This window comes from Kitasatospora sp. NBC_00039, assembly GCF_045160625.1.
Taxonomy (GTDB): domain Bacteria; phylum Actinomycetota; class Actinomycetes; order Streptomycetales; family Streptomycetaceae; genus Kitasatospora.
This window is the reverse complement of sequence record NZ_CP108290.1, coordinates 169,192-853,419: the sequence shown is the minus strand read 5'-3', so window position 1 is coordinate 853,419 and position 684,228 is coordinate 169,192. Positions and strand designations below refer to the sequence as shown.

The 684,228-nt window shown below is 73.1% G+C and carries 564 protein-coding genes and 29 pseudogenes; 276 read left to right on the top strand and 317 right to left on the bottom strand.

The annotated features are described in order from the left end of the window. The first annotated feature begins 1,315 nt into the window (after positions 1-1,315). A complete protein-coding gene (locus tag OG286_RS39955; RefSeq protein WP_331742585.1) occupies positions 1,316-2,200 on the top strand; it encodes an IS982 family transposase in 885 nt (294 codons plus the stop codon). An 11-nt stretch (positions 2,201-2,211) separates the two neighbouring features. Here OG286_RS39955 and OG286_RS39950 read toward each other — a convergent pair whose 3' ends face one another. Both OG286_RS39950 and OG286_RS39945 read right to left on the bottom strand, forming a co-directional pair. Further along, positions 2,212-2,796, bottom strand: coding sequence for a hypothetical protein (locus tag OG286_RS39950; protein WP_331742582.1), 585 nt, complete (start codon positions 2,794-2,796; stop codon positions 2,212-2,214). A 623-nt stretch (positions 2,797-3,419) separates the two neighbouring features. Then, on the bottom strand, positions 3,420-3,731 hold the full coding sequence (locus tag OG286_RS39945) for a hypothetical protein (RefSeq protein ID WP_331742579.1): 312 nt from the start codon (positions 3,729-3,731) through the stop codon (positions 3,420-3,422). A gap of 95 nt (positions 3,732-3,826) precedes the next feature. Between OG286_RS39945 and OG286_RS39940 the strand changes: the two genes are divergently transcribed. The 5 genes from OG286_RS39940 (at position 3,827) to OG286_RS39920 (ending at position 11,602) form a co-directional block, all read left to right on the top strand. Next, a complete protein-coding gene (locus tag OG286_RS39940; protein ID WP_405366112.1) occupies positions 3,827-5,197 on the top strand; it encodes a DNA-binding protein in 1,371 nt (456 codons plus the stop codon). Positions 5,198-5,421: 224 nt separating this feature from the next. After that, positions 5,422-6,264, top strand: coding sequence for a TnsA-like heteromeric transposase endonuclease subunit (locus tag OG286_RS39935; protein WP_405366122.1), 843 nt, complete (start codon positions 5,422-5,424; stop codon positions 6,262-6,264). Between the two features lie 68 nt (positions 6,265-6,332). Next, positions 6,333-8,540 carry a transposase gene (locus OG286_RS39930; protein ID WP_405366111.1) on the top strand — a complete coding sequence of 736 codons (2,208 nt, stop codon included), beginning with the start codon at positions 6,333-6,335 and terminating at the stop codon, positions 8,538-8,540. Positions 8,541-8,892: 352 nt separating this feature from the next. Beyond that, a complete protein-coding gene (locus tag OG286_RS39925; RefSeq protein ID WP_405366121.1) occupies positions 8,893-9,867 on the top strand; it encodes a TniB family NTP-binding protein in 975 nt (324 codons plus the stop codon). Positions 9,868-10,195: 328 nt separating this feature from the next. Beyond that, the gene (locus OG286_RS39920) at positions 10,196-11,602 is read left to right on the top strand and encodes an IS1380 family transposase (RefSeq protein WP_331741275.1); all 1,407 of its coding nucleotides are present in this window, start codon (positions 10,196-10,198) and stop codon (positions 11,600-11,602) included. A 1,739-nt stretch (positions 11,603-13,341) separates the two neighbouring features. Here the strand turns inward: OG286_RS39920 and OG286_RS39915 are convergent. Both OG286_RS39915 and OG286_RS39910 read right to left on the bottom strand, forming a co-directional pair. Then, positions 13,342-13,968 carry a hypothetical protein gene (locus tag OG286_RS39915; protein WP_331742568.1) on the bottom strand — a complete coding sequence of 209 codons (627 nt, stop codon included), beginning with the start codon at positions 13,966-13,968 and terminating at the stop codon, positions 13,342-13,344. Between the two features lie 78 nt (positions 13,969-14,046). Continuing rightward, positions 14,047-14,568 (bottom strand): hypothetical protein, encoded by a 522-nt coding sequence (locus OG286_RS39910; protein WP_331742566.1) that lies wholly within the window; start codon positions 14,566-14,568, stop codon positions 14,047-14,049. Positions 14,569-14,955: 387 nt separating this feature from the next. On the opposite strand from OG286_RS39910, the gene OG286_RS39905 reads away from it, so the two are divergent. From OG286_RS39905 to OG286_RS39890, 4 genes are all read left to right on the top strand, one after another. Beyond that, complete coding sequence (locus tag OG286_RS39905) at positions 14,956-15,240, top strand: DUF6193 family natural product biosynthesis protein (protein WP_405363923.1); 285 nt, start codon at positions 14,956-14,958, stop codon at positions 15,238-15,240. Further along, the gene (locus OG286_RS39900; RefSeq protein WP_405363921.1) at positions 15,155-15,331 is read left to right on the top strand and encodes a DUF6193 family natural product biosynthesis protein; all 177 of its coding nucleotides are present in this window, start codon (positions 15,155-15,157) and stop codon (positions 15,329-15,331) included. Before OG286_RS39905 ends, OG286_RS39900 begins: the two co-directional genes overlap by 86 nt. A gap of 628 nt (positions 15,332-15,959) precedes the next feature. After that, positions 15,960-16,616, top strand: coding sequence for a hypothetical protein (locus OG286_RS39895; RefSeq protein WP_331742561.1), 657 nt, complete (start codon positions 15,960-15,962; stop codon positions 16,614-16,616). A gap of 102 nt (positions 16,617-16,718) precedes the next feature. Next, a complete protein-coding gene (locus tag OG286_RS39890) occupies positions 16,719-17,816 on the top strand; it encodes a hypothetical protein (protein ID WP_405358626.1) in 1,098 nt (365 codons plus the stop codon). Between the two features lie 374 nt (positions 17,817-18,190). Here OG286_RS39890 and tpg read toward each other — a convergent pair whose 3' ends face one another. From tpg to OG286_RS39865, 5 genes are all read right to left on the bottom strand, one after another. Next, positions 18,191-18,772: a telomere-protecting terminal protein Tpg gene (tpg, locus tag OG286_RS39885; protein WP_331742555.1), complete on the bottom strand. Its 582-nt coding sequence runs from the start codon at positions 18,770-18,772 to the stop codon at positions 18,191-18,193. A 93-nt stretch (positions 18,773-18,865) separates the two neighbouring features. Beyond that, positions 18,866-19,813: a hypothetical protein gene (locus OG286_RS39880; protein ID WP_331742553.1), complete on the bottom strand. Its 948-nt coding sequence runs from the start codon at positions 19,811-19,813 to the stop codon at positions 18,866-18,868. 134 nt (positions 19,814-19,947) lie between these two features. Then, positions 19,948-20,622 carry a helicase associated domain-containing protein gene (locus OG286_RS39875; RefSeq protein WP_331742550.1) on the bottom strand — a complete coding sequence of 225 codons (675 nt, stop codon included), beginning with the start codon at positions 20,620-20,622 and terminating at the stop codon, positions 19,948-19,950. Between the two features lie 54 nt (positions 20,623-20,676). Next, the gene (locus OG286_RS39870) at positions 20,677-21,069 is read right to left on the bottom strand and encodes a hypothetical protein (protein ID WP_405366123.1); all 393 of its coding nucleotides are present in this window, start codon (positions 21,067-21,069) and stop codon (positions 20,677-20,679) included. Between the two features lie 147 nt (positions 21,070-21,216). After that, positions 21,217-22,182: a hypothetical protein gene (locus OG286_RS39865; RefSeq protein WP_405366110.1), complete on the bottom strand. Its 966-nt coding sequence runs from the start codon at positions 22,180-22,182 to the stop codon at positions 21,217-21,219. Positions 22,183-22,906: 724 nt separating this feature from the next. On the opposite strand from OG286_RS39865, the gene OG286_RS39860 reads away from it, so the two are divergent. Both OG286_RS39860 and OG286_RS39855 read left to right on the top strand, forming a co-directional pair. Beyond that, complete coding sequence (locus tag OG286_RS39860) at positions 22,907-23,068, top strand: hypothetical protein (protein ID WP_331742541.1); 162 nt, start codon at positions 22,907-22,909, stop codon at positions 23,066-23,068. Positions 23,069-23,214: 146 nt separating this feature from the next. After that, positions 23,215-23,505 carry a helicase associated domain-containing protein gene (locus tag OG286_RS39855; RefSeq protein WP_331742538.1) on the top strand — a complete coding sequence of 97 codons (291 nt, stop codon included), beginning with the start codon at positions 23,215-23,217 and terminating at the stop codon, positions 23,503-23,505. A 218-nt stretch (positions 23,506-23,723) separates the two neighbouring features. Here OG286_RS39855 and OG286_RS39850 read toward each other — a convergent pair whose 3' ends face one another. Beyond that, entirely contained in the window at positions 23,724-24,446 is a 723-nt protein-coding gene (locus tag OG286_RS39850; protein ID WP_405358627.1) for a GNAT family N-acetyltransferase, read from the bottom strand. A gap of 272 nt (positions 24,447-24,718) precedes the next feature. Here OG286_RS39850 and OG286_RS39845 point away from each other — a divergent pair, with 272 nt between their 5' ends. Beyond that, entirely contained in the window at positions 24,719-24,880 is a 162-nt protein-coding gene (locus tag OG286_RS39845) for a hypothetical protein (protein WP_396325293.1), read from the top strand. 322 nt (positions 24,881-25,202) lie between these two features. Here the strand turns inward: OG286_RS39845 and OG286_RS39840 are convergent, their stop codons facing one another. Next, a complete protein-coding gene (locus tag OG286_RS39840) occupies positions 25,203-26,192 on the bottom strand; it encodes a YafY family protein (RefSeq protein WP_331742533.1) in 990 nt (329 codons plus the stop codon). A 94-nt stretch (positions 26,193-26,286) separates the two neighbouring features. Here OG286_RS39840 and OG286_RS39835 point away from each other — a divergent pair, with 94 nt between their 5' ends. Together OG286_RS39835 and OG286_RS39830 are read left to right on the top strand one after the other, a co-directional pair. Further along, on the top strand, positions 26,287-26,751 hold the full coding sequence (locus OG286_RS39835) for a VOC family protein (protein ID WP_331742531.1): 465 nt from the start codon (positions 26,287-26,289) through the stop codon (positions 26,749-26,751). 505 nt (positions 26,752-27,256) lie between these two features. Continuing rightward, on the top strand, positions 27,257-28,099 hold the full coding sequence (locus OG286_RS39830) for a hypothetical protein (RefSeq protein WP_331742528.1): 843 nt from the start codon (positions 27,257-27,259) through the stop codon (positions 28,097-28,099). Between the two features lie 477 nt (positions 28,100-28,576). On the opposite strand, the gene OG286_RS39825 is transcribed toward OG286_RS39830, so the two are convergent. From OG286_RS39825 to OG286_RS39800, 6 genes are all read right to left on the bottom strand, one after another. Next, positions 28,577-28,699 (bottom strand): hypothetical protein, encoded by a 123-nt coding sequence (locus tag OG286_RS39825; protein WP_331742525.1) that lies wholly within the window; start codon positions 28,697-28,699, stop codon positions 28,577-28,579. Continuing rightward, entirely contained in the window at positions 28,699-29,598 is a 900-nt protein-coding gene (locus tag OG286_RS39820) for a hypothetical protein (RefSeq protein WP_331742522.1), read from the bottom strand. Before OG286_RS39820 ends, OG286_RS39825 begins: the two co-directional genes overlap by 1 nt. A 34-nt stretch (positions 29,599-29,632) precedes the next feature. Further along, on the bottom strand, positions 29,633-29,767 hold the full coding sequence (locus OG286_RS39815; protein WP_331742519.1) for a hypothetical protein: 135 nt from the start codon (positions 29,765-29,767) through the stop codon (positions 29,633-29,635). Positions 29,768-30,375: 608 nt separating this feature from the next. Further along, entirely contained in the window at positions 30,376-32,790 is a 2,415-nt protein-coding gene (locus tag OG286_RS39810) for an FtsX-like permease family protein (RefSeq protein WP_331742516.1), read from the bottom strand. Further along, entirely contained in the window at positions 32,787-33,473 is a 687-nt protein-coding gene (locus OG286_RS39805) for an ABC transporter ATP-binding protein (protein ID WP_331742513.1), read from the bottom strand. Before OG286_RS39805 ends, OG286_RS39810 begins: the two co-directional genes overlap by 4 nt. After that, positions 33,470-34,018 (bottom strand): PadR family transcriptional regulator, encoded by a 549-nt coding sequence (locus tag OG286_RS39800; protein ID WP_331742691.1) that lies wholly within the window; start codon positions 34,016-34,018, stop codon positions 33,470-33,472. Before OG286_RS39800 ends, OG286_RS39805 begins: the two co-directional genes overlap by 4 nt. Positions 34,019-34,418: 400 nt before the next feature. On the opposite strand from OG286_RS39800, the gene OG286_RS39795 reads away from it, so the two are divergent. The 3 genes and pseudogenes from OG286_RS39795 (at position 34,419) to ltrA (ending at position 38,648) form a co-directional block, all read left to right on the top strand. Then, positions 34,419-35,297: a TetR/AcrR family transcriptional regulator gene (locus tag OG286_RS39795; protein ID WP_405366109.1), complete on the top strand. Its 879-nt coding sequence runs from the start codon at positions 34,419-34,421 to the stop codon at positions 35,295-35,297. Positions 35,298-35,425: 128 nt separating this feature from the next. Then, positions 35,426-36,106 (top strand): VC0807 family protein, encoded by a 681-nt coding sequence (locus OG286_RS39790; protein ID WP_331742510.1) that lies wholly within the window; start codon positions 35,426-35,428, stop codon positions 36,104-36,106. Between the two features lie 816 nt (positions 36,107-36,922). Continuing rightward, a pseudogene (ltrA, locus tag OG286_RS39785) lies at positions 36,923-38,648 on the top strand (group II intron reverse transcriptase/maturase). Between the two features lie 123 nt (positions 38,649-38,771). Here ltrA and OG286_RS39780 read toward each other — a convergent pair. Further along, a complete protein-coding gene (locus OG286_RS39780; protein WP_396325290.1) occupies positions 38,772-39,044 on the bottom strand; it encodes a hypothetical protein in 273 nt (90 codons plus the stop codon). A gap of 76 nt (positions 39,045-39,120) precedes the next feature. Between OG286_RS39780 and OG286_RS39775 the strand changes: the two genes are divergently transcribed. The 3 genes and pseudogenes from OG286_RS39775 to OG286_RS39765 all read left to right on the top strand — a co-directional run. Then, a complete protein-coding gene (locus OG286_RS39775; protein WP_331742504.1) occupies positions 39,121-39,390 on the top strand; it encodes a hypothetical protein in 270 nt (89 codons plus the stop codon). A gap of 319 nt (positions 39,391-39,709) precedes the next feature. Further along, positions 39,710-40,519 carry a S1 family serine peptidase gene (locus tag OG286_RS39770; RefSeq protein ID WP_405366108.1) on the top strand — a complete coding sequence of 270 codons (810 nt, stop codon included), beginning with the start codon at positions 39,710-39,712 and terminating at the stop codon, positions 40,517-40,519. Between the two features lie 127 nt (positions 40,520-40,646). Continuing rightward, a pseudogene (locus tag OG286_RS39765) lies at positions 40,647-41,156 on the top strand (replication-relaxation family protein); the annotation flags it as partial. A 291-nt stretch (positions 41,157-41,447) separates the two neighbouring features. On the opposite strand, the gene OG286_RS39760 reads toward OG286_RS39765, so the two are convergent. Then, complete coding sequence (locus OG286_RS39760; protein ID WP_405358633.1) at positions 41,448-41,951, bottom strand: allene oxide cyclase barrel-like domain-containing protein; 504 nt, start codon at positions 41,949-41,951, stop codon at positions 41,448-41,450. A 615-nt stretch (positions 41,952-42,566) separates the two neighbouring features. Here OG286_RS39760 and OG286_RS39755 point away from each other — a divergent pair. Both OG286_RS39755 and OG286_RS39750 read left to right on the top strand, forming a co-directional pair. Next, the gene (locus OG286_RS39755) at positions 42,567-42,995 is read left to right on the top strand and encodes a hypothetical protein (protein WP_331742498.1); all 429 of its coding nucleotides are present in this window, start codon (positions 42,567-42,569) and stop codon (positions 42,993-42,995) included. Positions 42,996-43,211: 216 nt separating this feature from the next. After that, a complete protein-coding gene (locus OG286_RS39750; protein ID WP_331742497.1) occupies positions 43,212-43,628 on the top strand; it encodes a hypothetical protein in 417 nt (138 codons plus the stop codon). A 99-nt stretch (positions 43,629-43,727) separates the two neighbouring features. Here OG286_RS39750 and OG286_RS39745 read toward each other — a convergent pair whose 3' ends face one another. Next, complete coding sequence (locus tag OG286_RS39745) at positions 43,728-44,126, bottom strand: hypothetical protein (RefSeq protein WP_331742495.1); 399 nt, start codon at positions 44,124-44,126, stop codon at positions 43,728-43,730. A 1,158-nt stretch (positions 44,127-45,284) separates the two neighbouring features. Between OG286_RS39745 and OG286_RS39740 the strand changes: the two genes are divergently transcribed. Together OG286_RS39740 and OG286_RS39735 are read left to right on the top strand one after the other, a co-directional pair. Next, the gene (locus OG286_RS39740; RefSeq protein ID WP_396325319.1) at positions 45,285-46,019 is read left to right on the top strand and encodes an IS5 family transposase; all 735 of its coding nucleotides are present in this window, start codon (positions 45,285-45,287) and stop codon (positions 46,017-46,019) included. Between the two features lie 247 nt (positions 46,020-46,266). Further along, on the top strand, positions 46,267-47,208 hold the full coding sequence (locus OG286_RS39735) for a replication-relaxation family protein (RefSeq protein WP_331742493.1): 942 nt from the start codon (positions 46,267-46,269) through the stop codon (positions 47,206-47,208). A 59-nt stretch (positions 47,209-47,267) separates the two neighbouring features. Here the strand turns inward: OG286_RS39735 and OG286_RS39730 are convergent, their stop codons facing one another. Continuing rightward, positions 47,268-47,798, bottom strand: coding sequence for a YrhB domain-containing protein (locus OG286_RS39730; RefSeq protein ID WP_331742491.1), 531 nt, complete (start codon positions 47,796-47,798; stop codon positions 47,268-47,270). 333 nt (positions 47,799-48,131) lie between these two features. On the opposite strand from OG286_RS39730, the pseudogene OG286_RS39725 reads away from it, so the two are divergent. Next, positions 48,132-48,389: pseudogene (locus OG286_RS39725) on the top strand (helicase associated domain-containing protein); the annotation flags it as partial. Between the two features lie 21 nt (positions 48,390-48,410). Next, positions 48,411-49,145: a helicase associated domain-containing protein gene (locus OG286_RS39720; RefSeq protein WP_396325318.1), complete on the top strand. Its 735-nt coding sequence runs from the start codon at positions 48,411-48,413 to the stop codon at positions 49,143-49,145. A 220-nt stretch (positions 49,146-49,365) separates the two neighbouring features. Here OG286_RS39720 and OG286_RS39715 read toward each other — a convergent pair whose 3' ends face one another. Then, positions 49,366-49,806, bottom strand: coding sequence for a glutaredoxin domain-containing protein (locus tag OG286_RS39715; protein WP_331742489.1), 441 nt, complete (start codon positions 49,804-49,806; stop codon positions 49,366-49,368). A gap of 529 nt (positions 49,807-50,335) precedes the next feature. Further along, complete coding sequence (locus OG286_RS39710; RefSeq protein ID WP_331742487.1) at positions 50,336-51,139, bottom strand: hypothetical protein; 804 nt, start codon at positions 51,137-51,139, stop codon at positions 50,336-50,338. 172 nt (positions 51,140-51,311) lie between these two features. On the opposite strand from OG286_RS39710, the gene OG286_RS39705 reads away from it, so the two are divergent. Both OG286_RS39705 and OG286_RS39700 read left to right on the top strand, forming a co-directional pair. Beyond that, the gene (locus OG286_RS39705; RefSeq protein WP_331742485.1) at positions 51,312-51,608 is read left to right on the top strand and encodes a hypothetical protein; all 297 of its coding nucleotides are present in this window, start codon (positions 51,312-51,314) and stop codon (positions 51,606-51,608) included. Continuing rightward, positions 51,605-51,934 (top strand): hypothetical protein, encoded by a 330-nt coding sequence (locus OG286_RS39700; protein WP_331742483.1) that lies wholly within the window; start codon positions 51,605-51,607, stop codon positions 51,932-51,934. The genes OG286_RS39705 and OG286_RS39700 overlap by 4 nt, the downstream gene beginning before the upstream one ends. Before the next feature lie 64 nt (positions 51,935-51,998). On the opposite strand, the gene OG286_RS39695 is transcribed toward OG286_RS39700, so the two are convergent. Continuing rightward, complete coding sequence (locus tag OG286_RS39695) at positions 51,999-52,385, bottom strand: transposase (RefSeq protein ID WP_331742481.1); 387 nt, start codon at positions 52,383-52,385, stop codon at positions 51,999-52,001. Between the two features lie 159 nt (positions 52,386-52,544). On the opposite strand from OG286_RS39695, the pseudogene OG286_RS39690 reads away from it, so the two are divergent. Then, positions 52,545-52,850, top strand: a pseudogene (locus OG286_RS39690) (transposase); the annotation flags it as partial. A gap of 2 nt (positions 52,851-52,852) precedes the next feature. Here the strand turns inward: OG286_RS39690 and OG286_RS39685 are convergent. Further along, positions 52,853-53,176: pseudogene (locus OG286_RS39685) on the bottom strand (IS5/IS1182 family transposase); the annotation flags it as partial. A gap of 328 nt (positions 53,177-53,504) precedes the next feature. Between OG286_RS39685 and OG286_RS39680 the strand changes: the two are divergent. Further along, positions 53,505-54,767 carry an IS110 family transposase gene (locus OG286_RS39680; RefSeq protein ID WP_331742479.1) on the top strand — a complete coding sequence of 421 codons (1,263 nt, stop codon included), beginning with the start codon at positions 53,505-53,507 and terminating at the stop codon, positions 54,765-54,767. A 20-nt stretch (positions 54,768-54,787) separates the two neighbouring features. Here OG286_RS39680 and OG286_RS39675 read toward each other — a convergent pair. Further along, positions 54,788-55,489, bottom strand: a pseudogene (locus OG286_RS39675) (IS5 family transposase); the annotation flags it as partial. Positions 55,490-55,730: 241 nt separating this feature from the next. Between OG286_RS39675 and OG286_RS39670 the strand changes: the two are divergent. Both OG286_RS39670 and OG286_RS39665 read left to right on the top strand, forming a co-directional pair. Beyond that, entirely contained in the window at positions 55,731-56,270 is a 540-nt protein-coding gene (locus OG286_RS39670; RefSeq protein WP_331742477.1) for a winged helix-turn-helix domain-containing protein, read from the top strand. After that, positions 56,195-56,794 carry a transposase gene (locus OG286_RS39665; RefSeq protein ID WP_331742475.1) on the top strand — a complete coding sequence of 200 codons (600 nt, stop codon included), beginning with the start codon at positions 56,195-56,197 and terminating at the stop codon, positions 56,792-56,794. The genes OG286_RS39670 and OG286_RS39665 overlap by 76 nt, the downstream gene beginning before the upstream one ends. Before the next feature lie 115 nt (positions 56,795-56,909). On the opposite strand, the gene OG286_RS39660 is transcribed toward OG286_RS39665, so the two are convergent. From OG286_RS39660 to OG286_RS39650, 3 genes are all read right to left on the bottom strand, one after another. After that, positions 56,910-57,446, bottom strand: coding sequence for a hypothetical protein (locus OG286_RS39660; protein WP_331742474.1), 537 nt, complete (start codon positions 57,444-57,446; stop codon positions 56,910-56,912). 363 nt (positions 57,447-57,809) lie between these two features. Further along, the gene (locus tag OG286_RS39655; RefSeq protein WP_331742472.1) at positions 57,810-59,114 is read right to left on the bottom strand and encodes a hypothetical protein; all 1,305 of its coding nucleotides are present in this window, start codon (positions 59,112-59,114) and stop codon (positions 57,810-57,812) included. A gap of 353 nt (positions 59,115-59,467) precedes the next feature. Then, positions 59,468-60,799, bottom strand: coding sequence for a glycosyltransferase (locus OG286_RS39650; protein ID WP_331742470.1), 1,332 nt, complete (start codon positions 60,797-60,799; stop codon positions 59,468-59,470). Between the two features lie 193 nt (positions 60,800-60,992). Here OG286_RS39650 and OG286_RS39645 point away from each other — a divergent pair, with 193 nt between their 5' ends. Further along, positions 60,993-61,775, top strand: coding sequence for a hypothetical protein (locus tag OG286_RS39645; RefSeq protein WP_331742468.1), 783 nt, complete (start codon positions 60,993-60,995; stop codon positions 61,773-61,775). A 369-nt stretch (positions 61,776-62,144) separates the two neighbouring features. Here the strand turns inward: OG286_RS39645 and OG286_RS39640 are convergent, their stop codons facing one another. The 5 genes from OG286_RS39640 to OG286_RS39620 form a co-directional block, all read right to left on the bottom strand. After that, positions 62,145-62,621: a hypothetical protein gene (locus tag OG286_RS39640; protein ID WP_331742467.1), complete on the bottom strand. Its 477-nt coding sequence runs from the start codon at positions 62,619-62,621 to the stop codon at positions 62,145-62,147. 510 nt (positions 62,622-63,131) lie between these two features. Continuing rightward, positions 63,132-63,647 (bottom strand): DUF3291 domain-containing protein, encoded by a 516-nt coding sequence (locus OG286_RS39635; protein ID WP_331742465.1) that lies wholly within the window; start codon positions 63,645-63,647, stop codon positions 63,132-63,134. 32 nt (positions 63,648-63,679) lie between these two features. Continuing rightward, complete coding sequence (locus OG286_RS39630) at positions 63,680-64,369, bottom strand: helix-turn-helix domain-containing protein (RefSeq protein WP_331742463.1); 690 nt, start codon at positions 64,367-64,369, stop codon at positions 63,680-63,682. A gap of 266 nt (positions 64,370-64,635) precedes the next feature. Next, positions 64,636-64,965: a hypothetical protein gene (locus OG286_RS39625; RefSeq protein WP_331742460.1), complete on the bottom strand. Its 330-nt coding sequence runs from the start codon at positions 64,963-64,965 to the stop codon at positions 64,636-64,638. Between the two features lie 48 nt (positions 64,966-65,013). Further along, a complete protein-coding gene (locus tag OG286_RS39620) occupies positions 65,014-65,745 on the bottom strand; it encodes a hypothetical protein (RefSeq protein WP_331742457.1) in 732 nt (243 codons plus the stop codon). 518 nt (positions 65,746-66,263) lie between these two features. Here OG286_RS39620 and OG286_RS39615 point away from each other — a divergent pair. Then, positions 66,264-66,491: a hypothetical protein gene (locus OG286_RS39615; RefSeq protein ID WP_331742454.1), complete on the top strand. Its 228-nt coding sequence runs from the start codon at positions 66,264-66,266 to the stop codon at positions 66,489-66,491. 37 nt (positions 66,492-66,528) lie between these two features. Beyond that, positions 66,529-66,969 (top strand): VOC family protein, encoded by a 441-nt coding sequence (locus tag OG286_RS39610; RefSeq protein WP_331742451.1) that lies wholly within the window; start codon positions 66,529-66,531, stop codon positions 66,967-66,969. Here the strand turns inward: OG286_RS39610 and OG286_RS39605 are convergent. Then, complete coding sequence (locus OG286_RS39605) at positions 66,915-67,628, bottom strand: transposase (RefSeq protein ID WP_396325696.1); 714 nt, start codon at positions 67,626-67,628, stop codon at positions 66,915-66,917. The two genes, OG286_RS39610 and OG286_RS39605, sit on opposite strands and share 55 nt — an antisense overlap. After that, complete coding sequence (locus OG286_RS39600; protein ID WP_331742448.1) at positions 67,579-68,232, bottom strand: TetR/AcrR family transcriptional regulator; 654 nt, start codon at positions 68,230-68,232, stop codon at positions 67,579-67,581. The genes OG286_RS39605 and OG286_RS39600 overlap by 50 nt, the downstream gene beginning before the upstream one ends. 133 nt (positions 68,233-68,365) lie before the next feature. Between OG286_RS39600 and OG286_RS39595 the strand changes: the two genes are divergently transcribed. After that, on the top strand, positions 68,366-69,511 hold the full coding sequence (locus OG286_RS39595; protein WP_331742446.1) for an NAD(P)/FAD-dependent oxidoreductase: 1,146 nt from the start codon (positions 68,366-68,368) through the stop codon (positions 69,509-69,511). Positions 69,512-69,717: 206 nt separating this feature from the next. Here OG286_RS39595 and OG286_RS39590 read toward each other — a convergent pair whose 3' ends face one another. After that, positions 69,718-70,323 (bottom strand): TetR/AcrR family transcriptional regulator, encoded by a 606-nt coding sequence (locus OG286_RS39590; protein ID WP_331742441.1) that lies wholly within the window; start codon positions 70,321-70,323, stop codon positions 69,718-69,720. A gap of 291 nt (positions 70,324-70,614) precedes the next feature. Beyond that, complete coding sequence (locus tag OG286_RS39585; protein WP_396325695.1) at positions 70,615-71,961, bottom strand: MFS transporter; 1,347 nt, start codon at positions 71,959-71,961, stop codon at positions 70,615-70,617. 181 nt (positions 71,962-72,142) lie between these two features. Between OG286_RS39585 and OG286_RS39580 the strand changes: the two are divergent. The 14 genes and pseudogenes from OG286_RS39580 to OG286_RS39515 all read left to right on the top strand — a co-directional run. Further along, positions 72,143-72,229: pseudogene (locus tag OG286_RS39580) on the top strand (ammosamide/lymphostin RiPP family protein); the annotation flags it as partial. Between the two features lie 356 nt (positions 72,230-72,585). Continuing rightward, positions 72,586-74,352 (top strand): hypothetical protein, encoded by a 1,767-nt coding sequence (locus tag OG286_RS39575; protein ID WP_396325694.1) that lies wholly within the window; start codon positions 72,586-72,588, stop codon positions 74,350-74,352. Next, positions 74,352-76,847, top strand: a complete 2,496-nt coding sequence (locus OG286_RS39570) for a lantibiotic dehydratase (RefSeq protein ID WP_331742432.1) — start codon at positions 74,352-74,354, stop codon at positions 76,845-76,847. The genes OG286_RS39575 and OG286_RS39570 overlap by 1 nt, the downstream gene beginning before the upstream one ends. Positions 76,848-76,855: 8 nt before the next feature. After that, positions 76,856-79,156 carry a lantibiotic dehydratase gene (locus OG286_RS39565; RefSeq protein ID WP_396325692.1) on the top strand — a complete coding sequence of 767 codons (2,301 nt, stop codon included), beginning with the start codon at positions 76,856-76,858 and terminating at the stop codon, positions 79,154-79,156. Continuing rightward, a complete protein-coding gene (locus tag OG286_RS39560) occupies positions 79,153-80,610 on the top strand; it encodes a hypothetical protein (RefSeq protein WP_331742427.1) in 1,458 nt (485 codons plus the stop codon). The genes OG286_RS39565 and OG286_RS39560 overlap by 4 nt, the downstream gene beginning before the upstream one ends. Then, positions 80,607-82,922: a lantibiotic dehydratase gene (locus tag OG286_RS39555; protein ID WP_331742424.1), complete on the top strand. Its 2,316-nt coding sequence runs from the start codon at positions 80,607-80,609 to the stop codon at positions 82,920-82,922. The genes OG286_RS39560 and OG286_RS39555 overlap by 4 nt, the downstream gene beginning before the upstream one ends. Then, the gene (locus OG286_RS39550; protein ID WP_331742421.1) at positions 82,919-85,315 is read left to right on the top strand and encodes a hypothetical protein; all 2,397 of its coding nucleotides are present in this window, start codon (positions 82,919-82,921) and stop codon (positions 85,313-85,315) included. Before OG286_RS39555 ends, OG286_RS39550 begins: the two co-directional genes overlap by 4 nt. Next, entirely contained in the window at positions 85,312-87,369 is a 2,058-nt protein-coding gene (locus tag OG286_RS39545; protein WP_331742418.1) for a hypothetical protein, read from the top strand. Before OG286_RS39550 ends, OG286_RS39545 begins: the two co-directional genes overlap by 4 nt. Beyond that, entirely contained in the window at positions 87,366-89,762 is a 2,397-nt protein-coding gene (locus tag OG286_RS39540) for a hypothetical protein (protein WP_331742415.1), read from the top strand. Before OG286_RS39545 ends, OG286_RS39540 begins: the two co-directional genes overlap by 4 nt. Next, positions 89,750-92,107: a hypothetical protein gene (locus OG286_RS39535; RefSeq protein ID WP_331742412.1), complete on the top strand. Its 2,358-nt coding sequence runs from the start codon at positions 89,750-89,752 to the stop codon at positions 92,105-92,107. Before OG286_RS39540 ends, OG286_RS39535 begins: the two co-directional genes overlap by 13 nt. Next, positions 92,104-92,682 (top strand): NAD(P)H-dependent oxidoreductase, encoded by a 579-nt coding sequence (locus OG286_RS39530; RefSeq protein WP_331742410.1) that lies wholly within the window; start codon positions 92,104-92,106, stop codon positions 92,680-92,682. The genes OG286_RS39535 and OG286_RS39530 overlap by 4 nt, the downstream gene beginning before the upstream one ends. Then, the gene (locus tag OG286_RS39525; RefSeq protein WP_331742407.1) at positions 92,679-93,980 is read left to right on the top strand and encodes a TldD/PmbA family protein; all 1,302 of its coding nucleotides are present in this window, start codon (positions 92,679-92,681) and stop codon (positions 93,978-93,980) included. Before OG286_RS39530 ends, OG286_RS39525 begins: the two co-directional genes overlap by 4 nt. Continuing rightward, complete coding sequence (locus OG286_RS39520; protein ID WP_331742403.1) at positions 93,977-95,335, top strand: metallopeptidase TldD-related protein; 1,359 nt, start codon at positions 93,977-93,979, stop codon at positions 95,333-95,335. Before OG286_RS39525 ends, OG286_RS39520 begins: the two co-directional genes overlap by 4 nt. Further along, positions 95,332-96,441 (top strand): FAD-binding oxidoreductase, encoded by a 1,110-nt coding sequence (locus OG286_RS39515; protein ID WP_331742400.1) that lies wholly within the window; start codon positions 95,332-95,334, stop codon positions 96,439-96,441. Before OG286_RS39520 ends, OG286_RS39515 begins: the two co-directional genes overlap by 4 nt. Positions 96,442-97,353: 912 nt before the next feature. Here the strand turns inward: OG286_RS39515 and OG286_RS39510 are convergent. Both OG286_RS39510 and OG286_RS39505 read right to left on the bottom strand, forming a co-directional pair. Further along, positions 97,354-98,112, bottom strand: a complete 759-nt coding sequence (locus tag OG286_RS39510; RefSeq protein WP_331742398.1) for a DUF1775 domain-containing protein — start codon at positions 98,110-98,112, stop codon at positions 97,354-97,356. A 265-nt stretch (positions 98,113-98,377) separates the two neighbouring features. Beyond that, entirely contained in the window at positions 98,378-99,130 is a 753-nt protein-coding gene (locus OG286_RS39505; protein WP_331742395.1) for a L,D-transpeptidase family protein, read from the bottom strand. A 261-nt stretch (positions 99,131-99,391) separates the two neighbouring features. Between OG286_RS39505 and OG286_RS39500 the strand changes: the two genes are divergently transcribed. Further along, positions 99,392-99,640: a hypothetical protein gene (locus OG286_RS39500; protein ID WP_331742393.1), complete on the top strand. Its 249-nt coding sequence runs from the start codon at positions 99,392-99,394 to the stop codon at positions 99,638-99,640. Between the two features lie 320 nt (positions 99,641-99,960). After that, positions 99,961-100,566: a GDSL-type esterase/lipase family protein gene (locus OG286_RS39495; RefSeq protein ID WP_331742391.1), complete on the top strand. Its 606-nt coding sequence runs from the start codon at positions 99,961-99,963 to the stop codon at positions 100,564-100,566. Between the two features lie 284 nt (positions 100,567-100,850). On the opposite strand, the gene OG286_RS39490 is transcribed toward OG286_RS39495, so the two are convergent. The 4 genes and pseudogenes from OG286_RS39490 to OG286_RS39475 form a co-directional block, all read right to left on the bottom strand. After that, positions 100,851-101,705 carry an alpha/beta hydrolase gene (locus OG286_RS39490; protein WP_331742388.1) on the bottom strand — a complete coding sequence of 285 codons (855 nt, stop codon included), beginning with the start codon at positions 101,703-101,705 and terminating at the stop codon, positions 100,851-100,853. A gap of 310 nt (positions 101,706-102,015) precedes the next feature. Beyond that, positions 102,016-102,909, bottom strand: coding sequence for a methyltransferase domain-containing protein (locus tag OG286_RS39485; RefSeq protein WP_331742385.1), 894 nt, complete (start codon positions 102,907-102,909; stop codon positions 102,016-102,018). A gap of 334 nt (positions 102,910-103,243) precedes the next feature. Further along, a pseudogene (locus OG286_RS39480) lies at positions 103,244-103,523 on the bottom strand (transposase); the annotation flags it as partial. 761 nt (positions 103,524-104,284) lie between these two features. Continuing rightward, entirely contained in the window at positions 104,285-104,473 is a 189-nt protein-coding gene (locus OG286_RS39475; RefSeq protein ID WP_396325687.1) for a hypothetical protein, read from the bottom strand. Positions 104,474-104,976: 503 nt separating this feature from the next. On the opposite strand from OG286_RS39475, the gene OG286_RS39470 reads away from it, so the two are divergent. The 4 genes from OG286_RS39470 (at position 104,977) to OG286_RS39455 (ending at position 107,293) form a co-directional block, all read left to right on the top strand. Beyond that, positions 104,977-105,384 (top strand): hypothetical protein, encoded by a 408-nt coding sequence (locus OG286_RS39470; protein ID WP_331742383.1) that lies wholly within the window; start codon positions 104,977-104,979, stop codon positions 105,382-105,384. 122 nt (positions 105,385-105,506) lie between these two features. Then, entirely contained in the window at positions 105,507-106,052 is a 546-nt protein-coding gene (locus OG286_RS39465; protein WP_396325686.1) for a hypothetical protein, read from the top strand. Between the two features lie 73 nt (positions 106,053-106,125). Continuing rightward, a complete protein-coding gene (locus OG286_RS39460) occupies positions 106,126-106,569 on the top strand; it encodes a hypothetical protein (protein ID WP_331742376.1) in 444 nt (147 codons plus the stop codon). A 541-nt stretch (positions 106,570-107,110) separates the two neighbouring features. Continuing rightward, positions 107,111-107,293 (top strand): hypothetical protein, encoded by a 183-nt coding sequence (locus tag OG286_RS39455; protein ID WP_396326140.1) that lies wholly within the window; start codon positions 107,111-107,113, stop codon positions 107,291-107,293. A gap of 19 nt (positions 107,294-107,312) precedes the next feature. Here OG286_RS39455 and OG286_RS39450 read toward each other — a convergent pair whose 3' ends face one another. Both OG286_RS39450 and OG286_RS39445 read right to left on the bottom strand, forming a co-directional pair. Then, complete coding sequence (locus tag OG286_RS39450) at positions 107,313-107,549, bottom strand: hypothetical protein (RefSeq protein WP_331742371.1); 237 nt, start codon at positions 107,547-107,549, stop codon at positions 107,313-107,315. A 209-nt stretch (positions 107,550-107,758) separates the two neighbouring features. Next, positions 107,759-108,019 carry a helix-turn-helix domain-containing protein gene (locus OG286_RS39445; RefSeq protein WP_331742685.1) on the bottom strand — a complete coding sequence of 87 codons (261 nt, stop codon included), beginning with the start codon at positions 108,017-108,019 and terminating at the stop codon, positions 107,759-107,761. 12 nt (positions 108,020-108,031) lie between these two features. On the opposite strand from OG286_RS39445, the pseudogene OG286_RS39440 reads away from it, so the two are divergent. Beyond that, positions 108,032-108,421, top strand: a pseudogene (locus OG286_RS39440) (NmrA family transcriptional regulator); the annotation flags it as partial. Positions 108,422-108,954: 533 nt separating this feature from the next. Then, entirely contained in the window at positions 108,955-109,392 is a 438-nt protein-coding gene (locus OG286_RS39435) for a glyoxalase (protein WP_331742369.1), read from the top strand. Here the strand turns inward: OG286_RS39435 and OG286_RS39430 are convergent. From OG286_RS39430 to trxB, 4 genes are all read right to left on the bottom strand, one after another. Beyond that, complete coding sequence (locus OG286_RS39430; protein WP_396326139.1) at positions 109,309-109,812, bottom strand: hypothetical protein; 504 nt, start codon at positions 109,810-109,812, stop codon at positions 109,309-109,311. The two genes, OG286_RS39435 and OG286_RS39430, sit on opposite strands and share 84 nt — an antisense overlap. Before the next feature lie 132 nt (positions 109,813-109,944). After that, positions 109,945-110,940, bottom strand: a complete 996-nt coding sequence (locus tag OG286_RS39425) for a DsbA family protein (RefSeq protein ID WP_331742682.1) — start codon at positions 110,938-110,940, stop codon at positions 109,945-109,947. A gap of 123 nt (positions 110,941-111,063) precedes the next feature. Continuing rightward, complete coding sequence (gene trxA, locus OG286_RS39420) at positions 111,064-111,393, bottom strand: thioredoxin (protein ID WP_331742366.1); 330 nt, start codon at positions 111,391-111,393, stop codon at positions 111,064-111,066. A 99-nt stretch (positions 111,394-111,492) separates the two neighbouring features. Beyond that, positions 111,493-112,482, bottom strand: coding sequence for a thioredoxin-disulfide reductase (trxB, locus tag OG286_RS39415; protein ID WP_331742363.1), 990 nt, complete (start codon positions 112,480-112,482; stop codon positions 111,493-111,495). Between the two features lie 233 nt (positions 112,483-112,715). Here trxB and OG286_RS39410 point away from each other — a divergent pair, with 233 nt between their 5' ends. Continuing rightward, positions 112,716-113,051, top strand: coding sequence for a metalloregulator ArsR/SmtB family transcription factor (locus OG286_RS39410; RefSeq protein ID WP_331742360.1), 336 nt, complete (start codon positions 112,716-112,718; stop codon positions 113,049-113,051). A 205-nt stretch (positions 113,052-113,256) separates the two neighbouring features. On the opposite strand, the gene OG286_RS39405 is transcribed toward OG286_RS39410, so the two are convergent. Beyond that, a complete protein-coding gene (locus OG286_RS39405) occupies positions 113,257-113,937 on the bottom strand; it encodes a TetR/AcrR family transcriptional regulator C-terminal domain-containing protein (protein ID WP_331742357.1) in 681 nt (226 codons plus the stop codon). 70 nt (positions 113,938-114,007) lie between these two features. On the opposite strand from OG286_RS39405, the gene OG286_RS39400 reads away from it, so the two are divergent. Next, on the top strand, positions 114,008-115,120 hold the full coding sequence (locus OG286_RS39400) for an FAD-dependent monooxygenase (RefSeq protein WP_331742354.1): 1,113 nt from the start codon (positions 114,008-114,010) through the stop codon (positions 115,118-115,120). 277 nt (positions 115,121-115,397) lie between these two features. Here OG286_RS39400 and OG286_RS39395 read toward each other — a convergent pair whose 3' ends face one another. The 11 genes and pseudogenes from OG286_RS39395 to OG286_RS39345 form a co-directional block, all read right to left on the bottom strand. After that, positions 115,398-116,060, bottom strand: coding sequence for a hypothetical protein (locus tag OG286_RS39395; protein WP_331742351.1), 663 nt, complete (start codon positions 116,058-116,060; stop codon positions 115,398-115,400). 757 nt (positions 116,061-116,817) lie between these two features. Beyond that, positions 116,818-117,915 carry a MerR family transcriptional regulator gene (locus OG286_RS39390; protein WP_331742679.1) on the bottom strand — a complete coding sequence of 366 codons (1,098 nt, stop codon included), beginning with the start codon at positions 117,913-117,915 and terminating at the stop codon, positions 116,818-116,820. Between the two features lie 374 nt (positions 117,916-118,289). Next, positions 118,290-118,805, bottom strand: a pseudogene (locus tag OG286_RS39385) (lipase family protein); the annotation flags it as partial. Between the two features lie 591 nt (positions 118,806-119,396). Further along, positions 119,397-120,635 (bottom strand): cytochrome P450, encoded by a 1,239-nt coding sequence (locus OG286_RS39380; protein ID WP_331742348.1) that lies wholly within the window; start codon positions 120,633-120,635, stop codon positions 119,397-119,399. A gap of 166 nt (positions 120,636-120,801) precedes the next feature. Continuing rightward, positions 120,802-122,196 carry an FAD-dependent oxidoreductase gene (locus OG286_RS39375; protein ID WP_331742345.1) on the bottom strand — a complete coding sequence of 465 codons (1,395 nt, stop codon included), beginning with the start codon at positions 122,194-122,196 and terminating at the stop codon, positions 120,802-120,804. Further along, a complete protein-coding gene (locus OG286_RS39370) occupies positions 122,193-122,462 on the bottom strand; it encodes a ferredoxin (protein ID WP_331742342.1) in 270 nt (89 codons plus the stop codon). Before OG286_RS39370 ends, OG286_RS39375 begins: the two co-directional genes overlap by 4 nt. Before the next feature lie 261 nt (positions 122,463-122,723). Continuing rightward, a pseudogene (locus tag OG286_RS39365) lies at positions 122,724-123,184 on the bottom strand (peptidase S12); the annotation flags it as partial. A gap of 129 nt (positions 123,185-123,313) precedes the next feature. After that, positions 123,314-124,006 (bottom strand): phosphotransferase, encoded by a 693-nt coding sequence (locus tag OG286_RS39360; RefSeq protein ID WP_331742339.1) that lies wholly within the window; start codon positions 124,004-124,006, stop codon positions 123,314-123,316. Between the two features lie 579 nt (positions 124,007-124,585). After that, a complete protein-coding gene (locus tag OG286_RS39355; protein ID WP_331742335.1) occupies positions 124,586-125,131 on the bottom strand; it encodes a GNAT family N-acetyltransferase in 546 nt (181 codons plus the stop codon). A gap of 501 nt (positions 125,132-125,632) precedes the next feature. Next, positions 125,633-126,382, bottom strand: a complete 750-nt coding sequence (locus tag OG286_RS39350) for a DUF4328 domain-containing protein (RefSeq protein ID WP_405366107.1) — start codon at positions 126,380-126,382, stop codon at positions 125,633-125,635. A gap of 447 nt (positions 126,383-126,829) precedes the next feature. Continuing rightward, positions 126,830-127,540, bottom strand: coding sequence for an alpha/beta hydrolase family protein (locus tag OG286_RS39345; RefSeq protein ID WP_331742330.1), 711 nt, complete (start codon positions 127,538-127,540; stop codon positions 126,830-126,832). Between the two features lie 151 nt (positions 127,541-127,691). Here OG286_RS39345 and OG286_RS39340 point away from each other — a divergent pair, with 151 nt between their 5' ends. Beyond that, positions 127,692-128,537 carry a helix-turn-helix transcriptional regulator gene (locus tag OG286_RS39340; RefSeq protein ID WP_331742327.1) on the top strand — a complete coding sequence of 282 codons (846 nt, stop codon included), beginning with the start codon at positions 127,692-127,694 and terminating at the stop codon, positions 128,535-128,537. Between the two features lie 329 nt (positions 128,538-128,866). Here the strand turns inward: OG286_RS39340 and OG286_RS39335 are convergent, their stop codons facing one another. The 7 genes from OG286_RS39335 to OG286_RS39305 form a co-directional block, all read right to left on the bottom strand. Beyond that, positions 128,867-129,226 carry a hypothetical protein gene (locus tag OG286_RS39335; RefSeq protein ID WP_396322085.1) on the bottom strand — a complete coding sequence of 120 codons (360 nt, stop codon included), beginning with the start codon at positions 129,224-129,226 and terminating at the stop codon, positions 128,867-128,869. Positions 129,227-129,267: 41 nt separating this feature from the next. Then, positions 129,268-130,551: an NAD(P)/FAD-dependent oxidoreductase gene (locus OG286_RS39330; RefSeq protein WP_331742321.1), complete on the bottom strand. Its 1,284-nt coding sequence runs from the start codon at positions 130,549-130,551 to the stop codon at positions 129,268-129,270. A 175-nt stretch (positions 130,552-130,726) separates the two neighbouring features. Beyond that, positions 130,727-131,818, bottom strand: a complete 1,092-nt coding sequence (locus OG286_RS39325) for a vWA domain-containing protein (RefSeq protein ID WP_331742318.1) — start codon at positions 131,816-131,818, stop codon at positions 130,727-130,729. 205 nt (positions 131,819-132,023) lie between these two features. Next, a complete protein-coding gene (locus OG286_RS39320) occupies positions 132,024-133,874 on the bottom strand; it encodes a reprolysin-like metallopeptidase (RefSeq protein ID WP_331742315.1) in 1,851 nt (616 codons plus the stop codon). 220 nt (positions 133,875-134,094) lie between these two features. Next, positions 134,095-134,619 carry a hypothetical protein gene (locus tag OG286_RS39315; RefSeq protein ID WP_331742312.1) on the bottom strand — a complete coding sequence of 175 codons (525 nt, stop codon included), beginning with the start codon at positions 134,617-134,619 and terminating at the stop codon, positions 134,095-134,097. Positions 134,620-135,061: 442 nt separating this feature from the next. Further along, complete coding sequence (locus OG286_RS39310; RefSeq protein WP_331742309.1) at positions 135,062-135,460, bottom strand: hypothetical protein; 399 nt, start codon at positions 135,458-135,460, stop codon at positions 135,062-135,064. Further along, entirely contained in the window at positions 135,457-136,602 is a 1,146-nt protein-coding gene (locus OG286_RS39305) for a hypothetical protein (protein WP_331742306.1), read from the bottom strand. The genes OG286_RS39310 and OG286_RS39305 overlap by 4 nt, the downstream gene beginning before the upstream one ends. Before the next feature lie 391 nt (positions 136,603-136,993). Here OG286_RS39305 and OG286_RS39300 point away from each other — a divergent pair, with 391 nt between their 5' ends. The 3 genes from OG286_RS39300 to OG286_RS39290 all read left to right on the top strand — a co-directional run bounded on the left by OG286_RS39300 (position 136,994) and on the right by OG286_RS39290 (position 139,164). After that, complete coding sequence (locus OG286_RS39300) at positions 136,994-137,512, top strand: MarR family transcriptional regulator (RefSeq protein ID WP_331742303.1); 519 nt, start codon at positions 136,994-136,996, stop codon at positions 137,510-137,512. A 150-nt stretch (positions 137,513-137,662) separates the two neighbouring features. Continuing rightward, positions 137,663-138,130, top strand: a complete 468-nt coding sequence (locus OG286_RS39295) for a hypothetical protein (protein WP_331742300.1) — start codon at positions 137,663-137,665, stop codon at positions 138,128-138,130. Between the two features lie 158 nt (positions 138,131-138,288). After that, positions 138,289-139,164, top strand: a complete 876-nt coding sequence (locus OG286_RS39290) for an SDR family oxidoreductase (protein ID WP_331742297.1) — start codon at positions 138,289-138,291, stop codon at positions 139,162-139,164. Positions 139,165-139,698: 534 nt separating this feature from the next. Here OG286_RS39290 and OG286_RS39285 read toward each other — a convergent pair. Next, positions 139,699-140,298 (bottom strand): TetR/AcrR family transcriptional regulator, encoded by a 600-nt coding sequence (locus OG286_RS39285; RefSeq protein WP_331742676.1) that lies wholly within the window; start codon positions 140,296-140,298, stop codon positions 139,699-139,701. A 165-nt stretch (positions 140,299-140,463) separates the two neighbouring features. Between OG286_RS39285 and OG286_RS39280 the strand changes: the two genes are divergently transcribed. The 4 genes from OG286_RS39280 (at position 140,464) to OG286_RS39265 (ending at position 144,154) form a co-directional block, all read left to right on the top strand. Next, entirely contained in the window at positions 140,464-141,423 is a 960-nt protein-coding gene (locus OG286_RS39280; RefSeq protein WP_331742294.1) for a chlorophyllase, read from the top strand. A 241-nt stretch (positions 141,424-141,664) separates the two neighbouring features. Next, on the top strand, positions 141,665-142,039 hold the full coding sequence (locus tag OG286_RS39275) for a hypothetical protein (protein ID WP_331742291.1): 375 nt from the start codon (positions 141,665-141,667) through the stop codon (positions 142,037-142,039). A gap of 252 nt (positions 142,040-142,291) precedes the next feature. Beyond that, on the top strand, positions 142,292-142,675 hold the full coding sequence (locus tag OG286_RS39270; protein WP_331742288.1) for a delta-60 repeat domain-containing protein: 384 nt from the start codon (positions 142,292-142,294) through the stop codon (positions 142,673-142,675). Positions 142,676-142,978: 303 nt separating this feature from the next. Then, positions 142,979-144,154, top strand: a complete 1,176-nt coding sequence (locus OG286_RS39265; protein WP_331742285.1) for a DNA gyrase subunit B — start codon at positions 142,979-142,981, stop codon at positions 144,152-144,154. A gap of 149 nt (positions 144,155-144,303) precedes the next feature. Here OG286_RS39265 and OG286_RS39260 read toward each other — a convergent pair whose 3' ends face one another. Then, complete coding sequence (locus OG286_RS39260) at positions 144,304-145,071, bottom strand: TioE family transcriptional regulator (protein ID WP_331742282.1); 768 nt, start codon at positions 145,069-145,071, stop codon at positions 144,304-144,306. A 58-nt stretch (positions 145,072-145,129) separates the two neighbouring features. Here OG286_RS39260 and OG286_RS39255 point away from each other — a divergent pair, with 58 nt between their 5' ends. Beyond that, positions 145,130-146,332, top strand: coding sequence for an erythromycin esterase family protein (locus OG286_RS39255; protein ID WP_331742279.1), 1,203 nt, complete (start codon positions 145,130-145,132; stop codon positions 146,330-146,332). A gap of 70 nt (positions 146,333-146,402) precedes the next feature. After that, positions 146,403-146,612, top strand: a complete 210-nt coding sequence (locus tag OG286_RS39250) for a hypothetical protein (RefSeq protein ID WP_331742276.1) — start codon at positions 146,403-146,405, stop codon at positions 146,610-146,612. Positions 146,613-146,758: 146 nt separating this feature from the next. On the opposite strand, the gene OG286_RS39245 is transcribed toward OG286_RS39250, so the two are convergent. The 5 genes from OG286_RS39245 to OG286_RS39225 form a co-directional block, all read right to left on the bottom strand. After that, complete coding sequence (locus OG286_RS39245) at positions 146,759-147,352, bottom strand: hypothetical protein (protein WP_331742273.1); 594 nt, start codon at positions 147,350-147,352, stop codon at positions 146,759-146,761. After that, positions 147,349-148,665 (bottom strand): hypothetical protein, encoded by a 1,317-nt coding sequence (locus OG286_RS39240; protein ID WP_331742271.1) that lies wholly within the window; start codon positions 148,663-148,665, stop codon positions 147,349-147,351. The genes OG286_RS39245 and OG286_RS39240 overlap by 4 nt, the downstream gene beginning before the upstream one ends. A gap of 67 nt (positions 148,666-148,732) precedes the next feature. Beyond that, entirely contained in the window at positions 148,733-149,545 is an 813-nt protein-coding gene (locus OG286_RS39235; protein WP_331742269.1) for an ATP-binding cassette domain-containing protein, read from the bottom strand. A 137-nt stretch (positions 149,546-149,682) separates the two neighbouring features. Continuing rightward, complete coding sequence (locus OG286_RS39230; protein ID WP_331742266.1) at positions 149,683-150,510, bottom strand: zf-HC2 domain-containing protein; 828 nt, start codon at positions 150,508-150,510, stop codon at positions 149,683-149,685. Further along, the gene (locus OG286_RS39225; protein WP_396322156.1) at positions 150,507-151,115 is read right to left on the bottom strand and encodes an RNA polymerase sigma factor; all 609 of its coding nucleotides are present in this window, start codon (positions 151,113-151,115) and stop codon (positions 150,507-150,509) included. The genes OG286_RS39230 and OG286_RS39225 overlap by 4 nt, the downstream gene beginning before the upstream one ends. A gap of 218 nt (positions 151,116-151,333) precedes the next feature. Between OG286_RS39225 and OG286_RS39220 the strand changes: the two genes are divergently transcribed. Then, positions 151,334-151,942, top strand: coding sequence for a hypothetical protein (locus tag OG286_RS39220; RefSeq protein WP_405358665.1), 609 nt, complete (start codon positions 151,334-151,336; stop codon positions 151,940-151,942). A 39-nt stretch (positions 151,943-151,981) separates the two neighbouring features. On the opposite strand, the pseudogene OG286_RS39215 reads toward OG286_RS39220, so the two are convergent. From OG286_RS39215 to OG286_RS39205, 3 genes and pseudogenes are all read right to left on the bottom strand, one after another. Next, positions 151,982-152,617: pseudogene (locus tag OG286_RS39215) on the bottom strand (IS256 family transposase); the annotation flags it as partial. A 50-nt stretch (positions 152,618-152,667) separates the two neighbouring features. Beyond that, positions 152,668-153,651, bottom strand: a complete 984-nt coding sequence (locus OG286_RS39210) for a GNAT family N-acetyltransferase (RefSeq protein ID WP_331742259.1) — start codon at positions 153,649-153,651, stop codon at positions 152,668-152,670. 42 nt (positions 153,652-153,693) lie between these two features. Next, positions 153,694-154,226, bottom strand: a pseudogene (locus OG286_RS39205) (transposase); the annotation flags it as partial. A 207-nt stretch (positions 154,227-154,433) separates the two neighbouring features. Between OG286_RS39205 and OG286_RS39200 the strand changes: the two are divergent. Then, entirely contained in the window at positions 154,434-154,664 is a 231-nt protein-coding gene (locus OG286_RS39200; protein ID WP_331742257.1) for a hypothetical protein, read from the top strand. Between the two features lie 122 nt (positions 154,665-154,786). On the opposite strand, the gene OG286_RS39195 is transcribed toward OG286_RS39200, so the two are convergent. Continuing rightward, positions 154,787-155,509, bottom strand: a complete 723-nt coding sequence (locus OG286_RS39195; RefSeq protein WP_331742254.1) for an SDR family NAD(P)-dependent oxidoreductase — start codon at positions 155,507-155,509, stop codon at positions 154,787-154,789. Between the two features lie 68 nt (positions 155,510-155,577). Between OG286_RS39195 and OG286_RS39190 the strand changes: the two genes are divergently transcribed. After that, entirely contained in the window at positions 155,578-156,570 is a 993-nt protein-coding gene (locus OG286_RS39190) for a LysR family transcriptional regulator (RefSeq protein WP_331742251.1), read from the top strand. Here OG286_RS39190 and OG286_RS39185 read toward each other — a convergent pair. From OG286_RS39185 to OG286_RS39170, 4 genes are all read right to left on the bottom strand, one after another. Then, positions 156,519-157,745, bottom strand: a complete 1,227-nt coding sequence (locus OG286_RS39185; RefSeq protein WP_331742248.1) for an enoyl-[acyl-carrier-protein] reductase FabV — start codon at positions 157,743-157,745, stop codon at positions 156,519-156,521. The two genes, OG286_RS39190 and OG286_RS39185, sit on opposite strands and share 52 nt — an antisense overlap. Positions 157,746-158,202: 457 nt before the next feature. Continuing rightward, positions 158,203-158,595, bottom strand: a complete 393-nt coding sequence (locus tag OG286_RS39180; protein WP_331742245.1) for a nuclear transport factor 2 family protein — start codon at positions 158,593-158,595, stop codon at positions 158,203-158,205. A 397-nt stretch (positions 158,596-158,992) separates the two neighbouring features. Continuing rightward, positions 158,993-159,463: a GyrI-like domain-containing protein gene (locus tag OG286_RS39175; RefSeq protein WP_331742242.1), complete on the bottom strand. Its 471-nt coding sequence runs from the start codon at positions 159,461-159,463 to the stop codon at positions 158,993-158,995. 264 nt (positions 159,464-159,727) lie between these two features. Next, entirely contained in the window at positions 159,728-160,831 is a 1,104-nt protein-coding gene (locus OG286_RS39170) for an NADH:flavin oxidoreductase/NADH oxidase (protein WP_331742239.1), read from the bottom strand. Between the two features lie 463 nt (positions 160,832-161,294). Here OG286_RS39170 and OG286_RS39165 point away from each other — a divergent pair, with 463 nt between their 5' ends. Continuing rightward, positions 161,295-161,660, top strand: coding sequence for a hypothetical protein (locus OG286_RS39165; protein ID WP_331742237.1), 366 nt, complete (start codon positions 161,295-161,297; stop codon positions 161,658-161,660). A 306-nt stretch (positions 161,661-161,966) separates the two neighbouring features. Here OG286_RS39165 and OG286_RS39160 read toward each other — a convergent pair whose 3' ends face one another. The 9 genes from OG286_RS39160 to OG286_RS39120 form a co-directional block, all read right to left on the bottom strand. Then, positions 161,967-162,575, bottom strand: coding sequence for an HAAS signaling domain-containing protein (locus OG286_RS39160; protein WP_331742234.1), 609 nt, complete (start codon positions 162,573-162,575; stop codon positions 161,967-161,969). Then, the gene (locus OG286_RS39155; protein ID WP_331742231.1) at positions 162,572-162,952 is read right to left on the bottom strand and encodes a PadR family transcriptional regulator; all 381 of its coding nucleotides are present in this window, start codon (positions 162,950-162,952) and stop codon (positions 162,572-162,574) included. Before OG286_RS39155 ends, OG286_RS39160 begins: the two co-directional genes overlap by 4 nt. A gap of 203 nt (positions 162,953-163,155) precedes the next feature. Then, positions 163,156-165,033: a methyltransferase gene (locus OG286_RS39150; RefSeq protein ID WP_331742228.1), complete on the bottom strand. Its 1,878-nt coding sequence runs from the start codon at positions 165,031-165,033 to the stop codon at positions 163,156-163,158. A 95-nt stretch (positions 165,034-165,128) separates the two neighbouring features. Next, positions 165,129-166,292, bottom strand: coding sequence for a 4-hydroxybenzoate 3-monooxygenase (locus OG286_RS39145; RefSeq protein WP_331742673.1), 1,164 nt, complete (start codon positions 166,290-166,292; stop codon positions 165,129-165,131). 346 nt (positions 166,293-166,638) lie between these two features. Continuing rightward, positions 166,639-168,006, bottom strand: coding sequence for a carotenoid oxygenase family protein (locus tag OG286_RS39140; RefSeq protein ID WP_331742225.1), 1,368 nt, complete (start codon positions 168,004-168,006; stop codon positions 166,639-166,641). 66 nt (positions 168,007-168,072) lie between these two features. Further along, complete coding sequence (locus OG286_RS39135) at positions 168,073-168,513, bottom strand: SRPBCC family protein (protein WP_331742222.1); 441 nt, start codon at positions 168,511-168,513, stop codon at positions 168,073-168,075. Positions 168,514-168,699: 186 nt separating this feature from the next. Then, complete coding sequence (locus OG286_RS39130) at positions 168,700-170,232, bottom strand: MFS transporter (RefSeq protein ID WP_331742219.1); 1,533 nt, start codon at positions 170,230-170,232, stop codon at positions 168,700-168,702. 114 nt (positions 170,233-170,346) lie between these two features. Then, the gene (locus OG286_RS39125; protein WP_331742215.1) at positions 170,347-172,347 is read right to left on the bottom strand and encodes an ATP-binding protein; all 2,001 of its coding nucleotides are present in this window, start codon (positions 172,345-172,347) and stop codon (positions 170,347-170,349) included. A gap of 311 nt (positions 172,348-172,658) precedes the next feature. Next, positions 172,659-173,282, bottom strand: a complete 624-nt coding sequence (locus OG286_RS39120) for a TetR/AcrR family transcriptional regulator (RefSeq protein WP_331742213.1) — start codon at positions 173,280-173,282, stop codon at positions 172,659-172,661. A 276-nt stretch (positions 173,283-173,558) separates the two neighbouring features. Between OG286_RS39120 and OG286_RS39115 the strand changes: the two genes are divergently transcribed. Both OG286_RS39115 and OG286_RS39110 read left to right on the top strand, forming a co-directional pair. Then, positions 173,559-174,809 (top strand): MFS transporter, encoded by a 1,251-nt coding sequence (locus OG286_RS39115; RefSeq protein WP_331742210.1) that lies wholly within the window; start codon positions 173,559-173,561, stop codon positions 174,807-174,809. A 142-nt stretch (positions 174,810-174,951) separates the two neighbouring features. Next, complete coding sequence (locus OG286_RS39110; RefSeq protein WP_331742207.1) at positions 174,952-175,851, top strand: MBL fold metallo-hydrolase; 900 nt, start codon at positions 174,952-174,954, stop codon at positions 175,849-175,851. A gap of 45 nt (positions 175,852-175,896) precedes the next feature. On the opposite strand, the gene OG286_RS39105 is transcribed toward OG286_RS39110, so the two are convergent. Together OG286_RS39105 and OG286_RS39100 are read right to left on the bottom strand one after the other, a co-directional pair. Beyond that, positions 175,897-176,184: a hypothetical protein gene (locus OG286_RS39105; protein WP_396322103.1), complete on the bottom strand. Its 288-nt coding sequence runs from the start codon at positions 176,182-176,184 to the stop codon at positions 175,897-175,899. A gap of 236 nt (positions 176,185-176,420) precedes the next feature. Beyond that, positions 176,421-178,061 (bottom strand): ATP-binding cassette domain-containing protein, encoded by a 1,641-nt coding sequence (locus OG286_RS39100; protein ID WP_331742204.1) that lies wholly within the window; start codon positions 178,059-178,061, stop codon positions 176,421-176,423. Between the two features lie 313 nt (positions 178,062-178,374). Between OG286_RS39100 and OG286_RS39095 the strand changes: the two genes are divergently transcribed. The 13 genes from OG286_RS39095 (at position 178,375) to OG286_RS39035 (ending at position 195,110) form a co-directional block, all read left to right on the top strand. Next, on the top strand, positions 178,375-179,643 hold the full coding sequence (locus tag OG286_RS39095) for a hydroxymethylcytosylglucuronate/cytosylglucuronate synthase (protein ID WP_331742201.1): 1,269 nt from the start codon (positions 178,375-178,377) through the stop codon (positions 179,641-179,643). 74 nt (positions 179,644-179,717) lie between these two features. Further along, positions 179,718-180,707 carry a cytosylglucuronate decarboxylase gene (gene blsE / locus OG286_RS39090; RefSeq protein ID WP_331742198.1) on the top strand — a complete coding sequence of 330 codons (990 nt, stop codon included), beginning with the start codon at positions 179,718-179,720 and terminating at the stop codon, positions 180,705-180,707. Then, complete coding sequence (gene blsF, locus OG286_RS39085) at positions 180,695-181,645, top strand: CGA synthase-related protein (RefSeq protein ID WP_331742195.1); 951 nt, start codon at positions 180,695-180,697, stop codon at positions 181,643-181,645. The genes blsE and blsF overlap by 13 nt, the downstream gene beginning before the upstream one ends. A 190-nt stretch (positions 181,646-181,835) precedes the next feature. Next, positions 181,836-183,002, top strand: coding sequence for an arginine 2,3-aminomutase (gene blsG / locus OG286_RS39080; protein WP_331742192.1), 1,167 nt, complete (start codon positions 181,836-181,838; stop codon positions 183,000-183,002). Further along, positions 182,999-184,180 carry a DegT/DnrJ/EryC1/StrS family aminotransferase gene (locus OG286_RS39075; protein WP_331742189.1) on the top strand — a complete coding sequence of 394 codons (1,182 nt, stop codon included), beginning with the start codon at positions 182,999-183,001 and terminating at the stop codon, positions 184,178-184,180. Before blsG ends, OG286_RS39075 begins: the two co-directional genes overlap by 4 nt. Continuing rightward, positions 184,177-185,418: an ATP-dependent carboxylate-amine ligase gene (locus OG286_RS39070; RefSeq protein ID WP_331742186.1), complete on the top strand. Its 1,242-nt coding sequence runs from the start codon at positions 184,177-184,179 to the stop codon at positions 185,416-185,418. Before OG286_RS39075 ends, OG286_RS39070 begins: the two co-directional genes overlap by 4 nt. Positions 185,419-185,499: 81 nt before the next feature. After that, positions 185,500-186,729 carry an MFS transporter gene (locus OG286_RS39065; RefSeq protein WP_331742183.1) on the top strand — a complete coding sequence of 410 codons (1,230 nt, stop codon included), beginning with the start codon at positions 185,500-185,502 and terminating at the stop codon, positions 186,727-186,729. Positions 186,730-186,888: 159 nt separating this feature from the next. Further along, positions 186,889-188,769 carry a hypothetical protein gene (locus OG286_RS39060; protein ID WP_331742179.1) on the top strand — a complete coding sequence of 627 codons (1,881 nt, stop codon included), beginning with the start codon at positions 186,889-186,891 and terminating at the stop codon, positions 188,767-188,769. Positions 188,770-188,796: 27 nt separating this feature from the next. Next, complete coding sequence (locus OG286_RS39055; RefSeq protein WP_331742176.1) at positions 188,797-189,417, top strand: class I SAM-dependent methyltransferase; 621 nt, start codon at positions 188,797-188,799, stop codon at positions 189,415-189,417. 88 nt (positions 189,418-189,505) lie between these two features. Beyond that, complete coding sequence (locus OG286_RS39050; protein WP_331742173.1) at positions 189,506-190,024, top strand: nucleoside 2-deoxyribosyltransferase; 519 nt, start codon at positions 189,506-189,508, stop codon at positions 190,022-190,024. Between the two features lie 163 nt (positions 190,025-190,187). Beyond that, positions 190,188-191,555 carry a M1 family metallopeptidase gene (locus OG286_RS39045; RefSeq protein WP_331742170.1) on the top strand — a complete coding sequence of 456 codons (1,368 nt, stop codon included), beginning with the start codon at positions 190,188-190,190 and terminating at the stop codon, positions 191,553-191,555. 483 nt (positions 191,556-192,038) lie between these two features. Continuing rightward, positions 192,039-192,389 carry a hypothetical protein gene (locus OG286_RS39040; protein ID WP_396322110.1) on the top strand — a complete coding sequence of 117 codons (351 nt, stop codon included), beginning with the start codon at positions 192,039-192,041 and terminating at the stop codon, positions 192,387-192,389. 264 nt (positions 192,390-192,653) lie between these two features. Beyond that, complete coding sequence (locus OG286_RS39035) at positions 192,654-195,110, top strand: ricin-type beta-trefoil lectin domain protein (RefSeq protein WP_331742165.1); 2,457 nt, start codon at positions 192,654-192,656, stop codon at positions 195,108-195,110. Positions 195,111-195,512: 402 nt separating this feature from the next. Here OG286_RS39035 and OG286_RS39030 read toward each other — a convergent pair whose 3' ends face one another. Together OG286_RS39030 and OG286_RS39025 are read right to left on the bottom strand one after the other, a co-directional pair. Then, positions 195,513-196,751, bottom strand: coding sequence for an MFS transporter (locus tag OG286_RS39030; RefSeq protein ID WP_331742162.1), 1,239 nt, complete (start codon positions 196,749-196,751; stop codon positions 195,513-195,515). Positions 196,752-196,828: 77 nt separating this feature from the next. Next, positions 196,829-197,428 carry a malonic semialdehyde reductase gene (locus OG286_RS39025; protein ID WP_331742159.1) on the bottom strand — a complete coding sequence of 200 codons (600 nt, stop codon included), beginning with the start codon at positions 197,426-197,428 and terminating at the stop codon, positions 196,829-196,831. Between the two features lie 140 nt (positions 197,429-197,568). On the opposite strand from OG286_RS39025, the gene OG286_RS39020 reads away from it, so the two are divergent. After that, positions 197,569-198,087 (top strand): MarR family transcriptional regulator, encoded by a 519-nt coding sequence (locus OG286_RS39020; protein WP_331742156.1) that lies wholly within the window; start codon positions 197,569-197,571, stop codon positions 198,085-198,087. 245 nt (positions 198,088-198,332) lie between these two features. Here OG286_RS39020 and OG286_RS39015 read toward each other — a convergent pair whose 3' ends face one another. Both OG286_RS39015 and OG286_RS39010 read right to left on the bottom strand, forming a co-directional pair. Next, on the bottom strand, positions 198,333-198,635 hold the full coding sequence (locus OG286_RS39015) for an antibiotic biosynthesis monooxygenase (protein WP_331742153.1): 303 nt from the start codon (positions 198,633-198,635) through the stop codon (positions 198,333-198,335). A gap of 158 nt (positions 198,636-198,793) precedes the next feature. Continuing rightward, positions 198,794-199,801, bottom strand: a complete 1,008-nt coding sequence (locus OG286_RS39010; protein WP_331742150.1) for a DUF2278 family protein — start codon at positions 199,799-199,801, stop codon at positions 198,794-198,796. 546 nt (positions 199,802-200,347) lie between these two features. Here OG286_RS39010 and OG286_RS39005 point away from each other — a divergent pair. Next, a complete protein-coding gene (locus OG286_RS39005; RefSeq protein WP_331742147.1) occupies positions 200,348-203,137 on the top strand; it encodes a M4 family metallopeptidase in 2,790 nt (929 codons plus the stop codon). 127 nt (positions 203,138-203,264) lie between these two features. Here OG286_RS39005 and OG286_RS39000 read toward each other — a convergent pair whose 3' ends face one another. Next, a complete protein-coding gene (locus tag OG286_RS39000; RefSeq protein WP_331742145.1) occupies positions 203,265-204,098 on the bottom strand; it encodes a hypothetical protein in 834 nt (277 codons plus the stop codon). A gap of 174 nt (positions 204,099-204,272) precedes the next feature. On the opposite strand from OG286_RS39000, the gene OG286_RS38995 reads away from it, so the two are divergent. Continuing rightward, on the top strand, positions 204,273-205,037 hold the full coding sequence (locus tag OG286_RS38995) for an alpha/beta hydrolase (RefSeq protein ID WP_331742142.1): 765 nt from the start codon (positions 204,273-204,275) through the stop codon (positions 205,035-205,037). A gap of 430 nt (positions 205,038-205,467) precedes the next feature. Further along, the gene (locus tag OG286_RS38990) at positions 205,468-206,736 is read left to right on the top strand and encodes a bifunctional GNAT family N-acetyltransferase/ATP-binding protein (protein ID WP_331742139.1); all 1,269 of its coding nucleotides are present in this window, start codon (positions 205,468-205,470) and stop codon (positions 206,734-206,736) included. 16 nt (positions 206,737-206,752) lie between these two features. Here the strand turns inward: OG286_RS38990 and hypE are convergent, their stop codons facing one another. The 21 genes from hypE to OG286_RS38885 form a co-directional block, all read right to left on the bottom strand. Beyond that, positions 206,753-207,835 carry a hydrogenase expression/formation protein HypE gene (hypE, locus tag OG286_RS38985; RefSeq protein WP_331742136.1) on the bottom strand — a complete coding sequence of 361 codons (1,083 nt, stop codon included), beginning with the start codon at positions 207,833-207,835 and terminating at the stop codon, positions 206,753-206,755. Next, positions 207,828-208,961 (bottom strand): hydrogenase formation protein HypD, encoded by a 1,134-nt coding sequence (gene hypD, locus OG286_RS38980; protein WP_331742134.1) that lies wholly within the window; start codon positions 208,959-208,961, stop codon positions 207,828-207,830. The genes hypE and hypD overlap by 8 nt, the downstream gene beginning before the upstream one ends. Continuing rightward, positions 208,958-209,278, bottom strand: coding sequence for a HypC/HybG/HupF family hydrogenase formation chaperone (locus OG286_RS38975; protein ID WP_331742131.1), 321 nt, complete (start codon positions 209,276-209,278; stop codon positions 208,958-208,960). Before OG286_RS38975 ends, hypD begins: the two co-directional genes overlap by 4 nt. A 34-nt stretch (positions 209,279-209,312) precedes the next feature. After that, the gene (gene hypF / locus OG286_RS38970; protein WP_331742128.1) at positions 209,313-211,688 is read right to left on the bottom strand and encodes a carbamoyltransferase HypF; all 2,376 of its coding nucleotides are present in this window, start codon (positions 211,686-211,688) and stop codon (positions 209,313-209,315) included. Next, on the bottom strand, positions 211,685-212,437 hold the full coding sequence (gene hypB / locus OG286_RS38965) for a hydrogenase nickel incorporation protein HypB (protein WP_331742125.1): 753 nt from the start codon (positions 212,435-212,437) through the stop codon (positions 211,685-211,687). The genes hypF and hypB overlap by 4 nt, the downstream gene beginning before the upstream one ends. A gap of 3 nt (positions 212,438-212,440) precedes the next feature. Then, a complete protein-coding gene (locus tag OG286_RS38960) occupies positions 212,441-212,821 on the bottom strand; it encodes a hydrogenase maturation nickel metallochaperone HypA (protein WP_331742122.1) in 381 nt (126 codons plus the stop codon). A 214-nt stretch (positions 212,822-213,035) separates the two neighbouring features. Beyond that, on the bottom strand, positions 213,036-213,140 hold the full coding sequence (locus OG286_RS38955) for a DUF6893 family small protein (protein ID WP_396322113.1): 105 nt from the start codon (positions 213,138-213,140) through the stop codon (positions 213,036-213,038). Positions 213,141-213,157: 17 nt separating this feature from the next. Continuing rightward, positions 213,158-213,691 (bottom strand): hydrogenase maturation protease, encoded by a 534-nt coding sequence (locus tag OG286_RS38950; protein WP_331742119.1) that lies wholly within the window; start codon positions 213,689-213,691, stop codon positions 213,158-213,160. Beyond that, a complete protein-coding gene (locus tag OG286_RS38945; RefSeq protein WP_331742116.1) occupies positions 213,688-215,103 on the bottom strand; it encodes a hypothetical protein in 1,416 nt (471 codons plus the stop codon). Before OG286_RS38945 ends, OG286_RS38950 begins: the two co-directional genes overlap by 4 nt. Beyond that, on the bottom strand, positions 215,100-215,747 hold the full coding sequence (locus tag OG286_RS38940; RefSeq protein ID WP_331742113.1) for a DUF6084 family protein: 648 nt from the start codon (positions 215,745-215,747) through the stop codon (positions 215,100-215,102). Before OG286_RS38940 ends, OG286_RS38945 begins: the two co-directional genes overlap by 4 nt. Then, positions 215,744-216,367 carry a DUF5947 family protein gene (locus OG286_RS38935; protein WP_331742111.1) on the bottom strand — a complete coding sequence of 208 codons (624 nt, stop codon included), beginning with the start codon at positions 216,365-216,367 and terminating at the stop codon, positions 215,744-215,746. Before OG286_RS38935 ends, OG286_RS38940 begins: the two co-directional genes overlap by 4 nt. Then, positions 216,364-216,894, bottom strand: coding sequence for a hypothetical protein (locus tag OG286_RS38930; protein ID WP_331742108.1), 531 nt, complete (start codon positions 216,892-216,894; stop codon positions 216,364-216,366). The genes OG286_RS38935 and OG286_RS38930 overlap by 4 nt, the downstream gene beginning before the upstream one ends. Next, positions 216,891-218,675, bottom strand: coding sequence for a nickel-dependent hydrogenase large subunit (locus OG286_RS38925; protein WP_331742670.1), 1,785 nt, complete (start codon positions 218,673-218,675; stop codon positions 216,891-216,893). Before OG286_RS38925 ends, OG286_RS38930 begins: the two co-directional genes overlap by 4 nt. A 64-nt stretch (positions 218,676-218,739) precedes the next feature. Next, on the bottom strand, positions 218,740-219,801 hold the full coding sequence (locus OG286_RS38920) for a hydrogenase expression protein HypE (protein WP_331742105.1): 1,062 nt from the start codon (positions 219,799-219,801) through the stop codon (positions 218,740-218,742). Between the two features lie 103 nt (positions 219,802-219,904). Beyond that, positions 219,905-221,596: a hydrogenase maturation protein gene (locus tag OG286_RS38915; protein ID WP_331742102.1), complete on the bottom strand. Its 1,692-nt coding sequence runs from the start codon at positions 221,594-221,596 to the stop codon at positions 219,905-219,907. Positions 221,597-222,097: 501 nt separating this feature from the next. Beyond that, entirely contained in the window at positions 222,098-223,477 is a 1,380-nt protein-coding gene (locus tag OG286_RS38910; protein ID WP_331742100.1) for an erythromycin esterase family protein, read from the bottom strand. Between the two features lie 280 nt (positions 223,478-223,757). Then, complete coding sequence (locus OG286_RS38905; protein ID WP_331742097.1) at positions 223,758-224,042, bottom strand: hypothetical protein; 285 nt, start codon at positions 224,040-224,042, stop codon at positions 223,758-223,760. A 249-nt stretch (positions 224,043-224,291) separates the two neighbouring features. Beyond that, complete coding sequence (locus tag OG286_RS38900; RefSeq protein WP_331742094.1) at positions 224,292-224,429, bottom strand: hypothetical protein; 138 nt, start codon at positions 224,427-224,429, stop codon at positions 224,292-224,294. A gap of 317 nt (positions 224,430-224,746) precedes the next feature. Continuing rightward, positions 224,747-225,967, bottom strand: a complete 1,221-nt coding sequence (locus OG286_RS38895) for a GNAT family N-acetyltransferase (RefSeq protein ID WP_331742092.1) — start codon at positions 225,965-225,967, stop codon at positions 224,747-224,749. A 348-nt stretch (positions 225,968-226,315) separates the two neighbouring features. Continuing rightward, positions 226,316-226,555 (bottom strand): DUF5302 domain-containing protein, encoded by a 240-nt coding sequence (locus tag OG286_RS38890; protein WP_331742090.1) that lies wholly within the window; start codon positions 226,553-226,555, stop codon positions 226,316-226,318. Positions 226,556-226,865: 310 nt separating this feature from the next. Then, positions 226,866-229,748 (bottom strand): hypothetical protein, encoded by a 2,883-nt coding sequence (locus tag OG286_RS38885; protein ID WP_331742088.1) that lies wholly within the window; start codon positions 229,746-229,748, stop codon positions 226,866-226,868. A 291-nt stretch (positions 229,749-230,039) separates the two neighbouring features. Here OG286_RS38885 and OG286_RS38880 point away from each other — a divergent pair, with 291 nt between their 5' ends. From OG286_RS38880 to OG286_RS38855, 6 genes are all read left to right on the top strand, one after another. After that, positions 230,040-230,285, top strand: coding sequence for a plasmid mobilization protein (locus OG286_RS38880; protein ID WP_396322117.1), 246 nt, complete (start codon positions 230,040-230,042; stop codon positions 230,283-230,285). Next, the gene (locus tag OG286_RS38875) at positions 230,282-230,653 is read left to right on the top strand and encodes a fic family toxin-antitoxin system, toxin component (RefSeq protein WP_331742085.1); all 372 of its coding nucleotides are present in this window, start codon (positions 230,282-230,284) and stop codon (positions 230,651-230,653) included. Before OG286_RS38880 ends, OG286_RS38875 begins: the two co-directional genes overlap by 4 nt. A gap of 200 nt (positions 230,654-230,853) precedes the next feature. Beyond that, entirely contained in the window at positions 230,854-231,408 is a 555-nt protein-coding gene (locus OG286_RS38870; protein WP_331742083.1) for a hypothetical protein, read from the top strand. Between the two features lie 190 nt (positions 231,409-231,598). After that, positions 231,599-232,051: an SRPBCC family protein gene (locus OG286_RS38865; protein WP_331742081.1), complete on the top strand. Its 453-nt coding sequence runs from the start codon at positions 231,599-231,601 to the stop codon at positions 232,049-232,051. Positions 232,052-232,226: 175 nt separating this feature from the next. Further along, positions 232,227-233,111 carry a DMT family transporter gene (locus OG286_RS38860; RefSeq protein WP_331742079.1) on the top strand — a complete coding sequence of 295 codons (885 nt, stop codon included), beginning with the start codon at positions 232,227-232,229 and terminating at the stop codon, positions 233,109-233,111. A 190-nt stretch (positions 233,112-233,301) separates the two neighbouring features. Then, positions 233,302-233,982 (top strand): hypothetical protein, encoded by a 681-nt coding sequence (locus tag OG286_RS38855; protein WP_331742077.1) that lies wholly within the window; start codon positions 233,302-233,304, stop codon positions 233,980-233,982. A 111-nt stretch (positions 233,983-234,093) separates the two neighbouring features. On the opposite strand, the gene murJ is transcribed toward OG286_RS38855, so the two are convergent. Beyond that, positions 234,094-235,782, bottom strand: a complete 1,689-nt coding sequence (gene murJ / locus OG286_RS38850; RefSeq protein ID WP_331742075.1) for a murein biosynthesis integral membrane protein MurJ — start codon at positions 235,780-235,782, stop codon at positions 234,094-234,096. A gap of 238 nt (positions 235,783-236,020) precedes the next feature. On the opposite strand from murJ, the gene OG286_RS38845 reads away from it, so the two are divergent. After that, entirely contained in the window at positions 236,021-236,947 is a 927-nt protein-coding gene (locus OG286_RS38845; RefSeq protein WP_331742073.1) for an NADP-dependent oxidoreductase, read from the top strand. A 341-nt stretch (positions 236,948-237,288) separates the two neighbouring features. Here OG286_RS38845 and OG286_RS38840 read toward each other — a convergent pair whose 3' ends face one another. Beyond that, positions 237,289-238,299: a zinc-binding alcohol dehydrogenase family protein gene (locus OG286_RS38840; protein WP_331742072.1), complete on the bottom strand. Its 1,011-nt coding sequence runs from the start codon at positions 238,297-238,299 to the stop codon at positions 237,289-237,291. A 93-nt stretch (positions 238,300-238,392) separates the two neighbouring features. Beyond that, on the bottom strand, positions 238,393-238,830 hold the full coding sequence (locus OG286_RS38835; RefSeq protein ID WP_331742070.1) for an Rrf2 family transcriptional regulator: 438 nt from the start codon (positions 238,828-238,830) through the stop codon (positions 238,393-238,395). 575 nt (positions 238,831-239,405) lie between these two features. Here OG286_RS38835 and OG286_RS38830 point away from each other — a divergent pair. Next, complete coding sequence (locus OG286_RS38830; RefSeq protein ID WP_331742068.1) at positions 239,406-239,633, top strand: hypothetical protein; 228 nt, start codon at positions 239,406-239,408, stop codon at positions 239,631-239,633. A gap of 45 nt (positions 239,634-239,678) precedes the next feature. Further along, a complete protein-coding gene (locus OG286_RS38825) occupies positions 239,679-239,882 on the top strand; it encodes a hypothetical protein (RefSeq protein WP_331742066.1) in 204 nt (67 codons plus the stop codon). Between the two features lie 100 nt (positions 239,883-239,982). Here the strand turns inward: OG286_RS38825 and OG286_RS38820 are convergent, their stop codons facing one another. After that, positions 239,983-240,546: a TetR/AcrR family transcriptional regulator gene (locus tag OG286_RS38820; protein ID WP_331742064.1), complete on the bottom strand. Its 564-nt coding sequence runs from the start codon at positions 240,544-240,546 to the stop codon at positions 239,983-239,985. 152 nt (positions 240,547-240,698) lie between these two features. Here OG286_RS38820 and OG286_RS38815 point away from each other — a divergent pair, with 152 nt between their 5' ends. Further along, on the top strand, positions 240,699-242,171 hold the full coding sequence (locus OG286_RS38815; protein WP_331742062.1) for an MFS transporter: 1,473 nt from the start codon (positions 240,699-240,701) through the stop codon (positions 242,169-242,171). A gap of 72 nt (positions 242,172-242,243) precedes the next feature. Next, positions 242,244-242,897: a CatB-related O-acetyltransferase gene (locus tag OG286_RS38810; RefSeq protein WP_331742060.1), complete on the top strand. Its 654-nt coding sequence runs from the start codon at positions 242,244-242,246 to the stop codon at positions 242,895-242,897. Between the two features lie 142 nt (positions 242,898-243,039). Here the strand turns inward: OG286_RS38810 and OG286_RS38805 are convergent. Next, positions 243,040-244,147: pseudogene (locus OG286_RS38805) on the bottom strand (MFS transporter); the annotation flags it as partial. Between the two features lie 699 nt (positions 244,148-244,846). On the opposite strand from OG286_RS38805, the gene OG286_RS38800 reads away from it, so the two are divergent. After that, on the top strand, positions 244,847-245,551 hold the full coding sequence (locus OG286_RS38800; protein WP_331742058.1) for a Crp/Fnr family transcriptional regulator: 705 nt from the start codon (positions 244,847-244,849) through the stop codon (positions 245,549-245,551). 62 nt (positions 245,552-245,613) lie between these two features. Here the strand turns inward: OG286_RS38800 and OG286_RS38795 are convergent, their stop codons facing one another. From OG286_RS38795 to OG286_RS38785, 3 genes are read right to left on the bottom strand one after another with little or no spacing between them, the layout of a single operon-like run. Next, positions 245,614-248,082, bottom strand: a complete 2,469-nt coding sequence (locus OG286_RS38795; protein WP_331742056.1) for an ATP-binding cassette domain-containing protein — start codon at positions 248,080-248,082, stop codon at positions 245,614-245,616. Beyond that, positions 248,079-249,080, bottom strand: a complete 1,002-nt coding sequence (locus OG286_RS38790) for an ABC transporter permease (RefSeq protein WP_331742054.1) — start codon at positions 249,078-249,080, stop codon at positions 248,079-248,081. The genes OG286_RS38795 and OG286_RS38790 overlap by 4 nt, the downstream gene beginning before the upstream one ends. Next, positions 249,077-250,618: an ABC transporter substrate-binding protein gene (locus tag OG286_RS38785; RefSeq protein WP_331742052.1), complete on the bottom strand. Its 1,542-nt coding sequence runs from the start codon at positions 250,616-250,618 to the stop codon at positions 249,077-249,079. The genes OG286_RS38790 and OG286_RS38785 overlap by 4 nt, the downstream gene beginning before the upstream one ends. 243 nt (positions 250,619-250,861) lie before the next feature. On the opposite strand from OG286_RS38785, the gene OG286_RS38780 reads away from it, so the two are divergent. Beyond that, positions 250,862-251,578: a PIG-L deacetylase family protein gene (locus tag OG286_RS38780; protein WP_331742050.1), complete on the top strand. Its 717-nt coding sequence runs from the start codon at positions 250,862-250,864 to the stop codon at positions 251,576-251,578. Between the two features lie 112 nt (positions 251,579-251,690). Beyond that, positions 251,691-252,068: a VOC family protein gene (locus OG286_RS38775; protein ID WP_331742048.1), complete on the top strand. Its 378-nt coding sequence runs from the start codon at positions 251,691-251,693 to the stop codon at positions 252,066-252,068. 103 nt (positions 252,069-252,171) lie between these two features. On the opposite strand, the gene OG286_RS38770 is transcribed toward OG286_RS38775, so the two are convergent. The 18 genes from OG286_RS38770 to OG286_RS38685 all read right to left on the bottom strand — a co-directional run bounded on the left by OG286_RS38770 (position 252,172) and on the right by OG286_RS38685 (position 303,794). Continuing rightward, on the bottom strand, positions 252,172-253,437 hold the full coding sequence (locus tag OG286_RS38770; protein ID WP_331742046.1) for a cytochrome P450: 1,266 nt from the start codon (positions 253,435-253,437) through the stop codon (positions 252,172-252,174). A 211-nt stretch (positions 253,438-253,648) separates the two neighbouring features. Further along, positions 253,649-254,845 carry a cytochrome P450 gene (locus OG286_RS38765; protein WP_331742044.1) on the bottom strand — a complete coding sequence of 399 codons (1,197 nt, stop codon included), beginning with the start codon at positions 254,843-254,845 and terminating at the stop codon, positions 253,649-253,651. A 141-nt stretch (positions 254,846-254,986) separates the two neighbouring features. Further along, complete coding sequence (locus OG286_RS38760) at positions 254,987-255,385, bottom strand: DUF3224 domain-containing protein (RefSeq protein WP_331742042.1); 399 nt, start codon at positions 255,383-255,385, stop codon at positions 254,987-254,989. A gap of 41 nt (positions 255,386-255,426) precedes the next feature. Beyond that, entirely contained in the window at positions 255,427-255,840 is a 414-nt protein-coding gene (locus OG286_RS38755; RefSeq protein WP_331742040.1) for a nuclear transport factor 2 family protein, read from the bottom strand. Between the two features lie 207 nt (positions 255,841-256,047). Continuing rightward, positions 256,048-256,797, bottom strand: a complete 750-nt coding sequence (locus OG286_RS38750) for an alpha/beta fold hydrolase (RefSeq protein WP_331742038.1) — start codon at positions 256,795-256,797, stop codon at positions 256,048-256,050. 151 nt (positions 256,798-256,948) lie between these two features. After that, the gene (locus OG286_RS38745; RefSeq protein ID WP_331742036.1) at positions 256,949-258,178 is read right to left on the bottom strand and encodes a hydroxymethylglutaryl-CoA synthase; all 1,230 of its coding nucleotides are present in this window, start codon (positions 258,176-258,178) and stop codon (positions 256,949-256,951) included. Beyond that, complete coding sequence (locus OG286_RS38740) at positions 258,175-258,462, bottom strand: phosphopantetheine-binding protein (RefSeq protein ID WP_331742034.1); 288 nt, start codon at positions 258,460-258,462, stop codon at positions 258,175-258,177. Before OG286_RS38740 ends, OG286_RS38745 begins: the two co-directional genes overlap by 4 nt. After that, on the bottom strand, positions 258,459-259,457 hold the full coding sequence (locus OG286_RS38735) for an LnmK family bifunctional acyltransferase/decarboxylase (protein ID WP_331742031.1): 999 nt from the start codon (positions 259,455-259,457) through the stop codon (positions 258,459-258,461). The genes OG286_RS38740 and OG286_RS38735 overlap by 4 nt, the downstream gene beginning before the upstream one ends. Then, positions 259,454-280,138, bottom strand: a complete 20,685-nt coding sequence (locus OG286_RS38730; RefSeq protein WP_331742029.1) for an SDR family NAD(P)-dependent oxidoreductase — start codon at positions 280,136-280,138, stop codon at positions 259,454-259,456. Before OG286_RS38730 ends, OG286_RS38735 begins: the two co-directional genes overlap by 4 nt. After that, entirely contained in the window at positions 280,135-293,082 is a 12,948-nt protein-coding gene (locus OG286_RS38725) for an amino acid adenylation domain-containing protein (RefSeq protein ID WP_331742027.1), read from the bottom strand. Before OG286_RS38725 ends, OG286_RS38730 begins: the two co-directional genes overlap by 4 nt. A 166-nt stretch (positions 293,083-293,248) precedes the next feature. Next, positions 293,249-294,427: an alpha/beta hydrolase gene (locus OG286_RS38720; protein ID WP_331742024.1), complete on the bottom strand. Its 1,179-nt coding sequence runs from the start codon at positions 294,425-294,427 to the stop codon at positions 293,249-293,251. Further along, on the bottom strand, positions 294,408-295,358 hold the full coding sequence (locus OG286_RS38715) for a chlorinating enzyme (protein ID WP_331742021.1): 951 nt from the start codon (positions 295,356-295,358) through the stop codon (positions 294,408-294,410). The genes OG286_RS38720 and OG286_RS38715 overlap by 20 nt, the downstream gene beginning before the upstream one ends. Beyond that, positions 295,355-297,232 carry an amino acid adenylation domain-containing protein gene (locus OG286_RS38710; RefSeq protein WP_331742018.1) on the bottom strand — a complete coding sequence of 626 codons (1,878 nt, stop codon included), beginning with the start codon at positions 297,230-297,232 and terminating at the stop codon, positions 295,355-295,357. The genes OG286_RS38715 and OG286_RS38710 overlap by 4 nt, the downstream gene beginning before the upstream one ends. 31 nt (positions 297,233-297,263) lie before the next feature. Beyond that, positions 297,264-298,241 (bottom strand): DUF6039 family protein, encoded by a 978-nt coding sequence (locus OG286_RS38705; RefSeq protein ID WP_331742015.1) that lies wholly within the window; start codon positions 298,239-298,241, stop codon positions 297,264-297,266. 88 nt (positions 298,242-298,329) lie between these two features. Continuing rightward, positions 298,330-300,708 (bottom strand): ACP S-malonyltransferase, encoded by a 2,379-nt coding sequence (fabD, locus tag OG286_RS38700; RefSeq protein ID WP_331742013.1) that lies wholly within the window; start codon positions 300,706-300,708, stop codon positions 298,330-298,332. A gap of 177 nt (positions 300,709-300,885) precedes the next feature. Continuing rightward, entirely contained in the window at positions 300,886-301,689 is an 804-nt protein-coding gene (locus OG286_RS38695; RefSeq protein ID WP_331742010.1) for an enoyl-CoA hydratase-related protein, read from the bottom strand. After that, positions 301,680-302,915 carry a hydroxymethylglutaryl-CoA synthase gene (locus OG286_RS38690; protein ID WP_331742007.1) on the bottom strand — a complete coding sequence of 412 codons (1,236 nt, stop codon included), beginning with the start codon at positions 302,913-302,915 and terminating at the stop codon, positions 301,680-301,682. Before OG286_RS38690 ends, OG286_RS38695 begins: the two co-directional genes overlap by 10 nt. Next, positions 302,916-303,794 (bottom strand): DUF6039 family protein, encoded by an 879-nt coding sequence (locus OG286_RS38685; protein ID WP_331742004.1) that lies wholly within the window; start codon positions 303,792-303,794, stop codon positions 302,916-302,918. It lies immediately after the preceding gene. A gap of 228 nt (positions 303,795-304,022) precedes the next feature. Between OG286_RS38685 and OG286_RS38680 the strand changes: the two genes are divergently transcribed. The 5 genes from OG286_RS38680 to OG286_RS38660 all read left to right on the top strand — a co-directional run bounded on the left by OG286_RS38680 (position 304,023) and on the right by OG286_RS38660 (position 309,248). Next, on the top strand, positions 304,023-304,781 hold the full coding sequence (locus OG286_RS38680) for a methyltransferase domain-containing protein (protein ID WP_331742001.1): 759 nt from the start codon (positions 304,023-304,025) through the stop codon (positions 304,779-304,781). Positions 304,782-304,798: 17 nt separating this feature from the next. Next, a complete protein-coding gene (locus tag OG286_RS38675) occupies positions 304,799-306,301 on the top strand; it encodes a class I adenylate-forming enzyme family protein (RefSeq protein WP_331741998.1) in 1,503 nt (500 codons plus the stop codon). Positions 306,302-306,384: 83 nt separating this feature from the next. Continuing rightward, positions 306,385-306,552, top strand: coding sequence for a Trm112 family protein (locus OG286_RS38670; protein WP_331741995.1), 168 nt, complete (start codon positions 306,385-306,387; stop codon positions 306,550-306,552). Positions 306,553-306,828: 276 nt separating this feature from the next. Continuing rightward, a complete protein-coding gene (locus OG286_RS38665) occupies positions 306,829-307,506 on the top strand; it encodes a TetR/AcrR family transcriptional regulator (RefSeq protein WP_331741992.1) in 678 nt (225 codons plus the stop codon). Positions 307,507-307,736: 230 nt separating this feature from the next. Further along, complete coding sequence (locus tag OG286_RS38660; protein WP_331741990.1) at positions 307,737-309,248, top strand: MFS transporter; 1,512 nt, start codon at positions 307,737-307,739, stop codon at positions 309,246-309,248. Between the two features lie 106 nt (positions 309,249-309,354). Here the strand turns inward: OG286_RS38660 and OG286_RS38655 are convergent, their stop codons facing one another. Both OG286_RS38655 and OG286_RS38650 read right to left on the bottom strand, forming a co-directional pair. Beyond that, complete coding sequence (locus OG286_RS38655) at positions 309,355-310,566, bottom strand: glycosyltransferase (protein WP_331741988.1); 1,212 nt, start codon at positions 310,564-310,566, stop codon at positions 309,355-309,357. A 125-nt stretch (positions 310,567-310,691) separates the two neighbouring features. Beyond that, positions 310,692-311,831 (bottom strand): winged helix DNA-binding domain-containing protein, encoded by a 1,140-nt coding sequence (locus tag OG286_RS38650; protein ID WP_331741985.1) that lies wholly within the window; start codon positions 311,829-311,831, stop codon positions 310,692-310,694. A 251-nt stretch (positions 311,832-312,082) separates the two neighbouring features. On the opposite strand from OG286_RS38650, the gene OG286_RS38645 reads away from it, so the two are divergent. The 6 genes from OG286_RS38645 (at position 312,083) to OG286_RS38620 (ending at position 319,560) form a co-directional block, all read left to right on the top strand. Continuing rightward, a complete protein-coding gene (locus tag OG286_RS38645; RefSeq protein ID WP_331741982.1) occupies positions 312,083-313,771 on the top strand; it encodes a cation:proton antiporter in 1,689 nt (562 codons plus the stop codon). Between the two features lie 78 nt (positions 313,772-313,849). Beyond that, a complete protein-coding gene (locus OG286_RS38640) occupies positions 313,850-315,280 on the top strand; it encodes an NDP-hexose 2,3-dehydratase family protein (protein ID WP_331741980.1) in 1,431 nt (476 codons plus the stop codon). Between the two features lie 129 nt (positions 315,281-315,409). Then, positions 315,410-316,561, top strand: coding sequence for an acyltransferase (locus OG286_RS38635; RefSeq protein WP_331741977.1), 1,152 nt, complete (start codon positions 315,410-315,412; stop codon positions 316,559-316,561). Positions 316,562-316,643: 82 nt separating this feature from the next. After that, a complete protein-coding gene (locus OG286_RS38630) occupies positions 316,644-317,651 on the top strand; it encodes an NAD-dependent epimerase/dehydratase (RefSeq protein ID WP_331741975.1) in 1,008 nt (335 codons plus the stop codon). 83 nt (positions 317,652-317,734) lie between these two features. Further along, a complete protein-coding gene (locus OG286_RS38625; RefSeq protein WP_331741972.1) occupies positions 317,735-318,844 on the top strand; it encodes a DegT/DnrJ/EryC1/StrS family aminotransferase in 1,110 nt (369 codons plus the stop codon). Positions 318,845-318,957: 113 nt separating this feature from the next. Continuing rightward, positions 318,958-319,560, top strand: a complete 603-nt coding sequence (locus OG286_RS38620; protein WP_331741969.1) for a dTDP-4-dehydrorhamnose 3,5-epimerase — start codon at positions 318,958-318,960, stop codon at positions 319,558-319,560. Between the two features lie 101 nt (positions 319,561-319,661). Here the strand turns inward: OG286_RS38620 and OG286_RS38615 are convergent, their stop codons facing one another. The 3 genes from OG286_RS38615 to OG286_RS38605 form a co-directional block, all read right to left on the bottom strand. Next, positions 319,662-319,976 (bottom strand): hypothetical protein, encoded by a 315-nt coding sequence (locus OG286_RS38615; RefSeq protein ID WP_331741966.1) that lies wholly within the window; start codon positions 319,974-319,976, stop codon positions 319,662-319,664. Between the two features lie 172 nt (positions 319,977-320,148). Next, positions 320,149-322,566 carry a protein kinase domain-containing protein gene (locus OG286_RS38610; protein ID WP_331741964.1) on the bottom strand — a complete coding sequence of 806 codons (2,418 nt, stop codon included), beginning with the start codon at positions 322,564-322,566 and terminating at the stop codon, positions 320,149-320,151. Between the two features lie 2 nt (positions 322,567-322,568). Next, the gene (locus OG286_RS38605; protein WP_331741961.1) at positions 322,569-324,869 is read right to left on the bottom strand and encodes a protein kinase domain-containing protein; all 2,301 of its coding nucleotides are present in this window, start codon (positions 324,867-324,869) and stop codon (positions 322,569-322,571) included. A 334-nt stretch (positions 324,870-325,203) separates the two neighbouring features. On the opposite strand from OG286_RS38605, the gene OG286_RS38600 reads away from it, so the two are divergent. Next, complete coding sequence (locus tag OG286_RS38600; RefSeq protein WP_331741959.1) at positions 325,204-325,938, top strand: DUF4232 domain-containing protein; 735 nt, start codon at positions 325,204-325,206, stop codon at positions 325,936-325,938. A 35-nt stretch (positions 325,939-325,973) separates the two neighbouring features. On the opposite strand, the gene OG286_RS38595 is transcribed toward OG286_RS38600, so the two are convergent. Further along, positions 325,974-326,501, bottom strand: a complete 528-nt coding sequence (locus OG286_RS38595; protein WP_396322129.1) for a Uma2 family endonuclease — start codon at positions 326,499-326,501, stop codon at positions 325,974-325,976. A 447-nt stretch (positions 326,502-326,948) separates the two neighbouring features. Between OG286_RS38595 and OG286_RS38590 the strand changes: the two genes are divergently transcribed. Continuing rightward, positions 326,949-329,282, top strand: coding sequence for an Orn/Lys/Arg decarboxylase N-terminal domain-containing protein (locus OG286_RS38590; RefSeq protein WP_331741955.1), 2,334 nt, complete (start codon positions 326,949-326,951; stop codon positions 329,280-329,282). 156 nt (positions 329,283-329,438) lie between these two features. Then, on the top strand, positions 329,439-329,993 hold the full coding sequence (locus OG286_RS38585; RefSeq protein ID WP_331741953.1) for a GNAT family protein: 555 nt from the start codon (positions 329,439-329,441) through the stop codon (positions 329,991-329,993). Between the two features lie 236 nt (positions 329,994-330,229). On the opposite strand, the gene OG286_RS38580 is transcribed toward OG286_RS38585, so the two are convergent. Beyond that, complete coding sequence (locus tag OG286_RS38580) at positions 330,230-330,670, bottom strand: nuclear transport factor 2 family protein (protein ID WP_331741950.1); 441 nt, start codon at positions 330,668-330,670, stop codon at positions 330,230-330,232. Positions 330,671-330,790: 120 nt separating this feature from the next. On the opposite strand from OG286_RS38580, the gene OG286_RS38575 reads away from it, so the two are divergent. Beyond that, complete coding sequence (locus OG286_RS38575; RefSeq protein ID WP_331741947.1) at positions 330,791-331,363, top strand: helix-turn-helix domain-containing protein; 573 nt, start codon at positions 330,791-330,793, stop codon at positions 331,361-331,363. A gap of 105 nt (positions 331,364-331,468) precedes the next feature. Here the strand turns inward: OG286_RS38575 and OG286_RS38570 are convergent, their stop codons facing one another. From OG286_RS38570 to OG286_RS38555, 4 genes are all read right to left on the bottom strand, one after another. Further along, entirely contained in the window at positions 331,469-332,224 is a 756-nt protein-coding gene (locus OG286_RS38570; RefSeq protein ID WP_331741944.1) for a zf-HC2 domain-containing protein, read from the bottom strand. Further along, a complete protein-coding gene (locus tag OG286_RS38565) occupies positions 332,221-332,802 on the bottom strand; it encodes a sigma-70 family RNA polymerase sigma factor (protein WP_331741942.1) in 582 nt (193 codons plus the stop codon). The genes OG286_RS38570 and OG286_RS38565 overlap by 4 nt, the downstream gene beginning before the upstream one ends. A 161-nt stretch (positions 332,803-332,963) precedes the next feature. After that, entirely contained in the window at positions 332,964-333,548 is a 585-nt protein-coding gene (locus tag OG286_RS38560; protein ID WP_331741939.1) for a hypothetical protein, read from the bottom strand. Positions 333,549-333,824: 276 nt separating this feature from the next. Further along, complete coding sequence (locus OG286_RS38555) at positions 333,825-334,139, bottom strand: hypothetical protein (protein WP_331741936.1); 315 nt, start codon at positions 334,137-334,139, stop codon at positions 333,825-333,827. A gap of 194 nt (positions 334,140-334,333) precedes the next feature. Between OG286_RS38555 and OG286_RS38550 the strand changes: the two genes are divergently transcribed. After that, positions 334,334-335,092 carry a DeoR/GlpR family DNA-binding transcription regulator gene (locus OG286_RS38550; protein ID WP_331741933.1) on the top strand — a complete coding sequence of 253 codons (759 nt, stop codon included), beginning with the start codon at positions 334,334-334,336 and terminating at the stop codon, positions 335,090-335,092. A gap of 62 nt (positions 335,093-335,154) precedes the next feature. Here the strand turns inward: OG286_RS38550 and OG286_RS38545 are convergent, their stop codons facing one another. The 4 genes from OG286_RS38545 to OG286_RS38530 all read right to left on the bottom strand — a co-directional run bounded on the left by OG286_RS38545 (position 335,155) and on the right by OG286_RS38530 (position 340,548). Continuing rightward, positions 335,155-336,075 (bottom strand): carbohydrate ABC transporter permease, encoded by a 921-nt coding sequence (locus tag OG286_RS38545; protein WP_331741930.1) that lies wholly within the window; start codon positions 336,073-336,075, stop codon positions 335,155-335,157. Then, the gene (locus OG286_RS38540; RefSeq protein ID WP_331741927.1) at positions 336,072-337,028 is read right to left on the bottom strand and encodes a sugar ABC transporter permease; all 957 of its coding nucleotides are present in this window, start codon (positions 337,026-337,028) and stop codon (positions 336,072-336,074) included. Before OG286_RS38540 ends, OG286_RS38545 begins: the two co-directional genes overlap by 4 nt. 223 nt (positions 337,029-337,251) lie before the next feature. Beyond that, positions 337,252-338,580, bottom strand: a complete 1,329-nt coding sequence (locus OG286_RS38535) for an extracellular solute-binding protein (RefSeq protein ID WP_331741924.1) — start codon at positions 338,578-338,580, stop codon at positions 337,252-337,254. Positions 338,581-338,781: 201 nt separating this feature from the next. After that, positions 338,782-340,548, bottom strand: coding sequence for a beta-galactosidase family protein (locus OG286_RS38530; RefSeq protein ID WP_331741921.1), 1,767 nt, complete (start codon positions 340,546-340,548; stop codon positions 338,782-338,784). 260 nt (positions 340,549-340,808) lie between these two features. Between OG286_RS38530 and OG286_RS38525 the strand changes: the two genes are divergently transcribed. After that, on the top strand, positions 340,809-343,055 hold the full coding sequence (locus tag OG286_RS38525; RefSeq protein WP_331741918.1) for an RICIN domain-containing protein: 2,247 nt from the start codon (positions 340,809-340,811) through the stop codon (positions 343,053-343,055). Between the two features lie 210 nt (positions 343,056-343,265). Here the strand turns inward: OG286_RS38525 and OG286_RS38520 are convergent, their stop codons facing one another. Continuing rightward, positions 343,266-343,661: a RidA family protein gene (locus OG286_RS38520; protein WP_331741915.1), complete on the bottom strand. Its 396-nt coding sequence runs from the start codon at positions 343,659-343,661 to the stop codon at positions 343,266-343,268. Positions 343,662-344,107: 446 nt separating this feature from the next. Here OG286_RS38520 and OG286_RS38515 point away from each other — a divergent pair, with 446 nt between their 5' ends. Genes OG286_RS38515 through OG286_RS38495 form a run of 5 tightly spaced genes read left to right on the top strand, consistent with a single transcriptional unit; the run spans position 344,108 to position 348,597 of the window. Further along, the gene (locus tag OG286_RS38515) at positions 344,108-345,736 is read left to right on the top strand and encodes an ATP-binding protein (RefSeq protein WP_331741912.1); all 1,629 of its coding nucleotides are present in this window, start codon (positions 344,108-344,110) and stop codon (positions 345,734-345,736) included. Beyond that, positions 345,736-346,140, top strand: coding sequence for a roadblock/LC7 domain-containing protein (locus OG286_RS38510; RefSeq protein ID WP_331741909.1), 405 nt, complete (start codon positions 345,736-345,738; stop codon positions 346,138-346,140). The genes OG286_RS38515 and OG286_RS38510 overlap by 1 nt, the downstream gene beginning before the upstream one ends. Further along, positions 346,137-346,502, top strand: coding sequence for a DUF742 domain-containing protein (locus OG286_RS38505; RefSeq protein WP_331741907.1), 366 nt, complete (start codon positions 346,137-346,139; stop codon positions 346,500-346,502). The genes OG286_RS38510 and OG286_RS38505 overlap by 4 nt, the downstream gene beginning before the upstream one ends. After that, complete coding sequence (locus OG286_RS38500; protein WP_331741904.1) at positions 346,483-347,100, top strand: ATP/GTP-binding protein; 618 nt, start codon at positions 346,483-346,485, stop codon at positions 347,098-347,100. Before OG286_RS38505 ends, OG286_RS38500 begins: the two co-directional genes overlap by 20 nt. 57 nt (positions 347,101-347,157) lie before the next feature. Continuing rightward, a complete protein-coding gene (locus tag OG286_RS38495; protein ID WP_331741901.1) occupies positions 347,158-348,597 on the top strand; it encodes a cytochrome P450 in 1,440 nt (479 codons plus the stop codon). A 43-nt stretch (positions 348,598-348,640) separates the two neighbouring features. Here OG286_RS38495 and OG286_RS38490 read toward each other — a convergent pair. Both OG286_RS38490 and OG286_RS38485 read right to left on the bottom strand, forming a co-directional pair. Next, a pseudogene (locus OG286_RS38490) lies at positions 348,641-348,991 on the bottom strand (TetR/AcrR family transcriptional regulator); the annotation flags it as partial. A gap of 95 nt (positions 348,992-349,086) precedes the next feature. Continuing rightward, entirely contained in the window at positions 349,087-350,001 is a 915-nt protein-coding gene (locus OG286_RS38485) for an aminoglycoside phosphotransferase family protein (RefSeq protein WP_331741898.1), read from the bottom strand. Between the two features lie 236 nt (positions 350,002-350,237). On the opposite strand from OG286_RS38485, the gene OG286_RS38480 reads away from it, so the two are divergent. The 4 genes from OG286_RS38480 to OG286_RS38465 all read left to right on the top strand — a co-directional run bounded on the left by OG286_RS38480 (position 350,238) and on the right by OG286_RS38465 (position 355,325). After that, positions 350,238-350,810, top strand: coding sequence for a histone deacetylase (locus tag OG286_RS38480; protein ID WP_331742668.1), 573 nt, complete (start codon positions 350,238-350,240; stop codon positions 350,808-350,810). Positions 350,811-350,953: 143 nt separating this feature from the next. Further along, a complete protein-coding gene (locus OG286_RS38475; protein ID WP_331741895.1) occupies positions 350,954-352,138 on the top strand; it encodes a CapA family protein in 1,185 nt (394 codons plus the stop codon). Between the two features lie 321 nt (positions 352,139-352,459). Beyond that, a complete protein-coding gene (locus OG286_RS38470; RefSeq protein ID WP_331741892.1) occupies positions 352,460-353,878 on the top strand; it encodes a family 2B encapsulin nanocompartment shell protein in 1,419 nt (472 codons plus the stop codon). After that, the gene (locus OG286_RS38465) at positions 353,865-355,325 is read left to right on the top strand and encodes a SufS family cysteine desulfurase (protein ID WP_331741889.1); all 1,461 of its coding nucleotides are present in this window, start codon (positions 353,865-353,867) and stop codon (positions 355,323-355,325) included. The genes OG286_RS38470 and OG286_RS38465 overlap by 14 nt, the downstream gene beginning before the upstream one ends. A gap of 199 nt (positions 355,326-355,524) precedes the next feature. Here OG286_RS38465 and OG286_RS38460 read toward each other — a convergent pair whose 3' ends face one another. From OG286_RS38460 to OG286_RS38450, 3 genes are all read right to left on the bottom strand, one after another. Next, on the bottom strand, positions 355,525-356,169 hold the full coding sequence (locus OG286_RS38460) for an NAD(P)H-dependent oxidoreductase (protein ID WP_331741886.1): 645 nt from the start codon (positions 356,167-356,169) through the stop codon (positions 355,525-355,527). A gap of 226 nt (positions 356,170-356,395) precedes the next feature. Next, a complete protein-coding gene (locus OG286_RS38455) occupies positions 356,396-356,773 on the bottom strand; it encodes a hypothetical protein (RefSeq protein ID WP_331741883.1) in 378 nt (125 codons plus the stop codon). Positions 356,774-357,134: 361 nt separating this feature from the next. Continuing rightward, a complete protein-coding gene (locus tag OG286_RS38450) occupies positions 357,135-358,079 on the bottom strand; it encodes an NADP-dependent oxidoreductase (protein WP_331741881.1) in 945 nt (314 codons plus the stop codon). Between the two features lie 71 nt (positions 358,080-358,150). On the opposite strand from OG286_RS38450, the gene OG286_RS38445 reads away from it, so the two are divergent. After that, positions 358,151-359,107: a GlxA family transcriptional regulator gene (locus OG286_RS38445; protein WP_396322133.1), complete on the top strand. Its 957-nt coding sequence runs from the start codon at positions 358,151-358,153 to the stop codon at positions 359,105-359,107. 75 nt (positions 359,108-359,182) lie between these two features. Here the strand turns inward: OG286_RS38445 and OG286_RS38440 are convergent, their stop codons facing one another. The 3 genes from OG286_RS38440 to OG286_RS38430 form a co-directional block, all read right to left on the bottom strand. Continuing rightward, the gene (locus OG286_RS38440) at positions 359,183-360,094 is read right to left on the bottom strand and encodes a glutaminase (protein WP_331742666.1); all 912 of its coding nucleotides are present in this window, start codon (positions 360,092-360,094) and stop codon (positions 359,183-359,185) included. A gap of 160 nt (positions 360,095-360,254) precedes the next feature. Next, positions 360,255-361,175: a class A beta-lactamase gene (gene bla / locus OG286_RS38435; RefSeq protein WP_331741875.1), complete on the bottom strand. Its 921-nt coding sequence runs from the start codon at positions 361,173-361,175 to the stop codon at positions 360,255-360,257. 295 nt (positions 361,176-361,470) lie between these two features. Then, complete coding sequence (locus OG286_RS38430) at positions 361,471-362,385, bottom strand: hypothetical protein (protein WP_331741873.1); 915 nt, start codon at positions 362,383-362,385, stop codon at positions 361,471-361,473. Positions 362,386-362,505: 120 nt separating this feature from the next. Between OG286_RS38430 and OG286_RS38425 the strand changes: the two genes are divergently transcribed. Continuing rightward, the gene (locus OG286_RS38425; protein ID WP_331741869.1) at positions 362,506-362,778 is read left to right on the top strand and encodes a hypothetical protein; all 273 of its coding nucleotides are present in this window, start codon (positions 362,506-362,508) and stop codon (positions 362,776-362,778) included. A gap of 181 nt (positions 362,779-362,959) precedes the next feature. Here OG286_RS38425 and OG286_RS38420 read toward each other — a convergent pair whose 3' ends face one another. The 4 genes from OG286_RS38420 to OG286_RS38405 form a co-directional block, all read right to left on the bottom strand. After that, positions 362,960-363,640 (bottom strand): hypothetical protein, encoded by a 681-nt coding sequence (locus tag OG286_RS38420; RefSeq protein WP_331741867.1) that lies wholly within the window; start codon positions 363,638-363,640, stop codon positions 362,960-362,962. 233 nt (positions 363,641-363,873) lie between these two features. Then, positions 363,874-364,725, bottom strand: coding sequence for an RNA polymerase sigma-70 factor (locus OG286_RS38415; protein WP_405358678.1), 852 nt, complete (start codon positions 364,723-364,725; stop codon positions 363,874-363,876). Continuing rightward, positions 364,722-364,910: a hypothetical protein gene (locus tag OG286_RS38410; RefSeq protein ID WP_331741863.1), complete on the bottom strand. Its 189-nt coding sequence runs from the start codon at positions 364,908-364,910 to the stop codon at positions 364,722-364,724. Before OG286_RS38410 ends, OG286_RS38415 begins: the two co-directional genes overlap by 4 nt. A 71-nt stretch (positions 364,911-364,981) precedes the next feature. Next, positions 364,982-365,917: a LysR family transcriptional regulator gene (locus OG286_RS38405; protein WP_331741860.1), complete on the bottom strand. Its 936-nt coding sequence runs from the start codon at positions 365,915-365,917 to the stop codon at positions 364,982-364,984. Positions 365,918-366,049: 132 nt separating this feature from the next. Between OG286_RS38405 and OG286_RS38400 the strand changes: the two genes are divergently transcribed. After that, a complete protein-coding gene (locus OG286_RS38400) occupies positions 366,050-367,336 on the top strand; it encodes an MFS transporter (protein ID WP_331741857.1) in 1,287 nt (428 codons plus the stop codon). 119 nt (positions 367,337-367,455) lie between these two features. Here the strand turns inward: OG286_RS38400 and OG286_RS38395 are convergent, their stop codons facing one another. After that, positions 367,456-368,733, bottom strand: coding sequence for a hypothetical protein (locus OG286_RS38395; protein WP_331741855.1), 1,278 nt, complete (start codon positions 368,731-368,733; stop codon positions 367,456-367,458). A 452-nt stretch (positions 368,734-369,185) separates the two neighbouring features. On the opposite strand from OG286_RS38395, the gene OG286_RS38390 reads away from it, so the two are divergent. Continuing rightward, on the top strand, positions 369,186-370,382 hold the full coding sequence (locus OG286_RS38390; protein ID WP_405358679.1) for an MFS transporter: 1,197 nt from the start codon (positions 369,186-369,188) through the stop codon (positions 370,380-370,382). Positions 370,383-370,552: 170 nt separating this feature from the next. Here the strand turns inward: OG286_RS38390 and OG286_RS38385 are convergent, their stop codons facing one another. Together OG286_RS38385 and OG286_RS38380 are read right to left on the bottom strand one after the other, a co-directional pair. Beyond that, on the bottom strand, positions 370,553-373,285 hold the full coding sequence (locus OG286_RS38385) for an MXAN_6230/SCO0854 family RING domain-containing protein (protein ID WP_331741849.1): 2,733 nt from the start codon (positions 373,283-373,285) through the stop codon (positions 370,553-370,555). A gap of 346 nt (positions 373,286-373,631) precedes the next feature. Beyond that, positions 373,632-374,639 (bottom strand): AraC family transcriptional regulator, encoded by a 1,008-nt coding sequence (locus OG286_RS38380; protein ID WP_331741846.1) that lies wholly within the window; start codon positions 374,637-374,639, stop codon positions 373,632-373,634. A 199-nt stretch (positions 374,640-374,838) separates the two neighbouring features. Here OG286_RS38380 and OG286_RS38375 point away from each other — a divergent pair, with 199 nt between their 5' ends. Next, positions 374,839-375,339 (top strand): anthrone oxygenase family protein, encoded by a 501-nt coding sequence (locus OG286_RS38375; RefSeq protein ID WP_331741843.1) that lies wholly within the window; start codon positions 374,839-374,841, stop codon positions 375,337-375,339. Positions 375,340-375,572: 233 nt separating this feature from the next. Further along, positions 375,573-376,721: a chitinase gene (locus tag OG286_RS38370; RefSeq protein WP_405366106.1), complete on the top strand. Its 1,149-nt coding sequence runs from the start codon at positions 375,573-375,575 to the stop codon at positions 376,719-376,721. 113 nt (positions 376,722-376,834) lie between these two features. Here the strand turns inward: OG286_RS38370 and OG286_RS38365 are convergent, their stop codons facing one another. The 5 genes from OG286_RS38365 to OG286_RS38345 all read right to left on the bottom strand — a co-directional run bounded on the left by OG286_RS38365 (position 376,835) and on the right by OG286_RS38345 (position 381,125). Further along, positions 376,835-377,308, bottom strand: coding sequence for a hypothetical protein (locus tag OG286_RS38365; protein WP_331741840.1), 474 nt, complete (start codon positions 377,306-377,308; stop codon positions 376,835-376,837). 172 nt (positions 377,309-377,480) lie between these two features. Continuing rightward, positions 377,481-378,053 carry an anthrone oxygenase family protein gene (locus OG286_RS38360; RefSeq protein WP_331741837.1) on the bottom strand — a complete coding sequence of 191 codons (573 nt, stop codon included), beginning with the start codon at positions 378,051-378,053 and terminating at the stop codon, positions 377,481-377,483. A gap of 148 nt (positions 378,054-378,201) precedes the next feature. Further along, entirely contained in the window at positions 378,202-379,095 is an 894-nt protein-coding gene (locus tag OG286_RS38355; protein WP_331741835.1) for an NAD(P)H-binding protein, read from the bottom strand. A 238-nt stretch (positions 379,096-379,333) separates the two neighbouring features. Then, positions 379,334-380,137 (bottom strand): GNAT family N-acetyltransferase, encoded by an 804-nt coding sequence (locus OG286_RS38350; protein WP_331741832.1) that lies wholly within the window; start codon positions 380,135-380,137, stop codon positions 379,334-379,336. 220 nt (positions 380,138-380,357) lie between these two features. Next, positions 380,358-381,125: a putative protein N(5)-glutamine methyltransferase gene (locus tag OG286_RS38345; protein WP_396322141.1), complete on the bottom strand. Its 768-nt coding sequence runs from the start codon at positions 381,123-381,125 to the stop codon at positions 380,358-380,360. 283 nt (positions 381,126-381,408) lie between these two features. Between OG286_RS38345 and OG286_RS38340 the strand changes: the two genes are divergently transcribed. Continuing rightward, positions 381,409-382,068, top strand: coding sequence for an HAD-IA family hydrolase (locus OG286_RS38340; protein ID WP_331741826.1), 660 nt, complete (start codon positions 381,409-381,411; stop codon positions 382,066-382,068). Between the two features lie 295 nt (positions 382,069-382,363). On the opposite strand, the gene ligA is transcribed toward OG286_RS38340, so the two are convergent. Beyond that, complete coding sequence (gene ligA, locus OG286_RS38335; RefSeq protein ID WP_405363641.1) at positions 382,364-384,445, bottom strand: NAD-dependent DNA ligase LigA; 2,082 nt, start codon at positions 384,443-384,445, stop codon at positions 382,364-382,366. A 217-nt stretch (positions 384,446-384,662) separates the two neighbouring features. Then, positions 384,663-385,508, bottom strand: a complete 846-nt coding sequence (locus OG286_RS38330) for a ScbR family autoregulator-binding transcription factor (protein WP_405366105.1) — start codon at positions 385,506-385,508, stop codon at positions 384,663-384,665. A gap of 267 nt (positions 385,509-385,775) precedes the next feature. Here OG286_RS38330 and OG286_RS38325 point away from each other — a divergent pair, with 267 nt between their 5' ends. Beyond that, positions 385,776-386,114, top strand: coding sequence for a hypothetical protein (locus OG286_RS38325; protein WP_331741819.1), 339 nt, complete (start codon positions 385,776-385,778; stop codon positions 386,112-386,114). 230 nt (positions 386,115-386,344) lie between these two features. Here OG286_RS38325 and OG286_RS38320 read toward each other — a convergent pair. After that, a pseudogene (locus OG286_RS38320) lies at positions 386,345-386,455 on the bottom strand (hypothetical protein); the annotation flags it as partial. A 467-nt stretch (positions 386,456-386,922) separates the two neighbouring features. Between OG286_RS38320 and OG286_RS38315 the strand changes: the two are divergent. Then, positions 386,923-387,474 carry a YceI family protein gene (locus tag OG286_RS38315; protein WP_331741813.1) on the top strand — a complete coding sequence of 184 codons (552 nt, stop codon included), beginning with the start codon at positions 386,923-386,925 and terminating at the stop codon, positions 387,472-387,474. Positions 387,475-387,555: 81 nt separating this feature from the next. Here OG286_RS38315 and OG286_RS38310 read toward each other — a convergent pair whose 3' ends face one another. After that, positions 387,556-387,960, bottom strand: a complete 405-nt coding sequence (locus OG286_RS38310) for a RidA family protein (protein ID WP_331741810.1) — start codon at positions 387,958-387,960, stop codon at positions 387,556-387,558. A 191-nt stretch (positions 387,961-388,151) separates the two neighbouring features. On the opposite strand from OG286_RS38310, the gene OG286_RS38305 reads away from it, so the two are divergent. Beyond that, positions 388,152-388,805 (top strand): C40 family peptidase, encoded by a 654-nt coding sequence (locus OG286_RS38305; protein WP_331741807.1) that lies wholly within the window; start codon positions 388,152-388,154, stop codon positions 388,803-388,805. A gap of 71 nt (positions 388,806-388,876) precedes the next feature. Here the strand turns inward: OG286_RS38305 and OG286_RS38300 are convergent, their stop codons facing one another. Continuing rightward, positions 388,877-389,443, bottom strand: a complete 567-nt coding sequence (locus OG286_RS38300) for a MarR family winged helix-turn-helix transcriptional regulator (RefSeq protein WP_331741804.1) — start codon at positions 389,441-389,443, stop codon at positions 388,877-388,879. A gap of 95 nt (positions 389,444-389,538) precedes the next feature. Between OG286_RS38300 and OG286_RS38295 the strand changes: the two genes are divergently transcribed. Together OG286_RS38295 and OG286_RS38290 are read left to right on the top strand one after the other, a co-directional pair. After that, positions 389,539-389,946, top strand: a complete 408-nt coding sequence (locus OG286_RS38295; protein ID WP_331741803.1) for a glyoxalase/bleomycin resistance/extradiol dioxygenase family protein — start codon at positions 389,539-389,541, stop codon at positions 389,944-389,946. Further along, on the top strand, positions 389,874-390,314 hold the full coding sequence (locus tag OG286_RS38290; RefSeq protein ID WP_396322146.1) for an alcohol dehydrogenase catalytic domain-containing protein: 441 nt from the start codon (positions 389,874-389,876) through the stop codon (positions 390,312-390,314). Before OG286_RS38295 ends, OG286_RS38290 begins: the two co-directional genes overlap by 73 nt. 106 nt (positions 390,315-390,420) lie before the next feature. Here OG286_RS38290 and thrS read toward each other — a convergent pair whose 3' ends face one another. Then, a complete protein-coding gene (gene thrS / locus OG286_RS38285) occupies positions 390,421-391,653 on the bottom strand; it encodes a threonine--tRNA ligase (RefSeq protein WP_331741799.1) in 1,233 nt (410 codons plus the stop codon). 309 nt (positions 391,654-391,962) lie between these two features. After that, on the bottom strand, positions 391,963-392,694 hold the full coding sequence (locus tag OG286_RS38280; RefSeq protein ID WP_331741796.1) for a leucine-rich repeat domain-containing protein: 732 nt from the start codon (positions 392,692-392,694) through the stop codon (positions 391,963-391,965). Positions 392,695-392,762: 68 nt separating this feature from the next. Between OG286_RS38280 and OG286_RS38275 the strand changes: the two genes are divergently transcribed. Then, the gene (locus tag OG286_RS38275) at positions 392,763-393,134 is read left to right on the top strand and encodes a hypothetical protein (protein WP_331741793.1); all 372 of its coding nucleotides are present in this window, start codon (positions 392,763-392,765) and stop codon (positions 393,132-393,134) included. Between the two features lie 233 nt (positions 393,135-393,367). Here the strand turns inward: OG286_RS38275 and OG286_RS38270 are convergent, their stop codons facing one another. From OG286_RS38270 to OG286_RS38260, 3 genes are all read right to left on the bottom strand, one after another. After that, the gene (locus tag OG286_RS38270) at positions 393,368-394,042 is read right to left on the bottom strand and encodes a DUF4232 domain-containing protein (protein ID WP_331741791.1); all 675 of its coding nucleotides are present in this window, start codon (positions 394,040-394,042) and stop codon (positions 393,368-393,370) included. Positions 394,043-394,256: 214 nt separating this feature from the next. Next, positions 394,257-395,666: a dihydrolipoyl dehydrogenase gene (gene lpdA, locus OG286_RS38265; RefSeq protein ID WP_331741788.1), complete on the bottom strand. Its 1,410-nt coding sequence runs from the start codon at positions 395,664-395,666 to the stop codon at positions 394,257-394,259. Positions 395,667-395,822: 156 nt separating this feature from the next. After that, on the bottom strand, positions 395,823-397,328 hold the full coding sequence (locus tag OG286_RS38260; RefSeq protein ID WP_396322161.1) for a M28 family metallopeptidase: 1,506 nt from the start codon (positions 397,326-397,328) through the stop codon (positions 395,823-395,825). Positions 397,329-397,556: 228 nt separating this feature from the next. Here OG286_RS38260 and OG286_RS38255 point away from each other — a divergent pair, with 228 nt between their 5' ends. The 4 genes and pseudogenes from OG286_RS38255 (at position 397,557) to OG286_RS38240 (ending at position 401,089) form a co-directional block, all read left to right on the top strand. Further along, entirely contained in the window at positions 397,557-397,733 is a 177-nt protein-coding gene (locus OG286_RS38255; RefSeq protein WP_331741785.1) for an antitoxin, read from the top strand. A 236-nt stretch (positions 397,734-397,969) separates the two neighbouring features. Next, positions 397,970-398,196: pseudogene (locus OG286_RS38250) on the top strand (potassium transporter TrkA); the annotation flags it as partial. A 938-nt stretch (positions 398,197-399,134) separates the two neighbouring features. Then, positions 399,135-399,719 (top strand): TetR/AcrR family transcriptional regulator, encoded by a 585-nt coding sequence (locus tag OG286_RS38245; protein ID WP_331741782.1) that lies wholly within the window; start codon positions 399,135-399,137, stop codon positions 399,717-399,719. Beyond that, positions 399,716-401,089 carry an MFS transporter gene (locus OG286_RS38240; RefSeq protein ID WP_331741779.1) on the top strand — a complete coding sequence of 458 codons (1,374 nt, stop codon included), beginning with the start codon at positions 399,716-399,718 and terminating at the stop codon, positions 401,087-401,089. Before OG286_RS38245 ends, OG286_RS38240 begins: the two co-directional genes overlap by 4 nt. Positions 401,090-401,144: 55 nt before the next feature. On the opposite strand, the gene OG286_RS38235 is transcribed toward OG286_RS38240, so the two are convergent. Further along, entirely contained in the window at positions 401,145-402,485 is a 1,341-nt protein-coding gene (locus tag OG286_RS38235; RefSeq protein WP_331741776.1) for an MATE family efflux transporter, read from the bottom strand. A 183-nt stretch (positions 402,486-402,668) separates the two neighbouring features. On the opposite strand from OG286_RS38235, the gene OG286_RS38230 reads away from it, so the two are divergent. The 5 genes from OG286_RS38230 (at position 402,669) to OG286_RS38210 (ending at position 406,987) form a co-directional block, all read left to right on the top strand. Then, the gene (locus OG286_RS38230; RefSeq protein ID WP_331741773.1) at positions 402,669-403,208 is read left to right on the top strand and encodes a PadR family transcriptional regulator; all 540 of its coding nucleotides are present in this window, start codon (positions 402,669-402,671) and stop codon (positions 403,206-403,208) included. A gap of 271 nt (positions 403,209-403,479) precedes the next feature. Continuing rightward, on the top strand, positions 403,480-404,343 hold the full coding sequence (locus OG286_RS38225) for a class I SAM-dependent methyltransferase (protein ID WP_331741770.1): 864 nt from the start codon (positions 403,480-403,482) through the stop codon (positions 404,341-404,343). 191 nt (positions 404,344-404,534) lie between these two features. Further along, positions 404,535-405,413: an acyltransferase domain-containing protein gene (locus OG286_RS38220; RefSeq protein ID WP_405358684.1), complete on the top strand. Its 879-nt coding sequence runs from the start codon at positions 404,535-404,537 to the stop codon at positions 405,411-405,413. Positions 405,414-405,638: 225 nt separating this feature from the next. Further along, a complete protein-coding gene (locus OG286_RS38215; RefSeq protein ID WP_405358685.1) occupies positions 405,639-406,523 on the top strand; it encodes an oxaloacetate decarboxylase in 885 nt (294 codons plus the stop codon). Beyond that, positions 406,520-406,987: a hypothetical protein gene (locus OG286_RS38210; protein ID WP_331741761.1), complete on the top strand. Its 468-nt coding sequence runs from the start codon at positions 406,520-406,522 to the stop codon at positions 406,985-406,987. The genes OG286_RS38215 and OG286_RS38210 overlap by 4 nt, the downstream gene beginning before the upstream one ends. Positions 406,988-407,240: 253 nt before the next feature. On the opposite strand, the gene OG286_RS38205 is transcribed toward OG286_RS38210, so the two are convergent. Together OG286_RS38205 and OG286_RS38200 are read right to left on the bottom strand one after the other, a co-directional pair. Then, the gene (locus OG286_RS38205) at positions 407,241-407,651 is read right to left on the bottom strand and encodes a hypothetical protein (RefSeq protein WP_331741758.1); all 411 of its coding nucleotides are present in this window, start codon (positions 407,649-407,651) and stop codon (positions 407,241-407,243) included. 731 nt (positions 407,652-408,382) lie between these two features. Further along, entirely contained in the window at positions 408,383-409,171 is a 789-nt protein-coding gene (locus OG286_RS38200; RefSeq protein ID WP_331741755.1) for an alpha/beta hydrolase, read from the bottom strand. A 61-nt stretch (positions 409,172-409,232) separates the two neighbouring features. Between OG286_RS38200 and OG286_RS38195 the strand changes: the two genes are divergently transcribed. The 4 genes from OG286_RS38195 to OG286_RS38180 all read left to right on the top strand — a co-directional run bounded on the left by OG286_RS38195 (position 409,233) and on the right by OG286_RS38180 (position 411,193). After that, positions 409,233-409,652 carry a MarR family winged helix-turn-helix transcriptional regulator gene (locus OG286_RS38195; RefSeq protein ID WP_331741752.1) on the top strand — a complete coding sequence of 140 codons (420 nt, stop codon included), beginning with the start codon at positions 409,233-409,235 and terminating at the stop codon, positions 409,650-409,652. 70 nt (positions 409,653-409,722) lie between these two features. Further along, positions 409,723-410,226, top strand: a complete 504-nt coding sequence (locus OG286_RS38190; protein ID WP_331741749.1) for a MarR family transcriptional regulator — start codon at positions 409,723-409,725, stop codon at positions 410,224-410,226. A 179-nt stretch (positions 410,227-410,405) separates the two neighbouring features. Beyond that, entirely contained in the window at positions 410,406-410,825 is a 420-nt protein-coding gene (locus tag OG286_RS38185; RefSeq protein ID WP_331741747.1) for a nuclear transport factor 2 family protein, read from the top strand. Beyond that, entirely contained in the window at positions 410,729-411,193 is a 465-nt protein-coding gene (locus OG286_RS38180; RefSeq protein ID WP_405366104.1) for an SDR family oxidoreductase, read from the top strand. Before OG286_RS38185 ends, OG286_RS38180 begins: the two co-directional genes overlap by 97 nt. Here OG286_RS38180 and OG286_RS38175 read toward each other — a convergent pair whose 3' ends face one another. The 6 genes from OG286_RS38175 to OG286_RS38150 form a co-directional block, all read right to left on the bottom strand. Next, positions 411,194-412,513 (bottom strand): transposase, encoded by a 1,320-nt coding sequence (locus tag OG286_RS38175; protein ID WP_331741728.1) that lies wholly within the window; start codon positions 412,511-412,513, stop codon positions 411,194-411,196. It lies immediately after the preceding gene. A gap of 129 nt (positions 412,514-412,642) precedes the next feature. Further along, positions 412,643-413,392: a hypothetical protein gene (locus tag OG286_RS38170; protein ID WP_331741731.1), complete on the bottom strand. Its 750-nt coding sequence runs from the start codon at positions 413,390-413,392 to the stop codon at positions 412,643-412,645. 732 nt (positions 413,393-414,124) lie between these two features. Next, on the bottom strand, positions 414,125-414,772 hold the full coding sequence (locus OG286_RS38165) for a hypothetical protein (RefSeq protein WP_331741742.1): 648 nt from the start codon (positions 414,770-414,772) through the stop codon (positions 414,125-414,127). After that, on the bottom strand, positions 414,765-416,030 hold the full coding sequence (locus OG286_RS38160) for an ABC transporter permease (protein WP_331741739.1): 1,266 nt from the start codon (positions 416,028-416,030) through the stop codon (positions 414,765-414,767). Before OG286_RS38160 ends, OG286_RS38165 begins: the two co-directional genes overlap by 8 nt. Then, on the bottom strand, positions 416,027-416,779 hold the full coding sequence (locus OG286_RS38155; RefSeq protein WP_331741737.1) for an ATP-binding cassette domain-containing protein: 753 nt from the start codon (positions 416,777-416,779) through the stop codon (positions 416,027-416,029). Before OG286_RS38155 ends, OG286_RS38160 begins: the two co-directional genes overlap by 4 nt. Positions 416,780-416,872: 93 nt before the next feature. Continuing rightward, on the bottom strand, positions 416,873-417,226 hold the full coding sequence (locus tag OG286_RS38150) for a hypothetical protein (protein WP_331741734.1): 354 nt from the start codon (positions 417,224-417,226) through the stop codon (positions 416,873-416,875). 482 nt (positions 417,227-417,708) lie between these two features. On the opposite strand from OG286_RS38150, the gene OG286_RS38145 reads away from it, so the two are divergent. Both OG286_RS38145 and OG286_RS38140 read left to right on the top strand, forming a co-directional pair. After that, the gene (locus OG286_RS38145; RefSeq protein ID WP_331741731.1) at positions 417,709-418,458 is read left to right on the top strand and encodes a hypothetical protein; all 750 of its coding nucleotides are present in this window, start codon (positions 417,709-417,711) and stop codon (positions 418,456-418,458) included. Between the two features lie 129 nt (positions 418,459-418,587). Further along, positions 418,588-419,907 (top strand): transposase, encoded by a 1,320-nt coding sequence (locus tag OG286_RS38140; protein ID WP_331741728.1) that lies wholly within the window; start codon positions 418,588-418,590, stop codon positions 419,905-419,907. 40 nt (positions 419,908-419,947) lie between these two features. Here OG286_RS38140 and OG286_RS38135 read toward each other — a convergent pair. Beyond that, positions 419,948-420,745: pseudogene (locus tag OG286_RS38135) on the bottom strand (fused response regulator/thioredoxin-disulfide reductase); the annotation flags it as partial. A gap of 126 nt (positions 420,746-420,871) precedes the next feature. Between OG286_RS38135 and OG286_RS38130 the strand changes: the two are divergent. Then, positions 420,872-422,977, top strand: coding sequence for a SpoIIE family protein phosphatase (locus OG286_RS38130; RefSeq protein ID WP_331741726.1), 2,106 nt, complete (start codon positions 420,872-420,874; stop codon positions 422,975-422,977). A gap of 392 nt (positions 422,978-423,369) precedes the next feature. After that, positions 423,370-424,392, top strand: a complete 1,023-nt coding sequence (locus OG286_RS38125) for an alcohol dehydrogenase (protein ID WP_331741722.1) — start codon at positions 423,370-423,372, stop codon at positions 424,390-424,392. A 71-nt stretch (positions 424,393-424,463) separates the two neighbouring features. On the opposite strand, the gene gndA is transcribed toward OG286_RS38125, so the two are convergent. The 3 genes from gndA to OG286_RS38110 all read right to left on the bottom strand — a co-directional run bounded on the left by gndA (position 424,464) and on the right by OG286_RS38110 (position 427,223). Then, complete coding sequence (gene gndA, locus OG286_RS38120; protein ID WP_331741719.1) at positions 424,464-425,909, bottom strand: NADP-dependent phosphogluconate dehydrogenase; 1,446 nt, start codon at positions 425,907-425,909, stop codon at positions 424,464-424,466. A gap of 9 nt (positions 425,910-425,918) precedes the next feature. Then, positions 425,919-426,179, bottom strand: coding sequence for a co-chaperone GroES (locus tag OG286_RS38115; RefSeq protein WP_331741717.1), 261 nt, complete (start codon positions 426,177-426,179; stop codon positions 425,919-425,921). Positions 426,180-426,737: 558 nt separating this feature from the next. Next, complete coding sequence (locus OG286_RS38110; protein WP_331741714.1) at positions 426,738-427,223, bottom strand: hypothetical protein; 486 nt, start codon at positions 427,221-427,223, stop codon at positions 426,738-426,740. Between the two features lie 316 nt (positions 427,224-427,539). Between OG286_RS38110 and OG286_RS38105 the strand changes: the two genes are divergently transcribed. After that, positions 427,540-428,340, top strand: a complete 801-nt coding sequence (locus tag OG286_RS38105) for a DUF4389 domain-containing protein (protein ID WP_331741711.1) — start codon at positions 427,540-427,542, stop codon at positions 428,338-428,340. Positions 428,341-428,474: 134 nt separating this feature from the next. Here OG286_RS38105 and OG286_RS38100 read toward each other — a convergent pair whose 3' ends face one another. Beyond that, the gene (locus tag OG286_RS38100; protein ID WP_331741707.1) at positions 428,475-429,155 is read right to left on the bottom strand and encodes a DUF6215 domain-containing protein; all 681 of its coding nucleotides are present in this window, start codon (positions 429,153-429,155) and stop codon (positions 428,475-428,477) included. A gap of 177 nt (positions 429,156-429,332) precedes the next feature. Between OG286_RS38100 and OG286_RS38095 the strand changes: the two genes are divergently transcribed. Continuing rightward, complete coding sequence (locus OG286_RS38095) at positions 429,333-430,004, top strand: HD domain-containing protein (protein ID WP_331741704.1); 672 nt, start codon at positions 429,333-429,335, stop codon at positions 430,002-430,004. A 19-nt stretch (positions 430,005-430,023) separates the two neighbouring features. Here the strand turns inward: OG286_RS38095 and OG286_RS38090 are convergent. The 3 genes from OG286_RS38090 to OG286_RS38080 all read right to left on the bottom strand — a co-directional run bounded on the left by OG286_RS38090 (position 430,024) and on the right by OG286_RS38080 (position 433,272). Then, positions 430,024-430,820 (bottom strand): IS5 family transposase gene (locus OG286_RS38090; protein ID WP_331742658.1). Its coding sequence is split into 2 segments (ribosomal slippage): positions 430,024-430,484 and positions 430,484-430,820, totalling 798 coding nucleotides; the frame shifts between segments, so codons are not numbered across the junction. Between the two features lie 165 nt (positions 430,821-430,985). Further along, positions 430,986-432,221: a styrene monooxygenase/indole monooxygenase family protein gene (locus OG286_RS38085; RefSeq protein WP_331741701.1), complete on the bottom strand. Its 1,236-nt coding sequence runs from the start codon at positions 432,219-432,221 to the stop codon at positions 430,986-430,988. 106 nt (positions 432,222-432,327) lie between these two features. Next, a complete protein-coding gene (locus tag OG286_RS38080) occupies positions 432,328-433,272 on the bottom strand; it encodes an EamA family transporter (RefSeq protein ID WP_331741698.1) in 945 nt (314 codons plus the stop codon). Positions 433,273-433,341: 69 nt separating this feature from the next. Between OG286_RS38080 and OG286_RS38075 the strand changes: the two genes are divergently transcribed. After that, on the top strand, positions 433,342-434,220 hold the full coding sequence (locus tag OG286_RS38075) for a LysR substrate-binding domain-containing protein (protein WP_331741696.1): 879 nt from the start codon (positions 433,342-433,344) through the stop codon (positions 434,218-434,220). A gap of 1 nt (position 434,221) precedes the next feature. Here the strand turns inward: OG286_RS38075 and OG286_RS38070 are convergent, their stop codons facing one another. Then, positions 434,222-435,595: a tetratricopeptide repeat protein gene (locus tag OG286_RS38070; protein WP_331741694.1), complete on the bottom strand. Its 1,374-nt coding sequence runs from the start codon at positions 435,593-435,595 to the stop codon at positions 434,222-434,224. 200 nt (positions 435,596-435,795) lie between these two features. Between OG286_RS38070 and OG286_RS38065 the strand changes: the two genes are divergently transcribed. The 3 genes from OG286_RS38065 to OG286_RS38055 all read left to right on the top strand — a co-directional run bounded on the left by OG286_RS38065 (position 435,796) and on the right by OG286_RS38055 (position 439,992). Continuing rightward, on the top strand, positions 435,796-437,097 hold the full coding sequence (locus OG286_RS38065; RefSeq protein ID WP_396325874.1) for a M64 family metallopeptidase: 1,302 nt from the start codon (positions 435,796-435,798) through the stop codon (positions 437,095-437,097). A gap of 201 nt (positions 437,098-437,298) precedes the next feature. Continuing rightward, positions 437,299-439,083 carry a hypothetical protein gene (locus tag OG286_RS38060; RefSeq protein ID WP_331741688.1) on the top strand — a complete coding sequence of 595 codons (1,785 nt, stop codon included), beginning with the start codon at positions 437,299-437,301 and terminating at the stop codon, positions 439,081-439,083. Between the two features lie 324 nt (positions 439,084-439,407). After that, the gene (locus tag OG286_RS38055; protein ID WP_331741685.1) at positions 439,408-439,992 is read left to right on the top strand and encodes a DinB family protein; all 585 of its coding nucleotides are present in this window, start codon (positions 439,408-439,410) and stop codon (positions 439,990-439,992) included. Between the two features lie 202 nt (positions 439,993-440,194). Here the strand turns inward: OG286_RS38055 and OG286_RS38050 are convergent, their stop codons facing one another. Beyond that, positions 440,195-440,443, bottom strand: a complete 249-nt coding sequence (locus OG286_RS38050; protein WP_405366120.1) for a tetratricopeptide repeat protein — start codon at positions 440,441-440,443, stop codon at positions 440,195-440,197. A gap of 47 nt (positions 440,444-440,490) precedes the next feature. Then, positions 440,491-440,766 (bottom strand): annotated as a pseudogene (locus OG286_RS38045) (tetratricopeptide repeat protein); the annotation flags it as partial. Positions 440,767-440,834: 68 nt separating this feature from the next. On the opposite strand from OG286_RS38045, the gene OG286_RS38040 reads away from it, so the two are divergent. Further along, positions 440,835-441,596 carry an SOS response-associated peptidase gene (locus tag OG286_RS38040; RefSeq protein WP_331741682.1) on the top strand — a complete coding sequence of 254 codons (762 nt, stop codon included), beginning with the start codon at positions 440,835-440,837 and terminating at the stop codon, positions 441,594-441,596. Between the two features lie 163 nt (positions 441,597-441,759). Then, the gene (locus OG286_RS38035) at positions 441,760-442,554 is read left to right on the top strand and encodes an alpha/beta hydrolase (protein ID WP_331741678.1); all 795 of its coding nucleotides are present in this window, start codon (positions 441,760-441,762) and stop codon (positions 442,552-442,554) included. A 13-nt stretch (positions 442,555-442,567) separates the two neighbouring features. Here OG286_RS38035 and OG286_RS38030 read toward each other — a convergent pair whose 3' ends face one another. From OG286_RS38030 to OG286_RS38015, 4 genes are all read right to left on the bottom strand, one after another. After that, entirely contained in the window at positions 442,568-444,802 is a 2,235-nt protein-coding gene (locus OG286_RS38030; protein WP_331741675.1) for an HAD-IIB family hydrolase, read from the bottom strand. A 255-nt stretch (positions 444,803-445,057) separates the two neighbouring features. Beyond that, the gene (locus OG286_RS38025; RefSeq protein WP_396325878.1) at positions 445,058-446,017 is read right to left on the bottom strand and encodes a carbohydrate kinase family protein; all 960 of its coding nucleotides are present in this window, start codon (positions 446,015-446,017) and stop codon (positions 445,058-445,060) included. Positions 446,018-446,131: 114 nt separating this feature from the next. Then, positions 446,132-446,998: a haloalkane dehalogenase gene (locus tag OG286_RS38020; RefSeq protein WP_331741670.1), complete on the bottom strand. Its 867-nt coding sequence runs from the start codon at positions 446,996-446,998 to the stop codon at positions 446,132-446,134. Positions 446,999-447,106: 108 nt separating this feature from the next. Continuing rightward, positions 447,107-447,928 (bottom strand): NAD(P)H-binding protein, encoded by an 822-nt coding sequence (locus OG286_RS38015; protein WP_331741667.1) that lies wholly within the window; start codon positions 447,926-447,928, stop codon positions 447,107-447,109. Between the two features lie 98 nt (positions 447,929-448,026). Here OG286_RS38015 and OG286_RS38010 point away from each other — a divergent pair, with 98 nt between their 5' ends. Beyond that, complete coding sequence (locus OG286_RS38010; RefSeq protein ID WP_396325879.1) at positions 448,027-448,719, top strand: TetR/AcrR family transcriptional regulator; 693 nt, start codon at positions 448,027-448,029, stop codon at positions 448,717-448,719. A gap of 163 nt (positions 448,720-448,882) precedes the next feature. Here OG286_RS38010 and OG286_RS38005 read toward each other — a convergent pair whose 3' ends face one another. The 6 genes from OG286_RS38005 to OG286_RS37980 form a co-directional block, all read right to left on the bottom strand. Next, complete coding sequence (locus OG286_RS38005) at positions 448,883-449,875, bottom strand: DUF5937 family protein (protein WP_331741662.1); 993 nt, start codon at positions 449,873-449,875, stop codon at positions 448,883-448,885. A gap of 160 nt (positions 449,876-450,035) precedes the next feature. Next, a complete protein-coding gene (locus OG286_RS38000) occupies positions 450,036-450,887 on the bottom strand; it encodes a class II fructose-bisphosphate aldolase (protein WP_331741659.1) in 852 nt (283 codons plus the stop codon). Continuing rightward, on the bottom strand, positions 450,878-451,825 hold the full coding sequence (locus OG286_RS37995) for a 1-phosphofructokinase family hexose kinase (protein WP_331741656.1): 948 nt from the start codon (positions 451,823-451,825) through the stop codon (positions 450,878-450,880). The genes OG286_RS38000 and OG286_RS37995 overlap by 10 nt, the downstream gene beginning before the upstream one ends. Further along, a complete protein-coding gene (locus OG286_RS37990) occupies positions 451,822-452,739 on the bottom strand; it encodes an ROK family protein (protein ID WP_331741653.1) in 918 nt (305 codons plus the stop codon). The genes OG286_RS37995 and OG286_RS37990 overlap by 4 nt, the downstream gene beginning before the upstream one ends. Before the next feature lie 43 nt (positions 452,740-452,782). Beyond that, the gene (locus OG286_RS37985) at positions 452,783-453,655 is read right to left on the bottom strand and encodes an SIS domain-containing protein (RefSeq protein WP_331741650.1); all 873 of its coding nucleotides are present in this window, start codon (positions 453,653-453,655) and stop codon (positions 452,783-452,785) included. Between the two features lie 199 nt (positions 453,656-453,854). Next, positions 453,855-454,616 carry a DeoR/GlpR family DNA-binding transcription regulator gene (locus tag OG286_RS37980; protein WP_331741647.1) on the bottom strand — a complete coding sequence of 254 codons (762 nt, stop codon included), beginning with the start codon at positions 454,614-454,616 and terminating at the stop codon, positions 453,855-453,857. Positions 454,617-454,825: 209 nt separating this feature from the next. Between OG286_RS37980 and nagA the strand changes: the two genes are divergently transcribed. Then, positions 454,826-456,061: an N-acetylglucosamine-6-phosphate deacetylase gene (gene nagA / locus OG286_RS37975; protein ID WP_405363644.1), complete on the top strand. Its 1,236-nt coding sequence runs from the start codon at positions 454,826-454,828 to the stop codon at positions 456,059-456,061. Between the two features lie 22 nt (positions 456,062-456,083). On the opposite strand, the gene OG286_RS37970 is transcribed toward nagA, so the two are convergent. Further along, the gene (locus tag OG286_RS37970) at positions 456,084-458,096 is read right to left on the bottom strand and encodes an FUSC family protein (protein ID WP_331741644.1); all 2,013 of its coding nucleotides are present in this window, start codon (positions 458,094-458,096) and stop codon (positions 456,084-456,086) included. A 526-nt stretch (positions 458,097-458,622) separates the two neighbouring features. Here OG286_RS37970 and OG286_RS37965 point away from each other — a divergent pair. From OG286_RS37965 to OG286_RS37920, 10 genes are all read left to right on the top strand, one after another. Continuing rightward, a complete protein-coding gene (locus tag OG286_RS37965; RefSeq protein ID WP_331741641.1) occupies positions 458,623-460,938 on the top strand; it encodes a nitrate- and nitrite sensing domain-containing protein in 2,316 nt (771 codons plus the stop codon). After that, complete coding sequence (locus OG286_RS37960; RefSeq protein WP_331741638.1) at positions 460,935-461,348, top strand: roadblock/LC7 domain-containing protein; 414 nt, start codon at positions 460,935-460,937, stop codon at positions 461,346-461,348. Before OG286_RS37965 ends, OG286_RS37960 begins: the two co-directional genes overlap by 4 nt. A 44-nt stretch (positions 461,349-461,392) precedes the next feature. Further along, positions 461,393-462,586, top strand: coding sequence for an ABC transporter substrate-binding protein (locus tag OG286_RS37955; RefSeq protein WP_331741636.1), 1,194 nt, complete (start codon positions 461,393-461,395; stop codon positions 462,584-462,586). Between the two features lie 23 nt (positions 462,587-462,609). Beyond that, positions 462,610-463,479: a branched-chain amino acid ABC transporter permease gene (locus OG286_RS37950; protein WP_331741633.1), complete on the top strand. Its 870-nt coding sequence runs from the start codon at positions 462,610-462,612 to the stop codon at positions 463,477-463,479. Positions 463,480-463,595: 116 nt separating this feature from the next. Continuing rightward, on the top strand, positions 463,596-464,591 hold the full coding sequence (locus OG286_RS37945) for a branched-chain amino acid ABC transporter permease (protein WP_331741629.1): 996 nt from the start codon (positions 463,596-463,598) through the stop codon (positions 464,589-464,591). Next, positions 464,588-465,331 carry an ABC transporter ATP-binding protein gene (locus OG286_RS37940; protein ID WP_331741627.1) on the top strand — a complete coding sequence of 248 codons (744 nt, stop codon included), beginning with the start codon at positions 464,588-464,590 and terminating at the stop codon, positions 465,329-465,331. Before OG286_RS37945 ends, OG286_RS37940 begins: the two co-directional genes overlap by 4 nt. Before the next feature lie 5 nt (positions 465,332-465,336). Then, complete coding sequence (locus OG286_RS37935) at positions 465,337-466,056, top strand: ATP-binding cassette domain-containing protein (RefSeq protein ID WP_331741624.1); 720 nt, start codon at positions 465,337-465,339, stop codon at positions 466,054-466,056. After that, entirely contained in the window at positions 466,056-466,847 is a 792-nt protein-coding gene (locus OG286_RS37930) for a methyltransferase domain-containing protein (protein ID WP_331741621.1), read from the top strand. The genes OG286_RS37935 and OG286_RS37930 overlap by 1 nt, the downstream gene beginning before the upstream one ends. 412 nt (positions 466,848-467,259) lie before the next feature. Further along, positions 467,260-467,463 carry a cold-shock protein gene (locus OG286_RS37925; protein WP_042388274.1) on the top strand — a complete coding sequence of 68 codons (204 nt, stop codon included), beginning with the start codon at positions 467,260-467,262 and terminating at the stop codon, positions 467,461-467,463. A gap of 366 nt (positions 467,464-467,829) precedes the next feature. Beyond that, positions 467,830-469,356 carry a DEAD/DEAH box helicase gene (locus tag OG286_RS37920; protein WP_331741611.1) on the top strand — a complete coding sequence of 509 codons (1,527 nt, stop codon included), beginning with the start codon at positions 467,830-467,832 and terminating at the stop codon, positions 469,354-469,356. Positions 469,357-469,475: 119 nt separating this feature from the next. Here the strand turns inward: OG286_RS37920 and OG286_RS37915 are convergent, their stop codons facing one another. Further along, the gene (locus OG286_RS37915; RefSeq protein ID WP_331741608.1) at positions 469,476-472,280 is read right to left on the bottom strand and encodes a TIM-barrel domain-containing protein; all 2,805 of its coding nucleotides are present in this window, start codon (positions 472,278-472,280) and stop codon (positions 469,476-469,478) included. A gap of 502 nt (positions 472,281-472,782) precedes the next feature. Here OG286_RS37915 and OG286_RS37910 point away from each other — a divergent pair. The 6 genes from OG286_RS37910 to OG286_RS37885 all read left to right on the top strand — a co-directional run bounded on the left by OG286_RS37910 (position 472,783) and on the right by OG286_RS37885 (position 481,029). After that, positions 472,783-474,048 (top strand): extracellular solute-binding protein, encoded by a 1,266-nt coding sequence (locus tag OG286_RS37910; RefSeq protein ID WP_331741605.1) that lies wholly within the window; start codon positions 472,783-472,785, stop codon positions 474,046-474,048. Between the two features lie 93 nt (positions 474,049-474,141). After that, the gene (locus tag OG286_RS37905) at positions 474,142-475,074 is read left to right on the top strand and encodes a sugar ABC transporter permease (RefSeq protein ID WP_331741602.1); all 933 of its coding nucleotides are present in this window, start codon (positions 474,142-474,144) and stop codon (positions 475,072-475,074) included. Further along, positions 475,074-475,994 carry a carbohydrate ABC transporter permease gene (locus tag OG286_RS37900; RefSeq protein ID WP_331741599.1) on the top strand — a complete coding sequence of 307 codons (921 nt, stop codon included), beginning with the start codon at positions 475,074-475,076 and terminating at the stop codon, positions 475,992-475,994. Before OG286_RS37905 ends, OG286_RS37900 begins: the two co-directional genes overlap by 1 nt. 631 nt (positions 475,995-476,625) lie before the next feature. Further along, complete coding sequence (locus OG286_RS37895; RefSeq protein WP_405366119.1) at positions 476,626-478,827, top strand: TIM-barrel domain-containing protein; 2,202 nt, start codon at positions 476,626-476,628, stop codon at positions 478,825-478,827. A 276-nt stretch (positions 478,828-479,103) separates the two neighbouring features. Beyond that, a complete protein-coding gene (locus OG286_RS37890; RefSeq protein WP_405366103.1) occupies positions 479,104-480,369 on the top strand; it encodes a pyroglutamyl peptidase in 1,266 nt (421 codons plus the stop codon). A gap of 78 nt (positions 480,370-480,447) precedes the next feature. Continuing rightward, positions 480,448-481,029 (top strand): hypothetical protein, encoded by a 582-nt coding sequence (locus OG286_RS37885; protein WP_331741591.1) that lies wholly within the window; start codon positions 480,448-480,450, stop codon positions 481,027-481,029. 19 nt (positions 481,030-481,048) lie between these two features. On the opposite strand, the gene OG286_RS37880 is transcribed toward OG286_RS37885, so the two are convergent. From OG286_RS37880 to OG286_RS37865, 4 genes are all read right to left on the bottom strand, one after another. Further along, the gene (locus tag OG286_RS37880) at positions 481,049-482,542 is read right to left on the bottom strand and encodes an SDR family oxidoreductase (RefSeq protein ID WP_331741588.1); all 1,494 of its coding nucleotides are present in this window, start codon (positions 482,540-482,542) and stop codon (positions 481,049-481,051) included. A gap of 211 nt (positions 482,543-482,753) precedes the next feature. Further along, a complete protein-coding gene (locus OG286_RS37875; protein WP_396324578.1) occupies positions 482,754-483,566 on the bottom strand; it encodes a ribonuclease BN in 813 nt (270 codons plus the stop codon). After that, positions 483,539-483,772 (bottom strand): DUF6296 family protein, encoded by a 234-nt coding sequence (locus OG286_RS37870; RefSeq protein WP_331741579.1) that lies wholly within the window; start codon positions 483,770-483,772, stop codon positions 483,539-483,541. Before OG286_RS37870 ends, OG286_RS37875 begins: the two co-directional genes overlap by 28 nt. A 237-nt stretch (positions 483,773-484,009) precedes the next feature. After that, positions 484,010-484,882: a SigB/SigF/SigG family RNA polymerase sigma factor gene (locus OG286_RS37865; protein WP_331741576.1), complete on the bottom strand. Its 873-nt coding sequence runs from the start codon at positions 484,880-484,882 to the stop codon at positions 484,010-484,012. Positions 484,883-485,454: 572 nt separating this feature from the next. On the opposite strand from OG286_RS37865, the gene OG286_RS37860 reads away from it, so the two are divergent. After that, positions 485,455-486,669, top strand: coding sequence for a PP2C family protein-serine/threonine phosphatase (locus OG286_RS37860; RefSeq protein WP_331741574.1), 1,215 nt, complete (start codon positions 485,455-485,457; stop codon positions 486,667-486,669). A 172-nt stretch (positions 486,670-486,841) separates the two neighbouring features. Here the strand turns inward: OG286_RS37860 and OG286_RS37855 are convergent, their stop codons facing one another. The 6 genes from OG286_RS37855 to OG286_RS37830 form a co-directional block, all read right to left on the bottom strand. After that, on the bottom strand, positions 486,842-489,244 hold the full coding sequence (locus OG286_RS37855) for a SpoIIE family protein phosphatase (RefSeq protein ID WP_331741572.1): 2,403 nt from the start codon (positions 489,242-489,244) through the stop codon (positions 486,842-486,844). Positions 489,245-489,413: 169 nt separating this feature from the next. After that, a complete protein-coding gene (locus OG286_RS37850; protein WP_331741570.1) occupies positions 489,414-489,863 on the bottom strand; it encodes an ATP-binding protein in 450 nt (149 codons plus the stop codon). After that, the gene (locus OG286_RS37845) at positions 489,863-490,228 is read right to left on the bottom strand and encodes an STAS domain-containing protein (RefSeq protein ID WP_331741568.1); all 366 of its coding nucleotides are present in this window, start codon (positions 490,226-490,228) and stop codon (positions 489,863-489,865) included. The genes OG286_RS37850 and OG286_RS37845 overlap by 1 nt, the downstream gene beginning before the upstream one ends. A 49-nt stretch (positions 490,229-490,277) precedes the next feature. Beyond that, a complete protein-coding gene (locus OG286_RS37840; RefSeq protein ID WP_331741566.1) occupies positions 490,278-490,673 on the bottom strand; it encodes an ATP-binding protein in 396 nt (131 codons plus the stop codon). Between the two features lie 238 nt (positions 490,674-490,911). Then, a complete protein-coding gene (locus OG286_RS37835; RefSeq protein WP_331741564.1) occupies positions 490,912-491,370 on the bottom strand; it encodes an SRPBCC family protein in 459 nt (152 codons plus the stop codon). A gap of 22 nt (positions 491,371-491,392) precedes the next feature. Next, positions 491,393-491,566: a CsbD family protein gene (locus tag OG286_RS37830; protein ID WP_331741562.1), complete on the bottom strand. Its 174-nt coding sequence runs from the start codon at positions 491,564-491,566 to the stop codon at positions 491,393-491,395. Positions 491,567-491,755: 189 nt separating this feature from the next. On the opposite strand from OG286_RS37830, the gene OG286_RS37825 reads away from it, so the two are divergent. Genes OG286_RS37825 through OG286_RS37815 form a run of 3 tightly spaced genes read left to right on the top strand, consistent with a single transcriptional unit; the run spans position 491,756 to position 494,883 of the window. Further along, positions 491,756-492,910: a YbdK family carboxylate-amine ligase gene (locus OG286_RS37825; protein WP_331741560.1), complete on the top strand. Its 1,155-nt coding sequence runs from the start codon at positions 491,756-491,758 to the stop codon at positions 492,908-492,910. Between the two features lie 58 nt (positions 492,911-492,968). Next, complete coding sequence (gene ddaH / locus OG286_RS37820; RefSeq protein WP_331741558.1) at positions 492,969-493,790, top strand: dimethylargininase; 822 nt, start codon at positions 492,969-492,971, stop codon at positions 493,788-493,790. Between the two features lie 58 nt (positions 493,791-493,848). Then, entirely contained in the window at positions 493,849-494,883 is a 1,035-nt protein-coding gene (locus OG286_RS37815; protein ID WP_331741556.1) for an iron-containing redox enzyme family protein, read from the top strand. Here the strand turns inward: OG286_RS37815 and OG286_RS37810 are convergent. Both OG286_RS37810 and OG286_RS37805 read right to left on the bottom strand, forming a co-directional pair. After that, positions 494,830-495,054: a CDGSH iron-sulfur domain-containing protein gene (locus OG286_RS37810; protein ID WP_331741554.1), complete on the bottom strand. Its 225-nt coding sequence runs from the start codon at positions 495,052-495,054 to the stop codon at positions 494,830-494,832. The two genes, OG286_RS37815 and OG286_RS37810, sit on opposite strands and share 54 nt — an antisense overlap. A 106-nt stretch (positions 495,055-495,160) precedes the next feature. Further along, positions 495,161-495,814, bottom strand: coding sequence for a HemK2/MTQ2 family protein methyltransferase (locus OG286_RS37805; protein WP_331741552.1), 654 nt, complete (start codon positions 495,812-495,814; stop codon positions 495,161-495,163). Between the two features lie 418 nt (positions 495,815-496,232). Here OG286_RS37805 and OG286_RS37800 point away from each other — a divergent pair, with 418 nt between their 5' ends. Beyond that, a complete protein-coding gene (locus tag OG286_RS37800; RefSeq protein WP_331741551.1) occupies positions 496,233-496,400 on the top strand; it encodes a hypothetical protein in 168 nt (55 codons plus the stop codon). Positions 496,401-496,486: 86 nt separating this feature from the next. On the opposite strand, the gene OG286_RS37795 is transcribed toward OG286_RS37800, so the two are convergent. Further along, positions 496,487-496,906: an SsgA family sporulation/cell division regulator gene (locus tag OG286_RS37795; protein WP_331741549.1), complete on the bottom strand. Its 420-nt coding sequence runs from the start codon at positions 496,904-496,906 to the stop codon at positions 496,487-496,489. Positions 496,907-497,129: 223 nt separating this feature from the next. On the opposite strand from OG286_RS37795, the gene OG286_RS37790 reads away from it, so the two are divergent. Continuing rightward, on the top strand, positions 497,130-497,612 hold the full coding sequence (locus OG286_RS37790; RefSeq protein ID WP_331741547.1) for a flavin reductase family protein: 483 nt from the start codon (positions 497,130-497,132) through the stop codon (positions 497,610-497,612). 361 nt (positions 497,613-497,973) lie between these two features. On the opposite strand, the pseudogene OG286_RS37785 reads toward OG286_RS37790, so the two are convergent. Further along, positions 497,974-498,426 (bottom strand): annotated as a pseudogene (locus tag OG286_RS37785) (SRPBCC family protein); the annotation flags it as partial. Between the two features lie 332 nt (positions 498,427-498,758). After that, on the bottom strand, positions 498,759-499,244 hold the full coding sequence (locus OG286_RS37780; protein ID WP_331741545.1) for a hypothetical protein: 486 nt from the start codon (positions 499,242-499,244) through the stop codon (positions 498,759-498,761). 385 nt (positions 499,245-499,629) lie between these two features. Here OG286_RS37780 and OG286_RS37775 point away from each other — a divergent pair, with 385 nt between their 5' ends. From OG286_RS37775 to OG286_RS37765, 3 genes are read left to right on the top strand one after another with little or no spacing between them, the layout of a single operon-like run. Then, positions 499,630-499,992 (top strand): hypothetical protein, encoded by a 363-nt coding sequence (locus OG286_RS37775; RefSeq protein ID WP_331741543.1) that lies wholly within the window; start codon positions 499,630-499,632, stop codon positions 499,990-499,992. 25 nt (positions 499,993-500,017) lie between these two features. Then, on the top strand, positions 500,018-500,797 hold the full coding sequence (locus OG286_RS37770; RefSeq protein ID WP_331741541.1) for a hypothetical protein: 780 nt from the start codon (positions 500,018-500,020) through the stop codon (positions 500,795-500,797). Then, complete coding sequence (locus OG286_RS37765; protein ID WP_331741539.1) at positions 500,685-501,509, top strand: hypothetical protein; 825 nt, start codon at positions 500,685-500,687, stop codon at positions 501,507-501,509. The genes OG286_RS37770 and OG286_RS37765 overlap by 113 nt, the downstream gene beginning before the upstream one ends. A 301-nt stretch (positions 501,510-501,810) precedes the next feature. Here OG286_RS37765 and OG286_RS37760 read toward each other — a convergent pair whose 3' ends face one another. After that, complete coding sequence (locus OG286_RS37760) at positions 501,811-502,317, bottom strand: universal stress protein (RefSeq protein ID WP_331741538.1); 507 nt, start codon at positions 502,315-502,317, stop codon at positions 501,811-501,813. 478 nt (positions 502,318-502,795) lie between these two features. Here OG286_RS37760 and OG286_RS37755 point away from each other — a divergent pair, with 478 nt between their 5' ends. The 4 genes and pseudogenes from OG286_RS37755 to OG286_RS37740 all read left to right on the top strand — a co-directional run bounded on the left by OG286_RS37755 (position 502,796) and on the right by OG286_RS37740 (position 505,707). Further along, positions 502,796-503,341: a hypothetical protein gene (locus OG286_RS37755; protein WP_396324588.1), complete on the top strand. Its 546-nt coding sequence runs from the start codon at positions 502,796-502,798 to the stop codon at positions 503,339-503,341. After that, positions 503,338-503,415 (top strand): annotated as a pseudogene (locus OG286_RS37750) (hypothetical protein); the annotation flags it as partial. The gene OG286_RS37755 and the pseudogene OG286_RS37750, both read left to right, overlap by 4 nt. Positions 503,416-503,503: 88 nt before the next feature. Further along, complete coding sequence (locus OG286_RS37745; RefSeq protein WP_331741536.1) at positions 503,504-503,929, top strand: universal stress protein; 426 nt, start codon at positions 503,504-503,506, stop codon at positions 503,927-503,929. 77 nt (positions 503,930-504,006) lie between these two features. Next, entirely contained in the window at positions 504,007-505,707 is a 1,701-nt protein-coding gene (locus OG286_RS37740; RefSeq protein WP_405358691.1) for a methyltransferase, read from the top strand. A gap of 992 nt (positions 505,708-506,699) precedes the next feature. Here OG286_RS37740 and OG286_RS37735 read toward each other — a convergent pair. Both OG286_RS37735 and OG286_RS37730 read right to left on the bottom strand, forming a co-directional pair. Then, positions 506,700-507,380, bottom strand: a complete 681-nt coding sequence (locus tag OG286_RS37735; RefSeq protein ID WP_331741533.1) for a Tat pathway signal sequence domain protein — start codon at positions 507,378-507,380, stop codon at positions 506,700-506,702. 251 nt (positions 507,381-507,631) lie between these two features. Further along, entirely contained in the window at positions 507,632-507,871 is a 240-nt protein-coding gene (locus tag OG286_RS37730; protein ID WP_331741531.1) for a DUF6333 family protein, read from the bottom strand. Positions 507,872-508,108: 237 nt separating this feature from the next. Between OG286_RS37730 and OG286_RS37725 the strand changes: the two genes are divergently transcribed. From OG286_RS37725 to OG286_RS37715, 3 genes and pseudogenes are all read left to right on the top strand, one after another. Beyond that, positions 508,109-508,579 carry a hypothetical protein gene (locus OG286_RS37725; RefSeq protein ID WP_331741529.1) on the top strand — a complete coding sequence of 157 codons (471 nt, stop codon included), beginning with the start codon at positions 508,109-508,111 and terminating at the stop codon, positions 508,577-508,579. Between the two features lie 372 nt (positions 508,580-508,951). Further along, a complete protein-coding gene (locus OG286_RS37720) occupies positions 508,952-509,803 on the top strand; it encodes an NAD(+)/NADH kinase (protein WP_331742652.1) in 852 nt (283 codons plus the stop codon). 209 nt (positions 509,804-510,012) lie between these two features. Further along, positions 510,013-510,779, top strand: a pseudogene (locus tag OG286_RS37715) (class I SAM-dependent methyltransferase). 44 nt (positions 510,780-510,823) lie between these two features. Here the strand turns inward: OG286_RS37715 and OG286_RS37710 are convergent. The 4 genes from OG286_RS37710 to OG286_RS37695 all read right to left on the bottom strand — a co-directional run bounded on the left by OG286_RS37710 (position 510,824) and on the right by OG286_RS37695 (position 514,589). Continuing rightward, complete coding sequence (locus OG286_RS37710; protein WP_331741527.1) at positions 510,824-511,339, bottom strand: GNAT family N-acetyltransferase; 516 nt, start codon at positions 511,337-511,339, stop codon at positions 510,824-510,826. 666 nt (positions 511,340-512,005) lie between these two features. Continuing rightward, the gene (locus tag OG286_RS37705; RefSeq protein WP_331741525.1) at positions 512,006-512,161 is read right to left on the bottom strand and encodes a DUF6131 family protein; all 156 of its coding nucleotides are present in this window, start codon (positions 512,159-512,161) and stop codon (positions 512,006-512,008) included. Between the two features lie 858 nt (positions 512,162-513,019). Then, entirely contained in the window at positions 513,020-513,673 is a 654-nt protein-coding gene (locus tag OG286_RS37700; protein WP_331741523.1) for a TOPRIM nucleotidyl transferase/hydrolase domain-containing protein, read from the bottom strand. A 175-nt stretch (positions 513,674-513,848) separates the two neighbouring features. Then, entirely contained in the window at positions 513,849-514,589 is a 741-nt protein-coding gene (locus OG286_RS37695) for a class I SAM-dependent methyltransferase (protein ID WP_331741521.1), read from the bottom strand. 349 nt (positions 514,590-514,938) lie between these two features. Between OG286_RS37695 and OG286_RS37690 the strand changes: the two genes are divergently transcribed. Further along, a complete protein-coding gene (locus OG286_RS37690; protein ID WP_331741519.1) occupies positions 514,939-515,184 on the top strand; it encodes a hypothetical protein in 246 nt (81 codons plus the stop codon). Between the two features lie 24 nt (positions 515,185-515,208). Here OG286_RS37690 and OG286_RS37685 read toward each other — a convergent pair whose 3' ends face one another. The 3 genes from OG286_RS37685 to OG286_RS37675 form a co-directional block, all read right to left on the bottom strand. Next, positions 515,209-515,655, bottom strand: coding sequence for an STAS domain-containing protein (locus OG286_RS37685; RefSeq protein WP_331741517.1), 447 nt, complete (start codon positions 515,653-515,655; stop codon positions 515,209-515,211). Positions 515,656-515,660: 5 nt separating this feature from the next. Continuing rightward, on the bottom strand, positions 515,661-516,011 hold the full coding sequence (locus OG286_RS37680) for a helix-turn-helix domain-containing protein (protein WP_331741515.1): 351 nt from the start codon (positions 516,009-516,011) through the stop codon (positions 515,661-515,663). 86 nt (positions 516,012-516,097) lie between these two features. Continuing rightward, a complete protein-coding gene (locus tag OG286_RS37675) occupies positions 516,098-516,469 on the bottom strand; it encodes a low affinity iron permease family protein (RefSeq protein ID WP_331741513.1) in 372 nt (123 codons plus the stop codon). A 499-nt stretch (positions 516,470-516,968) separates the two neighbouring features. On the opposite strand from OG286_RS37675, the gene OG286_RS37670 reads away from it, so the two are divergent. Both OG286_RS37670 and lanL (OG286_RS37665) read left to right on the top strand, forming a co-directional pair. Beyond that, the gene (locus OG286_RS37670; RefSeq protein WP_331741511.1) at positions 516,969-517,136 is read left to right on the top strand and encodes an SflA family class IV lanthipeptide; all 168 of its coding nucleotides are present in this window, start codon (positions 516,969-516,971) and stop codon (positions 517,134-517,136) included. A gap of 2 nt (positions 517,137-517,138) precedes the next feature. Next, positions 517,139-519,763 (top strand): class IV lanthionine synthetase LanL, encoded by a 2,625-nt coding sequence (gene lanL, locus OG286_RS37665; protein WP_405358692.1) that lies wholly within the window; start codon positions 517,139-517,141, stop codon positions 519,761-519,763. A gap of 131 nt (positions 519,764-519,894) precedes the next feature. Here the strand turns inward: lanL (OG286_RS37665) and OG286_RS37660 are convergent, their stop codons facing one another. Then, complete coding sequence (locus OG286_RS37660) at positions 519,895-520,344, bottom strand: hypothetical protein (protein ID WP_331741509.1); 450 nt, start codon at positions 520,342-520,344, stop codon at positions 519,895-519,897. Positions 520,345-520,730: 386 nt separating this feature from the next. On the opposite strand from OG286_RS37660, the gene OG286_RS37655 reads away from it, so the two are divergent. Continuing rightward, on the top strand, positions 520,731-521,786 hold the full coding sequence (locus tag OG286_RS37655) for an NAD-dependent epimerase/dehydratase family protein (protein ID WP_331741508.1): 1,056 nt from the start codon (positions 520,731-520,733) through the stop codon (positions 521,784-521,786). Here OG286_RS37655 and OG286_RS37650 read toward each other — a convergent pair whose 3' ends face one another. Continuing rightward, positions 521,787-522,923 (bottom strand): HAMP domain-containing sensor histidine kinase, encoded by a 1,137-nt coding sequence (locus OG286_RS37650; RefSeq protein ID WP_331741507.1) that lies wholly within the window; start codon positions 522,921-522,923, stop codon positions 521,787-521,789. It abuts the gene before it with no gap. Further along, on the bottom strand, positions 522,920-523,675 hold the full coding sequence (locus OG286_RS37645) for a response regulator transcription factor (RefSeq protein WP_331741506.1): 756 nt from the start codon (positions 523,673-523,675) through the stop codon (positions 522,920-522,922). The genes OG286_RS37650 and OG286_RS37645 overlap by 4 nt, the downstream gene beginning before the upstream one ends. Positions 523,676-523,849: 174 nt before the next feature. On the opposite strand from OG286_RS37645, the pseudogene OG286_RS37640 reads away from it, so the two are divergent. From OG286_RS37640 to OG286_RS37630, 3 genes and pseudogenes are all read left to right on the top strand, one after another. Continuing rightward, positions 523,850-524,560: pseudogene (locus OG286_RS37640) on the top strand (glycosyltransferase family 2 protein); the annotation flags it as partial. Beyond that, positions 524,540-525,190 carry a DUF2064 domain-containing protein gene (locus OG286_RS37635; protein ID WP_405366118.1) on the top strand — a complete coding sequence of 217 codons (651 nt, stop codon included), beginning with the start codon at positions 524,540-524,542 and terminating at the stop codon, positions 525,188-525,190. The pseudogene OG286_RS37640 and the gene OG286_RS37635, both read left to right, overlap by 21 nt. Further along, complete coding sequence (locus OG286_RS37630) at positions 525,187-525,855, top strand: class I SAM-dependent methyltransferase (protein ID WP_331741504.1); 669 nt, start codon at positions 525,187-525,189, stop codon at positions 525,853-525,855. The genes OG286_RS37635 and OG286_RS37630 overlap by 4 nt, the downstream gene beginning before the upstream one ends. A 110-nt stretch (positions 525,856-525,965) precedes the next feature. On the opposite strand, the gene OG286_RS37625 is transcribed toward OG286_RS37630, so the two are convergent. The 3 genes from OG286_RS37625 to OG286_RS37615 form a co-directional block, all read right to left on the bottom strand. Continuing rightward, positions 525,966-526,586 (bottom strand): cytochrome b/b6 domain-containing protein, encoded by a 621-nt coding sequence (locus OG286_RS37625; RefSeq protein WP_331741502.1) that lies wholly within the window; start codon positions 526,584-526,586, stop codon positions 525,966-525,968. Further along, complete coding sequence (locus OG286_RS37620) at positions 526,570-527,223, bottom strand: molybdopterin-dependent oxidoreductase (RefSeq protein ID WP_331742643.1); 654 nt, start codon at positions 527,221-527,223, stop codon at positions 526,570-526,572. Before OG286_RS37620 ends, OG286_RS37625 begins: the two co-directional genes overlap by 17 nt. A 125-nt stretch (positions 527,224-527,348) precedes the next feature. Continuing rightward, positions 527,349-528,800, bottom strand: coding sequence for a hypothetical protein (locus OG286_RS37615; protein ID WP_331741501.1), 1,452 nt, complete (start codon positions 528,798-528,800; stop codon positions 527,349-527,351). 158 nt (positions 528,801-528,958) lie between these two features. On the opposite strand from OG286_RS37615, the gene OG286_RS37610 reads away from it, so the two are divergent. Next, on the top strand, positions 528,959-530,092 hold the full coding sequence (locus tag OG286_RS37610) for a molybdopterin-dependent oxidoreductase (protein ID WP_405366117.1): 1,134 nt from the start codon (positions 528,959-528,961) through the stop codon (positions 530,090-530,092). After that, positions 530,089-530,520 carry a hypothetical protein gene (locus tag OG286_RS37605; protein WP_331741499.1) on the top strand — a complete coding sequence of 144 codons (432 nt, stop codon included), beginning with the start codon at positions 530,089-530,091 and terminating at the stop codon, positions 530,518-530,520. Before OG286_RS37610 ends, OG286_RS37605 begins: the two co-directional genes overlap by 4 nt. Here OG286_RS37605 and OG286_RS37600 read toward each other — a convergent pair. The 4 genes from OG286_RS37600 to OG286_RS37585 all read right to left on the bottom strand — a co-directional run bounded on the left by OG286_RS37600 (position 530,486) and on the right by OG286_RS37585 (position 534,826). Further along, positions 530,486-531,343, bottom strand: coding sequence for an S-methyl-5'-thioadenosine phosphorylase (locus tag OG286_RS37600; protein ID WP_396324602.1), 858 nt, complete (start codon positions 531,341-531,343; stop codon positions 530,486-530,488). The two genes, OG286_RS37605 and OG286_RS37600, sit on opposite strands and share 35 nt — an antisense overlap. A gap of 110 nt (positions 531,344-531,453) precedes the next feature. Next, the gene (locus OG286_RS37595; protein ID WP_331741498.1) at positions 531,454-532,434 is read right to left on the bottom strand and encodes a zinc-binding dehydrogenase; all 981 of its coding nucleotides are present in this window, start codon (positions 532,432-532,434) and stop codon (positions 531,454-531,456) included. Between the two features lie 83 nt (positions 532,435-532,517). Then, positions 532,518-533,102, bottom strand: coding sequence for a helix-turn-helix domain-containing protein (locus tag OG286_RS37590; protein ID WP_331741497.1), 585 nt, complete (start codon positions 533,100-533,102; stop codon positions 532,518-532,520). A gap of 221 nt (positions 533,103-533,323) precedes the next feature. After that, positions 533,324-534,826, bottom strand: coding sequence for a SulP family inorganic anion transporter (locus OG286_RS37585; protein ID WP_331741496.1), 1,503 nt, complete (start codon positions 534,824-534,826; stop codon positions 533,324-533,326). Between the two features lie 693 nt (positions 534,827-535,519). Between OG286_RS37585 and OG286_RS37580 the strand changes: the two genes are divergently transcribed. The 9 genes from OG286_RS37580 (at position 535,520) to OG286_RS37540 (ending at position 545,921) form a co-directional block, all read left to right on the top strand. Next, entirely contained in the window at positions 535,520-536,917 is a 1,398-nt protein-coding gene (locus OG286_RS37580) for a tetratricopeptide repeat protein (protein ID WP_331741494.1), read from the top strand. A 20-nt stretch (positions 536,918-536,937) separates the two neighbouring features. Continuing rightward, complete coding sequence (locus tag OG286_RS37575; protein WP_331741492.1) at positions 536,938-537,282, top strand: effector-associated constant component EACC1; 345 nt, start codon at positions 536,938-536,940, stop codon at positions 537,280-537,282. A gap of 181 nt (positions 537,283-537,463) precedes the next feature. Further along, a complete protein-coding gene (locus OG286_RS37570; RefSeq protein ID WP_331741490.1) occupies positions 537,464-538,561 on the top strand; it encodes a caspase, EACC1-associated type in 1,098 nt (365 codons plus the stop codon). Positions 538,562-539,045: 484 nt separating this feature from the next. Next, complete coding sequence (locus tag OG286_RS37565; RefSeq protein WP_331741489.1) at positions 539,046-540,371, top strand: discoidin domain-containing protein; 1,326 nt, start codon at positions 539,046-539,048, stop codon at positions 540,369-540,371. Between the two features lie 2 nt (positions 540,372-540,373). Next, positions 540,374-541,627 (top strand): MFS transporter, encoded by a 1,254-nt coding sequence (locus OG286_RS37560; protein ID WP_331742634.1) that lies wholly within the window; start codon positions 540,374-540,376, stop codon positions 541,625-541,627. Then, positions 541,624-542,631: a hypothetical protein gene (locus OG286_RS37555; RefSeq protein ID WP_331741488.1), complete on the top strand. Its 1,008-nt coding sequence runs from the start codon at positions 541,624-541,626 to the stop codon at positions 542,629-542,631. The genes OG286_RS37560 and OG286_RS37555 overlap by 4 nt, the downstream gene beginning before the upstream one ends. 274 nt (positions 542,632-542,905) lie before the next feature. Next, complete coding sequence (gene lanL, locus OG286_RS37550) at positions 542,906-545,653, top strand: class IV lanthionine synthetase LanL (RefSeq protein WP_331741486.1); 2,748 nt, start codon at positions 542,906-542,908, stop codon at positions 545,651-545,653. Continuing rightward, on the top strand, positions 545,650-545,769 hold the full coding sequence (locus OG286_RS37545; protein WP_331741485.1) for an ALQxL family class IV lanthipeptide: 120 nt from the start codon (positions 545,650-545,652) through the stop codon (positions 545,767-545,769). The genes lanL (OG286_RS37550) and OG286_RS37545 overlap by 4 nt, the downstream gene beginning before the upstream one ends. Positions 545,770-545,801: 32 nt before the next feature. After that, positions 545,802-545,921 carry an ALQxL family class IV lanthipeptide gene (locus OG286_RS37540; protein ID WP_331742630.1) on the top strand — a complete coding sequence of 40 codons (120 nt, stop codon included), beginning with the start codon at positions 545,802-545,804 and terminating at the stop codon, positions 545,919-545,921. A gap of 299 nt (positions 545,922-546,220) precedes the next feature. Here OG286_RS37540 and OG286_RS37535 read toward each other — a convergent pair whose 3' ends face one another. The 4 genes from OG286_RS37535 to OG286_RS37520 all read right to left on the bottom strand — a co-directional run bounded on the left by OG286_RS37535 (position 546,221) and on the right by OG286_RS37520 (position 549,559). Beyond that, positions 546,221-546,466 carry a hypothetical protein gene (locus tag OG286_RS37535; protein WP_331741484.1) on the bottom strand — a complete coding sequence of 82 codons (246 nt, stop codon included), beginning with the start codon at positions 546,464-546,466 and terminating at the stop codon, positions 546,221-546,223. Then, positions 546,463-547,617, bottom strand: a complete 1,155-nt coding sequence (locus OG286_RS37530; protein WP_331741482.1) for an inorganic phosphate transporter — start codon at positions 547,615-547,617, stop codon at positions 546,463-546,465. The genes OG286_RS37535 and OG286_RS37530 overlap by 4 nt, the downstream gene beginning before the upstream one ends. 172 nt (positions 547,618-547,789) lie before the next feature. After that, positions 547,790-548,464: a pyridoxamine 5'-phosphate oxidase family protein gene (locus tag OG286_RS37525; RefSeq protein ID WP_331741481.1), complete on the bottom strand. Its 675-nt coding sequence runs from the start codon at positions 548,462-548,464 to the stop codon at positions 547,790-547,792. A gap of 78 nt (positions 548,465-548,542) precedes the next feature. After that, positions 548,543-549,559, bottom strand: coding sequence for an alcohol dehydrogenase catalytic domain-containing protein (locus OG286_RS37520; protein WP_405358694.1), 1,017 nt, complete (start codon positions 549,557-549,559; stop codon positions 548,543-548,545). A 328-nt stretch (positions 549,560-549,887) separates the two neighbouring features. Between OG286_RS37520 and OG286_RS37515 the strand changes: the two genes are divergently transcribed. Next, a complete protein-coding gene (locus OG286_RS37515) occupies positions 549,888-550,739 on the top strand; it encodes a universal stress protein (protein ID WP_331741479.1) in 852 nt (283 codons plus the stop codon). A gap of 31 nt (positions 550,740-550,770) precedes the next feature. Here OG286_RS37515 and OG286_RS37510 read toward each other — a convergent pair whose 3' ends face one another. Beyond that, on the bottom strand, positions 550,771-551,469 hold the full coding sequence (locus OG286_RS37510) for a CBS domain-containing protein (RefSeq protein ID WP_331741478.1): 699 nt from the start codon (positions 551,467-551,469) through the stop codon (positions 550,771-550,773). 5 nt (positions 551,470-551,474) lie between these two features. After that, entirely contained in the window at positions 551,475-554,195 is a 2,721-nt protein-coding gene (locus OG286_RS37505) for a GNAT family N-acetyltransferase (RefSeq protein WP_331741477.1), read from the bottom strand. Positions 554,196-554,431: 236 nt separating this feature from the next. On the opposite strand from OG286_RS37505, the gene OG286_RS37500 reads away from it, so the two are divergent. The 7 genes and pseudogenes from OG286_RS37500 (at position 554,432) to OG286_RS37470 (ending at position 560,783) form a co-directional block, all read left to right on the top strand. Continuing rightward, complete coding sequence (locus OG286_RS37500; protein WP_396324611.1) at positions 554,432-555,175, top strand: helix-turn-helix domain-containing protein; 744 nt, start codon at positions 554,432-554,434, stop codon at positions 555,173-555,175. A gap of 100 nt (positions 555,176-555,275) precedes the next feature. Beyond that, positions 555,276-557,654, top strand: coding sequence for a glycoside hydrolase family 65 protein (locus OG286_RS37495; RefSeq protein WP_405366116.1), 2,379 nt, complete (start codon positions 555,276-555,278; stop codon positions 557,652-557,654). Between the two features lie 200 nt (positions 557,655-557,854). Further along, entirely contained in the window at positions 557,855-558,733 is an 879-nt protein-coding gene (locus OG286_RS37490) for a universal stress protein (protein WP_331741472.1), read from the top strand. A 169-nt stretch (positions 558,734-558,902) separates the two neighbouring features. After that, on the top strand, positions 558,903-559,184 hold the full coding sequence (locus OG286_RS37485) for a dsRBD fold-containing protein (RefSeq protein WP_331741470.1): 282 nt from the start codon (positions 558,903-558,905) through the stop codon (positions 559,182-559,184). A gap of 86 nt (positions 559,185-559,270) precedes the next feature. Beyond that, positions 559,271-560,125: a universal stress protein gene (locus tag OG286_RS37480; protein ID WP_331741469.1), complete on the top strand. Its 855-nt coding sequence runs from the start codon at positions 559,271-559,273 to the stop codon at positions 560,123-560,125. Positions 560,126-560,251: 126 nt separating this feature from the next. Continuing rightward, positions 560,252-560,479: pseudogene (locus OG286_RS37475) on the top strand (flavodoxin family protein); the annotation flags it as partial. Between the two features lie 145 nt (positions 560,480-560,624). Continuing rightward, a complete protein-coding gene (locus OG286_RS37470) occupies positions 560,625-560,783 on the top strand; it encodes a hypothetical protein (RefSeq protein ID WP_331741467.1) in 159 nt (52 codons plus the stop codon). Positions 560,784-560,842: 59 nt separating this feature from the next. Here the strand turns inward: OG286_RS37470 and OG286_RS37465 are convergent, their stop codons facing one another. Together OG286_RS37465 and OG286_RS37460 are read right to left on the bottom strand one after the other, a co-directional pair. Continuing rightward, the gene (locus OG286_RS37465; RefSeq protein ID WP_331741466.1) at positions 560,843-561,724 is read right to left on the bottom strand and encodes a hypothetical protein; all 882 of its coding nucleotides are present in this window, start codon (positions 561,722-561,724) and stop codon (positions 560,843-560,845) included. 655 nt (positions 561,725-562,379) lie between these two features. Beyond that, positions 562,380-563,006, bottom strand: coding sequence for an HAD family acid phosphatase (locus OG286_RS37460; protein ID WP_331741465.1), 627 nt, complete (start codon positions 563,004-563,006; stop codon positions 562,380-562,382). A gap of 441 nt (positions 563,007-563,447) precedes the next feature. Here OG286_RS37460 and OG286_RS37455 point away from each other — a divergent pair, with 441 nt between their 5' ends. Both OG286_RS37455 and OG286_RS37450 read left to right on the top strand, forming a co-directional pair. Then, positions 563,448-564,071, top strand: coding sequence for a TetR/AcrR family transcriptional regulator C-terminal domain-containing protein (locus OG286_RS37455; RefSeq protein WP_331741464.1), 624 nt, complete (start codon positions 563,448-563,450; stop codon positions 564,069-564,071). 158 nt (positions 564,072-564,229) lie between these two features. Next, complete coding sequence (locus OG286_RS37450) at positions 564,230-565,063, top strand: PIG-L family deacetylase (RefSeq protein WP_331741462.1); 834 nt, start codon at positions 564,230-564,232, stop codon at positions 565,061-565,063. Between the two features lie 161 nt (positions 565,064-565,224). Here the strand turns inward: OG286_RS37450 and galK are convergent, their stop codons facing one another. After that, positions 565,225-566,367, bottom strand: a complete 1,143-nt coding sequence (gene galK, locus OG286_RS37445; RefSeq protein ID WP_331741461.1) for a galactokinase — start codon at positions 566,365-566,367, stop codon at positions 565,225-565,227. Positions 566,368-566,395: 28 nt separating this feature from the next. Beyond that, positions 566,396-567,496: a galactose-1-phosphate uridylyltransferase gene (gene galT / locus OG286_RS37440; protein ID WP_331741460.1), complete on the bottom strand. Its 1,101-nt coding sequence runs from the start codon at positions 567,494-567,496 to the stop codon at positions 566,396-566,398. Positions 567,497-567,988: 492 nt separating this feature from the next. Here galT and OG286_RS37435 point away from each other — a divergent pair, with 492 nt between their 5' ends. The 5 genes from OG286_RS37435 (at position 567,989) to OG286_RS37415 (ending at position 577,312) form a co-directional block, all read left to right on the top strand. Then, entirely contained in the window at positions 567,989-569,032 is a 1,044-nt protein-coding gene (locus OG286_RS37435; RefSeq protein ID WP_331741458.1) for a substrate-binding domain-containing protein, read from the top strand. Positions 569,033-569,257: 225 nt separating this feature from the next. Then, a complete protein-coding gene (locus OG286_RS37430; protein ID WP_331741457.1) occupies positions 569,258-570,847 on the top strand; it encodes a sugar ABC transporter ATP-binding protein in 1,590 nt (529 codons plus the stop codon). After that, positions 570,844-571,884 carry an ABC transporter permease gene (locus OG286_RS37425; protein ID WP_331741456.1) on the top strand — a complete coding sequence of 347 codons (1,041 nt, stop codon included), beginning with the start codon at positions 570,844-570,846 and terminating at the stop codon, positions 571,882-571,884. Before OG286_RS37430 ends, OG286_RS37425 begins: the two co-directional genes overlap by 4 nt. A 333-nt stretch (positions 571,885-572,217) precedes the next feature. Then, entirely contained in the window at positions 572,218-573,039 is an 822-nt protein-coding gene (locus tag OG286_RS37420; protein WP_331741454.1) for a DeoR/GlpR family DNA-binding transcription regulator, read from the top strand. Between the two features lie 325 nt (positions 573,040-573,364). Beyond that, the gene (locus tag OG286_RS37415) at positions 573,365-577,312 is read left to right on the top strand and encodes an AAA domain-containing protein (RefSeq protein ID WP_405358695.1); all 3,948 of its coding nucleotides are present in this window, start codon (positions 573,365-573,367) and stop codon (positions 577,310-577,312) included. Between the two features lie 214 nt (positions 577,313-577,526). On the opposite strand, the pseudogene OG286_RS37410 reads toward OG286_RS37415, so the two are convergent. From OG286_RS37410 to OG286_RS37400, 3 genes and pseudogenes are all read right to left on the bottom strand, one after another. Further along, positions 577,527-577,751, bottom strand: a pseudogene (locus OG286_RS37410) (SAM-dependent methyltransferase); the annotation flags it as partial. Between the two features lie 199 nt (positions 577,752-577,950). Then, positions 577,951-578,427, bottom strand: coding sequence for a hypothetical protein (locus OG286_RS37405; protein WP_331741452.1), 477 nt, complete (start codon positions 578,425-578,427; stop codon positions 577,951-577,953). An 88-nt stretch (positions 578,428-578,515) separates the two neighbouring features. After that, entirely contained in the window at positions 578,516-579,520 is a 1,005-nt protein-coding gene (locus OG286_RS37400) for a helix-turn-helix transcriptional regulator (RefSeq protein WP_331741450.1), read from the bottom strand. A 161-nt stretch (positions 579,521-579,681) separates the two neighbouring features. Between OG286_RS37400 and OG286_RS37395 the strand changes: the two genes are divergently transcribed. The 4 genes from OG286_RS37395 to OG286_RS37380 all read left to right on the top strand — a co-directional run bounded on the left by OG286_RS37395 (position 579,682) and on the right by OG286_RS37380 (position 581,657). Next, the gene (locus OG286_RS37395; RefSeq protein ID WP_331741448.1) at positions 579,682-579,852 is read left to right on the top strand and encodes a hypothetical protein; all 171 of its coding nucleotides are present in this window, start codon (positions 579,682-579,684) and stop codon (positions 579,850-579,852) included. Positions 579,853-579,856: 4 nt separating this feature from the next. Continuing rightward, positions 579,857-580,078, top strand: a complete 222-nt coding sequence (locus OG286_RS37390; protein ID WP_331741446.1) for a helix-turn-helix transcriptional regulator — start codon at positions 579,857-579,859, stop codon at positions 580,076-580,078. A gap of 143 nt (positions 580,079-580,221) precedes the next feature. After that, the gene (locus OG286_RS37385) at positions 580,222-580,866 is read left to right on the top strand and encodes a response regulator transcription factor (RefSeq protein ID WP_331741444.1); all 645 of its coding nucleotides are present in this window, start codon (positions 580,222-580,224) and stop codon (positions 580,864-580,866) included. Further along, entirely contained in the window at positions 580,866-581,657 is a 792-nt protein-coding gene (locus tag OG286_RS37380) for an alpha/beta fold hydrolase (RefSeq protein ID WP_331741442.1), read from the top strand. Before OG286_RS37385 ends, OG286_RS37380 begins: the two co-directional genes overlap by 1 nt. 8 nt (positions 581,658-581,665) lie before the next feature. On the opposite strand, the gene OG286_RS37375 is transcribed toward OG286_RS37380, so the two are convergent. The 10 genes from OG286_RS37375 to asnB are packed head-to-tail and all read right to left on the bottom strand — an operon-like array spanning position 581,666 to position 598,056. Then, positions 581,666-583,912, bottom strand: a complete 2,247-nt coding sequence (locus OG286_RS37375) for a pyridoxal-phosphate dependent enzyme (RefSeq protein WP_331741440.1) — start codon at positions 583,910-583,912, stop codon at positions 581,666-581,668. A gap of 34 nt (positions 583,913-583,946) precedes the next feature. Then, complete coding sequence (locus OG286_RS37370) at positions 583,947-584,855, bottom strand: kinase (protein WP_331741438.1); 909 nt, start codon at positions 584,853-584,855, stop codon at positions 583,947-583,949. Beyond that, positions 584,852-586,363: a lyase family protein gene (locus tag OG286_RS37365; RefSeq protein WP_331741436.1), complete on the bottom strand. Its 1,512-nt coding sequence runs from the start codon at positions 586,361-586,363 to the stop codon at positions 584,852-584,854. The genes OG286_RS37370 and OG286_RS37365 overlap by 4 nt, the downstream gene beginning before the upstream one ends. After that, the gene (locus OG286_RS37360) at positions 586,354-587,943 is read right to left on the bottom strand and encodes a condensation domain-containing protein (protein ID WP_331741434.1); all 1,590 of its coding nucleotides are present in this window, start codon (positions 587,941-587,943) and stop codon (positions 586,354-586,356) included. The genes OG286_RS37365 and OG286_RS37360 overlap by 10 nt, the downstream gene beginning before the upstream one ends. After that, positions 587,940-588,905, bottom strand: coding sequence for a TauD/TfdA family dioxygenase (locus tag OG286_RS37355; RefSeq protein ID WP_331741431.1), 966 nt, complete (start codon positions 588,903-588,905; stop codon positions 587,940-587,942). Before OG286_RS37355 ends, OG286_RS37360 begins: the two co-directional genes overlap by 4 nt. After that, the gene (locus tag OG286_RS37350; RefSeq protein ID WP_331741428.1) at positions 588,902-591,073 is read right to left on the bottom strand and encodes a non-ribosomal peptide synthetase; all 2,172 of its coding nucleotides are present in this window, start codon (positions 591,071-591,073) and stop codon (positions 588,902-588,904) included. Before OG286_RS37350 ends, OG286_RS37355 begins: the two co-directional genes overlap by 4 nt. Next, the gene (locus OG286_RS37345) at positions 591,070-593,652 is read right to left on the bottom strand and encodes an amino acid adenylation domain-containing protein (protein ID WP_331741426.1); all 2,583 of its coding nucleotides are present in this window, start codon (positions 593,650-593,652) and stop codon (positions 591,070-591,072) included. Before OG286_RS37345 ends, OG286_RS37350 begins: the two co-directional genes overlap by 4 nt. After that, positions 593,649-595,385, bottom strand: coding sequence for a non-ribosomal peptide synthetase (locus tag OG286_RS37340; RefSeq protein ID WP_331741424.1), 1,737 nt, complete (start codon positions 595,383-595,385; stop codon positions 593,649-593,651). The genes OG286_RS37345 and OG286_RS37340 overlap by 4 nt, the downstream gene beginning before the upstream one ends. Continuing rightward, a complete protein-coding gene (locus OG286_RS37335; protein ID WP_331742627.1) occupies positions 595,382-596,167 on the bottom strand; it encodes an aspartate/glutamate racemase family protein in 786 nt (261 codons plus the stop codon). The genes OG286_RS37340 and OG286_RS37335 overlap by 4 nt, the downstream gene beginning before the upstream one ends. Further along, positions 596,164-598,056, bottom strand: coding sequence for an asparagine synthase (glutamine-hydrolyzing) (gene asnB, locus OG286_RS37330; protein WP_331741422.1), 1,893 nt, complete (start codon positions 598,054-598,056; stop codon positions 596,164-596,166). The genes OG286_RS37335 and asnB overlap by 4 nt, the downstream gene beginning before the upstream one ends. Positions 598,057-598,313: 257 nt before the next feature. On the opposite strand from asnB, the gene OG286_RS37325 reads away from it, so the two are divergent. From OG286_RS37325 to OG286_RS37285, 9 genes are all read left to right on the top strand, one after another. Continuing rightward, positions 598,314-600,095 carry a carbamoyltransferase C-terminal domain-containing protein gene (locus tag OG286_RS37325; protein WP_331742624.1) on the top strand — a complete coding sequence of 594 codons (1,782 nt, stop codon included), beginning with the start codon at positions 598,314-598,316 and terminating at the stop codon, positions 600,093-600,095. Then, on the top strand, positions 600,085-602,757 hold the full coding sequence (locus tag OG286_RS37320) for a condensation domain-containing protein (protein WP_331741420.1): 2,673 nt from the start codon (positions 600,085-600,087) through the stop codon (positions 602,755-602,757). Before OG286_RS37325 ends, OG286_RS37320 begins: the two co-directional genes overlap by 11 nt. 5 nt (positions 602,758-602,762) lie before the next feature. Continuing rightward, the gene (locus OG286_RS37315; RefSeq protein WP_331741417.1) at positions 602,763-609,089 is read left to right on the top strand and encodes an amino acid adenylation domain-containing protein; all 6,327 of its coding nucleotides are present in this window, start codon (positions 602,763-602,765) and stop codon (positions 609,087-609,089) included. Between the two features lie 67 nt (positions 609,090-609,156). After that, the gene (locus OG286_RS37310; RefSeq protein WP_331741416.1) at positions 609,157-609,351 is read left to right on the top strand and encodes an MbtH family protein; all 195 of its coding nucleotides are present in this window, start codon (positions 609,157-609,159) and stop codon (positions 609,349-609,351) included. Positions 609,352-609,387: 36 nt separating this feature from the next. After that, a complete protein-coding gene (locus OG286_RS37305) occupies positions 609,388-616,638 on the top strand; it encodes an amino acid adenylation domain-containing protein (protein WP_331741414.1) in 7,251 nt (2,416 codons plus the stop codon). Then, positions 616,631-617,389: a CatB-related O-acetyltransferase gene (locus tag OG286_RS37300; RefSeq protein ID WP_331741412.1), complete on the top strand. Its 759-nt coding sequence runs from the start codon at positions 616,631-616,633 to the stop codon at positions 617,387-617,389. Before OG286_RS37305 ends, OG286_RS37300 begins: the two co-directional genes overlap by 8 nt. Positions 617,390-617,442: 53 nt before the next feature. After that, entirely contained in the window at positions 617,443-618,663 is a 1,221-nt protein-coding gene (locus tag OG286_RS37295) for a cytochrome P450 (RefSeq protein WP_331741411.1), read from the top strand. Next, entirely contained in the window at positions 618,660-619,964 is a 1,305-nt protein-coding gene (locus OG286_RS37290) for an MFS transporter (protein ID WP_331741410.1), read from the top strand. Before OG286_RS37295 ends, OG286_RS37290 begins: the two co-directional genes overlap by 4 nt. Then, positions 619,940-620,305: a TNT domain-containing protein gene (locus OG286_RS37285; protein ID WP_331742621.1), complete on the top strand. Its 366-nt coding sequence runs from the start codon at positions 619,940-619,942 to the stop codon at positions 620,303-620,305. Before OG286_RS37290 ends, OG286_RS37285 begins: the two co-directional genes overlap by 25 nt. A gap of 235 nt (positions 620,306-620,540) precedes the next feature. Here OG286_RS37285 and OG286_RS37280 read toward each other — a convergent pair whose 3' ends face one another. From OG286_RS37280 to OG286_RS37270, 3 genes are all read right to left on the bottom strand, one after another. Then, positions 620,541-621,500 carry a DUF4232 domain-containing protein gene (locus OG286_RS37280; RefSeq protein WP_331741409.1) on the bottom strand — a complete coding sequence of 320 codons (960 nt, stop codon included), beginning with the start codon at positions 621,498-621,500 and terminating at the stop codon, positions 620,541-620,543. A gap of 184 nt (positions 621,501-621,684) precedes the next feature. Then, a complete protein-coding gene (locus OG286_RS37275; RefSeq protein WP_331741408.1) occupies positions 621,685-621,888 on the bottom strand; it encodes an ATP-binding cassette domain-containing protein in 204 nt (67 codons plus the stop codon). Positions 621,889-622,031: 143 nt separating this feature from the next. After that, positions 622,032-624,203 (bottom strand): M4 family metallopeptidase, encoded by a 2,172-nt coding sequence (locus OG286_RS37270; protein WP_331741406.1) that lies wholly within the window; start codon positions 624,201-624,203, stop codon positions 622,032-622,034. 694 nt (positions 624,204-624,897) lie between these two features. Between OG286_RS37270 and OG286_RS37265 the strand changes: the two are divergent. The 3 genes and pseudogenes from OG286_RS37265 to OG286_RS37255 all read left to right on the top strand — a co-directional run bounded on the left by OG286_RS37265 (position 624,898) and on the right by OG286_RS37255 (position 626,310). Continuing rightward, positions 624,898-625,168 (top strand): annotated as a pseudogene (locus tag OG286_RS37265) (carboxymuconolactone decarboxylase). A gap of 78 nt (positions 625,169-625,246) precedes the next feature. Further along, positions 625,247-625,786: a winged helix-turn-helix domain-containing protein gene (locus tag OG286_RS37260; RefSeq protein ID WP_331741405.1), complete on the top strand. Its 540-nt coding sequence runs from the start codon at positions 625,247-625,249 to the stop codon at positions 625,784-625,786. Further along, the gene (locus OG286_RS37255) at positions 625,753-626,310 is read left to right on the top strand and encodes a transposase (RefSeq protein WP_331742617.1); all 558 of its coding nucleotides are present in this window, start codon (positions 625,753-625,755) and stop codon (positions 626,308-626,310) included. Before OG286_RS37260 ends, OG286_RS37255 begins: the two co-directional genes overlap by 34 nt. Before the next feature lie 827 nt (positions 626,311-627,137). Here OG286_RS37255 and OG286_RS37250 read toward each other — a convergent pair. Then, positions 627,138-627,779 carry a hypothetical protein gene (locus tag OG286_RS37250; RefSeq protein WP_396324776.1) on the bottom strand — a complete coding sequence of 214 codons (642 nt, stop codon included), beginning with the start codon at positions 627,777-627,779 and terminating at the stop codon, positions 627,138-627,140. A gap of 122 nt (positions 627,780-627,901) precedes the next feature. Continuing rightward, positions 627,902-628,081 (bottom strand): annotated as a pseudogene (locus OG286_RS37245) (transposase); the annotation flags it as partial. On the opposite strand from OG286_RS37245, the pseudogene OG286_RS37240 reads away from it, so the two are divergent. After that, positions 628,081-628,416 (top strand): annotated as a pseudogene (locus OG286_RS37240) (transposase); the annotation flags it as partial. The pseudogenes OG286_RS37245 and OG286_RS37240 sit on opposite strands and share 1 nt — an antisense overlap. A gap of 36 nt (positions 628,417-628,452) precedes the next feature. Here OG286_RS37240 and OG286_RS37235 read toward each other — a convergent pair. Beyond that, positions 628,453-628,914, bottom strand: coding sequence for a hypothetical protein (locus tag OG286_RS37235; protein WP_331741401.1), 462 nt, complete (start codon positions 628,912-628,914; stop codon positions 628,453-628,455). Between the two features lie 283 nt (positions 628,915-629,197). Between OG286_RS37235 and OG286_RS37230 the strand changes: the two genes are divergently transcribed. Beyond that, entirely contained in the window at positions 629,198-630,169 is a 972-nt protein-coding gene (locus tag OG286_RS37230) for a helix-turn-helix domain-containing protein (RefSeq protein WP_331741399.1), read from the top strand. Positions 630,170-630,367: 198 nt separating this feature from the next. Here the strand turns inward: OG286_RS37230 and OG286_RS37225 are convergent, their stop codons facing one another. From OG286_RS37225 to OG286_RS37215, 3 genes are all read right to left on the bottom strand, one after another. Then, positions 630,368-630,547 (bottom strand): hypothetical protein, encoded by a 180-nt coding sequence (locus OG286_RS37225; protein WP_396324779.1) that lies wholly within the window; start codon positions 630,545-630,547, stop codon positions 630,368-630,370. A 734-nt stretch (positions 630,548-631,281) separates the two neighbouring features. Beyond that, positions 631,282-632,046: an alpha/beta fold hydrolase gene (locus OG286_RS37220; RefSeq protein ID WP_331741395.1), complete on the bottom strand. Its 765-nt coding sequence runs from the start codon at positions 632,044-632,046 to the stop codon at positions 631,282-631,284. Positions 632,047-632,340: 294 nt separating this feature from the next. Further along, positions 632,341-633,006: an AAA family ATPase gene (locus OG286_RS37215; RefSeq protein WP_331742614.1), complete on the bottom strand. Its 666-nt coding sequence runs from the start codon at positions 633,004-633,006 to the stop codon at positions 632,341-632,343. 168 nt (positions 633,007-633,174) lie between these two features. Here OG286_RS37215 and OG286_RS37210 point away from each other — a divergent pair, with 168 nt between their 5' ends. Together OG286_RS37210 and OG286_RS37205 are read left to right on the top strand one after the other, a co-directional pair. Continuing rightward, a complete protein-coding gene (locus OG286_RS37210) occupies positions 633,175-634,794 on the top strand; it encodes an AMP-binding protein (RefSeq protein WP_331741393.1) in 1,620 nt (539 codons plus the stop codon). A gap of 260 nt (positions 634,795-635,054) precedes the next feature. Then, positions 635,055-635,267 carry a hypothetical protein gene (locus OG286_RS37205; protein ID WP_331741391.1) on the top strand — a complete coding sequence of 71 codons (213 nt, stop codon included), beginning with the start codon at positions 635,055-635,057 and terminating at the stop codon, positions 635,265-635,267. Positions 635,268-635,348: 81 nt separating this feature from the next. Here OG286_RS37205 and OG286_RS37200 read toward each other — a convergent pair whose 3' ends face one another. The 3 genes from OG286_RS37200 to OG286_RS37190 form a co-directional block, all read right to left on the bottom strand. Next, positions 635,349-636,341 (bottom strand): ABC transporter ATP-binding protein, encoded by a 993-nt coding sequence (locus OG286_RS37200; RefSeq protein ID WP_396324780.1) that lies wholly within the window; start codon positions 636,339-636,341, stop codon positions 635,349-635,351. A gap of 196 nt (positions 636,342-636,537) precedes the next feature. Next, positions 636,538-639,513: a hypothetical protein gene (locus tag OG286_RS37195; RefSeq protein WP_331741388.1), complete on the bottom strand. Its 2,976-nt coding sequence runs from the start codon at positions 639,511-639,513 to the stop codon at positions 636,538-636,540. Continuing rightward, the gene (locus OG286_RS37190) at positions 639,510-642,869 is read right to left on the bottom strand and encodes an FtsX-like permease family protein (RefSeq protein WP_405366102.1); all 3,360 of its coding nucleotides are present in this window, start codon (positions 642,867-642,869) and stop codon (positions 639,510-639,512) included. The genes OG286_RS37195 and OG286_RS37190 overlap by 4 nt, the downstream gene beginning before the upstream one ends. Positions 642,870-643,193: 324 nt before the next feature. Between OG286_RS37190 and OG286_RS37185 the strand changes: the two genes are divergently transcribed. Beyond that, positions 643,194-643,901: an ABC transporter ATP-binding protein gene (locus OG286_RS37185; RefSeq protein WP_331741383.1), complete on the top strand. Its 708-nt coding sequence runs from the start codon at positions 643,194-643,196 to the stop codon at positions 643,899-643,901. 353 nt (positions 643,902-644,254) lie between these two features. Here the strand turns inward: OG286_RS37185 and OG286_RS37180 are convergent, their stop codons facing one another. Together OG286_RS37180 and OG286_RS37175 are read right to left on the bottom strand one after the other, a co-directional pair. Beyond that, positions 644,255-644,530 (bottom strand): hypothetical protein, encoded by a 276-nt coding sequence (locus OG286_RS37180; RefSeq protein WP_331741381.1) that lies wholly within the window; start codon positions 644,528-644,530, stop codon positions 644,255-644,257. A 98-nt stretch (positions 644,531-644,628) separates the two neighbouring features. After that, on the bottom strand, positions 644,629-647,343 hold the full coding sequence (locus OG286_RS37175; RefSeq protein ID WP_331741378.1) for an AAA family ATPase: 2,715 nt from the start codon (positions 647,341-647,343) through the stop codon (positions 644,629-644,631). 127 nt (positions 647,344-647,470) lie between these two features. Between OG286_RS37175 and OG286_RS37170 the strand changes: the two genes are divergently transcribed. The 3 genes from OG286_RS37170 (at position 647,471) to OG286_RS37160 (ending at position 652,275) form a co-directional block, all read left to right on the top strand. Beyond that, positions 647,471-648,472 carry a GNAT family N-acetyltransferase gene (locus OG286_RS37170; RefSeq protein ID WP_331741375.1) on the top strand — a complete coding sequence of 334 codons (1,002 nt, stop codon included), beginning with the start codon at positions 647,471-647,473 and terminating at the stop codon, positions 648,470-648,472. 148 nt (positions 648,473-648,620) lie between these two features. Continuing rightward, positions 648,621-649,841, top strand: coding sequence for a glycosyltransferase (locus tag OG286_RS37165; RefSeq protein WP_331741372.1), 1,221 nt, complete (start codon positions 648,621-648,623; stop codon positions 649,839-649,841). Positions 649,842-649,998: 157 nt separating this feature from the next. Continuing rightward, positions 649,999-652,275 carry a DPP IV N-terminal domain-containing protein gene (locus tag OG286_RS37160; protein WP_331741371.1) on the top strand — a complete coding sequence of 759 codons (2,277 nt, stop codon included), beginning with the start codon at positions 649,999-650,001 and terminating at the stop codon, positions 652,273-652,275. Between the two features lie 282 nt (positions 652,276-652,557). On the opposite strand, the gene OG286_RS37155 is transcribed toward OG286_RS37160, so the two are convergent. The 3 genes from OG286_RS37155 to OG286_RS37145 form a co-directional block, all read right to left on the bottom strand. Then, positions 652,558-652,731, bottom strand: coding sequence for a CsbD family protein (locus OG286_RS37155; RefSeq protein WP_331741369.1), 174 nt, complete (start codon positions 652,729-652,731; stop codon positions 652,558-652,560). A gap of 212 nt (positions 652,732-652,943) precedes the next feature. Continuing rightward, entirely contained in the window at positions 652,944-653,987 is a 1,044-nt protein-coding gene (locus OG286_RS37150) for an SRPBCC family protein (protein WP_331741368.1), read from the bottom strand. A gap of 3 nt (positions 653,988-653,990) precedes the next feature. Then, positions 653,991-654,839 carry a histone protein gene (locus OG286_RS37145; RefSeq protein WP_331741366.1) on the bottom strand — a complete coding sequence of 283 codons (849 nt, stop codon included), beginning with the start codon at positions 654,837-654,839 and terminating at the stop codon, positions 653,991-653,993. A 543-nt stretch (positions 654,840-655,382) separates the two neighbouring features. On the opposite strand from OG286_RS37145, the gene OG286_RS37140 reads away from it, so the two are divergent. From OG286_RS37140 to OG286_RS37105, 8 genes are all read left to right on the top strand, one after another. Next, positions 655,383-655,781: a gas vesicle protein gene (locus OG286_RS37140; RefSeq protein ID WP_331741364.1), complete on the top strand. Its 399-nt coding sequence runs from the start codon at positions 655,383-655,385 to the stop codon at positions 655,779-655,781. A 72-nt stretch (positions 655,782-655,853) separates the two neighbouring features. After that, positions 655,854-656,294, top strand: a complete 441-nt coding sequence (locus OG286_RS37135) for a gas vesicle structural protein GvpA (protein ID WP_331741363.1) — start codon at positions 655,854-655,856, stop codon at positions 656,292-656,294. A 1-nt stretch (position 656,295) separates the two neighbouring features. Further along, positions 656,296-657,009 (top strand): GvpL/GvpF family gas vesicle protein, encoded by a 714-nt coding sequence (locus OG286_RS37130; protein WP_331741361.1) that lies wholly within the window; start codon positions 656,296-656,298, stop codon positions 657,007-657,009. 12 nt (positions 657,010-657,021) lie between these two features. Further along, positions 657,022-657,273, top strand: coding sequence for a gas vesicle protein GvpG (locus OG286_RS37125; protein WP_331741358.1), 252 nt, complete (start codon positions 657,022-657,024; stop codon positions 657,271-657,273). 41 nt (positions 657,274-657,314) lie between these two features. Beyond that, a complete protein-coding gene (locus OG286_RS37120; protein WP_331741357.1) occupies positions 657,315-657,821 on the top strand; it encodes a gas vesicle protein in 507 nt (168 codons plus the stop codon). Continuing rightward, positions 657,818-658,618, top strand: coding sequence for a GvpL/GvpF family gas vesicle protein (locus tag OG286_RS37115; RefSeq protein ID WP_331741356.1), 801 nt, complete (start codon positions 657,818-657,820; stop codon positions 658,616-658,618). Before OG286_RS37120 ends, OG286_RS37115 begins: the two co-directional genes overlap by 4 nt. Beyond that, a complete protein-coding gene (locus tag OG286_RS37110) occupies positions 658,615-658,857 on the top strand; it encodes a gas vesicle protein (RefSeq protein WP_331741353.1) in 243 nt (80 codons plus the stop codon). Before OG286_RS37115 ends, OG286_RS37110 begins: the two co-directional genes overlap by 4 nt. Further along, on the top strand, positions 658,854-659,258 hold the full coding sequence (locus OG286_RS37105) for a gas vesicle protein K (RefSeq protein WP_331741350.1): 405 nt from the start codon (positions 658,854-658,856) through the stop codon (positions 659,256-659,258). The genes OG286_RS37110 and OG286_RS37105 overlap by 4 nt, the downstream gene beginning before the upstream one ends. 117 nt (positions 659,259-659,375) lie before the next feature. Here OG286_RS37105 and OG286_RS37100 read toward each other — a convergent pair whose 3' ends face one another. Beyond that, the gene (locus tag OG286_RS37100) at positions 659,376-659,543 is read right to left on the bottom strand and encodes a hypothetical protein (RefSeq protein ID WP_331741348.1); all 168 of its coding nucleotides are present in this window, start codon (positions 659,541-659,543) and stop codon (positions 659,376-659,378) included. 400 nt (positions 659,544-659,943) lie between these two features. On the opposite strand from OG286_RS37100, the gene OG286_RS37095 reads away from it, so the two are divergent. Continuing rightward, the gene (locus OG286_RS37095) at positions 659,944-660,969 is read left to right on the top strand and encodes a YihY/virulence factor BrkB family protein (RefSeq protein WP_331741345.1); all 1,026 of its coding nucleotides are present in this window, start codon (positions 659,944-659,946) and stop codon (positions 660,967-660,969) included. A 315-nt stretch (positions 660,970-661,284) separates the two neighbouring features. Here OG286_RS37095 and OG286_RS37090 read toward each other — a convergent pair whose 3' ends face one another. The 8 genes from OG286_RS37090 to OG286_RS37055 all read right to left on the bottom strand — a co-directional run bounded on the left by OG286_RS37090 (position 661,285) and on the right by OG286_RS37055 (position 671,403). Beyond that, the gene (locus OG286_RS37090; protein WP_331741343.1) at positions 661,285-661,818 is read right to left on the bottom strand and encodes a hypothetical protein; all 534 of its coding nucleotides are present in this window, start codon (positions 661,816-661,818) and stop codon (positions 661,285-661,287) included. Between the two features lie 183 nt (positions 661,819-662,001). After that, a complete protein-coding gene (locus tag OG286_RS37085; RefSeq protein WP_331741340.1) occupies positions 662,002-663,003 on the bottom strand; it encodes a PHP domain-containing protein in 1,002 nt (333 codons plus the stop codon). 99 nt (positions 663,004-663,102) lie between these two features. Then, positions 663,103-664,857: a beta-galactosidase family protein gene (locus tag OG286_RS37080; protein ID WP_331741338.1), complete on the bottom strand. Its 1,755-nt coding sequence runs from the start codon at positions 664,855-664,857 to the stop codon at positions 663,103-663,105. 37 nt (positions 664,858-664,894) lie between these two features. Then, on the bottom strand, positions 664,895-666,865 hold the full coding sequence (locus OG286_RS37075; protein ID WP_396324791.1) for a glycoside hydrolase family 5 protein: 1,971 nt from the start codon (positions 666,863-666,865) through the stop codon (positions 664,895-664,897). 94 nt (positions 666,866-666,959) lie between these two features. Continuing rightward, entirely contained in the window at positions 666,960-667,805 is an 846-nt protein-coding gene (locus tag OG286_RS37070) for a carbohydrate ABC transporter permease (protein ID WP_331741334.1), read from the bottom strand. A 5-nt stretch (positions 667,806-667,810) separates the two neighbouring features. Next, on the bottom strand, positions 667,811-668,803 hold the full coding sequence (locus OG286_RS37065) for a carbohydrate ABC transporter permease (protein ID WP_396324792.1): 993 nt from the start codon (positions 668,801-668,803) through the stop codon (positions 667,811-667,813). After that, positions 668,800-670,071, bottom strand: a complete 1,272-nt coding sequence (locus tag OG286_RS37060; RefSeq protein ID WP_331741330.1) for an extracellular solute-binding protein — start codon at positions 670,069-670,071, stop codon at positions 668,800-668,802. The genes OG286_RS37065 and OG286_RS37060 overlap by 4 nt, the downstream gene beginning before the upstream one ends. A gap of 174 nt (positions 670,072-670,245) precedes the next feature. Then, entirely contained in the window at positions 670,246-671,403 is a 1,158-nt protein-coding gene (locus tag OG286_RS37055; protein WP_331741328.1) for an ROK family transcriptional regulator, read from the bottom strand. A gap of 171 nt (positions 671,404-671,574) precedes the next feature. Between OG286_RS37055 and OG286_RS37050 the strand changes: the two genes are divergently transcribed. Continuing rightward, positions 671,575-673,692, top strand: a complete 2,118-nt coding sequence (locus tag OG286_RS37050; protein WP_331741326.1) for an alpha-galactosidase — start codon at positions 671,575-671,577, stop codon at positions 673,690-673,692. Positions 673,693-673,776: 84 nt separating this feature from the next. Further along, positions 673,777-674,622 carry an alkaline phosphatase family protein gene (locus OG286_RS37045; RefSeq protein ID WP_331741324.1) on the top strand — a complete coding sequence of 282 codons (846 nt, stop codon included), beginning with the start codon at positions 673,777-673,779 and terminating at the stop codon, positions 674,620-674,622. A gap of 211 nt (positions 674,623-674,833) precedes the next feature. Here the strand turns inward: OG286_RS37045 and OG286_RS37040 are convergent, their stop codons facing one another. Then, a complete protein-coding gene (locus OG286_RS37040) occupies positions 674,834-675,658 on the bottom strand; it encodes an aspartate/glutamate racemase family protein (protein ID WP_331741321.1) in 825 nt (274 codons plus the stop codon). A gap of 51 nt (positions 675,659-675,709) precedes the next feature. Continuing rightward, positions 675,710-675,964, bottom strand: coding sequence for a BBE domain-containing protein (locus OG286_RS37035; RefSeq protein ID WP_396324794.1), 255 nt, complete (start codon positions 675,962-675,964; stop codon positions 675,710-675,712). A gap of 197 nt (positions 675,965-676,161) precedes the next feature. On the opposite strand from OG286_RS37035, the gene OG286_RS37030 reads away from it, so the two are divergent. Then, positions 676,162-676,959: a CAP domain-containing protein gene (locus OG286_RS37030; RefSeq protein ID WP_405366101.1), complete on the top strand. Its 798-nt coding sequence runs from the start codon at positions 676,162-676,164 to the stop codon at positions 676,957-676,959. A gap of 173 nt (positions 676,960-677,132) precedes the next feature. Here the strand turns inward: OG286_RS37030 and OG286_RS37025 are convergent, their stop codons facing one another. Both OG286_RS37025 and xylB read right to left on the bottom strand, forming a co-directional pair. After that, positions 677,133-678,311, bottom strand: a complete 1,179-nt coding sequence (locus tag OG286_RS37025; RefSeq protein WP_396324801.1) for an ROK family protein — start codon at positions 678,309-678,311, stop codon at positions 677,133-677,135. A 72-nt stretch (positions 678,312-678,383) separates the two neighbouring features. Next, positions 678,384-679,814 carry a xylulokinase gene (gene xylB / locus OG286_RS37020; protein ID WP_331741315.1) on the bottom strand — a complete coding sequence of 477 codons (1,431 nt, stop codon included), beginning with the start codon at positions 679,812-679,814 and terminating at the stop codon, positions 678,384-678,386. Between the two features lie 96 nt (positions 679,815-679,910). On the opposite strand from xylB, the gene xylA reads away from it, so the two are divergent. Further along, positions 679,911-681,083 (top strand): xylose isomerase, encoded by a 1,173-nt coding sequence (xylA, locus tag OG286_RS37015; protein ID WP_331741313.1) that lies wholly within the window; start codon positions 679,911-679,913, stop codon positions 681,081-681,083. Positions 681,084-681,223: 140 nt separating this feature from the next. Here the strand turns inward: xylA and yjfF are convergent, their stop codons facing one another. From yjfF to OG286_RS36995, 4 genes and pseudogenes are all read right to left on the bottom strand, one after another. Then, positions 681,224-682,120: a galactofuranose ABC transporter, permease protein YjfF gene (gene yjfF / locus OG286_RS37010; protein ID WP_405366115.1), complete on the bottom strand. Its 897-nt coding sequence runs from the start codon at positions 682,118-682,120 to the stop codon at positions 681,224-681,226. Between the two features lie 71 nt (positions 682,121-682,191). Further along, positions 682,192-682,587 (bottom strand): annotated as a pseudogene (locus tag OG286_RS37005) (ABC transporter permease); the annotation flags it as partial. 252 nt (positions 682,588-682,839) lie between these two features. Beyond that, a complete protein-coding gene (locus OG286_RS37000) occupies positions 682,840-683,586 on the bottom strand; it encodes a hypothetical protein (protein ID WP_331741308.1) in 747 nt (248 codons plus the stop codon). 20 nt (positions 683,587-683,606) lie between these two features. Further along, positions 683,607-684,110 carry a SigE family RNA polymerase sigma factor gene (locus OG286_RS36995; RefSeq protein ID WP_331741306.1) on the bottom strand — a complete coding sequence of 168 codons (504 nt, stop codon included), beginning with the start codon at positions 684,108-684,110 and terminating at the stop codon, positions 683,607-683,609. Positions 684,111-684,228 lie beyond the last annotated feature (118 nt).

Below are 684,228 nucleotides of genomic sequence, written 5' to 3'. Positions count from 1 at the left end.
CCGCTGGCGCGGGAGCAGCGGTGCTGACGCACCGCCAGGTGCGGGGGTGCCGCCTACGGCGTCACCGTGCGTGGCGTGGCCTCGGCTGCGCCTCGCCGGGCGGTGGGTGGTTGGGGGAATTCGCCGATGGCGAATTCGTGGGCGCGGCACGCGCCGTTGGGGTGGGCGTCGGGCGTCGCTGCGCTCCGCCTTTCCGGTGGCTTTTTGTCCGGGCCTACGGCCCGTCCAATCGTTCGGCTTTCCCGCCTTGTTGGGCTGGTGTTTTCACGGCCCTACGGGCCGATTGGCTGGCAGGGTTTCCCGGGCTGCGCCCGGGGGTGGGCGTTGACGATGTGACGCAGAATTCGGGTAGAGGCCCATCCCTCCGGGCGGGCGGGGTGCCGGCCGGGGCCTGCGGCCCTCTGCGTTGACGATGTGTCGCGGACTTCGGGTATCAGCCACAACCCCACCTCCGGGGACCCTCCCCCGGTCCCGGCCGGTGGCCGGTCAGCCGCCTGGTTGCTGGGCTGGCGGCCCATCCGGCGCCCCTGGGACGGGGCCTGCGGCCCTCAGGGGCAACCTCCGGGCACCGGCTCCGGCCCGGCCTCCCCGGCCCGGGTGGCGGGCCCTCACGGGCCCCCCGGACGGCGGCCCCTGACGGGCCCTCAACCGCAGACTCCCGGCCAGAATCCGAAGCGAATCCGGCGGCGTTTCCCCGACTTCCGTACAGCCCTGTCCTACCGATTCCCGGACTGGCGCGGGACGCGAACAGGCAACCTCGCGGCAACCGTCCATTCCGGCTCTATCCGGCCGCACTTCTGGCAGGAATGCGAATTACCTTCCACTCACTTTCAAGCGGAAATCAGAACACCTTTCGGGGCGCAGCGGCGAGGAATCGCATTCAGGTATCTCTGAAAGGGGCCTACGGCCCTCCATGCCGACACGGCGACCGCCCTTCCAGACCGCCCAGGAAATCCCGCCCAGCGTCAACCGAGCAATTCCCGGTGCGGCGACACCGAACCGAACACCGGACCAGGACGGCGGCCAGGAGGGCGCAGCAGGGCGCGGCACCGGGCGGCCAGGGCGGGCACGGGCACAGCGGCCGGACGGCCGCTGCGGGCGCAGCGGGACGGCCTGGCGGCCGACCAGAACGGCAGCCAAAGCCCAGCTGCGGAGGCGGAGTACGGCTGCCAAAAGGATCAGGCAGGCGCCGGGTTCGGCAAGCCGGCGAGAGCGGCAGCCTGATCGCCGGTCAGCTCGCCTGCTTCGTCTAGATGAGTGAGTCCGATGTTCGGGCTGGCCGCGACCATGACGAAGGGTGTCCGTTGGTTGGTTTGTGAAGACGAACCTGGACACCCTTCTGACGGCACTCTATGTGTTCATCGATGACCATGTGGCCCCGCGTCACCGGATCGGGCGACCGCCCCGGCTGTCGGACGCGGAACTGCTCTGCCTGGCCGTGGCGCAGGTCCTGCTCGGCTTCCCGTCCGTGAGGCACTGGCACCGCTTCGCGGGCAGCCGGCTGCGGCACCTGTTCCCGTACCTGCCGGGCCAGTCGGGCTACAACAAGCGCCTGAACGCGGCCGGCCCGCTGATCTCCCGGGTCATCGCCGCGTTGGCCCGGCAGGTGCCGACCTGGCACGACGACCTGCGGCTGGTCGACTCCACACCGTTGCCGTGCGCCGCCTCCCGGGAGACGGTCAGGCGCTCGGCCCTGGCCGGGGCGGCGGGATACGGCTACTGCGCGAGCCACTCCCGGTTCTTCTGGGGCTTTCGCCTGTACTTGCTGACCACCGCCGAGGGCATGCCGGTCAGCTGGTGCCTGGCGAACCCGAAGCTCGGTGAGCGCGAGGTCGTGCAGGCGATGCTCGGCCGCGACCGTCACCTCGTGCGCCATGGCCAGGTGATCCTCGGCGACAAGGGTTTCGCCGGAGCCGCGTTCGAGTCCTTCGTCACCGACGAGCTCGGCGCGTATCTCGTGCGGCCGGACCGCAAGGGCGAGCCGGCCCGTTTCGGCCGGCTCGCCCGGGTCCGCCAGTGGATCGAGGCCGTCATCGACACTCTCAAGGGCCAGCTCAGCCTGGAACAGCACGGCGCCCGCACTGAGGCCGGGGTCTTCGCCCGCACCGGTCAGCGACTACTCGCCCTTGCGGCCGCGATCTGGCACAACTGGGCCACCAACGCTGCGATCAAGCGATCACTCATCGCGTATGACCACTGAGGACATCGGACTCATTCATCTAGTGCTTCGCCCAGAACAAGTACCTCCGCCCAATGCAGGTCGAGGACGTCCTCGACCTGGTTGCCGAAGTAGAGGTACGTCCAGAGCAGTCTCGCCGGGTCATCGCTCTCAGCTAGCGCCCGGAGACTCGGGACTGCCGCATCGCGGTCGTGCAGGGCACCCATCTCTGCCGCCCACCCTCGGTCTTGGGTCCAGAGGCCGTTGTCCCGGAGCCAGCGCTGCTCGGCTCGCTCCCCGGCGGCCAGCTGCTTGACCAGCGCCGAGTACGCCAGCTCATTGGGGCCCGGGCTCATAGTGCCTTCCAGCTCCAGCCGCGGCCCACAGCCCACGTCCCGGGTGTGCTCGACGATCTCGACGCCCTGGACGTGCATCCCGACGTGAAGAGCGACCACCGTGTGGCCGGCCTCGTGTACGGAGACGGCCCTCCGGTAAGTCGCGTGGTCGAGCCCCGGCACGTGGCCGTGGCAGCACCAGACCGCGGGCTCAGGGTGCCGCGAGTACGTCTCACGGCCTCCCTTGAGCGTGGTCGGGTAGAAGACCAACTCGCTCTGCCCGTCGGCAGGGGGCGTGCTCACCACGAAGCTCCTCTCTCCCGGCCGCTGAGACCGGGTCATCGTGCGCGGATACGCACAGACCAGCGTCCGGGGCCACACGAGAGTTCCTGTGGGCAGGCCCCGGCGAGGCACGGTGGACGGGCATGGCCGGCGCCCCAGCCCAGCGGGCAGCAGCACAACACCGGTCCGGACGGCGGCCGCCCGGCGGCGCCCAGCAACCCGGGACAACGGCGCAGCGCCGCACGGCAGCCAGCACACGGCCAGGACGGGGCGCAGCACCAGGACGGCGGCCGCCCGACGGCGACCACCGAGAAGCGCCCAGCCCGACCCCACCAAAACCGAACACCGGCCCCGCCACCACCCCCGGCCACCGAAATTCCGACCCGAATTCAAACCACCACCGGCAACCAATCTGCCAAAACAACCGGGCGGAATACCCGGCGGAATTCACCCCCGAAAACAGCCCACAACACCGGGCCCACCCCCGAGCGGGCCGACCCGACCCCCCGACCCCCGCCAGCCACCACACACAGTCACTACACCAGCCGCCCGACACCACCTACCCGACACCCCCAACAGGCACAACCAAAGGTCCAGACAACCCCGCGAAAGAGGCCAAAACACGGCCCACCACAACCAACAGGTCACACCCGACGGCTCCTCCCCGGGTAGAGCTTCGCGTGCAGCACGCGGTCCTCCCACCACGGATCATCCGGAGCGCAGACCAGCGCGGCCACCAGCTCGCGCCTGGTCGGGACCGGCAGCACCAGTGGGCCCAAGTCCTTTGCGGCGCGAGCCTGTACGCACTCGGGGCACTCCAGCCGGTCCGGCCGGGCCCTCTCCCGCAGCTCCAGCTTCGAACCCTCCTTCCCCCCGATCGAGCCCCGGCACGTCCAGCACGGACGCAGCTGCGCGTTGGCCGCGCGGGCGATCTGGGGTGTGTTCTTGATCGACATGCCGAGAGTAGGCGGGCGGGGCGGGAAGATGAGAACTGCCTTCGGGTTCTGCGGTTCTCCGCGAGGCTGGGGTCATGGTTCCCGGGATCTTCCGTGTGTCTCCTTTCGCCGGCGAGACGGTCTCCTCGTTCCTTGGGCGGGTCGCCGCCCGCTACGGCCTGGCCGACGCTGCCCTTCTGACGTCCTGGCAGTGGCATGGCCACCGGCCGCGGCACGAGGGCGGTGTGCTGCGGGCGGATGCCGAGGTGCTGCTGGATGGGGCCGGACGGCGGGTGCTGGCCGGGTTGTGCGGGGTCGGCGAGGAGGTGTTGGGGCGTGCGTTGCCGGCGTGGGGGCTGGACGACGAGAAGCTGGCCTCGCGGGCGGGTGGGAGCGGCCCTGGGGCGGTGTGGCGGGTGGGCGGTTCGGTGGTGGGGCCGGTGGCGTTCGGGTGCCGGTCGTGTGCGGCCCGGCGGTCCGGGGAGCCGGTGCGGGTGGTGCGGTACGCGCAGCGGTGGGAGCGGGTGTGTACGCGGCACTGGCGGTGGCTGCTAGACGCGGACGCGGACCAGGCGCTGGAGTCCCTGGACCTGCGTGGCCTGCCAGAGATCTGCGAGGCGCAGCGGCGGTGGGCGGGGGTGGTCCGTCGGGCGGTGCGGGCGGGGGTGGAGCCTGGGGAGGTGTTCTCGGTGGCGTGGGCGGTGGTGTGCCGGTGGTGGGATCTGGCGTTGGAGTGGCCGGACGAGCGGGTGTGGCTGGCTCGGCTGCACGCCCTGGCGGGCGGGGAGGCGGGCGGGGACTTCTGGCGGTGGCGGGCGGTGGCGCGGGACGCGGCCGTCTTCCCGGAGGCGGTGGAGGTCGCAGCCGCGCTGCTGAATCCGGTGATGGCCGATCTGATCTGGCAAGACAGCGGGGCCGGGCGGCCTCGGGCACTGCCGGCGGACGGGGCGTTCTGCCGGCGGCTGGGCGAGCGGGTGGGACGCCCGTGGCTGGGGCCGCTGGCTGCGGTCGACTACGGCGGGCCGCTGATCGCCTGGATGGGCGCGGTGATCCGCCGACGCCGCGGCGTGGCCGTGCCGCCCGGTCACCGGGACGGTCTGTGGTGGGTGCGCCGGGAGCTCCAGCCGCCGGGCATGGCCGCGCAGCTGCGGGCGCTGACGAAAGAAGCCAGGCTGCCGGGGTCAGGGACGGCGTGGCGCTCGGCGGTGGCGCCCGAGCGTCGCATGCTGATCGACAACTTGCTGGACGACGCACAGGAGCAGCTGATCCAGCTGCGCGGGGCGCAGCGGGGCAGCAGTACGGAGGCCGCCGAGCGGCTGCTGATGGGCCTGGGCTACAGCATCACTCGGCTGCAGGAGGCGGTACGGGAGGTCGCGGAGGCGGCGGTGGAGGCCGGAGTGCGGCACGGGGACGTGGCCGCGTGGGCGGGGCTGTCCCCGGGCGCGCTCGCCAAGGTGCTCGGGACTGGAGGAGGGGCTGGGCGGTAGAGGTTTCGGCAGGTTGATGGGGGCGCCTCGCCGCGTCCGGGGCGCAGGTCGGGCCGTGGGGCAGTGCTGTGTGAGGTGTACCGGGCTTGGGCTCGGTCGGTGGGGTGTGGGCCTGGGTGAGAACGCGGGAGCCCTCTACCGCACCAGGTCACGAGGTGGGGTAGGAACGGCGAAAGCGGTTCGCGTGAGCGTGTGTGGTGGGTTGGCTGAGAACCGTGAGCGATGTGGACGGTGTGGCCGGGGCGAGTGGATCCGCGGGCCCGGTGGATGTGGATGGGCGGGCGGGGTTCGAGGCGGTGTTCCTCGACCCGGTCGGCCGGGAGGTGCGGCAGCGGTGGGAGGACGCCTGTGTGGCGGTGGCGTTCGAGGACCTGGCGCCGGTGTCCGCGTTCCCGGTCGTGCCGGGGCGCAGATGGGGGCCGGGGCTGTGGTGGTCGGCGACCACCGGGCGGCACGTGGTCGCCGGGTCGAACGCGATGCGCGCCCAGCTGATGGTCCTGGACCGCGACCCGTTCGTGGTGGGGCTGGCAGGGCGGCCGGCGCGGCTGGTGTGGCGCGACGGGCGGGGCCGGGTGCGCTCGTGGGTGCCGCAGCTGTTCGCCCGGTACGCGGACGGCACCGCTCTGCTGGCCGACTGCCCCGGTCATCCGGAGGCGGGCGGTGAGCGGGCGCTGAGCGCCGCGCAGGCCTCACGGGCGGCGTGCGACCTGATCGGCTGGCGCTACCGGCGCCTGGAGACGCTGGATGCGGTGTTCGCGGCGAACCTGAGGTGGCTGGCCGGCTACCGCCACCCGCGCTTCCGGGGCCGCCCCGAGGTAGCGGACGCGCTGCTGGAGGCATTCGCGCGGCCCAGGCCGCTCCTGGAGGGCGTTCAGGCGGTCGGCACCCCGATGACGGTCCTGCCCGCCGTCTTCCACGCCCTGTGGCACGGCCAGTTGGCAGTCTCTCTCGAACGCCCGCTGCACCAGGGCGTCCTCGTCGGCCCGGGACGCGTACGGACCGAGGCGGGGAGCAGCGGGACAAGGATGACTGGGGTGGCGGGCGGTTTCGGCGGAGGTGGGCTGTGAGCGCGGGGGCGCAGCGGCGTGGTGGGCGGCCGGTGGTGTCGGTCGGCGGACAGGTCTGCTTCCGGGGATTGCGCTGGCAGGTCGTCGGCCTGGCCGGCCAGCGGATCCACCTGGTTGCCGAGGGCCGGGACGAAGTCGTGCTCGCCGGGCACCTGTTCGCCGACCCCACGTTCGCCCTCGTCGGCCCCGAGGCCGACGGGAAGGCGCAGGCGCCGCCGCTGTGGGGCCTGTTCGAGACCGCTCCGGCGGCGGCCAGGGAACGGGCGCTGGCGTGGCGGCGGCACATCCGCGAGGTGGAGACCGGCCACCCCGACGGGGCGGGCGCGGGCTATGTGGCCAACGAGCGCTACGACCCCGAGCGGTACACGCTGGCGCAGCGGGAGCAGGCCAAGGCCGAGGAGCTCACCGCGCTCGGCTTCGGGCGGATCTCGCGTTCCACGGTGCAGAAGATGCGGCTGGACTACCGCAAGCAGGGCCTGTGGGGGCTGGTCGACCACCGTTCGACCCGCGGGCCCAGCCTCGCGGGGCGCACCGACGAGCGGGTCGTGGCCGCGGTGAAGGAGGCGATCCGGCGCCGGCGTGGCCGCTCCAAGGGCACGGTGAAGGCGCTGCTCCCCGTGGCGGCGCGGATCCTCGCGGAGCGGCACGGCGACGCGGTGGCGATGTGCTCGCAGGCCACCTTCTACCGGCTCGTGGCCCAGCTCACCGACCCGCGCGACGGCCTCCACGGGCGCGGCGACGGCGTCCCCGGGCCCAGGGAAGGACGGGCGTTCACCCCGACCGTTGCGCTGCGCCCGGGCGAGCAGGTCCAGGTCGACACCACCCGCCTGGACGTGCTGGCCGTCTTCGACGACGGGACCCTGGGCCGGCCCGAGCTGACGATCGCCGTCGATGTCGCCACCCGCTCCATCCTGGCCGCCGTCCTGCGCCCCCACAGCACCAAGGCCGTCGACGCCGCCCTGCTGCTCGCCGAGATGGCCGTCCCCCACCCCGCCCGGCCCACCTGGCCCAACGTGCTGCGCTTCACCCGCTCCTCCATCCCCCACCGGGAGGAATTGCTGACGACCAACGGCCGGCTTGAGGGCGCCGCGGCGCGGCCGGTCGTGGTGCCGGAGACGATCGTCGTCGACCGCGGGAAGATCTACCTCTCCGAGACGTTCACCGCCGCCTGCCAGAGCCTCGGGGTCAGCGTGCAGCCCGCACCGCCGCATGCGCCGACAGCAAAGGGGATCGTGGAGCGGACGTTCGGGTCCATCAACACGCTGTTCTGCCAGTACCTGCCCGGCTACACCGGCTCCAACGTCACCGAGCGCGGCCGCGACGTCGAACAGCACGCCTGCTACAGCGTCACCCAGCTGCAGGACCTCCTCGACGAATGGCTCGTCCACTGGCACCACCGCCCCCACAACGGGCTGCGCCACCCCGTGCTGCCCAAGGCCAAGCTGACGCCCAACGAGATGTGGGGCGCGCTGACCGCCGTCGCCGGGCACGTCCCGCTCCCGCTATCGGGGCGGGACTACCTCGAGCTGCTGCCCGTGCGCTGGCTCACCATCAACGACCACGGCATCGGGCTGGGCCAGCGCACCTACGACCACGACCTCCTCGGCCCCTACCGCGGCCAGCCCTCACCCGTCGCCGCCCGGGCCGGCCGGTGGGAGATCCACCACAACCCCCACGACCTGCGCCAGATCTGGGTCCGCCTGCCCGACCGAGACGACCTGGTGGAGATCCCCTGGATCCACCGCGACCACGTCCACCAACCCTTCGACGACCGCACCTGGGACCACATCCGCACCACCGCCCTACGCCGCGGCAACCACGACCAGCACGAGGCCGACCTCGCCCAGGCCCTCGACGACCTCCAACGCCGCAGCAGCGCCGGCCACGCCACCCGCACCGAACAAGCCCTCCTCACCCGCGCCATGCCCGCCCGCATCCCCCACCCCACCCACACCGGCCAGGCCACGGCGCAGCCGGTGCAGCCGGGGCGGGAGGACCGCGCGGGCGCTCCAAGGCAGCCGGACACGGCCGGACGAACCGCGCACCGCCCCCGCGCCGGGGCCGGCCCGGACGCGGGTGACGGTGACACGGGCGGCTGGGAGGACACCGAGAGCCTGGACGGCCTGGACACCGAACCCGACACCGGCGAGTGGCCCGACGACCACAACGAGGACGACGACGGTTGGGCCGACGAGGGGAACGACGGCCGCTCCCCCGCCCCGCCCTACACCGGCCTCGGCCTGTGGAACGCCCACCAGGAAGCCGAACGATGGTGAACACCGCCCGCAACCACGCCCCCGGGCCCGACAACGGCCGACGTCACCACCACTACCGCCCCGGACCGGCAGCGGCCTCGACAGGCCAGAGGCGGGCGCAGCCGGGCCGTGCCGGAGCGTTGCGCGGCCGTGCCGGGGCCTTGCAGCGCTGCCGACCGCGCCACCGAGCGCTCCCCGCAACCGCCGAGGCCGCCGGTGCGGGGAGCACGGCGCCCGGTCAGAGCCCCCACACCGAGTGCCGGCACGCTCCAGCACCCGCGGGCACCGGAGAAACAGGGCACCAGCGATGAACAACACCCGCACGAACACCGCCGACACCACGGCGGAGCTGGCGCAGGAGACGCCGTACGCGGTGGACACCTGGCATGGCTTCCAGACCTTCGCCACCACCCCCGCCCCCGCGCCACCCGCGCCCGGAAAGCCGCAGCGCAGTATCGAGGAGCGCCTGGCCTACCACTCCGCGTTCGTCACCGTCCGCACCCCCGCCATCGACACCCTCGCGCTCACGGTGCGGCGTCTGATGCTGCTCGGACGCCACCAGCGCACCACCGCCCGCCCCAGCCTGATCCTCACCGGCCCCGCCGCCACCGGGAAGACCACCGCGCTCCTCGAGGTCGGCCGCACCTGCCACCTCGCCCACACGCGCCAGCACCCACCCACGCCCGGACAGCAGCCGGTGGTGCCCGTCGCCTACGTCCTCGTCCCCCCAGGGGCGAGCGCCAAGACCCTGACCGCGGGTTTCGCCCGCTACCTCGGCATCCCCGTCACCGCCCGCATGACCCAGGCGCAGCTGATGCAGGCCGTCTGCCACACCTACAACACCGCCGGTGTGCGTCTGGTACTGATCGACGAGATCCACCGCCTCAACCCCCGCACCACCACCGGCGCCGAAGCCGCCGACCTGTTGAAAGACCTCACCGAACGCATCGGCGCGACCTTCGTCTACGCCGGCATCGACGTCACCGGCACAGCGTTGTTCAGCGGGGTTCGCGGTGCTCAACTCGCCGCCCGCGCTTCCCTTGTGGAGACCGGTGCCCTGCCCGCCCGCCTCGGCGCCCGCCGCCCGTTCACCGACCTCGTCACCGACCTGGAAGCAGCCCTCGACCTCCAGCGCCACCAGGCAGGCACCCTGCCCCGCCACGCCCCCTACCTCCACCAGCGCACCGCCGGACGCATCGGCAGCCTCGCCCGCCTCATCCGCGAAGCCGCCCTCACCGCGATCCTCGACGGCACCGAACGCATCACCAAAACAACCCTCGACGCGGTGCGCCTGGACCACCAAGCAGAAACCCACCCCCGCCCCCACTCCCGCGGACGGGTCCGATGACAATCCCGGCCGGCTGAGAACCCCTCAAGACCAGTGAGAACACCACCCCGGACAGCCAAGACCCGCCCGCTCGTACCCGACATAAGCCAAGAAAACCCCGAGATCAATAAGAACGGCCCGCCGGCGAACATCCGGACAGCCCCCGAGACACCCATCCTGACCAGGCAAAACAGTCCTGACCAGCCACAACCCGAAAACAGCCATTAGCCTGCGCGTTTCACTTCGGGGCGCGTCCGGATCATGACCAGAAAAGCGAAAGTGCCTTCTGAGCTGGGACGATGAGGCTTGTCTAAGGTCTCCGTCGTACCAGTAGGAAGGCACTTTCTGCGTGCACACTACCCGGTCACGCCCCAAGCTCGTCGTCAGCGCCGACGGGCACGGGGTCGTCAGCCACGCCGGATCGCGCCTGCTGGCGGATCTGGCCGATGCCACCACACTGACCAGCACCTTCTCCGAGGCACTGCGGCGGCTGCGGCCACGCGGCACCGGGCACGCTCCCGGCCGCGTCGCGGTGGACCTGGCGGTGATGCTCGCCGACGGCGGCGAGGCGATCCGGGACCTGGCCCTTCTGCGCGACCAGCAGCAGGTGTTCGGCCCCGTCGCCTCCATCCCCACCGCCTGGCGCGTCCTGGCAGGCATCGACACCCAAGCCCTAAAGGCGCTGCGAGCCGCCCGCGCCGCTGCCCGCGAGGTCGCCTGGCTGCAGGCCGCCGAGACCAGGGACGGGATACCGTCGGCCCGAGTCGGAGGACGTCAACTGCCGGGCCTGGTCCTGGACATCGACGCCACCCTGGTCACCTGCCACTCCGAGAAGGAACAGGCCGCCGCCACCTACAAACGCGGCTTCGGCTACCACCCGCTGCTCTGCTTCCTGGACAACACCGGCGAGGCCCTGGCCGGCCTCCTGCGACCGGGCAACGCCGGAGCGAACACCGCAGCCGACCACATCACGGTCATCGACCAGGCGCTCGCACAGATCCCCGATGCCCAGCGCCACGGCACCGAGATCCTCATCCGCGCCGACAGCGCGGGTGGCGCCAAGGCGTTCCTGACCCACGTGCGCGCCCTCAGACAGCGCGGCATCCAGACCACCTTCTCCGTCGGACACGCCGTCACCGCCGAGTTCCGCAAGGCCATCCGCGCCCTGCCCGAGCAGGTCTGGCACCCCGCCCTGGAACAGGACGGCTCCCTTCGCACCGGGGCCGAGGTCGCCGAACTGACCGGCCTGGTCGACCTCGCCGGCCACCCGGACGGCACCCGCGCCATCGTGCGGCGCGAGCGTCCCCACCCCGGAGCCCAGCTCTCGCTCTTCGACCAGGACGAAGGGATGCGCCACCAGGTCTTCCTCACCGACACGCCCGTCGCCGGCGGCGGCTCCCTGCAACACCTGGAGGTCCGCCACCGCGCCCACGCCAGGGTCGAGGACCACATCCGCTGCGGCAAGACCACCGGCTTCGGCCGCTTCCCCTCACGCCACTTCGCGATCAACGCGGCCTGGCTGGAGCTGTCCCTGACCGCCATCGACCTGCTCGTCTGGACCCGGACCCTGCTGCTGGACGGCGAGCTCGCCACCGCTGAGCCGAAGAAGCTCCGCTACCGGATCCTGCACACCGCGGCCCGGATCACCCGCGCCGCACGCCGCATCCGCCTACGGATCGCCTCCACCTGGCCCTGGCGCCACGAACTCGCCCTCGCCTTTGCCCGCCTCGCAGCACTACCCCGACCGGTGACCTGACCCGAAGACACCGCCGCTGACCGCCCACGACCCGAGGACCAAGGAGCACCCGACCACGCGTCGGGCCCCAGGCACGCCCACCCAGCCCCAAGCAGTCCAGCACCACCGCCCCGGAGATCAACCCGGCTCAGCCAGCCCCAACCGAAACGCGGAGGTTAGCGCACGGTGAAACCCTCAACACCGGCCACCACACTCACAAAACCCACGACATCCCCAGCTCACACCCACCACCTAAGCCCACCAACCCCCACACGCCCGTTCTCACTCCACCAACAACACTCCAGCCCACCCACCACCCCACACCCCAACTACACCCCCCTGAAACCTCAGGACGGGCGCCAAGCCACCACCAGGGCGGGCGCGGGCACGGCGGGGCAGGACGGCCGAGTCGGGCGCAGCGGGACCGGCCTGGCGGCCGACCAGGACGGCGGCCAGGGCCCAGCAGCAGAGCGCGGCACCGGACGGCGGGCGAGGCAGCGGGGAGGAACCGAGGCCGGCGGACCGGCGCAGCCCGGTGCAACACGAGGTGCAACACGCCCACCCGCCCCCACTCCCAGCCACATAACACCTGGTCAGAACCGCAACACAGCCCCGTGTTGCACCCCCGCGCAACACCGCGTCGCACCCCCGCGTTGCACCCCCACCCGCCACCAGGCCACCCGCCACCCGGCCGCCGAACACCACCACCAGGACCAGGCCGCCGAGAAGGCCGGCCCCGACAGCGGCCGCCGTCCCGCCCCTGCCCGGACGGCGGTCCCGGGATGGGCGTCGGCGGCCCCGGACGACGGCCAGGACAACCGGCACCCGACGGTCGGCGACACCGGCAGCAGCCACCACCCGAATCTCGCCCGCGGCCCCACCCCGACCCTGTCGCACCCACCTGCCGCGCCCCCACCACACACAGGGGATCAGGGGCATCCGCCCACGTCACAGCACACGACAGCACCCGACACGACAGCAGGACGCGACAGCCAACGCGACAGCATCACCGGCCGCCCAGGACGGCGCCCGGACGTCCTCCAGGGCGGCCTGACGGCCACCCAGCACCAGCCCCCACCACCCGGCCGGGACGGCGGCGCAGCGAGGCCGCAGGCACAGCGGGACGACGACCACCGCCCCCGGCTGCCCAGGACGGCGGCGCAGCACGACAACGAGGGGCCCTGGACGCGGCGCAGACCCGAACGACGGCCCGGCAAGCAGGCAGGCGGGGCGCAGCCCGGCCGGAGCGAGCACAGCGGGCCCGGGACGGCGGCGCAGCAGGCCGGAGCGGGCCGCCCTGGACGGCGGCACCCGGCCCGGACCACACCGGCCGCACCACCACCCCAACGACCCGCACCGCGCGGCACCCAGCCCTGCCCACCAAACCGAACACCGACCCCCGCCACTGCAATTCCAACCAGAATTCATGCCATTACTGGCAGCCAATCCGCCAAAGCAACCGATGGAATACACGGCGGAATTTACCCCCGAATCCACACCCAACAACACCCCACCGGCCCCCAAGCGGCCGACCAGACCCCCGCACCTCACTCACCACCACACACAGTCACCAAACCAGCCGCCACCCACCACCCGCCGAGCTCCCCAACAGGTCCAACCAAAGGTCCAGACAACACGGCGTGTGGGGCCATTTCGCGCCCCACAACACCAACAGGTCACATCTGCGGGCCCCTCGCCGGATAGAGCCTGGCGTGCGGGCGCGAACATGCCATGTAGGGTCTGCCGCTTGCGGGGTCAGGTCAGTGCTGGATCTGCAGCAGTTGCTGCTTGGTCCATCCGTCGCCGGCCGGGGTGAGTGCGGTGATCCGGTCGTTCGCGAGGTCGACGAGGAGCTTCGGCTTGGCCTCCTGGTCTTCGATCAGGAGGACCTGAGGGTGTCCGTCGGCCTCCACAACGGTGGTCGCGCCGCACTGCAGCAGGTGGTCGCGGAAGCGGTTCAGCGCCGCGGATGCCTCGGCGGGGCGAAGCTTGAGGACCTGCTGGGTGAGGCCCTGGCCGGCGCCGCCGCCCGTGATGGTCGACTTGATCCAGGTCTCCACGCCGGCCGCGCGCAGCCGGGCGGCCCGCAGCTCGTCGGGGGCGCTCCACGGGAATTCCGCCGGGTCGCACGAGGTGGAGGGGGCGGCGGGCCCCTGGGGGCAGCTCGCGGACAGGGTCAGGGAGGTCTCGGAGCGGGTGTAGGGGGCCTGGGACCAGACACTGTCCGGGTGCAGCAGGTCTCCGTCCGGGGCGTGGTACTCCGTCGTGCACGTGATGGCCTGGGTGGAGGGCTGCGCTTCGTGGGTGGGCTTGTCGTTGGTACAGGCGGCCAGCACGGTCAAGGCTGCCAGCGTGGCGAGCAGGGCCGGTGCGGTGCGGTGGTTCATCGGTCTCCCCCGTGGCGGGTGGGTGCGGTGGTGGTGCGGGGCACGGCCCGGTTGTGGCCGCACCCCGCACCGTTGCTGCTAGGCGTTGTTGACCTCGGAGTAGCGCTCCGGCGCGCTCGCGGTGGCCCAGGACGTGCTGGTGCCGCAGTTGCTGTAGGTGTGGACGACCCGGACGCTGAAGCGGCGGTTGATGATGCCGTCGCGGTAGTTGACGGTCGTCCACGCCGGAACGTTCACGGTGAAGGTCTCCGTGTTCGTGACGGTGGCGGAGACGGTGACGGACAGTCCGAGCTTGGCCTGGATCTCGGCGACGAACACGTCGGCGCTGGCCTGGATCTCGGCGCTGGCGGTCGCGCTCAGCGTGACGCTCTTGGTGCGGGCGATCGCCCGGCTGATCGAGGCGCCGGAGCTGTTCGAGATGGTGCCGCTGTCGCTGGTGCTCCAGTCCCAGCCGATCTGCTCGTAGTAGCGGTTGGTCACCGGCTCGCAGTAGTTGCTGCTCTGGCCTGGATCCACGTCGGCAGCACTCGCCGGAGCGGCCCCCACAACCCCCGCCAGAACAGCACCGGCGAACACACCGGCCACAGCCTTCTTCGTCATCAGGTTCCCCTCCCAGTACCGACCCCCAGCGGGTCGGACACCAAGGACCCTAGGAGATACACGATCGGCTGTAGACGAAACTTGAAGAACTTCTGAGGAAGACATGCCAAGTGATAGAGCACCCTCCCGTTCGCGGCGCGACATGCCCGCCCACGGCCCCAGGCACTCGCTTGAGACAGGTCATGCCATCGTCGCCGGATCCGGCGGAACGGGCTGACTACCGGCCGCCCCGCTCGGCCTTGATGGCGGAGAGGTACTTGCGGGCCGTTCCCTCGGTCACCCGGCCTGTCCCGCCAGCTGCGGCGCGAGGTCGACTGTCGGCAGGTTTCTCAGCCCATCGGGGTGGAGCGGGTTGTCGTGGCCGAGTCCGGACGTCATGATCGCGGGATGGCTGAGGAGACGGTTGTCCAGAAGACCTGGCGGGGGATGCTGGAGGGTCATCCCATGGCGCGGCGGGGGGAGCCTGCGGTCATAGCGGCCGCCTATGCCGAACCTCGGTTGCGGGGCCCTGTTCCCGTTTCCGAGCCACGGGGCGCTCACCTTCCACAGGAACACGCAGTTCCCGTGGAGCAACGACCTGCCGTTCATCGTGGGCGACGCACAATCGTGCATCGTGTACGCGCCGCTGGGCGCGCCGCGGCGTGTCCTGGGCGAGTCACTCACACCGCATGAGGCGGCCGCGTTGGTAGTGGCCCACCTGCCCCACGACTGCGGGCCGGCCTTCGAAGGGCCGTGGCCCCCACCTGAGCACTACACCGACTGAACCAGCCGCAGAGCTACGGCGCTGGTCAAACTGATCAAACTTCGTTGAGCCGGGTCGATCACCCGGGACCAGATCATCTGAGACGGGACACCCAGGTCCGGCGCGAAACGCTGCCACCTGGGGAAACGCCCTGGGACCGTCCCGGCAAACCGAACATAACGGTCCTGCTGGGACGCTGCTGGGACAGGCGTACGACCGGGCCTACTACCGCGTGTTCACCGCCGTCGAGGAACAGGTCCGCGGGGACCTCGTCGCCAGCCGACGGCACCTGGCCAAGGTCGAGACGCAGCGGGCCGCACGCTCCCGCCGCCACGAGTCCGGACCGGCGGCGGTCGTCGCCGAGCGGGCTGTGGAGTCCGGGACGGCGGGCGAGTTGGGTGGTGTCGCGTGTGGTGAAGCGCCAATTGATGGTTCGTTCACATATGGTCTTCTCGGTTGTTGGTTGAGCGAGGCCGGCCCTGCGGCGCCATCCGCGCACCGGGACCGGGACCGGGACCGGAGGCACGGTCGTCGTCCGGTGCCGTGCTGCTCGACACAGTCGCGCGAGCACCTTCACGGGCGTCGCGCCGCGCGTGCGCGTTGTGCGCGACGTGTGTACCCAGAGGGCAACTGAGAGAGTGGGAACGGTATGAGCAACGGGTTCAGGGACGGCGTCAGTGCCGCCGTCGCGTCGGGATCTCACGGTGAGTCCGGTTTCTGGTTCTTCAAGGGGAACCAGGCGCTGAAGACGGACCCCGACGGGAACAAGGTCGAGTACGGGCCCGCGGACATCACGGCATCGGAGGCATGGCCGGCGCTCGCGCCCTTCGGGCGAGACATCGACGCCGCGGTGTTCTCGGGAACCGGGTTCTGGTTCTTCAAAGGCAACCAGTGCACCAAGACGTCGCCCGACGGGCGCCGCGCCGAGGTTCCCGACAGCCCCATCACGGCGGAGGGAAACTGGCCCGCTCTCGCCGGCACGGAGTTCGAGAACGGCGTCGACGCGGCTGTCGAGTCGGGCGACGGCGGCAAGTCCGGTTTCTGGTTCTTCAAGGGGAACCAGGCGCTGAAGACGGACCCCGACGGGAACAAGGTCGAGTACGGGCCCGCGGACATCACGGCGCCGGAGGCATGGCCGGCGCTCGCGCCCTTCGGGCGAGACATCGACGCCGCGGTGTTCTCGGGAACCGGGTTCTGGTTCTTCAAAGGCAACCAGTGCACCAAGACCACGCCTGACGGCAACCACGTCCTGGTCCCGGCCAGCGCCATCGTCGCGGAAGGCAACTGGCCGGCGCTCGACAGGTAGCGCGCCACCGCCCGAATCGGGCGGCGCGTGGTGCCGGGGCTCTCGTGGCCTGACCGCAGTCATGAGACCCCGGCGCCGTGACGTGTCACGAAGGAGGAGGACATGCAGATGGCAGCCCCGAACCCGGGCGCGACCAAGACCCCGGGCCCGTTCTTCATCACCGGCCTGTATGCCAACGGAAGCACGCATGCCCAGATCTGCGTCTACTCCAGGGATCTCGCCGGTTCCCCGCTTCCGGTGTGGACATGGAGTCCGGTCACGGACGAGACCCTCTCGGGTCGCGAATGGGACGACCTCAAGGCCAGCACCTCGGTGACGGAGGTGAAGTGGGCCGACGGCGGGAACAAGGCGGTCGCCCTCGTGGGCGGCTACATCGTGCTGCTGTCCACACCGAACGGCGGGCGGCAGCCGCGACTGGAATTCGCGACCGCACTGCAGAACGCGCAGAACGCGCACTCGGTCGAGGTCCTGCCGGGCAACATGATCGCCGTCGCGGACAACGGGCACCACCCCGCGGGCTCCGGGGTACAGCTCTACGCTATCGGCGACCACCGGATGGGCACGGGGAGATACGAACAGCAGGTGACCGGCTTCCCCTCCACGCACGGACTGCTCTGGGACCAGAAGACCGGATACCTGTGGGTGGTCGGCGACAGCAAATGGCCGACCAGTGAAGGCGCCCAGGGCCTGGTACGGGCCTACGCGTACGACCCGGCCACGAAACGGCTCAACCAGAAGCACGCCGTCCAGAAGGAGGTCGGCACCGGCTGGAGGACCGTGGAGGCCCCGGACGAGTGGGACGGCCCACACGACATCACCGGCATCCCCGACACCAGGGAAATCCTCATCACCACGGAACAGGACGTCTACACCTGGAACGTCGACGACCTGGCGGCCGGGCCCGTATGGGCCCCGCAGATGACCAGGTTCACAACCTTCAGCGGAGACCGCCACGAACACGGCTACCCCCGCTCCCGCATCAAGTCGATCGGCATGCGAGCCGGGTCCAAAGAGATCATCTACACCCAGCCCACAAGCTGGGGCGAAGACGCGGACTATCCGGACCTGATCGGCTTCTACGAGGCGACCCAGGGCGGCAGAGGCGTCAAACGGCCACGCCGGACCGCCTACAAGGCACGCTGGTTCGAAGCAACACCCGGCTGGCAATCCCCTCCACTGCGCACACCCGAATCGATCTGACGGACAATCGGGACGCGGCCTGACACGGCCAGGTCCCAGCCGGGGCCGAGCACCTGGGAGGCGTTGCGGCCGGTGCGGGCCGTCGGCACCGGGTTGGAGCAGCCGGGGCAGGCGCACACCCAGGCCTCGGCCGCGCCGTTCGCCGTCTCGCCGGCATCGCGCCACCGCACGCCCCCGCGTCCTGCCGCACGCCCGCACCGTCACCGACCCGACCGCCGTCCTGGAGACGCTCGGCATCGAGGAGGACCAGGAGCGGGCGACCGCTCGGGCGGCGGCCTGGACTGGCCTTTTTGTGGTCGGGTAGCCGGGTCACGTTGCCGTGACCCGGCTACCCGACCACAATTTCGGCGACACGGAGCCGCTGGAAGGTGGCTCTACAGCTCGACGTCCATCCAGGCGACGTCGTTCAGCTCGACGTCGAGGCTGCGGACGCGGCGTCCGCCGTCCTTGAAGTACTCGTCGCGCAGGGCCTCGGCGAGGATCGCTTCCTGCTGGGTCTGGGTGGCTCCGGCGTCGCGGGCCTCGTAGAGCCGCTGGGCGACCGAGCCGGGCATCTTGTGGGTGATCATCCGGGGGCGGGGGTCGTCGGTGGTGCCGCCGGCCGCGCTGTATCCGAAGGTCGCCTGGATGTGGAGCATGAAGCCGTTCTTCTCGGCGTCGCGGCGCACCCGCTTCTTCACCCGCGGCTGCCAGGCCGAGCGGACCGCTCGTTCGACCTTCGCCGCGTTGGCCTTCGTCATGGGGATGTCGCCGGTCAGCTCGCCCTCGGCGAGCGCGGTCAGGGCGTGGGCCCAGCGCTGGGCGGTGCGCACCGAGACGCCGGCGGCCTGGGCGAGCCGCTTGGTGTCGTTCTTGGCGACCTTCTCCCACAGGAACTTGACCCGGGTGTCCAGGTGCACCGGGATGGGGCGGGTGCGCTCGGCCCGCTCCAGGCCCTCGTCGATCTCCCGGCTCATGGGGATCAGGTCCTTCCTCGCCCCGTCGGGGCGAACTCGAGTAATGGGGGGCGGCCCACCGACTGGGTGTCGGCGGGCCGCACGGGACGGCGGCTACTCGTCGGCGGACACGACTCCGCCGGCCTTCATGTGCCGGGCCGGGTTGGCGTCGCCGGCGATCAGCTCGGTGATTTCGGCCATCGGCCGGGAGCCCTCGTGCTTCACCATCCCGGGGCTGATGCCCAGGCGCAGCGAGGTGGTGAGGGTGCCCTCGGGCTTGGTGAGAACGTCGAGTACGCCGGGGCCGGGGGCGGCGAAGACGGCGCAGTCGGAGAGGACGGCGAAGCAGTGCAGGCCGGTGTCGTCGGCCATGCGGAGCAGTTTGCGGTGGAAGTTGACGGTGGCGGTGTCGATGACCAGGGCGCGCATCAGCGGGTCCCAGGTCGGCCGGTCCAGCGCGGCCCAGCGCTCGCCCGGCTTGTAGCCGTGGCCGTGGGGGCGCTCGCGCATCTTGCCGATGGTGCCCTTCGCGGTCTGCTTGATCGCGGTGAGCACCGCCAACTCGGCCGGGTCGCCCTGCTTGACGGCGGCCATGGCGTCCAGGAACGCCACCGGGTCGCGGTCGGCGAGGGTGAGCGGGACGCCGAGGGCCGCCATCGTGTCGACGTACGCCTGGCGCAGGCGCTTGTACCACGGGTCCAGGTAGGGGCCGTGCTCGTGGCGCAGCCAGCCCTCGGTGGGCTGGACCCGGGCGCCGAGTTCCAGGGCGTAGGCGACCTTCACCGTGGAGTACCAGGCCGGCCCCGTGGGGCGGGAGCCGTCGGCGGTGAACGGCGACGGGAGCAGCGGGTCGGTCTCCACGTGGGAGAGGTCGACCAGCCAGGAGCCCGGGATCCGCTTGTCGAAGACCGGGTTCAGCTCGTGGACCGGTCCGGACAGCGGCAGCGTCAACCTGCCCGCGGCCGCAAGGAACGCCATGTTCACATCGAGACCGACCGCGTAAAGCGCCCTCCTCTTCTCGTCGTCGGTGAGCTCGCGGAACCAGTCCCACGCCTCCGTCACCAGCTCCTCCCCAGGGCCGCGGTCCTGGGCGAGCGGGTGGATCTCGGGGACCTCCGGCGGCGCGGGGGCGGGTCAGCCGGTGACGGTCTCGGCGTGCCGGTGGAGCGCGTCCAGGAGCGCGGTCTGCTGCTGGGTCAGCTTCCCCTCATCACGAGCCACCGTCTGCTTGCGCAGCCACGTACCGGGCCGAACGCCGGGTCTGCTTCGCCGCCGGTGCGGTTGGCGGGGCCGGTGAGGGTGCCGCCAACGGCGAGGTAGACGAGCAGCCGGCGGTAGGAGCGGTTCCAGTCCGGCTCCAGGCGCCACAGCTCGTCCAACGCGTCGAGCTTGGCGGCCTGGTCCTTGGTGAGGTTGTCGGCCTTGCGCTGGCGGCGCATCCACGCGCCGACCGCGTAGTCGTCGAGCTTCGCGGTCGCGGGGATCGCCAGGTGGCCGTGCTGGTGGTGGAACGCGGAGGCGTAGGCGTAGCCGCGCTCCCAGGCGTTGGCGTTCTTCGACCAGATCATGCCGAGCGCATCCAGCTCCGAGACGCGGGCGGCATCGAGAAGGCCCTGACCGTTCAGGTGGCGCTGGCGGGCGAGCCAGGAGATCAGCTCCGCCTGCTTCGCCCTGTCGGTCGGGTCGAGATGGCCGTGCTCGATGTGGAACCTGGTCGCCAGGCCGTGCATCCGCTGCCACTCGACCGCGCGCGGATTGAACGCCCGCAGCTTCACGGTCTGCAGAATCTGCGCTGCGTGGTGCCGGGCGTTGATCTTCAGCCACTCGATCGGCGACTCCACCGGCACCGTCGGCTGCTCGCTCGTACGCACTGCTGCGCGAGTCGATGATCGAGGCCGGGCAGGTTGCCGTCGCCCGCGTCGCGATCAGGACCCGCGAATCGCTGGCCGTCCTGCCGGGTGCGCGAAGACGTCATCGTGCTCCAGACCCTGCTGTGGCCCGACGAGATCCGCGACCCCACCGGCATCGCTCCCGAGGGCATCGAGCTGCGCGCCAAGGAGGTCCAGCTCGCCCGGACGCTGATGGACGCCGTCACCGAGGACTTCCACATCGAGGCCGAACACGACGAGTACACCCACGCCCTGGAGCAGGTCGTCGAAGCCCGCCTCGCCGGCATCGAACCCCCGCACGCGCCCGAGTCCCGGGTCCTGCCGCCCGGCGGCACCGTCACCGATCTGATGGCCGTCCTGGAGCGCGCCCTCGCCGACGCCCAGGAGCAGCACCCGCAGACCAGCGAAGCGGTGAAGAGCACCCAGCACCACCAGGCATGTTCGCGAGTGTTGAAGCCGCTGCGGGCCTTGCCAAGGGAGCATCGAGGTGCTTCTGGTGACTGGCCTTCCCGAACAGGCGGGTTCACGGGCGACGGCTCACCCGCACGGCGGACCGCCGGGCGCTGTCGGGCACGCTCACCGCCTACGGTCGCCGCGTACCAGCGTCCACATGATCCCTGCCCCCGTCAGCACGGCCGTGACGTGCAGTGCCATGGCGGCCGCGACGTTCTCCGGGTAGCTGACGTCGCTCGGGTGCGCCAGCGCCACGTACACCGTGGCGGGCAGCCTCCAGCCGCTCCACGCGAACATCGAGCCCGATCCCAGCCACGCCAGGGCAAGGAGGAGCGGATACGGCAGCCGAGTCGACCGGCGACGGACGAGAGGCTGTACGGTGGCGGACGCGACGAGAGCCCAGCCCGCGCTGACCCCGACCAGGACATGCCAACTGGCCGGTCGCTCGTCGGGGTGCGCGATGCCCAGGGTGCCACCGGCCGCCCAGTAGAGCCAGGCCAGGCCAGCCACAGCGCCGGTCACGACGGGCCACACCGGTCCTCGGGAGGTGCGGGTGCGGGGTCGCTCCGGGCGGCGCAGCGCGTGGGGCCAACGCCGCCACAGATAGGCGGGAAGCGCGATGGCCAGCGCGATCCCGGTTCCCACGAAACTGCACTGGAGCAGCGCCGCTTCCCAGCCCGGCATCGCCGCGTCACCCCCCGAGCTCCCTGAGCCTCCCGAACCGCCCGTCCCGGAGCTCACAAGCGTGCTGACGACCACGAACGGCAGGATCGACACCAGGAACCCCGACCCGACCCAGGCGAAGAGGCCCACCAGCCAGCCGGGGATCCGCATCCCCCACGGCCGCACCAGCGCCAGCCCCAGCGTGATCCCGGCCGCAGCCATCCCGATCGTGACGGTGTTGAGCACCAGCCACCCGCCCAGGCTGAACCCCCGCCCGACCGGTAGCAGCCCCAGTAATGAACCGACCACCCACGACACCTTGATCACCAGATACGGCACGAGGGCCGCCGCAGCCCCGTACGCCGCCGCACGCCCGATCCGGTCCCAACGCTCCACCATGTCTCCCCCTCCGCTGGAGATTGCCATCCTCCAGCGCCCGCACCCCCTCCGCATCAATCCGCAGGCGGACTCCGCTCACCTGTGGGTATGAGTGGCTGTTGTCGTTCCGATCTTGGGGGCCATTAATCGAACGGGAGTCTCGATCTGGTGGCTGCGGCGGCTGCCGCGCTTGAAGGCGGGGCGCTGTAGACGGTGGCTGCGGCCCGCGGTCCGGCATGGGCCGCCCGGTTCATCGCCCCGGACGGGCCCCCGCGACTCCCGGTGCTGAACAGCACGGAAGGCCGCCACCCCGCGGGGCGGCGGGGACGGCCTGACGGGGATCCGGGCGGCCGGGCGCCAGCGGGAAACGCGGCCGGGCCGGTCAGCCGGGGCCGGTTCCGCGTGGCCAGCGCCGGCGCCGAGACGGGGTCACCGCGACGACGAGTGCGCCTCTGACCTGGGCAGGATCCGGCTGCTGGTGAACCCGGGGTGGCTGGCCGGGCACTCTTCGCCCGGCCCGGCGACCGGGCGAAGAGTGCGGCACGAGGACTGCGGCGACGGCCTGGGCAGGATCCGGGCGCCGAATCGCCGCCGCGCGGAATCTGAGAGCCATCCGACATCAAAGCCTTCGATCAGCAGGCAATTTCTTGAACGGAACGTTAAATGCAAGGCCCGGCCCCGCGTTTGGGTGTAGGCTCTGAAGCGCAGATAGTGGTCCGAAGGATCGGCATCGCGGTGATGCCGCCGGATCACCTGTGACAGGGGGAGCACCATGACCTACTACATCGAGGTAGCGCGGGCAACGAACGACGAGCGTCTGCGGGAGGCCGAGAAGCAGCGCCTCGTGCGCGCGCTCCGGCTCCAGAGCCGCGCCGAGCGCACCGCCCGACGCGCACACCGGGCCCTGACAGGTCTGGTGGGCCCGACCGTATGAGCATCACCCGCAATGGGCCGTCACCGCAGCACCGGTGACGGCCCATCTGCTATCTGCAAAGAAGGCAGCAGGCTGGCTGGCCCGGTCTGGACGAGGACCAGCGGGACCTGCTGTCGGCGATCGGCACCGAGGAGGACCAGGAGCTGGTGGCCGCGAAGCAGGCCGCCGAGGCGGAGCCAGCGGTCTCCCGTGTGAACCGGTTCGCCCAGGGCCTGGCCGCTCTGGCGGCGTTCGTCGAGCAGCATGGCCACCCGAGGGTCCCGCGCCCGCACAAGCAGCCGCTGGAGACCGTGGAGGTCGGGCCTGGAGGTGAGGACGTCGCTTCCGTGTCGCACTTCGCTCTGGGCACCTGGCTCAACAACCAGAAGAGCAGAAGGGCGAAACTGACGGTGGGTCAGCTCACGCAGCTCGCCGAACACGGCGTGGACTGGGCGTAGCAATGCACGCGGGCCACGGACGCCCGAGCCACCCAGCACCTGCTGGAGAAGTGACCTGTTGGTCACGAAGCAGCGCTCTGCGAAGCACTACCCCACGGTGGTTCTGTTCACGAGTTCCGGTTCTGGTCCAAGAAGTTGGACCAGAACCCCGTTGGTTCCGACACCCGCCCAGGCGCGTCTTGCCAAGGGGGCCATCCGGCCGGGCTCCGACCCACCTCCTATGCGAGCTCCACGCTGAGCTGGGCGCCCAGCTCGCGGAAACCCAGCGCGAGCGCGACCCGCCGCGAAGCGGGCACCCGGGCCCGCCACTGCGGGAGCAAGCCGCCCGCCAACGCGTGCGCCACCGCCCCGGATCCCGTCGCCTGGGCAAGGCCCCGCCCCCGCCGTTCAGGGGCGGTCAGCACACTGACGTGGGCGGTCCGGCTCGGCCAGGACCGATATCCGGCAGCAGCGACGACTTCGCCTCCCTCACGGATCACGAAGGCGGGTGAGGTGATCTCGGCCAGCCCGGCCTCGTCCGAGTCGTCTGCACCCGCCACGTTCTCCAGCCTCCGCAGATCGGGATGCTCTCCCGGCACCTGTTCCGCTGTCAGCCCGCAAGCCACCACCGGCCGGAACCTGTCGTCGGACACATATGCCAGTGCCGCCGGGCCGAGGACCCGGGCCACCGGCAGCACTCCACGGACCGAATGAGCGCCGGCGAGGGCCCCCACTGGAAGCTTCGCCAGCGCGTCGCGCACCGTCTCGGTCATGTCCTCACTGGGCACGGTCACGATCGCCGAATTGCCCAGCACCACCACGCCCACCCAACCCGAGGGGCACATCCTCGACTGGGGTGACACCACCACGCTCACACCTCCCGTCGGCGCGAACGACACGGACACCGAAGCGAGTTCCTCCCACAGCCCACGGGCTCTGGCCAGCAAGGGATCTATCGACATGCAACCGATCCTGCCAGCCCGAGTATCCGAGGGACCCGCGGAATAAAGCCGACGAGACCGCCACCAAGGACCACGAAGCCACGCAAACCAAAAACGCCCGCCCAGACGCATCCTGTCGGGGGCGCGATCGGGGCGGGCGTTGCTCACCACACGCTACCGGCCGCACGACGATCCCCACCGACGCCACCACTCCAACGGGCGGGCAGCGGTGAAACCCCACCCGATCGAGGGGGTGGGGCCAGACGAACCCGGAACTCGGGCGCGCCTGCCACGTGGCCTCACACGCCCGCGCCGGCGCGGATGCGAGCAGGGACACCGTGCCGGTCGCGTACATCCTGGTGCCACCGGGCGCCACCGCCAAGACCCTCGCCGCCGAATTCGCCCGCTACCTCGGCATCCCCGTCACCTCCCGGATGACCCAGGCCCGGGCGTAGCGGGGTCTGAGGAAGGCCGGGGCGTGGTGCAACAGGTCTGCTGTAAGGCGGCCCGGCCGCCGGCCGGGAGAGTCGAAGTCCCGGTTCAGGTGTCCCGTCTCAAATGATCTGGTCCGGTTCCAGGGCGGTGACCTGCGGCGACCAGATCAATCGAGACGCCGGACCGCCGAAAATCTCAAGCGATCTGGTCCCGGAGGCCTGGATGCCGGGTGGTGTCTCAGTTGATCTGGTCCATCCCTGATGTCCCGATGCCGACGTGTGCGGACCGGAGGCCACGTGGCTTGGGAATCCGCAGCGGGGATTCTCGCAGTTGGTAGCGACGTCAGGGTTGGCGGGCAGAGGTGGTGAGCCGGTCGGCGAGCGCGATGACGAGGTCTCGGAGTTCGTCCGGTCGCTCGATGACGAACGGCCGGTCGAGCGAGGCGAGGACGGGAGGCAACCAGTCGAGCCGCTCTGCTCTCAACTCGACGCGGAGCCAACGCTCGGTGTGCGGATCTGTTCCTTCCGCGGGCGCGGGCCCTTCCACGCTCGCGACGCTGGCGGGGAGTCGGGTGCGGATCTGGTCGACCGTCCCATGGATCCGCAGGGTCACTTCGTACCGGTACGCGGCCTTGGCGAGCCCTGACAGGACGCGCTGTGCCGGATCGAGTCCCCCGGGCGGCTCGAACGAGCCTGGCAGCGTCCTCGCGTCCGCAATGCGATCGAGCCGGAAAGTCCGGTCCTGGCCGATCCCGGGATCGGCGCCCGTGACGTACCACCGGCCCGAATGGGTGACGATCCCGTACGGGTGCAGCGTGCGTTCGCCTCGTCGGCCGTCTCGGGCGGTGTACCTGATCGAGATCGGGCGGCGATGGCGTACCGCATCGGCGACGGCGAGCAGGACCCCTGTCTCCGGGGAGGCCAACTCGCCGGGCGGAGCCGTGAAGGCGAGGGATTCCATGACGGCGTCGAGCCGACGGGCCAGACGCTCGGGCAGTGCCCGGCGGATCTTGGCCGCTGCCGTCTCGCCCGCGGTCTCCGTCGCCGTCAGCAAACCCGCCCTGCGGCCCGCGACGAGGCCGAGCAGCACGGCGAGCGCCTCGTCGTCGTTGAGCATGAGCGGAGGCAGGCGGTACCCGGGGGCCAGCCGGTACCCGCCGTAACGGCCACGGACCGCCTCAACGGGGATGTCGAGGTCGACCAGGTGGTCCACGTACCGCCGCACGGTGCGCCCGTCGACGCCGAGCCGGTCGGCGAGTTCGGCCACCGTTCTGATGCCGCCCGACTGCAGGAGTTCCAGGAGGGTGAGCACGCGGCTGGTAGGTCGAGCCATGTCCACGAGCCTAGCGTTGATACCGGACCGATTGTGTCCACTATTTGCTCTAGCGTCCGAGGTGCAACGGCTTCACCAACCCGAGGAGAGCACCATGGACTTCGTTTCGACCCGGATCATCACCGGCAACATCGCGCGCCTCGTCGACTTCTACGAGCGAGCCACCGGAGTGCGGGCGGACTGGTCCACCGAGGACTTCGCCGAACTGCGGACCGCCGGCGCGACCCTCGCGATCGGCAGCACCCGCACCGTGGCACTGTTCGCGCCCGGCTCCGCCCGTCCGGCCGACAACAACACTGTGATCATCGAATTCCTCGTCGCCGACGTGGATGGTGTGTACCGGAACCTGGCAGATTTCGTCGCCGACTTCGTGACCGAGCCCACCACGATGCCCTGGGGCAACCGCTCACTCCTGCTCCGTGACCCCGACGGCAACCTCGTCAACTTCTTCACCCCTGTCACGCCGGTGGCCATCGAGAAGTTCGCTCGCTCACGGCAGTGCGACCGCCCGGGCAGAGCCGGTCCAGGCGGCACGTTCCAGACGGACCAGATCATCTGAGACACCGAGCGAATCGGACCAGATCATCTGAGGCCGGGACCAGATCGAGTGAGACGGGACATCAGGGGTGCAACGCGGAGTCTCGCGTTGCTGTCCTGTGCCACCGGACCTTGACCGACTGCCACTGAAGGTTGACGGACGACGGTTTGTGCCACGGAAGATTGACCGCCCGGTGGGTGATGGCCGCTATGAGCGAACCCCCCAGCAGCTCTGGCCACGAGGCGGAAGCAAGGAGCGGTCCAACGCCCCAGCGCCTGCCCGTGGCCCAGGCTGTCCGCCAAGCCCAGAAACAGATCGCAGCGGGCAAAGGGCGGTCAACTGCGGTGCGTTGGCTGGCGGAAGTGACCGGCACGACCCACGCAGGCGCGGCCGGTCTGCTCAGGCGGACGCTTGAGCAGACCCAGCGAGGATACGGCCATCTGGACCAAGCGGTGATTCTCGGGTGACGGGGTGGGTAGGTCCGCGCGAGGGCAGGACCGCCTGCCTCCGGCTGATGGGAGAGAAAATGACGGTCTCAGTGTTCTCCGACCCCGGTTCATTCACCTTCACCGTTCCGCAGGGCGTCACCTCGATCACCGCGACGGTGCTCGGCGGGGGCGGCGGGGGCGCCGGCGGCGGTGGGGGAGGCGACGGAACCACGTTCATTTCTGCTGGAAGCGATTTCACGCCCGGCACCGGGGGCGGCCATGGCGGGAGTCGCGGCGGCGCCGGCGGCGGGGGTGGCGGGGGTGGCGGAGCGGCCGCCAACCAGGGCTCCGTGGCGGTCCAGCCCGGTGAGACCCTGCTGATCAACGTCGGTGCCGCAGGCGCGGGCGGGGCCGGCGGCGTGGAAGCCACCTTCGACGCCAGCGGGACCCTGTTGCAGATCGCAGCGGCAGGCAGCCCGGGCTCCAACGGCGGAGATTCAAGCCTGGTCCAGAAATCCACCGGGAGTGTGCTGACAGGCGGCGGTGGGCCGGGTGGCGCCTCGGGCGGCCAGTGCGGCGACAGCACCACCAACGGCTCCGCCAGCGGAGGAGCCGGCGGCCAGGGCGGGGAGGGCGGAGCGGCCAGCGGCAGCGGTGAGGCATTCGGCCAGAACACCACCAACCCCCAGCCCGGCAACCACGGCGGCGACGGCGGCGCCGGAGGCAAATACTCCACTGACGGACCCCAGTGGGGGAAGGCGGGCACCGGCGGATCCGCCGGCATGATCGACACACTGCAACAGGCCCCCAACGGCAACAACGGAAACGGCGGAGACGGAGGCCAGGGAGGGGGAGGCGGTAGCCCCGCCGCCGACATCCCCAGCTCGCCAGGACTCTCCGGCCGGGACGGCCAGCCCGGCTGCGTCGTACTGACCTACTGACGCTGCGCCCGCCCTTCTGCCTCGCCGAGCCAGCCCATCGGCGAGGCGGAGGGCGAGGGGGTCAGCGCCCGCCCATCCTCCGCGGACCACTGCACGGCGAGCCCACCAGCAAGGCCATGACCACCGCGAAAGCCGCTGGCACACTGCGCGGCACCGCCGCCCGCTCCCTGATCTCGTGACCGCCACCCGCCACCCGCGGTAACCGGGTCGACTAAAGTCCAGTGGCACGAAACGCAGTCGGTTCAACTTCGGTGACACGAAATCGCATCGGTCAATCTTCAGTGGCAACAGGACAACGTCCAGTGGCACAGGACAGTTGCACCCCGCGTTGCATCTCCGGGGCCTGTCGCGCCGAGCTTGTCGCGCCCGGACCACGCACGAGGGGAAGCACCCATCCGCGCAGGTCACAGCACGCGACAGCACCCCACGCGACAGGGGGCGCGACAGCACCCGCGACAGGGCCCCGGGCACTGGCGCTCACGCGGTGCGGTCCTTCACCGGGTAGAGCTTGGCGTGCCGCACCCGGTCCTGCCACCACCGGTCGGCCGGGTCGGAGACCAGGGCGGCCATCAGCTCCCGCCTGGTCGGGACGGGCAGCATCAGCGGGCCGAGCTGCTTCTCCTCCCGGGTGCTCTCGCAGTCCGGCACTCCAGCCGGTCGGGGTCGGCCTTCTCGGTCAGCTCCAGCGGTGACCCTGCTTTCCCGCCGATCGAGCCCCGGCAGGTCCAGCACGGGCGCAGCTTGGCGTTCTCCTTCTGGGCTTCCAGCAGGCGTTGGAGCGCGGCGGCTGCCTCCTTCTCCTGCTGTTCCTCGTGCTTCTGGTGGCAGGGGTGGCAGCGGTCTCCGGGGCGGCGGGTCCACTTGCCGTGGAGGCCGTACTCCCAGGTGCTCTCCTCCTTCGGCACGTGGCCGCAGTCGGTGCAGGCGAGGGTCTTCATGAGGTCGCGGTGGGCCTGGCGGGCCTTCTTCTCCCGGGCCTTCTGGCGCTGGGTGTAGGCGTCGCGGTTGTTGGGGTTGTCGAGTGCGTCGGTCAGGGAGTGGCGTCCGGCGCGGCCGTAGCGCCACCAGACGGGGCCGAGGGGGCCGTGTTCGGCCAGGAGCTCCAGGGTGGTGGCGACCACCGAAACGGAGTCGTCGTACTCGCGCCAGCCGTCGCCGTCGTTGTCGTCCAGGTGGACTGTGTGCCACTGGCCGCCCCAGGCCCCGACCGACAGCTCGGCGACCGTGTCCTGGCGGTTGGCCAGTGCGAGGGGTCCGGCGGGGGTGACGACCAGGGCGACGGACGGGTAGCCGGGCCGGGTGTGGCCGGGCCAGGTCCGGCGCCACCAGTGGACCATCCGGTCGGCCGGGTCCTCGCCCACCTCCAGCGCGTCGGCAACCGGGCCCGGCAGCGGGCCGCCGGTGGGCGTGGTGTCGTCGGCGGCCGGCTTGGGCCACCCAGTGCCGCCGTTGAACCAGTCCCGGACGAAGGCGGCAACCGCGCCCGGGGCCGACAGCACGGAGCCGTCGGCGAAGACCTTCTGGATGTGCTCGTTACCGGCCTCGCCCGTCGTAGTCGCCGACGAGCCAGCCGGTGGTCTGCTTCCACGCGAGCCCCGTCCGCACCGGCTCCTCCTCGCCCTGGTCGTCCTCGCCGAGGCCGAGGTCGATGAACGCCTCCAGCCACATCAGCTCGCCGTCCGAGCTGTCGTACTCGGTGAAGGAGTCCGGACCAGCCGGGTACCCGGCCTCGCCGATCGCCCGGGTACGGCGTCGATGTACGGCTCGTGCGGCGGACGGTTCATCGGCAGCTCTCCCTCGGTCTCAACGGCGATGCCCTGCATTGTGACCGCGACCGCTACTTTGCGAATCCGAGCCGCATCTTGCGACTCGCCGGGTTGCCCCGCCCTGACCTGCTGCTTCATCGACGGCGAGGGGCTTCGGGGCCGTGGGCTCGCAAAGGTCGCAGAGGTTCGCAAACTACAACTCGCAGAAGATCCGCGACCTGGGCTTTCGCGCCTGGCGGCTCGCAACGTATCGGTCGCAGTCACATGCATCACCATCAACCGCCCCGGTGACAGTCAGGCAACTGTCTCGGACTGCCCGCCCGCCTCATCCGCAACCGCATCACGCTCGCCACACCGTCAGAGGTCTTCCAGCTAGGCCTGGTGGACGGTGCGGGCGGCCTCCTGCGCGGTGGCGCACAGGGCAGCCTGCTGGGTGGCGGGGTCGCCGAGGAAGTAGCCCGCGTACACCGCGACCCAGCCGTCGCCGCCGGCCTGGGCGAAAGGCCGCCGCTACTCGTAGCGCAGCGCGTTCGGCCGCATGAGCCGTAGCAGCTTCGGCAGCCCCAGCAGGGTCGTGAGCAGGACGGCGCACGCCGCGATCCCGGCCATCGCCAGCGTTGAGGCCCAGTCGAGGGCGAACGCCAGCCCCGCCGTGTACTGGAGCATGGGCCCCATCAGCAGGCCGCCGACGGTGGCGAGCGCCAGCCCCAGGGCCATCGGGAGCAGGGTCTGCCAGAGCACCGAGAGGCCGAGGACCCTCCGGCGAGTGCCGAAGGCGTACAGCACGCCGAGGATCCGGCGCTGCTCCCTGAAGCGTTCGAGCTGGCCGATGAGCAGGCTGAGGGCGACCAGCAGCAGGGTGAGGACGGAGCCCGCGGTGAGCAGGCGCTTGACCGCGAGGTAGGTCTGGTCCTTCTGGCGGTCCGGGGGGAACGCCGTGTGGCCCTGGGGCGAGATCGCCATCACGTCCGTGATCAGCTGCTCGTTCGGGTCCGGCAGGCCGGGGGCCATCGCCACCAGCACGGTGGCCGGCTGGCCGCGCAGGACCGTGGCGGGGACGGCGGCCGGGGTGATGAGGAGCATGCCTGAGTCGGGGCGGCCGTTGGCGCCGGCGATGCCGTCGACGGTGGCGGTCACGGCGGGCAGCTGCCAGACCGGGGGTTCGCCCTCACCTTCGAAGACGGCGGCGCGGACATCCGCTCCCGGCTTGGGCGAGGCGGTCGCGGCGTCGCTCAGGCCCGGCCGCACGACGAAGGCGTCGCCGTCCTTGCAGCTGGGCAGCGCGGCGAAGCCGCCGAGTACGGCGCAGTCGGCGATCCGGATCCGGGTCCAGTCCTGGCCGCTGACGCTGGTCACGGGAAACTCGGTGTAGGCCGCCGTTGCCGTCACCCCGGGCTCCTGCGCCAGCCGGTCGGCGAGGGCGTCGGCCTGGGCGGCGCCGCCGGGGAAGGAGGCGGACTGCTGGTAGCGCCCCGCCGTCGGGAGCGGCCGGCGGACATCCTCGTAGCTCGCGCTGACGCCGAGGAAGAGGGCCTGCAGGGCGATCGCCCCGGCGACGGCCACCACGATGCCGCTGACGGCGATCGAGGCGGGCCCGGAACCGAGTTGCAGCCGGCGGATCGCCAGCTGCCAGGAGAGCGCGCCGCCGGGGGCGCGCCGGGTGACGGCCTCCACCAGCCAGGGCAGCAGAGCGCAGACGCCGACCAGCATCAGCAGCACGCCGAATGCGACCAGCAGGGACCCGCGCGTGTCCTGAACCGAATTGAAGACGGCGCTCTGCTTCATCCCGCTCGGGTTGTACTGCGTGGGAAGCATCAGGGCGACTGCCATCACGGCCAGGCCGGTCAGCGGCAGCAGCAGCCGCCACCAGACCCGGCGCCTCCCCTCACCGGTGCGGCGGACCACGCCGAGCGGATCGACGGTGACCCGGCGCATCGCGAGCAGGGTGACGCCGATGGCCATCAGCGGCACCAGCACGGCGACCAGCGCGGCGAGCGCCGGCTGCGGAGAGACGTCCGCGGCGTAGAAGCTGAAGCCGGCGACCGTGATCTGCTCGATCAGGTGGCGTCCCGCCAGGAACAGCGCCGTGCCCGCGAGCAGGCCCAGCACGGTGCCGACCAGGGACTCGCCGGCGGCGAAACGTGCCGTCATCCGCCGGTCGGCACCGCCGAGGCGCAGCGCGGCGAGTCTGCGGTCCCGCTGCTCGCCGCCGAAGCGCGCGGCGGCGGCCAGGAAGACGCCGACCGGGGCCAGCATCACCATCAGGCCGACCAGGTTGAGCAGGATCAGCTTCGGGTCCATCGGCTTCGGCGGTGAGAAGTGGCCGAACGCGGTGATCCGGCGGGCGCCGGTGTCCACCGTGAGCCGGTCGCTGCCGAGCAGGTAGTCGGCCTGGCCGGGGCCGAGCAGTCCGGCCGGGCCGATGGTGCCGACCACGGGGTAGGGCAGGCGGTCGCGCAGCAGCCGGCTGCCGGGGGCGTTCAACAGCTCGGCCAGGGCCGGGGAGACGACCATTCGCCCCGGTGGCGGATAGGCGGCCACCCCCGGCGGGAGCGGGGCGTGTGCGCCTTCGGGCTGCACGACTCGTCCCCGGATCGGTGTCCCCTCGAAGGTTGTGTCGGCGACGGCGATGAGCAGGCTTCGGTCGCCGGGTGGTACCGGGCTGTCGCTGGCGAAGGTGTCGTTCTGCACGTAGAGGCGCTGGTTGCGGTGCTCCACAATGCCGGGAAAGGAGGCGGTGAACAGCAGCAGTGCCACGCCGAGGCCGACACCGCACGCGGTGAGCAGGAGTCGGCCCCAGCCCTCCCGTCCGCTGCCGAGGGCCAGCCGCGCGCCGAGGCCGAGTTGGGCCAACAGCGGCGAGCGGACCGGGTCTGCGGCCGGCGGTGCCACCGCGCGGGGGGTGGCCGGCGTCGGGGCGCTCACAGCGCGGCTGCCAGGTCTTGGGTTCGGCCGTCGCGGACGACGACCTCGCGGTCGGCGTAGGCGGCGACCCTGACCTCGTGGGTGACCAGGACGACGGCCGCGCCGGTCTCCCGGGCGGCAAGAGTCAGCAGCTTCATCACGCGCTCCCCGCTGAGGGAGTCCAGTGCGCCGGTGGGCTCGTCGGCGAAGACCGCCTTGGGCTGGGTGATCAGGGCGCGAGCCACTCCGACGCGCTGTCCCTGGCCGCCGGATATCTCGCCGGGGCGTTTGGCGGCCACGTCCGCGACTTCGAGCCGCTCCAGCCACTCGGCGGCCTGTGCTTCGGCGGCCCTGCGGCGCATCCCGTTCAGCCTCAGCGGCAGGGCGGCGTTCTCCAGGCAGGAGAGTTCGGGGACGAGCTGGCCGAACTGAAAGAGGAACCCGAACTCGGTCCGGCGCAGCGCGCTCAGCTCGCCGTCGGTCATGTCGGTGAGCTCGCGCCCCTGGTAGTCGATGCTGCCGTGGTCGGGGCGGGTGATCCCGGCGAGGCAGTGCAGCAGGGTGGACTTGCCCGAGCCCGACGGGCCCATGACGGCGACGAGTTCACCGGCTGCGATGGTGATCGAGGCATCGTCGAGGGCGGGGGTGGGACCGAAGGACTTGTACAGCCCTCGGGCCGAGAGGAGCGGGGCGGGTGGGGTCATCGGTGGGACTCCGTTGTCTGCGACTTCGTGATCTGGGAGCCGAGCTGGTCCAGGCGCGAGGCGGTGAGCTCCAGCCAGCGCAGGTCGGCCTCCAGGTGGAACAGGGCGTGATCGCAGACCAGCTCGTCCGCAAGGTCGCCGGTAAGCTTCCGCCGGGTCAGCTCGCGCATCAGACGCAGGTGTTCGGAGCGCTGAACGTCCAGGATCTCGGCGGCGGACCGCCCCGTCAGCAGGGCGAGCACGACCTTGGTGTAGAGGGTGCTCTGCAGGTACGGCTCCGGGCTCTCCGGGCGCGCCAGCCACTCGGCGACGTCGGTGACACCCGCCCCGGTGATCGCGTATCGCTTGCGTTCCGGGCCCTCACCCGCCTCGACGGCTTCGACCATGACCAGGCCGTTCTTCAGCAGCCTGGAGAGGCTGGCGTACACCTGCCCGTAGTGCAGGGCACGATCGCGCCCGAAGTACTCGTCGTAGACGCGTTTGATGTCGTAACCGTGCCGGGGCTGGGATTCCAGCAGGCCAAGTAGGGTCTGTGCCAGGGACATGTCGGCGACTATACACGGCATGTATAGCTGCAATGTATAGCCATGTGAGCCGCCGGGCCGGAGGAGGTGTGCTTCGGTCCGTACCCGCGGCGAGAGTTCGCAAAAGGGAGGAACCCCAGCCGGCGTACGGCCGGGGTTCCTCGAGGTGGTGAGTGTCGGCCGGTGGGTGCCCTGGCGGGTCAGCGCTGCAGGGTGAGGACGCCCGGCCGGCACGGGAATGGCCTCCGTGTCCTGGATCGGCCCCCTGCTGGCCGTACTGCTCTTCCTCGTCAACCTGGTCAGCCAGTGCCGATAGCGCGGACGGGTCGTCTGCGGACCACCCGGTCTGCGGACGACCCGTCCGCCCACTTCCTGCTGCGCGGGTGCCCCTGCACCAGCCCCCGGCGCAACACCGGTGCCGATGCGCTTTATCGTCGGCTTTCTATGGTCGTGCGCTTCGGAAAATTCTGCTGCTCTCGTGTGCGCCGTTTCCGGGTCGGATTCCCCGGGATTACCCTGCCGTGACCGCGATGAAGCTGGTCGCGGCCTGGCCGGTCGAAGCGATGATCCACGGTCGGATCACGGACGCCGCTCTGGCAACCACCGGAGCGAACTCGCCTGCTGGGTAATCCAGTTGGCAGGCAGGGTGTTGTGGCTGAGCACTACAGTTGGCGAGTTGAGCGTTGACCTGGTAGGGCCTTGCCAGAGCTGGCTCGGTGAACCCGGTGCATCGCCCGCGCATCCTGAAGCGGCCGGACGCGGCCTCGGGTTCAGCCGTCATCCGGCACGGAAGAAGTTACCTGGGGAGGTAACACGTGGCAGTCGAGGCGGGCAGCGATCGCCGAGCGCGACGGCGCGGCGCTGCCAGATCATCGCGGCCGCCGTTCAGGTGCTGGCCGAGAGCGGGTACGGACGAACCACCTTCGAGCGGGTCCGGCAGCGGGCCGGGATCTCCGGCACCCGGCTCATCTCGTACCACTTCGGCACCCGGGACGAGCTGATGGAGGCGGTGCTGACCGACACCGCGCTGCAAGCCCAGGCCGCCCTCGCCCGCCGCACGGAGGACGCGCCGACCGCCACGGAGCGCCTCACCGCCCGGATCGAGGCGGAGTCGGCCTGGATCGCGCGCAACCCCGCCGCCGTCCGGGCGATGTACGAGATCTGCGTGAACGTCAGGACGAAGAGGGCGCGCTGCGCTACGGCCCCCAGACATAGGCTGAGTCCGACGTCGCGGAACTGGAACCGATCCTGCGGGCCGGCCAGCAGAGCGGGGAGTTCCGGGAGTTCGACACCACCCTGAAGGCACTCAACCCTGAAGTCCGCGATCGACGCCGCCATCGTGCGGATGACGCAGCCGCCTCGCCTGAGCGTGGACGACTGCATCCGTGAGACCACAGCCCTGGCCCTTCTCGCGACCCGGAGGACGTCATGACCACACGCAATGTGCCGGCGGCGCCGCCGCGGCCGAGCGGCCGACGTCTGCTGCTCGGTGTCGTCCGGGACATCGTGGTCCCGATCGCGTTGTACTACGGCCTGCGCGCCGCCGGCATCAGCGTCTTCGTCGCGCTGCTGGCCGGCGCCTTCCTGCCGGCGCTCACCACGGCGGTGCAGTGGCTGCGCACCCGCAGCCTGGAGGGCATGGCGGGATTCATCGCCGGGACCATGCTGCTCGGCGTTGCAGCCGCGCTGGTCGGCGGCAGCCCCCGGTTCCTGCTGGCCAAGGACGGCTGGCTGACCGGCGTGGCCGGGTTCTGGTTCCTGATCTCGATCAGGGCCAGGCGCCCGCTGCTCTTCCATGGCGGCCGCCCCCTGCTGGAGGGGCGGTTCCGCTCCGACGGCACCTCCTGGGACGTGCTGTGGGAACGCGAGCCGGCCTTCCGGCGGATCTGGCGGGTCTCGACTGCGATCTGGGGTACGGCGATGCTGCTCGACGCCGCCGTGCGGGTCGTGATGGCCTACGCCCTGCCGGTGGACCTGGTGCCCGGCCTCGGCGCGCTGCTCTGGCCGATCACGCTGCTGCTGTTGCAACTGGTGAACGGCGTCTACTACGAGGTGGCCGGGCTCTGGCGGCTGACCTCCGGTACGGCCGCGCGCTCGCCGGATGGCTGAGCACCCGCCTGCTGTGGTCCAGCCACGCCAGGCAACCGGCCGCATGCGTCGACGCCGAACGCTCAACCCGCCAGCTCAACCGCTCACTCGCCAACTGAAGCGCTCGGTGTGCGACACGAGGTCGCACCAGGGAAGTAAGGACAGCCATGTGAAGGAGGTATCGATCGGCTGAACTTCGGGCCAGTGTCCAAGGCCCCTCCCCGCGCTCAGATGCGTCGCTGGCAACGGCGGGGTGTGAAGCCGAGCGTTCAAGCCCAAGAGCACCTCGGCCATCGAGGAGCCACAGGTGAGGGGAAGGCCGGACGGGCGAACGGAACTGAACCCCTGTCTGATGCTCCGTGACTTTAAGGCTGCGCGATGGCGTGTGAGCGGCGGCCACAGGATCCGGTGCTGCGAGGCACCAAGCGACCTCCGGGTAACTGTCCCCGGAGGAGGACACCGCTGGTCCCGGAGTAGAGGGGGCGCCCACCCCGGCCGCGTCTTACTGGTGCGGAACGTGGAAACCCCGTCGGGGTCCAGGCGAGGGCCTGGTAGGCCGACCGCAAGGAGAGCTGAACTCCCCGGCAGGAGAAGGATGATCCAGGAAGCGAAAGCCGGTGGGCCGAAAGGCCGGAGGAAACCGGAAGGCGGGACCTTCACCCGCCCCCCGCACAACTCGCCGGATACGGGCCCTGGTGGCCCGGCCCGAAAGGGCGCCCACGTGGATCGGGTGAGCCTTTGAAGTCACCACTGCAAGGACGTCGGAACCGAAGGACAAGTTAGGTACTGGAGGCGCGAATTGGGGGCACGGTCTTGGCTGAGCTCTCGGCGGCTGCGGTGAACGGACCGGAGGACGCGACCCTCGACTGGCACGGCATCGACTGGGCCGAGTGCGAGGAGAACGTACGGCGGCTGAGGCAGAGGATCTTCAAGGCGACGCAGGACGGGGACCTGAAGAAGGTCCGCAACTTGCAGAAGCTCATGCTGCGGAGCCGAAGCAACACGCTGGTCAGCGTGAAGCGGGTGACGCAGCAGAGCAGTGGTCGCAAGACCGCCGGCATCGACGGGGAGCGGGCCCTCACCCCAGCGGCGAGGAGCAAGCTGGCGGCCGAGGTCCATCGGTCGTCCCAGCCCTGGAAGGCCAGGCCGGTCAAGCGAGTGTTCATCCCGAAGAGCAACGGGAAACAGCGCCCGCTCGGTATCCCGGTCATCCGTGACCGGGTGCTCCAGGCCCGCGTGAAGAACGCGCTGGAGCCGGAGTGGGAAGCGCGGTTCGAGCCGAGGTCCTATGGCTTCCGGCCCGGCCGCGGCTGCCAGGACGCGATCATGGCGATCTTCCTGACGGTGAAGGGCAAGTCCTCGAAACGTCAGTGGGTGCTGGACGCGGACCTGTCGGCGGCGTTCGACCGCATCGACCACGACCACCTGATGTCCTCCATCGGCCAGTTCCCCGCCAGGGACCTGATCCGGGGCTGGCTGAAGGCGGGCGTGATCGACCGCGGCCGGTTCGCACCGACCGAGGAGGGAACTCCCCAAGGCGGTGTGATCAGCCCGCTGCTGATGAACGTTGCTCTGCACGGACTGGAACAGGCCGCCGGGTGCCGATACTCGGTGCGGGCCGGGCGCGAGCCCGGCGCGGCACCAGGCACCCCGGTGCTGGTGAGGTATGCCGACGACTTCATCGTGCTCTGCCACGACGAGGACGAGGTGCACCAGGTCAGGGCCCGGCTGGAGGAATGGCTGGAGCCGAGAGGTCTTCGCTTCAACGGGGAGAAGACCAGAATCGTCCATCTGGAAGATGGGTTCGACTTCCTCGGGTTCACCGTCCGGCGCACGGGCGGCAAGCTGATCATCAAGCCGAGCACGGCGGCCTGCAAGAGGCTCCGGGCGCGACTGCGGACCGAGGTGAGGGCCCTACATGGGGCCAACGCCGAGGCCGTGTTGCGCAGGCTGATCCCGATCTTTCGCGGTTGGGCGGCCTACTACCGGGCGGTGGCGTCCACGACGACGTTCTCGTCGCTGGACCACTACATGTGGCGGCTGACCTTCAAATGGGCCAGGCGTCGCCACCGCAACAAGTCGAGGCACTGGGGTCGTGGCCCGGTACTTCGGCAAGTTCCACCCGTCCAGGCGGGATCGGTGGGTGTTCGGCGACCGCGACAGCGGCGCCTTCCTGCCCAAGTTAGCCTGGACCGGCATCGTCCGCCACCAGCTCGTCAAGGGCGGAGCGTCCTTGGACGACCCGGCCCTGATCGAGTACTGGCGGGATCGCCGCCGACGGAAGGCGCCACCGCCGATGGACAAGACCAGTCTCGTCCTGGCAGTGCGGCAGCAAGGGCTCTGTCCCCTCTGCAAGCAGGCGCTGATCGCCGGAGCCGAGTACGAACCGGACAGCCCACGAGAGTGGATCAACTGGTTCGCGGCCCCGAAGAAGAAGATGCTCCACAAGCATCACTTCACCTACCGGCGGCATGGCGGCACGGACGAGCGGAACAACCTCCGCCTCGTGCACTCCGAATGCCACCGCCAGCACCACGCGGGCGACAGCAAACGGACTACATAACCCTGCTGACCTGCGAAGCCCTTGGGGCTCGCTTGAGCCGGATGTGCTGAAAGGTACAAGTCCGGTTCTGAGGGGGCCGGGGCCCAGCAATGGGCTCCGGCTACCCGACCACAGGCGTGGGGCTCAGTTCAGATCGAAGTCGTCGGGGTCGAAGTCGAAGTCCTCGGGCCGGAAGCCGCCGTAGGCGCCGCCGTTGAAGTAGTCGGCGAGTGCCTGGCCGATCACCTGCCGCACGTCCTCCTCGTCCTCCGCGCGGGCCAGGGCGGCCGCCTGCTCGCCCGAGAGGTCCAGGTGGACGTCACGGGCCCGGATCGCGTCCGAGCCGCGGATCGAGAAGGTGGTGGCGCGGCCGACCCGGGCGCCGATGCCGGAGACTGGCCGTGGCCTGGCCACCAAGGTCGGACTGGGTACCTTGGCGGCCCATCAAGGTACGGAACTGCCCGGGCGCAGAGACCATCAAGGCGGCCGACAGGTGGTCAGTGCGCAGCCGTGCCGTCCGTCCCGTCCGCGCCGTTGGGCAGGACCGGCAGCGGCCAGGCCGGACGAGTACCGCCGCAACGTCGAGCGGTACCAGGACCAGCTCGCCGAGCAGCGCCGCAAGCGGGCCGAGAAGGCGAAGGCCCAGGCGGCCGCCGAGGCCCGGCGCCGCACCAACCTGCGCGCGGTCGGCAGCCGAACCGCAGGGCGCGACCACCGTTCCCCTTCTGAGGAAGCCGGCTGCCACGGGCTCCTGGCGCAGTAGGGCCGGGGGTGCAACACGGAGAGCGTGTTACATCCCGCGCCGGGCCGCCGAGCGGTCCGAAACGAACCGGTCACTGCGGCGGCCCGGGCGGCCGGCCCCCCGTCGTGTACGCGGGCTCGTGCCAGGTCGTCCGGACGGCCAGGCCGCCCGGGGACAGGTGCTCGGCGGCCCGGCACGTCGCCGTCCAGGACCCGGCCGCCCGCCACCGAGGCTGGCGGTGCGCCACCGGCCTGCGCGACGGAGCGTCAGCTAGCCTGTCGTGTCACATGCCACACGTGGCGTGGCCGACCAGCGCGCCACCTTCCCAAGGGGTTCTGTGTTGCTGCGTAGACTCATCGTCTCAGCGGGGGCAGTGCTCGCCCTGGCGTTCGCGAGCACGTCACCGGCCGCCGCGATCGTCGGCGGGAGCGCCGCCGCCCCCGGTTCCGCGCCCTACCAGGTCGACATCGTGGCGCAAGGCTTGTTCGGGTGGAGTCACGTCTGCGGGGGCTTCCTGCGCGACGCGAACACGGTGGTCACCGCCGCCCACTGCGTCAACGACAAGGCGGCCAGCGAGCTGCAGGTCAAGTACGACGGCGTGGACCGCACACGTCTGGCCCAGACAAGGAGTGTCAGCGGCGTCCTCGGGCACCCGGACTTCAACCTGCTGACGATGGCCAACGACGTCGCACTCCTGAAGCTCACCCCCGCGGCCACGGAGAACGGCAGCACGGTCGCGTTCGCCCCGCTCACCGCCACCGCGCCGACGGCGGGCGACGTGGCCACGGTCACCGGCTGGGGCCGCACCCGGGAGGACAACACCACCCTCCCCACGGGCCTTCGCACCATGCGGGTACCGGTGACCGCCACCGCCGACTGCGAGGCCGCCTACTCCGGGCTGAACCTCAACTTCGGCGGAGACGAGGGCGGCCTCCTGGACGGCCTCGACCCAGGACTCGACACCACGAGCATGTTCTGCGCCGGGCCCGCCGACGGCGGCCAGGGCTTCTGCACCGGCGACAGCGGCGGCCCCGCCGTCGTCAACGGCATCGTGGTCGGCATCGTCTCCTGGTCACGAGGCTGCGCCTCGGCCGGCTCGCCCGGCGTCTACAGCAGCGTCGCCTACTTCCACGACTGGCTCTCCCAGTAGCCCCCATGCATCACCCCGGCTTGCGCGGGCCCCGACTGAATCCCAGCCGGGGCCCGAGTGCGGTGCCGATACCACTCACCGGGCCATCGGCGGCCAGCCGCCCGCAGCCCAGCACGGGTCACGGTCGATGTGGAACCGCGGAACGGTGTCGCGGTCCTGGCCGGGCTCCGGCAGCGGACCGAACCCGGTGTGCCCCTTCGCCGGTGATCCGGTCCCAGCAGCGGTCGCCGCGCCACCCCGCCGGCGTCAGTTCACACACCACTCGGAGGTCCTGGACCGGCACCCGGATCGCCGGCGCGTTCCCCGAGCCGGCAGACATCCCCGCACCCCGGCTGCCCGGCGACGAGGCCGCGTTCATGAACACGCTGTGGCACCAGCTCGCCGTCCTGCGCACGCACCTGGCCTTCCTCGCCGACGCCCGTGCGCGGGCGACGGGTACGGGCCGTTCGACTTCATCCCGGAGGTCACCCACCGCTTCGCCGAGGGCAGCGAGGGCACGGTGCGCCCGGACGGCCTGCTCTACTACGGCGCCGCCGACGCGGAGGGCATCGCGCGGATGAGGGCGTTCGTCGAGGTCGACCGCGGCACGATGGGCGCCGAGCGACTGGCGTCCAAGCCGAACGCCTACGCCCGCTACTGGTCGACCAGGACGCTCCCGGCCGGGATGCGGGAGTTCCACGACCACGAGGACATGGTCGGACGCGACGCCCCTGTACGGCGCGGCGCACCAGTCGGTGCAGCGGCCGGGCGGCCTGGCGGGGCCGGGTCTCCGCCGGGGCGGTGGTGCACCACCGCCCGTGTGCATCGGGCGTTCCTGAGCGGTACAGGTCGGCTGGCGGCACCGCACGCACGGCGGGCTGCTCGGCGACCAGCGCGCGTGGCCGGCGGGCCGCAGTCCGCGGCCCGCCGGGAGATGCCTCTCCTACCGTCAGTGGACGAGGTGGACGGTGAGCGCCGTATCCGTGGCGTTGACGTTGTCGGCGTGGATATAACCGCGGGCGGCGCGGAAGGACCCCGTGCCTCCGGTGATCGCGAGGTTGATGTCGCCGGGGCCGGCAGCGGTGACGGTGAACCTTCCCTGGAAGGTGATCTGCCCTTGGAGCAGGGACAGGGAGCCCGCGCACTGGAGGTCGAACTCGTCAAGGGGGGCGGTCCGGGTCAGTGTGCAGACCTCGCCGTAGTTGCCGACCGTGGTGCTGCCGGAGATGAGATCCCCGCTGACGACGATTTCGTCGCCTTGGCTGGGCCCGGACGACCCGTCCACATCGATGCTGCTCATCTGGGTCTGCCTCGCGACCAGCTGAAAGACTTCCTTCGCCCCGAGCTCGGGCGCGGGGCCGGTGCTGCTCGAAGCCGACGCCGGGGACGAGCAGGCAAGGAGGGTAGCCAGGCCGGCTGCCGCGCTCAGACCGACATACTTGAAGTGACGCACGCTGTGTCTCCTGTGGGACCAAGGGGAACGGTCCACTGACCATGTGTCAGGTGATGTAACCGATTCCCAGGGTCAGCCTCAGGTGGATCGCGCGGCCGCGCGACCGGCGCCTGCCATCCAGGTGAAACGGACATCGGAGCGCCGGCCGGGCCGGGCGTCGGGGCGGCCGGGAGACGCCGGTTCGGCCCGGCGTCGCTCTGGGACTGGGTGGGCATGTTGACGGTGGTGGCGTCGGCGGTCATGGCCCGGCCTTTCGGGTCGTCAGGACGTGAGGCGGTCGGGGCGCCGCCGGGATCAAGCAGACCCAGAAACGACTGACCCGTCTCCAGGCCGAGGGCCTGGCGGAGTTCGTGACCCTGCCGCAGTCCGGCCGCGCGAAGGCCTGGCACCTCACCGCGGCCGGCTCCGCCGTGACGGCCACCTTCCCCGAGGCCCTGCGCCCGGGCGCGCCGGTGCCCGGCTCGGAGAAGCCCGCGGTGCGGCACGGACGCGAGCACCTGCTCGACGTCGGCCGGATCCACGCCGCCTTCGTCACCGACGCCCGCACCCGCGGCGAGGCCTGCGGCCCGCTCGACCTCCCCCCGGCCCCGGAGCTGCCCGCCGGCGAGGCCCGGGGTGTACCGGCCCGCCGCCCACCTCGCCCACCTCGCCCACCTCGCCTGCACCGCCGGCACCGGCGACGACCGGCACCGCCTGCGGGCGTTCGTCGAGCGCCACCGCCCCGGCATCGGCGACGAGCAGACCGCAGCGCAGCTGGCGGCCTGCGCGCGGGTGTGGGAGCAGGCGGGCGAGGACGGAGCGGGGCGGGCGTGGGAGCGCCGCTGGCGCTCGTTCCCGCGGCTGCTGGTGGTCCCGGTCGGCACGACGGCCTCCGCGGTGCGCGGCGCGGTCGCCGACCTGCGGCTGACCGCCGAGGAGAACCCGGCCACCGTCCCGGCCGGCGCCGCCCGGATCGAGGACCCGGTCCAACGCGGGCCGTCCGCGCCAAGCTGGCACCCGCTCGGTGCCCGGGGCGGGCGGACGTGCGGGTGGACGGAGCTGTAAGCGGCGGGCCGGACAGCGGGCTGCGTCGCCCCTAGCGGCGACTATCGGTACCTCCCGACCGGCGGAAAATCGTCTTCACCCAGTCGCATGCCCGTCAGGAACGCCCCCCAACGGTCGGACCGGACACTCGCCACTGGCAGGCTCGAAATCCCTAGTACGCCAGGGCTGTTGACATCGTGAATACTGGCTGCCCTGTCCAGATCTCGGGAGGGAACCATGGCCAAGCCTGTGCCGAAGCACTTGACGGTCACCATCGACTTCGACCTTCAGACCGACGGGTCGACAGTCCAGTACCAGCGGGCCCGCGCGGCCTACGAGGCAGCCGTAGAGGCAGCGATCCGCGAGGCGAGGAAGGTGCTGCCGCCCGACAGCATCAGGGCCATCACGAGCGACATCGACTGGTCGTACCGCTGGCAGCGGCATCACGACGTCCGCTTCACCCACCCGGAGACCGCCACTGCCGGAGACCTCTCAGCGACGGAGACGGCGGACTCCACCGACGGCGATGAGCAGCACTGGACCGAGAACCTGGATGTCTCTTGGGACGATCAGAACGAACAATGGATCCCTCACCACACAGTCGAGCGCGGCGATGTCGCCATGGGACCCCTCGACGACGACGAGACCACCTGACCTATCCCATTGATCAGAGGGCGATAGGCCGGTATCCCAGCACCTCATCGACGATCTGCTCTGCGGAGGCGTCCCACAGTTCGGCCCAGGGATGGAAGATCAGATGACTGACCCGGGGATGCGGCACTTGGCTTCGAGAAGTCGCAGGTAGTAGTCGCTCTCCGGGCAGTCGGTCTGAAGCCTGCGGACGACTTCAACGAGCTCCTTCCGGGTGAGGTCCGCAACCCGGGGACGAGCCGGCCGGGCAGCCTCCGTCGCGAACTCGACAAGGCTCCGGCTGGCGTCATACTCGGCGAAGTCGAGCGCCGTATAGTCGTGGCCCGTCCTTGCATTGAAGGCCCTGATCACCTCGTCCGCGCTCGCCGACCGGGACGTCACCAGGTCGGCGATCCGCTCGATCTCACAACAGAGCTCGTCCAGCCGCTGCTGGCTCACGGGCAGGGGCGTCAGCTCGGGTCTCAGGTCCACGCTTCGAATTATGTCGTCGGGCTCCGACACGCCGACACCGTCGACGGCTCCTCGATGGAAGCACCCGAACGAACGACAACAACGTCCCCAACTCGCCGTCGCGGACATGTAGTCTATGAATCGTCGCAGTTCAGAGCCAGTTCATGAGCTCCTGCGGTCGGTAAAATCGACGAGATCCACCGCCTCAACCCGCGCACCGGCGCCGAAGCCGCCGGCTTCCTCAAATACCTCACCGAGCGGATCTCGGCGACATTCGTGTACGCGGGTATCGACGTCACCGCCACCGCCCTGTTCGCCGGCACCGCCGGCGCGCAGCTCGCCGGCCGTGCCGGTCTGATCGACTGCGACCCCCTGCCCGCCACCGCATGTGCAAACAGCACGGGGAGCAGCCGGAACGCTGACGGCAGGAGCGGCGCGGGAGGAAGTGGCAGCGGCGAGGGCGGTACTGGGGGAAGGGACAGGGGCGGTGCGGGAGCCGGCAGCGGCAGCGCGATGGTCACCTGGCCGTTCCGCGAGACCGTCGCTGCGATGGAGAACGCCCCCGACCTGCAGCGCCACCGCCTCGGCAGCCTCGTGCGGCTGGCCCCCTACCTGCACCAGCGCACCGCCGGGCGCATCGGCAGCCTCTCCCGCCTCCTGCGCCGCGCCGCAATCACCGCCATCCTCGACGAGAGCGAGAAGATCACCCGAACCACCTTGGACGCCATCACCTTGGACCACCTCGCCGAGGAGCACTACCGGCCCCGCACCCAGCCGCCGGCCCTCCCACCGAACCTCATGACGGCCCGTCGGACAGCCACGGCCGCCCCGTGGGCCACGCGGCGAGCCCCAGGCACCGACAGCCGGGGCGCTGCGGGTGCGGGCGATGCCCCACAAGACCACCGCCTCCTACCTGCGCCGCCTCGCGTATGCCTACCAGGTCACCACCACCGACCTCCTGGACGCCCTCCGCATCACCACCACCCGCCCCGCACCGGGGCCAGCAGCGCCGGCACCGTCGAGGTCCACCTCACCACGGCCGCGCTGCAGCGCCTCGCCGCCCTAACCCGCACCCAACCCGGCGACCTCGCCCGCGCCCTGCCGAACCTGACCCGCCATCCCACGCCCGGGCACCACTCCCCCGCCATCGGGCCGGTAGCCGGCCAGGCGCCGGCACCCTACGCAGCCGCCACCGCCGCCTGGCAGCCGCTGGAGAGAGGCGAGCAGCCCGGGTTGCGCGACGTGTTCAACGCGATCCTCTACGTCAACCGCACGGGAATCCCCTGGAAGTACCTACCGCACGACTTCCCGAACCACGGGACCGTCTACGCCTACTACGCCGCCTGGCGCGACGAGGGAATCTTTGCCCAGCTCAACTACGACCTGACCGGCCTGGCCCGCGTGAAGGAAGGACGCAACCCCGATCCGACAGCATCCGTCATCGACACCCAGAGCGTGAAGACCTCCACCAACGTGCCCCTGACCAGCCAGGGAACCGACGCAGCGAAGAAAATCGTCGGCCGGAAGCGCGGCATCCTCACCGACACCCTCGGGCTGATCCTTGCCGTGATCGTCACCGCCGCGAGCCTGTCCGAGAACGCCGTGGGAATACACCTCCTCAACCAGGCCAAGAAGACCTACCCGAGCATCTCCAAAAGCTGGGTCGACACCGGCTTCAAGAACGCCATGGTCGAGCACGGAGCCAGCCTAGGAATCGACGTCGAGGTCGTCCATCGAAAGTCCGACGTCCCCGGATTTCACGTAGTGAAAAGGCGGTGGGTGGTCGAACGAAGCCTGGGGTGGATCATGCTGCGACGGCGCCTCGCCCGCGACTACGAGACCCTGCCGACCAGCTCCGAAGCCGTGATCCACATCGCCTCGATCGACAACCTCACCAAGCGCATAACGGACGAGACCACATCAACCTGGCGAGGGACTTACTAGGGCATAAAGGGCAATCCATTCACATCAAACGCCCTCACAGACAACCCACGATTCCCGCCCCATCACCCATACCCGCAGGCCAGAACCCCGCACAGCGATCCCACCCAACAGAAACCGATTCAAGAAACCACGCGCCAACCCTCTGAAGGAGGCTGACACCGTCCCCGCTACAACCACAACACCCCACGTCACAGGTGAAAGCCACAACCGAAATGGCGACCCGTCGCAGGCGGAGATCACCTGGGCAGTGCTCGCCGCCCTGTTCCAGTTCCGGATCGCCACTGCCGAGCAGCTGCGGCGGCTGCGCGACCAGGGCCTGGTGGCCGAGCTGGTGCTGCCGCAGTCCGGGCGGGCCAAGGGCTGGTTCCTGGCCGAGCACGGCGCCCGGATCGCCGGCGCCTTCCCCGAACTGGCCGGCATCCCCGCTCCGCGGCTGCCGGGTGACGAGACGGCGTTCAAGTACACGCTGTGGCACCAGCCGGCGGTCCTGCGCACGCACCTGGCGTTCCTGGACGATGCCCGGGCCCGCGGGGACGGGTACGGGCCGTTCGACTTCATCCCGGAGGTCACCCACCGCTTCGCCGAGGGCCGCGAGGGCCGCGAGGGCACGGTGTGCCCCGACAGGCTGCTCTACTACGGCGTCCCCGCCCCGGAGAGCACGGTGCGGCTGCGGGCGTTCGTGGAGGTCGACCGGGGCACAATGGGCGCCGAGCGGCTGGCGTCCAAGCTCAACGCCTACGCCCGCTACTGGTCGACGAAGATGCTCCCGGCCGGGATGCGGGCGGGCACCATCGAGGCCGAGCAGGGCGGCCGGGTGCCGCTGTGGGAACGCCGCTATACCCGCTTCCCCAGGCTGCTGTTCGTCCTCACCGGCACCGGCCAGACCGGCTTCCACAACCGCGTCGGCCAGCTCCAGCTGCACGCCGGCGACCGGCACGTTGCCAAGATGCCCGCCACCGTCCCGGCCGCCGCCGCCAGCCTGGCCGACCTCGAAGAGCACGGACCCGGCGGCGCCGTCTGGTACCCGCTCACCGACCACGACGCCGAACCCCGGGGCTTCCACGAGCTGACCGTCCCCGGCCGCGCCCACCGACCCGACGTTCTCACCTTGATGGCCGCCCCGAGCGCATGGCGTGACGGAAGCGATACCTGGCCCCCGGCAGGGCCAGTTGGCCACAGCGCCACTTGAAGCGGAGCCCCAATCAAGGCTGCCCCGCCTGGCGGGACCCCGACCGGGCAGCAGGACTGCTACCGGACCGGACCGGCCAGCGTCTCGATCGGGCCCAGGTCGGGATTGGGCTTGCGGGTGATGCTCGCCAGCTCCTCAGGCGGTTCACTCCCGTCCCTGACGATCGTCACGTAGGCCTTCGCCTCCTGCAGGCTCATCCGCGGAGCCTGCCTGCGCAGGTGCTGCATGGCGGCGGCGGTCCCGACGGAGTTTGCGAGGTGCCGGACGTCCGCGAGGAGTGGGTCGGGCACCCTGATGCCCTTGACCTGCCAGAGATAGTCCTCCTCCCAGCCATCGGTCAAGCGGCTGCCGGGAACGAAGTGGATGCTCCCGTCCTCCCGGTCGACCAGTAAAGGGCCACCGAGGAGGTTCCCGCGCAGAGCAGGGTTGCGGGCGCCCTCCGCCGAGGTCCAGTAAGCAAGCCACCCGACCGACCGCTCCTCGACCGCGTAGACGGCCAGCTCCGGGACCAGCCTCGCCCAACCCCAGGTCGGCCGCTCCCGCGCCAGCAAGGACTCGACCAGCTCGACCGCTCGTTCCTTGGAAATCATGCTCCCCATCCTTCACTCCGAGTCAACCGGTTTCGGCACACCCGGTCGTCAATCCGGCGCCGTCCGGCACTCGGCGCGGGAGGCCAACCATGGCTGCCGGGACTGGCCAACTACCGCTCCAAACCGGATCACCACCTGCACAAGGCCGTCCAACCAGAGGCCAACAAGCGGTACCGGTCACACATGGGGCGGCCATCAAGACACCTCACGGTGTGACGCCGTCAAGTCGATGTCCGGATAGCACATGGGGCGGTCGAACAGAGCGGACCTTCGTGGGCCAGAATCGCCGCATGGTGATGGCGCGGCACTGGTACTCGTCGGTTCACGCTGCCGGTGCGGTTCCAGACGCCGGTGGATGAGAACGTGCTCGCGCTGTTCATCGCCTCGCGGGTCCTGGTCGGTGAGACGCAGTTGTGGCGTGAGGGGATCGGGCATGCGCGGCGGTGGTTCGAGGAGACCGGCGGACTTGACGTTCCCTATTCGGCGCTTGTCGGGGAGAACGGGAATTACCCCCTCGGAAAGTGGCTGTCGGACCGGCGCAGTGAGAATGCGAATGGTGAGCTGGCGTCATACCGGGTCGGGATGCTGGACGCGCTCGGGATGATCTGGTCCGTGTCGGATGCCCGGTTCGAGGCCGGGTTGGACTGGGCGCGGGTCTGGGCGAAGGGCCACGGCGGGTCGCTGGCGGCGCCGGCGCGGGCGTCGGTCGGCGGGTACGCGATCGGGACGTGGCTCTCGGAGCTGCGGGCCTCCGCGCAGGTGTCGGCCGGGGAGCAGGGCGCGCTGTCGCCGGAGCGGCGTCGGGCGCTGGAGGAGATCGACCCGTGGTGGTGCCCGGCCTGGCCGATCGTCTGGCAGCGCACGTACGCGGTCGCCAGGTCGTGGTGGCTGGAGTTGGATGACGTCGTCGACTGGACCACCCTGCCCCTGGACACGGTGTACGAGGGTGAGCAGCTCGGCCGGTGGGTGCAGGCGCAGCGAGCCGGCTGGCCCGGCCTGGAGGAGGACCAGCGGGACCTGCTGTCGGTGATCGGCATCGAGGAGGACCAGGAGCTGGTGGCCGCCAAGGCCGCCGCCGAGGCAAAGCCGACGGTCTCCCGCGGCGACCGGTTCCAGCAGGGCCTGGCGGCGCTGGCGGCCTTCGTCGAGCGGGAGCGGCATCCCCGGGTGCCCCGCCCGCACAAGGAGCCGGTGGAAACCGTAGAGGCTGGCCCCGGAGGTGAGGAGCAGGTGGTGGTGTCGCACTTCGCGCTCGGCACCTGGCTCAACAACCAGAAGGCCCGCCGGGCGAAGCTGACGCCGGGCCAGCTCGTGCAGCTCGCCGAGCACGGCGTGGAGTGGGCGTAGCGGCGGCGTTGGGATTCCCGGGACATTCACGTGATTCCCGTGCACCGACGACGTCGGCAGGTCAGGGCCGGTTGGGCCTCCATCGTGGATGGAGGCCCGACCGGGAACACCGGCTCGACGCCCCCGACGGATGAACCGGACGATTCCCGCCGAACTCACGAGATGCGCCGGTCAGAGGCCGTTCAAGCCTCGGCGCAGTGGTAGGAACTCACACCGCTGCCTACCGCAGGGATTGGCCGAGCTGTCCGCGCACCCACTGCGGATCGGGGTTGACGTAGGCCTGGCCCGCCACCACGACGGTGGGCACGGTCTCGTTGCCGTCGTTGGCCGCTCTCACCTTCGCCGCCCCGTCCGGGTCGCTCCAGATGTCGACCCAGTACACCTGGCGGGCACTGCGGCCCAACCGGATCCGCAGGCGCAGGCAGTACTTGCAGCCCGCCCGCCAGTAGACGATCGGCCGGCCGTCGACCACGCTGCGGCGTTGTGCCTCGACCGCCCCGATCGACCGGGGGAAGGCCAGCGGCGAGTACAGCCCGGCGAGCAGACCGAACATCAGCAACATGGCGACGGCAACGCCGGGAGACCCCTTGACGGCCAGTGTGGCCGCAAGGAGTGAGCCACTGGAGGCTAACGATATGGGCAGGATCCAGGCGCGCATCATAGTGGCGCAGACTACCGGTTGTGCTGAACGCCTACCCAGACGAGCGCCCGGCGGTGCCCGGATGTGGTGACCTTCTGGCCGATCGCTGCCTGGGCCTCGGTCGGCGCGCAGCGACCGCGGCCGGCCCCGCCGGACGCCCGGCCGCCAGCCCCAGAAGGAGAAAGGCACAGCGCAGCGTCGTCCAGGCCGACTGGAGCCATGCGGTGTGTCATGCCGTCATCGTCGGCCCGGCTGAACGTTGCCGACGGCGGTCAGTGTCGACCCGCCGTGGTACTTCACCCGCCCAGCAGATGCCGTGGACGCTTGCTCGACCCGGGCCTTCCGGGTGAGGGCGCCGGCCTGGCCGTGGGCATCGGGGAGCAGCAGTGCTTCGGAGAGCCGGGGCTTCTGGGACGAGCGCAGTACAGAGGTTGTCGAGGGGGCGGGCGATCGCTTGAAGCCGATCTTGCCCTCAGTCAGTCGTGCTTGGGTCCGTGGTCCGGTCGCGCCGACGCTGCGTTGGGGCTGACGGAACCCCGGTCCGTGGTGCCTACAGGTCTGCGCGAAGCTGCATTACCACAGCGCCGAGCTCTGGCTCGGCGGTCAGGTCGAGCGGCAGCACATCTCCGGCTTGTCCTCGACGGTGCAACATCGCGCCTGGAGCAATGAGCAGCTCAGCGACTGGGTCGACATGCGGCCAGTCGACGTTGGTCATCCGCTCACGGGTGAATCGTCCGGCGTAGACGGCGGCCAGGTAGGACTCAGGGCTCGATGCCGCCGGGTCGCGCCGGACCACCAGTATGGTGACCGCCTTGAGGCTGGGGGCGACCGCAAGAGTTTCCCTCACTGTCGCCAGCACGGCGGAGGACAGCGCGGCTACGTACAGGGCGTTGCGCTCGGTCTTCGTTCGCTTGTGCAGCGTGGGGGCGCCGGACGGGGTCCTGGCTTGCTTGCGCTCCGGCACCACAGACGAGGGCGGGAACGCGATGACGACTGTCGCTTCGGCACCGGTGCAGTCGACCGGTGCCGCTGGGGACGTGTTGTCCTCGAATGCCACTTCCAAGGCCTCGATCACCGTCGTCGGGTCGCCGCTGGACAGGCGGGCCCACTCCGCTTCGGCGGTGGCCTGTGCTGCCGCATGCTCGTGGGCGAGGCGCGCCGTTTCCTCGTGGAGCGCTGCGGGTAGCCGTTCGTCGGCCTGTTTTCGCGCGGCGGACCGGGCTTGGTACCTCCACCAGGGGATGGCCTCTCGCGCTTGTTCCCGCAGTGTGCGACGCAGGGCGGTTGCATCAATCGGCGGCGGTGTCGGCAGCACCGGGGCGGCTGCGGGAGTGAACTCCTCCAGGTGTGTCAAGGGACAGTGAGATCTGGCTCTCCATCACTTTCCGTGATTCGACGGTCAGCTGTGCCTCAGCACCTGGCGGGCTGAGCGTTCAGCGTCGGAGCTGGCATGATCGCCGAGTGACAGATGTTCGCTTGCCCGCATTCCGGGGATCGGTGCGGTTTCGCTGCTGGAGTGGTTGCTGATGGCTTGGTGGTTCCGTCGACGGTCGGAGCCGGACGACGAGGTGGTGTCGGTCCGACTGCCAGCCGGCCACGAGGTCGAGCTGCCGCCCGACGAGGAGCTGGCCGAACTGACGGCCGGGGCGGAGCAGGGCGACGACGTGGCGATGGGCAACCTGGCGGCGGTCCTGCACCGGAAGGGCGACCGGGCCGGCGCGCTGCACTGGTGGGGCCGGGCTTGGGAAGCCGGGAACGTGGTGGCCGGCTTCAACCTGGGATGCAGCACGCGGCCGCTGGTGACGCGAACCGCGCGCAGGTGATCTGGGAGAAGGCCGCGGCGCTCGGCGATCCCGACGCCATGCTGGGCCTGGTCAAGCAGGCGCTCGACCGCGGCGATTCGGCGGGTGTCGAACGCTGGGCGCCGGTGATCCTCGCGCAGGACGAGGCGTTCCCGATCACCGCCCTGGGTGTGGCCTTCCGGGACCGCGGCGACCTGGCACGGGCCGTGCAGGCGTTCCTGCGGGCCGAGGAACTGGGCGACGGGTACGCGATGGAGTACCGAGCCCGGATCCTGGCGGCCCAGGGGCAGCACGAGGAGGCCGAGGCACTACGCGCACAGGCGGCGACAGCTGAGCGGATGCTCTGAGATGCAGCAGCGCGGCGAGCCGGCCCAGTGGACGCTCAACTCGCCAACTGAGCGCTCAGTCACATCAGCTCATGAGGAGAATTCGGCGTCTGAGAAGGCTGAAGCCGGCCCGGCCGTAGCCCGTTCTCTTGATCATCTTGATGCGGTTGACGTGGCCCTCGACAGCGCCTGAGCTCCAGTGTTCGGTGAGCCCGGCGGTCACGGCGGCGAGGTCCTTGCGCAGACCGGTGGCGAAGCTGGTGATCTCCTTTACGCCGCATGCTTCGGCTTGGGCGATCCACTCCATCAGGCGCCCACGCTCGCGCCTCCGCAGGATGAGAGCGAACGCCTGGGCCTGGCGGGCAGCGGTATCGATCTCGGGACATCGGGCCCGGACGCCCTTGATCTTCTGGTGATCGTCCTCGCTCAGCCGGGAGGGCCTACCGATGATCCACCGGACGATGTCCCGCACGGGCGGAGGGGGTTCGGGCCGCGGCAGCGGGCGACTGCCTGATTCGGCAAGAACTGAGTGGGCGTTAAGTCCGATCTTCCCCGGTTCGTGATCACTCGATCGTGGCAGTGATTGCTATGCGGGCAACTCGGTGGGCATGTCCATGCTGAGATGCGAGGTATGGAGAGAGAGCCGTACCCCAGTGACTTATCGGATGCACAGTGGGCGCTGATCGAGCCGATGATCACGGCCTGGAAGCAGGAGCGGGTGGCCCGGTCGGCGACCGGGGATCCGGGGTCCTGTGATCTGCGGGAGGTCGTGAACGCGATCTTCTACCAGAACCGGACGGGCTGTCAGTGGCGCTACCTGCCCCATGATCTCCCGGCCTGGTCGGCGGTGTTCTACTACTTCGGCCTGTGGCGCCAGGACGGGCTGGACCAGCGGATCCAGGAACTTCTGCGCTGCCAGGTTCGGGAGAAGGCGCGCCACTAGGGCGCGTATTTGGTTGTGATCAATAGGGGGAGCCGGGTGAGGTCCTTGATCCAGATCATCGAGGCGCGAAGGTGGAGACCGGCGAGGTAACTCTCGGGAGTCTTGTCGAACCGCGTGGCGATGCCTCGCCAGGCCTTCAGCTTGTTGATCAGGCGCTCGACGGTGTTCCGCTCCTTGTAGAGCTCGGCGTCGTGGCCGACGGGCCGGCCGCCCTTGCCGCCCCGCCTCTTCCGGTTGGCGGCCTGGTCCTTCTTCTCCGGGATCACTGCCTTGATACGGCGTTGGCGCAGGTGGGCGCGGTTGCCGCGGGACGAGTAGGCCTAATGGGAGGCGAAGGTAGGCGGGCTTGACCTTCATGGGCGCGAGCTGAGCCTTTGAGTATGCCCGAGCCTGAGAGCCCTGTTGACAAGACGAGGCCGACTCGCGCCCTTCAGGCTGGGCAGGAGTGTTCGTAGTCCGAGCCGGTTGCGCGGATCACCTCTCAGCTCTGCCTTGAGCTTTCAGCTCTGACGCGGACCGAGGGCCGTGTGCCTCGCTGGGGTTGCGAGCGGCTGGTGGGATGACGTGCCTTGAGCACTTCCATTAGGGAGCACGCGCACCCTGCACAGGCTCTGACCTGGGAAGAGAGTCGTCACGAAGGAGGGCCGGATGGAGATAACCGGGTTACCGACGCCAGTGTTCTGCGGGGTGGACTGGGCCGAAGATCACCACGACATCGCGCTGGTCGACGCTGGTGGACAGCAGCTCGCCAAGGTGCGGATCAGCGACGATGCCGCAGGGTTTGCCCAGCTCATGGCCCTGCTGGCCGAGCACGGTGACAACGAGGACACCCCGATCCCGGTAGCGATCGAGACGTCACGCGGACTGCTTGTCGCCTGCCTGCGGTCCACCGGCCGACCGGTCTTCGCGATCAATCCGCTGGCAGTCGCCCGCTACCGAGACCGCCACTCCGTCGCACGCAAGAAGTCAGACGCCGTCGACGCCGCGGCCCTGGCCAACATTCTGCGAACCGACATGGCCGCCCACCGCCCGCTGCCGGCGGACTCCGAGCTCGTCCAGGCCATCGCGGTGCTCGCCCGGGCCCAGCAAGACGCCGTCTGGGCCCGCGGCCAGGCCCACAACAAGCTTCGGTCCCAGCTCAGAGAGTTCTATCCGGCGATCCTCGACGCCTTCGCCCAGCACAAGCAAGGCCTGTGCTCGAGGGAGGCCCGCAGCATCCTGGCCGCAGCACCGACCCCCGCCATGGCCGCGAAGCTGACCCGGCGGCGTCTGCAGTCACTGCTCAAGCAGGCCGGCCGCGTCCGCGGCATCCAGGCCGAAGCCGAAAGGCTCCACGAGGTCTTCGGCCGCGACTACCTTCACCAGCTCCCGCAGGTCGAAGCGGCTCTCGGACATCAGACTTCCGCTCTGCTCAGGCAGCTGAACACCGCCTGCGACAACGCGGACCAGCTCGAAGAAGCCGTCACGCAGGCCTTCGAGGAGCATCCGGACGCGCCGGTCATCCGTAGCTTTCCGGGTCTCGCCGCACTGACCGGCGCCCGGGTCCTGGCGGAGATCGGCGACGACCGGACCCGCTTCGCCACCGCCGGATCGCTCAAGGCCTACGCGGGAAGCGCCCCGGTCACCAGAGCCAGCGGCAAGAGCTGCAAGGTCATGAGCCGGAAGGTCAAGAACCAGAGACTGGCCGCCGTCGGCTACGTCTGGGCTTTCGGCGCTCTCACCAGGTCGCCAGGCGCCAGAGCCCACTACGACCGCCGACGGGCAGCCGGCGACCGTCACGTCGCAGCACAGCGGAACCTCTTCAATCGGTTCATGGGCATGCTGTTCCACTGCCTCCAGAACGGTCACACCTATGACGAAGCAGTCGCCTTCCCAGAGGCATTCGCAGGGCCCAAAGCAGCAGCGGCTTGACGCTTATCCGCGTGGGATGTCTTGTCACCGGCGACCGCGTCGGGCCGGGTGCGGGGCCGGCCGACCGGCCCGCGGACCCGGACCTTCTTCAGTACGGGGATGAACTGGGGGCTGTCGGCGGCCTGCCCCTCGGTCAGGACGAACGCCAGCGGACGGCACTTGCGGTCACCGGCGACGTGGACCTTGCTGGTCTGCCCACCCCTGGAGCGTCCGAGCAGGGCGGCCTTCAGGCGGAGCTTGCGCCGGCGCCGGATGCGTCGCCGCTCCTCCCGTTCGGGGTCGTCCGTGGTGGCCTGCCCGTCTTGTCCCTCCGGTCCTCCCCCTTTGGCTGGCCTTCTCCGCCTCGTCGGCGGCCTTTTCCAGGACGGTGAGCGTGTCGGAGTCGAGGTGCATCCCGGCGGCGTCGTGGTGAGCCCGCACGGTGGTGGAATCCACACTGCCCAGCGACAGGTCCACCTCACCCCGCTTCGCGGCTTCCGCGATCACCCCTCCAGCAGGGCTTCGAAGACGCCGGCGTCCCTCCACTGCCGGAACCGGTTGGAGACGGTCGGCCAGGGACCGAACTCCTTCGGCATCTCCCGCCACTGCCCGCCCGTCCGGAACCGCCAGATCACGCCCTCGAACTGCTGTCGCAGCCGCTCCGGGTACGGGCCGTACTCGCCGATCGGCAGGTACGGCTCGATGAACTCCCACTCCGAGTCCGTCAGTTGCGCTCGCGTCACGCAAGAAGGCCTACCGGATCAGGACCCGCTGTGAGGGCGATTCCCGCAGATTGATCACAATCCGCCCTAATCGCCGACCTCGGCCGGCGAGACCGAGCTGTTCACCGGGAGCATCCTCCTGCGGCAACGGCACGGCGTGCATTTTGGCGTGCTGCTGTCGGATCGACGCTACTGAACTTGATTGGGTGATGTCGGAGCCGTTCGCCTGACGGCGGTCGGGCCGTTCCGGTAGCCCTGGACCGTGAGATACGCACAGGGCGGCGGGTTGACCGACGCCGGGAGGGCCGCGAGGGAGCGGGTCCGGCTGCAGGCCGTGGAACGCTTTGAGGGCGGGCAGAAGAATCAGGAGATCGCTACCGCGTTGCGGGTCAGCGAGCGGTCCGTGGAGCGGTGGCGGCGCCAGTGGCGCGAGCGCGGCGAGGCCGGGGTGCGGTCGAAGGGATCGCCGGGGCGTCCGAGGCTCAGTGAAGTGCAGATCGCCAGGCTGGAACGGGAGTTGGAGCGCGGTCCGTTGGTCCATGGGTGGGTCGACCAGCGCTGGACACTGGCACGGATCAAGACGCTGATCGGTCGCTTGTTCCACGTGAGCTACACGGTGGAGGGCACGTGGCGGCTGCTGAAGCGGCACGGCTGGTCCTGGCAACAGCCGGCCCGGCGGGCGATCGAGCGCGACGACGAGGCGGTCGAGGTCTGGAAGAAGGAGACGTGGCCGTTGGTAAGAGCACCGCGGCGGCGTGCGACGGCTGGAACGTCTTCGCGGACGAAGCCGGGCAGTCGTTGACGCCGCCGCGCGCGAGAAGCTGGGGACGCAAGGGCAGTACGCCGGTGATCCGGGTGCGTGGCCGAGGCTCGGGCCGGGTGTCCTTCGCCGGCCTGACCTGCTACAAACCGGGGAAGCGGTCCCGGATGTTCTACTCGGTCCGCGAGTATCGGGGCCGCAAGGGCGAGCCGAAGGGGATCGGCTGGCGCGACCTGCGCGACCTGCTGGTCAGGGCGCACATCCAGCTCGGCGGCCCGATCGTGCTGGTCTGGGACAACCTCCGCATGCACCTGGTCGAGCCACTGCGCGAGTTCTTCGCCGCCCATGCCGATTGGATCACCGTCTTCCAACTTCCGAACTACTCACCCGACTTGAACCCACAGGAGGGCATCTGGTCGCTGGTCAAGCGCGACATCGGCAACCTCGCCGCAGCCAACCTCGGTCAGATCACCCGGGCCGTGAAGCGCAGGCTCAAGCAGATCCAGTACCGCCCGGACCTGGTCGACGGCTGCCTGGCCGGCACCGGCCTGATCATGGACGGCTGACCGACATCACGCATTCAAGTTCAGTACCTGCGGCGGCCGGACACCCAAGGAAGGGCGCGCCCGGTGCCTGTGGCTCCTTCTGTGCCCGTCGCATCCGCCCAGGGGCGGAAGAACTTTAGGCGACGGAGTGGGTCACCGTTGCGGTGTAGGTGCCGTTCACCGCGCCGGCGGGGATCGCGACGACGAGGGTGGGGTTCCAGGTCGCCGAGTTGTTGCCGACGCCCGAGGTGAGGGTGTAGGCGGTGCGGCTGGTGTTGAGGGTCTGGGCCTGGCCCGCCGTGGCCTGGCCGGGGGTGAAGGTGCCTTGGCCGCTGGTGGAGGTGGCAGTTCCGGACCAGTAGGAGACCGCGCTGGTGGGGATCGTCTCGGAGGGGGTTCCGGCGCCGGTCGTGAAGCTGGTGGAGGTGACGGAGGCGGTCCAGGCGGCCGTGAGCAGAGCGCGGGTGTCGGTCACGGTGACATTGCCCAGCTGGCCGCTGACCGAGTTGCCGGGCAGCCCGCTTCCCAGACCCGCCGAGCCGGGCACGGTGATCGCCAGCGAACCAGCGGACACGGAGAACGTCACCGTCGTGTCACCGGGCGCGGCACTGGCCACTCCGGCGACGGCGACAACCATCGCGGCTCCTGCGGCCACGGAGTATCGGATACGCATGGATGGGTGCTCCCTCGTCGTCCAGGGCCGCAACGGACGGGCCTGTTCCTCTCCACCGGCACTCATATGATTATCCGTATCCGATTAGTGACTAAACGTTATGTCCTCCGTTCGGCCCGGCTTACGAGACCGCGCGCTCCCCACCGTCTCGGAGGCCGGCCGGGCCGGGTACCGGGCTGGCATCCCGCGGCCCGCCGCGCAGCCAGCCCGGCGCCGGGCCGCTCCCCCGGAGTTGCGTCCTCACGCTGAGGTGGGGAGTTGGCGGACTGCCGGGACATTGCCGCTCGGCTCGTGCCCGAGGCCTGGTCGTTGTCCGGGGGACGACCGGAAGCCGTACCGTTGACCTCCTCAGGGGTCGCGGTATCAGGCGACGGAGTGGGTGATGGTGCCGGTGTAGGTGCCGGTCGCCGCGGCGGCGGGGATGGCGATCACCACCGTGGGGCTCCAGCTGGTCGAGCTGTTCCCGTTGCCGCTGGAGCTGAAGGCTGCTCTGGGACTGTTGAGCGCCTGTTTGGCGGAGGCGTCGCTCTGGCCCGGCGTGGTGGTCACGGTGCCGTTCATGCTGTCCGCGGGCCCGGACCAGTACGAGACGTTCGAGGTGGTGATCGTCTCCGCGGGCGTCCCACCGCCGGTGGTGAAGTTCGTGGCGGACACCGTCGCCGTCCACGTGGTGGTGGCCAGTCCCCGCCCGTCTGAGACGGTGACCGCGCCGAGGGCCGCGGTGACGGTGCCGCCGGGCGCCGCGCCGCCGAGTGACGCGGTGGCCGGCAGGCTGATCGACAGTGTGCCCGTGTTCGGGATGACGCTGATCTGGGTGCTGTTGCTGCCGCTGGTCTCGACGGTGTCCACGACCGCGCGGGTGAAGCTGGCCTTGCCTCCGGAAGAGGCGCTCAGCTTGCCCGCGGCGGTGTAGACGGTGCCGCCGCCGGTGATCGACGTGCCGTTGCCCGAGACCGAGACCCCCGCGGTGTTGTTGCGGTCGGCGATGAACGAGAAACCGGCGAACGCCCCGGTGGTCGGCGCGCTGAGGGTGGTCTTGCCGCCGGTCTGGTCGAGGAAGAACGCGCCGGCGGTGAGCGTGCCGCAGACCGTCGGGTAGACCGGGCAGGCGAGGTAGATCGTCACCCCGGTGCCGTTCACCTTCCCGCCGGAGATCGTCATGCCGGTGGTGACGACGTACGTGCCGGGGTTGAGCGTGAGGGTGCCGCCCAGGTTCGTGATGCTGGTGTAGACCCCCGGGCTGATCGTCTGGTTCCCGGAGATGTGGTTGACGCTGGGGTACGGCGCGGCCGGTGTCGTGGGGCAGGCCGTGGCGGCCGGGCACTGGGGCAGCGCGGCGTACGGGTCGGTGACGGCGCTCTGGTTGGTCGGGGCGGGGCTGTACGAGCCGCCGCCGGAGGTGGCGAAGCCGGCCGGCGCGGCCGGGCCACCGATGGTGCCCCCGGTCGCGGTGACCGTGGTGGTACCGCTGACCAACGCCGCCTGACTGTTCGTCGAGTTGACCCGGATGTCACCGGTGACATGAATGCTGCCGGGGTGGGCGTACAGGGCGTTCGCGGCGCTCGCGTTCAGCACACACAGGCTCGCCGTACACGCGGTCGCGGCCCGCGCGACAGGGGACGGAGCGGCCACGACCCAGACCAGCATCGACGCAAGAGCGAGCACCACGGACCAGACCGGGCGGGACGAGCAGTACCGCACACGTGAGCGGCCGCGCCCGCTCACGACCAGACAGCCGCCCCGGAACGCGCCAGGACGGCATACCGGCGCAGCGGCCGGCCCCCGAGTGTCGCGCACCCGCCGGTCGGCGCCCACCCGGTAAATGCCTGAGCGTCCAGCGGCGGGTCTCACCGTCACGTCGACCATCCTCAGCATGGCCGAAAACCTACCAAGCCACCCATGTCGGACAGGGGAAGCGCGCGGGGCCTCGGGCGGCATGCGGCCGGCCGCGGCCGGATGCCATGGAGCGGCAAGTGCGGGTGAGCGTGAGGCGCCGCCGATGTGGACAGGCCCCTCGGGCGCTACCTTCCGGGTCGGGTGTGGCGTTGTTGCCAGACGCTTTGCAGGTAGCGGTACGGGCCGTAGCGCAGTCCTCGGCGTTCCAGCCGTCTGAGGATACGGATGCTGTCGTCGTTGCCCGGGTCCAGCAGGGGGCCGGCTTGCCGGGTTCTGCGCTGATTGGCCCGGTACCAGCGCCACAGGCCGTTGGGCAGGTGGCGCAGGAGGGAGACCAGCAGGCGTGGTTGGTGACGGACGGCGGCGGTGAGGTAGGCGGTGTAGCCGATCCCGAAGCCCTCGACCTGCCGGGCGAGTTCGTTCATGCTGCGGCGGTGGCGGTGCCAGACGATCGCGTCGGGTTGGTAGGTCACGGTGTGGCCGGCGGTCAGGACCTGGTGGAAGGCCAGCAGGTCCTCTCCGCCCCGGGAAGGGGTGCCGGTGCCGGTCGCGGGATCGAAGCCTCCCATGGCCCGCAGGACGTCGGTGCGGAAGGCCATGTTCGCGCCGCAGCCGAAGCGGCCGGGTGAGAATTGCGCGAGCGGGTCCGACAGCGGTTGGCGCAGGGACCAGGACTGGGGGGTGAAACCTCGCACTCCGGAGGCGTAGGCCTCGGCGGTGAGCTGGGCCTCGGTGTCCAGTTCGGCGGGCAGGACCATCCCGGTCACGCACGCGACGGTGTCATCGGCGAACGCGTCGACCAGGGCGGTGACCCAGCCAGGGTCGGTGAGAGCGTCGTCGTCGGTGAAGGCGCAGATCGCGCCGCCGGCGACCATCAGGCCGCGGTTGCGGGCCCGGGACAGGCCCGGCGCGGGCTCGCGGACGTAGCGGATCCGATCGCTGTAGCGGGAGCGCACCAGGCGCTCGGTGTCGTCGCTGGAGGGTGCGTTGTCGACCAGGATCACTTCCAGGTGGGGGTAGGCGATCCGCAGCACGGAATCCAGGCACGCCGGCAGCATCTCGGTGCGGTCCCGGGTACACACGATCACGCTCACTGGCGCCCGGTCGGCCGGCACCTTGGCACCGGCCGCCCGATGGAGTGGGGCCGCAGCCTTCTCGGTCGGAGCCACGGTGGACACCTGAAGCTGTTGAAGAGCGGCCTCGACCAGCATGTGACTCAGCGCAGCCTCGTCGCCCTCGGCACCGGTGGCCGTGACCAGGCCGAGTGGCTGTCCATGACGCCGTACCAGCGCCAGCACATGCTTCTCAAAATCGCCGGTGGGTACGGACCCGCCCGGTGAACGCAGTTCCCCCGGCTTCCCCAGGTCCAGCTCGACCACACGGACCGGGGAAGGGCGCGAGCCGTTGGCGGGAGGACGCGGCTGGGATCCGGATGTCTGCCGGTCGTAGTCGTTCATAGGGGACCTCTCCAGGCGGGCAGAAGCCCTCCCAATCAGACACCAGAGCACCCGGCGGAGACCGTGCGCCACACCGGCATCCTTCCGCCGTTGCAGACGACGCCCGGCAGCGGCCACCGAAAGCGCCGAAACGCGACCGGCACGCGACCTGCTCCTCTCCGGTGGCGACGACTGGGCGCTCAAAGACCACCGGGTGCAGTACCTGTCCGACCGTGCCGCCGGTTCCGCCGGGCTCCGGGCCCTGCAGGACTGGGCCGAGGCGGAGCCCGGGAGCGCCGATCCACTGACCGTCCTGTCCAGGGCGGACATCGCCCACGCCTGGTTCATCCGCGGCCACGCCCGGGCCAAGTACGTGCGTAATGACGCCTGGCCGAGGTTCTTCGAGCTGCTGGGGCAGGCCGACGAACTGGCGGCACGGGCAGCTGATCTGGCGCCGGCCGATCCCACACCCCGGGCGACCGCCGTGCACCTGGCACGCGGGCTGCAGGTCCCCCGGTGGGAGTTCGACGCCCGCTGGCAGGCCCTGACCGCCTGCGACCCCCTGCACCGCACCGGGCACCACCACGCCCTGCAGTACCTGTGCGCCAAGTGGTCGGGCTCGCACCGGGAGATGACCGAATTCGCCCGCGAAGCCGCCGACCGGGCACCGGCCGGCCACACCCTCACCCTCCTGCCGTTCCTCGCCGACCGGGAGAAGTGGGTGGCCGACGACGACGGATTCGACTCGAACGGCCTCCCCGCCCACCTGGCCGACATACAGGAGCGCTGGATCGACGCGGGCCCGCAGCCGCACTCCCGCATCGCCGAGGACCACTCCCTGCTCGCCTTCTCCATGAGTCTCATACAGCGCCGATCCGACGCCGCCATCCACTTCCGCGCCATGGGCCGCCACGCGTCCACCGCCGGGTGGAATTACAGCCTGACACCCCGCCAGGCCTTCCTCCGCGCCCGCTCCGCCGCCCTGCGCTCCCACTGACGACCGGCCCTCCACACCGGAAAGCCTCTCCCGTCGGACGGCGGCGCAGCGGTGCCACCCAAGCCCGGCGCGCCCAGGGCGTCACGACCAGCGCTGCCCACGACACGGCGCCCGTCGTGCGTGGGATCCCGATCCTGCGTCACCTGTGCCTTCGTATCGTGTCAGCCCCTACGGATGAAGGCGTGCCGAAACTGTCCACCTTCTTGGATGGCCCGGATCTGCCGGTCGCTATCGGACCGGGTTGCGACCGCTCCGGGGCCGGGGAGGGGATGAAAGGGTTTCCGATCCCACCGTGCTGCGATGCCTGAACTGAGGCGAGAAGCGGGTGAGTTGGCTGGTTGCGGTGACTGGGTCCGGGTCGTCCGGTGGTCAGCTGCGGAAGGGCCAGGCCGTGGCCATGTCGTCCAGGTAGATTTCCGGCGGCGTTCCCTCCAACGCCCCGGTAAGGGCGACGAACCGGTGGGTGAGCAGCTCGCCGAGCATCAGGCTCTCGGGCTGGCGGACCAGGACGTAGGTGGGTCCGGGCCAGCCGTCGGGGTCGGTGTCGGTGTCGGTGTCGGACGGAGTGGAGCCCGGAGAGACCGCGATGCCGCCGCGGCGGGCTTCGACGCGGGCCCGCTCGGCGTGCTCGGCCAGGCGGGTGTTCGCCGCGACGGTGCCCTCATACCGGCCGTCGATGCAGTCGTCCCGGTCGTCGGGGCAGCGCAGGCCAGTGCTGCCCACGGTGCCCTGTGCCCAGTCGAGAACGTCCGACTCGATCCGGGCGACCGCGGCGGAGGCCTGCTCGCGGGTGTGGCCGGCGGCCACCAGGAGGTCGGTCACCAGGTGGTAGCCGGGGCCGCGCATCCGGATCTCTGCTTCTCGACGTGGTGCGGGGCGGCCCCGGTGTGGGCCGCCCCGGGTGGGTTGCGGGTCAGTTCAGGTCGACATCGGGGTCGTACTCGAAGTCGTCGGCGGTGAACCCGCCGTACGCGCCGCCGTTGAAGTAGTCGGCGAGGGCTTCGCCGATCACCTCACGCGCCGCTCCCTCATCTTCGGCGCGGGCCAGCGCGGCGGCCTGCTCGCCGGTGAGGTTGAGGTGGACGTCGCGGGCCCGGACCGCGTCCGAGCCGCGGATCTCGAAGGTCTGGGCGCGCCCGACCCGGACGCTGACGCCGGAGTACGTGCCGAGCTTCTGGAGCTGCTTGGCCTTGCGCTCCCGGCCGCGCTCGGTGGTCTGGATGTCGAGCGCTTCGCGCTGCAGTCGTTCGGCGTCCGCTCCTTTGGGGTGGCGGCTCCCGTCAATCCAGGGCGGCGCTGTGCGGTCCCGGGCCCTGGCCTACACCACGGCCTCCCCTGCCGTTACCGACCGCGGGCTCAGGGTGGCCCGCCCGGGCCGCGCGCCGGCGGCATGGCCCGGAGGTGCTGGGCGGCCTCGGCCGCGGTGTGGGAGGAGGCGAAGGTGAACGCGCGCGGGGAGGGCCCGTGCGCCCGGAGGTCCGCCAGCCGCTCCAGGGCCTCGCCGACGGTCGGGAGGTGGCCGGCGGGGACCCACCAGAGCACCAGGTGCGCCTCGACGTGCCGTTCGAACCAATCGCGCCGCTGCCGCATCACCTCCAGGTGCCCGCTGCGGTAGGTGAAGTCCCAGAGGGCTTCCGGGGACTCCCACACCGACATGTTGACGATGACGTCCTCTCCCGCCGGACGCAGGCCGGTGGCGTCGGCCGCCCCCTCCTCCGCGAGTCGCCACACGAAGCCGGGCGCGTCGTCGGCAGCGGCGTTGACCGGGTCGAGCATGTCGACGAACGGTGCAATGCGCGGGTCGTCGAGGGGGTAGCGAAGCGTCGCGACGTTGAGTTGGGCGAGGTGGGCGGCATGCGTGGCGGCGGTCATGGCCTCATCCCAGCACGACCCTGCTTTCTAAGTCAATGGTCATTGTTTTTAGAAGCTTCGACCACCACGCAGCACTCCCCCGGCCGGGCGTCCATGCGGGCGCGCACCGGACCGTCCGCGCCGAGCAGCCCCTCCAGCAGTGCGAGGTTCATGCCGCACACGAGCGGCGGGAAGCGTTCGGCGACGGCATGGAAAGGGCAGTTGCGCATGCGGACGACGTGCGCGGCCGACCCGGCCGGCCCCTCGGCCCCCTGGGCGCCCTCCAGATGTGGTTCGTAGCCGCGGGCGGCCAGCACCTCCATCGCTTCCGCGAGGCCGCCGCAGGGCGCCGCCGAACCGCGCAGGGCCTCGCCCCGCCGGCGCGCGACCGCGCAGAGCCCGGCGTCCAGCCCGGCCTGCTCGGCAGCCTCGGCGAGCAACTCGGCGGCGGTGCGGTAGTCCCGGACCGGCAGCGACACCGACCGCTCGGCCCGCGCCCGCGTGTACACCTTGGCGGGGCGGCCCGCCCCCGGCCCCGAACGGCCCGTCAGACGGCGGCTCCCGCTCTCCAGCAGCCCGGCCTCGGCCAGCTTGTCCAGATGGTGCGCGGCGAGCGTGCGCGCCACCCCGGCCGCCTCGGCGGCCTCGTTGCGGCCGACCTCACGCCCCTGGGCCACCACGTACTCGTACAGGCGGCGCCGCACCGGATCCTGCAATACCGCGATCGCGTCGATGTCGTTCACCCGGCCATTCTAAGAACAACACAGGCGGGAAATAGAACGTCGGGAGCCGACCGGCAGGCTGCCGGCAGCGTCCACCAGCGCGTGGCGCGTTCCGGGGCCGGCCGAGTTCAGCCAGGGCAGGGCGTACGGCGGCGCGGCAGATGGGCCGGACGACATGGCACGGTCTCGCGCTGGGCCGACGCGCGTCACCGGCGACCGGGCCTGCAGGGGCAGGTCCCCCGGCACACGCACTTGGATGGAGAGGGTCCGCGACTGCCTCCGAACGTTCACGACCGACGCCCCGGGGCGTCCCGGCCAGCCACGCCGACGCGGCGTTCGTGGCGCGCGTGGTCCACAGCTGCACCAGCACGGCAGCCGCCGTGTCCGCCGTCGGCCGCGGTCAGCCAGGCCATCGGCGAGGTGTCCGTCTCCTGCCGGAAGCGCCGGATGAACGTGCGGTGGGACATGTACGCGCCCTGGGCCGGCTCGTCCACGCTCTGGCGGCGGGCGAGGTTGTCGAGCGTCCAGGGGCGAACGGGTGCGAGGCCCTCTCCGCGGGAGGCCGGCCGGAAGCGCCGGCAGGAGGAGCCGAGGTCAAGCCCCGGCCGGACGGTCACGTCACGCCACGATCCTTCGGACCCGCCGGCGCTTCGGCATTCCAGGCCTCAGCTCACCGGGATGGCCTTGACGCCCGAGAGTAGCGGGATGAGCTGGTACTGCCCGTCCCCAGGGCCGCAGGAGGGCGTGGTATCGGGGGTGTTGGAGATGTTCGTTCCGGCCTTGAAGCGCCCGTCCCCGCTCGGGGCGACCGTCGTGAAGTGGTCGCGGCGGCCGTTGAAGTAGTACATGCACTGGTGCAGGTTCAGGTACCGCCCGGCGGCCAGGTCCAGGGGCGTGGCGCTCGACAGCAGCGGGAGGAGGTCGTACACGCCGCCCCCGCTGCTGCATCTCGGTGCGGTGTCACGGGTGTTGGAGACATTGGTGGCGGCAGTGAACTTGAAGTCCGTGGTCGGCACCACCGTGGTGAGGTGGGTCTGGTCGTAGTCGCCGAAGTACACGCACTGGTGCAGGTTCAGGTAGCGCCCGGCGGTCAGGTCGTAGCCCTCGGCGGCCGAGTAGACGTTGTTCTCGTAGGTCCCGTCTCCGCGACCGCAGGAGGGGCTCGCATCCGCGGCACCGGAGATGTTCGTGCCGGCGGTGAAGCGCCCGTCCCTGCTCGGGACCACGGTGGTCATGAGATCGAAGCTCGCCGGCAGGAAGGCGTCGAAGACACACTGGTGCAGGTTCAGGTACCGGCTTGCCGGGGGCTGCGCAGCGGTGGCGGGAGCCGGGCCGACCAGGGCGGCGGCGGACAGGACGGCGCCGACGAGCGCGACAGAGCGGGGAAGAAGACGCATCGGGAAAGTCTCCGTGATCAGGTGCGGCCGCTCCGGGTGAGCGGCCCGACACGCAGGAGGCTTTCCCCGGGCGTCCGACACTCCCGGCCGCCACGCGGAACGTTCACCTGAACGACCGGCCATCCGGACGGGAGCCGTTCGGCAATCACGGTGACGATACCCGGTGACCGACTGCACCCTCGCCGGTGGCGACAAGGCGACCATCCCGGGCGGCCCCATCCACTCAACCGCTGCAGCAAGAGCTGCGGGATGATCTCGGCGGCGTGCGGCCGCGGTCGGCGTCGGCGGACCCGCGCAGATGGCGCGGGCGAAAGGCCGCCACGCCGGCCAAGGAGGCGCTGGAGGTTGGGACCCCCTCGATCGTGAGCAGCCGGCCTTGGCAGTAGCAGCGGCGGGCGACGGGATGTCATCCCGGTGACAGGAGCGTCAGCACATGGCCCTGCCCTGAGTTGCTTTGCGGGAGTCGCGAGAAGGCGGACGCGGTGCAGAGCGGCACGGTCGTGGCAGGGCGGTGCTTGATGGACCGCCCGATGGGCGCGGGCGGCATGGGCGAGGTCTGGGCGGCCCAGGACCAACTGCTCGACCGGCGCGTGGCGGTGAAGTTGCTGCACGAGACCGACGAGAACGCCCGGGCCCGCTTCCTGCGGGAGGCGCGGGCGGCCGCGCGTACACATCAGCGAACTCCTGCCAGCCACGAACGCGCCTCGGCTCCGCGGGACCTGGTGACCGGCGAGACGGCTGGTTGAGCCGACGGCGTCGGACGCGGCCCCTATCCTCGGGGACATGACGATTCAGCGCATGGACAACGTCGGCATCGTCGTCGACGACCTCGACGCCGCCATCGCTTTCTTCACCGAGCTCGGCATGGAGCTGGAAGGCAGGATGCCGATCGAAGGAAGCTGGGCGGGAAGAGTCGTCGGGCTCGACGACATGCGATGCGAGATTGCGATGATGCGGATCCCCGACGCCCCGGGCCGGCTCGAACTGGCGAAGTACCACAGCCCGAAGGCGATCACCCCCAAGCCGGAGATCACCCCGGCGAACACGCTGGGCCTGCACCGCGTCATGTTCGCCGTCGACGACATCGAGGACACCCTCGCCCGCCTCGGGCCGCACGGCGCCGAACTCGTTGGCGAAGTGACACGCTACGAGGACAGCTACCTGCTCTGCTATCTCCGCGGACCGAGCGGAATCATCCTCGGGCTGGCCGAGCAGCTGAGCTGAGAAGAAGAGGTCCGCTCACAGAGGCGCCGACCCGGTGTTCTTTGCAGGAAATGGAACCGGGAATGGGGGCCAGCCGGCGTTGAATCGTCGGAGACTTGTGCATGGTGTCGAAGGCCCTGTGTTGTGTCACGCTCCGGATGTGAGCCTGGCGAGCGCTGTTGTCGGCTGAATGCCGGTAGAGCTCGCGGGCGATTCGAGAGGCCTTGGGCGGTGCGTCGCTGCGGGTAAGCCTGGGTTCGGTCATCCCAGCGGATTCGGGTCATCACGATCCGGTAGAAGGCGGCGTTGGCCTGTCGGTTACCACCTCGGTTCAGACGCCGACGCTGGGTCTTGCCGGAGGACTGCTCGACCGGACTGACTCCGCACAGGGCGGCGAAGGCCGCCTCGCCGGTGAGCTGGTCGGGGTTGTCGCCAGCAGCGATGAGGAGGACAGCAGCACCCTCTGGGCCGACACCGACGAGCTCGAGCAGGTGCGGCCGGCAGGCGCGCACGGCTGTGGTCGTGGCTGTTGAGGACAGGACTGCGCGGGCGATGTCGCCGATCCGGCTGGGGCTGAGTGTGAGACGCCCGTAGGTCGTCCTCGAAATCGGCGTGCGGCCATTCGCGGCTCTATGCGATTGGGGATGGGGCGCTGGCCGGTCTGCCGGATTCGGGGTCATGTTGGGCGACCGTGCCCGTCCAGCCCTGGTCGAGCAGGAGACAGGCCTGGTCGACGGCGGCGGCGGGATCGGGGTGGGAGCCGGCGAACGCGAGGATCTCCAGGGTGAACCGGGCGTAGGCGGCGCAGATGAGGTCGCCGTGCGGCCGGCCGGCCTGGTCGGCGAGAGCGCGGGCCAGGGCGTGTTCGTGGCGCAGCCACATCGCGCGGGAGTACTCGCGCAGGGCCGGGGTCTCGTGGATGAGCCGCTGGAAGTCGGCGAAGCGGGGGTCTCGGGTGTGGGCCGAGTCGACGAAGCCGGTGAGGTGGGCGCGCAGAGCGTGGGGGATCGTCTGGCCCGGCGGCCGGTCGGTGACCGCGCGGACCAGGGCGGCCTCGTTGCGGGCGTCCTCGTCGAAGACCAGGGCTTCTTTGCCCTGGGGGAAGTAGTTGAACAGGGTCGACACCGACACGTCGGCGCCGTCGGCGATCTCGCGAACGCCCACCTGCTCGTAGCCGCGTTCCAGGAACAGCCGCAGAGCCGTGTCGGCGATCGCCTGGCGGGTGGCGGCCTTCTTGCGTTCGCGCCGCCCGCCTGTTCCTTCATGGTCGATCGTCTCTGCCATGCCTCGACCCTACCCGGTACTGGGCAAAGTTGGAACGGTTGCATTTTTGGATCTGTTACAAAATACTTGGCGATGCCCGACCGGCCCGCGCTGCAGGGCCGCCGCTGTGATCCGGCATCCACGAAGGGAACCCATGAATTCCGTAGCTCCTACCCGCGCCAGGATCAGCATCATCGGCGCCGGACCGGGCGGACTGACCTGCGCCCGCATCCTTCAGCGGCGTGGCATCGCGGTCACCGTCTACGACCGCGACCCCGGCCCCGACGCCCGCAACCAGGGCGGCACCCTGGACCTGCACGCCGACAACGGCCAGATCGCCCTGCGCGAAGCCGGCCTGCTCGACGAGTTCTTCGAGCTGGCCCGCCCCGAAGGGCAGGAAATGCGCCAGCTGGACCCGGTCGGCACGATGACGTCCCACAAGGTCCCGGAGGCCGATGAGTTCTTCAAGCCGGAAATCGACCGCGGCCAGCTGCGCGACCTGCTGCTCGACTCCCTGCAACCGGGAACCGTGCGTTGGGGACAAGCCCTCGACACGATCAGCGGGCCCGCCGACGGGCCTCGGCAGCTGCACTTCACCGACGGCACGACCATCGAGACCGATCTGGTCATCGGCGCCGACGGCGCCTTCTCCCGGGTACGCCCGGCCCTGTCCCCCGCCGTCCCCCAGTACACCGGGGTGAGCTTCCTGGAGGCCCGGTTCTCCGACGTCGAGAACCGCCACCCCGAGATCGCCGAACTGGTCGGCCAGGGCGGCGCCCATGCCGCCGACGGCAACCGCGGCCTCTTCGCCCAGCGCAACAGCGGAGACCACATCCGCGTCTACATCATCCAGCGGGTCCCGGTCGACTGGATCAGCCAGAGCGGCCTGACCGCCGGCGACACCGATGCCGTCCGCGCCCAGCTCCTCGACGAGTACAAACACTGGTCACCCCGCATGTGCCGGATGATCACCGACAACGACGGCCCCTACGTCGACCGCCCGATCTTCGCCCTCCCCGTCCCGCACACCTGGGAGCACAACCCGACGGTGACCCTGCTCGGCGACGCCGCCCACCTCATGCCCCCGCTCGGCGTCGGCGTCAACCTCGCCATGCTCGACGCCGGCGAACTCGCCATCGCCCTCGCCGACTCCGCCACCGTCGACGACGCCATCCGCACCTACGAGAAGACCATGCTCCCCCGCTCCACCGAGACGGCCAGGATCCTCGAAGGTGGCGCCGAGCACCTGCTGTCCGCCGACATTCCCGACTTCGGCGACCACCGCGACGCCCAGCCCTGAGCCCCCGCCCGCCCCGCCCTCAACGTCCAGTGGCTTCGACATCGACGAATCCCCCGAAGACCTCGCCGCCGGCACCCTGTCGGCGAGGTCTCCGGGCTGTGGCCAGGCGCCCGCCTGGGCCGCAGGGTTCGGCGACATCTGTGCGGGGAGGGCGTGCCCGGCGGTCCGTGCGCCGCCGGACGCTCCCGTGGACTGGGATTGGTCTCTCATGCCTCCGTGCGCGTGCCGGGCGGATCGGAGCTGCTGCCGAGGACGTTGTCGACGTGGGCCGCGAGCGAGGAGCGCAGGGCTTCGGGCGTCATCTTCTGATCGTCGATCAGATGCGCGACGAGATCGGCGCGGATGGCGGCCAGCAGGGCGTGGGCCGTGAAGTCCGCGGCACGGACGCCGGACACCTGATCCAGTGCCGCTCGAAGCGTCTCGTGCCACCAGGCGTATTGCGCGGCCTGGTAGGGGCTGCTGAGCCCCGCGTCCTCTGCCGCCGACATCAGGTTGCGGTTCTCGATCTTGAAGCGCAGTGCGGCGTCGAGGAGGTCCAGCACCCGCTGCCGCGGTGAGGACGCGGCCGCGTCCTGCGCTTCCTGTACGGCCTGCCGCGGGGGTTCGAGGCGGGAGGCGATCACGGCACCGATCAGGCCGGCGCGGTCGCCGAAGCGGCGAAAGAGGGTGCCCTTGCCCACACCGGCCGCCGCCGCGATGTCGTCCATCGACACGCCGTGGGGGCTGCTGCTGGCGGCAAAGAGGGTGTCGGCGGCAGCCAGGACGGCCTCTCGGTTGCGCAGGGCATCTGCGCGCTCCGTGCGCTCGCCCACGGTTCCTCCTTGGTCTTCGGCCAGTCACGGCCCCCGGGAATGATATGCGGGGAGGTTCGCACGACTGGCGGCTCGCACCAGGCCGTGCTTCCCGCGCCTGGAGGCGGGGCGGCAGTCGCCCGGCCTCTGATCTGCCACTGCGCGGTGGTCCGCAGGCCCGGATTCGGTGCGCGGTCCGGCAGGGCGGCGGCCTCGCGGATGCGCCCGGCGCCGGCGCTCGGCCGGTCCCGGGGCGGTGCGCTGCTCTACACCCTCCACGCCGACCCGGGGTCGGTGGACACCGTCGCGCCCTCACCCGCTCCCTGAGCCCGGAGCGGGCTCGTGCGGTCGGCCGTCGGCGTCCGGCAGAACCAGGCCTGCCGGACCGTCCGCCGCCGACCGGTTCTGCCGAGGCCTGCCCGGGGAGAGGGCGATCCTGACGCCGACGCAGAGTGCCAGCAGTCCGCAGCCGGCCGCGACGAAGACGGTGCGGGGCGACAGGACGGCCAACAGCGCGCTACCCAGGCCCGCCGCCAGGGTCTCGGCGAGGAAGATCGGTCCGTAGATCGCACCGAAGACCCTGCCGAGCAGCTGCTCGGGTACGGTCTGGCCGAGGAGCGTGTCGCAGGCGACGTTCTCCAGTCCGTTGCCGACGCCGGCGATCGCGTAGCAGCCGACGGCCGCGGCCGCGACGGGCGAGACGCCGGTCAGCAGCAGGCCGAGGCCGCCGGCTGCCAGGCCTGCGACGAAGTACCCGCCCAGGGGTGCCCGACCGGTGGCGCGCAACAGCAGCAGCGGCGCGAGGATCATGGCCGCTCCGTAGAGGCTGGAGGCCAGACCGACGGCCTCGGCTCCCGCGCCGAGTTCGTCCCGAAGCAGGAAGACCAGGGCCACGTTGTCCAGCCCCGCCAGTGAGACGCCGAGGAACAGCGCGACCGCGAGCGTGCGGGCGGTGCGGTGCCGGGCCACGTAGGCCAGGCCTTCCGCCATGTCGGCGATCACCCGGCGGGCGCCCGCTCGGGATGAGGAGAAGGCGGTCCCCGTCGGTCGGCCGTGGGGTGAGGTGGCAGAGGCGGCGGCGGGGGTGGGTGTGGCCGCACCGGGCAGCGGCGGCAGGCGCAGCAGCAGCAGGGTGGAGACGGCGAAGGTCAGGGTGTCCACGGCGAGGGCCGCCTGCGTGCCGGCGTGGGCGAACAGCAGCGCGCCGACGGCCGGGCCCACGGCGAGGCTGACGTTGTGCGACATCCCCAGCAGTGCGTTGGCGGGGCCGAGTTGGTCGCTCGGCACGATCTTGGGGATGGTGCTCTTCCCGGCCGGCAGGAAGAACGTGGAGAGCAGGGACGTGGCGGCCAGGACGGTGATCAGGACGGGGAAGGGCGGGAGTGCTATCGCCAGGAAGCCGATCAACAGCAGCCGCCCGAGGTCGCACGCGATCATCAGCTTCCGCGCGTCCACAAGGTCGGCGACGGAGCCGGCGAGCGGGCCGACCACCTGCGGAAGCGCGCGGGCGGCCAGGGCGAGGGCCAGCCGACCGGGGCCGGCCCCGGAATCCTGGAGGTAGAGGACGAGGGCGGTCAGTGTGATGAAATCACCGATGTAGGAGGCGGTGCGAGCGCCCCAAAAGCTTCGGTACGACTTATTTCCACCAATAGCGGACATAATTCGCATGATTGGCAACACTCCCGATCAGCCCCACATGACACTCGAACAAGCTCTTGCAAGTCGATTATTGCAAGGCTAGTCTGACCCTGCCGCTACTGGGCATCATGAGCATGAATCAATTCACAGAATTGGGGGTGCCATCATGGAGAACGTAGCCGACGGGGTCGAGGTTGTGGACGACTTCGACGCCTTGGACGACCTCGACGACATCGAGTTCAGCCTCGACGAGATCGAGAACAAGATCGCTCCGCTCGCTCTGGCCTGACGTCGAGTCAGCTGACGGAAGATCAGAAAAGCGCTTCCGTTCCAGCGAGTGGGCGAGAGGATTCGCCGCATGGACCGCGCTCGGCGGGCGTCGACGACGCCGCCCGGGCGCGGGCGGGCGGACCTTCTCGAACAATCGGGTCGAATTCAGATCCCCCGCCTTTTTCATTCCTTCGTCCGGCCCGGCCCGTGAAACGGCGCTTCCCACTTGTCCCGGAGATATCCGCCCGCGTGGACCTCGCATTCCCGGCCGGCCGCGCGGGCGTCATCATGATTCCACCCCCGTAGGCGCTCCGGCGAATCGCGAAATGCAAACTTCTGCGATAGGGCTGTTGCTGAATGCTGAATGTCCTGGACATGAGTGTTTCCTGCCCGGCGCCGGTGGCGTTCGACGGGTTGCGGGCGGTCGTGACGGCGCTCGACGACCTCGGCACCGGGATCCGGAGCCGGCTCTGCGCGAGGTCGCCCGTGGAGGCCTGCGTGCTGGTCCCGGCCTGGGACGAGGGTGATCCGCGGGCGATCGCCGACATCGCGCTGAGCCCGTCCGAGCGGCGGCTGCACCGGGAGTCCGAACAGGTCTTCCGCGTCATCGAGGCCGCCTGCCGCGCCGTCGCCGACACCCTGGTCGAGGAGGACGTGCGACTGCGACTCGGCCGCATCGGATCATGGGACACGCCGTCGCTGCGGGCCCTGGCACGGCTGGTCGAGCACCTGACCTGGCGCGGTGCGCGCGACCGGCTCACATTGTCCGGTGTCGAGCGACGCGGCCCGCTCGGCGAGGCCCTGGCCGGGGCCGGGCTGCCGTCGCCGGAGCCGGGCCAACTCGCCGCGAGGCTCGGTCACCTGGTCACGGCCGACACCGGTCCGACGGCCCGGCACCAGCGTGTCGAACCCGTCACCACGCCCGAATCGCGTCTGTTCGCAGCGGTGTTGGACGAAGGCGGCAATGCGGTCGACCGGATCGCCTTCGCGGTCGAGTCCGTCAGGCGCGGCTTCTTCCGCGGCGACTACGAGGTGATGGTCCGCTGTGCGCTGGTCGGCCTCGACCTGTGCGGACCGGGTACGCACCTGGACGGAGCGGTGATCGACGCCGTCCTGCGGCGCGGTCAGATGAGGTCCCCGCTCGCCGACGCCGTCGAGTTCGAACTCGGCCTGCTGAGGGGCGCGGCCGACGTCCGTGCCTTCTTCCGCAAGGTGCTGGGGATGGTCCACAGCTTCCGGGGCGACAACCGGCGTGCCCTCCACGAGTTCTCCCACATCGTCGACGGCGCGCAGTACTCGGTGGAGCTGCGGGCGCAGGCCGCCCTGTACGCGGCACTGACCAAGGTCAAGATGCTGCGCGACCCGGCGGCCGGGGCCCGACAGGCCACCCAGGGCATGGCGCTGTTGGAGCAGTACCCGACCGGCAGCGACCAGGCCCGTCGGGAGCGCGGCTGGCTGCATAACGTCCGGGCGCTGTGCGCCTTCTCGCAAGGGCGGCTCGGCGAGGCGCTGACGGACGAGAAGGCGGCGCTGGCCTGTGTCGCCGACGGGTCCGACTCCAGCTCGGTCCACCTGAAGATCAACTTGATCTCCAACATCAGCGTTCTCCAGGAGCGCGCCGGGAAGGTGGACAGCGCCATCACCACCTGGCAGAAGTACACCGTGGTCGGCGTCGCCTGGGGGCCCATGTTCACCAAGCACCACGCCTATCGGCTCGGCGGACTGGCCCTCGCCGCGGGCCGGCCCGAGGAGGGCGCCACCGCCCTGGAAGCCGCGTACGCGGCCGGGGACAGCCTGTCGGACACCTTCCACCGCGCCGCGATCGCCACCGAGCTGGGCGGGCTGTTCCTGCCCGACGACCCCGCCCGGGCCGCGCACTGGTACCACACCGCCGCCGAGGCCGCCCGGGACCTCGCCGACCCCTACGGCCACGCGCTGGCCTGCGCCGGGCGCGACCTGGCCGGGGACCTGGCACCCGAACCGCGACTCGCCGCGATGGCGGCCTCCTCGGTGACGTACCCCGAGCGGGGCACGGAGCTCGCCGCAGCGATCACCTCGGGCGACCGGATCCGCTGCGCCGGCCTGCTCCCGCGTCCCCGCACCAAACTCAACCGGCCCTTCGACCACGTGAACCTCAGCTGATGGGGGCGCGGACCGCCGCGTCCACGTGGACGCTCCTGCCGCACTTCCTCCTGCGCCGGGCGGGCTTCCCCTTCGACCTGCTCGCCGTCCCCGACGACGATCCGACGGTGCCGGCCGTCGAGCGCCTGGTCGAGTCCGTCCGCCGGATGGAGTGCGAACGGCACGCCCTGCTGCGCCGGGAGATCCCGGCCGAGGTGGAGCGCCTGCGCCGCGCGGGGGACGACGGCACGCTGCTGCGCCCGCTCTCCCGTTGCCGGAGCGCCCTGGGCCGGCGCCGGGACGCCGACGCTGCACAGCGCTGCGCGGCCCTGCCCGGTCGGGGCGAACACCTGGGCCCCGCCCTGGATCGCTTCGTCGCCGCCGCACGTGACGTGGAGCTGGCCCGGACGAGGGTCGCCGCCACGCTGGAGCACAGTGCCCGGGCCGAGGAGGAACGCCTGCTGCTGGGGCTCGGCCACGACCGGGTCAGGGAGGCGCTGGTCCAGCTGTCCCCCTCCTTCGCCGAGCACGCCGCCCGCTCGACCGCCGCCCGCCTGGCCACCGCCCGCCTCGCCGCCGCACAGGCCGTGGACGGCCAGGGCCCCGCCCGCGCCCGCGACCGGAAGTTCCTGCGCACCGCCTACCTCTACGTACAGCGACTGGCCGCCAAGAACGAGACCACCAGCTTCTTCGGCCCGTTGACGCACGGCCGGTTCACCCCCGAGCACCAGGGTTACGCCGGCGGGCCGGAGACGGACAGCGGCGTGCGCCGCAACGACGCGTTCCTGGCGTTCTGGGCGACGGCCGAGCTGGCACGGGTCATCGCCGCCGACCCGCGCCTCGCCGGCCGGATCCCGGTGCGCCGGACACCCCTGGTCGCGGTCCTGGACGACGGCGTCCGCGACCCGCACGGCCGGGTCCGTCGGCTCGGCGCCCTGGACCGGGCAATCCTGACCGCCGCCGACGGCGCCGACACCGCCGACGCGCTCGCCCGGCGGCTCGCCGCCGAGCGGGGCGTGCCACACCAGGCCGTCCGGGACCGCGTCGAGCGGCTGGCCGGCGCCGGCCTGCTGCTGGCGGATCTCGAACCCGCGTCGGCGCGCCCGCAGCCGCTGGACGACCTGCGCGTACTGGTCGCGGCCGCGGACCCGGGCTCACCGTGGTTGGTCGAACTCGACGCCCTGAGGAAGGACCTGCGCCGGTACGCGAACACCTGCGGCGCTCCGGAGCGCGAGCGCGCCTTCGGGGAGCTGGAGAGCCGCTTCGGTCGGCTCACCGGCGTGGACGCCCGCCGCAGCGGCGGGCAGATGTACGCGGACCGCCTCGTCGCGTACGAGGAGTGCGAAGGCGACGCGCCCCTGACGATCGGCGCCGACGTCGCCGATCGGTGGAGCAGGGACCTCGCACCGTACCTCGACCTGTGCGCCGCGTACGGGGCGCTGCGCTACCGGAGCGTCCGGGCCGAGGCCTCGCGGGTGCTCGCCGCAGCCGGCGGCGAGCTGCCGTACCTGGAGTTCGCCGACCGCCTTGCCGAGGCCACGGCCGCCACCGCCTCGCGGCGGGACGTCCCCGCCGAGCGGGTCTTCGAGGAGCGGCTGGCCGCCGTGGTGGCGGCCGCGGCGGACGGCAACCGGGCCCGGCTGGCCCCCGCCGACCTCCGGACGCTGATCGACTCGGTCGAGCCCGACGACGACGGCCCGACCTCGGCCCGCTTCGTCTCACCGGACCTCATGCTGGCCCGTGCGGGCGCCGACGAGCTGCTCGTCCTCGGCGAGATGCACCCGTACGTCTTCGCCTGGGGCTCCCAGGGGCTCTTCGCCCCCGACGCCGAGGCCCTCCAGGCGGACCTGGCCCGCGACCTGACGCCCTGGGGCGGGCCCGAGCGGATCGCGACCGTCCTGCGCCGTCGCCAGCACAAGGGCCTGGTCTCCGAGGCGTTCCCCGGCCGGTTCGTCGAGATCAGCGGGCTGGCGACGCGCGAGCGCGACCGGTGCGTCGCGGTCGCCGACCTCCGGGTCGTCACCGGGCCGTCGGGGCCGGAGCTGCACGGGCCGGGCGGGCAACTCGTGCTCTACACCGGCGAGAACGACCACCCCCACCTGCGGGCGTTCGCGCCGCCGCAGGTCGAGCCGCCGCCGGTACGCCTCGGCGGGCGCCGGCCGCGCGTCTCGGTCGGCGACGTGGTCGTCCAGCGGGCCCGCTGGTGGCTGTCGGCACAGGACCTGGAGGAGCTACGCCGTGCGGCCGACGGCCCGGAGGCGGTGGTCGCCGTCGCTACCCTGCGCGCCCGGTCGGGCATCCCCCGGCACGTCTTCGTCAAGCCCGCCGGCGAGCCGAAGCCGGTGTGCCTCGACCTGTCCTCGCCACTCGCGGTGTCCGTGCTGCGGGTCTTCTCGGGCGGCGACCTCGTCGTGGAGGAGATGCTGCCGGCGCCGGACCAGCTGTGGCTGGAACGCCAGGCGGGCCGGCACACCTCCGAGTTCCGGCTGGCCATGATCGGGCGGGGGGACGCCTGATGTGGTCGATGGTGTCCGACGCCGTCCTGCGCTCGACCGGCTTCCCCTACGAACTCGTCGAGCGGCTACGGCTGCCCGTCGCCGCGAGCGCCGCAGCCGCCGTGGCCGGCGCAGAACGCGAACTGCTGTCCCTGGCGGTCCGGACGGGTTGGGAGGAGTCACGGCTCGCCCACCTGCGCGCCGTCGTCGCCGCCGGCACCGTCCGGCTGGGGCCGGAGGAGCGCGCCGACCCGCACTGGGTGGACGCCGTCACCAGGCTGCGTGCGGCCCGCCGTGCCCTGGACGAGGTGGTGGCCAAGGAGGAGGCGGCCGCCGCCACCGTCGCCGAGCTGGCACGCGACGACCGCCTGCGGGAGGCGCTCGCGGTGTCCAACCCGAGGATCCTCGCCGACCTGGAGCGCCGCGGCCACACCGCGCAGCTCACCCACCAGCTCGCCACCTTCATCCAACGCGTCTGCACCAAGAACGAGACGCTGAGCTTCTTCGGCCCGATCAACTACGCGACCCTCGACGAGCGCGACCCGGACGCGATCGCCCTCTCCTCCCGAGGGCCGGGCACCCTGCGGGCCCGCCGCGCGCACACCGGCTCGTGGGTGGTCGCCGCGCTGGCCGAGGCGATCGCCTTCGCCGAGCCGGTCAGCCCCTGGCTGGTCCTGCGGCTCCGCAACCCGGGCGTCGCCCGGTGGAGCGGCGACCCGCAGGCCCTCCCGGCCCGGCTGCTCGCACTCGTGGACGCCCGGCACACCCTGGGCGCGCTGGCCGACCGGCTGTCCCTGACGCCGGCCCAGGCCGCCGAGGCGGCGCGCACGCTGGTGCGGGCCGGGCTGGTCGGCCACCAGATCGACCCGCCCGCCACCACCCCGGACCCGCTGGCCTTCCTGGTGCACCGCCTCGCGGGGCTGCCGGGCACGGGCCCGCTGGCCGCCGAGGTCGCCGCCCTCGTCGAACTCCGCGACGGGTTCTGCGCCGACGACGCCGACGGCAAGGCGCGCCGGCACCGGCTGTTCCTCGACCGGGTGCTCCGGACGGCCCCCGACGCGGCCGGGGGAAGCGGTCGAACCGGCGCCTTCTACACCGACCGGCTTCCGCTGCGCGAGGAGTGCGCGGGGACGGTGCAGCTGCGGCTGGGGGGCTCGGTGGTCCGGGAGCTCCGACACCGGGTGTTTCCCGCTCTGGACTTCCTGGCCGCCCTGGCCCACCGCCGCCGGGACCTTGCGCGGCACGCGCTGGCCGCCCGGCTCGGCGAGCGCGAGCTACCGCTGTGGAGGCTGGCCGCCAGAGCCGACGGTTGGCCACAACCCGAGGACACCGAGGTGGCCGCCGCCGTCCGCGCGGCGGTCGCCGACCCGGACGCCGCCGAGGTCGACCTGGCGGCGTCCGCCGACCTCGCCGACCTGGTGCGGCGAACCCCGCTCGAACAGTCCGGGGCGGTATGCTCCGTCGACCTGCTGATCGCCGCGGCGGACACGGCCGCGTGGCAGGCCGGGCGGTACGAGGTGCTGCTCGGCGACGTCCACGACACCGTCCTGCTGACGGACTGGGCCCTCCAGTTCCACCCGGACGCCGAACGCGTCCGTACGGCCAGGGATGCCGCGGTCGCCGGAGCCTTCGGGGCGGTGCCCGCGGTCAGCGTGCTCGCCAAGCGGCAGACCGGCATCCCGCCTCTCGAACTCCCGGGCCCCGTGGTCGAACTGGGCGGCACCTCGGGGCAGGGCAGCCCCTGGCTGGCCGACCTGCGCGACCTCGTGGTGGTCTCCGACGGCACCCGCGTGCGGCTTCGGAGCACCCCCCTCGGCGGCGAGGTGGCCCTGCACAACGGCGAGTTGGACACCCTCGTGCAGACGGCGTTCGCCCCGCCGAGGCTGCGCGCGCCGCGCATCGCCCTCGGCCCCCACACACCGCGGCTGCGCTGGGGGGCGGCGGTGATCCAACGGGAGAGCTGGACGGTACCGCTGTCCGCCGTGGCCGCCCTCGGCCCGTCGGCCACGGCCGCGGCCGTGCTCGCGGCCCGACGCCTGTGGGCCGACCACGGTCTCCCGGAGCAGGCTTTCGTCCAGCTGCCGGGCGTTCGCAAACCCCTTTTCGTCGACGCTGCAAGCCCGGCGCTGACCCGGGCACTGGCCCGGGCCTGCCGCAAGGTGGCCGCCCACACGGCCCCGGACGCCGTGGTCCGGATCAGCGAGATGCTGCCGGGACCGGACGAGTTGTGGCTGTCGGAGGCGTCCGGACGGTACACCGCGGAACTGCGGTGCGTCTTCGCCCGCCCCGCTCGCGTGCCCGAGACACCGGGAAGGACCACGGCCTCATGACCCACCTGATCGTCCTTCCCCACAGCGACCCCACGCTCCGCCACCAGGCGCCCGGCCACCGGGCCGTCGAACTCCAACGGGCCGCCGTCGAGCGATTGACCGCGCCCGCGGAGCGGGCACCGGTACGGGAGGCACTGCGCTCGGCTGCGGACGGGGGCGGTGAGCAGCTCGGCGAACTTGCCCTGTTCGAGGCCGCCGAACGCTTCCTGACCCAGGACCACGGCCCGGTCAGCCGCCTCCTCGCCCTCGACCTGGTGCTCACGCTGGCCGGCGCCCATGCCCGCTGGCCGGTCTCACTGCGCCTGGACGACCTCGAACTGGCCGCCGGCACCACGGAGTCGGGCGCGGACATCGCCCGGGCCGCACAGTCCGGCCTCCCGTTCGCGCCCGAACTCCGGGAGGCCCGGCGACTGCTCGACGAGGGGCCGGCCGTCCTGCTGATCGACCGCGACCAGCAGCTCCCCGCGCTGTTCGCGCTCGCCGCGGACAGCGGGAAGCCGCTGGCACTGGACGGCGGGTTCGCCCGGCGACACTGGCGGGCACTGGAGCCGCACCTGCCGGCCGGCAGCCACCTGGTGGCCACCGGAGCGTTCGCCACGGTCGACGAGGACGGACCGACCTGGCTCACCCGGCGGGCCCGCCGGCCCTGGGCGGACACGCTCAGCGGGGCCGAACTCACAGCCCTGTCGGCCACCGCGCCCGCCTCCGCGCCGGCGGGCTGCGCCGTCGCGCTCATCGCCCTGGTGGAGGCCGGCGACGACCTGGTCCGCACGGCCGACGGCGTCACCCTCGACACCGAGCGCCTGCGGGCGGCCGTCCACGCCCTCGCCGGCGCGGGGAGCGCCGTCCTCGTCGAACTGTGGCTCGGGGCTCCCGGCGCGACCCAGGAGCAACTGGCCACGACCGCCGCCTGGCTGGCCCGGGAGGACCTGCCCTGGCGGGTCGTCGGATGCCGGCCCTTCCACCTCGACCGCTCGGCCGTCCGCGGCGACACGGCGAGCTGGGCCGGCCGGCCGGTGCGACTTCGACCGGCCCGGCCGGGGCTGGACCTGCTGCGCGCCCCCGAATTCGACGCCCTGCCCGTCGAGCGGGCCCTGCCCGGGTTCGCCGCCGTCCTCGCCGAGCGCCACCCCCCGGTGGCGGGCCGACTGGCCGGGGCGTACCTGGCCGCGTCGAACGGCGGCGAACCGGCCGCGGCGTGCCTCGCCCCGGGCGTCACGGTGGTCGACCTCGACGGCCGCACCCTGCTGGTGGACCTGCGGACCCGCCGCACCCGCACCCTCGATCCCCGCCTGGGAGGACGCCTGGCGGCACTGCGCTGCGGGCAGCCCCTGACGGACGTGCTGCCCGAGGGCCGCGCGCTGGAGCGGACGCGCGCGCTGCTGTCCTCCGTCGCCGCCCTCCGCGGCACCGGACCGGCCACGACCGGCACGTGGAAGGTGAACGCCTCGTGAGCACCTGGGAGCTGGGACGCGAGTTCGTCCTGCGCCACACCGGCATGCCGTTCGACTGGATCGAGGGCCTCGGCGACGACCCCGGGCTGGAGCAGGCCGCCACCCGGCTGGCCGCCGCCGAGACGGCGGTGCGCGACGCACTCGACGGCCAACCCCCGGCCCGCGTCCGGGCGGTGGAGACCGCGCTGCACACCCTCGCCGGGCCGCCGGCCGCACCCGACGGCCGACTCCGGCGCGCCCTCGGCGAGTGGTCCGAGGCGGTGGACCGCTACCGGCTCGCGTACTGGGACGGCTACACCCGGATCGAGGCCCGCCTGCACACCGCGGCCTGTGAACCGCTGGTCCAGGAAGCGGTGTTCGTGTCCAACCCGGACATGTGGGAGAACATGTGGCGCCGCTACGCCACCGCGTCCGAGCGCGGTACGAACGCCGCGCAGCGCCGCCTGCAACGACAGGTGTACACCTACCTCCAGCGGCTGTGCGGGAAGAACGAGACGACGAGCTTCTTCGGACCGCTCGCCTACGGCACCGTCGACGAGAAGCACGAAACCGGCTGCACGCTGCGCCGTGACGTACCGGTACGGCGCCTGGTGTTCTTCGCGCAGTGGGCGGTCGCCGCCCTGGTCCGCGCCGTCCGACGGGACCGCGGCGTGCTGCCCCTGCTCCCGGTGTCCGTGGTCGACCCGGACCGACTGCGAGCCCGGCTGGGCACCGGAGCCGGTGGCGACCTCCCCGACCTCCCCGACCGGCTCGCCCGGCTGCTGTTGCGCGACGGCTCCGTGCCGGTCGGGCGGCTCGCCGCCGAGCTCGGCGTCGGGGTGGCGCAGGTGATGCGGCTGCTCAGGGACATGCTGGCGAGCAACACGGTCGAGCTCGGACCGAGCTACCCCGGGGATCGCCAGGACGCGTTCGACCGGCTGCGGGACGCGGTCGCCGGCCTCGGGGGAGCCGACCCGGACGCCGCCCGGTGGCAGGGCGGGTTCGCCGCGCTGGCCGCCCTGCGGGACGACCTGGCGGCGGCCCCGTTCCCGCAGCGGACGGAGGTGTTCTACCGGCTGGAGCAGACCTTCACCGCCCTCACCGGCCAGGCGGCGCGCCGTGACGGCGGCCTCTACACCGACCGGTTCGTGGTCTACGAGGAGGCGTCCTCGCCGTTCGCCCTCGCACTCGGCGCCGGCCCGACCGCCCGCCTCACCGACGCCGTCCAGGAGGCCCTGGACTTCTGCGCCGACTACGGCGCGCTGGTGCGCCGCCGTCACCAGGAGCACCTGCTCGGGCGCTGGCCCGAGCACGACCGGCTGACCTTCGACGCGTACGGCGAGGCGATGCGGCCCGCGGCGGACCCGGGCAGCGCCTTCGACCCGAACGCCGCGCTGGCCGTCGACCCCGCCGACCTCGGCGATCCGGTGCGCCGCCGCGAGCTCGTCGCCCCGGCCGCGCCCGGCCCGGCCTACGCGCTGCCCGACATCTGCCTGGCGGCGGCCGACACCGCGGCGCTGGACGCCGGTCGTTTCGATGTCGTCATCGCCCGGGTGCACCACCATCTGCTGCTGGAGAGCTGGCTGTCGGTCGCCCACCCCGACCCGGACGCCTTCGGCGCGGCCGCCGCGCGGTGGGTGGCCGAGAGCGGCACCCCGCAGGGCCTGGTCGGCCTCGACGTCAGCCGGCGCAACAAAGGCTTCTACGTGTTCCCCGGGGACCGCGTCGCCCTGCGGCCGCTGCGCGCGGACGACGCCGGCGACGCCCGGTTGGCCCGCGCCGGCGACTACCACGTCCACCGGGCGGACGGGCGGATCGTCCTGGTGGACCGCGCCGGGCACGAGCGCCTGCTCTACCTTCCGCTCGCCGACCTGGCCGCCTACCCGCCGCTCGCCGCGCTGTCGGCCCCGCAGCTGGTGCACGCCAGGATCGAGCCGCCCGCCGTGGAGCGGACGGCCGCCGTCACCCTCGGAAACGCCGTCTACCAGCGGGCCCGGTGGTTCGTCGCGATGCCCGACGTCGCCGGCCTCGACCCGGCGGCCCGCTACCTGTCCCTACGCCGACTGGCCGCCGCCCGCGGCATGCCGCGCTTCGTCTACATCCGGTCGGAGCGCCGCCGCAAGCCCTACCTCCTCGACACCCGCTCACCCCTCGGCGCCGAACTGCTCGCCCATGTCACCGAGGCCGGCGAACGGGTGCAGTTCGAGGAGATGTCCCCGGGGCCGGACGCGCTCTGGCTGCGCGACGAGGAGGGGCGCCGCTACACCTGCGAGCTGCGGATGCAGGCGACCCGTACAGGCGCCACGACGAACAGGAGCGTGACGGCCGGATGACCGCGATGAGCGAGGCGGGCGAGCTGACCGCGCCGAGCGTGATGTGCGAGCTGGGCGAGATGAGCGTCCTTCCCTTGTTCGTCCTGCGCGGTGCGGGATTTCCCGCCGCCGAGGCCCTGCTCCCCGGGGCCGGCGACACCCACGCCGACGTCGCGCGGATGCGCGACACCGAACGGCGGCTCGAACGGCTCGAACGGGCGCTGCTGACCGTCCTGGCGACCGAACCGATCGAACGGCCCGAACGGCGGCGCCTGCGGCGTCGGCTCGCCTCCCGGGCTCCCGTCGACGAGCCCGGGAAGGCCGGCCCCACGGCCACCGCCCTGATCGCCCGGTGGAACACGCTGGTCGCCGAACTGGCCGAACTGCGCGCCTGCACCGTGCGCGCGGGCGAGACCGAACTCGCCGGTGCCGACCGGTACCTGCGGGACTGGCACCGGACGCCCGTGGCCGCCGAGGCCGTCTGGTTCTCCAGCCGCGGCGCTGCCGGCGCACTGGCCGCGTACGCGCTGGGCAGGCCGGGCTCCGCCACGACCCGGCGGGTGGCGCTGCGCTACCTGCAACGGCTGGCCACCAAGAACGAGACCACCTCGTTCTTCGGCCCGTTCCAGTACGGTGCCGTGACCGACGGAGCGGGCACCGCCCTGCTCGCCTTCGACGCCGCCTCCCCCCGGCACGGCGAACGCGACACCTTCCTCGCCCGCCACGTCATCGACGACCTCGCCCGCCGGATCGGTGAGGACCTGGCGGCGCAGCCACGTGTCCTGCTCGAGCCGCACCCGCTCGTCCACGTCCACCACCGCGGTCTGCGGGCCGCCGGCCGGAACATCGCACTGCCCGAGCCCCTGGTGGCCGCTCTTCGATCGGGCCGGGTCCGCCCCGCGGACCTGCCCGAGCCGCTGCGCGCCCCGGTGGCCCGACTGACCCGGGCGGGTCTGCTGTCCGTCCGGCTCGCCCCGCCCTCCACCTCGCTCGCCGAGCTGGCCGACCTGCGGGCCGCCGTGGACGCCACCGCCGAGGCCGCGCCCGAGGCCGCACCCCAGTGGCTCGCCCGCATCGACACGGTGACCGCTGCAGTCGACCGCGTCCGCCGCTCTCCCTGGCCCGCCCGCAAGGAGGCCTGCGCCGACGTCGACGCCCTCCTGGAGGGCTACGGCATCACCCCGCGTCAGCGCGAGAACGGCTCGCTCTACGCCGACCGCCACGCGGTCTACGAGGAGTGCGAGGGCGGCCTGCGCGGACTGCGACTCGACCGCCGGGCCCTCGCCCGGGTCGAACGGCCACTGGAGACCGTCCTGCGCGTGCACGCCGCGTACGCCGCCCAGGTCCGCGGCGACGCCCAGGACTGGATGCGCCGCCACTGGGACGCCGCCGCCCTGCCCGCGAGGGTCCGGCTCTACGAGCTCCTGGAGGCCCTGCACCACTACCCCCAGCCCGACTACCGGGACGGCAGCGCCGCGGCGGACGCCCTGTGGCAGCGGCTGGACGCCGTCGCACCCGAGGGGCACAGCAGGGTGGACGTGGGCGCCGACCGCCTGGCCGGCCTCTTCGCCGACGTCCTGCCCGACGACCCCTTCGTCTGCTCGCCGGACCTGATGGTCCGCAGGACGACCGACGGCACCGAGCGGATCGTGGTCGGCGAGATCCACCACGGCATCCAGCCCTGGTCGTGGCTCGCCCGTGCGCTGCCCGCCGAGCAGCGCACGGCGCTGCGCGACGTCATCGGCGTGTGGGCCCGCGAACTCGCCGGCGCCGCCACCCCGGTCACCGTCGTCGAACCCCGCCTCACCGGGAAGACGTACACCCTGGAGTACCCCGGGCTGGCGCTGGAGCGCATGGGGCGCTCCAGCCTGCCGCGCGATCAGGTCCTCGGCCTCCACGACGTGGTGGCCGACCGGGACGGCATGACCCTGCACACCACGGACGGCACCCGGCTGGCCCTCATGCCGACCGGCCCCGTCAGCCCGCTCGCCCGCGCCTTCGGCGGACTCGCCCTGTGGGGCCCGCGCGGCGCACCGCTGCGCCACCACCGTCCCCGGGTGAGCGTCGACGGGATGGTGTGGCTGCGGGAGGTCTGGCGGGTGGGGCCCGGGGAGTTGGCCGCGCTGTCCACGGCCCGCACCCCGACCGCCGCCCTGGTGGCGGCCCACCGGCTGCGCGAACGGCTGGCACTGCCACGGTTCGTCTACGTCAAGGCGGACGGCGAGCCCAAGCCCGTCTTCGTCGACCTGGAGTCCGTCGCCTACTGCGACATGGTGGCCCACCTGGTCGCCGGCCGCGCCGGCGCCGTGGTCAGCGAGATGCTCCCCGACCCCGACGAACTCGCCCTGCACTGTTCGCAGGGGGCCTTCACCAGCGAGATCCGGATGTCGGTGCTGGTGAGGAGGCCGCGATGACCGTCGAACTGAGCCCGGTGGCGATCCTGCGAAGCGCGGGCGTCCCCGCCGCGATCGTCGACCGGCTGATCGACCCCGAGCTGGTCGCGCGACTGGACACGGCCGACGGCGAGGAGGCCCTGCGCCTCGCGCAGTCCGCGATCAGCCTCGCCGACCACCGGCTCACCGCCCTCTGCCACGACCCGGTGGTCCGCGACGCGACGGCGATCTCCAACCCCGGCATCCACGCCAACGCCGTGCTGCCCCTCGCCGAGGGCGCCGCCCGCCGCCGACGCAAGCGCGCTCGCAGCGTCGTCGCGCTCCTGCAACGGCTGGCCACCAAGAACGACACCGCCAACGGCTACGGCCCGATGGACCTCGTCCGCTTCGGCGGCCTGCCCGACCTCACCCAGCCGCCCGCCCGCACCGGCGAGTCCGCCGAACGGGCCGGCCTGGTGAGCTGGTGGGTGGTGGACCTCCTCGCCACCGCGATCCGTCACGACGAGGAACTCGCCCGGCACCTGCCCTACCGGCTCGGCGACGCGGTGGGGCTGGACGGCGAGCACTTGCTGGTCGGCGACCGCCGGGTGCGCATCAGCCCGACGGAGGCCGCCGAACTGGCGCTCCTGCCCGCGGCGGCCGGCGGCGACCCGCTGCCCAGGCTGCGCCGCGCCCGGCTCGTGACCCACGCTCTGCCCGTGCCCGCCGCCGACACCGATCCGCTGGCCGCGCTGATCGCCGCGGTGACGGACCTCGGCGACCCCGGCGCCGTCTGGGCGGCCCGGCTGACGGACCTGCACACGCTCGCCCGGCAGGTCGCCGAGGCGCCCACCGAGGTGCGGCCGGTACTGGCCGGGGAGGTACGCCGTCGGGCGGAGGCACTGGTCGGCCGGTTGCCGGACCGGCCCCGCGGCGCGTTCTACAGCGACCGCGAGGTGCTCTACCAGGAGGGCCGCGGCGCCGCCGGGGAGTACACCATCGGCGGTGGCCTGCTCGACCGGCTGCGGGAGGGGCTCGACCCGGTCTGCCGGCTTGCCGCGGTCTACGGCTACCAGCGGTTCCTGGGGGCCTCGGCGGCGCTGCTGGAGAGCGCGGGGGACGGCCCCGCGCGCCTGGTGGACGTCATGCGGCGGATCGGCGGCCTCGGCGACATCACCGCCGAACCGCCGGGCGCCCTGCGGCTGCGCGAACACCTGGCGGATCTCTGGCCGCACGGCGGCGGCGACCTCGACCCCGAGCGGCTCCTGGACCTCCTGCGACAGTGGCCGAACCCCGAACTGTCGTTGCTGTCACCCGACCTGATGCTCGCGGCCGGAGCCGACGGCTCGGCCCACGACGCCCGGCTGGTGCTCGGCGAACTACACAGCAACCTCCAGACCTTCGGCCTGTTCGAGCACTTCTGGCCGGACAGCGGCATGCGCGAGTGGTTCGCCGAGGCGAAGGACCTGCCCCGGCGGCTCGTGCAGTTCGTCGCGCCCCGCTCGCAGGGCAAGGCGTTCCTCGCCGAACTCCCCACCAGGTCGATCGAGGTCTCCGCGGACGCCGCGCAGCCCGACCCGGTCGCCTTCGGCCGCGTCGGCGTGCGCTGGGAGGACGGCGTCCCCTGGCTGGTCCTGCCCGACGGCGAGGCCCGCACCCTGGTGCCCGGCGACCCGTCCAACCCGCTGTACCTGGCGCTGTCCCCGCACACCGGGCTGATACCGACACTGCGCTCGCAGCCGCACGTGCCGGCCCTGTCGGTCGGCGGTGTCGTCGTCCAGCGCGAGCGGTGGCGGCTGGAGCGGCCCGCGTTCAGCCGGTCACTGGACGCCCTGTTCGTCGAGGCGCGGCGCTGGCGGGCCGCCCACGGCCTGCCCGAGCGGGTGTTCGTCCGGGTCGCGAGCCAGCCGAAGCCGTTCTACGTCGACTTCCGCAACCCCCTGCTGGTGGACCTGCTGGCGCACTGGACCGCGCCGGGAGAAGGGCTGCTGGTGAGCCCGATGCACCCGGGGCCCGACCGGCTCTGGCTCGAACGCGGCCGGGACCGCTTCTGCGCGGAGCTGCGGATCTCCGCCGTCGTCAGGGGGCAGGCGTGAACGAGCGCCCAGCGGTCGGGGTACGGGTGCCGCCCGGCCGCCTCACCGCCCGCCTGTACCCCGACCTCCAGCTGCGCAGCAGCGGATTCCCCGCCGCACGCCTGCTGCCGGCGCCCCCGGCCGGGGCTGGGCGCGAGGCACACGCCGCCATCCGCGCCGCCCGCCGGCTGGCAGCCTGCCGGGAGGACTTCCGCACGACGGTCTTCCCCGCCCTCAAGGACCGCTTCCCCGGGCTGGAGCGGGCGGACCGCAACCGCATCGTCCGCTCGTCCCGGCTGGTCGGCCGGGGAGCACCGCTGCCCGAGGAGACCACGGCGCTCCTCGAGGCGCTGGGCCAGGGCACCTGGGCGAAGGACTGGACCACCGCCGTCACCGCGGCGGACACCGCCGACCACGCCGCCCGGCTGGCCTACCTGGAGGCCGTCGACGCGGTGCTCGGGCAGGTCCGCGCCCGGCTCGGGCAGACCCGGGTGCACCAGGCGATCGGCCAGTCCAGCAGCGGATTCGCCGAACGGCTGTTCCGGCCCGGCGGTGCCGTGCACGGATCCGGACCCCTACGGGCCGGAGGCCGCCACGACCTGATGACCGCCCACCGCTACCTGCGCCGGCTCGCGACCCGCTGCGAGACCGTCTCGTTCTTCGGGCCGTCCTGCTTCGCCCGGCTCGCCCCGGACCTCGACGTCGCCCTACGGCTCGACCCGCCGACCGCCGAGCGCACCGCCGTCGACGCCAGCGCCTGGCTGGTCCGGGAGCTGGCGAAGCTCACCGCCCCCCGGGGCGGGGACGTCCTGGTGGGCCGGGATCCGCTGTGGCGGGTGGAGGATGGTGCACTGGTGCGCACCGCGGACGGCCGGAGCGTCCCGCTGACCCCGCAGGCCGCCGCGCTGTGGGAGGCCCTGGACGGTCGGCGGCCGATCCGGGAGTCGGCGCGGACGGCCGGATTGTCGGCCGAGCGGCTGCGCACCGCGCTCACCACGATCAGGCCCGCGGTGCGCCGGGGCCCGCTGGTGGCCTCGACCGAACGGCACGCCCTGCGCGCCCTCGTCGAGGCCCTGCCCGAGCCGGGCGCGGCCGGCGCGCTGCTCGGACGGCTGGAACGCGTGGCCGCGGCCCCCTGGCCGGAGCGGGAGGCCGTCCTCGCCGAGGCGGCCGAGGCACTGGACGCCGCAGGGCTGGCGACCGCACGTCGGGGCGGGGAGCACTACGCCGACCGGTCTTTCTGGCACGAGGAGCGCTCCAGCCCCTACAGCGAGCGCGTCCGCCTGGGCGCGCCCACGCTCGCCCGGCTGAGCGCCGTGGTCACCGCCGTCCTGGAACCGCTCTACCTGGCCGCGCTGCTGGCGCGGATGGACGCCCGGGACACGGTGCGCGCCGCGTTCGGCGGTCGCCGGGTGCCGCTGGCCCACGCCGCGACCGCCGACCTGTCCACCGCGAGCACCCGGCGTGAGGAGCTGCGCCGTGCGCTGGTCGACCTCGTCGACCGCACCCCGGCGGGCCCCGACGGCGCCGTCCGGCTGACGTCCGCCGCGGTCGCCCAGGCGTGCCGACCGTTCTGGTCGCGGATCTCGGCCTCGGACCTGGCGCCGTCCGCCGCCCTGCCCGGGCTCGACCTGCTGGCGGTCGGAGCGTCACCGGCCGCGGCGACCTGGGTGCTGGGTGAGGTGCACGACGACTCCAGTTCGGTGCTCGGCGGGTCGTCCACCCGCGTGCACACCGACCCCGAGCGGCTGTACGCGGACTTCTGCGCCGCCGTGTCACGCTTGGTCGACCCCGGCACCATGGCGGGCGTCGTCTCCCGACGCCGCAGTATGCACATCACCCCCGAACTGCCCGGCCTCGCACTCGAACTCAGCGGGGTCTCGGGCCGACCGCACGACACGGTGGCACCGGTGGCCCACGCGACCGTGAGCGCCGACGGCACCGCGATCGAGGTCGACGGCGTCCGCCGATGGCTCTACCCCGGCGACCTGTCGAGCACTCTGCACCGAGCGCTGTCCCTGCCCTGCGTCGTCCCCGTCGACCTCGCAGGCCCCACCGGCTCGCCCCGGGTGCTGATCGACGACGTCGTCGTGACGAGGGCGAGCTGGCACGTGCCGTGCCCCGACGGCGCCGAACCCGGATACCTCCACTGGAGCGGCTGGCAGCAGACCCGCCACGCTCACGGACTCCCTCGGCGGATCTTCGTCCGCCACCCCGCCGAGACCAAACCGATCTTCGTGGACCTGGACGACCCGGTGGCCGTCGACGACCTGGCACGCCTGGGGCCGGGCACCGTCCGGATCTCCGAGTGCCTGCCCGACCTGGACGCGCTGTGGTGGCGACCCGACGGCGAGGCACAGGTCGCCGAGCTCCGTATCGCCTGCCTGATCGACGTGGAGGGATGGACGACGTGACGCGCTCCTGGGAGATCCTGCCGCTCGCCGTGGTGCGCCCCACCGGTTTCCCCACCGACCTGCTGGCAGCACTGGCCGATCCGGCGCTCCTCGACCTGGTGGACGCCGCCCGCGCCGACCGGTCCGCCCTGGACGCCGTGGCGGACGCGTTCGAGCAAGCCTCCCGTGAGGCCCCCCGCCTGGAGGACGCGGACCAGCTCCGGGCGGCCAGAACCGCCTACCGGGCGGTCAAGCGGCGCCGGGCACCGGCCGAACCGCCCCTGCTGCCCGCGGGAATGCCCGGTTTCCGCACCCCGGAGGAGTTCGCCCGGTGGTGGTCGACGAGGTGCCGGGCCCGCGACACCCACCTCGCCGCCCTCGACGCGCGGTACCCGCAGACCCTCGACCGGGCCCGCCGACACATCGACACCGCCCTGCGCTCACCCCGGCTCCGGGAGGCACTGGTCCTGCTCACCCCCGAGATTCTGGGCACCACCGTCGCCGCCCTGCTGAAACGGCCCCCCACCGGCCCCGCACCGAACCAGAACGAACGCAAGGCCGCCGCCTTCCTCCAACGCCTGGCCGCCAAGTGCGAGACCAACGCGTTCGCCGGACCGATCGCCTACGCCGAGGTCGGCCAGGCCCTCCCCTGGGCCGACACCGCGCCCGTACGGCGGGGCCACCTCGCCTTCTGGGCCGTCCAGGCGGTGCTCGACCGCGCCCTGGACCGCCTGGCCCCCGGCGACCTCGGATGGCGGACCGGGCCGGCCGCCGGCCTACTGCCCGCCGACTCCCCCGTCCTGCGAGCCGTCCGGCAGGCCGCCGCCGGACGGGCCGGCGCGATCGCCCCCGCCACCCTGCGCACCCTGCACCGCAAGAACCTGCTCTGGGCGACCCGGCTGCTGGCCCCCACCTCCGAACCGGACGCGCTGCGCCTGCTTCGCACCGCCGCCACGGACCTCGACGACACCGACCTCACCGCCCTGGCCGCACTCCTCACGACCACGGCGGCCGAGTTCGCCGACGCCGACGCCGACGGCAAGACCGCCGCGGTGGCCCGCACCACGGCCCTGCTGACCGATCACGGCGTCGACACGGAACGCCGCGGCAAGGGGCAGCTGTACGCGGACCGCGTCGTGCTGTACGAGGAGGACCACGACCCGGGCTTCCGCGTCCGCTTCACCGAGGCCGGCGCCGCCCGCCTGTTCGGCCGGCTGGACCCGGTCCTGGACCTCGCCGCCGCCGCCGGTGTCGAGGCCTGGCAGCTGGCCCGCGAACGGTTCACCCACGCCTGGAGGCAGCAGTTCGGCCCGACGGCGGCCACCGCCTCCCTGCCCGAGGTACTCCGAACGATCCCGGTGAGCACCCCCGCGCCGCTCGCGCAGACCGGCGTCGGCCGACGGTTCCAAGGCCTCGTCCAGGCGGCCTGGGACGGCGCGTCCACCGAGGTGGTGCTCGACCCCGCCGACGTGCGCGCCATCCTGCCCGACCTGGACGACGTCCGAGCCCCCCTGCTGATCGCGCCCGACCTGCACTTCGACAGCACCGACCGCGCAGAGGTCGAGAGCGGCCGCGCACCCGTCGTGGTCGGCGAGTTCCACTGGGGCTTCCAGGGGTTGGGCAACCTGTGCTGCTTCATCGACGACCGCGGGGCACTCGCCCGGACCACCCGGCAGTGGCTGGGCCACGACACCCACCCCGAGGAACTCGTCCACGTGGCGACCGGTGCCCGGTTCGGCAAGCTCTGCTACCTCGAACTGCTGCCCCGCACCCTGGAACTCAGCGGCCCGGCAGCGCCCGGCCAAGGCCGCCTCCAGGCCGAGGACATCGACGTCCACCCGGACGGCGACATGGTCCAACGATCCACCGGGCAAAGCCTGATGCCCCTGCTCGGCGACGCCGAAGCCGCCACCCAGAGCCCCCTCGGCCCGCCCGGCTGCGCGCTGCCCCGCGTCTCCCTCGGCGCCCTGACCCCTCGCATCACCATCGGCGACGTGGTGGTCCAGCGCGCGGCATGGCAGCTGGAGCCCGGCGCGCTCCAGCCACCCGACGGCGCCCGCCCGGCCGGGCGGTACCGCCACACGGTGGACACCCTCCGCGCCCTCGGCGTCCCCCGGCGCCTGTTCGCCGCGGTCCAGGGGGAGCGCAAACCCGTGCACGTCGACCTGGCCAGCCCCCACCTGGTGGAACTCCTGCTCGCGGAGGCCAAGGACCGGCCGGTGCGCGTCACCGAGATGCTGCCCACCCCCGAGGGCACCTGGCAGCGCAGCGAACACGGCCGGCACCTGTGCGAGATCCGGTTCTCGGCACGGCGCCGGCGCCGAACCGACCAGACGACGGACGAGCCCGGAACGGTGGAACGATGACCCGACAGCTCACAGTGCTCGGCCTGGGCGGGAGCACCCGCAAGGGCTCCTGGGCCGAAGCTCTCCTGCGCAAGGCGCTGATCAACTCCCGAAGCCTCGGAATGAGGCCCCAGCTGTACCCGCTGGCCGCCAAGGACCTCCCGGTCTTCCGGGAGTCGCTGCTCCTCGACCCCCCGCCGGTGGTGGCGGAACTCCTCACCAAGGCCCGGCAGACGGACGTGTTGATCCTCTCCTCGCCCGTCTACCACGGCACGATCTCCGGGGCCCTCAAGAACGCCGTCGACTACCTCCAGGCCCTGAGCGACGACGAGCGGCCGTGGCTGACCGGAAAGGCAGCCGCACTGATGGCCGTCGGCACCCCGGTCGGCGGCGCACACGCGATCAGCGCGATGGACCACTTCTGCCGCGCCCTGCGCGCCACCACCGTCCCCACCGCCATCGTCACCGGCCCCGGCTTCCTCGGGGAGGACGGCACCTTCACCGACGCGCTCCTCGCCGAACGGATCAGCCGGATGGTCCGAGAACTGGCCGCCCACGCCCGGCTCGGCCTCGACGAGCCCGGCGTACCGGCATGAGCACCTTCTTCGCCGAACGGCGCGAAACCCTCCACCTCCTGGACACCGGTGACGGCCGGGAACTCAACCGCGGACGCTACCGGGGGCTCGGCTTCTCCCGCACCGGCAGCCCGGCACCCGGCCGCGAGGACTGGCAGTACCGGGCACTGCCGGCCCCCACCGGAGCCGCCCCCGTGCTGCCCCGCGAGGTGGCCGTCGCGGTCCGACCGCTGGCCGAGCCCTGGCCCGTCGCGTACACCGCCGAGTACCGCCTGCACGACCTGGCCGACCGGCTGCGCAAGATCGCGACCCAGGCACGGTTCCACCGGCTGGTCATCAGCCTGCGCGACCACGACCAGCAGGTGATCGCCGGACCGGACGGCGACCTCACCGCCGACCACCGGGCCTTTCGCACCGTCAACCTCCAGGCCACCCACACCGGCCCGCACGGCCCGGTCACGGTGCGCAGGGACTCCGCCGTGGCCGCGCAGGACGGCCTCGACGACCTGGCCACCCGGCTGCTCGACGAGCTGGACCGCGCCCTGGCCGACGCCACCCGCCTGCCCCCCGTCGGCCTCGACCCCCGCCGCCGACCGGTCCTGCTCGCCCCCGGCGGCTGCGCCCTGTTCTTCCACGAGATCTGCGGCCACCCTCTGGAGGCCGACGTCGTCGAGAGCGGCACCTCCTACCTGGGACGCCTGCGCGGCACGGCGGTCTGCCCGGAATGGGTGACCGTCCTGGACGACCCGGGCGCCCCGAACGCCGTCTTCGGCTACCGCGTCGACGACGAGGGCAACCCGGCCGTCGCCGTACCCCTGATCGACCACGGCACCGTCGGCGGCACACCGCACAGCGCCGCCAGCGCGGCCCAGGCCGGCGCACGGCCCAACGGCCACGGCCGCCGGATGTCCTACCTGTATCCGGCCGTTCCCCGGCAGGCGCACACCCGCGTGCTCGACGGCCCCTTCACCCCCGACGAGGTGCTGCGCCTGCCCGGTGAAGCCGTCCACGTCGAGCGCATGCGGGTCCGTCACGTGCACCAGGGCACCGGCGCGTTCAGCTTCCTCGCCCTGGAGGGCCTGCTGCTGCGCGACGGCGAGGCCGTCGGGCGGCTGAGCGACGTCGTACTCGACGGGGACGGGCTGTCCGCGCTGCGCGACATCACCGCGATCGGCTCCGACTCCCGCACCTTCGTGGGTGGCGGCGGCTGCGGAAAGCTCGACCAGGGACCGCTGATTGTCGGCTTCGAGCAACCGACCGTCCGGATCGACGGACTCGACACCTACAGCCTGTCCCGGAAGACGAGGAGCTCAGGGTGACGACGACCCCGGCGCCACACGAGCGTTCCACGCCCTCCTACCCGCTCTCCTGGCAGGCCGTCGACGAAGCCTGCGCCGCCGTCCACGGCGTCCCGCACGCCGACGAGGTCGAGCTGTGGATCCACGACGCCCGCGAGGCCGTGGCCCAACTGGTCCCGGCCACCGGGCGCACCACCGCCGCCGCGGGCGGCGCGTTCGGCGCCGCCTGCCGGCTCTGGCACGGCGACGGCTTCGGCGCCGCCAGCCGTACGGTGTCCGGCACCGACGACGTCGACCTGCTCGTCCGGGAGGCGGCGCACGCCGCGAGCCCCCAGCGGGCCACCGCACGGCCCACACCCGAGCCGACGACCGACGACGCCCCGCGCGTCCAGCCCGATCCGCTGGACACCGCGGCCTCGGAACGGCTCGTCCACGAGACGGCCGCCCGCCTGCGAGCGGTCGGCGCCGACGTCCAAGTGGTGCTGGCCCAGCAGTACCAGTGGATCACCTCGACCGCCACCGGCTCGGGGCTACGGCGCTCGCACTACCACGAGCAGACCCGGGTGCTGGTGCGCTGCGAGACTCGGCACGGCGCCCTTCTGGAAGCGGCCGAGGCGCAGCAGATCACGGCGGACCCGGGAATCGACGCCCTCGTCCGCCGGATCACCGCCGCCCTGGACGCCCTGGACGACCCGGACTGCCCGGACGCCCTGGACTGCCCCGCGGCCCCGCCGCCCCCCGGACTGCCCGTGGTCCTGCGCCCGCAGGTCGCCGCCCCGCTGGTGGCAGGCCTGAGCTGGCTCCTCTCCGGCACCACGGCCCTGTCGACACCGGGGCTCGAACAGGCGGTCGGCCGCCGGCTGTTCCCGTCCTGCCTCCACGTGGACGACGTCCCGGACGCCCACCCGGACGGCCCGCCGATGACCTTCGACGACGAGGGGCAGCCGGCCCGACCCGTTCAACTCGTCGACGAGGGAAGGCTCGTGGGATTCCTGCACTCCTGGGACACCGCCCGGCGGCTGGGCCACGCGCCCAACGGCCGCGGGATCCGGATGGGCGTCGGGGCCCAGCCGATGCCCAGGCCGATCGCCCTGCGCGTCGCCGCCGGCCGCGGGTTCATGCCCGACGACTACATCGACCTCGACTGCCGGCTGGAGAACCTCGTCACCATGCCGCGCGCAGGCCGCATCGAGATGATCGTGGCGGGATGGGCGGTCCGCGGCGGCCGGCGGACACACCGGATCGCGCCCTTCGAGTTCCACTGCGACCTGCTGAAGTACCTGCGTCTCCTGCGCGGGACGGGCGCGGATGCCGAGATCCTGCCCCTCGCCGACGGCGCGTCCACCCCGAGTCTCCACTTCAAGGAGTTGCCGTGAGCGCCACCTACGACGTCCTGGTCGTCGGCGCGGGTGTCGTCGGCCTGTCAACCGCCCTGGAGCTCGGGCTGCGCGGCGCCCGGGTGCACGTGGTGGACGCCGGCCACGAGGGCGGAGCCGGCTCCAGGGCGGCCGCGGGCGTGGCGATCCCCTCCCTGCGGCTGTTCGCTGACTCGGTCATGCACGACTTCGTCGACGTCGCCCGCAAGGTCCTCGACGCGGACGTCGAGGCGTTCGCCCCGGACGCGCCGGCCATCCGGCGGGGCCGGGGCGTCATCCGGCCGGTCCGCGACGACGAGGAGCGCGAGCAGCTGCTGCACACCACCCGGCCGGATCCGTCCGCCCTCGGACAGTGGGTGGACCGGGACGGGCTCTGCGAGCTGGAGCCGGTCTTCCGACGCGGCCCCTTCGTCGGCGCCTTCCGCACGGAGGCCGGCTACGTGGTCGACACCGCGCTGTACCTGGACAGCCTGGCCGCCGCAGCCCGCCGGGCGGGTGCCACCGTCTCCTTCGGGGAGCGGGTCCTGGCGGTGCGGGAAGGCCCGGACGCCGTGCACGTCACCACCTCCCACGGCGCTGCGGCCGCGGACCGGCTGGTGGTGGCGGCCGGCGCGTGGTCGGGAAGCCTTCCGGGCCTGCCGAGCCTGGCCGTCCACCCGTTGCGCGGTCAGATGGTCGAGTTGCGGGACCCGGACATTCGGATCGATCACATCATCTCCGGGCGGACCTATCTGTGTCCGTGGCGTGCCGGGGCCCTGTGCACGGGCGCCACGGAGGAGCACGCCGGGTTCGCCGACCATGTCACCGCCGCCGGTGTCGCCTTCCTGCTGTCACGGCTGGTACGGGACTTCCCGCTGCTCGCCCGAGCCCGGCCGGTCCACTCCTGGGCCGGGCTGCGGTCGGCCACCCACGACGGCCGGCTCGTCCTCGGGGCGTACCCGTCGACGACCCGCGTGTTCGTCGGAACCGCCCACGGCGGGCAGGGCATTCTCACCGGTCACCACACCGGCCTGCTGCTGGCGGACCGTCTCGACGGCCACGACGCCGCCGTGCCGGCCGAATTCGCCCCCGACCGGGACCTGAGCCCGCCCCCGACCGGGACCTGAGCCCGCCACTGGACGGGCGGGGAATCGCGCCGGTGCCTGCCCATCCGTCCGGCGGTGCCCCGGCCGCCCTCGCGACCCTGGCTGCCCTCAGCGCCCTCGCCGTCGGGCCGAGCTTTGTCCCCGTCCTCGGCTACCGGATGTGGTGGCAGCGCCGCCCCAACCGCGCGACCGCACGGCCCGCCCCGGCAAGGCCCCTGTCCGGGGCATCTGCCGGCGCCTGTCGCCGTCCACCTCGGGGACGACACAACGCCCGCCCGGACTACGTCACCCGCCTGCGGGGCGTCGTCGACTGGCAGGGCGTCCGGGCCGCTCGCGGCCGCCACCGCCCAGGGTTGATCCGCCCTTTGGTCGGATCTGCTTCGGTTCGACGAGGTCAGACCCGTCCGCGCCTGCCGCACCCTGCGCCCTCCGTGGCACCTGCCCCCATCGGTCGGTGCCACGAAGGGCGTTGCTGTCCCGTCGTGACTTTCGGTTATCGCGTCTCCGGTCACCGGTCTCCTGTTGTAGCGAGGCCGAATCCCCTCGCCCGCTACGGGAAAGACCTGCCGGTGACCGCTCCTCCCCCGCGTTCGTTCTCCCGAGGTTGGCTGTTCGCGTCCTGCCTGCCCACTCTGCTCGTCCTCGGGATGGCTGTGACCGTCCCGTCGACCCCCTCCGGTTCCCCGCGAGCCGCGAGGGCGAGCATGCCGGGGATGCCCGGGATGACCCACCGGGCGGGCACCTCCCAGGGTCTCGCCCGTGGCCTCGCCGCCGAGCAGAACGGCTACCGGCTGAACGCCGCGACCTGCGGCGTGCCGGCCGGGCGACCGACGGCCTTCCGGTTCACCGTCACGGGCCCCGACGGCTCCCCTGTCACCGACTTCGTGACGGAGACCTGCCACCACGAGGACCGGGTACTGCGGCTGCGGACCGTCAGCGGGCGCCGGTGCGCTTGCGGCGCCACCACCAGGCGCCACCCGCGGCGAGCACGACCACCACGGCAGCACCGATGGCGATCGGGACGGCCGCCGAGGAGTCGCCGCCCGAGGCCGTCGCCGCCGCGCTGGGCGAGGCCGTCACGCTTGGGGCGCCCGATGCGGTGGCCGGCTCCGACGGGATGGCCGGCGCCGAGGCGGTGGCGGACGCGGACGGCGTGGCGCTGGTGGGCGCGGCGGACGGAGTACCGATCGGGGTCGCTCCGGGCGCGGCGACGGCAAGCTTGGGGGTGGGCGCTGGGTGCTCGGGCTCGGCACCGTCCTTGGGCAGCTCGATCCAGCGGTCGATGCGGCCGTCGCTGTAGGTCTCCAGGGTCTTGAAGACCAGCTCCTTGGTGTTGGGCAGCTGCTTGATGGTGATCTTGTAGACGGCGTCCTCGCCCGGGACGAGCGCGGTGCCGCCGACCGTGAAGCCGTCGGCGCGGCGAGGGTCCAGCCGGACGGGGCGTCGGCCAGGGCCACGTCGGAGGGGGCGATGCCCCCAGGGAGGACGACCTGGAACATGGCGAGGCCGGCGGTGGTCGACTCGGCCTCGGCGGTGAAGGTGACCGTGGCCTGGGTCGCCAGCGCCTGGGCGGTCTCGGACTCGACCTCCACGTGGGCGAAGGCCGGGACGGCCAGCACGAGGGATCCGGCCACGACCGCCGTGCCGGTGGCGGCCCGGCCGAGCAGGCGGGAGGGGTTCATGGGCAGGCACTCCGGGGGGAGATGGCCTCGGGCCGGGGGCGCGGACCGCACGACCCGTGCCCGCACCAGCGGCCGGCGCCCGGTCCTGTGACCGAAGGCGGCTTTCTTGAGGGTGTGCCGCTCGGCGGCGCCGCGGACATCCACTGGTTCCAGGACCCGTACGGTATGGCCCGCTGTACGAACAGAATCTGGGTGGCAACCCGAGCAAGAAGGACGTCCTGTGGCCGGGATGTGGCTACGAGCCCTACGGCCGGAGACGAGCTACGGGACAACGCTTAATCGATCACAATGACGGGGTGGTCGGCGGGGTCGATCCAGCGCATCGTCCGGGTCATGAAGGCGGCGGGAACGGCGACGCAGCCGGCGGTGGCGCCGGCCTGGGCGCCGAGGTCGTGGAGGAAGATCCCGGCACCGCGGCCCTTCACGACCGGGGCGGTGTTGAAGTCGATGACCAGGACGTTGTCGTACTGGACGGGGTGGTCGACGAGGTGCTCGCTGCCGAGGGGGCCCTGCTCGGTGAGGTGGAAGCCGCCCTGGGTGTCGGTCCGCATGCGGTTGTAGTGAGCGGAGGAGGGGTCCTGGACCCACCAGTCGTGCCCGGTGACGCGGTGGTAGGGCATCCTCGTGCCCGGGTCGGGGGCGATTCCGAAGGCCTGGGTGATGGTGTAGGTGCCGGTGGGCGTGGTCCCGGTGCCCTGGACGCGGGTGAGGCCGTCGTGGAGTCCGCCGGACCCGATCCGCGCGTCGGCGGTGGAGGCGAGGGAATGCCAGACGCCGTCCCTTCGGCCCCACAGGGTCACGGTGGCGCGGGTGCCGTCGGCCTTGACCGCGATCGCCTGGCCGGCCCGGCCGGCCGCCGCCGGTACGGGGAACGGGCCGTCGGCAGCGCCCGCACCGTGGGCGGGGCCCGCACCGGTCACCGTGACGGCGACGCCGAGCGCGACGGCCACCGCCGCGTAACGGCCGGCCGGGCCACGTCGGGTGACGGGGAGTCTTCGGGTGCCGGGGAGTTTTCGGGAGACGGCCATCGAGGGTCCCTTCTGGCGTGGACGACACGGACGACGTGGCGGAACAGCGTGCGGCGGGTCGAAGGCCGAGGCCCGCACCGCATACCGTCAAGCGGCGCCCCGGCCGACCGCGGAGAGCGGCGAGCGGTTGGGGCGCGATCGGGCGACGGGGGGCCGGTCGCGCTCGGGGGTTCGCGTGGCCCGCCTCTCCCCCAGCGTCGCCACCGGCCCAAACCGTGTCCACCAGGCGCCACCACCCACGCGGCCACCCGAGTGCACCACGTGCTCCGCCCGGACCAGACCCCGCCGCCGGACACCCGCCCGGCCGGCAGCCCCAGGCTCTGCGCGGCGCTGCAGCCGGTGGTCTTCGGGTCGAAGCAGAACTTCAGCTCGGCGTTGGAGAACTTCTTCAACCACATGGTGTCCGTCGACGACGTCCTGACAGACAGGGACAGCGGCGCGGTGTCGCGGACGACGTCCTTCAAGAACATGAAGGACGTCAAGAACACCGTGTTGTCGCCGAGGCAGTGACCACCGCGCACCTGTGCTGCTCAAGCCAGTGGCAGTGAGCCTCATTGACCGGGCAGCCCGAGCCGGCGGGCCGGCAGTCGACGGAACCAGGAGAGGTTGCAGCCCGTCGGACCGTGGGGTCAAGTCTTGAACACCCCGCCCCCTGGATGAACAGTCAGGCAGTCGCTCACGGCCAACCCGGACCGTCCCCCGCCAGGAGACACCGAAAACCCTGGCGGGTGGAGCTCCAGCAGGGTCGACCCACCGACTCATGATCGAATAGTGTCGATGCGCACGCCGGACCGTGCCCTGGGGACCCGGACGAGTTGGGGGAAGTTCACATGATCGAACTGTCGGCGACGCCAATGACCTGGGTGGCGGCGGGAGACAGCATCACCCAGGCCGTCCTGCACACCCACGGGGCACGGGGCTGGGTCGAGCACGTCAATGAGCGGATCGGCTGGCAGCTGGGTCGGCTCACAGACGTCGTCGTCAACACCGGGGTCTCCGCCTGGCGGGCCGGCGACGTCCTCGGGTCGTACGACCACCTGATCGGTCGGTTCAACCCGGACGTGCTGTCGATCTCGCTGGGCACCAACGACGCGCGCGCCGGTCTCGCCGGGCTTGACACATTTCACACCGACATGCGGGAACTGATCACCCGTTCCGAAGGTGCCCAGATCGTCCTCCACACGCCCGTCCCGACGAGTCCGACAGGTCGGGTCGCCCGCCCCGAACTGCCCGCCTACTGCCAGGCCGTCCGGGAGATCGCCGACGAGATGGACTTGCTCCTGGTGGACCACGAGGCACACTGGCTGGCCCAGTTTCCCGACGGCGACCCGATCGCTTGGCTCGACGACCCGGCGCATCCCAACGCGGCCGGCCATCTCCAGATGGCCAACCACACCCTGCGCACCATGGGACTGGGCGAGCTGACCGGTCTCTGACCCAGCGCGCGACAGTACGGGCGAGTGGCGGATGGCCTCCTGGACGCGGTAGCGGCCGGCCAGGGGCACCGGGTCACCACGCCGTCACCCGGACAGAGGATAGAGCTGCCCCGCGGCCGCGTCCCGTGACGGACGAACTTGACCGACTGCTATGGCATCTCGACCGGCTGAGGGCCGGCCCGGTCCCGTGCAACGACGTGGGGGCGGTTGAGCAGGTCACGGCGGTGTGGAGTGGTCCGCCGTGACCTTGGTGCCGCCTCGGGCCGTGCTCTTCCTGCCCCCGGCTAGCCCGCCAGTGCTGCGAGTTCACCCAGGATGCGGGCCGCCGGTGCCGGGTCGACCAGCCACTTCAGGTGGCTGCCCTCGAGGGTGCGGACGTCGTACGGGTTGTCCGGCGTCAGCGAGTTGCCCTCGCGGATCAGCCGGTCCTGTATGGCGAGCGGCAGGCTCGTGTCGTCGGCCAGGCGGACGTACGTCTTCGGAATGCGGCCCCAGGTCTCGGCCTGCGCCCGGTCGGCGGAGGTGCCGACGTCCAGGTTCTCGTCCGGCTGGAAGGTGTTCAGGAAGGTCAGGAACTCCTCGTCGGTGCCGTCCGCGAGGAAGGCCGCTTTGAAGGCCGCGAGGGCATCCGGGTTCGCGGTGCGGAAGTTGACGCGGAGCAGACCGAGTTCGGCCGGGTTCCCGACCAGCGCCAGGCCCAGGGAAGCGGCGTCGACCGTGGCCATCTCCGGCTCGGCGTAGTAGGCGCTGACGTCGAGATCGACAGGGCACCAGGCCGAGACGTATACGATGCGGTCGATCAGATCCGGCCGCGCATTGGCCGCAGCCGTGGCCGTCATGCCACCGCGGCTGTGGGAGACGAGGATCACCGGCCCGTTCTGCTTGGCCCGTTCGAGGATCCCGATCAGGTGGGCGGCGTTGTCGGCGAGGGTGACGCCCTTGATCGAGCCGGGCTCCGTGGCGAGCTCTTCGAGATCTTGTGGCGCCTGATAGGCGCGCGTGCAGGTCGCCCCGAAACCGTGCCCGGGCAGGTCGACGGCGACCGAACGGTGTCCCAGGAGGCCGAGTTCGGCCTGGAGTGGGGCGAAGGCGAAGGAGTTGGAGAAGGCTCCGTGAACCAGTACGAATGTCGGTTGCATCTGTCTACTCACTTTCTGACGTCCCGTGGCATCGGCGGCACCTGCGTCGCCGGTCCCGGCCCGCAGTCACATGCTCGAACCGGACGTCCCGGCAGGACCAGAGCGGGCGTCGCATCCGGGCGCTGCCTTCGAAGAACCCAAGGCCAAACACCCCGAGAGCCGGATCCGCGTACGCGCCCCCGAGCTCCCCCACCGCCACCCCCGACGCACAGGCATCCCGTGCCACTCAAACTTCGATGACATAAACCTAATGATCATCACGGTTCGATGGCAATGATCAAGGTTCAGTGGACAGCGCCTGGATCCGCTCCTAGCCGAGTGCCGGAAGGTCCTCGGCTGGACGGCGTCCCCAGGCCGAGATCAGCGGCGCGAGCGTCAGGTCGAGTTCGCCCGCGTGGATGGCGGCCAGGTGCGCGTCGATCTCGGCGTCGTCGGCCAGGCCGGCCGCGAGCAGCTCGCCGCGCACGTGCCGGATGGTCGCCGCCTCCAGCCGGTCGCAGGCCGGCCCGCCGACCGGGAATGAGCCCGCCGCGGCGACATCCACCAAGCCGGCCTCACGCAATGCCCGCGGCAGTGTCCGGCCGTAGCGCAGGTCCGCGCCGCGGCGCGCCAGCAGCTCCCGGACCGCGTCGCGCAACCGGTTGGCCCGCCGCTGCGCGGGGCCGCTGTCGTCCAGGCATGCCAGTGGCTGCAGAGCGGTGTCGGCGTCCTCGACCAGCAGCCAGCCGCCGGGCCGTAGCGCTGACGCCATCGTGGCCAACGCGCGAGCCCGGTCGGGTACATGGACCAGAACGAGCCGGGCGTGCACCAGATCGAACGTCCCCGGCTCCGGGGGCGGATCAGCGGCGACGTCGTGCCGGCGCACCTCGTACCCGTCGCCTGCCTTCAGCCACGACGGGTCGATGTCCGTGGCCAGCACGTGCCCGGTCGGACCGACGGCCGCCGCGAGCGCCTCCGGGATACCGGGGCCACCGGCCCCCACCTCCCAGCAGCGCGAGCCGGCCCTGACTCCCAGTCGATCGAAGTGCCCGCGCGTCACACCGTCGAACAGCTCGGCCAGCCAAACGAATCGCTCGCCCGCCTCGGCGCGCGCGTTGTCCAGCAGGTACCCGCGGGCGGGAGCGGACTCTCCACCGAGCGCGGTAGTCCCGCCTATCGAATCCGGTCGGCCAAGGACGTGCGGCGGACGGGGCGAGGAAGTCATGACTACATGGTCCACCTTTCCAGGCCACCAGCGCCACGACGACGGGAGAGGGATGTCTCACACAGCCTGCGAACCCCGCACGCCCTACAGCACGGTTCTGCACCGTGGCGCGCCGGAAGGGTCCATGCATTCGGCCCCCACAGCCGGCGCACCAGGCGCGGGACAGCGCGCTGACCGGACTGTCGGCCATGGCGGGTTCGACCTCGTACCGGGCGCCTTCGATCACAACGTGAAGTCGGGGCCAGCGGATCGAGCGGATGCACGTCCCCGTTCGTGGCGGGTGGCCCCTCTTCTCCGGTTCGGACTCCAGGGCTGAGAGCACACACCGACACGGCGACAGGTCCACCTCACCCCGCTTGGCGGTTTCCGCAATCGCGCCCTCCAGCAGGGCTTCGAAGACCCCGGCGTGCCTCCACTGCCGGAAGCGGTTGTGGACAGTCGACCAGGCACCGAACTCCCGCGGGAACTCTCGCCACCGGCCGCCCGTCCGAAACCGCCAGATCACGCCCTCGAACTGAAGTCGCAGCCGCTCGGGGTACTGGCCCGTACTCACCGATCGGCAGCTGCGGCTCGATGAACTCCCACTCGACATCTGTCAGTTGCGCTCGCGTCACACAACACGATCCATCTGATCAGGCGCGGCCACGAGGGCGGAACCCTCAAATTGATCACTGCCCGATACGTGCCCTGACACGCCCGGAATGGCGGACCCGCCACAGCACTCCTGGGCCGCCGAGCAGAGCAGCCACGCCTCCCGTCGGCGCTGCTGGCCTCCCAGCCGTCCGGGCCCTGCGCCCCCCGTTTCCGGCGGGCCCGACCGTACTGCCGCAGTTCGACGCGCTTACGGTGTCGCAACGCCTGACTGTGACAGCCAGAGTCAGCAGCCCTGCGCCTGGGCGTCTGTCGCTGTCATCCAGCGGTGAGCGCCAAGTCGTGGACCGAGAAGCGGAGTTGCGGGTCGCCGCAGGCAGCACTACCGGGCTGACGGGGCAGGCCGGGTCCTGCGCCGGGTCAATGTCAGGACCCGGCACTTCGGGGGCGTGGGCGCAGGGGCTGGCCTCCGGGTGGCCGCCGAGCAGGGCTGGCGGCTCGACCATTCGTTCCCCGCCGATCCGCAGGACACCCTTCACCTCTGCCGCGCGGAGGATGCCGTCCGGCGGCGGCGCTGACACCGCGTCCTGTGCGGAAGCCTCCCGCGGGGCGGCCGTCGCCCCACGGAAGGCCCGTCCGGCGGCTGCGTCCGGGGTCGTTCCCTGGCGCCGGCGGTCAGCCGGAGGTCAGGAGCAGCTGGCGCGGTCCCGCCCGTCAGCGGGCGCCTCGCACGCCACCGAACGGTGGAATGCCGAGCCGCCCCGGGTAGTCCAGACAGATGCGGTCAGGCAGCATCGTCCTGTACCCCGGAGCTGGCGGCACCGTCAACCTCGTTGCCCCGCAGCTCGGCCACGACCGCCACCAGCACACGGACCGGTTCCTCCGCCTCCGCGACACCCGCCTCGGCCTGCCGCGGCGCCTGCCGGGCCAGGTCCAGCACCTGGCCTGCGGCCGACCGCCCCGCCGCGGGCACCCGAGACCCCAGGCCGCACGGGGGGCCTGTTCGTGCAGGTGGGCAGCACACGCCGGCAGCACCGCCCGGGCCCGTGGGTCCGCCACGTGATCGTGGACCACTCGCTGAGCAGGTGCCACGGGATGTCCTTCCGGAGCGGTACCCGATCCAAGTGCTCTTGCCGGCCCTGGTACCGCTGAGCGAGCTCGCGTACGGCGGCCCCAGACGGCACCTCCCGCACGAACCGGGCCAGGTCCTCCGCCTGCTCGGTCTCCCCCTTGAACCGTCCCTGCGGACGTCCAACCCCCACCCCGCGCCCCCTGCTTTGTCCGCGGCCAAACCGGATTGTCCGCCACCCACCTGGGTGTTGCCGACTTCTGGTGGACGGACAATCCGACATGCCGCACGGTGGGACCTCCACCGGTTCTTCGGACAACTTGGCGGGGCCGAAAAACCCGCGAAGGCGTTCCGGGAGCGAACCCAGGACGAGACCTTCCGGTCCGTCCATCATCGAAGGGAATTCCATGCGATTTCACGGTCGGACGGCTTCTGCTGCCGTCGTCATCAGCGGCGCACTTCTCGGTGCGCTGGCTTCCGCGGCGCCCGCACAGGCGAGCGGCGCGTGGAACGAATGGGGACTGGGCAGCTACCACGCCGGCCTCGACGGCACCGCCGGGAGCAGCGACGTGACACTCGGCGGATTTGCCTGTGGCGGTTGGAGCGCCAGGCTGTTCTACGTGCAACTCGTGCGATCCGATGGAACGAAGATCCGGTCCACGAAGAGCTGGGCGGCCGACGGCACCTACCAGTACCAGACCTTCTACGGGGCGACCTCACCCGGCACCACGTACTACGTCCGCTGGTACGGGCAGGACAGCAACGAGAACAACGGCTTCCCCGCCAAGTGTTCCGGCGCGGGGTTCGACTCCTGAACCGGCCGGTACCGGCGGACCGGCCGGCCCTCATGGCCGGGCGATCCGCCGGGCGGTCCATCCTGCCGGGCAGACCGAGGGGAGGGAACCGATCTCGCGTGGGTGTCCACCGGAACGGCCTGGTGTCGAAGGTCATGTCAGGCTCTGCCGGGCTGATCGCAGCGTTTGCCCTACTGACCGCCTGCGCCGCTGGGACCTCCTCGCCGAGTCCGCCGTTCGACGTGCTCTCCGCCGTCGAACGCGGCACGACGGCAGGCCTCGAATGGCGCGTCGAACTGGTACACAAGGGCGGTGAGTTGTGTACCGCGGCAAGAGTGCGGGACGACCTCGTGGGACTGGCCTGCCAGTCTCCTTCGACAGCTGAGAGTCCGTTGAACTTCGCCGTCGACGGGCACACGAAACTCATCCTGGTCCACGGCCTGGTCAGCCCCCGTGTCAGCAGCCTGGAAGAAGTCGACGTGGGCAACCGGGCCCCGCGCATCCTGCCCATCCACGCGCTGCCCGCCGACCCTGCCCATCGCTACTTCGCCTACGCCGTGGTGCCGGGTCAGGCCGTAGACCTCATCGCCCGTGATGCCGACGGGGCCGTCCTCATGTCCGGCGCCGCCAAACTCGCCGATGTCCAGACCGTGGACGACGGGCCGCCGCCGAAGCGCGACGGCCCGTAATCATCCTGTTCGGCCCGGCTCTACGCCGGACCACACCGCACCGCTCCGACAAGACGGATGGAAGAAGGACAGCATGTCGTTCACCGGAATCCTCAGGGCCCGCACCATACTCGCTACGGCCACGGCAGTACTGGCGGGCGCCGTCATCGCCACCGCACCGGCCACCGCCTCGACACCGCAGCAGCCACAGTCACCGATCGCCTGCTGGTCCACCGACTACCACTGGTGCGACATGCTCGAGTCCAGGGACGCCAACGCGGAAATGGATGTCTTCTGGGGCAGCGACGGTCATGAGTACATCGACTCCGTCCTCAACACCAACCACTACGGCCAGAACCTGTGGATCCTGACCTGGACCGGCAGTGGCTGGGACTGGCTGGGGATACCCGCAACCACCAGCATCGGCAACGGCTGGTACACCGCACAGGACAACAGCCGGTCCGACGCCGGCAAGACCATCAAGATCGCCGTGTTCAACTGGACCACCAACGCGTACATGTACTCGAACGCCCATTGAGCAGGCCTGACGCCGCAGAACGGTTCCGACGTCCTGCCGGCCCGGAACGCGGTACGCCGCCAGACCCCACTGGAGCAGTCCCCCCAGGCCGGCCGAACCGCGCCTCTACGACACCGCGCTGCTCCCCTCACCCCGGGTGGATCCGGGTTGAACTATGCCCTGTCAGAGTGGGCTCATCCGGGGGATTCGTAGGGCCGGGACGACCGCCAGTCAGCCGTCCGACAGTTCCCATATCCGACGTCACCACTGGCGCCATCGTCGCACCTGCGGCTGGAGTAGATCCTGGCGTCCGCGGACACCGGGCCCGGCGAGCGGGAGATCGAGGACCTGGACGGGGTGTTCGCCCGGCTGGCGCGAGAGAGCGCGGGGATTCAGGACGTGGAGCTGCTGGTGGACGACCTGGTCGACGCGCTGCCGACTGCGGGCCGCGGTGATCGGGCGAGGGCGGCGCCGCCCTCGCCCGATCACCGCGGCCCGCAGCCATGACGACAGCAGGAACAGAGCGAGGCCGGACGCGGAACCGGACGGCGAGCACCGGGAGGTGGAGACCACCTGGGCGGTGCTCGCCTCGCTGTTCCAGTTCCGCATCGCCACCGCGGAGCAGCGGCGCCGGCTGCACGCCCCGGGTGGCGGCATCGGGAAGACGCGCGGCCGGCTGCGGCGGTCGGGCCGAGCAGCCCACGTCCCGACCAGCAGCGGCAGTTCCGGCCGGCACCCATGGTGAGCGACTCGCGGATCGGCCTTCAGCCGATGGAGCGAGCCCCCTCGATGAGCCCCACGCGGGCCTCGTTCAGGGCTTCTGTTTGCTTGATCAGGTGATCAACGGCGTTGGTCACGAGAGCCATCTCGGCCGGCGTCGTCCAGCCCGGCCGGTGGATGATCTTGAGCAGCTCCTCGTGACCGTCGTTGGTCACGGACTTGGTCACCGTAATGAGGTGGTGAATGCGCTGCTCCAGGTGAGCCAGCTGGTCCTTCTCCATGGTGCGCCCAACTTCCTCGGTCGTAGTGGCACGAACAGGCCATACCTACCCAAGATGGCTCGCCTTGTCATCGGACCGAACGGGTGGCGTCACCCGGTCTCGTCCGACACGGGTCAAAGGGCCGCGTGGTAGCGGCCGACTGGAGATGCGCACCAACGTGACCGATCGCCGCACGAGTTGGGTGATCCAGGCAGCTGGCGGCCGCAGCCCTATCCCGCGTTGCGCGGCGACAGCCGCCGTGTAATCCGGTCGAACAGATCCTCCAGCGGCTCACCGACGTCCCGACCGAACTCGGTCAGCCCGTAGGTGACCTGAGGCGAGGCCGTCGGCTCGACCTCCCGCCAGACCGGGCCGTCCCGGACCAGCGCGCGCAGGGTCTGGGCGAGCATCTTCTCGCTGATGCCCTGGATGCTCTCGCGCAGCCTGTAGAACCGGAGGTTCTGACTCCGCAAGGAGATCAACACCCAGATGCCCCATCTGCTGTCGTCGCCGCGCCCTTCGGCGACGCCGGGGTGCCCATCATCGACCCGGCGGACATCGCCGAGGTCGCGGCGGCCTGCCTGCTGGATGACCGGCACACCGGCGGCGTGTACGAGCTGACCGGTCCGGAGGTGATCACACCGCGCCGCCACGCGGAGGCCATCGCCGCCGCGCTGGGCTCGCCGGTGCGGTTCCATGACCTCACCCGCGACGAGGCCAAGGCTGCCATGGCGCAGAGCATGCCGGCCGAGCTCGCCGAGGACACCCTGACCATCCTCGGTTCCCCGAACCCGTCCGAACTGCGCGTCAGCCCGGACGTCCAGCGGATCCTCGGCCGCGCCCCGCGCCCGTTCGCCGACTGGGCCGCCCGCAATATCGCTGCGTTCCGCTGATCCAGGTCAGCGTCGCTGGAACTGATCGGCTTGCGAGCGGCGATCAGGACCAGTGGATCGGTCCTGGAAGGAGGTCGCCGAGCAGGCTCGCACGACGCCCACCCACAACCTTTGACCGTTGCTCCCAGCCCCTGCGCCGGCCGGGCGGGCTTACCTGGTGAGTGGTAGCAGTCAAGATGTCCCTGCTTCTCCTGACGTCCGGACGATCCCCCGCTCAGACGTCCCACCTGTCCGGGCTGTGGAGGAGCGGCTGGATGCCTACGTCACCGCCCTGATGGACGCGCTGGGCTGAGCCCAGGCGGTCCGGGGGCACGGCCCAGCGCGGGTACCGGTATCGCCCGCGCGCAGGCGGGACGCCCGATCGGGTGACTCGACGCCGGTGGTGGCGCGGGTGTCCCGGCCCATTGGGGGCAGGCGGATAGCTTGTTCGGGATCCGCCCACCAGTAGCGGCACCGACGCATGGGAGCGGTGCCGTCCAGGCCGGATCCCCGGCCCTCACCATCCCATCGCAGCAGGGAGTGCCACCGCCGGCATGGACGTTCTCTTCATCACGAGCGTGGCGGTGGTCGTCGCCGACCCGCCGCTGGGCCGCAAGCTGTTCATCGAGGCCCTCGGCCTGCCCCTCGAGGGGGAAGACAACGGCTACTACTCCAGCGGGAGTGTCTCCGGCAGCAAGCACTTCGGCCTGTGGCCGCTCTCGCAGGCGGCCGAGGCGTGCTTCGGCACGACCCAGTGGCCCGCAGGCCGGGTGGTCCCGCAGGCATCGATCGAGTTCGAGGTGGCGAACGCGGAAGCCGTCGCAGCCGCCGGGGCCGAGCTTCAGCGCGCGGGCTTCGAGCTGGTGCACCAGGCCCGCACCGAGCCGTGGGGCCAGACGGTGGCCAGACTACTCACGGCGGACGGCCTGATCGTCGGGATCTCCTACGCCCCTTCGCTGCACGACGTTCAGGACGACCAGCATCCCGGGTGAGCCGGGCCCGTGACCGGCGTGGGCGACGCGGAATCGCCCGCCGGTCAGCGGGCGGAGGGCCTCACGTACTGCTGCCGGGCCGCCGGGGAGGCCGGCAGTCGGGCAGCGGGCGGAGGGCCTCACGTACTGCTGCCGGGCCGCCGGGGAGGCCGGCAGTCGGCCGGCTCGCGCGTCCCGGCCCGCGAGCGGTGCCAGCGCGGGCGCCGGTGCCGCCGCGACCACAGCGCACACCCCGGGCCACCCCACCGCCTGGTAGGCATGGGCCCCCGCCCAGGAGCCGACCGTCCCGCCGAGGTAGCCGCAGGTCATGTACGCGGTGTTGAGCCTGCTCCGCGCATCGGGGCGCAGCGCGTAGATCCGCACCAGGTTGGCGACCGCCCCGCACTGCATCCCGACGTCGAGCAGCAGCGTGCCCGCCACCAGGCCCGCGAGCCCGACCGCGCCGCCGACGGCGCCGGCGGCCAGGACGGCGTGCGGGAAGGGTGGGGGAACTGCGGCTCGGCGGTCGTGGGTGCCGGTGACCGGCCGCTGAAGGTGATCCGCCGCCGGCGGTCAGGCGAATTCCGGTGTCATGGCGGCAGCGATCCTCAGGTGCGGAGCGGCCTGTTCGTCCAAGCCCAGGCGCTGAAGGGTGCGACCGAGCATGAGCCGGAGGTAGGAGTCGTCCGGCAGGTCGGTGACCAGCTGTTCCAGGGTTTGCCGGGCGCGGCCGAGCTGGGCGGAGGTGAAGTACGCGCGGGCGGCAAGGCGACGTACGTTGAGGTCGTCGCCGTGTTCGTCGAGCAGCGGTTGGAGCAGGGTGAGCGCGCCGAGCGGGTCCCGTAGGTCCAGGAGGGACTCGGCGTACCGCAAGCGCCCGACCTCTTCGGGTACATCGCGTTCCGGGCCTGCGGTGGCGAGGAAGTCGGCGATGATGTCGGGTGGTTGTGCGCCGGCCAGGGCCCGGTCTCCGACGACGATCGTCGGGGAGGTCTTGATGCCCCGCGCCTTGCCGATCAGGCGAAGCTCCCGGACGGTGCGGTCGGCCGCGTCGGTGTCGAGCAGCGCGGCGGCTTCGGCGAATCCGGCGGCGGTCGCAAGGGTCCTGAGCGTGTCACGCGCGCTGATGTCGTCGGCCTCGACGAAGTGTGCCCGCATCAGGTACTCGGCCAGGGTGTCCTGCAGTGCGCTGCCGCCGTGCTCGTGGGCGAGGGCCAGGAGCCGGTGGGCGTCGTGGCTGCTGGATCGCCAGGCGGCGCCCCAGTTGGGTCCAAGCCCTTCGGCGGCTGCGATGCGGGAGATGGGCACCCGGTCGTCGGCGGTCGCCGGGCTCTGCGTGGCCGGCGGGTCCACCACGCACCGGCCTGCGGTGTCGTCGACCATCGGGTCGCGCTGGGCCGGTTCCACCGGGACGGCCTGGGCCGGGGCGGTCGGGTCGATCCGGTAGGGGCGCCAGACGACCTCGATGTCGCGGGCGGACAGCGCCGGATCGGCGAGGGCCGCCTCCAGCCGGCGTTTGCCGATGTAGGCCCAGGGGCAGACGACGTCCGCCCAGATCTCGATGCGCATCTTCGCCCTCATGTCCTCTCTGAGGCTCTTGCCTGCCGTGCGGTTGTTCAGGCCGGTGTGGGCGCCGGGCGCCCGCACCGGCCTGCGGAGCGGGTCGACGACCGGGGCCGGCCGTGGGGACGGTCAGCCGATGAAGTCGGCGAGGTTCCGCTTGAGCTGGTCCTTCGGCAGGGCGCCGACGATGGTCTTGACGGCCTTGCCACCGGCGAAGACCTTCAAGGTCGGGATGGACATGATCCCGTACTGGGCGGCGAGAGCGGGGTTCTTGTCGATGTCGACCTTCACGACCGTCAAGCGGTCGGCGTGCTCGGCGGCGATCTGCTCCAGGGTGGGAGCGATCATCCGGCACGGCGGGCACCAGGTGGCCCAGAAGTCGACCAGAACGGGCGTGTCGCTCTGGAACACGAGCTCCTCGAAGTTGCTCTCGGTTGCGGTGATGGTGGTGCCGGCCATGGGAGATGTCCTTGATCTGTCGGTGACTCGGGCGAGTCGGGTGGTTCGGGTGACTGGGGTGGTTCGGCTGGTTCGGCTGGTTCGGGTGAGTGGTGGTGGTCAGACGGCCGAGACGACCATGACGGCCTGGGTCTCCGGGTCGGCCAGTGAGGCCAGGTAGCGCTCGGCGTCCAGGGCGGCGGAGGCGCCGGTGCCGGCGGCGGTGATGGCCTGGCGGTAGGTGTGGTCCACGACGTCGCCGGCGCCGAAGACGCCCGGGACGTCGGTCCGGGTCGAGGGGGCCTCGACCTTCAGGTAACCCTCGGCGTCGAGGTCCAGCCGGCCCTTGAACAGCTCGGTGCGCGGGTCGTGGCCGATGGCGATGAACAGGCCGGTGACGGCCAGCTCGCGGGTCTCGCCGGTGGTGCCGCCGTCCTTCGACACCGTGCGCAGGGTGACGCCGGTCAGCTTCGGGTCGCCGTGGATCGCCTCCACCGCGCTGTCCCACTCGAAGCGGATCTTCTCGTCGGCGAAGGCGCGCTCCTGCATCGCCTTGGAGGCGCGCAGGGTGTCCCGGCGGTGGATGATCGTGACGCTGCGGGCGAAGCGGGAGAGGAAGGTCGCCTCCTCCAGTGCGGTGTCACCGCCGCCGACCACCGCGATGTCCTGGTCGCGGAAGAAGAAGCCGTCGCAGGTGGCGCACCAGGAGACGCCGCGCCCGGAGAGCTTGTCCTCGTTCGGCAGACCGAGCTTGCGGTGCTGCGAGCCGGTGGTGACGATCACGGCGCGGGCCTTGTGGACGTTGCCCTCGGAGTCGGTGACGGTCTTGATGTCACCCGTGAGGTCGACCGCGACGATGTCGTCCGGGATCAGCTCGGCGCCGAACCGCTCGGCCTGGGCCCGCATGTTGTCCATCAGCTCGGGGCCCATGATGCCGTCCCGGAAGCCGGGGAAGTTCTCCACCTCGGTGGTGTTCATCAGCGCGCCGCCGGCGGTGACGGCGCCCTCGAAGACCAGCGGCTTGAGGGAGGCACGGGCGGTGTAGAGCGCGGCCGTGTAGCCGGCCGGGCCGGAACCGATGATGATCACGTCACGGATGGGGGTGCTCAAGGCGATGCCTCCTGATAGGTCACGGCGACGGTTGGCTCCGCCGGGGGCCGCGGTGTCGGGCCCGACCGCCTGGCTGCTGCGGCCCGGACCACGCCGCGCCGCTGCTGGGCCGCGCGGCGGGGGTCCGGCCAATCCCGAGAGAGTGGGGCGACCGGAACATCTACAACGTATCACGTTGCAGTGATATCACGCAAGAGTGGTATCAGCACGGCGTGATATGTGATAATCGAGGCATGCTGACACCAGGGACCGACAAGGCGACGCTGACGCAGGGCGACCTCATTCGAGTGCTGGGCGAGCCCCTTCGCCTGCGCATCGTGACGCTGCTCGCGCAGGCGGCCCTGTGTACCAACCACCTGATCAAGGAGACGGGTGCGCGGCAGACCGCGCTGTCCAACCATCTGCGAGTGCTGCGCGAGGCCGGCATCGTGGAGCCGGAGCCGCACGGCCGCTTCACGTACTACCGACTGCGCCCCGAGGTACCGCAGGCCCTGGAGGAGTTCTTCGGCGGTCTCGCCCGCGCCGCGGCGGAATCGCTGGCCGCGGACCGTAAACGGCCGTGCGAGTGACCGACGCCGAGCGCCTCCCCGCGCACGGCCCGGCCTCCGGCGCGATCGGAAGGCGCGGGCCCGGGCCCGCGCAGGCCGGCTGAGCGAGCCCGGCAGGCGCCGACGGCGAACCACCCGCTCAGCCTTCGGCGAAGTTGCGTCGTCTCGACGCGTCGGCGCCGACCTGGTGCCGTGGGCTGCACCGGTCCTTTCCTTCGGCCGCGTGTCAGCTGGAGATGCGGGCTTCGATGCCGTCGAGCAGGAAGTCGAGGCCGATCCGGAAGGTCTGGTCGGCGTCCAGGTGGGCGGCATCGCGCACCACCGTGGCCAGCGCGGGGAACCGGCCGGTGGCGAAGGTCCGCTCCAGATAGGGCCCGAGTGAGGCCTGCCAGCGCTTCTCGTCCATCCCGGTGGCCCGCTCGGCACGCCGCTCGGCGATCTCCCGGCGCACCGCGCCGATCACGTACGCGTCGACCGCGGTGACCACCGGCATGATGGCGTCCACGTCAACGCCGCCCAGCGCGGCCACCACGGCCTCGCCCCTGGCCAGCGCGTTCGGCCCGAGCTGCGGACGCCCACCGAGCAGATCGGCGAGCCATTCGTGCTCGTGAGCGGCCTGCCGGGTCGTTTCGGCAAGGGACCGCAGCACCTCCCGCCACTCGTCTCCGACCGGCCGGATCTCGGCGTGGACCGCGTCGACCATCAGGTCGAGCAACTCCTCCTTGCCGGCGATGTAGCTGTACAGCCGCATCGGCCCGACGGCCAACGCGGTGGCGACCTTGCGCAGCGACACCGCCTCCAGGCCGTCCGCGTCGGCCAGCTGGATCGCTGCTCGCACGATCCGCTCCCGGTTCAGCGGGGCCGGCACGGGTCGATTCGGCGGCTCCGGCCTCTCCCACACCAACATGCCGCTAACAATACATCGCATCGGTAGATACAGTGTATCGGTCAGTACGGCGTATCAGAGAGAGGCAAACATGACCATCGCCATCATCGGAGCCGGCCTCGGCGGCCTGGCCCTCGCCCGCGTGCTGCACGTGAACGGCATCGACGCCGTCGTGTACGAACGCGAACCGTCCCGCGGCGCGCGCGGCCAGGGCGGCATGCTCGACCTGCACTCCGGGACCGGGCAGCGGGCACTGCGCGAGGCCGGCCTGATCGACCGGTTCCACGCGATTGCCCGTCGCGAAGGCCAGGACCTGCGACTTCTCGAGCCGGACGGCACCCTGCTGCTCCAGGAGGACACGCCCGACGACGCCCCACTCGAGCGACCTGAGGTCGACCGTGCCGATCTGCGCAACCTGCTGCTGGACTCTCTCCCCGAACACGCGGTGCGCTGGGGCCACGCGTTCGAACACGCCGACCGCGGCCTGCTGCACTTCACCGACGGCAGCAGCGCGACGTGTGACCTGCTGGTCGGCGCCGACGGTGCGTGCTCCCGGGTCCGCGCGCTTCTCACCGACGCCCGCCCGGTGCACACCGGCCAGAACGTCGTCGAGCTCGGCATCCCCGACATCGACCGCACCCACCCCGACCTCGCGGCGATGGTCGGACGAGGCAACTACTGGGTGCTCGGCAACGGGCAATCCCTGGCGGCCCAGCGCAACGGCGACGGCCGCGTACGCATCTACCTGAGCTTCAGCACCGCCGAGGACTGGTTCGCCTCCAGCGGCATCCCGTTCGACGACCCTGCCGTCGCCCGCGTGCGGCTGATCGATCTGTTCACCGGCTGGGACTCACGGTTCACCGCACTGATCGCCGCCTGCGACGACACCGTCCTGCCACGGTCGATCACCACTCTCCCGGTCGGCCTGACCTGGCCGTCGACACGAGGCATCACGCTGCTCGGCGATGCCGCCCACCTGATGCCGCCGGTGGGGCAGGGCGCCAACATGGCGCTGCTCGACGGCGCGCTGCTCGGCCTCGCGCTGGCCGCGCACCCGGACGACTTTCCCGCCGCCGTCGAAGAATACGAACGCGAGATGTTCGAACGCACCAGCGCCGCCGGCCGGCAGTCCGCGCACGTCCAGGAGATCCTGACGTCGCCGGGCGCCGCCAAGAAGATGCTGGCGTTCTTCCAGCCCAGCTGAATTCAGCCGGCAAACGACGGGCAGCCGACGCTTGAACGTGCATGCCTTGTGCAGTGGCCGCGCGGCCGGCCGGCCTCGCTCCTCCCGCCCCCAGCCACCACAACGACCAACGATCCGAGGAACGGGAGCGGGGTGGGGTGGATCTCGGATCCTCATGACCCGCGAGGTCGGCCGCCGACGGCGAAGACGAGAGGCGGGCTCGCGACCGTTCCTCCCCGAGCAGGAGGGGGCCGGCCGGACCACGGTGATCTCCGGCAAGCGGGGGCGGGCCGGGCGGTCAGCGCCCCAGTGCGTTACGGACCGTCAGCCCGTGGTGGCGGCGTAGCCGGCGCATCTCCCACCAGGACAGGGCCGTGACGGTCACGGGAGCGCCCAGGATGAAGACCGCCCGGGCGCCCGCCGGAACCTGGGGGTAGGCGCCCGTGATCACGTCCAGGAGCGCCATCTCCCACACCAGGACGCCGGCAAGGACCGGCGGCAGCACCTCGTGGATGTCAGCGGTACGGAAAACGTGCACGAGCGACAGGCCGATGCCGTAGAGGGCAAAACCCATCGACCACACGCACAGCACCCCGATGGCGATCGTTCCCGGCAGCCCGACGGCTTCCCGGAGCCCCGCCGTCTCCGGCGCCATCGCGAGCGCCGCGGTGCCCATGGACGCCATGATGGCCACCACTGCACCGAGCGGGCGCAGGGCCCGTCGCAGGTAGACGCGCCGCAGCCCGCCCCGCGCGGCCGCCACGAACGCACCCACCACCACGGGGAAGGTGCAGACCAGCACCAGGACGCTGGACCAGCTCTGGTTGAGGCGTTCGTCCGCAACGGCCTTGACGTCGGCGGCACTGACGACGGAGTTGTAGGTGACCATCAGGCCCACCCAGGCGACCAGGCCCAGCACGGTGCGCCACAGTTGGAGCCTGCGGACCGCCGGATCGTCCACGACCGCGGGACGGGAAGGACGGAAGGTCCGCTGGGCGGCGTAGAACGGATTGCGGACCCCGCGCAGGATCTTCCGGCCGCGTGACGGCTCGGCAGGTGGTGGCGAAGCCGGCGGAAAAGGCGGCGCGTACGGATACCCCTGCGGAGAAGCAGACGGAGCATACGGATAACCCTGCGGAGCGTACGGGTACCCCGCCGGCGGAGCATGCGCGGACCTGGGCGGCGGGACCGGGGAGCCCTGGCCGGGCCACCCTGCCGGCGGCCGACTGCCCGCGCCACCCACCGGATCCCCGTACCCGCCCCCGCCGTAACCAGCCACGCCCCGCACCCCCACTGTCCTGCCCCACCGACGCCACGCATCGTAGTGGCTCCAGGCCGACGACTACCCGCTCGACGGCGTGCCGCCGGTGCGCAGGCCTACAAGCCGGCGCTCGCTGGGGAAGAGCCCACCAGGACCCGCCGCCCGATCGCCGGCACCGGCCCCCTCAACCCTCCGGCCACCCCGGCCACTTCTGGCGGCCGATGGCTACGCCTGCCCGAGCACCCGGCGGTGTTCCCGACACGGCCGCCCGGGCGACACGGATGTCACCGGTTTCGAGGGCGACAGGCTCGTCGTCGTGCGGGCCGGCGGAGAGCGGCTGACGCCGGCCGGCCCTGGTCCCCTCCCGTTCCGTCCTGTCCACAGCGCCAGGCCCGCCCAGCGCAGCACTGACCGGCGGGCCGTCAGGAGCACCAGGACACGGACGCTGCGACGCGGTTCAGGCCACGAGCAGGCGGAGGCCGAGATCTGCCGCGTCGCGGTCGGCGAGGTCGCGGTTGCGCTCGGCCCACCGGCCGGAGTCGAGGTCGTCACTGAGGCTGCGTACCGCCCGCTGCTCGGCCTCCGGCCCGACCCTCGTCCACACCGACATCGCACGGCGCACGTGGTCCTCCAGATACGCCCCCGGCCGGCGCCAGTACGCCTCGAACAGGCCGTCAGCGCAGTCCCACGGGACGGGCACCGGCTCGGCGCGGGCGCCGATCGCGTCGGCCAGGACGGCAAGCGAGGGAAATTCGGCCAGGACGGCGGCGAACTCGGGCAGGTAGTCGCGGGTGAGCCAGAACCGGTCCTGCCATCCGGGCTCGTCGGTGTCGAAGGTGAGCACCACCACGCGGCGGGCCACGCGCCGCATCTCGCGCAGCCCCGCTACCGCGTCCCCCCAGTGGTGAACGGTGGAGACGGCCATCGCGACGTCGAATGAATGGTCCTCGAACGGCAGGCTCTCCGCGGCGGCGGCCACGCACGGCGCCGACCCGGCAGGCCGCTGCCCCCGCATGACCGCCGACGGCTCCACCGCGGTCACGTCGCGATCAGCAGGCTCGTAGGAGCCGGTGCCGGCCCCGACGTTCAGCACCGTCTGCGCGTCGCCGAGCGCGTCCCAGATCTGCGCGGCGATCCGCGGCTCGGTGCGCCTCGTCGCGGTGTAGGCGCCGCCGATCGCGTCGTACAGCCGTGCACCGAGCATCTCCAACTGCTCCTCCGGTGTCACCTTGAGTCCCTTCGCCCGTGCCTCGAGTTCCCTGTCGATGGCCGCCACCATGGCGCCGGCGCGATCACGCCGCTCCTGCAGCAGACCGCGCAGTCGACGCAGGTGCGCGACCGCGTCGGCGGACGGGTCGCCGACCAGCTCCGCGACCTCCCGCAGGCCGAAGCCCAACCGCCGATAGGCCAGCACCTCCCGCAGCCGCTCCACGTCGCCCGCCGAGTACGCCCGGTACCCGGCCACCGTCCGCGCCGACGGCCGAACGAGCCCGATCTCGTCATAGTGATGCAGCGTACGAACGCTCACACCGGCCAGGCCGGCCACGCGTCCCACGGTCCAGTGATCGTCCACGGCACCGACTGTGCAGCCTGACGCCACGTGAGGGTCAACACCCTCACTCACGGCAGCAAAGATCCCGGACCCGAAGGAGCGGGCCCGAGGCGACTCCTGCAAGCCGGAGCGACGGTCCGGCCCGCAGAAGCCTGCCGCGATGTCCGATGCACCGGCCGGACCCTGACCAGCGCCTTCCGCATCGAGGAGATCCGCGACGACCTCATCGCGCGCGCCGCCCGAGCCGAACGCGAGGGCCGGACCGGCCAGGAGACCAGCTCCGTGATGGAGATCAGTGGCGGACGAAGATCAGAACGGAACCGACACTCCCGCCTCGCGCAGCCTGGACAGGGCGGCGGACATGCACTGCCGCAGTGGCCCAGGGCGTCGGCGATCGACCCATGCTCCAGCTCCCGGTACACCGCCAGGCCGTCGTCACTCAGGTAGGGCTTGAGGTCGATGCCGAAGGAACGGGAGACCCCGATGACCGCCATGGGGATGACACCGCTCCACACGAGGGAGCCGTCGACGTACTTGAGGTTGTGCGCCGGGTCCACGAGCAGGCCGCCCTCGGCGAAGCCGACCAGCTTGCCGTTGACCTCGGGGGCGTAGCCCGGTGCGAGTGCGGCCGCCCAGTTGGTCGCGATGGCGCCGCCGGAGTAGCCCATCAGGGCGATGGCGGTGTCGGAGTCCATGCCGGTCTCCGCGGACCTGGTCGCGGCGCGGATCGAGTCCAGCGTGGTGAACGCGTACTCCGGGCCGGCCGCGAAGTCGGCGGTCTGTCCCTCGGTGTCCGGGATGACGAGGTTGTAGCCCTGCAACAGCAGCGGCGCCAGGAAGACGGCTTCGGCGTTCGCGATGGCGCCGCCCAGGGTGAGGTCACCGGCGCCGGCGGTCCGGTTCCGGTGGCGCGGGCGCCCTCGCAAGGGAGTCGGCGGGTACGGGGCACAGCGGCCTTTCGCGCGGGCACAGCGGTCCTCCGGTACGGGTGGGGGCGTGGGGGTGTGGGGGCGTGAGGGTCCGTTGGACGGTGAGGTCAGCGTCGGCACACGTCTGGTGATCCACCGGCGAGAGTGTTACCAACCGGTAAGTAACCTCTCGGCAACCATGATGACGGCGGAACGGCGCCGTGTCCCCGGGCCGTACAACAGAGATTCACCAAGTGGATTGTGACCGCACCCAACGCGGCGGAACGCGACTCGGCACCACGGTTCGCCGGCACGCCGGTCCACGAACGGCTCCGGGCCCCCGCTCCGGTCCGGCAGCAGGCGGCGCCCCCAGCCCCGGGGCGCGACGGGGCCGGTGCTGCCACCGCCCGGGAGGGTCCGGCCGAGGGTGCCGTTCCGGCCGTGGAACCTCATACCGTCGCCGGACGGCTGGTTGTAGTCGGACGGCTGGTTGTCGCTCCACGGGCCGGTCCCCCATGGGTGGTTGCCGGCCGGATTCACCCTGGGCGGCGTGCTGGCGGGCGCGGGCCCGGTGCCTCAGCGCCGCACGCCGTCGATCGCGATCCGCAGGTGGCGGGGCCCGCGCAGCACCGCGTTGGTGCGGTACGGGGGCGGGTCCTCCACCAGGCGCGGGCGCTCCAGCCGGCGGGCGAGTCCGGCCAGTGCCAGCTGTGCCTCCAGGCGGGCGAGCGGCGCGCCGAAGCAGCTGTGGATGCCGCTGCCGAGGCCCAGGTGCTGATTGTCCGGCCGGTCGGGGTCGAAGCGGTCCGGGTCCGCGAACCGCTCGGGGTCGCGGTTGCCGGCCGCCAGCATCAACCAGAGCGAGGCCCCCTTGGGAATGGTGACGCCGGCGACCTCGATGTCGGTGATCGGTGTGCGGCTGGGCAACATCTGCACCGGCGGCTCGTACCGCAGCAGCTCCTCCACCAGCGGCACCGCCACCCGCGCGTCGGCGCGCAGCCGCTCCAGGGCCTCCGGGTGGCGCAGCAGGGTGAGCATGCCGTTGGTGATCAGGTTGACCGTCGTCTCGTGGCCGGCGATGAGCAGGAGTGCGGCGGTGCTGAGCACCTCCATGCCGCTCAGCCGGCCCTCGGGCCCCTGTCCGGTGGCGAGTTGGGAGAGCATGTCGTCGCCGGGCGCCTTGCGGCGCTCCTCGATGAGGGCGTTCAGGTAGAGGCCGAGCTCGACGCGGGCCTGCTGGGCGATGCGGTTGCGTTCGGTGAGGTCCTGGCCGGGTTGTGGGTCGAGGGTGGCGACGAGGGTGTCGGCCCAGCCGTGGAAGCGGCTCTCGTCCTCGCGGGGGATGCCCAGGAGGCGGCAGATCACGGTCACGGGGAACGGGTAGGAGAAGCGGTCGACCAGGTCTATCTCGTCACCGTCCAGGGCGTCGATGAGGTCGGTGACGATCGTCTCCAGCTCGCCGTGCATGCCGTCGATGCGGTGGGGGCTGTGCGGCGGGCCGAACGGGCGGTTGGTGATGGCGCGCAGCCGGTCGTGCTCGGGCGGGTCCAGTCGCAGGAAGTTCGGTGGCAGCACCCCGCCGGCATCGCCCTCCTCCTGTCCGGGCGCCGTCGTGTCGGGCACGGCCCGGTAGCGGGCCTCGGAGCTGATCCGCGGATCGTGGAGCAGCGCGCGCACCGCGTGGTACCCGCCGATCACGTACGGGCCGCTCTCGTCGTGGTGGACCGGCTTCTCCCGCAGCCGGGCGTACAACGGGTACGGGTCGTGGCGGTTGGAGTAGTCGGTGATCTGCTGCAGCAACGTCAGGTCGGTCATGACGGTCCTCGGGTTCGTGGGGCACCGTGCCCGTCGTGCGGGTGCGGGGTGTCCGCGGGAGGGCCCGCGGCTCGCCGGCCGGCGGCGGGTCGGCGGACGCGGGAGGGCTGGACGGGGTCGGCGGGCGGCGGGCGCGGGACGGCGGGCGACGGTCGGGTGGCGACGGTCAGGCCCGCGCGGGGGTGAAGGTGACGGTCCGATCGGCCGGGGAGTAGCCGCTGACGGTGACCGTGGGGCCGTGCGAGGGCACGGACGGGTCGGGGAAGCCGGCCGGGCGCGGGCCGCCGCCCTCCTGCGGCCGGTCCATGGTCTCGAACGGCGGCGGGAAGGGCGCGGTGCGTTGGATCAGCTCCTCGTAGAACGGGAGCCAGCGTCCGTGGTCGAAGGTGACCGCGGCGATCACCCGCCCCTGGTGCCCGTACACGGCCGTGAAGCGGCGTTCGGCGAGCGAACCCTGGGTGACCATGATCTCCTCCCCCATCGACGGCACCCCGACCGACTTGATGTTCACCCCGAACTGGGACGACCAGAAGGCCGGCACCCACAGGTGCGGCAGCCGCTGCGGGGCGGCGTTGATCATGTTGTGCGCAGCGACCTCCGCCTGTGCGACAGCGTTGCCCCAGTGCTCCAGGGAGAGGAACTGGTAACCGAACAACGGGTGCGGCGAGCGCGCCACGTCCCCGGCCACGAAGACGTCGTCGGTGACGATGCCGCGCACGTCGAACGCCCGGCAGCCGGCGTCGCAGGCGATCCCGCGCGGACCGGCGCCCAGCCCCGACCCGGCAAGCCAGTCGGTGTTGCGGATCGCGCCGAGCGAGACGATCACGACGTCCGCCTCGACCGTCGAACCGTCCGACAGGGCCGCCGAGCGGACCCGGCCGGCCGCGTCGCCCTCCAGGGCGGTGACGGTGACCCCGCACCGCAGGTCGACCCCGGCGTCGAGGTGCATCTGCGTGGCCACCTCGCCGATCACCCCGCCCAGCGCGCCCACCAGCGGCGCGGCCCCCCGCTCGGCGACGGTCACGGCCAGGCCGCGTTCCCGGCACGCGGAGGCGATCTCGGAACCGGTGAACCCCGCCCCGATCACCAGCACCCGGCGCGGGCCGGCTCCCAGCCGGCGTTCCAGCGCGGCCGCGTCGTCGCGGCCGCGCAGCACGAACACACCGTCCAGGGCGGCCTGATCCGCGTGCGGCCAGGGGCGGGCCCGTACCCCTGTCGCGATCAGCAGCCGGTCGTACTCCAGCTCGTCGCCGTCGGCCAGGCGCACCCGCCGCGTGGCCATGTCCAGCCCGGTCGCCGCGTTGCCGAGCCGCCAGTGCGCGTCCACCTCCCGCCGGTGCGGCAGCGCGGTGCAATCGGCGGACGCCACGCCCAGCAACACCTGCTTCGACAGCGGCGGCCGGTCGTACGGGCCGTAGGGCTCGTCGCCGACCAGCGTGAGCGGCCCCGTGAAGCCCTTGTCCCGCAAGGTCTCCGCCGCCCGCAGCCCGGCGAGGGAGGCGCCCACGATCACGATGCGTCCCTCGCGGCGGAGCCGCTCCAGCCAACCGTCACCGTTCACCGCCGACCACCTCCGTGGCCGCCGGCCTCCGCCCCGCCGACACCTGTCCCACCGACGGGCGTGCGCTGCTCCTCGTCCCGGTCGTCGACGACGATCGCCTGCACCGGACACGCCGCGACCGCCCGTGCCATGCGCTCGCGCTGTTCGGCCCCGGCCCGGGGGGTGTAGAGCAGTGCCTCGTCCCCGTGCATCCTGAAGACGTCGGGCGCGAGGAACGCGCACTGCGCGTACCCCTGGCAACGATTGAGATCAACGACCACCCTCACCGGACACCACCCTCACCACACGCGGTCACGTCCACGTCAGCCTCCGCCACCCGGGCCGCCACCGCCCGCCGGAGCACCCCCGTCGAGTGACCCGCCCGGCCCGCAGGCCGGGCCGGTCGTCCCGGCTGCCGCGCCCCCCGGTGGCGGTGGCCTGAGGGCCGAGGGGTGGCGCGCTCCGCTGTCGGCGGCAAGGGAGAGGACGCAGGTGGGCGGCGCGCGCCGGGGATCCGGCGCAGGTCCCGCCCGGCGGCGCCAGTCGGCCAGCAGGGCGCAGACGAAGTCCTCCTCGACGGCGCGCAGGTGCTCCAGCAGGTTCGGGTTGTTGGTCTGGTTCCCCTGCTCGGAGACGGTGAGGCTGCGGCGGCCGTCCGGGGTGCCCACGCCGAGTAACCCGCGGTGTTTCCCGTATGCCCGTACACCACACCGCACCAGGTGCGGCACTCGAAGATCGCCAGCCCGGCGCGGTTGGCTCCGGGGCCGGCCGGCTCGGAGGCGCCCGCGACGAAGGTCCGCTGCTGGCGGCGGGTAGAGTCGCTGATCAGCGAGCCGCCCGCGTACCCGGCCGTGAACGTGCTGAAGTCCTTCGGGGTGGACACCAGGCCGCCCGACGCCCAGGCACCCGAGGCGCCGAACAGGGAGCTGACGTCCTGCAGTGGGCCGTCCGGCGGGACGGCGTAGCCGTGCAGGTAGGGCTCGGGCAGCCGGTAGCCGGAGGCCGCCGACCCCGGGAGGCGTGACTCGCTGCAGGCAGCAGCCTGATTTCCGCCTCGCGCCCGGGCGGGCAGAGCCCCAAAGGATGTTGTGGGGACGGTGTCCGGCGCGCCGGTTCGGTAGCTCGGTAGCCACCCCGGCTACTCGCGCCATTCCGCGGTGACTTCGGCCCGCTCCTGCCACAGTCGCGCGCCCGCTCCCCCGGCCTCCTGCCGCTCGCAGAAGGTGCGCAGCGCCTCGCACTTGTCCAGCATCGCCTGCCGGCGAAGCGGCCACGGCGGCACCGGGTGGCCGTAGGCGTCGAAGAAGGCGTCGAGCGCCGCCAGTTGCCCGGGGTGGTGCATACGCATGATCCACTCACACCAGGCGAGGTCCTCCACCGGGGCCCCGAGGTGGGCGAACTCCCAGTCGAGGACCGCGTTGACCTTGAAGGTCCCCGGGTCGAGCAGGAGGTTGTTGGGGCCGAAGTCGCCGTGCACCAGCACCTGTTGCGTCTCGTCCTCGCCGGCACCGAGCATCCCCGGGACCTTGCGGAGCAGAACGGGGTCGACCTGCTGGATGCGCCGCAGCACGGCTCCGCAGGCACCGAGCGCCGCTGTCGCCCGCCCGGCGTCCACCAGGTCCTGGCCGAGCTCGCCGGCCATGAATCCCAGAGTGAGCGTGCCTGCACCCGCTGCGCGCACCGGCGCCACCGGCAGTTGCCGGCGAAGCTCGCGCAGCAGTCCGGCCTCGCGCGCGAGACGCAGTTCGCGGTCCGGCCCGCGGTACCGCTTCACCACGACTTCGCCGTCGCCCGCCGTATCATTGGTGTACCCGTGCCGCATCGGTTGCATCCGACCATCATTCAGCACCCGGAACCGACTGAAGCCCCCGATACCCCCGAGCCGTGGTCACGCGCTCGCGTGCCTACGTCTTCCACGGCACCATGACGGTTGGCCTCGATCCGCCCCTGGCCCAATCCGTGATCACTCAGCCGCAAGGTGAAGCGACCCCGAAGTCTCGTCAGGTCGATCACCGTGTTGCTCTCGCATCAGTTCGCCGCCGGACCGCTCCGCGCGGAGCACGGAGAAGAGCACGGAATCGTGCCACCGCCCGCCACGGCGCCGAGCACGCCACGCCCTCCAGCGGCAGGACCCAGTGGGACCCGCGCACGGGCGGCCGCGCGGCGGTGAACGGTGGCGCGTCGGTGCACGCCTCGGCAATCGTGAGAGCGGGTCCACTGCGCGGCGGTCTCGATTTGTTGTCCCGCCGGCGCCGTGGATCTTCCAGGTACCGCGCGCAGCGCGACTGACATCGCCCGTCCGTCCTTCGCTTCCCCTCCGACGTGCTCCACCTGCTCCACGTGGTCAAGTGGCGTGCCGAAGCCGACGACTGATCGGTGGCCTGGTGGATCCGCACCGTCGAGCACGGGCTCAAGCGGGTGGCGTGACCGGGGACCACGCGCCGAACCACTGCTCGGCACCCCACTCCTCGAACCGTTGCAGCTCGGTGAACCCGAGCCTCGCCGCGAGGCGCATCGAGCGTTCGTTGGCGGTCTGGGTGCAGAGCACCACCGGCTCGCCGGGAAGCGCGTCGGCGAACCAGCCGAGCGCCGCCGCGCACGCCTCGGCGGCGTACCCGCGTCCCCACGCCTCTGGCAGGAACAGGTAGCCGAGCTCGGCCTCCCCGGCATGCGGACGGACATGACTCCGGTGTTCCGAGTCGCGCCGGTTGAGCTCGACGGTACCGATCATCGCTCCGCCGAGCTCGATCACGAAGAGGCCGGGCCGCCGCCCGGGCACCTCGGGCACCGCGCGCTCGAGCTCATCACGCGGTCGAGAGCCGCCGATGTAGGTGCCCACCTCCGGCGAGGCGAACAGCTCGATGAACGCCGCACGGTCCCGGGCTTCGGACTGGCGGAGCACGAGCCGCTCGGTGCTGATCGGGGCAGCTGGCCGGGGGACGGGGTGCACTGTCATCTCATCCGACACGGAACGGTTCCTGATCCTCTCGACCACACGTTTCGACCTCGTACGACCACGGCAGGCAGCGACTTCTGACGTCGCCGAACATCGAGACGTGCTCCGAGGAGAACCAGTTGCATTCGCCCGGGAAGATCCGCCGGACAGGGCCTGGCCCCGGCGCTTCCTTGCAGGTAGTCCTGGTGGACGAGAAACTCTCGATAGCTGGTGCTGCGAAACTCACGTACTCGACCGGGAAGCGGCAGCCGACCTCGTCGACGCCGCGGTGCACGGGGCCGGGCACGCCGGTTGCCGCTCTCCTGCCCGGCATCCACGTGGTCACCACCACCGACCTCGACGGCGGCGAGACCGCGGTTGCGCACGAGCGGGGCCTGGCCCGGCTGCGGCGGTGCCGCCCGTCCGGACGCGCGTTGTCGAGGCCCATCCGGGCCAGGCCCGAGCAACGCCGCAAGCCCTGACCCTCTGCTCTGCAAGGTGCCAGGGGCCGCGTCAGGGCTCTCAGACTGTCATCATCGCGGCCGGCACCGGGGCGGTCAGCCCGGCGCGGGCATCCTGCATGGCGCTCAGCCGGCGCACGACCAGGATTGCCAGGACGGCAGCAGCGAGAGTGAAGGCGCTCTCCGCAATCTCCAGCACCAGCGAGGTCTGAACAGCCGCGACGTCGGTGTCGACGTCTCCGCTCGCCACGGTGGCGGCGCCCACGGACGCCGCGGTGATCCGATTGAGGATCAGCCCACCGATCCCGGCCGTCCACCAGGACGACAGCAGGCCCTGGGAGAGAATCTGCCGCTCACCGTAGGGGCCGGTGACGGGCGCGCTGGCCTGCCAGCAGTCCACCGTGATCCGCCACGGGAACCAGAGGCACACGATGGGCGTGAACCATGCGCCGATCACCCAGCCCTTGCCGTGCTGATGGGTGCCCGGGGCGAAGAGCTCGGCGTTCTCGCGCACGCGGTAGAGCCAGATGATGAACAGGACGGCCGTCGCGACCAGGACGGTCACCGAGAGCACGTTCAGAGCGTTTGAGAGTGCAAGCATGGTGTCGAGGGAATCGTCGGCCGTGTCGGTCGTGCCGCCCGCCAGCGCCCCGACCGACGAGTAGTCGACCACGTCCAGCACTGCCACGGCGAGCGCGAGCGCGCCGTTGACCCCCAGCAGAACCGAGGTTGCCGTCCCCAGCGATGCCGGTGACCGGTACGCACCGGCGCAGGCGAAGCACCGTCCGTCCGCCCCCAGACTCGGACGCACCCTACAAACCAGACAGGACATCAGTCGGTAACCCTCACGTAGAACGCCGAGGTCAAGTCCCCGGGCGGGCATGACCCTAGCGCTGCCAACGCGCCGCCGCCACCAAGAAAGTCGCAGGCCAGAGGCCTTATTGCCAGATGTCCGACACATCCCCAACCGGGGCGTGGTTCGTTGCCACCCAGCGCTGTGGACGGCGACGGCGGACGGTGGCCACCCACGGCCGGCTCCGCCGGCTGTGCCGGACTGGCCAGGCAGTGCCTGTGCCTGCTGAACCCGCCCCCAGCCCTCTGTGCCACGCCCCGGCCCGGACGCTCCCGCAGGACACGGCGTCCCCCTTCCGAACCGGCCGGGCCAGTCGCTCGGTTGGCCGACCGATCGGTGACGATCAAGCCCCCTGCCTGGGTGGGGGTTTCGGTGCTGACGGCACGTCAAGATGATGCGCCACCCTCAGCGGTAGGCCTGTCGTGTGTGCGTCGAGGCATCCGCGGTGCACTCGCCGAGCAGTAGTGCAGCGACCGCCTCCGGGGCCTCATGCATGGCGTCGTGGCCGGTTGGGAGGTCGTGGACCTGCCACTCGGGATCGGCTTGCAGTCGGGTGCGGAGTTCGGCGAACGGCGTCCGGTCCTCCCATCCCGAGCAGTAGACGAACTCCCGGCGGGGCACCCGGGCGAGCGCGCCCGTGAGCCGGATCGTCTGCAAGAACGAGGCGAGGGGATGGGGACGGCGGCGGGGATCGCCGCCGTCCGGCGGTCGGACGGCGTAGCCGGTGGTCGCGGCGCCGGCAGCGAACACCTCCCGGTAGCGCTCGGTCGTCGACGACCAGCACGACTCGCCGTCGCGCGGTACGTAGGCGTCGAGATGCACCAGACGCGAGATCCGGCCGCCGGCTCGATCGGCGGCCGCGGCGATCACCATGCCGCCGTAACTGTGGCCGACGAGCGTCGCGCTGGTGATGTGGGCGCGATCGAGGAGCCGCAGGACGTCGTCGGCGTGCGTGTCGAGGTTGGCGCTCGCGACCGTCGCGTTGTCGTCGTCCGGCCGCAGACCGGTCAGGGTCAGGGCGTGAACGGCATGACCGGCACCCTCCAGCAGCGGAACCACCGCCTCGAACGACCAGGAGCCGTGCCAACCGCCGGGCACGAGGACGAAGGTCGCCATGCGTTTCTCCTTCTCTCGATCCGCGGCATCGAGGCACGCTGCCTCGATGCCAGGGGGTCCGGTCGGGTGGCCTGCGCGACCGACGACCGCTCCGCATGGAAGAAGTGTCACCAGATCAGGGTGTGGCGCGGTACCGGTAGGATGCCAACTGATGCCCGTTCGCCGCCAACCTCGCCTGCACACCGGTGTGACGTCCCATGTGTGGCCGTCCGGCGGGCGCCACCTCTGGCCGTCGGGCGAAACCAGCGCAGCACAGTCGCACGCACGGGGGCACCTGGTATACGCAGCCGGCGGCGTCCTGGCGGTTCACACCGAGCACGGCACGTCGATCGTTCCCGCCAACCGGGTCGCCTGGACCCCCACCGGGTTCACGCACTGCCACCGCGCTCACGGCGACACCGACATGCGGATCGTCTTCCTCACGCCATCCCTCGCCCGGCTCCTACCCGACCATCCCGCCGTCTTCCTGGCCTCCGGCCTCGCCCGCGAGGTCCTGCTCGCCCTGACCGGCCCCCGCAACTACGACGACGCCGCGTCCGGCTACAGCCGCTCCGCGCGCTCTCGCCTCCTCCGCGTCCTCGTGGACGAACTCCGCGAAGCACACGAACAGCCACTGCACCTGCCGGAGCCACGGGACGACCGACTGCAGGCCATCGCCCGGATGCTGTACGAGAAGCCGGCGGACAACGCCACGCTGGCCGAACTCGGGAAGACGATCGGAGCCAGCACCCGCACCCTCAGCCGACTGCTGCGCAACGAACTCGGCATGACCTTCTATCAGTGGCGCACGCACCTACGCATCTACCACGCTCTCGTGCTCCTCGCCGACGGCCACGACACCATCCACACCGCCTACGCCTGCGGATGGGCCAACCCCAGCAGCTTCATCGCAGCGTTCACCGGCATCATCGGAACGACCCCGGGCCGCTACCGAACCGGTCGCCAGACCACCGCCCACGCATCTCGACTCCCGACGGCGGTCAAGTCCTCGGGGTGATGCGTACTCGCACCCGCGACGACAGTGGCCGGCGACCGGACGATGCCTGGCGCAGGCCGCCGTGAGGGCCCTCGCCCCGGGTGAGCCCGGATCCCGCGAATTCCCACCAGTTGGCAGGAATTCGCGGGATTCACTGTCAGAGACGGATTCAACGGGCCGACAGATATCCGGCCGACTCCCCCGACGGGCCACGGAACCCGGACCTGCGAGGTCGGTGTAGCCAGTGCTTGTCGGGGCGAACGCGGGAAGGCGCCGACGTGGCCGTGACCACCGGCAGGATCCGCTCCTGATCGGGCCGAGCCCACCCCTGACGCAGGCGGCCGCGGCGCTCAGACGGCGAAGCCGGTGATCTTCTGCGGCGTCACCCGGACGATGAGCCGGAGCACCTCGTCCGGCTCGGCCGGCGGGTCCTCGCCGAGGTACTTCTGGGAGAGCCTGCGCGGCAGCGACTTCTCCCGGTCCGCGAGGGAGGGGCTCTCGACCCCGGCAATCAGCGCGTTCAGCCCTGCTTGGACGAGCCGGTCGGACCCGACGTGCTTGCCGAATGCCCTCTCTCGCGCGATGTGGCTCAGCTGCCTGAGGGCGTCGTCGTGGTTCATCGGAGTCTTCTCGACCGGCATCGGGGAGAAGAAGGCTCGCACATCGGCCGCCGCTGCTGCCATCGAGTTCCCCGCCTGATCGGTGATCATAGTGAGGAGGCATGCCGGGGCGGTTCCGGGACGGAAGCCGGTCACGACCCTGTGTGTGACAGGTGCGCTGGTGGCACGGCGGCCCCCCTGTGCCTGAGGTTGACGGCCGAAGCCTTGGCCAGTGCCATGGGGTTCAGGAATCGCAGCGGGCCTATCAGGCGGGATGCGAAGCGATACATGTGCCGCGCCATCGATTCATCGCGCGCTGCGGCCGAGAACATGAGCCGCTCCAGGGGATTGAACGGACGGCCCTTGGCGAAGTCGGCGGCCAGGTACTGGTGACCGCGCAGCCGGCGCCGGTGCGTGCGGGCGTACACCGCGAGCGACCTGTCGAGGTCACCCCGACCGGTTGCGGCCGAGGCGACCGTCTCGGCCAACCATTGCGCGGACTGCAGGGCCCATCCGCATCCCACTCCCCACAGGGGGTCGCCGGTCAGGGCGGCGTCGCCGATCAACGCGACACCCGGGGCGGTCGGCTTGCGGCTGTGAAGCGGGTAGTCGACGGTGCCGATGATCTTCGTGATGCGCTCGGCGGAGTCCACGGGCGGCGCCTCGGGCAGGGCGCGGACGAATTCGAGGAAGCTGCCCTCCAGGTCTTCCCGGAAGGCCGGCAGCCGTCGCTTGTCCGGGAGCACCGCGATGACCGTCACCCCGTCGTCGTTGGGAAACGCGTACGCCATGTCGGGCTCGAGGAACCAGGTCTGACCGATACCGCCGTGCAGCGGAAGATCGCGGAAGTGCGCGAGATAGCCGAACCGCGCGTTGTCGTGCAGCCGAGCAGGCACTCCGGCGAACTTCGCCACGGCCGAGTCCTTGCCATCGGCGCCGACCACCAGCCGGGCCCGGATCTCACGCCCGCCCTTCTGTGTCGACGCGCGCACCCCCACGGTTCGCCCGGCTTCACGGACCAGCCCGGTGACCTGGTGACCGGGGAACAGATCGACACCAGGGGTCTGCGCCGCGCGGGACCTGATCAACGGGTCGAGGGTGCTGCGCCGAATGTTGTACGCGTACGGCAGTTCGGGGCCCGCCGGCGCCGCCCTCGGCTCGATCCACCCCCAGCGGGTGTACCAGCGGGCCTCGTTGCGGACGGCTCCCGCCTCCTCGAGAGCGGGGACGAGGCCGAGTTCGTCCAGCACCGGGTACGCGCCGGCCTGGAGGGAGTGGGTGCAGAGCACCTTGTACGCGTCCGGGTCCGACCGGCGTTCCAGCAGTGCGACGCGGACACCGCGTCGAGCGAGCAGTATCGCCGCGGCGCTGCCGGCGAGGCTGGCTCCGCTGATGACGACGTCGTAGTCGTATCCCGCGCTCTCAGGCTTGGTCATGCGCTGATCGCTCCCTTCGGGGTGTGGTGCCGTTCGTGGGAGGTGCACCGCCAGTGCTGTCAGGAACATGAACGGTTGTCAAGGGTGATGGATCGGATGATGTGCGATCAGGCCGCCGTCGCCTCCCGCCGCGTGTTCGGCCCGGGTGCCTCCCGTCGAACCCCGCAGCCCCCTGCTACAGGGTGACAAGCAGCTTGGTACCCGGCACCAACTTCCGGTTGACGGACGTGGACTGGACGAACACGGTGTACGACGGGTTGTCACCCGGCTTCACCGTGACCTCCGACTCCGGCAGGCCGAGGAGCCGGCGGGCCGCCGGGCCCGAGAACACCCTGCCCGTCATCCGGCCGGTGGCCGGGTCCTTCTCCGCCACGGCGAGCTGCTTGCCGCCCTGGATCTTCTCGCGCTTGGACAGCTCGTAGAAGGCGCAGCCGCTCTTGTACGCGTGCCCGGCGCTGGTGACGAAGTCGCGGATCGGCATCTGCTGGTCGACCGGGATCAGGATGTACTTGCCGGTGTCCAGGGCGTCAAGATTGGCCTTCACCTCGGCCGTGTTCAGATCCTGGCCCATGGCGAACAGGTTCCTGGTGCCACGCACGCCCTGTTCACGGCCCCGCAGGAAGCTCGTGGCAGCGGCCTTGACGGTGCCGATGGCCTCCTCGACGCCCTTGCTGGAATCCGCGTCCCAGATCGCGATGTTGCCCGCCGGGAAGCCGTACTCCTGAGCGGTGCGCTTGGCCAGGGAGTTCGGGACCAGGATCGCCGAGGTCCAGTGGTCGGGAAGGTCGTCCATGGCACCCTGGATCCGGTCCATCCAGCTGCGCAGCACCGCGGTGCCCTTGCCACCGGCCATGCGGGTGTGCATCTGGCCGCTCTCCGAACAGCCCGAGGCGTTCTCCTCGCCGTCGGTGACGACGACCTGGAGGAAGGAGTGCTCCCCGTACCCCTCCCAGATGTTCTTCAGGTCGTCGACGGACTTCACGGCCGCCTCGATCAGCGCCGTCGCACCGTTGTCGACCGCGTAGAGGCCCCGCAGGGACGGCAGGTGCTTGACGTCCATGTCCCAGACCAGGTTCTGCACCTCGTGATCGAAGGCGTAGAGGCTGATGCGGGTCTCGTGGCCGAGCCGGTCGGACTCCTCCTGAAGGCCCTTCACGAACTCGTCCACCACGCGGACGAGCTGCGCCTCGTGCTGGCGCATCGAGCCGGACTTGTCGACCACGAGCGAAACGTGGTTGACCTTGTGCTTGATCCTGTTCACCGACATGCCTCTACCCCTGTTCCAACGCCCTTTTCGACGCCTTTTCCGGCGCCCCTCCAACGTTGATCCCACACTACGAGGCGGCACTGACAGACGGTCCGACCTGGGGTTTCATGGGCCCCATGACCGGTGTCGGAGTCTGACGCAGGGAGGTGGTTGTCGGGTTCGGCAGGACGGCGCCGAAAGGGTGCGGCTGATCTCCGGGGCCCGGTCAGGTCGACCAGGGAAGGACCTCGTGGCCCGGCGGCGCGAGCGGCCCGTCCGGGATCGTCACGGGGGCCACCGAGTCCAGTTCGACCGGTGCCGGACGAACGCTCGCGTCGTTGACCAGTGTCGCGAGCTCGCCGACTGCCTGCCGGTAGGCCGCCTCGTCCCGCTCGGTGTGCAGGTACGCCAGGACGTCGGTCAGCCGCTGCACCTGATCGACGCGGTCCGGCCTGACTCGCCGCCACAGATCCGGTGGCAGCAGGACCTTGTACTTGGAGAAACGGCGACCGATGTCGATGAAGTTCTGGAGACAGGAGTCGCGCGTCCGGTCGAACTCCGGCGGGTACCGGTACTCCCGGCCGCGGAACTCGACCCACGCCTGATCGCCGGCCTCGCCGAACGACGTCGACACCGTCGCGTGGACGTCCAGCTCGAACGTCTCGTCGGCGGGACGGTTGGCCAGCCGTAGGCGTGCCCCCGCGGGCAGGAGTTCGATCGTGTAGGACACGACGACCGGACGGATGTCCTCCTGTGTGTCGAGCCTGGGGTTGGCGACCTGCACCTGCTTCGACAGCAGCAGCTGCCCGGACGGCCCCTTCAGACGCGTGCCGTCGACGGTCCACGCCACGGTCACGGGTACGTCCGCGGGCGGGTAGCTCGCCTCGACCACGGCCTCCTGGGTGTTGGCCAGCTCGCGGTAGTCCCAGGTGCCCACGACACACAACTTCTCGCCCGGCGCCCAGGTGGTCTCGCCCGCCCCCGCCTCGTCCTCGCGCAGGGTCTCCACGTGATCCGTGAACGCGATCTCGACCGGCTGGACCCTTCCCGGACGGAGACGGACCGTCACCGTGTGATCGGCAGGGGACCGGGCGATCACCGCCATGCCGAAACCCGGACCGTTGTAGACGCCGCCCCACGACCCGAAAGCGATCGGCAGACGGCGCAGCGCCAGGTACGTCGTCGCGAAGGTACCGGGGTAGTGCGCATCACCGGTACTGCCGCGGCCTTGCGCGACGATCAGCGCCGGCGTGCCCTGGCCTTGGTCCCAGTCGGCGTTCTCCCGGTACTCGATGACGTAGTTCCGCCCGCCAGGGGCCAGCACTTCCACCGCCTGCGGAGGCAGAGCGGTGTCCCGGCCGAGCCAGTGCCGGCTGCGCAGGGTGAACTCGGCGGCGCCCGCGGTGGCCGGATCGTAGGTGTGCCCGTGGATCCACCCATGGCCCAGCGCGGTCGTCGCGTTCAGGCTCGGGCCGAGCCCCGAGTACTCGGGCCGGTTGTCTCGTGGCGTGGCCGGGAGGTAGGAGCTGCCGATGCCTCCGTAGGCCATCGCGCTCATGATGCAGTACGGGTGCGCGTAGCCGCCGTAGTCCTCCCCGGGATCCTTGAAGGCGGGGTCGCCGAAGGAGTGGGTCAAGCCGAGTGCGTGACCCAACTCGTGGGCCACGAAGTCGAACCGGTCGTTCACCCGCGTGACGATTCCGTGGTGCTGCCGGTGACGGGAGGTCGCCACGTCCGACCCGCCGTTGGACGGGTAGCCGTCCCTCAGCCCCAGCACCACGACGACGACGTCGAACGGTGAGAAGTCGACGCCCCGGCTGTCCTCCATCGCCCGGATCGCCCGATCGAGCGTCTTGCGGCGCGTGGACAGGTCGGGAGCGGGGTCGTCGATGAACGCCCAGTCGAACACCTCACCGGTGAGCAGTACCTCGTTGTCGGTCTGCTTGAGCCAGTACGACGCCTGACCGTGTGTCGGACTGAAGAAGTAGGAGACGTACCAGGGGGCGTCACCGCGAAGGTTCAGCGGCTGCCCTGCCGGGAGGCCGAGGAGAATGACGGCAGTTCGGACGACAGGCACGATCGGGCTCCATCATGCGTGGTAGCCGTGGCCGGGTCTGGTGCTCAGGACGCTCACGGCCCCGGAACTATCCCACAGGCTGGTTGCACGAGGTCTCGTCACTGCAAGCACCGGCGTGTTGTCCGGGTGCCGTCGGATCAGCCCGGGCGGGGCGCCGCGCTCGACACCGGCAGGCTCCCTGCGAAGACCGGATGGTCCCGTGCCTGCCCCGGGGAAACGTTCAGGCTGCGCGGCAGAGTGCCCCGGGGCCGGTCGGGGGCGAGGTGAGGGCTACGGTCGCGTGCACGGGAGGGGCATGGCGGACGGTGGTTGCGGCCTGCGAGCGGCTCCGCGTGAAGACGACCAGGCGCAGCACCGCGAAGCGCGCGACGCCGGCGAGTGCGGAGGCCGTGAGGTAGACGGCCTGCTGAAGCAACGCACCGGGCGCCGCCGTCACCTGCTGCAGGGCAAGCATCGCCAGGCAGGTCACCGCGTACGCCGCTGCCGCCGACCCGGCCGACTGGGCGTGCTGGTGCCACGTCGCGCGCCCGCCCGCGTCGAAGGTGAAGCGGGCGTGCAACTCGGTGGCGAGGAGCGTGGAGACCACGGTGATCACGGCGTTGGCCAGGATCCAGGGAATCCAGGAGGCGAGGGCCGTCACGGCGAAGCCGGAAGCCAGCCCCACCGAGCCGCCGAAGAGAACGAAGCGGGCGAAGGCCGTGACGGCTCCGGGTGCCGCCTGCTGCCGGCTCTGCACTGTCTCCATGATCCGCCCCCTGTTGATGGCCCACCCGCGCACCGCGCGCCCGTCGGTCTGCGAGACCGGAGGGCGCACCGCCCGGGGCACCGGCCCACGACCCGCTGCCGCTGTTTCTGACGATGGAAACGCTACGTTGCCTTCAGGCTTCACACAACAAGACAGTTGCACGGAAACACTGTTAATGCAGGCCACAGCGGTAATATCGTTGCAATCGCCTCACTTCTAACGCAATGACAGGAGCCTGATCGTTGCACTGGGTCGACGGTGAACGCTATGCCGGGATCAGGGAGACGTGAACGCATCCGTCGTGCGGCGGGGCGGATCGATTCGCCCCACCGCACGGCCCGCCGACCACCGCCCCGCCCTCCCGCTCCCGTACGCGCATCGCCTCGCGCCTCGCAGTTCGCAGTTCGCAGTTCGCAGTTGGCGGTGCGACCAGCCCTTCCGGTCAGTCGTCGTCCTGACCCCGGTCGTCGTCACCGTCGCCGTCGCCGTGGTTCCCGGTGGTGCGGGCGAAGACCTGGTAGTCGGTGGTCGCCGGGCCATTGGTGCCGGCGAGCAGGTTTCCGCCGGTCGAGCCGAACACCACCGTGTAGCCGTTGGCGTCCACGACCGGGTCGATCGAGGAACCGTTGCCGAGCGAACCGTCCGGCGCGGTGGCGATCCGCTCGGTGCGGCCGGTCGTCAGGTCCTGGCGGTAGACGTCCCAGCCCTGGCGCTGCGGGCCCGCCACCAGGTTGTCGGCGGCGGAGGCGAAGTAGACCCAGCGGTTGTCGGCGGCGATCCGGCCGTGGTCGGAGGAGCCGACCGAGGTGGTCCCGGGCAGGCCGCCGCTGATCTTCGTCACGGTGCCCTTCCTGAGGCCCCGGACGTACAGCACGGTGTGGTACCGGTGGACCCGCCGGGCTCGGGCAGGGCGTAGATCGCGCGCCGCCCGTCGGGGCTGATCGTCGCGTCGAAGCTCGCGTAGCCGAGCTGGCCGCCGAGATCGAGGCTCGCGGCGGCGATGCGGCCGGAGTCCACGTCGTACGTGTAGTAGGCGCCGGTCGTCGGCCGGGCCAGGTCCGGCTGGACCAGGCTCGCCCGGGCGCTGCGGGGCATGGCCGCGGCGATTCCCGGGGCCGGCTCCACGTCGGCGGCGGCGCCCTCGGCGGCCGGGGCGGCGAGGGCGGGGGTCTGCTCGGCGGGCAGCAGGTTGCCGGCGAAGGAGGTGAAGCCGATGGTGCGGCCGTCCGCGCTGATCGTCGGATTGAGGGACATGCCGTCGCCTGGCTTGCCGTCGACGCCGCGCGTCACCAGCCGGGTCTTCCCGGTCCAGCGGTCGGTGACGTAGACGTTGTAGTCCCAGGTGTAGGGCCTGGCCAGCGACGGGTCGCCGCCCTGGGGGCCGGGGACGAGGTCGGTCCGGCTGGAGACGAAGGCCACGTATCGGCCGTTCGCGCTGACCGAGGGCGCGTACGAGGCGTGGAACCGGTCGGTGTCGGTGCTGGTGGGCCCACCGCTGACCAGCTCCGTGCGGCCGGTCCGCCGGTCGCGGATGTACACCTCGTCGCGCCCCTGGACCTGCACGCCGGGCACCACGTTCGCGGAGTCGCTGTCGAAGGCGACGTACCGGCCGTCGGCGTTGATCGCGACGTAGCCGGTGAAGCCGTCCAGCACGGCGCCGTCGTCGGACAGGTTGATCCGCTCGGTGCGGCCGGTCCGCAGGTCGCGGACATAGGCGTCGCGTCCGCTCTTCGCGGGCTGGGCCACCAGGTTCGTGGCCCACGAGGTGAACAGGGCGTAGCGGCCGTCGGCGCTGATCCCCCGACTCCATGACTGGTTGTCCGGCACGGCGCCGTTCAGCCCGACGCTGACCTGGACGGTGCCGCGCGGCGCCAGGTCGGCCTGGGCGGGTGCGGCGGTCGCGGCGAGGACGGCGGCGGTCGCGAGGATGCTGCCACCGACGGCCGGCCACCGGTTGCGGGTGGTACGGGTGCTGCGTGCCATGAGGTCCGTCCTTCCCCCCGTGATCGCCCGACCGGGCTCCCTCCCGGCGGCGGGCTTCAGGAGAGCCAAACCGTCGGGAGGCACGGCGGTCAACGGTCACGGATGACCTCGGCGGGAAATACGTCAACAGGTGTACACCGCGCGGGAGTTGGGCCCTCTGTCGAGCGTCCCGGCCTCGGGGGGCACAGGCGGAGCGGGAATACTTCCCGTGGCAGGCACGGTCGACACGCTGCCGGGGCAGGGTCGGCGCAGCGGACCGGGAGCGCGGAGCCGCTGGACAGCGGGCGCGGAGGGGGTCGGCGAGCCGGTCGCCGGGGGGTCAGGTCCGGCCAGGGCGGCCAGGCGCCGGGGCGCCTTGACAACCAAGGTAATTAGCCGCCATATTACCTACATGACGGGGGATGGGGTCGACGACGAGGTGCCCACGCTGGACCAGGCCAGGCGGCAGGTCGAGCACTACGACCTGGAGGCCGATCCGCAGGCGGTGCTCGTCGCGGTGCGGCTGATCTCGGCGGGTGCGCGGGTCGGCCGGGCGGCCGAGGCGCACTTCGCCAGGTTCGGCCTGTCGACGGGGCGCTACCGCCTGCTCGCCGACCTCGAAGCCCACGACGGAGAGAAGTCCCCTTCGCGCCTTGCGGCAGACCTCGACGTATCCCGGGCCACGATCACCGGCCTGCTGGACGGCCTTGAGCGCGAGGGACTGATCGCCCGGCGCCCGTCCGCGGAGGACGGGCGGGGCACGGTGGCGGTTCTGACGGCGCGCGGTGCGCAGCGCCTTCGCGACATGGCACCCGAGCACTTCGGGCGACTGGAGGCGATGGTGGGCGGGCTCAGCGTCGAGGAGCGCGCGGTGTTCCTCGATCTGCTCGCGCGCGTGGTGCGCGGCAGTGCGGCCCTGGCTGCCGACTGACCCGGTTCTCGGCCCTTCCCGGCCCCGCCCTCCGGGCAGGGCCTTTTTCACGAACATATAGTTAGCCACCTAATTTCTTTGGCCGGCAGGTCCACCGGCCACCCGGCAGCAACCCTTCGCTTTCCTCACCCTGACGAGAAAGAGGCCCGCATGCCCGCAATGAAGGACAGAGCCGGCCGAAGCCGGGCGGCGTCCCGGCCGTTCACCCTGTGGCGTGAGGTACTGACCGCCTACGCCGCCCCCGCCCTGATGGCCGGCACCGCCGGGGTCGTCACCGGCCAGCGGGACCTGGCGGTTGCGGCGTGCACCTCCATCGCCGGCACCTCCGCCGTGGTGGCGTTCCTGGTCGGCGCCTGGCTGGTGCACGGCGGGAAGCCGCGGCGGTGGACCACCGCCGTACCGCGCGTCGCCCTGACCGCCGTACTCGTGGTCACCGCCGCCGGCGCAGCGGCTCTGCTGGGGTGGCTCGCCGCCCGATGGCTGCCCGCCCACACCCCGGCCCCGGCCGGCCCCTGGCTGGAACGCCTGCGCATCGACCTGCCCGTCTCCGCAGCCCTCGCCACCACCATCGTCACCCTGCGCTGGCGCAGCATCATCACCACTGCATCCCGGCCATAGCCCACCGCGGCACCGGACCTGCCCGACTGCCCGTCCGACTGCCCGCCTGCCCGCCTGCCCGACTGCCCGCCCCGCGAGCCCGGGCCCGGCCGGGCCCACCCCGGCGGCACCCGCCGCCGGGAACCCACCAGGAAACCCACCAGGAAGTGAGAACACCGATGATCGTTGTCATGGGAGCGACCGGAACCACCGGGAACGCCCTTCTCCACAGCCTCCTCGCACTCGGCGAACCCGTTCGTGCGCTGACCCGTACCCCGCAGCGGCCGCTGCCCGGTCTTACCGGCGCACACCGTCCGCCTGTCGAGGTCCGGTACGCCGACGCCGCCGACCCCCACTCGCTGCGCGCCGCCTTCGAGGGCGCGAGCGGGCTCTTCCTCGCCATGGCCAACAGCCCCGCCCAGGTCGAACTCGAAACCCGTGTCATCGACATCGCCGCCCACTCCGGCATCGGGCACATCGTCAAGATCTCCGCGCCCGCAGCCGAACCCGACTCCCCCGTCGCCATATCCCGCGGACACCGCGCCGTCGAGGACCACCTGCGCGCCTCGGGGCTCACCCACACCGTCCTGCGCCCCTACGCGTTCATGCAGAACCTCCTGCGGCCGGCGCCCACCCTCGCCCAGGGCGTCATCCTCGGCACGATGGGCGACGCGCCCTGCAACTACGTCGACTGCCGCGACATCGGCGACGTCGCCGCCGCCGCGCTCACCAGGCCCGACATCGCCGGCAACACGTACACCCTCACCGGCCCGGAAGCCGTGTCCCACCCCGAACTCGCCTCCCGGCTGTCCGCCCTGACCGGCAGGGAGATCCGCTACGTCAACCTCAGCCCGAACGAACTGCGCGACAGCCTCGTCCACCACGCCCACATGCCGACCTGGCTCGCCGACCACGTGACGGAGATCCAGCAACTCGCCGTCGCCCGGCCCGAGACCCCCACCACCACCGTCACCGACATCCTCGGCCGCCCGCCCCGCAGCCTGGACGCCTTCCTGCGCGAACACGGCGACCACTTCCGCCGACAGGGCCGATGACCGACCCGGCAACACGACCGCCTCAGCGGCACGCGCTCGGGCTCGACCGACCGGTCTCCTGGAGAGCCCGGCCATCTCAAGCCCCTCGGTCGTAGCCTGGCGATCAGGCCGGGGCAGAGTGCCGGGGTGCCGGCGCGCACCGGCACGGCCCGCCGGTCGGCCCGCATCCCTGCGGGCCGACCGGCCCCTCGGCCGCGACCGTGCGGCACCCTGTGCCGACCGGCGCCGGCGTAAGATCGTCGCCACGACTCAGGGCGTCCGCACCCTCCAACTCCTGCAGCAGCGGGTCCGGGAGGCCGAGGACGGGCTCCTCGCGGCGCTCGACGACAACGAGTGCCGGGCGTTCCGGGGCCGGCTCGGGCGCATCGCCCGCGCCGGCCCCGGAACATCGAACCGGTCGCCGACTCCTGCGATGTGGCCACCGACTCCTGCGGTGTGACGACCGATCCCTGAGACCGGCCGCACGGCGGCCGCCGGCGTGTTCCGCGGCCGAGCCGGACGCGGGCCCGGCCGGTCCATGGGATGTCGTCGGCGTCAGGGTGCTGACCGCTCGGGCCGAAGCCCCTGAAGAAGCAGTCCGACCAATCGGCGGGGGTCGTAGCGCGGGTCGCTGTCGCGTCCGATGCAGAGGTTGCCGATGCCGCGCATCAGTTCGTAGGCCTGGGTGCCCGGGCCGATCTCGCCGGCGTCGACCGCGGCGTCGAGCAGCTGAGCGCAGACGGGTACCAGGCGGTCGAGGAAGTAGGTGTGCAGCGCCAGGAACCCGCTGCTGTCCGATTGCATCGCGTTGGCGAGTCCGTGCTTCGTGACCAGGAAGTCGACGAAGAGGCCGGCCCACTGCCGCAGTGCCGCGAGGGGGGAGTCCGAGCCGGCCAGCAGCGTCGGGCCGGCTTCGGCGCAGGCCTCGACCTGGTGGCGGTAGACGGCGACGACGAGGTCCGCCCGGGTCGGGAAGTGCCGGTAGATCGTCCCAAGACCGACGCCCGCCCTGGCCGCGATCTCACGGATCGGGGCGTCGACGCCGGAGGTGACGAAGACCTCGGCAGCGGCGGCAAGCAACGTCTGCTGGTTGCGCAGCGCGTCGGCCCGCCTGCTTCGGGCGGGCACCTCACCGGACGGGCTGGAACTGGGCACCACGCTCTCCTCCCATGACAGTTGACGAAGCGGAACATTGTTCCGTACGTTAAGCGGAACAACGTTCCGACTCTACCGCAGGTGAAGCCGGACACTCCCGCCCGCCTCGACCGCCGCCGGCCCGATGGGACCGGCAGCAGAGGCCGTTGAAGGGACACATGCATCATGAGCGAGTCTTCCCACACCGCCGACATCCTCGGCCCGCCCACACCGGTCCTGTCGGTCAGTCCGGTCGTGCTGCCGGCTCCCGGCCGGGCCGTCGATCTGCAGGTGCGGGTCTCCGTGCCGGTGACCGGGAGCGACCTACCGGTCGTCCTCCTCTCGCACGGTCAGGGCCACTCGAACAACCTCTCCTCGCTGAACGGCTACGCGCCCCTCGTCAACTTCTGGGCGGCGCACGGCTTCGCCGTCATCCAGCCCACCCATCTGAGCTCCAGCACGCTGAGTCTGGATCCCGGGACCCCGGGGGCTCCGATGTACTGGCGCTCGCGGGCCGAGGACCTGCGGCACATCCTCGACCGGCTCGACGCGATCGAGGCCGCCGTCCCGCAGCTCCTCGGGCGCCTGGACCACAGCAGGGTCGCCGTGGCCGGGCACTCCATGGGCGGACACACCGCGAGCCTGCTGCTGGGCGCGCGGCTCACCGACCCGCACGACGGAACGGTGGCGGACCTGGCCGAGCCCCGGATCAAGGCGGGTGTCCTGCTCGCCGCGCCCGGCAGGGGCGGCGACGCGCTCACCACGTTCGTGGCCGAGAACTACCCCTTCCTCTCGACCACGGACTTCTCCGGGATGACGACGCCCACCCTCGTGGTCGCCGGCGACAAGGACGCCTCCGGCCACCTGACGGTCCGTGGCCCGGAATGGCACACCGATCCGTACGTCCTCTCCCCCGGCCCCAAGTCCCTGCTCACCCTCTTCGACGCGGAGCACGGGCTCGGCGGGGTCTCCGGATACGACGTCGCCGAGACCACGGACGAGAACCCGGAGCGGGTCGCAGTGGTCCAGCGGCTCACCTGGGCCTACCTCCGCACCGCATTCCACCCCGGGGATCCCGCGTGGCAGACGGCGCGTGACGCGCTCACGGCCGGCCCCGACCCGCTCGGGCGGGTCGACTCCAAGTAGGAGGCCGCAAGGACAGGACGTTGTTCACCGGCGGGGCGGGAACGGTCGTGCGAAGTCCTTCAGCACGTTGAGATGACGAGCGGATGTTCGGCCCCGGTCGCCGAAGTCTGTCCACCCGCCGGGCAGGAAGGTCCTGATCCCCCCGCCGAGAGCCCGGCGCGCTGGCGCGCCCGGCGGATAATGGCCGGGGCCGCGGGCCGGCTGGGCCGGCGGCACCGATCGATGGAGAGGCAGAGAACGGATGACCCTGGAAGAAGGCCGGCGCGTCAGGTTGGCCGAGGAGCTCGGGATCGGTGACGCGGTCACCGGGGAGCCCGGGGCCGTCGTCGGGTTCCTCTCGCTGGGAGCCGGGATCGAGGGCACCGTCGAGCGGGTGGACGGGGAACTCCCGGAAAGCGAGGAGGTCCGCGAGTACCAGCGGCTCAAAGCGCTCTTCGAGGACTACGGGCACACCATGCCGGAGGCGAGCCGGAAGCGGCTGGAGGCGGAGATCGCCGCGCTGGAGCCGGAGTGGGCCGCGTACCGGGAGCAGGGGAGGCGGGTGACGGTCCGGGTCCGGCTGGACAACGGCTTCGTCCTCGACGGGGCGCACCAGGACATCCTCACCCCACTGTGAAGGAGGAGTCGCGACGCCCCTGCCGCCTGGACGACGAGCTCGACGAGCCCTGGAACCGTCTCGATCAGACTCACCCACCGAACGATCCGGACGCCACCAGGCCGACGTCACCACCGTTCCCGGGCACCGGAGCCACGCGCCTGACCCCGGCCGCCAGGCACCTCGCGCCGCCGCGGTGCCGCCATGCCGGAGCAGTGGCGAGACGCGTGGGCGTCCGGGAGGCCGGCCTACGGCGCCGCCGCAGTCACCGGCGTGCCAGCACGTCCTGGGCCTTCTTCAACTGCGCCGCCCGACTGCCGAGGACCTCGTCAAGGGCCTTCTTGTTCTTCTGTATCAGCTCATGTTGAAGGCCTGGTCATCCAGCCCGACGGACGGATCCTCGTCGGCGGCAGCGCCGCCGCCACCGAGTTCCTCGTCGACAGCAGCTTCCTGGTCGGCCGTTACCTGGAGAACGGCACACCCGACCCCGGGTTCGGCACCGACGGCTTCACCCTCACCCCGACCGGCACCGCCGGCGGCGACAACGAGATCTACGACATCGCCCTGGCCGGTCACGACGGGCTGATCGCCGCCGGCGAGTGCGACCGCACCACCACCGGCCGCGACGTCTGCCTGGCCCGCTACCGACTCGACTGACACCACCCCGGACTGCCGAAACAGCCGGCGGTCGAGGGCTCCCGGCCCCGGCGCGAGGGGTGTCCCGGGCCGACGCGAAAACCGACGGAATCGGGGACCTCGGAGCCGCCGGGAACGGTCTCGTACGCGGCTTCGCCGGGCCCGCGGCCGCGATCCGCGGCAGTTCGCGGCCCCGGGGCCGACTGCCTGCGGACGGGCGCTCACACGGCCGTCAACGCCCTCGGCAAACCTGTCCTGACCTGGCGTTTTCCCGGGATTCGCCTAAGCTGGGGGGCTCTGCCGGGCACCTTCGGAGGGGACATCGTGAGCAAGGAAGTCACCGGGTACGACGCCAGCCGGATCCAGGTGTTGGAGGGGAGGGAAGCGGTTCGGAAGCGGCCCGGGATGTACATCGGCTCCACCAGTGAACGTGGCCTGCAGAACCTGGTGTTCGAGGTCGCCGGCCGGGCGGTGAACGACGTCCTGGCAGGCCGCGCCGGGCGCGTCGACACCACCCTCACACCCGGCGGCGGTGTGCGCGTCAGCGACGACGGACCGGGCATCCCCGTCGAGGACTCCGCGGACGCCGGGGGCTCCGGCGGCCCCGGCCTCGAAACCCTGCTGACCCGCATGCCCACCGGAATGGCACCCGGCGGCCGCCACGACGTGACGCTCGGCTACTACGGCATGGCCCCCTTCGTCGCCAACGTCCTGTCGAGCCGTCTGACGGCCGAGGTGCGCCGCGAAGGAGCGCGCTGGGTCCAGGAGTACGCGCGCGGTGTCGCGCTCACCCCGCTCGCGCAGGCAGGGCGGGCCACCGGAAGCGGGACCACCCTCGTCTTCTGGCCCGACCCCGACGTCTTCGGAACGGTGCAGTGCTCGTTCGACGGCCTGGCGGAGCGCTACCGGGAGCTCGCCTTCCTGAACCGGGGCCTGGACATCTCGCTGACCGACGAGCGCCGCCCGGCCCGGTCCCGCTCGGCGCGGTTCCGGTTCTCGGGCGGGGTGCGGGACTTCGTCGCCTTCCTCGACGAGCAGGCGGAGGGGCTCGTTCCCCCGGACGTCCTCGGCTTCGAGCGGGAGGAGCCGCGGATGGCCGGGACGATGGAGGTGGCCCTGCGGTGGTGCGGCTCCCGTCAGGAGCGGGTCCACAGCTTCGCCAACTGCCGGCCCACCCCCGCCGGCGGCACGCACACGATGGGCTTGCGCGACGGACTGGCGGCCGCGGTCAACGCCTACGCGCGGGAGCGGCGCCTGCTGACGCCGGCGGACCCCGATCTCAGCACCGACCGGATCGGCGAGGGCCTGACCGCGGTCGTGTCGGTGAAGCTGGACCATCCCGAGTTCGAGGGCGCCATGCGTGACCGGCTGGGCAACACCGCTGTGCGTGCCTGCGTCGGACAGGCCGTCCAAGAACACCTCGGCCAATGGCTGGAGCGGCACCCGGAGCAGGCCGCGGCCGTCATCGGCCGGATCACCCAGGGCACCCGCCGGGACTGACCGGCAACAGACCGCCCCGCCGGTTCCGGCAACGGAGCCGGCAGGGCTGTCTGCCCCATACGGGCCGGATCGGCCCCCTCGGCCCGGTCCTCAACGCCCTCGACGCCCTCGCACTCCTCGACGCCGGTCTTCGGCCGGCGACCGGTGTCTCATCCGCGCTCGCGGAGGTACGCCTCCAGCTCCGCGGCCCCGGTCAGCATCGCCCGCCCGCGGGCGGACAGCCGGCCGTGCCAGTCGGACAGCGCGGCCTCCAGCGGTTCCAGCCCGCCGGCCGCCCGCACCTGGGCGATCAGCGGGGCGATCTGCTCCAGCAGGTAGCCGCCCCGCCTCAGCTGGTGAACCAGCCGGGCGTCCCGTACGTCGGCCTCGTCGTAGACGCGGTAGCCGGTCTGCGGGTCGCGGCGCGGGCGCACCAGCCCGGCGCTCTCCCATTTGCGCAGCGTCGCGGGCCGGACGCCGAGCTTCCCAGCCAGCGGGCCGATGAACGTGCCTCCGGGGGAGGACACCGCGATGGGCCCGGACCCCGCGACCGGCCCGGGCCCCGCACCGGTCTCGGGCGCGGTGGTGGGTTTCAGGTCACGGAGGGCGCTCTCCACGGCCTGGAGGGTCCGCCGGTCGTCGAGGAGCTGGGCGTGACTCTCGTCGATGAGGCGCAACGCCCCGTCGACCGCGCCCTCGTTGACGGCCCGCATGATCGACGTCGCCGTCTGGTGGCCGTGGCCGGGCACCAGGGCGAGAAACGCACGCAGGGCTCCCGCGTGCAGCGAGGTGTAGGTGCGGTAGCCGTGGGGTGTGCGGTCGGCGGCCGGAAGGATGCCGGCCGCCTCGTAGTTCCTGACCGCCTGTGTGGACAGGCCGTGCCCGCGCGCCAGATCAACCGGCCTCAGTCGCCCCCCTGTTTGAAGGTTTCTCCCCATGAGAGCGACGATATCGCGGCAAAGCCTCAACCGAGGGTTCAACGATAGCGTTGAAGGCATGGCTACTGACATCAAGGACGTCGCCCATGCCGTCGACGCCGCCTCCGTCATGAGGCTGCTCCCGGCCCGGCCCCGGCTGCTCGCCCTGGGCGAGCCCACCCACGGCGAGGACGCGCTGCTCGACCTGCGCAACGAGCTCTTCCGGCAACTCGTCGAGCAGGAGGGCTACCGGACGATCGCGATCGAGAGCGACTGCATGATGGGCCTGGTCGTGGACGACCACGTCACGTCGGCCACGGGCAGCCTCGACGACGTCATGGCGCGCGGATTCAGCCACGAGTGGGGGGTTTCCGCGGCCAACCGCGAACTCGTGCGCTGGGCACGGGCGTACAACGAAGGCCGGCCCGCGTCCGAACGGCTCCGTTTCGCCGGCGTCGACGGCCCCCTGGAGATCACCGGCGCCGCGAGCCCCCGGCAGGCCCTCACCGCCCTCCACGGCTACCTCGCGGCCCGGGTGGACGCGAAGCTGCTCCCCTGCACCGCGACAACACTCGACCGCCTGCTCGGCGCCGACGACCGCTGGACCGATCCCGCCGCGATGACGGACCCGGCCCGGTCCGTGGGGCAGTCGGCCGAGGCCGGTCGACTGCGGCTGCTCGCCGACGATCTGGTGGCGCTGCTCGACACGCAGACGCCGCACCTGGTCACGGCGGACTCGCCGGACGCGTGGGACCGGGCCCGCCTGTACGGGCGCACCGCCACCGGTCTGCTGCGCTACCACCACTGGATGGCCGACACCTCACCGGCCCGCATGACCAGGCTGGTGGGCCTGCGGGACCAGATGATGGCCCACAACCTCCTCGCCCTCGCCGACCGGGGCCCGACACTCGTCCACGCCCACAACTCCCACCTCCAGCGGGAGAAGAGCTCGGTGCGGATGGGTGGGGTCCGTCTGGAGTGGTGGAGCGCCGGCGCGCTGGTGAACGCCCGGCTCGGCCAGGAGTACGCCTTCGTGGCCACGGCCCTGGGCACGATCCGCCACCGGGGAGTGGACACCCCGCCGCCGGACACCCTCGAAGGACTCCTGTACGCACTCCCGCAGGACCGCTGCGTCATCGACGCCCCGCGGCTGGCCGCCGCCCTCGGCGACACGCGGCCCGCGCCCCGCGTCTCCCCCTGGTTCGGCTACGCCCCGCTCGACCCGGCCCACCTCGCGAGCATTGACGGCATGGTGTTCGCCAAGGACATCGCCCAGAGCTAGCACCTCCAAGGGTCCGGCCCCGGCCGCGGACCGACGGGGGGACTGGCGTTGCAGCGCGGTGTGCAGGCGCGTGTCGAAGGGCATCATCGCGAATCCCGCGATCATGTATCCGGCCACCACCCACCACAGTGAGAACGGCGAGAGCAGCACGAGCGGCACGGTCGTGAAGAGCGCGTTGAACACCATCGCGCTCGTTCCGGGACGCTTCAGCCGGATCCGCCCGACGACGATCGTGCCGATGAGGCCGCTGAGACTGAACACCGCGATGACCAGGCCGTAGGTGGAGGGCCCCGAGAACCTATGCGCGTCTTCGGCGAGCCGAGGCCGATGGCCGGCCGGGTGCCGTTGGACGCCGCCCACCCGGTGTCAGCCGCCGGCACCGCGACGGCCGCCGTTGCCGCGGCCGGAGGGCCGTGCGCGGCCGGCTCAGCGGCGGCTTCCGCGCTGGATGTAGGCGGCGGCACCTACAACGGTCAGGCAGGCGGCCGTCGTGGTGGAGGTGACGGTGCGGGGTTCCTGGACCATCCAGGTCAGTACCTGTCCGTCGAGGGTGATCCGAGGCCCCAGCGCCAGCATGAGCAGGGCCCAGCCGATGGAGGGGACCCAGGCCGCGTGGGCCCCGAGCACCACCGCGGTGAGGGCGGTCAACGCGGTGAGTGCCAGGACGGCCTCCACGAGGTTGCCCCACGGAACGGCGCGCGCCGGTTGACCGGCGATCAGGTGGACGGCGGCGAGCAGACCGAGGAGGACCGCACCGAGCAGCGTCAGGTGGACGGCGCGGATCAGCCGCCAGGGGACGGGTGTGCCGCGTTCCAGTTCCTCGTCCGGGCCGGCGAGGGTGCGGGCGGTGGCGGCGACGCCCAGCACGACGGCGATCAGGCCGACCATGCGAGACGTCGTCGGGTCGTCCGTCAGGTACCCGGCCCAGGTGAGCCCGGCCGCGGCGAGATAGGCCAGTACGGTCGCCGGGATCCCCCGGCTGCGCAGGTGCAGCACGACGCCGCGAAGATCCCCGGTCATCGGCCCGCTCCCTGTCCCATGACGACGGCCAGCGCGTCCCCGCAGGTCAGTCCGGCCCTCCTGCCGTCCCCGATCCGCTGACGGCGCTCCTCGGCAGGCAGCGCGCGCAGCGTTTCGTACGCCGTGCGGGCCGCGGGGCTCAGCTTGTCGGTGGGGGTGTCGAGAAGCAGCGCGGTGATCGCACCGGAGGCGTCGCTCGCGCGGGTCCGTTCCCGGTCCCCGGCATAGCAGCCGATGTCGACCGTGGCGTTGTGGACCAGCAGGGTGAGGACCGTGGCCGGGTCCCACCGGATGCCGCCCTCCTGGGTCCGGTACGGGAGCTGGAGGCGGACCGTGTCGAGATCCGCGGCGGCCGCCGTCCTGCCGTCGTCGAGCATCCAGCTCACCGGGTCCTCCTGCACCCTCCTCGGGCCGCCCGGCACGTCGGCGAAGGCGTCGAGCACCTTCTGGGCGGGAGCCATGAGATCGGGCAGCGTGTTGCTGTGCACCTTGGTGACGCAGATCCGGCCGTCGTGCGGTGCACAGACCAGGGCGGTGGCCTGCGGGGCGGGGACGATCGCGCCCGATGGCGCCACCAGCGTCCCGAGGACCACGCCGGCCAAGGCCGGCGTCAGGGCCAGCAACCGGGCTCGCGTGGTGACCGCAACGGCCAGCAGCACGCCGGTGGCGCCGAGGGAGGCGAACCAGATGCCCTGGGCCGCGGACAACGAGGGCAGCAGCCGGTGGAAGTCGTCCGTCACCGGCAGCATCGGGAGCACGGTGTCCACCAGACGGTTGGCCGGCCGGCCGTCCCGTGCCTGGCTCACCGTCAGGATCAGGAACAGCAACACCGCGCCCAGCGGCGCCGCGACCGGCGCCGGCACCGCACGTCCGATGCCCAGCCCCAGCAGGGCGACGGCGGCGACGGCGACAAGTCCCACTGCAAGGCCAAGTGGCCACGCACCGTCGCTGAAGGTCGCGTGCCCGCTGACCACGACCGCCGCCCATCCGACCACCGCCGCCACGGCGAGCACCGCCGTGCCGACGATGACCAGGAAGGCGGGCAGCAACCGGACCGAGCGCGGCCGTGGCGTGGCGGCGAACAGCTCGGAGACCTCTCCGCGCTGCTCACGCCCGCCGTGCCAGATCGCGGCGGCCAGCACCACCGGCAGCCCGATCCAGGCGGTCCCCCGCATCGAGTAGACCAGAGGGGTCCAGCTGGCCGCCCATTGCTGGACGTCCATCCAGAGGAAGACCCGGGTCAGGGCGGCCAGCGCCAGGAACAACGCCAGGGCGACCGAGCGCTTCGCCTCCAGGCGCACCATTCGGAACATCGCAGTCTCCAGTAGTCGGGTGGATCAGGACATACAGGGGGGTCGGAAGGGGATCAGGCCGCGCCGCCTACCCCCGGGCGCCGACCTTGCCCTCGCGGTGCCGGCGCAGGAGGGCGGAATAGCCGCGCTCGAAGTCGCTGTCGCCCGGGTCGGCGTCGGTGCCCGCGACACGGAGGTGGTCGATGTGACCCGCGAAGACCGTGCTGCCCTCGTCCATCAGCACGACGCCGGCGCAGGCGGCGCCGACGTCCTCGACGAGGTGGGTGGAGACCAGGACGCAGGACTGGGCGCCGATGTCGCGCAGCAGGGCGCGGAACTCCATGCGCTGGGCGGGGTCCAGGCCCACGGTGGGCTCGTCGAGCAGCAGGATGTCGGGGTCGTTGACGATCGCCTGGGCGATGCCGGCCCGGCGCAGCATGCCGCCGGAGAGCGAGCCCATGCGGTCATCGGCCCGGCCGGTCAGGTCGACCCGGTCGATGGCGTGCTGCACCGCGTCGGCGGTCCTGCGGCGGGGCACCTCCTTGAGCCAGGCCATGTACTCGACGAACTCGCGTACCGTGAAGCGCCGGTAGTGCCCGAAGGCTTGCGGCAGGTAGCCCAGTCGGCGGCGGAGTTCGCGCAGTTCGCCACGGCTGCGACGGGCGCTGCCCAGGAGTTCCAGGTCGCCGCTGTGCGGGTGGAGAACGGTGGCGAGCGTGCGGATCAGGGTGGTCTTGCCCGCCCCGTTGGGACCGAGCAGTCCGTGCACACCGGTGCCCAGGTTCAGGTCGATCCCGTCGACCGCGGCGCGGCGGCCCCGCCGCACGGTCAGCCCGTGGGCCTGGATGTGATGGGCGTAACCGGTGGGGGCCAGCTCGCTCGCGGTACCGATTCCGGGCATGGCGTGTCTCCTCGCTGTGCGGGTGAAGGACGGTGTGAGTGAAGGACGGTGTGAGTGAAGGACGGTGCGGGTGACGGGCGGCGCGGCTTAAGGAGTGCGCGCTGGTCAGCTGCGCGCAGCACTCAGCGGCGCGCGGTTCAGCGGTGGCGCGCGCGGGCCTCGCGGGGGTGCAGATAGGCGGTGCGACAGAGGACGACGGCGACGCCCAGGACCGCGGTCGCGGCGGCCCATCCCGGGGCGGTGGACTCGTGCAGGTAGGACGGAACGGTTCCGCCCTCGACGGCGGGGACGACCACGAACAGGGCCCAGACGGCGCCCAGCGCGGTGGCGGCGCGCTGGATGCCCAGCACGCTCCCCAGCGCCAGGCTTGCGCAGGTCAGCGCGAGGGCCGGCAGGAGGACCAGCGCGGATGCGGTGCCGGTGAGCCAGCCGGCGGCTGCCAGCGCCGGGATCACGAGGGTCAGCACGGCAAGGGTGCGCCGCAGGACGAGGCCGAGCCCTGCCCTGGGGGTCGTGGCGATCAGTTCATGGACCGGGTCGGAGTGTGGGCCCCAGCTCACGGCCACCCCCAGCAGCGGCATCGCCGGGGCCAGCAGCTGGAGGGTCGGGGAGTTTCGCGCGACGGCCGATGACAGGACGAGGGCGCCGAGAACGACGAGGACGACAGCCGCGGCCCACGGTCCGAACGCCGGGGCCGCCCACCGGGCCAGTCCGCGCCGTACCCGTCGCCACCGTCGGCGGCGTACCGGCGCCAGCGTCGCCGACAGGCGCCCGTGCACCTGCTCCATCAGCGTGGTGTCGGCCGGGCAGTGGGCGAGGGAAACCTCCCTCAGTTCGGCCTGGCAGGTGGCGCACCGCTCCAGATGCGCCTCCAGGGTCCACAGCGCCCCGACGCTCGGACCGGCCTGGGGACCGGCGTCCAGCACGTAGCTCACCAGCAGTTCACGGGGGACGTGCAGAGTCATGACAGTGCCTTTCGCATGTCGAGGCGGGCACGGCGGGCGCGGGTCTTGACGGTGCCCTCGGGGATCCGCAGCAGCTCGGCGGTCTCACGGACCGTCAGTCCGTCGAGCACCATCGCGGTCAGGACCTGGTGCAGCTCGGGGGCCAGCCGGTCCAGCGCCGCGCCCAGGTCGCCCCCGATGGCGGCATCCAGCACAACGTGCTCGGCCGAGGGCGCCAGGCCCGGGGCGACGGACGCCGGCGGGAGGGTGCCGTGCCGGCCGCGCACCCGGAAGGCGTCCACCAGCCGACGGGCGGCGATCGTCCACAGCCAGCCGCCGGCCTCCTCACCGCGCATGCTGTCGGCGAAGGACCCTGCGGCCCGCCACACCGCCATGTACGTCTCCTGCAGGACCTCGGCGACGATCTCGTCGTCCGCGCAGCGCCGACGCAGCCGCGCCGTCAGCCACGGGGCGCTGCGCCGGTACAACTCGTCGAAGGCCGCGGTGTCTCCCCGGGAGATCCGCCGGACCAGCTGCGCCTCGGTCAACGAGGCCGGTGAACGTTTCACATCCTGGTCTGACGGGGCATTCAGGCTCCGGGTTTTCCCCGGCGGCGTGATCCACATCACACTCACTGCTGGATGGCCGACACCTCACCGGCCCGCACGGCCAGGCTAGGGGTCTGCGGGGCAGACAGCGGCGGGATCGTGTTCGCCGAGCAACAGTCAAGACCTGTGCATGAGGTGAGGTGGCGGTCCCGCGATCCCCGGCGCGCTGGATGCGTGTCCCGGCCAGCGCAGTCGCGCTCCGGTGACAGTCTGGGGCGCCCAACGAGGTTGGTCCTATGCTGACGGTCGTGCAGGTACTGGGTATGAGCAGTGAGGACGAGATGGTCGCCTGCTTCTTGAACGGCGAGCTGTCCAGCCGGAGGTTCGGGCCGAACCTCCGGTCCCACCTGGCGGCAGCCGGGCAGGCCGAGCAGTTGCTGACGCATCCGGACCTCTCCGACGCTGGAGCGAACTTCGCACGTCGGGCTCTCCTCGCTGCGACGCGCGGGTACGGCGAGAACCGCGACCTGTTCGAGAACTTCCCCGCTCAAGTCGCGTGGACCAGGGCACTCCTGTCCTCGGACGAGGCGGCCGGCGTGCGCTACCTCGACTATTCCTACTGGGTCGAACTGTCGGGTGGCAGCCGCCGGTCGACCGACGCGGCCGCACGCATCAGGGCAGGGCTACGGGCGTTCGACGTGCCCAACGAACCGTTCGTCGACTCGGCCCGCGCGTTCATCAGAGGCGAGCGGTTTCCTCCGCTTATCCTCGTCGGCGAGAGGCGGGACAACCTGGTCTGCCTTGAGGGTCACCTGCGCCTGACCGCCTACGCCCTCGTTGGCTTCCCGACCGACGTCGAGTGCCTGATCGGCACCGCGTCGGCCATGGGACGCTGGGCGAAGTAGTCCAAGCGCGCCAAGCTCTCGGGTGGCTCCCTCCCCGGATCAAGCGGCCTGCTCCTCGCGCTCGACCAGGGTGCCGTTCTCGAGCCGTGCCCCTGCTCGGACCAGCCGCACGAGGTGGGCACCGGTGATCGCGCGCCAGCGGGCCTGGGCGGACTCGACGAGCTTGAACACCATCGCCAGCGCGGCGGCGGGGCTGCCGGCCCCGCGGGTGACCTTTGTGCGGAGCTTGACCGTGGAGAACGTCGACTCGATCGGATTCGTGGTCCGCAGGTGGATCCAGTGCTCGGCCGGGAAGTCGTAGAACGCCAGCAGTTCTTCGGCGTCGTCCGCGATCTTGGCGACGGCCTTGGGCCACTTCGCCCCGCAGGTCTTCGCGAACGCCTCGATCGCCTTCTCGGCATGGGCGCGGTCTTCGGCGTTGTAGATCTCCTGTATCGCCTTCGGCGCGCCTGACTGTGCGGACTTCGGAAGACAGTTCATGACATTACGGGCCTTGTGGACCCAGCACCTCTGGTGCCGGGCGGCCGGGAACACCTCGGCCAGGGCCCGCCACAGGCCCATCGCGCCGTCGCCGATGACCAGCTCCGGATCACGCATGCCACGGCGGCGGCAGTCGCGCAGCAGGTCCGCCCACGACTCGGTCGACTCCCGCACCCCCTCGGCCAGCGCGATCAGGAGGCATTGTCAAATCCTGTGGACTGACCAGACGGCCCAATGACCGGTGATCAAGCAAGCGGCTTGCGGTAACGGACGTACTCGTTCTGCCGCCGGAACCCCACACTCTCGTAAAGGTCGTAGGACCGGTGCGGGTTTGCCGTGCCCGTGAACAGCCGGGCGGTCGTTGCACCCTGCTCGCGAAGGCTCCGCAGCCCGTCCAGCAGTAGGACCCGGCCGATTCCGAGGCGTCGCTGGTCCGTCCGGACACTCAGCTCTTCCACCTCGCCCACGGTGTGGTCGTGACGGCGGATGGAGCAGAGGGCGACGCCGACCATGTCCTGCCCGTTCCAGGCAGCCCTCCAGCATGCCGGGTCGGCGGTGTCGACGAAGTCCTGGAAAGGCCATCTCCGAGCGAAGCCTGTGTCCGCGTACGAATCGACGACCGTCCTCCAGGCTGCACGGTAGTGGCTCGTCCCGATCGGCCCTGTCCGTATCCCGGCCGGCAGTTCGCTGCCCGGCTCGGGCACCTGCTGCAGATCGCCCAGCTCCAGCTCGACCAGGCTGAAGACACGTCGGTAGCCGGCTGCGCGGAGAAGCGCCGTGGCATCCTGCTCGGAGGTCATGGCGTTCGCGCCGATCACTGCCGTCCGCGCCGTTCCATGCTGTTCGACGAGCTGGCGGATCCGCTCTTCTGCCCAGCTCAGCATGGCTGAGCCGATGCCCTGGCCGCGATGTTCGGGCAAGAGGTAGCCGCGGTGCAGGTACAGCCACGTATCGTCCCGCTCCTGCCACCAGCGGATCGTCGAGTAGCCGACGATGCTCCCGTCGAGCACCACCAGGATCTGGTTCTTGGACGGCTCCTCCAACTTGGCAGAAGCTTCGGCGATCTCGGCCGCTGTCGGGAGCCCTTCCACCACCGAATGGGCATCGACCCGGTCCCGTTCAACACATCCCAGCCGCACCGCGGCCATGGCGCCGTGGTCTTCGTCGCCGCGATACGGCCGGAACCCGAAGCCGACCGGAAGGTTCTGTCCTGCCGTGCCATCCAACATGACCGGATGTTCTCGAACTTCGAGGCAGGTCCGCCACCCTATTCACTCCGCGGTCGTCTGCGGCCGTTCAACGAGCTGGCCGCGTTCGAAGCGGGCCCCGGCGCGGACGAGGGCAACGAGGTGGGGTGCATTCACGGCTCGCCAGCGAGCCTGGGCCGACTCGACGAGCTTGAAGACCATCGCCAGGGCGGCGGCCCGGGATCCGGCGCCCTTGGTGACCTTGGTCCGCAGACGGACGGTCGCGAAGGTCGACTCGATGGGGTTGGTTGTCCACAGGTGGATCCAGTGCTCGGCGGGGAAGTCGTAGAACGCCAACAGCTCATCCTCGTCATCGACGATCTTCTTGACGGCCCTGGGGAACTTCGCGCCGTACTGCTGGGCGAATGTCTTGACCGCGGCGGCCGCGTGCTCCTTGTCCTCGGCGTTGTAGATGTCCTGGATGGCCTTCTTCGCCGCGGGCTGAGCTGACTTCGGGAGCTGTCGAGGCAGTTGGCCGTTTTGTGAACCCAGCACCTTTGGCGGCGGGTTTCGGGGAAGACCTCGTTCAGCGCTTTCCAGAATCCCAGGGCGCCGTCGCGGGAGATGGGACCGACACGACCGAGGACGTTCTCTCCCGCGATGCGGACCCCAGCGGCATCTCGGATTCCACTGCCGCATTTCCTCGCAGCGATGGAGGCGCTCGGCGCCCCCGGCGGAATCGTCGAGGTTCCCCGGGCAGGTACAGAATCGACGGGGCGCCGCTCAAGGCGAGCACCCCCGTGCACTTCCGAGGGGCGGGAGGCATGGTGCGCCCGACCGTCGCGCGTGACGGCGACAGTCTGAACACGGCTGCGCTGACGCTGGCGCTCTTCTTCATCGACGCGTCCGGGCACTCCGGCGAGGACATCACCCTCCAGGGGCCACGACTTCTCCACCACGAGGAAAACGGAAGCGTGAGCGCCGCCTCGCGCGGATACGCCGATCTCGTCGGGGCACAGTTCAGGCGGATCGGTGACTCGCTCACTGTGCAGTGAGAGGGACAGGGGCCGGGCAGCGTCGGCACGACGCCACGCGCGAAGGGCGGGGCCCGCCACCGCGGCAGCGGGCGCCGGGCAGGGCGCGGAGGTCCGCCACCCGGCTGCCGCGGTCGCTGCGGCTACCAGGGCACCACCTGGCCCTGGTGGTCGACGAAGTGGAGACCGGGCTTCCCGCGGTGGTTCTCGATCGTCTCCGCCACTCCGGGGACGCTCTCCTCCACGCTGAGATCGGCGTCGGGCCCGCCGAGTTCGGTGCGCACCCAGCCCGGGTCCATGAGCAGCAGCGTCCGAGCGCCCTCGGCGTTGCGGGCCGCGTAACTGCGCATCAGCTGGTTCAGTGCGGACTTGCTGGCCCGGTACAGGTCCTGCCCGCCGTCGGTGTTCAGGGTGATGCTGCCCTGGTCGGAGGACATGACGCCGATCGTGCCGGCCGGCGCGACCAGCGGGCCGAGGGTCTCCACGACCCGCATCGGGCTGAGCGCGTTGGTGATCATGACCTCGGTGAACATCCGCGTCGGCACCTCGCCGATCGGCAGGTCGCCGCGCGTGATGGCGGCGTTGACGAAGAGCAGATCGAGGGTGCGCCCCGCCAACCGGTCGCGCAGCGCCGAGATCTGCTCCGGCTCGGTCATCTCCAGCGACTCGACGGTCAGCCGCCCTTCGGCCGCGTCGAGCAGGTCGTGCAGGCCGGTGGGCCGGCTGCCGCGGACCGTGCCGATGACGTCCCAGCCGCGGCGGAGGTACTCGGCGGCGAGCCCGAGGCCCAGAGTCCGGGAGGCACCGATGACGAGGGCGGTCCCGCGGGTGCCCGCGCCGCCCGTCGGAGTGGTTGTGGCGATCATGGGCCCAGTCTCCGAGCGGTCCCGCCGGACGTCCAATACCCTTCCGGCCGCATTGATACCGTGCGGACATGGATCTGGACCTGCGCAAGCTCCGCTACTTCGTCGCGGTGGCCGAACACCGGCACTTCGGCCGCGCGGCACAGGCGTTGTTCATCGCACAGCCGGTCCTGAGCCGGCAGATCCGCGCGTTCGAGCAGGAGCTGGGGTGCCGGCTGCTCACCCGGACCACGCGCAGCGTCGAACTCACCTCCGCCGGGCAGCAGATGTACGACGAGGCGCGCAGGATCACCACGGTGGTGGACACGGCCCTGCGGCGCGTGCACGAGGCCGAGCGGGGCGAGCGCCGGCTCGTCATCGCCTTCTCCCCCGGCCTGCACGTGTCGGACGCGATCCGGGCGTTCACGGCGAGCCACCCCACGGTCGGGGTCGACGTCCTCCCGCTGCGCTGGTGGGAACAGGACGCGCCGCTGCGCGACGGCCGCGCGCACCTCGGGTTCCTGCGGCGGCCCTTCGACGACTCGGGGCTGCGCACCATCCCCATCGGTCACGAGAGCAAGGTCGCATGCCTGCCCGCGACACATCCGCTGGCCGGCCGTGAGTCGCTCACCTCCGCCGACCTCGACGGCGAACCGGTCCTCGACGCCAGGACGCGGCGGACGTCCTCGCTGGAGGAGAAGTTCGAGCTCATCGCCTCCGGGCAGGGCATCGCGATGGTCCCCGTCAGCGTCGCGGGCTCCTACTCCCGCCCCGACCTCGTCCACCTGCCCGTCACCGACGCCCAGCCCGTCGAGACCTGCCTGGCGGTACCGGTGAACGGCTGCGCGGGCCCCGTGCCGGACTTCCTGGAGATCGCCACCGCGACCCTGCGCCGGAACTCCGGCGTTCCGGGCAGTGACGGGGCCCGGGCCTCGAACCCGGTGGCCGGCGAGGACGGCGGCGTGGTCGCGGACACCGAGGGCGCCGGTGAGGCGGGCCGCTCCACCGGCGCCCTCGGACAGCCGGCTTTCCGCTACACGCCCTCGGCGGGCCAGGGAACGGAGGTCTCCACCGGGGCCTCGTAGTCGACCTGCGGGACGTCCCAGCCGTACAGCTCGCGGAACTGGTCGTAGAACCAGGCCGGGCCGGCCGGGGTGTCGGCCAGCGAGGCGCCCGGGTCCTCCCACAGCTTGCGGACGCCGTCCTGGACGTCCTGGTCCATCTCCCAGTCGTCCAGGCGGATACGGCCCTGGGTGTCCAGGTTCAGCGGCCGGGAGCCGGCCAGCTGCTCCCACAGGTCCACCGCCTGGTCGGCGGTGGTACGCCAGCCGCCGGCGCCCAGCACGTTGCGCAGCAGCGAGGTGTAGAGGGCGATGGAGGGGATGGCGGTGGAGGCCTGGGTGACGGCGGCGCCGGCGACCACGGTGAAGGCGCGGCCGCGGTCGGCCAGGACGTCGGCGTTGAGCTCGTGCGCCGTCTTCTCCAGGTGTTCCTTCGCTGCACCGATGGTGCCCCGCCGGTACACCGGGGCGGTGATCTCGGAGCCGACGTAGGAGAGTGCCACCGTGGTGAAGTCCTCGCCGAGCAGCCCGGCGCCGGCGAGGGCCTGGACCCACAGCTTCCAGTCCGTGCCGCCCATGACCTGGACGGTCGCGGCCTGCTCGTCCTCGTCGGCCGCTGACAGGTCCACGGTGCCGATCGACGCGGTGCCGTCCTCGAACACCAGCGAGGGGGCGGTGTAGGCCTCGCCGATCGGCTTGATGACCGAGTGGTGGACCACCCCGGTGGCCGGGTCGGTGCGGCGCGGCGACGCCAGCGAGTAGACCAGGTAGTCCACCGGTCCGTACCGGTCGGCCAGCAGCTCCAGCACCCGTGTCCGGGTGGAGTCGGCGTAGGCGTCGGCGTTGACGAAGGTGAAGTCGCCGCCGGCCACCTCGACCAGCCGGGCCGCGGCCGCGGTGCGGTACCAGCCGGCCGAGGCGGTACGCCGCTCGGTGCCGGCCGCCTCGAAGGCGACGCCGACGCCGCGGATGCCCTGACGGCGCAGGCCGGCCAGCAGGATGGACAGGCCGTACCCGGCACTCGCGCCCAGGACGAGGGCGACCGGCGCGCGGTGGCCGGAGTCGGCCGGCTCACTGCTGCCGGGGGCGGCCGGCCCGATGCCGTCCCACAGCCGGTCGACCGTCGCCGCGCACCCGTCGGGGTGGGAGTTGACGATCAGGTAGCCGCGCTGTTTGGGGGTGATGACCTGCTTGCTCACTCGGTGGTGCCCTCTCGGGTGGGGTGGTCCTGCCGGGCGAGGAGCGTGCGAAGGCCTGCGGTGGTTTCCGTGCGGCCCACCTCATTCGTCCGGGACGGCCACGTTCGGAAGCCTCTCCCGGGTGACGACGAGCCGGTGAACGGCGTGGCAGTCGATCCCGGGATCCTGCTCCAGGTGTCCGTCACTCGGATCGTATCCACGGTGGTGGACACCGCTGGTGTCGGAGGGTCACGGACGATGCGGGGTCCGGTTGTAGGGGGTCGGCATTGTCTCGGGTGCCCTCCGTCGGCTATCCGGTCGCCGCATCGAGGCGGCGGCGCAGCTTCCGGGGCCGAGGAGCCCACCCCCGAGCCCCGGCCGGGCGCGGGTGCCGAGATCGCGCTCGGCACCCGCAGTGCGCACCGGAGTGTTGCCCGCGCAACTCCCCCGTCGTCCGTCCGCGGCGCGGGAACCGGCTTCAGCGTGCGCTGCCGATGGTGCGGTCGGCCTCGGAGCCCTCGAGCATCAGCGTGGTCTCCTCGATCCGGCTGAACCGGCCGTCGGGGGCGAGGTCGGCGAACACGTACACCTCCATCCGCACGGTGGAGCCGTCCTTCTTGGTGACGTGGGCGGTGTGCCGGTCGGCGTACTTGTTGCCGTCGTGGAGCTCTTCGTGGACCACGACGTGGCCACCGGCGACGACGGTGCGCAGGTGGGTGATGTGGTCGAGGAACTCGGCACGGTCGGCCCACTCCCCGTCGGTCCGCTGCCGGTACTCCGGCGTGAAGTGGCGGTCGGCGGCCTCGGACACGGTGAGGTCGCGGTTGAAGAGGAGGTCGTCGAGGGCGGCCTCGATGCGGGTGCGGGTCATGGGACTTCCTTTCGGGGTAGGGGAATTCAGGAGATGCGTGCATTGCGCACGCTTCTCCTGAACTGTAGCACCCGATGCGTGCACCGCGCACGCTAATCTGGTGGCATGGAGAACGAGGTGGGCAGCGAGATCGCGGATGCGCTGGGTGCCCTGCTGCGGCGCACTTCGCCCGCCACCTGCGCCGCTTCACCGCCGAGGACCCCTTCGCGTAGCGGACCACCGACGAATACCTGAGGGGTCATGGAGTCCGACGCGTCGTCACGCCCCGCCGGGAGACAGAAAGAATCACGTCGGACCGGATGGCACTGGCCACTGTCCGACACTTCCAAGGGGGCAGCCGGCGGGCCGCCCCCTTCAGGAGGTCACCGGCGGGATGGTCCCACCCGACCGCGTCGTGTCAGTCGGCGACGGGCCAGTTCAGTTCGGTGCGGAGCGTACGCGGGTCCATGTCCGGCGACGGCTGGGTGGGGTAGACCTCCCACCTGTGCGGCTCCGCCGAGAGGCCCTGTTCCGTGATCCACCCGTGGAGCCGTTCCCAGGACTCGCCCAGCCCGTCGTACGCACCGGCATGCACCATCCGCGCCACGCGCCCGCCGGGCAGTGCCTCGGCCACGACCTCCCCGTCCGGCCGGACGGCCCGGTCGGTCGCGAACCCGACCTCGATGTCGACGGGGTCGCCGAACGTCCCGCGGTAGCGGCCGAAGGCGGGGCCCACGGGTGCGACCCCCTGGGCGGCGAGGGCCTCGGCCAAGGCGCGGAACGCGGCGTCGAAGAAGTCCCGCAGCGCGGCCATCGGTACGGTGGCGCGGAGGACGGCCGTCGTCGCGGGGGCGATGGTCACCAGCTCGGGCTCGGGCACAGTGGTCATGGGGAATCCTTCCGGTCCCGGAGTCTCCTTGAAGACAGCAGTGGGCCCGGTCCTGCCGATCCCGGACGTGCCGGCCGCGCGCGGGCCGTGCGAGCCGCCACCTTCGCCCCTGACCACGCGATTCCCGACTCCCGTCGAGCCGCACCGCGCCGCCCGCCGCGTCCCACTCGTGCGCGGTCCGCGACGGGATACCGAGGGACGCCCCCGGTCACGGACCGCGCGGGGCGGGTGCGCGGTGCGCGACCGGGGCGTGCCGTAGTGCCGCTACGCGCGGTGGTACTGGACGGGTACGGGGACCCGGGCGCCGAGCTCGGCTGCGGCATGGCGCGCCCAGGACGGGTTGCGCAGCAACTCGCGGCCGATCAGGACGGCGTCGGCCCGGCCGCTGGTGAGGATGTCCTGGGCCTGGGCCACGTCGGTGATCAGACCGACGGCCGCCACCGGCATGCCGGCGTCACGGCGCACGGCCTCGGCGAAGGGCACCTGATAGCCGGGCCCGGACTCGACGCGGGCGTCGGGGACGATGCCACCGGTGGAGACGTCCATCAGGTCCACGCCGTGGGCCCGGAGCTCCTTGGCCAGTCGGACGGTGTCCTGCGAGGTCCATCCCTCGCGGCCGTCCTGCGGGTTCTCCGTGAGCCAGTCGGTCGCGGAGATGCGGAAGAAGACCGGCAGTTCCTCCGGCCACACCGCGCGAACGGCGTCCACGACCTCCAGGGCGAAGCGGACGCGGCCCTCGAACGAGCCGCCGTAGGCGTCGGTGCGGTGGTTGCTGCTCGGGGAGAGGAACTCGTGGATCAGGTAGCCGTGGGCGCCGTGGATCTCGGCGACCTGGAACCCCGCGCCGAGCGCACGCCGGGCGGCGTCGGCGAACTGCCGCACGATCCCGCCGATCTGCCCTACGGTCAGCTCGTCGGGCTTGGTGTGCGCGGGGCTGAAGGGAACGGCGCTGGGGCCCACCGGCGTCCAGCCGTGGGCCTCGTCCGGGGCGACGGCACGCCCGCGATCGACCCAGGTCCGCTCGGTGGACGCCTTGCGTCCGGCGTGGGCGAGCTGGACGCCCGCGACGGTGCCCTGCGCCTTGAGGAAGGAGGTGATCCGGCGGAATGCCGCGACCTGGGTGTCGTTCCAGATGCCGAGGTCGTACGGGCTGATGCGCCCCTCGGGGCTGACGGCGGTGGCCTCCGTGATGATCAGCCCCGTGCCGCCGGTGGCACGGGCCGCCAGGTGGGCGAAGTGCCAGTCCGTCGGCACGCCGGCCGTGTCCCCGTCCGGCGCGGCGCTGTACTGGCACATCGCCGGCATCCAGATCCGGTTGGGAACGGTCAGCGCCCGCAGGGTGTAGGGGGTGAAGAGGGTGGCGTTCATGGCGGATCTCCTGATGGGACGTCCGGGACGGGAGGGCGCCGGACGGGCGGGATCCGGTGGCTCGGGGCGGCCTCGGCCCCGCGCCACCGGTGCGGCGGAGGTTCAGCGGTGAGCGGCGGCTCGTTGCCGGGCAGCCGTAGGGCCCGCGACGGCGCGGCCGGGCCGGCACGGCGGATGCCCTTGATATTGCAAGCAGGCTTTATCTGATCTCACAATAGTTGCACACGCGCCCCACTTGCAAGCCTGGGCCGTTCCGTCCATGGGTCGGTGGCGCCGCCACCCCGGCGTTCGGCGCGCCCGTCTCGTCTCGTCGGACATGGAGCTCCTCCGGCTCGGCGATGGCCAGGGCTCCCGCCCGGCAAAGCCGTGACTCCCGGGCACCCTCGGGGCCAGGGGGTGGTCCGGCTGGTCCGGATGCCACCGTGCGGGTGCGGCGGAGGGACCGGGCGCCCACGTTGAGGGGATGGACATCGTCGTCGTACTGGAAATGGATATGCCAAGCAATGTTCGGGTCCTCGACCCCGACCACACGCCAGCGCACCCGGAGAACCCGGTGCGCCGCGCACACGCGGCCCCCGCGGAAGCCTCCGGCGCCTGCGGGCCCCTCACTCTGTGCGGTCTGGACACCGGCGAGATGACCCTCGCCCCGCACCGATTCACCGAGAACGACCGACCAAGGCCCCGACCACGCTGGCACACGTGCAGTGCGTGCCAGACCGCCGGCCAGACCGCCGGCCAGAACTCCACACCCACCGCCGCCGAACCGGCCATCACGGAGCACGACGAGGACACCGCCACCGCCCAGCCGGCGGAGACGCCGGCCCGCTGAGCGGCGCCCCATCCGTCGGCATCTCATCGGCGGACTGCCCGGCCGGCGTCCGCACAGGGTCCGGCGTCCGCACAGGGTCCGGCGTCCGCACAGGGGCGAGGGCTCGCCCGACGGCGGGCCCTCGCCCCTCCCCGGGCTCACCACCCAGGGGCGGCCACCGCCAACCCCACCGGGCGCCTCCACCGCGTAACGCGGCGCGGCGGTCCGTACCACGAGGCCGAGCGGCGTGGCGGCCGTGGCCGTGGCCGTGGCCGTCGAGATCGCGGTCGGGGTCAGGCGGTGCCGGTGCTCAAGCGGTGCCGGTACTCAAGCGGTGGCAGTGGTGACGGCGGCGGTGCGCAGGCGGGCGGCGGAGCGGGCCAGTCGCGCCGCCGCGATCAGGGTGGGGCAGAAGCCCGCCGCGCAGGCGACGAGGACCCCGGCCGGGCTGAGGCGGGAGACGGCCGCGACGACGCCGGCGGCCGCCGGCGTGACCAGGATCGGACTGAGCAGGAGCAGGGCCGCCTGCTTCTTCTCCCGCTGGGTCCACTGGGCGGACCTGGCGACCCTGGCCGTGGCGACGACGGCGGCGATCAGCGCGAGGCCGGGCCCGATCGCCGGGACGAGGAGCAGCGGCATCGGCAGCACCGCGAGGGCCAGGGTGAGGGTGGTGCGGCGGCCGGTCTCCGGCTCGGGCCGGGTGCGGCCCTCCTCGGCCAGCGCGGCGTCGGCGATCTGCCGGGGGCTGCCGAGCCGGCCGAGAACCTGCCGGACGGCGCCCTCGTCGACGAGGTCTCGCTCCGCCAGCGCGACCTCGACGTGCTCGCGCAGGTCGGCGAGGAGTTCGCGGCGGCGCTCCTCGGGCAGCGGGGCGGTGTACCGGTCGACGGCGTCGAGGTGGGCACGGACCAGGGGGTGCTCGATGGGGTTGTTCACGGGTTCTCTCCCGGGGCGAGGACGTGGTCGACGGTTTCACGGAAGGCGGGCCACAGGGCGGTGAACTCCCGCAGGGCACTGTGGCCGGCCTCGGTGAGGGTGTAGTAGCGGCGGGACGGGCCGCTGGCCGAGTCACGCAGGAAGGTGTCGGCGAGTCCGGAGCGGCGCAGCCGGGACAGCAGGGGGTAGATCGTGCCCTGGCTGGTCGCGAGCATCGGGAAGCGGCCGAGTTCCTGCAGCAGCTCGACCCCGTAGCGCGGCCCGTCCCGGAGCAGCGCCAGCACGCAGTACTCCAGCACGCCTTTGCGCAGCTGGGTCGCCACGGGTCCGTCCGCCGCGTCCGCGCCGCCTTCGGGGTTTGCGATGCCAGGTACCATGCATCGCAAGATAGCACGCGAAGCCAGATAGCCGGAAGGTCTCTGCGCCACGCGTGCCGCCCCGGGTAGTCGATGACGCCGGGGCCGGAAGCAGGAAGGCGGTGAGGGGCCGACCGTGACGATCGAGCCTTGCCCGTCGCAGGTCAGCGGGGGCCGCCGGGCTCGATCGACGGCGTCCACCGCGTCGCGCACATGACGATCGCTCACCCCGGGGGCGGTCCCGGGCACACCGCGCTCCCGGCCCCCTCCGGCAACGGGGTGTTCCCGAACCGCTCCGGTTCGGGAACACCCCGTTCTCGGTGGCCCGTCACGTCGGCGATCACGTCCACCCGGGCCGGCCGCACTCCCGCCGCGACCGGTAGCTGACGGGGTGAGGACGGGGACGCGGGCCTGGGAACGGCGACCTTGCGCGCGTGCAGGACGGTGGCGTCCAGCGGCAGCGGCGAGCACTCCAGCAGTTCGAGTCCCGCGTCGCCGAGCAGCCGGGCGTAGTGGTCGGCGCGGCGTTCCCGGCCGCCGGTGTTGCACATCATGTGGAGGTCCCACGCGGTGGCCAGAGAGGCCGACCCGTCGGCGGGCAGCACGCGCTCGACGATGAGCAGGTCGGCGTGGGCGGGCATCGCGCGAGCGCAGTGACGCAGGATCTCCCGGCATCGCGCGTCGTCCCAGTCGTGCAGCACCCGGGAGAGGAGGTAGACGTCAGCGCCGGGCGGCACGTCCGCGAAGTCGCCCGCCCGGTAGGTGCAGCGCTCGCCGCACCCACGCGCGTCCAGCAGCCTGCGGGCGGCCTCGACGGCGTGCGGGCGTTCGAGCAGGACGCCGCGCAGGCTCGGGTGCGCCGCGAGGACGCGCCCCAGCAGTTCCCCGTTCCCGCCGGCGATGTCGACGACGGTCATCGGGACGGCTGCCGCGCCGGCGGCCGCGACGACCGGGTGGGCGGGGATCGGTTCGAACATGCGGGAGCTCGCGGCCATGGAGCGGTCGAACAGCTCGGCCATTTCGGGGTCGCGGGCGAAGTGGTCGAAGTGGTTCTCGCCGAAGAGATGGTCGAAGGCGGCCTGCCCGGTCCGCACCGTGTGTCCGAGGCCGGCGAAGGAGCGGTAGAACGGGCCGCCGTACATCAGGGCCAGCGGCCGCAACGACCCCGGCGAGCCCGCGCGCAGCAGCGCGCCGAGCCCGGTGAGCCGGAAGCCGTCGCCGTCCTGCGCCACCACGTCCAGCATCGCGAGGTAGCGCAGAAGCGTCGCCAGGCTCTCCGGGTGGGCGCCGACCTGCCGTGCCAGGGGCTCGACGCCGGTCGCCGCGCGGGTGTCCAGGGCGTCGGGCACCCCCAGCTGCGCGCACACCGCCAGGGCCTGCGTCGTCCACGCTCCGGTCAACAGGTGCAGGAGTGTCCGGGCCGGCCGGTGCGCCAGGTGCTCACCCAGATGCGCCGCCAGCACGTCCGGGTGATCGCCGCTCATGTGGAGCTCCACCCGCCGGTACCCGCATTTGGAAGCCGCGGGGGCGGTGAAGTAGAGGACCGTGCCGTCCTCGTGCGGGTTGTATCCACCGCCGTCGGCGGCCGCGCCGTGCCGTGCGAGGAGTGCGCACAGGCCGCGCAGCACCAGCGGGTCCGGGCGCTCGACCTCGAAGGCGAGGTGCGCCTCATGCTGGCGGGCCCGCTCGTGCGCGGCGATCCCGGCCAGCTCCGAGCCCGGCGGTACGGTCAGCGCGAACACCTCGACCTCCCGGCGCTCCCCGTCCGGGCCGCGCACCGGCGGGCGCAGGATGGACACGTCGAGCTCGGCCGTGTCCCGCCCGTGCCGCAGCGCCAGCCGCTCCCGGACGACGACGCTGGGGGCCGGCGGCGCGTCCACGGCCAGCCCGCAGGCGGCCAGTTCCGCCCACAGTGCCGCCTGGTCCGCCGGGAAGACGAGGAGCGCGGCGTGGGCGAAGCGGCAGTGGTCCACCAGCGCCCGCAGTTCCGGCCCCTGGATGCCGGGCAGCAGGAGCCGGAGCAGGGTGGTGCTGTCCTGGTCCCTGACGAATGCGGCCGTCGCGCGGAGGCGGGTCGCATCGTCCGGGGGTGTCGTCGTCATGGCGGAGGGGTCCTCGTTCCGGTGCTCAGTGCTGGGGTGCTCAGTGCTCGGGGTCCGACGCTCGGCGCTCGGGGTCCGACGCTCGGGCCGTCGGCTCACAGGCCGACGTAGTTCTCGGCGAACCAGTCCTGGTGGGTGCGCGAGGTGCGCAGCGACTCGATGCGCGAACGCCGCAGGGAATCGCGGAACAACGATTCGCCGTCCGAACCGGGCGAGCTGTGCAGCAGCCGGATCATCCACTGCGAGAACTCCTGCGCCCGCCAGATGCGCGCCAGGGCCCGGGCCGAGTAGCGGGAGAGGGCGTCGCCGTCGCCGTGTGCGAGGTCGTCGATCAAGGCCCGGGCGAGGAGTTCCGCCTCCAGCACCGCGAGGTTGGCGCCCTTCGCGGCGGACGGGCTGATCAGGCCGGCGGCGTCGCCGGCCAGGAGGAGCGAGCCGTGGCGCAGCGGTTCGACGACGTCGGACTCGAGGTCGACGACAGCGCGTTGGAGGATCCGGCCGCGGTTCAGCGGCCCGTAGTCCCCGGCACGCATGCGGAGGTCGAGCTCGTCCCAGATCTGTTCCTCGGACCAGGCGTCGGCCGGGGTGCCGCGTTCGCACTGCAGGTAGTAGCGGGTGATCTCCGGGGTGCGTGCCATGTGCCCGGCGAAACCCCGGCCGTGCACCGCGTAGCCGACGGCGTCGAGGCTCGGCGGCGCCTCGACGAGCAGGCCGAGCCAGGAGACGCCGTGGTCACGGTGGTGGCGGACCGCCCCGGGCGGCAGTGAACGGCGCGTCGCACCGTGACGGCCGTCGCAGCCGGCGACGTATCCGGCCCGCCACCGGCCGGGGCGGCCGTCCGCTCCGCGCACGGTGACCGACGGCCGCGGGCCGGACGCGTCGAGCACGGCGAGCGCCTCGGTCTCGAAGTGGATCCGCCCACCGGCGTCCAGGTACTGCGTCAAGAGGTCGGTGACCAGGTCCTGTTGCGGGTAGACGGTGTGCTGCTCGCCGCGGCCGAGGCTGCCGTAGTCCAGGCGGAAGCGGCCGTCGTCGGTGCGGAATTCGCAGCTTCCGTGCCGGCGGCCGCGCCGGTGCAGGCCCTCGGCCAGGCCGTGGCGGTCCAGGGTCCGGACGGTTTCGGCGGCGAGGAAGCCGGCGCGTGCCCGGGTCTGGACGTGCATCCGGTCGGCGCGCTCCAGGACGGCGCAGTCGATCCCGTTCCGGTGGAGGAGGTTGCCGAGAAGGAGTCCGGCCGGCCCGGCGCCGAGGATGACCACGTCGGCCGCATCCTCGGCCGTTCGGGTGTTCTGACTGTTCGTCACAGAAAGTGGATCATAATCGGCGCAAGATACACCGAAGGGCGAAAACCACCCCAACCGGTGAATAGGATGATGATCTATGTCATTTGCACCCGGAAGCAAGCCGAGGCGGAGCCCCTCCACGACGAGAGCGGGCGATGGTCCGCCGCATGGCCCGATGCCCTTCCCGGCGAGCGGGAAGGGCATCGAGGCCTGCGGGCCCGGCGGCGCCGGGCCCGGGCGCCTGGCCGTCGTAGCGAGGGCTTCGGCGCCAGCCCTCGGGTGTCGGCCTGCCGGAGGAGCCGGACTGGCTCCTCACGGTGCGTCAGCGCCGGTCGTCGTCCGAGGTGCCGTCAGGGATCCAGGAGCCGTGGAGGCCGGCGCTCACCCGGTGGGGCAGGTGGACGGTGGCGATCCGGTCGAGGCCGGAGGCGTCGAGGACCAGCAGCTGGGAGGCGTCCTGCTTGAGGTCGGAGACGACGGTGAGCAGGTAGCCGTCGTCCTCGCGGGTGGCTTCGGCGGCGGGGACGAAGACGGCCTCACCGGGCATCCGGGCGTCGCCGACCTGGTGGATGCGGCGTGCACCGGTGGTGCGGTCGTACTTGACCACGCCGTAGCCGCCGAAGCCCTTCTCGTCGGGGAAGGAGATGGCGTAGTGGTAGCGGTTCTCGGCGCCGAGGTACTCCTCGTTGAGGGTGGGGAACTCCACCGGCAGGTCGTCGATGATCTGCTCGTCGACGGTGCCGGCCGCCATGTCGACCACCCAGCGACGGGTGTAGGAGCGGGCGACGGGCTCGGTGCCGCGTCCGGGCGCACCGACCCACCAGTTCCAGGAGAGCCGGAATCCCTCCCGGTCGACGGTGGGGCCCTCCAGAACGATGCGGCCCCGGCTGTCCTCGTAGGCGTTGGCGACGTGCAGCATGTTGCCCGGCTCGATGGAGAACCAGCGGACCTTGCGGGCGCCGTCGTCGCCGCGGGGCATGACGCCGATGCGGGCGGGCTGCCCGTCGTTCCAGCCGTAGGGGATGCCGGAGTGGTCGGTCGGGTCGAACGTGACGTTGCCCTCCACGAAGACCACGTGGTGGCGGGTGATGGCGAAGTCGTGCTTGAGCGAGGCGGTCGCCCCCGGGATCTCGGCAGTGTGGACGATCCCGCCCTTGGCGTCGGCGACGTAGTACGTGAGGAACGGCGGGAACGGCGAGGATCCGAAGAAGTGCAGCTCCCCCGTCACCGGGCACTCCTTGGGGTGCGCGGTCATCGCGGTGCGCAGCTTGCCGTCGAAGTCATGGGCGCCGACCGTCTCCAGCTCGCGGGTGAGCTCGAACGGGAGGTTCGCCTCGCAGAGGGCGAGCAGCCGTCCGCCGTGCTCGATGACGTGCGTGCCGGCGGCGGACGCGGTCAGGTCGGGGCCGTGTTCGGTCATGTAGGGGGCGCCGTCCAGGGCCGGGGTGCGGACCCAGCGGTTGCGGTACCACTCGGCACGGCCCTCGCGCAGCCGGATGCCGTGCACCATGCCGCTGCCCTTGAACCAGTGGGTGGGGGTGATGCCGGGCTTGGGGTTGTGGCCGTTGCGGATCAGCCGGCCCGTCAGTTCGGGCGGCAGGGTGCCCTCGACGGTGAGCCCCGTGGCGGTGATCTCGTCGGCGACGGGGGTGAAGTGGCCGGTCAGGTAGGGGGGCTTGACGGCGGTCATGGCAGGACTCTCTTCCGGTGGGTGTGATGGCAGGACGGCGCGAACGCCGCAATTTGTGACGATTGGTCAGAGAGGCTTCTCGGCCCGACTCTTGAGGTGGGAGAGCCAGTTCTCCAGGGAGCCGTGGAGGGCTTCGCCGAGGTGGTCGGCCGCGGCCTCGACCGGAGCACCGCTCCAGGACTCCTCGGTGCGGACGGTGACGTGGTTCCCGCCCTGCTCGAACGTCCACACATGGACGCCGTCGATGCCGTCGGCGGGGCCGCCCCAGACGATCCGCTCACCGGGGACGAGCTCGTACACCGTGGAGGTGATGTCCAGGCCGTGGGTCCGCCAGCCGAAGGAGTTCCCGGGCGACAGCGGGCCGCTGACGACGGTCTGCTCGATGTCCGTGTTCCACGTGGGCCAGGCGGCGACGTCGGTGTGCAGCTCCCACACCGTCGCGAGTGGGGCGTCGATCACGGTGGACAGGCGGACGACGACGGGGGCGGTCTCGTCGATGGTGACCATGGTTGTGGTTCCTCTCCTGTGGGCGGGTTGCCGGCGGTTCGGCCGGGGCCGTCGGGCCGGCCGGCCGGTCCGGGGTGAACCGCGGGGATAGCGGGGATTGCGGTTCACGGGGGCAGCGGGTCCACGGCGATAGCGCGGATGGCGGGAAGATGGCGGGCGGGGTTTCGGGGATTGCGGTTCGAGGGCCTACGGGGCATGCAGGGCTGTCGGGGTACGCGAGCCGGAGGCCGAGTGGGTCGCGGTGGATGCGGTGGCCGTGGTGGCAGCGGTGGCCGTGGTGGCAGCGACGGCCGCGGTTCGCGGACGGGTGCCGCGGGTGAGGAGCAGTGCGAGGAGTGCGGTGGTGGCCAGGACGCCGGCCGACACCGCGAAAGCGGCGCGGTAGCCGGCGGTGAGGGCCGCCAGATGGGGCTCGTGCGTGGAGGCGTGGGCGGTGACGGAGCCGGCGAGGGTGGCCAGTGCCGCGAGGCCGATCGCGCCGCCGACCTGGCGGGTCGTGTTCACCAGTCCGCCGGCCAGACCCGCGTCCTGCGGCGGGAGGCCTTCCACGGCGAATGCGGTGAGCTGGACGAAGGCGATGCTCAGGCCGAGGCCGACGAGGACGCTCGGGCCCAGGACATCGGCGAGGTAGCTCCCGTCGGCGGTGATCCGTGACAGCCAGAGCAGGCCCGCGGCCTCGGTGAGCAGGGCCGCGGTGACGGTCGCGGTGGCGCCGATGCGCCGGGAGACGCGCGGCGCGAGGGCCGATCCGAGCATGTTGGCCGCGGCGAGGGGGAGTTGGCCCGCCCCGGCGACCAGCGGACTGGAGCCGAGGACCTGCTGCTGGTAGAGCGGCAGGAAGAAGAACAGGGCGATCCAGACGGACCCCAGCAGGGCCATCAGCAGGTTCCCTGCCGCCACCCGGCCGGTGGAGAACAGCCTCCGCGGTATCAGCGCGTTCGGCCGGCGGAGCTCGATCACGACGAACGCCGCGAGGAGCACGGCGGCCGCGCCGAGGGCGCCCAGCACCCGGGCGTCCGTCCAGCCGGCGCCGCGGGCGGTCGTCAGCCCCCACACCAGGCCGGTCAGCGCCAGGGTGACGGTGACGGTGCCCAGCAGGTCGAACCGCCCGGCCTTCCGTCCGGCCGCCCGTGGGAGGAGGGCCACCACGGCGGCCAGGACCAGCGCCGCCCCGAGCGCGACGGAGTGGAAGATCCACGGCCAGCCCCACGCCTGGGTGAGTGCACCGCCCAGCAGCACGCCGCCCGCTCCCCCCGCACCGGAGACCGCGCCCCACACCCCCAGTGCCCTGCCGCGCCCGGCGGCGGACGGGAACACCTCCATGGCCAGGGCCAGCGCAGCCGGGGCGATGGCGGCGGCGCCGACCCCCTGGACGGCACGGGCGGCGATCAGCACGTCCGAGGAGGTGGCCAGTCCTGCGGTCGCCGAGGCAGCCGCGAACAATGCGAGGCCGGCGACCAGCACCCGGCGGCGGCCGAGCAGATCAGCCGCCCGTCCGCTCGCCGGCAGCAGCGCTCCGAACGCCAGGCCGTAGGCGTTGACCACCCAGGTGGTGCCACTGTCCGACAAGCCGGCCCCGGCGCGGATCTGCGGAAGCGCGACGTTCACGATCGAGGTGGCGAGCATGACGGTGAACTGGGCTGCGGCGAGCACCGTGAGCACGGCGACCGGCCGCGGGGCGGGCCCCGTCCGCCCCGGCTGTGTGCGTTGGAGGTTCATGACGCACAGCCTCGTGCGGAGCGCTGTCCACTATCCAGGCCCGCCGGGGGCCATGACTGTCCACCGCTGTCCGCACCTGTCCGGCCCGCCCTCGCGGGCCTGCGCCCGCCCTCGTCACCGGGGGCCGTGCAGCTCCTGCCGCCACAGGGACTCGCACAGCAGGTCCAGGCCCTGGCGCACGTGACGCCGGTAAGTGCCGTACGGAAGGCCGAGGCGGCGGGCGGCGGCCTCCTGCGTGGGCGCACCGGAGAGGTAGCCCGCCGCCAGGGCCTCGCGGGCGCGCACGCCGCGCGGGTCACCGGCGAGGTCGTCCACGGCGTGGCGCAGCAGGGTGCGCAGCTCTTCGGCGGGATCGGTGAAGTCGGCCGCCAGGCGGGTGCGGGACAGGGCGCAGACCGCGAAGGCGGCCGGGTCGCGCCAGTGCGCCAGCGCCTCCCGCACGGCCTGGTCGAACGCGGTGCGCGAGAGGGCGGACGGCCCCGGCTGGGCGGGGACGTCGGTGGCGGAGATGAAGCGGCCGAGCCACTTCTCGACGGGCACCTGACGCCAGTCGACGCCGAACAGCCCGTAGGTGTGCTCACCGACCCGCGGCCGCGCGCCGGTGTCGCTCAGGGTTCCCCTGACGCGGTCGGCCCAGGCGTCGGCGTCCCGCCAGACGGCGAAGCCGTAGGCGCGGCCGCGGGCACGGGCGGACTCCGCCTGGGCGCGGGAGCTGCTGAGGTCGATGACGCGCGAGGGGACTTGGTAGCGCTCCGGGTAGACGGAGAAGCGGCTGACGCCGATGTGCTCGCCGGGGCCGACCGGCGCGGTGGCGTCGGTGTACTCCCAGGCGGCCGCGACGACGGGATCGACGGCCACGTCCCGGGGGTCGGCAGGGGCCGGCAGGGCCAGCCGGGCGGTGAACGCCACGGTCCGGCCCGTGCTCACCAGTCGGTAGACGCTGAACGCCTGCGGCTGCCGCTCGGCCCAGTAGCGGACCAGCTCCGCGGAGGCCGGCCCCTCGGTCTCCGCGGCCATCCGGAGCACGTCGTCGAGGTCGTCGGCCCGCAGCGGGCAGTCGTGCACCTCCTCCTCACGCGACCAGGTGCGCAGCCGGGTCAGGCTCTCCAGCTCCCGGAAGAGGTAGAACAGTTCGTCGGTGACCGTCCACACCCGCTCCTCGGGTGCCTCGCGCAGCATGCGCAGATACTCCTCCACCAATCGCTGACGCATCGTCACGAAGGCATGCGGGGCCCTCCACCGCAGGTCGGCCGTCAGCGTCTCGCGCGCGGCGTCGTGCGGATAGAGGCCCCGGGGGGCGGACTCGATGAAGGGAAGGTCCCTCAGCCACCCGAACAGCAGATGGACGTCCTCCTCCGGCAGGACCGCGGCGAGCAGCTCCTCGGAGGTCGAGTGCGCCTGCGCCGCCACCTCCAGGGCACGGCGGTGGGCCGCCGTCGGCACCTCCCCGATCAGCCCCGTCAACAGCGTCCGCAGGAGGTCGGCCGAGGGCGCCCAGACCTCCTCCCTGCTCCAGCCCGTCGAACCCGCGGCCGCCGCGAGGGACAGCGCCAGCGGGTTGCCCCCGGCGAAACGCAGCACCCGCTCCCGCAACTCGGGCCGGACCTGCGCCGTGGCCAGCACGCTCCAGGCCTGTTCCTCCGAGAACGGCTCCAGTTCACGGACGTACAGCGCCCCGGCCCAGGCCGGATCGGCGAGCCACTGCGGCTGCGGCGCGACGCGACCGGCCAGGACCACCAGCGTGTCGTCGGCAGCACGAGGCAGGAGGCGCTGCCACAACCAGCTCTCCAGCCACTGGCAGTGCTCGAAGGAGTCGACGAGCAGCACCGTGCCGGCGACCTCCAGGAAGGGGCCGGCTTCTCGCTCGAAATCGGCCGGGTCGCGGCCGACGAAGCGACCGTCGACCTCGACGATCGACCGCCCCGCCGCACGGGCCCGATCCGCCAGGCAACGCAGCAGCGCCGACTTCCCGATCCCTCCCGGCCCGAACACGTAGAACGCGAACGGCGCCTGCGGATCCCCCGCCAAGGCCTCACCGAACGCGCCGAGTTCCTCCTCCCGGCCGATGAAGGCCCGCTCCCGCGTCCTGCTCAGTCTCTCTCCCACAGACCCCATGGCGGTTCCCCTCCCACGTTCCACCTCCGGACGGACCCGCCCGGAGACCTGACAGACCGCACCGACCGCACCGACCACACCGGCCGCAACGCGGCACGGGCGACGGTGCTGCGGACCGCTCCACCGTCCCGGCCCCAGCGGTCACTTCTCGTCACACGCCGGCCTGATGCGACATCAGGCGGCCACACCCTGCGTAGCGGGGACCCCGACCGGCGGTCCGCCCCTCGCCGCAGTACGCCGGCCCGCGGCGCGACGGACCCGCCGTCGCGAACGGCCCCCGCCCGGCGCTCGGCCGGCCTCTGCGTCTTCTCCTACGTGTCCGCGTCCGCGTCTGGACCTGGACCTGGACCTGGGCCTACGTCTGCGTCCGTGTCCGGGCCTGACCCGAGGAGCCCGGCGACGAGCCCGCGCGCGTACGCGGAGTCGAGACCGGCCGGACGGAAGAGGATGCGGTACATCAAGGGGGCGACCACGCGGTCCATGGCCGCCTCGACGCCGGGAGCGTTCTCCTCGCGCGCGATCGCCCGCGCCAGCAGGACGTCGATCTGTTCGGCCGCGTAGGCCGAGCACCTGCCGGCGTTGCTGCCGTCCGGATCGCCGAGCAGGGCGTCGCGGATGTAGGCGCGCCCCGAGGGGGACGCCATCTCGTCGAGGAACTGCTCTGCCCAGGCCGTCAGGTCGGAGCGCAGGTCCCCGTGGTCCTCCGGCGCCGCGTCGGGCCGAAGACGCTCCACCGCGACATCCGACAGGAGCTCCTGGAGGTCGCCCCAGCGGCGGTAGACGGTCGACGGTGTCACCCCCGCGCGCTGGGCGACCAGGGGCACCGTCAGCGCGTCGCGGCCCACCTCGGACAGGAGTTCACGTACAGCGGCGTGCACCGACGCCTGGACCCGGGCACTGCGCCCGCCGGGGCGCACCATCTGTTTGCGGCTCATGACACCACCTTAAAGCACAATCCTTGCGTTTACGGGGCGCCCTTTGCGGCGACCGAACGGCGGGAACGGCGCGGCCCCGCGCGGGCCGCCTCCGCCCCCGCCGCACTTCCAGCCCTGCCTGCACCTCCACCGCCACCGCTTCCGCCAGGCCCACGCCTCCCGCTCGCACCAAACACGCCTCCCGCTCGCACCAAACGCTAACAGTTTGCGTTAGTGGCCCCGAAGGCCCTACGGTGGCTTAACGCAAACAGATTGCGTTTACCGGGAAGGAGTCCCATGCCCAGCGTCCTGTCCGACGCACCCGCGCCCCGCCCCCACGGGGTCGCCCGTGCCCGCGCAACCTCCCTGGCTCTCCCCTCCTCGATCCTGGTGATGCTGCTGGCGGCCTCCAGCGCCCCGACGCCCCTGTACCCGCTCTACCAGGACCAGTGGAACCTCTCCGCGCTCGCCGTCACGGTGGTCTTCAGCGCCTACGCCCTGGCGCTGCTGCTGGCCCTGCTCACCACCGGAGCGCTCTCCGACCACCTGGGACGGCGGCCCGTCCTGGTGGGCGCCCTGGTCTCAGCCGCCGGCTCCATGATTCTCCTGGCCTCTGCGGACGGCGCAGGCGTCCTGACAGCCGCACGGACCTTGCACGGACTGGCCACCGGAGCGGCCACCAGCGCGGCGGGCGCAGCACTCCTCGATCTGGAGGACCCCCGGCGTCCGGGCCGGTCCGCCCTGGCGAACACCATCGCCCCGGTCGCCGGCATGGCAGCAGGCGTCCTGGCCGCCACCCTCCTCGTCCGCCTCGCCCCCGCCCCCACCGTCACCGTCTACGTCCTGCTGGCGGGATTGTTCGCCGCCCAGGCGATCGCGGTCACGTTCACCGCGGAGACGGCTCACCGGCACACCGGCGCGCTGCGGTCCCTGCGCCCGCGGCTCAGCGCCCCGCCCACGGTCCGCCGCGCCCTCTCCACCGTCGGCACCGGGGTCGTGGCCATCTGGGCGCTGGGCGGCTTCTACTCCTCTCTCGGGCCGGCCCTTGTACGCCTGGTGGCCCCCGACGCCCCGCAAGCAGCCCGCGGCATGGTCTTCTTCACCCTCAGCGCCGCCGCAGCCCTCACCGTGTGGACAGTGCGGCGCACCGACCCCCTCGCCGCGACGACCGGCGGATGCCTCTCCGTCCTTCCCGCCGCGCTCCTGACCCTGAGCGGTCTGCACGGCGCCGGACTGCCCGCCGTCTACGGTGGCGCGGCCCTGGCCGGCATCGCCTTCGGCGCCGTGTCCCAGGGGGCGCTGCGCCTGATCCTCTCCTCGCTCGACGAGCGGGACCGCGCCGCGTCGCTGGCCACCTACTACGTCCTCAGCTACCTCTCCATGAGCCTGCCCGCCATCGCCGCGGGAGCCGCCACCCAGCGCTACGGGCTCGCGATCACCTCCCACGCCTACGCCGTCATCGCCGGCCTGCTCGCCCTGGCAGCACTGGCAGCACTCGCCGCGTCAAGGCGCGGAGCAGCCCGCCCCGCAGACGACCACCTGCGCTGACGAACACCTGCGCCGACACCCCGCGCCAACGACCGCCGACCGACCGCCGACCGCCGACCGCCGACCGCCGCGTTAACGAACAACTCCGCCAACGCCCCCCAACGACCACCTCCACCGACAAGAGCAGAGGAAACGACGGACCATGCAGACTCACGCCGCCACGCCCACCCCCTCCTGGACTCTGGGCGAGGTCACCGTCCACCGCATCGACGAGGTCCTCCTGCCGCCCGCGACCGGACCGTGGCTGTTGCCCGACGCCACCCCCGAGGTGGTGACCGGCCAGGACTGGCTGCACCCCGACTTCGCCGACCACGAGGGAATCCTGCACCTCGACAGCCACAGCTTCGCGTTCACCGTGGCCGGACTGCGCGTCCTCGTCGACACGGGCATCGGCAACGGGAAGGAGCGGGCCAACCCCGCCTGGCACAACCTGCGGACGGACTACCTGGAGCGCCTGACCGCCGCCGGCTTCCCCCCGGACTCCGTCGACCTCGTCGTCCTCACCCACCTGCACGCCGACCACGTCGGCTGGAACACCCAGGAGGTGGACGGAGCGTGGATCCCGGCCTTCCCCAACGCCCGCTACCTCACCTCCCGCGCCGAGCGGGAGTTCTGGGCCGCCTACGACATGGACGAGGCCCGCCGCCAGATGTTCCGCGACTCCGTGACGCCGGTCGAGCAGGCAGGCCTGCTGGACCTCGTCGACGTCCCTGCCGGGGGCATCGCGATCGCCCCGGGCCTGCGCCTGCTGCCCACGCCCGGACACACCCCCGGCCACGTCGCCGTCGAGCTGACCAGCCACGGTGCGACGGCGCTGATCACCGGCGACTGCATCCACCACCCGGTCCAGCTCGCCCACCCCGCCATCGGCGCCTGCGTCGACATCGACCCGCGTCGGTCCGAGGCCTCCCGCCGCGAACTGCTCGCCTCCCTCGCCGGCACGGACACCCTCGTCCTCGGCACCCACTTCGCGCCGCCCACCGCCGGCCGCGTGATCACGCACGGGGACGCCTACCGGCTGACTCCCGTGCCCGCGGCCTGACGGCCCGCCCGCCCGGCCGAACCGGCACCTCCGCCGGCCACACGATCAATCAGTGGCGGAGTCCTGGCCCGGACCGGGCACAGGGGCCGGCACGAAGAGGCTCAGCCGATAGGTGGTCGGCTGCACCAGACGCCCACAGAAGGTGTCCATCCGCACCGCCGTCCAGTCGATCTGTCTGTCCGTCGCCCGGAGATGCTGGATGTGAGCGCGCCATTCCGACTCGTCCTGGGTCTCGAAGAGCACGTCCCAGCTACCCGCGTCGGGCGCGAAGCGAGCGGCGGCCCGCCGGATCTCGTCCTCCCGCTGACGCCTTCTCTTCCGCTGCCCTGGCATCGGCCCAGCATCGCTCGCATCCACCGTCGCAGCAAGGCAATTGCCATGCGGCTTCCCCCGGTCGACTCCCCCGGTCGGCTGTCGGGGGGTACTCGGCCCCTACGGTGTTCCCTTGATCGACGGCCCCGCCGCCGTGTACGAGGGCGGCCGGGGACCGGAGCCCGCTTAGGCGCGGACGAGCCGGCGGCGCGCCCGCGTTCGGCCGTTGCGCAGTCAGTCCGAAGGGGCTGCTCGGGTCAGCCGCGAACGCGGCTGACCCGACCCTCGTCCCAGACCGGTTCGTCCGCCTCCACCACCAGGCCGTCGGCCCGGAAGACGAGGAAGCGGCTGAACACCCGGGCGAACCAGCGGTCGTGGGTGACCGCCACCACCGTTCCGGTGAAGGCCGCCAGGGCCTGTTCCAGGGCCTCCGCCGAGATGAGGTCGAGGTTGTCGGTCGGTTCGTCCAGCAACAGCAGGGTCGCCCCGGCGAGTTCCAGCAGCAGGATCTGGAAGCGTGCCTGCTGCCCGCCCGACAGGGTTTCGAAGTTCTGGCGGCCGGCGCCGGCCAATCCGTAGCGGCTCAGGGCCGACATGGCGCGCTCCAGGTCCAGCCCGGCCCGGTCGCCCTCGCCGGCGCCGAGGATGTCGGCCGGGGTCCGGCCGGCCCACTCCGGGTGACGGTGCGTCTGGGCGAACAGTCCTGGCCGTACACGTGCACCGAGCCGGCATTCACCGGTGTGCGCCACGGTCGCGGCCGCGTCTCCGCCGGCCTCGTCCAGCAGGCGGAGGAAGTGACTCTTGCCGGATCCGTTCGAACCGAGCACGCAGACCCGGTCGCCGAAGAACACCTCCAGGTCGAACGGCCGCATCAGCCCGCTGAGTTCAAGGTCGCGACAGGTGATCGCCCGAACGCCCGTCCGGCCGCCGCGCAGGTCCGGCACGACCCGCTGCCGGCGTGGCGGCGCGGGCGGCGGCCCGACCGCCTCGAACTTCGCCAGCCTGGTCTGGGCAGCGTGGTACCGCGAGGCCATCTCGTCACTGATGGACGACTGTTGGCGCAAGGTCCTGACGAGGTCCTTGAGCTGCTCGTGCTTCTCGCTCCAGCGCTGCCGCAGCTCGGCCGCGCGTTGCCAGCGGGCCTCACGGGCCTCGCCCCAGGTGGCGAATCCGCCGCCGTGGGTCCAGGCTGTGCCGCCCTCCAGCGTCACGACCTGGCCGGCCGTCCGGCTCAGCACCTCGCGGTCGTGGGTGATCAGCAGCACGCCCTGCCGGGTCTGGGCGAGCTGCTCCTCCAGCCAGCGCTTTCCCGGGACGTCCAGATAGTTGTCCGGTTCGTCGAGCAGCAGCAGTTCGGCCGGGCCCCGGAGCAGGGCCTCCAGGACAAGCCGCTTCTGCTCGCCGCCGGACAGCGTCGCCACCTCCCGGTACTGCGCGATCTGGAACGGAATGCCGAGTGCGGCGACCGTCACGGTGTCCCAGAGCACCTCGTAGTCGTACCCGCCGGTCTCGCCCCAGTCCACCAGTGCCTGGGCGTAGCGGAGTTGGGTGGGCTCGTCGTCGGCCTCCATCATGGCGAGCTCGGCCGCGTCGAGGGCGGCGGCCGCCGCCCGGAGCGGCGGCGGTGCGACGGTGAGCAGGAGGTCCCGGACGGTGCGGTCGTCGCGCAGGCTGCCGATGAACTGCGGCATGACCGCAAGGGCACCCTGGCTGCGGAACGACCCCTGTTGTGCCGGGAGTTCGCCCGCGAGGGTGCGCAGCAGCGTGGTCTTGCCCGCACCGTTGTCGCCGATGAGCGCGACCGTTTCACCGGCGGGTACACGGAAGGAGACGTCGTGGAACAGCTCGCGACCGTCGGCGAGAACGTGACCGAGGCCGGTGGCTTCGAGATAGCCCATGGGAGCGGATCCTAGTCGCCGAACGCTCGGTGGGCGATTCAATTCCCGCGCCTCTCCGATGGATCCGTCACCCGCGTGACCCATCGTCAACTATTGCTCATCGGATCATATCCAGTAGCTCGATCGGGCTATTCACTCGTCAGCCTGAACGCTTCACCAGATGCCTTGCCCGAACCGGCCGTATACACAATGGTTGTGCCCGAAGGAAGCCACCAGGCGGGCCGTTCACGCCCTCCCGAGGCGGCTCCGCCTGCGTACGTGCGTGGGCGTCCGAAGCGTGGCCGGCCCTCCACGGAAATGCGAGAGACAACCGATGTCATCCCCCGTCACCCCGCACTCCACGGCCCTCGCCCCGGGATCCGCACCGGGATCCGCTCCGGTCACCGTCGCACTCGTCGGGGCGGAATTCGGCTGGGGCAGTTCGGGAAAGCTCAGCGCGGTGCTCTCCGCCCTGCGGGACCGCCCGAGGACGCCTCCCCTGCGCTTCGTCGGGCTGGCGTCGGGGCTGGGCCGCCCGCTGCTCGCCGAGCACACGGTGGACGACTGGCACGACCTGCCCGACGATCCCGACCGGTCGGCCGCCGCGGTCCGGGACGTGGTGCGGTCGCAGCAGGTGCGGGCCGCCGTGGTCGTCCTGGACGGCGCGGCGGCGAACGACCTGCTGGCCGCAGGAGTGCCCACCGTGTTCGTCGACAGCCTGCCGTTCCTCTGGTCCGAGGGCGACCGCTCCGCGCTGCCCCTGGACGCGACGGTGTACTGCGCCCAGAAGAGCGTCGAGCTGCCGCCCGAGTGCCTGGACGTCCTGGCCGACGCCCGGGGGCTGCGCTGGGTAGAGGCGGTGATCGCCCGGCCCCGCGCCGCGGAGCCGCAGCGCGGCGCCGGACGGGGCACCGGCCGCCCGTACCGCAAGGCACTGATCAGCCTGGGCGGTCTGCGGGCACCGAGGCTCGACGATCCCGGGCACTACCCGCGTCTGGTCGTCCCGGCCGCACTCGAGGCCCTCGCCGCCCACGGGGTCGAGGAGGTGCACATCGCCGGCAACCTGCCCGCCGACCTGGCGGGCCGGCTCGTCGACGCGGCGATCGCCCCGCCCCGGACGACCACCGGGCCGCTCACGCACGGCGCGTTCCTGGAGCGGTTGGACGACTGCGACGTCCTGCTCACCTCACCGGGGCTGACCACCCTGCTGGAGGCGGGCGGGATGCGCGTCCCCACCGTCTGCCTACCACCGCAGAACCTCAGCCAGATCTTCAACGGCCGGTACCACAGCCAGGCGCTCGGGGCCGGGCTGCGGGTGCCCTGGCCCAAAGCCGTGCTCGCCGAGGACGAGGCACTGGCGCTCCGCTCGGAGGGCGAGGACAGCGCCCTCGAACTGATCTACGGCGCGATCGCGTCGGCGGCGCAGGGCGATGACCGCCCAGCCGTCGGCCACGCCCTGCGCGACGGCGTCCTGGAGGCACTGCGCCGGGCCGCCGGGCTCGACGACTGGGGCGCGCTCACCACGGCGATCGGCACCGGCGGAGCGGCCCAGGTGGCCGACGCCCTGCTCGGCGTCCTGGGCGCGGCGGATCCGCGCTCCTGACCCGCGCACTCCCGCCGGCCCGCCACCCCACCCCGTCCACTCGTCCCGTGAGTCGCCTGGAAGGTCTCCGCCCCGTGCGTGCCCGTGATCGTTACCTCTTCATCAGGATCCTGGAAGCCTGCAACGCCGACTGCTTCATGTGCGACTTCGCCCTCTCCCGCGACACGTTCCGCTTCTCCCGGGAGGACTTCGACGACCTGCTGCCGAAGGCCAGGGACGCCGGCGTGGGCTATGTCCGGTTCACCGGCGGCGAGCCGCTGATGCACCCGGACGTGGTCGAGCTGGTGCGCGCCGGGACGGCCTCGGGGATGAAGATGTCCCTGATCACCAACGGCTCGCTGCTGCCCAGGATGGCCGCCCCACTGGCCGCGGCCGGTCTGGCCCAGGTGATCGTCAGCCTGGACGGCGCCTCCGGCGCCACCCACGACCTCTACCGGCGCTCCCCCGGCATGTTCGACAGCGGGCTGCAGGGCCTGCGCGACGCCGCCGCGCTCGGCGTCCTGCCCAGGGTCAACACCGTGGTCGGACCGCACAACTACACCGAGATGCCACGACTGCAGGAGGTGCTGACCGAGGCGGGGGTACAGCAGTGGGAGCTGTCCGCGCTCAAGCTCGACCGCACGATCACCTACCCCGACGCCGATCACGTCCGCAGCGTCTGCGATCCGATCTACGACGCCGACCCGGCCACCGTGCTGGTCCCGATGGGCAAGCGCTTCTACGGCGACACCCCGCAGGAGCAGGAGCGGTACTTCACCCGGTCCGTCACCCCGCGCGCCGCCGAACCGCTGTGCCACGTCGCCGACGACGTCATCTACGTCGACGGCAAGTACGGGCGGATGTTCGCGTGCAGTTGCATCCCCCACCGGGACGGCGACGACGGGGCCGGGGGTGCCCCTCTGCGGGAGCAGGGGGTGATCCGGCTGGACACCCCGGTCTTCCGGGCGCACGCCGACTACTTCCGTGATCGCGGGCCCGAGGTGTGCAGCGGGTGCTCCACCACTGCCGCCGGATACAGCGACGACGTGGCGCGACTCGGGTCGGTGGGCGCATGGCACTACTGACCTCCGCCCGGGAGTCCCCGGCAACGCAGGGCGGTCGCGCCGTGCACGCCCTGCGGGTACTGCTGAGTGCCCGCGAGGACCAGCTCGACTCGGTCCTCGCCCTGCGCCGGGTGGCCGCCCACCTCGGCGACCTCCGCCGGACGGACCCGTCCGAGCTCCAACCGCCACCGGTCGCGGCGCTGGTCTGCGACGACATGGTGGTCACCGAACGGCTGCTGGGCCTGGGCGTGCCGGTGGTGCACCTCGGCTCGGGCCACCCCGGCCCGCCCGCAGCGGAGGCTCCGCCGGGGCGTGCCGTCGGACGGCTCCACCGGCCCGGATGGCTGCCGCCGTCCGGGCCCCTCCCCCGCGGTACACGGCCGACCGGGGTGCTCGCGCCGCAGCGCACCGGTCGGAGCCGGACCCGCTCGGGCACCCTCCTGCTGCTTTCCCTGTGGGGCGTACCCGAGGCGGACGCCGAGGCCTTCGCGACCGGGGCACTACGGGGGTGGGCCGAGGCGGCACTGCACCGCACCGGAAACTGCACCGTGGTCACCGACACCGGGCTCGACCTCCTGCGGTCCGCCCTCGGCAGCCTCGCGGAGCATCCGGATGTCAGGGTGCACCGGGCCGTCGAGGCCGACGTGGACGCACTCCACGCCGATTCCGCCGTGTTCCTGGCCTCACCGGTCCTCGGGGCACTCACACTCGCCCAGGCGCGGCGGGCACCACTGGTCCTGCTGCCGCCACTCGGGGCCGCCCAGCGGGACTTGGCCGACCGGCTCGCCGAGGTCCTGCCGCTGCCCTCGGCGGAGGATCCGGCCGACCCCGGTGTGTGGGCACTGCCGGCGGACGCCGCAGCCGGGCCCTGGCACCTGCTCGACCCGGCCCTGGACGACCTGCGCGGCGCGCAGCGGGTCGCGCGCACCCTCCGTCAGCTCGCGCTCGCCCCGATGTGAGCCCGCCGTGAGCCCGCCGTCCGCCCGCCGCGGCCCCTGCGTGGGCCCGCCCGTTCAGCCGTCCCGACACCGCCACCAACCGTCACCCCGCCCACCGACCGTCAGCCTGCTGGTCCGACCGCACCGGTCGCGTCCACCCCGTCCACCCCGTCCACCCCGTCCACGTCGTCCGCGTCGTACTGGAGCCGCCATGTCCGACACACTCCGTGAGTCCACGGCTGCCGCCCGCCCCGAACTGATCCGCCCCAGGGTCCCGGAGACCGAGTGGGACGACTGGCGCTGGCACATGCGCCGGCGCATCACCACCGTCGACAAGGCCCGGCAGTGGATCAACCTCAGCTCCGACGAGGAGACGGCCATCGCCGGGGTGGCGGGCAAGTACCGCTGGAGCGTCACCCCGTACTACGCCTCGCTGATGGACCCGGACGACCCCGACTGCCCGGTCCGGCAGCAGGCGGTGCCGGCGCTCGGCGAGCTGATGGAGTTCCCCGGCGCCGAGGTCGACCCGGTCGGGGACACCTACTACCGCAAGACCAACCGGGTGGTGCACAAGTACCCGGACCGGGTGATCATGCTGATCACCGAGGCCTGCCCGGTCTACTGCCGCCACTGCACGCGCAAGTTCCACACCACCGACGTCGACGGTACCTACTTCCGCGACGACGAGGGCGGCTCCTACGACGAGGACCTGCGCTACATCGCCGACCACCCCGAGATCCGGGACGTCCTGCTGACCGGCGGCGACCCGCTGTCCTACCAGGACGGCAAGCTGGAGGAGATCATCGCCGGCCTCCGGGCGATCCCCAGCGTGGAGATCATCCGGATCGGCAGCAGGTTCCCGGTGCTGCTGCCGCAGCGGATCACCGAAGGCCTCTGCTCGATGCTCTCCCGCTACCACCCGGTCTGGCTGAACACCCACTTCAACCACCCGAAGGAGATCACCCCGGAGGCCGCGGCGGCGGTGGACCGCCTGCTGCGGCACGGGATCCCGGTCGGGAACCAGACGGTGCTGCTGCGCGGGATCAACGACGACGTCGCCACCATGCGCACCCTGATGACCGAGCTGCTGCGGATCCGGGTCCGGCCGTACTACCTCTACCACTGCGACAACGTCACCGGGGTCTCGCACTTCATGACGTCCGTGGAGAAGGGCTGGGAGATCATGGCCGGCCTCCAGGGCCACATCACCGGGTTCGGCGTCCCCCAGTACGTCCTGACCACGAAGATCGGCAAGATCCCCATCGCGCCGCCCTCCTACACCCAGATCCCCGAAGGCCTGCTGCTCCGCAACCACCGAGGCCAGGAAATGGTCGTCGACGGTTCGGCGCAGCCGATCACGGAGTCCGACACGGCATGAGCTCACTCGACAAGCGGCTCGGGCAGCGTTTCCTGCCCTACGGAGCGAACTACCTCGACTGGTCCGACATGTCGGAACTGCAGAAGGTGATCGAGCACCAGGTCCTGTTCCGCTACCAGACCGAGACCGAGAGCATGGCCTCCCGGCTGGAGCGGACGGCCGCCGAACGGCTGGGCGCAGGCCACGCCCTGGCCGTCCACAACTGCACGGAGGCACTGAGGCTGGCCCTGATCTCGACCCGCCCCGCCATCGGCGACCTGGTGCACATCCCGGCGGTCACGTTCGTCGCGGTGGCCGGCGCGGTGCTGTCGTGCGGCCTGATCCCCGTGCTGGTCGACGCCGACGACTCGCTCTCCATGGACCCGACACTGCTGCCGCCCGGCGCCCGGCGGGTGATCACCGCCCACATGGAGGGCACCGTGGCACCGCTGCCGGCGGATGTCCCGTACCTCATCGAGGACTGCGCCCAGTCCCTCGGCGCACGCTTGCCCGACGGCCGGTACGCCGGGACGGCCGGCTACGCCGGGACGTTCAGCTTCCACCACAACAAGGTCCTCACCTCGGGCGAGGGCGGGCTGGTCCTCACCGATGACGACGACGCCTGGGCGACCATGCGCCGCTACCACGACCACGGCTCGGCGCGGGTGCCCGGCCACTACCCGACGTGGGACCAGGACGCCCACTTCGGGGAGAACTTCGTGACCAGCGAGCAGGTCGCGGCCGTCCAGTGCCAGCAGTTCCGCCACCTCGACGAGCTGCTCGCGGGCCTGGAGCGGATGTACGCCATCGCCATGGCCGAACTGCCCGACCGGCCCGACCTGGAGGTCCGGCCCCGGGCCGCCGGGGACGTCAAGGTCAGCCTGCGTTTCCGGTGCGAGAGCAAGGAGCTGCGGAACGCCGCGGTGACCGCGCTCACCGCCGCCGGCATCGCCAACTGGACGCTCGGGAAGTACCTGCTGCCCGACCATCCGGTGCTCGCCGGCCGCCGTTCGCTCTACCGCGACGGCTTCCCCTGGAACCACGCCCCCGAGGGCCCGCTCGCGCTCAGCCGCGACGGCTTCGCCCGGACCAGGGACCTGCTGGACCGCACCCTGTGCGTGCCGCTCTCCCCCGAGCTGCCCGAGGAAGAACAGGCCCTCGCGGCCAAGACCGTCCGCCGGGTGCTGGAGGCGGTGTGACCGACGCCGAGGTGCTGTTGATGGTGGACGACCGACCCTCGTCCTTCACCCGCTACGCGGCCCGGGAGCTGGCCGACCGGCTGGTCCTGCTGCGGTTCGCCGAGACACGCCTGGACCTGCCGGAGGACTACCTCCTGGAGACCGCGCACCTGCCCGCCTTCTGGGTGCGTGAGGGCGTGCCGGCGGAGGAGGAGGCGAAGCGGTACCGGGAGTGGGCGGCCGGGCTGCCGGTGCCGCCGACCCGGTTCTGCAACCCGTCGGAGCCCCGCCAGGCCGTGGCCCAGCGGTTCGCGGCGCTCGCCGGCCTGCCGCACCTGACCGAGCAGCAGGTGACCCTCGTCCGGGACAAGGCTGCCATGAAGGCCCGCTTCCGGGAACTCGGCCTGCGGACGGCGGAGTTCACCCGGGTGTGGTCGAGCGCCGAGGTCGAGCGGTTCGCCGGGCGGCACGGCTGGCCGGTTGTGCTCAAACCGGTGGACTCGTTCGCCTGCGTGGACACCTACCGGCTCGCAGGGCCCGGTGACCTCGCCGGGATCGACCTCACCGCACGGCAGTGGATGGTGGAGGAGCACCTCGGCGGTACCGAGTGGGAGGTGTGCGCGATCATCCTCGGCGGCGAGGTACTGGACGCGTGGCCGAGCGCGATGCCCTGCCGACCGCTGGACATCGTCGACGGCGCGATGAACGCCAACATCAGCGTCGGCACCGGTGAAGGGCCGCCGGTCGACGTGCGGGCGCTGGTCCAACGCATCGCCACCGGGATGGGCATCGACCACGGGTACGCCCACATGGAGTTCTTCCTGATCGACGGCGAGGTGTACGCGGGCGAGATCGGCGTACGGCTCGCGGGCTGCGAGATCCCCGCCAACCACGGCCACGCGTACGGCTTCGACGTGTTCGGCGCCACCCTGGCGGTCTACCTCGGCCGCCGGCCCGGGCTGGACTACCGCGAGCGCCGCTGTGCGGGCGACCTGCTGCTGCCGCTGCCCGGCTCCGGGACGATCCGGCGGATCACCCCCCGGGAGGAGCTGCTGGGGATGCCCGGCGTCGTCGACGCCGTCCTCAAGGTCCGTGCCGGTGACCGGGTGGCGGCCCGCCGGGCCTCGCACAACGCCTCGGGGTACGCCCACGTCGTGGGAGGGTCGGTCGAGGAGGTGGAAGTCCGCATGCGCGAGGTGCTCGACCGCTTCGCGATCGAGGTTGAGCCGGCTCGGGAGGCCGGTGTCGTCCCCACCTGATCCCGCCGTGCCGCCCGCCCGCGCAGCGACCCGGCACCCGACTCCGCCGCCCCGTGCGGCCACGGAACGGAGAACGACCACGTGACCAGCGGCCTGCCCCGTCGCTTCCTCGATCTGCTCACACGCCCCCGGGTGGCCGGGGCGGCCTGGTGGAGCGTCGTCTCCAGGCTGCCGGTCTATCTGATGTCGCTGGCGGTCGTCCTGACCGTCCGTGAGCAGGGCGGCAGTTACGCCCAGGCCGGTCTGGTCGCCGCGCTGTACACGCTGGGGATGGCCCTCGGCAGCCCGCTGATCGCCCGCCACCTCGACCGTCGCGGCCGGGCGGCGGTGCTGACGGCGACCGCCGTCGCCTACCCGCTGGCGCTCACCGTCCTGGTGTGGTTCACCCACCCCGGCGGCTGGGCACAGCCAGCGGCGGCGGTCCTCTCCGGGGCGGTGCTGCCGCCCGCGAACGCCTGCATGCGGTCGCTCTGGGCGCGGCTGCCGCTCCAGGAGGAGGAACGCGAGACCGCCTACCTCTGGGAGGCGCTGCTCACCGAGGTCCTGGTGATCGGCGCCCCGCTGGTCCTGGCAGCGCTGATGCTGGTCGGCTCGGCGGGTCTGGCGCTGACGACGGTCGCGGTGGTGGGCGGAATGGGCACGCTCGGGCTCGCGTACACCCGGCTCCCGGTCGGCACCGAGGACACCGCGGTGGCCGCTCCGAAGGAGCCGCGCCACCCGCTCGGACCGCTGCGGGAGCCCGCCCTGCTGGCCCTGACCGGCATCATGGCCCTCTCCGCGGTGCCCATCGGCCTGCTGACGCTGGCCATCCCGGCCTTCGTCGACCGGCACGGAGCCCCGGGCGGCGCGGGCGTGGTCTACGCCTGCTGGGGGGTCGGCAGCGCCCTGGGCGCCCTCTGGCTCGGCCGCTCCCAGTCCCGGGTGGCCCCCCAGGTGCGCTTCCCCCGGCTGCTCCTGGCGTACGCCCTCGGGACGGGCCTGACGCTGCTCGCCGGTTCCCCGGTGGGCCTCGCGGTGGCCCTCGCGGTGGGCAGCGCACCCATCGCCCTGGTCTCCGCCAGCGAGATGACCCTGGTGAGCGGCATCGCCGACGGCCGCTCGCTGGCCGAGGCCTTCACCTGGGCCTCGCTGGCCACCGTCCTGGGCGACGCGCTGGGCCAGCAGGCCGGCGGGCTGCTGATGGACCCGCTCGGGCCGCGCGCGGTGTTCGCCGTGGCGACCGGCACCGCCCTGGCCGCCGCCGCACTGGCCTTCGCATGCCGGGGGCTGCTGACCCGGCGCGCGGTGCCGGTGGTGGAGTGTGCGGCATGACGGCCGGGCCCACCACCCGGGACCCGCCGGCCGGCTCGTCGACGCCCCGCCTCATCAGACCTGTCGCCCCCCGGCCGCCAGGCTGACCGTCATCGGCTCGCCCGCCGAGCCGCTCCCCTTCCCCCGCCCTCCCGGCGCGGACCACACGAGGTGTCCACCATGAACGCTGCCCCCACCGACCAGCGGCCCGACCGGTCCGAACCCACCCCCCTGTTCCGTCCGGTCACCCGGGACCAGTTACCGCAGGCCGTCCGGGAGTTCCTGGCATCCCCCCAGCTCCTGCCGGTGCCGGTCCCGACCGAGGACCGCGCCGATCTGGCGCAGAGCGTCGAGCTCGCCGGCCGGCTGTACGGCGGCCTGCGGCAGCCGCACCCGCTGGATGTCGGAATCGTCCTCGGCGCGGCGCAGCTGCCCGAGGGGCTCGCGGACCTCGCCCGCCCGCTCGCCCGGACCTGGGTGGCCGAGGAGGAGCTGGCGGACGTCGCGGCGTTCCAGGAGCGGCACAGCGGTTCGCTACTGCTCGTCGGCCGCTACGACCGCCTCACCCTCGACCCCGTCCGGGCCCTGCTGCTGGCCACCTACCGCGGCCGACCGTACGGGCTGACGCTGCTGAGCGGCCGGGACGACGCCTCGGTCGGCTGGAACGTGGCCAAGCAGTACGCGGAACCGGCGCTCGACGTCGACGCGCTGGGCCTGTTCACCGACACCGACCGCCCGCCCCGGCTGCCGGGTGTCCAGGTCTTCGACGACCGTGACTTCGACCGCGAGGACATCCAGGCCCAGATCCTCGGCACCCGCTGGCGGCGGGTCGCCTTCCAGGGACACGGCAAGGACGACAGCGTCAACCTCGGCGAGTTCACCATCTGCGGCCTCAACGGCTCGGCCCCGGCCGTGCCCGGGCTGCTCGGCCCGCGCTGCGCCTACGGGCTGCCCTGCTACAAGCCGGAGGACAAACTCGTCCCGCTCAACCGGGTGGAGGCCGTGGAGCTCGTGCTCAGCGCGTGCAACAGCGGCCCGCTCGCAGACCTCGCCCTGTACGACCCGAAGTACCAGCTGCTCCTGAACGCGCTCGACGGTCCGGCCCGCACGGTGGTCTCGGCCGTGTCGGTGCACGACACCGACCGCCCGGAGAACGTCGCCTGGATGCACGGCGCCCTGGTCGGCGCGGACTCCGTCGACACCCTCAACGCCAGCCTGGCCGGCTCCCACCCCTACCCGGCGTTCATGCGCTTCGGCCTGCCGGGAGCACCGGAGGACACCCCGCCACCCCCGGCGCCGGCGGACCACCGCCCCGACCCGCTGCTGCTCACCGTGGGCGCCCGGCTCACCGCCTACCTCGCCTCGGAGCTGCTGCCGCACAACCACCCGCTGCGTCCGCGGCTGACCAAGCTGGCCCGGAAGGTCGACCTCTGGGTGGCAAGGCCGACCCACCTCGCCGACCAGTCGCCGGAGCAGGTCCGCGCATCGCTCACGGCGGACCTGCAGTCCCTCGACCACGTGATCACCGAGCAGGTCGCGGCCAACCCCGAGCACGAGCTGATGAACTACCCGGCGCATTTCGGCGACCGCAGCAGCCTGGACCCGCAGGTCCGCGAGGTCGCCTGCCACTGCGGGCGCCCCGCGCAGGAGTTCAGCCGGCGCGGCCTGCTCCCGCACGTCCCGGACACCACGTGCGTCGTCTGCATGCGCTGCGGCGACGTCACCTTCCAGCTCCCGGACGCCCCCACGCTGCTCGCCCACGCCGCGGACGAGGTCGAGCAGGGCGGGGTGCTGGAGGTCCGGGCGCTGGTCACCGCGCCCCGGACCGGCCCGGTCCGGCTGGGCCTCTTCGTCCCGAGCTACCTGCGCGAGGACACCACGGTGGAGCCGGTCACCACGAGGCTCCGGCTCACCGGCGGGCACGCCGAGGAGGTCGCGTTCCGCGTGCGGTTCGCCGCCGACACCGCCCCGCAGGCCTACTACTTCACGGTGTTCGCCGTGCAGGACCTCGCCGTCTCGACGGCCCGGCGCCACTTCGGGGTCGTCCCCGTGAGCACCTGACCCACCCGCAACCCCCTAGGGAGAACCATGGAGAGCCAGACCAAGCCCGCGATCGAACTGATCGAGCAGAACGGCGAGGTGACCCTCAGCATCGGCGGCGAGCAGGCCATGCAGGCCTGGGAGCGGGACTTGATGTGGGCCAGCGCCGACATGCTCTGCGAGTACGGCCAGGACTTCTACGAGGTGGGGCTGGGCCTCGGCCTGTCCGCGCTGCGGATCGCCGGCAACCCGGCGACCCGACGGCACACCGTGCTGGAACTCTTCGACGAGGTCGAGGACCTCTTCCAGGCCCGGCACCCCGAGCTGCCCGACAACCTCACCGTCGAACGCGGCGACTTCTTCCAGCGGATCTTCGAGCTGCCGTCCGAGAGCATCGACGGAATGTTCTTCGACCCGGCCCTCGACATGGACGTCTGGACGGACGCCGAGCTGTGGGCCAGGACCATGCCGGAGGTCGTCCGGGTACTGCGTCCCGGCGGCGTGTTCATCCCGTTCTTCAGCACCAAGCCGGAGCTGCGCTGGCAGTACTTCCCCCACTTCCGCCGCATCCGGGTCGAGCGGCACCCCTTCGTCGCGTACGACACCACCGAGTACACCCACGGCGGCACCACCGGCGACGCCTTCATCCAGTGCTTCCTCAAGGACTGACCCCGGCACGCCGCCTTCAGCCCACGCCCGCCCGCCGGTCGGCCCTCACCCGACACCCGGTCACCGGCGCTGCTCCGGAGGTATCCCCATGGCCATCACGCTGCCCCATGACTCCCGCCCCGACCTGGGCATCCGTTCGATCTTCCTCGCCGGCCCGTTCATCCAGCTGCTGGACCCGGAGACCGGAGAGATGCCGGCCGATGCCCGGGCCCCGTTCGACGTCCTGATCAAGCACTTCGAGGCGCAGGGGCTCTCCGTGCACAACGCCCACCGCCGCGAGGCGTGGGGTGCGGACCTGATGCGGCCGGATCAGTGCACCAAGCTCGACCAGGACGAGATCCGCAAGGCCGATGTCTTCGTCGCCCTCCCGGGCCACCCGGCCTCCCCGGGCACCCACATCGAGATCGGCTGGGCCAGCGCGTTCGACAAGCCGATCGTCCTGCTGCTGGAACGCGGCCGGGAGTACACCTTCCTGGTCCAGGGCCTGCACACGGTGGCCTCGGTGGAGTACGTGGTCCACACCGACATCGCCGCCTGCCTGCCTGCCGTCGACCGGGCAGTGGACCTGGCGGTGCTGCGGCAGCGGGAGGGCAACGGCGGTCGGTGACCGGCCAGCGTCCGGGCTCCGGCCTCGGCCGGAGCCTGAGCCGACGCCGGAGCCGGAGCCGACGCCGGAGCCGGAGCGGAAGCGGAAACCGGAACGGAAGCCGAAGCCGGAACGGAAGCCTCCCGCACCCGGCCCTGCCGCCGACTCCCGAGGAGGAGAACCGATGAACAAGTCCGCCCGGCTCCTGGCAGCCGTCCTCGCGTGCCTCGCGCTGATCGCCACCACGTCGGGCGGCTCGCGCCCCGGCAACGGGCGGCGCGCCGAGCCGGCCGGGACGCCGGCCGCGGCCGTCTACGTGGCCGAGCTGGCGGGCGACTCCTCGGGAGGCGGCTGGTCCGGGCACGAGCGGGTGACCTTCGGCAACGCCTCGGCGGAGCCGCTCCACGAGGTCTTCCTGAGGCTGTGGGGCAACGCCCACGGAGGCTGCACGGCACCGTCCGTCACCGTGACACACCTGGCCGGGGCCACCGCGGGCGACCTCTCGGTCGGGTGTACCGCACTGCGGATCGCCCTGCCGGCGCCGCTCGGCCACGGCCGGCGCCACACGGTCGGCTTCGACCTCACCATCCGGGCCCCCGAACGCACGGACGACGCCGACCGGTTCGGGCGGCACGGGGCGTACAGCTACTTCGGCAACGCCCTGCCGGTGCTCGCGGTGCGGGACACCACCGGCTGGCACCTCGACCCGTTCACCGACACCGGGGAGTCCTTCTACACGCTGGCCGCCGACTTCACCGTCGTGCTGGACCATCCGGCCGCCCTGGGGGTACCCGCCACCGGGAGCTCGTCCGACAGCCCTGGCGCCTCCGGACGGACCGTCACCACGGCGACCGCCCGGAAGGTGCGCGACTTCGCCTGGGCCGCAGGCCCGTTCGGCACCGTCTCCGGAGTCTCCGCCGACGGGGTCACGGTCAACGTCCACACGGCGGCCGGCGTCGCCGCGGCGGACGCGCTGGCGATGCTGGCCACCGCCGAGTCCGCGCTGGACGCGCACGGCCGCGCATTCGGCGCGTACCCGTACCCGGAGCTGGACGCCGTCCTGGACAACGACCTCTGGTTCAGTGGCATGGAGTACCCGGGGTTCGTCCTGGACCGGGTGAACACGACCGCACTCGTCCACGAGATCGCCCACCAGTGGTGGTACGGCATCGTCGGGGACGACCAGTACCGCCAGCCCTGGCTGGACGAATCGTTCGCCGAGTACGCCACCGACCTGGCCGGCGGCCGGGACGGGGCGGACTGCTGGAGCGCCGTCGTGTGGTCGTCGCCGCAGGAACGGATCACCAACGGCATGGCGTACTGGGACGAACACCCGGCCCGGTACGGGGTCGTCGTGTACGACTACGGCGCGTGCGCGCTGCACGACCTACGGCGGCTGCTCGGAGCCGACGCGATGGCCCGCCTGCTCCGCGACTACGTGCGCGAGCACCGGTACGGCGTGAGCAGCACCCCCGCCTTCGCGTCCGCCGCCCAGGCCGCCACCGCCGAGGACCTCACCCCGTTCTGGGCCGCCCACCGGATCGACCCCTGACCGACCGGCCGTGGGCGGCGGCCCGGAGCCGCCGACGCGTCGTCTTTCCGCCATGCCGGATTCTGCCAACGCGAACTCGTCGCCGGCGGTTCGGCTCCGCCGCACACTCTGCTTGCGGCCTCGCCGACCGCTACCCGCCGGCCCGAGCTGCAGCCTGCCCTCCCGCTGCGGGGTGGAGCCGTTGGCGAACCCTCGACCTTCGTGCGGTCGGTCCAGGCCGGTCGAGCATCGAAGAGGGAGCGCCGCCCCTTGACATCCCCTCGGCAGACGAAAACGTGCACATGCCTGTTCAGTCATGTTGACGTCTGTGTGATTGTGCTTCATATTGGGCGAAATTGAGCGCTCGCACGGCCGCCGGCCCGGCATCGGGCTCCGGGGTGCGCTCAACCCGGCCCACCCGACCGGGGCATCAAAGGCCTATGCGTTCCATCCCGTTGCGAGCCCTCCGCGACAGGACCCCCACCCATGGAACTGGAGCATTCCGTGCGAATACCTCCCCGCGCCCTCAGGGGCGGGGCCACTGCGCTGGCGGCGCCGGCCCCGGGCATCGCCGCCACCTGGACGCCCACCCTGGCGTCCGAAGCCCAGGCCGCGCAGCAGCAGCGGATTGCCACCGACGGCTCGTCACGTGTCCGTGCCGTCGGTGGATTTGGGCCCATCAGCGGCGGCGGCGCCACCTCGCGGTCGTTGGGCGACTACCCGGAGCCGCAACGCAGTCGGAATCCGGACGTCACGTTCTACGGCCTGGAGTGGGCTGCGTCGGGCTGGCTGAACGGCGGTGCGTGGTCCCAGGACAACATCACCTACCTCCAGCAGCGGGCCACGAAGCAGTAGTCCGCCACACCGCCGTCCCGATTCACGACCGGTCTCGTTGTGCTGTCCGGCCGCGAGACCGGTCACCCCACCCCGTGGAAGTCCCACTCCCAGTCCCACTCCCCGCGCCCGCAGCGACGAACTCAGCGTCCGCCCGCCGGCCTGACCCCGCCGCCCGCGGGGCGCGAGCCACGTGGCGCGACACACCCCGGCCCGCCGCACGGGCCGCCCCACCACTCTCGGACACACCGTCCGAGCCGTACGGATCCCCCACAAGGAGCTGGTATGACCTGGCGATCACGACCACGCACCACCCTGCTCTCCGCACTCGCCCTGACGGTGGGCGCGCTCACCGGCGTGGCGGCAACCACCCCCGTGCAGGCCACCCCCGCGCAGGCCCCCGCCGCGACCACGATCACCGTCGCCGGCAACCAGGCGGGCCGGGTGTTCGACGGCGTCGGCGCCATTTCCGGCGGCGGCGGCAACTCCCGGCTACTGGCGGACTATCCGGAACCGCAGCGCAGCCAGGTGCTGGACTACCTGTTCATGCCGGGCTACGGCGCCGCGCTCCAGATCCTCAAGGTGGAGATCGGCGGTGACACCAACTCCACCGACGGCGCCGAGGCCAGCCACATGCACACCGCCGACACCGTGGACTGCAACCAGGGCTACGAGTGGTGGATGATGGAGCAGGCCAAGGCCCGCAACCCCGGCATCAAGCTGGCCGCGCTCTCCTGGGGTGCCCCCGGCTGGGTCAACGACAACAGCACCACCAGCAACACCGTCTACACCCCGAAGATGCACGACTACCTGCTCTCGTGGCTCGGTTGTGCCCGGCAGCACAACCTCACCATCGACTACCTCGGCGGCTGGAACGAGCACGACGCCGACCCGCAGTGGTTCGTCGGTCTGAAGAACAAGCTCGTCACGGGCGGCTTCGGCTCGGTGAAGGTCGTCGCCCCGGACCAGTTCGGCTACCGGGTGGTCGACCAGATGACCGACGACGCCGCCTTCCGCAACGCCGTCGACGTCATCGGGGTGCACTACCCCTGCGGCTACAACAGCGACTTCAGCAACTGCAAGCCCGCCGCGGACTCCGCCTCGATCGACAAGGCCCAGGGGCTCGGCAAGCCGATCTGGGCGAGCGAGAACGGCTCCGAGGACTACCAGGCCGGAGCGAGCTCGGTGGCCCGCGGCATCAACCGCGGATACATCGACTCCCGGTTCACCGCCTTCGTCAACTGGCCGGTCGTCGCCGGGCTGTACGGCAACCTGGACTTCGCCACCGACGGCATGGCACTCGCCGACCAGCCGTGGTCCGGCAACTACACCGTGGGCAAGACGGCCTGGGTCACCGCCCACACCACCCAGTTCACCCAGCCCGGCTGGCGCTACGTCGACGGCGCGAGCAGCTACCTCGGCAACAAGCGCACCAACGGCAGCTACGCGACGCTGAAGGCCGCCGACAACTCCGCGTACTCCACCGTCATCGAGACCATGGACGCCACCGCCGCGCAGGCCGTGAACTTCACCGTCACCGGCGGCCTGCCCACCGGACGGGTGCACGTGTGGGCGACCAACGTGCGGTCGGACAACAGCAGCGACTGGTTCGTCCGCCAGCCGGACCCCGTCGTGACGGGCGGCGGCGGCTACTCCCTGACCCTCCAGCCCGGCTACGTCTACACCGTGACCACCACCACCGGGCAGGGCAAGGGCACAGCCACGCCCCCACCCGGCAGCGCCCTCCAACTGCCCTACGCCGACAGCTTCGAGGCGCCCGCCGCCACCACCTCGCCGAAGTACTTCGCCGACATGAACGGCGCCTTCAAGACCGTTGCCTGCGGCGGCGGCCGGACCGGGACCTGCCTGCGGCAGATGGCCCCCACCGTGCCGATGCGCTGGACCGACGAACCGTTCAACGCCCCGTACACGATCATGGGTGAGGGCGCCTGGCAGAACTACACCGTCGCCTCGGACGTCCTGTTCGAGCAGCCCGGCAGTGTCGAACTGCTGGGCCGGATCGGCCGACAGGGGCACAACAACAACGGCCTCAACGCCTACCACCTGCGGCTCTCCGACACCGGCACGTGGTCCATCCTCAAGAGCGACACCAGCTGGAGCTTCGCCACCCTCGCCACCGGGACGATCGCGGCACCCGGCCTGAGCAAGTGGACCGGTCTCGCCCTCACCCTGCAGGGCTCGACCCTGATCGCGAGCGTCGGCGGCCATGAGGTCGGCCGGGCCACCGACACCTCGTTCACCAGTGGGATGGCCGGCCTCGGGCTGGGCAGCGGAGGCTACCGGACCCAACAGTTCGACGACTTCGCCCTCACCCCGGGCGCCGCCACCCCGCTGCCCGTCGGCCCGATCACCTCCGGGCTCGCGGCCGGCAAGTGCGTGGACGTCGACCAGGACTCCGGCCTGAACGGCGCCCGGGTGCAGCTGTGGGACTGCACCGGCGGCTCGGCCCAGGTCTGGACCCTGGACAGCGGCAAGCTCACGCACAACGGCAAGTGCCTGGATGTCACCGGCCAGGCCACGGCCAACGGCTCACCCGTCGAGCTCTGGGACTGCAACGGCGGCGCCAACCAGCAGTGGTCGCCGCAGCCGGACGGCAGCCTCAGGAGTCTCCAGTCCGGTCGCTGCCTGGACGACCCGGCCCTCGACACCGCGAACGGCACCCGGCTGGACATCTGGGACTGTGACGGCGGGGCCAATCAGTCCTGGCGACTGCCCGGCTGATCATCCGCTCGGTGCCGGCCGACCGGATTCCTCGACGGTCGGCCGGCACCGACGCACCGTGGGCGCGGACGGCGGCAGCACGCAGGGGCGGCGCCCGCCGTTACCGCAGGCAGCGGATCGGTCCCAACGTCCGCCTCATGGTACCGAGGACCGCCGGTGGCCGCTGCGTCCGCGACGTCCTGGCCCGTCTGCCGCTGTCGCAGGCAGGCCAGGGTTTCGCCCGTCTGCCGCTGTCGCAGGCGGTCGGCGCGGTGGAGCGCCTGGTCCGGGCCGGGAACACCCACCCGCTGCCGCACTACCACCCGGCCGCCCGAGCGGCGTTCAGTCCACCTTCACCGGCCACTGCACATCCCCGGCCGCTCCCACCGCGAGACCGGCCTCTTCCGGCCGGCCCGGGCGGTGCTACTTCAGGACGAGCAGGGCTGCCAGCGCGGGCCCGAGGGCGCCACCGAGCTGGTAGCAGAGGACGAACAGGCCGATGGCGGTGGGGCGGTGGTGCTGGGGCGCGCTCTTGGCGGCGTGCAGGGACAGCACGGCGTTGCTGCCGGCGGAGACGAACACGGCTGCCGAGGCTGCGCACAGGAGGAGCAGCGGCCAGGTGGCAAGGGCCGCGGTCACCGGGGCGAGGACGGCGAGGGTGATCAGGAGGGCGAGGACCGCGCGGTGGCCGAGGCGCATCGAGGCCGCGGCGAGGAGCCAGGACAGGCCCGAGCCGATGAGCAGTGCGACGAGCTGTCCGGTGCCGATGAGCTCCGTGCTCCACGACGTCCGCTGCTGGATCAGCCGCGGCAGGCTGAACAGGAGGGTGAAGTACGAGGTCGAGAAGGCGGCGGCGAGGAGTGCGGATCCGATGAAGGCGCGTGAGCGCAGCAGGACGACCGGAACGAAGCCGTCAGGGCGGCGTCGCACGTGGACTGCGAGGGAGACGACGGCGGCGAGGCCGGCGCCGGCGGCGGCGAGCGGTGCGGTGGGCAGGAGGACGAGTGCCGAGGCCAGTGCCACCACGAGCGTGGCCCCCGTGGCGTCGAAGGGGGCGGCTGCGGGCCGGGCGGGGTCTGCGTGACGCCAGACGGCGGGTATCGCGACGAGCGCGAGGGTGGACAGTGCGAGCGCCGGCCGCCAGGAGACCGCGTCTGCGATCACCGAGCCGAGCAGGGGCGCCGAGGCGCCGAGTATCCCGAACCCCGCGGTGATGGCCCCCATCCGCCGCGCCGAACCGGCCAGGTTCATCGCCACGGCCACGAGCCCCGCCCCGCCGCCCGCCTGGACGGCCCGCCCGACGAGCGTGAGGGCGAGCCAGGGGGAGGTGGTGAGGATGGCGGTGCCGGCGAGTACGGCGACCCCGCTCACGACGAGGGTCGGCCGGAGCCCCCGCTGCCTGATCAGTGCGGCGAACAGCGGCGTTCCGATGGTCATCGCCCAGGCGAAGACGGTGACCAGCCAGGTCGCGGTCGTGGTGGAGACCCCGAGCGAGCGGGCCATGTCGGGGAGGATCAGGACGGGCGCGTTGGCGCCCATGGCGATGGGCGTGGCGAGCAGGGCCAGCCAGAGGGCGGCCGGCGGCCGGCCGGACCGAGCCCCGTCGGTGCGGGGTGGCGCGGTGCGGGCTGTGGCGGCGATGGTCGTAACGGCGACGGACATGGCGACTCCCTTGGCGGACGTGTGAGGACCCGGGGGATGACCCGGGACGAGGCGGGCGCGGCTGCCCGGCGGCCGCGTCAGACGGTGGTGACGACCTGGTCGTAGGCCAGACGCGGGGCACGCGGGTACCAGGCGTTCTCGCCCGGCCTGCCGATGTTGACGACCATCAGCGGGGTGTGGTCGTCGTCGAGGAACTCCTTCCGGACGCCGGTGAAGTCCATGCCGGTCATCGGACCGGCGGCCAGGCCCGCGGCGCGGACGCCGACGATGAAGTACGCGGCCTGCAGCGTGGCGTTCAGCAGGGCAGACTCCTCGCGGACCGGACGCTCGGCAAAGTGGTCGTCGCGGGCCTGCGGGTAGTGCGGGAACAGTTGGGGCAGCTCCTCGTGGAACTCGTTGTCCGCGGAGAGGATCGCGGTCAGCGGAGCGGCCGCGGTCTTGGCCCGGTTGGCCTCGGCCAGGTGCTTCACCAGGCGCTCGCGGGCCTCCGCGGAGCGGACCAGGGTGATGCGCAGCGGGGACTGGTTGAAGGCGGTGGGACCGTACTTGACCAGGTCGTACACGGCCTGGATCTGCTCCTCGCCCACCGGCTCGGCGGAGAACGCGTTGGCGGTGCGGGCCTCACGGAACAGCAGGTCCTGGGCGGCCGCGGTGAGGGCAAGGGGGTGTGTGGACATGTCGCGCGCTCCGTTCGTTCAAGACTGAGAGTTTCAACGTTGAGATAAAATCACTCTCGATCTCTGAACGTCAAGTCTCTTAAGGTTGAGATATCCTCGAGGGGGGACACGGAGACACGACAACGGCCCGAAGGAGAACGATGAGCGGCGGCGACAGCGACGCGGTGGACGAGATCGTCGAGCAGTGGGTGACGGAGCGCCCCGATCTGACCGACCACCTGTGGCCGGTTCAGGTACTCGGCCGCCTCCAGCGCCTCGGCACGGCGCTGGACAAGGAGTTCAAGACCTTCGCTGCCGAACGGGGCCTGGAACTGGGCGAGTTCGACGTCCTCACCACCCTGCAGCGATCGGGCCCGCCGTACGAACTGACGGCCGGAGCCTTCCGCAAGGCCGCCATGGTGACGTCGGGCGCCATCACCAACCGGATCGACCGCATGGAGAAGAAGGGCCTGGTCGAGCGGGTGCGGGGCACCGAGGACCGGCGCTCGGTGAGGATCAGGCTCACCGAGAAGGGGATCGCGGTGACCCGCGAGTACATGGCGGACCACCTCGCCAACGAGGCACAGATGCTGGAGCTCTTCGACCGCGCGGAATGCGAGGAGCTCGCCGACATGCTGCGCCGGCTGCTCGTCTCCTTCGGGGACACCACCGTGACGTGAGGCCCGGCGGACGTGAGGCCCGCACGGTGCCCGTGCCCGGTCCCGTCCGGTCGATCGCACGCCGGCAAGGTCGGCCGGACAGGAGGTAGGGCTCCCGCAACGTCATCACCGGCGGCTTCGCCGCGCTGCGGTCCGACCGCCAGGAAACCGCCCCCGGCCGGAGGAGCACGGCACCCTACTCGCGTGCCGGCTACCGGCCCGGCGTCCGGGCGGGCAGCCGGTAGCACGGCTTCGGGGCCGGCGGCTCAGGCGTGCTTGGCGGCGAGGATGTCGATGGGGCGGATGCTCGGCCCGGCCGCCAGCAGTCTCGGGGCGACCTCCATGAGCGCGGCGGCGATCGGGCCCTCCAGGTGCGCGGTCCGGCCGGCCTCGTCGGCGAAGGTGTCGAAGATCCCGAACACGGTGGGGCTCTCCCTGAAGGCGAACCAGGTCACGGTCCGCTCCTCGGCGCGAGCTGCGTCGAGGGCCCCGCGCAGCAGGGCCTCGACCTCGTCCGCATGCTCCGGCCGTGCCTCGATGCGGGCCAACAGGCCGACGTTCGATGACATCTCCGCTGTTCTCCGATCCTGTCCGGGTGGCCGCGTACGTCAGCGGCGATGGAGCAAGCAGTAGCACGGCGGCCCGGTGCGATCCGGCTGCCCCACACCGGGCAGGAGGCCGTTCACCTCCTCGGCGGCACCCGCCGGTTGACCGGTGGCGTCGCCGGTCAGAAGGCGATCGTCCGGCCCTCGGGTGCGGCCTGGGCTGCGGTGTAGGCGACGCCGTGGACCTTGAGGCCGGCGGGGTCGCAGAGGGTGATCGTCCCGCCGTGGTTGCCGAGCTGGAAGCCGTTGCCGCCGGCGACGGTGATCGTGGTGCCCGGCTGCAGCTGCCGCGAGGGCAGCGGGAGCGGGTGGCTCTGCTGGTCGACCAGTCGCCAGCCCGTGAGGTCCACAGCGGCCGCGGAGGCGTTGAGCAGCGTCACGGTCTCGGCCTCCAGTGCCGGTCCGACCGGATTGACCAGGGCGGCGACGATCCGCAACGGCTCGTCGTGGTCGGTGGGCTGCTCCGGTGCGTCGGGAATCGCGTGGCCGGTGGTGCCGTCGGTGTGCCACTTCTGGGACTGGAAGGCGAGGAACACCGCGACCCACCGGTCCTCGGCGGGCAGGTGGAAGAGCAGACCGCCGTCCTGCCAGACCCCGTCCTGCGGGCGGAAACCCTCGCTGTTGCCCTGGTTCATGTGAACCTCGTGCACGCCGTCGGCGGGCTGGAACCCGAAGTCGTCGTCCTTCTCCTGGGGATTGGGGCCGAAGCGCTCGCCGAAGACGGAGAGGGTGACGGCCTGGTCCGCGAGAGCCCTCTCGACGTAGTGGTCGAAGACGTCGGAGAGGTCGTTGTCGACGCCGGGCAGGTCCGGGGGGAGCACCCGCATGGAGGCGGGATCGAAGAGGTTGGCACGGGTGAAGTCGAGAGCTGCGCCGCCCGCCTGCCGGGGCAGCTCGTTCCACCCGCTGCCCGCCACCGGGAGCTGCTGCGTGAGGGGATGACGGAAGTCGTCCACCACCACGTACATCAACTCGTGCGGCGACTCCTTCGACCGGACGTTGACGGCAGCCCGGTAGTGCTTACCAGCGTTGTCCTGGAGGTGGATCTCGTAGTGGGGTGCGTTGGTGCCTCCCTCACGGTGCCGGTCGACGGCTCGGGCGGCCAGCACACCGTAGTTCTTGAGGGGCATCCGTCATCCTCCAACGCGCTCGGTTCGCCGGATCGGTCTCGGCGTCGGTCGGCTGAGCCGCCCGTGTCTTCCGGACCGTTGACCACCGTCGCAGCCGGTTCGGGCAGGGCGGAAGCCGCCGACCGGACGAATCGGACGCCCCCCGGGCCGTGGGACGAGCGGACGCGGCACCCCGCCGGGCCGGCGGCCCGTCCACGGATCAGGAGGTCCCCGCCCGGCGCAGCGACGGCCGGCCCACCCGTGGACGATCTCCCGCGGGTCGTGCACCGCGGCGGGCATGCAACGGCGCGCAACGGCAGGCGGGCTCGTACGGGACGGGGCCGGGGGCGGTTCACCGGTGAGGGCGATTTCTGAGGCCGGAAGCAGTTCGTGCCCGTTCGGACACGGGGCGGGTGTGCCGATGTGCAGGGGTTCCGGCTCCCCCCGGCACTTTCGCCCGAGGGCCTGGACGGGCCGGGCGTCCACGATCGAGCATCGGGTGACTGATCGTCACATCTCCGCCCTGCGCGGCGCTGCCACCACTGCCGATTCCCGTGGAGGACCGCAGTGCAACACCGTTCCCGTCCCACGGCCAAGGCACTCGGCGCGGGCGCCGCCCTGAGCCTGGCGCTGGCACTCACGCTGACCGCACCCCCCGCCCTGGCCGCGCCACCGGGGCCACTGGGCCCGAGTGCCGAACCCGATCCCGTCCCCGGCCTGGTGGCCGGGGAGGGCACCGCCGCACCGCAGTTGGTGACCGGGTTGTCCGAGGCGGCGACCGGCAGTCCGGGCGAGGCGGCACGGGCCCATCTCGCGACCCACCCCGACCGGTACCGGATCGACCCGGGGCAGCTGACCGAACTCGCGGTCGAGCGCACGGCCGAGGACCGGCAGACCGTCAGGTTCCAGCAGAACCATGGCGGTGTCCCGGTGCTCGGCGGGCAGTACCTGGTCCGCCTCGTCGGCGAGGGGGCCGGCCGGCGGGTGGAGTCGGCCGGCGGCAAGTACTTCACGGGGCTGACCGCGCCGACCGTGCCCGCCGTACCGGCCGACACCCTGCGCCGGCTGGCGCTCGACTCGTTGACGGACCCGCGCTCCCGGGCGGGGGCCACCACCGAGGACCACGGCCTGGTCGTCCTGCCGGGCGGTGCCGGGCGGCTCGCCCAGCACTTCACCGTCCGCACCGCCGGCCAGGCCGCCGGGGAGCCGTTGGCCCGGGAGGTCTACGTGGACGCCACGCGCGGAGTCGTGGCCCTCACCCACGACGCCCCTGGCCCGTACCAGGCCGGCGACGCCGGCGCCGGAGACTCCGGTGCCGCCCGGGCCGCAGCCGGTGCGGCGCCTGCGGGATCCCCCGCCGAGCCCGCCACCGGCACCGCCCCCGACCTGCTCGGCCGTACCGTGCCGGTGAACGTCGCCCGGCAGCCGGACGGGAGTTACCAGCTCGTCGACCTCTCCCGGTCGGGCGGCATCGCCACCTACGACGCGGCCGGACGAAGCTACACCGAGTTCGGCGGCCGGCTGCCCGACGGCACCCTCCCGGTCGGCTCGCCCGGCCCGGACTTCCCGGCCGCGACCGGCACCAGCGGTGCCACCGACGCCCACCTCAACGCCGCCACCGTCCACGACTTCTACCGCGACCGGCTCGGCCGCGACGGGCTGGACGGCAAGGGCGGCCCGATCATCTCCGTGGTGAACACGAGCAACGCCGGCCGTCCCTTCCCGAACGCCTTCTGGGACGGGCGGAAGATGATCTACGGCAACGGTGACGCCAAGCTCCGCCAGTTCTCCGCCGCACTCGACGTGGCCGGTCACGAGATGACCCACGCCGTCGTCCAGCACACCGCGGGCCTGCTCAACGCCGGGCAGTCCGGTGCGATGAACGAGGCGCTCGCCGACTACTTCGGCAACGCCGTCGAGGTGACCGCCCGCGGAATCCCGATGAGCGACCCGAAGGCCGCCCTGATGGGCGAGAGCCTGTGCCGGACCGGCACCCCCGAGGAGTGCGCGAACCGCGGGCTGGACGACCACCGCACCACCGTGGACGACTACCTGGGCGCCGGCCTCGACCTCGACAACGGCGGCGCGCACCTCAACGCCACCATCTTCGGCGGGGCGCTGTGGGACATCCGGCGCACCCTCGACCCGCTCACCGCGGACCGGCTCGTCTACCGCGCGCTGGCCGAGTACCTCACCCCGCTGGACGACTTCGTCGACGGGCGCGGCGCGGTGCTCGCCGCGGGCCGCTCGCTCAACCTCAGTCACTCCCAACTCCGTTCGGTGGCAGCGGCGTTCGACGCGCACGGGATCCGGGCCGGCTGGCAGAGCCGGATCCCCACGGACAGCCGCCCACTGCTTCGCGACGCCACCACCCCGGTCGGGCCGGCCGCGGGCGGAGGCCACTGGGTGATGGGCAACAGCGGCGACCCGAACGGCCAGGGCGGGACCGCCCTCTACACCGGCTCCCTCACCGCCCCCGGCACCCCGACCCGGCTCAGCCCCCAGGACGACCGGATCCACGGCTGGGCCGCCACCGACGGTAGGTCCGCCGTCTGGGTGGCGATCGGGCTCGACTCCACCGGTACCGGAGCGACGGAGGTGCTGACCCGCTCGCTGTCCGGCGGCCCGGTCACCAGCCTGTTCAAGTCCTCGGACCAGTCGCCCGGCACCGTACAGATATCCGGTGGGGACATCGCGTTCACGGTGACCGGCCGGGACAACGGCCGCAACCTGGTCCGTCTCTCCCGTGACGGCGCCCCGCCGACGGATCTCCCGCTGCCCGAGGGCCACAACCTCTCGTCCCTCACCCTCAGGAACGGCATGCTCGGCTGGATCGAGTCCTGGACGACCGGAGAGACGACCGTCCAGGCACCGACGGTCTTCTCGATCGCCGCCGGCCGGGTCACCGCACAGTACGAGGTGAGCACCCCGAGCGGCACCGACCCGCCGTACCTGGCCTCCCCGGTGCTCGCGGGCGGCCGGCTGCTCTGGCTGGCGGCCCCCGCCGACCGCACCCGCGGGGTCACCATCCGGTCCGGCGCGCTGGACGGCTCCGGGGTGACCGACCTGCTGCCCGGCAACTCGCCGTACACGCCGACGAGCATGAAGATCACCGCCTCCGACCAGGCCGTCACCTTCCAGTACGGCGCCGGCCGGCCGAGCAGCGGCTGGTCGAACGCCGCGCTCCCCAAGCTGTACCAGCTGCCGATCACCGGCGGCACCCCCGTGCGGGTCTCCTGCAACCGGGGCACCCAGTTCGACCCCGCCGCCGACGAGGGCACCCGGGTGGTCTGGCAGGACGCCACCCCCGGCCGCCACGACCTGGTGGTCCGCGACCGCCCGGCCGGCTCCTGCTGATCCGGCCACCGCTCCGTCGTTCGCCCCGGTGCGGCACCCTCCGGCACCGGGGCGAACGCCCCTCCGGGCGCGCCCACTCCCGCGGCAACGGCCGGCGAGCCCGACTCTCCCGCCGATCGGGCCGCGCCTAGGCCGGCGGCGCGACCTTCTCGACCGGGCCGAAGTCCTTGAAGGTGCCGTGGGTGCGCAGGGGGACGCCCTTCAGGTCGGTGCGCCGGTCGTAGCGGACGGTACGGCCCTGCCCGTCGATCCACTGGTCGAGTTGGAAGGACGTCACGTTCTTGCCCTTGAGGATCTTGTACTGCTCGGCTTCCAGCGTCCGCATCTGCTCCAGATCGACCGTGCCGGAGAGGTGGAAGCACGGGGTGCCGGCGCAGTCCTCCATCCCCTTGCGCGCGCCCGGGCCGAGGGCGAGCAGCGCCTTGGCGTAGCCGTGGTAGTCGGCGATCCGGTCCCCCAGCGGGGACGTCCGCCAGCCGCCGCCACTCCTGATGTAGGCGGTCCCGTCCTCGGTGACCACGACGGTGGGGCCGGCGCCGCCGTCTCCGAGCAGGTCCTCCCCGCCCGCGCTCATCGTCTCGGTGAGGCGGCCGCTGCGGACAGCGCCGTTGAGGTTGACCCGGGCCTTGGTGACCGCGGTCAGCGGGCCGCCCTCGGAGCGGAACTCCTGAGTGGCCGCGTACGGCGTCCTCCCGGCCAGCGCGAGCGCCTGCTCCGGGTCGATCACCCCACCCGCCCCGGTGGCCGCGGGCACGGTCGCGGCCGGGGCCGGTGCGGGGGTGGTGGCCGTGCTCCCGGCCGTCGGCGCAGCGGAGGCGCTCGGAGAGGCCTCGGGAGACGCGGATGCGGTGGCGGCGGTCGTGGTGGCGGACGCCGCAGGAGCGGTGTCGTCGTCACAGCCCACCAGGCCGGCGAGGGAGACGACCGCGACGGCGGTGGCGAGCACAGTGGTACGACGCATGGTCAAGAAGAGCCCCCCGAACGGGACGAACAGGTCGGGGCATCCTGACACACCTGCCGATCCGTGATCGAATCGGTTTTCGACCCGCCGGGTGAACGCTCACCCCGGCCGGTCGCGCACCAACCCCGGGAATGCGTGAGTGCTCTCGATCGCCCACCGCCTAGGCTCTGCCGCATGACTCTCGCTCACGACGTAACCGGAGACGGTCCCGCGCTGGTACTGCTGCACTCGGCGGTGTGCGACCGCAGGATGTGGGATCCGCAGTGGTCGGCCCTTGTCGACGCCGGATACCGGGTGGTGCGCTGCGACTTCCGCGGCTTCGGCCGGACGCCCCTGCCGGACCGCCCCCACAACGATGCCGAGGACGTGCTGGACGTACTGGATGCCCTCGGAATCGAGCAGGCGGCGCTGGTCGCCTCCTCGTACGGCGGAGGTGTCGCCCTGGAGATCGCCGCACGCCGTCCGGACCGCGTGTCCGCGATGGCGCTGCTCTGTTCCGGCCTGCCGGGGCATGAACCCAGCGATGAACTGCGCGCGTTCGGCGGCAAGGAGGACGCGCTGCTCGAGGCGGGCGACATCGCGGGGGCCGTGGAACTGAACGTGGAGACCTGGCTGGGGCCGGACGCCGACGAGGCGGTCCGGGAGAAGGTGCGCGGGATGCAACGGAACGCCTTCGAGGTGCAACTGGCCGCCCCCGACGGGGCCGGGCGGAAGAAGGTGGACATCGACCTGTCGGCGGTCAAGGCCCCCTCGCTCGCCCTCTCCGGCGGCCACGACCTCGCGGACTTCCGGCAGATCGCGGCCCGGCTACCGGGTCTGCTCGCCTCCGCCCGGCACCTCGAACTGCCCTGGGCCGGTCATCTCCCCAGTCTGGAACGGCCTGCCGAGGTGACGGACCTGCTGACCGGTTTCCTGCGCGAGACGGTCCCCGCCGGCTGAGCACGAGGCCCGGGCCGCGGCTGAGCACGAGGCCCGGGCCGGGGAGTCCGGCCCCGGCGGGGAGGACGGCGGCCGGCCGTGTTCACGAGTCGAAGGCACCGGGGTACGCGCCCAAGCCGCACCGGGACGATCCGGTCGCGGTGACCCCTCCGCCCGGGTGTCCCCGCTTTCGTGCCCCGGACCGCCCCCGGTGTACCAGCTGTCGTGCCCCGCCCCCGCTGTCGTACCCGGCCGCCCCGGGCGACGGCGTGCGCGCCGATACCCGCCACGGCGAGCGGCCTCCCCGGCGTGCCGGAGGCGGGCACCGAACGGGTACCGGGACAAGGGGCCACGTCTCCGGCCCCGCGGGACAGTCCTGGCACGCAGAACGCGCGGCGGCGGACGACCCGGCCCAGGATGGGAGGAGCGGGCAGGGCGATCGGAGCGGACCATGGCCGGCTGGCATCTGCGGGACTTCGCTCCGGACGACCTGGAGGCGGTCGTCCGGCTCGAGAACCTCGGCGAGGGCGGTGAGGGCTCGCCCGTGTTCCGGCTGTCCGACGTCGTCGCCGCACTGCACGCCCTGCATCCGGCGGTCGTGGCGGTGGCGGACGACCAGATCGTCGGGGCCGCGGTGGGCCGGGTCGAGGGCGACCGGGCCTGGGTGCTGCGGATCAGCCAGCACCCGTCGTGGCGGAACATGGGTCTGGGCAGTGCTCTGCTGGGAGCCCTGGAGCACCGGCTGCTGGCCGCCGGTGCTCGCACGTTGGCGGCCGTGCTCGCCGAGCACGACACCGGCACCAGGGCCCTGCGCAACGCCGGCTTCCGTCCGCGCCCCGGGATGACCTACTTCCAGAAGTCCGAGGCGGTCACCGCCCAGGACGTGGTGCTGCTCTCCTCACTGGGCGCCGAGGTCCCGGCCGCCGGCCTGTGGAACACCCTCGCCGGAATGACCTCCGAGAAGAGGCTGATCGAGCGGCGCCTGGTGCTTCCGCTGGCCAACCCGGTGCTGGCCGGCCAGCACGGTGTGGAACCTCCGCAGGCCGTCGTCCTGTTCGGGCCGCCGGGTACGGGCAAGAGCACCTTCGCCAAGGCCGTGGCCGGCCGCCTCGCGTGGCCGTTCGTCGAGCTGTTCCCGTCCCGCCTCGCCCTGACCGGCACGATGGCCACCGGTCTGCACCAGTGGTTCGACGAGGTGGTCCGGCTCGACCACGTCCTGGTCTTCATCGACGAGGTCGAGGAGGTGGCCGGTATCCGCAGCCAGGCGGATCCGGCGGCCACCGCCGTGGTGAACGAACTCCTCAAGTCGATCGTCCGGTTTCGCGACCGCGACAACCGGCTGCTGATCTGCGCGACCAACAGCGTGGCCGCCCTCGATCCGGCCTTCCTGCGTCACGGCCGCTTCGACTACGTCCTGCCGGTCGGACCGCCCGACAACGAGGCGCGCCGTGCCCTGTGGTCCAGCTACCTGGCCCGTGCCGGTGCCGAGGCGGACATCGCCGCCCTCTCCGACGCCAGTGAGGGGTTCACCCCCGCGGACATCGCCCAGGCGGCCCGCACCGTTGCCCAGGCGGTCTTCGAACGCACCCTGGACACCGGCGAGCGGGCACGCCCGAACACGAACGACTACCTGCAGACGATCCAGCACACCCGGCCGACGGTGACGACCGAGATGGCGCTGGCGTTCGCCGACGACACCGTCCGGTTCGGGCGCATCTGAGCCGACAGGGCGGCGGTCAGCAGATCCGGGGCAACTGCTCCCCCACCGGCAGGTCCACCACCCGGGTGCCGCCGAGGCCGGTGCGGGCCACCACCATGCCGGGGTGCTCCTCGACCGCCTCGCCGATCACCGTCGCGTCGGCGCCGAGCGGATGGGCGCGCATCGCCGCCAGCACGGCCTCCGCATGCTCGCGCGGCACGAAGGCGACCAGCTTGCCCTCGTTGGCCACGTAGAGCGGATCGAGGCCCAGCATCGCGCAGGCGCCGGCCACCGGCGGCGGCACCGGGACGCTCCGCTCCTGGATCACCACACCGACGCGGGCGGCCGCCGCGATCTCGTTGAGGGAAGCCGCGAGCCCGCCGCGGGTGGGGTCGCGCAGCACGTGCAGGTCCGCAGTGACGGCGAGCATCGCCTCGACCAGGCCCCCCAGCGGCGCGCAGTCGCTCTCGATCTGCACACCGAACTCCAGGCCCTCGCGCACGCTCAGGATCGCCACGCCGTGCATGCCGATCGCACCGCTGACGATCACCACGTCGCCGGGGACGACCCGCTGCGGGCGCAGGTCGACGCCGGCCGGGACGAGGCCGATGCCCGCGGTGTTGATGAAGACCCCGTCCCCGTGTCCGGCCTCCACCACCTTGGTGTCGCCGGTCGCCACCTCCACGCCGGCCGCCCGAGCGGCCGCGCCGAGTGCCTCGGCCACGCGGGCGAGGACCGGCATCTCCAGGCCCTCCTCCAGGATGAACCCGCAGGACAGGTAGGCGGCCCGGGCGCCGCTCATCGCCAGGTCGTTGACGGTCCCGTTGACGGCCAGGTCGCCGATGCTGCCGCCGGGGAAGAAGAGCGGACGCACCACGTAGGAGTCGGTGGAGAAGGCCAGCCGTGCTCCGCCGAGCGTCAGCACCGCGCTGTCGCCGAGGTGGCCGAGCAGCTCGCCGCCGAAGGCGGGTGCGAAGACGTGGCTGACCAGCTCGGCGGACATCGCGCCGCCGCCGCCGTGGCCCATGACCACCCGGGGCTGGTCGCGCAGCGGGGCCGGGCAGGTCCAGGCGGTGAGGTCGGGCCGCGGCGCGGGCAGGGTGTCGGTGGGCTCAGGCAACGGGGCTCGCCTCCAGGTGCACGGGGGCCGCAGGCTTGAGTTCCAGCCGGCGGTAGAGGTAGTAGGCCGCGCAGGCGCCCTCGCTGGAGACCATGGTGGCGCCCAGCGGGTTGCGCGGGGTGCAGGTGGTGCCGAAGGCCTCGCACTCGTGCGGCTTCAGCTGCCCCTGCAGGACTTCGCCGGCTCGGCAGGCGGCGGGCTCGCGGGTCTGGATCCCGGACACCGAGAAGCGCTGTTCGGCGTCGAACTCCTGGTAGCGCGAGGAGAGTCGCCAACCGCTGTCGGGAATCGTGCCGATCCCGCGCCAGGCCCGGTCGGTGACCTCGAAGACGTCCGCCAGCATCGCCCGGGCGACCGGGTTCCCCTCCGGCCGCACGGCCCGCGGGTAGGCGTTCTCGACCGTGTGGGTGCCGGCCTCCAGCTGGCGCACCGCGCGCCGGACGCCCTCCAGGATGTCCAGCGGCTCGAACCCGGTGACCACCAGCGGGACTCGGTACCGCTCGGCGAGTGCGGGGTACTCCTCGACGCCCATCACGCTGCACACGTGACCGGCCGCCAGGAAGCCCTGCACCCGGCAGTCCGGGGACTGCATGATGGCCTCGATCGCGGGGGGCACCCGTACGTGCGAGACCAGCAGGCTGAAGTTGCGGATGCCGAGCCTGCGGGCCTGATGGACGGTCATGGCGTTCGGCGGCGCGGTGGTCTCGAACCCGATGCCGAAGAAGACCACCTCGCGCCCGGGGTTCTGCTGGGCGATCCGCAGCGCGTCCAACGGGCTGTAGACCACCCGCACGTCGCCGCCCTCGGCGCGGACCCGGAACAGGTCACGGCCGGTGCCGGGGACGCGGAGCATGTCGCCGAAGGAGCAGAAGATCACCTCCGGCCGGGCGGCGATCTCCAGCGCCTTGTCGATCACCTCCAGCGGGGTGACGCAGACCGGGCACCCCGGCCCGTGGATCAACTCCACCTGTTTCGGCAGTAGTTGGTCGATCCCGTGCCGGATGATGGTGTGCGTCTGGCCGCCGCACACCTCCATCAGCGCCCACGGCCGGGTCACCGTCGCGTGGATGTCGTCGAGCAGCCGGCGGGCCAGCTCGGGATCCTGGAACTCCTCGATGTACTTCACAGCTCGGCCTCCCCGGCCCGGTCCTCCGCCTCGGCCCCGGTGAGCTCGGCCATCGCCGCGGCCGCCTCCCACGGGTCCCCGAACTCTTCCTGGAGCATGCCGAGGTCGGCAAAGAGCGCCAGCGTGCGGCGCGCCGACTCCTCGTCGAGCCGCTGCAGCGCGAATCCGACGTGGACGATCGCGTACTCACCGACCCGCAGATCCGGCACGTACTCCAGGCACACCTCCTTGATCACACCGCCGAAGTCGACGGTGGCCATCCGGGTACCGTCCTTCTCCTCGATCTCCAGCACTCTGCCGGGCACCGCCAGGCACATGGGCTCTCCTTGTTCTGGGGCGTTGGGTGGCCGGTCAGCCGTCGGCTGCCCGGGCCGCGACCATCAGCTGGCCGAGCGCGAGTCCGCCGTCGTTGGGCGGGACGCGTGTGTGGCGCAGCACCGTGAAGCCGTCCTCGCGCAGCAGGGTGGCGCAGCGCGAGGAGAGCAGCGTGTTGGCGAACACCCCGCCGGTGAGGGCCACCGCCGTGAGGCCGGAGCGCTCGCGGGCCGCCCCGCAGACGTCCCGGACCAGGCCGGCCACGGCGGTGTGGAACCGGGCGGCGACCACGCCCCGCCCGGTGCCCGCCCGCAGATCGGCGACCACGGCGGCCAGCACCGGGGCGGGGTCGGCGACGAGTGGTTCGACGGCGTCCGGTCCGGCAGGGTGCAGGGCGAAGGCATAGCCGCTCGCTCCCGCCACGCCGACGGCCGTCCCCTCCAGTTCGACGGCGGCCTGGGCCTCGTAGCCGACGAGTTGGCAGACGCCGGCCAGCGAGGAGACGGCGTCGAAGAGCCGTCCCATGCTGGAGGTGCCAACGCAGTTGACACCGCGCTCCAGCTGACGGGCCAGCAGGCGCAGTTCATCGGGCGGGCAGGCGCGCACGGCGGGCAGGTCCTCGTCCCAGGGCAGGCCGGCCGCCCACAGGTGGGCCAGCGCCATCCGGTACGGGCGGCGGACGGCCGTGTCACCGCCGGGCAGCCGGACGTACGCCAGGTGGGCGAACCGCTCGAAGCCGTCATAGCCGGCCAGCAGGAACTCACCTCCCCAGACCGCGCCGTCGTCACCGTAGCCGGTACCGTCGAAGGCGACTCCGATCACCCGCTCGGTGCTTGCGAGTCCGTGTTCGGCCATGGCCGCGGCGACATGCGCGTGGTGGTGCTGGACGCGGACGAGCGGGCGGCCGGCGCGGTGGCGTTCGGCCCACCGGGCGGACCGGTAGGCCGGGTGCCGGTCCGCCGCCAGCCGCTCGGGCCGTACCCCGGTGATCGACTCCAGCTGCTGCTCGGCGCGTTGGAACGCCTGCTGGGTCGCCACGTCGTCCATGTCGCCGATGTGGGCGGAGAACCAGGCCCGGCGGCCCTCGCCGAGGCAGAGCGTGTTCTTGAGGTCCCCGCCGACCGCCAGTGCGGCCGGGACGGGCCAGGGCAGCGCCAGCGGGAGCGGGGCGTAGCCGCGGGAGCGGCGGACGGTCAGCTGGTGGCCGTCGCAGACCCGCACCACGGAGTCGTCGCAGGGCACATGGATCGGGCGGTCGTGGGTCAGCCAGGCGTCCGCCATCCCCGCGAGCCGTTCGAGGGCTTCGGCGTCGTCGGTCACGATCGGTTCGCCCGACAGATTGCCGCTGGTCATGACGAGCAGCCGCGGTCCCGGGGGGTCGCCGGGCAGGCCGAGCAGCAGGTGGTGCAGGGGCGTGTACGGGAGCATCACGCCGAGGTCGGGGGTGCGCGGGGCCACGGCGTCCGGCAGCGTCACCGCCGCACCGGGGCGACGGCGCAGCAGCACGATCGGCCGGGCTCTTCCGGTGAGCAGGGACCGCTCCTCGGCGCCGAGCTCGACCAGGGCCTCGACCTCGGCCGGGCCGGCGGCCATCAACGCGAAGGGCTTGTCGCCGCGGGCCTTGCGCCGCCGCAGCCGCGCCACCGCCGCCTGGTCCGACGCGTCACAGGCCAGGTGGTAGCCGCCCAGGCCCTTGACCGCCACGATCGCCCCGGCGGCGAGCAGGCGCCGGGCCCCTGCCACCGGGTCCTCCCCCGGCAGTTCGCGGATCGCACCCCGGGGCGCCGGCCCGGCCGCGAGCAGGCGAAGGCGGGGGCCGCAGGAGTGGCAGGCGATCGGCTGGGCGTGGAAGCGCCGGTCGGCCGGATCCGTGTACTCGCGGGTGCAGGCGGCGCACATCGGGAAGCCGGCCATCGTGGTCCGGTCCCGGTCGTAGGGCAGGCCGGTGACGATGGTGAAGCGCGGCCCGCAGTGCGTGCAGGTGATGAAGGGGTGCCGGTGGCGGCGGTCGCCGGGGTCGGTCAGCTCAGCGAGGCAGTCGGCGCAGGTGGCCGTGTCGGGCGAGACCAGGGTGCGGGCGGGCCCGGCGGCGTGCGAGGCGAGGATGGTGAATCCCACCGAGCCCTGCGACGGGACGCTCTCGTGCCGGACGGAGTCCACCACGGCCAGCGGCGGTGCGTCGGTGGCGACCAGCTCACAGAACCGTGCGACCGACGCGGGCGGGCCCTCGACCTCGGCGATCACGCCGTCGGCGGTGTTGCCGACCTGTCCCGTCAGGCCGAGGCGGGTGGCGAGAGAGTGCACGAACGGGCGGAAGCCGACGCCCTGCACGACCCCGTGGACGGCAACCCTTCGGCGCTGTGCGGCCTCGGCGGCGTCGGCGGCGTCGACGGAAGTGCCGGCCGTGGTCACAGGTGCAGCGCCGGATGCGCGTGCCCGTGCCCGTGATCGTGCCCGTGCGTGTGCGTCGGCTCGACCCGCGCCATCACCGGGACGTGCACCGGCCTGCCGCCGTGGACCGCCAGCGCGGCCTCCAGCAGCAGGCCCGTTCCGTTCCCGGTCCGGGCCGAGGTCAGCAGGATCTCCACGCCCGGGTTGACCTGTCCGACGTTCGCGCGGAACGCCGCCTCGTCGAACCCCACCGCCTCGGCGAGGTCGGTCTTGGTCACCAGCACGAGGTTCGCCAGCCCGAAGGCGGTCGGGTACTTCAGCGGCTTGTCCTCCCCCTCGGTGACCGAGGCCAGCGCGACCCGCAGGGACTCACCCAGCGCGTAGGAGGCGGGGCAGACCAGGTTGCCGACGTTCTCCACGAAGAGCAGCTTGGTCTGCGCGGGCAGCCAGCCGTCCAGGTGGCCGGCCAGCATGTGGGCCTCCAGGTGGCAGAGCCCGTCGGTCAGCACCTGCTTGACCGGCGCGCCCGAACGGGCCAGCCGCATCGCGTCGTTCTCGGTGGCGAGGTCCGCGGTGAGCGCGGCAACCGGGATGCCGCGCTCCCGGGCGGCGGTCAACTCCGCTTCGAGCAGGGCGGTCTTGCCACTTCCGGGGCTGGAGAGCAGGTTGACGGCGATGGTGCCGCGCGCGGCCAGCTCCTCGCGCAACTGCTGCGCGCCGAGGTCGTTCTTGGCGAGGACCGCCTGTTGCAGGTCGACCGTTCGGCACATGGTTCAGCGCTCCTGGAGAGTCGGTTCGGCGGCGTGCGGGTCGTCCCAGCGCACGCTGACAATCTGCAACTCGCGCCCGGCCAGCAGCTCCGCGGTGGCGGTGCCGCAAACGGGGCAGCACAGCTCCGGCGGCATGCCGACCAGCCACTCGTCGGTGCAGGGCACGCACCGGGCGCGGGCGGCGACGGGCTCGACGACCAGCTCGCAGCCGGCCAGCACCGTTCCCTCGCAGGCGAGTCCGAAGCAGAAGTCGAGCGAGTCGGGGACGACTCCGGCCAGCTGGCCGACCTGGAGCAGCACCGACCGCACGGTGGTGGCTCCGGCCGCCAGCGCGGCCTCTTCGACCTGGCCGACGACGGCCGCGGCGATCGACATCTCGTGCATCGGGGACCTTCCTGCGCGGCCGAGCTGTCGCGAGCCGGCCGGGTTCATTAAAGGGCGGCCACCGAGGGGCCGCGCGGGCGCCGCGCCGCAGCCGGCCCGCCGCTTAGCCCGTTCAGGCCAAGGCCGGCCGGCGGTGGCGCCCGCGGCTCACCCTCGGAACGTGGCCCGGGCGGCCGCCGTCCGGCGGCCGCCCGGGTGTCCGTCACGGTGGCCGTCACATGCAGCGGATCCGCAGGTAGCGTTTGATGTCCGGCATCACCTGGATCGCCAGCCAGACGAGTCCGGTGGCGGCGAGGGTGCCGATGAGGCACTTCTTCATGGCGGTGGTTCCTCTCGTCAGTTCGCGGCCGGGTCGGCCGCTGTCAGCGGCGGTGTACGTGCCTGGTCCCCGGCCAGTAGTCGGCGGATCAGCCGTACGGCCTCCGGGACCGCTGCCGCGACCGGTTCGCTGAGGCCGATGCCCTCGCCGACGTCCGCCGGTTCGCAGCCGACCACGACGGTGCGTCGCGGCGGCGTCGATCCGGTGCCGGCGCACAGGGTGCCGAGCAGGGCCAGCACCGCGTCCGGGGACATCCGGTGGCCGTCCAGCGGTGCGGCGCCCGGTTCTGCTTCGCCCGGTTCGCCCGCCTCGATCAGGTAGACCGTGCCGGGTGGGCCTCCGCGGGCGGTGGCATCCACCAGGACGAGGGTGTCGTAGCCGTCCAGCAGCTGGTAAGCAAGGTGGACGCCGCGTACTCCGACGTCCACCACCTCGACCCCGGGCGGGAGTTGCCGGGGCGTGAGGTGCCTGACCACCTCGACGCCGAAGCCGTCGTCGCCGAGGAAGATGTTCCCGACCCCGGCGACCAGGGTCCGTGCCGGGGGTGTCATGCGTCCTCCAGCGGGGTGACCTCGTCGGGCTGGAAGTAGAGGAAGCGGCCCTGCTCGCGGCGGATGTCGGCGCCCGGGTCGCCCTCGACGGTGACCGCCAGGTGCACTCCGCCGTCCACGTCGTGGAGCACCGCCTCCACCAGCGCGTTCCGGCCTTGCAGGAAGAGGTCCTGGGCGTCGGTGCGCCGCAGGCCGGGGCGCAGTACGACCCGGCTGCCGGCGCCGACACGGTGACCGTCGACGAGCACGCGGTCGCGCTCGGGGTCGACGCCGGCGTCGCTCGCCGGGTCCCACCACGGGGTGCCGGGCGAGAGCAGCTGCTCGATCGGGTCGGCCGCGGTGTGGTGCGTGTCCGGCGCGGTGACCTCGCGCAGTGAGCGGATGGCGCCGTGCAGGCGCTCCAGCACCTCGGGGGGCATCGAGTCGGCCAGGTCGATCACGGCGGCCGCCCGGGCGTCGGTACCGCGGGCCTCGCGCTTCTCCTGGTCGGTCAGAGCGGCCGTGCGCAGCGCCAGGATCTCGTCGATCTCCAGGGCGTCGTAGAGGGTCCCCGGGCTCTCGGGGGCGACGGCCGCGTGGTCCTCCAGGATGATCGGTGAGGAGAGCAGCAGGTCCGCGCTGCCCGTCTCGCCCGCCAGCACCGGCCAGGTGTGCAGGCTGCGGCAGTCGGCGGTGGCGGCCTTGGCCCACTCGGGCGGGTCGGTGGGCGAGAGGAAGGACCCGTTGTCCAGGGCGAGCAGCAGGTGGGCCGAGACCAGCGACCGCGGCAGCGCGGCCTCGCGGTCCGCGCCCGGTCCGGGGGTCCAGCCGCTGGAGTTCTCCACCAGCACCGTCAGCTTGCTCACCGTGTAGGGGCCGGGGAGTTCGGCCGCCGCGATCCGCAGGGTGCCGGCCACGGCCTCCCGGCGGCGGACGACCCGGCCGGTCACCCGGCCGGTGTCGTCCCGGACCAGCTCGGTCTCCTTCGTGGCGGGGCGGGAGAAGGTCACCGGCGTGGGCTGCCCGCCGAGTCCGGTGACCGGCAGGGCCAGCTGGACGCGTTCCTCGACGCCCTCGTCCCAGGCGGTCAGCACCCGGTCGGCGAGCTCCAGTTCGGGCACCGTCAGGTAGGAGCCGTCGGGACGGGCCTGCTGGACGGTGCGCCGCTGCGCGTGCAGGAAACGCAGCTCCAGGTAGAGCGTCGCGCCGCGGCGCGGCTCGATCAGGCACTCGGTGCGCTGGCGTGACTGTTCGCCCTGGTCGGCGCCCCACGCGGGCGGTACCAGGACGCCGAACTGCCAGCGCATCCGGTTCTTGGCCGCCGAGGCCCGGTAGGGGTAGAGCACGTAGCCCTCGAAGAGGACGGCGTCGGCCAGCTGCCGCACCGCCGCGAACCGCGCTTCGATCGCCGGGGTGAGCACGTCGGCGTTCACTGGACGGCTCCGTCCTGCACCGTGGCGGAATCGAGGAGGTGGCGCACGGTCAGCTCCCAGGACGGCAGTGCACCGCGCGACCGGAAGGCGAGCAGCTCGTCCAGCGTGTCGCGGGAGAGCCGGACCCAGCCGCAGCCGGGGAAGTGCTGGTCCACCATCTCGCGCCAGACGGTGACGGGCAGTCGGCAGTGCGCCTCCCGGTCCCAGGGCACCGGTTCCACGTGGAAACCTCTCGCGCCGGTGAACGCGGTACCGGAGAAGAGCATCAGCAGCGGCACCTCGCCCTCACGCAGGGCGTGGAAGTACCGGGTCGCGGCGATGTCCAGGTCGTAGCTGCAGGGCACCGGAAGGTCCACCTCGGTCTCCCCGGTGAAGCCGGGGACCATCAGCGCGACCTCGGCGAACTGCAGCGGCTTCAGTGTGCTGCCCCAGCGCGAGCGGTCGCCGAACAGGTCCGCCAAGCCGTCGGCCTCGGCCGGCTGGTAGCCGCGCCGTGCCGGTTCGATCCGTAGCTGGCAGCGCAGCGCGAGGGCGTGTACCCGGGTGTCCGGGGTGGCGGTGATCCGCAGCCTGAAGACCAGGGTGGGGCCGGCGGCGTAGCGGTCGGCCCGCACCCCGGTGCAGCTGAAGGAGAACTCGGTCACGGCTGCGCGGCCTCCTGCGGGATCCGGGCTCGCCCGGCGACGTGGGCGAAGAACGCGTCCAGCTCGGCCCGGGCCCGCGCTCCCCCGTCGAACCCCTTCCAGTGCAGCCGCATCTGCCCGACCAGTCGGTAGCAGACGTCGATCGGCACCAGGTAGCACGCGTAGCCGTCCTGGGAGCGGCGCAGCAGCAGTGCCTCCACGTCCGGTTCGAGCAGCGCGGCCAGCCGGGTGCCGTCCAGCACGGCCTGCCAGGCCGAGGGGTCGAGCTCGCTCTCGGTGGCGCCGGCCGGGCTCGGATAGAGCGCGACCAGCCGGTCGAGTGCGCTGTTGCGGAAGAAGAACGCGACCCCGACCGGAATCTGCAGGAGGTCCCAGGCGGCGTCGTCCAGCCGGAGCTGCGGGTCGGTCAGGTAGCGGTCCGGCACCGCGCGGTACCGCCCGCGGGCGGCTCCGGAGTGCTCGAACAGCAGGCTGCACGGGATGCAGGCGCAGCTCAGCGAGCGCTGCTCGACGTCCACCAGGTGGCGGTGGCCGTGCTCGGCCACCACCACCCCGCACAGTTCGCAGCGCTCGGGTGCGGGCTCGCGCGGTGCGAGGAACCGGCGGAGGGCCGCCGTCACGAGCCGCCGCCCGGGGCACGGGTGGAGATCTGCAGCAGCGCCGGCTCCTTGACGGCGTCCTCCACTGCCACGGAGCTCACCTCCGGGGCGAGGCCGGCCAGCGCGTCGGTGAGTGCCTCGTGGGAGGTGGCCGACGTGCTCGGGCATCCGCAGCCGCCGCCGGTGGAGCGCACCCGCAGGGCGCCGGTGGCCTCGTCGAAGCTCACCATCTCGGCCTGGTGCTGGGTCAGCACCCTGCCGATCCTGGCCGGCAGGTCCTCGGGGTGCAGCTCGTGCAGCACCAGGAGGTTGGCCACCAGCTCGTCCGCCAGGAGTGTCCTCACCACCGTGGCGGCGCCCAGAAGGTCGACGATCCGGGCCAGGCCCGCGCCGTAGAAGGCCATCAGCGCGCGGACCAGTTCCTCGGCGGCGCCCGCGGCCTCGTCCTGGCCGGTGGCCGCGAGCTGGTCCAGGATCTCCTCGATCCGCCGGCCGAGCTGTTCCGTGTTGACCGTCCGGGCCGCCGCGGCCGCCGTCACCGCGCTCATCCGCCCAGTCCGCTCAGGCCGGTGGGCACGTGCATCTGCTTCACGGTCCGGCCCTCGCCGGTGTACATGTGGACCCCGCACGGCAGACAGGGGTCGAAGCTGCGCACGGCGCGCATGATGTCGATCCCCTTGAAGTTCTCCGGGGTGTTCTCCTCGAAGATCGGCGTGTTCTGCACCGCGTCCTCGTACGGTCCCGGTGTCCCGTAGGTGTCGCGGGTGCTCGCGTTCCACGGGGTGGGCGGGTAGGGGTGGTAGTTGGCGATCTTGCCGTCCCGGATCACCAGGTGGTGCGAGAGGACGCCGCGCACGGCCTCGGTGAAGCCGACGCCCAGGCCCTCCTCGGGCACCTCGAACTTCTCCCAGGTCTGGGTGCGTCCGGCCCGCACCTCGGCGAGGCCCTTCTCGGCGAAGTGCAGTGCGACGGCGGCCGCGTACGCCTGGAAGTAGGTGCGGGCGCGGTTGCGCTCCAGGGCGTTGCTCCACTGCGGGATCTTCCACTCGAAGGTGGTCTCGGGCTTGGTCATGGTCTTCGGCAGGTTGATCACCACGCTGTGCCCGGTCGCCTTGACGTAGCCGATGTCCACCAGGCCGGAGAGCGCGGTCGACCAGAGCCGGGCGATCGGGCCGCCACCGGTGTCCAGGGCCAGGTAGTCCTTGCCGTCGAACCAGCGCGGCGACATCACCCAGCTGTACTTGTCCTCGAAGTTGCGCTTCTGCGGGGCCGGGATGGTGTGCTGGTTCCACGGGTGGCGCGGGTCGACGGGGTTGCCGAGCGGGTCGTGGGTGACGAACTGCTCCTTGCCCTCCCAGTCCTGGTAGTACGAGCTGCCGAGCAGGATCCGGATGCCCAGGTTGATCTCGGTGAGGTCGTTGGTGACGAGCTTGCCGTCCACGATGATGCCGGGGGTGACGAACATCCGCCGTCCCCAGTCGGTCATGTTGCGGTAGGTGAAGTCGCAGTACTCGGGGTCGTTGAGCGCGCCCCAGCAGCCGAGCAGGATCCGGCGGCGGCCGACCTCCTCGTAGCCGGGCAGCGCCTGGTAGAAGAAGTCGAACAGGTCGTCGTGCAGCGGGACGACCCGCTTCATGAACTCCACGTACCGCATCAGGCGGCTCAGGTAGTCGGTGAAGAGCTGGACGGAGGCGACCGTCCCGGTGCCGCCCGGGTAGAGGGTGGAGGGGTGCACGTGGCGGCCCTCCATCAGGCAGAACATCTCCCGGGTGTAGCGACTGACCTGGAGGGCCTCGCGGTAGAACTCGCCCTCGATCGGGTTGAGCGAGCGCATGATGTCGGCGATCGTCTTGTACCCGTGCTCGCCGGCGTGCGGGGAGGGGGTGCGCTCGGCGAGCTCCAGGACGCCCGGGTTGGTCTCGCGGACCATCTTCTCGCAGTAGTCGACCCCGACCAGGTTCTCCTGGAAGATGTTGTGGTCGAACATGTACTCGGCGGACTCGCCGAGGTTGATGATCCACTCGCCGAGGTGCGGCGGCTTCACTCCGTAGGCCATGTTCTGCGCGTACACGGAGCAGGTCGCGTGGTTGTCGCCGCAGATCCCGCAGATCCGGCTGGTGATGAAGTGCGCGTCACGGGGGTCCTTGCCGCGCATGAAGACGCTGTAGCCGCGGAAGACCGAGGACGTGCTGTAGCACTCGGCGACCCGCTTCTGCCTGAAGTCGATCTTCGTGTGGATGCCGAGACTGCCCACGATCCGGGTGATCGGATCCCAGGACATCTCCACCAGGCCGCTACCGTCTCCGGCCGCTCTCGTCGTCGGTGCCATCGTGTCTTCCGAGCCCTTCTTCATGCCGGGAGTTCTGCGGGATGCTGTTGCTACGCGGGCGGTGTCACCACGGCTTGCGGTAACCGGTGGTCAGGTTCTGGCCGGTCCGTCGCCACTTGGGCTCCTTGTCCAGGGTGTCCGCCGTGATCGCCCGCAGCCGGCGCACGACCGCGCCGTAGACGCCGCTGGCGGTACTGGAGACCTTGGCCCCGGGCGGCTCGTCCATGAACGGCATGAACTTGTCCGGGAACCCGGGCATGGTGCAGCCGATGCAGATGCCGCCGACGTTGGGGCAGCCGCCGATGCCGTTCATCCAGCCGCGCTTGGGGACGTTGCACTTGACGACCGGGCCCCAGCAGCCGAGCTTCACCAGGCACTTGGGCGAGTCGTAGGTGGAGGCGAACTGGCCCTGCTCGTAGTAGCCGGCCCGGTCGCAGCCCTCGTGCACGGTGGCGCCGAAGAGCCAGGCCGGGCGGAGGTGCTCGTCCAGCGGGATCATCGGGGCCGCGCCGGTCGCCTGGTGCAGCAGGTAGACCAGCGTCTCCGAGAAGTTGTCCGGCTGGATCGGGCAGCCCGGCACGCAGACGATCGGGATGCCCGCCTTGGACTTCCAGTCCCAGCCGAGGTAGTCGGGCACGCCCATCGCGCCGGTCGGGTTGCCGGCCATCGCGTGGATGCCGCCGTAGGTCGCGCAGGTGCCGATCGCGACCACCGCGAGGGCCTTGGGGGCGAGCCGGTCCAGCCACTCGCTGGTGGTGATCGGCTGACCGGTCTCGGGGTCGTCACCGAACCCGCACCAGTAGCCTTCCTTCTTGATCGACTCGTTGGGGATGGATCCCTCGACAACCAGCACGAACGGGTCGATCTCGCCGCGCTCGCCCTTGAAGAACCATTCGATGAACGTGTCGGCGCCCTGGACCGGGCCGCATTCGAAGTCGATCAGGGGCCAGTGCACCGCGATCCTGGGCAGCCCGGGGAGCACGCTGAGGGCGATCTCCTCGATGCTGGGCTGGGTCGCGGCGGTCAGCGACACGGAGTCACCGTCACAGCTCAGGCCGGCATTGATCCAGAGGATGTGGATCAACGGGGCCTCGGTGGCGGCGGTCGCCTCGGTGGTCTCGGTCATTGGGGGCCTCCTCAAGGAGGTTGTCGCGAAGCCGGGTGTCCTCCCAGACTCCCTGCACTTGGGGGCGGATGCGCCGGTGGATGCGGCCGATCCGGTGAAACGACTACTCTCCGTCATCCAGGTGGGGCGGCTCGACAGTCGGCGCTTCCTTCCGAACGAACGCCCGGCGCAGCGCGTGGTACGGCGCTTCGGGGTCGTAGAAGATCCGGTGCATACGGTCGAGCTCCTCCCGGCGGAAGGCGGCCAGTGGCTTGATCGCCTCCTGCGCCTCGCGCGCCGCCTTCTTCGCGGCGATCCGCGGCCCGGTGACCGCACCGGAACCCGCCAGTCGCAGGGCCCCCGCGCGGACCTCGGTGGCGAACGCCTGCGGCCGGCAGTGGAACAGCCGGTCCACCAGGCCGATCCGCTGCCCGGACGCGGCACTGAGCGGCAGCGCCCGGCCGGTGAGCTGCCGGGCCGTGGCGGCACCCACCCGGGCGGGCAGCAGGTGGGTCCAGTACTCCGAGCCGTAGAGCCCCATCAGCCGGTAGTGCGGATTGAGCACGGTGCCGGCCCTGCACCACACCTCGTCGGCCGCGAGCGCGAGCATCACACCGCCGGCGGCCGCGTTGCCCCCCAGGGCGGACACCACCAGGCGGTCGGTGGTGGTCAGGACCGCCTCCACCAGGTCGTCCATCGCGTTCAGGTTGGCCCAGGACTCCGCTGCCGGATCGGCGGCGGCCTCGATCACGTTGAGGTGGATCCCGTTGGAGAAGAAGTCCCGTTGGCCGCCCAGCACCAGGACGGACGTGGGACGCGAGCAGGCGCGCCGGTAGGCGTCGAGCAGCCGGCGGCACTGGTCGGTGCTCATGGCGCCGCCGGGGAAGGAGAACGAGAGGAACCCGGCCGCGCCCTCCTCCCGGTAGCGGATGTCGCTCCAGGTCGTGGCGGGGCAGTCCGGTGCGACGGGGACCTCGGGAAGCCCGGGGATCCGGCCGGCCAACGCGAGTGCGGCGGGCAGCTTGAACGGGCGGTCCTGCCCCGGACGGCGCCGGGCCCGCAGCTGCGGGATCCAGACGGCTCCGTCGGCGGTGGCCCGGCACACCGCGCCGGCTCGGGTGGCCAGCAGTTCCCCCGGCGTGCCGTGCAGTTCGGTTTCCCGGTGGCCGCCGTGCAGGAACCACTCCTCGCCCAGCAGCCGGTCCAGCACACCCGGGGAGGAGTCGGCGGCGCGCAGCTTGCGCAGCACGGCGGCCGTGGAGTCGCGCTGCCAGTCGATCCGCCGCCGTTCCTGGGGGAAGTACGGCCGGGGATCGGCATCCGTCTGCCGCACGGGCAGGTACGTGCCCGAGGCGAAGCGGTCGACCGCCAGCAGCAGGGCGGTCATGGCGGCGTCGGACACCTCGTTCCGGTAGAGGTCGCTCTTGCCGACGGGGGGCACCGGGCACGAGCCGGCCGCCCAGACGTCACCGCCGTCCATGACGGCGTTCGCCTGGAGGACCGTCACCCCCCACTGGGTGGCCTCCTCGTCGACGGCCCAGTCCAGTGAGGAGGGCCCCCGGTCCCCCACCGGCCCCGGGTGGACGATCAGGCACGGCAGCCCGGACCACACGTCCTGCGGCAGTGCGGTCCTCAGCATCGGTGCCACGATCAGCCGCGGCCGGTGGCGCCGGACGGCCGCACGCAGCTCGGCGTCGCGTTCGGACGCCTCACCGCGCAACAGTGTGAGGGCCACCTGGTGGCCCCGGTCGCCCAGCTCCGAATACGCGCGCTGCGTCAGGCTGTTGAACGCCGAAGCGACGAGCAGGATTTGCATGACAGCCCTCCCGGCCGCCCGTGGGGACACGAGCCCGGCCACCGCCGATCGTCGTGCACGGGGCGGCGTCACCCGCGGTTGACAGGCTGCCGGCTCACTCGATCGCGCGAGCCCATCTGGCGGCACGGCCCGGTGAGCGGAGGGTTCACCGGGGGTTGTCAGACCGGTCGGCCGACGGACTGCCACACGGCCGGCTCGCGGCCGCCCGGGTCCTGGAAGTGGAACCGCCGCCCTCCCGGGAAGTCGGAGGCTTCGACCGTGATCACCCCACCGGCAGCCTGCACGGAGCCCGGGCTGCGGCCGGATCGTCCGTTCGAACGGCCACCAGCGGCGCGCCGGGCCGCTCCCCCGGGTCCGACAGTTGGTCTCGTGACGGCGCAACAATGCACCGCCGTGCGCCGGGCCGGGCTCTCACTGTTCTCCTGTCCGGCCCGGTCGGGAGGCGCGGGCGGCATGCCGCGCCGCCGAGGACGGCGCGGCTGGGGCGGCGCGGCTGGTGGTTCAGAGTGCGGTGGCTTCGTGGACCTGGTGGAGGTGGACGAGGATGTCGTGGGCCTGGGTGATGGCGACGGTGGGGAGCGGGTCGTTCTTGAAGCTGGATCCGGCTTCGTAGACGGGGCGGGGGGTGTCGAGCCAGGTACGGGCCGCGGCCGGAAGCGTCCGCAGGTCGACGTAGAAGTCGCGGTGGTGGACCAGGTCGAGGGTGTACTCCTGCATGTCGGGGGTGGCCGCGGGGACGGTGACCTTGCTCCAGGCCCCGCCGAGGGTGGTCGCGGTGAGGAAGGACCCCTGGTCGAAGGTGAAGCCGATGGCGGCGTAGCCCCGGCCGAGGGCGTTGCGCAGGTAGACGCCCTGCGTCGTGGGGTACATGACGGGGTCGCTGGACAAGTAACCCACATGGCCGTTGTGTGCCGAGAGCAGCACCTTGTCGCCGGTGCGGCGCTGCCACCAGACGGTGTTCTCGGCCATGACGCGGTCCCGGAGGTGCTCCGCGGCGGACACCGACTCCGGGTCGGACAGGTCGAGGGCGGCGAAGGCGAAGGTCTGGGCGATGTTGCGGGCGTGCTGCTCGACCCATTCGTACGCTTCGCCGCCGGTGCCCCTGTTGGCGGTGACGAGGTCGAGTGCCTGCTGGGCGACGGTGGCGTTGTGGCGTCGCTCGGCGAGGGGCCTGCGCAGGTAGGCGAAGACGTCGTCGAGGGGGCGCAGGCCCGCGTACAGCTCTTCGAGGCGCGGGAGGTCCTCGGGGTGGGTGGCGCGGACGTGGGAGGCGACCCGGTCGAAGACGGCGTTGCCGAGCCTCGGCGCTCCGATGTCGTTGCCCATGAAGTGGACCTTCCGGTCGGGGTGCCGGTCGTTGTACTGCCGCATCCAGGCGATGAGGCTGACGAACTCCTCGCGCTCCCAGGGGGATCCGGCGAGTTCCTCCTTGGCCACCTGCCGGGCGTCGCCCGGGCCGCCCTGGATGTATTCGTCGATCCGCAGGCCGGCCGTCCAGCTCATCTCCAGGGCGAAGGTGGTGAAGCCCTTCTCCTCGACGAGGTGGCGGAAGACGCGTTCCTTCATGGCGAAGAACTCGTGCGAGCCGTGGGTGGCCTCTCCCAGCCCGACCACCTTGGCGTCGCCGACCATGGCGCCCAGCGGCCGCAGGTCGGTGGTGCCGCCGCCGGGTTCCGTCGACCGCAGGCGGTAGGCGGCACGCTCCAGAGCGCGCACCGCGGCCGCCTGCCGGCCGTCGGTCGCCGAGGAGCCGGCTGATGCGGGCGCGGGGCCGGCGGCGGGTGCGGCGGAGGCCACCGGGGCCAGCACGGTGGTGGCCACGAGCGCTGCCGTCGCGGCGAACAGCCCTCGTCGGCCGATCGCCTTACTGTGCGCGGTCATGCTGATCACTCCTCGGTTCGGTGTTCGCCGGGCGGTGGAATGATCATGGCGCGGATCGGGGGCGGGTCGCGCTGGTGCCGGCCACCGGACCGAACCGGGGGAAAACCCCCGGGTGGCGGCCCCGAGGTGGGCGAGGACGGATTCGAACCGTCACAGCCGAAGCGGGGGGTGACAGACCCTTGGGCTCTTTCCGTTGCCCGCCATCCCGTGGCGGATAGGCCGGGCCCGGGTGCGCCAGCCCTTCGGGCCGCGCCCGGTGACGGCCGTGTGCTCGTCTCCGTCAGCGGGTCGAGAGCGTGGCATCGAGTGCGGCCGCGAAGGCGGTGGCGGCGGTCCGGCCGCCGAAGTGGTGGATCACGTGCTCGCGGACGTACTCCTGCTGGGCTCGGCTGAAGGCCGCACAGGCGTCGTGGATGACGTACACGGTGTAGCCGCGGTCGTGCGCGCGGGAGAGCGCGGCGATCTTCTCGGCGTGGCCCGCGTACTCGGGAAGGTCCACGGCCCGCCCGTCCGGCTCCTCCGACGGCACGGCGGCGGCGAGCTGCTCCAGCTCACGCTGGACCACTGCGGCGAACAGCTGCCGCTTGCCGCCGAAGTAGGCCCTGTCAGCACTCGCGCCCTGGAGGGATCCCTGCCCCGGCGCCCCCGTAGGGTCGTCCGGTCGTCGTCGGCCGGACAGAACCGAGCCGCCCGGCCGGTCTCCCGGCCGGGCTCCCGGCCGGGCCAGCCCGCTGTCTCGCCGGCACGGTCACCGCGCCCACCGGGGATCCTGCTCCGCTTGTGCTCGCCGGTACGGCGTCCGCCGGCCGAAGGCTCAGAAGCCTCCGGGGGACGAGCCGGCGGCCTGCCGGTAGTTGTCGATGTCCGGCGAGTACGGTCGTCCGCTCGGCTGCCTGCCGATCCCGACGACGGAGCCCAGTATCGACAGCAGCGTCCCGATGATCTTCTTCATCCGTTCCCCCCTCAGCTCTGGCATCCGGACAGGTCCGGTGTGCCTCCTCCCGGCAGCCTAGGCCCACCCAGGGCACCGGCGCACCGGGTCTGAGGATCTCTTGAGCCCGGCAAGCAGGTGGCCTTCCGCTGTCGCCGATCTCCGACGCCGGCCGCGATGCTCCCGCTCCTGGACCCTTGTGGCGACGCGGTCTTGAACCGGCGGCAGGAGCCGCCGCCGTCGCCGGGCCTCCGCCGGCTCACGGCCGGAAAGGACGTGGGAGGGCGGCCGGCCCGTCACCCGGCCGAGGAGACCTGTGCCGGGCCGCGGGCGCGCGGTCAGAACCAGTGCAGGCAGTGCGGGGAGCGCTCGGCGCGGAAGAGGGCGTCAGCGAGGGTGGCCGCGCCCGGGCTGTGGGCCCGGATGTGGCCGGCACGCACGAGCGTGCTCGGGGCGGTGCCACCGAGATAGACCGAGCCCAGGTCGCTCACGTCCATGGACAGGTCGGGCTCGCGATCCGTCGGGACGCAGTCGGCCCTGCCGTCCCGGACGGTCAGCAGGTAACGGCCGTGCTCGCCGAGGAACGGGTCGGCGACGTCGAGGACGAGCTCGCCGTCCATGGACCAGCCACGGGCGGTCAGGGCACGCGGGACGTCGAGCAGCCGCACCCAGAGCCAGTCGGTGTCGCCGCTCACCTCGCCGGCGCGGAAGTCCGCGAACTGCCAGCGCAGCGGGTGCCCGGGCGGGACGTGCTTGAAGACGACCCGAGCGACCAGGTCGTGCCCGAGTACGAACCGGGCCAGGGCCGTGAAGACGGCGTCGTCCGCGGCGATGGTCTCGTCGACCGTCAAGGTCTCGGGCTCGCCGATCGAGTAGCTGGCGTAACCGTCCGGAACGCCGTCGGCGTTCCGGTGAACGGCGACGTAGCGCGGCGCCGGCGAGATCGGGGGCTGCCCCGCGCGCAAGGCCCACCAGCGGTGCGGGCGGGACAGCGCGCCGGGCTGGGCGCGGCGGTACCGGTCGTAGACCTCCTCCAGAACCTCGCCGCACTCGGCACGACGCAGCACCTCGACCGAGCCGGTCGCCGGTACCTCCGCGACTCCGCGCGCCCGGGGAACGGCGAGGGCGGCCCCGCGGCGCGGCACCGCCAGCCGCGCCGTGTAGGTCGCCGGTCCGTAGCCGAACCTGCCGTAGATCGGGGCCTCCGAGGCCAGCAGCACGGAGAGGAACTCCCCGCGGGCCCGCAACTCGGCGAGCTGATGCCGCATCATCGCGCTGAGCACGCCCTGGCGCCGGTGCGAGGGCAGGACGCCGACGGCGGTCACCCCGGCGGCCGGGACGAGGGCCCGGCCGGGCAGGGTGAGCTCGAAGGAGTACGCGGCGGCGGTGCCGACGGGCCGCCCGTCCGCCGTCAGGGCGAGCAGGCAGCGGTCCGCTTCGAGCGCCGACCACCAGAGCCCGCCGCCCTCGACCGGGGTTTCCGGGAAGCGCCCGAACGCGGCATGGACCGTGCCGACGAAGACGTCGAAGTCCTCATCTGTCGTGGAACGAATCTCCATTGCCACCGCTGCCTCCTCGAAACACCGGCACCACGACGCGTGGTGTCCGGATCACAGTGCAGCGTTGACCCGTGGCCACGGCAAGCGAATTACGGCCGGGCCCGCGGCGGAACCGCCGCCGGTCACGGCCGGCGGGACGTGGCCCGGGGCCGGCGGCCGCCGCCCTCCGGAGGCGGCGGCTCACCGCGGCAGCGGGGCAGGAGGCCGGTCGGCGCGCCGGCACGGCACAGGGCGGGACGGGGCTACCGGCCCACCGCCTCCGGTGACCGGCCCCGGCCCCGGCCCGCACCCGCGCCGTGGGCGGCCAGGCACCGGGCCGGTAGCCCCCCACGGGATGGGACGGGGTGATCAGCCGCCGCTCTTGCGGCGGAAGTTGCGCTTGCCGCCGACCGCGCCGTGAGCGCCGTGGATCTTCGAGTCACCGCTCGGACCGCCGGCCGTGCCATCGGTCTTGGCACCGTGCTTGCGCTCCAGCGCGGCGAGGAACCGGGCCTTGACGTCGTCCCCGGCGCCGGACGCGGCGGCCTCGACGGCCTCCGTGCTCTCGGTGCTCTCGGGGTTCTCCGATGATGCTGCGTCGCTGCTCATGCAGGACCTCCTGGAAGTGTGGTGCCGATTGACGGCTACACGGACACCATGTCATGCCCGAGGGCCCCACCCACCGCCGGGACCGGCCCCGCACACCCGGCGCGCCCCGACCCCGGTCTCCTCTCCCCCGTGCGGCCGGACCTCTCCGGTCCGCGTACCGGTTCCCCGCCGCGGGGCACCACTCGCCCCCACCACCGGTTCGCGCGCCGCTGGGAGCGACCACGGCGCCGGCTGAGAAGGGGCAGCCCGGTCGAGGTTCGTGCTTCCGCGGGTCGGGCGGTTACGGCCCTCGCGCCTGACCTCCGGCCGGTCAGGGCCGGTCACCGACCCGCAGGTGGGTCGCGAGCCGGCGCCGGCCGCCGGTCAGGGCCTCGGCGAGGACCGCGAGCGTGGTCAGCGCGGCGAGCGCCGCCGCCGGGAGGAGGAGCTGCCCGGCCGCTGGGCGCAGGCCGACCGGGGCCGGGACTCCGACCAGCGTGGACAGGTCGAAGGCCGGCCCGAGCAGGGCGACGGCGGCCAGCGCCGCGAGGGCGCCGCCGGCCGCAGCCGTGAGGGTCAGCGGCAGCGTCTCGGCGAGGATGAGCGCGAGGCCCTGGCGCGACCGCAGGCCCATGGTGCGCAGCCGGGCAAGCAGGGCGGCCCGGTCGGGGGCGGCGCGCAGCAGGGTGAGCAGGACGGCGAGCAGGGCGAGCGCCCCGGCGGCCGTGACCGCGTGGCGGAAGAGGCGGCCGGCGGCGTGCTGGAGGGGGTCGTTGGCGAGGTCGGCGGTGACGGCGGCGCTGGTGCGCGTCACGTAGCCGCTGCGCAGGGCGTCGGGGTCGTTGCCGACCAGGGCCGCGGAGGCGGTCGGCCCGGGTGGCGGGGGCGGGGCGTCGAGGTCGGCGAGGACGGACGGCGACAGTTTGCCGACCAGGTGGGCGAGGCCCGGTTCGTCGACGCGGCCGACGGCGAACCAGTCGGTGGCCCGGTCGAGTTCCGGCAGCACGGCGGTGGCCGCCGGGGTCGGCAGGACGATGAAGGGCCGGGTGGCGCCGGGCAGTGCGGGGGTGGCGTCGACCGTGCCGGCGCGGACGGCGAGGACCTCGCCGCCGCTGGGCAGGCGCAGCCGGTGGCCGCCGGGGCCGAGGTGGCGCGCGAGGCCGGCGCTGAACAGGGCGGGGACGGCGGGCGCTCCGGCGACCGGACCGGCCGGGGCGGCGAGTACGGCCGGGTCGAAGGTGCCCACGCCGACGGTGCGCGCGATCCGCGCGTACGCCTGTGGTTCGGCGACGACCAGGGTGACCTGGGTGGCGTGGGGGTCGACGCCGGCACCGACCCCCGGGACGCCTTCGAGCAGGAACGCCTCGCTCTCCAGTCGGACGGGGGTGGCGGCCGTCACCCCCTGCAGGGCGGCGGCGGCCGGGCCGAAGTCGGGTGGCAGGGTGCGGCCGGTGGGCGCCGCGACGGAGGCGTCCGCGCCGACGGCGAGCCGGGCGGCCCGCTGCCGGGCCAGGCCGACGCCGTCCAGCACGGACGCGCCGAAACCGGCGGTGGTGACGGCGAGCACCAGGGCGAGCAGGGGAAGTGTGGAGGGGCGGCGGCCGTCGCTGCCCCGGGCGGCGCGGGCCAGGCCGAGGAAGCCCACCACCCCGGGGCTGCGCACGGCGGTGCGGGCCAGCGCGCCGGCGAGGGCGGGCAGCAGTCGCGCCAGCACCAGCGCCGTGGCGAGGGCGACCAACAGGGGCGCCGCGACGAGCAGCAGGTCGGGCCCGTCGGCGGGCGGTGCGGCGCCGCGGCGCCGGACGCCGGCCACGGCGGCGGTGGTGAGGGCGAGGACGGCGAGCTCGGCGATCAGCCGTCCACGTCGCGCGGCCTTGCCGGGGTGGCTGTGCTTCGGTGGCAGGGCGGCGCGGAGGGGGACGGCGAGCAGCGCGAGCAGGGTGGTGACCAGCGCGGCCGCGACGGCCGCCGTCCAGCGCGGGGTGGGCAGCAGCCACAGCGCCAGCGCGGTGGCCGCCACGGCGGCGGGGAACACCGTCGCCGCGCCCTCGCCGCAGAGGCGCAGCAGGACGCCGGGGCCGGAGCCGCCCCGGGCACGGAGCAGCCGCAGTTCGGCGCCACGTCGTTCGGTGGTGAGGGCGGTGGCCAGGGCGAGGACGACGGCCGCGATTCCGGCGACGGCCGCCGGTCCGACCAGGGCCAGCGGTGCGACGGCGGCCTGCCGGGCCACGGCCCGGTCGAGGTGACCGGGCAGCCGGGACGTGGTCGACAGGTCCGGGCGTCCGGTCGCGGCGATCAGCTGGGTGGCCGTCGGCCCGGTCAGATAGGCGGCGACGTCGTGCCGGACCTCGGCCAGCCGGTCGGCGCGCAGGGCGTCGGTGTCGACGGGCAGCCGCCAGAAGTCGCGCGCCTGGTGGCCCCAGGCGGCGAGGGCGCGCAGGTGGTCGCCGCCGACGACCCCGGCGGTGTGCCAGTGCCGGACCGTCGGGTCGGTGAGGAGACGCTCCAGGCAGGCCCGGCCGGTGCAGGCGAGGTCGCTCCAGTACGGATCGGCCGAGTCGGTGACGGTGTAGAGGCCGACCACCCGGGCCTGCTCCGCCGGTCCGGAGCCGTCCCCGAGGACGTCGCCGAGTCGGATGCCGATGGTCTCGGCGGCGGCGCGGCTGACCGCGATGGGGATCGGGCCGTCGGGGGTGGCGCCGCTCGGCCAGCTCCCGGCGACCAGGGTGGTGTGCTCGGCGAAGCCGTCCAGGTAGAGCAGGTCCAGGGTGGGCAGGGAGCGGCCGTCCGGGCGGTCCAGCCCCGGGTTGGTGAGCCCACGACGCTCGACGGCCCGGGCGCCGAACACCGGCCCGGAGGACGCCACGGAGAAGCCCGCCCCGGTATGGGCGAGGAGCTCGGCGGTCACGGCCTCCAGGTCCGCGGCGCTCTCCTCGCGGTCGCGCGGGGGCGCGGAAGTGGCCAGCAGGCTGGTCTCCAGGGTGCCGCGGTCGTGGAGGAAGTCGCGCAGGGCGGCATCCGTGCCTCGGTCCAGGGCCCTCGGGAAGGCCGCGGCCAGGAACACGAGGGCGAGAGCGAGGACGGCGGTGAGCAGCGCGGCCCAGGGTGCCGTCCGCAGCCTGGTGCGTACCCACGGGGCAGGCCGGTGGGCGCCGGTGACCGCGGTACGGGACGCACCGGCGGGCCGGGTACGGCGGCGGGCGGGGCTGGTCACACGGTCCTCCGTCGGACGGGACGACGGCACCGACGCTCCGTCACCGGATAGCGGACGATGGTGTCAGAGCTGTGCCGGCAACGGAAGGAGCCTGTGCAAAGCACGTACCGAGAGGGCAGACCGGCACGGACGGACGGGCACCCGGAGGGTCTTCCCGGGGCGAGCGCACCGGCGGGCGGCACCGGGACGTGGAGGGAGACCGACTGCTGCCGGAGGCGGCTTCCCGCTCGCACGAGGACGGGAGCGGCGACGGTGTTGTAGCGGACGGTACGCATGGCTACGCTGCCACGCATGAAGCAGCTGAATGTGCGTTTGGACGACACCGTTCACGAGGCCCTCGAGCAGCGGGCGGAGGCGGCCGGGATGAGCCTGCCGGACTACGCACGCAGGGTGCTGGCCGAGGAGGCCGACGAGCGGCGTGAACGCTTCCTGACCGCCGCCGCGCACTTCTCCCAGGCCTGGGCGCCGGCGTTCGAGGCCGAGTTCGGCCCCTACCCCCAGGGCGCCCCCCGGCCCGGAACGGCGGACGCGGCGTGATCCTGCACGTCGACCGGGCCTGGCTGCTGGACATCGCCCACCAGTTCCTGCCGGCCGATCCGGACGTCACCGACTACGGCACCCTCGCCGCCGCGGTGGCCCGCCACGTCGACGAGGTCATGGACGTACCGGTGTACGGGGGCGTGCACCAGCGGGCGGCCGCGCTCATGCACCAGCTCATCCGCGTGCCGGCGCTGGACTTCGCCAACGAGCACTTCGCGGCCGTCGTCGCCGCCTCCTACCTCAGTGCCTCCGGCGTGATCGTCACCGCCGAGCCCAAGCAGGCCGTCGAGCTCGCCGCCCGCATCCGCGACGGGAAGGCGGACGTACGCGAAACCGCCAGCGCCGTCCGCACCTGGTACCGCTAGGGCTCGCCGGCGCGCGGCCAGGGCCTCGCGCCGGCGGGGGCAGCCGTGGGCGGCTGGGCCGGGCGGGTGGGGTCGGGGGTGTCCCGGTGTGGTGGCAGGGGGTGATGGCGGGTGGTGGCGGGAGGCTGGTGTGCCGGAGGCCGACCAGGAGGGTGGGAGGGCGTGTGAGCGGGCGCAGCCGTCGAGGTGCCGATGGCCCCGTGACCGCGGGCGGGGGGCGGGCGGCGGGCGACGCCGGTGTGCTGGGGACGGCGCTGGCCGTGGTGCTGGCGTTCTCGCTCGCGCAGGGTTCGTGGCAGTGGTTCTCCACCTATCTCGGTGTGACGCTTCTCGTGGTGGTCGTCTCCTTCGGCCGTGCGCCGGCGCCGACGCCGGGTCGAGGGGCTGCCTACGCGTGGAGTCTGGTGGCGTACTCGCTGGTCGTGGGTCTGTGCGTGGCACTCGCACTGGCACCGGCGTTGCAGCGCTGGGACTGGCTGTTCCCCGTGCCGGGCGCCCGGCACGGGTGCGTGGCGTCCGGCCGCTACGAAAGTCTTCAGGCACAGGCCGCTCTGGGGCAGTTGGCCGGCCGTGACGGTGACGCGCTGGCGTACGCGCAGCGGGAGCAGAGCCGCCAGGCCGTCGACGAGTGCCTGGCGGCGACGACGACGCGGTGGCTGCCGGTGTACGCGTTGGGGGCGGCCCTGCTGGTGGGCGCGGGTTCGTGGTCGTGGGCGCGGGCCCGGGCGCGTGGGACTGCGCAGAGGCCCGTCTGAGCCGGTCCCGGGCGGACGCTCCGGCAGAACGGAGACGGCCGCTCCCGGCCGCCGGACCCGGGCGGCGGGCGGGCGGGTTGCCGTCGCCCGCCGGAGGGCGGACATTCGTGGTGGTGCTGTCGGCGGATTCCCCTCCTCGGGAGATCGCTCGCCGGCAGGGTGTCCGGACGGCGTGGAGGCGGGTGCGGCAATGGGCAGGGTGGAGGAGTCGATCGACGTGGACGTGCCGGTCCGCGTCGTCTACGACCAGTGGACGACCTTCGAGCACTTCCCGGAGTTCATGGAGGGCGTGGAGGAGGTCAGGCAACTGGACGACCTGCACGCCCACTGGAGGACGAAGATCGCCGGGCTGTCCCGTGAGTTCGAGACCGAGATCATCGAACGGGTCCCCGACGAGCGCGTGTCCTGGCACACCACCGGCGAGAACGTGAAGCACACCGGCATGGTCTCCCTGCAGCCGATCGATGCGACCCACACGCGCGTCAGGATGACCATGGACTTCCAGCCCACCGGCTTCGCGGAGAAGGCCGCCGACAAGCTGGGTGTGCTCGACCGTCAGGTGAGGGGCGACCTGCGTCGCTTCAAGCACTTCATCGAGGAGCGCGGCTCCGGGCCCGACACCGCGGGCGACTCCCCCTCCTGATCGACGCCTCGTCACATGCCCGGGCTCTCCTTGCCCGGGCTCCGGCCGGGTCCGGGGACGAGAGACGCCGGGGGCGAGAGAGGGGTACCACGCGGGAATCGGGCCGTACCCGGGCGCGCCGGCGGCGGCCATATTTCGGTGGGGACCGAACGGTGGAGGCCGTAGGTTCTCCGGCATGGATCTTTCAACGACGGGCGTGGCCCCGGCGGACGGCAAGGCGCTCGCGGCAGCTTCGACGACGGTGGTGCTGTGGGCGTCCGCGTTCGTGGCGATCCGCAGTGCGGGCGACCACTTCGGGCCCGGGGCGCTCGCGCTCGGCCGACTGCTGGTGGGGGCGGTGGCGCTGGTCGGCCTGCTCGTGTACCGCCGGGAGGGTCTGCCCCCGCGGTCGGCCTGGCCGGGAGTGGTCACCTCGGGGGTGCTCTGGTTCGGCCTGTACATGGTCGCGTTGAACTGGGGCGAGAAGCAGGTCGACGCGGGCACGGCGGCGATGCTGGTCGGCATCGGACCGGTTCTGATCGCCCTGCTCGGCGGCTGGCTGCTGCGTGAGGGGCTCCCGCCCAAGCTGCTCGCCGGGATGGCGGTCTCGCTCGCGGGGGCGGTCGTGGTGGGCTTCTCCATGTCGGGCGGGGGCGGCAGTTCGGTGCTGGGCATCGCGCTCTGCCTGCTCGCGGCCGTGGCCTACGCGGCGGGTGTGGTGAGCCAGAAGCCGGCACTGCGGCACGCCTCCGCACTCCAGGTGACCACCTTCGGCTGCCTGATCGGCGCGGCAGCCTGCCTCCCGTTCGCTCCGGAGCTGGTGTCGGACCTTGCGGCCGCACCCCTGTCCGCGACGCTCGACGTGGTGTACCTGGGCCTGTTTCCGACCGCGCTGGCGTTCACCACCTGGGCCTACGCGATCTCCCGGACCACGGCGGCGCGCATGGGTGCGATCACCTACTCGGTGCCGGCCCTGGTCGTGCTGATGGCGTGGCTGCTGCTCGGCGAGGCACCCGCGATGCTGACCCTGGCCGGTGGCGCCCTCTGCCTGGCCGGCGTCGCCGTCTCCCGCCGCGGCTGAACGTAGAGCACGGTGGCGGGCACCGCTGCGGGCGGCGTCGGCCCGCCGGAGTCACCCTGCGTGACCGCCGACCCGGAATCGGGTGGCCAAATCTGTGTCCCAGGTCTCACGCGCCTCCGTCTGGTTCGTTCGCGTCCCTCTGTGGTGGGATGTGGCGTCACGAGATGATGACCGCTGACGGGGGTGCGGGTTGAGGAGTGGACGGCTGCTGGGGGCCGGGCTGGACGCGGACGCGGTCCGGCTCTCCGCCGTGGGTCTGGTTCGTCTGGCTGCGGACGAATGGCTGGGCGAGGCGGCAGGGGCGCCGGCATGGGTGTGGCAGATGCGGGCGGCCTCGTTCGCGGACACGTGGCTGGCCTTTGCCGAACCGGCCGTGCCGGGACTGCGGGTGCCGGCCGGAGCGGTGATGCGGTCGGTCGTGTCCCGGGCCGCGGAGCTGGTGCTCCAGGCCCGGGAGGAGGACGCTCCGGCCGCGCTGGAGTGGCTGGGCCGGCGGTCGGCCGAGGCCCGCGACCAGGCGCGGCGGGCGGGTGCCGCCCACCCGGCCGAGCCTGCCGCGCTCGCCCTCGTCTGGCACGGCATCCAGGCGATCACCATCGACGGCGATCACACCGCCGCGGGCCGGGAGTCCCACGACAGGCGCATCGCCGAACGGTGCGAGGCGTACGTCCGCGAGCGGCACCACCGCCAGGACACCCTCGCGCTCCTGCTGTCCTGTGCCCGGACGGCCGCGAACGCGCTGGTCGAGGTGAGTGACGGCGACCCGGATCGGGCCGACCGGTGGCTCGAAGAACAGGCCGCCCGGTGCATGCCACCCGGTGGCCCCGTACCGCTCTGGGTACCGGGCCGGCCCGGACAGCCCACGGGGTGATCCGCCCGCCCGGCGAACAGCACAGCCGGCGCCCTTCGATGCCGCGCCGCCCCGGCCTGCTCGTCAAGCCGGGCCGCGCGTCACGGCATCGACCGGACGGCCCCGGGCGCCTCAGCCCAGCCCCGGCAGGCGCCGCAGCTCGCCGATCCTCAGGAGTCGTGCGAGCAGGACGAACAGGGTGAGCATCGCGAGGCCGCCCGCGGCGAGGCCCAGCACGGGGGCCCAGGTGGCCGACGTGACGGTGGCGGAGCAGCCGCGGGCCACGGACCAGCCCAGTGCTCCGGCGGCGAGGGCGGAGGCGGTCAGCTTGCCGTAGGTACGGCACAGCCTCCTGCCGTCCAGCCGGCCTCCGAGGCGGCGTCGCAGCAGCAGGGCGGTGACGAGCAGACCGATCGCGTAGGAGGCGGCGTAGGCGCCCGCCAGGCCGGTGACCGACCAGCGCGGGGGCATCAGCAGATGGCAGGCGGTCGCCAGGGCGATGTCGGCCGCACTGATCCACACGGCCATCCAGAACGGGGTCCGGGTGTCCTCGAAGGCGTAGAAGCCGCGGAGCAGCAGGTACTGGGCGGAGAAGGGGATCAGACCGAGTCCGAAGGCCTGCAGCATGTGGCCCAGGGGCACGACGGACGCGGGATCGGCGTGCCCGTGCGCGAAGATCACCTGTGCCGCCTCCGGTCCGAGGACAACGAAGAAGAAGGCGGCGGGAACGATGACGACGCCGCTGATCCGCAGGGCCTGCGAGAGGTCGTCGCGCATGTCGTCCAGGCGGTGTTCGGCGACGGCCCGGCTCATGCGCGGCAAGAGGGCGGTGACCAGCGAGACGGTGATGACCGACTGCGGCAGCGACCAGATGGTCTGCGCGTAGGTGTACGCGGAGAAGCCGACGCCGGCCTTGGGCAGTGTCGTGTCCGCGGCGGAGGCGTAGCGGGTCACCACCGTGCTCGCCACGAGGTTGGCGAGGACGAACAGCAGGGTCCAGCGGGCCGCGCCGATACTCTTGCCCAGGCCCGTGCCGCGCCAGTCGAAGCGCGGGCGGAAGCGGAAGCCGGCGGCCCTGACGAACGGGACCAGGGCGAGCGCCTGGACCGCCAGGGCCACCGTGGTGCCCGCGCCGAGCAGGGTGACCTGGGCCGGAGTGATGTCCTGGACCGAGCCCGGGCCGGTCATCATGGCGAGGTAGACGCCGAACATGGCGATCAGGACGACGTTGTTGAGGACCGGGGTCCACATCATCGCGCCGAACTTGTTCCGGGCGTTGAGCACTTGGCCGAGGATGCTGAACAGCCCGTAGAAGAAGATCTGCGGGAGCAGGAACCGCGCGAAGACCACCGTCAGCCGGAACGCCTCGTGGTTGGCCGGTGTGTCGCGTTGGTAGAGGCCGATGATCTGCGGCGCCGCCCACACGGCCAGCAGTGTGCCCACTCCCAGCACGGACATCGTGAGGGTGACCAGGCGCTGCTCGAAGGCGCGTCCGCCGTCCGGGTGTTCGGTCCTCGCCCTGACCAACTGCGGTACCAGTACCGAGTTCAGGGCGCCGCCGATGAGCAGGAAGTACAGGCTCGCCGGTACGACGTTGGCCTGGTTGTAGGTCGTGGCCAGCAGCCCAGCCCCGAGTGCCCCGGCCTGCAGGACCGTTCTGAGGAGCCCCGTGGCCCGGGACGCCATCGTCCCCGCGGCCATCACCAGGGACGAGCGCATCAGCCCGCCCTTGGCCGCCCCCGGCTTCGGGGCCGCGTGCCGCCCCTGCTTCCGCTTCCCCCATGACCGCCTTGTCGCCGCGGCCTGCGTCCCCTCCGACATGACCCCAACCTACGTCGTGGAGATCATCGCCGTGCGAGCCGGTCCGGGTTCTCCGGTCGGACCAGGGACGGGCCCCGGCGTCGGCCCGGCGTCGGCCGTGATCCAGGTCACGGCGTCGGACGGGAGGACATTACTTGACATAGTCAATTATCGAGCCTTACCGTCGAATCTGTTACTTGAGGACATCAACCATCAAGTACGTCAAAACTTCTTGTCCAGGAACACCGGGAGCACCACCATGAAGGCCATCACCTACCAGCGCTACGGCAGCCCCGACGTCCTGGAGTACGGCGACGTCCCCGAGCCCAAGCTGGGCGCCGACGCCGTCCTGGTCCGGGTCCGGGCCGCCGCGGTGAACCCGGTCGACTGGAAGATCCAGGCCGGCTACCTGGACAGCGTGCTCGACGCCGTCTTCCCCGTCATCCCCGGCTGGGACGTCGCCGGCGTGGTCGAGCAGGTCGGCGTGGGCGTCACCGAGTACGCGCCCGGGGACGAGGTCATCGGCTACGTCCGCGAGGACATGGTCGGCCGTGGCACCTTCGCCGAGTACGTCGCCGCCCCCGTGCGCACCCTGGCCCACAAGCCCGCCGCCCTCGACTTCGAGCAGGCCGCCGGCCTCCCCCTGGCCGGCCTCACCGCCTACCAGGCCCTGACCGGCGCCCTCGAGATCAAGCCCGGTGAGACCGTGCTGGTGCACGCCGCGGCCGGTGGCGTCGGCTCGCTGGCCGTCCAGATCGCCCGCGCCCTCGGCGCCCGGGTGATCGGCACCGCCAGTGAGCGCAACCACGACTACCTGCGGACGCTCGGCGCTGAGCCCGTCAGCTACGGCGAGGGCCTCGCCGGCCGCGTCCGGGCGCTGGCCCCGGAGGGCGTGGACGCCGTACTCGACCTGATCGGCGGCGAGGCGCTGCAGGCCTCCCCCGCCCTGCTGGCCCCCGGCGGGCGGCTGGCGTCCATCGCCGACGGCGCCGTCCTGGCCGCCGGCGGGCGCTACGTCTTCGTCCGTCCAGACCACGCCGACCTGACCGCGCTCGCGGAGCTCGCCGACAGCGGGGTGCTGACCGTCGAGGTCGCCGCGACCTTCCCGCTGGAACGCGCCGCCGACGCCCAGCGCCTGAACGCCGACGGGCACACCCGCGGAAAGATCATCGTCACCGTCCCCTGACCCGACCGGCCGTGGGGGGGCCGCCCCCCACGGCTCCCTGTTCAGCGACGCCGGGCCACAGCACGACCGCCCCACCCGGTCCGACCCGCCCGGACCACCCGAGGCGCCGGCCCCCGGCGCCGCCGCCCGAAGGAGAGTGTTCACCGCCGACGACCAGGCAACTCCAGTCCCGCTGGCGGGCGATGCGCTGCTCGAACCATTCCTGGGCGACCTACCGCACGGCGCCTCGGGCAAGCCGGGATCGGCACCCGGACTGTCGCGCGCCACAGCGCACGACCGAACCAGTTCCGGCGCGTCGGCGGCCGAAGCCCTACGGGGGTTCATCCGAGGCGTTCGCCCTGTCACTGGACCCTCTTCTCGTGGGTGGCGAGCAGGACTCGGCCGAACGGGCGGTCCTCGATCAGGTGGCGTTGCGCCTCAGCGGCTTGTTCCAAGGGGAATATGCGGGCGATGGCGGGGTCAAGCCGTCCGTCGCGCAGCCACTCCAGCAATGTCTTCCTCGCGGCCCGAGCGACGTCGCGCGGGATCATCGTGAAGGTGTAACCGTAGGCCTTCGCGTTCTTCCAGATCAGATCAGTGATGTTCACCGTTCCTTCGGTGCCGCCGGAGTATCCGACACCGACATAGCTGCCGCCGTGGGCGAGGCTCGCGATCGCGGGGCCGAGAAGTGGGCCGGCGACACCGTCAACCACCACGTCCACACCCCTGCCTTCGGTGAGGCGCGCCACGCCCTCGGGTAGCGACTCGCGGGAAAGGTCGATGACGTGCCGGTAGCCCGCGGCGCGTGCCTGCACGGCCTTGTCGGTACGGCTCGCGGTGGATATCACCAGAGAAGCACCGAGTTCGCGTGCCACTTGCGCGGTGCCCATGCCGACGGAGCCGCCGACGCCAGGTGCCAGAACCGTGTGTCCTGGTGCGAAGTCGATCAGCTGGGTCAGCACGAGGTAGGCGGCGCTGAATCCGGCACCGGCGAAGAGCGCGCAGGCCGCCTCGTCACCGACCCCGTCGGGGATCGGCATCAGTTGGGCGGCGTCGGCGGTCAGTTGCTCACGCCACGTTCCGTCGACGAGCCAGCCCAGCCCGCCGCCTGCGACCACGACCCGGGTGCCCTCCGCCAGACCGGTTCCGCCTGGATCGACGACTGTGCCGACGGCACCACCACCGGGCACCAGCGGCGGCGACTTGTGCAGAGAGGCGGCCATCCGGCCGGCTCTGATGGTGTTGTCGGCGGGGCTCACCTCGGCATGACTGAGCTCGATCAGCGCTCGGCCATCCTTGGCCTGCTCCGCAGGTCGATCGACAAGTCGCAGTTCCTCGTAGCCGCCGTAGCGCCGGAACTCAATGGCCCGCATGACGTCACCCTTCCCCCCGAATCGCAATTCCTGTGACAACTGATTGCCATGACAACTGGCTTCGCGCGTCGCCGAGCTACGCGATCGGAAGGGTCAGGCGGATCGTCCGGCCAGGGTGTCTCGCAGCACGCCCGCGATCGAGACGCGGGCCAGCTCCCGCCGCACCGCCTGCTCCGCATCGCCGTAGACGCGACGCAGCGCGGGCTGGATACCGGCTCCGACCGGGCAGGACTGATTCGGCTCTCCGCGGTGCATACCGAAAACCGCGTCGCCCTGCACTGCCTCGTACACCTCAAGCAGGGTGATCGACTCCGCCGCACGGGCCAGGCGCCAGCCGGCCCCGGCGCCGTGGCGGACCGTGACCAAGCCCGCGTCACGCAGGTCGGCAAGGCTGCGCCGAATGACGACCGCATTGGTGCTGACGCTCGTGGCGATCTGGTCCGAGGTGACCATCTCTCGGCCCATGTCGTGCACGAAGGCCATCCAGGCCAGCACGTGTACGGCGATCGTCATCCTGCTGTTGGCGCTCATGCCTCACCCCTCTTGCTGTAACAGTAGCAGTTACAGCAAGTCGCGGACATCTCGTCAAGTACGAACGGGCCCGGGCCGGCGACGAGCGCGCAGGCCCCGGTGAGGCCGGCCTCGGTCCCCGGCCGCCGCACCTCATCCACCGTCACCCCACACCGCCCCCCTTCCTCGACACAGGAGCACCGGTGCCAACTCCCGTTCCCCCGCGCCGAGTCACGCTCCCCGCCGGGCCGTCGTCCGGCCCCGCCGACCTCACCCGCGAGGGCCCGCCGCGGCGCTGACCGCCCCCGGGCGACCCCGCCCCCATGACTCCCGTACGGGCCCGCCGTCCTTACCCGCTTCCGCGGCGTGCCCGTACGGGGCCAGGTCCGGCCGAACCTTCCACACGGCCGGCCCCGCCCCCGGGCTGCGGACCGCCCGCCTCCCGCTCGTCAAGAAGGTCCTGCGGATGTTCGCGCCCGGCGGCGCCACGATCGGCGACACGACCCGGGAGGCCCGAGGATGTCGGACAGCGCAACGGCGTCCCCGGCCTCCGCCGCCGGGACCCGACGCTCTACCGCGACCTGGTCGAGGCCGAGTTGCGCCACCACGACGCCGGTGGCTGGTCCGTCAAGACCGACGAGCCGTGGTACCCGGTCCCCTCCGACGGCTGCCGCCTGCGTGACCAGGGCTGGAAGCCGCACCTGTCCGCCACCCCGCTGTCGGCGCCCACCGTCCTCGCCCGCGCCGCCCGGGTGCTCGCCGCCGAACCGGCCGCGTTCAAGTGCCGCGCGGAGCCGCACGGGACACTCGTCGTCTGCGGCTGACAGCGCTCTTTCCAGCACCCCGACATCGCCGAGATCGTCCGCCGGTTGCAGGACGAAGGAGAGACGGTCGTCCCGGAGGACTTCGCGCAGCTCTCGCCGTACCTGACCGAGCACACCCGCCGCGTCGGTGAATCCTCCACCCACGAGCTCGCCGACCAACCCGACGCCTACGACCCGCAGCTGGACCCCGACTTCACCCTGGTCCGCGGCGACGGCCCGCCGACCGACGGATTCGGCCAGGCCGCGTGAGCCGACCGAGGGCCGGATGCCTGAGCCGGCCGGACGAGTGTCTGCGACTACGAAGCCTCGGCACCGCGTCCGAGGGCTGATCCCGGGTACCGGGGCGAGGTCACAGCATTCGGTCGACCAGCCCGTCGACGTAGTCCGGGGTGAGCTCCATGCCGAACAAGACGCGGATATACATCGGGGCCAGGATGTGGTCCAGCACGCCGAATGCGTCGGGTGCGTGCTCGCCGCGGTCGCGGGCGCGATCGAGCATGGACTGCAGTTGTCGCATGCGTTCGGCGCGGAGGTCGTCACCGGCCTTCAGGCCCTGCTGACCGTTGCTCGACAGGGCGACGGCCAGGCGCACCACCGCCAGACCGTCGGGTCCGGTGATCTCGCGGGCCACGTTGGCCGCGTAAGTGCGCAGGTCGCCGGCCAGGCTCCCGGTGTCGGGCATCGGCGACTGCACATTGAGGCGGTTGAGCGCCACGTCGGTGAGCAGGGTTTCCAGGCTGCCCCACCGGCGGTAGATGCTGCTGTCGGCCACGCCCGCGCGGGCTGCGACCTCGCCGACGGTGAAGTTGCCGTAGCCGCGCTCACTGATCAAGTCGGTGACGGCCTGGTGCACCTCCGCGCCGACGCGGGCGCTGCGCCCGCCGGGCCGCCGGGCTCGCTGTCGCTCGTTCATGCCCCCACCTTAACGCAGTCATGGCTTGCGTTTGTGAGGCACCCCCCCTTACAGTCGCCTAACGCAGTCGCCGACTGCTTTAGAGCGCTCAGGCGCATCGCCACCCGCGTCGACCACGGCCGGGCGCAACCAGCGATCGAGAGGAATCCCCCATGGCTACATCGCCTGCAGCCGTAGGCAGTCGACCAAACCGGGCCGCGCTGCTCACGGTGACCTGCCTAGGGCAGTTCATGGTCCTGCTCGACAACACGATTGTCGGAGCGGCGCTGCCCGATATGCAGCACCGGCTGCACACTCAGCTGACCGGTCTGCAATGGATCGTCGACGCGTACGTACTGCTGGTCGCCATGCTGCTGCTGTCCGGCGGTGTCTTCGCCGACCGGTTCGGCCGCAAGCGGGTGTACCTGACCGGCGTGGCGGCGTTCACCGCCGCGTCGGTGCTGTGCAGCCTCGCGCCCTCGCTCGGCTGGCTGGTCGCCGGCCGGGTGCTGCAGGGCATCGGGGCCGCGGCGCTCAGCCCCGCCTCGCTCGCCCTGCTCGCCGCCGCCCATCCCGCGCCGCAAGAACGAATCAAGGCGATCGGACTGTGGGCCGGATTCAGCGGAATCGGTCTGGCCGCAGGCCCCGTGGCCGGCGGAGTGCTGACGGACGCCTTCGGCTGGCCTGCCATCTTCCTGGTCAATCTCCCCATCGGAGTGGTCCTTCTGCTGGTCGGCCTGCGCAGCCTCGAAGAGACCCGGAATCCGAGCGCCCCCGCGATCGATGTCCCGGGGACGGTGCTGTCCGTTCTGGGGGTGGGGGCACTGACCTACGGGCTGATCGAGGGCGGTGCCCGCGGCTGGACGTCGCCCGTGATCCTGGGCAGCTTCACCGCCGCGGTGATCCTCCTCGCCGCCTTCGTCGCCGTCGAAGCGCGTCGCTCCGCACCGATGCTGCCGCTGAGGCTGTTCCGGCAGCGCCTGTTCACCACGTCCAACACCGCCATGGTCGTGGTGGGGTTCGCGCTCATGGGCTCGTCGTTCTTCTTCTCCCAGTTCTTCGTGTACGTCCAGGGCAGCTCGATCCTGCGCGCCGGCCTGCAGACCCTGCCGGTATCGCTCGCCATGGTGATCGTCAGCCCGTACGCGGGTCGGCTCGCCGCCCGGTACGGCTTCCGAATCGTGGTTACCACCGGCCTGGCCCTGGCCGGCCTGGGACTGCAGGCGCTCGGCATGGTGCACGCCGACACCGGCTACGGGAGCGTGTGGTGGCGGCTGGGGCTCGCCGGCATCGGCTTCGCCCTGGCCCTGTCCCCACTGACGGGAGCCGCCATCCAAGCAGTCAGCCCACAGGAAGGCGGCCTCGCATCAGGCATCAGCAGCACCACCCGGCAGATCGGCGCGGTGCTCGGCGTGGCGGTACTCGGAGCCATCGTCCGCACCCGGCAATCCGGCGGCGCCTCCTTCGAGACCGGCCTCAACAGCGCCTTCCTCGCTGCCGGCACCGTAACTTTGGCCACCGCCGTGTTCACCGGCCTGTGGCTGGCGAGGTCCAGGCCCGCGGAAGGCTCCCCGGCGCCGCAACGTTCCACCGATCCAGATGCGGTCACCACCTTGAACGGGGCATCCGCGAACAGCCCGAACTAGACCAAGATCATCTCATGGCCCGTCTCTGCCGTACCCGGGTCACACTCCCAGGAGAGGGGAACCGCTTCCACGATGCAGCCCGTTCCCGCTGACCCCACCGTGCTCCACCCGATGCCCGAGCACCCGCGCGTGGTTCTGCTCAAGCAGCTGGTGAAGTCGCCGCTGATCGAGGTCGGTGACTTCACCTACTACGACGATCCGGACGACCCGACGGCGTTCGAGACGCGCAACGTCCTGTACCACTACGGTCCCGAGCGGCTTGTCATCGGCAATTACTGTGCGCTGGGGACTGGCACCCGGTTCATCATGAACGGCGCCAACCACCGCATGGACGGTCCTTCCACCTTTCCGTTCCCCACCATGGGGGGCTCCTGGGCGGAGCACTTCGACCTGATTACCGACCTGCCCGGCCGGGGCGACACGGTCGTCGGCAACGACGTGTGGTTCGGCCACGGCGCCACGGTCATGCCCGGTGTGCGCATCGGGCACGGCGCGATCATCGCCGCCGGCGCCGTGGTCACCGGCGACGTCCCCGACTACGGCGTCGTCGGCGGCAACCCCGCCCGGCTCATCCGCACCCGCTACGACGCTGCGGACATCGCCCGGCTCCTCGCCGTGGCGTGGTGGGACTGGCCCGTGCAGCACATCACCAGGCATGTACGGACGATCATGTCGGGGACCGTCACCGGCCTGGAGGAGGCCGCCGCGCAGATCGACCAGCCCTGACACCGCGTCCTCGCCACGCCGCCCACACCCGTCCCGCGCCAGGAACGTGTGACCGCCCACGTCGCCCGGGCCTGCCGTGCGGCCGCGGCGCCGCGGCGCCGCGGCGGGCACCACGGCCGCACGGCAGGGCCGGGCTCGGCCGTCACGTCTCCGCCGTCTCCCGGGCCTGTTCCGCCGCCGGGGCAGGGCTCCCGGGTGCGGCCGGCTCCGCGAGGGTGCGGAACAGCAGCCAGCTCAGGGCGGGCATCAGGACCAGCGGCGCCAGGGCGGTCTGCAGGGACGTCGCGGCGGCGAGCCGTCCGATCAGCGGACCGGCCAGACCGCCGATGCCGACGCCCAGGCCCAGGGTGACGCCGCCGGCCGTGCCGACACGGGAGGGCAGGTAGTCCTGGGCCAGCGTGACCTGCAACGAGAACGGGACGTACAGGGCGGCCGAGGTCAGCGCCACGAAGAGGTAGACGGCCGGGCCGGCGGCCAGGACGAGGCCGGCCACGGTGACGACGGCGGCGGCGTAGGACCAGCGCGCCACGGTGACCCGGTCCCGGCGCTCGGCCAGCCTGCCGCCCAGGACGGTTCCGGCCGCGCCGCCGAGGTAGAGCACGAACAACGCGCCGGCGCCCGCGGCCATGCTCCCTCCCGCCCGCTCCCGTGCGTAGAACGCGATGAAGGTGGACGGCCCGGTGAAGACCACCGACCGACAGACCACCGCCACCGCCAGCCTCACGAACGATGCCGTGTCCCCCGCGCCCGCGGGCGCCACGGCGGCGCCGGACGCACCCCGCGTCGTCTGCTGCCACTGCGCCCCGCGCAGGAACACCAGGCACAGCACGGCGCCGGCAACGGCGGGCACGACGAGCAGCGGTGAGCGCCCCAGGCCTCCCGCCCCGACGACGGCGGCCACCAGAACCGGCGCGAGAGCGAATCCGACGTTGCCGCCCAGCGAGAACCAGCCCATCGCGGAATGGCTGCCCCGCCCGGCCAGACGCGCGACGCGGGCCGACTCGGGATGGTAGGCCGCGATACCGACCCGAGACGGCCACGGCGGCGATCGTCGCGGCGTACGAGCCGCCGAGCCCGCACGACGCGATGCCCAGACCGCCGACGACCGTGCTCACCGGCAGCAGCCAGGGCAGCACGTACCTGTCGGTGAGCGCTCCGAACAGCGGCTGCGCCACCGCGGACACCACCGAGGCGGCGAGCACGATGCCCGAGGCCGCGGCGTAGCTGTGGGCGCGTTCGACGACGAAGAACCGCGGTGGCCCACCGGTGCGGGTGCTACTCGGCGAGCGCCTTCACGATGTCTTCCGCCGGACGTTCGGCCACACCCCCGGGTACGCACCAACGCCGGTGACCCACCCGGCCAACGCACGGCGACGGGCACACCGTCCGGCAGGATTGGCTCGAATTGATCGGAGGTTAAATCTGGTTCGACCATGCTCGACCAATCGTGCGCGTTATGCTCCGGTTCAGGATCCTGTGGGACCGTACGCGCATGGAAGATCGGACGCGTCGCCTGGCGGGCCGGCGGTGAATGGCCCGGGCCCGGAGTGATCGGCGGCGGGCCGGGGCGCGGCGCATCGGCGGATCCGGCGGGGGTCGGCACAACGCTGTGGCGACAAGATCAATAAACCGGCTGGAGGAAATCAGCGATTAATCCTCCCACTCCCTCCGGGGACTGGTTCGAATGATTACGGGTGCACTCGGGACGGTCTTCGTCTCCCCGCTCCCCCGATTCGGACCTGCGCCGATAAAGCCGTGCGAGAACTCGGGGAGGGCTCCCGCCGGCCTACTGCGACAGATTGTCAGTTTGCCCGTGCTATAGCCCGCCTTGACAACTCGACCGCATGTTCGGTATTTATTGTTGGACATTTCCGTAAAGCGGAGGGGGGTAGGGGGGGCCTGGCATTAAAGTCCACGTCTTCGATGCTCAGGCGGTCCCCCGATGCCACATGAGCTTTCCCAAGCCAGCCATCACCCCGACGAAGTTCACCGACCGGGTTGTCGGCTCTCTCCAGTCGATCGAGCACACCCTGCCGACGGTGACCATCACCCGAGGCGGCCACATCTACAACTGCGCCGAGAGCGACCAGAGTCTCTACCTCGTGAAATCCGGGCAGGTCAAAACCGTGATCGTGACCTCGACCGGGAAGCGATGTCTGCTCGACCTCTACATCGCCGGAGACATCTTCGGTGAGCTCTGCATGACGCAGCTCGGCCGCATCGAGACGGCGGTCGCCATGGCGGACACCGAGCTGACCAGAATTCCCTACAGCAAATTCTTCAAGATTCTCGCCGGCAGCGGCCTCCTCGAAGAATTTGCCGAGCACCTGGCCGGGCGGCTCTCGGAACGTCAGCGGGTCATTGTCGACCTGGTCACCCTGGAAAGCGAATTACGGCTCGCCGCCAGGCTCCTCCAGCTCTCCCACCGTTTCGGGCAGAGCCACCAGCGCGGACTCAAGATCGCCGCGAGGCTCACCCAGGAAGAACTCGCCGAAATGGTCGGGACCACCCGGTCGAGGGTGGGATATTTCCTGAAGAGATTCCGCGAGGCCGGGCTCCTCGAGTCCAGCCGCGGCTGGATCACCATCCGCAACGAGGCCAACCTCGCCGAGTACATCGAAGCGCGCCTCGGCCTCAGCGACGCGTCCGTCTAGGCGCCCCGGAAAACGGTCCCGCCCCGCCCGGGCAGCTGCGGGCGGGACCGCTCCCCCGGCCGTCAGAGCGGCTCTGCCCCCGAAAGGTGGCGCAGCCGGCCGTCGGCCACCTGCGCGAGGCTCCCGCCGATCCGCTCCACGACCAGGCGGTCGTGCGTGACCACCACCAGCGCCACCCCGAGGTCCCGGCACAGCTCGTCGAGCAGCTCGAGGACCGCCAGTGCGGTCGTCCGGTCGAGCGCGCTGGTGATCTCGTCACACAGCAGGACCTCCGGGCTGGCCGCCAACGCCCTTGCCAGAGCGACGCGTTGACGCTCACCGCCGGACAGTGCGGCCGGCCTGCGGTCCAGGTGTCCGGCGCCCAGGCCGACCCGCTCCACCAGGGCCAGGGTCCGCGCCCGGACCTGGTCGGGCGGCACCAGGGCGAACTGGCGCAGCGGGCGGCCGACGATCCCCGCCACGCTGTGACGGGGGTTCAGCGAGTCGTACGGGTTCTGCGGGACGAGCTGGAGCAGCCGGCGTTGGAGCGGGGTGCGGCCGCCCACCTCCTTGGCCAGGACGTGGCCGGCCAGGCGCACTTCGCCGGCCGCCGGTGTCACCAGCCCGGTGATCGCCCGCAGCAGGGTGCTCTTGCCGCTGCCCGAGGCGCCCACGATGCAGAGCCGGCCGCCGGCCGGGACGCTCAGCGAGGCGTCGGCCAGGATCCGTCCGGCGCCGGGGCGCTCGACCCGCAGCCCTGCGACGGAGAGCGGCGCGGCAGGGTCCGCCTCCGCCGTGGGCGGGGCGCTCGGCGGCGCGGCCGCCACGGCCGCCGTGGCGGCCGGTTCGGGTGCGGCGGCCAGTGCGGCGCCGGGCGGGCCGGAGCGCAGGATCCGCCCGCCGCCCATCACCACGACGGTGTCCGCGGCCTGGGCGACCGCGTCGAGGTCGTGGGAGACGAGCAGGACGGCGGTGTCCTTCTTGCGGCACAGGGCGACCACCTCCATGACCAGACGGGCCGTGTTCTCCGGGTCGAGGGCGCTGGTCGGCTCGTCCAGCACCAGCAGCCGGGGCTCGCGGGCCAGGGCCACGGCGATCGACAGCCGCTGGAGCTGGCCGCCGGACAGCTGGTGCGGCCGGCGGGCCAGGAACGCCGGGTCGTCGGGCAGGCCGAGGGCGCGCAGCGCGGCCCTGGCGCGTTCCAGCCGCTCGGCGGGCGGGACGTCCAGCGTGCGCAGCTGCTCGCCGATCTGGTCGGCGACCTTGAGGTTGGGCGGCAGTGCGGTGCGCGGGTCCTGGGCGACGTAGGCGACGCTGCGGGCCCGCAGGCGGGAGAGTTCGCGCCGGCTCAGGCCGTCCAGGGCGGTGCCGAAGAGCCGGGTGGTGCCCGCGGTGCGTTCCAGGCCCGGATTGGTGTGGCCGAGCAGGGCGAGTGCGGTGCTGGTCTTGCCGCTGCCGGAGTCGCCGATGAGCGCGACGACGGTGGCGGCGGGGACGGTGAGGTCGACGCCGTGGACGGTCTCGCGCCCGGTGGCGGTGGCCTCCAGGCGCAGGCCCCGCACGGTCGCCGCACCGTCCGGCGCCACACCCGCACCGTCCGGTGCCGCGCCCGGTCCGGGCAGCGCCACGGCGCGCGGGCCAGCCGCAGGGCCCGCCGGGCGCGGCCGCCGCAGGCCCCGGCCGGCTCGCCGGCGGCGTGCGGTGTCGGCCGGGCCGAGAGTGTCGGCGAGGCGGCCCACCGTCAGGAGCAGGGCGAGCAGCAGGGCCGCCGGAGCCAGCACGGCCAGCGGCTGGAGGGTGAGGCCGCCCTGATTCTCCATGATCATCAGCCCCCAGTCGGGGGTGGGCGGCTGGGCGCCCAGACCGAGGAAGCCGGCGGTCGCGACCGCGTAGGCGGTGCCGGCGAAGCGCACGCTGGCGTCGGCGGCCAGGGTGCGGACCAGGTTGGGGAACACCTCCCGGGCCAGGATCGAGGGCGTCGACTCACCACGGGCCAGGGCCACTTCGACGTAGTCGTGGGCCAGGGCCTGGGTGGTGGCGGCCCGGACGATACGGGTGATGTCCGGCACCATCACCGCGACCACCGCGATGGCGACGCCGACCAGTCCGGGCCCGGTGCCGGTCGCGATGACCGCGATCAGCACCAGCGGCGGAAGGCCCATCAGGACGTCGGCGCCCCGCATCACGAGGGTCGCGGTCAGGCCGCCGCGGTAGGCCGCGAGCATGCCGGCCGCCACCCCGACGAGGTAGGCGACCAGCAGCACGGCGACGGAGAGCAGGATGAGCGTGCGCCCGCCGGAGAGCACCCGGCTGAGGACGTCCGCGCCCAGGTGGTCGGTGCCGAGCGGGGCGTCGGCGCTGCTCGGGGCGAACGGCATGCCGACACCGACCCGCGGGTCCTTGGGCGCCAGCCACGGGCCGCAGAGGGTCAGCAGCAGCAGCACGGCGAGCACCACCGCCGCGACCGGCCGCCGCCGGGCCGGCCCGGTCGGGCCCGGGGCGGGCGCGACGGGCGCCGGTGGTTCGGTGACCGGGGTGGAAGCGAGGGTCACAGCACGATCCTCCTCGAATGGTCGAGCGCCATGCCGAGCACGTCGCCGAGCAGGTTCGCCACCACCGTCACCAGCGCGATCAGCAGGGCGACGGCCTGCACGGTCGGCACGTCACGCCCCGCCGACGCCTGGATCAGGACGGACGCGATCCCCGGGAAGCCGAACAGCGTCTCGGCCACCAGCGCCCCGCCGACCAGCAGCGACAGGTAGCGCGCCAGCAGCGGGATCACCGGCGGGAGGGCGGCGGGCAGGACGTAGCGCAGCACCACCCGGTGCTCGGGCACGCCGTTGAGCCGTGCGGTGGCGACGGCGTCGCCGCCGGCAACCTCCACCACCCCGCTGCGCACCAGCCGGGCGTTGTGCGCCAGGCAGCCGGCCAGCAGCGTGGCCACCGGCAGGACCAGGACCTCGGGTCTGCTCAGCAGCCCCTGGCCGGGCCTGATCAGCGAGACCGCCGGCAGCAGGTCCAGTTCGACGGCGAGGACCAGCACCAGGACGCTGCCCATCACGAACTCGGGCACCGCCAGCAGGGTCAGGGTGGCCGCCGAGATCAGCCGGTCGGCGAGGCCCCCGGAGCGCAGCCCGGCCCAGACGCCCAGGCCGACGGCGAGCGGCACCAGCAGGGCGAGCGTCACGCCGGCGAGGACCAGCGAGTTGCCGGCCCGGTCCCCGACCAGGTCCGCGACCGGGCTGCCGGACACGTAGGAGGTGCCGAGGTCGCCGTGCAGGACGGTCAGCAGCCAGTCGCCGTAGCGCACCAGCGCGGGCCGGTCCAGGCCGAGTTCGGCTCGGCGGGCGGCCACCTGGGCCGGGTCCGCGTCCGGCCCCAGGGAGGCGGCGGCCGCGTCACCGGGAGCCGCGTCGGTGGCGACGAAGACGATCGCCGAGACGGCGAGCAGCACCAGGACACCGGTGAACAGCCGCCGGAGCAGGAGGGACCTCAGCGACCCCCGGCCGGTGCCGGGGGTCGCCGGGGCCTTGAGAGCGGTGTCGGTCATGCCAGGTATGCGTCTCGGAAGCTCGGGAACGTCGGGTAGCCCAGTGATTTGACGCCGTGCACCTGCGGGGTGGCGGCGGCCAGGACCGGCGCCTTCGCCCAGACGAGGTCGCCGCCCTCCTCGTGGAGGTAGTGCTGGATGTCGGCCAGCGCGGTCTTGCGCTGCTCCTCGGTGACCGCCGAGCGGACCTTGGTGACCAGGTCGTCCGCCTTCGGGCCGGCGACGCCGGTGAAGGGCAGCAGGGCGTCGCTGCCGTAGAAGAACAGCACGTCCAGCGGCAGCGGTCGCGGCTTGCGGTTGGCGGACTGGAACTTGGCGCCGATGAAGACCTTCGGGTCGGCGAAGAAGTCGCCGGCCGGCACCTTGTCGAGGCCGATGGTGATCCCGGCCTTCTTCGCCTGCTCGGCCAGCACCGCGGCGCCCTCGGCCAGCCCGTACTCGTAGTCGCTGGTGCGGATGGTCAGCGAGAGGTTGTCCACGCCGGCGTCCTTGAGCAGCTTCTTGGCGCGCTCCGGGTCGTACTGGCGCTGCGGGAGGTCCTGCGCGTAGTCCGGCAGGTACTTGCCGAAGAGGTCGTTGCCCACCTCGCCGAAGCCGAGCGTGACCCGCTCGACCATCTGGTCGCGGTCCACCGCGTACTTGAGCGCCTGCGCCACCCGCGCGTCGGTGAACGGGTCCTGGCTGCGCTTGAGCATCGCACCGAAGTTGGGCCACTCCCACTTGGGCGGGGTGAGCAACTGCAGGGCGGCGTTGGCGCGTTCGGCCTTGCCCGCGACCAGCGAGATGCTCGCCGCGTAGTCGACCTGGCCGGCCTTGAGCGCGTTGAGCCGGGCCGCGCCGTCGGCGATGGAGACGAGTTCGAGCTCGTCGAGGTAGGGGCCGGCGCTGCCCCAGTAGTCGGGGTTGCGCTTGAGCGTGGCGCCCTGGCCGACCTTGTGCTGCTGCAGGATGAAGGGGCCGCTGCCGGGAACGGCCGAGAAGTCGGTCGTCCCGGCCGGGACGACGAAGATGCCCTGCGTGAACACCTGGTCGAGGAAGCCGTGCGGGCGCTTCATCACCAGGACGGCGGTGAGCTCGTCCTTGCGCCGGGTCTTGGCGAGGTCGACGTCGGCCAGCAGGGGTGCCTGGTTGGCCTTGGTGTCGACGTAGGTCTGGAGCGTGAAGAGGACGTCCTCGATGGTGAGCTTGCGGCCGTCGGTGAACTTGACGCCGCTGCGCACGCGCAGCGTCCACTCGGTGCCGTCGGCGTTGGGCGTCATGCTCTCGGCGAGCTGCATCTCGATCTTGCCCTCGGCGTCGACGACGCAGAGCTCGTCGTAGACCGCACGCGCCCGCACGTAGTCGATCGGGGTGTTGGCGGCCTTCAGCACGTTCGCGGTCTCGTTGCTGCCGCCGATGAAGGCGGCGCGCAGCTTGCCGCCGCGCTTGGGGCTCGGCGGCGCCGTGGCGTCCGCGGCCGGGGCCTTGGCGTCCGATCCGCAGGCGGTCAGCAGTCCCACCCCCGCGGTGCCCGCCGTGATGCCGGCAGCCGCCCTCAAGAGGGCTCGTCTCGACACTGTGAGCCGTTGGTCCGCCATGGTTCCTCCTAGTTCGCGTGCCTGCGCTGGGCCGTGCGCGCGAGGAAGGTATCCACTTCAAATCCCCAAGATCTGCGCAGCATTGAGCATCGGAGATGCCCAGGTGAAGGCCCGGTACGAACCAAGCGGACCGCACGGTCCGCCGGATCCGGGCGCTCACTTCGGAGCAGACCGGCCCCGGCCACGCGTGCTTGTCTGCGCCTCATGACGAACCAGCTGCAGGAGATGCCGGCCGACTTCGACCGGGTGCTGTGCGTGGTCGCCCACCCCGACGACATGGAGTTCGGCGGGGCGGGCGCGGTGGCCGCGTGGACCGCGGCGGGCAAGCAGGTGGGATACCTGCTGCTGACCCGCGGCGAGGCGGGGATCGACGGGATGGAGCCGGCGAAGGCGGCCCGGGTGCGGGAGGAGGAGCAGCGGCGCAGTGCGCGGATCGTGGGCGTGACGGAGGTCGAGTTCCTGGATCATCCGGACGGTGTCCTGGAGTACGGCCCGGCGCTGCGCCGGGACATCGCGGCGGTGATCCGCCGGCACCGGCCGGAGCTGGTGGTCGGCTACAACCACCGGGACACCACCCACACCCGCCGCTGGAACACCCCCGACCACCGCAACGCCGGGCGGGCGCTGCTGGACGCGGTGGGCGACGCGGGCAACCGGTGGATCTTCCCCGAGGCCGGCGAGCCGTGGGGCGGCGTGCGGTACGTCGCCATGGTGGGCTCCCCCGAGCCGACCCACGCGGTGGACGTGAGCGGCTCGGTGGACCAGGCGGTGGCGTCGCTGGAGGCGCACGAGGCCTACCTGGCGGCGCTCGGCGGCGGGCGTCCGGTGGACGTGCGCGCGCCGCTGACCGGCCTGTACCAGTCCACCGGCGAGCGGTTCGGCGGGCGGCTCTCGATCGCGTTCGAGCTCGTGGTGAGCTGAGAGCACCCCACCTCCCGCCCGGGCCGCCGCCCGGCCGCACCGCTCGGAACTCGTCCCGCCGATGCGCAACTTTGGCCAGGCGGCGCGGGCCCGGATCCGTAGGGTTCCGGGCATGGCTGCTATCCCCTATGTCAAGTACGAGGACGTCGCGCGCGCGCTCGACTGGCTGACCGAGGCGTTCGGGTTCACCGAGCAGCAGCGGTTCGCCCACCCCGACGGCCCGGTGTTCCACGCGGAGATGCTCACGCCGGCCGGCGACCCGGTCTACCTGGCCGGCCCGGGCGGGGACTACCGCTCCCCCGCCGCCACGGGCCAGCGCAGCGCGATGGTGTCGGTGGACACCGACGACGTCGACGCCCGGTTCAAGCGGGCCGAGGCGGCCGGCGCCACGCTGGTCTTCCCGCCCACCGACACCCCGCAGGGCATGCGGGTCTGCAAGGTCGAGGACCACGAGGGCCACGAGTGGTTCTTCAGTCAGAAGCTCAGCTGACGGCACGGAAGGGTGCGGGAAACCGCGAGCGGGCCGGGGCGACCTCCCGGCCCGCTCGTCCGTCGTGCCAGGGCCGCCGGGGACCTGCCCCGGCGGCGGTGCGTCACCAGGTGACCGGAAGGGCCTCCAGGCTGTGGATCACCATGTTGCGCTTCCACGGCAGTTCGCTCTCGGGGACGGCCAGCCGCAGCCCGGGGAAGCGCCGGATCAGCGTGTTGATGCCGATCTGCATCTCCAGCCGGGCGAGTTGGGCGCCGACGCAGTGGTGGATGCCGTGCCCGAAGGTGGTGTGCGAGCCCGGGCGGCGGGTGATGTCGAAGGTGTCCGGGTCCTCCCAGACCAGGGCGTCGCGGTTGGCCGAGTTGGTGACGGCGATGACGCCCTCGCCGGCCCGGATCAGCACGCTGCCCATCTTGACGTCCTCGGTGGCGACCCGCATCAGGCCGCCCGCCGCGCCCCCGGGGATGTAGCGCAGGAGCTCCTCGACGGCGTCGCCGATCCGCTGCGGCTCGGCCCGCAGCAGCGCCAGCTGCCCGGGGTTGCGCAGCAGGACCAGGACGGCGTTGGCGAGGCGGTTGGCGGTGGTCTCGTACCCGGCCACGATGAGGCCGCCGGCGAAGGAGACGAGTTCGCGTTCGCTGAGGCGGTCGTCGTTGTCGCGGGCGGCGATCAGGACGCCGAGCAGGTCGTCGGCGGGGGCGGCCCGGCGCCCCTGCACCATGGCCGCCAGGTAGCCGATCAGGGCCTGGCGGGCGGCGACGGCCTCCTGGAGCTGGTCGGGCGCGGTCTTGAACATCTGGTCGGACCACTGCCGGAACAGGGGCTGGTCCTGGCGCGGCACGCCGAGCAGGTCGCCGATGGTCATGATCGGCAGTGGTGCGGACAGGGCGGAGACCACGTCCCCGCCCGGCCCGCCCTGCTCCATGGCGTCCAGCAGCTCGTCCACGGTCCGCTGGATGCCGGGGCGCATGGCCTCGATGCGGCGCACGGTGAAGGCGGGGGCCACGAGCTTGCGCAGCCGGGTGTGGTCGGGCGCGTCCTTGCTGACGATGGAGTCCGGGTCGCCCTCGACGCCCGGCATGAACTGCGGTGCGCCTGGTCTGGTGGCCGCCTGGCGGCTGAAGCGCGGGTCGCTGAAGACGGTGCGGACGTCCTCGTAGCGGGTCACGATCCAGGCCGGGTCGCCGCTGGGCAGGGTGACCGGGCAGGCGGTCTGTTCGGCCCGCAGGCGGGCGTACTCGGGCGAGGGGTCCAGTGCCGAGGTGATCGGGAACGGGAACGGGCACCGCTCGGCGGAGTCGACGAGCTCCGCGGTGTCGATGGGGCCGGCGGTGTCGGCGGGGTGGTCTTCGGGCTGCGGCCGGGTCACTCCGGCTCCTTTCGGTCCGCGGGGGCCCGGGCGCCCAGTGCGCCCGGGCCCGCCGGTGGTCAGTGGTTCGGTGCTCGGTGCCGATGGTGCGGTGATGGTCGGTACGCGGTGGTCGGGTGGTCGGTGGTTGGATACGCGGTGGTCGGGTGCTCGATGGTCCGGCGCTCGGAGAATGTCGGTGATCAGGGACGGGTGGCCGGCGGGCAGCCGTTCACCAGGTGACGGGCAGCGCGTGGACGCCGTGCACGAACATGTCGCTGCGGAACGGCACGTCGTCCAGCGGCACGGCCAGTCGCAGCGTCGGGACCCGGGCGAACAGCGTGGACCAGAGCACCTGGAGCTGGAGCCGGGCCAGCAGCTGGCCCAGGCACTGGTGCAGGCCGTAGCCGAAGCCGAGGTGCTCGGCCGCCTCCGGGCGGGTGATGTCCAGCCGGTCCGGGTCGGGGAACACGCGCTCGTCCCGGTTGGCCGAGGAGAGCACCACGACCACGCCCTCGCCGGCCCGGACGGTCTTCCCGGCGACCTCGACGTCCTCGGTCGCCACGCGGCGCAGCCCGTAGTCGATGACCGTCTGGTGGCGCAGCAGTTCCTCGACGGCGCCGGGCACGCGGGCCGGGTCCTTCACGAGTTCCGCGAGCTGCTCGGGGTGCTGGAGCAGGACGAGGGTGCCGACGCCGATCTGGTTGGCGATGGTCTCGAACCCGGCGATCATCAGCAGGGTGGCGATGCCGACGAGTTCGTCGTGGGTGATGCCGTCCTCGTCGAGCCGGGCGGCGGCCCGCCCGAGCAGGTCGTCGGTGGGTTCGGCGGTCTTCTCGCGGACCAGCCGGTCCAGGTACTCGCGCAGTTCGTCGCGGACCACCTGACGGCGGGCCGGCGGCGCGCTCTGGTCGCCGATGACCTGGGTGCACTCCTGGAAGAACGCGCGGTCCCGGTAGGGGACGCCGAGGAGTTCGCAGATCACCAGGGTGGGCAGCGGGAGGGCGATCGCCTGGACCAGGTCGGCGGTGCCGCCGCCGGACAGCATGGTGTCGACGAGCTCGTCCACGATGCCCTGGACGGCGGGGCGCAGCTCCTCCAGGCGCTTCTTGCGGAACTCGCCGACGATGGTGCGGCGCAGCCGGGTGTGGTCGGGCGGGTCCATCCGGATGAACGTGCCCGGGCCGGGCGGGCGGACGGTCATCCGGGCGGGGAAGCCGTCGCGGGAGAAGTCGGAGCTGAAGCGGTCGTCGGCCAGGACGGCGCAGGCGTCGGCGTGGCCGGTGACCAGCCACACGTCGCTGCCGTCGAAGTCCAGGGTGGAGCGGTGGAGCGGCTGTTCCGCCCGTAACCGCGGGTAGACGGGGGCGGGGTCGAGCGGGCAGGTGCGGGGCACCGGGTACGACGACGGCTCGGTCGGGGCGTCCAAGGGGCGTGTCCTCCTCGTCCAACGGGGCGGCTGCCGGGCGGGATTGCCCGGCAGCCATCCTGGTCGTCGGCGCTCGGAGGGTCTGCTCAGTATTGTGCTGGCCGGCAGATCACGGAGAACGCGGATCAGCCCGGGGGTGGATCAGCCGAGGTCGTACTCCAGCCGGTACCGGGCGTTGCCGGCCTCCTCGTGGGTGGCGGTGAAGCCGCCGCTGCCGGTCAGACCGGTCAGCTCGCCCGTGCCGGAGCCCGGGACGACCGTCCAGGTCACCTCGGCGGTGGTGCCGGTCAGTTCACCGGTGTGCTGGAGTACGAAGCTGCCCGAGCGCCCGCCCAGCCGGCCGGAGACCTGCTCCAGGCCGACGAAGGTGGTGGAGTCGTCGCTCCGGTAGAACATCACGTACTCCTGGACGCCCTGGCCCTCGATGTCGCCGGTGTAGGAGTACTCGACGGCCGAGCGGGTCAGCTTGCGCCCGTCGGTCTCCGTGATGTCCTGTTCGTCCCAGCTCTTGAGCGCGCGGGTCCCGGTGGCGTTGCTCATCCTGTGTCCTTCTCGGAGAGGGTCGGCAAGGTGGCGCGATGTCACGCGGAGGCGGCACCGCCCGGCTCACCAGCATGCCCTGATTCGGCCTGGGCCGCGAACCAGTCGCGCATTCCGCCCTCGATTCCGGCGACCTGACGCCAGATCAGGCCATCCTTCAACACGTACGCGCCGAAGCCGAGTTCACGTTCGCCCCGGACGCTCATGAGGGCACGCATGAAGAGGGTGTCGCCGGTGTGGGTGTACTCCAGCAGCCGCTCGTACTTGGCCTGGATGTCCATGTAGCGGCTGAAGGTCTCGCGGATCTCCTTGTGACCGGTGAGGATGCCCTGGAACCGGACCACCACGGCGTCGGGGTGGTAGGTCTCCATCAGCGCGTCGATGTCCTTGTTGTCCAGGCAGTCGATCTGGCGGACGAACAGCGGGTGGCAGCCGGAGAGGTCGAGCTCTTCCATGGTGTTCTCCTTCTGGGTGTGCCACGCGGGTGCGCGGCGGCGGGGCGGAGCGGGACGGTCCGGTCCGGGACGGGCCCGGTCCGGGGTCGGGGGTCGGGGGGTCGGCCGCGGGGCCGGGGCCGGAGGCCGAGGGTCGGCCTCGGAGCCGGGGGTCCGAGACCGGGGCCGGGGGTCAGGTCGGGGCCGGGGGTCAGGTCGGGGCGGGGGTCAGGTCGGGGCGGGGACGCCGAGGCGCTCGCGGATCAGGGCGAGCAGCTCGCCCGGGTCCTCCTTCAGGTAGAAGTGGCCGCCGTCCACCACCCGCAGGTCGAAGCCTCCCCGGGTGGTGTCCCGCCAGCCGGCCATCTCGTCCGGGTCGACCTCGGAGTCCGATCGGCCGACGACGGCGGAGACCGGGCAGGCCAGCAGGCCGCCGGGCAGCGGCGTGTACGTCTCGTTCACCTCGAAGTCGGCCCGCAGGCCGGGGGCGAACGCGTTGAGCAGCCCGGGGTGGGCGAGCACCTCGGCCGGGGTGCCGCCCATGCCGGCGACGGCCGCGGTGAACTGGTCCTGCGGCAGGTCGTGCAGCCGCGCCCGGCGGGACGGCAGGTGCGGGGCCCGGCGGGCCGAGACGACCAGGTGGCGCGGTTCTCCCCAGCCGCGGGCCGCGAACTCCCGGGCCGCCTCGTACGCGAGGACCGCCCCCAGGCTGTGCCCGAACAGCGCGAACGGCCGGTCCAACGACGGCAGAAGGCCGTCGCACATCGGACCGATGATATCCGTCATCCGGCGAAACGGCTGTTCCCTCGCGCGGGCTTCCCGGCCCGGCAGGAGGATCGGCCGGATGTCCACGTCCTGGCCGAACTCCCGCTGCCAGGAACGGAACAGGGTCGGTCCGCCGCCGGCGTGGGCGAAGCAGAACAGGCGCAGCCCGGCCTCCGGCGCGCCCGGCGCCGCCACGGTCCAGCGTCCGGTCATCGGTCCTCAGCTCCTCTCGCCGGGCCGGTCCCCCGGCACGGCCGGCCGGCTCCCGGTGTCGGTTTCGGTGTCGGCGTCGGTGTCCCTGCTGTGCGGCCGCCCGAGGGACCGTTCACGCGGTCTGACCCGGCCCGGGGGGCGGGTGCGTCGCTCAGCGCCATGCGTAGCGGCGGTGGTAGTCCTGGACGCCGGTGAGGACCAGCAGTTCGCCCGGCCGGCCGGCGTGGTCGAGGTACTCGGCCCAGTCCTCGGTGTCGACCCGGCGCTCGCGTTCGGGAACGAGGCAGGACCTGGTCTGCTTCAGCAGCCGGGTGTACTCCTCGAAGCCGATGTCGCGACGGGCCGCCAGGCGCTCGCCGATCCGCAGGGCGCCGAGCGTGCGGGCCGACTCCGGGGTGATCACCCCGCTCAGGAACTCCGAGGCGCAGCCGGAGCCGTAGGCGAACAGGCCGACCCGCTCGGGGCGTTCGCAGGGGGCGCTGTCGATGGTGGCGGCGAGCGCGAGGTAGAGCGAGCCGGAGCAGAGGTTGCCGACGACGCTCGGGTAGACCAGGGACGGTGCGACCCTGCGGGCGAAGTCCGCGTCGATCTCGGCGGGCCGGGCGTCGGCGTGCTCCTGCATCATCTTGCGGTGGCCGGCCCGGACCAGCCCGGCGAACGGGGTGTGCATCACCAGGCGGTCGAAGGTGGTCGCGAAGTCGGCGCCCTCCACCCGGTCCGCGTAGTCGGCGAAGCTCTTCGCCAGGCAGTCGAGGTAGGCGAAGAGCGAGCGGTCGGCGTCCGCGATGTCCAGGGTGGGCAGCGGGCGGGCGGAGTCGAGGGTCTCGTAGCTGTGGAGGCCGTAGGCGCCCGGGTCGATGGCCATGATCCGGGGCCGGTCGCTCACCAGGACGGCGGCAGCGCCGTGGCCGGTGGCGGCCTCCGCGTACGCGGCGTACTCGTCCACCACGGCCACGTCGGTCGCGATCACCAGGGCCTTGGCGCCGGGCGAGCGCCCGGAGGCGAGGTAGCCGGCGGCGAGCTGCACCGCGCCGGTCGCCGCGTAGCAGGCCTGCTTGGCCTCCATCACCCGGCAGGAGCGGGGCAGGCCGAGGTACTCGTGGACGTAGGAGGCCACCGACTTGCTGTAGTCCACCCCGGACTCGGTGGAGGTGACGAGCAGCTCGATGCGCCCGCGCTCGGCCGGGTCCAGCGCGTCGACCAGCGCCTTGGCGGCGTTGACGGCGTTGGTGACCGGGTCCTCGAAGGGCAGGGCGACCGAGCGGCGTTCCATCATCAGGTTGCCGAGCCGGGCGTGGTCCAGGCCGCGCCCGTCGAACAAATCGGTCAGGGCGATGCCGGCCAGGCCCGCGTAGACGTTGAGCGCCTCGATCCCGATCACGCCCGCACCCCCCGGGCCAGGTGCGCGACGAGGCCGTCGATGTCCGGTATCGCGCTGAAGTTCGACATCGGCTCGTCGATGTCCAGGAGCCGGGTGACGCCGATGATGATCTCGACGCGGTCCACCGAGTCGGCGCCCAGCTCCTTCAGGTGCTTGTGCCCGGTGATCTCCCGTGGGTCCAGCGCGGGCAGGATGCCGCGGATCACCTCGTGCAGCGCCTGCTCGGCCCGGGCCCGGGCCGCCTCCTGCGCGGCGCGCCGAGCGCCGTCCTGCTCGCTGTTCACTCTGCCTCCTCAAGGTCCCGCAGCACCCGCTGGGTGCTGACGGCGATCAGGTCCGAGCTGTGCGCGTCGCGGACCACGACGTCGACGAGCTCCTCTGCCGGGTCGGCCGCCGCGGCCCGGACGGTGACGGTCATCTCGAACTCGCTGTCCGGTTCGGCGTTGCCGACGTAGCACAGCTGCTGGTCGACCGTCCGGCGCCGCAGGAACGAGCGGTCGCTGCGGCCCAGCGCGCGCCACTGGCGCAGCACCGCCTGGTCGACGAAGGAGAAGTAGGACGCGAAGTAGACGAGTCCGACGCCGTTGAGGTCCCGGGTGATGTCGATGCCGTACCGGGTGGTGAAGCCCTGGGCGACGCTGCGGTACTCCCCCGCCGTGTCCTCCCGGAAGGTCAGCGCGCGCCGGGCGCGGCCGTAGACCGGGCGGGGCGAGTACTCCTCGGGCAGGGCCGGCAGCCGGGTGTGGTGGAAGTCCGGCGGCGAGGCCGGGACCAGGCCCCGGTTGCTGTCGGCGTGCCGGCGGCTGACCCAGCGGTTGAAGTTCTCCACGTGCAGGGTGCCGGGCGCCGGGCCGCGGTGGAAGGCGGCCGGGTCCCAGGGCTCGGGCGGGTCCCCGGCGGCGGTGGTCGAGGAGATCCGGTGGAGGGTCAGCACCGACTCGCTGCCGAAGTCGAACGAGCGGGAGAGCACGTCGAGTTCGTCGCCGAAGGTGGGACTGCGCAGGTGGAACTCCCGGCTGCCGCGCACCCGGTAGTAGAAGAACGCGAGGTAGGCCGGGTCTCCGCCGGCGCCCTTGGCCGCGAGGACGTCGGTGTCGCAGAGCGCGCCGACGGTCTCCCAGGTCCAGTCCCCGACCTGGCCGAGGAAGAGCGAGTTGTGGCCGCACATCGCGGGCGAGACGGTGACCCGGCGGCGGACGGTGCCGGGGTCCAGCACCTGGAAGGGCGCGGGGGCGGGGGCGGGGGCGGGGGCCGGGGTGTGGGCGGGCGTCGGGGTCATCGGGTGGTCTCCGGTCGGCCGGCCGCGTCGATGCCGGCCAGGAAGTCGGCGAGGACCTGGTTGAAGCGCCCCGCGGCGGTGAGGCTGGGGAAGTGTCCGGCGTCCTCGAACTCGTGGAAGCGGACGTCGGGCAGGGTGCCGTGCAGCAGATGACCGGTCTTCAGCGGGACGACCGTGTCGTGGCGGCCGTGCACGATCAGCGCGGGCGCGGTGAGACCGGGGAGCCCGGGCAGCAGGTTCGTCGCGAGGTCGAACTCGTCGAGGTAGCGCAGCCCGATCCGGGCGTCGAGGCTCTCGCAGCGCAGCAGCAGCTCCTCGTAGCGCCGGCGGTGGCCGGCGATCGGCTCGGTGCCGGGCTGGGCCAGCAGGTGGTCGAAGTCCTCCCGGGCGACGAGGGCCAGACGGTTCATCTCGCCCTGCCGGTTGCCGATCCGGTAGGACCCGCCGATCAGCGTCAGCGAGGCGACGTCGTGCGGGTGGCGCAGCGCGAGGGACATCGCGGGCAGCGCGCCGAAGGAGGCGCCGGCCAGGTGGACCGGGCCCCGGACGTCCAGGGCGTCGAGCGTGCGGCGCAGCAGTTCGGCCAGGCCCTCCACCGACAGGTCGGCGGCGGCCGTCGTCGCGCCGACGCCCGAGTGGTGCACGGAGATGACCCGGTGCCGGTCGGCGAGGGCGGCGAACTGCGGGCCGAAGAAGCCGGCGCCGATGTTGAAGGGGTGCAGCAGGACCAGCGGGCTGCCCCCGCCGGCGGTGAACACCTCGACGTCGCCCTCGCTCAGTGCGACCAGGTGACGCTGCACGTCCGGCTGGTGCTCGCGCAGGACGGCGTGGTTGTCGCTCAGGGGCCGGTGGCCCTCGTCCAGCGCGGCGCGGACGTCGGCCGGGAGGGCCGCGGCCGGGTGGTACGCGGCGGTCGCCGGGTGCGCGGCGGCGCCGGGGCCGTCGGCCGGGACGAGCAGCGGGGCCGGGCCCCCGTCGCGGTGCAGCGCCGCCAGCCGGCGGCCGGCCTCCGCCGCCCGTTCGGTCCCGAGGCCGAGCGGCACGGCCAACCGGACCAGCGCGGCGCCCGCCGCCGGGCCGGCGGCCAGGTGCGGGGCGGCCCGGACACCGGTGTGCCGGTAGCTCCAGGCCAGCCAGTCGGCCGCCGGGTTGGGCGAGCGGTCGGCCCCGGGCAGCCGGGCCGCGTCGATCAGCACGCAGTGCCCGCCGGCCGCCACCACCGGCAGACCGGCATCGGCGAGGATCCGGCGCAACTCCTGGACAGCGCCCATCCGTTCGGCCACCGCCGCGGCCGAGCGCTCGCGGTCGGCCAGGGCCGCGGCCATCAGCCGGCGCTGGGCGACGCCCGGCTCCCGGCCGCGCCGCAGCACGTCCTCGTGGAGCAGTTCGGCGAGCCGGCTGTCGTCGGTGGCGACGAGGCCGCCGTGGTCGATGCCGAAGTCCTTGGACAGGCCGAGGGTGACGGCGGTGGCCAGGGCGAGGATCTCCTCCGCGACCTCCCACACCTTGCGGCCCCGCTCGCCGTCCTCGTGCCCGGCGACGAAGGCCGCGTTCTCCAGCACGCGCGTCGCGTCCAGGACGAGCGGCACCCCGTGGGCGTCCGCGGCGGCCCGGACCCTGCGCAGGTTGGCCAGCGACAGCGGGAGCCCGCCGAGCGCGTTGGTGCTGGTCTCCACGCAGACGAAGGAGACCGTGCCCGGGTTGGCGGCGAGCGCCCGCTCCAGCGCGTCGACGTCCACGTCACCCCAGAGCGCCTGTGCCCCGTTCGCGGCGGCGACGGCCGGGACGGCCAGCGGGGCGAAGCCGTGGTCGATCTGGTTCAGCGCCCAGGTCGGGAAGAGCGCGTTCTGCACCACCAGTCCGCGCGGGCCGGGCCAGGCCCGGCAGAGCAGGGCCTCGGCGGACCGGCCCCGCAGGGTCGGCACGACGTAGCGGAAGGGCAGCAGGGCCGCGAGGTCCTCGGCCGGGCCGGGCCGGGCCGCGGTCTGCGCGCGCAGCGCGGCCATGCCCTCGGCGACGTAGGCGGTGTCGAGCTCCGTCCAGGAGTCGGTGACGAGGTCGATGTCGGCCTCGCCGGAGTCCAGCAGGAGCGGGTTGTGGCCGTGGGCGGCCAGGCGCCGCGCCCGTACGGCGACGGCCTCGGTGTCGGGGGCCTCGAGGGGACGGGTCCCGGTGGGAGGGGCCCCGGCGGCGGGCTGCGGGGGTGCGGGGCGGGCGGGTGCCGGGGCCGTGGGGCGGGCGGACGCCGGGGTGGGTACCGGGACCGGGGTGGGTACCGGGACCGGGGTGGGCGCGGGGGCCGGACGGGCGGCCGGCCGGGCTGCCGGGGGGCGGCCCGCCGCGACCTCGGGGTTGGCGATCATCAGGATGAGCTCGCCGACGTCGGTCGGCTCCCCGTCGGCCGGCCGGCACAGGTAGACGGGCAGGTTGACCGGCCGGAACTTGTTCTTGAAGCGGAAGTTCCCCTCCCCTGTGAACACCTCGGCGGAGCGCAGCTCGGCCAGCGCCTGCTCGGCCGCCGGTTCGGCGTTCGGCGAGGAGCAGAGCCGCACGCCCAGGCTCGCCCCGAAGCTGAACATCGTGCAGCCCTCCTCCGCGAGCAGCTCCACGATCCGCACGATCGTGTACTCCAGACCGCCCTTCGGCGTCTGCTCGGAGTAGAACTCCAGGTCCAGCAGGTACCCGTTCTCCGACGGGATCCGGGTGACGATGACCGCGCTGCACAGCTGTCCGGCGGAGTGCGTGAGGAACATCCGGTGCCGCTCGGCGAGCACCCCGCGGCTGATCTCGTCCCGCACGGTGGCCACGTACGGATTCACCATGTCCTTGGTGGCGCACCAGCCGTCGATCAGTCCGGCGATCGCGGTGTCGGTGGCCGGATCGGACCCGACCCGGTACTCGCGCACGCCGGCCCCGGGCATCCGCGCGAAGCGCTGCACCATGTAGCGCAGCCGCTGCATCCGGGCGCCCGAGAGGCTGAACTCCTGGATGGACTCCATCCGCTGGACCACACCGAAGGGCGTGGCCGAGTACGGGCGCCCGCCCACCTCCGTCAGCCGCACCATGGAGAGCAGGTTGGGCTTCAGCCCGCGGCGCTCCGCGTGCTCGGTGTACTCGCGGGTCAGTTCCGGGAGGTCCTGCTCCGAGCCGACGTAGCTCCACGCCAGCAGCGAGCCGTCCCGCTGGGAGAAGTTGAAGTAGGCGCTGCGGGCCGAGCCGAGGAAGACCAGCGGCGCGATGTCCCGGCCCGGCAGGCCGCCCTCCTTGGCGTGCCGGCGGTCCAGCTCCGCGATCGCAGCGGCGATCTCCGGACGGTCTGTCAGCTCGCGCTTGAGCACCACCACCGGGCCGCCCGCCGCCGGCTCGGCCGCGAGGTCCGGCGCCGGACCGCCGGCCCGGGCCGGGGCCGGCGCGGCCAGCAGGGCGGCCGCTGCGGCGCCGTGCGCCGCGGACAGGTGCCCGGCCAGCGCGCCCACCGTGGGGTGGTCGAACAGCAGGGACTTGCGCTGCGGGCCGAACCGCCGCTCCAGGGCGGCGACGACCCTCAGCATGTCGAAGGAGGTGAAGCCCTGGCCGGCGAAGTCCGCCCCGGGATCGACGGCCCGCTCGACCGTCGCCTCGATGAAGTCGGCGAGTTGAGTGCCCGTCAGATCATCGCCGCCGGTTCGGTGTTGCGGCAGGGCGACGGGAGTGGCGGGCGCGTCGGGGGCGACGGGAGTGGCGGGCGCGTCGGGGGCGACGGGGACGGTACGGGCGGCGGGGGCTGCGGGGAGCGCCGCGATCGCAGCGGCGACACCGGCGCTCAACAGCTCGACGGAGTCCTGCTCGTAGAGCTCGGCCGCCTTGAGGTCCAGGCCGTAGGTCTCGTTGAGCATCCGGGCCAGGTCCATCCGGAAGACCGAGTCCAACCCCAGCTCTCCGAAGGGCTGGTCGGCGGGGAGCTCCGCCTCGGGGATGCCGAGGATGTCGGAGAGCAGCGAGGTAACCGTCCGCCGGATCTCCGGGAGCCCGACGCCGGGCGGCGCGGTGGGGGCCGAGGGGGCCACTGGAGCGGAGGGGGCCACGGCAGGTGCGGGGCCGGCAGCAGGGGCCGGTACGGGTTTGCGGGGCGCGGGCTCCGGGCCGGCGGGCGCGCCGAGCGAGGGCAGCTTCACCCGCTCGCGGGCTGCCGCAGCAGGCACCGGCGTGCGGCGGACGGCCGGGGCCCGCACGGGCGACGGCGCCGTGGACGAGGACGGTGACGCTTCGATGGTGGCCTCCAGACTCGGGTGCGGTGTGCCGGGGGCGAACCAGTGACGGGCCCCGGCGAAGGGAACACCGGGCAGCGGGGTGCGGCGCGGCAGCGGCCCGGCCCAGAGACGGGCCCAGTCGACCGCCGTGCCCTCGACCCAGGCACGGGCCTGCCCGTCGAGGTCCGCGGGGCCGTCGAGGTCGACGTGGTCGCGGTCCACGGGGCCGACGGCGTTCTCGTGGTCGCGGGCCGCCGGGGCGGACCGGCGCGCGGTGCCTCGGTGGGCACCGGGCGGGCAGGTGCCCCCGGCCGCCGCGCGCAGCCCGCGCACCAGCTCCGCCCGGTCGCGCACCACCAGGGCGAGACGCTCGGGCCACTCCTCGCGCCCGGTCTGCAGCGTGCGGGCGACCTCCGCGAGCACGGGCTCACGAAGCTCCAGGTGGTCGGCCAACAGACCGGCGTACTCCTGGAGTTGTGCGGCGGTGGGCGCGGACAGCACCACCAGCCGCGGGCTGCCGTCGTCGGTGGTGGCCGGCCGGGGCCGGGGCGACTCCAGGACGACGTGGGCGTTGGTGCCGCCGAAGCCGAACGAGCTCACCCCCGCGCACCGCACGGGCACGCCGTCGGCGCCGGCCGTACCCTCCCACCGGAGCGGACCGTCGACGATCCGCAGCGGTGTCCCGGCCAGCCGGATGTGCGGGTTGAGCCGCTCCAGGTGCAGGTGGGGCGGGAGTTGGCGGTGCTCAAGGCCGAGCAGGACCTTGATCACCCCCGCGATGCCCGCCGCCGCCTCCAGGTGGCCGATGTTGGTCTTCACCGATCCGACCGCGATGTGCGGCCGGTCGGGCAGCACCCGGTCCCGGTCGGCGTAGAGCGTCGCGAGGGCCTGCTTGATGCCCTCGATCTCCACCGGGTCGCCGAGGCTGGTCCCGGTGCCGTGCGCCTCCAGGTACCCCAGTCGGTCGGGATCGGTACCGGCCGCGCGGTGTGCCCGCACCAGGACCCGGGCCTGTGCCTCGGGGTTGGGCGCGGTCAGGGAGCCGGCGCGGCCACCGTGGCCGACCGCCGACCCGGTGACCACGCCGTAGACGTGGTCGCCGTCGGCGAGCGCCCGCTCCAGCGGCTTGAGCAGGACGACCCCGCAGCCCTCGCCCCGCACGTAGCCGTCGGCCCCGGCGTCGAAGGTCTTGCAGCGGCCGTCGGCGCTGAGCATCCCGGACTGCTGGAAGGCGCTGAACAACGCCGGGCTGAGCAGCACGTTGACCCCGCCGACGAGGGCCTCCTCGCACTCGCCCGCCGCCAGCGCGCCGACCGCCCGGTGGATCGCCACCAGCGAACTGGAGCAGGCGGTGTCCACCGACTCGCTCGGCCCGTGCAGGTCCATCAGGTAGGAGACCCGGTTGGCGAGGACGGCGTGCGCGACTCCGGTGGCGCTGTGCGCCTCCACCGTGACGGCCGCCTTTCCGAGCAGGTCGGCGTAGTCGGAGGTCGAGACACCGGCGAACAGGCCGGTCGCGGTGCCCGCGAGGTCGGACGGGCGGTAGCCGGCGTCCCAGACGGCCCGCCAGGCGGTCTCCAGGAACAGCCGCTGCTGCGGGTCCATCAGGGCGGCCTCGCGCGGGGCGATGCCGAAGAAGCGGGCGTCGAACCGGCTCACGTCGGCGAGGAACCCGGCCCGGACGGGGGCCGCCCCCGCGGCCCGGCCGAGCTCGGCGCGGTCCGGCGGAACGTCGGTGACCAGGTTTCGGCCGGCCATCAGGTGGTCCCAGAACTGCGCCGTGCCGGCCGAGCCGGGCAGCACCGCCGCCATGCCGACCACCGCCACCGGGAGCGGCCGGCCGCTGGAGGGCCGTAGCGCGGGGGCGGGGGTCGGCGGCCCGGAGGTGGCTGTGGGCTGGGAGGTGGCCGCGGGCTCGGCGATGGCCGCGGGCTGCGATGCGGCAGCGGGCTCGGCGGCCTGCTCGTCGGCCGGCTGCGGCGGTTCGCCGCGCTCCGGAGCCGGCTGCGGCCGTGCCGGGGCGGGGAGGGGCTGCGGACGGTGGTGAACCGCCACCTCGGCGGTGTGGTGGCGGACCAGGTGGGCCGCGAACGAGGCCAGGTCGGGGCACTCGAAGAGGACGGTCGGCAGCAGGTCCAGGCCGTAGAGCTCGTTCACCTGGTTGATCAGCTCGGTCAGCGTGAGCGAGTCGAACCCGAGCTCCAGCAGCTGGTCGTCCACGTTGACGTCCTCGGGCTCGACCAGGAGGAACCCGGCGGCCATCGCCCGCAGTTCGCGCTCCACCTCGGACGCCGGCACCTCCTCGGGCGTCGGCTCCTGCTCGGGCGTCGGCTCCTGCTCGGGCGCCTGCTCGGGCGTCGGCGAGGCGGCCTCGGGGCGGGCCGCCTGCGGTTCCGGAGCGGCCTGGGCGGACTGGGCGCTCGGGGCGGAGGGGGCGGACGGGGCGGACGGGGCGGAGGGGGCGGACGGCCGCTGGACGACCGTCACCCGGGTCTCCCGGCCGCCCAGGGCCACGTCCAGCGCCCGCAGCCCGTTGGCGGTGCTCATCGGCGCCATGTCCCAGCGGCGCGCGAGCAGCTCCCGGGTGGCGGCGTCCACGCTCATGCCGCCGTCCTCCCAGAGCGGCCACGCGATCGACACCGTGTGCCCGGCGCGCAGGCCGGCCGCGTGCCGCTGGGCCCGCTGCTCGGCGAACTCGTCGAGAAAGGCGTTGGCGTAGGCGTAGTCGAGCTGGCCCGGGTTGCCGCTGTAGGCGACCACGGAGGAGTAGAGGGCGAAGAAGTCGAGCGGCTGGCCGAACGTCGCCTCGTCGAGCGCCAGCACGCCGGCCGTCTTCGGGGCGAGCACGGCATCGAGGTCCGCCCGGCTCTTCGTCACCGCGCGGGCGTCGCGGGTGACCCCGGCCGCGTGCACGACACCGCGCAGCGGGCCGTACTGCGCGACGGCCTCGCCGACCAGCCGGCGCATCCCGTCCGCGTCCGCGACGTCGGCGCGCAGGTAGCGGACGGTGCCGGCACCCCGGTCGAGCTCGTCCACCAGGGCCTGGCGTCGGGGGTCCAGTGCGGAGCGGCCCACCAGCAGGACGGTCGCCCGCGCGCGGGAGGCCAGCAGCCGGGCGGTGTGCAGGCCGAGCGGCCCGGCGCCGCCGGTGACCAGGTAGACACCGTCCGGGCGCGGCCGCAGCTGGTCCGCGGGCGCGGGCACGTGGTCGAGCAGGCCTCTCACCTGCCGTTCGCCGCCCTGGTAGCGGACCTCGACGGCGGCGCCTGGCCGGCACCCGGCCAGCTCCGCCACCAGCCGGGCGGCCCGCTGCTCGGGCGGCGCCACCGCGTCGGCCCCCTCGAAGGCCACCCGGGCGGCGCCCAGCCGGCTGTGCTCCAGCGCCAGGCTGCGCAGTGCGGCGCCGACGGCCGCGTCGTGCGGCCGGGACGACGGGGTCGGGGCGGTGTACCCGTAGACCACCCGCAGGTCGCGCGGGGCCCCCGGCCGGGCGAGCAGGGCGGTGGTGAGCGCGACCAGGGCGTGGAAGCCGCGGTCGAGACCGGCCGTCAGGTCGTCACCGCCGTGGCCGGCCGCGCCCTCGGGAGCGCAGAACACCAGGCCGTCCGGCTCCAGGCCGCGCTCGGTGAGGTCCGCCACGAGCCGCCGGCACTGCTCCCGGTCGGTGAGCGCCAGGCGGTAGCCGCCCGTGTCATCGGTTCGGGCGTATTCCGGGGCGGTGGCCAGCGTGACGACCTGCACGCCGTCGGCGGCGAGCCGCCCGGCCAGTGCCCCGGCCGGCCCGGGCTCGTCTGCGGCGACCAGCACCACGCGCGGCGCCGGGGCACCGGTCAGCGGCTCCGGCGCGGGAACCGGCTCCCAGACCGGGCGGGCGAACCGCAACAGGGCCGCCTCCTCAGGCCGTTCGGGGGCGCTCTGTACGTCGGGGCCCTGCGGTGCTTCCTCGCCGCGGCCGGGCTGCGGCACGCCGTCCGTCGTGAGGTCTTCCCCGGCCTCCCCCGCGGCCTCGTCGGCGGGCGGCTCGGCCAGCCAGTAGCGGGCGCGGTCGAACGGGTACGTCGGGAAGGCGGTGCGACGCGGCCGGGGGCCGGACCAGAGCCTGCGCCAGTCCACCTCCGCCCCGGTCAGCCAGGCCTCCACCGCCGCCGCCCGGTCCGCGCCGTCCCGCACCGGTGCGGCGGTGCGGGCGGCGGTGCCCGCGTGGACGCCGGGGGCCGGGCGCCCCTCGGCGAAGGCGCGCAGGCCCTCGGCCAGGGCGGGCAGGCTGCCGGCGACCACGGCCAGCCGCTCCGTCAGCTCCCGCCGTCCGGTCTGGCTGGTCCAGGCGAGCGAGCGCAGGGTCGGTGCGTCGTCGCCGGCCCCGGTCGCGGCCGCCACGTGGTCCGCGACCCGGCCGGCGAGCACGGCCAGCCGCTCGCGCGTCCGGGCGGACAGCACGAAGACCTCCTCGATCCCGGCGGGCTCGGGGGCGCCCAGCGGCTCGGGGGCGCCCAGGTACTCCTCCAGCACCAGGTGGACGTTGGCCCCGCCGGCGCCGAACGAGCTCACGCCCGCCCGGCGCGGTTGCGCACCCGCCCGCCCGTCCTGCTCCGCCCGGTCCGCCTGGTCCGCCTGGTCCGCTTGGTACGTCTGGTCCGCCACGGGCCGGGGCCACGGGGCGGCCTCGGCCAGCGGCCGGAACGGCGAGGCGTCGAAGTCGATCCTCGGGTTGAGCCGGTCCAGGTTGGCGCTCGGGTAGAGCAGCCCGTCCCTGAGCTGCAGGAGCACCTTCGTCAGCCCGGCGATCCCGGCCGCGCCCTCCAGATGGCCGATGTTGGCCTTGACCGAGCCGATCGCGACCGGCGGGCCGTCCCAGCCGGTGGCCGAGGGCACGTCGGGCCCGGCGCCGAAGGCCCGGGCGAGCGCGGCCACCTCGATCGGGTCGCCCAGCGCGGTGCCGGTGCCGTGGGCCTCCAGGTAGCCGACGGTGCGCGGGTCGACCCCGGCCGCGGCGAGCGTCCCGGCCACGAGGTCGGCCTGCGCATTGGGGTTCGGGACGGTGTAGCCGCTGGTCTTGCCGCCCGCGTTTGCGCGGCTGCCCTTGATGACGGCCCAGATCCGGTCGCCGTCGGCCACCGCGTCCGCCAGCGGCTTGAGCAGGACGGCGCCCACCCCCTCGCCGGGGACGTAGCCGTCCGCGTCGGCGTCGAAGGTCCGGCAGGCGTCGCCGCCGGCCAGCATGCCGCGGGCCGACAGGGCGACCAGGTGGGCGGGGTGCAGGATCAGGTTGACGCCGCCGGCGACGGCCATCCGGCACTCGCCCCGGCGCAGGCTCTCGCAGGCCAGGTGAACGGCGGTCAGCGAGGACGAGCAGGCCGAGTCGACCGCGAAGCTGGGCCCGGTCAGGTCGAAGTGGTAGCTGGCCCGGTTGGCCACCGACCAGTACGCCGAGTGCGCGGCCCCGAACTCGCCCCGGGGCCAGCCGGAGGCCGCCGCGAGCTGGCCGTACGAGCCGTACATCAGGCCGACGAAGACGCCGGTCTCCGGGACGCGGGTGTGCGCGCCGAGATAGCCGGTCTCCTCCAGGAGGTTCCAGCAGGTCTCCAGGAACAGCCGCTCCTGCGGGTCGATCGCGGCCGCCTCGCGCGGCAGGATGCCGAACAGCTGTGGGTCGAACTCGTCCACACCGTCCAGGAATCCGGCCCACCGGCCGTAGCTGCGGTTCGGCCGGCCGCGTCGGGGGTCGAAGTGCTCCCGCCAGTCCCACCGGTCGGCCGGCACCTCGGTGATGTGGGCGGCACCGGCGGCGAGGTTGCGGGCGAAGGTGTCGAGATCCGGGGCGCCCGGGTAGCGGCCGGTGACGCCGACGACGGCGATGTCGAGGGCGCCGGCATGGGCCTGCTCCTCGCGCGGGGCCTGCTCCCCACGGGCCTCCTCACGGGGCTGGTCATGCGGCGTGGACGCCGGGTGGACCGTCGCTGTTCCGGCCGCTGCCTCGTCCGGTTCCGCCGCCGGGACGGCCTCCGGCGCCGGGACGGCCTCCGGCGCCGGGACGGTCTCCGGCACCGGCTGCGTGTCGGCGGGGGCCGCCGTCTCGAGGGGCCCGGGGCCGGCCTCCGTGCGGGTGAGGACGGCCGTCAGCGGCTCGCGTCGGACGGCGAGGAGGTGGGCGGCGAGCCGCTCGATCGTCGCGTGCTCGAACAGCAGGGTCGCCGGGAGCTCGCCGAGGTCGGCGGCGAGCCGTTCGACGATCTCGGCGCCGATCAGCGAGTCGATGCCGAAGGTCTCCAGGGTGTCCCGGTCGGTGAGTTCGTCCTCCTCACACTTGAGGACCCCGGCGAAGACCCGCTTGAGGTGGTCCCGGGTCCGGCGCTCCAGGTCCGCGCCGGCCGGCGCCGCAACCGCCGGCGCCTGCGCCACCGTCTGAACCACGGACGCCGGAACCATGGGCGCCGGGGCGCCGGCGAGCGGCATGCCGTGCCCGGCCAGCCGGGCCGGGTCCGCCTTGATGACCAGCGCCTGCCCGGCCCCGCCGGAGAGCACGCGCTCCAGTGCCGAGGCGCCCTCCGCCGGGTCGATGGAGCCGACGCCCAGGGCCGCGAACGAGCGCTGGTGGTGCGCGGTGGCCACGGCACCGACGCTCCCCCAGAAGCCCCAGTTCACCACCGACACCGGGAACGCGCAGCGACTGCGGGCCGACCAGACGCAGGCGTCCTCGAAGGTCGCCGCCGCCGCGTAGTTGGCCTGCCCGGGCGAGGCCACGAAGGAGGCTGCGGAGGAGAAGAAGACGCAGAAGTCCGGCTGCTGCCCGTCGAGTGCTTCGACCAGGGCGGTGGCGCCGGCCGCCTTCGGGGCGAACACCCGGGTGAACTCCACCTCCGTCATCCGGGCGAGCGGGACGTCGCGCAGCTCGCCGGCGGCGTGCAGGACGCCGTGCAGCGCGCCGAAGGAGTCGTGGGCCTCGGCCACCGCGGCCCGGACGGCGTCCGGGTCGGTGACGTCGCCGCGGACGTAGCGGACGTCGCCGCCCAGCCGGGCGATCTCGGCCGCCCGGGCCGTCACCTGCGGATCGTCGGCCGGCCGGCGGCCGAGCCAGACCAGCCGGGCGCCGTGGACGGCGGCGAGGTGCCGGCTCACGGCACCGCCCAGGCCGCCGGTCCCGCCGGCGACCAGGTAGACACCGCCCTTGCGCAGACGCGGACCGGCATCCACGGTGGCGGCCTCCCCGGGAACGGGTGCGGCGAGCGGCTCGAAGCGGCGCAGGTAGCGGTGCTCGCCGCGCAGGGCCACCACGGGGTGTGTGCCGTCCTCGGCGGCGATCCGCCGGGCGGTGCGGAAGGGGTCGGCGGCGAGGGCGTCCGGCGTGACGTCCACGCAGTTCACCTGCCAGAGCGGGTGTTCGGCCGCCACCGTGCGGGAGAGCCCGACCAGGCCGGCGCCGTGCGGCTGCACCCGGTCGCCGGGGGTGACCGGCAGGACGCCGTGCACGACGAAGGTCGCGGCCAGCGGGCGGGCCGCCTGGCCCACCCGGAGCAGTTGCTTGAGCAGGTAGAACGCGGCCAGGGTGACCGGGTCCCCGCAGGGTGCGGTGTCGGCGGGCTCCGGGACGGCGCCCGCGCGGCCGGCGAGCACGTAGAGCACGTCGAACGGGCCGGGGACGGGTGCGGCGCCGCCCAGCGGGATGCGGACCACCTCGTCGTCCGGGTGCAGCGCGGCCAGGGCGTCGGCGAGCGGGCCGTCCCCACCGGCGTGGGCCAGGGCGACCCGCCTGCCGCCCCCGGTCGGCGGCCGCTCGCCCGGTCCGGCGTCCTCGGACCAGCTCGGCCGGCAGACCAGAAGCGGGTAGTCCGGGGCGGCCGCGGAGGCGGGCGCGGCCACCGCTCCGGGCGCGCCCGGAGCGCGCCCGGGGGCCTGCGCGGCGGGCGGGACCGGGGCCGTGACGGACACGCGGGAGGTGACGGACGGCGGGGCGGCGACGCCCACCCGGGCCGTGACGGACGCCGGGGCGGTGGTCCAGTGGCTGGTCCGCGCGAAGGGGTAAGCGGGCAGCGGCACGTTGCGGCGCGGCCGGTGGGCGTGCACGGCGGCCCAGTCCACATCGTGGCCCGCCAGGTAGTCCTCGGCGAGCCGCCGCAGCCGCTCGCCGTGGCCGTCGGTGGCCGGCCTACCGCCGGCGACGAACTCCTCGGCCTGTTCGCGCAGTTCGGCCGTGCTCCTGACCACGAAGGCGGCCCGGGCCGGGAAGTGCGCGCGGGACAGCGCGAGCGTGCGGGCGGTGTCCTCGAGGTCGTGCTGCTCCGTCAGCCACCCGGCCAGCCCGCGGACCCGGTCGTGCAGGGCGCCATCCGTGCGCGCCGAGACCGGCAGGACGACGGCCTGCCCGGACGGGCCGACGGCGGGCGCGGCCTGCGGCGGCGCCTCGGCCAGCACCACGTGCGCGTTGGTCCCGCTGAAGCCGAAGCTGCTCACCGCGCCGACCCGCCGCCCGGACGGGCCCGGGAGCCAGGGCACCGCGGCGGTGGCGACCCGGAACGGCCCGCCGTCGAAGTCGATCACGGGGTTGGCCTGTTCGAAGTTGAGCGACGGCGCGATCACCCCGGCCCGGAGCCCGAGCACCACCTTGATGAATCCGGCGATGCCCGACGCCAGGGTGGTGTGCCCGATGTTGGACTTCACCGAGCCCAGGTAGCAGACGCCCGCCTGCCCGGCCCGGTCGCGGAAGACCCGGGTGAGGGCCTTCACCTCGATCGGGTCGCCCAGCACCGTGCCGGTGCCGTGCGCCTCCACGTACCCGACGTCCTCCGGGGCGAGGCCGGCCCGCCGGTGGACGTCCACCAGGAGCGCGGCCTGGGAGTCGGCGCTGGGCGCCGTGATGCCGTTGGTCCGGCCGTCGCTGTTGGTGCCGGTGGCCTTGATCACCGCGTACACGGTGTCGCCGTCGGCCAGTGCGCGCTCCAGCGGCTTGAGCACCACGGCGCCGACGCCCTCGCCGAGGACGATGCCGTCGGCCGAGGCGTCGAAGGGGGCGCAGCGCCCGGTGGGCGACAGCATGCCGGTGCGGCTGGTCCAGACGTGCATCCGGGGGGTCAGCATCACCGCGACGCCGCCCGCGACGGCGGTGTCGCAGTCGCCGGCGCGGATGGCCGCCACGGCCTGGTGCACGGCCACCAGGGAGGAGGAGCAGGCGGTGTCGATGGCGACGGCCGGGCCGCCGAGGTTGAGGTGGTAGGCGATCCGGGCGGCCAGGATGGAGGGCGAGTTGCCGAGGAACGCCTGACCGGTGCCGTCCTGGCCGTTCTCCTCCAGCAGCCGCAGGTAGTCGCCCGCGCCGGAGCCGACGAACACCCCGCAGCGGGCCCGTTCGGTGCCGGGCAGCGCGTAGCCCGCGTCCTCCAGGGCCGACCACGCCTCCTGGAGGAAGAGCCGCTGCTGGGGGTCCATCAGCTCGGCTTCCATCGGGGAGAGGTGGAAGAAGGAGGCGTCGAACAGGTCGACGTCGTCGAGCAGGGCGGCCCACTTGCTGTAGGTGCGGCCCTCGGCGCGCTGGTCGGGGTCGAAGTGCTCGGCGACGTCCCAGCGTTCGGCGGGGATCTCACGGATGCTGCTGCGGCCGGCGACCAGGTTGGACCAGAAGGTGCTGAGGTCGGGGGCGTCGGGGAAGCGGCCGGACATGCCGATCACGGCGATGTCCACCGGCCCCGCCGGCCCGGGCCGGACGGCGGGCAGGGTGACGGGGGCGCTCACGGGCGCGCTCACGGGCCGGGCGGCGGACGAGGCGAGGGGCGGGACGGTGGACGGGACGGACGGGACGGCGGGCAGGGTGACGGGCGGGACGGCGGCAGGGCCGGCCGTGGGTGCGGATGCGCCTGCGGGTGCGGTCCTGCCGGGGACCGGGGCGAGGACCACCTGACCAGGCCCGGCCGGGGGCCTGGGCGTCTCCTGCGGCGTGGCCTGGGGTGCGTCCTGGGGTGCGTCCTGGTCCTGGGGCCCCGGTGCCCCCGTGGGGTGGAGCTGCAGCGGGGGCGGTGAGCCGGCCGACCGGCCCTGCGATGGCCCGTCACCGGACCGGTCGGCCGGGGTCTGTGGGGGAACGGCCTGCGGAGCGGCCGGGCGGACGGCGGCGGCGTGCAGGGCGCGGCCCCGGGCGGACTCGGCGCCGACGAAGTCGGCCAGCCGGTCCAGCGTCGGGTGGTCGTAGACCGCCACCGAGTCCAGGTCGAGGCCGAAGTGCTGGTTGAGGTCGCGGACGATCTCGACCGCCCCGAGCGAGTCGACGCCCATCTCGCTGAAGGTCAGCAGGGGGTCGATCTCGTCCCGGTCGAGGTACAGATGCCCGCAGAGCGTCTCCGTGACCACGGCGACGACCTCGGCACGGTCCGGGCCCTCAGCCACCGGTGCCGGCACCGGTGCCGGCACCGGCATCGCGTCAGGCGCCGGTGCGAGTGCCAGGTCGGGCGCCGGGCCGGGCGCCGGATCGGGAGCCGGGTCGGGCGCCGGATCGGGAGCCCGGTCCGGTGGCGGGGTGTCGGCGGGCACCCGGGCGGTGACCGCCGGGGCGGCCGTGACCGGCCCCGCCGCGCTCGCCGGGTGGGCGTAGCCGCGCACCTTCGCGCTGTGCTCGTGCACGCGGCTCACCGCGTCCCGGCCGAGCACGAGCCGGTGCAGTTCGGCCTCGCGGGCCACCACCGTGCCGAGTTCGGCGAGCGTGCGGCCGGCCAGCTCGCGTTTGAGGGCGCGCACCGGCAGGGCGGGCTGGGCGGCGATCGCCCGGGCCAGGTCGAGCGCGGCGGGGAGGACCTCCTCCCGCGGCAGGAAGGTGACCTGCGCCCCGCGCCGTTCCAGCTCGGCGCCGCCGAACGGCCTGCCGGTGTAGAACATCTCGGTGGCCAGCGACCGCCCGAACCGGCGTTCCAGCACGTAGGTGGCGCCCATCCCGGGGGTGAAGCCGTACTTGAGGAAGCTGGCCGCGTACGTCCCCTCGCGTGCCATCAGCACCAGGTCGGCGTGCAGGCCGAACATCAGGCCGCCGCCGGCCGCGTGCCCGGACATCGCGGCGATCACCGGGCGGTCGCAGGAGAGCAGGCCCTCGTAGAGGAAGGGCACGTCGGTGAAGCTGCCCCGGCCGCCGGCCAGGCGCTCCAGGGCCTCGGGCGTGCCGCCCATGCTGAACGCCGGACCGCCGCCCGTCAGCACCACGGCCTTGACGCCCTCGTCCGCGCGCAGCTCGGCGAAGGCCGCCTCCAGGCCGCGCACGGTCTCCTCGGTGAACATGTTGGTGTCGCCGTGCATGACCACCAGGGCGATGCCGGGATCGAGGATCCGCAGTTCGACCGCGGGGCCACCGGCCCCGGGGAGGCCCGTCGGCGCCACCGTCTGATCCCCCGTCCGCTGCTGTGCCGTCCGTTGCAGTGCCGTCCGCTGTCGCACCCTCGGCTGCTCCGTCTCTGCGTCGGCCTTCCCCGCGGCGGCCGGCTCCTGCGGCGCGCCGCGCCACCGGCCCAGCCAGCAGCTCTCCTCCGTGAGGGGGTGCGTGGGCAGCGGGATCCGCCGGCCGGCGGGCCCGCCTTCGGGGCCGTACGCCTCGTGCCAGGGCACCTCGGCGCCCGCCGCCCAGGCGGCGGCCAGCTCCCTCAGGCGCCCCTGCCGCAGGAGCCGCACGCAGGCCTCGGGCGAGGGCGGTATCGCCGGGCCGGTGCCCGGCTGGTCCGGGGCGCCCGTCACGACGTCGGCGCCCTCGGGCGCCGCGCCGTCCAGGAACGCGTCCAGGCCCGCCCGCAGGCGGTCGAGCGCGGTGGCCCGGTCGTCCGCGACGACGGCCAGCCGGTGGGGCCGCGCCGTCCGGCCGACCTGCAGGGTGTACGCCACGTCGGCCGGATCGGGGCCGGTGCCGGCGCCGGCGCCGGGTGCAGGCCGGTCGGCGGCCACCAGTTCGGCGATCCGGCGCAGCGAGCCGTCCGGGGCGAGGGCGGCCGGCGGGAGGTCGCAGGCCAGTTCCTGCCCTATCCGGCGGGCCAGCTCCAACAGGCTGGACGGGTCCAGCCCGAGATCACCGAGCCAGGCGTCCGGGTCGATCTGGTCGGTGCGCACGCCGAGCAGGTCAGCGGCGAGCCCGACCAGCGTCCCGGTGGGCGGCTCCCCGGCGGCTGCGCCGGTCCCCCCGGCGTGGCCGGTGTCCAGGTGGGCCCGCAACAGCCGCGCCTGCGTGTGCAGGGCGGCCCGGTGCGGGGCGGAGAGGACGAAGAGCAGCGGCCCGCCGGGGCCGGGCGCCGGCTCGGCGCGGGCCGAGTGCTCCTCCACCACCAGGTGGGCGCCGGCGCCGCCCGCGCCGAACGCACTGATCCCGGCCCGGCGCGGGCCGCCGTCCGCCGGCCCGGTCCACTCCTGGGCCTCGCGCTGGATGCGCAGGGGCGAGCCGGTGAGGTCGAGGTGCGGGTTGGGTTCGTCCGCGTGCAGGGACGGGACGAGCCGGCCGTGGCGCAGTTGCAGCAGCACCTTGGTCAGGCCGGCGATCCCGGCGGCGCTCTCCAGGTGCCCGATGTTGGACTTCACCGATCCCACCGCGCAGCTGCCGGGCGCCGCCGCGCTGCCGGCGAACGCCTGGCGCAGACCCTCGATCTCCACCGGGTCGCCCAGTGACGTCCCCGTGCCGTGGGCCTCGATGCAGCCGATCGTGCGCGGGTCGACACCGGAGCGCCGAAGGGCGGTGCGGATCAGCTCGGCCTGCGAGTGCGGGCTCGGGACGGTGAAGCCGCTGGTGCGCCCGCTGTGGTTGACGGCCGACGCGCGGATCACGCCGTGGATGTGGTCGCCGTCGGCCAGCGCCCGGTGCAGCGGCTTGAGCAGGACCGCGCCGACGCCCTCCCCCGGCACGTAGCCGGTGGCGCCCGCGCCGAAGCTGCGGCAGCGGCCGTCGTCGGAGAGGAACTGGCCCTGCGCCAGCTGGAGGTACTTCTGCGGGTGGACGGTGACGTTCACCCCGCCCGCCAGGGCGAGGGTGCTCTCGCCCCGGCGCAGGCTCTCGACGGCGAGGTGGATCGCCGTCAGGGAGGACGAGCAGGCCGTGTCCACGGCCAGGCTGGGCCCGGTGAGGCCGAAGGTGTAGGAGACGCGGTTGGGGACGGCGGCGTGCAGGGCGGTCGGTGCCACGCCCTGGTCCTGGAACAGCTGGTAGTGGTTCCACATCACGCCGGCGAAGACGCCGACCGTCTCGCCCGCCAGGGTGGGCGCCGGGCGGCCGGCGTCCTCCAGTGCGCGCCAGCAGATGGTCAGGAAGAGGCGTTCCTGGGGGTCCATCCGCTCGGCGTCGCGCCGGGAGATGCCGAAGAACTCGCGGTCGAAGAGGTCCACACCGTCGAGGAACCCGCCCCAGCGGCTGTAGGTGGAGCCGGCCCGGCCGCGTTCGGGGGCGAAGTGGGCGCTGTGGTCCCAGCGTTCCTCGGGGACGGGGGTGATGCTGTCCCGGCCCTCGGCGAGGTTCTGCCAGAACACGTCGAGGTCCGGGGCCTGTGGGTAGCGGCCGGCCAGCCCGATGATCGCGACGGCGTCGTCGGTCTCGGCGGCGTGCGGGGGCTCGGCCGGCTGCGCGGGCTCTGCGGCCGGGGCCTCGGGCCGGTCGTGCGCCCGGACCGGTGCGCCGACCGGACCGGCATCGGCGGCCGGGGCGGCATCGGCGGCCGAAGTGGCACCGGTGGCGGGGGCGGCATCGGCGCCGGCGAACGGCGCGGCCACCCGGTCCGGTGCGCCGTGCACCGCCACCGTCGTGCCCCCGGGGCCGGCCAGGACGCGCTCCAGCAGGTCCAGGGCGTCGGCGGTGGGCATCGGCCACGTCCCCCTGGTGCGGCGCGCGTGGTCGAGGGCGTCGGGGGTGAGCTTCATCGCGCCGTCGGCCCACATGGGCCAGCCGATGGCGTAGGTCCGCCCGGGCCGGTCCGCGCGGGCGGCGCGGGCCTCGGCGAAGTGCTCCAGGTAGGCGTTGGCGAAGGCGTAGTCGCTCTGCCCCGGATTGGCCTGGGAGGCGGACAGCGAGGAGTACAGCACGAAGAGGTCGAGCCGGTCCCCGGCCGTCGCCCGGTCGAGGTGCACCGCGCCGAGGGCCTTGGGCGCCACCACCGCCGGCGGCGCGCCGTCCGGCTTGTTGCGCACCAGCGAGTCCGCGGTGACACCGGCGGTGTGGAACACGCCGTCCGGCGGACCGAACCGCTCGCGGACGAGGGCGAGCGCCGCCTCGACGTCGGCCCGGCGGGTGACGTCGGCCGTCAGGAAGACGACCTCCGCACCGGCGGCGCGCCACTCCTCGGCCCGGGCGGCCTGCTCGGCGCTCATCGGGCGGCGGCCGACCAGCGCGATCCGGGCGGCGTGGCGCCGGGCCAGGTGGTCCGCGAGGACGGTGGCCAGGGCTCCGCCGCCGCCGGTCACCACGTAGACGCCGTGGCGCTTCAGCGGCAGGGCCGCGTCCGGGCCGGCGGCGGGCAGGGCGGCGGGCAGCGCGGCAGGTGACGCGGCGGGCGCCAGGCCCCGCAGCTCGCGGCGCCCGTCCAGGTGCCGGGACTGCGGCGCCGTCCCGCCGGCGGCGAGCTCGGCCAGCACGGCCTCCGCGACGGCGCCGGCCGTCCAGTGCTGCACGCCGACGCAGCGGCAGGCGAGAGCGGGGGCCTCGGCCGTGACGCACCGGGCGAGTGCGCCGACCGCCAGGTGCTCCGGCGCGCCGCCACCGGCCGGGGCGGGGTGGACGAAGAGGAGCTGCGCTGCCCGGGCAGGACGCCGGCCCAGCACGGAGCGCGCCAGGCGCAGCACGGTCAGGGCCGGGCCGTGCGGGCCGTCGGACGCCGGGGCGGGCTCCGCGGCGGCCGGGACCACCAGAGCCGCCGGGCGGATCCCCCGGGCCTCCAGCGCCGACCAGAGCTGGTCCAGTTGGCCGGGGTCGGCCGGGTCGAGGCGGTAGCCGGTGACCCCGGCCTGCTCGAACACCGGCCCGGGGCCGACCGTGACGACCGTGGCGCCGTCGCACCTGGCGGCCAGCTCGGCCGCCAGGCCGTCGGGCCCGCCGTCGGGGGCGAAGAGGAGGACGTCGCCCTCGGGCCGGTACCCCGCGGCAGCCGGGGCCGGGGCGGGGTACCAGCGCGGCCGGAAGAGGGCGGTGGCGGACGGTCCGGGTTCGGCGGCGGGGGCGGCGGTGACGGCGGCGGCGAAGGGGCCCGCGGCGGCGGACGGCTGCGGTGCGGCGGCGGCCGTCGCGCCCGCGGGGTGGGTCTCGGCGAGGTGGGCGGCGAGGCTGTCGATGTCGGTGAACTCGAACAGGAGCGTGGGGTAGAGCGGGCTGCCGACCGTCTCCTCCAGCAGGGCGCTGATCCGGACCAGGTCGGCGGAGTCCAGGCCGAGCTCGTAGAAGCCGGTGCCGCTGCCGACCTCGGCCGGCTCCCGGCCGAGCGCCTCGCCGGCGAGCTGCCGCAGCCGGGCGGTGTAGGCGGCGACGGCCTCGGGCCCGGCCGCCACCGACTCGACCGGGCCGGCCGTGGTGGCAGGGCTGGGTGCGGCGGCCTGGGTGGCCGGTTCGGCCGTCTGCGGTGCCGCCATCGTCGCCCGGGCCGTGGGCTCGTCGAGCAGCCGGGTGATCAGCTCCGGACGGCGGATCCGCTTGCAGGTGAGCGCGCCGAACTCGGCCAGCAGCAGGCCCTGTTCGTCGTAGAGGCCGTAGTCGCTGCGGATCACGTCGCCGGAGCCGGCCAGCCGCTCGACGCCGGGCACATAGAGGTGGACCGTCCGGCCGAGCGGCCTGGGCGCCCGGAACCGGTCGATGTAGACCGGGATGAACGGCTCACGGGAGACGGCCTCGGTCTGCCCGTACGCGGCGATGGTGGCGGCGTCGAGCAGCGCGGGGTGCAGGTGGAAGGCGGCCGGGTCGGGCGCTTCGGCACCGGTGGTCAACTCGGCCAGCAGGTAGCCGTCACCGACGTGCAGCAGGCCGTGGCAGGCCATCGCCGGGCCGTGCCGGATGTTCTCGTCCCGGGCACGCGCGTACAGCTCGGCCATGTCGTACCGGCGGACGGCGCCGGAGCGCAGGGCGCCGAGGTCGATCGCCGGGGGCTGTGCGGCGACGGCCGGCCGCGCCGGGTCGGTGTCGACGGGTGCGGCGTCGAAGCCGAGGAGGGCGGTCAGGTTCTCCCGCCACGGTGAGCCGGGCACGCCGGCCCAGCGGCTGTCGGCCCGCACCGGGCGCTGCCCGGAGGCGTCGGCCGCACCGATGGTGATCCGGATCTCGCGGTCCCGGCCCTCCGTGGTGGCCACCGCCTCGGTGAACAGGATCCGGGTGAGCACGGCCTGTTCGTGGTCGAGGCCCTGGCTGCGCAGGATGCGCAGCAGGATGTCCAGGAACGTCACCCCGGGCATGACCGAGACCCCGTGCACGTGATGGTTGCGCATGATGAAGTCGGTGGCCGTCAGTACCACCCGGCACTCGATCGGTCGGTCCGTCACGGCCGTGTTCCCCTCTGCCCGAGGCTTTCTGCGATCGCGTCGTCGTCACCGGCGAAGCGGAGGTCGAGGATCGAGGCCACCGGCCCCGAGGAGCCCGGCGGGGGCCCGGGAGGCACCGGCCCGGAAGGCACCGGCAGGGCAGGCACCGCCCCGGCGGGCACCGGCCCGTGCGGCGGCCAGGCGTCCGGTTCGCGTTCCAGCCAGAACCGGCGTCGTTTGAGCTCCGGTTGCGGCAGTGGTTCCCGGACTGGCTGGTGGCCTGCCCGCAAGCCCGGGTCGAGCTCGCCGACCACGGCGTGCGCGTTGGTCCCGCCGAGGCCGAACGCGCTGACACCGGCGATCCGGCGGTGCCCGGCCGGCCAGTCGCAGAGCCCGGTGTTCACCCGGAACGGCGAACCGGCCAGGTCGAAGCGCGGGTTGGGCCGTTCGCAGCCGAGGGTGGGCGGGATCGCCGCGTGCTCCACCGCCAGCAGTGCCTTGATCAGCCCGGCGATCCCGGCCGCGCTGAGCAGGTGGCCCAGGTTGGACTTCACGCTGCCGATCGCGCAGTGGCCGGCCTGGGCGGTGCCGTCGGCGAAGGCGTCGGTCAGGGCCCGCAGTTCGATCGGGTCGCCGATCAGGGTGGCGGTGCCGTGCGCCTCGACCATGCCGATCTGCCCGGCCCGCAGGCCGGCGTCGGCCAGCGCCCGGCGGACCACGGCGGCCTGGGCCCTGGGGTTGGGCGTGGTCAGGCCCATCGTCCGGCCGTCGTTGTTGACGGCCACCGCGTCGATGACGCCGTGGATGCGGTCGCCGTCGCGCAGCGCCGCGTCGAGGCGCTTCAGCAGCAGCACGCCGCAGCCCTCGCCCGGGACGAAGCCGTCCGCCCGCTCGTCGAAGGTCCGGCAGCGACCGGACGGGGAGAGGGCCCGGGCCGCGCTGAACTCCAGGTAGGGCTCCTCGTCCAGGAGCACCTCCACCGCGCCGGCCAGGGCCAGTTCGGACTCTCCGGCGAGCAGACTGCGGCAGGCGAGCTGGACGGCGACCAGTGCGGACGAGCAGGCGCTGTCCACCACCATGGCCGGGCCGCGCAGGTCGTACTGGTGGGCGACCCGGGCCGCGATGAAGTTCTGGTCGCCGCCGAGCCCGGCCGGGCCGCCCGCCCCGGCCCGGTGCCGGTAGCCGGACATCCGGGCACCGGCGAAGACGCCGACCTGGCGGCCGGCCAGCTCCTCCTGCGGGTAGCCGGCGTCGCACAGGGCGCTCTCCGCGCCCTCCAGGAAGAGCCGCACCGCCGGGTCGAGGCCGGTGGCCTCCTCCTCGGTCATGCCGAAGTGGTCGGGGTCGAAGTCCTCGATGGCGTCGAGGAAACCGCCCCACCGGCTGATGCTGCGGCCGGGTTCGTAGGAGGGGCGGTAGAGGCGCGCGGTGTCCCAGCGGCCGGGCGGGACCTCGGTGACCGCGTCCGCCCCGGTGGCCAGCTGCTCCCAGAAGACGGCGAGCCCGGAGGCGCCGGGGAAGCGGCAGGCCATCCCGACGACGGCGATCCGGTCCGGCCGCCCCCCGGCGACGGGCTCCGCGGGCGCGGGCGGTGCGAACGGCTCGACGGGGGCAGGCGGCTCGACCGGGGCAGGCGGAGCTGCCGGGGCGGGCCCTGCGGCCGGTGCCGCCGGTGCCGCCGGGCCGGGCCAGGGCGGGAGCACCCCGGCCAGGTGGGCGGCCAGCGCCTGCGGCGTGTCGTGCTCCAGCAGCACCGCCGGTTCGAGCGGACGGCCGGTGCGGCGCTCGATCTCCACCACCAGCTCGCCCAGCATCACCGATTCGACGCCGAGTTCGGAGAAGGACGCGGTCGGTTCGAGCTCCCCGCGCGGGACGCCGGCGACCGTCTCGAACACCTCGGCCAGCCACCCGGGCACCGCACCCGCCGCGAAGGCCGGGGCGGCAACGCGGCCGGGGGCGGTCGGCTGCGGGGCCCCGGCCACCGGCGGGGCCGCCAGGACGACCGCCGGGCCGTCGGAGGCCATCGCCCAGTCGAGGACGGCGAGCCCGTCGGCGGTGGACAGCTCGCCGAGTCCGGCGGCCCGGGCGGCCGCCCGGGCCTCGTCCCCGGCGGAGCCGTCCGCCCACACCGGCCACTGCACCGCGCGGACCCGGCCGCGGCCGAGCCGCGCCAGCCGGCCGGCCTCGAAGTCCGTCGCGGCGTTGGCTGCCGCGTAGTCGCTCACCCCTGCCGCCAGCCGGGGCAGCGCCGAGGACGCCGAGGAGAAGAGGACGAGAGAGTCCGGCCCGTCCTCGGCGCAGAGCTCCGCGAGGGTCTCCAGCCCGTCCGTCTTCGGCTCCAGCACCTCACGGATGTCGTCGCACCGCTTGTGGACGAAGGCCGCCGGACCCCGGGAGCCGAGCCCGGCGCAGTGCACCACCCCGGCGATCGGGCCCAGTCCGGTGCGGACCTCTGTCAGGAAGGCCGACAGCCGGGCCCGGTCGGAGAGCGCGCCGGTGAACACCAGCACCCGGGCGCCCGCCCGCTCCAGGTCGCGGACCGTGCTCACCGCCTCGGTGGTGGCCGCGGGCAGCTCCGGGTCGTCCCAGCGCTCCCGGGGCGGCAGTTCGCGCAGGCAGGCGAGGGCGATCCGGCGGGCGCCGCGGGCCACCAGGTGACGGGCGACCGTCGCCCCGAGACCGCGCGTGCCGCCGGTGACCAGGTAGGCCCGGGCGGGGTCGGCCGTGAACGGCACCGCCGCCGGCGCCTCGACGGTGCTCCACTGCGGGAGCAGCCGTCGGCCGCCCCGGTGGCAGACCTCGGCGGGCGGCTGCCCGGCGGCCCACTCGGCGGCGACCGCCTCGGCCCGGGGCAGGTCGGTGTCCAGGTGGGTCGCGCGGACTCTCGGGTACTCCACGCCGAGCATCCGGACGAACCCGGCGACCCGTGAGCCGGCCGGCGACGGGCGGGCACCCGGGACGTCCTGGAGGCCCTCGGTCACCTGGAGCACCCGCAGTTCGCCGCGGTGGGCGCGGATCAGCTCCTGGAGCAGGGCGATCCGCGCCGTCCACGGGCCCGGGCCGGCGTCCGGCCGGCCCACGTCGGTGAGGTCCAGCACCCCGGCGAGGGCGGGCAGCCCGGCGAGGACACGCCGTGCGGAGGCCTCGTCGTGGAAGGCCGGCACGCCGTCGCCCCGGTCCGCGCCCTCGCGCAGCAGCACGCAGTCGGCCCGGGCGCCGAGCAGCGCGACGGTGTGCGCGGCCAGGGCCTCGCTGCCGGGGCCGGCGAGCACCGCCACCGTGCCGGGCGGGACGGTGCCCGGGGCCGGCTGCGGGCCGGCCGTCCACCGGCGCTCGCGCAACGGGGTGGCCACCGTGCTTGCCGCGCCCGGCAAGGGCGCCGCCACCGGTGCGGCGGTCCGCGACTCCGTGGGCGTGGTCGCGTCCGGACGGCCGACCGGCTCCGGGAGCCAGCAGCGCCGGGCCGCGAACGGGTAGCCGGGCAGCGCGGCGATCCGGCGTCCGGCGGTCTGCGGCAGGGCCTGCCAGTCCCAGGCCGTCCCGGTGACCCAGCGCCGGGCGAGATCGGTGAGCTCGTACCCGGCCGGGTCGACGCGCTCGGCGGGCAGGCCCGGCCCGGAGGGGCCGCTCACCCGCCCGCGGAGCTCGGCCGTGCCCCGGCCGGAGGCGAACGCGGCGAGCCGCTCGGCCAGTTCGGCCGGCGAGGAGACCACCAGGGCGAGCCGCTCGCGCAGCTCCTCCCGGCCGACCCGGCTGGTGTGGGCCACATCGGCGAGCTCCGCTGCGCCGTCCGCCGGCACGGGGGTGCTCCGCAGGTGGTCGGCCCACCGGCCGGCGAGCCCGGTCAGCGCTTCCTCGGTGCGTGCGGACAGCAGCACCAGCTGCGGCCCCGCCGGGCCGGCCGTCGGCGCCGCGGCGGGCACCGGCTGCGGGTACTCCTCCACCACGAGGTGGGCGTTGGACCCGCCGGCGCCGAAGGAGCTGACCCCGGCCCGGCGCGGACCGCCGGACGGGCGGGGCCAGTCGGCGGCCGAGCGCTGTACCCGGAAGGGCGAGGCCGCCCAGTCGATCGCGGGGTTGAGCTCGTCGGCGTGCAGCGAGGGGACCAGCCGCCCGTGCCGGAGCTGGAGCAACACCTTCGTCAGCCCGGCGATGCCGGCCGCCGCCTCGGCGTGCCCGAGGTTGGACTTGACCGTCCCGATGGCCACCTGGCCCGGGGCCAGGGCGCCGTACGCCTGCTGGAGTCCGGCGATCTCCACCGGGTCGCCGAGCGCGGTGCCGGTGCCGTGCGCCTCCAAATAGCCGACCGTCCCGGGAGCCATGCCCGAGCGGGCGAGCGCCTCGGCCACCACCCGGCCCTGTGCGGCCGGGTCGGGCACGGTGTAACCGTTGGTGCGGCCGCCGTGGTTGACGGCCGTGCCCTTGATCACGCCGTGGATCCGGTCCCCGTCCGCGACCGCCCGGGCCAGCGGCTTGAGCAGGACGGCGCCGACCGCCTCGGCGGGCACGAAGCCGTCGCCGCCCGCGCCGAAGGCCCGGCAGCGGTGGTCGGAGGAGGTCATGCCCATCGCCCGCTGCTGCACGAACTTGTTCGGGTGCAGCGAGAGGTTCACCCCGCCGGCCAGGGCCACCTCGCACTCGCCGTCGCGCAGGCTGCGCGCGGCGAGGTGGATCGCCGTCAGCGAGGACGAGCACATGGTGTCGACGGTCAGGCTGGGGCCGTGCGCGTCCAGGAAGTACGAGACCCGGTTGGCGATGCCCGCCGGGGTCGAGCCGGCGGCGACGGGCGCACCGGTGAGGGTGCGTTCGACGCCGAAGTACGGGTACTCGTGGTGCATCGAGCCGACGAAGACACCGATCCGGGGGCCGTGGGCCCGGCGCAGGCGCTCCCTGGGCCAGCCGGCGTCCTCCAGGGTCTCCCACACCACCTCCAGCAGCAGCCGCTCCTGGGGGTCCATCAGGTCGGCGTCGTGCGGGGTGATGCCGAACAGCAGCGGGTCGAAGCGGTCCACCCCGTCCAGGAAGCCGCCCTGCATCAGCTCCTCCCCCGGCCGGCCGGTGCGCCGCCCGGCGGGCAGGCCGGTGACGAGGTCCGCGCCGGCCAGCAGCTGTTCCCAGAGCGCCTGCACGGTGGCCGCGCCCGGGTAGCGGCCGGCGAGGCCGATCACGGCGAGGTCGTCCCCGGCCGCGGCGCCGGGTGCCGGGCCCGACCCGGGCCCGGCGGCGGGAGCGGGGGCGGCGAGCGCGGCGACGCTGCGGGCGACACCGGCCAGGTCGCGCTGTTCGAACAGGAGGGTGGCCGAGGTGATCCCGAACTCCGCGCGCAGGTCGGCGTTGAGCCGTGCCACCAGGAAGGAGGTGAGGCCGTACTGGTCCAGCGGCGTGTGCGGGTCGATCGAGGCCTGCGGCAGGCCGGACACCTGGGCGTAGAGCTCCACCAGGCGCCGTTCGACGCGGGCGACGTCCTCGCCGGACGGCGCCGGCCGGGCCTCCGCGGCGGGCACGGCGGGTGCGGCGGGCGAGGCGGGCGAGGCGGGCGCCTGGGCCGGGGCCGCGCCGGCCTCCCGGGCGACCGGCACGACCGGCACGACCGGCACGACCGGGAACGGCTCGGTGGGCAGCGGCACCCGGCGGGCCGGCACCGCCCACTGCGCGGGCCAGTCCACCTCCGCGCCCGCCAGCCAGGCGGCGCCTGGTCCGTCGGAGGGCGCGGCGGGCCGACCGCCCGCCAGGTAGCGCGCGAGCGCGGCCCGCAGCGCGGGCAGGCCCTCGGCGCAGTCGAGGACGAGCCGGTGCGCGTGGTGGGTGCGGCCGGTCTGCAGCGTGTACGCGAGGTCGGCCGGGTCGGGGTCGGTGATGCGCAGCCGCTCGGCCAGGCGGGCCGCCGCGCCGCGCAGGGCGGCCTCGTCGCGCCCGGAGAGCACCGCCAGCAGCGGACCGCGCGGGGTGTCGCCGCCGGCCGGGGAGAGTTCCGCGGCCGTCGCCGGGCGGACGACCGCGTGGCCGAGCGAGCCGGTCGCCCCCGCCGCGTTGACCAGGGCCCGCAGAGGTGCGGCGCCTTCGGGTGCGGGCCAGGGCAGCCGGCGGTCGGCGAGCCGGACCGGCAGGGCGTCCCAGTCGACCAGGCGGCTGAGCTGCTCGGCGGTGGGCGTCGGGGCGATGGTGCGGTGGCGCAGCTGGAGCAGGACCTTGGTGAGCTGGGCCAGTCCGGAGGCGGCCTCCAGGTGGCCGATGGCGGGCTTGAGCGTGCCGAGCAGGACGGGACCGCCCGGGCGGTCCCGGAAGAGCCCGCCGAGCGCCTCCACCTCGGCCGCGTCGGCGAACGCGGCCCCGGTGGCCGCGCATTCGACGTAGGCGACCTCCTCGGTGGTGACCCCGGCCCGGTCCAGCGCGCGGGCCATCGACTCCTGGAAGGCGGCCACGTCGGGGGCGCCGAAGCGGTGGGAGCCGCCGGCGAAGTCGATCCAGCTGCCCTCGACCACCCCGTGCAGGTGGTCGCCGTCGCGGCGCGCGTCCGCGACCCGGCGCAGGAGCAGCGCGCCCACGCCCTCCCCGGGGGACCAGCCGCTCGCGGCGGCGTCGAAGGCGCCCCGGACGCCCTCGGGGGCGACCAGTCCCAGGCCCGCCAGCAGCGCCGTGTGGTACGGGTGCGCGACCAGGTTGGCCGCGCCGACCACGGCGGCGTCGCAGTCACCCCGGTGCAGGGCCTCCACGGCCAGGTGCAGGGCGGTGAGCGAGGAGGAACAGGAGGTGTTGACGGCGACGCTGGGCCCGCGGAACCCGAAGAGGTGCGAGATGCGGTTGGGGATGTCGGCGGCGACGGCCGACACCTCGGCGCGCCCGGTGCGCTCCCAGCGCGCGGCGCCGACGTGCTGGTGGTCGTTCCACATGGTCGCCACGTAGACGCCGACCCTGGGAGCGGCCCGGCGCAGGGAGTCCGCGGTGTGCCCGGCGTCCTCCAGGCACTGGTGCACCGCGTGCAGCAGCTGGCGCAGCTGCGGGTCGAGGGTGCCGGCCTCGGCGGGCGAGAGCCGGAACAGGGCGTGGTCGAAGCCGTCGATGTCGTCGAGGTAGCCGCCGGGGACGCTGCCGGTGTCGCCCGCGCGGGCGGGGGGCGCGGCGGCGATCGAGCGGCGGCCGTCGAGGAGATTGAGCCAGAGCTCCTCGGGCGAGCCGGCCTGCGGGTAGCGGCCGGCGAGGCCGATCACGGCGGCGGGGGTGACGCCGGCGCGCCGCCCGGCCTGGCCCGGCAGCTCGGCCGGCGCGGCGGCGGCCACCGGCACCGGCCCGGGTGCCACGGGCGGCGCGGCGGCGGGCAGGTCGGCGGCCCGGCCGCCGAGGAAGGACTGCAGGAACTGCTGGCCGTCGTCCAGCCGCAGTTCGGCGCGGACCCGGTCGAAGGCCACGCTCCCGATCGGGCACAGGCCGACCCCGGTCTCCTGCTGGGCCTCCATCAGGAGCTGTCCGACGTAGCCGGCCTCCAGCAGCAGGAAGCGGCCCGCGTCCGCGCCGTAGAGCGGCGCGATGCCCCGGGGCTGGCCGATCAGGTAGAGCTCGAACGCCGCCTGGTCGAACAGCGGCCGGTTGTAGAAGAAGTGCGCGGAGCGGTCGAGTGCGGGGGCCGGGTTGACCAGGCGCAGCGCGTGCGCGACCGGGTCGTGGTAGTAGACCCCGCCGGGCAGCGACTCGACGGCGCCGGGGCGCACGTACAGGTAGGCCTGGACGGCGTAGGTGTCACCGGCCGAGGGGTAGCCGCGCCGCTCGCGGCCGTCCGCCTCGCTCGCGCGCAGGCGGTCGAGCAGCGCGCAGAGGTGGGCGAACGGCAGCGGGCCGGGGCCGAACTCCCGCCGGCTGGCGCGGGCGAGGTGGCGCTCGGCGGGGGCGTCGGGGGCGGGCAGCGGCACGGCGGGCTCGGCCGGCGAGGGCGGGCGCAGGTTCCAGCGGCCGTCCTTGAAGGCGGCGCGTTCCTCGGGCGACAGCACGTCCACGGACTGCGGAGCCGCCGCGGGTACCGGTGCGGGGGCGGCGGGTTGGGGAGCCGGCGCGGGCACGGCTTGCGGGGCGGGAGCCGGCGCGGGCACGGCTTGCGGGGCGGGCCCGGCCTGGGCCTGCGGGGCGGGCGCCGGGGCGGCGCCGAGTTCGCGGGCGAGCCGGTCGGCGATCCCGGCCGCCGTCGGGGTGTCCAGCAGCGCGCTGACCGGGATCCGCACCCCGTGCCGCTGCTGGAGGGTCCGGGAGATCCTGACCATCGTGAACGAGGTCGCACCCTGGTCCCAGAGGTCCTGCTCGGGGTCGACCGGCAGGCCGTCGAGCAGTCCGGAGGCGATCTGCGCGATCTCCTCGGCGAGCCCGGCGGCGGACGCCGACGCGGCAGGGGCCGGAGGAGCGGCGGGTGCGGGGGCCGCAGCGGAGACGGGGACGGGAACGGGAACGGGACCTGGGGCGGCACCAGGAACGAGGGCCGCGACGGGGGCGGCGGCCGGCAGCGGCCAGGGCAGCGCGGCCCGGTCCAGCTTGCCGTTGGCGGTCGCCGGGAAGGTTTCCAGGAAGACCAGGTGGTTGGGGACCATGTAGTCCGGCAGGGCCAGCGCGGCGTACGCCCGCAGCTCGGACGCCGACGGCGGGTCACCGGCGGCCAGCAGGTAGCCGACGACCTTCTGGTCCCCGGAGGCGCTCGGGCGCACCAGCACCACGGCCTCCCGGACGGCGGGGTGGCTGCGCAGCCGGTGCTCGATCTCGCCCAGCTCGACCCGGTGCCCGCGGATCTTGACCTGGGTGTCGGCCCGGCCGAGGAAGGTCATCACCCCGTCCGGGCCGAAGGCCGCGCGGTCGCCGGTGCGGTACATCCGCTGCCCCTGGCGCGCCACGAACGGGTCGGGCAGGAACCGCTCCTCGGTGAGCTCCGGCCGGTTCTGGTAGCCGAGCGCCAGGCAGTCCCCGCCGATGTAGAGGTCGCCCTCGGTGCCGATCGGGCAGGGCTCCAGCCGCTCGTCCAGGACGTAGTACCGCGCGTTGTCGATCGGCCGGCCGTACGGGATGCTCCGCCAGGCCGGGTCGACGGTGCCGATCCGGTGGTAGTTGGACCAGACGGTCGCCTCCGTGGCGCCGCCCAGGCTGACCAGTTCGGCGCGGGTGAAGACCGCCCGCAGCTGGTCGGGCAGCGACAGCGGGGTGTAGTCGCCGCTGAGGAAGACCAGCCGCAGGTCGTCCGTACCCCCCAGGCCGCCGGTGCCGTCGCCGGCCGGGGCGGGCAGCAGCGGCATCAGCTGGGCGAGCGTGGTGGGCGCCGAGTTCCAGAAGGTGATCGGCTGCTCCAGCAGCAGGTCGAGCAGCAGCGCCGGGTCCTTCTGCTGGGCCTCGTCGGCGATGTAGACGGCGGCGCCGCTGCCGAGCAGGCCGAAGATGTCGAACACCGAAAGGTCGAAGCCGAGCGAGGTGACCATCAGTCCGAGGTCGCCGGGCCCCAGGCCGAACGTGCGCCGGCACCAGTGCAGCAGGTTGGCCACCGGGCGGTGCGAGACCGCGACGCCCTTGGGCCGACCGGTGCTGCCCGAGGTGAAGATGACGTACGCGGTGCCGTCCAGGTGGGCGGTCGGCCGGGGCGCGGTGGCGGCGGGGACGATGTCGTGGTCGATCTCCAGCACCCGGACGCCGTCCGGGAGGGCGAGCGGCCCGGTGTCGGCGGTGGTGAGCAGCAGGGTGGCACCGGTGTCCGCGAGCATGCCGGCGGTCCGCTCGGCGGGGGCGGTGGGTTCGACGGGCAGGTAGGCGGCGCCCGCCTTGAGAATGCCGAGGACGGCGGCGACCAGGGCCGGGCCGCGCCGGGCGCCGATCGCCACCACCTGGCCGGTGTCGACGCCGAGCGCGCGGAGGCGGTGGGCGATGCCGTTGGCCCAGCGGTCGAGTTCGCGGTGGCTTACGGTGCCGCCGGGGTGCAGCACGGCGGGCGCGTCCGGGGTGCGCCGGGCCTGGTCCTCGACGTAGAGGTGGACGGGGCGTTCGTCGGGGACGGGCACGGCGGTGTCGTTCCAGGTGTGCAGCACCAGCTCCCGCTCCTGCGCGCTGAGCACCCGGGCCGGGGCGGGCTCCGGCTCGGCCGCCGGCTCGACCGACGGACCGGTAGCGGAAGCCGACCCTGTCGCCGTGGCCGACCCCGTCGCGGAAGCCGTGGGAGGGACCGCCGTGAGGGCCTCGCCGAGGCCGGCCAGCAGGTGCCGGAAGGCCGCGAACATGGCCTCCAGGTCGCCGGGGGCGAAGTCCCCCGGCACCGCGTCCCAGTGGTAGTGCAGTTCGTCGCCGTCCTCGACGCAGATGCTGTCCAGGCTCACGTCCGGGGTGTAGGTCATCCACCGCGCGGTGCGTGCCCCGGGCGGTGGCGCGTGTTCGGTGAGTTCGAGCAGGCCGGTGTGGACGACGGGGAAGGCCAGGCCCGCGCCGGCCCGCTCCCGCATGACCACGCGGCGCAGTTCGGCGAGCCCGTCGGCGCCGGCGCCGAGCGTGTCGTCCCGGTCCATCCGCGCCTGGTGGGCGGCGGCCCGCTCGGCGAGCGGGAGTGCGGCCGGCCCGTGGTCGAGCCAGCTGAGCCGGGTGTGCTCGCCCGGGCGGCGGTGTTCGTCGTCAGGGTGCCAGCGGGCGGCGACCACCGTGAAGTCGCCGTCCACCCGGGTCGCCAGAGCCTCGGTGAGGACGGCGAGCAGCGCGGCGTCGGGGCTCAGGCCGCGGCTCTCGGCGGCCGCCCGGGTGCGCCGCCAGCCGGTCAGGACGCCGGAGTGGCGGATCCGGCGGCGGTCGGCTCCCCCGGCCGGGACCGGGCCGGCGGGCAGCGCGGCGAAGCGCTCGCGCCAGTAGGCGACGGCGGCCGGGTCCGGAGCCGCGGTCTCGGCGGCGGGGGCCGGCGGGGCGGGCCGGGCTGCGGTCCGGCCCGCGTATCCGGCGACCAGCTCGCGCAGCAGCAGGTGGAGGCTGCGGCCGTCGACGACGGCCAGGTCGATGGCGCAGTGCAGGGTCGCCCGGCCCGTCGCGGCCCGGGTCACCCGGAGGTCGAACTGCGGCCAGCGGCCGAGCGCGAAGGCCGTCCCGGCCATCCGGTCGCGCAGCGCGTCCACCACGTCCCCGCCGTCGGTGCCGTCCGCGGGGAGGTCGACGACCGGGATCCGGCGGCGCGGGCCCGCTGTGCGGCGCACCCGCAGTTCGCCGTCGGAGGACAGGTGACTGCGCAGCACGTCGTACCGCTCGGTCATGGCGTGCCAGGTGTCCTCCAGCCGGCCGATGTCCACCTGGTCGAGCTCGAAGGCGTGGTAGACCTGACAGCCGTCCCAGGGGGCGGCGCCCTGGGCGCGGGCCACGTAGTACGCCTGCTGGAGCTGGTTGGGCGGCCGGGACTCCTCGTCGGTGCCGGCACCGCAGGCCAGGTCGCGCAGGGTGTTGCCGAGGGCGGTGAAGAGGGTGTCGGCGGCGCCCGGGGCGAGCAGGGTGTCGGCGACGTCCCAGCGGTAGTGCAGGGCGCCGCCCGTCGCCCACATCTGGTGTTCGAGCGCGATGCCGGCGGTTCGGCCGGCCGCGTGCGTCAGGTGGGCGGAGAGGCCGTCCGACGTGCCGGTGCCGGTGTCCAGCAGGCTGGTGAAGACGACCGGCAGCCCGGCCGGGGGCGCCGACCTGTCGCGGGCGCGCAGCTCGCGCAGGACCTCCACCCCGGAGACGCCGGTGTGGGCGAGGTCCGCCCAGAGCCGGTCGTGCAGGGCGCGGGCGGCGTCGTCGAAGGAGTGGTCGGGCTGTGGCGTGACGGCCAGCAGCGCGGTGGAGGTGAACGGACCGACGAGCTGCTCGGTGCCGGCCGGCAGCCGGACCCGGTCGGTGGTGGTCAGCACCAGGGTGAACGGCCGGCCGGGGGCGTCGGCGGCCAGGACCTCGGCGAAGGCGGTGAGCACCAGCGCCGTGGGCGACACCCCCAGGCGCGCCGCGTGCGCCTTGAGGGCGTTCCACTGGGCCGGGGTCAGGGCCGCGCCGAGCGAGCGGCGCGGGTGGCCGCCGGGGCGGGCCTGCGGCCGGACCAGGGCGGCCGCGGGGGCGGCCGTCGCCCCGGCGAGGCGGGCGCACCAGTGGTCCAGGTCGGCCTGGTGGGCGGGGGTGGAACGCCGCCCGTGCAGGGCCAGGACGGCCTCGCGCAGCGGTACGGCCGGGGCGGGAAGCGGGTGGCCGGGCTGCTGGTAGCACTGCCACCAGTGGTCCAGCAATACATGGAGGCCCTGGCCGTCGGTCAGCATGGCGTCGATGTCCAGGTGGACCACGCCGACGCCGCCGGGGCCGAGCGACACCTCGACGTGGTGCGGCTGCCAGCCGGTGTCCCGTTGCCAGGCCGGGTCCGCCAGCCGGTCGCGGACGGCGCCCAGGTGGTCGGCGAAGGCCTGCGGGGCGGCGGTCGTCAGGTCGTGCACCGGGACGGCCGGGTGCGCCGTGGCGGCGATCCGCTGGCGGCCGTCCTCGTCGACCAGGATGCGCAGCATGTCGTGGTGGGCCACCACGCGCTGCCAGGCCTCCGTCAGCCGTGCCGGGTCGAGTGCGGGCGGCGCGAACTCGCGGTAGATCCGGCAGCCGACCGGGTCGGTGCCGAGGTCCGGGTCACGGCCGACCAGGTAGGCCTGCTGGACGGGGGTGAGCGGGAACGGTTCGTCGTGCCCCGGCGTGCCGGGGGCCGCGAACGGCACCGGCCGTCGGCCGCCGTCGACCTCTTCCGCCAACTCCTCGATTCTGTCGATGAGCTGACGGGTCGTGGCACCACCGCCGATCCAGTCGACCGCGATCTTCACCCCGCACGCGGCCTCGATGCCGATGGCCAGGCGGGTCGCCGCGAGCGAGGCGAGCCCGTGCTCGCGCAGCGGCAGGTCGGGGGCGGGCCGTGGCGCTCCGGCGGGCCCGACCTCACCGACGAGACGGGTGACCGCTGCGGCGATCTCGTCGCGGTTCAATGGGTTCCTCCTTGACGGGCCCGGCAGGGCGCGGCGCAGCGGGGCGGGGGCAGACACGGGACAGACGCAGATGCAGACGCAGGCGCTGCCGCAGGGCAGAGCAGGCGCAATGCAGAGCAGGCGCAAGGCAGACACGGGGCAGGGCGGGCGCGGAACAGGCGGGGCGTCAGATCGGGTGCTCGGCGAGGAAGGCGTCCAGCGTCTCGAAGAGCGCGGGTTCGCCGCGGAACAGCGAGAGGTGGTCGCCGTGCGGCCGCACCACGCTCACCGAGCCCGGCAGCGCGGCGGCGACCAGGGCCGACGCGCCGGGGTGGGCGGTGTCGTCGTCCGCACTGGTCACCACGAGCGCGGGCGCGCTCACCCGGGCGAGGTGCGGGCGCAGGTCCGTGCCCATCACCGCGTTGTTCAACGCGCAGTAGCGGCCGAACAGTTCGACCGTCGCGTACGGGTAGAGCACCAGGTGGGCGAGGTCGGCCGGAACGCTGTCGCCGATCGAGCGGCAGAGGGTGGCGTGGATCGTCCCGGCCAGGTCCTGGTCCTCGCAGGCCATCTCCAGCAGGGCGTGCAGGTTGCGCTGGTGGTCCGTCCGGGGGCTGTCCGGGCCGAGGTGGAGGTCACCGTGCCAGAGGCTGAGCGAGGTGATCCGCGCCGGGTCCAGCGCGGCGGCGACGACGGCCGGCACGGCGCCGCCGCACAGGCCGACCACGTGTGCGCGGACGGCGCCCGCGCGGTCGAGGGCGGCCAGCAGGTCGCCGGCCTGGGCGGTGACGTCGTAGCCGGGCGGTGCCGGGCCGTCGTGGCCGGCGAAGAGGCCGCGGCTCTCCCAGGTCACCACGTAGTGGGTGCGGGCGAGTTCGCGGATCCACCGCTCGGCCAGCCGGGCGGGCATCCCGGGGGCCAGGGCCAGCACCACGGCCTGCTCGGCGGGCCGGCCCGCGGTGAGCACCCGCAGCGGCACGCCGTCGGGCGCCGTGGCGTCCAGCCGGGTGCAGAACCCCTCGAAGTCGGCCGCGACGACCTCGTCGACCGCCGCGCCGTCGACGGCATCGGCCGTGGAGTCCGCGGTGACCGCCAGGCCCGCGAGGTCCAGCCGCGCGGCGACCACCCGGGCGAAGGTGTCCGTCTCCTCCGCCTCGGCGGCCACCGCGACGGGCGGGGCGCCGAGGCGGCGGGTGACGGCCGCCAGCAGCGGGCCGAGCGACCGGGCGCGGGGCCCGGCCGGGACGGTCACCGGTGCCAGCACGTCGAGCAGCGGGCGCAGCGACAGCACGGCCTCGGCGAGCCGGGCCGCCGGAGCGGGCGCGGAACCCGCTCCGGCGCCGGCGTCAGCAGACCGGGAAGACATGGCCCCGAGTGGTACGGTCCGTCAGCCGGTTGTGCCCGTGGACGTCCTGGCCGGCCACCAGGACGGCGCCGTAGCGGTCCAGCGAGACCTGGCCGCCGTACTCCTCGATCACCTCGGTGTCCGGGTAGACCCGCACCGAGGTGGGGACGTAGCGGGAGGCGAAGCCCATCCGCATCCGCTGCTCCGGGCCGTCGTTGGGGTGCGAGGCGTGCATCAGGGTGGACCAGAACATGATCGCCTCGCCCGGCTTCATCACCATCGAGACGGCCTTGGTCTCGTCCGGGACGAAGTTCTCGTCCTTGCGAAGCTCGCGGTAGTCGTAGCCGAAGAAGCCGCGCCGCACGCCGTCCTTGTCCTGCTGGTTGATCCGGTCCGGGTCGTAGTGCATCTTCTTGGCCTCGTCGTAGTTCATCTGCTCGTGCGAGCCGGGGATGAACTGCAGGCAGCCGTTGTCGACGGTGGCCTCGGTGAAGGCGGTCCAGACCGTGATGGTGCCGCCGAACTCCTTGAACTCCGGCGGCCACAGGATCTGCGGCTTGCCGGAGGCGTTGGCGAAGGTGTCCGCCTGGTGCCAGTCGGTGCCCTCGTCGCCGGGGTACTTGGGGAAGAACTCGGTGCGCCAGCAGAGCACGTCCGGGCCCAGGGCGCCGACCACGCGGTCCACGATCTCGGCCCGGCCGATGTGGTCGGCCAGGAACGGCGAGTCCAGGTGGCGGTCGTAGTTGGAGATGTTGGTGTTGCCGGAGGAGGCGGCCTCGTCGCCGTAGACGGCCATCGAGCGGTCCATCAGCGCCAGCCGCTCGCGCCGCCACTGGGCGGCCATCTCCTCCGGCTCGTAGACCTTGAACGGCCCGAAGAAGCCGTTGGTGCGGAAGCTCTCCAGCTCCTCGGCCGACAGCGCGAACGCGCGGCCGTCTGCTGCCCGGGTCATGCCTGCTCCTTCACGGGGTTGTCGTGGTCGCCGCCGGCGTTCTGCCCGGGGTGGCGGCCGGTCTGCTGCGCCACGGCGGCGGCCAGCCGGGCGATGCTCGCCTCGCCGTCCAGCTCGGCGCCGGTCAGGCGCAGTGCGAAGCGCCGGTTCAGCTGGGCGAGGATGCGGGTGAACGCGAGCGAGGTGGCCCCGGTGTCGAACAGGTCGGCCTCGGGGGCGGGCGGGCGGGAGCCGCGCAGGACTTCGTGGACGATGGCCGTCACGGCGTCGAGGACGGTCGGTCCGCCGGGGGCGTCCTGGTCCGGGAGGGGCGCGGGCGCGGTGTCGAGGAGCCCGCGCAGCGCGTCCCGGTCGGTCTTGCCCTGCGGGGTGAGCGGGAGCTCGTCGACCACCCGGTAGAGCGCGGGCCGCAGGTGGGCGGGCAGGCCGGCGGCGGCGTGCCCGGCGAGGTCGTCGGAAAGCGCGGCCGGGTCGACGGCCGGGTCTGCGGTGCGGCGGGGCTCGGGCACCACGAACGCGGCCAGCCGGACGTCGCCGTCGACGTCGTGCGCGAGGACGACGGCCGCGCGCACCAGGGGGTGGCCGAGCAGCCGGTGCTCGATCTCGCGCGGTTCGATCCGGAAGCCCCGGACCTTGAGCTGGTCGTCGATCCGGCCGAGGTAGCGCAGCTGCCCGTCGGGGGTGCGCACGGCGAGGTCCCCCGAGTGGTAGTGCCGGGCGACGGGCCCGCCGCCGAAGGACTCCGTGGTGAAGCGCTCGGCGGTCAGCTCCGGGCGGTTCAGGTAGCCGCGGGTGACACCGGCACCGGCGATCAGGATCTCGCCGGGGGTGCCGTCGGGCACCGGGGCGCCGTCCGGGCCGGCCAGGACGACGTCCAGGTCGGGCAGGGGCACGCCGATCGGGCTGTGCTCGGGCGTGGCCAGGTCGGCCGCGGTGATCGGCCGGTAACTGGCGTGCACGCAGGTCTCGGTGATGCCGTACATGTTGACCAGCCGGGGCGACGCGTCCCCGTGCCGCTCCAGCCAGCCGGCCAGGTCGCGCACGTCCAGGCGCTCCCCGCCGAGGACGACCAGCCGCAGCGCGAGGGCGTCCGGCACCGGCGCCTCGGCGTCGGCGGCGGCGAGCTGGCGGAAGGCGGAGGGGGTCTGGTTGAGCACGGTGACCCGCTCGGCGCGTAGCAGTGCGTGCAGCTCGGCGGGCCGGCGGGTGACGTCCTTCTCGACCACGACCAGCCGGCCCCCGTGCAGCAGGGCGCCCCAGAGTTCCCAGACGGAGAAGTCGAAGCTGGCGGAGTGGAAGAGCGTCCAGACGTCGTCGGGCCCGAAGCCGAACCAGTCCCGGGTGGTGTCGAACAGGCGGACCACCTGGCGGTGTTCGACCAGGACGCCCTTGGGCAGGCCGGTCGATCCGGAGGTGTGGATCACGTAGGCGAGGTCCCGGTCGGCCACCGGGGTGCGCTCGCGCGCTCCGGTGCCGGCCGGGGGGGCCTCGGCGGTGATCGGCACGACCTGGGCGGTCAGCGCGTCCGGCAGCGCCTTGGCCGCCTGGCCGGTGGCCGCCACCACCTCGACGCCGGTGTCGGTGACGAGGTGGAGCAGTCGGGCCTCGGGGTAGTCGGGGTCGAGCGGGACGTAGGCCCCGCCCGCCTTGAGGATGCCGAGCAGGCCGACCACCAGGTCGGCGCCGCGGTGGGCAGCGAGCCCGACGAGCGCGCCGGGGCCGACTCCGCGCGCCGTCAGACGGGCCGCCAGCTCCTCGGCGCGGGCGTCGAGTTCGCCGTAGGTCAGCTGTCCGGAGGCCGCGGTGACGGCGATCCGGTCGGGCGCTTCGCGGGCCCGGTCTTGGAAGATCTCGTGCAGCGTCCGGCCGCTCATGGCCGACACCTCCTGGTCCTCGGCGGGCGGGTCAGCCCGCGGACGGGTACTGGGTGGCGTACAGGCCCCAGTGGTGCGGCGTCAGGGCGACGTCCTGCATGGTGCCCTGGACGAACATGCGGGCCCAGGTGCCGCCGGCGCCCTTCTCGGGTGCCCGCTCCCGGAAGAAGATCTCCCGGACGCTCTCGTTCTGGACGTGCAGCTGGAGCAGGCGCTGGTAGGTGCCCAGCGAGCGCAGGTGGATCAGCCAGTGGATGCGGTCCGCCGGGCCGAAGGCCTCCTCGTACAGGAGGACGGTGGCTTCGCCGGCCAGGTTGTCGTTGATCGCGGCGGCGGCCTCGCGGGCGAACTGGCGGGCCTCGGAGCGGTAGTCGTACTCGATCTGGGCGGTGCGGTGGATGAGGAGCCCGGCGTTGGCGGAGTGCAGCAGCTGGTCGTCGCCCTGGCCGGTCTGGTGACGGGCCGACGGGAGCACGACGGCGGTGCCGGTGTCCTTGAAGACGGAGCTCTGGCGTTCCAGGGTGCCGTCCACCGCGGTGCCGTACATGCCCCAGAACTGCGGCAGCAGGACCGCCTCGCGCAGGGTGCCGTCGACGAACATGCGGGCCCAGCTGCCACCGCCCTTCTCCTCGCCGATCCTGATCTTGCCGAAGAGGTTGCGGTAGCCCTCGTCCTGGCTGCCCATGCGGACCAGCGTCTCGTAGCTGTCCATCGACTTCAGGTGGATCAGCCAGTGCACGAGGTCCTTGGTGCCGAAAGTCTCCTCGTAGACGAAGACGCTCGCCACGCCCTGCTGGGTGGTGTTGATGTACTCGGCGAGTTCCCGGGCGAACTCACGGGATTCCGAGTGGAATTCGCCGCGTACCTGGGCGGTGCGTTCGACGATCATTCCGGAGTTCCCGGAGTGCAGGATGTGCTCCGGCGCCAGAACGGTCTGGCCGCCGGCCGGCGGCACGGCCGCCCGGGCGTTTCCAATGGATTCCGGTGCTCCGGTCTCCGATGTCGACATGGGGCCCTCCTGATCGAATGCGAGCGAATTCCCGAGCATTCTGGAATTCGCCTGTCAGAGACTATTCAGCGGGGTGCCGATTTCCTGCTCACAATTGCGCACGCCGGAGGTCGTCCGTCCGGTCGGCCAGCACGGCGGCGGCGCCCGTCATCAGGTGGCCGGCGATGACGTCCACATGGCGCCGGCGCCAGTCGGCCAGCTCGGTGCCGGCGACGAGCTGGTTGAACGCGCCCATCGCCGGGCCGCAGTGGATCTGGTAGTTGACCTGCTGGTCGGGGGTGCCGTGCAGGGCCAGCCGGGTCGAGTGGACGAAGTACCAGCGGAAGACCAGCGCCATCCGGTGGCGGGGGCTGCGGGCGGCTCGGGCCAGCTCCTCGGGAGCGGTGCGGGCGAGGTGCGCCTCGGTCTCCCGCCAGACCTCCTCGACCGGGCGGCCGAAGCACTGTTCCTCCAGCGAGCGCAGGGTCGCGGCGTCCAGACCGTCCAGGCCGTCGTGCTGCCGGTAGAGCTGGTAGAGCTTGTTCGCCCGGGCCGGGAACAGCGTGCCCTTGCGGACCACCTGGACCCGCGCGCCCAGTTCGAACATGTCGCCGGCCGGCGCGTAGGCGGTGTCCTGGACGTCCAGCCCGGCCAGCATGTCCTTGACCGCGTCCGCGGTGCCCGCCTCGGGGGTGCACTGGTTGACGGAGCCGGTCAGGACGAAGTCGGCGCCCATCAGGAACACCGCCGCCACCGCCTCGGGGGTGCCGAGCCCGCCGGCCGCCCCGACCCGCACCCGCCGGTGGTAGCCGTACTCGGCGCCCGCCCGGTCCCGCAGCCGGGCGACGGTGGGCAGCAGGGCCAGCGCCACCGCGCCGTCGGTGTGGCCCCCGGAGTCGGACTCCACGCAGAGGTCTCCGCTGACCGGCAGCTCCCGGGCGATCTGCGCCTCCGGCTCGGTGAGGGCGCCCTCGGCCAGCAGCCGGCCGACCAGCGCGGCGGGCGGCGGCGCCAGGAAGGCCTGGGCGACCTCCGGCCGGGAGACCTTGGCCACGACGTGGCGACCGGCCCGGGGCCGGCCGTCGGCGTCGCGGCCGGCTCCGCTGAACCGGGCCCGGACCAGCGCGGGGGTGATCCGGGTGAAGCCGGCCGCCTCCACACAGCGCACCCCGGAGCGCACGAGGAGCCCGGCCAGCGCCCACTCCCGGGCCGGGTCGGCGGGCGTGTGCAGCAGGTTGGCGCCGTACGGGCGGTCGGGGCCCAGCTCCCGGGCGATCCGGGCGAGGTCCCGCTCGATCCGGTCGAGGCCGAGGCCGCCGGTGCCGAGGAAGCCCAGCAGGCCGGCCCGGCCCATCCGCAGCACCAGGTCGGCCGAGGAGATGCCCTTGTACATCGAGCCCGCCAGGTACGCGGCCCGCACGCGGTGGTCCGCGCGGAACTCGGCGCTGCCCAGGCTCTCCGGCCGGAACTCCACCCGGGCCGGGGACGGTTGCGGGCCGGCGGGCGCCGGACGGGCGGACTGCGGGCGGCCGGACTGCGGGCGGGCGGGGGGCGCCGGTTCCGGCGGCCGCGTCGCGGTGGCCCTGCGGTCCTTCAGGGCCGTCTGCCAGAGCCCGGTCAGCACCGTGCCCGGCCCGCACTCGCGCGCCTCCCGCACGCCGAGGTCGATCAGCCGCGCCATGCTCTGCGCCCAGTGGACGGGTTCGGCGATCTGACGGGCCAGCAGCGCGGCCACGTCGCTGCCGTACGGGGCGGCGGTGACGTTGGCGATCACCGGCACGGCGGGCGGGCGCAGCGTGAAGCCGGCCAGGTGGGCGGCGAACGCGGTGGCGGCCTCGCGCATGTACCGTGAGTGGAAGGCCGTGCGGACGGCCAGCGGCACCGCCCTGGCGGCCTTGTCCTCGCGCAGCCGGGCGGCCACCGCGCTCAGCTCGGCGGCCGGGCCGGAGAGGACCAGCTGGGTGCGCGCGTTGTGGTTGGCGATGTCCACCGCGGTGGCACCGTACCGGGCCAGGGCCTCGGCCAGCTGCTCGGCGGGCAGGCCGACGACGGCGAGCATCCCCGCGTCCTCCCGCCCGCCCGCGGAACCGTCCGCGACACCCGCCGCACCACCGCCCGTGGCACCCTCCGCGGCGCCGGCCATCAGCTCGCCACGCCGTTTGACCAGGCGCAGCCCGGTCTCGAAGTCGAAGCAGCCGGCCGCGAACAGCGCCGCGTACTCGCCCAGGCTGTGGCCGGCCAGGACGTCGGGCCCGGGCTCGCCGTCGGCGCGGGCGGCCAGCACGGTGAGCGCCTCCACCGTGAAGAGCGCCGGCTGGGCGTAGCGGGTGTCGGTCAGCCGCTGGTCCGGGTCGTCCAGGAGGAGCGGTGCGAGCGGGAAGCCCAGGACGGTGTCGGCCGTCGCCAGCAGCTGCGGGAAGCGCTCGATGAGCCCGGCGCCCATGCCCCGCCGGTGCGATCCCTGTCCCGGGAAGATCCAGGCGCGCACGGGTGTCCTCTCGTCGTCGTCGGAGTCGATCGGGGTCGTCGGGGTCGATCGGGGTCACATCAGCCGCGGGGGTCGCCGGAGCCGTATGAGCACCCGGCCGGTGCGGCCCCGGACGGGCACCGTTTCGGACGGGCAGAGGCTCGGACCGACGCCGTGCCGGGCCCGCCGGGGCCGGGTTCAGCGCGGCGGCGGCGCGGCGGGGCCCGTCCCGGCGGTGTAGCCGGCGATCCGCTCGCGGACCTGGCCGGTGGTCATCAGCCGGACGAACTCGTCGACCGCCGTCCGCTGGGTGCCGTCGTCGAGGATCCACAGCCGGCGCATGTAGCTCTTGAGGTCGGCCACCGTGCCCGGGGGCAGTTTGGAGGCACGGAAGAGCAGCCGGCGCAGCGCGGGCGCCGGGTCGTCGGCGAGCTCGTCCACGAGCCCGTGGGCCGCGGCCTCCGCCGCGGTGACCGGCAGGGTGCCGAGCGACATGGCGTACGCCCGCTGGAAGCCGACCCGGCGGATCAGGAACGGCAGGACCGAGCAGGGCAGCAGCCCCCACAGCGCCTCGGGGAGGCTGAAGCGGCTGCGGCCGGTGGCGTGCACGAAGTCGCTGGCCGCGGCCAGGCCGACGCCGCCGCCGACCGCCTGGCCGTCCACCTGTGCCACCACGATCCGCCCGATCGTGGTGAGGCGTTCCAGCAGCGCGAAGTAGTCGTCCCCGCCCTGCCGGGTGTCCGCGGCGTCCGGGCGGGCGGCCTCCGCGACGCCGGAGAGGTCCATGCCGCTGCAGAAGGTGTCGCCCTCGGCCCGCAGGACGACCACCCGGCAGTCCTCGGCCTCTTCGGCGAGGTCCAGGGCGGCCCCGAGTTCGGTGATCAGCTCGCGGGTGATGCTGTTGCGCTCGGCGGGCCTGGTGAGCGTGACCGTGAGCCGGCCGCGGTCCCGTTCCAGGCGCAGCGTGCGCGGGCCGCCCGTGGCGGGCGTGGTCAGCTCCACCGGTACCTCCGGTGGAATCCGCTGATCTCGTCGAGGACCAGGATCCCCCGGCCGGCGAAGGCCTGCTCGTAGACCGGCCCGTAGTCGGCCGGGTCGAAGACCTGGTCGCGGACGCCGGCCATGCGCAGCGCGCCGCCGTCGGCGATCGTCTCGTACTCGGGCATCGAGAGCGGGTAGCGGTCCTCGATGGCGGCGTCGATGTCCAGGGCGGCGAGCTGTGCTCCGGCCCCCTCGGGCACCACGCCGCTGTAGAACTCCGAGGCGCAGCCCGATCCGTAGGAGAACAGTCCGACCCGGCGGGCCCCGGCGAGGGGTCCGTCGTGGTCGATCATCGAGCACAGCGCGAGGTAGAGCGCGGCGGAGTAGACGTTGCCGACCCGGGTGCAGTAGTCGAGCGAGGGGGCGGTGCGCTGCTCGAAGTCGGCCTCGGTCTTGGCGGCGCTGTACCCCTTGAGGGTGCGCAGCAGGGTGCGGTGGGCGCCGCGGACCATGCCGGCGAAGGGCGTGTGCAGGACGAGGCGGTCGAAGGTGGTGACGATGTCCGCCCCGGTCACGCGCTCGGCGTAGTGACGGTAGCTCTGTTCCAGGCAGGTCAGGTAGGAGAGCAGGGAGAGGTCGGAGTTGCCGGCCTCCAGGTCGGGGCGGGGGCGCAGGGTGTCCATCACCTCGTAGCTGTGGAAGCCGCTGGCTCCCGGGTCGAGGGCCAGGATCCGCGGCCGGCCGCCGACGATCATCGCCACGGCGCCGGCCCCCTGGGAGGGCTCCCAGTAGGTGTCGCGGGCGGCGGCGGAGGCCGCGTCGGCGGCGATCACCAGGGCCTTGGCGTCGGGGTCGGCGCCGACGGCGAGGATCGAGGCGGCGCTGCGCAGTGCCGCGGTGCCGCCGTAGCAGGCGTGTTTGGTCTCGAAGGAGCGGCATCGGCGGCCCAGGCCGAGGGCGTCGTGGACGTAGGTGCTCAGCGGTTTGCCGTAGTCCAGGCCGGATTCGGTGCCGACGACGACCAGTTCGATCCGGTCCCGTTCGGCCGGGGTGAGGGCGTCGACGAGCGGCTTCGCGGCGTTGACGGCGTTGCTGACGGCGTCCTCGCACGGCAGGTTGACCGACTTCTGGCGCATCATCAGGTTGCCGAAGCGGCGCACGTCCAGCCCGCGGGCCTCGAACAGGGTCCGCACGTCGAGCGAGGCCCGGCCGACGTAGGCGTTGACCGCCTCGATGCCGACCTCCATCTAGCCGGCCGCCGGCGCGTGGTGCGGGACCAGGACGGTCTCCTGGAGGGTGCCGTCCAGGAACATCCGGCCCCAGGTGCCGCCGCCGCGGCCGGCCGGGATCCGCGGGCCGGTCAGGATCTCGCGGAACTCGGGGTCGGTCTGCTCCAGTTCGACGATCAGGCGGTAGTCGTCGAGGCTGCGCAGGTGGATCATCCAGTGGATGCGGTCCTGGGTGCCCCACTGCTCCTCGTAGAGGAAGACGGTGGCGTGGCCGGCGAGCTTCTCGTTGATCCGGTCGAGCCAGGCGAAGGCGAAGTTGCGGCCGTCCTTGCGGAACTCGAACTTGACCTGTCCGGCGCGGTGGACGATGACGCCGGCGTTGGCGCTGTTCAGCTGCTGCTCGACGGGCTGCCGGCTCTGGTAGCGGGCCGGCACGGCGAAGAGGCCGCCGAGGTCCTCGTCGTGGCCGGCGTGGGTGAGGCCGTGCTGGGGCACGATCACCTTCTCCTGGAAGGAGCCCTGGACGAACATCCGCTCCCAGTTGCCGCCGCCCTGCTCGGTGAGGCGGTCGTTGGTGGCGACCTCCTGGAACTCCGTGTTGTGGTCGACCATTTCCAGCAGCTGGCCGTAGTCGTTGGGGGCCCGCATGTGGATCAGCCAGTGCAGCCGGTCCTGGGTGCCGAAGAGTTCCTCGTAGACGAACGTGGTGGCGTTCGGGTGCAGGGCCTTGTTGGTGAAGAACTGCAGATCCCGGGCGAACGAACGGCCCTCGGTCCGGAATTCGTAGGTGAGCTGTCCGACCCGGTGGATGATCAGCCCGGAATTCCCGGTGTGCAGGAGCTGCTCGGGCGGCTCGGCGACCTGTTCGGCGGCCGGCGCACTATCGGTCCACGCCATGGGGGATTCCTTTCTGCCCGGTTCCGCGGATGGGGCCGGTGGCCGGTCCGCACACCCGGCTCCGCGGTGCGGCCACGCTAACCGGGCCCGGAAAGGGGGCTCTGCTCAATGTTGGGCAACCTCTCGCGGCGGCAGATCGACTAGACTCCCGCACAAGCGGACCGCGTGGTCCTCTTGGCTCGACGCGGGCTGTGGCTGCTCACGGCCCCCTGATTGGAGTGCGCCTTCATGACCTCTGTCACCAGCGAGTCCCTGCGGTTCGACAAGGACGCGGACGAGTACGACGCGTACCACGGCGGCCTGGAGCGCGGGCGCAAGGCCGCCGCGGACCTCTCCCCCCACCTGCTCCCGGGCCCGGTGCTCGACATCGGCGTCGGCACCGGCCTGGTCGACGTCGGCCTGACGGAGCTCGGCCACAGCGTGCTCGGCGTGGACGTCGCGCCGCAGATGGCCGCCCGCGCACACAGCCGCCTGAACGGGCGGGTCGTGGTCGGCAGCGGCGCGCACCTGCCGTTCGCCTCCGGCTCACTGCCCAACGTGATCATGGTGCACGTGCTGCACGTGGTGGACGACATGCAGCGCGTGCTCGCCGAGACCTCCCGGGTGCTCGCCCCCGGCGGCCGCCTGGTCACCGTGCACGGCGTCCCCGTCGCCGAGCCCGACGACCTGGTCGCGGCCGAGGCTCCGCTGAACGTCCTCAAGCCACAGGTGCCCGACACCCCGGAGCGGCTCGCGGACGCCGCCGCCAAGGTGGGGCTGCGGGTGCTCCAGGAGGCGTCGGTCAACCCGTACGAGATCGACCTGACGCCCAACCAGTACGCGGACAGCATCGCCGGCCGGGTCTGGTCCTACCTCAAGGACGTCGACGGGCAGGACTGGCAGCGCCTGGTCGTCCCGGTCGTGGCGGCCCTGCGGGCACTGCCCGACCCGGACCGCGAACGCCACCAGGTCTGGCGGGTGCCGCTGACCGTCCTCGAGAAGAACTGACCGGCCGGGGGGCTGACATGGGATCCACCACCACCGACGGACAGCCCGCCGGCACGCCCGGCCTCACCCTCACCGACGTGCTGCGCGAACGGGCGGCGACCGACCCCGACGGCGTCGCGATCGTCATCGACGGCCGCGCCCCGCTCACCTTCGGCGACTGGAACCGCCGGGCCGACGCCGCCGCCCACGGGCTGCTGCGCCTGGAGGAGTCCCGCCGCCGCCGGATCGCCCTGTACTTCGGGGGGCTCGACTGGATCGACTACTCCATCGCCTACCACGCCGCCCAGCGGGCCGGCGCGACCGCGCTGCACCTCAACGACACGATGCCGGCCGACGAGGTCGCGCACCGGCTGGCCGAGTGCGGCGTCAACGGCATCGTGCACGGGAGCGCGCTGGCCCCGCCGGCCGGCTTCACCGGCTGGACGGCCGACCTGAAGGAGCTCGACACCGGCCGCGACGACCCGCCGGCCCAGCAGCCGCGCATCGACGGCATCGCCGACATCCTCTACACCTCGGGCACCACCGGGCGGGCCAAGGCCATCACGGTGCCGCACGGCAACATGATGTTCGGGCGGGCCAAGCCGACCATCGACGCCCTCGGCCACGCGGACCACCTGCTCGCCGCGATGCCGCTGGGCACCTCCTCCAGCCAGGGCACGGCCTCGCTGTCGCTGCTCTCGCGCAGCGTCCTGCTGGTCGCCCCGCCCGACGACCCGGAGCGGATCGCCGAATCGGTCGCCCGGCACCGGGCCGGCTCGATGATGATCACACCGGCCACCGCCCTGGCCCTGGTCCGCGCCCGCGTCCACGAGCGGCACGACCTGTCCAGCATCCACACCGTCACCACCGCCTCCTCCGCGTTCCCACCGGCCGTCGCCCGTGAGCTGCTGGCCATGCTGCCCGGGGCGACCCTCGCCATGGCCTACACCTCGCTGGAGGCCGCACCCGCCGTCACCCTGAACCTGTTCGACCCGGCGAGGCCGCTGTCGATGGGCCGCCCCGCCCACGGGACCGAACTGAGGATCACCGACGAGCAGCAGCAGCCGCTGCCGGCCGGCGAGGTCGGCGAGATCTGGATGCGCACCGCCGCACCCAGGCGCCGCTACCTCGACACCGACCTCGACCAGCGGTTCAACATCGGCGACTGGACCAGGATGACCGACCTCGGCCGCGTCGACGAGGACGGCGAACTGACCTTCTTCGACCGCTCGGTCGACGCGGTGCGCAGCGGCGGGACGCTGATATCCAGCATCGCCGTCGAGGCCGAACTGTACGAGCACCCCGACGTCCGGGAGGTGGCCGTGATAGGCCTCCCCGACCCGGAACTCGGCCAGGCCCTCACCGCCGTCCTGGTGCTGACCGGCCGGGGCCGGCTCGACGACGTCCGCGCGTTCGCCGAGACCCGGCTGGGCAAGGCCGAGCACCCGGCCCGCTACGTCGTCACCGACAAGCTGCCCCGCAGCTTCCTCGGCAAGGTCCTCAAGCGCGAACTGCGCGCCCGCTACGGCCAGCCGGCCTGACCGGCCCGGCCGCCCGCTCCCCGACCACCCCACCCCGCCCCGTACCGTCCCGCACCGCCCCGTACCGCCAGGAGGAGATCCCGATGCCCCTCGACCCCGCGCTGCTCGCCGTCCTCGGCTGCCCCGACCACCCGGACGCCGGTCTGCGGGCCGACGACGACCACGGCTCGCTGACCTGCCTGGAGTGCACCCACGCCTTCCCGGTGGTCGGCGGCGTCCCCGTCCTGCTGCCGCCCCAGCCCCGGCAGTAGCGGCGGCCGCCGTGCCCGGCGAGGCCCGTGCCCCGTGGCGGGCCCGCGCCAGAGCCGGTGACCTCGCCGGCCTCCCGGCCGCACCGGCCGGCCCCGGGCGCTCCGCGTGAGGTCGTCGGGCCCCGTCCCGGTCGGGCACCATAAGGCCGGGCGCCCGCTGTACTCCGTCGGGGCGCCTGCCGGCACCGGCCCGGCCGACGCGGGCGGGGGCGGTGCCCCCGCCCCCGCGCCGGGACGGCCCCGCCGCGACACCACCGCCCTGGAGGTACCCGCACCATGTCCAGAACCCCCGCGTCCGGCGCACCGGCGGCGCGCTCGCGTGCCGACGCCGTCCGCAACCAGCGGCTGCTCACCGACGCCGCGGCCCGCTCCTTCGCCGCCGGGGGCCTCGGCGTCCCCGTCTCCCAGATCGTCCGGGAGGCGGGCCTGGGCAAGGGCACGGTGTTCCGCTGCTTCCCGACCAAGGACCACCTGGTCGCCGCGATCGCCGCCGAGCGCCTCGACGAACTCACCGAGCTGGCCGAGGCCCTGGCCACCGGGGCGGACCCGGCAGCGGCCCTGTACTCCTTCATGCAGGCCGCCGCCCGGCTGTTCGCCGCGGACCGGGGCTTCTTCGAGTCCCTCTCACTGCCGCCGCACGCCCACCCCGAGGTCCTGGCGGCCGAGGGGAAGCTGACCGACGCGGTGGACGTCCTGCTGGGCCGGGCCCAGGAGGACGGCGCGGTCCGGGCGGACATCAGCACCGTGGACGTCCTGCTGCTGCTCGGCGGCATCCGGCAGGCCGCCGCACCGCTGCTGGCCACCCTGCCCGACCTCTGGCAGCGCTACCTCGACGTCGTCTTCGCCGGCCTGCGGACCCCCGCACCCGGCGCACCCGAACCGGCCGACGCCGGCACCGGCGCCCCGTCAAGGGCCCACTACCGCCGGGCCGTCGAGGCGCTCGGCGCACCCTAGAACCCGCCCCCCGACCCCTCCCCCGACCCGGGCCACCGCGTGACCCGTACCGTCCGCACCACCCGCACCGCCGCTCGCCCCGCACCGCCCGCACCGCCGCTCGCCCCCGCCGGGGAGCGCCCGGTGCGGCAGTGTCAGCACGAAACGGACCACGCGGTCCGCTTCAGGTGCTACGATCCGGCGAGCCGGCACCGCCGGGTCCACCGACCTGCTGTCCGTCAGGAGCGCTTGTGACCACCTCACCCGCGAAGGACACTCCCCCGAGCCCGGCCGCGGCATCGCTCGGACCGGGACGGCCCGCACTGATCATCGTGTTCCTGTGCCTGGCCGACCTGATGGTCGTCCTGGACGCCACGATCGTGAACGTCGCCCTGCCGTCCATCAAATCCGGCCTCGACATGAGCCAGGGCGACCTCCAATGGGTCGTCAACATCTACGCCCTGATGTTCGGCGGCTTCCTCATCCTCAACGGCCGGCTCGGCGACCTCTTCGGCCGCAAGCGGCTGCTGCTGGCCGGCGTCGTCCTGTTCACCGTCTCCTCCGCGGTGAACGGTCTGGCCACCGACGCCACCCTGCTGATCGCCGGCCGCGGCGTCCAGGGCCTGGCCGGGGCGATGATCGCGCCCGCCGGACTCTCCATCATCAACACCTCCTTCAAGGACGCCTCGCTGCGCACCAAGGCGCTCGGCGCCTGGGGCACCATCGCGGCCGCGGGCGGCGCGCTCGGCCTGCTGCTCGGCGGTCTGCTCACCGCCTCGCTGTCCTGGCACTGGATCTTCTTCATCAACATCCCGATCGGCGCCGTCGTCCTGATCGGCTCCCGGCTGATCCCCGACTCCCGGCTGAACGAGGACGGCGACCGCTCGGTCGACGTGGTCGGGGCGGTGACCGTCACCGGCGGCCTGCTGCTGCTCGTGCTGGTCCTGAGCAACAGCGAGTCGTGGGGGTGGACCTCCACCCGCACCCTGCTGACGGCCGCCGGCTCGGCGGTCCTGCTCGCGATCTTCACGGTGGTCTCGCTGCGCGGCCGGTCGCCGATCGTGCGGTTCGGGATCTTCCGCATCCGCTCGCTGGCCGTCGCCGACCTCGTGCTGCTGATGCTCACCTCGGGCGTCTTCTCGATGTTCTTCTTCTCCTCGCTCTACCTCCAGGGCATCCTCGACTACAGCCCGCTGCGGGCCGGACTGGCCTTCCTGCCGGCCGCCACCGGTGTGATGCTGGGCGCCGGCCTGGCCCAGCCCACCGTCTCCCGGCTGGGGCCCGTCCCGGTCGGCACCGCCGGCCTGACCGTCAGCGCGGGCGGCATGCTGCTGCTGGCCCGCCTGCCCGAGTCCTCCAGCTCCTACGCCGGCGACCTCCTGCCCGGTCTGCTGATGCTCTCCGTCGGCCTGGGCATCGCGTTCGTCCCGGTCACCCTGCTGGCCACCTCCGGCGTCCCCGAGGCGGACGCCGGACTGGCCTCCGGGCTCTACCAGACCACGCAGGAGATCGGCGGCGCGATCGGCCTGGCCGTGCTGTCGGCCATCGCGGTGCGCCGCACCGCCGGCGAACTCGACGGCGTCGACTCGCCGGACACCGCGACCCAACTCGCCGCCCAGGTCTCCGGGTTCAGGGCCGCGTTCGCCGTCGGCGCGCTGCTGCTGCTCACCGGCGCCATCCTGTTCGCCGCCCTGCTGCGCAAGCGGCACGTCGAGGCGGTCCTCAAGGACATGGCCCCGCCGGAGGCGGCCGAGCAGGCCTGACGCACACGCGACCACCGGGGGCCTGTGAGCGCCGCCGCGCCTCACAGGCCCCCGGTGGTCGCGTGCCGCCGTGGTGACGGCCCGGGCCGTCACCACGGCGGCGTCGTCAGTCCCGCGGCAGGGCCCCGTCCGCCACCAGCCGCTCCAGCAGCCCGACCGCCTCGGCCGGCCCCGGCAGGCCGCGCAGCTCGGCGCGCAGCCGGGCGGTGTTCTCCCGGTAGCGCGCGTCCGCCAGCACGTCCGCCGCCGCCACGCGCACCGCCTCGGGGGTCAGCGCGGCCGGGTCGACGCAACGGCCGATCTCCAGCTCCTCGACCCGGCGGGCGTTGTCCGGGTGATCCCCCAGGAACGGCACCACCACCTGCGGGATGCCGGCGTCCAGCGCGCCCACCACCGTGTTGAAGCCGCCGTGGGTGACCGCCAGCGCGCAGTACGGCAACAGCAGGCTCTGCGGGATGTAGCGCTCCACCCGGGTGTTGGGCGGCAGCGGGCCGAGCTCGGCCGGATCGCTGTCCCGGTCGGTGGTGGCGATGACGTTCACCGGCTCGTCGGCGAACGCCGCCAGCACCTGGCCGAAGAGGCCGGGAAAGGCCCCCGGCACCCAGCGGTTCGCGATCGTCCCGAAGGTCACGTACACCGTCGGCCGGTCCGGCAACCCGGCGACCCACGCGGGCAGTTCCTCGCCCTCGGCGCGGTCGAACGGCATCGGCCGCAGCGCCCTGAGGGTCTGCGGGCGGGTCCGGCCCGGGTACAGGTACCCGGGCGGCGCACAGCTCAGCGTCAGGTGGCGGTGGAGCATCAGCTCCTGCGGGTCGGGCGCCAGCCCCGCCTCGGCCCGGACCTTCGCCAGCTCCTCGGCGATGAGGTCCTTCAGCGGGCCCATGTCGTAGAGCGGGGTGGTGTCCAGCGCCGCGTGCGGTACGCCGAGCACCTCGGCCGCCACCGCACCGCCCACCTCGTAGCTGTCGCGCACGATCACGTCCGGGCGCCAGCTCTTCGCGAGCTCCAGCAGGTCCGGGGCCATCCGGCGGGCCCGGACCCCGTACAGGATCCGGGCGATCGCCACCCGGTCCATCTCCACGCCGTGCGGCGGCAGGCCCCGGGCACTCTCCTTGATCCGCAGGAACTCGGCGTCGCCGTCGCCGTCCCGGCTCAGGCCCGCCGCGAAGCCCCGCAGCCCCATCGCCGTCACCTCCGGCAGCATCGAGCGGCCGGTGGCGAAGGCGACGTCATGGCCGGCCGCGCGGGCGGCGGCGGCCAGCGGGACCAGCGGGTGGAAGTGCCCGGGGGCCGGTGTCGTCGTGAACAGCACACGCATCGAGGGCTCCTCAGCAGTCGGTTGGCTGCTGTCTACCGCCCACCCGGGCGCGCCCGCTGCTCAGTTGTGGCCAGTCGGCCGCCCCGCCCGGTGCCCCACTCGCCGCCGGGGCGTGGGCCGGCGGCTCAGTCGCCCAGCAGCACGTGGGCCGGGCCGTCCGGCACGGCCACCGGCAGCAGCCGTTCGGCCTCCGCGACCAGCTCGGCCGTCACCGCGCGGCCGAGCTTCTGCAGGGGCGTGAGGGTCAGCACCGCCTCGCGCCGCTTGCGGTCCAGCGACCACACCCCGGCGACCGTTCCGTCCACCAGGAAGGTCGGCTTCAACTGCAGGTTGGCCTTGGCGTAGACGGCGTCCTTGTACTCCGGCGGCAGGATCCGGGCCCGCCGCTTGGGCGCGAACGCCAGCAGCGCGCTGTCGAACCAGGGCAGCAGCCGCACCGGAACCGGCTCCTCGGCCGGCGGGCGGGGCGCGTCCGGCAGGTCGTACAGCAGCCGTCCGTCCTCGCCCCGGAACACCTCCAGCCGCTCCCCCAACGACGCCAGCAGCGCCTTCACCGGGGTGATCTTCGCGCCGATCCACTGCGCGACGTCGTCGGCCCCGGCCGGGCCGAACGCCCGCAGATGACGCAGGACCACCTCCTCCAGCGCCTCCTGCGCCTCCGGTACGCCCTCCGCCGGCCGCGGCGCGGCGAGCACCCCCTCCGGGATGCCCTCCCCCCACACCCCGTCGGCGGGCGAGCGGACCAGCGCCACCGTCGACCGGAACGGCCGCCACTTGTACGTGCGTTGCAGCTCCAGCTCGGCCGGGTCGAAGGCCTCGGGGTTGGCGGCGACCCACTTCTCGACCCAGTCCGCGACCTCCTGCGGCGACCGCGCCGCCGACCCGGCGTACTCGGCCAGCCGCTCCCGCAGCCGGTCCGTCAGCGCGGCCGACTTCCCGCGCGTCCGGCGCCAGGTGTCGTCCCCGACCGCGACCACCACGGCCGCGTACGCGGCGTGCTGTTCCGGGGTCACCAGGTGCAGCGTGCGGCGCAGCAGCGTGCCGACCACGAGCTCGCGCCGCTCCAGCGCGGTGCGCACGCTGTCCGCGTCCACGCCCCGCACCCGGCTGAAGAGGGCGACCGGCAGCGCCGGCCCGTACTGCGCCTGGACGGCGCCGATGGCCTCGACCGCCTGCGGCAGCGGCAGGTCGAGCCGCTCGCGCAGCCCCTGCCGGGCCAGCAACGCACGGTTCAACGCACGGTCCGTCAACGTCTGCCCGCTCACGCCCCACCCCTTTGTCCTGCCGAAGTCCGCCTGGCCCGCCGAGGTCTGCCGAGGAATCGCAAGGTCCGGCAAGGTCTGCCAAGCGCTGCCGCCAGGCAGCCTAGTCGAGTGGCAGCGGGCCGGCGGCGGATCGCCACACCGGCCGCCGGGCGCGCCGGGGAATGCGCAATTGTGCCTATCCGGCGTCATTCCACGGCACCTAGGTTCTCGCCCGGACTCACCTGTTGGACACCGTGAGAAAGACGGACCCGATGAGTACGGACCGGCTCCGGAGAGCCAGTGACACCCCCCAGAAGAACAACCCCGCGCGCCGGCGGCGCGTCATCGGCATCTGCGTCGCGCTGGCGGTGGTGCCGGCGGTCGTGAGCCTGATCGCCCTGCACCACGTCCAGGGCACCGGCGGCGGGGCCGCCCGGGTGGCCGGCGGCGCCCACGCCGATCCCACCGTGCACTTCCTGGTCGCCGTCGTGGTGGTCCTGGGCGTGGCCCGGCTCGCCGGGCGGCTGGCCGTCCTGGCCGGCCAGCCGCCGGTGGTCGGCGAGATCTGCGCCGGCATCGCGCTCGGCCCCACCCTGCTCGGGCGCCTGTCGCCCGACGCCACCGCCTGGCTGCTGCCCGCCGGCGTCCTGCCGATGCTCAACGCCCTGGCCCAACTCGGCCTGGCGCTGTTCATGTTCGGCGTCGGACGGGAACTCTCCTCGGTCCGGCTGCGCGGGACGGGCAGCCGGAACCTGCTGGTCACCCAGGCCTCCCTCGCCGTGCCGTTCGCGGCCGGGACGGTGGCCGCAGTCGCGCTCGGCACCCGCTACCTCGGCCCCGCCCAGGACCCGCTCGCCTTCACGGTCTTCCTCGGCTGCGCGCTGAGCATCACCGCGTTCCCGGTCCTGGCCCGCATCCTCGAGGAACTGCGCCTGACCCGTACGCCGCTCGGGCGCCTGTCGCTGCTGGCCGCGGCCGTCGGCGACGCCGGTGCCTGGCTGCTGCTGGCCGTGGCCGTCGCACTGGCCCAGGGCAGCGCCACGGTGAGCCCGTGGGTCACCGCGGGCGGCGGCCTCGCCACCGCCGTGCTGCTGCTCTGGCCGGTCCGCACGGCGCTGCGCCGCACCGCGCACCACCGGCTCGGCCGCACGCGCGCGGCGACGGGCGCCGGGGAGGCGGCCGGTGGCCGCGCGGCGACGGGCGACGGCGGCGCAGCCATCGTCCTGCTGCTCTGCCTGGCCTGCGGCGCGGCCGCGCTGACCTCGGCCATCGGTCTGCACGCGGTGATCGGCGCCTTCCTCGCCGGTGCGGCCTACCCCACCGGGACACCGGCCCTGGACGCGGCCGCCGACCGGGTGGCGTCCTTCTCCGGCACGCTGCTGCTGCCGTTCTTCTTCCTCGGGTTCGGGCTCTCGGTCGACCTCGGGGCGCTGCCGCTGGACGGGCAGACCCTCCTGGCGGGCGGCGCGCTGCTGGTCGCCGCGGTGCTCACCAAGCTCGCGGCGGGCCTCTGCGCCCGGCCGGCCGGCATGAGCTGGCGCGACGCGGCCGGCCTCGGGATCCTGCTGAACGCCCGCGGCCTCACCGAACTGGTCGTCCTCGGCATCGGCAAGCAGGCCGGGATCATCGACCAGCGGATGTTCGCCATCCTCACCGTCATCACCCTGCTGACCACCACCCTGCCCGTCCCGTTGCTGCGACTGCTCGGCCACGGTCGCCCGCAGCGGAGCGCCGCCGTTCCGGGCGCCGACGCGCAGGACGACGACGCGCAGGACAACGACGCGCGAAACGCCGACACGCAGGACGCCGACGCTCCGGGCACCGACACTCCGGGCACCGGCGCGCGGAACCCCGACGCGCAGGACGCCGACGTACCGAATGCCCTCGCGCCGCCCGCGGCGTCCCCGGACGGGGAGGCCCGCCCGCGGCCGCAGGAGAGCGGCGCCCGCCACGGGGCGTAGCGCCCCGGCCCGAGCCGTCCAGCCTCCACCGACCACACCCCGGCCGCCCCGGCCGCCCCACCCCGTTGCGGAGAAGCCATGGAAAAGCTGTCACCGCCCCTGCCGGCCGCCCGCCCGCTGCCCGGCGGCGGCACACCCTCCCTCGCACAGCGCTTCATGCTCTCCCTCGCCGCCCAGGACAGTCCGCACTTCCCGCTCAGCGACTTCCGCACCTGGTACGCCGAGCGCTGCGCACGCCACTTCAAGGTCTCCCGGATCCCCTTCGACGCCCTCGACCAGTGGTACAGCGAGCCCGGCACCGGGAACCTGCGCCACCGCAGCGGCCGGTTCTTCTCCATCGAGGGGCTGCGCGCCGAGGACGGCGACCGCCCCACCCCGGGCGATGCCCGGCCGATCATCATCCAGCCCGAGATCGGCACCCTGGGCATCCTGGTCCGGGAGTTCGGCGGCATCCTGCACCTCCTGATGCAGGCCAAGATGGAGCCCGGCAACATCAACACGGTGCAGCTGTCGCCGACCGTGCAGGCGACCCGCAGCAACTACACCCAGGCACACGGTGGTTCGGCCGTCCGCTACCTCGAGTACTTCGCCCGGCCCGGCCGCGCCGACGTCCTGGTCGACCTCCTGCAGTCCGAACACGGCTCGTACTTCCTGCACAAGCGCAACCGGCACATGGTGGTCGAGACCACCGAGGACGTCCCCGGGAACCACGACTTCTGCTGGCTCACGCTCGGCCAGATCGGCCACCTGCTCCGGCAGGAACACCTCGTCAACATGGACTCCCGCACCGTACTGTCCTGCGTCCCCATCGACTCGCACGGCCTCGTCCCGCCCGGCGTCCACGGCGTCGGCGCGGCCGTCCTGCAGTCGCTGAGCCCCACCGCCCGGCCCCGGCACACCCTGGACGAACTCACCCGCTGGCTCACCGACATGCGCGCCGGCGCGCCCGGCTCCGCCCGCCGGGTGCCGCTCGCCGACACCGAACAGGCCGGCTGGATCCGCACCCCCGACCGCATCGCCCACCGGGAGGTCGGCCCGTTCGCCGTCATCGGCGCCCAGGTCGAAGCGGACAACCGCGAAGTGGCCTCGTGGTCCCAGCCCCTGCTCGAACCGACCGGCACCGCCGTCCACGCCTTCCTCACCACCCGCCTCGACGGCGTCCTGCACGTCCTGGTCCAGGCCCACGAGGAGGCGGGCTCCCTCAACGGGCCCGAACTCGCCCCGACCGTCCAGTGCCTGCCCGGCGAGACCTCCCCCTACCTCGACGAGGTGCTCCGCGCCCCCGCCGCCCGGGTGCACTACGACGTCCTGCAGTCCGAGGAAGGCGGTCGCTTCCACCACGCGCAGAGCCGCAACATGCTCGTCGAGGCCCCGGAGGGGTTCCCCGTCGAGCAGCCCCCGCAGTACCGGTGGGCCACCCTCGACCAACTCTCCCGGATCACCCGGTTCGGACACCACGTCAACATCCAGGCACGCACCCTGCTCGCCTGCCTGCTCAGCACCGCCTGACCCACCCGTGCCGCCCCGGCGCGCCCGGCACCACGTGCCGGCCCCGCCCCGCCCGTCCGCCGTCCCGCCGCCTCCCCGCGTCCGCCGTCCCCCGCCGGGGCGGCGCGGGCTCCCGAAGGAAACCAGCCCATGACCGAGCAACCCGCGAGAACCACCGCCGCCGCCCCGGCGTCCAGACTCGACACCCTGACCGGCCTGCGGTTCGCCGCCGCACTGCTGGTCTTCCTCTACCACGGCTTCGTCGAGGTCGGGTTCGTCAGCGGCACCACCGGCGATTACCTGCACTCGGCCATGGAACGCGGCGGCAGCTACGGCGTGGGGTTCTTCTTCGTCCTCAGCGGCTTCGTCCTCACCTGGTCCCAGCGCAACGGCGCCCCGCGGGGCCTGTTCCTGCGCCGGCGCCTGGCCAAGATCTTCCCCAACCACCTGGTCACCTTCGTGGCGGCGATGCTGCTGACCGCCGGCACCGGCACCGCCCTCGGCGTCAGCGGGTGGCTGCCCAACCTGCTGCTCCTGCAGTCCTGGTGGCCGGACCCGCTGGTCTCGTCCTCCGGCAACCCGGTCAGCTGGTCGCTCTCCTGCGAGCTGCTGTTCTACCTCGCCTTCCCCCTGCTGCTGCCGGCCGTCAAGCGCATCCCGCGGCGCGCCCTGTGGCCCGCGACCGCGGCCGTGGTCGCCCTGTGCGCCGCCGTCGCCCTGACCGCCCGCTACGTGATCTCCAACGAACCCGCCCTGCCCTACCCCGGCTTCGAATCGATGTCCTTCCACCAGGTGTGGTTCGTCTACTTCTTCCCGCCCGTCCGGATGCTGGACTTCCTGCTCGGCATCCTGCTGGCCCGGCTCGTCCTGACCGGCCAGTGGGTACGCGTCGGCCTGCTGCCCGCCCTCGCCCTGGCCGTCGCGGGCTACCTGGTCTCCACCTACTCCTCCTACCTGCTGGGCGTCGGCGGCCTGGCCTCCGTCTGGGTGGGCCCGCTGATCGCCGCCTCGGCGACCGCCGACACCCGCGGCACGCCCTCCCTGCTGCGGACGCCGCTCTGGGTGCGGCTGGGTGAACTGTCCTTCGCCTTCTACATGGTGCACTATCTCGTCCTCACCCAGCTGCGCAAGGCCCTCGGCCCGGAGTGGACCTCCTCCACCGGTGTCGAGCTGCTCGTCCTCCTGCTCGGCCTGGCCCTCTCCCTGGGCCTGGCGTGGATCCTGCACACCCTGGTCGAACGCCCCGTCACCCTCCTCGCCGGCCGCCGACGGCCGGCTGCCCTGTCCGCCACCGCGTCCTGACCCGCCCCGACGGTCCCGCCGCCCCCAAGGCCCCCCGGGGGCGGCGCCCGCGGCCGCGGCCGAACGAAGGAACCAGACACCCATGACGGCCCCCCTCCCCGGCCCCGACGAGGCCCCGCTGATCACCGTGCTCGGTGCCTCCGGCTTCGTCGGCTCCGCGGTCACCGCCGCGTTCAGCCGCCTGCCCGTCCGGCTGCGGGCCGTGGCCCGCCGGCCCAGCACCGTCCCCGCGGGCACCGCCTCCACCGAGGTGCGCAGCGCCGACCTCACCGACCGCACCGCCCTGGCCGAGGCGGTGGCCGGCTCGGACGTGGTCGTCTCCCTCGTCATGCACACCGGCGGATGGCGCGCCGCCGAAACCGGCGACGACCCGCAGACGGTCAACGTCGGCGTCATGGCCGCCCTGACCGAGGTGCTGGGCGACCACCCGCCCGCCCGGCGCCCCCCGCTGCTCCTCTACTCCGGCGCCGCCTCCCAGATCGGAGTGCCGCAGACCGAGCCGATCAACGGCAGCGAACCCGACCACCCCGCGACCGAGTACGACCGCCACAAGCTCCGCGCCGAACAGCTCCTCAAGGAGGCCACCGCCACCGGAGCGGTCCGCGGGGTGAGCTTGCGCCTGCCCACCGTCTTCGGCGCGCCGACCGCGCCCGGGGCCGACGACCGGGGCGTGGTCTCGTACATGATCCGGCGGGCCCTGGCCGGCGAACCGCTCACCCTGTGGCACGACGGCACCGTGCGCCGCGACCTGCTCTGCGTCACCGACATCGCCGCCGCCTTCACCGCCGCCGCCCGGCGACCGCACCCGCTGGTCGGCGGCCACTGGCTGCTCGGCTCCGGCCGCGGCGAACCGCTCGGCGACGTCTTCCGCACCATCGCCCGCCTCGTGGCCGCCCGCACCGGCCGGCCCCCGGTCCCCGTGCTCTCCGTCGACCCGCCCGACCACGCCCCCGCCACCGACTTCCGCAGCGTCACCATCGACTCCTCAGCCTTCCGCCACGCCACCGGCTGGCAGCCCGGGGTGCCCCTGGAACAGGCCCTCGCGGCCACCGTCGACGCCCTCGCCGGCACCGCCGGCCGGCCCGGCTGACCCCGGCACGCCACCGCGGCCCCCGCCCCGGCCGGGTATCCGCCCCGGGGCGCCACCACCGAGAGAACGGACCGACAGGACACATGACCATCCGGGTGTGGGACTACCGCCAGGAGTACGAGAACGAGCGCGCCGACCTCCTCGACGCCGTCGACCAGGTCTTCCGCTCCGGACAACTCGTCTTCGGTGCCAGCATGCGCGCCTTCGAGGACGAGTTCGCCGCCTACCACGGCGTCGACCACTGCCTGGGCGTCGACAACGGCACCAACGCCGTCAAGCTCGCCCTGCAGGCCCTCGGCATCGGCCCCGGCGACGAGGTCATCACGGTCTCCAACACCGCCGCCCCCACCGTCCTGGCCATCGACGGCGCCGGAGCCACCCCCGTCTTCGTCGACATCGACCCGGACACCTACCTGATGGACACCGGTCAGGTCGCCGCCGCGATCACCGGCCGCACCAGGGCCCTGCTGCCGGTCCACCTCTACGGCCAGTGCGTCGACCTCGCGCCCCTGGAGGAGCTCGCCGCCGCCCACGACCTCAAGCTCGTCGAGGACTGCGCGCAGGCGCACGGCGCACGCCGGCACGGCCGCGTCGCCGGCTCGACCGGTGACGCGGCGGCCTTCTCCTTCTACCCGACCAAGGTCCTCGGCGCCTACGGCGACGGCGGCGCCGTCCTCACCCGCGACCAGGGCACCGCCGAACGGCTTCGCCGGCTGCGCTACTACGGCATGGCCGAGCGCTACTACGTCGAACAGACCCCCGGCCACAACTCCCGCCTCGACGAGGTCCAGGCCGAGATCCTGCGCCGTAAACTCCGCCGCCTCGACCACTACACCGCCGCCCGGCGCGCCGTCGCCGACCGCTACCGCGAGGGCCTCGCCGACACCGACCTCGTCCTGCCCGCCACCGCCCCCGGCAACGAACACGTCTACTACGTCTACGTCGTGCGCCACCCGCAGCGCGACGCCGTCCTGGAGGCCCTCAAGGCCCACGACATCGAACTGAACATCAGCTACCCCTGGCCGGTCCACACCATGACCGGCTTCGCCCACCTCGGCCACGGCCGGGGCTCCCTGCCCGTCACCGAACAGCTCGCCGGGGAGATCTTCTCCCTCCCGATGTACCCCACCCTCACACCCGACGTGCAGGACCGGGTCATCGACACCCTCCGCGAGGTCCTCCGGAAGCTCTGACGCCGCACGCGCCCCGCGCACCCGCCCGCCCGGCCGCCTGCCGACCCGCCCTGCCCCGCCCCGCCCTGCCCTGCCCCGCCCCGTCCCGCCCCGCCCCGCCTCCAGGAGACGCCATGGAAGCACGCAAACTCGCCGTCGACGGCGCCCTCGAATTCACCCCCCGCATCTTCCCCGACGACCGCGGACTGTTCGTCTCGCCCTTCCAGATCGCCGCCTTCACCGAGGCGACCGGCCTCCCCGCCTTCCCCACCGCGCAGAGCAACCACAGCCGCTCCCGCCGCGGCGTCGTCCGCGGCGTCCACTTCACCACCACACCCCCCGGCACCGCCAAGTACGTGTACTGCCCGCACGGCGAAGTCCTCGACATCGTCGTCGACCTCCGCGTCGGCTCACCCACCTACGGCGCCTGGGACTCCGTCGTCCTCAACCCCCGCACCTTCAAGGCCGTCTACTTCCCCGTCGGGGTGGGGCACGCCTTCATCAGCCGGGCCGAGGACTCCGTCGTCTCCTACCTCCTCACCCACCCCTACGTGGCCGAGCACGAGCAGGCCGTCTCCGTCCTCGACCCCGAACTCGGCCTCCCCGTCCCCACCGACACACCTCCGATCCTCTCCGACCGCGACGGCGTCGCCCCCACCCTCGCCGAGGCCCGCACCGCCGGGCTCCTCCCCCGCTACGCGGACTGCCTCGTCATCGAGGAAGCCCTCCGCCGGTAGGACGCCCGCCCCGCACCGGTCACCGTCCGGGCCCGCCGGCCGCTGGTCGGCGGGCCCGCGCAGGGCGCCCCTGCGCACTCCGACCGGAGCAGGGTGGCGCGTCACGTCTCCCGGCCGCGGCCCACCTCGGCCGCCCAGCCGATCCCGATCACCAGGGCGAGCACCACGAGTACCGCACCGAGCCCGATCGACGTCCAGCCCCCGCTGGTCAGGCTGTCCAACTGCTCCTGGTAGGTGGTGTCGTGCGGCTCGGGCATCCCCTCGGAGAACGATCCGGTGACCCGGGGGTGGCAGATGTCGCCCGGCACCATCGGCCGGCCGTAGCAGGTCGGCACGGCGGTGTGCAGCTTGCTGACGCCGGACAGGATCAGGCCGGCCCCGCCGCCGAGCACCACGAGCAGGATCACGAATCCCATGACGCCGCGACCCCCGGTCCCTCGTGCGGCCGTCGGCCGGCGCGCCCTCGAACGCTTCGACGCGGCACCTACCCCGGCCGGTTCCGCCGAACCGGGCCCCCGCCGTGTCCTCGGGCACACGGCCGCCCGGCGGTGTCACGGCCCCGGAGACGGGCCCGCCGGGCGGTGCGCCTCAGGCGGGTGCCGCCTTGCCGTCGGCGGCGATCGCCACCAGGCCCTTCTCGGTCGGGCCGTAGAGCCGCCCGCCGCCGGCCCAGTACGGCACGGGGGTCGCCGAGCCGCCGCTGGGGTGGAAGTCGAAGGTCCAGCGGGGGGAGCCGGTGGCCGGGTCCAGCGCCCAGACCTTGCCGTGGATCCAGATGTACAGGGTCCTGTCCGCGAAGTGCGCCGCCATGTCCTGGAGCGCCCCGCCGGACAGGGAGCCCGACCAGCGGACGGCACCGGTCTTGGCGTCGAACGCCTGGACGACCGTACAGGCCTTCGCGTAGTGCGCTCCCAGGGCGTAGACGGTGGTGCCGTCCGGGCTCGCCACCGCCCCCTTGAAGGCCCACTCACCGGCGGACTGCCAGGCCACCTTCCCGTCCGCCGGGTCGACCGCGTAGAGCCGGTCGCCCAGGTAGAGGAAGTAGCCTCCGGCCGAACTGTGCTGGCCGTCGGCGAAGAAGGGCAACATGATGACCGTGGCTCCGCTGCCCGGAGCCAGCTGCTGCCAGAGACTCTTGCCGCCGTCGTTGACGTCGAGGGCCTCCAGCTTCCCCGTCTTCTTGTAGGTGTTGACGTCCACGTCGTAGGTCTCCCACAGCAGGCGGGTCCCGGTGGACGGGATGGAGAGCCTCGTGCTCTCCGTCACGCCTCGCGGTCGCACGAGCTGCCACCGGAGCTGACGCGTCGCCGGATCCACCGCCCACACGAAGCCCCCCGTGTAGGCGACCGGGGCCTTCGGGTCGGGGAGGCGGAAGGTGCCGATCGCCTCCCCGTGGACGTAGACGAGGTTGTCGAGGAGTCCCACCACCGAGGCGGAGCGGGCGATCCGCAGGTCCGGCCGGTTCAGGGTCCAGGCGACGGCTCCGGTCGCGAGGTCGACGGCCTTGAAGACGTACGTCAGGTCGGTCTCGCCGCCGTACCCCATCACATAGGCCATGCCCCCGCCGACCGCCACCGGGCAGTCGCCGCCGCCGACCCCGGACGGCGCGGAGTAGTTGGTCAGCGGTCCCCAGCGGGGCTTCCCCGCCCGGTCGAACGCCGAGACGCCCTTCATTCCGGCGACGACGACGGTGTCCCCCTCGCCCGTCACCGCGATCAGCGGCTCGTCCACCGGCGCCGTCCACAGCGGGGTCGCCAGGACGTCCGTGTCCAGCGAGCGCGAGTAGTCGGTCGGGTTCGCGGCCGGGGTCGGCGGCGGGCTGCCGGAGCCCGTCCCGGGCCCGGCAGCGGACCGCGGCTTGTCTCCGCCGCCCGCACGGGTGAGGAGCAGCGCGGTGCCGGCGCCGGCCGCGGCCACCGCCCCGCCGGCGAGGCCGAGCAGGAGCTTGCGGCGGCCCGGCCGGGGCGCGGGCGAGGGCGTGACCCGGCCGAGCACCAGTGTCGGCTGCCCCGTCGGCGCCTCGGCCGAAGGCCCCACCGGCGGCGGCCCGGCGGGTCCGCCCGGCCCGGGAGGCAGGGGTGGCTGAACCGGCGGGAGCGACGGGGGCGGCGGGGGCGCGGCGGCCGCCAGCGGGGCCATCACCGCAGCCGCCTCCTCGATCGCCGCGATCAGCACCGGGTGCAGCCACGTCCCCGGTGTCAGCGGTCCCACCCCCTGGGAGGCGGCGAGCTGCTGCGGCGTCGGCCGGTCGCCCGGGGCCTTGGCCAGGCAGGCCGCGACCAGCAGCCGCACCCCGCCGGGCACCGCCGCGAGGTCCGGCTCCTCGCTCACCACCTTGCGCAGCATCTCCAGCGGATGCCCGCCGTCGAACGGCCCGGCCCCGCCGGTGGCGGCGAACGCCAGGGTCGAACCGAGCGAGAACACGTCGCTCGCCGCGCCGGCCCGCTCCCCCAGTGCCTGCTCCGGCGACATGAAGGCGGGCGTGCCGAAGATCGCGCCCTCGGCGGTCAGCACGGTGCCGTCGGCCGCCCGCGCGATGCCGAAGTCGATGACGTGCGGCCCGTCCAGCGCCAGCAGCACATTGCTCGGCTTGAGGTCCCGGTGGGTCAGTCCGACGGCGTGGATGTTCTTCAGCTCCTCGGCGATCCCGGCCGCCAGGATGCGCAGCACGTGCTCGGGGAACGCGCCGACCAGCCGGACCGCCTCGTCCAGTGCGACTCCCGGCACGAAGGCGGTCGCCATCCAGGGCACGGGCGCGTCGGTGTCGGCGTCCACGACCGGGGCGGTGAAGGCCGAGGAGGCAGCCCTGGCCGCCGAGACCTCGGCCCGGAACCGCGCGCGGAACTTCGCGTCGCCGGCCAGCTCGGGCCGGACCAGTTTGACCGCGACGGTCCGTCCGCCGGCCGACCTGCCGAGGTAGACCACCCCCATGCCGCCGGCCCCCAGCCGGCCGAGCAGGGCGTACGGGCCGATCCTGGACGGGTCGTCGGATTCCAGCTGGCGCATGCTCAGGACCCCTTCGCGGGCAGGGAGGTGATCGTCTGGGTGGCCGTGTCGGAGACGCAGAGCCGTCCGGCGCCGGCCGTCCAGGCCAGCTTCAAGGTGTCCTTCCCCTTCAGCCCGGAGTACTTCCAGCGGGCCTTCCCGTTCGCCGGGTCGAGGGCCCAGATCACGGCGTCCGGCCCCATCCGGTAGAGGTTGCCGTCGGCGCAGAGCAGGCGGGCCCCGAGGAGGGTGGCCTCCGGAGAGTCGAGCGGCAGCGGCGTCCTCCAGCCGGTGCGACCGTTCGCCGGGTCCAGGGTGCCCACCGAGTACCCGCCGTCCGCATCCCTCCGGAGGAAGTACAGAACGCTGCCGTCCTCGCTGCCGGGGAAGCCGTCGCCGCGCGGGGCGGCCCCGACGACGCCGCTCACCGTCCACGCCGGGCTGCCCCTGTCGTCCGGGTCCAGGGCGGTCAGCGTGCTGTCCTTGTCGAGGGCGAGGACGTACTTCCCGGCGGCGCCGAGGCCGAGCGCCGGGAGCCTGCGCTCCCAGGCGACCCCGCCCTTCGCGTCCAGGGCCTTCAGCTGGTCGAAGTCGGAGACCACGATCCGGTCGCCCGGAAGCAGCGCCGTCTGGACCAGCATCGTGTCCTCGCCGTACACCCAGAGGCTCCGGCGGGCGGCGAGGTCCACCGCCCAGACGTGGGTGCCGCTCGGGGCGGCTCCACGGTCCTTGCCGTCGCCCGTGCCGAGCAGGTAGGCCTTGCCGGCGCGGATCCCGGCGAAGGCGACGACGCCCGTCAGGTTCTTCTGGTCCTGCGCCAGCCTCCAGTCGAGCTTCCCGTCGGCCAGGGTGAAACTCAGGAGTTCGGGGGCGTGTGCCCCCTGGCCGGAGACGTGGAGCCGGCCGCCGTCCAGCCCGGCGACGGGCCGCGGGGTGGTCGGGTCGATCGCGAAGACGCCGCCGGTGGTGGTGCCGTCCACCGTCCACTTGGTCTTCCCGGCATCGTCCACGCCCCAGATCTTCAGGATGGAGACGCAGACCACCACGCCTTCGGCGGAGAGCACCTGGGGGCAGGGATTCGGCTGCGTCACCTGCCAGCTCGGTCTGGCCTCGGGAACGTCGAGGCCGGACGGCCGCACGAGGGCGGTCGGCGTACCGCTCGAACCGCCGGCCGTGGCCGTGCCGCCGGCACCGGTGCTGCCTCCGCGGTCGTCCAGCAGGGCGATCGTGGTGGCGGTCCCGGCCGCCGCGAGCACACCGCCGCCGATGCCCAACAGTACGGCCCGGCGGCTCGGGCGGCGGCCGGGTACCGCGTCCCGGGGCACCGCGTCCTGGGGCACCCGGTCCGCAGGGAACGGCGACGTGGCCCCGGGCGGGCCCTGCGGCGTGGCGTGTGGCGGGCCGTCCGGTGGACCGGCGGGAGGGGCCGGCATCGGCCCGGGCAGCGCCGTCAGGACACCCCGGACGCCGAGGACGTCCGCCGCGACGGCCTGCGGGAGCCAGCCGCCCGCCGGATCCGGGCGGCCGATCCGCTCCACCAGCTCGACGAGCTGGCCCGGCGCCGGGCGGTGGTTCGGATTCTTGGCCAGACACGCGGCGACCAGGTGCCGGATCCCGTCCGGCAGCCCGCCAAGGTCCGGTTCGGTGTTCACCACGCGGAACAGCACCGCCGCCCCGACGCCGTCGCCGAACAGGCGGGTGCCGAGCGCCGCGTAGGCGACCGTCGAGCCGAGCGCGAACACGTCGCTCGCCGGGGTGAGCGGCTCCCCCAGCGCCTGCTCCGGCGACATGTACGGCGCCGAGCCGATGACCGCGCCGGTCGTGGTCAGCCCGGTGCCGTCGGCCGCCCGGGAGATGCCGAAGTCGATGACGTGCGGCCCGTCCAGCGCCAGCAGCACGTTGCCTGGCTTCAGGTCACGGTGGATCAGCCCGGCGCGGTGCACCTCGGCCAGCGCCTCCGCCAGCCCGGCCGCCAGCGTCCGCACGGTCTCCTCGGGCAGCGGGCCGTGCCGGGCCACCGCCTGCTGGAGGGAGACACCGACCACGAACGCGGTCGCCATCCAGGGCGTCGCGGCCTCGGTGTCGGCGTCCACCACCGGCGCGGTGAACGCTCCGGCGACCTGGCGGGCCGCCGCGACCTCCTGCCGGAAGCGCGCTCGGAAGGATCCGTCCTCGGCCAGCTCCGGCCTCACCACCTTGACCGCGACGGTCCGCCCGCCGGCCGACCGCCCCAGATACACCGCGCCCATGCCGCCGGCCCCCAGCCGCCCCATGAGCGTGTACGGCCCGACCTGTTGCGGGTCCGCGGCACCGAGTTGCTCCAACGTCTCCCCCTCCCGTGAGCCCTCACAGGCTAGGGGGAACGCGGCGGGCATGACAGGCGATCATCCGCTTTCCCACAAGATGCCCGCGGGGGAGACGGCGGGACCGGTCACCTGCGGCCGCTGCGCACAGCCGTCGCCGGGGCGGCAAAACGGTGGCGCCGTCCCGTACCGGCGTTCCAGGCTCGCGCGTTTCCGCAGGTCAGCAGGTATGGAACGTCCCGGCGTCCCGGATCGGCGGCCGGGCCTGGCGAGCGGGACGGCCTCCGGGCCAGGGTGGTGCCCCGACGCACCGGACGCTGCGTCACACCACTCGAAAGACAACGGGGATTTTCCGATGACCACCTTCCGCAGCCGCACCACCGCCCTGGCCACCGTGAGCACCGCCGCACTCGTGCTGACCCTCACCGCCTGCAACGGCGACGGCGGCGCTGCCGGAGGCGGAGGCAGTGCGGCGACCAAGGCCGCCGCGCCGGCCGCAGCACCGGCCGCCTCACAGGCGCAGCCGGCCCAGGGCGGCGGGGCCTCTCAGGGCGCCGGGGCCTCACAGGGCACGGGGACCGGGAGCAGCGCAGGCGCAGGGGCCGGGAGCGGCGCCGGTGCCGCGCAGCCCGCCGCCACCAAGGCCCCCGCCCCGACGGCCGCCGCCTCCACGCCCCTGTGCACCGTCAAGGACGTGGCCATCAGCGCCGCGCACCAGGACGGCCCGCCCTACACCCACATCGTCCTGACCGCCAAGAACACCAGCGGCCACAGCTGCAGGCTCGACGACCACCCGCAGATCCGGTTCCTCGAAAGCCACCGCGAGAACGTCCCCGCCGTCGCCAAGAGCAAGCCCGCCGCCCCCGTCGTCCTCACCGCCGGCGCCCCCGCCTACGCCCTCGTGAAACTCTCCGACGGCGGCGTCCACGAGAACAACGAGCCCGTGACCGCGTTCTCCGTCGCCCTGAGCGGCAGCAGCGGCCAGGCCACCGTCAAGGCACCCGGCGCCGAAGGCATCGCCGTCGACCCGGCCGCCTGGGCCACCGGCTACTGGACGTACGAGCTGCGCAACGGAGCCGACGAGTTCTGACCCGCGCGGACCGGGGCTGCCCTGCGGGGCCGGGGTCAGAACCCCGTGGTGTCGAGTTCGAGCGCCAGCGGCGCCGGCAGTTGAAGCGGGATGCCGAACGGATGCGGCCCTTCCACGCGGGTGTAGCCGAGCCGCCCCGGCTGCGAGAACAGTGTGCACGTGCGTTCCTGGCGGTCCACCAGCAGGTAGACCGGAGCGCCGAACTGCGAGTAGCGGCGTCGCTTGGCCGTCCTGTCGGTCTCGCCGTTCGACGGTGACGTCACCTCGACGACCAGCACGGTCTGGTCCGGAAGCAGCGCGCCTTCGGTCCTGGCCAGATCGGCGGGCACCACGGCCAGATCCGGCACATAGAAGTTCTCCGTGCCCGGCAGGTCGAGGTTTCCGGAGCCGGCGCGGAGACCGAGCTCGCGCATGCGGGGCCCGATCTGCTCGCGGATCAGATCGACGGCGGTCTCATGGGCCCAGGACGGCGACACGGGGGTGATGACTCCCTCGACGATCTCGACGCGGTCACCCGCGATGTGCTGAATCGCGTACTTCAGGGCCTGCTCCGGGTTCGGCACCCGGCTGTAGTCACCCGGGCCGGCGTGCGCTGTACTCACGTGCTGCTCTCCTGTCCGGACTTCAGCCCTCGGACGGACCGGTGACAGTCGGTCGTGCCTGCCACGCCCCGACCGCTGCCAACCGCACGGCCGGGGGCACCTCGTAACGTTACTGGGTGCCCCGCAGAGACATGCTGGACAGGCGAGGTGATCCCGTTTCGCGCCGGGGCAGGCGTACCCGCTGCCCCGGCGAACACCGCGACTACGCGAGCTCGATGATGGGGCGCCCAGCTCGGAGGACGGAACCCGCCCGGGGACGCGCGTACGGGCCTGCGGGCGTCACGCACGGTACGCCGCCTGCCACTCAATCGGGCGAACGAGATGGCAGAAGTCTCCGGCACGTGCCCTCCGAGGCTGACACTGAGGCGATATCAGAGCTTCCTGATCAGGGAAAGAGTGTGGTGGCCGATGGGGAAGAGCGCGGTCCTGCTGGCATTGCACGAGGGTCCGGTGCGGACGGGTGCCGCCGGTGAGCAGCTCCGGCAGGTCGGCAAGGAGTTGGAGAACCGGGGATTCGAACTCCGGTGGGCCGCCACCGCCAGGGACGCGCAGGCCGTGCTGCAGACGGAGGCGGGGCTCGCCGCGGCCGTCGTCGCGTGGGATCTCGCGCCCGGTGGCGAGCCCGGTGCCGGGCCGGACGGCGCGGAGGGCGGCGGTGCCACCGTGCTGCGGACGATCGGGCGGCGTTTCAAGGGCCTCCCGTCGTTCCTCGTCCTGTCCGACGCGGAGCGGGAGTTCGAGGCGCTGCCGCTCTGGGTCTCGGAGGTGGTGACCGGCTACATCTGGCCCTTGGAGGACACTCCGGCCTTCGTCGCCGGCCGGGTCTCGGCCGCCGCGCGGACGTACCACAGCGACATCCTGCCGCCGTTCTTCAAGGCGCTGTGCCGGTTCGACGACGCGCACGAGTACTCGTGGCACACCCCGGCCCACTCGGGCGGCGTCGCCTTCCTCAAGTCCCCGGCCGGACGGGCGTTCTTCGACTACTACGGCGAGCGCCTGTTCCGCACGGACCTGTCGATCTCGGTCGGCGAGCTCGGCTCCCTCTTCGAGCACAGCGGCCCGATCGGCGAGGCAGAGCGCAACGCCGCCAGGGTCTTCGGGGCCGACCGCACGTACTTCGTCCTGCACGGTGACTCCACGGCCGACCGGATGGTGGGCCACTACAGCGTCACTCGCGACGAGATCGCCCTGGTGGACCGCAACTGCCACAAGTCGGTGCTGCACGGGCTGGTGATCTCCGGCGCCCGCCCGGTCTACCTCGTCCCGACCCGGAACGGCTACGGGCTCGCCGGGCCGCTGCCGCCGGCACGGACGGATCCCGCGGCGGTGCGCGCCCGGATCGCGGCCAACCCCCTGACGGCCGGGGCGGTCGCTTCGGACGCGCAGTACGCCGTGATCACCAACTCGACCTACGACGGTTTGTGTTACGACACCGTCCGGACCGCCCGCGCGTTCGCGCCCAGCACGCCTCGGCTGCACTTCGACGAGGCCTGGTTCGCCTACGCCCGCTTCCACCCGCTGTACGCGGGCCGCTACGGTATGGCGGTCGGCCCGGAGACCTTCGACGACCCGCTGCGGCCCACCGTCTTCTCCACGCAGTCGACGCACAAGCTCCTCGCCGCCATCTCGCAGAGCGCGATGGTCCACGTGCGGTCGGCCCCACGTGCGCCGGTCGAGCACGAGCGGTTCAACGAGGCCTTCATGATGCACGGCACAACCTCGCCGTTCTACCCCGGGATCGCCTCGCTCGACGTCGCCACGGCCATGATGGACGGCCCGCAGGGGCAGTGGCTGATCGGCGAGGCGGTCACCGAGGCCATCCGGTTCCGCCAGGCCGTGGTGCGGACGGCGCGGCGGATCGCCGGCGCCGGCGACCGGCCCTCGTGGTTCTTCGGGGTGTGGCAGCCGCCCACCGTCACCGATCCGGCCACCGGAGAGCGCTTCGACTTCGCCGACGCGCCGTCCGCGCTACTGAGCCGTGAGCCTCGGTGCTGGCATCTGGAGCCGGAGGCCGACTGGCACGGCTTCCCCGATCTCAGCGAGGGGTACTGCCTGCTCGACCCGATCAAGGTGACCATCACCTGTCCGGGCGTCACTGCCACCGGAGAGACGGCCGACTGGGGCGTTCCGGCCAGGATCCTGACCGCTTACCTGGCCGCCCGCGGCATCGTCGTCGAGAAGACCGACAGTTACAGCACCCTCATCCTCTTCTCCATGGGCATCACCAAGGGGAAGTGGGGCACCCTGATGGACGCCCTGATGGACTTCAAGGCGCTGCACGACGGTGACACGCCGCTCGACCGTGTCCTGCCCGGCCTCGTCGAGCAGCATCCCCTCCGCTACGCCGGCCTCACGCTCAAGCAGCTCTGCCGGCAGATGCACGAGCACCTCACCGGGGCCGAGCTGATCGACGCACTTGACACTGCGTTCCGCGAGCTGCCCGAACCGGTGGCGCCGCCCCAGCACTGCTACCAGCAGCTGATCCGGGGAGGTACCGAGCGGGTGCCACTGGCGCGGGCCGCCGGCCGGGTGGCTGCCGCGATGGTCACGGTCACGCCGCCCGGGATCCCGGTGCTGATGCCGGGCGAGGCCGTCGGCGAGGTCGGCGGTCCGCTGCTGCGCTACCTGGGAGCGTTGGAGGAGTTCGACCGGCAGTTCCCCGGGTTCCGCAGCGAGACGCACGGGGTCACGATCGACCCGGCGACCGGTGACTATCTGATCGAGTGCGTCCGGCAGTCGTGACCGGCTGCGCGGAGCCGGCCCGGGTACCAGCACCCGGGCCGGCGGGGGATCTGTCGCCGTGACCGATCCTGTCCGATCCAGGCCGGCCTCGCCGTAGCGGCGGGGGCCTGCCTAATTCGCTTGCGGCGGCACCCTCGCGACTGTAAACCATGTGACATGCTACTGAACGCGAAGATCGCCCTCCGGGCCCGGCACGACAGCGACGTCCCCGTTCTGCAGGCGGAGCTGTACGACGACGTCGCGACCCGCTCCCGGGCCGACTCCCGCCCCTGGCAGCCCATCTCACCGGGCGCCGCCGAGTCCCCGTACGCCGTGGCGGCGCCGTCCGACGAGGCGGCCTGCTTCTCGGTCGTCGAGCTTGCGTCGGGCGAGCTGGCCGGCGAGGCGCTGCTCTGGGGCATCGACACCCACAACCGCAGCGCCCACCTCGGCATCGCGCTGCGTCCCGCCTTCCGGGGCCGCGGCCTGGCGCACGAGGTGGTCGACGTCCTCTGCCTGTACGGCTTCACCGTGCGCGGGCTGCACCGGCTGCAGGTCGACACCCTTGCGGACAACGCGGCGATGATCGCCGCCGCGACCGGCGCGGGCTTCGTCCTCGAAGGCACCTTCCGGCGCTCCGCCTGGACGTACGGCACCTACAGCGACGAGGTCGTCCTCGGCCTGCTCGCCGAGGAGTGGGCCCGGCCGGCGGGGGCGGCCACCCCGGCCTGATCCGCCGGCCCGACGCCGCACCCCGACGCCGCACCCCGGCGTCGGGCCCGACGTCACGCGCCACCGGCGGGCCCGACCGTGCGGCCGTCGCGGCCGGGGTGTGCACGCCTCGGCTCGACGCGCCCTGGCAGACGACCCGGCCCGGCGGCGGCCGGGAGGAGCCCGGGGCGAAGGCCCGGTCAGGCCGCCGACCAGCCCGGCCCGGCCGGTCGCGGTGATCGCGCCTCCCGTACGCGCTACTTGCCCTCCAACGCCTCCACCAGCTGAGGCAGGGCGCCGCCGGCCACGATGAGGCCGAGATGATCGTGGAAGTCCCGGCTGCCGACGATCAGGCCGTCGCGAACCCGCAGCACCTGGATGTTGGCGCTCCGGAAGGTCCGTCCGGTCACCCGGTGGTGCACCTTGTAGTCGAACTCGGCGACGACCACCTCCGGGTCGTCGGTCTCCCGGACCACCACGTTCACCGGGGTCAGCTCCACCGGCGAACTCGCCGAGACCTCCGCGAACCGCTCCCTGAGCACGGCCCGCCCCTCGAACCGGCGCGGCCCGACCGGCTCGAAAACGGTCTCCACCACCGCATCTTCGGCATAGAGCTCGGCCAGTTCCGAGAACCGCCCTGCGCCGATGCCCTCGATCAGCTTCTGGAAGACCTCACGCGGTGACAGCGTCTTGGACATGCTCAACTCCCAGCAGTCTCTGCCGCTAGAATCGGACTAGCGACTCCGTTTTCAACGATACGGACTGGCGACTCCGGTTGTCCACAGTGGTACCGCCTTCGGTGCGGGAGGGAGAGTGGGATGAGCGACGCTCAGGATCGCCCGCTGCGGGCCGATGCGGCCCGCAACCGGGCCAGGCTGCTCGATGCGGCCACCGAGATCTTCACCACCCGCGGTGTCGGCGTGCCCACCGAGGAGGTCGCCCGGGCCGCCGGGGTCGGGGTCGGCACGCTCTTCCGCCACTTCCCCACCAAGGAGGCGCTGCTGGAGGCGGTGATGGTGCGCAGACTGGAGGAGCTGGCGGCCCTGACCGCGCGGCTGGCGGCCGAGGCCGATCCGGCCGAGGCCTTCTTCGGCTGCTTCCGCCTGGTGATCGAACAGTCCGCGGGCAAGAACGAGTTCACCCAGGCGCTCGCCGCGGCCGGGGTGGACGTGCACGCGTCCCTGCGGGAGTCGACCACGCAGATCCAGGCCCGGCTGGCCGAGCTGCTGTCCGGGGCTCAGCGGGCCGGGGTGGTCCGCGCGCAGCTGGGCCTGCCGGAACTGATGGCCCTCCTGGTCGGCACCGGCGCGTCGATGGAGCAGCTCGGGGCCGACGCGGCCGCCCGGGAGCGGATCTTCGAGGTGGTCTTCGACGGACTCCGGCCACGCTGACGGCCGGGGGGACGGCCGTTCGACCGGGAGCGGGCCCCGGCTACGACCCGTCAGGGAGGCGGCTCCCGGGGCCCACAGGCGGGAGCGCCCTCCGCCGGCGGAACGTCAGGACGCCCGGAGCGGGATCGAGACGAGCCGGCGGCCGTCGTCGGTGCGCACCTCGAAGTGGTCGATCTCGGCGGCCGGGAAACCGACCCCGCCGTGGGTGACGAGCGGGTCGGTGGCCCCCGGCACGCCGTAGCCGGCCGGCGGGACGGCCCAGCTGGTGACGGGCTGTTCCCTGCCGGAGCGGGAGACCGCGATCAGGGAGCAGTTCAGCGGGCCCCGGACGCTGCCGAGTTGCAGGGCGACGTGGGTGCCCCACTTCTTGTCCTCCAGCGAGACGGTCGCCGCCGCGCCCGTCCCCGGGTCGGTGGCGCTGTGGAGCTCGCCGGTGTCCATCAGCCAGGAGGCCGGGCTGGCCAGGTGGTGGTCCGCCGATGCGACGGTGTCGGCGCCGCGTACGGCCGCGCCGAGCAGGGGGCCGCCGATCAGCAGGGCGACGACGGCGGCCACCAGGAACAGCCGGCGGGTGCGGGCCGTGCGGCGGGCGGCGGTGGTCCGGGCGACCAGGCGGTCGAGCAGCTGCGGGCCCGGCTGCGGCAGCGGGTCGAACGCGGCCGCGCTCTGCCCGGCACCGGCCGGCCGGGTGGCCTCGGCGAACTCGGCCAGCAACGGCTCCAGGCCGGAGAGCTCGGCCAGCTCGGCGGCGCACCGCGCGCAGCCTTCGAGGTGTTCCGCGAACCGCGCCGTCTCCCCGGGTTCGAGCAGCCCGAGGGCATAGGCACCCACGTCCAGGTGCATTCCCTCCGGGGTGGTCACGATGTCACTCCTCGTTCCTCGAGTGCGATCTTGAGTGAGCGCAGCGCGTAGACGACCCTGGCCCGGACGGTGTCGGCCGGGAGGTCGAGCACCACGGCGGCTTCGTTCACGGTCCGGCCCTTGAGGCAGGTCTCGGCCAGCACCTCGCGATGGGCGGGGGTCAGCGCGTCCATGGCGTCGGCCATCGCCATCAGCCGCAGCGCCTTGGCGAGTTCCTCCTCGGCGGGCACCGACTCCAGGCCGGTGTCGTCGGCTTCGCGGGGTTTCGGGAGGCCGCTGCGGGGCCCGGGGAGGACGATCCGCCGGGCAACGGCGACCAGCCAGGGACGCAGTGAGCCCTGGCGGCCGTCGAGCCGGTGGATGTTGCGCCAGGCGCGGAGGAGGGTTTCCTCGACCACGTCGTCGGCCCGCTGCCGGTCCCCGCCGACCAGGTGGAGGACGAAGCGCAGCAGCGGGGCGGCGTGCTCCCGGTGCAGGGCGCGGATCAGCTCCGCTCCCGGGTCGGTGTCGGTGCCGGCACCGGGTGCTTGCCCGGTGGCCGCCGGAGGGTAGTCGCTCACGGCCGTATCGTGCCGCATGGGTCTCTCCTCGTCGAGGCCGGGCGGGGCCGGGCGGGCCGGGGAGGCGGCGCCCCGCCGGGGGAGGCGGCCGGTGGCCGTCGTCCTGCCGGGCGGGGCGCGGTTGCGGGCGGCGGGTGCCCCCGGGCGGGGCCGGCCGCCGCCCGCGGTCCGAGGGTGCGTCAGTAGGAGGAGCCACCGGTGGGCTGGGCCGCCTGGGCCTTCTTGCCGTCCGGGGTGCTGATGAACCAGGTGCCGCCGACGCCCTGGCCCTTGGTCTCGCCGGGCGCCTTGTCTTCGGCGAAGCGGTACAGGGGCCAGCCGTTCAGGGTGAGCTGCTTGGTGCCGTCGGCGCGGGTCACCGAGCCGACCAGCTTGGCGTCCACGCCCTTGACCGTGGCCTGCTCGCTCACCGGCACCGGCGGCCACTTCGCGGCGCAGGCGTCGTTGCAGTTGGAGGCGGAGGGCTTGGCGGTGTCCTTGTCGAAGCGGTACAGCGTGTAGTTGAGGCCGTCGACGACGATCGGCCCGAACTGCGGCGAGGTGACGGTGGCCAGCGAGCCCTTCGACGCCGCGTTGCCCGGGTCGGACGTGCCCGGCGCGGTGGGTGCGGCCCCGGCGGGTCCGGCCGACGTGGCCGGTGCGTTCGGCGTGGTCGGAGCCTGGGCCGCCGGGGCAGGGTCCCCGTCGGGGCCGCACGCCGTGGCGAGCAGGGCGACGGCCGTGGCGGCTGCGGCGAGGACGGCGGTGCGGCGGAACGCGTACATGGTGTTCTCCCCCGAGGGTGTGAGGTCCGGTCGGCTACGGCGTTCGCCCGCCTCGTCGGCTGCGGCCCCGCCCGTTGACCGTCAGTACGGAGGGCGCGGCCGATGTACTCAACGACCCGGCAGATTTTTTCCGGGCCCTGTCGGAGGGGAGCCACCGGAGCCGCCGCCGACCCTGTCCACTTCACCGGCCACCCGGGCCGGCGGACCCTCGACCCCTGGACGGTGGACGGTGGGCGGTGGGCGTCCACCTGGCCGGACACGGCAGGCGCGTCCGGGTCAGCCCCGTTCCTTCGCGACGCCGCGTTCGGCCTCGCGGAACTGGCGGACGAGGCGGTCCAGTTCCTTGGTGGCCCGGTCGAAGGCGGTGCGGGAGTCGGGGGTGGTCATACGGGTGGGGTAGGTGGCGGTGAAGTCCTTCACGGCTTCCAGGAGAACGGCGGCCGCGGCCAGGAGGGGTGGTTCGTCGGCCAGGACGACGCGGTCCCGGCCCCGCCGGCCCGGCGCGACGACGGTTTCGCGCAGCGCCTCCTCGACCTCGCGCACCGCGTCGGTGATCGCCTTCAGCCCGTCGTCCATACGGTCCCCGATCATGGATCGATCTCTCGTCTCCCGCGATTGTTCCCAGCGGCCCGCCGGGTTCATGCGCGCGGAAACGGTTCCGAGCGGAGTTACGCCATACGGCCGCTTCCTGAGCCGTGAGCGGAACTGATTGCTCGGCGCCTGTCATGGTCATCTTCGGTCATTCACCCGGCTCGGCGCACGTCCGACCGGGCTAGACTCGGGGCATGCTCAAAGCTGATCGCGCCGCCCGCATCCTCTCGCACGTCACCGAAGCGGGGAGCGCCGATGTGCACGCCCTCGCGGAGTTGCTGGGCGTCTCGACCGCGACCGTGCGCCGCGATCTCCAGGAGCTCCACGAACAGGGGCTGCTGCACCGCACGCGCGGCGGCGCGGTGACCGGCTCGGTCAACCTCGAACTGCCACTGCGCCACCGGAGCGAGAAGCAGCGGGAGGAGAAGCGCAGGATCGCCCAGGCGGCGGCCGAACTCGTGCCGGACGGCGCGGTGGTGGGCCTCAGCGGCGGTACGACCACCAGCGAGCTGGCCCGGGTGCTCGCCGAGCGCAGCGGCCTCACCGTCGTGACCAATGCGGTGAACATCGCGGCGGACCTGATCGTCCGCCCCGAGGTGCGGCTGGTGGTGATCGGCGGGATCGCCCGCACGGCCAGCTACGAGCTGGTCGGCCCGGCCGCCGACCGGATGCTGTCGCAGTACCACCTGGACATCGCCTTCATCGGGGTGGACGGCCTGACCGCGGAGGAGGGCTGCACCACGCACGACGAGATGGAGGCCCAGACCGACCGGGCGTTCCTGCGCAGCAGCGCGCGCTCGGTCGTGCTCGCGGACAGCACGAAGGCCGGCAAGGTCACGTTCGCGCGCATCTGCCCGCTCTCCGACGTCCACGACCTGGTGACGGACGAGGGCCTCTCGGACGAGCAGCAGACGGCGTTCACCAACTGCGGCGTGCGGGTCCGCCGGGCCTGACCAGGCCCGGCGGCACCCGCCTGCGCATGACCGCGCGCTGCCCCCGCGGCGGCACCGGGGCCTCAGGCCTTGACGCCGCCCGCCGTCAGGTCGGTGCGCCAGAACCGCTGCAGCAGCAGGAAGGCGACGACCAGCGGGACGACGGAGACCAGCGAGCCGGTGACGACCAGGTTGTACGGGGTGTGGTCCTTGAGGCCGTTCCAGTAGTAGAGGCCCAGGTTGACCGGCCAGAGCTTCTGGTCGGAGAGCGTGACCAGTGGCAGGAAGAAGTTGTTCCAGATGGTGGTGAACTGGAACAGGAAGACGGTCACCAGCGCCGGCGAGAAGATCCGCAGGACCACCGTGAAGAAGATCCGGAACTCCCCCGCGCCGTCCATCCGGGCCGCCTCCAGGATCTCGTCCGGGACGGACGCGGCGGCGTAGATCCGGCAGAGGTAGACACCGAACGGGCTGACCATGCTGGGCAGGAGGACCGCCCAGACGGTGTTGACCAGGTGGGCCTTGGAGAGCAGCAGGTAGACCGGCAGGGCGAGCAGCGGCGCCGGGACGAGCACGGCGGCGAGGATCGTGTTGAACACCGCCTCCCGGCCCCGGAACCGGTACTTGGTGAGGGCGTAGCCGGCCATCGCCGCGAGCAGCGTGGCGGCCGCGGCGCCGACCCCGGCGTACAGGACGGTGTTGAGCAGCCAGCGGAAGTAGAGGCCGTCGTTGGCGGTGGCCAGGTCGTGCAGGTTGTCGCCGAGGTGGAAGGCGGAGAACCGGAAGCCGTCACTGCCGAAGAGGTCGCTGCTGCTCTTGGTGGAGGCCACCAGCAGCCACCAGGCGGGCAGCAGGAAGTAGGCGGAGAGCACGAACAGGACGGCCGTGCCGAGGACGTTGGGCCGCGGCCGGCGGCCGGGAGCGGACGGGCGGGCGGGCCCGGCGGTGCGGCCGGTGGCCGGGCCGGCGGCCTCGGGGCGGGGGTCGAGGTCGACGGTGCTCATGCGGTCACCCGGTTTCCGGTGAGGCGCACCGAGAGGCGCAGGAAGGTGAAGGACAGGACGCAGGTGGCGAGGGCCAGCAGGACGGCGATCGCCGCCGCCTTGCCGTAGTCGTTGTTGCCGAAGGCCGCGTTGTACGCCGCCATGTTGGGGGTGTAGTCGGCGGAGACGGTCGAGGCCAGCGAGTGCAGGACCATCGGCTCGGTGAAGAGCTGCAGGGTGCCGATGATGGAGAAGATGCCGGTCAGCACCAGGGCGGGGGCCACCAGGGGGATCTTGATGTGCCAGGCGATCCGCCAGGGGCCGGCGCCGTCGAGGTCGGCGGCCTCGTACAGCTCGCTGGGGATGGCCTGCAGGGCGGAGAGGATGACCAGCATGTTGTAGCCGGTCCAGGTCCAGGTGACGATGTTGGCCATCGACCACAGGACGGTGTCGGAGGAGAGGAAGTCGGCCTCGATGCCGAGGTCCTTGAGGCCGGAGACCAGCGGGCTGGTCCCGGGCAGGTAGAGGAACGCCCAGAGAATGGTGGCCACCACGCCGGGGATCGCGTACGGGAGGAAGTAGGCGAGCCGGAAGAACTTCCGCAGCCGGGTGCCCTTGGCGTCGATCAGCAGGGCGAGGCCGAGGGCCAGCCCGAGCATCACCGGCACCTGGACGGCGCCGAACAGCAGGACCCGCCCGATGCCCGCGACGAACGACCCGTCGCCGAGGGCGGCGGTGTAGTTGTCGAAGCCGGCGAAGACCGTTCTGGCCGGGCCGAAGCCCAGGCCGGAGCGCTCGATCCGGAAGAGGCTCTGCCAGACCGCGTACCCGATGGGCAGCAGGAACAGGGCGGTGAAGAGCAGGCCGAAGGGGAGCAGGAAGCCGAGGGCCGCGCGGTTGCGGGCCGGGCCGCGTCGTGCGGTGGCGGCCTTCGGGCCGGTGCGGCCCGTCACCACCGGGGTTGCTGCGCTCATCTGGGGTTTCTCTCTCGTGCTGGCGGTCGGTCCGTCAGTCGGTCGGTAGGGCCGCTGCTCGGTCCGTCAGGAGGGCCGTCAGAAGGTCCGTTGATCAGTGCCGGGGCCGGCGGGCCGCGGCCCGTCAGGTGCGCGCGGTCCGCCGGCGGTGCGGGTCGACCGGCGGTGTCGGTCCGCCGGCGGTGCGGGTCGACCGGCGGTGCGGGTCGACCGGCGGTGTCGGTCAACCGGCGGTGACCGTCAGCCCCTTCGACTTCATCGCGTCGACCGTCTTGCCCTGGACGGTGCCCAGGGCCCCGGTCAGCCGGCCCTTGGACGCGACGGCTGCGCCGAAGGCGTCGGTGAGGTCGCTGGACGTCTGCGTCATCGTCGGGCCCCAGCTGAACGGGGCGGCCTGCGCCGACGCCTGCTTGAAGACGTCGAAGACCGGCTGGTTGCCGAAGTACGCGCTCGGCTTCGCCAGCGCCGGGGCGGATGTGCCGCTGGTGGAGGCGGGGTAGATGCCGGCCTTCTCGACGAGCGTGGCGACGGCCGCCGCGTCGGTGCTCATCCAGTTGGCGAACTGCAGCGCCGCCGCGGTGTTCTTGCAGCCCTTGACCACCGCGGTGGAGGAACCGCCGTCGTTGCCCACCGACTTGGCGCCGTCCTGCCACTGCGGCATCGGGGCCACCGCCCACTTGCCGGAGGCCTGCGCGGCGTTCTGCTCGAGGATGGAGGAGAACCAGACCGGGCCGGGGTACGCGGCGAGCGTGCCGTCCTGCAGCTCCTTGTAGAGGTCGGGGGTGCCGCTCTGCTCGGACTTGACCACTCCCTTGTCGACCAGGCCCTGCCAGTAGTTCGCCACCTTCGCGGTCCCCGGGTCGCTCCCGAGCGAGACCTTCCAGCCCTTGGTGTCGGTGCCGAACCAGCTGCCGCCGGCCTGGGCGGACATGCCGGCGAACCACCAGGGGTCGTCCGGGTTGAAGACGCTGAGGTAGCCGTTCGGGTTCGCGGCGCGCAGCTTGTCGGCGTCGGCGGCGAACTCCTCCCAGGTGGCCTGCGGCTTCAGGCCGTACTGCGCGTACAGGTCGCTGCGGTAGTAGAGCGCCATCGGGCCCATGTCGACCGGGATGCCGTACACCTGGCCGCCGACCTTGACGGAGTTCCAGGCGGCCTCGCCGTACTGCGGCTGGTACTGGGCGGCCTCCTTGCCGACGTCCTGGACGGCGCCCTCGACGACGAAGCTGGGCAGCGACTCGTAGCCGACCTGGGCGAGACAGGGGGCGTTGCCGGCCTTGACCGCCGCGAAGATCTTCGCGTAGCCGCCCTTGCTGCCCGAGACGATCTTCTCGAACTTGACCCGGACATCCTGGTGCGTCGCGTTGAACTGAGCCGCCGCCTCCTCGTAGCCCGGCGCCCAGCCCCAGAAGGTGACTTCGGTGGTTCCGCCGGCCTTCGGGCCGCCGTCGCCCGATCCGCCGTCACCGCCGGAGCTGCAGGCCGCGACGCCGGACAGCAGCGGAAGCGCCACGGCGGCGGCCAGCAGTCGGGTGCGGATTCGTGTCTTCGCCATGGATCTGGTCCTTTGGGTACGGGAGGTGCTGGGGAATCTTGATTGGGTATGCCCGAAGCTGTGCTCTTAGGTGTTTATTTCCGAGGAGTATTGTTCAGAATCGAGCATCTGCCTAGAGAGTGCGGAGCACGAAGCGGTCTCGGTTTCGACACGGCCGCGCGGCCCGCGGCAGGGGCGGAAGGACGGCCGGTCACGGCGGGGTCAGCCGAGGTCGGGCCGGGGCCCGAGATCCACGGCGGGGTCCGCGCAGTGGTCCAGTTCGAGGACGGTGATCTCGTTCGGCCCGCTGCGCAGGACGGGCCACGGCAGGTAGAGCGTGCGCTGGGGGCCGCGGTCCCAGTACCGGCCGAGCAGGAAGCCGTTGACCCAGACGTAGCCCTTGGTCCAGCCGGGCAGCGCCAGGTACCCGTCGGCGGGCTCCGCGACCTCGAAGCTGCCGTGGTGGAAGACCGGACCGGGACCACCGGCCGGCGCTGCGGCCGCGCCCCAGGGGAGGCGGTCGGGCGTGCCGTCGGCCAGCGGCATCGGGTCGATGGTCCAGCCGTGCAGGTACTGCTGGGTGTGCAGGGCTCCGGTGATGCCCTTGCGGTCGCCGATCCCGGCGCCGTAGTTGACCCGGCCCATCGACTCGACCAGGACCTCCAGCCGGGCCTCCGCCCCGGGCACCGCGACCTTGAGGGGTTCGTGCTCCACGTCCCGCTCCAGGGTGGCGAGGTGGACGCCGTCGACGTGGATCCGGGCCCGGTCGGCGAGCCCCTCGACCGTCAGCGGGTAGTCCGCACGCGGGCCGGGGATGGTGCTCCGGTAGCGGACGAGGCCGTGCGGGAGGCCGAGTTCCTCGAACGAGAGCGGGACGGCCGACCGAACCGCCCCGGTGGAGAGGTGGTCCACGACGTCCGCGAGCGGAAGCGACCGGTCGAGCTCCACCCGGCACGGCGCCAGCACGGGCGGGAGCTCCTCGGGCTCCGGCACGGCGCCGTCCGCGTACGCCGAGAGGACTTCGCGGAAGGCCCAGAACTTCGCGGTGGGGGCTCCGCGTTCGTCCAGCGGGGCGTCGTAGTCGTAGGAGGTGACGGTCGGCTGGTAGCCGCGGCCGGTGCGGGGGTCGGCGGTGTTGGCGCCGGCCCAGGTGCCGAAGTTGGTGCCACCGTGGGCCATGTAGAGGTTGACGGAGGCCCCGGCCGCCAGGATCTCCCGCAGGGCCCCGGCGGCGTCCTCCGCCCCGCGGGTGGTGTGCCGCTCGCCCCAGTGGTCGAACCAGCCGTTCCAGAACTCCATGCACATCGGCGGGTCCTGGGGGCGGTGGCGGCGCAGTTCGGCGAAGGCCTCGCGGGCGCGGCTGCCGAAGTTGACGGTGGCCAGGTGGCCGGGGAGGGTGCCGCCGGTGAGGAAGAAGTCCTCCGGCCCGTCGGACGTGCAGAGCGGGACGTCGATCCCGCGGGCGCGCAGGCCGTCGGCGAGGTGGGCGAGATAGCCGCGGTCGGTGCCGTAGGAGCCGTACTCGTTCTCGATCTGGACCATCAGGACGTTGCCGCCGCGGGTGCTCTGGTGCTCGGCGAGGATCGGGATCAGCGTGTCGTACCAGCGGTCGACGTGGGCCAGGTAGCGCGGGTCGCCGGTACGCAGCGGCAGGGTCCCCTCGGCCTGGAGCCACCAGGGCAGGCCGCCGTTCTCCCATTCCGCGCAGATGTAGGGGCTCGGGCGGACGATCGCGTGCAGTCCGGCGTCCGCGGCGGCGCGGAGGAAGGCCCCGAGGTCGGCCCGCCCGGTGAAGTCGTAGCTGCCGGGCCGCGGCTCGTGCAGGTTCCAGGGGACGTACGTCTCCACGGTGTTCAGGCCCATCGCCCGGAGCATGCGCAGGTGGCGGGGCCACTGCGCGGGCAGGCTGCGGAAGTAGTGCAGGGCGCCGGACAGCAGGCGCAGCGGGCGTCCGTCGAGGGTGAAGCCGGTCGGGGAGATCTGGAGCATGCGGTCCTCGGGGGGGTCGGTGGGTGAGGCGGGCGAGGCGGGTCCGACGGGGCCTCGGCGCGGTGCCGCTTGCCGATACCTGGCGCGTTGGGGGTTGATTCAAGCATCTTTGAACAGATTAGGGAACCAGAAGTGCAGATTTCTGATCGAAGGTGTTGACATCTGTGTGTTCCCGGATCGGATACTGCAGCCGCTGGACCTGACACCGCGACCGGCCCCACCCGCCGCTCGCCCTCGCCCCCGCCGCGAAGGAGACCCCCGTGTCCGCCCCACCCCGCAGAGCACTCGCCGCCGTCCTCGCCCCCGCCCTCCTGGCGTTCGGCGCGGGCACCGCCGCGCCGGCCTCGGCCGCACCACCGGCGCCTGCCACGACCGCCGCCGCCGCCACGTACACAGTGAGCGTCGGAACGCCCGTCACCTACCAGCACCCCACGGACACCCCCGCCGTCCCGTACACCGACAAGGACGGCACGTTCTGGTTCCAGCAGTCCGCCGCCCTCTACGGCGCGCACGACCCCCGCTACTGGGACTTCTTCACCGGCCGGGACTTCGACTCCGCCACCCGGTCGAGCGCGGTCAGCGACGCGGCCGACCCCGCCAACGCCAACGACCGGAACAACGACACCACCTGGCGCTGCAACAACAGCCCCACCGGCCGCGAGGCGAGCTACGCGCCCGCCGGGTCGGGCTACGCCCAGAAGAACTTCTGCGACCTGTCCGGCGTCTGGGCCGACCCGGACACCGGCCACTGGTACGGGCTGGTGCACAACGAGTTCACCCCGCAGCCCTTCGGCGACGGCCTCCACTTCGACGCCATCGACTACGCGGTCTCCACCGACCAGGGCCGGACCTGGACCATCAAGGACCACGTCATCACCTCGCCCTACAGCACCGCGCGGGGCGACACCGCGGCCTTCCCCAACGAGACCTTCGACTACGGCGACGGCGACCAGCGCCTCTTCGTCGACACCGCCTCGGGCTACTTCTACGTCTTCTACGGCTCGCGGATCGTCGAGAAGGGCGGCGGCTGGAAGGCCTTCCACGAGCACGTTGCCCGGGCCCCGATCTCCGCGAAGATGGCGCCCGACTCGTGGCAGAAGTGGTACGACGGCGCCTGGTCCCAGCCCGGCGTGGGCGGCCGGGAGAGCAACATGGTGCCCGCCGACCAGGCCCACCCCACCGGCTACACCCCGGCCGCCGGCGAGTACGACCCGGCGAACCCCGGCACCGTCGCCCAGCAGGTGGCGGCCGGCACGATGCCCGCGACCTCGCCCCTGTTCGTCATGGACGTCACCTACAACGCCTACCTGGGCCTCTACATCGGCGAACCCCAGGCGGTCGACCAGAGCGGCTCGGCGCCCCAGCAGTACTACGCCACCGCCGACCTCTCCAGTCAGAAGTGGGTCCCGATCGGCGACACCGGCGGCTACCACACCGCGTCCTGGTACCGGTGGTTCCTCGACGACGCGAACCGGACGAGCTCCACGATCGTCGGCAAGTCCTTCCGCTCGTACTGCGCCTTCGGCTGCTCGGGCGGCGCGTCCGGCGAGTACGTGAACGTGACCATCGGCAGCTCCGCGCCGACCGCTCCCCCGGTCGACCTCGGCAAGACCTACCGGATCGCCAACGCCGACGGCCGGGTGCTCGCCCAGGTCTCCGGCGGCTCCGCGACGACGTCGGTGGCCGCAGCCACCGGATCGGCCCTGGAGTCCTGGAGCTTCGCCTCCAACGGCGACGGCTCCTACCGCATCGCCAACGCCTCCACCGGCCGGCTGCTCGGTGTCGACTCCACGGCCGTCGCCGGCCGGGCCTGGGGCGCCCTGCCCACCGCGACCGCCGCCGGCGCCGGCGGGCCCGGCGTCGGCCAGCAGTGGTTCGTCGTCCCCCAGAGCTCCTCCGCCGGGGCCGCCACCGGCTCGTTCAAGCTGGTCAACCGCTACAGCGGCCTCGTCCTCGGCCTCTCCGCGGCCGGCGGCCGGCCCGCCGAGACCACCCCCGTCCGGAGCTGGAGCGACACCAGCGGCAACCCCGTCGGCGGCGCCCGGACCGCCGCCGAGCAGGCCCTCACCCTCACCGCCACCGGCACCGTGCCCAACCCGCCGCTGGACGGCACCCACACCCTGACCGTCTCCGGCAAGGCCCTCGACGACCCCGGCCACTCCACCGCCCAGGGCACCCAGCTGGTCACCTGGACACCCAACGGCGGCGCCAACCAGGACTGGGTCCTCACCCGGCAGGGCGACGGCAGCTACCAGATTGCCAACGGCGAGTCCAAGCTCTGCCTGGACGTCAGCGACGGCTCGACGGCCGCCGGTGCCAAGGTGGTCCAGTGGGCCTGCACCGGAGGCGGCAACCAGCGCTGGCTGGTCACGCCGACCCTCGGCGGCTACCGGATCGCCTCACGCAAGAGCGGTCTGCTGCTCACCACCGCCTCGGCCACCGACGGGGCCAAGGTCACCCAGCAGGCCGACACCGGGTCGGCGTTGCAGCTCTGGACGATCGGCTGACGCTGCGGCCCCGGTCCGCAGCACGTACGGGGGAGCCGGCCCGGCGCACGACGCGCCGGGCCGGCTCCCCCGGTGCCGTCATCGGCCACAGCGCCCCGGCCCCGGGTGAACGCCCGCACGACGGCGACCTGGACCGCTCCCGGTCCCGGCGCCTGCTTCCGGTTCCCTGCTTCCCGCTGCCGACTGCCGGCTCCGGGCAGGGCGACGCCCTCAGCCCGGCAGAACGGCGTCGATCTCCACCTCGACCAGCCAGTCGGCGTCGATGAAGCGGGAGACCTCGACGAACGTGCACACGGGCCGGACGTCGGCGAACCGCTCGCCGTGCGCCCGCGCCGCCTCCTTCCACGTGGTCACGTCGACCAGCATGACGCGGGTCCGGATGACGTCCGCCATCGAGGCGCCGGCCGCCTCCAGCGCCCGCTCGGCGATGTCCAGGCACCGCACGGTCTGCGCATAGACGTCACCGGGCGCCGCCGTGGAGCCGTCGTCCGCGATCGGGGCCGTGCCGGCCACCGCCACGTGATCACCCACCCGGACCGCCCGCGAGAAGCCGATCTGCGGTTCCAGTGATGACCCGGAGCTGACGGCCTGTCGAATTCCTGCCATCCGGCCATGCTGCCAGACCGCGCTCGCCGCCTTCCACCCGGGCCCTCACCGGCCCGCCGTCGCCCACGAGTTCGGAACCGGAGCACATAGCACGGACCCATGCGGCGCGGGGCGGTTTTCCCGGGACTCCCCTCGCATGGGCGAACTGGGCGCAGGCTCCGGTCCAGCGAGCCCGGGGCGCGGTAAACCTGGTTCCCGCACAACCCGGACGACCGGACAGGAACCCTGCCCCGGTACGTCCCGGCGGTGTGCGCGACGCGTGGGACATCCGACCGTGGAGGCACCGAAATCAGCTGCAGAGCAAGGCCGTTGAGGACCGACCGGAGGACCGCCGGCAGTCGGCCGTCCTCCTCACGGCCCGGCCGGCGGCCCGCCCGCCGCACGCTGCCCGAACAAGCCGGTGCCCGCTCGTCGTTCACTACTCTTCCGATCGTTTGAGGATGCTGATGCTTGGTGCTGGATCGTCACCCAGAGGTCGGCGCTCCGCTCCCGTGCTGGTGTGGCTCCTGCCCGTGGTGGTGACGGCGGCGGCCGCTGTCGTCGCGACGGTGGTGGTATCCGCCGGTGCCCGGGCGGGGGTCGCCTGGTGCGGGGTGGTGGGGACGGCGGCGGCCACCGTGGTGGCCGGCGAGGCCGCGCGCCGGGGGCGTGCGCTGGACGCCCTGGGGGCGCAGTGCGCGCGGCAGGAGCGCGAGTTGCTCGCCCGGCTGGCCCGACAGGAGAGCGAGACGGCGCGCCTGGCGCGGGAGGACCTGCCCGCGGCGGTCGCCCGGCTCCACGGCGGCACCTCCGTCACGGACGTGCTGATGGCGTACGAGTCCCACGACGCCATCGCCGGCCCGCAGTTCGAGGCCTCCCGGCACGCCGTGCTGCGCACCGTCCTGGAGGCGGTCGACAACGAGGAGGCGCTGCGCGAGTCCGCCCAGCGCGCCTTCGTCAACATCGCCCGCCGCGTCCAGGCCATCGTCCACCGGCAGGCCCAGGACCTGCGCGAGATGGAGCACCGGCACGGCACCAACCCGGCCGTCTTCGACGACCTGCTGCGCCTGGACCACGGCAACGCGCTGATCGGCCGCCTCGCCGACAGCATCGCCGTCCTGGGCGGTGCCCGCCCCGGCCGCCAGTGGGGCCGGGCGGTGCCGCTCTACAGCGTGCTGCGCGGCGGCATCTCGCGGATCCTGGACTACCGGCGCGTCGAGCTGCACCCGGTGTCCGAGGTCGCCGTGGTCGGACCGGCCGTCGAACCGCTCATCCACGCCGTAGCCGAACTCCTCGACAACGCCACCCGCTACTCCCCGCCGCAGACCAGCGTGCACCTGACCGCCGTCGAGGTGCAGACCGGCATCGCGATCGAGATCGAGGACGGCGGCCTCAGCCTCAGCGAGGAGGGCCGGGCCCGCGCCGAGCGGATGCTCCGGGAGGCGCAGGCCGGCATCGACCTCAACGACCTCGGCGAGACCCCCCGGCTCGGCCTGGCCGTCGTCGGCCGCCTCGCGCGGGCCTACGGCTTCCAGGTCTCGCTGCGGCCCTCCGCCTACGGCGGGGTGCGCGCCGTGCTGATCGTGCCGCAGGAGTGCATCACCACGGCCCCCGCCACCGGCCGTGCCCACGGCATCGGCGCCGCCGCCAAGTCCCGGGCGGCCGGTGCGCCCCGGCCCGCGGCGACGCCCCGTACGGCCGGGATCTCCCGGGCCGCGGGCGGACCGCAGCCGTGGGGGGCGCGGCCGGTCTCCGTCTCCGGGACGGGCGCGCCGCCCGGATCGTCCCGCGGGTCCTCCCTCGGGTCGTCGCCCGGCTCCACTTCGGCGGGCGGCTCGGGGCGGTACCCGGCCGAGGACGACATCCCGGTGATCAATGGGCGGACCGCCAACGGCCTGCCGCAGCGCCGCCGTCACGCCGCCCCCTCCTCCCGCACCGTCACCCCCCGGCCGGCCGCCGTCCCCGAGCCGGCACAGGCGCCGGTCCAGCCCGGTCTGTGGCTGGCCGCGTTCACCGAAGGGGTCAACGGACAAGCACCGTCAGCCGATGCGGCCGTCCGCACCGGTGAAGAGTCGGCAGAAAAGGGCGAGCAGTAATGCAGCAGCGCAGCAACATGGACTGGATGCTCAAGGACCTGGCGGAGAGCGTCCCGTACACCCGTCACGTCATCGTCCTCTCCGCCGACGGTCTGCGGATCGCCCAGCACGGCGCCGACACCGACACCGCCGACCGCCTCGCCGCCGCCTGTGCCGGGCTGCAGAGCCTGGCCGGCGCGGTCGGCCACGAGTTCCCGTACGGCGACGGCCGGATGCGGCTGGTCGTCATCGAGATGGGCGGCGGCTTCTTCTACCTGATGGCCGCCGGCGCCCGCGCCTACCTGGCCGTGCTCGCGGACGAGGGCGTCGACGCGGGGCTGGTGGGGCAGCGGATGCGCGACCTCGTCGCCCGGATCGGCGAGCATCTCACCACGCCCCCGCGCAACGGCGAGCAGGTCGCATGAGCGCAGCCGACCAGGGCCAGGGCTGGGACGAAGACGACCCCGAACGCCTCTACGTGATCACGCGCGGCCGCAGCGGCGTCACCGAGCAGACCACCTTGGACCTGGTCACCCTCATCGTCTCCCGTGCGGAGCCGACGCCCGCCATGCAGCCCGAGCATGCGGCGATCCTGCGGATCTGCGGCTCCCCGCTGTCCGTCGCCGAGATCTCCGCCTACCTGGAGCTGCCGATGAGCGCCGTCACCGTGCTGCTCTCCGACCTCCTCAACGAGGAACGGATCGAAGCCCGTGCCTGCGTCCCGCAGGCGATCCTCCCCGACCGCGCCCTCTTGGAGGCGGTGATGCATGGACTCCAGAAGCTCTGACACCGTGACGGGTCCGCCCAGCGCGGACCTGCTCCCGGACACGGCCACCATGGCCGTCAAGATCGTGATCGTGGGCGGTTTCGGTGTCGGCAAGACCACCATGGTCGGCTCCGTCAGCGAGATCCGCCCGCTGACCACCGAGGAGACGATGACCCAGGCCGGGGCCGACATCGACGACACCGCCGGGATCGAACGCAAGACCTCCACCACCGTCGCCATGGACTTCGGCCGCATCAGCATCAACGAGGAGCTGGTGCTGTACGTCTTCGGCACCCCCGGGCAGGAGCGGTTCTGGTTCCTCTGGAACGGTCTGTTCGAAGGGGCGCTCGGCGCGGTCGTCCTGGTCGACACCCGCCGGCTCGAAGTCAGCTTCGACGTGATCGGACGGCTGGAGGACCGCGGCGTGCCGTTCGTCGTCGCCGCCAACACCTTCCCGGAGTCGCCGACGTACCCGACCGAGGAGCTGCGGGCCGCCCTCGACCTGCCGCCCGAGGTGCCGATCGTCGACTGCGACGCCCGGGCCCGCGAATCCAGCCGGGACGTCCTGCTGGCCCTGATGCACTACCTGTACAACCTCTCGGCCCCGCCCGGGCGCTGAGGCCGCTCCGCCCAGGCACCCACCCGACCACCGCCTCCCGCTCACCCCGGAGAAACCGTGACCTCCCCGTTCACCGACGACGCCTCCCCCACGCCGCCGCCCGGCTGCCCCGCCCACCGGTCCGGCGGCCTCCGCGCCGACGGACTCCGGCGGATCCACGGGCCGGAGGCCGAGGCCGACCCGGCCGGCCTGTACGAGAAGCTCCGCGCCGAGCACGGCGAAGTGGCCCCCGTCCTCCTGCACGGCGACCTCCCCGCCTGGCTGGTCCTCGGCCACTCCGCCAACCTCATCGCCATGCGCACCCCGTCCCGCTTCTCCCGGGACTCCCGCCGCTGGACGGCGTTCCGGGAGGGCCTCGTCGCCCCCGACTCCCCGCTGATGCCGGTAATCGCCTGGCAGCCGCTCTGCGTCTTCGCCGACGGCGCCGAGCACAAGCGCCTCCGGGGCGCCGTCACCGACGGCCTCAACCGCTTCGACCGGCGCGGCACCCGCCGTCACGTCACCCGCGCCGCCGACCGGCTGATCCGCGAGTTCGGGCCGACCGGCCGGGCGGAGCTCATCTCCCAGTTCGCCGAGCACCTCCCGATGCTGGTGATGACCCAACTGCTCGGCATGCCCGACGAGTACGGCCCCCGCCTGGTCGACGCCGCCCGCGACCTGATGAAGGGCACCGAGACGGCCATCGCCAGCAACGACTACGTCGTGGCGACGCTGCGCCGCACCATGGAGCGCAAGCGGCTCTCCCCCGGGCCCGACCTGGTGTCCTACCTCCTCCAGCACAGCGCCGGGCTCACCGACGACGAGGTGATGGAACACCTGCGGGTCGTCCTGCTCGCCGCCAACGAGACCACCGTCAACCTGATCGCCGACACGCTCAAGATGGTCCTCACCGACCGCCGCTTCCGCGCCCACCTGTCCGGCGGCCACATGACCCTGGCCGACGCCCTGGACCAGGTCCTCTGGGACTCCGCGCCGATGTCCCTCGTCGCGGGCCGCTGGGCCACCGGCGACACCGAACTCGGCGGCCAGCGGATCAGGACGGGCGACATGCTCCTGCTCGGCCTCGCCGCCGGCAACGTCGACCCGGTCGTCCGCCCCGACCTCGCCGCGCCCCTCCACGGCAACCGCTCCCATCTCGCGTTCGGCGCCGGCCCGCACGAGTGCCCCGGCCAGGACATCGGCCGGGCCATCGCCGAGAGCAGCATCGACATCCTCCTCACCCGCCTGCCGGACCTCGGACTCGCCGTCCCCGAGGAGGAGCTGACGTGGACGTCCGCGTGGATCTCCCGCCACCTGGTCGAGCTGCCGGTGAGCTTCAGCCCCCGGACCATCGCCCCGGAGGGCCCTGAGCTCACCGCACCCGTGCGCCGGACGACACCGCCCGAGGCGCCCGAGGCGACCGTCGCGCCGCCGGCCGCGCCGCCCGTCGTCGGCGCCACCGTCCCCCGGCAGCGGCGCAGTTGGTGGGAGCTGCTCACCCGGGTGTTCCGCCGCTGACGCCGGCCGCCGCCCGCCGCGGTCAACCGGCGGGCGGCGGACCCTAGACGGCGTCCAGCAGGCTCCGGGTGAAGCGATCGAGGTCGTCCAGGCCCGCGGCGGCGAGCGTCGCAGGCCCGCCCGCCAGCAGGTGGGGGACGGCCGCGTGCAGGGAGAGCGTGACGGCGGCCGCCCGCTGCGAGGTGACCGGCAGGCCGGCGGCACGCTGGGCGTGCTCGAAGGCGGTGAAGTCGGCGGCGGACACCGCGTCCAGAACGGCCGTCAGCCCGGGCCGGCGCGCGGCCTCGGCGCGCAGTTCGAGGTGGGCGAGCATGCGGGCGCGGCCCGGACCGGCGACGTTCTCCAGCAGCGCGCGCAGCATCGCCGCCAGGCCCGCGCGGTCCGTGGGCGCGGGCCTGGGCACCTCCCCGTACAGCTTCCCCTGCAGCCTCGACCTGGTCGTCCCCGTGCCGGGCCCCGGCGGGCACGGTGCCTGCCGCTCCCGCTCGTTCAGCCGGCCGCGGCGACGAGGCGTCGCAGCGCGGCGTGGGCGGGCGGGCCCCAGGTGGGCTTGCCGCCGGGGCGGCCGCGGACGCCGGCCTCTCCGATGAGGATGCCGCCGAGGGCGCGCAGCACCGCCCAGCCGCGGGCGCGGCGCAGGGTGGCGGCGTCGGCGACCGGCCGGTAGGCGTCGTGGAACCGGTCGGCGGCGCCGTCCGGCAGCAGTGTCCAAGGGGCGGCGAGGTCGCAGGCCGGATCACCCGCGCAGAGATCGCCGAAGTCGATCACGCCGCAGAGGGTGCCGCCCGCGGTGAGGACGTTGGCCGGGTGCAGATCGCCGTGGAGCCACAGGGCCGGGCCCGCCCAGTCGGGCGCGGCGGCGGCGTCCTCCCAGACCGCGCGGACGGCGTCCGGGTCGGGGATCAGCCCCAGCTCGGTGGCCGAGGCGAGCTGCTCGGCGAACCCTTCGGCGCAGTCGGACAGCGGCCCTCCGCGGCCACGGCCGGCGGGCGCCCCTTCGGGGGCCGGGCGGTGGAGGGCCGTCAGGAAGGCGGCCAGGGTGTCGGCCGATTCCTCCGCGCGCGTGGCGGGGGCACGGTCGGCGGGTTCCCCCGGCACCCAGGTGGTGACGATCCAGGGGCGCGGGAACCGCTCGGAGGGCTCGCCGAGGCGCTGCGGGACGGGGACCTGGAGAGGAAGGTGCGGGGCGAGGACGGGCAGCCAGGCGTGTTCCTTGCGCAGCAGCGCGTCCGCGGACCGCGTCGCCCAGGGCAGCCGGACGGCGAGGTCGTCGCCGAGCCGCCACATCTGACTGTCCCAGCCGCGCGCACCGAACCTCAGGGGGCGGTCGGCCAGGTCGGGGTGCTGCTCGCGCAGCAGCTCCCGGACCAACTGGGCGGTGACCTCGGTCTCGGTATGGGTCATGAGAGGAGACGATAGCGCCGCCGACCGCCCCGCAGCGGTGCGGCCGTGGCCGAGGTACCCGGCCCCGGCGGGGCCGGTGCCGGTCGGCGTGGCCGCGGAGAGCGACGGCCGAGGACCGGGCACGGACTGCGGGCGGGGCGGCGGCCCGTTGGGTACCGTCGCTGGTTGTGGAGGAGATCCGACGGGGTGTCAGCAGGGCTGCGGAGCACGTCTGGTACGCGGCGTACGGCTCGAACATGCATGCCGGGCGGCTGGACTGCTACCTGCGGGGCGGTCGGCCGCCGGGTGGGGCCCGCACCTATCCGGGGTGCCGGGACGGCGGGCCGCCGGATCGGGCCGTGCCGGTGATGCTGCCCGGGGCGCTGTACTTCGCGCTGGAGTCCGCGGTCTGGGGCGGCGGCATGGGCTTCTACGATCCCGCCCAGGCGGGCGAGATTCCCGCGCGCGCCTATCTGCTCACCGTGGGGCAGTTCAGTGACATCGCGGCGCAGGAGATGTACCGGGATCCGGGGGCGGATCTCGCGCTGGACGGGGTGCTCGGCGCGGGGCGGGAGCGGCTCGGGCCGGGCCGGTACGAGACGCTGGTGTGTCCCGGTGCCCTGGACGGTGTGCCGGTCCTGACGTTCACCGCTCCGTGGAGCCTTCCGGACGCCGAGCTGAACGTTCCGCGCGCCGCCTATCTGCGCAACCTCGCCGCCGGCCTGGCCGAGGCCCACGGCTGGGGCCCCGGGCGGGCGGCCGACTACCTGAGCAGCCGCCCCGGGGCGGCCGGGCACTGGAGTTCCGCGGCGCTCCTGCGGGAGCTGTAGTGGCAGGCAGGGCCGAATGCCCGCCGAGGCGCGTGCGGGGTGCCCCATCGAGTGACGTCGGGGTGTGGGCTCCGGGCCGGCCGGGCGGGCGCTCGCATAGTCGGAGGGGCTGCCAACTCCTCCGATCGTGAGACGAGCCGATGATGCGCCGCCTGCCTCGCCGAGAGACCTTCGCCGCAGCGGTTGCGCTGCTCCTGACCGTCGCCGGGTGCAGCAGTCCGGCCGTGCGGCCGACCGCGCCGTCGTCGTCATCGCCGGTGGACGCGGGCTCCCCGGCCGGGCCGCGGGCGTTCACACTGGTCGCCAGCGGGGACGTCCTGCCGCACACCGAGATCATCCGGCAGGCCGAGGAGGACGCCGGGGGTGACGGGTACGACTTCGGCCGGATGCTCGCCGGCGTCAAGGCCGTCGTCGGTACGGCGGACCTGGCCATCTGCCACATGGAGACCGTGTACGGCGCCGAGGGCGGCCCCTTCACCGGCTACCCGTCGTTCAAGTCGCCCCCGCAGGTCGCACGGGCCCTCAAGGACGTCGGCTACACGTCCTGCGACACCGCCTCCAACCACACGCTGGACGACGGCCCCGACGGCATCCGGCGGACGCTCGACGCGATGGACGCCGTGGGGCTGAAGCACACGGGGTCCGCGCGCAGCGAGGACGAGGCCGGCAGGCCCGCGCTGCTCACGGCGGGCGGGGCGACCGTGGCCCAGCTCGCGTACACGTACGGCACCAACGGCATCGCGCTGCCGAAGGGGCGGCCGTGGGCGGTCAACCTCATCGACCGGGACCGGATCCTCGCGGACGCGCGGGCCGCCCGGGCCGACGGCGCCGACATCGTCGTGGTCAGCGTCCACTGGGGCACCGAGTGGCAGGACGAGCCGGACGCGCAGCAGCTCACGCTCGCCCGTGAGCTGGCCGCCGAGCAGGGTGACGGCGGTCCGCAGGTCGACCTTGTCCTCGGCACCCACGCGCACATCCCGCAGGCGTACGAGAAGATCAACGGCACCTGGACGGTCTACGGCATGGGCGACCAGCTCGCCGGACACATGTTCAACCGCTCCGGGGCGGAGGATCCGCGCGGCAACTGGAGCTCGATCGCGCGGTTCACGTTCTCCCCGCCGGCCCTGCCGGGGCAGCGGTGGACCGTCAGCAAGGCCGAGTTCATCCCGCAGCTGACGGACCTCGGCCCGCCGTACCGGGTGCTCGACCTGGCCGAGGCGGTCCGCCGGAACCCCGGCCGCCCCGACTTCGTGCAGGCCCTGGACCACATCCGCTCGGTCGTACTCAGCCGAGGCGGCGCCTCCGCCGGGCTGACCATGGCGCCCTGATCGGCCCGGGCGCCTCGCGGTCGCCGGGGGCCCGGCGACGCCACCGGCTCCCGTGTCATTCCCCCTGCACACGGCGACCTCAAAGTCCGACTTTCGAACATCTCACACCGACTTATGGATAGCTTCATTCATTCGAGTGAGTTTGCCGACGGCCCACGGCCGATGTTCTGCACCGGAACCATCCGGCCCTCATCGAACACGCTCACGCCACCTCGGCGCGGCCGGAACAATCGTCGCGGCGGTCGGCGAATGCCCGATCTGCAGTGTCCCGCAATGGATCTGACGCCCATTCAGTTCTCCCGACCAGAACAGGGAACAGCGATGACGACCGAGACCGTTCAGCAGAGTCAGCCGAGCCGGCAGAGTCTCAGTACCTCCTCCGCCAGGAACCTGGCCACCACCACCAAGACCGCGCCGCAGATGCTCGGGATCACCCCCCGCTACCTGCTGCGCGCCATGCCCTGGGTGGACCTGGAGGCGGGCGTCTACCGGGTCAACCGCCGCCGGGGCTTCATCCTCGGCAACGGGATGATCAGCACCTACGTCGACGGCGACGGCGCCTCCCGGGTGATCGCCGAGGACCTGCGCGAGCTGCCCTTCCTCAGCCAGGTGGACAGCCCCCTGCTCGCCGCCCTCGCCAACGGGTTCGTGGAGCGCGAGGTCGCACCCGGCGAGATGATCGTCGACACCGGCACCCCCGGCGAGCAGTTGCACATCATCGCGTTCGGGCGCGCCGAGAAGCGCGCCACCGGGGAGTACGGCTCGGACGCCCTGCTGACCGTCCTCGGCGACGGCGACTTCTTCGACGCCACCGCCTGGGCCGAGGGCACGCCAATGCCCTACCGGGTCAAGGCGGTCAGCGCGTGCACCGTCCTCTCCCTCGACCGCCGGATGCTCATCGAACTCGCCGACCGCGAGCCCTCGTTGCGCGCCCAGCTGGACGCCTTCAGCGCCGACGGCCGGGAGCCCGCCGACCGCGAGCACCCGATCGACCTCACCTCGGGCCACTCCGGCGAGCCGTACCTGCCGGAGACCTTCGTGGACTACGAGGAGGCCCCCCGCGAGTACGAGCTGAGCATCGCGCAGACCGTCCTCAAGGTGCACACCCGGGTCTCGGACGTCTACAACTCCACGATCGACCAGGTCCAGGCGCAGCTGCGGCTCACCACCGAGGCGCTCCGCGAGCGCCAGGAGTGGGAGATGCTCAACCACCCCGAGTACGGGCTGCTCAACAACGTCGTGCCGAACCAGCGCGTGCGCACCCGCACGGGCGCGCCGACCCCGGACGACATGGACGAGCTGCTCGCCCGGGTCTGGAAGCAGCCGGCGTTCTTCCTCGCCCACCCGCGGGCGATCGCCGCGTTCGGGCGTGAGTGCACCCGGCGCGGGGTGCCGCCGCAGATCGTGGAGCTCTTCGGCAGCCCGTTCCTGACCTGGCGCGGCGTGCCGCTGCTGCCCTCCGACAAGCTCGACCTGAAGGGCTCGGCCAGCTCGGCGCCCGGCACCACCAACATCCTGCTGATGCGGGTCGGCGAGGACCGCCAGGGCGTGGTGGGCCTGCGCCCGTCGAAGGTCCCGGACGAAGCCGAGCCGGGCCTCTCGGTGCGGGCGATGGGCGTCGACCGTCGGGCCATCACCTCGTACCTGGTGACCAGCTACTTCTCGGCCGCCGCACTGGTGGACGACGCCATCGCCGTGCTCCAGAACGTCGAGGTGTCGAACTACCATGACTACTCCTGACGGATTCGGGCGCGGCACCGGGCTCGCCGGGGTGAGCCGGCCTCCGGCCGGTACCGACCGTCCGACCGGCCTGGTACCGGGCCAGGTCCCGCTGCCCGCGGCCCTCGCCCACGCGGCGGGCGGTCCCCGGTACTGGCTGCCTTCCCAGCCCGGCCCGGCGGCCCCAACCACTCCCGCCACCCCGCTCCCCGCGCCGCCGGCCGTGACACCGGGCGTGACACCGGGCGGGTTCGACGTCGAGGCCGTCCGGCGGGACTTCCCCCAGCTGCACCGGGAGGTGAACGGCCGCCCGCTGGTCTGGCTCGACAACGGGGCCACCACACTCAAGCCGCGCCAGGTGACCGAGGCGGTCGCCGAGCACTACTCGATGGGCACCTCCAACGTCCACCGCGGCGCGCACACCCTCGCCCAACAGGCCACCCAGGTCTACGAGGAGGGCCGCGAGGAGGCCGCCAGGCTGCTCGGCACGCAGGACGCCGGCGAGATCGTGTTCGTCCGGGGCACCACCGAGGCCGTCAACCTGGTGGCGCAGTCCTGGGGCCGGGCCAACCTGGGCGTGAGTGACGAGATCCTGGTCTCGGCGGCCGAGCACCACTCCAACCTGGTGCCCTGGCAGCTGATCGCCAAGGAGCGCCGGGCCCGGATCCGGCCGATCCCACTGCTCCCCGACGGGCAGCTGGACCAGGACGCCTACCGGGACCTGCTCGGCTCGCGGACGAAGCTCGTCGCGCTCACCCACGCCTCGAACGTGCTGGGGACGGTCCCACCGGTGGCCGAGATGACCGCACTGGCGCACCGGTACGGCGCCCGCGTCCTGGTGGACGGCGCACAGGCGGTGAGTCACTTCCCGGTGGACGTCACCGCGCTGGACGCCGACTTCTACGCCTTCTCGGGGCACAAGATCTTCGCCCCGACCGGCATCGGCGTGCTCTACGGCAAGCGCGAGCTGCTGGAGGCCATGCCTCCGTGGCAGGGCGGCGGCAACATGATCGACTCGGTGAGCTTCGAGGAGACCTCCTACGCCCCCGTACCGCACCGGCTGGAGGCGGGCACCGGCCACATCGCCGGGGTCGCCGGGCTGCGGGCGGCCCTGCGGTACCTGGCCGGGCTGGACCGTCCGGCCGCCACCGCGTACGAGGAACAGCTCACCGCGTACGCCATGGGTGCGCTGGCGGCCGTTCCCGGGCTCCGGCTGATCGGCGACGCGCCGGGGAAGATCGGCGTGCTGACCTTCCTCCTCCCCGGCACCGACCCGACCGCCCTCGCCGGGGCGCTCGACCAGCAGGGCATCGCGGTGCGCGCCGGGCACCACTGCGCGCAGCCGGCACTGGCCGCCTTCGGCCTGCAGAGCGCGGTACGGGCCTCGTTGGCCCTCTACAACACCGTGCAGGACGTCGACGCCCTGGTGTCCGCCCTCCAGGGCATCCAGGCGGCCCCGGCGGAGTAGGTCGGGGCGCCAGGAGGGGGTGTCCGGCATCGGCGGTCGTCGCCACCGATGCCGGACACCCCCGTCCCGCGTGCGTGGAGGCGAACCGCGGGGGCGGACGGGTTAGCGGGCGGCGCTCGGCTCGTGTGCGCCGCCCATGCCCGACGCGCCCCGCAGGGCTGAGGCGGCCCGGCGGGTCACCCCCTGCCGGGCCGCCCGGTCAGCGGGCCAGGCCGCCGAGGGTCTCGTACGCCATCGCCAGGGACTTCTCGGCCAGCGGCCTGAGGGCGGCCATCTGCGGCACGACCGCAGCCATGGTCAGCTCGGCGTGCACGAAGCTCAGATCGTCCGCGAGGCCGATAGAGCCGAGGACGGCCCGCAGGTAAGGCTCCTGGTGGTCCCACCCCTCCCGGGGCGTACCCGGCGCGTACGAGCCGCCGCGGGCCGAGACCACCACCACCGACTTCCCGGCCAGCGGCCCGGGGCCACCACCGGGGGCCACCATGTGGGCCGGGGTGACGAGCCGGTCCAACCAGGCCTTGACCGTCGACGGGATCGAGTAGTTGTACATCGGCACGCCGATGACCAGGGCCGTCGCCTCACGCACCTCGGCGGTCAAGGCCTCGGTCAGAGCCCGCTCCTGCGGGGGCTCGCCGTGGTCGCCGCTCGGGTCGAGCAGGGCCTCGCGGACGGCGTGCGTGATGTGCGGGACCGGCTCGGCGGCCAGGTCACGGTAGACGTAGCCGCCCTCCGGGTGGTGCCGGCGCCACTCCGTGGCGAAGTGGGCGGACAACTCCCGGGACGCGGACCCGGTCCGGCGGATGCTCGCGTCGAGGTGCAGGAGCGAAGGCAGCGGCGATGGCATGGCGGTGTCCTCGGGGTACCGGCGGGATCGGATCGGAGCAGTACCGCCGACAGCGGCGGCGGCGTTCCGTGTGGACGACCGTAGAGATTGACGCCGACGTCAACGCAAGCCCGAGACGTCGACGCGGGCCCGGGGCATCGGCCCTTGTCCGCGATTCCGGCCCAGGCCCGAGACGTCAACTCGAGCCCGGACCGGCGTCGTTCCGGGCCTCACCCGCCGACGGCCGCTACGCGCCGAAGCCCTCGATCACCGTCGGCAGGTCGGCGGAGAGGTCGAAGGGCTGCGGCACCGCGTCGAAGTCCGGCCACCACACCGCCGGGACGTCCGGCGCGAGTTCGCGCAGCACGGTGTGCAGGACGCCGAGCGGGGCCGACCAGGGCTCGCGGTCCTCGAAGGAGAACACCCGGCTCCGCAGGTGGTAGGAGAGCTCTGCCCACCGGCCCGGCTCCACCTCGACCCGGATCTCGGCCCAGTCCTCCGCCAAGTCGGCCACCGAGGCCTCCGGCCAGCGCGCCGTCAGTGACGCCTCCAGCTGTGCGCGGGTGAACGACCAGGCGCCGCCGGCCTCCCGCGGGTCGGCGCGGAGGTAAAAGCTGGATCCCACGGTCGGCTCTCCCTCGCTCCTGCCGCGCTGCGAGGAGCACGGCCCTGGCGGCTCGTCGCGAGCCTCTCGTCGCGAGCCATCTTCGTCGGCGCCATTCTCGTCGGGCGCCCTCGGGACGCGGCACTCGGCGACCCCTCGAACGGGTGGATTGCCGGCGGCACCGCCACCGCCGACGTCCGGCTCGGCATCGCCTCCGGGATGGACCCGGAGACGCTCGACGGGACGGTGCAGGCCGACCTCCCCGGCGGCCCGACCCCGGCCGACAACACCGCGCTCTTCGCCATCGTCGTGCAGCAGCCCCGGGGACGACGCGGCACGGCGGCCGTCCTGCCCGCGGTGGGCGGGACGGCCGCACCTGTGCCTACTCGGCGACGGTCAGCACGACCTTGCCGGTCACCCGGCCGGTGTCACCCAGCTCGTGGCCCTTGGCGGCCTGGGCGAGCGGGAAGACGGCCTCGACCACCGCGCGCAGCCGGTCTTCGGTGACCAGGTCGGCGATCGCCTGCATGCCGGCCTGGTCGGCCTCCACCAGCAGCGGGTACGCCCGCACGCCCCGCGCGGCGGCCTGCTCCGCGAGGTCGGCAGGCATCGAGGAGATCGCGATCGTCACCAGCTGGCCGCCCGGCTTGAGGGTGACGAGGGAGCGGCTCACGGTCTCGCCGCCGAGGGTGTCGAAGACCAGGTCGACCGGGTCGATCGTGGCGAAGTCCTCCGTCCGGTAGTCGATCACCTCGTCCGCACCCAGCTCGCGCAGCAGCGCGTGCTTGGGGGCGCTGGCCGTGCCGATCACGTACGCGCCGCGCGCCTTGGCGATCTGCACGGCGAAGTGGCCCACACCGCCCGCCGCGGCGTGGATCAGGACCCGCTGGCCGGGCCGGACGTCGGCCGCGTCCGCCAGGACCTGCCAGGCGGTGAGGGCGGCCAACGGGATCGCGCCGGCCTGGACGTGGTCGATCCCGGCCGGCTTGCGCACCATGGCACGGGCCGGCGCCACCACGTACTCGGCGAACGAGCCGACACCGTACGGGTAGGGCAGCATCCCGAAGACCTCGTCGCCGGGCCGGTGGATCGTGACTCCGGGGCCGGCGGCCTCGACCACGCCGGAGACGTCCCAGCCGAGCACCAGCGGGAAGGTGCCGAGGAAGCCGGTCAACCGGCGGTGCTTCCAGTCGGTCGGGTTCATGCCCGCCGCGTGGACGCGGACGAGCACCTCGGAGGGGCCGGGTACCGGGCGGTCGATCTCGACCTCCCGCAGTACGTCGGTGCCGCCGAGGGTGTCCTGGGAAATGGCCTTCATCGTTGTCATGGATCAAGGATGTCCCGGGCCCGACCTGTGCGAATAGCGGCCCGGAGGTCACCATGTGCAAGGATTGGGCCATGCATCGCGTTGTCGTCCTGGCCCTCGACGGGGTCATCCCGTTCGAGCTGAGCCTCGCCTCCCGGCTCTTCGGGACCGCCACGGACTCCGACGGGCAGCGCCTCTACGAGGTGGTCACCTGCTCGCTGGACGGCCGGCCGGTCCGTACCGCCGCCGACTTCTCCATCACCGTCGAGCGCGACTGCTCCGTCCTGGCCGAGGCCGACACCGTGGTCGTGCCGGCGTCCGAGGAGTTCGCCGGGATCACCGACCGGCAGTCCTTGCCCCGCGGCGCCGCCGAGGCTCTGGCGCTGCTGCGCCCGGACACCCGGATCGCGGGCATCTGCATCGCCACCTTCCTGCTCGCCGCCGCCGGCCTGCTCGACGGGCGCGCCGCGGCCACCCACTGGCACCACGCCGACCACTTCCGGCGGCACTACCCCCAGGTCGACCTCGCCCCCGACGTCCTCTTCGTCGACACCGGGCGCATCCTGACGTCGGCCGGCGCGGCCGCCGGCATCGACCTGATCCTGCACCTGATCCGGGCCGACCACGGCAGCGCCACTGCCAACCAGGTCGCCCGGCGCTGCGTCGTCCCGCCGCAGCGCGAGGGCGGCCAGGCGCAGTACGTGGAGCGGCCGGTGCCGGCCGGCACCGACGCCGGGACCTCCGCCACCCGTGCCTGGGCGCTCGACCGGCTCCACGAGCCGCTCCGACTGGGCGACCTCGCCGACCACGCGGGCATGAGCCGGCGCACCTTCACCCGGCGGTTCCGGGCCGAGGTCGGGCTCAGCCCGGGGCAGTGGCTGACCCAGCAGCGCGTCGACCTGGCCCGGCACCTGCTGGAGACCAGCGACCTGACGGTCAACCGGATCGCCGAACGCGTCGGCTTCGGCACCGGCGCCTCCCTCCGGCAACACCTCCACACTGCGATCGGCGTCCCGCCGGGGGCGTACCGGCGGACCTTCCGGAGCTGACGCCGGACCCTCCTCCCTGCTCGCGCAGGCCGCGGGCCCGGGCGGCGTCAGAACACCGACCAGTCATGACGGGCGTCAGAACACCGACCAGCCCGTCGCCGTGGTGAGCGCGTCCAGGGCCGCGACGCCGAGCACCGAGTTCCCGGCGGCGTCCAGGCCCGGGCTCCAGACGCATACCGTGCCCCGGCCCGGCAGCACCGCCAGCACGCCCCCGCCCACGCCGCTCTTGCCCGGCAACCCCACCCGGTAGGCGAACTCCCCGGCCGCGTCGTACGTCCCGCAGGTGAGCAGCACGGCGTTGATCCGCTTGGCCTCGCTGCGCGACAGCAGCCGGGAGCCGTCGGCCCTTATGCCGTGGCGGGCGAGGAAGAGCCCGGCCAGGGCGAGGTCACGGCAGCTCGCCTCGACCGCGCAGTGCGCGTAGTAGTGTGCGAGGACGCTGTCCACCGGGTTGCGCAGGTTGCCGTAGCTGGCCATGAAGTGGGCCATGGCGGCGTTGCGGTGGCCGTGCTGGGCCTCGGAGGAGGCCACCGAGTCGTCCACCGCGACGGCCGGGTTGCCGGACTCCGCGCGCAGGAACTCGCGGACCGCACCCACCGCGTCGCCGGTCAGCTTCAGCAGCCGGTCCGTCACGACCAGCGCCCCCGCGTTGATGAACGGGTTGCGCGGGATCCCGTGCTCGGACTCCAGCTGCACCAGCGAGTTGAAGGGATTGCCTGAGGGCTCGCGGCCGACACCCGCCCAGAGGCTGTCGCCGCCCTCCGCCAGTGCCAGGGCGAGGGTGAAGAGCTTCGACACCGACTGGATCGAGAACGGGTGCTGCCAGTCCCCCGCCCCGTACACCTCGCCGTCCACGGTGGCGATCGCCATCCCGAAGGCCGTCGGGTCGGCCTTCGCGAGCGCCGGGATGTAGTCGGCGACCCGTCCGCGCTCCGGCGCCTGCCGGGCAGCCTCCATCGCGTCCTGCAACAACACCTGGTAGTCCACATCGTTCACGCCGCCATTGTGGTCCACCCCCGGTGGCCCAGGTCAAAGCCGGGCCCGGGCCGGCCGGGGGCGCCGGGCCGGAGGGGGCGGCCGACCAGAGCACCGGCCCCGCCGTACCGGCCGGCCGCAGGTGAGCGCGGCCGTCAGCCGGGCACCGCCGTCAGGTGAGCGCCGGCGCGAGCAGCCGGGCCGTCTGCTCGACGAGCAGGTTGTCACTGGGACCAGCGGCCGCGTGGGTGGTGGTCAGCACCGCCAGCGCGATCGGCGGCCCGGCCGGGGGCCAGACGACGCCCACGTCGTTCGCCACGCCGTACGAACTCGCGGTGCCGGTCTTGTCCGCCAGCGTCCAGTCCTTCGGCAGACCGGCCCGGAACCGTGCGGTGTTGGTCGTGTTGGCCGTCAGCCAGCCGGTCAGGCGCGCACGGTCCCGGGGCGGGAGCACGTCTCCGACGAGGAGGCGCGCGTACGTCGACCCGATGGCGCGGGGGCTGGTGGTGTCGGTCGTGCGCCACGGCTCCGCCGAGTTGAGCCCGGGCTCCCAGCGGTCGAGCCGCGTCCGTCCGTCCCCGACCGAGCGGCAGAACCGGGTGACGGCCGTGGGACCGCCCAGCTCACGGAGGAGGAGGTTGGCCGCGGCGTTGTCGCTCAGGCTGACGGCGGCCGCGCACAGCTCCTCGACGGTCATGCCGTTGGCGAGGTTCGCCTCCGTTCCCGTCTCCGGGCCGTAGCCCGAATCCGTCACGTCCTGCTCGGTGTAGCGGATCCGCTTGGCGAGGAACTCGCCGTCCCGGTCGAGGTCCCGCAGCACCGCCGCGACCGCGAGGGTCTTGAACACCGAACACATCGGGAACAACTCGTCCGCGCGGTACAGCACCGTCGCCCCCGTGGCCGTGTTCCGGGCGAACACCCCGAGCCGGGCTGCGTGTTCACGCTCCAGCGCGGCCAGCTCGCGGGTGATCGCCCCGCTCGCCGGCGTTGCGGCGTGAGCCCGCCCACCCGAAAGCAGGCCGCCGGCCAGAACTGCCCCGGCGCCGGCGGCCAGCACCGAGCGGCGGGACGGACGTGCCACGGTGGTCTCCATCGTCGTCTCCTTGTCTCCAACGATCGCAACAATGATCAACACGCGACGGGGGACGAAGCGGTTCCACGCCGGCCCGTCCTGTATGCGAACGAGTGAGGCAGGCGCCCGCTCCGCCGACGCGGCACCACGGGCGGACCGGCCGCCGGTCCGCCCCGGGCCCGGGGCGGTCCGGCGCCGGTCCCGGCCGGTGCTGCCGTGGAGACGAGCGTGCCGTCCACCGAGGACACCGGCACGCCACTGTCACCCGAACCACCGGGACCACCCGGGCCACCGCGACCACGGGGGCGACGGACCGTCAGGCGCCGGTGTCGTGCAGGCGGCGCAGGATCGCCATCAGCTCCTCCGGCGGGGCGATCGAGAACGAGCGGGTCGCGTCGTCGATGTGGGTCAGCGAGGTCACGGTGCCCTTGCGCCACCAGTAGAGCCGGGGCGAGAGCGGGCCCGGGTTGTCCTGGTGGGCGCCGAGGCCGAAGGCGGCGAGGTCGTTGACCGCGTCGACCGCCTGGCGGCCGGCCAGCGGGTGGAAGACCAGGTAGTGCCGGCTCGGCACGGTGAACAACGCACCGTCCTCGGGCAGGTCACGCCCGGTCACCGTACGGGCCACGTCATCCAGGACGAGGGCCTTGCTGGCGACGAACATCGACTCGCCGGACACGATGTGCAGGGCCGCGCCGCCCTGGCCCTGGACCACGTCGTACTCGACCGGCTCCCGGACCAGGTTGGCGCGCCCGGCCGCGCGCAGCGCCTCCAGGCCCACCTCGGCCACCGACCGGTCGTCGAGCAGCCGCACGGCCTCCGGCAGGTCCAGCGCGAGCGCCTCCTGCAACCCGGGCGCGACGGGGCGCACATAGCTGAACGAGGGCGCAGCCTCCGGCGGAAAGGCGTCCTCGGGCAGCAGGCGCAGGTAGGCCGAGCGGAGGATCTGCTCGGAGCCCTGCGGGGTCGCCGCCTCGGCTCCGTCGAGGGCACGGAAGTGCTGCTCCACCAGCCGGGGCCACTCGCGCGGATCGGCGCGCCGGCACAGCTCGGCGAGGTTGTGGAGGGCACGCGTGCCCTGCGGCGCGTGCACGGCGTCACCGGCGACGGTGATCCCCGGATCAGCGGCGTGGTGCCGGCGGACGAGGTCGCGCAGGTACTCGGCCTGGTCGGTCGTCAGGGCGGGGAGGTGCGGGTCGTGCTGGGGCGTGGCCTTGGAACGGAAGAACTTCATGTGCCCCGACCCTATGTGCGCCGTCCGACAGGCGGTGACCTGGGGCGGCTGTGTGCGTGAGGCTGCGTCAGTCGCCCACCAGCGGGTGCGCTCCGCCGCCTCCGGCGTGAAGGTGGAGCAATGAGCATCGTCGTCCTACTCGAGCCCGAACTCGTCCGCGCCTCCGCCATGGGTGACACCACGGAATTCGTCGAGCGCGTGCGCGCCGTACATGCGGCACCGGCCGACCCGTCCGCGCCCGGGGAGCCCGAGGACTTCACGTTCTGCGGGCTGGCCACCGGCCGGATGCGGAGGGACCCGTACCGGGCTGATCGCCCCGGAACGACCTGGTACCCACCCGCGTGGCAAGGGCAGGTTTGTCCGGCCTGCGACAGTGTCCTCCACACGTCCTGAGGTCACGCGCACCTCCTCCCGGTCCGGGCGGCCTGCCTGCCGTCGCCGCGCAGCGCGGCGACACCCACGACGACGCCGACCCGGCCATCCACCGGTCCGGCGGCTGCCTCGACGTGACCGGGCGACCAGCTGCGGCTCCGTCCAACCGGACTCCCCCGACGCGTCAGCGGCGGGTCGGAGCTCAGATCGCGTCCCGGTCCGGCCGCGGGTAGCCGATCTCTGCGATGTCCTCGGCCAGGTCCGCGAGGGTGACCTCCGAGTTCAGCGAGGACACGAGCTTCTCGTTCAGCGTCCGCAGGGCGTACACGTCGCGCACCGCTCCCAGGTCCACGGGAACCTCGTAGTAGTCCTCGGCCCAGCGCTGGAACGCCTCCGGCGAGCGGTCGACCAGGAGCTCGAACAGGGCCGTCGCCCCGTCGGGGTCGGGGTGGCCGGCAGGGAAGTCGATCACGCCGTGCTGCCACCGATCGTCCGTCGCCCCCCGCCACAGGCAAGCCGTCACAGCCGGCACGTCATCCTCGTCGGTGAACGCCGGCTCCTCGACGAAGGGCCCGAAGACCTCCGGGACATCGTCGATCACTCCCGGCCAGGGCTCTTCACCGTTGCCGTACGGGCTCATCGGCGATTCATGGTCGAAGCCGCGGACATAAACCCCGGCCGCCGAGAACACGATGGAGTACTCGTCCCCCGACCCGTTACGCATCGAGGCCATCTCCTCGCCCTCGGCCCAGCCGGCGTTGAAGGAGTAGTACCGGTCCTCCCAGTCCGGGCTCAGGATCGCATCGAGCATCGCCAGCGAGCGGCACTGGTCCCGCAGGTCGGCGATGGAGGGGAGCCGGCGAGCCACGTCATAGACAGTCACCTGCTCATCCAACCAGACGCCACTGACACCCAGCCCCCGCCAGCCAGCCCGCCAGCCCGCCAGCCCGCCAGCCCGCCAGCCCGCCAACAGCGTCACGGCCAGGAGCGACCTCCGGGGGCCAGGTGGCGATCGCCGACAGCCGGCCGGGCAGGGAGGCGGGTGACCCGGGCGGTGCGGTCGGCGAGAATCCCGTGCCCGTTCGGTCGTCGCCGCACAGCGTCTGTGGCGGTGGGTCAGGACAGGTGGCGGAGCTTGTCGGGGTTGCGGATGACCCGGATCTCGGTGATCCGGCCGTTCTCGACCTCCACGCAGGAGACGCTGTCCGGCCGGCCGACGGTGGTGATCAGCAGGCCCGGCCGGCCGTTGACGTCGACGGCCACGAAGCGCGGGGCCTCCATCGGCTGCGCGAGCACGGCCGCGAGGAAGCGGGCCACGTTCTCGGCGCCGTGCAGCGGGCGCAGGGCCGCTCTGACCTTGCCGCCGCCGTCGTTCCATGCGGTGACGTCGGGGGCGAGCAGTTCCAGCATGCGGTTCAGGTCGCCTCCGAGGCACGCGGCGAGAAACTCCTCGGTGACCCGGCGCGTCACCTCGGCCGGGGTCTCGTAGCGTGGCCGACGTGCCTGGACGTGCGCCTTGGCTCGGGAGCCGACCTGGCGCACCGAGGCCTCGGTGCGGTCGAGCGCCTCGGCGATCTCCCGATGCGAGAAGCCGAGGACCTCCTTGAGCACGAAGACTGCCCGCTCCAGCGGTGAGAGGCTCTCCAGAACCACCAGCATGGCGAGCGAGACCGACTCGGCCAACTCCACGTCCCCGGTGGCGTCCGGCACGGTGACCAGCGGTTCGGGCAGCCAGGGGCCGACGTACTGCTCGCGCTTGACGGCAGCCGAACTCAACCGGTTGAGCGCGAGGTTGGTGATCGTACGGGCCAGGTAGCCGACCTGGTTGGCGACCGGGCCGGACACCTGGCTGCAGCGCAGCCAGGTGTCCTGGACCAGGTCCTCGGCGTCCGCGACGCTGCCGAGCATCCGGTAGGCGATGCCGAAGAGCATCGGTCGGTGCTGTTCGAAGGCGGCGATCTCGATCACGGACGCGACGGTACCGCACAAGCCTCGGAGTATCCCTGGCTGGTCAGGCCGAAGGCGCTGTTCATCCGGGAGCGCCAGTTCTCCAGGGCGACCATGGCGGTGAGTTCCACGAAGGCGGCCTCGTCCAGCTGTTGGAGCAGCGCCTCAGCGAGCCCGTCGGTGACGCGGGGCTCGGTCTCCGTCATCGCCTCGGCGTACTCCATGTCCGGGCGCCGGTCACCCGCCCCGACCCGGATGGTCGCGGACGCGGCGTCGTTCAGCGTGGAACCACCCAGCCGGGCGTCCAGGTCCCGGCGGCGTCGTGGCCGGCCGCGGTGGCGGTGAGGTGGGTGCGCAGGGTGGTCAGCGCCGGGTGGGGGTTGTCGCGGTGCCAGAGGAGCGAGTGGGGGTAGACGGGCGTCGGGTCGGTCACCGGGATGCGGCGCAGGCCGTGGTCGGCGGGCCAGATGAGGCGGGTGTGCTCGCCCATGAAGGTGGCCAGGCCCGGGGTGTCGGCGATGGTGTCGAGGAGTGCGTCGGAGCCGAAGTTGGGGCCGGTCGCCTCGATGGTGAGGCCGAACTCGGCGACGAGGTCGTCGTAGTAGGCGGTCCACTCGGTACCGGGGACGATGCCGGGCATCCAGATCCGGTGCCCGGCGAGCCGGGCGAGGGTCACCGACCCGGCGCCCGCCAGCGCGTGAGCGGGGCCGGTGAGGAGTTGGAGCGGCTCGTCGAGCACCCGGACGGACTCGATGTCCTCGGGCAGGGGCCGGCCGGGTGCGGCGACGGCGCGGAAGGAGGCGTCGATCGCACCGGACCGGATGGCGGCGACGGCCGTCTCGATGTCGAACAGCATCACCACGTCGAGCTCGATCTCGGGGTACGCACGGTGGAAACCGCGCATCAGGCCCGACTGCGCGCTGCGCGAGGTGATCACGTCGACGCGCAGCGCCCGGTGGCCGGTGCGTACGGACGCGGCCGCGCGCTCGGCGACGCGCAGCAGCTCGCGTGCGTGGGGCAGGAACGCCTGCCCGTCGATGGTGAGCTCGGCGCCGCGGGCCGTGCGGGTGAACAGTCGTACGCCGAGGTTGCGCTCCAGCGCGGCGATGCGCTTGGAGACGGCCTGCTGGGTGACCGCCAGCTCGGCGGCGGCCTCCTGGAACTGCCCCGCGTCGGCGGCGGCGACGAAGGTCCGGACGGTGTCGAGGTCCATGCCGACACCCTACGGGTACAACCGTGGGTTGTGACTGTCGGCCCTATGGTTGTTTGATCCCAGGACACGGTGCTCGCTTTGATGCTTCCGATCGCGGATCGGTTGTGCGAGTGAGTGGCGAGGGCGTCGGGCATGAGGAGCGGGGACGGACCGGGACGTGCTCCCGGACATCGGCTGGGGCGGCAGTTCGGGTGGCTCTGGGGAGCCTACGGGACCAGCGCGCTCGGCACGTGGCTCGCCTTCGGCGCCCTCCCGCTGATCGCCGTCCGGGTGTTGCACGCCGGACCGGCCGAGGTCGCCGCGCTCTCCTGCGTGGGGGCGGCGGTGGGCGCGGTCGTGGCGCTGCCGCTCGGCCCGTGGGTGGAGTTCCGCCGCAAGCGGCCGGTGCTGATCGCGACGGACCTGGTGCGGTTCGCGGCGCTGCTGACGATCCCCGCCGCGTTCGCCCTCGGCGTCCTCACCTTCCTCCAGCTCCTCCTGGTCTCGGTCGTCGTCGCGGCGGCCGACATCACCTTCCGTGCCGCCTCCGGGGCATATCTCAAGACGCTGCTGCCGGCCGAGGACATGCTCGTCGCAAACGCCCGGTTCGAGTCCACGGCCTGGACGACCACCATCATCGGACCGCCGCTCGGCGGCGCCGCCATCGGGCTCCTCGGGCCGGTGGCGACCGTGGCGGCCGACGCGGTCAGCTACCTGCTCTCCGCCCTGGGCATCCGCGCGACGGGCGGGCACGAGCCGCGGCCCGCGCCCCGGGAGGCCGCACGCATGCGGCCCCGGGACCTGCTCGACGGTTGGCGGTACATCCTCGCCGACGCAACTCTGCGCTCTCTGCTCCTCAACACCGCCCTGTTCAACGGCCTGGTGATGGCCACCGAGCCGCTGCTGGCCGTCCTGATGCTCGGCCCACTCGGATTCGCACCGTGGCAGTACGGTCTCGCCTTCGCCGCACCCTCGATCGGCGGCCTGCTCGGCTCGCGGCTGGCCCGACCGCTCGCCACCCGGTGCGGGCAGCACCAGGTCCTGGTCGTGTTCGGCGCGCTGCGCGCCCTCTGGCCCGTCGGCCTGGCCTTCCTGGGGCCGGGCACCGCAGGACTGCTGCTGGTGACGGGCGTCGAGTTCGGGCTCATCTTCTGCTGCGCGGTCTTCAACCCCGTCCACGCCACCTACCGCCTCCAGCGCACCGCCACCGACCGGGTCACCCGCACGCTGTCCGCCTGGGCGGTGACGACCAAGGCCTCGACCGCGCTCCTGACGGCCCTCTGGGGCGCACTGGGCGCCCTGCTCGGCCCCCGCACGGCCATCGGGCTGGCCGGCGTGCTCCTGTTGGCGACCCCCCTGCTGCTCCCCCGCCGCGCGGCGGTGCTCCTCCCCGGGCCGGAGCCCGAGGCGGAAGCGGATCCGGCACCGAGCCGCGCCTGACGGGCCGGATTCGCGGCCCCGGGCCAACGCCGACCCGGATCCGGGTGGTCGCCGCCGGCACCGCCGCGGCGACCGCGGCGGGCGCGGATCCGGCGACCTCGGGTGCGGCGGGGTGTGCGTCAGCCTTCCGGGCCGGCGTCGGCCCGTACCACCCCCGGTCGTCCGAAGTCGGAGCCCGGGCGGTGCCTCTCGCAGAGCCACCCGCCGGGGTAGAGGCGGGCCTCGGCGCCGCACGGCGTCGTGCCCGCCGAGCAGACGCCCGGGCGCAGCGGGGCCACGGGCGGCCGCTCGGGTCGCACAGGTGCAGGTGCGGCAATGGGCGGCACGGCGGTCGGCGGCACGGCGGTCGGCGCTGGCCTGAGGGGCTCGCCCGTGTCGCGTGGCGGGCGGGCGTCGTACCGGCGGTGCCGGCGCTCGGCCCGGTCCAGGACGCACTGCACGCCCCGCCGCCCGCGCGGGGCGGCGTGCGGCGGGTGGGAGCCCGTCGCACATCCGGCGTCAGGGTCGTCAGGGCCTGCAGCGTGGTCGGCGAGGACGCCGCCGTTGGCGAGGAAGGTGTCCCGGTCGGTGGTGGAGGCCCAGAATCGGTGCAGCCCGCGGCCGGTCCTGAGGGTGAGCGGGACGTAGGCGCCGCGGGCGATGTCCCGGACGAGGTCGTCGAACTGGCGGCCCATCGGGTCCCAACGGGGGTGGTGGTGACTGCAGTTGACGCTCCCCCGGGACCGGCAGGACGCCGAGGTGCGGTCGCACCGTTCCAGTGTGAGGGCGCGGACGCCGCCGCGGACGAGAAGGTCGCGGCTGTCGCGGATCGCGGCGGCGGGGAGGTTGTCGGTGCGGGTCCAGTGGACGGCGTCGATCAGCGGGGCACCGGCGTCGACCGTGTGCCAGACGCCGGTGATCCCGGCCGCGTGGGCGGCTGCGTCGCGTTCGCGGGCCGTTCCGGCGGCGAGGTAGGACAGTTGGGGTCGGAACCCGTACCGGCGACCGCCCGCACCGGTGACCAGCACCTCGGGCCGGCGCCTGCCCGGTCCGCCGGCCGCCGCGACCTCGACCCGGTGGCCGTCGGCCTCCGCGGCCCGCACGTACCGCTCCCGGTACGCCTGGTGCGTGTCGCTCTCGAAGCAGTGGTGGCGGCGGACCGGATTGTGGTGGGCGGCGATCCGGAGCCCGCCGCGTTCGTAGACGTACATCCATTCGGGCCGGTCCGGCCGGTTCTCCAGGCAGTCCGGGCAGTACAGGCCGCGCCGTTCGACGGGCCTGCGGTCGGCGAGCAGCTGCTGCCACAGGCCGGGATGTGCGGGGTGTCCGAGGTCGTCACGGTCGAGGTCGAGAACCGCGCCGATGCGGGAGCAGAACACCGGGTTTCGTTGGGGGAGTTCACCGTCGAAATTGTCCATGGCATCTCATTTCTGCCATCAACCACCGAGGTAACGGGCCTGGCCTACGGGCTCCCAATGCCCCGTCGGCCAGGAAAACCAACGTGCCGACCGCCGTAATCCTTCCGGGTTCCCCCCACCTGCCGGGGATTGTCCGGAAACCGACCCGCGGCCGGACGCAGCGGAAACTCCCGCCCCATCAGCAGCACGGAATGGCTTTCCCGCGCCACCGGCGAAATGAGTCGCGACGGACGCCCACCGGCGGCCGAAGCGGGCCCGGCGGCGGGTGTGAGACACGTCAGGCACGACGAGCCGGCGAGTCAGGAGACGCCCCAGGCCACTTGGAGGGTGCCGGAAGGGGCGCTGCTAGCCTGCTCTGCATGATCGGGAAGGGCCCAAGACAGCGAATATCCAGCGTGCCGGCGGCAAACGGTCCACAGCGGGCTCTCATCATCTCGAGCTTCGTCAGTCGGGTGGGCAACGGGCTGTTCAACAGCGCCGCGGTGCTCTACTTCACGCTGGTCGTGCACCTTCCCGCCGCGCAGGTCGGTCTCGGCCTCACGATCGCCGGGCTGACCGGGCTGCTGGCCGGGATCCCGGCGGGGAATCTGGCCGACCGGTACGGGCCGCGCACGGTCTGGCTGACGACCCTCGCGACGCAAGCCGCGACGATGGCCGCTTTCGTCTTCATCCACAGCTGGGTCACGTTCACGCTCATCGCCGCCCTGGACCGGCTGGCAGCAACGGCGAGCGGCGCCGCGGGCGGTGCGCTCATCGCCCGCGCCGGCGGCGAACGCCCGGCCGCGTTCAGGGCGAGACTCCGCACGTTCGTCAACCTCGGCGTGGTCCTGGGCACCCTCGGCTCCGCCTTCGCCGTCTCGGTCGACACCCGCCCGGCATACACCGCGCTCATCCTCGCCAACGCCGCCAGCTTCGCCTGCGCCGGCCTGATCGCCCTGATCGGCGTCCCGAACTACCAGCCCCTGCCCCGGCCTCGGGAGCACCACGGCTGGGCCGTCCTGGCCGACCGGCCGTACCTCTCCTTCGTCGCGCTCTACGGCGCCATGGGCCTGCAATACCAGACCGTCTCCCTGCTGCTGCCGATCTGGCTCTCCGCGCACACCGACGCGCCCCGCTGGACCGTGGCGGCGGTCTACGCGGTCAACAGCGGGGTGTGCGTGCTGATCCAGAGCAGGATCGGCTCCCGGGTGGAATCACCCCGCCAGGGCGGCCGGGCGTTCCGCCTCGCCGGGCTGCTCTTCCTGGTCAGTTGCCCCCTGATGGCCCTGACCGCGGACGTTCCGGCCTGGGTCGCGCCAGGGCTCGCCGTCCTCGCCGTCTGCGTGCACAGTCTCGGAGAGGTGTGGGAGTCGTCGGGCGGCTACGCGATCGGCTTCGGTCTCGCCCCCGACCACGCCCAGGGGCAGTACCAGGGCCTCTTCGGCATCGGCTTCGACGCCGGACAGGCCCTGGCCCCGGTGATCCTCACGGCAGCAGTCCTCGGACTCGGGCACGCGGGCTGGCTGCTGCTCGGCGCGTTCTTCGCGGCTCTGGGGGCGGCGGGCCCGCCGGTGGCCGCGTGGGCGGAGCGGACCCGTCCCACGAGCCAGGACACGGCCGGCGCTGCACAGGGCCGGTCAGGCGAGGCCCCGCTGCTCGACGCCAACTGATGTGCGATTCCAGGGAGTCCAGTGGTGTCCAGTGGTCATCGGCAGTCAGCGCAATTGACCACGTCGCGCACCGGGTGACCGCACAGCGCAAGGAACGCCGGGCAGGCCGACCGGCCCTCACGCGAGGCTGGACGGACGAGACGCCCCGCCCAGCGACTACCACGCGTGACCTACCTCTGAGACGAGCCTGGTTGGTCCTTGCGGTCGGCGTCCGGCGGGGCGAAGCGGGCGACCAGGTCGCCGGCGGTGAGGCGGTCCAGCGACTCGGGGGCGGCGTCGAGCGGCCCGGGGTAGAGCCGGTACGCGGTGCCCGAGAGCTGCTCCGGTGCCGGGATGTCCCCGTCGACCAGCGCGACCAACGCCCGCCGCCCGGCGATCAGTCGGGTGAGGTGCGCGGGCGCGGCGGGATACGCGTCGTCCGGGTCGCGGAGCGTGCGCAGGCGCGCCGCGAACTCCGCGGCCGGCTCAGCCGAGCGGCGGCGCCAGACTCGGACCCCACCGCCACCGCCACCGCCCGCGCCACCGGCGTCCCGGTCGCGGACCACGACCTCATCCGTCGTCCCGGCGGCCAACGCGCCGGCGAGGTCCCACAGAGTGGCGCGGCTGCCCGGCGAGAAGTGGGTGAGTACGTCCTCGCTGAGGCGGCCGACCTCCTCGTGGTAGCGGCGGACGCTGTGGAAGCCGCCGTCGGCACCGGTGTTGAGGTCGGTCCAGGTGTACCGGCGGTCCGCCAGATCGATGATCATCGGGACGCACACCTTGGCGTCCCCGGCGAGGTCGAGCCGCTGTCGGACGGCCTTGGGGTCGTAGTGGCCGGTACCGCTCCCGGCGCCTTCACCCAGTTGGAGGACCCCGGCGAAGGCGTCGGTGAGTTGCTCGAACGCCACGTCGTTGTAGCTGAACACGATCATCACCGCGTAGCGGGAGCCGGCCGCCGCGAGCCGCGCGAGGTCAAGGTCGACGAACTCGGTGGCGCCGTGCGGCGGGGGCGCGCTGACGTAGTCCCCGGAGTGGACGGCGGCGCGGTCGCCGTGCGCCAGTTGGGTGTAGTCGCAGAGTCCTGTGAAGCGCCAGTCGGCGTCGTACAGCGCGAGCGACAGGTCGAGGTCGACGCGCAGGTGCTCGGGCTGCATCCAGTGCAGGAAGAGCCGCAGCCGGTCGCCCCGGGGCAGTCGCTGGCGGCTCCCGCGCGGCACGCTGACCAGGGTGCGGGCGGCGGCGCGCTCGGCGAACGGGGCCACCAGGTCGTCGAGGCCCTCGTCCAGCAGGGCCACGTCGTACCGGTCGCCGGCGGCCCGGCGCAGCAGCTCCGCCTCGATCAACGCGCAGACCTGGCCGCTCAGTCCGGCCGGCACCACGGTGCCGTGGTCCTCCTTGGCGTGCGCCAGCGACACCGTCCCACGGGGGAAGTACAGCCGCCGCTCGCCCTGGGTGCGCGGGCCGCGAAGCCGCCCGTACGCGCCAAGCAGCGGGCCCGGAGCGACCCGGCCGAGCGCCGGCCCGACGGTGCGCAGCAGTTCCTCGGGGAGGGCGGCGCCGGGCGCGGTGGCCGCGTGCACCCGCAGGACGTGGTGGAGCCGCCGGACCAGCTCGCCGGGCCTGCGGGCCAGCACCCGCACGGCGGCGGTCACGTCGCCCGCCGCGAGCCGTTCCTCGACCTGCCCGGCGAAGCCGGTGAACGCCAGCCTGGTGCGACCGGCTGCCTCGACGGCGCGCAGCGGAGCCGGTGGGTCGGTGAACTCGGCGCCCAACGGGTGGTGTTGGAGATCGTTCTCGCGCAGCAGGAAGAAGGCCGCCGCGACGGTGGGGAAGCGGCCGCGGTGTTCGAACGGGTGCAGCAGCTCGCCGGCCCGCAGCCAGGCCGACCGGTGGCGGCGCAGGTCCTCGGCCAGCGCCGCCGGGCCCATCGCGTCCAGGATCGCCAGCAGTTCGCGGCGCAGCGGCCGGGACAGGTTGCACAGGCGCAGCCGGCGGGCGGTGGCCGGCAGGAGGTCGGGCTCGGCGCCCGACCAGGCCCAGAGCAGCCGCAGGACGTCGGTCGCGGTGTCGATCCGCTCGGCGAGGACGGGCAGGGCGCGTTGCCCGTCCCGGCGCAGCAGGGCGGCCAGCACGGTGGCTTTGGACTCGCGCAGCGGAATCTGCGCGGGGAGCCGCTCGGCCAGGTCATCGGGAGCGTTGGCGAGCAGGGCTGCGAGGTCGTCGCGGTCCTGCGGGGAGAGCGGGGTGCGGCGCGCCAGCAGCCGGTCGAACTCGGCCGTGGCCGCGGTGAGACCGTCGCCCTCGATCAGTCGCAGCGGGCGCAGGACCTGCTCGCCGCCGAAGTCCTCGGCGGCCTTGCGGCCCGCCCGGTTGTCCTCGCCCAGGAAGGGCTCGGCGCCCAGCGGCGTGCCGCAGACCGGGCACTGGCCGCCGACGGGCGCGGCGGCCAGCCCTTCGTGGCAGGCGGCGCAGAGCAGGTGGGCGCAGGGGGCGAGGGCGCCGATGCCCGCCTCTTCGGCGGCCTTTCCGCAGTGCGCGCACGGCTGGCGGGGCTGGTTGAGCAGGAACGCCCGGATCTGGCGGGAGTAGGCGAGGTGCGCGTGGTCGGGCACCGCGTCGGGGAACCGGCGGAACAGCGCGAGGTGGCGGCGGTCCGCACCGAGCAGGTGGTCGATCCGGGCGAGCAGCCCGTCACCCACCTCGGCGAGCCGGACGGGCGCCAGCCGCGCCAGCGCGGAACGCAGCCGGGCGGTCAGCAGGTAGCCGCGCCCGGCGAGGTCGGCGTCCAGGGCCACCAGACCCTGGACGCTCCACGGATCCGCGGCGGGGAACTGGTCGCCGGGCGGTACGCAGACCGAGCCGCGCCGGCGGAGGAGGAAGCAGTCGAGGTCGACGTCGACGATGGCCGAGGCGACTCGGGGCATACGAAAAAGTCCCCCTGGGAGGTGGAAGAAGAGGAGGGGCGGAAAGGGGACGCGCTGACATTGTCAGGGTGTGGTGGAGAAGGAAGCACGTCGCGGAGCCGCCCGCTGCGCCACCATAGCCGAGCGGATCCGTGGTGCCCACCGATTAATGCGCGGCCCTCGCGGCGGCGCAACCGCCGGACCTCCGGGGCCCGTTCACGGGCCTGGCGGCACGTCGGATCAGGCGGCGACCCGCTCGGGCCCACGGCTGGACCGGCGGCCCAGGCCGCCCAGGCGGCGATCCGGTCGGGCCACGGCGGGTCAGGGCACATCGGCCCAGGCGGCGGCGGGCTCGAACCGCGTTGGATCAGCCGGCCAGGACCACCGTGGTCGTGGTGGGGACCGGTGCGGCGGGCGGCGCCTCCTCGGCGAGGCGGCGGTGCTCCTGGGGGGTGAGGCCGCGGACCCGTTTGAAGGCGGCGCTGAGGGCGAAGGCGTTGCTGTAGCCGACCCGGCGGGCCACCGAGGCGACGGTGTGCCCCGGGTCGCGGAGCAGGTCGGCGGCCAGGGCCAGCCGCCAGGTGGCCAGGTAAGCCATGGGTGGTTCGCCGACCAGCGAGGTGAAGCGGCGGGCCAGTCCGGCACGGGAGACGCCGACCTCGGCGGCCAGCGAGGCCACCGTCCACGGACGGGCCGGGTCGTCGTGCATCAGCCGCAGGACGGGGCCGACGACCGGGTCGTGCTGGGCCCGGTACCAGGCAGGTGCGCCGCTGTCCGGGGCGGCGAGCCAGCTGCGCAGCACGCCGACGACGAGGAGGTCGAGGAGGCGGTCCAGGACCAGCTCCTCGCCGGGCTCGTCGCGGGTCAGTTCGGTGGCCAGAAGGCGGACCAGGGTGTCCTCGGTGGAGGCGGCGTCCTCCCCGGCCGGGCGGATCAGCAGGGTGGGCAGGTGGTCCAACAGCCGCCGGCCGATCTCGTGTTCGGCCTGGTAGGTGCCGGAGAGCAGGACGGAGTGGTTCTCGTCACCGGGCCGGACCTCTCCCCAGGTGCGGACGCCGAGGGCCATCGAGGCGGAGACGTCCGCGCCGTCGCGCGAGCAGGCCTGGCCCGGGCCGATCACCACCTGCATCGGAGTCCCCGGGGTGTCGGCGACGGTGTAGGGCTCCGGGCCGCGCACGATCGCCACGTCGCCGGGACGCAGCAGCACCGGGGCGCGGCCCTCCGGCTGGATCCAGGCGTCTCCGCGGACCGCGGTGACCACCGCCAGCGGCGCGCCGTCCTCGATCCGCAAGGACCACGGCGGGCTGAGGATCGAGCGGAGCAGGAACGCTCCCCGGGCCTTGGGGCCGCCGAGCAGGCCGTTGAGCGTGTCCATGGGGTAATCCTAGACGCGTGGACATGGATTGACGCCGCGTCATTTGAGAGAGTCTTGAGAAGTCGGGCGGGCAGCGCCCGGCCGTCCGGTGGATGATCGGCAGAGCAACTGCCGTCGGTGACGACGCGGGTGCGCGGCAGGGCCGCCGGCAGCGACGCCGCGGCCGCAACGCCGCCGGCCGGAAAGAGGGATGAGCCCGATGGAACTGTCGCGTGTGATCGCGCTCGTGGCCGCCACGATCACCACCGGACTGAGCGCGGGGCTGTTCTACGCCTACGCGTGCTCGGTGATGCCGGGTCTGCGCGGGACGGAGGACCGGACGTTCATCGACGTGATGCAGCGCATCAACGTGGCCATTCTCAACGGGTGGTTCCTGCTGGGCTTCGTCGGGGCTCTGGTGACCACGGCGGTGGCGGTGGCGCTGCACCTGCCGGCCGACGGGCACCGGATTCTGCCGGCGGCGGTGGCGGCGCTGGTCTTCTATGCGGCCTCGCTGGTGGTGACGCGGGTGATCAACATTCCGCTGAACGACGCGCTGGCCGCCGCCGGGGAGCCGGGGCGGATCGCGGACCCGGCGGCGGTGCGCGGCCGCTTCGAGGCGCGGTGGGTGCGGTGGAACGTGGCCCGGGCGCTGCTCTGCACGGCAGCGCTCGGGTGCCTGTGCTGGGCGCTGGTGCTGCACGGCAACGAGACGGGCTGAGCCCGCCAGGCCAGTTCTCGTCGAATTGGTCCAGACCTATTGACGTTGCGTCAGGGTCGTTCCTACGCTTCCCTGCGATCGCGGTACGCACCCCGGGCACCCCACGCCTGTCAGGCCGTGACATCCGCGGTCGGGCTTCCCGCCGACCACCCCCACAGTCACTCGCCATGGCCCTCCCCCGCACCGGCCCCCCACGGGCCCACCGGGCCATGGCCGGAAAGGGAGCACACGTCATGATCCGACGGACCGCACGGCTGCTGGGCGCCGCCCTGGCCCTCGCACTCGCGGCTCCGGTGAGCGCCGCCACCGCCGCCCCCACCGCACCCGGCACCACCTCACCCGGCGCCACCTCACCCGGCGCCACCACCCCCGCGGCGGCCGCCGGGCCCGCCGCCGGCAAGACCGCCGGGGGTGGCACCTGCGCGGTGAAGTCCCGCCCCACCGGCAAGGTGCTGCAGGGCTACTGGGAGAACTGGGACGGCGCGGCCAACGGCGTCCACCCGCCACTCGGCTGGATCCCGATCACCGACAGCCGGATTCCCGCGCACGGGTACAACGTCGTCACCACGGCCTTCCCGGTGATCCTCTCCGACGGCACCGCACTCTGGCAGGACGGCATGGACAGCACCGTCAAGGTGCCCACCCCCGCCGAGGTGTGCCAGGCCAAGGCCGCCGGGCTCACCGTCCTGATGTCCATCGGCGGCGCCGCGGCCGGCATCGACCTCGGCTCCACCGCGGTCGCCGACCGCTTCGTGGCCACCATCGTCCCGATCCTCAAGGCCAACAACTTCGACGGAATCGACATCGACATCGAGACCGGCCTGGTCGGCAGCGGCAGCATCACCAGCCTCTCCCCCTCCCAGGCCAACCTGATCCGGATCATCGACGGCATCCTCGCCGGGATGCCGGCCGGCTTCGGCCTCACCATGGCCCCCGAGACCGCCTACGTCACCGGCGCCGGCATCGTCTACGGCTCCATCTGGGGCGCCTACCTGCCGGTCATCAAGAAGTACGCCGACAACGGCCGGCTCTGGTGGCTGAACATGCAGTACTACAACGGCAGCATGTACGGCTGCGCCGGCGACTCGTACTCCGCCGGCACCATCCAGGGCTTCACCGCCCAGACCGACTGCCTCGACAAGGGCCTGACCGTCCAGGGCACCACCGTGAAGGTCCCGTACGACAAGCAGGTCCCGGGCCTGCCCGCCCAGCCCGGCGCGGGTGGCGGCTACATGACGACCGGTCAGGTGGCCCAGGCCTGGAACACGTACGGCAGCGGGGCCTCCGGCAAGCTCAAGGGCCTGATGACCTGGTCGCTGAACTGGGACGGCTCCAAGAACTGGACCTTCGGCAACAACGTCAAGTCGCTCCAGGGGCGTTGATCCGGCCGCACACCCCGGAGCGCGACCGGACCGCGACCCGACCGCACCCGGACCGCAGCCGGACCGCAGCCGACCCAACACCCGGAAGAACGGCCCGAAGCCCCCGGCGGCGCTCAGCGCGTCGTCGGGGGCTTCGGGCCCTTCGGGGGCTCCGGGAGCTCCGGGGCCTTCGGGAGCATCGCCGGAACCGGTGACTTCGGGACCCTCGGGGGCCTCGGGAGCATCGGGGGCCTCGGGGGTTTCGGGGGCGTCGGGGGCTTGTCGCGCAGGGGGGCCAGCTCGCGGGCGAGGGTGGCCACGTCCAGCGCGATACGCCGGGCGATCTCGCGTGACCCCGCCTCCGCGGGCAGCCCGCGGCTCCAGGATCGAGCGTGCGCCGGACCGTCGTGCGCCATGTGGAAGTTGAGCCGCAGCGCCCCGCCCAGGTCGACCAGGCTGATCAGGAAGTGCGTGTCGGACAGGTCGATCGTCACCTCGTTGCCGATGCACGAACAGCCGACGAGATCGCCTATCTCCTCCTCCGCAAGGTACTTGGCGAGCGGGATCGCCCTGCCCTCCACACGGAACGGTCGCAGTGCGGGATTCACGGTGGCTGCCGCCCCTTCGCCGGGTCGTCGCTGTGCCCGCCATGATTCTAGAACCCACCCCGTCCGGCCAAGTCACCGGCACCCCAAGGGACTTGGGCGACAGCACGAGGGGGCGCAGAGGGAGCACGGCGACGCGCAGGGGCGCGACCCGGCCCCGCCCCCGGGCGCCGGTTCAGCGCGAGGCGCGGGCGTGCAGGAGCAGGGCACGGATCAGCGCGGCCAGACCCGCCGTGCAGAGCGCGGTGCGCAGCATGTTGGTGGCCACCCAGGTGGACTCGAACCGGGCGCGCACCGCGGCGAAGTCCGCGATCTGCGACGGGTCCCCGGCCTGGGCCAGTTCGTTGTTGAGCGGGATGTTGACGGCCAGCGTGACGACCAGCGCCGCAAGGTAGAGCAGGGTCGCGGCGCCGGCCCAGATCGCGGCGGTGCGGCGCCCGGCGCGGTACTGGAGGTAGGCGGCGGCTCCGGTGACCGCGAACGCACCGACGAAGACCAGGCCGAAGAGGCCGTTCTCGATCGCTCTGTTGATGTTCTGCATCGCCGTGACGTACGTCCGGTCGTCGCCCTTCGCTAGGCCTGGCATGACGGACACGTCGAAGGCGAAGAAGAGGCCGGCCATCAGGCCCATCGCCACCGTGGCGGTCGCGAGCAGCGGTCCGGCGGCCCGGGCACGGCCGTCGGCCGACGACGGGTCGGCGGGGGTGGCGGCGGAGAAGGCGGGGGCGGTGGTCTCGTCGTGGCGCATCGGGGTTCCTTCGATCGGACGGCGGTGGGGCGGGCGGGCGGGCGGGCCGGCGGGCGGCTGCCCGGGACGGCCCCGGGCAGCGGTGAGCAGCGGTGCGGCGCCGGCGCCGGCGACCTCGTACGGTCCCCGGGCCGGGGCAGGGGGCGGGTCAGTCGTCCCAGACGCCGGTGGCGGCCGCAGCACGGGCGAACTCGGCGAAATCCCTGGGCTCGCGGCCCAGCGCCCGCCGGACACCGTCCGACACGTGGGCGTTGCGGCCGTCGAGGATCAGCGTGAACAGTTCGGCGAACTCGCCCGGCAGCCCGGCCACGGCCAGCACCGCGCGGTACTCCTCCACGGTGACGGCGGTGAACCGGATCTCCCGCCCGGTGGCCGCCGACAGCTCGGCCGCGACGTCGGCGAAGGAGAGCGGACGCGGCCCGGTCAGCTCGTACACCCGGCCGTCGTGGCCGTCCTCGGTCAGCGCCGCCACCGCGACGTCCGCGATGTCGTCCGCGTCCACGAACGGCTCGACCGCGGCTCCGGCGGGCAGGGCCAACTCCCCCGCCAGGACCGGCTCCAGGAAGAAGCTCTCGTCGAAGTTCTGGTTGAACCAGGCGCACCGCAACACGGTCCAGCCCGTGCCGACCCCGCGGACCGCCTCCTCGGCGGCGCGGGCCGCCTCCTCGCCGCGGCCCGACAGCAGGACGAGCCGCTCCACGCCGGTCTTCGCCGCCAGCCGGGAGAAGGCCCCGACCGCCTCGACCGCCCCCGGGAACGCAAGGTCCGGGTAGTAGGAGAGGTACACGGCCCGGACCCCCTCCAGGGCCGGCGACCAGGTGCTCTCGTCGTTCCAGTCGAACGGGACAGGGGCGGTGCGCGAGCCGATGCGCACGTCCCGCCCGCGGGCGGCCAGACGCTCGGCCACCCGTCGGCCGATCTTCCCCGTCCCGCCCGTCACCAGGACGAGGGGGGCTGCGGGGCCCCCGGGACGGGCGGCGGGGCGCTGCTGCGTGTCCTGCGTGGTCTCCGTCGTCTGCATGGTCTGCGTGTCATCCGTCATGGCAACCAGTCAATTCCACCGTGGGCCGGCGGACCATAGCCGCCGAGCTCAGCTCCATACGCACGCGTCTAACGCGGCTCCGGCTCAACGCCGCTCCGACTCAACCTGGCTCCGGCTCAACGCCGCTCCGGCGCGCCGCTGACGCGCGGTGGCACCGGCCGAGCGCCGTCGAACAGTCCTTGAGCGACCTTCGACCGGCCGTTCCCCCGACAGCATGCGCCCCCGGTCGGCCGCCCGGTCAGACCTGGTACTGGTACGGGGTCATGGTGGTCAGGACGGCGAAGCCCAGGCGTTCGAGGATCGGACGGCTCTGGTCGGAGGCGTCGACGCGGAGGTACTCGTAGCCGAGGTCGGCGGCGATCCGGGCACGGTGGGCGACCAGCGCCCGGTAGACGCCGCGCCCCCGCCAGTCGGCCAGCGTCCCGCCGCCCCAGAGGCCGGCGAATCCGGTACCGGGGTGCAGTTCCATCCTGGCCGAGCACACCGGGATCTCACGGCCGTCCTGGTGGGCGACGGCGAGGTGGACGCGGAAGGTGTCCGGGCTCTCCGCGAGCTGGGCCAGGATCCGTCGGCCCAGCCGGGTGCCGTCGGTGCCGAAGGCCTGCTCGTGGACGGCAACCACCTGCGCCACACCGGCCTCGTCGGTGACCTCGCGCAGCTCGATCCCGTCCGGCGCGTCCGTGGCCGCGGTGCGGCGGAGGAGGTCGGCGATGTCGGCGACCATCAGGGTCTCGCTCTCCTCCGGGGTGAAGCCGGCGGCCGACAGCCGGTCGGCGAGGTCGCCCGGCCGGTCGTGGGCATACAGCGTCCACTCGAAGTCCTGGCCGAGCCCGGTGTAGTGGCGCACCTGCTCGGCGATCGCGGCGTCGGCGCTCCCGGCGTCGAGGTCCGACCAGACGATGCCGTTCCAGACGCTGTCGGGCCCGGTCCGGCGCACCACGTCCGGGGTTCGCTCGATCCGGGCGGCGGGGGTCCCGGGCTGGGCGCCACGACGCATCCGGGCGTCGAGGAGGGCGAGCAGCTTGTCATGATCCGTATTCATGCGTGCACCTCACCACCCCCGGGACCTTCGGGACAAGCGAATTCCGCAGGTGGCGGCCCGGTTGGGCCCGCCGCCCCCGCCCGCCTGGGCCTCGGCGGGCTGCCGGGCGGGCGGGTCCGGTCACCGGTACAGCCTCGACGGCCTCGGCGACTCCGGCCGTGGTCAGCGGCCTGATCAGCTTCGGCAACGTCGGCGGCTCCAGCAGCCACGGCGGCCGGCTTCAGCGGAGGGTGGCGGTCACCACGGTCGCGTCGAGGTCCTCGCACCAGGAGAGGGCCGCGTCCAGCCCTGCCGAACCGGCGACGGCGAGCGCCTCGGGGGCCTGGCGTTCGCTGGTCTCGAAGAGCAGCGACCCGCCGAGTGCCAGCCACTGCGGTGCCTCCCCGGCCACCCGGCGCAGCACGTCCAGGCCGTCCGCGCCGCCGTCCAGTGCCGGGCGCGCCTCGTGCACGCGGGCCTCCGCGGGCAGCAGCTCGATGTCGGCGGTGGGTACGTAGGGGACGTTCGCCAGCAGCACGTCCACCCGGCCGTGCAGGGAGGTGGGCAGCGGCTCGAACAGGTCGCCCTGGAACACCCGACCGCCGACGCCGGCCAGGTTCCGGCGGGCACACCCGACGGCGGCCGCGTCGACGTCCGCCGCGTACACCTCGACCGGCGTGCCGACCACGGCCGCGAGCGCGGCGGCCAGGGCGCCGCTGCCGCAGCAGAGATCGACCACGAGCGCGCCCTCGGGCGTCAGCCCGGCGGCCGTCCGGACCAGGAACTCGCTGCGGCGCCGGGGCACGAAGACACCCGGGTCCACCGCCACCCGCAGACCGGCGAACTCCGCCCAGCCGACCACGTGCTCCAGCGGGCGCCCCTGCGCGCGGGAGCGGACCATCACCGCCAGCTCCGCCGGCGTCGCCGCGGCGTCGAGCAGAATGCGCGCCTCGTCCTCGGCGAACACGCACCCGGCCGCGCGCAGGCGGGCGGCCACGGACGAACGCAACAGCGAAGAGGAAAAAACAGACAAAGGAGAAACCCCTCAAAAACCAGGCAGAAGAAACCATCCACCAGGGCTCCCCGAGGGACTGTCACCGAACCGGCACGGCACCGTCAGAGGTGCGGCACCACGCCGTCACGGCCGTTCCCGGGGAGCACCCGCTCCGACACACCGGTAATGGGTCTCACCTCCCCGAGTCCGCAGTCACATTCGGCGCGGCAACCCTACCGCACCCCCGGGCACCCTCATTTCCCGGCGGCGGGCCCGGCCGGGGTGGTATCCAGGGGTGATGACGACCTCCATCGATTCCGGCAAGCCGCCCTTCGACGCTGTGCTGTGCGACATCGACGGCGTGATCCGCTTCTTCGACCACCGCGAGACCGCCCGCCTCGAACACGCGGCGGGGCTGTCCGAGGGCGACACCGAGCGTGCCGCCTTCGGCCCCGGGGTCGTGGAGCCGTTGGTCAGCGGTTCGCTCACCCGCGACCAGTGGGCTCAGGCCGTCGCCGAGCGGCTTGCCGCAGACGGCGTCCCGGCGGGTGCGGCCGCCGGGCTGGCCGCCGCCTTCACACGGCCGACGGTCCGGGTGGACGCCGCCGTGGTCGACCTGCTCCGCCGGGTCCGGGAGCGCTGCACCGTCCTGCTCGTCAGCAACGCCACGCTGTGGCTCGACGAGGACCTCGCCGCGCTCGGGCTCGCCGACCTCGCCGACGGGGTGGTCAACAGCGCCCGCGTGGGCGCGGCCAAGCCCGACCCGCAGATCTACCGGATCGCCGCGGACCGGGCCCGGACGACCCCCGGTCGCTGTCTCTTCATCGACGACCGGCCGGAGAACGTCGAGGCCGCCCGCCGCCTCGGCATGACCGGGCTGCTCTACCGCGAGCCCACCGACCTTCGACGGGCGCTCGCACCCCTCCTCGGCCTGGCACCCGAGGCCGACCCGCACTGAGACCACCCCGCACCCCTGTTCCGGGCAGCCGGCCGGCTCCCGTCGCAATCGCCTCGGCCCGGGGCAGCCGGGTCGGCCGCCCAGGCTGCCCCGGCGGCCCGGCGGCCCGGCGGCCCGGCGGCCCGGCGTCACGATCTGGGCGGATTCCGCGATGGTCCGGGAAAGGCGGCGATGCCGGTGGGGACGGCCGTCATCGCCACCGCGGTGGCGCGGCCGACGCCCCGTCGTCCAGCCCGGCCAGGCCGTCGGGCCGTCGGGCCCACGCTGTTGTGGACCGAAGCCGTCGGCGGAGCCCTCAGGCCAGGTAGTCGGCGACCAGCTCGGCGAAGTCCTCCGGGGTGACGATCCGGATCCCGAGCTCCTCGGCCTTGGCCCGCTTGGATCCGGCCTTCTCACCCGCGACCAGCAGCGTGGTCCGCTTGGACACCGAGGAGGAGGCCTTGCCACCCGCCCGCTCGATCAGCTCGTTCACCGCGTTGCGGGACAACTCGGCCAGTGGCCCGGTCATCGTGCCGGTGACGACGACGCTCTGGCCGGCCAGCGGTGCCGACGCCCCGGTCTGCTCCTCCGCGCCGGACCCATCGGCAGTGCCGGCGGCGTTGACGGCGGCGGCGGGCGCGGTGACGGCCGTGCCGACGCCCTGGGCCGCCAGCCGGTCCAAGAGGCCTGCCACGTCGGCCAGTTCGGCGACGATGACGGCCGCCTTCTCCACCCCGATGCCGTCCACTCCGGCCAGCGCCTCGGCGTCGGCGGCCCGGATGGCCGCCATACTGCCGAAGTGCGCCGCGAGCCGGCGGGACATCGTCCGTCCGGTGCCCCGGATCCCGAGGGCGCAGAAGACCCGGTTCAGCGGCTGGGAGCGGGCTGTCTCGATGGCGACGATCAGGTTGTCGGCACTGGTGTCGCCCATCCGCTCCAGGGTGAGCAGCTGCTCACGGGTGAGGGTGAACAGGTCCGCGAGGTCGGCGACCAGACCGGCCTCCACCAGCTGGACGGCACGGGTGCCGCCGAGCCCCTCGATGTCCAGCTGGTCCCGCCCGGCGGCGTAGATGATCGAGGCGACGGCCTGGCAGCCGCGGCCGCGCACGCAGCGCCACCGCTGCTCGGAGGTGTCGATGGCGTCGCCGCAGCGTGGGCAGGCCGCCGGGAAGGCGATCGGCTGCTCGGCACCGGTCCGCTCGTCCACCAGCGGCGCCTCGACCCGCGGGATGACGTCGCCCGCGCGGTAGACGAACACCTGGTCGCCGATCATCAGGCCGCGGCGCTCGATGTCGGCCGGGTTGTGCAGGGTGGCGTAGGTGACGGTGACACCGTCGATCACCACCGGCTCCAGGACGGCCCGCGGCGCGATGATGCCCGTCCGGCCGACGTTCCACTCGACACCGAGCAGCCGGGTGACCTTGTGCTGCGCCTGGAGCTTGCGGGCGACCGCCCAGCGCGGGGCACGGGAGCCGGAACCGGCCTCCTCCTGGTCGGCGACCGCGTCGGCCTTCACCACCACGCCGTCGATGCCGAACGGCAGAGCGGCGCGCAGGGCGGCGATCTCGTCGATCCGCTGCCGCACCTCGTCCATCGTGGTGCAGCGCCGCGGGCCGGCGGCGGTGCTCGCCGCGGTGTTGGCGCCCAGCCCGGCGAGGTGGGCCAGCAGCTCGCCGTGGTCGATCCCGGGCAGGCCGACCGCCCCGTACGCGAAGAAGGTGAGCTCGACCCGGTAGGGCCGGTCCTTGGCACGCAGGGTGCCGGCGGCGCCGCTGCGGGGGTGGGCGAACGGGGTGGCGCCGTGCTCGGTACGGACGGTGTTGGCGTGCTCGAACTGCTCCTGGGTGAGCAGCACCTCGCCGCGCAGCTCGAGGTCGATCGGTTCGGCGAGCCGGGCGGGCAGGCCGAGGACGGAGTCGGCGGCGTGGGTGATGTCCTCCCCGGCGAGTCCGTCGCCTCGGGTCAGCACCTGGGCCAGTCGGCCGGCCCGGTAACGGGCGGCGACCGCGAGGCCGTCCAGCTTGGGCTCCACGCACCAGGCCGCGACCGGGCGGCCCAGCCGCCGCTCCAGCCCGGCCGCCCAGGACTCCAGCTCCTCGGCGGAGAAGACGTTGTCGAGCGAGAGCATCGGCACCGAGTGCGGGACGTCGCCGACCGCCGCGCCGCCCGCGACCTTGCCGGTCGGCGACGCCGGCAGTACCTCCTGCGGGTGCTCGGCCTCGTACGCCTCGATGGCGCGCACCAGGGCGTCGTACTCGTCGTCGCCGAGCGGGGTGGAGCCGTCGGCGTAGTACGCGGCGGCGGCGCGCACGGCGGCGGCGACGGCGTCGGCGTAGGCGTCCGGAGACGCCAGGGCAGCGGGAGAGGCCATGGTGGCTGCGTCCTTCATACCGACCATCATCACGGCGGCCACTGACAATCGAGCTGGAGTACGAGCCCCGTCCACGGCAGGAGCCCGCGCCCCGGGCACCGGGCAGGGCAGCAGCCGCCCCTCCTTCAGAAAACGGGACGAGCGGTTTGCCCGTGGAAAACCGGATGCGCTGCATGATCCTGCGGCTCGCCGGCTGTCCCCGGACACCCTGCGCCCCCCGATACCCGCCCCCAACGCCCACCCCTCAGCGCTCGGCCCCGACGCCTTCCCCCTCGACGTCCGACCCCTCGACGTCCGACCCCTCGACGTCCGACCCCTCGACGTCCGACCCCTCGACGTCCGACCCCTCGACGTCCGACCCCTCGACGTCCGACCCCTCGACGTCCGACCCCTCGACGTCCGACCCCTCGACGTCCGACCCCTCGACGTCCGACCCCTCGACGTCCGACCCCTCGCGCGCGCCGACGGCGGCGCGCGCGGCGGACACCTCGGCGGCCACGCGTGCACCCCGACCGGCATCCATCTCCAACGCGGCCAGCACACCCGGCACCGCCACGGTCGGCATCACGTGCCGGAAGAGCCCGGCGACCCGCCGCTCCAGGTCCGCCCGGCCGGAGAGTTTCTGCGACTGGATCTGCACCCCCGTCCAGGCCGCCGTCACCAGCCAGGCGGTGTCGGCCGGGACCACCTGCGGCAGCAGCTCGCCCCGCTCCCGCGCGGCGATCAGCAGCTGTTCCAGCCGATCGATCCACCCCGGGATCGCTCCCCCGCCCAGGTCGCCGTGGATGTCCTGCCCCAACGACAGCCGCGCGCCCGCGCTCAGCAGCGGATCGCGCGGCATCAGGTACGCGACCACCATCCCGGTGTCCACGAACTCCTGGAGCTTGCAAGCCCGTTCGGGAATGACATCCTGGACGAACTGCTCCTCCACCACGCCCTGCGCCAGCTCCCGCTTGGACGCGAAGTGGAAGTAGACCGCTCCCCTGGTCACCCCGGCCCGGGCCACCACCTCGCCGATGGTCGCTGCCTCGTAGCCGAACTCGTCGAAGACCGAAGCCGCTGCCTCCAGAATCAGCCGGCGCGTCCGCACCGCCCGCTCCTGCCGCACCACACGACCACCCACCCGCCACAGCGATTGAACAAAACCAGACAGCCCGTATCTTAACTGCGGCGATATCCCGGACCGCATCCGCTGTTTTGGCCCCGGCCCGTCATGACGATCTCTCCAGGAAACCAACTGTGCGGTATTGATTCACTTCCAGCGGGACGATAGCCGCACGCGGGGCGGTGGCCTAGGATCCGGTGCCACATATTGGTCCGAACCACTTCGGGTGGACGCGGACGGGGGGACACCCCGATGGATGACGGTGGACGGCCGGCGGACGGGCGACTGGGGGTCCGCTTCGACGGACTCGCGCGCGACACGCTCTGGCCGCAGGAGGCCGGCCCCGGGGAGGCCGAGCGGTGGTGGGAGGGCCAACTGGTCTGCCCCCGGCTGGACCTGGCGAGCCGGGCCGCCGCAGTGCGCACCGGCACCTCCGCCAGTGCGGTCGTCCTGGCCGCCGTCGCACGGGAGCTGGGCGCGCGCACGGGCGCCTCGGCGGTGCCGCTGAAGGTGATCCTGGGCAACCGGGTGAGCGAGGCCCAGCGGACGGCGGTCGGCGCCTTCGCCCAGAGTCGAAGGAGAGCGAGGTGAGACCCAGCCAGCGACCGGGTGTCCGCGCTCCGGAAGGCCGTCATGGCCGTGCTCCGGAACGCCACGCGCCGCAGGACCGGCCGGGGCGCCCGCCACCAGGGCGTTGTAGGCGGCGGCCAGGTCGGCGACCGGAACGTCCTTGGAGATGCCGTCGAACACGACCCGGTGGGCGACGACCAGCAGGTCGGCGCGCCCCGGTCGCCAGGCCTGATGCCCCGCCGGACCAGGGCGACGGCCACCGAGGCCGAACGCTCCTGCCACTGGGCGAACGTCAGCCGCTGCCCGTCGTCGATGCTGATCGCCGTCCGCTCGGGCTGCGCCGCCGCCCTGAGCTCCAACACGCCGTGAACGGTGCGGCCCCGCGCCCGTACAGGCCCTCCGGGCGACTCGGCGGTTCATTCGGTCCCGCCAACGGCTGCTCTGCGCAGGGAACTTGAAACCCTCCCGGTTGCCCCTTCAGGCCAGCCCCGAGCGCCCCCCATGGGGCATTGGTCCAGACCTGGCCGAGAGATTGGCATAGACCACTTATGCGGTCAAGGATTCGCGAAGATCTTCCACAGGTGCGCCACACGGGCCGGCCGGGCGGGTGGGCGCCGACCGGGGCCGATCGGGCGAACCAGCGGGTGCGGCACCGGCCGTCGGCGCCTAGCGTGACCCGGGGCGCCCCGCGCGCGGCACAGACCACCGGCACCGCCGACGAGCACCGGCACCACAGACGGGCACCAACGCCCGTCACGGCACCCGGCGGCCCCACCCGCGCCACGGGCGCCGGACCCCAGCACCGCACCCGTCAGGAGACCCCGCAACCATGACGACCCCCCTGGCCGAGCTCACCGGCGACTACGTCCTGGACCCCGCGCACACCCGGATCGGCTTCGTGGCGCGGCACGCCATGGTGACGAAGGTGCGCGGCTCCTTCCACACCTTCAACGGCACCGCCCACCTGGACGGGACCGACCCGTCTCGCTCCACCGCCCAGGTCTCCATCGAGGCCGCGAGCATCGACACCGGCAACGAGCAACGGGACGGCCACCTACGCACCAATGACTTCCTCGACGCACCCAACCACCCGAAGCTCACCTTCACCTCGACGGCGGTCGAGCGGCTGAGCGACACCGAGTACCGGGTGACCGGCGATCTCACCATCAAGGAGACCACCCGCGCGGTCACCATCGACTTCGAGTACACGGGCAACGCCCGGGACCCGCAGGGCAGCCTCCGGGTCGGCCTCGAGGGCTCGGTCGCCATCAGCCGCAAGGACTACGGGATCACCTGGAACGCCGCGCTGGAGGGCGGCGGCGTCCTGGTCGGCGACAAGGTGGTGCTGGAGTTCGACCTCTCCGCCGTCAAGCAGGAGTGACCCGGCCCGCACCGGGCGACGAGGGGCGACCTCCTCGCCGCCGGCTGACCGCGCTCGCCCCGGTCGGCCCATCCTCAGGGATCAGGAGAGCACGGCGACCGCCTCGACCTCGACCAGCTGGTCGTCGTACCCGAGCACCGAGACGCCCAGCAACGTGCTCGGGACGTCGTGGCTCCCCAGGTACGAGCGGTAGACCTCCCAGACCTTCACCAGGTCGCTCTGACTGGAGGAGACCACGTACACCGTCGTCCGGACCAGGTCGGTGAGCGCGGCACCCTCGCCCTCCAGGACGGTTATCAGATTCCGCATGACCTGATGGGCCTGGCCCTCGTAGTCGCCGACCGCCACCGTCCGCCCCTCGGCGTCGAGCGGGCAGGAGCCCGCCAGCCAGAGCGAGCGCACCGGGGCATCGACGGCCGCACCGTAGGCGTAGTCGACGGCCTGCGTCAGCCGGCGGTTGCGGATCAGCCGGACGGCACTGCCCATGACGCGCTCCAAATGGTCGAACGGGGGATTCCGCCTCATCGTCGACCGCTGATGACCGACCGTCAAACCAATTACCGGCGCCCGCCGTACACCTCCTGGACGGGCGCGCACCCGGTTCACCGTTGCGGGTGATGGCGGGCCCCGCCGCCGGGCCGGGATCCTGGCACTCCACCACTACCAGGGGGTTTTCCATGGTGTTCCCACCCTCGGGCCGAAGTGTCGGCCGCCGCCGGATGCTGGGGCTGGCGCTGGGCACGGGCGTCGCCCCGGCCCTGGCCGCCGCCGCTCCCGCCGCGGCCGCGCCCGGCCAGACCAACCCGGCCAGCCGGTCCCGCCGAACCGCGCCGCCCGACGACCCCACCGAGCCCGCGGACTGGGGCCGGCTGGCCGCCGCGGTGGCCGCCGCACAGCTCGGAGTGCCCTACGCCTGGGGCGGCGGCGACCGGCTGGGCGCGGGCATCGGCTTCTGCGACGAGGAGAACGGCTACCTGAACGGCCAGTGCCTCGGCGAGAGCACCGTCGGCTTCGACTGCAGCGGACTCTCGCTGTACTGCTGGTACCGGGCCAGCGGCGGCGCGGTGGACCTCGCCCACTACACCGTCGCCCAGTACCACCGCTCCGCCCCGGTGGCTCGCACCGACCTGCTCCCCGGCGACCTGCTCTTCTTCTCCCGCTCGGACGCCCCGCTGCACCACGTCGGCGTCTACGTGGGCGACGGCGCGATGATCCACGCCGAGCACACCGGCACCCTCGTCGCCCGCCTTCCGGGCGTGTTCGAAGACCCGCACTGGTCGAGCGAGTTCGCGGGCGCCCGCCGCCCACTCCCACTCGGCGGACAGGCCTGACCCGACCAAGCCGACCAAGCCCACCGGCCCGCCGGAGGCATCGGCCCTGCGGGCCCTCCCCGGCCCGGCCGTCAGGGCGTACCGGGCAGCCCCTCGTGGACGCGACGCAGCAGGTCGTGCAGGACGTGGCGCTCCGCCGGTTCGAGCGGCGTCAGGATCTCGTCCTGCACGGCGCGTGCCTCGGCGTCCAGTTCGGCCAGGGCGGTCCGCCCGGCCTCGGTGATGCTGACCGAGACACGCCGGCGGTCCGCCGTGTCGCGCATCCGCTCGACGTAGCCGGCGCCGGCCAGCTGGTCGGCGACCTTGGCCATGTCGCTGGCGTCCACGCCGAGCCGGCGGACCAGGTCGCGCTGGGCGTGCGGCCCGAAGTCGGCCAGTGCGGCGAGCACCGCCATGTCCCAGAGCCGCAGGCCGCGCTGCGACAGCCGCTCGGCGAGCAGGCCGCGGGCGGTCTTGCCGGTCCGGGAGAGCAGGTAGGTGGTGAGGTCCAGCAGCGTGGGCGGGGTGGACCGCTCGGTGGTCCCGTCGGCGGGACCGGCGGTCCCGTCGGTGGGCCCGTCGGCGGGACCGGCGGTCCCGTCGGTGGGCCCGTCGGCGGGACCGGCGGTCCCGGTGCTCGCGGCGCTCTCGGAGATCATGGCAGAAGTCTAGGTGCAGCCCTATAGTGGGCGCCAACCCATCAATTCACCCGTCAATTCCTCATGAGCTGAGCCCACCACCCCCGGAGCCCGTCGTGGACGCCCTGTACAACCGCCTGCTCGTCTCCCGCTTCGCCGAGTGCTTCGCGTTCTACGACGCGATCCTGCCGCCGCTCACCGGCGCCACCCTGGCCAAGGGCTCGCCGGAGGGCCCGTACGCCAACTGGGACGTCGCGGACCAGGCCGTGCTGGCCCTGTACGACCGCGCACTGATGGCCATCACGCTCGGCACCGCCGGGCTCCCCGCCGAGCCGCCGTCCGTCCAGGACGCCGCCATGCTGGTCCTCCGGGTGGACGACGTGGACCAGGCGCTCGCCCTCTGCCTGCGCAGCGGCGGCATGCTCGCCGCCGTCGCCACGAACCGCCCCGCGTGGGGGCCCAACCTGCGCAGCGCCCACCTCCGCGACCCCGAAGGCCGCCTGATCGAGCTGCAGTCCTACTGACCGCGTCCTCGGCTCCCCCGGACCGGCGGTCGAACGGGCTCCGGGGCTATGGCGGCCCAGACGTTCTGGAGCTCGTCGAGACCGGACTGCCGGGTCCGGGCGAGGCGCTGGTGCGCGTCCACGCGGCCGGAGTGAATCCGGCCGACTGGAAGATCCGTTCCGGAACGGTGCGCAAGTTCGGCGCCCCGCCGTTCACTCTGGGACTCGACCTGCGCGGAGTGGTGGAGGCAGTCGGCGAGCAGGTGACGCGGTTCCGGACCGGCGACGAGGTGTACGGCTGCGCCTTTCCGCCCCACGGCGCCTCTGACGGGCAGCGGGCCCCGCGGGGGCCTCGACGGCGGCGCCGGCCAGGGCGAGGCAGGCGGTGAGGGCGGGGAGGGCGATTCGGCGGGTGAAGCGGGTGGGGGTGAAAGTGCACGGGGGTGCCTCCGGTAGGGGTCCGAGGTGGTGTACGACTGGGTGGCTCGGACCCGTTCAGGCACGGGCGTCGGCCGCCTCCCACAGCTCGGCGCTGCACGCGTCCACCAGGGCGCCGATCCGGGCCAGCGCCTCGCCCGCGGGCATCGGGTCGAGCCGGCGCCCGTCGCGCAGCCGCAGCGCCACCCGCTCGTCCACCGCCTCCCTGGCGCCGATCACCGCCTGGTACGGGACCAGCCGGGCCTCGCGGATCCTGGCGCCGAGGCTGCCGTGCTCGGGCCCGGCGACCTCCGCCCGCAGGCCCTGGTCGAGGCAGCGCTGCCGGAGCCGCTCGGCCTGCGGCAGCTCGTCCTCGGAGACCGGCAGCAGGACGAGCTGGGTGGGCGCGAGCCAGGCCGGGAACGCGCCGCCGTACAGCTCGATCAGGTGGGCGACGACCCGCTCGACGCTGCCGATCACGCTGCGATGGACCATCACCGGCCGGTGCTTGGCGCCGTCCGCGCCGATGTAGTGCAGGCCGAACCGCTCCGGCTGGTGGAAGTCGATCTGCACGGTGGAGAGGGTGGACTCGCGTCCGGCACCGTCGGCGATCTGGATGTCGATCTTCGGCCCGTAGAACGCCGCCTCGCCCTCCGCGGCCTCGAAGGGCACCCCGGACCGCTCCAGGACGTCGCTCAGCAGCGCGGTGGCCCGCTCCCAGAGAGCAGGGTCGGCCACGTACTTGCCGCCTTCGCCGGGTAGCGAGAGGCGGTAGCGGACCGGGCGGATGCCGAGTGCGCGGTGCGCCTCGCGGATCAGCTCCAGCGCGGCGACCGCCTCGTCGGCGGCCTGCTCGGGGGTGCAGAAGATGTGCGCGTCGTTCAGCTGGATCGCCCGCACCCGGGTGAGGCCGCCGAGCACCCCGGACAGCTCGGCGCGGTACATGCCGCCCAACTCGGCCATCCTCAGCGGGAGTTCCCGGTAGCTGCGGGCGCGGGAGCGGTAGATCAGGGCATGGTGCGGACAGAGGCTGGGCCGCAGGACGACCTGCTCGGAGCCGAGGTCCATCGGCGGGAACATGTCCTCGCGGTAGTGCGACCAGTGGCCGGAGATCTCGTACAGCTCACGTTTGCCCAGCACCGGGGAGTACACGTGGCGGTAGCCGGCCCGCTGTTCGCGCCCTCGGATGAACTCCTCCAGGGTGTGCCGGACGGCGGCGCCGGCGGGCAGCCAGTACGGCAGGCCGGCGCCCATCAGCGGGTCGGTGTCGAACAGGTCGAGTTCACGGCCGAGTCGGCGGTGGTCGTGCATGGTGGCGGTCTCCACTCGGGGGCGTCGGCAGAACGGCGGTTCCGCGGATCGGCGGGCGAGTGGACCGGGTACGACGAAGCCCCGGGGCACTCGCCCCGGGGCTTCGTACTGGCTCAACAGTCAGCGCGCCGGGACTCTCTCCGGCGTCGTCGTCTGGACGGCTGCAGCGCGCTTCATGTCCCCCACGGTAACAGGCCGCCGGCACGCCCGGCGATCATTTTCCGGGCCCGGGCTCTCGGGTACGCCGCCGTCCCCGGGCTCTCGGTACCACGCTCCTCGGCCTCTCGGTAGGCCGCTGTTCCCGACCTCTCAGTACAGGACGACGCAGCCGCGCGCGCCCAGGGCGGCGAGCAGCCGGGGCGACGGCGTGACGTCGTTCCAGCGCAGGTCGAGCTTCTCCAGGGCGGGCAGCGCGGCCGGCTCGGCGAGCCAATCCGGCAGGGCGGTGAGCCGGTTGCCGCGCAGGTCGAGCCGGCGCAGCTGCGGCAACCCGGCGAGCGCCGGCGGGACTTCGGCGAAGGCGTTCTCGCGCAGTTCGAGTTCGCGCAGCCCGGTCAGCCGGGCGACGGATGCCGGTAGCGAGGTCAACGCGTTGCCGCGCAGCCAGAGTTCGCGCAGGGCACCCAGCCGGCCGAGCGTGTCCGGCAGCACGGTCAGCCGGTTCTGCTGCGCCCGCAGCTCGATCAGCCCGCTCATCTCGCCGAGAGCGTCGGGGAGTTCGGTGAGCTGGTTCTCGCCGATGTTGAGATAGCGCAGTGCGGTGAGCCCGCCGAGCGTGTCCGGAAGGCGGGTCAGGGCGTTGTCGTGCAGGTACAGGAAGTCGGCCAGGCCGCTGAGTTCGCCGAGCTCGTCCGGGACGGCGGTGAGCGCGTTGTGCCCGAGGTCGAGGGTGCGCAGGCGGCGCAGACGGCCGATGGCGGGCGGGAGTTCGCTCAGGCCGGTCTCCGCGAGGATCAGCACCGTCAGGTCGGTTCGGTCCCAGAGGGTCTCGGGCACCGCATCGAGGCGCTGCTTCCAGAAGTTGAGGGTCACATCGGTCATCCGGGCATTCTCCTCGGCCGGTGCTGGCGAGCACAGGCCTCCGCGGAGCACACCGTAGGATGCGGCCCATGCACAGCACACTGGCGGAATACGCCCGCTGCCTCTACGGCGACGAACACCGGCCGGTGCCCGCGTGCGACGGCGAGCACCACGAGCACTACTTCATCGAGAGACTCACCTTCGCCGACGCGGACGCGATCCTCGCCATGCTGCGCGAGCTGTCCCCGTACCTGGTCGACGGCCACATCCCGGTCCGGATCCGCAACCTCGCCTACCGGCTGATCCTCCTCCAGCGGCCGGACGAGCCGGAGCTGATGCGCGAGGCGGCGCAGAGCCTGTACCTGCACGGGCCGGACTGGGACGACATCGCCGCGGACCTCCAGAAGCGGGCGGACGAGCTGGAGCAGGCCCGGGACCTGCCGTCGGCGCCGTCCGGCTGACCAGGGGCCCACACGCGGCAGGTGCGGGCGCTGGGCGGCCCGTGCGGGGCCCGGTTCACCGAAAGGGGCGGCCGGCCCGATCCGAACGGACTGCCGGGTACGCCGGCAGGCCGTCGAGCAACGGTGAAGTACGGCCACGGAGGAGCCCCGGATCGGTCACCGCCCCGATCCTCCGGACACCCGTTCGGCGCCCGCCCGCCGAGTCGACGGCCTGCCGGCTGGTCACGCGTTGGTCAGCGGACCGGATTCTGCTGAACCGGACCGATCATGAGGGAGTTGACGGTCGGGCCCAAGCAGTGCTCGGTCCTCCAGGGAAGGAACAGCGCGGCCGTCTGGTTCGGCGGGTAGATCCGCAGCCCCTCGGCGGGCGAGAGCCGGCACTCCGCCGGGTCGTACCCGCCCGTGCCGTTGGCATCGTGCAGCACCGCCCCTGCCGTGCCGTGCGGCTGCAGCGTGACCGTGGTGACCGTGCCCGGGGAGCGGTCGGCGGGGTTGCCCGACTGCACGCCGTTCTCTCCGACATACGACACCCCCGGGTAGCCGGTCAGGGAACAGGCAGTGTCAGAGGTGTTGGTGAACGCCAGGGTCGAGTAGTACTGACCCGCGCCGACGCTCACGTCGGTCTGCACGACCGCAAGTTGGCTGGTCGCACAATCGTGCAGGCCGGTCGCAGGGGCGGGCGCGGTGCTCGGCGGGACGGTGCTCGGCGGGACGGTGGTCGACGGGCCGGTGCTCGGCGGGGTGACCGTTGCGGGCCCGCTGCTGGACGGTGCGGTCGCGCTGCCCCCGGTACCCGAAGGGTGGCCCGAGTTTCCGGAACAGCCGGCCATACCCAGCACCACGGCGCCCAGCACGGCGAACGGTACAACGATGAAAGGCGCTCGGCGGCGGTTCGGGTGGGAAGTCATCGCGCACACTCCCGTCGTGGGCCGGGCATCGACCATCGACGCCCGGTCGCCCTTCGAGCATGCGCCGCGAATGTCCCCGGTGTCACGGCCCGTCGCCCCGCCGAGCACCGACTCGGCGGGGCGACGCAACAGCGCCCGGACGGGCCGACAGTCGAAAATCGTCAGTCGGCCCGGCCCCCGACGCCCCGGCGTCGGCTGGAGCAGCGGAACGGCGTCACATGTTGATCATGTGCCCGGCCAGGCCGTGGATCGCCTCCTTGACCGCCTCACCCAGGGTCGGGTGGGCGTGGACGTTGCGGGCGACCTCGTGCACGGTGAGGTCCCACTGCTGGGCCAGGGTCAGCTCGGGCAGCAGCTCGGTGACCTCGGGGCCGATCAGGTGGGCCCCGAGCAGCTCGCCGTACTTGCCGTCGCTGATCACCTTGACGAAGCCGATGGGGTGGCCGAGGCCGTGCGCCTTGCCGTTGGCGGTGAACGGGAACTTGGAGACCTTGACGTCGTAGCCCAGGTCACGGGCCTGCGCCTCGGTGTAGCCGAAGCTGGCGATCTGCGGCTGGCAGTAGGTGGCGCGCGGGATCATCGCGAAGTCGAGCTCCATGGTCTCCGCCCCGCCGATGGTCTCGGCGGCGATGACGCCCATCGACTCGGCCGCGTGGGCCAGCATCAGCTTGGCCGTGACGTCGCCGATCGCGAAGATGTGCCCGACGTTGGTGCGGCCCCGGCCGTCGACCGCGATCGCGCCGCGCTCGGTGAGCTTCACGCCGGTGTTCTCCAGGCCGTAGCCGTTGACGCGCGGCGCGAAGCCGATCGCCTGGAGCACCTTGTCGGCCTCCAGCACCTCCTGCCGGCCGTTGCGGGTGACGGTGACCTGCACCTTGGCGGCCGGGTCCTTGTCGTCGATGGCGTCGACCCGGGTGGAGGTGAGCACCTCGATGCCGAGCTTGCGGTACTGCTTGGCCAGCTCGGCCGAGACCTCGGCGTCCTCCAGCGGCACCATCCGGTCGAGGAACTCGACGATGGTGACCTTCACGCCGTAGTTGTGCAGCACGTACGCGAACTCGACGCCGATCGCGCCGGCGCCCGCGATGATGATGCTCCCGGGCAGTTCCTCGGTGAGGATCTGCTCCTCGTAGGTGACCACGCGGTCGCTGAGGCTGGTGCCGGGCAGCAGCCGGGTGGTGGCACCGGCGGCGATGATGCAATGGTCGAAGGTGACGAGCTCGAAGCCGCCGCCGGTCAGCGCGACCTGGAGGGTGCGGTCGTCGACGAAGGTGCCCCGGCCGTCGTACTCGGTGATGCCGTTCTTCTTCATCAGGTAGTGGACGCCCTTGACCCGGCCGTCGGCGACGGTGCGGCTGCGCTTGAACGCCGCGCCGAAGTCGAAGCGGACCTGGCCCTCGACCTCGATGCCGAAGGTCTTGGCCTCCTTGGTGAAGATGTGCGCCAGCTCGGCGTTGCGCAGCAGCGCCTTCGACGGGATGCAGCCGACGTTCAGGCAGACCCCGCCCCAGTACTTGGCCTCGATGACGGCCGTGCGCAGGCCCAGCTGGGAAGCGCGGACGGCGGCCGTGTAGCCGCCGGGGCCCGCGCCGAGGACGACGACGTCGTAGTGCGTGCTGCTCATGGTGCTGACTCCTCCGAGGGTGTCACGGTGACGTGATCTCGGTGCCATGGTGTCAGGACCCTGCCCGGCGCACCCACCGGACCCCGGCCGAACGCAGCCCGGCCGGGTACCGGCGGCCCCGCCCCTGGGTCCGCCGGCCCGCTTGATCCCGGTTCGTCAGGCTTCGACCTCGTGTGCGTGGCCCTCCTGGAGGCCGCCGCCGCTGCCGGCCTGGCCGTCGGTGTGCTGCGGCGGCACCGGGGCGTGCAGGGAGGAGAGGTCCCAGGCGTAGGTGCCCACGGAGTCGGCGATGACGTCGATGTTGGCATCGAAGGCCGTCATGTCCAGGTTGCCCAGGTTGTCGCAGGCCTGGTGGTAGCACTTGTCGAAGGCCACCCCGGCGGTGCCGCCGTACCGTGCCGCCTGGGCCGCGGACTTGATGCCTTCTGCGCCGGTGTCGGTGCCGCCGGCCGGGATCCCGGCGTCGATGAACGGGCCGTAGTCGGAGCGGCCGGTGAAGTCGGTGCCCTCGTGCGGGAGTCCGCGCCGGTCGAGGTAGTCGGTGATGTGCCGCTCCAGCTGCGCCGAGCCGTCCGGGCCGGGGCCGGAGCCGACGTGGTCGGAGTCGTCGCCGTCGTAGACGAACTGGGCGGAGTTGGGCGAGGCGATCATGTCGAAGTTCAGGTAGAGCCTGATCTTCTTCTTCTCGGCCTCGGGCAGCGCGTTCACGTAGGCCTCGGAGCCCTTGAGGCCGAACTCCTCGGCGGACCACCAGGCGAACCGGACCTTGTTCTTGACCTGCCGCCCGGCGAGGTTCTCCGCGACCTCCAGGATGCCCGCCGAGCCGGAGCCGTTGTCGTTGATGCCCGGGCCGGCCACCACGGAGTCGAGGTGGGCGCCGACGACGACGGTGTTGTTCTCGTCGCCGTCGCGGGTCTCGGCGAGGACGTTCCAGGTCTTCCGCTTCTCCATGAAGGTGCGGATGTCCAGGCCGACGGTGACCGGTCCGGCGGCGGCCTCGGCGGCCAGGGCCTCGCCGGCGGCCTTGCCGATGCCGCCGGTCGGGACCCTGCCGGCCGCCGGGTCGCCGAGGGTGCCGTTGAGGTCGCCCTCGGTGTTGTTGTAGACGATCGCCCCGACGGCGCCGGCGTCGGCCGCCGCGGCCTGCTTGACGGCGAAGCTGCAGCCGCCGCGCCTGATCAGCGCGATCCTGCCGGTGTACGCGCCGGCCGCGTAGTCACCCGCCTCGCAGCCGGTGGTGTCGTCCACCGGGACGACGGCGAGCTGGGCGGTCAGCCCGGCGGCCGGGCCGCCGGCCGAGTACGTCATGGCCTTCACCGGCACGTCCTCGGCCTGCGGTGACACCACGGACAGCCGCTCCGACAGGGCCTGGAAGAACGTGTACTCGAACTCCTGCTTCGACACCTTCAGCCCGGCCCGGCGGGCCTGGTCGTAGACGTAGCGGGCCGACTCCTCGTGGCCGCGCGCGCCGGCCACCCGATTGCCGCCGTTGCGGTCGGCGATCCTCTGGAGCGCCCGGAGGGTGCCGTAGGCGTCGTCGGCGCTGCTGTCCTCGACGAGCTTCGCGGCCAGCTTCGCGCCCTTGCGCGCCGGGTCCGGGTCGGCCGCCGCGCTCCCGGCGCCGACCAGGAGCAGCGGCGTCACCAGGCCCGCGACCGCCAGTGCGGCGCCCGCCGCCCGCCGGGCGGCGGCGGGCGTGGGGAGGGAGGAGGCGGTCAGGCGACGGGTCCGAGCGTTCAAGGCAGGTCCTTCCGACAGTCCGTGGGACTCTCGATTTGACATGCTCGGCGCCACCTTGCCAACCCTGCCGCGCAAGCTGACCGGATGCGGACATCCGGTGGCGCGGTGATGCTGGAGGGGTGGGGCCGTCTCATCCAGGAGTGTGACCGTATGTCCATGATGGAGAAGCTCAAGCACATGCTGAAGGGCCACGAGGACCAGGCCGACAAGGCCGTCGACAAGGCGGGCGACGCCGTCGACGAACGGACTCAGGGCAAGTACAGCGGCCAGGTCGACACGGGGCAGGAGAAGCTCAAGGACCAGTTCCGCGACCAGCCTCCCCAGTAGGCCCGCCGACCCGGGCCGGCCACCCCCGCGAGCCCGCGGACGGGCCGGCACTGCTCCCCCTCGGCCGGTACCCCGGTGCCGTACGCGCGATCGCGCGTACGGCACCGGGGTACCGCACGTTCCGGAGCGCTCAGGCGCCTTCACGGGAGGGCCCGACAGGCCTCCGAGCAGCGGGACTTTACACAGTCATTACCATTGACACGCCCGCGGAAAGCCCTGACGAGAGGACAGCCGCCGTGTCGATCCCCCGTGTCCGGACCACACCCCTGCCCGGCGTCGGCGTCCAGTACGACCTGACCACCCGAGAACAACGGCACCTGTCGGTCATCGCCCACCGGGACGGCTCACGGAGTCTCAGCGTCTACCGTTCGGACGACCGGACGCCTGCTCCCAGGCGATCCGGCTGACGGCCGGAGAGTCCGCGGCCCTGGTGGGCGCCCTGACGCCCGCCCACCGGACGGCCGGTCAGCAGCACGCGGGCGGTCTCAGCCCGCTGCGGGACCTCTTCGCGGCGGTCTTCTTCGTCTTCTTCGGGCTGAGCACCGAGCCGACCGGCATTCCGCCGGTGCTGCTGCCCGCGCTGCTGCTGGCACTGGTCACCGCGCTGACCAAGATCGGCACGGGTACTGGGCCGCCCGCCGCGCCGGGATCGCGGCCCGCGGCCGCTGGCGGGCCGGCGGGGCGCTGGTCTCGCGCGGGGAGTTCTCGATCGTCATCGCCGGGCTGGCCGTCACGGCGGGCGTCGAGCCCGGACTCGGGCCGTTCGCCACGGCGTACGTACTGATCCTGGTGGTCACCGGGCCGCTCGCCGCGCGGTACACCCAGCCCGCGGTGGAGGGGCTCGGCGCAGTGTGGGGGCACCTGCGGGGGTCGGCTCGGTGGGCGCCTGGCGCCGGGCCGGGGGCGGGGGCGGGGCTGAGGCCCGGGACGGGGACGGGTGCGGATCCAGGGCGGGGGCGGGGGCCGGGGCCGGGGCCGGGGCCGGGGCCGACTGAAGCCGAGCAGCCGGCGGACACAGCCGGCCTGACGCCGCTCGCGCCCGCACACCTGGAGGACGGGACGCTCGACGGGCTGCCTCGCCGAGCCCTGCCCGGGACTGATCAGCCCGCCCGGTCCCTCCCGGGCTCCCTCCTGGGCTCCGAGGCCGGCTCCGCCGGGGCGCCGCAGTTCTCGCAGGGCTCCCGCCCCGGCCGCTCACGCAGCCGCCCGCACTCCTCGCACACCCGGTCCAGCCAGCAGGCCGGTTCGCCGCCTTCGTCCATACCGCCGATTCTGCCCCGCGCCGCCGTGCACCGGCGAGCACGGGGGCAGATCCGGGGCGGCCCGGCCCGGGAGCCGGTGGGTCTGGGGCGGAGGGGCCGCGAGTAGACACTGTCTACGCCAGCCTGGTAGACAGTGCCCATGAACGATCAGGACACGGGCCTGCGCGCCCGGCTGGTGGCCGCCGGCGTCGAACTCGTCACCAGGGAGGGCGTCCACGCGCTCACCCTGCGCGAGATCGCCCGCCAGGCCGGCGTCTCGCACGGCGCGCCCCGTCGCCACTTCGCGACCCACGTCGAGCTGCTGTCGGCCATCGCCCGGCACGGGTTCGAGGAGCTGGGCTCCGCGCTCGCCACCGCCGACGCCGCCGCGGGGGACGCCCCCCGCGCCCGGCTCGCCGCGCTCTCCCGTGGATACCTCGACTACGCCGCCTCCAACCCCGGCATGTTCGACCTGATGTTCCGTCACGACCTCCTGGAGGGCAGCGGAGCAGGCCTGCGGAAGACCACACTGCCGCTGTTCGAGACCTTCACCCGGCTGGTCGCCGAGGTGGAGCCGCCCTCCGGCGCCCGGCCCGCGGCCGTCGCCGCCGCGCTCTGGGCCAACCTGCACGGCCTCGCCCAGCTGCGGGCCTGGGGCAGCCTTCAACTCGCCACCGGCTCCGACGACCTCGGCCCGCTGCTGACCACGGCCCTGGCCGCCCACGTCGGGCCCGAACCGCGGTGAACCCCGGCACACGGCAACGCCTGACCCTCGCCGGGAGCATCATCGGCGCCGCCATCGTCGCCCTCGACGGCACGGTGCTCACCGTCGCCCAGCCGAGCATGCAGCGCGACCTGCACGCCTCCTTCGCCGCGGTGCAGTGGACCAGCACCGCCTACCTCATCGCCGTGGCGAGCCTACTGGTCTTCGCCGGGCGGCTCGGCGACCGCTTCGGGCACCAACGTGTCTTCGCCGTCGGCGTGCTGGGCTTCGCCGCCGCCTCGGCCGGAATCGCCGTGGCACCCGGCATCGGCTGGATCATCGGCCTGCGCGCCGCTCAGGGGGTGGCCGGAGCACTGCTGCAACCGGCCACCCTGGGCATGCTGCGCGCCGCCTACCCCGCCGACCGGCTCGCCGTGCCGATCGCCCTGCGCACCAGTGCGATCGGGCTGGCGGCCGCCGCCGGCCCACTGGTCGGCGGCGCCCTCACCGCCCAACTCGGCTGGCGGGCCGTCTTCTTCCTCACCGTCGCACCCGCCGCAGCGGCCGGCCTGTCGGCCCTGCTCGTGCGGCTGCCGCAACCGGCCGGCGACCGCACCGCCGGCCTCGACCTGCCCGGCGCGGCACTGCTCGCGGCGGCGCTGGTCTGCCTGGTGCACACCCTGGCCGGCGTCCCCGAGCACGGGTGGACGGTGACCACGGCACTCGCCCTGCCCGCCGCCGTCCTGCTCGCCGCCGCCTTCGTCCGGCACGAGCGGCGCACGCCACGCCCGTTGCTGCCGCCGCACGTCCTGGGGTCGGCCACGGCAGGCGCGGCACTCGGGGTGCTGCTGACGGCATCGGCGGCGATCTTCGGCACCCTGTTCCTCGGAACGTACTTCCTGCAGGACGTCCTCGCCCTGGACCCGTTCCAGAGCGGGCTCCGAGCGCTGCCGCTCGCCGTGACGATGGTGCTCGCCGCCCCCGCCTCCGCCGTCCTGCTGCGCCACCACGGCGCGCGGCGCACGGTCGCGTCGGGCATGGTCCTCATCTCGGCCGGCGTGCTGCTGGCCTCCCGCTTCGACGAGTCCTCCGGCGCGGTCGCGATCGGCGGCGCCTTCCTGTTGCTGGGCGCCGGGTTCGGGACGGTGATGGTCACCGCGACCGCCGTCATCGTCCGCGACGCCTCGGTGGCCGACGCGGGTGTGGCGGGAGGCCTCCAGCAGACCGCGATGAACATCGGGCCGGCCCTGGGCGTGGCCGCCGCAACCACCCTGGCGGCGGGACGGCCGCCGGCGGAGGCCATGGGCCCGGCGCTGCTGGCCCTCGCGGGTGTCGCGGCGGTCGGCGTCGTGCTGGCCGGCAGGCTGCCGGGCCCGGCAGCGCCGGCGGGAGCACCGGTGGCCGAGGCCTAGGGTCGCTCGTCCACCGGATTCGGCCCGTCCTGGTCCGGCGCACCGACGTCTTCCCCTACCGGGCTCCCACCCGGCCGAAGGGCTGCTCCGCGTCCACCGCCGCCGCCTCCGGGCCCTTCCGCCTCCGGCCGGTCAGCAGCCGCATCAGCCCCAGCTGTGCGAGGGCGCCCACCGTCATGCCGGCCCAGAGGCCGTGCACGCCGAGCGGGCCGGAGAGGGTGCTGCCGGCGGCGAGCTGGAGGCTGAGGCCGAGCAGGGCGGCGACGACCAGGCGGCGCCCGGCACCGGTGGCCTGGTGGACGCCGCCGAGGGCCACCACCAGGGCGTACGGGAGCAGGTAGAGGCCCGCCATCCGCAGGAATCCGACGGACTGGGCGGCCACCGCCGGGTCGTCGGTGAACAGTGTGGTGACCGGGCCGGCGAGCGTCGCACAGAGGACGGCCGCGCCCGCGCCGAGGCCGCCGGCCAGGCGCGCGGTGTCCCGGCCGAGGCTGCGCAGCGCGGCGGTGTCGCCCGCGCCGGTGAGCCGGGCGGCCTCGATGGCGGCGGCCTGCCGGACGGCGTAGAAGGCCATGGTGACGATCAGCAGAACGCGGTACCCGACCCCGTAGCCCGCGACCGCCGGGACGCCGAAGGAGGCGACCAGGCCGAGCTGCGCGGTGCCGACGCCCATTCGGGCGGTGAAGTCGAGCCCGATCGGGGCCCCGGCCGCGAGGATCCGGCGGGCGCTCGGGCCCGTCCCGCCGCGCGGGGCCGACAGCCGGCGCCGGCTCCGGAGCAGCAGCGTCACGGCAAGGCCGACGGCGCGCGAGATGGTCAGGGCGACGGCGCCGCCGGTCACGCCGAGCGCCGGAAAGGGGCCGGGGCCGAGGATCAGCAGCGGGTCGAGGACGAGCAGCAGGGCGTTGGAGAGCAGCGCGATCCGCATCGGCGTGCGGGTGTCCCCGCTGCCCTTGAAGAGCTCGTCGGCGACCCGCTGGGCGAAGAAGAGCCCGAACGCCGGGAAGGCCACCGCGAACCAGTCCGCGGCGAGCCCGGCGGCCGGACCGTCCAGGAAGGCGCCCGCGATCTCCTCCCGGAGCAGGAAGCCGGGCACCGCGAGGGCGAGGCTGCCGGCGGCGCAGAGCCGCCAGGCGGCCCGCGCGGTGCGGCCGGCGGCCACCGGGTCGTCGGCACCGAGGGCGTGCGAGAGACGGACGGTGGTGCCCGAGGAGACCACCAGGACGAGGCCGAGCAGGAGGTTCTCCACGGTGCCCGCGAGGGTGACGGCGGCGACGGCGGCTCCGCCGAGGCCGGCCACCCAGACGGCGCCGATGACCGAGGCGATCACCCCGGAGAGCAGTTCGCCGTAGACCGGCCCGGCCAACGCGATCAGCTTCGGCAGATGTCCTCGCATGGTGTCCCCCGTCGTTCCGGCCTGGCCACGGCCCGTTGCCCGTTGCCTGATGTCTGTTGCCTGTTGCCTGCTGCCTCGATTCGAGGCACGATGCATCGAATAGAGATACATCGAATCGATACGCATCGGCAAGAGGTAACATGGCGCACGGACAGAGCGCGCGGCGACGGAAGGGCTTCAACTGTGCTGACCCTCGCGATCCTCGGCTTCCTGCACGACGAGCCGCTGCACGGCTACGAGTTGAAGTCCCGGATCACCGCGCTGACCGGCCACGTCCGACCGGTCAGCGACGGCGCGCTCTACCCCGCCATCACCCGGCTGGAGAAGGCCGGACTGCTGGTGCGCCGCACCGAGCCGGGCAGCGGCGCCGTACCGCGCCAGGTGCTGGAGCTGACGGACGAGGGCCGCACCGAGCTGGAGCGCCGGCTGGCCGACCCGGCCGAGGCCGAGATCTCCGACCAGATCCGCTTCTTCACCGTCGCGGCCTTCCTCGACCGCCTCACCGATCCGGCCCGGCAGGCCGCGGTGCTGCGGCGCCGGCTGGCGTTCCTGGAGGCGCCGAGCAGCTTCTTCTACGACGCCGACGGCCGGCCGGTCGCCGCCGAGCAGGAGCCGAGCCCGTTCCGGCGCGGCATGCTGCTGGTCGCGCGCGCCTCCGGGGCGGCCGAGCGGGCCTGGCTGGCCGAGACCATCGCGGAGCTGGAGGCCAGCCGGGCCTTCTGAGCCGGGCCAGGCCGCCCCGGGCCGTCCACGGGATCGGCCTCCTGGGCCGGGGCAGGCCGACCCGGACCGCCCGCGGAAGGGGCGTCCTGAGCCATGCCGGGCAGGGCCTTCCGAGCCGCGCCGGGCCGGTCGTACACCAGCGCGAATCGCCCCCTCCCGACAGGGCGCAACAGCGGCGCCCCGTGGCTATGATGATCCGCCTCACACCACGGCGCACCGCCGCGGGGTGGACCGTACGCGCCGGGCTCTGCCCGCACCCCTGGAGGCCACCGTGCCCGTTGCCGACACCGAAACCGCCCGCCCCCCGCGTCTGACCCGGGACGGCATCCCCGGCTGGTTCTTCAAGGTCGACCAGGAGTCCTTCGGGCACTTCCTCACCGCCCAGAGCGAGGCGGGCCGCACCGGCGACCTCCTCGAACTGGGCACCTACCTCGGCCGCAGCGCCGTCCTGCTCGGCGACCACCTCCGGCCGGGCGAGCAGCTGACCGTCTGCGACCTGTTCGACTCCGAGGCCGGCGACGCCGACAACGCCGCCGAGATGGTGATGTCCTACCGCAAGACCCTCACCCGGACCGCCTTCGAGGCCAACTACCTGGCGTTCCACAGCCGACTGCCGGTGATCGTGCAGGCACCGACCTCGGTGCTGGCCGACGGACGGATCCCGGACGGCAGCTGCCGCTTCGTCCACATCGACGCCTCCCACCTCTACGAGCACGTGGCCGGGGACATCGCGGTGGCCCGGGCGGCGCTGGCCGAGGACGGGCTGGTCGCGCTCGACGACTATCGCTCGGAGCACACCCCGGGCGTCTCGGCGGCGGTCTGGCAGGCGGTCTTCACCGGCGGGCTGCGGCCGGTCCTGCTCACCCCGATGAAGTTCTACGGGACGTGGGGGGACGCCGAGGCCGCGCAGCAGGTGCTGCTCGCCCGGGACTGGCGGGCCGAGGGCTACACGGTGGACGAGGACACCATCGCGGGCGCGCGGGTGGTGCGGCTCAACTACGCGGTGAAGCCGGCTCCGTCGCAGGCGCGCCGCTCGGCCCCGCGGCGGCTCGCCCTCGACCTGCTGCCTCCGGTCGCCACCCGCGCGGCCCGGCAGGTACTGCGGGCGGTGCGCAACCGGCGGGCGGGGCGGTAGGTGTCGAAGGCCCACACGCCGGCGCAGGTGCTCGCCGGAACGGCCCTCGGCGGCGTCTGCGCCCTGGTCTTCACACTGTTGCGCTGAGCCGTGCGCCCCTTCGGGCCGCTCTGGTCGGGAGCGGGCGTGGGTAGGGGGCACCGCGTCGGGGCCGGTCCGGGCGTGGAGGTGGGGCGTTGGAGCCAGGGGCGTTGGATGCATCGTCGTCCGAGCCGCCGTCGTCCGAGCCGCCGTCGTCCGAGCCGCCGTCGTTCGAGCCGCCGGTGTCCGCGCCATCGGCGTTGCCGGACGCGGAACAGCTGCTGGAGGCGCTGCTCGGTCTCGCGGTGCCGTTCGAGGACGTGAACGGACTGCTCGCCGCGCGCCGGCGCCTGGCCCGGGACCAGGGGATGCGCGCCGACTTCGACGCCGCCCTGCGCACCCAGGTGGCGGCGATCGGCACGGTCGGGCAGACGTCCGGGCTCTGGGGCGGCTGGCCGGAGGGCTCCGACGGCACCGACTACCTCGCGACGCTCCTGCTCGTGGCGCTCGCGCCGTACACGCGGGCGTACCACCAGGCCCTCGGGATCGGGCCGGAGGTGACCCGGGCGACCCTTGCCGACCTCGGCCGGCACCTCGCACTGAACCGCGGACGGGGCCGGTCCGGCGGCCTGGCCAACCCCTCCTGGCTGACGCTGCACTTCCGGGGCGAGCTGTACCAGCTCGGCCGGCTCCAGTTCCAGCGCAAGCGGCTCACCGGGCCGGCCGCCGCGGCGGCCGCGACCGAGGGCTTCGGCCCCTGGTGCCTCGAACTGCACGTCCCCGCCCATTGCGGGCCCGACGGTACATATCGTCAGCCGTACGGTGATGCCGGAAGGAATCATCGCGATCTGCAGCCGCAGCCGGCTCTGGACCGACAGGGGGCCGGTGCACTGCTGCTCGCCGTTCCGCTGCCGGCTCCGGCGGGCGGAGCGGTCGGCCCGGACGCCACAGCCGCGCGGGTGCTCGCCCCGGCAGGCACGGCCTACCTGCTCGCCGTCGCCGGCCGGGCCGCCGCACGCAGGCTCCGCCCCGGGGCGGCACGCGGCTGAACCGCGCCCTGCGGGGCGTGCCCCCGATGGCGGGGCGGACGGCGCCCCGCCACCGCCTTTTCGTATGCCATCCATATCAATAGATGGAGCGTCACTCACACGAGGGAACTTCCTTTAAAGATTTGCCCACGGAACATTAAAGGTCGCATAGTGATAGCGCCTCAGTTGGCCCTGGAAATGGCCAAGTCCAGGCAAAGTCACACCCTTGTACGTGAGGAGAAGACCTTGCTTCACGGAAACCCGGCACCGGGCTACGGACAGCGGCTCCGCGAGGAGATCGCGACCCCGGGGGCGACCCCGCTCATCGGCGTCTACGACATGTACTCAGCCTCCATCGCGGCCGAGCATTACCACGGCATGTTCGTCTCGGGCTTCGGATTCGCCGCCTCCTACTACGGCCTGCCCGACATCGGATTCATCGCCTGGCCGGACATGGTGGCCTTCGTCGAGCGGCTGCGCGGCGCCTTTCCACGGCACCACCTGCTCGTCGACATCGACGACGGCTACGTCGATCCCGAGGTGGCCTGCCACGTGGTGCGCCGCCTGGAGCGGATCGGCGCCTCCGGCGTCATCCTGGAGGACCAGAAGCGCCCGCGCCGCTGCGGCCACGCCGACGGCAAACAGGTGCTGCCGCTGGAGGAGTACCTGGAGAAGCTCAACCAGGTGCTTGCCAACCGCACCGACCTCGTGGTCGTGGCGCGCACGGACGCCACCGAGGAGGCGGACATCCTGCGGCGCGCCGAGGCGCTCGCCGAGACCGAGGCGGACGTCGTCCTGGTCGACGGGGTGCGCAGTGAGGAGTGGATCCGGCGGATCCGCAAGGTCGTCGGCGACAAGCCCCTGCTCTTCAACCAGATCGCCGGCGGCAAGTCGCCGCGGCTGTCGCTTTCGGAGCTGGCCGGCCTCGGGGTGGACGTCGCGATCTACAGCACGCCCTGCCTGTTCGCGGCGCACCGGGCGATGGACGAGGCGCTGGCGGGGCTCAAGGTGGCCGACGGCCGGCTGCCCGCCCCGGCCGGGGAGAGCCGCCGGATCGGCGTCCGCGAGTCCACCGAGCTGCTGGAGCGGAACATCGCCCACCCGCGCGCACGTGAGGCGGTGCGGGCGTGACGTCCGCCCGCGGTGCGGTGCACCACGGCCCGGCCGTGAGCGGCGCCGGGCCGTCGCGCACGGCGGCCCGGCGGTGGGTGGCCGTCGCCGGGCTGGCCGGGGCGTGGGCGATGTTCGGTGGCCTCGCCTCACCGGCGGCGGCGGCGGAGGGCAGTTTGATCACTGTGGTCGACAACTCGCACGGGGACTCGCTGGTCCGGGCGGATTCACTGGTGGAGATCGACCGGACGGCCAACCTCCAGACCGGCAAGGGCACCGCGGGCAGCGACCACGACGGTGCCGGCGCGCTGGTGGGCGATCTGCTGGCCGGCCGCTGGTCCCGAGCCCCGGACGACTCCCCGGGTGACTCCCCGACTGACGCCCGGGGTGCCGGCCTCGACGGTCGGCGCCGAGGCCCGCTCAGCCCGGCGGAGGTGCAGCGAGCGCCACGATCGGGAGGGGGTGCAGATCGCTGCGTGTCCTGATGCGCGCTGCCGACGGACTGCGCGGGACAGCTCCGGCAGCGAGGAACGCAGGTAGCCCCTCCGGCCCGAGCACGACAACAGCCCGTGGCCGCGGACGCGACCGGGGCGTGGTCCGGCCGGCCCGGTGGCATCAGCAGCGAGGTGAGAGGCGTTACGAGCCGGGAGGCATCGGCGTCCGGCGTGCGGAGCGGCGGCACGGAGGAGAGCTGGGCAAGGTCCGAGCGGCCATCCGCAGGACACGCACCGGCGCGGTTCAGCCGCTGCCCGGCCGTGCTCCGGTACCGCCGTGATCCGCGCCACCGGCGAGGTCGAGCACGTGCCCGGTCCAGGTGCGGCGGGTCCGCGCGCCGACGCGTTCGTAGAAGCCCCCGGCCGCTATGCGGTTGGTGGAGTCGACGTCCAGAACGGCCCACCGGTAACCCTGATCCTTTGCGCGGGCGAGCCTATGGGCGAACACGGCCCGGTACAGGCCCTGTCCGTGCAGGTCCGGGCGGGTGCCGGCGTTGGCGAGGCACAACTCGCATTCACCGACCGCGTCGCCGAGTTCGGTGGAGAGCAGATAGCAGAGGACCTCCCGGCCGTCGGCGGAGAGCAGGAGGCAGGAGGACTCGGCGCGGAAGTACGGGCTTCCGGTCACCGAGTGGCGCCACGTCTCGGGCGTCATCGGGACGCTGCCCGTTCCAGCGGGGAGTCACCGAACCCCTCGCGGTGCCGGTGCCGCCGCGGTGCGGCGGCACCGGGCAAGGAGGTGCGCGATGGCGCTCGGCGTCCGGTGAGCGGGATGCACCGCGATGTCCACGGTCATCTCGTGGACGGGGTCGGCGAGTTCGCGCGTTCGCGTGACCGCGTACGCGACCGGTTCCGTTCCGGCCCAGGCCGACGTCGTGCCGGCGGCCAGCTCGATGCCCGAACGGCCGGTCCGCAGCGGGTCGCACGCCGGTTGCCGCGAACCGACCTCGCTCACCACTGATAGCAGCCGAATGGGAACGGTGTGTGAACGGTCGCCCGTCCGGGCAACCCGCGCGAACGTCCGACCCGCTGCGGGCCTCGTTCGTGGCCACCCTGGCGGAGCAGGAGCTTGGCTCATGACCTGGTGGCCAGGTTCATGACGGGGTCGATGCCGGAGGGAAGTTCGGTGCAGCCGAACGCCTTCGTCCGGTGGACGACGTAGGCACGGCTGACTCCCGGCCCCGTCGACCATGCACCTCCGGCCTCAGTGAGCTTCGGGACCAGAGGGGCGGGCCTCGGCCCGGCCGTCAGCGCGGCCCGCGCGGCCCGCCAAGCGGGATCCCCGGGGGTGGAGCTCGGCACGGAGGTGGGCCCGGGCGGCCGCGGTCGCCCTGAGACGGGCGACGGGTGCGCTCGGGTCGTTCACGCGCAGCCGGCCGCCAACGGTCACGCGGTGTCGATGGAACGAGTGCCCGTCCGGTCCAGGTGGGCGTCGACCAGGGCGATGGTGGCGTCCGGCTGTTCGATCTGCGGAAGGTGCCCCGCCTCGGGGACGACCGCAAGTACGCCGTCGGCGAAGGCGTCGGCGTACGCCCGGCCGTACGCGGGTGTGACGATGCGGTCGCTCTCCCCCCAGATCAGGAGGGTCGGCACCTGCACACGCCCGAGTCGGTGCAGGAGCGTGGGGTCGTGCATGTAGGGGTCGCCCGCGAGGGTGCGCATGGTGGCCATGTTGGCCTGTCGGCGGGCGAGTTCGTCGGAGGGGAGGTCGGCGGGGTCGACGTAGTAGCGGTCCGGGTCGTGCCAGGAGTGGTCCGCCGCGCCGCGCGCGTCGAGGGCGAAGAAGTCGGTGATCGGTTCCGTTCCGACGTTCACACCGACGGCGTCGATCAGGACGAGGCCGGTGACGGCTCCCGCGGTGTCGCGTACGGCCATCTCGGCGGCGATCCAGCCGCCGAGCGAGGAGCCCACGACGAGGACGTCGTCCAGTCGGCGGTCGCGCAGGTGGTTCAGGTAGGCGAGGGCGAGGTCATCGATGCCGGTGAGCCATTCCGGGCGGTGGGTGCCGTCCCAGCCGGGGTGCACGGGCGTGATGGCGTGTGCGCTGAGGGAGATGTGCCGGGCGAGGCCGGCGACGGTGGCCGGGCCCCCGCCGCCGTGCAGGATCAGGACCGGCCGGCCGGCTCCGGCTTCGGACATGGTTAGGGACAGGTGGGCTTTGTGTTCCGTGGTCATGCCTCCAGAGTAACTAAACATCTTTATATAAGCTAGCTTGGTTGTGTCGTAGACTCGGTCCATGAGCGATGAGCTGCAAGAACTCGGCAGAGCGGTCAAGCAGGCCCAGCACCGGCAGCACCGGGCGCTCGACAGTGCGCTCTCGACCGTGGGCACCACGCTGGCCCAGTGGGATGCCCTGCGTGCGATCAGCCGCTCACCCGGGGCATCGGCCCGCGAGCTGGCCGCGGCGACGTTCCAGACCGAGCAGGCCTTCGGAACGCTCGTCGGCCGCCTGACGACCCAAGGCGCGGTCGAGCGCCGACCGGGACACGGCCGGCGCATCGAGCACCACCTCACCCCCGTCGGCGAGCAGATCCTGGCAGCCGGCCACAGGATCGCCGACGAGGTCCTCGCCACCTGCTTCGCCGCCCTGCCCGCAACAGACCGCGCAACCCTGTTCGACCTGCTCCAGCGCCTCACGACCGAAGAAACCGCGTAGGCGACCCGGAGAGCCGACTCCGGCGGCTCGAATCCGATTGACATGACTGTTCAAGTGATACGCTCGCAGAATGACGAGCCGGAACGAGATCCCCCAGGCGCTGCCGGACGAGCATGCGGACCTGTGGCTCACGTCGGCCGAGCTGGCCTCCTGGATGTCGGTGGTCCGCCTGATCACGCGGCTCCCCTGGGCGATCGACGCGCAGCTCCGGCGCGACGCCGAGCTGAGCATGGTCGAGTACATGACCCTCGCCATGCTGTCCGAAGCCCCCGAGCGGACCTTGCGCATGAGCACCCTGGCCGAGCACACCAGCACGTCACTGTCCCGCCTGTCGCACATGGTGAAGCGGCTGGAGAGCCGAGGCTACGTGCGGCGGGAGCCGGATCCGAGCGACGGACGGTTCACCAACGCCGTCCTCATGCCGGCCGGCATGAGGACGCTGGAGGCGGCCGCCCCCGCCCATGTCGCCCATGTCCGCCGCCTCGTCGTCGACAACCTGTCCGGCGAGCGCCTGCGCAGGCTCGGACAGGATGCGGAACGCATCCTGCAGCGCATCGACTCGCCCGCACGCTGACACCTGCGACTTGACGGCACACGTCACAGGTGCGAACCACAAGGCCCTCAGCCTCGCACAGCAGCAAAGTACTGGAGCCTTCGCGCAAGCACTGACTTGAAGGGTAAAGTGAATACAGGAAGGCGACGGCCCCCGGCGCCGCCTCGTCACCCGCATGTGGCACGGACCAGGGAGCTGAGATGTCACTGGAGAACGAGAAGATCATTCGCAACGCCTACCAGGTCGCCGAGGAACAGGATGTCGCCGGCTGGGTCGCGGCGTTCACCGAGGATGGGACCTTCACGGACATGTCGGTCCCGCTCACCTACCGCGGCGCGGACGAGCTCGGCAGGACGGTCGAGGTCTACGCGAAGGCGTTCCCCGACATGCACCGGGAGCTCGAGCGGTTCTATGTGACCGGCGACGTGGTGATCGTGCAGCTGCGCCTGCAGGGCACCCACCTCGGCCCGCTGGAACTGCCCTCCGGCACCGTGCCGCCGACCGGCAAGCGCATGGACGCCCCGTGCTGCGACGTGTTCGAGCTGGTCGACGGCAAGATCAAGCGCTTCGACTGCTATGCGGAAGGCTCCGTCATCGCCACCCAGCTCGGCCTGGCCTGAGCCTCAAGACAACTCGAGCCTTCAAGTCATTGGGTTCGGCAGTGAGAGGAGCGCTGATGGCGTCCAAGGGGGCGCTGATCGGCATGACCCGCACCCTCGCCGCCGGGCTCGGCAGCCACGGGATCGCCGTCACGGCTGTTGCCCCGGGGCTGACGCGCACTCCGGCCACCGGCGGGGTGCCGACGGAGGAGTTCGAGGAGTTCGAGGAGTTCGCGGCGCACCAGGCGCTGCCCCGGCCGCTCACCCCCGACGACACCGCAGCCGTGGTGGCAAGGCTCGTCGGCGACGACGCCGCCGCGCTGACGGGCCAGACATTGACCGTCGACGGCGGCCTCTCGACTTTCGCTGTTCTCGCGGGGCCGGTGTGATCAAGCTGTGTGTCGGAGGCCTGCTTGGGCCCAGGCGTGGTGGACGGCCTGGATTTCGGCGTCTGTCGGCTGGCCTGGGGCGACGGGGAGAAATCGGGCGGCGATGATCACGCGGCGGAGCTTGGCGAGCATGTCGGCGAAGGACGGTTCGGTCTTGGTCGTGTACCAGGGGGCCCGTGCGCGGTGGTCGGCGGCGTCGCTGGGATGGTGGCCATGCAACGCGTACCAGACGACGGTGATCGTGTAGCAGTACAGGCCGAACGGGACGGTGCGGCGGACCGCGTTCTCGGTGCGGCTGCGGGCCTGTCCGACGCCGAGCAGCGTGCGGGCCTCGGCGAAGGTGGTCTCGATGGACCACCGCCAGGCGTATCGGGTGACCAGCGCCACGGCCGGGGTGGCGAGGTCGGTGGTGACCAGGGCCAGGTCGTAGCCGGTGGTGGTGTCCTCGTCGCGGATCAGGATGACGCGGACGGTCTGGGTGTGGAAGGAGCCGTACCAAAGGCAGCGGACCTCGGCGATCCGGACCTGGTCGGTGCGGCCGTACCGGGCGACGCGCGTGGTCGTGAACGTGGCGGTCGCCGCGAGTTCGGCGGGCGTGCCCAGCCTGGCGCCCTTGAGGCGGGGGCGGCCACGCTTGTTCGTCGGCGGCGGCGCGAGATCGAACAGCACGGCGCTGGCCGGCAGCCGGGTGGTGAGGGTGATCGCCTCGGGCAGGTGACGCAGGGCCCTACCGTGGTAGGCGGCATCCGCCACCACGTGCAGGGGCCGGTTCAGGCACACGGCCAGCAGTTTCACCATCGACGCGGCAAGTTCGACCTTGGTCGGTCCGGTCTTCGGCCGCCACAGCCGGGCCATCACCGGCAGGCACACCGGCCGGGTGAGGAACGGCAGTTCCACGACGATCCCGACCACCACGAAGCACGTTCCACGCCCGACCGGCTTCGGGCCCCTGGCGGCGCCGTCGTGCTGCCACGCGGCACCGAATACCTTCTTCCCGCTCCGCTTGAACAAGGTGTCGTCGACCGCGACCGTGATCGCCGCGCCGTCCGGGAACAGGGTCTTCACGATCAGATGGGCCAGCACGATGCCCAGGTTGTCGACGTTCCAGCGCGTCCGGGAGAAGAAGGCGTGGGCCCGGTCGTGCGGCCAGGCGCGGGCCAGGCCCGCCCCGGTCAGCATCCCGGTCACCGTGCTGGCCCCGGTCTGCGCGACCAACCCAGTCACCATCGCGGTGAACGTGATGAAGCCCGGCGCGGTGAATACGCGCAGCTTCCCCAGCACGGCCAGCAGCGACGCCGGCACCGTCGGACTCGCGGGCATCGGCTTCCCCTCCCCGGGCAAGGTCGCCACAGCGCCGATGCTGCCGACACTCCGGCCCACCACGGGCACGAACAGCCGGCCCGTCACCCGCCCGGGTGGGAACCGCTGTTCGGCTCCCGCCCCCGACCGCTACCCTCGCGGCCCGAACAAGCGACGCCGCCGCGACGGCTGCTCGGGGAAGGCGACCTCGAAGTGGAAACCGTCGTCGCCGACCGCGCGCCGCAGCGTCCGCAACACCGCTTCGGGATCGTCGTAGGGGCCGTTGACGAAGAAGGGCTTGCCGTCCCGGCCGAAGCCGATCGGACTGGGGCCCGCAGGATCACCAAGCAGCACGGCGGCCTCCGCGAACTCCTCAGCGAGCTCCCCCTCGGGTTCGAACCCGAAGCCGCGCGCGTAGGCGGCGGCCCCGAACACCAGGGCGCGGGCGAGGCCGACGGGAACCTGCACATGCCCCTCAAAGGCGCTGAAGTAGAGCCCCCGGTGCCCGGCCAGCCGGCTCTCACTCATCGGCTCCGGGGCGAGCGTGTTCTTCACCCCCAGACACCACACATCCAGCAGGAACCCCGCGACCTGCGCCTTCGTGGAGCGCATGCCGTCCGCGGCGACGAGCACCGCGACCAGGCCGCGCACCTCCTCCGCATCGGAAGCCCCGGGATCAAGGCCTGCCCACTGCGGCGCACCCTCAAGATCCACACTGCGGCTCCAGCCGGCGTTCACCCAGCAACGCGGCTCGCCGCCACCCGGCCCCGAGGCTGCGACCGCGCCATTCAGCACCCCCACAACGTCTCCGGTGCCCATCCCCAGCGTCTTGGCGATCGCCTTCACTGACCGGCCCTGCTGATCCAGGAGCCGCACCCGCGTAACAAGCAACTCATTCACAGCCGCACCCTACGGCCGACACCAAGGGCCCTGGAGCCGAACGCCACCAGTCACACCCACCCGAGCGACCCTGCGAGATCTGCGAAAGTCGAGAGTAGCCGCACACAGCCAGGAAAACAGCGAGTCCTGTATGGCTGGCGCTGGGCTAGCCACACAGGACTCATCGGCTCACTCGCGCGGCCGCCTCTTCAACGGCCGGAAGCTCAGAGTCAGCCTTCACTCCACTCGACCAGAGACCGAGAGATGTGGAAGGTGCAGTCGATCTGACCCCAGTCAGGGTCGCTCGTCCCTGCATCCTTCCAGTCGTGCCCGGAGGTCTGGTCGGACGACCAATCGCAGTAGCCCTTGTTCGCGAAGTACCCCGACTTCTCAATTTTCTGGCAGTGTGCGTTCGACCCGGTGTCACCCCAGGTCGACCAACATCCGTAGGTCTTCGAGCTCGTCCCGGAGGCGGATGCACCCGGGGCTGCCGAGACAATCGCGGCTGCTGCCAGTCCTGCTATTGCCGCCCCCCGAACCACCTTGGACCGGAGCGAGAGCGATGGTATGCGCGCCTTGTTCATGAATCCTCCCAGTTTACGGACTGACCGCTCCAACGTTGCCTCGCTGGAGCAGGACGGTCGACGTCGAAATAGCCGTTTTAGAACTTCAGCCCGGCGATACCGGCATCGACCGTTTGATATTGGCATAGGAATGCGCCGTGCGCAAGGTTCGGCGGCAATGCGTTAAGAGTCAATAATTTGACACGCGCGCCAGGAATAGCGCCCTCATGCGGGAGGCTCGCCAGGGCGTGAGATAGATCAATCCGACGGCAATCAGGAAGGAAATTCCCGCCATGACCCAACAGCTCAACGATGACACTGGCTGGCCCGGCCAATCCCACCATCGGCGACGTCCGAGGTCATCTATCTCCCAATAGGTCAGCGGGAATATCGTGAGCAATGGGAGGATCCAGGAAAGGCGCCATCCAAAAATCCTCCCGGAAGCGATGGCAAACCCGCCCCAGATGGCCATCGATCTCAGGGATACCAAAGCCCCGTCCAGGCCTGTCGCCAGTTCTTCAACCGCCACGACCACTGCAACCACGGCGAGGGATCCGGCCAGCCACGTCACTTGAAGCCGCCGAAAAGAAGAGGACCCCGAAAACTCGAGAGAACGCATAGCGCTATCAAGGCTAGCGGCCGCCACCGAAGCAAAGGCGAGTGGCATTTCCTTCCTAAAGGGGATCGGGGAGTCGACGGCATGGTCGGCAAACGGAAACGCCAGATAGATTGCCCCGAAAAGAAGGTTCACGGCGGAAAGCACGGCAACGGAAATGACCATCCTGCTGAAGTGATGAGCGCGAGCGAACCGGATCCAGGCCGCGATCCGTTCATCCACAATGGATTCCCTTGATAGTGCTGATTCGCTCCTCGACCCATGCGGTCTGCACAGTCTCAGGTTGTTTGATGAGGCGGCCGATTTCCTCCTGATCGACGCCCGGCGGGCCGCCGTGGATGTCGGCTGGCTGCCCAGCATTGGTGATTCGAGCAGCCACCCACGAATCCAGCTCAAAGTCCGCAGCTAGAACCTTTTCCTGCTCATCACTGTTTTTTGCAATGCAGGAAGGGGTGCTGGTGTTGACAATCAAAATTGACATGCTGATTGCAACTTCCCACATCGACCCTTCATGAATCGTGAAGCTTTCCCCGGCGGCGGACCTGGCCAATCCTCGCTCGTAGAAGGCCGGAGGCGAAACAATCAAGCCGGGTGGCAGCTGTGCCGCTCGCATGGCCATGGCCTCCAGCTGCGGCAGGTACTTCCGTTGTTCGGGCCAGACGCAGATCTTCGGCTGGGAGGCTGTACACAGCGGGGCAGGTGGCGCCGGCCGTCGGACCTGTACCGGTCCAACCGGGCCGTAGACGAGCCCGAGTGCCGCCACCATGGCCGCGCAACCCAGAGTCGCCGCTTGATGCTGCCACGTCCTGCGGAACCGAGTCCGCTCCACCTTGACGGGGCGGTCCACCAAAACTGCAAGCGAGACCACCACGCACGCGATCAGAAGGCGCACGCCAACAGCCCGAGCAGAAGACGTGGAGGCCGGGGGGCCAGAAAGGAGGAAGAGCCCCAAGCCAGACGGGCCTGCTGTGGCCGCCAGGACGACAAAGCAGGCAAGACCACATATCACAGGGCTTGCGAAGGCCGACGGAAGCCATCTGCCGACCATGTGTCCTATGCCCGTGCAGAGTATGAGAACACTCGCGCCGAGAAGTAGGTATCCCGGCCACAAAAATCCCGGACCGGCAGCACGGTAGCTCACAGCCGCAGCGCTGAGGATCCCGACCAGGTAGGCGAAGAGGCCGTAGCTCACGGTAGCTGCAAGCTGTACCGATTCGACTTTCCAGCGTGTTCGAGAAGCCACCGCAATCTGATCCTGAAGGGCATTGCGCTGAACCCGCCCCGCAGACCATGCGGCAGCAGCGGAAAGCAGCGGTCCTAGATAGAACGATGGAACCTGAGCAGCTACGCTGGCCTCAGGCCAGACGCCGATCCACCACTGCGACCGGCCGAACAGGACAGCCAGATCCAGTGCGATAAGAAAGGGCAGCCACCACTTAAGCGGGGAACGGCGAAGTTCCATCGCCAGAATCCGCATCACGTGATCACCTGCTGCCCTTCCAGGACTGCCATGTAGCCACGCTCCAGCGGACTGTCTCCGGCGAACTCGACATCACCAAAGTTGTTGAGTTCCTCAGGGGTTCCACGGAAAACGAACTTCCCGGACTGCAGGACGACAACCTCGTCGCACACGGCGGCGACGTCTTCCACCAGATGAGTGCTCAGAACCACCGCCGTATTTTCAAGCGACCGGACGAGCCGGCGAAAATGGAGGCGTTGCGCCGGGTCGAGACCGACCGTGGGCTCGTCAAGCAGCAGGAGCTTGGGTGACCCGACGATCGCCGATGCCACACCTGCGCGCCGCATCATTCCGCCGGACAAGGCCTTCATCTTCACGTTCTGCTGCTTGTCGAGATCGACTGAATGGATGGCTTTCAGTGTCGCCGAATGTGCTTCGGAAGCCGGAACTTCTCGGAGCCAGGCACTGTAGCGCACAAAGTCATACACCGAATATGAAGGGTAATAGCCGAAGTCCTGCGGAAGGTATCCGATCTGGCGACGGGCGGCGCGGGCGCTCCTTTCGGAAGCAATCTCCCGCCCACAGATGACGACCTCGCCTCGGAGAGGTGGCACAACGGTCGCAAGCGTTCGCAGCAGAGTCGTTTTCCCCGCACCATTCGGCCCGAGCAAGCCAAACACGCCGACATCAAGTTGCCAGTCGAGGTCGGAGATCACTCGCTTCCGGCCGTAGCCTTGCGAGATTCCGGACAAGGCTACGATGGGGTACACCTTTGTCCCTTCGGTCTATTTCGGTGGGTGCCCCTGCGAGGCACCCACCGAAATGGTCTTCTCTTGGTGGCCGGCGAGTCCCCGCCTAATGCATCAACCGCGGCTGTAATCCACCCAAGACTTCTCAACATTGAACGTGCAGTCGATCTGGCCCCAGTTGTCCTTCGAGGCCCCGCGGTCGAACCACTCCGCGTCGGACACCTGGTCCGAAGACCAGCTGCATATCGACTTGTTGACGTAGTTTCCGCCGTCGGTGACGTTCTGACAGTGGGCGTTCGACCCGGTGCTGCCCCAAGTGGACCAGCATCCGTTCGTCTTGTTGCTCGTCCCCGAGGCCAGTGCGCCGGGCGCAACGACGACGACCGCTGCGACGCCCAGGCCCAGGACGGCGAGGCCTCGCGCTATCCTGGAACGTGCCCCCGCAGGGCGAGAGTTGATCTCCGCCATGACTGTTTCCTCCCAGTTTCAGCTCCATGGCGGGAACCCAGGGCCTCGGCGTTGCCTCGCCGAGGCCCTGATCATTGGTCAATCCACTCTGGAACACGGCATGTCACGGACGCATGCCACCCGCCGCTGGTCATGCTTCCATTGTCTTGTGACATGACACAACAGCTTTCAGTAGCTGCGTAGAGTTGCCTGGCTACCTTGCGTAGCAGGGGGAAAGTATGCTTGCGCACATTTGCTCACCAGGTCCGCCATTGCCCGATTTGTGGACCAACTGAGCGTAGTCGTATACGGGTGAAATTTTACTGAGCCGTAATCATATTGTCCGATTGGTGCGCTGGACTGTCCCACCCTGTTTCGCCAGGTGGGAGTTGAGGGGCCCCGAAGATCCCCTCGACTTTCGCAGATCTCGCAGGGTCGCTCGGGTGGGTGTGACTGGTGGCGTTCGGCTCCAGGGCCCTTGGTGTCGGCCGTAGGGTGCGGCTGTGAATGAGTTGCTTGTTACGCGGGTGCGGCTCCTGGATCAGCAGGGCCGGTCAGTGAAGGCGATCGCCAAGACGCTGGGGATGGGCACCGGAGACGTTGTGGGGGTGCTGAATGGCGCGGTCGCAGCCTCGGGGCCGGGTGGCGGCGAGCCGCGTTGCTGGGTGAACGCCGGCTGGAGCCGCAGTGTGGATCTTGAGGGTGCGCCGCAGTGGGCAGGCCTTGATCCCGGGGCTTCCGATGCGGAGGAGGTGCGCGGCCTGGTCGCGGTGCTCGTCGCCGCGGACGGCATGCGCTCCACGAAGGCGCAGGTCGCGGGGTTCCTGCTGGATGTGTGGTGTCTGGGGGTGAAGAACACGCTCGCCCCGGAGCCGATGAGTGAGAGCCGGCTGGCCGGGCACCGGGGGCTCTACTTCAGCGCCTTTGAGGGGCATGTGCAGGTTCCCGTCGGCCTCGCCCGCGCCCTGGTGTTCGGGGCCGCCGCCTACGCGCGCGGCTTCGGGTTCGAACCCGAGGGGGAGCTCGCTGAGGAGTTCGCGGAGGCCGCCGTGCTGCTTGGTGATCCTGCGGGCCCCAGTCCGATCGGCTTCGGCCGGGACGGCAAGCCCTTCTTCGTCAACGGCCCCTACGACGATCCCGAAGCGGTGTTGCGGACGCTGCGGCGCGCGGTCGGCGACGACGGTTTCCACTTCGAGGTCGCCTTCCCCGAGCAGCCGTCGCGGCGGCGTCGCTTGTTCGGGCCGCGAGGGTAGCGGTCGGGGGCGGGAGCCGAACAGCGGTTCCCACCCGGGCGGGTGACGGGCCGGCTGTTCGTGCCCGTGGTGGGCCGGAGTGTCGGCAGCATCGGCGCTGTGGCGACCTTGCCCGGGGAGGGGAAGCCGATGCCCGCGAGTCCGACGGTGCCGGCGTCGCTGCTGGCCGTGCTGGGGAAGCTGCGCGTATTCACCGCGCCGGGCTTCATCACGTTCACCGCGATGGTGACTGGGTTGGTCGCGCAGACCGGGGCCAGCACGGTGACCGGGATGCTGACCGGGGCGGGCCTGGCCCGCGCCTGGCCGCACGACCGGGCCCACGCCTTCTTCTCCCGGACGCGCTGGAACGTCGACAACCTGGGCATCGTGCTGGCCCATCTGATCGTGAAGACCCTGTTCCCGGACGGCGCGGCGATCACGGTCGCGGTCGACGACACCTTGTTCAAGCGGAGCGGGAAGAAGGTATTCGGTGCCGCGTGGCAGCACGACGGCGCCGCCAGGGGCCCGAAGCCGGTCGGGCGTGGAACGTGCTTCGTGGTGGTCGGGATCGTCGTGGAACTGCCGTTCCTCACCCGGCCGGTGTGCCTGCCGGTGATGGCCCGGCTGTGGCGGCCGAAGACCGGACCGACCAAGGTCGAACTTGCCGCGTCGATGGTGAAACTGCTGGCCGTGTGCCTGAACCGGCCCCTGCACGTGGTGGCGGATGCCGCCTACCACGGTAGGGCCCTGCGTCACCTGCCCGAGGCGATCACCCTCACCACCCGGCTGCCGGCCAGCGCCGTGCTGTTCGATCTCGCGCCGCCGCCGACGAACAAGCGTGGCCGCCCCCGCCTCAAGGGCGCCAGGCTGGGCACGCCCGCCGAACTCGCGGCGACCGCCACGTTCACGACCACGCGCGTCGCCCGGTACGGCCGCACCGACCAGGTCCGGATCGCCGAGGTCCGCTGCCTTTGGTACGGCTCCTTCCACACCCAGACCGTCCGCGTCATCCTGATCCGCGACGAGGACACCACCACCGGCTACGACCTGGCCCTGGTCACCACCGACCTCGCCACCCCGGCCGTGGCGCTGGTCACCCGATACGCCTGGCGGTGGTCCATCGAGACCACCTTCGCCGAGGCCCGCACGCTGCTCGGCGTCGGACAGGCCCGCAGCCGCACCGAGAACGCGGTCCGCCGCACCGTCCCGTTCGGCCTGTACTGCTACACGATCACCGTCGTCTGGTACGCGTTGCATGGCCACCATCCCAGCGACGCCGCCGACCACCGCGCACGGGCCCCCTGGTACACGACCAAGACCGAACCGTCCTTCGCCGACATGCTCGCCAAGCTCCGCCGCGTGATCATCGCCGCCCGATTTCTCCCCGTCGCCCCAGGCCAGCCGACAGACGCCGAAATCCAGGCCGTCCACCACGCCTGGGCCCAAGCAGGCCTCCGACACACAGCTTGATCACACCGGCCCCGCGAGAACAGCGAAAGTCGAGAGGCCTGGTGATGCACCGGAACGCAGGCGGCGGGACCCTCTCCATGGGACTTCCGCACCATGGGACTCCCGCGTGCGCAGCGGAGCCGTCGGAGAAACGCAGCGTGCGTGCCGCCCCCTTCACTTCCAAGCCGGCGACCGTGCACGCCGTGAGCAGCTCCGCGCCGAATTTCGTGGCTTGGCGGCGTGCCCGGTCGGTGAGCTGCGCTCCGGAGACGCCGTCGGGGAAGCCCAGGTAGTTCTCGATGCGGGAGCTCTGGCCCGCCTGTCCACCGGTTGCCTCGCGTTCCACGAGGACGGTGCGCAGACCCTCCGAGGCCCCGTAGACGGCCGCGGCGAGGCCGGCGGGGCCGCCGACGACGATGACCAGGTCGTAGAAGTCGGCCGCGGGGGTGGTCGACAGCCCTACGTGGACGGCCAGGTCCCGCTCGGCAGGCTCAACGAGGGCAGTGCCGTCCGGGGTCACGACCAAGGGCAGCCGCAGGCCGTCCTGCCCTGCGGAGACCAACAGACGTCCCCCTCTGGTTCCTCGCTGGAGTACCAGCGGTACGGCACCTGGTTGCGGGCGAGGAACTCCCGGATCCGGGAGGAACGGGCCGACCAGCGGTGATCCGACGACCTTGGTGACGTCCACGGCGCGGCCGTCGCCGGCCCGCCACGTCTCCAGCAGGTCGTCCACCACTGGGTACAACTTCTCCTCGGGCGGCTCCCACGGCTTGAGCAGGTAGTGGTCGAGGTCGACGACGTTGATGGCGTCGATCGCAGCGTTGGTGTCGGCGTAGGCGGTGAGCTGTACCCGTCGGGCTGAGCTGTCCAGCGGGCCGGCGCGGAGAGACGATGAAGGGCAGCGAGACGGAAGGCGAGGTCGAGCGGCGGGGCTGGATCGGACGAGGCCGCCAATATCGGTGGCGGGCGGAAGGGAAGGCCTGGAATGAGCGCCTCCGAGGCGGGCCGGCCCCTGGGGGACAGGGTGCGGGCTGCCGCGTCCGAACCCGGTGGCCTGCTGGACCTGTTGGGTGTGGCCGCAGCGGTGTTGGACGCGGATGGGCGGGTTGCCCTGTGGAGCCCGCAGGCTCAGGATCTCTTCGGCTGGAGCGCCGAGGAGGCGCTTGGCCGGTACGCGGCCGAGCTGCTGGTCGCCGAAGAGAACCGGGGTCTGATCCTCGAGCTGTTCGCCGAGGTGATGGGTGGCGGCGGGCACTGGGCGGGAGTGTTCCCGGTGCGGCACAAGGACGGCAGCACCCGGCTGGTGGAGTTCCGCAACATGCGGTTGCAGGACGAGCGCGGCCGCCTCTATGCCTTGGGGATCGCCACCGACGAGGCCACGCTACGCGGCGTCGAGCGCGATCTGGCCCTGTCGGCGCGGATGGTGGCCCAGTCCCCGATCGGGCTGGCGGTGCTGGACACCGACCTGAGGTACGTCCTGGTCAACCCGACGCTGGAGCGCATCAACGGCCTGCCTGCCGAGCAGCACCTCGGTCGCGATGTCCGCGACGCACTGCCGTTCCTCGACACCGGCGTCGTCGAGTCCGCTATGCGCCAGGTACTGGCGAGCGGCAAGCCGCTGGTGGATCAGCTCACGGTCGGCCGCACGCGCGCCGATCCGGACAGCGACCACGCCTGGCGAGCGTCGTACTTCCGGCTGGAGGACTCAGCCGGGCGGGTGCTCGGCCTGGCCGTCTCGGTGGTGGACGTCACCGAGCAGCACCGCGCGGCCGCCGAGGCCGCCCGCGCCCGACAGAGACTGGCACTGGTCGCCCAGGCGTCCATAAGGATCGGCACCACCCTCGACCTCGGCCGGACCGCCCAGGAACTGGCCGACTTCGTCGTCCCCGACCTCGCCGACGTCGCCGCGGTCGACGTTCTCGACTCGGTCCTGAGCGGACGCCCGCCCACACACGGGCCGGTCGCGGGGCCGGTGACCCTGCGGGCCCTGGCCGTGGCGGCGGCCTACCCCTCCGACGCCTTGCGCGCCGCCGATCCGGTCGGGGAGATCGCCAAGTACGACGCCGACCGCCTGGTCACCCGGTGCGTGACCACCGGCCGTCCGGTGCTCGTGGCCCACGTGACGGGCGAGGACCTGCCTGGCATTGCCCGAGACGGCGAGGCCGCAACCGTGCTGGCCCGAGCAGGCCTGCGCTCCTACTTGGCGGTGCCGCTGATCGCCCGCGGCGAGGTGCTCGGCGCCCTGGACCTCAAGCGCGTGCGCGATCCGCTGCCGTTCGGCGAGGACGACATCGTGCTGGCCGAGGAGCTTGCCGCCCGCGCCGCCGTGTGCATCGACAACGCCCGCTGGTACCAGAGTCAACGCAATGCGGCCCTGACCCTGCAGCGCCACCTGCTGCCGCACGTGCCCATGCGGCCCGTCGGTCTCCAGGTCGCCTCCCGGTACCAGCCCGCGGGACGCGCCGCGCTGGCCGGTGGTGACTGGTTCGACGCCATCACGCTGGCCGGCGACAAGACCGCCCTGGTCGTCGGCGACGTCATGGGCCATGACATCAACGCCGCCGCCAGGATGGGCCAGCTGCGCACCGCCACCCGCACCCTGGCCGATCTCGACCTCGATCCCGCTCAGGTGCTGCACCACCTCGACCGCATCACCGCCGAACTCGACGAGACCATCGCCACCTGCGTCTATGTCGTCTACGACCCGCACGGCAGGCGGTGCCACATCGCGCTGGCCGGCCATCCGCCCCCCGTACTGGACCGCCCCGGTCGGGCCCCGGTGCTGCTGGAGCTGCCCCCGGGCGCGCCGCTGGGCGTCGGAGGCGTCCCTTTCGAGTCCGCCTGCGTGGAGCTGGCGCCCGGTGACCGGCTGCTCCTGTACACCGATGGCCTGGTGGAGACCCGTGACCAGGCCATCGACACCCGCCTTGATGCCCTCATGAGCCTGCTCCGCGGGCCCAGGCTCCCGCTGGAAGCAACCTGCGACCGTCTGCTGACCGCCCTGCGGCGGGCAGATGACGATGATGACGACGTGGCCCTGCTCATCGCCGAGGTCCACTCGGCGCCGGGTCCGGTCGGACACGCGGCGTGAGGGATGCGAACGCCTGCGCCCAGGTGGCGACCGCCTCGATCGCATATCCGCAATCACGTTGCGGATGCAGCACCAGCCCGACAGCGCTGACGGCTCACATGGATTCATGGACATCGAATCGCTTGTACGCCACCGCCGCGCCCGTGCACGCGGTCGCGGAGCTGGTCCTCGCCGACTACGGGGTCTCCCCGGGCGATGGCTTCCAGGCGGAGCCGTACGACTCTGGAGCTTTCGGCACAGGCGCGCAGCCGTGAACGGCCGAACCGGTGCCTCCACAGCCCGCTGCCCGCCGTGCGCGATCGAGCCGAAGCTGATGTGCTGGGCGCGGGAATGCCTTCTGCGGGGGATGCGGTAGCAGTACCTGGTCGTGCCAGTGCTTGGGAGAGATCCGGATGAGTACCTATCGAGTCGCACAAGTCCCGGCCGCCGGCGGTCGCTTCGAGATCGTCGAGCGTGACGTACCCCAGCCGGGCCCGGGCCACGTACGGGTGGCGGTGGAGGCGTGCGGGATCTGCCACAGCGACGCCGCCTTCGTGGACGCCCTCCTGCCGGGCGTTCGGTTCCCGCTGGTGCCTGGCCACGAGATCGCGGGCCGCATCGAGGCGGCGGGCGAGAGCGTCCACTCCGGTTGGCAGGTGGGCGACCGGGTCGCGGTCGGCTGGTTCGGCGGCAGCTGCGGGCACTGCCGGCGCTGTCGACAGGGCGACTTCATCGTGTGCGAGGCCCTGAAGGTGCCCGGCTGGGCCTACGACGGGGGGTACGCCGACGCGGTGATCGCACCGGTGGACGCCCTGGCCCGGATTCCCGACGGGCTGTCGCCGGCCGAGGCGGCCCCGCTGGGCTGCGCGGGCGTCACGACGTTCAACGGACTGCGGCGCAGCTCCGCCCAGCCGGGCGATCTGGTCGCGGTGCTGGGCATCGGCGGTCTCGGCCACCTGGCGGTGCAGTACGCGGTCGCCATGGGCTTCGAGACCGTGGCCATCGCCCGCGGGGCCGCCAAGGCGGACTTCGCCAAGGAGCTCGGCGCGCACCACTACGTCGACAGCACGGCGGGCGCCGGCGTCGGGGAGGCGCTGCAGTCGCTCGGCGGAGCACAGGTGGTCCTGGGAACGGCGGCGAATTCCGAGGCCATCACGGCGACCGTGGACGGTCTGGCCACCCGGGGCGAGCTGGTGGTGATCGGCGCGGACGCCGCACCGCTGGGCATCAGCCCGAACCAGCTGCTCATGAGCGGCAAGATCATCCGCGGCCACCCCTCGGGAACCGCACGGGACGTGCAGGACACCATGGAGTTCAGCCTGCTCCACGGGATCCGCCCGATGGTCGAGACGGTACCGCTCGACGGGATCACCGCGGCCTACGACCGGATGCTCGCCGGCGCCGCCCGCTTCCGGATGGTCGTCACCACCGGCTGACCCGCGCACCCGCGTGCCACGGCCCCACCGGGCGAACCCGGTGGGGCCGTGGCACGCGTCAGGAGGCCCGGTCAGCGCTTCTCCTCCGGGCGGTCCGCCTCCTCCCAGCGGGTGTGGAAGACCCCGTCGCGGTCGACCCGCCGGTAGGTGTGCGCGCCGAAGAAGTCCCGCTGCCCCTGGATCAGGGCGGCCGGCAGCCGCTCCGCCCGCAGGCTGTCGTAGTACGCGAGCGCGGTTGCGAAGCCCGGCGCCGGCACTCCCAGCTGCGCCGCCGTCGAGACCACCCGCCGCCAGGCCGACTGCGCGGACCCGAGCGCCTCCCTGAAGTGGGCGTCGGTCAGCAGGGTGGGCAGCTCCCGGTCCTCGTCGTACGCGGCCTTGATCCGGTTGAGGAACCGGGCCCTGATGATGCACCCGCCGCGCCAGATGGCGGCCATCGCGCCCGGGTCGATCTGCCAGGAGTACTCCGCGCTGCCCGCCTGGATCTGGTTGAAGCCCTGGGCGTACGCGACCATCTTGGAGGCGTACAGGGCCTGCTCGACGTCCTCGGCGAAGCGGTCGGAGGCCGCGCTGTCGAGCCAGGTCTCGGTCGGTCCCGGCAGGCCGCGGCCCGCCTCGCGCAGGGGCACGCCGCCGGACAGCGAGCGGGCGAAGACCGCCTCCGCGATGCCGCCGACGGGGACACCGAGCTCCAGCGCGGTCTGGACCGTCCAGCGTCCGGTGCCCTTCTGCTCGGCCCGGTCCAGCACGGCGTCGACGAAGGGCCGCCCGGTCTCCGGGTCGGTGTGGGCGAGGATGTCCGCGGTGATCTCGATCAGGTAGGACTCCAGCCGCCCGCCGTTCCAGGTGCGGAACACCTCGGCGATCTGGGCCGGCTGCATGCCCGCGGCGTGGCGCAGCAGGTCGTACGCCTCGGCGATCAGCTGCATGTCCGCGTACTCGATGCCGTTGTGGACCATCTTGACGAAGTGGCCGGCACCGTCCGGTCCGACGTGCGTGCAGCAGGGCCTGCCGTCGACCTGGGCCGCGATGTTCTCCAACAGCGGCCCCAGCAACCGGTACGCCTCCGCCGTGCCGCCCGGCATGATGCTGGGCCCCTCCAGCGCGCCCTGCTCACCGCCGGAGATGCCGCTGCCGACGAAGTGCAGCCCGCGCTCGCGCAGGGCGGACTCCCGCCGTCGGGTGTCGAGGAAATGGGCGTTCCCGCCGTCCACCAGCACGTCGCCCTCGTCGAGCAGCGGGACGAGCTCGTCGATGACCGCGTCGGTCGGATCACCCGCCTTGACCATGATGACGATCATGCGTGGGCGTTCGATCGCCGCGACGAAAGCCTCCGGCGACGCGGCCGGGACGAACTCGCCTTCGTGGCCGAACTCCTCCAGCAGGGCGTCGGTCCTGGCCTGCGTGCGGTTGTGCACGGCGACACGGTAGCCGTGGCGGGCGAAGTTCCTGGCCAGGTTGCGGCCCATCACGGCCAGTCCGGTGACGCCGATCCGGGCCTTCGGCTGCTCGGTCATGAGGCTCTCCTACTCGGCGGACAGCGAGAGGACCTCGTCCTCGGGGACCTCCAGGTACGTCTCCCCCTCGACCTCGATCTCCGAGCCGGAGAACGTGGCGAAGACGATCCGGTCGCCGACCTTGACGTCCACCGGGTGCGGCTTGCCGCTCTCCAGGGGCCGGCCGGGTCCCACCGCCACCACCTCGCCCTTACGGGTGTCGGCGTCCGCGGCGGGTTCCCCGATCGGCCTGACGACCAGACGATCGTGCTCCGGATGGAAGTCGGGCATGGGGTGCTCCTCTGAACTGGGCGGTACGGATGCAAGCAGGGGGACCGGCGGTACCGGGGCGACGGGGGCGCGGACGAAGCGGTCCACATTCGATTCTGCCGGGGTTCCCGGATCCTGCACGGTATGACCACAGGCCTTCGCCCTCATGGAGTCGGGGCCCCCGGCTGCCCGCCGCGCCTCACCCGCCGAAGTGCGGCTCCGCGGGATCGTGCGGTGGCGCGCCCGGGCCCGACGCTCCACCGCCCCGGCCTCACCCGAACAGCGGAGCGACTCGGCGCCGGGGGAGCTGCTGCGCCGAGGGGCTGGAGCCGGGTGCGCAGGATGAAGAACTCGTTGGCTTGCGGGCCGGCCGGTGCGTAGCACCGCCGCAACACCGGAACGGCCAGGAACGCGGCCCGGGCCGCAGCCCGGTTCTCCTCGGTCCGGATCTCGCCGGTCCGGATCTCGTCGGCCCGGATCTCGTCGGCCCGGTCGGCGAGGAAGACATCGACTGCGGCGAGACGACGACGGCGTCCCAGCGCGGGCTCACCGGTCGCCGCCCAGCTACGGGGTCTCGGCTCAGCTGCCGTAGCCGGGCGCGGTGGCGCCCGGCGGGGTGCCGTGGAAGGTGCGCCACATCAGCCCCTGGTCGTGGGCGCGGGCCGAGGAGGGCAGTTCGCCGGGCCAGGCTCCCACGTACCAGAGGTGGATGAGCCCGTGTTCGTCCCGGGCGCGGCGGGCCAGCACGGTGCGGTGGTGTTCGTGGGCCATGCCGGTGGCGCGCAGCTCGGTCTCGTCGAAGCCGGTCAGCTCGGCGGAGATCCGCAGGAAGGCGGCGAAGTCGGCGAGGTCGTCGTGGTCCGCCTCGTAGTCGGCGAAGTCACCGTCGAGGTGGTCCTGGTGGGCGTCGTACGCGTCGTCGCGGTCGTTGCGGCCGCCATGACGGCGGTCGTCGTGGCTGCGGCCATCGTGGCTGCGGCCACCGTGGTCAGGGCCGTTGTCGTGGTGGCCGTTGTCGTGGTGGCCGTTGTCGTGGTGGTGGTCGTCGTGGTCGTTGGCTGGCAACCGGGCACCCCCGCACGTGAGCGCTGCATGGCCGAGGCATGACACATCGGCGGCAGGGACTGCCGCCTTCGGGTGATCCTGCCCCCCGGGGTCCCGCCGGAAGGCGCATTGCCCGAAACTGCTCTCCCCTGGGCGCTCTCCGACCGTCCGATGACCTTGTGCGATCAATCCGGAGGCCGGACCTGCCCGCCTCGGTCGCGTCCTCCGATCCCCCGCCCGGCGCAGCGCAACGCGCGGGGAGGGCGGTCGGCTGCGATCTTCGGAGCACACGGCGGGTTCACCGTCGTCCGCCTGGCGTCGAGACCTGGAGGCCCGGATGTCGCAGGCTCCCCCCGCCCCCGCACCGTCCACGAACGAGTGGCTGCCGGTGCTGGACATGCCCGCGCCGGGGTCTCAGAACCGGCTCACCGTGCTGGTGCGCCTCATCCTGCTGATCCCCCAGTTCGTGGTGGTCTGGGTGCTGTCGGTGGTGGCGTTCTTCGTCGCGGTGATCGGCTGGTTCGGCGCGCTGGTGCTGGGCCGGCTGCCGGTCTTCGCCGCCGACTACCTGTCCGGCTACGTGCCGTACGAGACACGGGTCAACGCCTACCTGCTGCTGACCCACGACCGCTATCCGCCGTTCGCGTTCCGCACCCCCGACCACCCCGTCCAGGTCGAGTTGCGGCCCGGTGAGCTCAACCGGCTCGCGGTGTTCTTCCGGATCGTGCTGGCCATCCCCGCGATGATCATCCAGAGCGTGATCTATACCGGGTGGTGGACGGTCGCGCTCATCAGCTGGGTGGTGGTGCTGGTCCTCGGCCGGATGCCCCAGGCTCTGTTCGAGGCGACGGCGGCGATCCTGCGCTACCGGATGCGGTACACGGCGTACCTTCTGATGCTCACGTCCGCCTACCCGAAGTACCTGTTCGGCGACGAGCCGGGCTCGGTGCCCGGCGGCCCGGTCTCGGCGACCCGCCCTCTGGTGCTGGGCGGCGGCGGGCGAGGGCTGCTGATCGCGTTCATCGTGCTCGGGGTGCTCTCCTGGGGCGCCGGCTCGATCACCACGACGCTCACCTCGGACGACGACGACACCAAGCACGTCACCGGGCCCCTGCTGCCCGGCCCGCTCGCCCGCTGACGCGAGTGCCCGCGCGCCCCCGGGACCGGGTCCCGGGGGCTTCGTCATGCGCCGGGGCACCAAGGGCCGGCCCGGGGCACGAACGGCCGCGCCGACTCCGGATCTTCCCGCTCGGCGCCGAGGAGCGCGGGGGCCTACGGTCCCGCGACCCAGGTCGGCAGGGTCGGCAGGACCTGCGAGGCGATCCGGAACAGGGCCGTCTCGTCCGGGGGCGTGCTGTCCTGGCGCCAGATGGCGAGTTCGAAGGACCCACCGCCGGACGTGGGGGCCTTGGCGACGACGAGGTGGCGGGCGATGCCGCCGGGCCCCGTGCTGGACTTGCCGTTGAAATTGAGGGTGATCGCCATCGTGTGGTCCGCGTAGGTCGCCGAGGGGTGGCCGAGGACGGAGGTCGCCAGGGCCGGCGGGCTCGTGAAGGCTGCGATGTCCTTGACCGAGAGGTCCTGGTTGTCCGTGATGCGGACGTAGACGGAGCCGAGCTGCACCTGCGCCGATGCGTCGAACTTCTTCGTCCCGTCCGGGAAGCTGAACGGTCCGCCGCCGGACTGCGCGACCGAGACGCGCTGGGTCGGCGTGCCGAGCAGCGTCGGCAGATCGGGGCGGTTGAGCGCGGCACAGAGCGCCGGATACTCGGGCGCGTCCGTCGGCCGGGGTGCGTTGCACGTGGCCGGCTTGTCGCTGTGCGGCGTGGCGTCGCCGAGGACGCCCAGCCCCCACAGGCCGCCGAGGGTTCCCCCGATCAGCAGCAGTGCCGTCACCACCTGGGCGGCCGTACCCTTCGTGTCCTTGTCGGCCACCACGGAACCGTCGGTCATCTGCTCGTCCCCACCCCGTCCCCCAGCAACGCACGCCCCGATGGGCTGCGTGATCTTAGAAGTCATCTCATTTGGCCTTGGTAGCCTGCGAGGTGTGATCATCACGGAATGCTTGGCGCCCGTCGGGTTACGGGAGCAGAACTGTCCCCGGCCACGCCCGAACAAGCGAGCCACCTTGTGAACAACGAGTACGGCGAGCTGGCCTTCCCGGCAACTGAACTTGCGCGCGACACACTCCGACATGCTCAGGCTCTGGTCCCAGCCGCGATCTTCAATCACAGCCTGCGCACCTACCTCTATGGACGCCTTCTCGGTGAGCGGCGTGGTCTGCAGCCGGACCGCGACTACGATGACGAACTGCTCTTCCTGGGATGCGTCCTGCACGACTGTGGGCTCAGTACCGAGGGCAACGGTGACCAGCGGTTCGAGCTGGACGGTGCTGACCTGGCGGTCAGCTTTCTGACCGAGCAGGGAGTATCACCGGACCGAATGGAAGTTGTGTGGGACGCGATCGCACTACACATGGACCGTGAGATTGCCGTGCGGAAGCGGCCGGAGATTGCGCTGGTCGCCCTCGGTGCGGGCTTCGATCTGGGCGGTGGCCCGAGTGCCCTCCCGGACGGCTACGCGGAACGCGTCCACCGCGTGCTGCCCCGTCTGCACGCGGCGGCGGTTCTCCACGACAGCATTGTCGGCCAGGCACTGGGTAAGCCGCACAAGGCACCGCTCTTCACGATGTCGGGCGAGCTCGTCCGTCAGGTGACTGGCCGCATCTGGCCGACCTGGAGAGAGCTTGCCCGATCCTCAGGATGGAGCGACTACGACGACTATCGCCCTGATTCGCCGTAGCATGCCCCGAGATGGCTTCTCATCTGCAGAGTCTGCGGTGGCAGATGAGGGCTGCGGCGATGCTGGCGAAGGCCGCGAAGTGGTCGGCCTTGCGTTCGTAGCGGCGGTGGAGCCGACAGAAGCCGCCGAGCCAGGCGACAGTGCGCTCGATCACCCATCGGTGCCGACCGAGGCGCTGGGAGGACTCGACGCCTCGGCGGGCGATGCGGGCCGGGATCTGCCGACGGCGCAGGTAGGAACGGATGAAACGGTGGTCGTAGGCTTTATCGCCGTGCAGCTTGCCGGGCCTGCGCCGCCGCGGGCCACGCTGTGAGCGGATCGGCGGGATGGCGTCGACGAGCGGGACCAGGGCCTGGCTGTCGTGGACGTTGGCCCCTGAGATCGCAAGCGACAGGGGCAGACCGGTACGTTCGGTGAGCAGATGGATCTTCGACCCGTACTTGCCCCGATCGACAGGATTCGGACCCGTCAGCTCCCCCTTTTCAGGGCCCTCATGTTGACCGAGTCAACCGCGCACCGTGACCATTCCAGCTCACCCTTGGAACCGAGTTCGTCCAGGAGGACCCGGTGGAGCTTTGCCCACACCCGGGCCCTGCTCCACTCGCTGAAGCGGCGATGGGCCGTCGGCCCGGACGAGCCGAAACAGGGCGGCAACTGGGCCCACGTGCACCCGGACGTCGCGACGAAAACGATCGCCGCCAACACCTCCCTGTCCCCGTAGCGGCGCCGGCCACCACCCTGAGGCCGAGTCGGCGCCTCCGGCACCACCAACTGGAACAGCTCCCACAACTCGTCCGGGACGAGACGCTCCACGATCGTCACACCGGCAGCCTACTTTGCCATCCAAATGAGATGTCCTCTTAGCCGATGGGCGGCCTGCCGGTCGTGGCGTGGCCACCCCTGCGCAGCGACCCGCTCGGCCGACCCACCAAGCCGACCCACCAAGCCGCGCCGCTCAGCCGCGCCGCTCGGCCGACCCGCTCAGCCGACCGTGCCGAGGTAGGCCGAGGTCAGCTCGGGGGTGGCGAGCCAGGCGGCGTAGTCGCTCGGCTCGGCGTAGGTGTCGGCGAGGCGGCGGGCGACGGACTCGTGCTGGGCGGCGGCGGCGAAGACGGTCTGCAGGTGGTCCGGAACGGCGAGCATCGTGGTGGTGAAGTCGACGGTGTGGCGGGCATGTTGCTGCCAGAACCGCTCGAAGGTGTCGCTCATCCAGGCGGGCGTGAACGGGGCCTCGCCGTGTGCCGTGATCGCCCGCAGGTAGGCGTCGGCGGCCCGGGCGGCGCTGTTCGCGCCCTGGCCGGTGATCGGGTCGTTCACCACCAGCGCGTCGCCGATGCCGAGGACGTGGACCTCCTCGGCGCCGCCGCCGAGCCGGGCAACGGGCCGGCGGACGGTCGGTGTCACCGCGCCGAAGAGCCCGGCACCCGCGTCGGTCGGCTCGGCGCCGGTCCACAGCTCCGCCTCCCACGGGAGGTGGGCGCGCAGGAGGCCGCGGATGCGTTCCAGTTGCTCGGCGGGGCCGGGGCGATCGGTGAAGCCGTCCAGCGGGCCGCCGGGCAGCGCCTCCCAGAGCAGGATCTCGCACGGGCCCGAGAGGGTCAGCGCCGGCTGCAGGTACAGCTCGCCCGCGCCGGGGAGGGCGTGCATCCGCGCCCGCGGTTCGGACGCCGGGTCGGGCGAGCCGACACCGTGCACGTACAGGCAGGACAGCGACCGCTGCGGTGTGTCGTGGCACGAGCGGGCGGCGTCCCGCTCGAAGAGGGCGGCGAGCGGGCCCCGCCCGGCCGCCACCACCGTCAACTCGTGCCGCTCGGCCAGTTGTTGCAGGCCGGCGACATCCAGCGAGCGGTATTCCACCCGGCCGCCTCGCTCCGTGAACAGCTCCAGCCAGTGCGCCAGCTTCAGCCGCTGGTCCACCGACTGGGCCGGCTCGTCCAGCGTCATCGTGAAGTCGAGGGCCCGGACGCCGGGCGGCACCGCGAGCACCGAGGCGACCGACCTGACCGCCGGCGCCTCCCCGGCCCAGTGGTCCAGCCCGGCCGACCGTTCGATCCGCAGCGCCGGGCCGAACATCGCCTGCGTCGACAGCACCGGGCCGCCGCGCAGCTGGTCCGGCGTCCGCTCGGCCACCAGCGTCACCCGGTACCCGGCGGCGAGCAGTCCGAGCCCGAGCTGCAGACCCGCCTGGCCCGCTCCCACAACGGCGATGCGACGCATGGCTTCCTCCCCGACGCGCGAGATCTGATGGTAGGTCGGCCCGGCCCGGCGGCAAAGGCGGCCGGTCCGGCAGCAACGGTGGCAAGGTCCGCCGCGGGACATCGGCTCAGCGCCGTCCCGTGCGGATCGCTCCCGCGCTCGCCGTGACCACCAGGGCGATCGCGGCGCACTGCGGCAACGACATCCCCTGGTCCAGCACCAGGTAGCCGGACAGCGCGGCCAGGGCCGGCGACAGGCTGGTCAGCACGGCGAACGTTGCCGCGGGCAGCCGTCGCAGGGCGAGCAGCTCCAGGGTGTAGGGCACGCCCGAGCTCATCACCGCGATCACCAGGCCGAGGCCGAGCAGCTGCGGCTCCAGCAGCGTCCGGCCCGCTGCCCCGATCCCGAGCGGCAGGCTGACCAGCGCGGCGACGGCCATCGCGATCGCCAGCCCGTCCAGCCGCGGGAAGCGGGCGCCCGCACGGGCGTTGAGCACGATGTACGCGGCCCACATCGCCCCGGCGCCCAGGGCGAAGGCCGGGCCCGCGAGGTCCAGCCCGCCGAAGCCGCCGCGGCCCAGCAGGCAGACCCCGGCCAACGCGAGGCCGGCCCAGAGCAGGCCGGCGGCGCTGCGCGAGACGGCCACCGAGAGCAGCAGCGGGCCGAGTACCTCGAAGCTGACCGCCGCGCCCAGCGGGATCCGGTCGATCGCCTGGTAGAAGAGGATGTTCATGCCGCCGAGCGCCAGGCCGAACCCGCCCGCCACCGCCCAGTCGGCGCGCGCATGGCCGCGCAGCCGGGGCCGGGCGACGACCAGCAACAGCAGGGCGGCGAAGGTCACCCGCAGCGCGACCGCGCCGAGCGCCCCGGCCCGGGGGAACAGTAGCGCGGCGAAGGCCGACCCGAACTGGACGGACACCACCCCGGCCAGCATCAGACCGACGCCGCCGAGACTGCCGCGCCCTGCGGCGTGCCGAAGGACGGCCAAGGGCGCGGCCGTCGACGCGGGGGAGGTCCGCGGCGCGGAGGAGGATTGCGGCGCGGAGGAGGTCCGCAGTGTGGAGGAGGTCATGCCCTTCACGCTAGGAATCCCGCCACGCCGTGTGAAATGCCGAATCCGCCGCGGTTATGCTCCTGACGCATGACCATCGAGCTGCGGCACCTGCGCGCCTTCCTGGCCATCGCCGAGGAGGGCAACGTCACCCGCGCCGCCGCCCGCCTCCACCTGAGCCAGCCCGCACTCTCCCGCACGCTGCGCCAGCTGGAGGAGCACCTGGGCGCCCGCCTCGTCGACCGCTCCACCCACCACCTGGGGCTGACCGCCGAGGGCCACACCTTCCGCGACAAGGCCCGCGCCGCCGTCGCCGCCGTCGAGACCGCCCTCGACCCCGGCGGCCTGAGGAGTTGGCCGCTGCGCCTGGGCCACACCTGGGCGGCGCTCGGCGTCCACACCGTCCCGTTGCTGCGCCGCTGGGACGAGACGCACCCCGCCGTACCGCTGGAGCTGCTCCGCGTCGACGACCGCACGGCCGGCCTCACCCAGGGCAGGGTCGACGCGGCCCTGCTGCGCGGGGCCGTCACCGCGGCCGGGCTCCGCGCCGAACTGCTGCTGACGGAGGAGCGCGTGGTGGTCATGCCGGCCGACAGCCCGCTGGCCGCTCTCCCCCGGATCACCCTGGCGGACCTCGCGGCCCACCCCGTCGCCCTCAACACCGTCTCCGGCACCACGACGACGGACCTCTGGCCGCCGACGGCCCGGCCCGTCGCGACCATCGAGGTGGCCAACACCGACGAGTGGCTCATCGCCATCGCCGCGGGCCGCGCCGTGGGGGTCTCCACCTCGGCCACCCCCGGCAACCACACACACCCGTCGCTGGTCTACCGCCCGCTCGCGGACGCGCCGGCCGTTCCCGTCGTCCTCGCCTGGCGCGAGGGACCGGGACACCCGGCCGTCGCGGACCTGGTGGCGCTCGCCCACCGCGTCGTCGCAGCCGCCCAGGGGCCGTCCGGCACAGCGTGAACTACCGCTCCGGCGCGAGGCGGGCGGGTGCCGGGATCGGTGGGCCGGCGGGGGCCGGGCCCAGGGTGGTGGTGCCCGGGGCGGCACGGTGGCCGAGGCCGGTCCGGTAGACGTCCAGGGCCTGTTCGATCCGGCCGGTGCGGCGCAGCAGGTCGCCGAGGAGGCGGCAGAGGTCCGCGAGGTCGCCCGCCGCTCCGGCGCGTTCCAGGACGGCGAGGGCGGTGACGTAGTGCTCCTCCGCGGCATCCGGTTCGTCCCGGTCCTCGGCGATGAGTCCGAGCAGGCGGTGCGCGCCGGCGGTGTGGACGGCCCCGCGTTCCGGGCCGATCCGGTCGAGGAGGCTGCGGAGCAACTCCCCGGCCTGCTCGTGCCGGCCGCTACGGCGCAGGACGTCCGCGAGTTCGACGTCCACCTGGTGGATGAACAGCTCCGCGTGGCGGGCGGCCAGCATGGTGCGGGCGGCGCGCAGTTCGCGTTCCGCCGCCGGGAGGTCGCCGGCCTGGGCGTGGACGTAGCCGCGCATCCAGTGGCACTTGGCGAGGTCGGAGGTGAGGCGCAACCGCTGGTAGAGCTCCTGGGCCTTGGCGAGGGAGGCTTCGGCCTCGGCGGCGCGGCCGTCGGCGATCAGGGTGCGGGCCACGTTGCGGTGCAGCCCGGCGACCAGTGCGGGGTCGGTGGCGCCGGGGGCGAGGGCGAGGGCGAGTTCGGCGGCCTGGGCGGCGCGGGCGTGCGCGCCCATGTCCATGTACGGCCCGATGGCGGCGGAGTACAGCAGGAGCAGCGCGTCGGGGTCGTGCAGTCCGCTCCGGTTGAGCTGGTCGATGGCCGTCTCCAGCAGGTAGCAGGCGTACCGCAGTTCGCCGGCCAGCAGGTGGGCCACGGCCCGGCCGCGGATCGCGGCGGCGCGGCGGGGCAGCGGTTCACCGGCCAGGAGGCGCTCCGCCTCCTCGAAGCGGTCCCGGGCCTCGTCGAGGCGACCGGTCTCCAGCGCGCAGTCGCCGAGGCCGAGCAGGGCGGCGGGCCGGACGGCGTCGATGTCGTGCCGGGCGGCGCGGTCCAGGACGGCGGTGAAGCGCCGGGCCGCCTCGGTGGTGTCGCCGTCCGCCAGGGTGCTCTGGGCTTCCGTGAGCGCGAGTTTCAGTTCGGGCACCAGGTGGGCGGGCCGGCCGGTGGCGAGCTCGTCGAAGGTGACGCCGAGGCGTTCGGCGAGGTGGCGCAGAGCCGCCTCGGAGGGCTGGACCCGGCCGGCTTCGACGGTGGAGACGTAGGCGGCGGTGTAGGCCGGCTCGGCGAGCGCGCGCTGGGTCAGCCGCCGTTCCCGGCGCAGCCGTTGGATGCGCGGCCCGAGTCCGTCCGGTTCGCTCCCCGCGGTCATGGCCGCTCCCTTCCGTCGGATGCCCGCTGTTCCCGCCCGGCCCATTGTGGTGGACGCGAGGGTGTCCTAGATTAACTCATCAATTAAGTCTGATTAACCATCGACTTACGTTCCTTGCCCGCACCTTACGCCCCATCACCACCCCCGGAGGTCCCCCCGTGCGTCCCGGCAGACTCCCCAGCACCGCCCTCACCGGTGTCATGACCCTGGCAGCCATCTGCTGCTGGTCCCTCCCCGCCCTGGCCGCGACGGCCGACGAGGCGTCCCCCACCCGCCCCGTCGCCGCCGGCACGGCACACCCGGGCGCCGGCCACCAGGTCGAGGCCTTCGCCGAGGACGGCCGCATCAGCCGCGCCCAGGTGCCGGCCGCCTCCCCGTACACCGCCCCGCAGTCACTCGCCGGACCGGCCGCGGGCGACGGCACCGTCAGCCAGATCGTCCGCAACGGAGGCACCGACACCAAGCTCGACGTGGTGGTGGTCGGCGACGGCTACACGGCCGCCGAACAGGAGAAGTTCCTCGCGGACGCCGCCGAGAAGTGGCGGGAGATCACCGCCGTCGAGCCCTACACGACCTACCGCGCGCTCTTCAACGTCTGGGCCGTGCAGGCGGTCTCCGCCGAATCGGGCGTCACCGGCGACCCGGACCGCGCCACCGTTCGGCAGACGGCCCTCGGCTCCTACTTCTGGTGCGACGGCGTCGAGCGGCTGCTCTGCGTCGACACCGACGCCGTCGACCGCTACGCCGCCAAGGCCCCGCAGGCGGACCTCGTCCTCGTCGTCGCCAACAGTGCCAAGTACGGCGGCGCCGGCTACAACGACGTCGTCTCCCCGCTCGGCTACTCCGGCATCGCCACCGTCGCCGGCGGAAACGAACGCTCCGGGCAGGTCGCCGTGCACGAGACCGGCCACTCCCTGGGCAAGCTGGCCGACGAGTACTCCTACGACGGCCAGGGCACCTACCAGGGCGAGGAGCCCGCCGAGTCCAACATCACCACGCTGACCGCCGATCAGCTGCGCCGCGACCGCGCCAAGTGGTACCGCTGGCTCGGCCAGGCCTCGCCCGACGGCGGCACCGTCGGCGCGTACGAGGGCGGCGGCTACTACCCCGCCGGCCTCTACCGGCCCACCGAGAACTCGATCATGCGATCGCTCGGCCGCGAGTTCAACCTCCCCGGCCGCGAAGCCATGATCGCCGGCTTCTACCGCTACGCCACCACCCTCTCCAGCCCCACCCCGGCCGCCACCGTCCTCACCCCGGCCGACCGGCTCACCGTCGACCTCCCCGCCCCCGGCACCCGCCTGCGCTGGTACCTCGACGGCCGCGAGGTCACGGCCCTGCGCGACCGCGCGGCGATCGACGTCTCGGACCTCCGCCTCACCGGCCCCAAGCGCCTGCACCACCGGCTCACCGCCGTCGCGACGGACCCGACCTCAGCCGTCGCCGACCCGCAGCTGCGGCGCTCGCTCACCGACGCGCTCTCCTGGGACGTCACGCGCTGACGCACCCCCGCCGCGGCACGCGTGGCTCCCCCGCCCCCGGTGCCGCGGCAGCGGTCCCGGGGGCGGGGTGCCGGTGGCCGGTGGCCGATAGCCGGCGGCAACCCCGCTCGGCAGGCCGTGGCAGAGTAGGTCCGGGGCGGCTCGTGGCAGAACGGGCGCGCCGGGCCAGGGGCGGTCCGAGGCGGCATCACGGGGGCGGACATGGCGGTCTGGTGGTCGAACGACGGGGCCGCGAGCTGGCGTGCCGCACAGGCGGTGACACTGCTCGGGTGGATGGCGTCCCTGATGCCGCCCCACCTGCGCGGCCCCGCACTCGCGGAGCTCGGTGGCGCCGAGCGCATCGCCGCCACGGCCGAGGAGCTGGCGGGCCCGTACGCCCGCCCGGCCCGGCGGGCGGCCGGGCCGCCCGCCGCCGACGCCGGCGATCCCGTCGACCGGCTGCGCGCGGCCCGCACGGTGCTCGCCTGCGACGCGGTGCTCGCCGCCGCACCGCCCGACTGGCCCGCCCTGGCCGCCGCGCACGACCGCCGGCCGTTCGGACGCGACCAGCGGCGGGCGCTGATCGCGCGTCCGGACTGCCCCGACCGGTTCACCGCAACGCTGCTCACTCCCTGGGACTCACGGGTGGCCAACCGGCTGGTGGCCCGTCAGCAAGAGCTGCCCGACTGGGCCTGGCGGCCCGGGCTGGCCCGGATCGGCGAACTGCGGCCGTCCCTGCTGCGCCACGTACTGGCCGGGACCACCGCGGCCGAACTGCTCCACGGCACCCCGCGCCTCGACCTGCTGGTCCGGGTCGTCGACGCCTACGACCACAACCACCACCGGCAGGTGCAGGGCTTCTGGGACGCCGTCGGCACCGCGCTGCGGGCGGGGATCGGCGCCGACCCGCAGGTCTGGCGCACCGCCGCGACCCGCCTGCCCGGCTACCGCGGCAGCCTGCGCGCCCTGCTCGCGAGCCTCGCCCGCCGGCAGGCACGGGCCGACGACTCCGGACTCCCCGACCTGCGGGTACTGGTGCTGGCCCCGCCGGAGACCCTGGCCGCGCTGGTCGCGGAGCTCTCCGACGCCGAGCTGGCCCGGGCGGCCGAACACCCGCTGCGGCGGCTCCGGGCCCGGGAGCACTTCGCCCGCACCGTCGTCGACCGGCTCCGGGAGGCGGGCGTCCCACCGCGGGCGCTGTTCGCCCGCTGGGCCTACGGCGCCCGCGGGCGCGCCCGCGGGACGCAGGCCTGGCTGCACGGGCTGGACGGGCTACTCGACCGGTACCTCGACGGCGTGGCCCTGACCGACCTCGAACTACGGCGTCTGCTGGCGGACCGCCGGCCGCCGCGGCCGCCCGCCGAGGACCTGGTGACCGAGCTTCGGCGGTGCGACGGGGCCGTCGAGGCACAGGCGGTGGTGGACAGCACGTGCGGCCCCACCGGCAGCCCGCAGTGGACCGAACTGGTCCGCGCCCACGAGGCGGCGCCCCTGCCCGAGCAGGTCCTGTGCGTGCTCGCGACCCGCGCCGGCTTCCCCGACTCCCTGGCCCGCGCACTGCCGCCCGGCCGGCTGTTCGACCTGATCGCCCACGGACCGGCAACCGCCCGGGCGGCACTGGCGAGCCTGGCGGGCACCTCGCTCGCGCTCGACCGGATCGACACCGTCCGCAGGCTTCGCGTGCTCGACGACCGGGCGGCACTCGACGCCGTCCGGCCCGCCCGGGAGGCCCTGCACTACGGCTACCGCAGACGTCACTCGGCCCCGCAAGTCAGCGACCCCTGGGTGGCGCTCTGCACCGCGCTTCTGGAGCAGGCCGCCACCGGAGCGGGCCCGGGGTTCTGGCGCGAACTGGCCGATCGCCTGGCCGACTTCGACGACTCCCTTCCCGAACTCCTCGCCGACACGCGCCGCCGGGGCACCGTCCCGCAGGTCGCGGTCGGAGGTGGACGACCAGGACGGCGGGTGACCGGCCTCGGGGAACATCGGCACAGCGGTCATCGGTGATATTGATCATGGTCCGGGCGGTACGAGCGTGGTGACGCGATTCTCGTACTCGCGGCGGGCCTTGCGCTGAGCCGGGACCGCCGGGGCGCCCTGGCTGCCGTCGAGCGACCGGCAGAGGGTGAGGAGCCGGTGGTGCCGATAGCCATGGATCTTGCGCGGGCGATGGTTGGGCTCGTGGGCGACGGCGCCCGCTCTTCACCCCGAGGCAGTGCCGTCCGTGAGCGTGAACAACGGCGGCCATGGCCAGACCGCGGCTCTGCCAGTCGTTCCGGACCATGTACGGGATCTTGAGTCCACGAGCAGCCCATGGCAGGCTCATGCCGCATGATCGATGAATTCGCGAAAGACAACCTGCAGGGGAGACTGCGGCGGGACCGCAAGGCGCTGCTCTGGAAACTCGACGGCTTGTCCGAATACGACGCCCGCCGGCCTTTGACAGCGACCGGGACCAACCTCCTCGGCCTGGTCAAACACGTGGCCAGCGTCGAGGCCAGGTACTTCGGCGAGGTCTTCGACCGCCCTTCCCCGGAACCGCTGCCCCGGTGGCAGGACTCCAACGGCAGCGATCTGTGGGCGACCGAGGACGAGACCCGCGATCAGATCATCGGGTTCTACCGGCGCACATGGGAACACTCGGACGCGACGATCAACGAGCTTCCCCTCGACGCCCCCGGCCACGTGCCGTGGTGGCCGGAACCTTATGCCGACACGAACCTCTTCGCCATCATGGTCCATGTCCTCGGCGAGTCCATCCGTCATGCCGGGCACGCCGATATTCTGCGCGAGGGCCTCGACGGCCGGACCGGGTTGCGCGCCGAACTCGAGAAGCAGATCGACGAGGAAGCCCGTGCAGCCTACTGCGCGAAGATCGAGCAGGCCGCCAGGGCTGCCGCATCAATCAAGGCTTAGTTGGACACACCAGGCAGCCTGACATCAGCTCCCCCGCCGGCGCTTGCGATTTCCGAGCACCCCGGCCACCTGATACGCCCGCGTCACCCGATGTGGGCGTTCAGTCCACGCCTTCGTCGTCCTCGTCCAGCTCGGGCGCGTCCGGGTCGCGCAGCGGGCGCAGGGCGCCGGCGGCCGGGGTCGAGGCGGTGAAGGAGCTACATCAGTGGGAAGTCGAGCCCCCGACGAAGAAAAGAACCCCTGGCCGCAGGGTCAGGTACTCCGCGGAGGTTCCGGGAACTCGCGGGATGTCGCATAGACCGGCCCCCTCAGCCCAGGCCGCCGATGAGCTCGTGTGCTCGTCCCCGAACAGGCCGCGACGGATGCCGAGGATCCTCCGCAGGTCGGTCTCCGCCTCGTCGACCCGGCCCAGTTGCCCGACCGTCCAGGCCAGGCGGTTTCGGCTGGCCAGGGTGGCCGGGTGGTCGTGCCGAAGACGGCGGCCCGTCCGTCGCAGGCGGTGCGGAACATCGACTCGGCCTCGTCCCAGCGCTTCGCGCGCGCGGCCACCCGGCCGAGGGCGTGGTAGGTGTCCAGCGTGTCCGGGTGCCAGGCTCCGGGGGCGCTCTCCGGGGCGGCCAGGACGGAGCGCAGGGCGGCCCCGGCCTCCTCGTAGCGCCCAGATCGGCCACGATGCGGGCGAGTTCGCCCTCGGTCCGCAGCGTTTCCCGTGCCTCGGCGCCGAGGTGCCCCGTCCCGGCGCTGCCCGGGACGGGGACAGCCCAGGGTCCGCACCGGCCGCGACACGGTGTCCCGGCCGAAATGGCCCGCCACGGCGGCCGGACGGTGGCAGAGTTGCGGGTATGTGCGGCCGATTCGTCTCCACCTCGACCCCCCAGGACCTCGTCGAACTGTTCGGGGTCACCCGATGGACGCCGGTCGAGTCCCTGGCGCCGAGTTGGAACGTGGCGCCCACGGACACGGTGTGGACGGTGCTGGAGCGGGTGGACCGCGAGACGGGTGAACTCGCCCGCGGGCTCCGCCCGGTGCGCTGGGGGCTCGTCCCCTCCTGGGCGAAGGACCCGGGCGGCGGGGCGCGGATGATCAACGCCAGGGCCGAGACGGTGCACGAGAAGCCGGCGTTCCGGTCCGCGTTCGCCAAGCGCCGCTGCGTGATCCCGGCCGACGGCTACTACGAGTGGGTCCCGGTGCCCGCCGGGGACGGCCGCAAGGCGTTCAAGCAGCCGTACTTCCTCCACCCCCGCGAGGGCGGGCCGCTGGTGATGGCGGGGCTCTACGAGTTCTGGCGCGACCGCGAGCGCCCCGAGGACGACCCGGCGGCCTGGCTCACCACCGCGACCATCATCACCACCGACGCCACCGACGCCGCGGGCCGCGTCCACGACCGGATGCCGCTCACCATCGCGCCGGCCGACCTGGACGCCTGGCTCGACCCGGAGCACACCGACCCGGCCGGGCTGCGGCAGCTGCTGCACACCCCGGCCGGCGACGAACTCGCGGTGCGGGCGGTCTCCACCGCGGTCAACAGCGTCCGCAACAACGGGGCGGCGCTGCTGGACGCGGTGGCGGACCCGGTGGGGCACGGCGACGAGGACGCCAGGTGACCGGGTGGCCCGGGGGCGTCCCGGCGGTCAGGATGAAGGGGACGCCGCCGTTCCGGTAGCGCCGGCGGCCCGCCCTTCCGGGTCCCGGTCTGTCCGGGTCCCGGTCGCGTGCCGGACGGCCGCCCGGCACGCGGAGGCCCGGCACGCGGAGGAAGGACACCCGATGGACGTTGCGTGGGACCAGCTCGTCTCGGGGCCGGCCGACGCGCCGCAGACCGCACTGCTCCTCCCCGGCGGGCTGAATACCGCCCGGTCGTACGCCGAACTGATGACCGCGCCCGCGCTCGCCCGGACCCGGCTGGTCTCCGTGACCATGCCGGGGCACAGCGGGACGGCGACTCCCGAGGACTTCGGCATCGGCACCCTGGCCCGGCTCGCCGGCCGGCTGGCAGAGGAGCAGGCCTGCGACGTGGTCGTGGGGTTCAGCATGGGGGCGAGCGTCGCGCTGGAGATGCTGGCGACCGGCGCGTTCACCGGGCCCGCGGTGATGCTCGGCATCAGCCTGTCGCCCGGGACGAACCCCTGTTCTTCCCGGGCCGTCTGCCGCCTCGGCGGCGTCCTCGGCCCGCTCCCCTCCGCCGCCCTGCTGAAGCTCATGGGCCCGGCCTCCAGGGGCATGCGCGTACCGCCCGAGCGCCGCGCCGAGCTGCTCGCCGACCTTCGCCGCAACGATCCGCACGTGATGCGCGGGATCCTCCGCGGCTACCTCGACCATCTCGGCGCGCACGGGGATCCGGCCGCGCGCCTCTGCGGTGCGGGGGTACCGGTCTGGGTCGTGCACGCCGAGAAGGGCGACGGCGGGCTCACCGCCGACGAGCGGCGCACGCTGGAGGCCTGCCCGCATGCCACCGTGGTCACCATCCCCGGCACCAGCTTCTTCCTCCCCAACGAGGAGCCGAGGCGGATCGCGGCGATCGTCGCCGCGGCGCTGGCGGCCGCCGCTCCCGGCCGGCGCTGAGCCCGGCCCGCCGTCACCGGGCACCGACAGCCGTGGTTCCGGAGCCGTCCCGGGAGGTGCCCGGGGACGCCCCCGGGGCCGCACCCTGGGAGTCGTCGCCACGGATGGCCGCGGTGATCTCGGCGGCCCAGTCGGCGGGGTGGTGGTCGCCGAGCAGGTCGGCGAGGCGTTCCGCCCGGAGGCGCCGCTCCTCGGGCCCGAGGGTCAGGGCCCGGTGGAGGGTGTCGACCAGGTCGGCGGGTGAGCGGGGGTCGGTGAGCAGGGCCGCGCTGCCGAGCTGGGCGGCGGCGCCGGCGTGGCGGGAGAGCACCAGGACGCCGGAGCGGCCGACGGCCCGCTGCGCGGCGATGAACTCCTTCGCGGTGAGGTTCATCCCGTCCTGGAGGGAGGTCACCCAGAACACGTCCGCCTCCAGGTAGTGGTCGATCACCTCGGTGAAGGGCAGGCTCTGCGGCAGGTACTCGACGGGCTGCCAACCGACCGTGCCCCACCTGTCGTTGACCTCGGCGATCCGGCGCTCCAACGTCTGCCGGGTCACGTCGTAGGAGGTGATGCCGGGCTCCGGGGGCGGACAGACCAGCCGGAACCGCAACCGTCCGCGCAACTCGGGGCGACGCGCGAGCACGGCCGCCACCGCCTCGACCTTCTCCACGGGGGCCTTGGCGTAGTCGAGGCGTTCGACGGAGAGCACCAGCGGACCACCGCCCGCTCCGCCCCGCGGCGACCGTGTACGCCCACCGAGACGGGACCGGGCCGCCGAGGCGATGGCCTCGCGGTCGATGCCGAGCGGATGCACGCCGACCCGGGGCGTACCCGGCGCTCCGGCGAGGGCCCGGCGGAACTGCTCGGCGAAGGTCTCGGTGTGGAACCCGGCCCAGTCCAGGCAGCTCAGCGAGGTACGGATCTCGGCGGCGGTGGGCAGGGCCGCGAAGACCTCCGGTGCCGGAAAGGGGGTGTGGTGGAAGAGGCCGATCCGCAGGTCGGGGCGGAGCGGGCGGAGCCGGCCGGGGACGAGCCAGAGGTTGTAGTCGTGCAGCCAGACGGTGGCGCCCGGTGCGGCGCGGGCGGCGATGTGGTCGGCGAAGCGCGCGTTCACCGCGCGGTAACGGGCCCAGGCGTCCGGGTCGAACCGCAGCCGCCGGGGCTGCGACATCAGGACCGGCCAGAGTGTCTCCTTGCAGGCCCGGTGGAAGTAGGCGGCCCAGTCGTCGGCACTCAGCGGCACGAAGGAGAGCGGCAGCCCGGTGTCGTGCCCCTGCAGCCTGCCGGGGCGGGCATGCGGACCGAGAACGGCGGCGGTGGCCCAGAGAGCCTGCGGGTTGGCCTCGAACAGGCGGCACAGGGTGGGCAGGATGCCGTTGGGGCTGGCGGGCGGCCGCCAGCCACCGGGGGTCGGGTGGACCGGCGGGCGGTGGTAGCCGACCACGAGCGGGTAGTCGCGTTCCACCCAGCCGAGTTCCTGGAGGGCCTCCAGGATGCCGGCGGCTCCCGGCCGCTCGGGCCGGTGGACGGCGCCGCCCTCGGGGACGGCCGCGCGCAGGGCGGGTTCGGCGTTGCCGACGATCACGCCGTGCGCGCCGAGCCCGTACAGCGACAGGTCGTTGAGCGAGTCACCGGCGACGAGGACGGAGTCCATCGGCCAGCGCTGGTCGGCTGCCAGCGCCGCCAGGGCACCGCCCTTGCTCGCACCGGGTGGGAGCACGTCGAAGTACCGGTCCGCCGAGTACAGCCAGGTGCAGCCCAACGCCCGGACTGCGTCGGTGAGTTCCTGCGTCAGATCCTCAGGACGCAGATGGAACGAGCAGCGGCCGTCCTGGACAACCCCGCGCTGGTAGACCAGCCCCGGGAAGCGGCGTAACGCGGTGCGCACGCGTGCGGCCCCGGGCCAGCCGCCGCGCAGGCGACGTTGCAGGTCCGTGACCGGGGTCTGGTCGGTGCCGTCGATGACGCTCGCCCCCACGTCGGCGATGATCCAGCGCGGTCTGGGCACCAGTGGGTCCCGTAGAGCCTCGCGCACCGAGGAGATCCCCCGACCGGTCGCGAAGACCACGGTCACCTCCGGGTGCCGGGCCAGCGCGGCGTGCAGGCGGCGGCGGTCGGCCCGGTCGCCACCGAGCAGGGTGCCGTCCAGGTCGGTGACCAGGATCCTTGCAGGGTACCCGACTTGGCGCAGTGTGGTGGTCACCCGCCCGTCCGTGTGCCCGGTCGTGTGCGCGCCCCCGGGCTCGGCCGTCTCCGGTGCTGCCATGGTGGTACCCCCTCGCCGATCGCCACGTGGAGCTGCGCCCCGGCCGGTGGGCCGGGGCGCAGCTCAGATCAGGATCATCGGACGCTAACACGAACCCGTCACCGCGTGAATCGGGCATGACATGGTGGGCGACACACCCGATCACGAGCCGGTGGTGCGCTGTCGGGCGAGGAACTGCGCGCCAGGGCGTACGGCGGCGGTGCGGCCGGCGGCGGCGCAAGTCGCCGATGAGGGCGGGTCGGTGGTGACGACGGGTCAGTGGTGGGGAACGCGGGCGAGCCACTCCCGCAGACCGGCGGCGTCGGGGGCACGGCTGGAGCCCGGGCCGGTGGTCGCCACGGCACCGCAGGCCACGGCGGCGACCAGGCAGTCGGGGAGCTCCCGGCCCTCGAGGTGGGCGTGCACGAAGCCGGCGTCGAAGCAGTCGCCCGCCCCGGTGGTGTCCACGACGTCGACCGGGACGGCGGCGACGTCGTACCGCTTCCCGTCGCGGACGGCGCACGCCCCTTCGCCCCCACGCTTGACGACCACGGTGCGGACCAGCCCGGAGAGCACGCTCAGGGCGTCGTCGACCGTGCCGGTGGCGGTCAGGCGCAACGCCTCGTCGGCGTTGGGGGCGAACACGTCCACTTCGGCGAGCACCTCGCGCACGAGGGGTGTTTCGAGAGTGCCGGGCATGTCCTGACAGTCCATGAACACCTCCGTCCCGAGCTGACGGGCGACTCGCAGCGCAGCCAACACCTCTTCGCCGTACTGGAGTTGCGGCAGGATCAGCACCGCGGGGCGGTACTCGCGCAGCAGCGCGGCGAGCGGCCGGGCGTCGACCCGGTCCTGATAGCTGACCATGGCACGGTCGCCGGGGGACGACAGGGCCACCGTGACACTGCGCAGTGGGCCCGGGTGGTGACGGAAGCCGGTCTCGTCCAGCCCCTCGGCGCGGACGGCGGCCAGCACCTGCGCGCTGAACAGGTCGGTTCCGAAGTCGGTTGCCCAGACCACGTCATGGCCCAGCCGGTGCATCGCCATCGCCGGGGTGAACGCCCCGCCGGGCAGCAGGTCGACCGCCTCGGCGAAGACTTCCGTCCCGGGCCTGACCGGCCCGGCCAGCCCCCGGAAGACCAGATCGGCGAAGTAGGCGCCGACGACCAGCACCTCCCGCCCGCCCCGTAACGCGTCCGTCCCGTCCCACCGCGACCGGCTCCTGCCCTGCGCCATGTGCCACGTCACCTTCCCGCCATCGGCTGTCAACCGCCGATCCACATCTCCCCGGATTCGCGGCCCGCGAAGCACCGGGGTGCGGCCGGGGCCGCGTCTCCCGCGGCCCGGCGCCTACCGGCCGCGAAGGCCGTGTCCGTCCGCCCAGGCCGCGACGGCGCCGGCGATCAGCAGCGGATGGTCCTCCGGCGTGTGATGCCCGGCGACGGCGTCGAAGTGTCGGACCGTCAGGCCGGCAATGTTGGCCTCGCACCACGCGATGGTGTCCCCGTGCACCATCGTCCCCGGCCCGGGGGCGAAGGTGATCAGGAGCTTGGGCACGTCGGGACTGGCTCCGAGCCACCGGTCGTACGCCTCGATCCGGGCGACGACCTCGGCGGGCTCGCCGCCCAGCGGCATGGAGCGCGGCCACTGCAGGAGCGGGAGGCGGCTCTCGCGAGTGGGGTAGGGCTTGAGGTAGACGTCGAGGTCGCCCGGGGCGAGGGCGGTGGCGACGGTGCCGGGCAGGCCCTCTTCGAGGAAGACGTTGTCGTCGAGGATCATGGCCTCGCCGATGCCGTCCGTCTTGATCGCCCGGAAGAGGTCCCGGCCACCTTCGGGGAACTCCTCCCAGGTCATCGGCTTGACGATGGTCTCGGTGAACGCGATACCGCGCGCCCGGCCGGGGTGGCGGGCGGCCCAGTCGAAGGCCAGGGCGCCGCCCCAGTCGTGGCCGACCAGGATCACGTCATCGAGGCCGAGCGCGTCGAACCAGGCATCCAGGTACCGGGCGTGGTCGGCGAAGGTGTAGTCGATGGCGGGCTTGCCGGACTCGCCCATGCCGATCAGGTCGGGGGCCAGCAGCCGGCCGCTCCCCACCGCGGGCATGACGTGCCGCCACAGGTGGGACGAGGTCGGGTTGCCGTGCAGGAAGACGATCGGGGCCCCGGCGCCGGACTCCCGGTGGTGCATGGTCGAGCCGAGGATGTGCTGAACGGGCATGGTGCTGTCCTTCGACGAAAATGATGGCGGGTAAGGGCACGGGCGAGCGCGAGGGCGAGGGCCCGGGCGCGCTCAGCGGAAGGCGGCGGGCGCAGGCGGCGGGCGCGCTCAGCGGAAGGCGGCGGCGTTGCGGGCGGCCCAGGCGGCGAAGGTCGCGGCCGGGCGGCCCAGGACGCGTTCGACGTCGGGGCCGACCCGCTGCTCCTCCTCGGTCGGTTCGCCGAGGATGGCCAGGGTGCCGGCGACGACGGGCAGCGGCATGAACCGCGCCATGAGTGCGTGGGCCTGCTCGCGGGTCTGCTCGGTGAAGTGCACCGGTCCGCCCAGCGCGGCCGCGATCGCCGCGGCCCGCTCGCGCGGGGTGGTCGGCGCGGGGCCGGTCAGGGTGTAGGTGGCACCCAGGTGCACATCCTCACGCAGCGCGGCGGCGGCCACGGCGGCCACGTCCTCGGGATCGACGAACGGTAGGCCGACGTCGCCGAACGGCGCCTCGACGGCCCGCCGGGTGCGGACCGACTCGGCCCAGGCGAAGGCGTTGGTGGCCATCCCGCCCGACCGCAGGACCGTCCAGCCGAGCCCGGACTCACGGACGGCGGCCTCGAACCGGACCGGGTGCCGGTACACCTCCGGGCGGGTCCCCGCTCCCTGCGAGGAGAGCAGCACCACCCTGCGGATCCCGGCGTTCTTCGCGAGATCCACGATGCCGTCCGGGTCCTCCCCCGCCACCAGCAGGAACAGCGCCTCCGCCCCGTCGAACGCGGCCCGCAGGCCGGCCGGGTCGGCGAGGTCGCCGGCCACCGCCCGCACGCCCGGCGGCACGTCGGCTTCGGTGATGTGCCGGGCGACGGCGGTCACCGGCACCTCCGCCTCGGTCAGCAGCCGTACCAGTGCCCGCCCCACGTTCCCGGTCGCACCTGTCACCACGATCATGTCGATCTCCCCGATCGATAAGTGAGTTAGTTGCCTGACTAACTCCGTCGAGCCGAAACCGTAGCAGCCCCGACGGGCGTCGGTCTACAGTTAGTCGGGTGACTGACTCAATGGATTCCCGGCACGCCTCGGCGGAGGCTCCCCACGCGAAGGCCGACGGCGAGACGGCCGGGGACAGGAAGACCTCCGGCGCCGCCGCCCGGAAGACCGCCGCCGGGAAGGCCGCCGCCCCGAGAAACGCCGGCAAGCGGCAGCGGCTGACGGCCGCCGCGGCGCGGGTCCTGCACGAGCAGGGCGTCGAGCGCACCACCATCGCCGACATCGCCCACGCCGCCGACGTGCCGACCGGCAACGTGTACTACTACTTCAAGACCAAGGACGAGCTGGTCAGAGCCGCCCTCTCCGAGCACGCCGGCCACCTGGAGACCCTCACCGCCGAGCTCGACCTGCTGGCCGACCCGCGCGAACGCCTCAAGGGCCTGGTGACCGCATGGGTCGGCCGGCGCGACACCGCCGCCCGCTACGGCTGCCCCACCGGCACCCTCGCCGTCGAACTCGACAAGCGCGACGACGGCGGCCTCGACGCCGCGGTGGGCCAGGTCATCCGCTTGCTGCTGCAGTGGGTCGAAGAGCAGTTCCGGCAGCTGGGTGCAGCCGGCCCGGAGGGCCTCGCCGTCACCCTCGTCGCCGGCTACCAGGGCATGTCCCTGCTCTCCAACGCGCTGCGCGATCCGGAGATCATGACGCGCGAGGGGGCCCGCCTGATGGACTGGATCGACGCCGTGGCCTGACACCCGCCCGACCCCGACGCCCGGCCGACGCCAACGCCCGGCCGGACCCTGGCGGACGGCCGGACCTCGCCGCCCGGTCGGACCACGGAGCGGTGACGGGGCCGGGCCCGGCAGGGCGCCGCCCCGGGCGGTGCCGCCGTCCGTCCTTCACGCGCCCGCGCGGTCAGTCCCCCGCGGGGGCCAGGAGGGCGTCGGCAAGGGCCGTGCGGGCGTAGAGGACGAACCGCCCGGTGCGGTGGGCCGTGACCAGGCCGGCGTTCCGCAGGGCCGTCAGGTGCTGGGAGACCCCGGCCGCGGACAGGCCGGAGTGCTCGGCCAGCCGGGTGGTCGAGGACGGTGTGTCCAGTTCGGTCAGCAGCAGCGCACGGGAGCGGCCCAGGACGGCGGCGACCGCATCCGGCGAGGCGGTCGCCCGGTGCTCCCACAGGTTGCCGATTCCCCGGGCCGGATAGGCCAGTTGGGGCGGATCCGGCGGCACCGAGCGGGTCAGTACCCGCGGCCAGGCGAACGCCGAGGGCACCAGGAGCAGGCCGGAGCCGGCCTGGTCCCGGGTCAGCGCGCAGTGTCGGCGGACCAGTCGCAGCGTGCCGTCGTCCCAGCGCACGGTCTCGTGCAGTTCGTTGAGGACGTGGGCGGAGCCGTGCTCGGCGACCTGCCGCGCCCGGTGGAACACGTCCGCTTCGAGGAGCCGCCGGATCCTGGCCCAGTAGGGCGCGAGGGCGAGCTCCCAGTACGCCTCGATCTCCGCGGTGATCTTCTCCAGCGCCTCCTCAGGAGCCTCGTGCAGAAACCTGAGCCGGGCGGACGGCCCGGTGCCGCGCTCGACGCCGAGCATCTCCAGTTCGGTCCGCACCCGCGCGGGCGCGCTGCGCCGGATCGCGTCCAGTTCGGCGCCGAGGACGGGGAACGGGGTGGCGGGGGTGGGGTTGAGGAAGTCCGCGAGGTAGCCGTCGGCGGGGACGAGGTCGGCCAGCCAGCCGCGGTCGAGCCCGGCGTGAGCCAGCCGGGGCCGCACCTGCTCGGCCCAGCGCCGGTGCAGCGCCGGCTCGGCGTCGCCCCGGAGCAGTCGGAAGCTGGTGACGACCTCCCACATCGGGGAGACGGCGAACCGGGTCTGCGCGAGGTCCGCCGCGGAGAAACTCAGTCCCGACTGCATGCGCCGCCGCCTCCCGGCCGTCGTCCGCTGGATTCGGCCCGAGCCTAATCGATGGCCCGTGTGCGGGGCGGCCCCGCAGACGGCGGCGGCCCTGGGGCTCCGTCAGCACCGAGCCCCGGGGCCGCCGCCGGGCCGCGCGATCCCCTTCAGTGGCCCCGCCTCAGCGCGCGACGGCCGCCCGCGCGGTCAGGACGCCGAGCAGGCGTGCCACCTCCCCGGCGACCGCGGCCCGGCCGTCGCCGAGGTAGGCCCGGGTGTCGACCAGGGCGGAGTCGGCGGCCAGGCGGCGGCGGACGGCCGCGGTGAAGGCCTTGTTGAGGTGGGTGGCGATGTTGATCTTCGTCATGCCGTGGGCGACGGCCGCGGCGAGGTCCGCGTCCGCGACCCCGGAGGAGCCGTGCAGCACCAGCGGCACGGGGACGGCGGCCCGCAGGGCGGCTATCAGCTCCAGATCCAGCACGGCGTCCCGGGTGAGCATGGCGTGCGAGGTGCCGACGGCGACGGCCAGCGCGTCGATGCCGGTCCGCTCGGCGAACGCCGCGCCCTCGCCCGGGTCGGTCCGGGCGCCGGGCGCGTGGACACCGTCCTTGCCGCCGACCTCGCCCAGCTCGGCCTCCACCCAGACGCCCGCGTCGTGGCAGAAGGCCGCCACCTCGGCGGTGGCCCGGACGTTCTGCTCGTAGTCGAGCACGGAGGCGTCGAACATCACCGAGGTGAAACCGAGTTCGACCGCCTCGCGGACCAGTGACCGGTCGGTGGCGTGGTCGAGGTGGACGGCCACCGGCACGCCCGCGGCCCGGGCCACGGCCAGCGTGGCGGTGCCGATCGGGGCCAGGCCTCCGTGGTAGCGCACGGCGTTCTCGCTGATCTGCAGGATCACCGGGGCGCCGGCGCTCTCCGCGCCGGCGACGATGGCCTCGGCGTGCTCCAGCTGGATGACATTGAACGCGCCGACGCCGTGGGCGCCGTGGCGGGCGGGGGCGGTGATCTCGCCGGTTCCGGTCAGGGGCATGGCTCTCCTTGAGGGTGCGCCGGTTCGATCTCCTCGACCCGGACGAGGCTGAGCAGGCGGTGGTAGGCGCCGGCCTCGAAGCGGCCGGCCTGCGGCGCCAGGACGGTGGCGGCGGACAGTGCCACCGCGTGCCGGAGCCGGTCGGGCCAGGCGGCGCCGGCGGCCAGGCCGAGCGCGAGAGCGGCCACCGCCGAATCGCCCGCGCCGGTCGGATTGCCGAGGAACCTGCCGGGCGGACGGGCCTGCCAGCGGCCCCCGGCGGTGCAGGCCAGCAGCCCGTCAGGCCCGAGCGAGGCGACCACCGCCCCCGCGCCGGCCGCGCGGAGCGACTCGGCGCCCTCCAGCGGGTCCCGGGCGCCGGTGGCTTCGGCCAGCTCGTGCAGGTTCGGCTTGACCACGGCGGGGCCGGCCTGGATACCGTGCAACAGTGCGGGACCGTCGGCGTCCAGCAGCGCCGGGATGCCGTCCACTCCGGCCCGCTCGACGAGTTGCCGGTAGGCGTCCGCCGGAACGCCGCGCGGCAGGCTGCCCGAGAGCACCACGACGGCCGCGCCGGGCAGCAGGCGCCCGTAGTGTGCCAGGAAGCCCTGCCACTCCTCCGGGGAGACCACCGGACCGGGCTCCAGGTAGATGGTGGTGTCACCGTCCCGCTCCTCGGCGACGGCGACGGTGCGGCGGGTCTCCCCCGCCACCTCGACCAGTTCGTCGTGCAGGCCCGCCGCGGCGAGGTCCTCGCGAACCGCCCGGCCGACCGCTCCGCCGGTGAGGCCGGTGACGACCGGGGCATGGCCCAGCGCGGCCAGGACGCGGGCGACGTTGACGCCCTTGCCGCCGGCCTGCTGGGTGACCTCGCGCACGCGGTTGCTGCCGTGCCGGCGGACCTCGGGGAGCCGGTAGGTGACGTCGAGAGCGGTGTTGAGGGTGACGGTGAGGATCACCGGCCGCCCCCGTCCAGCAGGTCCTGCGCGAGCAGCGCCGCCCCCAGGCTCCCCGCACGGTGGCCCAGTTCGGCCGCGACGAGCCGGGGCGGGCCGCGGAAGGTGAGCCGCTCTGCGAGGGCGTCCCGCAGCGGGCCGAGGAACGGCTCGCCGGCCTTGGCGAGGCCACCGCCGATGACGATCCGCTCGAAGTCGAGCACGACGGTCAGCGCCGCCAGACCGTCGGCCAGCGCCTCCACCGCCTCCACCCAGATCCGCGCCGCGGCACCGTTCCCGGACTCGGCCAGCCGCCTGACGTCCTTGGCGCTGACGCCGGCCTCGCCGGTGGCCCGGGCGTAGCGGCGGGCGATGGCGGAGGCGGAGGCCAGGGTCTCCACGCAGCCCCGGTTGCCGCAGGCGCACCGGTCCCCGCCGGGGCGGACGACCAGGTGGCCGAACTCCCCGGCGAAGCCGTGGTCGCCGCCGAAGGGGCGGCCGTCGATCATCAGCGCGGCGGCGATGCCGGTGCCGACCGGGACGAAGGCGAAGTTGGGGCAGGAGCGGCCGGCGCCGAGGCGGCCTTCCGCGACCCCGCCGGCCCGGACGTCGTGCCCGAACGCCACCGGGAGGCCGAGGTGTTCGGCGAGCCGGCGGCGCACGGGGGTGCCGCGCCAGCCGAGGTTGGCGGCGAGGACGGCGGTGCCCGTCTCCTCGTCCACCAGGCCGGGCACGACGATCCCTGCGGCCTCCGGCCTGCCGCCGTGCCGGAGGGCGCTGGTCATCAGCTCGTCGGCGCAGGCGAGGACCGTCCCGGTCAGGGCTTCCGGTCCGTGGTCGGCGCGGGTGTGCCACTGCGCCGAGCCGAGGAGCCGGCCGTCCTCGACGATCGCACCCTTGATGTGGGTGCCGCCGACGTCCAGCGCGATGACGCTCACGGGCCGACCGCCTTCCGGCCCCGCCCCGGACGGTGGATCACCGTCACGGCTGGTCCAGCACGATGGAGCGGGTGAGGTTGCGCGGGCGGTCCGGGTCCAGGCCGCGGGCCTTGGCCAGCTCGACGGCGAGGCGCTGGACGCGGACCAGCTCCGCCAGCGGGTCCCGCGTCGCGACCACGGCCGGGGCGCCGGTCAGCGCGATCTGGCCGAGCAGGCCGGCCGGCGGCTCGCCGAAGAACCAGACGGTGCTCTCGGAGCTGCTGACGCTGATCGGGCCGTGCCGGTACTCCATGGCGGGGTAGGACTCGGTCCAGGAGGACGAGGCCTCGCGGACCTTGAGCGCCGCCTCGTGGGCGATGCCGCTGGTCCAGCCGGTGCCCAGGAAGGTGAACTGCTTGGAGGAGATGGCCCGTTCGGGCAGCGCGGCCTCCAGGGCCTGCTGCGCCTGTGCGGGCAGGTCGGACGGAGCGGCGCCGAGGTGCGCCCGGAGCAGGACGAGGGCGGTGGTGGCGAACCGGGTCTGCACGACGGACTGCTCGTCGGCGAACTCCAGGGCGACGACGTTCTGTGCGGCGTCGACGACCGGCGTCGACAGGTCCCCGGTGATCGCGACGGTCGCGCCGCTGCGGGTGCGGGCCAGTGCGTCCAGCACCTCGGTGGTGGTGCCGGAGCGGGTGAGGGCGACGACCCGGTCGTACCGCCGGTGGGCCGGGAACTCCGAAGCCGCGAACGCGTCGGTCTCCCCCAGCCCCAGCGACTCGCGCAGCGCCGCATAGGCCTGCGCGATGTAGAGCGAGGTGCCGCAGCCGACGATCGCGACCCGCTCTCCGGGTTCGGGAAGTCCCTTGGGGGTCAGCTCAAGGGCGCGCTGCCAGCACTCCGGCTGGCTGGCAATCTCGGCGTCGACGTAGGCCATGACGTCCTCCTGCGCAAGGTTGAGCCTTGATGCTCAAATCTGAGTGATTTATAGCTCGTTCTTCCAGACATGCGCAACCATGATCACCAAGATCTCAGTTTCGAGCAGGCGGCGGCCGCCCCGGTTCCGGGCGGCGGAAAGCCCTGGGGCGGCCCGCGTCGGCAGGCCGCCCCAGGGGCGGGACGGGTCGTTCAGCGGCTCACCCCGCGCGGTGCACCCGGACGCCGCCGGACACGATCTCCTTCTCCCGCACCGCGGTGAGCCCGTCGTCGGTCACCACGTCGTGCACCTCCGCCAGCGGGCAGATCTCCGCGAAGGTGACCCGCCCGATCTTGGTGCTGTCCGCGAGGACGACGGACCGGGCACTGCTGCGCAGGAACGCCCGGTCGGTCTGGGCCTCCATCTCGTCGTGCGTGGTGCACCCCTCCTCCGCGGTCAGGCCGTCCACCCCGATGAAGGCGACGTCCAGGTGGTACTGCGACAGCATCCGGTCGGCCGCCGGGCCCACCAGCTCGTAGCTGGTGGTGCGGGCGATCCCGCCGATGACGACCAGCCGGGCCTCCGGCCGCACCACGAGGTCGGCCGCGATGTTCACGGCGTTGGTCACGATGGTGACGTCCCCGCGGCCGGCCAGGACGCGGGCCAGCTCCCCGGTCGTGGTACCGCCGGTCAGCCCGACCACCGCGCCGTCCGGCACCAGCTGGGCGGCCTGCGCGGCGATCCGCCGCTTCTCCTCCGGGTACTTCCCCCTGCGGTGGCGCAGGGGGAGTTCGAGGTTGACCGCCCCGGTGACCGCGCCGCCGCGGGTCCGGTGGAGCAGGCCCTGCTCGTGGAGCTCCTGGAGGTCCCGGCGGACCGTCGCGCCCGAGACGCCCAGCAGGCCGGCGAGGGCGTGCACGTCGGCGCTTCCCTGATGGGTGATGTGGGAGAGGATCCGGGCTGCGCGATCAGCTTTGAGCATGCCGGGGAGTGTAGCCGCGCAGGACCGGGGCGGTCAGTGCCTCGACGGACAGCTGTCCCGCTTCCGGAAGGGTTGACTGAATCTGATTGCATTGACCAGTATCGAGCGATTCTGAGCAGATGCTCGCCGGCGGCCGCCCCCACCGATGGCCGCCGGCCGGCACACTTTCCGGAGGTGACCGCGTGACCGCGCGGATTCAATCAGCGGCCCTGTCGCGGGGCACCGCCCTGTCGCGGGGCCCCGCCCTGTCCGGCGCCCGCCTCGTCCTGCCCGGCGGTGTCGTGGACGGGGACCGCCTCGCGATCGAGGGCACCCGCATCGCCGGCCTCGGCGGCGCCACCGAACCCGGCGACCTCGACCTCACCGGGTACACCGTCCTCCCCGGCTTCGTCGACCTGCACGTCCACGGCGGCGGCGGCGCCTCCTACGCCTCCGGCATCGCCGAGGAGGCCCTGCACGCCGCCCGCACCCACCTCGAACACGGCACCACCACCACCGTCGCCTCCACCGTCACCGGCGAGATCGACGACATCGCCCGCCAGGCCCACGTCCTGTCCGAACTCGCCGAGGACGGCACCCTGGCCGGCATCCACTTCGAGGGCCCGTTCATCTCCCCGGGCCGCTGCGGCGCCCACCGCCCCGACCTGCTCCGCGACCCCGACCCCGCCCTCGTGCGCAAGCTCGTCGACGCCGCCCGCGGCCACGCCACCATGGTCACCCTCGCCCCCGAACTCCCCGGCGGCCTCGACTCCGTCCGGATGCTCACCGACCTCGGCGTCATCGCCGCCGTCGGCCACACCGACTCCGACTACACCAAGACCCTCGAAGCCATCGAGGCCGGCGCCACCGTCGCCACCCACCTCTTCAACGCCATGCCCGGCATCGCCCACCGCGCCCCCGGCCCCATCGTCGCCCTCCTCGAGGACGAACGCATCACCGTCGAACTGATCAACGACGGCGTACACCTGCACCCCTCCGTCCTCGACCTCGCCTACCGCACCGCCGGCGCCTCCCGCGTCGCCCTGATCACCGACGCCATGGGCGCCGCCGGCATGGGCGACGGCCTCTACCCCCTCGGCCCCCTCCAGGTCGAGGTCAGGAACGGCGTCGCCATGCTCACCGACGGCAGCTCCATCGCCGGCTCCACGCTCACCCTGGACGTCGCGTTCAAACGCTCCGTCACCGTCAACGGCCTGACCCCGAACCAGGCCGTCGAGTCGCTCTGCGCCGTCCCCGCCCGCCTGCTCGGCCTCGCCGACACCGTCGGCTCACTGGAGACCGGCAAGAACGCCGACCTCGTCGTGGTCGACTCCGTCACCTACGACCTCGCCGCCGTGATGCGCCGCGGCGAGTGGATCACCGGCGGAGACCGGTTCCCGCGCGTCCGGCGCGAGGTCCTGTCCGGTCGGTCGCGCGCCCGGCAGGACCGGCCGGACAGGACCTGAGCCCGCCGACCACCCACCACCGTCAGCCGGCCACCCCTGCCAGGGCCCGCTGCCGCTCCTGGATGCCGTGGAGCTCGGCGACGATGTCGCGGAGCGTGCGGCAGTCCGGCGGGAGGGCGTCCATCGCGGGGCGGCCCGCCGGAGCGGCCCGGCCGTCCAGCGCGTCCGCCACTTCACCGACCGCCGAGACCACCTGGCCGACCGCCGCCGCGCCGGGCGGCTCCCAGCCGTGCGCCAGCCGGATGGCGCAGGCGGTCGCGGCGTCGGCGATCCGCTCGGCTCGCACCGCCACCTTCAGCCAGTCCTCGCCCGGGTCCGCCAGCAGCTCCACCCGCACGGTCTCGGCCGACACCCGGGCCTCCGCGAGCGCCCGGTAGGCGCTGCGGCGCAGTTCGGCGCGCCGGCCCGCCTCGGCGCCGGGTGCGGCCCCCGGGCCGGGTGGCGCCGACCTCGGGTCGGGTGGCCCGGTCAGCACGTCGTCCAGGTAGCGCTGGGTGTGGCGCAGCGCCTCGGCGCAGCGGTGCCCGACCCTGGCGCGGGTGTCGACCAGCCGCGGCAGGTGCCCGACCACCAGGACCACCGCGCAGGCGAGCGCCGTGTCCGCGAGCCGGGAGGTCGCGGCCTGGGTGTCGCCGCCGAGCGAGACGAAGGCGAGGACGGTGAGCGTGACCACCCCGGTCTGGAGCGCGAAGTGCCGCAGGGACGGTGCGATGAGGGCCCCGCAGACGGCGACGACGATCACCGGCAGACCGGGAGCGGCTCCGGCCGCCACCCCGCCGAGGCCGGCGAAGAGCAGGACGCCCGCCGCCGTCCCGGCGAAGCGGTTGACGATCCGCGAGAACAGCGGGCCGTAGTCGGGCTTGACGAGGAAGGCCGCCGTGACGGGCAGCCAGTACCAGTGGTCGGCGTGGAGCAGCAGCGCGAGCGCCGTGGTGACCGCCACGCACGCCCCCACGCGCACCCCGCACTCGCGCCCCGCCGGCCCTGCGGGGTGGATGCCCCGGCGGGAGCGGGCGGGGGCCGGCCGCTGCGAGGGCCCGCCGGTGGACGCATCGCGGGATCCGTCACGAGATCCGTCCGGCGGTCCGCCCGGAGCGCCGGACGGGCGGTGGTCGAAGGCGAGCCCGGCGGCCAGGACGGCGCGGTCGAAAGCGGTCCGGGCGGGGCTGTCGGCCACCGGGACGGGCAGCCTGCCCGGCTGGGTGTCGCCCCGGACTGCCTCGGCCAGGCGGCGCGGGCCCGCCTGCGCCATGGCCGGCAGCGCCTCGCCCTCCCAGAGCAGGGCCACACTCGCCTCGCAGAGCGCGGCGGCAGCAGCGAATCGCTCGTCCAGCCGGAGCTCCGCGGGCCGGCGGCGGCCGGGCCGGCGCAGCAGCCGCTGGAGCCGCAGCGCCTCGTCGGCCCCGTCGAGCGCCACCGTCAGCCCGCGGCGGGCGCGCTCGGCCCCGGGTGTGCCGACCGCCCGCAACGCCTCGGCCAGAGCGTCGAACACGGCCGCCACGGCCTGCCGCTCACCCTGCAGCGGGCGGAACTCCGGGGCCGGCCGCACCGCGAGACGCAGCATCAGGAACCAGGCGCCGCCGAGCAGGTACCAGCCCGCCTTCGCCCACGCGGGGCCGGCCATGGGCATTCCGCAGCCGAGGGCGGTGAGCACCAGCAGCTGCACCCCGGCCGCCGAGCAGACCGGCCCGGCGACGCTGACGGCGCCGCAGACCACGCCCACCACCGCGAGCAGTGCCACCGCCCACCAGCCCGGGGCCTGGCCGATCAGCAGTCCGGCGGCCCCTGCCAGGGCCGGCAGGCCGACCAGTGCCGCGGCCGAGCGGGCGGTGCCGGGGCGGTCGTTGATGCCGCCGAACATCGCGGCGAGCCCGGCCAGGACGCCGGCCTGCGGCTGCCCGGCCGCGACGGCGGCCGCGAGCAGCGGCCCCATGCCGAGGGCACCGCGCAGCACGCCGCCCCAGGGGAACGGTCCGGACTGCCGCCGCAGCGGGTGCAGCAGCCAGTCCGGCGGTCTGGTCTCTCGGCGGCGCACGCTCCCCCTCGGTCCACATGACACTGATCTCCCTCAGAACCGTAGGCGATCTGCCTTTCCAGACGGATTCCTGTAGGTAACGCTCCCGTTTCGTCCATCGATCCGCAGCCTGCCGCAAGGACGCCGCCCCTCGGTCCGCCGGCACGGCAGCCTCCGGCCGGATTCGGCCCGGGCTTGATCCGGCCGACCGCGGTGCAGGACGGGCGGGGGACGCCGTGGCACCGCGCCGGAGGGGCTTCCGGGCGCCTGCCACGGCGAGCCGGAGTACGGGGCAGGCGCGGGAATTGAGGTGGGGGCTTTTTAACGCTCCATCAGTTGGCTAGGCTTCCGCAGGTTTCGAAGACATGATCGACCGGCGCCACTATGATCGGCGCGGCATCGTGTCAGGTACGCGCCCACTGGAGGAATCCCCAGCGGCCGACACCGCAGCACCCTCGCCCGCCCGTCCGATCAACCTCCAAGGCGCCATGACTGCTCACCAGCAAGGCCTGATCAACCCTCCGCTCATGGCCGGAGGACCGGCCCGGTGACGATCACCCGCAAACTCGCCGTACTCGCCACGGTGCCGCTGCTCGCGGTGGTGGCATTCGCGGCGCTCGCCCTGCGCATCACCGCCGGACAGGTGTTCGGGGCAGCGCAGCTGCGATCGATGGTGGCCATCAGCGCCCAGGTCGGCGACCTGACGCACCAGCTGCAGCGGGAACGCGCCTGCGCCGCCACGCTGCTGACCGGCGAGGCGAATCCCGACCGGACCAACGCCTACCTCCGGCAGATCCAGGCCACCGACGCGAGCATCGCGCAGTACCGTCAGCTGCGGGGGCGCATGCACGCCTCCCGGGGCAACTCCAGCGGGCTCCTCCGCCAGGTGGACGACGACCTGACGGGCCTGCCCGCGCTCCGCAAGCAGGTGGAGTCGAGCTCGAGTGCCGTCCTGTCGGCGACCACCTTCCACTACCGGATCGTCATCGCCGACCTGCTGGCCTACCGGGGCGCCGTCGCCGGGGCCGGACGCGCCGGGGCCGATCTCGCAGGCCGCATCAACAGCGGGGTGACCCTGGCCCGGGCCCAGGAGTCGGTGAGCCAACAGGAGGTGGCGGTCCTCACCTCGCAGGCCTCCGGCGTCCTCACCCCTGCCGCGCAACAGGCGATCACCGCCACCCGGACCGGATACACCGAAGCCGTCCTGGAGTTCCAGCGGATCGCCACCCCGGAGTGGCAGACGTGGCTGGACCGGTCGCTGACCGGTCCCGGCATCATCGCGGCGGGCCGGCTGGAGGACGCCGTCGCCCGCGCCACGCCGGGCCGGCCGCTGCCGGTGGACGCGAGTTGGACGACGGTGATGGACGAGCGGACCGACCGGCTCCAGCAGGTCGAGCAGAAGGTCGACGCCTCGGCGCTCGACAGTGTCACCGACTTTCGCAACACGCAACGCCGACTGGCCCTGAGCGAGGGCGTGGCGGTCCTGCTCGCGGTGGTCTCGGTGATCGTCCTCGCACTCCGGCTGGGCCGGCCGATGATCCGGGAGCTGCGCCGGCTGCGCGTCGCCGCGCACGCAGTCGCCCACGAGCGCCTTCCGGCGGCCGTCACCGCACTGTCGGCGGGAGGCGCACTCGGCGAGGCCACGCCGGAGGAGTTCGCCGCCGCGGCGGGCGACGCGGTCGAGGTCCGCGGCCGGGACGAGATCGCCGCCGTCGGCGCCGCCTTCAACACCGTCAGCCGGGAGGCCGTGCGGATCGCCGCCGAGCAGGCGGCCATGCGCGACCGGATGGGCAGCGTCTTCGTCGGCCTTGCCCGCCGGGCCGAGCGGCTCACCGGCGCACTGGTCCAGGCACTCGACGCGGCCGAGCGCGACGAGCCCGACCCCGAACGGCTGGCCCGGCTCTTCGAGCTCGACCACCTGGCCAGCAGGATGCGCCGCAACAACCACAGCCTGCTCGTCCTCGGTGGCGAGGCGACGGCCCGGGTGCGGTCGACGGACGCCCCGATCGAGGACGTCCTCCGCGCGGCGGCGGCCCAGACCGAGCGCTACACCCGGATCGACGTCGGGACCACGGACCAGGGCGTCCTGGTCGAGGGCCGGGCGGTGGACCATCTGGTCCACCTCTTCGCCGAGTTGCTCGACAACGCCACTGCCTTCTCCAAGCCCGGGACCCGGGTGACCGCCGAGGCCCGGCTGCTGACCGACCGGCTCGTGGTCCAGGTGTGCGACCGGGGCATCGGCCTGGGTGAGGACCGTTGGGACGCCGCCAACGAGAAGCTGGCCACACCCTCTCCGGTCGAGATCGCCGCCGTCCGCGCGATGGGCCTGACCGTGGTCGGCCACCTGGCGTCCTGGTACGGCATCCGGGTCGAGCTGCGCCCGCGTCCGGGCGGCGGCACCATCGCCGAGGTCACCCTTCCGGACACGGTGTTCGGCGTGGCCGAGGCAGCCGACCCGGCCCCCGTCGCGGCCCCCGTCTCCGTGGCCGTCTCCGTGGCCGTCCCCGCGCCCGTCGAGGCCCCGGCGCCCGCCCAGGCCCCGGCGGCGGCGCCGGCGCTGCCGCCCGCCGTCTCACCGGCGCCGTCGGAGTCGACGACCGCGGGCACCACCGGGAGCGGCCTGCCCATGCGCAGGCGGCCCGCGGCCTCCGCCGCCGAGCCAGCCCCCGCCCACACGGCGGTTCCCAGCACCTCCGACTCCCCGCCGCCCGCCGCCCATCCCTCGCACGGACTGGCACACCGCGACCCCGGACAGGTCTCGGCCTCCATGGCCGCCTACGCCCGCGGCATCGGCGCCAGCCGCGCCGCACGCGCCGCCCCCAAGCCACTCCTCTCCGATCCGAACCAGAAGGAAGACGCATGACCTCCCCCTCGACGCACGATCTCGACTGGCTGCTCAACGACTTCGCGGCCCGGGTCCCGGAGATCACCCACGCGGTGGCGGTCTCCGCCGACGGGCTGCTGATCGCCGCCACCAAGGAGGTCGACGCGGAGCACGCCGACCAGCTCGCCGCGATCGCGTCGGGGCTGGTCAGCCTGCTGGCCGGCGCCGCACGGCTGTTGAAGGCGGAGCCGGTGGTCAGCAACCTGACCGAGCTGCACGGCGGCTTCCTCTTCTCCATGGCGGTCAGCAGCGGTGCCTCGCTGCTGGTCCTGGCCTCGAAGGCCTGCGACATCGGCCAGGTCTCCTTCGAGATGGCCGAGCTCATCAACCAGGTCGGCCCGCAACTCACCCCCGCGGCCCGCGCCAAGCTGCTCGACACGCCTTCCTGATCGACCATCAGTTCCGGCCTGTCACGCCTACTCCGGGAGCACACATGTCACCGATCCGCAGACGCCGCTCGGCAGGAGCTCTCCTGTCCGCCCTGCTACTCGCCACCGGCTGCAGCAGCGGCCACAGCGGCGGCGACGCGGCCGGCGGTGGTCGAAGCACGGTGAAGATCGGCCTGCTGGCGTCGCTCTCCGGGACGTACAAGTCCGTCGGAACCGATCTGCGGGACGGCTTCCAGCTCTATCTGGACACCCACGACGGCAAGCTCGGCGGCCATCCGGTCGACCTGGTGATCGCCGACGAGGGTGACGGTGCGCCGACCGCCCTCCCCGCCGCCACCAAGCTGGTCAAGCAGGACAAGGTCCTCGCCGTCACCGGTGTGGTCGGCGCGGGCTCCGTCGCCGCGATCTCCCCGTTGCTCGGCGAGGCCGGGATCCCGCTGGTGAGCTCCAACGGCCGCCCCGCCGTCAAGGAGGTCAGCCGGCAGTGGAGCACCAGCTTCATGTCCGACGAGCCGGGAGCCGCGATCGCCCAGTACGTGCACGACGTCGTCAACGGGCCGGTCTACGCGATCGGGCCCGACTACCAGGGCGGCTGGGACGAACTGCGCGGATTCACCGACGCGTTCGCCAAGGCCGGCGGCCAGCTCGCCGGCCCCGACGGCAAGGCGACCTTCACACCGTTCCCCGCCACCACGGACTTCACTCCGTACCTCAACAAGATCAAGAACTCCAAGGCCAAGGCGGTGTACTGCTTCTACGCCGGCAGCGCGGCGGTCGACTTCGTCAAGCAGTACGCCCAGTCCGATCTGGCCGGCACCCCGCTGTACGCCGCCGGGTTCCTCACCGAGGGCGGTGTGCTGACCGCCCAGGGCGATGCCGCCAAGGGGATCCGCTCGGTGCTCAACTACGCCCCGGACCTGGACAACGCGGCCAACCGGGCGTTCGTCTCGGCCTGGCAGTCCAAGCACCAGTCCCCGCCCACCACGTACGCGATGGCCTCCTACGACGCCGCCTCCGTGCTCGACAAGGCAATCGCAGCCGCGGGTGACACGGTCGACCCGCAGACGCTGAACACCGCGATCGCCGGCCTCGGCCAGATCGACAGCCCCCGCGGCACCTGGCAGTTCGGCAGCAACACCCACTCGCCGGTGCAGAAGTGGTACCTGCGCGAGGTCAGGAGCGACGGCCGCGCGCTCTCCAACCAGATGGTCCAGGACCTCGCCACCATCGGGAACTGACCGGGCACCGGAGAGGGGGGCCGATGGGCCTGATCGACGCACATCTGGTGCCCGCGGTGGACGGCGTGGCCTACGGGCTGCTGCTGTACGTCGCGGCGGCCGGGCTCACGCTGGCGTTCGGGACGGGTGACGTCCTCAATCTCGCCCACGGCACCCTCTACGCCGTCGGCGCCTACACCGCCGCCGCGCTGTCGGACGGCTCTTGGTGGGGGCTGCTGCTCGCGCTGGCCGTCTCCGTCGCCGCGGCCGGCGCCGGCGGCGGGCTGCTCGCCGCACTCACCGCACCGATTCGTCGGCGCGGCCATCTCGCCCAGGCACTGCTCACCTTCGGCGTGGCGCTGGTCGGCGGCGATCTGCTCAGCACGGCCGCCGGGCCCGACGACCTCCCGGTCACCCTGCCGACGGCCCTCGACGGCGGCACCGACCTCGGCGGGCACCGCTACCCGGTCTACCGGCTGGCCTTCATCGTGGTGGCGGCGCTGCTGGCGGCCGCGGGGCAGCTCTTCCTCCGCCGCACCAGGGCCGGCGCGCTGCTGCGGGCCACGGTGGACGACTCCGCGATGGTCGCGGGCCTGGGCACCGACCCCCGTCTGGTCCACACCGCCGTGCTGGCCGGCGCCGGGGCTCTCGCGGGCCTCGCGGGCGTGCTCGGGGCGCCCATCATCGGCCCGGGCCCGCGCACGGCCGACACCGTCCTGCTGCTCTCCCTGATCGTGGTGGTGCTGGGCGGCATGGGCTCGGTCCTGGGCGCTCTGGTGGCGGCGGTGGCCGTGGGCGAGGTGCAGACCCTCGGCGTCGACCTGGTACCGGACCTCGCCCCCTACCTCCTGTTCACGGCGATGGCCGCAGCCCTGGTCCTGCGCCGCGGCAGCGCCGCCGGAGCGCGCGGATGAACGGGATCCGGGCGGTCGCACCGGGGATCGTCCGCTCGCTCCGGTCGGCCGCGACACCGTCGGGCGGCGGCGCACGCCCCGCCGGAGGCTCCCCGCCGCCGGGCCGGGGGTCTGCCGTGCGCCCGGCCGGATGGGCGCTGCTGCTGACCGTGCTCGCGTTGTTCGGCGTACCGGCCGTGGTCGACGAGTCGACACTCGTCCTCATCACCCCGGTACCCGCGCTCGGCCTGGCCGCCGTCGGCATCACCGTGCTCACCGGCCGGGCCGGGCTGCCCACACTCGGCCAGGCCGCCCCGTACGCCGTCGGCGCCTACACCACCGCCCTGCTGGGCCGCGCGGGCGTCGACGTCGGGCCGGTCCAGCTCGCCGCCGCCGCGTCGGCCGCCGCGCTCTTCGCCCTGCTGACCGGACCGGTCATCGCCCGGGCCCGCGGCGTGACGGTCCTGATGATCACACTGGCCCTGGGAGAACTGACCGCCACCGCGGCGGCCCGCTGGAGCTCGGTCACAGGCGGCACCGACGGCCTGGCCGGCATACCGCCGGTCCGCGCCCTCTGGGGCACGGCACCGCTGACGGAGGACCCGGACGTCTACCGGTACGCGGTCGCCGTCGCCGCCTGCGCGATCACGGCGACGGTCATGGCGCTGCGCTCGCCGCTCGGGCTGCTGCTCGCCGGGTGCCGCGACGACGAGGCGCGGATGCTGGCCAGCGGCCACCCGGTCACCCGCGTGCTCCTCGGTGCCCACGTCTGGGCCGCCGCCCTGGCGGGAGTGGGCGGCCAGCTGCTCGTGACCACCCAGCGCTACGTCTCCCCCGCCGACGTCGGCTTCACCACGTCCTCGCTCTGCCTGCTCGCCGCCGTCCTCGGCGGCGTGGCCTCGCCGCTCGGCGCCCTCGCCGGCACCGCGCTGATACTGATCACCCGGGACCAGCTCGCCGCCCACTGGCCGGGGCACGGCCCGCTGTTGCTCGGCGCCCTGTTCATCGCCTCCGTGTACCTGCTCCCTCGCGGGCTCGCGGGCGTCCGCCTCCGCCGGCTCCCCCGCGGCTCCCTGCCGGCTCCTCCCTCCGGTGCCCCGGCCCGTCCCGCCTCCCCGGAGGTCGGCCCGTGAACGCCCTGCTCAGCATCGCGAATGTGACCCGCCGCTACGGCGCGCTGGTCGCCGTCGACCGGCTCGACCTGACGGTCGGACCCGGGGCACGCCATGCCGTGATCGGGCCCAACGGCGCCGGCAAGTCCACCCTGCTCGGCCTGGTCGCCGGCACGGTCGTACCGTCGTCCGGGCGGATCCTGCTCGACCGGCAGGACATCACCCGCACCGGCCCGGCCCGACGGTCCCGCCTCGGCATCGCCCGCACCTTCCAACAGCCCGCCGTGCTCGCCAGCCTGAGCGCCCTGGACAACGTGGCCCTCGCGGCCTGGCGGCACACCGGACTGCGCGGGCTCTGGCGCCCCCGGCGGTATCGGGAACTCGGACGCCGCTGCCACGAACAGCTCGACCAGGTCGGCATCGGGCACCTGGCCTCCCACACCGCCGGGCACCTGTCCCACGGCCAGCAGCGGCTGGTGGAGATCGCGGCCGCCCTCGCCACCCGGCCCCGGATCCTGCTGCTGGACGAGCCGGCCGCCGGCCTGGCCGAGGAGGACACCGACCGGCTGGTGACGGTCCTGCGCCAGGTGTCCACCGAGGTCGCCGTGCTCCTGATCGAGCACGACCTCGCCTTCGTCAACGCCCTGGCCGACCGCATCACCGTCCTGCACGAGGGCCGGTCGATCGCCGAGGGCACTCCGGATCAGATCAGCGCCGACCCCGCCGTCCGGGCGGCCTACCTCGACACCCGGGCCGGGTGATCCGGATGCTCGAAACGCGCTCCCTACGGGCCGGTTACCACGGCGGCACCGTTCTGCACGGCATCGATCTGACGGCCGGACAGTTCTCCGTGCACGCCGTTCTCGGGCCCAACGGCGCCGGAAAGACGACCCTCCTGCACGCGCTCGCCGGCCTGGTCCCGGTGGGCTCGGGCCGGATCGAACTCGCCGGAACCGACGTCACCCGTCTCCCCACCCACCGCCGGGCCCGGGCCGGCATCGGCCTCGTCCCGCAGGGGCGCCGGGTCTTCGCGTCCCTGACGGTGGCCGAGCACCTCAAGGTGGCACACCGGCGCCGGCCGACAGCCTGGTCACCGGCCCGGGTCGTCGACCTGCTCCCCCGGCTCGGCGAGCGGCTGCACCATCGTGCCGACCGCCTCTCCGGCGGCGAGCAGCAGATGCTCGCCATCGCCCGCACCCTGCTCACCGGGCCCCGTGTCCTGCTGATCGACGAGCCCACCGAGGGCCTGGCCCCCGCCGTCGCGGCCGACGTCCTCGCCCTGGCGGCCCAGTTGGCCGCCGACGGAATGGCCGTTGTCGTCACCTCCCCGCGCCCGGCCCAGGTGCTCCCCATCGCCGACCGGATCACCGTCCTCGGCGCCGGCCGGATCACCGCCGCGCTGGACGGCGCTGCCGCGCGCCGGGAGCCGGCCCGCGTACTCGCCGCCCTCACCCCGCCCCGCCGAACGCCACAGGAGCTGCCCTGATGCCGACCGACACGCGCTACGCCTTCGACAACCGGGCCGACGAGGCCGTGGACCAGCTGCAGGTGCTGGAGTCCTCCCTCGACCCGATCACCGCCTCTCACCTGGACCGCCTCGGGGTCCCGACCGGCGCCCACTGCTGGGAGGTCGGGGCCGGAGCCGGGTCGATCGCGCGGCTGCTCGCCCGACTGGTCGGCCCCACCGGCTCCGTGACCGCCACCGATCTCGACCCGGCCCGACTGGCCGGGTCCACCGGGAACCTCCTCGTCCGTCGCCACGACGTCCGGCACGACCAGCCGCCCGGCGGCCCCTTCGACCTGATCCACGCCCGCCTGGTCCTCCTCCACCTGCCCGAACGGCGCGAGGTGCTCGCCACCCTGGCCGGCGCCCTGCGGCCCGGCGGCCTCCTGCTGATCGAGGAGTTCGACCGCAGCCCGCTCTCCGTCCTCACCCCGGCCGACCCGTCCGAACGCGAGCTCTTCTCCCGGGTCATCGACGCCGTCCTCGCCGTCCTCGGCGACCGGGGTGCCGACCTGGACTGGGGGCGCCAGGTCCAGGGCGCGATGACGGACCTCGGTCTGACCGATGTCCACACCACCGTCCAGGCCGAGAGCTGGTCCCACGACGGCGGCGCCCGCCTCCACGAGATCAACTCCCGCCAGCTCCAGGAACCCCTGCTCGCCGCCGGTCTCACGCTCGACGAGCTGACCCGCTTCCGCGCGCTGGTCCGCAGGCCGGGCTTCGAGGCGCTCTCCTACTCCCTGGTCTCGACCTCGGCGCGCAAGCCCGCGTGAGCAGCACCCCGGGCCGGCCGACCTCGCGGCGGTGGCGGCGGCCGAGCACGCGGCGTGCGAGCGGGCGGCCCCACCGGCGCAGGGTCTGGCGCCACCCGTAAGGAGAAGCAGCGGAACAGCCCGGCCGTCGACACCGTCGGACCGGCGTGACGGGACAAGCCGTCGGCGCGGTCACGGGCCGCCCGTGACCGCGCCCCGGAAATATCCGCGGCCGGATTTTCCACCGGAACCGTCCCGGGCCTGCTACAGTCGTTTTTAGTTGCAGTAGTGGTTCCCATGAACTTTGTGTGCGCCTGCTGATGTTTCGCAGGCGCATTTTTGTTTCCCGGCTCTTCCCCGGGCGGGTCATCATCGCGGCGACTCGGAGTCCGCACAGTGCGGTCTTCGGACAGCCCTTGAAGGAGATTTTTTTATGGCTAATGGCACCGTGAAGTGGTTCAACGCGGAAAAGGGCTTCGGCTTCATCGAGCAGGAGGGTGGCGGCCCGGACGTGTTCGCCCACTACTCGAACATCAACGCCCAGGGCTTCCGTGAGCTGCTCGAGGGCCAGAAGGTCGAGTTCGACGTCACGCAGGGCCAGAAGGGCCCGCAGGCCGAGAACATTCGCCCGCTGTAGTTCTTCTGCCACGGCACCCGCCAGGCAGCGAGGGGCCCGCACCGCGTACATGCCCGGTGCGGGCCCCTCGGCTTTTGCTCCACGAACGATCCCGGCCGCTCAGGCCCCTGGCTCCGCCACCGGCGGCCGGTCCCACGCGAGACGTACAGCGCCGCGTCCGGATCGGCGCCCCGCCGTGACAGCTCACGGTTCGAGGTTCTCCGCTCCCGCCCGCGCGGTGAGCGCCGACCGTAGGTGACGTGCCGCACGGCTGTGCCGTCCACGCTCCGCCCGTCACACTTCTGGCCCGTTCCTTGCGATCTCCGCCGGCGCCCCGCGCTGCGGAGCCTTCCTCGAAGCGTGCCGCCCTTTGAGGAAGGTTTCCGTATGAACCGTTCCAGTCGTTCCCCGTACCAGAGTGCCGGTTCCCGCTCCGGCGGCAGCGCCTCCGGAGGCCGCTCCGCGCGCGGCAACGGCTCCGCGCCCCGCTCCGGTGGCGGCCGGCGGCCCTCCGGTGCGAGGGGGCGTCAGAGCTCCGCCCCGCAGGGCGAGTTCGCGATGCCGGTCAGCACCACCCCGTCGCTGCCGGCGGTCGAGTCGTTCGACGAGCTGGACATGCCGAAGGCGCTGCTGTCCACCCTGGCCCGCCAGGGCGTCACCTCGCCCTTCCCGATCCAGGCCGCGACGCTGCCCAACTCGCTCGCCGGGCGCGACGTCCTCGGGCGCGGCCGGACGGGTTCGGGCAAGACCATCGCCTTCGGCCTCGCCGTTCTGGCCCGCACCGCCGGCAGGCGTGCGGAGCCGCGCCGGCCCCTGGCACTGGTGCTCGTCCCCACGCGTGAGCTCGCGCAGCAGGTCACCGAGGCGCTCACCCCGTTCGCGCACTCGGTCCGCCTGCGGATCGCGACCGTGGTGGGCGGGGTGTCGATCGGCCGCCAGGCCCACGCGCTGAACCGCGGGGCGGACGTCGTCGTCGCCACCCCCGGCCGGCTCAAGGACCTGATCCAGCGCGGCGACTGCCGGCTGGACGAGGTCGGCATCGCCGTCCTGGACGAGGCCGACCAGATGGCCGACATGGGCTTCCTGCCGCAGGTCACCGAACTGCTCGAACAGGTCGCGCAGGGCTGCCAGACGATGCTGTTCTCCGCCACCCTGGACCGCAACGTGGACCGCCTGGTGCGCCGCTTCCTCGACGACCCGGTCACCCACTCGGTGGACCCGTCGGCCGGGGCGGTCAGCACCATGGAGCACCACGTGCTGCACGTGCAGAACCACGACAAGAACGCCATGATCGCCCGCATCGCCTCCCGTGACGGCGGGGTGATCATGTTCACCGACACCAAGCACGGCGCCGACCGCCTGGTGGAGGACCTCCTCGCCAACGGGGTGAAGGCCGCCGCCCTGCACGGAGGCAAGTCCCAGCCCCAGCGGACCCGCACGCTGGAGCAGTTCCGCACCGGCCACGTCACCGCGCTGATCGCCACCAACGTCGCCGCCCGGGGCATCCACGTCGACGGGCTCGACCTGGTCGTCAACCTGGACCCGCCGGGCGACCACAAGGACTACCTGCACCGTGGCGGGCGCACCGCCCGGGCCGGGGAGTCCGGCACCGTGGTCACGCTCGTCCTGCCCAACCAGCGCCGCGAGATGGCCCGCATGATGGCCACCGCGGGGATCACTCCCACCGCCACCCGGGTGCACTCCGGCGACGAGGAGCTCGCCCGCATCACCGGTGCCCGTGTGCCCACCGGCGTGCCCGTCGTGATCCCCGACCCCGTCGTCGAGCGGCCCCGCCGCAGTGCCGCCGGAGGCCGCAACCGCCGCAGCCGTCCCGCCCCCGCCGAGCGCACCCCGCAGACCGCCACCGGCTCCCGCCGCAGGCCGCCGCGTCGGCGCGTCGCCCTCGCCGCCTAGGTCCTGGCCCGGCCGGCCTGGCCGGGAGCGCGGGTCGACCGGACAGGACCTGGAACACCGCTGGGCCCGGCCCCTCACGTGGGGGCCGGGCCGTTTCCGTCGGCGGGCGTCCGGCGTGCCTACGGCGAGAGCCGGCCGGTGGCGGTGAGTTCGGCGAGGCTGGTCCAGGGGCCCCGGTTGCCGGCTTCGGTGAGCGCTCTCAGCCGCAGATAGCGGCCGGCCTTGGCGGTGAAGTCCACCGTCTTGGCACCGGCGGTGTCGGCGAAGGTGCCGGTGGCCACGGGGGCGCCCCACGCGGTGGTGGAGTCCGATACGTAGATCTCGTACTGGCCGATCCGGCCGTTGACGCCGCCGTCCTGCCGGGGCAGGTAGGTGGTCGAATCGACGTCGTAGCGGGCGCCGAGGTCGATCTGGATCTCGTGCGGGAGCGGGTCCGCGCCGTTGCTCCACTTGGTATGCCAGATGGTGCCGCCGTTGCCGTCGAAGGCGTTGGCCGCGACGCCGTTCTCGCCGGCGGTCTCCTGGCTGTCGGCGTACGCGAGCTTCCACCCGGTCTGCGCGATCGGGCCGCTCGCCGCCACGGGCGTGCCGTTGGGCACGGTGATGCCGGTGGCGGTGACGGTGAACGCGCCGGAGGCGCTGCCGGTCTTGATCCACAGCACCCCCGCCCGGTCCGCCGGGTCGAAGTACCAGCCGGTGCTCGCGGCATCGTACGCGGCCTTGCTGTTCAGCGCGGTGAGCGTGGTGCCGCCGGCCTTGACCGACGCCGGCGCCGTGGCGCTGTGCACGGTGAACTCGTAGCCGCGCGAGGCGGGTTTGCCGGCGTAGCTGCCGGTCGAGGCGCCGACCGAGAGCGTGACGTCGCCGGTGCCGGCGGCCGGGGCGGTGACGTCGACCCGCTGGCGGGCGTAGGCCCCGGACTGGTAGGCGCGGGTGGTGCCGTCGTCCTCGTAGAGGTCGAAGGAGGAGTTGCCGCGCGCGTAGACGTCGTAGGTGAGCGTGGAGACGGGCTTCTCGCCGGTGTAGTTCATCTGCGGCCACATCGGCACGACGCCGCCGGCCTTGACGAACAGCGGGAGGGTGTCGAGCGGCGCGGAGTAGCCGTTGAGCCAGCCCGGACCGTTGTAGACCTTGCCGGTCCAGTAGTCGGTCCAGTTGCCCGCGGGCAGGTAGATGCCGTCCCTGGTCGAGGTGTCGGAGACGACCGGGGCGACCAGGAAGGAGTCGCCGGCCATGAACTGACCGCTCGTCAGATTTCCGCGCGCGACCGGGTCGTCCGGGTACTCCAGCACCATCGCCCGTGTGGAGGGCACGCCGGTGTCGTTGGCCGCCTTGCTCATCGTGTAGAAGTACGGCATCAGCCGCATCTTCAGCTGCAGGTACTTGCGGTTGGCCGACAGGTACGGCTCGGTGAACCGCCAGGGCTGCTTGTCGTTGTAGCCCGCCGACGGGTTGCCGGCACCCCATCCGGACATCGTCATGAACGCCGGGGTGAACGCCTTCCACTGCAGGTCGCGGACGTACGTCTGCGGGCTCCCGCCATAGATGCCGTCGATGTCGCCGGAGGCGTAGTTGAGCCCGGACAGGCCCGCGCCGGTGATCGCGGGGACGTGCCAGCGCATGGCGTCCCAGGTGCCGCTGGTGTCGCCGGTCCAGACGACGGCGTTGCGCTGGGTGCCCGCCCAGCCGTCGACCGTCCAGACGAAGCGCCGGGCGTCGGCGTTGTCCTCGATGCCGGCGACGGCCTGGTTTACGCCGGTGAAGGCGTTCTTGTAGCCGCCGCCGATCCATGCGACGTCGGTCTTCACGGCGCGTGAACCGGCCGTCCCGACCTCCCAGTTGATGTCGGCCAGCCCGGTGGAGGTCCACAGGCCGGTGTTGAACCCCTTGGCCTTGAGGCCGGCGACGGCGTCCGGCAGGTCGGTGTACCCGCAGCCGTAGCCGTCGTTGGGCAGGAACCAGCCGGACGGCATGTCGGCGGCCCGGGCGTCGGTGGCGTAACCGACCACGTCGGGCGTGGTCTGGTGGCGCAGCCGGTTGTGATCGCCGGTGTAGGCGGGGTTGGAGGCGTTGAAGCAGTCGGCGTTGCCGAGCTCCAGGCCCCAGATGGGCGCGAGGAAGGGCTTGCCGGTGACGTCGGTGTAGCCGTTGAGGACGTCCTTGAGCGAGTTGCCCGCGAAGTACCAGGCGTCGAAGCGCTTCTCGTCGTGGGTGAGCGCGGTCGGCGCACCGAAGTCGTAGGAGCCGGGCGCCCAGGTGTTGCGCATGACGCCGTAGCCGTTGGTGGACATGTAGAACGGCGCGGGGCTGGCGTTGCTGTTCTCGGTCCACCGGTTGGAGACCGAGATCGGGACGGTCTTGTCGCGCAGGGCCCACTCCCCGAGCCGCAGGCCGGTGCCGTAGAACTGCTCGTCGGCGCCGCGGGTGAGGTACTGGGTGGTCTGCGAGGCGGTCCAGCTGGTGGGCTTGGACTCCGCCCACACCAGGGTGGTGTTGTCGGCCTTGTACAGGGCGAAGGTGAGCGGCGACTTGTTGATCCGCAGGCTGATCGCCGGGGTGCTGATCCGGTAGTACGGGCCGGCGTCGGTCAGGGTGGCGCCGACGGTGCCGAAGCCGGTCCTGACGGCGAGGTCGGCACCGGCCGGGTCGTTGCCGAACGTGCCGTCCGGCGAGAGCCAGATCCGGAAGATGTCGGCCCTGGCGACGGCCACCCGGGCGGCGGCCCCGCCGGAGGTGGTGACGGTGAAGGCGTCGCCGGACCGGCTGACTCCGGTGACCTTGCCCGCCGTTGCGGCACGTGCCGTACCGGTCGGGCCGAGGACGGCGAAGAGCGAGGCGATGAGGAGCAGGGCGACGGAGACCGCGGCGGGTCTGGCGCCGGGACTGCCCGGCCTCGGCAGGACTGGGGTCGGTGCGGAACGCATGTGAGGGTCCTCCCTGGAGGAAAGCGAGCATCCGCATGCTTACTGATGCTCGAATATGTCCAGAGTGGCGCCGCTATCAGCATGAGTCAACAGGTACAGGTCAATAGCCTGCAACGACAGAAGGTGCATTACGGGCAGCCGGCGCGCCTGAGGGCAGCCGGTCCGGCCACTCCAACTCATCGAATGAACCGAGTCAGTGACAGAGCGTCACGCCAGGGCCTCGGCCACAGGTCGGATCGGCCTGATACCAGCGGCCCGAAGCACAACGGTCCGGTAACAGCACCTGGACCGGTCGGCCCACCTCGTGAATACTTCGCGACGCAGAAGCTTTCGGATCTGCTCGAAACGAGCGATCTTCACGCATAGATGAACAGTGCGGCCAGGCAGCAGCCACCCACGGGGCTGCGCCCGCACGACGATCCGAAGGCTGCTGCCGACTCTCAATCCCCAGGAGTGGACCCGGCCGGAACGCGGGTCCGACGGCACGAAGGCGGTAACTGCGGTGAACGGACGTGTACTCGGTCTCTCGGTGGTGTGTACGGTCACCGCGCTCGCTCTCACGGCGTGCGGCAGCGGTGGCGGCGCCTCGGCGGACGGGAGCGTGACCCTCAAGCTGGTCGCCGCCGACTACGGCGACAAGGAGTCCAACAGCTCCAAGGCCTACTGGAACGATGTCGCCTCCGCGTTCACCGCGGCCAACCCGGCCATCAAGGTCGACGTCCAGGTGGTGAACTGGAACGACATCGACAAGCAGGTCAAGACCGTGATCCAGAGCGGCAACATGCCGGACGTCCTGCAGACCGGCGGCTACGCCGACAAGGTCGCTGACGACCTCCTCTACAAGGCCGAGGACGTGCTGTCGACAGGCACCCGGGCCGGCTTCATCGACTCCTTCGCCGAGGCCGGCCAGGTCAAGGGCGTGCAGTACGGCATCCCGTTCGTCTCCTCGGCCCGCGCCTTCTTCTACAACAAGGCGCTCTTCGCCCAGGCCGGGATCACCGAGGCTCCGAAGACCTGGGACGAGGTGAAGGCCGACGCCGCGCTGGTCAAGGCCAAGGTCCCCGGAGTCACCCCGTACGCGCTGCCGCTCGGCCCCGAGGAGGCCCAGGGCGAGAGCATGATGTGGGAGCTCGGCAACGGCGGCGGCCCCACCGACAAGTCCGGCGCGTACACCCTCAACAGCCAGGCCAACATCGACACCTTCGGCTGGCTCAAGGCCAACCTCGTCGACCCCGGCCTGACCTACGCCAACCCGGCGACCACCGACCGCAAGACCGCGTTCGCCGACTTCGCCGCGGGCAAGGCGGCCATGGTCAACGGCCACCCCTCGCTGATCCAGATGTCCAAGGACGGCAAGGTCGACTACGCGGTCGCACCGATCCCCGGCAAGACCGGTCCGCTCAAGTCCACCCTCGGCGTGGCGGACTGGACGATGGCGTTCAAGAAGAACGGTCACCGGGACCAGATCAAGAAGTTCCTCGACTTCGTGTACTCCAAGGACAACACGCTCAAGTTCGACGAGACCTACAACCTGATGCCGGTCACCCAGGACACCCTGCACGAGATGACCTCCAGCGGCAAGCACAAGGACCTCGAACCGTTCTTCGCCCTCCTGCCGCAGGCCTCCTTCTACCCGCTCGGTGACACCAGCTGGGACGCCGTCTCCGCCGAGATCAAGAAGAGCATCGGCACCGCCGTCGCCGGCGACCCGGCCAAGGTCCTCGGCGACCTGCAGAAGAAGTCCCAGGACGCCGTCGCGAACAAGTAGCCGCGCCCGCCCCGGCACCCACCGGCGCCGGGGCCCCGGCACGTCGCAAGCCGTGCGGCACGCGCTGCCGCACACGCCCGGAAGGCACCACCCGTGTCCCTCAAATCCGCTGCCCCCCAGGGCCGCAGGCCCGGTCGGGGCAGGCCGGCCGCCCGCTCCGGCCCCAGCAGGCTCGGCCCCCTGCCCTGGATCGGCCCGGCCGTCCTGCTGATCCTGTTCGTGGTCCTGTGGCCCGTCTACGAGATGGTCCGCACCTCCTTCCTGCGGATCAGCACCAGCGGCTTCGTCCGCGGCTCCGCCGGCTTCGACAAGTACCGCAAGCTCTTCGGCGAGACCGACCTCGGGCACGTCCTCGTCCGCACGGTGATCTGGACGGTCGCCGTCGTCGGCCTGACGATGCTGCTCTCGCTGGCCCTCGCCCAGCTGTTCAACCAGCGGTTCCCGGGCCGCCGCCTCACCCGCTGGGCCCTGATCGCGCCCTGGGCCGCGTCCGTCCTGATGACCGCCATCGGCTTCAAGTGGATGCTCAACCAGACCGCCGGCGTGCTCAACACCGCCATGACCGACCTCGGCCTGATCGACGGCCCCCAGGACTGGCTGGGCAGCCCCTCCACCGCCTGGCCCTGGATGATGGGCGTCGCGGTCTTCGTCTCCCTCCCCTTCACCACCTACACCCTGCTCGCCGGGCTGCAGACCGTCCCCGGCGAGGTCTACGAGGCGGCCCGGGTGGACGGCGCCAGCACCTGGCAGACCTACCTGCGCATCACCCTGCCGCTGCTGCGCCCGGCCTTCCTGGTCGGCGTGGTGATCAACCTGATCAACGTCTTCAACTCCTTCCCCGTCATCTGGGGCATGACCCAGGGCGGCCCGGACAGCGCCACGGCAACCACCACCGTGTTCATGTACCAGTTGAAGAACACCGACATCGGCGAGTCCGCGGCCATGTCCGTCGTCAACTTCGCCCTGGTCGTGGTGATGGTGCTGGCCTTCCTCAAGGTCAGCCGGTGGAACGAGGAGGAGAGCTGATGGCCCAGCAGACGGACCGGGCCCGGCGCCCGGCCCTCACACCCGCACCCGCACCCGCACCCGGCGCCGCCGTGCCCGGCTCCCGAGCACGCCTGGCCGGGCGCCAGACCAGCCCGCGCACCCTCGTCATCGCGGCCGTCGCCTGGCTGCTGGCCGCACTCTTCCTGCTCCCCTACCTGGAGATGGCCGTCACCGCGCTGCGCCCGGCCGACGAACTGCGCGACCCCGGCTACCTGCCGGCCCACTTCGCCTGGTCCAACTTCGTCGACGTCTGGCGCGACTCCACCCTCGGCGGCAACCTGCGCGTGACCCTGCTGGTCGCCGGCGGCTCCACCCTGCTGGCCCTGCTGGTGGCACTCCCCGCCGCCTACTACACCGCCCGGATCCGCTACCGCGGCCGCAAACTCTTCCTGCTGCTCGTCCTGGTCACCCAGATGTTCCAGCCGACCTCGCTGCTGGTCGGCCTCTACCGCGAGTTCTACCAGCTCGGCATGCTCAACTCCGTCTGGACCCTGATCCTCTGCAACGCCGCCTTCAACCTGGCCTTCGCCATCTGGATCCTCACCGCCTACATCGGCTCCATCCCCGTCGAGCTCGAGGAGGCCGCCATGATCGACGGCCTCGGCCGGCTCGGAGCGCTGCGCCGGGTCGTCCTGCCACTGGCCATGCCCGGTGTGGTGACCGCGGTGATCTTCACCTTCATCTCCGCCTGGAACGAGTTCGTCATGGGCCTGACCCTCTCGACCGTTCCCGACAGCCAACCGCTGACCGTCGGCATCAACAGCTTCATCGGCAACTACACCGTCCAGTGGAACTACCTCTTCGCGGGATCGGTCGTCGCCATCGTCCCCGTCGTGGTGCTCTTCGCCTTCATCGAGCGCCAGGTCGTCTCCGGGCTCACCGCCGGATCGGTCAAGTAGGTCCGGCTACCGGTCGGGGCACCCCCGGGCGCCCCGGCCGTGTGCTGCCCGGCCTCGCACCACCATTGACATGTACCGACAGTAACTGTGAATGTTGCTCCGAAAGTCTGCGTTTCAAGCAGTTTCACGCACTGCGTGAACACACTCTGATCAGTCGACAGGAGAACGCACCGTGCGCCTACTTCGACATCACCTCCGCTGGGCCGCCCTCGCCGCGGCCGTCACCAGCGTCGCCGCCCTCGCCGGGCCCGCCGTTCCGGCCCGGGCCGCGACCCCCGGCTCCGCCGTCCTGGACGCGGGCCACCAGAGCGCGACCTGGCAGAGCCCCCGGTACGCCAAGGGGACGCTCGGCGGCGCCGCCGACTGCCCGCCGGCCGCGCAGGACCCGGACGGCGCGGTCTGCGACCACTTCGACCTTACCGTCGACGTCCCGGCCGGGTACTGGGACGACAACCCCGAGGGCGGCGTCCCGGTCTCCATCCAGTGGCAGACCCCCACCGACGACTTCGACCTGTACGTCTACGACGCCAACGGCAAGGAGGTCGCCCAGAGCGCGGGCACCGCCGACCCCGAGGCGACGGTGATCCCCCGGGCCTCCGGCACGTACCACGTCCTGGTCGTCCCCTACGACGTGCACGACAACTCCTACACCGGCCGGGCCTATCTGCCGCAGACCGCCGACGCGGGCGACCTCACCGCATTCGACGGCTCCCAGGGCAGCTACGACATCGCCGCGGGCACCCTCAAGGCCAAGGTCGACTTCCTGGCCGACGACCAACTGCGCCTGCGGGCCGCCCCGGACGGCGTCCTCACCGACCCGGCCGGCAGCACCATCATCCGCAAGCAGCCCGAACTCCAGCGCGACACCAGCACGTTCGACGCCGGCGCGTACTACGGGATCCGCTCCGGCGGCCTGGTGCTGCGGGTCTACAAACACCCCCTGCGGTTCGGCCTCTACCGGGCCGACGACCGCACCGCCCTCTGGCAGGAGGACGCACCACTGCGCTGGAGCACCAGCGGGCTGCGGCAGAGCCTGGTGCGCGGCGCCGACGAGCAGTACTTCGGCGGCGGCGAGCAGAACGGCGCCTTCTCGCACCGCGACAAGACCATCCACGTCGCCAACAGCTCCAACTGGAACGAGGGCGGCTACAACAACTCGCAGCCGTTCTACGTCTCCAGCGCCGGCTACGGGGTCTTCCGCAACACCTTCGCGCCGGGGATCTACGACTTCGGCTCGCCCGTCCGCACCGGGCAGCAGGAACGGCGCCTCGACGCCTACTACTTCACCGGCGACGTGAAGTCGGTGATCGGCCGGTACACCGCGCTGGTCGGCAAACCCTTCATGCCGCCCGTCTACGGCCTGGAGCCCGGCGACTCCGACTGCTACCTGCACAACGCCAACCGCGGCGAGCGGCACACCCAGGACGCGGTGAAGGTCGCCGACGGCTACGCCGAGAACCAGCTGCCGCTGGGCTGGATGCTGGTCAACGACGGCTACGGCTGCGGCTACGAGGACCTCGCGAAGACCGGCGAGGGCCTGCGGAAGGACCACGCGCAGCTCGGGCTCTGGACGCAGAACGGCCTGCCCAACCAGGCCGAGGAGGTCAAGGCCGGCGTCCGGGTCCGCAAGCTCGACGTCGCCTGGGTCGGCAACGGCTACGACTTCGCGCTGAACGCCTGCGACCAGGCCAAGGCCGGCATCGAGGACAACAGCGACGCCCGCGGCTTCGTCTGGCTGCCCGTCTCCTGGGCCGGCGCACAGCGCTGCGGCGTGCTCTGGAGCGGTGACCAGAGCCTCTCCTGGGACTACATCCGCTGGCAGATCCCCACCTACGCCGGCGCGACCATGTCCGGCATCGCGTACAACACCGGTGACATCGGCTCCATCTTCCGGCGCGACCCGAAGATGTACGCCCGCGACCTGCAGTGGAAGGCCTTCCTCCCGGCCGTCATGACCATGGACGGCTGGGCGAAGGACATGGCCGGCAAGGAGCCCCGCGACCAGCAGCCCTGGCTGGACGGGGAGCCGTACACCTCGATCAACCGCAAGTACCTGCAGCTGAAGGAGCGGCTGCTGCCGTACATGTACACCCTGTCGGCGGAGGCCACCAGGACCGGCGTCGGCGCGGTCCGGCCGCTCGCCCTGGAGTACCCGGACGACCCGGCGGCCCTCGGGCCGAACGCGACCTACGAATTCCTGGCCGGACCGGACTTCCTGGTCGCACCGGTGTACTCGGACACCTCGGTGCGCGACGGCATCTACCTGCCCGAGGGCACCTGGACCGACTACTGGACCGGGCGCACCTACCAGGGCCCGACCACGATCAACGGCTACTCCGCGCCGCTCGACACGCTGCCGCTGTTCGTCAAGGGCGGCTCGATCGTCCCGATGTGGCCCATGGGCACGCTCTCCTGGCAGAACCGGGACCGGACCGAACTCGACTACGACCTCTACCCGCAGGGCGACTCCTCCTACACCCTGTACGAGGACGACGGCACCACCCGTCAGTTCGCCCAGGGCGCCTCGGCCACCCAGAGGGTCGACGTGCACGCGAACCGCGCCGTCACCGTCGTCAAGGTCGGTGCCAGTGTGGGAAGTTACACCGACAAGCCGGCCCGCCGGGCGTACCGATTCACCGTGCACGGCCAGCCCGCCCCGCGCCAGGTCGTCACCGAGGGCGGCCCGCTGCCCCGGCTCGACTCCGCGGCCGCGCTCGGCTCCGCCTCCTCCGGCTGGTACTACGACGCCGCAACCGGGGTGACGGAGATCAGGACGCCGGCCGTCTCCACCGACCACGGCTTCTCGCTCCAACTGATCCACGGCGCCCACTGACCGGCCCGTCCCACAGGGGGCTCCCGCGCCCGGGCGGCGCGGGAGCCCTCGGGCGTCCGGCCGTGGCCGGGGGTGTTCCGGGAGGCGTTCCGGGAGCGAGGAACATCGGCACGAAGACCGGGCGCCCAAGGCCCCGATCGTCGCCCGGAGTCGGCCGCGTGATCGCTCCTTCAACACCTGCCGCGGCCGGGGTTCCACCCGGTGGGCACCCCCCGAACCCGCGGGACGGGCCGCACATCTGGCTGACCGTCAGCTCGCCGTGTAATGTCACACTCCATGATGCCCGCCCGCCGCGCCGTCCTGGCAGCGACCCTCATCGGCGTGCTCTCCACGCCACTGCTGCCGGCCACCACCTCGGCAGCCGAGGACCGGTCTGCCTGCCGCACCGTCACCTCTCCCCCGACCGACCGGGAGCAGGACCGCCTCGGGGACACCCGGACAGCTGCCTTCACCGAGGGGGCGGGCCTCGGCGACTTCGTCCGACGCTTCCCCGCCGCCCTGTGCAGTACCCGGAACGCGGCCGAGGCCGGACGACTCGTGGAGGCCTGGGGACGGGCCCTCTGGTCGGCGGCGACCGACCGCGCGCAGGAACGGCGCCCCGGCGGCGACCTGCCCGCCCGGGACGACCGCCCGCTCTACTGGACCCGGCTCGCCATGACCTTCCGACTCGCCCGGTGGCAGCCCGACTTCCCCCTCGACACCGCGGCCCTGCGGGAACGGTTCGAGGACGCCTCCCGAGGGCTGGCGGAGAACGACTTCACCGGCGCCCCGGGCCTGCGACGAATATTCGTCAGCGGCTTCGACCCCTTCGGCCTCGACGACGAGCTGCGCCGCGCCAACCCCTCCGGCTCCGCCGCCCTGCAGCTGAACGGCCGCCGGATCACCCTCGCCGACGGCACCCGGGCCGAGATCAGGGCCGTCCTGCTCCCCGTCCGCTACGCCGACTTCGACCACGGCATCGTCGAGCGCGCCTTCGGCCCGCGCCTCACCCCCGGCCCCCGGTCCGCCGACCTCATCACCACGATCAGCCAGGGCTACCCCGGCCTGTTCACCCTGGAGGCGTGGGCGGGGCGCGCCCGCTCCGCCGACCCGTACCCCGACAACACCGGCACGCTCTCCGGCGGCACCCGGGAGCACCCGGTGACCGCCCCCGGGCTCGGCCCCGGAGCGGAGTTCATCCCCACCACTCTCCCGACCGGCGCGATGACCGCCGTCCAGCAGCCGTACCCCGCCCTGCTGAACACCGAGGTCACCGAGATCCCGGCCGGGGGCGAGCAGCCGGTCGACCGCGCGGACGGGCCGACCCCGGGGTCGCGGGCCGTCGCCGGCGGCGGCGGTGGCTACCTCTCCAACGAGGTGGCCTACCGCTCCAACCGGCTGCGGCTGGACCTCGCCCCGCGGCTGCCCGGCGGCCACCTGCACACGCCCGTCCTCACCGGCCTGCCCGACCGGCCCGACCGGCTCACCGGCCCGGACTTCGAGCGGAACGAGGCCGCGATCACCGACGAAGTCCTCGACATCCTCCGGCACGTGACCTTCTGACCCCACCGCCTGCCCGGCCCGCCCTCAGTCGAGGCACCCGGCGACTCGTACGATGATCATCGTGACAGAGGTGACGGGGTGAGCGGACAGACGGGCGCGGCGCGGGCGGTGACCGACGTGCTGCAGCCGCGCAACGTGCTGCTGGCCGGGATGGTCGCGATCGGGGTCGCCGCGGCGGGTGACTGGACCGGGGTCGGATGGGGGCTGCTGGGCGCGCTGTGCGCCGGGCTGGTGCCGGCCGGGTACATCGAGTGGGAACGGCGGCGCGGCACCTGGGGTGACCGGCACGTGGTGGACCGGCGGCAACGCGGGCCGATCTTCCTGGTGATCCTCGGCTCGATCGGGTCCGGGGCGCTGGCGATGCTGCTCGGGCATGCGCCGCGCGGGATCCTGGTGGCGATGCTGGCGCTGTGGGCGATGACGGTCGTCCTGCTCGCCGTCAACACGGTCTGGAAGATCAGCGTGGACTCCGCGGTGGCCTCGGCCGTGGTGGCACTCGCGGCGGCGGTGCACTCGCCGTGGTGGTGGGGCTGCGGTCCGGCGGTGGTCGCCGTGTGCTGGTCGCGGGTGGCTCTGCGCTACCACACGCTCGGCCAGACGGTGGCGGGCGCGGGACTGGGAGCGGCCACCGGCGCGGCCGCCTGGGCGTTCCTCGGCTGACCGCCGGGAGGGCGCGGCTTCAGCCCGCCTCCCGGGCCCGCTCGGTGATGTTGCGGGCCATCCCCCCGAAGACGGCCGCGTGGAAGGGTGCGACCGCCCACCAGTAGGCGTGGCCGGCCAGTCCGTGCGGGTGGAACAGCGCCCGCTGGCGGTAGTGCGTGCCGCCCTCGCCGTCCGGGCCGACCGACAACTCCAGCCAGGCCAGGCCCGGCAGCCGCATCTCGGCGCGCAGCCGCAGCAACCGCCCCGGTTCGATCTCCTCGACGCGCCAGAAGTCCAGCGAGTCGCCGACCCGCAGCCGGGCCGGGTCCCGCCGCCCGCGGCGCAGGCCGACGCCGCCGACCAGGCGGTCCAGCCAACCGCGCAGCGCCCAGGCGAGCGGGAAGGAGTACCAGCCGTTGTCGCCCCCGATGCCCTCGACGACCTGCCAGACGGCACTCGGGGAGGCCCCGACGGAGCGTTCCCGGACGTCCTCGTAGAGGCTGCCGCCGGCCCAGCCGGGGTCGGTGGGCAGCGGGTCGCTGGGCGCGCCGGGGAGGGAGGCCGAGGACCAGCGGGTGACCACCTCGGCGTCGCGGATCCGGCGAAGGGCGAGCTCCACCGCCCGGTCGAAGCCGATCAGGCCGCCGGCCGGGTCGGGCACCCAGCGGGCGATGTCGTGCTCGCCGCACACCACCTCGTGCCGCAGCGACTCGACCAGCGGCCGGGCAATGGCGTTCGGCACCGGGGTGACCAGGCCCACCCAGTGGCTGGACAGGCCCGGGGTGAGCACCGGCACCGGGACGATGACGCGCCGGCGCAGCCCGGCGACCCGGGCGTAGCGGCGCATCATGCCCCGGTAGGTCAGGACGTCGGGCCCGCCGAGGTCGAAGGTCCGGTTGACCCCGGACGGCAGCCCGGCCGCGCCGACCAGGTAGCGGAGCACGTCCCGTACGGCGATCGGCTGGATCCGGGTCCCCACCCAGCTCGGGGTGACCATCACCGGCAGCCGCTCGGTGAGGTAGCGCAGCATCTCGAACGACGCGCTGCCGGATCCGATGATCACCGCGGCGCGCAGTTCCGCGGTGGGCACGCCGCTGTGCCGCAGCGTGCGGCCGACCTCCGCACGCGAGCGGAGGTGCGGCGAGAGCTGCTGCTCGGGCACCCCGCCGGGGATCAGTCCGCCCAGGTAGACGATGCGGGCCACGCCGGCCGCGGCGGCGGCCTCGCCGAACGCGCGGGCGGCCTCGCGGTCGGTCTGCTCGAACCCGGGCCCGGTGCCCAGCGAGTGGACGAGGTAGTAGGCGACATCCACCCCGTCGAGGGCGGCGGGGAGCGTGTCGGGCCGGGTGACGTCGCCGGTGACGGTCTCGACCTGCGCCCGCCACGGCTGGTCGCGCAGCCGGCCGGGGTCGCGGACCAGGCAGCGCACCGGGTGTCCGGCCGCGAGCAGTTCGGGGACCAGGCGGCCGCCGATGTAGCCGGTGGCGCCGGTCACCAGGCAGCGCGGCGGGGTGGGAGGCTGATGGGTCATGCCGGCTCCTCCGCCCGGTGGCCGCAGGCCGCCGGGCCCAGCTCGGTTCCCGGGGTCGGTGTGAACCCAGGATCTCGCGTGCCGTCCGGATCCGGCGACCGGGCGGACCGGGCGGCCAGGTCGGGGGCCGGGCCGGTGGCCGAGCCGGTGACCGGGCCGGTGCCGAAGGTCCGCCCGGCGCCGTTGGCGACGCGCGGGCGCCGGGTGGAGCTCACCGCGGACCCCGGCGGCGCGGGACCACCCGCAGGGACAGCAGGGCGCGGCCCACGATGGCTCCCCCGTACACCGAGAAGCCCACCCCGATCAGCCAGGACTGGACGACCAGGACCGTGCCGACCGGCCCGTACGAGACCACGTTGGCCACGATCAGCGGGGCGAACACCAGCCGGGAGAACGCCCGCAGGCCGGCCAGCGCGAAGACGGTCGCGGCCGCGCCCGGCAGCAGTCTGCGCCAGGAGACCCGCGCGCCGAGCAGCAGGCGTTGCAGCCACCAGAAGAGCAGGATCCCGCCTCCCACCGTGGCGACCACCCTCAGGGCCGGCGGCGCGGCGGCGTGCTCCCACGGGACCCGGCTCCAGGCCGCGACCAGGATGTAGCCGATCAGCCCCGCCAAGGCCGCGGCCTGCCGCCACACGCTGCGCCAGGCGGCGGGCGGCAGCTGCCAGATCCGCTCGTACGCGTTCTGCAGGGCGGTCATCAGGGTGACCCCGAACACCGCGAGCGCGGCGAGGCTGAGGCCGGTGGCGGTGCTGAGAACCTCTCGCCGCGAGGCGAACAGCTGCGCCACCGCCGCCGACGAACGGCCGGACAGGCCGAGGCCGTCGGCGATCCAGTCGGCGATTCCGCTCCCGCGGGTCGGTGACGCGGCGGCGATCACCACGAGCAGCGGCACGAGGGTCACGAAGCACAGCGCCGCGAACGCCATCGCCCGGTGCAGCAGCTCGACCTCGCGGCCCCGCCGCCACGCCACGGCGACCACGCTCCGGGCGCGGCGGATCACGGCAGCGGTACGGCGTGCAGGCATCGCATCGAGGTGGGCCCGGGCGGGTCGGCGAGCGGCTCGGCCACCCCGCCGTTCACGTAGACCAGGAAGGTCCCCGTGTCGTCGGTGTAGACCGGCTGGCCGTCCGGCCCGGTCGTGTGCGTCAGGCTCACCACGACGACGCGCGGCTCGGCGTGGGCTCCCGGGGCGCCGGGGATCGTGACGGCGTATCGCTCGATGTGTTCCATGGCGGCCTCCTGATGCCGCTCCGTCCGGCCGGCGGGGCCGGACGGGTGTGCCGGGGCCGTCCGCACAGACCTCCTCCCCCGGGGGCCCGTGGGCGCATCTGCCCTGCTCTCCCGGGGGCAAACGGCCTCCCGGTCCCGTGAGCGGTCGCCCCGCCGGGTCGCCGGGGCGAACGACCTCCGGGCAAACCGTCCGTCGGCGGGCCGCCCGTGACCGGACGACCGCCGGGCGATCCCCCGTCAGGAGGCGTCCGCCGCCGGATCGGCCAGCCGCTCCCGCAGGCTGCCGAGCGTGGCGGCCAGGAGCCGGGAGACGTGCATCTGGGAGCAGCCGATCTGCTCGGCGATCTCCGACTGGGTGCAGTCGCCCCAGAACCGCAGCATCAGGATCGTGCGCTCGCGCGGCGAGAGCTCGCCGAGCAGCGGCCGCACGGACTCCCGGAACTCCACCAGGGCGAGGTTCCGGTCGCGCTCGCCCAGCCGGTCGATCAGCGCACTGCCGCTCTCGTCCTCGCGGTCCTCACGCAGCGCGTCCAGCGAATCCGAGCGGTAGGCACGGCCCACGCCGAGCGCGGCGGCGACCTCGGCGACGTCCAGCTCCAGCTCCTCGGCGAGCTCCTCCGCGGTGGGCAGCCGCCCGAGCTCCTGCTCCAGGACGTCCGAGCGCCGGGCGACCCGCAGGTAGAGCTCCTGGAGGCTGCGCGGGACACGCACCGGCCAGGAGGTGTCACGGAAGAACCGTTTGATCTCACCGACGATCGTCGGGATCGCGTATGTCACGAACTCCACGCCCCGCCGGTGGTCGTAGCCGTCCACCGCCTTGATCAGCCCGACCGTGCCGACCTGCAGGAGGTCCTCCAGCTCGGCGGAGCGGTTGCGGAAGCCGGAAACGACGAACCGCACCAGCGGCATGTTGAGCTCGATGATCGTGCCGCGTACGTAGCTGTAGGCGTCCGACTCGCGGTCCAGGCCGGCGAGGCGCTCGAACAGCGCGTCGCTCCGCGCCCGGGCCTCCGTCTTGCCCATGCCCCGCAGCTCGTCGCGGGTCGGTCGGTGGAAGTCCTGCGCTCGTGGCGCGCTCGCGGGCAGCACCGCAGTGGTGAGGGCGGACACGGGGTCATCTCCCTGGCTTGTCCCCGCCACCTCACCCCGGACGGGGTGATGCCTCCACCCGTGCAGCGGCCACGGACAGCCACGACGGGGGCACGCAGGGATCGGATGATGGGAGACCGTGACACCCGGCTTCTTCAGGCGGCGGCGTCCCGGCACGGTGACCGTGCCGTGAATCCGGCGGCTGCGAGACCGCCGGTGCGGAGGGGGCGGCAAGCCCGGCTCTCCGTACTTGGTTTATGCCCGGCCGCCGGGCGGATCAACCTTCTCCGGAGGCGCCCGACACGGGCGTGGCGACGAACGGACGATCGTCATGGCGACGGACGTGGTCTGCGCCGTTTCCCGGTCGGCCGACCGGGCAGACGCGCGGCCCGGGGACCGACTCACGCGCCGAGGAGACCGGCCATGGCCGCCACGACCGCCCCGCACCGCACCGCAGCACCGCACCCATCGAGCAGACCCGACAGGACGTGATCGCATGACCTCCCTCGGACACCTCCCCTCCGACGGGGAGTCCGCCGGTGCCGGGCTCCGGAACCAGGCCCGCCGGGCCGGGGGCTGAGGTGGCCGGGATCATGGACGACGCCACGTTCGGACGGCTGCTGGGCAGGGTGCTGGAGGAGTCGCACACCACGGCCCCCGGCGCCCTGCCGGCCCTCATCGGCCGCACCGCCGCCGCCATGGGCCTGGCAGGCGCGGCCGTGTACCTGGCGGACGTCCAACAGGGTCGGCTGGTCGCCCTTCCGTCCGACGCGCCCTCCGACGACAGGGCGGATCCGGCGGCCGGGCAGGCGGGCGACGTGCTGGAGATCGACGGGACGCTGGCGGGGTGGGCGTACCGGACGATGTCGGAGCGGCTCTCCTCGGGCCCCGGGCTGACCCTGTGGCTCCCGCTGGCCGACGGGATCGAGCGGATCGGGGTGCTGCGGGTGGCGGCCGCCTCGCTGGATGCCGCGACGATCGACCGGTGCCGGACGCTGGCCTCGCTGACCGCCCTCCTCGTGGAGTCGAAGTCGGCGTTCAGCGACACCGTGGCGCGGACGGTACGGCGCCGCCCGATGACCTTGCAGGCCGAGCTGGCGTGGGCGTTCATGCCGCCCATGACACTGGGCACCCGCCAGGTGACCTCCAGTGCCGTGCTGGAGCCCGCGTACGAGATCGGCGGGGACGCCTTCGACCACAGCCTCGACGAGGGGCGGCTGCACCTGGCGGTCGTCGACGCGATGGGGCACGACCTCGCGGCCGGCGGGGCGTCGGCGGTGGCGCTGGCCGGCTGCCGCTCGGTCCGCCGGGCCGGCGGCGGCCTCGCCGAGATCGTGGCGGCCGTCGACGGGGTGCTCGCCCGCTGGATACCGGGCCGGCTGCTGACGGCGGTCTTCGGCGAGATCGATCTCGCCGGCGGCCGGTTGTCGTGGGTCAACTGCGGCCATCCGCCGCCGCTGCTGATCCGCCGCCAGCACGTCGTTCCCGACGCCCTGCGGCGGCGCTCCGAGCTGCCGCTCGGACTGGGCGAGGGCTACCCGGTGGCGAACCGGACGGTCCACCAGACCCAGCTGGAGCCGGGTGACCGGGTCCTCGTCCACACCGACGGGGTGACCGAGGGCCGGGGGCCCACCGGAGAGCATTTCGGCGAGCAGCGGCTGCTCGACCTGGTCGTGCGCTCGGTGGCGGCCGGTGAGCCGGCCCCCGAGGCGCTGCGCCGGCTGGTGCGCGCCCTACTCGACTACCAGGGTGCGGGTCTTCGTGATGACGCCACCGTGCTGCTCGCGGAGTGGCACCCGGCGCCGTGACGCCGGGCCCTCGCGCCCGCACCCGCACCCGCACCCGCACCCGCACGACGGAAGGTCCGGGCCACTCGGGTGTCGGGCGTACCGCCGGCGCGGCGCCGGTGAACACGGTCTCGGGCGTGCCGCCGGAGCCGCGCCGGTGAGCCTCCCCCGCGCGGCCCGGGCGCCGGCCGACTCAGGACAACCGGATGCCGATGACGCAGGTGTCGTCGTACGGGTTGGGTGCCTTGAGCCGGCGCAGTACGTGGTCGAGGCAGCCGGGGATCCCCGGCACCTTGTACTCCTCGACCGCCCTGAGCAGCCGGTCGAGGCCGCGGTCGAGGCCCTCGCCGCGGCGCTCGACCAGTCCGTCGGTGAAGAGCAGGACCAGGTCGCCCGGCGCGAGGGCCAGGACGGTGCTGCGGTAGACGGCGCCGGGGTGGGCGCCGAGCAGCGGTCCCAGGGGCGGGTCGAGGTAGCGGCCGACACCGTCGTGGACCAGCAGGGGCGGCAGGTGCCCGGCCCTGGCCCAGGTGAGGGTACGCCGCCCGGTGTCGAGCCGGCCGCAGACGGCGGTGGCGATGAACTCGCCGCCGAGGTGGCAGAGCATCTGGTTGAGGCGCTGGAGCAACTGGTCCGGTTCGGCACCGGTGAAGGCGAGGCCGCGCAGCGCGTCGCGCAGTTGCGCCATGCCGGCGGCGGCGCGCAGACCGTGGCCGGAGACGTCGCCGACCACGATGAGGACGGTGCCGTCGGGGAGGGTCAGGGCGTCGTACCAGTCGCCGCCGACCTGGGTGTCGCTCTCGGCCGGCAGGTAGCGGGCCGCCATGTCGAGGTTGGGCGCGGGCGGGCCGTTCGGCACGTCCATGAGCGCGTGCTGGAGGGCGCGGACGGCGCGGTGCTCGACAGCCGTCTGACGGACCTGTTCGGCCAGCCGGGCCCGGGTGTCGGCGAGCGCCTTCTCGGTGTGCCGCCAGGCGGTGATGTCCTGGATGACGCCGCGTACGGCGAGAGCCTCGCCGTCCAGCTGCCCGGGGACGGTCTCGGCGATGGCCCGGACGGCCCGGCTGACGCCGTCGGCGCGGACGACCCGGAACTCGAGCGTGGCGGAGGTGTGGCCGGCGAGCAGCCGCTCGGCCAGGAGCCGGACGGCGGCGCGGTCGGCCGGTGCGATGGCGGCCTCCGCCTCGGCCGGGCCGAGCGTGCCGGGCTCGGCCCGTTCGGGCAGGCCGAGCAGCCGGAAGACCTCGGGTGAGCAGTCGAGTCTTGCGGCGGACACCTCCCACTGCCAGGTGCCGAGGCCGGCCAGCCGTTGCGCCTGGGCGAGCTGCTGTTCCCGGCGTTCCTGCTCGTCGTGGGTGCGCCAGCTGACCAGGACGCCGTCGAGGAACGGGGTGGCATGGAGGGTCATGGTCGAGCCGTGGACCGCGCCGCCGACGACCTCGACGTACTGCTCGGCCTCACCCCGGTAGGGCACGCCGCCGGCCGCGACGTCGAGCAGGTGCTGGAAAGTGCCGGAGGAGACCATGCCGGGGTAGAGCTCGCTGAGCAGCCGGCCGACGATGTCCTGACCGGTGCGCCCGGCCAGGTCGACGGTGGCGGCGTTGGCGTGCCCCACCCGAAGGTCGGTGACCTTCCCCTCGGGCTCGCGGACGGCGTGCAGGATCAGGACGGGGTCGAGGAGCGCGTCGAGCACTGCCCGGAACCACGGCTCGCCGGCCGGCACCGGAGCTTCCTCCTCCGCGCCCGGGGTGAGCACGCGCAGCAGCTGGGCGGCGCACAGCCGGGCCAGGGCGGAGAGGTGGTGCGCGGTGGGCCCGTCGGCGTGGAAGTCGCCGGGCCAGCCGAGTTTCATCGCGCCGATCAGCTGTTCGCCGGTGCGCAGCGGCAGCGCGCAGACGGTGTCGCCGGGGACGAGGTCCTCCCCCTTCAGGTCGGGGTAGCGCGTGGCGAGGTCGGAGCGGCCACGCACCCACACGGTCGCTCCGGCGCGGGCGGCGTCGGTCAGCGGCAGGGACATGTGCGGGGGGATGCGCTGCCACTGGCTGAGCTGGTGGGCGGGCACCCCGTGGCTGGCGACCAGCCTCAGCGCGCCGTCGGGCTCCAGGACGGTGAGGGCGACCGCGCCGACACCCAGCGGGGCGAGGGCGGCTTCGACGAGCAGGGCGGCCAGCTCGTCCGGTGTCTCGGCCGAGCCGAGGGCCGAGGCGGTGACGTGGTAGCGGGCGGCGTACTCGCCCCCGACCGCGGGAGCGCCCGCCCGCGACTGCGCGGGGTCGGGGCCGCGCACCACGGGGGCGGGCGGCGCGAAGAACGGACGCCGCTCCACCACGGGGAGGTGGTCGTCGGCCTCCGGCGGCGCGACGGTCCCGAGGAGGTCGGCGGCGATGTCGACGAGTTTGCGGTTGCTGTCCTGGGAGAGCTGGACGAGGTGGCTGAACGCCTCGTCCGGGGTGCACCCGATCCGTTCGGTCAGGATGCCCTTCGCCTGTTCGATCACGGCGCGCGTCCGCATCGCGCGGCGCTGGCCCTCCACCTCGCTGCGCAGCCGGTCGATGGTGGCCCGTAGCCGGGCGCTCTCGCTGTGCGATTCCGACATCCGCGCCCCCTGGTCTGTCCTGCCAAGGTCCCGGTTCGCGTCTCTGGGCTGCCGGGGACGGTGCGAGGCACCGTGTTGAAGTGTGGGTCCAGCTTAGGCCGGTGGCCCGGGCGGTGCCGCATGCGGGCGGGGTGTCCGGCCGGAGGCGCGGGGCGTGGGCGCCGTCAGTTCAGTGCGGGTCGCGTCCGGTCGCGGGCCCCAGGCGGGCCGGCGGGGCGGCGATCTCCGACCACACGGTCTTGCCGCCCGCGTCCGGCACGCTGCCCCAGGCCCAGGAGAGCAGCGCGACCACACGTAGCCCGTGCCGGCCGGGGACCGCCGGATCGTCGTTGCTCCGGAGTACCGGCGGTTCGGGGCTCTCGTCCGACACTTCCACGCGCAGCCCCGACGGCGAGTGGCGCAGCCGCAGCTCGATCGGACCGCCGGCGTGCCGGGCGGCGTTGGTGACCAGCTCGCTGACGACCAGCAGGACATCCTCGGCCACCGCCCGGCGCTCGTCCCCGGCGGCCGGGAGCCAGCCCCAGTCGAACAGGGCCGCGCGGGTGAACTCGCGGGACCTGGTGACCGCTCCCCTGCCGGAGACGAGGGCCAGGCTGCGCTGGTCGGCGGCGGGTGGCATCAGCCGTCCTGGCCGGCGAGCGCCTCGGCCATCGAGGGAGCGATGCGGAAGATCTCGGCCGCGCCGGTGATCTCCAGCATGCGGGCCACCATCGGGCTGGGACCGGCGAGCACCAGCACCCGGCCGCCGCCCTCGGCGGCGAGGCGGGTGCGCAGCAGCAGGTTCAGACCGGTGGAGTCGCAGAAGGAGAGGCCGTCGCAGTCGATCACGACCGGCCCGGGCGGGCCGTGCAGGGCCGTTTCCAGGGCTTCCCGCAGAGGCTGCGCCGTGTCGTGGTCGAGCTCGCCCTCGGGGCGGACGACCACGCTCCGCCCCGAGGCGCTGACCGTCACCGTGAGCCCCTCCGGGCCACCGTCGGCTTCCATGGCCTCCGCTCCTCCCATGTCCTTGTTCAACGATAGGCCGCGTGTGCTCTCAGCGGTCGCGGACGGTCGTCTCGACGATCTTGCCCGTGGCCGTGCGGACGGCGTGCACCCGGTGGCCGATCGTGGCCACCACGAGCAGTCCGTACCCGCCCGGCCCGGGCCGGGCGGCCGGGTGGAGAAGCTCCGGGCTGGTGTCCTCGACCGCGATCTCGACGCCCGCGTCGGCGACCGCCATGCTCAGCGTGCACGGGCCCGGTGCGTGACGGCATGCGTTGCCCACCAGCTCGCCGACCACCAGCAGCGCGTCCTCGCAGGTCTGGGGGCTCAGCCGGCCCCTGCCGAGACCGGCCAGCTCACCGAGGAAGCGGCGCGCGGCGCGCCTGGCCCTGGCCTCCGAGCCCGGGGCGCCGTCGAGGTCGACCTCGAGCGAGGGGACACATCGCATGACGTCACCTCGGCTCTCCTCGCATCCGGTCCGGACCTCGCGCCTACCCCACCGCAGCCGGCGTAACCTGCGGCTCCGATGCCGGGAGGGGCACCGTTCGGGACGGTGACACCGCTCGGGACGAGACACCGTTCGGGACGACGGCCGCCGGCCCCCGACAGCAGTCCAGGGCGCCGCGCCGACCGGCGGTCGGCGCGGCGCCCTGGAAGACGGGGGCCTTCTGTCGTTCCGGGCGGCCTCAGGCCGGGGTGAGGCGGCCCCGCCATCCGCCGCTCTCGCCGCCGCGTCCCTCGATGAATCCCTTGAAGCGGTCGAGATCGCCCTTCACCCGCCAGTCGACCATGCCGAGCGTGTCGGCCGCCGACTCGGCCAGGCCCTCCGGCTCGAACTCCATCGCCAGGCTCACCCGGGTGTGGTTCTCGTCGATCTTCCGGAAGGTCACCATGCCCATCTGCTGCACGTCCCCGCCGACGGTCCGCCAGGACACGCGCTCGTCGGGCAGCTGGTCGACGATCTCGGTGTCGAACTCGCGGCTCACGCCCGCGATGCTGGTCTTCCAGTGGTTGTGCCGGTCATCGACCTGCCGGACCTCCTCCACGCCGTCCATGAAGTTCGGGAACTCCTCGAACTGCGTCCACTGGTTGTACGCGGTGTGCAGTGGCACATCCACGTCGATCGATTGCCGCACCGTGCTCATGAGTGCTCCTCCTCGTCGGCGGTCAGTCCTTGGCGGCGTCCTTGACCTTCTGGGCGGCCTGCTTGAGGTCGCTCTTGGCCTGGGTCGCGCGGCCCTCGGCCTTCAGACCGGGGTCGTCGGTGGCCCTGCCGACGGACTCCTTCGCCTTGCCCTTCGCCTTCTCGGCGACGTTCTTCACCTTGTCCCCGGCGCCCATGGCGTCGCTCCTCTGCTCTCGGCCCGGCCGTGGTCCGGCCGGCGTCCCGGGGCGTCTGCTCCGGTTGGCGGACCTCAAACCGCCCGGCCGGCTCGGGCTTGGCCCCGCCCCTGGCGGGTAGCCGCGGGAGGCGGCGGTGTCCCCCGGCCCTCCCGTTCGCCGGCACCGCATCGCGGGAAGGAGGCCGACGTGCGGCCGCTGCGCTTCGGTGTGGAGGAGGAGTACCTCCTCGTGGACGCCCGGACCAGGACCACGGTGCCCCGGGCGCCCTCCGTGCTGCGGGACGTGTCGCGCGTACTCGGTAATCGGGCACAGGCGGAGTTCTACGCCACCCAGATCGAGGGCTGCACTCCCCCGGTGCGCACCGCCGCCGAGCTGCGCGCACACCTGCTGGCGGTCCGGGCGGCCCTGACGGCGGCGGCGGCCCGGGCCGGCTGCCTGCTGGTCGCCTCCGGGTCGGCCGTGCTGCCGAGCGCCCATCCGCTGCCGGTCACCGACGCACCGCGCTACCGGCGCATCGCCGGCCATGTGGGGCCGGGCGTCGCGGACCAGGCCGGCGGCGAGGTCTGCGGCTGCCACGTCCATGTCGGCGACCTGACCCGGGGCGAGGCTCTCGCGGTGAGCACCCGCCTGGGCCCGTGGCTGCCGGTCGTCCAGGCCCTCGGTGCGAACTCGCCGTTCTGCGAGGGCGCGGACCGCGGCGGGGCGAGCTCGCGGGCGGCACACTACGAACGCTGGCCGACGGTCGGTCCGGCCCCGAGCCTCGACGAGACCGGGTACGAGCGGTACGTCGAGCGGCTGGTCGCCGACGGCACCGTCGTCGACCGGCGGATGATCTACTGGTACGCCCGCCCGTCCGAGCACCTGCCCACGTTGGAGGTGCGGATCGCGGACGTGAACGCCGACGTCGGGGTCCCGGTGCTGATCGCGGTGCTGCTCCGCGGGCTGACCCGCGTCCTGCTCGCGGAGACGGACCGGCCGTGTCCGCCCGTCGGGGAGCGGCTGCTGCGCGCGGCCCACCGGCGGGCCGCGGCGGCCGGGCTGCACGGCACCGCCCTGGACGTGCGCGGGGGCGACGACGCGCCCAGGGCCGCGCCGGTGTCCGTGCTGCTCGACGAGCTGCTGGAACGGGCCGCGCCGGGCCTGGCGGCAGAGGGCGACCTCGACCTGGCCCGGCGGCTCTGCGCCCGGCTGCTGGCCGGCGGCGCCGGCGCGGACGCCCAGCGGGCCGCTTTCGCCCGGCGCGGCCTGCTGCCGGACGTGGTCGACGCGCTCGCCGCGCTGACGTCGGGCGGCGGGACGTCGGGCGGCCGGACCCCGGGCGGCGGGACGGAGCCCGAGTGAGCCGGTCCGTGCCGGGCAGACGCGCGCTGGGGGCCGCCGAACCGGAGGTGTGACCGCCATGCCCCGCCCGCAACGAACTCCGCTCCGCCGCCGGGTACTGATGTGCCCGCCCACCTACTTCTCGGTGGACTACGTGATCAACCCGTGGATGGACCCGGAACGACCGGTCGACCGGCGGCGGGCGGTCCGCCAGTGGGAGGAGCTGGTGAGCGTGTACCGCTCGCTGGGGCACCTGGTGGAGTTCGCCGACCCGGTGCCGGGGCTGCCCGACATGGTGTTCAGCGCGAATGCCGCCACCGTGGTCGACGGGCGGGTGCTGATCGCCCGCTTCCGCCATCCGCAACGGGCACCGGAGGCGGTGGCGTTCTGGCGCTGGTTCGCCGGCCGTCCGTTCCCGGAGGTCGGCATGGCGGCGCACGTCAACGAAGGGCAGGGCGACATCCTCACCGCAGGCCGGATCCTGCTCGCCGGCACGGGGTTCCGCACCGAGCCGGCGGCCCACGACGAGGTCCGCCGCCGCCTCGGCCTCCCGGTCGTGACCCTGCGGCTGGCGGACCCGTGCTTCTACCACCTCGACACCGCGCTGTGCGTGTTGAGCGAAACCGAGGCGCTGTACTACCCCGGCGCGTTCGACCGGCCGAGCCTGGCGGCGCTGACGGCGCTGTTCCCGGACGCCCTGCTCGCCACCCGGGAGGAGGCCGGTCGCTTCGAGGTGAACGCCTTCAGCGACGGCCACCACGTCGTGCTCCCCGCCACCGCGGACCGGCTGGCCGCCCGCCTCGCCGGTCGCGGGTTCGAGCCGGTCGGCGTCGACGTGTCGGAGTTCCGCAAGGCCGGCGGCGGGGCCAAGTGCTGCACCCTCGAACTCGCCGCGGCCTGACCGCCGCCGCCCTCCTCCCCCGGAGACCGCCACCAGGAACCAGCGTGAGGAGACCACCGTGATCGAGACCTCCCGACCGCCCCGCCTGCCCGCCCCGCGCGGCCCGCTCTCCGAGGCCGTCCGGACCGTCCTCGTCTCGGGCCCGCCCGGCGCAGCGGGCCTGCCCGACCCCGTCCCGGTACGCACGCAGGACCCGTGGGGCGAGGACCTTCAGCTGGCCCTCTACGTCTGCTACGAGCTGCACTACCGCGGCTTCGGGGACGTCGACCCGGGCTGGGAGTGGGACCCTGAACTCTTGCGACTGCGCCGCGCGTTGGAACGGCACTTCCTGGCCGCCGTGCGGGCGGAGGCGGGCGGGCCGCCTCCGCTGGACGACCTGATCGAACGGCTGCTCACCGAGCCGCGCACCGGCACCGGCCCCTCCCACTTCCTGCTGGCCGACGGACGGCGCTGGCAGGCCTGCGAGTACCTGGTGCACCGCTCGCTGTACCACCTCAAGGAGGCCGACCCCCAACTGTGGGCGGCGCCCCGCCTCGGCGGCGCGGCGCAGGCAGCCTTCCTCGCCGTCGAGTACGACGAGTACGGGGCGGGGCACCCCGATCGGGCGCACTCCCGGCTCTTCGCCGAGATGATGGCGGACTTCGGCCTGGACCCCACGTACGGCCACTACGTCGACGCGGCGGCCGCCCCGGCGCTGGCGGTGGTCAACCTGATGTCGCTGTTCGGTCTCCACCGGGCCCTGCGCGGCGCGCTGGTGGGGCAGTTCGCGGCGGTGGAGATCACCTCCTCGCCCGGGTCCGCCCGGCTGGCCCGGGCGTTCGAGCGGCTCGGCGCGGGGCCGGCCGGCATCCGGTTCTACCAGGAGCACGTGGAGGCCGACGCCGTGCACGAACAGCTGGTCCGGCACGGGGTGATCGCCCCGCTCCTCGCGGCGGAGCCCGGCCTGGCCGGCGACGTCGCCTTCGGGGTCGCCGCGAGCTCGCTCGCCGAGGAGCGCCTGGCCGACCACCTGACCGGCGCGTGGGCGGCCGGGCGCAGCTCACTGCGCGGCGGACCGCTCGCCGGAACCGGGTGGAGCGCTCGGGCCGGGTGAGCCGCCGGGGCGGTGGCGGCGGTGGCTGGTGTCGCAGAAGGGGTAGCGGCGGCTGCGGCCGCAGGTGCACAGGGCCACCACCGGACGGTCGGAGCGGACGGCGGTGCCGTCCGGGAGCACGATCTCGACCGGGCCCTCGATCAGCACCGGGCCGTGCCCGGTCGGCTGCACCCGCCGCGGTCCGCCACGGTCGGGGCGGGGCGGGGCGGGCGGCTCGGACGGCGCGGACGGCTCGGACGGCTCGGGCCGCCCTGGCAGGACGGGACGGGCGGGTGGGTCAGGCAGGGCGGGCACCGCGGATCACCGCCAGTTCCTCCTCGCGAACGCCCGGGTCGATCAGGCCGCGGCTCTCGAACCAGACCGCCCGTGCGGTCATCACCGGCCCGAAGCGCTGGCGCCGCCGGGCCACCACCTCGGCCCGAAGCCCGGCCCGCTCCAGGGCTCGCACGGTCGCCCGGACATCGGCCAGCGAGGACTGCACCACGAGCAGCACCCCGCCGCGCGCCAACAGCCCGGGGGCCTCGCGGCAGATCCGGTCGAGCAGCAGCCGGCCGTCCGGCCCGGCGTCCCAGGCCCGCGCGACGCCCCGCCGCCGGCTCCCGGGCCGCTCGGCGGGCACGTACGGCGGGTTGCTGAGCACCAGGTCGAACCGCCGGCCCCGGACGGGGCCGGTCAGGTCGCCGTGGCGCAGCCGGATGCGACACCGGTGGAGCCAGGCGTTCGCGCCCGCGGTCGCCAGGGCCAGCCAGGACACGTCCACCGCCGTCACCCGGGCACCGCGGGAGGCCGCCGCCAACGCGATCGCACCGCTGCCGGTCCCGAGATCGAGGCAGCGCACCCCGCGCAGCGGACCCTCCCGGGCCAGGCTCTCCGCCAACAGGGCCGTGTCGCCCTGCGCCGGATACACACCGGGTGGTCTGAGCAGCAACATACCGCGCGCCTGCCCAGCATCCTCCTGCACAACCGGAGATTGCGGGCTTCACTCCCGTACCACCGGACGGCCCCGGCACCGCGAGTGTTTCCCGCGGAGCAGGGCAGACGGAAGGGCCGGAGGTGGGGACATCATGACCCTGCTGATCATCGTCCTGCGGTTCGCTCTGTTTCTGCGGCGCAGGTCTCACCGTCGGCGTGCTGCGCGCGGTCGACGTACTGCGGGCGCCGGCGTCCGCCGGGCTCGTGGCCCTGGTGCCGGCATCGTCCCCGCCGGCGGCTCCTCGTCCGACGTCCGGCGCCGGTGGTGCCGCCGATGAGCGCCCGCCGAGGACCGCGGAGGAGAGGATCACGGGGCCCGGGGACCGACCACCGGATGCCCGCGAGGGACGCGGACATGCCCACGAAGGAGGGCCGCCATGGCGCTCGTACTCTTCCTGATCATCATCGCGATCGTGCTCGGGCTTATCGGCGTGGTCGCCCACGGGCTGCTCTACCTGCTGTTCCTCGGCATCGCGGTGCTGCTCCTCGCCCTGGGCATCTCCGCGGTCCGGTTCCGGCGCGGGGGCGGGCGCGCGACCCGGTGAGGTGGGATCGCGTGAGGTGGGATCGCGCGGGAGGAGGCGGCTCGGCTCCGGTCGCCTCAGCTCCGGTCGCCGAGGAGGTCGTCGCCTCAGCTCCGGTCGCCGAGGAGTTCGGCAACCGTGTCCGGGCAGTCGATGAAGGAGCTTTCCTCGCCTGCCGGGACGGCGCGGTAGGTGCGGTCGAGGAACCTGGCGAGCTCGTCGGTGCGCAACACGACCAGCGCGCAGCCCTCCGTGCCATGGATCTGGATCTGGGTGTACCCCTCCTCCCACGGGCCGACCCGGATGTCCCCGTGGCCGGAGAGCGCCTCCAGCCCGGCGGCGAAGAGGTCGCGCGCGGCGGTCCACTCCGTCTCCACGTCCTCGCACGGCCGGACCGACGCCCGGGCCGGAAAGCCGAGCGTGAGGGCGAGGGGGTCGTCACTTGCGTAGCGCGCGCAGATGCGGATCATCTGCGGGGCCGGCCCCAGGATGCAGGCCTCCACGACGTCCTCGATCAGATGGTTCACTCCGTACTCCTCCCTGCGGTGTGGTGCCCGGGCGTCTACCCGGGCCGCGGAGGTACATGTCCTCCCCGTTCGGGGGGAATGGTGGACGCCCCGTCCCCCTTCGTTCACATCTCCCGCATCGTCCCGGCCCCGTCGCCCCGGCGCGGGCCCCGGGAGGGGGCGCCGTTGTCACCCGCCGCGCGGCACCGGGGAAACGCACGGCACCGAGGAAAGAGGCCGCACCATGAGCCGGTTCGACGCGTTCACCGCCATGCTCGACTGTCCGGTCCACGTCGTCACCGCGGCCGTCGGCGAGGAACGGGCGGGCTGTCTGGTCGGCTTCGCCGGGCAGTGCTCGATCCGGCCGCCCCGGTTCACCGTGTGGATCTCCAAGGCGAACCACACCTACACCGTCGCCTCGCGCGCCGACACCCTGGCGGTCCACCTGCTGTCACGTCAGCGCCACGACCTCGCCGAACTGTTCGGCGGCCTTACCGGCGACCGGGTCGACAAGTTCACGGCCGTCCGCTGGACCCCCGGCCCGGACGGCGTCCCCGTCCTCACCGACGCCGTCGCGTGGTTCGCCGGCCGCGTGCTCGACCGCGCCGACTGGGGCGACCACGTCGGCTTCCTCCTCGACCCGTTCGTCACCCGCACCACCACCGACCACGGCCACCCGCTCACCCTCCGCGACGTGACCGACATCGACGCAGGACATGCCGCCTGACCCTCCGGGGGGCCGGCCCGGTGACCGCTCGGGTCATCGCCGACGTGTCGGCCGGGCACGTGCCCACGGATTCGGCCACCCGGGCGGCGGCGTCGGGCACCCTCGTCAGGAGACCTTTTCGCCGGAGAACAGCGGGCTGCCGGCGCCCGGAAGCCGGCAGCCCGCATGGGTGGGCTCGTCGCGGTCAGCCGTGCCGCATGTCGTCCGGGTCGGCCGGAAGGCCCGCCGACGTGCCGCGGCCGCCGGCCTCCGGCAGGGGCGGCGCGCCCTCCCCTGTCATCCGCGTCTGCGGCGTCTCCCTGTCCGGCGCGTCGGCGGGACCGGTCGGCCCGGCCCCGGCCGGGGCAGCCGGCCCGCCGTCCGGTGTCAGCCGGCCGCGCCAGGCGCCCCGCTCCCGGCCCTGCTCCTCGATGAACCCCTTGAACCGTTTGAGGTCACCCTTGACCTGCCGGTCCAGGACACCGAGCATGGCGCCCGCCCTCTCGGCCATGCCGTGGGGCTCGTAGTCCATGGCCAGGCTCACGCGGGTGCGGGCCTCGTCGATGCGCTGGAACGTCACGACGCCCATCTGCCGGACGTCGCCGCCCACGGTGCGCCAGGCGATGCGCTCGTCGGGCAGTTGGTCGACTATCTCGGTGTCGAACTCGCGCCGGGCGCCGGCGACCTTCGTCGTCCAGTGGCAGTGCCGGTCATCGGTCTGGCGGACCTGCTCCACGCCGTCCATGAACCGCGGGAAGTCCTCGAACTGCGTCCACTGGTTGTAGACGCTGTGCAGCGGGACCTCGACGTCGATGGACTCCTTCACCGTGCTCATGGCGTTCCCCTTCCACAGGTGCGGCCCGGAGGTTCCGAGCCAACCGGCGCCTGCCCGCGAAGCGCGGATCCCAATCAGCGGGCCAGGGCTTCGCCCGTCGACGTGGCCGCCGTCCACGTCGGGCCTCCGCCTGGAGCGTGCGCCGTGCTCCTGCCCGGGCCGCCGGCAGCGGCGTGTCCTGCCGGCCGGCCCGGGATCAGGCCTGGACGGCCGGGCGGCCGAGAGCAGCCCCGGCGCCGTGCCGCTCTGCGACCGGAACCGGCCCGGCCCGGTGTGCGGGGCCGGCCGGGAGGCGCCCTCGACGCGCTGCGGCAGGCCTGGTCCCGGTCCCGTCACTCGCCTGCCGCGGCTGTGCGCCGGGTCAGGTCCATGTGCCAGTTGGTGATCCATGTCTGCCCGCCGTCGAGGGAGAACGCCTGCTCCCAGTGCGCGCGGTCGGCGGTGATGCCCGACCAGATGAAGCGGGCCCGGATCTTGTGGCCGTCGTGCTCGTCGTCGCCGTAGAAGACGCCGGTGCCGTCCGGACGGAAGCCGCCGCTGACCGGCGGGAAGAGGGTGCCGGTGCGCTTGCTGGCCCAGTAGAGCGACCACTGGGCGGTGGCCGGGTCGAACAGGCGCAGGGTCAGACCGGAGAAGCCCTTCGTGGGGAACTCGATCTCGTCGAAACTGGCGGCGCCGTCGAAGTGGACGGAGGCGCGGGTGACGCCGGGGAACTCCTCCCAGTGCTCCTCGCCCTCGCTGGGGTCGAGGAAGTTCTTGCGCCAGCGGTTGGCGACGTCGTAGGTGCCGGTGAGGAAAGCGAAGCCGTTGTTCGTCATGCAGCGGACGCTATGGCCACTTCCCTGACAGCTTCTGTCAGCGAAGTGGCGCGAATTGACGGCTGTGCGTGCCCGCCGGTCACCGGGCGCTGCCCGGCGCGCCCGGTGACCGGCACCGGTGGGCACGCCGCGGCATGGCCGCCTGCGGCCGCCGGGGCGACACTGGAGACAGCCAGGGGCGATGACGTTCGCCCTCGGACGCCCTCGATGCCGCGGCGCTGACGGCCTCCATCCGGCAAGGGCAGGAGGCCGCCGTGAACGTTCCGCATCGCCTGCCGCCGTCCACCGCATCCTGGGCAACCGGCGCCCGGCCGGGCCGCCGCCCGGCCCGTCCCGCACCGCCCCGCCCCGACTCCGGGCGCTGCTGCCCCTGCTGGACCGGGCCGTGCAGGTCCGGAATGACGCCGAGGCGGCCATCTGGGAGTGCTCCTCCCCCGGCGAGGTGGACGAGAGCCCGGCCATGCGCGGCGACATCGTCCGGGTCGCCTACCGGAAGCTCCGCCGCGACCTCCTGGCCGTCCGGGCCGACCGCGAGCTCAAGGACGAGATCCACCGCCTGCTGCTCTACCACGAGTGGTACGTCCACTCCGCGGTCACCTGCGCGTACGCCCCCGTCCGGTCCCGCCGGCTCGTCGAGAGCCGCGCGCGCCTCGCCGGTCTCGGCGCACCCGCCCGACTCCTGCGCGACCTGCACCACGGCCTCGGCCGGGAACTCGCGGCCCTGACCGAACGCCCCGGCGTCCGATGACCATGCCCCGTCCCGGGAGGAATCCTTGCGTCTCACCGACACCCGCACCGGCACCACCGCCGAGATCCGCCCCGCCCGGCGCGGCCTGCTGCGCGTCGCCGTCCACCTCGGGCGCCCGGAGCACCCGTTCGACCTCGCGGACCTGCGCGCCCTGCTCGTCGCCGACGTGCTGCGCCGCGTCTGCGAGCTCGGCGGGGATCTCCAGGTCGGCCTCGTGTGGGCACACCCCGACCTGCCGCCCGCCCAGGTCAAGGCGCTGGCCCGGGACGCCGACCTGATCGGCGTCCACCCGCCCGACCCCGACGGTGCCACCGCCCCGGCCGACGTCCACCTGCTCGCGCCCGGTACCGGCGCCGCCCGGCCGGTCGCCGGCGCCGTCGTCACCGCCACGGCGCCCGCCCGGCCGCCGGTCCCCGGCGAACCACCACTCGGATTCCTCGACCGCATGGAGGTGGAGCCGCTCGCCGTCCGCCTCGCGCTGCTGCGCCACCCCTACCGGACACCCGTGGACCTCACCCGCCGGACACTCACCGACGCCCAGGAAACGCTCGACCGCTGGCGGCGGCTGGTCGCCGACTGGGCGCAGGAGCCCTCCCTCCCCTCGCTCGCCGACCCGACCCACCGGGCCTTCGCAGCCTTCGAGAACGACCTCGACACCGCGACCGGCCTGGCCGAGCTGGACCGGATCGCCGATGGCTCCGGGTCGGCCGGTGCCCGGTTCGAGACCTCCGTGCGCCTCGACCGCGTCCTCGGTCTCGAACTCCCGCGGGACATCGGCCGGGCCGCGCCCCGGACGAGGAGCTGAGCCGGTGACCCCGGCCCGGACCGGCGGAGCGGCCCGGGCGGGAGGCCGACACGGTCAAGGTGGTCGCCTGTGCTCCCGGCGAAGCAGGTGCCGACGGCTGATGCTCATGCGGGAACTCCCTTACTCCGCTTTCCAGTTGCCGATGGGCAACCTACGCGCGGGCCGGGCGCGAGCAATGGTTCGCCGACGAACGTCTCCGGGATTCACCCCGGCCGCCGGGGCCGCCCCGACCGACGGCACCACAGTCACCATGCAAGACACCCTCCCTGCGGGGCTCGCGGCCGACAGCATCAGCGGCACGGGCTGGACCTGTGACCAGGGCACGCTCACCTGCACCCGCAGTGGCGCCCTTCCCGCCGGGAGCGGCTACCCGCCCATCACGCTGCAGGTCGCTGTCTCCTGCAGGGCCGGCGGCGAGGTCACCAACACCGCGACCGTCACCGGGGGCGATGACACCACCTCCCACACCGCCATCGACCCCACCACGATCAAAGCACCACAAGCACGACACGTACGACATGCGCTGCGACCACCACGAGCACTGGCAGACCAACCAACCCCGGGTCCGCCTCCACCGGCCCGCGACTACCGCGCCGCCGTCCGGGCCGACTACACCGCGGCCGCCCGCATGGGCGAGGCCCACACACGTCCGCCCGGAAGCACCGCCGCAGCGCCGGAAGGCCGCCACCCGCAAGGTGGCGGCCTTCCGTAGATCGAGGTCAGGCCCGCTGCGCCCTCGGCCGACCACAGAGGCGCCGAGGACCGCGCTGAGATTCGCGCGATCACCGACGCCATGATGCGACTCATGACCGGCGTCCCTTTTCACTCCGCCGGACAGCTCGCCGTCAAGTCACTCGCCGAAGAAGCGCAGCTCAAGCGCCACAAACCGACACGCACACACCGGACTCAAGGGCCTCTTCCACGCCCTCGTCCGCTCGCAGGGCCACCGCCCACAGATCGCACAGCGACTGACTTGCCCCAGAAGGCCATCAGGCGGTCGAACCGTCAGGAGGTCAGGCCGCGAGGAGGGTCAGCAGGTCCGCGCTGCGCGTCACGTGCCGGAGGTCCTTCAGCAGTTCGGACGGGGGCACCGTGATCACGGTGCAGGCCGCGTGCGCCTGGCAGTAGCGGCTCACCGAGGGTCGCAGGATCCGCGGCAGCAGACCGCTCCGGCCGGTGCCCACCACCAGGAGGTCGTCCGGGCGGTTCGCGACCTCCACCAGGGCCCGGCCGGCCTCGGCCCGCAGCACCAGCGGCTCGATGCGGACGCCGGTCGGGTAGCCCCCGAAGGCCTGCTCGAAGGCGGTGTCGAGCCGCTCGCCGGCCGCCTGCGCCCAGAGCTTCGCCAGCGGCGGGCACGGGTGGGCCCGGTAGGCCGGCTCGCCGCCGACCGGCGTCCAGGTGATCACCGGGACGAGCACGGCGTCGCGGAGCACGGCCTCCTCCATCGCACGGTGCAGGGCCGCCAGATTGCCCAGTGATCCACTGACTCCGACGATAACCCGAGTGTCCTCGGTCATGACGCTTCGCTTCCTTCGATTCATAGGTTGTGGTGCAAGTCTAGCCTGCGTAATACATCCTTAGCAACGGAATGCGCCTGGGATCGCCGAAATCGCGAGCACGGACAGCCTTTCTTGGCGCAACCTTGACGCCGTCGCACCGGATCGTCACACCCCGTTGCCGCCCGCATCCCTTGCGTCACCTTCCGGGCATACGTTCGCGCCGCCGTCGGTGGACGCCCTGGCCGCCCTCGCGCGGGCCCGGGCAGCCACGGGCGACCCCGACGCGTCCGGGTGGCCCCCACCCCGCCGGCAGACACGCCGGGGCACCAGGTGCGTGCATGAGGGCCGCACCAAGGACTTCCCGCATCGCGCCAAGCAGGCGTCAAAACGCGTACGGCCCGTGGCGGGTCGGTGCTTCGCTGTGCCCGTCCCGTTCGTCCCGGCATCGCCGACATGCCGTCCCGCTCCGCCGGGTCGGCGGAAGGTCCCAGAACTGATGCGCCGCTCGGCCCTCACCCCACCCGCCACCACTCCCGACCCGGCGGGGCCCGGCCGGTCCCGCCGCGCGAAGCCCGCCGGCGCCGAGCCGGCGCCCCCGCGCCACCGCCCCGGTGCGCCCCGCCCGGGCCGCCGCCGGCTGATCACCACGCAGCAGCTCCGCGAAGCCCTGCCCGCCGCGGTGCGCAAGCTCCGCCCGCGCACCATGGCGAGGAACCCGGTCATGCTGGTGGCCGAGACCGGCTCCGCCCTCACCACGCTCACCGCCGTCGTCCACCCGAGCGTGTTCGCCTGGATGATCAGCTTCTGGCTCTGCCTCACCGTGCTCTTCGCCAACCTGGCGGAAGCCGTCGCCGAGAGCCCGGGCAAGGCGCAGGCCGACTCGCTGAGGCAGGCTCAGGCCGGGACGACGGCCCGCCGCCTCCTGCACTGGCGGGTCGGCAGCCCCGACCGCCGCCACGAATCCATCCCGGCCGAGCACCTGCTCCTGCACGACATCGTGCTCGTCCCCGCCGGCGAGGTGGTCCCCGCGACGGCGAGGTGATCGAGGGCGTCGCGGCCGTGGACGAGTCGGCGATCACCGGCGAGTCCGCGCCGGTGATCCGCGAGTCCGGCGGCGACCGCACCAGCGTGACCGGCGGCACCCGGGTCCGCTCCGACCAGCTCGTCGTCCGGATACCCCGCCGGCCTCGTCCTGCGCCCGCCGGTGATCCGCGGCCCGGCCGGCCCGGCCCTTGTCGCCGCCACCGGCCCGGACGACCTCCTCGTGGTCGGCTCCAGCGGCCACAGCCGCCTCGACCACCTGCTGCACGGCTGCGTCACCCGCCACTGCCGCACCCACGCGCCCTGCGCCGTGATCGCCGTGTCGCCGTCGGCTCTGCTGGAGAAGCTGGAGCTCACCGCCCGCAGCGGCGCCCCGTCCCGCTCGCCCCACCTGGCTGAGGCGCTCCCGCATCCGCCCGCCGGGCGGGCGTCCAGGCTTGGCGGCGGGCAGCGGGCAGCCGTCCCCGCGCGGGCGAGGCCGTCCGGGCGCACCGACGACGGCGCCCGGGAGCCCGGGGCCACGGGCTCGGCGCAGGCGTCTCGTCTCCTGCCGATCCAGCGTGAGATGAAAACCATTGCCGAAACTTGACCCGAACATCAGTGCTGCTCATGCACGCGACATGGTTCAGTGGTCCCCGCGCCCGCGCCGACCCCGGAGTGATCACCGTGCCTGCCATCCCCGCGCTCGTCAGCGCCCTGCGCACACTCGGCGACCGGCCCGCCGTCGTCGCAGGCGGCCGCGCGATCAGCGGCATCGGGCTCCTGCTCGGCGTCGCACCGCAGGGCGGCCTGCCGGAGGCCGTGGCCGAACGCGTGGCGGCGCACGCGGCGCTCCCCGCCGCGGAGAGCGCGCAGGCCGAACGCCGGCTGCGGCACTGGGCCGGCGTACTCGGCCCGCCGCCGATCCGGCACACCGTGCTCTATCCGGCGACCGAGCTCGGGATCGAACTCGCCCTCGCCACCCTGCTCGCCGGCGGGACGGTCATCTGCGGCGACCCCGACCAGCCGGCCGACCAACTCCCCGCCCAGCTCGAACAGTCAGGCACCACCCACCTGAGCCTGCCGTCCGAGCTGCTCTGGCGGCTCAGCCGGGTCACCACGCTGCGCGGGACCGATCTCGCCGCGCTCCGCCAGGTGCTCCACGTCGGCCCCGAACCCGCCCAGGGCGACGTGTACGCCGCCATGGACGCCCTCGGCGCCGTCGTGGCCCACGTCCGCCCGCCGCACAGCGAGGCCGAGCTCGCCGACCACCGGCTGCGCGAAGTCGTGGGCGCCGCGGCGGACACCGCCTGGAAGCAGGCCATCGGCGTCACCGCCGGGCAGGCGCGGCTGTTCGTCGAACGGCTCGACGACGCCGTGCTCCTGTCGATGCTGTCGGCCCTGCAGAGTGCCGGCGTCCTGAACGACCCGGCCGGTGGTCACCCGCGCGCCGAGATCCCGGACGCCGCCCGGGTGGCGCCCGAGCACCGCCCGCTCGCCGCACGCTGGCTGCGGGCGCTGGTACGGGAGCAGTCGGTCACCCTCCGGGGAGAGCACGTCCACGGTGCCCGGCCGGTCGACGACGCCACCGCGCACACGGCCTGGGAGCATGCCGCCGAGGCCTGGACCGGCCACCTCGGCGCGGCCGCCGTCATCGACCACCTGCGACGCGGCGCCGCCCACCTGCCCGGTCTCCTCTCGGGCGAGCAGCCCGCCGGGAGGCTGTTCCGCCCCGACGGGAGCGCCGGGGGTATCGACGCCCTGACGCGGTCCACCGCCACAGGGCGCTACCTCGGCAGCGCCCTCGGCTCGGCGGTACGGCACATCGCCACGGCCCACCGCGGCCGTCGTCCGCTGCGGCTGCTGGAACTCGGCGCCGGCACCGGGGCGGCCACCGAGGCGATCGCGGACGCGCTGGCGGCCGCGTGCGGGGCCGTCCACCCCGTCGACTACCTGTGCACCGAACCGTCCGGCGTCCTCCTCGACGCGGCCCGGGCCCGGCTCCGACGCCACCCCTGGCTACGCTTCGGACTCCTCGACCCCCACGGCGGGCCGGGCACCGCCGAACCCGGCCCGGTCGACGTGGTGGTCTCCACCGGCGTACTGGGCGGCGCCCGCGACGCCGGGGACCGTGCCCGCCGACTGGCCGGCCTGCTCACTCCCGGCGGCTGGCTGCTCGCCGTCGAGCCGACCCGGGAACACCTCGACCGCCTGATCACCCGCGACTTCCTCGCCCCCTCGCCCGCCGCCCACGCCGGACCACCCTCCCGGCAGGGGTGGCTCGACGTGCTGGCCGCCGCGGGCTTCGGATCCGCCCTCACCCTGCCCGGCGAGGACCATCCCCTGACGCTGCTCGGGTACCACCTCTTCGTCGCCCGGACTCCCTGACCGGTGCCCCACGGCACGCCCGCCGGCACGCACCCGCCGGCACACGCCTGGCGGCCTCCGCGAACCCCACCCGGAGACAGCACCCCGGCCCGCCCGCCGCACCGCCGGAGGGCCGCCGGGTACGCCGGGGTCCGTACCATCGGGGCGACCTGACCGGAGCACATGCCGGGGCAGCGGCTGGAACGTCTACGGCGGCACCAGCGCCTCCGCCCCGATCATTCACCGGCGCCGCCACCGCGGCCGGCACAGATACCGTGAGCGTCACGGCCACCGGCACCACCGGCGCGAGCGGCTCGACCACCTTCACCTGGACGGTCACCGGCACCGGCGGCGGCTGCACCGCCGCGCAACTGCTCGGCAACCCGGGCTTCGAGACGGGCAGTGCCACGCCGTGGAACGCCACCGCCGGCGTGATCGACAACTCCGGCAGCGAGGCCGCCCACTCCGGCATGGAAGGCCTGGCTCGACGGCTACGGCTCCACCCACACCGACACGCCCTCCCAGTCGGTCACCATCCCGCAGGGCTGCCGGGCGACGCTCGGCTTCTACCTGCGCATCGACACGTCCGAGTCCGGCTCCACCGTCTACGACAAGCTGACCGTCCAGGCCAATTCCACCACCCTGGCCACCTTCAGCAACGCCAACGCCGGCACCGGCTACACCCTCCGCAGCTACGACCTCTCCGCCTTCGCCGGCCAGACGGTGACCGTCAGGTCCACCGGCACCGAGGACAGTTCCCTCCAGAGCGGCTTCGTCGTCGACGACGCCGCGCTCAACGTCTCCTGACCGACCCCGCACCACCGAGGGGCCGCAGCCAACGCTGCGGCCCCGTCCGGTCTGTGAACAGGTCCGAGGTCCATGGGCGGGTCGCGGTCCGTGAGCGGTCCGCGATCGCCCCACCGCCCGGCCGTGGCGACCGCGCGTACCGGAATGGCGGGGCCGGGCCCGACCGGTGGCCGCGGGTCGCCGGGCACCGGCCGGGCCGACGCGGGTCAGTTGACGTAGACCGCCGGGCTGCCGGGCTGGGTGGTGTCGGTGACGGGGCCGTAGGCGGCGGAGAAGTAGCCGTCGGCGGGGCAGAGGCCCGAGCCGCCGCTCTTGGCGAAGTGCTCGTTGCGGAAGCCGAGGCTGTGGGCGGTGTTGTCGGCGTTGCCGGTGAACGCACCGCTGAGCTGGTAGGTGCAGGTGATGGTGCCGAACCAGGTGTTGAGCACGGCGGTGGCCTGGATCGGCCCGGCGGCTCCGGCCGTGAGGGTGACCGGGAGGCCGGGGCCGTCGTCGACGGCGATGCCGTGCGGGAGGTTGCCGACCGTCAGGCTGCGGACCGAGGTGACACCGGTGACGTTGCTGGTGCACGAGCCGAAGGTCAGCCCGGCGAGGGACTCGGTCGCCGTGCCGGGCGCCGCCGGGTTGCCCAGGACCGTGGCCGAGAGCTGGGAGGCGGCGCAGGTGACGCCGGTCGTGCTGGTGGCGGTCGAGTAGAAGGTGGCGCGGGTACTCGCGGCCAGGGGTGCGGCGAGCACGTCGCCCGCCGCGACGGCGGTGCCGCCCGCGCTGCCGGCGGTCAGCACCGGGGTGGCGGCGAGCTCCGGCGTCGCGGAGGCGGGTACCGCGCCCAGTGCGAGCACGGAGGCAACGACGGCGGCGACGGCAAGATGGCGGTGAAGGCGCATGGGAAAGCCTCTTCCTCGGTGAGGGGGGATCGAGAAGGCGAACTTTCACTGCTCCCCGGTGGTGGGGGATCTGGGAGCTGACTACGTTGTAGAGCCGTGTCCATGCACCGTCAAGACACTGCGTCGAAGTTGCTGACATTTCGTCAACAAGGCGGAGGGAGAGCGTCATGGCGGCGGAACGCGGCGGGGAATCGCTCACACCATTGGGCCAATTCCAGGCGAATGTGCTGATATCCCTCGCAGATGCGGCTCTATGCTCGGCGCGGCGCGTTCCGACCGGCGCCGTCGGACCGGACGCTGTCGACGGTACCGAAGGCGCCGGCGAACCGGCGGGCCGCTGCCGGGTCGTGGGGAGCCAGGGCGGCGACCGTGGCGAGGGTGCTCGGGCCGGTGGAAGCCGGGAACGGGGGCCGGAGGACGGTGATGGTGTACTCGCCCCATCCGTCGACCCTGCGGTCGGGCGCACACGTCCGGAAACTGGGATCGGTCATGGCCGTCACGGTAGTTGTGAGCACTGACGACCCGGTTCGATGCCCCGTCACGGTACGGACTCCGCCCTGGCGTCGTCGGGGGCCGTGCCGCTGTTGGCATCCCGCCCGGTACCGAAACGGACCATCACACGAGCTGGGCCCGGGTGCGGGACGGTCAGGACGGCGCGTGGGATCCTCGGGCAACGGGGAGGGCACTGGTCCGGACCGCGGCGGCGAACGGCCGTACGCGCGACCGGCATGCGATCGCGGGATCCCCGTCGCCGACGGCCCCGGCCGGCCCGCGGAGCACGACCCGCCCTCAGAAGGAGGAACGCCATCGAGATCCACTACTCGGACAGCACGGGGGAGGCGCTGCTCCTCGGCAATCGGGAGGAGCTGCTGGCGCTCGCGGAGGTGATCCGCTCGGGAGCCGGCCGTGTCGGGCTCGCCCCGGTCACCGATGCGGCGCCCTATGACCGCGGTCTGGCAGTCCTGGAGGTGGAGACCGTCGCCGAGGCGGCGGTCACGCTGTCCGTCGAGGGGAGCTCCGACCGGTTCCGGATCACCGGGGAGCCCCGCCTGCTGGACGTACTCGCGGCCAACATCGAGGAGTACGGCCGCCATGCCGACGCCGGGAACTCGCTCGACCATCTTCACGTCGACTACTTCCCCGATCACTACTACCTGTCGCCGGAGTCCGAGTCCCTGGTCGTCAGCCTGCCGGGATGACATCCGCACGCCTTGAAGGCCCGGAGTGGACGGCGCGCTCGCTCCGGGTCTGGGGCGTCCCCCTTCGCCGTGCGCCGGCCGTCGGCCGTCGGCGGCCTGCCGCCCTTCGCCCTTCGCCCGCCCACCCCCGCCAACGGTCGCCGGTCCGGCGCCGGCGACCCGATCCGCCGGGGCCACCCGGGCCGGGGAGGACTCAGCAGGTGCAGGAGATTCCCGAGCGGGGCGCGGTGAGGTCATCGACTCGTGACGGGCGCCAGGGGCACCCGCGACGGACCGAAGCCCCGTGGTGACCTTGAAGCCGGCGACCGGCTGTGCGTGACTGGAGGGAGCAACAGTGACCTGGCCGACATCGAGGTGCTCCGGATGGGATTCATCGGCACGGTGGGGCTGGTGCTCCACCCCGAACGTACCTGCGCTCCCACGGTGGATGCAGTGGTGCGGTGGAGCCGGGCCAGGGGTGCGAAGGTCCTGGGGCTGGCGGCGGAGGTGGCACGAATCGGCTGCGAGGCCATACCGGTCGAGGCCGAGGAGATGACCGTGAGCGCCGACCTCATGATCAGCCTGGGCGGGGACGGCACCATGCTGCGCGCCATGCGGCTCATGACCGGGGGGCACGCACCCGTCCTGGGCGTCAACGTCGGTCGCCTGGGCTTCCTCGCCGAGGTCGACGTCCCCGAACTCCCGGCCGCGCTGGACGCCATCGACGACCAGCGCTTCACTGTGGAAGTACGATCCGGTGTCCACGCCCGCTTCGACGCCACCGAGGAGACGGCGCTCAACGACGTCGTGCTCCTGCGCAGCCCGGGGCACAAGTCCGCGGCGGTGGCCGTGCGGGTCCAGGACGAGCCCTTCGTGTCCTACACCGCCGACGCGGTCGTCGTCGCCACGCCGACCGGCTCCACCGCGTACAGCTTCTCCGCCGGCGGCCCGATCGTCTCCCCCAACGCGGAGGGGCTGCTGATCACTCCCGTGGCTCCGCACGCCGCGTTCAACCGCTCCGTGTTCCTCTCCAGCGGTGAGCGCCTCCAACTGGACGTACTGCCGCACAGCGGTGACCTCGCCATCGAGGCCGACGGCCTGCTGGTCGGCCACGTCTCACCGGGCGACATCGTCGAGGTGAACATGCTGCCCGCCGCCGCACGCGTCGTACGACTCGGCCACACCACCTTCTACCAGCGGGCCCAGCGCAAGCTCCGGCTCACCGGCTCGGCGGAGCACGGCTGACCTTCCGGACCCGTGGGCGTCCGCCGACGGGCATCGTGACCACCACCCGCCCGAACAGGTACGCCACGTCGGCCCGATGGCCCAGGACTGGCATTCGGAGCCCGGACCGGGCCTCGCACCCTCACCGTGGGCATGGGGCCGTACGACGAGGCCGTGGGTCGCGCGAAAGACCGGGCATCGACGGCGTAGCTCGTGCCAGGATGCTCGGCATGTCGAGTCGTGCGCTGAGCTTCGGAGTGATGGCGGAAGCCTACGAACGGTTCCGTCCGGGGTATCCCGCGGAGCTCTTCGACCTCGTGGCGGCGTACGCGGGCGGTCCGCTGCGAACCGCCCTCGAAATCGGCGCCGGGACGGGCAAGGCGACCCGCTCTTCGCTCACCGGGGGGTCACGGTCACGGCGACCGAGCCCGACGGGGCCATGCTCGCCGAGCTTCGCAAGCACGTGCCGGGGAACGTCACGGCGGTGCAGGCGGCGTTCGAGGACCTGCGGCCGGGCGAGCGGTACGGGTTGGTCTACGCGGCGGCGGCACTGCACTGGACCAACCCGGAGGGCCGGTGGTCACGCATGGCCGCGCTGCTGGAGCCGGGTGGTGTGTTCGCCTCCTTCGGCGGGCCGGTACGGCCGGCCGACCCGGTGGTGGAGGAAGCCGTCCGCACGGCCCGGGCGCCGCTCCTGGAGAGCGACGAGGTCCCGTCGCCCGACGGGACGCCGCCGGGGCACGACCTTCAGTGGCCGGGTACGGAGCTCCAACGGTCCGAGTGGTTCACCGGTGTCCGACAGTCGGTCATCGAACGGCGTTTGACGGTGAGTGCCCGCGAGTACGTCGGCCGTCTCTCGACCGTCTCGGCCTATCTCGTGCTGCCGCCCGCGGAGCAGGAGCAGGTCTTCCGCCGGATCATGCGGGCCCTGCCGGAGACGGTCGAGATCACCGCCGACATCACCGTCCATCTCGCGCGTCGGCGCCACGACCGGTAGGACCTCGATCATCGGATCCCCCGTCGGGCGAGGGCTACCGAGGCCTACTCGGCGCCCGCCACCGGACGGCGGACCAACACGCGGGTGGTGCTTCCGTCGTCCTCCTCGATGTCCCGGACGTGCTCGAAACCGATCCTGTGCAGCAGGGTCAGTGAGGCCTGGTTCGGTGCGGCAACGGTGGCATGGACCTCCGCCAGCCCGAGAGTGCCGAAGCCATAGGCGGTGAGCGCCTCCGCCAGCTCGGTGCCCAGGCCGAGCCCCCAGGCCGCCGGCGCCAGGGCGTAGACGATCTCGTGGCCCCCGGTGACATCGGTCGGCTTGATCTCGGCATGCCCGACGAGGAGTCCGTCCCGACGAACGGCCCAGACGTCGAAGAGGCTCCGGGCATAGACCTTGGTGAAGATCCGCCCGAACAGGGCCCGGTCCTCCTCTTCGGACGCGGGGCCGTCACCCATCCACTGCGACACCCTGGTGTCCTGGAACAGGGCGACGAAGCCCTCTTCATCGCCGGGGACGTACGGGTCCAGAAGCAGCCGCTCGGTGCGCAAAGTCGGGGTCACGGGCGGCGACGCTACTCAGGCGGCACCCGGGCCGGCAACCGGATTTGGTGCTGGACACACCGTCACCTGCCGCTGAGGTCGGCGCGGGCGCGGCCCACGGGGTTCGCCCCGCCAGGTCCGCGCCCGCTCGCCCTCCCCGGCCGCGTCTCTCACCTCGGAGAACAGCTCCACAGCCTTCGCCTGCGCATCCAGCAATCCTGCCGCACGTGCGGGTTCATCATGCATGGCGCCACCGTATGAGACCGCCCTTCCCGCGCCAACCGAGTTGCCGCGTTCCGACGAGGCGAGGCGATGAAGGCGCGAGAGACGAGGAGGCGAAGAGACTCGAGGCTCCGTTCTCGCGGTGGTGGCCGGCTCGTGGCAGGGGCTGCCGGGCACGCAACGGCGGCGGGCGGGGCCCTGAGAGGACCGCGCCCGCCGCGTGCTGCCTGACCGTGACCCCTCCACGGGGTCGGTGCCTTTCCCGACACCTCTGCGGGCATGCGGGGAGTCGGGCATTCGGGGATCTGCATGCGAGAGCCGAACCGCCACCCGCTGCCTCGACTGTTGGAATCAGCGCGGTCCGGCACCCCCAGGCCCGCTTTCACGACCTCGGTGCCGGCCGCGCGGAACCCCGCTTTGCTGTGAACGCGCACCCGCCGGACGTCGGAGAGTTTCGGCCGGCCTCTACCAGTAATGGCGGCGGCCGGCGACCTCGTGGCCGACCGCACCCATGATCCACAGGACCGCGCCTATGAGGACCAGGATGATGCCGATGGTCCACAGGATGGAAAGACCGGTGACGAATCCGATAACGAGGAGGATGACTCCGAGGACGATCACGATGACCTCCGATTTTCGCTGCTCCCGACAATGGCCATCCGCCGACGCGGAGGTCGAGCTGCGTCTTTCCAGTTCTCGGGTCTTCAATCCGGCGGATCACGATTCCCGGTCGCGGTCGAGGATGTGCCGTCCCCGCTGAGTTCTGCGGCCGCCACGAGGCCGGGATGAGGGTCGCGGTCAGGCCGGTGACGGGGATGACCTTGATCGGCCGGCGAACCGGGACCAGCCGCGAGACCGCCGCCATGGTGGCCGGCCTCGCGGCCCAGGAGACCGAGGCCGTGGCCACGGCCGCCCGCGCTTCCGGCCCGGAATCCGTGCAGCGTGTTTCGACGGGATAGACGCCGGCCCCAAGTGCACTCGCGCCAGGCCTCCGACGGTCGTGCGGTTCGGCGCCACGCCGATCCCCGCTGAGCCGCTGAGCCGCTGAGCCGCTGAGCCGCTGACAGCCTGAACCACAGCGCCGCTGACCCGGCAAACGCCAGGCGGAATACGGAAGTCGGGGCCGGAGACCACCAGAGCACCGATCAGGACGTCGCAATCGGCGGACCGTCGTCCACCCGACTCCGGACCAATTCACCGAAATTCACCGTGCACCTCGGCACGCCGAAGGCTGCCCGAAGACAGAAAACCGACATGAAGATCTCTCTCATAGCCCGCGGTCCATCCGTTGCCGCTCCGGTGACAACGGCCCTTGCGTTCGGCGCGGTTGCCGCCGCTCCCGCGGCCACCGCCGGGTCCGGGGCCCACCCCGGCCCGGGCCCGGCGGCATCGTCACGCTCACCCCCCCCGGCTGCCGGACCGCGACCTCCTGGCAGCCCGGCCGCAGCCGGGGCTGCCGACCCTCGATCAGCGCATCGGTCAGAGGCTCGCGAGCAGATCGTGGAGGGGAGCCGGCACCGGCGCGGAGTCGAGGGCCTCGACCAGGAGGCTGCCGTACCGGATCTTGCGGCCCTTCTTCGTGCCGAGGAAGCGCCGCATCTGCCGCTGCGGGGAGCGGCCTTGGTGCGCGGGCTGGCGCACGAAGGTCTGCCAGGCCGGGAGGTCGCCCTCGGCCCGGACGATCTCCTCCACCCGTGCCACACCCAGCGCGCGGATGAGTTCGTCCTCGAGGTCCGCCGCGCACACGAAGAACCCTTGCCGCGGCGCGCCGGCCCTCTCGAGACCGCGCTCGTAGAAGCCCTGCTCCCCCTCGTCGCAGAGCCCGGCGAGGCGCAGACCCAGCCCCGGCGGGCCGAGGAGGCCGGCATAGCGGCCGATGTTCATCGCGCCGCCCATGGGGATGACGCACACCCCTTCGGCGGCCAGGTCCCGGCCGTAGCGCCCGGCCAGCGCCTCCACGGCCGCGAGGTCGCTCGGCCCTTCCAACAGCACCGCCGTCCGCACGCCCAGTCGCACGGCCAGCTCACCCGCCGACTCACCCGCCGACTCACTCGTCTGCTCATCCGCCGGCCCACCGGGGCTGCCCGCCGCCCAGCTGGTGACCGCATCCCGGAACGCTCGCATGTCCGCCATGGGGCGATTTTGCTCCTGCCCGGACAGACGCGGTACGGATTTTTCGCCTGCCGCGTCTGCGGGTCCGCCCTCCGGACCGTCCTGAGCATCCGCCCTTCCCCGTAGGGGTATGCCGGAGGGCGGCCCGCCCCCGGGCGAACCGGGGGCGGGCGAACCGGGGGCGGGCCGCTCGGAGTCAGGCGCGGCAGCGCAGCATCGTCAGCGGCGGGTTGGCGGCGTAGTCGTCCCAGAACTCCTTGCCGTACTCGTGCACGCCGGCGGCGGAGATCTCCAGGGGGACCCAGGTGACCTCGCCGAATCCGGCCGCCCGCAGGCACTTCTCGTAGACCTCGCGGCTGGGCGGGTTCGCGACGAACGAGATCGGCGGGTCGAGAAGCGCGGTGATCCTCACGCGCGGCCCGATCTCGGTTTCCTCGCCGAGTGATTCGCACAGGAAGCCGTACTTGGCCAGCGACGGCCCGTCGAAACGGAATTCCGGGCTCTGTACGAAGGCGAAGAACCCGGCCCCGTCGGCGATGCTCCGGTGGATGTTGCGACACATCCGCTCGATGGTGGCGACGTCCTCGGCGTAGTTGAACAGCTGGACCGCGACCGCGATGTCGAAGCGCTGCTCGAAGGTGCGCAGCTCCGCGACGTCGCCGACCTCGTACTGCACGCCCAGCGGCTCGCTGTCCTCCATGGCCCGGGCCGCGTCGACCATCGCCGTGGAGATGTCGACACCGAGGACGTGGGAGGCGCCGCGGCGCTTGAACTCCCGGCTGTAGAAGCCGGTTCCGGAGGCCAGGTCGAGGACCGACCTGCCGTTCACGTCACCGACGAGGGAGAGGAAGCCGGGCACCTCCCCGTAGCGCGCGAGAGGGAGGGTCTTGAAGCCCTCGAACGCCTCGCCGATCTCGTCGTACAGCTGACCACTCATCGTGCTGTTCCCCCTCTGTTCCTCTGGCGTCGGCCTTCGGGACAGGCCGCGGCCTCTGGCGGGAAGTCTCCTCCCGTCGGCCGGGGCGTCGTACTGGTGGAAACCACAAACATGCAGCGGCTCCCGCCCGGCGCGGACTTCGTGTTCGTACCGGTTGAAAGCCGCCGGGCGCCGTCGAGTTGCCGCCGGCAATGTGCGGGCGGCCACCGCTCCCGCCTCGGCGACCGGCCTGCCGCGTCACCGCGGCCGGGGCGAAGGATCCGCCCCGCGGGGTGGCCGTGGAATGGCCCACCCGCCGTACGCGTTCCCCCGTATACCGACCGGGACGTATCGAAGGGGTGTGAGGACGTTGTCGCGTGCTACCGACGACACCGGGGTCGAGCCGCTGGTGACGGCCTGTGGGCGGCGGATCGAGGTTCGCCGACTCCGGCTCGGCGCAGCCGGACTGCGCCTCGGCCGGATCGCGCTGGCCGTCGGGCCCGAACGTGGCGGGACATCGAGGATCTGGGCCGGGCTGAGCCCGGCCGAGGCACGCGAACTCGCCCGGCTGCTGCTGGACCAGGCGGAGCGCACGGAGAATGCGGCATCGTCGTGAACCGGGCGGGGCGCCGGAGGACGTCTACGGGTCACGCCGGGGGCGTGCGGGTGCGGTGAGCAGAGCGGTGGTGTCGGTCAGGTCCAGCAGCCGCAGGACCTGGGGTGAGGCTCCCGCCAGAACGAGGTCCTTGCCCGCCTCCTCGGCCAGCAGCCGCAGTTCCAGCAGGGCGTTGAGGCCGCCGCAGTCGCAGAACGACACGTCCTTCAGCACCACGTCCACGCCCGTGATGCCGTCCCGCAGCGCCGCGGTCAGCGCATCGACGACCTCGTGCGCCGTGTCCGTGTCGATCTCGCCGCGCACCTCCGCACGGCAGCGACCCGCCCGGCCGGGCGTGAGCCGGATCGCCAGATCCGGCCCGGCGACCTCACCGAGCGGTACCGGGAACTCGGCCGGGCCGGAGGCCGCCGACGGGGCCTGGCCCGGGCCGGAGAGCGAGGTCCGGGAGTCGGGGACTCGTGGTGCGGTCATGGCGCTCACTCCCTTGCGGTGTCGGGAGACTCCGGGCTGCCGGGGAGCCGGGCGCTGTCGGCGAACAGTCCGAGCAGCCCGGCGATCTCGTGGCTCTCCTCGGCGGGGTGGCGAAAGTGCGTGCCGCGTACGACCTGGTAGTGGTTGCGGCGCCCGTGCCGGGTGCGGGTGACGTAGCCGGCGCTCTCCAGGTCGGTGACGATCGCCTGGACGGCCCGCTCGGTGACCCCGCACGCCGCGGCGACGTCCCGCAGGCGCACGTCCGCGTCGCGGGCGATCAGCAGCAGGACCCTGGCGTGCTGCGTCAGGAACGTCCAGCTACTGCGCAACTCCTGGACTTCGGCCATAAAACCCATTATATGAACCGAAATGCCGGTTTCCGCAACCCTGTTTCCGGCTTCGCCACTGTTGAGGAGGCCACGATCTCCGGACGGCGACGCGATCAGAGGCGCTCCTCCATCCGAATGACCTTCTTCAGATGTTCGTGCGCCTCGCCCCGCTTGCCCTCCTGCTGCTCCAGCAGGGCCGCGGCGATCGCATCGAGCTTGCGCTGGATCGCGTGCTCGGCGCGGCGCTCCGCGTTCTTCAGCAACGCCAGCAACAGCAGCGTCACCGCGCTCATCGCGTCACCGACCAGCAACTGCCAGCTCGCGGGCCACCCCGCGACATGAGCCGCCACGAACAGGCCGACCAGTCCCAGACAGAGGGCGGCGAACAACGGCGAACTCGTGAAGTTCGACGCCAGCTCGGCCGCCTCCTCGAACCGGCCACGCCGCCCGTCGTCGCGCTTCTGCGCCGGATGCTGGAACGTCATGATCACTCTCCTCCCACCGGCCCTCGGCCGGGTCGACCGGCCCTGGCTGGACCGGGACGACCACCCCGGCCCCATGAGTAGACCAAGGCCGCGGCCCGGATCCGGGCCAGGCGTCGCACCGCCACGCGGACTGTGACCCCGGGGGCGGATGCGCCACGCCCCGACCCCCGAGAAGGGCGGCTCGCCCAGGCGGCCGGCCGTCGTCACTCCCAGCCGGTCCTCCCCGGACGCCACCCCGCGACCGGTCACAGGTCCGCGGGAACGGAACGATCAGGCCACCGCAGCGCCCCGGAGGCGGCGGGATCGAGAACCCACCGGAACGCACCATCCCTCCATGGATGTGTGCTCCCTGTGAAATTCACGTGTTCTGACCCCTTGCCAGGCCGATCATTCCTCCCTACCTTCGGGGGTCAGGACCCCGGCCCCATCGGGCTTGGCGGTCCGCGACGGGCGCAACCCGCGCCGTCGCCGGACGCACGACAAGACCTGGAGGCGTCACATGCCCGTAGCCATGATGGACGAGATCCGCGACGCGGGTCCGCTGGTGGTCGACGACGAGGCCATCGTGTTCGAGGACGACGACCGAAGCGACCACGACGCCACGGCGTGTCTCGCCGACCCGTGGGTGACCGCGACCACCCGCTTCGCCTGCGACTTCAACTCCTAGCAGTGACCGCGCCCATCGCCGGCCGCAGCGGATGGTCCGATGACACCTGGTCGTACCTGAACGATCCGCGGATGCCGGCGATGGAGCACGGTTGGAAGCTGCACATCTCGGCGCGGCCCGGCGACCTCGACGCCGTGACCGGCCTCGTCCTGCCGGTGCTGGCGCGCCACGTCTGCCACGCGAAGTGGGCGAGGAGTCCGGAGACCCTGCGGGCGATCAACTCCGGTGTGTCGAGTGCGGGTGCCGTCGGGAAGGCGATCACGGTCTACCCGGCACCCGGCACCGTCGCCGGGCTCGCCGACGAACTCGTCGCCCTGCTGCGCGACCGGGAGGGTCCGCAGATCGTCAGCGACCGGCGGGTCGATCCACGCTCCCCCGTCTACTACCGCTACGGGCCCTTCACGGGCGACTACCGCACCGGCCGGAACGGGCGGCTCGAGTCGGTCATGGTGGGTCCGGACGGCCGGGCCTTCGACGGCCTGGCCGCCGGTGCGTACCGCTGCCCGCCGTGGGCCGAGGACCCCTTCGAGAACCGGCCCGGGCACGGCGCCCGGCCGCAGTCCTCCCCCGGATTCGGCGACGGACGCTACCGGGTCACCGGCGGCATCGTGCGCAAGCCGCAGGGCAACGTCTACCGCGCGGCCGACCGGCTCACCGGGCTGCCGGTGGTCGTCAAGCAGGCCCGGGCCTTCGTGGCCGAGGACGAGTCCGGTGCGGACACCCGCGACCGGCTGCGCAACGAGCGGACGGTCCTGACCGCGCTCGACACCGTCACCGGGGTACCCCGCGCGCTCGACTACTTCCGGCATCGCTCGGACGAGTACCTGGTGATGACCGCCTGCGGCGACCGGGACCTGCGGCGGGACGTCCAGGAGAACGGCCCGTACCAGGACGACGAGGCCCGGCCGTCGCGCACGCTCCCCGACCTGGCCGCCCAGCTCCTGCGTGTCCTGGACGCCATCCATCTCCGGGGCGTGGTCGTCCGCGATCTCAAGCCCGACAACGTCGTGCTCGACGCCACGGGCCGGTGCCACGTGATCGACTTCGGGATCAGCGCCCTCGACGGCGTCGGTCCGGACGGCTCGACCCCCGGCTACAGTGCCCCGGTCCGACGCGCGACCGGACCGGCCGAGCCCGCCGACGACTACTACGCCCTGGGCGCGACCCTCTGCTTCGCCGCCACCGGGATGGATCCGGTGATCGTCGACACGGACGCCACCGTCAACCGGGACCGCACCCTCGCCGGCCTGGCATGGGCGCTGCCCGGCGACGAGCACCGGCGGATCCGGGCGGCGATCGCCGAGTTGACGAGCTTCGATCCGGCCGTGCGGACCGCGGGCGCCGACCGGCTCCGTACGGGGGTTCCCGCGGCGTCAGAGCCGCCGGAGGCACCACGGGCGTCCCGGGCGCCCCGCCGGGTCCGATTCGACGACGGCCTGCTCGAAGAGATCATCGAGCACACGACCGCGTTCTGCGTCGACGAGGCCCGCAGGATGTCAGACCCCGTACTCGCCGCACGCGCGACCATCCCGACACCGGTCGACGTCTACCGCGGCAGCTCGGGGCTCGGCCTGGAACTCCTTCACCACCTCCACCGACGCGGGGTGCGCGAAGCCGTCGACGCCCTCGCGCACTGGACGGCGAGCCAGTCCAGGAGCCTGTCACCCGGCTTCTACTCGGGCCGTACCGGCGTCGAGCTCTTCCTCACCGCAGCAGGGGCGACCCCGGACGCCGGGCACGGCGACGGGGAAGGGGAAAGGGACGGGCACCGGAAAGGGGACCGAACGACACGACCGGCCGGGCCGGCAGGCCACCCGGCCCTGCCGGCCCGGGGCCCGGACGGCGGACCACCGGAAGCGGACCTGATCGAGGGCGTCGCCGGAATCGGCATCGGCCGCCTGCTTCTCGCCCGGCACGCCGTCGCGGACGGCGACAGCCGGCTCGCCGACCGACACCTCGCCGTCGCCGCCGAGTGCGGCCGGATGCTGGCGTCCGGCAGGGCCCGGCTGACGCCCGCCGGCGCCGACACCATCGGCAGCGCCGCCCTGCGGGAAGGACTCGCGCACGGCGAGGCCGGGGTCGCGTACTTCCTGCTCGAGTACGCAAGCGCGACCGGGGAGCCGGCCGCCGTCCGCAGGGCCGGGGAGGCATGCGCGCAGCTCGCCGCCCTCACGCCGGGCATCGTCGCGGCGGCGACCGGCCCGGGGGCGACACGCCGCTACGGCTCGTGGTGCCGGGGCCTGGCCGGGATCGGGGCGGTGCTCGTCCGGGCCGCCGACCGCCTCGGCGAACCCGAGTACCTCGCCCTCGCCCAGCGGGCCGCGCGCACCTGCGCCGCCCTGGCACCCCGCATGCCGCTGGTCACCCAGTGCTGCGGGCTGTCCGGTGTCGGGGACCTGATGGTGGACGTCGCCGAGGCGTCCGGGTCCGAGGAGTTCCGGGACGCCGCCGAGACCGTCGCCGCGATCATCCTGAGCCGCAGCGGCGGCACCTCGTCGCGTCCGGTGTTCCCGGACGCCGGCCTGACCGGGTCGAGCGCCACCTGGGCCGGCGGCTCCGCCGGCGTGCTCGCCTTCCTGAGGCGACTGCACGGCCGGGGCGGACAGCGGCTCGGCCTCATCGGCTGACCGGGCGGGGCGGAGCCGGCACCGCCCGGAGGCCCGGCCCTCCGGGCCTCCGATGGTCCGGCTGTTCTTGTACGGAGTCGTCGGCCTGCACCACGGCGCATCGCAGGTGCCGCGCGGGCCGACCGCCGGCCTCAGTGCCCGAAGAGGTGTCGGATCCGCCCGCGGCGCTCGGGTGCGGTCGGTCCGGCGGCCAGGCCGTCCCGTTCAGCGGCCTCCTGCTCGGACGGGACCTCCTCCCGGGCGGTGTAGGTGGCGGGCTCGACGGGTTCCGCCGGATCGACGGGTCGCGTTCCCGCGGTGTCCGCCTCCGCGGCCGGGTACGCCTGCGGACTCACCCGGCGGTGGGCGCCGAGCCCGACCGGGCGGCGTGCCCGCCGGGAGAGGCCGATCAACGCCAGGCCGAGGCAGAACAGCAGGGCGAGGGCGACGCCGGACAGGAATACGGCCAGGCTGTTCATGACCACCAGGTCGTTGCCGAGAACGGTCACCTGGTAGTCCGGCCCGCCGGAGAGGTTGTCCGCGATCAACAGACCGGTGAAGGCACCGGCCGCGGCCATCAGCAAGAGTCCGAGTAGCAACATGTCGGGAATCCCTTCTCTCCGGTCAGATTGTCGTCGTGCGCTTCTCTCCCCCCGCCCCCGCTACCTGATCGCGGCTACCCCGGTGCCTGCAGCCCTAACGTGCGCCGGCCCCTCTGTCCGGCCGCTCCTCCCGCCCGTGCAGCCGGTAGGAGGCGAAGGCCCGCCGGCGCACCCGCTGCGTCACGTCGGCGCACCCGGCCGAGGCGGGCCCGACGCCGCACCGTGCCCGCGGGCACGGCCGTGCGCGGTCAGGTCGGCGCCGGCGGTGTCGACGACCCCGGCGAGCAGGCGGCCGCCGAGGGAAGGGGCGAATCTCTCTTACCGATGCATGACGTGACGCCCGTCGTCGGCCACCGTGCCGTCCCCGGCCGGTAGCGTCGCCGGTCATGAGGATTCTGGTCACCGGCGGTGCCGGGTTCATCGGTTCGGCCGTCGTCCGTGCCGTGGTCGCGGCGGGCCACGAGGTCCGTGTGCTGGACGCACTGCTGCCTGCGGTCCACCCGTCGGGTGCGGCGCCCGTTCTGCCGTCCGGCGTCGAGTTCCGGCGCGGCGACGTACGGGACGCGCCGGCCGTGGATGGGGCCCTCGCCGGCGTCGACGCGGTCTGCCACCAGGCGGCGATGGTCGGTCTCGGGCTCGACCTCGATGACGCGCCCGACTACGTGGGCTGCAACGACCTCGGAACGGCGGTCCTCCTGTCCGCGATGGCACGCGGCGGGGTGCGGAACCTGGTACTGGCCGGATCGATGGTGGTCTACGGCGAGGGCCGGTACGTGTGTCCAGCCCACGGGGACGTGGCACCCGGTCCACGACGACCGGACCATCTCGACGCCGGCCGGTTCGAACCGCCGTGCCCGAGGTGCGGCGCCGAGTTGCGGCCGGGGCTGGTCACCGAGGACGCGCCGGGCGACCCCCGCAACGTCTACGCCGTGACCAAGCTCGCGCAGGAGCACCTGGCCGCGGCCTGGGCCCGCGCCTGCGGCGGGTCCGTCCTGGCGCTGCGCTACCACAACGTCTACGGGCCGGGCATGCCGCGTGACACCCCGTACGCCGGAGTCGCCGCACTGTTCCGCTCCGCGCTCGCCCGCGGCGAGGCCCCCCGGGTGTTCGAGGACGGCGGCCAGCGCCGGGACTTCGTCCATGTCGACGACGTCGCCGCGGCCAACCTCGCCGCGCTGGAGGACCTCGGCAGCCGGCTGCCGGGCAGCTCCCGGGCGTACAACGTCGGCAGCGGCGAGGTGCGTACGGTCGGCGAGATGGCCCGGGCCCTGGCCGACGCCTGCGGTGGGCCGGCACCCGTGGTGACAGGCCGGTACCGGCTGGGGGACGTCCGGCACATCACGGCCGACTCCTCCCGGCTGCGTGCCGAACTGGGCTGGCGGGCCCGGGTACCGTTCCGTGCGGGGATGGCCGGGTTCGCCGCCGCGCCCTTGCGGGCCTGACTACGCACGCGCCGCCGGGAGTGCGATCTCGAAGCAGCAGCCCCCTGCGACGTTGTGCACCCGGGCGCGCCCGGCGTGCGCCTCGACGATGCCGCGGACGATGGCCAGGCCGAGCCCGGCACCGCTGTCCCCTCCCTCGCCGGGATCCCGCCGGGGCGTGCGCGCGGCGCTGCCGCGCCAACCGGTCTCGAACACCCGGGAGAGGTCCTGCTCCGGGATGCCCCCGCAGCCGTCGGTGACCGAGAGCACCACCTCGTCCACCTCGCGGCGGGCCGAGACGGCGACCACGCCCTCCTCGGGCGTCGAGCGGATCGCGTTGACCAGAAGGTTGCCGAGCACCCGGGTGATCTCGCGGCTGTCCACCTCGACCGGCTCGGCGGCGACCTGACGGCCCTCCAGACGGACGCCGCGCTGCCGGGCCAGCGGGTGGGCACCGGCCAGTGCGTCGTCGACCAGGTCGTAGACGGACACCCGGGACAACGAGAGGGACAGCGCGCCGGCCTGGATCCGGGAGAGTTCGAAGAGGTCGTCGACCATCCCGGTGAGGCGCTCGACCTCGGCACGGATCCGCTGGAGGTACTGCTCCGGCTGGTCGGCCACCCCGTCCTCCAGCGCCTCGGCCATGGCGCGCAGGCCGGCCAGCGGGGTGCGCAGGTCGTGGGAGATCCAGGCGATCAGCTCGCGCCGCGAGGCGTCCAGCGCCTGTGCCCGGGAGCGTGACTCGGCGAGCCGGGCGCTGGTGGCGGCGAGTTCCTCGCTCAGCTGGGCCAGTTCGAGCCCGAGGGGGTGGTCCGGAGCGGTGAAACCGGTGTCGCTTCCGACGGTGCGGGCGGCCGCAGCCAGGGCCCGGCTGCCGGCCACGACCTGGCGTCCGAGCAGCGCGGCCGTGAGCAGTGAGACCACGGAGGCCATGCCGAGCACGGTGATCACCACGCCGAGGTCGTGCCCGGACAGGAACATCGCCTGGGCGACGGCGAGCGTCCCGGAGGTGACCGCGAGAACGGTGACGACGGCGACGCAGAAGAGTGAGAGCGCCACCGAGCGGCGGCGCAGCAGACGCACGGCCACCCATCCGAGGAGGCCGGCGCCGGTGGCGCCGAGGCCTGCGAACAGGGCGATCAGCAGCAGGTCCGTCACGCCGGGCCGTCCATCCCGGCCGTCACCGGGTCGTAGCGGTAGCCGACGCCCCAGACCGTGGTGATCAGCGTCGGTGCGGCGGGGTCGTCCTCGATCTTCTCGCGCAGCCGGCGGACGTGGACGGTGACGGTGGACAGGTCGCCGAAGTCCCAGCCCCAGACCCGCTGCATCAGCTCCTGCCGGGCGAAGACCGTCCGGGGGTGCCGGAGGAAGTGTGCGAGCAGGTCGAACTCCCGCAGTGTGAGGAGGAGTTCACCTCCTCGGCGGTGGGCCCGGCGGGCCTGCGGATCGAGCGTGATGTCCCCGCAGGCCAGCGGCGCGGGGAACGGCGCGGAGGGGGTGGCGGCACGGGAGCGACGGAGGACGGACTGCACCCGGAGGACGAGTTCCCTCGGGCTGAACGGCTTGGTGACGTAGTCGTCCGCGCCCAGCTCCAGGCCGAGGATGCGGTCGGCCTCGTCGCCCTTGGCGGTGAGCACGACCACCGGCAGGTCGGCGCCGTTCTCGGTGGCGCGCAGCCTGCGCAGCAGCTCCAGGCCGTCGATCCCGGGGAGCATGAGATCCAGGACCAGCAGGTCGGGGCGCTTGCTGCGGGCCAGGTCGAGGCCCTGGTTGCCGTCGCAGGCCCGGTCGACCCGGTGGCCGGCCCGGGTGAGGTAGCCGGCGACGACCTCGCCCACGGTCAGGTCGTCGTCGACCACCAGGATGCGGGCGGGGTCCGGTGGTCCGGAGGAAGCGAGGCTCTCGTTCACCTCGCCGAGGATACGAGCTGCGGCCGTGGGCAGGTGCCGCGCCGGGGTTCACGTTCGGGTTCCGTAAGATCGCGGCCCGGCCGGGCACGGCGCCCGCGCCCGCGACGGCCCGTAGGACTTTCGTAAGGCCGCCGTTCGGCCGCCGCCGGGCCGCCCGCCCTTAGCGTGGCCGACGTGATCTCTCCGATTCCCCCACTGCCACCCGCCGATGTGATCCTTCCGTGCCTCGACGAGGCCGAGGCCCTCCCCTGGGTGCTGGGACGGGTACCCGCGGGCTGGCGGGCGATCGTCGTCGACAACGGTTCGCGCGACGGCTCGGCCGAGCTGGCGCGCTCGCTGGGCGCGAGCGTCGTCGAGGAGCCGCGGCGCGGCTTCGGCGCCGCGTGCCACGCCGGGCTGCTCGCCGCCACCGCCGAGATGGTCTGCTTCCTGGACTGCGACGGCTCCCTCGATCCCGCACAGTTGCCGCACATCACCGCGCCGGTCCACGCGGGCTCGGCGGACTTGGTGCTCGGCCGCCGCCGCCCCACGACCGCCGGCGCGTGGCCGCTGCACGCCCGCCTCGCCAATGCCGCCCTGGCCCGCCGGCTGCGGGCGAGCACGGGGGCGCCGCTGCACGACCTCGGGCCGATGCGGGCCGCCCGCCGTGAGCGGCTGCTGGCACTCGGGCTGGGCGACCGCCGCTCCGGCTACCCCTTGGAGATGGTGCTCGCCGCCTCGGCGGCCGGGATGCGGATCGCCGAGACGTCCGTCGACTACCTGCCTCGCACGGGCCGCTCCAAGGTCACCGGAACCGTGCGCGGCACCCGGCAGGCCGTCCGGGACATGCGGGCCGTTCTGGCCGCTCCGCCGCCGACCCTGCTGGTGATCGCCAAGTCGCCCGTCCCGGGACGGGTGAAGACCCGCCTCACCCCGCCCTGCACACCCGAGCAGGCGGCGGCGCTGGCCGAGGCCGCCCTGGCCGACACCCTGGCCACCCTCGACCGGGTACCGGCCGGACGGCGGCTGCTCGTGCTGGAGGGCGAGGCCGGCCCCTGGCTGCCGCCCGGTTGGCAGGTCGTGCGCCAGTCGGAGGGCGGGCTGGACGAACGGCTCGCGGCCGCCTTCGCGCACGCCGCCGGGACCGCCCCGGACACGCCCGCGCTGCTGGTCGGCATGGACACCCCGCAGATCGGCGGCGCCCTCCTCGCGGAGCCCCTGTCGCCGGCCCGCCGCACCGGCGTCGACGCCTGGTACGGCCCGGCCGCCGACGGCGGTTTCTGGGCTCTCGGGCTGGCGAGGCCCACCGCAGAACTGGCCCGGCGGCTGCTTCTGGGCCTGCCGATGTCCACACCGGAGACCGGGCAGGCCCTGCTCGACCGACTGGCGGCGAATGGTCTGACGGTCGGTCACCTCCCGGTGCTCACCGACGTGGACACCATCCGGGACGCGCGCCACGTCGCCGCCGAGGCTCCGGGCAGCAGGTTCGCGGCATGCCTTCGCCTGATCGGGGCCGCGCCGGAGATGACGCGGTGACCGTCGCGGCGGAGGCGTGGGTGGACGACCCGTTCGCCGAGGCCGTTCGCGCCGGGCGGGGCCCGCTGTGGCTGCGACGCGAGGACGGCGACCGGATCCCGCTCGACGTCGAACGCTGGTGCGCACCCGCCGCCGGCGCGGATCACGGCCTGCTGCTGCGCTGCAGGCGGCTGCCCGCGCCGGTGGTGGACCTCGGCTGCGGTCCCGGCCGCCTCGTCGCCGCTCTGCTGGGCCTCGGCGTGCCGGCGCTCGGGGTCGACATCACCGGAGCCGCGGTGGCCCGGACCCGCATGCTCGGCGGGCCGGCCCTGTGCCGGTCGGTGTTCGACCGGCTGCCCGCCGAGGGCCGCTGGGGTGGCGCGCTCCTCGCCGACGGGAACCTCGGGATCGGCGGCGACCCGGGGCTGCTGCTCGCCAGAAGCGCCGAACTCCTGGCTCCGGCAGGCGTGTTGCTGGTCGAAGTCGAGCCGGGGGAGGTCGACGAGCGGATCGCCGTCCGGGTCGAGGGCCCCGAGGGACGGCTCGGGCCTCCGTTCGCCTGGGCGCGCTGCGGCGCGGCGGCCACCGTCCGTCGCGCCGGCCGTGCCGGGCTCGTCGAGACCGAGCGCTGGGCCTCCCACGGCCGCCGCTTCCTCTCCTTCCGGAAGGCGGTCCGCCCCCGCTGACGAGACGCGCAGCGGGAGCCAGGTCCTGTCCGGTCGATCTCGGTCCGGTCGGTCTCGGCCGGTCGGTCTCGCGCCCGGCGGGACCGGCCGGACAGGACCTCCTCCTCGGCCTACTCCTCCTGGGCGGCCGGGCTCCCTGCCGGCCACTGAGGGTGCTCCCGCTCGGCCCATCGCCGGTCGACCAGCCCCGTCCGCATCCCGCGCCGGGCCTCGGGATCCCGTACGGCCATCCGGATGTGCCCGGCGGTCACCGTGGCGATGGCCGCCGCGAGCCAGTCGTGGACGAAGGTCGCGCCGGTCCGCCAGGCCGGCGGCGTCAGGTGGGTGAGCCACATCAACAGGCCCGTACCGAGGATCACCAGCATCGCCCCGAGCGTCCACTGGGCGTACAGCTTCTGCCCGGCGTTGAACTTCCCCGCCGGACGGTGCGACGCGCGCGCCCACGTCGCCCGCAGCCACGCCCGGTCGGCCGGAAGGAAGCGGCTCAGCCTCGACACGTCCGCGCGCACCGCCCGGAAGGCCAGGCCGAGCAGCAGCGGTACCGGCAGCGCCAGGCCGCACCACACGTGGACGGTGGCGACCAGCCTTCGGCGCCCGACCAGTTCGGCCAGCGGCGTCACGTAGAGGCAGGCCGCGGTGGCCAGGCAGGTCAGCATCAGGGCGGCGGTGGCGCGGTGCACCCAGCGCTCGGCGCGGGTGAAACGGAGGAGGAGCTCAGGCGGTCGGCGCATCGTCACGTCCGTTCGACCGGCCGACCCAGGCGTCGACGTCATAGCCGTTCTGCTCCCAGTAGCCCGGCTGCACCGTCTCGGTGACGGTGATCCCGGACAGCCACTTGGCCGACTTGTAGAAGTACATCGGCGCCACGTAGAGGCGCACCGGTCCGCCGTGGGAGTGCGAGATCGGGGCGTCCTGGAGCTTGAGCGCGACCACCACGTCGTCACGCCGGGCCTGTTCCAGGGTGAGGCTCTCGGTGTACTCGCCGTCGAAGCAGCTGAACCGCACCGCTCCGGCGTCCGCGCGGACGCCGGCGGCGTCGAGCAGGTGGGCGAGCGGCACGCCCTCGAACGGTGTGTCCGGTACCCGCCAGCCGGTCACGCACTGCACGTCCCGCACGATCCGGCGCTGCGGCATCGCCTGAAGGTCGGCCAGGCGGTGGCTGCCGGGCCGCTCCACCAGCCCGTCCACCGTCAGGGTGTACGTATCAGGGCCCCTGGCCGGTACCGAGGGCACCACGGAGTAGTACCGGAAGCCGCCACCGCCCGGCAGCAGCCCGGTGAGTCCCGTCGGGTCCTTCCCGGCCACGGCGTCCTGGGCCCGCTGGAGATACGGGCCGGCCGCCACGCCCACGGCGCCGAGGCCGAGCATGCCGAGCACCACCCGCCGGCCCACCGGGGTGCCCCCGGAATGCTTCGCTGTTCTGTCCACGCGTCCGATTCGACCAGTCGCACCGGTGCCGCGACCAGATCCGGCGCCGAGCCGTCAGGCTTTCGTCATCTCCGTCCGCGCACCACGGGCCGTTCCGCGCCGGGCGCGTCACGCGTGGACCACGGCGCCGTCCCGCCCTGCGGGGACCGCGCGGGCCCGCGCAGCACCGGCACCAGGAGGACGCAGGCCAGGGCCGCCCCGTAGGCGACCTGCTGCGCCACCTCACCGCCGACCAGGTAGAGCACCTGCCCGGCGGCGGGAACCGCCAGCCACTCCCAGGCGCCGTCGAGTGCGACCAGGGCCACCACCAGCAGGCCGTACCAGGGGTAGGCCGGCGCGACGAGCAGCAGCGCCGTCCCGGTCACGAGCAGCGCGCCCCGCCACGGGCGGCGGGGGTCACCGCGCCGCAGCACCCACAGCACCACCGCCGCCGCCACCAGTCCCGCCGCCCATGGCGCCCAGCCGTCCGGAAGCACGAGCCGCAGCAGCCCGAACCGGTCGAGGCGCCCCTGCTCGTAGCCCTCCTCCCGCAGGTATCCGGGCAGGTATCCCAGGACGGCCGGGCCGGAGACGGCCACATGGGGCGCATACGCCGCCGCGAACGCCCCGAGAGCCGCGCCGAGGACGGCGAGGTCGCTCCTGGTCGGACGGCGGGAGAGCGCCCCGGACAGGGCTCCGGGCAGGGCGAGGGCCGGCAGCAGCTTGGTGGCGACCGACGCGCCCAGCAGCACGCCCGCGGCTCCCGCGCCCACTACCGTTCCGGCTCCGGCTCCGGCTCCGGCTCCGGCACGACGGTGGGCCACGTGGAGGCGGGCCGCACAGCCGAGCCCGGCGGCCGCCAACAGAGCCCCGAGGGTGTCGATGTGCGCGTCGTTGACCGCCCACACGGTGATGCCGGGACACCAACCCCACAGGGCCGCCCGCCGGCTCCCCCGCCCGATCGCCAGCAGCACGCCCGTGGTCGCGACCGCCAGCAGCGCACCCCCGGCCTGCACCCCCCGCACCCCGCCCCCGAAGGGGTGCACGGCGAGGAACCACACCTGCGCGACCGGAGGGTAGATGGTGTGCACGGCGGGCCGGTTGATCCGGGTGCAGTCGCCGGACGCCGTCCGCCGCTCGTCCCACCCCGTACAGCCGTCCGTCGCCGGGAACAGAGCCTCGTCGCGCAACCGGACGAGCGCCGGATCGTCCGGGGCGTGCGCGTACGGCGAGATGCCGGCCGCCTGCACCCGTCCGTCCCACACGTACCGGTAGGCGTCGTCGCTGGTACGCGGCGGAGCCAGCAGCCCGACCGCGGCGACGGCCACGCTCCCGGCCAGCACCAGCGGCGCCACCCGGCGGCCGGGCACCCGCCGCAGGAGCACCAGCGCCGCCGCGAACAGTCCCGCGTCGAGTGCGTACCACCACCACAGCGGGCTCCGGTCGGCGAGCGTGCCACCGCCGGTCACGGTCATGGCCAGAGCCACCACCAGCGCGGAGAGAGCGAGCGTGCAGGGCAGCAGGGTACGTGTGGCCACGCGCCCACCCTGCCACCGGCCCCGCCGGGCGAACGACTCCGGCGGGCCGCCGTTCGGATTCCGTAAGCACGTCGCACCACCCGACGAGGGCCCTGTGACGCTTCGATGAGGGCGTGGAATCCAAGCACTCCGGCGCCCGGCGCCGCCTCCGTCCCGCGATCCCGCCCCCACCCGCGTTCCTGCGCCGCGGTCCGTTCCGTGACGACGCCTTCTCCTCGGCGGTGCACGAGCCGCGCACCGCCGTCGTCCTCGGCCGCTGGCTGGGCGCCGCACTCCTGGTCTGCTTCCTGACCGGTCTCGCCAGCCACCTGCTCCAGGACCCGCCGGGTTGGCTGTCCGGCCTGCTGCCCGCACGTCCGGTGAACGGCTACCGCGTCACCCAGGGACTGCACGTCATCAGCGGCCTTGCCGCCATCCCCCTGGCCGGGGCCAAACTCTGGACGGTCTACCCCCGGTTGTTCGCGTGGCCTCCGGCGCGGAGCGTGCCGCACGCGCTGGAGCGGCTGGGTGTCGCCGTCCTGGTGGCCGCCGTGCTGCTGGAGCTGTTCACCGGCCTGCTGAACACCCTCCAGTGGTACCCGTGGCCGTTCCCGTTCCGGCAGACCCACTTCTGGCTCGGCTGGCTGGCCACCGGAGGCCTGCTGGTCCACATCGCCGCCAAGTGGCCGCTCATCGCCGGGAACTGGCGACGCCCGCAAGCCCCCCTTCCCGGGCGGCGTGCGCTCCTGACGTCGGTCGCCGCGGCGGTCGGCGCGGTCACGCTCACCACCGCAGGACAGACCGTGCCCTGGCTGCGCCCGCTGAACCTGCTGTCGCCACGACGCCCCGACCTCGGCCCCCAGGGTCTCCCGGTCAACCGCACCGCCGCCCAGGCCGGACCCGTCACCGTTCCCGACACCTGGAGGCTCCGGGTGGACGGGCCCCGGCCGTACGAGCTCACGCTCGACGAGCTGGCCCGACTCCCCCAGCACGAAGCGGTCCTGCCGATCTCCTGCGTGGAGGGGTGGAGCGCGAGCGCCCGTTGGGGCGGCGTCCGGGTCGCCGACCTGCTGGCCCGGGCCGGTGCGCCCGCCGGGTCCGCCGCACGGATCACCTCGTTGGAGGCGGCCGGCCCGTACCGGGTCATGGAGATGCCCGCGCAGTACGCCGACGACCCGCTCACCCTGCTGGCCCTGAGGGTCAACGGCGAGACGCTGGACGCCGATCACGGGTTCCCGGCGCGCATCATCGCGCCGAATCGCCCAGGCGTGCTCCAGACCAAGTGGGTCGCCCGGATCGAGGTGGCCCGATGACGGCCTGGCTCCGAGGCACCACCCTCGCCTCCGGTCTCGCGCTGATCGCCTTCGGCCTGTACGGCCTGCTGACCGACTCCTACATCACCGCCCCGGCGCAGATCATCACCTGGGGGGTCGGGGCGCTGATCCTGCACGACGGCGTCTGGCTGCCGCTGCTCTGCCTCGTCGGCGCCCGCCTGGCCCGCGGGCCGGTCCTGCGCGGCTGGCTGATCGTGGTCGCAGCCGTGACCGCCGTCGGCCTGCCCGCCGTTCTGCGTGCCGGCGACGATCACGGCAACCCCTCCCTGCTGCCGTTGCCCTACCTGCGCAACTGGCTGTCCGCCCTGGCTGCCACCGCCGCACTCGCCCTCCTGGCCGGGCTCGTGCGGCGGTGGCGCCGATCCCGGCCGGTCAGTCGCCCGGAACGCCGGGAAGACCGGTCGTGAGGCCGTCCAGCGCGTGCCCGCACGGGCAGGCGCGGTCGGCGGGAAGCCGCCCGATCGCCTTGAACAGCACCGTGCGCAGCCGCTCCACGTTGCGCCCGAATTCCGCGAGCACCTCCGCGTGGGTCACTCCCTCGCCGCTCTCCACGCCGGCGTCGAGGTCGGTGACCAGGGCGATCGAGGTGTAGCACAGGCCGAGTTCACGAGCCAGGACGGCCTCGGGGTGGCCGGTCATACCGACCACCGACCACCCGTTGGAGGTGAACCACCGTGACTCCGCGCGGGTGGAGAACCGGGGCCCCTCGATCACCACCAGGGTCCCGCCGTCCACGGGGTCCCAGGCGGCGCCGGCGGCTGCCGCGAGCACGGCCCGGCGCCCCTGCGGGCAGTACGGATCCGCCATCGACACATGGACCACCCCGGGCACCGAACCGTCCGGCAACGGCAGTCCGTCGTAGAAGGTCCGGACGCGTCCGGAGGTCCGGTCGACGAACTGGTCGGGCACCAGCAGCGTCCCGGGCCCGTACGCGGGCCGAAGCCCGCCGACCGCGCAGGGCCCGAGCACCTGACGCACGCCGAGCGAACGCAGCGCCCAGACGTTGGCGCGGTAGTTGATCCGGTGCGGCGGAAGCCGGTGGCCGCGCCCGTGCCGGGGCAGGAACGCCACCCGGCGGCCGGCCACCTCCCCCAAGAACAGCGCGTCGCTCGGCTCGCCGTACGGGGTCTCCACCCGCACCTCGGCCACGTCGTCCAGCAGCTCGTAGAGCCCGGAGCCGCCGATCACACCTACATCGGCCCGGGGAAGCAGGAACTGATCGCTCGTCACGTCACACACCTTTCTCGCCTGACTGTGCCGTCACTGTAGGAGCCGGCGCAGCGGGAGCCGGCGCGGTACGGCCTTACGAATCACGAACGGCGCCCGGGACCGCACCCTCGTCAGTCGAGGACGACGACCATCTTTCCCAGCGCCCGGCCGGCCTCCATCACCCGGTGGGCTTCGACGATCTCGCCGAAGCGGAAGATCCGGGTGGGGCGGGCCCGCAGGGCGCCGGCCTCGACCCGGGCGTAGATCGCGTCCAACGGAACGTCCGCGAGGGGGAACGCAGGGGTTCCCAGGACGAAGGCGCTGCCGAAGAAGCTGAGCTGGACGCCGCTGGACAGATCGGCGATCGGGTCGAAGTCCGCCACCGGGGCGAATCCGCCGAGGAAGCCGACCTGGCAGACCCGTCCGCGCGGCCCGACCGCGGCCAGCGAGTCACGCAGCACCGTGTTGCCGACGATGTCGAGCAGCGCGTCGACGACGACGCCCCGCCGGCCGACCTCCGCCGCCAGGTGACCGTCGTCGATGAGCACGTCGGAGGCCCCGAGTTCCTTCAGCAGGGGCACGTGTGCCGGGTGGCGGGTCGTGGCGAGCACGCCTGCTCCGTGCTGGACGGCGAGGTTGACGGCGGCCTGCCCGAGCGAGGAGGTCGCACCGCGGACCAGCAGTGTCTCGCCCGGCCGCAGGGCGAGGTTGCCGTGCAGGGCGCTGTACGCCGTGGCGTACACCTCGGGCACCGCGGCCAGGTCGGCCCAGGGCAGCCGCGCGTTCACGGCCACGACGTTGGCCGAAGGGACGGTCACCAGTTCCGCATAGCTGCCGTTGCGGGTGCGGCCCATGCCTCCCAGGATCGCCACCACCTTCGTCCCGGCGGGGAGCCGGCCCGAGGGGTCGGCCTCGACGAGGCCGGCGCACTCGATTCCGGGGACGGCGGCGACCTGACCCCAGGCGCCGCTGCGCATGTACGCCTCGGCGTGGTTGAGGCCGAACGCCTTGACCCTGATGAGGACCTCGCCGGCGGCGGGGACCGGGTCGGGCAGGTCGGTGACGGTCAGCACCTCGGGGCCGCCGTGAGCGGATATGACGATGGCCTTCATGTCCGAACCTCGTTCTTGAGTAGTCATTCAACTATTGGGCCGACGAAAGGGCCACCGCGCACGGTGGCCCGAAGGTCGTACTGTCAGGCGAGCACGGCGAAGGCGTTGTCGACGATCGCCCGCAGGACCGTCTCGTCCGGATTCGCCTTGCCGACGACCATGAGCCCCTGACAGGTCGCGACCAGCAGCTTGGCACTGCCGCCCGCATCGAGGGAGTCCCGCACCTCGCCGCGGCGGACCGCGTTCTCCAGGGCGTGGGTCATGCACCGCTCCAGGCGCGCCAGGTGGCCGCGCACGACGGCCGCCGCCTCGTCGTCCTCGGCGGCCTTCTCGATCGCGGTGTTGACCAGGAGGCAGCCCTGGCGCCCCTCGGGGCTGAGCAGGTCGCGCACCAGCCCGTCGAAGTAGCCGCGGACCTCCGCCACCGACGCACCCGGCGCCTCCAGCTCCCCGAGCTTCTGCGGGACGACCAGCTTCGAGTAGCGCTCCAGCGACTTCACGAAGAGCGCGCGCTTGCCACCGGGGAACGCACTGTAGATGCTTCCGGGCTTGACGCCCGTGGCCTTCACCAGGTCCTCGATGGACGTGGCCCGGTACCCCCGCTCCCAGAACCGCAGCATCGCCTGGTTCAGGACGCTGTCGGGGTCGAACTCACGCGGTCTGGGCATGGAAGGAACATACATGAGCGACCATTCAAGAACAAGGTCGCCGGGTTCGCGGACGACGCCGTCCGGCCCGCCGGCCGGGTCGGGTGGGTCGGCGGCACGTGGAGCTCACGCCCGCCGTCGTGCGGTGCCACGCCCGCCGGCTCGCGGCTGCGGGGCCCCGACGGCGCCGAACGACAGCACCGGCCCTCCGGGAGTGCGGAGAGCCGGTGCGGTGCGGTCCGTCAGTGGCCGGCGAGTTCGCCGCTGAGCGTCTTGTGGATCGCGGCGCTGGGCTGGTCGAGACCGGTGATCTCGACGGTCTTGCCGCGCTGGGCGTACTTGGCCTCGACGGCGTCGAGGGCGGCCACGGACGAGGCGTCCCAGATGTGCGCCCCGCTCAGGTCGATGACGACACTGTCCGGGTCGCCCGCGTAGTCGAACCGGCCGACGAGGTCGTTGCTGGACGCGAAGAAGAGCTCCCCGCTCACGGCGTAGACCACCTGGCCGCCGTCGGGGTCGGTGACGGCGGTGACGTCCGCGCGGTGGGCGACGCGCCTGGCGAAGATGACCATCGCGGTGATCGAGCCGACGACGACGCCCACGGCGAGGTTGGAGGTGGCGACGACGAGGGCGACGGTGATCACCATGACGGCGATCTCCCCGGCCGGCATCCGCCGCAAGGTCTTCGGGGCGATGGAATGCCAGTCGAACGTCGCGAAGCACACCATGACCATCACGGCGACCAGCGCGGCCATCGGGATGTCGGAGACGACCGGGCCGAAGACGATGCAGAGCACCATCAGGAACGCGCCGGCCAGGAAGGTGGACAGCCGGGTGCGGGCGCCGGACACCTTCACGTTGATCATGGTCTGCCCGATCATCGCGCAACCGCCCATGCCACCGAAGAAGCCGGTGACGATGTTGGCGACGCCCTGGCCGATCGACTCGCGGGTCTTGTCGGAACGAGTGTCGGTGATGTCGTCGACGAGCCTGGCGGTCATCAGCGACTCCATCAGCCCCACCAGCGCCATCGCGAGGGCGTAGGGAGCGATGACCGTCAGCGTGTGCAGGGTGAACGGCACGTCCGGCAGCCCGGGCACCGGCAGCGAGGACGGCAGCTCGCCCTTGTCGCCGACCGTCGGCACCGTGAGGCCGGCCCCGACGGTGACGACGGTGAGGATGACGATCGAGACCAACGGCGCCGGGACCACAGTGGTGACCTTCGGGAAGAACACCATCAGGGCCAGGCCGGCCGCGATCAGCGGGTAGACCGGCCACGGCACGTGCGTCATCTCGGGGACCTGCGCCAGGAAGACCAGGATCGCCAGAGCGTTGACGAAGCCGACCATGACCGAGCGGGGCACGAACCGGATCAGCTTCGCCACCCCGACCGCGCCCAGCACGATCTGGAAGACCCCGGCCAGGATCACCGCAGCCACCAGATGGCCGAAGCCGTGTTCGCGGTTCAACGGCCCGATGACCAGCGCGACGGCGCCGGTCGCGGCCGAGATCATCGCGCGGCGCCCGCCGACGACCGCGATCGTCACCGCCATGGTGAAGGAGGCGAACAGGCCGATCTTGGGGGGCACGCCGGCGATGATCGAGAACGAGATCGCCTCGGGGATCAGCGCGAGCGCGACCACCAGGCCGGCCAGCACCTCGGTGCGCCAGACCTTCGGGTCGTTCAGCCAGGTGGGACGCGCCCCGCGCAGGCGCGCGGCAGCGGTGGGCGGAGAAGTCTGCAAGACGGCGTGGACCTGTCGGGCTCGGGCGCGACCGGCAGGTGCGCGCGGGAACGGGGCGCGGAAGGCCATGGCGGCATCCCACGGATCGCCCGGGGTGACGGGCGCAAGAACGGAGGGCACGGAGCGGGGCCGGCCCGAAGGCGGCCGATCAGCTCACGGCGCGCGACGCGTCACGGCGGACAGACGAGGCCGGACACCTGGCGCACACGCACGCTCCGTCTCCTGCCAAAAGTCTTCGCGGGGGCGCCATCGGTCCCGACACGGCGGTCGGCCCGCACCATCTACGAACCGTGGGGTCGGGGACGGCGTGGGCTGCCCCGGGCGGCAACTCTACCCGCAACCGGGCCGGTGGCCGACGGCCTCCCGGCCGCGCGGCCGCCCCTCCGACCCGCAGGCCCCTGGCGACCGACCAACGGGGCCGCGCCCGCCTGGCACCGGCCGTGCTGCCGAGCGGGAACCGCCACACCGCCCCTGCACGCAGCGGATTCGTCGCCGCCTGCGCCGTGCTCCGGGACCGGACCCTCGGCCACCACGCGCGGATGCGGTGGTCCGGTGGATACGGCACAAACAGTCGGATGATCATGTCCGCCTGTGGGCAGCATGGGAGGTGCCGGCTCCGGGACGTAGCCACGGGCCCGGCGGGCGCCCGGCCCGTGGCCGGCGCCCATCATCCGCACACCGACAGGGGGTCAGGTGGAGGAGCAGTACCGTGAGGCCGCCGAGGGCGGCGATCCGAAGGCGATGATCCGGCTGGGCTGGCTGCTGGAGCAGCGCGGGGATTCCGCTCAGGCCGAGGGGTGGTACCGGCGGGCCGCGTCCGGCGGGGACCTCGACGGGATGGCGCGGCTGGGCCAGCTGCTGCGGGACCGGGGAGAGCCCGCGGCGGCCGAGGAGTGGATGCGCAAGGCCGCGGAAGCGGGGCACGTGGACGCGATGGGAGGAATGGGCTACCTCCTTGAGCAGCGCGGCGACCTCGCGGGCGCGCAGAACTGGTACCACCGGGCGGTGGAGCACGGCGACGCCTACGCGATGTGGAAGATCGGGTGCCTGCTGGTGCAGGAGAGCCGCCTGGACGCGGCGCGGGAGTGGCTGCGCAAGGCGGCCGACACCACGGGCTACTCCGTGGTGCGGGGAAACGCGCTGAGGGATCTCGCGCGTCTGGCGATGCAGCGCGGTGACCTGGACGAGGCGGAGGAGCTGGTGCGGAGCGCCGCCACGGTCGTGTCGCAGGCGGGCGACGCTCCGCAGGACGAGGCGGTCGAGCTCGTGGCCGAGCTGCTGACCCTGCTGGCGTCCCTGCTGACGGAGCGCGGCGAACCGGCCGAGGCGGAGGGGCTGCTGCGCTGGGCCGCCGGTGTCGGGCACCTCCCCGCGGTCTTCAGCCTGGCCGGCCTGCTGGAGCAGCAGGGTGACCTGGCCGGGGCCGAGCAGTGGCACCGCCAGGCGGCGGAGGCCGGACACATCCGCTCGATGATGATGCTGGCCACCCTGCTGGAGGAGCGCGGGGACGTGGCCGGCGCCGAACCGTGGTACCGGTCGGCGGCCGAGGCGGGGGCGCCGATGGCGATGGACCTGCTGGGGAGGCTGCTGGAGAAGCGGCAGGACTTCGCCGAGGCGGAGCGGTGGTACCGGGAGGCCGTGAGCGCCGGGATCCAGAAGACGATGCTTCGGCTGGCCTCCGTGCTGGAACGGCGCGGCGCGGCGGCCGAGGCGGAGCAGTGGTGCCGGAGGGCGGCGGACACCGGGGACACCCTGGCCATGTACAGGATGGGTGCGCAGGCGGAGGAGCGCGAGGACCTGGCCGAGGCGGAGCGGTGGTACCTGCGGTCCGCCGAGGCGGGCAGCGAGTTCGGCATGTTCCAGGTGGGGCGGCTGCGGTGGGACCAGCGGGACCTGGAGGCGGCGGAACTGTGGCTGCGCAGGAGCGCCGCCGCGGGCAACGCGTCGGCGATGGCGATGCTCGGGCTGCTGCTGGCCGAGCTCGGCGAGACGGCCCAGGCGGAGCAGTGGTGTCGACTGGCGATCGATGCCGGATACGCCAACGCGCTGATCGATCTGAAGGCCGTGACGGACGCGCGGCGTTGGGGATGAGAACCGAGAAGGGGAGCACGATGCAGGCACGGATCCGGTTGACCGGAGAGAAGGGCCCCGCGGAGCTGGTCGAGCTGGCGGACTGGCTGTCGCGGGAGGACGAACTCCGCGGACAGACCGCGATCGAGAAGCCCGAGACGCTTCCCGAGCAGATGGGAGGGCTCGCCGACATCCTGATCGTCGCCCTCGGGGCGCAGGGAGCGGGCACCGTGCTGGCCGCTTCGGTGGCGGTGTGGATCAGGCACCGCCGTCCGTCCGCGGACATCGAGGTGACCGGGCCCGACGGACGGAGTGTCAGGATCTCCGTGCGGGACGCTCCGGAACTGGACGTGGAAGCCGTGCTGCGGCATGCCTTGGAGCAGTGACCGGGCCGGTCGGACGCGACCGGCAGGCCGGGCGCGACGGACCCGCCGACCTCACGCGACCCGCGGCACTCGCCCGACCCGCCGGGATCGGCCGACCCGCCGAACTCCCGTGACCCGCCTCGCTCCAGGGGCGCGCCGCGCGGGCGCGGATGCCGTCCCGCGGCACGCCCCGGAGCGGTGAATGCGCCTGCCGGACCCGCCGCGCTCCAGGGCCCTGCTGCTGGGCTCCAGCCGGTACGCCGACCCCGACCTGCCCGACCTGCCCGCCGTGCGCAACAACATCGCCGACCTCGCCGAGGTGCTCACAAGCCCGTGGGGCACGGCCCTGCGGTCCGAGCACTGTGTGGCGAAGCCCGACCTGGCCGATCTCGCCGTGATCGGCACCCGGTTGGTGACCGCGGCCGTGCAGGCGGAGGACCTCCTGCTGGTCTACTACACCGGCCACGGCCTGGTCGGCCCGGACGGGGAGCTGTACCTGTCGCTGCCCGGGACCTCCAGTGACCCCGCGCTGATCGCCTGGACGGGGCTGCCCTTCGGCCTGCTGCGCCGCACGCTGGCCACCGCCCGTGCGGCGAACCGGGTCCTGATCCTGGACTGCTGCTTCTCCGGGATGGCCGTCGACACGATGGCCTCCGCCACCTCGGTGGTGGCCGGCCAGCTGGAGGCGGCGGGGACGTGCACCCTGGCCTCCTCACCGGCGAACCGGCCCTCCGTCGCGCCCTCCGACGCGAAGCACACGGCCTTCACCGGTGAACTGCTGCGCCTCCTGCGGCACGGGTCGACGGAGGCGGCGGAGTTCCTCACCCTGCTGGCCATCCACGAACATCTCGCCAGGGTGCTGCCCAGTCAGGGGCACCCGCGCCCCGAGCAGCGCAACACCCGCACGGCCGGCAAGCTCGCCCTGGTCCGGAACCGGCTGTACACCCACTCCCCCGACCCGGAGGCACTGGCCAAGGAGGGGGAGCGACTGGAGCGGGTCGGCTCGACCGCCGAGGCGGAGCAGCAGTACCGCAGGGCCGCCGAGGCCGGGCGGCCCGACGCGATGCTTCGGCTGTCGCGCCTGCTCGAACGGCGCGGAGCCCTGTCCCAAGCGGGAATCTGGCGCCGGAGGGCCGCCGAGTCCGGCGATCCGACCGCCATGAACGACGTGGGAGTCCGCTCCTGGCACACCGGGGATCTCGTGCAGGCCGAGCAGTGGTTCAGGAAGGCCGCCGATGCCGGGCTGGCCGAGGCGAAGGAGAACCTCAGGACGCTCCTACGGCAGAAGGGCCGGGCCTGACCGGCGGTCTCGGACACCGTCGACGACGTCACCTCCCGGGACCGTCACCACGGCATCGTGCGCTCCCCGCCCGTCCCGGCGTGCCGCCCTGCGCCGCCGGCGAGGCAGTTGAGTGATCGTCAATTGACCGGTCCGCGGTTTCGGACGGCGCTCGGCCTGCCTGCGCGAACCCGGCCGGGAAGGCGTTGATGCGTTGCAGCTCGTAGCCCGACGTGAGCGGCAGCCCAGACCCTGGCCGGCGGCGCCCGCGGGTCGGACTCCGGACGAAGTTCGGTCCTGCTCGACCATTGATAGGAAACTTTACTTTCTACTAGGCTGTCGGCCGGCGGCTTGGCGCGGCACCCGTACCGAACGGGGTGTGACGCGCTCAGCGAGAGCTCTGACCCGGCCGCTGCGGTGGTGCGGTCGCCGCTTGACCGGCGGGCTCGTGTGGTGTGCGCCGGTGTCCAGCTCTCGCCGTTTCTCAAGGTCAGGGAGTCCAGGAATGCGTCTTGGTGTCTCGGCAAGGCCTGTCCGTATCGGTGTGTTCGCCGCTGTGCTCGCGTTGCTCGGCGGCCTGTTGTTCGGCTGGTCCGGGCGGGCGGGGGCGGCGGCCGATCCGCTGATCTCGCAGGGGAAGCCCGCGGCGGCGTCGTCCACGGAAGGCTCGTCGTACGCGGCGGGGAAGGCGTTCGACGGGAGCGCCACCACGCGGTGGGCGAGCGTGGAGGGGAAGGACCCGCAGTGGCTGCGGGTGGACCTCGGCGGGAACGCCAACGTCTCACGGGTGAAGCTGGGTTGGGAGGCCGCGTACGCCAAGGCGTACCGGCTGGAGGTGTCGGCGGACGGGGTGACCTGGACGACGGTGGCGGAGGAGAAGGCCGGGAACGGCGGGACGGACGACTGGACGGGGCTGGCCGGCAAGGGCCGCTACGTCCGGATGTACGGAACGGCGCGCGGGACGTCGTACGGGTACTCGCTGTTCGAGATGGAGGTGTACGGGGCGCTGGACGACGGGCCCCCGCCGGGCGGGGCGTTCACCGTGGTGGCGGCGGGCGACATCGCCGCGCAGTGCACCGCCTCGGACAGCGGCTGCGCGCACCCGAAGACCGCCGCGCTGGCCCAGCAGATCAACCCGAAGTTCTACCTGACGATGGGTGACAACCAGTACGACGACGCCCGGCTCTCGGACTTCCGGAACTACTACGACAAGAGCTGGGGTGCGTTCAAGGCGAAGACCCACCCGGTACCGGGGAACCACGAGACCTACGACCCGGCCGGGTCGCTCGCCGGGTACAAGTCGTACTTCGGCAGCATCGCCTACCCGCAGGGCAAGAGCTGGTACAGCTTCGACGAGGGCAACTGGCACTTCGTCGCGCTGGACTCCAACGCCTTCGACCAGAGCGCCCAGATCGACTGGCTGAAGGCCGACCTGGCGGCCAACGCGAAGAAGTGCGTCGCCGCCTACTGGCACCACCCGCTGTACTCCTCGGGCGGGCACGGCAACGACCCGGTCTCCCGGCCGGTGTGGAAGATCCTCTACGGCGCCGGGGCCGACCTGGTGCTGAACGGGCACGACCACCACTACGAGCGGTTCGCCCCGCAGGACCCGGACGGGAAGGCCACCGCGGACGGGATCGTCGAGATCGTCGGCGGGATGGGCGGCGCCGAGCCGTACCCGATCGAGCAGGTCCAGCCGAACAGCCAGAAGCGGATCAGCGGTGAATACGGCGTACTGAAGCTGGACTTCACCGACTCCGGGTACGGCTGGAGCTACGTCGGCACGGACGGCCAGGTCAAGGACACCAGCCCGAAGTACAGCTGCCACTGATGATGTACCTGGCCACCACCGGCCGCCGTCCGGACGCGCCGCCCCGCCCCAGTGGGGCGGGGCGGCGCGTCCCCGGCACGGTCGTCGCGCTCGGCGCGGTCAGCCTGGTCACCGACGTCTCCTCGGAGATGGTCACCGCCGTGCTGCCGCTCTACCTGGTACTGGGGCTCGGCCTCTCACCCCTCCAGTTCGGTTTTCTCGACGGACTGTTCAACGGCGCCACGGCGCTGGTCCGGCTGCTCGGCGGCAGGCTCGCCGACCGGGGCGGCGGCCGGCACCGGACGGTCGCCGGGGTCGGCTACCTGCTCTCGGCACTCTCCCGGCTCGGGCTGCTGCTGGCCGGCGGGGCCGCCGGCGGGATCGCCGCCGCCCTGGCCGCCGACCGGCTCGGCAAGGGCGTGCGGACCGCGCCGCGGGATGCGCTGATCTCGCTCAGCGCACCGCCGGAAGCGCTCGGCCGGGCGTTCGGCGTGCACCGGGCGATGGACACCACGGGGGCGCTGCTCGGACCGCTGGTCGCGTCAGCGGTGCTGTGGGCGACGACGGACGCGTACGACGCGGTGTTCGTGGTCAGCTTCGCCACCGGCCTGCTCGGCGTACTGGTGCTGATGCTGTTCGTCCCGGCCCGGACGGCGGTGCCGGCCGTCCGGCCGAAGCCGGCCCGGAACAGGAACAGGAACAGGAACAGGAACAACGCACTCGGCGACCCGGCGTTCCGGCGGGTGGTCACCGCCGCCGCGCTGCTGGGGGCTGCGACGGTCGGCGACTCCTTCCTCTACCTGCTGCTCCAACGCGGCCTGGACCTGCCGCCCGTGCTCTTCCCCTTGCTGCCGCTCGGCGCGGCGGCGTGCTACCTGCTGTTGGCCGTACCGGCGGGCCGGATCGCGGACCGGACCGGGCGGCGCACCCCGTTCCTCTGCGGGCACGGTGCGCTGCTCGCGGCCTACCTCACCCTGACGGCTCCGCCGGGGTGGCCGACCGCCGTACTCACCCTGGCGCTCCTGGGCGTCTTCTACGCCGCCACCGACGGCGTGCTGATGGCGCTCGCCGGTCCGGTGCTGCCGCCGGACCGCCGGGCAAGCGGGCTCGCGGTGCTGCAGACCGGTCAGGCACTGGCCCGGCTGCTCGGAGCGGCCGGGTTCGGCGCGGCCTGGACGTGCTGGGGGCCGCGCCCGGCCCTGGCGGCCGCCGCACTCGCACTGGCCGCCGCACTCGCCGCCGCACGGCGGATCCTGCCGGGACGGGAGGTCTCATGAAGGCGCGATCGACGGTGCTGGTCATCGCTGTCCTGGTGTTGCTGGGCGGATCGCTCGGGTACGTGCTGCACGCCAGGCAGCGCGGCGACGGGCACCAACTCGTCGCAGCAGAGAGCTCGTTCACCCTGAACGAGCCCGGGCTCTACTACCGGGACACCGCCACCGGGCGGGTCGCCCGCAGCCAGGGGGCGCCGGACGGGCCGTCCTGCGCCCGGTTCTACGCCGCGGGGGACCGCGCGCTCTGCCTGCGGGCACTGCCCGGCGTCCCGGCCCGTACCCAGGCGGTGGTGTACGACCGGCGGTTCACCGAGCTCCAGACGGTGACGGTGCCCGGCATCCCGAACCGGGCCCGGGTGTCGGCCTCCGGGCAGCTGCTCTCCTGGACCACCTTCGCCGTGGGGGACTCGTACGCGGCCGGCGGCTTCTCCACCCGGACGTCGATCCTGGACCTGCGCACCGGCTACCTGGTCAAGTCGATCGAGGCCATCCCGCTGACCGTCGACGGTACCCGCTACCACGCCGCCGACATCAACTACTGGGGCGTCAACTTCGCTGCCGACGACAACCGCTTCTACGCCACCGTGTCGACCGGCGGCCGGACCCACCTGATCGAGGGCGACCTCCGGGCGTGGTCGGCGCGAACCCTGCGGGAGAACGTCGAGTGCCCCTCGCTCTCACCGGACGGCACCCGGATCGCCTTCAAGAAAAAGGTCTCGGCCGATCCGGCCGCGCCCTGGCGGCTCCACGTCCTGGAGCTCGCCGGGATGCGCGAGCACCCGCTGGCCGAGTCGCGCAGCGTGGACGACCAGGCGGCCTGGCTCGACGGGGAGACGCTCGGCTACGCGCTGCCGGCACCGGACGGGAAGGGCACGGACGTCTGGACCGTCCCGGCGGACGGCAGCGGGGCGCCACACCTGCTGGTGCCCGGCGGCTCGTCGCCGGTGGCCGTGCCGGCGGCGCCGGCGGCGGCGCCCGTGTCGCCGGCGCCGCCCGTGCCGAGCTGACCGGCGATCGGCCTTCCGGCCGTCGGGAGCAGGGGCTTGGGGCTTGGTTCTCGGTGCTCGGTTCTCGGCGTCCGGTCCTCGGTGCTCCGCAGTGTGGCGAACCGAGGTGGCGAACCGCTGACCGCCCCACACGCTGCGCGGGCGTATATGGGGGTCCGCGGACCGGAAGATACGTGCTCATCCCCCATGAACCGCAGGTCCCGCGGCGGCAGGATCGGCGGTGCGGTCGGACGCAGGCCGGCTCCGGCAGTCTCCAGAGAACGAAGGAAGAACGATGGCAGACGGGCACACGGCGGGCGAGGACTCGGCAGATCCGTACGCCACGTTCTTCCCCGACCTGATCGGGATGGTGCTCCGCCGGCAGGGCGCTCGGGGCTGGTCCGTCACCCCGGAGGACTTCTGGTGCCGCGTCTCCCCGAGCGACGCCGCCCCGGGCCGGAGGCAGGGCTGGAAGCTGCACGTGTCGGCCACCCCGCTCTCCGCCCCGATGGTGCTGACCCGTGCCGCCGAGGTGCTCGTCGCCGCCCGGGCCCCGTTCAAGTGCGCCGGCACCCCCGGCCGTCTGACGGAGCTCGTCTCCGCCCGCTACGACCGGGGAGGCGGCGGAAAGTTCATCACCGTCTACCCGAGCGACGACGACCAGTTCCGGCAGCTGGCCGAGGAGTTGCACCGGGCCACCGCGCACCTGCCGGGGCCGGGCATCCTCTCCGACCGTCAGTACCGGCCGGGCAGCCTGGTGCACTACCGCTACGGCGCCTTCCGAGGCTATCCCCGGCTCACCAACGACGGCTCACCCGAGCCGATGCTGCAGGCGCCCGACGGGAGCTTCGTCCGGGACCGGCGGCGAGCCGGTTTCAGCGCGCCCGCCTGGGCCACCTCCCCGCTGCCGCCGCCCGAAGAGCCCCCGCCCGCCCCCGGGACGAGCGTCCTCCTGAACGACCGCTACGTCGTACACAAGGCCATCCGGCACTCCTACCGGGGCGGAGTCTTCCTCGGCACGGACCAGCGGACCGGGCAGGAGGTCGTCATCAAGGAGGCCCGGCGGCACGTCGGAGCCACCCTCAGAGGCACCGACTCGGGCGAGCGGCTGGGCCACGAGGCCGAGATGCACACGCTGCTCGCGCCGCTCGGCCTGTGTCCGCAGGTGCTGGACGTCTTCGGCCAGGGCGGAAACCGGTACCTCGCCGAGGAACGCATCGCCGGGCAGACGCTGCGCTCCTGGGTGTCCGAGAGGCTCCGCCCCGACCGGGCGTCGGTGCTGGAGCTGGCCGGGCAGCTGGTGACCGTCGTCGAGGCCGTCCACGGGGTCGGCCTGGTCCTACGGGACTTCAGCCCCAACAATCTGATGGTCACTCCCGACGGCGAGCTCCGCCTGATCGACCTGGAGGCCCTCGCCCGCCCCGGAGACCTCGCTCCGGGCATCCACACCCCGGGCTTCTGCGCCCCGGAGGTGCTCGACAGCGCCCCGAACGGCTTGGCTCCCGCCCCGGAGTCCGACCTCTACAGCCTCGGTGCCGTGATGTTCCACCAGCTCACCGGCGCCGAGCCCGCGCTCGCCGCGGACAGCGGGGCGACGCGCGGCCAACACGAACGTCTCGCCGCCCTGCTCGCCGCCGCCCTCGCCGACCGCCCGGAGCTCACCGCCCTCCAGCCGCTGGTGCTGGGGCTCATGGCGGAGGACCCCAACGACCGTTGGAGCCTGGACACGGTCCGCGAGACGCTCGCCGGGCTGCCCGCCACCGCACCCGTGGACGCACCCCCCGCCACCGGGAGCGCCCCGGACAGCGGGCGTGTCCTGGACGGCGGGAGTGTCCTGGACGACGGGACCGCGGAGCGGCTGCTCTCCGACGGGCTGACCCACCTGATGGACACCATGACCCCGCTGGACCCCGTACGGCTCTGGCCCGCCGACCCCTCCGCCGAGCGGACCGATCCGCTGAACGTGCAGCACGGCGCGGCCGGCGTCCTGTCCGTCCTCACCGCGGCCGCCGCACACCGGACGGACCCACGGCTGCGGGCGACCGTCGCCGAGGCCGCGCAGTGGATCGCCGCCCGGGCCCGGACCGGCGGACAGCAGCTGCCCGGGCTGCACTTCGGGCGCTCCGGCACCGCCTGGGCCCTGCTGGACGCCGCCCGGCTGCTCGAGGACGACGGCCTCGCCGCGCACGCTGCCCAGCTGGCCCGCGAGGTGCCGGTGCGCTGGCCCAACCCCGACGTATGCCACGGCGTGGCGGGCGCCGGCCTCACCCAGCTCCACTTCTGGCAGGCCACCGGTGACAAGGAGTTCCGCGAACGCGCGGTCGCCGCCGCCGAGGCCCTGCTGACCACCGCCGCGAAGGGCCGCTCCGGTGTCGTGTGGCCCGTCCCGGCCGACTTCGACTCCGAGCTCGCCGGAATCACCCATCTCGGCTTCGCCCACGGCGTCGCCGGCGTCGGCACCTTCCTGCTGCTCGCCGGGCTCGCCGCGGAGCGGGAGGACTTCGTCCACGCCGCCCGGGCAGCCGCCGAGACCCTGCTCACCACCGCACGCGTGCGGGACGGCGGCGCGGGCTGGCCCGTCGAGGACCGGGGCGCCGACACCCCCGCGCACGCGCCCCACTGGTGCAGCGGCGCCTCCGGCATCGGCACCTTCCTGATCCGCCTCTGGCAGGCCACCGGGGATCCCCGCTACCGCGAGACCGCCGAACAGGCCGCGACCGAGGTGTACCGCTGGCGGTGGCGGAGCTCGCCGGCCGCCTGCCACGGCCTCGCGGGCAACGCCGAGTACCTGCTCGACCTCGCCGAGGCCCTGAACGACCCCGGCCACCGGCGCCGCGCCGAGGAACTCCTCGCCTGCGCCCACGCGCGGCACGTCGTCCACGACGGGCTGCTCCTGATCCCCGACGACACCCTCACCGGGGTGGGCGTCGGCTACAACACCGGACTCGCCGGGCCGCTCGGCCTGCTGGTACGGCTCCACCACGGCGGGCCACGCCTGTGGCTGCCCGCCCCGACCCGGCCGGAAGGAGGTGACCACCCATGACCAACGACGTCAACGCCCTGCAGCTGCTGGACAGCGAGGAGCAGACCACCACGGACTACATCTGCTTCCCGTTCAGCATCTTCACGTGCGGCAACTGGAGCTACGGCGACATCTAGCGGACCCGACCCGAGGAAAGCGAGTGAGTACGATGACCAACGACGTCAACGCCCTGCAGCTGCTGGACAGCGAAGAGCAGACCACCACGGACTACACCTGTTTCCCGTTCAGCATCTTCACGTGCGGCCACTGGAGCATCGACGACATGTGAGGCCGACAGGGGAAGAAGCGAGCACGGCGACATCCGATGTGACCGCCCTGCAGCCGCCGGAGACCGAGCACTGCGGCCTGGACGACGCCCCTGTCCTCACCCTCCGGGATTGCCTGGTCCGGACTCACACGGACGCGTGACCACGAGCGCCCCACGCCGGCGCGGGTGGCCGAGATCCTCTCGGCCACCCGCGCCGGTCGCCTGTCGGCCGTCGGCACTCGGGACGGGTGCGGTGGATCGACCAACTCTGCTGCCGGCCCGGCGGCCTGCCCGAGCTGCGTCCGCTCGGCTGAAGCCGCTCAGCTGTGGCCCACGATGACGGAGATCCCCCAGCCGATCGCGGCGAGCACCGCGGCGAAGCACAGCCCCGCCACCACGTGGCCGACGGGCCCGGCGGTCGGCCGCCCGGTGACAGCCTCGTCCGCCGGGGCCGGTGGGTTGAGGGCGCGCAGGCCGATGGCGAACAGGGCCGGCAGGCCGGCGCCGGCGAGAAGGCCCACCGCGACGATCCGCCACAGCGCGTCCAGGTTGATCCAGGTGCTCACAGGGCCGCCCTGTCGGCGTCGGGTTCCGGGACCACCGAGCCGGTCCAGGTGGCGTTGACGTTCTCCGGTGTCACGGCCTGGTGGCGGGAGGCGACGTAGAAGGCGGTGGAGGCCAGCAGCAGCACGAGGAAGATCACCACGACGCCGAGGGTCCCGCCGATCCCGTTCGCGGCCCAGTAGGCCGCGGCGCCGACCCCGCCCGCGGCCGGCAGGGTGAACAGCCAGGCCACCGCCATCCGGCGGGCGACGTTCCAGCGCACCACGGCGTCCTTCTTGCCGACCCCGACACCGACGATCGATCCGGTGGCCACATGGGTGGTGGAGAGCGAGTAGCCGAAGTCGGTGGAGGCCAGGATCACCGCGGCCGAGGCCGACTCGGCAGCCATGCCCTGGGGCGACTCGATCTCCAGGAGTCCCTTGCCCAGCGTCCGGATGACCCGCCAGCCGCCGATGTAGGTGCCCAGCGCGATCGCCACCGCGCAGGACGTGATCACCCAGGTCGGGGAGGTGGCCCCGGGCTCCAGGGCGCCGTTGGCGATCAGGGCCAGCGTGATGACGCCCATGGTCTTCTGCGCGTCGTTGGTGCCGTGGGCGAGCGAGACCATCGAGGCCGAGCCGACCTGGCCGCGCCGGAAGCCGTGGTCGCGCGGGCCTTCGGACACTCCCCGGGTGAAGCGGTAGACGAGGTGGGTGCCGACCACGGCGACGGTGCCGGCGATGAACGGGGACAGGGTGGCGGGCACGATCACCTTGGACACCAGGCCCTGCCATTTGACGGCGGAGGCACCGGCTGCCGCCATCGTGGCCCCGACCACGCCGCCGACGAGCGCGTGCGAGGAACTGGAGGGGATGCCGAGGTACCAGGTGGTGAGGTTCCACAGGATGCTGCCGGCCAGGCCGGCGAAGACCACGGTGAGGGTCACGTCGCCGCTCTGGACCAGGCCGCTGGCGATGGTCGCCGCGACGGCGGTCGACAGGAACGCGCCGACCAGGTTCAGCACAGCGGAGACGGCGACCGCCACCCGTGGGCGCAGGGCCCGGGTGGCGATCGAGGTGGCCATGGCGTTGCCGGTGTCGTGGAAGCCGTTGGTGAAGTCGAACCCCAGCGCGGTGGCGACCACCAGTGCCAGGACCGCGTCGTTGCCGGTCACGGGCCCGAACCTAGATCGTCGGCCACAGCCTTCCGGTGCTGCGGCGGCCCGGCACGCCGGGTCGCCGCAACACCGCCATCCGATCGGACCAACGGCGCAGCACCTGAGCTCGTCGTCAGACGCCCGGAATCTCCACGCCTCCGTCGTCGCCGCGCCGGTGCACGGCAGCGGCTCAGCCACCGCCGATCCTGCGCCCGGTGATCTCGTCCGCCCGGATCCGCACCCAGAGCGGGCGCTTCCCGCCGGCCCACGGGGTGGTCGTGGGCAGCTCCGACAGCCGCCGCACCTCGTCGCCGTCCGTCACGTGCCGCGCCTCGCCGAGGATGAGAACGCTCCAGCCCCGGCTCAGGTGGTCGTCGATCCGGTCGACCTGGAACGACACCGGGGCCCCGTCGTCCGGGGCCGCGCTGCTTCGGGTGGCCGTGCGGAAGACGATGCTCGCGTCGTCCACGGTGTAGTTGACCGGGAAGACCGCCGGTCCCGGCTCGACGGGCAGGGCGATCCGGCCCACGCCGTGGGTGCCGATCTTCTCCCAGCACTCGGCGGCGGTGAGGTGGAGGAGGAGTGGACGCGAGGCCGCCTGCGGCTGTCCCGGCGGGGCGTCGGCACGGCCCTCCAGCAGGTCCTGGTAGGTGAGTCCGAGGGCGGCGGCGATCCGCAGGAAGCCGGCCGGGTCGAAATCCGGGCCGGCCGCCAGCAGGTGCTGGAGGTAGCGCGGCGCCATCGCCGCCTGGTACGCCAGCATCTGCTCGGTCAGGCCGAGTCGGGAGCGCCGCTCGGTGATCCTGCGCGCGACGTCTGCGGGATCAGCGTGACGGACGGCTTCGAGGTCGTGGTTCTGGTTCACCGTGTGCTCCTTGGCTCGCCGGTCTCCGGGTCACGTGCCTCCGGGTCACGACGGAAGAGCGCGACTTTGAGGGCACCGTTAACCGTTGGTGCCCGCGTCGGCGAAGACGTCGTAGGCCTCCTGCATCTCGTCGAGGCCGAACCGGTGGGTGACCAGCCCGGAGACGTCGAGCCGGCCGGCGGCCAGCATGTCGAGCAGCCGCGGGGTGCTGTGCGTGTCGACCAGGCCGGTGGTGATGGTGACGTCACGGATCCAGAGGTCTTCGAGGTGGAGGACGGCCGGCTTGCCGTGCACGCCGACGTTGGCCACCCGCCCGCCGGGGCGCACCACGCGGGTGCAGAGCTCGAACGCGTCGGGGACGCCGACCGCCTCGATCGCCACGTCCGCCCCGAGTCCGTCCGGGCTCAGCGCGCGCACCGCCTCCGGTGCTGCTTCGGCGACGGTGAGTACGGTGTCGGCTCCCATCCGCTTCGCGGCGTCGAGGCGGCTCGTCGCGAGATCGACGGCGATGATGCGGGAGGGGCTGAAGAGCCGGGCGGTGATGATCGCGGCGAGGCCGACCGGGCCCGCGCCGACGACCACGACTCTGTCGCCGGGGCCGATCCGGCCGTTGTGGACTCCGACCTCGAAGGCGGTGGGGAGGATGTCGGCGAGCGCCAGGGCGTTCTCGTCGGTCACGCCTTCGGGCAGCCGGTGGAGGGAGTTGTCCGCGAACGGGGTGCAGACGTACTCGGCCTGCGTGCCGTCGACCAGATGGCCGAGGATCCAGCCCCCGCCCCCGGTGCACTGGCCGTAGCGCGCGGCGCGGCAGTAGGCGCAGCGGCCGCAGGCGGAGATGCAGGAGACCAGGACCCGGTCGCCGGCCTCGACGGTCCGTACGCCGGAGCCGGTCTCGATGACGGTGCCGACGGCCTCGTGACCGAGAACGCGGCCGTCGGCGACCTCGGGGACATCGCCCTTGAGGATGTGCAGGTCGGTGCCACAGATGGTGACCGCGTCCACCCGCACGACGGCGTCCTCGGGGTCGCGGACGGCGGCGTCCGGAACCTCGCCCCAGGTGCGGCGGCCCGGTCCGTGGTAGGTCAGCGCCTTCATGTCCTGATCACTCCCTCGGGACCTCGCCGGTGCGGAACGACAGCGGTGCCATCCTGTCTTCTCCTCCAGCGTTCCCCGTGGAGCGGTTCGCCGCCATGGGCCGGGTGGGACCTGCACCGGGGCCGATGGGCCCAGGCGGCGCCCCGGCGAGGCAGGGCGCACCCGAGCTGCCGCGTCCGGTCCGGCCATGGCACCCGGCGAGTCTCGGATCTCTTCTCCCGCTGCTCTCGGGCGGCGCCGGGCATAGCCTGGACGCAAGCCGAACGCGGGTCCCTCACGAGCACCGGGCTGCCCCGCGGTGCCGCCCCGCGATCCGGAGGTGCCTGCCATGAGGAACCCTGTCGTCGTGGGCGTCGACGCCTCGGCGTCGAGCGAGCAGACCGTCGACTGGGCGTCGGACGAGGCGTGGCTGCGGGGGGCGCCCCTCCACGTGGTCCACGCCTGGTTCGGTGAGGCCGCGTCCGCGCCCGCGGGCCGCGAGACACGACTCCCCAAGGATGCGGGCGCCGCCGTGCTCGACGCGGCACGCGAACGGGTCCTGCTCCGGCACCCCGGCGTCGACGTCGCCACCTCCCTGGTGGACGACGACGCGCGTGACGCCCTGGCCACGGCCGCCGGGGGCGCGCTGCTCCTCGTGCTCGGCGCACGGGGTTCGGGGGGCTTTCCCCGGCTGCTGCTCGGCTCGACCAGCCTTCACGCCGCCGCTCACGCCCCCTGCCCGGTCCTCGTGGTGCACCCCACCGAGGCCGGGACCGGCGGCGAGGTGGTGGCGGGTGTCCAGGGCAGAGGACAGGACGAACAGGTCCTCGCGTACGCCTTCGATTCCGCGCGGCGCCGGAACCTCCCCCTGCGCGTACTCCATGCCTGGGCCTATCCGCTGGTCACCGGCCCGGGACACGAGCTCCCGCTGGTCTACGAGGAGGGCCACATCGCCACCGAGCACGAGCGGCTGCTCTCCGAGGTGCTGGCCGGCTGGCGCGAGCGGTTCCCGGACGTCACGGTCACTGCCACCTCCGTGCGCTCCGATCCGGCCCGGGAGCTGGTCTCCAGGTCCCGGGCGCAGCGGCTGGTCGTCGTCGGCCGGCACGGGGAGCACCGCGGCCCGCTCGGCAGGCTCGGCTCGACCAGCCAGTCGGTCGTGCAGCACGCCCGCTGCACGGTGGCCGTCGTACCGGCCTGAGCCCCCCGCCGTCTCGTTCGGCCGGTGAGGGTCAGCCGGCGGCATGAGGCGCGGTGTCGTCGATGTCCCAGCCGAGCCGGTCGGTGAGTCCGCTGAGCCCGTCGATGCGGGCGACCTGCAGGCAGATCGCGGCGGCGTCGCTGCGGGTGCGGGCGCGGCCGTGCAGGACGACGTGGCCGCGTTCGCAGGTCACCCGGACGGAGGCGGGGGCGATGCCGGAGCCGGGGGTGAGCACGATGGCGAGGGCTTCGGTCCGGACGGCTTCGTCGTCGTGGCGCAGGGCGTCCAGCAGGTCGTGCGGCGAGACCAGACCGACCAGGCGGCCGTCGCCGTCGACCACCGGCAGGTGGTGCAGGGATTCGCGGCGCAGCAAGGCCACCGTCTCGGTGACGCTCTGCTCGTCGGTCACGGTGACCGCGGGCGCGGTCATGAGGTCCTGTGCGTGGAGTTCGCCTCGGGCGGCTCGCCCCGCGTGTTCGTCGGCGTACGCGGCGAGCAGGTCGGAGGCGGCGACGACCCCCGCGACCGTGCCGTCGGCCGTGACGACGGGCAGGATGCCGCGCCGGGAGGCGGTGATGGCGGCGACCACGGTGGCGAAGTCGGTGCCGGGGGTGACGGCGATGCCGGGGCGGCTCATGCAGGCGCGCACCCGGGTGCGGCCAGGCGTAGGCGAGGCGTCCGGGTGGGCGATGGTCTCGGCCGTGGTGCCGTCGAGGATGCTGTGGTTCATCGTGCTCACGCCTGCTGGGTGGCGGCCGGTCGGCGCAGTCGTCGCAGGTAGGGGTCGAACGAGGGCCGGGGTTCCAGTCTGACCCGGGCATCGACGCAGACGGCGCCGGCGGGGCGGGCGATGAGGGGGTTGAGGTCGGCCTCGACGAGCTGGGGCAGGTCGGCGGCGAGCCGGGAGAGTCTGGCGAGCACGTCGCGGACCGCGGCGAGGTCGGCCGGGGGTGCGCCCTGGTGACCCAACAGCAGGGGTGCGCCACGGAGTTCGGTGACCATGGTGGTGAGATCGTGCTCGGTGAGCGGGGCGAGCCGGGCGGCTCGGTCGGCGAGGACGTCGGCGGCGGTGCCGCCCATACCGAGGACGACGAGCGGGCCGAAGACCCGGTCCTGCACCACGCCGGCGAGCAGTTCGACGCCGGGTGCGGCCATCGGCTGCACGACCGCGCCGCTCAGCCGCCTGCCGAAGCGCTCACCGAACTCGCGGAAGACGTCCCTGACCTGCGAGTCCGTGGCAAGCCCGGTGCGCACCGCACCGGCGGCGCTCTTGTGGACCTGGCCGGGCCAGTACGCCTTCAGCGCGACCTCTCCCCCGTGCCCGAGGCCACGCAGGCCCTCGGCGGCGGCCACGGCGGTGTGCTCGTCCGGGGCCCAGACCGAGGTGATCAGCGGCAGGCCGTAGCAGTCCAGCAGGTCGGCCGTGCTCACCGGGTCGAGCCAGCCGCCGTCCGGGTTGGCCGCGAGGTAGGCGTCGACCATGGACCTGGCGGCCTTCGGGTCGCAGCCGGGTGCGTCGGCCTCGGCGGCGAACGGCTCGGCCAGCCACCGGGCGCGGTCGCGGGCGTGGGCCAGGGCCCGGGCGGCGGCCACCGTGTCGCAGTACACGGGCAGCAGGCCACCGTCGGCGCAGGTCAGGTAGCGGACGGGCACCTGCTGGTCGAGCAGCACGGCGGCGACCGGGATCCTGCGCCGGGCCGGGCCGTCGAGCAGGGCGCGCACGGGGTCGCGTTCGGCGGTCGTGGTGAGTGCGGTGGGCACGAGGCAGACCAGCAGCGCGTCGACGGTCCCGCCGCGTTCCAACGCCTTCAGGCAGCGGGCCAGTTCGGCCGGCCCGACGGCCGCCGTGGTGTCGACGGGGTTGCGCGCCGCCGCACCGTCCGGAAGTGACTCCAGGAGATCGGGCGCGAGTTCGGGCAGCAGGAGACCTGTGTCGGTGCAGGCGTCCGCGGCCAGGATGCCGATGCCGCCGGCGTTGGAGACCACCGCGACCGCACCGCGCGGAGCGGGCAGCGGCTGGGCGTGCAGCAACGCTGCCGTCCCGACGAGTTCGTCGATGCTGTGGGCCGCGGTGATCCCGGCTTGCCGGAACAGCGCCTCACGGGTGACGGTCGGGGTGGCGGCCGCCGCCGTGTGCGAGGCGGCGCCCCGGCGCCCCGCCGGCGAACGTCCGGCGTCGACGGTCAGGACGGGCAACTTCCGGGTGACGCGGCGGGCGGTTCGGGCGAAGGCCCTCGGGCTGCCGAAGGACTCCAGGTGCAGCAGCGCCAGGTCGGTGCGGCCGTCACCCTCCCACCACTGGAGCAGGTCGTTGCCGCTGACGTCGTACTTGTCGCCGAGCGAGACGAAGCCGGAGACTCCGATACCGAGCCAGGCCAGCCGCTCCAGCAAGGCGATGCCGACGCCGCCGGACTGGACGGCCACGCCGGCACTCCCGGGCAGCGGGAACGCGCCGCCGAACTCGGCGTCCAGCCTGACGTCGGGATCGGTCTGCGCGACGCCCAGGCTGTTGGGGCCGACCAACCTCATGCTGTACCGGCGGCAGGCCCGCATCAGCTGCCGCGACTCGCCCTGCCCGAGGCCGGCGGTGAGTACCACCAGCGCCCGGACGCCCGCCCGGCCGCACTCCTCGGCCACGCCCGCCACCACGGCCGCAGGCACGGCCAGCACCACAAGGTCCGGGATGGCCGGCAGGGCGCGCACCGACGGGTACGCGCGCTCACCCGCGACCTCCTCCGCGCGTGGATTGACCGCCCACACGGGCCCGGCGAAGCCGCCCTCGCGGATCTTCCGCAGCACGGTCTGCCCGACCGACCCCGGCCGGCGCGAGGCCCCCACGACCGCGACCGAGGCCGGTCGCAGCAGCGGGCCCAGGCTGGCGACGTCAGCGCGGCGGCCGCGCTCGTCGACCGCCTCGCGGTAGTGCTCGTCCGCCTCGTCGAGCGGCACCCGCACCCGGATCTCGCCCTGTTCGAGGCGGCGGTGCACGGGCAGCCCGAGGTCGGCGAAGACGCGGTGGACTGCCCGGTTGCCGGCCAGCGTGTCGGCCTCGAGAACCCGGACACCCCGGCCGCGCGCCGCGTGGACCAGGTACTCCAACAGCAGGGTCGCCACTCCCCGGCGGTGCCAGTCGTCGGCCACCGCCAGCGCCAGTTCGGCAGCGTCCGGGCGGTCGTCCAGGATCTCGCAGTCCGCTTCCCCGACCAGGTCGTCGCCGGCCCATGCACCCAGGGCGAGCAGCCCGGGGCGGCCGGCGCCGCACAGCCGCTCGGCGGCCAGCCGCGGTGCGGTGCGGCTGGCGCCGAAGAAGCGCAGCCGCCGGCTCTCGGCGGACATCCGGTTCGCGTGCAGGTCGAGGACGGCCTCCCGGTCCGACGTGGCGATCGGGCGGATCTCGACCGTCGTGCCGTCGGCGATCAGCGCCTCGGCGGTCGGCGGCAGGTGCGGAACGGACATGGCCTCTCTCCTCGGCGGCCCCGGCGGTCAGGACATCTCCAGCGTCCGCACACCCGCTCCTCCCGGGAAGGGCCGACCGGCCCACCATCCGGCCGGGTACCGGCGGACCGTTCAGTACCCCGCACGGCCCGGTCGGCCCTCGCCGTGAGGTCCCCGCTCACCGACCATGGAACTGTGCCGGCCGTTCGGCGCCGCTGCAGCGCCCCCGGCGGACCGGGCCGTGAAGGGAGAAGTCCATGCCCATGACAGCATCAGGCGGGGAGCCGCCGCAGGACCGTCCGTCCCGATCCCACGACGGCGAGGACGACCAGGCCGGTCCCGGCGACATCGGCCGCCGGATCGCCCTGCGTCGTCGGCAGCTCGGGCTCAGCCGTGCGGAGACGGCGGAGAAAGCCGGCATGGCAGAAGGCTTCCTGGAGTATCTGGAATCCTCGCCGGCCGCCGTCGAGACCGGGCCGCTGATCAGACTCGCCGACGCACTCGGGACCTCCGCCTCACAGCTGCTCGGCGGCGGGCTCGACCTGCCGACCGGGTGGGCCGCGGCCGCCGCCCACCCGGTCCTGACCGAGCTCTCGGCCCCGGAATGCTGGGGCAGGCTGGCACCGGGCGGCGTCGGGCGGGTCGCGCTGAGCACGCCGGAAGGGCCTGTCGTGCTGCCGGTCAACTACCGCGTGCTGGACGGCACCCTGCTCTTCCGCACCGCCGCCGGGAGCATCCTCGCCACCACCCCGGGAAGCCGGATCGCCTTGGAGGTCGACCGGATCGACGAGGCGTCGCGCACCGGCTGGAGCGTCCTGGCCGTCGGTGAGGCCACCGCCTTCGACGAACCGGAGGCCGTCGAGCACCTCGTCCGGCGCGGCAACCCGGACCCGTGGGCAGGCGGGCCGCGCGACGTGTGGGTGCGGATCAGGCCGACGTCCGTCACCGGCCGGGCCATCCACACGCAGGAGGAGGAGGCGGCTACGGACGACGGCCGGTGAGCGGGCCGACGACCCGTTGCGCAGACTGGAAGGACGCCGACAGCACGGAGGCCGCCGCGTGGAACCGGACAGCCCCGCCGCGGGCCGGGCGGACGCCCTGATGCCCGACCCCTGGGCGCTCCGCTACCAGGGCTTCGACCCCGCGCAGGAGGGACTGCGGGAGGCCCTGTGCGCGGTCGGCAACGGCTACGTCGTCAGCCGCGGCGCCGCACCCGAGTCGGTCGCCGACGGCGTCCACTACCCGGGCACCTACCTCGCCGGCTGCTACGACCGCGCCTCCTCGACGGTCGCGGGCCGCACGGTCACCAACGAGGACCTGATCAACACCCCGAACTGGCTGCCACTGACCTTCCGCCCGGTCGGCGGCACGTGGTTCACCGGCCCGCCGGCCGAGCAGAGCCTGGAGCTGGACCTGCGATGCGGGCTGCTGACCCGTCGCGCCCTGGTCGTCGACGCCGAGGGGCGGCGGACCCGGCTGGTGCAGCGCCGCCTCGCCAGCCAGGCGCAGCGGCATCTGCTCGCCCTGGAGACCACCCTGACCGCGGAGAACTGGTCCGGCCTGCTGGAGATCCGCTCCGCCCTGGACGGCACCGTGGCCAACACCGGGGTCGCCCGCTACCGCGGCCTGACCGCCCGCCACCTCGTACCGGCCGGCCAGGGCCTGGACGGGGACGGGCCGCTCTGGCTGGAGGTCGCAGCCGCCGGTTCGCCGCTGCACATCGCACTCGCGGCGCGGAACCGCCTGCACCGGGCGGGCGAAGCCGTCGGCTGCGACCGTCGCGGCGAGTTCCGGGAGGGCTGGGCGGCCCAGACCCTGACCGCGGACATCCGGGCCGGCCACCCGCTGACGGTGGAGAAGACGGTCGCCGTCCACACCTCACGCGACCCGGCGATCGAGGCTCCCCTGCACGCCTCGCGCCTCCTGGTCGCGCAGGCCCCGGGATTCGAGGAGCTCCTGGCCGACCACTCCCTCCGCTGGGGCGAACTGTGGCGCCGATGCCGGATCGAGGCGGACTTCGAGGGCGCCGGCCCGCTGCACCTGAACGTGTTCCACCTGCTCCAGACGTACTCCGAGCACTCCGCCGACCTCGACGTCGGTATCCCGGCCCGGGGGCTCCACGGCGAGGCCTACCGGGGTCACGTCTTCTGGGACGAGCTGTTCGTCCTCCAACTGCTCAACCTGCGGTTCCCCGAGCTGGCGCGAGCCGTCCTGCGCTACCGCCACCGCCGCCTGGACGCGGCGCGCCAGGCCGCCCGCGAGGCCGGCCTTCGCGGCGCGATGTACCCGTGGCAGAGCGCGAGCGACGGCCGCGAGGAGTCCCAGCGGCTCCACCTCAACCCGCTCTCCGGCCGCTGGCTGCCCGACCACAGCCACCTCCAGCGACACGTCGGCTCGGCCGTCGCCTACAACATCTGGCAGTACTACCAGGCCACCGGCGACCTGGACTTCCTGGCCGAAGCCGGCGCCGAAACGCTCCTGGAGATCGCCCGGTTCTGGGCCTCGGCCGCCACCTACGACCCCCGGCGGGACCGCTACTCGATCCGCGGGGTACTGGGCCCGGACGAGTACCACGACGCCTACCCGTGGGCGGACGGCCCCGGCCTGGACGACAACGCGTACACCAACGTGCTGGCCTCCTGGGTGCTCGCCCGCGCCCTCGACACCGTCCGCGTCCTGCCCGGCTACCGGCGCGACGAGCTGCTCGAACGACTGGCCCTCGACGACACCGAACTCGGCCGCTGGCGCGAGGTCGGGCGGCGGCTGCACGTCCCCTTCCACGACGGTGTGCCGAGCCAGTTCGACGGCTACGAGCGACTCGCCGAACTGGACTGGGCCGCCTACCGGTACCGCTATCCCGACCTGCGCCGGCTCGACCGGATCCTGGAGGCCGAGGGCGACACCGCCAACCGCTACCGGGTGTCCAAACAGGCGGACGTCCTCATGCTCTGGTACCTGTTCTCCGCCCACGAGGTCCGCGACCTGCTCCGCCTGCTCGGCTACCCCGCCGGTCACGAACTGCTGCGCCGCACCACCGCCTACTACCTGCGCCGCACGGTGCACGGCTCCACGCTCAGCTCCGTGGTCCACGCGTGGGTCCTCACCCGCTCCGACCGCCGCGCCTCCTGGCGGCACTTCCGCGACGTCCTGGTCGCCGACCTCCGGGACGCCCAGGGCGGCACCACGGCCGAGGGCGTCCACCTCGGTGCCATGGCCGGCGCGGTCGACCTGCTGCAACGCTGCTACACCGGCCTGGAGATCCGCGAGGACGCTCTCTGGCTGGACCCGCGCATGCCGTCCGCGCTCGGCCGGATCGAGCTGGAGCTGCGCTACCGCGGCCACTGGGGCGTCGTGATCGCCACCGACCGCCGGACGGTCACGGTGAGCCTGCGGGCGGGATGCCAGGAGCCCGTCCAGATCCGGTTCCGGGGCGCCCCGACCCTCGTCCGGCCCGGCGAGAGCCGTGCCTTCCCGCTCTGAGGCCGTCAGCGATCCGCATCAACGCCGCCCGGACGTCTTCCGCCGGGGCCGGACGGCCAGTGCCCCGTACGGTCCGACCCGACCGTTGGGCCGATCGGCCCTCCCCCCGAGCGCCCCGTTCCTCCTGGCGTGGGAACAGAACCGGCCATAGCGTGGGAACAGAACCGGCCACAGCGGGCCGGCCGTCCGGTGGAGGAGCCATGACATCCGCCAGCAGGAACCGTCCGATCGTCCTCGGTGTGGACGCCGTCGCCCCGGGGGCGACGGTGGTCGCCTGGGCCGCCGACGAGGCCGACCGCCGCAGGCTGCAGCTGCGGATGGTCCACGCCGTTGTGCCACTCCCCCACGACGTACGTGCCTTCGCCGGGGGCGCTTACCACAAGGAGCTGCGCGAGCGCGGCGACCAGGCCCTGGACGAAGCAACCACCCTCGCCCTCCAGCGGCACCCCGGCCTGTCGGTGGCGACGGCCGTCAGCGAGGACGTCCCCGCCCTGATGCTCTGCCGGGAGTCCGCCCACGCCGAACTCGTCGTCCTGGGCTCGCGCCGGCTGAACCGGCTGGAGGAGCTGCTGAGCTCCTCCTCGGTGACCGTGCCGGTGAGCGCCCAGGCCCACTGCCCGGTGGTCGTCGTCCCCGAACCGGAGCATGTCACCCAGGACCCGCCGTACGTGGTGGTCGGCGTGGACGGCAGCCCGTCATCCGCTGCGGCCGTCGACTTCGCCTTCGACCTCGCCGAACGGCGCGGAGCCGTGCTGCGCGCCGTCTGGGTCTGGCAGTCGCACCTGATCGGCCGTCTCGACGAGGAGGCGACCGTCCAGACGCTGCGGCGACTGCTGGACGAGGCCACGGCCGGACGCCGGGCCCTCCATCCCGGCATGGCGCCCACGCACGAGGTGGTGCGCGGCCACCCCGTCGAGGAGCTGGCCAAGGCCTCCGAGCACGCGCTCGGCGTCGTGGTGGGACGCCGCGGACGAGGCGGGTTCACCGGCATGCGGCTCGGGTCCGTCCCGCACGGCCTGCTGCACCGCGCCCACTGCCCGGTCTTCACCGTCCCCGCTCCGTCCGAGGGCGGGCACTGAGCACGGCCGTCAGGGTCGGGGCCGCCCGCCGTCGGGGCCGCTCCCCTCGCCGGCTCAAGGCCCGCGGTCACACGATGGAGGGACCGGACACACCCCGCCCCCACCTGGCGGGCGGTGAACACCCACCGGACCGGCCCCGCGGACGGCCCCTGAAGGAACGGACCTGGACATGGACGAGCGCACCGCACCCCCGGCAGCGCGGACCAAACGGTGGACCCTTCGGCTGGACCTCTTCGAGGAGGGAGACACCACCAAGGTGCACGCCGTGCTCGACACCGGTGACAACACGCTGGAGAGCCGGACCACGGCCCACCGCAACCCGCATGACGACCCCGTGCCGGAGATCGGCGACGAGTACGCCGCCGGGCGTGCCCTGGTGGACCTCGGGCACCAACTGCTCCGCGCCGGCCGGACGGACGCGGCCGCGAACGACACGCCGCCGGATTCCTGACTCACTGACCCGGCCCCGATCGTCACGGGCCCGCCGGGGCACGCCCAGGCGAAGACACCGGCTTCGGCAATCCATCGGAGGACATCGTGAACGGACCTGTCGTGGCAGGCTTCGACGGGTCGCCCGAGAGCGTCACCGCCACCGAGTGGGCGGCCCGCGAGGCGCTGCACCGCCGCCTGCCCCTGGAACTCGTGCAGGCGTGGCCGTGGCCCAGGACCGACGTGCTGGGCACCGCCGACGCCGTCACCTGGAGCAGGCAGCAGCTGGCCTTCCGGGAGGCCGACCTGCGGGCCCGGTTCCGGGGAGCCGAGGTGACCTCCGCCCACGTGCCGGAGGACCCCGCCACGGCGCTGGAGGCCGCGGGCCGGGACGCCACGATGCTGGTCCTCGGGTCGCGCGGGCTCAGCACGCTGCGCGGCTTCCTGGTCGGGTCCGTGAGTCAGGAAGTCCTCCGGCGGGCGGCCTGCCCGGTGGTGCTCGTCCGGGCCGACGACTCCCCGGACCGCACAGCCGAGCGCGAGGTCGTCCTCGGCCTGGACCTCCGGCACGCGTGCGACGCCGTGATCGCGTTCGCCTTCGAGGCCGCCGCCCTGCACGCGGCACCACTGCGCGCCGTCCACGCCTGGGACCCGCCGAACGGCAGCGCGTACATGGCGTTCGCGGCGATCGGCAGCACGGCCGAGGATCTCGCGCTGGCCGAGCGGAAGGAGCTCACGGACACACTGCAGCCTTGGCGGGACCGCTACCCACGGGTGCCGGTGACGCCGGACCTGGTCCGTGGGAGTGCCGCCGGGGTCATCGTCGAGCAAACGGCCCGGGCCGGGCTCGTGGTGGTCGGCCGCCGCACTCGCCGCGCGCCGATCGGCACGCACATCGGGTCGGTGGCCCACGCCGCCATCCACCACGTCCACTGCCCGGTCGCGGTCGTCCCCTACAGCTGACGCACCGACCACGGCTGACGCACCGGCCTTCCGGCACCGGGGTCCCGTCGGCGGAACGGTCAGGGCCGAACGGCCCACGCCCGGTACGCGAGCGGCGCGGCACGCTGGAAGCGAGAGGTGAGAACCATGCACACAGTGATCGTGTACGAGAGCATGTACGGCAACACCCGCGAGATCGCCGAGGCGATCGCCGAGGGCGTCCACGACGCCGACCCGGACGCCGCGATCGACTGCATCCCCGTGGCGGAGGCCGGCGCCGACGTGACGCGGACCGCCGACCTCCTGGTGGTCGGTGGACCGACCCACATGCACGGCATGTCCTCAGGTCTCAGCCGCCGGCTGGCCGCCACCGCCGAGGCGAAGAAGGAGGGACACGAGGACGCCGCGAGGGAGGCCGCCGCGACCGCGGGGGCAAAGCCTGCGCTCCTGGTTCCACGACCTCCCGAAGACCGAACCGGGCACCCACGCGGCGGCCTTCGACACCCGCGCGGACATGCGGATGAGCGGCAGCGCGGCCGAAGGCATCGCACAGCGGCTCTCCCGCCACCACTACGACGTGGTGGCCGAACCCGAGGGCTTCATCGTCGACGAGGCCGACGGTCCCCTGCGTGCCGGTGAACGGGACCGGGCCAGGGCATGGGGCGCGGCACTGGTCTGACGCACCGTCTGACACGCTGCTCGGCCGGGAGGCCGGCCGAGCAGGCGCTGGACAGGAGGTCAGGCGTGTCTGTGCCCAGTCGTAGAGGCGGTGGGCGCTGTCGCCGAGGCGTGTGGCGTAGAGCGTGTTGGTCTGCCCGCCCGCGAGTTCGTCGGTGGTGGTGGTGACGCCGACGACGGTGCCGACGCCGGTCCGGGTGTCGAACTGTGCGAGGTGGGGCCCGCCGCTCGCCCCGTGGGACATGTCGCAGGGCTCACCCCACAGGAGGGGGGCCTTGGGGCCGGGCCGGGCCGGTCCGGTCCGGTCCGGTCCGGTCCGGTCCGGTCCGGTCCGGCGCAGTGGATCATGCGCGAACCGGCGTATGTGGCGCCGGGGTTGTTGAGGCGGTCCTTCGGGTACCCGAAGGTGTGGATGAACTCGCCCTTGGCGGGCTTGGTGAACGCGATCCTCTGGCTTCCCGTGACGTCCGCGATCCGTCGTCCGCCGGCCGCAGGGTTCGCTACGAGGATTCCCGTGTCGTACCCGGCGACAGCGACGGCATCGGAGGTCGTCGTGCCCGGATCCGCGTCCCAGCGGGAGGACGTGGCCATGTACTTGATGCTGAAGCCGCCGAGCGGTTTCGTCCCGTTGCGGTAGCCGGGCACGGTGTTGTTGACGCAGTGCGCCGCCGTGACGACGGTGCTGCGGTTGGCGCTGTCCACGACGGTCGCGGTACAGCTCTCGTCCTCGCCGTGGTTGGTGAAGAAGAGCCTGCCCACCGTCTTGTCCAGGGTGGCGGCACCGGTCCACGGAGCACCGTCGGGGCTGCTCTTGGGCGGGTTGCCGGAGGACGGCGACGTCAGGGCGGTGATCCGCTGCGGGGTCCAGTAGTCCAGGACGGCCTGCTGCTGCGCGGCCGTGACCGCCTCGGCATGGACGGCCACCCGGCTCGTGGGGGCCACGTCCTTCGGCGTCGTCCCTGTGCCCCCTGCGGCCCCCGCGGGCGCCGCCAGCGCGAGGCCCGCGGCCAACACGCCTGCCGACAGGACGGCTTGGGTGCATGCTCGGCTGCGGGTCCTGGTGTGGTGACCGTTGGTCCGGCCATGTGTATGTGGCATGTGAGGCACGGTAGGCGTGGGACGTCGGATTCCTGTCCGGGGAGCGTTTCGTCCTTTCATCGGTCACATCAGGGACCTGTAAAGAGCGTCTCAGTCCCGTATCGGCACCGGGTGAAACCGGGCAGCTCGAGCCGGCAAGGGCAATCCTTCCTGGAGCAACGCGCCGCCCGGGGATCGTCCGCCCGCGTGACGCGGCGCCGACCTGCGCTCGGATCCGTACACCGCTAACGCCGGACCGTCCTGTCGAACGGCTGCTCCTCCCCGGCGGGCCCCGCGGACGAGTTCACCTTCCAGGTGCTGTGACCCCGGCGGCCGAGAACGCCCCGCCCGGGCGGGCGGGGGCGCTGTCGGTCTCCGGTGACACCCCGGAAGCACAGTTGCGCAGGACGCCCGCCGACCCCGTGGGCCGCCGTTCAGCAGCCCGAAGCGCGGCCGGACGGCGGGACCACCGGCCCCGGCGCCCGAACCGCGCCGTCTCGGAGCACACCGGCGGGGTGGGTCAGGAGAGCAGGCCGTCGTAGTCCGGCAGCTTGAAGGTGCGCTCGGCGTGGCCGCCGCCGAGGTCGGTCCAGTTGTTGCCGACGCTGGCGATGATCGTGTAGCCCTCGTTCTCGATCTCGATCCGCTCATCGGTCTTGTACTGCTGGACCGGCTCGAAGAGATCGCACAGGTCGCGCCCGTGCAGCTCGTCCACGGTGTAGCCCGCCTTCTCCAGGCTGTACCGCGTGACCGGCTCGATGAAGTCCACGCGCGCGGTGACGAAGATGATCGCGACCCCGCGCGCGTGGGCGTACTGCGCCAGCTCCACGACCGGCGAGATGCCCGGCATAGCGAACGGGTGGAAGTGCGTCGCCAGGGTGGTGTTGTCGATGTCGAAGACGATCGCGGGCCTCTCGTCCGTGGGCTCGGCCGTGCGCCGCTCGACGTAGGCGCGGGCGGGCGCGATCGCGGCGGTGACGTCGGCCAGCCACTGCTGCTCGGTCACCGTGCTGCCGCTGCTCGCCGCGGGGGCGGCGGCGACCACCGGCGCGGCGGGGGCCGCGGCGGCCGCGGGGGTGGTGGCGAGGCCGGCGGTGATCGCGGCCGTCAGGGTCGCGGTGGCAACGAGCTTTGCCTTGATGGTCATATCTGGTACTCGGCTTTCGACTTGACGGATTGTCGGTCAGGCGGTGGTCGGCGGGGCACTCCGGCCGTGACCGTGCCCTGCACCTGGGCCCGCAGGTACGGCCTGACAGTCGCCTTCACGCCCTGCCGTCGGCAGGCCGACGAGGTGTCAAGGGCATGCCAGACAGGCTCACGGCAGAGGTCCTCCACGGGAGGAGCCCGGATGGCTACGGGTACATCAAGGGGGCCACCGGGGGATGTGGCCGAAGTCCGCCGTCGGTCCGGGTCGCGAAGGTGGGTCGCCTTCGAGGTCCTGGCCTGGCGCCACAGGGGAGACGCCAGGCGCCATCCATGGACACCCCTAAAACTAGAACCCGTAGTTTTTCCTGGGCGAGAACGTACACTAGTCCACGGCGAGAGCCCATACCCGGGGGTAACCACCAGCGGACGAGAGGACCAACAGATGGGCAGGCCGTCACGGCCACTGCTGACCCGGGACGGAATCATGCAGGCCGCTCTCGCACTGGTCGACGAGGAGGGCTCCGCCGCGCTCTCGACCACCCGCATCGCGGCCCGGCTGGGCGTCAAGGGGCCCTCGCTCTACAACTACGTCTCCAGCCGCGACGAGATCATCGCCGGTATCAGCGACCTCATCGTCGCCGAGATGGAGCTCGACCCGACCGTCCAGCCGTGGACCGCCGCCCTGGACGCCTGGGCCCGCTCGTACCGCGCCGCCCTCGCCCGCCACCCGAACATGGTGCCGCTGCTCGCCTCCCGGCCGACCCGGTCCGTCGCGGCCCTGCAGGCCTACGCCTGTGCGTTCGCCCTGCTGCGGGAGGCCGGCTGGCCCGAGGAGCACGTGCTCTCGGTCGTCCAGTCCGTCGAGTACCTCCTGATCGGCTCCGCGCTCCACCTCGACCGCCCGCACGACGCGGCCTGGACGGACGAGGCACTCCCGCCCGGGCTCGAACCGCTGCGGAACGCCCCGCCCGACTTCCGCGAGCGGGCGTTCGAGACCGGCCTCGCCGCGCTGATCCGCAGCTTCCAGGAGTCCCTGAACGACCTTCAGGGCCGGCACGACGGCTGACGTGGCACCCGGTCCGCCCCGCCTCCGGCCGACATCGTCGGACCGTGATCCGGGGCCCGTGGGCTTCCGGATCACGGTCACCCCGATATTGCGGGCGGGCAACCGCCCGCGTGCCGCAGACTCGGACCGAGCACTTCTCGGACCGAAGGATGGTTTTCATGGTTGACCGGCCCTTGACACTGATGGCGGTGCACGCCCACCCCGACGACGAGGCCACCGGGACGGGGGGTGTCCTCGCGCGGTACGCGGCGGAGGGGATCCGCACGGTCCTGGTCACGTGCACCGACGGCGGTTGCGGTGACGGACCGGGGGGCGTCAAGCCGGGCGAGCCCGGGCACGATCCGGCGGCCGTCGCCGCGATGCGCCGTGAGGAACTGGAGGCGGCCTGCGAGGTCCTGAAGGTCGGCCATCTGGAGATGTTGGGGTACGCCGACTCCGGGATGATGGGCTGGCCGGCCAACGACGCCCCCGGGTCCTTCTGGCGGACGCCCGTGGAGGAGGGCGCTGCCCGCCTCGCCGAACTCCTGCGGCGCTACCGGCCCGATGTGGTCGTGACCTACGACGAGAACGGGTTCTACGGCCACCCCGACCACATCCAGGCGAACCGCGTCACGATGGCGGCGCTGGCGACGACCGGGATGACGCCGAAGGTGTACTGGACGACGGCGCCGCGCTCGGCGATGCAGCGCTTCGGGGAGGTCATGCGCGAGTTCGGCGCGGAGTGGGAGGAGCCGGATCCGGCCGAGGCCGCCGCGATGGCCGAGATCGGACTCCCCGACGAGGAGATCACCACCTGGGTGGACACCACCGAGTTCGGTGGCCAGAAGTTCGATGCGCTGGCCGCACACGCCAGCCAGGGCGAGAACATCTTCTTCCTGAAGATGGGCAAGGAGAGGTTCACCGAGCTGATGGGCGTGGAGACCTTCGTACGGGTCCAGGACACCACCGGCGCGGCCGTGCCCGAGAACGACCTCTTCGCCGGACTGCACTGATCCCCCGGCACAGCCCGGGCCGTCGGCGTGGCCCGACCTGGACGGCCACGGACGGCCACGGCCGGCCCGTCGCCTTCACGCCCGCCGCGGCCCGGGCGGCGACGATCGAGGGCTGCCCGCCGGCGGCGCGTGTGCGCTGCCGGCGGGGAACCCCGGCCTGGTCAGGCGATGCGGCGGGCGCCGGTCGCCGGAACGGCGGTGAAGGTACGGGGGGCTGTGTGGCCGGCCTGCCGGAAGGCCTCCTCGACCGCGACGGTGACGGCGGGCACGGCGCCGGCGTCGACCAGGGCGATCACCGAACCGCCGAAACCGCCGCCGGTCATCCGGGCGCCCAGCGCACCGGAGCCGACCGCCGCCTCGACGGCCAGGTCGGTCTCCGGGCAGGAGACGCCGTAGTCGTCGCGCAGCGAGGCGTGCCCCGCGGTCAGGAGCGGACCCAGTCCGCGCAGGTCACCCGCGTCGAGGAGGGCCACCGCCCGCTCCACCCGCGCGTTCTCGCTCACCACATGCCTCACCAGCGGGCGGAGTTCGTGCGGCAGCCGGCCCAGAGCCGCCGGCAGTCCGTCCGGGCCGAGGTCGCGCAGGGCGGGCAGGCCGAGGAGGGCGGAGGCCCGTTCGCAGCCGGCCCGCAGCTTCGCGTACTCGCCGTCGGCGAGGTCGTGCTTGACCCGGGTGTCGACGACGAGCAGTCGCAGGCCGGCCGCGACGAGGTCGAGCGGGACGTGGCGGGCGGACAGGTCGCGGGTGTCGAGGAAGAGCGCCCCGCCCTCGCGGCAGCACATCGACGCCATCTGGTCCATGATCCCGCAGGGGACGCCGACGAACGCGTTCTCGGCCCGCTGCGCGATCCGGGCCAGCTGGGGGCCGTCCAGACCGAGATCGTGCAGGTCATTGCAGGCGGCGGCCATCACGCATTCGATCGCCGCCGAGGAGGAGAGGCCGGCGCCGGTCGGCACGTCGCTGTCGATGCGCACGTCGGCGCCGCCGACCGGGTGTCCGGCCTCGCGCAGTGCCCACACCACGGCGGCCGGGTAGCGGGCCCAGCCGTCCACGCCGCCCGGAGCCAGCTCGGTGACGGCCAGCTCCACGGCGGCTCCACCGCCCTGCTCGCTGTACAGCCGCAACACCCCGTCGGCGCGCAGCCGCACCGTGGCACGCGCGGTGTGCGGCAGGGCGATCGGCAGGACGAACCCGTCGTTGTAGTCGGTGTGCTCGCCGATGAGGTTGACGCGGCCGGGCGCTGCCCACGTCCCTGCGAGGGCGTTCGGGGCAGCGGCGCCGCGGGCGGCGTGGGTCCGGGTCATCGGGTGGGCTCCCCCGTGGCGGTGGTAATCATGATGCGACCTCTCGAAGGCGCTGTGCGGCCGCCTCCGGCGACACATCGTTGACGAACGCGTCCAGGCCCGACTCCACGCCGGCGAGGTACTTCAGTTTGCCTGCCGTGCGGCGGATCGTGAACAGCTCCAGGTGCAGGGCCAGTTCGTGGCCGTCCACGGCCGGCGCCTGGTGCCAGGCCGCGATGTACGGCGTCGGCCGGGCCTGCTCCGACTGCCCCTCCTCGATGAACAGCCGGTCGAAGCGGCGCAGCAGTTCCAGGTACAGGCCGGGGAACTCGGCGCGTTCGGCCTCGTCGAGGTGGGTGAGGTCGGCGACCCTGCGGTTCGGGTAGAGGTGCACCTCGTAGGGCCAGCGGGCGGCGAACGGAACGAACGCGGTCCAGTGCTCGCCGGTCAGCACCACTCTCACCGGGTCTGCGCGTTCGGCTGCCAATACGTCCTCGAAGAGGTTGCGGCCGGTGGCGGCGCGGTGCCGGCCGGCCTGCTCGATCATGCTGACGGTGCGCGGCGGGTGGAACGGGAAGGCGTAGATCTGCCCGTGCGGGTGGGCGAGGGTGACGCCGATCTCGGCGCCGCGGTTCTCGAAGATGTACACCTGCCTAACATCGGGCAGCGCGGAGAGTTCCGCGGTCCGGTCCGTCCACGCGTCGAGGACGAGGCGGGCCCTGGCGTCGGTCAGGTCGGCGAACGACGAGCCGTGGTCGGCGGTGAAGCAGACGACCTCGCAGCGTCCGGTGCCGGGTGCGGCCTCGGCCACCGGGTGGCCGGGGAGCTCGGGGTCGGCGTCGCCGGCCAGGGACGGGAACCGGTTCTCGAAGACGACGACCTGGTAGTCGGAGGCCGGGATCTCGCTGAGCCTGCCTTCGCGGGACGGGCAGAGCGGGCACTCGTCCGCCGGCGGGTGGTAGGTGCGGGCCTGCCGGTGCGCGGCCACGGTCACCCAGCTCCCGGTGGTCGGGTCGCGGCGGATCTCGGACAGGCTCACCGAGGCCTCCAGCGGGCGCAGGTCGCCGTGGCCCTCCCGTGGAACGGCCTCGTCCGGATCGAAGTAGAGGAGCTCGCGGCCGTCCGCGAGCTTGTCCGACGTTTTGATCATGGCTTCCTTCCGTACAGGGCCCCGTGTCGGCTCCCCGGACCGAGCAATCGCGCTCATAGTCAAACGATATAGAACAAAAGTCAACACACCAGCGCTCGAGCGAGCCGCCGACCGCAGGCAGGGCGCGGGTAGTGAGGCCGGATCGGACGGTCCCACCGTTCTCCACAGGTGGCGCCGAGGCGGTGGACACGGACTTCGTCACCGACCGGCCGAATACGGGCCGCGCCGCGCCGACGGGTGTCCCACACCCGGGATCCGCGAGGTCACAAGCTGATCTCGTCCCCGACTTCCTCTTGACACTACCGCGCAACAGAGATGTCATATGTGCCATCCCGTTTGAAAGTGTTGATTCTTGAGGGTTGGTGGCAGGTACCTCGCAGGCCGAAGCGAGTGCGGCCCATCAGCTCCCACTTCCGCCCGGGGCCCGAACGGGCAGTACCCCCCGACCCTTTGTGGGCGCCGGAGTCGGCGCCTGCGCGAAGGAGCTCCCGCATGTTCCGTCCCACCAGCCGTGTTGTCGCCGCGACCGGTCTGCTGCTCGCTCTGGGCCTGACCACCGCCTGTTCGACGGGGCAGGAGTCAGTCGCCGGAGGCGATGCCCCGGTCGCGCCGGTGAGCGGGAAGATCTCGATCACCTACCTGCAGAAGCAGGGCGACCAGGAGTACTTCGTCGGGGAGGCGGCCGGCGCCAAGGCGAAGGCCGCGGAGCTCGGCGTCGACCTGAAGGTGGTGAACCTGGGCAGCGACGCCAACAAGACCATCAGCGAGGTGCAGTCCGCGATCGCGCAGAAGACCAACGGCGTCATCATCGTCGTCCCGGACCCGGCCGTGGGCCCGCAGGTCGTGCAGACCGCCAAGGACGCCAAGGTCGCGCTGCTCACCTCGGACGACCAGATCTGCGCCACCGGCCCGGACCCCGCCGCCTGCGCCAAGAGCGACCTGGTCGCCCGGATCGGCTTCTCCGGCCAGCAGATGGGCACCGAGGTCGGCAAGCGCGCCGCCCAGGAGTACAAGAAGGCCGGCTGGAACCCGGCCGACACCCGGATCATCTCCGCCTGGAAGCAGGACGTCACCGTCTGCGGCGACCGCGTGAAGGCCGCCAAGGAGGCGTTCAGCACCGACGCCGCCCAGGTGCAGACCATCGACGTCGCCACCGACAACACCCCCACCGGCGCCCAGGACAAGATCGCCGCGACGATCACCGCCAACGCCGGCGTCAAGCACTGGGTCGTCTGGGGCTGCAACGACGAGAACGTCCAGGGCGGCGTCACCGCCCTGCAGAACGCCGGCATCAGCCCCGACAACGTCATCGGCGTCGGCCTCGGCGCCTACCTCGCCTGCAAGAACTGGAGCGGCAACAAGCCCACCGGCATGAAGGCCGCCCTGTTCATCAACGGCAAGGACGTCGGCGCCCTTGCCGTCCAGACCATGTACGACAAGCTCAAGAACAGCAAGGACTTCCCCAAGGAAGCCTTCGCCCCCACCACCATGGTCGACGCGGCCACGTGGCAGAGCGCCGGCGTCACCTGCAGCTGACCCCCGATCGGGCCGGACCCCACGGCCGGCCTCGGTGCCCCGGGCCCGGCCCGACAACTGCCCCGCCGGGCCTGGAGCACCCCCCTCCCGCCGCCTCGGCACCACCCGAGGGGCGGACGACCGAACCCCGCCGGAACCTCCCACTCCTCCCCGGGTGCGCAAGCGACCGTGACGCACCGGCCACGAGCCCTTCCCGACCCTCCGTACGCCGTCTCGAGGAACCCCATGAGCCCAGCCCACGACGCGAACCCGGATCCCCGCCCGCCCAGCGCCCAGCCCGCCGCCGGCAGCGCCGGCGTCCACCAGGTCACCAAGCGGTTCGGCGCGGTCCAGGCCCTCGGCGGCGTCACCCTCGACTTCCCGGCCGGCCAGGTCACCGCCCTGATGGGCGAGAACGGCGCCGGCAAGTCCACCCTGCTCAAGATCCTCACCGGCGACCACCAGCCCACCGAAGGCCACGTCGTCCTCGACGGCAGGCGCGTGGATCTCGCCTCCCCCGCCCAGGCACGGACCGCCGGAATCCGGATCATCCCGCAGGAACCGGAGATCATCCCGCACGTCTCCGTCGCCGAGAACGTCTACGCCGGCTCCCTGCCCCGCGCCGCCGGCCGACGTCTGGACCGTGCCGAACTGCGCCGCCGCATCACCGCCGACCTCAAGCGCCTCGGCTTCGACAAGGTCCTCGACCCCGACCTCCTCGGCTCCCAGCTCACCCCCGCCCAGCGCCAGCTCGTCGAGATCCTCCGGGCCCTCACCGGCGAGGCCAAGGTCATCGCCTTCGACGAACCCACCTCCTCGCTGTCCGAACACGAGGTCGACGCACTCTTCACCCTGATCCGCCGCCTGCGCGACGACGGCGTCGCCGTCGTCTACGTCTCCCACCGCATGCAGGAGATCTTCCAACTCGCCGACCGCATCGCCGTCCTGCGCGACGGCACCCTCGCAGGCGTCCAGGACGCCGCCACCACCACCGAAGGCGACCTCGTCCGCCTCATGGTCGGCCGCGACCTCTCCTCCCTGTTCTCCCGCACCCGCGTGGCCACCGACCGGCTGGTCCTCGACGTCCGGGGCGTCACCACCGACGCCGTACGCGACATCGACCTGCAGATCCACGCCGGCGAGGTCGTCGGCCTCGCCGGCCTGATCGGCGCCGGACGCTCCGAACTCGCCCTCGCCCTGGCCGGCGACCTGCCCATCCACTCCGGCACCGTCACCCTCGACGGCCGGCGCCTGCCCTCCGGCAAACCCGGCGCCGTCATCCGCGCCGGACTCGGCCTCGCCCCCGAGGAACGCAAGGCCCAGGCACTCTTCCTGCAGCGCTCCATCCGCGACAACACGTCCACGGTGGTGCTGGAACGCCTGCGCCGCTTCCGCTTCGTCAAGCGCGGGGCCGAGCGCGAACTCGCCCAGCAGTACACCGACCGTCTGCGGGTGCGCACCCCCTCCATCGAACACGAGGTCCGCAAACTCTCCGGCGGCAACCAGCAGAAGGTCGTCCTCGCCCGCTGGCTCGCCCGCAAGCCCAAGGTCCTCATCCTGGACGAGCCCACCCGCGGCATCGACATCGGTGCCAAGGCCGAGATCTACCAGATCATCGCCGACCTCGCCGCCGAAGGCGTCGCCGTCCTGGTCATCTCCTCCGAACTCCCCGAAGTCCTCGGCCTCGCCGACCGCATCGTCGTCATGCAGAACGGCCACATCACGGGCGAACTCAGCAGCGCCCAGGCCACCGAGGAAGCCATCCTCAACCTCGCCATGGCCGACGACCTCGCCGGTACGACCAACCCCGCCCCCGCCTCCGGAGCCTCCGCATGAGCACCACGACCCGCACCACGCCATCCGCCAAGAACGGCGGCCACTCCCCACGTCGGTCCGCGGGCTCGCCGAGGGTCCTCGCCTCGGTCGGCGGGCAGAACCTCAGCCTGATCGGCGCACTGGTCGTCGTGCTCGCCCTCTTCGGTGTGCTGAACGACAACTACCTCAGCCTCAACAACATGCAGGTCATCGCCGAAGCCGCCACCATCACCGGCCTGCTCGCCGTCGTCCAGACCGTCGTCATCATCTGCGGCGGCCTCGACATCTCCGTCGGCTCCCAGGCCGGCGTCGCCTCCGTCGTCTCCGCCATGGCCTTCACCTCCGCCGGCTCCAACGCCCTGGCGGGCATGGCCGCCGCCGTCGGCACCGGCCTGCTGATCGGCGTCCTCAACGGCGTCGTCATCGTCTACGGCCGCGTCAACCCCACCATCGCCACCCTCGCCGGCCTCGCCGCCTACAAGGGCCTCGCCCAGCTCATCTCCAACGGCCGCGCCCAGGGCTACGTCCTCAACAACGACATCTTCATCTTCCTCGGCCGCGGCAAGATCGCCGGACTCCCCGTCATGGTCTGGATCCTGATCCTGGTCGCCCTCGCCGTCCACCTCCTCCTCAGGTACACCGACATCGGCCGCAACATCTACGCCATCGGCGGCAACGACACCGCCGCCCGCCTCGCCGGCATCAACATCAACAAGTACCTGGTCGCCGTCTACGCCCTCATCGGCACCGTCGCCGCCATCGCCGGCATCCTCCTCACCGCCCGCACCGGAAGCGGCCAGCCCGTCTCCGGCAGCGAAGGCCTCGAACTCAAGGCCATCACCGCCGCCGCCCTCGGCGGCTGCGCCCTCAAGGGCGGAAAGGGCGGCATCGGTGGCACCCTGCTCGCCGTCGCCCTCCTCGGCTGCCTCGAGAACGGCCTCACCGTCCAGGGCATCAACTCCTTCTGGCAGAACGTCGCCCAGGGCGCCCTCCTCGTCGTCGCCGTCGTCATCCAGCAGCGCCGCAACGGCGAACGCGCCATCGGCCTCCCTGCCTGACACACCGGGACCGCTCCCTGACTTCCGCCGGGGCCGGAGCGGCCCGGCCGTTCCGGGGACGGAACGGCCGGGCCGGTACGCCCGGCGGAACGGCGAGGGGCCGCCGAGGGTCGGCCTGATCGCCGCCGGCCGCAGGTGGCACCCGTCCGGGACGGGTGCCACCTGCGGGGTCCCGGTACCGGCGGCGCGCCGGTCACGGGGCCCGGAGGAACCTCGCGGGAGGCTGACAGCACCGTGGGCGGGCTCTCCGGTCCGCTCTCCGCGCACCCGCTGTCCGAACGTCCCACTTCGCTCTATCCGATCCGCCCGAGGGAGCCGACGACAGGTATGGGGATGTCCGACCAGGGACTGCTCGTCCACCAGCGCCGCGCCCTCATCCTGGAGGCGGTCCGGCGCGACGGCGCCGTGCGCGTCTCCGATCTCGTCGTCGTGTTCGGGGTGTCGGACATGACGGTCCGCCGCGATCTCGACGCCCTGGCCCGGTCCGGCGCGGTGGAGAAGGTCCACGGCGGCGCGGTCGCCGTCGGCACCAGCGAAGAGCTCGGATTCGAGGTGAAGTCGACCCTGGAATCCGCGGCCAAGGCCGCCATCGCCGAGGCGACCGCGGCCCTGGTCAACCCCGGCACGGTGGTGGCCATCAGTGGCGGAACCACCACGCACACCGTGGCCGCGCAACTGCTGAACGTGCCGGACCTCACCATCCTCACCAACTCCCTTCCGGTCGAGCGCCTCGTCCGCGGCGCGGCGGACGCCGCCCACCGGGCGCCCGTCGTGCTCCTGACGGGCGGCAGTGCGACCCGCTCCGAGGCGCTCGTCGGCCCGATCGCCGATCACGCCATCGCCTCCCTCCATGTGGACCTGCTGATCCTCGGCACCCACGGAGTCACCGAGAGCGAGGGTCTGACCAGCCCCAACCTCGCGGAAGCACAGACCAACCGGGTGTTCATCTCCCGCGCCCGCCGCGTCGCAGTGGCGGCGGACCACACCAAGTGGGGCATCACCGGGCTCAGCACCTTCGCCGACCTGGACCAGATCGGCTGGTTCGTCACGGACGACAGGATGCCGCCGGACGCCCGGGCGGTCCTCGCGGACAGAGTCGGCGAGCTGGTCATCACGGGTACTCCCGGGACGTCGCCGGACACCGGCGGCCGGTAGGCGGGACCAGCCTGATTCGCCGGACACCGGCGGCCGGTAGGCGAGACCGGCCCGACACGTGCTCAGCCCGTACGACAGGTGCGGGTGCCGGCAATCCGAGGCGAACGGCTGAGATCCCCACGGCCTGAGCCCCGGCCTCGCGACGGTGCACCTGCTCTGCCCACCTGATGGGCCGTACAGCAGGGACTCCGGCCCCTTCCGCATGCGGAAACCCGGCGATCCGCCGTCCTCCCGATCCGCCGGAGTCACCAAGGCACGCGTGGGTAGTTCGTGATCCCGTACGCTGCTTGATCTCCGGGTGTGGCTGGCATGAGGGGGCATGGGGATGGCCGGTGGAGAACGCGAGCGCAGGGCTGGGATCGTCCGGTACTGGCGGGCGGTGGAGTTGTTCAGCCCGCAGAAGGTCGACCGGGTGGATCCGTCGAAGGACGTCTACCCGGTCCAGGACGGCCGGCCCCTGCCGTGGGAGACGGGCCACCGGCTTCGCCGGCGCTCGCCCGGCCGCGGACGATCCTGGCAGCACACGGTGTACGCGGGCGTGTTCGAGCTGACCGCGCTGCGCGACACGCTGCTCGGCGTGTTCGGCACCGACGGGCCCACGGAGGACTTCGACGGCCGTCTGGGCGGCCAGAGCGCAGTGCTCTGCTTCTCCGTCAACGACCAGGGGCTGCTCCTCAAGGACAGCGTGACGATCTCGTCGTGCGCCTGGGCGGTGGGCCGGGCCCTGCGCCCGGGACCGGCGGACCCGGCCTGGCTCGACGGCTTCGAGAAGGACGCCGAGCACTGCGTGTCCACGCTCCTCGAGCTGGCCGACGGCCGGCTCCCGGTGGTGCAACGGCAGCGAGGAGCGGGCGGCGCGCCCTCCCGGCCCGGATCGGCGCTCGGTGCGATCGCGGGCGTGGCGGTCGACGTCGTGCTCGGCGTGGCCGTCGGCGGGATCGCCTCGGCCGTGGGCACCGTGGCGGGCGCGGCGCTGGGCTCGGTCACCCAGGCGGTCGCCGAGACGCTGACCGGATCGGCGGCGAACGCGCTCGCGGACGGGGTCACCAGCCGGGTGAGCGATCACGTGACCGCGCGGGTGGAGGGAGTCCTCGACGGCGCCGTGCACTCCGCGGACGGCGCCGATTCCGACGGCGGTCCGCGTTCCGGGAACGATTCGGACGCGGCGGAAGACCCTCGAGGTCCGGACCCGGCGGGCGATCTCCCCGTCCCGTTGGGCCTGAAGCCGCTGGAGGTGAGGGACCTGGCGGCCGTCACCCGCTGGGTCGCCGAACAGCTCGGGATCGCGGGGGCACTGCGGCCGGACGCCGTGCGGGTGAAGAGCTACACCGTCCGGGAGTCGCAGAGCGCGGAGAGCGACCAGGCCGACTTCCTCAACAGTTTCATCGCCGCGGACCTCGAACAGGTGACTGCGGCGCTCGCGGAGGGCACGTCGGGGCGGGCGTTGGAGGAGTACCTCCGGCCCACCGCGACGCTGGACTCCGGCCGCCGGACCGACGTCCGGCAACGGCCGCAGACCCTGCTGGACGGTGTCCGTCCCACGGCCGCCCCGCTCGGCCGGTGGCCCGGCAGGAGTGACCAACCGCTCGTCCTCAGCCAGCAGTTCGCGGTGAACAGCGCATTGGCGGAGCTCGGCGGCGCCGGGGGCGGCGGCCTCTACGCGGTCAACGGGCCGCCCGGCACCGGCAAGACCACCATGCTCCGCGACCTGATCGCCGCCCTGGTGGTGCAACGTGCGGAGCGGCTGGCGGCGTTGGCCACTCCCGCGGACGCGTTCGGCAAGGTCCACACCTGGAGCTCCGGCCAGTGGAACCGGAAGCTTCACGGGCTGCGCGAGGAGCTGACGGGCTACGAGATCGTCATCGCGTCCGCCAACAACGGTGCGGTCGAGAACGTGACGACCGAGATCCCGTCCGCGGCCGCGGTGGCCGGGGAGTGGCGCGAGGAGGCCGACTACCTCTCCGCGCAGGGCAGGCTCCTGCTCGGCGGCGCCGAGGCGTGGGGAGCGGTGGCGGCGCCTCTCGGCAATCGCGCCAACCGCTCCCAGTTCGTCAGCCGCCTCTGGTGGGGCCGGGAGATCCAGGAGACGGCCGACCCGCAACGGCCCGGCCGGCGCCGCCGACAAGCCGTGGCCACCGGTCAGGGGCTGCGTGATCTCCTCGTCCGGCAGACGGAGTCGGACCGTGACGCCCGACCTGCCCCGGATCGGAGCCCGCACAGCGACAGCCGCCCATCCGGTGCCCCGGGCGCGTCGGATGCGCCGGCCACCGCTCCGCTGGGAGATCCCTGGCCGCTGGCGGTACGCCGCTTCACCGAGGCGCGCCAGGCCGTCCAGGAGCTCGCCGCAGCCAGGGAGGCCGCGGCCGCCGCGCGCGAAAGCCGGCAGCTCCTGGCGCAACAGATACGGACCGCCGATGCCGCCGTGGCAGCGGCCCGGGCGGAGAAGGCCCCGGCCGAGCGCGCGCTGGCCGGCGCACACGCTGCGGTGCAGGCCGCGGCCGAAGGGCTGGCGGCCGCCCAGCAGACCGAGCACCAGGTGTCCGCGACCTTGGCCGAGGCTCAGCGCACCGTGGAACTGCGCCGTGGGGTGTGCCAGTCACGGCTCGACGACCTGCGCTCGTACGATGCGCGTCAGCGTCCGGGCCGGCTCCGCGCCCGGCTGTCCTCGGATGCGGAGGAGCGCTGGCTGCACGGGCGGGAACCCCTGGTGAGCGCCCTGGCCCAGGCCGAAACGGCATGGGAGACGTCGGAGACCGCACTCGCCCGGCTCGGTGAGCTCCTCGCCACCGCACGAGCCGCCGGAATGGAGGCCGCAGCCGCCGAAGCTGCGGCACAGCGCTCGTACGCGGGCCGGCTGGACGGCCTGCGCCGCGCGGAGCAGGCCGTCACCGCTGCCGAGCGGGCAGCGGCGACGGTTCGGACCACCGCCGACATCGCCGCCCACCGAGTCTCCGAGGCGACGCGACGGTGGCGCGCACACGTGCCGGCCGAGGACTGGGCCGCGCTCCCCGGAGACCCGCAGGCCGACCGCCGGCGGGAGACGTCCGCCCCCTGGATGGACGAGGAGTTCAGCGCCGCCCGCACCCGCGTCTTCCTCGCCGCGCTGGATCTGCACCGGGCCTTCCTCGCTGCGGAGGCCAAGCGCCTCCTCACCAGCCTGCAGGCGGTGATGGAGGTCGTGGGTGGGGACGCCCCGAAGGACCTGCCGCCGGAGCACGTCCGCGCAGCCTGGCAGCTGCTGTTCCTGGTCGTGCCGGTGGTGTCGACGACCTTCGCCTCGCTGGACCGCCTGTTCGCGGGCCTGGGCTCCGAGGCCCTGGGCTGGCTGTTCATCGACGAGGCGGGGCAGGCCGCCCCGCAGCAGGCGGTCGGCGCACTCTGGCGGGCCCGCCGCGCGGTCGTGGTCGGCGACCCGTTGCAGCTCGAACCCGTCGTGACGGTGCCCTGGACGGTGCAGCAGCGGCTCCGGACCCACTACGGAGTGGCGCAGGAGTGGGCGCCCGGACGTACCTCGGTCCAGCGGGTCGCCGACCGCCTCGCCCGGTGCGGCACCTGGCTCCCGGCCGAACTCCCGGACGGCGGGACGGAGGTGTGGGTGGGGTCACCGCTTCGGGTGCACCGTCGCTGCGACGATCCGATGTTCGAGATCAGCAACCGCATCGCCTACGACGGGCTGATGGTGTTCGGCACGGGTGAGCGGGCGCCCTGTCCGCTCGCCGACCGCAGCGTCTGGCTGAACGTCGTCGGGGGCGAGTCCGACGGCAAGTGGGTGGCCCAGCAGGGCCTCGTGCTCGGCAGGGCGCTGGACCTCCTCGAGGAGCGGATGCGCGCGCAGATCGAGCAGGAGGAGTCCGAGGCCGCGCACCGCGAGGGCCGGCAGCCGGCCGACCTCCGCACCGCGTCGCCAGACGAGGTGCGCGAGCGACTCGGCAAGTCCGTGTTCGTGGTGAGCCCCTTCCGTGAGGTGGTCGCCGGGGCACGGCGTACGACCGGAAACCGGCTTCCCGCGAAGCGGGTCGGCACGGTGCACACCACCCAGGGCAAGGAGGCCGACGTGGTCATCCTGTTGCTGGGTACCGTGGCGTCCCAGAACGGAGCCCGCGACTGGGCGGCCGCCAGCCCCAACCTCCTCAACGTCGCCGTGAGCCGGGCCCGCCGACGACTGCTGGTCATCGGCGACCGGGCCCTGTGGGGCCGGCATCGCCACTTCGACGTCCTGGCCGGGCACAGCGGCCTGGCCCGATTCGACGCGTCCGGCTGGCTGAACGGCTGACCCGCGGCCCGCTGCGGCGGAAGGATTCCACGAGCGGAGAATGCCCGGACCGACGCCCGGTGTTCTCGCGAACCGTGCCCGGAGCAGGGATCCGCCACCGTTGGAGTGGGAATGGAGCCGCCGGCCTGCCTGCCGGCCTCACGGCGAACCAGCCGGCTGTGGCCGAGGCCGAGCCCGAGGCCGACAAGAGGGACCCGACTGCGAACTCGACTCAACCCGGGACCCGGGTCGACCCGAACGCGACCATGGCCTCGTTCAGGTCGGTGGCCGTCACCTCGGCCGAGGGCGCCGCCGCGAGCAGGCCCGACGTCAACGCGCCGCTACCCGCAGCCAGTTCGAGGACTCGCTCAGGGTGGAGTGCCGTCGCCCGTGCGGTCAGGTCCTCGGCGAAGGGCCGGAACACCACCGGCACGAGGTGCCGCTCACAGGCCGCCGGCATGGACGCGGACCACCGCCGGTCGGCGTCGATTCCCGTCACCCTGACGACGGTAGCGCCACGCCGGGAAGCCTCTTCCCCGCCGCGCCGCCGTGCATCCCGGAGCCGGGAGTGGGGCACGCTGCGCCCGCGTCGGGGGGAGGGGCGCCCGCGTCGGGGAACGGCGTGAGCGGAGCTCAGCCGTCCGGAAGCCCTGACGGACTCAGCCCTGCAGGCCGTCGGCCGCCGGCGCGGCGGGTGGCGCCGGCGGCCCCTCCTCGGGATCGGTGACCACGAGGATGACGTGCCTCGCGTCGTCGCTGTGGACGGCGCTGGACCGACAACCGGACGGGAGGTACAGGGCCTCGCCGCTCAGGGTGGAGACCTCGGCGGCGACGTCACCCGGTGACAGGACCGTCCAGTGGCTCGATCCGGCGGACTGGATCACCAGGACGTGGCCGGAGGGTGGCCGGGCACCGGTGGCGTGCGCGACCTTCCAGCCCAGCAGGGCCGTGAGGCCGGTGGCGACGTATGCGGCCAGTGCCGCGTCCGGCGATCCGCCCGCGTCCAGGGGCACGACGGGGTCGTTCTCGGGCCAGAGCAGCCCGAAGGTGCGGGCGAAGTGGGCGTCCAGGAAGAGCGCCAGCTCCTGGAGGTAGGGGTCCAGCCCGGGGCGCTCGCTCAGGCGTTCCCAGTCCACGTGCACTCTCCTTCGGCGGCGCCAGCCACCACAGCGATGTCGGAGTGTCAAGCATGGAGCATCGGCGTGTCGGGCGGCATCACGATTTTCAGGTATCCAGCAGGCCCGTCCGACTGGCGGCCACGCCCGCCTGGAAGCGGCTGTCGGCGCCGAGCTGCTCCAGGATCTCGGCGATGTGACGGCGCGCGGTGCGCAGCGACATGCCCAGCCGGCGGGCGATCGCCTCGTCCTTCAGCCCGTCGGCGAGCAGGCGCAGGATCGTGCGGTGCAGTTCCCGGGCGACGGCCTCCATCTCGCGTCCGGTCGACTCCTGGAACGGGGTGGCCTGGCCCCAGGTGAGTTCGAACATCTCGTACAGGTAGGCGACGGTCGACGGTTCGCGGATGACCACGGCTCCCAGCTCCGGGCCCGCGGCGGGGAGGAAGGCGGTCTCGCGGTCCATGATGATGATCCGCCCGGCCAGTTCGTGCGTGGTGCGGTATTCGGCGCCCAGGACGGAGGCGGCGGCGACGTAGGCCTGACTGGGTCCGTTGAAGCGGGCGGTGTGGTGGTAGAGGGTGCGGATGCGCACGCCGCGCTCCAGCATCGCCCGGTCGCGCACCAGCGCCTCGGACATCGCCTCGGGAATCCGGGCGCCGCCGCCGGGCTGGCAGGAGACCACCTCGGTGGTGCACTGCTCGCCCAGCCGGTTGAGCAGGAAGCGCACCTCCGCCAGTGTGGGGATCACCTCGATGCCCGCGCCGGACTCCCGGCTGTCCGGGAACAGCGGGGAGAACTCGTCGAACCGGCTGCGCATCCGGGCGATGTCGTCCTGACGCTGACGGATCTCCGCCTCGACGGGAGCGGCGCGCCGGAAGTAGGCCGAGTCGGGGGAGACCACCCTCAGTGCTTCCTGCCTGGCGCCGGCCGGCGCCAGCAGTCCCGAATCGAGCAGCCGCTCGACCGCCGCCGTCACACCGGACGGGGACAGTCCCGTCGCCTGCGCCACGACCGCCGGATCGTGGGTGCCGGTGTAGCGGTTCTCCGCAAACCATGCGTAGACGGACAGGTCGGATTCGTGCCCCTGACCTGCTTCGGTCCGACGCTCTGTCACATCGCGATCGTTTTTGTCCATATTTACCCCCACACCCCTTTGCTGTCAGGCAAGTTGATGAACGGCTCCAAGCATGTCGGCGATCTTCGATGCCCGCCAGAGTGGAGCCATGGCCCCTTCACCCAATGGGGCAAATGCCAATGAACCCACGGGAGATCCCCATGAAGCGCATCATCCTCATCACCGTGGCGCTCCTCGGCGCTGCTGCCGCCTGGCTGACGCCGGTCGCCTCGGCCACCTCGGCGCCCGCCCGCCACGACGTTCCCACCGCGGCCGGCGTCCTCACCTGCCCGCCCCTCACCCGCTGCGACGACACGTCCTGGGGAGGCTGAACCTTTGTTCACGACGCGAGAGAGGGAGATCCTCGTCCACCTCGCACAGGGCCGCACCTCCCGGGCGATCGCCCGCCTGCTGCACCTGAGCCACCACACCGTCGAGACCCACGTCCGCAACATGCGGGCCAAGAGCGGAGCCAGCAGCCGCACCCAGCTGCTGGCCATCGCCCTCGGGCTCGACGCCGCCGGGCCTGCTGTGCCTGCCGGGCCCGGCAGGGGCTGATTCAGTCCGAATCCGAGCAGCACTCCCCGACGGGGGTCGGACAAGTCCGGCCGGCCGGCGGCTCGCCCGTGGGCGACGCCCGGACCGGCGGGAACCGGGCGTGCTGGGAGGACCACTCCGAAGAAGGGGGATGTCACAGACCGATGGAAATACCCATTCTGATATGTGCGGGCCAGCCGCTGATGCGCAGCGGACTCTCCTCGGCCCTCGTGGCCGAGCCGGACATCCGGGTGGTCGGTGAGACCGCGGACGGGAGCACCGCCAGCGCGCTGGCCCGGGAGCTGAACCCCGCCGTGGTCGTGGCCGACTTCGAGCTCGCGGACATGACGGGGATCGATCTCGTCCGCGAGCTCCTGAGGCCGAGCCGGGAGGCCCCCCGCACGCTGCTGATGGCACCGGCCGAGGGCGACGCCGTCCTGGAGTCCATCCTGGCCGGCGCCACCGGGATCGTCACCCGGAACACCCTGGTGGAGGACTTCCCCCAGGCCATAAGAGCCATGGCCACCGGCCACTCCTTCCTCTCCCCCGACATCGCGGCCCTGCTCCTGGGCTGGGTCCGCGACAAACAGCCCGCGCTGTTCCCGGCGCTCGGCCTGAACCTTCTCACCTTCCGCGAACGCGAGATCCTGGCGCTGCTGGCGAACGGGATGTCCAACGCCGAGATCTCCAAGCGGCTCTGCATCGTTCAGTCGACGGTCAAGTTCCACATCTCCCAGCTGCTCAGGAAACTCGGACTCAGGGACCGCCTGCAGGCCGCCGTTTTCGCCCACCAGAACGGTGTCACCTGATGTTGCGACAGGACCAGCACCACAGCACCCGTTGGCTGCCGTGGACGAAGGGGACGACGGGGCTGCCCCGCCTCTACTGCCTCCCCTTCGCCGGCGGGGCGGCGCACTTCTTCCGCCCTTGGACGGAGGCGGCCCGGCACCTCTCCGTCGAGGCGGTCCCGGTCGAACTGCCGGGCCACGGCACCCGCTTGCGTGACCCCTTGCTGACCGACATGGCCGCCATGGTGGACGCGCTGTGCGAGGAGGTCCTCCGGCGGGAGAGCGGGCCCTTCGCGATCCTCGGGCACAGCATGGGCGCGAAGATCGCGTACGCGGTGGCCGAGGAGCTGGAACGGCGGCCCGGGGGCACGCCGCCGGCCCGGCTCTTCGTGTCCGGGGCCCTGCCGGCCTCGGCCGCCGAGCCGAGGCCGCTGCACGGCCTGCCGGACGCCGCGCTCATGGCGGAGCTGTCCGCGATGGGCGGCACGCCTCCCGAGATCCTCGCCAACGCCGAACTGATGGAGTTCATGCTGCCGGTGATCCGGGCCGACCTGACCCTGCTCGAACAGTGGCACGCGCCGGCCCGGAGCCGGGTCTCCTGCCCCATCACGGCGTTCGCCGGCCGGGACGACCGGATCGTCCGGGCGGATCTGACCGCGGGCTGGGCCGACCACACCTCGGCGTCCTTCGCCCTCCAGGTCCACCCCGGGGACCATTTCTTCCTCCGGGAGGAGATGGAGGGGATGCTCGGCCGGATCGCGGCCGACCTCCACGAGCACCCCGGCGACCGGCCTGCCTCGGGCGGGGCATGACGGTGGCGTCACTCCCCTTCGACGGCGACCTCGATCAGTCCGGTCGCCTCGGCCAGCGCCCGTCCGACCTCCTGCGGCGACGAGCCGACGGCGATGACGTGGCCCAGCCGGTCGTAGGCGCTCCGCGGCGGCCGGACCTCGCGCCCCGGCGTCGCGCCCACCAGGACGCGCTCCACGCCCGGCACCCGCTCGGCCTGCCGGACCCCGTCCACGCCGGTCAGCCGGCCCGGCCGCGGCGCGGTCAGGAACCGCAGGCCGGCCCGGGACGCGTGGTCGGCCGACAGGTTCAGCGGCAGGCCGGCGGCGGCGCGGATCTGCTGCTCCAGCAGGTCGATCCCGGTGGCCGGGCGGATCAGTTCCGGGATCATGCCGCCGGCCAGCCGTCCGTTGATCTCGATGACGGCCGGACCGTCGGCGGTCAGCCTGAGCTCGACGTGCGCCGGGCCGCGCTCGAAGCCGACGGCCTTCAGCGCCTGCCGGGCCGTGTCGGCGATCCGGTCGGCCAGCGCGTCGTCGATGTCGGCGGGGAAGAGGTGACCGGTCTCGACGAAGTGCGGCAGCGGGCTGACGGTGCGCTGGGTGACGCCGACGCACCGGGCCTCGCCGTCCTCGCCGAACATCTCCGCGCTGAACTCGGGCCCGTCCAGGTACTGTTCGACCAGCACCGCGCGCGGCGTCCGCTGGCCGCGCACGTTGTGGGTGACGGCGAGCAGCTCGGTGGCGTGCGCGGCGGCGGTCACGGCGTCCTCGCACCACAGCACGGACTGCGAGCCGGACTCCCCGACGGGTTTGACCACGCAGGGCAGCCCCACCGCGGCGACGGCGGCCGCGACCCGCTCCGGGTCGGTGACGATCGCGAACCCGGGCTGGGTCACCCCGGCCTCGTGCAGCGCGGTGCGGGTCAGCGCCTTGTTGCGGCAGCGGGTCATCGCCTCCGGCGGGTTGCCGGGCGTGCCCAGGGCCGCGGCCGCCCGCGCGGTGTGCTCCAGGTAGAACTCGCTGGTCGTCGTGACGCCCGCCACCCGGCGTCCGGCGCTCACCCCGGCGATGGCCGCGGTCAGCGCGGCCTCGTCGTCGGTGTCGCAGACCACGACCCGGCAGCCGGTGTCGGGCAGGTCCGGGTAGCGTGCCGCGTCCTTGGTGAACAGCACCGGCTCCAGGGCCAGCCGGACGGCGGTCCGCAGCGCGATCATCCCGGTGCCGGTGGTGTTGGACTCGACGAAGAGCAGCAGCCGTCGGTCCCGGCGGGGTATCCGGGCGAACGACCAACTGGACACCGTGGCACCGTACTCCACCTCCTCCGGGGCGTCGGCGACGGCGCCCCGCGGTGCGCCCCGGCCGGCGTCGTCGGCGTAGACGCTGTCCACGTAGCGGTCGCCGCGGTCCGGCATGATCCCGACCAGCCGGGTGCCCGGCTCGGCACGGGCCGCGAGGTGGGTGAGGACCCGGTAGACCGACCCGGAGGTGTTCCCGCCGAAGATCTTCTGCTCCTGGGCGAGCCGGCGGGTGGCGTCGAAGGCCTCGTCGTCGGAGAGCCAGTGCACCTCGTCGAAGACGCGGTAGTCGATGTTCTCGGGGATGAGGCTGTTGCCGAGCCCGCCCTGCTTGCGGGTCGGGCGGTCCGGCTGGGCGAAGAGCACGCTGCCCACGCAGTCCACGCCCACCACCGAGACGTCGGGCAGGCGTTCCAGTAGCGCCTTCGACGTCCCGCAGAGCGAGCCGCCGCTGCCCACCGCCCCGACCAGGACGTCCACCGACCCCAGGTCGGCGACCAGCTCACCGGCCAGGCTGCGGTACGCGGCGGGGTTCTGCGGGTTGCTGTACTGCTGCGGCCAGAACGCGCCGGGCAGGTCGGCCATCAGCTCGGCCAGCCGCTCCAGCCGGGCGCTCTGCCACCCCTGCCCGGTCATCGCCGCCACGATGTGGACCTCGCAGCCCAGGGTGCGCAGCTTGGCCAGGGTGATGGGATCGATCCGCGGGTCGGTGACGATGTGCACCGGGTGGCCGAGGTAGGTGCCGACCAGGGCGACCCCGAGCGCCATCGTGCCCGAGGAGCTCTCCACGATCGGCGCGCCCTCGGCCAGCGCGCCGGTGCGCCGGGCGTCGAGGATCACCTGCCGGGCCACCCGGTCCTTCATCGCGAAGAGGTTCTGCATCTCCAGTTTGGCGAAGACCTCGACGCCTTCGGGGGCGTCCACCCGCAGCCGCACCGCCGGGGTGTGGCCGATGCCGTCGATGACCGATTCCTGCCGCATGTGTGCACGTCCTTAGGAGGTGTGGGAATTGCCCCTACCGGGAGGGCCGGGGGAGGGTCCGGAACAGCAGCGTGTCGTCGCCCAGGGCCTCACAGGCCGCGTGCGCCTCGGCCACCTTGCGGGCGCGGTCCGGGTCCGCATCGTCGAACAGCAGGCCCAGCATGGTGCCGCTGTGCGCGCACACGACGCCGAGCGCCCCGGTCCGCCCGGCGATGGCCAGCATCGCGTCCAGGTGCCGCTTGGGTGCGAACCGCTGGTTGAGGACGGCGCTGCGGGTGGTCACCCGGCCCACGGCGGCGAGGTCCCCGGCGCGCACGGCCGCGGTCAGGGTGTCCAGCAGTCCGGTGAACTCGGCGGTGTCGGCCGGCGAGTAGCGCTTGGGACGCTTGTTGAAGGCGACGGTGTCCAGGTGGCCGCCCTCGTCCACGGCCACCACGGTGGCCGGCGCGAGCCCGCCGAGGGCCTCGCGCAGCCGCACTTCGCGGTGCTCGAAGACGACGACGCCCGGGTGCATCACCCCGTCGGTCGGCTCGATCGGGCGCAGCCAGTGCTCCACCGCCGCCGGGCCGGTGTCCAGTCCCAGCGCGCCGCCGACCGCCCGCGCGGTGGCGACCAGGTCGGCCGAGGAGCTGGCCAGTCCCTTGCCGATGAGCAGGTCGCTGTCCAGGATCAGGGTCCCGCCGCCACCGGGCTGGTGCACCGTCAGCATAGCCTCGGCAAGCCGCAGGGACTTCTTCTTGTGGGCGGGGAAGACCCGCAGCGGACCGGCCCCGTCGAAGCGGAACCAGGCCCGGGAGCGGAGCGTGATCGGCAGGGTGACGAGGAAGTCCGTGCCGTCGGGCAGCCGTCCCTGGAGCAGTTCGCCGAAGGTCCCGGAGGCGTCGGCGCGGCCGCTGCGCAGGTCCGCGCCCGGGCGGCGGGTGATGAGGCTGGGGCCGGTCACGGGGTGCCCGCCGGGGTGCGCTCGGCGGTGTCCTCGACGGCCAGCAGGGCGTCGACGCGCGCCACGGCGACGCTCGCCGCCTCGCCGCGCACCAGCCACTGCCCGGACACCTCGTGGTAGCCGCGTTCCTGCGCGGCGAGCATGGCGCGGACGGCGTCGGGGTGCGTCGACCCCGCGGAGTTCTTGACCCGGACGGCCTTGTCGGCGTCGAGGGCGCCGGACAGCAGTTCGGCGGGTTCCGGCACCCGGTGGCCGTGCTCCTCGGCGACCGCCGCGAGCAGCGGGCCGTCGGGGGTGGCCGCGGTCAGGTTCTTGGCGATGGCGGCCCTGACGTAGGCCCCGGCGATCACCTGGGCCGTCCGCCAGGGGACGCCGGCGTCCAGGGTCAGCCGGTTCGCGAGGGTGAAGGCGCCGAGGAAGTCCCCCTCGCAGGCCTCGCGCATGCGGTCGGTCCGGAAGGTGGCGGTGGCGACAGTGGTGTGGGCCAGGCGCAGGGCCGAGCGCAGCGCGGCGAACTGGGCCTGGAGGTGCCGCCCGGCCTCCTTGGAGACCTCGACGCTGTTGGCGTACGGGGTGCCGTGCTGGGCGAAGGCGAGCTGGGTCGCGCAGCCGACGACGTGCGAGCAGCGGCCGCGGATCCTTTCCAGGACCGGGAAGTTGCGCTTCTGCGGCATCGCCGCCGAGATCCCGGCCAGCGCGTCGGGGAAGTCCACGAACCCGAACCCGGCGCCGCTCCACGTCATCAGGTCGGTGGTGAACCGGCTGAGGAGCACGGCGAAGTTCGAGAGCTCGGACGCGACCGCGAGGGCCCAGGACCGGGAGGCCACCGACACGAGGGCGTGCGGCTGCGGCTGCCGGAAGCCCAGCAGCCCGGCCATCCGCTCGCGGTCCCAGGGCAGTTCCTGGCCGGCCATACTGCCCGCGCCGAGGGGCGAGCGGTCGATCTCGTCGTAGGTGGTCAGCAGGCGCCGGGCCGCGCCGAGGGTCTCCTCGGAGAGCGCCGAGAGGTAGAAGGCGGGTGTGATGGTCTGCGCGGCCTGCGCGTGGGTGTAGCCGGGCATCGGGCTGTCGGGCAGTTCGGCGGCGCGCGCCGCCACCGTGCGTCCCAGGGCGAGGAGGTCCCCGGCGAGGGCACGGACGTTCTCCCGGCAGGACAACAGCTGGCCGCAGGCCTGGAAGTCGTTGCGGCTGCGGTCCACGTGCCAGGCGGCGAACGGGGCGGTACCGCCGCGGGCCACGTGGCGTTCCATCGCGAAGAAGATGTCCGACATGTTGTCCCGCGGGTCCGCCCGGATCAGCTCGGGGGTCAGCTCGTCGAGCCGTCCGGCGATCGCGGCCGCCCCGTCCGGGTCGACCAGGCCCATCCTGCGGTACTCCAGCAGCAGCACCTTCTCGATCGACACGTAGTGCGGCAACAGGGCTTCGGCCTCGTAGCCGAACTGCGGGGCCAGCACCTCCTCGTCCCAGACCTCGCTGGGCACGCCGTCGATCCGGCCGGTCACTGCCATGTCACTCCCTCTGGGTCGGTCTGGTTCTCCCGGTGCGGCGCGGCGTGCCGCTCCAGCTCTGCGGCCAGCCGTGCGACGGTCGGGTTCGAGAAGAAGGCGTCGACGGTGGTCTCGACGCGGTGGTCGGACGACAGCCGGGCGAGCAGGCGCAGCGCCTGCAGCGAGTGGCCGCCGACGGCGAAGAAGTCGTCGTCGACGCCCACCCGGTCGACGCCGAGGACTTCGGCCCAGACGCGGGCCACCAGTTCCTCGGCGGCGGTGCGCGGCGGGACGTGGCCGGGCGGTGGGACCGGGACGGCACCCCCCTCGGGCCCCGGGCCCGCCGGGAGCCGGGACAGCGGTGTCGCCGGGTCGGCGAGGGCCGCGGTGAGCACCGCCGCGTAGTCGGAGAGCAGCCCTTCGGCGGTCTCCCGTCCGAACAGAGCGGTGTTGTACTCGAGGCGGGCCGTCGTGCCGGACACCTCCAGCAGCAGGTCGTCCTCGGCCGCGGTGGACGGGGGCCCGAAGCCCTCGGCCGCCGTGACGTTGAACGCCAGCTGGTAGAGCGGGGGCAGGCCGGGGCCGCGCTGCGGTGCGAGCTGCTCGACCACGGTCTGGAGCGGCATCTCCTGGTGGTCGCGGGCCGCCCGCCACACCGCCCGGACGCGTTCGACGAGCCCGGCGTACGAGGGGTCGCCCGAGGTGTCCACCCGGAGGACCACCATGTTCACGAAGGTGCCGACGAGGGGCAGCAGTTCGGGGCGGTCCCGGCCGGAGAGCGGCACCCCGAGGACGATGTCGTCCCGGCCGGAGCGCCGGTGGAGCAGGGCCACGTACCCGGCGAGCAGGACCTCGAACGGCGTGACCCGGTACCGGCCGGCGGCCTCCGCGAGCGCGGACGCCGTGCCGGCCGGGAGTTCGGCCCGGAGCTCCGCGCCGGCGAAGGACCTCCGGGCCGGCCGCGGCAGGTCCAGCGGAAGGCCGTGCGCGGGTGGCAGACCGGCGAGCTGCGCCCGCCAGTAGCCGGCCAGCGCGGCGATCTCGGCGCCGCCGAGCCGCTCGCGCTGCTGCCGCGCGTACTCGCCGTAGGAGAGCGGCAGTCGGGGGACGTGCGGCAGCCGGTCCTGTTCGAACGCCGCGCAGAACTCGGTGATCTCGGCGTGGAGGTTGAAGAGTGACGGGGCGTCGCAGACCGCGTGGTGGGCGACGAACAGCAACCGCCAGCGCCCGGCGCCGAGTTTGACCAGTCCGGCGCGCCACAGCGGTGCGCGGGAGAGGTCGAAGGCGGTGTGCTTCAGCCGGTCGGCGAGGGCCTCGCGGTCCGCGCGCTGCTTCTCCTCGGTCCGGCCGGACAGGTCGACGGACTCCAGATCGAGGTCGACGCGGTCGTGGACGACCGCGGTCAGCGTGCCGTCCACGACCCGGAACCCGGTGCGCAGCGCCTCGTGCCGGTCCACCACGGCGGCCAGTGCCGCCCGGATCTGTCCCTCGGAGACGTCCCCGTGCAGCGGCCACTGGTCCGCGACGTGGTACAGCGCGGTGTCGGCGGCGAACCGGCTGGCCAGCCAGGCGCGTTCCTGCGCGAATGAGGCGGCGGTCATCCGGCCTCACCGCCGGGCAGGACGTGGCCGGCGAGCCGGACCGGGTTGCCGAGGACGACGGCGACCTCCCGGGGGCCCTCGTACGGCTCCCGGCTGTGGGCCATCCGGATGTTGTCGACGACCAGGACGTCGCCGTCCCGCCAGGACTCGCCGAAGGCGGCCGCGTCGTAGACCGCGTTGACGGTCTCGACGGTGTCGGCGTCGACCGGGGTGGTGTCGCCGTGGGCCGTGGTGAACGGCAGACCGGCCGGCCCGTACTGGTCGAGCAGGTACTCGCGGATCGCCGGGTCCATGGTCAGTTCGTTGAGGAAGGCGATCTGGTTGAACCAGCCGGGCACGCCGGTGCGGGGGTGGGCGACGACGGCGGCCCGGCGCTGCGCGGTGCGCAGCCGGCCGTCGTCGAACCACCGGTGCCGGATGCCCTCGGCCGCGCAGTAGGCGTCGACCAGGGACCGGTCCTCGGTGCCGAAGGCGTCGGTCCACGGCAGGCCGACGTCCTGGTACGTGCGCAGCAGCAGCCAGCCGTGCCGACGGAACGGCTCGACCAGTTCCGGGGGGAGGCTGCGCAGCACCTGCTGGGAGTCGGCGAGCATCGTCCGGCCGCCGCGGTCCGGGGCGGTCAGGCACCCGAACACCAGCAGACCGGGGACCTCGGAGGCGTAACTCTGCTCGTGGTGCATGCACATGGGGGCGTCCGCGGGCCAGTGCGAGGCCGAGTAGACCGTCGCGCCGTGGCGCTCGCGGGGCGCGAACCCCTCCCGCTCGACCATCGGCTCGACCCCGAGGGCGGCGGTGACGGCCGCGAGGTCCGCGGCCGAGGCGACGCCCAGGCCGCGCAGGAGGACGGCCCCGGACGTCTCGACCTCGGTGAGGACCTCCCCGCGGTGCTCGGCGGCCCACCGCGGGCCGGGGGCGGCTTCCAGCACGCGCAGGACCGGTGCGGTGCGGGTGGTGGTGGTCATCGGCGCGCCTCCGCCGTCCGGCCGGCCGCCTTGCGGTCGAGGAGTCCGGCCACCTCGGCGACGGTCGGGGTGGCCTTCAGCTCGCCCACCGTCACCGCGCGGTCCAGGGCGATCGCCAGCCGGATCGCGGCCAGCGAGGTGCCGCCGAGCTCGACGAACCGGGAGCCGCGGCCGACCTGGTCGAGCGGGACGTTGAGCAGCTCGGCCCACAGCCGGGCGACCCGGCGCTCGGTGTCGGTCTCCGGGAGCACCACGTCGCCGTCGGCGGCCGGCCGGCCCTGCTCCCGGGCCGCGGCGGTCAGCGCCTTCTTGTCGATCTTGCCGTTCGCGGACAGCGGCAGCCTGGCAAGGCGGTGCAGCCGGCCCGGCACCATGTAGTGCGGCAGGGCGGCGGCCAGGGCCCGGTCCACGACCCCGGGCTCCGGGGCGGCGGCGCCGCTGTAGAAACCGACCAGCTGCGGATCCTCGGCCGAACCCGCGATCACCACGGCGCCGTCGCGGACGCCGGGGACCTGCAGCAGGCGGTTCTCGATCTCGCCGATCTCGATCCGGAATCCGCTCACCTTCACCTGCGAGTCCCGGCGGCCCAGGTACTCGAACTCGCCGGAGGGCAGCCGGCGGCCGAAGTCGCCGGAACGGTAGAGCCGTTCGCCCGGCCGGTACGGGTCCGCCCGGTACGCGGCGTCCGTCCGGGCGGCGTCGTTGACGTACCCCCGGCCGACGCACACCCCTGCGAAGACGATCTCCCCCGGCGCCCCGTCGGGGACCATGCGCAGCTGCTCGTCCACCACGTACACGCGGACGTTGCGGGTCGGCGGGCCGAGCGGGACGGACCGGCCGGCCGGCGGCCGGTGCATCACGCCGTGGTTGGTGTCGTCCGAAACCTCGGTCGTGCCGTAGCAGTTGACCAGCGGAATGCCGGGGAAGGCGGCGAACCAGCGGTGCACCAGTTCGGTCTTGAGCGCCTCGCCCGTCACCGCGAGGCAGCGCAGTGACGGCAGGCCGAGGCTGTCGCCCTGGAGGGTCTCCAGCACCAGGTCCAGGTAGGAGGGCACCAGCTGGGCCACCTGGACGCCCGCCCGGGTGACGGTCTCCACGAACCGGCGGACGTCCGTGATGGTGTCCTGTCCGATGATCTCCGTCCGGCCGCCGACCAGCAGCGCGCAGAGCAGCTGCCACAGCGAGATGTCGAAGCACTGCGGGGCGGTCTGGGCGATGACGTCGCCCTCGCGGACACCCAGGTCCTCGATCTTGGAGTAGAGGTGGTTGAGGAAGCCGGCGTGCTCGCACATCGCACCCTTGGGCTCACCGGTCGATCCCGAGGTGAAGTAGATGTACGCCAACTGGTCTGCGCGGACGGGCAGTTCGAGATCCTCTTCGGTGTCGGGCCCGGTCGGCACCCCGGTCAGCACCGAGACGGTCACGTCGCCACGCCCCCGCACCGCCTCGTCGAGCTGGGCGAGCCCCTGGTCCGCCAGCACCCGGCGGCAGCCGCTGCGCTCCAGCACCACGGAGATCCGCTCGGCCGGGAACGCCGGGTCCAGCGGGAGGTAGCAGCCGCCCGCCTTGAAGATCGCGATCACCGCGGCCATCCACTCCAGCGAGCGCTCGGCCACCACGACCACCACGTCCTCGTCGGCCAGCCCCTGCCGCCGCAGTGACCGGGCGATCCGGTTGGCGCGGCCGTTCAGCTCCGCGTACGTCCAGCTACGCCCGGCCTGCACCGCGGCGACCGCGTCGGGGTGCAGGCGCACCCGCTCCTCGAACAGCTCGTGGAACCGCCGGTCCGGCAGCGGCCGGACCGGCCCGCCCGAGCCCGCGAGCACGGCCGCCAGCTCCTCCCCGCCGACCAGCCCGTGCGCGTCGTGCGCCTCGTCCGGGAAGGCGGTCATCCGCTCCAGGACCGTCCGGACGTAACCCTCGACGCGCTCCGGGCCGACGTGCTCCTGCTCGGCGGCCTCCCGCCCGACCCGCTCGGCCTCGGCCCGCCCCTCCGGGGTGGCCACCCGGGCGACCAGCTCGCGCCAGGTCGCGCCGCCGCCGTCGCCGAGCGCGTCGGAGCCCGTGAGCACCGCCGCCACCTTGAACGACGCGGCCAGCCGCACGGTGTCCGGGCCGACCCCGGTCCCGGCCGCCAGGGCCGCGATCGCCGCTTCAGCGTTCCTCACGATTCGTCACCTTCCGGTTCGTTCCGTCGTGCCGGCAGGGGCCAGGGCAGCCGCGCACGATCACGTTTGTTGGTGGCGGTGCGCGGCAGATCGGCCAGCACCGCGATCAGGTCGGGCACCGCGGGGGCCGGCAGCCGCGCCGCGAGGAGCCGCCGCAGCGCTTCCCCGGTGACGCCGGGGTCGGCCACCACGTAGCCCACCAGGCAGGGGTCACCGGACGCGGTGGTGCGGACGGCCGCGGCGGCCTCCCGCACGCCGGCCTGCTGCTCCAGCACAGCCTCGACCTCGTCCAGTTCGACCCGGTTCCCGCGGATCTTCACCTGGTTGCCGGTCCGGCCGGTGAACGCCAGCGTGCCGTCGGCCCGCACGTAGCCGCGGTCGCCGGTGCGGTACAGCGTCCGGCCGGGCCGCCAGGGATCGGGCAGGTACGCCGAGGCCGTCTCGGCGGGCCGGCGGTGGTAGGAGCCGGCCAGGAACCCGCTGCGAAGGTGGATCTCGCCGGGCACCCCGGCCGGGCACGGCCGGCCGAGGCCGTCGAGGACGAGAACCTCCCGGCCCGGGATCGCCCCGCCGATCGGCACGGTGGACGGGAACGCCCCGCCCGGGGGCAGTTCGTGGTGGGTGGCGAGGATGCACTCGGTGGGCCCGTACAGGTTGTGCAGGCCCGGCCGCACCGGCCGGTTCGCCCAGGCCTCGGCCAGGTCCACCGGGAACACCTCACCGGCGACCAGGACGTGGCGCAGGTCCGGCAGTTCGCCGCCCTGCGCGTCCAGCGCCTCGGTGATCAGCCGGAAGAACGACGGCACGGTCTGGATCTGCCCGATCCGTTCCCGCCGTAGCCAGCGCACCACCGAGACCGGATCGCGCCGGGCCGCGGCGGGCGGCAGGCAGAGCGCGGCGCCCGCGGTGAGCGCCGCGAAGATCTCGGTGTACGCGGCGTCGTAGGTGAGCGGCGCCCACTGGGCGACCCGGCTCTGCGGCCCGATCCCGAACCGCGCCCGCTGCCACTCGGCGAACTGCGCGAACGCGGCCCGCGAGAGCGCGATCCCCTTGGGCGTCCCGGTGCTCCCCGAGGTGTGGACGATGCACAGCGGGTGGTCGGCGACCGGCGGGGCCGGGAAGCAGACGTGCTCCCCCGGCGAGTCGTCCCCCGGGGCGGGCTCCAGCGGAATCACCGGCAGGCCCGCGAGCCGGCCGTCCGGTCCGAGGAGCGCGGGGTGCGCCGCGGCGGCGGCCTCGTCGGCCAGCACGCAGACCGCCCCGGTCCCGGCCAGGATGTCGCGGAGGCGGGCGTCCGGGTCGGCGGGGTTCAGACAGGTGAAGGTCGCGCCGGTGCGCATCGCGCCGAGGACGGCCGCGATCCGGCCGGCGCCGCCACTCGGCAGGAGCGCCACCACCTGCCCGGGGCCCGCGCCGTGGCCGGCCAGGGCACGGGCGATCCGGCAGCTCCACCGGTCGAGCCCGCCGTAGTCGAGCGTGCCCTGCGCGGAGCTCACCGCGACCGCCTCGGGGGCTTCCTGCACCCGCGCCGCGAACTCCTCGTCCAGGAAGGCCAGGTAGTCACGGTACGGCCGTGTGGTGGCGGGGGCGGGTGCCGGGTACGGCGCGGGGCGGCCGGAGAGGTCGAGTTCGGCCAGGGGCCGGTCGGGGGTGTCGAGCCCGAACCGCAACGCCCGGACGAGGTGCCCGGCGAAGCCCTCGGCCGTCACCCGGCCCGGCAGCGTGCCGGTGACGGCGACGGTGAACTCGTCCGGCCCGGTCACGGCCAGGATCAGCCGGCCCTCCGGGTCGGGCGGGGAGTCGACGGTCACCTCGGCCGTGATGCCCGGCAGGTCCAGGGCCGCGGCCGGAAGGCCGTGCCCCGCGAACACGGCGCGGATCGGGAAGGCCGGTCCGTCCGCGCCGGCCTCCGGTGCCGTACGCACCACGGCGCGCAGTCGAGCGGACGTCAGGGCGTCGGAGAGGTCCAGCCGGATCACCTGGTGCGCCGGGCCGTCCAGCACGGTCACCACGGCCTCGTCCGTCCCGGCGTACCTGCCGAGCACAGCGGCGAAGGCGGCGAGCACCCGCTCGGCCGCGTCGCCGCCGGGCTCTGCGGGCAGCTTGCGGGACGCCCGCTCGCCCGGGAGCCAGGCGCCCGGCAGGGGTCCGGTCGCGGGCGGCGGTGCCGGTGCGTCCGGAATCCGCGCGCGGTAGGCGGCGCCGAGGTCCCGGGTCAGCCCCGCGACCGACCACGCGTCGGCCCGCTCCCGGTCCACCGTGAGCAGGAGTTCGTACGCCCCGGCGCCCAGCCCGGCGAGGCATGCCCGCAGCCGGGGGCGGCCGGCGGGCCCGACCGGCCGGGCGGCCTCGTCGGCCGCCAGGTCGGCGAGGACGCGCCGCTGCTGCTCCCCGGCGGACCGCGAGAGGTCGATGACCCTCAGCCGGACGCGGCCCGGCCGCTCCCCCGGCGCTCTGAGCTCCGGATGCGCCGCCACGAGGTCGCCGACGGCGGCCGACAGCGCGGTGACGTCCAACTCCCCCGTCAGGCGGGCGCGGAGCACGGCGTTCGCGGGCGGCGCCGCCACGGGAGCGCTCACGACCCGCTCCGCGCCATGCGGTCCGTCACGGCCGAGGCGAGCCCGGCGACGGTGGGGTCCAGGAGGAACGCGCGCAGCGGGAGGTCCACCTGGTACTCGTAGCGGACCCGGTCCATCAGCCGCGCGATCGCCAGGGAGTCGCCGCCGAGCAGGGTGAAGTCGTCGTCGCGGTTGACCCCTGCCAGGCCGAGGATCTCGCTCCAGATCGCGGCGATCCGCGTCTCCGCCGGCCCCTGCGGCGGTTCCGTGGCCTCCGACGTCCGCTGCAGCGGGACCGGCGGCAGGGAGCGGCGCTCCACCTTGCCGTTGAGCGTCCGGGGGATCGCCGTCATGCGGACGAACACCGAGGGCACCAGGCCGGGTGCGAGCCGCTGCGTGGCGTGCGCGCGCAGCTCGGCGTCCGAGACGTCCGGGGCCACCACGTAGGCGACCAGGGCGGTCGACGCGTCCTCCGTGACCGCCGCTGCGCAGACGTCGTGCACCCCGGGACGGCTGCGCAGGGCGTTCTCGACCTCGCCGAGGTCGATGCGCACGCCGTGGACCTTGACCTGCTGGTCCCGGCGGCCGTACAGCTCCAGCGCCCCGTCGGGCCGGAACCTGCCGAGGTCGCCGGTGCGGTAGGTGGTGGCCGTGCCGCGCCACTCGTCCTCGCCGAGGTAGCCGAGGAGCGGGAACGGGACCTCGATCTCCACCTCGCCGAGCGCGTCCTGCGGATCGCCGGGCCCGGTCAGCACCCGGGCCGCCACGCCCGGCAGCGGCCGGCCGACCGGCACCAGCCGGGCGTGGGCGTCCTCCTCCGTCGTCCGGTGGAAGAGCTTCGTCATGGTCGTCTCGGACGGCCCGTACAGGTTGACCAGATCCTTGCCGCCGCCGAACAGGCCGCGCCACCACGAGACGTCCGAGGGGTGGAGCTGCTCGCCCGCGAGCAGTACGGCGCGAAGGGCCGGGAAGGAGCCGGGGGTCAGGGCGGCGGAGCGCAGCGTGCGGAAGAGGGTCGGCACGCAGTGCAGGACCTCGACCTCGTTCTCGGTGAGCCAGCGCGCGAGGCCCTCGCCGACCGGCGTCTCGGCGGCCGGGTTCACGCAGACGGTGCCGCCCGCGCACAGCGGGGTGAGGGCGTCGCGAAGGAACGCGTCGAAGCCCGGCGAGGTCAGCTGGGAGACCCTGGTGCCCTCGCCGATCCCGAACTCGGCTATCTCCCAGTCGACGAAGTGGTGGACGGCCCGGAGGCTGCCGCGGATGCCCTTCGGGCGCCCGGTCGTCCCCGAGGTGAAGTAGACGTATCCGCGGTCCTCCGGGGCGGCCCGCTGCCAGGCCTCGGCGGACCACTCGCGGGGCTCCAGCGTCTCGGGGCGGACGAACCCGGCGCCGTCGGGCAGTTCGCGCCCTTCGAGCACCTCGCGGCTCGCCGTGTCGGCGACGACCGCGCCCGGACGGAGGGCGGCGAGCACGCCGTCCAGCACGGCGGCGGGCAGCCGGGGGTCGACCGGTGCGAAGGTGCGGCCGGCGGCCATGCAGCCGAGGACGGCCGCGATCACCTCGACCGGGTCGGCGCAGGAGAGCAGGACCGGGTCGGCGGGCCTGCCGATCCGCTCGAACGCGGCCTGGTAGGCGGCGACACGGCCTGCGAGATCCCGGTAACACACTTCTCTGCTACCGGACTTGACGGCACAGCGGGAGCTGTCGCGGGCCAGGCTGTCCGCCCATCGCCTCAGAACCGTCGGCGTTGTCATATCAATCCATCCCTGATTCGCTGTGCGATGACGGTCATCGGGTCGATGCTGGGCAGGTGCCGGGTCAGCCCGCGGGCCTCGATCGCCCGGGTCACCAGGTGCAGTTCGGTGCATCCGGCGACGAACGCGGCGGCCCGGTACTTCGGAAGCAGTCCGCGGACGAAGGCGACCGTCGCGAGCCGGTCGCCGTTGCGCTTGAGGCGGTAGACGTGGCGGTGCAGCTGCTCCTGGTCCTCGTCGTCGGGTAGGACCAGGCGGTGCGCGAACTCGGGCCAGCGCTCGTGGTCGGTGAAGACCCCGGCGAGGACGCTCCCCCGGGTGCACAGCACCAGGTGCCGGCCGGGGCGTTCGCCGAGCTGCTCGAAGACCAGGTCCACCAGGGAGACGCAGCGGGAGCGCAGCCGCCCCGGCAGCAGCCGGATCGCGGGGTGCGCGGTGATGCAGGCCACCACGACGACGTCGGCGCCGGCGGTGAGCAGGCGGTCGACCGAGTACTCCAGCGCCTCCCGGACGAGGTCGACCGTCCCGGACTGGATGGCCGTGGTCCGGTCGGCCACGGCCGGGTCGGACCACAGCAGGATCCGCGCGGCGAGCTGCTCGTGCTCGGGCGGTTCGAGTCCGTACACCGTGTTGAGCAGCTCGGTGGAGGCCAGCGGGCCCATTCCGCCGATCACACCGATCAGCGGCCTGCGGGTACCGGGCTCCCCGGTGCGCGCGGGGGCGTCGGCCGGGATCGGCAGCACGGCGGTCGTCGGGTGCGTGGTGACGCGTTCTCGGATCATCCCAGGCACGGCAGGTCGAACTCCTCCAGGAAGATCGCGAAGGTCGCGATGACGAGCAGGTAGTCCGTGTCCAGGTGCGGGTGCACGGTGCGGGCCCCCGACGTCTGCCGGCGGATCAGCTCGGCGACGACGGCCGGGTCGAAGTAGCCCTGCCGGCGCACGGTCGAGGGCGAGAGGAGGTCGTTGAACCAGTCGTCGCCGGCCAGCAGCAGCTCGGTGCTGGTCTGGCTGCGGAAGCCGAACTTGCGGCGGTCCAGGACTTCGGGCGGGACGAGGCCCTCGGCCGCGCGGCGCAGCACGGCCTTCTCCCGGCCGTGGGCCGTCATCAGGGACGGCGGGATCGTGGTCGCGTGCCGGACGACGTCCCTGGCCAGGAACGGGAAGCGCATCTCGACGGAGCTGGCCATGGCCATCCGGTCGCCGTGGTCGCCGAGCAGGTGGTCGGCGAGCCGCAGGTGGAAGTCGAGGTAGGAGCGCTGGTGCAGCGGGTGGCGTCCGATCAGGCGCTCCGGTTCGACGAGGCGCTGGGCGGTCACCGAGAAACCGTCGAACTCCTCGGCCAGCGGGCCGCTGTAGAGCTGGCGGCGCAGGTCGTGGGCGGGGAGCTGGTCGGTCTCGTAGCGCAGGTCCAGGCCCCACATCCGGTGGGCGGCCTCGCGTTCGAGCTGCTCCTCCAGGAGGTCGCCCGGCCCGCGGTCCGGGCCGCCCGTGTCGAACAGGTAGCCCGGGTAGCCGCCGAACAGCTCGTCGGCGCCCTCGCCGCTGAGCACCGCGACCGTGCCGGTGGCGCGGACCTTGCGGGCCAGCAGCATCGAACAGACGTTGTAGGACTCCTTCACCGGGGTCTCGGCGTGCCGGACCATGCTGCTGAGCAGGCCGGCGGTGTCCGCGGCGTCCACCGGTACCTCGTGGTGCCGGGTGCCGATCTTGCCGGCCACCAGCCGCTGGTAGCGCGCCTCGTCGATGCTGCTGCCGGGGAAGGTCACCGCGTAGCTGGGCCACGGGTGGTCGGGCCGCTCGGCGGCCATGAGTCCGCCGATCAGGCTGGAGTCCAGGCCGCCGCTGAGGTACATCCCGACGGGGACGTCCGCGACCGAACGGGAGCGGACGGCGGCTTCGAGGAGGCCCCTGGTCCTGTCGGCGTACCCGTCGAGCACGCGCGGGTCGCCGAGCGCGGCGGCGTCCCGGTGGCGCGCCTCGTCGTCCCAGAGCGGGTAGTCGAGGTCCCAGTAGCGCTCGGTGCGGTGCCCCGAGCGGTCCGCGACGAGCCGCTCGCCGGGGCGCAGCGACCGGATGCCCTCGAACATCGTCCGGGGGCTCACCAGTCCGGGCAGCGAGAGCACCTGGTCGAGCCCGCGCAGGTCGACCCGGCGTTCCACCAGCGGGTGCCGGAGAATGCTCTTGATCTCCGAGGCGAAGATGATCCGGCCGGCCACCACCGTGTAGAAGAGCGGAAGGACTCCGCAGTGGTCGCGGGCGAGCAGCAGGCGGTCCTCGCGCCGGTCGTAGAGGGCGAAGGCGAACTGCCCGTCGAGGTGTTCGGTGAGTTCGGTGCCGTATTCCTCGTAGAGGTGTACGAGCACTTCCGTGTCCGATCCGGAACGGAATCGGTGGCCTTTTCGCCGGAGTTCGTCACGCAGGCTCCGGTGGTTGAATATCTCACCGTTGCACACCGAGACGACCGAGGAATCCGGGGTGGCGTGGGGCTGCCCGCCGCCGGCCAGGTCGACCAGCGACAGGCGGCGGAATCCGGCGGTGAACGCGCCGGTCTCACAGGTGGTGTGCGCGTCTGGGCCCCGGTGCACCAGCGCGTCGGTCATGGCCGTCAGGACTTCGGGGTCCAGGCCGGCCGGGTCGTCGAGTCCGTAAACCCCAGCTATTCCGCACATCGAGCTCAGGCTCCTATCACCCGGTCGCTCACGCGAATCCTGACGGAATCCGCTGTTCCTTCGATATGTCCGTCGGTCACATTAGGAGCGGCGCCGCGCACGGGTCAACGTTTTACCGCTCGTCCTTTCGGCCAGAATCCCGGCCGTACCGAAGTACAGGTCAGGTCCCGACCTGCGGGCGGCGACGCACGGGGCTTTCCCGGCCTAGCGTGAGGGCCGAACAATTTCGCGTGGCATCGACGGTGAGGTTGGGAACTATGCGCGTCCTCGGCTACAGCGGGCTGAACGGCGGCCTGGAATTCAAGCGGGAGGCTTTCCCCGGGCTCGACACCCGGCTGCACAGGTTCGCCCAGGGCTACGACTCGGCGGCGGCCCTGGTGATCGACGGCGAGGTGGTGGCCGCCGCCGCGGAGGAGCGGTTCACGGGGGAGAAGACCACCGGGTCGTTCCCCGTCAACGCGATCGAGTTCTGCCTGGCGCAGGCCGGTCTGGAGCCCGATGACATCGACGTCCTGGCGCACGGCTTCGCCTACGGGGAGCCGGCCGGCAGCTTCGAGAGCCCCTACTCCTCGGCCAGGTTCCGCGAGGTGTACTCGACGGAGTCGCAGCTCGCGCTGGCCGAGAAGCTCCTGCCCGGCCGGCCCTGGGGCGACCGCTTCCGGCCCGTCCCGCACCACCTGGCCCACGCCGCCAGCACCTTCTACCCCAGTGGGTTCGAGGAGTCGCTGATCGTGGTGAGCGACGGGATGGGCGAGGCGGAGAGCCTCACCGTCGCGGTCGGCAGGGGCGCGGAGATCGAGGTGCTCCAGACCATCCCGGCGATGCACTCGGTCGGGATTCTCTACAGCCTGGTCACCCACCACCTCGGCTTCGTCCCCTTCATGGACGAGTACAAGGTGATGGGCCTCGCGCCCTACGGCGACCCGCAGCGCTACTACGACCGCTTCGCCGCCATGGTGCGGCTGCGGGAGGACGGCACGTACACCGTCCCCGTGCTGGCCCGCGACCGCACGGCCTTCGAGCACGAGACCCACGAGGGCGTCCTGCGCGAGCTGGCGGCCGTGCTCGGCCCCGCCCGGCTCCCGGGGCAGCCCTCGACCCAGGACCACGCCGACATCGCCGCGGGCCTGCAGGCGATCACCGAGCAGGCGATGCTGCACGTCCTGCGCGCGGCCCGCGAGCGCACCGGCCTGAGCCGGCTCTGCCTGGCCGGCGGTGTCGCGCTGAACTGCACGCTCAACGGCCTCGTGTCGCGCAGCCGTCTGTTCGACGACATCTTCGTCCAGCCGGCCTCCAGCGACGACGGCACCGCGATCGGCGCGGCGCTCGCGACAGACGCCGCCGCGTCCTCCCGGGCCGGCCGGATGTCCATGCCGTACTGGGGGCCCGGGTTCTCGGACGAGGAGCTGGCGGCGGCGGTCGGCGAGCCGGAGGGCTGCACCGTCGAGGAGTTCGCCACCGACGCCGACCTCGTCGAGCGCGTCTCGGAGCTCCTGGCCGACGGCTGCATCACCGCATGGGTCCAGGGCCGGATGGAGTTCGGCCCCCGCGCGCTCGGCAACCGCAGCATCATCGCCGACCCCCGGACCGAGGCCATGCGCGACCGCCTGAACGAGGTGGTCAAGGAGCGCGAGAGCTTCCGGCCGTTCGCGCCGGTGGTCCGCGTCCAGGACGCCACCGAGTACTTCGAGATCGCCCCCGGCACCGAAAGCCGGTACGCCCACATGCTGTTCGTGACGCAGACCCGCGCCGAGCACCGCGAGAACCTCGGCGCGGTGACCCACGTCGACGGCAGCGCCCGCGTCCAGGTGCTCCACCCCGAGAGCAACCCGCGGTTCTTCGAGCTGATCGGCGCCTTCGGCCGCCGCACCGGCACCCCGGTGGTGCTGAACACCTCCTTCAACCTGCGCGGCCAGCCGGTCATCGCGACCCCGCAGGAGGCCCTGCGCACCTTCCTGCGCTCGAAGCTGGACGCCCTCGTCCTCGGCCGCACCCTCATCGTCAAGGACGCCAAGGAGTCGATCGCCGATGTCGGCTAGCCTCATCCAGCCCCGGCAGCCGGCCGCCCACGCGACCCTGCCGCCCGACCGGCCGCGGCCGCCGGTGCCGCAGTTCCGGCGCGCGTCGGTGAGCGTCGACGGCGCCGCCTTCGCCGAGTGCCTCGCGGAGGTCTCGGCCCGGTACGGGGTCGAGGCGCAGACGGTGGCGGTCGCCGCAGTCGCCGCCGCCCTGGCCGCCCGCCATCGCCGCGGCCGCACCGCGCTCGCGGTCGGCACGCTCCTCGGGCCGGCCCGACTCCTCGACGTCGAGGTCGACCTGGGCGGCCGGGCCGCCGCGACGGTGACCCTCGGCCGGCTGGACGCCGAGCTCGAAACCGGACTCGAACCCGAAGCCGGGCAGGAGTCCGCCGGACGCTCCGGCGTCGCGGTGCTGTTCGGGCGCCCGGCCGAGGAGTGGCGGCGCATCGAACCCCAGCTCGCCGACCGGGACCTGGTGCTCAGCCTCGACCCGGACCGCAAGGAGGCCGGCTGCGAGTTCGACAGCGACCTCTATGACCCTGCCGGTGTGACGGCCTTCTGCGAGGACGTCCGGCAGGTGCTGGCCGTGCTCCGGGACTCGCCGGACCTGCCCGTGCTCGACGTCGAGGAGAGCGCGGGCCCGGACGCGGCGGAGGCCGCCCCGGCGACGCCCGGCCTCCCCGAACTGACCGCCACCGAGGACCTCCTGGCGGGCGTCTGGGCCGAGGTGCTGGACGTCTCCCCCGCCGAGATCGGCGCCGGCTCCGACTTCTTCGCCCTGGGCGGGCACTCTCTGCTGGCCGCCCGGGTCGCCATGCGGGTGGGCACCGTCTTCAGCGTCGAGGTCACCGTGGAGGACCTCTTCCACCACCCTGTGCTGTCCGCGCTCGCCGACTGGGTCGACCGGGCCTCGCCCGCGACGGTGCGGCCGATCCCGACGGCACCGACCGGCGGCGCCCACCCTCTCAGCTCCGCGCAGACCGGGATCTGGCTCGCCGAACAGCTCAACCCGGGCGCGGCGCAGTACAACTTCCCGCTGTACTGGCGGCTGCGCGGCACGGTGGACCCGGAGGCGCTGCGGCGGGCCCTGGACGAGCTGGTGCGGCGTCACGAGGCGCTGCGGCTGCGGATCACGGAGTCGGACGGCGGCCCCGTCCAGACCGTCGCCCCGGTCTCGGCGGCCCCCTTCGAGACCGTCGAGCTGCCCGGACCCGACGAGGCGGCCCTCGCGGCGCTGGTCGAGCACACCGTCAACGCGCCCTTCGACCTGGCCGGGAACGCGCTGCGCGCGGTGCTCGTGCGCCTCGCCGACGACGACTGGGCCTTCGTCCTCGTCGTCCACCACATCGTGTGCGACCAGTGGTCGCTGGCCCATCTCGTCGACGAGCTCGGCTCGCTGTACGCCGGCGGGGGGACCTCGCCGGACGACGGGCCGCGCACCGGATACCTGGACTACGCGGCCTGGCACCGGGACGTGCTGGCCGAGCGGCTGCCCGCGCTGCAGGACCACTGGCGGGAGAGCGTCGTCGGCGCCCCCGAGGTGGACCTGACGGCACTGCACCTCTCCGACGCCGGCCCCGGCCTGCGCAGCGGCTGCCACCGCTTCGAGATACCCGCCGGGCTGCTCGGCGAGGTCGAGGCCCTCGGCCGGCGCAGCGGCACGACCCCTTTCATGGTGCTCTACGCCGGGTTCCTCGGGCTGCTCCACCGCTACTCGGGCCAGCACGACCTCACCGTCGGCACCTCCGTGGCCGGCCGCAGCCACCCGCAACTCGAAGCGCTGGTCGGCTCGTTCGTCAACCTCGTGCAGCTGCGCACCGGGCTGGCCGACGGACTCCCGTTCCGTGAGCTCCTGGACCGCGCCCGGACCACCGTCATCGACGCCTACGTGCACCAGGACTACCCGCTGGAGACCGCCCTGCGGGAGCGGCGGGTCCACGGCGCCCAGGGCTCGCCGCTGACCTCGGTCATCTTCGAGCTGCTGAACGTCGACCCGGTGCGGCTCACGCTCCCGGGCGCCGCGGCCGAGGAGGTGCCCGTCCGGGTCCGCTCGGCGAAGTTCGGGCTGATGGTGACGCTGGAGTCCACCACGTCGGGGACCATCGGCAACGTCGAGTACCGGGCCGACCGCTACGACGCCGCGCGCATCGCCCGGTTCGTCGAGCACTATCTGTCGCTCCTCGCGGCCGTGGTGCGGGATCCGGAGCTGCGGGCCGACCAGTGGCTGCCCGCCGGGGAGCCGGTCGCGCCGGACCAGGCCGCCGGGGAGCCGGTCGCGCCGGACCAGACCGCCGCGGACCCCGGGGCCGTTCCCCAGCAGGAGCAGGCGGCCGCCGAACCGGCCCCGGCCTCCAGCCGGCGCGCCGCCCTCGAAACCGTCCTGGCCGACATCTGGGCCGACGAGCTCGGCGTGGACGCCGTCGGCGCCGACCAGGACTTCTTCGCGCTCGGCGGCTACTCGCTGACCGCGACGCGGATCGTGGCGCGGGTGCGGCGCGAGCTGTCCGTCACGGTGCCGCTGCGCGTCCTGCTCGTCGACGGGACGGTCGCCGCGCTGGCGGCGTACATCGAAGCGCACGAGCCCGATCTCCCGGGCCTGCACAGGACCGTCCGGGTCATCCGGCTGGCGCGGGCGGACGTGCACCGGCAGCGGCAGCGGCAGACCGCCGATCAGGAAAGTTGAGCGTCATGACCCACTCGCTACCCGTCTCGCCGACGCAGCGGAGCATCTGGCTGGCCGAGCAGGTCAACCCGGGGCAGCCGGTCTACAACGTGCCGGTCGCGCTCCACCTGCGGGGCGAGCTGTCCCCGAACGGGCTGCGGGACGCCGTCGAGGCGCTCGTCCGCCGCCACCCCGCGCTGCGGACGAGGTTCGCGTCCGTCGCCGGCCTCCCCCGCCGGACCGTCCTCGACCACACCGACATCCCCGTCCGCGAGCTCCGGCTGCCCGACGAGGCGGCGGCCCGGCAAGCGATGGCCGAGGAGATCGCGCGTCCGTTCGCCGTCGCCACCGACGCCCTCCTGCGGGTGTCCGTCATCCGGTACGCCGAGGACGAGTGCTTCCTGCTGCTGGTGTCCCACCACCTCGTGAGCGACGGCTGGTCGGTGAACGTCCTGCTGGAGGAGCTCGCCGCCCACTACCGGGCCGGTGCGGACCCCGCGCCCGTGCCCGACGAGGTGCCGCCGGCGCCCGGGCTCCCGCCGGTGGACGCCGCCACGGCCGAGGAGAACCTCGCCTTCTGGGAGCGGACGCTGCGCGACGCCCCCGCGGCGACGGAGCTGCTCGGCTCCGGACGCCGGGCAACGGCCCGCACCAACCGGGGCACGACGTCCCGGTTCACCCTGCCGGACTCCCTCTCCGCCGCCGTCCGCACGTTCAGCCGGACCCACCGGGCGAGCCCCGCGATGACGCTCCTCGCCGGGTTCGCCGCGTTGCTCACCCGCTACTCCGGGCAGCAGGACCTCGTCATCGGGACGTCGCTGGCAGGCCGGGACGATCCGCGGACGGACCGGCTGGTGGACTGCCTGGTCAAGGTGGTCCCGCTGCGGATCACCGCCGACCCGGGCACCGACTTCGCCGGGCTGCTCGGCACCGCCCGGGACGCGTTCATCGACGCCCTGGAGCACCAGGACGTCGCCCTGGAGGACCTCGCCCGGCGGCTGGGCACCGACCGGGACGGCTCGCCGCTGTTCCGGATCCTGTTCGGCTACGCCCGTGGGCACGCGGCACCGCGGATGCCGGGACTGGAGACCGCCCACGTCCCGGTGAACACCGAGTCCGCCAAGTTCGACCTCACCTGGAACGTCAACGACGACGGCGAGCGGATCGAGATCGAGGTCGAGCACCGGACCGAGGTGATCGACGCGGAGCTGGTCGGGCGCCTGGCGGGGCACTGGTGCCGGCTGCTCGGGACTCTCCTGGCCGAGCCGGACGCACCCGTGGCGCGGGCCGGACTGCTGTCGGCCGGGGAGCGGGCGGGGCTCGTCGGGGCGGCACCGGCACCGCGGGTGCGGTCGTCCGCGATGGAGCGGTTCGCCGCGCAGGTGGCGGCGGCCGGTGACCGCGTCGCGGTCACCGACGGCACCGGTGTGCAGCTGACCTACCGCGGGCTCGACGAGCGCTCGGCCCGGCTCGCCGCCCTGCTCGCCGGGGCCGGAGTGGGCCGCGGCGACCGCATCGGACTGTGCCTCGGCCGCACCGCCGACATGGCCGCCGCCGTCCTCGCCGCCTGGCGGCTCGGCGCCGCCTACGTCCCCGTCGACCCCGACAACCCCACGGACCGGATCGCGTACGTCCTCGGCGACGCCCGGGTCCCGCTCGTCCTGGCCGACCCCGACACCGCCGGGAGCGTCCCGGCCGGCCCCTGGCGCACGCTCGTCACCTCCCAGGCGACGGACGCCGTCCACACCGGATCCGTCGGCCCGGAGGCCGGCGAACCCGCCTACGTCATCTACACCTCGGGCTCCACCGGCAGGCCGAAGGGCGTCGAGGTCACCCACGGCAACCTCGCCGCGCTGCTTGACGCCGGCGAGCAGACCGTCGGCCTCCGTGACACCGACGTCTGGTCGCTGTTCCACTCCTTCGCCTTCGACTTCTCGGTCTGGGAGATCTGGGGCGCCCTCGCCCACGGCGGGCGCGTGGTGGTCGTCCCGCGCGACGTGACGCGCGACCCCGCGGCCTTCCTCGACCTGCTGGTCCGCGAGCGCGTCACCGTCCTGAACCAGACGCCCTCCGCGTTCCGCCAGCTCGTGGCCGAGGAGGAACGCCGGCCGCGGGACGAACTGGCCCTGCGCCTGGTCGTGTTCGGCGGTGAGGCGCTCGACCTGGCCTCGGTCCGCACCTGGTGGCGCCGCCACACGCCCGACAGCCCCGTCCTCGTCAACATGTACGGCATCACCGAGACCACCGTCCACGTCACCTGGCAGGTCCTGGACGAGAACCGGACCGGCGCCAGCAGCAGCCCGATCGGCCGGGCCCTTCCCGGCTACCGGGCGCTCGTCCTGGACGGCCACGGCGAGCCGGTGCCGGTCGGCGTGCAGGGCGAACTGTACGTCGGCGGCGACGCCGTGGCCCGGGGCTACCTCGGCCGCCCCGGCCTCACCGCCCAGCGCTTCGTCCCCGACCCGTTCACCGACGTGCCCGGCGCCCGCCTGTACCGCAGCGGCGACCTCGCCCGCTGGACCGCCACCGGCGAACTCGAGTACCTCGGCCGCAACGACGACCAGGTCAAGATCCGCGGCTTCCGCATCGAACTCGGCGAGGTGGCGGCCGCGATCGGCCGGCACCCGTCCGTCCGGGGCGTCACCGTGGTCGTCCGCGAGGACACCCCCGGTGACCGCCGACTCGTCGCCTACGCGGCCTGCCCCGACGGGGCGGACTCCCGCGAGCTGCGCGACTTCGCCGCCGGCCACCTGCCCGCCTACATGGTCCCCGCCGCGATCGTGGCCCTGGACGCGCTGCCGCTGACCCGGAACGGGAAGATCGACCGCGCCGCCCTGCCCGCACCGGAGGTCTCCGGCGACGCCACCGCATACGTGGCGCCGCGTACCCCGGCCGAGGAGATCCTCTCCGGGATCTGGGCCGAGATCCTCCAGGTCGAGAAGGTCGGCACGAACGACGGCTTCTTCGACCTCGGCGGCGACTCCATCCGCGCCGTGCAGGTGGCCGCGGTCGCCCGCGGTCGCGGGCTCGGAATCGCCGTCGCCCAGATCTACGAGCACCGCACCCTCGCCGACCTCGCCGCCGCCGCCGACACGGCCGGCGACCGCGCGCGCACCGAGCCGTTCGAGCTCCTCTCCTCCGCCGACCGGGCCCGGATCGGCGACGGCCCCGAGTCCGAGCTCGACGACGCCTACCCCATGACGGCGCTGCAGGTCGGGATGATCTACCACATGGCGTCCGACCTCCAGGTGCTCCCCTACGTCAACGCCGCGAGCTACCGACTGCCGTACCGGTTCGACGAGGAGGCGTTCCGCCGCTCCGTCCGGGCCGTGGTCGCCCGGCACCCCGTGCTGCGGACCGGATTCGACCTGACGAGCTACGGCGAACCGCTGCAACTCGTCCACCGCCAGGCCGACCCCCCGGTCCTCGTCGAGGACCTGCGGGCGCTGGCGCCGGCGGAGCAGGACCGGGCCGTCGACGAGCTGATGGAGCGGGAGCGCCGCCCGTTCGACCTGGAACGGCCACCGCTGCTGCGCTTCGCCGTCCAGGTGCTCACCGACGACAGCTTCCAGTGGACGCTGGTCGAGCACCACTCCATCCTCGACGGCTGGAGCCTGTGGTCGACGATCACCGAGATCCTCCTGCACTACACCCGGCTGCTGGACGGCGAGGGCCTGGCGCAACTCCCGCCCCCGGCCTCGGCCTACCGCGACTTCGTCGCCCTGGAGCAGCAGGCCTCGGCCTCGCCCGAGGCCCGGCGGTTCTGGTCCGAGACGCTCGCCGGGCACACCCTGCCGGAGCTCCCGGCGCTCGCCGGGCCGGCGCCCCGGCCCGCCGGCCAGGAACTGCGCGGCGACGGCGCCAGCGGCGTGGTCGGCGGGTACGGCTGGCGCGACGCGCACCTCCCGGCCGGCCTGGGCCCGCGGGTCGGGGCGCTCGCCAAGCGCCTCGGCGTGCCGGAGAAGACCGTCCTGCTCGCGGCACACCTCCAGGTGATCGCGGCGCAGACCGGCCTCGACGACGTCTGCTGCGGGGTCACGCTCAACGGCCGGCTGGAGGAGACCGGCGGGACGGAGGCCCGCGGGCTGTTCCTCAACACCGTGCCGTTCCGGCTCGCGGTGGGCGGCGGACGCCGGTCCGACCTGGTCCGCCGGGTCTTCGAGGCGGAGGCCCGGATCCTGCCCCACCGCCGGATGCCGCTGGCCCGGATCCGGCAGCTCGCCGGCGGGCGTGACCTGTTCACGACGAACTTCACGTTCAACAACTTCCACGTCATGCGCGACACCATGGGCGACGGCGCACACGCGGACCTGCTCGGCGGCCTGGGCGAACTGACCGCCAGCCGCCGGGTGGAGCCGGCCGACGTCCCGCTCACCGTCACGTTCTTCCGCAACCCGCTGACGGACGGCCTGCAGCTGTGCATCGACTACGACGCCGGCCTGCTGAGCCCGGCCCAGGTCGACGAGATCGCCGAACAGCACGTCCGGGCCGTCGAGTCGCTGGTCACCGACCCGGAGGGCGAGCTCGGCGACCTGACCGGCGAGCTCACCGGCCCGGCGGGCGAGCTGACCCGCGGGCTGACCCGCGAGCTGACCGGCCCGGCCGCGGCCCCGGCCGGGCCGCGCACCGGAGCCGTCGCGCCGCAGGGCGTCCTGGAGCGGTTCGCGGCGCAGGTGGCGGCGAACGGTGACGGCCTCGCCGTCGCCGACGCGGCGGGCGGCCGGCTGACCTACCGCGGACTCGACGAGCGCGCGGCCCAACTCGCCGCCCTGCTCGCCAGGGCCGGAGCGGGACGCGGCGACCGCGCCGGGCTCTGCCTCGGCCGCACCGCCGACATGGTCGCCGCCGTCCTCGCCGTGTGGCGGCTCGGCGCCGCCTACGTCCCGCTCGACCCCGACTACCCCGCGGACCGGATCGAGTTCGTCCTCAAGGACGCGGACGTCCCGCTCGTCCTCACCGACCCCGGCACCGCCGGCCGCATCCCGGACGGCCCCTGGCGTACCGTCGAGACCACCCGGGCGACGGACGCCGCCCACACCGGGACCGTCCGGCCGGAGGCCGCCGAACCCGCCTACGTCATCTACACCTCGGGCTCCACCGGCACGCCCAAGGGGGTCGAGGTCGAGTGGGGGTCGCTGGACAACCTGGTGGCCGTCACGGACGAGGTCATGGCCCTGCGCCCCGACGACCGGCTCCTCCAGTTCGCGTCGCTGAGCTTCGACGTGTCCGTCGCGGACCTCGTGTCCGCCCTCACCACCGGCGCCACCTTCGTCGTCTCCCCCGGCGGGGCCGACCGCGTCGGCGAGGGGCTGGTCGCGGCGATCCGCGCGCACCGGCCGACCGTCATCTCGATGCCGCCGAGCGTCCTGGCCGGCCTGGAGCCCGGCGACCTGCCCGCGCTGCGCCGGGTCGTCGTCGCCGGCGAGGCGCTGCCGGCGCCGCTGGCCGCGCGCTGGGCCGCGGTGGCCGAGCTGGTCAACGCCTACGGCCCGACCGAGGCCACCGTCTACGCGACCGCCCACCGCTGCGCCGCGGACGGCGATGTCCTGATCGGCCGGGCCGTCCCCGGCGCCGTCGCCCACGTCCTGGACGGGACCGGACGGCCGGTGCCGCCCGGGGCCCGCGGGGAGCTCTGCGTCGGTGGCGCCGGCGTGGCCCGCGGGTACCTGGGACGGCCGGGCCTGACCGCCGAGCGCTTCGTCCCCGACCCGTTCGGCGAGGTGCCCGGGGCACGCCTCTACCGGACCGGCGACGTCGCCCGCTGGACGGCCGCCGGCGCACTCGAGTACCTGGGGCGCACCGACGACCAGGTGAAGATCCGCGGCCTGCGGATCGAGCTCGGCGAGGTCGAGTCGCACCTGCGGGCGCACCCCGGAGTCGCCGCCGGAGCCGCCACCGCGCTCGGCGAGGGTGCGGAGCGCCGGCTGGTGGGGTACGTCGTCCCGGCCGCCTCCGCCCCGGTCTCGGCCGACGAGGTGCGCGCCTGGCTGGGCCGCCGGCTGCCGGCGTACATGGTGCCCTCGGCGGTGGTGGTGCTGGACGCGCTGCCGCTGTCGCCGAGCGGCAAGGTGGACCGCGCCGCGCTGCCCGCGCCCGTCCGCTCCGCTGCCGACCCGGCCGGGCACGTGGCGCCGCGGACCCCACTGGAGGAGACCCTGGCCCGGGTGTGGGCGGAGATCCTCCAGGTGGAGCGCGTCGGCGCGGAGGACGACTTCTTCGACCTCGGCGGCGACTCCATCCGGGCCGTGCAGATCGCCTTCCGGATCAAGCGCGAACTCGGCCTCCCGCTCAAGCCGGTCGACGTCCAGCTCCACCCCACGGTCGCGGAACTCGCGCACCGCCTCTCCGCCTGACGCTCCATCACATTTCCTGCAAGAAACACCACTTGTCATCCCAACCCATTGCGCCGTGGAGGTTGCCATGTCCAACGACGAACTCGACCTGGACTACAAGGTCGTGGTGAACGACGAGGAGCAGTACTCGATCTGGCCCGAGGACCGGGAGAACCCGGCCGGCTGGCAGGACGCCGGTGCCCGGGGCAAGAAGCCGGACTGCCTGGAGTGGATCGAGCGGAACTGGACCGACATGCGGCCCAAGAGCCTGCGCAGCGCCTGATCACGGTCGTTCGGGACGGAGTTGGAGGTACATCTGATGTCACACGGTCTGGACGCCCGGGAAGACGGGTCGGCTCCCGTCCCGGCACCTTTCTCGCCGGACACACCCGCCGCGGCGGGTACCGGCCCGCTGCCGCTGTCCCTGGCGCAGCAACGGCTGTGGTTCCTTTCCAGGCTCGGGGAGTTCCGGGCCGGGTACAACATGCCCAGGGTGGTCCGGATCTCCGGGCCCCTCGACCGGACGGCGCTCACGGAGGCGCTCGGCGATGTCGTACGCCGCCACGCGGCGCTGCGGACGGTGTTCCCGGAGATCGCCGGGGAGCCGTGGCAGCAGGTCGTGGCCCCCACCGAGGTCGCCGGGCGTTTCACGGTGGAGTTCGCCGAGTGCGCCGCCGGGGAGCCGGCGGGCCCGGTCGACCTGGCCTGCCGGCACGAGTTCGACCTGACCTCCGAACTCCCGGTGCGGGCCTCGCTGTTCGCGACCGGCACGGCGGAGCACGTGCTGGTCCTGGTGCTCCACCACATCGCCGCGGACGGCTGGTCGCTCGGGCTCGTGGAGCGTGACCTCGGCACCGCCTACGCCGCCCGCCGGGCCGGCGCCGAGCCGGTCTGGCCCGCCCTGCCCCTGGAGTACCCGGAGCACGCGGTGCGCCAGCGCTCGGCGCTCGGCTCGGAGGACGACCCACAGAGCCTCCTTGCCCGGCAACTCGATTACTGGCGCGAGGAATTGCGTGGCGTCCCGCAGGAGCTTACGCTCCCCCGGGACCGGTCGCGGCTGCCGGCGGCGGGCCCCTCGCCGGCCGGGACGGTGCGCTTCGAGGTCGACGCCGACACCCACCGGGCGCTGGCGCGGCTGGCCCGCGAGTACCGGGTCACCCCGTTCGTGGCACTGCAGGCGGCGTTCGCGGCTCTGCTGAGCCGGCTGGGGGCGGGCACCGACATCCCGATCGGCGCGCCGGTGGACGGCCGGACGGACGAGGACCTCCAGGAACTCGTCGGCTTCTTCGTCAACACCCTGGTGTTCCGGGTCGACTGCTCGGGCGACCCGACCTTCGGCGACCTCCTGAAGCGGGTGCGGCGCACGGCCCTGACGGCCTTCGCCCACCAGGACGTCCCCTTCGACCGGGTGGTCGAGGCCGTCAACCCCGTCCGCACGGCGGCCGGCAACCCCCTCTTCCAGGTGAGCTTCTCCCTGGAGGCCGGCGGGGACGGCGGCCTGGTCCTGCCCGGTCTGACGGTCACCGAGGAGCCGTTCGCGGCCGGGGCCGCCAAGTTCGACCTCAGCCTCGGTCTGACCGAACACCGCGAGGACGGGCAGCCGGCCGGCCTGAGCGGCGTGCTGGAGTACGCCGAGGACCTGTTCGACCGAGCCACGGTCGAGGCCCTGGCCCGCCGCTGGCAGCTACTGCTCGCCGGGGCGCTGGCCGAGCCGGAGCGGCCGGTCGGTGAACTCCCAATAATGGACGGGGCCGAGCGGCAGCGGCTGCTCGGCCTGGGCAACGGGCCCGAGGGCGTGCTGCCCGAGGTGCGGCCGTCGGCCGTCGAGCGGTTCGCGGCGCAGGTCGCGGCGGCCGGCGACCACACCGCCGTCACCGACGGCTCCGGCGCCCGGCTGACCTACCGTCAACTCGACGAGCGCGCCGCCCGGATCGCCGCGCTGCTGGCCGAGGAGGGCATCCGGCGGGGCGACCGCGTCGGGCTCTGCCTCAGCCGCTCCGTCGACATGGTCGCCGCCGTGCTCGCCGTCCTGCGGCTCGGCGCCGCCTACGTCCCCGTCGACCCCGACTACCCACCGTCCCGCCTCGCGTTCATCCTCGACGACGCCCGGGTGCCGATCGTCCTCACCGACCCCGGTACCGGTGCCCGCGTCCCGGACGGGCCGTGGCGCACCCTCGACGCCACCCGGAGGACCGACGCCGCCGGCCCGGCACCCGTACGGCCCGGACCGGCCGAACTCGCCTACGTCATCTACACCTCGGGCTCCACCGGCCGGCCCAAGGGTGTCGAGGTCACCCACGGCAACCTCGCCGTGTTCCTGGCCTCCACCCAGATCCTCTCGGACGTGTCGGACACCGACGTGTGGACGCTGTTCCACTCCCTCGCCTTCGACTTCTCGGTCTGGGAGATCTGGGGCGCGCTGGCCTTCGGCGGCCACCTGGTCGTCGTCCCCCGCGAGGCGGGGATGGACCCGGACGCGCTGCACGGACTGCTGGCCCGCGAAGGGGTCACCGTCCTGAGCCAGACACCGTCCGCCTTCCGGCAGTTCGTGGCCCGGGAGGAGCGGCACCCGCTGGACGCGCTGCGGCTGCGGCTGGTCGTGCTCGGCGGCGAGGCGCTCGACCTCGCGACCGTCGGCAAGTGGCAGCGCCGGCACCCCGCGGACGCCACCCGGCTGGTGAACGCCTACGGCGCCACCGAGAACACGGTGCTCACGACCTGGCGGGTGATGGCCCCCGTCGGGACCGGGCCCGCCGCCGCGGCCGAGGGGAACGTCTCCCCCATCGACGGGACCATCCCGGGCTGGCGGCTGGTCGTCCTGGACGCCCGCGGCGAGCCGGCGCCCACCGGGGTCGTCGGCGAGATCCACGTCGGCGGTCCCGGTGTGGCCCGCGGCTACCTCGGACGCCCGGGCCTGACCGCCGAGCGCTACCTCCCGGACCCCTTCGCCACCGAACCCGGCGGCCGGCTCTACCGGACCGGCGACCTGGGCCGCTGGAACACCGCCGGTGAACTCGAGTACTGCGGCCGCACCGACGACCAGGTCAAGATCCGCGGCTTCCGCATCGAACTCGGCGAGGTCGAGGCCGCGATCGCCCGGCACCCGTCCGTCCAGGGCGTCACCGTGGTCGTCCACGAGTCCACCCCCGGCGACCCCCGACTGGTCGCCTACGCCGCCTGCCCCGACGGGACGGACTCCCGCTCACTGCGCGACTTCGCCGCCGGCCACCTGCCCGCCTACATGGTCCCCTCCGCGATCGTCGTCCTGGGCGTGCTGCCGCTGACCCGGAACGGGAAGATCGACCGCGCCGCCCTGCCCGCACCGGAGCTCTCCGCCCGGTCCACCGGCCGCGAACCCGCGAACGCGACCGAAGAGGCCCTGTGCGGGCTGTTCGCCGAAGTCCTGGAGCTGGAGCGGGTCGGGGTCGAGGACGCCTTCTTCGAGCTCGGCGGACACTCGCTGCTGGTCATCCGGCTGGTGGACCGGATCCGCTCCGCCCTCGGCGTGGAACTGTCCATCCGGGCGGTGTTCGAGGAGCCGACCCCGGCCGGCCTGGCCGCGACCGTCGCCCTCGGGCAGCAGGCCCGCACGGCCGTGCGCCCCGCGGTACGCCCGGAGCGCCTGCCGCTGTCCTTCGCCCAGCGCCGCCTGTGGTTCCTCAACGAGCTCGACGGCGGGGCGGCCTACAACATCCCGTACGCGGCGCGTCTGTCGGGCGCCCTGGACGTCGAGGCGCTGAACGCGGCCCTGGCCGACGTCGTCGACCGGCACGAGTCGCTGCGCACCGTCCTGCCCACCGAGGACGGCCGCCCCTGGCAGCAGGTCCTGACCGGCCGTGAGGCCCGGACGGACCTGACCGTCACCGACACCACGCCGGACGCGTTGGAGGCCGAGCTCGCCGAGGAGAGCAACAGGGTCTTCCGGCTCACCACCGAACCCGCCCTGCGTGCCCGCCTCTTCCGCCTCGCCCCGGACGAGCACGTCCTCCTGCTGGTCGTCCACCACGTGGCCTGCGACGGCTGGTCGCTGGAGCCGCTGCTCGACGACCTCGCCGAGGCGTACGCGGCGCGCCGCACCGGCACGGCACCGGTCCGGCCGCCGCTGCCCGTCCAGTACGCCGACTTCACGCTGTGGCAGCGGGACCTGCTCGGCGCCGAGGACGACCCGGCGAGCCGGCTCTCCCAGCAGACCGAGTACTGGCGCCAGGCCCTGGCCGGCATCCCCGACCAGCTCGCGCTGCCCTTCGACCGGCCGCGGCCGGGCACGGTCAGCCTGCGCGGCGGGGAGGTCGCGATCGAGGTCGGCCCGGCCCTGCACGCCGCCCTGGCCGCCGCCGCGCGGGCCCACGACTGCACCGTGTTCATGGCGCTGCAGGCCGCGGTGGCCGTGGTGCTGTCCCGCTCCGGCGCCGGGCCGGACATCCCGCTGGGCACGGCCACCTCCGGGCGCGCCGACGCCGTGCTGGACGGCCTCGTGGGCTTCTTCGCCAGCACCCTGGTGCTGCGCACCGACGTCTCGGGCGACCCGACCTTCACCGAACTCCTCGGCCGGGTCCGGGAGACGGACCTCGGCGCCTACGCCCACCAGGACGTCCCGTTCGAGACCCTGGTCGAGGCGCTCAACCCGGCCCGGGTGCCCGGCGCCAACCCGCTGTTCCAGGTGAGCGTCTCCATGCTGAACAGCATCAGCGCGGAGCTCGCCCTCCCGGGGCTGGCGGTCGCCTCCCACGACCTGAGCATGGGGATCTCGGCCTTCGACCTGTCCTTCGTGTTCGGCGAGCGCCCGGGTGGCGACGACGCGGCCGGGACGGCCACCGGCCTGGTCGCCGCGATCGGGTACAACGCCGACCTGTTCGACCACGCCACCGTCGAGGGCATCGCCGACCGGCTGGTACTGGTGCTGGAGGCGATGGCCGCCGATCCGGGCCGCCGGGTCGGCGAGGTGGAGCTGCTCTCCGCCCGGGAGCGGCAACTGGTCCTACGGGACTGGAACGACACCGCCACCGAGGTGCCGGCGGGGACGGTGCCCGAGCTCTTCGCCGCCCGGGCCGCGCACACCCCCGCAGCCCCGGCGGTACGGTACCTCGGCACCGAGCTGACCTACGGCGAACTCGACGCCCGCGCCAACCGGCTGGCGCATGAGCTGATCGCCCGCGGCATCGGGCCGGGCCGCCTGGTGGCCCTCGCGCTGCCCCGCTCGGAACAGATCGTGGTGGCCCTGCTCGCGGTCCTGAAGGCCGGGGCGGCCTACCTCCCGGTCGACCCGTCCTACCCCGCCGACCGCGTCGCCTTCATGCTCCAGGACGCGGCCCCGGCCTGCGTGCTCAGCACCGGGGAGGTGGCCGCCGGACTGCCCGGCAGCCCCGGCCTCCCGGTCCTGGCGCTGGACGACGAGCACGTGCGGCACTCGGTCGCCGACCGGCCTGCCACCGCGCCCGGCGACGCGGACCGCACCGCACCGCTGCTCCCCGCCCACCCGGCGTACGTCATCTACACCTCGGGGTCGACGGGCCGCCCGAAGGGCGTGGCCGTCTCCCACCGCGGCATCCCCAGCATGGTGCGCGCCCAGGCGGCGACGCTCGGCGTCGACGGCCACAGCCGGGTGCTGCAGTTCGCCTCGATGAGCTTCGACGCCTCCGTCTGGGACACCTGGATGGCGCTGCTGACCGGCGGGTGCCTGGTCGTCGTTCCCGAGTCCGACCGGATCCCGGGCCCGGCCCTGGCGGACTTCCTGCGCGTCCACGACATCACCCACGCCACCCTGCCGCCCGCCGTGGTCCTCGCCACCGAGTTCGACGAGGACGTCGCCGCGGTCACGCTGATCACCGCCGGCGAGGCCTGCACGCCCGCCGTCCTCGACGCGGCCCGCCACTTCGCGAAGGTGGTCAACGCCTACGGCCCCACCGAGTCCACGGTGTGCGCGACCATGCGCACCGTCGACGGGGTGCCGCAGGCCGTCCCGATCGGCCGGCCGGTGGCGAACACCAGGGTGTTCGTGCTGGACGCGCTGCAGCGCCCCGTCCCGCCCGGCGTGCCCGGGGAGCTGTACCTCGCGGGGGCCGGGCTGGCCACCGGCTACCTGAACCGGCCCGCGCTGACGGCGGAGCGCTTCCTGCCCAACCCCTTCGGCCCGCCCGGCGAGCTGATGTACCGCACCGGCGACCTGGTGCGATGGACCGCGGACGGCGAGCTGGTCTTCCTCGGCCGGACGGACGAGCAGATCAAGATCAGGGGCTTCCGCGTCGAGCCCGGCGAGGTCGAGGCGGTGCTCACCGGCCACCCGGAGGTCGCCCACGCCGCGGTGATCGGCCGCGAGGACCGCCCGGGGGACGTCCGACTGGTGGCCTACGCCGTCCTGGCGGCCGGTCCGGAGCCCCAGGACGACCGCGACCACGCCGCCGCGCTGCGGCGGTACGCAGCCGAGCACCTGCCGGAGTACCTGGTCCCCGGTGATGTGGTGGTCCTCGACCACCTGCCGCTGACGCCGAGCGGGAAGCTGGACCGCAAGGCCCTGCCCGCGCCCTCGGCGAACGGCCCCGCGGCGAACGGCCCCGCAGGGGCCGGCCCGGCCGACGGGGACGCCCCGGACGACCCGCGGGTGGCCGTCCTGGTCCGGCTCTTCGCGCAGGAGCTCGGGCTGGACCGGGTCGGCCCGGACGACTCGTTCTTCGAGCTGGGCGGTCACTCGCTGCTGGCGACCCGGCTGATGGGCCGGATCCGCGCCCTGCTCGGCGCCGAGATCGGCATCGCGACGCTGTTCGAGGCGCCCACCGCCGCGGGTCTCGCGGCGCGGCTGGACGAAGTCCCGGCCGACCCGTACGCCAACGTCATCGAGCTCCGGCGCGGCCGGGCGAGCAGCCGTCCGGTCTTCTGCATCCACCCCATCGGCGGGCTCAGCTGGTGCTACAGCTCCGTCCTGCCCCACCTGGAACGGGACCAGCCGGTCTACGGGATCCAAGTGACGGAGAGCCACGGCCGCTTCAAGCCGGTGGAGTCGCTCGACGCGCTGGCCCGGCGCTACGCGGACCTGATCACCGCGACGCACCCCGACGGCCCGTACGTCCTCATGGGCTGGTCGCTGGGCGGGGTGCTGTCCTACGAGGTCGCCCGCCTGCTGGAGGCCTCCGGGCGGGCGGTCGACCTGGTCGTCCTCTACGACGCCTGGCCGTACGAACGGCCGGTGACGCCCGAGGAGCTGGACGGCGACTTCGCCGCCTGGGTGACCGGCGAGGTGATCGCCGGCCCTACCGCCGACGGCGCCCTCGACGCCCGCCAGAGCCGGGCCCTGGTCCGCGCGGCCAAGGGCGTCGCCGCCCTCCTCGGGCCGCCGCACCGGGACGGCTACCACGGGCGGGTCCTCAGCATCGCCGCCGCCAAGACCGTCGCCGAGCGGGGCTCCGCGGAGGAGGCCTGGCAGCCGTACCTCACCGCGGCCGAGCACCACGTGGTGGACTCCGACCACGACGCGATGATGACGCCCGTCGTCATGGAGCAGTCGGGGCCGCTGGTGACGGCCGCCCTGAAGGCCCCGACCGCCCTGAAGGCCGGAACGGAGGCCGTCCGTGACTGACCACCGCACGCCCGGCCTCGACATCGACCCCGGCCTCGACCCGGACCTCGACCCCGACCTGGACATCCCGGACCCCCGCGATCCGCGTCCGCTCGGCGACGACCGCCTCGTCTTCCTCCGGCCGGTGCTCGAACCGGGCGGGAAGGTCGTCGCCGGGAACTTCTCCTACTACGACGCCTCCGAGGACACCGCCGGATTCGAGGAGGCCCGGGTCCGCTACGCGTTCGGCACCGAGCGGCTGTTCATCGGCCGCTTCTGCTCCATCGCCGCGGGCGTGACCTTCGTGATGGCCGGCGCGAACCACGTCTTCGACGGGCCGACGGGCTACCCGTTCCTCAGCTTCGAGGGCGACTGGCGCGACGGCCTGATCGACGACCTGATCGCCCGGGGGCCGGGCCGCAAGGGTGACACCCGGATCGGCAACGACGTCTGGATCGGCCGCGGCGCCACGATCATGCCCGGGGTGACCATCGGCGACGGCGCCATCATCGGCGCCGGCGCCCTGGTCGCCTCCGACGTGGCGCCCTACCGGATCGTGGGCGGCAACCCGGCCCGGGTGATCCGCGCCCGCTACGGCCCCGAGGACATCGAGCGGCTGCTCACGGCTCGCTGGTGGGACTGGCCGGTGGCGGCCGTCTCCCGGCACCTCCCGGAGCTGGTCCTCGGCCGGCCCGAACAGATCCTGTCCATCGCGAGGGCCGAGCAGCTGCTCGGCCCGGCGCCGGCCACCACCCAGGGGAGCGCATCATGACGAAGACAACCGGAAGCCCTGGGGCCCGTCTTCACACGGCCGCAGGCGGGGGTTTGAAGACGGGCCCCGGGGCCCCGCCGGCGGTCGACCTCGCGGACCCGGCCCTGTACGGAGCCGGCGACCCGGAGGCGGTGTGGGCCGGACTCCGCCGCGACCACCCCGTCCACTGGAACGGCTCCCCGGCCGGCAGCGGCTTCTGGGCCGTCTCCCGGCACGCCGACGTCCAGCGGGTGCTCAAGGACACCGCGACCTTCACCTCCGCCCAGGGCATGCGGATCGGCCACAATCCGACCGCCACCGCCGAGGCCGCCGGGAAGATGCTCATCGTCACGGACGCGCCCCGGCACGGGAAGATCCGGCGGGTCATCAGCTCCGCGTTCACTCCGCGCACGGTCGCCCGCCTGGAGGAGAACATGCGGACGATCGTGCGCGAGGAGCTGGAGCCGGTGCTGGCCGGTGAACCCTGCGAGTTCACCGACTTCGCCGCCGTCCTGCCGGTGGCGGTGATCTGCGACCTGCTGGGCGTGCCGAAGAGCGACTGGGGGTTCATGCTGAAGTCCACCCGGGCCGCCTTCGGTGCCTCCGACGTCGACCCGATCGCCCGGCTCGAAGCACACGCCGCCATGCTCGCCTACTATGCCGACCTCGTCGACTTCCGCCGCGACGAACCGGGCGAGGACGTCATCAGCGCCATGGTGAACGGCCTCGTCGACGGTGTGCCGCTCACCGACGAGGAGATCTTCCTGAACTGCGACGGCCTCATCTCGGGCGGCAACGAGACCACCCGGCACGCCACCGTCGGCGGGCTCCTCGCCTTCGCCGCAAACCCCGACCAGTGGCGGCTGGCCGCCTCCTCCCCCGACCTGATGGACGGCGTCGTCGACGAGATCCTGCGCTTCACCAGCCCGGCGATGCACGTGCTGCGCACGGCCGCCCGGGACACCGAGATCGCCGGCCGGCCGATCAGGGCCGGCGACCCGGTGACGGTCTGGATGCCGTCGGCGAACCGGGACGAGACGGTCTTCGAGGCGCCCGAGCGCTTCGACGTCCGGCGCACGCCCAACCCGCACGTCGCCTTCGGCGTGGGCCCGCACTTCTGCCTGGGCGGGGCCCTCGCCCGCACCGAACTCCGCGTCCTGTTCTCCGAGTTGCTCGCCCAGGCCGGAAGCGCCGAACCGGCCGGCCCAGCCCGCAGACTGCACTCCAACCTCATCTGGGGCTACGAGTCCGCGCCAGTCCTGCTGCACCGCCGTGACGGCCGGGAGAGGCGGTGAAGCCGCTCGCGGACCCCCGGTTCCGCCGCCTGCTCATCGGCCAGGCACTCTCGGGCTTCGGCAGCAGCGCCCTGTACCTGACCCTCGGCATCTGGGCCAAGGACCTCACCGGCAGCAACGCCGCCGCCGGCGGGGTCGAGGCCGCCCTCGGCGCGCCCATGGTGCTGTCGCCGCTCTTCGGCCACCTGGCCGACCGGGTGCGGCGGCGCCCGCTGCTCATGGTCACCAACGCCCTCATGGCGCTGGCCGTGCTGTCCCTGCTCACGGTGCACGGCGGCGAACAGCTGTGGATCATCTACCTGGTGGCGGTCTGCTACGGCGTGGCCTTCGGCGTCCTCGGCGCCGCATCGGCCGGAATCCGCCGGGATCTCCTCCCCGACGACCAGTTGACCGGCGCCAACGCGATCCTCCAGACGACCGGTCAGGGGCTGCGCATCATCGCCCCGCTGGTCGGCGTGGCGGTCTACGCGGCCGCCGGCGGCGGAACGCTCGCCGTGCTCAACTCCCTGACCTTCCTGGCCGCGATCCTGGCGCTCGCCGGCCTGCGGGTCGAGGAGTCGGTCGGACCGGAGCCGGCCCACGAGCCGTTCCTCCGCAGCGCCCTCGCGGGCATCCGGCACATCGGCGCCACACCGGTGCTGGCCCAGATCGGCTACGCCGCGGCCTGCGCGTTCTGCGTCATCGGCCTGAGCCAGACCGTCATGTTCGCGGTCGTGGACGAGGGGCTGGGCCGGCCGCCCTCGGCGCTCGGCGCGCTCAACGCCGTCCAGGGCGTCGGCGCGGTGGTCGGCGGCCTGACGGTCTCCGCACTGATCCGGCGGGTCGGCATGGCGCGCACCGCCGGCCTCGGGATCGGCGCGTTCACGGTGGCGGCACTCGCCTACTGCGTGCCGCACCTGGCGTTCGTCGTCGCGGGCGAGGTCGCGGACGGGATCGCCATCACGTGGATCATGGTGGTGCTGTCGTCCGCGGCGCAGCTCCACACGCCGTCCCGGCTCCAGGGCCGCGTCAACGCCGTGTGCACGATGCTGGTGCTGGTCCCGCAGTCGCTGTCGCTCGCCGCCGGCACGGTCCTCATCGACCGGTTCGACTACCGGACGCTGCTGGTCGTGATGGCGGCGGTCACCGTGGCCTGTGCCGCCGTGCTGGTGCTGAGGCCGGCCGTCGCACTCACCGAGCGGACGTTCGTGACCCCGGCACCGGCCGAAACTGGTACCGCGACGGCCTCGACTGGAAGTATCCGGCCGAGGACGGCTTCCGCGACGTCAACGGCACCATCGACCGGACGCCCGTCGAGCTGACGGCAGGCACCAAGCTCGACCGCTTCGGGCTCTACTACGGCCGCTACCTCTCCAAGCCCGGTACCTCCTTCCCCGAGCGCGCCCTCCCGCCGGACAGCCTCAACCCCGTCGTCGAGGACGGCAAGGAGGTCGAGAGCTACCACTGCTACACCGTGAAGATGCCGTTCAAGGTCGAACAGGGCAGCATCGCCTCCGGGTTCGCCCAGCCGGGCAAGGGCGTCCAGCAGTTCCTGAACGAGACGCTGAAGCCGTCCGGCTTCGGCACCGACGCCTACACCGTCAAGACCCTGCTGGACAGGAAGTACCTGGAGCCCCTGCCCGCCGCCGACTGCCTCGCCTGACGCCTCCCGCCCGACCCCGCCCGGCCTCCGCCCCGCCGTCGTCGGCGGGGCGGAGGCCGGGCCTCGGCGTGCGGATCCGCCCCGGTTCAGCGGTGGGTCGGCAATTCCGGGCTCGTGACCGGATCTCGGTGAGATGTGCTCTCCAGCGACAGTCCCGCGGTACCCGGGCGCCCCACCGCCGACGTGGATCCGGGGGTGGGGCCGGTTCGGGACACATCCGCGCTCGGTGTCGCCCTCACCCCGCCGGCGGCCTGGGCGCGGGCGGCTGCTGGTCGTCCGTCGTCCAGGCGCCGACGCCGAGGCGTCCGGTGGTGCCCAGGTCGAGTTCCGGGGTGACCATCACGGGAGCCGCGCCCGGGGTGGCGCGGACCCGCACGTAGGGGGCGCTGACCGGGCCGCCGGCCTCGGTGGTGTTGCGCCAGACCAGGGTGGCCCGGGCGCCCTCCCCCGGCCGCAGCGCGATCTTCCGCGGCGGGTCGTCCGCGCCGGTGCCCGTGGCGATCCGAGCGCCGCCCCGCAGGACGCTCACCCCGTCGATCAGCTGGTGTTCCAGGTCGAGCAGTTGCAGCTCCGGGTATCCGTTGACGGTCACCGTGGACGTCCCGCAGTTGCGCAGGTGCAGGCCGACCACGCGCAGGCCCATCGCGGCGTCGCCGTCGTCCGCGTACAGCCGCAGCCCGGACGCCGGACACGGGCCGCCGGGGTGCGGGGCCTCGGCGCCGGGCACGCTGCGGACCTTGAGGATCTTCACCTGCCGGCCCGCCCCCGGCCGCGCCGACCCGGGCCCGTCCAGGTCGACCCGCCCCTTCTCGGTGGCCCCCGGGGCGAGCGCGGCCACGGTGCGCGTCACGTTGTCCAGCACGCCCCCGGACGCGTCGAGCCGACTGAACGTCACGGTGACGTCGGACGGTTCGCTGCCGAGGTTGGTCACCTCGTACTCCGCGCAGACCGCATTGGCGGCGGTGATCCGCACGCCGCCCCGGGCGGGCCCGGACGGCGCCTGCGCCCCTGCGGACGGCGACGCCTGTGGCATCCCGCACGGCCCGGCGGTGCCGGACGCCGACGGAGTACCGTCCGTACCGGCCGTGCGGGAGCCACAGCCCGCGAGCAGGGCGGTGGCGACCGCCACGGCGACCGCGGCGGCGGCCGGCCGCCGGGCCGTCAGCAGCGGGCCGGTCTTCTCGAATTGATGCATCGGACGATGCGATCACGCACCACCCGGGACGGCTGTGAGCCGCGCCACTTCCCGTGCAACAGCCCTGCAACGCTGCGGGGCCCGAGGCGCAAGGCGTAGGGGCCCTGGACGACCTCGACCGCTCCGGGACGGGCCGGGCGAAGAAGGTCGTAGGAGTCGACCCGGCGTCCGATCAAGCGCCTGCTCACCGAACGGCCTCGTCATTCATCAGAACGTTGGGCAAGGTGGCCAACGCTCTTGTGATGCCGACGCGTTGGCGCCGACCTCCGGACAGCTGCTCCGGGTGCCGTTTCGCGTACTCGCCGAGTCCGACGAAGTCCGGTGCCTCGTAGGCCCGTTGTCGGACATCCTGCCGGGAGAGCCCGGCGGGCTTCAGCGGGTGGGCCACATTGCCGAGACTGAAACGCAGCCGGGGCCCGACGTCGCGCCGGGCCCGGCCGACGCCCAGGTCGCGCCGGCGAGCACCGTCCGAAGGGACCCGGGCGGTGGCGTTGCGCGCCGTGCCGCCCGGGTCCCTTCGGGTACCGGGGATCAGCCGGCGGTGACCGCGGTGTCGTCGATCACGAAGCTGGTCTTGAGGGAGGAGTCCTCGGTACCGGTGAACTTGATCGTGACGGCCTTGCCCTGGAAGGCCGACAGGTCCAGCGTGCGCTGGACGTAGCCGGACGTGGCGTCAGCGTTGGAGTACGTGGCCAGGGTGGTCGTCGTGGTTCCGTCGACGACCTGGACCTTGAGGGTGTCGTACGCCGTGGTGCCGGTCTCCCCGGTGGCGATCTTGATCCAGAAGGAGAGCTTCGGCGCGGTGGCGGTCGCCGGGACGGTCACCGTCTGCGCGAGCGTGTCGGTGTGGGCGGAGCCGTAACCGTTCAGCCAGGCGTAGTACGAGCCGGTGCGCGGCAGCTGGCCCGCGTCCTTGGTGACGACACCGGAGGTCGAGGTCCAGGAGGTCGCGCCGGACTCGAAGCCCGGGTTGAGCAGCAGGTTGCCGCTCGGAGCCGGGGGCTCGGTGGTGCCGCCACAGGTGGTGGCGGTCGGGGCGACGGAGACGGCGCTCCAGGCCTTCTCGACCGCGGCGCACTGGGTGCTGCTCGCACCGTACAGGTCCTTGGCGGCCTTGATGGTGGCGGTGCGGGCACCGGGGTAGTTGGTGTTGGAGGTCATGTAGGTCGACAGGGCGCGGTACCAGATCTTGGTGGACGCGTCGTTGCCTATACCGGTGACGGTGGAGCTGTTGCAGGTCGGGCTGTTGCCCCACTGCGACTGGCCGGAGCCGGCGGCGAGCAGGTAGAAGAAGTGGTTGCCGACGCCCGAGGAGTAGTGCGGGTCAAGGCCGGCGGTGCCGGTCGACCAGCACTTGACCGAGGCGCCGTCCTTGCTGGGGTCGTCCATCCAGCGCAGCGGCGTGCCGTTGCCGTTGATGTCGATCTTCTCGCCGATGAGGTAGTCGGGTGCGTCCGCCGCGTTGTTGGCGTTGAACTCCACCATCGTGCCCATGATGTCGGACGTGGCCTCGTTGAGGCCGCCCGCGTCGCCGCTGTAGACCAGGCCGGCCGTGGCGGCGGTGACGCCGTGGCTCATCTCGTGGCCTGCGACGTCGATCTCGGTGAACGGCTTGGAGCCGACGGCACCGTCGCCGTAGATCATCGAGAAGCTGTCGTCGTCCCAGCCGGCGTTGCCGTAGTTGGTGCCGTAGTGGACGAAGGAGCGGGCGCCGACACCGTCGTTCTTGATGCCGTTGCGGCCGAGGACGTTCTTGTAGAAGTCCCAGGTGGCCTGGATGCCGTAGTGGGCGTCCACGGCGACCGTGGCACGGTCGGTCAGGGCGTTGTTGCCCCAGACGTTGTCCGCGTCGTTGAGGGCCGCGCCCCAGCCGGCGGGCGGAGAGTCGTTGGCGACGGTCTTGTTCTGCGCGTCCCGCGTCTCGCCGTTGCCCCGGGCGGGGTCCTTGAGGGTGTAGCCGGTGGTGGAGTTCTGGGTCGTGCTGACCGTGACGTTGCCGACCTGGTATCCCTTGCCCGTGCCGTCGGCGGTCGCGGCGGCGAGCGCGGCGGCCGGCTGGGCGGCGGGTGCGGCGGCGGTCTTGGGCTGCACGCCCTCGTGCAGAAACGCCGAGAAGGTGTCCCAGCTCTCACCGGTGTCACCGGTCTTCGCGTCCACCAGGACGTGGAAGTGACTGGGCGCCTGGTCGGGGCCGGTGCCGTTGACCGTGACCTCCCAGACCAGCTTCGGCGTGGCCGCGGTGGCGTCGACCTTCAGCACGGCCGTGGCGTCGCCCTTGGTGCCGCGGAAGAGCTTGACGCCCTTGGCTATCGCCTGCCGATCGGTGACTGAGGGGGTCACCGAGAGGGTGAGCGGCGCTTCGAGGGTGAGGGTGGTGGAGTCCAGCCGGCCGCCGGGGGTGGAGTGGACGATGACGTCGCCGCCCCGGACCGGCAGGCCCTGGTAGGTGCGGTTGAAGTGGACGTGGCGAGTGCCGTCGGGGTCCACCTGGACGTTGGCGGCCTGGAACTCGTCCTGGACGCCGGCCTTGACCGCGTGGGGGTTGGCGGCGATCTGGTCGGCAGCGTCCTGCAGAGCTCTGCTGTTGGGGGCTTTGGGCTCGGGGCCGGTGGCGGGTGCGGCGGACGCGGTGACGCCGGCGCCGACTATCACGAGGCTGCTGACCACGAGGGTGAGCGAGCCGTTCAGAAGGGATCTCTTCATAGCGCCGAAGCGTGCTCCGACATATGAATGCACGTCAACGCATACCAAATCTGTGGAAATTCACAGATTTCCATCGGCCGGCCAACCGAACGGATGCAATCCTGGAGATCACCTGGCAACAAGGCCCCCAACCTGGGAGTTTCCACCTTGCGGCGCTCACCGCCCCCTGGCCGACCAGGGCGGGCACGTGATCCATCTCACGGCGGCCGGAGGCTTCCTGAGAGGAGGCGATCTCACACCGCAGCGGGCGAATCGCCCCGGAGTTCGAGCGGTCGTCGCAGGTGGCGGCCCGGCCGGGCGGCGGCCTAGCTGCCGACCCGCCCCCAGTCCCGGGGGCGGCGCCCAGCACCACCGGATCCAACCGGAACGCCGATGTCGACACGGCCGGCAGCAGGTGATCGACGCGGCGGCCTGATCAACACCAGCCGCCCCGAGCACATGTGACGACCACTCTGATCGGAAGGGCGAGGGGTCGCCCCGGTGAGGCAGGGGCGGACGGTAGGGGCAGGCGCCCACCGGCCGGCAGTCAAGGCCGGGGCACTGAGAGCAGAGCCCTCGACAGGGCCCGAACATGGCACATCGGATGACTCATGCCTTGGAGGCGCACGCGGGCGAACAGGTCAGGCTGGAGGGTGGGTCAGAGTCCCTCGGCGGGCTGCGGAGCGGTCCACCCGTGCTCGACACCCTGGCCGCCATGACGGTCGACTCGGTGGAGCGATGTGACCTGCCCCCGGACATTCCTCACGCGCATCGCCGCGCTCGCCGCCATGGACGCGCCCCCGGTGTCCTACCTCGCCCACATCGACCCCGCCCTCGGGGCCGACGTCACCGCAAGCCAGCTGCAGGACGTCCTGGTCGCGATCGCCCCCATCGCGGGCACCGCCCGCGTCAGGTCCGCTGCCGGCAACATCGCCGCAGCTCTCGGCATCGCCGTCGCCGAAGAGGAAGCCGAGGGCATGGCGTAGGCACACTACTGAACTTGATCGGGTGATGTCGGGGCCGTTCGGCTGACAGGCACCGGACGGGCCCGGTAGCTGTTGGTCGTGAGATACGCGCAGGGCGGCGGCTTGACCGACGCCGAGAGGGCCGCGCGCGAGCGGATCCGGCTGCAAGCCGTCGTCCGTTTCGAGGGCGGGGAGAAGAACAGAGAGATTGCCGCCTCGTTGCGGGTCAGCGAGCGGTCCGTTGAACGCTGGCGTCGGCAGTGGCGGGAGCGGGGGCAGGACGGGGTCCAGCCAAAGGGATCGCCGGGGCGGCCGAGGCTCAGTGATGCGCAAATGGATCGGCTTGAGCGGGAGTTGGAGCGCGGTCCGCTGGCTCATGGCTGGGAGGACCCGCGTTGGACCCTGGCCCGGGTGAAAACGCTGATCGGGCGGATGTTCCACGTCAGCTACACCGTGGAAGGGACATGGCGCCTGCTCAAGCGCCATGGCTGGTCGTGGCAGCAGCCGGCCCGGCGGGCGATCGAACGCGACGACGAGGCCGTCGAGTTGTGGCGGAAGGAGGTGTGGCTCCAGGTAAAAGCACCGCGGCGGCTCGCGGAGCCTGGGTGGTCTTCGAGGACGAAGCCGGGCAGACGCTGAGACCGCCGCGCGCCAGGACCTGGGGCCGAGTGGGGTGCACGCCCGTCGTGTGGGTGAAGGGCGGTGGCTCCGGACGGATATCCATGGCCGGCATGAGCTGCTACAAGAAGGGCGAACGCTCCCGGCTGATCTTCAGAATCCGCCTGCACCGAGGGCGCAAGGGCGAATGCAAGAGCTTCACGTGGCAGGACTACCGTGACCTCATCGTCCGGGCCCGCATTCAGCTCGGCGGCCCGATCGTGCTCGTCTGGGACAACCTCTCTGTCCACCTCGTGCCGCAGATGAAGGACTTCGTCGCCGCGAACGAGGACTGGCTGACGGTCTTCCAACTGCCCTCGTACGCGCCGGACCTCAACCCGCAGGAAGGCATCTGGTCGCTGGTCAAGCGGACCATCGGCAACCTTGCCGTGGCCAACCTCGACCACCTGGCCAAGACCGTCAAGCGGAGCCTGAAGAAGATCCAGTACCGACCGCACCTGATCGACGGATGCCTCACCCAAGCCGGACTGATCATGGACGACTGACCTCGACCAACACCCGACACCACTCATTCAATTTCTATACTCACGACTCCACCGACCGCGCCGGCGACCACCCCCGGCACGGTTGACGCACAACCGTCGACAGCCACAGGCCCGGGGCCTGCAAGCCGCCCGAGATCCGAGGCAGCGTCTCCGGAATTGCGGAAACGGCCTACGACCTGCCAATTCTCGCGGTCGGGACGACAGGATTCGAACCTGGGAACCAGACGGCCCGAACGCTTGTGACCGCGCGATGGGATCGCGCTGCGACTGCCACTTGGCGGAAACAACAAAAAGGCCGCCTCCGCATCTCTGCGAAAACGGCCCACGCCCTGCATAAAACTGATCTGAACAACAGGATTTGTACCTGCGCCCCCGACACCTCAGTGGTCCCGTTGCCTCCCGGCCGAAAGCCCGGACGGGGATTTCGCGATCACGAGCCGCAGAATCAGGGCTCCTGCTCCACTCATCTGCATATTTCATCTCCTCGCAATCGCGTCCTGCCGGTAAGTTCTCCGACACCTTCCAGGTTACTCCGACAAACCGCGTATTCGGGCCCGCCAGGTGCACGAATACCGTCGCGTGGATTCACCGCCGCAGCAGTCTGTCTGATAGAGCCCGACAGGTCCCGGCCGCCGGGCGGTCGGCGTCCCCGTGCCCGCGCTGCGTCGGAGCGCCCGCGTGGACGCTTACCGGCAGGTAGGCGAGCAGTGGTGCGGGAGGCCATCGAGTCCCTTCGACTGAGGACAGCAGTCAGTCGGCATCAGCCTGCCCGGCCGGCGGCCACGTCGTCGTTCGAGGTGGCCCTGGTCAGCTGTTGCCACGCCCGTTCAGATCTGGGTCGCGTAACCATGGGATTGACGGCGAAATAGCGCAATGTCGCGGTGGAACCCGACCATGAGGTCGCCGGCAGGGGTGAAGGCGGCGGTACGTGGACTACTGACGGCGAGGACCGCGGTGGCGGTACGGACACGCAGGTCCCAGATCCGCACCATCGAGTCGAGGCCCCCGGTGACAGCAACCGGGGCACCGCCGACCGTCGTACACGCCACCGCACGCACGCCGGTGTGGCCGGTGAGGGGCTGGCCCAGGGGCTGGCCGGTGCGCAGGTCCCAGATCCGCACCGTGCTGTCCTCGCTGCCGGTGACGGCAACCGGGGCGCCATCGAGCGTCGTACACGCCACCGAACTCACGTCGCCGGTGTGACCGGTGAGAGGCTGACCGAAAGGTCGACCCGCGCGCAGATCCCAGATCCGCACCGTGCCGTCCTCGCTGCCGGTGACGGCAACCGGCATCGTGTTGCCGTCACTTCCGACAGCCCCGGCGCCGTCGAGCGTCGTACACGCCATCGCACGCACGTAACCGGTGTGGCCTGCGAGAGGCTGACCGAGTGGTCGACCGGTGCGCAGGTCCCAGATCCGCGCCATCGCATCGAGCCTGCCGGTGACGGCAACCGGGGCACCATCGACCATCGTGCACGCCACCGAGCCGACGGAGCCGGCGTGGCCGGTGAGGGTGTCGCGTAGGGCGGGGCTGAAGGTACTGCCGGTGGCCCACGCCGGCACCCACTGGCCGTGGGAGATGCGGCGGGTCAGGGACTTGTCGTGACGAAGTGCGCGAGAGCCTGTCGGTTTCCGTCCTCCCCGAGCCGCGCGGCCATCGGCTCCACCGACTTCCGTTTGCCGTCCAACAGCACTCCACGCACATAAGCCTGCCCCCAACGCCGCTGGTCAGCACGTGTGAACGCTTCGAACAACTCCGCCGTGAACGCCACTGCTGGTCGCCTATCAGGCCCTGCGGACCGCGATGACGGACGCTACCGACAGCATCGCCGGCACCGACCCCGACCGGGCTGGCTTCACTGTTGCCCTGTCCGCCGCCCGCGACCAGCTCGTCCTGGCCGCGGGCATCATCGCCGACACCGTGATCGACCTGGCCGGAGTCATCGGTCGCCACGTCCTGGCGCAGCTCCTGCCCCGACGACGGGCCCGCACCAAAGACCGCATCGTCAAACGCGCGATCTCCAAGTACAACGCCCGCGGACCCGCCATCGACCGAGCCACCTACAAGGCCACCATCAGCATCAACATGCTCACGACCGACCCTTGACACGGCCCGGACCGCCCTAACTGAACGGCGTTGGTACTAGAAGTCGAACCGCGGGCTCTGCACGTTCATGTAGTACTGCAACCCGGAGCCGAAGTCCGCCCAGAAACCGACCTGGACGACCACCTGGTGCCCGGTCCTGGCGAGGTCCGTCGAGGCCCGGTTGAAGTAGTGGTTGCCGGAACCGCCGGCGACCCAGCCGACGCACCCGTAGTCGTACAGCCACTTGCCGGTCGAGACGTCGACGAGCTGTGCGCAGGGATCGGACGGGAAGGCGTTGTTGATGCCGATCCCGGCGACGATCGAGGCGAAGTCCCCCGCCTGGTGGGCGATACAGGAATCGATGTTGGCGCCGGCCCAGTTCGCCCACGAGTGGTTCGGCGTGGTGTCGGACCGGCACGCGAAGCCGGCCTCCTGCGCGGAGGCGGTGGGGGCCGCGAACACGGTGCCGGTCAGGGCGGCACCGAGCGCGGCCGTCGTGGCGAGAATGCGCCTGAGCATGGGATCTCCTCTGTTCGCGGGTATGCCCCGAGAGTCTTCGAGGCAGCGGTCGCCCTGGCTCGCCCGGCCGGTACTCCCGGGGCGCGGCCCGCTCCGGCGCACCGCCACCCCCCGTTGTCGCGGCGGTCCGGCACGCGCCGGCCGCGACGAGTGGCGGGGAGCCGGAGAGTCGGTCGACCTGCGACCAGCATTCCGCTCCCCGCACCCGGCGGCTAGGCTTTTGCACCAGGATGCAAAGGATCCACGACCAGCACCGCCAGGGATCGCGCCCAGGGATGCCACGTTGATACAGATCCGGCTGAGGGCCGACGACCTCGACCGCGTACAGGTCGCCGACACACCCGACTTCGGGTACGAACTCGCTCTGAGCGGACGGCACTTGGTCACGGGATCACCGGGCCGCCAGCTCGCGGCATGGCGCCTCGACGTCGCCCGCTCCTGGAACCCGCGGCACAACCGGCTGTTCGACCTCTACACAGACCTCTACCTACCGGCCTTCTTCGACGAGGCCGCTCTGGCCGCACCGACCCCGGTCGACCCCGCTTCCCCGCCCGCCGTCGCCCACCTGTGGGACCTGGCCCGCTCCAACGCCCTCACGCCCTTCACCCGCGGACTGGCCGAGGGCGACCCGCGAACCGCCACCGCGTTGGACCGGATCCTCGCCGGTCTCCGGGCCACCGCGCTCGACCCCTACCGCCGGCGCATCTCCTCCCTCGTCGCCACCGCGTCCGCCCGGACCCTGGCCCACTCCGCCCTGGGCGGCCCCGACGGCCTGCTGCGCTCGATCCACCCGTCCGTCGACTGGGACGGCCGTCACCTGCGTCTGAACACCCGCGTCGACTCCGTGGACGACCTCGAAGGACGACCCTTGATCTTCCAGCCCTCCGCGCTCGCCACCGGGATCACCTTCAACCCGCTCGCCGAAGCGGTGATCATCAGCTACCCCGCGGCCGCGACCCCGCTCACCCGGGACCTCGTACTCCACACGCCGCCCCCGGCACTGCGGTCCCTGCTGGGCCCGACCAGAGCGGCCGCCCTGGTCGCCGTGGTCCGCACACCCGCCCTCACCACCGGGAGGCTCGCCGCGATCCTCGGCGCGTCCCCCGCCGCCGCGTCACGGCACGCCTCCGTCCTTCGCGAGGCCGGTCTCGTCGTCACCATCCGCAACGGCCGGACGGTCCATCACCAGCCGACCCGTCTCGGCCTGGAGCTCGTTCACGGCACCACCCCCGACACCCCCGACACCCCCGCCTGAGGGCCGCCGGTCCGACTCGCGGCTGGGCCGGCGGTACCGCAGGGCCCCGAGACCGGGGGCGGGTCCGCCTGGTGTCATCGTGCCGGATGCCGTCGTCTCCCGCGGGACACCGGAACACCGGGTCGCCTGCTCGACAGCGGCACCGGCCGGGCAATCCGGCCGTGGCCGATGCCCGGGAGCGTATCCGGGGCCACCCGGTCACGTCCCGGTCTGTGCTGGGGCGTCAAACGGCGGGCAGGAGACCGAGACCTGCGACAGATAGGTGCTCAGGGAGCCGGCGGGGAGCCTCAGCCCGGGGTGGTCGGCGGGTGCGAGCACGTCCAGCACCTCGGCGGCCGGATACCCGAAGACGTCGATGCCGTCCAGAACCACGGGCACGGCCGAGGGAGGGTGAGGATGTACCGGCAGCGATCGTGAACGACCGCGGCGAGGCCGTGCCTGTCCCGTTCGGAGCGGCCCTCACGGTCGGCACAGTCACCGTAGACGAGCAGGTCCACACCGTCGTACACGGCTGTGAAGGCCCAGCCCGCCTGGCAGACCCACGACTTCCGCACATCGCCAGGCTCAGGCGAAACGGCTGAGCCAGAGCCTCCACCACCCCTGCTGCGAAATCCGCCATCAGGAGGACCCGTTCCTCCTCGGAGCTCTCGAATCCGTGCTGCCGGCCGGTGCTGACCAGATATGCCAACCCCGGCCGGTGCCGCTGACCGGTCCGCCAAGTGAAGCGGCGAACCAGCCTGCTCCGAGCTGCCTCGACCTCTCCCAGATTCCGCACCGTGCAGACCACCGGCGTCGGGCCGAAATGCCAAGTCGTGGTCCACCGATCAGTCCAGCCGGTCTCAAGGCTCAGCTTCGGCGTGAAGCCGCTGAACCCATGGTGAAGGCCGGCGAGCTCGGCCAGGTCGAGGGAATCAGACCATCTGGCGGCTGTCCGGCGCCCTCTCCCTTCGCCGCACCACACCCCTCAGGAGCTGCTGTGGCCACCTCGCAACACCCCCGCCGGGTACGTCAGTACACGGGCCGGAGGCCATCGGAGGCTGCGGACAACCAGGGCTGGAGGCCATCGAGGCTGCGGACCGTCAGGGCCGAAGGCCCACCGGGCCCGCAGGCCGTCACGCCTGCAGGTGGGCTGCCAGCAGCTCCACGACCGCGGCGCGCTGGTCAGCCAGGTAGAAGTGGCCGCCCGGGAAGACCCGCAGGTCGAAGGCGGCAGTGGTGTGGCGGGCCCAGTCACCGGCCTCCGCGAGGGAGGTGCGCGGGTCCGCGTCCCCGGTCAGCGCCGTGATCGGCCGCGACACGACGGCGTCCGGCTCGCACCGGTACGTCTCCACCGCGGTGTAGTCGCTGCGCAGCGACGGCAGGATGAACTCACGCAACTCCGGGTTGTCGAGGACCTGTCGGTCCGTGCCACCGAGCCGGGCCAGCTCGCCGAGCAACTCGTCGTCGGGCAGCCGGTGGACGGCGGTGCCCCGCGGCAGGGAGGGCGCGCGGCCACCGGAGACGAACAGGTGCACCGGCCCGGCCGGGCCGTTGAGGCCGTCCGCCTCGAAGCGGCGGGCCACCTCGAAGCAGACGACCGAGCCCATGCTGTGCCCGAAGAACGTCAGCGGCCGGTCGGCCCAGGGCCGCAGGGCCTCGTAGATCCGGTCCGCCAGCCCGTCGATCGAGTCGATCGTGGGCTCGGCGAACCGGTTCTGGCGGCCGGGGTACTGCACCGCGAGCACGTCGGCGTACGGCGACAGGGCTGCGGAGTAGTCGATGAAGTAGCTCGCCGAGCCGCCGGCGTGCGGAAAGAGGACAAGCCGTGTTGGCGCCGTGTCGACAGGGTGGAAGCGGCGGAACCAGGAGCTCTCGGTGACGGTGTTGCTGCCGGGCATGCGGGAAGACCTCTCTGAGTACTGTTCAGCTGTTGCACTGATCCCAGTGTCCCCACCGGGCTCCCCGGTCCACCAGTGCCCCCGTGCCCCGTGTGCTCCCGAGCACCCGGTCACACGTCCCGCGCCCCGCACTGCCCCTCGTCCTCCTCCCCCGTCCGGCTCGGCGACCCGGGCCGCCGCGAAGGCCACCCGGGCACCGTGACGGGCGGCGGCTGCACGGCTCGCCCCGCCGGGACGGACAGGTGCCCGGTCCTCGCGTGCGGTGCCGCGCGCGGTGGCCGGCGGGAGCCGCCGCTACCGGGCGAAGCTCACATCGGCGCGGCCGCGGGAGGTGCGGTCGAGGAGGAGGACGGAGGCGGCCTCGGGCGTCGGGGTCGGGGCTGCGCCACGCGCGTGCCGGGTGAGCGCCGCGAGGAGGCGGTCGAGGCCTCGACGGTGCTTGGCGAAGGTGCGGCTCGGGGCCCAGCGGCCGCGTTCGCGCTGGCCGGCGAGGGCGGTGGCGGCTCCGACGTCCAGCAGGACGAGGTGGAGTTCGCGGCCCTGGCGGGCGGTCGTACGGGAGAGCCAGCGACGCATCCAGGCCCGGCTGCCGCAGTCGTGCACCAGCACCGGCCCGCCCCGGCGGACCGAGGCGCGCAGCAGGCGGACGTGCTCCAGCCGGGCCCATGGCCGGTACACCGCGTACGGAAGGGCCGCCGGCATCACCGCCTCGCAGGCCTCGTGGACGGCCCGGGGGTCGACGGTGGCGGCCGCGCCGGCCTGGGCCGACCAGCGGCGCAACAGGGTGCTCTTGCCGCTTCCGGGCAGGCCGGAGACGACCACGACGGCGTCCGGCGGGTAGTGGACGGTGAAGGGTGCACCGGCCTCGCCCCGGAGGTCCACCAGGCCCCGCGGTTCCATCGCTGCCTGCGCCTCCTGCCGTACCACGGCTTGCCCGCCCGGCGTGGTCGGCCTGTCCATGTTGTTCACTCTTCCCCGCTTCTGCCCGACCCGGAACGATAACAACCTCCGCGCCGCCGTCGGTCAGCCGGTCCTGGGGTGCGGACTGCCGGCGGACACGCCCTAAGGTGGGGGCGCTATGTGATGGTCCGTCAGGTATCGGGCCGGTGTGGAGGAGGGCGGGACGGCGTGGCGGGAACGTTGGCGACGACGGGATCGGGCCTGGAGGCGGGGCCCGGGGTGGCGACGTACACCGGGCTGGTGCTGGCCGGGCTGGCGCGCGATCCGGGGCGGGTGGCGATCCGGTTCGAAAAAGCGTCGTTGACGGCGCGGGAGTGCCTGGAGGGCGTCCACCGGCTGGCGCGGGCGCTTGCCGCCACCGGTCTCGGGCGCGGCGACGGGGTGACGGTGCTGGCCGGGAACCGGCCGGAGACGGTGCTGGTGCGACTGGCGGCCAATCTGATCGGCTGCCGGGTGGCGATGCTGTACACCGACCGCCCCGTGGCGGACCAGGTCGCGATGGCCGAGGACGCACAGACGGCGGCGTTGGTGTTCGACCCGCGACGGTACGGCCTGGCGGCGCAGCAGGTCGTCGCGGCGCTGCCGTCGGTTCTGCCCCTGGCGCTCGGCCCGACTCCTCTCGGGGCGGATCTGCTCGCCGAGGCCGCGCCGCTCTCCCCGGCCCCGCTCGCGCCCGGGTACCGGCCGGACGATGTGATGGCGGTCCGGTTCACCGGTGGCACGACCGGCCGCCCGAAGGGGGTGTTGCGCCGGTTCGCGCGCCCGCCGCGGCCCGAGCTGGTGGCGGCGTCCACGTTTCTGCTCTGTACGGCGCTCTGCCACGGCGGCGGTACCACGGCCGATCTGGCGCTGGCGGCGGGCGGCACGGTGGTGCTGCAGGACGGCTTCGAGGCGGAGGCGGTGCTGGCGGCGGTCGAGCGGTACCGGGTCTCGCGGGTGTACCTGCCGCCGCATCTGCTGTACCGGGTGCTGGACCACCCGGCGCTGGCCCGGACGGACACCGGCAGCCTGCGGCGGGTCACGTACACGGGGTGTCCGGCGTCGCCGGAGCGGCTGGCGGAGGCGACGCGACGGCTGGGGCGGGTGCTCCAGCAGACGTACAGCCTGACGGAGTGCGGGCCGGTCACCCGGCTGACGCCGGACGAGCACCTCGACCCGCGGCTGCTGACCACGGCCGGGCAGCCGTTCCCGGACACCGAGGTCCGGATCGTGGACGAGGACGGCACGCCGCTGCCGCCGGGCCGGACCGGTGAGATCTGCGTCCGGACGCCGACGGCGATGGCCGGCTACTGGCGGAACCCGGAGCTGACGGCGCGGGTGCTGCGGGACGGCTGGCTGCACACCGGGGACGTGGGCAGTCTGGACCGGTCGGGTTATCTGACGGTGGCCGGGCGGCAGGGCGCGATGGCGATCGTGGACGCGCACAACGTCTTCCCCCGTGATGTCGAGGTGCCGCTGCTGGCGCACCCGGCGGTGCGGGAGGCGGTGATGTTCGCGACCACCGGCCGGGACCGGCTGGAGCGGGTGCACGCCGCGGTGACCACGGTGCCCGGGGCCGGGGTGACGGAGCAGCAGTTGCACCGGTGGGTGCGGGAGCGGAGCGGCCAGCTCTGTGATCCGTCGACGATCCTGCTGCTGCCGGGCCTTCCGCTGGGCGAGACCGGGAAGCCGGACGTCGCGGCCCTGCGGGCGCTGCTCCCGGACGCCGTGGCGGTGGACGCAGAGGGGGCGGTGGACAGGGAGGGGGCCCTGGGCCCGGCAGGGGCAGGGGCGTGCGGCCAGGGGTGACGTGCGCCGTGAGCTTCCCGCGCCCGCGTGCGCGCCCGCCCGCGCGGGCGGGCGGCCGCAGGCGCACGGCGGGCGGGCGGCGGAACCGCCCGTGGACGCTCGACCGTACGGGCCGGTGTGCCGATATTCCCGGCGGTACTCCCTTCGTACCCGTCCACGCCCGCGCGGTCCGCGCCGGCGGTGTCACCGGCACCGGCTCACCTGCCGGCGCCGCCCCGCCCGCGCCGTCCCGTCGCGCCGCCCCCTTGGAGGCACCTTCCGTGACCTGGCTCCGCGTCCTGACCGCCCTCGGCATCCTCGCCGTGGCGGCCAGCGCCCTGCTCGTCTTCGCGCTCTGCACCGCCGCCGCCCGGGGCGACCGCACCGGCCACGGCGACCGCAGAGACCCCGGCGACGGCGGTACGCCCCGGGACACCGTCCGGGAGGACGCCGAGCGCAGCGGACTGATCCGGCGCACCACCGATGAGAGCTGACCGTCCGAGGCCCGGCGCCGGGGCCCGGCGCCCGAGGCCTCCGGCCGGCCGCCGACGGCCCTCGGGCCCGCGCCGCCCCGCTCAGTGCCCGGTGAGGTCGTCCGGGCGGACGGCGATGTGGTCGGCGCCGAGGTCCACCGCGACCCGGTGCTCCATGCCGAGGGCCTCCAGGAACTTGACCGGCAGCTGCACGCGGCCGGTCCGGTCCAGCATCACGTACTCGCGCTCGTTGACCGACTCCTCGCCGTGCTCGTCGGTGACGGTGCGGCGCAGCACCTCGCTGCTGGTCCGCCCGTCCCGGATGGCCACCGTGCGACGCACCTCGCCCGCGACCATCGGATCGTGGGTGACGATGACGACGGTGGCGCCGAGTTCGCGGTTGACGGTGCGGAACGCCTCGAAGATGCCGGCCCCGGTCTCGGAGTCGAGCTCACCGGTCGGCTCGTCGGCGAGCAGCACCGGCGGATTGTTGGCCATCGCGACGGCGATGGCCACCCGCTGCTGCTGGCCGCCGGACATCTCGGCGGGACGCCGGTGGGCGAGGTCGCCGAGGTCCATGGCCTCCAGCAGCTCGGCGACCCGGGCCGCCTGCTGGTTCGCCCGGCCCGCCGACCCACCCTTGCGGCCGCGCAGTTGCATGGGCAGGGCGATGTTCTGGGCGGCGGTCAGGAAGGGCAGCAGGTTCCGGGCGGTCTGCTGCCAGATGAAACCGACCACCTCCCGGCGGTAGCGCAGGCGCTCGCGGGCGGACATCTCCAACAGGTCGCGGCCGGCCACCGTGGCGGTGCCGGCCGTCGGCACGTCGAGCCCGGCGAGGATGGTGAGCAGGGTGGACTTGCCGCTGCCGGAGGCTCCGACCAGGGCCACCAGATCGCCCTGCTGGATCGTCAGCTCCAGGCCCTGGAGCGCCTGTACCTCGACGCCCTGGGCACTGAAGATGCGCACCAGGCGGTCGCAGACGATCGCGGCGCCCGCACCGTAGGCCTTCGGTGCGGCGGCGGCGAGCGCCTGGTCCCGCAGTTCCTGGAAGGTGGGGGCCTGGCCGACCGCCTCGTTCTGGGGGGCGCTGTTCACCGCTGCTCTCCTGTCGCCGCTGCGCCTGGGTGCGCTCCTGCTCGCGGTTGCCGCGAGCCGATTCCCGTGCCGCTCGTGCCGCTCGCGCCGCCCGTGCCGCTCGTGCGGCTCGTACTGCCGCTGGTGCTGCTCGTCCTGTTGCTTGCTCTGTCGAACGGTCGGCCCGACCGGGCTTTCCGGGCTGTCCGGTGGGCGGTCACTGCTGGTCCCCCACTCGCAGTTCGGTCGCGATCTGGCGCCGGCCGGAGATCAGCGCCTCGGCGAGCACCCCGGCGCAGACCAGGCCGGCCAGGCCGAGTACCTGTACCAGCACCGGCAGCACGGCGGCTTGCAGGCCTGCCCGGACCGGGGCGCCGACCAGGGCCGACAGGTCGATCGCCGGTCCGAGCAGCGCGGCCGCGGCGAGCGCGGACAGTCCGCCGCCGACCGCCGCGATCAGGGTCTGCGGCAGCGTCTCGGCGATGATCAACGCCAGGCCCTGCCGGGGGCGCAGGCCCATGGTGCGCAGGCGGGCGAGCAGGGCGACGCGTTCGGGGGCGGCCCGCAGCAGCGTCAGCAGGACGGCGAGCAGGGCGAACCCGGCGGCGCCGATCACGGAGGCCCAGAACAGCCGGCCGGCTGACTTCTGGAGCGGGTCGTCGGCCAGCTCTGCCTCCCGGGTGGCGCTGGTGTGCACCACGTAACCGAGCGGCAGGTTGTCCGACCCTGCGCTCGCCGGCACCTGGCCCGCCTGCGGAGGGCCGGGCGGGGCCGGCGGCGTGGCGGAGGCGCCGGCCGAGGCGGATGCCGAGGCGGATGCCGAGGCCGCGCCTGATGCGGAGGCCGGGGCGGAGACCGAGGTGCCCGGGGCCTGGGAGGCCGCCGCACCGCCGCCCAGCCGGCCGGCGATGAGGTCGTCGAGCGCACCCTGCGGGCCGTGCTCCCGCACCACTGCCTTCAGCTTCCGCTCGTCCACGTCGCCGATGCCGAACCAGAGGTTGGGCTTGCCGACCTGCGGGACCCCGGAGGCCGCGGGACCGGCCGGCACGACGACGAACCGCCGGGTCGACTCCTCCAGCGCAGGTGTGCCGCCGAGGGTGCCGACCTTCGTGGCGAGGAGTTCCCGGCCGTTGGGCATCCGCAGGCGGTGGCTCCCGTCACCCGCACCGGCCGCGACTTCGGAGCTGAAAAGGGCCGGCAGGGGCGCGTCGATCCCGTCGCCCCCGCCCGCAAGGACGGCCGGGTCGAACTCGCCGCGCCCGACGGTCCGGGACAGCTCGGCGTACGCCTGCGGGTCGACGGCCAGCACGCTGACCCGGGTGGACCCGTTGTCGGTGCCGAGGAGGAACACCTCGCTCTCCCACCAGACGGTGGTGCCCGCCTTGACCCCGGGCAGCGCGGTCGCGGCCTCGGTCAGGCTCGGCGGCAGCGCGACGCCGATCGGTGCAGCGACGACCGCGTCGCCGCCCACCGTCTGCCGGGCCGCGTGCAGCCGGGCACCGTCCACCGCGTCGAGGACGGTGGACCCGAAGCCGGCCGTGGTGACGGCAAGCATCAGCGCGAGCAGCGGCAGCACGGACGGGCGCGGCCGGCCGCCGGTGCCGCGGGCTGCACGGGCCAGGCCGAGGAAGCCGATCAGCCCGGGGCCGCGGCCGGTCAGCCGGGCGAGCGCGCCGACCAGGACCGGCTGCAGCCGGGCGAGCAGCAGGCCGCCGGTGAGGGCGATCAGCAGCGGGGCCGCGACCAGGACCGGGTCCAGGCCCTCCCCGGGCGGGACGACACCGCGGCGCCGGACCTCCAGCACCGCGGCGACGGTGACGGCGAGGACGAGGAGTTCGCCGACCAGCCGGCGCCGTCCGCTCTTCCGGCGCGGCGCCGACCAGAGCAGGGCCGCACGGACGGGGAAGCTCAGCAGCGCCAGCAGGGTGGCGGCCAGGGCGGCCACCGCGGCGCCCGTCCAGCGCGCGGTCGGCAGCAGGACGAGGGCGAGCACCGTCGCGGCCGCGGCCGCGGGCAGGACGGTCACCGCTCCCTCGCCGAGCAGGCGCCGTTGCACCCCGCCGCGCGAACCGCCGCGGGCCCGGAGCAGCCGGAGTTCACCGTTGCGGCGGTCGAAGGTGAGAGCTGCGGCCAGCAGGAGGACCACGGCGGCGACGCCGGCCAGGCCGGCCGGGCCGATCGCGGCGAGCGGCGCGGCGGCGTCGCGGCGCGCGGTGGCCTGCTGGAACAGCTGGGGAAGGGGCGAGCCGAGCTGGAGGTCCGGCCGGCCGGTCCGGGTCCGCAGCTGGAGGCTGGTGGGGCCCGACACGTACGAAGAGATCTCCTCGGTGGTCCGCTGCAGCCGGTCGGCACGCAGGGCGGCGATGTCGACGGGCAGCCGCCAGAAGTCCTTCGCGCCCTGACCCCAGGCGTCGATCCGGCCCCGCGAGCCGGCGTCGATCACCCCGGCGGTCTTCCAGTAGTACTTGGGGCTGCCCTCCAGGCAGGCCTTCTCCGGGCAGGGCTGCTCGGCCCAGAAGGGGTCGTTCGGGTCGTTGGCCGTGTAGAGGCCGACCACCTCGGCCAGGTGACGCTCGGCCGGCCGATCGCCGACGGCGGACCCAGCCCCGGCGTCGAGGACGTCTCCGAGGTGGATGCCGATGGTGTCGGCGGCGGACCGGCTGAGCGCGATCGGGATCGCTCCGGTGTCGGCGGCGGGGCCGGGCCAGTGGCCGGCCACCAGGGTGGCGTGGTCGGTGAGGCCGTGCAGGTAGAGCAGGTCGGCCATGGGCGGCTTCTCCTCGGGCCGGGAGAGCCCTTCATTGAGGAGCATGCGCGGCCGGTTGCTGCGCGAGCCGTACACCTGACCGGCCGTGTCGAAGCCGAACGTCTCGTTCGGATAGGCGCCGAGCTTCTCCGCCACCCGGTCGAGGTCGGCCGCGTCGTAGCTGCGCGCCGAGGTGGCGAGCATGCTGGTCCAGACCGGACCGCGGCCGTTCAGGTACTCGTGCAGCGCGGCGTCCGTCCCCCGGTCGACGGCGCGCGGGAACGCGGCGGCGAGGAAGACGGTGCCGAAGGCGAGCGCGGCGGCGAGCAGCGCGGCGAGGGCCGCCGAGCGCAGCCTGGTCCGCACCCAGGGGGCGGGACGGTGTTCGGCCGTCGGCCCGGGGCCGGTGGGGCGGGGCTGCGTACGGGTGCCAGCCGGGGTGGTCACATCTCCTCCACGTGCCGCAGCCGCGCGGCCACGTCTCGACGACGGCGTCCGGTGAGGAGGGCCGACAACAGGGCGACGGCGGTGATCGTGGCCGCGAGCAGGGCGGCCCAGCCGAGCGGCAGGCCGACCAGGGCTTCGGGCACCGGCCGGCGGGCGGCCGGGGTGAGCACCACGAGCGGCACCACCAGGTGGACGGTCAGGGTTCCCAGGGCGAGTCCGACGACGCTGCCGAGACCGACCAGGATGCCCTGTTCGGCGGTGACGGTCCGGACCAGCCAGCGCCTGGGCGCGCCGAGGGCCAGCAGTACGGTGAACTCCCCCGTGCGTTCACGGGCGGAGGCGGCCGAGGCGGCGGCGAAGCCGATCGCGGCGAGGACGGTGCTGACCAGGGCGATCGCGGCGAGCGCGCTCTGCGGGGCGGCGCTGAGCGGGTCGGCGAGCAGTTCGGCGGCGACCTGGTCGTTCAGCAGCAGCTTCTGTCCGCCGGGCTCGGCGCGCAGCTTGGCCGCGGCCGCGGCGGGCACCGGGTCGCCGGGGCCGGCGGCGGGCAGCCACCATTCGCGGGTCGACGGCAGTTGCCGGCCGCCGGCCGCGAACAGGCGTCCGGTGGTGGGCAGGTCGATGGCGAGCGCGGTGTCGCCGACGACGGGCAGCGACCCGACGGCACCGGTGACCTTGACCGGCAGGGAGATGTCGCCGAACGGCACCTGGACGGTGTCGCCGACGGCCGCGCCGACGGCGGTCAGGTAGGCGTGGGTGGCGACGCCCGAGACGCTCTGCGGGACCGGGGAACCGGCGGGGAGGACAGTGACCTGCGAGACCGTCCCCTCCCCCCGGTAGCCGACCTTGAGCACCTGCTGCTCCCCGGCGCGCGCGGGGACGACCGTGCCGCTGGGCTTGGCCGCCCCGGCGGGGGCGACGGTGGTCCAGTCGAGGCCGGCCGGGAGGGGAACGGTGGTCGCCGGCCCGCCCGCGGTGTCGGAGACGCCGACCCGGCGGACGGTCAGCTCACCGGTGAGCGTCACGGTCGGCGGCAGCCGCTGGTCCCAGCCGTGGACGACGACCAGGCCGGCCAGGGTCAGCGGCGCGCCGGCCGAACCCACCGGGGCGCCGGTGAGCGCCGCGAGGTCGACGGTGGCGAGGGCGTCACCGGTGGCGGGAACGCCGGCCAGCGGCGCCCGGTAGGTGCTGCCGAACCGGTCACGCAGCAGCAGCCACACGTCCGGGTGCTCGTCGGTCGGCTTCGCCGACGTCACGGTGACATCGACGTCGATCCGCTGGGGCCGGCCGGGCAGCGGCAGGCCGGCCTGTGCCCCGGTGGGCGCGGGCTCGGCGAGGGGCACGAACAGCTCGCGGCGGCTCTGTCCGTCGAGCAGGTCGGAGCGGACCGGGACGCGCTCGGCGAAGGCGGCGGTGTCGAGGGCGAGCACTTGCCCGACGGCACCGTTCGGCAGCGTGGACTCCTGACGGATCACGGGTATCAGCCGGTCGCCGCCGGGAAGGTCCCCGTACCGGCCGGCCTGGCCCATCGGGGCCAGCGGCGAGCCGGAGATCCGCAGGCCGCCGGCGGTCGCGTAGTCGGCCTGGTCGCGCTGGGAGGCGGACCAGGTGGAGTGCTGGCCGAGCGCCAGCACACCGGTGGAGACCGCCAGCACCAGCAGCAGGACGGGGCCGGCGGCCCGGCCGGGGCGGCGGGCCAGCTGCCAGCCGGCCAGCGCGGGCACCAGGCCCCGGCCGCGGGCGGCCATCCGGCCGCCGAGGCGGGCCGCGAACGGGAGCAGCCGCAGCACCAACAGGGTGCCCGCGCACAGGGCCAGCGTGGGCGCGGCGATCAGCACCGGGTCGAGGCCCAGCCGGCCGGTGGCGTCCGCGGACAGGCCTCCGTTGTACTGGGCCAGTTGGTAGTAGGCGAGGCCCGCGAGGCCGACCACCGCGAGGTCGGCGCCGGAGCGGACCGCGCCGGCGACCATCGCCTGGCGCTTTCCGGCCCGGCGCATCGCGGCACCGGCGGCGCCGCGCAGCACGGCGGGGGCCGTGGTGACCACGACACAGGCGAGGGCGCAGACGGCCGCGACGGGCCAGAGCGTCCAGTGCAGACCGGTGTCCAGCGGTACCCGGGCGAGCGGTCCGTAGCCGGCGAGCAGGTGAAGCAGGAGGGGGGTGAGCAGGGGGGCGAGCAGCGCCGCGGGGAGGGCCAGCAGCAGCGACTCGGCGGCGGTGAACACACCGAGGCGGCCACCGGAGGCTCCGCGAGCGGCCAGCAGTGCGTTCTCGCTCTCCTGACGGGCGGCCATCAGATGGACCACCAGCAGCAGCACTGCGGCGGCCAGGACGGTCAGTTGGAGGGCGCCGATCAGCAGGGTGGAGCGGGAGACCAGCGCACTGGAGTCCGATTCGCGCAGGACGTCCGGGAGTTCGGTCCGGACCTGGAGGCCGGTGGCTTTCTTGAGGTCGGCACCGAGGCCCTCGGCACGGTCCCGGATCGCGCCGCCGCCGGAGCTGCGGACGCCGGTGAAGTCCGCGCCCAGCAGCCAGCTGCGTCCGTTCTGCGGCAGACGGGCAGTGGTGAAGAGGCTGTCGTCGATCAGCAGCGGGCCGTAGGTGGTGAAGCCGCCGACCTGGATCTCGCGGCCGCCGAGCGGGTCCAGCGACCAGTACGGGTCGCCGGGGTCGGCTGCGCGGTAGACGCCCGTGACGCGCACGACGAGCGGCGAGCCGTCGAAGCGGTCCTCCAACCGGACCTCGGCAGGCAGCATCGCGGCAGTGAGGCCCAGGCGGGTCAGCGAGGTCTGCGGGACGGCGGCCTCCACCGCGCCCTTGCCGGTGCCGGCGGCCGCGGCCGGCCAGCCGCCGGAGAGCAGGGTGACGCGGTCGTGGTCGAGCGCGGCGAGCACGGTGAGCTCGGGCGGCTTGCCGGGACCCTTCTCCGCCTGGGCACCGGAGTTGGCGCCCGGCTGGGCACCCGCACCGCTTCCCGCCGGAGCGGCTGCCGGGGTGCCGGGCGGCTGGGCAGCGGCCGTGTCCGGGAGGCCGTAGGAGCGACTGCGGGCCACGGACTCGGTGCGCACCGGCAGGTCACCGAAGAGCTGTCCGGCGTAAACACCCACCGCCGCATCGTCCTTGGGCCGCTTGTCGAACCCGTGGTCGGCGCTGACCAGCACCGTGGTCCTCGACCAGGCGGACCCCTGGAGCGCCTGGCGCAGCCCGGCCTCCCCTACGGTGCGGTTGAACGCCACCAGCGCCGTGAGCACTGCCGTGGTGATCAACACCGTGAGCAGGACCGCGGCGGCCAACGGCAGTCGCCCGCGCAGACGGCGCACGACGAAGCCGAGCATCCCGTTCCTCCCCCAGTACATTCCGGTCTCCGCGCAGCTCTCACCCGTCCGGGCACACCTCTGCCACGGGATGGACGCCTGTCGCTGACCGCTACGTGATCACCGGCGATTGATCACCGGATAGCGGACGATGCTGTCAGATTCGATCCATGAACGGAAGGGACTTGCGCGAATCATGTAAGTAGTGAGCAAATTCTCGACGTTGGCGGTACATCGATAGTTCCTTCCGATGCGAGAGCCCGTCAGCCCATCAGAAATTCTGGCCATGAACACCTCATAAAGAGCACTTCACCGCCCGGCCGCGCCCGTCGAGGAAGGCTCGAAGAACACCCAGGGGGACGCCGTATGACCCAGCAACCGGCCGGCACCGTCACCGCTCCCATGGTGGCCGTCACCGATCTCCGGCGCAGTTTCGGCACCGGCGAGCGGACGGTGCACGCGCTGCGCGGCGTCTCGTTCTCACTCGGCCGCGGCGAACTCACCGCCCTGAAAGGCCGGTCGGGCTCCGGCAAGACCACCCTGCTCAATCTGGTCGGCGGCCTCGACAGCCCCAGCGGCGGGACGGTCGCCCTCGACGGCACCGACCTGGCCGGCCTGGACGAGGACGGGCGGCTCGCGATGCGCCGCGACCGGATCGGCTTCGTCTTCCAGTCGTTCGGCCTGATCCCGGTACTCACCGCCGCCGAGAACGTCGGAGTGCCGATGCGGCTGCGCAAGGTGGCCGCCGCGCAGCGTGAGGAGCGGGCGCGCACCCTGCTGGCCCTGGTCGGGCTCACCGACCACGCCAACCAGCGGCCCGGCGAGCTCTCCGGCGGGCAGCAGCAGCGCGTGGCCATCGCCCGCGCGCTCGCCAACGAGCCGGACCTGATCATCGCGGACGAGCCCACCGGCCAGCTGGACTCCGAGACCGGTCGTTCGATCATGCAGTTGTTGCGCGCCGTCGTCCGCAGCGAGGGCGTCACCGCCCTGGTCGCCACCCACGACCAGACCCTGATGGCGCTGGCCGACCGGGTGGTCGAGCTCCGCGACGGCAGGCTGGTCGAGGAGGACTGAGCCGGGCGGGGGCGCGGAGTACCCGGAACGGAGCGCCCGGCGGGTCGCGGGGCGCGGTTCAGGGGCGCGGATTGCCCCGCACGCGGCACGCGGGCGGAGCCGGCGGCACGCCGCGTGCGGGGCAGGGACGCGGTGCGGCCTCAGGGCGTGCCAGGTCTACCCGATCGGGCACCCCCATCCGGCCCCGTGGGCACACCGGAGCTGCACGCGGGGACGCGCCGGCCGGCCGGACGCGATCAAGCGCGGTCGAAGGCGCTCGGACGCGGTCGGGCGCGGTCCAACGCCATCGGGTCCGGTCGGCGCGGCCCCGGCGACCGGCCCGTCCTCGGGTCACCGGCGCCCGGCCGGGCCCGTCAGAGCGCCTTGAGCGCGGCCTCGCACTCCCGGCAGCGGCGGGTGCGCTGCGACGGCGGGTACCAGGGATCGCCCGGACGGGCCGGCCGGTAGGTCTCCCGTTCGAGGTCACCGGTGTCGATCCCGCAGAACGTGACCGGGCCCGGATCGTCCGGCACGTCCGGGTCGGGCGGCGCCGCGTGCACCCACCGGACGCGGGCACCCACGTCCACCTCGCCCGCGTCCAGCACCTCCGTGGACGGCTCCAGCTCGACCAGTACGACCACTCCGCTCATACCTCGACCCTGCGCCCCACCGGCACCGGCCGCATCCCGGACCGGCCCCGGCCCCTCGACAGCACCCGCCGGAACCCGCGGTCACCGCCGAGCGGGGGTCACCAGCGCTCTCCACCGGTCTGCGGTTGACCTTGACCGAGGAGCCGGGGGAGGTCGGCACGGGAGCTGACGCCGAGTTTGGGGAAGGCCCGGTAGAGGTGGTGGCCGACCGTGCGGGGGCTCAGGAAGAGCTGGGAGGCGATTTCGCGGTTGGTGGCGCCGCTCGCGGCGAGCCGTACGACTTCGCGTTCCTGGGGGCTGAGCCGGCCGAGCAGCACGCCCGGCTGACCGGCCTGGTCGATGGTCTCGCCGCTGGCCTGCAGTTCGGTGCGGGCCCGGTGCGCCCACGGCTGGGCGTTGAGTTTCTCGAACGCCTCCAGCGCGGCGCGAAGGTGGCGGCGGGCGTCGGAACGGCGGCGGGCGCGGCGGAGCCACTCCCCGTAGAGCAGCTCGGTCCGGGCCTTCTCCAGGGGCTGGGCGCCGTCGTCATGGAGGCGCAGGGCGGTTTCGAAGAGCCGCTCGGCCTCCTCGTCGGGGCTGGTCAGCGCCTCGCAGCGGCGGGCGAGGGCAGTCGCCGCGGGGCGGCGTGCGGCCACCGCCCACTCCCCGATCAGCGCCAACGGCTCCTCGAGCCGCTCCCGCTGCCCGGCGCGTACCGCGGCCTCGATGAGGTCGGGCAGGAGGAAGACCGACAGCATCGGGTGGTTCACGCGGGTCTTCGCCGCTTCCAGGTGCTCCAGGGCTCGCTCCGCCTGGCCGAGGCCGAGATCGAGCAAGCCCTGGGCGCGGAGCGCGTGGGCGGCGGCCAGCTCGATTCCGTGGGCGTCGGCGTAGTCCAGGGCCGCCTCGACCAGGCTGTGGCATCGCTCCCGATCGCCCTCGATGGCGGCCAGCGTGGCCAGGGTTGCGCGCAGGTAGCTCGCGCGGTGGTTGCGGCCGTAGTGCTCGGCGATGGTGAGCCCCTCGGCGGCGGCAGCGTAGGCCTCCTCGTGCAGCCCCATGGACAGCTCTGCCTGGGCGAGCAGGTACAGCGCGGTGTGCAGCCAGCCGACCACGTCCTGGGCCCGGCAGTCGCGCACACACGCGACGGCGACCTCGTGAGCGGTGGCGTGGTCGGCGAGGAGCTGCCCGTACGTCCCGGCCAGGATCCGTTCGGCGAATCCGGTGTCTGCGGCGGGGGGTTGCGGGACGGGGAGGTGGGGGCCGGCGCCGTGCAGGTCGGTCAGGGCCCTCGCCACCGCGTAGTCCGGCGAAGCGGGAAGCCGGGCGGCGACCTCGGCGATGAGCTCCCGGTCGCCCGACGAGTGCGCCGTCTGGACGGCCTCGGTCAGCACCGGCTCGAGATCGGGACCGGAGCCGATCCGGTCCGCGCATTCGATCAGGATGCGGGCGGCCCGGCCCGGCGACCCGTGGTCCAGCTCGACGATCGCTCGGACCCGGGCGAAGTCGGCGAGCATCGCGGGGTCCAGGGCGAGTGCGTTGATGCGGTCGGTGAGGGCCGCGGTGCGGTCGAACTGCCCGGCCTCGGCGGAGGTGAAGGCGGCGGCGGCCAGTCGCCGGGCGCGCCGGGCCGGGTCGGCGGTGAGCTGGGCGGCGCGTTCGTAGGCGGCCGAGGCGGAAGCCGTGCCCTGCTGTCCGCCGGCCCGCTGCGCGACATCGTCCATCTCGTCGGCGACCTGCTCGTCGACGCCGGTCGTGGCGGCGGCCAGGTGCCAGGCCCGCCGGTCGGCGTGCTGCTCGCCTTCCAGCTCGGCGGCCAGCGCCCGGTGGGCGGCGAAGCGCCGGGCCAGGGCGGCGTCCTGGTAGGTGGCCGATCTGATCAGCGGGTGGCGGAAGGACAGCGTGTTCTCGGTGAGCCGGACGAGGGTGGCGCGTTCGGCCGGTTCCAGGTCCTCCAGCACGGCGCCCGAGCCGGCCGATGCCCGCAGGACGAGACCGAGGTCGCCGGTGTCGTCGGCGGCCGCCACCAGCAGCGTGGCTCGCGTGGCGTCGGGCAGGCGGCGGATCTGCTCCTGGAAGGCCTCCTGGATCCGGTTGGAGGTTGAGGACAGGCCCGTCGGGAGCGTCACCGGGTTCAGCTGGCCGGCACGCTGCTCCGGGGTCAGCGCTGCGGGCAGTTCCAGGAGGGCCAGCGGGTTGCCGCATGCCTGCTCGATGATCTGGTCCCTGGCGTACGGGGACAGGTCCGCGATGCGAGCGGTGAGCAGCGCGTCGACGGCGGCGGGGGCGAGGCCCTCCAGCCGCAGCCTCGGCAGGCCGGTGATCTGCGTTCCGCGGGCGCCGTCGCGGACCGCGAACAGCATCACCACGCCCTCGGCATGGAGCCTGCGGGCGGCGAACGTCAACGCGTCCAGGGACGCCTGGTCCAGCCACTGGGCGTCGTCGACCAGGCACAGCAGCGGTTCGTCGCCCGCGGCCTCCGACAGCGTCGTGAGCACCGCCAAGCCCACGGTGAACCGGTTGCGCACCGCCTCGCCGGTCAGGCCGAACGCCGACCTGAGCGCGGCCGCCTGGGGTTCGGGCAGCCGGTCGAGGTGGTCGGTGAGGGGCCGCAGCAGCTGGTGCAGGCCGCCGAAGGCCAGCTCCATCTCCGACTCGATGCCGACGGTCCGCAGCACCCGCCCGGCACCTGCGGCCTCGGCGGCGTGCTCCAGCAGCGCCGTTTTGCCGATCCCGGCCTCGCCATGGATCACCAGCGCGCCGCTCGCCCCCGCACGGGCGCTCGAAAGCATCCGGTCGATCCGGTCCTGTTCCCCCACCCGCCCGTACAGCATGGGGTAACCGTACCTAACTTTTTCGATCTTCCGATCTTCGCGTTAAGTCGCACCGACCGATGTGACCGACCGCCGGACTCCCTAGCGTTGCACCTGTTCGATCCACTCGACTCCAGGAGCCGCCACCGTGCCCGAGCAGGTCCACCTCACCCCGCTGCACCGGATCTCGGTCACCGACGCCGCCGCCTGGCATCGCGTCGTCGCCGCCTCCATGACCCACGATCTGCCCGGTGTGCCGCCCCCCGCGCCCGGACAGATCCACGCCCAGCTCACCGAGCCCGGCCTCGACAGCCACCGGCTCACCTGGCTGGCCGGCGGACCGGACGGTGCCGTGGTCGGCGTCGGGGCCCTGCGCCTGTTCACCGCTCCCGGCAGGGACCACCTCGCCGAACTCCAGCTCCACGTCGATCCCGCGCACCGCCGCCGGGGAACCGGCTCACGCCTGCTGTCGGCGGTCGTGGCGGCCTGTCGTACCGAGAGCCGGCGCAGCCTGATCGTCGAGGCCGCGGCCGACGGCCCGGGCGAGGCCTTCTGTGAACGGTGGGGTTTCCGCCGCGCTCTGACGCTCGATCACCTGATGCTGCGCCTGGACCAGCTGGACGAGGCCCGGATCGGCGAGATCAGCGAGGCCTCGCACCCCCGCTACCGGCTGACCGGCTGGACCGGTACGGTCCCCGACGACCTCGCCGACGCCTTCGCCGCGGCCAAGACCGCGATGAACGACATGCCCGTCGGGGACCTGGACTACGGGACCCTGCACTGGGACGCCGACCGCGTCCGCACCATGGCGAAGGTCGTGGCCGACCGCGGCGACACACTGCTCACCCTCGCCGCCGTCCACGACGACGGCACCATGGCCGGCTACACCGAGATCGTGCTCCCCCAGGGCACGCCACCGAAGGCCCTGCAGTACGACACCGCGGTCGTGCCCGCGCACCGCGGCCACGGCCTGGGCCTGTGGGTCAAGGCCGCCATGCTGAGCCGGCTGCGCGCCGAGCACCCCGGAATCGCCGAGATCGAGACCGACAACGCCGAGGACAACGTGCACATGCTCGCGGTCAACCGGCGGCTCGGTTTCCGCCCCTACCGACGCACGCACGAATACCAGCTCGACCTGCCCACCGTCTGATCCGTTCGCAGAAACGAACGTCCGCCCGCGCACGCCGACCTCCTCAGCGCGGTGCGGCCCCGAACCATTGATCCTGTCCAGGACGTCACACCTCGACCGTGCGGATTCTCCGGCCGAGCCCGGAATCCGCGGAAATTGGGAGTACGAAATGCGTGTGTTGTTGTCGGCCTATGATTCGCGCGGGGGCGTCGAGCCGCTGGTGGGACTCGCGGTGCGGTTGCGGGAACTCGGTGCGGAGGTGCGGGTGTGCGCGCCGCCTGACGAGGAGTTCGCGAAGCGGCTGGCCGTGGTCGGCGTGGAGATGGTGCCGACGGGCCGGTCGGTGCGCGATCTGGTGACGGGGAAGACGCCGCCGTCGCCGGGGGGCGTGCCCCGGCGCGCGGCCGAGCTGGTCGCGGCGTTCCACGACAGGGCCATGGCGGCGGGCGAGGGGTGTGACGTGCTGGTGGCAACCGGCCTCGTGCCGGCCGTGGCGGGTGTGAGGTCGGCGGCCGAGAAGCTGGGCGTCCGCTACGTCTACGTGAGTTACCAGCCGGTCAGCCTGCCCTCGCCGCACCACCCGCCGATGCCGCGGCCGGGCCGGCCGCTCCCGCCGGACGTGACCGACAACCGGGTCTTGTGGGAGCAGGACGCCCGGGACGCGCAGGAGGTGTTCGGTGAGGCGGTCAACACCCACCGGGCGTCGATCGGCCTGGCGCCGTTGGACAACGTCCGCGACCATGTCTTCACCGACCGGCCGTGGCTGGCCACGGACCCGGTCCTGGCCCCGTGGCAGCGGCCGGCGGACCTCGACGTCGTGCAGACCGGTGCGTGGGTCCTTCCCGACGAACGCCCGCTCCCCGCCGATCTGGTGGCGTTCCTGGACGCCGGCGAAGCGCCGGTGTACGTGGGCTTCGGCAGCATTCCCATGCGCGACCCGAAGGACGTCGCCCGGGTGACCATCGAGGCGATCCGCGCGCAGGGCCGGCGCGCGGTCGTCTCCCGGGGCTGGGCCGACCTGGACGTGATCGACGACCGGGGCGACTGCTTCGCCGTCGGCGAGGTCAACCACCAGGCCCTGTTCCGCCGGGCGGCCGCCGTCGTGCACCACGGCGGCGCGGGCACCACGACGACGGCCACCTGGGCCGGCGTTCCCCAGGTCGTCGTCCCCCAGGGGGCGGACCAGCCCTACTTCGCCGGCCGGGTGGCCGCCCTGGGCATCGGCGCGGCCCACGACGGCCCGACCCCGAGCGTCGAATCCCTGTCGGCCGCACTCCGGACGGCCCTCACCCCCGAGACCCGCACACGCGCAGCCGCCGTGGCCGCCTCCTTCCGCACCGACGGCGCGACGGTCGCCGCACACCTCCTGCTCGACACCGCCGGCCGGTAGAGACCGCCGCCTCCAGAGCCTCTCCCCCGACGCCTCACCCGGCTCGCGAGCCGGCCGGCGCCTCGCGTGAGCCCTCCATCCCCTCATCACCCCTGCCGTGACGGCACCACCGTGGCATCACCATGCCCACAACCGACACCGAAGAAGGACGAAAAGAATGAGCACCGCTCAGCACTACCAGGCCGCGGAGCAGCTACTCCGCCGACCCGCCCGCCCCGGCGAGCTCGTCGTCGGCGACAAGGTCAGGCCGCAGTGGATCGACGCGGGCGCCCGTTTCTGGTACTCGGTGAGCACGGGAGCCGGCAGGCGGTTCGTGCTGGCCGACCCGGCGGCGGGCACCCGCGAGCCGGCCTTCGACCACGCCCGGCTCGCCGCCGCGCTGGCCGCCGCCTCCGGGCAGCCGGCCGACCCCGAGGCGTTGCCGTTCATGGCCATCGAACTGACCGGGGACGCCGTGGAGTTCGCCGCGTTCGGTGAGTACTGGCGCTGCCGCCTGGACGGCTACTCCTGCGAGCGCGCCGCGTTCACGCCGCCGGGCAGCCCGCTGGAGGTGCCGTCGCCCGACGGGAAGGTCGCGGTGTCGCGGCGGGGCCACGACCTGTGGGCGCGCTCGCTGTCCGACGGCCGCGAGTGGGCGCTCACCACCGACGGCGAGCCCGACCACCAGTACGGCACCGGCCCGGACTGTACGGGCAACGCCACCCTGCTGCGCAAGATCGGCCTGCCGCACCTGCCGCCCGCGGTGGCCTGGTCGCCCGACTCCACGAAGGTGCTGGCGCACCGGACCGACGAGCGCAGTGTCCGGCAGACCCACCTGGTGGAGGCCGGGCCCGCCGACGGCGGCACACCCGTCCTGCACGCCCAGCGCTACGCCCACCCCGGCGACGAGCACGTGCCGCGGGCCGAGCTGGTCGTGCTGGACGTCGCCGAGGGCACGGTGGTCCGCGCGCAGGCCGAGCCGCTGCTCATGCCGCAGATGTCGCCGATCACGACCAGGTGGGCGTGGTGGGCCCCGGACGGATCGGCGGTGTACTACCTCGACCGGCCCCGCGACCTGCGCACGCTCACCCTGCACCGGCTGGACGCGGCCACCGGCGAGGTCACCACCGTGCTGAGCGAGACCGGGGCCACCCGGGTCGAACCCAACCAGTGGATCTACGAGCCGCCGATCGTGCGGGTGCTGGCCGACGAGGTGCTCTGGTACTCGCAGCGCGACGGCTGGGGCCACCTGTACCGGTACGCCCTGCGCACCGGCGCGCTGCTCGGGCAGGTCACCTCCGGGCCGTGGGCCGTGCGGCAGATCCTGCACGTCGACGAGGCCGAGCGGGTGGTGTACCTCACCGCCTCCGGGCTGGTCGACGAGGACCCGTACCGGCGCACGGTGTGCCGGGTCGGTCTGGACGGATCCGGCTTCGCCAAGGTCACCGACGACGAGCTGGACCACGTCGTCACCCTGCCGGACACCATGGAGTACTTCATCGACTCCGCGTCCACGGTCGACACCCCGCCGGTGTCCCGCGTCCGCGACTGGACCGGGCGGGTGCTGGTCGAGCTGGAACACGCCGACATCAGCAAGCTCACCGCCACCGGCTGGACGCCGCCGGAACGGTTCCGCGTCAAGGCCGCCGACGGGTTGACGGACATCTACGGAGTGCTGTACCGGCCGCACGGGTTCGACCCCGCCCGGCGCTACCCGGTGGTGGACAACGTCTACCCCGGCCCGCAGGTCAACCGGGTCGCCCCGTGCTTCGACCCCGGAGGGATGGGGCTCGACGCGGAACCCATCGCGGCACTGGGCTTCGTGGTGGTGGCGCTGGACGGGCGGGGCACCCCCGGGCGGAGCAAGTCCTTCCACGACGCCTCGTACGGCCGCCTGGCCGACGCGGGCTGCCTGGCCGACCACGTCGCGGCGCTGCAGCAGCTGGCCCGGACCCGGCCGTGGATGGACCTGGACCGGGTGGGCGCGTTCGGCCACTCCGGAGGCGGGTTCGCCGCAGCGCGGGCGATGCTGGACTTCCCCGAGGTCTTCAAGGCCGCAGTCGCCCTCTCCGGCTCGCACGACGCCCGCCACTTCAACGCGGGCTTCGTGGAGACCTACGACGGCGCGGACGACCCCGAGGCCTGGGCCCGTACCTCCAACGTGGACCTCGCGGACCGGCTGGCGGGCAAGCTGCTGCTCGTCCACGGCGAAATGGACGACCAAGTCCACCCGCACCACACGCTGCGGCTGGCCGACCGGCTCATCGCCGCCGACAAGGACTTCGAGCTGCTGATCGTGCCCGGGGCCGAGCACACGCTCCTCGACTGCCTGGCCTACGTCCGCAAGCGCTGCTGGGACTTCCTGGTGCGCGAGCTGATGGGCACGCAGCCGCCTGCCTACCGCCCCGCCCCCATCGCCATCGGCCCCGAGCTGCTCGGCGAACTGTTCTCCTGAGCGCGACACCGCGGACGGGGAGCCAGGCCTTGAGGTTCCGTCTTCCGGGTTCCGCCCCGATTGGACTCTCCGTCAAGGTTCAAGGGAGCGGCAAGAACGGACATGACCAGCAGACGGCAACTGCCGGACTGGCTCTCCGGGTCCCGTGTCCGGGCCGGGGTGCGGCCCGGACACGAGGAACGCCGTGGCCGCTCCTGGCAGTTCGCCTGGTGGCCGCACCATGCCTGGGCTCAGGCCGTGGGCTTGTGCCACGGCCTGAGCCCGGTGCGGAGAAAGCACCGGCTAGTGCTTCAGGGCGTCCTTCATCTTCTGGCCGGCCTGGGCTGCGTCACCCTTGACTTGTTCGGCCTTTCCCTTGACGACAAGGCTTTCGTTGCCCACGGCCTTCCCGGTTGCTTCTTTGGCCTTGCCTTTGGCCGTCTCTGCAGTGTGCTTGATCTTCTTTCCCGCGCTCATGCCGTCCTCCTCCGCGGATCACTGATTCAATCCGCGTGTGCCCAGATTTTCATCATTCATTCTGATTTTTGACCCACCTGGCACGGAGCTGAACCCCGAGGGGGCGAACGTCGAACGGCATGAGAGCGGAGGGGCGCGGCCGGGATCGCGCGGTGCAGCCAATACCTGTGCCCGTCGACCGGGGCCGAACCGTCAGCCATGGCGCGCCACACTCACTCCTCGTCCTCTTCGTAGCGCCCCTCGTCGTCCCCGGACTCGCCCTCGTCGGGCTCCTCCTCGTCCTCGTACTCGTACTCCTCGTCGTCGTACTCCTCGTCCTCGGGTTCCTCGTCCTCGGGTTCCCCCTCGTCGTACTCCTCGTCCTCCGGTTCCGCCTCGTCGGCCTGGTCCTCGGCTTCCTCCTCGTCGTACTCATCCGTCTCCTGGTCGTTCTCGGCGGCCTGTTCCTCTTCCATGGCTTCGTCGTGGGTGCGGACGACCTCACCGTCGCGGATCTCGCCGCGCCATCCTTCGGCCTCGTCGTTGGTGAGGGAGACGTGCCTCTGGAAGTTCTTGAAGTCCAAGCGCAAACGTCGGCCCTGGGCGCGCCATATGTTCCCGGTCTTCTCGAACAGGCCCGAGGGGTAGTACTCGACGACCAGGACGATGCGCGTCAGGTTCGGAGTGATCTCGTGGAAGCTCACGGCCCCGCGGGTGCTGCCCTTCGCCCCCGCCGAGGTCCACACGATCCGCTCGTCCGGGATCTGCTCCTGGACCGTCGCCTTGAAGCTTCGCTTCGAGGGCCCGACCTTCACCTTCCAATCGGTGGTCACCTCGTCGCCCTTCGAGACGTCTTGCACGCCCTTGGCGAAGCCACTGAAGTCCTCGTACTGGGTCCAGTGGTCGTACGCGGTCCGTAGTGGCACGCCTACGTCGAGTGTCTCGACGATGTTCATGACCTTCTTGCCGGCTTTACGGCCGGCCTTGCCACCACCGAAGGCCCCTTTGACCTTGTCGACGACGTCGTCCTTGACGCTCTTCGCCTTCTCGCCGAGGAACGCCTTCACCGGTGAGTCGCCCTGCAGAACGCGGGCGCCCACGTTGGGAAGCACCCCCCCGTTCTCCGCGACCTCCCCCAGCTGGTCCGTGACATCGGCGACCTTGTCACCGGCCTTCTCGACCAGGTGCTCCAACTGGGCACCCAGGTAGTGGACGACCTCTTCCTTCAGCCGGTCGACACCCGATTCCTCGGGGGTCCTCTCCTGCGTCCTGGCCATGACCTACCTCCGCCGGGTGGACCGTGTGGAGGATTTGGCGGCGGTCTTCTTCGCCGCTGCCTTCTTCGCGGGCGCCGCCGCTTTCTTGCCCGGGGCCGCCGCCGCTTTCTTGCTCGGAGCCCTGGCAGCGGCAGTCTTCGACGGAGTGGAGCGGGTGGACGACCGCTTGGCGGGCGTTGTCGTCTTCGCGGTGGCCTTCTTTGCGGCCGGAGCGGTCTTCTTCGCCGGGCCGGCAGCCTTCTTTGCGGGCTTGCGCGCAGCCGAGGACTTCGATTCGGCCTTGGGTGCCGCCCGCGAGGAGCGCGGGCTCGGCCGCTCATCGGCCTCAGCGGCAGCTCGCCGGCGCCGGGGGGCGCGCTCGCGGCGCGGTGTTTCCTCGGCCTCGGCTTCGCCGTTCCCGGCGGCGTCACCCTCCGCTTCCTCCGGCTCCTCCTCCGGCTCTTCCTCTTCTTCGTCGTACGGCTCTTCCTCCTCGGATTCCTCCTCGTACGGCTCTTCCTCCTCCGGCTCCTCCTCCGGCTCCTCCTTCGCCTCCTTGGGCTTGCCCACGCTCAGGGCTCGCTCCCGGAGGGAGTCCGCGAACTCCCCGATCTGGCGGTCCGCCGCAGCGGCCACCGCACGTTTGCCGGCCTCGAGAAGTTCTCCGCGGACCTGCTCGTTCAACTCGGCCACCTGCGGCATCTCGTTGAGTCTCCGCAGCCCCTCGGTGGCGAGCTGGCGCGGATCCAGTCCGAACCTCCGGCCCGCGAGGTACGTCGCGGCGGCGAATGCGAGCCGCCCCTTCTTCGCGCGGCCCAGCACGTACCCGCCGGCGACCGCAGCCGCCAGAGCCACTTTGGTGGTGTCCTTCATGGGTCTTCCTTTCCGGCACCCGTCCTGACTACGTGGACCGGCACGACGCGGAGGCATGCTCTGCACGCAGCGCCGCCCGCGAAATCACTGGCGCTCCCGCGGCAGCCGGCACCGAGCACACGACACGGGAGCGCCCTTCGACGCCTGCCGCGACCGCCCTCGGCAGAGCCGAGAGGGAGGCTTCGACTGTCGCGCGCGGCACATTCCGGTTGTCGCTACCCGGCATGCAGCGGCCCACCTACGACCGAGAGCCCCGGCCCGATGTCCGTACCAGCACTCCATACCACCAGTCTGGTCAGACACGCGGCCGCGCGCCACGTGGGCACCGACCCACCCGAAGGTGATACCGACTTCCACACACCACCGTTCCGCAGCGACTCGCGACCTCAACGGACATACAGCCGCCCCGAGTTCTGGACACGAGATGCTGCCCCGTCAACCGAGGTCGCCTACTGCCGATCCCGAGGAAGAAGGCCGTATATCATGAGATAAGCCGTGTATGCATGTAAACCGGCGCGTTACCTCCGATCCTGGCGAGGAAACATGGCCCCAGAGAAGAGAGAGGACGGCGTCAGGCCCCGAAGGCCCGCCCACGCAGATCCGCCCTCTGCTCGCGCCGGCACCACTGGAACCCGCCGGGCGGCGGGCGAGGATGGTGTGGCGAGACGACGTCCTCGACGACGTGTCTCGGCTCCGCAGGCCATGCGCTACGCCGCCGAGCAGCTCGCGGAACTCCTGGGACGCGCACCCGAGTCGGTCTCGGCCCTCAAGCCCGCCGGCGAGGGATGGCAAGCCGATGTGGAGGTGGTGGAACTGGAACGCATCCCCGAGACGACCAGCGTGATGGCCAGCTACCGGGTGTCGCTCGACGAGGAGGGCGAACTGGTGGCGTACGAGCGGATCCGCCGCTACACCCGCGGACAGATCGACCGCCCCACCTGAGACCCCGGCGCCACGACGAAGCGGAACCAACCGCTCTCCCACCGTGACGGCGGGCCGACGAAGGGAGGCACCGTGACTGTGGTGCCGCAAAGCACAGCCAGCGTTTCCCGGAGCGGGAACACCGGGAACCTCTACGACATCCTCGAACTGATCCTGGACCGCGGTCTGGTCATCGACGTCTTCATCCGGGTGTCCCTGGTCGGCATCGAGATCCTCAAGATCGACATCCGTATCGTCGTGGCCAGCGTGGACACCTACCTCCGGTTCGCCGAGGCATGCAACCGTCTGGACCTGGAATCCGGACGCAAGGCGCCGGCACAGCTCACCGACATCGTCGGAGAAGTGACCGAGGGCGGAGCACGAGGCAAGAGCAAGGGGGCGCTCACCGGCGCCGTCGAAGCCGTCACCGACTCCCTCCACCTGGGACGCGACAACGACGACGAGGACGAGAAGGAGCCCGAGCCGAAACGAGCACGGCCCACCCGCCGGCCCACCAGGCGACGGGAGGAATGACGTGGCCGTCTACGTCTACTCCATCACCGCTGCCACGCACCCCCGTGGTCTCGACGGCCTGGCCGGAGTGGGGGAAGCCCCGGCGGAGCTACGTACCGTGTGCTCCGGATCACTGTGTGCGGTCGTCAGTGACGCCCCCGAAGACCTGCGGCCCAAACGACGCGACCTCATGGCGCACCAAACCGTCCAGGAGCGCCTCATGAGCGGCGGCACCGTTCTCCCGCTGCGCTTCGGCTTCACCGCGCCCGACGACGACGCCGTACGCACCGTCCTCGAGGAGCGCCGGGAAGAGTACACGCAGCGCCTGACGGCACTGGCGGGATGCTCCGAGTACCACCTCAAGGCGGCCATCGACGAGGACGTCCTGTTGCGCCAGATCCTCCAGGAGTCACCGGAGGCCCGGCACCTCAACGACGCCATCAGAGCCGGCGACACCAGCCCGGACCTCCCGCTGGCACTCGGCGAACTCGTCGCCCAGGAAGTCCTGGCCCGCCATCAGGCCCTGGCCACGGGAATCATCGAGGCGCTGCACCCCCACAGCCGGCAGGAACGGGCTTCCGAGCCGACCGGGAAGGACTTCCTGAACATCTCCTTCCTCGTGGACGACGAACACCGGGAACGGTTTCTCGCCGCGGAGAAGGGCCTCAGCCACGAGCTCGGCCAGGAGTTCGACTTCCGGCTGTACGGCCCGCTGCCCGCTTACAGCTTCGTCTAGAGGAGGCACCCCGTGGGCCTGCTCACCCAGATCATCACCCTCCCGCTCGCGCCCGTGCGCGGCACCGTGTGGGTTCTGGAACGCGTGGTGGAGGCCGCGGAGGACGAGTACTACGACCCCGCACCCGTCGAACAGGAACTCGCCGCGCTCGAGAGAGACCTCCTGGCGGGACACATCGACGAGGAGACCTTCGACCGCCGTGAGGACGAACTCCTCGACCGCCTCGACGAGATCAGAGCCCACCGGCAACGCAACGACATCTGACCCCACACCGCACGCACCCGTCAGCGAAACGAGGTCGAGCCGTGACAGAACCCCTTGCCAACCGCCTCGGCTCCCTCCCCTCCAGGTCCGCGCCGCCCTACGGCCAGTCCTCCGCCAATCTCGCCGACATCCTGGAACGCGTCCTCGACAAGGGCATCGTCATCGCCGGCGACATCCAGATCAACCTCCTCGACATCGAACTTCTCACCATCAAGCTGCGCCTGCTGATCGCGTCGGTGGACAAGGCGAAGGAGATGGGCATCGACTGGTGGGAGCACGACCCCTCCCTGTCCTCCCGAGCGAGCAGCGGCCCCTCCCTGGAGGAGGAGAACGAACTCCTGCGCGAGCAGATCGAGGAGAACCGGCGACTGCGCGAGCAGATCGAGGAGAACCGGCGACTGCGCGAGCAGATCAGCGCATTGCGCGCCGACCCCGCTGCGCTGCCGCCGACCGAGACCCTTGACGACGAGCCCGCGGCCCCCCGCCGTCCACCCCGCCCGAAGCGATCGGAGCCCGGGACCCGAGCCGCCACGCGGGGTGAAGCATGACCTCCGGGTCGCTCGCCTACACCTACGCCGTGGCACGGCAGGCGGCCGGCCTGCACCAGACCGTGGACGGCCTCTCCGGAGTCGTCGGCGCGTCGGTTCACCTTGTGGGCTCCAGCCGCAGCGGGGAGGTCGTGGCCGCCGTGAGCCCCGTACCGAGGGAGGACTTCGACGAGGCCGCGCTCCCCGGTCACCTCGAGGACCTCCGATGGCTCGAGAGACTCGCCCGCTCCCACCACGGTGTGGTCGAGGCCGTTGCCGCGTGCACCACCGTCCTTCCCCTGCGCCTGGCAACGGTGTACCTCGACGACGATCGGGTACGGACCATGCTCGATGACCGGCTGGGTGCGTTCCGCGACCAGCTGTCCCGCCTGTCCCAGCACGTGGAATGGGGCGTCAAGCTGTACGTCGATGCCCCGGCCGCTCCGCAGACCCCGCCCACGCAAGCGCCGGACCTCAGCCCCGGACGTGCGTACCTGCACCGGCGCCGGGCCGAACAGGAGTCGCAGCACGACGCCTTCCGCGCCGCCGGTCGAGCCGCCGAGCGGATCGAGGCAGCAGCCCGTGCTCATGCGGCGGACCGCGTCCGGCACCGCGTCCAGGAAGGCGAGCTGGCGGTCGAATCAGGCGTGAACGTCCTGAACGACGCCTATCTCCTCCCGCTGGACCACGCCGACGCCTTCCGGGCCGACGTACTGCACTCGACGGACTCCCTGCCCGGCGTGCGCGTCGTCGTCACCGGCCCATGGGCCCCCTACTCCTTCGCCGCCCCCGGTCCGGCGGAAGAGAGCACGCCATGAACGCGCCCGCCGGCAGGCCGTCCAGCTCGCACGCGGCCGTGCCGCCGCGCCAGGCCGCCCTCATCGACCTGCTGGACCGGCTACTCAGCGGAGGCGTGGTCCTCACCGGCGACCTCGTCCTGTCCATCGCGGACATCGACCTCGTGCGGGTCTCCCTGCGCGCACTCATCGTCTCCGTCGGCGGACAGACCCCCTCCCCCTTCACGATCAGCACCCCGCCGCAGCGGGAACAGCCATGACCGGCGACGCCCGTCGGCCGCCCAGCCGGTACGACGAAGTCGCCGAAGCAGCCGCCCGCGCCTTCCGTCTTCTGCCCGAGACGTCCTACGGTCCGCCCCCAGCCCCCGGCACGGCACCGGGGCGGGCGCACAGGATCTCCACCAATCCGGAAACGGTCGAACGGGACCTGATGAAGCTGGTCCTCACCGTCGTCGAACTACTGCGCCAGCTCATGGAACGCCAGGCCGTCCACCGCGTCGAGGTCGGAGATCTCAGCGAGGAGCAGGAAGAGACGCTCGGAGCGACGCTGATGGCTCTCCACGACCGCATGAGCGAGCTCTGTGCCCGTTACGGCCTGACCATGCAGGATCTCAACCTGGATCTCGGCCCTCTGGGGAGTCTGCTGCCGCCCTCCGACTAGAAGGCGGATCCGAGCCACGACAGGCCCGGCCCGCAGCCGCCCCATGAGACGTGCCGGCCACCCGGGTTCGAGAGGGGGTCGGCAGGGCGGGTGGCCGCACAGCCCTCGGCCGAGTGGTCACGGGGCCCGCGTGTCGGCCGCCGGCGGCTCGCCGTCCTTGTCGTCGTCATCGGCCTTGGCCCGGACGTCCGCCGGCGTGGGCGCGGTGATGTTCCGCTGCTCTGCGGACCGCTCCCGCGTCTCGTCGTCGACCTGCGGGGTGTCGTTCTCCTCCGGAGTGCTCACGGCAGTCGTCCTCTCATCAGGTTCGGAGGCCGGGACCGCGCTCGCGCACGGGTTCCCGGCCCGAGGGGCCGGCACATCGGGGCGCCGGTTCTGCGCCGCGTAGCCGCCCGGGCAGTCCGGGCAAGCACCTGACCCGGCCGGCGATGTCCGTGCCGGGTGAACAGGTCCGCGGTGTCGGTCGGGCCGAGCGATCGCCTGCCCCGGGGCGAGGCCACCGCCAGGACCAGGTTCTTACCGGTGCCCCCGGCCGGCAACCGCACCTCGCGCTCAGGGCGGGCAGCCGCGGAGAGAACACCTGCTTCAGGGCGTGTCCAGGGCGGTGAGCGGCCCGATTCCCGGGCACACGCTCCACCAGAGGCCGCAAACCGGGACGGAGCCGTCGGGTAAGGGAGCCGTGACAATGAATATCGTCGAACGGGCGCTGCGGGCAGCCGACCGTGCCCAGCAGCACCGCACACCGCCAGGGGTGGTGGTCGGCGTGGTCAAGAAGTACGGCGACGACCGCGGCGGCCTGCTCGCCGCGCTGATCACCTACTACGGGTTCGTCGCACTGATCCCGCTCCTGCTCATACTCTCCACCGTGCTGGGGTTCGTCCTGCACGGCCACCCCGGCACGCAGAGGGCCGTGGTCGACTCCGCGCTCGCCGACTTCCCGATCATCGGCGATCAACTGCGCCAGAACGTCCACTCCGTGCAGGGCAGCGGACTCGCGCTGACCGTCGGCGTGCTCGGCCTGCTGTACGGGGCACTGGGCATCGCCCAGGTCCTCCAGCACGCCATGGCCGAGGTCTGGAACATCCCCGGCAGACAGCGCCCGGGCTACTGGCCGCGCCTGGCCCGCAGCCTGCTGCTCTTCACCACCCTGACCCTCGGTCTGCTGCTGGCCACCGCCGCGGCCACCCTGATCGGCACCACCCTGGCCGGACTGCCCGCTCGGATCGGCGCGCTGGTGCTGTCCGCCCTGGTCAACACCGCCCTGTGCCTGGGCTGCTTCCGCGTGCTCACGCCCGCCCAGGTCCCCACCCGGGCGCTGGTGCCCGGCTGCGCGGTCGCCGGACCGCTGTTCACCGTCCTGCAGGCGTTCGGCGCCGTCCTGGTCACCCACGAGCTGCGCCACGCCAGCGCGGTGTACGGGTTCTTCGCGACCGTGATCGGTTTGCTGTCCTGGCTGTACCTGGCCGCGCAGATCACCCTGTTCGCAGCGGAGACCAATGTGGTGCTGCACCGCCGGCTGTGGCCGCGCAGCCTGCTGCAACCGCCGCTGACCGGGGCCGACGAGGAGGTCCTGGAAGCGGTCGCCCGGCAGGAGGAGCGCCGGCCCGAGCAGCATGTCGACGTCGTCTTCACCGACGAGCCCGAGGACACCACCCGAACGGCCCGCCACGATCCCCCCGGCACGGACGACGGCGCGACGCCGAACCGGTGATCTGCCCGCCACCGACTGCCCGGCCATGCCCTCCGCGCGGACGCCCGGCGCGCCAGCCGACGGCCCCGGTCGGCGGCGCGGAACCCGCGAAGCCGTGACCCGCCGGTGGACCCGAGGGGTCACGGCACGAGGAGATGGCCGCCTTCCAGGCCGTGGGCTACGCCCTGGGCCAGTGACCCGGGCCCGCCTGCGGCAGGCGGTGAGCACCGCCCCGGTCTCACACAGCCGCCTTCCGGCGAATCCCCGCAACGCCCTGCCCAGCACCGGGCGCCGCGTCTGAAGGAGATGGGGGCCTGGGTCACGCACAGGTTCTGCTCACAGAGCGGCGCCGGCGCTCGGCCGTCCCCCGCCGTCCCCGGGGGCGAGGACCGCCGCGCTCACCGCGCGGTGCCACCCGTTCAGCAGGCGGGCCTGGTCGGCGGCCCGCCCGACCAGGCGGTCCAGCTCCGCCTGGTCGAGGCGCGAGTCGGTGTCGGCGATGGCGCGCAGCGCGCGCCACAGCGCGGCCTTGCCCTCGACGCCGGTGCGCAGCGTTTCCAGTTCGATCAGGTCGCTGAGCGGCGAGCGGCGCACGAGGGTTCCGTTGGGCTTGAGGCGGCCGAGGCGTTCACCGGCGAGGCCGAGCCATGTCCGGTAGTGCCGTACGGGCACCCCGAGTCGGTTCATGATCCGGACGAGGTCGTCGCGGTCCTCTTCGATGTCACGCGCCAGGCGGCGCAGGTCGGTCGCGCGAGGGCTGTCGCGGTGGGTGCGGGCCATCCGGTCGGCGAGCGCCGCACCGCCGAACGCGCCGGTCAAGTGGTCGTTCAGGTAGATGTGGAGCGGCTCGGCCAAGGGTTGGGGAGACATCGCGGATCCTCCCGGTGAGGAGACCGGCTGGGAGTGGCCGGGCAAGGGAACCTCGGCGGTCCCCGTCCTGGTAGCGGGGTTGTCCGGCCATTCCATCCTGCCCCGGGCCGCGACACCCCGCTCCTCGGCTGCCGGCCCCGGGCGGCCCACCGTCCGGACTCGTCCTGACAACCGCGGTCAGCGTCAGGCGCCGGACCGGGCGGTCCAGCACAGCAGCCGGTCCAGCGCCCAGGTCGTCACCAGCCGGTCCGGCCCCAGGCCCAGGCGCGCCGCCCGGGCATAGCCGGAGCCCTGCCAGTGCAACTGGCGCGGCGTGTGTGCGTCCGTATCCACCGCGAACAGACAGCCTGCCTCCGCCGCCAGCAGCAACAGGTCGTCGGGTGGGTCGCGCCGCTCCGGCAGGCAGTTGATCTCCACGGCCGTACCGGCCTCGGCACAGGCCCGGAACACCGCGTCGGCGTCGAACCGCGACTGCGGCCGGCCCCGGCCGGTGACCAGCCGCCCGGTGCAGTGCCCCAGCACGTCGACGCACGGGTTGCGGACGGCCGCCACCATCCGGGCGGTCATCGGCCCCGGCTCCGCGCGCAGCTTCGAGTGCACCGAGGCCACGACCAGGTCCAGGCGGCCGAGGAGTTCCGGCTCCTGGTCGAGCGAGCCGTCCTCCAGAATGTCGCATTCGATCCCGGACAGGAGTCGAAAGGGCGCGCTGCGGCTGTTGACGGCTGCCACCGCCTCCAGTTGGAGCCGCAGCCGCTCCGGGCTGAGACCGTGGGCGATGGTGAGCCGGGGCGAGTGGTCGGTGAGCACGGCCCACCGGTGCCCGAGCGAGCGAGCCGCCGCCGCCATCTCCCCGATCGAACTACCGCCGTCGGACCAGTCGGAGTGCATGTGGCAGTCCCCGGTACTCGCGGCCACCAGATCCCAGCCGGCCCGGGCGGCCGACCCGGCGTCGGCCTCCAGTCGGGCCAGGTAGGGCGGCGTCCCGCCCGCGGATGCCTGGGCGATCACCTCCGCGGTGACCGGGCCGACCCCGCGCAGCCGCCGTACCGACACCGCGTCCACCGGACCGGCGGGCAGTTCGCGGGCCGCGTCGGCCGCCGTGTGGAAGGCCCGGATCCGGTACGGGGACGCCCCGCGCCATTCGAGGAGGAACGCGATCCGCCGCAGTGCTTCGACCGGATCCATGCCACCAGTTTCGTCCGAGGCTCCGCCGGGCCGCCACCAGGGTTCCTCCCCGGTTCTGCGGAGAACGGTGATCCTGGTGCGGAGACCCTGATACCGGCGTCAGTCCTCGTTCGGGCCCAGGTCGGGCGTGCCGCGCAGTTCGACCGTGCGGGTGGTGGAGCCGTGCAGTTCGAGCACGGTGATCTCGTTCCGGCCGGCCTTCAGGACCGGTGCGGGGACGTGGAGCGTGCTCTGCGGGCCCCGGGACCAGTACCGGCCGAGTGCGAAGCCGTTGATCCAGACGTGGCCCTTGGTCCAGCCGTCCAGGGAGACGAAGCCGTCGGCCGGCCGGTCGATGTCCAGGTGTCCGCGGTGGAAGGCGGGGCCGACCGGGGGCGCGGCGGGCTCGAAGGCGACGAAGGACAGTCCGCCCAGCTCGTCGAGCGGCAGCGGCCGGCTGCCCCAGCCCTCCGGGGCCCGCCCGTTGACGGTGACCTCGCCGAGCAGCCCCTTGCGGTCGTGCACGCCCTGCCCGTAGTTGACCCGGCCCTGGTTCTCCACCAGGACGGCCAGCTGCGCGCCGCGCCGGGGGACGTGGAAGGAGAGGGTGTGCTCGTGGTTCTCGCGTTCCAGGACGCCGACCGGCTGGCCGTCGACGAAGACCTGGGCGCGGTCCCGTACCTCGGCGATGCGCAGGGTGGCCGGTCCGGCCGCCGGGAGCGGCGTCTCGTACAGGACGAAGCCGAAGGACTCGCCGAGCTGTTCCATGGTCTGCGGCCGGTCGGCGTGCACCGCGCTGCCGAGCCGCTCGCGCTGGTCCAGGAGGCCTGCGAAGGCGGTGAGTTCGGCGACGGCCGGGGCGAGCTTGGGGGCGGGGTCCGGTACCGGCTCCTCGGGGACGGGCCCGTACCTGGCGATGACCTCGCGGAAGGCGGCGTACTTGGGGGTGGGGTCACCGGCCTCGTCCAGCGGTGCGTCGTAGTCGTAGGAGGTGACGGTGGGACGGTAGGTGCCCTTGTCGTTGGCGCCGTTGGTGAAGCCGAAGTTGGTGCCGCCGTGGAACATGTAGATGTTGACGGAGGCTCCGGCCGCGAGCAGCCGGTCGAGGTCCGCCGCCGCATCGGCGGCGCTGCGGGTGACATGGGTGCCGCCCCAGCGGTCGAACCAGCCGATCCAGAACTCGCTGCACATCAGCGGGCCGGAGGGCTGCCGCGTGCGCAGTTCGGCGAGCCCGGCGTCCACCCTGCTGCCGAGGTTGACGGTGCGCAGGACCCCGTCGAGGCCGCCGCGCGCCAGGTCGGTGGGCTGGTCGCAGGTGAACAGCGGCACGTCGACGCCGTGCCGGTGCAAGAGCGCCGCCAGGTCCTCCAGGTAGCCGGAGTCGTCGCCGTACGCGCCGTACTCGTTCTCCAGCTGGACGGCGAGGATCGGGCCGCCGCGGGTGGAGAGGTGGCGCAGGACGGGTGGCAGGAGCGCGGCGAGGTAGTCGTCGACGGCCTTCAGGTAGCGCGGGTCGCGGCTGCGCAGTTCGATGTTCTCGTCGGCGAGCAGCCAGGCGGGCAGGCCCCCGCCCTCCCACTCGGCGCAGATGTACGGGCCTGGGCGGAGCAGGACGTGCAGGCCCTCGGCGGCCGCGAGGTCGAGGAAGCGGGGCAGGTCGAGACCTGCGTCCAGCCGGAACTCACCCGGGTGGGGCGCGTGGAGGTTCCACGGGACGTAGGTCTCGACCGTGTTGAGCCCCATCAGCCGTGCCTTGCGGAGCCGGTCGGCCCACTGTTCCGGGTGGACGCGGAAGTAGTGCAGTCCGCCGGAGATGATGCGCAGCGGTCGGTCGTCGAGACGGAAGCCGTCTTCGGCGATCTCCATTCGTGGCATGGCTGTGGTGCTCCTTGCTGGAGAGGCGGTGGTCGGGTCAGCTCAGCGGTCGGCAGAGCAGGGCGTCGGGGACTCCGCCGTGGTTCCACTTCCAGGTGAAGGCGACGCCGGCGAGGTACTCGTTGTCGGCGCACTGGCCCTTGTAGTAGCCGGGTGCCCAGTCACTGGCGGTGGAGCCGCCCGAGGTGGGCCGGTTGTCGCCGTGGTCGAACCAGACGTTGCGGCCGTTCAGCGGCAACGGCGCGGCCGACGGCGCGCAGAGGAGACCGGCCATGGAGCCGCCGCTGACGCTGTAGCCGACGGCGAAGGTGTTGTCGGGGCACTGGAGCTTGTTGTAGCCCCCGGCCCAGTCACCGTGGGTGACGTAGCGTTCGTCGGTGACGGTCACCCAGGCGCCGGTTCCCCCAGCGGGTTGGCCGGCGTCGGTGCACAGGCCTCGGCTGTCGCTGCGGCCGAGGCCGATCAGGCGCTCGGCGTCGGGGCAGTTGCCCTTGCGGTTGCCGTTGGACCAGTCGGGCTGGGCGAGCATACGGCGTGAGACGTTCTGGTCGCCGAAGTCGAGGTCGAGCATGTTCCAGTGGTTGACCTGGGCGACCTGGCCGGTCTTGCCGGGGGCGTTGACCAGCTTGTTCCAGTCGGTGGCACGCCAGTCGCCGGAGTCGTTGACGCTGACCTTCTTACCGGTGGCGTCGTAGTTGACCAACGCCCAGTTGTCGTTCGGCTTACCGGTCGCGTCCATCCAGCCGACCAGCGGCCACTGGGCGAAGTCCGAGTCGTTCTTCACCAGGATGTCGGTGAACCGCTTGAACCAGTCCCTCTCCAGGGAGTTGTCCGAGCCGCGACCGCCGGCACCGAACTCGCTGATCCACACGGGCGCGGTGAAGTGCTGCCCCTCCTGGGTGACGAACAGGGCCTGGTCGTTGACGACCTGGATGAGCTGTTCGGGCGTGAGGTCCTGGTAGCGGGGGTCGTTGGTCTCCCCGTTCTGCCAGCCGCCGCTCGCGCCGGTGTGGTTCGGGCCGGTGTAGGCGTAGAAGTGCGCGGAGTAGACCAGCTTGCCGGAGTTGATCAGGGTGTTGGAGAGGTTGCGGACGGGGGTGAGCATCGGCCGGCCGTGGCTGAACATGCCCTGGGGGATGCCCTGCCAGTTGATGCCCTCCATGATGATCAGTATGTCGGGATCGGCCTGGGTGATCGCGTTGCCGGCCTCCTGGAAGGCCCTGTACAGGTCGTGGCCGTCGCCCGTGCCCCAGTTCGGGTCGTCCCAGGTGTCGCGGCGGACCTCGTTGCGCAGGTCGGCGCCGACCACCCGCTTGTTGCTCTTGTAGCGGTTGACCAGGAACACCCAATCGTCGATCCACGCTTGCGTGGACTGGCCGCTGTTCCACCGCTCGTTGCCGTCCAGGGAGCAGCAGAACCGGTAGCTGGTGGTGTGGTTGTTGAGGATGACCGCGAAGCCGTCGGCGGTCAGCGCGGCGACCACCGCGTCGAACACCTGCAGCGGTGTCCTGCCCTTCAGCTGCGGGTTGGCCGCGACCGCGGAGTCCGGAAGCACGGTCGTGTCGTGGATCATCGCGTTGGCGAACGGCAGCCGGATGCTGTTGATCCCCAGTGCATGGAAGTCCGCCATGATCTGGGCGATCGGCGTGCGGTCCAGGCCGAGCGGGATGTTGTTCGACTTCTGGTCCGCCTGGTGGTTCGTCACGTCGTTGACGTCGCCGCTGCCCTCGTACGTACCCTGTGCGCCGGCCCAGTTGCCCGACTTGAGCTTGAAGCGGTCGCCGTTGGCGTCGACGACGTACCGCCCGCGGGTGCTGAGCGGCCCCGTCCACGAGGCCGCCGGCTCCGGCCCGGTCATCGGCGCCGTGGTGACGGTGGTGGCGGCGCCGAGGGGCGCCGCGGCGGACGCGGTCGTTCCGCCGAGGACGAGGGTCACCGCGACGGCCGCGGCCGGCAGGGTTCGGGCGAAGGAGCTTCGGACGATGGGAGGTGAACTGTCTGATCTCATGGTTTCCCCTCCAGGGGTGGGGTGGGGCTTCGGGTCTTCGGGCGGTGCGGCCCGGACCGGCGGTCCGGAGTCAAGGGGGCGGACCGGGGGCGGCTCAGCCCTTGAGTCCGCTGGTGGCGATGCCTTCGACGATGTAGCGCTGGGCGACCAGGAACATGGCCACCAGCGGTGTGACGGTCACGACGGCTCCGGCGAACAGTCCGGGCAGGTTGATGGTCTGTGAGGTGAGGAAGGTCGACAGGGCGATCTGGGCCGTCCACGCGGACGGGTCCTGGCCGATGACGAGCGGCCAAAGGAAGGAGTTCCAGCTCTCGATGAAGGCGAGCGCGCCGAGCGAAGCGAGCATCGCTCCGGACGACGGCAGCGCGATCCGGCGGTAGAGGCCGAGCCAGCCGAGCCCGTCGAGGCGTCCGGCTTCCTCGATCTCGGTGGGGAACTGGAGGTAGAAGTTGCGGAAGAGCAGGACGGCGAAGGGATTGAACAGCCCGGGTGCGATGATTCCCCACAGGGTGTTGACCCCGCCCATGGAGCCCACGAGGACGAAGGTGGGCACGAACGTCACCGAGCCGGGGATCATCAGCGTGGCCACCACCAGCGCGAGGAGGACGCCACGCCCCGGCACCGGTATCCGCGCGAGGGCGTATCCGGCGGCGGAGGCGAGGATCGTCGACACCGGGGCGGTGATCGCGGCGATCAGCAGCGAGTTGCCGAGGGCCCGGCCCATGTGCAGGGCGGGGTCGCTGAAGAGCGAGCCGAAGTTCTCCCAGTGCATGGTCGACGGCCACCAGGTCCAGTGCGGTGACGTCAGGCCCTGGGTGTCCATCAGCGCGTTGCGCAGCATCAGGTAGAAGGGCGTCAGGAACACCGCCGTCAGTAGGCCCGCCAGCGCCCCGCGCGCGCACCGGCGGAGTACCTGCGACAGCTCCCGCTTGCTTCGCATTCCGCTCACTCCTCGCCCTTGCCGAAGCCGGTGACCCGGCCCTGGAGCAGGGTCGCACCGACGATGACGGCGGTGAGCACGAAGGCTCCGGCCGATCCGAGGCCGTAGTTCTGGGCACCCATCGCGGTGTCGTAGAGATAGACCAGCGGGGTCCGGACCGGGGCCGTCGCCGCCCCGGACAGCCCGCTGTTGAACAGGTTGTAGAACTCGTCGAACGCCTGGAAGGCGGCGATGAACTGCAGCATCAGGACGGCCACCGAGGTGTTGCGCAGCATCGGCAGGGTGATCCTGCGCAGCAGGCGCAGGCCGGTGGCGCCGTCGAGTGCGGCGGCCTCGTGGATCTCCTTGGGGATGCCCTGGAGGCCGGCCAGGAAGAGCACCATGTAGAAGCCGACCTGGAGCCAGAGGCGGAGGGTGACGAGGACGACCCAGTACAGCGGCGGCGAGGTGGTCTGCAGCCACGGGACGGCGGACATGCCGAACCATCCGCCGATGGTGTTGGCGATACCGGCCGGCAGCCCGTTGAACAGGCACATCTTCCACACCAGGGACGCCGCGACGTAGGAGACGGCAGCCGGGATCAGGAAGGCGGTGCGCAGCACGGCTCGGCCGCGCCGGATCCGGTGCACCAGCAGCGCCAGCCCCAGCGAGGCGGCGAACGTCACCGGCACGATGAACAGCGTGAACAGCAGGATCTGGACGAGCGATGTGCGGAACACGGCGTCGGAGAGCAGCGCCCGGTAGTTGTCCAGGCCGACCCAGTGGCCCAGGGTGATGGTGCCGCGGGCCTCGCTGAGGCTGAGCAGGAAGCTCCAGCCGATGGCGACGTACTTGAAGACGCCCAGGCCGATCAGCAGGGGTCCGGCGAGGAGTGCGAACGCTCCCCAGGCACGCCGGTCCGCGCGGGGCCGGCGAGTGGGGGCGGCGCGCCGCGGCCCGGCTGCGGGGCGCCGGGCACGCTCGTCATGAAGCATGGCCGGAGATGCGGGCTTCGTCATGCGCGCTGTTTGTCGATCTCGCTCTGGGCCTGCTCGGCCGCATCGGCCAGAAGCCGGGCCGCATCGCCCTGCCCGCTGACGATCTTCGCCGCGGCCGCGCTGAACAGGGAGCTCACCGCGCTGTTCCAGGTGCCGGGGTTGTGCCGGCCGTACTTGGCGGCCAGGTCGACGGTCTCCTTGGCGGTGCCCTGGGCGACCTTGTCGGCGGTGGCGGCGACGGACTTGCGCGGCGGGATGTGGAAGCCGTAGCTCTCCGACCAGTCCTTCTGCAGGTCGGTCTGCTGGATCCAGAGCCACTGGACGAACCTCTTGGCCGCGTCGACGTTCCTGCCCTTGGCGTTGACGCAGCTGGTCCAGCCGCCGACGCGCACGACGGGCGTGCCACCGGCCTTGTAGGCCGGCCAGGGCAGGACGCCGAAGTCGTCACCGAGCGCGGTCTTGACGGCGGGCATCGACCAGAGACCGCCCCACTGCATCGGGACGACGTTCTGGGTGAGGGCGGCGGGATCCCACCAGTCGGTGGTGAAGCCGAGCAGCAGGGACTGGTCGTCGTGCAGGCGCTTGAGGCCGGCCACGGCCTCGGCGGCCTGCGGGGAGCCGAAGACGGCCTTGCCGTCGGCCACCAGGTCGCCGCCGTTGGACCACACCGCCATGATGGCGCTGTCTCCCAGACCGTCGTTGCCGAGGAACAGGCCCTTGGTGTTCTTGGTGGTCAGGGCCTTGGCCGCGGCGACAAGGGCGTCGAAGGTGTCGGGCGGGGTGATGCCGGCCTTGGACAGTGCGCTCTTGCGGTAGTAGAGCATCATGACGTCATCGATCATCTTGACGCCGTAGAGCTTGCCGTCGACGGTCGCCGTGTCGAGGTCGCCCTGGTTGAAGTCGGGCTTGGCACTGCCGTAGAGGTCGTCCAGCTGGGCTATCCGGCCGTGCCAGGCGAGGCTGTCGTTGAAGTCGCCGATCTCGAACACGTCCGGGGCCGCGTCGGTGAGCAGGGTCGCGTTGAGCTTGCCGGCGTAGTCGCCCGGGGTCCAGGTGACCTTGACCGCGATGTCCGGGTTGACCTTGGTGAACTCTGCCGCGTAGCGGGTGAGGGCCTGCTGGGTTCCGGCCTCGCCATAGGCGTGTGACCAGACGTTCAGGGTGGTCCTCGCCCCGCCGGAGGCCCCGCCGGTCGGGTTGCTGGTGCAGCCGACCGCTGCTCCGGCGACGAACAGGACGGATCCGCCGAGGAATCCTCTGCGGCTAAGCTGGGATGTCTGTGCGCTCACGTCGCATCCTTCGGGGCTGAGGGTGTGGGGGTACGGGTGGTTGTCCGGCGTGGCCGGTGCCCGGCGTTCACGGCTGGCAGGCGGTGACGGACATCGGTCGTGCCGGCGGCTCGGACGGGTGGTCGGCGGATCCCGGGTGCTGGGGCCGACGTCGTGACGGTTCGTCAGGGATCTTCAGGGAAGCAGGGCCTGGATGCCGACGACGGCGGCGCCGCGGGCCCATTCCTCCCACGGGAGTGGGCGCAAGGTCAGCGGGCATCTCGCCGCTGCCTTGAAGCAGTGTGCGGCGTACGCCTCCTTGATGTGCGTTCCGAAGAGGTCGTAGGTGTCGAGTCCTTCGCCGGTGACGACGACGCGCTCGGGGCCGAGCAGGTTGACCAGAGTGGCGATACCGGTGCCGATCGCGCGGCCGGCCCGGGCGAAGGCGTCGCGGGCAGCGGGCTCTCCGCCGCGGGCGAGCTGGACGGCACCGTCGAAGTCGAGGTCCGGGTCGTCGGTGGCGCGGCGGACGGTGGCGAGGATGGCGTCGCTGGAGGCGACGGCCTCGACGCAGCCGAGCTGGCCGCAGTGGCAGCGCGGCCCGGCCGGGTCGATGCTGATGTGCCCCATCTCGCCGGCGACGCCGTACGCGCCGGTGACCAGCTCACCGTTGACCACGATCCCCGAACCGATCCCGGCCCCGATCGTGACCAGCGCGAAGTACTCGGTGCCGATGCCCTCCCCGTACCAGTGCTCCGCGGCGGTAAGGGCCTTGACGTCGTTCTCCAGGGTGACGATCAGGCCGGTCGCCGCGGCGACGGTCTCGGCCAGCGGCACGTCGCGCCAGCCGGGGAGCACGGAGTAGCGGACGCGCCCCCTGGGGCGGTCCACGTCGCCGGAGACCGCGATGCCCAGGTGCCGGGTGCGGGCCCGGTACTCGGGTCTCGCGTCGAGGAGTTCGGCGACCAGGTCGGTCAGCAGCGCGCACACGGCGGCGGGGTCGCGCTCGCCCAGCGGGCGGACGGCGGTGGTGCGCATCCGGGCCCGCAGGTCGCAGACCGTGCCGAAGAGGGTGTCGGCGCTGATCTTCACACCGACGAAGAACTCCCGGTCGGGAGTCACGGCAAGCGGGTTGACGGGACGTCCGGCCCCTGGAGCGGTGCGCTCCGGGGGGAGCTCGTGCAGGTAGCCGTCGTCGATGAGGGGTCGCGCGGCCTTGGTCACAGCTGTCGAGGACAGGCCCGTCCGGCGGGCCAGCTCCACCCGGCTGAGCGGGCTCTCGGCCAGCAGCAGGGCGAGGACGGCGGTTTCGGCCGGTGCGGAGACCAGCGGCCTCGAGTGGTTTGGAAACACGGCCGCAACCTACCGGTAAATAAATAACTTCGTCCAGTATTGATTTTCCGTCAGGACGCTCCTACGCTCTGGCCCAACTCCTGGCGCTTCCAGCCTCGTTCACCATGGCAGCCGGGCCGTTCCCGGTCCGCGCCCGCCCCCAGCGTCGCTCGACACCCCTCAGGACCTCCCGTGCCTCCCACACCCCCGCCCGTATCCTTCGACGCCGCCCGCGGTCTCGCCGTCCTCCGCACCCCGAACAGCTTGTACGCGCTTCGCATCGGCGCCGACGGCAGCCCCCGCCACCTCCACTGGGGGGCGGTGATCGACACCGACGCACTGGGCGGCCTGCCCGCGGCCGCCTCACCCGCCGAGAGCAGCTTCGAGGCGGACCCGGCGCCGGACGAACTGGCCCCGCAGACCGGTGCACGGTTCGGGCCGGCCGGCCTCCAGGTGCGGTTCGCCGACGGCACCCGCGGCGCCCAGTGGTCCTTCGCCGGGCACACCGTCCGGGACGGGGAACTGCGCCTGCTCCTGGCCGACCGCCGCTACCCGCTGGCCGCCGCACTGTGCTACCGCGTCCGCCCCGGCAGTGACGTCGTCGAGCGCTGGGTGGAGCTCACCCACACCGGGGCCGGCGGCTCCGGCCCGATCGCCGTCGACCGGCTGGACTCGGCCGCCTGGACGGTGCCGGCCCTGCCCGACTACCGGCTCAGCCACCTGGTGGGCGGCTGGAACAGTGAGTTCCAGCTGCACCGTGACCGGCTCCCCGTCGCCGAGACCGTGCTCACCAGCCGCCGCGGCCTCACCAGCCACCACGCCGGCCCCTGGCTCGCCCTCGACGACGGCACCGCCGACGAGGACCGCGGCGAGGTCTGGAGCACCGCCCTGGCCTGGAGCGGAAGCTGGCGCGTCACCGTGCACCGCGACCCGGTCGGCCGGACCACCTGGACCGGAGGCTTCGGCCACGAGGGGCTCACCTGGACCCTGCAGCCCGGCGAGAGCCTGCACACCCCCGTCTTCGCCGGCCTCTACTCCGCCGGCGGCTTCGGCGCCGCCAGCCGCGCCTGGCACACGCACGTCCGCGACCACGTCCTGCCCGCCGCCGACCGCGACCGGCCCGTCGTCTACAACTCGTGGGAGGCCACCGGCTTCGACGTCGGCCAGCCCGGCCAGCTGCGCCTGGCCCGGCTGGCCGCACGAGTGGGCGCCGAGCTCTTCGTCCTCGACGACGGCTGGTTCGGCGGCCGCACCAGCGACCGGAGCGGCCTCGGCGACTGGACGCCCCGGCCCGAGGCGTTCCCCGACGGGCTGCGCCCGCTGGCCGACGAGGTGCACCGCCTGGGCATGGCCTTCGGGCTGTGGGTGGAGCCGGAGATGGTCAACCGCGACAGCGACCTCTACCGGGCCCACCCCGACTGGGTCGTCCACGCGCCCACCCGGGACGCCACCGAGCTGCGCAACCAGCTCATGCTGAACCTCGCCCGCCCCGAGGTCGAGGCCTGGGCCCACCGGACCCTGGACCGGCTGGTGCGCGACCACGACGTCGACTGGCTCAAGTGGGACGCCAACCGGGTCGTCACCGAAGCCGGATGGCCCGGCCACCCGGACCCCGACCGGCTGTGGATCGACCACACCCGCGCCGTGTACCGGATCATGGACCGCCTCCGCGCCGACCACCCCGGTCTGCGCATCGAGGCCTGCGCGGGCGGCGGCGGGCGGGTCGACCTCGGCGTCCTCGCCCACACCGACCAGGCGTGGACCTCCGACAACACCGACCCCGTCGACCGGATCGGCATCCAGCACGGCTTCAGCCAGCTCTTCCCCGCCCAGGCGATGGCCGCATGGGTCACCGACAGCCCCAACGTCGCCACCGGGCGCACCACCCCCCTGCGGTTCCGCTTCCACGTCGCCATGGCCGGCGCGCTCGGCCTCGGCGGCGACCTGACCGGTTGGACCGACGCGGAGCTCGACGAGGCCGCCGGCCTCGTGACCGTCTACAAGGAGGTCCGCCCCCTGGTCCAGCACGGCCGCCAGCACCGCCTGACCGGCCCCGGCGGAGTGACGGCCGTGCACTACGCCGCCCAGGACGGCGCCGAACACGCCGTCCTCGCCTGGCGCCCGCAGACCCGCTTCGGGCACCCGGCCGCCCCGCTGCGTCTGCCCGCCCTCGACACCGGCGCCGACTACCTCGACCTCGACACCGGGCTGATCCATCGCGGCGCGCTGCTGGTGGACCGCGGCATCGACCTGCGCCTGCCCGCCGGCGACCACGCCAGCCGCCTGATCCGGCTGCGCCGCACCGGCTGATTCCGGCCCTCCCTCAATACCTTCTCCGACCGGCCCTCCCCCCAGCCCCTTCTGCGACCCCCTCCCCGGAAGGACTCGAGCACATTGGCCACCCCCCGCGTCCTGGTCGTCGGCATCGACGGCGTGCGCCTCGACCTGCTGCCGCTGCTGGACATCCCTCACCTCGACGACCTCGCGAACGCCGGCTTCCTCGCGCCCGTCCGCATCGACGACGACACGCCGACCATGTCGGGCCCCTGCTGGACCACGATCGTCACCGGTGTCGGCGTGGCCAAGCACGGCGTCTGGGGCAACAACCTCTCCGGGCACCGCCTCGACGTCTTCCCCGACTTCACCACCCGGCTGGCCGCCGAGCGCGGGTTGCGGACCTTCGCCGTCGGCGGCTGGGAACCCCTGTTCCTGGCCCGACAGGGCGGTCCGGTCTTCGCCGCGCCGAGCAGGCTCGCCTACATCGCCCCGCGTGAGGACACCCCGGAGGCCTGGGAGGAGTGCGACGAGAGCGTGACCGCCGAGGCGGTCCGGATTCTCGGCTCCGGCGAGGACCTCGCCGCGTCCTTCGTCTACCTCGGCGCCGTCGACGAGACCGCCCACTTCCTCGGCTGCGGCCCCGAGTACCGGCGCGCCATCGAGGCGGCCGACCGGCGACTCGGAGAGCTCCTCGCCGCCGTACGGGGCCGTCCCGACGCCGACTCCGAGGAGTGGACCGTCATCGTGGTGACCGATCACGGCCACCGCGAGGAAGGCGGCCACGGCGGCCGGAGCGAGCAGGAGCGCACCGCCTGGATAGCCGCCTGCGGGCCCGGCATCACCCCGCTCACCCGGCCGGACGGCCTCCGCCACGCCGATGTCGCCGCCCACGCCTACGCCGCCCTCGGCATTCCGGCCGACCCCCACTGGACCCTGGACGGCACCGCTCTCGCCGTCCGCTGACCCGACCGAGCGGGCCGAACCCGGCGACCTCCCGACCTCGCCCGGATCCTCCGAGCGGCTGCTGCGTGAACAGCCTTCCCCGACGCCGATCACACCTGACGTCTCATCAGCCCTGGCCGGCAAGCATCGGTCCGAATCGACCCGCACAGATGCGCGCATACCCGAGAGCTCGCGCAGACAGGCGTGCAGCGGACAGGGACCGGGGGTCCGCTCAGACGACCAGGGCAGACGCCGAGGCTCGGGTGGTGGCGGAGAGGAGAGCTTCGCGAGGCACCCGCGCTGCGGCGGCCAGGGCACGGCCCACCGGGTAGGCGTGCGCGGCTGCCGGAAGTCGGCCGGGGCGACCGCTGAGTACCACGTCGATGGAGCCCGGGACGCTACGCCTGTCCCTCGTGCGGTCCAGTCGTCGCAGTACTTGGCGGGCGACTGCCTCCGCGCTGTCGTACAGGATGGTTCCGGCGGGCAGGCTCTGCAGAATCTCCGGAGCCACCAAGGGGTAGTGCGTGCATCCCAGCACCACGGCGTCGCAGTTCCGGGGGGTTCGCTCGGCTGCGTCGGCGATCGCCTCCGCTGCGGCGGCCACGTCACCGTGGTCGATCGCTTCGGCCAGGCCGGGGCACGCGACCCGTGCGACCGGCACGCCGTTCGCGAAGTCTGCGATCAGCCGTTCCTGGTAGTCACTCGCGGTGGTCCGAACGGTCGCCCATACGGCGAGGTTTCGACTGGTCGCCGCGGCCGGCTTCACGGCAGGGACGGTTCCGATCACGGGAATGCGAGGCTCGAACCTCTCGCGCAGGGCGTCGATCGCGGTGACGGTGGCGGTATTGCAGGGCACCACGATGGCCTCCGCGCCGCGCTCCGTGGCCAGATCCGCGGCGGTGAGCAGACGGTCCGTGACGAAGGAGGCGGATTTGGGTCCCCAGGGGGCGCCCTCGGGATCCAGAAGCAGGAGCAGATCGAGGTCCGGGGCAAGATGCCGAAGCCAGCCGGTCGTATGGAGAAGGCCGAATCCCGAATCGATCAACGCCACCGTCATGGGGGCCAACGTACCAGTCGGGTCTCGCCGCACACGTGGCGGCCAGGACCGTCAGCCCGGCAGGGCGATCGACTGGGCATGGTGGAACACGTTCCTGTCGCCCCAGGCCTTCTTGGCCTTCTGCAGGCGCGCGTGGTTCTGCTTGTCATCAGAGGGCCGACGCCTCTGCCCAGCCCAGGGGCATGCACCGTGAGGTGGCGGCAGCGGAGCCACCCGCCCCCAGAGGTCGTCCGGAACAAGATCAGCAGGCACCCCGACACCTTGCCGACCAAGATCGCCAAGCGCACGACCTTCGGCTTGGCTCATTCTGAAACGATCCGACTAAGTGTTATCGCCACCGCGGCCACCGGTCTCCTCTGGTGTCGGCGCACGTGGCGCCGACCGGCGGGACAGCAGGTGCGGTGTCAACACTCGCGGTGCCACTCCCAGCCGCCGGGCGAAACTAGGGAAGTCCATCTCCGCTCATGCAATCCATACGTCGCAAGCAGGGAGTGGCGGTTGTTGTGACCGTCGGGGTGATAGCAGCCGCGCTGAGCGCATGCGGCCCGGAGGCCGACGAGACGGCCGCAGGCAGGGCCGGTGTCGTGGCGGCAACCGCGGCGGGCACCGGCAACTCGCCGTCCGCAGCCGTCTCCTCGGCGGCGATCGCGTCGCCTTCGGCACCCGAGCAGGCCGGCGCCACGGCCTCGGCCACCCCGTCCCCGGCTGCGAGCACGGCGACCGCCGGCGCGTCGACCGTGCCGGCCACCAAGGCTCCTTCGAGCCCCACCGCGGCGAAGGCCCCGGGCAAGCCGCCGACCGGCGCCGCACCGAGCCCCGTCACCAAGGCGCCGACCGCCGGCACAGCGCGACCCGACACCACGGCGCCGCCCAGGACCGTACCGAGCCCCGACACCTCGGCGTCGGACTACTCGACCGGCAGCGCCGAGGCGCTCTCGCTGCGGCTGATCAACGAGGAACGCGCCCGCAACGGCGTCCCGGCCCTGGTCGTCAGGGCCGACCTGACGGACTTCGCGGTGAAGTGGGCCCAGCACATGCGCGAGACCGGTTTCGCCCACTCGGCGAACGCCTCGGGTGCCGGCCCCAGCCTCACCGGCAGCCGGACGCTGACCGGGGAGTGCATCGTGATGTGGAGCGGCGCCTCCCTGACCGGGCAACAGGCCGCCGAGCAGTTCCAGAAGATGTGGACCGAGTCGCCCGGGCACCACGCCGCACAGATCAACCCCAAGTACAAGGAGATCGGCGTCGGCCTCTACCACGACTCCACCGGCTGGTGGGGCGTGCACGAATTCGCCGGCTGAAGCCGCCGGGACGGGCCGGGCCGAACGGGGTGAGGGACGTCCGCGGTGCACGATGAGCCTGACAGGTCAGCACGGCCACCGAGAACCCACGGCTGACCGCGCGGGCCCCAGGGCTGGCCTCCTGGATCCTTGCCGGGTCCGTCGAAGTCCAAGAGACAGGCCCCGGCCTCGGATCACCCCACCGGAAGCAGGGTGGGATCCGCCATGATCCGGCGGATCGTCGTCTGCGCCGCGCCCAGCACGGGTCCGCGTCGGCCCAGGGCGGACGGGCGCAGCGCCTCCGGAGCCCAGGGCCGGACGGTGACCCGGTCGGCCAGTTCGGCACGGACTGACGGCAGCAGCCACTCGGCGAGTTCGGCGTAGGTGCCACCGAGGACGAGGCCGTCCGGGTCGATGAGGTCCACGGCGGACGCGAGGGCGAGGCCCAGGGCGCGCCCCGCGCCGTCCAGGGCCCGCAAGGTGGGCGTGTGCCCGGCACCCGCCCGCTCGACCAGCAGGGCGACCGGGTCGCCGACCTGGGCAGGGTCGTGCTGTGCGAGGCCGGCCTCCTGCAGCACGGCTGCCTGGCCCGCATACTGCTCCAGGCAGCCGCGCGCGCCGCAGGCACACTGGACGCCCTCGGGGTGGACGGGGATGTGGCCGAGTTCGCCGGCGAAGCCGCGGGCTCCCCGGAACAACTGCCCGTCGATGACCAGGGCGGCGCCGATCCCGGCTTCGGCGGAGACGTGTACGAAGGTCTCCACGGCCTGCTCGGCGTTCCAGTACTCGGCCAGGGCCCCGAGGTTGGCCTCGTTCTCCGGCTCGGGCACCGTGTCCGGGTCGGGCCAGTGGTCGGCGACTCTGACGGCGTGCCAGCCGAGGTTGGGCGCGCGCTCGACCCGTCCACCCGGTTCGTTCGGCACCACCCCGGGCACGGCGAGGACACGGCCGTCGACGCGCAGCCCGAGGGCGGCGGCCTCCGCCTCCGCCTCGGCGGCCAGCGCGGCGGCCTCCGCCAGCACCTGCCCGACCGGTCGGTCCGCGTTGGCCCGTTCGACCCGGCGCCACACCCGGGGTTCTCCGCGCAGGTCCACGACGCACGCGCCGAGGTGCGTGACGCCGATGTCCAGACCGAGGCCGGCGGGGCCCTGGTCGCTCACCGACAGCGCGCGTCCGGGGCGGCCGACCCGCCCCCCGGACGCGGTCTCTGCCTCGGTCAGCGCACCCCGCCCGATCAGCTCGTCGACCAGCGAGGAGACGGCCGCCCTGGTCAGGCCGACGCGTCCGGCGACGTCCGCGCGGGACAGCGGGCGGGAGAGCGGGCTGTGCGCGGCGACCGCACCGAGGACCCTCGAGAGGTTCCGCCGTCGCATGTCCTGTTGCGACGCGGGCCCGCTCCCCAGACCGCTCTTCGCCTTGCCGACCACTGTCACGCGCCGCCCCTCCTACCGGTCCTCGGCCGGGGCTCCCTGCAAGGCCCCGGCCCGACGCAGGGTATCGCCGATACGTTCGAGTGCGTCCGCGTCCCGTGCCACGGGCTCCAGCATCGGGCCGTCGGCGGTGCGCCAGCGGCGCGCCACGGCGTCGGCGGGCTCGCCGGTGAGCAGGGCGGCGGCTTGGGCGGCGGCGCCGAGTGCGACCAGTTCCTGCGCGTCGGGCACCCGGACGGCTCGGCCGGAGAGCCGCAGGACGGTGCGCTGCCAGGCGCGGCCACGGGCGCCGCCGCCGATCAGCAGCAGCGGCTCGTCACCCGCGAGGTCCCCGCTTCCCGCGCGCAGCACGTCGTCCAGGGCGGTGAGCAGGGCGTGGGCGGCGCCGTCGTAGGCGGCCTGCAGCAGCTGTCCCGGGGTGGTGTCGTGACGGAGCCCGTGCACCAGCCCGGAGGCTCCCGGGAGGTTCGGTGTGCGCTCGCCGTCCAGGTAGGGCAGGACGACCGCGGTGCCGCCCTCCTCGACCTCGTCGCGGCCGCGCCCGAGCAGGGCGGCGAAGCGGTCGACGGCGAGGGTGCAGTTGAGCGTGCAGGCGAGCGGCAGCCAGCCGCCGAGGGCGTCGGCGAAGCCCGCGACGGTACCGTTCGGATCGGCGGACCTGGTCCGGCCGACGGCGTAGACGGTTCCGGAGGTGCCGAGGCTGAGCACCGGCTGCCCGGGCCGCAGGCCGAGCCCGAGGGCCGCGGCCATGTTGTCGCCGGTGCCGGTGGCCACCAGCGCGCCCTGACGCAGCGGCATTCCGGGGCGCACGACGCCGGCCCCCGCGCCCGGCGGGAGGACCTGCGGCAGTAGCCCCGGGTCGAGGCCAATACGGGCGAGGATGTCGTGGTCGTAGCCGTCCGGGCCCCACCAGCCGGTTCCCGACGCGTCGCCGCGGTCGGTGACCGCCTCCCCGGTCAGCCGCTCGGTCAGGAAGTCGTGCGGGAGGCGGACGGACGCGACCCGGTCGGCGGCGGCGGGCTCGTTGGCGCGCAACCAGGCCCACTTGGCGGCGGTGAAGGCGGCAGTCGGGACGCTCCCCGTACGGCGGGCGATCTCCGCGGCGCCGATCGCGGCCGTCAAGTCGATGGCCTGGGAGGCGGATCGGACGTCGTTCCAGAGCAGCGCCGGGCGGACCGGTGCTCCGGTCGCGTCGAGGGTGACCAGGCCGTGCTGCTGGCCGGCGATCGAGACGGCGGCCGCGCGGCCCGCCCAGCCGGTTTGCGCCGCGGCCTCCCCGAGGGCCTCCCACCACTGCGCGGGGTCGCTCTCGCGGCCGCCACCCGCGCTGACGGCGTGCGGGGCGCGGCCCTGGCCCAGAACGGCGCCGGTGTCGATGTCGACGGCGAGGGCCTTGGTGGACTGCGTCGAGCTGTCGACGCCGATCACGACACGCTGCTCAGCCATGCGTTCCTCCGATGGGGGCTTCCTTCTGACGTTCCGGCATACTAATTTGTTGAGAGCCATGACAAATACCCCTCCGCACTGATCCGGAGCCGCTCCATGTCCAGCGACCCGCTCGTCCCCACCCCCGCGCACAAGTTCACCTTCGGTCTGTGGACCGTCGGCTGGCAGGGGCGCGACCCCTTCGGGGACGCGACCCGCCCCGCTCTCGACCCGGTCGAGAGCGTGCAGCGGCTGGCCGAACTCGGCGCCTACGGCGTCACCTTCCACGACGACGACCTGATCCCCTTCGGCGCGAGCGACGCCGGACGCGAGCAGGCGGTCAAGCGCTTCCGCACCGCGCTGGACGCCGCCGGGCTGAAGGTCCCGATGGCGACCACCAACCTCTTCACCCACCCCGTCTTCAAGGACGGTGCCTTCACCGCCAACGACCGCGGCGTGCGGCGCTACGCGCTGCGCAAGACGATCCGCAACATCGACCTGGCCGCAGAGCTCGGCGCCTCGGTCTACGTCGCCTGGGGCGGTCGCGAGGGCGCGGAGTCCGGCGCGGCCAAGGACGTGCGCACCGCGCTCGACCGGCTGAAGGAGGCCTTCGACCTGCTGGGCGAGTACGTCGGGCAGCAGGGTTACGACCTGCGCTTCGCGATCGAGCCCAAGCCCAACGAGCCGCGCGGCGACATCCTGCTGCCCACCGTCGGCCACGCCCTCGCGTTCATCAACGCGCTGGAGCGGCCCGAGCGGGTCGGTGTCAACCCGGAGGTCGGCCACGAGCAGATGGCCGGCCTGAACTTCCCGCACGGCATCGCCCAGGCACTGTGGCACGGCAAGCTGTTCCACATCGACCTCAACGGCCAGTCCGGCATCAAGTACGACCAGGACCTGCGCTTCGGAGCGGGAGACCTGCGGCAGGCCTTCTGGCTGGTCGACCTGCTGGAGTCGGCCGGCTACGACGGCCCCCGGCACTTCGACTTCAAGCCGCCGCGCACCGAGGACTTCGACGGCGTCTGGGCCTCGGCGGCCGGCTGCATGCGCAACTACCTGCTGCTGGCCGAGCGTTCCCGCGCCTTCCGGGCCGACCCGGAGGTACAGGCCGCGCTCGCCGCCTCCCGGCTGCCCGAACTCGCCCTCCCCACGGCCGAGGACGGCCTGGCCGGCCTGCTGGCGGACCGCTCCGCCTTCGAGGAGTTCGACGTCGACGCCGCCGCGCGGCGCGGCATGGCCTTCGAGCAGCTGGACCAGCTGGCCCTGGAACACCTGCTCGGCGCTCGCTGACGCCAGCCGTGACGAAACCGGGTCATGCCGGTGGCACGACCCGGCTCCCGATGCTCGGCGCACCGCCGGTGCGGTCGGGCCGAGCGCCGGTCCGCCTCCCCGGCACGGCCGGGGCGGGTCGGCCGGGGTGGCGTGGTGTCCTATCGACGGCGGACGGTGTTCAGGCGCTGGAGGACGATGAAGACGAACAGCAGCCCGCCGATCACGATCCTGGTCCACCATGAGCTGAGGGTGCCCTGGAAGCTGATGACGGTCTGGATCAGGCCCAGCACCAGCACACCCAGCACGGTGCCCAGCAGGTAGCCGGAGCCGCCGGTGAGCAGCGTGCCGCCGATCACCACGGCGGCGATCGCGTCCAGTTCCAGGCCGACCGCGTGCAGGCCGTAGCCGGAGAGCATGTAGAAGGTGAGCAGCACACCGCCGAGCGCCGAGCAGAAGCCGCTGATCGCGTACACGGTGGTCTTGGTCCGCCCCACCGGCAGGCCCATCAGCAGAGCGGACTGCTCGCTGCCGCCGAGCGCGTACACGTTCCGCCCGAGCCGGGTGTAGTGCAGCACGACGAACCCGGCTGCCAGCACCAGCAGCGCGATCAGCACACTCGGCGAGACGAACAGGTCACCGAGCGGGATCCGGGTCTGCGCCATCGCCGTGTACGACGGGTCCGTGATGGAGATCGACTCGATGCTGATCGTGTAGCACAGGCCGCGGGCCAGGAACATGCCCGCCAGCGTCACGATGAAGGGCTGGATCTCGAAGGTGTGGATGACCCACCCCATCACCCAACCGCCGGCCGTGCCCATCAGCAGCACCAGCGGGATGACCACCAGCGGCGGCCAGCCGTGCCGCTCCACCAGCCAGGCGGAGACCATGGTGGACAGCGCCACCACCGCACCGACCGACAGGTCGATGCCGCCGGTCAGCACGACGAAGGTCATCCCGACCGCGACCACGAGCAGGAAGGCGTTGTCGATCAGCAGGTTGAGCAGCACCTGCCCGGAGAAGAACCCGTCGTACTGCACCGAGCCGACGGTGAACATCGACACCAGCAGGACGGAGGTGACCAGCAGCGGGATCTGCTCGCGGACTCTGGTCAGCAGGGCGTTGGCGTTCACGCGCCGACCTCCCGGTTGGTCGTGGCGGCGGCGGGACTCGGCCGGACACCGCTCCGGCGACCGGCGTCGCGCCGGGCGAGCTTGGCACGGAAGTTCGGCGACTGGATCAGGCAGACCGTGATGACCACGCAGGCCTTGAAGACCAGCGTGGTCTCCGGCGGGATGCCGATGGTGTAGACGGTGGTGGAGAGGGTCTGGATGATCAGCGCGCCCAGGACGGTGCCGCCGATCGAGAACCGGCCGCCGTTGAGCGAGGTCCCGCCGATCACGACCGCGAGGATGGCGTCGAGTTCGATCCACAGCCCGGCGTTGTTGCCGTCCGCCGCCGAGACGTTCGAGGAGACCATCAGTCCGGCGACCGCCGCGCACAGCGCACTGAACACGTACACCAGGGCGAGGGCGGTTCGTCACTGTCGCCGGTGGTGGGCGAGGTGCGGCCGGTGCCGTCGTAGGCGTCCAGCCGACCACCTCGGAGTCCAGCCGGGAGTCGGCCAGGTACAGCACGAGTACCTGCTGGCGCACTACCGCGGCCTCGGCGGTCCGCGCGGTGGGGATCGGTTCGGTCGTCACGCCATCGTCTCCTTCGGGCGGTTGGAGACCCGGGTCACCCAGTGGTGCCGGGTACGGAGTACCCGTGCCGCGGCTCAGCTCGGCGCGTCCATCGGGACACCCTGGAGCACTGCGGCCACCTGAGGGGCGCGGACGAGGGCTTCGAGGTCGTCCAGTGGGGCCGGGCCGACGTCGTGGCCGCCGCCGCTGGGAACACCGCCGAGTCCGAACACCCTTCCCTGCGGGGTGGCCAGCGTGACGCCGGTGACCGGGTTCGTGGTGCCCTTGCTCAGCCAGCCGGTCGCGCCGTCCGGGAGGGTGACCGACCGGCAGTCCACGAAGTACGCCTGCCCGGCAGGCCCGGCCGCGTCGCAGGGGCTGCGCGGGTACGTCCCGGCCGGGAGTGGGTTGCCCATGACGGCCGCGACCGCCACGGTGCCTCCGTCCTCGCGGACCAGCTCGAAAGTGGTCGGGCCACTGCCGTCGACGACGTTCACGTAGCCCGCCGGAAGACTCGCCCGCAGCGCGGCGAGCATCCGGTCGTGCAACTTGTCGAACTGGTCCATGCCGTCCTGGCGCACCGGCCCGCCCGCGCCCCCGGCCGCCGGCCCCACCGACGTCGGGCGCGACCCCACCGCTACCACCGCGCCCGTCCCGCACAGCGCCAGCACGGCCAGCGCGCCCGCCCCGACCGCCAGCCGCCTCCTGCGGCGCAACCTGCGACCGCCTCTCCGCACCTCGTCCAGCACCTGCGGCGGGGCCGGCTCCGGCTGCGCCAACACCTCCTGGAACAGGGCGGCGGTCATCCGGTGGACCTGCTCTGCGTCGTTCTGCGATGTCATGCCTCTCTCCTCTCCCCGCGTCAGATTGCGGCGATCTCGCTGAGCGACTCCCCGAGGATCGCCCGCAGCTGGGCCAGGCCCCGGTGTGCGTCGGAGCGCACGGCTCCGGTGCTCACGCCGAGGATCGCCGAGGTCTCCTCGATGCTCTGGTCCTCCCAGTAGCGCAGCACCAGGACGGCCCGGTAGCGGGGCGACACCTGGGCAAGCGCCGCCAGCAGGGCGAGCCGTCGGTCGCTGTCCGGCCCGGCCGCGGCCTGCTCCGGCAGGTCCAGGCCGGTGAGTTCACCGCTGGAACGCCGGCGCCGGCCGTCGATGTAGGTGCGGGTCAGCGTGGTACGGGCGTAGCCCGCCGCGGACTGCGGGTCCCGAAGGCGGGACCACCGCGCGTACAGCTTGATCAGCGTGGCCTGCACCAGGTCCTCGGCCCGGTGCCAGTCACCGCACAGCAGATACGCCGTACGGCGCAGCGCCGCGTAGCGCGCCGCGACGAACTCGTCGAACTGACTCTCACGTTCCGGTGACATCCGATCCCGGCCCCCTGCCCCGATTCCCGGCGCCGTCGTACCGGCGCCACCAGTAGTCACGCATCGGGCCGCGCGAAATGTTGCGCCGAACGGCCGCCCGTCAGCCGCCGATCAACTC

Coding starts and splice junctions, on each gene's coding strand:
- OG286_RS39615 (WP_331742454.1), top strand. CDS start 66,264: ATGGACCGCCCGATGGGCGCGGGCGGCATGGGCGAGGTCTGGGCGGCC.
- OG286_RS39585 (WP_396325695.1), bottom strand. CDS start 71,961: ATGTCCGCTATTGGTGGAAATAAGTCGTACCGAAGCTTTTGGGGCGCT.
- OG286_RS37725 (WP_331741529.1), top strand. CDS start 508,109: ATGCGATCGCGGGATCCCCGTCGCCGACGGCCCCGGCCGGCCCGCGGA.
- OG286_RS38375 (WP_331741843.1), top strand. CDS start 374,839: ATGGAACTGTCGCGTGTGATCGCGCTCGTGGCCGCCACGATCACCACC.
- OG286_RS39485 (WP_331742385.1), bottom strand. CDS start 102,909: ATGACTTCCTCGCCCCGTCCGCCGCACGTCCTTGGCCGACCGGATTCG.
- OG286_RS39280 (WP_331742294.1), top strand. CDS start 140,464: ATGAGCGAGTCTTCCCACACCGCCGACATCCTCGGCCCGCCCACACCG.
- OG286_RS38845 (WP_331742073.1), top strand. CDS start 236,021: ATGAAGGCCATCACCTACCAGCGCTACGGCAGCCCCGACGTCCTGGAG.
- OG286_RS39340 (WP_331742327.1), top strand. CDS start 127,692: ATGCCCGTTCGCCGCCAACCTCGCCTGCACACCGGTGTGACGTCCCAT.
- OG286_RS39730 (WP_331742491.1), bottom strand. CDS start 47,798: ATGATTTCCAAGGAACGAGCGGTCGAGCTGGTCGAGTCCTTGCTGGCG.
- yjfF (WP_405366115.1), bottom strand. CDS start 682,120: ATGTTCACCGTCGGCTCGGTGCAGTACGACGGGTTCTTCTCCGGGCAG.
- OG286_RS37305 (WP_331741414.1), top strand. CDS start 609,388: ATGTCACACGGTCTGGACGCCCGGGAAGACGGGTCGGCTCCCGTCCCG.
- OG286_RS39230 (WP_331742266.1), bottom strand. CDS start 150,510: ATGACTCTGCACGTCCCCCGTGAACTGCTGGTGAGCTACGTGCTGGAC.
- OG286_RS39300 (WP_331742303.1), top strand. CDS start 136,994: ATGACGGGGGATGGGGTCGACGACGAGGTGCCCACGCTGGACCAGGCC.
- OG286_RS39260 (WP_331742282.1), bottom strand. CDS start 145,071: ATGGGGAGAAACCTTCAAACAGGGGGGCGACTGAGGCCGGTTGATCTG.
- OG286_RS37765 (WP_331741539.1), top strand. CDS start 500,685: ATGGCTCCGGGTCGGCCGGTGCCCGGTTCGAGACCTCCGTGCGCCTCG.
- OG286_RS38300 (WP_331741804.1), bottom strand. CDS start 389,443: ATGATCTCCGAGAGCGCCGCGAGCACCGGGACCGCCGGTCCCGCCGAC.
- OG286_RS38205 (WP_331741758.1), bottom strand. CDS start 407,651: ATGACGCCCGAGACGTGGCGCCACTCGGTGACCGGAAGCCCGTACTTC.
- OG286_RS37680 (WP_331741515.1), bottom strand. CDS start 516,011: ATGGGTTTTATGGCCGAAGTCCAGGAGTTGCGCAGTAGCTGGACGTTC.
- OG286_RS38400 (WP_331741857.1), top strand. CDS start 366,050: ATGAGGAGCGGGGACGGACCGGGACGTGCTCCCGGACATCGGCTGGGG.
- OG286_RS38150 (WP_331741734.1), bottom strand. CDS start 417,226: ATGGCGGAGATCAACTCTCGCCCTGCGGGGGCACGTTCCAGGATAGCG.
- OG286_RS39330 (WP_331742321.1), bottom strand. CDS start 130,551: ATGACCAAGCCTGAGAGCGCGGGATACGACTACGACGTCGTCATCAGC.
- OG286_RS37555 (WP_331741488.1), top strand. CDS start 541,624: ATGAAGGCGCGATCGACGGTGCTGGTCATCGCTGTCCTGGTGTTGCTG.
- OG286_RS37955 (WP_331741636.1), top strand. CDS start 461,393: ATGTCACCGATCCGCAGACGCCGCTCGGCAGGAGCTCTCCTGTCCGCC.
- OG286_RS38015 (WP_331741667.1), bottom strand. CDS start 447,928: ATGATCGTGGTGACAGGTGCGACCGGGAACGTGGGGCGGGCACTGGTA.
- OG286_RS39490 (WP_331742388.1), bottom strand. CDS start 101,705: ATGCAACCGACATTCGTACTGGTTCACGGAGCCTTCTCCAACTCCTTC.
- OG286_RS37095 (WP_331741345.1), top strand. CDS start 659,944: ATGAATATCGTCGAACGGGCGCTGCGGGCAGCCGACCGTGCCCAGCAG.
- lpdA (WP_331741788.1), bottom strand. CDS start 395,666: ATGAGCAGCACGCACTACGACGTCGTCGTCCTCGGCGCGGGCCCCGGC.
- OG286_RS39835 (WP_331742531.1), top strand. CDS start 26,287: ATGGACTTCGTTTCGACCCGGATCATCACCGGCAACATCGCGCGCCTC.
- OG286_RS38580 (WP_331741950.1), bottom strand. CDS start 330,670: ATGTCCAAGACGCTGTCACCGCGTGAGGTCTTCCAGAAGCTGATCGAG.
- OG286_RS39180 (WP_331742245.1), bottom strand. CDS start 158,595: ATGACCCGCACCCGCATCGAGGCCGCCCTCGACGACCTCCTCTTCAAC.
- OG286_RS38405 (WP_331741860.1), bottom strand. CDS start 365,917: ATGGACCTCGACACCGTCCGGACCTTCGTCGCCGCCGCCGACGCGGGG.
- OG286_RS37835 (WP_331741564.1), bottom strand. CDS start 491,370: ATGAGCACGGTGCGGCAATCGATCGACGTGGATGTGCCACTGCACACC.
- OG286_RS39170 (WP_331742239.1), bottom strand. CDS start 160,831: ATGAACGCCACCCTCTTCACCCCCTACACCCTGCGGGCGCTGACCGTT.
- OG286_RS38865 (WP_331742081.1), top strand. CDS start 231,599: ATGGGCAGGGTGGAGGAGTCGATCGACGTGGACGTGCCGGTCCGCGTC.
- OG286_RS38510 (WP_331741909.1), top strand. CDS start 345,736: ATGCAGCAGCGCAGCAACATGGACTGGATGCTCAAGGACCTGGCGGAG.
- OG286_RS38615 (WP_331741966.1), bottom strand. CDS start 319,976: ATGGGATTCGTGATCCTGCTCGTGGTGCTCGGCGGCGGGGCCGGCCTG.
- OG286_RS39505 (WP_331742395.1), bottom strand. CDS start 99,130: ATGGCCGTCTCCCGAAAACTCCCCGGCACCCGAAGACTCCCCGTCACC.
- OG286_RS37315 (WP_331741417.1), top strand. CDS start 602,763: ATGACCCACTCGCTACCCGTCTCGCCGACGCAGCGGAGCATCTGGCTG.
- OG286_RS39290 (WP_331742297.1), top strand. CDS start 138,289: ATGATCGTTGTCATGGGAGCGACCGGAACCACCGGGAACGCCCTTCTC.
- OG286_RS38465 (WP_331741889.1), top strand. CDS start 353,865: ATGACTACTCCTGACGGATTCGGGCGCGGCACCGGGCTCGCCGGGGTG.
- OG286_RS39210 (WP_331742259.1), bottom strand. CDS start 153,651: ATGTTGGATGGCACGGCAGGACAGAACCTTCCGGTCGGCTTCGGGTTC.
- OG286_RS37395 (WP_331741448.1), top strand. CDS start 579,682: ATGAAGCGCATCATCCTCATCACCGTGGCGCTCCTCGGCGCTGCTGCC.
- OG286_RS39915 (WP_331742568.1), bottom strand. CDS start 13,968: ATGAACCACCGCACCGCACCGGCCCTGCTCGCCACGCTGGCAGCCTTG.
- OG286_RS37320 (WP_331741420.1), top strand. CDS start 600,085: ATGTCGGCTAGCCTCATCCAGCCCCGGCAGCCGGCCGCCCACGCGACC.
- OG286_RS38920 (WP_331742105.1), bottom strand. CDS start 219,801: ATGACCGAGACCACCGAGGCGACCGCCGCCACCGAGGCCCCGTTGATC.
- OG286_RS38315 (WP_331741813.1), top strand. CDS start 386,923: ATGACGACCCCCCTGGCCGAGCTCACCGGCGACTACGTCCTGGACCCC.
- OG286_RS38245 (WP_331741782.1), top strand. CDS start 399,135: ATGAACGATCAGGACACGGGCCTGCGCGCCCGGCTGGTGGCCGCCGGC.
- OG286_RS37735 (WP_331741533.1), bottom strand. CDS start 507,380: ATGCGCCTTCACCGCCATCTTGCCGTCGCCGCCGTCGTTGCCTCCGTG.
- galK (WP_331741461.1), bottom strand. CDS start 566,367: ATGACCCGGACCCACGCCGCCCGCGGCGCCGCTGCCCCGAACGCCCTC.
- OG286_RS37155 (WP_331741369.1), bottom strand. CDS start 652,731: ATGAGCGCGGGAAAGAAGATCAAGCACACTGCAGAGACGGCCAAAGGC.
- OG286_RS39140 (WP_331742225.1), bottom strand. CDS start 168,006: ATGACCGCCGTCAAGCCCCCCTACCTGACCGGCCACTTCACCCCCGTC.
- OG286_RS37700 (WP_331741523.1), bottom strand. CDS start 513,673: ATGGCGGACATGCGAGCGTTCCGGGATGCGGTCACCAGCTGGGCGGCG.
- OG286_RS37980 (WP_331741647.1), bottom strand. CDS start 454,616: ATGCTCAAAGCTGATCGCGCAGCCCGGATCCTCTCCCACATCACCCAT.
- OG286_RS38515 (WP_331741912.1), top strand. CDS start 344,108: ATGCTTGGTGCTGGATCGTCACCCAGAGGTCGGCGCTCCGCTCCCGTG.
- blsF (WP_331742195.1), top strand. CDS start 180,695: ATGGCACTACTGACCTCCGCCCGGGAGTCCCCGGCAACGCAGGGCGGT.
- OG286_RS37355 (WP_331741431.1), bottom strand. CDS start 588,905: ATGACCACCACCACCCGCACCGCACCGGTCCTGCGCGTGCTGGAAGCC.
- OG286_RS38625 (WP_331741972.1), top strand. CDS start 317,735: ATGACCATCCGGGTGTGGGACTACCGCCAGGAGTACGAGAACGAGCGC.
- OG286_RS39225 (WP_396322156.1), bottom strand. CDS start 151,115: ATGTGGATCACGCCGCCGGGGAAAACCCGGAGCCTGAATGCCCCGTCA.
- xylB (WP_331741315.1), bottom strand. CDS start 679,814: ATGGCTGAGCAGCGTGTCGTGATCGGCGTCGACAGCTCGACGCAGTCC.
- OG286_RS38505 (WP_331741907.1), top strand. CDS start 346,137: ATGAGCGCAGCCGACCAGGGCCAGGGCTGGGACGAAGACGACCCCGAA.
- OG286_RS37900 (WP_331741599.1), top strand. CDS start 475,074: ATGGCCCAGCAGACGGACCGGGCCCGGCGCCCGGCCCTCACACCCGCA.
- OG286_RS37460 (WP_331741465.1), bottom strand. CDS start 563,006: ATGACCATCAAGGCAAAGCTCGTTGCCACCGCGACCCTGACGGCCGCG.
- OG286_RS38890 (WP_331742090.1), bottom strand. CDS start 226,555: ATGAGCAGCGACGCAGCATCATCGGAGAACCCCGAGAGCACCGAGAGC.
- OG286_RS39750 (WP_331742497.1), top strand. CDS start 43,212: ATGGCCAAGCCTGTGCCGAAGCACTTGACGGTCACCATCGACTTCGAC.
- OG286_RS39945 (WP_331742579.1), bottom strand. CDS start 3,731: ATGTCGATCAAGAACACACCCCAGATCGCCCGCGCGGCCAACGCGCAG.
- bla (WP_331741875.1), bottom strand. CDS start 361,175: ATGGAGACCACCGTGGCACGTCCGTCCCGCCGCTCGGTGCTGGCCGCC.
- OG286_RS39460 (WP_331742376.1), top strand. CDS start 106,126: ATGTCGTTCACCGGAATCCTCAGGGCCCGCACCATACTCGCTACGGCC.
- OG286_RS39535 (WP_331742412.1), top strand. CDS start 89,750: ATGGACGACGTGACGCGCTCCTGGGAGATCCTGCCGCTCGCCGTGGTG.
- OG286_RS38620 (WP_331741969.1), top strand. CDS start 318,958: ATGGAAGCACGCAAACTCGCCGTCGACGGCGCCCTCGAATTCACCCCC.
- OG286_RS37145 (WP_331741366.1), bottom strand. CDS start 654,839: ATGAAGGACACCACCAAAGTGGCTCTGGCGGCTGCGGTCGCCGGCGGG.
- OG286_RS37625 (WP_331741502.1), bottom strand. CDS start 526,586: ATGCGCCGACCGCCTGAGCTCCTCCTCCGTTTCACCCGCGCCGAGCGC.
- OG286_RS37685 (WP_331741517.1), bottom strand. CDS start 515,655: ATGACCGCACCACGAGTCCCCGACTCCCGGACCTCGCTCTCCGGCCCG.
- OG286_RS37930 (WP_331741621.1), top strand. CDS start 466,056: ATGCCGACCGACACGCGCTACGCCTTCGACAACCGGGCCGACGAGGCC.
- OG286_RS37435 (WP_331741458.1), top strand. CDS start 567,989: ATGTTCCGTCCCACCAGCCGTGTTGTCGCCGCGACCGGTCTGCTGCTC.
- OG286_RS38535 (WP_331741924.1), bottom strand. CDS start 338,580: ATGGCGAAGACACGAATCCGCACCCGACTGCTGGCCGCCGCCGTGGCG.
- OG286_RS38655 (WP_331741988.1), bottom strand. CDS start 310,566: ATGCGTGTGCTGTTCACGACGACACCGGCCCCCGGGCACTTCCACCCG.
- murJ (WP_331742075.1), bottom strand. CDS start 235,782: ATGTCGGAGGGGACGCAGGCCGCGGCGACAAGGCGGTCATGGGGGAAG.
- OG286_RS37090 (WP_331741343.1), bottom strand. CDS start 661,818: ATGTCTCCCCAACCCTTGGCCGAGCCGCTCCACATCTACCTGAACGAC.
- OG286_RS39895 (WP_331742561.1), top strand. CDS start 15,960: ATGAGCAACGGGTTCAGGGACGGCGTCAGTGCCGCCGTCGCGTCGGGA.
- ligA (WP_405363641.1), bottom strand. CDS start 384,445: ATGGTCGGTATGAAGGACGCAGCCACCATGGCCTCTCCCGCTGCCCTG.
- OG286_RS39890 (WP_405358626.1), top strand. CDS start 16,719: ATGCAGATGGCAGCCCCGAACCCGGGCGCGACCAAGACCCCGGGCCCG.
- OG286_RS38130 (WP_331741726.1), top strand. CDS start 420,872: ATGAGCGCCTCCGAGGCGGGCCGGCCCCTGGGGGACAGGGTGCGGGCT.
- OG286_RS37845 (WP_331741568.1), bottom strand. CDS start 490,228: ATGGAAGCCGACGGTGGCCCGGAGGGGCTCACGGTGACGGTCAGCGCC.
- OG286_RS39470 (WP_331742383.1), top strand. CDS start 104,977: ATGCGATTTCACGGTCGGACGGCTTCTGCTGCCGTCGTCATCAGCGGC.
- OG286_RS38305 (WP_331741807.1), top strand. CDS start 388,152: ATGGTGTTCCCACCCTCGGGCCGAAGTGTCGGCCGCCGCCGGATGCTG.
- OG286_RS38800 (WP_331742058.1), top strand. CDS start 244,847: ATGAGCTTTCCCAAGCCAGCCATCACCCCGACGAAGTTCACCGACCGG.
- OG286_RS38190 (WP_331741749.1), top strand. CDS start 409,723: ATGACGAGCCGGAACGAGATCCCCCAGGCGCTGCCGGACGAGCATGCG.
- OG286_RS39790 (WP_331742510.1), top strand. CDS start 35,426: ATGACCACACGCAATGTGCCGGCGGCGCCGCCGCGGCCGAGCGGCCGA.
- OG286_RS39095 (WP_331742201.1), top strand. CDS start 178,375: ATGTCATCCCCCGTCACCCCGCACTCCACGGCCCTCGCCCCGGGATCC.
- OG286_RS37920 (WP_331741611.1), top strand. CDS start 467,830: ATGAACCGTTCCAGTCGTTCCCCGTACCAGAGTGCCGGTTCCCGCTCC.
- OG286_RS38600 (WP_331741959.1), top strand. CDS start 325,204: ATGACCACCTTCCGCAGCCGCACCACCGCCCTGGCCACCGTGAGCACC.
- OG286_RS39175 (WP_331742242.1), bottom strand. CDS start 159,463: ATGACCACTGTGCCCGAGCCCGAGCTGGTGACCATCGCCCCCGCGACG.
- OG286_RS38815 (WP_331742062.1), top strand. CDS start 240,699: ATGGCTACATCGCCTGCAGCCGTAGGCAGTCGACCAAACCGGGCCGCG.
- OG286_RS37855 (WP_331741572.1), bottom strand. CDS start 489,244: ATGTCGGAATCGCACAGCGAGAGCGCCCGGCTACGGGCCACCATCGAC.
- OG286_RS37000 (WP_331741308.1), bottom strand. CDS start 683,586: ATGACATCGCAGAACGACGCAGAGCAGGTCCACCGGATGACCGCCGCC.
- OG286_RS38040 (WP_331741682.1), top strand. CDS start 440,835: ATGTGCGGCCGATTCGTCTCCACCTCGACCCCCCAGGACCTCGTCGAA.
- OG286_RS37875 (WP_396324578.1), bottom strand. CDS start 483,566: ATGCCTGCACGCCGTACCGCTGCCGTGATCCGCCGCGCCCGGAGCGTG.
- OG286_RS38020 (WP_331741670.1), bottom strand. CDS start 446,998: ATGCCCGTTCAGCACATCCTCGGCTCGACCATGCACCACCGGGAGTCC.
- OG286_RS39635 (WP_331742465.1), bottom strand. CDS start 63,647: ATGACCGCCGCCACGCATGCCGCCCACCTCGCCCAACTCAACGTCGCG.
- OG286_RS37215 (WP_331742614.1), bottom strand. CDS start 633,006: ATGGACAGGCCGACCACGCCGGGCGGGCAAGCCGTGGTACGGCAGGAG.
- galT (WP_331741460.1), bottom strand. CDS start 567,496: ATGATCAAAACGTCGGACAAGCTCGCGGACGGCCGCGAGCTCCTCTAC.
- OG286_RS38860 (WP_331742079.1), top strand. CDS start 232,227: ATGGATCTTTCAACGACGGGCGTGGCCCCGGCGGACGGCAAGGCGCTC.
- OG286_RS39640 (WP_331742467.1), bottom strand. CDS start 62,621: ATGCGCGGCCCCGGCTACCACCTGGTGACCGACCTCCTGGTGGCCGCC.
- OG286_RS39050 (WP_331742173.1), top strand. CDS start 189,506: ATGGCCATCACGCTGCCCCATGACTCCCGCCCCGACCTGGGCATCCGT.
- OG286_RS39020 (WP_331742156.1), top strand. CDS start 197,569: ATGAGCGGCGGCGACAGCGACGCGGTGGACGAGATCGTCGAGCAGTGG.
- OG286_RS38275 (WP_331741793.1), top strand. CDS start 392,763: ATGCACAGCACACTGGCGGAATACGCCCGCTGCCTCTACGGCGACGAA.
- OG286_RS38710 (WP_331742018.1), bottom strand. CDS start 297,232: ATGAGCGGCCGGACGCTGCACGAGATCTTCCAAGACCGGGCCCGCGAA.
- OG286_RS38955 (WP_396322113.1), bottom strand. CDS start 213,140: ATGAAGAAGTGCCTCATCGGCACCCTCGCCGCCACCGGACTCGTCTGG.
- OG286_RS39660 (WP_331742474.1), bottom strand. CDS start 57,446: ATGCGTATCCGATACTCCGTGGCCGCAGGAGCCGCGATGGTTGTCGCC.
- OG286_RS37425 (WP_331741456.1), top strand. CDS start 570,844: ATGAGCACCACGACCCGCACCACGCCATCCGCCAAGAACGGCGGCCAC.
- OG286_RS39150 (WP_331742228.1), bottom strand. CDS start 165,033: ATGACGACGACACCCCCGGACGATGCGACCCGCCTCCGCGCGACGGCC.
- OG286_RS37430 (WP_331741457.1), top strand. CDS start 569,258: ATGAGCCCAGCCCACGACGCGAACCCGGATCCCCGCCCGCCCAGCGCC.
- OG286_RS38430 (WP_331741873.1), bottom strand. CDS start 362,385: ATGAAGTTCTTCCGTTCCAAGGCCACGCCCCAGCACGACCCGCACCTC.
- OG286_RS38070 (WP_331741694.1), bottom strand. CDS start 435,595: ATGACCGCGGGGAGCGAACCGGACGGACTCGGGCCGCGCATCCAACGG.
- OG286_RS39045 (WP_331742170.1), top strand. CDS start 190,188: ATGAACAAGTCCGCCCGGCTCCTGGCAGCCGTCCTCGCGTGCCTCGCG.
- OG286_RS38395 (WP_331741855.1), bottom strand. CDS start 368,733: ATGGACAATTTCGACGGTGAACTCCCCCAACGAAACCCGGTGTTCTGC.
- OG286_RS39600 (WP_331742448.1), bottom strand. CDS start 68,232: ATGGCAGAGACGATCGACCATGAAGGAACAGGCGGGCGGCGCGAACGC.
- OG286_RS39650 (WP_331742470.1), bottom strand. CDS start 60,799: ATGAACGACTACGACCGGCAGACATCCGGATCCCAGCCGCGTCCTCCC.
- OG286_RS37505 (WP_331741477.1), bottom strand. CDS start 554,195: ATGTCCGTTCCGCACCTGCCGCCGACCGCCGAGGCGCTGATCGCCGAC.
- OG286_RS37335 (WP_331742627.1), bottom strand. CDS start 596,167: ATGATCCGAGAACGCGTCACCACGCACCCGACGACCGCCGTGCTGCCG.
- OG286_RS37660 (WP_331741509.1), bottom strand. CDS start 520,344: ATGTTGCTACTCGGACTCTTGCTGATGGCCGCGGCCGGTGCCTTCACC.
- OG286_RS39275 (WP_331742291.1), top strand. CDS start 141,665: ATGACCCTGGAAGAAGGCCGGCGCGTCAGGTTGGCCGAGGAGCTCGGG.
- OG286_RS38640 (WP_331741980.1), top strand. CDS start 313,850: ATGGAAAAGCTGTCACCGCCCCTGCCGGCCGCCCGCCCGCTGCCCGGC.
- OG286_RS38720 (WP_331742024.1), bottom strand. CDS start 294,427: ATGTCTTCCCGGTCTGCTGACGCCGGCGCCGGAGCGGGTTCCGCGCCC.
- OG286_RS39125 (WP_331742215.1), bottom strand. CDS start 172,347: ATGGGGTCTGTGGGAGAGAGACTGAGCAGGACGCGGGAGCGGGCCTTC.
- OG286_RS39565 (WP_396325692.1), top strand. CDS start 76,856: ATGGTGTCCGACGCCGTCCTGCGCTCGACCGGCTTCCCCTACGAACTC.
- OG286_RS39525 (WP_331742407.1), top strand. CDS start 92,679: ATGAGCACCTTCTTCGCCGAACGGCGCGAAACCCTCCACCTCCTGGAC.
- OG286_RS39135 (WP_331742222.1), bottom strand. CDS start 168,513: ATGGTCACCATCGACGAGACCGCCCCCGTCGTCGTCCGCCTGTCCACC.
- OG286_RS37890 (WP_405366103.1), top strand. CDS start 479,104: ATGATGCCCGCCCGCCGCGCCGTCCTGGCAGCGACCCTCATCGGCGTG.
- OG286_RS38445 (WP_396322133.1), top strand. CDS start 358,151: ATGCATCGCGTTGTCGTCCTGGCCCTCGACGGGGTCATCCCGTTCGAG.
- OG286_RS38235 (WP_331741776.1), bottom strand. CDS start 402,485: ATGCGAGGACATCTGCCGAAGCTGATCGCGTTGGCCGGGCCGGTCTAC.
- OG286_RS38665 (WP_331741992.1), top strand. CDS start 306,829: ATGTCCAGAACCCCCGCGTCCGGCGCACCGGCGGCGCGCTCGCGTGCC.
- OG286_RS39410 (WP_331742360.1), top strand. CDS start 112,716: ATGCTGACACCAGGGACCGACAAGGCGACGCTGACGCAGGGCGACCTC.
- OG286_RS38370 (WP_405366106.1), top strand. CDS start 375,573: ATGATCCGACGGACCGCACGGCTGCTGGGCGCCGCCCTGGCCCTCGCA.
- OG286_RS38775 (WP_331742048.1), top strand. CDS start 251,691: ATGGCTGCTATCCCCTATGTCAAGTACGAGGACGTCGCGCGCGCGCTC.
- OG286_RS37800 (WP_331741551.1), top strand. CDS start 496,233: ATGGCGCTCGTACTCTTCCTGATCATCATCGCGATCGTGCTCGGGCTT.
- OG286_RS38590 (WP_331741955.1), top strand. CDS start 326,949: ATGGGGAAGAGCGCGGTCCTGCTGGCATTGCACGAGGGTCCGGTGCGG.
- OG286_RS37340 (WP_331741424.1), bottom strand. CDS start 595,385: ATGACAACGCCGACGGTTCTGAGGCGATGGGCGGACAGCCTGGCCCGC.
- OG286_RS37950 (WP_331741633.1), top strand. CDS start 462,610: ATGGGCCTGATCGACGCACATCTGGTGCCCGCGGTGGACGGCGTGGCC.
- OG286_RS38705 (WP_331742015.1), bottom strand. CDS start 298,241: ATGTCGACATCGGAGACCGGAGCACCGGAATCCATTGGAAACGCCCGG.
- OG286_RS39000 (WP_331742145.1), bottom strand. CDS start 204,098: ATGCGTCGTACCACTGTGCTCGCCACCGCCGTCGCGGTCGTCTCCCTC.
- OG286_RS39345 (WP_331742330.1), bottom strand. CDS start 127,540: ATGGCGACCTTCGTCCTCGTGCCCGGCGGTTGGCACGGCTCCTGGTCG.
- OG286_RS39130 (WP_331742219.1), bottom strand. CDS start 170,232: ATGAACCTCCAACGCACACAGCCGGGGCGGACGGGGCCCGCCCCGCGG.
- OG286_RS37365 (WP_331741436.1), bottom strand. CDS start 586,363: ATGGCAGTGACCGGCCGGATCGACGGCGTGCCCAGCGAGGTCTGGGAC.
- OG286_RS38470 (WP_331741892.1), top strand. CDS start 352,460: ATGACGACCGAGACCGTTCAGCAGAGTCAGCCGAGCCGGCAGAGTCTC.
- OG286_RS37495 (WP_405366116.1), top strand. CDS start 555,276: ATGCCCGACCCCTGGGCGCTCCGCTACCAGGGCTTCGACCCCGCGCAG.
- OG286_RS38100 (WP_331741707.1), bottom strand. CDS start 429,155: ATGACCGACGGTTCCGTGGTGGCCGACAAGGACACGAAGGGTACGGCC.
- OG286_RS39220 (WP_405358665.1), top strand. CDS start 151,334: ATGCTGACGGTCGTGCAGGTACTGGGTATGAGCAGTGAGGACGAGATG.
- OG286_RS38060 (WP_331741688.1), top strand. CDS start 437,299: ATGGCGGTCTGGTGGTCGAACGACGGGGCCGCGAGCTGGCGTGCCGCA.
- OG286_RS37385 (WP_331741444.1), top strand. CDS start 580,222: ATGGAAATACCCATTCTGATATGTGCGGGCCAGCCGCTGATGCGCAGC.
- OG286_RS37925 (WP_042388274.1), top strand. CDS start 467,260: ATGGCTAATGGCACCGTGAAGTGGTTCAACGCGGAAAAGGGCTTCGGC.
- OG286_RS37250 (WP_396324776.1), bottom strand. CDS start 627,779: ATGGTCGATGGTGCCCCGGTTGCCGTCACCGGCAGGCTCGATGCGATG.
- OG286_RS38780 (WP_331742050.1), top strand. CDS start 250,862: ATGACGAACCAGCTGCAGGAGATGCCGGCCGACTTCGACCGGGTGCTG.
- OG286_RS37805 (WP_331741552.1), bottom strand. CDS start 495,814: ATGTTGCTGCTCAGACCACCCGGTGTGTATCCGGCGCAGGGCGACACG.
- OG286_RS38360 (WP_331741837.1), bottom strand. CDS start 378,053: ATGCGCCACGACGAGACCACCGCCCCCGCCTTCTCCGCCGCCACCCCC.
- OG286_RS37065 (WP_396324792.1), bottom strand. CDS start 668,803: ATGACGAAGCCCGCATCTCCGGCCATGCTTCATGACGAGCGTGCCCGG.
- OG286_RS38385 (WP_331741849.1), bottom strand. CDS start 373,285: ATGCCCCGAGTCGCCTCGGCCATCGTCGACGTCGACCTCGACTGCTTC.
- OG286_RS39595 (WP_331742446.1), top strand. CDS start 68,366: ATGAATTCCGTAGCTCCTACCCGCGCCAGGATCAGCATCATCGGCGCC.
- OG286_RS38960 (WP_331742122.1), bottom strand. CDS start 212,821: ATGCACGAGATGTCGATCGCCGCGGCCGTCGTCGGCCAGGTCGAAGAG.
- OG286_RS38565 (WP_331741942.1), bottom strand. CDS start 332,802: ATGCGGCACGATACGGCCGTGAGCGACTACCCTCCGGCGGCCACCGGG.
- OG286_RS38610 (WP_331741964.1), bottom strand. CDS start 322,566: ATGCGCCAGCTGGAATCCGACGACCCGTCCAGGATCGGCCCGTACGCC.
- OG286_RS37860 (WP_331741574.1), top strand. CDS start 485,455: ATGGACGACGCCACGTTCGGACGGCTGCTGGGCAGGGTGCTGGAGGAG.
- OG286_RS39335 (WP_396322085.1), bottom strand. CDS start 129,226: ATGATCACCGATCAGGCGGGGAACTCGATGGCAGCAGCGGCGGCCGAT.
- OG286_RS38735 (WP_331742031.1), bottom strand. CDS start 259,457: ATGACCCCGACGCCCGCCCACACCCCGGCCCCCGCCCCCGCCCCCGCC.
- OG286_RS37270 (WP_331741406.1), bottom strand. CDS start 624,203: ATGAAGAGATCCCTTCTGAACGGCTCGCTCACCCTCGTGGTCAGCAGC.
- OG286_RS38255 (WP_331741785.1), top strand. CDS start 397,557: ATGTCCATGATGGAGAAGCTCAAGCACATGCTGAAGGGCCACGAGGAC.
- OG286_RS38820 (WP_331742064.1), bottom strand. CDS start 240,546: ATGAACGAGCGACAGCGAGCCCGGCGGCCCGGCGGGCGCAGCGCCCGC.
- OG286_RS39010 (WP_331742150.1), bottom strand. CDS start 199,801: ATGCCCCTCAAGAACTACGGTGTGCTGGCCGCCCGAGCCGTCGACCGG.
- OG286_RS39905 (WP_405363923.1), top strand. CDS start 14,956: ATGGCTGAGGAGACGGTTGTCCAGAAGACCTGGCGGGGGATGCTGGAG.
- OG286_RS39800 (WP_331742691.1), bottom strand. CDS start 34,018: ATGTCCCTGGCACAGACCCTACTTGGCCTGCTGGAATCCCAGCCCCGG.
- OG286_RS37960 (WP_331741638.1), top strand. CDS start 460,935: ATGACCTCCCCCTCGACGCACGATCTCGACTGGCTGCTCAACGACTTC.
- OG286_RS38950 (WP_331742119.1), bottom strand. CDS start 213,691: ATGACACCCCCGGCACGGACCCTGGTCGCCGGGGTCGGGAACATCTTC.
- trxA (WP_331742366.1), bottom strand. CDS start 111,393: ATGGCCGGCACCACCATCACCGCAACCGAGAGCAACTTCGAGGAGCTC.
- OG286_RS38585 (WP_331741953.1), top strand. CDS start 329,439: ATGCTACTGAACGCGAAGATCGCCCTCCGGGCCCGGCACGACAGCGAC.
- OG286_RS39025 (WP_331742159.1), bottom strand. CDS start 197,428: ATGTCCACACACCCCCTTGCCCTCACCGCGGCCGCCCAGGACCTGCTG.
- OG286_RS37870 (WP_331741579.1), bottom strand. CDS start 483,772: ATGGAACACATCGAGCGATACGCCGTCACGATCCCCGGCGCCCCGGGA.
- OG286_RS38035 (WP_331741678.1), top strand. CDS start 441,760: ATGGACGTTGCGTGGGACCAGCTCGTCTCGGGGCCGGCCGACGCGCCG.
- OG286_RS37780 (WP_331741545.1), bottom strand. CDS start 499,244: ATGACGAACAACGGCTTCGCTTTCCTCACCGGCACCTACGACGTCGCC.
- OG286_RS39360 (WP_331742339.1), bottom strand. CDS start 124,006: ATGCAACCGATGCGGCACGGGTACACCAATGATACGGCGGGCGACGGC.
- OG286_RS37380 (WP_331741442.1), top strand. CDS start 580,866: ATGTTGCGACAGGACCAGCACCACAGCACCCGTTGGCTGCCGTGGACG.
- OG286_RS38025 (WP_396325878.1), bottom strand. CDS start 446,017: ATGGCGCAGGGCAGGAGCCGGTCGCGGTGGGACGGGACGGACGCGTTA.
- OG286_RS39200 (WP_331742257.1), top strand. CDS start 154,434: ATGGTGCGCCCGACCGTCGCGCGTGACGGCGACAGTCTGAACACGGCT.
- OG286_RS38065 (WP_396325874.1), top strand. CDS start 435,796: ATGACCCTGGCAGCCATCTGCTGCTGGTCCCTCCCCGCCCTGGCCGCG.
- OG286_RS37830 (WP_331741562.1), bottom strand. CDS start 491,566: ATGGGCGCCGGGGACAAGGTGAAGAACGTCGCCGAGAAGGCGAAGGGC.
- OG286_RS37520 (WP_405358694.1), bottom strand. CDS start 549,559: ATGAAGGCGCTGACCTACCACGGACCGGGCCGCCGCACCTGGGGCGAG.
- OG286_RS38760 (WP_331742042.1), bottom strand. CDS start 255,385: ATGAGCAACGCCACCGGGACCCGCGCGCTCAAGAGCTGGGACGAACAG.
- OG286_RS38340 (WP_331741826.1), top strand. CDS start 381,409: ATGACGACCTCCATCGATTCCGGCAAGCCGCCCTTCGACGCTGTGCTG.
- OG286_RS38140 (WP_331741728.1), top strand. CDS start 418,588: ATGCCCGCGAGTCCGACGGTGCCGGCGTCGCTGCTGGCCGTGCTGGGG.
- OG286_RS38030 (WP_331741675.1), bottom strand. CDS start 444,802: ATGGCAGCACCGGAGACGGCCGAGCCCGGGGGCGCGCACACGACCGGG.
- OG286_RS39530 (WP_331742410.1), top strand. CDS start 92,104: ATGACCCGACAGCTCACAGTGCTCGGCCTGGGCGGGAGCACCCGCAAG.
- OG286_RS37730 (WP_331741531.1), bottom strand. CDS start 507,871: ATGACCGATCCCAGTTTCCGGACGTGTGCGCCCGACCGCAGGGTCGAC.
- OG286_RS38930 (WP_331742108.1), bottom strand. CDS start 216,894: ATGAGCGCGGTGACGGCGGCCGCGGCGGCCCGGACGGTCAACACGGAA.
- OG286_RS39910 (WP_331742566.1), bottom strand. CDS start 14,568: ATGACGAAGAAGGCTGTGGCCGGTGTGTTCGCCGGTGCTGTTCTGGCG.
- OG286_RS38085 (WP_331741701.1), bottom strand. CDS start 432,221: ATGCGTCGCATCGCCGTTGTGGGAGCGGGCCAGGCGGGTCTGCAGCTC.
- OG286_RS39190 (WP_331742251.1), top strand. CDS start 155,578: ATGGATCTGGACCTGCGCAAGCTCCGCTACTTCGTCGCGGTGGCCGAA.
- OG286_RS39715 (WP_331742489.1), bottom strand. CDS start 49,806: ATGATGCGCGCCTGGATCCTGCCCATATCGTTAGCCTCCAGTGGCTCA.
- OG286_RS37620 (WP_331742643.1), bottom strand. CDS start 527,223: ATGCTCGGCCTCGGCGCCGTGGGCGTGGCGGCCGGCCCGTATCTCCAG.
- OG286_RS38925 (WP_331742670.1), bottom strand. CDS start 218,675: ATGGCACCGACGACGAGAGCGGCCGGAGACGGTAGCGGCCTGGTGGAG.
- OG286_RS37110 (WP_331741353.1), top strand. CDS start 658,615: ATGAACGCGCCCGCCGGCAGGCCGTCCAGCTCGCACGCGGCCGTGCCG.
- OG286_RS37565 (WP_331741489.1), top strand. CDS start 539,046: ATGCGTCTTGGTGTCTCGGCAAGGCCTGTCCGTATCGGTGTGTTCGCC.
- OG286_RS38690 (WP_331742007.1), bottom strand. CDS start 302,915: ATGGAGGTCGGCATCGAGGCGGTCAACGCCTACGTCGGCCGGGCCTCG.
- OG286_RS38355 (WP_331741835.1), bottom strand. CDS start 379,095: ATGACGGATGACACGCAGACCATGCAGACGACGGAGACCACGCAGGAC.
- OG286_RS37080 (WP_331741338.1), bottom strand. CDS start 664,857: ATGCCACGAATGGAGATCGCCGAAGACGGCTTCCGTCTCGACGACCGA.
- OG286_RS39560 (WP_331742427.1), top strand. CDS start 79,153: ATGACCCACCTGATCGTCCTTCCCCACAGCGACCCCACGCTCCGCCAC.
- OG286_RS39325 (WP_331742318.1), bottom strand. CDS start 131,818: ATGTCGGTGAACAGGATCAAGCACAAGGTCAACCACGTTTCGCTCGTG.
- OG286_RS38520 (WP_331741915.1), bottom strand. CDS start 343,661: ATGGCAGGAATTCGACAGGCCGTCAGCTCCGGGTCATCACTGGAACCG.
- OG286_RS37105 (WP_331741350.1), top strand. CDS start 658,854: ATGACCGGCGACGCCCGTCGGCCGCCCAGCCGGTACGACGAAGTCGCC.
- OG286_RS37760 (WP_331741538.1), bottom strand. CDS start 502,317: ATGACCGAGGACACTCGGGTTATCGTCGGAGTCAGTGGATCACTGGGC.
- OG286_RS37850 (WP_331741570.1), bottom strand. CDS start 489,863: ATGCCACCCGCCGCCGACCAGCGCAGCCTGGCCCTCGTCTCCGGCAGG.
- OG286_RS39860 (WP_331742541.1), top strand. CDS start 22,907: ATGACCTACTACATCGAGGTAGCGCGGGCAACGAACGACGAGCGTCTG.
- OG286_RS37220 (WP_331741395.1), bottom strand. CDS start 632,046: ATGCCCGGCAGCAACACCGTCACCGAGAGCTCCTGGTTCCGCCGCTTC.
- OG286_RS39255 (WP_331742279.1), top strand. CDS start 145,130: ATGGCTACTGACATCAAGGACGTCGCCCATGCCGTCGACGCCGCCTCC.
- xylA (WP_331741313.1), top strand. CDS start 679,911: ATGTCCAGCGACCCGCTCGTCCCCACCCCCGCGCACAAGTTCACCTTC.
- OG286_RS39865 (WP_405366110.1), bottom strand. CDS start 22,182: ATGGCAATCTCCAGCGGAGGGGGAGACATGGTGGAGCGTTGGGACCGG.
- OG286_RS38975 (WP_331742131.1), bottom strand. CDS start 209,278: ATGTGCCTGGCGGTGCCCGGCAGAGTGCTGGAGATCGAGGAGAAGGAC.
- OG286_RS39840 (WP_331742533.1), bottom strand. CDS start 26,192: ATGGCTCGACCTACCAGCCGCGTGCTCACCCTCCTGGAACTCCTGCAG.
- OG286_RS38115 (WP_331741717.1), bottom strand. CDS start 426,179: ATGCCCGACTTCCATCCGGAGCACGATCGTCTGGTCGTCAGGCCGATC.
- OG286_RS37150 (WP_331741368.1), bottom strand. CDS start 653,987: ATGGCCAGGACGCAGGAGAGGACCCCCGAGGAATCGGGTGTCGACCGG.
- OG286_RS37325 (WP_331742624.1), top strand. CDS start 598,314: ATGCGCGTCCTCGGCTACAGCGGGCTGAACGGCGGCCTGGAATTCAAG.
- OG286_RS39155 (WP_331742231.1), bottom strand. CDS start 162,952: ATGGTACCTGGCATCGCAAACCCCGAAGGCGGCGCGGACGCGGCGGAC.
- OG286_RS39850 (WP_405358627.1), bottom strand. CDS start 24,446: ATGTCGATAGATCCCTTGCTGGCCAGAGCCCGTGGGCTGTGGGAGGAA.
- OG286_RS38480 (WP_331742668.1), top strand. CDS start 350,238: ATGCATGCCGGGCGGCTGGACTGCTACCTGCGGGGCGGTCGGCCGCCG.
- OG286_RS37590 (WP_331741497.1), bottom strand. CDS start 533,102: ATGCCCAGACCGCGTGAGTTCGACCCCGACAGCGTCCTGAACCAGGCG.
- OG286_RS37755 (WP_396324588.1), top strand. CDS start 502,796: ATGCGCCGCTCGGCCCTCACCCCACCCGCCACCACTCCCGACCCGGCG.
- OG286_RS38680 (WP_331742001.1), top strand. CDS start 304,023: ATGACCTCTGTCACCAGCGAGTCCCTGCGGTTCGACAAGGACGCGGAC.
- OG286_RS37485 (WP_331741470.1), top strand. CDS start 558,903: ATGGACGAGCGCACCGCACCCCCGGCAGCGCGGACCAAACGGTGGACC.
- OG286_RS38670 (WP_331741995.1), top strand. CDS start 306,385: ATGCCCCTCGACCCCGCGCTGCTCGCCGTCCTCGGCTGCCCCGACCAC.
- OG286_RS38075 (WP_331741696.1), top strand. CDS start 433,342: ATGACCATCGAGCTGCGGCACCTGCGCGCCTTCCTGGCCATCGCCGAG.
- OG286_RS38540 (WP_331741927.1), bottom strand. CDS start 337,028: ATGAGCGCAGCAACCCCGGTGGTGACGGGCCGCACCGGCCCGAAGGCC.
- OG286_RS39435 (WP_331742369.1), top strand. CDS start 108,955: ATGGACGTTCTCTTCATCACGAGCGTGGCGGTGGTCGTCGCCGACCCG.
- OG286_RS39030 (WP_331742162.1), bottom strand. CDS start 196,751: ATGTCCGTCGCCGTTACGACCATCGCCGCCACAGCCCGCACCGCGCCA.
- OG286_RS39705 (WP_331742485.1), top strand. CDS start 51,312: ATGGCTTGGTGGTTCCGTCGACGGTCGGAGCCGGACGACGAGGTGGTG.
- OG286_RS39015 (WP_331742153.1), bottom strand. CDS start 198,635: ATGTCATCGAACGTCGGCCTGTTGGCCCGCATCGAGGCACGGCCGGAG.
- OG286_RS38575 (WP_331741947.1), top strand. CDS start 330,791: ATGAGCGACGCTCAGGATCGCCCGCTGCGGGCCGATGCGGCCCGCAAC.
- OG286_RS38790 (WP_331742054.1), bottom strand. CDS start 249,080: ATGACCGACACCGCTCTCAAGGCCCCGGCGACCCCCGGCACCGGCCGG.
- OG286_RS39620 (WP_331742457.1), bottom strand. CDS start 65,745: ATGCGTCTTCTTCCCCGCTCTGTCGCGCTCGTCGGCGCCGTCCTGTCC.
- OG286_RS37560 (WP_331742634.1), top strand. CDS start 540,374: ATGTACCTGGCCACCACCGGCCGCCGTCCGGACGCGCCGCCCCGCCCC.
- OG286_RS38545 (WP_331741930.1), bottom strand. CDS start 336,075: ATGAGCACCGTCGACCTCGACCCCCGCCCCGAGGCCGCCGGCCCGGCC.
- OG286_RS38880 (WP_396322117.1), top strand. CDS start 230,040: ATGAAGCAGCTGAATGTGCGTTTGGACGACACCGTTCACGAGGCCCTC.
- OG286_RS39315 (WP_331742312.1), bottom strand. CDS start 134,619: ATGGAGACAGTGCAGAGCCGGCAGCAGGCGGCACCCGGAGCCGTCACG.
- OG286_RS39355 (WP_331742335.1), bottom strand. CDS start 125,131: ATGACAGTGCACCCCGTCCCCCGGCCAGCTGCCCCGATCAGCACCGAG.
- blsG (WP_331742192.1), top strand. CDS start 181,836: ATGTCCGACACACTCCGTGAGTCCACGGCTGCCGCCCGCCCCGAACTG.
- OG286_RS37490 (WP_331741472.1), top strand. CDS start 557,855: ATGACATCCGCCAGCAGGAACCGTCCGATCGTCCTCGGTGTGGACGCC.
- asnB (WP_331741422.1), bottom strand. CDS start 598,056: ATGTGCGGAATAGCTGGGGTTTACGGACTCGACGACCCGGCCGGCCTG.
- OG286_RS38485 (WP_331741898.1), bottom strand. CDS start 350,001: ATGACCCATACCGAGACCGAGGTCACCGCCCAGTTGGTCCGGGAGCTG.
- OG286_RS39605 (WP_396325696.1), bottom strand. CDS start 67,628: ATGACCCCGAATCCGGCAGACCGGCCAGCGCCCCATCCCCAATCGCAT.
- OG286_RS39570 (WP_331742432.1), top strand. CDS start 74,352: ATGGGGGCGCGGACCGCCGCGTCCACGTGGACGCTCCTGCCGCACTTC.
- OG286_RS37420 (WP_331741454.1), top strand. CDS start 572,218: ATGTCCGACCAGGGACTGCTCGTCCACCAGCGCCGCGCCCTCATCCTG.
- OG286_RS38995 (WP_331742142.1), top strand. CDS start 204,273: ATGACTCTCGCTCACGACGTAACCGGAGACGGTCCCGCGCTGGTACTG.
- OG286_RS37985 (WP_331741650.1), bottom strand. CDS start 453,655: ATGGCCTACGTCGACGCCGAGATTGCCAGCCAGCCGGAGTGCTGGCAG.
- OG286_RS38630 (WP_331741975.1), top strand. CDS start 316,644: ATGACGGCCCCCCTCCCCGGCCCCGACGAGGCCCCGCTGATCACCGTG.
- OG286_RS37695 (WP_331741521.1), bottom strand. CDS start 514,589: ATGAGTGGTCAGCTGTACGACGAGATCGGCGAGGCGTTCGAGGGCTTC.
- OG286_RS39545 (WP_331742418.1), top strand. CDS start 85,312: ATGACCGTCGAACTGAGCCCGGTGGCGATCCTGCGAAGCGCGGGCGTC.
- OG286_RS37510 (WP_331741478.1), bottom strand. CDS start 551,469: ATGAACCACAGCATCCTCGACGGCACCACGGCCGAGACCATCGCCCAC.
- OG286_RS37360 (WP_331741434.1), bottom strand. CDS start 587,943: ATGACCGCCGCCTCATTCGCGCAGGAACGCGCCTGGCTGGCCAGCCGG.
- OG286_RS37375 (WP_331741440.1), bottom strand. CDS start 583,912: ATGCGGCAGGAATCGGTCATCGACGGCATCGGCCACACCCCGGCGGTG.
- OG286_RS37790 (WP_331741547.1), top strand. CDS start 497,130: ATGAGCCGGTTCGACGCGTTCACCGCCATGCTCGACTGTCCGGTCCAC.
- OG286_RS37115 (WP_331741356.1), top strand. CDS start 657,818: ATGACCTCCGGGTCGCTCGCCTACACCTACGCCGTGGCACGGCAGGCG.
- OG286_RS39805 (WP_331742513.1), bottom strand. CDS start 33,473: ATGACCCCACCCGCCCCGCTCCTCTCGGCCCGAGGGCTGTACAAGTCC.
- OG286_RS37840 (WP_331741566.1), bottom strand. CDS start 490,673: ATGCGATGTGTCCCCTCGCTCGAGGTCGACCTCGACGGCGCCCCGGGC.
- OG286_RS39115 (WP_331742210.1), top strand. CDS start 173,559: ATGCCCAGCGTCCTGTCCGACGCACCCGCGCCCCGCCCCCACGGGGTC.
- OG286_RS37165 (WP_331741372.1), top strand. CDS start 648,621: ATGCGTGTGTTGTTGTCGGCCTATGATTCGCGCGGGGGCGTCGAGCCG.
- OG286_RS37185 (WP_331741383.1), top strand. CDS start 643,194: ATGACCCAGCAACCGGCCGGCACCGTCACCGCTCCCATGGTGGCCGTC.
- OG286_RS39105 (WP_396322103.1), bottom strand. CDS start 176,184: ATGCCAGGGCAGCGGAAGAGAAGGCGTCAGCGGGAGGACGAGATCCGG.
- lanL (WP_331741486.1), top strand. CDS start 542,906: ATGGCAGACGGGCACACGGCGGGCGAGGACTCGGCAGATCCGTACGCC.
- thrS (WP_331741799.1), bottom strand. CDS start 391,653: ATGCACGACCACCGCCGACTCGGCCGTGAACTCGACCTGTTCGACACC.
- OG286_RS38635 (WP_331741977.1), top strand. CDS start 315,410: ATGACCGAGCAACCCGCGAGAACCACCGCCGCCGCCCCGGCGTCCAGA.
- OG286_RS39405 (WP_331742357.1), bottom strand. CDS start 113,937: ATGTTGGTGTGGGAGAGGCCGGAGCCGCCGAATCGACCCGTGCCGGCC.
- OG286_RS38475 (WP_331741895.1), top strand. CDS start 350,954: ATGCGCCGCCTGCCTCGCCGAGAGACCTTCGCCGCAGCGGTTGCGCTG.
- OG286_RS39100 (WP_331742204.1), bottom strand. CDS start 178,061: ATGGGCTATCTCGAAGCCACCGGCCTCGGTCACGTTCTCGCCGACGGT.
- OG286_RS39245 (WP_331742273.1), bottom strand. CDS start 147,352: ATGACCGGGGATCTTCGCGGCGTCGTGCTGCACCTGCGCAGCCGGGGG.
- OG286_RS37085 (WP_331741340.1), bottom strand. CDS start 663,003: ATGGATCCGGTCGAAGCACTGCGGCGGATCGCGTTCCTCCTCGAATGG.
- OG286_RS37140 (WP_331741364.1), top strand. CDS start 655,383: ATGGCCCCAGAGAAGAGAGAGGACGGCGTCAGGCCCCGAAGGCCCGCC.
- OG286_RS38450 (WP_331741881.1), bottom strand. CDS start 358,079: ATGACAACGATGAAGGCCATTTCCCAGGACACCCTCGGCGGCACCGAC.
- OG286_RS38810 (WP_331742060.1), top strand. CDS start 242,244: ATGCAGCCCGTTCCCGCTGACCCCACCGTGCTCCACCCGATGCCCGAG.
- OG286_RS38530 (WP_331741921.1), bottom strand. CDS start 340,548: ATGCTCCAGATCTCCCCGACCGGCTTCACCCTCGACGGACGCCCGCTG.
- OG286_RS38270 (WP_331741791.1), bottom strand. CDS start 394,042: ATGACTTCCCACCCGAACCGCCGCCGAGCGCCTTTCATCGTTGTACCG.
- OG286_RS38000 (WP_331741659.1), bottom strand. CDS start 450,887: ATGCCCCTGACCGGAACCGGCGAGATCACCGCCCCCGCCCGCCACGGC.
- OG286_RS39240 (WP_331742271.1), bottom strand. CDS start 148,665: ATGTTCCGAATGGTGCGCCTGGAGGCGAAGCGCTCGGTCGCCCTGGCG.
- OG286_RS38840 (WP_331742072.1), bottom strand. CDS start 238,299: ATGCGGGCCATTGAGTTCCGGCGCTACGGCGGCTACGAGGAACTGCGA.
- OG286_RS38005 (WP_331741662.1), bottom strand. CDS start 449,875: ATGCAGTCGGGACTGAGTTTCTCCGCGGCGGACCTCGCGCAGACCCGG.
- OG286_RS37455 (WP_331741464.1), top strand. CDS start 563,448: ATGGGCAGGCCGTCACGGCCACTGCTGACCCGGGACGGAATCATGCAG.
- OG286_RS39235 (WP_331742269.1), bottom strand. CDS start 149,545: ATGCCCGGAATCGGTACCGCGAGCGAGCTGGCCCCCACCGGTTACGCC.
- OG286_RS37655 (WP_331741508.1), top strand. CDS start 520,731: ATGAGGATTCTGGTCACCGGCGGTGCCGGGTTCATCGGTTCGGCCGTC.
- OG286_RS39055 (WP_331742176.1), top strand. CDS start 188,797: ATGGAGAGCCAGACCAAGCCCGCGATCGAACTGATCGAGCAGAACGGC.
- OG286_RS37470 (WP_331741467.1), top strand. CDS start 560,625: ATGAGCGGCAGCGCGGCCGAAGGCATCGCACAGCGGCTCTCCCGCCAC.
- ddaH (WP_331741558.1), top strand. CDS start 492,969: ATGCCCCGCCCGCAACGAACTCCGCTCCGCCGCCGGGTACTGATGTGC.
- OG286_RS38500 (WP_331741904.1), top strand. CDS start 346,483: ATGGACTCCAGAAGCTCTGACACCGTGACGGGTCCGCCCAGCGCGGAC.
- OG286_RS39060 (WP_331742179.1), top strand. CDS start 186,889: ATGAACGCTGCCCCCACCGACCAGCGGCCCGACCGGTCCGAACCCACC.
- OG286_RS38990 (WP_331742139.1), top strand. CDS start 205,468: ATGGCCGGCTGGCATCTGCGGGACTTCGCTCCGGACGACCTGGAGGCG.
- OG286_RS37570 (WP_331741490.1), top strand. CDS start 537,464: ATGCGCCTGCCGGACCCGCCGCGCTCCAGGGCCCTGCTGCTGGGCTCC.
- OG286_RS37025 (WP_396324801.1), bottom strand. CDS start 678,311: ATGCGACGGCGGAACCTCTCGAGGGTCCTCGGTGCGGTCGCCGCGCAC.
- OG286_RS37500 (WP_396324611.1), top strand. CDS start 554,432: ATGCCCATGACAGCATCAGGCGGGGAGCCGCCGCAGGACCGTCCGTCC.
- OG286_RS38550 (WP_331741933.1), top strand. CDS start 334,334: ATGCTCAAAGCTGATCGCGCCGCCCGCATCCTCTCGCACGTCACCGAA.
- OG286_RS38410 (WP_331741863.1), bottom strand. CDS start 364,910: ATGACGGAGACCGAGCCCCGCGTCACCGACGGGCTCGCTGAGGCGCTG.
- OG286_RS39305 (WP_331742306.1), bottom strand. CDS start 136,602: ATGGCACGCAGCACCCGTACCACCCGCAACCGGTGGCCGGCCGTCGGT.
- OG286_RS38200 (WP_331741755.1), bottom strand. CDS start 409,171: ATGACCACGGAACACAAAGCCCACCTGTCCCTAACCATGTCCGAAGCC.
- OG286_RS37935 (WP_331741624.1), top strand. CDS start 465,337: ATGCTCGAAACGCGCTCCCTACGGGCCGGTTACCACGGCGGCACCGTT.
- OG286_RS38715 (WP_331742021.1), bottom strand. CDS start 295,358: ATGACCCGGGCAGCAGACGGCCGCGCGTTCGCGCTGTCGGCCGAGGAG.
- OG286_RS38105 (WP_331741711.1), top strand. CDS start 427,540: ATGTCGCAGGCTCCCCCCGCCCCCGCACCGTCCACGAACGAGTGGCTG.
- OG286_RS37915 (WP_331741608.1), bottom strand. CDS start 472,280: ATGCGTTCCGCACCGACCCCAGTCCTGCCGAGGCCGGGCAGTCCCGGC.
- OG286_RS38380 (WP_331741846.1), bottom strand. CDS start 374,639: ATGGACACGCTCAACGGCCTGCTCGGCGGCCCCAAGGCCCGGGGAGCG.
- OG286_RS39035 (WP_331742165.1), top strand. CDS start 192,654: ATGACCTGGCGATCACGACCACGCACCACCCTGCTCTCCGCACTCGCC.
- OG286_RS37515 (WP_331741479.1), top strand. CDS start 549,888: ATGAGGAACCCTGTCGTCGTGGGCGTCGACGCCTCGGCGTCGAGCGAG.
- OG286_RS38915 (WP_331742102.1), bottom strand. CDS start 221,596: ATGCAAATCCTGCTCGTCGCTTCGGCGTTCAACAGCCTGACGCAGCGC.
- OG286_RS38750 (WP_331742038.1), bottom strand. CDS start 256,797: ATGACCGGACGCTGGACCGTGGCGGCGCCGGGCGCGCCGGAGGCCGGG.
- OG286_RS37595 (WP_331741498.1), bottom strand. CDS start 532,434: ATGAAGGCCATCGTCATATCCGCTCACGGCGGCCCCGAGGTGCTGACC.
- OG286_RS39295 (WP_331742300.1), top strand. CDS start 137,663: ATGCCCGCAATGAAGGACAGAGCCGGCCGAAGCCGGGCGGCGTCCCGG.
- OG286_RS39610 (WP_331742451.1), top strand. CDS start 66,529: ATGACGATTCAGCGCATGGACAACGTCGGCATCGTCGTCGACGACCTC.
- OG286_RS37160 (WP_331741371.1), top strand. CDS start 649,999: ATGAGCACCGCTCAGCACTACCAGGCCGCGGAGCAGCTACTCCGCCGA.
- OG286_RS39165 (WP_331742237.1), top strand. CDS start 161,295: ATGGACATCGTCGTCGTACTGGAAATGGATATGCCAAGCAATGTTCGG.
- OG286_RS39550 (WP_331742421.1), top strand. CDS start 82,919: ATGACCGCGATGAGCGAGGCGGGCGAGCTGACCGCGCCGAGCGTGATG.
- OG286_RS38310 (WP_331741810.1), bottom strand. CDS start 387,960: ATGGGCAGTGCCGTCCGGCTGATCCGCAACCGCCGGCTGACGCAGGCC.
- OG286_RS38645 (WP_331741982.1), top strand. CDS start 312,083: ATGAGTACGGACCGGCTCCGGAGAGCCAGTGACACCCCCCAGAAGAAC.
- OG286_RS38910 (WP_331742100.1), bottom strand. CDS start 223,477: ATGACCGCGCACAGTAAGGCGATCGGCCGACGAGGGCTGTTCGCCGCG.
- OG286_RS39825 (WP_331742525.1), bottom strand. CDS start 28,699: ATGCTGCCCGTCCCGACCAGGCGGGAGCTGATGGCCGCCCTGGTCTCC.
- OG286_RS37175 (WP_331741378.1), bottom strand. CDS start 647,343: ATGCTGTACGGGCGGGTGGGGGAACAGGACCGGATCGACCGGATGCTT.
- OG286_RS38325 (WP_331741819.1), top strand. CDS start 385,776: ATGGATGACGGTGGACGGCCGGCGGACGGGCGACTGGGGGTCCGCTTC.
- OG286_RS38175 (WP_331741728.1), bottom strand. CDS start 412,513: ATGCCCGCGAGTCCGACGGTGCCGGCGTCGCTGCTGGCCGTGCTGGGG.
- OG286_RS38125 (WP_331741722.1), top strand. CDS start 423,370: ATGAGTACCTATCGAGTCGCACAAGTCCCGGCCGCCGGCGGTCGCTTC.
- OG286_RS38555 (WP_331741936.1), bottom strand. CDS start 334,139: ATGATCGGGGACCGTATGGACGACGGGCTGAAGGCGATCACCGACGCG.
- OG286_RS38900 (WP_331742094.1), bottom strand. CDS start 224,429: ATGAAGAAGATCATCGGGACGCTGCTGTCGATACTGGGCTCCGTCGTC.
- tpg (WP_331742555.1), bottom strand. CDS start 18,772: ATGAGCCGGGAGATCGACGAGGGCCTGGAGCGGGCCGAGCGCACCCGC.
- OG286_RS39380 (WP_331742348.1), bottom strand. CDS start 120,635: ATGACCGACCTGACGTTGCTGCAGCAGATCACCGACTACTCCAACCGC.
- OG286_RS38195 (WP_331741752.1), top strand. CDS start 409,233: ATGAGCGATGAGCTGCAAGAACTCGGCAGAGCGGTCAAGCAGGCCCAG.
- OG286_RS37575 (WP_331741492.1), top strand. CDS start 536,938: ATGCAGGCACGGATCCGGTTGACCGGAGAGAAGGGCCCCGCGGAGCTG.
- OG286_RS38460 (WP_331741886.1), bottom strand. CDS start 356,169: ATGCCATCGCCGCTGCCTTCGCTCCTGCACCTCGACGCGAGCATCCGC.
- OG286_RS37545 (WP_331741485.1), top strand. CDS start 545,650: ATGACCAACGACGTCAACGCCCTGCAGCTGCTGGACAGCGAGGAGCAG.
- OG286_RS38080 (WP_331741698.1), bottom strand. CDS start 433,272: ATGACCTCCTCCACACTGCGGACCTCCTCCGCGCCGCAATCCTCCTCC.
- OG286_RS38675 (WP_331741998.1), top strand. CDS start 304,799: ATGGGATCCACCACCACCGACGGACAGCCCGCCGGCACGCCCGGCCTC.
- OG286_RS38350 (WP_331741832.1), bottom strand. CDS start 380,137: ATGAATACGGATCATGACAAGCTGCTCGCCCTCCTCGACGCCCGGATG.
- OG286_RS39425 (WP_331742682.1), bottom strand. CDS start 110,940: ATGCGCATCGAGATCTGGGCGGACGTCGTCTGCCCCTGGGCCTACATC.
- OG286_RS37675 (WP_331741513.1), bottom strand. CDS start 516,469: ATGACGTTCCAGCATCCGGCGCAGAAGCGCGACGACGGGCGGCGTGGC.
- OG286_RS37540 (WP_331742630.1), top strand. CDS start 545,802: ATGACCAACGACGTCAACGCCCTGCAGCTGCTGGACAGCGAAGAGCAG.
- OG286_RS37040 (WP_331741321.1), bottom strand. CDS start 675,658: ATGACGGTGGCGTTGATCGATTCGGGATTCGGCCTTCTCCATACGACC.
- OG286_RS38755 (WP_331742040.1), bottom strand. CDS start 255,840: ATGGAAGAGCTCGACCTCTCCGGCTGCCACCCGCTGTTCGTCCGCCAG.
- OG286_RS37280 (WP_331741409.1), bottom strand. CDS start 621,500: ATGCATCAATTCGAGAAGACCGGCCCGCTGCTGACGGCCCGGCGGCCG.
- OG286_RS37450 (WP_331741462.1), top strand. CDS start 564,230: ATGGTTGACCGGCCCTTGACACTGATGGCGGTGCACGCCCACCCCGAC.
- OG286_RS37070 (WP_331741334.1), bottom strand. CDS start 667,805: ATGCGAAGCAAGCGGGAGCTGTCGCAGGTACTCCGCCGGTGCGCGCGC.
- hypB (WP_331742125.1), bottom strand. CDS start 212,437: ATGTGCCGAACGGTCGACCTGCAACAGGCGGTCCTCGCCAAGAACGAC.
- OG286_RS39110 (WP_331742207.1), top strand. CDS start 174,952: ATGCAGACTCACGCCGCCACGCCCACCCCCTCCTGGACTCTGGGCGAG.
- OG286_RS38185 (WP_331741747.1), top strand. CDS start 410,406: ATGTCACTGGAGAACGAGAAGATCATTCGCAACGCCTACCAGGTCGCC.
- OG286_RS37670 (WP_331741511.1), top strand. CDS start 516,969: ATGCCCGTAGCCATGATGGACGAGATCCGCGACGCGGGTCCGCTGGTG.
- OG286_RS37880 (WP_331741588.1), bottom strand. CDS start 482,542: ATGACCCATCAGCCTCCCACCCCGCCGCGCTGCCTGGTGACCGGCGCC.
- OG286_RS37075 (WP_396324791.1), bottom strand. CDS start 666,865: ATGAGATCAGACAGTTCACCTCCCATCGTCCGAAGCTCCTTCGCCCGA.
- OG286_RS38280 (WP_331741796.1), bottom strand. CDS start 392,694: ATGACCGATGTGACCCTCAACTTCTGGAAGCAGCGCCTCGATGCGGTG.
- OG286_RS39075 (WP_331742189.1), top strand. CDS start 182,999: ATGAGCTCACTCGACAAGCGGCTCGGGCAGCGTTTCCTGCCCTACGGA.
- OG286_RS39495 (WP_331742391.1), top strand. CDS start 99,961: ATGATCGAACTGTCGGCGACGCCAATGACCTGGGTGGCGGCGGGAGAC.
- OG286_RS39195 (WP_331742254.1), bottom strand. CDS start 155,509: ATGATCGCCACAACCACTCCGACGGGCGGCGCGGGCACCCGCGGGACC.
- OG286_RS37180 (WP_331741381.1), bottom strand. CDS start 644,530: ATGAGCGGAGTGGTCGTACTGGTCGAGCTGGAGCCGTCCACGGAGGTG.
- OG286_RS39400 (WP_331742354.1), top strand. CDS start 114,008: ATGACCATCGCCATCATCGGAGCCGGCCTCGGCGGCCTGGCCCTCGCC.
- OG286_RS38560 (WP_331741939.1), bottom strand. CDS start 333,548: ATGTACGCGTTCCGCCGCACCGCCGTCCTCGCCGCAGCCGCCACGGCC.
- OG286_RS36995 (WP_331741306.1), bottom strand. CDS start 684,110: ATGTCACCGGAACGTGAGAGTCAGTTCGACGAGTTCGTCGCGGCGCGC.
- OG286_RS39795 (WP_405366109.1), top strand. CDS start 34,419: ATGCGCTTTATCGTCGGCTTTCTATGGTCGTGCGCTTCGGAAAATTCT.
- OG286_RS38685 (WP_331742004.1), bottom strand. CDS start 303,794: ATGGCGTGGACCGATAGTGCGCCGGCCGCCGAACAGGTCGCCGAGCCG.
- OG286_RS37035 (WP_396324794.1), bottom strand. CDS start 675,964: ATGAGCCAAGCCGAAGGTCGTGCGCTTGGCGATCTTGGTCGGCAAGGT.
- OG286_RS37415 (WP_405358695.1), top strand. CDS start 573,365: ATGGCCGGTGGAGAACGCGAGCGCAGGGCTGGGATCGTCCGGTACTGG.
- OG286_RS39815 (WP_331742519.1), bottom strand. CDS start 29,767: ATGTGGCTGGAGGCGTTCATCGACCTCGGCCTCGGCGAGGACGACCAG.
- OG286_RS38055 (WP_331741685.1), top strand. CDS start 439,408: ATGATCGATGAATTCGCGAAAGACAACCTGCAGGGGAGACTGCGGCGG.
- OG286_RS37605 (WP_331741499.1), top strand. CDS start 530,089: ATGACGGCCTGGCTCCGAGGCACCACCCTCGCCTCCGGTCTCGCGCTG.
- OG286_RS39680 (WP_331742479.1), top strand. CDS start 53,505: ATGGAGATAACCGGGTTACCGACGCCAGTGTTCTGCGGGGTGGACTGG.
- OG286_RS39120 (WP_331742213.1), bottom strand. CDS start 173,282: ATGAGCCGCAAACAGATGGTGCGCCCCGGCGGGCGCAGTGCCCGGGTC.
- OG286_RS39450 (WP_331742371.1), bottom strand. CDS start 107,549: ATGGAGAAGGACCAGCTGGCTCACCTGGAGCAGCGCATTCACCACCTC.
- OG286_RS38425 (WP_331741869.1), top strand. CDS start 362,506: ATGAGCATCGTCGTCCTACTCGAGCCCGAACTCGTCCGCGCCTCCGCC.
- OG286_RS37235 (WP_331741401.1), bottom strand. CDS start 628,914: ATGCTCAGGCGCATTCTCGCCACGACGGCCGCGCTCGGTGCCGCCCTG.
- OG286_RS37310 (WP_331741416.1), top strand. CDS start 609,157: ATGTCCAACGACGAACTCGACCTGGACTACAAGGTCGTGGTGAACGAC.
- OG286_RS38835 (WP_331742070.1), bottom strand. CDS start 238,830: ATGAGCGCCAACAGCAGGATGACGATCGCCGTACACGTGCTGGCCTGG.
- OG286_RS37190 (WP_405366102.1), bottom strand. CDS start 642,869: ATGTACTGGGGGAGGAACGGGATGCTCGGCTTCGTCGTGCGCCGTCTG.
- OG286_RS38895 (WP_331742092.1), bottom strand. CDS start 225,967: ATGGAGATTCGTTCCACGACAGATGAGGACTTCGACGTCTTCGTCGGC.
- OG286_RS39830 (WP_331742528.1), top strand. CDS start 27,257: ATGACGGTCTCAGTGTTCTCCGACCCCGGTTCATTCACCTTCACCGTT.
- OG286_RS39575 (WP_396325694.1), top strand. CDS start 72,586: ATGAGTGTTTCCTGCCCGGCGCCGGTGGCGTTCGACGGGTTGCGGGCG.
- gndA (WP_331741719.1), bottom strand. CDS start 425,909: ATGACCGAGCAGCCGAAGGCCCGGATCGGCGTCACCGGACTGGCCGTG.